Origin of the sequence: Aureispira sp. CCB-E (assembly GCF_031326345.1) — a bacterium.
Classification (GTDB): domain Bacteria; phylum Bacteroidota; class Bacteroidia; order Chitinophagales; family Saprospiraceae; genus Aureispira.
Genome location: NZ_CP133671.1, coordinates 1,960,827 through 2,883,572, shown reverse-complemented (window position 1 = coordinate 2,883,572; position 922,746 = coordinate 1,960,827). Strand labels below are relative to the sequence as shown.

Here is a 922,746-nt window from a genome sequence, read left to right as displayed (position 1 = left end):
TGACATACGTCAACATAGCACGATACACCCGTGTAATTTGAATGTTGTCAGGATTCGTCCAAGGTGCTTCCTTTTTCTTATCCTCCAAATATTCCTTCCAAATAAAAAAGATAGTCTCTGCATCTTCTGTAGACTGAGCACCAATTTTTTCCAAACTAGATATAGCGCTAGAAAACTTATTGGACTTGATGGATTTTTCAATTTTCTTCAAATCATTAGCATAATCTGTTTTTAATGCCTCACACAGTTCTGTCGCATAAGTTCCCATTTCTGCCACGATTGCTTTATAATCATCTTTCGTAAATGCCTCGGGATCTTCCCTTTTGGTAGGTGTTGTATTCAACGCCATCAACCGTACGCCACCTAGCATTGCCGTAACCGTTTTTTCGTACTCTGCCTTTGCTTGGGACTCTGATCCTTTTTTGGGGGTTGCCAAAGGATAATGTCCATTGAATCGCAATTTTTGCGCCTGTACTTGCCCCCCTATAACCATTATTAAAATACTAAAAAAAATGCCACAATATTTGTTCAAGCCTATCATCATATTCCGTTCAGGATTATTATGTTTTTAAAATCAAGAAATTGATTGCTAATTGCTTATTAAGTAAAACAGGTTAGCTTTTAATTCTTAACTACTAAGAAAACTGTGCCATAAATAACGTTAATATTTTGAGCATTGCCAAAACAGGTGCTTATTAGTCTTCAATTACGACAAACTTTTTGTCCAATACGTCCAAATTTGCCTTTAAAGTATCTAAAAAAGTACGACCATATCGACTGTAAAAAGCCAAAAAGTTATCGTATCGTTCTTGTAAACCATTCTTAGGGAACAAATTATCTTTTAATTTTTGAATGCGCTGCATACTCGTTTCATTCTTTTTCTTTTCTGCACGAATCAAACGCTGCTCCAAATTTTCGACTGCCTTTTGCATCTGAACCTGCTGCCCCAAAACACCTGGTTCTAACGCAGGGTCTACCCGTTTTGCTTTGGTCAAAATACATTCAAAAACTTTATTCAAAGATTCCAACTCTTCTTGCAAGGATAATTCTTCCTCTGTATGGTCTAGTACATATTGCTTTAACAAATGGTGGGTATCCTCAAACAATTGCTCTACTTGGATATTTAGTTTTGACATGAGCTTTGTCATACCTTTCGGAATCCATAAGACAGAACAACGACGAATCAACATTGGGAAAGGCACTTGATAATGCTCAAACTGTGTCTTACGCTCTAACCAATAAGCAATTTCGCCCCCTCCTCCAATATAGGCTAAATTAGGCAATATAGATTCCTGAAACAAGGGTCGCAAAACAACATTGGGGCTAAAGTTTTCAGGGTGCTCCTTTAATGTTTTTAATATTTCTGCCTCCGAAAAACGTATGTCCGTATCCAACACCTCGTAACTATCGCCTTGTTTGACAATTCGGCTACGTTTGTTGGGAGAAAGGTAAAATAAGTTGATTTCTCGGGCATAGGCTTGTTGTTGATAACCTGCTGCCTCCAAATCTTGAATGGTTTGTTCTATAATTGGTTTGGAAGGTTGGTGTAGTAGTTCATCTTTGAATAAGGGGATCATCTGACGTTTGAATCCTGCTGTATTGGCATTGACAATGACCAAACCATACGCCCCAAAAATCCAATTTAAGAAATGCTTTACCGCCTCGCTATATTGTGTTGCGTTGCCATAAAACGCTTCTAGTTTATCGGCTACTTCCTTTGCATATGCTCCGTCTCCTAAAATTTCTTTCGTCTGATCCAAAACTGTCCGCAAAGAATCAACCGAATATTTTCCTACTGGACCGCCTTGTTCGTCTTCCCAAATCAAACGATTGCCAAACAAATTCAAATGATTGACTTCTTCAAAATCATGGTCTTCTCCTCCTGTCCAAAAAATGGGTACAAATTGCTGTTTAGGATACTTTTTGGCAAGCTTCTCTGCTAAGTTAATCGTACTAATTATCTTATAAATACTATACAAGGGACCTGTAAATAAGTTGGGTTGGTGTGCGGTAACAACCGTATAACAATTGGCAGCTTTTAGCCTCTGTATATTCTGTAAAGTCGCTTCACTAGCTTCCACATCTTCGTACTGCATCTCTAATTCCTTAACCAAAACGTTGCGTTGTTCTGCTTCAAATTTCTTGTTCTTTATGACATCTTCAAATACTTCCAAAGTAACATCGTACTTATAAAATGGTCGAAGATTTTTGTCCCCTAACGTATATGCTTTATCTGTATCCGAAAACTGAGGAATATCCTTAAAATCAAAGGTTGTAATGTTCATTGTTTGTTATAAATTTGTATAATAATCCTTAGCTGTAGTGCTACATTATTTTCATCTCACCTCCCCAACAAGAAGAAGGCAGTTTTGGTTGTCAAAAAATTGATTTTTGAAAATTTATCACTAGCGTTATACCTCTAGCCAATAACACTCCCCCTTGACAAGATTATAATTGGTAACAATCCAACAGCAACTGCTGCAATACTTTTGCTCCCATTTCTTCTGCTACTTGAATATTCCGTTCGGGAATTTCTTCTGGCGCTTCGTAATGCTCTAAGGCTCTTTCGATGCTTTCTTCTCGAATGATATGCAACGTTGGATAAGGAGAGCGGTTCGTATAATTAGAAGCATCGTCCAGTGTTGTCCCCCCAAATTGATATTGTGGATGAAAACTAGCCAGTTGATAAATCCCTTCATAATTCAACTGATCCAAAAAGGATTGTCCCATGTCTACTAAATCCAAGTAGGATTCAAAATCTTCAAATAATTTAGGATAAATTAGTAAGGTCGTCTCAGTAGTAACGTTCTTATCCAAGTAGTTCAACTCTCTTACCAATTCCTCTAAAACTTCTTCTAAACTGTCTTTATTCGAAACATGGTATCGGATACTATCCCTCAAGACCTCTCGCTTGGCAAAAGGACAAAAATTCAAACCTACAACCACCTTAGCAACCCAATTTTTGGTTTGCTGAACAATTTCTTCTTCTGTATAATTTGTCATATGATGCTATTTGCTTTAAAAACATACTTTTTTTTAGAATACCCCCATTTCATAAAGTTTGAATAAAATCCAAACCAACATGATTAGAAAAAAAATAGCGGCATTGATGAACAACCATTTTCCACGTTTCTCTTTTTCTGTATTCAACTGAAGGGATTCTTTTGCTTTGGCTTCTGATGCATCCAAATGCCGTTTACCTGCTCCCATATAGTAAGCATCTAAAATCACATCCACTGTTAATTTGTCCGCTTCTTTGATGTAAATTAGTGCGCTTGTACGGTCTAATTCTGTAGATGCTAATGGTACAATAAAGGTATTGTTGGTAGAACCCATTATTTTTTGAAGTTTAAATTCCACCCCTCCCTCTTCCAGTAAAGCAATTACATCTGCAATTTCATCCTTGCTTAAATTAACATAAGGTACAAAACCTTTGAGTTTTTCTTTTTCAGAACTTCTATAATCATCTAGTATATCCATGGTTTATAAACATTAGCTAAGTGGCTGCATTGTTGATTTATTAATCTGCAATTTTATATACTCTATTGCTGGTTGATACGTCTCAATGCCATGCCCTACATTGGGAAACACCTTAATAGACTGAATATTTTTCAGATAACGTTGAGCATTTGCCATCGATTTTTCATAAGGCAATAGATAGTCATTGGCACCAAACAAAAGATGCACAGGCGTATCAACAATCCGCAACTCTGCTCCCATTGGATATGGTTTTTGGGTTTTATCTTGATAAAATTGAATCACATAATGCATATAATCCATAATTAAATCTTTCGAGTTTGAAGACAAACAATGATGGTCACCGCAAAAAACAATTTGCTCAAAAAATAGGTCCATATTTTTTTTGCTAGGAAACAAAATTGGTAGCAAGTTATAATATAGATTTTTAAAACCTAACGATATCATTCTAAAACAGCCCGCATTTAATAAAAAAGCTGCCTTTATCTTCTCAGGATTGGTTATCGCCAATTTCATACATACCAAACCTCCAAACGAAGCTCCAGCAATATAGGTGCGCTCTATACCAAGTTGTTCTAGTACTTTATTTGCCCAAATTCCATAGCCATTTCCTTTAATATCTGGTGTATGTCCAGCACTCAGATTAGGTTGCCCGTTGGTTTCTATCAGATAAATTTTTAAAGCTTCACGTTTTAATAAGTCTAAACCATTGTCAAAGTCCCAAAAGAGCGCACTGGTTCTAAATCCAGGAAAAATCACGATACTTTCTGTATAATTCTCATCCAAATTAAGACCATAAACCTGCGTTTGCCCTAATTCTGTTTCTACAGAAATTTTAGCATAAGGACGACCATTCGATGCTTCCATTTTCGCCACCCAACCTTCTATTCTCTCTTTTCCCTCTTCAGGATTTTTAAATGACGAGGTTCTTTTTCTAATTAAATCACTCATAATTTTTTTATTTATGGTAATATATAAGCTTCTACTCCTTCTCCATACTTACTAATTAAAGCCGCTGTTTTTCCATTTGCTAAAGGAAGCAATTCAATAGCTCTTGCCTCTCCTTTGACTCGCCACCCAGATTCCTTGGCAGGTAAAGGATACAAAGCCTTATTTTTTGCCAACAAAACCGTTCCAATACCAGCATCGTAAGCAACCGTTTCCACTTCTGTATCTTTCCAATTTCCAACCCCTAACAAGTCACTCTGACCATCTTTATCCCAATCCCACAACACCATACTCCTCAACAAAGAAACTTGAGCAGCAGCAGGCAAATGTATGGTTTTCTTAAATTGTTGCTGCTCATTAATAAAAATAGTATGCTCAAACGTCCTAGCTTCGTACACCAAAGAACTATCAATGTTCGTTACGCCTAAAATATCTCCCACCTCTGCCTGTGCAAACTGCCCATAAGTAGGGTATTTCTTAGCAATAAAAGGCATTTGTTGCGAACTACATTCTCTTCCTCGAACAGGAAGTTCCTTGCCTTCTTTATTAAGACTTAAATAAATATCCTCTGTCCCATTTCGATCAAAATCTCTAAAATATACTTTCATGGGCTGATGGGTGGATGGATGAAATTTATTATTCGTTCCTAAATTGCCTGCAACAATATCTAAATCTCCATCTTGGTCATAATCATAAGCCATTAGAGATTGCCACCATCCCATTTTCAGAGGGTCTGCTATTTTTGCCGTTACATTCTGAAATCGACCATTGACTTGCTCATAAAAGGAAACAGAAAACCACTCTCCACAAACCACCAAATCCAAGGCACCATCTTCATTAAAATCAATACTTAATACATCTGTTACCAAACCAACATACTCTAGAGCATTTGCAATAGAACCAATTTGATCTTCAAAATTTCCCTTTCCATCATTCACTAAAAAGTAAGACTTAGGTGCTTTGGGATAACGACCTGGTTCATTCCGACCTCCTACAAACAAATCCAAATCTCCATCTTGATCGTAATCAAATGCTTCAATCGCTTGGGTACTAGACTCAATCGCTGGAAAATTATTTTGACGCACAAAATTTCCATTCTCATTCAAATACAAACGATCTTGTAACAACATTGGTTGATCTGCAATTTCACCACCACCACCACTAGCAACATACAAATCCAAATCCTTATCGCCGTCAGCATCAAAAAACAATGCGCCCAAATCTTCAAAGGATTTATCTTGGTTGAAAGCCTTTATGCTTTTGGGAGTAAACGTGGCATTAGTTTTTTGAACAAACAATTGACCTGCTTGATTTTGATTGCCACCAATATAAACATCTGCCAAGCCATCACCTGTAACATCACCAACCGCAATAGCACCTCCTAAGGTAGACATTTTGTGAGGGAGTAAAATTTCTTTCTCAAAGTCATTAAATCTACTTTTTTTATAGGTAAAATTAATTCCCAATTGCTTGGCTTGGTTGGTTAATTCTTCTGTTTTAATTAATGGCATAACAGACTCCGTTGCATCTTCCCAATACACCTCCAAACGTTGATTGGCAGCAACTGCCTTCAGTGTTTGCTGTTTGCCATTTTGCCATTGAACCACCAGTCGATCTAGTGTTTGAACAGTTCCCAATCCAAAATGCAACAAAGGCTCTACAGAAGACTGAAAACCTCTTGTTAAGGTCAACTCTTGATAAAACACTTCTTCGCCTTTAAAGCCAATTACTTTAGCATTTAGCAAAGCAGCAAAGTTGTTTTCCTTGCTTTTGAGAACGACTTGCAGATAAGCATTATTTTTTGTTTTGTTTTCGATGATAGAAGCAGGTGCATCTATGTTGTTGGTCACCAAGTCTAAGTCACCATCTTGGTCCAAATCTGCATAAGCTGTTCCATTCGATAAATTAGCCGTAGACTGAATCCAAGTATTTCGCATGTCCTCAAATTGAAGTGCCCCAGTATTTCTGAGGTAATGATTTTTGGCTTTGTATGTTGGAATTTGTTGAATCCATTTCATACGTTCTGCCTCAGGAATAGGCTGCCCTCTTAACTCTATTTTTCGATTCCTTAACTTCATTCTAAAATCATTGTCCAAGGCATTTTGTTTATAACCATTGGTAATGATGAGATCCTTTAGACCATCATTGTCAAAATCTGCAAACAAAGGTGCCCAGCTCCATTCTGTTTTTGCGGTTCCCGCCATATTGGCAATCTCCGAAAATTGCCCATTGCCATTATTCAATTGCAATTCGTTGTACATATATTGTGGTACATAACCATATAACTCTGTCAGCTTTCTAAACGAAGCAGGTTGCATCGAAGCCATTGAAGTTTTTGCCATTACATGATCCTTGGCTGCCATATCAACCGCCACAATATCAGGCAAACCATCATTGTTAAAATCATTAATATCACAGCCCATTGAAAAATAGGCTACGTGTCCCATTTGTTCCTTAATTTTATCCGTAAATGTTCCGTCTTGATTATTAATCCACAGGACATTAGGTTGTGTATAATCGTTAGAAACATACAAATCTGTCCAACCATCATTATTAACATCTGCCGCTACAACTCCTAGACCATAGTCATATTTCAGCATCCCCAATTCAGCCGTTACATCTCGATACGTCCCATTTTCATTTTTATACAAATGCGATGAATTTTCTTCCAATAAGGCGGGATTTTCTTCTATTTTCTTACGGACTTTGTCCACAGTAGTCGTTCGATTAAAATCTGCAAAATGATTGTTGACATACAAATCTAAATCTCCATCTTTGTCATAATCAAAAAAAGTAGCTCCTGTTGAATAAGCAGCATCGTTAACCCCATATTTTTGCCCTTCTTCTGAAAAAGTCAAATCTCCTTGATTAATAAAAAGCAAGTTTTCGGGTTTGGCATAATAATCTTTCATCCCTGACCGACAAATATAAATATCCAACCAACCATCATTGTTGACATCTGCCAAAGTTACTCCCGTATACCAAGACGGTTTGCCTTGTTTATCCTGTACATTGATCTCTGCTTTTGATGTAACATCTTCAAATTTCAAACCTCCTTTGTTAAGGTAAATTCTATTATCTACTTGATTTCCTGTCAATACTAAATCGGGCAACCCATCATTGTTTAGATCGCCCACAGCTACGCCACCTCCATTGAATAGATATTCCCAAGATAAAATATTAATGGTAGCAGTTTGTGTAATGGTATTCTGAAAATCAATCCCTGTTTGAGCAGCTGGCAATTCTTCAAAAAGGTACTCTATGGGTGTTGCTGCTGTTTCTTTCTTTTCTTTTAATAACGCATCAATATCAGGTTGTTCTTGATTACAAGCAGTAAAAAATAGGCTTCCTATAACCAATACATAACAATAGTAGTCGTATTTCATATATTTTACATTTATTAGCAATTATCGCACATTAGAAAATACAAACAAGGCAAGGGGATAACTTGATCGATACTAAAGATAAAATATATACGCATATTGTAAATTAATACTTCGTAGATTTTTTGCTTTGGTACAAAAAAAGGTGGTCTTGAAAAAATCAAGACCACCTCTCATAAAAATATATGTGTAACTCTTAGCGAGCTTCTATTTAGAATTGCTCAACACCACCAAAGTGGAAGTTACCTTCGATTTCAGCATTCTCATCAGAATCAGAACCGTGTACCGCATTCTCACCAATGCTCTTAGCATATTTTGCACGGATAGTTCCTTCAGCAGCTTCAGCAGGATTAGTAGCACCAATCAACGTACGGAAATCCTCAACAGCATTATCTTTTTCTAAAATAGCTGCTACGATAGGACCAGAAGTCATGAATTCTACCAACTCACCAAAGAAAGGTCTTTCCTTATGTACGGCATAAAATGCTTCTGCACCAGCTTTAGTCAACTGAGTCATTTTCATTGCAACGATTCTAAAACCAGCTTCATTAATTTGGTTCAAAATTCCACCAATGTGTCCTGCTTTTACAGCATCAGGTTTAATCATTGTTAGCGTTCTATTAGTAACCATTTTCCTACGTTTATTTGTTAGTTTATAAATTTTATTTTTGTTTGCTTATTAAGCTTGCCGCAAATGTAGTAAAATAAGTGGAGTAATAACAAGGATTTTAAAAAAAATACTACAAAGTTCCGTACAAATCAATCCCCAAAACCAAGGGCATGACAAAGTAAACATAAATCGAAAAAAGCAATATAGACAAGAAGACATTAAGACCTATCGCTGCTTTAATCATATTACCGATTTGAATTATTCATATTCCAGTAATTAGCAGCAAATTGATAGCCAAAGAAACCTAGAAAATAGATCGTCCATAAACTATTGGCACCAGACATTCCTAACAGCACACCAAGCAATGCTAATGAGCCAATCCCCCAAAAGGCAATGGCAGAGACTTTCGCATGCATTTCATACGTTGTGCCCTTAAAGTCAAAATACATATAACTCGGTATAACAATTGACAAAGCAAAAATAGCAATCAAAGAAGCCTCATCCCAACCTGTGAGCGCATAAGTAGCAATAGCAGTTAGCCCTACAGCAACACCAATACCAACAACATTTGCCCCACTAGATTCTTCAGGGGTTAATGCATACCGAGCCGTTTTATCTAATTTGATAAATAAATTGAATAAAGGATTCATCACCCATGTCATATAGAAAGCGATTGCCAATAAAACAACCACAGGAATCAAAAAGGGATAATGCGCCGATATTTGCCTTAAATAACGTGCGCCAAAATACAAGCCAATGATTATGAACCATTGAGAACCTTCCGTCTTGTTTGCCATCCAGAACATCCAACTCAAGAAAATTCGATACATAAAATTTTTCGCTTTCAAAGCCTCCAACAAACCTATTCTAGCATCATCTAAATTAGGATTAATGCGTAATGCTTGTGCAAAATGCTCTTTTGCTCCTTCGTGATCCCCTGCTTGAAGTTTTGACCAACCGATATTATTATGCGTATAAGGATTATTCGGCTCTGCCGATAAGGTATCTTCCATAGAAGCCTTCAACTCCTCCTTTCGACCCAACTGTGTAAGAGCTTTTACCCGAATATTCAAACAATCGACTTCACTCGGATCAATTGCCAAGCCTTCATCGGCATATCTAAGAGCTGCTTCCCAATCTTTTCGTATTAGATGAATACGCCCTAACAACCCTAGTAAATTAACATAGGTAGGCGCTATGTTTAGTCCTGCCAAGGCAATTTCTTCTGCTTCTACCAATGCCTCTTCATCCGTTAGGTTCAATGCCAAAAGAAAATAAATCAATGGTTCTTCGGGATACGTACTTAACAATTGACGTGCAATATCAATCGCTTTGTCAGTTTTTCCCATCTTGGTATAACAAATGAGCATTAGCAACCAAGCATGCCCATTATCGGGATTTATTTCCATCGCTTTTTGCAGCTCTTGCAAAGCCATTTCATAACGATGGACATCTATCAAAGATTGAGCACGGTTTAAAAATTGTTCTTGATCAATCATTTTATTTTTTCAGGTTAAGATATTTCATAACATCATCATATAGACCACTCTGATTGGCATATAAGACGTGATTTTTAGCAGTAGCCAACCAATCTTTGGTAGAAGGTTGATGGCGTTTAATCGCGTTTAGCAAGTCTTTTTGGGTAATGGGAACAACTTTATTTTGCATTAGAGACTCTTCCAATTTACTTTCTACAGCAATATCAATAATAGCTTTTAGGTCTGCTCCAGAGTAATCCTTAGTTTGCTTAACCAATTTAGAGATATTAATTCCTGCCTCCTTAGGGATTTGCTCCAAATACAAGTTTAGGATGGCTTCTCGTGCAGGTGCATCAGGTGGTTGCACAAAAATGATTCGATCAAAACGTCCTGGGCGACGAAAAGCAGCATCTAAATACCAAGGGCTATTTGTAGCTGCTAGAATTAATAAACCATCGTTGGAATAACGAATCCCGTCCAATTCATCCAGAAATTGATTGACAATAAAACGGCTAGAAGAATTTTGCATGTTAGAACGACTCGCTCCCAAGGCATCTACCTCATCAAAAAATAAGACACAAGGCTTGCTAGCTCTAGCTTTTTGAAAAATTTCATGCAAATTGCGCTCGCTGCTTCCTACCCACATATCCAAAATATCACTAATCCCAACATTGATAAAAGAAGCATTTATTTCACCAGCCGTCGCCCTTGCCAATAATGTCTTTCCACATCCTGGAGGCCCATACAACAAAACGCCTCCTCCTATTTTTTTACCATAAGCCTCATATATTTGAGGATTTTTTAAAGGATGGATAATTTTTAAAGCAATCTCTTTCTTAATAGACTCTAATCCACCCACCTGCTCAAAAGAAATAGCAGGTTTTTCTATATCGGCAAAAAAAGGTGCATCCTCTTCAGAAGATTCCGTTGTGTTTCCCATCGCCATGCCACTATCCAAAATAGTATTTTTAAGTTGTGCTTCAAAGCCTGTATCTTTTAGTGCTAAATTAGCATCAATGGCTTTTTCATAGTACGCCTTTGCTTTGGGTAAGTCCTTATTTTCCAAAGCTAGTTGTGCCAATAAAAAGGTAAATGCAGGTGTGTCGCAACCTTGTTCTTCTAATTCCTCTGCAATAACTGCCGCAACTGACTTTTTATCTAATGCCCAATAGGTTTGAGCCAACCAAAGTTTTGCTTCTTGGTCTTCTCCCGTTAAGCGCAAAACGACTTTTAACTCCATTTCTGCTTCTGACCAATAGCTTTGATTCATCAATTCTTTAGCTAGCATTTTTCTTAAAATAGCGTTGTCAGGAGATAAAGCAACCGCTTCTCTTAAATTTTTAAGTGTGTTGTTCATAAGTTTTATTTAATTCTATATTTTTCTGCCGTTGTATAGTAGCTACTAAAACTATCCAATACAGCTATTGTCATGTTACCCAATGCCTTCGATTAAAGCATCATTCCTTTACGTTTTCGTACGATCTCTTATCTATTACAATCTTGAAGCAACTTATCGTAGAAAAACCAAAAATTTAATGGTCTACTATTGGGAAAAATAGTACTTTTATGTCGCTTTGCATAAACTTATTCTAATTATCATTCAAGGAATCGTCTTGATTATTATACTTCGCAGTCATTCACTTTGTTACTCCCTTCGGTCGTGAGCTCGCTATGCTCGGCTTGCTCATCAACAGCTAGTTCCTTTGCACTACTCGGCAAGCTTAGTTGGCGGTGGTATGCCCTTCAGTTGTGGATGCTTCGCCGTTGTTTATCAACCATTTAAAGCTTTAGACAACAAAAGTACATTTTATTAATAATCAGACAAATACGATTTTACCACAAAATAATGTATTCAACACAATGAAATTATTGGTCGCTAGTGCTACAGAATTTGAAATTATCCCTTTATTAGATTACTTAAAAAGTAATTTTAAAAACAAAGAAAACAGACGCTTCTTTTCCCAAAAGATAGACATTCATATTTTAGTGACAGGAGTTGGTCCCATTCACACAAGTTTTGCATTAGCCACAGTATTGGCACAGCATAATTTTGATTTAGTTCTAAATTTAGGTATTGCTGGTGCTTTTAATAAGAACTTCAAGATTGGAGAAGTATTTCAAATTGTTAACGATCGTTTTGCCGATGTGGGAGTGGAAGAAGCCGATGGAAGTTTTACCGATTTATTCGAAATGCAATTGATGGACTGGAATGAGCCGCCTTATATTAATGGAAAACTATATGCCCCTAACACAGAACACAAGTTTTTGCCGCAGGCTACTGCCATAACCGTCAGCAAAGTACACGGTACCTTAGAAAGTATTAAAAAAATTCAAGGCAAATATACCGCTGATTTAGAATCTATGGAAGGGGCTGCTATCTTTTATGCTTGCCTACAACATCAAATTGATTGTTTGCAAGTTCGTAGTGTTTCCAATTATGTAGAGCCTCGCAACAAAGATAATTGGAACATTCCTTTGGCTATTGACAACTTGAATAAGGTTGCCGTAGAAATTATTGATTTATTTTCTGAGTAAAAAGCAAAAAGTCATCGCCCGATTTATAAAAGCGATGACTTTCCTGTTAATGTTAATACATGCTAACTAAACTCTATTATCTTCCGTTCTCTCCCTCTAATATCTTAATCATTTGTTCTTCCTTAGCCGTTCGTTTTTTCTTTTTCCACTGGTTAAAGAATTTCCCCCATGCAATTGGATCAAAAATAGACTGTGGCGCTTGTTGACCTTGATAAGAATAGTCGCTTGATTGTTGGCGCAAGTATCGAATAGAACTTTCTCTACCATCGGCATCTGTTGCATTAGCGACTGCTAATAGTTGTTGTTTATCTAGATTATCCTTAGCGATAGCTTCTAATTGACCTGCACGGTTGGGTTGCATTGCCAAAAACTCTGCTGCCAAATTGTTGCGATCTGGCCAAGGAAAAACGGTAACTTCTTCCATATTTATCTCTGCTGGTTCTAATTCTACCGTCAAACTATGATACATACCGTTGATATCTTCAGGAATAACAATATCTCTAGCCTCAAAACCTACTGCTGAGAAAGATAATGTTTGCCCTTTCTTAACAACAATAGAGTACATTCCTTCGTAATTGGCATATGTTCCTCGTGTTGTCCCTTTTACCGCTACTGTTACAAAAGGAACATAAGCATATTGAGCAGCTTGCCCTTTGGTCACAATCAGACCATATACTTCAACAATATCAGATTCTTCTTGCGCCATTGTCGTCAAGGCAAAAAAACTAAGAACTAGTGCAAGGAAATATTTTGGTGTCATCATATTTATTAGATTATAACAATCATAAGTAATTGTTTACAATTAAGGATAACAGACATTATCATAAAATACATGTTTATAATAACCTCTATTATTGTTTGATTTTAACTTTAGAAACCACTTTTACTGTACCTCATTAAACGTTAATTGGGTAGTTGAAGTTGGTTTTTTAACGCTTTAATAACAAATAAATTTACGAGGGAAAGAAAATCCCATAAATATCTAAGCCATTTGCAAATAATAACAAACCTAGCAGCAAGATAATTCCAACTACTTGTGCATATTCTAAAACCTTTTCGTTAACGGGTCGACGTGCTACGATTTCAAAAAGCAAAAAGAGTACATGCCCACCATCTAAAGCAGGAATTGGCAGCAAATTCATAAAGCCTAAAATTAGCGATAAAATGGCTGTCATTCTCCAAAAATATTCCCAATCCCAATAAGGAGGAAACATTTGACCGATGGAAATAAATCCTCCTAAGCTATCTTGTGCCTTAATTCTATTGGTAAACATCTGTCCAAATGCTTTGATTTGATTGGCCAAAAAGTCGTAACTTTTGACGACAGCGACAGGAAAAGACTCAAAGAAACCATAATGAATTGTATCTAAGGCAAAAAATCGAGGTGGTCCATAAGGAGCTATTCCAATTATTCCATTTTCTGTTGTATGAACAGTCTTGGTTTGAAGTTCTCCATTTCGATAAAAATCAACGGTTATATCTTTGTCTTTTTCTTCAGATGCTATTGCCAAAAAGTCGTTAAAAAAAGGTGTTGGTATGCCATTTAGTGCTACAATAGAATCTTCTCGTTCAAACCCTACTTTTTCTGCTGGCGATTTTCCTGCAATTTGTTTTGCCACAAAAGGCACCCTTGGTTCGAATAAGCGAATTTTTTTCTTGCTATATTTGGTCAATTTGACGACAGTACTATCAGGCACTGTTAATGTCATTTTTTCTCCATTTCGTTCTATTGTAAGTTCAAAAACTTGATCCAAAAGCATTTTGGCGGTCACAACTCCCGAATTAAATTTATCAAAAGGCTCCTCTCCGATTGCCAAAACTTTATCTCCATCTTGCAATCCCATTTCTTCTGCTAAACCAGAAACGGCAATTCCATAAACAGCATTTTCTGCTGGCAAGTACTTATCGCCATAAATCCACGATAGCATCGCAAACAAAAAGATCCCTAGCAAAAAATTAACCGTCACCCCTCCTATCATTACAATCAAGCGTTGCCAAGCTGGTTTGGAACGGAATTCCCAAGGTTGAGGTGGTTGAGCCATAGCCTCTCGATCCATGCTTTCGTCAATCATCCCTGAAATTTTCACATAACCTCCCAAAGGCAACCAACCAATTCCATACTCTGTTTCTCCTATTTTTTTCTTATACAAATGAAATCCTGCATCAAAAAACAAGAAAAATTTCTCCACACGCATACCAAATTTCTTGGCGGTCCAATAATGCCCAAATTCATGTAATGTTACTAAAATTGACAAGCTCAATAAGAGCTGCATTCCCATAATAAAATACCCCATTTTTCTTATATTCTTTTATTTTACCTGTTTGTTATACCAACAGCGGTTTTCTTTGTTTGGCTTGCGAAAATACAAAAAGAAATTGGCTCTTTTGTAGATTTTTTTTAACAATGTCGTGCTTCATGATTAAATCCTTGCTGTCCTATCTATAATAGTTCGTTGAAACCACGCAGTAGCAGCGAAGCTAAACTTTATTAGTTTGATAATTAATAAGATATAAACCTACTACATTTTATGGTAAAATTCTGATTATCAATCTAATAAGAATGTGCTTTTTTATCTTTTTGGTAAAAAAGTAAAAAATCAACGAACTACTAATCTATAAATAACATAAAAATAACAGTATTTTAGATAGAAAGTTGAATATGTTCAACACGTTACAATTATTCAACCAAACAACTTCATCGAATATTCCTAAACGCCTATAGGATTCCTCACAATATCAAAACCAATGAAAATATTATTTTATTTTGCACTCATTTTAGTTCTTTGCAGTTGCCAGAATGCTGTAAACAAGGAAAATATGAAAGAGAATAGTGCTCCTAGCAACAATACCACACTTCATTCTAAAACAATTTCTGATTCCTCGTCTAACTCGACAACACCAACATTTAATACCCTACCTCCTTTAGCCCAATACATCAATGAACTTCCTTTTTTTAGTTACCACTTTCCTTTAGAAGCTCCCAAAACTCGTCTGCAACTCCGCGCAGATACCATACAGTTTTTAGAGGGCGTAGAAGATGGCGATTATTCTTATTATTATAACCTAAGAAAAGCATCTACTACCAACATTCAATTCGAAGGAGGCTGGTATGGCACATCAGGGGAACAAGACTGGGTATCGCATTATCAGTTATTAAATAGCAAAGATGGTCATCCTATCGTCTTGTTGGCAGTGCAGTCTCAAGAAAGTTATGGTGGGTATCAAGAGGAGATAGAATTCCATTATAATGATTTAAAAGAGTTAATAGCACAAGGCAATACTAGTATTCCTGATGACGAGGATGCTTTGAGTCGAATTGCTCAAGATATGGCCAATGTAGGAAGATCTATTCGTACATTAAACGGCACATATCAAAAGCATGATATTAGATTTTGGGTATGGGAAAAGAAAAAAGGAACATGGCATAATATTTCTTCGCAAGTATTTTCGTCTCAAATGTATGCCCGCTTAGAAGCAGCGCTTCCCTTTTGGGCTCAAAATAAAGTCCTCCAACCAAAACATTCTGGTTTCTTTTTGATTGAAAAAACTTATTCCAAAGAAGGACTGACACAAAACCAAGACCATTGGAAACATTGGCTTGGTGTCGAACAATTAGACCAAGTAAATTTCAATCTTAATATCCATGCCTCATCTATTGTTCTTGAATTTTCACCTAACAAACATATTCGCTGGGATTGGAATGGAGCACAATATACACTCAACAACCTTCCTACTCCTATTCCTTGGAAAGATGAACCTTGTACAAAAATAGATTATTCTAGCTCTAAAAAATATATATTTGCAGGAAAAATTGGGGAAACGCCAATTCAGATGGAAGCCTCTTTTAATTATGGGAAATTGCAAGGTTTCTATTGGTATCCCAATAGACCTCATCGTAAATTGCCCATCGAAGGGAATTTCGAGGCATCTATAGAAGCTACGCTCAATTTTTATCGAATCAAAAATAATGAACAAAGAGAACGATTCAATGGTTACTTTGCTAATTGCCAACTCAAAGGTTGGTGGCAACATCAAGAAACTATGGAAATAATGCCATTTAGTCTAGAATTGGTCGACTAAAACGCCTGGCGGGTAATGTACTTGTTGCCTTCTTAGCTATTACTAAATATATTCAAAACAATAATTTGCTACCTCAAAATAATATCTTGGACAAATAAGTCTTTTGTATAAGAAATTAATAGTTAGCAGCGCAGCTAACTATTGAGAAATAGATTATTGTTAAAAATACACAAAACGAAAAAAATGTTTTACGAATTTAATGGTTACAAACCTGTTGTGCACGAAACAGCTTTTGTACACCCACAAGCAAATGTTACAGGAAATGTTATTATTGGTGCCAAGGTATACATTGGTCCTGGAGCTGTCTTGAGAGGAGATTGGGGGCAAATTATCGTTGAGGATGGTTGTAATGTGCAAGAGAACTGCGTGGTGCATATTTTTCCTGGCAAAACCGTTTATTTAAAAGAAGGAGCGCATATTGGTCATGGAGCCATTATCCATGGGGCTACTGTAGGTAAAAATGCACTGGTCGGAATGAACGCTGTTTTGATGGATGATGTTGAGGTAGGTGATAATTGCCTAATTGGTGCGCTGTGTTTTGTACCTGCCAACACCAAGATTCCTAATCAAAAACTAGTCGTGGGTAATCCTGCCAAAATTATCAAAGATTTGCCTGACGAAATGGTAGATTGGAAAACGGAGGGCACTGCACTCTATCAACAATTGCCTGCTGAATGTCAACAAACCCTCAAAGAGTGTGTGCCTTTGCGTACGGTTCCCAAAGATCTAAAAGTTCAAGATTATTCTAATTACAAAACATGGCATGAGCTAAAAAAATAGTGTTTTGGGCATTCCAAAAGAGTAATGATTAAAATATCCACACTAAAACAACTTCTTTTTTTGTTAAAATGGCTTGAAGGTTGTATTATAATTAACGCTTATATTGAAGTTATTTAATATAGTAGTTTGCTGCGCTCATGAACAGCCCCTTTGTGCTATTAGTACCAACCTATTCTTCAAGCTTAATTTTTCACTTTAGCTTACTGGGGTTTCGACGTGATTTAAGCGGACTAATGATCAAATATTTTCTTGATAAATACTGCAACCTATGTTAGACGAAATTATTCTTATTGACGATGATAAGATAGTTACAACAATCAATAAAAAAATTGTACAGAAATTATTGCCCAATGCTTCTATTAAGACATTTGAAAATGGAGAAGCGGGCTTAATTTATCTTATTACAGCACAAGATTCTAATCTAAAAACACTTGTCTTTTTAGATATAGATATGCCTATTATGGACGGTTTTCAGTTTCTTAACATTTATGAAAATGCTATGGCACATCAAGATCATTCCTTTGTAATTTGCTTGCTCACTAGCTCTATTGCCGAAGAGGATCAGAAAAAGGCTGCTAAGTTTCCCAGTGTTTTGGAATATGCCCAAAAACCATTGGACGAAGCCACTATTCAAGGTTTAATTGAACGAGCTGTTACGAAATTACGTCAACAAAAACCACATTAGAATAAAGCATTAGTTCGCTAATGCACCTTTTTCTTTCACAAAAGCTAATATTTCTTCTATTGCCGAGCTATCTAACTGCGGAAAAGCGGTCATTTCACTAGGCCACAACGCTGCTACTTTAGCGGCTCGTTCATGGTTGTTGTTAATTAACTCTTGAGGATTTTGAACAAACTGAATAAGCTCTCCTCGATTTGACCAACGACTTTCTACCCCATACAGAGCTGGACCTGTCATATCGTCTACCATATTTGTATTATGGCATGCTGCGCAATGTTCTAAAAATAGTTTTTTTCCTATTTTTGATTTAATAGCAACTGTTTTCTTTATTTCAGGAGTTGTTTGAGGTGGGTTTGTTTCAGAGCTACAACTCGTTAAACACAACCATATTCCTCCCAACATTCCAAGTACTTTTCGATTCATACTAAAAACCCGTTTTCATTTCTACAAACGCAAAGATATTTCGTATTTGTGTTGTATCCAAATTAGAAAAGGCTGTCATTATTGACGGAGACCATTTTTCCATTTCCAAAGCTCTAGGATGCTCTTGTTCTATCAGCACACTATAATCTTGTACCCATTGGTATAAATCTGCCCAATTTCCCCATCGATCAACCGCACCGTACAAAGCAGGTCCTATCATATCGCTAACCATATCTATATTGTGACAAGAAGCACATTTTTGCAAAAACAAGTCTTTGCCTTCTATAACATCGCCATCCACTTTGTTGGAGGTTCTTATTACTACAGTTTTTTCTTGTTCAACAACCAAAGCGCTTTCATCTTGAAACCCACTAGATAGACCTTCTTGTAATACTAGTCCGATTAAAATTATAAAGGCAATTCCAATTAGTACTCCTAATTTACTAATTTTATCCATTTGCTTAAAAAGCTCTTTTCCTTCCATTGCTATTTTAGTTTAGGGTGACAAAATCATCGTGATTTAGAAATACTAAAATAAGCGATTGTAAAGAGAAATACCACTCAAAAGTCTATTACAGATTAACCTAGAATAATTATAAATTAAAGTTTAGAATGGTTATGAATTAGCATTGAAGTGGTGTATAGCTACTTCTAAAAAAGACTATTTAGAAATGATAAAAGTAGTTTTCTATGTCTAGTTCAACTGTTCTTTTTGTTTTTCCCTTTTTTCTGACGAGCTATCTTTCTAGCTTTTTTAAACGCAGCCCTTCGGGTAATATAAATATAGGAAGCGCCCTCTTTTTTCATTTCATTACTTTTATAGTCTTGCTTTTTTTGTTCTATTTCAAGCACAGCTTTCAAATTTCTTTTATCAACTTCTAAGGTATTCGTAATTGTGTCTTGAGTAGCCAAACAAGCTTCCAACTTTACTTCAATATCGCTATATATCTTAGGATAATTAGCTTTTATAAAAGGAATAAGTTGTTCTTTAACTTCAAACAAATCATTATCCAATGCCTTAGATTCGTAAACATACTGCTCCAAACAAGCCTTTTGATCCTTAGTTTGTAAAATATTCATCGCATACTTGGTACCTTCTTTTAGTTTCTTTTGTTGAATATATTGAGGACCAACAGGTATTTTTGCAATGTTACTTCTCAAAGTAAACTCCAATTCGTTTTCTTTTAAACAAGTCAATAAATTGTCACTTTCCATTGGTGTAAATTGGAATGTAATTTTATGCTCATCATAATTCAGAACACTTTCTGCAGCACCTTTACTAACCTCTATCTTTGTTATTTCGGCTAATCCTGGCACAACTTCATAAACGCAACCTCGAACAGTTTTTGTTTGTGGGGCAATTGCACTAAGACCTGATTGAGCTACCCCCCACATTGGTAAAATAAAAAAAATACTAGTTATTATAAAGGATACTTTTTTCATGTTGTTTAGCTTTAAAGATGAATATTTTTAGGATTACAATTCTTTATAACTAATAAGATGACTCTTGGCTGGATATTGGTGTACAACAAACACTATTTTTCGGAACGCTCATTATAAGTCTTTGTTTCTGCGCGAGCAGCCTCCGTCATCTCGTTCATGTAGACACCTAATAAATAATGGTCATAAGTTTGGTATAACTCAGGAGACAAAGGAGGTATTTTTCCAAATACAAGCCAATACGATTGACGAGTCATTCCAAAACTATGAATACACCCCTGTGTATATTGATACGTTTGAAGCGCATTTAAAGCAACTCCTCCGAGTATTATAATAACAATTGGGATCAACCGCCATTTTTTTTGAAAAAACCACTGCAACAAAGCAGCTATCGCAAAAGAAAAAGGAACCATGGATTCAATCAAAGGGCGCATTCCAAAGCTTCCTCCATACCACCAACACCACCAACAAGAAATAATGTACCAATTCAACAAAGTATATAGCAAGGTTCCCCAAAATAACTTTTCTTGGTATCGATGCATAAAGAACATTCCTATTACTCCCAAACTCATTAAAGGAGTATACACCAACCAACCTTTTTTATATCCCAAAAGGATTTCAAAAAGCATGGGATCCAACCAGAAAAAAGTCCCTTGTTCGACTCCGTAGGAATTAACGAACCAATACCCTGTCATTGAATACCAATAATATAGTTGTGGGATAAAGGTAAGAGCAGTTAATAGCAAAGCTACAGTCAACCACTGCCAATTGGATTTTAACAACACCAATCTAGCCTTCAGACCTTTTAAAGTACCGACCTCCCATAGCAACAAAACCAGTATAAAAATACTGTTGGTTAATCGAACATTTGCCAATAGCCCAAACGCAATTCCCAAGAACAGCAATTGGTGTTTTTTTTGTTCGTTTAGCCATTTAACTGTCATATAAAGACAATAACTAAATAAAAAAAAAGAATAGTTATGCGACATGACAGGCTCATACAGTGCATAATAAAAAAGATTTGTTCCTAAAGCAAGAATTAAGCATGTCGTTGCCACAATCTTGTCTTGATAATACCGCAACAAAACATTTCTCAATAATAAAAAAGCTAAAAAGAGGTAAAAAAATTGTGCTCCAAAAATCCAGCTTCTATAAGGAGTCGAAAAACCATCCACAGGCGTTCCCGATAGTTCAGCTTGCAGGCTTGCCATAACAAAAAATGGGCTCAATAGCATCGCTACGCCAACGCCATAACGATTAAGTGTTACCTTTCTCCCATCTTTGCTACTTTGCGGACTCAAGAACGAGTTCTTATCCATGGACAAATTATCCAAATACGAAAAGGTTAAATCTTGATAAAGAAATGAGGCAGGTAGGTAGTTATAATAGCCTGCTTGATCGTATAAAAATGGATTAGCATTTCGGGCTTTGTCTGTTGTTTTATGAACGACTAGATAAACGCAAAGACTAACGATAATAGTTATTAGAGAATATGGATACTGGCGGTACAAGGTCATTTTACTTTTGAGGATGAGCAGTTTTGGTACGTAGATTACCCACTTGAATAATGGGCTCTCCTTTTAATCTTTTGCGCATTTCTTTATATTTCATACGCTCCATTCTTTTAAGATTCCGAGCCTTTTGCCTAGCCAATTGAATTGCTCTATTGGCTCGAATGATGCCCAAGCGTTTATCCAATTGTGCCAATTTCAAATCCTTTTTAGCCCTTTCATAATTCATAATAGTTGAAGTTGAATCGATCTCTAACTCCTCTAGACTATCCAACACTTGGGTTGTTTCTTTTTTCATTTTTTCTAGCCACATAGAACGCTGAGGAAACAACTCAAATAAATCGTTGTCCAGTATTTCAGAAGTGTACGTATATTGCTCGGTACAAATTTGCCCTTCTCTCTTTTGATACAACTGCATAGGATAATGTTGCCCCACCTTTAATCCCTTTTGTTGAATATAAGCAGGTCCTACACAAACTTTTTGATCTCGATAATAAAGCATAAATTCCAATTCCTTTCCTTGCAATTTATCCAAAATAGTATATCCCTGCTCAGGAGTAAATCGAAAAAGCACCTTGTGTTCATTATATTTATAGACACTTTTTTGAGCAGACAGGCAATGCTCAATAGCTGTTATTTCAGCTGATCCAGGAATTACTTCATAATAACACCCTCTTACAATTGCAGTACTTGGGGCAACTTTTGGGGCTTCAGAATTAGCAATAGCTTTTACCTTCTCCGCCAATAAATCAGCTGCTTCTTGTTCAGCTTTTTCTTGTAACAAACGCTGTTGATATTTTTCCTCTTCTTGCTTAGCCAATGCCCCTAATGCCGCTTCATATTCATCCAACAACGTACTATGTTTTTTCAGGAAATCCAATGACGATTGTGTAAAGAAAGGCTTTTCAGAAGCATGGTTGTCTACAATAGGTTTTAGTTCTGCATCAATCAAAGCACGTTGCTCAGCAGGTGTTAATTCTTGATGTATTTTGCTTATAATCGTAGAGTCATTTGCATTAAATGTGAGGGTTAAACTCAGTTCCTCAATCACTCGTTCGTACACTTTGAACAATTGATTTTCAAGAACTTTAGATTCATAAAAATAACGTTCAATATTCAGCCCTCCACTGTGTGTTTGAAATAATTTCATAGCATATCGAGTTCCAACTCTTAAATTCATTTTTCGAATATAAGCAGCACCTACCCGAACAGAGGAGCTATGATATTTGAGCATTATTTCTAATTCCTTATTTTTTAACACTTCTAATAACTCATGCCCTTCCATTGGTATAAATCGAAACAATACCTTGTATTCATCATACCCCAGAGCACTTTCTTTGGCCTCTTTCATCAACTGAATTTGAGTTATTTCTGCTAAACCAGGAATTATTTCATAGTTTACACTATTTATTTGCATCGTCTTAGGCAGTGGCTTAACAACAGGCAACTGCTGACCATGCACAATAGCAATGCCGTTGGTATTCATAACTATCAAAAGAAATACACAGAATTTGAACATCATAATCGAGTATTATTTGTAATACTTAGCTACGCTACTACTTCATAGTTTCTACAAAGTAATGCTTGGGGAACTCAAATTATCATTACGCACCAATCATAACGATTAAAAGTGCTTGTTTTAGTCTGAAATAAAACATAAAGAATTCTTATCCAATAAAAACGTGGCTTCCTTCAACAGTTGAAGAGAGCCACGTTTCATTTAAGATAATATAGTCATCAAGCTTTGTCGCTTTTGACACTCAAAGCACGAACTATTTTAATTTTATTTTAGCTCCATCATTAGGCAAATCAGGAGAATAAAGCATCATTTCTGTACAAATCCCAGACTGTAATGGCTGAGCAAAACCTTGGTATTTAGAAGCTTTGAATACTTTATACTTTCTAATGTAACCAGCGCCAGGATTGGCATTTTGCCCCATTGGATCTAGCGTAAAGACAAAAGCTGCCTCCCAGTCTTTTTTCTCTTTTTTAGACAAATCAGCATAATTATCTGGGCGGAAAGTAACCATGACTTCATATTCCGTATATTTCAAGTGACTTAAGTTCGCCTCTTTTACCTTGCTTACTTTGATCACTTCAATTGTTCCAGAAATACGATCTCCAAAGACACAATCCTTACGTTTGGTCTCATCCACGATGCGTTGAGCCATTTCTCGCTCAATTTCCTTAATTTTCTCAATCGCTGCTGTTTTTTTGTTACGCTCTTCCTCTTCTTTCTTAGCCTCTTGAATAGCTGCTAAACGAGCTGCTTCTGCCTTTTCTTCTATTTCTCTTTGAATTTCGGCTTCTACTTCTTTTTCTAATTTTTGTCTCAACTCCTCTTTTTTGCGAGCTCTTTCCAAAGCCTCTTGCTCTTTACGTTTTTCCTCCAATCTAGCTGCTTTTTCAGCTTCCTTTGCTTTTCGTTTTGCTTCTCGAATCGCATCACTAGCTGCATTGCTAGATTTATTAGAATTATTTGATTTAATAGTCGTAGTAGATGAGTTTGCCTTTCCATTTTCGGCAGCAGCCAACTGTGCTGCATATTCCTCTCTCTTCTTAGCCTCTATTTCTGCTCTCAATTTTGCTTCATCAATGCCAGAAGATCCTCCGTCATAAGAACTTGGAGTGCCTTCATCTTCAAATTTCTTTCTTAAATTCTTTTCGACCAAGGCACGCATTTCTGCTTCTGACAAATTGGCAATTTCTTCCTCAGAAAGCCCTCCATAATCAAATTCATCTTCTTGAATAGGAGTTTCTACAACTGTTTCCACAGTAGGGTCGACCGTTTCTGCAACGACGACATCTTTTTCATTCGCTTTATTACGCTCGTAAGCTCGTTCCTTTGCTTCCAATTGCTGCACATAAGCCTCTTTGGTATAATCAATAATATGCTCGTACGCTTCAAACAAGTCATTGTCTAGTGCTTTAGATTCGTACGTATACAATTCCAAACAAGCATCTCTATTTCTAGTTTGTAGCAAGTTCATCGCATATTTGGTTCCTACCTTTAAATTCTTAGCCTTAATATATTCAGGTCCAACAGGAACACGGATGGCACGAGAGCGCAATACAAATTCAATCTCTGTATCTCTAAGCATTTCGAGTATCTCTCCTCCCTCCATAGGAGTAAACTTAAACAAGACCTCATGCTCATCATACTTCAAAGCGCTTTCAGAAGCTGGTCGAATTTTTTCAATAGACGTTATTTCTGCCAATCCTGGAAGGACTTCATATTCACAGTCCCTTACAATCTTGGTGCGCACTTTTCCAGAAGTTCCTTCACTTGGTCCTTTTTGGGCAATCATATCTACTGGCATAGAACATAATGCGCCAATTATAGTTGCCAAAATTCCAGAATATAGTCTTCTCATAATTATATAATTTGATATTTTCCAAATGTTATATTAGTACCCTTAAACGTACTAGTTGAGTGGATGGTTAATCGTTTTAATATTTACAAACCATTAGATGCAAATTTTATGCAAATTGGTGTGATAATCCTTTAATAAATTAAAAAATACAGCTTATTTTATTTCCTTTTTGCTGTTTTCTACGAAACTAAACCATAGCAAAAAGATTTTAATAGTGTATTATTAATCGATCGAATACCAATTGTAATTAGGAAATCGTCAAAAGTTGTTCTAATTTTACTTATTTTAAACAACCTAATACAATATTATAATGTTTCGTAACAACACAACATACTTCTTATTTTTCAAAACCCGCAACCAAGAAAGTTAGTATTTAAGTCAATTCAATAATTCGCAAAAAAAGAGTTATCATCTTAATAATCTAATGAACGAACTACAATCAATTAATAAGAAGAGGAGTCGTAAATTTTGTCATAACGTTTTTTATCTACTTGGGTGCTAAAATAAGGATTTTTTTTAAGGTTTTTATTAGACTTTATCTCGAATTATTCTTATTTCTTATAAAAACACCTCACAAAAGCAGTTAGGTTTGTATGCTGGTGATAATCATTAACAAAGTAAACAAGGCTTATAATTATTTTAAGAATGTCTAAAAATCAAAAAATTGCTGTCAGCGAATACTTTTACAGTTTACAGGGAGAAGGTCGTACATCTGGCATCCCTGCTATTTTTCTCCGATTGACAGGATGCAACCTTATGTGTGGTGGCAAGGGAGTCGAAAAAGATGGGGTGCTGCGCGATGGAGCGACTTGGGTTTGCGACACTATAGATGTCTGGATGAAAGGAACTACTTATTCTTTTGCAGACCTACTAAAAGAATTAAATCAAAGTACCAATTTTATACAACGCCTACAAACAGGGGTGCATTTGGTTATTACAGGGGGCGAGCCACTTTTGCAACAAGAACGAATCGTTGCCTTTTTAGAATACCTAGAAACAGAATATGCGCTTCGTCCTATTATTGAAATAGAAACCAATGCTACTATACTGCCACTTTCTTCGCTTGATGCTCGGGTCCATTATTGGAACACCTCCCCCAAGTTAAGCAATTCTGGCATGCCAACCAGCCAACGGATCAATCACTCCATCCTAAAATGGTTTTCAGCAAATCCGAACACTATGTTTAAATTTGTTGTTACAACTAAACAAGATTTTGAGGAAATACAAACACAACTAGTTCATACGGGATTAATTGACTCAAAAAAAATTGTCTTAATGCCTGGTGCAGATAGCATTGAGCAGCTTTTAGAACGCAATCAGTTGGTAGCAGATATTTGCATCGAACATCAGTTGAGAATGTGTACTCGACTCCATATAGAAATATGGAATCAGCTAACAGGTGTTTAGTAAAAAAATAATCTCTCGGCTTGCAGCAAAATTTTGAAAACTTATTTTTTTGAACATTACTTAACTGACAAATTGTACGAAAAATTGTTAAAAATTGGAATGGCACATTCCTTGAATAATTCTCAGAAGCTACCAAGCCTAATACTTTAAAACAATACTGATTTTTAACAAAATAGGCTAGTAAAAGCAATACAACACCAATAAAACCTAGTAGATGACTTTGTGTCTACCAATGACAAATTGGCAAGTATTCTGACAAAAATAAAAGCACGTGAAATCAAGAACAAATATTAATTTACCTAATAATATACAATTGCAAATGCTAAGTGGAAGTAATGACGAAGTAGATTTTTTACCTCTTTTTTCAATCAACGAGCAAGGATTCGACGAAAATGAGCAGGAAGATTACCCTGACATTTTACCCATTCTAGCACTTAAAAACACTGTTTTATTTCCTGGAGTTATTATTCCAATTACAGTGGGGCGCCCAAAATCTATTGCTGCAGTAAACGAAGCTTACCATTCGGATAAGAATATTGCGGTTCTAACACAACGAGATATCAAAGTAGCAGATCCTATGCAAGAGGATTTGTTCAAAGTTGGTGTGGTTGCCAAAATTTTAAAGGTATTAAAAATGCCTGATGGTACCACAACCGCTATCCTTCAAGGACGTCAAAAATTAGAACTAAAGCAATTGTTACAATCAGAACCGTTTCTAAAAGGTTCTTTAGAGTTTGCCAAAATTGAGGTACCTAATAACACACCTCAATTCTTAGCTATCGTTTCTTCGATGCGAGATTTGGCTGAAAAGATCATTAAGCTCTCTCCCAATATTCCTAACGATGCTTCGTTGATGCTTCAAAACATCAAGAGTCAGCACTTTTTGGTCAATTTCATCGGTTCTAATCTAAATGTAGATATTGCTACCAAACAAGCTTTGCTCGAAATTGAACGAACAGAAGATAAAGCAGATGAAATTCTTCAACACATGAATCATGAGTTGCAGGTACTGGAATTGAAGCAAAAAATTGAGGTAGATGTTCATGGTGACATGGAGAAACAACAGCGTGATTATATCCTGAACCAACAATTGAAAAAAATTCAAGAAGAGTTGGGAGAATCTCCTACTCAAAATGATATTTCCGATTTAGAGGAAAAGGCTAAAAATAAACAATGGTCCAAAACAGTTCAAGATAAGTTTGATAAAGAATTGCGTAAGTTAAAACGCATGAACCCTGCTGCACCAGAACACTCAATTTTGGTTAACTACCTAGAAGTATTGGTCGATTTACCGTGGAACGAAGTCACAGAAGATTCCTTTGATTTGTCTTCGGCAGAAGATATTTTGGACAGTGATCACTTTGGTTTGGACAAAGTAAAAGATAGAATTTTAGAACACTTGGCTGTTTTGAAATTAAGACAAGATATGAAATCACCAATCTTGTGCTTGGTAGGTCCTCCTGGTGTTGGGAAAACATCGTTGGGGCGTTCGATTGCCAAAGCCATTGGTCGAAAATATATCCGCATGTCTCTCGGAGGGGTACATGATGAATCTGAATTGCGTGGACATCGCAAAACGTACATCGGTGCAATGCCTGGGCGTATCATTCAGTCGCTAAAAAAGGCAGAATCAGATAATCCTGTGTTTATTTTGGATGAGATTGACAAGCTAGGAACAAGCTATAAAGGCGATCCTTCTTCTGCCCTATTAGAAATTCTAGATCCTGAGCAGAATACTTCTTTTTATGATAATTATTTAGAATTGGAATATGACTTGTCTAAAGTCTTATTCATCGCTACCGCCAACTCGTTGCAAAGTATTCAACCTGCTTTACTAGACCGTATGGAAATCATCCAAGTTAATGGCTATTCGGTAGAGGAAAAATTAGAAATTGCCAAACGCCACTTGGTTTCAAAGCAACTAAAAGAGCATGGTTTAACAGATGAAGATATTGTTCTAGATGATGCTGCCTTAAACAAAGTTATTTCGGACTATACACGTGAATCTGGCGTTCGCTCTTTGGATCGTGAAATTGCTAAGGTTATGCGTCATGTTGCCAAAAAAGTGGTCACTAAGACGAATACTAACAAAAATCTAAGTCCAGAAGATATTAGTACTATTTTAGGTCCCAAAAAGGTCAACTTAGATGATATCTTTGAAGAAGAACAAGAACCTGGTGTTGCTGTTGGTTTGGCTTGGACTAGTGTTGGAGGAGATATTTTATTTATAGAATCTAGTTTGAGTAGAGGTAAAGGAAAGCTAATCCTAACTGGAAACTTGGGCGATGTTATGAAAGAGTCAGCAACAACTGCTTTAAGTTATTTAAGAGCGCATGGAGAACCGTTGGGCATCCAAGCGGAAGCTTTTGATGAAACGAATGTACACATCCACGTTCCGGCGGGTGGAATTCCCAAAGATGGTCCTTCGGCTGGTATTACCATGCTAAGTGCCTTGGCTTCTGCTTTCACCAAACGTCCATTACGCCAACATTTAGCTATGACGGGAGAAATTACTCTCCGTGGTAAAGTCTTGCCTGTAGGGGGAATCAAAGAAAAGGTATTGGCAGCTAAACGTGCTGGTGTGAAGGAAATTATCATGTGCGCAGATAATGAAAAGGATGTCAAAGAAATTAACCCTGAATACATCCAAGGAGTACAATTTCACTATGTTAAGAAAATGCAAGAAGTCTTAAATTTAGCATTGAGTTCTCCTCAATAAAATTAGGCTGTTTCATTCGCAATAGTTGTAGGTTGTTATAATGCAACTATTGTGAATGATAAGTATTTCAAGGAAAAGATAGGATAAAAAACTATTTCAGATTGAAATAAAAGAGCTCAAGCGAATCCAGTTCACTTGAGCCATACTATTCAAAGTACAAGTTGGTTAGGTTATGATTGGTTATACTTATAGTTGTGCTACGGCAGTTGTTTCAGTTGAACGATGCCCATCAACCACCCCACCTAAGAAATCTATATTGCCATTTTTCAGTGCTTTTTGCAACAGTTCTTTTTTCCAACGACCATTTAAAGTTAGTAAGACTAATTCATCTTCTTCGGCTACCAAAATCATCACATGTCGAATCAAATCTCGTTTTTTAGTTTTCTTTTCTTTTACCAGAATGTGTACCGAAGTCGTGCCTTCTTTGACCGAAAGCAAATCGACATAACGGCGTTTGCGTACACTAGTAATTAGGCGATTGATCTCCTTTTGAGAAGCATAATTTTTTTCTTCCATGACCAACAAACGAATGTTGTTCAATCCTCTTAATAATGGTCTGTATTCATCCACATCCTCCTTTGCTTCAGAAGCATTTAGTCCAAACTTGACCAACCAGCCAGGAAGTGCCATCGCAATCGTATTGGGGTGGTGTCTATGCTTGATAAAAAAAGCATCTAATTCCAAGTTTTGAGCCATTGATGCACTGCTCATGCTAATTAGTAATAGAATAATTATTGCTTTCATTGTTTTGTCTTTTTGGTGTGATGAGATAAAATTTAGTGTGCCTCGCCTTCGACCTTGTCCAAATGCTCCATACCTTGTATATCCATGTGTTTGGCAAGTTTAGAGATCTTTTTTAAGTCAACATTGCCGACTATACTTAGTAGAACAAACTCCTCTCCCCCTACTAAAAGTAACAACTCCTTTACTTGGCTACCTTCTTTTTTGATTAAAAACCGAACATTGGTATCTCCATCTCGCACTTTCATCAAGACCTTGTATTCTTTAGGATTGACCAATTTAATGGCTTCTTCATAGTATTTTTTGCCATCTTTCTCAGTTGTTAGCACCTGCAAACTCTTCAACCCCTGCAAAATCTCCATTACCTCCTTGTCTTCTGAGCTCTCCATATCTATATCAGCAAACAGACTAAACATATATTCGCTCACATAAACAGAGGTAAATGCCTCTTTATCTTCGTATTTTTGAAAATATTTTTCTATTGCATTCTCCTGTGCAAATGCTCCTTGTATGGCGAAGAATAGCACCAATATTGTGATTATATTTTTCATTGTATATTGTTTTAGCAATTCACTAGCTCCTAGCGAATTTTGTTGTTTTTTAATTTTCTTTAAAATTATTTCCCCTATTTATTTGAAAAAGATATCAAGACAAAATCATCTTCACCACCAGCTAACATCAAGACCTCTTCGACACCTTTTTTGCCCTCTCGAACCAAAATATTCATCCCACCACTTTTGCCCTCCTTGACAGTCATTAAAGGCATGTATTTATTTTTCTTGATCAAAGCCATCGTTTCTTTATAATACTGTTGAGGCTGTTTTTCGGTCATCAAAAGCGTCATTTTGCTTAAATTTTTGATCAATTTGGCAAATTTATGCTCTGCCTTTCCTAATTCTGCTTGAATTTCTTTGAGCATTTCTTTTGAAAGCAAGTTGCTCAAAGCAAAATTCATAGAGGTAAAATGATCGTCGTTCAAATATGCTTTCATATGCTTTTCAATAAAATTATTTTGCGCTTGCATGGTGAAAGAAAAAGAAGCGATTACGATAAAAATTGCGATAATTGTTTTCATAATTTGTTTTGGTCTAATTTGTTTTTGAATGATTTTAATTTATCGTAAAGCTTTACTTTATAACAGGTGATCAATCCTGCATCTATTAGGATAAGGTTCTTAATACATTGGGTTTGGTAATGCGTTTTATTGTTTAGCTTTTTGAACGCCTTCCTTCGTTTTGGTCATTCCTTTATTCAATCCTTTAGAAATTAGCATCAAAGCAGCTTTCGCTTCTTCATATGCCTTTTGAGGATCTTCATAAGTATCCTTGGTCGTTTCATCTACTGCAAAAATAGCCGTATTAGAATTACTTTGATTTAGATAACAAAATGTCCCTACAGCTAATACAAGAACAATACTAGCCGCTGCAACCAACCATGTTGGTACCAAACGATGAACAACAGGTTTCTTTTTCAGTTTTTCAAAGGACTGAGTAGATGTTTTTTCTTGCTCTTTTTTATAATAGACAAATAGAGGGCGAAAAGATTCTAACTCTTTTGCTACTTGGTTGCTATTAAAGTAATCTTTTAGCAATTGTTCTTCTTTCAAAGAAGTTTCTCCTTCCCAATATTTGTCCAGTATCTTTTTTATTGTCTTATAATCCATAAGATTCTATATTTAACAATTGTGTTCGAATGCTCTTACGAGCTCTAAACAGATTTACTTTTACTTGATTCAAAGGCAACTCTAGTGCTTCTGCTATTTCTTTATATTCCATCCCCTCAATATCTCGAAGTTGCATCACCATACGCTGCTTTTCTGGTAGTTCTTGCATCAATTGATGAATGTGTGATACGGTGTCTTTTTGAGCAGTTTGTTGATAAGGATTTTGGCTATCTTGAACTTGCTCTGGTGCCTTGTCCAAAGAAATATTTTGAAAACTTTTAGCTCTTGTTTTATCAATGGATAAATTTTTTGTCATGCGCATGCAGTATGCTTCTAAATTTTTGTACTCATGTCGATTCTCTCTTTTATTCCACATTTTGATAACGACATCTTGCACAACATCCTCTGCCAACTCATCGTCTCCAACGATTCGAGCAGAAAAACGAAAGAGCTTATCTTTCAATTCTACGAGTTGATATGTAAATTCTTTTAGTGTCATGTAGCGTGATTTCACTTCAAAGACGAGGCACTGTAGAAAAAGTTACACCTAGTTTCAAAAAAAATTATTTTTTCTATTTCCAACAAAAGGTTTTGCTGTTAAAAAAGCCTGAAACACCCATTTTTACAAATATATTGCTTACTTTGAAAGTCCTTAATAAAAATCTCCTTATTATATATTTTACCTTTCTTTCTACCTTCAATTTAATAAAAAATGAGTCAAAAAACACTAGAGGAATACTACAACGCATTGTTAACAGACGAAGCAACCAGCAAAAATACTTTGAAAGACTTAAAAAAAGAGTCAGAAGAATTAAATGCAGCATTATTAGAAAAAGTAATGCCTCTTTTGAAAATCTTTAAAAAGAAAAAGTTAAGTGATCTTTCTGGGATTTTAAAAAAAATAGATGCTGATAAATGCACTTATGCGCAAGAAGTTGCCTTGTGGTCTACTCCTCCTTTTGACGAACGCATTGACGCTTTTAAATATGATCGCAGCAAAAAGCTGAAAGAAATTCCGAAAGAATTAAAAGCATTAAAAAACCTAAAAGCCATACGAGTTGCGAAGAATACAATTAGTGAAGTTCCTACCTTCATAGGTGATTTTTCAGAATTGGAAATCTTAAACCTGCATTACAATCGGATAAAAAAACTCCCTAATAGCATTGGAAAACTATCCAAACTTAGATTTTTATACTTAGCCTTTAATTTTTTACCTGAACTACCAGAAGCAATTGGCAAACTAGAATCATTAGAATACCTCAATGTTTATTACAATTCTGATCGTAGACATGGTAATCCTGTTCTCAAGTCACTACCAAAATCGTTGGGCAATCTATCGAACCTCAAGCAACTTATTGCTGGCAACAATTTGATGTCTGAGCTACCTCTAGCTATTCAAAAACTCCATCAATTAGAAAAGCTAGTTTTTTCTACTAGCCAGATTAGTTCCGTTCCAACATGGATCGGTGAACTTTCTAAGCTAAAAAGTCTAGATTTATCTTGGAACAAAAAAGTAGAGACATTGCCCGACAGTATTGGCAATTTAACACAACTTGAAGAATTGAATATTGCAAGATGCTCGCTAACATCATTGCCTACAACTATTGGTAACTTAACAGAACTACAGACGCTAAAAGCCAACAACAATCAATTAGATGCCTTACCAGAATCTATCGGCAATCTAAGTAAATTAACAACTATTGAAATTAACAAAAATCCATTTACAACACTACCTGATACAATAGGGCAACTTTCACAACTTACCTATTTAGATTTTGAAGAAGGCAAATTAGAATCTTTGCCTGATAGCATTGGTGCCTTGACAGAACTAAGTGGTTTAATTTTGTCGCACAACCAGCTAAAAACGTTGCCAGCATCCATTGGCGCACTAAAAAAAGTAGAAAAGTTATATGTTTACAACAATCAATTAGAATCTTTGCCTGATAGCATTGGTGAAATGGAAAATTTGAAAGTACTTTCCTTAAGTAAAAATAACTTAAAACACCTTCCTGATTCGATTGCTCAATTGCAACACCTTACTCACTTATTCTTATCAGAAAACCCATTGTGTTCTGACGAAGAAGAAAAAGAAAAAATTGAAGATTTATTACCAAGAACAACCATAAGTTATGAGTAATTTTGAATCTAAAAACTTGGAGCATATTTGCCAATTATTAATTAGTGGCGATGAAAATACAGCCTTGGGTATACAGCTTTTAAAAAGCCAACCCAAAGCATTAATTGCAGAGGTAGAAGCTTATTTTCAACCATTATTAGAATTATTCAATCGAAAAAGCGTCCAATCTTTGCCCACTATTTTTTCTTACATCAAAGAGGGTAAATGCTCAGAACAAAAAAAAATAGACCTTTGGGGTACTCCATATGGTCAATACCACATCAAGACACTACATTTTGAGTATGACGAAATTCAAGAAATTCCTGATTCAATTGGAAATCTTGCCAATTTAGAATCCCTTAGTATTTCTAGTTGCCCTATTACATCGTTGCCAGCGTCTCTCGGACAGCTCTCAGAACTTAAACAATTAAAACTCTATGGCTGTCGAGACTTAAAAACACTTCCAGAGAGCATTGGAAACTTACAAGCGTTGGAGGAGTTAAACATTGGCTTTACGCAAGTCAAGTATTTACCTGAAAGCATGGCTCAGTTGGAACGATTAGAAATGTTAAGACTTTCGAGTTGTCCTTTAGAAGCAGTACCTATTTTTATAGGGAATTTCAAACGACTCAAAAAGTTATCTCTAGATCGTTTACACCTAAAGGAACTTCCTGCTTTTCTAGAACAGTTTAACAATTTGGAATACTTAGACCTTTCAGATAATAATCTTTCTTCATTGCCCTCTTTTATCTCAGAATTAAGTCACTTAAATCATTTGAGATTAAATGATAATCCCTTAATGGATTTGCCCAATGACATTGGAGAGTTGCAAAAACTCAAAACCTTGGAATGTGGTCATACCCGTTTGATAGAGTTACCTGAAAGCATTGGCAATCTAACTCAATTGGTTCATCTAGATTTGTACAGCAATTTTTTACGACAGTTACCTCATAGTATTGGTAATGCTAGTTCCTTAAAAGTATTAAATCTGAACAATAATAAACTCAAAACACTACCTTCGTCTATTCAAAACTTACAACAACTAACTACTTTAGATTTAAGTCAAAATAAACGGTTGTCCTTGCAAGAACAACAAAGCATACAAATGCACTTACCCAATACTAAAATAACCTTTTAAGCTTTTTATACTTATGCCTGTCCCCAATTAATGAATAGTTAGGAAAAATTTTAATGCACAAATTGGGATAAAAATAAAACACAGCAATAGGACATTTTTTTTATTTTTTTTTTACATTTTTCAGTTATTAATTCTATTTTAAGCCCATTCTATTTTTAATCATTGACGGGTTAATCATACAATAGATGGTTATCACAAATGAGTAGTTTTTGAATGAATTAGAAATTAGTTTTAACTATTTTTCTTGAGCGAACTATATGGAATTGAAAAAAGGATACCGTATTAGTTTTATTTTTGTTAGCCAAACTTGCCGAGTTAGCATAAGATCCAAAAGCTATTGATTGTAGAGAACTAACGAAGCGATAACGTTCTTACGAACGCAACAAACTATCTAAATAACATACGCGCACAAAATTTATTTGTGATTCTCTACTTTTGATAAGTCATTGAATCCTATCAACTCATTTGTAGTCGTCATCTGATACACAAAGTGTTTCAAACGCTGATTTATCTATCCAAACCTATGCTTTGGGAGCTGGCTTTGTATGCTTATTACTTAGCAATCATTTAGTTTTGCCATATAGTCTCTGCCCAAACTGCCATTGGTTCATATTAATCATAGCGTTTATTATGTCTATCTTACATTCAATAATAAAAAACCTTTGGCAATCAATTGATTGGGTGAATACCTTTTGTACGATCTATGTAGTAAGAAACTTAACACTTTTGTAGGGTCTATGATTATCATTTTATAATTCTTAAAAATTATCATTTTCAAAAAAACTGATTATCAATCAAAAATGAATTTCAAAAAATCATGAAAAGCATTCATAAACAAAGCTGACACCTAACAATCGTTCCTTAAAACCATGTCGTAGCAATACAACTAGCTACTCTTACAAGGTAAAACAGATTCATTACTTTAGAATTTTTCACCTGCTTATACCCTGAGGTTATAATTTTATTTTAATAATATATTAGACTCTTCTAAGCTCTCCAATAGCTTTTATTCGTATCCAAACAAAGCATGGATGTGGCATTTTAGATAACAAAAAATATCTTGAAGAGTCGCACAGACTGTTATAAACAAAACATTCGTTAATAAATTTTTGGACGCTTTGGTTTCTGCAATTGCAACATAGTTAGACTAGCCATGACAACCAAAGACAATTTTTTAGAGCACTCTTATTTTTATTCATCGTGAAAGATATTGAGAAAGAACAAAAAAACTTACTAGAATTAATTAACTCTTGGGACGAAAAAAATATTCGTCTTGCGATGCTCATTTGGCAAAATGATTCTAGACTAGAACAATATGTTCAAGAACAATTTAAAGCACTTTTACAAGCAAAAGATTACAAGAGCTTAGTTGGATTACGCCTACTAGCTAACTTAAATAGTATGAATAGTGATGACATGGAAGAATCATTACAATATATGCTAAAAGTGAGATGGTTAAAACTAAACCACAATATTTTAGATGCTTTTCCAATTCCATATTTACGAGATTTAGAGCAATTAAAAATCATTTCTACAACCATTGTTAATTTGCCCAAGTCTGTCGGTCATTTGCACAGCCTAACCGTACTTGATTTAAGCGGGTGTCGAAATTTGAGCTCTTTTCCTCCCGAAGTTTTAAATTTAAAATACTTAACAGAAATTCATTTGACAGGTACTGCTATTGGAGAGCAGCATAAAATTAGTATATTAGTTGGCTCAAATAAAGTTCAGGCATTTCTACAGTCTCTATTTAATTAGCTTACAATGGGTTCAAATTTACAGATACAACAATTATTACGAACAGGTATAGTAACAAACATTGCTAAAGCGCTGCACTTGCAAAGTTTTTCGAATGCTAATTTTGACTGGAAGCCTTATCTGCAACTAGCCGATTGGTTACAAGAGCAACAACTTATTGCCCCTACGATCAACGCTCTAGAACTTTTATTGTTAGAGCTATTTTCTTTAGAAAGCATTTGTTTGGCTGAACATAATCTAGAACAAATTCCTAGTAACTTTGGTGTGCTTAGTAATTTAAAACAATTGGATTTGAGTTATAACAAGCTTCATATGATTCCTATGTCTTTGGGTATGCTGCCCAAAATTGAGCAACTAGAACTGCAAGGTAATCAACTACTAGCACTTCCTGAATCTATTGGCTTATTACCCACCCTAAAGCATTTAGACTTGTCTAATAACCAGTTAAGTATATTGCCAGATTCCTTGGCTCAATTGTTGCATCTACAGCATTTGTCCATTGCCAATAATCAGCTGTTAGAAATTCCTACAGATATTGCATGGCTTTCCAATTTAAAAACACTTCATTTGCAAGGCAATCAAATTACGGTGATTCCCACGTTCATCAAAGAATTGCAACAACTTGAAATTCTTGATTTAAGTAACAACCCTATCCCTAAAAATGCCTTACTAAAAGTACAAACACTATTACCGACCTGTAAAATTATTGTTGGGCAATCATGACAGATAAGGAGAAACTATACCAACTTATACAGACTTCCAAAGTAGAGAATATTAATTTAGCCATTGAGTTATCTAAAGCCAATGCTATCGTACTGGAAGAATATGAGCTAGTGCTAAAATGGCTTTCTGATGTCAAAAAATATCGCTTCAAAAAACGTATCTTAGAAGACTATTTGGATGAGATCACAAGAAAAACACATGCCTACCTCAATCAACTAGATTTAAACGAGTTGCCTGATTTAATTGGGCGTTTATTTAATTTACAACGTTTGTATTTAGGAAACAATCAACTAAAAACCCTTCCTGACACATTAGCCTATTTAAAAGATTTGGAGGAGCTGAATGTTAGTTCTAATGCTTTTAGTATTTTTCCTGCTTGTATCTTAAGGATGAGCCATCTAGAAGACCTTACTATTTCTCACAATCAGCTTAGTTTTATCCCAAAATCTATTGACAATCTTCATCGCTTGCAACGTCTCCGACTAAACTACAACCAGTTGGAATCCTTGCCTGATTCCTTTCGTAATTTAACCCGTTTACATACGTTATACATACACAGCAACAAACTCACCAGTATTCCCAAGGTATTGAGCCAATTGACAGCCATCAAAGAATTAAATTTATCCCATAATCAGCTTACTGAAATTCCAGATTACATTAAAGATTTTAAGCATGTAGAAACGTTCTATTTTAGTGATAATCCGATTATATCAATATCTGAATCTATTGGCTATTTGACCAACCTAGAAAAACTGCACCTTGGGAAAACAAAAATACAAGCACTCCCCCAATCCATTGGGCAATTATCTAACTTGAAAGAACTATACGTTTTTGACAGCCAACTAAAAACGCTTCCCGAAAGTATTGGACGTTTAAGCCAACTAAAATCACTAAAACTTACTGGTAATGTCGGAATTCAGCTCCCTGATAGTATTGCACAACTCAAAAAATTGAAGCTACTTTGGTTGTGGGATTGTGCCTTGACAGAGGACGAAATTACCCGCATCAAGACCTTGCTTCCTAAATGCCAAGTCAAATACTGATGCTCTTTATTTCTACTATTTTTATTACCTTTATGGGGCTTTTTAGCCTTCTAAAGGCTATCTGCTATTAAATAGTAGCAGCGCAGCTAACTATTGATTAAACACACCAAAAGAGAATATTATAACATGACAAATAAAGAATACGCCAATCAGTTTCAAACCCTAGCTAAATTGATGGAATTAAACGGAGAGAATAGTTATCGCATTAAATCGTATAGCAATGCTTATCGAATTCTTCGTGGAGTGACAGAAGCCTTGGATGATATGAGTCTTGCAGAAGTCAAGCAAGTAAAGGGGATTGGAGATGCTATTGGTCAAAAAGTCATGGAGTTGCAGAAAGATGGCAAAATGAAGTTGCTAGAAGACTATAAAGCCACCACACCTACAGGCATCGTACAACTGCTTGGCATAAAAGGACTTGGTATAAAAAAGATAAAGTTACTGTGGGAAGAATTAGAAATTCAATCACCAGGAGAGTTACTTTATGCTTGTAATGAAAATCGTTTGGTTTCTCTAAAAGGTTTTGGAATAAAAACACAAGCAACAATAAAAAAACAGTTGGAATATTTCTTTCAATCTATTGATAAATTTCACTTTGCCAAACTAGAGGAAGAAGCGGAAAATTTGGTTTTAGATATACAGGAAACATTGGACACAGAATTGGTTAGTTTAACAGGCAAAATTAGACGCTTAGAACCTATCTTAGAAGCCATTGCTATCCTTATTGGTCAACACGATATTCAAGCCATTTTTGATGAAAACATCTTAGTTTTAGACAAACACGATGGAACAACGCCAGTCTATCATTGCAAAACGCCCGATCAAGGTATTCCTGTTATTTTGTGTACCTCTGATGCAGACTTTTTTGGCTATAATTTGCTCCGAACAACGGGCACAGAGTCGTTTAACAAAGACTTGTTTGAGACTGCTTTTGACACCCCAATAGATTGGCGACACAACAACCCCCAAGAATTAAAAGACATGGATGAACAAGCTATTTTTGCAGCCGCAGGTTTGCCATTTATCGCCCCAGAAATACGAGATGTTTCCAAAATTATTTTTAAAATAAAAGGAGGTTTTGTTCCTGAGCTGATTCAAGAACAAGACATCAAAGGCATTCTGCATGCACACAGCACGTGGAGTGATGGTGCCAATACCTTAGAACAAATGGCTACTTATGTTCAAGAACAAGGTTACACCTATCTAGGAATTACCGACCATTCCAAATCTGCTTTTTATGCTAATGGCTTGCAAGTAGAACGAGTCTTAGCTCAAATGGAAGAAATTGATGCTTTAAATGAAAAACTAGCTCCGTTTAAAATTTTTAAAGGAATAGAATCTGATATTTTATACGATGGCAGCTTAGATTATGATCATACAATTCTAGAAAAATTTGACTTTGTTATTGCTTCTATCCATTCTACCTTGCGCATGGATAAGGACAGAGCAACACAACGCTTAATTACAGCCATTAAAAATCCTTATACCACCATCTTGGGACATCCAACAGGAAGAATTTTACTATCCAGAGAAGGCTACCCTATCGACCATAAAGCTGTTATTGATGCTTGCGCTGCGCATCGTGTTATTATAGAAATCAATGCCAATCCGCTTCGCTTAGATTTGGATCATACTTGGATTCCTTATGCTTTAGAGCAAGGGGTAAAAATTGCAATCAATCCAGATGCCCATAGTTTGGAAGGAGTGCACGATGTTCATTTTGGAGTTTTGGCAGCTAGAAAGGGCTTATTAAATAAAGAAATGTGTGTCAATAGCTTATCAGCAAGTGATTTTGAAGCCTTAATATCTACCAAAAAGTAATCTTATGAATCGATTGATAAGCCTGCTGTTTATACTCTTGTCTTTTTGGCAAACCAGTTATTCTCAAACAACGATTTGTGAAAAGAATACCACTTTGTATTTTTCTTGTTATAAATTACTTCCCAATCAAAGATTTAGTTATCAATACATTGATGGTTCGGGCGAGACAATTGGCGTTGGGACATATACTGTTAATAAAAAGGAGCTTGTTTTTGAATACGATAGCTTGGCATCTCCTATTATTACCAAATCCCAAACAGCCCTTGCACCAAATACGATTCAAATTACGTGTTCTTATATTTTAGATTCCTTTCCTAGGTTGTTTCACCCTGTTGTTTATAATAAGAAGCTATTTTTTTGTGACTCTTTAGGACAAGTCAGGGTCCCCAATTACACCGAAGGAACCATTCTTATACACAACTATACCGATTCTATTTTAATTAACCCTAAAATAGATGATGCCAACAATTACCATATTTATACCCACTCTGCTGGTGATAAATTCATCGCCAAGGGTACCGTTCAAATATTGGAGAAAAAAGGAAAGTTGTACCGCCGCCGCATCCAAATGTACTTTGACAAGAAAGGTCTTCCTAATCCTGAAAAAGAAGTTTGGAAATATATCTATTTTAATGTTTATGAGTAGGTTTTATTATTAGCAATATATTGGGACTATTGATCGTTTCTTATTCCTCTATTTTAGAGCTACTAATATAGTTTTAACAGACTATTGATGATTTAATTCCTTGTATTTTTTAAAATCTCCGTAACTTACTGTTCCAAAATTAAAACTGTTATGAAGATTTATTTGATTGCGTTCTTATTGTTATTCCTCCATTCGCTCACTTACAGCCAAGTAATGGATAGCGTTGTGGTATCTCCTGAAATGTTGTCTAAAGCCAAAGAATTCGAATTGGCAAAGTACGATGTCTCTAGAAAAAGTAAGTATATCATTTACTTACCCATGAATTACTCAAAATTCTTATTTACAGAAGACGATAAAGCATTGTTTCATACACTCAAAGATACGATGATAGAGCGCATCGACTTGGTTTATACGGTATTTAGAAGAAGTAAAACATTTGACCAAATCAAGTTGAACAAGGAACGTTATGAGATGTTCCAACAATTTTTTCCGCAAGCATTTAATAATAACTTGATTGATTGGAATTTGATGGCTCAAAATGGAACCATGGACTATGAAGAAGCACAAACTTATTTTCATGGTTTTGTCATTTACCTCAAACCCCATCGAGTAACGACCAAAAATGGGATTACGATTAGTACCGCTATGGACCTTAGAGTTGATGAGCCAGAAACAAAAGTATTGGAAACCAACGAAGAAGTAGCTCAAATCAAAACCTTGCTCAACAAGTCTACGGCAACCAAAATTATTCAAGATACCACTTATACTAAAATTCGGAAACGCTTTTGGACAGGAAAATACTTGTCCAAAACCAAAGCTGGTCGAAAAAAAGGAAAACGATTTACCAAAGAAGGTCCCAAACGTCCAAAGGAATATCGCTTCAAAGAAATCAAAGAAATGAAAATAACGGAACGAGAGGTTCCTGACTTGGATGCTGCTCCCGAACCCGAAAAAGTTATTGCTGAAATGACGGAGGATTCTGTCGTTTATTCTGTCCTTAATCGAACCTTAGGACGATGGGATGACCATGTAGTGGTGCAAGATGTAACGGGAAGTATGCACCCGTACTTAACCCAAACACTACTCTTTTTGCGAAGCCATATCAAAAAAAACACCACCGAAAAGTTTGTTTTTTTTAACGATGGCGATAGCAAACCCGATGGTCCTTTGGGCTACTCTGGTGGTTGTTATTACACTAGTGCTGATAATGTGCAAGAAATTGAGGAAATGGCTTTTGAAGCAATGCGCAATGGAAAAGGGGGGAAAGCTCCTGAAAATGATGTCGAAGCCATTCTTTATGGCATTAAAAAATTTCCCAAATGTAAAGGAGTTGTATTAATTGCAGACAACTTTTCTAGAGTTCGAGATTTTCGCTTGATTCCTAGGTTAATGAAGTTAGGAAAACCCGTTCGGGTTGTCGTTTGTGGCATTGCCAAAGGGGATGTCATCAACTTAGACTATATCTATTTGGCACGTTATACTGGTGGTTCTTTGCATACTATTAACGAAGATATTACCGATTTGGCAGACAAAAAAAATGGTAGTGCCTTTAAAGTTGGCTCGCAGTATTTTAAACTGGAAAATAATGTCATCAAGTTAATTCACCAAAGCAAATCCAAACATTTTGATCGTTTTTAGTAACGCCCTTCTATCGGGTATTGATATAATGCTGAATCCATTTTCATAATTTTGATAAAACTTGGGCGCATTTGTTTGCCGTGTACCCCAAAAACAGAACCATTAGTTAAGTAAATAAAAAAGCTTAAATTAGAGGTATGAAAAAAAGAAAATTTACTGCAAAATTTAAAACCAAGGTAGTTATAGAAGCCTTGAAAGAAGTATCCAGTTTATCCGACTTGGCAAAGAAATATAACTTAGCTCCGACACAAATTAGTGGCTGGAAGCGTCAATTTCTGGAAGGAGCCGAGGGTGTTTTTACATCTAATAAGGGAGGGAAAACAGAAGAAGAACGAGAAAAAGACAAGCTCTTGAGGACAATTGGTGAGCTAAAAGTAGAAAATGACTTTTTAAAAAAAGTGTTGAAATGAAGCCCTTGGATGAAAAACGTGCCCATATTGATAACAAACATCCAAAATTGAGCATTCGTAAGCAATGTAAGGTACTAAACATCAATCGCTCTAGTTATTATTACCAAGCGAAGACGGAAAATGAGTTGAATCTAGAATTAATGCGCTTGATGGATGAACATTATCTACAATATCCATATAAAGGAGCCAAGCGAATACATATTTGGTTAACAAAAGATTTAGGGTACAAAGTCAATCTTAAACGAGTTCGACGTTTGTATACAGCAGTGATGGGCTTGCGATCTATATTGCCTAGTCCCAATACTTCCAAACCAAGCAAAGACAAGGATAGGCAAGTATATCCCTACTTACTTAGAGATTTGAAAGTAGAACGCCCTAATCAAGTATGGGCAACAGACATTACTTATCTTCCCATGTCAGGAGGCTTCATGTATTTGACAGCAATCATTGACTTATATTCTCGCTTTGTTGTTGGCTGGTCTTTATCCAATAGTATGGATGCTTCTTGGTGTAAAACTCTGCTAGATCAAGCAGTGGAACAGTATGGTAAACCTGAAATTTTAAACACAGATCAGGGCAGTCAATACACTTCCCATCTGTTTATCAAGGCTGTTCAATCGCATAACATACGTTTGAGCATGGATGGGAAAGGTCGTTGTATAGATAATGTATTTATTGAGCGGCTCTGGTGGTCGGTTAAATATGAAAATGCTTATATTTATGAGTACAAAGATGGAAAAGCACTTTATCTAGGTTTGGAGAAGTACTTCCAATACTATAATTTTGAACGTAGACATGCTGGCATAGACCATCATTTGCCAAGCAACCGATATTTTTCTTCCAAAAACACCCCTCTTTTTTATGAGGGCGATTTGCAAGAAAAATATCTACAGAATATTCATTACAAATCAGCTTAAACTGGTCCTAAGGATAGGGTACTCCGCAGTTCTACATCATCCATCAACTTATACTCTACAATAAGAAAATCTCGTTTGTAAGTGGCGATTACCTTACCTCGCCACTTGTCTTCTTTTTCACCTTTTAGTCTTTCTCTAAAAAAGCTTGAACGATGTTTCCCATTTGTTGACCCTGTGATATAATAAGGCTACTTTCATTGAGACTCGTTTAAAATGTTTTTTCCGTTACATAAAATCTAAAAAAGAGGTCGAGGCTGAAACTCCTTTGCACTCATGATAGGAATTAATCTTTAGCTTGGTTTTATGGATTCTTTTTTTTCGTACCTCCTAAGTTGGGCATTCTGACAAGGGCAAAATTTAGGGTAAGCAATTGTTTGAAGTGTTACCGACTCTCCCCAAACATCATTTGTCAAACTATCATAATGATAATAAGGGTCTACTTCTAAAACTCTGAATTTGCATTTTTCGACCTCAAATTCACTGCCTTTACCTACTTTTATATCTTTTTTACCATTATCAAAACTTATTATTGCAAAGTATCCAGTAAGAATAGAATCACTTGGCAAATGATACGTGCTAATAAAATATGCCTCATTTTTAGGCATACTAATCATGATTTTAACCTCTTTGCCTAATCTTGCCCAATGATTGCCTTTTGAGTAGGTAACAACTGGTTTATTAGGATAACCAAGTGTATAATATTTGCATCCACAAGCCTCTAGAAAAAAAATGGAAACTAAAAATAATACAACTTCTTTCATGTAACTATAATTTAGCATAATCTATAAAGTAACTACACAAATTTTGCCAATTTAATTCCAAATGTTCTTTCCCGTGGGGGTTTTTTAAATAAAAAATTACGCCATCAATTTTATCCAAATAGTAAAAATGATCATAATATATTTTTTGTCCATCATTTAGAATAATATGAGAATTTTCATTGTTTGGGGCGTCCATAGAGCCTAAAGTCAAAGGCGTTTTATTTTTAAGAGCTTCCTCAAAAATCTGTAACAATTCTTTTTGGTTTTCTTTTTTTACCAGACCTTTTGTAGCTGTCTTGCCTGTAAGTACTTGTAATGTTTCTAGTGAAGAACCACCATCTAACAAAGCATCATAGCCTCCCATTGCTTGCGCATAAGCTTTTTCTAAGACTTGAACCCAGAGTTCATTATCTCCTTTTCCTGCATAGGCAGCTTTTTTCTTCTCGTTTCGAACAAATTCATTTTTAACAGGAATAATTGTTGCCGTACGTTTATCAGTACTAGGGTCTTTTCGCAGAAATAACGTAACTTCATAAGAACCATCCGATTTTTCCTTAATTAATTTCTTTATATCATTAGGTGCATTTTTTGCTAGAGCAGCAATAGAACTCAGTAAAAAACAATCATCCAAATCTCCCTGTTGTACATCATTGGCATCTATATCATATTGATGTTTTTTTCATTTAGGGTAATTTGTATTAAAGGTTATGTATGTAAAAAGTTATGAGAACAGTTACTGTATCTTTAATACTGTTGTGATAATTTCAGCGTTAGATGGTTTTCGCTTGGCGCTTGGTTTTTAAATAAAAAAACGTAAATTGCCATTGTGAAGTATTCCTTATATGTTTTATTTTTGCGACTGTAATTCGCAACTATTGGAGGACTTTTTATGTACCACAACTTGAATTAAAAATAATCGCATTAAATAAAATACCTCTTTTATCGCAAAAATACAAGCTATAGTAAAAGTTAAGCTATCTATCTACGCCACCACCTCCAAGCAACAACAATCACAAGCCCCAAAGCAACAAGCCCTAGCCCCCAGTACATCCATGTAGATTTACGCATAATTTGAATAGGTTCATCATTTCCAACCAGCAAAAATGGAGACCAAAAAGCAGGATGAGGACCAATTCCTGAAGCATTTTGCATAAAATTCAATTTAGCTTCTCGTAGAGCCTCCGACTTTGTCATACCATTACTTAAATTTGAATAAAATATTTTCATCATCTCAGCAGTTGCAAAGTCGTTGACTTGCCACAAAGTCATCACCATGGAAGAAGCCCCTGCATACATAAAAGAACGTGCTAAAGAAGCAATTCCATTGCCTTTCTCAAAAGTACCAAAGCCTGTTTCACAAGCAGAAAGCACGACCAAATCTGCATTTAATTTTAGATTTGCGATTTCATAGGCTTGCAAAAAACTATTTTCTATACTATCCCCATCTTCTGTAAAAATCAGACTAGACAAAATAGGCTGTTTATAATCCAAAACGCCATGCATAGCTAAGTGAATAACCGCATAATCTGCTACTTTTTCTTTGAACAAACGCTCCGAAGCATCTTTGTCAAAACCAAAGTAGCCTTGAAATTCTTTGGACAAAACATTCACCTCTCGTCGAGCTGCATAGAGCGGTTTCAAGCCCTTTCGACCTCTATAATAGTTGGGTAATCTAAGATCTTTTTTTAGGGTATCTAAAGATATATCGTAGTTTGCCGCCATAGCTAATATTTGTCCATTATTAACCGACTTGGTACTTTGCTTGTTCTCTTTCCACAATGTTGCAGAATAATTGTAACTCACTTTAAAATGCTTAATTAAGTAGTCCAAATCTGGATAATTCACCTCTCCTTGTGGTGCTGGGTTCATCAAAAAAACTTCAAATGGCAAGTAAGCTAATTCGCCATCAGGAACAATAATTAAATGTTCTATATCCGAAGTTTCTCTTAGAATAGGTGCTATCATTTTTTTATAAAACCAATGCGCAGGGCGTGTATAAGCTTCATAGGCTTTTTCTTGATTTTTTGCCAACAAATCGTAGTTGCTCAACGCTCGGTACAAATCTCTAATTTTTGTTGTCAAGTGCTCTCTTTTCAAAGACTGACGCACCAATTTATATTCCTTTTTATCAATATAGAATAAGTACAAAACCGAATCAGTCACAACATATTCTAATAAAGCTGTTTTAGGGGACAACAGAGCTTGAATTTCACGTAGAGTGGCATTATCACTTTTGTATTTTAATTGAACATAATTCGGGTAATCCTTTTCTAGCTGCTGAACAAAGAAACGAATATCTTGATTGACTTCATTCAATAACTTGCGCAAGCTATCTTGTTCTACTTGGGGGCGTTTGGTAATTATATTAGCTTGTAATTCATCCCTTTCTTTAAACAATTCATTTTCTCGGTCCATCAATGAATCTGGCAAATTGCCCAATCGATATGCCTTTTCCGCCTTCGTTGCCTCTAACAACAAGACCGATTTATTTGCTTCTGCCAAATCAAAAGCCTGCTCTACCAAATTTGCTTGTTCCAATAAATACAAACCTCTAGCATTCCAACGTTCGCTACGTTCCAGTACTCGCAACTTGCTCGTACTATTGGTATATAACTTTCGAATTTTTGTAAATAAATCATGAGCAAGGCTTGTTACAAGCAATTGTTTGGCTTCTTTGTCGGGTGCTTGTTCCTTTTCTAATAACAAATACAAGCGTTCTAACCCTCGTAACATTTGGTTCAGATGATTGATTGATAAATAATCTGCTTGCATTAAACTATCTCTCCATTCTTGTGTAGGTACTAAACTTATAGTTGAGTTAGATGCAGCTTGCAAGCATTTATGCAAATAGCGTTTGGCTTTAGGTAAATTGTCAAGACGGATATACACATCTACTAAATCATTGACACAGTTTACATATCCCTCGTGCTGAGTACCAACTTTGCGCTCCATAATTTCTAAAGATTCAAGGCGTAGCTTTTCTGCATCTTCATAATGCTCCATCTTGAAATAAGCACTGGCAAAATTAGACAAGAAGATAGCATACTTGGGATGGTTCACTCCTATCGTCGTTCTTAATATTTCTCGTACTCTTATAGACAATTTGATAGCTTCATCATATCGCCCTTGTTGTTTGTAAGAAGTAGCCAATAAGTTTAAATTATTGGCATAAAGGGGATGTTTTGTTCCTAGCACCTTTTCTCGAATTGCCTGTACCTCCAAACACAACTTTTCTCCTTCTTTGTTGCGTCCCATTTTTAGATACAAAGCTGCCAAATTACTTAATGTATTGGCATAACGTGGGTGCTCTTCCCCATACACTTTTTTAGCAATGCCAACAGCTTCTAAGTACAACGGCTCTGCCTCCTCAAGTTGCTCATTAACATAATACAAAGCTGCCAAATTCGCTAATGTATTGCTATATTCGACATTCATGCCCCCCGATATTTTGGCATTAATTTTTTTATTTTCAAGATACAATAGCTCAGCTTCCTCATAACGCCCCATATAATAATACAACACAGCCAAATCATTCAAAGTAACCGCATAAGCTTGACTCTCTGTTCCTGACAATTTAGCATTAATAGTTTTAACTTCTAGCAATACTTCTTCTGTCTTTTTGAAGGCACCAGTTCTTCTATAAACTTTTGCCAATCCACTTAATGCATCAGCAACATCTTTATGCTCATGTCCAAATAGATTGGTAAAAATAATCTGTCCTTGTAAAAAAAGTTGTTCAGCAACCGTATAATTTCCTGAATACACATTCAAAAAACCCAAGTAATTAATATAAGCACCATACGTACTATCTTTGACGCCCACCGTTTGCGCTGCTTTTTTCAAATTAGCTTCAGCATATTTAATAGCATCCGCATAATTTCCTTTGAGATAAGCTGCTTCAGACAGCGAATCCAACACTTCATGATCTAAATCTAATAATTCAGTAGAAAGTGTATCTTGAGCATAAGTAATTTGCCAATTTACAAGTAGGAAACAGTAAAAAAATAATTGCTTCATAGATTAATTCTGATTAATGGGAATATCTAGAGTTGTGTTTTAATACAAATGAGTATATTGTCTATTGGGTAGATTAGTACTTTATCAAATAACTATCTAATAATTACTTGATAGAATACTAAGGAAAGGCTAGAATAAATGCCTAAAAATACCAATATATCCCCACAAATAAGTAATTGATTCTAAGAATTTGCCTTTGTATGCTATGGATTTTTTATTTTTCTACCACAACAATCAATTTCTCATATAAGAATTCCCTTTTGAAGCACAAAGTACTTGTATCAATAAGCGATTGAGTTGTTTATTTTAGTAACAGTGCAGCTAACTATTGTTATTTAGAAATCATAGATATGTTCGATTCGTATTTTCTGCCGATTCAAAATTCTTAATGTTTCGCACAAATTTGGAACGGGCGTAACCAATACGATTCTTTGCTCATCTACTTTAGAAGTAATCGTTTGCGTAAAAAGGGGTTGACAATTGGGAATATCCAATTGGGTATCTTTTGGAGTTAATAAACTAATCAATATGGCGGAATTATTCCCCGCTACTTCCTTAACATTAACTCCTTGATGGGCTAGATATCGAATAGCAGGAATAAACGCAGCATAGCGAGGCAAACTAAGCAAAGCAGAACTATCTGGCAATACAGTCATAACTGTTGCTGACGTTCCAATGTTTTTGGGCAAATGATCAACTAAAACAACCGTATTCAAAAGGCTTTCTCCATACATAGATTCCGACCCCATTTTCATCAACTGTCCATAAAATGCTTTAAATAACAATTCTGAAGTTAAGACATATTTGCGTTCCCATTTTCTCAACAAATGAGGTCCAAGCCAAGAAGTTTGAGTCCACAATTCTTGTAGTTGCTGCCAATAATCAAAATTAAACCATGGTTCCTTTCGTATAAAATCAACATATGATTGCAGGTAAGCAGCATTCCATTGATCTTCTTCGGTAACAGGAATTTTAGTATCGGTTACTCGACCGACTACTTTCTCATACCAAGCCTTCATTAAATACTCCGTGGAAGTACTTGCCCCTATAACCATAACCATAGTATGATACTCAGAATTAAATTCAAAATTACCCTCCATCTGCTCGGATAAAATTCGGTAACTATCCCAAAATTGCTCGTGATGTGTCACATAAGACAAGGTAGTAGCGGTATGTTCTTTGAAATAAGCAGCTTGTTCAGCAGGGCTATGCACCAAATACCATTCTGGATATACCCAAAAAGTATTGTCTGCTGCACGTCGATGGTTGGGAGGGGTTATAGGGTTTTCATTTGTTTTCAACCACTGTTTATCAATAACAAGCCCCGCTCCTTCTGGAAAGGTTCGTTGCATTCGTTGGTATTTTGCATAATGAATACAACCTGCAATAAAAGCCAATAAAACAATTAAAATTCGTAGTCGATTCATCATTTACAACTTTATGAGTGATACTAAGGTGTTGTCTGAAGGATCTTTGTGTTGCAAAATTCGGAAGCCTTTATCCTCGAATCCCAACTTACAAACTATCTGACACCACTCTTCTATCGACTTAAAGTTTCTAAACTCATTTTGATTAAAATCCCAAGATTCATTTAATCCTAAATTAAATACGGTGTGTACCAAAGAGCAAAAGGTTGCCATTGAAGCTGTTCCTGCATCGTGATCACGCAAAATAAAACGCCCCCCTTTACGCAAAACTCGATGTATCGAACGAATAAAAGGCTCTAAAGCTTGAACAGGGCAATGATGCAAACCAATCATACAAGAAACCACATCAATACTAGCATCAGGAACGATATTGGGATCAATAGGTTGATAATCTAGCGGAATGTATTGCCCTAATTTTCGGATTTGCCCACGCTCCAACATAGCCGCAATAGAATAATCAGGCGCATAATCATGCATGATGTAAATATTTCCAGTTACGTTCACCTTTTTTCGCAAATCGGATATGTAACGTGCTGGTGCCCCTATCTCCATATACCCATCTATCTGTTTCTTTCCTTCCAACAACTCCAAAGTTTGACGAGTCATTTCTTGCTTTTGTTTTTTTAGCGCAGGCAACCCATATCTTAAATCTGCCAAGAAAGGTTTAATGGTTGATAGCTGGCTTTGAACCAACTCATAAATAGCTTGATCAGCTTGTTTTTCTTCACAAGCTTTTACAATAAGATGGTGAAATTTTTCCTCTGGGTACAAATTATACACTACTTGCAAAAATCGAAAAAAAGCATCGCGTTGCTTTACATCAGAAAAGACTTGTTGAAATTCTCCAGTATTAGTCATATTGAGTTGTTTTTTAGGCTGATAATAATGATCCCAAATCACATTTCTAAAACGAAACTCAGGATCCAATTGCGCTTTTAGTTGGAATAATTCTGTTGCTCTAGGATAAGCTTTTAAAAATTGTGCTCTAGTCGCATGAGCTTGATAAGGCAGATAGTATGTTCCTCCTATTTCCAGAACAGCATCTACCAATTCTCTGTTCCAAACGGCAACAGCTCCTTTTGCTGCTGCACTTGTTTCTTGTTTATAATATACGACAAACGCAAATACTTCTTCGCGTGCCCATGCGAGATAAGCCCCTTCGTCAGGGACAGCGTGTCGAATAGAAATATTGATAACATTTACTTTATGACGTAAAAATATTTCATTCATTTTGTCTGAGAATGCATCAAACTTCAAAATAGGCACAAAATATTCTAACAAAACATACGTTTTCCATTTGCGAGATTTAGGTTCCAATTCTGCTACGTCGTATCCAGCCTCATAATTTCGCCAATGCACACGCTTTCCCAAATAAAACAGAGGTTCAATAATGTGTTCTCTTCGCCATTTTCCAAAAGGAGATTCAGAGGTCACCCAGAAAAAATAACGCTCCAAAGGATAAGAAGCTTTCAAGGGCATTAAACGATGCTTTACATTAGGTTTTTCGTCTGTTTTCACCCAAGATACCGCATTAATTTTCTGAATAGAAGGCAAATACAAATCCGCATTATGAAAAACAATTTTGTCATCAAACCGAACATTTTCATCAAAAAATGCCCAGTAATCTTTCCTATTCATTTTTTGGCGAACTCGTTTTACAGGAATATTATCCGTCAATGCCAATTCGACTTGAACCAATATTCCTAATCCTCCATATCCTCCCACTACTCCAAAGAACAGCTCTGTATTTTCTGTTCGACTAGCGTGCTTCAAGCTTCCATCTGCCAAAACTACATCTACAGACAAAACAGACAAAATCACAGCACCCAAGCCCATGTAACGACCGTGAACATTGACACTAACCGAACCACCAACTGTAAAATTGGCATAGGTTTGCATGATCATCACACTCAAATTATGAGGGTCAATATGTGCCTGTATATCGCACCACCTTACTCCTGCTTGAACCTTAATGCGTTTTTCTTCTTTGGAGAAAGTTACGATTTGATTAAATTGGCGCATATCCAAATGCGTACTTTGAGTACTAGTGGTTTGCCCTCCCATACTAAAACGTCCCCCACCAATAGAAATACTGCCTTCTGTTTGTTTAACGATGTCTTGTATTTCTTCAATGCTAGTAGGGCACTTAATTTCCGCCACAATAACAGGGTTCAATTGCGTCACATCATTAACAATACGCTCCTTAGTTTTTAGATGGTAGATTTTTTTGCCATCAGGCACTTGCAAATAGTCGTCTGCACTAGAGGGATTTCCCCCATAATCATTCGCAGCAGCTACTCCTTTTTTAAAACCTAATTGATAAATTAACCATAGTGGTCCTAGAATTGGGATGATTAAAATCAATAAAGCATATCCAGACTTTCCGACATCGTGTAACCGCTTGGTCGCAGTAGCCAACAAACTCCAAAACAAAAAGGGATACAAAATCATTGTTGCTGGAGTACCAAAAACATACTCTATTAAATTGTAACACACATAAAATGCTAACCAAATAAAAATTACTGCATGCCAATACGTTATTCGGTTGATACGACCAATATAGGTCAACATCAAATAACTAATGGGAAGTTTTTGTTGAAGCTTTTTAGGTTTCATGCAATATTTTTCTTATTTATTGAAGTAATGCTACGCGCTAGTTTTTAGATTTTTCTCGACTTTCGGGCAAAAGATACACAAAGTAACGTTTTTACAAAAAACTATTTTGTAACAAGTATTAACAATTAATATAAACTATGTTTTATAAAAAACTAAATGATGCTACCGAATTTGTAGCAGGAGATCATACCAGGTTAAAAGAAATTATGCACCCTTTGCATGACAATGTTTCTATAGGATACAGCCTAGCTCATGCACGGGTGGAAGTCGGTCAAGCCTCTCTTCCCCATCAACTCAAAGGCTCTGAAACCTATTATATTTTGGATGGAAAAGGAGAAATGCACATTGACAACAAGAGCTTTGAAGTGAACAAAGATGATGTCTTTTTAGTTCCTCCCAATGCCTCACAGTATATTAAAAACATTGGTCAAAAAGATTTAGTTTTTTTATGCATTGTAGAACCTTATTGGCAAGAGGAAGAAGAGGAGATTTTTTAATTAGAATCGCATTGAAGCTTCTACCCATTCCCTCAATCAACTAGCGACACCAATACTTTTTAGAATTTTTTTGAATTGGTCTTTCATGAAGCACATCTAACGATTCTGTAATTAAAATACAGAGCTAATAGAATTATTTTTCATAAAAATGAGTTGTATTATTACATTTAGCAAATACATAACCCTTCAAGCATGGAAATGAAATATTTTTTTTCTGTAATAATACTATTTTGGAGTTGGACGCAGCAAGCGCAAGATAATATTGATTTGAATCTTGAAAGTAGAGATACCGCTTCTCTTAATATCATACGGGTCTACCCTGATGATTTTCCCAAAATTACAGTAATTTTTAATGCGGCAACTCATTCTGGCAATCCTATCTGGAACTTATCTAGGCAACAAGTTCAAATCTTCGAAGGCACAACACCCTGCCCCATTCATTGTTTAAAAAGAATATCTGAAAATGAATCTATAAAAATAGGATTGGTCGTTGATCATTCAGGATCTATGGCAGAAGATTATAATCAGCTTTTTGATAAGAATGGTAAATTTCTAGGTACGTATAGTCGATACGGTCAAATTATTCCTCCCAAAGGTTATATTGCTCCCATTGATAATGCAAAAAAAGCTGTTAAAGGTTTTGTTCAATCTATGGATAACCTCAAAGACTCTATTCAAGTGGTTGGTTTTTCTGAAAAAGTAGACAAAGTTCTTGATTTTTCTAGCGACCAAGTTCTTATCAATAAGCAAATTTCGGCCATGAAACCCACCTCATTGACCGCTTTTTATGATGCAGTCAAAGTCTCTTTAGAAAACATAGCCAAAGAATCAGGCATAAAAGTAATCATTGCTTTATCAGATGGAGGAGACAATAGTTCTAGTGCTACCTTAGAAGAAGTCACTCAACTAGCTCAATCCATGGAGGTTCCTATTTATACCGTTGCCTTGGGCAATGCCAACAAGGAAGCTTTATCTCAAATGAGCGAAGCAACAGGAGGTAGTTTTTATTACACCGAGTCCTCCAATGCTTTATCCAATATTTATGATAATATTTCTAAAAAAATACGCTCGATTTATGAGTTAGGTTACGCTTCTGAAAATCTTGCCTCCAACGCTCAAAGAGATTTTCGTTTGACATTTGACATTGACTCCATTTATTTGACCAACAATGACATTTCTTTACAACTCCCCTCAAAAGTTGTCCAACATTTAGAAAAAAAAGAACAAGAAGCTGCCCAACGCTTGTACACCTATGCTGGCATGGGAATCGCTGTTATCTTACTAGCAAGTAGCTTAGTTTTTTTATTCAAAAAACGCCAAACAGAAGATACATCTGATCCACAGCCTTCTCAACTACTCAAAACCTATCCCAATCCCTTTGAACACAGCCTTTATGTCAATTATATCATCAAAGGCAATCAACCTGTTTTACACTTAAGTTCTATAGACGGTGTTCCGATACTAACACGACAACTCAATCCTAGTACATCTGCCATTCAGTTGCATCATCTAAATTTGGAAACTGGTATTTATATTTTAAGCCTAACAACAGATAGAGGAACTTCTAATACCCTAAAAGTTATACGAAAGTAAGGTATATTTTTTAGGTCTGTCTATATTTTCTGAAACGGTCAAGTTCATAAACAACAATCGTAATAGCGTTGGCTATTACGATTGTTTGTATCTTGTGCTCCAGATATTTTTTATCACTTTGAAAAAATCAAATTCGGTTCAGAACCTATTTAAACTCCATCTTCGAGTTATAGATACTTGGTTTCGAAGAACATAAATTGCGAACCTACTCTAATGTTTATCAAATGTTTTTGGAATTCTATTTTCATCCGTTTCTTTATCAAAGACCCAAGATATAATCCACCATCTGTCTTTTTCATAAACTAGTTGAATACTATTAATACCTCTTCTTCTCACAGGTCCATCTTTCATCAAGGTTGTTTCATACGTACTCCAAACTTGTGCAATGTTTCCAAAAACCTTGACCTCTCTATGGACTTCGTACTCAAAAAAATCCGTTTCCATAATCATAGAATCTGTATCTTCATGGAACTCACTTATAGGAATAGTAACCTGTTTATTCTCCGAATTTTTATACGAATAAATAGCTTTGGGATGGTGTAAAGATAAGTCACGTGCCCATTCTCTCTGCTCCCCTTTGAAACCAGAGACAACTTCATAAGAAGCCTGAATTAGTCCTGAAATAGTTGCCACATCATCTTTTAATGGATAAACATTTGTTGTGCGATTGTCCGTTAACATAATCTAATTATTTAAAATGATCTTAAAACACTTGTTATCAAAGCATTTTTTGCTTCTATCCAAGTTTGAATAGGCACAAATTAGATGATCTTACGCTGTTCTGCAAAGCTACTATTTAGTTGAACCCTGTATTTATTTACTTTGCCTTATTCTTTATGTTTTTGATTTTCCACAAATGATCTTATTGGATATAACTTCTAAAAAAACCATCTACTAAAGCAACAATCCTTCGATTGATTTTTTTAGGCAATCTCGATAACTTTTAGCTACGGATATTTTATCATTATTAATATAAATGTGATTATCTTCAAGTGCGTCAATTGCCATTAGGTTAACAATATAGGAATTATGTATTCTCATAAAATGCGGCGGCAAGACTTCTATCAAATCTTTCAAAGCCTTGTAGTAAATATACCGCTTGCCCAATTGCATATAAATTTCGACATAATTCCCCAGACCTTTGATATACGTAATTTCGTCTAAATTGATTTTTATGTATTTTTTATTCGACTTGATAAATGTAAAATGATGTTGAGAGCTGTTTGTATCCATACCTCCTAAATATTAGTAATTGTGCTCAATCAAGGATTGCTTTAAGATAAACCCCTTCTCTGCTTTGATATGCCAAGGTGTCCCAATACAAGAGCCAATGTCACTATTTCCAGTACAAGTTCCTGGAGGGCGACATTGTGTATCTAAAATGCGCATTTCTTTGTACACCATACCAATCCCTTTGGCATAAACTTCGGTCGAAAATCGACGTTCGATGTTATTCGTTTTGTCTACTTGAACAATTTTGGCAACATCTGGGTAAATTGTATTGGACAAGGTATCTACAAAGCTATCACCAATATCTTCGCATACAAAGTCATCCCAATCTTTAAACATATCAATAGAACCTCCCCGAATAGGCACCAAAGTATCTCTTCGAATGTATACAATTCCATCCCAACGACGATCTTGCTGCATTGGAGCCACCATCTTTATCATCCGCTGATTGTCTTCTACCCGTTGTACTTGGTCACCTTCTATCTTTTCTGTCCAAATGTTATACAAGACCCAAGCATCATTACTTGTTTTTCTAAAATAACGTTTAATCACAAAAGCAGGGTCACCTTCTCCGTCTACCGTTTCTGTTTCTGTAACTTCTTTTATTTGATAAGTAGTCGTTTGAACTGTACAATTATATTCGTCGTATACAATAGAATCTATCTGATAAGTTTTGTATTTCCCTACTTCTATAGGATAATATTCAAAATCTATTGGTGCCAAGGTCTCGACAATGCGTTCACAAGCAAAAAATAAGATAGATAATAAGAGAAAGAAAGTAATCTTATAATTTAAAAAATTAGACTGTTGCATTTTAAATCAATTGAGTTCATTTAATAGGAACAAATATACCGTTTATTACTAATAATTTAGCTTAAGTAAGTGACAGAAAAGAAGACAAGAAAAATTGATATTTTAACGCAACATCTTTTCCAAACCATTACTGCTGTCCTTTGTATAAATTTATAGTACGTTTTGAAACCCTACATAAAAAGAAAAGAAGAAGTTTTTTGAAAATTAGGTAGAGAAAAGAAAAAGACAGGTCATATTTGTAATGCGAATATCAAACAAAACCTGTCAATATGAAAAAAAACGATTTTTTCACAAGTCAAAGATAGTTTAAAAAGTCTATATCAGCAAGAGCCATCGGGGCATGCACTAAGCCGTTTGAACACTTTGTGTGGCTTAGTGACAGGAATGATTAAACGAAAAAGTAGCCATTTGCCAGATATAGGTAGTGGTTTACCTCAAGATATAGATGCCGCAAGTCGAGTTGTTCATGCCAAACGATTTCTGTCAAATAAGTGGACAGATTACAAGGTACATTATCTTCCCTTTCTAATTGCATTTTTACGTTTTGCTTTATCCAAAAAGAATAATAATCAAGACATTAGTTTAGTAATAGATGGGAGTCAAATGGGAAGTAAACATGTCGCTCTTGTTGTCAGTCTAGCTTGGAAAAAACGTAGTATTCCTATTTGTTGGGTAATCAGAAAAGGGCGTAAAGGACATTTCCCCCAACAAATGCATTTAGACATTATTCAACAAGCAGCCGAAATCTTAAAACCGATTCTTTTTACTCAAACTAAAGTGACTTTATTAGGAGATGGAGAGTTTGATGGAGCATCTATACAGCAATTATGTCGCCTAAAGTTAGGCTGGAAATATGCTGTAAGAACAGCCAAGAATACAATTTTACATGAGCAAGGAGACTGTTTTAAACCTCGATTTACAAAAGTACCAGATGGAGAAACATTTTTGTTTATCCCATCTGTTGAGTTTTCTAAAGAGAAAATTCAAGATGTAAATTTTCTGCATTGGCATGATCCTAAATATGATGAGCCAATATTTTTGATTAGTAATCTAGATGACCCCTTTGAAATTATAAGGCAATATGAACTGCGTTTTTCAATTGAAACCATGTTCAAAGATTTCAAATCAAGAGGATTTAATATGCATAAAACAAGATTAAAGGAAGCTTATGACATATTTAATCTGTTGATTGTTGGTGCATTAGCTTTTTGTTTTATTATGGGATTTGGTGCTTTACATCAAAACAGTCCAGTAAAAAAGAAAGTTCAAGAAAAACAAAATCAACAGTTTTCAATTTTTACATTGGGCTTAAAATTAGTTCATTATTTTATTGAAAGGGAAATCCCTTTCGTCTTTTCTCTCATATTTTCAAAGAACTCGTCTTAGTTTTTTCTAAGTTTTTATGTAGGGTTTCAAATAGTACGTTAAGAAATGCTCCAAGAAGCCTTCTTCTCTAAAATTAACGAAACTAAAGCAATAAATAGAGGTCAAATAGTGAAAAAATGCTCTTTTCTTTACAAAAAAATGTTTAGAGTACTTTTCTTAGACCTTAATTGGCTAAATTATAATCAATTGAAGCTGTTTGAGGCATTTGATAATTTTCTTTTTAGAAAATAGGCTATTGATACCAGAAAAAAGCGTATTTTTGTGCGAATTTAAGACCGTAATTGCATCACATTATTCATTTTACAATATTTTTAGTGCATAGCGATAATAAATCGTCAAGCATTCAAAGCAATTCTCGCACACTTAAAATCACATACTTTAATACTTTTCTATCCATTGATTTGACTAGCAAAGTATCCAAAAAAACTTTATTACTACACTTAATACATAGAAGATTGGCTTTAATAAAATCAATATCGGGAACTAGAGGTACTATTGGTGGAAACACTGGAGAGAATCTAACAGCACAAGACATTGTAGAAAGTACAGCAGCCTACGCACAATGGGTTTTAACAACAACTCAAAATCCATTGGTCATTGTTGGTCGAGATGCACGAATTTCAGGAGATATTGTTAACCAACTAGTTTGCGGCACCTTGCGCATGATGGGTATCAATGTAATGGATATCGGTCTGTCTACTACTCCTACTGTCGAAATTGCCGTTTCTCTTGAGGGAGCTGGAGGAGGAATTATTATTACAGCTAGCCATAATCCAAAACAATGGAATGCTTTAAAATTTTTGAATAGTTCTGGAGAGTTTATCTCTGCCAACGATGGGCAAGATATTTTGGATTTAATTAGCTCTGGCAAGGTCGAATATGCCTCTATTGATGCTTTAGGACGTTACGAAAAAGCAGTTGGCTATATTCAAAAGCACATTGATATTATTTTTGATTTAGACCTTGTGCGACGAGAACAAGTAGTTGAAAAACAATACAAAGTAGTTGTAGATTGTATTAATTCTACAGGTATTTTGTCTGTTGTTCCTCTCTTGGAACAAATGGGATGTGAAGTAATTGCAATTAATGATGAAATGCACGGACGTTTTGCTCACAACCCAGAGCCTTTGCCCTCTAATTTGGTGGCTTTGGCTAGAGAAGTCGTTTTTCATAAAGCTGATTTAGGAATTGCTGTTGATCCTGATGTAGATCGCTTGGCCTTTGTTACCGAAACAGGAGAAATGTTTGGGGAAGAATATACTTTGGTGGCTGTTGCAGACTATGTTCTACAGCACCAAAAAGGAAATACCGTTTCCAATTTATCGTCGACACAAGCCTTGAATGAAATTACTAAAAAACACGGTGGCACTTACACAGCTTCTGCGGTAGGAGAAGTCAACGTTGTCACAACTATGAAAGAAACCAATGCTATTATTGGTGGCGAAGGCAATGGTGGTATTATTTACCCAGAATTGCACTATGGTAGAGATGCTTTGGTAGGAGTTGCTCTATTCCTATCCTTCATGGCTGAAACTGGCAAATCTGTATCACAATTGAGAAGTAGATACCCTTTTTATACCATTATTAAAGATAAAATACAACTTACTCCAGAAATTAATATCATAGAGTTGTTGGACAAACTCCAAGAAAAGTACCACCAATATCCACAAAACACCGTAGACGGACTAAAAATTTACCTAAACGAAAATTGGGTGCATTTGCGTCGTTCAAATACAGAACCCATCATCCGTATTTACACAGAAAGTCAATCGGTTACTACAGCAGAAACGCTAGCTAACAAAATCAAAATGGATATGAGTGCTATTCTAAAAGGAGATATTTAGAAGACCTTTGTTACTTATTTTTTATAAAAAAGTACCATTAGAAATGTTCAAAAGGCATTGATTTAGCTTCTTATTTTAAGCATAGGAATAGCTTCTTTACAGTATAATTAGCAAATATAATTTTACCAAAAGACTTTTTACATTATAACTATTTAGTTTTATTGGACACTAAATGTATATAGATGTCCTTCATAATTATCATATTATGCGTATCTATTTAGACAATGCCGCTACCACACCTTTGTGTGATGCCGTGTTAGAAGCAATGCTTCCTTATCTCAAAAATAATTATGGCAACCCCTCCTCTACCCATCAAGAAGGGCGAACGGCTCGTGCAGGTGTAGAACGTGCTCGAAAAATTGTAGCCCAAGCTATAAAAGCATCTACCTCTGAAATTTTCTTTACTTCTGGAGGTACAGAAGCTAATAATACGGCTATCAAATGTGCTGTTCGTGATTTGGGTGTTCAGCGTATTATTTCTAGCCCAATCGAGCATTCTTGTGTTTTCAACACCGTGAATCGTATGCGGGAAGAAGATATTGAGATTGAGTTGGTACAACTAGATAAAACAGGTCGAGCTAATTTGGATCATTTAGAGACCTTGCTAAAAGATCGCTCTAAAAAAACCTTAGTTTCGTTGATGCACGCCAATAATGAAATTGGAACTCTTAATCCAATTGACAAAATCGGGGAGCTTTGCCAACAGTACGACGCTTATTTTCATACCGATACCGTTCAATCTATTGGACATATTTCGATTGATGTTTCCCAACTTAATATTAGCTTTCTTTCGGGATCTGGTCACAAATTACATGGTCCTAAGGGCGTTGGCTTTTTGTATGTTAATAAAGCAAATGTTATTGATGCTTATATCGATGGTGGAGGACAAGAACGAAAAGTGCGTTCAGGAACAGAAAATGTGGCTAGCATTATTGGATTAGGAAAAGCCTTAGAACAAGCTATTGAACATTTGGAAGAAAGAAGGGTTGAGATTGAAGCCGTTCGAGATTACTTTATTCAAGAACTAAAGGCTAATTTTCCCGATGTTATTATCAATGGCGATTATGCTGGTCAATACTTATTTACAGTGCTAAATGTTTCTTTTAAAACAGACACTCCAGTAAATATGCTATTGTTCAAATTAGACCTAAAAGGAATTAGTGCTTCTGGCGGTTCTGCTTGCAATTCTGGTGCTGTCAAGGAATCAAGAGTGTTAGCAACATTAGGCGTCCCTGATGGTTATCATTCGGTTCGTTTTTCTTTCTCTCACTTAAATACAAAAGAAGAAGTTGATTACACCATCGCTCAACTGAAAGAAATTGTGTAATTAAAAGCGATAGACACATTTAAACAAAAAATGCTAAAGACTTGTTCCTAAATTTCGTAATTTGGAAGCAAGTCTTTTTTTATTCTAGTCACAAAACATCCATCTATGAAACTACTAACCAACTTTTCTTTAGTTTTAATTTCTCTATTGTTAGTTGCTTGTGGCGGAAATTCTACCGAAACGAATTCCTCTACCAATAGTATAGATAGCACAACAACAATGCAAGTAGATAGTTCTGCAAGTTTAAAAGCTGTTAGCAATAATAATGTTCCTCCAGAAAACATTACAGGAACCTATATCTTTGGCGACCAAGAAAGTGCCGAAGGTGGTGGTTATCTAGTAATTGAAGAGCAGGACAATGATTCTCTAAAATTTGAATTAGATATCAATATTGGTGCGCCTAATTACAATTCAGGTACTGCAACGGGAATTTTAAAGTTAGAAAACAATACAGCCGTATTTAAGACCAGCGAATACTCAGAAAAAGATCCTTGTGCCATTACATTTACGTTTAATAATGATCACACAATTGAGTTAAAACAAGAAAAAGGTAGTCCGTTCTCTTGTGGTTTTGGCAATCGTGTATTTGCCAATGGATTGTATGTAAAACAAAAAGAGGAGGCTATTTTCAAATATAAAGGTGGTCTTGAATAGAACGACAGCAGTATGATTTCACAGTAACCGCGTAATCGCAGCACAACGAACTATTTATTGCTATCTCTACCTCTAAAAGGGCAAAAACTAGCCTTTTATGAAAACTTATTGCTGTTTTAGATTGTTATAAGAATGCATATGAGTCCAATAAATAATAAACCTTGTCGTTTATTATCAGATTTGATCAGAACATTATATTCTGGTGATCTTAACTAAAAACATTCTTCAATTTAAAACACAATAACAATGAAATTTATAGGAAAAGTAATTAGTTCAGTCGTATTAGTCGCTGTTGTAGAAATGGTTAGAAAATACATCAAAAATTCATAAAATGTTACCCACATTTGATTTTTAAATCACTATTCAAGGATGAATAGTGATTTTTTTTTATAGATAAGCGTTCATTGCAACCAAACATTCCTCGCATTTGACCAAATACTCAACCAATCTTTACGCCACACAATCTAGCACCATTCTTGTACACTTGATATACATCAGTTATTTGAGTACAAAATAATGCCTACTTTTTTGTCGTTAATACACAAGGTTTATTCGCTAACAAACACTGTTTTTATAGTGCCCATATCATTGGATAGTTTATTTTGTAGTACAGTTATAGGCAATTTGCGTATTTTTTTGTAAAATTGTATACTTTAACTTAGAAAGACCTGTGTCTGTATGCTAGACATTGTTTTTTGTTTCTTTTAAATCAATGGTTCGCTAAAAATTGTATTAATTTACTTTTTTATAATAATGTTGATTAACACCCTTCCATCGTGAGCTTGCTCCCCTAAGATCGGTGTTTTTTGTGCCACTTGCACAAGCCTGCTCAACTATTGCTTAGTCAACTACGTTGTTACCACATCGTTTCAACGATCACGAAGGAGCAGTGTGACTAACTATTGAACAAAATAGTGAACTACTAATTTTATTGTAAATCGTCTATATATTTTACTACTTATAAATGGTCTAATTTTTCCTATAAGTATTGAATTTATAAACGGTTATTATTATTATTCATTACTTCTAAAGAATCATATCAGTTTGATTATCAAAATAATACTTTTAACTACTTAATTCCTTAAATAATTAATAGTCCAACTGATGCAAAGATGATTTTTTAGTTTTTTGTAAAAAACTAAAAAATCCACGAAGTACTAATTATTATTAATATAATTTGTTATTTTTTCAAAAAATCTATCAATTGTAACAGATTATAAATAAAAAACCAACAAACTATGAAGAAGCCTAGCCTATTAGTAGTGCTTTTCTTGGTATTTGCAGTTAGTGTATATGCACAAACACCATTGGACAAAGGAAATACAGCCTATGGTGCTCGAAACTTTAGTGAGGCAACCTTGCATTACAGTCGTGCTGTAATGGATAATCCAGGCAATACAGACTTGCAAATGAAATTAGCAAACTGTTACCGTTTCTTGAATAAAATGAACGAAGCGGAGCAAAGATACAAGCTAGTCTGCCAGAATCCCAATACTGCTCCTATTAACTATTACCATTATGGAACAGTTTTGCAAGCGAACAAAAAGTATGATGAAGCAATTCTTGCTTTTGGAAAATATGCCAAAGAGAATAAGGCTCGTGCAGAAAAAGCACAAGCAGCTTGTGTTTTTGCAAAAAAACAAAAAACGCTTTCATCTGCGTTTCTCGTAAAGAAGGAAAAAGGAGTTAGCCATGTTTCCTATGACGACTATGCTCCATTTTTACACAAAGGTAAATTGTACTTTACTTCTGCTAGAAAAATCAAAATCAATAGTGGTACTTCTTCTAGCACGGATAGCTATTTATATGAAGCAACAAGAAGTGTAGGAGGACAATTATCTGGATTAAAAATTGTAAAAAATCCTATTGAAATTGCACCTCAGAACAATATTGCTCCTTTGGCTGTCAATGCCACAGAGACAATGGCTGTAACGTCTTATAGTCAATTTGCTAATGGCGTACGTCACTTATACGAATCTGCATTTATCAATGTTGGAATGGAGCTTTCGCTGCCTGCCGATGGTATGAAAAGCCTTACTTATATTCCTATGGGCAAGCCGTTTCCTCATGTTGGAGAAGAGCACGCTGCTTCTTTCCCTCATATTACCAATAATGGTAGAACGATTTATTTTGCAGCCTACAATTTGCCTGGCGGATATGGAGGTTTTGACATTTGGGTCATTCATCAACAAGGTTCGGGGTGGACTCAACCTCAAAACTTAGGACCTAATGTAAACTCTGCTGGAGATGAAGTGAGTCCTAGCATTAGTGCCGATGGTTATCTATTTTTCTCCTCAGATTACCACAAAGGTTTTGGAGGATTTGACGTATTTCGTGCAAAAAAAGAAGTTGGTGTTTGGAAAAACGTCCGCAACTTAGGCAATCAAGTTAATTCTTCACATGATGATATGTACTTTGTCTACGATGCAGCTACTCGAACAGGCTATTTTGCTTCTAACAGAGATGGTTATTATGATATTTATAATGGCTTGATGAATGCTAGCCAGGACTTGATGCCACTCATCAATGAGAAAGAAAAAGCTATTCCTGTTAAAGATCCTGTTGTAGCGAATAACAACAATACCAATCAACCGAACAACAATAATAATACGAATACAAATGGTAATATAGGTGGAACTAAAGTACCGAATAACTCTACTGTTTCAGGCACTTCTGGTACAATTACCAAAACTCCTACAGGAGGCTACAAACCTACTTCTGGTAAAACAGACCCACCTATTGATGGGTATAATAAAGGAACAACCAATACAAATACAGTTCCACCAACTACTGTAGTGACCACGCCTACTGTTGGTAATAAACCAACTGTTAGCCCAACAGGAAATGGCAATACGATACCTTGTAGTATGAATTTTTATATTGGAGCTGTTATTGATAAAGAGACCAAACGTCCGATCAAGGACGCAACAGTTTATATTAAAAACCTTCGTACGGGAGAAGAAAATAAGATCAAAGACCCAACCAATCATTATGGTGAATATTCGGTTATTTTAGATCCATTACACGACTATACTATCGCAATTTCTAAGGCAGGTTTCAAAAATCTTGTTTTTGATGTCAATACAGGCAATGGTGGCAAAAAGACATTGTTAGGAACTCGTGCTATGATGGCATCTCCAATGTTAGATAGAGACAAATACGGTAATGTAATTGATGCTGAAGCACCTCTAACTAACGTGGGGCGTCCAACAGACGAAGAACTAATCAATCCAATTAGATCAACAGGGAAAACATTCTCTTATGAATCGAATGGTGCTCCAATGCCTAGTAAGGGATATTTAATTCAAGCTTTGGTTGCAACAGATTTAACAGCTGAAGAACGTTTGGAATTAGAGCAATATGGAAACATTATCACAGAACCAAGAGGGAATAAAAAAGCCTTTAGAGTTGGTATATTTGCCGATGAAGCGCATTTAAACAAATCTTTGGCTGAAATTCGCAAGACGTATAGAGATGCCTTTAAAGTACCTGTTGAGTTAGACAACAACCACTTGGGCGGGCGCATTGCTTTGAGCTCTCAAGTTATTTATCCTTTACCAGAACGCAAGCCATTACCTGTTTTGGATGATGTTCCTGTTAATAATAATTTTGAAGAACGTACCCCTACTGTTGTAGAACAACCTACTATACGAGAAAAAGAATTGGACACATGGACCAATGATAAATTACCAGAAGGCGTTACGGCTAGAGGCGTGTCCTTGCCTGCAGAACCAACTGTTGCCTTTAAGGTTCAATTAGGAGCATTTAAAGATGCTTCTGATATTTCTTTTAGCAATGTTAGTCACCTCGGATTGATTGAAAAACAAAAAAGATCAAATGGCTTGACTTATGTTTATATTGCTAGTTTCAAAACATTGGATGAAGCACGTGTTGCTCGTTCAAAAGCAAAAGAAAAAGGAGTCGAATCACCGTTTATTGTTGCATTCAAAAATGGTGTTCGTGTTAATATCAGCGATGTAGTGAACAACTAATCATTGCCTTCTTACTTTGCAGAAAGCGTTCTGATTTTGTAATAATCAGAACGCTTTTTTAGTTAGTTTTTTAGCTAGCTATCATACTTATTATTTTATAATAATAAGCAAAAATTTTACCCCAGCACCATAAAGATATCAAAGTCTAATCGTATCTTAGAGAGATCATACACCAAACATCAAGCACTTTTATATAATAATATGCATCGCACTAGGCGAAATAGAAATCTACGAATTTTAGTTATCCTACTTATTGGTATTAGTCTATCTATTGCAAATTTTCACTATATTAATGTTACCAAACTAACTAGTAATCAGCAATTAGTTGAACAAGCTGTTCAAGAAACAAAAACAAAAATCAATAAAGAACTCCAAAAAGTTAGTTTAGCTATTACCTCTTTACAGTTGCTATTTGAAACCGCAGATAGTGTTACTCGTCCTGTTTTTGATGCCTTCACACTTCCATTTCTAAAAAATTTACCTGGCATCAAAGCACTAGAATGGGCGCCTCGAATCCTTGATGCTGATAGAGAACAATACAACCAAAAATTGAAAAATGAAGGTTTTGAGGAACACGATATTTTGGCAGCAAATTTTGAAAAAAAATCATTGGATGTTAGTCCCCAAAAAGCCTTTTATTATCCCGTACAATATATTGCGCCCAAAACGTTGAATAAATTGGTCATTGGTTATGATTTGAGTTCAGATCCCAAACGATATGCTATTATCAAAAACAGCCTTGAATCAAATGCTATTTCTGTCTCCCCTCCGTTGCAATTGGTGCAAAACAAAGCGAATACCTACTCCTTTCTTGTAGCAAAATCTGTGACAACCCCTCAAAATATCCAAGGTATCTTGTTAGGTGTTTACTATATGGAAGATTTCATTCACACAATTTTGAAATCTGAATTGCAAGTATTAGATATTTCCATTTACGATAGTTTATGGAATATAACCCCTATGTTTAATAACAGTCATACTAAATTAAACACAGATACTCCTTGTGATAGTCTCGATGTAACCTTATGTGGACGAGTTTGGAAACTGTATTGCAATCCTAATATAGCAATGACAAGATACCCTCATTTACCCATCTCATACGCTTGTTTATTTTTAGGCTTTCTGATTACTTTCTTACTAATTGTAATGGTTTATATGAATGCTAACGGAGAACTTCATTTAGCAAAAAAGGTGGCTAGCAGAACGTACAAATTGAATGAAGCCAATAAGGAACAAGCTGTTTTGCTCAAAGAAATTCATCATCGAGTAAAAAACAACTTGCAAGTAATTACCAGCTTGCTCAGTTTGCAATCTAGTAATATTGACAATCCCAAAATAAAAGAGATTTTTAGCGTTAGTCAATATCGAATCAATACAATGGCTATTTTACATGAGGAGTTGTATCAATCTGAAAATTTGTCCACCATTAGCTATGGAGAATATCTTCAAAAATTGGTTGATTACTTAATTCAATCCATTCTAGGCTCTAATCACCAATTAGAAGTTTCTATTGATGTTCCTCAAACCTTGAAATTAAATATTGATACGGCTATTCCCTTGGGCTTATTAATTAATGAAATTATTACCAATGCCCTCAAATATGGCTTGAACCAACACCAAAAAGGAACTGTATATATATCAATTATTCCTCAAAAATATCCTACCTTTAAATTGTTAATTGGAGACAATGGAAAAGGCTTCTCAGACGAGATCAACTATAAGACAACTAAATCACTTGGATTGAAGTTAATTCGTCAATTGGTTCGCCAACTGAGTGGCACGATTGAAAAATCTGATGCAGGTTCTGGCACCCACTATATTATCTTATTTAAAGAAATAATATAACTTATTCCCCTAACTAGGCAACAACAATCTAAAAAGCTTACTGATAATCATAATCACACACCGAAGTTACAAAATATCGTTGATTTAGTTCAAACTCCCGTACAAGTTAGTAACAAGTACGACTTAGGCTATCTGCACAACAACAATTGAGTTAAATAATAAGCTGCTTTAGCCGAGTTCTAAATGATTCGATTTTTGTCAACTTCACAATACAGCATTTAATTTCATGGCAAAAAAGACAAAAAAAACGTCTCGCACAACTACTACTACCCAAAATACTTCTAACAATACACCTCATAAAAGTTCTTGGCAAAGGAAAATTACTGCCTTTTTTACGGCTATTTTTGGAGCAGGTGTGCTTACTTTTTTTACTCCCCTATTTGGTGTTATTGACAATGCTACAGGAGGTTTTCTAACTCAGATGTGGGGTACAGTTGCCACTATTGAAGAAGACGTTACTAGAAATCTAGAAGATAACAAGGTCACCAACAACGACATCCCTCTCCCTAATCAACAAGAGACAGAACTAGATGAAACTGTAGGCTTGCCCGCATTTCAAAATAATGATAAAATGGTCATCAAGCACCAAGCGTACACCTTGCGTTATAATGAAAAGCATGAACAAGCGGAATGGGTAGCTTATACTCTTTTAGACAAACACTTAAAAGGCAAACATGGGCGAAATGATCACTTTAGATCGGATCCTGATGTTCCCACTCAAACAGCCAAACCAACGGATTATACGCGCTCTGGTTACGACAGAGGGCATTTGGCACCTGCTGCTGATTTTAAATATTCTGCCAACGCAGTTGATGAGTCTTTTTATATGAGTAATATGAGTCCCCAAGCTCCTTCATTTAATAGAGGTATGTGGAAAGGGCTTGAAAATAAGGTTAGAGAATGGGCAAGCCAAAAGAAAAAATTGTATGTCGTTTCGGGACCTATTCTAAAAAAACATCTCCGAAAAATTGGAAAAGATAATCGTATCAGTATTCCCAAACAATTTTACAAAATTGTAGTTGACCTAAATCCTAAACATCCACATGCCATCGCATTTTTGATGCCCAATAAGCTCTGCAAAGGTTTTTATGAGGACTATATGGTCTCTATTGACGATATTGAAGCGTTGACTCAAATTGATTTTTTTCCTAAACTTCCTGATGATTTAGAAACGTATTTAGAAAAAAGTAGAACTTCTGATCGATGGTTCGATGAGGGTCCTGAAGCTATACCTGCCCCTGATGAATAACATCAATTGCAAGCAACGAACTATTAAAAGATCAAACAATAACAATAAAAACTCTTTCAGAGCAAGATTCTGAAAGAGTTTCTTTATGTATATTTATACGGAATTGAATATCCGTATTAGTATGTTCTATACCAAATATTACAACTTGAACCATTCATTGAAATCGTTCCTTGGAAATACTTTATATTGTTAGTTTCTGAAAATGTTCCTGTCAAAGAAATACCTTGTTGACTAAATGAAATAGAGCCATTGGTTGCAATTGCAATATCCTCAATTTTATACGTTTGGTCTAAAACAAAATCTGTATAAACAATATCCACATAGTTATTTCCTGCATTGGCTGGGTCTGTATCTTGTACTATATCAAAATACAAAACATCATAAAGAAAGCTTCCTGGGTCATTCAAACAAGTCATACTATTGATTTGAGTACTATCTAAATCATATGCACCAACATACGCTAATGTACCAACAGTACCACCTCCACCTGTGCCTCCACCTGTGCCTCCACCTGTGCCTCCACCTGTGCCACCTCCTGTACCTCCGCCTGTGCCACCTCCTGTACCTCCGCCAGTACCGCCTCCTGTGCCGCCACCAGTTCCACCTCCTGTGCCGCCACCACTACCAGCGGGTACTGTACAAAGCGGTCCAGTCCATCCTGTAGGACAACTACAATGACAAGAGTCTGCATAAACAAATCCTGTACTTCTTACTGCAACAGCCACAACACCTCCATTTTGACAATCTAAGTGATTACAATAACACTCTGGATTATCAGGAGTATTCGCTTGAAAATCACATGGGTCTTCTTCTGCGCACGAAAATAGGAACACAGATAAGTATAGCATAAAAAATAGTTTTTTCATCTTTTTATTTATTTTTTTAATACATTTTTAAAGATAGCATCAACGATTTACTGGCACACAAGTACATAACATTGAGTAAAAGCCAAAAGAGGTTGACTCGCACTGATATACTATCTTATTTTGATAGATTTTTTGATTTTAAAAGGAGGATATAAGGCCTTTATTGATCCTTTCACAAAGAAAAACCAAAAAATATTCCTTTGGAGAAAAAACTACTAAGAAAAGAGAATCATATTAGACATCATTTGTGTTACTTTATAGTTTTTTCAAATAATTAAAAAAACAAAAAACACTAACTATCAAACACTTACCTATCAACCTTATCTAACTCACTTTATTTTATTTTTTGCAATATTTACTTTCTTATAATTGATATTATCTTTGCGCAACAGAAAAACAAGAGTTTTTTGAGGGATCAAGAGTTTTTAACTTTAAAATATCTAATTTACAAGGTTAAAAAATGTAAGCCTGCAAAGGCTTTGGAATGATATTTTCTGCATTCTTTTTACGTATCAATGATACTTTTAAGTAATCGTTCAAAAAAAATAACAAGTACCACGCAGTAGCAGCGTAGCTAAAACAGCCTTCTTTTTGCGCTACTCTTCATCAGAAAAACTTGTCTTAGCTCGCTAAGCCTTCCTTTTTCTTCTTGGATTCGCAAAAAAATAATCCCATTTTTGTTCTTCTTTTTTCTGACCACTTACTTAAAGCATACCAACCAATATTTAATCTACTCACTTTTATTTCTATTCAAATGCAAGCAATTTCCGCACTTTTTATAATTATTGGTCTATTTTATTCCTCTTTTGCATCTGGGCAGTATACTGCTGATGAGCTTTTTCAACAAGGGCAAGAAAGCTTTGATCAGGGCGATTTTGATGCAGCTGTTGCTTATTACAGCGATGCATTAGAAAAAAATGCCCAAATGATAGAAGCGATCATCAATAGAGGTGTTGCTTATGAACGATTGGAACAATATGAAAAGGCATTGGAAGATTACGAAATTAGTATCGCCATAAACCCTAACTATCCCGTTGTTTATAACAACATGGGATGGATTTATTTTTTATATGGCAATTACAGTAAAGCTATTAATAACTATAATAAAGCTATTGCTTTGGATCCTCAATTTGCTTTAGCTTATAACAATAGAGGGTTAGCTAATAGAGCTTCTGAAAACTTAAAAGAAGCATTAGATGATTATAGGAAAGCCCTTCTTTTGGATCCTTATTATGCCGATGCTTATGATAATATGGGCGATATTCGTTTTGATTTAGAGCAATATTCAGATGCACTAATTCTATATTCTCAAGCTATCGAAGTAGATTCCTTTTTTATATCAGCATATAACAACAGAGGACTTACTTCTATGGAAATTCAACGCTACTGGGATGCTATAGAAGACTTTGACAGAGCTATAGAACTAGATCCATCTATCCCACTGTTATACATCAACAAAGGAAATGCACACAAAGAAAACAAACAATTTTTAAAAGCAATTGTTGCCTATTCTAAAGCTATAGAATTGGATCCTAACAATACTTCTGCATATCTTAATCGAGCTTATTCTAAATTGCAAGCAGAACAGTTGCTAAGTGCCTATGAAGATGTTCATAAAGTCCATCAATTAGACACCAACAATGCATTGGCTTATTATTACTTAGGACTGCTAGAGGCTGCCTCTAACCGCCATCAAGAGGCATTGAACAACTACGGAAAAGCACTGAATTTAGATCCTTACTTAAAAGGAGTTGCCGAAGCGCAAGAAAAAGCAAAAAAAGCATTGGGACAAGATTCTCCAACAACCGACTAATTTCTTTATGAAATATGAACAACACTATAAGAGATTATTAGCCTCTAATAATGCAGCCAATAACCTTTTGGTTTTAAATTTACTTCAAGGACAAGAAAACTGGTCAAAATCTAAAGCGTTGACTTGGATTCTTAATTTATTTATTACCGACCTCCAAGAATTACAACAAGAACGTTTCTTGTATTTTGGATCAACTGGTTTATCCTTTATTTTTCATCACACAATTCTAACAGATTTCCCTCCCCTTGCCGCCTCTAACGACACGACACCTTCTTTGTACAAAGCTATTTTGATCTGCCGCATGCACAGCCAAAAGCAAAGCAAAATTTTGTACAAAATAGATTACATTGAGGATATTTCTAATTTATTAGACAAGTATAAACAACATCTTTTGGAACATTTAGAGCTAATTATTCGTAATTTTGTAACAGAGTTGAAGTAATCCTTAAACCTCTATACTTTCTTAATTCTTATTCTTTGAGTCGTTTTAGTAACAGCATTAAAAATATTTTTTATTTCTTTTGGGTACGCCACCTAAAAAAAACGCTTGTTGCCCTATTGGCAATCAGTCTAATTTATTGGTTTTGCCTACCTAAGAAAATCTTTGATACACCAACTAGTATTGTTTTGGTAGATCGAAATGACTATTTGTTAGGGGCACAAATTGCATCTGATGGTCAATGGCGTTTTCCGCATAATGATTCCGTTCCTCAAAAATTCATTACTGCCATTACAGAATATGAGGATCGACGTTTTTTTGATCATATTGGCATTGACTTAACAGGAATTGGACGAGCCGTTCGAGACAATTATCAACAAGGCAAAATTGCAAGTGGAGCGAGTACCATTACCATGCAAGTCATTCGAATGTCTACGCAGCGCAAAGGGCGTTCTATCTATAGAAAAATGCAAGAAATGATGATGGCTACTCGATTAGAATTGCGCTATAACAAGTCTCAAATTTTAGCCATGTATGCTTCCAATGCTCCTTTTGGTGGCAATGTTGTAGGCTTGGATGCTGCTGCTTGGCGGTACTATGGTAAATCTCCTCAACTCCTATCTTGGGGCGAGGCGGCGACTTTAGCCGTACTGCCCAATAGCCCAGGTCTAGTACATCCAGGAAAAAACAGGCAACGTTTGTTAGAAAAACGCAATTTATTACTATCCAAACTTTTAGAACGAGGTCTAGTGGACTCTATGACAATAACATTAGCCAAGGAAGAAGCGATTCCTCAAGCCCCCTTGCCACTCCCTCGCCTAGCTCCTCATTTGGTCAGTCGTATTGCACAAGACCAAAAAACAACCGACAGCAAAAAAAAGTACGCTTATTTTAAAACAACAATAGAATCCGATTTGCAAATTCGCATCCAACAGCTGATGCTTCAACAATACCAACGTTTGCAAAATAATGGTGTTCACAATATTGCCGTTTTGGTAAGCGACACTAAATCGGGAGAGGTACTTTCCTATTGGGGAAATGTTATTCCACCTAATACAACTGAAAACCAAGGACAAAATGTTGATATCATCACCGCACCACGAAGCACAGGTTCTATTCTAAAACCTTTTTTGTATGCATCTATGTTACACAATGGGAATTTATTACCACATAGTTTGGTTCCTGATGTTCCTATGTATCTTGGAGGGTATCGTCCCAAAAACTTTTACGAAAATTATGATGGTGTTGTTCCCGCTAGTCGAGCTTTAGTTCGCTCACTCAATATACCGATGGTTAGAATGCTTCAACAATATGGAACTGCAAACTTTTGTACTCAACTCCGCAAGATGGGGTTAACAACAATCACACAATCTCCCAAACACTATGGCCTTTCTTTAATTTTAGGAGGTGCAGAAGCTACTCTATGGGATTTGTGCGGTGCTTATGCCAGTATGGGCAGAACGCTTCTAAATTATCAAGAACGCATCCAAGATCAAACCGAAGCATATAGCCCTTCTGATTTTAGACCCTTGCATTATTTACTAAAAGACAGTACTCCCACTCCCAAATCGTTTTTAAGTGAAGCTCCTATCCTCAACGCCACTAGTATTTACAATACGTTTGAAGTAATGCGCCAATTGGAACGGCCTAATTCTGAAGGTGGCTGGCGATACTTTCAATCTTCTAGAGATATAGCTTGGAAAACAGGAACCAGTTTTGGTTTTCGGGATGCTTGGGCAATTGGGGTTACCCCTGAATATACCATTGGAGTATGGGTTGGCAATGCAACAGGAGAAGGCAAACAAGGATTAATTGGTGTAAAAGCTGCTGCCCCAATTCTATTTGATGTGTTTAATCAACTACCTCCAACTTCTTGGTTTACTCCTCCTCAACATGCGTTAAAAAAGCTACCTGTTTGTAAGAAAAGTGGTTATAGGCTTTCCAAATATTGTACAGACATTGATACGGTCGAAGTAGGTTCTAATGCTTATCAAGTCAAAGCCTGCCCTTTTCACCAACAATTACACCTAGATAGCAGCCAACTGTATCAGGTAACAAGTGCTTGTGAGTCGGTCAACAATATGGTTTCAACCTCTTGGTTTGTGCTGCCTCCTTTGGAGGAATATTATTTTAAAAGCAAGAATCCAAGCTACAGAAAACCTCCAGAATTTAGGCAAGATTGTCGTTTTGGAGCTGAACAGCAATCCATGCAGTTTATTTATCCCAAAAATCCAACTACTATTTTTATTCCTGTAGATTTCGATGGCGAAATAAATGGAACCGTCTTTAAGATTGCTCATCAACTCCCCCAAAAAACAGTTTACTGGCATTTGGATAATGAATATTTGGGTATGACAAAGGATTTTCACGAAATGGAACTAAAACCTCTACCTGGTCAACACAAAGTCGTGTTGGTTGATGAAGATGGCGTACGTCTTGAACAACGCTTTGAAATTGTACTCAAAAAACGGTAGACGTTGTTCTTTTAATCCTCTTTACCTTCTGATCATCAGGGGATAAAAGCCTCAATTTTACTTCGTATAACTGCTTTTTCTTTGTACCTTTGGAAAGAGTTACAACATACTCGTAATTAGTATCCCTATTAATTTCTTGATTACTACTCTAAAACCTTGTTGTATTACAATTTATACTTTGTGAATTGGATTCTCTACAGTATTTATTTCACGAAGGAATGACAATTTAATATTAAACAATTATAAAGATGGGTAATAATCATACAAACTATTGGAATGAACGGTGGGCAATAGTTCGTCCTGACATAGAAACGCTCGGAAAAACCTATTACTTTTCGGATTATGGCAGAATGAAAAGTATTGATAAAATTACAGGCAAGGAAAAATTTCTAAAAGGTTGCCAATTGACACAAGGTTTTATTCTTTTTAATATTTTCCTTAAAAACCGTCAACAAAAACGCTTTTATTTACACAAATTAATTGCAGAACAATGGGTTCCCAAAGAACACGAAGGTCAAACCTTTGCAATCCATTTGGATCGAAACGTCAGCAATAATTTCTATCAGAATTTAAAATGGATGTCTCAAGAAGAAATGACACAATTTCTTGCCGAGCACGGTGTTTTTGATCCTCAAAAAAGAAAACGTAACCCACACTATAAGCTTAACCCTGCTCGAGTTCAATTGATCAGAAAGCGATTAAAAGAGAGCAAAAATCGTAGAAAAATGATCGCTAAAGAATTTAATATCTCGGTAGAACATTTAAAAAAGATTGAAAAAAAGGAAATGTGGGGTTGGGTAGAAGAATTGAAGTAGCGTTTAACGAGTTATTAAGAAAATGATTCGCCTCAAATCTGTATCAAAGTCATACTTAAAGTTTATCTTTGTTCAATTAATAAATACTTCGTGGATGATTCCATGAGATTGTTAAAACAAAGGATGATTACTTACTTTAAGTTATTTTTATAAAGCCCCCGATGCATGAAGTTAATTAGTCTATTACTTTTTATAGGTTTGATCAGTTTGTCTAATATTTCTATCAAACTCCCTACAACAGACATAGAGCTAGGAAAAGAACTTTTTTTTGATACATTATTGTCGAAGGACAGTACTATTAGTTGCGCATCCTGCCACCAACCAGCCTTTGCATTTGCCGATACCGTTGCTTTTAGTATTGGCGTTAGAAATCAGAAAGGTACTCGCAATACCCCTTCTTCCATGAATATGCTATCAAGACCTTATTTTTTCTATGATGGTCGAGCTGGCTCTATCGAAGAACAAGTATTAATGCCTATTCACAATCCAATTGAAATGGATTTATCCATCTCTGAACTGCTGAGTCGCCTCAACAATCATAGTCATTATCAAGCAGCATTTCAAGCAATTTATGGTACCAATCCTGATTCTGCTACATTAGGAGCAGCTTTAGGCGCCTTTGTTTTTTCGTTGGAATCGCCAGGTGATTCTCCTTTCGATGAGTGGATTAATGGCAATACAACTGCTATGACTCCAGAACAAATAAAAGGAAGGGATATTTTTAATGAAAAAGCCAAATGTTTTGATTGCCACTTTGGACCAGATTTTACAGGAGATGAATTTAGAAATATTGGTTTGTTTAACGGTAGCGATACCTTGGGAGATGTTGGTCGCTTTGAGCACACCCAAGATTCTAGTGATTTAGGCAAACTAAAAGTCCCAGGTCTACGAAATATAGCTATTACAGCTCCTTATATGCACAATGGCATGTTTGCTACACTAGAAGAAGTTGTTGATTATTATGACAATCCAACACAATTCGTTCATGGAGCTATTAATACAGATACCTTGTTGCAAGAACCTCTAAATTTAACCCAAGAGGAAAAAGATTGCTTGGTTCAATTTTTACATGCGTTGACCGACAAAGCATTTATCAATACGAACGACTAGTTTATAAAAAAAATTCTCGATTCCCAACATAGAGTTACATTAAGAATCAAGAATTAAGTAAATACGGATAGCTAAAAAGCTATCACAAACACTTTCTATTTAACCAAACTTATTTATTTTATAAAACTGTAATCTGTTGTTGCTTTCTCATGACAAAGGTTACAAGCGCCATTCATCAAGTTAGCACCACGCTGTTTTGCACCTGAAGCATCTGTTGCAATGGTACCATCTGCATTCAATATAAACCATTCCCAGTCGTTGTGAGATGAATTGAAACTATTGCCTCTTTTAACCATACCTACGTATGCTTCTACCGAACCAGAAGTGTTGTACACGTGTTTAGCAATCGCTGTTCCTACTGGGTACGTTCCATTAACTGGGTCTTGAGCATCTTTGTAATAAATTTTACGAGTAACAGTACTGTCATTACCTTCATGTGCAGCTCCTAAGGTAGGATCTGGACCTGATTTTGTAGCAGCCAATTGCCAGCTTGCAAAACCAGAAAAAGTAGCATCATCTGCAATAAATTCAGAAGGTTCAGTTGTTTTTTCTTGACAAGATTGAGTAGTGTATGCAATAAAAAGTAAAGCCGTTGCTGCAAAAAATAATTTAGTAATTTTCATTTTTCTTAATAATTGTGATGGATAAAAATGGTAGTACTTACAGAGTAGTAATACTACATGAACTGTCTTTTATTTATATAGTCGTAAAAATGACAGAATCCTTACATATCCATTTGCTTTTTTTTCATTTTTTTTATCATTTCTTTTTTAAAATCCTCTGAAAGCCCCATTTGTTCTACATTTGAGGCTTTTTTATTTTTTATCCAAAATGATAATAATTGGCTTTGTTTTTTGTAAGCGGCGCAAGCTTTGCACATCATTAAGTGCATTTTTAGTCGCATCTTGGTCAAAATAGAAAGGTTTTCCGTTGCTTCCTTTTCTATTAATTGAGTGGCTTTTTTACAAGTATACATAATGAAGTTAGTATCGATTAAAAAGGGAATTTGCCCCCTTAAATTCTAGATTTTTGAACATCTGCGTATCACCTTACTATATATAGTACAGCAAGCTATGCGCTATTAAAGGTAAATTTTTTCTGTAGCAAAATCTACGATTTTATGGCAGTCTCACAAAAGCCCAAGACTTTAGCTTTAACCCAAAAACGTAGGATAGTTATATAGCCATGTTAGAGAGCGGTCTTTTTTAGTATTCAATTGTTTGTAAAATAGCTTTTATATCTTCAATTTTCCCCATTTTTACATCAGGTCTGACTCGCATCTCTATAGTTGCTTCATTTTCAAAACCATACTCTTTTAACTCTTTCTGTTTTTCTTTTGCTTTTAAGGTCAAATCATTTTTTAGAGTTGCTAATGTAGTATATTCTTTTTCAATAAAGATACTATCTGTTGTTATAAAGAGTTTTAGACTAGTTAAGTCTTTTATTTTTATTTCTTGGTAGCTTTGGTATAATTTAATAATACACCCTAATTGAAATCCTTCTGAATTTAGCGTTTCATTTCCTAAAGTCGAGAAGTTTTTTTTTGATAAGTCTATAACTTTATCAAAAGATTCTTCCACCATGTAAAGGTTTAGACTATCATAGATGCTTTTATTTTTAGCAGATATTTCAATTTTGCACGAATCTGAAATGTCTATTTCCATTTTACATAAAACATCAAAGTTGTATTTTTTTATGGTAGAGTCTACATTACTTTTTCTATCAATCAAAGAATTGAAAAGCTTAACTAAGGATTTCTCATCTTTAGGATTTAGCAACTTTTTCTCTATAAGATAATTTTTAAAATTCTTTAGTTCTTCATAGGATTTTTGGTTTTTAATTTGTCTTTCAAGACATTGAAAATAAGTATATTTCCTTTCTTGAGGAGGCTCATTTTTTATAGAATTGTTACAGGATACAATAACCAATGTAAGCCAAATAATCAAAGAAAATTTCATGAGGTTTAGTTTTTGTATTTTTAATACTCTCACTAAGCTTGAAACCAATACTTGTTGATACAAGCACGCAATCGAAGCTTTGTTCGGTGAATTATTTGCCAGAGATTGGTATTGCTGATTCCCAAATCTTGACAGATAAGATCTGTATTTTCGCTTTCCATAATCTTTAGGCGTACAACTGTTCGATAGTGTTCTGGCAATTTCGTCAAGCAAGCATCCAAGACAGCATTAAATTCTTGGTCTGTGATTAAATTTTCTGTATTGGTCCAAGAAATATCTCTTGCTTCTTTGCGCCACATTCCCATTCCTATAAAATGAGCATTCTCATCCATCTCCTCCTCACTATATCCATGCGTAGCTTGTTTGCTTTCTCGTTCTAGTTTTCGATAATAGTCAACAATTTTGTTTCTAAGAATAGAGAACAACCACGATTTTTGGTTTTGAATTTCTCCAGCTTGCTTTGTGCTCTGCAAAGCACCTAAAAAAGCCTCTTGTACTAAATCTTCTGCAACATGCCGATCCCCTGTTTTGGAGTAAGCATACCGATAAAGGGCATCACTATGCGTATTGACCCAATGAGCCACATCAATTTTCTGAGAAATAGATTCTTTCATTTTATTTTTTTTACATGAAAGCTACTAGGGGGCATTGTAGCTGCTTATTGTCTTGGTTTAGGTATTGGAGTAAGTGTCCTATTTCCCTCTAAGTTAATGTAAACTAAGAATTAATAAAACTTACGAACCATAAAAAATAGTTCACGACCACACAGTAGCAACACAATCAAGTACTAATTCAAGATAGCGCACACTATTTATAATTCAATTAAGTAAGAGGTCAGAAAAAGAAGAACAAAAACGATTACTTAACCTTCAAAAGGTAAACCTTTTAGAGCAATACCTAGAAATAGGTGCAAATTCTGTCGTTAACAAAACCTATATCTCATAAATGCTCTATTAAGAAAGATTAGAAGCCACAGGGTTAGAATTTTGTTCTTCTTTCGAGCGAGCCGTTATTTCTTGAATAACAAAAAAACCATCGCTCCCTTGTTGTTGGTACAACGGCATCAAAATCAGACCATCATAAGGAGAACATACAGGTCCATTTTTATCGTATGCCAAAATTTCTCCCTTTTCAATAGGGTCAAAGTTGCTATAAACCTTGCTGTCAATCATTTTAAAGTTATCATCTGGTTTTATTTGATGCACATACATCAACTTAGCTTCTAATGGAAGCCCCTTGGACCGTTCTTCTAACAGTTGATCGTGTTTATTTTCTATATCTTTTGCATAAAAACCTCCTATCGATTTAAAACACTGGATAATTGCAGAGACAGCATGCTTATAAGAATCTTCACTTTGATGCTGCCCTGCCTCAAAGCAAACAGCATTCATATCTACTTCAAAATTTTCTTGTGAAAAATAATGTAAGGTAGTACCTTTTAAGCCATCCAAAAATCCGTGCAATACGGGCGCATGCATATTTAAACCAATTCTTCTCGCTTCTGGATTTTGTGAAGGAATTGTAAAGATTCCTCCATGTGCAGTCGTTGTATGCAAATCTAAAACAACAACTCTAGGAGGTTGGCACAAATCAATATAAGCATCAATTAATTCTAAATTCTCTTTGATCTCTTGATCTTCAGCATCTAAATCTGCTATATTTTCTATTTGACGAATGCGATTAATCTCTTGTGGCAACCAACTCCTATTCAAATCCTTCTCAATATATCGTACATTTGCTGCTGCTGCTTTCATATTTCCCAACAAAGCAACGATTCTACCACAAAACTCAAACTTAGGATTTTTAATATATTCTGCATCAATTGCTTTAAACAACTCCTGAACCGCCTTATATCCAGCAGGTTCATTTCCATGAATTTGAGCAAAAACAATCATTAAAGGTCCTGGCTTACCGCCGATGCGTTCCCCTATTATTCTATTCTTATTAACAACTTTATTCATAAAATTTCGTATTTTTAGGCTACGTCCTATTGAAGTAAAGCTTTTGTGTTTGTTTTCACCAACACCGCCATAACAAACTAATAATCAACAACATTACCACAATCCACCCTAAACTATTGATTATTAACCAAGCTGTTCGAAATAGCAACACAACTAACTACTAAAACATCAACTATAAAAGCTTATTCATACTCCAACCCACTCTTTGATAATTCATTAAGTACACATATACAAACAAAAGTTAAAGAAATTCGCAACTAGTATTGTTACAAATCGTTACAAATTTACGTTATTGTATGTGTAATGTCGCTAAGTCTAGAATGTACTAAATTTATTATAATGGTCGTAAAAGCAAAGATACGATTAGAACTTGAATTTTCCTAGAAGCTGTTCTTAATTTAAACCAAACAGAAACAGAGTAGAAACCTTTTATACCTACTAAAAATTTGGGAAAGGTATTTTTATATAGTAGTTAGCTATGCTGCTACTTCGTGGTCGTTGAAACCACGCAGTAGCAGCGCAGCTAACTATTGTTTATAAGAATTGCCTCAAAATAATATTTCCCATAAAAGTCCTAATTCAACAGTTGACCTTTTTCGTAGCTATTCCATTAAAGTTAGTAATAACCACAGCCAATAATTGAATCATCATAAAGCCTTGTATTTTTCTCTAACAAATTGTTACATTATGTAGTATATAAAAATTTGCAACAATGGTTCTCAGGGATTTTGTCTAATATCAATTAATAATGCCCAAGAGACTTCCAAGTGATCTTATTTATGAAAATAATAACAACACTATTTTTCCTATTTTTATATCCACTATTCATAGCGGCACAATCGGCTACTCCTAACTGCAAGGAGTTATTAGAAAACGCCAACTACTACCTATTGCAAGGAGAATACAAACAAGCACTAGCACATTATCAAGCTGTACAAGTCTGCGACCCTACATTTTCTGGTAGTATTCACAAAAAGATCCATGCTTTATTTGAATTGTTGTATGAACATCGACAAAAAGGCAATTACCCCTTAGGCAATTCTAACTTGGTATTAGATTATCAAAATGGAAAATATGGCTATCTAAATGCACAAGGAAAGGTTGTATTTCCCTATGAATACAACACAGCACTCCCCTTTTCACCGTCAACGGCACACGCTGTTGTACAAAAAGGCAAGCATCAGTATTGGCTAGATAGTTTAGGACAACTTTTTCTTTTGGCAAAATCCGTCCAAGATCTCACCCTTAAAACAGAAGTTTTAGACTTGAGTCATCAAGGTTTAGAAACATTTCCAAGTTCTATCCTTCGTTTTCCAAAACTCAAATTTCTACTATTGTCTAAAAATAATCTATCCGAAATACCAGAATCAATTGATCGACTTCATCAATTACAGTTTTTGGATTTGGAGGGAAACAAACTTAGAGCACTTCCCAATTCTATTGGCAATTTGGAACAGTTGAGCTACCTCAATTTATCAAGAAATAAAATTATGGAACTGCCCTATTCTTTTGGTAATTTGAACCAACTTCGTGTTTTAGAGCTTTCTTCAAATAACTTAATTCAATTACCTGAATTTTTTGGCAATTTATCCCATCTAGAGCGGTTGTCATTCCAATGGAATAAGCTTCAGATGCTCCCCTCCTCTTTTGGTGAATTATCTAGTTTGGAATATCTAGATTTGAGAGGTTCTGAACTGGTCTCTTTGCCTGAGTCATTTGGAGAATTATCCAACCTACAAACACTACAATTAGATTGGAATGAAATTGATTATATTCCTAAAAATATCGAAAACATAACCAAGCTTGAATATTTAGACCTGAGTTTCAAAAACTTAGAAGAGTTGCCTTATTGGATTGGTTATTTTATACATTTGAAGCACCTAACACTTAGCAACAATCTGTTGAGTACAATCCCCGAAGAAATTGGGCTACTAACAGAGCTCCAACACTTGGATTTAAGTGCCAACCAGTTGCAATTGTTGCCACAAAATATTATTCATTTAAAACAACTGCAATATCTAGACATTAGCAACAATGAATTATCAACCTTGCCATTATTTTTTGAAAATTTAACCATTTTACAAGAATTAAAAATTGGCTTTAATTCCTTTTCATCACTACCAGAGTCTGTTGGCAAACTAACTAAGTTAACATTATTAGATTTACGACTCAATAATTTAACCCAACTCCCTAACTCTTTCGAGCAATTAGAAAACTTAAGACAATTGCACTTGGAAAACAACCGCCTAAAAAGTATTCCAAAGGCACTCGGAAAGTTAAAAAAACTCCTTTATTTGGATCTTGGTTATAATAATCTAGAAACCATCCCTGAATCTATTGGGAAATTAATTTACCTCAACCACCTCAACTTAGAGGGGAACCAACTTTCCAAACTTCCTCCATCTATTTTAGATTTGGTGGCATTGCGAAAATTACGTTTACTCAACAACGCCATCCCTTTAGAAAAACGAGCATTTATCGAAGCTCGCCTACCTCATTGTGCTGTTGCTTGGGAATAGCAAGAATTGCTTTGTTACTCTAAGAATGTTTATTTATTCCATTTCATATTATTGGGCAGAGAAAATACTACAACCTCGTACTAGGTCTGTTAAGATCAACCACTAAATTTCCTCCCACTCCCCCAACTGAGGGTCAAATTTAGCAAAATCCCCTGTATCTGTAAATTCAGAAGCTGTCATGCCTATCTCAAAAATTCCATCTTCTGAAAAGCCAGACGAAAAGGACAGTTGAGATTTTGTCAAAATAGCAACAATTCCATATTGTCCTCCTTTGAAATTGAACTCAATTGAATCAGCTGTTTCTTTTTCAATCTGGAACTGGTATTTAAGCAATCTCTCTTTTAAAGATATAAATTGCTCTGCTGTAAAATTCAACACCAAATTTTCATTTTCTAAAAATTCAAATCCTGTGTTTTGTTCTTTAACTTCTTTTCTAAAAAGGTATACATGATAACTCATTGGATTACTTTTTTGGTAAAAAATACTGTGATAGCTTATTTATTAACTCTATTCTATCAATCCTCCACAACGGGAAATTCTAATTCTTTGACTGTTGCTGTATGACGCCCTACCGTCAACAAAAAAGTTGCAGTATCTGCTGTTTGGTTCTTTGCACTAGAGACAATTTTGATATGCACATTCAAATCCTCTCGTATTTCTTTCATACGTTGAATTATTGCCTCAATTTCTTCTCTAGTATCAGAACGTACAGTTCCACGAATAGCATCTTCATCAATATCTTTGTATAATACGCCTGTATTATTCATGACAATATATTCAGGAGTAGTTACATTAATAGACACCGCCTCTTTTACCTTTTGACCTTCTACCAAAAGTGGAATATCCATATTGGGCACCGATAGAATATAAGAAGTCTCCATTTTTTTTCCTTGCAAAGCATACCGCCCTGCTTTTACGAGTTCTCTTAGTATCACTTCGGGCAAATCAACCTCAACAGTAATGTCTATTCGCACTCCCCCTTCATCCCATGCCTGATGCTCTAACAAATGGTTGGGTACTTTGATATTTACATTGGGGCACTTTTGGGGATTTAGGGTTTTCACGACCTTTGTTTGAGCGTTGATCGCTGTTATCATTCCTAGTAATAATAATGTTATGACATTTTTCATAGTTATAATAGTTAGTTGTATAGTATCATTACTTCGTGGTATTTCGTGCGTGTTGCGCAGTTGATTACCAATAGAGTACCTCTATCAATTATAGTATAATAGATGAGTTATTCATCAAGTTGAATCTATGTTTTTACAACACCTCTACTCCTAAATTATTGAGATACCTTCTACTCTTCTTCAATCCAAATCACATCTACCATACGCTCTCTGAATAAGGTATTAAATTGCTTGATATCTTCTTCCTTTATCTTCTTAAACAACTGTATTTGAGCATCAATCTTAGCAAATAATTCCTCTTTGACAGCTATCGCTTGCGCTGTTGGAGGATAATCGCCGTAGGACAATGCATTTAAATGTCCCAGTTTGTTGTTTAGACGAATTGGGAAATTAAGAGGATCTTGAGGGCTTTGGTTTTTAGTCTGATATAATGTTTTTTCGATTTGAGTCATCGTCGAATCAATAGACTTTGACAAGTCGATCAAATCGCTGAACGTACTATCTACCTTCAATCGTTGACTAAGATTGTTCAGTTGTTGGCGTACTGCTCGAATATCTAAGATAGTTTGATGCGTTTCTGTCAATTTATCTCGAATAGATTCTACAAAATCAAATTGCTCTTGCAAATCCTCCAAAGTAGCCTTAGAATTAGGATCATTAACAATTTTAAAAGGTACTGCTTGCGCCACACTATCAACAACTAAAATTGCTTTGTAATTTCCTGGCAATGCTCTTGGTCCTGCCATTGATGCCCAAAAATTAATCATCCCAGGAAATGTTTTGGCTGGTTTATAATTCATATTCCAAGTCCAAATACCAGCTCCTTTTGTTAATTTGATTTGGTCTTGTTTGTCCTTTGCATCTTTACTAAAGCGACGGCAAGTATCTCCTTGCTCATTGACAATATACAACTCTGTCGAAACAGAATCTGGCTCTAGATTTAAATAATAATGTAGCGCAACACCGTTGGTATGATTGACACCTTGACCTTTGGCATTCCAATTTTGCCCACCTTCCATTCTATAAATAGTAGAAGGTTTATAAAGATGAAAATCCTTTTCTTTCAACTCATTTTTGGCTTGTTGTAAGATATTGATATCGTCCAAAATCCATATTGATCGCCCTTGTGTTGCGACAATTAAATCGTTGTTCTTAATTGTCATATCTGTAATTGGAACAATTGGCAAATTCAATTGCAAAGAATGCCAATTTTGACCATTATTATAAGATATGTACACCCCACTTTCTGTTCCTGTATAAAGCAATCCTTCTTGGTTGGGATCAGCGCGTATCACTCTGGTAAAATGTTCTTTAGAAATTCCTTTGGTAATCTCTATCCAATCAGCACCATAATTTTTCGTATAATACAAATAAGGCTTAAAATCTCCCATTTTATAACGAGTTCCAGCCACATACAAACCACCATCATTAAATGGGTCTGCTTCAATACTATTGATCTGCATCCATTTAGGCATTTTTTTTGGAGTTACATTGTCCCAATTCTTTCCCCCATCTTGCGAAATATGAATTAAGCCATCATCAGATCCCGTCCACAACAAATCTTTCACTCTAGGAGATTCGCAAGCCGCAAAAATAGTACAGTAATACTCCACAGAAGTATTGTCTTGTGTGATAGGTCCACCCGAAGAAACCTGCTTAGAAGAATCATTCGTTGTCAAATCAGGGCTAATCGTTGTCCAAGATTGTCCCTCATTATAAGTAACATGCAAGTGATTGGAAGCCGTATAAAGTTTTTTGGGATCGTGTGGACTAAAAAACAATGGAAAATTCCATTGAAAACGATATTTCATTGCTTCTGCACCATGTCCCATAGGATTATCTGGCCAAACATTAATGGCTCTTGATTGATCGTTTCTATGATTTTTTCGCTGCAAATAGCCATCATAACAACCACCATATACAATCTCTGGATCCAAAGGATCAACGGCAATATGCCCACACTCGCAACCTGCGGTACTTTCCCAATCTTTTTCTGTGATTCCCCACCCTTTGGTACGATGTGGAATGCGAATGGTGCTATTATCTTGTTGTGCAGCATAAATTCGATATGGAAAATGATTGTCTGTCGTCACTCGATAAAACTGAGCCGTGGGTTGGTTGTGGTAGGTTGACCATGTAGCTCCCCTATCGTAAGTAACTTGAGCACCACCATCGTCACCTATAATCATACGCTCGGGATCTTGAGGATCAATCCACAAATCATGGTGATCGACATGACCAGCACTAAACTGTTGAAACGTTTTTCCACCATCTTCGGAACGATGGTAACGCACATTCAAGACATAAACTACGTTTTCATCCTTAGGATCAGCTTGAATAACACTATAGTACCAAGCTCTTTGTCTTAGTTTTCTACTGTCATTAACTTTTTTCCACGTTTCTCCTGCATTATCAGAACGGAATAGCCCCCCTGTTTTAGATTCTATAATTGCCCAAACACGGTCTGGGTTTGCAGGAGAAACTGTAATGCCAATAATGCCCAGTGTATCTGTTGGTAGTCCTTTACTCTTAGTAATATCATTCCATGTTTCACCACCATCTGTACTTTTCCAAATACCACACCCTTGCCCTCCACTAGACAAACTATACGGTGTACGACTAATGCGCCAAGTTGTTGCATATAAAATCCTTGGGTTGGTAGGGTCAATGACCAAATCTACAGCACCTACTTCATTATTAACAAACAAAACTTTTTGCCAACTATCGCCTCCATCTGTACTTTTAAAAATACCACGCTCTGCATTGGGCTTAAACAGGTTTCCCATTGAGGCAGCATAAACAATGTCGTGGTTCGTTGGATGTACTCGAACTCGAGCAATATGACGCGATTTTTTCAAGCCCTTGGATACCCACGTCTTACCAGCATCCTCACTTTTCCATATTCCATAGCCCATTGATACATTGCCTCGAACCGTTCGTTCTCCACCACCTACATAAATAACATTGTTATCTGACTTACTGACTTCTATTGCCCCTATTGAACCACCAAAAAAGCCATCTGAGATATTACTCCAACTTCTTCCCCCATCTTTTGTTTTCCACACGCCTCCTCCAGCGGCACCAAAATAAAACAAATTTCGTTTCCCTTCTACACCTGTCACAGCACAAGAACGGCCTCCTCTAAAAGGTCCTATATTGCGCCATTGAAGCGTGTCATACAAAGTAGAATCTACTTTGCTTGGAAATGATTGTTGGGCTTGTATTCTGTTAAAATTGTAAGTTGTTAGTAGCAAAATAGTACCAACAAACGTTAGATAGTGCATAGTATACGTTCTTATTTTGTAAGCTTCTTATTTAAGAATATTTGATAGTTTGGCAGTTGAATTGATCTATTAACTTTTCTCCTAAAATACAAGCTACTATCTTTAGACCATTATATTCTAATCCGAACAGCCTGCTTCTCTCCAAGTTATACAGAAGCAAAATAGCATAGTTTTATTAAAATATTTATTTTTGAAGCTCTAAATGTATCTAAACTAGTGTGTAAAATAAATTATCATCAATGCCATTCTTAAAAATTGTTTATTGTATTATTATTTTTTTTAGCACCTTTCACACGCTTATTGGTCAAGTCTTGTATTTCAAGGATCATAATGGCATTCGATTGTATCCTCAATCGCATCAATTGTATCCAAGAAATGAAAAAAATCAAGCAATGGTTATTCTCAAAGGTACTGTTACCAACTATTCCATAGACCAAGTAGAGTTGATTGTTCGCAAACGTTTTTTAGATGGTAGTTTTAAAGACTCCATATATAGTCAAAATACAACAGATACCTTCCATTTTGCCCCCATCATTGAAGCGGGCATGTACCTCTACTCTTTCCAACTACGCCTTAAACGAAGTCAAATCGTTTTTCGGCAAGAACAACTTGCCCAAAATGTGGTCTGTGGAGATGCTTATATCATTAGCGGTCAATCTAATGGCATGGGAATCATGGTTGGCTTGCCCCAAGCAGGAATTGAGCAAGATAGCTTGTACCAAACTTATCCTAGAGATTCCAGTCACATTTTTAGCAAATCTCTTGGCAATATGCCTGAATATTATGGCATTAATGGTCATTTAACCAATTATAATCCTAATAACAATCACTGGCAACCTGCAAAAGCCTCAGGCTCTTTGACAGGATTTGTTGGTTTGTGGGGGCTAAAGCTCCAATATTTATTACAAGAAAAATATCAAATGCCGACTTGTTTTATCAATGGCTCTTATGGAGGTTCTTACATCAGTCAGCACCAACTTTATTATAGTCAAAACAATGATCCTTACGATCTGCACACACTCTTTGGTTCGTTAAATTACAGAATCCAACAAGCAAATCTTAAAGGAAAAATCAAAGGCGTTATTTGGTATCAAGGAGAGAGCGAAAACTCTTATAACAAAGCTGCCACCTATGCTGATAGCCTAAATTTTCTGATTGATCATTGGGAAAAATACTGGGGCAACTTCTCCAAAGTATATGTTATCCAAATTCATACGGGATGTAACCACCATGGGTATGGTCAAATTGTTCGAGAACAACAACGAAGCATCCAACGTCCTTCTCATAGCTTTTCAGAAATTATTCCCATTACAGCATGTGGTATTGGAGAACGTTCTTCTCCACTTTACGACCCTTATTCAGAATGCCATTTTTCAAAAGAAGCTTACAATACATTAGCAGAGCGTTTGTTCCAAGTTATTGGACGTGATTTTTATTCTAATAACAATTGTATTACTTCTCCTAATATTATGCGTGCTTATTACGCTTATGAAGAACTCATTCTAGAATTTGATCAAGACATTGCCACCTTGCCTGATGGGATTGAGCAACAATTTGAATTTTATAAAAATAACCAACTAATTCCTTTTATTGATATTTCTAATGTTTATTCTCAAAAAAACAAAATTCACCTAACAATTGACTATCAAAATGTTGATGCGTTAAGCTATTTACTAGTGGATGATCCTATTTATAATAACCAAATGATATGGTTAAAAAACACAATGGGCTATGCTGCTTTTTCTTTCCACCAATTCCCTGTAGAGTCGCTTCCTTGCACAGAGAGTGTTCTACTAGTTCAGCCTAATATAATCCACCAACAAGCTCCCCTAAGCATACATCTAAAAGCTTGTTCAACCAATAATAAACTCCGTATTTATTCTGTACAGGGGCAACTAGTTTGGGAGCAAGACTTACCATCTGTCAATATAAAAACCACTCCAGATTTATCTAATTTGCCTCAAGGTGTTTATTTTCTACAAGTAGAAAGTGATGGTCATTTTTTGCCAACTCAAAAAATAGTTAAGTCCTAAAAACTTCGGTTTGGTTCCAAAAAAATGTACCTTTAGGAGTTCTATTCATACAATCATCAACCTAGCATTATAAATGGCTAAAGCAAAATCGCTCTCTTATAAGCAAGTCCTTAATTCTCTCAAAAAAAAGGAATATTTCCCCATATATTTATTGCATGGAGAAGAGAGCTTTTATATTGATGAATTAACCAAACATATTGAAGAGAATGTCTTAGATGATACGGCTAAAGCTTTTAATCAAACCGTTTTGTATGGTAAAGAGATTGACTATAAAACGGTTCTAGATAGTGCCCGTCGTTATCCTGTCATGTCTGAAAAGCAAGTGGTTATTATCAAAGAAGCCCAAGAGTTAAAAACAATAGATAAATTAGAAAGCTATTTTCAAAATCCTTTGGATAGTACGATTTTAGTTTTGGCACACAAATACAAAAAACTAGATAAACGAAAGAAATACGCCAAAGCACTGACGGGCTCCAACAAAGTTTGTGTATTTGAGTCTACTCGACTCTATGATAATCAAGTGCCCAATTGGATTAACAATTACCTAAAAGATAAAAACATTGCCATCAAACCAGCCGCCACCAATTTATTGGCAGAATATCTCGGCACCGATTTGTCAAAAATCTCAAATGAACTGAATAAATTAACCATCAACTTGCCAGAAGGAACAGCCATTGACAAGCATATTATTCAGCGAAACATTGGTATTAGTAAAGATTTTAATGTTTTTGAATTACAACAGGCTCTAGGAAAACGAGATCGTTTTAAAAGCTTTTTAATTGTCAAGTACTTTATTGCTAATCCCAAAAATCATCCTTTGCCTATGATTACGGCAACTTTATACAACTTCTTTAGCAAAGTTTATATTTGTCAATCTCTTTTGCGAGCTTCTGATGGGGAAATTGCTAGTGCCATTGGTGCCAATAAGTTTTTTGTCAAAGACTATAAAATTGCAGCAAAGTCTTACAATCGCTCCCAAATAGAAGCCATCATAACTACTTTAAAAGAATATGACTTGCGCTCAAAAGGGGTTAATAATGTCAGTATTCCTCACGGAGAATTGCTGCGAGAAATGATTGTAAAGATTTTGGGCTAGTCGGATAAACTGTATAATTATTATAAATAACACTCATAAGCCCAACAAAGTGAGCTTATGAATCATAGAAATTAACGTTATAAGTTCTCCATAAAAAATAATGGAATAGCCTCGTTACAACGCTCTCAAATTTAAAAATGCTTTTCCTAAATAATTGACCAAATCGCCTGCGGTCAAACTTTCCTCACTTTCTATTTCTGCGGCAATATCACCTGCTAATCCATGAATATACACACCTAGTATACAAGCTTCTAAAGGATTGTATTCTTGTGCCAACAACCCTGCCAGTATGCCCGTCAATACATCTCCACTCCCAGCAGTTCCCATACCGGGGTTTCCTGTAGAATTAAAATAACAATCGCCTTCAGGAGTTGCAATACACGTATTGGCACCTTTCAAAATAATATAAACCCCAAATTCTTGTGCTTTTTGGCGCTGTAACTCATTGCGTTCAAAGTTATCATAGGCCTTGCCAAACATTCGTTCAAACTCCTTGGGATGTGGCGTTAGGATACTATTCTTAGGAATGTATTCAAACCAATCTGGGCTTTGCCCTAATATATTCAGCGCATCAGCGTCCAAAACAGTTGGGCTATTCATATGCTTAAGCATATAACACAAGGCATTTCTAGTTCTATTTTTAGTGCTCAAGCCACAACCAATCGCAATGGTAGAATACTTGGGCAAATCGTATACTTTGGTAAAAATAAAACGATCTTCATCCAAACTCACCATCGCCTCAGGTACAGCTGTTTGCATCACTTCATAACCGCAGATAGGTACGTGTACGGTTACCAATCCAACTCCTGCTCGAAGACAAGCCCGTGTCGCTAGAATAGCAGCCCCCATTTTACCGTATGATCCCATGATCAACAAAGCATGCCCAAATACCCCTTTGTGAGCAAATTTGTCCCGTTTTTTATATATTTTCTTAACAATATCAGAAGTTATATAATAAAATGGAGAATCCGCAGCATCAATGTAACGTTGATCTAAACCAATAGGTTTGCAAACAAAATCACCCACACAATGAAAATTCTCAGGAAACAAAAACGCCAACTTTGGAAATTCAAACGCAAAGGTATAATCTGCTTCGATGCATGCTCCCGTAGTTGGTGCATCGGTAAATACCCCTGTTGGAATATCCACAGCAACAACGGTATTTTTGCACTCATTCAGAAAGTGCAAGATCTCAGCCAACTCCCCTTCTATTGGACGACTCAATCCAGAGCCTAAAATAGCATCAATCAAAATTTCTTCTTCACCAAAAACAGGCATATCCTCTACAGAGGTAATTTCTTTTATAATTAACTTATTGAGTCCTTGTAATTGCTGAACACGTTCTAGGTTGGTTTTAAAATCCTCTGTAACTTTATCTGTTAGGTTTAGTATAAAGATAGCGATATCATAACCTCTTTCTTCTAATAACCGAGCAATAGCCAAGCCATCTCCTCCATTATTGCCTTTACCGCAAATTACGCTGACCATTTCAAATTTTTCTTTCGGAAATTGTTCTTCAAACCACTCTACGAAAGTTCTACTGGCTCTTTCCATTAAGTCAATGGACAAAATAGGTTCGTGCTCTATTGTATAGGCATCTGCTTCTCGTGTTTGTGTTGTGGATAGTATTTTCATAATCTTAGAATGGGAATATTTTAATACAAGATCTATAGCTATCTTAGACTTTTATTATGTGTGAATATTGTGTACTTATTGGAATGGTTGGATTGATATGGTTGTTTGTAAAAAACTGCTCCGCTCCGTAAAAATCGTTTTTTAATGGGTTATCAACAATTGAAATTTTATTACATTTTATATACAAATAGGCATCAACTGCGCACATTCATGAAGTAGCCGCACAGCTAACAAGGATTGCTAAAGAACCGAATACATTGGCACCATGCCATCATTTTTGCTGACTACTATCTCGCTCGGTCTTATTTCGGTACAGTTCATTGCCAAAAGAGTAAAAAAACTTGTCTCGAAGTTGCAAATATACAGGTTTTTCGTCATCAAATAAAGTCAAACTTATGGTATATAAAATGGATTCTATAATAATACATTGTAGATAAATGCGAACGTCTTCAGCCACAATTGTTGCACGAACTCCTTCATAGATATTTTGACTATAAAATAAATCTTGAGCTTCTACAACACCATCAATCCCTTCTGCCAAATCATCTACAATAGCCGTATAATATTCTTCTCTATACTGCTTATTTTCTTGAAAAGAGGGTTCTTCCAATAAATCTGTCAAATTACAACTCAAGCGGTACTTACTTCTTTTAAGTTTGTAGTCAATCCTTCGGCTACTTTTTCGTTCTTTCCTCGTTGGTTCTTTTGGAAAAGCAATATAATAACCATTGTCCAACAAAGGCATTTTAATCCAATTCTCTGGTATTTTGCCTTCTGTCAAGCGCAGGGTGTCTTCCAAATCAATTTCGCCTTTTGTAAACTCATCTTCTATGATAACTTCACCATCTTCATCAACCTCCTGATGTGCCAAATTACTATTACAACAATATAGGAAACCCGCTAAACATATTAAAATTAAAGTAACCTTTTTCATATTTTCTACTCCTAATCTTGTTTTGAAAATAGCTCTAATATTCTCCTTAATAAGTACTTATTGCTAAATCCTATGATTAGCATAAGGTTATTAAAAATAAGCTAGAAATCATTAATGCTTTCTTTCATCAAACTGCAAATTACTACAAAAGCAGGCATTTTCTAAGTTCTTAGAAAGATAAATACTTTGCATCTAAAAATACAACTCCCTTCCAACAACTTATCCTAAAAGAGTCGGGAGTCATTAACAAAATATTAATATTATTGAACAACAAGTTGCAAAAACAAATTGCAATATTTTTCAGACTGAGTAAAATAAAACTAAAAATAAGTGATTTAGATTTTATTATACAGCTCCCCTCCTTTAGAGAACAGTTTATCCACTTTCAATTTTACCTTTTCATCAACAATCAAAGGCGGAGCATGATGCGGTTTGATTCTAGCATCAATAATCAAGGCACCTCTACATCCCCAATGTTTATGCTCTATAAAACTATGCACACCATGAATATCGTGCGAAGGATTGGAACGAGTAAAAGTCACCCAAAGAAAATTATTCAAGGTTTGTGTAACAAAATCGCTATCATCCACTACCAAAACCATAGGAACGTGTTGCCAATCATAACGCTCCAAATACTGTTCTAATTGGTGGATGGCTTTCTGCCCAGATTCATGATCGGTATAAGGCATTGCTTGAATCGCCAAAATTCCTTTTTGTACAAATTTAGGCTTAGAAAAACCATCAGGTAAATCAAAATTTTCGGGCAATTCTGCTTTTAACAAACGCTTTTTGTCTCCACAACAAGCCACCACCACTTTGGATCCTGCATTCCAACCATCGCCAGAATAATCTAAGGTATCAATCGTCGTTTTAGTTTGAAAATGTAAATCTCTAGTCCAATCAACTCGCTCCAACACATGATTAAAATAATGCTCAATATTATGCGTATCTAATTTAGGGTCATCGCTATGGTCGGCAATGAACAAATATTTAGCTAACGTTGTCTGCCCCTTTCCCAACAAGTGATTGGCAATTGTCAGCAACTCCTCTGGTCGGCGTTCACGAAAAGGCATGTACCGTTCGCTGCCAATGGCTAACAACAACGGATGTACGCCAGCAGCATCTACAGCATTAACATCTTTTAAGCCTGGAAATTCTTGCGGTGCTAGTTCTTTGACCAACTCATGTATCAAATATCCAAAACTAGAATCTTCCGCAGGTGGTCTCCCTACTACCGTAAAATGCCAAATAGCATCCTTTCGATGGTACACCTTATCCACCTCCATAACAGGAAAATCATGTTTTAAACTATAATACCCCAAGTGATCTCCAAAAGGTCCTTCTGGCATTTTTTTATTTTTCACAACAGTCCCCGTAATACAAAAATCAGCATCCGCTGATAGGGTATATCCATTTTGTTGAAAATACCGAAAACGACGCCCATTCAACAAACCTGCAAACGTCAATTCTGACAAATTCTCAGGTAATGGCATAATTGCAGAAAAAGCATTAGACGGAGGACCTCCTACAAAAATTGAAACTTTAAAAGGTTCATCTGAATTATTATAGGCCTTGTGATGCACCCCAATACCACGATGCAATTGATAATGCAATCCAATTTCTTTGTCCATTTGATAATCATTTCCTGACAACTGAATTCGATACATTCCCAAATTGGATTTCATAATATCCTTTGACTGAGGTCCCATAGAAAAAACTTGTGGAAGCGTCACAAAAGCACCGCCATCCATCCCCCAAGATTTTACTTGCGGCAATTGACTAATCTTTGTTTCACCAAACAAAATTGGTTTGCTAAAACGTGCTTTTTGAGGCAAGCCTGTCAACGCTGTAAACGGCGCTCTCCAATACCTGCTTGGCTTTTTAAGCAATTGAATAGGATCAATTTTTAATTCGATGACTTTTTGAACATTTTCCATCGTATGTCGAAATAAGAAACGAGTCCGTTCTTTTGTTCCGTATAGATTAGATAGAGCAGGAAAAGGGCTTCCTTTTACATTTTCATAAAAAATAGCGGGTCCTTTTGCATCAAATACTCGGCGATGAATTTCTGCCATTTCTAAATTTGGATCCACCTCAGATTTAATCCTTAGTAATTTACCATTTTTTTCCAAATCTCTTACGCAATCCTTTAAACTTTTATAGCTCATTTTTGTTATTTTTATCTATTTAGACTGTTCTTAAAAAATAGTCTATTTTGAGACAGATTTTGGTGTTGTGAAGGGCTAATATAGCACATATAAATCTTAAACAGTCGGAAAGTATTTCTGTTTGTTGAATCAGATAAAATTTTTAGTTCAAACGAAGCTTTTTTCTTATTTTTACTTTAATACAAGACAGCTTAAACCTGACGTTCCATATGCTCAAGCAATTGCATTGGAACCAATTTTGTATTAAATATCATTCTTAGAGCATGTTTAAATTCTATTTTCAAACTACAAATGCTTGATTTCGCCCCTATTGACTGTTTTTTTGAATCTTGATAGTACTGAAAAAAGAGCTTTTTTAGGCACTAAAACCAGCTCATTTTTGCCAAAACTATTGTTTTTGAAGAACATAAATTTTAAACATATTCTTACAATAACGTTATTGAAATTCAACAATGTTTAATCTTCAACATATAAGAACCTGTTGGTTAATTTTTGCCATCAGCTGCTATTTTTGTACAACAACAACAAGTCAAATAGGACTAGCACTTATTCCTATTCAAAGCAAAGAATCTTTTCCTATGGGAACAGAAAAATTTCAATGGGCTTGTTTGGCTAATTTTGAATTGTCTGATCCATCGAACCAAAGTAAAATTATTTATGTTGATACAGATCAAAAGGGTGGAATATATACCGTCGATAACAGTGGTTATCTATATCATTTCTCTGCTAGCGATTTTTCGGAAAAATGGAAAGTTAAATTAAGTTATAGTTATATTCTAGACATGGCAGCTAGTCCTGATGGAAGAACGATTGCTATTTGTTATAATTACATTAAAACAGGCAGCAAAAAATTAGAAATTAGAGATACCAAAGATGGTCGAGTTCTATTAAGAATTAAGCGGGTGCCAGATTGTTATGAGGCTTCTTATTTTATGGATGTCATGGAAAATACAACGCTCTACCCTTCTAGTGTTGTTTACTCTCCCGATGGCACACAATTGGCTATCTGGTTCAAAAATCATGGTTTTGATGAAAATCAATGCAAAGCAAGTCTCGAAGAACAACTAATTATCATTGACCCTGTCACTGGAACTATCAAAGCTTCTAAAAGAGCAATTCCCGATGATTTTGAGTGGACAAAGTGTGATCAAAAACATCATTTTGCCTTTAGCCCTGACGGTCAATATATCTATATTAGCAACTGCAAAGCTCAAATCGCTCAGTACAAAACTAGTACCTTTCAGTTGGTTCGAGTGGCTGATTTTGGTGAAAGGATTAATGCAATTCTTACGCAAAAATTAGATGACAAAGGTTCTAAACGATCAAATTTTCCGTTGCACGAATTAGCCGTACAACAAAATGGAGATCTCATTACTAGTATTGGACGTAATGGTCGAATTTTTAGAATTGAATCCAACTTAAATTCCATTCATTATATTACTCAAAATCAAGGAAGCAGCAACGGACATTTTTCTTTTAGCCCTGATTGGTCTATGGTCATGTTTAATTCAAATCATATTAACCTATGGGACTTAGATAGTCAAAGTCCTATTGTGCAGGCTGAAACTCCAAATGCTTTTGATGCGCACACAACTCGATTTCATCCTACCAAAAAGGCTCTTATCGTTGGCACTAAAAGAACTCTAAAAATCATTGCGCCATGTCCTATCAGCCGTGTTTATATTGATAACGAATTCACATCAACTGGTCACTATGTATTTGCAGAAACAGGCTTTAGTGTACGAGGTGAAGGGAACATTTATTGGGCTTATGATGATAAAATCATTCCTCAAAAAAACGCTAGAGAAAATGAGATTAGTACAGAAATTTTAGGTTACAGTGCTTTATCCAACACCATACATAACTTACCAGAATCTCACGAATTGCGCTTAAAAACTGACCAACCAGGAATCTATACTATTTTTGGAGGTTCGTCTCAAAAAATGACCAAACAAGAAGTCTTAAATAGTTTGCCCAATTGGGACAAGACTCCTTAAATAACACAAGGATATATAAAATATAGTGAATTTATCCAAGATGCGCATTTTTTTGTGGAACTTTAGCCACTCAAAATTGTATTATTAGATAGATGAGCTGCACCTTGTTTTTCTGTGTTTTTGTTATACCCTTTTATGAATAATTGATAAATGTAGTTGCCCAATTGAGTGGCATCCTATCACTTATTGGCAGAACAATTGCAGTTCTTTGACAATCAATCTTATTAAACTATTAACATGCAACTGAATTATAAAGTATTTGGAGAAGGAGACCCTGTTTTGATTTTACACGGTATGTTTGGCACCTTAGACAACTGGCAAACGATTGCAAAAAAATTAGCAGAACATTTTATGGTTTTTATTATTGATCTTAGAAATCATGGACGCTCTCCTCACTCTGATGAGTTTGATTACACGATTATGGCTAATGACATTCGTGAATTTATGGAAAACAACTGGATTTATGAAGCTCATGTAGTTGGGCACTCCATGGGAGGAAAAGTCGCCATGCAATTAGCATCTGAAGAACCAGATTTGATTCAAAAATTAGTCGTTGTAGATATTGCTCCCAAGACTTATAAAGGAAATCATCAAACAATTTTTGAAGCCTTATTTTCCTTGGATCTAAAAGAGTTGGAATCTAGAAAACAAGCCGATCAATTGCTTCAAGAAAAAATTGATTCTTATAGTGTTCGACAGTTTATTCTAAAAAATCTTAGCATCAATAAAGAAACGCAACATTATGAATGGAAAATGAATTTACCTGTTATTCATGGTGCATATCAGCATATTTTGGATAAAGGAAATTTGTCAGCTCCTTTTGAACACCCTACTCTTTTCATTAAAGGTGCCCAATCCAATTATATTTTACCAGAAGAATTTGAGACGTATAAAACGTATTTTCCCAATGCTGTTTTAAAAACAATTGAAAAAGCAGGCCACTGGGTTCATGCCGAACAACCTAAACTCTTTTTAGAAGTTTTAACTGATTTTTTGTTAAATTAGATATCAAGGTTGTATTCCACTCAACTACACAGAACTAAACCCAAGCCACAACCCTTCATTAACTCATACGCTTGCACATTGCTAATAGTTAGCTATTTAAGCTAAAACCTATATCAAATTATGATAAAGAAGTCTTGCACTATATTTTTTATACTATTCCTAATAATAGGAATATCAGATCATCTATTCGCACAATTTGGCAGAAGCAGAACTTCTAAAGTTATTGTTCCAAAAGTAGAATATGTTGAAGACAACTTATCCAAGACCAAACCATCTTCGTCTGTTTCACCTACCATTATCCTTGAAAATGACAATGAAGACATGTTTGAGGATTATCAAGGTAAAGCAACCATTGATGAAACTCCTCAGTACAAATCTTCTAAACCGAACTATGTGCTTGAAAAAATAGTTTATACAGAAACAGAAATAATTTTTTCTTTAGCGATTTATTTTGAGCCTCAATCCTATTCCAATGCTATTTTTTATCCTAGAAATCATGCCGATCATTGGTTTTTAAAAAATACACTCACAGGGCGGCGACAATCTTTTAAATCGGTTCGCAGGATAAAAAAAGATGGTCAGTTAGAAACTCTAGAATTAAAAGATTATCCATTGAGTATAAAAACCAACAGTAATCAACAAACTGTTTTTACTTGTAGAGTCCATTTTGACCGTCCAGCCGCTACTTGGGGTAAAGAAGTGCATTTGATTGAAGGTAGAGGCAAAGCCAATAACAAGAACCATTTTAACTTTTTTAACATTAAACTGAAGTAAAAGTCACTCGTACAGCTTCTATTGGTTGACAAAAATCATTAGTCCATACGACAAACAATAATATTGGCAAAAATATTGTTTCTTATATAACAGTTACTTAATGCTCTTGGTCTTATAAACTGTTCTAATCCCAAACAACAATTGACAATAAATGAAAGCAATATCAATTCATATTACTTTAATAATAATCTTCTTATTATCTATAAGTAATCTATCGGCACAAAGAACGTATACGGATTTTAAGCCGCAGTACAGAAAATGGCAGGATAGTTATATCTTAGATAAAATTGAGTATACCAAAAGTCGAACGATTTTCTATTTTCGTTTTGTCTGTAAAAGCGGCAAATATACCAATGCCATCTTTTATCCGCCAGGAGGAGAACACCCTTGGTATCTAAAAGGTAGAAATGTCAAGAAAAATTTCGATATTAAGGAAATTCGAAATGTTCGCCGAAATGGTGTGCTCATGAAGTCCAAAGTACGCAACTCTGCTTATAGTATTCCTGCACTCGATGGTCGTGGATACACGGTTTTTAGCTGTGAAGTACACTTTGATCGCTTACCTAATGATTTAACGACTGCCGATTTGATTGAAGGAAAAGGTCAAGAATACAATAAAAATCACTTCAATTGCTTCAATGTTACCCTAAAAACTTGGGATGACGACCTTGGAAAAGAATCGGATAGCGATAAAAAAGTTTCTGACTTTGAAAAAAAATATGGTGTCGACTCCAAACCTAGAAATGTTAGCCCAACACCCAAACCCAAACCAAAGCCCAAACCAAAGCCTGATCCAAAGCCAGAGCCTACTCCTGATCCCGAACCCGAACCAATCCCTGAACCTGAACCCCAGCCTGAACCCAAACCAGAGCCAAAGCCTAAACCTGAAGAAGATTATTCTATTAGTCGCTTAGGGTCATACAAAGACATTGAATGTGGTAAAATGTTGGTTTTGGATAAAATTAAGTTTCACGACAACAGCACTAAATTTAAGGGAATGGTCGCAGCCAACCGAACGCTTTTTATTCTTTTTAATTACATGAAAGAACATCCAGAATCTACCTTGACGCTTTACGGGCATACAGATGTTTTTGGTCCCAAAGAGCGTAATATGGAATTGTCCAAGCAACGTGTCATAAAAATTCAGCGCTGGCTAACGATGTATGGTATTAAAACACATAGAATTAACTACGAATGGTTTGGTCCCGATCAACCGCTAAAGCCTGAAGGTAGCCCCATTAATAGAAGGGTTGAAATAAAAGTCAATTGTGAGTAAGTAATAAGTAATATTTAGTTCGTCATTTGTTTCTTAACGATTTTGGTCTATGCCTTCGTTTTGTAAATCAATTACATGCATAAGCCTTGCGTATCAAAGAATGCTTAAACTATGAAAAAAACGACCCCAAATATCATACTGTTTCTACTGTTTCTACTGGTAACAGAATTCGCTAGTGCTCAGACAGCGCACAACTATACTGACCACAAACCTGTATATAGAAAATGGCTCGACTCTTACATCTTAGACAAAATTGAATACACACCTAATAGTACTATTTTTTACTTTCGATTCGTCTGTGATAATGCCCGTTCTGGTGGAGCTACTTTTTACCCTCCCGAAGGGGAATCACCGTGGTATCTACGAGGGCGAGATGTAAAAAAAGAATTTGATATCACAGCTGTAAAAAACGTACGTCGAGATGGTGTTTTAATCAAAGAAGATGTTAGCACAGAGGCATTTCATGCTGACCCTCCATCTAAAATAGGGCATAGTATTTTTAGTTGTGAAGTGCATTTTCCTCGCCTTGATGACGACATGAAAGAAGCGGACTTAATCGAAGGTAGAGGGCAAGAATTTAACCGAAGGCATTTTAATTGTTTTAATATAAAATTAAAAACTTGGAATGATGCAGATCTAGGTGATGAAACGGATAGTAAAAGCGTAGTTGAAAACTTTGAGAAGAAGTATGTAGGAACCCCAACAACAACAACCAATACTAACCCTTCCCCAACAGAAAAGGCAGCTACAGCATACAAAAATTTACATAGTTCAGAAGATTTAACTTGTAATCAATTATTGGTACTTGACAATATTAAATTTCACGACAATAGCACTAAGTTCAAAGGAATGATTGCGGCTAATAAAACGCTGAACATTATTTTTAACTATCTCAGAGAACACCCTAAATCAAGTATTTCGCTCTATGGGCATAGTGATATTTTTGGTTCGGAAGACAGAAATCTAGAACTATCCAAACAGCGTGTTGTCAAAATTCAACGTTGGTTAACCATGTATGGCATCAAACAACATCGGATTAATTATGAATACTTTGGTTCTACAAAACCTTTGATAAAAGAAGGGAGTATTTTGAATAGAAGAGTGGAAATAAAAATTCATTGTAACGAATAAATATAAAGCGTCCAATTGCATGGCAACTGGACGCTTCTTTATTAAAGAAAAGAACTGGGTCATCTCAATTCCCTCCAGTTCCTTCATATTTCTTGCTATCGCTCGACTCCTTAGAATCATTCGTCTTTTTCACTTGACTTATTTTTACCTGACCTTTTTCCTCTTCTTCTTGAACTTGCAGTCCTAACTCCATCAGAATATAAGCAAATTTACAGCCTGTTGCCTCTTTCATGGACGCCACCATCATTTCTGTAAATTCTTCCTCTGTAATGCCATTGTATTGTTCTTCTTTAAAATCAATTTCCCCCATTGCTGCCTCCATATCATCCAAACACATTTGAAAAAGGTCGTCGTTTTCTTCCATAATTGACGCTTGTGCTTCTATCCTAGTCGTCAAATCTGTTGGCAGTTTAGCCACATAATTCTCCATTCCCTCTTCATTCCCTTGCATTTGATACTTAATAATTCGTGCCATTGCTCGTTTTACATCGTTGTCAATATCACTATAAGTTTCATTAACACAACTACAAAGACCATCAGCTGCCAAATCAGCAAGTTCTTGAACCGTCTGTGCCTTCGATAAACCACATATAAACACAACTAATATACTTGTTAGGAGGATTCTATGTTTCATGATAATTATTTTAATTCTTTTGCAATCGTGTTATGGTTTTATTTCCTCTTTAAATCTACAAAACCTAAGCCATAAACTGCAATTAGTTCAAGCGTTTTCCTCTATTTTTCTTCTTAAACAATGTAAAGAAGTCTAAATAGTACAATGCTTTTATAGAAAATTGATTGTTTTGTCCAGTCTCAAACATCCCCCCAAAGTTATTAAAGTAATCGTAGTTGGGATCTGTCCCGTAACTAAGTATGGCATTTTTCCAAACAACATTCAGTTCAGACCCAGGGGCAAATCTCCATCTAAAAATAAGGTCAATGTTGAATGCATTAAAATTAGTATCGTGATCGCCCCAGTAGATAATATCATTCATTTGACCATTCGTCGAGAGCCCATAGAATTGGTTGTAGTCTACTACTGCCCAGTAATGACGAACCCTTAAGGTAAGTGATATTTTATTCGTAAAAAGATAATTAGCAGATATAGACGTTTCTAAATCTTGTCGAAAACGACTGCCAAAAATGATTTGTTGTTCTCCTGTGCCATTATCGGTTGTTTTCGTCACATAGCCCAAACTATTCCTACGAACCGTTAAATCTGCGCTAAGAATCATATTAAAATTATCACTAAAACGAATCAAAGGTTTTAGGCGTGCTCCAATAACATCCGATGCCGCCCAAGCTCCTTGCCCCCAAAACCGGCGATAATTAAGCCCTCCATCCAAGGCAAATACTTTCCGATAATCACTTGAGAACCAAAAATTAATTCTTGTCCATGTTGGCTTTGCCCAAACTTGCCCATCTGTTCTTGCTTCAAAATAATCGTTGTAGCCCATTGGTTCTATCCGAAAATCAGCTCCCAAAGACAAAAAATTAGTCAATGTAGCTCCCCATTCCCCACCAACCTGTATCCGTGTAAAAACAGCAGGATTATACAGCATTTCATAAGAAAAATCTAATCCAGACCACATTCTTAAAATATGCCCAAATGGTTGATATGTATTGTATCCAACCCAAGCTGAAGTATTGATAAAGTTTGTTCTTCCTACAAAACCAATGTCATTAATATTATAATCTTTGCTCATGGTTTGTTGGCGCACTCTAAATCTAAAGTTCCCACTAAACTTTTGGAAACTAATATCATATCGATACCCATTATCATAATCCTTATTATGCTTTAAAGTATCTAAAAATCGATGACTCATCGCTGCGCTTCCTGCTACTCCATACACATTTTTCTTATCTGCGATCTTAAACTCTGTCCCTGTAGCCAAAGCATCCGTATACCCTCCAAAACGAACAACAGACGCATTGATCAAACTCACATAAGAATGTCTCCAAAATTGCTGATCGACCACGACTACATTGTAATTCGTAAACGACTCTGTCTCGTAACGTCGAGTTACCCCTGAATCATTCTGAATTTGTGCAAACGCAGGTGCCGTCACAGCGTTAAACAGTCCTAACCCTAAGCCTTTTTTAGTCCTACCTGAAACTTTTAGGGCATTAATTAAATAGGGTTTTTCAGGGTTTTTAGTAATAAACTCTGTGCTATCCAGTTGCTGAGCAGCCAATCTATATCGTGCAGGAGAACTTCCTATTCGCCTAGAATAAAACAAATTAGCTCGACTAAACAATTCTACTCCCTCTGTAAAAAAAGGGCGTCGCTCCGCATAGTAAATTTCAAAAGGACTAAGATTAAATACTAAATTATCAGACTGAACATCTCCAAAATCGGGGACAAGGGCAACATCCAATGTAAAACTTTCATTGATACCGTATTTCATATCCGCTCCTGCCGAAAAATTGGGTGTAAACGTATGCTTTCCTGTTGCGCCATCATAAGCATGATTTAAATACCCCGCCACATAAGGAGTAAACGATAAACGAACAGGAGGTTGAATGCGTTCGATTCCTTTTAACAAGCCTTGTTGCTGAACTTCATTGTCTTGGGTGGGATCTATATTGCTCCAAAAAAAGCCTTGACGACTTCTACGAATGTTTCTACCAAAGTTAATGCCCCAAGTTTGGATATCGCTTTTCGGAAAACGCAGTTGCGAATATGGAATTTCGAGTTCAGCTACCCATCCATCTTCTACTATTTTGACACCACTTTTCCAGACAGCATCCCAGATACCATCTCCATCATTTTGGTCAACCTGCACACCTGCTGCGGTAACTTGGAACGTAAAATCCGTTTGCTGCGTGTACATACCATCAATATAAACGGCAAAATTATCCGCATTAACATTTCCAGTCGCATCTCGTACACTCAATTGTTTTAAAATACTATCAGGAGCAGTATCGTACATTTTTGCTCCAATATAAATTCCCTCTGTCGTGTACAAAACTTTAACTTCTGTCCGTTGAGAAGCTTTGCGTCCTGGATTTGGGGTATTTTCAACAAAATCAGTTGCAATAGGTGCCTGATCCCAAACGGATTCATCCAAAACACCGTCTATCTTAGGAGCATTTTCAACATAAATAGCCTTTAATATCTTTTTTCCACTAGGGTCTACTTGACCTACTAAATTGATTGTAATACATACTAATGTTAGTAATAATAGCTGTTTCATTTATTCGCTTCTTATAGGAATATTACAAATAATTGGGGGAACTCTCACAGCTCTGAAATAGGTTTAGATAGAATAACAATCGCTAAACTGCGACAACACCTTTGATGTGGGGATGTGGGTTGTAATCTACCAGTTCAAAATCTTCATACTTAAAATCAAAAATCGACGTAACAGCTGAATTGATTTTCATAGTTGGCAAAGGTCTCGGTGTTCTACTTAGTTGTAATTTTGTTTGCTCTAAATGGTTATTATACAAATGAGCATCTCCAAAAGTATGCACAAAGTCTCCTAAACCTAAATCACATACTTGTGCAATCATCATTGTTAATAAAGCATAAGATGCAATATTAAATGGAACGCCCAAAAAGCAATCTGCACTGCGTTGGTACAACTGACAAGAAAGCTTCCCATTCGCCACATAAAACTGAAACATGGTATGACAAGGTGATAGAGCCATCTTTGGCAAATCGGCTACGTTCCAAGCATTAACAATAATTCGACGAGAATCGGGATTTGTTTTGAGTGTATGAATCACTTCTTGGATCTGATCAATAGTTTCGCCATTAGACCCAACCCAGCTTCTCCACTGTTTGCCATAAACAGGTCCTAAATCTCCATTTTCATCAGCCCATTCATTCCATATACGCACGCCATTTTCTTGCAAATATTGTACATTGGTATCACCATTCAAAAACCACAACAGTTCATAAATAATACTTTTTAAATGTATTTTTTTAGTAGTAACTAAAGGGAAACCATCCTCTAAATTAAAACGCATTTGGTAACCAAAAACAGATTTTGTTCCTGTTCCTGTACGGTCTTCTTTAGAAACACCATGCTCTTGAATATGTTTTAGTAAGTCTAAATATTGTTTCATTGCTGATTTTTTAATTGAAATTTGGCACAAAATACAAGTTTTTTTTTGCTTTACTTCTTCTATTTGTTCATTATTTAGCAATCTTTCTCTCTTTGCTCTCGAAGTGTTTCCGAAGCACTACAACAATCAGATAATCAACTCAAAAGAAATAATTTTATATTTTTTTATGATTTGAATACTTAATATATTCATTAGTGCACATATAGAAAACAAATCGTAACTAACTGACTATCAATACTAAAATTTCAAACACTCTCCAAAAGAATAAATCAGAGGCATTGATTTTGAATAACTTAAAAGCTTTTTTATAGATTGATTCAGTTTATTATTCTTTTCATTTATTAAAATAAAATTTATAATATTGCAGAGTCAGCAATACATAAAATATTATTACAGAAGCAAAAAAAAAAAGAACTACAAAAGCATCAATATTCAAATCTCTTATTCCACCGCTCCCCTATGCAATAAGAGACACTACTACTGTTCCGAGAAAAATTGTATAACAAGCAATTTTTTGAAATTATAGCACATATAATTTCAAAGAGTACTGTTATCACAATTAAAAAAATTCACTATGACTTAGAACATTGAAGTACGAATAATATTTATTGCTGACCAATGATAAATATTGCATTTTAACGAGTAAATGGCAAAAATAATCAATTGCTTTTAATTGGCTGTTTTTGCCCATTTACAGTAGGATATTCCTACAAATGAAGACCATTGCTTCCCCTCTAATTATTTTATACTTAATTCAATAAATCAATTCGTTGATTCTTCAACCTTTAGCTCAATTATAAGATCAGAAGATCAGTAGTGCGCTATTAGAATACGATTTCAACGAACTATTGTAAAGACCAAAGCACTCGATAAAAAAGAGGGCTATCCTTTGTCATTTCTAATTATTTAGATCTGAAAAAGAAGCTATTGCCTATATCGAACTAAGTCTGGTCTGACGAATTCTTGAATAGCACCTGTATAACAGGGGTAAGTAAACACAAAATATTTATTTAATCATTACCTTTTATAATCAACATTTATGAGACTCACAAAAATATTATTTCAATCTACTAGATTGGGATTAGGGACACTATGTTTTATTTTAAGCTGTATTATGGGAACTACAGTTAGCGCTCAATCTACCTACTACTGGTCCAACAATAACAAGATACCAATTCAAGAAGATCGCAGTAGTATTATTTTTCAATTTAAAGACAATACTACCATTCAATCCTACTTCAAACAGGCAAACAGTTTGATTGCATCGGTAGAAATACACGATGTTCAAGGCAGAGCCGTTGTTCAATTAACGTCCAAACAGACCTCTAGCCCTATTGCTGTTGCCGAAAAACTAGGTGTTGATGTCAACCAATTAGAAAGCGCTTCTTTTGGATTAACACTTAACGATGGTTTTCAAATCTGGCCCACCCATCAAATCGTCTTGGCACTACGCAAAGATGCTACTATGAGTGATTTAAATGCTATTATAGGCGAGACAAAAGCAACGATCAAGGAGTCAAAATACAATAGAATTATTTTAGAAGTTAGCGACATTAACAAGGTGGTAACGCTAGCAAATAAACTCTACGAAAGTCCTACTGTAGTATGGGCACATCCTGATTTTTATGCAAAAATAAAGCATAATTTTACACCTTCAGATCCTCTTTATAGCAATCAGTTTCAAATGAACAATTCCAATGATGTTGACTGTGATGCTCCTGAAGCATGGGATATCAACAAAGGTTCATCTAGCATACGTGTTGCTGTAATCGACGACGGTTTAGAAACGCACGAAGACTTGCCTACGTTGAATACTTCTTTGGGATACACACCTGCCAATAATGGCAATGGTACACCAACCTCTAGCGGAAGACATGGCGTTGCTTGCGCAGGTAGCATTAGTGCTGCTCATAATAATGTTGGTGTTGCTGGTATTGCACCTAATGTAGAAATCTTTTCTGTTAATATTTTTTATGGAGGAGAAACAGGTAGCGACCTTGCCAATGCAATCACTTATTCTAAGAATCAAAATGCAGATGTCATGAGTAATTCTTGGGGCTACTCTTCTTGTACATATAGTCTTGATGTTTTAAATACAGCTTTGGCCGACGCCAAAAATAACGGTCGAGGTGGAAAAGGCTGTGTGATTGTATTTGCTGCTGGTAATGACTATGCCTCATGTGTTAGTTATCCTGGCAACAGTTCAAATGTTATTGGAGTAGGTGCGATTACGAATACTGGTGTTCGTTCGGCTTATAGCAATAGAGGGAACAAATTAGATATTTCTGCTCCTTCATCTGGTGGTACTTTAGGAGTTTACACAACTGATAGAATGGGTAGTGCAGGTTACTCTAGTGGCAATTATACAGGCAACTTTGGAGGAACATCTTCTGCCTGTCCTTTAGTGAGTGGTGTGGCGGCATTAGTTTTGTCAGCCAATGGAAACTTAACGAGTGCTCAAGTTCAAAACATCTTAGAGACAACCGCCGATGATATGGGAGCTAGTGGGTTCGATGTAGAATTTGGTCACGGACGTGTCAACGCGCATCAAGCACTTCTTGCAGCTAATGGTGGCGGCGGAGGTAACCCCAACCCTACTTGTGTTGGAACCAATGTAACTTTTACCTTAAATACGGATCGTTATGGTTCAGAAACTTCATGGGTATTAACCAACAGTAATGGCGCAACAGTGGCTTCTGGTAGCAACTACGCCAATAGTCGTACCTATACGTTCAATTGGACTTTAGCAGATGGCAATTATACATTTACCATCAATGATTCTTATGGAGATGGCATTTGTTGTGCTTATGGTAATGGCTCCTACTCATTAGTTGAAGGATCGACAACTATCAAGACTGGAGGTTCATTTAATAGTACAGAAGCAACAAATTTCTGTGTCGCTACAGCAAGTTCTAACTCTAATGGCTCAGGTAATCCAAATGTTAATGTATTTTCCGACGGATCATCTCTAATGGCAACAGAAAAAGAAACGGCTTCTAATTTGGTCATCTATCCAAATCCTGCTAGCGAACAACTAGTCCTTGAATTAGATCATCTAAAAGCAGGAACACAGGTATCTATTATTGACGGAACAGGGCGTTTGGTTTGGTCTAATGAATTGACAACCAATAAATATAATATTAACATTCAAAAATTAGCGAAGGGAATGTACAACTTAACGCTTAGAGAACCGAATGGTACCTTAATCACAAAACATTTTGTAAAAAAGTAAATTAGCAAACTTCCACCTGAATAATAAATAGTTTGAATCAATGCGCTGCCTATTAATCTTTTTAGTAGGTGGCGTTTTTTTTTGCTCATCACAAATATCTATTGGAGCATTCTAGATGCGTTCTAGTTCAACCCACACGTTATCATACAAAACCCAAAGAATCAAATGGTTGCTGCAAGACTACTTGGTCATCTGTTTTCAACCAATCTTTGAGAATTGTCGCATAAACATTTCTAAAATCAATGGCGTACTTTACATCTCCCTTATCTAAATTTAACAAATTAGGACCTTCGTTGTAAAAGCCTTGTTTTTTAAGCTTGCCTCCCATTAAGTAAAGGTTATTTCCTGCACCATGGTCGGTTCCTCGACTTCCATTTTCGGCTACTCGACGACCAAATTCTGAAAAAGTCATGACCAAGGTATCTTCCCATTTATTATTTTGCTTCAAATCGCGAACAAAAGCCATCATAGCATCCGAATAAGCCTGCAACAGCCGATCTTGCTGAGCTACTTGGTTGTTGTGCGTATCAAAACCACCCAATGTCACATAGTAAATTTGCGTATCCGCCTCCGAAACAATCAACTCTGCGACCTGTTTCAGTTCTTTTCCCAGCTGTCCTTTAGGATAATTAGCTTTAGAAGTATAGACCTTTGATTTTTCATAAATGTAATCTGCCGAAGAAATTGTATTTGCCAATGTTTTGTATAAGTAAGCAACATTTTCTTCATGTTCGTGATGATGATGGTGCTGTGCTACTGCCTGCACAATTTTGCTGCGAGTCGTATTTCTTAATTGGTTAGGATTTTTCATGGCAAAACCGCTCTTCTGATGACCTTTTAGAGCCAAACTCAAGGTATCGTCTATCTCTATTGCATGGTGTGGATTTTGACAATGAGCACAGTTGCCGTCTAAATAACGCCCCAACCAACCTGTTGATAAAAATTCATTGGAAGCACTTGCGGTATGCCAAATATCCATGGATCTAAAATGAGAACGGTCTGGATTAGGATAACCGATATTGTTAATAATACATACATCTCCACTATCGTATAATTGCTGCAAAACTTGAAGCTTGGGATTAAACCCCAATGCATCCGTCGCCTTTAAAACCTTATTGGATGGCACTGCAATTGTTGGTCGACTCTTATAGTAAACATCGTTTGTATAAGGAACAATGGCATTCAAACCATCGTTTCCTCCCGAAAATTGTACCACAACCAATTTTCTATTTTTATAATTTTGTATGCTTTGTCGATCAAATGCATTTAGGAACATAGGTAACAACATTGTTCCTGCAGTTGCCAAACCTGTGTGTTTTATAAATTGACGACGTGATATATTTTTCATAGTTACTGTTTTTCGTTGGTAAATCAATAGTTCGTTAAAAAACTTTATTAGATTGATAATCAACAAGTTTTAAAATTACTAATTATCAATCTAATATAAATGTTCTTTTTTATCTTTTTGGCAACTAAGCTTGCGATCTCACGAGCGCAGCGAGCTAAAAAAGTAAAAATCAACGAACTACTATAAATCACTACAAGCAGTTATAAATGGAGTTAACATACTTGATATTCTGGCAAACTCATTATACCCAATACATAAGCCTTCATAGTGCCTTCTGTTGAGCTAGCCTCTTTAGCCATTGTTTCAATGAATGAATTTTGAATAGAAAATGGTGTTTGTAATAAATAGGCTTCTAGGGCCACTCCCAAATCATCGTTTTTTATCTTTGAAAACGCTTTGGTTAATCCATTAACATCGCCCGTTAGTTCCAAATTTTTGAGTCGTCCTCCTTTTGCCTCTTCTGGTTCATTTTTTAATTCTAACGTTAATTCAGCTCGTTGAAACACAAACGCCGCAAAATTCATTCGAAGCATTAAGGTAGCATTATCAATCCACGTTTTTCCTCCTGGCCAACCTGCTACGTTAGGAGGTCTAAACAATGTTTGCCCCAATGCCCGTTGTGGAAACAAAACAGATTTAGCATTTCCATATTTCAAATTCAACACCTTTCCTATTCCAACCAACAATTCTATTGGTGATTTTATTTTTGTCCCCACATTTTCTGCGGCATAAAACCAATCGCTTTCAAATAATGTGCGCATCATAGTTTCAATATTATAATTGGACTGGTACAACACTTTTGCCAATACAGCAACATTGTTTTCATTCACTTGCTCATTAACAAAATAACGATAAACCTTTCTTGCCAAAAACGTCGCTGTTTCCTTTCGATCTAAAATAATATCAATAATATCATCCCCATTCCAATTCCCTGTTTTGCCCATAAACACCTTTTTCTCAAAATCATGTTGCCGCTCTGTAAACTTAAAATCTCCAGTTACTCGATCTGAAAACCACCCCGTAAAAGCTCTTGCCGCTTCTTGAATATCTTTTTCGGTGTAATTCCCTCTACCAATAGTAAATAGCTCCATTAGTTCACGAGCATAATTCTCATTGGGCTTATTTTTTCTATTTTGCTGATTGTTTAGATACAAAATCATTGCAGCATCTTTGGATATAGCCAACACTAAATCTCTAAAATTCCCCAAAGCATAGTGACGAATGGTATTAATTTGCTGCGCAGCATAATCAAACCGCTTCGACTCGCAAGCAAAGTGACCATGCCAAAATAATGTCATTTTTTCTTGTAAACAATTGGACTCATTTGAGGTCATTTGGCGCACCCAGTTTAAGTTAACCTCCGTTGTTAGTTGCTGTATTTCCTTCATTTTTTCTCTGCGTTCTTTTTTTTCCATTGCTTTGAAACTTTGCGCAGAAGGCATATTATAATAAGGTATTCGAACAGAATTGACTTTTTTAGCCTCCTTGAACAAATCATTCAGAACCTTCTCTAGTGGTTGTTTTTTCTTTTTTTGGAATTCAATAGGAGACAAACCAAAGCCTGCCCGCCAATATAAGTGTTGTATCTTTTGTTCTTCTGTCATTGGTTTCTTATTTAAAAAACATGAATGGCCAATTGATTCATTTTATTTATTCATCAATAGTTCGTTAAAACCACGCAGTAGCAGCGCAGCTAACTATTATATTCATAATACCCCCATAAAAAAACCTTACAAGGTATACTTTGTCTAGTTCGACAACACATACCCTGCAAGGTTTAATCCAATTATTATTTTTTTTTCTGCACACTTATTTTAAGCGGCACAGTCTGTCCACTTATTTACGGTGCCATTTTTTGAGTCCTGTATAGCCAATAAGTTCCTGATACAATTATAGTAACCTAGTTTATTCAATACTACAAAGAACTAAAATGCTTCAACAAAATAGCATTAACTTCATTTGAACGTTCGTGCATTACCCAATGACTTGTTTTATCAAAAACTGTCAAACGTCCTTCTGTACATTGTTTTAAGCTCAATTCTGCCAACCCTACTTCTAGATACTTATCCTGCTCGCCCCACAAAATATGAGTCGGAATGTCAATTTGCCCATACTGTATTTCTCTACTTTTAACACCATCTACAAATCCTCGATACCAATTGACCATCGTATGAATGGCATTGGGTTGTGACCAAGCAGACAAGTATCGTTTTAACAGTTGAGGTGACAAAGATTTAGGCATACTCTTTCGCAACACTCTGTAGTTAAATGCTTTGATCAATCGTTCTGGTAAAAAAGGTAATTGAAAAAATAAGACATACCAACTTTTAAATTTTTGAGATGTATTCGTTTTACTATATTTCATGCTAGCCAAAAAATGAGGAGCACTAATTATTGCCAGCTTTTGGACTCGCGTTGGATACAAAGTTGCTATAGCCCAAGCAACAATACCCCCAAAATCATGTCCAGCCAAACTTATTGTATCATAGCCTAACGCATCCGCCAAGCCCATAATATCTGCTGCAAGTATACGCTGACGGTACGCCTCTTTTTCTAGAGGTTTATCACTGTGATTGTATCCTCGTTGATCGGGTGCAACAACTCTAAAGCCACTGGCAGCAAGCGCTTCCATTTGCTTTTCCCACGTAAACCAAAAATCAGGAAATCCATGCAGTAAAAAGATAGGCTTTCCATCTGATGGACCTATCATTCTAACTTGCAATTGAATGCCATTTGTCTTGATATATCTAGTTTCCATCTCTTATGATTTTTGTTCTATTTTCTTATAAATAAATTCCAATACAAAACAAATGACAACCACTCCCAAGGCGATAAAAACATCTAACTTGCTAGTCGAATAATGCTGTACTAACATGACAATTATTGCTACCAAACAAGCCACACAAGCCAAAGCAGGAACAAAAGCGTTTCCTTTGGTTTTATTGGACAACTTAAAACCTACCGAATTTACAATAGCAAATACCAATAAAAAGCCAACACTTCCAGCAGTAGATATACTTTCTAATTCTAATGTATTAACCATTAACAGTGTCAAAATCGCTGTTATAGCCAACCCAACAGGATGATTCCAAAATTTGTATGTAAATTGGTGAGGCAATTCATCTTTTTCTGCAATTTCGTAGTTAACTCGACTTCCTCCATACAATGAAGCATTGATAGCAGAAAAAGTAGAAATCAATGCTGCGATTGTTATAATGGTAAAACCAATTTGCCCCAAAATGGGTTTTGCCGCTTCTGCCAATACATAATCCTCTGCATCTTTTATGGTATCAAAACCCAATGAACCAACCGTTACACCTGCAATAATAACATACAGTATTATCACAAAAATAATAGAGCCATAATATGCTTTGGGAATATTACTGCTTGGATTTTTAATATCGGGAACAGCATTCGCTATCAGTTCAAAGCCTTCGTATGCTACAAAAATAACCATGCCTCCTGCTAACAAACTCAATGGCGATTCCCAACTCGAAGGAGCCAATTGATTGAGGTGTTCGCTTGTTGTTAACCCATACAATCCTACCAAAATAAAGAATAGCAAAATAACTAGTTTTACAACAACAGCGATAGATTCTATTTTTGAGACAACATTGGCGCTATAGTAATTTATTATTGTTGCAATTATAATAATACTGCTAGCATAGAGATGAAAATTAAGATTTGCATTTGATGTTATTTGCCATAAATTAGGCGCATAAGAGCCAAATGCAGATGCATACAACGATAGCATGATAATATAACTTACCCACAACAAATTATTTGCTCCTCCACTAAATACACCAACGCCATATCCTTCATTAATAAAACGTACGGTTCCTCCTCTGTCCGAGTATACTAAAGATAACTTGACATAACTATAAGAAGTTAACAAAGCAATCAACCCTGCTATTAAAAAGGAAATAGGTGTTCCTCCTTTTGCTAAGCCAACAGCCAAGCCTAAAACAGCAAAAATGCCACCACCTACCATTCCTCCAATCCCAATAGACATCGCTTCTTTTAAGTCAATCTTAGCTTCCATAACGTTTTTTTGTATCTTTTAATATCTAAATCAGTTATTCTCGGTTTGTAAAAAAGTTTAATATGAGAGCTAAAAATGCTGTTTTTTTGTTCTTTTACTGCGTGAGCCTTCGGGTTCATTGATAAAAGAACCAAAATCTAGGGTTTATATTCCAATTTGCATGACATTTACTGACTAATTAGCTTCGCTGAGCCTTCGGGTTTTCTATTTTTTATAATGCCAGAGGTCCTTCGGATTGCTTCCCTTCGGTCGCAACTATAAAAAATCACGAAAACTTAGCCAGATGTCATAACAAATTTCCATAATACCCAACAAGCAAATTAATTGTAAATTAATGATAGTTAGCCTACTATTAATTCTATTAGAGAAAACATATTAAAAAATAAACAAACCGATAATTGCTGTATCTAAATTACTTCGTAGCAAAATCGTGCTACCCTAATTATCAATATAGTACATTTTACCACTTCTTTCCTTAAAGAATTAATAATCAACTGCTCAGCGCTCACGAAATACCACGTAGTAGCAGCGTAGCTAACTAAGCTTGTGACCTCATGAGCGTAGCGAACTACCACGAAGTAGCAGCGCATCTAAGTACGAATATCTAACAAAGTAATTTTAAATTAGATTGCAAGTATTAAGATTATTACCGTTCTTTGGCAATATCTCTACTTAAAAATAAAAGACTTTATCAACTTTTTCATTTTCGTCAATTATTAAATTTCATATTCATGCAAAAAGACTTTGATCCTAGTGGCTATGCCATTAAAAACGGTAATTTTATTGGATTGCCTTACGATCAAGAAAACGCTAAAATTATACTTCTTCCAGTGCCTTGGGAAGCTACGGTTTCTTATGCTGCGGGAACAGCTCTAGGACCTAGCAATATTCTAGAGGCTTCTTATCAATTGGACTTAGTAGATTGGAAGTTTGGCAATGCATGGGAGACGCCCATTTATATGATGCCAGTAGATGCGAGCATACAAGCATTGAGCGACTCAACTCGCCAATTGGCAACGCAACATATTGACAATCTAGAGCAAGCAAAAGCTTCGGATCCCAACTTAGTACAACAAGTCAATCAAAATTCAGAGCAACTCAACAATTGGGTCTACGAGCAAAGCAAAGCATTTTTAAAAAAAGGGAAAAAAGTAGGCTTAGTTGGGGGCGAACATAGTGTTCCTTTAGGCTACCTAAAAGCATTAGCAGAACAGGAAGGAGAATTTGGTATTTTGCAAATTGATGCCCATTGTGACCTACGTGCTGCTTACGAGGGATTTACCTATTCTCATGCCTCTATTTTTTATAATGCTTTGGAACAAATTCCACAAATCACACAACTGACACAAGTTGGGGTACGAGATGCTTGTCAGGCAGAATTTGACTATGCTCATGCCCATAACGATAGAATCACGCTATATGGAGTTAATTATATTCGAGAGCAACTTTATGCACAATTTCAAACTTACCACGAAATTTGCCAACAAATCATTGACTCCTTACCGCCCAAAGTATATATTAGTTTTGACATTGATGGGTTAGATCCCAAACTGTGCCCTCATACAGGCACTCCCGTTCCTGAGGGGTTAGAATATATGGAAGCTGTCCATTTGTTGCATCAAATTATCAATAGTGGTCGACGCATTATTGGCTTTGATTTGTGTGAAGTGGGCAGTGCTAGTGAGTGGGATGGTAATGTTGGGGCACGCATTTTGTACAAATTAGCCGTCCTGTTGGGGCGTTGTTTGTAGCTCTACCCAACAAAAACATTATATATTGGGCATCAGTAGTATGCCCAATATGCCAAAGCACTTAAAGAACAAAAGTACCCCTTCTTTTTTATCATTAATCTTAGTTGCAATGTTTACAATACACGGACATAGAGGTTGTAGAGGATATTTACCCGAAAATACAATTCCTGCTTTTTACAAAGCAATTGACATGGGCTGTCATTTCTTAGAAATGGATGTTGTAGTTACTAAAGACAAGGAAGTTTTAGTTTCCCATGAACCTTGGTTAAATCATGAAATTTGCTTGGCTCCTGATGGTAAAGCGCTAAATCCCTCCAATGAAAAAGAGTACAATTTGTACCAAATGACCTATGCCCAAATAAAGCAAATTGATTGTGGAAGTATTGGACACCCTCGTTTCCCCTCTCAAAAGCCAATGCGCACCTACAAACCTTCGTTGCGAGATATGATTGATGCCATGGAAGCATATACGACACTAAATGGTCTATTACCAATCGCTTACAATATCGAAGTCAAACGCCATCCTAAAGACGATGGTCTATTTCATCCAAATGGTCTCGAATTTACTACCTTAATCATTGATATTTTAAAAGAAAAAAATGTGCTGCATCGCAGTCAATTTCAATCTTTTGATATCGAATGTATGCAGATAGCACGCCACTTAGCTCCAAACCTACGGTTATCATTTTTGGTTGATAACGATAAAAGTATAGAAGAAAACATGACCGACTTAGGTTTCCAACCACCTGTTTATGGTCCTTATTTTAAGCAAATTGATGCCGCTATGATGGATTACGCCAATGCCAATAACATCCAAGTTATTCCTTGGACTGTTAATGAAAAAGCAGATATTGACCGATTAATCCAAATGGGGGTCAATGGTTTGATTTCGGATTATCCAGATAGAGTAGCAGAAATATGGCAAACATATCGCTAAAAGTGAAAATTTATTCTGTCACTTCTGGATGATAATTTTCTTGAATGTGTGTAATTAAATCATCCAATTGCCAAGCATCTTTCAAAGTGTGCTCTCCTATTTGTGTGCGTCTTAATTTTGTTAAATAAGCACCATTGTCCAATTTTTGTCCAAAATCATGCGCTAGAGAACGGATATAAGTCCCTTTGCTGCACTTCACCTCAAAATCCAAGTCAGGAAAACGAATATTCGTTATTTTAAAATCGTGAATGGTCACTTTTCTCGATTTCACCTTTACCTCCTGTCCTTTTCGTGCTTTTTTATACAAAGGTTGACCATCTACTTTGATTGCAGAAAACATTGGCGGAATTTGCTCTATTTCTCCCACGAAATGTGGCACATTACTCGCAATCATTTCAGGGGTAATGTTGTCTAATGGAAAAATCTCATTAACAGCTGTTTCTGCATCGTAAGAAGGGGTTGTAGCCCCCAAACGAATACTTCCATCATATACCTTATATTGGCTTTGGTAGGTTTCAATTTTCTTCGTAAACTTACCTGTACAAATAATCAACAAACCGGTAGCCAACGGGTCTAAAGTCCCAGCATGTCCTACTTTAATCTTGCGTACACCCAATGCTTTTTTTAATGCGTAACGAATTTTATTAACCACATCAAAAGAAGTCCACTCTAAAGGCTTGTCTACTAAAAGAGTTGCTCCTTCTTTAAAATCATATTTCTGACCAGGCACCATTGTTTTATGTTATCAATCTAAACAGTAAATTTTAAGAGGGCACAAATTACATTATTTATAGTAATACTTCCTTGAAAAGCGTGTTTTTTTTATCCGAATAAAATACATTATTGTTAACCGTTTGATGACAAGAGAAGTCAACTTAGCAAACTAGGGACTTGATAGTTATCGCAAATAACTTGGATTAATCATTGCGTCTTTCTTTAAACGTTCTCCTTGCGTTTGTCCAAGATATTCCTTGTCTTTGTTGTACACATTACTTCCAAAAACCATCATTTGTGGGCGAACTAAGAAATAAGTCGCTACAAAACCACCTTCATTGGTCTCTCGCTCATCAGCAAACCACCTGGTTTCCCCCTTATAATGGATAGGCGACTCTCTTACGTAAACGACTTCTGCCCCTTCCGATTCTTTCAACTCTAGTAAATTAACTGATTCAAATGCTTTTTTAGGACTTGACAACATATCTTCCAAGGATGCCTCAAAATCTTCAGGTAGATCATAATAAACCGCCTGAATAGTATCTCTATTAATTTCTACCAGTTTAGAAAAAGTCGCATGCAGAGGCTTATTCGGCAAACTAGTCATCACTTGACAGTTGTACATCCAATAACCTTCTTTGTTAGGATTACCAACAGGCAAATGGTAAACAACTACACTATCTTGCCCTTCATTAATTAGCCATGTAGAATATTTTTTTCCTTCGGGATCTAAAGCTGTGTTGTATTGTACAAATTTACCACACATAATAGAATGTAGGCGTTTTACGCTTCCCTTGATAACGCTATAGGTTTCATCCTGTCGGCTATCTACTCCTCGTACAAAAACACCTTTTTCTTTGCTATTTGATTTTTCAGATACTTCTTTATTCCCTGCACAGGATACCATTGCGATACTAAAAGCTGACATAAGGAACAAAATGGTTGATTTTTTGAGACGGTTCATTGTATAATAAGATTAAATTAACAATAATTATATTGTAGTATAAGGGGAGGTCTTGATCATTACATCCTATTATCATACGATGATCTATTGCAATAAGTTACTAATATTCATAAAATAATACCATCATCTATTGGTATAAAAAAAACACCTATTTATTTTATTTCTTTTCTTTAAAAATAGTAGTTCGTTGTTTAACTGCGTTGCTACTGTATGGTTTCAACGAACTATTGTAAAAACATTCGTTAGCCAAGCAGCAAGCAGACTCTTATATATAACACACATCCTAAAATCTCTTATTTGTTTACAATAGTGAAAACATAAAACAAAAAAGTGACACTTTCTGTTGCTTTTTTATGCAAAAACAAACAAAAAGTTGTATATTCGTGTTCTCAAAATCCCTTTAAATGAATTGATGTATTTAATCAGCTACTAAATATATCAAAAAATCATATTCTATAATTAATAAACTAGAATGGAAGAAAACAACGAAAACTTAGACGATAATTTAGAAGAAAATGAAATAGACGCCTCTAAAGTGACACAAATAGATGTTATTGAGGATATGTATAAAGATTACTTTCTAGATTATGCCTCCTATGTTATTTTAGAACGTGCCATACCTACCGCACAGGATGGTCTAAAACCTGTTCAGAGAAGGATTTTGCATTCTATGTTCTTAATGAATGATGGTCGTTTTCATAAAGTTGCTAATATTATTGGGCAAACAATGCAATTTCATCCACATGGTGATGCTGCGATTGGAGATGCTTTGGTTCATATTGGTCAAAAAGACCTAATGATTGATTGTCAAGGGAACTGGGGAGATGTCAGAACAGGAGACCGTGCAGCGGCTTCTCGTTACATCGAGGCTCGTTTATCAAAATTTGCACTAGATATTGCATTTAACCCTAAGACAACTAATTTTCAATTGTCCTACGATGGTCGAAAGAAGGAGCCAATCATGCTTCCTATGAAGTTTCCATTGTTACTAGCACAAGGTGTAGAGGGTATTGCTGTCGGACTTTCGACCAAGATACTGCCTCATAATTTTGTCGAATTAATAAAAGCTTCTATTAGTTTACTAAAAGGCAAAAAAGTTCAAATCTTCCCTGATTTCCATACTGGAGGGCTAGCTGACTTCTCTAACTATAATGGTGGTAAACGAGGTGGTAAAGTTCGTGTTCGTGCCAAAATTAATATCATTGATAAAAGGCACTTGACTATCACAGAAATTCCTTATGGCACGACTACGACAGGTGTTATAGATAGTATTATCAAAGCTAATAATAAGAATAAAATTAAGATTAAAAAGGTCATTGATAATACGGCGGCTGATGTGGAAATCTCGGTTGAATTGCCATCTGGAGCTTCTCCTGAAATGACCATGGATGCGCTATATGCCTTTACCGATTGTGAAATTTCTATTTCGCCCAATGCGTGTACTATTAATGAGGACACTCCTGTATTTACTACTGTTGAGGAATTGTTACAAATTTGTACCGATCAAACTCAATTTTTGTTAGAGTGGGAATTGAAAATTCGCAAAAAGGAATTAGAAGATAAATGGCATCAATCAAGCTTGGAAAAAATCTTTATTGAGAATAAAATTTATCAAGACATTGAGGATTGTGAATCTTGGGAAGAAGTACTAGAGGCGATTGATAATGGTCTAAAGCCATTTATAAAGAACCTAAAGCGAGAGGTGGTTGAAGATGACTTGATTCGATTGACTGAAATTAAAATCAAGCGCATCTCTAAATACAATAAATTCAAAGCTGATGAGCTACTCAAAGCCATTGAAGAGGAATTAAAAGAAGTTGAACATCATTTAATTCATATTGTTGAATATACAATTGCTTATTACAAAGACCTTTTGCAAAAGTATGGGAAAGGTAGAGAACGCAAAACAGAAATCACCAATTTTGGAACCATTAACGCGGCAAGTGTGGTCGTTAATAATGCCAAACTCTATATCAATAGAGCCGAAGGTTTTATGGGCTATGGTCTCAAAAAAGATGAGTTTATTTCAGAGTGTTCTGATATTGATGATGTGATTGTATTCTACAAAGATGGTAGTTACAAAGTTGTTCGTATTGCTGACAAGGTGTTTATTGGTAAACATCCTCTTCATGTCGCCATTTGGAAAAAGGGAGACAAACGAATGGTTTATAATATGGTTTATGCGGATCTCAACAAAGGGGTCAACTATGCCAAACGCTTCAATGTTTCCGCTATTACTAGAGACAAACAATATCCTGTTGCCTCTAAAATAGAAAAGTCCAAAGTGCTGCATTTTTCTGCCAATCCTAATGGTGAAGCTGAGATTATCAGTGTGCAATTGACTCAGAGCTGTAGCGCCAAAAAGAAAGAATTTGAATATGACTTTGCAGAATTAGCAGTCAAAGGTCGCAGTTCTAGGGGAAACATTATTACTAAGTATCCAATTCGAAAAATCAAAGTTACACAACAGGGAACTTCAACGCTAGGAGCTATCAAAATTTGGTATGATGATACAACTGGGCGTATCAATTCTTCTGCTTATGGGAAATACGTTGGTGCGTTTGAGGAAGAAGATAAAATTATTGCATTGTATCAAGACGGGTCCTATGAATTAACCAATTATGAATTGACCAATCGATTTGATCCCAAAACAATTATCGAACTCAGAAAATGGCATAAGGATATGGTCGTTTCCTCTATACACTACGATGGGGAACGCAAATCTACATACGTTAAGCGCTTTAATATTGAAACCAATACGTTGAATCAAAAATTCAACTTTCTACCCAATGAATATGTTAGCACCAAATTGCTCTTTGGCTCTCTACATCCCAACCCTGTTGTAGAATACAAAGTTCGAGCGGGACGTTCTAAGAGTATCGAAGGAGAACTTAAACTAACGGACTTCATTGATATAAAAGGATGGAAGTCCTTAGGAAATAAATTAAGTGACAGCAAGCTTATTAGCGTCAAAGCGATTCATAAAGAAATTGAACCTTCGGAAGAAGATGATGATGCTAAAGCAAAGGCTAAAGCTTCTAAAAAGGAAGCTACTGAAGAAGACAAACAAAACACTTTGTTTTAAGTAAGCAATTTGTCCTAAATAAAAAAATGAGACCACCTGATATAAGTTTTGATCAGGTGGTCTCTCTTATTGTATAGACAGAATAGGTTTCAATTCCTTAGGTCGGATGTTTTGTTATAAACTCTAAAATATCTTCAAAATAACCTGTTAAGTTCTCATAAACATCTTCATATGCCATTCGGTAAGTAAGTCCCCAATATTCCCAGTCCTCGCCTTCATTTAAAGGAGGAATCAATAAAACATAGCCATTTTTATTGACGATATACCCGTCTTCAATTTCTCCTCCTATAACAATTCCTCGTTCTATCTTTGGTTCTTCGATCTCTGGGTTGTTGTATTTCCAGATTTCTATTCCTATGACACTAACATCTTCTAATCGTTTTACCTCATTTACTTTTAACATACGAGACTCGTATTCTGAAACCCTAGCATAACCGTTACAAAGTTTTAGAAATGCCCTATAGTCCTCTGGAAATCTTACTCCAAGCTCATTTTCTTTTTCTACAATTGCTGCTTCTGTAGCGGGTGAAAAGCCTAACCATGTAGAAGATGGTACTTGTTCAGTAGGTTCTAAACTTTTTGCAGCATTGGCTTGCTCAAAAATTTTCTCTAAAATTTGCTTCATTTCTTTATTTTTAAAAATACTACTTGCTTGCCTTACTCCTATTCCTTAACAAAAGGCAATGTTTCTTGATAATCACCTGCTCTAACTTCTAAAAACAACACACCTGCGGCTAGGCTTGAAACATCCAATACGTATTGATTGTCTCCACTAGCAACTTCCCGCTCTAAAATTAGTTGTCCCAATGCATTGTAAACCCGTAATTCTATCGATTGAGCATTGTCTTCTAGCCAACGAATATGCACCGTTTCTTTGGCTGGATTTGGATAAAGATGTACTACTTTTTGTATTATTTTAGGTTGCAGAACAGTAGTTATCGTATCCTTTTCTTCTAGTATAATCACTCCACCACGGCTAGTTCCCATTATATAATCTAGCTTATTATCATTGTTCAAATCAGCCATCGAAAAATGCGTACTCCACCCTTGATAAAAATCCTTGTAATTTTGAGATAGCGTATCATATGTTCCCAATATATTACCCTCTATATTTCCTAACTGAATGATATTGCCACCAATCCAATGCCCAATAAACAGCTCATAAGTACCATTATTATCATAGACAAAAGGCATCGGGTCATCGCTGTAGCCTTGTAAGCTGTAACCACCTAAAGTATTGGTTGTTGGGCTAGAGGAAAAAACAGGATTAGTTGATGTTCCTGTATTCTCGTAATAATGAATTGTTCCTCCACGGCGCCCAATGACTAAATCTAAATCCAAATCTCGATCTAAATCTACCAATTGGGGAGTACTTCCGCCACCTACATCAATATTAAAAAACGAATGTACCGGCGCATTTAAAACGATAGGATTCCCAACACCTGCGGTATTTTCAAAATAACTAAGTGTTCCATCTTGCATTCCGCAAATCATATCCATATCGCCATCCCCATCTAGATCGCCTATTGTTGGATACAAACCATTTTTTTGTAGCGAATCTGTTCCTGCATAATTATTGGTAATGTATTCGAAAGAGGGACTACTTAATGTTCCTGTATTTTCTAGCAATGTCATTCCATACTCATAATTTCCTCCATATTGACAACGTCCCAAGCCACCAATTAATAGATCCATCAATCCATCTGCATTATAATCTAGCAACACAGGATACGCATCCTCACCAACGTCCAACATCTCCCCCACTAAAAAGTCTTTTTGTTGAAAGTCAAAAATCATATTGGCATTGGTGCCTGTATTTTGATAATACCACGCCACACTATCCTTGATAGAGCCACCAGGAGCAGTCTTGGAAGGAGCTGCCAACATATCTTTTTTCCCATCGTTGTTTACATCTAAGAAATACATACCTGGAAATGTATAAATATCTATTGACGCATCGTATGTTGGATAAAAATTGTGCTGTGTTGTTATCAAAATTGTATCGTTAATTTCTACTCCACTAATCATATTAGCCGTAGTATAATCATTTCCACCCAAAATCATATCTTTTACTCCATCTCCATTAAAGTCTATCAACGTCAAACTTGCACCAACATCTCTCGCACTTCTTGAGTTAGAAGCCATACTTTGTAGGTCTTGGGTAATATGGGTAGATACTCGTTGCATCAAATTAAAATAAGGATTGTTATAACAACTATCAACACTAGGGCTAACACTTACTTTATTACTATCTCCTGATTCTTGAAACAAGCCCCAACACTCTGACTCCAATACATATTCTAAGGAATCACAATTACCACTATTTTCCATAGACATATTTCTATACCAATGAATATTAAAAGGGAAACGTGATGACAAAGTAAAAGCTAATATATCAATGTCTCCATCTCCATCGACATCATCAATAGCGGGCAAATCTCCATTATAAATAAACAGCTGTGAAGGAAATGGATTGCCACTTTTTTTGCTATACATCAATCTATCAACTACCAACGTATACTGAATGGTGTCATTCGCATCGTAACTTCCCTCCCAAACAGCTAGCCCTAATCCTTGTAGGGTTGCATTATACATAAAAACATCTTCAATCCCATCGCAGTTATAATCTCTCAATAACATAAAATTACGCGCCAAACGCTGAGGAAGACGTTTCATATAAGCAGGTGCATAAGTATAATCAACTTGACCAGCAGTACCATTATTAATAAAAGTAGATGCTATAGATTCTTCACGATCATACACAACTAAGTCTTTAATACCATCATTGTTTAAATCTACTTCTGAAAATTGAGGCAAATTAAGTCCTCCCGCCCAAGCATTCCGCATGTTGATTCCATTCTTAACAAGAGGTATATCCATTGGAACATATTGAGCAAATGCATGAACAGTTAAAAAAGTGGTTATAAATAAAATTAGTATTCTCATAACTGAAGGAAGTTTGTAGAGGAAGGGAATAAACAAGTGGCTTTCTATTATTACAATAGTCAGCTGCGCACTCACGAAGTAAAATAATATAAATGTGCTTTTTTGTCTTTTTGGTAACTAAGCTTGCGATCTCACTTAGTAGCAGCGAAGCTAATCAACGACCACGTAGTAGCAGCGTAGCTAACTACTATTATTATAGAGTCGCTATTAAATCCTGTAAATGATTGGTTAAAATCAAGCTAGGAATTGTGGCTTCTATCCTGAATTGAACAATAGATGCCTTCAAAAAAGTAGTTTTTATAGCTTAGAAACAAAGCCACAAGAATAAAACTCACGACCAAAGGAGAATTAGCTTCCTTTGATCGTGAGGCATTAAGTTTAAAGATAGTTGATACCAACTACCATAGATAGAGCAATCTAGTAATTCGCTCCTTATCCATTTATTTCTTAACAAATCGAACGACTTCTTGATAAGTATCTGTTCGAATATCTAAGAACAAAACTCCTGCTGCTAAACTAGTAATATCCAACTCATACTGTTGATCATTGCTTGTTGTCGTCTGTTGTAAAACGACTTGACCTAAGGCATTGTAAACCGTTAAGTGTAAGGTTTCTGTATTGGGAGTCAAAAAGCTAATATTTAAAGAATTTTGTGCTGGATTTGGATAAAGGTGCACTACTTTTTGTGTTGTTTCAGGTTGCAAAACAGTTGTTATTGTATCTTTTTCTTCCAAAACTACAACACCTCCTCGTCCAGTTCCAAAGATATAATCCAACTTACCATCATTATTTAGATCTGCTATAGACATATTGGTATTCCAACCTTCGTAGAAATTATTATAATTTTCGGATAAGGTATCGTAAGTACCTAGAACATTCCCATCAATATTCCCTAACTGAATGATATTCCCTACTTGGTGTCCTATAAATAATTCGTAAGAGCCATTGTTATCATAAACAAATGGCATTGGCGTACGGCTAAAGTTTTGTACACTATATCCTCCCAACATAGTTGACGTAGGAGTAGACGAGAAGTTAGGGCTAGTTGCATTGCCTGTATTTTCATAATAGTGAATCATGCCACCATAACGTCCAATAACCAAATCTAAATCTAGATCTCGATCCAAATCAACCAATTGAGGGGTACTTTTGTCGCCTACATCAATATTAAAAAAGAAGTTAGAAGGCGCACTCCAAGCAACTGGATTACCAGGACCTGCTGTATTTTCAAAGAAAGTCAATCTACCATCTTGCCGTCCACAAATCATATCCATATCTCCATCTCCATCAAGGTCACCCACCGTTGGGTATAAACTATTCATTTGCAAAGCATTGGTTCCAGCATAATCATTAGTCACATATTCAAAAGCTGGACTTGTCAGTGTCCCCGTATTTTCTAGCAATGTCATTCCATAGTCGTAAGTACCTCCATCTTGGCAACGACCATAGCCCCCTATTATCATATCCATCAAACCATCGGCATTATAATCTAACAACACAGGAAAAGCATATTGTCCAACATCCAACATTTCACCTACTAAAAAGTCTTTTTGTTGAAAATCAAAAATCATATTAGCATTACTTCCTGTGTTTTGATAAAACCAAGCAACGCTATCCATTACGGCTTCTCCTACTCCCATTTCAGAAGGTGTTGCTAACATATCCGTTAATCCATCGTTGTTCACATCCATAAAAAATGTCGCTGGAAAGGTGTAAATATCAACAGGTTTGTCATAAACAGGATAATGGTAATCTTGTGTCGTAATAAGAATGGTGTCATTAATTTCGGTACCATTAACCATATTCACATTCTTAAAGGTTACACCACCCAAAGCCATATCCCGAACATTATCACCATTAAAATCTAATGTTGTAACATTGGCACCTACATGTCGTGCATTTCTACCATTACTCACACTATGAACACTTCCTGTTCTATTAGGTTGCACATCCAATCGTTGATTAAACCAAGGATTATTATAACAGCTATCTGTACTTGGTCCAAAGTTTACTTTACTACTATCTCCTGACTCTTGAAACAATCCCCAACATTCAGATTCTAAATAAAATTGAATCGAATCGCAACTATGGCCATTTTCTACAGACATATTTCTATACCAAAATACATTCGTTGGAAAGCATATATCTAAAGTAAATGCTAAAATATCTAGATCGCCATCACCATCAACATCGTCTATGGAAGGCAAGTCTGTATTGTATACAAACATTTTATAATCAAATGGATTATTTCCTGGCACATCATAACGTACTTGCTCTTTAACCAAAGTATATTGAATGGTATCGTTGGCATCATAACTTCCTTCCCAAATAGCCACTCCTAATCCTTGCCCGTAAACAGAATACATACCAAAGATGTCTTCAATGCCATCACAGTTATAATCTCTAAAAAGCATAAAATTCTGTATGTCTTTCGGCAAGCGTTTCGTATAAGCTGGTGCATGTTCGTAGTCTACGATCCCTGGCGTTCCGTGATTGATAAATGCAGTGCCTACTCGACCATCTCGGTCAAAAGCAACTAAATCTTTGATTCCATCATTATTGAGGTCTACTGGTGAAAATTGGGGTAAATTAAGTCCTCCTGCCCAAGCATTGCGCATGTTCGTTCCATTTTTAACAAGAGGAATGTCCATTGGGGTATATTGTGCAACAACATTTGCCCCCCAAAACAAGACCATAAAAAGTAATACTGTTTTCATAGTTAATTTTAGTATTTGTATAACAATTAATAGGTTTCCCTTATAACGAAGGTCAAGCTACTTTCGCTTCCTGCATTCAAACAATAAAACACTCCACAATGCCAATTCTTGGATTCCTGTTTTTAATTATTTTATCCCATTTAGTAGCTCTTTGATGATCTTCGGTGTACTGTGTGGTTACAACGAACGATTGCACGTTCCTCTATTTCTTTTTTGCAAGAAGGAAAAAGCTTATTGTTTGACCAATTTGCTAATATAACGTTCTTTTTCTGTTTCGATGCTTAAAATATATGTTCCTGTTGGTAGAGAGCGAAGATTTAGAGTCGTATTTTGCTCCAACCACTCCTTTTGATCAAGCACTACTTGACCTAAGGCATTGGTTACTCGAATCATAACTTCTTCATTAAGTAGTTGATCAAACTGAATATTTATTTGTTCAGAAGTAGGATTAGGGGCAATTGTAAACGAATTGGTATTCTTTTCTATTGCCTCGATAGAAGATAAGATATATTCCGTATACAACCCCAATCCACCACGCTTGTTGCCAATCAAAAACTCATATTGTCCATCGTTATTAATGTTGGCAACACTAATAATAGACTCTTCTCCTTCGTCTATCGTATCTAGCACACTGTTTATTCTAGTAAAAGCTCCTTGCAAGTTGTTGTCAATATTGGTATATTGCCAGACCTCCCCTGCTTCATTTCCCATAAACAAGTGGTACTCTCCATTAATATCCACCAAATGCGGCGCAGAATTCCCCTCAATTGTTCCTGGTAATTTGGCATCTATAAGTCCAAATGTTTCGCTCGTAGCAGTACTAGAAAAAGCAGGTGCCGTTGGTGTACCTGTATTTTCAAAATAATTGGTATTCCCATTTCGTTCGCCTACCAATAAATCAATTTTTCCATCTCTGTTGACATCGACCAATTGAGGGGTTGCATTTTGCCCCACGTCAATGTTCGCATAATTGGGCACCCAACTTGTAAAACTGGGACTAGAAACTGTTCCTTGGTTTTCTACATAAATCAATAGCCCATCTTGATCGCCCAATAGCATATCTTTATCATTATCGCCATCCAAATCGGCAAAAGTCGGTACCAAACGACGCAAATTAAACTGCTTCATACTTGCCAAATCATCATCGACCAATCGATAAGCTGGTTGAGTAATTGAGCCTACATTTTCATACAAACTCAAATAGCAGCCTTGATTGGCTACACTAACATATTTATTATAATTTCCGACCACAATGTCCATCAAACCATCTCCATTATAATCCCAAAAAACAGGTGCTGCCCCTGTTCCTAAATCAATCATTTCGTCCACCAAAAAATGATTCTCTTCGTAAGTAAACACAGGAAAGTTCGCCGTTCCAGTATTTTTGTAATACCAATTTTCTAAGTTTTTAGAATTTCCTAAAATATTAGGTGCTGCGATCAGATCCTTTGCGCCATCATTGTTCACATCTACATAAAAAGCAGCTGGAAAAATTTCAACATCAGCAGAAATAGAGTTCATTGGAAAGAAGGTTTCTTGTGCTGTTAAATGCGCTGTATCTTTATTCCCTCCATTGGTCAATAAGTTTAGATTAGAAAAAGATAAATCGCCCAAAATAATTTCTTTGACCCCATCATTATTCATATCCAAAGTCAAAATAGTTGATCCTGCATGACGACCACTTCTAACAGGATTCCAATTGGGGTATCCTGCACAACTATCTATTCTAGGACTCAAATCAATCGTCTCTGTTATTCCACTTTCGTACATACGCCCCCAGCAGTTATCATAATAGACATAATTCAAACTGTCACATCCCCAACCATTTTCTTGAGATTCGTTTCTGAACATTTCAATATACCCTCCAGATGAATTAAAATTGAGAATATCCATATCTCCATCTCCATCAATATCATCTACAGCAGGCAAGTCAACGGTTGAATTAAATAAGTTATACCCTTGATTTTGTCCTTTTAAAGTGTATTCAATTGTATTTTTGACCAAAGAAAATTGTACTTTATTTTGCGCATCTCGACTCGCTCGATAAACGGTAATACTGACCACACCTGTTGTATTGTCGTATTTATACGCAAACAAATCTTCTAAATTATCACAATTATAATCTCGTAACAACATCCAGTTTTCTACTTTTGGAAACCGATAGGCATATTCTGGTGCAAATGTATAGTCCACCGTATTTGGTGTTCCTCCATTTAAAAAAGGAACCACTGCAAATCCAACGCGATCAAAATACACTAAATCTTGATCTCCATCTCCATCTAAGTCTATTTCTGAGAACTGAGGATTGGTCAAACCTCCAGTAAGTGCGTATTCGTAGACATCACCACTAGCAGATTCAAAGGGGACCATTAACCGAGTAGGTTGAGCAAAAGTTAGGATTGGGAATAAAAAAACACCCATTAATAAAACGTACTTCATAACGTAAATTGAGTTGAAATTATGTTTATATTTTACTCCATGGTAAGCCTATCAGAACATAGACAACTTAAGCAGACACCTTGCAAGTAGTTTAGTCTGAATGCAATCATCAATAAATTCGATTTACATATAGACACAACTTATCATAGTTTGTCAATAAGGTATCAGAAGCTAATACACGAAGTTTGCGTGGGGAACTCTGGTAAAAGTCATAAAATAATGGATAATTAACGAAGATGCTAGTTTTTATTGTTAAAACTTGAATTATTATACAAAAAAATGACTGCCCTGAAAGTACTTCAAAGCAGTCATTCTATCCATTTTTATAAGATCTTTATTTGCTAATAATCAATTTTCGAACGTCAACAACAGCATCTGTACTCAATCGAATCAAATACATTGCTGGTGGCAAATGGCTTACATCTAGTGTTTTATTAGTCGCTCCTGCTGGAATTTGAGTCTCCAATAAAACCTTTCCATTAACTGCAATCACCTCTACCATTAATTCTGTTGGCAATACTTCGCTAAAGCGAAGTGTTGTTTCTGAAGTAGCAGGATTGGGCAAAATGACGAGGTTCATATTATTACTAATTTCTTCTATACCAACAGAAACTGAAACGGAATCTGCAAAGGAACAAGCACCATTATTAATTGTTAGAGTAACATAATGAGGACCATTACTAGTATATGTATGGGTTGGATTTTGCTGTGTAGAAGTATTTCCATCTCCAAAATTCCACAACCAACTAGTTGCCCCTGTTGATGCATCTGTAAACGCAGCTGTTCCACCGCTAGTAACTGCTGTAAATTGAGCCTCTACAATTTCTGCCGTTACGGTTGACAAAGCACCTGCACAAGAATCCAAACGTACTTCCCAATCGTATAGATAGTAATAAAAATCTGTTGGATTATTTGCAGCAGAACTTGTCATGGTCAATACATTAGGGAGTGTATATGGGTAAGCTGTTCCTGTATTATTTCTATACAAATCCATATTATTTCCTCCTATACTATAATCCCCTGGTCCTGGCACTTGGAAATTTAATAAAATACGTTGCCCTCCATTTACTAAATTAACTGTTGTTTGCGCCAAAACAGTATTCGTGGGTGCTGCACCGCCGTTGGCAATAGAACCATCCCACAATGTGAAGGTTCTTGGTCCTGCTCCATCAGCATCTACCCATACTGAAATCAATTCAAAACTATTGTAAGCTGTAAAGTTGATAACCCCATAGAAACCACTACCGTGATATCCACCACCACCTACAGCAGTTCCATTAGCAGGACCTACATTCAAAGTAGGTGTAAGAATAATATTTTGTACTTGATAATTCGTTGTTGCTACCAATGTAGGAGTGTTGAAAGTATCTCCTACGTGTACCAAACTATTGGCTCCATCGTACCAATGCAAGGTCCCATTATTATTCGTTGCAGATAAAGCTATAGACGTATTAGGACATCCAGCACCATTATTAGTAGAGGTTACTTCAGGATATTCTACCACGATATAAGCATTTTTAACTTCGGTATCCACTCCCAAACTATTGGTTACTTGTAAAGACACATTGTATGTTCCACTTGATGCATAAGTATACGTTGGGTTTGCTTGCGTAGAAACACCGCCATCTCCAAACGTCCACAACCACTGCGAAGGTTGATTTCCTGATTCATCTTTAAATTCAATTGTTCCATCACAAGTGTACAACAAATTAGAAGAAAAATCGGCTACAGGTGGCAATGCGCCTAGTACATCTACATTGATATTATCAACATACAAATTATTACCATACCCATTAATATTAACAAACCTCAATACTACATTACTACCTAAATAAGCCGACAAATCCACCGTATCATTTCTCCAGTCACTTGCTGCATTAGGCTGCCATGTTTGTCCTGCATCAGGTCCTGTTGCTAAAGCTGCTCCTCCCTTAAAGTATACTTGAGAAAAAGTTTGCCCACAATCTGTTGACAAATCAATGCGTAAATCATCGGACAAATTTGCGCTAAAACGACGGTAAGCCACGTCAAAGGTAAGCATAGCACTAGCTGTCGCAGGAGCTTGGGTCATGTCTAAAGTTACAAAACTGAAAATATCTTCCTGTCCTGGAGCATTATAAGAAAAGTTATTCACAAACATAGCAGCTGTATTTCCTCCTGCTGCTCCTGTCGTCGTGACCAATTCCCATGTTCTATCATTATCCCCATTTATAATATAAGAAGAAGGAGGAGGAAACGTTCCACCATCAAAATCTTCTGCATAAGGGAAGCTGCCCAAAGGATCCAACACCGTTATCATTTGTGTAATTGTATCGTTACAATGCGTACTATCAGCACTCAATCCTGTCCAGACTTTTAACTCATAGACTCCTGCTGTTGGAATATTAATTGGTGTTGTAAAGGAGAAACTTGCCGAACCTCCTGCTGCTAGATTAGCCGTATAGGTTTCTGTTACCATAGGATCGTTTCCAAATTGATAATAAACAGGAAAGTTAGATTCTGTAAACAAGCCAATATTTTCTACTGTCATAGAAACCGTTGCCGTTGAAACCCCTCCACAAGTTTCCAAAATAGAACTAGGGGCGTCCAAACTCGCTACTCCAGCATCATTATCACCAGAACAAGACAAGAAACAAACAGGAGTGCCACCAGAAGCACCTGCATAATTAACAGCAATTTGGCGTAAGCCTCTTATTCCATTGGACCCAACAGCTCGAACAGAGAACCATTGAGGATCGTTGATGTCAGTTACAGCCACATTATAGGTCAATGCTGTGGTGGTTCCTATTGAATCCATGAATTTTTGTCCTAATAAAAATACATCGTATCCCGTTGCTCCTGGCACCGCATCCCAAGCCAATTGAATTTCATTTACATTTGGACACACTCGGTTGACACGTATGTTTTGAGGTCGCTCTATAATCGTAAAGTTCGCATCACTTTCATCTGTTACGCCAGATCTTGATATGCGTACTCTTGCTTCTCCTGTTATCGTTGCAGGAATTGTCCAATTTAGAAATCGGCTAGTACCAGGTGCAGCAGCAGCAATAGTTGTCCAAGTTGCTCCATTATCAGTTGTATATTCTATCAAAAACGTACCTGATGTCCCATAAGCATCCCAGTGAATTCTATCGTTAGCGCCAGGGATTAATCCTTCTCCTCCCATTGGATGAATTACCGTAATGTCGTCCATCAAAAATTCGTACACAACATAATACTCCTGTGTTCCCATAGGTATGGTTGTTCCTGCTACATCCAATGTATAGGTACCTGCTGCCGGGTTATCAATTGCTATTTGTTCTACATTGTTCAAATGGTCTGCACCTTTGGTTGCTGGTAAACCCAACGTTGTTGCGTTAGGCGTATGATCTAACAACCAAGGCAAATGTACCGTTGCACTAGGATCGGTAACAGTCGCATCCAAATCATTCACCAATGCCGTTGCCGCAGCGGTAGATGCTTCTCTGTCTGCCCAGTAAATCATAATTTTTGCACGTTGTACTCCTGCTGGTATTGCAATCGAATGACTATTCGTCCCCCCTTGGGTTAATGTTGCATTAAAATAACGATTGTCTTCTAGCAGTTGAACAGCCTTGAGACCATTCACTTTTCCCCAACCAAAAATAAAATCAGGTCCATCGTTGCCCAAATCATTCGCTGTATTTAGTAAGGCAGCTTTTAGCAAAGCCGATGGTGCAATGTTTCCTCCATTCAAATCACGATAAGCATGATGCATCTGTGCCATTACACCACAAATTCCTGGAGCAGCAGCAGACGTTCCACCTCCTGGTGCATAGGCATTATTAGGGTCGGTAGACATATGTGAAACACCATGTGCAGAAATATCTGGTTTGATGCGCCCATCTGATGCAGGACCACGGCTACTACTGTTTGCAATCCCGTCTGAAGCATTTAAATTTGCTGTCGCAATAACATTCTTACCGATTTTATGCCCACCAGTAATGTTTCCCCACTGCGTTCCTGCACCATAACCACAATCTTGATTGTTGCTATTTCCTGCCGAAAACGTTTGCATTAAGGTGGGGTTGTTATAAATTTCTTGATCTACCAAAACAGTTGTGTTGGTGTACCCTCCATTACAACCATTACTATAAGAAGAGGAAAAAATCAACACGGCACTATCTTGATGCAAAGGAAGTGTTCCTGCCATCGAAGCTACATATTGACGAATATGCATATAAGCCCCCGTTGCCATCCCACGCATAAGAGGATCTAAATTTCCAGCACCACCAGCAATTCCTGCTACCATATCCCCATGGTCTCCTGCAAAATCGCCAGCTACATCCTGTTGATTGGTACGTCCTTTAAAATCAATATGAGGTCCTACAAAACCATCATCATTAACAGCAAAGGTCACTCCTGTCCCATCGTAGTTTCTAGCTCCTGAAAAATCGCCATCAATTGCATTCGCACGATGCAAATGGCGACCATCATCAGACTCTGGTTTTCCTGGTTCTGACATAATATCCACATAACGAATAAAAGAAGCATCCACTACTTTGCTGATCTGAGTAGGCAATAATTGAGCAACAACCATTTGGGCATGATCCATTGATTGATTGATACTCAAGCCTAGTTTTTTCATCTCCTCTTTAGCCGTAGAAGGCTTAATGTCTTGATAGTATTGTATTGTGACCGTAATATAATTTCCTTCCATTGCCCAATCAGGATAATCTTCATCCTCTAAGCGCTGTCCTATTTTATACGTTTTTTCGATTGGTACGATACTTCTAATATTCAGTTTTTGCAACTGATTTATATCTATTCCGATGGGAATAGAGGCTACATATACCTTATTGGGTATGTACTCCAATAATCTTATATCGGCAGCAGCCAATTGCTTTTGTAAAGAAGGTGTAGGAATTGCATTAAATTGAACAAAACGATAAAAGCGGTTTGAAAAAATTTCGTTCTGATTCAGTTGGCGAATAGACTTGAAGTCCGATATATTGGACTCAAAGTGTTTGGCACCTTTGAGAAAATTAATGGTGTAATCCTGTGCGTGTAGGTTCCCCATCAATATTCCTATCAATGCCATTGTTAAGATAGAAATACGGTTCATATACAGTTTTTTTGAGTATAAAGTATAGATTTTTCTACAATCTATAGCTTCTTGTTGAAAATAAAATTTTAAACATTCATAATAATACAAAATTATAGTAGGAAAACCATTCAGATTTTTGTAAAATTAACGGTTCTATGTTTTAATTCCCCATAAAAAAAGCCTTCTTGAGTAAGAAGGCTCTATAAAGTCATTGTTGACCGTTGTATCAAGTAGTAATATCTACTAACAATAGTTCCTTGAACTATGGTACTAAAATATTTGGATTATTTAATTATAATCTTCCGAATTTCGGTCATTTCCTTTGTTGATAAACGCATCAAGTATAAAGCAGAACTCAGATTGCTTACATCCAAGGTATAATCTGTGGTTCCTTCCAAAAGAATTTCTTTTTTAATAAGTCTTCCGTCCATGCCAATAAATTCCATCGTTAGGTCTTCAGGTAGTTGTTGACTAAAGGATAAATTGGTATACCCCTTTGCAGGATTAGGAGCAATACTTAACGTCATATCGTTCCCCAATCGCTCTATTCCAACAGAAACCGTTACAGAATCAGAAAAGGAGCAAATGCCATTGACTGTTAGGCGAATCATGTGCGGACCATTATTGGTTGTATACGTATGAGTAGGATTTTGCTGTGTAGATGTTGTCCCATCTCCAAAATCCCACAGCCAACTAGTCGCTCCAATAGATGCATCTGAAAAGCTAGCTGTTCCTCCATTGATAACACTTGTAAAATTCGCATCAACTACTTTTGCCTCTACTGTTTCTCTTGCACTAACACATTCTGTTGATAAATTCAATTCCCAATTATAAAAATAATAATAGAACCCAACGCTTGTAGTCGTTGCACTAACCATATCTACTACTCCTGCCAAGCTATAAGGGTAAACCGCAGAGCCATTGTTGTTTCTAAACAAATCCATATCATTTCCTGCCAATGAATAATCTCCAGCTCCTGGAACTTGTAAATTGACTTGGACTCTAGATTGACCATCGGGAATATAAACCGTCACTTGACTAATAACTGTATTATTAACATTATTACCATTAAGAACATGTCCATTGTATAAATAAATAGTTCTAGGTCCTGCCCCATCGGCATCGACCCATACAGAAACAATGTCAAACGCTTGATAAGCTGTAAAGTTGACCCCTCCAGTAAAATTTCCTCCATGATAACCTCCATTTCCCACAGAACTCCCATCTATTGGTCCCGCATATTCGGTCACATCGGTAGTTGTTACATCTTCTACAAAATACGTAGTATTTGTCGTCAAAGTAGGTGTTGTAAATGTATTGCCTGTATGCACCAATGTATTGGCACCATCATACCATCTTAATACTCCCGTACCATTCGTTGCAGAAAGAGTAGTCGATGTATTAACACAAGTTTCGGCATTGGTAACAGAGGTGACCTTTGCTTTTTCTACCCTTATATATCCTGTTTTGACAATTGTATCAGCCCCCTGACTATTGGTTGTCTGTAAGGTAACAGTATAAACGCCACTATTGGCATAAGTATAGGTTGGGTTTTGCTGCGTAGACAAACCGCCATCTCCAAATTGCCACAACCAACTTGTAGGTGCATTCGTTGATAAATCTTCAAATTGTACAGTTCCTACACAAGTGTAGGTAAGATCAGCTTTAAAATCTGCTATTTGCGCCTTTACGCCCAAACAATAGAAGCTGCTCAATAAAAGAATTGTAATTATTTTTGTAAAGTTGCGCATAAAATATATGGTTTTATTTAGTATAGTAGTTCGTTGATTAGTTCGCTACGCTCATGAGGGCGCAAGCTTAGTTTTTTACTTTTTTACTAAAAAGACAAAAAAGCACATTTATATCAATTTGATAATCAAAATTTTAACACAAAATGCAACAAATCTACAACCTGTTGATTATCAAACTAATAAAGTTTAGCTTCGCTGCTACTGCGTGGTTTCAACGAACTATTGTTAGTAATCATTTGCTCAAAAAAGAACCAAACAGAGCCTTTTTAGAAATATTGTTTTATACAACTACAATAATACAAAATTTATATGGCAATTCTATACTCAAAACTTTTATACTGTTTGCTACAAAATCAAACCACCGATATAAATATTTTTGTCTATAACATACGACAAAATCTTCTCCCCTCACAAACTACAACAGATTCAAACTAAGTTATAATTTTTGAATTCGCACTCCATTTCTTACCTTTGAGCTTCTTAGAATTTGTTATGTATTATTTTAGAATAAAAAAAAACAATAACACACTATGGCTAATGCATTCTTTAAGGTGCCTACACCGATTAACGAACCCGTAAAAAGCTATGCTCCTGGTAGCAAAGAAAGAGCAGAATTAAAAGCACAATTGGCTGTCTATAAGGCAACTCAAATTGATGTGCCTATGATTATAAATGGAAAGGAAGTGCATACTGATAATAAAGTATCGATGCATCCTCCTCATGAAAGAAAACATGTTTTAGGACATTATAGCAAAGGTAACGCCTCTCATGTAAAAGACGCTATTGATGCTGCATTGGCAGCAAAAGAAGCTTGGGAAAATACCTCTTGGGAGCATCGTGCTGCTATTTTCTTAAAAGCTGCTGAATTATTAGCTGGTCCATACCGTGCTAAGATAAATGCTGCTACTATGCTAGCACAATCTAAAAATGCTTTCCAAGCAGAAATTGATGCTGCCTGTGAGTTGATTGACTTTTTCCGTTACAATGTACAATACATGACAGAGTTGTACAGTGAACAACCAGATTCGAACCCAGGTATGTGGAATCGCTTAGAACACCGTCCTTTAGAAGGTTTTGTTTTTGCAATTACTCCATTTAACTTCACTTCTATTTGTGCTAACTTATGTGCAGCTCCTGCTATGATGGGAAATGTTGTCGTTTGGAAACCTGCTGAGACTCAAATCTATTCAGCAAAAGTTATTATGGACTTGTTCAAAGATGCGGGACTTCCTGATGGTGTCATCAACTTAGTTTTGGCAGATGGTCCTGCAACAGGAGACGTTATTTTCAATCATAGAGAATTTGCTGGTCTTCATTTTACAGGTTCAACAGGTGTTTTCCAAAATTTATGGAGAACAATTGGTAATAATATCTCTAAATACAAGTCTTATCCACGTATTGTTGGAGAAACAGGTGGAAAGGATTATGTCATTGCTCATCCAACAGCAAATGCCAACGAAGTAGCAACAGCACTATCTCGTGGAGCGTTTGAGTACCAAGGGCAAAAATGCTCAGCTGCATCTCGTGCTTATATTCCACAAAGCTTGTGGCCAAGTATAAAAGAGAGTTTGGTAAAAGATTTGGCTTCCATGAAGGTAGGAACAGTAGAAGACTTTTCTAACTTTGTAAATGCTGTTATTAGCGAAACCTCATTTGATAAATTAGCGGCCTATATTGATCGTGCAAACGCAGATGATAATGTAGAAGTAGTTGCTGGTGGTACTTATGACAAATCTGAAGGTTACTTCATTGATCCAACGGTTTTAAAAGTAGAAGATCCTAAGTACACAACTATGTGTGAAGAATTATTTGGACCTGTTTTGACAATTTATGTCTACGAAGATGATAAATTTGAAGAAACAATGGATATTTTAGACGCTTCTTCTCCTTATGCCTTGACAGGAGCGTTATTTGCCGTAGATCGCCAAGTTATTGAAAAAGCAGCTCATCGCTTGCGTCATACAGCTGGTAATTTCTACATCAACGACAAGCCAACAGGTGCGGTTGTTGGTCAACAACCATTTGGTGGTGGTCGTGCATCTGGTACCAATGATAAAGCAGGTTCTGTTTTAAATCTGTTGCGTTGGGTCTCTCCTCGTACGATCAAAGAAACCTTTGTACCACCAACAGATTACCGCTACCCTTTTTTAGACGAGGCTTAAATAAAAAACTTTTAGCCAAGAGACAGAAGTTTCTCAACAAAATTTAAAGTTTTTTTCAATAAGAATAGTGTACCTAATAGATTGGGTACACTATTCTTAATTTAATATTTGTGCCACAAAACTTTTTATAAAAAGTATGAAAATAGCAATGATTGGCTATGGCAAAATGGGGCGTACCATTGAGCATTTAGCAACCAAGCAAGGACACGAGGTTGTCCTAAAAATTAATGCCGACAATTTAGATGCATTTACAACTGAAAACTTACAGCAAGCAGATGTTGCCATTGAATTCTCACAACCAGATGTTGCCTACAAAAATATCATGACTTGTCTTAAAGCAGGTTTGCCCGTTGTATCAGGTACTACCGCATGGTTAGACAAATTTGAAATGGTCAAAGACTGGTGCTCAAATAACAATGGTGCCTTTTTCTATGCTTCTAATTTTAGTGTAGGAGTTAATATTTTCTTTGAGCTCAACAAGCACTTAGCTGCTATCATGAGCAAGCACCCCGCTTACCAAGTAAGGATGGAAGAAATTCATCACACTCAAAAGCTAGATGCACCTAGTGGAACAGCAGTTACTTTAGCAGAGGGAATTTTAGAAAAAATAGATACTTTACAAGAATATCAATTGCAAGAAGATAATCTAAACACTCCAGACAATTGCATTCCCATTACCTCCAAACGTATTGGAGATACTCCAGGAACACATGTTATTCAATATCATTCATCTATTGATGAACTAGAAATTAAACACACTGCCAAAGGTAGAGAAGGTTTTGCTTCTGGAGCTATTATGGCGGCTCATTGGTTAATAGGAAAACAAGGTGTTTTTGGTATGAGTGATTTACTGCAACTCAGTTAAGGTTTGTTTTTAAATATTAAGAGCTCCAACTCAGTTGAGTTGGAGCTCCTAGTATAATAATATAGTATATTGTTTTTAGAATACTTCTGCCCAAGCTTTTGTTGATTTAAGAGCATCACTCTCTTTTGCAGCCCATCTTTTCATTTTCTTCAATTCTCCTCTGTAATCAAAAGGATCGCCACCAAAGAATCCGAAGAAGCCTCGTCCTACTCCAGCCCAGAAACCAGTATCCCATTCTGCTTTGGCTTCAGACATAATTCCAAATTTTTCTAACTGGTCAATCATGGCATTGGCAATACGAATCTCTTTTTTAGGGAATCGAATCAACCATACAGAATACAAGTAACGGCTTGCATTATGGTAAGCTTTTTGCTGATTGATGGGAGGAAACGGCAAGTCAATGTATTTCTTCTTAACATCTTTCTTTAGTCCCGACCATTTCAGTTCTAAGATAATTACCTTTTTCTTGATAGCTTCTAAAGCCTCTTGATCAACAGTCTCTGCTTGTTCCAACGAACGCAAATTTTTCCCTAGATTTCTAGACTTTGCTTTCATTAAATTTAATATGCTTATGACCTCTTGATACCTAGAAGAAACTCCATTTATATACAACTCATTTAATCCTTCCAACAACTCTTTTCCTTCTATTTGAATAATACCTCGCTCACTTCCCCACTGAGGCAATACGCCAGGAAGCACATCTTTTGCTAAATCGCCAATAAATTCTAAACCATCAGGCATTAAATCATCAATTTGATCATTAACAGCATCAAACTCGCCCAATAAAGCAGCACCTACAGCATTAATAATAGATCCAGAACCTGGAGCAAATGAGTTAGCTGCAACACCAGCTACAGACAACAACCCATTAATAATTTTCTTAGCTAATGTATTGGTTGCTTTAAAGTAATCGTTGTGTTTTTTAACGGCTTGGTCATATTCATCTTTGGCATCTCTAAAAGCATCTGAAGCTTGTGCTCCACGTGTTACAGCATCCTTGAACTTATGACCAACAGCAGCTTTTACATCGTCTGCTTGATCTTTCATATCAGAAAGAATCCCTTCAAAAGAGGCATCTTTTTTTCGAATCCCATATTGAGCCAATACATTACGCATTACATTGGTAGCAACATCTGTAATATTAGGAATCGTAATTCTATTTTTATCTTTCTCATACTTAGACGAATGATCTACTACTCCACCTGTACTCAAGATAATCTTATCAATAGCTCCCAAAATCTCACGCACTTCTCCTTCTTTGCTCGCATCCCCTCCTGTTAACTTATTCATTAACCAAGTTCTTGCTTTTTCGCTATGCTCTTGAAGCTTTTTCTTGATTTTATCATCTATATCTGTTCCCTTCAAAATATCTTCATCTGAATCAATAAAGTTTTTGAAGTCCTTCAAATCTTCGTAAATATTCGCTAAGTCTCCTTCTTTTACATTTTCAACAAACCCTGTAATTGCTTGCGTAAATTCACTCAATTTGCCCAACCATTGTTGTGCATTTTGTATTTTTTCTTTTAATCCTAATTCTTCTACTTTATCTGAAGCCGCAGCTATAAATTGATCTACTGATCTTTTGAGTCCCGTTATTTGAATCAAAAGCTTATCATCAATCTTAGTTCCAGGAATCAAATCAGTTGAATCACCTAATAACTCATTAAATTTAGCCTCTAGTCTATTGTACCAATCAGGAAGATTGTCGCCATCTTCGTCTCCTATTACAGCTCCCAACAAAACTTCTAGCTTTCCTAGTTTTTCCTCTCCTCGTGCCAAATACTTTTGCAATGTTTCAACATTCAACTCAATCTCATCATCGGTCACGTCTGCTGTAGCAATGAAGCTCTTAGCTGCTGCAAATATTTTGGTTGCCTCCTCAACAATTCCATCTTTCAAGTCCTCTGCTTTTGACGGCAAACTCAACGTAATATTAACTACATCTTGCGCCAATTTTGCATAACGATCAACTTGTTTGCTTACATTGCGAGCAACTGCCAAGAAGCTTTGTGCTTTTTCAATAAGCTCTTCAATCTCTTCAATTTCTTTGATATAAATACCAGGAGCAAAAGTTTGTGCAAAATCGATAAAATTCTGCGCATCTGTCAAAAACTGCTCTCCCTTATCTAAGTAGTCTCTAAAATCTGATGTAATTTCATCAAATTTATACGCATCCCACAAAGCTTTCAGGCTATCATAACGGAACTGACTTTCTTCTTTAGCACCAGACTTATCTTTGCTCTGTTTTTTTCGTTCTACAGATTTCACTCTTCGTTCTGCTCTACGTTTCTCTCGATTATCTTTGCGTGCTTTTTTACGTGCTTCACGACGAGCTTTTCGTTCTTCTTTTTTTGTTTTGGGTGCTTCGTCTCCATTTTCTTCTACCTCGTCAACAACTTTCTTTTTAGCTGACTTAACAATATCCTTAAGGTCTAGAAAATCAAGTGCTAAGTACAAATCCTTTGCATTTCTAGCATTTGATAAATATTGACTGCGTTCTGCCCCCCCCTTTTCAAGTTTTTCAAATTGTTTCAAAAATCGGCGCAATTCCTTTTGGAAATCCAAGAGTTCCTTTGCAGCTTCTGATGACAAATTACTAGTTGGCATAGTTTGTATTTTTAAGATTTGTTCCGTTTGTACGCAACATAGAATGTGTATGTGTTATATAGTAATAGTATGTCTTTAACCAACCTAAACAGGCGGTTCAGGTTGATTTTACTAGACGAGACAATGTACAACAAAAAAAGTAAAAAAACAAGTCCTTTTTACAAAAAACTCGTCAAGAAAGGTTTTTCTTAAAATCATTTTGATAAGCAATTTTTAATGCCTATCTTGGTTAGTTTTGGCTTATTTTATCAAGCAAAAAACCATACTTTTTTAACTCTATAATTTTAATTCTTGTCATATAAATGAGCCATTTTGCTGATCTATAATTGTTGATTTTTCCCTAGAAAAATGCCTTCTTACCCACCAGCAAAAGGAGGCAATAGAGCAACCTCATCTGTAGGCAGCAAAATTGCTTTATCAGTGACGATAGCTTTATTAACAGCAACCTTGAATTCCTTTCCTTCCAAAGCAGGATAAATACTCAACAAAGTACTTTTTAATTCTTGAACCGAACAATCGTCGACTACAGTTACAGTAGACACCTCTTTTCCCATTGCCTCAGCCAGTTGACCAAAATATTTAATTGCGATATCCATTTCTAATTTTTTTTAAATCGATAGGTGTATTAATATTACTCAAACAAAACTCCCAATTTTTGGGACATTGTATTTTATTTAATTGCAGTGAACTTAGTACTGTACGCAATCGAAGTTGATTAGCGTTTAATGCATTTTCAAAAATAGGTAATTGTTCTTTACAATAGATTGCTGTCAACGGCTGCCAAACATCTTCTAGCGTCAATAAATTCATCTTATTAACCATGCTATTTTGGATTAAATACGCCAACAACTCCCTTCTAAGCAAGGGAACATCACAACTTAACACCAGCAAATACGGTGTTGGTACAATCGTCATAGCAGTATATATTCCACCAACAGGTCCCTTACCCATTACAACATCAGAATATACTTCGACTCCAAAAGTGCTGTATTTTTGGGGATCACCTATAATCATAGTCTCAGCTGTCAATCCTTTTGCATTTTCTAAAATATGCTCTAAGAATGTCTGACCATTAAAGTCCAAAAAAGCTTTGTCCTCTCCCATCCTTCGACTCTTTCCTCCTGCTAAAATTACAGTCGTTATCTTGTCCTTAGCAATCATTTAGGTTCTATTTTATACATATCAGACGGAAGTACCCAACGTTTAACAGTTAAGGTATCGCCTACATTTATGTTTTTTAAATCCCCCTTTAGATAAGGTAGTTTTCGCCGTTTCTCACCTATACGAAGGAGCAATTCATTCTCATTGATTTCCAGCACAACGCCTTCTTCTAGCACCTCATCCAACAGTTCTTGTTCTTCGAAATACAATTTTGGATTTCTATATAAGGCTACCTTATTATCATCAATAACCAACAATTTATTCGCCAAGTTAATAATTTCGGGAACATCGTGGCTGACCATCAATGTTGTTCGTTGATACTGAACGTGTAAATCAGCAATCAAATGTTGCATTTCTCGTCGCAAACCATAATCCAAAGCAGAAAGAGGTTCATCCAATAATAAAATAGACGATTCTACCATCAAGGCTCTCGCTAAAGCAACCCGCTGCTGTTGACCTCCAGAAAGATGATTGGGCTTCTTGTTTTTTAATGGTGCTAAGTTGGTTTGTTGTAATAGTTTTTGAATTAAAGCAGGATTATTATTCGCAAATTGCAAATTTTCGGCAACAGTCATATTGGGAAATAAAGCATAATCTTGAAATACAAAACCTACTTTTCTATTCTGTGGAGGTAAATTAATATTCTTTTTGCTATCAAACCAAGTTTTCTGCCCCACCGACAACATCCCCGAATCCGCTTGACTCAAACCAGCAATCATACGCAACAAGGTTGTTTTTCCTATACCAGATTTTCCATAAATAGCGACAAAATCCCCTCGTTCTAACTCCAAGTCTACCTGAAGTCTCCTTGTTGGTGTTATCCTTTTTTCTAAGGCTATTTTTAATAACATCTCTTTTTTTAGTGGTTTTTCCTTTTGGAGTCAGCTTGCGCATTAATATAATAAGTAATTCCTAGGATGATAAAACTTGTACACAACAAAACCAAAGCATAAACATTCGCTTGCGTATAATTTAAAGACTCTACTTCATCATAAATCGCAATAGACGCCACCAAGGTCTGACCAGGAATTCGTCCTCCTATCATCAATACAACACCAAATTCTCCTATCGTATGCGCAAAACTTAATACTACTCCTGTTAATAACGCAGGTTTTATATTGGGTAACAATACCCGCCAAAGCACCTCTCTACGAGTCTTTCCCATCGTATAAGCGGCTTCTCTAAAAGAAGCAGGCAAGTTTTGTAACCCTGCTTGTATCGGTTGTATCATAAATGGTAGACTGTATAGAATAGATGCGATGACCAATCCTCCAAACGAGAATACTAACTGAATATCAAACATACGATCCAAAAAGCTCCCCAAAACGCCATGTTTAGAAAATGCAATTAATAAATAAAATCCCAAAACAGTTGGTGGCAAAACCAAAGGCAAACTAACCACAGCTTCTACCAAGAACTTATATCGAGCAGAACTAAAGGCTAATTTTGTTGCGATAGGAATTCCTATAATTAACAAACAAAGTGTTGTTATAAAAGCCAATTGCAAGGACAATAATAAAGGTGACCAATCCATTTTTTTAAGATTAATTAATCGGAGTACACTACAATAAATTATTATTTGTTTCAAATATTGCTCCATTGAAACCACCTAGTAGCAACACAGCTAAACTAAATAATCAACGGAGCGTTATTAAAAAACATTAAAGGAAAGCATATTTTTTTCCAACGAAAACCAATATCTACGATTGATAAACGTAGCCATAATGCTTAAAAATTTCTTTTGCTTTGGATGATTGCAAAAATTCATAAAAGCTCATTGTTGCTTTTGATGAGGTGGCTTTTCTTAGTAACAACATCGCTTGTGCTAATTGAGCGCCTTGTAAGGTCACAAATTGACCTTTTTCCTTTAATTGAGGAGCCATGACAACAGATTTGGCTGTCAAACCAATCTCTACCGTTCGAGTATGAATATACTGATTCACCTGTCCGATACTTTCTCCCAAAACTAGTTTGGGGCTCAACGTTTCGTATATTCCTGCTTCGTTTAGATAAGCCTTGCTCAGTTCTCCATAAGGAGCAGTTTTAGGGTCTGCCAAAGCTATTTTCTCAACGGCTTTATCCTCCAAAACACGCAGCCCTTGGCTTAAGTCATAGGATTCTAAGGTCCACAATACCAACTGCCCATAAGCATAAACAACAGGCGTTGCAAGCCCAAGCCCTTTTTGATACAAATAGTTAGGATACATGGTATCGGCAGAAATGAAAAGGTCATAAGGCGCGCCTTGTTCAATTTGAGCGGTCAATTTTCCAGAAGAACTAATGATAGTTTCTATCTGAATGCTATCTGGTGCATTATACGCCTTTATCAAAGCATCTAAAACATACTGTGTAGAAGCAGCGGCAGCTATTTTTATAGTCTGTTTTTTAGGTGTCAATGTCTGACATCCGCCCAATAGTATGATACAGAACAGTCCTAAAAAATAATTCCTCATTACAAATTCTTTAACTTACTAAGGCAGCAAATGTACTTCGACCAATGCGCCTGCTGCTGTATGCATTTGATCGTGTGGAATATAAATTAGTGCGTCTGCATAAGCAAAAGAAAACAACATGGCAGAACTCTGCCCATGCAATATTTTTACGCCATTAGAAGTTAATTGTGCTTTCAAAAAATGTGCTCGATCGCCTTTTTTATGGTATGCCTCTTCCAAAGGTAAATGCAGCTGCTTCAAATGATAATTCTCAATGCCCATTGCTTGTTTTAGAGCGATTAGAACATATTGATAATAACAAGACAATGCTGCGGCAGGATTCCCTGGCAAAGCAAAGACGACGCTAGTAGCTGTTTTCCCAAAAAACATGGGTTTGCCTGGTTTTTGACGTACTTTATAAAAAAGTTGCTCTACTCCCAATTCCAATAATGCCTTGCCAACAAAATCATAATCACCGACAGAAATTCCGCCAGAAATAATTACAAAATCCCGTGTTTCTAACAAGTCTTTCAACAACAATTTTGTAGCGGTATAATCGTCCTTTACAGGAACAACAGCAGCATCAAACCCTGTTTTTTGTAATGCGTTTAACAACATAATGCCATTACTCTCATAAATCTGTCCTCGTTCCAAATTTTGCCCTGATGCCACCAACTCATCCCCTGTTACAACAATAGCAACCGCAGGTTTTTGATATACCTGTACCTCTGATATACCTAAACCAGCTAAAAAACCAATTGCCGCAGGACTAAGTTCAGTTCCCTTTTCTAAAGCAATGGCTCCTTTTTTTATTTGCTCTCCTAGTGGACGAATATTAGCCGCAACTAAAGGTTGTTCTTCCAAAACCAGTTGCTCGCCCTCTACGGTTGTTTTTTCTTGCATGATAACGGCATCTGCATCGCTTGGAACTGCCGCTCCTGTAAAAATACGCACTGCTTCCCCCTTTTTCATAGAAGGATTTTTTGCGCTGCCCGCCTGTACTTCGCCAACTATTGTATAACGTAATTCCTCCCCTAATTTCAAAGCATAACCATCCATTGCAGATTGATCAAATGGCGGCATATGAATTGGTGAATAAATAGGGACACTCAATACATAACCAAGCGATGCATGGAGTGGCAATTGAACTGTCTTTGGTGTATATGTTAATGCTCTGACAATGGATTTTGCCTTGGCTACTTCTATCATTCTATAGAATTTTTTACCCTGTAACAAAAGTTAATACGGCGCTAGATAAGCGCACTAGATTCTGTTGATCATGGATTTTTTAAATCGAAATATCTGTATCGCCTATATTATCCAATCCCTGTTTGCTTTCTTTTTTCATCATAGAACCAATATCTCCTTCTGAAAATTCAAACCGATTCCCATGTTCAACCAAATATCGGATAAAATCAGGGTAATATCCTGATAATTCTGTCACTCTCAAATCTGGTATTTGAACAACAACACCTCCGATTAAAGTGATACTTAATACCGAAATCGTTTCGCCCTGTCTTAAATCTTTATTGGAATTCAAATTCAGAACTTGTTGTATCGTTGTTTTGTCCTTGTTTTTGTAGGCTATTAAAAATTCCTTTAAATCATACCTCCCATTTACTTTTGTTTCGTTTAATAAACGCTCAAACTCCGTCTTATGCAAGGCTGTATTTTCTAAACTGTAACTTATAATGCGCTCATAAGGTCCCATAGAGGGATTGGTATGTTTTAATTCTATAGATTGAATCATGTTTCTTTTATTTTAATAAATTTGGTGGTTGGTCTATTGAGAATATTTTTGGTATAGTATTAATGTTGCATCGTTGATAAGCAACAAGGCATCTACTTACTTTAAAGCATTCATTATCAATAAATTTATCACTATACAATGTTACTTTTTCTTAGCACACCGACAGTCAACGCAATAACCGTTGAATGCAAAGGGCTTTAAAACTAAAAAATAAGCAGGCTATTAATTTCAAATACTAACATTATTATCTGTACCTTTGCGATCCTTAAAATTCGAGATAACTTCCAGTTTGCGAAGTGCTTGGGTTTATCTTTTTTCCTTTTTATAGAAAATCAAATTTCAGATAATAAACAAATGTTGTTTGAAGGTAACATTTTTAATGTTTTTTACATAGAACAACATTCCTTAGTCTAAATTAAAACCACAAAAACAATATTATGAAAAAATTTGCAAATGTATTTCTATTAGGTCTAGCTATTGTTGTAATGGCTGTATCTTGTGGTCCTAACACAGATGATAAAAAAGATCTAAAAATTAAAAACCCAACTCAAGTAAGAGCTGGTGGAGAAGTAAAAGCAGAAGTAGCTACTATGGATGTAAATTTTGGTGGTCAAATTATTTCCATCAAAATGGATGATATCATCAACATCTCTGAAAAAATGAGCGCAGAAGATCAAGATGCAATGGACATTATGAATGTCAATCAAAAATTGATGGGAGCAGAAAAAGAAGCTCAATTATTAGATGTCAATTTTACAATGTCTGACGAACCAATTGAAAATGGCATGTTCATTTTTGGTATTGAAACAGATGATGCTAAAGAACTTATCTTAGAAATGCGTGATGAGGAAGGTTTCTCTTTGGTAGCTAATAATGCCTTCAAAATCAACGAAGGACAAAACTACAAAGCACTTAACGTTTCTTCTTTAGATAAAGGAACTTACAACTTCCGTATCAAAGATGACGCTGGACGTGAATTGAATCGTGCCATTCAAATTGTAGAATAATATACTTAAAATAACTTGGTTATTTTCAAAACGCTTTCTCTTTTGAGAAAGCGTTTTTTTTTGTTAAAAGGTTGTTAAGGTGTTGGCATTTGTAATAAATTGAATGATTATTGAATCAATTATTTATAAACTAAACAAATGTTCAATTTATAAAAATTAACTTTTATGCTTTATCAACTACTTAGATTCCCGTTGGTTATTCTTTTTTTTGTTTTTTATAAGAGAATTTACATCACAGGAAAAGCAGCATTGCCCTCTCAAGCCCCCACAATTATTGCCAGCAACCATTCTACCGCCTTTATAGAGCAAATTTTGGTCGCAGGATTACAGAAACGTTCTGTATTTTTTTGGGCAAGAGGTTCTGTTTTTGAGGAAAAATGGAGTTTTCCAAAGTTATTTCGCCAAGTTCATTTAATACCTATTTGGCGTCCACAAGAAGGTCTCAAAAAGATGCAACAGAACCAACAAATTTTCAAAGACTCTAAAGAGATACTTTTAAAAGGCAACTTATTCTTTATTGCCCCTGAGGGCAACTCTGTTCCTGAAAAACGCCTGCGTCCTTTTAAAACGGGAACAGCTAGGTTAGCTCTATTAGCAGCAGCAGAGCATGATTTTGAAAGAGAGGTTTTCATCAGCCCTACTGGCGTGAACTATACCTATCATTGTGATTTCAGGAGTGAAGTAATGCTTCATTTTGGCACTCCTATCCCTCTAAAAAATTATCAAACCTTATATCATAAAAGTCCTTCTCTTGCAGCTCAACAGTTGACCAAAGATTTAAAGGCAGCCATTGCCCAAGAGGTAATCATTATTGATTCTAAAGAAGACGAGGCTTTGGCTGAGCAGTTGCTTATTCTAATGCGCAACGAAAAACAACATTATCATGATTCTTTTTATAATACCCATCCTCACCGATTGCGACTAGAGCAAAGTGTTGCTACCACTTGTAACCAATTGTCTAAATCTCAAAAAATAGAACTGAGCCAACAAGCCAATCATTATTTTGTACAACTCAAACAACTCCAACTAACCGACCAAGCTGTGCAACAAAAAGGGCAATTCTCTTGGTCGAATTTTTTAAGGAGTGTCCTATTAGCTCCTCTTGCTTTACTGGGGTGGATAGGTGGATTTCTTCCTGTTACTAGTGCCCGGTATTTGCGCAATCAGAATGTTGAAGATCCTCAATTCTGGGCAGCAATGGCTATGATATTTAGCTTACTTACTTGGTTGGTATATAGCCTATTTATTGCTTTTTTGGGTGCTTTTTTCTTCGATTGGAAAGCTATTTTGATTCCACCACTTTTGGTCGTATTACAATATATTTCTTTTTTACACCAAGAGTACCTAAGTGAATTTCTTAATAACAGAACCTATCGCCAATTATTACAACAACAACCTCAACAAATACAATCTTTGCAAACCGAAAGAAAAGCCTTAGCTGTCGCTACCGAGTATCTTATTTTATCAAATCTCTCAACCTCATCTCAAGACCAAAAAAACCTTTAAAAACAAATTAATTTTCAAAAGTTCTAAACAAATAGTTTTCAATGCTGTATTAATTCTAAGGTTTAAATTTGAATTACCGCCTCAACCGTTTATTCATTCATTCCTTAGTATAATAGTTCGTTGGTTATTGTTTAGTATAAATACTAGAATAACAAATAGTTGAGCCACACAGTCCTTGAAAATTATTTTAATTTATGAATCTTCAAAAAAGACACTTCTTTTGCTTTTACTTCATCTTAAGCAGCCTTCTCCAAACAGTATTGGGGCAAGATCTAATCCCTAATACAAAGGTTTCTGGTGTTGTTAAAGATGCAGAGACAGGGGAAGTTTTACCATTTGTAGATGTATTTTTTGTTGGAACTGACATTGGAAGCACCTCTGACATAAATGGCTACTTTGTCCTAACCACCAAGGAACCTGTCGATAGCATTGGCTTTTCTTATTTGGGATACCAACGCAAACATTTGCGCATCACGACCAATACAACACAAGAAATTAATGTTCAGCTTTCTGAATCTAGTTTAAATCTAGTCACAGCTACTGTTACAGCAAAACGAGGCAAATCCAAGAAAGATACCGCAGCCATTGCATTGTGGCGCAATGTTGTAGCTAATAGAAGTACCAATAGTATAGATAATGCAACCAGTTATCAATACAAGGACTACATCCAAACTGGCTTTGATTGGTACAATCCTGATCCTAACATTGTCAAACTAAAATTCTTACAAAAGCCCTTTAGTGTTATCAATGATTATATCCGAACAGAGGATACGGGAGAGCCTTTTTTGCCTGTCTTGATGAAAGAAACGATTAAAGAGGTTAAGTATCAAAAAGAACCAAAGGACAAGAAAGTAAAAATTATCGCCGATCGTTTTTCTGGGATTGACAACGAATCTCTCTCCGATTTCATTGGAAATGAGTTGGATGAAATAGACCCGTACAAAGACATGATTATCTTAACAGGAAAGTCTTTTGTAAGTCCTTTTGCTGCTACTGCAAATATTAATTATAATTTCTTTATTACCGATAGTGTAGAACGTAATGGTGATCAATATTACTTGCTAACATTTGTTGGAAAACGCCAGCAGGATTATACGTTTTTAGGAGGTGCATGGATTCACAAGCCAACCTCTGCTATAGAGTCCATTGATCTTGAAATCTCGCCCTACATTGCCCTTAACTTTATTCAAAAATTAAATGCGGTTCAATACTACACACCAACGGAGCAAGGTGTTTGGGTAAAAACAACTGAAAACTTAACAGCTACCGTAGCCATTGATTTTTTTGATTTTGGTAGAAAAAAAGCTAAAAAACGCAAAAATCAAATGAGGATTCGCAAAAAACTATCTCGACACGAAGTGGCTATCAATCCTGTATTTGAAGCAGATGCTTTTCAAGTTGAAGACGTACAGTTTGCCGAACAATCAGCCGAGTTAAGCGACGAAACATGGGACTCCATTCGCCCCATTCCCCTAGATAGCATGAGTTTGGGAGTTTACGAAATGATTGATTCCATACAGCGCACTCGCTTTTACAAAACAATGGATGCCATTGTCTATACAATGATAACCTCTTACATCAAAGTTGGTCCTATTGAATTTGGAGAATATCCTGAGTTTGTAAGTTGGAATGAAATAGAGGGCGTTCGGTTCAAAATGGGTTTAAGAACAACCAAATCCCTTAGTGATAAAATCCAAGTACACGGTTATGCTGCCTATGGTTTGAGAGATAAAGAGTGGAAATATGGTTCTGGTTTCAATGTACATCTCCCTTCCAAAAATAGAAAATGGAATATGCTCTCAGCAAATTATCAGTATGATTTTCAGATGATGGGGCAACGTAAGATTTCTATGCAGCACGATAATATTATGAATTCTTTGTCTCGGGCTACTCCTATGGATCGCTTGATGAAAATTCGAGAAGCAGAGCTTAGTTATGAACGAGATTGGTTCATGGGTTTCTACAGCAAAATAGATTATCGCTGGCGGCGTTTTTACTCTACTCAAGGAGGCTTTCAATTTACTCAAAATAATGGCGAATTTCCTGTTGCTTCTTTTACTACTTCTGAGTTTAAAGTGAAACTGCACTGGGGACATCAAGAACGTTTTTGGACGGATAATGCTGGCTTTCGCAGAGAGCCTTTGGGTACTCCTTTTCCTATTCTTGAATTAGAATATACCGCTGGTGTAGAAGGAATTTTTGAAAGTGATTATAATTATCACAAACTAGATTTCAGCATCAAACAACGCTTGAGTTCACTAATTGGTTATACCAAATATCAATTGCAAGCCAGCAAAATATTCGGGGAAGCTCCCTACCCTGTTATGACCGTACACTTAGGGAATGAATCAATTATGGGCAACCGATTTGCTTATGCGATGATGAATGAATTTGAGTTTGTTAGCGATGCCTATGCTTCTATTTGGATTACCCACCATTTTGATGGGTGGATTTTTAACAGCATTCCTTTGATCAAAAAACTAAAACTGCGGTCTATTTTTATTTTTAAAGGCTTGTATGGCGTCATGTCTAGTGATAACAACAATCCTTATGATATTCCGCAAGGAATCTCTGCACCTAACTATTATGCAGAAATTGGTTTTGGTATTGAGAATATTTTAAAAATACTTCGAGTAGATTTTATGTGGCGTTTAACACAACTGGATGCACCTGAGGTGCGTCCTTTTGGTGTCAATATTAGCATTGTTCCCAAATTCTAAAGCATGGGTTTGTAGTAGTTTGTTGAAATTGGGGAACAAACAATATCATTTATTTTCCCACCAAGCTTTGGTAGGATATGTTGCTGTTGCTTTTCCCAACACAATTTGCTCTCCTATCATTGGTGTCGTTGCAGGAATATCAAACTCTTTCGCCTTTGCTAAAAAACGCTCTACGGGTGACGTCCAACTGTGCATGGCCAGTGTAAATGCTCCCCAATGAATTGGCATAATTAATTTCGCATTAACATCCTCTGCAACACGAACTGATTGCTCTGGAAACAAATGATTTTGGCGCCAATAACGGCTGTATTGACCACATTCTATTAGTGCAAAGTCAAACGGTCCATACTCAGCTCCTATTTGCTTAAAATGTGGTCCATATCCACCATCTCCACTCAAATAAATATTATCCAAACTTCCTTTTATAACCCATCCTCCCCACAGCGATTCAAAACGATCATTCAAACTACGACCAGAGTAATGGTGCGAAGGTGTCAAAGTGAATGAAATGCTATCTAAGGTTGCTGTCTCATGCCAATTTAATTCTTCAATTTTGGAAACAGGTACATCCCATGTTCTAAAATGAATGTTCATTCCCAAAGGCATATAAAACTTCTTTACTTTATCCTTTAATTTGAGAATAGAGGGATAGTCCAAATGATCATAATGATCGTGTGTCATTAATACAGCGTCAATCGTTGGTAATTCTTCTATCGTTAGTGGCAATCCTTTGCTGTAACGTTTATCGCCAATAAAAGATACAGGCGACGGTACATCTCCAAACATAGGATCAATTAAAATATTTTTGCCATCGATTTCCAACAACAAGGTGGAATGCCCAAACCAAGTTACTCGAGTGTGTTTTGGTTTTTGTTCCAAAGATTTTGGGTCTATTTTGACGTAAGGAATATCAAAATTTGGTCGTCGTGTTGACTTGGGATGCAACGAATCATCTATAAAATCTGGTGCTTCTGTTACCATAAACTGTGGCATCAGATTTGTAAATTTTCCTTTCTTATGATTCGGATATTGACTATATTTTTGTTTTTGTTCTTTTGTTGGCTTTCCTCCAAATACTTTCGCAAATTTCACAAAGATCATTAGTATTATAATTAAAACAACTATGAGAATTAGTAAAGAAAGCAATATGGTTCCTAGTATTTTGAGCATAATATGTTGGTTGTGTAATCAGGAATTGTTTCCTTCCTCAAATAAGTTGGATTTGAATACAATTTATATTGCTAAGAACAAAGATATTTCCCAAAAGGTTTTGCCAAATGGAAGTACTTTTATTTTTAAGTTGGTAGGCACCAAAGAAGAGGTTTGATAACTTTCTTGTCATCAAGTTGCTACAAAAGGAAGGTAGTATTTTTCAATCGGCGGAACGAAATAAGAAGGAGCGTCCAAATTCTTAACAATTGGACACCCAAAATAGAACCCATTGGCATTTCATCTTAAAAAGATTCTATATAAACCATTGGCAAAAAAAACATACTAACCTGACTTTTAACAAAGTACCAAGGAAGCCTTCGTTAAAATTCGCTGGGTTTGTCTTTCGTCAAATTGACCACATCGGTTTCAATCCATTTGCCCTGTACTTTTAATATTTTCTCAATCAAATCCCTAACACAGCCTTCCCCTCCTTTGAAAGGAGAAATATATTGGCAAATTTCTCGAATTTCAGGAGCAGCATTCGCAGGGCAGGTAGGCAAATGGACTAGACGAAGCGGTTCGTAATCTGGCAAATCATCCCCCATATAAACGGTAGAAGACAAATCCAAGCCATAAATTTCTATCAACTCATCCATCGCTTCTAATTTGTCTTGCATGCCACTATAAATTTCTTGGACACCCAAGTTTTGCAAACGCTTGATAACCCCTTCTGATTTTCCTCCCGTAATGATAATAAGGCGGTATCCCTTACTAATGGCATACTTAATCGCATAGCCATCTCGTACGTTCATTTTACGCATTAGTACACCATCCTCAAAAATATAGACAGAACTATCCGTCAGCACACCATCCACATCTAAAATAATGGTGTCAATATCATGTAATTTATCTAAGAAAGACATTAAGAGATCAATATTAACAACTCGCGTACAACAAGTTACACACGAATCCTGATAAAGTTAAAAATTACCAATCGTTTGCAAATAGTTTGGCTATTGATTGTCACGCCACTCATAAACCCATTTTGCTTGGATTTGCTCTAAGTGATTTTCGTTGCAATCTTCTCTTTTACCTTCAAAGTTGGGCAGTGATAAAATCCATTCCAACAAATCTGTGAAACGAATACGATAAATTTTGGATTCTGTAAATTCATCTCCAAATTTCTCATACAATCCCATTGCAATGTCTTCATGATCTGACCAGTGAATGGGCAAGTTTAATTCAAAACTCATTTTAAATTTTTTATAGTGTTTTATCATAATAGTCCGACACTATCTTTCAAGTGCGGTCAAACCTCTTATTAGAGCATTGGCACGCTCATTTCTTCCTATCCAACTAATTAATGTTCGTGTCCAATAATTCTAGATTGATCAGGCACCAATACCTCTATAACCACATCGTCATCGTCTTCCAAAAGGTTGCATTGACAAGATAAACGAGATTCGATACGAGGATCTAAAGCACGATCAATAAAATCTTCTTCTTTGTCAGAAATCTCTGTCAGAAAATCCTCTCCTTTCTCAATATAAACGTGGCAAGTGCTACAAGCACAAACCATTCCGCAGTTACTGTTAATGTGCATCCCATTATCTTCTGCCAAATCCAATATATTATCCCCAACCATTCCTTTCACTTCTTGTGTTGGGATATTCTTATCTTCAAATTTAAATCTTACTATTGCCATTTTGTATGTATATGCTCAATTGAAGAGCTAGTTTAACGTCCATTATTAGGATAAGCGTAACCATGCTCCAAAAATAATATTCTTTGTAGAACCAATTGGCATCCGACCATCTTCTCCAAAGAACCATTTAAAGCTTTATTTTATTCATAAAACTCATTTAAGGCTGCAAAGCTACTACATTATTATTTAAGTTGTTTAAAAATAAGCCAATATTCTAAAGCGTACTTGTTTTTAGTCACCTCTTATTTTTAAATATTCTTATTATTAATGCCATACAAGCCAAATTGTTCGCAGAAATACAAAAAAAAAGCTGCTACTTCAAAAGTAGCAACTCTATATAGCTCCTGACAAGTGTGCAAACTGTTTTTATTTAAAACTCAAGGTTAGGTTCTTGGGGTATTAATGAAATGTATAGGGTACATTTTTATTACCTTCCGAAACCGACCCAGTGTCGGGAGGTCTCTTTTAGATTTTTGGTAGTGATATTCATATCGACAAATGTACAATTAAAATTTAATTCTAGGTTAAAAAAGGCAGTCTTTGAATACTTTTTTTTGAACTTTAATAATTCTATAACATTTCTTTAGTTTTTGCATCCAACTTGAATCGTACTTTTTTAGTTTAAAAGTGCGTTTTTTCAAACAAAAACAAAGTAAAACTAATTATCAGTCTAAAAATTTTATAGACAAAACACCTATTTTTTTCTACTAAAAAAAGCGTTAACACATTAATTTTTTTGCCATAAAAGATAGCTTTAAATCATTTTTTTTGAGCATTTTGAGATTTATTTTTTTGCAAAAGGTTGCCTTCTTATTTCTTCTTTCCATCTTCTAAATTTATAATCTCTAATATCTTCCAAAATATTATAAATTGTCCTTGCCCAATAGTTCCGAAAACCAAACCCTCCTGCTTCTCCCGATGTTTGAGCGGAGAACAGAACCTCTTTAGTTGCTACATCAAAAATAACGATATATACATAGGCTCGTTCTCGAAACTGATTAAAACTGTGAATGACAAACGAAACGCCATATTGGCTTTTCATTGTTTGGGTATTGTATTGGTTGACAATGCCCTGTAATTTTTTTTCAGAAAAAGATTGTGGCGAGGCATTGGTAAGTAGCGTTTCTGATTTTGTCTGTTGATTCAAATGATCGACAACATCAAAATTATAGCTTAGGTTTTGTTTCATAAATGCTCTCTTAACATCATATTTTCTGGCTTCTTTAATCAACAAGTCATTCCAAGCTTTAAAATACTTTACCTTAATTTCTTGGGGAGCATTTTTGGTGTTTAACCCCACCATTTTTGCCTCCGAAAAGTCCAATCCAATAAATTCCACCTCGGCATCAACAGAAGTGAAAAATTCTCTTGCGTCTTGAGCATGACAAAATAAAGTTGTCCATAATAAGCATAAGCCAGTCGCTAAGCATCTCATATTGTTATTTTTTAACCAATCAACTGGCTGATAAATTCTTCTCAACCAATCTCCTTACTACCTTTTATTTGAGTAAGGCAATTTCTATTTCCAAATCTTTTTTTACTTCGATGACGGTACTTTTAAAAGAAGGCGCACTTAGGATGGGTCGAATGTTATTAGAAAAACCATAACGTTCTGTTGGAATACCAAATACGTTTTTGTCACAAATACCATTCGAATTATTATCATGATACAAAGCCACAGCATAGTTTCCTTTTGGAAGTTGTACCGTATGCCTTAAAATACTGTTGTTAACATCCAATACAATCTTTTTATAAACACGTTCTGGTGTTAAAAAGCCATTTTCATTATTATATACAGCAATTCTAATTTGTCCAGCATTTTGCTGAAATCCTGTTACTTGAATCGTAAAGTTGACATCCTGCCCTACTTGCGCCATACCAACTCCCGTTATTAATAGCAACAATAGTGTTATGTAGATGTCTATTTTTGTTCTCCTTCCCATATTTTATATATTTTATAATTCATAATTCCCTACCAAGTCCTTATTTTCTTTTAATAAGTCCCTTTAGGGCATAGCTTTCCCATTAGCAGATTTTAAAAAATCTACTTTAACATTACTTTACAACAAGTTTTAGTAGTGTCTTAGGATCAATGAACAGATGTAATTATGCTACAAAATATACCTACTGGTTAACAAGATATTTCTAAGTCACAATAGTTATGCACTGCTACTATTACGATGGAATATACTTAGAATCTTAATCCAGCAGTAAGACCTATCCATAATTTAAGATTGGTTCCTTTTTGGTTCGTTTGGTCAAACAAAGTGTAAGGCATGATATTAGAGCCATATCGTTGTGTTTCTTCATTGTATAAACCAGAGACTAATGCATTAAAAACAGGTCCTACAAAAAAGCTAACTCGATCTCGAACTCGAACATCTAAGGTTGTTTTAAACTGATTGAGTAAATTGAGTTCTTTCGTCCATAAGTCGTTCTCATTGACATGAGAAGTAAGTAATTCAAAATTAAGATGTAGCGTTTTGTTTAAATTAAGTTTGGTACCAACACCTACGCCAGCCGTCCAAGTAAAAACATTATCAGCACTCACTCGCCATCCTATTTGTAAAATATGATAATAACGTTCGAAGCCAAATTTTGCTCCTAAGTTAACATACATCGCATCCGTACCAAATACTTCTATTCGGTTGTATCCGTTCTTATTGACAATATTAATGAGTCCAATAGGAGCTCCTTTAATACTATCTGCTATATTGATTAAGCCAAGCATCAAACCTTGAGCTTTTTTGGCATGGTTAATTAATCCAATTTGGAAACCTTCCAGTTCTTTGGTGGTATTAATAACCCCCATTTGCACCCCTTTAACATTTTTTCCGATATTCAAACCTCCTAATTGCGCCCCATCAACCGATTGAGCAGAATTAAAAAAGCCACCTATTTGAAATTGTGCTTTGGCACTAATGTTAAACAAACCTGCAAACTGAACAGCACTTTTCCCTCCCCATGCAATGTTGCCAAAGCCAGCAATTTGCGACCCGTACAATTTACCATTCGCAAAGTTGAACAAACCTGAAACTTGGAAACCATATACATCGGTTGCGATATTACTCAATCCTCCAAACTGCATACCATACAAATCTCTAGCTATATTACCTAAAATACTGACTTGAGATCCATATATATTTCCTCCCAAATTCCACAACCCTGCAAATTGAAGCCCGACAATATCGCCTTTAACAACATTTAGAATAGCGGAAGCTTGCGCTCCATACAAATGCCCTTCTGCATTGTTAAAAAAGCCTCCGATTTGCAAACCGTGTACGTGACGCTTAATACTATTTCCAACTAGACCAAATTCAAATCCATTCACACCACCATTAATGCCCCAAATCAAATTAAATGAGAAAACATTAAATCGGCTTCGATGTCTATTGCTAGACAAAAAAGGCAATACAGAAAATTGCCCAAAGGAAGTTTTTGTGTTTCGGTATTTACCTGGGTCTACATGGTTAGGCTCTTCTTTTTGTAGCGTATCTCGATAATAAACCCCATTTATCTCCTCTGTATTAATTGCCTGAATAGGATCGGTAGGAATAGGGCTTCTACGAAGCTCTTCTTCCTCTAAGGATAAATCTTTGTTTCCAATGATTTCAGAATGAATATCAAAATCAAACAGCGTTCCCCTTTCTAGAGTTTCTTTATCCCGTTCTTCTCGTATCGCTTCTCTTCTTTTTTTACGTTTCTTGCGTTCGTTTCTTTTTTTATTTTTATTCGAGCCAGGTTTGAGTACCAATTGAGAACCAATAGTTCTGTATATGATATTATTATCCTCAAATAACTGTTCTAAGGTTTTTTCTAGGCTTTTACCTTCGCTGTGAAACGATATTTTTTCATTGAGTGCTAAATGGTCATTTCCATACGAAAAATGTACCTGATAATCAGCACTAATTTGCGCCAAAATTTCTTTTAAAGAAACTTTTGAAAAATGCACATTAACCCTCTGTGCATCAGAGGGTTTCTGTGCATACAATCCCAAAAAAGATAACAGTAAAACTACTGTTACTATATTTTTCTTATTAATCATGTGAATGCTTGTTTCTCGTAAAATTTTATTCACATCCTTGACCAATAAGGATATATTTCTCATCTACTTTCTTGATTTCCAAATCAGTTGGAAACGTAAAAGCTATGGTATTAAATACTTCTCCTAGTTTTGGTTCTTTGAAGGTTCCTGTATAATGACAATTTAATATCTTAGGATCTCCCTCAATTTTTACTTCAAAATAACGTTCCAACGTTTTAATCACACTCCCCAATTCCGTATTATCAAAAACTAGTTCTTGTGTTTTCCAAGCCACGGAATTATTGGTTGGTTCAACCGTTTTCACCATTTTTTTAACTGCTGCATCATAAACAACCGTTTCATTTGGCAGTAACAGAACCGACTCTTTGTTTCCTTCTTGAACGCTTTCTACAGCAACTTTTCCTGTCACGACAGCTACCTCCACTGGAGTTTGGTCATAAGCACGTATATTAAACGACGTACCCAACACTTTAGTTTTTGTAGTGCTTGTATTAATTTCAAACGACTGACCGTTCTTTTTTGTCACATCAAAAAATGCCTCTCCTTTTAAATCAACTGTTCGAACCTTAAAATCTTTAGCATAAGCCAAAGAAGAATTTTCATTCAACAACACCAACGATCCATCGGGCAGAATTAATTCTTTTTGCTCTTGCTCTCCTGTTTCTACAATTTCCAAAACAGTTTCCACACTTACCGCATTCCGAGAAGCAATCCAAAATACAGACGTTGCTACCAAACCAGCGATTACCGCAGCTTTCCAATAAGAAGCCAAACTTCGCCATATAGTAGGTTGAGGTGTTTTAACTTCTAATTTTGCTTCCAATTTATCCCAAGCACGATTGGTATCGACTGGCAAATCTTCTGCATAATTTTTAGATAAATTCCAAACTTCTAGCGTTTCCTCTACAAATGCTTTTTGTGCATCATTCTCATTTGCCCATTGCTCTAACTGCTCCTTCTCTTCTAAAGAGGCGCTTTTTGTTAGTACTTTACTAAGGAGTGTAAGATATTTGTTATTGTTAGAGTCCATATTTTCTGCTTTCTATTAATGATGATGCTATTTTCAGCCCTCCCCCCTACATCAAAATATTTTTTTTAGAAAAAAAATACTTTTTTATAGTTTTATCTAATGTAGTGGGAAGTCAAATGTGCTGGTAAGGATGCCAAAGAGTAAAAAGAAGTGTAAAATGCGTAACGTAAGGTTGAGGCAATTGCTAAAAATACCACATACAAAAAATTAAAAAACTACTTAAATAGCTTTTTAAGGCTTTTCGTAACGTTTTTAAAGCTTTTGAAATTTGATTTTCGACAGTTTTAGGAGAAATGTCTAATTTTTGGCTAATTTCTTTGTAAGACAATTCCTCAAAGCGACTTAACATAAATACCGCTTTGCACCTTGGCGGTAAGGTTTCGATTGCCCTATTAACTTCTGCCTGCAACTCGTTATCAAGATAAGTATCTTCACCACTAATTGTTAGAGGGCTGTGATAATCCGCCACTTCCTCTATGGTGTATTTTTTATTTTTACGTAAATACCCCAATGCCTCGTTTACTGCCATTCTGCGAATATAAGCACCCAATGCTCCTTGAATATCAATCCTATCCCGCTTTTCCCATAATCGCATAAATACATCTTGAGCCAAATCTTCTGCTATTCCCTGGTCAGATACAATCCGAAATATGGCACGATATACAACAGGATAATGCTCTTGAAATATTTCTTTCAAAGCAGTCTTATCATTCTCTTTTAAACGTCGTAATAAGTCGTTATTATTCTCTTGTGTCATTTAGTGAATTAGGTACTTACAAGACTAACTGTAATAAACTATAAAGCTTCAAAGTTACGTAATTTTATACAGCAAAAAAAGCCTATAGACTTTTTATATAATCACCCATTAATTATAATCATTCAGGGGCAGAAAGTACAAGCTTAGTTTTTTATTGAGGAGGAAATGTGCAGCGTCCTAAAATACAAAAGTTGTTATCTCAGAAAGATAACAACTTTTGTAAAACGAGTATATTTAATAATTTAGTATTGCATGAACCTAATCTTTATAATGCATGGTCCGCATAGACTGAACATTCGATACTCTATTTCGGTTCTCCAAATAGCGTTGTTGGTCAGTTGTTAGAAAATTATGATTATTGGTAATAATAACCGAATAACCATCCAAACCACTTTTCTGAATAATTACTTTATCTGGATAATTTTTAGACATCTGCTGTTCAAAAATAAAGCGTTCATTATCAAAAGTAGACAGCATATAATCTACAGTTGTTTTATCTTCATCTAGGCTCATTACTAAAAAGATTTGATTGTCTCTAAATTCGATTCGCATAACTTCTTCAAAAATTCGTTCTGCGCTGTTAGACAATTTATATCCTTTGCCAACTAGAGTGGTCGAGTTTTTAAGTGTCCACATTTCGTAAGACTTCCCTCCTATCTCATTATCGTCCTCCCATTTACCCAACAAAAATCCAAAAGGATATAAACGTTGGTGGGCTGATGCCATCGGAGATTTTATTTTCTTTACTGTCTTCTTTTCTTTTCCGACAATTTTTCCCCTTCCTGCACCTCTTTTTCGAGTACTTGACTTAAATTTTTTCGTAGCACTAATCGTTTCTTTATCTTTTGATTGATTCAAGACCTCTTCCACAACGCTATTATTGTCTATCGTGTTAGCAATTTGAGGAATATAATTTCTGTTGTAATTTAAATCCTCTTGCTCCACAGGAACATCATTTTGGTACAAATCTGCTCTAGTATTCGTTGGTATGTTTGTCGTTCTTGCCAAAACTGTTTCATCAGGTATTTCAGGTTCGATGACAATCAAGTCATTGACTTCTTTTTCATCTACAATTTCAATATCGTCCAATTCAATTTTCTTAGAAGAAGAAGTAGAATTTTTCATTGTATTAGGAACCACAATATTTTCCTTCAATACTTTTTCGTTCACCGCTTCTACAATTTTTTCTGCTTGTTGTACTTCCTCCTTTGCTTTTTCTGCTTCTGTTTTAGCAGGAAAATCTTTGTACGACTCGTAAGGTTCTTCTTCTGTCTCCTCTTCCACATCTGTATAAATTGCCAAGGGAGCTTCTAAGGTTTTTTGATCCATATTAGAAGTTTCTATAGATCGGAACATATAAGCGACACTAGCCAAAACAACCAATACAGAGGCTGCTGCTAAATACTTTGATAAACCGATCACCTTAGTAGCCGAAGTGGCACCTCCAGTTGTGTTTTCAGTGACAGGTAGCTCTTGATCTAACTGCATTTCTAATTTAGACCAAAGGTCGTTAGAAGGCGGTTGTTCTAGCTTGTCCTGATTTTTTATAAACAGTTTAGAAATGTAATCATCTCTGCTCATAATTAATTAATTATCTTTGGTTGGTTTCTTTTAATCATTTAGTTCTATTCTTGTCTAACAAGTTGATGTTTATTCCCTTTATGGGTTCAAACCCAATTTATTTGTAATATGTTTCTGAATCTTCTTATTTTTTAATTTTTTTAATTGCTTCCCAATTGTTCTGATTTTTTAATCATTTCCTGTAGTTTCTTTTTCGCCAAAATCAACTGCGATTTAGATGTATTAATACTAATGCCAAGTTGTTCTGCAATTTCTCTATGCTTGAATCCTTCTATAACATACAAGTTAAAGACGGTTCTGTACCCAGTAGGCAATTGTTCCAGTAAGTTCAAAATATCTTGTGCTGCTAATTCATCTTCTACATTTACTTCCACTGCCTTCACAGGCAATTCGCTAATATCAGCATGCTCATTAAAACGATAATTTTTTCGCAAAAACATCAATGATTCATTTACCATTACACGTCTGATCCACCCCTCAAAGCTTCCATTGCCTGAGTAGGTATCAATTTTTTTAAACACTTTGCAAAAAGCTAACATTAACACTTCCTCTGTGTTTTCGACTGTTTTGACATAACGCCTACAGACCCCAAACATTTTGGAAGAGAACCGCTCGTACAAAGCCTTTTGCGCCAACCTATCGTTGCGCTTACATCTTTCTATGAGTTCTTGCTCCGTCAAATGATTTCGTTTTAAATGATGCTATTAACCCAAAACAAATTGTGGTGGTTTTAAGGTCAACAGTAGAGTATTATTCCTAGACTTACAATTCTTCTTTTAATTTTGCCCATTATCATAATTCATCTCAACAGATTGAATTACTATTTTTGTAGTCTATTCAAGTATTAAGATGCAAAATACAATTTTTTTGGTGTACTTTGATGCTCAATAAAGTAAATTTATTTTCCTAGCAAGTTATAACGCAATTTAAATCAGAGATTTTATGGATTCTTTAAAAGGTCTTTTTATTAGCCTCAGCGTCACTTTTATTGTCATTGGCACACTCTATTCTGGCTATACATATCTAACTCATACCAATCAACTAGCTTGGCTTGGTAATCTTATTAGTTTTGGTACAGGCTCCATTTATTTTGCAGGTATTTACCTAGTTGCCACACCAAGAACAAGTAAAAATATGTGGTCGACTTGGTTATTGCTATTATTAGGAACTAGTTTGGTCATATACAGCACCATAGCCCTCTCGAGTAATTATTGGGCACTAATTTTAAATGTATGTATGTTGGGCTGTTGGTGCTTGTATACATATTGGGCAACAGATTTTTCTAGTCGAGACAAAACCTTACTCAAAATTGGGAAAAAAATGCCTTTGGTTTCGTTTAAAACCCCAGAAGGCGCTGAAGTTTCTATTCAACAATTCTTGGGAGCTCCAGCTATTTTTCTATTCTATCGTGGCAACTGGTGTCCGTTCTGCATGGCACAAATCAAAGAATTGGCACAAGAGTATCAGCAAATAAAAGCTCAAGGTGCTGCTTTAGTTTTTATCAGCCCTCAGTCTCCTAAACACACCAAAAGTTTAGCTAAAAAGTTTGACATCCCAGCTCAATTTTTAATTGATGAAGATTTAAAAGCCGCCCAAAAACTTGGTTTGTTTCACTCAAAGGGTACTCCTGCTGGCTTTGAGGTATTAGGATACGACTCTGACAATGTTTTGCCAACACTGGTTGTTACAGATAAGGAAGGAATCATTCGTTTTGCAGACCTAACGGATAATTATCGCTTGCGACCAGAACCTAGCCAATATCTAGACTTGTTGAAACAGCTATAAATATTAAAGGTTATACATGTAAAAAGTTATGAGGACAGTTACTATATCTTTTGATTATTAATGCTCCGTTGATTTTTTAATTGATTCTAATAAAACAAGAAGCCATTTCTCAGATGAGAAATGGCTTCTTAATTTAAGAGATTTATAAAATTTACAGTTATCGAAGTAATGTAAACTCGCCTCTCAATATACGCGCATCTTGCCCTGGAACCTGATAACGCAATAAATAAATGTATACTTCTGTCGGCTGATCGACTCCATTAAAACGACCATCCCACTGATTCGTTGTATTCGTATCGTCAAAGAGCAATTGTCCCCAACGATTATAAATCTTGTATTCTACAATAAATTGTGGATCTAAGTTTGCTGGTCGGAAATAATCATTAACGCCGTCTCCATTAGGAGTAAAAGCAGTTGGAATTCCCAACAAATCATTGATATTAACAGTCACATAAACCGAACCTGTATCCACACAACCATCGGCTGATGTTGCTGTTACTAATAAAGTATATGTTCCTGATGTTGTTGGTTCTGGTCGAATGCTTGTGGCAGACGCTGTATTACTACCAAAATTCACATCACCCAAATTAGTAACATCTTCCCAAGTATAATTAACACCGTTTGATGTCTGGTCATTTCCTGCATTAATATTAATAATATCTCCCCAATTAACTGTCGTATCGGTTACAAATGCTTGCCCAACAAATGGATTGACAACTGGTCGAACAGGGTCTTGTATAGAATCTACCGCTGTTGCAGTACAACCATTCGCATCCGTTACTGTAACAGTATAAATTCCTGTATTTAAACCTGCATTAGATGCCGTTGTTATACTATTTGACCACTGATAAGTAGCGGTTCCCGTTCCGCCTGATGCCGCTGCATCCAAAGCACCAAATGGTTCTCCCAGACATCCTTCCAAAGGAACAGTTGCTGTTATTACTACATTTAATGCTGCTGGTTCTAAGACAACATGTGGTCCTGATGTTACCGTACAATTAGCTCCATCCGTCACCGTTACAGTATAAGTATTACCACTCAAATTCGTCAAATCTTCAGTTGTTCCTCCTCCGTTATCCCAGTTGTAAGAATAAGCAGGTGTTCCTCCTGATACGGAAATAGCAATCGCTCCATCCGCTGCTCCATTACAGCTTACCGAATCAATATTGTCTATTGTGACAACAATTGCGCTTGCCTCATTTACAATATGTGGTCCTGATGTTGCGGTACAACCATTAAAATCCGTTACGGTCACCGTATTAGAGCTACCACTTAATCCTGTAATGTCTTCTGTCACTTGACCATTAGACCAAGCATACGTGTAGGTACTTGTTCCCCCTGTTGTTGTCATCATGACAGCACCATCTGCAGCCCCATTACAACTGACATCAGTACTATTGTCTAACGTAATTGCCAGAATGGCTGGTTCCTCCACCGTATAAGCTCCAGCAGTTATGGTACAACCCAATGCATCTGTTACAGTTAAGGTATAATTTCCTATTGAAACGCCACTTAAGTCTTCCGTCGTTGCTCCTGTGCTCCACAACCAAGTATAGCCAGGTGCGCCTAAAGTCGTTGTTATAGAAACAGCTCCATCGCTCAATCCATTACAAGAAACTGAATCAATTCCATCTAGTGTAACGGTTATTGTAGGAATATCATTAATCGTAACAGTATCTATAGCAGTACAGCCATTGGTATCGGTTACTGTAATGGTATACGTTCCTGCTATTAAGTTCGTAAGATCATCTACGGTAGCACCTGTATTCCATAAGTAGCTATATGGCGCTGTTCCTCCTGTAGCTGTCGTACTGATAAATCCATCAATAATACCAAAACAGCTTTCATTTTTAAAACTATCTATGACAATATCTAAAGTTGTAGGTTCACTTACACTAAGAGGTCCACTTGTCTGTGTACATCCATTGGCATCCGTTACCGTTACGGTGTATGAACCGCCACTCAAACCTGTGATGTTTTGGCTACTGCCTGTATTTGACCATGCATAAGTGTATGCTCCTGTTCCGCCTGTTGCTGTGATAAACACACCTCCGTCAGCTGCTCCATTACAACTTACATTATCGATAGAATCTAAGGTGATAACCAAAGCAGTTGGCTCTGTTACTACATGTGGTCCTGTTGTTGCCGTACAACCATTGGTATCCGTTACGGTTAAGGTATACGATCCTGCAATTAAACCTGTTGCATCTTCTGTCGTCGCTCCATTGCTCCATAAATAACTGAATGGTACTGTTCCACCTGTAATGCTTACAAATACACCACCATCACTCAAGCCATTACAACTGACATTATTAATAGAATCCAAAGTCGCTACTAGTTGCGTAGGTTCCGTCACAACGTGTGGTCCTGATACTACCGTACAGCCTGCCGCATCTGTTACTGTAACGGTGTATGAACCACCGCCTAAACCTGTAATGTTTTGACTGCTGCCTGTATTCGACCATGCATAGGTATACCCACCTGTGCCGCCTGTTGCTGTGATAAATACGGCTCCATCATTTGCTCCATTACAACTTACATTGTCGATAGAGTCTAAAGTGATGACCAAGGCAGGGGCTTCGGTCACTACATGTGGTCCTGATACCGCTGTACATCCATTGGCATTCGTTACCGTTACGGTGTACGAACCACCACTCAAACCTGTAATATTTTGACTGCTGCCTGTATTCGACCATGCATAAGTGTATGCTCCTGTTCCGCCTGTTGCTGTGATAAACACACCTCCATCAGCTGCTCCATTACAACTTACATTATCGATAGAATCTAAGGTGATAACCAAAGCAGTTGGCTCTGTTACTACATGTGGTCCTGTTGTTGCCGTACAACCATTGGTATCCGTTACGGTTAAGGTATACGATCCTGCAATTAAACCTGTTGCATCTTCTGTCGTCGCTCCATTGCTCCATAAATAACTGAATGGTACTGTTCCACCTGTAATGCTTACAAATACACCACCATCACTCAAGCCATTACAACTGACATTATTAATAGAATCCAAAGTCGCTACTAGTTGCGTAGGTTCCGTCACAACGTGTGGTCCTGATACTACCGTACAGCCTGCCGCATCTGTTACTGTAACGGTGTATGAACCACCGCCTAAACCTGTAATGTTTTGACTGCTGCCTGTATTCGACCATGCATAGGTATACCCACCTGTGCCGCCTGTTGCTGTGATAAATACGGCTCCATCATTTGCTCCATTACAACTTACATTGTCGATAGAGTCTAAAGTGATGACCAAGGCAGGGGCTTCGGTCACTACATGTGGTCCTGATACCGCTGTACATCCATTGGCATCCGTTACCGTTACAGTGTACGAACCGCCACTCAAACCTGTGATGTTTTGGCTACTGCCTGTATTCGACCATGCATAAGTGTATACTCCTGTTCCACCTGTTGCTGTGATAAACACACCTCCGTCAGCTGCTCCATTACAACTTACATTATCGATAGAATCTAAGGTGATAACCAAAGCAGTTGGCTCTGTTACTATATGTGGTCCTGTTGTTGCCGTACAACCATTGGTATCCGTTACGGTCAAAGTATACGATCCTGCAATTAAACCTGTTGCATCTTCGGTTGTTGCTCCATTACTCCACAAATAACTGAATGGTACTGTTCCACCTGTAATACTTACAAATACACCACCATCACTCAAGCCATTACAACTGACATTATTAATAGAATCCAAAGTCGCTACTAGTTGCGTAGGTTCCGTCACAACGTGTGGTCCTGATACTGCCGTACAGCCTGCCGCATCCGTTACTGTCACGGTGTATGAACCACCACCCAAACCAGTGATGTTTTGACTGCTGCCTGTATTCGACCATGCATAGATATACCCACCTGTGCCGCCTGTTGCTGTGATAAATACGGCTCCATCATTTGCTCCATTACAACTTACATTGTCGATAGAGTCTAAAGTGATGACCAAGGCAGGGGCTTCGGTTACTACATGTGGTCCTGAACTAACCGTACAACCATTCGCATCCGTTACCGTTACGGTGTACGAACCGCCACTCAAACCTGTAATGTTTTGGCTACTGCCTGTATTCGACCATGCATAAGTATACGATCCTGTTCCGCCTGTTGCTGTGATAAACACACCTCCGTCAGCTGCTCCATTACAACTTACATTATCGATAGAATCTAAGGTGATAACCAAAGCAGTTGGCTCTGTTACTACATGTGGTCCTGTTGTTGCCGTACAACCATTGGTATCCGTTACGGTCAAGGTATACGATCCTGCAATTAAACCTGTTGCATCTTCTGTCGTCGCTCCATTGCTCCACAAATAACTGAAGGGTACTGTTCCACCTGTAATACTTACAAATACACCACCATCACTCAAGCCATTACAACTGACATTATTAATAGAATCCAAAGTCGCTACTAGTTGCGTAGGTTCCATCACAACGTGTGGTCCTGATACTGCCGTACAGCCTGCCGCATCCGTTACTGTCACGGTGTATGAACCACCGCCTAAACCTGTAATGTTTTGACTGCTGCCTGTATTTGACCATGCATAGGTATATCCACTTGTGCCGCCTGTTGCTGTGATAAATACGGCTCCATCATTTGCTCCATTACAACTTACATTGTCGATAGAGTCTAAAGTGATGACCAAGGCAGGAGCTTCGGTTACTACATGTGGTCCTGAACTAACCGTACAACCATTCGCATCCGTTACCGTAATAATATAACTACCTCCACTTAAACCTGTAATATCTTCTGTTGTTGCTGTATTCGACCACAAATAAGTATAGTTTGGTGCTCCTCCTGTTACTGTAATGAACACGCCTCCATCATTTGCCCCATTACAACTCACATTGTTAATAGAATCTAAGGTCACCGTCATCCCTGCTGGCTCCACAACGATATGTGGACCAGATGTAACAGAACAACCATTGGCATCCGTGATCGTAACGGTATAACTACCACCTCCTATGTTGGGATTATCTTCTGTTGTTACTCCATTGCTCCATAAGAAGTTATAATTCGTTGTTCCTCCTGTTACACTAATAAAGACACCTCCATTTCCAAAACCATTACAACTCACATCTACAATAGAATCTAAAGTAGCCACTAATACAGGTGGTTCATTTACAACATAAGCTGTATCACTTACTGTACAACCATTCGCATCCGTTACTGTAATGGTGTAATTTCCTCCATTTAGCCCTGTAATATCTTGAGTCGTGGCTGAGTTTGACCAAGCATAAGTATAATTGGTAGTCCCCCCTGTCACGGTTACAAAGACAGCTCCATCAGCATCACCGTTACAGTCTATATGCTGAATAGAATCTAGGGTCAACGTTAAAACAGCTGGTTCATTTACAGTATGAGGTCCTGTGCTATCTACACAACCATTGGCATCCGTTACCACAACAGAATAAGTACCTCCAGATAATCCTGTAATATCTTCTGTTGTTGCTCCATTCGACCAATTAAAATTATAATTCGCAGTTCCTCCTGTTACAGTTATAAAAACGGCTCCATTACCATTTCCATTACAATCTACATTTTGCAATGAATCAAACGTTACCGCAAGTATATTCGGTTCGTTCACAATATGTGGTCCCGAAAGCATGACGCAATTGCTAGAATCAGTCACTGTCACCGAATAGGCACCGCCACTAAGACCCGTTATATTTTGTGTAGTCGCTCCATTGCTCCACAAATAGTTGTAGGTTCCTCCTCTTCCTCCTGTCACACTAATAAAAACACCTCCATTGGCTGCTCCATTACAAGTAACATTGTCGATAGAATCCAAAGTCACAATAATCGGAGGTACACTATCTATTCCAATTGCTTTAGCCGAAGCTGTACATCCATTGGCGTCGGTTACCGTTACATTCATTGGTCCTGCGGGCAAACCTGACACATCCTGTGTGGTTGCTCCATTGTCCCAAATGTAAGTATATCCAGGTACACCTCCCGATACGGATAAATCAACAGATCCCGTCGAATCACCTGCACATAGGATATTAATAATCGTGTCTGCTACAACATTAATAACAGGTGGTGCTGTAACCGTTAGGACGTTAGAGACGGTTACCCCACTTAAACCATCGGTAACAGTCACAACAAAGGAACCAGAAAACAAACCTGTTACATCTTCTGTAGTTGCTCCATTACTCCATTGATAGGTAAATGGCGGTACTCCTGCAACACTAATCTGAATGGCTCCATCTGCCGAAGCATTACATGTTGCATTAATAATGGTATCTACTGTTATAATTGCTTGTGCCTTTGTTTGAGTGTTGAATGACAACACAAGGACTAACAACAAACAGCATTTAATGAAAAATTTCATTTTAATTGTTTTTTATAATGAATGGTTGACTCTTTTGTTTTGTTATTGAACTTTCTTTGACTTAACACATTGTTGTTTTCGTTTTTCAGAGTAATATTTTGCCAAAATGACTTAAATTCAATTCCTCCTTCTTAGATAAGAACAACTTATTTTAAGTTAAAAAGCAAGTTCTTTCTCATAATCAATACTACATAATTTAAAGATACCCCCATCTTATTCTTCTAAAATAAGATATAAGCATCCCAAGCATATACTAGAAAAACGTATTGCTCGAATTTTACGCCACAAAAGTATGTTTTTTGGGCAACATTTGCATTACAAATAGTTGATGAGTTGAACTTATTTAAAAAAAATTAATTCTCAAATAACTTCATAACAAAGGTGGGGACAATGTGTTGTTTTGAATAAATAAGCCATTCCCAAACATAATCCAACTATAAAAGGTTAGCCTATGTTCAGAAATGGCATTTATAAATTACTCTACTCTTTCAAAATAACCACTCGTTTGGTAATGTATTTTCCAGCAGAAGAGATTTTCATCATATAAGTTCCAGTACTGGCATTTTGTACATCTACATGAATACGTTCTTGAATCAACTGAGGAGCATAAGTACGCTCCATAACACGTTGTCCAAGTGCATTGAACACTTCAATTTGGATTGGCTCCATTGGTAGTTGTGCAAATTCTACATAAATGCTTCCATTAGATGGGTTTGGATACACACTCAGTTCCATGCCCTCTAATTCCACTATTGCCGTAGAGAAATCAACTGTAAATACAGTATCCATTGTACAACCATCCACGTTTGTAATCGTTACATTATAGACTCCAGGAACAACATTTATTAAATCTTCAGTTGTTGCTCCATTGCTCCAAACAAAGGTATAAGGTGCACCAGCTCCTCCTAGAGTTAAGTCAACCGCACCATCGCTACAACTAGAACAAGACGTTGAAGTTGTATCTCCAGAAATAAAGTCTACAGGAGTTCCGATATTTGGAATTACAATTGGTACAGATAATTGACAGCCATTGGCATCAGTTATAGTTGCACCATAATTTCCAGCCAATACACCCGAAATACTAGCTCCTGTCGCTCCATTGTTCCATGCATAAGTATAAGGACTTGTTCCCCCTGTTACATTTAAGATCATACCGCCATTTGCCTGATTACAAGTTGCAGCTGTTGGTGTAGAGGTCAATCCTAAACCACCACCTGTATTTCCAACAGTATAAGTAGCATTAATAATACAACCTGCTGCATCTGTTATCGTTACAACATAGGTACCAGAAACAACGGCACTCACGTCTTCTGTTGTTGCTCCATTGCTCCACGCATAAGTGTAAGGGCTTGTTCCTCCAGTTACTGTAATATCTACACTACCATCCGCTGCCGCACAGTTAGCCGCTGTTGTTGTTCCAGTAACTCCAAAATTATTGGTATTATTATTAATAACATACGATTGTACCAAGGCACAACCTAAGTTATCTGTTACCGTAACATCATAGCTTCCAGCTGAAAGACCTGTCAAATCTTCTGTTGTTGCTCCATTGCTCCAAACAAAAGTATATGGACTCGCTCCGCCTCCTATTGTCAAATCAATGGCACCAGTACCATCACCACATTGTTCGTCTGTCAGCAATGCACCAGCAATACCAAATCCGAATGTGTTGTTTTGGATAGAGACGGAATCAATTGTTACACAACCATTATTATCGGTTATAGATAAGGTGTACGTACCTGCTGATAAAGCAGAAATACTTTGAGTTGTTGCTCCTGTTGACCATAAGTAGGTAAAACTAGTTACAGAGGTCGTAGGACTAGTACAAGTAGTTGTATACCCAGAGCCATTTACTGGATTTAGCCCTGAAATAAATTCGGTCGTTCCGTTTAAGACTACATCATAACTATCTTGCCCTGGTGCAAATGGGCTTTCATTATAAATAAATTGAATGCTTTGCCCGCTAGGAACTTTGATCGTAAAGGAAGAAACAGCCGCTGTCGCAGTATAGTTTCCTACATTTACTCCATTAACGATAACAGTCACACTTGAACCTTGCCAACCAAAGCCAAAGCCATCATACAAATTCAAGGTATAGCTACAGAAACTATCGATCGACGTATACGCATCAATTTCACCATTGGCTTGATTACACGTTTCATCGGTAACAACTAAGCTATCTATATTAACAGGTCCTAAATCATTAATTACCTGATACGTTTCCACATGAGTACATCCACCCCCGCCAGGTCCAAAGTTAACCGTCATGGTTACGGAATATGTTCCTGCGGAAAGGTTGGCTAAATCCTCTGTTGTTGCTCCTGTTGACCATACAAAGGATGGAGGAGGTCCTCCAGCTGCTATTGTTAAATCAATAGCCCCCGTTCCATCACCACAGGCTTCGTTGGTAACGGTAGCAGTCACATCAAAGAAAGCATTGTTCTCCACTACAAAAGAATCGACCAACATACATCCATTGGCTTCTGTTATAGTTAAAGTATAGGTCCCAGGAGTTACATTGGTAAGGTTTTGAGTCGTTGCTCCATTACTCCAATTAAAACTCAATGGTAATGCACCACCAGATAAAGCTAATGTAACGCCTCCATCATTATTACCACAGAAAGCAGTATCGATCGTTACATTTGTAATCGTTACGGTACTAGTTGTATTGTTGACTGTATCCGCAAAGACAATAACACATCCTGAGGCATCGGTAATAGTAGTATTATATATGCCCGCAGATAGACCTGTAATATCCTCTGTTGTTGCGCCATTTGACCATGCAAAAGTATATGGTGTTGTTCCTCCTGTTACTGTCATATCAATAGCACCTGTTCCATCACCACAAGTTTCGTCTGTTGTAACGGCTGATGCTGTAATACCATTGGCATTATTGATAACGGTATACGTTTCTACTAAATCACAGCCAGTATTATCTGTAATAGTAACTATATAAGTACCCGCTGATAACAGAATAATATCCTCTGTTCCTGATCCATTCGACCATGCAAACGAATAAGGTGTTGCCCCTCCACTAACTGTAAGGTCAATTGCTCCTTGCCCATTCCCACAAGTTTCATTTGTAACTAAGGTATCTGTAACTACCAAGCCATTGGCATTGTTGACAATCGTATAACTTCCTACTGTTGTACAGCCATTACTTGGGTCTGTTGCAGTCATTGTATATGCTCCCGCAGACAAACCTGTAATATCCTCTGTTGTTGCACCATTCGACCACAAGTAAGTTGGATTCGCTGCCCCTCCTACGGTGACATCAAGTGCTCCATTTCCTAGACCACAAGTTTCATCGACTTGATTATTCAAACTAATATTAATTGCTCCACTAGAGTTATTAATCGTGTAGGCTTGTGTTACAGAACAACCGTAATTATCCGTAACCGTTAAACCATAATTTCCAGCCGATAAGTTGGAAATACTATTGGTTCCTTGACCATTGATAGAACAAGTTACATTTCCTGTATAGGCAATTCCTCCCGAGAATGGATTAGGACCATCTTGGAATACAGTATCGCCAGCAGCATTTAGCAATAAGTAGGCATTATTACCATTTTGAGCCGCAGCAACGTATTCAACAGCAATGATATCTCCTGTACATACGGGTATAGCAACGCTATTGAATGAGTTTCCTGGACCTATTGGCACTGTATAGGCACCAATTAAATTATTATTGACATATACATTTACAAATGGAGCAGGTGTACCTCCCCATCCATTGCCATTTAAATCAAACATATGCAGCTCATAGTTGCAACATGGATTAGATGAGACCGTTGACCAATTATAAGTATACGGAAGTCCACCACCTGTCACGGTTGTTGTAATAGAACCAGTTCCTTGATTACAAGCATCGTCTACAGTAGAACTATTAGCAATTTGCAAATTACCGCCCAAATCCTGTACTGTTCCCGTATAGTTTGTCGTACATCCGTTTGCATCCGTAATGACACAAGTATACGTCCCTCCTGACAAGCCTGTCAAGTTTTGAGTAGTAGCACCATTCGACCATTGATAAGTATATCCTGGTGTACCGTTACTTATCGTGAGGAAAACAGCTCCATTAACTGCTCCACAAGTTGCATCAACAATACTATCATTAGAAACTGTTAATGACCCTGGATCGTTTTGGATGCTAGAAGAATGTGTAATTACACAGCCATTGGCATCTGTTACTGTTGCAGCATACACGCCTGCATTTAACCCTGTTAAATCCTCGGTTGTTGCGCCATTTGACCATGCATATACAAGGGGTGCCTGTCCTCCAGTGAAGGTCACATCAATAGCCCCTGTTCCATCTCCACAATTTTCGTTTGTCGTATTGATGTTAGCCAATTGAAAGTTGGCAGAATTATTATTAACTGTATAACTATTAGAAACAGCACAACCATTGGCATCGGTCACCGTTACGCTATATGTTCCAGCACTTAAAGTTGTCAAATCTTCTGTCGTTGCTGAGTTTGACCATGCATAGGTATAGGTAGGAGTACCACCAGCAATTGTGATATCAATTGCCCCTTGTCCGTCTGTACAGTTTTCATCTACGACTTGAGCATTCGAGATCGTCAATCCACCAGCGTTGTTGTTCACTGTTCTTGTAATAATTAACGAACAACCCGAAGCATCACTAACCGTACCAGTATACGTTCCTGCTGACAAGTTGGTCAAATCTTCTGTTGTGGCATTATTAGACCATAAATAAGTCAATGGTGCCGTTCCACCTGTTACAGTAATATCAATCGCCCCTTGTCCATTCCCACACGTTTCATCTGTTACTAGATGCGTTCCTTGTGTTAATGTTCCTGAACTATTATTAATAACGTAAGGACCTGCAATCAAATCACAACCTGACGCATCTGAAATTGTACAAGTATACGTTCCTGATGTCAAACCTGATACATCTTCTGTTGTGGCGTTATTAGACCACAAATAAGTCAGTGGAGCGGTTCCCCCCGTTATACTAATATCAATCGCCCCTTGTCCATTCCCACAAACTTCATTCGTTAATACTTGTCCTGCTAAAGCTAGCGTTCCTGTATTATTTTGAACATTAGCATTAGATGTTACCGTACAACCAATAGCATCGGTTACTGTTACACTATATGTTCCAGCTGCGATGTTAGATAGATTTTGTGTCGCACTAGCATTTGACCATGCATAAGTAGCAGGTGCATTGGCTCCAGAAACAATAATAGTTACCGAACCATCATTTTGACCACAAGTTTCATCGCTGATAATTGTATTATCAATACTCAAGGCTCCTGGATCATTGTTGACCGTTGCATTGGCATATACTGCACAACCGACAGAATCTGTAATCGTACAATTATAATTTCCTGCCGATAAGTTGGATAAATCTTCAGAAGCAGAGCTATTACTCCATGCAAAACTCAACGGACCTGTATTTCCTGATACCGTAATATCTACACTACCAGTTCCGCTACCACACGTTTCGTCCATCACTTGTACTGCATCTAAAGAAAGGTTACCACTATTGTTCGCTAAGTTCAAGGTGTTGGTAAAAATAGCACAACCACTATTATCGGTTACCGTTGCAGTATACGCTCCTGCTGACAAACCAGTTATGGCTGCTGTGTTAGCTCCTGTATTCCAAGCATAGGTATAAGGTGCTTGTCCGCCAGTAATACTCAAGGTAATCTCTCCTTGCCCGTTGGCACAAGTTTCATTGTCAACATCTATGTTATTAAATGTCAAACCACCTGCATTGTTATTAACGACATAACTTGGTGTAATGAGCACACATCCTGCATTATCGGTTACAGTACAAGTGTACGTTCCTGCACTAATTCCTATCAAATCTTCTGTTGTTGCCCCATTTGACCACAAGTAAGAATAAGGCGTTTGACCACCACTAAATAAAATATCAATAGAACCTTGTCCATTAGAACAAACTTCATCTACTGCATTGCCAAATGTTTGAACAAAACCACCTGTATTGTTAACAACAGTGGCATTATCTACATAACGACAGCCATTTCCATCGGTTACTGTCAACGTATAAGCTCCTGCCGCAACATTCGAAAGATCTTGGGTTGTCGCACCATTTGACCACAAATAAGTATATGGCAAAGAACCTCCTGATATTGTTGCATCAATAGCTCCAGAACCATTACCACAGAACTCATTCGTCACATTCATCGATGCTATACTCAAGCCACTTGCTTGATTGATAATGTTAAAACTCATCGTATCCACACAATTAATAGCATCTGTCACCGTAACGGCATAAGATCCTGCCGATAAGCCACTAATATCTTGCGTTGTTGCTCCATTTGACCACAAGTAAGTAATTGGTCCACTAGTTGTAAAAACGGTAATATCTACAGCACCAGTACCATCTGCACAATTTTCATTAGACGCTAAGAAGCTTGTAATATCTAAATCACAACTAGGCACACAGTTTCCAACTAAATTAATTACTGTAAATGAATCTACTGTTGTACAGTTGTTGGCATCGGTCACTGTTACAAAATAATTACCTTGTTGCAAATCATCAATATCTTGTGATGTTTCACCATTCGACCAAATATAGGTAAACGGTGTTACTCCGCCTTGCAAAGAAATATTTATAACTCCTTCTTGATCTCCACAATTTTCATTTGTAATAGAAGAAGTAACTACAATTGTACTAGCTGGATCAACCGTATAGCTAGCTACCCCTACACAAGTACCATCTGAAACGGTTACAGTATATGTTCCAGGTGCCAAACCTGTCAAGTCTTCTGTAGATGCTGAATTTGACCATGCGTAGGTAAATGTTCCTGCCCCTACACTCAAATCAATCGCACCATCATTGGAACCATCACACGCTTCGTCGGTTACAACAGCACTTAGGGTTACTGACCCCGTATTTGATAAATTGACGGTATAATCATAAGTACACCCCGTTCCATCCGTAACTGTTACTGTGTACGAACCTGCTGTGATGTTATTCAAATCCTCTGTCGTTGCGCCATTTGACCATAGATACGTAAATGGTCCATTTCCTGTTACAGAAAAATCAATTGCTCCATTCGACATACCACAAGCTGGATCTGTTGTAGTGTGTGCCATAGTAGGTGCTGGCGGCTCGGTTAAAGTAACAATAGAGTCTGGCAAATCAGTTTGCAAACTAATTGACCAATCAAAAATGTAACCATTGTCTTGTGCAAAATTATCGGTTACCCTCAACGTCCAGTTTCCATTTAATGAAGTTCCCAACAAACCAAAGAAAGATTGACGAGGAGCATAAGAGCCCGCTGGCAAGTAGTAATCCGTATAAGTATTTCCTGCCAATGTTGTAAAGGTATGTGTTGGTGGAGGGCCTGGAGGAGCTGGCGAAACCATATCGTTCATCGTGGCATAAGTTGGGTTATTGGTCCAACAATATTGGTACCCTACCCCTGGCAAAGTGTTTGAAGTACTCCAGTTATCAACTGGTCCAGAGGCAATTGGCTCTCCCAAGTCACAAGTATTCACACCTGTTCCTGTATTTCCTACATTCTTTAATTGAATGCTTTGTCCACTTGGCGCGACCAATTCTATTGTCAAATCACTAGCATAAGAGTGCTCCATTGTTGCACAAATAGAGTTGATTTGATTAATTGAGTTAAGCGTTTGCCCTGCATTAAAACCTGTTATATTAATACCTGATGTATACGAAGCTCCTGTACCATCGGGCAAAAATGTTTGTCCTGCATTGAAGTTTCCTCCAACAACAATAGCATCTGCCGTACATCCGTATTGGTCAGAAATACGCAATAAATAAGAAGTAGCATCCAAGCCTGTTATTGGCAAGGACGTTGCGGGAACGGTGTTAGAGACACCCGTTGCCGTATCAATATAGGTAACATTATAAGGTGGTGCCCCCCCTGTTATATTTACATTAATACTTCCTGAGCTATTTCCATTACAATTCAAATTGGTGCCCAAAGCATCAAATGTAATAGAAGTTGCATCGTCTATATACAACAAAACAGTATCTTCAGGCGCACAAGAAGACGGACTATAATATAATTCAATTGTTTCTCTACCTTCTGTAATACCATCTGCTAATGCATTGATAATAACTGTTGAAGAAGTTTGTCCCGCAGGAATTGTAATGATAGAATCTATGAATGCGTAATCGACACCATTTAACGCTGTGCCTCCCAAACGAATTGGAATATTGAGATCCGTCGCAGCCGTTGCTCCCAAATTAAACGTAAATGTTGCAGGGATACAACCTTCTAAGGCTGTAGTATCGGTGCTAACTGTTGCAGAGTTAACGGCAATACTATTAGAAACCAATGAGTTTTCTTGTAATAATACCCCAGAATCTAAACGATCGTCAGAACCATCGGCAATTCGCAGCGATAACTTGTATACGCTACAAGGTGTTAGATTGGTTCTTCTCGCTTTCATCAAGGTTGTAAAACCATCAAATTCTACATTAACTTGATTCGTCACACTAGCATCATTGTCATTATAAAACTGGAAAAAAGAGCCGTTGTTGATACTGTTAATCGTAACAGGAGTTGTTGTTCCTGGCACAACTGCTAAATTTTCTTGCCCAACAATACCTGGACCACTGATGTAAAAAGCAAATACATCATTAAATCCACTATTGACAAATTCGTTGTATTCTTCTGATAAGAATACAAAATTAAATTCGAGTTCGTCCCCTTGAACCTCAAATTCAAATTCGAAAACAACCGCATCTTGTGTTGCAAAACCTGCTAGAGCTGTCAAGTCGGCATCTCCTGGCAACCCATAAGAGGTTGAGGTACTGGGATTGCTGTTAGGTCCCACAGCATTATCAATATCTCCTGTCGATAATATGACTCCAGAAGATAAACCTAAACCAGTTCCAGTAAAATTGAACAAGCCATATTGGCTCGTATCTCCCGTAATGGTTGGATTAATAATGTTAATGTTTGCCCCTGCCAGATTATTCCCAAGCTGTTGTGCTGTAAGTCCTTTTTGGACCGACAGCTGTGCATGGGTAACGACAGAAACAAACAAAAAGGCGAGCATTAATGTTAATCTCATCATTTTGTACGTGTTTTAAGAAGCGACAATGTGCTAATAAGATCATAGACTATTAACCTTATTAATTGTCATTATAAGTAGATGAATCAAGAAAGGATGTGGTGTACCTTGATTTTAATGTGTATGTAAATTACTTAAAATTAAGGAGAAATAGAAAATTTATCTTTGTCAAAAATCACTTTAACTAAGCCATCAGTTCTTCTTAAATTAGTCGCAATTCACTAACTTAAATTTTATTCAATTATTCTTTGAATCATATTTAGATAAGTCAACTTTGATAAGAGGATTATCTAAGTTAAATACTAGCTGGGGACTAGCTTCAACATTCAGTTAATAATAACTTTATGAACTGAAATAGAAGTGCTTCTACTCAACAAAGTTATATAAAAACAGTTAAAAAAAGTTTAATTCTTCTAAAAAAATCACATTTTTTATATCCTAAATAGAACTGGTCTTCATAAATTACAAGATAAAAACGTTTTTTTGATAAAAAAAAAGACAAAAATTCCTATTTATAGATTCTATTCATTCAATTAATTCCGTATTTAGTTTATTATAAGCCTAAATTATAGATAAAAATCATCTCCCAAAGGGATTAAAAATTCAAATAGTTTTTTTGCAGAAGCAAGTTATTTTTAATAGCTTCTTCAGCTCTTAACCGTTTGAGAATTACCCTACCCTACTTTTTGTTATGAATATAAATTTTTGTACCTTCTTAGCATTAGTAGTTCGTTGATTTTTTACTTTTTTAGCTCGCTACGCTCGTGAGATCGCAAGCTTAGTTACCAAAAAGATAAAAAAGCACATTTATATTAGTTTGATAATCAAAATTTTAACACAAAACACAACAAAGATATAACTTATTGATTATCAAACTAATAAAGTTTTACAACGAACTATTGTAGCATCAATAACGCATTTTATCAAATAAGCAACTATGGCGACTACCAAACATCCTAATCTATTTGATCCACAAGTTTACCAGGACTTCAAGGCTAGATTTCAGCGTATCAAAGCCGATAGTCGACCTCTTTGGGGGACGATGAACGCAGCTCAAATGTTTGCTCATTGCACCGAAGTTCAAGAAGCTTGTAATGGCAAGGCTCTAAAAAACACTCCTTTTTTCCTAAAGTTATTCAAAGGGTTTATCAAAAAATCCGTTCTTAACGATAAGCCTTACCCTAAAAGTTCTCCCACTCATCAACAATATGTAATTAATAGTCAAAAAGATTTTGATGCTGAAAAAGAACGCTTTTTGGCATCTTTGGATGCCTTTGTTCGCCATACAGGAAGTACAGAACATACGTTATTTGGGAAACTATCTCCATCCGAACGCAGTTGGGCAATTTACAAACATCACAGCCATCATTTAGAACAATTTGGGGTTTGATTTTATTATAATAAGTATCTGTAGTCTAATTCTTTAGTTTGTTACCAATCGACAAAACATTTACCTCATTTATAGATTACAAAAGTACTACAGAACGATAAGCAACTAGACAATAGCAATATTTATTGACTTTTTTTGACAAGTAGATTTGATTTTTTTTAACAAACATCCCTCTTGTTTCTTGCCTTATCTTTGTCTTATTATTTAAGTATTGAACACAAATTATTATGAAAAAAGTAGCCTTAATTACAGGAGCCTCTAGTGGCATAGGAAAAGAATTTGCATTTATTCATGCTGAAAAAGGAGGCGACTTGATTCTCATTGCAAGAAGTGAAGACAAACTTAATCGGTTAAAAGCTGAGTTGGAACAAAAATATTCTGTTAACGTTAAAATCATTGTCAAAGACTTAACAGAAACCAATGCGACCTTAGATATTTATAACGAGATAAAGGACGATAACATAACGGTAGATTATTTGATTAACAATGCTGGTTTTGGAGGACAAGGCAAATTTCACGAACGGGCATGGAAAGACGATTTGGCAATGATTCATTTGAATATCATCGCATTAACTTCTTTAACCCGTTATTTTTTACCTGACTTTGTTGCTCGAAACAACGGAAAAATACTCAATGTCTCCTCTACAGCAAGCTTGCTACCAGGTCCTTTGCAAGCTGTTTATTATGCTACAAAAGCTTATGTAACCTCCTTTAGCAATGCAATTGCCGAAGAGTTACACGATACCAATATCACAGTTACAGCGCTTTTGCCAGGTGCAACAGAAACAGGTTTTGCAGATACATCTGGCATGGACAAAACAGATTTGTTTGCACAGGCAGCTAGTGCTAGGTCTGTCGCTTTGGATGGTTACAATGCAATGCTAGCAGGGAAGTTAGATGTTATTTCAGGATTGACATTTACACAAAAAATGATGATGGCTGCTATTCCTATCACGCCTAAAAAAATGCTTCTTACGCAGATCCGAAAAATGCAAGAGATACAATAACAACTATGGTTCAAGCATTTCAATTATTCAAAGTCTTTATACAATAAGTATTTTTTTCGCAACTTTTTATAGTTGTCCAAAGCCGCTTTCCATTCTTTTTGAATCGCTGAAATGCTCGTTCCTTCTTTGAGTTGCGCTTGCAAGGTACTGGTACCTGCTAATTTATCAAAGAAATTGTTTTTATTAAAAAATGCAGCTTGTTGGTCTTCGCTCAAATGAGTATAAAAATCGACCAAATAATTCAAGTTAAGTTGGGTGCTTGTTTGCAATTTTTCAATAGTCAGTTGGCTCAAATCATACCCTTTGCAAGACAATCCTTCGTGCTTGGGTTTTTTCGCTCCTTCTCTGGGTATGGGTTTGAAATTATAGTTTCCAATAGAACAATCTGGATGACCATATACTTGAAATTGCTTGGTAGTTCCTCTGCCCACACTAACTGTTGTGCCTTCAAACCAACACAGGGAAGGATACAGATAAATACTTTTCATATTTGGTAAATTAGGCGAAGGTGGAATAGGCAATTGATAAAACTTAGTATGGTCATAGTTCAAACATTCTACATGATACAATTCACACTGCACCTCATTTTCTAGCCAACCCTCCTCGTTTATCATATGTGCATATTCCGCTATCGTTAAGCCATGAACAACGGGCACAGGATGTAAACCGACAAAACTCTTTTGATCCTTTTCTAAAACTGGACCATCAACATAATGCCCATTAGGATTGGGACGATCCAAAATTAACAAAGGCACATTGTTTTCTGCACAAGCTTCCATCACATAGGTCATCGTCGAAGTGTAGGTATAAAACCGAGTTCCTACATCCTGAATATCAAATATTACTAAGTCTAAATCTTGGAATTGTGTCGCATTGGGTTTTCGGTTTTTGCCGTATAATGAAACAATTGAAATACCAGTACGAGCATCTAGACCATCTTTAAGTTTTTCTCCTGCGTCTGCCTTTCCTCTAAAACCGTGTTCAGGGGCAAATATTTTTTTTATATCAAACCCCATTCTAACCAAAGTATCTACCAAGTGGTGTGTTCCTACAGTAGATGTGTGATTAACCACCAATCCCAAACGTTTGTCTTTTAAGAAATCAACATATTTATGAAATTGAGCCGCAGCAGGAACAATATCCATATCAAAACCATCTACTTTTTGTATTTTTGGAAGAACAACATCTGTTTCTAGCTTAGAATCAGTAGATTCTGTCGCATAAAAATACCATCCTAATGGTACTTGAATAATAACTCCGAGTATAAAAAGAATTGAGCGCATAGATGGATTCTGTTTTAGATCTACTTTAAAAACGAAAAATTACAAAGTATTTATTAGAAATTGATAACTTGTCAACAGCTATTTTTATTATAACAATGGTCAAAACTTAAATGCAGTCACAGAGCAATACAATTCAATCGCATCAATAAAGTATATGACCTTTGATCGTTGAATTGGCAATGTATTTAACGACATCAATACTTACAGTTAGTTTATGGAAGATCTTATTCAAAGTTGGAAGAACAAAAAGGATGGAGCAAAAAAATCACTCCAAAAATTCACCAAAAAACTGCATCAACACCGCGGCAAACATTTGGACCAATTTGCAAGCTTAACACATGAAAAAGTCTTTCAAAAAATTGATTGTTTAGATTGTGCGGGTTGCTGTTCGGGCTTGCCGCCCATTGTTAACAAAACAGATGCCCAACGCATTTCTAAAAAATTAGGGCTTTCTTTAGCTACGTTTGAAAAAGATTTTTTGACTACAGACGAAGACCACGATACTGTTTTAAAGCAAACCCCTTGCCCATTTCTATTAGAAGACAACAAATGTTCTATCTATGAGTTTCGCCCAAAGGCTTGCCGTGAATACCCACATACTGATGTCAACTTTTCTAAAAACTTGAGTTATCACGCTAAGAATGCCTTGTATTGCCCTGCAACCTTTCATATTTTGGAACAATTAAAGAAAAATGTTCCCGTTTAAAATTGGCTTGATTAATCGACCAAATTCTAGTAATTTTGCTTCTTTTTACAACCAGTAATTGTTTCAAAAAATTTCTAGCATCCTATTTGCATTAGGTATCCTTACTACTCTAATTATTATAATATCTTGTCTTATGCAACATACATTTTTCATCATCTTAGCTGCAAGTCTTTTGGTCCTCTCTTGTGGGGATCATAAGCCCCCAAAACTTGACCCAGATAGCAATCGTGGATTAAAGCCGTTTGCCTATGCTTCTATTGACATAGAACCAACTAAATTTACAATTGACAACAGTCGAGACACCCTAGTTTTTGGAGCAAATGATTTTTTTATTTATGTGCCAGCCAAAGCGTTTATTGCCAGAGGTAGTAATACCATGGTAGACTTGTATCTAAAAGAATACCACTCTCCTTCTGCTGCTCTAGCACAAAGTATTTCTAATGCAAGTTTGGATCACCACCTTTTAGCTGCTAGCAAAGTTATTTACTTAGAAGCCAAACAAGGTATTAACACCCTATCCATTTCCCCTAAACACGACTTGAGAATACATTTTAAGAAAGATAAAAACACTCCTGAAATTGGTTTGTGGAGTGGTCACCCACAAGCTTGGACACCTATAAAATTTGATCAGCCCCGTCTGTTTAACCATCGCCTAAAAACAGGTCAGTATAAGGAAGCTCAATTTGCTGATGGCAGCTCTATTGAACTTTGGGAAGACAAAAACCTCACCATTCGTAAAGAAAAAGAAGAACAAGAACTTTGGGACAACGAACAGCATTTGCACCTAGACTATACCATCAATAAATTAGGAAAAATAGAAAATGTTGCTTTTGAAGAAAAAGTCAATACCAATTTCCAAAAGAGAATTTTAAAGGTAATGAAAAACTACCCTATTTGCAAACCATTTTTAGTCAATGGACAGCCTACTGTTGTTAGTGGTCAATATATTTTTCATGTCCATCAGGCAGAACCACATTACAAAAAAGACATCCACTACATCAATATTCTAGGGAAAAAATATCCTAAACTACAGGCACAAAAAATTAGTCACATAGATCAGTTAGAATTTAAATATCATATTTTTAATATTAGTAAGTTGGGTTGGATTGCTGCGGCCAAAGCAATAGATAGTCCAGATCCTGTTAACTTAGTTGTAAAAGTAGAACCTACGTTTTTAGCAGAAGTAAAATTGATGCTTCAAAAATCAAAAATTATTCTTACAGGAAAACGAGAAGGCAATCAAGTCAGCTTTTCTGACTTGCCCAAGAATGAAGCCATTCAAATTATTGCTTTTGGAGAAAAAGACAAACAACCCGTTTTGGCTTCGACCAAAGCCAATTCTTCTGATGGAGTTATCGAACAATTACAATTTTCTTCTTCTTCGTATCAAGCGATCAAGGATGCCTTAAAAAAAGTTAAGTAACTGGTGCTACGTTAATCAATTTACTTCCTTACCTTTGGAGCGATAAGAGCATTTCTTGTATTAATATCGTCTTGTACGTAGACCAATATTTCATGATAATAACATTTCCAAAATTTGAGATCAAACGTCTTGCTATTAAACTCAAACCTGCCGCCGAACGAATGGTAAAAAAAGGGCATCCTTGGGTATTTGAAGGAGGAATCACTAAATTAAGTACTACTGGCAATGCGGGTGATCTAGCTATTATTTATGATAATAAAAAGAATAAGTTCTTAGCTTGCGGTCTCTACGACCCTGATTCTCCCATACGTATTAAAGTTTTACAAACGCATCAAGCTGCTACCATTAATGCGGCATGGTTTGAAGCCAAAATCAAAGCCGCTTATGAAAAACGGGCACCACTCTTGGCTACAGATACCAATAGTTATCGTTTGATTTATGGCGAAAATGATGGTTTACCCAGTTTGATTGCTGATGTTTATAAACATGTTATTGTCGTCAAACTTTATGCATCAATTTGGTTTCCCTATTTGAATGATATTCTACCGATCTTACTAGAAATCAGTAATTGTACAACAATGGTACTTCGTATGAGTCGTTTGTTGCAACAAAATCCCAATAATTTTGGTTTGGAAGATGGTCAAGTTGTCTATGGCGATTTAGAAAATGAGGTCGTTGTATTTAAAGAGCATGGTGTTAACTTTTCTGCCAATGTAATTCATGGTCACAAAACAGGCTATTTTTTAGATCATCGACACAATCGTTTAAAAGTTGGAAACTTATCAAAAGGGAAATCTGTGCTTGATGTCTTTGCTTATGCTGGAGGTTTTTCAGTGCATGCACTAGCCAAAGGCGCCACCCAAGTAGTCAGTATTGACATTAGTGCCCAAGCATTGACTGTCGCCCAACAAAATGCGGCTTTAAATCCTCATTCTGGTCAACACACCACTCTAGCCGTGGATGCCTTCAAAGGGCTTGAAGATTTGATTCAACAAGGTCAAAAATATGATATTGTAGTCATTGATCCTCCTTCTTTTGCCAAAAAAGAATCGGAGGTTGCTGGTGCCATCAACAGTTATAAACGCCTAGCAACATTAGGCAGTCAATTGGTTCCCAAAGGCGGTCTATTGGTATTGGCTTCTTGTACCGCAAGAATCAAAGCTATTGATTTCTTTGATGCCGTTGAAAAGAGCCTAAAAGCTAGTGGGAAACGCTTCAAAATTCAAGAAAAGACCTACCATGATTTGGACCATCCCATTTCTTTTCCTGAAGGGGCTTACCTAAAATGTGGTTATTATCTTTTGCAATAGTTTGTGGAAACGTCATTTAACAAGTATATTTCACATGTTTTATTATACGACCAAAATCTTGCGGTTAAATAAATGTACTTTTTTATCTTTTTGGTAACTAAGCTTGCGATCTCACGAGCGTAGCGAGCTAAAAAACTTGCTGGTTCATGACCGCAGGGAGTAACTAAGCTAACTACTACCCAAAAATAAAGAACAATTTATTGCTAAATATCTATTCTATGCATTTCTTAACACTCAATTATAATGAAACTTGACTTAGATTTTATTCGCAACGAATATCCCTCTTTAAGAGAAGATTATGTTTTTTTTGATAATGCTGGTGGTTCCCAAACTCTAAAAAGGGTCATGGATAAAATTACAGCGTATTATATGACCTCAGATGTCCAACTTGGAGGAACTTATAGCATCTCTACTCAAGCCAGAGAACGGGTAAACAGTGGTACGGCTCAGATTGCACAAACCTTAAACGCTAAATTTCCTCACGAAGCAGTCATAGGAAGTTCTTCGACTGCTCTCATTCGTTTGTTTTCTATTGTCATTGGCAAAACATTACAAGCAGGAGACGAAATTATTATTACCAATGCAGACCATCAAGCCAATATTAGCCCTTGGCAAAGTCTTGCAGAGCAGGGTATTGTTATCAAAACTTGGGAGTTTAATACAGAAACCTTTCAATTAGAATTGGAAGATTTAAAACAACTAATGTCAGCAAAAACAAAATTAGTTGCCTACTGTCATGTTTCCAATATTTTTGGAACGATTCATCCCGCCAAAGAAATCAATGCGTATATCCACCGTCAAGGAGCACTTGCTTTTGTAGACGGTGTTGCTTATGCCCCACATCGCTTGCCAGATGTACAAGATATAGATGCTGACTTTTATGTTTATAGCATTTACAAAGTTTTTGGTCCTCATATTGGTGTTTTGTATGGCAAAGAAGAACATTTGTTGCGACTTCCAGGCATCAATCACTCAATTGTACCCAACGATGATTTGCCGTACAAATTTCAACCTGGCGGTCCTAATTATGAGTTAACTTACGCCTTGAATGGAATTTCTGAATACTTGCAAGCAGTTGCACAACACCACGGCATGAATGCGAACGAACCGATTAGAACTCAAATGCAATTCGCCTATGATTTGTTTGATGCTCACGAAGAAGCATTAGCTCAACATCTACTAAACTTTTTGGCGACCAAAGATAAGGTACGTATCATAGGAGAAACAACAGCTGATAAAGATGTTCGTGTTTGTACCATTGCCTTTGTGGTAGAAGGAATAAATAGTCCTGAAATTGATGCCAAAGTCGCAGCAAACAATATTGGTATCAAAACAGGCAACTTTTATGCAAATGGCATTACCAAAGCCTTAGATTTAGATCGTCAAGGAGGTGTGGTTCGTGTTAGCATGGCTCATTACAATACCTTTGAAGAATTGGAGCGCTTAATAGCTGTTTTGGATGACATTTTTTAGAATAAGTTATCACAACTTGTACCATACAATTTTTGACAAAAAAAAGTCGATGTGGAACTCTTTCTATTAACTTATTGTATTAACAGCTATTAAAAGTAGATTCCTTTTTAGCAATAGTTAGCGGTGTTGCTCTATTGATGTTTCACTCATCAGATGATAACAACACCGTTAACTACTATTTATTTTAATTTCAAAACTAACCAACACATGAAAAAACTAACTACAACCTTGTATCGTCCTGTCAATGACAAAGAACTATTCTTGATTCAAGAGCTTGACCACCGTGGTTTTCCTCCTCGAAAACCAGAACAGCCGTTCTTCTATCCAGTTATGAATGAAGCTTACGCTACTCAGATTACAAAAGATTGGAACGTAAAACAATATGGTATTGGGTATGTGACTCGTTTTGAGGTTAAGAATTCATTTTTGCAGCAATTTGAAATCCAAAATGTAGGCGCCCATCAACACAACGAGTTGTGGATTCCTGCTGAGTTGATGGATGACTTGAATGCTAATATTGTTGGCAAAATTGAAGTTATTTCAGAGTTTAAATCTTAATACTTTTTGAAAAAAATTGCGCTGCTCGTTACATTAATTCGTGGGAAAATCGCATCAGTTTGATTATCAATAGAATACATTTTCGCTACTTGATTCCTTAAAGAACTGGTAATCAAACTGATGCAAAGATGCTTTTTTAGTTTTTTACAAAAAAGCTAAAAAACTAAGCTTGCGCTCTCACGACCGCTGGGAGCTACCACGAAGTAGCAGTGCAGCTAAGTACTACGTTAAAACAATAGCTTTTAATGAGCAGTGTATTCTCTTAACAACGACCACTATGAAAGCGTATATTCAACATCGAGATACCAATCAACCTTTAAATATCAACTGTTACATTGCCTGTGAAGGGTTTCGCAGAATGGGATTTGAAATTGTTCATTTTGAATCTATAAAAGAAATTGAGAATTTAGAGCAAGAAGCAATAGTAGTAGCAGGCATTGGGGTTGTTTACCAAGCTTTGGAGCGTCATGGGATTGTTCCTCCTGAACCATTAGATTATCCCCCTTCTTTGCGTCATTTCTTAAAACGTCCTCTCAAAGAATCTACGATTAATACCATCGCTTCTACCCCTTCGGAGTGGGGACAATTTGTAAAACCCAAAGGTTTTGCTAAAAAATTTACTGGGCGTGTAGTTCATGGAACCAATGATTTAATTGGCTGTGGAGACAGGACGTTTGATGTGCCTGTTTGGGTATCGGGTGCTTTAGAAATTGAAACCGAATGGCGATGCTTTGTTCGTTATAATAAAATTGTCGGAGTTCGACCTTATAAGGGCAACTGGCGGAAGCATTTTGATTATAACGTTGTAGAAGCAATTCCTAAAGCATATGAAAATGCACCTAATGGCTATGCTTTTGATGTAGGAGTGACCAAACAAGGAGAAACAATTTTAATTGAGGCAAACGACGGTTTTAGCTTAGGTTCTTATGGTCTATTTTATATTGATTATGCCAAACTACTGTCTGCTCGATGGGCTCAATTAAATTCTGTTGAGGATTATTGTAATTTTTAAATCGTATTCTAAGTGGCTGTAAACTCTCCTTTCAAGCACTGAATAATATTCATTCCTACTAATCCCAAATAAATGGTCTCTCAACTTGCATCATTCTTAAATAAGAAATAAATTGTCCAGCATGGACAGATTCATGGTAGCCAATCCGAAGCAAATAATCTCCTAATAATCTTACTTTACCATTACCTGGATGCGTAATTTCTTTGTTGGCTAAATCATCTGCTGAAAATTGGCGAATACTTTCTAAAAATTGCTGGCGATACGGTTTTGCAAATTCAAGTTCATCCTGCAAACTTACAAACGGTCGATTTTCCCAAGGAGAAATATAACTCGACATATCTCCTTGGTTAATAATAATATTCCACCCATGATCTGCTCCCAAAACATGTCGAATCATTTCGATGGCTGTCATGGCTTCTTTATCTGGCTTCCAAAAATAACGTTCTCTTGGAAGTCCTTCCCATAGTTTAATGCTTCGTCTCCGAATTTCTTTTAAGTTAAGAAGTATGAATTCTGTATTCGTCATTGTTTTATTTTTTTTACAAATGTAACTTTTTTACATCAATTAATAATTTAAATAAATTATACCTTAGTTATTAATAGTCCGCTTATTTTTTAGTTTTTTTACAACCTACATTATCGATCTAAAAAACTACAACTAGTAACGACCAGCTATTCCACCCTTTACCTTTAAAGCATTACAATTAAATCAATGGCTAATCAAAAACATAAATCAGGTTTACATCCTCGCAACAAGCACAAAGGGCAATATGATTTTAATGAATTATTAAAACACAATCCCAAATTGCAAGCATTTATCATTAAAAACAAACAAGGGCAACAATCCATTGATTTTTTTGATCCCATTGCGGTAAAAATGCTTAATAAAACCTTGCTGAGTTATTACTATGCCATACAAAACTGGGATATCCCAGACCACTACCTTTGCCCTCCTATTCCTGGTCGTGCCGATTATATACACCATATTGCCGATCTATTAGCCAAGGAAAATGATGGTCTTATCCCCAAAGGAAAAAAAATTCGTGTATTGGATATTGGAGTTGGTGCCAACTGTATTTATCCAATTATTGGAGTAAAAGAATACGCTTGGTCTTTTGTTGGAGTAGATATCAATAAAGCTTCTCTCCAAAATGCACATGCTATTGTTCTCAATAATAAGACACTACGATCTAACATAGAACTTCGTTGGCAAGAGCATAGCGAACACATTTTTAAAGGCATTATCACAGCCAAAGATAACTTTACCCTATCTATTTGTAACCCACCTTTTCATGCCTCTGCGGAAGAAGCCAAAATGGAAGCCCTCAGAAAACTGAAGAACTTAGGCAAAAAAAATGTGATAGAACCAACTTTGAATTTTGGTGGTCAACAGCACGAATTGTGGTGCAAAGGAGGAGAATTGCAATTTCTAAAGCAAATGATAACACAAAGCAAAAGCGTTGCCAGTTCTGTGCGTTGGTTTACAACCTTAGTTTCTAAAGAAGCGCATCTTAAGCCTACCTATAAACTATTAAAAAAAGTAGGTGTAGCATATACCAATACGATTTCCATGGGGCAAGGCAATAAAAAAAGTCGTCTTCTAGTTTGGTCGTTTATACCCCAAACAATGGATTAATTGGTGTATTTAATGATCTTCTTTTTTGTAACAAGCTTAAGACAGAGACCTAAAAGTCCTACTTAAATAATGTTTTTTTGAACCTCTTTAGTTATAAATGTGTTGAGAGCATTATAAAAATAAATTGAAAATATGAGCAGACAAGATAATAAAAAAAATGCCATTGAATTTTATAAAATGGCCTATGAGGGTAATCCCCAAAAAGCTACCGAGCTATATGTTGGAGCACAATATATTCAACATAACCCTTCCGTTGGAGATGGCAAAGAAGCGTTTATTGCCTATTTCGAAGATTTAGCAAAAAATTATCCTCGCAAATCTATTGAGTTTGTTCGAGCTATTGCAGAAGGAGACTTGGTAGCCTTGCATACTCATCAAGTTTGGTCAGATGCAAACAAAGAATACGTAACAATGGACTTTTTTAGGTTTGACGAACAAGGAAAAATTATTGAACACTGGGATGCTATTCAGCAGGTTCCCCCAACATCTGCCAACAACAACACTATGTTTTAAAAGAAATGTCTTAGAGTTCTATTATTTAGTAGTTAGCTTAGTTACTCCCTGCGGTCATGAGCCAGCAAGCTGGGTGCGCTGCTACTTCGTGGTTTCAACGAACTATTGATTATTTTAAAAATCCCTATTTTTTTCAAAAATTTCAAATAGCTCTTGTTCATTGATAGATGACTTTTTAGCCAACTCCATATAAACCTCATAAATTTCCTCTCGAGCCATCGTATCTATCACTCCTTGAGTATCCATCTTATTAAAAACATCAATAAAGTTGGAAAACAACACTACTATAGTTTCTTTGTCCGACTGTTTTTCAATACCAGAATTAAGTACCTTAAAAGCTTTGAATGCTTTCTTGGCATTGGCAGTAGAGATGCCTTCTCTACCATCCCAACTTCGAAAAGGGTTGTTTAAATTTTCTGCCAACCATTTTTCATTACGTAATTTGGTTACACTCAAAGAAGAAACTTCTTTAAAATGCTTTTTTGCATACGTTCCCGCCTCTTTAGGAATACTAGTCAACCATAAAAACTCTAGATGAGGCAGCATTTCTGGAGCAGGAAAATCTTGCTTACCAAAACCAAACAAATCATTTAGTTGTAGATGTTCTAGGTGCTTAAATTTTCCAAAATAATTGAAGTGGTGAATGATTCCAGGATTTCCCCAAATAGCTATAGTCCGAAGATTAGGATAAAAACTTACCAACTGTTTAATGTCTATTTGATTGACCACCAAACGTATTTCTTCTAGATTGGGCAAATTCAAATTTGGCAGTTCAATATTTGACTTAAGAAGATACATATCCACTTCTAAAAACTTTCCCCCCAAAGGATGATGAATTTTCAACTTGTTTAATTGCTCTAAATCTCCTATAAAAGACACCGAACGAATAGATGCATTCAATATAAGCTCTTCGAGAAACGTAACATCCAATTCTAATTTCCTAATATTTGTTCTACTAATGTCCACTACTTTTTGTCGATGTTCTTTCCATTCTAAGGTAGATATTAACGGATTTTTTTCTACCAAAGGAATTAACTCATTGCTTGTCCCCCTATAATAAATATCTGTCAATGCAGGCATTTTTTGAAGCTCGGTAAGAAGTATTTCATCTTCTGGTTCTATATAAATTGTTGTTGAATCAATACGTCTTGAGCGTCCTCCTACCTCCACAGTCTCCTTAGATGCTTTCGCCGTTTTATAAGCAACTCGCAGCGATTTAGGCAACTGATTCCACTGATGTTGTAGTATCACTTGTAATACATTTTTGGGCCAACCTATGGAATAACTTCTAATCTCTAAATCTAAAATAGGAGTATTATTGCCGATGTATATAATCCGCTTGGGTACTCTTTTGGTGCCAATATATCGACAACTATATTCTCCTTTCCAATTATGATGATTAATTATCAAAGGTTTCAAATCAACCAAATTGGTAGCCGTCGGGATTTCATCAAAGGTATTTTCTAAATCTAAAAGAGCTATATTGCCCTTTTCATTCTCTTGTATCACTTGTATTAACGTCCATAATTGCAACACTTCATTCCATAAAGCATATACATCGCCTACCTTGGCTATTCCATTCATGATTATAACTATTAAAAAGGCTCTAGACAAACTCCATTGAAACCATGTAGTAATAGCGAATCGAGCTATGCGAACTCACAACCACAGGGACTAACGATCTAGAGTAAGGTTACAACAAAATTTTAAACTTAGTCACAGGCTTAATAGGTACAGGAAGATCCGTTTCATCTAGCATTTCTCTCAAATCTATTTCAATCGTTCTAGATAAAGAAGTCATTGGTACGTCATTAAACAAGCCCTCGAATGGATTTTCGCTAAAGTCACCAATAACCTCCATCGTATGAAAAACCCACGAAACAACGACACACAAAGGAACAGTCAACCAAATAAAACAACCACCTGTTTGGCTAAATTCATGAACCATTGCAAAGGGCAACAAGAAACTAAACAACCAAACAAAAAAGACATTCACAGAAGCGTATTGGCGAGGGAAAGGATAATTTTTAATTCGCTCGCACTTTCCTTGTAAAGCATAGAGTTTTTCAATTAATCCTTTCATTTCCATGTGCCTAAAATTATCAATCAACCCTTTGGATTTCAACTCTTTTAAATCTTTAGATTGCAAACTCAACAATTGAACAGCTCGGTTTGTCTTGGAACTGATGTAGGCAAAATCTTCTGTACTAATAAATTGTTTGAGATAATCGTACCGTTCTGGCTTAGGATCCGTATCAAAAGACATTCTATTTTGGGCTGATTTTTTATTGTTGTGCTCCCAAGGCTTGGGCTCTCTTAATTGAAACGTCAAGGCATACAACCAAGCAATATGTCGGTAGATTAAGCGACGGTGTATTTTTTGTAATTCGGTTTGAGAGAGGCGTTCATTGGCATATTCATTGGTTACAAAATCACGTGCCATGACTCCTAATGTTCGACTAGAGTTAACAATTCCGCCCCATATTTTTCGAGCTTCCCACAAGCGATCATATGCCGAATTATTTTTAAACCCTAAATAAAAAGCAATTGCTGTTCCAACTAAAGCTATCGGTAGCCAAGGTATTCCAATCCATTTTATTTCTAAAGTAGAATAAAGAAGCACTACAATAGTAGACCAAATTGCAAAAATAAGAATGTATTTACTAGTCCAAAACAAGGTATGTAAAAGGGAATATTGTCTTCCTGCGTGCATAATTGGATTGTTTTATAAATTAGTCGATTTCTTTCTAACAATAGTTAACAGCATTGATAACTAAACTGGCGATCTCACGAAGCAGCACGTAGTAGCAACAAACGATGAATCAACGATCCACGAAGTAGCACCATAGGTAATCACTATTCTTAATTCAATATAAAAAAAAAGCTGCTTGAATTGATACAAGCAGCTTCTGATATTTTTTAAACATTCACATTAGCATATTTGGCATTGGCTTCAATAAATGCCCGGCGAGGCGGAACCTCATCTCCCATGAGCATAGAGAATACAGCATCAGCAGATTCAAAATCCTCAATAGTAGCTTGGCGCAATGTACGAGAAACAGGATCCATGGTTGTTTCCCACAACTGCTCTGCGTTCATTTCTCCAAGACCTTTATAACGTTGAATATTTACACTCGAATTATCACCTCCCAAAGAAACAACTGCTTGATCACGATCCGCATCGTTCCAACAATAGATAGAACGTTTTCCTTTTTTAACCTGATACAATGGTGGTGCTGCAATATAAATATACCCTTTTTCGATTAATGGACGCATATAACGGAAGAAGAACGTTAAAATTAAGGTAACGATATGACTTCCATCTACGTCCGCATCACACATAATAATAATCTTGTGATAACGTAATTTTTCAATGTTCAACACACGCTCACCATCTTTTTCTTCGATACGAACGCCAAGTGCTGTAAACATATTTTTGATCTCTTCGTTCTCATAGATTTTATATTCCAATGCCTTTTCTACATTTAGAATTTTACCTCTCAAAGGCAAAATGGCTTGAAATTCACGATCACGACCTTGTTTGGCAGTACCTCCCGCCGAGTCTCCCTCTACTAAGTATATTTCCGATCTTTCAGGATCTTTAGAGGAACAATCAGCCAACTTACCAGGAAGCCCAGAGCCTGTCAAAACATTTTTGCGCTGCACCATTTCGCGTGCTTTGCTTGCGGCACTACGAGCTTTTGCTGCTAGAATAACTTTATCCATCAACATTTTGGCAGCATTCGGATTTTCTTCTAAGAAAATTTCCAACGCATTACGTACACAAGCCGAAACAATTGAGGTTACTTCAGAGTTTCCTAATTCACCTTTTGTTTGACCTTTAAATTGTGGTTCAGGAACTTTTACAGCAACAACAGCCGTTAGACCTTCTCTAAAATCTTCGCTAGATATTTTTACTTTTGCCTTAGAGAAAAGTTCTTTTGCCTCTCCATATTTCTTTAATACATGAGAAACGGCACGACGAAACCCATTGACGTGTGTTCCACCTTCTATCGTATTAATATTATTGACATAAGAACGCAATGTTTCACGGTAAGAACGATTGTATTGAAACGCTACCTCTACTTGTACGTTATCCTGTTCTCCTCGAACATGAACGGGAACATCGACCAATACTTCACGACCGCTTTGCTTGTCTATATGTTGCACAAATTCCAACAAACCACCTTCCGAAAAGAAGGTCTCAGTAGGAAATTCTCCTTTTTCGTCTGGTGTACGCAAATCTTGAAGGGTCAAATGCAAGCCTTTGTTCAAGTAAGCCAATTCTCGCAATCGTTTGGCCAGTGTTTCATAACTATACTCCAATTCCGAAAAGATTTCTGAATCGGGCTTAAATGTAATGATAGTTCCTGTAATATCGGTATCACCAATAATATCTACAGGCGATTGAGGTACTCCTCTAGAATACGTTTGTGTAAAAATTTTGTTTTCTCTATGCACTTCTGCACGAAGCATTATAGACAAGGCATTAACACAGGAGACACCTACCCCATGCAAACCACCAGAAACCTGATAAGTTTGTTTGTCAAACTTACCTCCAGCATGAAGTACAGTCATAACGACCTCCAAGGCTGATTTTTGGAGCTTTTGGTGCATACCTGTTGGGATACCACGACCATTATCTTTGACAGTTATAGAATTGTCATCATTGATAATAACTTGAATGTGGCTACAGTGACCTGCTAAATGCTCATCAATTGAGTTGTCCAAAACCTCGTAAACAAGGTGATGCAACCCTTTTTCATCGGTGCTCCCTATATACATTCCGGGACGCAAGCGTACAGCTTCTAATCCTTCAAGGGCAGTAATATTGTTTGCCCCATATTGACTATTATTTTGAGCTGTTTCCTCTTCATTTAATTTATCGTTTTCCATAACTACAAAGATACAAAAAAATCCCTAAATTAGATAATATTTTTCAGCACAAAAATAAGGCTTATTTTGCTTTTTTTATCCCCCAAAAACAAGGACAACTCAAAGAAGAACAAATTAAAAAAATTTGAGTTTATTCGTCTCCTCAACAAGCTACTCTACCGCCACTATATCCTTCGTCAAACGACTAATTCTTTGCTTTATTTGAGCAGAACACGACACGCAATTTTTTAGCATCTCTTTTTTTAGTATTTGCTGAATTTCCGAACGGGAAAAGCGTTTATCTGTATAGTAGAAATCAAGCAGACCGCTATAACGAATACCACTAACCCATTTGTTATACAATTGGGGCGAGTTTTCCTTATCCATCAGTTCAAAAAATGCTTTGGGATACTGCTCTATAAATGCTCTGGCAGGAGAGCCTATATATTCTCCAAGTGCACCATCAGATATAAGAATTGTTTTACTCAAACACCAAAGATAAAATGGTCTCAAACTATCTTGTTCTGTCAAGGCTAAATTTAATACCTCGGGTGTTATAAAGTCATCGGTTGGTTTGTATTGCCCATAATAAAAAGCCTTTGCTAATCCTGAACAATGAACATTATTTAGATACATACTCGCTGGATTTCCCAAAATTGTATCTTCATTAGGATTGTGACTCAAACCAAAATCTTTTTGCCAGTCTCTCCTTGGCATTGACAAATAAACAGTATCTCTTACTAATCGTTCTTCTACTCTATAAACTTTACCCTCTCTCTTAGTTTGACACGAATTTCCAAAAAAAAGAACTGTCACAAACAAACTTAAACAGCTATATATTCTCATTTTCATAATAAAAAACGGATTATTTTTCCATAAGAAACTTACCAACAATCATACTTAGCGGGGCTCCTACTATGGATCGCATCATGTGGTTGTAGATTTTTTTATTTTACCACACAGTATTGACACAAGGTAATGCTTCTTTTTAGCACGATAACGATCAAAACAAGTGCCTTAGCAAGTGGTACTATTGATGATTATACGTTGCCTATCCAATGCCTGTCAGATGGAGATAAAAAAACTCATTTTGAGACTTTTGTTCCAAATTAGAACCCAATCTGTCAGAATAGAACCATCCATTTGTCAAAAAATAGATTTTTCCCAAACAAATAAAAATTTCGATTCTCTTTCTTTTACCTTATAAAATAAGGTTTTCTTAACAAATCAATAACTTCTATTCTTTTGTTACAAGGAAGACACAAAACAAACACAAACAACTACAAATCAACAACTTACACAAAAGGCATAATTATTGCTAAAAGTAAAAACGGTCTTTTACAGACAAAGCTTGTAGTTTTGTTAACTAAAAATACAACTATATTTACCTTAAAGCAATTGAATTTGATTTCAAATCAATGCTTTACAAGCTCGGAACAAAGAAACATACTAAGGTAAATCAAGTACATAAACATTTTTTCTTTTCAGAAACCTTTTGGGTAATGTTACCGTACTTTTTCCGTTATGAAGCATCTATTTGCAGCATTGGCGATTTGTGTGGCAACACACACACAACACACAGAAGCTATCCCTGCTTCTGGAGTAGAAGAAAATTTAGCACCAGAGCCTATCGAGGAATTTATTCCTGATTTCTCTGTCATTACAATTGATCATGCTAGGGAATATGTTGAGAAAATTTATCCTTATGCCATCAAGGCTCAAAAAGAGCAATCGATTCCAGCTCCTATAACTATTGCTATTGCTTGTTTAGAAACAGGTTATGGTCGTAGTGCTTATGCACAAAAAAAGAACAATCACTTGGGCATACGCATTTATAAAAATGGGAAAGCAGGTTACAGAGATTTTTCATCTCTAGACGAATGTTTTGATTACTATATCAATATGTTCAACATGGAGCGTTATGCTCCCTTAAAAGAAATTGCAATTGACGACTTGCCTAGTTTTATCAAAGGCTTACAAGATTGCGGTTTTAATCATAGAGATAAATACAGTAAAAAATTGGCCGTCATGATTGATTTTTTACATTTGGAAGAATTGGAATATCCTATGGCTTAATGGAGTTTATTGATGCCACTCTTCCCAACGTTGGTTTTTGTATTTTTCTTGACAAAAACCAACGTTTTTTTACTCCCAACCTATTGCCATTTAATCTTAAAATCTAAAGCTCCTTCTGCTTGTAAATACACTTCAAAGTAATGCTCGCTAATAAAAATTTCTTGCACATCCAAAGTAGGGAAACGACCTGTTAAGGTTCCCATATGTTCCTCTATCTGAAAGTAATTTAATTCTTTTTGCAACCTTTTTAATTCACTTGAAATACCAAACCGAAGGTTTTCTTTGAGGTGTTTCATAATTTTAGGGTGCATCAACCACTCTCCTACTTGAAGTAGTATATTTTTAGATTGGGTTGTGAATTTTAAATCACTTAAATACACTTCTTGTGTGGAGGTATCATACTTTGGAACACCAGAAAGATAAAGAGTCGCTTTCAATTGGTTGTTTTTAGCTTTCAAAACCTCTATGGCAATAGCCGCTCTATTGCCATTAGGATAAATTGAAACGTTTCCAATCGTATAGCCATGTTGCGCATAATTCTGATCGACATAGTTTTTTAAAAATATTTGTGCTTCTTTAGCAGCATACGTCAAAGGCACACTTCCATTCACACAAACCACAGTCCCTGAAGGATAACGATTTACAGCAAAATTTACTTCCTTAGGAATCATTACATTAGGGGCTTTTTCTGCCAAAGTGACAACAGGTTTTGCTTTTACCCCAATGCAGAATTCCAGGCGATTTTCTACGCCCAATCCTACACCATATACAGGCGATACAAATACTTGTTCTACTTTGGGCACCAACCAAATGCCTTGCGTAAGTTCATAGGGTTTGCCCAGTTGCCAAGCAGCAGCGTCAATTTTTTCTTTAAAACTCAAATAGCTCCCTGTTTGATCATGATTTAATAGGCGTTGTAGTTGCTGTGTGATAATTTTATTAATTGTCTTGCTAATCCGCCTTTTCACTGGTTCTACAATGGGACGTAACAACTCAGGAAAATCTATGTTTTGAATTGCCTTAGAGGAACAAACCTTTTGAAATTTTATTTTTGCATCATCGTCATTCAAGAGGATGTTAATACTTGCCTCTTTAGTCAATTCAATTTTGCCATTTAATACCACACGCACTTGCATTGGGCAATTCAAATCGCCGTTTAATCGAATGTTTTCATTCAAAATTTTGGCTTCATTTCTAAGCTGCATGGTCGTTCTAGCATCTAACAATACATCTGCATAAAATTGATCGCCTTCAAACCAAAAATCATATTTTGACAAATCGAGCGCATACGCTAATTTAGAAGAAACATAAAATGTTTTGTCTACCCATTTCAACAAAGGACTTGCTAGTTTGTCTAAAAAATTCTTATCGGTCTCTTTTTTTCGCCCTGACAACTGCAACTTCAACTCCTCGGTTTTTCCTTCTAATACAGGGTTGGGGAAGTGCTGATAAAATGCTTGCTTCAAGTCCTTCGATTTTAAAACCAAAGGAATTTGAACGATAGAACTTGGCATTACTGGTAATTCAATAGGGAGTGCAAATTTTGGCAACCGCTCATTTTTGATTGGGCAAGCCACCAATACCAAAGCAATTCCGATAAGCACAAAAAACCGCAGATAATTCCTCATAAAAACAATATAGTATTAAGTAATCACTTCTTCTGTCTATACACTTAAAAAGGCAATTGATTGACATCTACATTACCACCTGTTAAAATAACTCCAATCCTCTTCCCTTTAAAACGTTCTTTTTGTTTCAAAATTGCAGCCAAAGGAACCGAAGAAGAAGGTTCTACAATAATTTTCATACGCTCCCAAATTAGTCGCATTGCTGCCACAATCTCTTCTTCACTTACTGTAATAATGTCCGTTACGTATTTTTTGATAATTTCAAATGTTCGGTCGCTTATATTCGTCAACAAACCATCCGCAACAGAAGAAGCCCCTGTATGTTTTTGTTTTGTCCCTGATTGAAAAGACTGATAAGCGTCATCAACTACCTCTGGCTCTGCGCCGATAACTTGTGCATTAGGCAATAGATAATGTGTACTCAATGCCGTTCCACTCATCAATCCACCACCTCCTACAGGTGCCATAACCACATCCAAAGCCTCTATAGTTTCGATCAATTCTTTAGCAACCGTTGCTTGCCCTGCAATTACATTATAATGATCGTAAGAGGGAATAAATGTTGCTCCTGTTTCGACTATGATTTTGCTCAAAGTATTTTGCCTACTCTCTATGGTCGGCTCACAAATGGTTACATTTGCCCCATACCCTCTTGTTGCATTCTTTTTGATTGTGGGTGCTGTTGCTGGCATAACCACATACGATTTAAGCCCGTGTAGCTGTGCTGTCAAAGCAACAGCCTGTGCGTGATTTCCTGAAGAATGTGTTGCAATACCACTCTTTTTTTCCTCTTCATCTAAGGCTAATGCTGCACAAGTTGCCCCACGCATTTTAAATGCACCAATTTTTTGAAAATTTTCACACTTAAAATAAAGCGACGCCCCTATCATCTCATTAATACTAGAGTTGGTCAATACTGGTGTATAATGGACATAGGGCATTATTGCTTTGTGTGCTGCTTGTATCTGTTCTAATGTTGGAATGTTTGTTATTTTTTGCATAGTTTTCATTTTTATGTCCAAAAAACAAAATTAAAGAGAGAGTTTGGGGCTAAATTAACTTTTTTATCTATATTGTAGGTATTATTATACCACACACTATAATAACATCCAACTACTAGGTTTCTTTAGAGATTTAGTAGTTTTTTTTATGTTTTAACACAACTAAATCATTCCTACCCAATAACATCGTTCTATTAAATACTTTTAGATTGGCAATCATTTTGTATTAAGCTCAATGATTTATAAACCGTAAATTGCCATTTTGTGGCATTTTGCACTATTTTTTGATTCTCAACTGTGCAACGCTCGCAAAGTACTACGCAATAGCTGCACCTAGCTACTATTATTTAAAATACAAAACCAATAACTATGAAAACATCATCTCTCTTGCTGTTTCTATTAATTACAACCACATTAAGCTTTGGACAAACCATCTCCAAACCTGATGCTAAATTATTAAATGCTGCTATTGAACAATATTTAAAGGAAATGAAAACTACCTTTAAAATTGTTCCTTCGGAATTCATTATAGAGGTAGCAGATAAATCTATTTATCAGAATGTCTCAAAGAAAATTGGCAGTGCTACTATTGTTCCCAAAACAAAAAAAGAATTGCAAAATTACAGCACCCAAAAAACAGGTCAAAAGATTGGATTTTTTGTTATTGAGGTAGAAAAAATGGACAATAAATACATCGTGGATATTATAGATGATGGCATCCAATCTACTAGTGGTAATTTCACATACGATTCTATTGGTGCTGGACGTGCCTGCGAATTAACATTTGATGTCAACTATAACTTTAAAACTATTGATTGTCTTTTATTACCAACTGATCCTCAGTAGTACTTTCTTAGTCGGATATGCTTTTAAATACTTATCTGAAGCCCCAAAGTGGTAGGTTGTTGGAATAAAATGATGGCTTGTAAAAAATCAGAATAAATTCCTCTTCCTACGTATTTAGTTTATCTTTGTCCTTCTTTTTAACAGCTATTTCCCTCTAACAGTTACTGTCTGTTTCTACAATTACCACAGTAGAAGCATCCTTAACTATTGTATAAATACTAATTGGGTTCAGCAAGAAGGCAGGATTTGTTTAAATCATATTTTGTATTGAATTTTGAATTCTCACTTACATAAAAAAACAACTAAATCATGAACAGTCAAAGACTGGAACAATTGATGGGCTTTTTGAAAGCTAGTCCCAAAGAACCATTTCTCCTTTTCGCTATTGCCAAAGAATACGAAGGCTTGAACGATCAAGATAATGCATTAAAATATTACTTAGAGCTTGAACATCATGCTCCTGATTATATTGGCACTTACTATCACCTTGGCAAATTATACGAACAACTAGGACAAGATGCTAAGGCATTTTTCACCTACAAAAAAGGCATGCAAAAAGCAAGAGAAGCTGGCGATACGCATAGCTTATCGGAGTTGGCAGGTGCCAAGTTAGAATTAGGAGATGATGATGATTTCGAAGACTAAATAACAATACAACCAAAACAATTAAAACCAACCCATTGGTTTATTCTTCCGTTTTCTATTTTAGTTATACTAACAGGTATTCATCAATAAGTAAGTGGACAGAAAAAAGTATAGTTAAAAATGTAATTGTTTTTAGTGCTGTTCAAAGAAAAGAATTGAAGTTTTAGCGGGCTAAAACGAGATTTTTTGATGAAGAACAGTGCAAAAAGAATTCTATTTTGCCTATAATTTTTTATGAACGATTACTTAGTTCGCTTATTTTTAGTTTTTAATAAAAACCACCTTGTATTTAATTGTTAATCAAACGTTTTAAAAGTTACACACTTAAAAAGTAGACTACTAATTATCAACCTAATACAACCTTCAAGCGCACTAGTGTTACATTTAAAGTTGAGCAATCACTTAATCTAGGTAAGTAATTGCTCAAAAAAAATCAGATTTTTGTTAAAAAACTGGCAATTTTCATTCAAAAACCGTATAAAAACCGTACATTTGCAGCTATGCTAAAACAGAAAGGAATATTAATTAATGGTTTACTCGTACTAATGCTTCTTTTTTCAAGTTGCAAAAGTAGTTACGAAAAGTTGCGTTTATCTAGCGACAATGATTTAAAGCTAACAAAGGCTTTTGAGTTTTATGAAGCCGAAGAATGGTTAAAAGCTCAATATCTATTAGAGGATTTGATTGGAATTGTTCGATTGACAGATAAAGCAGAGAAAGTTTATTTTTATTATGCTTATACGCATTATCACTTAAAAAACTATTCTTTTGCTTCTTACTACTTCAAACAATTTTCGACAACATTTCCCAATGGAGAATATGCTGAAGAAGCCTTATTCATGAGTGCAGATTCTTATTACAAATTGTCTCCTAATTTTAGGTTAACACAAGAAGATACAGAAAGTGCCATAGAAGGTTTGCAAGTATTTGTCAATACCTATCCCAATAGCGATAAGGTATCTGCCTCCAATGAGCGAATTGACTTATTAAGAGCCAAACTAGAATTAAAAGCTTTGGATAGTGCCAAAGGGTACTACAAACGCAAACACTATAAAGCGGCTACGTATACGTTTAAAAACTTATTAATTGATTACCCAGATACTAAAGAAGGAGAATACATCCGTTATATGGTTATTCGTTCATCTTTGAAATATGCGCAACAATCTGTTCTTTCAAAACAAATAGAACGTTATGAAGAAACAATGAAAGCTTGTGTCGATTTTAAGAAAAGACATAGTGAGAGCGAATACATAAAAGAAGTAGATACCATTTACGAAACTGCCAATAACAAAATCAAAAAAATACGCAATGAACATTAACAGAAATAACGAAATCAAACAAAAAGCACAAGGCATCAATCCTTATATTGTTGCTCGTAATTCAGATGAAATTTCAGCGCTTGGTGGTGGTAACATCTATCAATCTCTAAATATCATTGCGCGTCGTGCGGACCAAATTGGTGTTGATTTGAAAAAAGAGTTGCATGCAAAATTAGATGAATTTGCTTCTACTACGGATACTTTAGAAGAGATTCACGAAAACAAAGAGCAAATCGAAATTTCTAAATTCTATGAGCGTTTACCAAACCCTAGTATCATTGCTCTCCACGAGTTTTTTGATGGCAAGGTTTACCATAGATTTAAGGAAGTTAAAAATACAGAAGAATAGTAAACAGTTTGTTTATTGTAAGATATAGTCCTGATAATTACCTGTTAGTTGTCAGGATTTTTTTGTTTAATTTGGATATTAACATCAAATAATGCTCTTAGGAAAAAAAATTTTAGTCGCTGTTTCAGGTAGTATTGCTGCTTACAAAATTGCCACCTTGGTTCGTTTGTTGGTCAAAGCAAAAGCAGAAGTTAAAGTTATCATGACACCTGCTGCACAAGGCTTTATTACTCCATTAACTCTTTCTACACTTTCCAAAAATCCCGTGTATAGCGATGTCAGCTCTGACGAGGCATGGAACAATCACGTAGAACTAGGACTATGGGCGGATGCCATGCTGATTGCTCCAGCAACGGCTAACACCTTAGCAAAAATGGCCAACGGACTTTGCGATAATATGCTGTTGGCTGCTTATTTATCTAGTCGTTGCCCTGTTTTTATTGCTCCAGCGATGGATTTAGATATGTGGGTGCATCCTGCAACTCAGCATAATGTACAAAAATTGCTCAACTTTGGGCATCACTTATTGCCTGTTGAAGATGGAGAGTTGGCTAGTGGCTTGGTTGGAAAAGGAAGAATGTCAGAACCTGAAGCAATTCTCTCCCACTTAGAAAGCTTTTTCGTTCAACGAGATACTACAAATACTTTAGCAGGTAAAGTAGTTTTAATTACATCAGGCCCTACTCAAGAGGCAATTGATCCTGTACGATTCATTACCAATCATTCTACAGGAAAAATGGGTACAGCAATTGCAGACAAAATGGCGCAGCAAGGTGCTCGTGTGATTCTTGTTAGTGGTGCCACATCAATTCTTCCCAATCATCCCGCTGTAGAGCGAATTCCTGTGCGGTCTGCTGAAGAAATGTACCAAGCCGCCGCTACTTACTTTCCAACTGCCGATGTAACTATTCTTGCAGCGGCAGTAGCGGATTATACGCCCAAAACAAAAGCAGATCATAAATTAAAGAAAAAGGAAGGAGACTTAAATATTGAACTCAAAAGAACGACAGATATTGCAGCAACACTAGGGCAACAAAAACAAGCCCATCAAATTATGGTTGGATTTGCTTTAGAAACCAATAATGCTGTTGAAAATGCTCAACGCAAACTAACCAAAAAGAATTTTGACTTTATTGTTTTAAACGACCTATCTGATAAAGGAGCAGGATTTGGACATGATACCAATAAGGTGACTTTTTTGGGGCAAGATGGTAGTATTGCACACCAAAGTCTAAAAACAAAGCTAGAAGTTGCTGCTGATATTACCCAAAAAGTGATTCAATTATTAGATAAAGACTAAAAATCTTGTTAAATACACAAAGTAGACTCAATTCCCTATAACTTTTTGCGTTCTTTATAGTAAACATCCCAAGTAAGCAGGCAACTATTCTAGTCTTGACTCTCTGACAAGTTCTGCAAGCGGTTGCTTTCTATTTTGTCGGATTATTGTTATAATAAAGTTAATTTGGTAAGATCATAACATACAATTAAAAATAAATGAGATTAATACAAAAATTAAGTGGTTTGTTCTTGGCAACTTGCCTAAGTTTTTCCGCTACTGCTCAAGACTTTAATACTCAGGTGACAATTAATACACCTAAAATTCAATCGGTAGATCCTAAAATTTTTAGAAATTTAGAAACAGCCATTGAAGAATTCATGAATACACGAAATTGGGTAGAAGATAACTTTGAACCCGAAGAACGCATTGAATTAAATATTGTTATTACAATTGACAAAGAGCTTTCTCAAACAGATTTTGAAGGGCAAATGACAATTCAAGCCAGTCGTCCTGTTTATAATAGTGGCTACAACTCTGTTTTGTTTCAAAACTTAGACAAACAATTTAAATTCACTTATGGGGAATACGAACGATTAGATTTTTCTGAAAATACGTTTACCTCTAACCTTACTTCTACCCTAGCGTTTTATGCTTATGTAATTTTAGGCATGGACTACGATTCATTTTCTGAATTGGGTGGAGAAGATCACTTACAAAAAGCACAAGATATACTAAATGCCGTTCCACGAGGTACCGCTGATGGCTGGACAGCTGGAAGTGGTGGAATTGTGAATAGAAGTCGCTATTGGATTATCGAAAACTTACTAAGCCCTCGTATGCAAGATATGCGTCGTGCTATGTATCAATATTATATGCTAGGTTTGGATAGAATTGCTCAAGAAGATCAAACCGAGAAAGGACTTACAGCGGTCTTAAAAGCATTGGAAACTATTGATGCAGCCAATCAATCTAATCCCAACTCGATGTGGGTTCAAATATTTTCAGATGCAAAAAAAGATGAAATTATTAATCTCTTCAAAGTAGCTGATTTTAACACCAAACGCAAAGTATATGGTATCATGGTTAAACTAGATGGTACTCGTGCCAATGATTATCGAGTCTTATTAAAATAGATCGTAATTTGCTATTTTTACTCGTTTAACCTGAATGAAAAACGCTTTGCCAAAAATTGAATCGGCAAAGCGTTTTTGTTTTTTTTTGCAAAAAAAATGTGGTTTGCAACATCAAGTTGTTTCAACTACTCGTTAATTAACCAAACTTGGTTCTTGCTCTTTTTTGCCTTTCTCTTTTTTATCTAACTCTACTAAAAATGCTTTTTCGGAATCTTTATCTTGATTTTCCATGTCTTTTAAGTTTTTCCAATCGGGCTGTCTGACATTCCAAACCAATCCAACTTTGCTCATACACCAAATAAGACAATAGTTCAAATCCAACTGCCACCAGTAAAAGCCAGCTCTAGCACTGTTCATATCAGCATGGTGATTGTTGTGCCAGTTATCGCCTAACATAGGGATCGATAACCACCAAATATTTCTAGCATTACAATTAGGTGCCAATTTAGAAATATATGGACGTGCGCCCCAAATATGTACGGCTGAATTGACCAACATAACACAGTTCCATGAAAGGAAGGAAGGCAAGAAAAAGCCCCAAACTAACCCATTTATACCTCCTAAAAGGTAAGTTGCTAAACCAAACAAATAGTAAATAAGCGTTGCTTGTTTTTCTAAAAAGACAACCTCAGGTTGTTTGAGTAAATCTCTTACCCACTTATCTTCTACTGGCATAGGACCATTTTCTACTAAATGTAAAAAATGAGACCATAAAAAGCCTTTTACAAGATTAAAGCCTTTTAAATTACCATAGGTATAAGGGGAATGAACATCATGATCTTCTTCACAACTATTGTGATGAAAACGATGATGACAAGCCCAAAAAATAGGCCCTTTTTGACCACTAATACACCCTAGAAAACCAAGTACAAAGCGCATAACGGGTCCTGTCTCAAAGGATTTGTGCGAAAAGTAACGGTGGTATCCAATTAATACTCCTACCATCTGCAAGTACCAGCAAACTAAGCCGATACCTACCCAAAACCAAGTTACCTCGGCTTGTCCTGTAGCAAAATAATAAATTGAAAGTCCTGGAATTAAAACAAATAGGAATACTCCGAAGAGCAATCCCTGCATTTTCTGCGGAATTGGATCTGCATTTTTCATTCTGTTAAACTTTTTTGGAATTTAAAAAATATGATTGTTGTCATAGCGAAAGAAATTGAATCTAGATGCACTTTAGTGATTCAAGTCTTTGCACTATTTGTCCCAAAATAGGATAATAGAATGACGCTTTAAGAATATTTTCTGTTAAAATCAACAGCCAAAAAATTTAACTATTAAATTAAACCTCAACGTTTTATAAGGTGCAAAAATCTAATTTCCAAAATATTATAAGCTTTTAAATAGCTCTTAGGGACCTCCTTCTGTATTTTTTTTTAACACTTTAAATTTTCTCCAAAGAGCAATTAAATCCTTAAGTACTCAAAAAATAAAAACTCTTCCTAAGTACAACCTTAGAAAGAGTTTTTGTCCACGAATAAGATAAATGTCTTAATTCTTATAGTTCTAATTTAAGAAATCGCCCTGTGTGGCTAGTTGGATGAGCCGCAACAACCTCAGGAGTTCCTTCAACCACCACCGTTCCACCTCGTTTCCCTCCTTCTGGTCCAATATCAATAATATAGTCTGCCATTTTGATAACGTCCATATTATGCTCAATTACAACAATGGTATTTCCTCTATCGACCAACTCATCCAATACACCAAGTAGTAATTTAATATCAGAAAAGTGCAATCCAGTAGTAGGTTCATCCAAGATATACAAGGTATTTCCTGTATCTTTTTTGGCCAACTCTTTCGCCAACTTTATACGTTGCGCTTCACCTCCTGAAAGCGTTGTAGCAGACTGCCCCAAGGTGATGTATCCCAAGCCGACCATTTGCAACGTGCTAATATATTGATGAATTCGAGGAACTTTTACAAAGAAATCAGTTGCTTCATCAACCGTCATATCCAAGATATCATTAATTGACTGTCCTGCGTATAAAATTTCTAAAGTTTCTCTATTGTAACGCTTACCACTACAGTTCTCACACTCTACCTCTACATTTGGCAAAAACTGCATTTCAATCACACGTTTGCCAGAACCACCACAAACCTCACAACGCCCTCCTTTTACATTAAAGGAGAATCGACCAGGCTTGTAACCTCTAATTTTAGACTCTGGCGTGCTAGAAAATAACTTTCTAATATTATCAAAAACACCAATGTATGTCGCAGGATTAGAACGAGGGGTACGACCAATTGGCGCTTGGTCAATTTCTATCACTTTATCGACGTGCTCGATTCCTGTTATTTGTTCATAAGGCATTGGCTTTTTCAAGCTATTGTAAAAATGTTGCCTCAGAATAGGATACAAAGTTTCGTTCACTAAAGTCGATTTACCACTACCTGAAACCCCTGTAATACAAACAAATTTCCCTAGAGGTATGGTTAAATCAACAGACTTTAAGTTATTTCCTGTCGCCCCTTTCAAAACAATCTCGTCTCCTGTCCCCTTGCGACGCTCTTTGGGAACTTCTATCTTTTCTGTATTATTCAAATAAGTAGCTGTAATACTACTTTTAGTTAAAAACTCTTCTGGTTTTCCAGCTGCCACTACCTCTCCTCCTAATTTTCCTGCAAGAGGTCCTAAATCAATCAAATAATCAGCTGCCATCATAATGTCTTTGTCGTGCTCTACCACTAAGACCGTATTCCCTATATCCGTCAAGTCTCTCAATGCTTTAATTAGCTGTTCATTATCACGCTGATGCAACCCAATACTAGGCTCATCTAAGATATATGTAATCCCTGTTAATTGAGACCCAATTTGCGTTGCCAATCGAATCCGTTGAGACTCTCCTCCTGATAACGTTCTAGCAGGACGGTTTAAGCTCAAATAATCTAGCCCAACATCTAGTAAGAAGCCTAAACGCAAGCGCAATTCTTTCAAAATATCTTTAGCAATCGCCATTTGACGAGTAGAGAGTTGATCACCTATAGAGCCCACCCAATCGTATAAATTTTGGATGTCCATTTGTGCTAACTCTGAGATATTTTTTTCGGCAACCTTAAAGAACAAGGCTTGTTTTTTTAAACGCGTTCCATCACATTCCGAACAAGGCGCTACCACCATAAATTCTTCTGCCCAACGGCGAATCTTTTCAGATGTAGATTCTTTGTAATAACGTTTCAACATCTGAATCAACCCCTCTTTTGCTAAATTGTGCGAAAACTCTTCCTTTCCAAACTTTCGAGCCTCAAATGTATTATCTCCACCATACAAAATAACATGCAAGGCTTCTTCTGATAATTCCGAGATAGGAGTTGAAAATGTAAAATCGTATTTTTTGGCAATTGCACGCAATTGCTTAAACGTCATATTATTTCGAACTTCTCCCAAAGGCAATATACCAATTTGATTGATTGTTTTGCTATCGTCTGGTATAATGCGCTTGTACTCTACTTCATGAACAGAGCCCAAACCCTTACAATTGGGACAAGCACCATAAGGAGAATTAAAGGAAAAACTATTGGGTGAAGGTTCTTCATAAGAAAGTCCTGTTTCGGCACACATCAAGTGCTTGCTGTATTGAAAAACTTCCTCCGTCTCATAATCCATGAACATCATAAACCCATTGCCCAAACGCAAAGCCGTTTGCATAGATGCCCCAAAACGATCCCGCCTCGATTCTTCTACTACGACACGATCTACAACCAGTTCAATATCATGAACCTTATAGCGATCTACTTGCATTCCTGGCGAAAGGTCAATTATAAATCCATCAATACGCATTTTTGAAAAGCCCTGCTTACGCATTTGATCAAAAAGCTCTCGATAATGTCCTTTTCTAGCACGCACCAAAGGAGCTAAGATCATTCCTTTTTTGCCCTCAAAGTTTTCAAAAATATGATTTTGGATTTCCTCTTCTGTATAACGAACCATTTTCTGGCCTGTGTTGTAAGAATAAGCTTCTCCAGCACGGGCAAACAACAAACGCAAGAAATCATAAATTTCAGTGACAGTTCCTACCGTTGATCGAGGATTTTTACTTGTTGTTTTTTGTTCAATTGCAATGACAGGGCTCAGTCCAGTAATTTTTTCTACATCAGGTCGTTCCATATCCCCAATAAACTGTCTGGCATAAGCAGAGAAGGTTTCCATATAACGCCGCTGCCCCTCTGCATAGATAGTATCAAATGCTAGAGAAGATTTGCCGCTACCACTTACCCCCGTAATAACAACCATTTGGTTGCGTGGAATTCGTAAATCTATGTTTTGAAGATTGTGCTCTTTGGCACCAAAAATTTGTATAAATTCCTGAGAATTTTCCATTGTTTAATTTAGAATCAAGACTTGCAAAAATGTTAAAGTACACACCTAAAACAGTAATTAATGTAAAATAGTTGTTAGGTGGTATATTTATTGAAGCATTTGCACTATATCAATAAAATAGTATATTTGCCCAAAACTACCCCAAATGATAACACAATGATAGAGATAAACTCCCAATTATTCTAATTGTTTTTAAAGATTCTGTATACAATCAGTAGGCTGTAGATTAGTTTTTTGATTGTCGTTTTTTAATGAAAAAGACCTTGAATTAGTAGTTCGTTGATTTTTTACTTTTTTAGCTCGCTACGCTCGTGAGATCGCAAGCTTAGCTACCCAAAAGACAAAAAAACACATTTATATTAATTTGATAATCAAAACCTTAACATAAAACACAATAAATCTTCAATTTATTGATTATCAAACTAATAAAGTTTTTCAACGAACTATTGTTGAATACAACAGACTTAATTTATAAGTATGAACTTTTTTTTTACGCGTAATTTCTATTTTGCTACAATTGCATTTTTTATTGTCCTATTAACAATTAGTTGCGAAAAGGAAGCTGTCGAAGCCAAACATATCATTACTTCTGAAGACGACGCCAATATTGGACGTGCCATCGATCAGGCTTTGTTAACTCACATTGACACCTCCTCTGACCTCTCCCTGCTCAATCAACAGTCTCATCCAGCTATTTATAATTATATTTATCAAATTAGTCAATCTATCAATGGATCTAGTGGTTTTTTGACAGTAGGTGCCAATCAATCCAACGCTCTCTCCCCCTCTGCGACTCCAACGGTTCGTGTGATTCACAAGGCGGGTTATACTGGTGCTTTTGTGGTTCCTGGAGGATATATTTACTTGTACAAGGATTTTTTGAAAAACATTAATTATGAAGCTCAATTTGCGCCTGTTTTAGCACATCTAATGGCTTGTTCTAAGAGTCGTTATGATATCGAAAAATTAGAAGCACGTTTTTCTACTAACTTTCTACTAGATTTAGCTTTAGGAGGTAAAATTAATGCAGGGTCAGGGGCTGATATTTGTTCTATTTTGGATGTTTTAGAAAACGAACCGTATCAAACGAGTATTGTTGAGTTGTTGGATGATGAAGCAGAAAAGGCGATTTGTGAACTGGGGTACGATGTACAAACTTACTCTGATTGGTTTATTCACAACCGAAATAGTAATCTTAACTGGTATCAATTATTTCCTCGCACTCAGTCTTCAAACGATTATGCCTCTCATCTTTTTAATGATGTAAAGGATTCTTTATCTTGTAGTGGAGAAGTTGACGAAGGAGGTTATCCTCAATTCAAGAGCTTGCTAAACTAAAACCTTTGTCTAAGGCTACCATATCAAAAACGCAGCTAATTTTTACATTATTAGGAACAAGTGTCTTTTCGATATGCTTGTTTTATTTTATGTTTTTTCAGACAGATTCTCCAAGTTTTATTAATGCAGTTGAATTATTACTTGGGGAGTCCTCTCAGCCCGATCGTTTATTTCGATTGAGCAAACCACTTAGCTTATTCATTCCAACTTGTCTATACTATTTCTTTGAAATCCCCATCCAATATGGCTTTTTCATTCAGCAGCTTCTAGCCTACTGGTTGAGTGCTTTTGTATTGTATAAAATAGTTTTTTTTGTTACCTCTAAAGACTATTTGGCTTACTTGGCAATGCTTGCTTATACTCTATGCCAACCTATGGCAGTCTACGGATTAGCTATTCTTACCGATGGATTAGGCTGGTTTTGGATGCTTTGGGGTGTTTTGTGGAGCCTAAAATGTTTCTGTTCTCCCAAACTCTCTTGGAGACATATCGCTTTCTTGGGGGGATTTATGGGAATCGGATTTTTTATCAAAGAATCTATTATTATTACAGGCATGTTTACTTTCTTTTTGATCCTCCTCCACCCTCATCATACTCCTAAGATAAAAATAACAATCTATGCTGTCCTTGGAAGTTTTTTTTTAGGCACATTTTTAATTGGAAACTACCTAATTGACAGTATTTGGGGAATATCCATTTGGGACTGGATTAAGTTTGGTCATAGTGATCCACCAGCCTTTTATTGGAAAAGTTTTATTGCCCAAAGTTACCATACAATAGATTTATATTGGTTTCTTTTTTTAGTTGGTTTGTTTAAAAACATTGCTTTTCGCCAATGGACGCAAATTTACGCTGCATTATTCCTAACCTTTGTTACAGGATGGTTTTTGCTTCCCTTCTTTTGGCCTTACCTCTACGACCGTATTTTATTTATGCTAGTTCCGTTTTTGATTGTGTGGGTGGCTTTTGGTGCTCATCACTTTAAAAGGTTAGCACTACCTCTAGTTTTATTGGCAGGTGCCACGAACTTAATCGTTGCCTTCTTAATTTACCAATATCAAATCTCTGGTTTGATTACGATTAGTGCTTGCCTCTATATTCTTCTGTTGGTTTTAATTCATTTTAGACAAATCTCAAAATCTAGCTAAGAAGCGCTTACTTCTAATCGGATCATTTCTTGGACAAATCTTGTAAAACGCAAAAAAAAAGAGCTAGACTAAAATATCAGCCTAGCTCCTCTTACCTAAACGGTATCTTCTGCTATATTATTTAATAACAATTAATTTTCGTTGTGCGTATGCTCTATTATCATCACTGTTAATAATAAAGAAGTAAGCACCATCAACTAATCGCTCTGCATTAATTGTAAATTGTTCTGTTCCTTTAGCCGTTTGTCCTGTTTGGAGAACACGTCCTGTAACATCAACCAATCGCCAATTATACTCCCCTTCTAACGCTTTATCAAATGAGACATTAAATAAATTGCTAGATGGGTTTGGATAAACATTTAAGCTAAAGATTTCTGTTGCCTCGTCATCTTCTACTTTTATTGTTCCAGTATACCTATTCAAATCCTGTGTTGTAGAAGCTTGATACACCTCTCTTGAATTATCATTGGCATTTTGTACAAAAACAATAACTTCTAACTGTGTTTCATCAACAGGCACTCGTTGTCCTAATGTTGAGAGCGTCAAAGGCTCATTAATTAGCTGTTGTTCCCCTTGCTGCCAACCATTTGTTTTTCTGATACCAGCATTATTGGGTAACATTTTACGGAAGGCACTAAGTATATGCGAGTTTCCAACATAGGTAAAGCTATCTTGAATAACAGCTACTCGTGTTGTATAAATAATACTAGAATCTTTTGCTGTTAATGCTTCCACAGTTGCCTCAGCAGTCAATACACCATTAACAATACTAACAGGAGTCGTAATTTGAATATCAAAATCAGGGAACTGCAACATATCATGATCTAGATGCCACTGGCTTAATGATTCTGACAAGCCATCTCCCACCGTTTGTCCATCTATAAAAATATTATTAGGCTGAGCAGAATATTGATACTGACGTGAGCTCAAATCAGGCTCATTATCTAAATACAATGGATCAGCGGTCAAGCTTAAATCTTCTGTTTGATACTGAATCAAAATAACATCTAAACCATTCCAAGAGTTAAAGATCTTATTGTAAACAGATTGATTGATAACAGAAGAAGGAATGCTATTACTATTCACATAATTAACATGATCAAAATGTTCTACCAATACATTTCTAGTTCGCTCTCCAATCCATACATTATCAAACGCAACACCTTCATAATCATTACCTGATAAAGAATCAATTACAGATTGCAAAGCCGATGCAAAGGCGATACGGAAGCGAACATCTCTCTGTCCTTTAAATTGATCCAAACGCAAACGTGCACTTTCTGGACCATTACTACGTCCCGACCATCCTTTGGGATTAATCATATTCAATTGGTTACCTGGTTGACTCAAAACAAAGTCATATTGATACCAATTAATTCCTTCTCCAACATCCCCAACTAACTCCCATTGGTTGCTAGTGTTGTTATAAAACTCTAGCACAGCACCATCAATTCTAGGAGATGCATCTCTCCATAAATCCAATGCAATCATCGGTCGTCTTGAATTGGTAAAGTCAAAACAGGGACTATAAACCCAAGCCGATTGGTTGACCTCATAAAGAGGACCTGCGGCCATTGTTACCCAAAATCCATTGGAATTACTAATATGATTGCCTGTCAAACTATTCTCATGAGTCCAAACATTGCTCGGAGTTACATCTATCGGTTGATCATCATACCAGTCCCCAGCACCACTGTTGAAATCTTCAAAATAATCAGAAGCTAAGTCGTGATAAGGAGATATTATCAACGGTTTAGTAAGACTTGCAGGACAACTACCTTGATTTTGAACATTCAAAGTTACGTTGTAAGTCCCGCTTGCCGTATATTGATATAGCATATCGGGCATTGTTATTGCCGAAGTATCCAAAGGAGAGTTTGTGATCATTCCATTTCCTTCAAAATCCCACCAAATACTAGTAATCGAGTCGATTCCATTTACCAAATTATTAGTAACTGGATCAAACGTAATATCCATTTGAGCACACCCTCCATAGACAGTAAAGTCAATCTCAGGGGCATTAAACAAATAGAGCCAAATAGAATCTTGATTTTCGCATTGTGTTGCTGGATCTACATAATGATAAGTAACCAATCTAGGACCAGCCAAAGCATTCAAATTCAAAAAGAAACTGTCTTGAATACTTGTCAATGCTAAATTATCTGTAAAGTATCCTCCTGTAGGAGCGACGACTAGTTGTCTTAAATCATAACGCCCTACTTGACGACAGAATGTATCTTGCGCCATAGGATCAAACACGATTCTTGGATAAGGTCTTACTTCAAAGGTATCATAGCCTTCGCCTCTACACCCCCTTGTATCTGTAAATGTATAATAAACAGGGTAAACAGCGGTTGTTTGTCCTGGGCCTACCATTGTGCTTGGATCAATCCAGAAGAAGCTGCTATCAATTCGTGTCGAATCAATTGATAAATATCCTGAACCCACACTAAATGCAGGGAATGCTAAGAAAATACTTTGAGGCTCATTTTCACAATAATAAGGTCTCAAATCTTCAAAGTACACAATAGGCACCGTATCTATCCTTACACTATCATATATTGTACTAGAACATAATCCCAATGAACTAGGAGCTGTATAGGAATAAGTAACATTTACTTGGCTGTATCCATCTGCTGTATAAGGATACAAAGTATCAAATAGTTGTATGAAGTTTGGTAAATTATTACCACTAGTATCTCTTGCTATATATGTTCCTTCATTAATCAAGGTATCCGCATACATTATTTGTCCCATCGCTCCAGTCACAACATGATTGATAGCAACTACTTGGAACGAATCTGCGTTGAGACAAAGACTATCTGGCAGATTCATAAAAGTTAAATCTGGTAAAGCATGTACTCTAGTTGTAAATCTAGTTGTATCTGCACAACCTGTCGTTGTATTGTAGATGTATTCTACTGTCACATCACCTGTATGCCCCATATCTATTTCTGCTGAATCAGGATAGAAAATTGCACCACCTGCACCAGCTGTTCCATTCCGAACTCCTGCACCATAGAATGTACCATTCGTAATTAATGTTCCAGAGAATAAGTTCACATCTAATATTGTTGAATCTGCATCCACACAATGACCATTTCCAAATGGATCTAAAGAATTAGCAATATACACACTATCCAACAATGGTACAATGTCTATCGTATCATGTACAATTTCCACGCAACCATTGTTATCTTCAAAACGGTAGGTAACAATATCGTTGCCTGTTGTATTTGTTTGGTAATTTACAGGGAAGTTGGCTGTATCTAATACTGCTAAACCTACTGGTACCAAGTTCGTCCCCATCGTACTAGTAAATTGCCCTCCTAGAGGTGTACCTGTTAACAATAAAGTTGGCTCATTTTCGCAATATGTTGGCGGCAAATCGGTAAAGCTAACAATTGGTGCTGTATCTACTGTAATTGGATAAACCAAACTATCTTGACAACCTCTAACATCGGTATAAACATATTTCACTTCTACATTTCCTGTCGGAACTGCTAGAGGATTAAATTGATAAGAAGAATCTGTTACGTGGTGTACACCTGGTCCATCCATATACCCAATTCCAGTAAGAGAACAGTCCGCAATAGTCATGTCTCTCATTCTAACGTTATCTAGTCTTAAAGAGCGTCCATAAGCTGGAGTAGCACTTCGGAAACCTAAATGATAAGTTCCTGTAGTAAAACCAAGAAGGGGATCGTGATAATGATCAACAACATAACGAACATAAGTCCGATCCTCACTAATAGCAAGTTGTAAATCTAACTGTGCCCCCATATTAGCAGGGTTTGCTGCTGGTCCCATAGCAACAACCAAAGCTGCATCACAGAAACCAGAACAAGTGGAGTCAAGCTCACCTGCACGAACCATATATGTCAATCTATATCGATGCCCTGCAACTAGATTCAATGATTTTGTTATCAACCAAGAATCTGTTAACACATGACTAGTATCAATAAATGCAGCTCCTCCTGTACCACCCTGTGGCAATGACGTAGCTCCTGTCCAGTTTTTACCCCCAAAACTATAGGTTGAATTCCAACTTGGCGGAATACCTGAATTAAATTTCTCATCTAAAACTATATGCCCAGAAGCTCCATAAACGTTACAACTTGGCGTTGGAGATACTGTTAAATCTACTACTGTATCATTTGCACAGTATTGAGTCTCTAAGGGCGGTAACATCGTCAATGCAGGTAATGCATGAATTGTAAATGTATCAATAGCTGATGCAGAACAGACAAAGGTATCATTTCCTTGAATATAAGTTGATAGTTGTTGCAATTCTACTACGTGAAGCCCTGGATCTAATGGATCTGGACCAAATACATATGAAGGTTGCGGTACTCCTCCAATGGTCCATATAGCTGTATCAGGAGACGATACGTTGTGTATTATTTGGACATTAGGATCTGTATCACAGAACTCATCTAATCCATTTGCAGTAGCAAATGTTGGATTTAACCCTCTGTTAATTGTAATACTCATGGTATCAGAATTATTACATACTACACCATCCAAGATATAAACTAAATCATAGGTAGTAATGGCATTTTCTAGGTGGTTAACATCATAAGGGTTAATAACACTATTAAATAATGTGTCTCCAAATTGATATTGATTCGTTCCTCCATATAGCATAAATATTCCGCCTCCAAATGAATTGTTAGAAGGGTTTCCTGCTAATAGATGCAAGATATTTTCTTGACAATAGAAAGGAGAAACAATTGTATCTATAATATTTACAGGTGTCAAATCCTCAATGTATATAGGCTTAACAATTCTTGCCACTACATATTCTAATGTATCAAAGTCAACAGGATTTCCACTTCCATAAACATCTAATGTATCTTCATCTCTGTAAAACCCATATTCAATGATTAATGTATCATAATTACCACTTACAAGTGTAGGGTCATAAGTATAACTTTCATTTCCAGGAACCGAACTAACAGCCGTTACTCCTGCTCCCGTTACATTAATTATATTTAATTCGTCTGTATAAGAAGCAACTGCTGTATTGGGTGGATAAGATACCGATGGTGGACTATATGGGAATCTCGCTATTTCTCTAGCAAAAGGAGTTGTACCATAATTGCGACAAATTGTATCTGGCATTGGTATTGGCGTTGGTGCAGCCACTACCGTTATACTATCTTCTACCGAATTGATACAATCACCACTTTTGATACTATAAGTTAATGCATGTGTTCCAACTCCTGCATTGGCAGGCAAAAACTCTGTTGGACGCCCAGCAGGATTTGTAAAACTACCACTAAACGTACTTACATACAGAGGTTGTTTGTTCGGACGAGCAGCATAAGGCGTTGTTTGATATACTAAGTTGGTTAACAATTCTCTTGTCTGAGAAACCGAAATAGTATTAAACTGAACGTCTGTCAAGCGCACATCTTTTACCTCTTTTCGTTTGGAAACAGTATCGTTATCTGGACATAAATTACCATTCGTATACGTTTCTGTATAGCTATAATAGATATCAACATATTGATTGCCATCCATATAGGCACTTTGATTAAATTGTTGTGGGTACAATGTATCACCAACAAAAGCTCCTGGAATTAATGCTCCTGTTGAAATATCTCTAGCTGAGAAAGAGCCTCCTGTTGGACTACCAAATAATGTAATCCCCTCTCCATTAGAGCACAACATATTTGGCAACCCTGTAAAGCTCAAATCAGTATTATGAATCAGAACATATGAAGTAAATAATGTATCCCTTCTTCCTGTTACTAAGTTATCTCCTATTAACATTAAATAAGAAGCATAGGCATTTCCAGGTACCGTTAAATTAATATTTGTATTCCAACGGACATTAGTGCCAAAAGTATCAGAGGTACTGGTAATTGAATTCGCACCGATTAATTGATAATTATCATCTGCATCAAAAGCGAATACTTGATCGATAGCAAAATCTAAATTTACGGCATTGATTACCAAATCATCTCCTACACAGGCTTCATAAGCTACTGAGGATGGGTTAAGATTGGTTACAGAAATAGCTGCGGGTGGTAATACCTCTAAAACATCGCTTACCGTAAAGACACATCCCAAGGTATCATAATAATAGGTAATTAAATGATAACCAGACAAACTATCTGCTGGGTGAAAGTTAATACTATCCGTGCCTTGCAATCCTGCATTTGCAGCCAGTGCACCGTTAAATGGAGCACTTCTAAAATAACTTGAGAAATTGGTATTTGCCAAATCATGTCTTGCATAAGCAGGGAAAATCCAGTTATTCATATCTATAGAATCACCATTAGAGGCTAACGGTGTTCCTGTCGCTTGAACAGTGGGGCTTACATATACTAAGCTATCAAAATCCAAGGTCAACCCTGATGGTGGATCTACTTGACGAATACTAATCACAGATGAGGTATCTACACAACCATCCGAAGTCGTTACTTCTAAATTGTAAGTCCCTGGTGTACTAGTTACATATTGATAATTACTTGCCCCATTAATCGGATTTAATGTACGCAACCATCTGAAAGAACATCCCGAACAGTGTGTCGAAGGATTGCCCATGGATGCTGCATGCTCTAAAGTAACAGATTGCCCATTACAAATACTTGTATCTGTTGTGTTGGCTTCTGAATCTAAAGTTCCAATTTGATTCGCAATATTAACAGGAACAGTTATAGCTTCACATCCATCATTGGTTACGTTCACTCGATACAACCCTACCCCCGCACTACCTGGTGCAGTAGTATAATTGGTAGATGTATTCGAAAGGGTTGAAGAACCTTTTTGCCAGACATAAGTGCAAGTAGAACAACTTGGGCTAACAGTTACTTCTAAATAGGCAGTTCCTGTTGGAGTACATATGGCTCCTGTTGGAACTGAATTAGGATTTGAAGTAGCTCTAGCTGATAAAGATGGTATAATATTAACCGCTCTCAATGGCAATAAATTGGAAAGAGCCTTACAGCCAAGAGGATTCGTAACTTCCACCGTATATACCCCTTCATTATCTCCAGGAAATGTATTAGAAGCAGAGCCTGATGTGACATTTGAATATCCTGTTACAGGTGTATTATCCAAAAACAAAGTATGCAAATATGTTCCTGTTCTATTTTCGTTTGGCGTTGCTAATAAAGTTTCACCAATTCCATTACAAATAACGGAATCTAGTGGTCTTCCCCCTGATGTATCTATTTCCAATAATACATCATACGATCCATCATTAATTATTAAAATAGCTGAAGTATCTGAACAACCATTAGGATAATCAACAGCTATTTGATAATCACCAAAATCTGCTACATTATCGACAACGTGAAACGTATCATTCAAAGCCCCTAGCACAGGAGTCCCATCCTTTAACCAACTGTACGAGCACCCTACACAACCTTGCGTTACTAAAGTTGCATCTCGACCATCACAAACAACAGAAGAAGAGGATGAAATAGCTGGTGTAAATACAGGATTGACTACAATCGTTATTGTATCAGAAATTTCTGTGCAACCATCAATAGAGACTTGGGCATAATAAGAATTTGTTGTTAAAGTTAAAACACTATCTCTATAGTTTGTTGGATCTATACTTGTAATTGGAGAAGATGTATTCAAATCGAACCACTGATAAGAACATCCAGAACATAACGAGACTGAAATAACCCCATACTCTCCAGGACAAATTGATGGTGTATTAGTTGTAGCATTAGGAATAGCTAGCGTTGATTCTATTATATCAATTGTTGCTGTTTCCTCTACACAAAGATTATGATTTGTTACTCTCACATAATAAGAGCCTGCTGTATCTGCAGAATAAGCTGCCCCTACTGCTCCTGCAACTGATATTCCATTTCTATACCACTGATATTGCCATCCAGAATATAAATCTGTAGATAACTCAGCTGGTTGTCCTCTACAAATTACAGTATCGGCTGCAACAATATTAGGAGAAAAACTTAACGAACTCACTAAAAAACTTGGTGACTCTTCAATACATCCATTAGGATAAGTTACCGCCACAGTATAAACGCCTGGAACTGTTGTTGTATAAGTAGAATCTATCGCTCCACTTACTACTCCTCCATTTAAATACCATTGATATGAAGCATTAGTTAATGACGGTGTTGACAAAGTTGTTGACTGTCCTGTGCAAATAGAGTCTGTAGTTCCACTTATACTTGGAATAGTTAATGTTGTTGAATTAACATTAATTTGATTCGTTTTATATAAACATCCATGCTGATTTTCTACTACTGCAAAGTAATCTCCAGTAGTATTCGTTGTATGAGTTCTTGTATTAACCAATACACTTCCATTTGGCAATGGATTAGTGTTCAACCAAGTATAATCACAACCTACACATGGTGCAACTTCAAGGACAACATCTCTACCAGAGCAAATTTGTGTAGGATTAGCTACCACTGGTGCATTGTATCCATCTGTTGAATATATATATACTGCTACACCTGAAGTATTCGTACAACTATTTCCATCTACTACTTCTGCATAATAGCCTCCTTGATTAGTAATATAAATGGTATCTGTGTTGGCTGTAGTATTCCATCTATAGGTTGAACAAGTACTACATTCTACATAGATCGTATCTACCTCTCCTACACAAAGGTATTGCGTTCCAGCCAAAGGATTTCCATCCACATCACGTAAAGTAGGTCCAGGCAAAGGATTTACATCTATCTGCCGATTTAACACCTCTTCACAATCCTCCCCATGACTAACGGTTAGCAAAAGATCAAATTGTGCTGTAGATGTAGGAGCTACTGTATAGGTTTGAATAGTACTTCCATTGGAGGCAACTACAGGAGATTGTGAATCCCATTCATAAGCTATAGATCCCACACAAGTAGGGCAGTTAGCTTTTGCTACAACTTCTCCATTAATACAAATAGCAGTATCTACAGTATTAAAATCATTATCTCCTTGAGGATAAAAATTCACATTTCCTCGAGATACGATTGTTCTTCCAGTTAGAGTTGTTAATGAGTCTGAGTTTTTATAAATTATAACCGATCTTGTGATTGTATCTGGTGATGACGAAGATGATAACACGGTGATGGAGCTTGTTGTTTCTCCAGAGCTCCATAAATAAGAGGGGGTATAAGGAGGTCCTGAACCATATGCGACCTCCATTACAATAGATTCTCCTTCACAAATATAATCATAATTTAAAGTTGGGCTCGTAATAGGATTACCACTAATATCTATTTTTGATTTTACTAAAATAGGGTCTTCACAATCCAAAATATCGAAAGGTGTAAAATCCACAGTTGATGTACAACCATTTGATGCTAATGCATCTACAGCTAAGGTAACACCAGTTTGTGCTGAAATACCTGGATTCAATTCAAAATAAACAGATGTAAAAAAGAAACTTGACGAAACATGTCCTGTTCCTAAAGAGCTTGGTTGAGGTGTCGTCGAATTTGCACTAGGAGTGTCAATACGCCATGTATAGGTATAAGAAGAAGACCCATTTAAGTAAAAATAAGCAGGGCGATTGTTACAAGGCTCTGTGGGCTCTGACCTTATACTAATTGAAGGACTTGTCGCTACATTAATAGCTCCCGTATTATCATCACTTGAACACCCCCCGTTGGTTGCTTCTAACCAATAAGTTGTCCCATGTGTAGGGCTAGCAATAGTGATCGGATTGGAACAAGAATTAGCATTACAGGTGTATATAGGTGGAGGAGTTCCCACATTGGGATCAGCAGTATATACTTTATAGCTATTAGAGTTTGAGAAGTTCGCATCTGTTAACTCTAAATCTCCATTTGAACAAATTAATGCTTGTGTGGAAACATTTACCGTTGGTCCAGGAATATCATTGATGTGAATGTCGTCAACCGTCTCTGAATTCGTACACCCTCTTTCTCCAGTAACAGTTACTTCATACCAAGTTATATTTGTACTATTGACAATTGGATCTGTCCTCATTGGATTTAGTACTTCTGTTCCTGTTTCAATAGTATTACTACCTTGTGTAACCGACCAAGAAGCACCAACTGTACCATAACACATATCACATACAGCCAAAATCTGGGGAGTTTCGCCATAACAAATATCTACATCCGAATGCGCAGCATGAGGGGTTCCATCTACTTCAAAAGAAATAGTAGGTTGCCCTACTTCTATAGCTATACTATCTGTATTAACACAGCCATTATGTCCTTCTACTTCTACAGTATAAACACTTCGATTAGCCAAAGCCCCAGTAGTGGGCAATACACCGTCCCAAGACGCTGACGAAGCAACACGGTTACTCGCATCATCAACAGGGCTTTTTACCACAGGAGTCGATACATTATCAATAGGAATCACAGTGGTTCCATCTTCTCCCAAAGCAGTCCAAGTGACAGTTCTAAAATAAGATCCACCACCACTTCCCGTAAGACAAGGACTTGTATACCCACTCGCTACATTAGGATTGTTAACGAGTCCAGATGTATTTGGCGTCATATTGGCAGAAATATAATCTGTATCTGCACATCCATTAACCTCAAATTCTAAATTAAGTCCTGTACAGAGCGGACTAGTAATAACCATATCTGCTGAAGAAAGCGAAGTAGCGTTCCAAGTGGCGTCTCCAAAATTATGATAAATTTCGACTGCTGGTCGATCATTAATTGTCAACTGATTTTCAAGTTCCTCTGTCGAAGTACAGCCATATTCATTCGTTGCCACTACAATAACATCATATAATCCTGGAGCAATATTAAGTGTAGTAGGATCTAATGTTGCTGCATCGGAACCATTCGTAGTAGCAGTGGCGGCAGCGCCATTAGATATGATACTACTTCCATTAGCTGTGATAGGTAATACAGTAGGAGTAGCTGCTGTTCTTACAAACCATTCATACGTTCCTGAAGTACTGGTCAAAGGGCAACCTCCAGAACAAGTTACGTTGACTACTTGATCACCATAAATACAAATTTCTCCATTTGTTGTAGGGGTATAAGGATTGCCATTTGTCGCAGCACCAAAAGTTATAGGTGCCAAATTAGGTACCGCTCTAACATTGATCGTCGTCGTAGAAGTGTCTTTACAAACCACACTAGCATAAGTAATACTGCTCATCACCCTTACTTGAGCATTATTTCCTGCCCCTATAGCCGCTATTTCAGTCAAACTCATTGTCCTATCTTCTAAAGTCCCAGATATAGCCTGGAACCCTGCTCCTAAATCTTGTGCCCAAGAATAAGTCGCACTTCCACAATCTCCAGTACAGACATTATTTAAAGCCAAAGCACTACCTTCACAAGCATCATAGCTAGCATCCAATGCATTAACAGGAGCATTTTGTACTTCAAAGTTAAATTGCCTCTGAAATGTTTGATATACATTACAACCATTATTAGTGGCATTATTAAGTATGATTGTCCTAGTACCATTCCCCGTAAACACAACTGTAACAGTAAGTTGAGAAGGGGCACAATAAGGAGTTAACCCAGCCACTCCATCAATCAATACATCATTATTATCTGCAACAAGCCTGAGAGGCCTTGTTGTAGCTGGATTGTTTCGAGTTATTCTGAGTGTATATTCTGTATTTGGACAAACATTAATAACTGGTCCCGCAGATATAACATTTCCATCTAGTTCATATACTTGCCCCAAAGCTGTTTCTGAAAAAAAACAAGCAATAAAAAGAAAGGGTATATTGATAAATAAGTTAATGTGTAGGTTTTTCAGAGACTTCATAAATATTACTTTTAAGGAACATAATTAGGTAGCAGAAAGATGCTGAGCGTTTATAAACGCTCAGCTTTTCTTCTAATTTCTAATCAAAATTTTCTCTACGATTCGTTTATTTTCTGTTTCTATTTTCAGAAAGAATACCCCCTCATTCAATTTGGGGAGTATTATTTGTTGGGCATTCTCTAGACCTTGAGCAAATAACTGTTTGCCATCTACTGTCGTCAACTCACAGCTTCCTGTTAATGGCTTATCAAAATACAAGACACCTTTAGAAGGATTAGGGTATATCAATAGTTCTTGTTCTTTGATATTGACCAAATTTAATTTTATATCGCAATTCTCATAAAATCCAAAGGAGTTGTTCTGAAAAGTAGTTGTACTCTCTAGCACATCGATATCCCCATCCCCATCTATATCGACCAAAGCTGTAGAAAATTTAGAATTAACGGACGGTATCGAGTCCAATGGAGTAGTTAAATTCATAGAAAAAACAGGATTGGTAGCCGTTCCTGTATTTTCATAATATTGAAAAATATTATTATTATTCACCGAAGGCGAATTTATAAAAGCATCTTTATCTCCGTCATTATCCATATCTTCAAACTGAATCGATGCCGTCGATCCCAAACCACCAATCGTATCTGTAAATACATCCAATGGATTATTTATTCCTGTTTGAATAGAAAAAGAAGGTGCTGTTGCCGTTCCCACATTTTCATAAAAAAGTATATCTGCTTTATAATTTTCTATTCCTGTAACAAAACAATCCATATCACCATCATTATCAATATCCACAAAAAATGGCTGTATCCACATAGTAAGACTCATCAAAGCATCTAAAGGATTATCTACTCCTGTCTTTTTTGTAAATTGAGGAACCAAAGCAGTTCCTGTATTTTCATAATATTCTACTTTATCTGCACCATAATACTGAGCGTATGCTCCAGAAAACACATCCATATCACCATCCCCATCTATATCAACGAAAGAACTATATACTACTGCGTTTAATCCAACTAACGGATTATTGGCAGCTGTTACCAAACTAAAAACAGCATTGGTATCTGAACCAGTATTTCTAAAAAATAGTGGATCTCCTGCTAGTCCTGCACTATTCTGAAACATGTCCATATCACCATCCCCATCTATATCAACAAAACTAGGTCTAAAGTAAGCTTGTCCTGAATACAAACCATCAAAAGGATTATCTGCTCCTGTCCGTTCCACGAGATTCACTACCTGTCCAACAGCAGGCGTTGCCATTCCCAAAGCAGTCACTACTGCTACGCCAGCTCCCAGTTGCTTTATTTGAAAAGAGAAGCGCTTCAAACGCCCCAATAATTGCTGCTGCTTAAACTCCGTATATCCATAAAAACGTCCCGTTTGCATGGCTTTTTGAATCCGTTGATTCAATTTGGTGTATTCTTGTTTTAAGCGATTGTACATAGTTTGTTTTTTCATGTTTTTTACTTGATTTTTAATCAGGTAGGAATGTTGTCTTGCATCCCTAAATTTGGTTTGTAAAATAAATTCTTTTAAATAAGGGGACGTTTCTTAATAGAAATAAGTATTCATTTCTTACCACTATTATTACTTATATTTCAAATAATTATAACACATCTAAGATATAGCATTTTTTCAATATTCCTAAAAGGGTCTATCAGAACAAATTTTCTATTAGTTGATATAAACGTAGGCATTCAGTAATTGACATAAACTACTGAATACCTAACCTTTAGATTAATATTGCTGTACGATGACTTTTCGCTGGGTATAGACATTTTTATTTTTAACAATAAAAATATACATTCCTGCTGTTAAATCTTCTGTTTTGACTTGCATTAAAGAAGTTCCTGCCTCTACCTTTCCATTTTTCAAGACACGTCCTACTACATCAACCAATTGCCACTCATAATCATCTTCTAAAGCTGCTTCAAACTCTACATTAAATAGTTGTTGTGTTGGATTTGGGTAAAGTTTTAGGGTTGCTACTTCGTACCCCAGTTGATCTTCTATATTATCTATACTTACATCTAAGGTATCTACAGGTCCATTAAATACCGTTAAGTTTCTAGAGCTTATGGTTTGGTATACTTCCTTTGTAAGTGAATTACTTCCCATATCTTGAACAAAAGCTACCAACTGTATTCTAGAAAGAATAGGGTTGTTATTGATATTAATATTTGGCAATTGCACTACCAAATCATAGCTATCTCCTGCTGTCCAAGCTTGAGGATAAGTTTGTCCTGTTGCATTAATATGCTTGTCACGCAACACAGCCATTCTTGTATGTCCATTACTAGTCAAAGAGTCCTCTGTTGCCACGACATGTAGTGCATAGTTCTTGATGGGCAAATCTTCTAATGCTGTAATTCGAACTGTTGCTTCTAAACCAGACGCTCCATTAAATCGAATTGCTGGAACTCCCACAAATTCTAATTTAAATAAAGGATCCTGCAACGACTCTATGTCTAAGTATTCCAATTGAGGGTAATTCAACAGATCGCTCGTTTTACTAACTAGGTTTTTGCCATCTATACGCACACGGTTTACATCTCCTACTCCATACCACAACTTTCGAGTATCGTTAATAATGCCCATGTTATTGTAATTATAATAAATATCATTGGCATGTATATTCAAATGATATTGAACCAAACTCACATCTCGTCCATATAAATTGTTAAATATAGTATGATACAGTTGATCCTCAATTTGAGCTATTGCAGCATATCCATGACCTGAGAAATGCTCTGTTAAAACATTTCGAGTACGATTTCCTATTCTAACACTATCAAAAGCAAACGCAGTTCCTGCAGGTGGCGTAGGTCCTTTAGCAGAAGCAAATGCCACACGGAAACGCACATCCGTTCTAGTTCTTAAATCATTGCCAATATTGTCCAAACGGTATCGCGCATCTTCCCAGTCGAAATTAGAACTAGCCCCAGACCAACCAACAGGTATGTTTATTTGGTTTCCAGGATTACTGACAACATAACCATCTTGATACCAATTAACACCTTTTCCAGACTGCCCTAAGACCTGCCATGTGTTCGTTGCGTTGTCATGATATTGCAAGACGGCACCATCAACACTTCTCCTAGTATTTTTCCATATAGACATTTTGATCATTGGTCGATCTAAAGAAGTTAGATCAAAACAAGGGCTATATACCCAAGCACTTTCTTCTGGTCTATACCCAGGATTAGTTCCTTTAAAACGAGTTCCCCAAAAAGTTGTTCCTGAAAAATTAGCGGTTATAGTTGATCCCCATTCCCACAAGGAGTCTTGGACAATTCCATTAATACTAGTTGTATCTGATGACTCTTGCATCCATCCATTAGCAGCTAAGTCAAAATTTTGAACATAAGGTGTACTGTCTGTTGGATGCACTCGAGGGGATATAATAATTCTTCTTATAAATGTCGTATCACAAATACCTTGATTGACGACGGTTAAAGAAGGATAGAATATTCCTGAATGAAAATAGGTATGGGTATCGACTGGAATGCCCAGTGTGTTCGGCAAGTTTGCACCTATCAAAGTATCTGATACACCATCTCCAAAATTCCAAATTACCATTGTAATGCTATCAATAGCTACTCCATTATTTTCCAAACCATATGGAGCCGTTTTAGGGATAAACTCTACTTGTGCCCCTGAACAACCTCCATTAATTTCGAAATTTATTCTCGGTTTACTGTAAACATATATTGTATGTTGTATTGTATCATCACAACCAGATACTGTATCCAAATAATAATAATAAATATCTCGTTTTCCAGGTTGAGCAGATGGATTAAAGAGAGAATCTCCCACGATACCTGCTATAACTTGGAAATTATTGGTTGCATCAACAAACTGTCCTCCATAAGGCGTTGCTGACAATGGCAAACGCTCTAAAGTATCTAACATACAATAAGTTGTAGGAACATTAACCCAAGCCAACTGTGGTGCTGGACGAATTTGGATTGTATCAGACAATGAAGAAGCGCAAACATCTCCATTAACATAACGTTGTCCTATATAATTGTACTGTATTGGATAATCTACATATACTCCTGGTATAGCTAATGTAGCAGGTGTTAAATTAAATGGAGCTCCTAGAGAAATGCTCTGACCATTGAATATTAAAGTCGAACCTGTAATTCCAGAAGGGGTTGCACTAATTCTAGGTGGCGTTGGATCGGTTTCACAATAGACATAGCGGTTTAAATCGGCATCATAATTTGCAATTTCCAAACCTGCAAAAGCTAAGACAGGTAAACTATCGACAAATATGTAGTGATCTACCGAATCCGTACAACCGTTAATATCTGTATAAACATATCGTATTGTATCTTTTCCATAACCAGCATTACTAGGGATGTATCCATAGGCAATATTAGTACTACTACCATTATCTTGAATCCCTCGACCCATTACATAGTTTCCTGTATCGGGCGTAATATGTGTAGATAATAAATTGTAGGCTCCTGTGGATTGATTATATGATCCTGTCTTGTTATAAGCATGGATTGCCATTCTTGGAGCCGTTTCGCATATATGGTGGAAGGTATCGGTCTGTGGCAAGTTTAATAACTCTCCAGGCAAATCCATTACTGGTGCTAAAGGAGACACTATTTGTTCAGATAGCGTCAAATGTGGTAAAGCCCGCACTAAAACAGTATCGGAAATAGAGTTGAAACAGCTCTTAGAGGTATCCGTATAATTCATCGTAATAACAACCTCTCTCCCTGCGTATTGAATTCCCATCGAATCAGGATAAAAATAAATCGTATCCGTATTAGGTATGTGGTAAATTCCACTAGGATAAGTACAAGTAAAAGAGGCTAAAGAATCTAGATCAAATCCTCCATTTGAAGTATCTGCCCAAATTTGAACAGAAGTATCGCTTGCACAAATAGGATCCGTAGGAAATCCTTTAAATATTGGATCTGTTGTAAAGTTTCGAATTGTGACTCTATACCTAGCAGTATCTCTACACCCTTGTGGATTTTCATAATAATAAAAAAGCACTTCATCTAGTGTCCCTGGAAGTGGTCCATTAATATGGGGTTTAAATGTTTTATTTAAAGAGTCTAAACTAGTCGGATAAGTAGAGTTAATTAAAGGGTTTCCGTATAAAGCGGAAGTATCCGTACCGTAACCACTTGGAGTAGTTTGACTAATTGGAAAACCTTGCAAAGAAATAGAATCATTTTCACAATAAAAACGCTTTAAAGCACTACCGTCAGCATTCAACATAGAAACATTTGGTAAAGAAAGTACCTCTATCGTAAAGTTAATAGAATCGACACAAGCATTTGAATCTGCATAAACATAACGAATATCATGCACTCCTACTCCTGCGTCTCTTGGATAGAAATAAGGCATAGCAGGATTGGTACCTCCATTGATAATCCCATCCCCTGTGAATTCTACTGTCTCATTTTGTACATAACCAATTCCTCCTGATCCTGCCCAAGTTGTTAAAGTATGGGTATTATTGGCTGTATCAATTTGATACAGGTGAATTTGTGTCGTATCATCATTCAAACAATAAATTGGATCTATTGGAGATATAGCCAAGTTAGGGATAGGATGTACAACAAAAATATCTGTTGCTTCTTCTTGACAGCCATAGATATCAGATACAACGTATCGTACATTGTATTGACCAGGTGGACCAACTTGTGTTGGAGAAAATACAGTTCCTGATTGAATGTTATTAATAAAGAATTGTGCAGATGCTGTATCGATTCCGAATGTTGGTGGTGGAACAACAGGTGTTAATAGACTAAAGAAAATGGAATCATTGGGAGATGTTTTACAGTACTCTCCTGTTCCATTATTAGGCAATACCCCTATAGAGAAAGGATCTGGCAGATAAATTCCTGTATACGCAGAATCGACACAAGCTTGACCTTCATAAACATATGTTAATCCATAAGAAGCACCTGTAGGATAGTTGGTTGGATTGAATATATTATTCCGCAAGGAATCGTACCCTATCCCTACTCCACTAATATAATACTGTCCACCTGCTGGCAAACCTAAAAACTGATTGTTATTATTAATAGGACAGAATATAGTATCCGCCAAGATAACTGGATTTATCGCTACGACGGGAGGTTGCTCTATAATAAAGTTTTTGCTAACTTCAGCGATAACATAACTTGTCGTGTCTCTCGAACTCAGCACACCGCCAACAAAAAAGTTTGAAATTCGTTCGTAACTAAATTTCAAATTCAATGTTGTTGCTCCATTTGCTACGTTTGCAGGAACAACATAATACTCATCATTTGGAGCAAAGAAATTGAGAGAATCAACGCCTCCGTTAGTCGTTGTAATTTCCATCAAATTAATTTTTTCCACATAACGAACTCCCAATACAGCAGGGTTTCCAACTGTAGTAACAGGGCTTTCTGTATATTTATAAAGAGTATTACTATAAATAATATTGCCTCTATAAGTAACCCATATACTATCTAGATCTCGCTGGATGAAAACGGTGTCATCTTTACTACAAAGATAAGAAGGAATTGCGTCTAAAATTCTTGGAGCCTCCCAGATATCAATTGGATCTGTTGATTCATTGAAACATCCCCCATTATTAATCTGATAAGTGATACTATCTACATCTAGAGTATCGGGGATAGTATTGGGTAAGATTGCACTACCTAACACATAGGTTCCTGTATAATTATTAGGATAATATTGAGCTGTAATAGGATGCGTAATCAACGTTAAATTACTCAAATCTTCTGTAGTTTGAGATCTTGATATTGGCGTATAGGTTACACTATCTAATTTGACATCTCTAATTTCTACTTGTAAAGAGTCTACAACAGAATCTCTACATTCAATTGTTGTTCCTGTATAAAGAGGTGTATAAGTATACACCATCATAACATCCTGGATTCCATTCACATAACCTGTTACACTATCTAACAACAACAAGCTATCTGATAATAAACTAGCATTATTTGACATACCAAGATAATGGGCTGAAAAATCTCCTCCCAAAGGTAGTCCTACAAACTCTGCTGTATCTATATTAGAACAAATAGGCTGTGCTCCTGTCAACAAATTAATTGTTACAGCGGGATTATTAATCAAATAGAAATTAGGCGATTCATAACTATCTGTTCCGTCCGATAAAGTAATTTTGCCTGTTCGAGCTCCAGCAGGAACAATAACTTCAAATGCCCCTGTATAAACACCAGCAAATAGGTTTAACGACGGAGAAACAGGCACTGAAATAGTATTGCCTCCCCCTGCTACAAAAATCACTTCATTGGGTATAAATGTAAAATTCGTTACTGTAATCACTAAGGTATCGTACAAACAAGCTTCAGAAGCAGGTATAGACAAATAAGTCTGTTTTTTGTTTAGTATATCCATGGCTACAGCTCCCAAAACCTCTATTGTATCTGTCGTGCTAAATGTACAAGTTCCTTGTGCATTCCCTGTTGTATAAGCATAGGTTATATAGTGATAACCTGACCCAGCAGCACCTACATTCAAGGAATCATTTGTACCATTTGTTATAATAGCACCGTTAGCCGTCAGAGAGGTATACCCTCCTGTATTTCGCAAACTGGTCGGATATAAATAATCGTCTAAACTAAATGTTCCATATGTAATTGGAAGCACCGACAAAGTATCAAAATCTAATAGAAAGTCTGTCGGTGGTGCAAATGATTGTACGGTAATGGAATTGGACACTGCAACACAATTATTTGTGTCTGTAGTTACAACATAATAGGTACTTGGGGTATCAACTTGATAAGCCTCAAAACTAGCGCCAACAATCATGTCTCCTCCATTAAACCACTGGTATTGACAGATATCACAAGTATCAATATCTTGCAAAACAACAGCAGAACCATCGCAAATAGTTGGAGTTTGAGAAACATTAGTATTAACACCAATGGTAACTGTTCGCTCTGCCACTGAATCTACTACAACTGTGTCAGCTACTACACAATCTCCATTTCCATAACTTACTTTTACACTATAAGTATCTATTGCAGAATATCCTATTACATTATAAAATGTATCTTGACTATTTACAAGTCTTGTATTTCCTAAAAACCATTGATAAGAACAGCCCGTACAAGAATCAATTTCCAGTATCATACTAGAAGTAGGGCTACATATTTTTTTAGTCGATTGTCGAATATTAGTAGAAATGTTAACCTCTGTAAAAGTTTTAACAACTGATGTATCTGAACAACCCTTTTCATTGGTCACAATAACCTGATAATCTCCCGCCAAGGATATTTCTTGCTCATCCTGTGGGTTTGTAATTTGCATCCGTACACCATCTCTTAAGAACTGATATTGACATCCAGGACAAGATGTTGCAGAATCAGGTAATGCTTCAATTACAACAGGCGTTCCATTACAAATGCTAGTTGGTCCAGAAACAATATCAGCATTTACAGTCTGAAAAGTTGCTTGAATCGTATTAGAAAAGTTGGTGCGACATCCATTAGGGTGTAAAATTTCTAGACGATAGTTTCCAGAGGTATCTACTTGGAAAGTAAATTGTTGAGTAGAATCATAAGTAATAAAATTACCTGTTTCCGCACTGTCTATCAACCAAATATAATTACATCCAGCACAAGGTGTCGTTGTTAAATTTATAGGTGTAGCACTACAAACAGTGTTGTCATTTGTTGTCAATAATGGCGCAGGATATGTTGTGTCTTTAATTTCAATTATCGCAGAACTATAAGCACATTGCGATATATCATCTTCAACTATTACAAAATAACCTCTAGCTCCTGTTCCTCCCCCTACAGCATTTGCATGTTTAACTAAATATGAATTTTGAGTTACATTACCAAATCCTGGATTTGAGCCATCTTCTGTTTTCCAAGTATAAGAACAATTTGAGCAAGAAGGAGTACTTAAAGTTGATGTTGATGTTGTTGAGCATAAATATAATGAACTTGCAAATACAGGTGGACTTGCACCATTATTGGAAGGGAGAATAGTGATAAAATTAGAAACGGATGTGCACCCATCTTCATTAGTTACCTGCACAGAATACCTTCCTGCACTTTGAGCTCTATAATTGTAACCTATTTCTCCTGAAATAGCTACACCATTTCTAAACCATTGATATGACCAAGTCGGAGGTATTGCAAAATTTTCAATCATATATAACTCCACATAACTACCTGAGCATAAATAAGCTGTGTCCTGCGAAATAATACTGGCATTGCCACCAACCAAACTTGGCATTTCTGAAGTTATTTGAGGTCGAAATATAGAAGTATCAATAAGCTGTAATGCAGATTCCACAATACAAGAATTAGGGTATTGCACCTCTACAGAGTAATAACCAGTTATATCGGTAGTATAAGTGGATGAATCAGCGCCTGGTATTATTTGAAGGATAGTTCCAACAGTACTATTAGTATAACTTTGAATTGGCATCCTATCACTTCCATATAAATCATTAGTTGGTAAAAAATTACTGGGGTAAGTTCTCCATTTATTAACATCAAAGCTTCCTCCATTTGTACTATCATCAGAATTTCTATACGCCCACCCATTATCATATGCCCAGTTCATCGTATAATCTGCGCTTCCTCCAAGATAAGTTTCTTCTCCATACTGATCAATAACAGTAGTTCCATAGGATAATGCTATACAATCATTTCCATCTATTTGATCCAAGCCAACTCCCGCTCCTGGAATTGACGAAGGAGTAAAACCAAAAAAATTGGTAAACTCAATAGATTCACTAGCAACATATATAAATGTTCCTGCGGTGATTGGTCCACTAGGCAACGACCATGAAGAACCAAAACTCCCTGCACCATTCAAAGCAACTTTGATGTTATATGCACTTAAGTCATGAATATCATATAAAGCTTGCAATTCAATTCCTTTTGGCAAACCAGTAGCAGGGGTAATTGTTCCATCGTAAACCCCTGTAATAATTAAACTGTCAATTCCCATACTTGAACTATTGGTAAAAGTTCCTGTAGGAAATTGTCGAGTTCCCCAAAATGAATTCGTTGTACCAATTACATAATTATCCTTTCCAAAATCCCATGCAGCAGCATTAAAATTTACACTAAGCAAAGAATCTGTCTTTCTATATGCCCACCCATCTCTATAAGAATAAGGCATATCATAACAATCTTGTGCTAGTCCTGTACATCCATAATCTGTAGAAACATAAGCTTCATCCCCAAATAAATCTACAGGGGTACCATTATAAAAAAGCTTAATAGCATCATTGCCATCAATATTCATGATATTTGAAGTATAATCTGGAGCAAAACCAAAAAAATCTATAAAGTCTGCATTGTTAAAAGCTACATAAATATAACTTTCTGCTGCCAATGAAACTGCAGGAAAAAAAAATCCTGGTGTCCCTACTACGCCAGATCCATCTGTAGATACACTTAAACCATATGCACTTAAGTCTGGTATGTTACCGATTGCGTACAATTCTATCCCTTTTGGGGTGCCATTAGGGCGTGTACCATCATAAACTCCTGAAATAATAAGTTTGCCTTCTGGCAGAAAGTCATAATAATGCCATTCATAATTACATCCTGCACAATCTATTGTCGAAATACTAGTACTATTACTATCACATATACTTTTTGCGGTAGCGTTAATAGGAGGAGTCGTTGCTACTTCTGCTCCAATACTTAAAATATTAGAATTTTCCAAGCAACCTAACGTGTCTATCACTTGAACATAGTAGGATTCAGGAGTAACTGTAGAATGTCTAATTTGAGTTGCTCCAGCAATAGGTGCTGATGAAGATATATTATACCATTGATAAGTACATGTTACACATGGGTTTTTAACCTCTAGATTAGCAGCCTGAACAGATGGCGTATTACACACATTAAATGGATCTCCCTCTATAACAGGAGCTGGAAGTGTGCTCGCCTTTATATCAAGTGTAGCAGAAACTCCGACACAAGTAGTTCCGCCAGAATTATCTGTAACTGTTACACTATACAAACCAGGAGTGTAAGCAAAAATGATGGAATTAGTCTCTCCTGTACTCCATAAATAAGTACAACTAGGACATGATGTAGATGATATACTTGATAAAGTTAAAGGATTTCCATTACAAATAGTAGTTACTGTGTTACCACTAGTATCAGTACTAGAAATCGGTGGAGCAAATACACAAGGTTGAGCTAATATATTACTTAATGATAATAATAATATCAAACCGATAAATAGTAATTTGTAGTGAAGGTAGAGCTTCATAATTGAGTTTTTTAGTGCATAAGAAATCCTTAGTTATATTATATATAAATATAACTTTAATACAATTGTCTTTATAGTATGTAGGATTTATATTGCTTTTTTGATGAAACCCTTTGAGTAGAGCAAAAAGTCTTTTCCAAGCTTTAAATTCTAACTTTGATAAATAGGAGCCCAACCCAATTTATACGTTAAAGTTAATCAAAAACACACAATTACAGTATAATGATAAGTTTTTTTTTATTAAATTTCAAATTAGATTAGCATGTTTTTTCTAGATCAAAAAAATAATAATGAATTTTCGACTTATCCCCCTTCTTCTTCTTTCCCCTATATACTTAATTAGCCAAGAAAATACCTTGCTCAAATTATTGCCCCCTCAAGAAACAAACATAACATTTACCAACAAATTAACAGAAGATAAAGAATATAACATATACAGAAATTCTTACTTCTACAATGGTGCAGGAGTTGCTATTGGCGATATAAACAATGATGGACTCCCCGACATTTATTTTACAGGTAACATGGTTCCTAATAAATTGTATATAAACAAGGGAAACTTAAAATTTAAAGATATTACAAAGGAAGCGTTACCAAATATAGTAGAAGGTTGGTGTACAGGAGTAACTATGGTTGATATTAATAATGATGGTTTTTTAGATATTTATGTTTCAAGATCTGCTGACATTAGAAATGACTCTCTCAATAAAAATCTACTTTTTATTAATAATCAAGATCTAACATTTAGTGAACAAGCCAATCAATATAATCTAAATGATTCCTTATTTTCTACACAAGCTGCATTTTTTGATTACGATCTAGATGGTGACTTAGATGCTTATATTATGAATATCCCAGGGAATGAGTATGAGCTGGACAGGTTTGTTTCTCTCAAAAAAAACTCATCAACATATAAGTCAGATCATTTTTATATTAATGAATCAGGAAAATATATAGAACAATCCCAAAAATTGGGGATACAAAACAATTCATTTGGACTTGGCTTAAGCATAGGAGACTTGAATAATGATGGCTATCCAGATATTTATGTATCTAATGATTTCGAAATAAAAGATTACATGTACATTAATCTAAAAGATTCTTTTGTAGATAAAAACTTATCTAACATGAAACACATTTCTAACTTTGGGATGGGGACAGATATTAATGATTTCAACAATGATGGTCACTTAGATTTGATACAACTAGATATGGCATACTCTCGCCACATTCGATCTAAAATGAATATGCCTAGTATGTTCCCGACAGCATTTTGGGCTCGTGTAAGACAAGGTAACCACTATCAATATATGCTTAATTCACTTCAAATTAACAATGGCAATGCAACCTTTAGTGATATTGCCTTATTAGCTGGAGTAGCAAAAACAGATTGGAGTTGGGGGGCACTAATGGCTGATTTTGATAATGATGGATATAAAGATTTGGTTATTACAAACGGCTATCAAAAAGATGTGCGAGATAGAGACACAGAAGTTAAAATCGATAAATTTATCAAAAGAAAGGAAAATGTTAGTTTTGAGGAGCTATTCTTAGCAACAGTAAAAACAGCTCCTAAAATTAGTGAGAGTAACTTTATTTTTAGAAATAAAGGAGATTTAAGTTTTGAAAACGTGACGAATAAATGGGGACTAGATAAAAAAGTTAACTCTAACGGACTTGCATACGCTGATTTAGATAATGATGGAGACTTAGATTTAGTTATTAATAACCTTGATGAGGTTGCTTCTATTTATGAAAACACTTCAGAAAGTCAAAACAATTATTTATTAATACAGCTAATTGGTCCTAGCAAGAATACATTTGCAATAGGTACTAGAGTTACTATTTACACAGGAAAAGAACAACAAATGTCAGAACTTTTTCCTACTCGTGGTTTTCAATCTTCTGTAGACTACAAATTACATTTTGGCATTGGAAAAAACGAATACATCAATAAAATAGTTATTCGTTGGCCTGATCAAAAAACGACGATATTAAGAAATATCAGAGCAAACCAAATTTTAAAACTTAACTACAATACTTCTAAATTTACCACCTTAAAAACGCCTTCGAAAAAAACACCTATATTTAAAAATATTTCTCAAAGTTTTGGGGTCAACTATCAGCATACAGAAAACCATTTCAATGATTTTAATAGAGAAGTATTACTACCACATATGCTATCTAGACAAGGACCATCCTTGGCTGTTGGAGATATAAATAACGATGGCTTAGATGATATTTTTATTGGTGCATCAAAAGAAAATACATCTACTATTTTTACACAAGAGAAAAATCATTCTTTTGTAGAGCACTCAACCTCTATCTTTGAAGAAGATATTTTTAGCGAAGATGTTGGTGCTCTATTTTTTGACTATGACAATGACAATGATTTAGATTTGTACGTATGTAGTGGGGGAAATGAATATTATATTGACGATTATCGCTTCCAAGATCGTTTGTATCAAAACAACAACGGTCAGTTCAAAAAAACAGATCATCTTCCTAAAATGTACACAAGCACACAAGTAGTCAAGGCAGCTGATTTTGATCAAGATGGAGATTTGGACTTATTTGTTGGAGGACGCTTAGTCCCAGGCAAATACCCATCAGCACCACGTAGTTACTTGCTTCAAAACAACAATGGGCAATTTATAGATGTTACAGAAAAATATTGTCAAGATTTAATGTACCCAGGCATGGTTACAGGCGCTGAATTTGGAGATGTAAATGGAGACGGACTCCTAGACCTAACACTACTTGGAGAATGGATGCCGATGATGACATTTCTCAACAAGGGGCAATCATTTGAAAAAATGCCCATACAACAAGAAAGTGAAAGCCTTTGGTTTAGCTTAAAGGCTGTCGATTTAGACAACGATGGGGATTTAGATTTTGTAGGAGGGAACTTAGGCAAAAACTGCAAGTTTAAAGGAAACTTAGAAAAACCTTTTAATATTTATGCAGACGACTTTGATGATAATGGTACTTGGGACATGATGATGAGTAGTTATGAGGGCGACAAGAATTACCCTGTCAGAGGTCGTGACTGTAGCTCAGAGCAAATGCCATTTATCACAGATAGCTTTCCAACTTTCAAAGCATATGCAATTGCTGAAATCACTGAAATATGTGGTCCCAAAATCGATACAGCGCTACACTTAACAGCTCGTGGGTTCTATACTTCTGTATTTTTAAATGATGGCAAAGGGCAGTTTACGATGAAAAAACTACCAAACGAAGCACAATTTTCACCAACTAAAGATATTTTAGTAGAAGATGTTAATAAAGATGGCCATATTGATCTAATTTTGGTTGGCAATATGTATGATACCGAGGTGGAAACGGTTCGATATGACGCTGGTCGTGGAACAGTTTTGCTGGGTAATGGTAGGGGAAGCTTTGCCCCACTATCTCCTGTAGAATCTGGTTTTTTTGCTTGGGATAATGTCAAACAAATTCGAAAAATAAAAATTGGAAAACGACAAGTCTATCTTCTAGCCGTTAACAATGGAAAACTCATGGCATTTGAAAAAATAAGATAAAGCTATTTTTGAAGTGCCTGCAAGAAAACAGTACTTAGTTCTATCGCTTCCAAAGCTTGCTTTTCAGCCTCTTTTTGGACTTGATCTAAATTCTGAACATCGAGACTAATAGAGGCTTTAGGCAGTATCAAGTAAGCAATATTTTGTCTAAAAATCAACCATTTATCCAATGTAGGCAAAGACAAAAATTGAGCAATCAAATGCCGATTAATCAAATAATAACTATGCATAAATAAGGAACTATTAATCGTAAATTGTTCCTTAAATTCAGGTAGCTCTATTTGTTGATTAAATTCTACTTGTTGCCACTTATCGTGTTGGTAAGGTTTGGGAATCAAGGCCGTACTTTCTTCGCTGTGTTGTTGTTCGTGTCTTATTGCAAAGAACCAATATTCTTGTATTTTTTTTTCTTGTTTAATTTGAATGGTAGAAATATTTACTGCTTTATAATTGTAATAATCTACCTGATGAATTGCCTCAGGAGTGTATCCCCAAATATAAGGTAACATCGTTTTTACGATATGAAAACTTCGTTGATCGATGCTTTTTAGATCATTGTGTTTATCTACGATTTTTTTTTTAGACCATCGGCGGATTTCTCCACTCAACACGCGCATTTTTTGCTTATATTCTTTGTTATTTTTCTCGTATTGTACCCGCAACATATCGACCCAATACCAAATTACACCTACTACAATAACCGTATACACCAATAAAAGTGCATTGACATCGAGTGAGGCAACAATGAGATAACCTATATATAGAATAAACCCACCTACAATTGTTTTTACAGAATTGTTTTCACTAGCCAATACATTCCACCAACTATTTTTCTGCTTTTTTAGTTGATGATATTCTTCTAATAATTCTTCTTTCGTCTTAACGACCTTCTTTTTACTCATACGTACGTTTTACTTAAAGTACCTCGTTACAACCTAAACTCCTACCCTCCTACTAATACATCTGCCAAATGCAATGTTTTTAGTGGTACTTTCTTTTTCTTTATATAACCTTCTAAATGCATTAAACAAGATAAATCCGTTGAAATAATATACTCTGCCGACAGATCTAAAGCTTCTTCCACCTTTTTTTCTGCCATTGCTACCGAAATAGGTTCATACTTAGCAGAAAAAGTACCTCCAAAGCCACAACAAACCTCTGAATTAGGATTTTCAAGGAGCTCCAATCCCTTTACTTTGGATAACAATAGCCTTGGAGCTTCTTTTATTTGACATTCTCGAAGAGCAGAACAAGCATCGTGGTACATAGCCCTTCCTTCTAACTCCACAGTTAAGTTTTCTATATTACAATGTTCCACCAAAAATTCAGAAAATTCATAAATATGCTTCTGCAAGTGCTCCAATATAGGCTGCTCGACATCGGTCCCCAACAATTCTTTATAATGATTTTTAATAAATCCTACACAAGAAGCAGAAGGGCAAACCACTTGTTTTTTGTCTCCAAAATCTGCCACAAACTTCTTAGCAACGTCATACGCTTCGTTCCAAAACCCTGCATTTAAGGCTGGCTGTCCGCAACAAGTTTGATTGGGGTTATACTCCACCGTACAACCAACCTGTTTTAAAACTGTCACCATATTTACAGCCGTCTGAGGATAAAGTTGATCGATAAAACAAGGAACGAATATATGTGTTTGGGTCATGAATTAAAATGCAATTAAAATATCTATTGAATAAACAGTATATTACAAAAGTAATATATTAGTTGTACTTGAAAGGAGGCACCAAATAAAAGGTCGGAATTGTCACATCAAACAATGTTCCATCAGCATCTCGTTTCATAGTATACTTACCAGACATTTTTCCTAAGTCTGTTTTCAAAGGACAACCAGATACATATTGGTGCACATCATTGGGTTTCAAAACAGGTTGCAAACCAATAACACCATCTCCTTTGACCTCTCTAAGCATTCCCGTAGAATCCCAAATATGCCAATGTCTACTCAGTAACTGAACTGTTTCTGTTCCCAGATTTTCAATAGTTACTCGATATGCATGTACGTATTCTCTTGCAAATGGCTTGGAATACATTGATTGATACATGGCTTCCACGCTAACCCTTATATCATGCGTAATTGCAGTTTCCATGGTAATTGCCTTTTTGTGTTCAAAATAGTTAGAGCAAGTTTAAAATTTATGTTCTTCAAAACCAATAGTTTTGGCAAAAATGAGTTGATTTTAGTACCTAACAACGCTCTTTTTTAGGCTGATAGAGTGCTACTATCAAGGCTCAAAAAAGCTGCCAATAGCGGCTAAATCAAACATTTGTAACTTAAAGATAGAATTTAAACAGGTTCTTAATCCAATGACATTAACCTACTCTTTTTAAGGTCATAAATTCTCCACAGGTTTTAGATTGTTTTATGAGCTAGTTTCCAAAGCTAAAAAATTTTCTACAATTTCTTCTGCTTCTTGCAAAGCCAATGACAAGTCACTGTTAACTAAGGTAATATCAAAGTGGCGCTCATAAGTCATTTCTTCCTTTACTCGATTGATTCGTTTTCTCAAACTTGCATCGTCTTCTGTTTTTCGATTCATCAAACGTTCTTTTAGTATTTCAAAAGAAGGTGGTTTCACAAAAATAGACAGAGCTTGCTCACCATATTTTTGTTTGATAGACAAGGCACCCTTTACATCAATATCAAATAACACATGCTTGCCCGATTTCCATAAACGATCAATTTCACTTCGCAAAGTACCATAAAACTGGTTTTCGTAGACTTCTTCATATTCTACAAAATCACCAGCATTAACTTTTCTTTTAAATTCATCTGGACTCAAGAAATAATAATCCATTCCGTTTACTTCTCCATATCGAGGAGTCCTAGTACATGCCGAAATGGAAAAGGAGACGTCTTTTCGTGTTTTTAACAAATGACGAACTATAGTGGTTTTCCCTGCTCCAGAAGGAGCTGTAAAAATGATCAATTTCTTATTATCCATGAATGTGTAGTTAAGCTTTTAAAGAAGGACAAAAAAAAAATGTTTCACTTCATAATCAATTCAAGTAAATACAAAGGTAAGTTTTTTTGGTTCGAGTATTGAATAGTTTTCTATAATTTTAATTATTCTACCCTTTATCTGTTGTCACCCCCCTTCATTTAAGACTATAGATTTGAGTTTTATTTGTTTAAAACCAGCCATTTATTCCGCTTGTATAAATGCCCTATATAATTGGGAATTAAAATCTAAATTTTGCCTTTTATTATATACTTTGTTCTTAAAAAACAAACAGATATTCCTTTGAATCAAAAACAAATATCTTATTTTGCATATCATTCTAATCTTCCTATAGAGCGTATCTAAGACCAACAAGTTGTTTTTAGTACTTACTCTAACACACGAACCAACATTAATTGCATGGCAAAGAAAAAGAATCGCAAAGAAAGTCAGAAGAAAAAAACAATTACTAGCAAAGAGACCAAAAAAGCAGAACCAGTTTTGCCCAAAGACGCTGCCAATACAACGACAACGCCTAGCAAATTAACATGGGATGTGTTGCTCATTGGAGGTCTAGTTCTCTTTGTTTTACTAATTCGATTCAAACTACTAAGCATTCCTTTTGAACGAGACGAAGGTGGTTTTGCCTATATTGCTTATCAAATGTTAGAAGGCAAAAGTCTTTATACTGACTTATACGAAATCAAACCCCCTTTACTTTATATTACCTATGCCTTTTTTATCCGTGTTTTTGGGCATTCTGTTGAGGGCATTCACACAGGGCTACTCATCTTTGATGTTGCTTATATTATAACTCTTTTTGCTTTCGCTAAATATTTCTTTGACAAAACAATTGCTGTTGTCGCTGCTTTTGCATTTGCTATTTTAAGTCTAGGTCCCAATTTATTGGGGTTTGCTGCACATGCCACTCATTTCGCTATCTTGCCAGGATTAATTGGCTTATTCATCTTAACCAAAGCAATTGATTCTCAGAAAAAAAGCCTTTTTCTATTCGCAGGATTAGCCTGTGGTACTGCATTTTTAATCAAGCAGCAAGCCATTCATTTCATGCTCTTTTCTGGCTTCTATGTTATTTTTGCATTTTTTAGACAAAAGCCCATCGATTGGAAAAATTGGTTTGTCAGTGAAGTTCTGCTAGTAATTGGTTCGGTAACACCTTACTTATCGGTTGTATTGTATATGCTAGCTCGAGGGCATTTTGATGATTTTTGGTTCTACACCGTTGCTTGGCCTACTGAATTTGCAACCTCCTCGCAGACGGGAGCTAATTATGAGATTTTTAAAATGCAAATCAACCAAGTCATTCCAGACCAAGAATGGATCTGGTATCTAGGTTTAGGAGGAGCTATTTCTATGTTTTTAGTCAAAATTGACAATAGGTGGCGTGTATTTACCTTAATGTTTGCCCTGTTCATGTCTTTTGGTTTAGCCACAGGTTTCCACTTTTATGCCCATTATTTTGTTGTATTCATACCTGCTTTGGCACTTTTGAATGGTATGTTTGTAAGAAATACAGGAATCTTAATCAATAACATTCTAAATATCAACTGGGGGATTATCATTCCTACCGTAATCTTTATTTTTGCTTGGACGCAAATTATACGAGTAGATTCTAGTTATTTCTTTGCTCCTGATGAAGATAAAATTTTACGTAATGCCTATGGCACGAATCCTTTTCCTGAATCAAAGATTATCGGAGAATACTTAAAACAAATTTCAACCCCTGAAGATAAAATTGTTGTTGCCTGCTCAGAACCTCAAATTAGCTTTTATGCCAAACGTGAAAGTGTTACTGGACAAGCCTTTGGTTACCCTCTTGTATACAATGGCGTTTACATGAAACAATTGCAGGATGAGTTTATTCAAGATGTGGAGACAGGAAAACCGCGCTTCTCGGTTTACACTTGGATGAATACTTCTTGGTTAAATCGAGATCCAACAGGACGAATTTTTAAGTTTATAGAACAATACCATCAAAAGTATTATAATCTTATTGGTGTTGCTGAGTGTATCCCCACAAGGAACATTCAAAACGGCCCCATCATATATCAAACATTTTACAAGTGGAATCAGGATGCCCTTCCTTATTACAACCAACGTATGCAACAGTGGCAACAACAAAATGCTGCTTTACAAAAACAGGGCAAGGCTGGCGGTCCTCCACCTCCTATGATTACTATTTGGGAACGCAAACCAGATGTCCCCTCGAGTTAAGAACCATTTTTTATAAAAAAAGAACGACAAAAATGTTAACTATTTCCTGCTGCTGAAAATCAAAAAATACAGCAACTGCTTTCATAACTTTTTACATCCACAGCCTTTATAGAGGAAAATTTAATTCTTGTTAATCCTTTGTAAAAATTGAGCATTTTTAAACTATTAATCTATTTTCTTACGTATCTTAAAGGGAGTTTTTAATAAAAAGCTAAAAATTAGCACTATTAAACCTTAACATAAAGATTATTAATTCGTTATAAATTACTATTAAGATTCTAAATTCTCAAGCTAGTCCTAATAAACGAATTTAGTATCGTGTACATAGAACGATCATAATTCTATATTTATAACTCCCCTTGGCAAACACACATCCACATATGGAAAAAAGAAAGATTGATATTCCTCAACGGTTAACGCAAAATATGTTAACGCCACAAGAAGAATGTTTAGAAATTCCTCAAAAAAAAGCAAAGTTGTTTATTGGAATTCCTAAAGAAAGGTCTTTTCAAGAAAATAGAGTTGCCCTATCTCCTGCTGCTGTCAAAACACTAGTCAATGCAGGTCATAAGATAGTGGTCGAAGAAGATGCTGGTTTGGAAGCTGGCTTTTTAGATTTTGAATATTCAGAGGCAGGTGCAGAAATTGCTTACAGCTCTGAACAAGTTTTTAAAGCTCACGTCATTATAAAAGTCGCTCCTCCCTCTCTTCAAGAAATCGATTTGTGTCATCCTGGACAGATTATCATCTCTCCTATTCACTTACCTTCCTTATCCGAAGAATATATCTATCGCCTCAAAAAGAAACGGGTCACAGCTTTGGCGATGGAATATATGAAAGATCAATCTGGTATTTTTCCGTTTGTACATAGTATGTCTGAAATGGCCGGAATTAGTGCCATGCAAACAGCCGCAGAATTGCTTTCTAAAAGTGGAAATGGGCTGGGTATCTTATTGGGGGGCATCCCTGGTATCCCTCCAGCCAAGGTCGTTGTTTTAGGCGCTGGAGTCGTTGCAGAAGTTGCGACAAGAGTAGCTCTAGGTTATGGTGCAGAGGTACGAGTTTTTGATAACAATATTCGAAAACTCATGCGCTTACAAGGCAATTTGAGACAAAAAATATACACTGGCACTTTTAACTCGCCAGAACTAGAAGTTGAATTGAGAGATGCAGAGGTCGTCATTGGAGCCATTCACTCAGAAATTGGTCGAACACCAATTATTGTCAGTGATTCTATGGTTAAAAATATGAAATCGGGCTCTGTTATTATTGATGTTAGTATTGATCAAGGCGGTTGCTTTGCTACTTCCAGAATGACGACTCACGACAAGCCTACCTTCATTGAGTATGATGTTATTCATTACTGTGTTCCTAATATCGTAGCAAGAATCCCACAAACAAGCTCTAAGGCAATTAGTAATATTTTAATTCCTTTCTTTTTAGAAGCTGGAGGTACTCAAGGGATTGAAGCGTTGCTCCATTCTTCCCCTGGCTTTAGAAATGGGGTTTATATGTACAAGGGTTGTTTAACCAACAAGTACTTGAGTGACTTTTTTAATGTCAAATATACAGATTTGAATTTACTATTAGCTTCTAATTTATAAACCTATAGATCAAGTATTTTAGTTTAGATGCTTTTTGATTAGACTTTCTTACAATTCGATATCCATTTGATTCAAAAATTAAGTTATCCAACTTAAGAATTCTTGTGTAGCATAATTCTTTCACACCAACGTACTCATACTTCTATATGCAGCTTAGAGCAGAAAATCTAATGAAAAAATACGGCAACCGAATGGTTGTTAAAGGCGTTTCTTTACAAGTAGAACAAGGAGAAATTATTGGTTTGCTGGGTCCTAATGGTGCTGGCAAAACAACTAGTTTCTATATGACTGTGGGGTTCGTACAACCACTACAAGGCAACGTTTTTTTAGACGATTTGGATATTACCAAACTCCCTATGTACAAACGGGCAAAGCTAGGTATTGGCTACTTGCCCCAAGAATCTTCTATTTTTAGAAAATTATCCGTAGAAGACAATATTTCTGCTGTTCTAGAAATGACCAATTTATCTAAAAAGGAACAAGCCGAAAAATTAGAAGATTTAATTGATGAATTTAGATTGCATAAGGTACGTAAAAGCAACGGAGATACATTGTCAGGAGGAGAACGTAGACGCACTGAAATTGCTCGTTCTTTGGCGGTCAACCCTAAGTTTATTTTGCTTGATGAACCCTTTGCTGGCATCGACCCCATTGCAGTAGAAGATATTCAATCCATTGTTTTTAAACTAAAACAAAAAAATATTGGCATCTTAATCACAGATCATAGCGTTGAACAAACACTATCGATTACCGATCGTTCCTATATTATGGTTGATGGGAGTATCTTTAGAGAAGGTACATCGGAAGAACTAGCCAGTGATGAAAAAGTACGAGAGGTTTATCTTGGGCAGAGTTTTACACTCAAGCGAAAATTTGAATTGCCCCCACGAAACCAAGATTAAAATAAACACCTGTATTTCTATAATTTACTTTTGTTGCCAAAAACGCATTATACAATCAACTATAAAGTCATTACGGAGTTGTGTTTGGGGGAGCTGCCAAATAAAAATCATGGCTAAAGCTTGCTTTGTAATACAAGACCTCTTTGGTAACTCTCTCTGTTAATTTTTTAGGCTGTACAATATCTGTAGGCGCATTAGAAGGGCTAACTACTTGTCCTCCTTGACGACCGATTGGCTGCAATCGGTTTGTTTCTAATGTTAAAGTTCCCTTTTCTGGAGGAGCTTCTAAATTGTTGATATAAACCTTCAATTTCATCCGTTCATTCCATTTTACGTGATTCAAAGGCATCAATTCTCTCAAAGGAATTGCAATTTCATAAACAGCTTTTATTTCATTGTAATTCAATTGAACATGGATGATATTTTGACTAGTGTCTGATAAGGTTAAAGCATTTTTCTGGTAATGCTTAAATCCTTGTGTTGTATAGGTGTTAGATTCCAATTTATAATCGTCTAACCAATTTTCAAAAGTAGGTTCTTTTTTTTCTTTCTTTTCTACATAATCATGTTTAGGGTCCAACTCGATATACATTGGGTTAAATACAACACTGGTATTAAAGCGCCTCTTTCGTTCCTTACAACTAAGCTGAAAAGACCAGCCCGCTCGCAACATTTTGACAATATAAAGTGGTTCTATTGCTTCAAAACAAAGGTATAGTTTGGTCGAATCGTTAGCAATGGCAAAAGAAAGACCTGCTAAACTATTGTGTAATTTAAACGGCTGTTGCCAATCCTTATTCTGCCCATCAACTACAATCTCATCCTGCCATACGGCTGAACGAAAGTCTTGAGCGGATGTCCCCACTGTTGCTAAGACAATTAACACCAAAACAAGCACGGAGCATAATTGCTTCATAAGTAGCTATTTAACAAAATTATTTCTGTAATAATGTAGTATCAAATCATAAAAAAGAACAAAGATTACACCAATATAGTTTGCATCTTCTCTTGATATAGACTTGTATATGGGATATCATTATGCAAACAATTGGGAATGATGACAAAATCAACGCTAGGCACCTCTTGAAACAAACGTTCTGCATTGGAAACAGGGATGAGTTCATCTGCTGTTCCATGAAATATGGTTGTTGGGCAACGTACTGCTTTTAAGAAATCAATTGTCATAAATCGATATTTCAACAACAAAGATGGCAAATAAGCATGTTTTGATTTGATCAAATGAGGCAAAGAATAATAGGGAGCTTTGAGTATCAAATGTCTAGGATTATTCTCAACGGCAATTTTAGCCGCTGTTGCCGTTCCGATAGAGAAGCCTTCTACGATAATTTTAGATTCCTCCCACCCTTGTTTTACATAATCGTACAAAGCCTGTACATCATTAAAAAACTGCTTTTGATTCTTAATTTTTCCATCGCTCTTTCCAAAACCTCGATAATCAAACATAAACAAATCATACCCCAAGTGAATATACAAGCTAGACAACCCGCCCCAATCATGCAAGGAACCAGCATTACCATGCACATAAAATACAATTCCCTTAGATGCTTCGGCCTTAAAGTGTAGGGCATGTAGACGAATATCAGGCGCCACTTCTATAAACAGTTCCTCAAAGTCTGTTTCAAAATGAAATACATAATCCTTTGTTAATACCGTAGGGTGAAAAATTAAGGTTTCTTGCATCCAATATGCTACCCAGCAGCCCAAAGCATAAAAGCTAAGCAACAATAAAACACCTTGTAGTAATAATAGCATTTTCTATGGATTTTGGTTGTGAAGCCATTTACAATAACAACCTATTTTGATCGCTCTGCCAAGATACCTTTTAGGTAATTTACCACAACATCTAAGCCCGTATCAAAATTCGTGCTGTTATTAATAATCAAATCTGCCTCGTATTCAAAAGGCTTGATATATCGCTCGTAAGTTGGCAATACATGTTTCTCATAACGATACAACACATCGTCCAAAGGATAGTTGCGTTCAATTCTATCTCGTCGAATACGGCGACTCAAAGCCGTTGTTTCTTTGACGTGTAAGAACAGCTTTAAATCCATGAGGTCTTTTATTTCTTTATAATGATAAATAAAAATTCCTTCTATTAGAATAATAGGACAAGGCGGGAATTCTAACATTTTGGGTGTTGCCAAAGCATTGTTAAAGGTATATTCTTCTCGCAAAACTGTTTTTCCTTCTAATAGAGCGACAATATCACGATGAAATTCTTCTCGATTAATAGATGTTGGCAAATCAAAATTATGCACTCCTTCCTTGTCTACCATTTGCTCCTCTCTAGGTCTGTAATAATTATCTTGAGAGATGACACAAAGTTCTTCTTTGGTAAAACTCGTTTCCAAACGTTTTAAAAAAGTGGTTTTCCCAGAGCCACTCACTCCTGTTAGGCCAATTAGAAAAGGCTTTTGCATGTTTTTATTATTAATTTACCAACAAAACAGATACGATCAGTTCTCGCAATTATAAATAATTGTTTGTCCTTTTTACAATTGTTTGTCACTAATTCCATAAATTAACGAAAAATTTTGTATTTAATTTGTCATTAAAACAGGACATGTCTTTTCTTCTAAATAAGATCTATGCTTTGTTGAACGCTTAAATCAACTGATTTATACATAAAATAAAAGGCAAAGGAAATACTTTTCAGAATCATTTCTTAAGCCAAATCTTAAAGATAAAAAATTAATAAAACTAGTTTTTCAACCAATAAAGAACAACAACATCATCATGGAATTAATTAACGGCAAACAACTAGCTATTGACATTCAAGAAGAAATGCGTGTAGACGTAGAGCAATGGTCACAAAAAGGACATCGTCTACCTCATTTGGTTGCTATTTTGGTTGGCGACAACCCTGCTAGTGCCAGTTATGTTCGCAACAAAATGCGCTCTTGTGAGCGTACAGGAATCAAGTCTACATTGATCAAAGAAGAGAGTGACATTACAGAAGAAGCTTTGCTAAAAATTATTCAGCAATTAAATGAAGATGATGAAGTAGATGGTTTTATTGTGCAACTGCCACTTCCTAAGCATATTTCTGAGGATAAAATTACGTTGGCAATTGACCCAAGCAAAGATGTGGATGGTTTTCATCCAACCAATTTTGGACTCATGGCACAAGGAATGCCACAATATATTCCAGCAACTCCTTTTGGGATGGTAACCATGCTAGAACGTTATGGAATTGAAACATCAGGCAAACATTGTGTTGTATTAGGGCGCTCTAATATTGTTGGAACCCCCATGAGTATTTTGATGTCTAGAAAAGCAAAAATTGGTAACTGTACCGTTACGCTAACACACAGTCGAACCAAAGATATAAAAGAAGAAGTCCAGCGAGCAGATATTATTGTTGCTGCAATTGGAATTCCTAATTTTGTAACTGCTGATATGGTCAAAGAAGGGGCTGTTATTCTTGATGTTGGTATTAACTCCGTAGAAGATAGTAGCAAAAAACGAGGGTATCGACTGGTTGGTGATGTGGATTTTGATGCCGTTGCCCCCAAGTGTAGTTTTATTACTCCTGTTCCTGGTGGAGTGGGTCCTATGACCGTAACAGCTCTAATTATGAATACTTTAAAATCTTACAAAAAGCATTATTTAAACGTTTAAAATTATTCTTAGTTGGTTGATTGTACACAAAAGAATCAACCAACTACGTACCAAGTACGTCGCAAACCAATCCTTGATACATATGCTAAAAGCATTAGAACAGGAAGTACAACAACATGTCAAACAGTTGTTTGAACAAACAGATACGTCCAATCTTTGTTACCATAATTATGCTCATACTATTGAGGTGGTACAACGGATTGAAGCACTTTCTGCTGGTTTAGAGACTTCTGATTTACTATTGCTAAAAATAGCAGGTTGGTTCCACGATGTAGGATACCTTTATGGTTATGATGAGCACGAAGACAGAGGGATGGTAATTGCCGTAGATTATTTACAAAATAAATCGGTTAATTCTGCTGCTATTAACCTTGTTAAAGCTTGTATAGAAGCTACAAAAATGTCTTTGACACCTAGAAATCAACTAGAAAAAATTATAAAAGATGCCGATATTGGCTACGGGGTAACAGAACGCTTTTTTCAAACAGGAACATTGTTACGCCAAGAATGGGAGGCTTGTTTGGCATTGTTTTATTCCAATAAAGAATGGGAACTTTTACAATACAATTTCCTTCAACACGTTCAGTTTTATACAGACGTTGCAAAAAAAGAGTACGAACCTATATTACAAAAAAATATTATTCAACAAAAAAAATTCATCTTATAGCTACTGCTTCTAGAGCAAGACAATTGAACAACCTATTGGATAGAATCTATCTGTTATTTAGCTTGTAGAAACAGTCTTTTTAGGTATTTTTGTGAAAATCAGGTTAAAAATCAGCCTTTTACCTTGTTTTATCACAATATGGCATTATCTTCTATACAACTAGATAAAACCATTTTGATTCAAAATTCAATCCTCTTAGAGTTTGTCTAAGTTTTAGGTTCTTTATGCAAAAATGTATTGATTTTAGAGGTAAATTCCTCTTGAGATAACCGCTATGCTAGCAAAGCTCAAATAGTCGCAGATAGATTTTAAATCAATCATTTATAGCTTGAACATATTTTTTTAACAGACTCTCTAAAGCCATCTAAATATCAATCAATGAAATTGAACATTACATACAGCTTATTCTTTGTACTGCTAATGGGTTTTAGCAATACTAGTTTGGCACAAGATGACTCTACCAATACAGACCCTGTTGATCCTGTTGCTGAAGAATTAAATGGGTTTAATTTGCAAGATAGTGTTCCTCCTAAAGAAAAACCTAGAAAACAAGACCCTGTCAAAATGTTTGACATGGGAGTCTACTCTACTCAAAAAGCATTCAAATCTCGAAAAGTAAAACGTCATAGCATGTGGGAACGTATCGAAAATGATTGCGCTTTGGACTTGGAGGAAATTCCAATTGAGTTGACCAATGCTTTTGCGGGTATTGCTCGTAGGAACCAAAGTTCGATTTATGATTTGGTCAAAGGAAATGTCAAAATTTCTAATCAAATCATTAGTCCTACCGAACGCCAATTCATGCACAGCCCCTTTTTAACACCTGGCTCTAGTTCTAAAATATTTGGTTGCTTAACAGGAATGTCTTATCGAGAAGAAAATTTTATTCTTAATAATGTAGGGTATTTTGATTTGGTCTTGGCTAATTTAAATTACTTAAAAGAAGAGTTGCAATATAATTATCACAAGAATGGTCGCACTTATCAAGCGATCTTGATTCGCAACAAAACAGACATTCGCCAAGTTTTAAAGGATCCTACCAAAGTAGGTTTTTTGATTAGCATTGGAGGGGGACATAGTTTAGGGAACTATTTGTACATTGAGCAAGATCAAGTAGAAACAGAAGAATATCAAAATATTGTGCTAACAAATATTCGAAAACTAAAAGGTTCTACACCTTTAGAAACAGGCACAACAGATTATTTAGATCTTCCTATTTTTTCAATTAATTTTGGAAATTATTTTAGGGATGGAATTTCAGGAAAAACACCTCGTTTTTCGCTCAGCGAAGAAGAAGCGTTTAAAAGACCGACGACAATAGGTGATGAAATTACAAGTTTAGGTCAAAAAGCAATTAGAGAATTATTAGATAGAAAAAGAGGTCGGAGAATATTAATTGATGTCGGAGGAATGAGCGTACGTGGCAGAGAATGGTATTACAAATACGTCAAAGATTTACGCTATCGCAAAGACAGTATCCCTATTATCGCTGCGGGGGTTGGAATTAGTGGCTTGTCTAAAAAAGATAATTCCTATGGTCGTGAAGATAAAAAAGAATTGCTTAATCATCAATTTACCAACTTATGCCGCCAAGACTTAACATCAATCTTACAATCTAGAGGATTGGTTGCTATCTCTTTGGATAAGAACAAATTAATGGGAAAGGAATTTCAAAAACGCTATGATGAAACCATTCCTAATTCTGCCGATAGACGTCGTGTAGCAATTGAAGCTTTGGTTAGTAACATTTGTAAAGCCATTCATATGAGCAATGATATTGAAGCGTGGAATATGCTTTGTATTAGTTCTCAATTTGATGCACACGCTCGTCATTTGGACGTATTTGATTCCTCTAGCGATATGACTACTTTGTACAGAGATTTATTAGAATTTTTTAAGAATCCTAGAGATATTAATGGCTTGTACTCGGTTAAGGAAATTCAAAACTTTATGTATAATCTAACTCCTGAAGAAATTGTTGATAAAATTATGTATAAAAATGCACTGAATTTTATTGAAAGAAATTTACCTGAAGTAGAACTTGAAACACCTTAGATTCCTTCTTTGGCTCAGGACGACTTCCTAAAAGATACCAATAGGACAAAACATTGATGTTTTGTCCTATTTTTTTTCACAACCAATTGTTCAGTAAATTCTTTTAGTCTTAAAATTATTAAGTAAATAATAGCAATATAGAATCCAAATTCTGCCTCATTTTTTATAATTTTAGGCTAGGTACTCTGTAAGGTGAACTACTCTGTAAAAATGAAAGAATTTCACTTTACAGAGTACTAAGATTTAATACTCCGTTGCTTTTTCAACGGAGTATTGTAAATTTTGACGCTTATTGAAAGTAAAATCTCAAAATGAATAGTTTTAGTATCCAATCTTTATGTCGATGCCAATGCTATTTTATATTTGATAAAAAGTTCACCTTGCAAGAGCATTTGCAGGGTAAAATCTAAAGAGACAAACATGAAAAAACAAAATAGAAGAAGTTTTTTACAATTTTTGGGTCGTACAGGAATTGGCTTAGGCGCTGGTGCGTTTTTAGTCAATCTAAAAGCTTGTACACCAACCGAAAAACCTCAAAATCCTGAAACCAAACCATCTGATCCTCGCCCGTTTCCGCTCCAAGATATGCAGCATTCTTTGGAAGATAAATTAGTCCTTACCAATGGCTTGGAATATGATATTTTGATCAAATGGGACGATCCAATTTCTGAGAAAGATAAATTTGGTTTCAACAACGATTATTTGGCTTTTGTTCCCTTTGATAAAAATACCCCCAATGATGGTATGTTGTGGGTTAATCACGAGTATTTTCAAGAGATCTTTATCAGTGGTTACAACGACAAAGATAAAAGCAAAAAAACAAAAGAACTCGTAGATATAGAGATGTATTCTGTTGGAGGTTCTTTGGTACGCATTCGAAAAAATGATGCAGGAAAATGGGAAGTGGTACACAACGATCCACACAATAGACGCCTAACAGCAAAAACAGAAATTCCTTTCCATTGGGACGAGCCTATCGAGGGCAGTACTAGTGCCATTGGTACTTTTGCAAATTGCTCTGGAGGGGTCACGCCTTGGGGAACCATCTTAACTTGCGAAGAGAACTATGATATGTTCTATGGTGAAACCAATCGCTCTGACCCCAAAAACCCCTTCCGAGATTTAGACGGAGATTATTACGGTTGGTCGCAACACTATGACTATCCTCCAGAGCATTATGGATGGGTGGTGGAAGTCAATCCATTGACTGGAGAAGCTAAAAAATTAGTGGCTTTGGGACGTTGTGCGCATGAATGTGCTACCGTTCATCAGACCAAAGATGGTCGCTTGGTTGTTTATTCTGGCGATGATTCAAATGATGAGTGTTTGTATAAATTTATTAGCAAAGAACCTGAAAATCTAAAAGAAGGGACCCTCTATGTCGCCAATACCGCCAAAGGAGAATGGGTCTCTTTGAATTACAACGAACAAAAAATACTTCAAGATAATTTTGCCAATCAGACGGAAGTCTTAATTCGTTTAAGAGAAGCGGCTAAATTGGTCGGTGGCACGCCACTAAATCGACCTGAAGATATAGAAATTGATCCCATCACGGGGCATGTTCTAGTCGCCTTGACTAATAACAAGCCCAAAGGAGATTATTTAGGAGAAATTTTGAAAATTGTTGAGACAGACTTAGAAGACAAAACTTCTCTGACATTTGAAGCTTCTACCTTCTTGGCTGGCGGAGAGGACACTGGTTTTGCATGTCCTGATAACATGGCTTTTGATCCCAAAGGTAATCTTTGGTTTACCTCCGACATTTCAGGTAGTTCTGTGAATACAGGACCTTATCTTCCTTTTGGTAATAATGGCTTGTTTATGGTGCCATCTTGGGGAGAGCAAAAAGGAAAAGTTATCCAAGTTGCCTCTGCTCCTACTGACGCAGAATTTACAGGACCATTTTTTGCACCTGATGGCGAGACGTTGTTTTTGAGTGTTCAACACCCTGGCGAACGTTCCAAAGACTTAGAAAATTTGACGAGTCATTGGCCAGAAGGCGGTTCGGCACAGCCAAAACCTTCAGTCGTTTGTATTTCTGGCCCTGCTCTTAGCGATTTAATGAAAGGGGCATCTTAATACATAGATTAAAAGCCATTCACTTATTTTATGCTGCCATACTACATCTCATTCTTATGCCTATCACTTTTTAATAGAAATTCGAATGAGATGTTTTTCAACCAAACCATATGAAGTATACTTTACTCTGCCTCTCTCTTATTGGATTATTATTCGGAAAACTCCAAGCACAGGAAAATTCACAAACAACTTCTCCAATATATGTTGGTTCGGCTTTTTTTATGAATTACAACCTCTATAGTTGGTATCAAAAGCCAAGTAGAATTGAGTCTCCACTTAGTGCTTCTGGACAAGTATTAAATATCTTACCCGGTCTTGGAGTCAATTTTTGGGTAGGTGATGTTGACCGTTGGATCGTTTCGATTGAAGGAGGAATTGAGTACCTTCCTTTTGCATTAGACATAGATCATTACAAAGGTTTAGGCGCATTAAGCATCCCTCTTTTAGCCAAAGTACAATTTCCTGTTGCAAAACAAAAAAGCTTGTGGCTGATGCTTCATTTTGGCGCAGGAACTCAATTACTACACACCGATATTTACGCTCGTCCGAGTGCTTATCAAAATACGTACAATCCTTTTTTTGCTAGTATTGTAGGAGAAACAGGCATTCACATTTCGGCAGTAGGGCACAAACGCCAACACCTTCGAGAAGTAGAGCTTTTTTTTCGAGCTGGCGCTGCCCCCTTTGGAACCATTAGTTTTAGTACAGGTTTGCGCTTGACGCTATGGAATCGTTTTGGAAAATAGAATGCTTAATATGTTAGAAAAAGAAAAGCACCTAGCTCAATTAAAAGCTAAAATAGAATCTTACGCCCCAATTAAACCTAGTACTTGGGAAGCATTAAAAAACATTGTTCAGTTCCAAACCATTCAAAAAGGGACTTTGCTGTTGAGACATGGTCAGATTGCTCGCAACTTGCACTTTATCGCCCAAGGTGCCTTGCGTGCCTATTTTACAGATTTAGAGGGTGATTTTTATAATAAGAATATTTTTCTTGAAAATGATTTGGCTTGTTCAACCGTATCTTTGCTTCAAACCGCTCCTTCCAACTTTACCATTGAGGCATTAGAAGACTGTATTTTAATTAATATAGACTATGTGCGCTACCGAAAACTAATTGAAGAATATCCTGACTTTAAAGATTACTATATTGCGTATATAGAACAACAGTGGATTATTGAAAAAGAGCAACGAGAAGTATCTATTGTCATGGAAAACGCAACCGAACGATATTTAAAATTATTGGAGAAACACCCCAACATCGACCAACGAATCGCTCAAAGACACCTATCCTCGCATTTAGGCATCACTCCCACCCAATTGAGTCGAATCCGAAAACAGATGAACACTTCAAAAAATGACACTAATTAGCCCACCGACTTAATTCTACTCCAAATTCCCCTCTCCTAAAACGCAACAAATTTCGATAAAATCTCCTCCTATCAACATATGTAAATGCAAGTCTTGATTTCCTGCCTTATGTTTGTGGTATGAATCAATACTTACTATCTCTACTAGCACTAATTGGAGGCGCATTTTTAGCTCTTCAAGGTTCTTTAAATGCTCAATTGGGTTTACTCTTAAAAAATCCATTGTTAGCATCCTTAATAGCATTTTGTAGCAGTACTTGCTTTGCTTTTTGCTTGGTTTTACTAACAACCAAACATTATCCTAATGCCATAATCATTCGAGAAGTACCCATTTATTTATGGTTTGCAGGTGGTCTATTTAGCCTAATTGGTATTAGCTTGTATTACTACACCATTCCCAAACTAGGGTTATCTACTATGATCTCTTTTGGATTGTGTGGGCAATTGGTTTTTGCTGTTATAGCAGGACATTTTGGCTGGTTTGGGTTACCCACAGAACCTATGTCATTGCAACGATTAGGGGGCTTAGTAGCCATGATAGTAGGCATTTTATTAATTAATCTAAAATAAGTAAGAACACCATTAATCTTATGAATACCACAAACATACACAATCTTACTTCCTTATGGAAAACAGCTGCATTAGCTTCTGAGACCTATCATACAACCCCTCTTTTTGATTATTGTTATATAGAAAAATCAGACTGGCCCAACCGCCTTTGGTTTCATCAAGATCTTAGCTCTCAAAGCATCCAAACCGCCAAAGCAATCTTAACACAAACTCCTACCCCCTTAGTAATTCCCTATTTCGACATTTACAAGAGTCGTTCTTTTGAATTGCTAGAAGCAGCAGGCTTTGAATTGATATTTGAGCAAATAGCCATGTTTTTAAAACCAACGACAACATTTGAAGAAAAAGCTAACTTCTACTTGTCTCCTGTTCAAAATGAACAACAAGCTAATCTATGGGCTCATTTATTCAAACAGGCATTTGGTTATACCATTGGCATATCAAGTATTCTTAACAACAAACAACACTTCATCTACTATATTGCCTATGATAATGAGCAAGCTGTTGGAACAGGTTTAACCAATGTTACCCACCAAACAGTAGGTGTTCACTCTATTGGTGTGCCGCCTTCTATGCGTAGAAAAGGTTTTGCAGCTGCAATTATGAAAAATTTAATCAATCGCGCCATACAAAATAACAGACAATCCATCACACTTCAAGCCTCTAATATGGGAAAAGGGCTTTATCTAAAATTAGGATTTCAAGAACAATTTTTGATTAAGAATTATCGACTTAAATTATAGTGCCAACTAATTTTACCCATTTTTTGAATAGCGCTTTTACTCATCACTTCGTCGAATAGAATTGCAATAAGAGCAGGTTTAAAATTAAAATAAAATTAAAATTTGTAACTTTAGCCATTATACTTATCTGATTTGTAAAAAAGTGTTCAACATGAAAAATTTTGTTCTTTTAGTTGCCTTATTATTCACCTTTCAAAGCAACCTCTTTGCCGTAGAAGGCATGTGGATTCCCTCTTTGATTGATATGTTTCATTCTGATATGAAGACGTATGGATTAAAGTTAAGTCCCGAAGAAATTTATTCGACTAATAAATCTAGTTTAAAAGATGCTATCGTACAATTTAACGGTGGCTGTACAGCAGAAATTGTCTCTGAAGAAGGCTTGCTATTTACCAACCACCATTGTGGATTTAGTGCTATTCAACGCCATTCTTCATTAGAAAACGATTATCTAAAGAATGGTTTTTGGGCAAAAAGCAAAGCAGAAGAACTTGCTTGCCCTTGGTTGAGAGTTACCTTTGTCAAAGAAATTAGAGATGTTACGAAAGAAGTACTTGAAGGACTTACAGACGAAATTGTTGGCGCAGAACGTGGCAAAATTATCATGCAAAATATCGCAAAACTAGAAGCTGCGGAAGCATCAGATGCTTCAATTTCTGCTAAGATCAAAGCGTTTAATTTGGGCAATCAGTTCTATATGTTAATCACTCAAGATTACAATGATATTCGCTTGGTAGGTGCTCCTCCTTCTGCTATTGGCAAATATGGTGGCGATACTGACAACTGGGTATGGCCTCGCCATACAGGTGATTTTGCGGTGTTCAGAATTTATGCCGACAACAACAATAACTCTGCAAAACACGACAAAGCAAATGTACCTTACAAACCAGCTCATTTCTTGCCTATTAGCCTAAAACCTAAAAAAGAGGGCGACTTTACTATGGTATATGGGTTTCCTGGTAGCACCGATCAACATTTTCCTTCTGAAAAATTGAGCTTTTATATGAATGTAGAACGTCCTGCAAGAATTGCAATGCGTCAAGCAAGTTTAGATTTGATCAAACCTGCTATGAATGGCAGCGACGAAATTCGCATCAAATACGCTTCTAAACAAGCTCGTATTGCTAATGCTTGGAAAAAATGGATTGGGCAAATTGGTGGGTTGAAAGAACTAAATGCCTTGGATAAAAAGATTGCTTGGGAAAAAACGTATCGTGAAAAAGCTTCTGAAAAATCTGCTTGGACACGCTATAAAAACGTTTTGGCAGAGCTGAACCGTATTCAAGAAGAAAATAGCAATTATGAGTTTGCTCGTTCTATGTTCATAGAGTACTTTTATGTTGGACCTGAAATGCTACGTTTTGCACACGATTTTAATGCCTTAGCCAACAACTACAAAGAACTAGAAGAAAAAGGAAAGGTAGAAGACGAAATCAAGCGTCTACAAGGAAAAGCCAAAAGCTTTTTCAAAGATTATGACAAAAACTTGGACGAACAAATCTTCAATAAGTTGACACCAATGTACATTGACTTTCTAAATAGTAGTGAATTTCTACCCAAAGGATTCAAAGAAAATTGGAAGAAAAATGGGGAAAAAATCTATGCGAAGTCAATGCTCATGAATTTGGATCAAATTGAATCAATGCTTTCCAAATTTTCTGAAAAATCCTGCAAAAAACTGCAAAAAGATCCTGCTCTAATGATGGCAAATGAGTTGTACAATCATTTTGTTAGCAATACCAACCCTTCTTATGTTGGCTTTGCAAGAGAAGAACAGGCTTTGATGAAAATTTATGTCGAAGGAATTTTGACTATGTTCCCTGAGAAAAAAACTTGGGCCGATGCCAACTCTACCATGCGTATTGCTTATGGAAAAGTAGAAGGTTCTGCCCCTGTTGATGGCATGAAATATTTGCATTACTCTACGATGAAGGGAATTATGCAAAAATATGATCCCAATAATCCTGATTTCCAATTGACAGATCGCTTCTTAAAATTATACAAAGAAGGTGATTGGGGTGCCTACGAACAAGATGGTGAACTTTGGGTTTGCTTTACGGCTTCTAATCACACAACGGGTGGCAACTCTGGTAGCCCTGTAATTGATGCTGATGGAAATTTGATGGGTATTAACTTTGATAGAAGTTGGGAAAGTACCATGAGTGACTTTATGTTTGACGAGTCAAGATGTCGTAATATTGTGGTAGATGCTCGGTATGTTCTTTGGGTCATCGACAAATATGGTGAAGCTGGGCATTTGATTAAAGAAATGAAACTGGTTAAATAATATATGGCTATTATTAAGCTTCTATAGCTTGGCAAACAAGCTGTTAAGGAGATCAATTTCTAGGTAGAAATTGGTCTCTTTTTTTTCTACAGGTACCAATATATCTGCTACTTTTATATGCCTTTATATTGTATTTTTTTTTAGAAAAGCTGCTTTTCTATGAACATTTAATACAACAATGTGTTTTACTAATATCTGATCAAATTAACGTTCATGATATTCTATCAATCCCTTAACCTTCACCAAAGGGCATCATGAGCACAAAAATTAATATTTTAGACTAAGCAAAAAAACAAATTGTTTTTATAGTAAATCTAATGCAAAATTGGAAGGCATCCTTGTGTCCGATCTCAAAATTTGGATCATATTGGAAGAAACAATTTTGTAGGGCTTGCTATACCCTATATTGAAGTATTGATTTTTGAAATGTATGAAATCCTATTTTTTCACTAAAAAAAAGATATAATAAATGAAACCACTATTTACACTATTCATACTTATCATAACTAGCTCCCTACTATCAGCACAAAATATCAATTACGAATCTCGGATTACTAGTTTTTTTGGTAGTTCTTCTTGCGGAAATGATCCAGGCAACGCAAGTCTTGAAGAACATACTTGGCATGGCTACATTTCGGATGATGTTAATACTGCCGAAACTAGCTCTGGATGTATTCAATGTGACAGAAATGGTGATTGCGCCCGTACAGGCAGTTACGCTATTCGCAACCAATATAACGTTACTGCTACACAAATTCGAACTCGTATTGACGCTTGGGAAGACGATGCTGGTGCTCGTTGTGATTTTGATGTAAGTGGAAATGGTGATGATTGCCGAGCCAATCAAACTTGTGTATATAATTTCACTAATCCTCTTGAGTATCAATGGACCAACTTCGACCAGACTTGTGGAACAAGTGATTATAACATGAATACATTCTATCGTTATCGTTATGCTACGGTTGCTCTTTCTGATGCTGTTGAAAATTCGGAATTATACACTACAGGAGGAAATCGTCCTTTTTGGGGCTCACGAGGCAATTGGTCTAATGTAGGTAACGACTGTGCTACTTCTGGTACTATCTCTGACAATCAGACATCTAGTTTAATGACAACGGTTAGTTGTAAAAGTCAAATTACGTTTCAATGGAGAGTTTCCTCTGAATTAGGTGCTGACTGGTTAGAAGTCTACATCAATGGTGTTCGCAGAGATAGAATATCGGGTATACAAGGATGGACAACAAAAACAATTAATTTAGATTTTGGAGATAATACAATAGAATGGAGATATGCTAAAAATGGAGCTATTTCTGTCGGCGAAGATAGAGGCTATATTGATCAAGTAGCGTTTGTCAATGCCAACACCATTAATCCAGGTAGTATCTCTGGTAATCAAACTATTTGTTCTGAAGGAGACCCTAGTAATTTGGCTTCTACTAATCCAGGAGAAATCTATTCCAATACCCCAATCTATCAGTGGCAATTTAGCAACGATAATTCTAATTGGATTAATATAGGTAGCTCTAATGGATTGAGTTACGATCCACCTAGTGGCTTGATTCAAACTCGTTATTATAGAAGACGTTTGCAAGATGGATGTGGAAACACAGCTTACTCTAATACGGTAACGGTTACTGTCAATCCTCTGCCCAATGCCGATTTGTTAAGCCCGCCTGCTATCTGCCCTGGAGGTTCTGCTAACGTTGTTTTTGATGCTTATGCTGGTACAGGACCTTGGGATATTGTTTACAATGGAGTTAGCTTAAATAATATTTCTTCTGGAACAAATATTAACGTTGCTCCAGCCAGTACAACTACTTATAGTCTAAGTTCTATTACGGATGACAATGGTTGCGTTAGGACAATTGGTTTTGGTTCCAATGCCAAAGTTATTGTTAATACAAATTCAACCGATCCAACCATTACCCCCGTTTCTGGCAAACAATGCCCCAACACAACCATGACCTTGTCTGCGAATGGAGGAACCGAAGGTACAGGCTCTAACATCCAATGGTACACAGGTCCCAATGGGACAGGCAGTCATATCGGAACGGGTAACACTATTAATATTGTTCCAACTAGTACAACTACTTACTACGCTCGTCGTGAAGGAACATGCAACACAACAAATGACGATTCAGAAGTTGTTGATGTAAAAAACTATATCTATACTCCTGTAGGCTTAACACAATCTGTCGATTATTGTACGGATAATAATGGCTGGCATCACTTCTTTGATGCGAATGACGACATTATTTTCTCTGTCAGTGGCGACTTATCTGGAGCAACGTCAACGCCTACTATTGCCATTAACAACAATGGCAGTTACTATCAAACGACAGTTGGTGCTGTTGGTTCTTGTGCCAATGGTTGGACACCAGGAGAAGAATTTTTTGAATTGCCTCGTAGTTGGAATGTTGAGTTTTCAGGAACATTAAATCCTCCTTACGAGGTACGCTATTATTTTCCTCTCAACGAAAAAACAGACGTAGAGAATGCTGCAATCAATCATATGGCAATAAATTCAGATTGTAATTATACCTACAAGTATTCTTATCCCAATGGCTTTTATTGGTTCAAAAATATTGGTTCTACTTACAATGCCCCTCAATTTGATGAGCCGACAAAACTATCAGGCAACAATGGTAGTGTCAATGGCATTAATTATTCACAAATAACAGGTATTACAAGCTTCTCTGGAGGATCAGGTGCTGTTGCGTTAACGCCAGATCCAGGTTTGCCTGTTGAATTAACAACCTTTAAAGGTTGGAACGAGAAAACTTCTAATGTTTTACAATGGATGACAGAAACAGAGCTAAACAATGACCGTTTTGAAATTGAGCGCAGCATCAATCCACAAGAAGGATTTGTAAAAATTGCTACGGTTGATGGAGCAGGAACAAGCAACCAACCTCTTAGCTACTTATTTGAAGATCAAAATCCTATGTTAGGGGTTAATTATTACCGATTACGACAAATAGACTTTGATGGTACTTATACCTATTCTAATATTATCGCTATTGAGGTTGAAGGTACAAAAGGCAAACAAATGTTTTTCCCTAACCCAACATCAGCTATAGTTAATTATCAATTAGATGCCAGCCAAGAAGAAATGTTATCCATTACAATTATGGACATTCTAGGAAAAACATTGTATCAAACAAATTATCAAATCACACTAGGTATTAACACGACTTCGATTGACTTGAGCGATTATACTTCTGGCACTTATATTGTCAAAATTCAAAACAATCAAGGCAAGGTAATTGCAACAGAAAAAATTGTAAAACACGTAGAGTAATTCGTCCGTCACAAGCCCTTTATTAAAAAAAATATTTTATATTATAATATTCCATTGATTATTATTCGCCACGCTCATGAGAGCGCAAGGCTAGTTCCCTCTGGTCATGAGCTTGGGCTTTTGTGCTACTAGCACAAGCCTACTCGGCAAGCTTAGTTTTTTAGTTTTTCTACGAACCCACAGACTCACGAAGTAAAAACATAAAAAGAACATCTTACATCAGTTTGACTACCAGCACTTTATTATAAAAACTAACAAAAACACATCTTACTAATAATCAACTGCGAAGCACTCCTGCAATACCACGTAGTAGCAGCAAAGCTAACTAAAAGCGTAGCGCTCACAAAGTACCACGTAGTAGCAGCGAAGCTAAACTAATACGATTTTGCAACGGAGTAATGGTATTAGAAATTTGATATAAATATCAAATGAAAAAGCTTATCTCATTCGAGATGAGCTTTTTTTATTGTTCTATCTCCTGCTAGGGATTAATTCCCTAATAATGTTCACTCTTTTGTGTCAAAAAATCATATAATTTCAAGTTTATTTCCCTTACTAAAGTTAAAGTATTGTTTATTAGGTATTAATAACGTATTTTTAAACTTGCTTAATTTTATTTTTTTAATATCCCTTATACAATTATTACACAAATTTACTTATGAAACCACTATTTACAATAGTTATGTTAATGGCTAGTGCTTCTCTCCTGCTAGCTCAAAACATTGATTATGAATCTCGAATTACACAATTCTACGGTAGCAACTGTGGCGGAGAGGCTGGCAACGAAGAACACACTTGGAAAGGATGGATTAGTGACAACGTAAATACAGCCGAAACTTACTCTGGTTGTGTTACAAGAGATCACAACGGCGCTGTGACACACACGGGTTCATGGGCTACTAGAAATCGATACAATGTCACCGCTACTCAAATTAGAACAAGAATTGATTCTTGGGAAGACGACATCGGCGATCGTTGTGATTTTAACACAAGTTTCTTCAATGATGATGACTGTCGAGCCAACCAAACTTGTACTTATAATTTTACCACCCCATTAGAATATCAATGGACCAACACAAATAGGACTTGTGGTACAGGCGATTACAATATGAATACATTTTATCGTTATCGCTATGCTACAACAAGTATTCCTAATGCTGTTGAAAACACAGCGGAAACATTCACAACTAGTGGCTCAAGACCTTTCTGGGGTTCTAGAGGTGCTTGGTCAAGTGTTGGTGGCGATTGTGCCACTTCTGGAACAATTACACACAACCAAACTTCTAGCTTTTCGACCACTGTTTCTTGCAAAAGTCAAGTCGTTTTTAGATGGAGAGTATCTTCAGAAGCCAATTATGACTATTTAGAAATTTATGTCAATGGGGTACGTAGAGACCGAATTTCAGGGACTGTCGGTTGGGCAACTAGAACCATAAATTTAGATTTTGGAAATAATACCGTAGAATGGCGTTATGACAAAGATGGCTCTGTTTCTTCAGGGGAAGATAGAGGTTATGTGGATGAAATCCGTTTTATTGACGCCACCAATAATAACCCAGGCAGCATCACAGGAAACCAAAGCATTTGTTCTGGAGGAAACCCTAGCAATTTCCCTTCTGCAACTGCGGGGCAAGCTTATACGACTACCCTTAATTATCAATGGCAATATAGTAATAACAATAGCACATGGACAAATATAGGGGGAGCAACGGGACTAGCCTACGACCCTCCTGCTGGGTTAACACAAACTCGTTATTATAGAAGACGACTTTTGGATGGTTGCGGACTGGTAAGTTATACCAATACGGTTACAGTTACGGTAAATCCATTGCCTAATGGAAACTTGTCAAGTGGTGCACCAATTTGTCAAGGCAATTCGAGTACAATTACATTCAACCCTACTGCGGGGGCAGGACCTTGGGATATTGTTTATAATGGTAATACATTAAACAATATTGCTGCTGGCACCAACATTCCTGTTACTCCAGGAAGTACAACTACCTATACATTAAGCTCTATTACTGATAACAATGGATGTGTGCGAACGACGGGATTAGGTAGTCCAACAACCGTTGTTGTAAATACCAATTCTACTGCTCCTACCATTGCTAGTGTTTCGGGCAAAGTTTGCCCTAACTCTACCATCGCCTTAACAGCCAGTGGAGGTGCGGCAGGAACTGGATCTAATATCGTTTGGTATACTGGTCCTAATGGAACGGGAACAGCGCTAGGTGTTGGAAATTCAATTAGCGTTACTCCTAATAGTTCGACAACTTACTATGCTCGTAGAGAAGGCACTTGCAATACAACCAACGATGATACCGAATTAGTAACGGTAAAAGACTTTGTCTACACTCCCATTGGTGGCACTACTTCTGTAGGTTATTGTACAGACAATGCAGGATGGAACCATTTTTATGATTTAAATGATAACATTATTTTTTCAATAGAAGGCGATTTGACAGGGGCAACTGTAGCTCCTGTTGTAACAATTACCAATAATGGTAGCTATTATCAAACTACTGTTGGAGCTGCGGGTCTTTGTATCAATGGCTTGAGTCCTGGTGAAGAATTTTTTGAATTGCCTCGCAGTTGGAATGTAAACTTCTTGGGAACCTTAAATCCTCCTTACAATGTTCGTTACTACTTCCCTGCTAGTGAAAAAACAGATTTAGAGACAGCTGCTGCCAACCATATTGCAGCGAATACAGCTTGTAATTATACCTACAAATATCCTAACCCAAATGGTTTCTATTGGTTTAAAAATGAAGGAACAACTTATCTTCCTCCTCTATTTGATCAACCAACCAAATTATCGGCAACAACAGGCACCATTGGAGGAATCAACTATTCAGAAATTACAGGTATCACCAGTTTCTCTGGTGGTGCAGGAGGAATCGCTCTATCTCCTGATACAGACTTACCAGTAGAGTTTGCCAATTTTAAAGGTTGGAACGATCATGCTGTGAATGTATTGCAATGGGTTACAGAAACGGAGCTTAACAACGAACGTTTTGAGATTGAACGTAGTATAGACCCACAAAATGGGTTTACAACAATTGGTGTAGTTAGTGGTGCTGGAAATAGCACGGAAAAATTAACTTACTTATTTGAGGATACGGCTCCTATGTTGGGAACCAATTATTACCGTTTGCGCCAAGTAGATTTTGATGGCACCTATACCTATTCAAAAATCATTGCGATCAATGTCAATGGTCTAAAGGGAACTCAGGTATTTTTCCCTAATCCAACATTGGGCGTTGTCAGTTACCAATTTAGTTCCACTAAAGAAGAAACACTTCATATCTCTATTATTGATGTGCTTGGAAAAACAGTATCAGAAACGTTTTATCAAACTACTCCTGGTATTAACACTAAAAGAATTGACTTAGAAGCTTATCCTGCGGGAACTTATTTAATCAAAGTTCAAAATAGTACAGGCGAAATTATGGCAACGGAGCGTATTGTCAAAAAAGCACCTTAATACTCAATAGTTAGCTTTGCTACTATATAAAATTTAATACTAAAAATGCCTCTATTCTTTCTGAGAAGTAGAGGCATTTTTCTATTTTTTATAGAATCGTTTCTTTAGACTTTTTAGAAGTTGTTAAAAAATAGTAGTTCGTTGATTAGTTCGCTACGCTCATGAGGGCGCAAGCTTAGTTTTTTACTTTTTTACCAAAAAGATAAAAAAGCACATTTATATTAGTTTGATAACCAAAACTTTAACACAAAACGCAACAAAAGCACAATTTGCTAATTATCAAACTAATAAAGTTTAGCTGCGCTGCTACTGCGTGGTTTCAACGAACTATTGAAAAAAATTATTCTTCAAATATCTAATAACGTTTTTTCTTTGATTTAAAAGACTTCCCACGTTTGCCACTTCTTCCCCCATCTCTTGATTTCCCTTCTTTATTTCTCTTAAATTTTCCGCCGCCACCAGAACGACCTCTACTGCTACCATCTCTTCTTCCCTCTCTTCGGTCTGATGTACGCTCAATCAATACGTCAACACCAGCTATCTTATTTTTGCTAGAACTAGCCAACATCTTATCTTCGTATGCCTTATCAATTTCAAAAAAGGAAAACCCTTTCATGATTTCGATTTTTCCAATTTCAACACCTTTTACTCTTAAACTGTCATTGATCAGCCCAATCATTCTAGGAGCAGTCATTTTGTGTTTCGACCCAACATTGACATAAAAACGAGCAAAACTAGAGTTGTCACCACGGTCACGTCTTCTACGATCTTCACGCGAACGTCTACCTTCTTTTCCTGGTGTTATGTTTAGATCTGGTGCATTTTTGTAGTAACTCAAGAAACGCTCAAACTCTAGAGTAACAAATTTTTGAAGAATTTCTTCTTTTGAGAAGTTTGAAAGTTGTTCGTATACTGTTGGCAAAAACTTCTCAATACTAGGGTCAACTTCAGTAGTTGCAATCTTATTAATCGTCGTGTACATACGTTTTTCGCAAACTTGCTCTCCCGTGGGTATCAATCGACGTTCAAATTTTTGACCAATTTTCTTTTCTAAGATACGAATCTTATGCGTTTCTTTGGCTGTTAGCAAAGCAATAGAAGTTCCTTTGTTTCCAGCACGTCCTGTACGACCACTTCTGTGAATATAATTCTCAAGTTGATCTGGGATTTTGTAATGCAAAACATGCGTCAAGTTGTTCACATCAATACCACGAGCAGCAACATCAGTTGCTACCAATAATTGAATATTTTTCTTGCGGAAACGCCCCATTACATAATCACGCTGAGCTTGTGACAAGTCCCCATGTAGCGCATCTGCTGAATAACCATCCGCCATCAACCAATCTGCCACCTCTTTGGTTTCTGCACGAGTACGACAAAAAACGATTCCATACATTTCAGGAGAAATATCTGCGATGCGTTTTAACGCACGATAACGATCCGAAGAACGAGCAACGCAGTAAACATGTTTAACGTCTAAATTGGCAGAGTTTCTTGAACTTACCTCAATTTTTTCGGGATTACGCATGTAATTTTCTGCAATTGCATCAATTTCTCTAGGCATGGTTGCTGAGAATAATAGCCCTTGCTTGTCTTCGGGAGTAGAAGCCAAAATAGCATCCAACTCATCTTTGAAACCCATTGTCAACATTTCATCGGCTTCATCCAACACCAAGAAATTGATACCACTAATATCTAATTTGCGACGTTCAATAAGATCTCGAACACGCCCAGGTGTGCCTACAACAATATGACAACCTTTTCTCAATTGACGAATTTGCCCATCTATTGGCGCTCCTCCATAAACAGAAACAGTCTCAATCCCTCTTTCATATTTTGTATAATCGGCAATATCTTTGGCTATTTGGATACACAACTCACGCGTAGGACACAATACCAAAGCCTGAATGGTTCTGGATTTTTTATCTAATTTATGAATAATGGGTAGGCTAAATGCGGCGGTTTTGCCTGTCCCTGTTTGAGCCAAAGCAACCAAATCTTGGTCAGACTCTAAGACAAAGGGAATAGCTTGCTCTTGTACTTTTGTTGGATTTTCAAATCCTAAATCATCTAGAGCTTTTAATACATTGGGGGTTAACCCCAAATCCTCAAATGTTGACATTTTTTCTGTTTCAACGTGTAAAAATACAATACTTCGTAAAGAAAATTGACACAAAGATGCTTTTTTGTTGCTGTGATAGCAGAGCAATAAAGCTACGAAGTACTAAAAATTAAATATAGCCGCTTAATTCCCCCGTACTCAAAAAAACCATAAAGCAAAAGCGCATTAAGAACATGCTTAAATTGACCGCAAAGGTACGTTTTTTTTTACAACTAAAAGACCTTTTCCCTAAACTATTCTAAAGTTCTTATTTTCAAAGATTTGACTAATAGATATAATTCGGAAACTTTTGCCTTGTTTTATTGTTCTAATAAACATTATCAAAACAATTGAATTAATTTTATACCTTTAGGGCTATTTCTCATAACAATATCTAAAATCATGTTTTATTCCGCCATTGGTTATCTATTAACACTATTTATGGCTTTTACCATAATACCTTTAGTTGCTTTCTTTTTGAGAATGCTTTTAATTATGCTCTTTTCCAGAATTTACTGGGGTTTTACGGGCAATAAGTCTCCTGTCAACTTGTTACAGTTTTCGATCAAACTGGCACATCCTATTGGCTTTACAACAGCTATATTTCATGGATTTGCAGCTTTGTGGATGGGGGTTGTTTTCTTTAATGGAATGGATTTGAAACTAGATTTATTTCTACCTGGAATTTTAATTTTCACCTTCATTTGGTTTGGCATCAAACGCATTAATAATCCTGCGAAAGTCAATGTTGACAATAGAATTACCACTACCGACTCGGAAGGACAAGAAACGACTATTATTATTAACCCAGAAATAGAAGACAACTTAACAACAGAGCCATTAGGACAAGATCCTATGAAAATGCTCAACGAACAAATGAAAAATCAATTAAAGGATCAAACCAAAGAATTTATCCAAGGTAATACCATTATTGGTTTAATTGGAAAAGTTACAGGAGTTGTCTTAGGAGCCATGTCCTACATTCCTTTTTAGCCAGTCCTTATTTAGGTGCTACCAAAGAGTTAGAACCAAATAATAAAAATATTTGCCTAAGCTTGGAAAAGGATTCTAGTCCAAAGTTTTAGGCATTTTTTCATTCTAATCAACCCAAATCCACTCCTGCTGTTGATGGTTTTTACTACTAATCTGTACCCAATACAATCCTGTCGGCAATTCTTCTACTGTCAAATCAAAAGTCGCTTCCGTAGTGTACATCTGATAAGTTCTTCTAACAACTACTTGATTCAATGAATTTTTGATAACAACTTCCAACACTTCCCCTCTATCGGCACGTATGTATAGTGCTAAGTTAATTTGATCTAATACTAATTGAGGAGACAATACCACTCTATGCTCTGTCGGCTGCTTGGCAATAAATACAGTGGGGCTATAAGCCAACCGATTCCCATCTTGATACTCTTTTTTTAGACGATAATAATTGTCCTTCTCTTGATCAAAAACCAACCGAGCACCATAAGGGTTTTGAAAATTATTGATTCCTATACTAGGCTTTTCACTCGCTTTAGACCACTGTTGATGATCTGTACTGTGCTCTATAACATAGTCTTCGTTGCTATATTCATGTACACCAATCCAACGCAACATCACTCGATCCAGCTTAGGAATGTCTAATTGCAATTCCAAAACATCTGATTGTATAAAAACAGGCGGAGAAGCATTTGGGCAACTAGTCCCATCTCCTATCGTTTTATCCAAAGGGTTATTATAATGATAAAATACATTTTCTTTTTCATTAATTTCCACAAAATAGCTTCCCCCTTTGCGTGTCATAAACATACGTCCATCCTTCGTCATCCATGTATTGGCTTGCTCCCTTGTATGTCCTGTTGGTAAGTCATAGACTTGTTTTCCAATAACCACTTCTTTGGTGTATAAATCCAAATATTGTATTCTGGACTTTACACCAATACTATATAAAACCTTTTTAATTGGATGATAAGATAAATTTGTCAAAGCCCCTCTCATCGGATTTCTACTTTTGGTAAATCGTCCTGTCTGTATATCCACCCAATACAAACTATCTTCTTGAGGAGCATAGGCACAAAAAATCCCCTCAATCAATGCACCTTTAGTTAATTGAACAGATAATGGATTGCCATTTCTTTCATCAATAGGAACCCATAAAGGCTGTATAGCGCCAGATTGATAAATGCGAAGTAATTCATGTGTGGTGGTATCAAAACTATACAGCAAGCCATCGTCTGTACAGTACGCTAATGCACTTAGAGAGCGTTCAAATCGAGGGAGTATGGGTACCCAAAGTATTTCTCCTTTCGCATTTACGGACAAAATATGCAACTGATTATCAACCAACTGATAAAACCCTGAATGGCAAGAAAATGCGTAAGGCTCTACAACATTTTGAGCTTGTACATTTGTTCTATTGACTATAAATAATAAGATAATGAGTATTCGGTACATTGACAGATTTATCTTGATGATAATAAATAATACTCCGTTGATTATTATTCGCTTTGTTACTCCCTTCGGTCGTGAGCTCGCTATGCTCGGTTCGCTCATGAGAGCGCAAGGCTAGTTCCCTCTGGTCACGAGCTTGGGCTTTTGTGCTACTAGCACAAGCCTACTCGGCAAGCTTAGTTACCAAAAAGATAAAAAATCCATGAAGTATTGTAAATAGACACCGACTATATGAATAGTGTTGCAAATTGTCTGGCGTAGCGGTCTCGTATTTTGAGACCATCCATGTTTTTTCTATACAAAGATAGAAGTATTTAAGTAAGTGGACAGAAAAAAGTATAGTTAAAAATGTAATTGTTTTTAGTGCTGTTCAAAGAAAAAAATTGAAGTTTTAGTGGGCTAAAACGAGATTTTTTGATGAAGAACAGTGCAAAAAGAATTCTATTTTGCCTATAAATTTTTATGAACGATTACTTAATTGTTAGAAGTTTACTAAATAAAAATTAGTTTGAGTATATTCGAGTTAAATGCAATGTATTAATTCTACAGTTAGCTACGCTACTACTCCATTCTAATAACCGTATCCAATGAAACCAACCAAACACTTATGCCAAAGTTGCCATTGCTTAGTTGATGAAGGCTCTAATTTTTGCAGTGTTTGTGGACAAAAAAAGATTACCAAACCACTTTCTTTTAAAGAACTAGTAGGAGATTTTTTTTCTAATTTATTTTCATTAGATTCCAAGTTTTTTCGCACATATGGTGGATTAATATTTTCTCCTGGTAAGTTAACTAGAGAATATACAAAAGGTAGACGCCAACTCTATTACACTCCCATTCGTTTATTTTTATTTGGGTTAACTATTGCCTTTATTCTGCTCAACTTTGTCCTTGCTGACCTCCAAAAATTTGGACAAGATATGGATAAGAATGTCCAGATTGAATTGTATAAAGACTCCCTTCGCACGCAATTTTTTCTTGCCTTTCCAGATTCTACTGACCACCAAATGATTGATAGTCTATTAGATCAAAACAATATATTAAAGGGACTTGGCAACTCATTTCTTTCCTTTGGGAGCGACGATAATATTCTTATGGAAGATTTATACAAGCTAGATGGGGAAGAAATTATTAACAAGTACAACATAAGAGGTTTCTTTCAAAAACAATTTGTCATACAACTATCTAAGGCAATCAAGACACCAGGAAATTTTCAAATTTACTTGCTAAGCCATATTTCTTGGATTATTTTAGTTTCCATCCCATTTATTGCGCTGCTACTAAAATCATTATACATACGACGCGAGAGAACTTATATTGAGCACATCGTATATGCATTGCACCTTCATACGTTTATCTTTATGGCTTGTACGATCTTGTTTATTTACTTATTAATTAACAACAATCACCTACTTGGTCCTATCCTATATACTTTAATTGTTATTGGCGTTTATTTTATTCTTTCGTTAAAAAACGCTTATCAACAATCAGCAATCAAAACCAGCTTCAAAGTTATTTTATTTTTATTATTTTATCCTCTTATTATTACTATTGCCCTTTCTATCTTTTTAGTAATCAACTTTTTTGCCTTTTAAAAACTCACAGAAGGTTTAACAGCTTTCTTTTTCTGAAACAAATCAATTCGATGCAATTCAGGAATTAAAAAACCAATTGCCGCCCCTACTAAATAACCTGTTACCACATCTGTCCAAAAATGCTTGCCTGCCTGTTGCCTCAACACCCCTGTTACGGCAGGAAAAGTAGCTGCTGCTGCCCATACCCAAGGAATAGCTTTGCTTCCTTTGTTATAATCTTGAAAAATTTTAGCCGTCATAAAACACATTGCTGCCGTCATAGAGGTATGCCCAGAAAAGAAAGCATATTGGGCATCTTTTTCTTGTTTATAATGCAGAGCAACATTTTCGTTGTACACAAATGGACGAGGACGTCTAACGATATTTTTGGTCAAACTAGTCAAAGCTCCTGTCAAAGCAATCGTTTCAGCATACATCAATCCAATTTTTAAATAATCTTTGCGAACCTTGCGATCTGCTAACAATGTAAACGGTACCGCAAAACTTGTATACAAAAAAACATCGCTAACCCTCGCCACTGGCATCGACCAGTTATAAGTCGCTGCTTGATCTACGCCCCACACATCCCTTCGGTTCAAAGAATTGATATAACTTTCTGACAAAACAGGTGTTTGGCTATCCAAGATTAAATAAGTTACCCCTGCGCCTACTGCTGTAGTGATAATTGGAACATCCACTGCCCAAGATAGACGGTATGGAGAGGAAAATGTAGTTGAATTATCTTGCCCAAAGCTCCCCCAATAACTAAGTAAAAGAAGGTAAACTACCAATAACTTTTTCATTGATTTGATCTATTTTTTTATAATGCTTTTACCATATCACTATCGAGCAAAGAATACAATCAATGCAATAATTGCGACAATCAATAGAACTAATCCAGCTACTTTAAACCAAGATGTAGGCTTCGTTCCACTAATTTTTCCTGTCTGACCATTAACTGCAAAGTGATAGGTTTTGTCGTTGTAAATATAAGAACAAATCCAAACGGGTAAAATAATATGCTTAAAAGTCTGCCCCCAACGCTGTACATTGATCGACAAGCCTCTTTGTGTATCTCCCCCTAAAGCTTCACTAGCCATTTCTCTCAATTGCTTTGTCATTTGTTTTTCTGCAACATGGTAACCTTCCAAAACATCCAAACTATAAATTTCTGCTTCCCAACCTACCATCAATGTATTGGAATAGTTAACTACTTTATCCAAATCAAACGGATATATGGGCGTGATTACTTTGTGAGGCAAGCCTTTGGAAGCAACAATCAATACATCGTCAAAAAAGTGATCAAAGCTACCACGATCGTATTCCCAACGTGTCTTTTTAACTTGACGGGTTTGAGATTCTCCATCACTATCGGTGTAGTGTTCTGTTTCATAATAATAATATCCCGCTTCGCCCGACCATTTCGTATAGGTCTTCGTATCGTATGTCCAAAAGGGAACATAAATGCCATGTACATCACCCAATTCAGCCAAAGTCTGTAGTTTATTGGGTTTGAACCAGCCCTCTTTTATCCAATCTTGAAATTTCTTTTTTGCCTCTTTGGCATCTACTTGAAAAGGAATAATTCCCTGTGGTTGAATTAAGTTTTTCTCTAGAGCCGATTCATTCACTTTTTCAGAACCGCAAAAGTTACAACGAACAGACACTTTATCATCCTCTATCATAATTCGAGAACCACAGTTGTTGCAATCAATTACTTTTTTATGTATTTCTTGAGGTGTAAAATAAGACATTGATTGAACAGCATGTTCTAACGACTGTTCCTCTACTAAGTCATTGGCTTGGTCATAAGGTTTGACAAAACCACAATGATCACAGTTGATTTGTTTTTTGCTAGCAGAGTAGCTCAATTCACTCCCACAATTGGGGCAAGGCAATTCCAATACACTTTCTAAAAATTCTTGATTCTGTTCGAATTCATCCATAATTGGGCAATCTATTTTATAAAATAAAGGGAGATTTTTTCAAAAAAGCTTTCTGTGCTTTTTTTGAGGCTGTTGTAGCTAATTTAGTGATTTATAATCAAAATATCCAGTGCGATTCATAAAACTTTGTCAGCAACCTGTAGCGTTAACGTTAGTTATGACAAACAAAATAAGACAATGCTCAATTCATATATTCCACCCTGTACTAATTTTCTCCTTACCTCTTAACATCCCTTAAAAAAAAATTAACATCTCTAAAACACATTCTGAGGCTTATACTTAGTAATTTGGACAAGCTTCCTATTCACTTACATAAATCACTCGTTATCATGAAAAATGCTACCTATGGAGTTTTAGCAACTGCTATTTTTTTGTGTTTTTATATGCAATTTTGGACAGTAACGCCTTCTCCTCTCCCTTCCTCTTCCACGACATCACAAGGTCAAGCCTATTCCCAAACTCCCTCTAATCGAAATGACACCTTGCCTGGAACCTATCAAACGAGCAATAGTGTCACTGGTTTTAAAGATTTAATTTTAGACTCTACCTACACTTACCGATATAGTGTATCAAAGCCTTCTGGCGAATCGGTTGTCTTGGAAGGTTCTTGGGAACTTTCATACAAAGACCAAGATCAACAGATCGTGTTACATCAACCATTGCCCAATGAAGCATGGGAAGATTTAAAAATTGCACACTTAGAAGAACATCGATTCAAAGTAACTCCCAATGGATTGAGGGATTTGTACACCCAAGAAGTTTATTTACAACTCAAAACAAATGAGTACTCTTTGGCTATTTTTAATCAATAGCATTCGTTGAAAAATTTATAAAAAAATGGCTCCTTATTCTATTAACAAGGAGCCATTTTTATGTAAGTAATCGTTCAGAAAAAATTATACAATACAGATTACTTCAATTTTTTATACAAAGGTACTCTAAAGCCAAAGTAAGCGTTGAATTTATCTAATTTATTACCTAGCGCAAATAAATCCAATATGTTGGATGACCCTACAAATACAGGCCCTGCTCTAAATCCTAAGCCCAAGTGAAAGCCTGAGTTTTGAACATAAGAAATAGGCATAGAGAAACCAAACCATTTAAAGTCATATCTTGGTGTTAACTGAAATGAATTGATTCCGACTACTTTGTAAGGATTATTTCTGTCGTACAAAGAAATTTCGCTCAAGAATGAAACATAAAATCCTTTGATGACTTTGTAATCCACAAAAAGATTCATTCTTGAAGGTGTTTGCATCAAATAACTATCTTCTCCTTGATTATGATTAAATTGGCTGGTATCTTGGATAATAATATCATTGATATTATAAAGATATTGGATACCATCAAACATATTAACATCAAATGTTGAGTTTTTAAATGTTACTGTATTAGAAGATGTTTGATCTTTGGACATTGCCACAAAACCAATGTCATGAAACGATAACCCTACTTTCAATTTATATTCTTGTTCGCTGTCTGGTCGGTATTCATAGACACCTCCAAAATCAACTGCAAACCCAAAGTTTCCACCACTAAATTGATTTTGGAAATTAGGGAAACCTCTTCCATTAAAGGCATCTAAAAATGCTTCATTTCCTCCAAAAGAAATTTGTCCTGAAGCATTAATTATCGTGTCTGAGTTATAAAACTCATAAGAAATATCTCTTGCATGTACGTAAAAAGAACCGACACTTTGCAACAATTTCAATGCCCCTCCTACTTTTACATAATGATTATCTTTTTGGAAAATCTCAGCTCCAAACGTAACGCTATACTCATTCCAAGCCATTGCCGACAAATAAGAATAATCATCTTGATAAGAAAAACCATAATAAGTAGAATCTTCCAACCCAGAAGCACTCATTCGAATTAGGTCTTTATTAATTCCTCTTGCATTCAAAGAGAACTTACTTTTGATACCAAAGCCTATTCCCATTTTATCATTAATAGAAACTAGACCGCTTACCAAATTAATTTCACCATTAAAAGCTAAATTTGCTTGGTCGCTCCCATTATCTTTATAGGTCAATCGATCAAAAAAGTCTCCTCTTCCATTAAAAAGACTATCTTGACTAATACTAGCATAGTCGTTAACAAACGATAAATTATATCCAATAAAACTAACATCAGCTTTGAAATAAGGAGTGACAACGTTGGCGGGGTTAATCCCCAATCCAAGTTCTCCTGCATAATGAGATTCTGCTACTCCAGAGTAGATTTGTGCCTGTAGTTGGCATAAAAATGCAACAACAGCGAATGCTGTCAGTGTAATTTTTTTCATGGTTTTAGTTTTTATATAAAATTTAAAAAAATACTATTTAAGTATCTACACACTATTTTGACATCATTAAAAAATTGTTGCTCAAGGCATTAATTGACATAATATATTTTATCTAGTTGTAGACTTGCTTAAAATGCCCCCAAATGTAAATAAAAATTTGATTTATCCTTCTTTATTCTTTTATTTATATTTGTTTTAATTCATCCAGCAACTTCGCATTGGTTCTTTTTAAATCTTGTATATTTACAAAGTTGCCCTACTTAGTTCTAGTTTCTATACAATCCTGAAAAGAGAAGAATTAAGATTCTCAAATCAATAGATTATTACATGCAAAAGATAAAACTACCCTTTCACATTGTTCAACTCCAAATGGAGCATAATCCTGATATTATTACTACCCCTATACTAGATAATGGGGTGCTTTGGGTCAATATTCCCGCTCCTATGATGGCTGGAAAATTTGGCGATAGTTATCAAGATAAATTATTGGACAAAGGAGAATATGACACTTTACTGGACTATTACGTTCAAGGAGATTTCGAACAAAAGAAAGTAAACGTTCATTTCAAAGCAGGTAAATCCCAAATTGCGTTTCGAAATTTAGAGGTCACTTTTGATTACTTCATACAAACACATCACCAAGGTTTTTGGGCTATTGTTCCTGCACTGGGTGTAGAAGCGTTTACAACAGAAGTAGCCGAAATTGAAACTGCTGTTCAAGAAGCCATTCGCTTGGATTTTATGCGTAAACAACGGTTGAACTTGCTGCAAGATGTTATCTCTACCTTGTGGTTTGAAAAAACAACTCTAAGTACAGAGCTGCTAGATTTGCGTACTTATACACCTAGTGAAATTGCTTCCTTGCAAGAAGAAAAGAAAAAGGAATTATTGCCTAAAGTTGCTCAGAAAGTCTTAATTGACACTCCATCTCTTTTTGGGTATGAAAAAGAACTGACACAACTAGCCGATATTGTTACTGGTAGATACAACAAAAATGTTTTGATTGTAGGTCGTTCTGGAGTTGGAAAGAGTACTTTGGTCTGGGAACTGGCACATCAACGCAAACGCTTCAAACTTTCTCCTACTATTTGGGAAACAACTGCTTCTACTTTGATTAAAGAGTTGAGTGGAAATGTGGGTTGGCAAGAAAACTTAACGTTGCTTTGCAAAGAATTGACTCAAAGAGGTGATGTTTTATTCATTAGAAATTTATTAGAACTCTTTGAAGTTGGTCAATACCAAGGTAATAGTGTTAGTATTGCAGATTATTTGAGGGAATATATTGCACGAGGTGAAATCATTATTATTTCAGAATGTACCGACGAAGAGTTTGCACGAATAGAAGCGCGTAGTCCTAACTATGTTAATAATTTTCAAATAATTCAATTATCAGAACCACAAAGCAGTACCGCCTTAGAGTCGATTATCCTTCAGAAGGTGGAACACATTGCTCATACAGAGAAAATAGTTATTGAACACGAAGCCATTAAAGAAACCATTCGACTGAACAAACGTTATACGCCTTATTCTGGCTTCCCTGGAAAACCAATCCGATTTTTAGAGAGTATTCTTATTGGTTCTAAAGCGAAACAGAAAAAAATGCAGCAACAAAAACAGTTGTATGTTTTAAACCGAACAGAAGTTATCCAAGCATTTTGTGAGGAAACAGGAATGCCTGCTTTTATGGTAGACCCTTCGATTCCCATGGATTTGCCTTCTGTTGAGCATTTTTTTCATAGCAATGTCTTTGGGCAAAATCATGCCGTAGGTATTTTAGTTGACATCTTAGCCTCTGTCAAAACAGCGCTCTTGCGCCAAGGTAAACCCATTGCCTCCATGCTTTTTGTTGGACCTACAGGTGTTGGAAAAACAGAAATGGCAAAAGTTTTAGCGCAGTTTATGTTTGGAAGTAGGGACAAAATGATTCGCTTTGACATGAGTGAATATTCTACTCCTTATGCTGTTACTCGACTAACTGGAGAGAGCTATTTTTCAGATGGTTTACTGACTTCTGCCGTTCGACGAGAACCTTTCTGTGTTTTGTTATTTGATGAATTAGAAAAAGCACATCCTTTATTCAATGATTTGCTCTTGCAAATTTTGGGTGAAGGCCGCTTGACCGATAGCCAAGGGAAAGTTGTTAATTTCTGTAGTTCTATTATTATCATGACTTCTAATATTGGTGCTAAAAAGCTTCAAAATAATGACATCGGTTGGGTAGAAGATAAGACAGAAAAAAGAGAAGCCGAACACTTCACCAATGAAGTCCGTCGCTATTTCCGTCCTGAAATTTTTAATAGAATTGATCAAGTGGTTCCTTTTTATTCTTTGACCCAAGATGTTGTTCGATTTGTGGTTGAAAGAGAACTAGAGATATTTAAGAAACGGGAAGGAATCTTGCATAGAAACTTGGAGTTTAAACTATCTAGTGACTTGTACGACTTTTTGTGTGCAACAGGGTACAATCCCAAATATGGCGCAAGAGCATTGCAACGAACGCTTAGAGAGATTCTTATTATCCCACTAGCCCACCAATTGAATCAATATAGTTTTGATGAAAAATTAGTCATTGCTGTTGACATTCAAGACGAGGCATTAGTTATTGATATTGAAGCCGATCCTCTCAAACTAGAATTGATGCTAGAAGAGTTGACTCAAAACGAATACATGGATTTTGCCAGCGAGTTGCGTCAAAACATTGTTCAGCTCTTTGAAGGGAAATTTTATGTTCGCTTGTTGAGTGAATTGGACATTCTAAAACGTTCTAAACGCAAAAATGCCAAAGGATTCTGGGCAGATGAAAAAAAATCATTGCAGTATACCAATTTCTTGGCATTAGAAGATAAGTTTGAGCAGCATCGAAAAATTATTGAAAATTACGAGTTAGACATGGCACTAACATCAATGGGACTAGCTACTCTAAATACCACTGTTTATAAAAAAATGGAACAGTGGGAAAAGGATTATTTTGATCTTAAATTGGAATTGTATGGAATGCTTCGAGAAGACAGTGGCGGAATCTATTTAGGCATTTATGGTCAACATCCTCAACGTTTATTGCAATACTATATTGATATTTGTAAAGAAAAATCGTTTGAATGGACAGCACGTACGGTATGGTATAATGAGGCGATTTATAATAAAATGGTAGATGCTCTGGAAACAGAAGAAGAAAATGCTACTCCCAAAGTCAAAGCACGCCAATACCACAAAAAACCGTTCTCTTTGGAAGATAAAAATCGCTGGAAACCCGAGCAGAAAAAAGAACACAAAGATGACATTTTACTAGGAATTGAGTTATTAATCAATGGTCTAGGCGCTAACATCTATTTTGACCAAGAAGGTGGTTGGCATCGTATTATTAACGCAGATAATAAATATACTTATTGGGTTCAAGCAAGTCCTAACCAACAACCTACTCCTGAAGAAGTACATCGAAAAAACTTTTTCCAACAATACAAAAAGCCTAGAAGGACCTACTCTCCGACTCATCTAGAGGACACCGTATTCAAATCCCCTAAACGAGAGCTACGTCCAGTCGAGCAGCTACCACATTTAATTAAAATACTAGATCAGTTATTCAGCAAAAAATTAGATGGTCTTTTGTTTTAGTTGTAGGCTGTCAATCTAATAGACAATTAAAGTTATCTTATAACTTTATCCATACTTTTTTATACTCGCTTGCTTATTTTTATTATAAATAAACATTAAATTAGCTCTTAATTTAACATTTTTTACTTTCTTAAACTTAAACCGAACCATTCACCATGAAGTACTATTCATTGGGCATTGTCTTATCCTGCCTATTAGTAAGTATTAGCACCAGTTTTGCGCAAAAAAACAAACCATTTAAAGCACCATCTAAAGAAGCATTATTATCAACCTCCTACCAAGGCGACACCAGTGTTCCTGCTGCCTACTTAAAAAAAGAATGCTATACCCAAATATCTTATTATAAAGATTTACAAGAACCAGATGGTTTTAAGGCAGATATAACGTATAGAAATCGCATTAAGATTTACAAAAACAAAGGCATAAAATATACCAAAGACAGCATTTACATCTCTATCAGTGATGATTTGAACATTGATAAGTTGTCTCGCTTGACAATTACAACTTATAATCTACAAGATGATAAAGTAGTAAAAACCATTCTTAAAGAAAAAGATTGTATCATTGACAAGCGCCATAAGGATTATCATATTATAAAATATGCTGCTCAAGATGTCTATGTAGGGAGTATTGTTGACATACAATATAGTGTCCGTACTCCGAACCTGGTTGTTCTTCCCACTTGGTACTATCAATCCTATATTCCCATTCAATTTTCCTTTTATGAATTTATGTACCCTGAGTTCATTGATTACAAAGTCACTGCAAATGGTTTGGTAGAGCTTAAAAAGGAAGAAAATAGTACGCTTATCAATTCCGATTTTAATGGCGGAGATATGAACAATCAGTACACCGAAATTAACAAACGTTTTTCGGCATCTAATGTTCCTGCTTTTAAAACCGAGCCTTTTATTGGTTCTTCGCTCAACTACATTGGTTTCTTGGATTTTAATATAGCAGGTTATCAAATTCCTGGCGGCTTTCAACAACAACTCTCTTATTCTTGGGAAGAGGTTGGGCAGAGACTGCTTCAAGGGGCTTCTTTTGGACGACACTTGCGAGAAGTTAAGTTCTTAGAGCCTGTCATCGACAGTCTAACAAAAGGATTAGAAACTCCTAAAGAAAAAGCCTTGGCGATTTTAGGGCATTTGCAAAAAAAAGTCATTTGGAACAAAAAGTGGCAAATGTATAGTGAAAAGCCGCTTCGAATGGTCTATGACAAAGGAGTTGGAAATATTAGTGATGTTAATCTCTTATTGGTAGCTGCATTAAAAAAAGCTGGCTTAAAAGCATATCCCATCATGCTCAGTACAACAGGAAATCGCTTTGTCAATCCTTTGAAACCATCCATCAGTTCTTTTAACTATGTAATTGCAGGGGTAGAACTCAAGGATCAAAAATTTCATTTTTTGGATGCTAATACGCCATTCAGCACCTTAGATTTGTTGCCTTACTATTGTTTGAGCAGTCAAGGATTGCGCTTAGGCGAATACTCCAATTGGGTTGATTTGCCCAACAAAAAATTTGTTAAGAACTATGTCTCTAAAATTAAATTGACCAAGGATGGCTTGGCAACAGGAACCTTGCAATATGTTGGAAAGGACTATGGTGCTTATGAGTTGCGCAATATGTGGAAAAAAGCAGGCAATCAACTGCGTTTTTTCAAGCAATTGGAGCGGGATCATCAGGGTTTAATCATTCAATCTGGTAGTATTAAAAACATGGAAGGTAATCACCAATCGGTTGCATTGGATTTGTTAATTCGCATCAAAAACAACTATAAAATAAATGCTCAAACGGCTAGTTTCACCCCAACTTACCTAAAGGTGTTGGACGAAGCATTCTTTACGTCAGAAACTAGAGTCTGTCCCATACAATTTCCCGTATTAGAAAAGCAAAGTTTTGTTATGAGTATTGAAATTCCGCAAGGGTATCAAGTTAAATCGTTGCCTCAATCTGAGATTATTCGTTTGCCCAATAAAGCGGCACAGTATAGTTATAGCGCATCCGTTGTTGGTGAAAACATCCAAATAGTGTATAGTTATCAATTAAAGCAAAGGTATTTTCCTAGTAGTATCTACCCTGAGCTAAAAGCTTTTTATGAAGCCATTCTAAGAAAACAAAAGGAATCTATTATCTTTAAGAAAACTTAGTACATTGTTTCTTAGATTAGTAGTTAGCTAATTATCATTTTTCATTTGTAATACTTCGTGTGTTTTTATAAACAATACACGAAGTATTGTTTTGTTTGCCCTGATTTAAATACAAGTATCTTTGTTGCATAAGATTTGACAACACCATCACCAATTTTCACCACAATGCCTATATTGCTTTCTTTACTCTTATTTTTAGCTCTTATTTTCCTTCTTTTTTTTATTAAAACAAGAATTCGAGCAAAGAAAATAAAACCGACCATACAATTGAACAAGGATTGGTTTCCGACAAACGTTTCGCCCTTGACACCAACAGCCTACCAACGACCTGGTGACCAGACATTTTTAACCTATCCTGAATGGTTTTTAGTTTTTAGCCCTGCCGAACAAGCCGCTTATTTTAAACAGCAGACCGCTACTCATTTTCCTTATGAGCAACACGTAGAACAATTTTGGGACAGCTACCATGCTTTGTCTAAAGCCATTGCCCCTTACTTTCCTTACAACAAGCAATACTACACAATGATCCAAGTGATTGGATATAGCACATTGATCGAGTATCGAGGCAAGCTTTTGTATGAAGGTAGTGTGGGACGTTTAACAGACCTCATTCCTTCTAAAATGACGGCAGAAGATCGCTTTTATGCTGCTTATACGCAACGCTATGTTGATTTTATAAAAAAAGAACCTTGGTATCTTTATTCTTTTTTAAAGGAATTTCGGCAGCTTTGGTTTCAAACAACTTGCTTAGAATGGAATTGGATACGCAAGATAGAACGTCGAGTTTTTATTAGTGGTGAATTGCTTTTTAAAGCTTTTTATGGCTTTTTGTTGGGCATGGGAACAAAATCTGCTTATGGCGTTGCTGCACCAGTTACCGCTGTTGTCATTAACCAACTACCACCCGAAGTCGATCAAAACGACTTAGGTTTGGCACTTATAAAGGTACTTTCACCAGAAGCTACGTTAATCACATTGCCCCGCTATGCAGCCTTCAACCCTTCGTTATGTGCTTTGATAAAAGCGGGGGCTCGTATTATAGAGATTGCAGGAAATCGTTCAGCGATTTTACTGACCGTTGTGGTACCCCAAAACTGGGAAGCCCCACAACAGTATTCTAAAGCTATTTTTAGACAAACCATTGCCACCCATAAAACATTAGAACGTGTTGCCTTAGTCGTTCTGGTTGCTAACTTAAGTGCCTTGGTTTTGGAGTTGGAGCAAAAAGAAATTGAGATAGAGCACATTTTTGATTATTAGCCTAATAACTTTTTAAGTAATTAATAACCACCACATGGAGATAACATTTCCTTTAGTTTTTAGATTTGGTCCATTCAGCATATTGGCACATTTGGTTTTTGAAGTGCTAGGCATTGCAATTGGGTTTCAATATTTCTTGTATTTACGTCGAAAACAAAAAGACACTATTTCAGAACCCAATCGGCTTTGGATATTAGTTGGGGCAGCATTAGGGGCACTCATTTTTTCTAGATTAATTGGTAGTTTAGAAAATCCTGTTCAATTTTTTAATTCACCAAATAGACTACTCTATTTTTATTTGAACAAAACCATTGTTGGCGCCTTGTTCGGGGGCTTGATTTGTGTTGAAATCGTAAAAAAAATCATTGGAGAAAAGCGATCTTCTGGAGATTTATTTGTTTATCCCCTCCTATTGGGCATGATGATTGGTCGAATAGGTTGCCTTTCTATGGGAATTCACGAACAAACCTACGGTCTTCCCTCTGATTTACCTTGGGCTTTGTATTTGGGAGATGGTATTCGCCGCCATCCAGTAGCACTTTACGAAATTCTGTTCTTAGGAACGCTTTGGCTATCTTTTGTTTGTATTGAAAAAAACGTTAACTTTAGAGAAGGCATTCGTTTTCAATTCTTTTTAATGGCTTATTTTATTTTCCGTTTTATGATTGATTTCATCAAGCCTGGTTATAAATTTTCTTTTGGGCTAAGTACCATTCAACTTACCTGTTTATTAGGAATGCTTTACTATAGTCGAACCTTTTATCAGTTATTTTTTCATCCTAAACAATTATTACACAATAAGTAGTCGTCCAGAAAAAACTATACTTTACAATAGGTCGCCAATTGTTTTTGAAAATTCATTTAACATTACCCTCAAGCTATATCAACCTTATGCGCAACTACATTTATTATGACCATACACAAAGCCTTTGCAATGAATGTCATCGCACCATCAATGCCAAAGTTATTTTTGAAGATGAGAATGTTTATTTAAGCAAACATTGTCCCACACACGGTCACCAAAAAGTATTAATTGCAGACGATATAGCCTATTACAAGCAAATAAGAAATTATAACAAAGCATCAGAATATCCTTTAAAACCTCATACAGAGACCAAATACGGTTGTCCGTATGATTGCGGGATTTGTCCTGATCACGAACAACATTCTTGCCTAACCTTAATTGAAATTACAGATCGTTGCAATTTAACCTGTCCCATTTGTTATGCTAGTTCTTCTCCTTCCTGTGGCAATCATCGAAGTTTGGAGGAAATTAACAACATGTTAGATGCCATTGTTGCCAGCGAAGGAGAGCCTGATGTCGTTCAAATTAGTGGAGGAGAACCCACCATTCATCCCCAATTCTTTGAAATATTAGACTTAGCAAAATCAAAACCCATCAAGCATCTAATGCTCAATACCAATGGGCTTCGAATTGGAACAGACTTTGAGTTTGCCAAACGCTTAGCAAGTTATATGCCTCGCTTCGAAATTTACTTACAATTTGATTCTTTTAAACCAGAAGCATTGTTGAAATTAAGAGGCAAGGACTTGACTAAAATTCGCCAAAAAGCACTAGACAACCTCAATCAACTCAATCTATCTACCACGCTAGTAGTAACCCTTCAAAAAGGTTTGAACGATGACGAAATTGGGACAATTATCAACTATGCATTAAAACAAAAATGCGTTCGAGGAGTGACCTTTCAACCCATACAAATTAGTGGTCGTTTAGAAGAGTTTGATCCTAGCAAAGACAGATTGACCAATACAGAAATTCGTCGCAAAATTTTAGAACAAGCACCTATTTTTAAACCCAACGACTTAATACCTGTGCCTTGCAATCCAGATGCGTTGGTGATGGGCTATGCCTTGAAAGTAGCTGACAAAGTCATTCCTCTAACTAGTTTGGTTGACCCAGAAGCCTTGCTCAATAATTCTAAAAATACCATCGTTTATGAACACGATCAAGTTCTAAAAGGAAAAATATTAGACGTTTTTAGTACGGCTCAATCGGTTGATACAGTTCAAGAAGGTTTTCACGATTTACTTTGCTGTTTGCCCAATATCGTTGCTCCTGAATTAAATTATAGCAACCTTTTTAGAATTATTATCATGAATTTTATGGATGCTTATGACTTTGATGTACGAGCAATTAAAAAATCTTGTGTTCATATCGTCAATACAGATGGAAAAATAATTCCTTTTGAAACAATGAATCTATTTTATAGAAATGATGAATTAAAGCTAAAATTGAACGTTCTTCGACAAGAAGTTCTGCCTAATTAACAGAAATCGACAAGCCTAGTATTATGGAAAATTCAGGAAAAATTATTGGTATCAATCTACTTCTTTTTATACTCTATACCTTACTAATTCATGCAGGTGATAATGGTGATGCAGCATTGGCGGGCGCTATTATTGCCTACATCCATGCTGGAGGTATATTCGTTGTAGGGCTTTTTATGGCTATTTTTAGCAACGACCCCAATCGTTCAAGAGGGATGTCGCTTATTTTAGCAGGATTATTAATTGCAATCATTGGGTTTTCAGTTTGTTTAGGAACATTAAGCCTCAACATTCATTAACAACACGAATAATAGCAATAAATGCTTAAGAGAAAATACCATAACACCAAACAACCTCGTAATATTCTGTATTTATTAAAATAAAAAAGTAAGTACAGAATATTAACGATCATTGCATATTAGTTGTAAGCTTATCAATTCCTCTAGAAATAACGCATCTGTTCCATTGTGCGTGATTTTTTATACTCAATTTTCACCTGTTTATCTTTCGGATATTTGATAGAAAAGCCAAATGTCAACGCTTTGTTTTGAGTGGAAGGAATCGTCAAATTCCAAGATAACACCCCTGTCTTTTCATCATAAGCAGCATTGGACTTTTCATCAACGGTAATAACAACATCTTTATCTGAAGAGATCGGAACTTGATCCAAAATTTCAATATTAATTGGCTTTGAATGATTGTTTCTAACCACTATATCATAAGCAATTGTTGCTTTTTTAGAAGTCCCCAAAAATACTTTTTTAGAAGAACCTTTTACCTTTTTTCTAGATAGAACAACGTTGGGGTCTCGACCCAACGAAACAGATAACGTATCGCTCAAATTATCAATACTCAATCGAGATTGTCCTATGTATTTCTTATTGTTATAAATATTAATAGGACCACTAACCAAATCCAAGTCCTCCCACCCGACAACTTGCGCTAATAAAAAAGCATCCTTGTCTAATTTAGGGACAGCATAATGCTTGTAAGTCGCAGGCAGTTCAAATTGCTTTATATCTACCGAATAAGGCTTTCGATCAGAAGGGATGGTATAAGGCTTTTTAATTTTAAAATCTGCATTAAACTCTGGCACTTCCAATGTTGCAGTAACCATGTTTGGGATATCTGGCTGGTTATTTCTATAACGTTCAAATTCTGCTGTATTATAATCTATTGTTTCTGAGTAATCTTTGCCCAAGATTGCTTTAATTTCATCTGTTTTGGATAACTCATAATAATTGTTTGGCTGAATTATTTGCTGTTGAATCGGAGCATTATTATTAACACTAATATCAATATTAGCAATCGTATTGATTTGGTAAGAAGACGATCCTGTCAAATTCCAGACGTTTAAAGTTGGCTGTAACATACTTTGTAAGGGGTCACCTGTCGAAAGTGTTAGTTCCACGTCATTCCAATCTACTCCTGTATTATTATAAGTCAATGCTCGGTATGCTAAGTCAATTGTACTTCCAAAATTACTGGCTTCTAAGTCATAAATTGCAGCCCATCCAGCATCACTAACAACATACCTCAAATCGAAGTCTGTTTTTGCAGCAGTTGCCGCTTCTACGACTAGATAAATTTCTGCCATTGCCCTCCTATCGGCATTTAATTCGTACAGTTGCAATTTATAATCAAATACCTGACGGCTTAATGTTGTAATACGCTTGGTTAGTCTGGTAATATTTTTGTTGATCTCAAAATTTCGTTTTCGATAAAACTCAGACATTTTTTCGAGCTCTGTCACTGTCAAATTTTGCTGTGAAGATTTCATAGAACGATTTTGCTTTAACAATGCTTGTTCTTCTTCATAAGAACCACGTTCGTTCTCCAGCAAATCTATCGCATCTCTTAATATATCCAAAGAATCGTTTAAGCGTTTGATTTTTGGGGTAGCTTGACGGCGTTCTATAAAATTCTGTTTGCTTGTAACAGAAATAACTTTTACGGCTTTGTTGGTAGCAACTTGGATTGTTTGCTCATATAGTTTAGGAGATAAATTTGTAAATACAAGATGATTTCTACCTTCTTTTAAAGGAATCGAGGTTTTTCGCATGACTTCAGCTCCTTGCAAATGCAATTTAACGGCATGAATATTGGTTTTAATAGGTATAGGAGCCTCACTTTGAGCCATTAATACAGAGCAAAAAAAAGAACAAAACAGTAACAACATTGTGATTGTTTTCATAATTTGAAAGGGAACTTTTAGTTTTTTAATGAATCTTATTGGTGGAATTTAGCGTTGTTGCTACAAAGTAACTCCCACAAAGTAATGATTGAGTCGATGAGCGACACACCTAAATTGAATCATCACCTAACATTCAAATTAGATGCACCTTGCGAAAGATTGATTTAGTCTCCAACTAAATTTAAACTTTTATTAACAGTTCTCCAAAATTCTATAGACTACAGCTAAACCCATTTTGCGTATGAAATATTTTACTTGTCTTTTTTTTCTATTCATCACTTTAATAACATCTGCTCAACATTACGGAGGCTTAAGAGGTTATCTAATGGAAAACTATACTCAAGAACCAATCCAGTATGCTTCCCTTTACTTACAACGCAATGGCTCTTTAGTTGCCCAAGCCCGTACGGATGTAAATGGAGGTTTTCTTTTCATAAATATAGAAGCTGGCTCCTATGATTTGATTGTTTCTAAATTAGGATTTTCGCCATTAAAAATAACCGATGTTACTATTGTTCCTAATAAAATTTTGAGATTAACCGCAACAGTTGAAGCCCATGGCTTTGATCAAGACACCATTGTTTTTACATATAATGAATTCCAAAAAACTACTACGTCACAGACACAACAACAGATTAAAAAACAATGCACTAAGCGACAACTTCGAGCTGCTAAAAGATTGGAGCGAAAAATCACACACTAAAGCCAATAACGCAAAGCTAGCTCATAACTACGTAGCCCAAAACCAGAAATACTGCCAATACAATTGGGAGCAATAAAGGAATGATGGCGTACTTTTTCACGTGCAAACACATTAGAAATATGCACTTCTACAACAGGTGTTTTAATTGCAGCAATAGCATCTCCCAATGCTAAAGATGTATGCGTATATGCCCCTGCGTTTAGAATAATTCCATCCCAATCAAAACCAACTTCATGTAACTTGTCTATCAAATGTCCTTCTACATTGCTTTGATAATAGCTTAACTCCAACTGAGGAAATAGCTTTCGTAACGTGGCTAAATATCCATCAAAGGTTGTTGTCCCATAAATCTCAGGTTCTCGTTTACCCAATAGATTTAAATTAGGGCCATTGATAATTAAAATTTTCATACACTATTGGATTGATGGAAGGTCGCTTTGATGCGCTCCTACTTTAGTTATCTTTTCTATATTGCGTTGGACATATAACAAGTTGTTCTTCGTCTCTAAGGCGCACAAATAACCTAATCCATCAACAGATTTATAGTAGCACCCTGCATCAATATTCACAACAGCTTGTTCTGCTTCTACTACCTTACTGATTTGGCTTAATGCCATTGTGGTATGTCCCTGTACTTGTTTTTTACTCTGAATAGAATCGTTTGAAATCTGCAACGATTGATTGTGAAAATAAGCCCGAGTATCGGTAATCGGTCTAGGTTCTTTCAACGTAAATCCCATATGAGAAAAAATATGAGTTGGTGTTTCTATGAAATAAGGCATCTGTGCACAAAAATCCAAGTAGGCATACAAATCCCCTTGCATTAAGTCATCTGAGTTGTACTCGTGCAAAAAGTTTTCGAAAAAATCCATTCCACAATCGTAAGCGGTTAATAAATTGTGCTCATGATTTCCTTTGATACAATACAATTCATACTCTAACTCCAACTGCATCAAATAATCCAGTACTTTCTTGCTGTCTTTGCCACGATTAATCAAATCTCCTAAAAAAATCAATTGGTCAGATTGCGTCAATTGAATTTGTTCTTCTATCAGAGCTTTTAACGTGTCGAAACAGCCGTGTACATCTCCAATAACTAACTGGCGCCCATCGGGTGGCGCTGGTAGATATATTCCCATGTTTTTATAATTCTATTAATGGATACAAACCATGCCCAGAAATCCAGCCTTGTGAGCCACTTCCATCAAGTACTTCTACTCGAAACCAAGTATTCCGCTGTTCTAATACCCCAACCGCAACACCTCGTTGAAGTGCTTCTCCTAATTTTGGGCTTTCTACAATTGGTTGTTCGTGCAAACCTGTAGAGTGTTGTACCATTCGAATAGCCGACCATTCTTTCTTAGAATCCAAAACAACAGAATGCCCTACATTATCGGTAAATTCTGTATCACACTGTGCAGAAGGCAAGGTTGCCAACTGAATAATCATTGCATCGCCTAATATTTTAAAATACCCCTTAAAAGCAGCCTTTGTATTGGTTGGGTTGTAACATTGTACCTCTATAGGATTTTTGTTTCCAATGATACCTTCAAAAAAGAAAAGACAATCTTGCACATTCTTTGCCTTAGGGTCTCGATACACACCTGTTAACTCTTTGCCTTTGATACCAATTTGAATCTCATAATAATCTCCTGCGATTGCATATACATCCATTTTATCCAATTCGGATTGTGTCCAAGACGTTTTTATTGGAGTTTCTTCTACTATTGGCGGTTCTGGCTTTCCTCCACAAGAAGTAAAGCCTCCCATAAGGCAACACCAAACCCATAAAAACCACTGAGAATAAGATGGATGCATAAAATAGTTTTAATCGTTTATGGATAACATAAGAGAACCAATTGTCAATACTAGTCTTTGAATTTAAGCAATAAAAAGTCCATTAACAGCCTCTACTGCTTTAATTTCTGGTACAAAAGACAAGATAGTATGTTCGACACCACCTTTCATTGTCATAGTACTCATCGAACAAGTTTCACAGTTGCCCAACCATCGGAAACGAAGGACCATATCATCCGTCAATTCAACGATTTCGATATCTCCGCCATCTATTTCTAAGTGAGGACGCAACGTAGTTAATGCTTGTTCTACTCGTTGTAAAATTTCTTCTTTTTCTAAACTCATAATATTATTTTTTGATGCAACATTCGCATAATAATTCGTTCAATGATTTCCTGTTTCTATAACATCACTCTGTTAAAACCACGCAGTAACCGTGTAAAAAAGGTTCATCATTTATCGAACAAACTACTAAGTAGTCTTAACGACTTTTGTTGCTTCTATCATTTCATTTCTTACTGCAACTTGGCGTAATACATTTTTAGCAACATTCAAGAAAGCCTCTTTAGAAATAGGTTCCTCACCTACTGCCGCAGGTACTCCCTTATCTCCTCCTTCTCGAATTCCTTGAACAATTGGAATTTGCCCAAGTAGCATGGTATTTGCTTCTTTTGCCAATCGCTTACCACCCCCTTCTCCAAAGATATAGTATTTGTTATTAGGCAACTCTTTAGGAGTAAACCAAGCCATATTCTCTACTACACCCAAAATTGGCACGTTAATATTTTCCAATCGGAACATGTTCATTCCTTTAATTGCATCCGTATACGCCACTTCTTGTGGTGTTGTTACCATAACAATCCCTGTAACAGGTACCGTTTGCACTAATGTCAAGTGAATATCTCCTGTTCCAGGAGGCAAATCTAGAATTAGATAATCCAATTTAGGCCACAAACACTCTTGAAAGAACTGCTTAACAATTCCTCCCAAACGAGGACCACGCAACACAACTGCCTGTTGCGGTTCAATCATATATCCAATTGAGATCGTAGGGATCCCAAACTTTTCAATTGGAACCATTTTAGGCTTTCCGTGAACATCTTGAATCTTAGGACGTTGACCTTGCATTCCTAACATTGTCGGAATAGACGGACCATACAAATCAATATCCATCAATCCTACACTAGCTCCCATTGCTTTCAAACTCAATGCTAAATTAACTGCTACCGTAGATTTTCCTACCCCTCCTTTTCCCGATGCCACTGCAATAATATTTTTAATATGTGGAACAGGGCTTTGAGGTCGATTCGTTTCTCCTCCTTCTCTAGGCTTAGAATGTACATGTACTTCTGCTTCTGGATAAACCGAATTAACAGCACCAATACAGGCAAAAGTCAATTGATTTTTGATCGGAGATTTTAAAGAGGGAACAATGATTGTAAAACTAATATCCTTCCCTTTTACTTGTAAGTTTTCCACCATACGTACACTGATAATATCCTGTCCAGTATCAGGATCATTAACTGTACGCAAAGCTTCTATAATTTTTGATTTGTCAAATTCCATTTTATTCTTGCTTCATTTTTGAATCCATCGATTCACAAAGACCTAATTGTATTTTTCTAAACTTGTATAGAATAGAACAAAGATACAAATTTATAGTTGCAATTTTATAACTTTGTTTAGAACTTGTCTAAATATAAAACCAATAAAATGCACTACTTCTTATCCCTTGTTATTTTTATCAGTATTTGCACTCTAAAAACAAGCTGCACGCCTGCCAAAACAACCTCCAACAAAGCTAATAACACTACTATTTCCACATTAGAAAATTGGTTGTCTACTCCTATCAATGAGCGCAAGCCTATTTCTGAAGAGCCTTTTTACAGTCAAAATAGTACCAAACAAGATATAAAAGAGGCAAAAAAATTACTATTTAACGACATAACCCATCAACGATTTGAGCAGTTAAAGAAAAATTGGGATAATAAATTATTCTCTTACCAAGAATTTAGCATGCCCATTCAGATCAAAACATTTGGAAAAGCCCCAGTTGATGGACACTCACTTTATATTTCGATGCATGGTGGTGGTGGCACTACTTCTGACGCAAACGACCAGCAATGGAACAATCAAATCAATCTTTATCAACTTAAAGAAGGTATTTATGTTGCTCCACGTGCACCAACCAATACATGGAATCTTTGGCATCAGGCTCATATTGATGCCTTGTTTGAACAGTTAATTCAAGCTGCTGTTCTTGTTGCAGGAGTCAATCCTAATAAAATTTATTTGACAGGATACTCAGCTGGTGGTGACGGTACCTTTCAACTAGCTCCTAGAATGGCGGACTATTTTGCCGCAGCAGCGATGATGGCAGGACACCCAAACGAAACTACTCCCGATGGTCTTAGAAACTTACCTTTTGCTATTTTTATGGGTGCTAATGATGCTGCCTACGAACGAAATGCACGGGCTAAAGATTGGGGTATTTGGCTAGATAGTTTACAAACACTAGACCCTAAAGGTTATGTTCATCAAGTACAGCTGGTTCCCAACAAAGGACATTGGATGGATAGAGCAGATACCATTGCGATGGAATGGATGGCTCAATTTACAAGAACTCCTTTGCCCAATAAAATTGTGTGGAAACAAGATGATTGTCATCATCATAATTTTTATTGGCTTGGAGTTCCCAATCAATACATTCAAACAGGCAAACGAATCGTCGTTGAACGTAAGCATAACACCATCAATATACTCGAGAACTATAGCCCTAAACTATCTATTTATCTCAACGATGAAATGCTAAATTTAGACCAACCTATCATCATTCAATACCAAGGAAATAAAATATTTGAAGGGCTTGTCTCTCGAAAAATCAAAACAGTCTATCAATCCATTACACGGCGATTGGATAAAGATTTGACATTTTGCAGCGAACTCATTGTTGACTCCAACTCAAGTGTTATTATACCATAAATGCTGTTCTTATATCGTATTCAATAAAAATCGAAAAGGCTACTCTTTGCAGTCTACTTTTTTTACTTCCAATATTTCGATTGTTTTTTACTTAGACTTCTTTGTGAAAAGCTTATCTTTGTAAGCTAAAAAAGAAATCATGAAATTTTCAGAATATAATATTAGCCCAGAACTTAAGAAGAATTTAAACAAACTAGGCTTTAAACGTCCAACAGACATCCAATTTAAGTCCATTCCCTATATTTTAAAAGGGGAAGATGTCTTGGCTATTGCACAAACAGGAACTGGAAAAACAGCCGCTTATGGCATTCCAATCATTCACAAACTACAAACTTGGAAAGCCAAAGCACGTCGCAAAGATGGCATCAAGTGCTTGGTTATGGTGCCAACACATGAATTAGCCATTCAAGTGACCGAAGTGTTGAACAATTTATCCAAACATACGTTAATAAAAGCGATTTGTATTTTTGGTGGTGTGGAACAAGATCCCCAAATTGCACTACTAGAGAAAGGGGCTGATATTTTAGTAACGACCCCTGGACGTATGTTCGACTTGCGCAGTCAAGGACACTTAGATTTGCATCGTGTAGAGACCTTGATCTTAGATGAGGCAGATCATATGTTAGACAAAGGTTTTATCAAAGATATAAAAGATGTCCTGCGTTATTTACCCAAACGTCGTCAAACCTTATTCTTTTCAGCTACCATCGACAAAGAAATCAAAAAGTTAGCATATTCTTTGATTCAGAGCAATGCCATTCGTATTCAAATTGCCCCCAAGAATCCAGTTGCCAAAAATGTAGACCACAAGGTTGGATTTATCGAAATGGAGGACAAACGTTATTTTTTAGAACGTCTGTATAGAGAGCAAAAAAATGCTAAAATACTGGTCTTTGTACGGACAAAAGTTCGAGCCGAACGCTTGTTAAAAGCAATGGAACGAGTCGATATTTTTAGTCGAACCTTGCATGGCGATAAATCGCAAAAGGAACGAAGTTCTGCATTAAATGACTTTAAAAGTGGTAAAATTCGTTTGCTTATTGCAACCGATGTCAGCGCCAGAGGAGTAGACATTCCAAAAGTTGAATATGTTGTCAATTATGACTTACCAGAACAAGCAGAAAATTACGTACATCGTGTTGGTCGAACTGGTCGGGGTAATAATAGAGGAAATGCTATTTCTTTTTGCAGTTCTGATGAAAAGGAGTTGTTAGCAGAAATTGAGTTTTATATTGGTGGCAAAATTGAGGTCTTAAATATTGACAAAATAGATTATGCCGATACGCTTGACTTTACCAAAGATACCAAAGGATTGGATTGGAAAAAGTTAATCCAAGAAGATTTAAAACAAATTGAATTAGAACAAAAACTATACGGCAAAAAACCTAGTAAGAAAAAAAAGAAACGTCACTAAACCTGTACTTGAGTAGCTGTCCAAAAGTGTTCCTCTTTGACAACTTGAGCTAAAGCTTATTTGAACTCCATAATTTTCTAAAAATTGTTCTTTGATAACTTCCACACCATTCGGAACTATCAAAAATCATCTATATTTATGCGTTCAATAGAAAAAAAAATTCGGTCTTTACTCTTTTCTTCTTCAAAAGAAACTCAAGATTTGGGTTGGCTTTTGGACAAGTCTCAAAATCACGGTAGAGTTAAGCAAGCACTAGAAGTTGAACATGCCGACCTCTTGCACCAAACAGCAAGTAGGGCAATCGAAGAACTTTTGCTAGCGACTCATATTGTATGCAATCAAAAAAATACCACACAAATCCATGTCAAAAATCTTCCCAATGTTCGATCACTAAGTTGTCAAAAACATCATCAGTTACGCAACTTTCATATTTCGAACTGCCCCAATTTGACCTATTTATATTGTTGTAATAATGATCATCTCAACCAATTAAATGTCGAACAATGTCCTAGTTTAATCTATCTAAGTTGTGTCAACAATCAATTAAACCAACTACAAATTGAAGCTCCTCTCCTCACCCACTTGTATGCCACTTCTAATCATCTAAGTCATTTTGACCTCAGTCCTTATCATAAATTATTTGGTCTAGATTTTACTAAGAACCCTTTACAAACACTAAAAATGACTCCTTTACAAAAAACAACCCTACGCCCCAGCCTTGAAACATTTACTCAGATTATCGCTGTATAATCTTTTAGAATTGCCTTTGAGGTAGAATGTGGTCACTTATTTCTTTTTTGCTTGCGCCTTGTCGTATTCTTTGAACATTTCTTTGCGACCAAAATCTTTACAGATAGGGCATTCATAAGGGTTGTGCCCTCGTGCGGGACAATATTCTCTTCCAAAGAAAATTATCTGCAAATGCAACTTATTCCAGCTTTCTTTGGGGAATAAGCGCTTTAAGTCTTTTTCGGTTTGCGCTACATTTTTACCATTCGTCAATTTCCAACGATACCCCAAACGATGAATGTGCGTATCAACAGGAAAAGCAGGCTCTCCAAAGGCTTGAGACATCACAACCGAAGCAGTCTTATGCCCAACTCCTGGCAGTTCTTCCAGTGCCGCCATATCTTGGGGCACCTTGCCATCATACTTTTCAATTAATATTTTAGAAAGTTCTGAAATAGCCTTAGACTTACGAGGAGACAAACCACATGGACGGATAATTTCACGAATCTTATCTACTTCTACAGCTGCCATATCTTTTGGGTTATCTGCTAAATCAAAAAGTGCAGGCGTAACCGTATTGACACGAGCATCGGTACATTGAGCAGATAACAAAACGGCGACCAATAACGTATAAGGGTCCTTATGATCCAATGGTACGGGAGTTTCTGGATAAAGTGCCTCTAAGCGCTCTTGAATCGTTGCTACAATTTCAGCTTTTTTCATGTTTTATATTTTTTAAGAATAGCTAACTGTGTTGCTACTACTTGGTCGTTCATTTGTGTCAACAGTCTACTTTAAAACAAAAATACGTTTACTTAGGTTCGCATCTAGTTTTTTACCAGCTTTTGTTTGCTCTTGAACATATTGAAGGATGGCATCTCTAAACAAAACACCCGTAGGAATTTGTTTTTTGTCTTTTAAAAAAGTGCATTTGTCTCCCCCATTAGCAATATAATCATTGGTAGCAAAACTATAAATTCGATCATTTTCTACTTTTCGACCATTAATCCGCACATCCACTGCTTTGTTTCGGTGCGCTGTCATTTCTATCTGCTTGCTTAGAGGCCAACCGCCATTGGCAGCAATATGATTAAACAAAGCGGGCAGTTCGCTTCCTTTCATCTCTATTACGACCAAAAGATTATCAAAAGGCATTAATTCAAAAATCTTTCCTTTTGTTACGGGACCTTTAGGAATAGAAGTAATTCTCAAACCTCCATAATTCAAAACAGCAAAATCAATTTTACGATCCAAATAATCCTCGCATTTTTGATGCACCAAGTCGGTTGCCCAATTCCCTAAAGTAGACTCAGGTTGTGCCTTTGTCAACATTTTTGCCATTTCACCAATAACGGTATTCATCTCCTTTTCCATATCTTTTTTATAAGGAGCAATCAAAGATACTATACTGGTATCCTCCCCTTCTATTGTCTTGATTTCTTGGTAGTGATTATCTGATTTTACCAAATGTACTTGTGGTTGACAAGACACAAAAAATAAAATACAGCATAAGGATATAAAAGTAGATTTAAACATGATTGATGCGTTAAACATTGATGACATTAATAAGCTGCTAGCATAACATACCTAACTAACAACCAACTTTTTAATCTATTAGACTTTTATTTTTTTAAGCCTTTAGAAATTAGCAGCCCCATAATAACAAAAAAAAAGCACCTGCAAGAAGCTTGTACTTTCTTTTTTATCTTTATGATGCCTTGTCCTAATATAGTGTTACCACTACCAAACATCTCTTAAAACCTTCCTACCTCAAAAATGTTATGTATTAATCAACCAACTCAAACAAAGGCTTCAAACCACTTTTCTACTTTCTCAAAATAATCGTTTAAAAAAGTATTTCGATTTCGGTTGTCCAACAGACTTGCATGTTTGTATGCTGTTTCTCTAAACCACTTTTGTAACGTTGCAGCATCATAGGAGTTTTCCTTTAATGCTGTGACAAAATCCGTCGTTTTGGAGTTCACCTGTATTTTCATCTCCTTATGCCCTGCCTTGATATACGCTTGCATAAACAAAGCACAACTAAAATAAAAATCATATACCTCCCCGCTAGAATTCAATTCTAAAGCAAAAGAAAGTTGTTTTTGCATCAACTTTCGTCCTTTTAAGAATTCTTTTTGACAAGCATGGTAGAGTAATAAAACCGAAGCTTCGTATAAATCTGGTGTTGAAAAATCCAAATGCTTGTACGTGGATTGTACGTAATGCCCTGCTTTCTCCCATTCCCCTGTTCGCATGCTTGCATACGCTGCTTTTGGAAATGTTGTATGAGGCACAACATGACAGGTCAATCGTCCATCTAGAATAGGTTGGATGCACTCCATCATACGGTCGTATTGTTCTGCTACTAAGAACACTCTGGAAATGTTATTAGGTTGACAAGCAGCACAATCATCCAACATACATGTTTTAGTGTCATTAAAATAGCGCTCTGCTAATTCCAACGACCTTTCAACATTTCCTAGCTGTGATTCTCGTTGCGCTTTAAAATAATTGATTACCCGATCTCCTGTTCCAAATTCTTTGAAACGGCGTTCAAACTCCTGAAACAAGCCTTCTATTTTTTCGAGCGAGATCGTATGAAAATCTGTCAGTGAATTAATAATCCACTTGAATGTCCACAAGACTTGTATGTATTTAAAATAGTTTTCTTTGTTATCACATTCATTCAAAAACCAAGGAAACATTCCTATCGCTTCTTGATATTGATTCAAAAAGACAGACTGTCGAACATAAGACATTCGGGCATCAAATTCCAAGTTTACATTCTTAAATGCTTTAGCTTTTTGGATACACTTGAACGCCAAATCTCTATTTTCAAATGATTCTTTAGCTCCTTCTAAATGCTCCAAAGCCAATTCTAAATCTTCTATGCTTTGAAGATTTTGCCAATTCATATTTATAGGGTTTTGTTTAGTAATAATAATAAATTGCGATTCATAGCATCCAACTCCATCTGATTGAGAGGATAATGCCCCATCAACATCGCATTGATATAAACCGTTTCGAGAAACAGCCGCTCTTGTCCTTTTTGGTCTTGAAGAATTTTTTGAACAATTGGATTCTTAAAATTCAAAAATAACTTAGAACGATACGACTGTGTTTCTTGAAAAAGAGAATCCGTTACACTTGACCAAAGTGCGTTGCTGTTGTCTTTAATTTGATTTAGGTCTCGATTTCGTAAGGTTTCTTGTGACAAATGGAATATAGCAGGAATTTCTTCCGGCAAATACTGTTTCAACTCCAGCTCACAATCAAATGCTGCCATATATTCTTGAAGTACTCCCAACTTATCAGCATACAAGTCATAATCTTCCACCGCCACATCTTGCAAAATATTACCAAAATAATTGACATCAATACGTTGGTACAAAGTATTCGTATCTTGCTGTTTTAGGCGTTCTAAAAGCTCGGTATCGTAAATATAGCCAGCATTAACTACCAATTGTCCATTTGCTCTAGCAATCGGCACCAATTGACGAAATTCATCCAAATCGGGAACAAACAAAACTGTCTTACTTTTTGTCTTAATATCCTTAATGGTATATTCTCCTTCTGTCGTAGGCAAGACAAACCAATTGGCAATAAATTCTAAAAAATTGGTATCCGCCAAAGCCAGCGACTTGAGCGCGTTGCTATGCGTCTTAAGGATGTACGTAAGCTGTTCGGGATGCTCAACACTCAGATTTTTTAAATAATCTTTTATGCAATTGCCTAAATCTTCTTGCACTTGCTGTGCTGTCTCATTTTTATAAATTTCTTCTCTAGACGCTGTTGGAGATAAGTTTTTGGAATTCACAATTCCCCGAACAAAAAACGCCCAATCTGGCAGCAAATCTTGTGCGTGATCAGTAATAAACATATTTTTAATATAAACATGGTTATTCTGAATGGCGGCAAAATGTACTGGATGGGGCAAAATATAAGCTACCCCAGTTGTTTGCCCAGTACGATCAGACAATTCGATATAATTAGAAAAGTTTTGTTGAAAAACAGTTCGTCCAAAGTTCAAAATAGCATCGCCATTTTTCTGCTTTTCCCAAGGAAAACTACGTCCTATAGTAGCTTGAGGATGACCATTCACTTCATAATGAATCGGTATTTGTAAAAATGTTCCATACAGTTCCAATAAATGTTGAATTTTGGAAGGATTCAAATCCAATTCGGGTCTCAGTTTTAAGATAACACGTGTCCCGACAAACTCTTCTGGTGGAATAGATACAATTGTCTCGTAGGTTCCGTTGATGTGTCCAACCCATTTTACTGTTTCAGTTGCTTCTTTTACCTGTGTTTTTACTACAATCTCATCACTAACCATAAAACAAGACAACAATCCAATCCCAAACTGCCCAATAAAATCATCGGTTTGGTCTTGAACAACATCTATTGATTTGGAGCTAGAACCTATTTTTGATAAAAACTCTTCTACTTCACTCAATGTCAAACCAATTCCATTATCACTCAAAACCAAACCTTTGCCTTCATTATTTTGGTAATAATCTACCCGAATATAAGGTTCAAAGGCTTCCATTTTTCTTCGAGCTTGGATGGCATCAACAGAGTTTTGGAGCAACTCCCGTATAAACACCTCCTTTTGGCTATAAAGATTATCAGATAAAATTTTTAATATTCCAGTCAGGTTGACTTGAAAAACAGAAGGTTCCATGATTTAGATTCTTTTGATTGAAAATAGAATACAACTCATTTTGAGACGATTCTAGGTAAATGTTTTTTTGAGCACAAAACATAGAAACAACATCTTGTTCAAAATAATTCCACGGTTATTGAAAATAAATATTTAACGCCACACAATAGCCGCTCAATTAAGTATTATTATAAAAATAAAAAAGCTTAATTTAGAGTGGCCCTTTTATCGCCTTCTACTCTAAATTAAGCTTTGTAATTAGGATTGGTTTTGTATCCTACTTATTGATATTTATTATCTTTTAGTTGAACAACACGCCCACTTCTTTCTTGATTGCTCCCAATGCTTGAATGTAGCCAATTTGTGGGTTTTGTTGCAAATAAGCAACCAAAGCATCTAAAAAATCTTTTGCAGAAGGCACTCCTTCTTGTCCTTTGTTCTGATGCTCGTTCATCAAGTCGTTGTATATTTTTTGACAAATTTGAGTCACTTCCTTTTTAGCCAACAAAATGATATTCCACAAATCATCTGTCATATATACTTGCTGTGTAATGTTGTGATTGAACTCCTCCTCTACTTGCAAAACTAAAGCCGTCTTGTACATCTCTGCTGTCATATTAGGAGTGGCATCTGTATTCGTTACCAACTGCCCTATTTCCATTCTAGAGCAAAACAAAGTCATGCGTTCATAGGCTTGCAAACGCATGGGTAATAAGGTCTCATTTGTTGTTTTTAATAAATCGACTCTTCTATTTTCAGCATCACGTGCCAATAAGCCTTGTACAACATCTGTTTCTCGATTCAGAAAAGCACGCAAGACCAACCAAGCTGTCAAAAACACAAAAAGTGAAGGCAATAATAATTTTAATATTTCAATCGTAGCTTCCATATATAAGTATAAATATTTATAGTTATTTTCCACCCTTAAACATGAGCGATGCAAAGATAATAGGTTGTTTTTTATTTTTTAATAGTTCGTTGTTTTTTTATCCTAATCTCTTTTGGTCTCAGAGGTATAAAATGTCATTTTTTCGTCTTATTATTAAATAGTATCTTCAGGATAAGCAATTAAACGCGTTTTAAGGCGTATTTTTGTACGCTTTTATATAAAAATGCAATGAACTAATTTTAGTTACACTGTGTTTAGTATATAATTTGTATATTTGTCGTTAATACTTCGTTGAGTATTCCATAAACAAGTTATGCTGATAATTATAACCCAATACAATTTTCAACGGAGTAATGTGTCGTAATAGTTTGTTAATTATTTCTTATTTTTTGACAAACTGTTGGGTAAAACGCATCTAATTTTACAAACAATCGTATTATTATCAATAGTCTGTTGCTACATCATAATTAATTTGATGGTTATTTTTTTTTTAAAGAACTAAAACCAGTAGACTGCTAATTATATAAAATAAAAAATTATGACTGATTTGGAAACTCCAGTAAAATTAACAGAAGGAGCGATCACACAGCTAAAGAAGATCATGGCAGAACAAAACGTTACAGACAAACACGGATTGCGTGTAGGTGTCAAAGGTGGCGGATGTTCTGGATTTACATATATTTTGGGTTTTGACGAGAAGAAAGAAAATGATGATGAATTTGAAACAGGTGGACTTCGTGTTATTATGAACAAAGCACATGCAATTTATTTGGTAGGCATCGAGATTGATTTCTTAGATGGCTTACAGAATAGAGGGTTTACCTTCAACAATCCCAATGCAAAAGAAAGCTGTGGATGTGGAACTTCATTTTCTGCATAAACTTAAAAATGCTCCTAATACATCAACAATAAAGGTGTTGCTTAGTTAATAAGCACAAAACGAACCGTTAAAAATGCATTATCGTGCAAACTTTTAGTGGTTCGTTTTTTATTTTAGTAGTTCGTTGATTACTTCGTGAGCGCTTCGCTTTTAGTTAGCTCCCTGCGGTCGTGAGGGCGCAAGCTTAGTTTTTTACTTTTTTACCAAAAAGACAAAAAAGCACATTTATATTAGTTTGATAATAAAAATTTTAACCCAAAATGCAATAAAATAATAATTTATTAATTATCAAACTAATAAAGTTTTTCAACGAACTATTGTTATTTCCAAGCAAAATCATTATCTTCGCAACGCTTTTTAATAAACCATTAGGGTTTCCCTAATATAAAGAATTCGTTATTATGCCAAAAATGAAATCACATTCTGGTGCTAAAAAGCGTTTCAAATTAACAGGTTCTGGCAAGATCAAACGTCGTAGAGCTGGTTTGCGTCACATTTTGACTAAAAAGTCGAAAAAACGTAAATTGTTAGCAGGACACGATGCTCTTGTACACAAACATGATGAGAAACGTATTAAGGAATTACTTGCTAAGTAATTTTAAGCATTAAAGAAGTGTAGGAGTTTATCTCCATCGTGAAAGATTGAAAACAGAGGACAAGTGTGGGCGTCTTCTTTGCCTAGCACCCCTGCTTTTCAAATTAGTTTATTTTTTTAAAATTTAATTAGTATGCCACGTTCAGTTAATTCTGTTGCATCAAGAAAAAGAAGAAAGAAAATATTAAAGCAAGCGAAAGGTTACTTTGGTGCTAGATCAAAAGTCTACACGGTAGCCAAAAATGCTGTTGAAAGAGGTTTACAATATGCTTACCGCGACCGTAAACAAAAGAAACGCAATTTCCGTAGCTTGTGGATCACTCGTATCAATGCTGGTGCTCGTGAGTATGGACTTTCTTATTCTCAGTTCATGCACAAGTTAAACCAACAAGGTATCGAGTTGAACCGTAAAGTTCTAGCTGATTTAGCAATGAATGAGCCAGAAGCTTTCAAAGCAATCATCGATGCAGTAAAATAAGCGTAATAACCTTATTATAAAAAGCGTTCAGTCCATTGGATTGAACGCTTTTTTTGTTTTTAGTAAAAACATGATCAACTACCTACCCACCTTTTTATAAATTCTACTCACCTACTGACACAGGGTTGTCATCTTGTACTCCTACTTTTGGAATGAAGAATAAATCTTCATTAGGAATTATACACTGCAACAAAAGCTTTTAATTTTTTGCAGCGTATTAAATATTATCAAAAATAACACATCATGCAACAAGAAACAATTGCCCCTTTTCAAATTATTGGTATTGCTGTTCGCACAAGCAATCAAGAGAATCAAGCAGCCAAAGATATTCCTGCACTTTGGAATCGATTTATCTCTGAAAACATTATGGAGAAAATTCCCAATAGAACAGGATTAGAGGTTTATTCTATTTATACAAATTATGAAGGAGACCATACACAACCCTATGACACTATTTTGGGCTGCAAAGTAAGCACCTTGGGCGAAATTCCTGAAGGAATGATTGGGCAAGCATTTGAAGGTGGTAAAATGGCTAAATTTACATCCAAAGGAAATTTGGACGATAACATTATTTATCAGACATGGTTAGAGATTTGGAATACCGACTTAGATCGTAAATTTACAGCAGATTTTGAAATTCATGGACCAAAATCTATGGATCGAGCCAATGCAGAGGTTGATATTTTGGTAGCTATACATGAGTAGATTTTAATTCTAGGAAAGCTTTAGAGGCTTTCCTAGAAAGTTCTTTATTTTTTGAACGATTGATTACTTATCTTCTTTTAATAACGCCTTTAATTCCTCAATTTCCACATCCCGAGCTGCCTGTGTTTCGTGGTAAACAGCCTCTATATTCTTAATTCTACAAATATAATACGCCGCAAAATCCTTTACCCTAAATTGATAGGCATTTCCTACCATAGCTTCTTTGCTACCTTGGTACAAATGGATGGTTTCATTATCTAATAATTTGACCAGTTCTGGAATTGCTTTCTCACCAAGCATTACTAACATAATTCCAATTGGTCCTTCATCATTGTGCTCATAAAGAAAGCCCCAAGAATTGGCCATTCCTGTGGTATTATTTTCTAAGGCATTGGTATAGATAGTAGCTATTTGATCAATTTTAACATCTTCATCCCTCAAGAAAGTAAACTCGTTTTTCATTAAAACCTCACAAGCCAACAAACGTGCTTTGGTGGGTGCTGTTTCATCTATTACAATAGCCTTTAGAGGAGCCGCACCACCTGCTTCTGCCCAAACAGCACTAATAATTTGTTCTTGGATTGCATAATTAAAAAATTCACCATATTGATCTTCTACCAATTTTTTAATAATGGTATCACTTTGGGAATCTGTCATGACTGTATTTGAGTTATTATTTTTTAAGGGTGTAGGATGCGCTTGGCAACTACAAAAAGAAAACAGCAATATATAAATTAAATTATTCATCTTTTATTTTTGATTTTTCCACCCATCCTGTTTTAGTAATATCAGCTCCATCTACAATTTCTATCTCTGCCATTCCCCCTTCTTCTTTGAGCACCTTCATCCTTGTGGTAGCACTTAGTTTTTTATCCTCTGTAGCTTTACCTTTATCCTTGTACAAAGATATATCAGCTTCTGTGGGCACTTTAGTTTTTACTAGTGGCAAATCTACTGTTTCCTTTCCATCTCCTTTGTCTTCTAATTCTTCTACTTTCATTATTCCAGTTTTTCCAACTAAAGAAGCATCTTTGGAAGAAGTTTTAACTTCCATGACAATAAAACTTGTAGAAGAAGTACCACTAGTATACTACATATCAATAAAATGAGCAAGATAAATCAAAGATTACATAAGTAATTTTTCATATCTGTTTAGGATTTAATCAGCGATTCTCGATTTACAAAAAATAACATATGAAATTTATTTTACAAACCGAGAATTGCTAATAAACAACACAGCATATTATTCTTTAATCAATTTAAACACCTTTACTTCATTTTCAAATTGTACTTTGACCATATAACTGGCAGGCACTAGATCCGTAAGGTTCAAATTCAAGAACTGAGTTGGCTCATGATATTGTTCCCAAAGCATCTGTCCTAATGCATTCATGACTTGAATATGAACTTTTCCCTTAGGCATTTCAGACAATTCAATTATCACCTGATCTTTGGCTGGATTAGGATACATCACAATCGTTGCTGTACTTTTGTCCACTGTTAGAGCCCTTATTTCCGAATAAGAATACAAGCCATTTGCCTCCAATTGTTTTAATCTAAAGTAATGCGTTCCTTCTGTTAAGTTAGGTACCTCATAATAATAATGCTGCAAGGTGTTTTTCATAGCTTGACTTTCAACCCAAGCAATTTTTTCAAACGTAGGTGTTCCTGACGAAGGCATAGCTTGCTCAATTTCAAACCCTACCACTCCAAGTTCTTCAATCGCCTTCCAATTTAATAAAGCTGTATTTTTATTTTGTAATTGAGCCGTAAATTCTAATAATTCAATTGGCAAGAAAATATTACTACAATCAATATCTACCTGAACCGCTTCAACTGCCTTACAACCTAAATTAGTACGTGCTTGAATAAAATAAGTACCACTAAAACCGACATCAGTAGGATTGTTGACAGGAATAGTTGCTACTGAATCTGTCCAATAAGAAAGTGTAGCACCATGCAATGTGCTCCCTGAAGTCACCAATGGTGCTGTAATATCTACCGTTGGACAAGCAGTTGCAGGATTGGTAATATTCAACTGAGGAACAGCACCTACTGTAATTTGCACTTGGTCATATCCCGCATTGCAAATATTACTTCCAGAAACATTCCATCTTAAAACATATACCCCAGGAATCAAACCACTCAATGTCGAAGCAGCGTTATTAATATCTCCAAAGATAGGTGTATTCGGTCCTGAAACAACAGACCACTGATTCGTTACAGAAGTTGGCTCAGCCTCTAGTACCGTTGCTGTATTACAAATAACTTTGTCATCTCCTGCCTCTATAATAACTTCTGGTTTGGCATTCACAACCACTTCATCTATAGAAGTACAACCTCCTAAAGTTACTGTCAAGCGATAGATTCCAGATGTCCAGTAGTTAGGAATCGTTTTATTCGGTTGTGCCACACTTCCAGAAGATAAAAGTGTACTTGGTGACCAAGTATACGTTGCGCCACTAGTTGTATTAGTCGAACCTAATGTAACCACATCTCCAACACAAGCGTTGATGTCGGTACCTGCATCTGCAATAACTGGTGTGCCATTAACAACATTAACCACTAAACTTGTCGAATTGGTACAGCCAGAAAGTGTATCAGTAACCGTCAACTGATATGTTGTTGTAGCATTTGGAGAAGCTATGGGATTAGAAATAGCTGGATTACTCAAACCACTTGTCGGACTCCAATTATATCTAATATTATTATCACTCATAGCAGTTCCTATCAAGGAAGAACTTCCAGAACAAATCGTTATATCGTTCCATGTTGGTACAGTAGGAGTCGTTCCTATTTCTACTCGAATGGTGTCGGTATCTGAGCAACCTGTTGCATTATCAACTACCGTTACCACATAAGTAGTAGTACCACTCGGTGTTGCGATTGGGCGTGCAATATAAGGATTGTCTAATCCCGCAACAGGCGACCAAGTATACGTATAATTCGGCATGGCAACACTTCCAATAGAAGTAGCATTCCCTGGACAAATGCTTGTGTCTCTTCCTGCATTCGCAACTGGTGGGATAGCTGTTCCTACCTCTACAATAATATCATCTGTAGCGACACATCCCAATATAAGATCTGTTTCAACCAAAGTATATGTTGTTGTTGCTGTTGGGCAAACATTGGTTGTTGCATTATTGGGCAAACTTACTCCTGTGTTAGGCGACCATTGATAGGATTTGTTTGCTTTGGCAGGAATACCTATTGTAGCACAACTCCCATTACAAACCAATAGATCACCTCCTAAATCAATCGTTGGGTTTAATACTGTTACTTCCATTGTATCCATTTTTACACAGCCATTATTAGAAGCCATAACAACATATGTTGTCGTTGTTGTAGGGCTAGCCATTGGCTGTGCAATATTGGGGTTGTCTAACCCTGCGCTTGGATACCATGTGTAAGTTGTTCCTGTTTCGGCAGGAGTACCAATTAATGAACGTTCTCCATTGCAAATTACGACATCGTTTCCAGCATTAGCGACAGTAGTTGGTCTTACAACAACAGTATCGTCTACAGAACAAAAATTAGAGTCATAAACTCTTACTATATACGTCATTTCTGATTGAATGGTAGCCGTTGGCTGTGCAACAGAACTAGAACTTAGGCCGGTAGAAGGGATCCAACTGTATGAATAGCCACTAATAGCTGCTGTCCCAATTTGAGCCGAAGAGCAAGCCGTAACATCTGGTCCTGCGTCTGCAATAGGATTAGACCGTACAATCACTCGAACAGTATCACTTCCCATACACCCCGCAGCGTCTGTCACTAGTAAGGTATACAATATATTACTATTAGGACTCAATCCTTCTATATAAGCCCTATTGGTATTCGGGTCATCCAATCCAGTCGTTGGGCTCCAGCTATAAGTATACCCAGGCTTCGATGAATATGGTCCTATTCCTGCAAACGAAGAATTAGCACAAATCGTTTTGTTACTCCCTGCATCTACTGTTGGCAAGTCTCCTACAAACAAAACTACATCGTCCTCATTGGTACATCCTGTTATGGTATCTGTAACCATCAAGCTATAAACCGTTGTATCAGTTGGCGTTGCTGTTGGCTGAGCTAAAGTAGAATCATTTAGTCCTGTAGCTGGTGACCAAGCATAAACCAAGTTAGGGCTACCTACAATACCTAGTGTTGCCGAACCTCCCAAACAAATATTTTGGTCATTTCCTGCGCCAATTGGTGGTGCATTATTAGAGGATATTTTGACTTTTATTTCATCAACAGAATAACAACCAATGCCTTCTATGCTTGCAATTAATTGGTAAGTTGTTGTATTGGTTGGGCTAGCAATTGGTTGGGCAATATTAGGATTACTTAAACCTGTTGTTGGCAGCCACGTGTATGTCACACCTGCAACAGCTGGCGTTCCAATTCTTACTCCTCCTCCTCGACAAATACTTACGGAATCAACTCCTGCATCAGCAACAGGTGCCGTTCTCTCTGTAAAGGTAATAGTATCACGTTCTATACAACCACTTAGGGTATCTGTTACTGTAAGGTAATAATCTGTGGTAATAAAGATAGTATCTGTAGGTTGCGCCTCATTAGGGGCTCCCAATGCGTTGGCTGGTTCCCAAGCATAGGTTCGGTTCGGTAGTGCCGATGTTCCCAATGTTATAACTGCTCCATCACAAAACTCTGCATCTTCTCCTGCATTTGCGCCAACAGCACGCACAACGACAATCATCGTATCTCGTCCCGAACAACCTGTGGCATTATCTGTAACTTCTAGAACATATAATCTTGAATGGTCTAATGTTGCGATAGGGTCGGCAATACTAGGGTCATTTAGGTCGGTAGAAGGAAACCATTGATACGAACGTCCTGCAACAGGACTCGTCCCAATCTGCACACCAACGCCTATACAAGCTATCGTATCGTTTATTTGTACTTCTGGTAAGCTGGTATTACTTCCAAAAACTTGGATGCTTTGAGAGCAAGTTATAGCTGGATCTAATTTATTAGTAATTGTCAAAGTATAAGTACGATTATTAGTAAAAGTACCTACAATGGAAGTGTTTGGCATATTTGTGCTACTTAAATCTGTAGCAGGCGACCAACTAAATAAATAATTGGTAGTGTCTGTAAAAGTAGCACTCAAAGTAGTATTTGCCAACGAATCTCCAATGGCACAATTTACATCTGAATCTGCTGTTAAACTAAAGGCAGGACAACCACAATTGGCTGTTACCAATACTTGATCCGTACAAACTATTCCATTTCGAGCAACACTCAGTTCATAAATAGTATTAACCGTAGGGTTAACAATAGGCTCTGGAACAGTAGGCGTTGTCAAACTTGCTGCATCTCCTGAGACCACAGACCATGAATAAGTAGCCGTTCCTCCCGACTCGTCTGGCGTGCCGATTGTTCTAGGTCCACAACCATCAATGCCAGCATTGGCACCACTTGCCGTCACTTCTATAGATGATGTCGCTACACAACCCGAAGCATCGTGAATCGCTGTTAAACTATAAGTTAATGGGTTTGGATTGGGAATACTCGTTGCTGTAAAAGTGGGTTGTGCGATAGAAGAGTTGCTCAGGTACAAATTTGGCGTCCATTCATAACTATACCCTGCCAAGCTTGGTTGCCCTAAGGTGACACTTGTTCCCAAACAAGTCGTTTCATTGCTTCCTGCCGTAGGCAAGCTTACTGGAGTTACCTCAACGTCATCGACCAAAGGACAGCCATTCGGTCCTGTAACTGTTACGGTATATGTTGTTGTGCTGACGGGGTTGGCTATTGGTTGCGCAATAGAAGGATCGCTCAAACCTGTTGTGGGAGACCATGCATAAGTCAGTGTTGTTGCTCCTGCTGGCGCAGGACTTCCGATTCTGACCCCCGATCCTTGACAAGCAAATACATCTGGTCCAGCAGAAGCCGTCATTACATTTACAAGGGCTTGATCTTTGTGTATGCAACCATTGGCATCCGTTACTTGTACCGTATATACCGTAGAACTTGTAACGGTAGCGGTTGGTTGTTCAATAGTCGGATCATCTAGCCCAAGTGTTGGAGTCCATGCATATGTGTACCCTGGAGTTCCTCCTGTTGTTGGAGCACCTATTTGGATACTTCCACCTGTGCACACCAATAAATTATCCCCCCCATCTACGACAGGAGCTTGATCACTCGTTACATTGATAACAGATTCATTAGAATAACCTATAACATCCCCACAGGTATTCAACACAACTCTTCTATAATAAGTAGTTATTGTCAACTCTGGTGGCAAATAATCTTTGCCTGTAGCTCCTGTAATAATCGTCCAATTTCCTCCTGCTATACTATCTTGCCATTGATATGGAAAGGATGGAGAACCTGGAGTATGATTATCAAGAACATTATTTCTTAATACAGTTGGGAACGCAGCCATTGTATTACCTCCAATCAAAGGCTCTACGGTCGCTTCTCGACATACAGTCTGTGATAATGGCAATATGGTGTCTGGCTGGATACTGTCTACACAAGGAGATAATTTTAAAGCAAAAATATCTTTACCTCCTCCGTAAGTTGTCTGTATGGCACCTTGCGTGACAGGAAAATCTACCGATTTGGTTCCTCCGACTATATAAATATCTTCTCCAGAAACAACCATTTCAAGCCCATCTAAATAAGAGTCGTCACCACTTCCTCCTATCAATGTACTGTACAACAAGGTTCCTGTAGAAGCATCTAGTTGAGAGTAATAAAAATCACCTTCTGTCGTTTGCCTATGAGTATTTTGAAAAGCAGTAACCGTAGTCGGATAAGTATTAAAAGAACTAAGCGTGCTAAAAAAATTGGTTCCTCCCAACAAGTGTATTTTGCCATTTTCCAATCTCACGTTATCACCCAATACATCTGAGGCATTTCCTCCTAAATAGGTTGCATACTCAAAAGTATTGTTTTGATTAATTTTTACAATTGCCCAATCATCTCGCCCCCCACTATTCGATTGAGCAGCTCCTGGTGTAACAGGGAAGTCACTAGATCTGGTCTCTCCTACAATATAAATATCTGTTCCATCTATATACAAGTGATCATCTCCACTAAACTCACTGCGGCTTCCTCCAATATAAGTACTGTAGTTAGGATAGCCTGTTGACAAATTTAATCTAGAGAAAGTCCAATCGAAAGAACCACCTCGACTTGTTTGATATGCCCCTGCTGTTGTTGGAAAAGTAAATGAAGTACTGTAGCCTAAAATAACTAGTTCATTGTTTAAAATGGTATAATCTAATAACCCATCTATTCCATATCCAGCAAAATAAGTTGCCCAATCCGCTTGTCCACTTGAATTGAGTTTTACGATAAAATTATCCTCGCTCGCTCTATAATTAGGTTGAAAAGCTCCTGCTGTTGTAGGAAAGTCTGCAGATTCAGTCCGTCCCAATACATAAAAATCATCGCCTTCGACTATTCCCCTATAACCTACAAAAACACTAAGGTCTTCTACATCTCCTCCTCCTATGTAGGTACTATAAAGTACATTTCCTAATAAATCCATTTTAACAGCAAATAAATCTCTATAACCACCACCATAAGTAGTTTGAAATACTCCTGCCGTTGTTGGGAAATCATTAGAAGTTGACACTCCCAAAAGGTATAAACTATTGTTTTTAATTTCAAAAGACTTTATCTCCTCATATCCACTTCCTCCTATATAAGTTGCAAATATTGGATCTAGCACATTGTCCAATTTTAGTATATAAACGTCTTGTGAACCTCCACCATAAGTTCTTTGGAAAGCTCCTTGTGTCGTATAACCAACAGCACTAGCATCAATTCTTCCTAATGCAAAAACGTTTGTACCATCAAATACTAAATCATCTATATTAAATTCTGGAGAAACCATTGCCACTTCTTCTACTTGATGACCTGCCGTATTGTAGGCAAGGATAAAGTTGCTACTTCCAGATAGATTATTTAAAGCATTCTTGGTGGAAGGAAAAGTTGTGTTATCACCTGTGCTACCTTCTACATAAAGCATATTATTTCCTGTGTGATAAATACCTTGAGCAAGTCCATCATAGTTTCCACCTCCTAAATAAGTAGAATATTCTAATTGCAAATTTGAGTTTACTTCTAGGAAAAAAGCATCGCTACTTCCTCCTCCATAAGTAGTTTGATAAGCACCTGCCGTAACTGGAAAATCCGTCGATTTAACGGAACCTTCTACGTACCACGTTCCATTTTGAAACATACTCCAACCTGTATAATCTTCATCATTTCCACCAATAAAAGTAGATACCAACAAATTACCATCCTTGTCTAACTTAGAAAAGAAAACATCTGTTGAGCCACCTCCATAAATTTGTTGAAAACTCCCTGCTGTAGTTGGGTAAGCTATAGAAAGCGTTGTTCCATGAAGATATAGTTCCTCATTATGCACTCCTGATGAACGCAAATTATCATTTCCTGCGCCTCCCAAATACGTGCTCCACTTTAAAATTAGGGGATCTATAATTAATGGTTTGTTTTGATTATAATCTTCTAGTATTTCAAACCCAATATAGTTGCCATCCAATCGATATTTTGTACTTATAGCTACTTCTTGCCCCTCAATCATTTGATAAGCGTAAGGCGCCTTCTTCACCATTTCCCCCCAAGGAGTATTATAGACTAGATTTCCTTCTTCATCCAAACGAATTTTTTCGATTCCTTCTAGTTCTATTCTAACATTTTCTGATTTAGCTTTGGGGTACAAAATAATATCATACTCTAGTCCTTCCCTTGCACTATAAAAGCGTACATCTGTATTTGGATAAATATCTTTATACCAAACTTCCCCCATTGCACCAATGCGTTCTGCTTTTAAACTCCCTAAATAATAATTGTATTGAGCTTCTTTTTCCTCTTTTCCCAATATTTGACTCTTACTATTAGCACCGTCAAAATGCATATTCCAAACAAAGCCTTTAATACTACCTTTTTCTTGAGCATAAGCTTCTTCTACTTCTTTTATTTTTAATAAAGCCTCCTCTTTTGTTTTACTCGCTTTTTCAATGCTATCTAAGTTAGACCGCTCAGGGATATTGCACTCTGTTAATGCCCCAAAGCTGATTTTATCCTTTAAAAATCGAACTTGTGTTTTAGCAATCTCTGCTTGATAAAGAATAGCTTCCTCCCATTGTCCTTGATTAGAAATAAAATCAATTTTATCTGGGTAATTTTTTAACATTATTGGAGACTCCTCTATTGTTTTTTGAGCCGTCCCATCCTTTATTAAGCTGAATAATAAAATTAAACATATAAAGTAAATCTTTGAGTTCATTTGTGGTATTTTGAATTTATTATCTTGTTGTTAATACACCTTATAAATTGTAATCAATAGGTTGTTTATCAAATTATTAATAGAGCACAAACTAACCTAGTATGCTACCAATACTCTATAAACCAACAAAAGTAAAACCTCTACCACTATCATAAAAGTCAAAAATAATGTCTTTTTCAGCAATTCAATCTTTTTCAATAAGTATAAAAAATTGGTAGCCAAAACATTGTACTACACAAAAACAATACATTAAACCTATAAAATCAGTTTTATTACTTCTCCCAATTCTAATATCTAAAAAATAAAAAGCACCTTCCACAAGATGTGAAAGGTGCCTATATTTGAACTATGATAATTCTAGCAAGGATTACTCACCAAAGTCATCAAATGCAATGTTTTCTTTAGGAACGCCCAATTGGTCTAGGGCTGTAAAGATAGATTGAGCCATCATTGGAGGACCACAGAAGTAGTATTCGATTTCTTCTGGCTCAGGGTGTTGATCTAAATAATGTCTCTTCAACTCAGGCATTACAAAACCAAAGAAACAGTTTCCATTTTCATCATGGATATCTTTTTTCTCTACCCAGTTAGGATCTTGTGGGTCTCTATCAATAGTAATGAAGAAAGAGAAGTTATCGAATTCTGCTTCAATTTGTCTAAAGTCATCAATGTAGAACAACTCACGAGGAGCACGGCCTCCATACCAATAACAAACTTTACGATCTCTTGTTTTTAAGGTATGGAATAGGTGGAATAAGTGCGAACGCAATGGAGCCATACCTGCACCACCTCCAATATAAACCATTTCTTTTTTGGTTGGCTTGATATGGAATTCACCATAAGGACCAGAAATAGTAACTTTATCTCCAGGTTTGCAACCAAATACATAAGAAGAACAAATTCCAGGATTTACATCCATGTATTCTTTGAATTGACGCTTACCATCTACCACATGGAAAATTGGTGGTGGTGGTGCTACACGAATGTTCAACATAATAATTTGTTGCTCTTCTGCCTCTTTAGGGTGGTTGGCCATTGAGTAAGCACGGAAGATAGGCTCCTCATTAACCATTGTAAATTGACGCATATCCAAAGCATTCCATTCTGCTTCAAACTCATCTTTGGCTTTCCCCATTCTTGGATGCGAATCAATGTTCATATCCTTATAATCTACAGTAATTGCTGGTACATCAATTTGGATGTATCCCCCAGCTTCAAAAGATACTGGCTCAGGAACTCTTACGACGAATTCTTTGATAAATGTAGCCACGTTGTAGTTTGAAATAACTTCACATTCCCATTTTTTGATACCAAAGATTTCGGCAGGAACTTCCACCTCCATGTCAGAACGAACTTTTACCTGACAAGCCAAACGCCAATGTTCAGCAGCTTCTTTACGTGTCAAGTGATTCATTTCTGTTGCTAAAGGCTCTCCACCACCAGAGATTACTTGACATTTACACATGGCACAAGTTCCACCACCACCACAAGCAGATGGCAAGAAGATATTATCTGTTGACAATGCGCCCAACAAAGTAGCACCAGGCTTAACCTCAATTTCTTTATCTCCATTGATGGACAACGTTACATCACCTTGTGGCAACAGTCGTTTTCTTGCGGCTAACAATCCTGATGATAGAACCAAAATCAATACAGAGAATACAACTATTGATATTGGTATTAAGTAAATATTAGATATTAATAACATAAGTATGATTTTTTTTACTAATCAGCTCTTAAGTCTTCTCTATAAAGAAGAAGTCATAATTAATTAAAATCGCCAGGGTTTAATCCAGCCAAGCTCATAAAGGCAATTCCCATTAGTCCTGTAATGATAAATGCAATACCCAGTCCTCTCAATGCAGGAGGAACATCAGCAGTACGCAATTTTTCACGAATAGAGGCAATTGCAACAATCGCCAAGAACCAACCAAATCCAGATCCTAAACCAAAAGAAACTGATTCAGCAAATCCATACTCTCTAGATACCATAAACAGAGAACCTCCAAGAATGGCACAGTTTACAGTAATCAGAGGAAGGAAAATTCCTAGTGAGTTATATAATGCAGGAGAGACCTTCTCAATGATCATCTCTACCAATTGCACCATAGACGCAATTACAGCAATAAACAAAATTAAGCGCAAAAAAGTCAGGTTGATTCCTTCAATGATTGCACCATCAGACAAAAGATAGGTATTGATTGCCCAGTTGATAGGCATTGTAATTCCCAATACAAAGATAACTGCTAATCCTAGACCTACAGCTGTTTTAACTGTTTTGGATACTGCCAGATAAGAACACATTCCTAAGAAATATGCCAAAATCATGTTATCAATAAAGGCCGCTTTGATAAATATATTTAATGTCTCGCCCATTTTATCGTTAGATTTATAGTAATATTATTTTTACAAGATGTTAAGTTGATTGGTATGAATTAAGATTTATCTACTAATTCAGGATCTAATGCACGTTGTATCCAGATAAAGACACCAATTACAAATAAAGAAGAAGCAGGTAAAACCATCAAGTTATTGGCAACGTACCAATCTGGTGATAGAATTTCCCATCCCATGAATGTACCTTTACCAAACAACTCACGTACTACTGCCATAGCTACCAAAATCCAACCATAGCCTAGTCCATTACCAACACCATCTAAGAATGATTGCCAAGGGTTGTTTCCCATAGCAAAGGCTTCCAAACGCCCCATTACAATACAGTTGGTGATAATAAGACCAATAAATACAGAAAGTTCTACGTACGCAGTATAAGCAAATGCTCCTAATACAATTTCTACAATTTGTACCAAACCTGCAATAACAAGTAATTGTACAATCATACGAATAGAACTAGGAATAGAATTTCTCAACAAAGAAATAATTAAACTAGAAGCAGCACATACAAAAATTAGTGCTACTGCCATAACCAAAGATTTGTAAACAGAACCTGTTACAGCCAAAGCAGAACAAATTCCCAAAACTTGGATGGTAATTGGATTATTACTGTGTAATGGATCTTTAAGAAGCTTCATTTCTTGCTTTCCAAGTAATCCTCCTTGTTTTTTTGAATCAACTATAGTATCAGCCATTGCGCTATAATTATTTATAGTTTATAATTTTTTTTATTCGATTGCGAATCGCAATTTATTTTTTATTTTTCAACTGCTCAAAGTGCGTTTCGTACTTACTCATTCCTTTTCGGAACATTTCAGTAACCCCATCACTAGTAATTGTGGCACCAGAAATACCTGTTACATAATGCTCTCCTTTTTTAGGACGCTTTAGTACCGTCAACGCTACATTCTCTCCTTCAAAAACTTTCTTCCCAATAAATTGAGCCTTGAACTTATCGCTATCCTTAATTTCGGCACCCAAACCAGGTGTTTCATTTTTGTGGTCAAAGTAAACACCAGCAATTGTATTCAAATCAGATTTAAGGGCAATGTATCCCCAGATTTTGTCCCAAAGACCATTTCCACGAATGGCAACAACGTAAGTTTTTCCTTCTGCACCATCGTACTCATAGACTGGATACAAACGGTTTTCTTCCTTTCTTTTTTCCTCATTAGCCAAGTCTAGCTCTGCTAATGCACCGTATTTTTTGGCTCCATTGGTAGCCAAGTCATTGATTTTTTCTAAATCATCGTTGGTATAAACTTTACCACTTTCTGTTACAGCATACATTTTTACTTTTCCGTAAGCATCCTGTACAACTTCTGGTTTGTCTAAATCCATAGAGTCGGGTAAACAACTCAAAATAGCTACTTTTTTAGCTTCCGCTTTATTAGCTTCAAAAATTGGATTGAGACTAGTATACAAAAGCGATAAGATTAAAGCGGTTACGGATGTAATCATAAATACATACGCGTAAACATTCATTTCTTTTTTCTCTCCCATTTTTATTCAGCTTTAGCTCTTTTTAAACGTCTATTAATATTTGCATCTACTACATAGAAATCAATTGTTGGCGCAAATACGTTCATCAACAAGATTGCCAACATCCATCCTTCTGCGTAAGCAGGATTCATCACACGAATAACCATTCCGAAGAAACCAATCAAGAATCCGTAAATCCATTTTCCTGTATTGGTTCCACAAGCAGTAACAGGATCGGTTGCCATAAATGCCAAAGCAAACATCAAACCTCCCATCAAGAAGTGGTTATACCAAGGTACATCCATATAAGCATTGAAGCCCCATACATTAAACAACATACCTGTTACAGCAACTCCCAATGCCATTGAGAACATAATTCTCCAACTAGCAACACGAGTTACCAACAAGATAGCAATACCTAGAATAATGGCTAATTTTGAAGTTTCACCAACACAACCAGGAATTCCTCCAACAAACATTGCTGTAGAAGAATACACTTCTGTAACGGCTTCCCATCCACCTGTTCTAGCCAATACCAATGGTGTTGCACCAGTAAAAGACTCTAACAAAGGTTGTCCATTAATAAAAGTACTCCATCCCAAACTCTCAAACAAACCATTAAACATAGTATGCAAGAAGCTATAGTCTGTTACTCCATTATTAAAATCAATTGCAGATACCCATGGAGCATCTCCAGAAATTTCAGTAGGATAAGCAAAGAAAATAAAGGCACGTGCCATCAAGGCTATATTAACCACGTTCATTCCTGTTCCTCCAAAAGCCTCTTTTGCCAACAATACAGCAAAAATAATAGACAGTGTCAACATCCACAACGGAACATCTGGTGGCATAATCAAAGGAATCAAGGCACCTGTTACCAAATACCCCTCCTCTATCGGATGCCCTTTTTGTGACGCAAAGTAAAACTCAATAGCCAAACCTACTAAGTTAGATACAATAAACAAAGGCAAAATAGACATCAAACCAATGACTAATTTTAGATGGACTGCATCCAAAACACCTGTGTGTTCGCCTAGTGCTAAAAAATGTTGGTGGCCAATATTGTATGACCCGATTAGATAACAAGCTTGTAATGCAATTACAACATGTATCATCAAACGTTTCAGGTCCATTGGACCCTTAATATGAGTACCAGTGTGGTTTACCTCATTCGGCTTAAAAAAGAGCGTAAATACACCGTCGTAAAGACCGTGAGCAAATTTTTTATCTTTGCTAGGCTCTATCTTTTTCCAAAATTCTACATCAAAAAGTCCCATAAGGTTACTTTATTATTAGTATTCGTTTCTATTATTAATTTTATTTTTATCTCAGCAGCAAGTAACTATCCCTGCTCTCTTAACATATCCAATCCTTGACGAAGTGTTTTTTGAACAGGATGCTTAGAAGTACATACATACTCACACAAAGCCACATCTTCTTCACCCAATTCTAAGATTCCCAAACCTTCCATTCTTTCAAAGTCATTGGCTTGAACAGCTCTTAGCAAATATTGTAGGTAGATATCCATTGGCAAAACACTTTCGTATTCTCCAGAAACCACAAATGCTCTGTGCTCTCCATTTTGTTGAGTATCCGCTTTGTAGACAGAGCTAGGTACAAAAGCACCTGGGAAAGTACGATTCTGTGTTGGGTGTCCTGTTCTTGGCAACAACCAACCAAATAATTCGTAGTAATCTCCCTCTTCAATGGTCATTATTTGGTCGTCAAAGAAGCCCAAATAACCATTTGGAGTAATTTCTTTTCCAGTCAATGGATCTCCAGAAATTAAACGAACTGCTTTTCTAGTTCCACTTACTGGTTTTCCTTCTTTATCTGTTGTTGCTATTTGTTCTTCAAATTTAACCTCTGCAACTAATTTTTCAATACAAAGTCCTTGGTGTGCTCTGATATAACGAGGATTTGGCATTTCATATCCTGTCAACGCAATGACACGTTCTGTATCAAAAATACCTTTATTAAATAAAGTACCAATCACTAATACTCCATGTACGTCCAAGTGCCACACTGTTTCACCTGTATTTAGTGGATCGATGTGATGAATGTGTACCCCTACATTTCCTGCTGGGTGAGGACCATTGAACCAGTGTTTTTCAACACCCGTAGCATCAGTAAATGCTTTTGAAGGGTTTTGGTTTCCTCTACCGTCCAATCCTAAGTGCAAAGCTCCATCTGTCAATTTTGCCAATACATCCAAACCTTTTTGGAAGTCAGCTTCTTTCCCTTGAACAGTTAGGTTGAAACTTGGTGCCAATGGTGCCGTGTCAAATGTTGTTACAAAGATAGACTTAGGCGTTTTTTCGTGCTCTGCCACAATATCAAATGGACGCTGACGAATAAAAGGCCAAGCTCCAGAATCTAACAAGAAAGCCACTAATTCTTCACGGCTTACAGTATTCAAATCTGGAAGATTGTACGAACGGTATTCAATCTCTTTATCTGCCAAAATAACCACCTCATTAATCGAACGCTTTTCTCCTCTTTGGATTTTTAGCATTTCTCCACTAACAGGTGCTGCATATTTAATTTCTGGGCGTTTTTTATCATAAAAAAGAACGTCTCCAGCTTTTAGAGCGCCTCCTTCTTCTACAACCACTTTAGGAATTGGCATCATGCCCATAAAATCCTTTGGTTTTAGCGCATAAGTTGAGGAGTGTACGGATTCAATTCCATGCTCCAATGATGCTTCTCCTAAAAGGTTAATATCAAAACCCTTTTTTAAATCAATAAAATGATCGTTGTGAGAAACATAATCAGGGGAACCTTCACCTCGTTTAAGCATACTTGGCAAGTCATTTGGTAAGACGCCGTAGTTCTCTGGATTTTCACCGTGATGTTTTGCTGCGATTTTCACCAAACCTTCTGATACTGTTGCCATTACAACAATAAACATCAAAATGAAAATTATACCAAAGATAAGACCTGTTGAGAGTGTCATATAGCTTGTATATAAATTAATATAATGTAAATAAATGATTAAATTCTGACAATAGATATCAGACGTGCTGCAAATATAAAATTTCGTTTCGTTTTCCTGTATCTATTTTAGCGTTTTGTTAACACCTATCTCTATTTAGAATAAATCTAAACAAAGGCTCGAAAACCTATTTTTGCCCTTGTCTAATGACTTTTGCATGCTTCCCCATTTGAAGCATATCCTCATCTATAATTAGTTTTGCATTTGGTTTAACTACAATTTGAGCCTGCTGACCTAAAACGACCTTTCCTCCCTCCTCTACAATCAACGTAGTTGCATCTTCGAGAATTAGTTTTGAGCGTTTATTCAAATACAATGTGGCTCCTTTTTTTACTGTAAAAACCGTCGGATGAATAAAGTCACCTGCTGTTGTTTGAACATGTGTGTTGACAGTACCACTTTTATTCAACACCAACTGCACACAATTGGCGAGTTCCAAGTCTGGGCGTTCATCTTTGGTTATATCAGGCAATTCTATATTTCCAGTCCAACGCTTATTCTGGCATAACTTAACTTCTTCAAATCGTACCTCTACCTGCATATCAGAACTATTTTCTATTGCAGAAAACTTTAACGCTAAACCATTCAAAATGTAAGGGGCTAATTTGTTCTTTTTAAGGTCATAACGAGGATAATTCAAAGGCATTGGATTAGAATTCAAATCCAGATAGTCCCCATCTTTAAAGGCAACAGGACCTATATAACCTTCCGACTTCTTGGCATCGTACACTCCAAAACAACCATACAAATTAACAAAAGAGTCAGGACTAATTTCCTCTCTAAAAATAGGGGCATACCATTCTGTTTTACTAGAGTTGTAATTGGGATCAATCTTAATAACGCCATCTTTGTTGTTATCATAAGGATAACGATACAAATTGTTTGTTCCAGATATAGGATTTTCTTCCAATCTCCGAAAGCTTTTCATCACATTTCCCCAATTATTTCTTTGGTCTGGTATATCTTCGTACATGTAGTAGTCGTAATTTCCTCCAGCATGCAGTACTTTAATTCCATTGGCTCGATCCGACAAAGCCGAAAAGATCGTATTTCGGCTGCTTTCAATCCCTTCTACATAAGCATAAATTCCTGCTGCAGAACGAGCAACCGTGTCGCCTTTGCCCAATACTTTGCCACTCCATGGATGTTCATCCAATTCGTGCAACTTAGCATGGTTCTCTAGCCAAAGATATTGCCCACCCGAAAAAGGTATTTTGATTCGCATAGCATCACCTGTTGTAAAAAAATCTCTCAAGACAAAAATAGGCTGTTCTTCCACATCTTTTGTCTTCTGTATGTCTGCTACCAAATCAATAAATCCAACATACCAACGTTCCCAAGCATTAAACCCAGAAAAGATACTATTCGGCGCCATAACCCCCCAACCAGCACTCAGCAGATAAAAATAATTCCCAACAACATTATTAACTCCCATTATATGAGGTGCATTAAACAAAACATGAGCAACTTCGTGTATAAAAACTCCAGAATTATACGTCATCGTGAATCCTTCTGCTATCCGATAGCCATTCACTGTATTTTGGGGCAAGACACCTGTAGATGCAAAACCACCTCCTGAACCAACCCATCCTCGCATTCCTGGCTTGGGTTCTTGATTCCAACCTTTATTGTAGCGATGAACAAATACGACAAAATCTATAATTTTATCTGGTTTATATTGTGTGGTATCCGAATTATCAAATTTAAAATTAGGCAAGTTTCTACGCTGATCAAAACGGGAATAATCCATTTTAGGATTTATCTTTTGCATTGCCTCTACAGCACGTCCATTAAGGTGCGTCCACGAATAACCTCCAGCTGGATCAATTTCTACCACTGTGGGTTTTCCTTCTGCATTTGTAAATACCTCCCCTATCATTTTGAATTTTCCATTAGACATTAAGGCAAATTCCTTTGAAAAATTATTTGCCACCAAATCCATTTCTTGTTCAAAATCGGAAGCAGAATTAAAAATGTAATTGGGGCAAGCTCCTGTTTTCGGATTAACAAAATCGGGTAGTTTATTATTTTCGCTATAATTCCAACGAGGTAGTGGATTTTTTTGATTTTCAAAGGCAGGATTTGCGGTATTATTATCTTTATAAGTAACAAAAACTAGCAGTACTCGCAAGGTTCCTTTGGGGGTAAATACGCCTCCATAAGGTGCATAAGGGATTTTAGGAGGTGTGGCTTTTTCTTGGGCTGTTACAATCGGGACTAAGCCCAGTAACAATAGCCAATAAATCCCTATTTTTGTTAGTAGTATTTTCACTGGTCTCCTTTTTATTTAAATTAAAAAAAAAAGGCCAAGTTGCAGGAGCAACTTGACCAGAAAACTAAACCCTAAAACCCATGATAGGCTCAAGATATAAAATATTTTACACTTCCAAGCCAATTGGGTGATTTTATGAAAAAAATCTTCTATTCTTAACAAATTAAATATTTCATAAACTGTTTTATTTTAACTATATTTCTCACTACCAATGCATTAAACAATTAACTTATTCTAGTAAATTTTACCATTACCAAACACGACAGAATAAGCCATACGAATCTCAATTAACACTAGTCTTGTGCTACACTCAATAGCCCAAAATCTTAAACATTTCTTGAACAGATTGCTCCTCTCGATAAACATAATCTATGAAGTTTCCTTTCTCATCCCGATCAATAATTACTTGTTTGGGCGAAGGAATTAAGCAATGTTTGATGCCTCCGTATCCACTAATCGCATCTTGATAAGCTCCCGTATGAAAAAAGCCTAAATACAATGGCTCCCTATCATCTTTGGGATATTTGGGCAAAAGGATTTCTTGATTAAAATCTTCGGAATTGTAGTAATCTGAGTGATCGCAACTAATACCTCCTATATTGACTCGCTGATAGTTGTTTGACCATTTGTTGATTGGCAGCAGAATAAATTTTTCGTGAATAGACCAAGCATCAGGAATCGTATTCATCAAGCTATTATTAATAATATACCAAGCTTCTGTATCGTTCTGCTGTTTTTGTTCTAAAACCTCAAAAATAATCGCTCCTGACTCTCCTACCGTATACTTTCCAAACTCTGTAAAAATATTAGGTTCTTCTATCCCTTCTTGGGCGCAAGCTTCTTTGATATTGCTCACTATTTCATTGATCATATATTCGTAATCATACTCAAACCCTAAGTGATTTCGAATTGGGAAGCCACCACCTAAATTAAAAGAAGACAATTTGGGCGCATCTTTTTTCATCTCAATGTACAGACTCAAGGCACGTTGAAATTCTCCCCAATAATACAAAGTATCTTTGATTCCCGAATCGACAAAAAAGTGCAACATTTTTAACTCAAATTTGTCATTATCTTTGATTCGATTGTGAAAAAAGTCCAACATCTCTTTTTGTGGAATACCTAATCGAGACGTATAATAAGCCGATTGAGCTTCCTCATTGATTGCCATTCGAACGCCAATCTTAATTTTTTTGGTATTCTCCTTACTAATCGCTTCGATTCGTGTCAGCTCATCGGTACTATCCAAAATGATAACAGAGTTTTCGAATCCCATTTCATTTAGCTCTAGGATTTTTCGTAGATATTCATCTGTTTTATAACCATTGTGAAGAATGATGCACTTTTTGTTGAGTTTTTTCTCTTTGTATAATTTCAGAATTAAATCAATATCAAAAGAAGAAGAAGTTTCCAAATTGACCTTATGCTTTAAAGCCTCACTAACAACGTGATAAAAGTGATTACACTTAGTACAGTAACAAAAGTGGTAATTCCCTTGGTATTTGTTCTTTTTAATGGCTCGTTTAAATAGATTTCGAGCTTTTTTTATCTGGTCCCCGATTTTGGGCAGGTATATAAATTTAAAGGGTGTGCCGTATTTTTCAATCAAATATTTGAGAGACACCCCATGAAAAGTCAAATATTCATTGTTCAAATCAAAGCCCTCTTGAGGAAAATAATAGCTTTGTTCTATTAAGTCTGTATACGTGTTCTTCATTTATCTATTTAGAGCATTCTTTTCTTGCTTAAGGCAAGAATAGCTATATCCAATAATCCATTTTTCCACCCTATTCAAACATTTGAATTTGGCAGAGCGAAATTCGTCATTTTAATTCAGCAATCAAAACTTTTTTTTAGAATACAGGTATAAAATTTATCAACCCAGTTAAGTTTATTGATACACTTAACTGGGTTATTTGTTTCTTTTTGAGATTATGTATTTTTCCTAACGATGCCCAAGTGTAAAATACGTCCTCCAGTTTGATTCACAGGACTAACACTTTTTCCGATTACAACACCATCTTCTGGCGCAAAATACTCTTTTACCAAATTGCCAAACACATCTCGCATCGAAGCAATCAATGTTCCCTCCTCTACTCTTTCCATCAAATCTACATGCACTTGCAGCAAGCCCCCTATATCAGTATAAATCCAATAAGATCGCTGACATACTACAGTTGGAATTTCAGGCATTATTGCTTCGTCGTCTGTCATTTCTAAATAAGACAACACATTGTGTACTCCAATAATTCCAGACTTAATCATCTTACGTTGAAACGTATTGGGATTCCCCACTTCCAGTGTAATAGCAGGAATATCAATTTCATCTGCTGCCCCTCTCAATGTACCATCTGAAGGAGGATTATGCACAATCAACTGCGCTCCTTGAAGCATCGCTAATTTTCTAGTAACAGGATGTTTCATATCTGCTCTAACATAGTAAGAGTTGATTCGCCCTAAACTAGCAGTGTGCAAATCCAACAAATAATCGAAATGCTTGACTAGCTTATGAAAGAAACGGTAAGCATATACTTGACTCACGTTTCCATCTGCTTTGCCTGGCATAATATGATTGAGATCGACTCCATCATTAAAACGCCTTTTTTTGCGTACAAATGAAGGAATATTAACAACAGGAACTCCCACTATTGTTCCTTTTAAATCCTCTACCTCTATTTCTGAAAACAAACGCTGAATCACAGGAATGCCATTCAATTCATTGCCATGAACGGCTGCTGTGAGTCCTAAGATCGGAAAATCTTGACTACCTCTTGCTACCATAATCGGCACACGCATAGGATTGTTCATGCCATCCGTAATTAAATCGACCCAATAGTGTCGAATAGATTTAGGGGGGGTATCAGACAAATTAAATTGCTGAATTACCTTAGGTTCTTCCATTAACTATAAATTCTTAATTTAGTAAAATTAATACGCTGTAGATTACTTCATGAGCACTTTGCTTTTAGTTAGCTGCGCTGCTACTGCGTGTTTGCAACGAACTTAAGCCCTAGGTTGTTGACTATTGACATAAGCTATTATATTATTAATTGCCTTTTTAACGACAGGAGTCCCTGTTTGCTCTGCTGCTTGTGGGAAACCGCCTATACTCAACGTATTTACTTCCGACAAGATCCGTTTTCCATCATCTCCCACCAAGGTATCTGCACCAAACATTACAATTCCCTCTTTTAATAGCGTAGGAGTTATCTGTTCAATAATTTCCACTTCTTCTGGGCTAACAGTAGAAGGCACCGAAGTTCCTCCCTGTGCAACATTACACAACCAAGAATCTGGTGCAGGCAAGCGCAAAGAACTCGCTAGAATCTCACCATTTACAACCAAAATGCGCTTGTCACCTTCCGATACATTCTTCAAGAATTTCATTGCCAAATATCCATTGGTTTCCAATTCTTGTTTGATTTCCATCAAATACTCTTTGATAGGTTGAGGACGACCATCTCCTGCAAAAACATAATGGTCTTGCACTTTTACCACCCCTTTTCCTCCATATTCTCGCAATGGCTTCAGCACAATAGGATATTTGGAAGCAAAGTTGAGCACATCTATGACAGATCGGCAAAACTTCATTGGCGGGCATACCGATGGGAAGTTCAATAAAAACTCCTTGGTACTTGTTTTGACAATACCTTTGGGGTTATTGACAAATACTTGCTTTGGTGCTATGCTTACCAAATGCTCCAAAAACTCATCCGTAGCAGGTCTTGGCAAGCGCATAAAAACAACATCGACCGATTGAATGTCTATTGTCGTAGTGTCTTCTAAGAACTGAGCTCCATCGCTTTGAAAAGCAAAAGAAGAAGTCGCCAGAGTAGCTTCTACTTCAGACGATGTTCTGTCTTCAAAAAAACACTTATTTTTAGCATTGCCTCGACTGGCAACATATACTTGCCCTGATTGTTCATGTCTAGCAAGTTCAGCTACCAATGCATACAAAGAATTTTGATCGCTGTGCTTTGTATGTTCTGTTAACACCAAAAAATTATACTTTTTCATTTCCTTCTAATATTTCATTCAACAAAGTGGCATCGTCATTTAAAGATTTGAACAAACGCATTCTAAATTTACCTTTGCTATTATATAGCTTAATACACATTTTATCAATAGCCACCATAGATAGTACCGTCTGAATATAACATTCTATCAAATCATCTAAACCTATTCCTAATTTATTAAAGTCTCGACGATCCATTAACATCAAGCGATTGGTATCACTTGACCAAACATTAGTTCCTTCTTTTACAGATAAATTGGTACCTAGCATATCCCAAGATTCAGCACCTTCTTTGAGGTGATCTACCAACGGTTTTGCTGCTCTTCGAGAGTAAACACACAAAGGGCGAATACCATCTACAGTACTGCTTGCCATCATTCGAATATCCGTGACAAAAGTTTCGCCTTTTTGATTGGGAATTGTCCCTACATGATAAAACTTTCCTTTATTACCTGTCGAACTCCAATTATAATTCCCTATTAGACTTTGAACAATAAAACGTTCATAATCAAACTCCATTTCCATAAAAGCATCCAACTCCTCTTCACTCGTAATCGTGAAGACACCTTGCCCAGCGTTGCTATAAGGAATTTTAATAACCGCATGCCCTCCCATTTTGGTTACCCATAATGGAATTTCAGCTTTGTTCACATCCCATATTGTTTCTGGAATATTAATTTGCAAACCATAAGGCTCTAATTGTGCATTGTACAAATCATAAGCTTTGGCAGCAACCATTTTGTTACGACCTCCCGCCAAACAAGCAGCAATTGGATTTAAAATCTTAGTTTTAGAATGTAACGGAAACCTCGTCCAAGGACGTTGAGTTACATAGCGAAAAACAGCTCTTAATGGATGCCAAGTACCATCTTCTGTTTGAAAATGCATTTGATCATCCTCTACTTTTATATGCTTGTTGTCTTCTCCATAGAAGTAAGGTACCAAAAAGCACTCTTCTCCCATTACATCAGAGATAACATGTCCATAACCAGATACCTCCATGAAGTTTTTATCATATAGGACAGCTAGTTTCCCCTCTACCTTTGCTTTCCCTTTTTTATTTCTAATATAAGGCTTAAATGTTCGCTCTACCAACAAACGGTACGAACCATCTTCCTTGTTATCATCCAACAATGGCATTGATTTTTGCCCTGATGGACTTGAATTATTTTCAATCACAACCATTCTTTTAAAACCATTCGCAGAAGTAGCATTAATTAAATCTGCCCCACACCACAAAAAATGCTTGCATTTGTATGTTAAAATTTCTGATAGCTTTTCTCGATTCACTTTGGGATGCAAATGGCAATAACGATTGATAATTCGCTTAGTATCTAGGTTCAAAAAAAAGCTAACCATTGGATGAATGGTCGCATTTAAAGCCTTTGGATACCAATGATTTTCTCCTTCAAAAGTGCCTGGTTGAATAACTTGGATTTTTCTGTTCATGATTGTTTTTTTTCCAAAAATGGAATTGTGTGTTCGCTAAATATATATGTCTGTCAATGTCTCTTTACAGAGAAGAATCAACTTTTTTGATAATTTGTACTACTCTCCGAATTACTTTCTTTCGAATATCTTTTTCTTTCTCTCGGTCGGGTATATCTAAAATATATTGAAACTTAAATTCTACATAGTCTTTTTTAATTCCCACTGCTTTTAGGTTGTAAGAATCACTTTGAATAATAGGGTCAAATTCGTTTAAAGTAGCAATTAAATCTGCTTCTAACTGACTCACTGTAGCAATTGCGTCTAAACTTATTTCAAACTCTATACTGGTCTTTTTTATAGCTCTTTTGGTATAATTAATAACATCCAAAGCATATACCATATTATTCGGAATAATAACCACATCATCATCGTCCGTCAACAAACTAAACATGGTAATCGACATATCTATTACCTTCCCTTTGTTGCCCCCTACCTTGATATAATCTCCAAGATTCACATCATTCGAAAAGGCAATCAGCATTCCTCCTATGACATTGGAAATATAGTCCTTCGAAATAATAGCAATAGCGGCTGCTATGATACTCAACGAAGCAAAAAAAGCTTTCACATCAATTCCCATCAAGGCAAGCCCTGTTAGGACAGTTACCACTCCGACAACCAAAGCATGAATATTGTTCACCCCCAAAATGATATTGTCAGATCTTTCTTGAGGGATTTTCTTGCTTTTTCGATACCAAAAGAAAATAGCTCCTTTGGCAAAACTAAGTATCAAAAGAAAATAAACATAATTTAACAAAACATCCACAAAAGCAACATCTATTTCTTTTACCCATTCTATCTGATTGTTGTTTAACAGATGGATTTTGTAACGCTTAAAAATCATAATCGTTACAATGGCTAAGGCTTGTATAAATGTTTTTTTCATCTAGCTTTTGTTATTAATACTTGGCGAATTTCCTTCCAGAAGATTCAAATAATCAATGGCGTAACGCTCATGAAACAAAATGTACAAAATCAATACTACGCAGTAGGAATATAGTTCATCGACAACCACCTTAAGCATTAAATTCTATGAAATATTAATCTCACACAATAGGATAATACTCCGTACATCCATTCTCTACCATAAAGGTTGTGCTTAAATATTTTCGATTCAAATAATGAATAAAATCGCGATTCATATTTTTTAACAGCTTCGTCCAACAAACGGCATAACGCTCGTAGTAAAGCCCTGCTAAATTACCCTCTAGCAAAATAGTACTAATTAATAATTGTTCCTTATTTTTTCCTTTAATTGTTATGTTCCACGTCAAATTTAAATCTCCATTCCCTAAAGGTCTACTTGTTATAACAACATCTTCTGACAGACTGTTTATAGACAAGGTCCATACAGTACGTATATCTTTGAATAATTCTGTACTAAACCGAAGTTTCAACGAATCATCTTTAGGGTTGGTCTCAACAAGGCACAAAGGATTCCATAATTTCCAGTTCCACCATTCCGTTAGCTCCCTCTTTGCTACTGAGACATCTACATAAAATTCTTTAAAGGTGCAAATTGGATAGTATTTCATTCTAAAATTCGGATTAAAAAAAATAAAAAATCGGAATAAAACAAAATTGCTTTATTCCGAAATAAGTTCATTACACGATCAGTTACTCTATATTGTTCTAATATTTACATAGCAGTAATAACATCAATCCTCATCTTCAAATATTTCAATTTCTTCTTCAAGCGCTACTTTTGATAGCAATTTGCCATTCTTATCAAACAACAATTGTAGCATTTCTTCTGAATACTCAATCTCAACTTGATACTCTACTTTGTCTGGATATGAAGCTTCTGTAATCAACAGAATGGCATAATTTTCTCCATAAATTTCGCTCAAACTAGTCGCAATAGGCGTTGGCAACTTATCTTCTTCCAACTCTTTTTGAGTTTTCAACCATTTGCCTTCTTCATTATAATAAAGTTGCAGAAAAACCAATTTCGTTTCATCGTAGAAACTGGCAATATATTGCTCTTTTTCCAATGTCCAATCGACTTGCTCAACCTTGCCATTTTTGTTAAAAGTAGCCAGCACTTTTTTAGGAACATCTACCACATCAATAGAAGTAGCCATCTGTCCATTCCCTTGCCCTACACTTAACATAAGCGTAGCAGCGACCATTACCAAGTATTTCATAGTACTTAGATTTTAAGTTTAAAATTAAAAAGAAAAAGGATAAAAGCGTTGAGGGGAGAACTGTTTCTAAAAGTTATTTTTATTAATGAATTACCAACAACTTTTACATAAAACTCAACGCATAGGATAATTAAATTAATTTAATAAAATTACACTGAACACGATCAGAATATGCCCATAAACGATAATTGTTTTCATAAAGTTGCTTTTTCGTCTACTTTTTTTTTATTTTTTTTGAACAGTATACTTATAATCATTTAAAGAGAACAAGACCAACACATAAAACACTGATAACTAAAATATTAAAATCAAATCAATTAATTCCTCATCTTACAACAACTAATACTCCGTTGATTTTTTAGTTTTCCTACGAAAAACGTAAAAAAGCATCTTGCATTAGTTTGATTATCAGTCTTTTAGTGCAAAGGTTAGCAAAAGTACATCTTACTGATAATCAAACTAATACGATTTTTCAACGGAGTAATGAACAACAAATCCACTAAGTTGATTGGGCTTTCAAAAAAGTACCGAAATAAGTACCGAATCAAAAAATCCAGACCGTATTCTCTCTAACCAACCAAAAAATAACGTTCTTTGGCTTAGTACATTCTCAAATATTCTATTTCGATAGAATAGCACCACAAATTATAGCGTATTACTTTTCTAATAAACCAAAATGAATGCAGCATTTTCTCAAGACATTACACTATCTACAATTTTATAAATCTTATGCGGCTCTAAATGTGCTCTTTAATATTCTTGCCGCCTTATTTACCATTGCTTCTTTTTTGGTTCTAAAGCCATTTTTAGACATTTTATTTGCAACAGAAGCCATAACACATAGTGCTGTAACGGAACAAGGTTTTATTGCTGGCTGGAAACAGTATTTTAATACTAGTTTGAATCAGTACATCATTGAAAACGGCAAAGAAGCGGGATTGATTTTAGTTTCTGCTATTGTAGTGGGTACTTTTTTGTTCAAAAATTTATTTCGATACTTGGCACTGTACGTCATGACACCGGTTCGATATGGCATTGAAAAAAGAATTCGAAAAGCGGTTTTTGAAAAACTCTTGTACTTGCCACTTTCCTATTTTTCAGAAGAACGCAAAGGGGACTTAATGTCAAGGATAACCATTGATGTGCAGGAAATTCAATGGTCTGTCTTGCAATCTGTAGAAACAGTTGTTCGTTCTCCCATCATGATTATAGGCTCTTTGCTTGTCATGCTTTATATTAGCCCCTTATTAACTGGATTTTCATTTATTTTAATCTTATTTGTGGGTTTGATTATAGGAGGGATTGCTCGGACATTAAAACGAAAATCTACTGCTGCCCAAGAATCTCAAGGTCGTTTACTTTCTATTTTGGACGAGGCACTAGGAGGACTTAGAATTGTGCGCGCTTTTAACGCAGAAAGGTATCAAGAAAATAACTTTGAAACAGAAAATCATCATTATGAACAAACGATGGTACGCATTATGCGCCGCAAAGATTTATCCTCTCCCCTAACTGAATTTTTAGGCGTTTCGGTTGTTGTCGTACTTTTAATGTTTGGCGGTTCTCTAGTTTTTCAAGGTACCTTTGAAGCCTCTACATTTGTGGTGTTCATTAGTATGTTTTACAATATTATTGATCCTGCAAAATCATTTTCTAGTGCCTATTATGCCATTCAAAAAGGAAGCGCAGCAATTGAGCGTATCAACGACATTTTGAACGCGCCTATTGGTATTGATGATTTGCCCAATGCTCAAAACATACAAAATTTCTCCAAAGAAATCAGCTTTAAAAATGTCCATTTTCAGTACAACCAAGAGCGAACAATCCTACACGATATTAACTTAACTATTCCCAAAGGCAGCTCGATTGCCTTAGTTGGAGCTTCTGGCGCTGGAAAATCAACCTTAATTGACTTAATTCCTCGTTTTTATGATTTAACAGAAGGTGAAATTTTGTTGGATGGTATTAATATCAAAAACTACCAACTCAAAGCGCTTCGAGGATTGATGAGTATGGTTTCTCAAGAAGCAATTCTTTTTAATGATACCATTTATAATAATATTGTATTTGGCTTAGAAAATGTTCGAAAAGAAGAAGTTGAAGCGGCTGCCAAAATTGCCAATGCCCACGAATTTATTGTTCAAATGGAACAAGGGTATCAAACCTCTATTGGAGATCGAGGCAATAAACTAAGTGGAGGACAACGACAGCGCATTACGATTGCAAGGGCCATTCTCAGAAATCCACCAATCCTCATTTTAGACGAAGCAACATCTGCCCTAGATTCTGCTTCCGAACGATTGGTTCAAGAAGCATTGCTTCGAGTGATGCAAAATCGAACTTCGATTGTCATTGCACATCGCCTTTCGACCATCCAACATGTAGACAAAATTGTAGTGTTGCAAGAAGGAAAAATTGTTGAACAGGGCACTCATCAGGAATTGTTGGCAGCCAAAGGCATTTATCAACGGTTGGTGCAACTGCAAATGATGTAGTTTTTATTCCCCAAAGCACCAAAAACGATCATAAATACATCTTTATTAGTAACATTTTAGAGAACGACACTCATCTTAATCATAATAAAATCCATACTCATGAAACCATATTTAATATTCTGTCTACTGACGATTGCATTTATAGCTTGTAACTCTGATGACTCCAATACCGATTCTAAGGTTGCCATTGATATAAATGCCTTCACAGAAAAAATAAAATACCACCCTGGCGACCCTTTTATAGAAACATTCAAAAAAAGTGAATTTTTTAAGCTAAGTGGCTTGGAGGATCATGTTGTAGAAACTACCAACGGCACCATCTTGTCTATTCCCAAGGGAGCATTTCGAGACAAAAATGGACGTATCGTAGAAAAAGAAATTACCATAGAGGTAACAGATATTGCTAATTTAGAAGAGCAAATTCAGTCAAACATTAGTGGTCAGTACAAAGATGCTGTCTTAAAAAATGGGGCAACACTTTTTATCAATGCTACTGCCGATGGTGAACAACTCGCATTTAATCAAAGTAATCCCGTTTATATCGCAACTAATCGACAAACAGAACTAAAAAACCCGCTTATTTTTGAAGGAATTCGCAATCCTCAAGGAGAAATGCAATGGCTAAAGCCTACCCCACCCAAACAATATTTAATTCCTGTTGATCTGGAAGAACTTGATTTTTTACCCCCAAACTTTGCCAATACCGCACAAAAACATTTGCCTTTTCGAAATTATAAAGTAGCGACTACAGCACTTTTAGATAGCTTGTATTATAGTTTTGGTGCCATGTATCCTCATGATAGAAATTCACAGAAAAAACCAGCCTTGCCCAACACAAGTTTTAATTTTTTTCAAGATGAAGGCAGTCATGCTGACCATGGTATAGATTCCACCACAAGCTGCACAGGTATAGACCCTAGTGCCATCAAAGTGATCAAAAAAAGACAGTTTGCTAATACCTTAATTGCCACCAAAGCTTTTGAACAACGCCTGCACTACCTCCATTTGGCTAGAGAACAAGCTGCCTTGGATATTTATATCAACCACCTAGATTGGGATATGGCACGTTGTGACGAAAAAGTTGCTCAATTACTAGGCAGCAATTCTGATTATCGGATGCAATTCAAAGCCTTTGCTAGAGAAAACTTGGGCAATATAAAAGACTTGCCTCCTTCTGTTAAGAATTTAGGTAATTATTATAGCCAACAGCTCAAAAAAACAAGAACACAATTAGTTGAACTCAAAAAAGCATTGGATAAAGAGCTTGAAAAGAAAGCTAAGGCTGCAAAAAAAATACGAACAGACTATCAAAAAGTTTTACAAAAACGAGCAACTTACCGTTTGAATAAATTTGGTTTCAAGCTAGATAAAATGGGTTGGATCACTGTAGCCGAAACTCTAAAGCCTTTGGATAAGTTTGATTTAGAAATTCGTGTTACCAATGGCAAACAATACGATCGAGTACACGTTTATAGTGTCGATCCCAATATCAGTAGTATTTTTGCCTTCAAAAGTACTGATAAAGAATTATTTAAAGAGGGCTATCGTGGTGACCCTTTTCTGCTCTATAAAAAAATGCAAACCGCACAGGCTGTCGTTGTTGCCTATCAGGGAAAAGAGGCTTTTTACGACCAAACTAATTTTAAAGTCACCCCCACCATTCGAGTACGCCTAAATCCTCAACCGATAACGGCACAAACCTTGAACCAAACGTTACAAAAAATGGAATCAAACCATACGAAGTTTAACAAGATTCGTGTAGACTTAGAATATCAAGCTGCTTTTTATGCCGAAGAGCTTAGAAGAAAACAACTAAGGGATGATTTGGCATTCATTGGTCGATTGGCTAGCATTGCCTTGCCTTGTGGTATCCCGCCAGAACAACCGACAACGAATTAAGCCTAGATTAAATTTTTCTTTTGAGTAGTTTTACCTAAGTACAGGACAAAAAATGGAGAAATTGAAAAATTAGTAAATTAGTAGTTGCGAAATCACTATTTACAAACTTCAATAACTCCGAATGAAAGATACAGAAAAAGTTCTTAAAGATATATTATCTGATCATTTTGCTGGTCAAAGTCAGCGATTGACCATGTTGAGTAAGCTGGTTATTTCCATAATAAAAATGAGCAGCATTAGCTATGCTCAACTTTCGCTGGTATTGAACCCTTTTGCAAAACGAGAATCTAATTTCAAAAGGATTCAACGTTTCATGAAAGAATACAAATTCTGTCGTAAGTGCTATATTCAATTAGTTTGGAAACTCATTGTTTTTAGTAATCAGTGGGTAGCTCTGAGCATTGATAGAACCAATTGGAAATTTGGGAAAATCAACATCAATATTTTACTAATAGGTATTAGCTATAATGGAACAGCAATACCACTTATTTGGACTCTATTAGACAAAAGAGGTAACTCTTCTCAACAGGAACGGATAGATTTAATGCAAAGCTTGATGAGTCATTTAACAATAAAGCAAAAAGGGCAAATCAAATATTTGTTAGCAGACCGTGAGTTTATTGGTAATCAATGGATAAGCTATTTAAAATCTTTGCCTTTAATTTTTATTATTAGAATCCGAAGTAACAGTTTGATGCGAAAGTTTGGACAAATAAAAGAAGTAAAAGTTGGCAAATACTTTAGCCAATCAACTTTTAAAGCTTTGAGAAAACAAAGAATACTTTTCAAGCACCAACTTTATATTGGAGGTCAGAAACTAGGTAAATCTGAATGGCTTATTTTGATAAGTAACAAACCTATTTCAAAAGGTAAAAGAATTTATCAAGAACGCTGGGGAATCGAAGTTTTTTTCTCAGCTTGTAAAACAAGAGGATTTAATTTTGAGGATACTCATGTAACAGCACCATCTAGATTATCCAGTCTACTATTTCTTGTTGCAATAGCCTTTGTTTGGTCTTATAAAACAGGAGAATGGTTAATCAAAAGAGGGGGTAAAATTCCAATAAAAAAACTAAAAACTCGAAAAGCTAAACTCTTTAGTATTTTTAGATTTGGCTTAGATTATATCAAAGAACGTTTACTTAACTTTTTAACTTTATTTCAGGAATTAAAACTTTTGTCCTGTACTTAGTAGTTTTACTTAAAAAACCCCTTCCTTCTTCCCTTAAAAAAATGTATATTTGTTCTGTGAAAGACTATTATTACATATTAGGCATCTCCAAAAACGCTACCCTATCCGAAATTCAACGAGCTTATCAAAAACTATCGCTCAAATTTCATCCTAAAGAAAACGGTAACGATCCCTTTTTTGTCATGCATTATGGCAAAATTAAAGAAGCCTATGAAGTATTGAGTGATGATCACAAACGATTTAGGTATGACAAAGCTTTGAGCAAAGAATTGGATGCAGAAGTCAATGAAATATTAGCGGGACCTGCCCCTGTCATTGCTTCTTTTTTTGCTTCCAAAAAATCGGTCCGAAAAAACGACTTGTTAACCATTTCTTGGGAAGTTTTAAATGCCGAGTTGGTTGAAATTAATTTAATTGGGCAGGTTGCTTCGAATGGTACTCAAACCATTCGACTCTCTGAAATAGATGTTACGCAAGAACGATTAACATTAACACTCAAAGCTAGTAATAGCCATTCTAACAAGACAAGTACCAAAAACCTAGCCCTCAAAAATTTAGATTATTCACCTCAAAAAGCTGCCGTCAAACAACGTCAAGATGGGCTTTTGGAGACAACGAAACAACAAAAAGACAAACACACAATAGAAAAAAAGCCCCAAAAGAAAAAAACAAAAACAAAATCTCCCCGTAAACCTATTGCAACATCAACAGCTTCTACTTCCGTTGCTCAAAAACAAGCTGTCAATCGACGTGGAGAACAAGGGATTGCTTATGTTTTAATTGCGATGATGTTTTTTATAATTATCATTTTGCTATTTGCAATGCATCGTATGAATCCTATGTTTTAGATGCTTGATTGTATTATTTTGTTCAAAAAATGACCTTATGTTAAAGTTATTTAATAGTACTACAAAATTTAAACCCAGAGAATTTGGCTATAAGCCTCGTTTTTATGACGCTGACAAAGAAGCTTTAGAACGTCGTATAAAAAGTAGACAAAACCAAAATGCAGATGGCGATTTGACAAAAATGCGCATTCGCCAAGAGTTTGGAAATTATAAATATTCAGACAGCAAACACAAAAGAAAAGGCTTCACTAGTTCTTCCTCTTTTAGACTTTTGCTGATTATCATTGCTTTGTCTGTTGCTAGCTATTTTATATTAGATAGTTTATTGCCTAAGCTAATGAAACAATGGTTTCCTTTAGAAAGCCAAGAATACGAACTTTTAGAAGAGTATAATTAACCACATTAAACAATACATGGCAGATTTAATACAATTATTACCTGACCACATTGCTAATCAGATTGCAGCAGGAGAGGTTGTTCAACGCCCTGCATCTGTTGTCAAAGAATTGCTAGAAAACTCGATTGATGCAGGCGCTAAAAACATCCGTCTGATCATCAAAAATGCGGGTAAAACGCTTATTCAAGTTGTTGACGATGGAATTGGAATGTCTGAAACGGATGCCCGTATGTGTTTTGAACGTCATGCGACTTCCAAAATACGCCAAACAGAAGATTTGTTCTCTATCCGAACTAAAGGTTTCCGAGGCGAAGCAATGGCTTCGATTGCGGCGGTAGCACAAGTCGAGATGCGTACCAAACAACAACAAGAAGAGTTAGGCATACAAATTAAAATTGCAGGCTCTCGAATTGTTACTCAAGAGCCTTGTCAAACAGCAGCGGGTACGTCTATTTCTGTTAAAAATTTGTTTTTTAACGTCCCTGCTCGTCGTAACTTTTTAAAGTCTGATACGGTTGAGATGCGACATATTATCGATGAGTTTCAGCACGTGGCCTTAGCTCATCCTGATATTTTCTTTTCTTTGCATCATAACTCTGCTAAGTTATACCACCTTCCTATTTCCAATTTGCGACAACGTATTGTCGGTATTTTGGGCAACAAGGTCAATAAGAACTTAATTCCAATCCAAGAAGATACCGATATTATCAAAATCAAAGGCTATATTGGGAAACCCGATGCGGCTAAAAAAACTAGAGGGGACCAGTTTTTCTTTGTCAATAATCGATACATCAAAAGTGGTTATCTAAATCATGCTATTTTAAGTGCTTACGAGGATTTGTTGCCTGAAAAAGTCTATCCTTTGTATGTCGTTTTTTTTGAAATTGACCCTGCGAAAATTGATGTTAATGTTCATCCTACCAAACAAGAAATCAAGTTTGAAGACGAACGTTTGGTTTACAATTATTTGAGAGTTACCGCTCGCCATGCCTTGGCTCAAAACAGCATTACTCCAACCCTTGACTTTGAAGTAGAAAGTGGTATTTCGCAGCACTTAGACGATGCTAACCTAGATCTAACAGCATTAAATCTTAATTTTTCGAAAAAAGAGGCACAAGAAGGACAAACATTTAGTTCTAAAATGAGTGCCTCCAAACAGCCTTTTTCAACGCAACACAAGCGTCAAAAATCAGAAACAGAACTCTCCAATTTGCAAAATTGGGAGAAACTGTATGAAAATATCGAGAATGAGGCCCTGGAACAAGGACAAAAATTAGAACAAGAGGAACAAACACTCTTTTCTTCTGCTATTGGGGACGAGGAACGACACGAGGACAACGATAACTCGCAAGAAATGACTTTCTCTAGCAAAGCCTCTGCGACACCTCCCCCTACTAAACAAGCAGTAGATAGTGCCACAACCAAGCATTTATATCAATTGCACAATCGCTATATTGTCAGTCCTATTAAGTCTGGTTTCTTGCTGATAGACCAACATACAGCACATCAGCGCATCATGTACGAACGCTATTTATATCAATTTGAAAACAAACGAGCTACCACTCAAAAACTTCTATTTCCGCAAACTGTAGAGCTTTCGGTATCTGATGCTACCTTGCTTAAAGATTTGCTGCCACAATTAAATGAGTTGGGCTTAGATATTAAAGAGTTTGGTACCAATAGCTTTATTGTTCACGGCTTGCCTAGTGAGCTAAGCCAACAAAATGAACAAACCATTATTACCAAATTGATTGAACAGTTCAAGCAAAATATTGATCTAAAAATTGATCTTTATGATAATATTGCACGTTCTCTCGCCTATCAAGCTTCTATCAAAGCAGGTAAACCATTAGAGCCTGTTGAAATGCAACAATTAATTAATGAGTTATTTGCCTGTCAAGTTCCTTATGTTGGTCCCAATGGACATAAAACGTTTATTTCTATGGATTTGGTAGAATTAAGCAAACGTTTTGAATAACATTATTTTGTAGTTGTTTGGACAAAAAATCAAACAGCTACAAAATGCTACAATGACATACTTATTTTTTAGATACCATTTTTAATATTTTATTATGTTCCAATATTTTAAATTCCTTTTTATTTTTTGTTTTTTTATAAGTAGTTGTGCATCCGAAGTTGTCAAAAAGGAGTTTAAAAGTGCCAATGGTTTTTATTCTTTGGAATACCCAGAAACCCTTCAACAGACCTACGAAAAGAATATCTTAAATATCAACCCTGGCGACAACAGCTCCGCAATGACTGTAGCTAGTTATTACTTTGCACAAGGTGTCACAGATGAAATTATGGTCAGTACACTAAATATGTTTACTGAACGCTACGAACCAACTAGTGAACCTGTTAAGATTAGGGAAAATGTCTGGAAACAAACCTGCAAAGAAACTTCTAAAGAAGGTGAGTTTCTTTGGGAATTCTGGCTCAATCGAAAAAAAAATGTACTGGTTTTAATTTCAATCACTTACAAAGAAGCTGAAACTTCTCCCGAAATGCTGCACCAGTACCATGATATTATCAGTTCTATTAAAAATAGTGGTCAATTGAAAAAATAAGTAAGTGGGCAGAGAAAAATAGAAAAAAATGCAACGCAAAACAAAAGAAATCACCGTTACACTTCGTCCTGATAATATTGTTGAAACAAAAGTCAATGACGATATTACAGAATTAAGCTTAGAAGGCGTTCCCGAAGTCATCGCTGCAACTAATGAAGTCCATCATTCTACCAATGCCCCCAAAGCTGCGCTCATGCATATGCCTTCTTTTTATGTAAAAAAAAGTATCATAAAAGGATATGCCTCCAATCGAGATGTAGAAGTTGTTGCTGTTGCCATGTTAACCCATTCTTTTTCCTCTCAAATCATTGGTAATTTACTATTAACAATGAGAAGCCGAGTCTTAACATTGCGAAATGAAACGCCAGAACCATCAAAAGTATTCAGAGACAAAGAGGCTGCCATCAAATGGTTGTTGGAACACTTGGCTGCTAAAAAGCAGTAAAATAAGTTTTTTACAGTCTTGCTTTCTATGGTCTATAATCTCGTCATTGGACCAATACACCTCTCCTTGTCTTTCAAAAAATGTTAAAAGGTTATTTTTTCTTCCTAATTTCAAGCTATTTGCACCTATCTTTTTTATCACAAAAAAATCATTCTCTAAAAACAGATCTAGCTCTGTTTATCAATACAATAGCATAGAAAAACATTTAATTATATTGGCTTGCAATTCTTTTTTTAGTAAAATTTGAGGGGCTAGGATTATCACTAATTTGTTTTTTCTATTTGACTTAAATGATTAATTCATTTATATTTGCTCTTTGATACTAGAAATAGATTATGTAGTTGAGATATTAACATCAACTGCACATATCCAGTTAACTTATAAACAACACTGTTTAAAGGATATTGTCTTTTATTCAGTGAGCTAAATAAGCTTGTAATATAGGCATAGGGCATCAATAGGTCTTTCCTCCATATTGCAGCTTGTTTTATTAAAATTTAATCAAACCTATCTTATGAAACCAATTTTTAAATCGCCTCAAGAAGAACGCTCCTTTAGTTTTTTTAAGGGTAATTTTTTAAAACAGGTTAAAAAATTATCAAAAGTTGCCAATAACTTTGAGAATGCTGTTTCCTTTTATTTTGACCTGAATGCTCAATACAATGATAGTCCAGACAAAACCTATTGCTTAATGGTCTTTGGTCGTTTAACTGGTTGGAGGTCATATGTTAAAAAATCCGTTGCAGATCAAAGCAAACAATCTGTTAGTGGATTATGTTATGCCGCTCCAGCTGAAAATGGAAATCATATCGAGCTGTTTATTTATTGTGAAAAAGGAAAAACAAAAAAACAATTCAAAAAAATTCGAAAAAGCTTTAAAGAGGTTGTTCCTTTGGCTAAACTTCAGTTGCGTTTTGTGGATGCTACTGGAAATGTAGATCCCAAATCTGAAAATTCGGAAGATACCAATACAACTAGCGATGAGGACATTCAGTTAGACGAAGTTAACGACTACACCTCTGAGACCAACGACTATGACAACACTATTGAGAAGGAGGCTTTACAAACAGAAAAAATTGCTTTAGAAAACCTTCAAAATACTCTAAAAGCTAATGCGCAAAGTATTGCAACAGAACTAAAAGAACTGGTAGCAAAACTAAAGGCAAACACAATTCGACCTAAAAAAGTACGCTCTATTCTTAAAGACATTGAAAAGGATGTTGATAGAAAACTAGCACAAGGAGTCGACTACACCATTGACAAAGCAGCAGAACAGGTCAAAAAGCTAGCTGCTAAATTTAATAAAGATATTCAAGAGATTAGAGATTATCTCAACAATCTGGATTTAGATAAAGAAGAAGACAAAGATTTAAAAAAGGAGCTGAAATCCGAGTTGAAAGATCAAGGGATTGAAAAAACTAAACTAGCCATTGAGGGTGAGTTCAACAACAATCACAATCAATTTCAAGCCGATTTAAAACGTCTAAAAGCCATTTACGAAACACTAAACGCTACAAAATAACATTTGATCATGTTACCAATTATAAATTTAAACATCGAGGAAGTTAAGAAATTAGTTATTAAAAACTTAGGTGGTGGAAAAATTACCGATTATCCTCAAGAAAAGGTATTCAAGATGGTTCGTGAGGTTTGCTACAAAAAATCCAATCGCAGTGCTTTTGTAGAGGCTATCAAAGAGCATAAACAACTGATTACGGAAACAAAACAAGCCTTCGAAAAATCTGAAAAAATCTTTGGGCAGTTGTTGAATAGTCTTGCTAATATGCAGCATTCTCGACAAAAAATGGAGACTCTTAAAGAGTTAGAACCTCAATATAGCCTATTGGACGGCGTGATTTATAGTTTTAATACTTCTTATCAAGCTCTAGTTGAAGAGAAAAAGAAAATTTCCGAAAATCGCCAGTTGGCATTCAAAAATTCCAAAGATAAGATTACAAAAAGCAAAGAGATTATTGGCAAATATCAAGATCATTTACAACATATTGAAGAGGTAATTAAAAAGGTAGATACCGATTGGAAAATTCTCTTTAATGATATTGTTTATGATCAAACAGAGCGCTACTTTAAGCTTGCTGTTACTCGTACGCTACATGGTATTAAGACGGTTGCCAACTTGAAATATAAATTCAATTTTCAAAAAGACAAGGAAGGGCATTGGTATTTGATTAATGACAATACCGACAAAATTCTAAGAGAGTCGTTCATTGATGATATTATCATCAAAAATACTACGCAATACAATAAGAAAGAAGGCTTCTTTTCGATAGAATCTGACTTTGCGCTTGCTATGGATGAGTTGGACTTGACCAGTGAAAAATCTAAAAGTGCTACACACGTTTTTAGCACTACCGAAACAGAAGAATGGGAAGAGGAACGCAAAGAATCGTTTAAGATTATGCAGGAATTTATGCACAAAAGTTATAATGATGTAAAAGATAAACGTAGTAGCAAAACCAAGCAAAGCAAATGGGGACTTAATTTTGGATTGGGAGCCAGTGTAAAAGCCAAATTGGATGGTAGTACCAAAGCTGATTTTCAACATAAATTTTCGACAGAATACTCTAATGCACTAACTGTTACTCAAAACTTTATTCGTGAAATTACGGTATTGCACGATACCACCTTAGATATTAAACAAAAAGAAGTAGTAACTTCTGTTGAAACGCCAACCAAGGGCACCGAAGAGCCTAGATGGGTAAAGGTCTTGCGTAAGATTGATAAAATCAAGAATATTCTCAACATTCTACCGATTCCTAAAAAAATGAACTATTTGCGTAAGATCATTAAAATTTTGCCTATTGGACGCATCAACACTTTGCTGACAGTCAATAACAAAATTTTGCAACTTTACGACATGTTCAAAAAGAAGGATGCTTCTCCAAAAACTATTACAACCACCAAAACTGAACTTAAAGAGCTACTTGTTCAGTTACACAAAGGTTGGAAACTGGTTCTCTCTGAAATTGACTCAAGGTCTGTCGAATTCAGCACCGCATTAACCAATGAAGTAAAAACAAAGGTTATGTTAGCACTTAAATTAGAAGTTGATGCAAAGGGTGTCATTGTTGGCAATGGTGGCGTTGGAAAAGGCAGCAGTTCTTCTTCTGGCGAAACTACTATAGCGCTAAAAGTAGAAGATAAAGACCTTGAAAAAGCACAAGAAAATTACGAAAAAGTAATTAATGAATACGAAGAGAAAATAACTGCTAAAAAAAGCACTCAATCCTCATCTAATAGCCATAAGGTAAAAGAAAAAGATGTTGTGGTTAAAGGAAATTTCTTGCTTAAACTACTTTGTTATACCAATACAGAAGGAAAGCTTGACATTCGATTCAATCAAAATGAGGTTGATTTGTTTAAGAGTAGCTTAGTACATAATCCTGATTTGAAATTTGATTTTGTATTTGAAGAACATTTGTCTGGTGTATCCAACTAACAGCTAATGAAGCGATAAAAAAGGTGTGGTAGTTCGTGTATTTTAGTGCCGAACGATCACTCCTTTTTTGCTCTATATAAGAATCATCCTACAAAACTAAATTATATCCCTATATCCAAGCTAGTAAAACCAACCATAGATAACACCACACTACAGATAAAAATAAAGAAGGCACATAAAATAGTAGTTTAAACAAAACTTTGTACCAAGGTTCTGTTAATATGGAATAACTCATTCCAATCAAACTGCAACAAAGTCCTAATATTCCTGCAACTCCTAACACAAAATAACTAAAAGATAAAAAGTAACTAAAAGAACGACCACTAGCATAACCATAATCATTGATATACAAATAGTAAGCTGCCCATACAACGAATAGCTGAATGAGCAAGGACAGCAACGCCCAAGGCGTTTTTCTCAAAATTTTATGCAGCAGTGCCTTATGCCTCATAATTCATCAATTTGCAAGGTGGGCACACCAAAAAGGTGGGCATGAGTTTGTACGGTATAGTCCATTTCACCAGGATCAGGCAATTTATCCTTAAACAAGTTAATTTCGTCCCTAGCTATTTTGTTCGATTCCTTTACAGCTCTGTCTAGGCGATAACCACTGACCCAACGCCTCAAGAAGTAAACATAGAAGAAAGGCGACAGACTAGTTTTGCCTTTATGACCAATATAAGCTTGAGCACCTAATTTTAGCCATCGTTTTCCTTGATTGGCATTTTTACAACCAGTATTATAAACCAATCGTATTTTTTTACGCAATTTTTTAGGCAAAGTTTCGAACCAATATAGATAAGGATTGGTATGCGCTAGAATAAAAATATCCACACACTCATAATCCTTTGTCAATCGTTCTAGGCTTTCTAGAATCAATTCTTTTTGGTCATAACGTCCTTTTTGAGTAAAATAATACGATTCGTCGTAATACGCATTTAAGTAAGGCTCTGTAAAAATTTCTGTCCCAAATTGCTCGTAAGAGGGTACGCTATCTCGTATTGCCAATACCGCTCGTTTGCTTTTAGGAGTTTCTTTGGCATTTCGCAGCATTAGCCCATCAGCAATCCATGCAATTAGCCATAAAGAAACTCCAAAAAATGATATAGGGATAGTAACTGCTAATACCTTTCTAAGTATGGAGCTGTGACTATTTATGATAGTTTTATTTTCCTTTTCCATCTCAATACGGGTTTAATCCATTCTATTCTAAATTAGAACTAGAATCATGCCGTTCGTACCAGATAAAAGACAGAATACTATTTTTTCAATAGGTAACTAACAATTAACTTCATACTACTGTATCGTTGGGGTGTTCCTATACAAGTCCTTATTTATGAGCTGGGTTAAACCAAACGAGTTTTATTTTGAGGACTAGGCTGTATAAAATCCCACAAATTGCCATACAAATCTTCGAACACCGCCACCCATCCATGTGGTTCTTCTACCGCTTCTCGTACAAAATGAATTCCCTTCGCCTGCATTTCTTTGTAATCCCTCCAAAAATCATCTGTAAACAAAAAGAAGCCAACTCGACCACCAGTTTGATTTCCGATAGCAGCTACTTGTTCTGCTTTTGCTGCTTTTGCCAATAAAAGGCAACACTCTTTAGCTCCAGGAGGAGCAACAACAACCCAACGCTTAGTCTCTGACAATTGGGTGTCTTCCAGTAATTTAAAATTCAGTTTTTTTGTATAAAAGTCAATGGCTTCGTCGTAATCTTTTACAACTAAAGCAACATTTGCAATGTACTGTTTCATTGTCTATATCGTTTAATTTTTCAATGTAAGTAAGTGGACAGAAAAAAGTATAGTTAAAAATGTAATTGTTTTTAGTGCTGTTCAAAGAAAAGAATTGAAGTTTTAGCGGGCTAAAACGAGATTTTTTGATGAAGAACAGTGCAAAAAGAATTCTATTTTGCCTATAAATTTTTATGAACGATTACTTATTTATCTATACCACAAGAACCGCTACCAACTATTCTTTCAAAAGGCGTGGCATCTTTACAATACAAATATCAATATTCCTCTCCTATCCTTAAAACCTTTTCTGTTGTTTATTTGCAATGCACTTGCTTGTTGCCTTGTCATTCATCTCAAGTATGGTTCTTGCTTTAAGATAAGTAAAAACATTTGCCAATTGACTACTTGTACATTTTATTAACTCAAATGCGCTCCTAAATTGGTAATTTTTTGCAACCACTTTTCTCTAAATTCTACTGTAGAGTTTCGAATTGGTCCAATAAAATTCGTACGAACAGGTTTTACGCCGCAAAACTCTAATGTATTCTTCTTGAGCTGCTTGGTTGCCGGCGCTCCCAATAACAAAGTATTGTACCAACTTGGTGAATCGGCAGTACAAATAATTCGAGCTGTTTTTCCTTTAAGCAAGGGGGTAGGAAAAATGGATTTACCTTCGTATTTGTAAGTTACTCCAGGCAAAAATGCTCGATCTATAAATCCTTTCATAAGAGCTGGATAACCTGCCCACCATAACGGATGCACCCAAACCATATGATGACACCATTTTATTTTTTCTATCGCCATTTTTAAATCGTCCTCCAAATCCATTTCTTTCTCATAAGCATTTTCTAGACTTAAATTAAATTTCAAATCTCGAAGTGTCAGGACTTCTACAGCTGCATTGGAACTCAAGGCACCTTGTTCGTACGCATGGGCAAGCGCATCATTATAACTTTTCTCTTTTGGGTGCCCATTAATAATTAATACATTCATTGTTTTTATTGTTAATCGCCTATCTAGTAGCCTAATTAACTAGACAAACTTTGGTAAATATTAGAACAAAAATAAAATTGGTCAAATGACCAACTTTTACAAACATAGGTCATTCGACCAACTTTTGCAAATTTATACTTACTTTTGTCTAATAATACCTCTCAAAAGTGTTCAAGACGACCAACAACTAATCAAAAATACTTTGTACCTTAGCATCTGTCATTTAAAAATCAACCGCCTCCTAATACGATTTTTAGCAGACTACTTGGCATAATGATTTCCATAATTGAAAGAAATGAGCAAGCGAACAGAAAAGACATCTAAAATTATACAAACTACCATTCAAATTCTTTGCACAGAAGGAGCTGGTGGCTTAACGATGCGGAAAGTTGCCAAACTATCCGACATAAGGCTAAGTAACTTGCAATATTACTACAAGGACAAAGATGCCTTGTTAGAGGCAACGATTGAAGATTATTTTCGTCAAAATGAAGCGGTCGTAACAGAAAATTTGGCGATACTTCCTGATAATATTACCTTCTCTAATTTATTAGAAATCATATTAGAAGAATCACTGATAGATGGCAATTCAAGCCCTCGCTGTGCTATGTTTCGAGAAATTTGGGCACTGGCAACTAAAATGCCAAGTATAGCAGAACTGGTTCGTTCCTATTATCAACAATACAACGATTGGCTATGCCAACAACTAGCTCCTTATAGTACCCAACCAGCGGTAATTGTTAGCTTATTAATGCCTTATGTAGAGGGCTATTCCTTGATGGGCAATGCGCTGCCTGTTTCAAAAAAAATAATTATCAACACCTTAATAGAGACTGTGCTGCCTTATAGCAAATAATACGTGTACAACGTTCAATTTATTTCTTGGGTCTATAAATTGATCTAGGATAATCTAAGATATTAACCGTTTCTTTTTCCAATTCTTTTAAAGCATCTTTAGCAATCCATTGAGCTGATTTAAATTCTAATTGCTTTATTTTTTGAGCTTCTTCTATTGCCCGCTTATTCAAGTCCACATTGCGTTTTCCAATACTTCTTAGAGCCCAATTAACCGCTTTTTTCACATAAATACGTTGATCGTCTGCAGCTTGATAAAGCAAAGGAAAAAATTGTTCAAAAGTACTGTTCGCTGCTTTTTTATCTGCCATACAGTAGCCTGCTATCGTGGCAAAACTAGCTCGCTTTTCAAACTCTTCTGTTCGAGTACTCCACTCGATTGCCTTGGGAATTGCCAAAGGACTTCGAGCAAAAACTCCCATGCTAAAAGAGTCACAAATTTCCCAATTCTCAAACGTCACCACCCATTTTTCCATCAAATCTTCTGTCAAATCTTTTGGGTTGAACAATTTACTACACAGCAATCTTGCTTCGTAAATATTGGTCTCGAAAAGTGCTTTTGCCAACGTGCTATTTTTGCCTATTTCCTTTGCTAATTCTTTCAAATCTTTTTGATAAATGCCCAAAGCATTCTGAGCAATTACACCAAACTTTTTTTGTTTAAAATCAACTTTTTCTGGATTAGCTAACGCTCTTAATTCCTTTATAACAGCAGCAACGGTCGGTTTCATAGTTCTGTATTAAGTTTGATAGGTGCAATATATAAGTCTATTTTGTCATGTAGTCGTGTAAAGGATACTCCGATTTTTTTTTCAAATTACCTGTTATTAAATTTTAACAATTCCCTTTCGATACAAATCTAGGGCATCTTGCAAAATGACTTGGATTCGTTCGATCTCTAAATCTCTTGTTGGATTAACCCTCAGAATTTTCATTCGCTTACGACTCCCCTGTTCCAACTCAGGGTGCTCTAATTTATCTCCTTCTACCATCAACAAATAAGGTTCTGTGGTCTTCTTGTCTACCCATAAGTAGCAAAACATTTTCCCTTGATAACAAAAACAAGGCATCCCATACTTTCTTGTTTCAGAAACAGCCTCATCTTGTTCCAAAATAATGGTTCTTAAAGCCAACAAGCAACTTTTATTGGGTTCTTCTTTTTTAGCATAAAACTGATCTAACTCTCTTATCATCCCCTATAGTGCATTTAAAATTTAGTTTTACTAATCAATAGTTAGCTTCGCTCCTGAAGTAAACAACGACCACGAAGTAGCATACTATAATAACTTACGATACAAATATAAACTCGACCACTGACAACTATCTGTCAGTAGAGCTAGAACGGGTACAATTATTCTTCATAAATCTCAATAGGCAAGCCATCTGGGTCTGTAAAAAAAGCAAACTTTTTGTGTGTATAAGGGTCTATTCGAATGGGTTCCACTTCTATATTATTATCCTCTAATTGCTGAACGGCTTGCGCCACATCCTTTACTTCAAAAGCTAAATGCCTTAATCCAGTTGCTTCTGGTCTTGACAAACGTGCGGGCGGTTTTGGAAAAGAAAATAATTCAATAATATATTCGCCATTCAGTTCCAAATCTAATTTGTAAGAGTCTCGATCTGCCCGATAGACTTCATTTTTGATGGTTAATCCTAGTAATTTTGTATAAAAAAATTTTGATCGTTTATAATTACTACTAATAATTGCAATATGGTGAATTTTATTCAGTTCCAACATCTTAAGCTTTTGGTTTGGTTTCTATTTCTGTTGAATAATGGAATTAGATCGATAGAAGGTTATCAAAGTTAATTTTCAAAAATAGGGTTCTTTCACAAAAAAGACTAGCTTTGCAAAAGTCTTCCCCTAATCTAATACACGCAGTTTCTCCAATTATATTATAAATGGCAAAAACAGACAATCACATGACAGTAAAAGATAAAATTGAGAATTCTATTACTAGAATATTCAAGGCAGTATTGCCTAATACGACCAATCACTACAACACTTTATTTGGTGGAACAGCTTTGCAAATGATGGATGAGGTAGCCTTTATTTGTGCCACAAGATTTGCCCGCAAACGAATGGTTACGGTAACTTCAGACCAAATTCATTTCAAACATGCTATTCCTGCTGGCACCTTGATAGAGTTAGTTGCCAAAGTCGTATACGTTGGTAATACAAGCATCAAAGTCCAAGTTGAGATTTACTTAGAAGAAATGTACAAAGAAAGTCGGATGAAAGCAATTACGGGAATGTTTACGTTTGTTGCGATTGATGAAAATAGAAAGCCTACGCAGGTAGCCGAAACCTATGTAAAAGAATAAATAATATCCCTTTTCTACTGTTTAAGATATTCTTCCGTTGTATAAATCTTATGCACAACGATTTTTTTATTCTTCCCAATAACAAACTCACTAAGTCCTATATGTTGAGTATTCTTAGGGTTCCAGTCATACGTATACCCTAATTGTGACCAAGGGTATTGATCGTATAAATCACAAGGGTAATAACGGTCAATTCTGCTTTGGTTAATCCACGTTATGTGTTTTTCATCTATTTTTGAAGGAAAACAAACAGAGCATTTTGAGTCTGTAATTTCTGGATCTGGACAAGGACGAAATAAATCTTCAGGTTTTACCCAAAATTCGACAAAATAAGAATAGGTAGCATTCGGCGGCAAACCCAACAACTGAACTAATCGGCGATTAACATCAGTTGTTGGGTCTTTTTTCATTCTGTTCAGCAATTCGGGAGCTGTTGTAATCCAAATGGGATAGTTTCCTGTGTTATAAAAACTAGAGTCTAAGTATTTTTCGTAATAAGAAATATTTTGCTTCCACGTTACGACTAACAAATAGTCCTCACCATTAATTTCTTTCCAAACCAAATCTTTGTTCTGCTTGTCTATAACGACCAATTTGTCATAAACTTTCTCTTCTGTAGCGTACATAGCATCTTCTATTGCTTTTTGGTATACCAAAGCATCGGGAAGCTTTTTTTGTAATCCTTGTGTGGTTTGACAAGCCGTAGCGCCTAACAAAATTACTAAAACCGTAAAACACCCAACTAAACTTTTCATATTCTAATTGTTTCTTATTATGAGTTGCTCTAATTCTTAATAAAACTCTGGCAACCCTCCATTAATAACTTATTAAAAATCAAACAATTACTCTAACCAGTCAATGGATTATTATTTAATAAGGCTAATTTATGAATAAAAAGTTAATATATATATATACTAATACAAGATGTTTTTTTTTAAAACGGAATAATGTATTTTATATTTTTATTTCTAGTAAACAAGGGCAGTGATCTGAGTGAACGGCATCATTTAGCAAATCTGTTGCGACAATTCGATCCTCCATGCTATTTGCAACAGCTTGATAGTCGATGCGCCAACCTTTGTTTTTGCCTCTAGCACCAGCCCGATAACTCCACCAGCTATATTTTTCTAAATCGGCATGTTGCTTTCTAAAGGCATCCACAAAACCACCTTCCGAAAACCACTTATCCATCCAAGCACGTTCTTCTGGCAAAAAGCCAGAGGTTTTTTTATTGCTTTTAGGATTATGAATATCCATTTCGGTATGTGCAATATTGTAATCGCCTTGGATAATTAAATTGGGGCGTTCTTTTTTTAACGTTTGAGCCCAATCATAAAACGTATCTAAAAAATCATATTTCACATCTTGGCGGATATCACCAGAAGTACCTGAGGGAAAATAACAGTTTAGTAAAGTCCAATCCCCAAAATCTGCTCGAATCACTCTCCCCTCTTTATCAAATCGCTCTACACCCATTCCTATTTCAACGTAGTCTGGCTTTATTTTAGAAAAAATAGTTACCCCACTATATCCCTTTTTTTCAGCAGAGTGCCAGTATAAATGTTCAAATCCCAGTGCCTTTAACTCCTCTAAGTCTACTTGATTTTCTTGTGCTTTGGTCTCTTGTATTCCAATAATGTCAAAATCATTTTCTCCAACCCAATTGATCCAATCTTTTTTGATAGCGGCACGAATGCCATTTAAATTATAAGAAACAATTTTTAATGTATCCTTCATTCTATTTTTAATAATTTGAGTTCTTGAATTAAAAGCAATAATGAGTTTCACACCATCCTTCAAGAACTATAGATTTTATTTTATAATAAGCCCTTCCATTCACAAAACTATGGCAGGCAATTATTTTAAGATTTGTTGCATCTCATAGTAGTTAGCTGTGCTGCTACTTCGTGGTCGTTAATTACTTCGTGAGCGCTGCGCTTTTAGTTAGCTTTGTCACTCCCTGCGGTCGTGAGCTCGCATAGCTCGGTTCGCTGCTACTGCGTAATTTCAACAAACTATTGATCTTACATTGTTTCAGGATAAAATTGCATCAGCCTGATTATATAGCTAACAAAACAATCTCATGGAACAGAGTCTATAAAATAAATAATCGAATACGATGCTTAATTCGTTGACTAACTTAATGAATAGTGCGCCTAATTTATCAAAACAATATTGTCTAAATAAGAAATATGTCGTATCATGTGACACTTCTCCTTCATTGACTAATGAATATTACTTCGTAAAAACCACGCTGTAGTAGCGTAGTTAAACTAATCCAAAAATACTTTTTTAGTTTTTTTGTAAAAAGCCACGAAGTATTACAAAAACAAATGTAAGGTTTATTGGTTTAAATGAAGTACAATCAATTACTATTTTACAAAGCGAATTACTGTGGCGACATTTCAAGAATTAATTCACAAATACACAACCGATCAATCTCGATTTCTTGTCATTGACGATATGCTAGTGCACTACAGAGACGAGGGAAAAGGAACTCCTATCGTATTATTGCATGGTGCCTTTTCGTCCCTACATACATTTAATGATTGGTCCAAGATTCTACAAAAACGTTATCGAGTCATTTCTTTAGATTTGATGGGTTTTGGTCTAACAGGTCCTAATAGTACGGGTGACTATACCATAGGAAATCATATTCGCGTACTCAAGCGATTTTTTAATATCCTAGGGCTAAAAAAAGCACATTTAGGCGGAAGTTCCCTTGGAGGCTGGTTGGCTTGGGAATTTGCATACCGTTATCCTCAACGAATTCACAAGCTTATTTTGATAGATGCTGCTGGCTTTGTAGATAGAGAGACCATGCCTTTGCCCTTCAAGCTAGCTCAATCGCCACTGGCTGGACGCGTTTTAAAATTTATTGTTCGAAAATCTATTTTAGAGCAATTTGTCAAACAAGTCTATTATGATATTTCTAAAGTAAATACCAAATTGGTAGATCGTTATTTTGATTTATTTACTAGAGAAGGAAATAGTCAAGCGTTTATTGATTTGGTCAATGCCCCTTTTCAAGACAATACCGATTTCTTGAAGCAAATTGAACATCCTACTTTGGTTATGTGGGGAAGAGAAGACGCTTGGATTAGTGCCGCACATGCCTATCTATTTGAAAAAATGCTCCCTAACCCCGAGTTAGTCATTTACGAAGGTGTTGGACATTTACCCATGGAAGAAATTCCTGCTCTTTCGGGGAAAGACTTAATGGTTTTTTTGCAGAAAAAATAAAAATAGCCTTATCAGATACATTCATCTAATAAGGCTACTCTATTCTTTTATTGTATTCGATATAGAAGTTGCTTTCTTTTTGTCTAGACTAGGAGTTTAAATTTCCTCGTAATCAATATACTCTCCTCCTTGAAATCCTTCAGGACGTCTATTAGAACCTGATTCTTTCTGGGCTTGTTTTGTCTTAGTTTTCTCTTTTCTTTCTTTCCGTTCTTCTTGAAATTGTTGCAAATTACGCCACATGCGCATAAAATTTTCATCTTGCTGTACTCGGCTATAATTACTATTCGTATGAGGAATTGTTGTTGGATTAAACGCTAGTTTAATCAATAATTGATAAAAAAGAACACTGAAAAAAATTAAGAATATCGCTGTCATAATAGGTTAAATTGGTCAACAATTAGAATTTTAAAAATAACATCTATAAATAAAATTCTATCTACACCTATATAACAATCAAAGGATGCACCATGTTCAAAAAACTGCCAAAACGTCTATATAGCAGCATTTCAAATAGCCAAAATGACGATTTTTGTTAACAAAACCTTAGTAAAAAAGGACAAAATTACGCTTCGGTATTCTTACTTGAGTTGACAAACAAACGACCTGTAAGAACAGAAATATCATCTGGAAAACTTCTTTTTCCCTTAAATGTATTGACTTCTTCCATTAGTTTCTCATTAAAAGCTTTTACAGGCAAATCGCTGTTTTTTTGAATGAATTGTTCAACATGATCATCATCAAAATAATCATCATTTTCATTCTGCAAATCGGTCAATCCATCTGTATATAACAAGAACAAAGCATCGTCTTCTAAGAAGATTTCTCCAAATTCAATCACTGGAATTTTAGGGAATGCTCCTAAAATAGTACAACCTTTATCTAGTCGTTGGATTTTGCCTTGCGTATACATGAACGGAGGATTATGCCCTGCACACAAGTAACGAAGGCGTTTCTTACGAACATGGTATCTAGCAATAAAAAAGGTAATAAACTTATCCCCTTGCGTTGTTCGTAATACTAAAGAGTTCAAGCGATTGGTAAACTTCTTGACACTCAAATATTTTCGGTGCACTAAAGTCTGCAAGTTTGCTTGAAAATTAGACATCAATAAAGCAGCAGCAATTCCTTTGCCCGAAATATCAGCGATACAAAAAGCAACTTCACCACTTCCTACTTCAAAGAAATCATAATAATCTCCACCTACTCCTTCATGCGGCTGGTAAATTCCTGCAAACTCGTATTGATCGTTATTCGGTAGCTCGCTTGGAATAAGCATATTTTGAACCTGCACCGCCAATTCCATCTCACGCTTCAAACGCTCTTGATCGAGTTGACGCTTAAACAAACGCTTATTTTCGATTGCTACGGCAATGACATTGGTGATTGCTGAAATTAAGGAAATAGGATCATATCCTTGAGAATCTAAATCATCTAAGGTATCTGATCCCAAGAATGTGTAGGCAATTGCATACTCTTTGTGGTAAACAGGTACCACCACCGAAAAATGTTGTAGCAAAGGATGACTAGGTTCATCAACAGATTGTCGACGTTGATAATGAGGCAAATAAGCTTCAATATTTTCTTTCAAACATTTTTCTTCTATTCCTGCCGATGTAGCACAAACCCATGCATCCTTATTTCTAGTATACAGAGCAAACTTTTTTATGCCCATCTCCCAAGTTAACAACCCTTTGTATAGGTTAAACAAGTCTGCAATCGCAATATTATTATTAATCGCTTGTGTAATTTCAAGCACACGATTAAATTGTAACTGTTGCAAAGTTAACTTAGTCTCTAGAATTTCTTCTCTTGTCTTTAAATTTATGTTTTGAGAGGTATCCACCCTATCCTATTTTGGTTTACAATAGCATTTAAAGTAGTCATCCTGTTAAACTTCTACTTTTGCCAATTCATAAAGATAAAAAAAATTTGCTTGTTATATAGTATTATTCCTACGAACTTATAGGAACATAAAAGGTCGTTTCGTTTTATATATGATAAACAAGATGTTAGTTATTTAGGAATACGAATGTATTATTCTTTACTTTTTTAGAGCTATAATTTGAATTTGGAAAAATATACTCTTATTTTTATAAACAATCTCACTCCAATATTTGGCTCAATGTTTTGCACATATTATATCCTTAATAGTTTAGAAATTTTCAAAACACAAAAATACTATCCTCTTCATACATTTTCCCAACAGACTATTAATGTATATTATAGCAATTTTAAACGTTCATATATATAGTATGATAACGGGTTATTCTAACTAAGAAATTAATGTTGAACCATTCAACATTTTTGCAACTTGACAAAATAGCTTGGTATCTAATAATCCGTTAACAATACAAAATTAATCGAATTACTAACGAACGACTAAAATGAGCCACAATAACGCTATGGAAAATAATCCAGAAGAACAACACACCCCCAATGAAATCGTAAAAGACGCCCATCGAGAACTACCCTACTTTAAAGGAACGTCCAAAGAACTACCCAAAGATTATGACGCTACTATTGAACGACTAAAAATTCAATTGGAGCAAAGTGAACCCTCTAGTACTGAGGGCAAAGCACTATTTGGTATTGCCTTGGCAATTTCGTTTATTCTGTTGTTTGTTCACCTTATGGAACTTCTAGCTTATCCCAAATGGATGGAATTATTGCATGATATTATTATCTTTGCAGAAGCAGCAATTCCTTTTATTGTTAGCTTTTTCTTAAAAAATCCAAAATACGCAACACTTATTCGATTGATTGGTATTATAGTATTAGTAACCTATTTATTAACACTATAAATATTCAGATTGGGCAAAACATATTTATCTTATTTTAAATGCATTGCCTTGTCAAAATCAAACTCAAAAAATTATAAAAATCGTTCAATGAAAGATAAACCATTGGTTAATAGAGTCGCCAAAAGTGGTATCATTACTATTAACTTAGAAAATTACTACCCTCAAGAAGAAATTCTTGTTTTTGATATTAAGGACTATTTATTCAAAGGTCTTATTCTTCGTGAAAAAGACTTTAGAGCAGTAGTCGCAGAGCATGATTGGGCACAATATACGGGCAAAAACTTAGCTATTTATTGTTCTACCGATGCTATTGTACCTATTTGGGCTTACCAATTGGCAACGGTTCATGCGGCTCCTTATGCCAAAGCAATTGTTCATGGCAACGAAGCCGATTTTGTAGTTGCTCATTACAACAAAACCCTTGCAACTCTTGATTTAGAAGCGTATCAAGATCAACGAATTGTCATAAAGGGCTGTAGCGAAAAACCCGTACCGATTTCAGCCTATACTGAGTTAGCAAGATTGTTAACTCCTGTTGCTAAAAAAATCATGTATGGAGAGCCTTGTTCTATGGTTCCTCTATACAAAAAGAAGTAGACTATAAAAACAAACAGTTGGCTGTGCTGCTACTCTCCATCATTTTAATGATCACAAGTAGCAGCATGAACAATTTCTATATACAATAAGACAAGACCAGATAAGACGATTATAAAGGACCTTAGATAGACTTACAAGAGCAAGTCCATCTAGCGTTAATTCTTAGCTATTAATTAGAAACAAATATGCAACAACTAAAGAACTTGATTTTTTATGGGCTTGGAGCCGCTACGGTTATTACAATTATAATGTTAACGTCTTATACAAAACCTGATAGTTCTGGAAATGGTTCTATGACCATCCCTAACAATGGTTCTACCACAACAACGACTGAAGCAGCCCCCAAACCTAATCATCCAGCACAGGAAGTACACGCTCCTGAAATGCCAACATCGGTTGATTTTGCTGGAGAAGATCTACCAATGGATAATTTTGATGCCAAAGAACGTTTTGATCGTGAGTTAATTTCTAACTGTTTTCGCCACTCTGCTACTTTTTTATTCTTCAAAAAAGCCAATCGTTACTTCCCTATTATAGAGCCGATTCTAAAAGCCAATGGAATTCCTGATGATGTGAAATATTTGGCAGTAGCCGAATCAGCACTTTCTAATGCCGTTTCACCTGCTGGTGCTAGAGGATTCTGGCAGTTTATGTCAGGCAGTGCCAAAGAAAGAGGTTTAGAAGTGAATAGCGAGGTTGATGAGCGTTACCACCTAGAAAAAGCAACTGTTGCCGCTTGTAAATACTTAAAAGAGGCGTACAATGACTTTGGAAGTTGGACGCTTGCCGCTGCTTCTTACAACATGGGAAAAGGTGGTTTGAGAAAGCGCATACGAGAACAAGGAGGTTCTGCTTATTTTGACCTCCATTTAAACTCTGAAACATCAAGATATGTGCTGAGAATCATGGCCATTAAAGAGATTATGCAACATCCAACTAAATATGGTTTTCATTTGGAACCTAAGGACTTATACCCTCCTATGCCTAAATTCAAAACCGTAACCGTCAAAGGTAGTGTCGCTAGTTTTGCAGAATTTGCCAAAGAGCATAAAACAACTTACAGGATGCTTAAAATATACAATCCATGGTTGCGCAACACATCTTTAACCAACAAGTATAAAAAGACTTATCAGATCAAAATTCCTGTTGAAGAATAATATCGTTTGGCAATTTGAAACCTATACAGTATCTTCAAATTGCCTGCTTTTCTAACCATAAATATCCCAAATACGATTATGTTGGACATTGATCGGATTCATTCCATTGTGCACGAGCATTTAGAACACGCCCTTCTCAACCTAGATAAAGAAAGCCTCAAATTTGATTTTAAATACGAGTGGTATGACCTCACTAGCCTCAAAGGCATCAATGAGTTTCTTAAAGATACTTCTGCCATGGCGAACACCTATGGTTTAGATGGCTTTATCGTCATTGGCTTTGACGATCGACGCAAATTATTCAAGGAGGTAAAGTTTGAGGATTGTGGTTTAAAAGATACCAATGAACTCAATAAAATTATTATCAAACGCATCAGCCATTTATTTGAACTGAATAGTTATGATATTATGATTGATGGACACCCTTTGAGTGTGCTGCACATTCCTCCTGCTTGGGAAAAGCCTTTTTTTATTCGTAACTATCAAACATTTACCAAAAACAATAAGGTCAAAAAAGAATACCATCAAAAGGTTTTTGTTCGCAAGAATACAGGAACTTTCTCTGCCACTAAGTACGATGTTGATTTGATGTATTACGATAGAAAAAACATTGAACCAGACTATAGGGTTTTTACAGATGTGTTCAAACTATCTATTTTACCTATTGAAAATATTATCACCATCAAATTTACCGTAGAAAATGCAGGAAAACGACCAATTGCTATCGTAGATTATAGCATTATAATTGCCTTATCTCAACACAAAGATTGTGAATGCCCTGCCGTTAAAATTTGGGGAACCAAAGGGAGTTATGCACCACACCACTCTAGTGAAATTGTCCAACCCTCCCACATCAAAAATTTTAATGTTGAATTTGCTATTCCTGAAGGGCAAGTGGAACGCATTATGCAAGTTCTAAACAATCCAAAATCAAAGCAGCAACTAATTCTTAAGTTAAGTAATGACAAGGTATTTATGCAAAACTTTGAATACAGGGGCTAAGAACACGGTCCAGTAAAATGAAAGCATTTATGGAAGAATGTGCTCTATATATTTTCTAAAATCCAATTGCCCAATCTACATACATAGGTTCATCGTAGTCAAGATCTATGCTCCAAATAGTTGCTATAAAGTTATTCGAATAATTTTGAAAAGGCTTTTTAAACAATGAGCCTTCTGCTCTTACACTTAATTCGAAATTATTTTTTCTAAGGATATAATCTCTATCAAACCTCTCTTCTGATTGGGTTCGGAGACCATAAACTATTACGACTGCATCTCTATTGGTATAACTATATTCGGGCTCAGAAAAGCGGATGGTATGATAAAATCGCTTGGTATCTGCTCCTACGTTTTGAAAGAAATGATAAGAACCATACGAATTTACATGCGACTCATCTGTTTTGTTAGGTGCTTTGTAATTGTAATGATAACTATAATACCAATTTCTATAGCTTCCCGAAGCTTTGTAATAAATAGCTCCATAAGCAACATCCAAATCATCATTAATATCTAAACTCGTCACTTCATAATCATAGCTTGATGGAGGCTGTACAAATAATGCATTCGGCAAACTAAGTGCCTCTCCATAAAAATGAACTTGATTGTTAGCGAGAATGTACAGCGTTCTATCTCCATTATGCCAACCTAAATCATTTGTATTGGTATACTGTGTCAACTCCTCTAATACATTTCCCATCGTATCAACAATAACAGGAGTTCGAGTATCAGGGTCAATATAAGCGACTCTATCTTTTTGAATACTCAAGGCAACATGCTTGGCTTCAGGATATAATTTATTGGCAAAAGAAACTACTTTCTTAGCACGCTTCATATTTCCTGTCAACAGAAATACGCCCTCTTCTGTGCAGTAGGCAATTTCGTACGTATTTCCTCCTAAAACCGTTTCTTCTGCGGTTTCTATTCCATATTGTGCTTCGTACTTTTGACAATTGTGTAACAACAATGCCATTACAACTAATAAAATGAATTGCTTTTTCATATGTTTTAGGTTTAAAAGAGCAGTACTCCAATTCCAATCACTACATTTAGATAATAATGTGCTTGTACCCGCTGATAAACTCGGCGTCTATAGTTGATGTTATTTCGATCGGCATACCGTTGCTCCCTTTCTGCTGAATTGATTTGAACGGTATCTATCGACCACATTTGAGGAAATAATGTCATTCTCAACGCGCCACTAAAAACAATTCGATTCGCTATAATAGTTCGATAACCTATTCCTCCGTGCACTCCCAATAAGAAAGCTACCTGCTCAGCATTAATTCCAGTCGGATTGGTATATTCTTTAGAGGGTTTATTTCCATTAAAATTGGCATCATGACCATAAGTAACTTTCTGATCTAATAAGACTCCTTGTGCAAAGACAGCATCTACTCCCCATTCGGCATACCAACCCAATGGTGCTAAATTGGCATTCGGTTTAAAATAATGACTAAACGAAAAATTGATTTTATGGGCATACAAATGATAAAATAAACTGTGCTGATCCATTAAACCATAAATCAACCGACTGGGGGTAATTGCTCCTACGTCTTTATTATAATCATAAACTTCTGGATTGTTTCTAATGTGTAGCCCCGTTTTAGAGTATTCGTATTCTAACGAAAATAGAATTTTTCGAGATAGAACGTAACTTGGTTTCAAAAAATAATGCTCTTGTAAGGTAAACTGCCTTGTATCGTCACTTGGAAAGGCATTGGGTCCTACGTTATTGGCTCTAGGATTAAACGAATTAAACCAAAAAGAAGTGCCTACTTCTACAAAAAAGCGCTTTCCTTGATATCCTGGGATTTGGCTGTAAGTGTTATAATAGCTTGCAAAGCATAACAAAAGCAAAAAGAATCGGATCATGTGGTTTTTTGTTTAAGGATTATTTATCCCGCAAAGTTAATGTTTTCTAGCGAACTACTTTGGTTTTACTACTTTTATTTCTCTTAATATCAACACTATTGAAGTCCATAAAGAAAACTATCTTAAAGCATATCTATCTCTTTATTAGCCATTTGTTTATTTTTTTGTTACACACAAGCTTCACATATACATTTTTTTTTCGTATTTAACAGTATAAAGGCTCAATTACACTAAGTTTTCTCTACTAAAACAATATTATAACAAAGTACCTACGAAACATTAACAGATAACTACATACTATAAGAACCTAAGATAAGGCTTGATCATTCAAAAGATTTTTTTCTTGCTCAATTATATAAATCATCAAAAATGTTAAGAAGTATCTTCCTCTTTTTTTGCTTTATTGCTATCAATAATCATAGCAAAGGACAATCAGAATCGACCATAACAATGGATAGTCTTATTCGTATCTACGAACATAGTAAGACAGATTCTACCAAAATAATTTGGGGGATAACTGTTGTGCATCATTTAGGGCGACGTAATCCTAATAAAGCAAAATTTTATGCTCTAGAGAACTTAAAATTAACTCAAGAAACAGGTAATCTAGAGCGTGAAATGGAAGTACTACTACAATTAGCTGTTTTGAATGGAATGACCAGTAATTTTGATAGTGTCATTGTCTTTAGCAATCACGCTCTCCTTTTGGCCAAACAATTAAATGACAGTACAGCAATTAGTTCTTGCTTGGGAAACATAGGTCTTGTTTATCGTCTGGAAGGAGATTATAAAAAAGCTATTGATCATTTTTTTCAACAAAAAGCATTTATAAAAAAAGCAGAAAACAAGATTTCTGCCAATAACAACATTGGGCAAACCTACTTTAAAATGGAAAGTCTAGATTCTTCAATGAATTATTATCGAAAATCGTATAACTTATGTGGTAATCTAGATATGCAAGAAAGTCGCTGCTGTATTCCAATAGTAGGTATTGGTGCTTGTTATGAAAAACAAAACCAGCTCGATAGCGCAATGTTTTTTTTCAAAAAAGCGCTAGATTTTGCTGACAAAAATCATTTAATCCAGCAAAAGGGGTACATCTATAATAATATTGGAAGAATTAAACGTGTAGAAAATAATTGTACCGCAGCTATAAAGCTATTCGAGCAATCCCTAGCAATTAGTGAAAAAGTTGGAGATCGAGAGAGTTTTGCCTTAACAAAACTTAATTTGGCAGATTGTTATAAAAAAGAAGGGAGTAACCAACTATCTAAGGGTAATTTTTTAGAAGGCATTTCTATTCTAAAAGAATTAGGTTTAAAGCTTGATCTAAAAGAGCCCTACTATAACCTTTATCAATTGTACAAAGATGAGAAAGATTATGAAAAAGCCTTAAAGTGGCATGAAAAATATAAAGAATCTAACGATACATTTTTAGTAGAGCAAATCAAAGGATTAAGCCTGTTTAGAGAAAAGCTGAAAGAGCGAGAACTCGAAATAGCTAAAATGAATGAAAAAGTATTGACCAATGCCAATGCTCAAAAACAATTATTTATAGTAGTTCTCTCATTTGTGATGGCTATCGTTTTACTGGTTAGTTATTTATTCAAAAAACAAAACAACCAAATCAAACAACTCAACATCGAGTTATCTCAACGAGAAGAAGAAGAACGTTTTTTAAGAATAGAACTTAAACATAGGGTAAAAAATAATTTAAGTATACTACAGGGGATTGTTGATACAGAAGAATTATTGCTAGAACAAGAAAATGATACTTCACCTCACTTGGTTTTGTTCAGAATCAGTTCCTATATACAAGCATTGGCAGAACTATATACGTTATTAGAAAACCAAAATGCAGATTCCAGAATTAATGCGAAATATTTTTTCTCGCAATTAGAATCTGCCTACAAAAAATTAGGCGCTAAAACCGTAGATATTCATATTAAAAATGCACCTGATGTTTTCTATTCTAGCCAGTCTATAAGTTACTTGGCATACATCTTTATGGAACTCATTAGCAATTCTCTAAAATATGCTTTTGAACAGACTCTAAATCCATGTATCAATGTCCATTTTAATCAAAAACAAACACAAACAACGATTATTATTGAAGATAATGGAAAAGGCATGGCAATAGAACAATCTAATAAATCTCTTGGTACTTCTTTGGTCAAAGAAATCGTAAATCTTAAATTAAATGGAGACATACAACTTAATAGTCATCATATAGGAACACAATACATTCTTACACTACCTAATAACTCTATTTTATGGAACAAAGACTAATTGTAATTATAGAAGATGATCTAATTCAAGCGAAGAATAGGGAAAATATTATCTCTTTTGATAAGAGACTGAACAGCTTCTATTGCAAAAAATACTTGTCTTACGAAGATGCTATTAGTAATATAACAACCATTCTTAAAGCAAGTTTGATTTTAGTAGACATCAACCTATCTGATAGTTCTACCTTGCCCCCATCCTATTCTAATTATACAACTGGTGGGCTTGAATTGGTAAAAAAAATACATGAATTAGACGATACGATTCCTGTCATATACACAACTGCTTATGGCAAGCAATTCATACCTGATTTAGGATTGAACAGCCTTCTTTCCAAACCCATCACACGAGAAGCTCTTGTGAACGCAATTCTGCTGAAACTTCATCAACAAGAATTGCATCGAGTCAATAGAAGAAACATACAAACCGTGCATGATGATATAGAATTTAGCAAACAAGTAGATGGAGAAATACAGGTAGAAACTGTTCATGTTGCTGATATTTTGATGGTAGAATCGGCTAGAGGTAAGCTAACAGCTCATACCGTCAACAAAACATATACATCGACTTATGGTATGCGAAAAATAGATGATTTTATGGCGAAAGTTGAAGGAAGTGGTATTGTCAAAATAGCTGATGGTTTTTGTCTTAATATACAGCAATTCGACAAATTCGAGTTAAATACGAGCATAAAAAAAGAAGGCAAAACCTATCAAGATATTCAACTTTACTTCCTAGAAGAAAAAGTTATTCTTAAGAAGTTGTTTAACAAAAGATATATTCCAACTATTTCTAAAAAACTAGAAACTCATTTAGAGAAAAAAAAGTCTAGATTTTGACTCTAAAAACGCACACAAAACATCACTGAATAAAATATCAAAATTTTCAATGCGTTTCATCCTCACTCGATGAGTTTTGCTTTATTCATAAACTTTAATAGTATATGTTTGAGTTGACATTATTATACACTTAAATACAATACTATGAAAAAGTTAGCAATTTTAGCATTCAGTTTATCTATTATTCTTTGTGTTCTTTCTTGTGAAAAAGAGTCCTTGCAAAAGAGCCCAGTTAATCAGGAGATTCTACACTTAAAAAGTAGTCAATTAGATCGAACCGTCAACAATATCATTGACTCTATGTCACGGCACACATCAAGAAGTTCTCTCACTCCATATCGAGGTCCTTTTAATGACAAAATTGTCAAAGACCCTGGATTTAGATATGTTTGGATTATTACAGACAATGGTAGTTTATCTTCGCCCCCTAAAGTTCGTCTTTATGGTCCTAATCACCAAACTTACTATGCAACTATGATCAGACATAGTAATGGCAATATGTGGTACTGGTATAGCTCGTTACCATTAGCAGGGCATTGGTACTGGCGATATGTCAGTAATAACAATCAAGATTTATTTGGATGGAGTTCTTATGTGGATAATACAAAAGTAAGAATTAATACCAATGGAATTAGTCACCTTCTATGGCCATTTGGCGAAGAAGATGGGTCTTCTTGGAGTGATCAAAAACTATGGACGATGGATTGTGGGCATGGTTGTTATGCACATACAGGAAATCATTATTATAGTCAAGATTGGAATTGGAATTGGCTTCATGGTGGTACTTCTGCTGATAATGGAAGAATACTACAATCGCCTGTCGATGGAAGAGTAGAAAACATTAGCACTTATTCTACAAGCTATGGAACGGCTTATCAAATTATTGTTCGACAAGACTACGGTAGTTCTTATGTGAGATTTATGTATGGTCACATTCAGTCGCAACCATTGGTACAAAGAAATGATTATGTATCTGCGGGGCAACCAATCGCAAAACTAGGCGGCACAGGTGCTCAATCGCCTCATGCTCATTGTATGTTATTAAAATCGAATGGATCTAGCACAGAGTTTTTGTTTGACAAGTAGGTGTTTTTTGATATAAAACTGATAATCGGGAACATAGGTGACCTATGTTCCCGATACAAAATTATGGTTTATCCCTTATTTCACAATCAGTTTTCCCGTACAGATTAAGTTACGATCTCCTTTCAGTTGGTAGATATAAATACCTTGTACCAGATTATTTCTATATACTTGTATTTTGTTGTTATTTACTCAACCACTATTTGCCTAGGCAAATAAATACTATCTATTTCATCAAATGCATTCACAACATACTCATCAAAGCATCGCTCTCCCCAAATAAAGTATGGGCGGTGAATCTTATAATAATAATACGTTAGTTCATTTCCCTGTTCATATTCATCAACTGATTCTCTATGAGATACTTTACCAACAAAAGTAATAATAGTTCCTGCCCTAAAACAATCGGGCAATGTTAAATTTTCACTAGCAGGTTTCAAATAATAACCATATTTATAATAATTGCCCCCCTTGAGACTATTGACTTTCAACCAACTGGGACAAAAACAAGCAAATGCCATATTTTGCAAAATGAATGTATCTAGTTTTTCACCCACAGTATTTTCTAGTTCATTAACCTCCTCCCTCAAATTTAGTTTTCTTAAATAAGCAAGTGTATCAAAGCCTTGAGCACACTCAGAAGTTCCCTTATTTTGATTTAATTCTTTGACAATTTCATCTACTGACGGGTGTTTATAAAAGTAACTACGTCCAAAAAGAGAAACAAGAATCCCTACAATTATTAAACAAAATAAAGATATTCTAAGCACTAGTTTCATCACTTGATAATTTCCGTTCTTTGAGTATTCATTGTTGTTAATGCTCCCTTCTATTATCCAACTCACTCTTGAGTAGCCAAAGCTTTTGCTCTTAATCTACGACGTTTTTTGGCTTTTTTAGCAACGCTAGACTTTCCTATTCCAATTAAAAAACGTTTTGTCAAAGGTCCCGCATTTCCCTTTTTGCTTCCCTTTCGGAAACTATCAAAAAACATTTTGGTATGCATGACCGCAAACATAGCACAATCGTTGTGCCCAAGATGCTTGTTAACATGCTTGATACGCACCAATTCACTACCATTAGCCTTCATTTGTTCATAAGCCACCAAAGAATTTTTATAACTTACCTGTTCATCTGCTTGGCAGTAACAAAGTAATACAGGCTGTTCTGGTTTCCAGTCGTGTACGCTATTTTCTCTTAATGCTTTTTTAAATGGGAAATCATCGTTTGCTAAATATTGCTCTACAACTTCAGGGCGAATTACATCCTTAGGGACACTAGGAATCAATCGATTAATATATCCCATGGAATGTTTTCCCTTGTATAAAGGCGGTAAAATTGTATCATATGGCGCTTTAAAAATTTCCGAAATATTCTCATAAAAACCATACACTTCCTGAAAGGAAAAGAACAAATAAGGCAGATAACCAGGATGTGAATACTCTTTGAACATAGTTTCTTCTTGTACACCAGCCAAGTCATATGCCCCCGACATAGGAGCTGAAGCTGTAATTTTAAACTCATCGCTATAAGCTTCTTGCACCGTTTTATGAAATCCCATGGTAGCATGGCCTCCTTGAGAATATCCTGTTGCAAACAATAAATCATTTTGCACAACACCAATTCTAGGATTTAGCTCTTTTATTGCTCGAAGCAAATCCATAGAAGCACCGCTTTGGGTTGGCACATGATGGTATAAGTGCTTCTTCTCTCCTTTACCTAAACCGATGTAGTCAGGACGAGCAACTAAATAGCCATCCGCTGCAAATCCAACACAGATAGCTTGTTCCCCTCCCAATCGCACCTTTCGGTCTCTTTTAATTTGCGTACCATGATGATAACAAACCATAGGCATACGCTCCTCTTTTGTAGTATCTATTGGCACAAAATACAAACCAGAAGCTTGGATGGTACTGCCATCATGCCACTTTGTTCTATAGATAATTTCATAAACATCTATGCTATAGCGAACAGGGGCAACTGCTTGTGGCACTCCTTGTTCTTTCCATTTTTGCTGCAAAGCCTCCTTTGTGTAAGTTGTTACTAGTTCGTAACTAACAAGAATTGGTGTCGAAGATTGAGCCATCAACAAAAAGCTATTCAAAAGAAAGAATATGAAGTATACAATTCGCATTATACATTATAATTTTAGATAGCAAACACCTTGATATAAAGAGGGTTAACTAGTTGGTTAGAAATTCTTAATAGCCTCAATTTTTATTCCACTTCCTCTTACAATGAAAAATAACCTTTTATTCTTGAAATAACAATGTTTACTATCTACTAGTAGTTCGTTGCTTTTTTACTTTTTTACCAAAAAGATAAAAAAGCACATTTATATTAGCTTGATAATCAAAGTTTTAATACAAAACACAACGAAGATGCAACTTATTAATTATCAAACTAATAAAGTTTAGCTTCGCTGCTACTGCGTGGTTTCAACGAACTATTGATCTACAAAACGCACTCCATAAATTTTAGATGATAGGGTACTGCACTAAAATATCTCTGCTCCAAAAAAGAAATAAAACTCCTATGCTAGAACTACATTTCTTTGTTTTAATCCCTTATTTTTGCAAAAGTGTCTGATCTATGCTATTAAGTAATTGTTCAAACGTGTCCCCTAAAAAAGAACTATTTTTAGGATATATTTTTTTGACCATTTGCTTATTCTTTATTCAAGACATTCACTTACTTGCTTGACCAACCAACTTACTGATGAAAAATCCACAGTTAGCTAACTTACTTTTTAGAGAATTTGAAAAAATACATGCACTAAATACTTCTTATAATGATAAAATTGCCGCATTAGATCGTTTATTAACTTCCTTCTTTGTGGACATCACGAGAAGTAAAAATATTCCTTTCACAACCATGTTATCTCGCATTGCCTTTGCCTCTCATGAGCATCAAATTAGCAATGCCTTACAATGGCGTATTCATCAAGTTCGAAAAAAAAAGAAAGCAGTTCTGGCCAACAAAGCTAACTTTGCAGAAAACGATTATTTAACAAGTTTAAAAACGGCTACTTATGCTATTGCCGCATTTTGCCAAACGTCTGCCACTCCAACACTAAAAGCACTCGTTGATGATTTTGAAGATCGAACCGAACACAACAATCCTATTGAGCAAGTAGAGCGATTGGATGAATGTCGAGTCATGGTGGTTGATGCCGACCGCAAACAAGAATGGCTGATATGCAAGCCTTTTGCCCAACCTGATACGACCATCCATGTACAATATAATGTAACGGGACATAATGAGAATTTTAATTCTACTATTCATAGCATTCAACAAAACTTTCACAACCATGTTACATTGAATTTAATTGATGTTGTTATTAATTCAAAAGGCATTTATATTCCGCATGCTTTTGTCATCGAGCCAGATTATATGGTGGATGTCAGTAGTATATCAGAGTGCTTTCAGAACTTTGGAGCCGCAGCCGATTTGTATTTACTCAAAAAATTTCTCCCGTTTTCCTACTCCATCCCGTTGATGTTAGGAAATGTTGCCAACTTCTTTTTGGATGAGTTAATGACAGATCCGAATGCTACCTTTACAGATACTTTTCCAAAAGCTTTTGCGCTCAATCCATTAGCATTTGCCACGTTTACAGATGCTGAAATTTTGCAAATTTATAGAAAGAGTCAAAAACATTTTACCAATCTAAAAACTACGATAAAGGTTAAATTAAAAGAAAATAACATTACTCCTGAAGACTGTTATTTAGAGCCTTCTTTTTATTCTGAAAAATATGGCATCCAAGGTCGTTTGGATGTTTGGTACAAAGATTCTACCCCTAAATCTGATAAAACAGCGATTATAGAGTTAAAAAGTGGGAAACCCTTTGCCCCTAATCACTTGGGACTAAGCCACAATCACTATACTCAAACTAATTTATATGATTTGCTCGTTCGCTCTACTTTTGGCAAAAAGCTCAACTCTCCTACCTATATTTTATACTCAGGTATAGACCACGATCACCTAAAGCCTGCACCACCATTCAAATCACAACAATACGAAGCTATAAAAGTTAGAAATGATATTATTTCAATTGAAAAAAAATTAGCCGATTTAGATTTAGAAGACTTGGAAGATGTGTTCACCATCTTAGACCAGTTGGCACCAGAGCGTTTGCCTAGAGCCAAAGGATTTGTAGCAAGAGACTTGCAAAATTTTGCTCAAACAATTCATACCGCCTCTCCCCTTGAACGATTGTACTTTTTACATTTTATCAGCTTTACAGCAAGAGAGCACCAATTGGCAAAAACAGGAGAAGCAGGCAAAGAAAACCGCAATGGTTTAGCAGCTTTATGGTTGAGTGATTTAGAAGAAAAAAATGAGGCATTTGAAGTGCTAGGATTTCTCAAAATTCAAGAAGATAAATCTGGTGACGAACAACCGCTCATTCATTTTCAACGCACCAAGCAAACCAACCCGCTCGCCAATTTTAGACAAGGAGATATTATTGTATTTTATCCATATCGTCAAGCGGGGCACAATGTTCTCAACGATCAAATTTTTAAAGGGTCTATCACCCATATCGACGAAGATACGGTCTGTGTTCAGTTGCGTTATCGTCAATTTAACCACAGTTTGTTTGAGGAAGATTTGTTTTGGCATATCGAGCATGATATGATGGACAGCAGTTTCAAAGTTCAATACCGTGCTTTGTACAGTTTTCTAAAAACGAAGTCTTATAATAGAAATTTGCTATTAACCCTTACACCACCTCAAGAAGTAGCTGTCAAGCCATTGCGGCTCGGCAACCCACAGTTGAGTGTAGAGCAAAGAAAGGTTTTACACAAAGCCATTGCAGCCAAAGATTATTTTTTGCTAGTTGGACCTCCTGGCACAGGGAAAACGAAGTTTATGCTGGCGGAAATGGTGCGTTATTTATTGACAAATACCCAAGAACAAATTCTATTATTAGCGTATACCAATCGAGCTGTTGATGAAATTTGTGAGGCTATTCATGACTTTGCAGAGGAGGACTACCTCCGTATTGGCTCCAAATACTCGACACATCCACATTTTCATGGTCGATTATTTTCAGAGCAAACGAAAGATATTAGTAAACGAAAAGATTTAGTGCAAAAAATTGTTTCTCATCGAATTTTTGTCTCTACCGTAGCCTCTATTGCAAGCAAAGCAAGCTTGCTACAGTTAAAGCAATTTGATACTGCAATTATTGATGAGGCCTCTCAAATTCTAGAACCAATGTTGATTGGTATGCTTCCCTATTTCAAACGTTTTGTGCTAATTGGTGATCACAAGCAATTGCCTGCGGTTGTCTTGCAAGAAAAAACGCGTTCGGCAGTAGACAATAAAGCTTTGAACGAAATTGGTCTATACAATAGGCGCAACTCATTATTTGAAAGATTGTATAATCAAGCTGAAAAAAATAAGTGGACTTGGGCATTTGATCAACTGCACCACCAAGGACGTATGCACGAGGATATTTGCCGTTTTCCAAGCAAATATTTTTATAATAATGAACTTAAATTACTACCTGAAGAACTTCCTATTAGTGTTTGGCAAAAGGAGACCTTAAACTATCAGTTGCCCCCTAATTCAAGCGAACTAGAACAACTCTTAACTCGCAACAGAATGTTATTTTTTAACAGCACCATTAACCGCTTTAGAAACCCTAAAACGAATTTGGATGAAGCCCAAATGGTTGGCAAGATTATTAACAGTTTTAATGCTATTTACAAAGCCAATAATCAAACACTCAAGCCTGAAGATGTTGGAGTCATTACACCTTTTAGAGCGCAAATTGCCCAGATAAGAAGTGTTTTAACTCAATATGGGCAAGATTATGAAAATTGTACCATTGATACGGTCGAACGTTATCAAGGCGGTGCTCGAGAAATTATTATCATCTCACTTTGTCTCAATGATGCCTACCAACTAGAAAGCGTCATCTCCTTATCTGATGACGAGGTTGTAGATCGAAAGCTAAATGTTGCCCTCACAAGAGCCCGCAGGCATTTAATTTTAATTGGAAACGAGCACCTAATGCGTTTAGATAAGCGTTATGCTGCCTTAATTGACTGGATACAAGAACGATGCGTCAATCCTTAATATTTATTAATAATAGTACTTAGCTGCGCAAGCTCACGACCGTCAGGAGCAATAAAGTTAATTAAAAGCAAAGCACTCACGAAGTGAACTAATATTAAACTAACATATATGCACGATTCCGATTCTGTCCCCCAAGCCTCCTATCTCATTTTATATACGTTTATTACTTTCATAATAATCTTAGTTGCTGGAAGTATTTTAAATTGTTTGCTGATGCTGACTTGGCTGGCAAAACAAGAAGAATGGAGCAATACTCAAATTGCTAATACTACTGTAATAATCGTCTTATTTTCCGTTTTTTCTTATATGATAATTGCTATACAATATAGTGTATCGAGAACCTATAGTTGGCTGTATAATAAATTGCTAAAAAAATGGATTCCCTCACTTGCTGAATTATTAACAGAATTAGTATGGGAGAAAAAAAAGCAGCTTCAATACGAAATTGCAGGTAATTTAAAACAAGCCGCCAAAGAAAGTGATTGCATCGAAGACAAGGCTTTTTATTGGCTCAATGCCCAAATACACACGTTACCAACTCCTCTAGCTAAAATTGTTGCCTTTTTTCTGAAGCTTACTCCTATCAAAGATTGGGTTTTGTTCCTTGATACGAATTGGATGAAAAACACCACTACTCCCAAAGAACTAACCCAACAGTTAACCTTAAAAATAGATCGCTTTATGCAAACAATTCCTACCAAAGCTTTTCCGTTCTGGACGAAGCTTTTACTGCCTATTAATCTTCTACTTATTCTATTTTTTATTTTGTCTTAGGCAATATAGTTTTTCACAAAAAATACACGAAGTACTGAGGCAATTCCTATGCGATGTCCCTACAAAAAAGAACGCCTTTCGAAAATTCGAAAGGCGTTCTTTTTTGTAATAAGTAAGTGGTCAGAAAAAATAAGAACAAAAAATGGGATTATTTTTTTTGAACGATTACTTAAGATTTATATTTCAACTATTAGAAAGTAGGACATCCCAAACGACGACCTCTGCTATTACAAAGTGTGTAAACATAAGAAAATTCAAATGCACCATTTCCATTTGTTGCAGCTGCCAATTTAGATACATTAATATCATAACTCAACCCAATATGAGAGCCTCCAAAACGCAAACGCAACAAAGCAACAATCGCATCTACACCAAAAGTTCCTTGATCTGTGTTTACCTGTGCTTGATTGGCACCACGAACATATGCCCCTATTGTAAATGCTTGGCTAGATTGCGATTTTTTACTGAAATCAAATTTCACTCCTGTACCAATATTCATTTGTGTAGAAGGACCTTGAACCATTACAGCAAAGTTAGGTACAATTGCCAAACGGCGAGCAATACGAGCTTCTGCCCCACCATGAATAGTGAATCTTGTGAAAAGAGGTTCTGAACCTGGATTCATAAATGACAAATTTGCTTTTGTCAAATGTTGGAATCCAATTCCTGCATAAACATTGCTCTTATTATCTTTATCTAAAGCACTAAACCATAAAAGACCTGCACTGACATCTGCCACAGCTAAAGTACTATTAAAAATACTCTCATTGTCTGGCAAAGAACCATTAAAACTAGTTCCATCCCAATTAGTTCCCCAACGCAATTGATCAATACGAATACTGCGTTGTACAAAGCCTACTTGACCTCCAGCTACTAAGAAGTGCTCATTTGAACGTCTTCCGCCAATCTTTTTCAAATAAGAACCAGATAAGCTAGCCTGTACCGCAGTAAATGCAGATGCCCCCGCTCTATCGACCCATACGGACAATCCAGCCCCTACAAAATCTTTGTTTCCTGCTTCAAATTTTCCTTCCACCCCAAGACCAAAAGTATTAAAAGCATTGTCACCCATCACACTTGCCCACTGATTTCTATAAATAGCAGACACACGCATTTGGCAACTCATCACCCCTGTCGTAGCAGGATTTAAGGTCAGGTTTGACACGTAAAACTGTGAGAAGTGGATGTCTTGCGCTTGCGCAGAGTTAAGATTAGCAACAAGTGCTATAATAATAAATGTAAAAAATTTCCCTAATTTCATAATCTTTAGATTTTGATTCTTCTCCTTTTGGGAAGGCAGGTTTGGTATCAACCTGCAATTTATTTTGATTTACTTACTGCTCAATTCAAGACTGAGCCTTACTTTATATAAACTTGATTTTTTAATAGAATAAGGAGCCGCCAAAACTTCGGCAGCTCCTATTTATTATTATTTGATCAAAGTTACGTCACCTTTACGGATTACTGTCTCACCGTTGGTTAGCTCAACCTCAGCAAAGTAAACAAATACTGCTGGATTCATTGCTTTTCCTCTAAATGTACCATCCCATCCGTGGTTAGGATCAATACTATTTGGTGCGAAGTCCTCTCCGATATGAACTAATTCACCCCATCTATCAAATACCATGAATGATTTAACTCTCTTCACATCGCTTGAACCATACACCGTAAAGATATCGTTTGTACCGTCACCGTTTGGTGAGAAGGCATTTGGAACGAATACTGTTTGTTGTTGATTCACTTCAATGGTTACAATTGAGCTGTCTCCACATCCATTATTCAATGATAAAACAAATTGCATATCTGTAAAGAAGGTATCAGGAGTAAATCCTTCAAGAGAGCTAGCTCCTGTAGAGACAATACTCATAATTCCTGTATTCGGATCTAATTGAGACCATGTTACTAATGAACTATCAATTCCTGAATTGTTAACTGTTCCATAAAGCGTTACAGTTTCTCCCATGTTGATGGTTTGATCCATAAACGCAGTTACAATATAGTCTATTGTATCACGGATAATAATATTCTCCGTAGAATCAATACATCCATTGGCATCCTGTGTATAAACGGTGTACATACCTGCTGGTAAACCTTGTGATAAGATTGCATCAGAACCATAAGGTCCAATTGCTGCAAAAGAGTACAAATATGGTGCTGTTCCACCAACAACTGAATCAATTGTTATTACTCCATTGCTACTATCTGCACAAGTTACTGTACTACCTGAATAAGCTCCCGTTACTGGTTGTGATGGTTGAGATACAAATACGGTATCTGAACTCATACATCCTGCAGTATCTGTAATAGTTACAATGTATGGCATAGAATCTAAGCCCATTGTGCTCAAATCATTAGCAAAGTTTGTTGTAGCACCATTATTCCATAAGAAGGTTACTACACTAGTATCTCTACCCACAACTGTTGCCGTTGCCGCTCCATCATTGCCACCAAAGCAGCTTACATCTTGTACTAAGCTAGCATTCACTGTCAATGAATCAGGTCCAATGATGTATGCAGGGAATGTATCCACACAAGGACTAGCATCGGTTACAATTACATAGTAAGTGAACAAAGTATCTAAGATTCCGTCTCCGTCTACATCTGACACGTTACCTGCTAAGTTTGTAGCTGTTTGGTTTGTGTTAAAGATGATTCCAGGTACATTACTAGAATACCATTGGTAAGTAAATCCTCCTGCTGAACTTGTAGCAAATGCTGTTGCAGTACCATCTGCATAGCCGTCACAAGTTTCATTGGTAGTTGTAGTGAATCCAGAGATATCGCTATTGCTACCCAAATCAACTGTTTCTACATCAATACAAGCTGTATTATTAGTGTCTCTTACAACAATTTGGTAACTACCACTTGCCAAGTTACTGAAAGTAATTGGGTTCGTTCCTCTAGTGAAAGTAGTACCTCCGTCTAAAGAGAACTCGTATGCTCCCAATACACCGTCCAGTACAGAAGGACCTCCAGTAGCTGTCAATGTAATTACTCCTGTAGAATCTCCACATGTTGCTGGCGTTACGCTTGTTGCCGTTACCACAATTGGCGCTGGTGCCAATACTGTAGTACTAGCGGTTTGCGTACATCCTGCCGCATCCAAGACTGTCATAGTGTATGTTCCTGCAGGTACATTGAATAAAGTATCTACTGCGGTAATTGATCCAGAAGGACCAGTCCAAGATACGGTGTATCCAAATCCTGTTGTAAATGGTGTTCCACCTGTTACTGTTGCTACAACCTGTCCATCAACTAAGTCAGAACAAGAAATGTTAACAGAATCTAAGTCAATTGTAATTGGGTTTGCATCTATAATAGTTACAGATAGTGTATCCCCACATCCATTTTGATCGATTGCATAAACATCATACGTTCCAGCAGGCAAGTTCGTAAAGATACCTGTTGTATTCGTTCCTGCTGCCACAAAGCTTGTACTGTATGTGTAACCAGGAGTTCCTCCTGTTGCTGTTACTTGAACAGCACCCGTTGCTGTTCCATTACATCCAACATTAATTACGGTATCTGTTGCTAGCGTTACAGCTGTTGGCTCTGTTATTACTACTGAGACAACTTCAGTACAGTTAGAAACTGTATCTGTAATCGTTACAAAGTAAGTACCTGCTCCTAATCCTGTAACCGTACTAGTTGTTTGGTTACCTGCTGCAGCATCCCATTGATAAGTAAAGAAGATACCTCCAACAGTACCACCAGTAGCCGTGACAGTTGCCGTTGCATCAGTAGCACCATTACAACTGATTTGTTGCCCATTATATGGTGTTAGTACATTTACATTTGGTACGATTGGCGCACCTTGACCAACAGTTACTGTTTGTTGAACTGGTCCACAACCGTTGGTATCTTGTACGTAAATTGTATAAGTACCAGCTGTCAAGTTAGACCATGTACTGTCTGTTCCAAACACGCTAGGAATTCCAGATCCTGTGCTATCTATTGCATAAGTATATGCTCCCGTTCCTCCAGAAGGAATAGCAGAAACGCTACCTCCATTAGCACCAGTACATCCTGCAGAATCAGTTGTTGCAGTCATTGTTAATGGTGTTGGTTGTGTCAATGTCAAGCAAGTATCAACGGCACAGCCATTGGCATCTGTTACTGTCACACAATAAGTTCCAGCTCTCAATCCTGTTGCAGTTGCTGTTGTTTGAGCACCTGTATTAACATCCCACAAGTAGCTAATTGGAGTTGTTCCTCCTGTGTGAACTACTGTTAACTCTCCATCTGCTGCACCAAAGCAAGAGATATCAAATCCATTGTAGTCGCTAGTTACACCACTTGTTGGCAAAATAGTAACGGATGCTGGCTCATAGATTAATGTGTCTAGAACTGCTGTACATCCATTTGCATCTGTAATTGTCACAGAGTAAGAAGTACCTGTCAAAGAACCTGCAAGATTGGTGAAGACACCATTGGTTACTGGTCCTGCACCGATATCATAAGTATATGATCCTGCGCCTGTTCCTGAAGTTGCTGTTACAACGATAACTCCATCGTCATTACCTGCACAAGTTTCAGGTGTTACTTGAGTAAATACTCCTGCCAATTCTGTTGGCTCTGTCAAAACAACAGAATCAACTGCTGTACATCCATTAATATCGGTTACAGTTACTGTGTATACTGTATTAGCACACAGACCTGTAATTGTATCTGTTGTTGCACCACCTAAAGACCACTGGTAAGTATAAGTACCTGCTGTACTTGGTGTACCTCCAGTTGGTGTTGCTACTGCAGAACCATCACACTCACCAAAGCAAGAAACATTAAATTGAATGTTTGATCCTGCTGGGTAGAATGAAGTGACAGCTGCATTGGCAACTACTGGTGTAGGTTGTACTAAAATTACTGTTCGACTAGTAATACATCCTTGAGCATCTCTTACGTATACCGTATAACCTCCCGCACACAAGCCAGAGAAAATACCTGACAATTGATAGTTGACACCATCAATAGAGAACTCGTATCCAGGAGTGCCATCTACTGCACTCAACTCAATCACACCATCACATTGTCCCGTACAAGTTGGATTACGTAGTGTATCTACGGTTAAGATCAACTCTGCTGGTTGTGTGATAATTTGGTTGGTCATCGAGAAGATACATCCATTAGCATCTTGAATATCGATGGTGTAGTTTTGTGCCGCTAATCCTGTAAAGATTCTAGTCGTATCGAAAGAACCACCATTAAAGCTGTATAAGTATGGTGCTGTTCCGCCCACTCCTGTTACAGCAATAATTCCGTCTGCTCCACCAAAGCAACTTACCATAATCAAGCTATCTGCCAAGCCTTGCAATTGAGTAGGCTCATTGATACGGATACAAGTTGTTGTTTCACATCCATTCGCATCTCTAACGATCACACAGTATCCAGCTCCAATCATATTCGCTGGCAAATTCGTGTATTGTACTGTATTGGTAAAGGTAGCCCCTCCATCAAATGAGTACAAGTATGGTCCAACTCCTCCGCTAGCAGCTACTGTAAATGATCCTGTAGGTTGACCGAAACAAGCAACATGTACTGTATCGACAACATTTAGAATCAAGCTATCTGCTGGGGTTACCACAACACTATCTATCGCAACACAACCTAAAGTATCGGTTACGGTAACATAGTAAGTACCTCCCATCAAGCCAGTTGCTACTTGTGTTGTTTGAACTGGTGTTGTTGACCACTGGTAACTGTAAGCTGCTTGACCTCCTGTTACATTTACTCTAGCCGCACCATCTGCACTGCTAAAGCAGCTTGTGTGTGCACCATTGTAGTTTGAAGTAACTAAGGTTACTGTTTGCAGCTGTGTATTTTGAGTTATAGTAACACATTCTATGATACTACAACCATTCGTATCTCTAACTGTGATGCAGTATGTTCCCGCTGTCAAGTCTGTAAATAGACCTGTAAAGTTCGTTTCTGCACCTAATGTATAAGTATATACTGGCGTACCTCCGTTTGCTGTCATTTGGATAGATCCTGTAGAATCTCCAAAACAGTTCACATTTACTTGCGTGCTTGTTGCTGTCAATGGTTGTGGTTCTACAAGAACTACTGTATCTACAGCCACACATCCATTTTGATCAGTGATGCTTACAGTATGTGTTCCTGCACACAAACCAGTTGCTGTAAAGGTTGTTTGACCGCCTGCACTTGAACTCCATAAGAAGTTGTAAGTGCTTCCTGGGTTACCACCTACACCTACAGCAGTAGCCGCTCCATCACAAGCACCTGCACAACTAATTACCGATCCATTTTGGTAAGAAGAAGTTACGGTTGCTGTTGCAATCAATTGTGGTGGAGAAGAAATAATAAAGGAAACTGGAACCGTACATCCATTAGCATCTGTGATAGATGCAGTATAAGGTCCTGCTACCAAATTATTAACTGTTGCTGATGTATTTACAGTCGTCACAGAGTTTCCTCCTGCACTATAAGTATAAGGAGCTGTTCCTCCTGTTACTGTAAAGGTTGCTGAACCTGTAGAATCTCCAAAGCATAATGCATCTACAGTATTTGTCAACGATGCTGTCAATTGAGCAGGGTTGTTGATCGTTACTACAGCAGATGCTGTACATCCTAATGAATCTGTAATCAATACAGAGTAAGTACCTGCACACATTCCTGTTACAGTCTGTGTTGTTTGTGTTGTTCCTGACCAACTGTACGTGTAAGGCGCTGTTCCTCCACTAGGTGTTGCCGTCAAAATACCATCACAAGCTCCAAAGCAACTTACATCTTGTCCATTGTAATTTGATGTTACACTAACTGTTGTTGTTGGTAATGTCGCTGGCTCTGTAATTGTTACGCCAACAGTAGTTGCACAGAAGTTCAAGTCAGTAACTGTTACAGTATAAGTACCCACAGGTAAGTTACAGAACAATCCGTTGTTTGCTTGAGTGACACCAGGTTGGATAGCGTAAGTATATCCAGGTGTTCCTCCTAATGCTCCAACCTCAACACAAGCATCTGCACCACCAGTACAAGAAACATTGTTTTGAGTAACAATTCCAGCTGTCAATACAGCAGGATCTGTCACTACTACAGAATCTACAACGGTACATCCACCGTTATCTGTCACTGTTACAGCATAAGTTCCTGCACATAAGTTTGCAATAGAATCTACTGTTGCACCTGTAGACCAAGTAATGTTGTATCCTGGGATACCTCCAGTTACTTGAACTTGTGCTGCTCCATCACACGCTGCATTACAAGAAATATCTTGACCATTGTAATTCGATGTAACAACTGGGTTTACTAATAATACATTTGCTGGTTGAGCAATTGTCACAGTAGTCACACCAGTACAGCCATTGTTATCTGTTACAGTAACACTAATTGGAACACCACCAGGCAAGTTCGTAGCTGTCGCTGTTGTTTGGTTGCCTGCATTTGCATCCCACAAGTACGTATATCCAGCGATAGAAGTAGTTCCTCCACTACCAGTTACTGTAGCTTGTCCATCAGAACCACCACCGCAACTTACACTTACTGTAGAAGAGATAGTTGCTACGACTGTAGAAGGTTCTGTGATTGTCACTGTAGCTGTGTTAGAACATCCACCGTTATCACTAATCGTTACAGTATAAGTACCAGCACATAAGTTGAATGCTGTATCTGTTGTTTGGTTGCCTGCATTTGCATCCCACAAGTACGTGTATCCAGTTGTTACTGTTCCACCTGCTCCTGTTGCTGTTGCAGTTCCATCACAAGCACCGTTACAACTTACATCTTGACCATTAAAGTTAGATGTTACAGTTGCAGTAGCAGAAACTCCCAATAAAGGCTCTGTGATAGTAACAGAGGTTACATTCGTACATCCATTATTATCGGTAACCGTTACTGTATGAGTTCCAGCACACAAGTTCGTCGCTGTTGCTGTTGTTTGACTACCTGCAGTCGCGCTCCACAAGAAGGTATATCCAGTTGTTACTGTTCCACCTGCTCCCGAAACGGTTGCAGAACCATCGCATTGACCATTACATGTTGCATTGGTAGATGCTGTAATTGATGCTGTAACTGGAGTTGGTTCTGTTAATACGACTGTATCTGTTGCCGTACAACCTAAAGAATCCGTTACAATAACAATTACTTGTCCAGCACTAGCATTTGTGATAGTATCACCAGTTCCTGCTCCTAATGTAGACCAAGCATAAGTATAAGGCATTGTTCCTCCTGATGGTGTTGCAAATACAATCCCATCATTAGCACCATTACAGCTTACATTTTGACCATTGTAGTTAGAAGCAATTGTTGCTGTTGTTGTTAATAAAGTAGGCTCTGTAATGTTGACACAAGTTGTTACTTGACAACCATTAGCATCCGTTACCGTTACACAGTAAGGACCTGCTGCTAAGCCTGTTGCAGTTGCAGTTGTTTGATTAGCAGCATTGGCATCCCATGTATAAGTATAGGTACCAGTACCGCCTGTTGGAACTACAGTTGCAGTACCATTAGAACCACCGTTACAACTTACATTCGTTTGTGTACTAGATGCTGTTAATGGAGTTGGATCAACTAAGTTGAAACATGCTGTATCAACACATCCATTAGCATCTGTTACAATTACACAATGAGGGTTACCAGCAGCAGACAAGCCTGTTGCTACATTTGTAACAGAAGGATTAGAAACCCAAGCAAAAGAATAAGTACCTGCTCCGCTTCCTCCTGTTGCTGTTGCTGTCAACTCACCATCTGATGCACCTGCACAAGATATTTGTTGACCGTTATAATTAGACGTTGCAGTAATTGTTGCAGCCAATCCATTTGATGGCTCTGTAATAATTACAGTTGTTACTGCTGTACATCCATTATCATCTGTTATAGTTACATTGTAAGAACCTGCACACAAGTTAATTGCAGTTGCAGTTGTTTGGTTTCCTGCATTTGCATCCCACAATACATTGTAAGTACCATTTTCAGTTCCTCCTGCTCCACTCACAGTAGCTGTTCCTGTACATTCACCAAAACAAGCTACATTATTGGTAGCAGAAATCGTTGCCGTAATTACAGAAGGCTCTGTTACTGTGATACAAGCGATATCTGAACATCCATTGGCATCCGTTACCGTTACACAATGTTGTCCTGCTCCTACTCCTGTCAACGTATCATTAGTACTTCCATTTGACCACAAGTAAGTGTAAGGAGTCGTTCCACCTGATAAAGTTACACCAACAATGGCATCAGAAGAACCGTTACAGCTTACTTGAGCACCATTGTAGTTAGATAGTACAACCAAAGCAGTATTAACTGAGGTCGCTGGTTCTGTAACAATTGCTGAAGCAGTTGTTGTACATCCATTACCATCTGTTACCGTTACAGTATAAGGACTTAATGCCGCAGATAAACCAGTAGCTGTTGCTGTTGTTTGGTTGCCTGCATTCGCATCCCACAAATAAGTGTATCCATTTGTACCAGGAGTACCTCCATTAGCTGTTACAGTAGCTGTTCCTGTTGCGGCACCTCTACAATCAGCAGGTGTTGTTGTTACACTAGCCGTTACTGGTGTAGGTTCTAGTAAAGTGACACAAGCAGTATCCATACATCCTAAAGAATCGGTTACGATTGCACAGTATGTACCATCTGGTAAACCTGTTATAGTTGCAGTCGTTGGGCCATGATTCCATGCGATGCTGTAAGGTGCTGTACCACCAATTATGTTCAATTGAGCAGCTCCAGAAGAATCTCCAAAGCACGCTACGTTATTTGTTATTGTTGCCCCAGCCACTAATGTAGCGGATGGTTGATTAATGATTGCAATTGCTTGAGAAGTACATCCATTAGCATCTGTCACTGTTACAATATAAGATCCAGCAGCCAAATTTGTAGCTGTTGCTGTTGTTTGACTTCCAGCGGCAGCTTCCCACAAATAAGTATAGCCTCCTGTACCACCTGTTGCCGTTACAGTTGCACTTCCTGTACTATCACCTAAACAAGCTACATCATTTGTAGTTGTAATTGTGGCGGTAACTTGACTTGGATTTGTAATTGTCACACAAGCAATATCACTACAACCATTATCATCAGAAACAGTTACACAGTAAACGCCAGCAGGTACACTATCTAATGTACTATTAATAGTACCGTTTGTCCATACATAAGTATAAACGCCAGCAACAGCAGTTGTTCCTCCTGAAGCAGTTGCAGTAGCTTGTCCATCGCTAGATCCAACACAAGATACTTGAGCACCGTTGTAGTTAGATGTTACAATTGCACTAGCTACAACTGAAGTTGCAGGTTCAGAAATAGTTACATTAAATGTAGCAATACATCCATTAGCATCTGTTGCGCTAACTTCGTAAACACCAATACATAAACCTGTTGCAGTTGCTGTTGTTTGACTTCCAGCAGCGGCATCCCATTGATAAGTATATCCAGGAATTCCTCCTGATGCTACTACTGTAGCAGTACCATCGCATCCACCATTACAAGAAGCATCAGTAGTAGATACTAAGCTAACGGTTACTTGAGTAGGTTGTGATAACGTTACGCAGGCTGTATCCATACATCCTAGAGAATCAGTTACTGTGATACAGTAAGTTCCGTCAGATAAGTTATTTACAGCTAATGTTGTTGGACCATGACCCCAGATTTGGGTATATGGTGCTGTTCCTCCTGAAATAGTTGCTAAAGCAGAACCAGAAGAATCACCAAAACATTGTAGAGGTGTTCCACCTCCATAACTAGAAGTAATAACTGCATCTACATCTATTGGACCAGAAGGTTGTCCCACTACTACAACAGCAGCACCTTGACATCCATTGGCATCTGTTACGGTTACCGTATAAGAATTTGCAGCCAAACCTACAGCTGTTGCTGTTGTTTGATTGCCAGCAGCGGCATCCCATAAGTAAGAGTAAGGAGCAACACCACCTGTTGCTGAAACAGTTGCAGCACCAGTAGAATCACCAAAACATGCTACATTAATAGTCGTATCTACAGTTGGTATAATCGCTGTTGGCTCTGTTAATGTGACACAAGCAGAATCAATACATCCATTAGCATCTGTTACAGTTACACAGTATAAAATATTAGCCCCTAAACCTGTTGCAACTGCCGTCGTTTGACCTGAAGCAGCACCATTCCATTGGAAAGTATAGCCAGAACCAGGAGTTCCTCCTACTGCTGACGCAGTTGCTTCTCCATCAAAGGCATTATTACAACTTACGTCCTGACCATTATAGTTTGAACTAACAATCGCCGTTGCTTGAACCGCTGTATTAGGTTCAGAAATAGATACTGTAGCAACTCCTACACATCCATTCACATCAGAAATAGTTACTCCATATAAACCTGTACATAAGTTTGTAGCTGTTGCAGTCGTTTGATTTCCTGCATTAGCATCCCACAAGTAAGTATAAGCACTTCCTGTTCCTCCTGAACCAGCTACGGTTGCAGTACCTGTACATTCTCCTAAACAAGCTACATTTGTTGTTGCAGTTATTGTTGCTACAACTGGTGTAGGCTCTGCGATTGTTACACAAGCAGTATCTGTACAACCAAAGTCATCGGTTACAGTTACACAGAATGTACCATCTGGCAATCCTACTGCTGTATCACTTGTTTGAGAAGTAATTGTCCATGCATATTGATAATCTACAGCTGCCGTACCACCTGTTGCCATAGCCACTGCTACTCCTGAAGAATCACCAAAGCATTCTATTTGTGAACCATTATAATTTGAAATTACGTTCGCTGTTACATCTACTGCTGTTGCAGGTTGACTTAATGTTACACAAAGTGAATCTCTACATCCACTAGCATCGGTTACGATAACACAATATGTTCCCGCTCCTAAGCCTGCTACAGTAGTTGTTGTTCTGTTACCAGCAGCAGCATCCCACAAGAAAGTATATCCGCCAGCTCCACCTGTTGCTGCTACAGTAATTTCTCCTGTAGAATCTCCTCTACAAACTACGTCTACAACAGCTGTTGCCGTCACAGTTATTGCAGAAGGTTCTGTCAATGTTACACAAGTTGTTGCTGTACAACCCAAAGAATCAGTTACAGTTACACAGTATACACCTGCTGATAAACCTGTTACAGTATCGGTTGTTGCACCGCCTGTATTCGCTCCCCAAGTGTAGTTAAGTGTACCAGATCCTCCTGTTGCTGTTGCTTGTATAGAACCATTGCTCTCACCAGCACAAGCTACTGGAGTAACTTCTGAACCGCTTACTGTTAAAAGATTGGGTTGTGTTAATGTTACACAAGTTGTCGCTGTACAACCGTTATCATCTGTTACAGTTACACAGTACGAAGTATTAGCAGCTAAACCTGTTGCCGTTGCTGTTGTTTGATTTCCAGCATTTGCATCCCATAAGAAAGTATAAGCCCCTAATACTGTTCCACCTCCACCAGTTACAGTTGCTGATCCTGTTGAATCACCAAAACAGCTTACATTATTAATATTAGTAATTGTTGCTGTTACTGGAGTTGGTTGAGTTATAGTTATACAAGTATCGATAGCACAACCCAAAGAATCTGTGATTGTCACACAATAAGTTCCTGCTGATAAACCTGTAATATTTCCTGTTGTTTGAGCTAAACCAGCCCAGTTAAAGTTATATCCTGCTACACCTGGTGTTCCTCCTGATGCCGTTACAGTTGCCTCGCCATCATTACCACCATTACAAGATACATTTGAATTAACGGTAGCATTGGCTACTAATATTGCGCTAGATGGTTGTGTAATTGTAGCACAAGTTGTTGCCAAACATCCGTTTGCATCGGTTACTGTTACACACTGAACTCCTGCAGGTAAATTTCCATTTAATGCAGTAGTAACACCATTGTCCCATACAAAACTGTAGTTTCCAACTACTGTACCTCCATTAGCATTTACAGTAGCCTGACCTGTTGAGTCTCCAAAACATGCTACATTAGTTTGACCATTTGCTATTGCTGCCGTCAATAAGGCTGGCTCGTTAACAGTTACTGTTGCTACTGCTGTACAGCCTAATGAATCTGTTACAGTTACAGTATAAGTACCTGCTCCTACAGTTAATGTATCATTAGTAGCTGTCGTATTCCAATTATATGTATAAGGATTTGATCCTGTAAATGGAGTACCGCCAGAACCTACAACACTAATTTCACCATCTGTTGCACCATTACAACTTACATCTTGTCCATTATAATTAGTGTTAACAGTTGCTCCTGCCGTTAATGTTGCTGTTGGTTGAGTTAATAGAATACTAGTAACTCCTGTACAGCCATTATCGTCTGTAACGGTTACTTGATATAGTGTATTGGCTGCTAAACCTGTTGCCGTTGCTGTTGTTTGACCATCAGACCACAAGAAGTCATAAGCACCCAATTCTGTTCCACCAGAACCTGTTACCGTTGCTGTTCCTGTTGAGTCTCCAAAACAAGATACATTCGTAGAGCCACTTATTGTCGCTACTACTGGTGTTGGTTCCGTCATTATTACACAGGTATCTGCTGTACAACCATTCGCATCCGTTACAGTCACACAGTATGTTCCTTCATCAATACCTGTGATAGAAGCTGTTGATGCTCCGTTATCCCAAGCAAAGCTGTAGGCTCCTGTTCCACCTGCTCCAAATGCTGTGATTCCTCCATCACTTCCTCCATTACAACTCACGGTAGAATCAATTACAACAGAAGCAAATGTTAAAGCAGCAGCTGGTTGATTGATTGTTACAGATGCTGTTGCTGTACAACTATTAGCATCTGTTACAGTAACTGTATGCGTACCATTTGGCAAATTGTTGTTCGTTGCCCCAGTACGTCCATCAGACCATAAATAGCTATATGCTCCTGTTCCACCACCAGCAGTTACAGTTGCACTACCTGTAGAATCTCCAAAACACAATACATTACTTTGAGCAGTAATTGTTGCTGTAAGTACAGGAGGATTAGCTAAAGTAACAGAAGCTGTATCTGTACAACCATTCGCATCCGTGATTGTCACAGTATAAGTTCCTGCTCCAATATTAGATAAGGTATCATTTGTTGTTGATCCCCAATCAAACATGTAAGCTCCTGTTCCACCTGCTCCTACCGCTGCAGCTGCACCATCCGTTGCACCAGCACAACTTACATCTTGACCATTGTAGTCAGAGATAATACTTGCTCCTACATTGACAGCACTTAATGGTTGAGTTAGTGTTATATTAGTAACTCCTGTACAGCCATTATCGTCTGTAACGGTTACTTGATATAGTGTGTTGGCTGCTAAACCTGTTGCCGTTGCTGTTGTTTGACCATCAGACCACAAGAAGTCATAAGCACCCAATTCTGTTCCACCTGAACCTGTTACCGTTGCTGTTCCTGTTGAGTCTCCAAAACAAGATACATTCGTAGAGCCACTTATTGTCGCTACTACTGGTGTTGGTTCCGTCATTATTACACAGGTATCTGCTGTACAACCATTCGCATCCGTTACGGTCACACAGTATGTTCCTTCATCAATACCTGTGATAGAAGCTGTTGATGCTCCATTATCCCAAGCAAAGCTGTAGGCTCCTGTTCCACCTGCTCCAAATGCTGTGATTCCTCCATCACTTCCTCCATTACAACTCACGGTAGAATCAATTACAATCGTAGCAAATGTTAAAGCTAAAGCAGGTTCATTGATTGTTACTGAAGTAGAAACCGTACAATTATTAGCATCTGTTACAGTAACAGTATGCGTACCATTTGGCAAATTGTTGTTCGTTGCTCCAGTACGTCCATCAGACCATAAGTAGCTATATACTCCTGTTCCACCACCAGCAGTTACGGTTGCACTACCTGTAGAATCTCCTTTACACAACACATCACTTTGAGCAGTAATTGTTGCTGTAAGCGCAGGAGGATTAGCTAAAGTAACAGAAGCCGTATCTGTACAACCTAGTGAATCGGTGATTGTAACCATATATGTTCCTGCTCCTACATTAGATAAGGTGTCGTTAGTTGTCAATCCCCAATCAAAAGTATATGATCCACTTCCGCCAGAACCTGTGGCTACTGCAGATCCATCAGATGCACCAACACAACTAATATCTTGACCATTGTAGTCAGAGATAACAGCTGTTCCTACATCTACTGCATTAGCAGGTTGACTTAAAGTTATATTAGTTACTGCTGGACAACCATTCGCATCAGATACCGTCACAGAATAAGACGTATTTGCTGCTAAGCCTGTTGCTGTTTGAGTTACTTGACCATCAGACCATTCAAAAGTATAGGCTGGTGCTGGAACATTAGGAGTTCCACCAGAACCTACAACTGTTGCGGTTCCTGTTGAGTCACCTGTACAATCAATATCTTGTGTTGCACTGATTGTTGCTGTTACGGCTGTTGGCTCTGTTAATGTTACACAACTTACAAAAGAACAACCTAATGAATCTGTAATCGTAACACAGTGTTGGCCAACAGCTAAGTTCATAGCTGAAGTATCAGTAGAACCATTTGTCCAAACATAAGTATAACCTGTTCCGTTCGGTTGATTTACTGTAAATGGCGTACCACCTGTTGCTACTACATGAATATCGCCATCACTTCCATTATTACAACTAATAGTTGTATCAATTGTGATCGCTCCAGAGACAGCAGCAGAAGGTTGTGTAATTGTTACACAAGTTACTACTGGACAATTATTCACATCTTCTACTGTAACACAGTGTACACCTGCAGATAGATTTGAATTTGTTGCACCTGTAGAACCATCCGTCCAAACATAAGTATAAGGACCTCCAGAACCACCTGTTCCATTCGCTGTAGCACTACCTGTTGCAGTACCAAAACAATTTACATTTGTTGTAGAAGTAATTGTAACAACTACTGGCGCTGGCGGAACAACATTCGTTGTATCTAATGCAGTACAACCATTGGCATCGGTTGCCGTTACAATGTACATTCCTGTATCAACACCATTTAATGTTTGACCAGCTCCTGCAGGACTCCAACCAAAGGTATATCCTCCAGTTCCACCTGAAGCATTAGCTGTAACACTACCATCACTAGCAGTTGGACAGCTTACTTGAGAACCATTAAAGTTGCTAATTACTGAAGCAATAACATTTACTTGACTTGGTTGAGATATTGTTACCGAAGCCGTACCAACACATAAACTATCATCTGAAACAGTCACGGTATAAGTTCCTGCAGCTAAATTAGTTGCTGTTGCCGTTGTTTGTGCAGGAGTTGTTGACCAAAGATAAGTATATGCTGTCCCTGCATTACCACCAGAACCAACCACTGTTGCCGTTCCAGTTGAATCGCCAAAACATAAAGCATCTGTAAAACCAGAAATTGTTGCTGTTACTGCACTTGGTTCTGTAATAGTTACACAATGTGTATTTTCACAGTTATTGGCATCGCTTACGGTTACACAATAAACACCTGCTGCCAATCCTGTAATTGTATCTGTTGTTGCTCCCGTAGCAGTACCACCATCCCAAATATAAGAGATAGCTCCTGTTCCACCTGCTCCTGTTGCAAAAGCAATTCCATCAGAAGCGCCCGCACAATTAGCGTTATCAATAACACCTGCACTTGAAGTCAATGCACTTCCTGGTTGAGGAATTGTTACACAAATTGAATCTGTACAACCATTCGCATCTGTCACAATAACACAGTATGGACCTCCAATAGTACTCAAACCAGTTGCGGTTGGTCCTGTTTGGTTACCTGTATTTAATCCCCATTGGAACGTATAAGGTCCTGTTCCTCCTGTACCTGCTGCTGTAGCTTGTCCAGTTGAATCTCCAAAACAAGTAACACTAATTGTACTTGCTATACTTGCTGTTACGGCAGATGGCTGTGTAAAGCTTATTGTGGTGCTATCCTCACAACCTAGAGAATCTCTCACCACAACAGTATAAGGGCTGCCTGCAACAGATCCACCTATTAACACAGCTCCCGTTTGACCATTTGACCAAGTATAAGTATATCCTGTAGTCCCAGGTGTGCCATTAGCACCTACTGCTGTTGCTTCTCCATTTGCTCCTCCAAAACATGAAATTGGAGTTGTAACAGAAGCATTTACATCTACTCCTGTTGCTGGTTGTGTAATCGTAGCACAAGAAACTGCGGTACAACCTAAAGAATCTGTAATTGTTACACAATAAGTTCCAGCAGGTAGGTTAGTTGCTGCTGCAGTAGTTTGGTTATTGGCATTAGCATCCCATAAGAAAGTATAAGGAGTTGTTCCTCCTGTACCACTTACAGTAGCAATACCTGTTGAGTCGCCATTACAACTTACATTACTTTGCGAAGAAATGGTAGAAGTTAGTAATGGTGGTTCCGTTACAAATATATCAGCAGTTGTAGTACAACCGAAAGTATTATCTGTAACTAAAACAGTATAAGCACCTGCATCCGCAGGGAAATTACATGCTGTATCTGATCCTGTAGTGAACGGTGTAATACCGCCTCCAGACCAGCTATACGTATATGAACCTGATCCTCCTGTAGCATTCACACCTATACAAGCTGTTCCTCCGTTACAAAGAATTGGAGAAGCAATATCAATTGCTGTTGTTAAAACTTGTTGTGCATCTAAGTTGATACAAAGAGTATTTGTACAGTTATTATCATCAACAACAGTTACACAATAAAACCCTGTATCAATTCCTGACAGAATCCCTGTTGATGTTGTTGTTCCATTAGACCAGATGTAAGTAATTAATCCAGTACCACCTTGACCTTCTATCTCAATTCTTCCTGTATCATTTTGACAAACAGGATGTGTCGTATCAATGATCGCAATCGTCAAAGGATCTGGTGTAGGTATATTAAACGTTATTTGAGATTGACAGCCATTGTTATCTGTTGCAGTAACAGTATAATCTCTTGGCGGCAATCCAGTCACTGTATAGTTGCTTGATGTTGGACTAACGATACCTGGAACTATTGTATCCCATACATAAGTATAAGGAGCGGTACCATTTAATGTTCCAATAGTTACAGTACCATCATTGGCGCCAGCACAAGTAACAGGGGTAATATTTGTTGCAAATACTCCTGGAACAGCCACTGCTGGTGCTACGAACACACAACCTGTATCTACACAACCAGTTACAGTATTTGTTACAGTAACACAATAAGTGCCTGCTGCTAGATTTACAATTGTACTTGTAGCAACACCATTTTCTGTCAATCCATTTGACCAAACAAAGTCATAGGTACCTGCTGCAGGTGTTGCAGTTGCAGTACCATCGTTGTTACAAACAACATCTGTAGAAGACATTGCAGGGTCTGGTAATGGGTTAACATTAACTGTATAACTCAATGATACAGGACAAGACAACCTTGTTTGTCCACCAGTTGTAACCAAAGAATAAACAGATGCCGTATACGTTGTTGTAGCTGTTGGGCTAACAAGTACACTGTCCTCTGATATAAATGCAAGATTAGATGTTGGAGACCATATTACAGTATCCGTTGCTGATAGACCTCCTATTGTTAATAATGCAGAATCTCCCAAACAAACTGTTTGATTTCCATTGCCAGTTACATTTGGTACTGGGTCTACATATAAATAAGCTGTATCTGTCGGTGTATCCCCACAACAATCTGTAATTAGGAATAACTCAATCATAAAGAATCCAGATACATTAAATTGTGTACTAGGTATATTTTGAACATTTCCAGGATTTGGAATTGCTCCATTAAATTCCCATCTGGTTGTATCTCCAAAAACTGAGCTTCCAAAAGTCGCAAAATCTCCCACACATAATTGGAAGGTATCAACACCTATAACATTGGCACTAGTGATAATGTTTGGTTTGAAAGCTTTGTCAAAGGCAATATTGTGGAAACCTCGATATTCTTCTAGGGCGTTTCCAGCAGCACCACCTGAAGCAGGACAACCGACACAAGTATTGTGAATAATGCTATAACGACCTACATTATTATATCGTGTTGTATCTGCATTGAATGTTCCTGTTGGAGGAACAGTATTTGAACCAACAGCATCAAATGTCCAGTTTGTTACCGTTGTATTTGGCAAACCAACAGGAATAATTTGAGGCAATGCAGTTGTATTTGGATGAGAAGCAACTCTCGAAGAATCCCAAAACATAACCTCTGCATTGGTACAGTTTGTATTTTCTACATAAATGATTTGTTGGTTGTATAATTCATAAGTTGAATCTTGTGCTACTGGAACGGTTCCGCCACCATCCCAAAAGATGTTAACAGCAATACCAGGTTGACCATTTCCACCAACACCACCAGAACCACCGGCACCACCAGCGCCACCAGCACCACCATTCTGAACTTCTGCTGCAGTTCCATTTCCTCCATTTCCACCAGCACCACCGTTTCCTCCGACACCACCAGCACCTCCGATACCACCAGCACCAGGATTACCTGCAGAAATATGACAATGCTCTATAAATCCATTAGCTCCATTTGAACACATATAGACTCCAAAAGAGCCACCACCACCGAAACCACCAGTTCCGCCTAGACCTCCGGCGCCACCGCCACCGCCACCGCCACCAGCGGCACCAGTACCATTCACACATCCACAAGGACCACCTTGGCCGCCACCGCCGCCGCCGCCGCCACCGCCAGATCCACCAGATCCAGACATACCAGTAGCACCTTGAGCACCTACAGTATAACGACAAGCAACTTGCAAACCAGGAGCACCATCTGCACCAGCACAACCCACAACTCCAGCAATACCAGGAGTACCAGGTTGACCAACATTCGGTGTACCATTATTAAAGGCGAGACCATCTCCTAAGGTATTTCTACCTCCTCCTAGTCCTCCAGAAGCAGCAGAACCTAGACCAGATCCTGTTGCAGAACAACCAGCAGGTGGGCTTAATGGAGTTCCTCCACGTCCAGATGAACCACCAGCAGCACCATCATCGGCATTACCACCTCGTCCACCACCACCACCGGCGCCACCATCGACAACACCAGCAGAAGCACTTGCTCCATCTGCTCCAACACCAAGTCCATTTCCAAGATCGGCATTACGACCACCGCCACCACCAAAGATCACGGCAAACGATCCACAACTATTTCCTCCAAAACCACCATTTCCTCCTTGGATATTATCACTTTGACCATTGGGTAGACCATCTTGTCCATTCGTACCAGGTTGGCCATCGGTTCCAGAACAACCTGTTGTTCCATTCGTACCATTGGTCGCATTTCCTGGTTCTATATTAACACGTGTAATATTATAATTAGATGCATTGTTCATAAAGATACCATAGGTAGAGGTTCCTGGAACAACAGCATCATCTGTTGTAATTGTTAAATCTTGTAAGCGGAAGTAACTAGAGCCAAAGACTTCTACAGCTGTTAGATGTCGATCTGCATTTAGAACACCTCCAGCATTGTTCCTTGTTCTATTAATAGTCGTCGCTCCAACTTCTGACGTTTTCAACCAAGCTTGATTTTCAATAAAACCACCTTCAACTGTTAGGTTACTAGTTATATTTAAAGCAGTATCTATATTATAGGTACCTGTTGCTAGTTTGATAACAGAATTATTACAAGCGGCACGTCTCAAAGCTTCTTGAATATTTACTGGATCAAATTGAGAACCAGACGCAGATGAGCTACCAGATGTAGAAACATAAATATTTCGACAAGCTGGCTCCGCTACAGAATCCCCAACTGTTATGGTAATAATCTCAGAAGAGCTACATCCTGTAAAAGGATTAGCTACCTCAACATTCCATTGATATGTACCAGGTGCATTGGGTATTGTAACTGGTGCCGTCGCTGTTGGACCAGTTACCGTATTGGGTACTGTTGCCGTTCCTAAAGGTGGCAACTCTGTAAACGTAAAGTTCATAGAGGGAGCATCCGTTGTTGCTGTCAATACTAAAGGAGCACCTCCACAAGCATTGATATTGTTAGGTGCTACAGCCAATGGCGGATCATCCTCTACCGTAACCGTTACTTGATCTGTTGATGTACAACCATCATTATATGTTAAAACAACAGAGTACGTTGTTGTAGATGGAGGACAAGCTACAGGATTTGGAATATTAGGGTCGGATAATCCTATTGTAGGTGACCAAGAGTAGCTAACTCCATTAGGAGAAGTTGTCGTAGCCGATAAAGGTGTACAATCGCCCAAACAAATGCTTGCATCTGGACCAGCATCTACAGGGTCGTTAGGATTTGAGATTACATTTATCGTATATGTAAATGTGTTGGAGCCGACCAAAGGACAAGCATCATCTTGTATGGTTACTGTAAATGTATGTGTCCCGATATCAAATACTGTTGGCGTCCAACAGAATGTACCTGTAATCTGATTTCCAGAAGGAACTCCTGGACCAGAAACAGTAAACGTACTATTAGGTATTGATTGGTCATAAGACATAGATAAAACATCTCCTGGATTTGGAGGATCTGACCCGACAATATCAAAGCACAATTGAGAACCAAAACAAGTTGACGTAGTAAAGTTAACACTTCCTTGACCAGAGTTATTCACTCCTGATAAGATTGGATTGGCATTATTACAGTTCAATACTTCAAATTGAATGTCTCGCATTGTCGATCCAATCAAGATACCATTTCGATACTCTTCAACCAAAACGCACAAAACACCTACGTGTAAAGACGTTGGTGTAAAAGCAATCGCTCCTGTCTGTGCATCAATCGTAACTGGGTCAGAAGGACCAAAAGGAGCCGTTCCAGAAAAACCAGGTTGATATGGAACTGGGTCATTTGCATTTTCCAAACAAGGCACTAAAGAGTAGTTTAATGAATCGCCATCGTAATCAATTGCTCCGTGGTTATAAAATACTTGTTGTCCAATACAAGTATAAGCCGCTGGAGGATTTAAGAAAATAGGCGAGTTATTACACGTTGCCGCATTGTTAAAAATATTCCGTGTCTCAGCATACATTGCTGGGCTACCTACCAAAGTAGTAATGGAATTGTTTCGACAACACAGTCGCCATGAAAATACGATATTAGAACAATCAAAAGGTATTGTAATGGTTGCCGTATAGGTGTGTTTTTCTACACCAAAGGATCCATTACCACCACCACAAGAAGATTGTTGCGTGCTACAGTTTGGGGTAATATCCTCTATACTCTGACGAGAGGAGCTCACCGATCCTGTACACGGGTTTCCCGTACTAATGGAAGTACCAGTATAACTTATGGTCTGATTATTAGGCAAACCGATACCATTACAATCCCGGTAGATGTTTAATGTCAGTGCATATTGCATCCCACTAGCCGTAGGACCCAGACAAACATAGGAAACATCTACCCCTTTTGCGTGGGTAGCATTTGCTTCTTGTGTCCCTAACAAGAAAATGCCTAACATCAGAAAGACGTTAAGCAACGGGACAAGTAATTGTTTACAACGTAACATAGGGTATGACTGTTTTGCGTGTAAGTATAAAATTTTTAACATATTTACTTTTCTACTCTGTGAATCATTCGGATAAAGTACGAGTTTTCTCCCAATGATGTATAGATAGTTTTTACAAAAGTTTAACTACTGGACATAATAGAATCCAAATATAAAGATAACGCACTCCAAAAATGATTTGTTGCCTTAAGGATTCTAGAAACTTGCTTTTTTTTTACTTTTACTAATAAAAAGGGACTCCTGAGACTTTGTTGGATATTTTTTTGTTGCTCAAAGTTTTCCTCTTTTTAGAATTGAAATCTTAACATTCCTTTAATACCAACTGTTAAGATAGTATTTATATTGGTTTAAATAAAAACTTATACGGGAATAAAAATAAATTGAGGAGCAGGCTTCTCTAATAGAAAAATACAAAAGCTATTTTTTTTCTCTTTGTATAATTTTCTAAACTCATCAATCTTCTCTAAAGAAACAACTTTTTTCATTGCCAACTCTTCTAAGGTGGTTGCATTAAATGACAACTTCTCTCCTTCCACAATAGGAAGACCAATATTTACAGTTGTAAAAGAAGGAAAGGCTACCAAGATCGGGTAATTGGAAACATTTTCATCTTGAATTGTTTTAATGGTTTGGAGGAACCATTCTTTGTCTTTTTTGATTGCTACTTCTAGTGCTCCTAAAATTTCTGAATCTTGCTCCAAGGTTTTCACAATTGTCTGATTATTTTTAAGAAGATTAATATCCATGCAAAAGTAAGATTTACTATTGAGAAAATAAAGTTTTTGATTTTTCTATCTTAGTTATTTTGGATATAGTTTTATGTAGTGTACTTTTGGAGCCTTTAAAAGCAGTTTTTATGTTGTGTTTCTTCAAGTCTTTTTTATTACACTATATATTATAGTATAATAATTCAAAATGTTTTGAATCAAACACCATTCATTTATAAACAGAATCATACTATAAATAATAATATACCATGAAACCAAAGTTAGTACGTGGGACTAGGGACTTTTCTTCTGAGGTAGTCAATAAGAGAAATTACATTTTTTCAACATTGAGAAAAGTTTTTACAAAATATGGCTTCAACCCTCTGGAAACTCCCGCTATGGAAGAGTTGAGTACCTTAACAGGGAAATACGGGGACGAGGGCGATCAGCTTTTGTTTAAGATTTTAAATAATGGCGATTATTTGGCAAAGGCAGATACGGACGCATTAGCCAATAAAGATTCAAAAGGGTTAACTGCTTCTATCTCTCAAAGAGCTTTGCGCTATGATTTAACCGTTCCATTTGCACGGTATGTTGTTTTAAATCAGAATAACATTTCTTTTCCTTTCAAACGTTATCAAATTCAACCCGTTTGGCGAGCAGACAAACCTCAAAAAGGACGCTACAGAGAATTTTATCAATGTGATGTTGATGTTATTGGTTCGGATTCTTTGTTGTACGAAGCAGAATTGTGTCAGATTTACGATGAAGCATTTGCCCAACTAAACTTAGGTGTTGTTATTCGTTTGAACAATCGAAAAATCTTAGATGGCTTGGCTCAATATGCAGGCTATCCTGAACTGTTTGCAAAGATTACCGTAGCTATTGATAAATTAGATAAAATAGGTTGGGATGGTGTCGAGCAAGAATTGAGTCGCATGGGAATCGATCAAGCAGGTTTTGAAAAGGTAAAGCAAGTTATCAATGCGCCTAATATAGCTACCCTAAAAACTTTGTTTGAAGGGATCGAAATAGGGTTAAAAGGTATTGAAGAATTGGAAACTGTTTTAGAATTTTTGGAAGGTTATAACTTTAGCAACCAACTGAAGGTTGACTTTGCTCTAGCTCGTGGATTAAGCTATTATACGGGCTGTATTTATGAAGTGGAGGTAGATACATCTATTGAAAGCCAGAAGAATATCAAAATGGGAAGCATCGGTGGCGGTGGTCGCTATGCAGACTTAACAGGTATCTTTGGACTAAAAGATATGTCGGGTGTCGGTGTTTCATTTGGAGCAGCTAGAATTTATGATGTCATGGAGGAATTGAATTTATTTGACACTGTTGAATTCAATACTAGCAAAGTATTATTTTTAGCAATGGACAAGGATGCCTTGAAGTATGGTTTTAAAGCACTTCAAAAAGTTCGTGCCGCTGGTATTTCTTCAACCATTTATCCTAAAGCTTGGAAGTTTCAAAAGTTGATGAAATATGCTGATAAAGTAAAGGTTCCTTATGTTATTATCATTGGCGATAAAGAAATGGAAAGCGGACAACTAGGTTTCAAAAATATGCAAACTGGAGAACAACAAGCGTTGAGTATTGAAGATATTATCAAAATACTGAGCTAATCTATAGATTATTTATAAAAACAGGGCAATTTGAACTTTCAAATTGCCCTGTTACTCTTTATGGATTGGTCTGTTTAAATATGGCGTTCTGCATGATAAGAAGAACGAACCATAGGTCCTGACTCTACATAATCAAAGCCTTTGGATAGACCAATTTCTTTGTACTCTGCAAACAAATCAGGATGAACATAATCTGCAATATCAATATGACGTTTGGTTGGCTGCAAATATTGTCCTATTGTAAGCACATCGCAACCATGGGCTACTAAATCATCCATGATTTTCATCATTTCTTCTTTGGTTTCACCCAATCCTACCATAACCCCCGATTTGGTTCGTTTGCCGTATTCTTTAGTTCGTTTAATTTGTTCTAAACTACGTTGATACTTTGCTTGAGGACGCACTTTTCTATAAAGGCTTTCGACCGTTTCCATATTGTGTGATACGACTTCTTGTCCAGCACTAATCATCAATTCCAAAGCATCCCATTTTCCACGCACATCAGGAATCAATGTTTCGATGGTAGTAGTAGGCGAATACTCTTTGACCAATCGAACGGTATCAAACCATATTTGTGCTCCTTTATCTTTGAGCTCATCTCTATTCACAGAAGTAATTACAGCGTGTTTAACTCCCATTAATTGTATGGCTTCTGCCACACGTTGCGGTTCGTCAGTATCCAATTCTGGCGGACGCCCAGTAGCTACTGCACAAAAAGAACAAGAGCGGGTACATACATTTCCTAGAATCATAAACGTAGCCGTTCCTTCTCCCCAACATTCTCCCATATTAGGACAATGACCACTTTGACAAATGGTGTGTAGCTTGTATTCGTCTACTAATTTTCGAACTCGCTTGTAGTTCTCACCCATTGGCAATTTTACTCTTAACCAATCTGGTTTTTTCTTACGTTCAGCTTTAGGCTGTACGATTGGAAGCTCTATTAACATAATTTATGTTTGGTTAGTACTTCGTAGATTTTTTGTTTTGCTATCGCAAACCCCAAAAGCATCTCTGTCTCAATTTGATTATCTGTGTTTTAATATTTTGAATATCTAAACGTTACCTTGTTAATGATCAAATTAATAGAATTGTCTTACGAAGTATTGTTTGGTTACAATAGTTTGTCAAAATCAAACTATTCTTTTCATTAAGTTCATTATGAATCTATTGGAAAACGATTTTATTTGCATATTGCTTACCAACGATGTCCTAAATGTATATTGATATACAAATTTACGAATACTGGAGTATTTTTTTCAAAAATCATAATAGGAATTTCTTCAAAATAAAAATCAGCAGCAATTCCAATTTCAATATCTTTTAACACATTGTCAAATGCTCCCCAGTCGATCAACAAGCCAGCCTTAACAAAAAAACCTGGCACTAAGTCTAATTCATCCCACCCGTAAGCTGCTCCCGAAGGACCATCTACTTCTTGAGGGTTTAAAAACTTGAGCAAGTTCGCTTCACTATACTTTTCAGGAACTATGTTTGGACGACCTCCATTATCTCTGTAAATTAAATCTAAATAATAAGGTCGAACCATTCCTAATGAAAATCCTCCCGAGTAAGTAAAACCAAGAGAGACAAGCCTTCTATTTCTAGCAGACAAATAATATTTTTCACCATAACCTACTCTTGAGAAAAACAAGTTATTTTTTTTGCCGTAAATAAATGCCTTGGGCGCACCTCCTACGATTGATAACCCATCATACGTTTGACGACGTTCTTTGGTGTGTTTTATTTCCCCAAAATCCACAAAAAAAGACAAGGTTCTAAATGGACTTTGAATTAAACTATAGGCTACATTAACTTGAAAGCCTCTTGTATTAATTCCTCCTCCTACAAATAACTCGTTATGAACAGGAAGTTCTTCTTCAGAAAACTTGGACGACCTTTTGGATTGCCCCCAACATGAAGCCACACCCATTACCAATATTAATATGTATATGTATTTATTCATAAGCAAGTATTTTATCATTTTGGGATAGACGAGGTATACCGTAAAGGTATCAACAAAAAAATCTCCCAAATGTTTTATAGCATAGTAAATTTACGATTTTTAGACTGTATTGTCAAATTTAGCATTTTGGAGACTTTTTTCACCTCGGCACAATAATTTTAACAAAGTCAACAAGCCAACAACAACCAATTAAAAACCAATCAAATACACTTAAATAGAATGGTCATAGCATCTAAAAAAAGGAGATTAAAAACTTTTTCTTAAAAAGAAATATGTACCTTTACCCCGCTAAAAAAGAAGGTTACCCCAATAAATTATAGCCTACTTTCAAAGAATTTTATAACAGTAAACTTTATACCTTCCTCTGTAGAGGTTAGATTTTCCATATAAAGTAATAACACAAAAGTAAAAGCTATGAAAAGTTTTACTTGTACTATTTTTCTTCTATTTACAACCATTTTCACTTCTTCTATTTTCGCTCAAAATACGGGTACTATTACAGGAATTGTAGCCGATTCGCTAACTCAAGAATCGCTACTGGGTGTTAATGTCCGTGCAGGGACATTTGCGGGAACAAGTGATTATATTGATGGAAAGTACACTTTAGAACTCCCAGAGGGAGAACATACCATACAATTTAGCTATTTGGGCTATGCAACCAAAAGCCAAATGGTAACTATTGAAGCTGGCAAAACGGTTGTCATGAACATTTATCTTGGCGAAGAAGCGACTATGCTAGAAACAGCTACTGTAACGACTAGTAAATTTGCTAAATCGCTAGGTGAAGTAACGGTCTCATTAAGTGTGGTTTCACCTGACCTAATTGAAAACACCAATGCCAATGCCGTTAATCAGGTATTAGACAAGGTTCCTGGGGTCAATACAATGGGAGATCAGGTAACCATTCGTGGCGGTTCAGGTTTTGCACAAGGTACTGGAAGTCGTGTTCTTATATTAATGGACGACTTGCCCGTCATGCAAGCAGATGCAGGGCTTCCTAACTGGGGAGATTTGCCAACTGAAAACATTGCTCAGATGGAAGTACTAAAAGGAGCGGCATCTGCACTCTACGGCTCTTCTGCTATGAATGGTGTTATCAATATTCGCACAGCTTATCCTTTGAACAAACCATTGACTAAAGTAAGTATTTTTGGAACTGTTTATGGCGATCCTGCCGATCCTGCTAACAAGTGGTGGACGGCTAAAAATATGCCTTTTGAGACAGGCTTGCAATTCGCACATCGTAGGAAAATTGGAAAATTTGATATCGTATTAGGTTCTAATCTAGCTTATAACCAACATTATATGCGTTCATATCAACAAGTAGATGCCAATACAATTGATTCTATGCCAGGTTATAATAACCGTGCAAGAATCACACTAAATACTAGATATCGCCATTCTGAGAATTTAATTTTCACGCTGAATACAAATATCAACATGGGAAGTCAAAGTGTGTTCTTATTTCACAACCGTGCAAAACCTAATCTAGGTCTTTACGAAACAGATTTTGATCCTGCTCCCCGCGGACAAAACTTTAGAATGACGATTGACCCTGCGGTTACTTATTACGATAAGCTTAGCAATCGCCATCGTTTTCAGTTCCGTTATTTTTATATTGATAATAACAACGAAGGCAAGCAAAGCAACAATTCTAATACACTATATGGAGAATATCAATTCCAAAGAAAGTTTGAAGCATTGGATGGTCTCGAATTGGCCGCTGGTGTTGTAGCAAGTTCAGTGATGTCAACTGCTGAAGTTTATGGAAATGAAAGTTATACACACAATAATTTTGCTGCTTATCTACAATTAGATAAAAAGTTTTTCAAACGCCTAAACCTTTCATTTGGTGCCCGTTACGAGATAAACACAACAGCTTATCCTGACTCTATCCATTATACATTAACCTTAAGAGGAACTCCCCTTCGTAACGGAGATAGACATATTGCTTTGCGTGATACGATAGAACATAGACCTGTGTTCCGTTTTGGAGCTAGTTATCAATTAGGAGAAGCCACCTTCTTCCGTGCTTCTTGGGGACAAGGTTATCGTTTCCCTACTGTATTGGAAAAATTCATTTCTACAACCGCTGGAGGTATTACTGTTGCTCCCAACCCAGGATTGGTCTCAGAAACTGGTTGGAGTGCAGAAATTGGTGTCAAACAAGGATTTAAGATTGGCAAATGGCAAGGATTTTTGGATATTGCAGGTTTCTGGTCGGAATATGAAAACATGATGGAATTTCAAGCTTCTCGTGAAATCAACTCACAGTATTTTAATGCTCCTATTGCTTTTCAAGTTCAAAACATTGGCAATACTCGTATCACAGGAATTGATGTTAGTGTAACAGGTCAAGGTAATTTAGGTGACTTCAAAGTAGCCTTACTAGCGGGATACACCTTTTTAAATCCTCAGTATAAAAACTTCCAAGATAGTATTGTTCAAGCAGATATTAAGGAATTCTCAACATCTGAAGAAAATATTTTAAAATATAGAAATAGACATACTATAAAGTTTGATGGGCAAGTCACTTACAAAGGAATTTCAGCAGGAGTAACAGTCCAATACCTTTCTTTTATGGAAGCGATTGACAAATTTTTAATCGGAGGCACTTCCCCATCATTAGATCCACTTACCAAAATATACTACTTTAGACAAAAACACAACAATGGTTCTTTTGTTTTAAATGCAAGGTTAGCTTATCAAATTGCAAAGTTTGTCAAGGTTTCTTTCTTGATGAATAACGTGCTGAACAATGAGTACGCTATCCAACCAGGAAAAGTAGAAGCACCTAGAAACTTTAGTCTAAGAGCTGACTTTACATTTTAAGCAATTACAATCATACTACTATGAGAGGATTTGAAAACTAACACGTCAATAGTTCGTTAAAAATCTATTAGAATGTTCGTTTTTAAATCCTCTATTTACATTAGCTATCTACAATCCTCTAACAGTGAGTATCGGGCAACGTTTTCTCAAATTCTATTGGCAAGCACAAACAAAATATACGATTCATTCACCTTTTGTATTTTCGTTGATTGAAGAAGTCATTGAAGACAACCGAAGGTATTATGACTTTAGTGCATTAGAACGTCTTAGAATCATTTCAGAAAGAAACACAACGACCTTAAACGTCACGGATTTAGGCGCTGGTTCTCGGGTAAACAATACAGCATCTAGAAGTATCGCTAGCATTGTAAAAAGTGCCGTTTCTCCCCAATGGCAATGCGAATTTCTCTTCCGCCTTGTACATTATTTGCAACCTAAAAATCGACTAGAATTAGGCACTTCTTTAGGCATTAGCAGCTTGTATCAATACATCCCTCTACGAAAAGCACCTTTTTATACCTTGGAAGGCTGCCCCAATATCGCTCAAGTAGCTGCATCTAATTTCAAGAAACTGAAAGCCACTCAAATCCAACAGCTTGTTGGTGACTTTAACCATACCTTACCACAGGCTTTAGAAAAAATGCAGCGCTTGGATTATGTTTTTATAGATGGCAACCATCAAATGAAACCTACCCTATCCTATTTTGAGACTTGCCTAAAATACAGCCATCAAGATACGGTTTTTGTCTTGGACGACATCTATTGGTCAGAAGAAATGCAACTGGCTTGGGAAACGATCAAAGCACACCCTAGTGTCACCTTAAGTATTGATCTTTTTTTTGTTGGATTAATCTTTTTAAGAGCAGAACAAAAAGAAGTCCAACACTTTAAGATTGTTCCTGCTAAATACAAGCCTTGGAAAATGGGCTTCTTTGCCCCTTCTCACCACTAACGTCTTTGCCTTAACGCTTGCAAGCTCCACCATCCCAAAAAACCAAGAAAAGCAATTGGAATGACAAACCACCAAATATAAGTTACTGGCTCGCTAACTTCGATAGCTTGATAGTTGCCAATTACAATATAACCAGCCCAATATGCAGGGTGTGCCTCTAGTCCTTTTGCGTTTTTTAAATACTTTAACTTAGCACGACGCAAAGCAACATCTTTATCAATCTTTTGTTTTAGGTTTTCATAAAAATAATCCATAATAATAGGACCATAAAGATCACTTTGTTCCCACAAAGACAAAACGACAGAAGGGCTTCCTGCATAGATAAAACTCCGCCCCAAGCTCACAATCCCTTCTCCTCTTTGGTAAGGTCCATAACCTGTTTGGCAGTTACTCAATACCACCATCGAGGCATTTAAATTGAGTTGCTTAATTTCGTTTGTTGTTAATTGGTTGTCCTCTTCTTCGTGCCCGTCTTCTGAAAAAATTAAGCTAGAGTATTCTGGAAAATCAGGGTCAATCATACCATAAAGTCCCAAATGTAAGATGCCGTAACTACTAGCATATTCTTTAAAATAATATTCGGTTGCGTAACGATTAAGATAAAAATCTCCAGCATATTTTTCAGATAAAGAATCTATTTCAGCTTCCACACCTTCTCGAACCTTCAATGAAGCTCTTAAACGCTGTAATTTTTGAGCTCTAATAGGCATTAGTTCTTCGTTTGCATAAGTCGCACCGATTCCTAATATTTCGTTGTTAATTGGTTCTCTAACTCTACTTCCTTCGTTTAACCATAGCGTACTCGAATAGTTATAAGCAATTTGTTTTTGTTTTAACAAATAAGCCAAAGAGGGAAAATTAACCTCATGAACCTTTTCTACAGGGATATCTGTTAAGAGCGTTTCAAAAGGAATATAACTTAGCAAGCCATCGGGAATAATAACCACACGTTTACTTTTATTCAATAATTCGTGGTGCATCAATTTATAATACAACTCATATGCCGTCATGCAAAAATCCTTGTATCCTCCCGACTGTACGTGTTGTTTCAATTTACTATGCGTAAAATGTTTGTAATATTTCAGAATGGTAGGCTTGTACGTTCTCCAAAAAATTCTACGAATGGCTAGCGTGTCTTTTTGGATAATAAATTGATAAATTGCCTCCTTACCTTCTAAATATTGCACCAACGTTGTTGAATCATTCAAAGCCTGTTGCACACTATCCAATCTTGCTATCTGCGTGTTGTATTTGAACTGGTAGTATTTAGTATGATTTTCTTGAAGATTTTGTTTTATGAGTGTCAAACTAACTTGCAGCGCTGCCATTTGCTGCTGATACCAATCCAATACCGTAGCTTTTTCTTGGAAAACTTGTGCCTCCCAATAACGTTTTTGGTACCATAACATCCGCTGTTGCAATGTAGATACTTTCTGAAGGACTGTAGCAGGGACATTACCAAATTGTCCCGCATCAGGCTCATTCATCATCATTTGTAGCAGCACAGCTTTACATTCTTCTGCCAACTGAAAAGCTTCTTTTACATATACTTGCTCTTGTTTTCTTTTATGTAATAACTCACAAACTTCAATAAACTGTTCATAAACAACTACCGTCCGATCAGAAAAACTCAACGGCAAGTTCCTTTCTGCTTTCAAGATTCTAAATACTTCTAAAGTGTATTGAGCATGATCATATATTTCTACTAAAGAAACACTATATTTTGACCGTTCGTACAATACCAACATTACATTGATTTTTTGAGTCAAGATTTGTATAGCCTGCTCTTTTGAAAAAAGACTATTAATTGCTGGAAAACCTTTCTTTTTTCCTTCATTACTTAGTGCCCACAAGGCATTCATATACGACCTTTGGGCTTGATCGTATTTTTTTTGAATTTGATAACAATCTCCCAAATTCAACCAACGAGTAGCTGTTTCAGGGCTTTGGGCTTGAAACCCCTTGCCCCCACCTACAGCACGTTGAAATGCTGATTCAGCTTCGTTATAACTCTTTTTTGCTAAGTGGACCTTTCCTTTAGTAGACCATTTTTCCCACTTCTTGTAATCTGTTTTTACCTCTTCCATTTTTTCAAGGTAAACTTGAGCGCTATCCAATTGTTTTTCTTCCAAAAATTCCAAGGCCATCATATTACAAGCATCAAGGTAGATATCACTTGACTCTATTGCTCCTTTTGTGCTTCCCAATTGTACTAGTGAGAAAACTTTTCTTAGATAAAGTACCGTTTCAAGAGGTCGATTTTTTAAGTTGAAATAACAACTAGCTAACTGAAACCATAGCTTAGCCTGCTCTCTTTGATAAATAGAACGCTCTGCCATAAAGTTAATGGCTTCTACATAATAATCTTTCGCTCGATTATAATTCGCTTGCTGATAATAAATATCGCCCAATTGCTTATAAATAAAAGCTGTTTGCACAGAATCTATTGGTGATTGCTGCAAAGTCTCCTCCAACATTTTTTTAGCTGCTAACAAAGCATTTTCAAAATCGCCTGTAGCCATGCCTACAACTATTTTAGCATCATACAACTGGGCTGAATCAGCTTGATTTTCTATCAATTGCGCTGCTTTTTTCAGATAATCTGTTGCAGCTCTCAAATCCTTTGGATAAGTCGTTGCATCCTTTGCCCATATCTTGTAAGCATAAATTAACGCATCTTTATTTTGGGGCACGTTTTCCAACAAATTCAAATAATAATAAGCAGAATCGATGGACTTGTCTACCGTCATAAAGCTTTCTAAATACCACTGTGTTTTGTAAGCATATGTCCATGCTTTTGAGGTTTGGATTTGGTTTAAATAAGTCCATTTTTGATCCGCAGATAATGTAGTTGCATTTAAAACCAATTCGAGGAATTTTTGTCCTGCCAACTCTAAAGCAGCGATATCATTTTCTTTTTCTAAAACGTCTATCAATAAATTTTGATAATAAATCAAACTATCTAAATTCTCTCCCCTTTTGAGCGACTCTATACGTTTCTCTAAAGTATTTTTGTCTGATGGAAGCTGAAAACTCATCAAGAGTATCCCTGATACCAATGACATAAAAACAGATAAAATAAGAATAAAATAGTGCGTTCGCATATAGTATAAATTGGTGGTCTCTTGTTTTTGATTGAAGCATTTTCTACTCTACACAGCAGTTTTTAAAAATCCAATAAAGCCCGCTTTTTTTAAAAGAAAAAAGATTTTTGAAACTGAATTTTTAAATTAACAAATGCTTATATTGCAAAAATAAAAAAAAGACTCTACATTCTTATTTACTAGAAAATCTTTACCCTATATTTAGGAGTTTAATACTTCATCCCTTTCTTTTTTTTCTTTACTAAAAAAGTAAAAATAGTGGTATAATGGGGTTTAGAATATACCCAACTTTCAAAATTGATTGAATACTATGTCTACCAATAAAAGCAATTCCAACGATTCCTCCAATACGAAAGTAGAACAGAATGCAACTAACACGCTGTCTAACAAGGATAAATTGATTCTTTTTGTTGAAAAGAATAAAACGCCTATTTTAGGTTTTTCATCAATAGTAGTCTTGTTGATTCTTGTTGTTGTTCTTTATTATAGCTTTGCCAACAAAGGTATGGATGAATTTGCAGACGATTTTTGTAACTGTGCTGCCGTTGATGGCAGTGACTTTTATGCGTATAGCAAGGATGGTTTTGGTTATCGTAGTGATTTGGTAGGTTGCTTTGCCGAAGATTTCCGCCAATATGGAAAACGTTATAACAAGGCAACAAAAAAAGCTTTGCTACTTGAATTTCAAAAAGAAGTGGTCAAAAAGTGCCCTGAGAAACTAGCAGGTGTGTTTGAATATAAATAAACCTCTCCTATTGGTTTTGGCTCCTAAAAACCTCCAACAAAACGAGACAGATAAACTTTGGCTAATCGCATAATGATTGTTTACAGTCGCTTATTGTCATACAACACAATAAGTTGACATACTATTGACTATTTCAATAGTTCGCTGATTTTTTTTATTAATTTAATAATCAATGACTTGTTTTTTCTTATTACATTTTATGAAGTTGCTTAAAATTAAGTAATAATTAAGCTTGCTAATAGGCTTGTACTAATAGCACAAAAGCAAAAGAACATGACTAGAGCAAGAAGTTAATCAACGAACTACTATATTTATAACATAAAGATAATGTACTCTGATTCAGAACACAAAGCGTTGTATGAACGCTCCAAAAAATTACTAGCTAATCCTGTTGCTTCAGCAGAGATGAATGCTGCTCAACAAATTAATGAACTTTGTGAAGTTATCAATTATCACGAATGGCGTTACTATGTTTTAGACCAACCCATATTGAGTGATTTTGAATACGATAGCCTTTTTAAGAAATTAGAAGCTTTAGAGGACTTATTTCCCAATTTATTGCGCACAGATTCCCCTACACAACGTGTCTCCAACGATTTGACAGAGCACTTTGAAACGGTTCAGCACCTAACTCCTATGCTATCACTTGAAAATTCATACAATGCCGAGGACTTAAATAACTTTGACGAACGCATCAAAAAGATGATTGGTGCAGATGTACCAACTACTGGAATTGAGTATTGTGTAGAACCAAAGTTTGATGGAGGAACCATTGTTTTGGTTTACGAAAATGACCACTTGGTTCGCGCTGCTACTCGTGGTAATGGTGCCCAAGGAGATGACATTACGCCAAATGCCAAGGCTATTCGAACCATTCCTCTAAAAGCAAATTTTTCAAAATATGGCATTCAAAAAGTAGAACTTCGAGGCGAAGTACTCATTCGCAAAGATTTATTTGAACAAGTAAATGAAAATCGTTTCAAAGAAGGTAAACAACTTTTTGCCAATCCTAGAAATGCAGCAACAGGTGGCTTACGCTTAAAAGATCCCAAACAGGTTAATGAAAGAGCTTTGGATGCTTTTATTTATCAAATGGGATTTGCGACAAACATAGACGGAGATGACGTTTTGAATCAATTTGAAGATCACAATCAGCAAATCGAAATCTTGTCTAATTTAGGTTTTAAAGTACCTAAAATAAATGTAGAACGTGCGGTTTGCCAAGATATTGAAGCGGTAAATGCGTATTGTGAACAATGGCAAATAAATAGAGAAGCATATCCTTTTGAGATTGATGGAATGGTTGTCAAGGTCAATCGCCTAGATTTGCAAGAATTATGCGGTTATACTAGCCACCATCCTCGTTGGGCTATTGCTTTTAAATTTAAAGCAAAACAAGCAACAACAAAGCTACTGGACATTGATTACCAAGTAGGTCGAACTGGAGCCGTTACCCCTGTTGCTCGCTTAGAAACCGTTGACTTAGCTGGTGCTAAAATTTCGAATGTATCGTTGCACAATGCTGATTTTATCAAAGAAAAAGACATTCGAATTGGCGATACGGTTCTTGTTGAACGAGCGGGCGATGTTATTCCTTACATTGTCAAAACATTAGCCGACCTTAGAGATGGTTCCGAAAAACCAGTTGTCTACCCTACCAATTGTCCCGTTTGTAGTTCTGTCTTGGAGCGTCCAGAAGGGGAAGCGGTATGGCGCTGTGTCAACCCTAGTTGTGAAGCACAAATTGTAGGTCGTATGATTCATTTTGTCTCCAAAAACGCAATGAATATTGACGGTTTTGGAGAAGCTTATATTGAGCGTTTTTACAAAGAAGGGATGCTGCACTCTTTAGCTGATATTTATCGTTTAGATTATAAAAGAATTGCCTTTTTCGAAGGCTTTGGAGAACGATCGGCAGAGAAGTTGCAAATCGCTATAGAAAAAACTAAAAATAATCCTGCACACCGCTTGCTTTACGCCTTGGGAATTCGCCATATTGGTAGAACCAACTCTAAAATATTAATTGCAGAGGTAGAAAAGATTCAAGATTTAGCCAATTGGTCTTTGGAACAACTTTGCGAATTGCGAGACATTGGTCCTATCGTCGCACAACAGGTGTTGGATGTGTTTAGTTTGCCAGAAACCATTGAGCTTCTAAACGAATTTGAAGCACTTGGTGTTAACGTATATCGCTTGGAATCTGAACAGAAAAAAGAGGTCGCTTCTGATGCTCCTTTGGCAGGAAAAACGGTTGTTTTCACAGGAACATTAACTCAAATTAAACGCGATGAAGCCAAAGAGTTGGTAGCTAATGCTGGCGGGAAAGCTGTTGGCAGTGTTAGTTCTAAATTAAGTTACTTGGTGGTCGGAGAAAAAGCAGGTTCAAAGTTGACCAAAGCTCAACAGTTGGGTATTACAATATTAACAGAACAAGAATTCTTGACGCTTATCGGGCATTAATAGATTTTTATGCTTATAATATTCTCTGGCAGTTGTGCTCACTCAGATTGCCAGAGAATTACCAGCTTCTTGAGCTCAATTACCCCCAATTACAAAACATTAGTAGTTCGTTGAAACATCACAAATGCAACATAAAAAATGCCAATTCTAGAATCACATAGACAACTTGTTAATGACGCTATTTTAAGTTTAGGAATTAAACCAGAAATTTGTCAACAAGATAGCAATCCCAATTTATGGAAATTACATCGAGGAACAGCTCAAATTATTATTGTAGCTCAAGAGTCAACCACCCATTTAGAGGACAAAGTGGCAACTATTTCGATGATGTCTCCCATTTTGCAAATCCCTCAAGACTTTAAACAAACAACTGCCTTACAGCAATTTATTTTAGAATCCAATCATCAATTAATTACAGAGTCTTTTAGTATTTCAAATCGATGGTTGATTCTAAGTACCACCTACTATTTGGATGATATGCGCCGCCAAGAAGTTATACAAATGTTAGATACATTAAGCTTCCATGCTCAATCTTTTATACGTATCATAGACGAAAAATTTGGCATCAACCAAAGCACTTAATAGATTGATAGTAAAACATTTCGATGAGGAACAGCTTTTAATGTCATATTTTTAGTTATCTTTGAAGATTTAACACTCCATTGATTTGCTGCACTGCTACTGTGTGGTTTCAACGGAATAATGAAGATGGTAGTCCGCTACTTATTCAATCATTTGCTAAAAAGTAATACGTCTAGTATACTGACAATAATGTCTAATGATAAAGATTAGTCCATCAAAATGAAAAAGTATCTCTCATTTTATAATAGTAACTTATCTTTAAACGAACAGTTTTTAAAGCAGGCTTTGTTAGCCGTCACCTTCATTTCTTTCTATTGTTCAGTCTTGTATGGCTACTTATTATCTACCAGTTCCAATGCTTTTATTAATTCTCTAATTAGTTCTATTGTCTTTTCCAGCTTACTGTTAGCATCTCCTAACGGTTACAAAATAAAAGCATCTATAGAAACTATTTTTAGGTTTTATGCCTTAATTGCTTTGTCCTTAAACTGGTGTTTTACCAATGGACTGCAAGGAGGTACAGGCTATTTTTTTCTATTGCTAATTAGTTTTTATGCCATTACAAGCCCCGAAAAATATTATACGCGATATATATTACTCCTGCTTCTAGATGTGTTTTTTCTATTGTATGTAGAGTATAATTACCCACACTATATTCAATCTAACTTGTCTGATGTAGGCGTTTTTTGGGCATCTACCTGTAACTTATTAATCTGTTTTGCTATTACAGCATTAGCACTAATCCTAGTAAAAATAGAATACAATAAGGAATCTAGAAACGCTATCGAAAAACAAAATCGGTTGATTGCAGCAAACAATGCTCGATCTCGATTTTTAGCCAACATTAGTCATGAAATTAGAACACCATTGAATGGTGTTATGGGAATGGCTTCTTTGTTAGAAGCCTCAGAACCCAATTCCGAACAAAAAGAATATGTTCAAACGATCAAAGTTAGCAGCAAGAGATTGCTAAAAATTATTAATGAAATCTTAGATTACTCCAAAGCGGAAGCTGGAAAAACCGAGCTTAGAATCGAGCCTTTTTCTTTGACGGAATGTATTGAAGATGCCATTAATATTACGACTCCAAAAGTAATGGAGAAAGGACTCAAACTCACCTATTACATCGAAAAAAATATTCCCAATATCCTTTCAGGAGATGGAGGTAAAATCCAACAAGTATTGGTTAACTTAATTGGCAATGCTACTAAATTTACAGAAAAAGGAACCATCCATATTAGCGTACAAAGGATTAATAAAATTGACCAAAAAGTAATCTTAGAATTTAGTGTACAAGATACAGGTATTGGCATCCCAAAAGAAAGTTTGGACAATCTATTTGAAGCCTTCACACAAGTAGATGACTCTAGAACAAGACTACAAAGCGGAACGGGGTTAGGCTTGGCTATTTCAAAACATTTTGTAGAGTTAATGGGGGGAAATATTTGGGTAAAAAGTATTGAAAAGAAAGGTTCTATTTTTTACTTTTCAATTCAACTTGATGTCCTTCAAAAGCAATCTAGGTTAAGCACATTTACACAACCTACTACTATTGATAATCAAATTGCAAAAAAAACAGCCTTGGACATCTTGTTGGTAGAAGATGACAAAATTAATAGGCTCTTGGCCGTTCGTATTTTGCAAAAAATGGGCTATCAACCCGATACCGCTACCAATGGACAAGAAGCCATTGAAATTCTAAAAAAACATGCTTATAATTTAGTTTTGATGGATATTCAAATGCCTGTTTTAGATGGTCTAGAAGCTACTCAAATTATCAGAAAAGAGCTGGCCTATCAACCAACGATAATTGCGATGACGGCTAATGCCATGTTAGAAGACAAACGACTCTGTGAAGCTGCTGGTATGGATGACTTTTTGGCTAAGCCAATTGATGTAAAAATGTTGGAACAAATGCTGTTAAAATGGCGCAAAAATGGTTAAGTCCTCTGCAAAGTAAATTGCTGTCATGTTTACAAACCATTTTGTTAGTTGCGAAGGAGCTCACAGTTTGATAACAGCATTATCAAAACGAAAACAAGCAAAACGGATCAAAGGCTCGCTTAAAAATTTTCTATTAACATTCCTACTTTTTTATTTTTGCTTACTTAACAAGCTCATTTTACAACAAATCACCCCGTAGTTGGTTACTATAAATGGTATCGTCAAAGTTCCTCGCCTCCAAAGACCTGTTTTCATTTTTTTACCTTGATTATAAATAAAACTGGAATCATTTTATGGTATAGTTTCTTTTGTCCAAGTACCTATTTTTTTGCTCTAGCTCAATATTATTTGTTACCTTTGAACGTCAATAAACACCATTTTGATCGTTTATCACCTTGTTTTTTTGCTTCTTTTTGAGGAGCAACTCTATGCATTGTTATTGACGCCAACAGAGCTTCAATACTATCTATTATATATCATCTTCAAAATTTCTAAAGAAAGAAAATTAATATGAAAATAAAAGCGACTAGCATCAATAATCTTACAGACGCACGTTATTTTGCAGCGTGGAATGTCGAGTGGCTTGGCTTTTCCCTAGAAATGGGAAATGCAAACTATACCCGCCCTCAAGATGTTAAAGAAATTAAAGATTGGTTGGTTGGTCCCAAAATAGTCGGCGAATTTGGCTTGGATCAAAAATTGACAGACATACTCGCCTCTGTTGAATTACTACAATTGGATGCTGTGCAACTAAGCATGTACACAGATTATACGATTGCCAAAAACCTTCGTGATGTAACGGTGATAAAAGAGTGGGTTTTGGACGATTTAAAGAATATGAACACCTTTGCAGAACAATGTGATACTGCTGCTCAACACGTTGATTATTTTTACTTAGATTTAGAAAAAAATGGCATCAGTTGGACTGATCTAAAAGCCAATCGAATTGCCTTGGCAACCTTGCAAGAGTTATGCATGGAATATGCTATACTAGTTAGTCTGGTTTGTCCTCCTGCTCAAATGCAAGAATACTTAGAAACCATCAAACCACATGGCATTAGTTTGCAAGGAGGGGAAGAAGAAAAAGTAGGTGTAAAATCGTTTGATGATTTGGACGACATTTTTGAAACATTAGAAGACTTGGGTTATATCAACCAAGGCTAGTTGTCTACAAAAGGCTTGCTAGCACGCCCACTAAATTAGCGAACTTCTATAATTTTAATACAAAACAATCATTATGAGTACTTGGTTTGCAACTTGGTTTGATTCCAGTTATTATCACTTATTATATCAACATCGTGACGATAAGGAAGCTCAATTTTTCATGGATAATTTGGTTCAACATCTAGCCGTTCCTCAACAAGCAAAAATACTGGATTTAGCTTGTGGTAAAGGTCGGCATTCAATCTATTTAGCAGACAAAGGATTTGATGTGGTTGGGGTTGATTTATCCCCAGAAAGTATTGAGCATGCTCAACAATTTGAACACAAACACTTGCATTTTGCAACGCATGATATGCGGATGCCACTGACTGTTGGTCCCTTTGATTATATTTTTAATCTTTTTACAAGTTTTGGGTATTTTCCTACAGAAGAGGAACACCTTCAAACACTACAAGAGATGAAAAAGGGGCTAAAAGTCCCAAATGGTAGACTTGTTATTGACTTTTTTAATGCGCATAAAGTCATTCAGCAACTTGTTCTAACAGAGGAAAAAACGCTTTCTGGCATTACATTTAAAATTAATAGAAGCGTAGAAAATGGATACATATTAAAAGACATTCGCTTCGAAGACAATGGCGAGAAGTTCTACTTCCAAGAAAAAGTCCGTGCCTTTACCCTGGAGGACTTTAAACGCCTTTTTGAGCAAGTAGGATTGGAATTAGTAGCAACCTTTGGGGGCTTCGATTTGTCTAGTTATGATCCTGTCCATTCAGAACGTTTAATTTTGGTTGTAAAGTCATGCTAGAATTATTATTACAATGGGATGAAAAACTCTTTCTTCTGATTAATACACAATGGTACAATGCGTGCTTAGATACTGTACTTGTTTATTGGCGTACCAAGACGACATGGATTCCACTTTATATTCTATTACTCTTGGTCATTGGTAAAGACAGAGGTTGGAAGACAATTTGGGTCTTAATCGTCCTCGGGCTCACCATTGCCTTAGCCGATCATATTAGCAGCGAATGGATCAAAAAAGCAGTAGAACGAGTGCGCCCTTGTAATAATACTCAGCTCTCTGATGTTCGAACATTAGTTGCTTGTGGGAGTGGGTTTAGTTTTACTTCTTCGCATGCCACCAATCATTTTGCAGTGACGATGCAACTTTTTTTAATTTTTAGAATGACATGGAAAAAGAGCTATTTTATAGCTTTGTTTCTTTGGGCTGCATTAGTAGCTTATGGTCAAGTCTACGTTGGGGTGCACTATCCTTTGGATGTCATAACAGGTAGTTTTTTAGGCTGTTTTTTAGCTTGGTTTGTTTACCAAATTAGTGCTTGGCTCGGAATTATTCGAAAAATTTGGAGTTAATTATATGAATTGGCGTTTTTTCTTGTCCTTCAAAAAAATCTTGCCTTCTCGACGATACAACTCTATTCGTGATCATGTCTATTCTTTTACCCTACATTTTGCCATCAAAAATAAAATGTATCAATGAAATATGTTCTTCTAACAGGAATACTCCTTACTATTGGCCTCATTGCTTTTTTCGGGATAAAATGGATTCGCGTTTTAACAGCATCCAATTACAATCAGATGCTAGAAGCATTGTACAGCAAAACGGTTCCTTTTGTTTATCCCAATCAAACAGCGCAACTCAGTTCCTATGTTGTTTTAGATACCCGCGCTGCCGAAGAGTTTGCAATCAGCAGTTTGCCCAATGCTATTTGGGTCGGCTACCCTACTATGAACAAACAAGTTATTGACACCTTATCCAAAAATCAAGCAATTTTGGTATATTGTTCTGTCGGGTATCGTAGTGAGCGTATTGGTGAACAATTGTTAGAAATGGGGTTTACTAATGTATACAATCTGTATGGGGGAATTTTTGAATGGGTCAACCAAGGACATCCTGTTGTTAATACTAATAATCAATTGATAGATAGCATTCATGGATATGCTCCTTCTTGGGGCAAATGGATACAGTCGGAGATGACAATAGTTTATTAAAACAATTGACTATTGTACAAAAGTTATTATAGTGTAAAACGCTCCCCATACTTTGTGTAAACTACGTAGTAACAGTGTCGTTAGCTAAAAGCAAAGCCCCCACGTTCTAAATCGTATAAGTTTAAACATCACAATAGTTCGTTGAAACCACGCAGTAGCAGCGCAGCTAACTAAAAGCACAGCGCTCACGAAGTAAACTAATATAAATGTGCTTTTTTACCAAAAAGATAAAAAAGCAACGAACTACTAAACATCATATACATGAATAAAAAAGGTTTGTTAATGATTTTTGCTAAAAATCCTATTTTAGGTACTGCAAAAACGCGCTTAGCAGCATCGGTTGGCGATAAAAAAGCATTAGAAATTTATCAATTTTTATTGCAACATACCGCTCATTTAACGGCTGCGGCAAATGGAGATAAACGTGTCTTTTATTCTAACCACATCGCGTCTGATGATGCTTTCTCTGATAAGCAATTTTCCAAAACGCTTCAAGAAAAAGGAGATTTAGGAAAAAAGATGCAAGCAGGATTTGAAGTTGCCTTTGCGGATAATTACGAACGTGTGCTTATTATTGGTAGCGATTGCTACGAATTGACAACAGAGATTATCAATCAAGCCTTTGAAGCACTTTTAAACCACGATTTTGTTATTGGTCCTGCCAAAGATGGAGGATATTACTTATTGGGTATGCGCCGTTTAGAACCTGCTATTTTTCAAAACAAGGCATGGAGTACAGAAGGCTTGTATCAAGCAACCATAAACGATTTTAATACCTTAAACTATAGTTTCGTAGAGTTGCCCTTATTAAGTGATGTGGACTACTTAGAAGATTTACCTCAAGAGGTGCGTCACAAATTTGGGGTTTAAAATCATTCCCTTTCTCGTTTTAGACACCCAACTCCTTTTTTAGTCCCAGTTACATAAATTCTTAGTTTATTTTGTATCTTAAATACGACATTACTTCACATAATACTCCGTTGCTTTTTTAGTTTTTCTACGAACCCGCAGGCTCACGAAGTAAAAACGTAAAAAAGCAACGGAGTAATGTTCACAAGAACCACACAGTATCAATACTATACTCAAACCATCTTTTAATTACTACAATTCTATACAAAATGGCAATACGTTTTAGACCCGACAACGACAATAATGGAGGTAATAACAGTAACCGAGGCGGTGGAGGTGGCGGCCGAAATAATAGTGCAATTATCATGGCTATTATTATGTTTGCTTTTCGATATCCTAAATTTGCAGTTCCTATTATTATCATTGGTGCCATTGCCTTTTTTATAATGGGTCCTGGCATTTCTACACCTACCAATGATAACAACTCGCAAGATATTTACAGAATGGGTTGTGAAATTAGTCAAGAGAAATACGACGAATCAAAAGTTTTTGCAGCACTTTCTTCTTCTTCTAGCAAATATAGTCTCCCTGCCAAAGTCTCCTTGCGAGAATATGCTCCTAGACCACTCAATCAAGGGAGCCAAGGTTCTTGTGTGGGTTGGGCTAGTGCCTATGCTGCTAGAACGATCTTAGAAGCAGCAAGTACGGGTGCCAATCCCAATACCATTGCTTATAGCCCCTCTTTTTTGTACAACCAAATTGGCATTAGAGGCTGTCAAGGCGCCTATACTGGTGAAGCCTTGGAACATATGAAACAAAAAGGTTTGTTGGAGTTTTCTAAATTTCCTTATAATGAAAATAGTTGTAGCCAACAGCCCTCACAAGCACAATTGCAAGAAGCTCTGCAACATAGAATTCGAGGATACAATCGTTTGACTAAAACAGGGCGCAACTACGATGTTGACTTAGAAGCTGTCAAACAAAATATTGCACAAGGAGCCCCTGTAATTATTGCTGCTAAAGTTCCCTATTCTTTTCAAGATATGATGGGCAAGAAAGTATGGAAACCTAGAGCCTCCGAAAAACGTAATGTCAACAATTTGGGAGGACATGCTATGTGTCTAATTGGTTATGATGACAACAAAAAACAATTTGAAATTCAGAATAGTTGGGGAACAGAATGGGGCGATAGAGGTTTTGTTTTTGTAGATTATGATGATTTTAAAATCTTCTGTAGAGAAGCTTATGGGGTGTTTCCTCACCAAAAAGCAACAACTTCCTCTTCCACAGACTTTGCCATTGAATGCGGCTTGTATGATGTTGCTAGAGGCACTACTCTTGATTTAAAAAATGTTCGAGATAATCTCTTTGAAACAACAAGTCCTATCAAAATTGGTACAGAGCTAAAAATTGAAATCACCAACTCCTTAGAATGTTTCACCTACGTTTTTAGCAAGGAAGCGGACAGTGGCAATCGTCAAGGCAAAGCCTTAAAAATCTTTCCTCCTTCCGACCAATATTCTTCGTATATGGGAATTGTAGGGACACGCCTTTTCCCTCGAAATGGGAAGTTTTTTGCAGACGATGAGGGTACTCGTGACTTTATGGCAATTGTCTATTCTAAAAATGAATTAAATCCTGACCAAATTCAACAAAGAATCGACCAAGCAGGCAACAATAATTTTTATGATAATGTAATGGCTGCTGTTGGTAATCGGGCATTTCAGAATTTAAATTACACCAATAAATCGGGCAAATTAATTGCTTTTAAACAAAGTGCTACAGCCAAACAAGACGTTGCCGTTGTTGTGATTGCTTTGGACAAAAATTAGCAAAACGACTCAACACACTTAGGCTAAGACTTCAAGCATATAGCTTCGTAGAGTTTTATTTACCACAAAGCTAAAGAGAAGTATCCTAAATCGAACCACAAATTAGTACCCAAGCTGGTTTTCAGCTTATTTTCAAGTACTAATTTGTGGTTTTTTATTATCTTTTGAGTACTTAGCCAAGTCATTTTTTTATACAACAAATCACCATTATGACATTTAAAAACAAAGTAATTTGGATCACGGGAGCTTCTTCTGGCATTGGAGAAGCATTGGCTTATGCCTTGGCAAAACAAGGTGCTGTTCTAATTTTGTCCAGTAGAAAAACAGCTGTATTAAAGCAGGTTCAACAAACTTGCCAAAAAACTTGCCAAGAGGTATATGTACAAACCTTAGACTTAGAACAGCATGACAAAATTCCTAGTATCGTACAGAAAGTAATCCAAGAGAGAGGTCCCATTGACATCTTAATCAATAATGGAGGAATTTCTCAGCGTTCGCTAGCTCAAGATACTATTTTTGAAGTAGACAAACGCTTGATGGACATTAATTACCTTGGCACCATTGCCTTAACCAAAGCCCTCCTACCCCATTTCTTAAAACGACAAAAAGGGCATTTTGTAACGGTCACTAGTCTTACTGGAGTTTTTGGAACCCCCTACCGTTCCGCTTATGCTGCCACCAAACACGCCTTGCACGGTTTTTTTGATTCTTTAAGAGCCGAACTGGTAAACAATTCCATAGATGTAACCTTAATCAGCCCTGGCTTTATCAAAACCAATGTCTCTATCAATGCTTTTGTTGGAGATGGTCAAGCTCAAGGTAGCATGGATAATCGACAAAGTAACGGCATGCAGGTGGATGTCTTTGCCCAAAAGATGTTGCAAGCAATAGTGAAAAAAAAGAAGAAAGTTTACATCGGCAAAAAAGAAGTTATCATGGTCTATATCAAGCGTTTTATACCTTGGTTATACTACAAAATGATTGCACGTGTAGCCGTTCGATAATTTACTTTTTTAATTTTCTTTTAGGGGGAAGAAGTTCGTTTGCCGACTTGTTGATGTAGGAAGCTTCAATATTTTAATGTAAAAATCTAAATACAACACAAAATCATGGCAAGCGCAGTAGATATATTAAATCAAATTGTAAAAGATGGAAGTAACAGAGGCTTAATACATCATCATACAGAAGATGAAAATTTAGATGGTCAAGTAGTCACTATTAATGGCAATTCCTTAGTCAATTTTGGTTCTTGCAGCTATCTGGGTTTAGAAACTCACCCCATGCTCAAAGAAGGCGTTATTGATGCCGTCACCAAATATGGCACTCAATTCTCTTCCTCCAGAACTTATCTTTCTTTAGGATTATATCATGAGTTAGAACATTCTTTAAATACTATTTTTGAAAAACCAACTATTGTTACAGCTAGCACTACTCTAGGACACCTAGCTACTTTACCTGTTATTGTTGGTGACAACGATGCCATCATCTTAGACTTGCAAGTCCATTCGAGCATTCAAATGGCAACACAACTACTTAAAGCTCGAAAAGTTCCCGTTTACATTATTCGCCACAACTGCATGGAATCTTTAGAAAAAAAGATTCAGCACTTAAATAACAAGCACGACAAAATATGGTATTTCGCAGATGGGGTCTACTCAATGTATGGAGACTTTGCTCCTTTTCAAGCCTTGGAAGCCTTGATGGATCAATACAAAAAGTTTCACTTGTATATTGATGATGCCCACGGAATGAGCTGGACGGGCAAGAATGGTGTGGGCGTTGTCCGCAGCCATATGAAGCATCATAATAAAATGGTTTTAGCGGTATCTCTCAACAAATCATTTGGTGCAGCAGGTGGATGTATGGTGTTTCCCAATGCGGAAATGGAAGAGAAGGTTCGTAACTGCGGCTCTACCTATATTTTTTGCGGTCCCATACAACCTCCAATGTTGGGAGCCGCATGTGCTTCGATCAAATTCCATATGTCCCAAGCCTTAGAAGAACGGCAGGCAGAATTAAGAGAATTAATTGATTATACCAATACTCGACTTAATGAGTTATCCTTACCTCAATTCATGCAAACAGATAGCCCTCTGTTTTTTATTCCCGCTGGCTTACCCGCTATTACCTATGATATTGTCAGCAAAATGAAAGACGATGGTTTTTACTTAAATTCTGCAGCTTTTCCAGCAGTACCAATGAAAAAAAGTGGCGTCCGTTTTATGATTAATAATAATTTAAGCAAGCAAGACATCAATAATATGTTGGAAGCATTGCAAGTAAATTATCTGCATGCACTAATAGATGCAGGTAGTAGTTGTGCCTATGTTAGCAAAGTATTTGACATCCCAAGCTTTAATATCAGTATTAACGGTTCCCAAGATTCTGAAAAAGAAAGCAGGACTAGTTTACAAATTGAAATAAAAGATTCCATCAATAAGGTTCATAAAAAAGAATGGGATCAACTATTTATCAATAATGGCAATTTAAACTATGATAATTTAAAACTGGTAGAACAATGTTTTCAAGGCAATTCAGCACCTGAAAATAACTGGAAATTCCAGTATGTAACCATCAAAGACTCACAAGGTACTATTGTTTTAAAAACATTCTTTACCACTGCCCTAGTCAAAGATGATATGTTTTCTCCTGCTTCTGTTTCTGCCAAAGTTGAGTTGATGCGCCAAGAAGATCCTTATGTCCTTAGCTCTAAAAATGTCATGACAGGTTCTATGATTACAAAAGGAGAGCATGTTTATATTAATCGAGAACACAATAACTGGAAGGAAGCTCTAGCTTTATTGGTAAAAGCAATGCAAGAGACCATGGAACAAGTAGGCGCTACTAAGTTGATGTTGCGAGACTTTGTAGGGTACGAAGACAAAGAACTAGAACAAGTATTTTTAGAATTGGGATTAATCAACTACAACCTCCTAGACAATTGTATTGTAGAGTCTTTAGCTTGGAATGATCGAGCAACTTATTTGACTCAACTAGGTCAAAAGTATCGCTATAATGTCCGAAAAGAAATCTTGCAGTTTGAAGATAGATTTATAGTGCGTACCAATAAGCCTCAATCGGAATCAGAAATAGATGCTTGTTATCAACTTTATTCGGCTGTATTTGAGAAAGCTTTAGAACTGAATGTATTCAAGTTACCCAAGCATTATTTTAAAGCTATGTGCGCCAATAACAACTACGATGTTATTCAACTCTACCTAAAACCAGAATTTGTAGAAGGCGCAACATCACCTGTTTTGGTTGGAATTTTATTTAGCGAAATCAATGGAAGTACCTACAATGCTATGCTAGTAGGATTAGATTACAATTATGTCAAAACTCATAATACCTACAAACAAATTTTATTTCAATCATTAGAAAGAGCCCAACAAGTAGGATGTGAAGTCCTAGACTTAGCCTATACAGCAGAGTTAACAAAAAAGAAATTAGGAGCTAAGTTCGCTTTTGTACAATCGACAGAACATTTTAACCATCAAATATTAGATGCGATGCTACAATAATTGACCAGTAGTTTTCTGTCTCAAAAGAATTATTTTTATTCGCTTTCATTGTTAAAAAACATCCAATAGTCCGCTATTTTTATTTTACGTTGATAGCCAATAAAACTAGAATAGTTTATTACACGGTTTATTTTGACCGCTTATTAAAAAAGTGTTGCCCAAGTTTAAAGGCGGCACTTTTTTTGTTTTTCATAAAAACACATTGTTTTAACAACTAATAATCAAGAATTTAAATATCAAAAAATACTAATATAGAGTCTTATCAAACGTTTAATTAACTTTTGTAATTGCATTATTGATCAATTTAGCTTATATTATAAGGTTTGAAGTGACGACTACATAAAAGTGCATCTATTGTCGTCAATTCATATCGTAACAATCTCAAAAAACATCGTTTGTTGAACCCAAAAACAACAAACAAAAAACTATCATCAAATGCAGACACTTCATCACTCCTTCTGTGCTCTACTACTAACATTAGGGCTTTCTTTTAGCTTTCAAATATCTCATGCTCAAAGTACTTGGAAAGTTGCCAAAGAAAAAAATGGCGTTAAAATAGAAACTCGTTTTATTGATGGTTGGAGCATTAAAGAATACCGAGCAACCGTTTACATTAAGACAACCTTAGAAAAAGCGGTAGAAGCCTATAGAGACCCCGTACAACGAAAGGCGTTTATGGCAAGAAGTATAGAAGTATCCAACCTAAAGGAAAATTCAAAAACAGACATTATTACCTATAACTTGGGTAATGCTCCTTGGCCCGTTGCAGATCGAGATAATATCACACATTCTGTTTTTACCAAAACGGGCAATCAGGTAAAAGTAACCATGAAATCATTGCCTGATTATATCCCTAAAAAAGATGGTATTGTACGCGTCCCTCGTTCCAAAGGCTATTGGTTATTTATAGATCAAGGCAACGGCATTATTAAAGTAGTTCAACAATCTGTTGCTGACTTAGGTGGTTCTGTTCCCGACTGGTTGGTTAATTCCACTATTGTAGAAGGACCATACGATGTTTTATTAGCCTTAAAACGTATGTTAGAGTAAACTAAAAATGCCTGCTAAAAATTAGCAGGCATTTTTATATCAAATTATGGGGTAGCAAATCTATTATCCGAATAGAAGTACTACTTATAATAGGTTGATTATTTTTTTAGAATATACAAGATATCCTCTATTTTATCTTTTAAATTTTTTCGTTCAACAATAAAATCTAAGAATCCTCTTTCCATCAAGAACTCAGCACGCTGAAATCCTTTTGGTAATTCTTTTAACTTCAATGTTTCTTTAACAATACGAGGTCCTGCAAAGGCAATCAAAGCACCAGGCTCCGAGAAGTTAAAATCGCCCAACATAGCAAAAGAGGCAGAAACTCCTCCTGTTGTCGGATCCGTCAAGAAAGATAAATAAGGCACTTGTGCTTCTGCTAGTTGCGTCAACTTAGCCGAAATTTTAGCCATCTGCATCAAAGAAAAAGCAGATTCCATCATACGAGCACCACCAGATTTAGAAATGATCATAAATGGTGTTTTGTGTTCGATACAGTAATCTATTGCTTTAGATACTTTTTCCCCCATTACAGACCCCATCGAACCTCCAATAAAACCAAAGTCCATTGCTGCTATGACCAAGTCCATTTTTTGAACCTTTCCTTTTGCCACACGCATTGCAGAATCTAAGTCCGTTTTCTTGCGAGCAGAATCTAAGCGCTCTTGATAAGGTTTTAAATCTGTAAACTCTAAGAAATCATACGCGATAATGTCGCTGTACATTTCTGTATATTTGCTCTTATCAAAAATAATCTCAAAATATTCTTGAGAACCGATACGCTCATGCTGATTACAAGATGGGCATACGTACAAGTTCTCTACTAAATCCTTAACGGTTGAAGTGGTCTTACAGGCATTACATTGGTGCCAAATCCCATCGGGAGTTTCCTTCTTTTGAGAAGTGGAAGTCGTTATACTATCTTTATCACGTTTATACCATCCCATATTTTGGTGTCTTTTATGTGTGTTAAGAAATTCCGTAACAAAATTACAAAATTGTAGCTATTGCACTAATATATTGCTTTGTTTTTGAAACTTGATTTTCAGAATCAATTTTAAACGATTCATTTTCAAGAAATAAAAAAATTAAAACAATTCCTTTAGTAGCAACTTTGTCTAATTTTTAAGCCTTGACTACTTTTCCATACAAATCATATTCGGTTGCATCAATGATTTCAATCGTTGCAAAATCCCCAATACGAACATAGTTTCCTTCAGTTTTAACCAGTACCTCATTGTCTACTTCTGGAGAGTCATATTCTGTACGACCAACAAAAAACTCTCCCTCTACTCGATCAAACAAAACGTTGAAAGTTTTTCCAATCTTTGCCAAATTATTCTCCCAAGAAATATCTGCTTGTACTTCCATAATTTTAGAAGCACGAGCAGCTTTGACCTCTGCTGGTATATCATCCTCTACATCATACGCCAATGTATTTTCTTCATGAGAATATTGAAATACGCCAACTCGTTCAAATTTCATCTCTCGTACAAAATCTACCATATCTTCAAATTCTTCCTCCGTCTCTCCTGGATAACCTACCAAAAGTGTCGTTCTAAAAGCAATGCCTGGCACACGTTTGCGGGCTTCTTCAATAAGCTTCATGGTCTCTTCTTTCGTTATTTGACGACGCATCCGTTTTAATACGGCATTATTAGCGTGTTGCAAAGGCATATCTATATAATTACACACCTTTGGCAACTCCTTGATGGCATCAAAAACATCTAATGGGAATTTACTAGGATAAGCATAGTGCAACCGAATCCATTCAATGCCTTCTACATCATTCAAAGCACGCAATAAATCCGCAAGTTTTCGTTCTTTATAAATATCCAACCCATAATAAGTCAATTCTTGTGCGATTAACATCAACTCTTTGACGCCTTGTTTTGCTAAGTTCTTGGCTTCTGTCACCAAGTCTTCGATAGATTTAGAAATATGCTTTCCTCTCATCAAAGGAATAGCACAAAAGGAACAAGTACGATTGCACCCTTCGGATATTTTTAAATAGGCATAATGCGGGGGTGTCATTAATAGGCGTTCTCCTACTAAATCGTGCTTATAATCTGCTTCTAATTTTTCTAATAAAGCAGGTAATTCTAAGGTTCCAAAATAAGCATCTACCTCTGGAATTTCTTCTTCCAAATTATCTTTATAACGTTGAGATAAACAGCCTGTCACATACAACTTATCAATCTCGCCTCGCGCACGCACATCCGCATATTGAAGGATGGTATTGACAGATTCTTCTTTAGCCAAATCAATAAATCCGCAAGTATTCACAATAACAATATTCGCATCCGCATCGTTGCTATCATGCACTACCTCAAATTCATTGGCTTGCAATTGACTCATCATAACCTCAGAATCCACCATATTTTTGGAACATCCCAAAGTAATAACATTTACCTTATCTTCTTTATGACTTCTTGTTTTCATTTTCTTTTGTTTTTAAGCAGCACAAAGATACTATAGGAAGTCTTAGAAATACATTTTTTTTCTAAAAAATTCTATCTGCTGAACTTTTTAGCCCAAAATTCAATTATTAGAGTAGATTTTATACCAATTATTTGGTAAATTTTATTTTTATATTCTATATTCGTGCCCAACAAGGGGGGTTAGCTCAGTTGGCTAGAGCGTTTGACTGGCAGTCAAAAGGTCGTCGGTTCGATTCCGATACTCTCCACCCAATCAACTAAAAGCCTGACAATCAGGTTTTTAGTTTTTATTTTAGACAAATAATCTTTTATTCTATCTGTTGTATGAGAATTTTGAAAAAAATTCAATATGATAACAGCAAAAAAAATTCTGCCTAAACTTCACGATTACGCTGGAGACTTAACCAAACAATGGTTCATTTATTATTACAATGAAAAAGGCAAACGAATCCGCATCTACAAAGGATTAAACCACTTACCGACTACAAAACAACGCTACAAAGCCGCTGACGAGATTATTTTTGAGATTACTCAACAATACAAAAACCTCCAGTATCAAAAAATCAAAGCAATCATTGTACAAGCTTTAGAAAACAGGAAGCCGACCTGGAGAAAAAAGACCTACCATTGCAAAAAATCTAAAATCTTTATTTTCCTAGAATGGATGCAGGGAAAACCCTGGACAAGAAAAAGTATCAACGACTTTTTCCAAGAGCTAACCGATAAGCATATTAATCCTTCTACCTTTAATGATTATTTGCAGAATGTCAGAAATGCATTACAATGGATTGATGAGGAAGAATTGATTCAGGACATTAAGAGCCGAAAAAGGCAATCGGTTCCTGCTACTTATTTTACCAAGAGCCAAATTGATTACTTATCAAAAGCAATGAAACATAAGGATCCCGAACTATGGTTTTTTGTACAGTTTGTTTATTACTGTTTCCTTAGACCTCGCTCGGAACTGCGACAACTCAAGGTAGGTGACATTATGTTGGAGGAACAAAAAATTATTGTGCATCCTGATATTGCTAAAAATAAAAAGCTCCAGTACATCACGATTCCTGATGCTTTTTTTCCTACCGTTGAAAAGCGCATTATGGGGCGTAATCCAAACGAATATGTATTCAAAGGGCATAAGTATATGAAACCAATGGGAGAAAATACGATGGGAGATCGCCACCGAAAACTACTCAAAGAGTTAAATTTTGATACGAAGCGCTACAAGGTGTATAGTTGGAAGCACACGGGCGCTGTAATGGCGGTTAAAGCTGGTGTGCATGTGAAACAATTACAAATTCAATTGCGCCATCATTCCTTGGATCAAGTGGATGAGTATTTGAGACAGCTGGGCGTTTCTGATTTGGGGGATTTGAGGGCTAATTTTCCTGGTATTTAGAATGCAAAAAGCTCCAAAGGGTTGATTTCCTTTGGAGCTTTTTATTTTCTGTACAGTACGGGATGCTTTTTCTTGTTTTATGACAAACTAAAAGGTTACGATTCATTTTTTTAGTTTGTCTAATTGGCATCCTCTTCTTATTGTTGCTTCTCTATTTCTTCTAGAGCCTTCGAATAAATAGTCAACCACTTTTTCTCCTAATGATCTATCTTTCATTCCTTTGTCAACACACTCTTTTACTGTCATTTCTTTCTGTTCCTTTTGTTCCTTTTGTTCTTTCTGTTCTTTCTGTTCTTTTTGAGCAAAAGTAACTGTAGCAAGAAACATCATAGAAGCCAGTACTACGATTTTTTTCTTTTTCATGCTTCTTTTTTTATAAAAATAAAATGAATTACAATACATAATACTATGATAACCGATTATTAGTTTCATGGTAAAATATAAAAAGAATGCATAACGAGGATTCGGTTGATTTAGCGATTATTAGGTTTTATATTACTTATCAAAAGCAATGAAAAACAAAGATCCTGAATTATAGTTTTTTGTACAGTGTGTCTATTACTGTTTCCTTCGACCTCGCTCAGAGCTGCGCCAGCTCAAGGTTGGGGACATTATGCTAGAGGAACAAAAAATTATTGTGCATCCTGATATTGCTAAAAATAAAAAGCTCCAGTATATCACGATTCCTGATGCCTTCTTTCCTACCGTTGAAAAGCGCATTATGGGGCGTAATCCGAATGAATATGTATTCAAAGGGCACAAGTATATGAAACCAATGGGAGAAAATACGATGGGAGATCGCCACCGAAAACTACTCAAAGAGTTAAATTTTGATACGAAGCGCTACAAGGTGTACAGCTGGAAGCATACGGGAGCTGTGGCTGCTGTTAAAGCTGGTATCCACATCAAGCAACTGCAGATTCAATTGCGCCATAATTCGCTTGATCAAGTGGACGAGTATTTGAGGCAATTGGGTGTTTCTGATTTGGGGGATCTGAGGGCTAATTTTCCTGGCATTTAGAATTAAAAAAGCTCCAAAAGATTAATTTCCTTTGGAGCTTTTTTTATTTAAGTAGTCCTTCTATGCTGTCTACAACCCTATATTTTACATCATCTTTTTCAAACAAAGCAAAATGTTTTTCACCACAAGCGATTTTTAAATTTTCTGCAACTCTACGTTTCGTAGGATCTGTACTAGATTTCGTTTCTGCAACAAAATAAATACGTCTATCATTATCAAAAATAACCGCCCAATCAGGGTTGTAATTCCCAATAGGCGTTGGGATTTTAAAACCTCTGGGTAATTTAAAATAAAACTTAACATTATCGTCTACATCACAATTTTTAGCAAATTCTTCTTCTACACTACTATCAATAGGAACATAGTTATACAACGTTTTATCCGTATTCCTCACCTCTAATAAATTACTTAGATACGTTTCTATTTCTTCATTTTCAAAAAGCTGCATTTCATAATAACTACCATCAATATTATGATACTTAATACCATCAATCATCAATTGATTTAATGCTCCTCTAATACAAGTAATTGCATTATCAAGAAATAACTGAGGGTTAATTTCTAACTCTGTATGTCGTTCTGATTGAATCAAAATTTCATAAATAGTACTTCTTGTTAAATCTATCTTACTTTGAATATAACCGTAAATATCAGGAATTAAATATTTAATATTATCCGTTTTTTTACTCTTTCGGTCTGTTTTAGTTCCCTCAATACCTGTATCAGAATATTTTACTTGATAAGTTTCTGCAGTTAATAAAGGCTTATTAGTTGGCGGCATTCCTTTAATTGCCTCAACAGCTGCTTGAATAAGATCTTCTGTCTTATATTCTACCCTATAACGAGTACGATGTTTTATTTTATCCCACAATTCAAAAAATTCAGGGCAGTTTTGAGGGGTCAATTCCTTACTCAATTTTATTTGTGCTTTTGCCCTTGAGTTTTTGATACGTCCTGAAAAATCAACACTCGTTTCTTCTTGAATTTCTTTTTGAAGTTGTGCTGAAAAATCAGCGTACGTTTCATTTGCTATAACGGTCAAGACATTAATTCGCTTTTCAAAAATTCGCTCCCCTTCTGAATTTACGGGCAAGCGCAAACCTCGTCCTATTTCCTGGCGTTTCTTTAAATCGGATTTACTCTCATTGAGCGTACAAATTTGAAAAACATTAGGGTTATCCCAACCTTCACGTAAAGCAGAATGAGAAAAGATAAAACGTAGAGGTTCACCTTGATCTAACAAACGCTCTTTATCTTTCATAATTAGATTGTAGGTACTGTTATCTGCCTTTGTATTGCCTTTAGTATCTTTTATTTTTCCTTTCTTATCTTGGGAAAAATAACCATTGTGAACTTCTGATACATCAAATTTATAAAGGTCTTTATAGCTTGGTTTTGCCATATATTCAGCAAACAACTCTTCAAACCACAACGCAAACTTTCCTTTGATAGGGCTGCCATCTGCTGCATAGGTTCTATAATTAGCAACCTTATCTATAAAGAACAAAGAAAGAACCTTTATGCCCATAGATTTATAACGACGTTCTTTTTCAAAATGCTTTTGAATGGTACGCTCTATTTGGAATTTCATTACTTCATCTGTCAAACCGCCTTGAGTATGTCCAGTAGTTAATAAAAGTCCATTAGAAAATTCAATTTCGCCCCATTCTGCATTGATACTATTAATAATAAAACCATCCTTGTATATATCCCTTTCTTTTGACAATTTATAAAGGTCTGCTCCAACAGGACACTTTATAGATTTAGCTTTAACCCCGTTTTTGTCATTAACATAAATTTTGAGTTGAGCTTTTACCTTACTCTTACTTTTAATGATTTTTTCAAACTCAATATAAGTCGCACTATGGTTTTCTCCTGTACTAATGCCATCTACTTCTATTTGTTTAACCAAGCCCAAATCATAAGCTTGTACAGGGTCTAATTTGTACACTAGATTGTACAAATTTCTGTGTGTAGCAGAATAACGTAAAATACACAAAGGATTCAATTTTGCAATCGCTCGCTTACGAATGTCTGTTTCCATGTTTTGCGGTTCATCCACAATAACAAAAGGCTGTGTAGATTGTATGTATTCTATGGGTTTAACGCCTGTTTCTCGTACTTGATTGATAATGTTGTCATCTTTGGCAAAACTATCAATATTAATTACTAAAACTTGAATACTGTTAGCAGTTGCAAAACTTCGTAAGGCGGCTAATTTCTTACTATCATAAACCGTATAATTAATAGGAGGATTGTTATAAATCCCTTGAAAATGTTCGTGCGTAATTTCTAAATTCTTGAGCGTACCTTCTCGTATGGCTACACTAGGAACAACGATCACAAATTTCTTAAATCCATAGACTTTGTTCAATTCGTAAATGGTTCTTAGATAGGTGTATGTTTTACCCGTTCCCGTTTCCATTTCTACAGTGAAATTGGGAATAGTAAGACTAGTTTCTTGGTTGTCTTTATCGTTAAAAACTAAAGGTTGCAAGAAGTCGTCCACCTTTGCACCAAAGTTTTCTTCTTGTACCTTCTCTAAGTTTTTTTGTAACTGTTCAGGAGACAATACCAGCTTGTTTCCTACGCCTTTATTGGTCAAGGCTAGACTTCTACCTTCAACGGCAAAAGATACTTCAAAATCGCCCTTATTTAAAGGCTGACCTTCAAATAAATTAACGATAGATTGTATCGCTTCTAATTGATATGCTTGTGTGCTGCTAAATTTTAGCTTCATAGGTATTTTGAAATTGTATCTTCTAAAGAAATTTTACTTAGTAGTATATCCGTTTTCCATCTTACAGATTCTAGTTCTTGACCAATTATTTCAGTTCCATTATTTTCGATTAATATGTTCTTAACATATCTAATTGCTAAATTCATAGCAGGTTTTTCCATTAACAACTCAATATCAGCTACTAAACTAGTTATCATTTCTTTTTGCTGATTTCTCTGTATTTTTAAAAACTCTCGAATATAATCTTGTGTTTTTCTTACATCATCAACATCTCTTGGTAAAATGTCTAAGGAATAGTAAAACAATTTACCATCTGTGTAGTTTTTTAAATCAGTCTTACTAATAAAAAAAGGATCATTATCAATAAATACTAGCCTTGAAGTATAACCTGCTAATGTTACTAGTAAAAAAGCATACAATCGCATAGGATTTTGTTTATAAAAAGCATAAGGACTTTTATTATTAGTTCTTTCCAATAAGGATACTTTACCTTCTAGTATTTTATTTTCCTTATCAGCATGAACAAACATTGAACAAACAGGAGTAAATCCTAGATTCATTTTTAAGATTAACTGATCAAAAACAAAATGACTTGCTTCATGGTAAGCAAGTTCAATGAGAAAGTTTTTATAATCAATCTCCTTTTCTACACGAGAGATAGAAGTTTCTTCTTCTTCCATAATAGGTTCTTCATAATAGCCTTCTAAATCATTCATAACACAATAATTAAATTACCTGAAAATCAACCCCCATCTCCTGCAATTGCAAACGAGTATTCGTTAACAACTGGTCATCCTTACCAAACAACTTGTCCAAGGTAACAAAGCGTTGAGGCTTCACTTCCAAGACATAATCTAATACTTTTTCGTTAATAGCTTCTAAAGATAAGAGCATTTTGCCCCCATCCACGATATACAAAGCAATACCTTCTACATTTTCTTTTTGAATGGGAACAGTTAAGGGGAAACCTGCTTTGAGCAACAACTCATACAACATATTCTCTTGCTCTGTTCCTTCTTTGTAAGGGCTTTGGAATAGGGCTAGTTGTTCTGCTAAGGCTTCGCCTTCTGCATCACTTCTCCAAGTCTTAAAATTAGAGGGCGCAAGTTTAAAAGACTTAAAACCTAAATCTTGTGGATGGTCTTTGTCAAAGTCTAGTTTACCTTCTTGTTCGGCTTTGATTTGCTCTATTACTTTTTTGATTCTTGCTTGGGATATTTGGCTAATGGTGTCGTAACCTGCTTTTTTTGCTTCGCTGTTTTTTGGGGTGGGTTCAGGCATTTGTACGCAGATGAATTTGCGATTGCCGTTGTCTTCTTGATTGAGGTTTAAGACTGAGTGAGCTGTTGTACCACTTCCTGCAAAAAAATCTAATATAATATCTTGAGATGAAGTAGATGCTTTTATCATTTTTCCGATAAGGAAAGATGATTTTGGAAAATCCATAATATTACTACCTAAAAGATTTTTTACAGATTTTTTTCCATAGTCGTTATTAATTTCCTTATCTACCCAAACCGATTTAGGTAATGTTTTTGCTGAATTACCATTTTCATCATACAAATAATCTTTTCTGAATATTCTCCATCTTTCTGCTGAGATTTCAGCAACTAATAAATGATTTTCTTGTTTAACTTTATTCATTCCCCAAGTCCAACATGTTTCGACTCCCTCTGCTGTTTTGGGTAAAACTTCTTCTGTAAATTCGCTATTTCTTTCAAGCGAAACAGCACCATCGGATGTTCTTACATATAATGGGTAAAAAAGTTTTGGACGTGTGGTAGGGTTAAATGCTTGATTTCGATTTCTTAAACCTATCAAGCGGTAAGCACCTCTCTTGCCATCATTTTTATTATACTCACTAACCATTTTCCCTTCTTTTTTAAGTCCATACATGGTTGTTTCTTCCATCATGTTCTTTGCAAAAATGATTACTGATTCGTGGGTCTTAGCAATAAATTTATCTAAGTTTCTACCTCTTGGATTAAGTTGAACTGCAAGAGTTGCGATAAAATTCTCTTCACCAAATACCATGTCCATTAATAATTTTAAATTATCAACCTCATTATCATCAATAGACACAAAAATAACCCCATCCTCACGCATCAGATTACGAGCCAAAAACAAGCGAGGGTACATCATAGACAACCAAACCGAATGAAACTGACCATTCTCTTTCGTGTTCTTTTTCCATAAATCCTGTTTATTCAAGAAGCCGTCCTCATCTTTGATACCTGTACGTTCTTCGTATTCGCTTCTACGTTCGGTATAGTCATCAGGATAGACAAAACTATCGTTGCCCGTATTATACGGAGGGTCAATATAAATCATCTTGATTTTACCGTAATAGCTTTTTTGTAGGACACGCAAAGCTTCCAAGTTTTCCCCTTCTATGAAGATGTTTTCAGAGGTATCAAAATCAATACTATTTTCAGGATCAGGAATAAGGGTAGCCGTTGTTTGCTTCTGAATCTCTTTAAAAGAATCGTATTTACCTGCCCAATTCAATTCGTAGCGTTCCTCTTTGGCAAGTGTCTCTTCACCTAAAATCAATTTGAGTTTATCAAAATCAATCTTATCTTCTGCGAATACTTCAGGAAAGAGTTGTTTGAGCTGTTGTATTTTATCTTCTGCTATATTCAAAGATTTACCATCCATTATTGGGTGTTTTATAGGAATTTATCAAATTATACTTTTGCTTTTTAGCCTTCTAACGAGCTAATAAAACAACCGAAAACAGTAAAATAGATACAAAAAATGTTATTCCATTAAAAATTTAATAACTTTTAAAAAAAAGTTTGAAACTTTGCATAAAAAAAAGCCACCTCAAAATGAGATAGCTTTCAATCAACATCAATTCAACTTGATAAAGTCTTAATTATCGCTTTGATGTTCTCCTTCTTTATGAACCTCAACCTCAAACCGAGTTTGCTCTAGGTAACTTTCTAAAAGTCGTTTAGATTGCCTTTTTTGAGCCGTTGTTTGTTTCTCTTTGGGTAGAGGTCGAATATTATATTTAGGCTTAAATAGACGCTTTAAAATGATTTCGGTTGTTTGGACTCTAAAAGATGGAATAACAATCTCAAAATTAACCGTACGTCTATCTATATGGTACAAAACTCCCTTTTTCTGAAACAGCCGAATCACAGCCTTATAGATATTTTTGGAGTTTCCTATATAAATTACCCTATCATTTTTACGAAGAATAAAAACGCCTTTTACCGCTCGGTATCTGCCTAATTTGGAGGCAACAATAGGGGCATGAACAGTCAAGGGGTTGATATTTGTGTGCTGACGATTCATAGATTATAATATTATTTTTTAAAAAAATTATTTTACATTTTTTAAGGCTTTTTTTTTCGTTTTTGAAAACGTTTTTTTCTAAAATTCTAAAAAGAGACATTTCTGCCTTTTTTAGGCTTTAAACGCATTTATTTCGTTTTTACAGCGTTTTTTTTTCGTTTTTTTTAGGCTTTTATTTCGTTTTTATTTTCCTTTTTATTTTCGTTTTTTTCAGCCCTTTATTTTTAGAGTTTTTCTATTTTAGAAAGAATTGCTTTTAAGCTTCTTATTTCAGAATTAAGGACACTAGAACCATTCCCTATTATTTCTCCAAATAACAATTCATCTTCTGTCATTCCCTTGCTGTTCAATTCCTTTTCAACATCCATCAAGACTTCTATTTCTTTATGAATAATCGCTAAGACAGCAAGTTTGTCTATCGGTTGAGCTTGAGTCGCTGCTTGTCCTTTTATTCCTACTACTTTAGTGCTTTTTACCTCCCTTACTTTGACGCTTACAGGATCAACTATTTTAAGCGTCTTTTCTTGGTAAGTTATTTTATTACCTCTTTGGAGTATTATGTATTTTGATACACTCATAACCATCGTTTATTTAGAATATGATCAATTAATTATTTGGCTCTATATGCGATGTTTAGCCCTATCACAAGCTATTTGTGATAGGGTATTGTTCGCTAGACTAATCTTTTATTTATATAATGGAGTCAAAAGGATGTTGTATCCTTTATTGGTGAAGTTTTGGGAGGAAGAGAAAAAAAACAGGAACACAAAGACGCTATTTAGGGATTTAGCTAAGTGTGGCGGGGTGTAGGGGTCTCTTTGTGTCCTGTTTGATGACCGTTCGTCATCCATTCCTATTCAAATGTATTATATGATTTTGACTTATAAAAATTTCCCTTCTTTATAGCTCTTATTCAATGGCGTAATTCAGAAGATTGTTTTTAAATCGCCTTAAAAGGCTATTTTTTTTGAGCTTCCATTTGTTTTTTAAGCTGCTCTTGCCTGTGTTCCTCCATTTCCTCCCAAATCTCATTTTCAGCGGTATAATCGTATGATACTTTAGGTTCTTCTTTGATATTGATACCTAATCCATCATAGTCAAAGACAAAAGCAGAGGTATTTTTTCTGCCCATTCTCGTACTTTTCAAATAATCAATAAAGCCTGGGTGTGTCTTGAGATAATGTGATAAAGAAGATTTTGTTAAACCATCTTTGCCCAATTGGCGCTTGTGATATTCACGATACAAAGGAAATGCTTTGGCAAACGATAGATACAAGATATATTTGGGCTTATCATAAGAAACATTTTTCCAGCCCGATTTTTCCTCAATCTTATAATCCACGCCCTCTTCCAAGAGTCCAGTACTTACCAGGTACTCGATTAAATCCCAAAACATGGCCGTTTCTGTTTCGCTGTGGATTTGGTCGTTTTGGTGCAAGATATTATCAATACAATTTTGATACACTTCATCTGCACTAAAAGGAAAAGTAACTTTTTCCTTCAGCAAATCAAAAACCGTTAAAATAGCAGCGTTATTTTCAACTAATCGAGTGTGTACTCCTTTTTGAGCGACTGCCTTTTTAATGGCTGAAAAAGTACGGTTGTATTGCTCCTCATAATGGGCTTGGATATATGGTCTAAAAGCGCTTAATTTTGCCGTGATGTTGATTAATTCCCCATTCTTGCGCATGGCTTTTAATTCTTCTGCAGCATTCGTTTCTTCTTGGCTGTATTCTGTTTGTGAAAATGCCAAATTAATTACACGAGTAAACAAAGCATTGTCAAACGTTGGCAGCTCCTGCCCTACAAATACACAAGCGGAATAAATCTCACTGACCAAACTTTTTGTTCCTGTCTTTTGTCCTTTTTCTCGTCCAATCCCATCGTAAATAGATTTCAAACCCTGGATAAATCTAAAGTCTATCGAATTAAAATACTCCTCACAAAATACCAGGGCATTCCGAGCCAAAACCAAGCGATTATAAAACCCAACCAACGTACCACTATTGAGGTTAAAACCATCCTTAGCAATTCCAAACATATACGAAAGGTTCTTTCCCATAAATGATTTTCCTGTTCCTGGTTGACCAAACAAATTGAGTAGAGGAAAATTGACATACTCATGGATCACATCTCTAAACAGAGCCGCAATATAAAAACAGATGGCTATTTGTCCTTTGCTCCCATGCACCTTACAAAACAAAGTAGACCATTGTTTGAAGGTAATTTTTGAGTCCTGATAAGCAAAGTTTTTTTCATCTTTAAAGGACATATCCGAATCCTTGTAAATATCGCTAAAAGCAGGCAAAAAATAACGCTTGTCTTTATAAGACAAAATCCCGTATTTATTCACAGGAACAAACCCTTTTTCTATGGTATAAATGCCATTTCCAAAAGTATAAAAACCGTCCTTGTGATAGCCCAACACATCAACTTCATAACAGGTTTTCATTTCATCATAAATCTTGGCTTTGATGCGATTGTATTGCGCTATATTACCCGTAAAAAAATAGTTCCCTTCTGCTTCAACTGCTACTCTAAATTTATCCAAACCAACCAAAACAACCGTTTCAACATCTAAGACAACTTTTTGATTGTATTTATTCAACAGCTCAAACAAGCGCTTTGGATTTTCTTTTGACTTGAGATGAAACAAAGGTTTGATTACAAAATTAGACACACAATCATAAGCACCTTTTCCAGTACTGCACCAATATTGATTTTCATCCTCATACATGCCATATTTAAACAAGCTTTTGCGCTGGGCTGCTGTTAGACTTTGTTGTTCTGCATTAAAATTCAATTCGCCCATTTTATCCTTGAGCTGCACGGATAACACACTTTGTTTTATATCTAACAGCTTAGACACATCTCGAATGTAACAATCTTGCGCTAACTCATTTTTGATTTTTGCAATTAAGTTAATCGCCAATTCACTAATGCGTTGAGTCGCAAAATTATCTCTTTCTGAGTGCTGCAGCTCATGCTCCAAATACCAATTAATCGCATCTGTTTTGTTCTCTTTACAAAAAATAGCAAAGGCTTCGCCTCCTATCTCTCTTATAAAACTATCTGGATCTTGATTTTCGGGCAAAGGAATAATATCAACATGAAGTCCTAACTCTATTAATTTGGGCATATTCCGAACAGCTGCTTCTATTCCTGCCTCATCGCCATCATACAACAAAACAACACGCTCCGCATAACGATTGATCAATTTTGCTTGTGCAACACTCAACGATGTTCCTCCAGCGGCTACCACTCCAAAGAACTTCGCATCGTACAAACTCAAAACATCCCAATACCCCTCTACCAAATAAACTACTTTGGATGCTTTGATTTCTTGGAGTTGCTGACTCAAGCCATACAAGAGCTGCTCCTTTTGGTATAGATCCGTTTCACAGCTGTTCAAGTATTTAGGTTTTTGCTCCTCTTCTATCGCTCGACCTGCAAAACCAACCACTGCCCTACTAGGGTTATGAATAGGAAATAAAATACGATTTCTAAACACATCAAAAAAGCCCTTTTTTCCTTTCTTGATAATGCCCAATTCTTTCAAGGTTGTATTGTCTAATTTCAAATCCTCGGTAAAATGCCAATTCACCGAACTTTGACAAATGCCAAAAGCTTGAACCGTTGCCCCTTTTAAACTCCTTTCTCCAAAATAGATTTCTTCAACCAGCTCCTCTTCTCCATGATGATGCTTAAAATAAGCCTCGGCAACCAAACGATTATAAAGCAAATATTGCTCTTTTTTGATTTGTCGAGCTTTCAGCTCCTCCAGCTGCTCTTCGCTCAATTGCTCCGCATACTCCACCGCTACCCGATGCAATTTTGCAGCATATTCTACCGCTGCCACAAAGTCCAATTGTTTGTATTCCATTACAAAACTAATTGGGGTGTACGTCTTGCCACAGCTCCCAAAACAAGTGGCTATATTTTTTGATTTTGAGATAGAAAAAGAAGGCGTTTTTTCTTTATGAAATGGGCAGCACATAGAAGGCTTCATTCCCTCATTCCAATCCGTTAAATCAGCAACTACTGTTTCTATCTCAAATTTTGATTTCAATTGTTCTAAATTCGTAATATACATAATGTGTTTTTATAGGGGGTTAGTTATGCTTTTTTAGTCGTAGGCCCTGTATATTTTCTGTTCGTCCGCTTTTCCCAAGCTTTGATTTTACAGGCTTCTGTACAGTAGGTGTGATTCCATGAATTATGAATAAAACCCGTTTCACAAACAGGACATTTACGAGTATATTCTAATTCCTTTGCTATCGTATGGCTGTCGTTTTCTTCTGCCGTTTCGGTCTGCTCATAATCAATAAATCCAATCTTTTTTTGGCTCAAGATGGGAGCCGCTTCTCCTCCTGTCGCTGCTGGAGTAATGGACGTAACGGCTGTAGTAACGGCTGGCGTGCTAGAAGGAGTACCTTCCTCCTCTTCTGCCGTTTCTATGTCGGCATTTTCTGCCATTCCAAGGCGCTCTTTTCGACAATTATCATAATACCACCAACTAAACGACAAGCACAATAACAGCAACAATTCAAAGATAAGCACCGCATATTCTAACTGTTGTTCCAACGCCTGGCATTCCTTAGTTGCTTGCGCAATTAACACCGCTGTTGCTGCAGCTGCAGCGACTGCCAACGAATCATTTTCTTGTGCCAACGACTGCAGCTCTTGCCGCTGCTCTGTTTGCAAACTTTTAATCGTTTCGTTGTGCTTATTAATCGCTCGTTGGTCTTCACTTCTTAGCTTGCCACGGTACAAACGAGTAGCTCGAATCGTGTCCCGTTCTTGTACAATGGCTGCAATTTGCGCTTGATAATTGTTTTGGATGGGAGCCGCACTTTTTAAACTTGGTTCAATAGCTTTAGGTTGGTTCACCATCAGAGCCGCAACAAAAGAAGCCCCTCCATAAGAGATACCGATACTAATACCCACAAATACCATTGAAACAACAAAAGAAAACGGTTCAAATTCTCGGTATTGAAAAGCAGATTTAAACACATCATCCAATGCAATCCGCTTAATAACTTCTATCACTAAAATAACAACCAGTAACAAAGGGATCCTTAACAGCATCGGAACATTGCCAAAGTAATGATACAACATAAAACCTGCTGTAATTAAACTAGCCATTTGCACGGCAAAAGCTAGGAACATCAAAGACAAATTGACCATCCAAAAACGTTTGGAAAAGGTGGTGTGTTGAAACTTTTTAGCTAAGGTTGCCTCCATACTTTCGGAGGCAATCAAAGAACTTATTCCCTTACGAGCGAGGGAATATGGATTTTTTGCAAATTTTTTCATAATTTTGAAGTCTGTTTTTTCTGTCTACATAGACAGCTAATTTTTAGCTCCTAAGTTGCCGCTTAGGAGCTTTTTTTATTTTAATCCTTTATACTCTTCTACGGTTATTCTTGAAGCGCCAAAATCATACAGATCAATTAATTCTACGGGATCAACATTTAAGGCTTTGGCAAACTTCAACGTCATTTCATAAGTAGCACTATGTGGCGCATTGCGCATATGTGTTAGCATTTTTTTTGTGATTCCTATTTTTTTGTGCAGCTCTCGGTATTCGTTTACTGCCAATTGATCTAAGAGCTGGCAAAAAAGTTGCTGTGGTGTTAGCGATCCTTTTTTCATAGTTATATTTGTTTGGTTTTAGACAAAGCTTCGCCAAGCCACTTATCAAAACAAAGTAGCTTGTTGAATACTTATAATTAAATAATTATGGAATTTTTGCTGAACGTAAGGACTCGAACCTTATACTACTATATCAACCCCTTGATAAAGTATAGTAGCTACAGCCTGGCAGCCGTTCATCCGTTTGTAATTCTTCCCACAGAATCACTTCACAATAAATAAAGACATTAAGATATTTTAGCCTAATACAAAAAGTTAGTACCTTGTATGGCTAAATATTTAGAACTTTTTCTGTTAACAATAATTGGCTCATTCCACTAAGTAGTTATTGTTAACATTACAATTATATAAACTTTTTTACCGATTTGCAACTTTTTAGGATAAAAAATACACTTTTTTACCGATTATTTTTGCAGTTTTCACTATAACAAAATAACACCATAAAGCAAAAAAGCACAGTAAATGTCTATACATCAAAGATTTAAAGAACTATTCTTTGCCCTAAATACGAATGGTGCTCAATTTTCAAAAAAATTAAAAGTCTCTTCTACATCTATAAATAAAATACTGCAGGGCAATAGTCTTCCTAGTTCTAAAATTATAATTCCACTTATAGAAAACTATCCAGAGGTTAATATATATTGGCTACTAGTCGGAGAAGGGGAAATGTTTAGAGACATAGAGGCATTTAAAAAAGCAACTAACAGTAATAATACTATTATCCACAACAGCAAATTAACCAACAGTAACAATACCAATACTGGAGACAATACAGTTATTCAAAGTGAGAATGACTCAAAGCTCAAGGAGCTAAAAGCAGAAATAAAAAATCTAAAAATAGAAATCAAATCTTTGAAAAAAGAGATCCAAATAGAACAAACCGCCAACCAATTATTACGAGAGTCTAAATTAATCTTAGAAGAGTCTAAGTCAGTACTAGAGGGCAATATAGCCACTTTGGAGAATCAAATAAAAGACAAGGAAATGATTATTTCATTGTTACAGGGCAAGTAATATATAAAGGAAATATATCTTTATTTTTCGGGGAACTAAACAAAAAAATATTCGTGTTTTTTTAGATACATGAAAGCACAACCTGAAAAATATAATATCATTATTTTAACCCTGACTCTAAATATGAATATCGTTATTGGAGATGATAATACTCTTATCAATCATTCCGAATTATCCGACTCTAACAATATCGAACAAGTACCAACCAGAGAACAAGATTCAAAACAAATCATTACAATGTTGCAGCAAGAGCTGGCTCAACTTCGACAAATTATTATTTGTAAAGATCAAGCCTTGCTAGAAAAAGACAAGCTTATACAATTGTTGATTTTAAGAGAGCAAAAAGAGTAAAAGGAAAGAATTTAGTGACTTTTTCCAAAACAGCTATTTTGTATATTTTTTCTTTCTTTCTCCCTCTTATATGTTTTTTTGGGGTCAAAATTCCAACAAACACATAAACAACTAATAATCAACAAAATAACTCTCCAACACCCTTACAAAGTGTTGGATAAATCGGCTTTTTGTTGGAAAAGTAGGACTTTTTCCTACAATCTGTAGGAAAAAGGAAATCCAACACTTTTTTTATGCGTTCTGATTTTTCCAACAAAAAATACCTTTTTCCAACAGGCTCCAACAGCTTTTTAGTACTTTTTTTAGTTATTATTTTATTATTACTTATTAATTATCAATAACTTACACTAAATACACGCTCTATTAATTTTATGCTTGTTGGAAGTTGGAAAAATAAAACGGTATTTTTGGAGAAAGTTTTTTTTGAAGAGGCTCTCTTATTTTTTTGTTTGTTTTTTCCTTATTTGTGACTTGGATTAACAATCTTATTTTATCTAGCAGAATTAACTTTTCTTCTACCTTAATAGAAGTTAGAATTCTGCCGCTAAATTAGGAAACATTATATTGAGAATCCTCAAACTATCCATTGCCTTCTTTTCTATTAAATAGCCTTTTAACTCTGGAACGGTTTCAGGCAAGCCTTCAAATAGACTAGAATCCCTTTCTGTAAAAATTGCCCATTGAAAAAAGAATTTCAAAAGCACATCATTACACTTTTTAAAATCAGATTTTAAAAGTTCTAACCGATTAACATATTCGGTTTTATTATTTTTTATAGCGTGTTTATTCTTTATTAATTTCTTCCTTTTTGTACAAAAATAATCTACATCTTCTCTCACCCAATACCACAATTTCAAAGCTCCTATTTTTTCTCTAATCGTTCCGTTTTTATAGTATTCATAAATTTTTGCACTAACATCTTTTACCCCTATTTGAACAAGGCAAGGCTTTAAGAAGTCGCCATTAGAGCTTAAATCTGTCTCATAAATAGCGTATCTAATTAGTTTCTTTATTTCATTATCTGAAAGTCTTTCTTTAGCCTTCATTTTTTCTAAATAATCATACTTCACAAGTCTAACTTTATTGTTCCTATTATCCATTCGTTATAAAGATCTTGATTTTGTATTAAAAAAAAAAACATGAGTCATCCCGAATTTTCTAAAGCACATTGACAAAATAAAAATGTTAAGATAAAATGGATGGCTTTTCTAAGTCTGTAAATCGGCATCGAAGTCTTTCGGTGCCGATTTCCTGTTCTAGGACACCAAATATTAATGATAGTAGTCATAGTTGCTCTAAAGTTCCTCAACATCCGAAACAAAAAATCCATTACCAAAGTAACTAACATCAACATTTTAAGACGATTTTCAAAGAACCAAAGCCTAGGAGACTCCATACCCAACTCTGATTTTCCATATCTAAAAACCTGTTCAATATCCCATCGTTTCATATAAGAATAGAACATTTCCCATGCTTTGCCACAAGTGTCAATTACTTCATTGGTTAGCAAGTACATAGGAGAAGTGCCTTTGCGTTTATCACGAACAATAACGAGGTATAAATCTGTTTGGGGAAACCATGGATGAGCTACTTTTCGGTAGAGTATTTTGACGCTTCTCGTTTCTTTCCGAATATTATCCCATATTAGGCGATGATCCTTAGCTTTTTGTCCCAGAGAAAGACGATAGGTATTTTTCTTCACTCCATTTTCATCAATCAAATTATTAAGCTTTTTCCAACGAACTAGAAACTTTGCTTTAAAGTTGAGCATACGTTCTACAAAAACACCATTGGCATAACCTCTATCAAAGACATGAAGCACATCCGCTTGTGTAGATGCTACACGTTTATTTAGAGCATTAAACATCCGATAAAATATCTCCGAACTTTCCTCTTTATGTTTACCTCTTGTGGCAAACCAACGCATTTTAGATATTTGAGGAACTTCCTTCGCATGCAAGGAGGTTAAAACTGCACCCGACCACTCAAATCCAGGAACACAAATACGTTTATGCTTATCATAATAACCTGGTTTTATTCGTGTTAACCGTTGACTCTTCTTACTGTGTACTGGGCTTAGCCCTTCACTAAACCAACTTTCGGGCTTTTCTAGTACACTATCATCCCAGAGCATCAACCAACTTTTTCCTAATTCTTGCTTATCTTCCAATCTAGCAACAAACTCTTCTTCTAAATGTTGATCTATTATTTGGTAATCCCATTTCTTACTGCGAAATAAATTACTCACACGTTTTACTCCTGCTTTAGCTTTTTTAGGACCAAGAACTAAGGCGCCTAACTCGGTCAATAGCAAGGCATCTGAACGATTTCTTGACATTAAAACTGCTATAAATACATTATAAAATGTACGCACCAAACGTTTATCTAAATCTTCATCTAGTTTTAAGAGTAATTTAGACAAGTATTGATGTGAGCGATGTAAAATTGTCCATCCTGCTCCATTCTCTTTATTGATATTTTCTGTATCTTGTAGTTTATTATAATACATAGGAATCTCTAATTTTTTGTGGTAATTAAATCTAGTAGATTCCTATCTTTTTTCCAAAAAAAAAGTCATCGCCGAAAAATTCGGGATGACTCATGTTCTACTTTTACTTCCATTGAGTTTTTCTAAAGCTTTTCCAATTACGCTGGTATTTGCTTTTTTTTGAATTTACAACTTCCCATCCATGAGGAAAGCACCAGGAGCATCCCAAGCGATTGCCATAAAGCGCTCTTGAAATTTTTGTTCCTGAAATTTTCTTTGGGAAGTCAATCAATCCATAATCCTCAATTAAGCCAAAAGTTTTTCGTAGTCCACTACGATGTTTATTTACTCTCATTTTTCACTGTATTTGGTGTTAATACAGTGAGCCTTTATAAAAGTGAACTAAATAAATCATCTGTTAATAACGTTTAATTATACAGTGATAGAATATATTTTTTATCTTCTTGGATATACAATGATATTTTGTTACAAATCGTTCATTTTCACAACAAAAATCTCTTACAAAAGCTAGAACAGACAAAGGCTGTCTAAAAATATATGTATCTACCTATATACCAACTAATAAGGTTCTAAAAATTATAGTCCGATACTCTCCACCTATATTTTTAAAGGCGTAAGTAATTGAAAAACAATTATTTACGCCTTTTGCTATTTATATACCTCTCATAACTCTAATAAAATTTTGGATTCAATTCCAAACATTGATTTTATTTAGAATTACAATTTCAAAAACAGCCTAAAAAGTGACAAACAAAAAATTTCATTTTTATTTTTTTAAAACTTTACAAGAAAAGAAACATAAAAAGTGTACTTCTGTGATTTTTTCGCATAAAAAACTAATAACCAACACTCTACAAAGCACAGTTCTAACAAAATAAAAGTGTGACGCCTGTGCAAACTGTGTCGAACCTTCCCCTTTAGAATAGTATTTACACATTCCCAAGCGTGATTTTTAAATACATTTTGTGACACAACAAAACCAAATCAAATATTAATATGAAATTAATTGAAGGATTAAAGATAGCTTTAGAGCTAAAAAAACATGAAGCAAGAAAAAAAACAATCTTAGACTACAGTAGCTTATTAGAGCGCTTTACAAAATACTGGGAAGAATTGGGGAATATAGACAGCCATTTAGAAGATTTTACCAAATTGGATGCCTTGCAATATTTAGACTATGTCTTGCTAAAAAAGAAGGTTGCCCCCATTACTCGAAACAATTACCTAATTAACATGAAGTCTCTTTTTTATGTTTTAGTAGATCGTGGGTATATCAACAACAATCCATTTGTAGGCATCAAAAGGCTAAAAGTTCCCCAAAAGAAAAGACGGGTTTTTAGTTCTGCTGAAACGGGTATTATTTGCAATTTTCTAAAAGACAAAGATAACGGGCTTTTATTGGCTATTTCGCTTTGTTATTATTGTGCTTTGCGCCCTGCTGAATTAAGACGGCTTAAAATCGAAGATATAGACGTCAAAACGGGTATGATTACCCTAAGCGGAGAAAGCACCAAAAACAAGAACCTCGCTCGTATTACAATGCCTAATCATTTGATTGAGTTTTTGAAAGAAATAAGAATCACTAAATACCCTTTAGAGTATTTTGTTTTTGGCAAAGACTTACTGCCTGCTCCTGCTCGATGTGGTGTGAATACCATTTGCAACAAACATAGAATCGTATTAAAACAATTGGCGACATACAATCTTTTGACGGATATAGAAAATAAATCCTTTTATAGTTGGAAAGATACCGCCGCCCGTGATATGATCGAGGAAGGGGTCAATGCTGCGGCTTTGATGAAACATTTTAGGCATTCGTCTTTGGAGACGACACAACGATATTTAGAGAGCTTTGGGGTTAAGAATGATCGAATAAGAGAGTTAAAGAGTAAGATTTTCTAAATACCTTAGTTACTTCAAAAAAATTAAAACACTCTATTTTTAAATTAATTGTCTTATTGTAGGGCAATTAATTTTTTTTATTTACATTCGTTTCTACAACAACAATAGTTACTTGGCATATAAACTAGTATCCACTAAAAGTAGGATTGAAACTCAAATAATATTAAAAATAGAATCATGTTAGAGATACAGAAAATGCTCAAGGAAATAGCAATGGAAAAAACAAAAGCATATTTGAACCACCATAAGATAGATGCTGTGGACATACAAAAATGCAGGGTGGAAAATCCATTTCCTACAGGGGTAAATAATTTTTACGCTGTCTACTGTGGGCGGGATGTAAATTGGAATATATACCAAAAAATGCTTGATTTCTTACAAAAAAAGGGGTTTTAAAGCCTTTAAAATAAAACAGCCTGATATGTGATATATTTTGTCGCATTATCAGGGATTATAAAATACATTTTTTTTACTAAGCAGTCCTATACTACCATACTGCTTAAAGAATACTAAACTAGTATCCACTAAAAGTAGGATTGATATAAAATAGCCTTACCGATTTTTTCGATAAGGCTATTTTTATTATTTCTAACATCCAAATTTGTTTTTACCATTAAAAAAAACTAGCTTTGGGTTTAACAACGGCTAATTGTTACTCTAATATGTAGGGAATTATTTCTCTCAAAATCAAGTTTGGTAAAATATAAGATATAGGTTACTCCTTACCTCTCTCGTAGTTCGCTACATAGAGGACAATTTAGCCGTTGTAGGGGTAACCTTTTTTTCTTTAAAAATCAACGGCTAAAAAAATGAAAGAACACAACAGCAACTGCGCCAATGGTCGCAACTGCCCCAGTCCAGTATTAGAATCCATAGATAATATTCGAGGTCTTTTAGAAGATATAAAAGAACGAAAACTTGACTATTTAACATTCTTAATAGAAGCGCAAAGTTTAATGCTTCGAGATGCAACCGAATCGCAATACAGTGTAGAGCATGCCAATAGTATAACATCCTGTATTCATACCATACAACATCTAGTCTTAGACCTTTAAAGTTGAAAAGCAATATTTTCAAAAATACTCTATTTTAAAATTAATTGTCTTATTGTAGGGCAATTAATTTTTTTTATTTATATTCGTTTCTACAACAACAATAGTTATTTGACATATAAACTAGTATCCAATAAAAGTAGGATTGAAACTCGTGCAATTTCTCCTTTCTAAAGGCGTGAAAATCTCACACTAAACCAGTATCCAATAAAAGTAGGATTGAAACCCTAATAAGCCGCTTTCTGCTTGAATCATTATACACACACTAAACCAGTATCCAATAAAAGTAGGATTGAAACTGTAATTTGGGTCTGCATAGAAATGATGGTTCTTTATACACTAAACCAGTATCCAATAAAAGTAGGATTGAAACATACTCTCATCGTAAGGATGAAGAGCCTTAGCAATTTACACTAAACCAGTATCCAATAAAAGTAGGATTGAAACTTTTAAATATCATATCTTAACTTGTTAGGTATACTACACTAAACCAGTATCCAATAAAAGTAGGATTGAAACCTTGGAAAGCCTCTGTGCAAAATAAATTAGGGCAATACACTAAACCAGTATCCAATAAAAGTAGGATTGAAACTTTTTGATTTTAAACCTTGATTTGGTTTTATCTTCACACTAAACCAGTATCCAATAAAAGTAGGATTGAAACCATGATGTTTGATAGTCGTTTCTCTTTGTATTCAGCAGACACTAAACCAGTATCCAATAAAAGTAGGATTGAAACTTTTGAGCAGCTTTGTACTCCTCTTCCAAAGGGCACACTAAACCAGTATCCAATAAAAGTAGGATTGAAACTCTTTGGCAATAGATGGGTTGATTTGGTTCACGGCTTACACTAAACCAGTATCCAATAAAAGTAGGATTGAAACTTCCTTTTCTGCCTCGTGTTCTTGTATTCTTTTTCACACTAAACCAGTATCCAATAAAAGTAGGATTGAAACCGTTCCTCACATGCCTTAGAAATAGAACTAGTTCCAACACTAAACCAGTATCCAATAAAAGTAGGATTGAAACGAAATCCTCAAAAGACATTTTGTTGATTTCTTCTGACACTAAACCAGTATCCAATAAAAGTAGGATTGAAACTGAAAGATGTTCAAACTGACCTGCTCAAAGAGTCTACACTAAACCAGTATCCAATAAAAGTAGGATTGAAACGAAAGTTTGGTGAAGCTGTTTGCTTCTTCCAATGTCATACACTAAACCAGTATCCAATAAAAGTAGGATTGAAACAATCATTATTATCTTCTTCGGATAATCTAGTATGATAACACTAAACCAGTATCCAATAAAAGTAGGATTGAAACCATTCATGGAGGATACTTTAATTGCCATGGTGTCATACACTAAACCAGTATCCAATAAAAGTAGGATTGAAACCTGCGCAAGTGGTAGGATTCCGTGTAAACGCCTTAAACACTAAACCAGTATCCAATAAAAGTAGGATTGAAACTGTATTTGTTCTGCTGCCTCTTTAGCGCCTTTTACCACACTAAACCAGTATCCAATAAAAGTAGGATTGAAACTTTGCAAGTGTGAATAGACTTGCTGTTGTCTCAACTCACACTAAACCAGTATCCAATAAAAGTAGGATTGAAACTTTGCAAGTGTGAATAGACTTGCTGTTGTCTCAACTCACACTAAACCAGTATCCAATAAAAGTAGGATTGAAACACGGTAATATTACCAAGTGAAACGCCGTGCATATCTACACTAAACCAGTATCCAATAAAAGTAGGATTGAAACACATTAATATCACCCGTTTGGATTGAATCAAAAATGTACACTAAACCAGTATCCAATAAAAGTAGGATTGAAACATAGACTGCCCTGAAACTCAAATCTAATAATTATTACACTAAACCAGTATCCAATAAAAGTAGGATTGAAACTACACATAGGGCAACTTGACACGGTCACCAGGTTTAACACTAAACCAGTATCCAATAAAAGTAGGATTGAAACTCTGATACATAACATTGAGCAGTTAAGTAACCTATACACTAAACCAGTATCCAATAAAAGTAGGATTGAAACAAATTTCAAACCGTATACACTCATCGCATTTATTAACACTAAACCAGTATCCAATAAAAGTAGGATTGAAACACAAAAAAGCCCTTGACAAACAATAATTGTCAAGGGCTTTTTACGTTCGTTTCAAGAAAGAACAACAGCTCCAATTTACCAAGAAAAAACGAAACGCCACAACCACGATAAATACTAGGTTTTTAAAATCTACTTTTGCAATTAATAGAAAAAAGTTACCCAAAATACGTACTATTCAAGACGTTTTTTAATAGCTTTTCAAACTGTGATACTCGTTGCGATCACAGCGACAACAAAATAATAACAAAAGACTTCAAAAAAACTTAAACAAGACGCCTAAAAGGCGTAAAAACACCCTTTAAACGTAGTTTAAAAGCCTTATTCTATCTTTCTTTAGAGTTAACCGCTTTGAGACCTGTTTTAAAGATCAGTAATGGTGTATAAATTGGTGTTGATGTCGTAATCTACCTGCACCGTTCTACCTACTGAAATTTGTTGTTGGGTATCGGTTCTCCCTTTGTAGACAAAAATATTTTCATCATCAACATTTTTTAGCCATGCGTGCCACAAACTGCCGTTGGTAATGCGAAATGAAAAGCTATCATCGGGGGCATCTTCCAATAATAACACCGCTCCACTTGCATCATAAGAATTAAAAATGTGTGTTGGTTGGTTGGAAATATCACCATAAGCCAACGGAAACTCATCAGAATTGGCATTCATTAACCAATGACCATCGACCTTATTAGGGCTGTTTAAAATGCTTTTGGTTGGGTCTAATAAAATAGAAAGGTAAATCAAAGCGATTCCCCGACTAGCATTGTAAACCAAATAATTGCCTACTTTGTCTAATTGTGATACTCGCACTCGAATGGCATCTTTAATACTCTTTTTCGAGCGATCCGACAACAAAATAAAATCATTATCAATAGGATGTTGGTGTACAAAAATTCCCTTCTTAGGGATCAAATGTTTTACTTCTAATTGATTGTCTTTAATGGCTAAAAAATCGCCTGTGGTTTCAATTCTCATAGGATTGGGTTTATTGAAATTTGTATAAATGCTTTTCTAAATGATGGCCAGGGCAAGACGTTTGCCCGAACTCTTTGTGACCATTGACCGCCAAAGATTGTGGTAATTGTCTGCGGAGATGAGCGATCAGACGCCCCAAACTTTTAAGCTGTGCGGCACTGGGTTCTTGTCTAGTAAAATCTCCACTCAAACAAATACCAATCCCTCGAGTGTTGTGTCCTGCTACATTGTAAGAAACATTGGTTAAGGGATTGCCTTGTATAATATCGCCGTTGACCTCGATCACAAAATGATAACCAATCCCCGGCCATCCTCTCGACTGTACATGATAACGGGCATAATCTTCGGCGGTTTGTCCAATGCTTGCCGAATGATGGACAAATATTTGGTTGATGCTATCGAGCGATCTTGTTCGGTATTGTTTACTACTCGAGCGCATTAATTGACGGCTTTTGTCTATAATGCGCACTTTTCGAGTGGCAGCGGTTACGACCAAAACCACGACCAACAACAGCCCCCAAAATAGGACTTTTTTGTTTTTGTGGACTAGTTTTAAAGGACTGCTCATGGCTTAGATCATTTCTAGTGGGTTTCGCTCTTTGGTTGCTGTGGTCGTTTCCTCCTGTCCTAGTGCATAGCCAATGGCACCGCCTGCATAAGGAATAAACAACATGGAGAACACCCAATATTTCCACCCTCTTTGGGTCTTTAGTCCATAGGTAAAAATTAATAGGGTGACAATCGCACCGCCTAGCATGGCACTATCTGTTTTTTTCATGGTTTTAGTTTTTTAAGGAGTACCTTTGTGATACAGCCAACGAAAGAATAAAAGAACCATCAATAGCAATAAAACAGGGTATGCCAATTTTAATAATTCTTCGTTAAAGGTGGGTTCCTTTTTGTCCTCTTTCGCTGAATTATACCACAAAAAGCCTGTTGTACTTGCTCCTATGATTAAGGGTATAAAAAAAGGCATTAGGAAAGGGCTTTAAGGAGTTGATTAAGGGTAATGCTTGTTTTGCCGGTGTATTTTTTTAGCATCGTTTCAGTTAGTGCTCCAAACTTCCCATCTTCGACCAACAATGGCGTAAAAGTCGGTTTGTTTTGGCGGTGCTTGTCGTTCAAAAGTTGCTGCAATTTTCTTACCTGTGTGCCACTACTTCCTTTCTTTAAGACAATATCATTTTCTGAAAGTGTTGAGGAGTTGGTGCTGGCAGTTGTTGCAGCAGGAGTAGACGGCAATTTCTTCGACTTACTGAAGAAAGTTTTTAGAACATCTCTTTTAACATAAACAACGATCAAGGCAATGACAACAAGCCCCCCAATTAGGGCTTGTTGGTTCTTTTTTAGGGTCTTTTTCATGGTCTTTATTTAGGTTTAGCAAGGAGCTGCTTGTCTCCTTTCGAGACCACCAATTCCTTTGTGGTTGCTTTTTCGCTTGTAGTTGGTTTTTTGATTGGTTTATCAGAAACAGGATCAACCGCAAGCGGTTCTTTTGGCGCTTGCTCTTGGGTTTGTTTAGCGTCCATTTTTGCCGCTTTTTTATCTACTTCTTTTTTCTTGAAATAGTACGCCACACCACCACCGACGACCAAGATAAGAAGCAGGGCTAAAAATTTGAATTTGTGTTTTTTGAACATGATTTGTTAGGTTGTAAAGGTTTGATATAAATTTTTAGGATTGGGGCTATTATTTAGGCTCTTTTGTTCGCCTGTTGCTAGGTTCACATTGACCGCTTTTAACGTCTGTCCTTTTAGGTCTAAAATAGATAAACTAACAAGGTCGTTTTTCACAGCAAGTGAGCTGCCCATTTTATCGCCTTTTGTTTTTGGGCTTGTTGCTTTGGTTCGCTTCAATTGTTGAATCATAAAAGAACCAAAGCCTTTTTTAACTTGGATCATTGGTGCGGTGACACCATCTTCAAAAATGCCTTTGTAACGAACGCCTTGATAGTGCATATCGTACTCAAAACGCCTGTTATTTGTGTCTATATCCGAAATAACAATATCCATTTGCACCGCTTCGTTGGTTGTTGTTGTTGGATTGGTTACTGGAGTCTTTGTAACAGGTTTGTTATTGGTTGTTGCTCCGATCGCTTTGTTTTCAAGGATAGGACTTTCAACGGAATCGCTCAACGCTGAGGGGATTGTTTTTTCCTTGTCTTTCTTCTTTTTCAGCACGACAAAAGCAACCGCTCCGCCCACCCCAAAAAGAAGGATTACAACTAGTATGATAGATATATTTTTCATTATTTTATGATGTCTTTTAGGTTGTTAATACGCTGATAGATCAAATCAAAATAACTCAATGCTTGTAGTCCTGTATTTACGTTACAATCCACATTACAGGCTTTCATGTGAACTTGAATGTCTATGCCGTATTTGACTTTATAAGCTCTTACGGCTGCCATAAATCGAACAGAATCCAAAGAGTACAATTCTTTGATGGGATCACAACGCTCTGAAAAATCAAAATAATAACGGGTGGTTAAACCTTTGTGCAACCGTTCTAGAAGTGGATTGGGATCATAAGTCACGGTTTGCCCGTTCTCGTCCTTGATGTCCACTTGTACGTCTATTTCTCGTTGTTCCTTCTCTGTTCTACCTTGCAACTTTCCAAGAACAAAGACCACCATTAGCACCAAGACCAACGCACCAACACCATACAGCATCTTTTGTTTATCTGCTTTTTTCATCTGTTTTTAAAGGTTTAAAGGCGTCTTATTAATCCCTCTCGTTCTAGGGCTGCTATTGCTTCCAGTCGGGTCACTTTGTCGAAAAAGTCCATTTGCGCTTTCCACTCTTTCACTAAATTGTACATTCCCCAAGCGGCAAAAACACCTTTTCCATTACGCTTCTCGTCTACCATCCGACGATCATCCACATTATGACCATTCACCAACTTAAAGAAGTCTAAGCCCGCTCGATCGGCTTTGTACCACCATATTTGGTCGGCGCTGTGCAGGTGAGAACTTTTGTTTCCATACATTAGATTTAATCCCACCGAACCAAACCACCACGCATTCCCGCCATGCCTTACACTTGTTAAGTTGTAGCCTTGACCATCTTTGGATAAAAAGTTTTCAATATCTGCTCTTAGGGGGGCGGCATCGGGTTCAAACTTTCCGTAAACGGGATAAGTCAAGTATTGACCACCTGTGGCACCATCCACCAAACCAAACATTTTATCAATCGCTTTATTGGCGGCCGTACTAAATGCCCTGTTCCCTACTAAAGTTCGTCCCACCTTATGCTTGGCTCGGACAAAATCAGCGTCTTTTTTATTCAATTGTATCTTTTCCATTCGATCCCGTATCAAGCGCAAACCATCGGGTGAGGTCATCAATACCGCTGAATATTCGGGCGTCTTGTCGGGGCTGTCCTTGTTGACTAATCCACTGTGTTGCAGCTCTGCTTCTGTATACAAACTCGTGGCATCCGTTCGACCTTGCACGGGAGGAGCGGCTCCTCCTTTTCGCTGCTCGGGTACCTTGTCTTCTTCTTTTTTGGTCACCATCCAAATAGCAAAACCACCACCACCTAAAATCAAGACAATGGCAAGGATCAACAAGGGTAATTTTAGGTTATTGGCTTTGTCCATTTTTTGAAGAGATTAAAAGGATGATGAATAAAACCACCGCTACACCTCCACCGATCCAAACATAAGGATTCACTTTTTTTTCGGGTGGTGGTGGTGGCGTGTAGTTCGTTTCGGTCGTTGGCGTTTTTCCTGTAAACAAGGACACAAAATTGGTGATGCTATCCAAACCGCCTGCACTTGCTTCAATGATCTCTGCCGTGTCGTTTCCTTTGGTGCTTTGAGCGGCTTCTGTTCGCTTTTCACTCAAGGTGCCTGTTTTGCCGCCAAACTGCCCTTGAAAGTCGGGTTTATCAAATTCAAATTTGATTTTATTTAGTCCTGTACTCATTATTTAGCGGTTTTGATAAGGTTAAAACAAAGTGCCAACAAGACCAAAACAACACTTCCTTTAAAGGCTAGGCTTATCCCTTTTTCAAGCCCACAATACACACATTTTTTATCTTGTATTGGAGGCGTTGTTGGTGGGGCTGTTGGTGTTGGGGTAGGATTTGCCACTAAAGTGGGTTCTTTGGGCTTGGGCGTTTCTTCTACAAGCTTTAAGGCAGGTTTCTCTGCCTTGGGAGGGCTGCTTGTCGTGGTGGCTGTTGTGCTGATAGTCGCCGTATTTCTTTTTTCTGATAAAGTGCCTAAACTCATGAGTTATTTGGTTTTTGAGGTAAAAGAATAGAGGAGTATGATTAGGACGATCGCTGCAACTACTGAACTACTAATAATAAAAATTTTAGTCCGTTGTTTGCGTTCTGCTCGATCTCTAGCGTCTTGGATGACTTCGGCTTGAGCTTGCGCTCCAAATATATTTGCCAAATCTTTGCCGCTTAGTCCGTGGTTGCCGATCCCGCCGCTTAATAGGTCGATCCCTATGTCGCCTGTTTGTATATCGCCAACAACGCCCGTTTGTGCTAATGCCATAGAATTGGGTTTTGTATTTTATGGATTAAAAAAAGCCAATCACCAACACTTTGGCAATTGGCTTTAGTTATAATTAGGGTTTAGTTTTGGGGCTTATTTAATGTAAGTCGTCTCAATGGTCATATTAACCGCAACACCTTTGTAAATAGGCATTTTTAAGAAGGAAAAACCATCTAAATAGGCATTGACGCCTGTTAGGGTTCTAATGGTTGTTTGTTGGTCTTTAGAATCTGACTTTGGATAAACATGGTTATTGTCTCCAGTACTTGTTCCATCGTGTGCAAATTGACGCTCAACCACTCGACCTGTAAAATGCTTGTCGTCGTCTGCATCTACGTGAATCCCATTGATACGCAGAGCGGTGCCACGTTTTGCCAAATCGGCAATAATGTTCAAGGTGTCGGCTCCAAACGTGCCACTAACTTCTAGTTTGTTGTGGGGTGTGGTGTCTACTCCAAAAATAGGCAAGCTATCAGCATTTACTCCCAACAAAAGGTCTGTTTTGGCTGGGTTTTCTGCCACATTCGGCATCAATACCGTTAGCTCAATTTGCCCCTCTTCGCTGTGTCCTTTTTGGCTAGAAATTAAAGAATAATTGGCATCAACAATGCCTCCTTCTGCCTCTACTTCGCTGATTAATTCCCATTCCAATGGAGCATCCGCAGGCATGGGTATATACGACTTTTTGCCGTTAATCATGGCGTTTGGAGTGGCCACACATAACTCAGCCGTGATCGGGGTGTAAATTCGGATTACTTCGGTTTTCTTCATCATTAAGATTTAGTTTTTAATTGTTGTTTTAAAAAAGAGTACAATTGCTTCAACTTGCTTTGAAACCATTGAAAAGACTGTTTAATAATTGCTTGGTTGGTCACAAAGAAAAACACCAAAGAAATTAGCATGAATAGGCATTTAAAGGTATCTAATAGGATGATAATGCCTTGTTGGTGGGCGATGCTCTGAGAAAGCGTGATAATTGCCTCCGCTTGATTTTTCAAGCCATTTAACAAGAGGTCTTGTACTAGGCTGTCGATTTGGTCGCTAAGGTTGTAAACACCAACGTTAAAAAAGGTGAGTAGCCAATTGAAGGGCTTTTGTAATGCTTTCATTCTATAGGAATTTTTTCTTTATTACCATCAACAAAAGGACGGTTACGCCGACCAAAGCAATGGATAAATAATCTAGTTTGATCTCAAACACAATTTCGTTTGGAATTAGCATAAAAAATAGGGTTTAGTTTTTCATCGTAGAGGGTTTTTAGGGTTTATTTTTGGTTGTTAATTTTTTTTAATCAAAACTTTTTATGTTGTTACAAAGATGAGGCAAAAAACACCACAAAAGCGAGTTTTTATGCCTATTTTAGGGCGTTTTGTGGCGTATTTCGGGCAATTACGCCGCCTTGGTACTGCCACTCCAATAGTGGCGTATATGTTTGTTTTGAGGGGGTTGCAAAGGGGGAGTTTTTTTAATTACGGGTGTTTGGGGGAGTTTTGTTGAGAATTATATATATTTAGGTATTATTAATATTGTATATACAAACGAGTTGTGCGGCGTGCAACTCACTCGCCGTGTAAAATATGAACGAAAAAGAAAAATTCCCAACTCCTTCTCAATTTTATAGAAATATAAGACCTGAATTTTTTTCAGATTCCAAAATAGAATCCAAAGTTCTATTAACTAAAGAACAATTGGCTTTCGAAATAAGTCAAATTTCTACGAACCAAAAACATGATAGTTTTGAAAACCTTTGTCGCAGATTAGCTGAAAAATTAATCACTCCGAATTTAATACCACAAGTCGGTCCAACAGGCGGAGGAGATGGAAAAACAGATTCAGAAACATATCCCGTTTCTAACTATATTTCTGATAGATGGTTTATCAGTGAAAACAAATGGAACAAAAATGAGAATTGGGCATTTGCTATAAGTGCTAAAAAAGATTGGAAACCAAAAGTTAAATCAGATGTAAAAAAAATTGTTGAAACAAAAAGAGGTTACACAAAAACATATTTTTTTTCAAATCAAAAAATTAGGAGCAAGGATAAAAAAGAAACTCAAGACCTGATTAATGAAATACACGGAATTGAACTAATCATTCTTGATGCTGAATGGATAATTGAAAAAGTTTATAGTAATCATCTTTTAAATGAAGTAATCGACAGTTTAAACCTATCGTCTTTACATCGAGAAGAAAAAAAATTAGGAGCAAACGATCTAAAGAGGACAGAGAAATTATCTAAAATTGAAAAAACAATAAATAGCTCAGATAGAACTTTCGAAGTTGACTTTCAATTAGTAGAGGATTGTTTAGAAAGTGCCATTTTATCTAGAATGCTAGAATTGCCAAAGACAGAAGTCATAGGTAAATTTGAAAGAGCGAAGAGATTCGTAAATAAATTAAGTAATGTACAGCAAAAAATAAGAATTCATTATCAACTTGCTTGGACATTAATCAATTGGTACGACGACTATAAATCCTTTTATGAAGAATTTTTAATTGTAAAAGAATTAGTTCAAAATCACCCAAATTTAAACAACATAGAGTTTTATTTGAATCTTTCAAATATTCTTAAAACTATATCGCGTATTGAATATGTAAGAGATATACTTGTTATTGACATCGAAAAAGAAGAGAACGATTTTTTAACATTCATTACTAAGTGTGCTAATAACAAAGAAAAAATATCTACTTCTCTCCTTGCTAAATTTCATCTATCATTTTTCCAGTTGAGACGAAAAATAGAAAATGGAGTTTCAGTTTCTGATGAGTTAATAAAACTTAAAGAATACTTTAGATTAAGTGAAAAACATTTAGATATACCTTTTGAGCAACTAAAAGAGCTTATTAATGTTTATGATAAAATTCTTCCTGACAATGAAGACTATGATGATTTGATTCTTGTAATTGCAGAATTGGAATCTACCAGAGTTTCAGAATTATCTTCTGGTAAAATTTATTTGAACAGAGGAAGTACTAAATTAAAGAACAATTTAAATAAAGAAAGTTTAATCTTCTTTGGAAAAGCAGTAAGAAAACTAGCGAAAGAAGAAACACAAAACGAATTTTATTTTTGCTTAATGCTATTAAGCGAAGCATATTCGAATCTAGGCTTGTATTGGGCTGCTAACAATTGTATAATTTCTGCTATTAACCTTTACATAAACGAATTCTTTACTACAGGTATAATTAATCTAAGACTCTATAAAAGTATTGAACAAATTTTAAAGAATGAGGTTATACTCGGACGTATCCCTATATTACTAACTTGGTATGAATTATTTAATGTCATAAAATATTATTTCGAATCAGAATTAAATTCAGAAAATGACGAGATGCCTATTGAAAACCTCATAGATGGTTGTCTTTCTACAAGATTATTAAATACTAGTTTTGAAAATTTCAAAGAATTATCGGATTTATCAGATATTTTGGCAAAAAATGGACTTTGGCTAAGCGCTGATTCCGTTTTATATTTATTAGGACATGAAGATTCAATAGAGGTTAATGAAACTAAAAGTCCTTCATATACAAAAGAAAACTTCAAAGAGTTCTATAATAAATTAGCAAACCAACCATTTGTAAATCAAATGGCTTTTGAATCTAATTTTTTAAATAAAAATGAGATAACCTCTTATACTAGAATCCTAGGAATAAAATTTATTATCAATTCAAAAGATGACATACATCTTTTAATTTTAGGAGAAACCATTTTTGCTTATTTGGAATCATTTTTAGCAACCGCTTTTGAGGACGCATTTCCATTATCTGAAAAAATCATACTAAATATTAAATATGATAAATTAAATAAGTTCTTCGAGATAAGACATGAGAGTAAAAACTTGTTTGATTTATTTATTAAACAAGATTATATCTGTAAACCAGAAGATATATCTAAATTAATGAACGAATTGATATCTCTAATTATTGGGAGAAACTATTTGTTCAAAGATTATAAAGCTTTTTTTGAAAACTTGTACAAAAATGACGAAGTTCATGAAAGATTAGCTTTAATAATTGAGCATGAAAAATTCTTGATAAACATTTTAACTTCAGAACCTAAATTCTTTCTTAAAAACTGGATAAAAGAAAACAATAAAAACTTTCCTTTACAAAGAACTTCAAACCCTATCGAAATATCCATATCTGATTTGAAAAAGGATGTTACAGATAAAGGAAAACCAGATTTTAATTCTGCAACTCATAAAAACATGAGAGCAGAAACAATAATTGACACTTATCTATGGGACAAAGCTAAATGGAAAGCTTTTGGTTTGGTTGTGGCATTGCCACAACCAAACCCATTTGGAATTATGCTGACTTTTGAAGATGAAGAGGCAGGAAAAAAAATATTTAAAAATTGGATAAAAGAATATGGGAAAATTGATAAAGAGGAAATTATTTCTATATCAATAATTAAAGGTATTAGAAAAGATAAACCATATTGGTATAAAGTTTTAGTGAGTAAGAATATAAAAAAAAATGAAATCAAAGATGGTAGTTTTGTTTCTTTATCATCTCGATTTCATAGAATGGAACCTACTAACAGTAACAATTTAGATAATCTTATTAACGGTTACAACCATCTTAATAAATACCTATTAATTCCTGCACATATTGATAAAGATTTTAACATAAAACCATTCCCTGAATTAGGAATACTTAAAACTAAATTGAAATTTATTAATGCTTGGGAAATTGGAATTGATGAACCAGAAAGAATTGTTATAACAGAAGATGACGACCCAATTATTCCACATAATATAGAAAACGCTCCAATTCTAGAATTATTGAAAGAAAAAAATAAACGAGAATAAAGCAAGACTGGACAACACGGTGTATAAAACATAGCTAATAAATACTAAACTGATAGGTCAGTGTATATTTACAAAAACCAACAAACTTAATTTAGAAAAGAAAAATTAAAAACAAAACATAAAAATTCGGCTCTATATTAATCCGAAAATTAGTATTTCTAAATATGCTATGTTCTATACACTAATCGTTAAATAGCAAAATATGAAACTAAAATCATTTCCCTTTAGCTCCAAATCCAAATAACCGAACCCCAACATTTACAGAATGCACATTTTGTAAAACATCATAATCATAACCAACCGCCCAACCCTTCGCACTTACAAACTGCAAACCAAGCCGAACGCTTGAAAATTGGTTCACATTGCCCCCAACACCACCCGTTAGCATCAAGGTATTAACGGGCGTTGGAACAGGCTTTAAAACCTCTATTTTCTTAGTAATCAATTTGGGTATTTTTAACTTATAATCCAAGGCATTATTCAAAAGCGATCCTTTGACCGTCGATTCATAATAAAGCGTCAAATTCTCGTCCTCTATACTATCCCTGTATAAGTTCGCCTTTTCATGCTTAGAAGTGTCAATTTTAGCGGTTGGAACGCTGCGTCCTGTGCTGTCTACATAAACAATAATAGGCTTTGGGGTGGGCTGCCTTGGCATCTGTATAATAATAGGCGGTGGTGCTGTCGTGTCGATAGATATAATTCTTTCTTGAGGCGGTGCTGTTGGTTCTGTTGAAAAACGAACGTTTATTATATCCGAGAGCAAATAAAAAGTACTAAGCGCAAGGTTTGCAATAAGCAAAATATACAACAATCTATTTTTGTTTTGACTCGTCATGGTTAAGAATGGTATTTAATAAAGTTTTCGATAATATCCACCACATAGGCGGCAGCTCTGTCTCTTCCTTCGCTTGATAGCAGATACTTTTTGCATTCCTCGTAATTGTCCATAAAGAACAGCTCCAAGATAATAGCAGGGTTATCTGTCTTGGCGAGTATATCCCAATTCTTGCGCTTAATCCCTCGAAATTTGCTTTCGGGAAAATGCTTTTTAAATAAAGCTTCTGTCCATCTTGCTAAGGCTTTCGTTTTAGAACTGGATTGTCTAGCGATCCAAGTCTCGCAACCATGACCACCGCCTGCATTAGAATGTAGATCAATTAAAAAAGTCCTCTTTTGGTTCTTTTTGTATAAGTAATCTGCCCTTGAAATTCGGGTACCCATTCTAATATCTTGCTGTTCAGGTACCAAGTCATAAAAAGGAATGCCCTTTGCGGTCAGCTGCTCGATCACACGAGCTTTAATCGCTCGGTTGTATTCCCCCTCGTAGATGGTGGTACCATCCTTAAAAGTGTAGCGTTTGCCCTTGGTTTGGTACACGCCGCCAATCATGCCGCCGTGTCCATTTCCTAGGACTGGAATTAGTCTGTTCATGGTGTTTAAGAGTTGTTTAAGTCTGTTTTGTGTTCGGCTTGAACTTCAAATCTTGTTTGATTTAGATAGGCTTCTAAAATACGTTTGTAGTGACTTCTTTCGTATCGAGAAGGTTTCCCCTTGGGCTTAATTCTTTTGTTGAATTTTGGCAGATAATAGCGTTTTAAGACCGTTTCTATATTCCGAAATAATAGATTGCTTTCTATTATTTCAAAAGTGAGTTTATTTCGGTTTAATTCGCTCAATGCACCACCTTTTTGAAAGTGGCGCATCACTGCCTTATAAATGTTTTTAGATGATCCGACAAAAAGAACGGTTTCGTTTCGGCGTATGAGGTAAATGCCTGTTTTGTTGCGGAATCTGCTTAAATGCTTTTGAGGAATGGGAGTTTGAACGGTCAAAGTTTGTCCTTTGACGCTCATAATTTATAGATTAATGGTTAAAATTCAAATGTATTAAAAAATTCGTCTAAATCAATCACTTTATTGCCCTTTTTGGTGACTTCAACAAATACAAATTCGTCGCCTTCTCCATAGTGAATTAGTAGGCGTCTATTTTTCAAAGCTTTCAAGATCATTTTTGTTGTATCTTCTGTCCCTAATTCATCCAATACATAGCCTTTTACAATTTCGGGCATGGTCTCCAATTGCTTTTTAAACAATTCTTGAATCAAGGCGCCTGCATCAAACGCTCCAACCTCTTTTTTGTGGTGGTCAAAGAATTTGCCAACTGCATGATTTTGCATTCTTAGCAAGACTAAAGACGTTTCAAAAGGATTACATTGGTGTTTGTCTGCCGTTTCTAAGAACAAAGAATCTAGCATCATGCTTAGGTCTTCTCTAATCTGTGGCAATCGCTTAAAAAATAGTTTCTTAAATTGTGCTTTTGGGTCTAATTTATCAAAAATGGACATGGTTTAAGTTGTTTTTTTAGTAGTTTTTGAATTGGTTTTCTTTCTTGGTTTCTTGTAAGGTGTATAGGTCAATTTCCCTGTATTCATTACTAAAGTACAATAGCTATAATCAGGTGCTTTTTTGAGCTTATAATAAGCTTGTTGTAATTGTAGAAAGTGCGGTATTTTATCACTTTTTTGTTTCGGTGGTGCAACATTATTTTTGAAAAATTTAGCCATTGTTAAGGCATTCCAAGCTCCATTGGGAAACATATTCGGATCGTGAAAAATCAAGCATATCCAAACGTTGATGTGTTTCGCTCGATAGAAACAAGCCTTTTGTGCTTTGGTCAATCGTGAGGTCAAAATATTAGTCGCATCGTCAATGATGAAGAACAAACCACTATAACGACCTTTCATTTTTAACTGTTTGTACAAAAGGGTTTCTGTCAGTACCTCGTCCGCTTCCATTGCTTTTACCTTCTTGCCTCTAAACTTTTTCATATAATGCGTGGCAAATTCATAATCTTTGCCCTTGTACGTGAAATATAAAACTTCTTCTTTTTTATCGCTCCAAAGTTCTATTTCTTCATAGCCTTGCCAATCTTCATCTCGTCCAGAGTTGTACACAAAAATAGTTTGTCGGTTACAATTGGCAACGAACTTTTGTAGATCGTAGGTTTTGCCGCTGTGCTGTCGTCCGAAATAGGCAAGGAAAAACGGTTTGTTATCCATAGCCTAATATTTTTCTTATTTCTCTATCCTTTTTCCCTTGGTCGATTAGCTCCTGCACTTCGGGGCTTGGTAGTTCGTCTGCCAAATCAACCTTTAAATAAGTGCCTTTGGGGGTTCGGTTGTATTTTCCTGCCGCATTGGTCTCAAATACTTTGCGCTGCTCTTGATACTCCTTTAAATGCGTGTAATCGCTTTGCGCCTCTCCTGCTTCCTCGTCTTCCGTTTCTGTGATGGTGTCGGTCTCTGTGTTGGGTTGGTTGAAGTTTTTTGAAGTCTTTTTCTTTTTCTCCTCTTTTTGCAACTGGAATCTATCTAAGAGCGCAACTCCCAAAGGTGGCAACGTCCACATTGCCAAAGCTGCCATTAAGGCTCCAAATGGCGACAGCTCGGTCACTTCTTTTGTGGCTAAATATTCTTTGATACATTCGATTAGAATATCTTTCATTTCCTCGTCTGCCACATACTCGCCAAAATGCTCGCCGCTTATTTTGCTGCAAAGATTCGCTTTGAATAAATCCGCTTTATCTAAAAACTTTGCGCCCAAGCGTTCTAAATTCTTACGGTTCTTTTCGCTGCTAATGCGTTCTTTTACTTGCTCTATTTTTTCAGTAGGTGGCGGTGCTTCCTCGTCGCTGTTTGGCTCGCCTTGGTAATCTGCCAACGGGTCGCCCTCCTGTTCTTCTATATCGTCCAAATCCAAGTCCTCTGCCCCTTCCTCGTCCTCGTCTTCCCAATCGTTCATCAATTGGTCAAAGTCGGTTTCTTCCTCTTCGGAGTACTCCTCCTCTAAACCATCCATAAAATTATCAAAGTCAGTTTTTTCTTCCTCGATAAAATCGCCTATTTCCTCCTGTAGTGGTTCTTTTTCTAGATTGTCGTCCTCTTTTTCGCTCATGTATTTTAGGTTGTTTTTTAATTTTTGAAAATCCTTTTGAAAACGTTTTGAAAACTCTTTTGAAGAAAAATTGAAAAAACCTTGAAAAGTGCTTTTTTAGCGTTTAAACGCATTTATTTGTTTTTGAAAACGTTTTTATTTTCTTTTGAAAAGCTTTTGAAACTATTTTGAAAACTCTTTGAAAATGGCTTTTATTTTTCTTTTAAATCGTTTGTAATTCTTTTAGAATTTCTTTTAAATAATTAATCGCTTGTATCCTTCCCAACTGTTCAGAAATCGTTACTTTTTCAAAGCCTTCTGAACGATCCGACAAAAACAAGGGATCATCCTCTTCAATGTCAAATAAAGCGTTGTACTCCTCCTCTTCCAGTGCTTTTATTTTTGCTTCAATTTTCGCACAAGCAATCCGCTTGGTACGGTCGGGCTGTGGATCGCTTTGGTGATTGCCTTGCACAACGCCCTCTTGGAGCGTTTCTCGGCACTTACTCACATTTAGAGTTGTAGTCCTAGTAACTTTGTAATTCTTGCCTAAAATGGCAATTTTTGAACCTTTGCTTAGTTTTAAATTTTGGTTGCTCACGATAAATAATTTTAATAGGTTATTAGATTAGTTTTTAATAATTATTTGCGGTTTTGTTGGCGGCTCTTTTTTGCCAATTTTTTGCGCTTTCTGCGTTTGGTGATCGCTTTTTCTTTGCAGCGCTGCTTCTGATCTGTTGGAGGGCTACAACTTGGCTCTAAGTCGTCCCAAGCTAAAGAAGGAGGTGCGTTTTTTTCAATCTCTTCTACTGTGAAAAATTTCCCATCAACAGAGACTTTGTGTTCTTGTCTATACTTATAAAGTCCTTTTCTTCTGTTTAAGTCTTCTTTTATATCTGCTTTTTGAACTTTGTTTTTATCGGCAAAAAACAGATTCATAAAAAGGAAGACTAAAAAGCCCAACAAGCCCACCACGGCAAAAAAAGGCAGTCCAACAACGATTTTAAGAAATTTTAAAAAGTGATGCATTGATTTTAAAGTTTAGTAGGTTAATAATGTATGTCTACAAAACTATGTCACACCTATAATAAAAAAAAGGTTTCGTAGACCTCCCCCCTTCATTTTGTGGCGTAATTCGACACTTTTCCTCCTAAAACAAAAAAAGCACCCCGTTTTTTGGAGTGCTTTTGTTTCATAGTAGAGATATTAATAATTAGAACCCTGTGTCCAATGAATTATTTTTCCTTCAAAATCTTTCCATTTAAAATAGTCCCAAAAATCCTTAACCGTGTCGAAACCATCATTAAATGCCAATTCTTGAATTTCTTCTTTGCTTAACTCTCGCCCATCTATTGATACACCGTTGGCATCATTAAAAATATTTCTGATTTGTATGGTTTGAATTGCTGTAACTTTTAGAATAGGTGCAAATTGAAAGCGTTTGGTGTCGTAAGGATTGATAACAAAATGAATCTTAGTTCCAACCTTCCAACGATCTTTTTTATCTGCTCTTATCGTGTGTATTTTCGGTTTGACACTTTTATTATAATCGCCCCACTCTACCCCTGTTTTTAGTCTATATCCATTGTAATATTGATTGTATAAACTACAAAATGAATGATTATTCATTGCTAGTATTGAAGCCCAAATTTTTAATACAAAATGGTTGTCTTTTTTATTAAATTTCTCTTTATATATTAAGTTCATGTTTTCTGTTTTTGAAATACAAGCCACCAATTAAAGTGGCTTGTGCGGTGGATTACTTATCTTCTTTCAATCGCTTCTTACGTGCTTTTACCATACACGACCTAGAACAATATTTATGATTCGCTGAATTATGAACAAAAGGCGTTGCACAAGCAGGACAAATCCTTGTAAACTCCTTTTTTACCTTCTCTACTTCAATAGTTTTCTCTGTAACTTCTGTAGTTTCGTTCACTTCCTCATAGTCAATAAAACTAGGCTTCTTTTGCTGTCTTGGACTGCCTGTAACTTCTGTAGTTTCGGGGTGTACTTCTGTAGTACCCCTGTGAACTTCTGTAGTTCCTTTTTGCTCTTTTTCAACTGATTGCGTTGAAACTTCTGTAGTTCCTCCTTTTTCTTTTTCCTTGCGGCATTCGGTATGGTACCACCACGAAAAACACAGGGAGAGTAAAAAGAGAACTTCAAAAGTTACGGCAGTAATGACCAATTGTTTGCCTAGTTCTTGACGTTCTTTTGTTACCCGTTCAACTTCTGTTTGATAAGTGGCACTAACCGCTGCTTTTGTCCTTTGGTTGGCTTCATTTAATGCCCTTAACGCTTCATCTTTTTGCCCTTGCAGAGCTTTAATATCCTCATTGTATTCTTTGATTACTTTGGAATCTTTACTGGATAGACGACCTTGCCAAAGTCTATTTTTTCGGTACTGGTTGCGCTCGGCTTCCTTGTCAGCGATCCGTGCTGCAAAATCTGAATTAATAGCATCCGAACTTTTTAAAATGGCGCTAGTTTCTACAGCATCCGCAATAAAAAAGGAAGGCAAAATTTTTGCACCTTCAACTGAAATGTAAATACTCGCACATACTGTGATCACAGCGAGTAGGGCAGGAAATTTTTCTATTTCTTTGTACTGGAATGCGCCTTTCATTACATCGTTGGTTGATTCTCGTTTGATGGCTTCTATCATCAATACCAAGGCAGCGGCACAAGCAACACGAGCAATTAAATTGATACCAACAAATAAATAAGATAGCATCGTAAATGCTGTGGTAAGGCTGGCAAATTGAGCAATGATACTCATGCCTATAAATGCCGCATTTGCCATTGCGAAACGCTCGGAGAATCGTTTGTGCTTAAATTTTTCCTCTAAGGTTTTGTCTAATCTGAAATTGAAGATTTGAACATTTAGTTTCTTTCTCTTCTCTGAATGTGGATTTTTTGAAAAAGTTGTCATATTTTTATCGTTTTAAAAGTTGTCGGGGGAGGTATAGTTGCTGCTATACAGCCCCTATTTAATTCGTCTTATAAATAGGAGATCATCTGTAGAAGAATCTGTATCATTAATTGTTGAAATTTCAACAACTTTATATTTTACATTCTTTGCATCTAACTTTTTTACAACAGCTTGATATTCTTTTCTCTCTTTTGACAAAAAGAGCTTTGCACCTGCTAAACTCCAAGCAGTACACAATCTATTTTTCTTACCAAATGAATTAAAATATCTTCTTTTTTCATGTCCTTTTATTAGAAGAGCTACTGCTCTTTTATTATCAATCATAATACTATGTTTAAGTTGTTTTAAGTCTTCTTTCTTATCGTCTTTTAAGCTGCCAATAACGAGCACGCCTCTTGTCGCTTTCTCTTGTTACGGTCTTTTGCTGAAAGCCTAAAAAGTGCATTGCACGCCCAATTTTTGAAACCGTAACATCTTTACTAAGGTTATAATCTTTCTCTAGCTGCTTCCAAATTTCAGTACTGGACAATAACTCTAAATCGCTATCTTTCTTTGTGTATGGCTCGAACATATCCATAATTAAATAGTGTTCGTTTGCCAACTTCTTAAACCCTTGCTGATACTTGTCTATTTGATTTTTTTCTTTAACGGTAGGGAGGTAGAACCAATTCTCCTTAAACAGCTTATAAGCTTGCGCCCACATCTTACGAATGTCTATCTTTTTAAGCTCATTTATATTTATTGGCTCGGTCAATTGAAAAGGAACAAAACGCCTATTTCCTGTGTCGTCTTGTAGTATCTCTATTCGGTTCGCTGTACCGCAAAAATTCGCTATTCTAGGAGCTAATTTCGAGGACTTGGCATAATGCCAACGTGCCTTAATTCTAGGCATTGTAACCGCACTTTTTAGGGCTTCCCATTCTGCCTCTTTATTCAAGACACTAAATTGTTCATCTAACACCACTAAAAAAGTATCTGTTAGCAGGATCATACTATCTTTATTTTTTAGATCAATATGCCCTGTAAAAACATACTCGGGACTAAACAGAGAGGTAAAAAAAGTAGTTTTATTGGTGCCTTGATCACCACATAAAATAATACAATGATGATTGGTGCAATGTCCTTCAACAAATACATTGGCAACAGAAGCAACTATCCATTTTTTAAACACATTCAAAAATAAATCTTTGGGCGCATCTGTTTTCACCAACTTAGCTACTTGTGCAATGTAATCTGTCTTATCTTCTCCTAAGTGGTTGCCCCAACCTTCAAACTTTTCTTTCAAAGGGTGTACTTGCTTTGAAAAATGGCTTAAAATAACGCTTTCCAATACAGCAGGAGTACACTTGACACCATGCAATTTTAAAGCCCTAGAAATAGAATTATATTCTAGTTTATCCATTTCTTTAAACTCTTTCCACTCCTTTAAACGATACTCTTCTCGTTTCTTTAATATATTGATTCTGAAATCAAAAAACTTATCGAGCGTTTGTTCTACTATTCTTTGATAAGCAATAGAATCTTGTATTTTGCTATCAAGTTCTAGTATTTCGTCTGCGCTCAATTCGGGAATAGATATTTTAAATTCCTCGGCTTTGCTTGCTTGGTATAATTCGGGGACATAATCCTCCTTTTTATCTTTAGGTTTTATAGCTTCTGTTTTGCCATTATCCTCTGCCCATGTCGCATAAATACCGACCTCCTTTATATTCTCAAACGCCCAATGTACAACACTTTCAGCCTGTTTTAAATTCGTGTCAACCGTTACCAAGTTATTCTCTACAAAATACAGACATTCTTCTTTTGTCACTCCATATTTGACACACTCTATAGCAAATTGTTTTCTATACTCATGCCTTTGACCATTCACAAAAGAAAAGCCATTTTTTTCTATCTTATTAATCGCTTTTGTTATGCAATCATAATCTACATTATTAACAGGAATAGAAGGCGTTGGAGCTTCTTTTTTAGGCTTTTCAAATAATGTCGGTTGAAACTCAAAAAGTGTACTATCTTCATTAAATAACAAGGTACTATCAACAGAGACAAAACACAACCTATTAAAGTTAGAGCTTGACTTGTCATCTTCTACTCCTGTCAATTCAAAGAAATACGATCTAACAGCTTTAAAAGCGTTGGCGTGCTGTTGTGGGTCTTTATTTGTTGTCCTTACCAAAACCTTATAACCATTTCCCGAAGGGGAGTAAAAACAAGCAAACGTAAATTTGCAGTTTTTCACCTTGTCGATCAACGCTAGTAAGGTAAATATTTCTAAATCATCGTAATCTAAAACAACAATTCCATTGTATTCTATTAGATGCCTTTTGGTTGGCGGTATAGGGCGCTTTTCTTTGGTCTTTTTATCCGTTGTCCACGCTTGACCAAATCGTCCAGAAGGAGTAAAACAAGGCAAGTTTAGTTTTTCATTCGTGTATGCCTTCTTTCCTCTTAAACTCAAAGCCGTTCGACAATCAAACACGGGTTGACCATATACACCCTTTTGTATTTCTTTAAAAATATCTTCTAATTCAAAATGTCCTTTCTGTATTTTATACAAACCATTTAATAAGGTTACTTTCATGTTTTTGTGTATTTTTTATGATGAGGAAGTGGTATCTAATCCAATAAACTAAAGTACTGTCTAGCAGTCATTCGGTCGATGCTGCATTCGTAGTTAATTGCTAAATCAAGGGGGGCGGCATGAATTTCTTTTGCTATGTCGAGCAACAACTCAAAAGGCATTATTTGCGGTCTGTTCAATGCTAACGTAATGCTATACTTTGTCCAGTTTGGCAATTCGTATAAACTGTTAAATTGTTCTGTACTTAGTCCTTTTTCGCAAAATTGGCGAAATGTTTGCTTGTGTTTGTTTGGCATCTTTATAATAGTTTTTAATTATATTATTTTTTGTCAATCTGTATAAAAGAAACATTGGGAGGATTTCCCACAAAACAGACTAAATCCGTTTTGTTTCCTGCTCCTTTTTTCTCAATCGCTGCTCTAGCTTTTTGAACAGCACCTTTGTAAAATCCATTTTTAACCGCTTTAAAAAAGTCTTTCAATGACATACACATCTTTTTAGGCATGGCTACGCCTAACCGCCTTTTATGGCAGTCTTACGCAACATTTGTAAATAAATTGATTTGCTAGGCGGAAGGGGATCGAACCCTTCTGAACATTTCCCCAAATATTCTACTTTCCATCAAGTCGCCTAAACCGTACAAACTTCTATTCCCCAATAGATAGTAATACACAGCTTTTTTATATCTTTATCTCTAATTTTTATTTTTGAGTAATGAATTTTAATATTCGACAACCCAAATCTAAGCATAAAAATACTCATTTGCAAACTTTTGTGATAACAAAAATACCCTATAGGATACTTTTATTACAAGCAGACAGATATAAAACCTTATGAATGAAAGATTTAAGTATATGTTATTTTTTTTAAAAAAAACAGAAACTACTCTAGCTAGGGAACTAAATGTATCAAGAAATACAATAACCAAAATAACAGGAGGAACAAATCAACCAAGTTCAAAAGTACTAGTTCCTCTAGCCGAAAAATTGAATATCAATATAAACTGGCTATTACTTGGAGTAGGTGAAATGTTTATAAATCCGCCCATTACAGACACTAAAAATATATCGGGGGATGTTGGATTTTTACAAATCGGCGATGATAACAAAAACGAGAAAATTAATATAAAATCTAACAAAGATAATACTTATCATAATGTTAAAAGCGTAGAAAGCCTCATACAGCAACTAAAAGAGAAGGATAAGCAGATAGCAGCCAAAGACGAAGTTATTCGCTCTAAGGATGAAATTATTCGCTCTAAAGACGAAATTATACATTTGCTCAAAAACAAATAAGACCATCAACCGTGGCAGTATCAAAGTAATTCAATTGAATTGCTCAAAAGAAGGTTTAATGCAATCAACAAAAAACTAAATCCCTAAAAATCAACCTTTTAAGATTTTTTCAAAAAATAATCACAGCAAATTTTCAAGAAAATTAAAACCACAAAGAACTATTTTTCAATGACTTAAACCCTTAAACACAGAAAACCCTTATACCCCCCTATATTATATAAAAAGGGAGTATATAGAGAAGCGCACAGGAAGCGCATAATGCACTATTTTTCAACAACTTACAGTCTTTAATATTTCTAGGGGTTCCGATACTCTCCACAAAACAAAAATCTAAACACCTAACTATCAGGTGCTTAGATTTTTTTTATTTAGATAAAAGAATTCGGACACAGTGAATGGCAATTTCTAAATCCCACGAAAAAACCGCTCCACAAACTCCAAAACACGCTCCAAAACACGCTCTCCAACTGTTCGCCTCTGCAGCAATTTAGGGCGCACCTCCATTGTTTTTACCACCGCATCCACCAAAGGAACACGATGTGTAAACAAATAATTATCAATCAGAGCTTGTAATTTATTAGGATGGAGGTGTTCCGTTTCGCATAACTCGGCAAAGGCTTGGCGGCGCTCTATATCCCAAAACTCCTCAAAAGCTGTTGGTATATCGTTCGTATCACTAATATTGGGCAAATTCTTCAAGATAAATTTTTCAATCAATTCCTTTTTGCTACGAAGCTGAATTTCTCCCGTCAACAAGTCCATAATAGCCTGTTGTTTCTTCTTCTTGTCCTTCTCTCGGCTTCTGCTCAACTCTGCCAATAAACGAAGAATATACGCCACATTAACCTCATCTCGATGGATCAGCTCCAATTCAAAATCAACATCATCCAAAATAGACACCTTTTCCTTTTGTCGTTTGGACTTTTGATAAATATCTAAATATTGCGTTTTATAATCTTCAAACTCCTGCTCTGTCATATCCAAGTCCTCAAAACTAAAATCTGCCAACGTGCTCATCGTATTTTTGACACGCATCAACTCCCGAAAAGCTTTCACAAATTCCAATTCTTCGTCCTCACTGGGCAAGTCGTGAACAGAATCAATGGTTGGGACAATATCCTTGAGATGCTCCAGAGCAGCGTTGAATTTCTCCACATAGTTCTCGTAAGGCTGCATGATAATAATATCTTTTGCATTCTTATCCGAAAATAAGGCAATTGCGTCATCCGTTGCTTTCTTGAGATTCCTAAAAACAACAATATTACCCTGTGACTTCTTATCTCCTACAATTCTATTTGTGCGAGAATATGCCTGTATTAAGCCGTGATATTTTAAATTCTTATCAACAAACAAGGTATTCAGCCTTGGACTGTCAAAACCTGTTAAAAACATATTGACCACCAATAAAAGGTCTATTTCTTTATTCTTAACTCGTAAGGAAATGTCTTTGTAATAATTATAAAAAAGCTTACTATCTTTTGTACTATAAGGCGTTCCAAATTCTTGATTATAATCTACGATAAACGCATCAAGTTTTTCCCTACTATGTGCCGTTTTGTAAGCATTTTTTTCTTCTGCAACTTCACCATACGTATAAAATCCATCGGCATCTCCATCTTTTTCATTCGCTCCATAACTAAAAATAGTTGCTATTGTCAAATCATGTTTACCTGCTTCTTTTTTTGCCTTAAACAAGTCATAATATTGAATTAAAGTATCAATACTAGCAACACAAAACATGGCTGTAAATTGTCTTTTATGTGTTTTTCGGTCGTGATTGGCAATAATATAATCCACAATCTTTTCCAAACGCTGAGGCGAGTCCAGGAGTTCTTTCGTATCAATTTCCTCTACCTCTATATCTATTTCATTTTTAGAGCCTTCCTTCTCTCGATATTTGCCAACATACTCAATGCTGAATTTTAAAACATTCTCATCTTTTATAGCATCTGTAATCACATATTTATGCAAACACTCCTCAAAAAGCTCTGAGGTCGTGCGCTTGCCCAATTCGTTCTTAATGGCATTCTTAGCAAAAATAGGCGTTCCTGTAAAACCAAACAATTGGCTGTTTTTAAAAAAGCTTTTTATTCTTAAATGCGTTTGCCCAAATTGGCTGCGATGACATTCATCAAAAATAAAAATCATGCGCTTATCTTGCAGCCTTTCCATTTGGCTCAAATACCGCTTTTTTTCAATCGTATTGTTTAGTTTTTGTATGGTGGTAACGATCAACTTTGTATCGTCGGTCAATTGCTCGACTAGTTTTTTGGTGTTGTCCGTACCATCCACACTTCCTTTTGAAAACGAGTTGAACTCTTTCATCGTTTGATAATCCAAATCCTTCCGATCCACGACAAAGACAACTTTGTGCACCTGTGGCAAAGCGGTCAAAATCTGACTGGCTTTAAAAGAAGTCAAGGTCTTGCCCGATCCTGTGGTATGCCAAATATAGCCGTTTTTATTCGTCTCTTTGACTTGCTTTAGAATTGCCTCTGTCGCATAATATTGATAGGGTCGTAAAACCATCAATATCTTAAGCCCTTCATTTAAGACAATGTATTGGGTGAGCATCTTCGACAAATGCGCTGGCTTCAAAAAAGCAGCTGCAAAATCTTCCAAACGATGGATTCTTTTATTATTCGTATCCGTCCAATAAAAGGTCTGCTTAAAGCTCTGTCTTTTATTGTTCGCGAGGTATTTTGTATTGATTCCATTGCTAATAACAAAAATCTGCACGTACAAAAACAAGCCCTCAGAAGCACCATAAGAATGGCGTTGATAACGATTGATTTGATTAAAGGCTTCCTTCATTTCTAAGCCTCTACGCTTCAATTCTATTTGTACCAAAGGCAAGCCATTCACCAACAAAGTTACATCATAGCGGTTTTTATATTTCCCTTCTATGCTTACTTGCTGGGTGACTTGAAACCCATTTTTGCTCCAATCATAAGCATCTATAAAACCCAAATACAACTTTTCGCCATTGTCTCGATCAATGGTCACTCGATCCCTTAAAATCTTTGCTCGTTTAAAGGTATTGCCTTTGTTTAGATGGTTCAAGACTCGCTTAAACTCTGTTTCAGACAATTGAACTTTATTGAAGCGTTCTAATTGCTTTTTTAAATTGCTCAATAAATCGGCTTCGTTGCGAATGGGGGCAATTTCATAGCCTATCCCATTCAATTGGGCAACGAGATTGTCTTCTAAGATTTGTTCGGGTTGATGTGCCATGTCTTAGGGCGTTTTATTATACAAATAATTGCTGTAACAAGCCTTTTTTGAATTGTTTGGTTTTCTCTAATTGTTGTTGGCTTTGTTGTATTTTATCGTCTATGCTGCTTAGGAAATTGGCTATTTTTTGTTGTTCTTTTACACAAGGAAACTCTATCGTTATCTTTGATAAATTTGTTTTAGATATACCTAAGACAGAAACACCTGTGGCTATTACCATAACTTTATGTCTAATATCCCAGCATTGCATCAGATAAGACTTAAAACCTAATGCCATTTTTGTATTTGAACGAGCTATATATGTATGTAAACCAGCAACTAACCTTTCATTATTTAAATTTACAACCTCTATTGACTTTCCTATATCTGCATAATCTTCAGATGCATCAGCAATAACTAAATCCCCTTCTTGACAATAATCCTCTTCCGCAACTTTAGAAATATCTACTTCTTGATTTAGATATGGAACTTTCTCTTTTGATAAATCTAGTAAGCCTTTAAATTTAGTATGTATATCTCCATAATGAATATTCTTGACCTCACCAGAATCATAGTTTAAAAGATTACGAGAAAATGAATTTGTGCGAATAAAAGAAAATATTTCTCCAAACCTCTTAACCTCCCAATCCGCAAACGCCTCCCCATTATCATCCTTAAAGCGAATTTTCTGACTAAAAATCTGCTGCATTACCCCTTTTTTGTAGTCCTCCAAGAGGCTTACTTTTTGGCGGAGCTGTTCGATTTTTTTGTCTACCGAAGATAGGAAGTTGGCTATTTTTTGTTGTTCTGGGAGGGTGGGAATATTTACCTTCAACTTAGCAAATGCTTGTTGACCTAATGTCTTATTTCTACCTGCTCCTCCAGGAGATGCTAACCCTAATAGATGTTTACCTTTCTTTCTTAGGAAAAAATACATAAGAAAATCTAGATTAACTTTATCTTTTATTGGCTTATACATTGGGAAACGATGAGAAGCAATCATCCCTAATTCCTTTTCTGTTGTTCTTGCAACTGCATGTTCCCAAGCAAATACAATATTGACAATAAACATATCAGGCTGAACCCAAAAGACTCTTTTATTCCCTAATATTTTTCCTGTGACAGGTTCTTTATAAAAAATACCCTTCCCATGTGATCGAATTCCAATTTATTGATAAAGAGTTGTTTCTTTTACATCTACAGGTTTAGAGACTCTATTAACAATTTCTTCTACTGAAATAGATATCCAACTATCAGTAAAATCTAAAAATCGTAATATTGGAAATTTAGTTTTTTTTATTTTTTGCTCAACAATATTCATTGGTTCTATATTAAAATGGGGTATCAAGATTTAATTCTTTACAAAAAGCAGCAATGATTTTATCTGAATTGGCAATATCTTTATTAAGAGTTTTTATCTTTTTTGAAACACTTCTTAGATCTATAATTTCTTCTTCTTCAAATGTATCTACATATCTAGGAATATTAAGGTTATAATCATTCTCTATAATTTCAGTTATAGGAGCTACATAACTATACTTATCTTCTATTTTGCGATTTCTATAAGTGTCTATAATTTTACTAATATCTTCTGGTCTCAAAATATATTGATTAGTTCCTTTTTCATATCCTTGACTAGCATCTATAAATAGAATATTATCTATATCTTTTCGTTTTTTCTTCAGAACCAAAATACAAGTTGGAATATTAGTTCCATAAAAGATATTGGCAGGCAAGCCAATCACCGCATCCAAGTAATTGCAAGTTTCAATCAAATGTTGACGAATCAAGCCCTCCGCTGCACCACGGAACAAAACCCCGTGTGGCAAAACAATCGCCATTGTGCCAGCTTCATCCAAATGATGAATCATGTGTTGCACAAAGGCAAAATCTGCCTTGGATTTAGGGGCTAATTTGCCATAAGCAGAAAAACGGTCGTCGTTGTTGTGCAAAGGATTTGCCGACCACTTGGCAGAAAAAGGAGGATTCGCCACAATGGCTTCCGCTTTTAAGTTCGGGTGTTGTGGTTTCTCTAGGGTATCTTCTTGCTTGATGTCAAACTTACTATAATGAACATCGTGCATGATCATATTCATACGAGCCAAATTGTAGGTCGTACGGTTCATTTCTTGCCCATAAAAGGTAGAAACTTGTTGTACTTCTTTGGCAACTCGCAACAACAAAGACCCAGAGCCACAAGTGGGATCGTAAACCGATTTCAATTTTGTTTTGTTGGTGGTCACAATCTTAGCCAAGACCATAGACACCTGTTGTGGCGTATAAAATTCCCCTGCCTTCTTCCCTGCTCCACTCGCAAACTGCCCAATCAAATATTCGTAGGCATCGCCCAACACATCGGCTTCGGTATCTTCTAACTTAAAATCAATTTTATCCAAATGCGCCAAGACTTTTGCCACCAAGGTATTTTTGTCCTTTTCCGTGCGCCCTAATTTAGTCGAGGTCAAATCCAAATCTTCAAACAATTGCTCAAAATCGTCCTCGCTCCCTGCGCCCATCGTACTCTGTTCGATACTCTTCAAAATATCGGTCAAATCTTGCAAAATAAAATTGCTTTGAGCTTCGGCATTTTCATCTTCTGCTTGAGCAGCGCCACGTAGTGCCACTTGATGAAACAATTCGCTAGGTTTTAAGAAAAAACCCAAGGTTTCCACCGCTTCTGTTCTAATCGCTGTCAAATATTCTTCTCCTTCTGCGGAAGCTTCGTCTATCTGTGTATATTCTTCGATGTCCTCCCCTGCCAACAAGCGATTGGCGTACAAGTGCATTTTTTCAGATAGGTATTTGTAAAAAATAAAGCCTAAAATATAGTCTCTAAATTCATCCGCATTCATTTTCCCTCTTAGGGTATTGGCAATATTCCAAAGCTGTTGCTCCAGCTGTTTTTTGTGTTCTTCTGACATTATTTGTGTTTAGTCCTTACAATCTTCAATTCAATGCTATCTTGAGAAAACTACTAAATAAAGTCATATTACACGAAACTTTATACAAAAAAGTTTCAAACTTCCTTTAAAAATAAATCGTAGTATTTGGCAACAAGCTCTTTATTCGTTCCTGTTCTGCTTTAGAGATGGGGTTGTCCGACAAGTGTAATTCAATCAAGTTTTTCAAATTTTTAATTTCTTCTGGTAGTGTTTTCAATTGGTTATGACTTAGCCTCAAATCTTCTAATTTTGTTAGCTCACCAATAAAAGCTCCAATTTCTTCTAATTGATTGTTATATAAATACAATGTGTGCAACTTTTTTAGTTTCCCTATACTCGATGGTAGGTTTTTTAATTGATTTTCACTAAGGTATAATTGATCTAGTTTTCTTAGGTTTCCAATGCTTTCAGGTAGTTGTGTTAAATTGCTGTTTCTCTGAATAATCAAACTTGTCAATTTTGTCAATTGTCCCAAACTACTGGGTAAGCTTTCAAAAGCGCCATGAGAAAGATCCAACAATTCTAATTGCTTCAGTGCTCCGATTCTATATGGAATCGAATCCAGCCCTTCTATTCCCAAGCGCCAGCTTTTTAGCTTTTTCTCCACCAACAAAGCATCTAGTACCGCCTCCAATACTCCTTGCTGAGGATGTGTCTCAGGAAAGGCGAAGGAGTTAAAATTACTCAACCACAAAGCCGTCAATTTTTTATACGAAGGCAACATTTGAATCAGTAAATCTGTTAAATGCCTGCTTTCAAAATTATAATGCACCGATAAATCATGGGGACTAATGCGTTTCATCAAAGCCTTATCAAATATGGAATCTGTTTTTCCATATATCCCAGTTCCCCAATAAACAGCTACTGGTGTTGTAAAATTAAGGTATTCTAAGGCAGATGTATCCAAGCTAAACGACTCCGAATAACTTAAGGACAAACTGCTAATTTTTTTAGAGGACAACTGTTTTAATAATTCCAATTCTTCTGCTTGCCCTTTAATTCTTAAACTTATTGTCCGATGATGCTTCAAATCCTCTTTGTCTTTTTCTGATAATTTGAATTCGCCTACCGCTCCGCCTTCGTAAGTAGAAATTATAGGAATATTACAAGCGACCAAACTTATCAATAAACAAAAAACGAATGTATATTTCATGATGCTCTATTTGAGAAATAGTCTTGAGATATTCTCAAGACTATTTCTGAATTTAGTTACTGTAAATAAGCTTCTGCTTTTGAATTGGCAAATTGAAAGAGTTTTTTCATATCACTTTCACCATCACTATTAGTGAATATTTCATCAATAAAATCATCTTCAGTCAATAAATTAAACCCTATCAACCTAGATCTAAAAAACGTTGCACCACAGATAACGTCCCAATCTTTGGTTCTAATACCACCATAGCTATTAATGTCAAAGTTATTTTTGATAAATATTCGATATAGATTCCGTTCAAAGACATCAATTGCCTCCACTTTAGGTGTCAATTTTATTGCCTGACTTTGAATAACATTAATGGCCGTATTCAGTTCTTTTATAAAACTATTAACGGCAGAGGTTCCCTCTTTTAAACGTTTCTTTTCTTGTTCTATATTAAAGCTAGGATTCCTTAAATCCTTTGTTCCAGAAGGACCGTTTTCTGCCAAATACTGGATTTTGTCGTCAATACCTGTAATTATTTTCTCTATTTCATTTTTCAGCTTTGCTATATCTTTAGGGAAACTTTGCTTGAGTTCTAAATAAAATTCAAACTCTGTTTGTGAGTTATCTGTTAATTTTTTAGCACTTGCCATAAAATTAGAACCAATTGCTTTTCCAATTGTTCCTCCAGCAAACCCAGCGACAGGACCAGCTGCCATTGAGGCTCCAAATACAGAGACTACACCTGCTGTAGCTACTAGTGGTGCAACAAAAGCACCTGCGACAACACCTACACCAACAAATACAGTTCCTAGAATCATATTGGCATGTTCTGCTTGTGTTTGAGCCGACTTCTTACAGCTTGTAACCGATTGGTCGTATACTTTATGTGCTTTTACATAAGCCAAAGAAACATTTTCAACGCTAGTCAGCCAATTACTTGTTTGGTTAACAATATTTCGATAGCCATCTAACACATTATTTCTCAAAGCAAAATATTGGTCTTTTAAATCTAAAATAGATACCTGCTCCCCTAATTGCTTAATAGGATTTATTTTTCTAGGGCCAGGCACTACTGCTTTCTTTTTAATTGCATTCTTGATTGCCAATCCAATTTCTTCTTTACTTGGCAATAAACTATAAGCCGAGTCACAGAAAACTTGAATTTTATTTTTGTCTGCATAATGCTCATAAAAATCTAAAAACAAGAGTCCAATCCCATCATTTTGATCCGCCTTTGCTGCTAAAACAGTATTGTCCCAATTATCATCAGCAATAGCCGCTAGCCATTTTTCTTGCAAACCCTCAATTTTAACTGTTTCGCCTCCTTTGGGCAAAAGAGTTTTCATTTGCGTCCACAAACGTTTCAAAATAGGGTTTTCAAAATAAGAACTTAAATGCTCTAACAAATCTTTTCCAACTACTGTTGAGCCTTCTGGAAAGTCAATAGCGATTAAACTAATCGCTCCCCGTATATCATCTCTCCATCTCCTCATAGAGCGATCAAATTCCTGAGGGCTAACACCTTGAAGTATGTTTCTATCAAAGGCATTAACAATTGTAATAGGATGAGGTAATAAATCTTTTTGAACCAAATTAGAATTTGCATTTAGCGTAGCCTCTGACTTTTTCCACCATTCTTGTGCCAAAACAGTTGTATCTTTGGGTACAATTTTTTGGCTTGATAAAATATCTTTAACATTTCTCAATAACTTGCTAGAGTTATAAATTGCTGCATCCGAAAATCCTTTGTCAATTAAGGCTATAAGCTGATCACAGATATCTTTTGAATAGCCAATACACCCCTGTTTCACATCTTGTTTTATATTATTAATCTCAGGCAAACCAACTACTTTAATAGCATATATTTTCTCAGCAATATTGTTCTTCCATTCCTTAATAGCTTCCTCTATAGAAGCCTTAAAATCTTCAAAACTCTTACTCAAAACAGGATCTTGGTTATAGTAAATAGGATTCGTTTTATCCAAAGATTTTAATAACACATCCCTTTTCAAAGATATTTTACTCAATTCGTCATAGATTGCAGAGTCATCCTTAATACTTTTATAGGTATCAAAATCGTATTTAGGAACTTCAATTTTCCCCCCTTCTTTTTCTATATACTTAGCAAAAGCTCCCAGTACAAGAGGTCCTTTGAATCCTTTAAAGAAAGTGAATAAGTTAGCCTTTAATTCAGCATAAACAGGATATTCACTCCCTAAATCATCAAAGCTCTTGTTTAGCCATTTTTCAAACTGAACTTTCTCAATTGGCACCCCTTCTAAACCAGGATTAGAATCTTTTGTATCAAAAGCCTTAATGCTTTTCATCTCTGCCTGTATCGCTGCTTTCCATTTCTCTATCCCTTCTTCAAAATCATTTTTAGTTAAGATATAATCATTTAAGTATACATCTTTTATGCTATTATAAATCTCTACGTATCTAGGCGTTAAAAAAGAATCTACTTTTCTATAATACTTTCTCCATTTCTTTCTCTCTGCTCGAATAGCAGTAACATAATCAACAATTGTTTCGTCAAAACTTTTAGCAGCAGATTTTACCTTTTGGCATACCTCTGAAAAAGTTATTGGTCCCTTTATCTTTGTAAAAATAGCGATGAGATACAACAGAAAACCTCTAGAAGGTGTTTCAATAAGAAGTACTCTTCTTTTTGGATATCGAATACCGACTTTTATCTTTTTTTGATAACGAGGACTATTCGCTTCATCTTCCCAATACTTCAAAATTACAGATATATCCAATTCTCTCTCATCAATTTCAGGAGCACTTAAGAATATCTTAGGCACTGGATCTATTATATTTTTTTGTATATACTCAGCTAAGCTTTCTTTATCTGGAAAGTCCTCTTCCATAGATAGGGCATCCGTAGCCGCTACTTCAAAGTCTAATGTTGTTCTTAACTTTGCTAAAACAGCATCATATTTATTCCCTAAAGCAGCATTAATTGCCACCATTTCTTGAAATTCTTTTTTTGTCATGATAATTTAAGGTTTAGAGATTAAGAGAGATGGTATCTTTTCCTTGTTTGCCAATAGCCTCATTTGCAATTTGCAATAATTCTTCAAAGCGCTTTTCCAAACTAACTTTCATTTCCTCACTCTGCAATTGCTCTGATAATTTATTCGACCATTTATCCATCGATTTTTTTCTTTGTCCTAAAACCTGAACTTGGCGTTCAATCGTTTCAGACGAAATCATACCGTATAATTTTTGCAATCGATCTAGCAAGCGTTTACTTTGCAATACAGCCGAAACATTGGATTGTTGTACGCTTGTAAATTTATCCAAATAAGCAAAATACTTATTGTACATCTCGTTAAATTCTACCGCTCCTGAATACGGAGCTTTCTCTTTCTCTAGTGCTTCAAGCTGTGGAATTAAAACCTTAATATTCTTATAATACGCTTTCTGAGCAGGCGTAATTTGAGCAGCTAAATTTTCATCATTATTTTGCTTTTCGTACAAAACAATGTACTTCTTACTCTCTTCCAAGAGTTCGGTCAAGATAGGATTCATTCTCTTTTCAATTTATTTTTTATAAATAAAAATAATGTCCCAAATTAATAAAAAAAAACTTCATTTGCAAACAAAAAATGAATAAAGAAAATAGTTCTCACACAACAAACACACTAAACATCGTATATACAACAGCTGCTCATTTCAAAACAAAATGCACGCACCTTCATCATTCTCCCTAGGATTATGCGTTCTAAATAATTCCAATTATGGATTACTTTTTAATCATTTATCAATTACTTAACATTAAATTTACATTTAGTTTACAATAAAACAATATATTCGCATCTAACATTAACCAATTGTAAATTTTTTACTATCTCAATTGAAGATATTCAATGGTTATCTAATAATCTCATATTTACTCAAAAATTTAAGCTTATATTATGGCAAAAACAGATAAAAAAGGCACTGCAAAAAGTGATGCTAAAAAGAAAGAAAAGAAGAAAGAGTTAAAAAAAGGAAGCAAGAAAATTAGCAAAAAGCAAGCCGCTAAAAAGAAGGACAAAAAGAAAAAAGCGAAGAAAAAATTAGCTCAAAAATCGGCTAAAGTGAACGCTAAAAAGAAAAGCACTAAAAAAGGAAAAAATAAGAAAAAAAAGAAAGCTAAGAAAAAGTAATCTTTTTTTTAAAAATAGAAACTCGCCTCAATTTGAGAGCGAGTTTTTTCGTTGCTACAAATCTTTTCGACTTAATTAGGTAGCTTATTCAATTCATCCAACAAAGCAGGGCGTTGGGGATAAGTCATGCGCAAATAATCAATCAGTTCCGCCGCCTTAGCTGCCGCTCCTAATTTTTGAATTCTACGAATATTTTGACAAATAATCTGATAACTTCCTCGCCCTACATTACATTGGGAATAATCCACAATTTCTTGTTCGTATAAAGCTACTAAATCCTCGCTATATGCCTTTTTCAAGTAAGGCTCATACCGCTTTAATAAATCAAAGCTACGCTCCGTTTTTAATAGTTCTAACAAACTTGCCCAGCGTTTTTCTTCTATATAGATATATTCCAAGCATTCTCTTTTATACCAACTGCGCAAAGCCATTACATCGGCAATTAAATTCTCTACAAAAACCAACCAATCATCCACAGGAATGGTTTGTTTTAATAATTGATAAGATTCCTCTTGAGAGCTAGCACGATCTAAGAAGAAATATCGAGCATAGGTTATGATTGCCTCCCTATCCTCTTGAGCTTGCGCTGTCTTCAAAAGCCATTTTCTCCATCCGTTTGCTAAGCCTGGTTTACTACGTTCGTCTTGCTCAATGCCATTTTTTGCCAACTCAATCACCCGTTGATAATCTTCTTGCCCAAAAGCCTTTTCCAAAGCTATTGTTCTTAATCTAGAATTTTGTATATGTTGTTCCAAGTAAGCATTGGCTTGTTCAACGCCCTCTATTTTTTCAATTAACTCATATTTGATTTTTTGAATCATCTCCAAATGATAATCTTTATAATTCTTTTTATCAATGACCAACATCAATTGCTCTGCCTCTTTTGCACTTTCAAATAATTCAGCAGCAAACTCTAACACATCCCAATGCCAGTCCCATCCCCAGAATTTTTCCTTATCAAACGCTTTCAAGCTATAATCAAAAAATGCCTTCCGTGTTTTTTGGGGCAATCTTACTTTGCTAAGCTCCCTCAAAAGATCGGATGCCATATAAACAAGATTTCCAATACCTCCATCGCTATCATCCGCAAAATTCAATGCCGCTATCATCTCTTCCAAAACAGCTTTTCCTATCAAAAAAGCATTGTAAAAATGCTGTTGTTCCAGTTGCTCATGTCCTTTGTTCAAAATTTGCACAATTGGCTTATGAACACTTCTAACCGCTCTCCAATCAATAAAGCCTGCTCTATCTTTGGCGGCGGTTAAAATTACCCTGATTTGCTTTTTATAAAAAGACGCAGACAATTGATCCTTTTGGAGAACAAAAGACAGCTCTAACAAACGCCTAAAATGGCTGTCCTCCAGTGCTCGTTTTAAGACAAATGCCTTTAAATCATCCTCAGACACTTCTTTCAATAAATGCTCTATTTTTTCTTGGGCGGTCTTTCTCTTTTTTTTGGGCTTTTTAGGTTTCTCTTTTGAAATTTCGGGGCTTGGCTTCTCTATCTCCTCCTCGATTACCTCCAGTCCTTTCATTTCCTTCAGATAAGACAACGTCGCTACAATATGCTTGCAAATTGGTCCCATATCATAAGGACAATCACAAGTATAATCTATAATTTCGTCTCCAACCAATTCAACGGTTACTTTATAATTATAAGAACCTGCAACAACGGCCTCAAAGGTGTCTGTCGTTAATTCTGTTACTTCTATTATATTTCCATTCTCATAATAATTCCTTCCTCTCTGCAAAATAACAGCATCAATTTGAGATTCAAATCCTTGTATTTCTTGTGGTGTTTTCATTTTTTCATAATAAGAAATAAACAAAATTTCACACTCGTACAACATCTCTGCAACAAGCGTTCTAATTATTTTTTAAATTATGCAAGAAGCTATTCTGTACTATTTATTTCATGAACTTCGTTTGTTTCACTGCTAAAGCCATTGAAGAACCCTATCTCACGCATCCTCCTCCATTCCCAAAATCAACAAATATTCCTGCTTTGCTTGATCCAAGACTTGTACAATATCACTACGTTGCTGGATGAGCTCTGAGACCAAATCACTTTTGTTGTAGAACTTTGAAAATAACGTCCATTGATCGTTAGTATTTTGTACATCTTGCCAATACGCCAAAGTAAAAAAGCCCGTCAAAGGCAACGACAAAGCGTATACAAAAGTAAGCCATTCTATGCCCATATATTTTTGTATCCCCCAAACTTGTAGGGTATAAAAAAGAGGAAATGTAAGAATCCCTATAAACATCATAATGGGCGCAATGTATTCTTCATCTTTGGTTATTAGATAGGCACACCTAGAGGGCAAGGTATAGGGTAAATAGTTGTTGATGAGTCCATATAACCAAACTGGAAATCCCAATATTAGATACATACTATGCTTTAAACCTGCAACTAAAAAAGATCGCCGCTCATGACTATGCTCAAATAAATCATCATTTAAACACAACTGATTTAGATTGTGAAAATAGCTTTCTAGTTTATTTTTTAATTGGGCAACACGATTGGCATCTGTTTCTTTGAAATAACGTAGTGCTTCCTCCATTCCTTTGGTTGCTTGAAAATTAGCTTCAGCATTTTTCTTATCCCAACCAAACTTTTCTAACAATCGCCCTTTGTAGACATCTTCAATCTGTTCTAGCAAATTATCTTCCTCTGCATCTTGCGTTGTAATAATCTGTTCGTGCAATTGATTTTTAATTTTTTGAGTTAAAGCAGCAACAGCATCTCGTTCATCTTTGTTATAAAGTTCTTTCCAAGCACGCACATCAATAGGCTCCTTGATGGTCAAATACAAATCGCTCCGAAAAAGCCGTGGATTAGAATAGTTGAGTCCAATGGTTACTATTTTTACGCCTAAGTTAAACTCCTTTGCTGCTTCTGCGCCCAAAGCAATTCTCGCAGCACCCGTTTTTATTTTGTGCAATTGTCGCCCATGTTTGCTCACTCCTTCTGGAAAAATTAGAATGGTATCCCCTGCTGCCAACCGTTCAAAACATTTGGAAAATAAAAAGCTGGTATCCACTTGACCATCTAAGCTATCTTGTGCACGCTGTACGGGTATCGCTCGCATACTCGTCAGCAGCCATTTGTTAAAAGTTGTATTAAACAAAGAAGCTTTGACTAAAAATCGAGGTTTTTGATACAGAAAACTGCCGATAACAGAAGCATCCATAAAAGTACTGGGATGATTAGCTGCAACAATCAGGGGACCTTCTTTAGGTAGAACGTCTAAATTGGTAACCGTTATTTTTCGAAAAAAAATGCGAATGGCGATTCGAACAATAAAGCGAAACAGAGAGGTTATCATTGGAGTAATTTGGAGGTTAGAAATAACAATAGTTAGAGGTGTGCTAGCGATCTCACGAAGTACCACGCAGTAACGAATTTATAGAAAATATTGCTTTACATGAAAATTTGTCTTAATCTTTTCTAAAGATATTTCAGCTCTCCCTTTAGAATAAACCTAGCCATAAACCACTGATTTTTAACAAAAAAAATACTTTTTGCTATATATTCTTTCTTTTTAATCCTATAAAGAATTGGGGTTTTTGGTTTAATTATGCACAATAGGAATATACATTTTCCTTAGCCCTTGTTATTGCGGTATAAGCCCACTGCAAATTACTTTCTAGCCTCCAGGGATGAATCAGTACATTTTCCCATTCACCACCTTGAGCTTTATGACAAGTAGTAGCATAAGCATGTTTTAGACGTAGAGCTCCGATATATTTATCATCAGATGGATTCTGAGATGTTCTAAAATCAGCATTATGCTTCATTGCTTCAGCATATAGATATTTCTCCTGCTGCTCTTCAAGGATACCATATTTAGTGTCAAGCGAATCTAAAAGAATTTTAGTAGATACTATTTTACGAGAACCACTAGACCCAATGAATTCAATATCTGCATTTACAAAATCCAAAAGTGCATATTTTTCACTAGAAGGATCTACATTAAGGATTCTACCATATTCCCCTTTACAAACAAACTGTCCTTCTTTATTGAGCCAACTTGTTTGGGTCGCAACAAAATCCCCCACAGACAATTTTCTATCTGCAATTCCAAGCTCTCTTCTAATCCAACGATTCCAGTAGTCTACATCTTTATTTGACGAGCAAATAGCAATTACCTTATCAATACTATTATTGTCAAAGACTGAAAGATATTTTTTCAAAGCCTTGGATGGATACTTCTCTCGCTGAATAGATACATTTCCTCTCATTATTCCTTTGCTCATCAAATCACGTAACGAGGTTGCAGTTTTGAGAATACTTGATCCTGCTCCTTGACGCATAACCTTAGTCAATTCATATTCCACACAACTAAGGCTATACTTATCGTATAAATATTTTGCTTTTAGTGCGGGGGAGAAATCTTGTTTTACTGGAGGTAATTGATACCTATCTCCAATAAAAATAATTTTATTAGATGGGTTCCCCTGCTTTACAAAATCAATGTATTCTTCCAGTAAGGGCTTAGTAACAAAAAAGTTATTACTCTTGCTTATTTGATCACTAACCATAGAGGCCTCATCAACCAAGAAAATTGTCAAATCTTTTTCCTTATTCTCCTTTCTATCAAATCGTACGCCTCCATTCTCTACTTTCTCTGGAATATAGATTTGGCTATGTAAGGTTTTTGAGACTTGCTGGGTCTTTTCACCTATAATCATAGCAGCCCTTCCTGTTGGAGCTCCAATTTGAAAGTTAATATCTTTCTCTGTTAAGTAGGATGTTATAGCCTTTACTATTGAAGTTTTGCCTGTACCAGCAGATCCTTTTAGAATAAACACATCATTCTCTGAATTAATAAAACTTACAATTCTATTAAGAGCATTCTCTTGATTAGTATTTGGTGTAAATCCTAGAGTCTTTGAAAAATCTGCTGCCATGAGTCTATATTTTTGAGTATAATACAAAAGTATTTTTCTCTTGTGCACTCTTTGTGTACAGGAAATATTTTATTAATTTCCACACTCTTTTATCTCATAAAACAACTTCAGTCAATATGCCTATCAATAAAAACGCCTATCTCAGATATCAAGTATTAGATAAATGTTTCAGTAATTTTGGTAGGAAATTTTACTGGCAAGACTTAATAGAAGAAATAAATAAAGCGTTATATGAAATTAACGGGGTTGATAGTAGTATAGGAAAAACCCAACTCTATAAGGACATTAGATTTATGGAAAGCGAAGAAAGTTTTGGGATAGATCTTGTGAGGCATCAAGATGGAAAAAAGAAATACTATCGCTATGCTGATAAGAGTGATTCAATAAGAAATAGTCCATTAAGCTTGCAAGAATCTGAAAGTATCAAATCAGCCTTATTAGTTCTTTCTAGGTTTAGTGGGCTTCCTCAATTTGAATGGATTAACGAAATAATACCGCTACTGAATGATCGACTAAGCCTTTCTAACAATGAGAAACAAATAATAATTTTTGAATCCAACATTGATTATACAGGGATTCAATTCATTGAACCTATCTTTAATGCTATTGTGAACGAAAGGGTATTGAAAGTCAATTATAAAGACTTTAAAAGCCAGGTGTCCTATGACTTAATCTTTCACCCTTACATCTTAAAACAATATAATAACAGGTGGTTTACATTTGGGAAACACCAAGAAAAAGAAATCTACACATGGAATTTGGCATTAGATAGAATAGTTGCCATCAAAGAGCTTGATGAGAAATATGATCTCTTTGAATTCAACTGGGAAGATGATTATTTTTATGATATAATTGGAGTAACTAAAAAGCCATACGAAAATCAAGAAGAAATCATTTTCGAAGTCTCAAGTGATCTTGCACCATACATTCTGACTAAGCCCATTCACCCAACTCAGAAAAAGAAGGAAATTTTAGATAATAAAAACATTGTGATTTCCATTAAAGTTTTTCCTAATTACGAACTTGAGCGTCTATTACTATCTTTTGGAGAAAAAATAAAAATTCTTGGTCCCCAAATGATTAAGAATAAAATAATAGATCGCTTAAAAGCCAATCTAGAAAGGTATTAAGAATACTAATACAACAGGAGATACTCCATTAACACATTAACAGGTCGAAACGATGTATCAGGGCAAAACCCTGGACTAACCGCAGAGCAGATTCAATTCCTATTTGGAAATAATGACAATAGCTTTAGTAGTGGCAATAATAGTGGAGATGGTTCAGATATAGAAATCATCTTCGTAAGATGCTTACCCAACCTCTTCAAGTTTATGGTCATCCTGATTTTGGGAGTACGTCTTGTCCTGAGGGTAGTCTTTACAGAGAAATAATAACTTAAAAATCTTTATCGCTATTGATCTCTTCTAACCAATTTCTAGCAATATCATTTTGAGCATCAGTCAATATTTCTGTTAATTCACTTTCTTTTAAACCAACCTCCTCTAAAGAATTAAACATTACTTTATAATACTCTGGAATATTATGGTCAGTCATAGAGATATCGCTTATCTCTAAATCTTCATAATGATATTTCAATCCATTATAAATCTTACTATTAGCTCTCTCTAAAATTGGTTCTAAAACAGAAGCTTGTTTTAATATAGCAGTACAATAATCTATTAATCTTAACCTTGGTAATAAAAAATGAATATTTTCATCTACAATATCAGGAGCATCGGTATGAACAATTCTTTTAGCTAGTTTTTCATTTTCAGCTTTATGGTTTTGAACATGCATATCAGAGAAATACCCCTCGACATGCATAAATACCTTATTTTCTGCTCTGTTATAATATACATTTTGGTCCGAGAACCTTAACATCCCAACAAAAACAATCTCTAAAAGTTCTTCCGTATACTCCTTATTTCTGACCTTTACCCCTGATTCATTTGCAAGTTCTACCTCACCTAAAAAATCTTCATAATCAAATACTATTCCCTGCACCAATTTTGAAGTCTCCGCATGACGTAGCCAACTTAATAAGGTATTAAAATGAAACTTATCGAACTCAATAGGATCTTTCTGGATAAATAAATTAACTATGGCTATAGATTGATAAATTACTTCCTGACCTATCAACATCGCTAAAAAACCATATCCTTCAAAAGTCTCTTGAGCAACTTTATCTTCTCCTAATCTTGCATGGCAATAAGCTTTTAAGGGGATACATCGTTCCCTTGTATAAGCACAATCGACCAACTCAAGATATTCGTTGCAAACATCTATCAATCCAGCAAAGTTTCGTTCACTCTTAAAAAAAGCTTCTCTTTCACTAAGTTCTTTCAATTTTTGGTCATTACTCTTCTCCACTTTACTATTATTTTAATATATTTAATTGAAGATTTGATTCTAAACGTTTCTTATTTAAACCACTAGATTTCGGTTATTTCTATAGAATCAATTTGATAGATAATATATAAATTAATTCATGGATATCAATACTGCTGCAAGAATATTAAGTGAGTCTGCATCAAAATTATCACAAAGACTTTCCAAACTCAATCCATCACACATACAAACAGAAGTGATGAATAATACATGTCTATATCTATTAAAGCAAAAAAAAGAAAACCCTTTTTATCACAAAGAAAAAGAGGATACCGCCTTATTTTTTGCTGCTGCAACACAACTTTTCCCTAAAGATTTTGATAAAAAAACAGCAGAAAGACTGTTAATGGGGCTTCACTTAAATCTTGAATTCGAAGGAATGTGGGATTTTTTAAGAATATACTTTTATGAGAAACATGGTGAGAAAATAGATGATGTTTATACAATCTCTCATAAATTTTATGCGACAGAACATAAAAGATTTGAATTCGGAAAATTAATCGCTGATGAAAGGATGGATGTAGAACGAATTGTAATCATAAACTTCATTGGCAGTAATAGAGAAGAAGCAATAGTTAGTATAGAACCTAATCTTTCTGCAAAAAAAGCTTATAAATTGAGCTGTAAAAACGAAAAATACACCTATAAGGGGTATGATCCTGATTACCTATTCCATATAGATTTAGATTTTTTTGGTGAAGTTGAAAGGTTTGCAATTGAACTTCCTCATAGATCCTTAATCATTGAATACTTTGAATAAATTGATGGATTCTTATTTAGACATATATAACGACAACTATTACTTGAGAATTTGTAATTTTCTTAAAAACAAACTCGTTGGTGTAAGAAAATTTCTTTTGTATATAAACTTACAGGAAAGAGATACAATTGAAGATTCTATGAATAAACTTTACACCAAAATATTCAAAGAAGAACTTCCTAGCAAGCATATAAATTTTGCCATAAAGAGAGTATATAAATCAACAGTTGCCTTCCCCCTTCTAGGTCGAATACCTAAAGACACATCAAATACAATGCTCCATCTGACTCTTAAATTTTCAAATGATACTATCAAAAAAGTCGATGATTTATATGATAATAAGCTATACAAAATTTTAAGGTTTTACAAGTTCTTATATTCTGATATTCACAGATATATTAGTTATGCGTATATCCCTAAAATGCCCGAACAAAACGAACGCTTAGAGAAATACACAAACCACCTTCTTAAATTGAATAAAGAAATCAATCATTTCGTCAAATCAAGTGGTGAAAGGTATATTATTTCAAAGAGAGCAAAGCTGCCCCAAGAACATCTATTAAGGCTCCCCTTTGATGGATTATTCCATATGACAAGTATTCTGAACTTATCTAAAATTCTTCGATTTGGCCTATTATCTCATAAAACTGCTCACAATAAAGGATATCTCAGGGAAGATATCTCCAATAGCGAAGTAAACTCAATGAGAGACAAGCATTATGATGCAATTGATTTAAATATCCATGATTGTGTTCCTTTGTATATCAACCCCAAAAATCCTATGCTCAAAACTCTTCAAGAAGACAAACGATGGCATCAATTAATCTTCTTAAAAATAAATCCTAATATATTAATTGAAGAGCATGCCTATTTTTCAGATGGGAACGCAGCTTGTAAGAAAACAAAGATATATCAATCAATAGAACAGTTTAATAAATTAAAGTGGAAATGGATCCAAAAAGATACTTGGGTAAATAGTGCAGAAATAAAACGGCTTAGATGCTCAGAAGTACTAATTAAAGACATCATTGAGATGTTTTATGTAGAAGAGATCATTTTCCAAAATGAGAAACAGCTAAAAGTAGCAATGAAATTCTTCCCAAATCACTATGGTATTAAGATTTCGCTAGATAGTAAAATGTTTGAGCTATTGTAACCCAAGCTTTCTCTCAAGTTGCCCCAACGATTTTTCATACTTCTTTGAAAAGCCAATTCTTTGCTCATTTGAGTTAATCTTTTTATTGCCTCCATCGTATTCAAAAAGATACTCTAGAAACTTTATTCCCCCAGCGTCTTCTGTATAAGAAGCTAGGTCACATTGGTAATAAATAAACTTTAGTCGAAAATAATCTTCTAAATTAACCTTAGCCTTCGATGATTGTTGTTCAATAGTTCTTACTGTAGAATTTAGATTTGCCTTTCCTCTAAAATATTCTCCTAAGGAGTCAAACTCTAATAAAGCTAATATTAATTCTAGCTCATTTTCGATATTTAAACTTGATGCAATCTGATTAACTAATTCTTTCGTATATATATACTTATCTTCAATAATATCACCTCCACTAGAAATAGCTTTTCCGATATCATGTAATGCCAATAAATACTTAAACCAAGCTCTCCCTTTTTTTTCTTCTAGAGGTAAAGGAAAGGCATTAAAATATTTAAAGAACTCGCTTAGGACGAGGTAGGTATGTTCTCTTAGCTTATAGTGCCTTATTTGTTTATCATACAAGACCTTAAAGCTAGTATTTACAGATTCAATTTTTGAGATAACAGCAAAAGGCGAATTCAACTTATCTTTCATCATCAAAGTAAAAGTTTAACAGTTTGGGTAAGAACTCTTGTATTCATTTAATAACAACTTCAATCCCCTTTTTAAAAGCTGAATCGAGCCTTGCAATGCTTGCTTCTTCACTTTATTAGAAGTTGGAATTATAGTCCTAAAACCATTCGTATTGTTTTTATATCTAGGATGTGCCAATTGAGACCTAAACTGATAAACAGCATTAAAACAACTTCCAATCGTAGCTAAATTCCCTCCTTTACTTTCTAGGTGGAAGTAACTATCTCTCTCCTTTAGTTTTCCTGTTTGACTATAAATAACTTCCTTTCGAACACTAGAGATATAGTGAACTATTAAAGTATCAAAACAGATTATTGCATTTGAAATCCAATCTTTTGCATCATTATCAAGAACATTTCTACAACTCAATCCCAGGTTCAAACAACTGCATGCATAATTGTTTGCATGTATATACTCGCTAGTTGATAAAGAACATTTAAATGAAAAACCCAGAGCTTGAACTTGAATTATGTCCTCATATAAATACTCGAGACAATCCTTTATTTTTTTAAGAGCATTTATGCGTCTCAACAACTCATTTAACTCCTCTTCGCTAACTCCTAAATCAGAGCTTGAGAGAAATTTTTTATCTTTCTTATCTTTAAAACTCATAGACCAAAGGATTTAAACAAGTCATTTGAATCAAAATTTCCTGACCTTTTTTCTATAAAAAAGTCGATAAGTTCCTTTTTTAAATATTTGTTAGGCTCTTTTTGTAATAAGGAGTATAACTTACTATTAAGCAGTTCAGTCTCACAGTGATATATTAAGAGCTTGTATAGACCAACTTTCCCATAATCTGTATACCTTGAAATACTATCGATTAAGGCATCTAATTCAGTCTCTTCAAATTTTTGAGATATTGATAGTGTTAGAAACAAATGATGTACAGTCCATTCATAGAACTGAAATGTTTCAATCAATTTAAATAATCCTTTTTTTAAGTTTTCATCAGTAGGGAACTCATTTAAAACCATACAATAATGATAAGCTCTCCATGGATATTGGTTAAGGAGAAACAGCCAGTATTTTAAAGTATTCTCATAAGACTCAATATCCTCAATCTTTACCAATGACATTAAACTAGGAGTCTCTCCATTAGATTCTGTTTCTTCCACATTTATTAGAGACTTCAAATTTTGCAAAGCTATTCTATACTTAAAAGCAAGATCGAGGAATTTTCTTTCCACATTTGACTTAGTTGCAATCAGTTCTAGCTGCCCTTGAGAGTTATTATCTATAAAAATTGGAAATCTATTTTCAACAAAGCTTAACTCCTCTTTCCAAAACTTTATAATATTCTCTTTCCCACTAACTTCTTCATAAGTGATTTTCTTATTTTTTGTAGTTCGTTTTGCTTGGTGACTAAACTTATCCTCAAGACCATGCTCTTTATAAAGCTTATCTAAGATTTTTGACACTTCCATATCTGCACTCTCATAATCAACATGAAAATCTATAATTGAATCATCAGAGTCTTTATCTAAGATTTCTTTTATTTGAGTTTTACTTGAGTTGAGAGATAATGCATAACCTTTAAGATACTTATCTATTTCTATCATTGCAGAAAAGAGATTATTAGTATCATTATCATAGATTCTAATGTCATCCATATATCTACAATAACCATCTACACCTTTTTCTTCCATGAGGACATCTAAATCATGAAGAATAATATTTGCAAGGAAGAATGAAGGATCAGGACCTTGGGGGATTCCTATATCAAATGTTTCTTGCTCTCTGGTTCCTGACCAACAATCTAGACAATCGGACAACAACTCAAGAATTTCATCCTCAACAGAATATTCATCGCTTAACTTTGACAATAATCTAAAGTGAGGAATGGTATCAAAAAAACCTGTTATATCTGTCTCTAGCTTAAACCTGATTTCATCCTCAACAATTATGGTATTCACAAAAGTTGCAAAATCATTATAAAGATTTGGATAAGATTTAAAAAAGAAAAAAGTTGGAGTTTTTTCTGAATCGACACTGCTAAGTAGTTCTACTCCCTCCTCTACTTCTTCATTTAATACATTACCAAATACACAATAGTCATATTCAGATAATTTTTCGTAGGACTCATAAGCAATAATATTGACTATTGCTTGGTAAACGAGAGCATCCTGGACCATCAGTTTTGTTTTTGTTCTTTGTGTGCCTGAAGGCTTAGGTACATAGAACTTTTGAGGTCGAATAGGTGCATATTCACCATTAATCAATTTTTGAGATAATTGATTAAGCTTTTGATCCAAATTAGACTCAAATACTTTTATTCCCCAATAATCTTTGACGGTTGGATCAGTCCATCTTAGCATCCTTTCCCATGCTAATCTTAAATTAGCAAAATTAAAGTATTTTTTAAAAGACATATTCAATGATTCAGTAAACTCGTTCTTTCTATGATTTAAGGTATAAATTATTTCTAACCTAGACTAACTATTAGATGTTTTATTATTATCAATAACAAGGGTCACAAGTAATCCTATCCCAACCATAACATCAACTATATTCCATAACTCTCTCTCCCTAAAGCAATTTTATAGAAGGGGTTGAAAAAGTAAAGCTAACCCTAAATACAATCTCACCATTTCCATCTTTCCTGCTTGACTCTCAATATAAGCTAGAATAGCAACCCCTATTAATGCAGCAACTCGAACTAATTGATAAAAACCATAAGGCATTTTTAATAAACAAACAAAAAGAATACAAGCCAAGAAAATCTTAATTGGTTTCTCCATAGATAAATATTGAAAGGGGATAGGAGATTATAGAAATCTATTCGCCTTTATTGTTTTCAAGATCTTTTAATGTTTTTTCATCAATAGCCTGAATAGGCTCGAACTTAGGCAAAGCTTGAGAATTAAAATAACTATCTTGCAGCTTCAACAAATATGAAGTACTAATGATATCTTGCTCAAGATATTCTTCAAAGTCAGGATGATCTGCTAAAATCTTATCATTAGAAATATTGAGTTTTGAACGAATAATTTTAAAGAACTTAACTTCACTATACTCAATTTCATTATCAGCCTTAATCGTATCAATTGCAACTTCAACAACTTTCATTTCTTCCTCTTCTGACAAAGATGCTCCATTTAACTCTATAAAAAAGCTTCTAAGGAATTGATGACCATCATTATTAATCTCCTCTCTCAAGGAATTCATTCTTTCTGTAACATTCCCTTCTCCAAACACCTTTGTCCCATTAGACAATGCTTTAATATATTCTACTTCTTTTTGATCTATATCTCCATCACAAGCCATACAGCAAAATGCTGTTTTTAGTAGTAAATTTTCAAATGATAGCTTTTCCATAATTATAGTTTTTTATTTCTTAACTTTCCATCTTTCCTTCATCACTTCATAATTCTTCAATTCTGAAAGCGAAATGGATGGCTTATTTTTTCTAATAACATTCAACATAATCTCCTTAGAAATTCTTGATTTTCGTTTAAGAGCTGTTCTTGCTCCCTCATCACACAAAAACTTAATATCACTTGATACAAAGTTTTCAGTAGCATTTGCTAATGCCAAATAATCAAACCCTACTTCAATTGGTCGCTTCTCTAAGTGTAACTTAAACATAAGTCTTCTTGCCTCTAAATCGGGAGGAGGCAAATAAATAACCTTATCTAAGCGTCCTGCTCTTAAAATTGCAGGATCAATAGAATTAGGTCGATTGGTGGCCCCAACAACAAACAAACCATCTTCTCCACAATTATTCATTTGAGCTAAAAATTCATTGACTACTGATGAATTCATATGATGGACTCCTGAATCATCTCTATTAGGAACTAAAGCATCTAATTCATCAATAAAGATGATGCTAGGGGCATTCTCTCTAGCCTCATCAAATAGTTGCTTTATGTTCTCTTGACTAGCATTTACCCATTTGCTTTGAATATCTGAAGGTTTAATTTGAAAAAAGTTAAATCCTATTTCTTCTGCCATTTTTTCAGCAAAGAAAGTTTTACCACATCCAGGTGGTCCATACAGTAACATACCATTTGGTATAGTCAATCCATATTCTTCATATCGTTCTCGATCATTCAAGGCATCTATGATATCCAATGTTATCATATCTTTAAGCTCTTGCATCCCTGCAATTGCAGAAAATCCTTTCCCCGCTTGAACTTCCTTTTTAACAGCTATTTTTTCTTTTTTCTGAGTAGCTATTGGTGTACTTTCAAAATCATACTCTCCATTTAGAGCTTGGAGAAACTCTTTTGCAGACTTAAATCTATTCTCTGCTTTTGGAGCTAAAGCCTTTTGAATAACTTTAAACGTGTATTCATCAACTTTAATGTCAGGGTCAGATATTCTAAGTTTTTTCTTTCGTTCAACATCAATTAGTTCGGCTAATTTTTCTTTGTCAGACTTATAATTTGACATCTCAACAAACCAAGGAGGAAGACCAACCAACATGTGATAGTAAAGAGCCCCAACTGAAAATATATCACTACGAACAGAAAATACATTATTGAAGGACTCTGGAGACATGTAAAAAGGATTTAACCCCTCAGTATAAAAATCCTTAGTTGATTGACTTAAAAACCTTGCATAACCAAAATCTATAACTTTCGCTTTTGGAATGTTTTGAGATAAATCCATCATCACATTCAAGTTCGTAATTTCATTATGAATGATTGGAGTATTTTGAGTATGTAAGTAATCTAACCCTTCCAAAACATCAATAATAATATCCTTAGCTTCATATTGATTTAAAGTTTCCTCTCTACTCATCTTATCTGCTACAGTCTCACCACTAATAAAATCTAAAACTAAATAGGCATACTTTTGCCCTTCATAGGCTATTTCTCCATCTTCACAATACTTAATTAAACTTGAATGATTAATATTTTTGGCAATTTCTATTTCCAAAATGTTTCCATCTGAATTATACTGCGTACGATGAAGATTAGCAAAAGCAATAAGCTTTAGAAACTTCATTTTATCTGCATCATCTTTGACTCTATAACTCTCTGCGTAATCCCCTTTCTTAAGAAAGAAGTTAATTGTATACTTTGAGTTGAGAATATATCCCTTGGGTAATATGCCTTTATTTTTTTTGTTCATACTGCTTTAAAGTATCATGTATAGATAAAAGTGTGTCTATGCTAATATTCTCTTTTGATTTCATCTCGTATATTTGCTCAAAATATTTTTGAAACTCAGAACTGCTCAGATATCCGTCCTCTGCCAATTGGAATAATAAGTCTTCCACCATTTCTATTGATGTCAATATATTTTTATCACTACTATTAAAATGATTATCTATTTCTTTAATTACTTTTCTTAGTAACCTCAAAACTTCTTGCTTATTATCAACATCGTTCAAGTTTTTATTGAACTTATCCTCAATATCAAACAGTTCTAATTCTAATTCAGATAATTTTGAGTCAGAATGATATTTTTTCAAATAACTAAGTTCTAATTTTGCTTTTTTAATCTCATTAGCTAACCAACTTGTTTCTAATTTTTGATTTGTCATCAAGGACACCTCAGCCTCAGTTGAATAATTCAAATAAGGGAAATAAACCTGTACAACCATTTCTTGAGAACTATTAATTGAAATTGTCAAATCCACTTCACTTCCTTTTGGCAAGAGAGTTGGTATATCTTTTCCTGTAATTCTAACGCTACATGTATAATGACTTAAAATAGCCCTAGCTCCATCTGCATCATGTTCTCCTTGATACAAGCCAATTTTAAAAATATCAGATTCTACACCTGGTCGTATCGGATATTGAGTTTTTAATCCACTTAACACTCCCAAAACAGGCAATGACTTGTTTTTTTCTAGACCTCGTATTGTAGAAAATATATCTTTCCCAAAATTTTTATCTTTAATTTCAATTCCAATATTATATGGTAACGTATTCATGGAATCTGTTACTCTAATACCTTGTATTATTGTAAAACTACTTGGCTCACAATCTAAGAGATTGCCTTTATCATCAAAAAGTGTAATACCAAAGATATTTGTATCCTCCTCTTTCAGTTGAACTTCTAACACCTCTCCAATTGTATTAATCTCTATTTTTCCACTTGTCCAAGCATTATCTCCCCTTATAATTTCAGCATAGATTATTTCAGGGATTACAACTTGAGTTTCATCTTCTAAAATTTTTATAGTCACAAACTCTTCAGTTTCTACAGATGTTGATTCACAACTAACTTCTAACTGAATTTTTGAATCCATTTTGCTTCTTTCGACTATTTCTTGATTTAAATCAATTGTAGAAGCATACAATGCTGCTCCCTTTGCAATAGCTGTTGTAGGATCAATACTTGAATCTGGTTCACAAATTTGTTCTCTTAACATCTTTCTTAAGATAGGAGAATAAGTCTCTTCTCCAACTAACACCAATGTATCAAGTGCAAATCCTTTAAGATTATTCCTTTCAAGTAATTCCAAACTACAATTGATAGCTTTTTGAAAAATAGGTCTTAAAACTTTTTCTAGTTGATCTTGAGAAACAACTAAATCAATTTCAATTTCTGCTCCATCATCATCTTCTCCACAATCTCCAGGATCGACATATATACTATATTCCTTATTAAATGAAAGATTGTTTTTAATTTCTTCAGCAAAGAACTTTAGCGAGTTTCTATATTCCACTCTCTTTGAAGAATCACCTAATATATATTCTATAGAATAATTATCTTCAATATGAGGAATAATAAGATTATCTACTATTGCAAAATCTAAATTTTTCCCACCTAAATGATTATCTCCTTCAGAATCAACTACTTTTTGGATCCCATCCTCAACTTTTAGTAAAGCTGAATCAAAAGTCCCTCCTCCAAAATCAAATACTAACCAGAATCCATTTTTACTTTTCGAGTTAAGCCCATATGTAATTGCAGCAGCAACAGGTTCTTGAATAATCTCTACTTGTTTAAGCCCTGCTAATCGCCCAGCTCTTTTTACAGCAGCAATTTGATTAATTTTAAATGCAGCAGGTATAGTTAAAAAAGCAGCATTAATCTTCATAGAAGAATCAAAAGAACATAATTTCTTAATAACCTCTGCTAATAACTCTTCAGATCTAAATTCTTTGTCAGCATGAGAGCTATAATACTTCTTATCTGTTCCTAATGTTCGAGTAAATTCAACAAAAGCATTATTTCTAGAACCACTGGAAGTTTTAATTGACCTAACTTGCTCCATCTTTAGAGCATTATAAGCAGAATCCCCCACTTGTACACCTCCTTTTTTATTGAAATACACACACATAGGAATAGAATCCTTTAAAGTATCACTCTTTAAAACAATAGGACTCCCTGCCTCCATTCTAGCGATAGAGGCTGAGTTATGTCCTAAATATATTCCATAGTCTACTTTCAAAATATCAGGAAACGTATTTAACCTTGTAAAACATTTTTAGGAGGTCCACCATTTCCTCCAGTGTCATTCCCTTTCTTATCAAACTGAGCATTAACATAAAGATCATTAACTATAGGTTGCAAATCAGCAACACTAGGAGTCTCTGAAGCTTTTTTAAGCCCTTCATTTATTAATCGTGTTGCAGCATGACGATCTCGCCAAGCTATAGAATTAAACTCTTCCTTCACATATAAAATAAATCCAATTAAATGCTCCAACCTTTCTAATTCAAATGTGAATTGCCTAATAACTTCAATTAATTGAGGTGTATTTTTCTTATCCTGAGTTTGTATTGCTTGATTAACATCACTCCTTAACTTCTCTACTACTTGTAAAGTTTGGTCATTTCCTCTCTTTTGATTTATCTCTTCTAGCTCATAAAATGCATCTTTCAACTTCTTTTCTAGCTCTGGCCATTCCACCGATCCAGATACATCTTCAACTACCTTTAATGTTTTTCGTAGGTTTGATAAGGTTTTTTGTTTTGTATCAGTATCCTCTTTATTTTTATTGAACTCTTCTTCTATTTTAGAAATATCTTTCTGAGCTTTCTCTAGAATTTCAGGACTTACATCTTTTTGCTTTAGCTCTTCTATATTTCTATGGGCATTATCAAGTTGTCTAGACAACCAGTCGGTTTCAATATCATCAACCTTTGTCTCACATTCAAAATCATAAGTAAAATCTAGATATGGGAAATATGCTTTTCCTGTAATTTTCTGAGAAACATCTATTTTAAGGGTAATATCAACTTCACTATTTACAGGTAATAATGATGGAAAATCCTCTCCTGTTATGTAAATAGTGTTCACATGATGATTTAAAATTGCAGGAGTCCCCTCAGCATCATTCTCTCCTTGAAATATTGAAATTTCAATAAAATCATCTTTCAACCCTGGTCTGATTTGTGTTAGAGTTTTCAACCCATTGCTTACTCCTGTTGCAGGTAGTGTCTTAGTTTTTTCTAAACCTTTAATCGTTTTAAAAACATTCTTACCTGAATCCCTATCAACCACCTCAATACCAATATTATAGGGCAAAGTTGCATCTCCAACTACAGAACCCTGTATTACATTAAAACTAGTAGGCTCACACTCTAGCTTATCTCCATTACTATCATAGGTAATGACATTAAACACATTCATTTTCCCTTCTTGTAATTGAACTTCTATTATATCACCTATTTCATTGACTTCTACCTTGCCACTTGACCAACTTCCATCACTAGTAACAAACTCAACAAAAACACTATCTGGAATTGTGCCTTCCATTTTATCTTTTAGCATTTTAACAGGTACAAAAAGCTCAGATTCAACGGAACTTGTATCATTATCAATTCCTAGCTGAACCTTAGTTTTATCCATTGTTTCTTCTATTATTTCATCTGAAACACTTATCGTAGAAGCATATAAAGCAGCCCCTTTTGCTACTACAGTCATAGGGTCGACACTTGCATTAGGCTTACATATTTGTTCTTCTAACATTTTTCGTAGAATAGGAGAATGGGTTGGTCCTCCAACCAACAACAAAGTATCTAAAGAACTTCCTTGAAGATTATTCCGCTTTAGTAATTCAAGGCATATATCAATAGCTTTCTGAAAGACAGGAGCAAGAGCATTTTTAATATCATCTTGATTAACTGTAATATCTAGTTCAAACTCTTCTCCATCATCGTCTTCTCCTGGGATATCCCCTAAATCAGATAAAATATTATACGTTTCATTAAAAGATAGTTTAATCTTTGCTTCTTCTCCATAAAATTTCATAGCATCTCTTAGTGCCTGAAATTCATTATTATCATTCTTAATTGAACTTATACTAAAGTTTTCTTCTATATAAGGAATGATAATTTTATCTACAACAGCATAATCTAAATCTTTCCCTCCCAAATAGTTGTCACCTTCAGTATCAATAACCTTCATAATGCCATCTTCTACTTTCAAAAGTGCTGAGTCAAATGTACCTCCACCAAAATCAAATACTAACCAATAACCATCTTTCTGCTCACTATTTAATCCATAAGCCATTGATGCTGCAACTGGTTCTTGTAGTACTTGTATTTGCTTAAAACCTGCTAGCTTTGCAGCTTTTCTTGTTGCATCTATTTGATTAATTTTAAATGCAGCAGGTACAGTAATTACTGCCGAATGAAAATTCTCATCTCCAATAAAAGACTTCAAAGTTTTAAGAACTTCAGCAGATAACTCTTCTGATAATAATTCTTTATCTAAATGAGAGCTCTTATATTTTTTTTCAGTTCCCATTGTCCTCTTGAACTCGATAAATGCATTAGTTTCAGCTTTACCCGAAGTTTTCATCAATTTCAACTTTTCTCTTTTCAGAGCATTATAAGCTGAATCACCAACTTGAATTGCCTTTTTTTTGTTTATATAAACACATGAAGGCATAGTGTCCTTAAGAGTGTCCGTTTTCTTTATAACAGGTTCGCCCTTTTCCATTCTAGAAATTGCGGAATTTGTAGTTCCTAAATCAATTCCATAATCAATTTTTGTTCTAGCCATTTTTTATTTTTTAAGATTCTGTAACTTCGATTTGTGCAGTCTGAATCATCTTCCCTTTATAATTTACTTGAGGTTTTATGATTCTTGTAATTATACGTTTTCCTTCTTCTTGCTCATCATCCTCAATAAAATTCACACTTGCTTTCATCCCTTCATGATACTCTTTACCTAACATATCGATTAATTCATATCCATTCGCTTCAAAATTATCTCTAATCCGTTCAACAGATTTGTTCAACTGTTTAAGTCCTTTTGTGCCTTTATCCATTCGGAGAATATTTTTTTGAATTTTCACTATTTCATCAGCTACTTTCAATGCTAAAGAATGATCTACCTCTTCGACTGAAGATTGTTTAGTCTCCTTTTCTCCCTTTAGCAATTCTAGCTGATTATTGAGTACATTAATCAATTTATCATCTAGCTTTACTCTTTCCTCTTCTAATTGGTTCTTGGTTAATTCAAGCTGATTGGACATCTCATCCAAATTAGTTCTAGCTTCGGTAATTTTTGACTCTACCCCTCCTAATAATTCACTTGCATTTTCAACTTTATCTTTATTAGATTTAATTCTCTTTCCGAGAAATAGAAAAACACCAATAGCAACTAACAAAACTATTAACAACCCTACAGCTGAAAGCATCTGATTCTGACTGAAACTAGAGTTTAGTTCAGATAATTTTGCATTAGTTTGATTAGTAGATTCTTTTAACTTAATTCTTAGCTCCTCAGAAATAGTTTTAATGTTCTCTTCATTAAGGGTGACTCTTTTTCTAAAGGAGTATAAAGCTGAATCCTGTTCTTCAGACTTTTTTGCTACCAATTCATCTAGATTTACAATTTTAGATTTTTGAGCATTAAGTTTCGATAAAAGTGAAGAAATATACTTTTCTTGATTCTCTACTTTCTTTTGAAGTTCATTTATTCGTATAGAATCACTTTGTTGAGCATACCCACTCACAAAACACATTAAGAATACAATTAGTAATTTTATTTTCATTTTCTTGATATTAGCTGGATAAACTTATCCAATAGGGTTCTTATAAATTTATTAGTTCTTTTACTATTCTTTAGCATTTCAACTAAAGATGGAGAAAATCTATAGTAAAACTTTATAAAAGCTCTTCCCATGATAGACTTTTGTAGTATTGTGTCTCGGAATTCTCTTAACTTAAGTACCTGAGGATGATCATAATCTCCATATGCCATGGTTGCGATATAACATCCCCCTCCACTAGATCCACTTCCAGAATTACTACCTCTAAACCGTTGGAATTCATTATTGAGTTGTCGAAGATCATTATGGTTTCTTGTATATCTTGCTTTTATTTCACTAGGCATATCTAAAGTGCCAATCTTTTTAGATACAGGTAATGCATCTTCTACTACCATCATTAGCATAACTAATCCTGCTGCCTTCTCATACTGAACCTCTAGGTTATGTTGAGCAATATTTACAGTCTCAATTAACATTGCTTGGGCATTTGATGCTACAGCACCACTTATATTTAAATAAAAAGTATCTTGAACGCCTAGTACTTTTTTAATTACTTGTAGTTTAGGCTTACAATCTTCAACTAAACACTTAGCTGCATTAACAGAGACACTTTTATTTTGAAATCGTTCAAGTTGATTTGTAATAAAAATTAATTCGCTTTCTATTTTTGCAGTTTCAGCCCATTCTTTAATTCCTTCAATATTATCCTTGGCTCTATCTATCACTTGGGCACTCACCGCTATATTCTTAGCATAAGTTAACAAAGCAATTGCCTGTTTACTCGGATCTGTAGATTCTTTCCATACTTGAAAATAATCAATTCCGCATTGGAGAATCTCTTTAGCAAGATTGTCTGCAATCATCTTGTACTTCAGGCCATTACCTCCCAGCAAAGATTTTAGTGAGGTTAAATCGTCTTTGGTATCATTATATAATGACAATCCACTTTGGTTCGCACTCTTAGGATGTTGTTTTCTGCTATTCTTTGTAGCTTCTATTGAAGACTCAATAGAATGAATTGGGCCATCAGTAAATTTCTTAGACAAATAATTCCGAGTTTCTTTTCCACAACTACTAAACAAAGAAAGTAACTCACTAGTCGAATGATCTGTCTCCAACTCCTTTAATATTTCATCAACAAGAAATCTGACATGACTACTATTATCTATTGAAAATGTTTCATCGGCAACAACTTTAACAAAGTCATTAAAATGTTGTGATTCAATAAAGTTTATTTTTGCAGCAATACCTCTTTTAACATCACTTGCCGAATTACTCAATAGCCTTATCGTTCCTAGGTTATTAAATGCAGAATAATTTTTGGCACTTATTGATTTACCATCTGTTATTTTTGTCCAAATTTCGACAGCTTTACCTTTATTCCCTTCTGCTAGGTACTTAAAAGCAGTCTCATCAATAGGGGTCACATTTACAAACCAAAACAAAGCATTATTAACCTTATCTCTGCTCTGCTCAATACTTGAAAAAGCCGAATTAATAGAGTCTTCGGAACGATTAATACTATCAAGAATAGAATAATCTATATCAAATTCTATTGCTCTTCCAACCTTAGCGTATGCTTTAATTTTTGCTTTGTTTCTCTGGATTTCTCTTTGTTTAGCGTTTGCAAAAATACCAGCTATCCTGTATGGGTTTGTATGTATTATATTCATAATTATAGGTTCATCAATTCTTATTAGCCGTATTTAATATACCTTAACTTATTTTCGTAATTTTCAAGCTGTTCATTATATATCTTTAACCCCTTCTTTAGGGCTTTGATTTTTTGCCTTTTCTTTTCATTACAATCAGATAAAATATTGTCTATCCTCTCTTGTTGAGTATTAATTTGACGCTCTCTATCACTTGCCAATCTTAGAAAATGCCATTTTTTTATTTCTTTCATTCTCTCTTCAGCCTTTCTAAAATCCTCTTGCCTAAATAGCAATTCAGCTTTTGTATGTTCAACTTTTATTATTTTCTCATTCAAAATCTTTCTTAGCTTTTTGACTTTTTTTATTTCGTCCTCTACTGTTTTAATTTCTCTTTTTTTCCTTTCTCGCTCTTTCTCTTCTGGTGTTAAGGTTGAAACATCAATTTGTCGAGCAATTGATTTTAGAGCTGTTTTATTTTCATTAAAAGTTCTTCTCATGTCATTATACATATCAAAATGGTCAAGCATACAAGTGATTTCCCATGCTATTTCAACTTTTGATTGGAGAGAAGAAAGAGAACTATGGCTTTGAACAGCATCATTAATTACACTAACTAATTCTCTTTGTATAAACTGAACAAAGAAGTTACTTATATTTTGATACTCCTCATTCCATTTGGTCATTTTAGTTTTAATATTCTGAATTTGAGGTGTACAATCAACAAGCAACCTTTTTATACTTTCAACTGAAACAGAGCCAAACAAAGAAGATTGATTCTTAGTTGCCTCAAATTTTTCCACTTGCGCATAAATAAAATTTAACTCAGATTGAATTTTAGCTGTTTTCGCCCATTCTTTAATACCTTCAATATTTTCAGAGGCTCTATCCTTTATCATAGGACTAATAGCTAAATCATAACTATATGTTAGAAGTTTTAGAGCTTTTTCACTAGGGTCTGAATTCTTACGAAATGCAATAAAATAATCAATACCACATTGCATTATCTCCACTGCTAAACTATCAGCTTGAACTTTGTAGTTCAAGTCTCTTATCCCTAAGACTTTCTTCAAACTATTAATGTCAGCTTGAGTTTCATTTAGTAAATTAAACCCAAGGTTATACAAATGCCCTGGAGACTTCGCTTTTCGTTCTTCTTTCGTTCTGGCAATTTGACTTTCAATAGAGTGAATATAATCCGAACTAAATTTCTTTAATAAGAATTGATGTGTTGGAGAATTTGGAGCATTTCCAAAAATGGATATAATTTTTTCCTTTTTAAACCTGGCTTCAAGATCTGGTAAAATTCCATTTAAAAATCTTTCAATTTCTAAATCCTTATCAACTTTAAAAGTCTCATCAGCAATCTCATGAAGATAATCTTTTAAATATTGAGATTCTAAAAGAGTCATTTTCAACCTAAGTCCTTCTTCTACTTCTAGATTAGAATTACTAAGTAATTTAATAGTTCCTAAGTTTGAGAAAGAAGAAAAATTCTTAGATGTGATGTTTTTGTTATGAGTGACTTTAGTCCAAATTTGAATTGCTTTTTCTGTATCACCACTTGACAAGTACTTTAAAGAGGTCTCATCAAAACTTGAGTGTTTTAAAAACCAGAAGTAAGAATGGTTGACTCGATCTTTATTTTGTTCTATTTTGGAAGAAGCCTGTTCTACAATTTCAGGAGTCCTATCAATTGTTTTCAATAATGAAAAATCGATATCAAGTGCCACAGTCCTACCTATATTAAGGTAGGCATTTAATCTTGATTGCACTCTCCTTATTTCCCTTTCACCAGCATTTGAATAAATGCCACAGATTCGAAAAGGGTTTTGATGTATCACATCCATGGGTATTCTTCTATTGTGTTTGAGGACTTTATTACATCCCCTAATTTATAAAAAATATCTAACTATTCTAATATATATATATATATATATGTATGTATATATTCTAAAAATTTATACTACAAAGTAAAAACTAACCTGTACACTCTATGTGCACAGGTAGAAAATAACATCCATTACACATTCACAATCTCAGACTTTGTACCTATCCCAGTAATCTCAACATGTTCAACAGCACGCGAAACAGCAACATACAAAGTAGACTTTTCATTCCTCAAATACGATTCTTGTTCCTGTGGAGTATATAAATCGAAATCAAATGGACGTTTAGGGCAAGAACGGTTATTGACATCAACTAAAAAAACATGTTTGAACTCAAAACCTTTGATATTATGGAAGGTCATAACATTAACTCCATCTTCATCCCCCTTGCGTTGACCTTTCTCCCAAACTGCATAGGGTATAGCGTTTTGATGGAAAGCATTGATAAAATCTTTAATTCCTGATTTAGTTCTTGCTGAAACAGCAATATCAGATGGTTTATATTTGTATCTTTTTTGCCCTTCAGAATCTTCAACTTCTATTTCAAGTATTTGATTGATCACATTTAGTACATGATCTATTTCTAAATTTTTGGATTTAAATATAGTATACATGGGTTTTTTCCCATGAAACAAAGACACATAACCAGCTTTTTCTTCCTCCTCTCCATCAAAATTATCATAGTGACAATCTTTGATGATTGAAACAGCCAACTTCTTAATTTCTTCAGTAGTTCTATAATTGATTCTCAAACGTCTACTTCTCTTACCTCTTACATTTATCCCAACCTTTGAGAAATTAATTCGCTTATCATAAATCTTCTGAAGAGGATCTCCAACAAAAAATAAATCATTGCTTTTCTCCTCAACCAAAGATCGAATAAGTCTCAGCTCTACATTAGAAAAATCCTGAAGCTCATCAACCAAACAATAAGCGAATGGTCTAATCTCTTTTTCATTGAAGTAATCGCTTACTCGATTCATTACTTCCTCTTTATGCAAATAGTTTGATTTAGCATTTAAGCTGCGATACTTCTCAAACAACACCCAAGTTTCCTTTCTCTGCCTTCTAGACAAAGGCTTACCTCTTCCAACTCGTGAGGTTCTCAAATAATCTTTTTCACTTACGACATTATGATAGATGATAATATCCCGATATTCCTTCATCAGGAACTCCTTGTCATAAGCAACCAGTTCTGATTCAAGTATTTTATCCCATACCTCTTCGGCAGAAATAATTTTACTGTACTCAAAGACTTTAATTTCTTCTTCAAAAACTTTATACTCTTTTGCTAATTGGAGCACTAGAGCATCAATATTCGTAATAACAATATCCTTTGTATCAATCCCAAAACCTTTAACTAAATCAGTCAAATTAGTTGCCAAAGCCTTGGTGTAAGTTGTAAAAAGAATTTTCTTCCCAAAATTCATTTTAGAAGCTAAATACTTTAGTCTATGTATAGCAACAACAGTCTTTCCTGTTCCTGCTCCTCCTGTCACTTTAACTGTCCCTGAAAAATCTCTTGATACAAGTTTTCTCTGTGAAGGATGAAGGTAATACTTCCATTTATCTAAAGTTCCAGATAGGATTTCATTAAATAAGGTATCGTCAGTCAACTCAATAAAGTTTCTCTGATTGTTGATAGATTTCAACTGATCATCTTCTGATTCAGAATTAGACTTCCCTTCTTCAATTTCTGATATCAAGCTATCAATTTTAGCTCCATCAGCAAGATAAAAGAGATTCTCAAAAACATCTTCTGGGATATAATTCTCAATCTGTTCTAAATCATCTAATGTCATAATTTTTCTAACAGAAGGCAATAGAATTTCTGGCACACCTATACGAATCAAATCTTTATCTTCTAATTCACGATAAAGCCCTTTCTCTTTCGATTCTGTAGCCTCAACTTTTGGAAGAATTTTCTCTTCATCAGGAGAAATAAACACTTGCATAGACTCTGTGTTCTCATTCCACTGAAAAATCTTGTTTTTTGCCCAATCATATGCTTTATCATGATGGTCCACCCAAAGCAAATAATAGGTATCTCCTGATTTTGGAGCTTTGATAATTGCACGATAAATTTTGTCAATTCTTGCTGAACGTAAAGAGCTATCCTTAAATATACTTATTGGTTCAAGATGAATGCCCAAAGATTTAGAGTTCTCACGAAACTTTTTCTGAAATTTAATTACGTCTCTTTGTACTCCTTTCGGCAATTTTATCAATGAGTCAAAGAATTTTGAATAGAACAGCAGTTTCATAGTGTTATATTGTTTATGTCGTCAATGTCTTTAATTGTAAAACCTTCTCCTCTTAGTTTTTTAGCATCCTCTTCTGAAAAAGGGTTGAATGCTATTTTTGCTTGAGGAATGATTAACTCAGCTTCTGCTTTAGTTTCTCCTTTCTCATCAAGCAAGGAATAATACAAGATTTCATCTTCCTCTGAGTCTACTCCGTATTTGTTATAAATCGCCTCTAGTAAAGGTCTGTAAACATCATCAAATTCACCACAGAAATCTTCTAAAGAATAAATTTCCTCTTCTCCATCATTATCCAAATGACTCTCGCTCTTAGAGTAAAAATCAAAGAATTGGATAAGATTAAATAATGACCAAAACATGCCCCACTCTTCCTTATCGATTTGAGAAGTTTCTAAAAAATCTAGATTGGAGACTACCTCATTGCTTTGAACATTTACTAAAACCTTAAGATTAAATAATGTATTAGGGGCAACTCCAGCAAAAGGTACAAAACAATCTAATGTCTTTGCCCTTGCACAATAATTATCAATAAGACCTTCCTCAAAAACTTTTGAAATATCATCTTTAGAAAAAGATGGATCAAATAATTTATCCTGGAAAAAAGATAAGTAGGTAATTAAGGATTTATTAAATGTTTCATCTCGTATCGGATATTCTAATACTTTTAATAATCGCTCCATATTATTCTGTGCTTCAGAATATTCTACCTTCAATACTCGTTTAGTAGCTTGTAATATCTTATTCTGAATAGAGCTACATTTCTTAAGTTTATTATCCAAGCAATCATCTCTATTTTGTTGATTTTCTTCCTCTAAGAAATACTCGTCAAATTGCTCTACATCATTCCAAGTTAAAGTCCAGGTTTTATACTCAGGAGAAGTAATGATTCCCATTCTCTTCTGAAAGTCTTGCTCAAAATTATTATTCTCTTCAGAAGCATGGTATTGATAACCATCTAGATATATTGCTATCCTTGGGATAGAATTAATATCATCTATATATTCTCCATTTACCTTAGCAGATGTACATTTTATCAAAAAATCAGCCCTTGTTGATATTGGAATACCTTGTCTTTGACCTAATTGATATTGAGGCTGAATATGGTAACTAAAGTTTTCCATATTATCTTTCTTATAAACTAAAGTGTAGCTATCTGAACCATAACTTTTATCTACACCAAACGTCCAGGAATCATTCTTATCCGCAAAACTTTTCAAACTTCTATAAAAACGATTTTCCAATTCTGATTCTTCAATCTTACCAGAGTTAGTCAGCAAACTTAAACCATTAGGATAATACTCCCAGCCTTCACATTTATCCAAAACTTTTTCAAATCGTTCTTCAGCTTGAGATCTACTCAGTTCCTTTTGGTCGTATTGATTTGCATACGTATAAATACAATGATAACAACCATCCTTATTCAAGAATCGACAGCTACATTCCTTTATTTTACCCAAAGCTCCTTGAAGAAGCTTGTTGAACTCTTGATGGTCAAATAGTTTTTCTAAATATCCTGTTCCTCCAGGAATGGTATCAAACAGAATTAAATATCGGTCAAACTTGAGTGTTCGATGATTAAACTCTCTATAATCCGACATCGCAATGTGCTGAGGATTACCATTGAAATATGTTTGAATACCTAGTTTTATTCCCGCAGCAAACATCTTAATTTCTGAGTAACTATTAAAATCCTGTACAGGCAACAATATTTTTAATACCTCTGATTGAAATTCTCTAAAGAAATAAACCTCTTCATATACCTCATCTGATTTCTTTTGATACTTAGCATCTTTATGTTTGCAGTATCCATAATGCAACTTGTAATCCTTCTGATTAAGGTTTGAAGATGATTTCCCACAATGCTTGCATGTAACAAAACCTTGACCAGATACTTCTTCTTGATTAATCTTCACTTTTTTACCACTTCCTGCATCTGTTCGTCCTGTATTATTATCTGTTATCGTAACATTCTTGACGAACTCAATACCAAATGGAATATCTTGGATAGCCCAAGCTCCTGAAGAACTTGAATTACTAAAGTTAAAGTGACGAGATACATTATAATAAAGATTCTCACGCTCATCCTTATTATCTCCCAATGCAGCATCTGATTGATTATTAAAAGATTTAACGGTCAACAATCGAGCAAAAGTATGAACATTTGAAGAGGCTGCCCATGTTTCACTACCACACTTAGGACAATTTCCTTTTTGCCCTTTTTCTATCTCTAGGTGATCACAATTGGAGCAAAAGCGTTTCTTATGAGAATGCTTCTTATCTGACCAATCAAATGTGTTTACTCCCGTTACTTTGAGTTTGAATCCCTGAGCGTAAAAATAATTATCTGGAGCCAGTTCTCTTATGGCAACGCTTGAAGCACGTACAAACTCAAGCTCCAACTGCTTCGGCGGATGGCTACTTGCTTCTGCCTGATTCCCATTGACTCTTCCCATCAAGGTTACTCCTGTCTCAGGGAAAGCATAGTTAGGCAACACCCCAATATTAGTTAAATACTCTAAAGTACTTCTATTCTTTAGGCTATGGATAATCCCATTTAAGTTCCTTGTCTCTCTCTCTAATTCTTTTCTTTCTTCATCCTCTTTTCCCCATCCTTGCTCTTTGATATATTTCTTTGCATCAACCACTTTTTGCTTGAGGGATAAGATTTCTTCCTTCAAACGTTGGAATATATTTTTATGGAAATAGTAAAACTGCTCACTAGCAAAAGAATACTTCAGCTGTTCAAAAACTGAATCTTCAACAGTCATGATATAATGATGCCTAAACTTCTCTAATAAAGCATCTTCATTTGCCTTAATAAAATTCAGTAATCGACTCATAAAAAATTCCGAGCCTTGTACGTCCGTTGTTTCTATCTTTATAAACTTGACGTTTACAGGAATTGTATTCGTCTTGTGATTTTGAGAAGTCCAACTGTCTATACAAAAAGCAAAGAAATGACGATGAAGAATCTCTTTCGCTTGTAGATAACATCCAGGAGTATTAACAGAACCATCCATCATCTCCATCGGCTCCCGATAATAATATTGATCGTGTGCTTTATTTTGAGCAAAGTTCACAATTAATGCAGATCCACTCGAACGACCAGCACGACCTATTCGCTGTAAGAAGTTCGATGACAAAGGAGGGACTGAATTATTAAACGCTGTATTCAAACTACCAATATCAATCCCCATTTCAAGAGTACTAGTTGAGACAATAGCATTCTTAGAATTAAACTTCGTTCTGTATTTAAAATCCTCCTCTAATAATTCTCTATCCTCCCTATTTAACAGACCAGTATGTTCGGCAGAATAAATCCTTGGCGATTTATTTCTATTATAAACCAACTGATAATAATTTAACTCTTTAGTCTTATCCTCCGAAGCAACTTCATAAGTACCAGAACACCTAAACATCAAACACTTGCCTCCAACTAAATAATCTATTGAATCAGCTGAGTTAATCGAATGCTCACATTTAGAGCATTCAACATGACTTACTTTTGAGTTGACAAAAATCTTTTGAGGATTCAACGCAAAATTGACAATCCCTTTTGCTTCTTCTTTATCAAGAACTTCAAGATCATTTAAAATAGTAAATAATTGCTCGTAGAAGTCATTTATAAAATCTGTATGTGGAGACGCTAGTGGAAATGCTTTGATATAATATCCATGAAACCAGTTATTATGCTTCGTGAAAGAGCTATCTAAAAGCCCTCTGTTCTCTTGTTGATAGGTAATTAACTTTGGTAGCCTAGTTCTCTGACCAAATCGTTTATTCAGAAAATGCCTGGAATCTTTCATCCAGTTTAGGTCCCAAAGTTTTAGATTCCCATTTCTAAACTTTTCTAAATATGGATGGCTAATTCCTCCTTTGGTTCTGATTCTATGTAATAAAAGATTCAAAAACTTTAAGAAATCATCTTGCTGGATAGCATTATGATGTGTAGTATTTTTATCAATCCATACTTTCATTTTATCCCAAACAGACAGCAAAGCCTCATGTTCAAAATATACACCTGAAGAACCTGTCTTTTCTAGGGTTCGTCCAATTACAGCATTAAACCCAAATTCAGCATAAGCCTCCCAACACATGCGTATATCGAATGCATCCTGAAAATGCTTTTCAAACTTATCGCCATTCTTATAATCCTCTGGAGTTGATTTGCCCAAATAGTCGGTTGGATAAAAACGATAATAATATGCTGCCAAGTTTCCTTCACCTGTATCATCAGCATATTGTTTCCAATATTGGATAAATTTATCTACTAAGTCAGAAAGACGAACATCCTTATCAAGAACATTAATCACCTTCTGTAAGGAAGAACGGAAGCTAAATCTATAATTTCTTGCTTCAATGAAGGAGGCTTGATGAGCAGCATCCTGAACAGAGTTGGTAAAAGCTAAAATCTTACGCTCCTGTGTTTTTTGACTATCTAAATCAGAAGACAAACTTTGACTTACACCAATAGAACTTAGGGTGGCGATTTTGGTACCAATAATAGCCACATTATTCTTGGTGTTACACTCAGGGCAAACATGATCAACATACCTTGCATTATTCCTACTCTCTTTTCTGAAGTAGGTTACATCAAGCAATCCATCATCATCTTTATCCTTGTTGAATATCTTCAAGCTCTCTCCTGAAATATATCGCTGATAAGCATCCGTTGGTTGATATCCAGAGTTGGAAATATCCTCTACAGAATACCAATCTGTAAGATTCATAAAATAGACATTCTTGCTATTTGTAAAAAATCCATTATAAATAGCGTTCACATCCGCACTAAATTTGGCAACTCTATCATTCTTATAGGCTAACCAGCCAGAAGCTCCACACTCTCGACAAAACCATGGAGGTAAGGCTTTGATAGCATCCCCCTCCTGAATAGAATCTTTCCAGGAAAATCTTGGATCTTTTGTCATCATCCTCAGAACACCACTCAATTCTCTAACCCATAACTGAACCTGTGAAAACAAGAAAGGACTTTCACGTCCATTCTTATCTACCAGCTTTGCTTCTGTGATTAGTGTAAATAAAGATTGGACTAAAGCCTCTTGTGGATTTATTTTCAATGTAGGATCCCATTGAGGTACATTGTCTTTAAAGTCTTTGTTTTGCTTAGCAAGAGCTCTTGCTACTTCAGCTACCGTTCGGTAGGCAATACCCTCGTTCATTACATGAACTAAATCTCTGGTAATTTGAAACCCAGAAAGATCTTCTGCTAAGCTAGATTGACTTACTTGCCAGATTGAACATTGTCTCTTAAAATACACGTCATAACCTTCTCCAGTTATTGGTTTTATCTTCCCAAACATCTTGGCTCTAGGAATAAACCGTTCACCTTCATTAACACCAAAGAATTCTTCGGTACTAACTCTATTCTCTGTAATAATCGCTTCTTCCGTAACATTTTCGCCAAACACCTTGCTGGCATAATCCGCCAATAAACTGGCAGAATCTTCTGCACTACCAATCGTAGCGGAAGTACCAACAGGAATCAGATACTCTTCAGGCATATCCAACTTCATCTTCAACCTTCGTATAAGATTGGCAACATCTGTTCCCTGTGCTCCATCATAAGTATGTAACTCATCCAAAACCAAAAAACGCAACAGCTTATTATCCCTAAAATTCCCTTGCCACAAATCATGATAACGACTCTTCATTAGACCATAATCCAGCATCTTAAAGTTGGTCAATAAAATATCTGGAGGGGAGGCCAATATCGCCTCCTTATTTTCTATGATATGGTCGAGTCCCATAGTCTTTGGATAAGTCGTAGGGTCCTGACCTTCTCCAATGAATAAACCTGCGGTTATCTTACCTCGTAACAAACCATTATCATGCTCATAAATCATCTTTGCCAAACGCTTAGCCTGGTCTGTTGCCAAAGCATTCATAGGATACATGATAATCACCTTAATCCCCGATCGATGCTGATTATTAAAGCAATAATCTAAGATGGGATACATAAAGGACTCTGTTTTCCCAGAACCTGTACCTGTAGTAATAATAGTAGGTTTAGGGATTCTATCTTTTGTGCTCAATCGCTCCCAAGCCTTCAATTGATGATCATATGCCTTCCATTCTGGTTTAATGTCCAAAGGAATTTGCTCCTGAGCTTCTTCACTTGCTTTGACAAAAGGGAGTTTCAAAGACAAGTAGGGTCCTTTAAATAATCCTTCTTGTGGATGATTGATAAAGTCATAAAAGGCCTTATGTACTTTCTTATCCTGGAAAGTGAAGGTAGCCTTAAGATAGGCTAATATGGACTCCTTTATTTCTATGGCTTGGTTAAGGCTAAGCATAGCTATTCAGTTTCTATTTCTAATGTAATAATGTAATCTGATGGTGTCGCTTTAAAAAAATCATTATTCTCAAAATCAACACCTTTTTTGAATAGCTCCTTTAGGATATGTATCTCGCCATTAGAGACAAGTGCTATTTCATAGTGCTCTCCTCTTTTTCGTCCTTCCTCCATCTCTGATCTTGATAAATGGAAACTGACACCATTAAACGATTTCACTTCTAAATACTTGAGATTGGCTTCATTCTTTAGTTTATAAATAATATCACAATGAAGAGAATCTGATTTTAAAGATACCTTTTTTGAATAACTAGATCTCCATTCTACGAATTCGACATCATCATTTGCTTCTAAGGAATTATAAACTAATTCCTCTGCTTTCACTCCAGCTTTCTTTTTTCTCTTATCATTCTTACTACTATGCATCCAAGCAGCATTCCCATTTCCCTTACCATTCTTTTTTGTCTTTGAAATAACTTTTTTTGACTTACTGTAATTAATTTCAGCTACTTCAATAGTCTGGTTATCGTCTATTACACTAGTAATATCTTTCTCACATATCAGCTTTAAATGTTCCTTAATAATATCCTCATTTCCTTCAAAATACAATAAACTACGAATATTTAAATTTTCTATATCAGCTTCTTGTAAATTATGCTCTCCTAACAAATCACTATATTTGATTGTAACCTCGTCTAATTCTTGTTCTTCATCTAAATCAATTTTAAATAAACTCTTAACGATTTTAACCAGTTCACCTGCGTAGTTAATATTCAATTCAAATATATTATCTTCAATAAATTGGTTTAGTTCGATAGATTCTCCAATATCCTGATATCCAATCTGTTTCGCTAAAAATAACTGTTGATTCTCAAGTTCTACCGAATTTTTTTTCCAAATGAGTCTTTCAAATTTAGATCTGTAGATAACAAGACTTAATTCAAACCTATTCTTATGATATGAGACAAGTCCTGTGGATACATTATCGAGTAACGTATCTGCACGAATCCCATATTTTGATGTAATATCCTTTAACAAGTCAACTCCACTTCCTCTATTAAAATCATTAAAATCTACATTAGAATACCAAGAAGGTAACTCATATTTCAAGTCTTCTTCAATGCACAATTTAAGTCCAGCATCATTCTGAATATTCTCAGGAAACTTTTGCCCTTGAAATTTATATAACCTCTCCCAAAAACTTAACTCAGCTCTTGACACTCCTAAAAACTCCCTCGCCGATTTAAAATAGCCCAATAACTCGTCCATATGAATAAGATGCATAGAGTCCTCTATTGAGTCTTTAAAAACTGACCGAAAATCATTCTTATTCTCCTTTACCTTAAAGTTTATACAGATTATTTCCGCAATTGCATCACAAAATTCTCTATCTTTTTTAAGGTCAGAAAGCTCAATTGCATTACGATTCTTCACATAATAGGTGTTACCTATTTTGATAAAAGAATTATCTTCCAAAGAATAAACTTCATCTTTGGCAAACCTATATATACATTCTGAAACTAATCTAAATTCAAGAGACTTGATTAAGTTAATAGCTTCCCTAACCTTTAAGGTAGCCTCCTTTGTTTTTAACGACCACAATCTATAACATAAGAACAAAGCCTTTAATTCTTCCATCTCTAGGTTGAACCTTTGACTCCAAGACTGTTCTGAGACTTTAACTAATTCTACTTCATCTAATAACTTTTGAATTAAATTAACTCCAAAAAAGTCTTTAACATTTTGCTCTCCAGCTCTTTTGGGAAGATTTAATATCCAATAATTATCTAAAATATTTTGGGGTAAAAGGTTATTATCAAAGTAATATATCTCTGAGACATCCTTAAGCTCTAATTTACCATCTCTACGACCTCCTTTTCTAGCAAAAAGCTTCATTCCATTAAAATCATGCTTATAATTTTTTAGTAAGGTATCCTTATTTTTTGCACAATAACTAAGAAATTTCCTGTAAAAAGCTTGAGTACCTAATCCATCTTTATACCTCTCCTCATGTTTTTCAAATAAGCTATAATATTGTTGAGGACTTAACTCATCCATAGTTTCAAGAGCACCTAATTTTTTAAGAATAAACCTGAGTTTCCCCTCATCTAATATGAAATTAGACAGTATAGGGTGTTTGAAATTAAAACTCTTAAAGTCAAAGCCAACACCTCCCTCTTCTAGCACATAATTATTTAGATTTGAGTTTGAGACTAATTGATATTCTAGGTAGGATGGTTTTTCTACGAATGGTTTTGGATATGCATTACCATATTTGTATGACAATTCATCAGCATTAGAGTATTCTAAGCGTTGAAATAAGAGAGGTTCTTTATAAACAAGTAAAACTAGTTTTTCAGCTGATAATTTTCTTATTACATCAGGTCTACTAAGTCTTAACCCTTTAAAATAAATATAACTGATTTTATCAGGCTTGGTTATTTTACTAAATAGATAATTTTTGTATCCTCCATCTCTAGTTTTTTCAGTTTCATCTACTACTATCTTAATATGTTTATTAACTCCAATCCACAAAAAGAATAATTCTTTTTCCTCTAAACTAGCTTCTCCTAACTCCCAAAAATCAGTATCAGCAACATAGTCACTATCTTCATAAACATTGTCAAATATGAGTTCCGTTAATTTACCTGAAGGATAGGTATTGCCAAGATAAAGTTCATCGCAAAATTTAATCTCTTTTTCTTTATTAATGACGGGTATTTTTTGACTTAATACAGTTGTTCTTGTGGGATTTTTCTTGAAGATAGAATAAAGCGATTTCATTAAATCAGTTATAGCAATAGCTTTCTGTTGCATAGAAGCGACAGTCTTTAATTCCTGATTAGTCTCTGAAATAATTGTTTTGATTACATCATTAATATCATTTGAGCCAATATTCAAAATCGTATCTACAACTCTTTTCAGAGGTCTTGAATCACTTTCTTTTTCATTCTTACGGTGAATTTCAATTTTATCTGCTAGCTCATTAAGTATGGATCTATATAGTTTTTGAGATATAAAAGATAATTTTACAAAAGAAGGAATATAATACTGCTCTACATCTTTCTTACTAAGAATAAACACCTGTCTTTCCTCACTAACAATATTGTCATTTGTATCAAGTAATAAGGGTAAATGCAGCACACTCTCATGAAATGATCGAAACTCAGGAGTCAGTAATATCCGTATTAAAGAAACCCTCTCTCCAATAGATGAAATCAAAGGGGAAATTGACTTTACTATATTTTGAAATTCCTTTGGAGTATATTTTTTGAACTGATAATGATTAAAATCTTTGGTAATTTTATCGAAAGGTGAGCGTAGGAGACTTGGAAAATAGATTCCAAAATTGTTTTTTTCAACCCATTCTGAAAATGCTCCACCATAATAATAAACATTTCCCTTTTCATTATAACTTCCATCGACACAAGGATAAATTGGCAACTTGTCTCTATAGTCCTTTATTTTAAGGTAAAATGGTTTAAGTAATTCATTATCGCTTGTACCCTCAGATGTTAAAAAACAAAATGAATTCCAATTACTTTGATCTTTTGATTTTATCTTTGTGTTCGCTAAATCCCCTAAAGCATCAGCAATCACCTCTAAAATATAAATATTCCCATCTGAATCATTCAGTTGGTTTCTAGCAGGGTCTAAATCGAAAGTTGCATGAATTATACTTGGCAAATGAGTCTTCACTTTCATAGGTAAATATGTATAAAAGTAATTCTCGCTATTTTCCAATTCTTTTTGCCAAGCAATTTTAAAGTTAAACTTCTTATTCTCTCCAAAAAATTCTTGCTCAGAAGTAAATATAGACCATTGGGTATCATTATTAATAAATACCTCATCCAACCGATCTTCCTTTTCAAAAGATTGAGGAGGATTTCCATCCCTTATTACTTCAATCCTCTTGAGATGTCGGAGAAACAATAATACTTCACCTTTTATATCATCTAATTGCTTAAGGATACTATCCTCAACTTCTTTTTTATAAGACAATTCAAATACTGTCTCCCAAGAATCAGTATTAGAAGGGTCTTGAAAATCAGGTATTGCAAGAACTGCAAAAGGAATCTCTCCTTTCAGATTTTTTGCCTCAGATACAGCATTCCTGAATTTTTCAGATTCTTTGAATATTTTATCGTATTCTCTTTTTGCTATTTCTGGAGAGAAAATTAAATCAATGGCTTTTGTCTTTACAACAACTTTATCTACCCAATTTAATATAGATCTAAATCCAAGACCTTTATTCCCAATAAATTCCTTTTTGTCTTTGGGACTTTGGCGAGCTACCATCAATGATCGTATACCTCCAATATTAAATGGTTCTCCATTATTTGCAATAGTAAGAATACGACTCTCAGTATTTATCCTTATTTGAACAATACTAGATTTAGCATCATCAGAGTTTTGTAGCAACTCTAATATTTGGCGATTATTATAGGCTTCAGTTGTACCTTTTTCAGTACGATAATCGCTCAGAACTCTATGAGGAGCCACCTTGTAGGTATCTCGATTTTCTTGAATAAGATCTAATACCTCATCTTGAAATGTTTTTATTTCATCGGTCATTATAGCCATAGATACTATTAAGGATTTAGTTCTTTGTATTTATCATTATCTAGTTTGACAGCTTTATCCAAAAGATGTGATACTCCTGAGCTAACATCTTGAGGAGATGGCTCTTTCGTTAATGTTTTATCTTCCTTCCAAAAAACATTCGCATAATATGTAATTGAAATTGCCTTGCCATCATCACTAACATCAATCTTATTTTGCTTTGCCTGGTCTATCCCTAATGATTGCTGACGTTTCATCTCAATTTGAACTTTATTAGCCAGTAGAAATTTGTCCTCATATTGCTCGAAAAGGCCTAGTAAAAAACTTCTATACTCTGCATTATTCAAAAAGGACTCTGTTGTGCATGATATTTTCTTCTTCATATTTCTTGATATATTTTGTTTATTTAAACACCTCCTCAAAATGCCCCCAAGCCACCTTATAATCGGCCACACGATCACACTTATCAAAAGGAGCATAATAAGTCACCTGCTTGCCATAATACAACTCACTCTTCTCTATCGTATGCACATAAGTCTCTCCAGCGGTCATCTCCTTGATAGTATTCCACACAGGACGATCCAGCCCAACACCAGTAAGCCCCTTGGAACAAGTAAAGACAATATTCCCCTTGGTATCGTACCACGTATCATCTTCGTTTTGTTGTAAGACAGGAAACTGTACATTGTAGATCAAAATCAACTCATCTAGCGTAAGACCTAAAGCCATCGCTACAATCACATCAATCTCTACCAATGCCCAACGACGCTCGTACCAGTTGCGGAGTGGGGTTTCCCATTGCCAGTTTTCGGTGAGGGTGTGGAAGGATTTTAGGCGTGAGTCTTCTTTGCTCCAGTTGCTTTGCTTGAAGGATTCTTGCCAGTTCTTGTTCCAAAAAACTGAATATTGGTTACTTAAACAATTCAACATTAACGCTCTAACAAAAAGCTGATCCAGACATTTAGAGTTATTTACTTCTAAAAATAAATTTTGAATAGTTTCATCATATAAATTATTTTTACCTAAACTCTTTATATAAAAATCTAATATTATTGAAGAACATAGAGATAATGTTTTTAGTAAATCATAATCATTTTTGAATTGAATACTGATTATTCCATTTGTATGAGACGCATCAGGTGGAATTAGCACAGGATGAAGAGTCCTTAAGGATGTATTATCAAGCATTTTCCTAAAACCAATTCTAGTAGATTTAATCCAATACAAATTGTTTAATCCTTCAATTTTATCATTAAAACGATCTGTATCTAATGGTAAAAAATTGGTTCTAGGAATGAAACGCTCTTCTATTTCAGTTAAATTGATTATATCGTAATCAGAATTAAGTTTACATTCTTGCTTAGGATTTTTATAAAATGAAGTACTCAAAAATACTTGGGCCCCATTAAAAACAATTGCTTTATTAGTTGGATAACTAGTCTTCCTTAATAAAATATTCTCTTTTTGTGCATTTACCTCATTAAGCCCATCTGTCGTAAAAAAGTCTTGGCTTAAAGTTCTACTTTTTTTCTCTCCAAGTTTCCTAATAATATGTAATAAACCTCTAGAGTGAAGTGAAACAAGTTTTGTAGTTTCCCAATCATTAGAATTTTCAAAAGTTTTTGCGATTAACGATAGTTCCTCTTTTGTATAATAAACTAGTCGATCTCTATGGGGAGATGTGTTCCAAATAAATTCCCCTTCTTTGTTTCTTTTTTTTATTCCTCCACATCCTTTATTATTATCCTGGTCAATAAAAGAACCATAAACTGTTGATGTAGAAAAAATATTACTCATAGAGACAAACTGAATTTCAGACTTTAGACCTGAGTAAACATTAATAGAGTAGAACTTACTATCTTTTATTTCTACAAAAAGTTTTAAAGCATTCCAAAACTGAAAATGATATTTCAATCTTCTGTAAACATCTTTTCTCAATGGTTGTCCTTTCGGGTCATCATATATACCTTCAGGATGGACTAAACCAATAAATCCATTTTGGGAAGTTAATTGAAATGTATTTGTAAGAATGCACTTGTACAAATTATTCCTCTGACCTTTTAATAGTGGGTAATTTTGATACCCTCCCAAAAAATCTTTAGTTGAATCTGCCCATGTAGCTTCATTTTTATAGATACTATTTAACTCTTTATTTGAAGAAAGAATTTTCATCGCCATTTTTTTAACCTGTGGGGCTGACATCTTTCTTATTGCGATTTCAGGATGTTCTTCTGATATTATACCAGCTTCATCCATTTCTATATTAACCCATGGAGGATTACCTACCACGACATCAAATCCTTTTCTCTCTTTGTAAACTTCAATAAACTCTAATTGGTAATGAAAAAAGCTATACTTATTCGCATAATCCATCACCAACTTTGAACGGTCATTTTTGAAAAGCGAAGTTTTTTGCTCTTTGAGTACTTCTGCTATTTTTTTCTGTACCGAAGTCTTTTCCTTTTTGTAGCTTTTGAGAGTGAGTTGTTGTGCTCCACCAAATAGATTTCCCTGCTGCCCAGCTGTTTTAAAGACAGGGTCCTCAGATACTGTTTCTTCAGCCAGTTTTTGCAAGTCAATATTGAGAATATTCACGATATCCTGATACCATTCTTGGCGAGAAGGCAACTGAAAAGCATCTCGTACATCCCAAAACCAGAGGCTACACCAATAGTCCATTATCAGCTTGAGCTTGTAATAGGGCGCATTGGTTTGGCTACGCATGGCAGCCATTTTTTCTTTTTCATCATAGCTCTTGGCTTTGAGCTTGACCTGTTCGCCCTTCTCATGTGCTCCAAAGAAATCCGTCTTGATTTGAGTTTGGATATTGATGCGTTGTTGGAACTCATAATGCTCTTCCAAAAGCTTATCAATAGCAATAGAGATAAGCTTCAAGTTTTCTACTTCCCCCATAGACAAAGGCTGAATGAAATCTTTACGCCATTCAATTACCCGCTTGGCTTCATTAGGATAAGCTTCTTTTAGCAATTTTATTTTGGCAGAAGGCACCATATTTTTATCAGGCAATAAGAAATGATAGATATCGCTCTTTTTGCGTTTGAGTTTGCCTTCTTCATACTTCAGATGAATTGGAGCTGTATCCCACCATTCTTTCTTTTTCATCTTTTTAGCACGTTGGGAGGTATACTCTGCTACAAAAGCTTTTTGAGGATAGACCTTGAGCCATGCTCCAACAACCGCATTCCCCACACCAAGACGATAGCCAAAAAAAGGCGTTTGCATATCTTTGTGTATCACGTTCAACCAAAGCGATAATTTCCCCAACTCCACAGCCGTTGGATTTAAATCCACTCCATAGACATTATTGAGAGCAATGTAGGCTTTAATTTTTTGAAGTTCTTCCTGGTATTTATCTGGAGCTGCCTTTCTACCTAGTTCATCTTGTCGAAAACTCAGATAGGCTTCTGCCAATTGGTTAATCACCTCATTGTGGAAAGCAGCTGCTCCCATAGCAGGTTCCAGAATTTTGAGGTCAAGCAAGTCTAAGGCTTTCATCTCGCCATTAGTGACTCGCTCCAAAATAGGCTTTAAGGTATATTTTACCGTACATTCTGTCAATACCTCTGGTGTATAAAAAGAAGCCGACTTCTTACGATCACGACCACTCAAGCGATAGATAAAGGTTCCTTTAGGGATAATCTTGATTTTATCCTCTCTATCATGATAGACTTCAGCAATATCAAAATCATCCATGCGATGTCTTGGAACCAAGTAGGAACCATCTTTTCGAGCAACCTGCTCAGACGTTTCCTTTTTCTTCAACTTTCGATGCACTTCAATATAATCCGTCTCAGCAAAAAAACCTCGAAAAGCCAATAAGCTCTCATAAACCGAGCCCAATTGGTTGATACCTAGATTGGCATAAGATATTCTTCCCCTAGCTTTACGCTTCTGTTTTTTGGAAAGCGATAATTGGCAAATCACATCCTGCCAGATAACATTTCGTATTTTGACATGAGGTAGGATATGCAGCTTTGCATCATCAAAGAGTGGTGAATCCAACTGACGTACTCGAAAGCTCTTGTTCAACTGCTCTTCCTCACGACAACCATGATTCAACAGATAAAACAATCGACTCAAAGACTCATGAAAGAAAAATCCATTCTGACTACTATCGGTATTCAAAGGCACCTGCTCCAAATCTCTCAACATCTCCAAAGAATATCCATGCTGATAGGCTTCATCATTAACAGGTAGAATATCCAAATCATTCCTAGATTCTGCATAGAATAGAAACAGCAATCGATACACCATCGTCAAACAATCATTCTTCAAGTCTTGTGCATCAAGATTTGAAATATCATCAGGATTATTGTTTTGCAAATAATAAACCGCCTCATTCGCCAGTGACTCTACCGCATGAATAACCCCTTCTTTCAAGTCTTTGGTTACTTCAAAAGCAGACTTATGAGAATCTTCATCCAATTGCTCCATCAAAACAATCTCTGATTGAGGAGCAAGATGGTTCTTCGCCAATAAGAAATAAAAGAGGGAATAATAATCCTTTTTCTTCGTTCCTGTTACTTCATCAAACAAAGCCTCAATATCAAACTGCAAATAAGCTCCCTTAAACCACTTCTCTTGCTCCAGTAAGAAGTATTGATTCCCTGCACATAGTAGAATATACTGTGGTCTTCTATGCTGTGCAATCAAGAATAATTGAGATATCGCCTTATTGATAATCATAGGAGAAATCGTTTCATCCTCCTTCACTTCAAAGACATTGGACCAATCTGAACAATCATACTCCTGAGCCTGTGGCATAAAAGCTGACTCGTCCTTCTCCTGATGATATCGTTGATCAAACAATCCATCAGGCTCTCGACCACCATCGCTAATTAGAGCCTGCATTTCCATAATCATCAAATGAGGCTGCTCCCCACGATATAGGGTATGACGTACAGGAATAACATTCTTTTCATCCAATGGGAATAGCTGCTTATACTCTGGTTTACCCCCAGGATAACCTAAGGCTTTCAGCACTTCCGTATGAAACTGATGCGTTTCTGTAATTTTATCCTTGGTTCTCATCCTGTCATCCAGATAAGTCTGCTTGAATCGGAAGTATTTTTCCTTCAAACTAGATATCCTCTTCTGAAATACCTTCACATCGTTATCAGCATGCCCTGACTTCTCTTTTACCTTCTTGTAAAAGTCCTCATCAAAGTAATTGGATGAAAAGTAGTCTCCTATATTTTGAATGAAATTTATCATTTCTATTATTTTTTATGCGTCTTGTTTGCTTTGTTAAATCTGCCAATAATCTGTTGGTCTATATCATAACCTCGAAATACGTCATCCCACTTCTTCGCTACATTCTTCGAAATCATGATGCTTTCCTCGTTCGCTACTTTTTGCCCCTCTTCTTTATTGAAGGAAAGGAAATTAAAGCTTCCTTGGATATAGTAATCATTGTCTTTAATAATCAATTTTCGATGGGTTCCAGTCATATTGTAGTTTCCTTGCTCTTCAAAATGAGTTGGGAGATGGACTAGATGAAAGTTACTATTATTTCTATCAAGGTTCTCAACTTCTTTTTCTGCTTTGCGATGATGCTCATCATTTCCTTCTATTCCATAGAGAATAATGATTTCAGCTCCTCTCTCTAATGCATTTTTGAAAAGATGGATGTACTTTAAAGTGGCTCGTTTAATCCAGGGGCTTTCAATTAAAATTTTCTTTTTGACTGTTCTTAATGCTTCTTCAAATTGGGCTTGAGTTTCCCAAATTGATAATGTTCTAGTATCTGAAACAGTAGATTCAGACTTTGAAGTATTAACGAATTCACTAACCAGTTGATAATCTTCTTTCTCTCTTAAATTAGCAATACTAACTCTCTCAGAGCTACTAAGATCATATAGAATTCCTGGATAACGCTGCCCAAGAACTGAAGTTAAACGTTTATTGATGGTATAATGCTTATCAGCATTTCTTACTTCAATTCGAGGCTCAAAATCACCTTCCTTTTCTTTGGTAGGGATATATTCTATCAAATAATAATCATGATACATCTTTTGATCAAATTTGATACTTTTCTGATTGTAATCAACTAGATAGGCTTTCCCCTTATGTTGATATTTGTATATATCTGCTAACTCTTCATGCTTATTATGAAGTAGTAATTCATCTTTAATTGGATAATCTATTTCTTCATTAATTTTATTCTCATTTCTTTTATCTGAATAAACATTGAAGTCTTTTGCAAGTGCCTTATCCATTACAGCATCAATCAAAAACTCAAAGTCTTCTTCCTGAAGAACCTTAAGAATACTATTGTCTTCAATAAACTTGTTACCTTCTTCTGTAACTAGCCATTGCCCAGATATCAAATCGATATAACCTCTTTCACGTAAGAAGTACAATTCCTGTATAATAAAGTCATCTTCATTCAAGCCAAGAAAACCTCTTAACTCCTCATCTGTATCATATCCCATTTTAATCGCTCTAATAAGAACTGAATAGACTTGTTGGATTGATTTTTCTGGGGTTTTATTAACTGTAGCAGGAACAATGACACGACGATAAGGATAAGCAAACAAAATAATTTCGTTCACCTTATAACCAGGAGGGCATTGTTTCTCCAGTTTCTTATGTATTTCTTTTATATCCATTAGAATATTTGTTCAATGCTTTTTACAATCCATTTTCTATTTATAGCTCTTAGATATCGTTGAAGAGCAGGGATATCCTCATTATCATTAGGAGCTTTGGCTTGCACTATCCAATCATAATTACCAATAATAATAATCAATCTCTTTTGTCTCGACAGAGCCACATTTACACGATTTGCATTAGCTAAAAAACCTAGGGTATTTTCTCGGCTTCTTACCAAATCAAAGATAATTATATCCTTTTCTAAGCCTTGGAATCTATCTACTACTGAAGAAACAACCTGTTCGTAAAGTTTAATATGCTTCAATTTATTTGGCTGAATTTCAGATTGAATAGCTTTCCTAATTTTCTTCATTTGTGCAGTATAACCCGTTATTACACCAATAGAATACCCTTTGACTTGTTCTTGCTGATCTAGTTTTTTAATTAGTTGAGGAATGAGATTAGCACTTTCTTGATTATATGAGGAACCACTTCCATCTTTTTGACTCTTAATAGAATTTCCAATATCAAGAAAAATAATTGAGCTATCCACCTTTAAATCAAGATTATGCTCTTTTGATTCATGTCGAGCAACATACTGAATAGGCTCGTCACTATAGGGTTCATAGAAACTTTGTGAAATTAATTTCACTTGGTCTTCAGAACATCTTCTACAGACCTCTAATTGGCTCTTGTAATCAGAATCTATTTGTGTAATGATTTGCTCGAAGAGGCTTGGACGGTTAAAATAATCATCAAAACTATCAAATTCTTCATTGTGCTTAGACCTCAACCATTTTTCTACTTCTCTATTTGCAGTTAGCATTGGTCTTAATTGACGATGATCCCCAACTAACACAGCCTTATTTGCCATTACTAATGGTATTAATGATTCTGCTGTGGTTGCTTTGCCACTCTCATCCATGATGACATAGTCAAATTCAAAGTTATATTTTTGATATTTTTTAGAGGCAATGTGGTTAGTAGTCGCTCCAATCACTCGAATGGTATCAATCAATTTTTGATTTAACTTACTATTCTCATCTAAGGAGCTAATTGTAGCTAACCAATCATTATGCAGTTTTTGTTTTTCAAAAAAGCCTTTAAAGTCAGCTTTGGACATTTTAGAAAGAGCTTCCATGAATACAGTCTCTGAAACTAAAGCATCTTCTAAATCATTGAAATTGAATTTAGCAATGAGGTTATCAATTTGCTGTTTTTTTTCATTCCATTTTTTGTTAGAGGAAATTATTTCTAGTATTCTACTCAGAATAATATTATCTTTTTCTACTTCCTTCTCAAAAGCCTCTTTGATAGGTTTCCATTTTGCTTGAGCCTTCTTTCTTACCTCCTGTTTCCAACCTTCAATTTTACGTTCAAGAGTATGTTTTCTCAAACTTTGTTTAGGTTTACGAAAACCACTAAGTCGAAGAATAGGAATGTCTTTTTCCAAGAGATTATCTAATACATTATCAACCGCATCATTGGTTTGAGAGGTGATTAATATTTTCGCATCGGGATTATTATGCAAAATTTGAAAAACAATTTCTGTGATAACAGTTGTTTTCCCTGTCCCTGGAGGTCCTTGAATTATAGATAGAGGATCTAAGTGTAATGCATTTAGGATTGCCATTGTTTGATTCGGGCTATACTCAAAAGACTTCCCCTTATCATCTGTCTGATAGATATGTTCTAGCTCATAATCTCGGACAGGTTCCACATCGATATCATTAGGGTTAAACAAATAATAAATTAAATCTCTATTTTCCACCTCATCGTATTCAACCTTTCTTATAGCCTCTTTTTGTCTTTTCTTCTCTTGTTCTTGCTTTGCAGTATTCTCAAAAATATAACCTCTAGCAGGGATTTTATCAAAATCTAAGTGTTCGCAATCTTTAAATTTGATGATTCGTTTTTTTATATCAAAATCATATGCTATACCTGAGAATCTCAATGGATTCTTCATTTGTTTTTTATCTGCTGTAGCACTAACTATATATTCAAATTCATCTTCATTTGGGGGTAAAGAATTTCGAATATGATTAAATATAAAGCCAATAGGACTATACTTATCATCAATATCGATTGTAAACCATATTTGGTTCCCTTTTTTATCAAATTTTGAATATTTAAGTTTCAAAGCATTTTTTTCTATTACCTCAAGCTCTTTTTCTATTAGATCTTTGAAAAACTTCAACTCTTTATAGATTTCTCTCTTCCCCTTACTATAACTTCCTTCATACTGTTTTTGAAGCCGAATTTTCTTGAGAAGAAGTGTAAGATTAAACTTATTATAACTATACTGACTATTGTATTTAACAAAATCAACAGGAATCATCAAGTAGGTTGCTCTCTTTTTAGATCGTATATAATTCTCTTCATCTTCTTCCTTGAGAGCAGTATTTAAAACAGTCAAATACAATTCATCCAATATCCATAAACATCTTATGCAAAAAGATTCTGTGATTATGTGAATTAAAATATTTCCCTTATCGCTTGGACTCACATCAAATAAAGGTCTAAATGTCTTGCTATTTAATTCTCTGATTATATCATCCGTAGCTTTCTCTACAAGAATAATATTCTTATTATCAAATGAAGTTTCAGTAACAATCTTTTGGATTAAATCCAAAATCATATTGAATTTTAATCGTTCTGAAGGAACCTTCTTGCAGGTAGCATCAACTAAATCATTGATGCTCTGAAACTGATCCAATTCTTTTTCAGAGAAATACCATTCTATAACTCTTCCCAGAGAAAACACATCTGATTGAAACGGGAACCCAGAAGCTTTTAATGATCTATCTAATTTTTCTGGTGCTGCAAATTCTCTTGCAAATATTTCAAGGCTTGCTTCTTGGCTAAGGGTTGCAGATATATCTGATAAACCAAAATCTATTAAGTAAAAATTTAAATCTTCATCCACTAGAATATTTGCAGGAGTAATATCACCATGAGAAATTCGATGTTTTTGATTAAATTCTTTTAAACAGTCGAGTAGCTGTATTAATCCTTTAAGAAAATAAGTTGGAGATAGATGAAATAATTTATCTTCTAATGTAATAGCTTCAATGTATTCAAAAATAATACAATAGGCTCCTTCATTAAGATCCCAACCATATTCTATGATTTTAGGTGTTGATGAATGACTTGCTTTCTTGAGAGTTCTCAATTTTCTTGACAACACTTTACTTCTGGGGGAATCTTTAGGAATCCCTTTAATCCATTTTGCAAAATAGAGCTCTTCTACTTCATCAATTACAATTGCAGTTGCAGAGTAACCTCTATTCTGAATTTGACTATGGAGCTGATATTTATTAAGAATCATCATTTTTAGGGTACTAAGGGTTATTCATTGTCATTATAAAAAACTGCTAATACTCGTAAGTAGGCATCTTTGTTCAGGGAGGTTAAATCTTTGAAGTATTGGCTAGATGTCTTTGTGATTAAATCGATATACTGTTTTTTATCCTCCATCTTTTGTCTCATAAATCCACTCATAGATTTATCTCCAAAATCTAAAATTAGCTGGTTAATAGAATCATCGGTCCATTCTTTGAGTTTATCTTTATAACTTTTAAGATTGTTTTCCATTTCAATTTCTTTCAGCTGCTGTTTTTGCTTCATATACCATTCATTGGCAGCTTCTACAACATCAGGAAGTAAGGACTCTAGATGTTTCAATACATCTTTCTCAACAACATTTGTTATCCATGTTTTTTCTGTATAGTAATCTTTGATAAATGAGGTAAGAGTAATCGGTTTCTCAAACAACTCTCCACTAAATTTTATTGGTAAAACAAAAAATTCAGAGATAAGAGATTGACCTATATCATTCGCTACTTGTCCATGAATAACAAACCAAGCTGTATTTGTTGGGAGAAAACTTAACTTTGCAGCAAGAGCTACTGACTTATCAATACTCGCTTCCAGTTTAGTCATATAATACTTTGCAATAGGGTGCAAATCATACAGCATTTGGAACTTAGCCCATTCTCCTTTTTGTTTACGAGCATCTTTTATAGCTTCTTGAACAGTCAATTTACTTAATGTCAATCTGTAAATGTCATTAAGAGCAGGTCGTGCCTCTTTAGGTAAATCAAATAGTACTCTTTTCAGCTCTTTGTTATTTTTGACTTCCAGATAAAACTCATCTTCAAAAACAGCATCATTATCCTTAATCAAATCATCTGTTTTCAGCTGTTCTACCAAATCATGATAATAGGCGGAATCATTTTTATACAAAGAGAATTCTTCTTGAATAGGATTTTCATTTTCAGGAATGATACTTTCTGTTACATCTGTTTCTTCGCCAAACATAGCATCAAAACTAAATTCTTCTTCTAAGAAATTTTCGTCTTTTTTTATAATAGCCTCTTCTACTTTCTCATTTTCTTTTTTGGCATCATAGAGTTGCATTACAGAGCCTACATCCCCCAATGATTTATACACTTCATCTTCTTTCTTAGTAAGGTTTTCAATAATGTGTAGATCTGTTTTTAGACCCTCTGTATCAGATACGGCAATAAGGTAAAAGATATAAGGTGTTTTTTCTTGACCATAACGATCAATACGACCATTTCTCTGTTCCAAGGTGATTAAAGACCAAGGAATATCATAGTTAAACATATGATTACAGAAGTAGTGTAGATTTACTCCCTGAGAACCAGCATCCGAAGTAATAAACAATCTTATTTTTGAATCTTCCTTTCCAAAATCTTCTATCAAAAGCTGTTGATCTATATCACTTAATCCTCCATGAAATTCAGTAATCACCTCAGCAGCAACATTAAAGTCTCTTTGTAAGCTCTCCTTCAAGTAGCGAATGGTCTCAATTCTTTCAGTAAAGACAACTAATCTATCATCCTTCTTCTTGCCAGACCACCTCAGCTCTTTAAGTTGTTTTTTGAAGGCATTGTACTTAGAATCTGTTTTTTGATCAAGAATCTTGTTTAAGATATCTTTAAGTCGCTCCAGAAATTTCTTATTACTTTCAACACTATCAGAGAGTTCTTCCAGCTTTTCAATCTTCTGTATTCTTCGTTCTATACTTTTGAGTGCAGCCAAAGGAGAAGACATATAAGATTTAAATAAACTAATAGCAAAGAGTAAATCTCGTTTTTTCTTTTTCGCTAATTTCTTACCAAACAGGTCTGTACTTCGAGGTTCATTAGTTTCTTCAGAAAGAGCCGTAAACTTAATTTTTTGTAATATTTCCAAGAATTCTTCCTCATCTGCATTGAGATTTGCGTGAAGAGGCACAATAGATCTTTCCTGAAAGTTAGCTCGTATCTTAGTATCCATTATATGTTGCTTGAATCTACGAACATAATATGGGAATACATCCTCCTTGCTATATTCTCCATCCTGAGCAACCGCAATGGGTTCAATCATCTTAATGAGATTGGCAAAAGTCTCTTTCTTACCATTGTGAGGAGTAGCTGAAGTCAATACTAAAGATTCGCAGCGAGTTGCTAAAAATTGGGCTAAATCACCTCTTTGACTAGTAGAATTAGCTACGGTATGACATTCATCGATTACAATTATATCCCATCTCGATTTTTCAATATAATGCCTGAATTTTGCATTATTCTTTAGAGTATCAATAGAAATAATTGTTTTATCATAATATTCAAATGGATTCTTATTAGCAGGTAGCTCTGTTTTGATTTTTGCAATACCATGAGAATCTAATCTTACTAAGGGAATAGAAAACCTATTCCAAATCTCTTGTTGAAATTGTCCCAGGATAGACTTCAAGGCAAGAACCATAATTCTTTTTCCTTTTCCTCTTTTTATCATCTCAGCAAGAAAAATTCCAACCTCCACAGTTTTACCCAAGCCTACTGCATCTGCAATTAGCATCCTTGGTCTAGGTAGCTGAAACGCTTTGATAGTTGGCTCAAATTGGTATTGGGCTGTATCAAATGCTGCTTTATGAGCAATCGTAATCTTTTTACTATATCCAGTGCTATTCCTTAGTTGAGTCTCAAGGAAAAGCTTTGTTTTCCGATAACCATCATCTTCATCACCAATAAATTTGGTATTGATTGGATTTATTACTCGAATATCTTTATCAATATTGGTATCAAAGATAAACTTCTTGCCCTTTACGAGTTCGCTAAGACCTTCTACCTCAAGCACAAAAGTATCATCAAGATTATTCTTGACATTATTTATAATAAAATCCTCTTCTCTTACAGTTATTCTTACTCCTGGAACATAGATATTTTCCATTATTAAATTCCGTTTTATAGCTTTATAGACGTATTATTCGAATTACATAAAAACACATTCTTGTAACTCTATTATCCTAGATATCTTTCAGTTAGTTCTCGAGTCCATTGTTTCTTGACCAATTTTCTCAACACTTTAATAAAAGATTCCAAATGACAGGGATAAAAACCAGTACGATTTTTATCCTCTGAAATCAGACAAGATACATAATTATCTACAGCATCTTGACATTCTTGATTTTGGGACGGGAATAAATAAATGAAGAAACCATCTTCGTAGTCAGCTTGGGTAGCAATTGATAAAAGGTGATCTCTCCATACTTGTTGGAGAGGTAATTCTTGAAGTTTTTTTATCGAGTCCTTGGGAAATAATTCGCTATTTAAGGATAATTCTGTGTATCTATCTTTATGTTTCTCATAAGTAGCAGCAGCCTTTTTCTTATCATCCTTTAAGTCTTCTGCATATTTGACTTCTATACCAATAAAAGATTTTTCACCTTTCAAATTCAAATACTCAATAAAAGCATCAAAGGCACTATAATCTCCTGTGTATTTGGCAGCTCCTCTTCCTGGAGAATATTCAAACTTAACAGCAGTTACTTCTTTTATTCGTTCAGGAAAAAACTCTCGAAAGAATTTGCTTGCTAATTCTAAATCAAAATGCAGTTCACCAAATAGATTAAAGCATAGGGGCTGAGAGGAAAGTAGATTATTCCAGAGACGAGGTTCTCCAATCAGACCTCCTTGAGCACAGATGTTATAGACTTCATATTGAGCTAAAGCCTTGATTCTATCTGTTAGAAAATTAACTTTTTGGGATTTGGCAAAATCAATAGGCAGGAAGTTACCTAACTTACCTTCTTGGATAGGATAGTTTTGTTTTTCTCTCCATTTGCATTGTAATAACCGAGCAAAAGAGGCATAATCACTATCAGGTTTGTAAAAAGCATTGTGCTTTTCAAGAGTTTTTTTAGAAGGTCTCATCGTGTTTCTATAAAGTTGGGTAATCCTATGATCAATAGTTAGCAATGCTCACGAAGTAAACTTTATTAAGTTAATAATCAACAAATTGTAATTTCATTGCATTTTGTGTTAAAATCTTAATTATCAACTGCGAAGCACTCATGCAATACCACGTAGTAGCAGCGTAGCTAACTAAAAGCGCAGCGCTCACGAAGTAAACTAATATAAATGTGCTTTTTTATCTTTTTGGTAACTAAGCTTGCCGAGTGGGCTTGTGCTAGTAGCACAAAAGCCAAAGGTCATGAGCGTAGCGAACTACTACGAAGTAGCACCAGAGGTAACTAAGCTTGCGACCTCATGAGCGTAGCGAACTAATCAACGACCACGAAGTAGCAGCGTAGCTAACTACTACTATGATATGAAAAATATAATAATTTATGCTGATATCATAAAATTCAAATAAGAAATCCTATTCAAATATTAATAAAGTATCTTATGTCTAACCTCTTAGATTCTTCAAAAACTACTCACTATAATTCTTCAAAACATTGGTCCTAGCTACTAATAGATAAAGAGAATTATGCTAAGATGAGAGAAATATAACTATTTATCAGATTCAAACTTCTTCAACCTAGGACGAAACACATTAACAAATTGATTCAGTTGTTCTTTGAAGAACTCTTTTATATCATATCTATTTTTTTTAGCAAGAACGTCTTCACAATAAAATCTTATACCAACATCATTAGATTCGTCCCAAGTCCAGATAATATCATCTCCCAATTCCTCTTTAATCTCATCTTTGTAATCATCTAAAAAATTAAATATTTCTCTACCTTCATTGTCACTAGCTGTCCTAAAATAAACCCCTACTCTTTTTTTACTTTTCATAAAGTAAGCACTAATCCAAGCTTTCTTAGTTTTTCCAGGATATAGAAATAAATTTTGGGCTTGGGCTGGATTGGGAAGAGGTTGACCAGGATCATCAAATGTTAATTCCCGACTCAATTCAGTCCAGAAGTTTGGATAGAACTGCCTTTCTTTACTTTTCTCAGGGGAGAGTTGTTTGTCATTGGAACTATTACTAAGATCTTCAACATTGACGTTTGAAATAACTAATCCATCAGGTATCTCTACTGTTAATTTCTGTATCTCTACTGTCTTTACAATCGTTTTGGGTAAAACAAGTTTTCCTATTTCTCCTGCACTAAAAATATTTAACTCAACCATAGCAAAGGAAAAATTTAAGTGTCCTGCATTTGTCAAGAATTCAGCAATACTATAAGCTCCTTCTCGAATTCCATCTCCAGCAATCAACAAAAGAAATTTCCCTCTTGATAAATTACGGCTAACTGAATCAACAAAATCAGATTCATTGGGAATTAAATCTGGATGGATCTCCTTCGCCATTTTATAAAGAGTATTTCCTTTTTTCTTGAGCTTTCGATTAATTTCTCTCTGTAAATCATCATAAGTCCAATTGGCTAACTCTTTTGCATAATCTAATATTTGAGCAATGACGGCTCTCCTAGCTTCTGAATTTCGCCATAATTTTGTTTCAACAATAGCAATCTCTCCATTAGGTGTTATCATCAGGATATCAAGAGGACCTACAGGTGTATTTAACTCAATACATATTGGGATTACAGGATTATAAGACTCGTCAATATCTCTAATAGGTAGACAATCAGGATTTTGAAAGATTAAATCCTGTATGAAAACTTCATTAAAATCTTCTATTTTCTCAAGTTTGATGTTTCCTCCTTTTTCTGATAGAATTATTGGCTTTCCATATGCATTTTCATAAAATATAAGGTTTTATGAGAGAAGTTTAATTCCAACAAAAGGATTGTCAGAAATATACTCTCGTTCGGTCAGGACATTAAAAATAACCTTCATCCCTCGCAAATTATTGTTTTGAGTGATGGCTTCATGTTTTTTTTCTAGTAATAGAAAATCTAGATAATGGAGTGCTTGTCTCTTTTTGAAATCTTCCAAGCGGAAGTAGATATCGCCATAAAGCACCCAATAAAATTTGAAATTATTAATGTAACTTCTGTAGTCCAACATTGTTTCACGACTACACTCTTGTGCCTTAATTCCAAAGGCTAGTTCTAATGCTTCTAATAAACGCATATAAATTAGGTTTTGAGGATTTTCATAATTTATCCTGAACCCTGACAAGAAATATCCTCTAAATGGCATTTTCGAGCCTTTTGTGGACAGTTGTACGGGCTAGACACTTTTCATTTACAAAGAAGTATCCTTTGTAATAATTACGAAAATCAAAGTTTTATAATAAAATGGGCAGCTGTCCGCTCACTTTTTGACTTTTTCTGATAAAAGATTTTTTTAAGAATATTTTTATTCATTTTCTACTCGAAAAACCTCTTGCCAAGTCTCCTAATTTTTTTGCTAAATTTTGAAGTGCATAGGAGGTAGTTGCATACCTCAAATCACTCAAAACAAAAAGGCGTAAAACGTTGATTAATAACATTTTACGCCAAGTATTGATAGTGGTCGGGGTTGCAGGATTCGAACCTGCGGCCCCCTGCTCCCAAAGCAGGTGCGCTAACCGGACTGCGCCAAACCCCGATATTATTATGTTTTATCTTTATTAATAAAAAAGACAAACAGTATATAAAACTAAATTGTTGAAAAAAAATGCGTAAATTCTTGACCTAAGAATCTACGCATAAAGTCGGGGTTGCAGGATTCGAACCTGCGGCCCCCTGCTCCCAAAGCAGGTGCGCTAACCGGACTGCGCCAAACCCCGATAATCAATTTAGTTTTTTGAACTAAAAAGCAGTTCAAAAGTGGCGGAGAGAGCGGGATTCGAACCCGCGGTACCCCGTTAAGAGTACGTCAGTTTAGCAAACTGGTGGTTTCAGCCACTCACCCATCCCTCCAAGTGCGATGCAAATATAGTTCGAATATTTAGAATTCAAAAATTTTCAAGAAAAAAAAATCACTTTTTCTTCAAAAAGATTTATCCTTGTAATTCTATTTTTTCATAGTCCTTTAATTAGCAAGCAATAGTAATAACCAGATGCTCAAAAAAAAAGTTCAACAACTCGCAAAAAAATATTTAAACCAACACATTTCTATCCGTAGACACCTGCACCAATATCCAGAATTGTCGTTCAAAGAATACCAAACTTGTCAATTTGTAAAAGAAAAATTAGAAGCTTGGGGAATTGAAACTCAAATTATGGCAACAACAGGGGTCATTGGTATCATCAAAGGCAAAAACCCAAGTTCCAAAACACTTGCGTTAAGAGCCGACATGGATGCCCTTCCGATTCAAGAAATAAATGCTGTTAATTACAAATCTCAGCACGATGGCATCATGCATGCCTGTGGGCATGATGTTCATACAACCTGTTTGTTGGGAGCTGCTCAGATTTTGCAAGAACTAAAAGAAGAATGGGAAGGCACCATCAAACTAATTTTTCAACCTGGTGAGGAACAATTACCTGGAGGAGCTTCTGTTTTGATTAAAGAAGGAGTCCTGCACAATCCTTCTCCTACTGCTATCTTAGGACAACACGTAGAACCACTTTTAGAGGTTGGAAAGATTGGGGTCAAAGCAGGTTTGTTTATGGCTTCTGCCGACGAAATCCACGTTACTATCAGAGGCAAAGGCGGGCATGGAGCTCGACCGCATCAATGTGTGGATACCATTCTAATGGCAGCTCAATTAATTGTCCAACTACAACAACTCGTCAGTCGAAATGCAGACCCATTAATGCCTACAGTATTGACTTTTGGCAAAATTTTCTCTGAAGGTGGTGCTACCAACATTATTCCTGACGAAGTAAAGATTTTAGGCACCTTACGAACGTTTGATGAAACTTGGAGAGCGGCAGCTCATGAGCGATTGAGAAAGTCTGCTCAATTGATTTGTGAAAGTATGGGGGGAACTTGTAATTTTGAAATCTTAAAAGGTTACCCTTTCCTAAAAAACAATGAACACTTAACGCAGCTCACTCGTCAGCAAATGGAGGCTTATTTAGGTGCTGAGAATGTCATTGACTTGCCCGCAAGAATGGGAGGTGAAGATTTTGCGTTTTACTCGCAGCAAATTCCAGCCTGTTTTTATCGCTTAGGTGTTCAGAATCCTAATGGTACAGGCTTGCACACACCCAATTTTGATATTGATGAACGTTCTTTGGAAGTTGGTGTTGGGCTTATGGCTTGGTTAGCGACACAACATAAAACCTAAGTTACAACAAATAGAACTATCTACCCAAAAAGAAAAGCTCTTTTAGAATTGTAGCTAACGATACTGCTATTCTAAAAAAGCTTTTTATATTTTTATAATCGAAGTATTAGCGATTATTCGTTATTGGACAGATATTTTTTGGACAGACCTCCCCTCTTTTGTTGCTATAATCAAAAAATAGATACCTGCAGCAACTGTTGGAGTATGTATTTTCAGATTAGAAATTCCTTCAGAAACCTGTCGTACTTCCTTGGAGAGAATTGCTCCCCAACTAGTGCACCATTGAACTTCTATACTTTGAGGCATTGAATTGTTTATTCGCAACTCCATCAAATTAGACGCCCGAACTGGGTTAGGAAAAGGTTCTACCGATAGTACAGAAGCAGTTGATGGTATTGGAGAAGTTGAAAGCATGACTGTATCGTTGCAATTCAAATTCCAATCTTGAACAATTTTTCTGACCAAAGTTCCCGAAGGGGTTAAGTCATTTGATGACCAATTCCCTAATGTACTAGCTCCATTAACCAAAGCAGAAGCCCCCTCTACCTTGTCATTCACAGCCCAGTTACAATGACTCAAATGATTGTTACAAAGAAAATTCATCCAATCTGCAGTTGAGACCGAATCTACGGCTCCATTGCCATTGGCACTAACTGTCCCCCACTCTGTTACCATCAAAGCAATCCCATTATTCAATGCTGCTGTTGCCTTATTTCGAAGCCATTGTCCGTGTGTCGCAGCATAAAAGTGTAAGGTGTAAGCGATGTTTGCATAACCAGTTATGGGATTCATAGCCGCCACGTCTACATCTTGCGACCAAGTAGGTGTTCCTACAATAATTAAATTTGTACTATCAATTGCTCTTATTGCTGCAATGACTGCATTTGCGTAAGGTTTGATTACATTATCCCAAGATACTTGTAGTGGTTCGTTATAAATTTCATAAATAACGTTATCATATTGCCCATACAAAGTTGCCATTTCTTCAAAAAATTCAATTGCCTCTGTTTGATAATTTTCAGCATGATGTGAATGCCAATCAATGATTACATACACCCCTTCATTAATAGCTGCATTCACAACCGTTTTTACCTTTGCTTTGTTACTAGTAGAATCGCTAATATAACCTCCACTATCCTCTACTCCCATTGCCGCTCGGACAATTTCAATATTCCAATCATCCTTTAGCCAATTAACTGTTGAAGCATTATAAAATGCCTCTCCCCCCCAATTATTATTGCTCCAAAATAGACTTGCTCCTGCAAAGCTAACCGCTTGACCATGCTGATTGACAATTTGAGATCCAACAACAGACAATGCTCCATGATATTGCACGGCTGTTTGTGCCGAAGAGTGAAATGCAAAAAGTGATACGATAAGTAAAAGTAAAGCCGTTCTCATTTTAAAATAGTTTTAATGTGATTTCAATTAATAATACAACCTATGTAAAATAGAGGCTACTTAATATATTATTGAGTATTACTATACAATGAGGACTTTAAATATAATTAAATTTGACATAAAAGTACTGTTTGCTTTCTTTTATTCTTGTTGTCTTGGTCTAAATAAAAAGAGTGAATAGATTAGATTAACCTACTCACCCCTTCCATTACTATTTTTGAGTTTTAATGCGCTATAAATAAGCGTTTATAAATAAAAAGCATCAATGTTGAACTACTTTTAGAAAGAAGATACTACATTAAGTTGAACACCATTAAATGCAGGTTGATAACGGCAAACACCTCCTGTACAAACAATCCCCTCTACTTGGCGCTTGTAGCCTAACTCAAATTTGTTGCTCTTGTGTGTATAGTTAGCTCCAAATTCATAAAACACTTCTATATTATCATATTTCTTCGGTACCGTGTTAATCATAGCAGATGCCCAAAATGAGAAATCTTTTACATTAAATTCAAACAAAGCGAACGCCCAAGAACCATAATCTTCTTCTGTATGCATATAAGACAATTCCACACGCAAAGATTTACGTTTTTTCATGCGCATTCTAAATTCTGCATAAGGTACATAAGTAGTAACAATTGGGACACCTGGCTTTTGTTCGTAACGCTCTTGATTATACTGTTGAAACTGGAAGCCAGCAATTAGTTTCATTTTCTTATTTAGCTTAATCAAACCATTTAAGTTCACCTCACGATACAACAAGTAAGCTTCATCTCCCGTTTTGCCCTCAATCGGTTCCAAAGTATATATGTTGGATAAATTTAGATTCAAGGTCAATTTCTTAGGAATTGGAACAACAGTAACATCCAATTGCCCTGCTTGTTCTCCCACATCTTGTGTCGCAGCATTGTAACGAGAAGAAAGGCGGTAAGTATTTTGGCGAGCCATTGGAGGCAAGAAAGCAATTAAACCACGGTTCAAAGTTTGTAGCGGCGAAGTACGGAAAATAAAATGATCCGTACGTTTGTATTGCCCTAAAATAGAGAATCCTTTCATGGAGTAAGATAAGGTAGTAAAAATATTAGTACCATCCTTATTTTCTAAAATCCCCTTGGGGTTCAATGCATTTACGGCCTCTGCTGTTTTGTAAGCTCCTTCTATGTACCAATTAAAACCTTTCCAAGTTAAATTATTGTACACTGAAAAAGCATATGTCGTATACTTAGGTACAAAAACATCCTCTGATGCATACGAGCTAATATCTGTTGCAATTTGATTCATGCTAGCATCGTCCAATGTACGACGAACTGCGCCTGCCCCAGGTGTTAAAATCACTTGGTTATCTTCTTTTCCGATTGGAATATAGCCATCTATAGCAGCTCCAGCTATAATAGGTTGATAATTCTCAAATAAGTTGAGTTGTTTTTCTACTTTCTTTTGCTGCCCAACAAATGCCTTGGCTTGCCAATTATCATTAATTTTATAGATCAAACGGGCACCTACCAAAGCGTTGTCAATCGGCAAATAACGCTCGTTGTAAGCTCTAAAGATGGTTCCATTACCAATTTGGTCATAAAAATACCCTGCTGTAATGTCCAAACCAAAGATTTCTTTTCGAATATGCCAACGCCCCAAACCCAACGCAGAATACGAATCCAGTGGATCGATTAGGTTAGAATTATAGTAAGCATCAAATCGAATTCCAATATCAAATCCCATAACATTATAATTTAATGTAAGCCAGTTATTGGTTCCGAATTTTTGTCGATCATATTGTGGTGTATTGGCTGCACCAATAATAGAATCTCTTATAAAAAAACTGTTCTGAGTTTCAAAATCACCTGTTAGTGTTCCAAATTTATTTTGATTACCATCATTTTGAGCATTGACCTTGTTTATAAAAAAACAAAGCATTAATAGCCCCATTTGAATCATTCTAAGCCTCATAATTTGAAATTTTTGCATTTTGGTACTATACCTCTTCAGATACCAGTGTTGGCACCAAGAGATTAGTTTGGTAAAGGATAATACGGTTAATATTGGTTGTTATTAGGTTATTTTTCATTTTACAAAATCCATTATTTCTTTGTCAATTGGATTTTAAAACTATTTCTCAAAACTTAGTAGTCCTTTAATTGTACTAATGACAATTTTGATAAACACAACGAAGCATCTGATATTTTTTTGATGGATTATTGTGGAGTGGTTCTTGGCTTCTCGATATGTTATGTAGACAACATGGTATTTTTTTTAGTCCAAAATTTAAAAAGATAATATGGATGATAGATTTCCATCTAGCGAGATACAAGGTAAGTGATTTTCTTATCTCTTTTGCAAAAATAGGCATAAGGAATCAAGCTTTTCTAAAAATTACATACTTAAAAATAAAACTTGTGCAATTCAAAATATGAAGATATTTTCATTCTTCAATAACTAAAGAACAAAGAATTTAATTTTATTTCTTAACTTGGCACAGCAATTGAATTAAGAGCTACTGTTATTAATTCATAAATACTCTTACTACAAACAATATCTTAAATTATGAAATTTTCAAAATTCTTACTAGCTAGCTTACTATTGTTATTAGTTGCTTCAACTTCTACCTTTGCTCAAAAAAGTTTGCCTGCATCTTTAACGATGGAAACTATGAGTGGTCAGAAAGTTAAATTAAAAGATTATGTTGCTAAAAAAGGAAAGATTACAGTCGTTAATTTCTGGGCTACATGGTGCAAGCCTTGTAAAGAAGAATTAGATAATATTAATAATGACTATTTGGAAGCTTGGAAAGATGATTATGATATTGAATTTATTGCTGTAAGTATGGACAACTCACGTACTAAGCCTAAAGTAAAAGGTGTTGTAGATACTAAAGGTTGGGAATATGATATTCTTTGTAATCCTGATAACAGCGCTTATCAAGCTCTAGGATTCAATTCTTGTCCTTATACGTTATTATTGGACGAAAATGGACATATTGTATACATGCACACAGGATACAAGCCTGGCGATGAAGAAGAGTTAGAAGAGCAAATTGCCAAAATAGCAGAATAACCCTTGCTTTTTTAAGCAGTTATTTTATAGTTTAATACTCCGTTGATTAGCTTCGCTGCTACTACGTGGTACTTCGTGAGCGCTGTGCTTTTAGTTAGCTTTGTTACTCCCTACGGTCGTGAGCTCGCATAGCTCGGTTCACTGGTACTTCGTGATTTCAACGCAGTAATGATAGTTTAAACCATTAAGAAACAAATGATTTCTTAATGGTTTTTTGTTTTTTCCCTCTCAGCACTTACTATCCCTTCTTTACCATTTTGAAAAAATAAGATTATTTGAACCTAGTATAGGTCCTCATTCTCATCTTTTTGTACTTTTTTTCAATTTATTTCCATAATCATTGAACAGGAAATTAGATCTACGGTTAAAATGATATTAACAGTTGTTTAGAAAATTTGCCAAATTGTTTTTTTTCCTTGCTTAGCCTAGTTTTTGGGGAGGGGCGTCGCTATTGTTCGTTGATTAACTTCATGACTTTAGTCCAAAAGGAATTCAAAAATTTTACTGTCATTTTCGATATCTTATTTGTTCTTCTTTACTTAAAATTTTTTGTTTAGAAACAGCGATTTTTGAAAATCTAAAGACTGTGAAACAATAATAGTTTGCTCACTATCCGTCGATGGCACTTATCATGCTTTAAAGATATTCTTTGGGCAATTTCATCTATTGCAAGTGTACTAAATCTGATTGATTGATAACTTTTTGGATTTCCAATACACCTTTAGAGCAATACAAAAAATAAGTGTTCATAAAATGACTAACAAACTATTGAAACTAAGTAATCGTTCATAAAAATTTATAGGCAAAATAGAATTCTTTTTGCACTGTTCTTCATCAAAAAATCTCGTTTTAGCCCGCTAAAACTTCAATTTTTTTCTTTGAACAGCACTAAAAACAATTACATTTTTAACTATACTTTTTTCTGTCCACTTACTTATATTAATTTAAACAAGTGCAAATAAGAACGATACAATGCCTACGATAACACAGCTAGAATATATTGTTGCGGTTGACCGAGAGCGCCACTTTGGGCTTGCTGCGAAAAAATGTTTCGTTACACAACCTACCTTAAGTGCCCAAATAAAAAAGGCTGAAGAATTATTGGGGGTCTTAATATTTGACCGTAGTAAACAACCCATCCTTCCTACCGATATTGGAGAAAAAATTATTCAACAAGCACGAGTTGTACTAAGAGAACATCAGCGACTAGAGCAAATTATTGCTGATTTTCAAAATGACATTTCGGGACAATTACGTATTGGTGTATTGCCTACGATTGCTCCTTATTTACTCCCCTTTTTTGTTGGAAATTTTACTAGAAAATATCCCAAGATCAACTTATTAATAAAAGAACGAACAAGTAAACAGATTATAGAAGACTTGCAAAATGATTTATTGGATGTTGGTCTAATGATTACGCCACTCAAAGAAGATGCGATCAAAGAACGACCACTATTTTATGAAGAAATTCAGTTGTATGTTCATCCAGAACATCATTTTTCTAAAAATGGACGCATCGCTCCTAGCCTATTAAACAAAGGAAATATGTGGATGCTCAGCCAAGGGCATTGTTTTAGGAATCAAGTTGTCAATTTGTGTGCGTTGCAACAACAAGGAGGTTTTAATAACAACTTACCTTTTCAGTACGAAGGTGGTTCTTTAGAAGCTCTGCAACGCTTGGTTGATAAAGAAGGCGGCTTTACACTTTTACCTGAACTCGCCACTCTTAACAGTGGTCAAAATGTACGATCGCTTCAAGCCCCTGTTCCTCTTAGAGAAGTTAGCTTGGTTTACATTCGTAATTATGCTAAGATAAAGCTCTTAGAACTTTTGGAACAACAAATTATTGCAACCATTCCAACCCATATGTTATCAAAAAATAGAGGTCAAATAATCGACTGGAAATAAAGCTAATACACAATCTATTCAGCACAAATTAAACAACGAAATAAAAACACTCCAAATATTTCTTGAAAGTCGAATCGTACGCTTAAGCATATTTTAAAATAAGTTTCACAATTTATTCTATTCTTTGAATTGCGAATTCTAAATTTCGTATAGTATATTTGTCCTTCAAATTGGTATTGAAATTGCTGCAACAAATTCAAACTATCTCATTTATTTCCATTACTTCGTTAAATAATTCTATTTGTTGGATTATCAATAGAGCGGCAAGCCTTATTACACAAAACTCTAATAATCAAACCAAAAGATCTTTTTTATTATTAAAACAAACGAAGTAGTTTTATCTGTAATCTTATCGAATGCTTTCATTAAAAAATATCCGTAAATCGTATACCATTGGTCAAAACTCTATTGAGGTTCTCAAAGGAATTGATTTATTTATTGATCAAGGTGAATTTGTCTCTATCATGGGGTCTTCGGGTTCTGGCAAATCTACGTTGTTAAACATAATGGGTATTTTAGATGATTATACAATTGGAGAATACCATTTAGATGGTATTTTAATAAAAAATCTTTCTCAAAAACAGGCAGCTTTGTATAGAAACCAACTTATTGGTTTTGTCTTTCAATCATTTAATTTATTGCCGTTTAAGACAGCTGCCGAAAACGTTGCCTTGCCGCTTTACTATCAAAAAGTTCCTCGAAAAGAACGCCATAAAAAAGCTATTGAATTTTTAGATAAAGTTGGTTTAAAAGAATGGGCAGACCATCATCCTAATGAAATGTCTGGAGGACAAAAACAACGTGTTGCTATCGCGCGAGCTTTGATTTCTAAACCCAAAATTATTTTAGCCGATGAACCAACAGGAGCCTTAGATACAACAACCTCTTATGACGTCATGGATTTATTCAAAACCTTCAATGATGAAGGTAAAACTTTACTATTGGTTACCCATGAAGAAGATATTGCAGCAAAAACCAAACGCACCATTCGTCTCAAAGATGGTTTAATTATTAGCCAATAATTAATAGGTCTCTTTTTTTTGAGAAAATAAATACTTAAAACCCTACAAAACAACACTTTAAAAACATCAAAACTATGCTTTTTATCTGATAAATGTATTTTTTTGTTGTTGTTCTATTCTAAAAGATCTTCTATATTTATTAGAAGAAAGGGTTACCTATCAAAAATTGCTCTCATCAATAGTGTAACCTTTTCTAAAAATTAACATTAAGTATAATAACATAATAACCTAACTTATTAGCTACAATCATACTTTGTGAATGTGATGCAGTCAATAAGTTGACGAATGATAAAAATAGTACAAAAATTATTTATTAGCTTTCTTGTTAATACACCACAAAACTCAAAAAATATAGAGATACCGATAATTCATCTCAGGGATGTTAGGTATCTTTTTTTATGCCTTATAACATCCTTCTCCTTCTATTAATTCTTGTTTAATTATAATTATTAAATTCCGTGACTAACTGTATCAATTGGAGCTTTAGGGCGCCAAAAACAACTCTTGGTTTTCAGAAAACAAATAAAAAAAGCAAGTAACAATACTTACTGCTATAAGTATTGCACTTGCTCTCAATTCGTTGGTAGTAAGAAAATAACCATTATATTGGCTCATGAAAAACTCTTTTATATAGGTTGATATACTTATCCAACTTGATATAATATACAATTTTCAGGGCTTTTATGTTGCACTTTTGCTTATTTTTTGAGAAAACCTGCAAAAGTACATTCACCAGTTAACTTATTCAATTAATTCTATATTCAAACATAATTGGACAAGGGGCAAACTAAAGGAAATTGCTTTAATTCTATATCCTAGAGATCGAAATAGTTGCTCATCGAACACCTAAATAAAGGTTTATTAGAAAGTATTTCTCCAGATATATTACCTAAAGGAAAGATTGACTTTGTTAGTTATGCAACATCTGACGTTTCATTACGTTTATTGAGATTTGAACACCTAAACATAAAAGTTATCATCTTAGTGTTTTCTTCCTCTTTGGCAACGAAATAATTGGTCTAATTGCCCCTTATTAGACTACAAACAAACTTTACAACATTGAGTAGAACAAGAATACTGCATCCTTTTTTGGAAAACTAGAAGCAGGACTCCCCTACTTAGATCGTCAAAGTAATTTATTACAATTTTGTATATTAGAAATGTTTGTTCCTCACATTCGCCAACTTTCTAATACTGCAACTAAGCAAAAACTTTTAAATCATTTATCCAATTATTATATTAACCATTTAGAACTCGATTTTTCTACTTTAAATCATCATTCTCAACTAAAACTTGAAACTGTTTATAATAGTTAAGTAGCTGTCTAACAACAATCAAGACAAAAAGACTGTTAGACTTTAAAATAGAGTTTTTAAATTTCCAATTATTATGAAAAAGGGATTCTTTATGTTTTCTATTTGTTTATTATCATTCTTTACGAGCAATGGCAATACTTCTAATGAAGAGTTGGGGCCTCAAATAAGTAAAGACTTCGATTTAGCCTCCTTCCATGGCATCTCTTTAAAAAGCTCTTTTGATGTTTCTGTTGAATATGGTCAACAACAAAAGGTGACCATAACTGGTTCTGAAGAGTTCTTTAAAAATCTAGAGGTTACCGTCAAAAAAGGAGTTCTATTTTTAGGAATGAAAAAAGGTAATTACCCTAAGTTAAACCTTAAAGCAAAAATTATCATTCCGCAACTAAAGTTTGGAGAAGTAGTTGGCTCTGGAGATTTAACCATTTCTAGTTTTTCGAACCTTGAGAACTTAAAATTACAAATCAGTGGCTCTGGAGATATTAAAACGTCTCAAGAAGTCTATATCAAAAATGATTTGGAAGCAAGAATTGTAGGTAGTGGAGACATCAAAGTCATCGGTAGTGCTGCACATTCTAATATTTATCTAACAGGATCTGGCAAATGCCAACTCTCTCAATTAAAAACAAACACGAACAGCACACAAATTACGGGTTCTGGAAGTGCTAAAGTTAATGCCACAAAAAAAATCGAAGTACATTTATCTGGAAGTGGTAGTTTGTACTATAAAGGTGCCCCCTCTATTCAACAAAGTATTACAGGCTCTGGCAAACTTAAGTCTTATTCTTAGACAAACAGCCTATTTTTTGCTGTTAGATAAGTTCTAATAGCAAAAATAGCTTTTACAATAGACATTATCACGAATTGGTTTTATGAGAAATTGGAAAATGCTATTTTTTAGCCGTACAAATTAATTCGTGATAATGTCTAATACCTATTTATTTTTTTTCTTCTCTTGTTTGTCTTTCTTTTTTTCGGTCTCTTTATAAGTTAAACCATAATGAGCAAAAATTTTCTTGGTCGCTGCTTTACCAACAGAAGCTTCTAGCGCTTCTTGTTCAGCCGTTTTTATTTTTTCAACGGAAGCAAATTCCTGTAGTAATTTTTCGGCTGTTTTTTTCCCAATACCTGGGATTTCTGTTAGTTGCGTAGAAACATATTTCTTGGAGCGTATCAACCGGTGAAATTCTATAGCAAAGCGATGCGCTTCATTTCGAGCTTGTTGAATAACTTTAAGTGTAGGTGATTTTTTACTCAATAACAAGGGTACGCTGTCCTCTGGAAAATAAATTTCTTCTAACCGTTTGGCAATTCCTATAATTGTAACACGCTTATAAATACTCAACGCCTTCAAACTCTTGACAGCAGCACTCAATTGCCCCTTCCCTCCATCTATAATAATCAATTGGGGCAATGTTTTATTGCTCTCCAAAAGACGCTTGTATCGTCGATATACAATTTCTTCCATAGAAGCAAAATCATCGGGACCTTCGACTGTCTTAATATGATAATGCCTGTAATCTCGCTTAGAAGGTTTTCCATGTCGAAAACAGACCATAGCCGCAACGGGATTGGTTCCTTGTAGATTCGAATTATCAAAACATTCAATGTGTAATGGAAGGACAGACATTTGAAGGTCTTTTTTCATAATCTCCATCACTTTTTCAGCAGTTGATTGTTTGTTGGCTCTAGAGGCAGCTTGCTTACGCTTTTGCAAAACATAATAAGCTAAGTTTTTCTCCGATAATTCTAGCAGTTTTTTCTTATCTCCTATCTTAGGAATGGTAATCGTTGTTCCCTCCCAAACAGACGGAATGTCAATCGGCACAATCACTTCGGGAGCAATACTCTGATATTTTTCCCTCAACGTCTGTATCGCAAAAACTAATAGATCCTCTTGGTCATCATCTAAGTTTTTGTCCAACTCCATGGTAAAGGTATTAATAATAGCTCCATCAACTACTTTTAAATAATTGAAGTAAGCTATTTCATCATCCTGCTCCAAACTAAATACATCAACATCCCTGATACTAGGATTAACAACCGTCGATTTGCCTTGATAATTTTCTAGCGCATCATATTGTACTTTTATCTCTTGAGCACGCTCAAACTGTAATTTTTCAGCATGCTTCTGCATCTCATCTTTTAAATATCGTTTAACTGATGCAAAATGCCCTTTCAGAATATTAGCAACTTGGTCTACTTTTTCGTTGTACTCCTCCTCTGTTTCAAAACCTACACATGGCGCCAAACAATTCTTGATATGGTATTCCAAACAAGGCTTGAACTTTCCTTCTAAGATATTTTTTTCGGACAAATTTAGACTACAAGTACGTAATTGAAACAAATTTTTAATTAACTCTAAAATAGCGTACATTCTACGCTTAGAGACATAAGGACCAAAGTATTTAGAACCATCCTTGTAAACTTGTCGAGTAATAAAGACTCTTGGGAAACGCTCTTTTTTGATGCAAATATAAGGATAAGGCTTTCCAGATTTTAGCATCACGTTAAATCGTGGTTGGTGCTTTTGAATCAATGTAGCCTCCAATAACAAAGCATCTTGTTCTGTATCTACAATTGTATATTCTATTCTAACCGACTTTCGCACCATAATCCGCGTCTTATTACGCATGTCTTTTCGATTCCCAAAATAAGAAGAAACTCTCTTTTTTAGGTGCTTCGCTTTTCCTATATAAAGAATTACATCGTCTTTGTCTATAAAACGATATACTCCTGGTTGAGTAGGAAAATTAGGCGCTATTTTTTTGTAATCGTCTTTTGTCATAATAATTTAGTAGTGTGGCAAAATATACAACTATTTATCAAAATAAAACAGCCAATAATCATTTTTGTTGCTATACAAAACTACAAATGGTTGCAAAAAAAAATGCCAACTCACACACGTTGGCATTTATCACAAAACTAAATTTACACTACACTTTTATATTTTAAGGTGTTCCTCAGGGACTAAGCAAAGCACCTTTTTTATTCAAAACTCAATACTAATTACTCGTCTATTTTTTGTTTTAAATTAGTAGGAGTAAAACGATTTCAATTGTTATAAAGCAAAGATCTATTTTTTGTCCTTAATAGAATAGAAAATTCTAGCCATCCTATGACTCATTTTTGCCAAATCATATTTCCACTTATCTCTTCGCAGAAAACAAAACTATAAACAACTCAAAATAAACTAATTACAAACAAGCATATTTTACTTATAAAGAAATATTATTTTTCATACTGTTTACTTTTTATATACTTTGCATGAAAAATAATACTTTTAGCACGAGAGCAACAGGCAAAAAATCATGTGATAAGACATTATAAGACAATCCCTTTCTTCTAGTTCATCATTTTAAGAGGTGGGTTATTTATTGTAATTGTGGGTAAGTTTATTACTTATCAAAAGGAAGCTCCAATTAGGACATAACAATTAGTCTATTAATACGCTTTGTTTAATAGACATCAGGAATTACGTGAGAAAATAGAATTGTTTTTGAGCTCTTACCTATAGTAAATATTCGTATAGATCGAGGAGCGAATAGAATTGTTATTAACAATATATCAGTAGAATAAGATATATTTTCAAGACGAAGAGCTGTATAAAATACAGGCATTTAGCTACGTGCTATTATGTTGAGGGTTGCCTGTATTTTTTCAAAGGTGATCGTATATATACCCTATATACATCTATTTCGTTAGGGTTGTATTAAGCACAAGAGGACCATTTCCTTTTACAGATTCGCTGCTATAGATATTATGATCATAATTCTGAACCATCTTAACTCCATATTCATTAAAATCTAAGTAAAAAACCCCTCTTTCATCATTGGGGTAACAAACTGCCAAGTGTTTTGCTTGAAACCGACAATCGCAAGTAATACCATTTTCAGAAGTTTCTACAGTCGCCTGAAAACCATCTCTTTTAACTTTACTAATTGTTAGTGCGGTTTTAACTCCTTCTTCGCTAAGTGTGTAGGTTCCTCTATAACGAGGATTCGAGACCTTTCGTACCACACAGCTTTTATTGGCATAACCTTTTGTAAGGTCTAGTTGCACCCAAACAGGATTCACTATATACTGATTACCCACCTTATTTAAGGCCAAGATAAGCAAAGGCTCTGTTGTTTTGTATTCTGAATGACCTTCCACATCAGCAGCTTTGTGCAGCACAATAGAATTTCGCTGAGGGATTTCCTTGATATCGCAGGTAATTCGAAAAGGTTTTTCATTAATTAAACCTTCTAAAATAGCCGTTGGCTTGCTTTGACCATCGATTAGGTCTGTTACGATATGAATGTTACAGAACGTTTTTCTACTAACGATAGCCTCCCAGCGACCTTGCCAATCAAAACTTTGAGCAGAAACAAAAAATGGGGTAATAAAAAAAATAAAAGATAGGGATAGGGTAATTAGGGACTTCATCTTTGTCATTGTGGTGTTGCTATTTAATTTCAAATATAATTCAGGGGGGAATTATATTGTTTATCTAAAGAAATGTTCGTACATAAATAAATGTCCTTTTTAAATACCTTGTTACCTTAATTAGGGCTTTCTTTCTCAATAAATATTTTACATATAATTTTATTTTAGAACTTATTTCCTCTAATAATGTCTCTTGAAATAAAAACTAGTACATTCATCTGCCCAGCTTTAGATTATAAAATGCGGTATCGACCACATCAAACTATTTCCCAACAAAAAAGGCTACTTAGCAATGCTGCCAAATAGCCTTCTAAATATTTTTCATCAAGAATTTCTAGTTACTTTTTCCACCTTCTTTAACCTCTTTGCGCATTTCGGCAACCCGTTCTGTCAAAATTTTAAGTTTCTTCTCCTGAGCATCAATTTCCTCTTGTTTTGCTTTGATTGCAGCATCAAGAGTAGCAATTTCTGCGGTTGACTTTTCTTTAGCAGCAGCTACAGCAGCAGTTGCTTTATCTTGTTCTTCTTTTACTTTAGCTTTACTTTTAGCAATTTCTTCTGCTGCTTTTTCATTTGTTTTAGCAATCTCTGCCGCTGCCTTTTCTTTGGCAGTAGCAATAGCAGTGGCATTTTCTTCTTGTGCTGCTTTTAAGTTAGCATCTAATTTTGCTTTAGCATCCATATTTTCTTTTTGAATGCGCTGAATTTCTGCGGTTGCCTTTGCTTTAGCATCAGCAATTTCAGAAGCTGCTTTTTCTTTGGTTGCAGCAATTTCATTAGCCGCATTTTCTTTCGCCTCAGCCATATCCTTTTGAGCTTTGGCAACTGTCTCATCCAATTCTTTTTTAATGCTAATTTTTTTATCTTCTGCAGCTGCTTTTGCCTCTGCCACTTCCATAGCACCTTTTTCTTTAGTCAACGCAATTTGCTCTGCTACTTCTTCTCTCGTTTTTAACAAACGCAACGTTTCTTCTTTTTCAGCTGCTACTGTATTGGCTCTAATATCCTCAATTGTTGAAGCAGCATCTGATTTTGCCTTAGCAATCTCTCTAGCTGCTTTTTCCCTAGACGCAGCAATTTCATTGACTGCTTTTTGGCGTTCAAGAGCTGCTCTTTCTTTATCAGAAGCAACTCCATTAGCTAAATTTTCTTTTATTTTAGCACGTTCTTCAGCTGCCTCTTGTTGCATTTTAGCAATGGATTCTATAGTTTCCTGCTTCGTATTGGCCTCTTGCTCCTTTAATGCAGCAATTCTATTCAACGTAGCTTCTTGCGTTGCTAGCATTTCCTCTGCCGCTTTTGCCTTTGCCTCTGCAATATCTTCAATAGTAGCTGTTTTAAGTTTAGCTGCATTTTCTTTGGCTGCCTGAATTTGTCTAGTAGTTTCTTCTTTGATTTCCTGCATGCGTTTAGCAGCTACCTCTTGAGAAGTTTTGACATCCTCTACATACTTAATTTTAGCATCTTTTGCCTCTAAGTTGGCCGATTCAATTCTAGAAATAGCCTCGTCTTGAGCTTTTTGAATTTCAGCAGCAGCCTTAGTTTTTGCTTCTGCAACCTGAAGAGCAGACTCTTCCTTGATTTTTGCTTCATTTTCTTTGGCAGCCTCAATTTTCTTTTTGACTTCCGCTGCAATTTTAGCAATTTCTTCCGCTGCCTTTTCCTTAGCAACAATCACCTCACTAGCAATTTCCTTTTTCTTAGCCTCCGCTTCTTCACGTGACTTAATCACAGCTTCTGAAGTCAGTTCTTTTGTTTTAGCAATTTCAGCAGCTGCTTTTTCTTTAGCAGCAGCAATTTCTTCTGCTGTTTTGGTATTTTCATTAGCAGCATTCTTCTTCGCATCAATAACACTAGCCTTGATTCTAGCAATTTCCTCTGCTGCCAAGCCACGTTCGGTTTCAATCTGTTTGGCAATTTTTTCGCGCTCTTCTGCTGCTTTATCCAACGTTTCGGCAATCGAAGCAGCCGCTTTTTCTTTTATTTTAGCAACCTCCTCTGAAGCTTTTCTTTTTGACTCAGCAAGATCCAATTGCACTTTTTGTTTTTCTTCAGCCGCCTTCTTTTTAGCATCACCAATATCAACCGCCACTTTTTCACGCACGGCTTGAATTTCAGCAGCAGCAGATTGTTTTGCATTAGAAACATCCTTTGCTGTCAAGTTTCTTTCTTCTTCAGCTCGTTTTTTGGCATCAGCAATCTTTTGCGCTACCTCTTGTTGAATTTCCTTTAATTCATCTTCAACCGTTTCTTTAATAGTTTGAATTTCTACCGTATACTGTTCTTTAGCTGTTTTATATTGTTGATTGGCTTCAGCGATTCGTTCCGCAGCAACTTTTCGAGCATCCGCAACTTTGGCAGCTTCTTCAGCCTGTATTTCTTGAATTTTTTGGTTGGATTTTTCTTTGGTTTGTAATGCTTCTAATTGAGCTTTTTCAACAATTGTTTTAGCTGTTTTTTGAGCTTCGGCAATTGCTTCTGCCACTTCTTCTCTTGCCTTCTCAATTTCAATATTTGCCTTTTTTCTTGCATCCAATACTTGCTGCGCAATCTCTGATTGTGTTTTGGCAGCATTTTCTTTTGAAAGTGCGATATCCTTAGCCAAACGAGCTTTGATTTTATCGTTTTGAGCCTTAATTTCAGCAATTTCATTTCTCAAAGCATCTTTGCGCAAAGCCAGTTCTCTTTTCAATTCCTTTTCCTCTTCATCTGTCAATTGATCGCATGGAGAGCCAGAAGTTCTAGCAATTGCAGCAGCAGCAGACTTATTCGCAGTCGATTTGTTGCTGTTAGCAAGCTCTCCCATACTTGCAGTCACCTCTTTATCCTTGACCTTAGAAGGATCCAATTCCTTCAAAAAACACATTGCAGCTTGTTGAAGCTGTGCTTGTCGAGCAGCATCCAAAGAATAAGGATACATTTTCATTTCTACCATATTCACCAAGCGTATTTGCGAAATGGTATTTTCTGCAATCCACTCCAATGCTTTTAAATCCAACTGTAGTGTATTTACATAAGCAGCTCTATTTCTGATAGTTGTTTTTTCACTATCATAAATAAAATTGTAGGGGCGTTTGGCACCCGTAGAAGAAATAAACATGAGTTTATCGTCTTTTTCCAACGGCTTGATTAAAGTTGAATTGTGCCCTGTTGTGGTAATAATAGCCGTAATTCCCTCTTCAGAATTTTCAAACTTTATACTGTAGTCAAAATCTATTCGAGCAACTAAAATTTGGGAATTCGTCATTAAGCTATGCATATTTCCATGCTTAATATTTTTAGAAAATATGTTGCTACATTGCCCCAAAGCAACATTTCCTAAAAGAACGAAAATAAATAGGTTAAAAAATTGTTTCATAATTTGATTTTTTGCGGTAACGAAAATTGACAACTAAAGAAAGAGCATGGTAAAATTATTTTTGAATTCGTAAACTCTTTATTGCACGAACCCCATTTAGAAACTCTAAATCAAGCTCTTACAACCATAAAAACTCAAAACAATTAACTGGGGGACTCTATGACAAATATTAGTGGCTCATACTAATGACAATAAGTTTATAAAATAGTTGCAAAAAAAACTTAACTATTTATAATTCAATGCATTCTATCAGCTCTAGGTTTTAATCCTTTGACCAAATCGGCTTCAAACTCCAAACAAGCTTTCCAACGTTCTTGTGTCAGTTCTTTGCCTAAATAATGCTCTGCTAAATCCAAAAACATTCGGTAATGTCCTGCCTCAGATACCATAAATTTATGGTAAAAATTGCGCAAAGCTTCTTCTTTAATATTCAAAGAAAGCAAACGAAAACGTTCACAACTCCGAGCCTCAATCATAGCACAGACCAAAATTCTATCTAAGAACAGCTCATCAGGCGTTACTCCTTTTCGGACAAATTTTAACAGCCCATTGACATACTCATCTTTCCTTTGGCGCCCTAGCTTCAACCCTCTCTTTTCTAGCTCTTTGAGCACCAATCTAAAATGACTCCACTCCTCCGACACAACAGGAGTTACTTTTTCAACTAATAATTCTTTGTCTGAATAACGTTGAATCAAACTAATACAACTCGTTGTTGCCTTCTGTTCACAATAAGCATGATCGGTTAAGATATCTTGAAGACTCATTTCTGCCATATCTACCCATCGAGGATCTGTAGGCAATTGAATCCCCAATACACGCTTACCACTGTTTTTATTTTCCATATTTATTTATTCTATATCCTAGTTACTTTGTCAAGTAATAATAGTCTTCTGTTTATTTTCGTTTAAAATAGCTATTGATGCTTATCCAATATTTCCATCAATTGAATCGCTTCCATCGCTGGTTTAACATCATGAACACGCAAAATGCTTGCCCCATTTTGTAACGCAATTACATGTAAAGCTGTTGTTCCATTTAATGCTTTTTCAGGCGTATTGCCCAATACCTTCCATATCATAGATTTGCGTGATATACCTGCAAGAATTGGCATTTGCAATGTTTTGTAGACAGCTAAGTGATTAAGCAATTGATAATTATGAGCAATCGTTTTTCCAAATCCAAATCCTGGGTCAATAATAATATCTTCAATTCCTTTCTTTTTTAACAAAGCTATTTTCTCAATCAAAAAATCCAAGACATCGACTACGACCGATTTATAATGAGGTTTTTGTTGCATCGTTTCAGGTGTTCCTTGCATGTGCATCAATACATAAGGAACTTCATTTTTTGCGACGACATCCAACAACGCATCATCTATACTAGATGCAGAAATATCATTAATAAGATGTATCCCTGACTGAATAGATTCTTTAGCTACCTCTGCCCTATACGTATCAATTGATAGCAATGCTTCTGGATAATGCTTCACTAATAAGTCAATAATTGGAATAACACGATTTAGTTCCTCCTTGACAGGTACAAAATCAGCCCCAGGTCTTGAAGATACACCTCCAATATCTATAATACGAGCTCCTTCTTCTAGCATTTGTTCAACTTGTCCCCGAACTTCGTGCTCTGTTTTCATTCGGCTTCCCTCAAAAAACGAATCAGGCGTTATATTCAATATCCCCATTACAATTGGAGTAGACAAATCTAATAGTGTTCCTCGACAGTTTATAGTCATATATTTGATACTAATATTCCACTAAGCATTGCATTAGTAATTAGCTGTGCTGCTACTGCGTGGCATTGATTTCATGAACTTCCTTTCATGAGGATTTACCAACGATGCTACGACATGGTTTCAACGAATATTTTACTTGGCTTCCCTATATAATACCCCATTTTGCACACCAATTTATAAGTATACTAAGCCTATTTAGGGGCAGGCTTTATTCATTTTTAATTAGGTACCCTTGCGAGTATACAAACAATTCATACTTATTGTTTGCGGTTGCCAAGTACTGATAGAATACTTAGAAAGTGAAAGTGTTACAATTTTCTTAAAACAGATTACAAATATAAAATTTCTTATCCAAATTTGTGCATCTATTTTATGCTTTTGAGACGATATTTTCAAGAAAAAAATACTTCTGAAACGGTCTCTAAAAATACTTTCATACAGAGACGGTATAGCTTTTGTATAAAACCACTCAAAAGGTTGAATTTGAGAATTGGACATTAAAAATTATTCTATTCAATATTTCAACATTATCTTTGCTCTTATTTTAGCATCAAAACTTATACAGTATGAGACCATTAAAGTCAATAGGACTTTTCTTATTACTAATTGGTAATAGTATTTTGTTTGCCCAAGACAGCACCTCTACATCTACGATAGATAGTAGTGCCAATCAGGGTAATAATGCGAAATACTTTGCACAGCTTCCTCCCCCAGAACCAGAGGAAAATGCCGAAACGCTTATGAAAGAAGCAATCGTCCATTTTGACGGAGGGCGTTACCAAAAAAGTATTGAGATATTGGACGAAGCACTTAAAATTAATGAGTTTCCTCAATTAGCTCCTATTTTACACTTTTATAGGGCTGTTTCAAAGGTAAAAGTCAAACAATACGAATCCGCTATTCCTGATTACACCAAAGCAATTCAGCTAAACCCACAAAAGTCAAAATATATTTATCACCGTGGTTTAGCCTACTTTCAACTTGGTCAATACGAAGAAGCCAAAAAAGATTTTCAATCTACATTGGTTATGGATGGTGGGAATGCAGATATTTATGTCAAATTAGCTTTTCTAAAACAGCAAGAAAATGATTTAAAAGGTGCTATTGAAGATTATACCAAAGCCATAGAGTTTAATCCTAAATTTGCCACTCCATATTACTATCGAGGACTAATCTACCTTCAAGTCTTGCTGCACGATAAAGCTTGTGCGGATATAAAAAAAGCAGCCAACTTAGGACATCCCTTAGCACTCAGACAATACGATAAATATTGTGAAGGGCAGTAAAATAATTCCTCTACTGAGGTAATATAAATTTGATTAATTGACAAGGAATCAATTTGGCAGGATTATTAGGGTCTTTAACGTTTGCCGCTGTTATGCTAAATACAGAAGACTCTAATTGTTCTATCCTTGTTCTGCTTTCCTTTTCAAACGATTGATATTTTTCTAAAGGAACAATTGCAACCAACTCAAAAGCTGCTGTTGTTTTTTGATGTAGATAATGGTACACTTTTCGAGGGTTCTCTATTTGCCACATCCCTCTAATTCTCAAATTTGTAATTCCAAGAGGATCCACACGGTTAACCCTTCCCAACTCTTTGGTTTCAGAAAACTCTACGTTGGGAATTGTTTTAATACCAGTTGATATGGTTTCTTTTATCCTTTGATAAGTAGCATGTTGTGCAGCATACAAATGCCCATATACCATCCAAATAGATTGCAAACGCTCCTTAGTAACATGACCAATACAATAAATAAGATCTTTTTCTGTCCACACTTCGCAATTTCTACAATCATTGGTAATCATAGGACTAGAAGCATGGATATTCGCTTTGGGATAGGAGCTATTTAATGCCAAAGAGCTATTGGCACTCTGTATTTTTTTCACCTCAATAGCATCTCCACCTTTTATCATAATATCTGGTGGATGATTTTGATTGCCCAGCCAAGAAAATTTCTGGTTAAAAACTTCCATTTTCTTTAGTTCAGATGCTTCGCTCAAAGTATTGGCAAAAGCATCTTTAATATATTGTTCTAAAGCCTCCCCTATATTATTCATCCTATTTTTGCCACCGTATGTAGTTTTAAGTTCAAATTTTTGGTATGCGACTATATTACTAATTGCCTCTAGGATATTGGTCATATTTGGTTGTAATTAAGAAATTGCTGGACTACAAATCGTACTCTAAGGAACAATTTGTTACTGACTTAATGAAATTTTGTGAAGGGCATTTTCTTCTAATTGCTGCTTGATACTTTGTGCTAAGAACTTAGCTAAATTAACAGGCACTGCATTTCCTATCATTTTATAACCTGCTGCTACTTTGGTATAATGAAAAATAAAATCATCTGGAAATGTTTGAATTCTTGCACATTCTCGAATACTCAATCGTCTATACAGCTCTTCTTTTCCAGGAACAAAGATGCGCTTGTTTTGTTCTACCAATTGCATTTTAGGTGCTTGCGGATGAATTGGGGCATGCCGTCCCCCTGCTTGAATGGTAAAAGACTGTTCTTCCCACGTTCTAACCCGATTTCTAGACATAAACATGGATGAAAAGCCACCTATCATATACTCGTGGTTAGGGACTTTGCAACGTTCTCCATTGGTTTTATTTCCTTCTAAAGCAGGCATAACAGTATGTTGTAAGTCACCAATTGCCTCTCTAAGATTGATTTTTGGGAAAGTGATTTCAGGAAACTTAAATTCAAACTTCAAATCGTTTCTTATTCCGATAAAAAAAACTCGTTTTCTATCTTGTGGAACATTGTAATTGGAGGCATTTAGCAATTTAAAAGACAATTCATAACCAGCTCCTTTAAACATCTTTTTTATATTCTCCAAAGCTTGACTATGTCTAGGCAATAACATACCACTTACATTTTCAGCCAAAAAGAACTTAGGTTGCTTTGCTTCTAAGATTCTAATAAAATCAAAAAACAACTGTCCTCTTTTGTCATCAATACCTCTCAAAGCCCCTGCCTCGCTCCAACTTTGGCAAGGAGGTCCCCCAATAATACCATCACAGTCGGGCACTTCATTAGCTTCTACTTTTGTAATACTTCTTCGATCTAAGGTGGTGTTTAGATGATTTTTCTCATAAGTTTCCCAAATATCTTTATCGTATTCATTTGCCCAAACAACCTCAAATCCAGCTTTTTCAAATCCTAAATCTAAGCCTCCTGCACCTGCAAAAAACGAAGCTATTTTCATCATATTATTTATTTTTCTCAGAGTAGCCTACTTTAAACCAATCATGTCCCTTTTGCTTGGGGTATTTTTTGCCCATAGGCACCTACAAAGGTATTAGTTTATCCCTAAAAAATCAAACAATTTGTTTTTTATTATCTTATAATTGCTTGCCCTTTTAGATAAAAAATCACGTCTTACACCATTGGCAGTAAAACGTGATTTTCAAAAAATTGTTCTTATGATTTTCTCTATCCACAAAATTTACTTCAAAAGAAAACGCCTACTCAACGAATCATTACTCCGTTGAAACCATGCAGTAGCAGCGCAGCTAACTACGTCGTATTGCATGAGTGCTTAAAATTCATTTATTATGATAATCCTGAGATTTTACCATTATTATCAATCGTCATTCCTTCCGAAGATGGCACCGCAGGCAAACCAGGCATCCGCATCATTTTTCCTAAAATAGGAATAATAAATCCTGCTCCTACGGCATATTCAAACTCTCGAACCTCTACTGTAAAATTAGTTGGACATCCCAGTAATTTATCGTTATCAGAAAAAGACTTCTGCGTTTTTGCCATACACACAGGCAACTGCTCTAAACCAAGCCGAGCAATTCTTCTCAAATCCAATTCTGCTTTCTTAGAATAAGTAACACCATCTGCCCCATAAATTTCCTTAGCAATGGTCTCAATTTTTTCTTTAACAGGCAAATTCCAATCATACAAAGCACTAAAGTTATTGCGATTTGATTCTACCTCATCTACAACTGCTTGAGCCAAATTAGTCATTCCATCACCACCATCAGCCCAACCGTTCGCAACAATCGCTTGCACGCCTAATTTTTTACATTCAGCTTGAATTAATTCTATTTCAGCATCGGTATCACTAGGAAATGCATTAATAGCAACGACAGGATTCAATCCAAATTTTTGACAATTTTCAATATGTTTCTCAAGGTTTTCAAATCCTTTTCCTACCCGTTCTACACTTGCCGTATTGTACTCCTCTTTTGATGCCCCCCCGTGGTGTCTCAACGCACGAATTGTTGCTACCAAAACAACTGCCTTCGGTTTTAATCCACCCGCAACGCACTTGATATTTAAGAATTTTTCAGCTCCTAAATCTGCTCCAAATCCTGCCTCTGTTACTACATAATCCGATAAAGATAGTCCCATTTTTGTGGCAATAATAGTATTGGTTCCTTGTGCAATGTTGGCAAATGGTCCTCCGTGAATAATAGCGGGATTTTCCTCTAGTGTTTGCACCAAATTTGGTTTGATAGCATCTTTTAACAAAATAGCCATAGCATCTTGTGCTTTCAAATCTCTAGCATAAACAGGTTTTTTATCAAAAGTAAAACCTATAAAAATATTACCTAGTTTTTCTTTCAAATCTTCCATATCTCTTGCCATACAAAGAATGGCCATGACCTCTGAAGCAGGCGTTATATTAAAACCATCTTCTCTAGGGATACCATTTCCAGTGCCTCCTAGCCCTATTGTAATTTGGCGCAAAGCTCGATCATTCATATCCATGACTCGTTTCCAAACGATTGTTCTAGGATCAATGCCCAAATTTCTAGTCTTGCTCTGAATATTATTATCAATCAATGCAGATAACAAATTATTTGCTTTTTCTACAGCAGCAAAGTCACCTGTAAAATGTAGGTTAATATCTTCCATGGGCACCACCTGTGCATAACCACCACCAGCAGCACCACCTTTAATTCCAAAAACAGGTCCTAAAGAAGGTTCTCTCAAAACAACTGTCGTCGTCTTCCCTATCTTATTTAGCCCCTCTGTCAAACCAATGGATGTCGTGGTTTTTCCTTCTCCCGCAGGAGTTGGCGTCATAGCTGTTACCAAAATTAAATTGCCATTGGCAACTTTAGCATCATCAATTAGAGACAAAGGAAGCTTTGCCTTATATTTTCCATAATATTCTAAATCATCCTCTTGAATGTTCAATTTCTCTGCCACCTGTTTGATGTGACTCATTTCGTTGTTCTGTGCAATTTCAATATCCGTAAGGAATTTTGTTTCTTCCATTTTGAGTAGTTTTTTGGAGAATTGACCAATAAAATCACATTCTATTAATAATCAAATTAATACAACTCCCCCGCAAAGTAAAGTAGATAAGTTTTATACAATATAAACTTGTTTTACTACAATTTAAAGACTAAGTGGTTTTTTGTTAATTCTAGTAGAATTTAGTACCTTGAATGAGATTATCAACTAACATCGAATAAAAATCTTTGGAAAGGCTTGTATCCAATTATAACTGTTTCGTTTAAGCTAAAATGACTGCTAAAACAGCCACCCAATATTTTTTTCATGTACAATAAGTTTAGTAGTTAGTTCGTAGATTAGCTTCGCTGCTACTGCGTGGTACTTCGTGAGATCGCTATCGCTTAGTTGTTTACTTTTTAAAGTAAAAAAGCAAAGACTATGATCCTACTCAACATACTCTACGAAACAATAGTTATTGAGACGCCAAATTATTACTTAGATATACCTCCACTATGAAAAGAAATGTTCAAATCGTGCCCCCCGAAAATTTTGAAAATTTAAAACTCACTGAACGCAAGCGAAAAGCAGCAGGAATTCCTGCCCTGGTGGCTTCTTTACAACACCTAAACAAAGAAATGGGTGTTTGGGAAGGGATCAAACGCTTGAACAAAATGAATCAAAAAGGAGGCTTTGATTGCCCTGGATGTGCATGGCCTGACCCTGATGGCAAGCGTTCTTCATTGGGCGAATACTGCGAAAATGGTGTCAAAGCATTAGCAGAAGAGTCTACGACTCGAAAAGTTACGCCTGATTTCTTTGCTCAATATAGCGTTGAAACAATGAGCCAATGGTCTGATTACAAAATTGGCAAATCGGGACGAATTACAGAACCTATGTATTTGCCTGCCAATAGTTCTAACTACCAACCTATTTCTTGGGAAGATGCGTTCAAGTTAATTGCCAAACATTTAACACAACTTAATGATCCCAATGAAGCTGTTTTTTATACTTCGGGGCGCACCAGCAATGAAGCTGCCTTTATGTATCAACTATTGGCTCGCCAGTTAGGCACTAATAATCTTCCTGATTGTTCTAATATGTGTCATGAATCGAGTGGCAAAGGGCTTGGCGAAACTCTGGGAATTGGCAAGGGGTCGGTAACACTTGAAGATTTGCACCAAGCGGAGGTAATTGTCGTCATGGGACAAAATCCAGGAACCAATCATCCTCGTATGTTAACAGCACTAAGCCATTGCAAAAAAAATGGTGGCAAAGTAGTTAGTATCAATCCGATTCCTGAAGCAGGTTTAGAACGCTTTGTTAATCCTCAAAGCCCTGTAGAAGTTGTCAAAGGAGGAACCAAAATTACAGATCAATACCTCCAAGTTCGCATCAATGGAGATGTAGCTCTACTCAAAGCAGTTATGATACTCATGCTTGAAGCAGAAAAAAAGCAACCTGGTACTGTCTTTGACCTTCCTTTTATTCAAGAACATTGTGAAGGTTATGAGGCTTTAATTGCCGATTTAGAGCAAAGTGATTTTCAAGAAGCAGTGGAAGAAAGTGGTGTATCAGAAGCAGAAATTCGTGCTTTTGCACAATTGCTCATCGACAATAAAAAAATCATTATCTGTTGGGCAATGGGCATTACGCAACATGAAAATGGCGTGCAAAACATTCGTGAAATCGTCAATATTTTACTACTTAAAGGCGCTATTGGCAAAGAAGGGGCTGGCACTTGCCCCGTTCGTGGTCATAGCAATGTACAGGGCGATCGAACTGTTGGTATATGGGAGGCTCCACCCGAAACTTTTTTGGCAAATCTAGACCAAGAATTTAACATCAGAGCCCCTCGTCCGCACGGTTATGATGTCGTTCATAGTATCCATGCGATGAAAAAAGGGTTGGTTAAAGTTTTTGTAGCTATGGGAGGCAACTTTATTTCTGCGACGCCTGATAGTCAACTAACAGGAGAAGCGGTTCAAAACTGTGCTCTAACCGTTCAAATATCAACTAAACTCAATCGTTCGCACTTAGTGACAGGAAAAGAAGCACTTATATTGCCTTGCCTTTCTAGAGCTGAAAAAGACTTCCAATCTTCTGGTCGACAATTTGTTACGGTCGAAAATTCTATGGGAGTAGTACATCTTAGTGAAGGTAATTTTGAGCCCGCTTCTAAGCATTTAAAAAGTGAGCCTGCTATCGTCCAAGGAATCGCTGAAGCAACTTTTGGAAAAGACACCTCTATCAATTGGACTGCCATGGTTGATAATTATGATGTTATTCGAAACCATATAGAGGCTGTTGTCGCTGGTTTTGATAATTATAACGAACGAGTTCGAAAACCTGCTGGTTTTTACCTTCCGAATTGTGCTCGCAACCGTACCTTTAACACTACTTCTCAAAAAGCACAATTAACCATCAATCCTATCCCCAAACGAAAAGTGTCCGAAGGGCGTTTTATTATGATGACAATTCGCACACACGATCAATACAATACCACTATTTATGGTTTAGATGATCGTTATCGTGGTATTCTCAATGAACGCCGCATTGCATTGATGAACAAAAAAGATATGCAAAATCTTGGTTTAAAAGATAAAGACATTATTCACTTTAGAAGCTATTTTAAAGGAGAACAAAGGGCTGCCAATAACTTTAAAGTGGTAGGATATGATATTGCACAAGGATGCATTGGCACGTATTTTCCAGAAACTAATGCCTTGGTACACATTGATAATGTTGCAAAAAAAAGCAACACTCCTGCCTCTAAATTTATAGAAGTAGAAATTATCAAAGCAGATGTTTAAAGACTATTGTGACGCCACATCCTTTTAAAGGTTTCTATTACCGTTGAAGTACATTTTTTCAAAACGTAAGCCGTATATCATAATAGAAGATATACGGCTTATTCTTTACCTCTTCAATAGCTTATATTTTTTACACGTTTTGTTACTATTACTTACCTTTCTACAAAGCAACCAATCTACTTGATAACCTGCTCATTAAGCAATAATTACGTCATCAAAAGGTAACTTTACAGACAATTTGTATATAAATACACTTCCATACAAAATAAAATACCCCATTAATTTGTTTTAATAAAATATCCTTTTAAATTTATGACACTTATTTAAAATTTTATATCACAAAACAAAATAACCTTTTTAATTAATATCCCTTGTATCCTCTATTGTAATAATACATTGATGTAGTAATTGCTTTGAAATCCCCTATCCCCCCCTTTCTGAGCAATTGATAGTTTTTCCATGACTTAATACCCCATATTGATTCATTGTAGTAAACTGCCCTAAATTTTAAACTTACATCGGTAAGGATAGGAGTACTTAATTAAAAAATTGAGTTGCCAATTAATTTACACACACATAATAATTGCAATCATTTTTTTCAATTAAACTTCTTTTAAATGAACCAATTTTACACCAGCAACCTATTAAGGATTGCTTTTGTCCTGCTTTGCTATTCCCTAGCATCACCTAGTTATGCCTCTCATAATATGGGAGCCGATTTGTCCTATGTCTGCACAGGGGGCAATAACTATACTTTCACATTAGCATTTTATCGAGACTGTGCTGGAATTGCCGCTCCAACTACAGTAACGCTCAATTTAAATTCTGCCTCTGGTTGTGGCACTAGCCAATCTGTCTCAATGACTCAACAATCCGTTGCAGAAGCTTCTCCTCTTTGTCCTGCACAACTTCCTAATAGTACTTGTAATGGCGGAACTTTACAAGGAGTTGAAGTCTATACCTATACTGCTTCTGTCACTTTATCAGGACCTTGTACCGATTGGATTGCGTCTTTCTCCGATTGTTGTCGTAATAGTGCTATTACCAACTCTAGTACAGGTTCTATTTATGTCGAAACGTTAATTAATAATGTAGCAGCACCTTGTAATAATTCTCCAACTTTCTCAACGCCCCCTATCCCCTATATTTGTGCCAATCAACCTTTTGGCTACAATCACGGTACGATAGACCCCGATGGCGACTCATTGGTATTTTCATTAATTAATCCTAAAGAAAGTGCCACTTTAGACATCACCCACAATGCTGGATTTAGTGCAACTCAACCACTTTCTACCACAGGAACGTATGGTTTCGATCCCGCAACAGGGCAAATGAATTTTACGCCCGACGCAACACAAATTGGCGTTGTTGCTATTTTGGTTGAAGAATATAGAAATGGTGTTTTAATTGGTACAACTATGAGAGATATGGAAATTGTGGTTATTTCTTGTACCAACAATACCCCTGTTCCTGATCCTGTTAGTAATATTAGTGGAGGTGCTCTTAACAATAGCGCTTTTGAAACTTGTGTCGGCAACACACTATCATTTGATATTAGTTGCCCAGACCCTGACGCAACAGATGTTGTTACAATTGCCAATAACATCGCTGCTAATCTAACAGGAGCCATTGTTACTGTTGTTAATGGCAACCCTGCTACAATCAATGTTAGTTGGTTTGTTAATACTATTGCCAACCAAACCTTTACGATTAATTTTAATGATGGAGCTTGTCCTGTAGCTGGTCAACAAACCTTGGGCTTTATTATTAAGCCTGTAGGAGTTAGTTTTCCTGCTCAAGACACTGTTAAATGCCCAAATGAAACAACCAAACAATTACAAGCCTTAGCTGGCAGTGGCACTTATTCTTGGAGTCCCGCAGCAAACCTATCCGATCCGAATATAGCTAATCCTATCGCAACCATACCAACAACTCCTGCTACTTTTTCAGTTACTTACACAGATCCCTTAGGATGTACAGCCACCAATTCTCTAACGGTAACCGACCATGCTATGAATTTGGCTTTTACGCCAGATACCAGCCAATTACAATATTGTGCAGGAGATGCTCCTGTTAACTTAGTCGCTGCTTTAAATGGCGATGTTCCTATTCCCGTTGCAGCAGGGTACAATACAGGTACGACAGCTTTTGCTCCCATTGCTATCCCAGGCGGTACAACAGTATCTCTAGGCGATGATGCGCTAAGTGGTGCTCTTCCGATTGGGTTTTCTTTTAATTTTTGGGGTATCAACTATACCGACTTTTATATTAGCTCCAATGGCTTTATGACGTTTACGGCTGGCTCTCCCAATGGATGTTGTACTGGTCAAACTCTCCCTTCTACCACTGCTCCAAACAATTTAATTGCCTTTTCTTGGGATGATTTAGATCCAGGTAATGGCGGACAACCAACAGCCAATGTTATTCGTTATCAGACAGTAGGGGTTGCTCCAAATCGCACCTTAGTGATGGAGTTTTTTAATGTAGATCATTATCCTTCTGGTAATAATATCACTACTCAAGTGCACTTAATAGAAGCAACAGGTTGTATTGAAATCCACACAACAACACAACCAGATGGTTCTGGAGGACATACCATGGGTATAGAAGATGCAGGTGGTAATAATGCCGTTACGGTAGCGGGAAGAAATTCATCAGCTTGGACGGCAACAAATGAAGGAATTACTTTTTGTCCTATACCAGGTAGTTTTGTTTCTAACTATACCTATGCTTGGTCTCCTAGCTCTGGGCTTAGTTCGACCAACTCTGCCAATACTTCGGCGTCTCCACTTTTAACAACGACTTATACCTGTACTGCTGATGATGGTATTTGTGCCACACAACGCAACATTCGAATTGGTTGTATTCTACTGCCTGTTAAATGTGAAAATTTCACAGCCATGCAGCAGGAAAATGCCATCCAACTACAATGGACTACTTTAGGAGAAGAGGACAACCTTGGTTTCTCTATTGAACGAAGTACTGATGGGATCTTGTTTGAAGAAATTGCTTGGGTCGATGGTGCTGGTACGACAAATGTTTCTCAACATTATTCCTACAAAGATGTTCATGTCGCCAATGGGCTTGATTATTATTATAGGCTGAAACAGGTAGATATTTCTTATAGCCCTGAATTTATTTGTGATATCAGCCATGTGCAAATGAGTGGAAAATTTGTCAATGACATCCATCTACAACCCAATCCAACAAAAGGAAATACCTTACTTCGTTTCCACGCACAGCAGCCTAACAATGTTGAGTTAAAAATTACAGATGTGCTGGGACGTACGTTAATCAACATGGGTACTCATCAAGTTTTGCAAGGTCATAATACCATTGAAATTCCTTTGAATGAGTTTGCTTCAGGTATTTATTACATTGAACTGAAAAATGAAAAAGAAGGTTTTAGAACGTTAAAAAAAGCGATAAAACAATAAAACCACTTCATAAGTAATCGTTCAGAAAAAATTCTATAAACCACGAAGTAGCAGCGCAGCTAAACAACCTTATTTTTTACCTATAATTTTTTATGCCCACTTACTTAGTTTTTTTAAGCCAATTTGAAAATAGGATTATTTTCAAATTGGCTTTTTTTATCCCTTAATGGCTAATCTCCAATCATTTGCATAACAAGTAGCACGTTCTTCTCGACAAAAGCCCAATAAGGTCAGTCCAAATTGTTTGGCATATTCTACGGCCAGCGAAGATGGTGCAGAAACAGCAGCTAAAATAGGAATCTGGGCACAAAAAGCTTTGGAAACAATTTCATAAGAAATTCTACCACTCACCAACAAGTAACTAGCTTTTCCTAATGCTTCCTTCCAAATCAAATCTCCAATTACTTTGTCTACTGCATTATGTCTCCCAATATCTTCCATTAAACTTAGCATTTCTCCGTTCTTAGAAAAAGCTGCTGCGGCATGTGATCCACCAGAGCGCAAGAAATTATCTTGCTGAGTACGCATCAACTCAAAAGATTGGTACAACTTCTCTATATCTATGGTTACTTTTTTGGTCAGGCAATCTTTAAATGTAGATTGCTCATCCAAGTCTTGTCGTCCACAAATACCGCAAGAAGAAACAGATAGTAAATTTCTAGTGCTTTTTATTCCTGCTCCCAAAAGCGATTTATCTAGGCTCACATTGGCAATTCTGGTAATCGCATTTTTCTGTCGATAGTCGATGGTTAAAGCGGCATTGTCTCCTCTGTAAATATCTTCAGAAAACAATAAGCCGCGAACCAATGCTCGATCGTTGCCTGGCGTTCGCATGGTTACTGTAAATGGAAAATTGTTAATAGTAATTTGCAACGCTTCTTCGACTGTCAACACATCTTGTACAAGCTTTTGTTGCTTCTTTAAATACTTTTGTCCTTGATACTCTGATGTAGCCATATAGTAAGTCTATTTTTTTAGCTATATTTTTCTGCTCTCCTACTTATCAAAAACAAAGTTACGAATACTTTTTCCATTTGTGTATTTGACTCTCTAATGTTTCCGTATTTACAACATTTATATAGTAAATTCCATTGGGCAAATGTGCTATTTGAATAGACCGTTTATTGGTCTTGACAATCAATTCTCCCAAATGATTATAAACCTCAAAATGATACTTAGAATGGTCTTGCTCTAGTTCTATATTTAAATAATCTTTAGTTGGATTGGGATATATGAAACTTCCCGACCACGTTTTTACATTTTCCACTCCAAGTACTCCAATCGCAACTGTTTGTTCCATTGATTTTGCGCAGCCATTTTTGTACGTAGTCAACGTCACATTATAATTTCCTGTTCCTCCATACGTCACCATCGGATCGAAAACCGTTGATGTCGTCCCATCTCCAAAATCCCAAAAGGAACTATCTATATTTGTAGAAAGATTGGTAAAACTGATGGTATTTCCATTAGTGGTGTAATTAAAATCGATTGTTGGAGCAAAGGTATTGATTCTCCAATTTGATAAATAATTCAAAACCGTTGTATCTGCCAACTCTTGATAAAAATCTGCATCCGCAGCAGACAACGAAGTTACAACTGTAGACCCTCTAGATGGTTTTTGAAAAATAGTCGCATAAAAAACACAAGCAGCAATATAAGAACCTTTTGCATTAGGATGTATATCTCCGTAACTTCCCCACAACAGGCTATTCTGGTCTTGATTCCATGCGGTTCTAAATGCTTCTCCTACAGGTGCAAAAAATGTCTCTGTAGAATCAGACAAATAAGTTAAATTGTTTCGAATTGCGGTCATGGTATTGTTATAGGTAGCTAAATTACTTGCAGAATTGCCCCATACGCCATAAGATATTTCATAAAATAAAACCTTTGCACATGGATTGTATTTGTAAATAGAATCTTGTAATATTCGACCTCTACTCAATGTTTCGCTGATTGGATAGGAATAACCTGGTGATTCATTAGAACCGGGTTGCAAGACAACATAATCCCAATTTCCCTGTCTAAACTGTGCGAATACATTGGGATTCGAAACATGGTTAACAAACCCTGTCCCTCCTGGTGCATACACCGTAACGGCAGTTGTATCGCCATGAGAATTTGCAATAGCTTCAAAGGTTTGTGGCATATTATTAAAATAGGTAATGCTATTTCCAATAAATAAGACCCTTGTTGTGTCTTGTGCTTGCATATGAAGATTCATCGCAATAAAAAATAGAAAAAGTACAATTTGTTTCATTTTTTGATGTATTTAGAATTATAAAAAATGCTATATGCCATAATCTTGTAGCAACTCTAAAATCCAAAAATCAGATCGTATCTGCAAGAACATTTTTCCCTGTTTATCAGATATAAATACCCTCTTTAAAAAGAAAAAAGCCCATACATCCGAGGATATACAGACTTTTTTATAAGCAGATTGTTCGAAGTAATTCATGGTCATAAAATCACATATTCATTTCATGAATAATTTACTAGAAACACTACTCCCAATAATTTATTGCTTTACAAAACGTTGAGTTCTCATAATGCCATCTTCACTAACAACAGCCAAGAAATAAACGCCAGCAGTTAATTCTGCAACATCCAATACAACAGCAGTATCTGTTGATTGTTTTGTTAATACATTTTGTCCAACTTGGTTCAAAACAACTAAGGTTACAGCTTCTGCTTTTTCAAAATTTACAGCCAAAGTAGTTGTGGCAGGATTAGGACTTATAGAATACATCAATTCGTTCGATTTAGCTACTTGGAGAGTAGAACTCACCAAAATATCAGAAACAATCGCCAATGCTTCAGGAGAATATTCTACTTGGAACATTCCCACACTATCTCCATTCATATCATAAATTCTTCCTTTGTTTTGAAGCTGATCAGAATAATTGATATGACTCACACAGAAGGTATTGTTGAATGTATCCAACACAAAAGCAAAACTTCCTGCAATGTTAACCATGTTCGCAGCTATAACAGCATTATTAGCCAAATCATAGCTACCAATTCCACTATCATAAGGAAAATACCAAACACCAGCACCTTTTGTGAATGCTGTTGGTCCATATGCAGCTGGTTTCAAATCCAATCCATTAGCAGCTGGTTGTGTTGATTTTGCTAAAGTCACTGTGTTGTAACTAGAAATCGTGTTGCTTGCGCCATTGATCGCATAAATCATATCACCTTCTACCACCAATCGACCTATTTCTTCTCCTGTAGTTGATAATGTATCGTTGCGAACCAAAGTCATTGTCGTCAAATCTACTACAGCCAAATATCCTAATGTGTCTCCAAAACCAACTGTTTTATCGTTGTTTTGAGCGATATAAGCGTAATCTCCAATCACCACAAAATCATCTGCTGGTTTTGTTACTTGTGGGATACTATCAATCAACGATAAATCATTCGCATCATAAATCAAAAAATGACGATTGTAAGGTCCAGTAGCCCCCCAAGGTCCATACCAGTTTCCTACTAACAAATGGTTGTTGTGAAGTGCCAAACTTAAGGTACTCTCTCCACCAAAAGCGTTGGCAGCAACTCTGTTTTTTGTCATCCAATTGTACTTCACAATACTATCTTGCGCTGCTACATATACATATTGGCTATCAACGAGCACATCTTGAATAGAAGAGGTTCCAATGGTTCCCATATTGGTAGCTACTCCAGAATTTAGAGCTTCAATCGTTGTATTGGCATTTGTTACGCCATAAATACCACCATTGACAACAATAATAGATTCATTTTGAGCAAAAAGATTGCCCATTGTTCCGACCAATAGGAAGGTTAAAAGTGTAAATTTTACTAAGGCTTGCATAGCTTTAAAATTTAAATGAAAAAAAATTTTACTATGCTAACAGAATAGAAGCTAGTCCAAGTAGAACTAGCCCAATATAGGAAGGCTAAAAAGGCTCCTAGACTGGTTGCTTCAATCCACGAAAGCATTAACCAAAAGGATATAGGCAGGTCTCCTGACTTATAGCGTTTTTATATTCCTTCCCATTCTAAATTGAACAGTGGATTTTTTTTTTACAAAAACAAAATGCTATTTACAGTTGCGGGACAGTTCAAGATTTACACTCGATTCCCTTTTAATTTTCAGATACATAAAATGAAAAACCTACATCTCTAAAAGATGCCGCAAATGTAAAAAACCTTTTGATGATTTACACATCAAAAGGTTTTTTTTTGTAGTATTCTGAAATACATTTTTTTATTCTTAAACTAATCAAATAAAATTCTTGCCTTAGCCAAAGGGTTCCAAGTATTGTCTTCAACAATTGCCTCTGCTTCAATTCTGTAGTCAGATTGAACGCCCTTCATAGATTTCATCATATTAACGACTCCTCTCAACAAAGGTCCTTTGCCTGCCCGCTTATCCATCGCTGATTCTACAGGGTCAAATTCCAATTTAAAGAACAACATATGTGGGTTGCCATCGCTGACCTCTATTGGTTTGTTATACTCCCAAGTCCCCAGTAAGAATTCATCTATACGTTTGTCTTCTCCTCTTCCTCGAGTATAAACTTCTATAAACTTTAGTTTAATTGCCAAAACTCTTTCGGGACGCTTGGAGTAAATTTCTATTTCTCCGTTAATTGTTTTAACATTTCTAGGATAAGAAGGTAATACATGCAGTCTTATCTTTGTTCCCTCTATTCCAAACCATTTCTTAACTCTTCCAAACATATATTTAGGCTATTTTTGTTGGGGCTTTCTGTCCAATTAAAGTAATAATATAAGTAACCGATTATACAATAGTAACACGAATCCACACAAAGTTGTTCCCCAGTAAAAAAAAAGGTGCTATTTAATATTAATACTCCGTTGATTTTTTAGTTTTCCTACGAACCCGTAGGCTCACGAAGTAAAAACGTAAAAAAGCATCTTGGATTAGCTTGATTATCCGTCTTTTAACACAAAAGTTAACAAAAGCACATCTTACTGATAATCAAAATTTTAACACAAAACGCAATAAAAATACAACTTGCTGATTATCAACTGCGCAGCACTCACGAAGTAAACTAATAAAGTTTTTCAACGACCACGTAGTAGCAGCGCAGCTAACTATTGTTAATAACAAAGTCATGTTAAAATAGAAGGTTGCCAAACTAGTCCTTGATAACAAAAACCAAAGCAAGGTCCTTTTCTTCGAATAAAAATAGGAATCTTGCTTATTAGCAGCAAAATTCCTGTTCAATACTAGTCGTTACTCAACAATAACGCATTTATGTATTTATTATCGTTGTATGACAAATTTCTGTTGCAAAAAACCTCTGTCTGTTGCCACAACTACTAAATACATTCCATTCGTTAAATTAGCAGCAGGGATCTGAACCAAATTATCCCCTTTAGCAATTGTTTCTTTAGCTAAAGTAACCATAACTCTTCCATCCATTCCATAGATTTGGATAGACCCAACAACTTCCTCTGCGGTATAAATAGATAAAGCTACGTCGTTCGATGTAATTGGATTATTGCTTACTTTTAGCGTCATCTGTTTCTCTATTGACAAATCTTTGATACTTGTAGCGGCAGTTGCTTCAAATTTATTATAACTTGCAAAACCAGCACAAGTTGAATATTGGTTAATTGCTTTCACGCGCCAAGCGTACCGCTCTCCTACTGTCAAGCCTGTTGTTGATAAGTCATAATGGCTATTCCCTGTTGTAATAATTCCTTTAAATTTAACATCGTTGGTATTCGGAAGCCAAATTCCAGGAAACTGCGTGCCATATACTTCCAAATAGTACCAAGTTGCCCCCGTAACATTATCCCAATCCAAGCGAACCGTTGAGTTCGCAATAGAAGCGGGAGTATTATTAGCTGGGGATACAAGTGTCGGTACTCCTGTTACAGTAGTTGTATTAGGAGGCGTATTGGTTACCCATGTTCTATTAGCTACAGACATGGCAATCGCCCCTTTCTGCTCTATAGAAAAGTTATTTTGACAATTATCATTATAATAAGACATATAATTACTTTCGTCTGGATTTAAGGTAACTCCTGTAGGGTCTAATGTTGAAGGGGTAAAATTGCAACTTTGAATGAGTGCCGTAGAGTGGTAATCGGCTTCTGTATCACAAAAACCATCGGCTGCTGTTGCGCAATTTCCTCCAGCTCCTCTAGCTACCTTTTCTACCAATGCTCCTGTCAATGGCACATGAGTTGGTGCATTAACACCATTATAATCTATCTCTGCATCAGTTCCTTCCCAACCGTTAAAAGTATGTGGTAAAGTAAAGAAATGCCCTATTTCGTGTGCTTCTGTTTTCGCCGCAGAAGATACCATTGGCTCTTGCAAAAAGACATAATCATAATTGGGTTCATAATAACTCGTATATCCTGTTGCTGGATAAAAGGTAGACCGTCCAATATAAATATTCAAGGTATTCGCTACCTTATTTTGGAACATCGCTAGCTTTGCTTGAAAGGTATTGGAATTGGCATCAATAAAGTCATTGGTCAAATTATTAATCTGACCATGAATAAAAAACTGTATGTCTTGATCCGCATAAATGGCATTTAAACCACATAAAAAGCCTAGTATACGATCTTCCGAAATGGCTCCTTCCCCACTAGTATTCCGTACATTATGAATTGTTATAGGAATATATGTGATGGCTCTTGAAGTCATCAAGCTATTTATTTGCTGCTTGGTAAACAACTGGCGATTGGCTAACATACGTTGCTTAATAATTGCTGCTGCTGCTGCATCTACTCCACAATTAAACTGTTGCGCTTGTAGAGATACTATACTTAATAAAGTAAGCATCCAAAGTGAGATTGTTTTTTTCATACTGTTATTATTTACATTAATTCGCTTAAACCACGCCGTAACAGCGCGACTAAATTGTATTAGATTAATAAATACTAATACTCCGTTGATTTTTTAGTTTTCCTACGAAAAACGTAAAAAAGCATCTTGCATTAGTTTGATTATCAGTCTTTTAGCGCAAAGACTGATAAAAGTATATCTCATTGATAATCAAACTAATACGATTTTTCAACGGAGTAATGAAATACAAGACATGGAGTTATTATCCTTCCTAGTATTTGAGTGCGGAAGAAATTTGTCCTTCTTTAAAATAAGTGAATTGGTATGAATAATTGTGAAGTGAAGTAGTGGTTATTACTTAAAAGTAAGTTTTTCTAACGAAAAAAGGAAAGACCTCTCTTGAAATCTTTCCTCTTTTTATCAAAATAATTGACTATTAATTATCGTTGTATGATAATTTTTTGTTGCAATTGTCCTCTTTCAGTAATTAAAACAGCAACATATAGTCCATTTTCCAAACCATCAGCAGGCAATTGAATAATGCTAGAACCTTTGCTAATATCTTGTTTGTTCCAAGTCAAGGCTTCTCTACCATCGACGCTATAGATTTTGATAGACCCAACAACATCTTCCGCTGAATAAATTGACAAAGCAATAGACGAAGTTGTAATTGGATTGGAGTTAACTGTAAATGACATTTGCTTCCCAATTGGCAAATCCTTGATAGAGGTGGTTACTCCTGTTGTTGCTTCAAAGTCAGCATATGCAGACATAGGTCCACAAGTAGAAAGAGAATTAAACCCTTTTACACGCCAAGCATAACGACTTCCTGCTGTCAAATTAGTTGTTGGCAAATTCAACTGTGGTGTGGCAGAATTAACAATCCCTTTGTATATAGGATCATTTGTATTAGGCAACCAAAGACCAGGAAATTGTGTTCCATATACTTCTACATAATACATTGTTGCTCCTGGCACAGGATTCCATTCTAACAATACTGTTGGGTCATTGATATCCCCTAATTGCGCTCCATCCAAAGGAGACACAGGAGTTGTCGATGTCGTTACATCGGTAGTTGTTGGTGGCGTATTTGTTACCCATGTACGAGCAGCTATATCCATTGCAATAGCAGCTTCTTGTTCTGCTGAAAAAGTATTCACACAAGCATCATAAGCATAAGACATAATATTGCTTTCATCTGGATTCAATGGAACTGTATCACAATCATTGAATGCTGGGAAAGGGCAATTTAACCGATCTGAAAAATAATCTGCTGGCGTATCACAAAAGCCATCTCCTGCCGTTTGACAATTGGCTCTTGGTCCTGTACGAGCTACACGTTCAGGAGCAAAAGAATAAAAACCACTTGGATTAACAGTACAAGATGGTAGTGTTCCAGAAGGATATATACTTGTAACCGTACTATTTTCCCAACCATAGAAAGTGTGTGGTAAAGTAAAGAAATGTCCAATTTCATGCGCCTCTGTTTTGGCAGCACTAGTCAACATTTGTTGTAACAAAAAGACAAAATCACCTTGTGTATCATACCAACTTGCTCTAGGATTATTGATAGACGCACCTATAATTAAGTTTAAGGTATTCGGAACTCTATAACTCAACATTTGAAAACGAGAAGTAGAGGTTCCTGCATTGTTATAAATATTATTACTTATTCTATTGCGAATAGGTCCATGCATAAAAAATTGGACATTTTGGCTTGCATAGATGGCATTCAAACCACATAAAAAAGCTAAAATAGTTTGCTCACTAGTTTTACCCAGACCACTTGAATTCCCCGCTACATTATGTATGGTTACTGGAATATAAGTCGTTGTGCGTTTAGTAACTAAATCTTCGACCTCTTGTCTAGTAAACAACTGACGGTTGGCCATTAAACGCTGCTTGATCAAAGCGGCTGATTGTTCGCTGATACCACATTTAAAACCATCATTAGAAGAAGTGCTGGGGGATTGGGCATTCATTAAAAATGGAATAAACAGGGTAACAAACAGTGCTAATTTTTTCAAGTTCATATTTGACTTTGTTTTGTTGAATAGTAAAGTGCTTTTTTTTGCAAGTAAACACTTAGTTGTAATTATTTTTGTACGCTCAAAATTAAAGATTATAACCAGTTCATCCTCATAATGTTTCTTTTTTTTTTTCAAAACGTGTTATAAATTGGTAAAAAAACAAAAAAGACCAAAGAAAAGTATTCTCTAGAGATGAGGATTAAATTATTCTTTTTGTTGATACTCTTGATAAAACAAACGATAAGCTTCCAAAGCATCTACATTCATCCAATCTACCCCTTCATCCAATAATAGTTTCCAGACAACAGGCTTATTGGGCATTCCCCAAAAACGAACTTTTCGATTATCGGCATGTGCTGTTGCTACAATCTTTCGCAAACGCGTCAATTCTTTGTGGGGCATCTCCCCTTTTCCTCGCCAAGAAAACACACTGGCATAACGCCCACTGACACGAGGGGCAATGGCTGCCGTTCGGATAGAATCGTTAATATCCTCTAACCCTCCATCAATCAACATATATCGTACCGAGTCCCTTAAGACCTGCTCATAGGGTTTATTTCCTGACAATAATATGTCTAAAACTCCATAGGAAACAGAATCTTTGTCGGGATAGTAATGGGTTATCAAATGTTTGTATCGCATACATAATGTTCTTAATAAGGCATAACTTTTGGAAGATGATCGTTTTATATCAATCATAAATATTAACCGTTGTGTACTATCCTCAAACAATTTTCCTTTTTTTGACAACCACTCCTCCAATGGCTTAAAATACAATGCTTCTAATTCAGGAGCTACATTTAAGAAAAAATCTATGTGTGCTACTTTTAGTTGATTTTTATAAGGGAATACATCTATTTCTAAACTTACAAACCCTTTTGACAGTGCCGTTTTAAAAGCAGGCCATTTTTTTTCATAATCATTGTGCGCATGGCCATTTGGAAGTGCTTTTGCTACCTGCCCCACCCCTGTCAAAGCTAAAGCAGAAAAAAGTATTAAAAGTATTTTTTGCAACATCCCGTTTTTGTTCTATTTTGATAAAAGTGTATTGATACTAAGTTATAAGTAGTAATTAACGATGCTGCTACGATCTAGTTTCAACAAACTATTGATACAAAATTCTCTATAAAATATGTAAACTAAAGGCTATGAAAGCTTTATCTTTTTTAGGTTTGGGAGCAGTCATCATACTATTTGCCACAACATGGTGTTTAAGCTATCAAGACTGTTATAATTGGGGGTGTGAATGCAGTTATTCTATTTTAAATCACGACGCTTATATCGTCATCAGTTTGGGCTTCTCAATCTTCTTCTTATTGTTTTGCACCTTATTTTTATTTAAGTTTTCTGAGCTTTCTAGTATTCAAAAAACAACGTCCAATGATAAATTGTTAGACAGTACTTTGGTCGATACCAATTACACGGTTTACCAACTGCCATCTGTTAGACTTTTCTCAAAAATAGGCTTTGCTTTGAGTCTTGGTTTATTTTTATTGGCCTATGCTACTCTGAAAATACAATGTCTCCCTGATGCAGACTGCAATCTATCCAATTGTACAGACGATGCTTATTATGGTGTTGACACCTACCTACTAGGTTACGGCATTAGTGGCATGTATTTTACAATGTTTTCATTTATAGCCCTACTCAAAGCTTATCCATCCAAGTATGTTTAACATAAGATAATTACTTTGTGAGTGCTGCTCAGTTAACAACCAATAGATCATTGGTGATTTCTGCGGATCGTGAAAGCACAAACTTAGCACAGAAAACACGAAGCGATATAATTTCTAAAAATGCCCTCTTAAAGTTACAATAACATTCATACCAGGCGCAGAAACACCAGAACCATAAGGACGATAATGCCAGTCTAACAAATTTTCTAGCCCCAAATTGATCGAGAAGAATTTGTGCAAACGGAAACTTGCATAAATATTTACGGTAAACCAAGCAGGTGTTCCTTCTGGCAATGCTTTATCCAAGTTTTCAGAACTATCATTAGAATAATCTTTTAGTTCCTTAGCTCCATTAAATCGAATGTTGAAACGCGTCTGGAATATTTTGCGCTTGTAGCCCAACTCAAATTGCCCATACAAAGGTGGTATATGTGCTAAAGGTTGAGGCTCTATCCCCGTTTCTAATTCTCTTCCTTCTGTATAATTTACGCCCATTTTCATAAAAATATTCTCCGTAAACTCTACTTTCAAATTAGCACTAAGTCCCCATATGGTTGCTTGCCCTGCATTAATATTAGAATAAATACTTCTAAAAGAGCCATCATAATACATAGAATCTACACCATTCAAACTATAAGGTTCTTGCAAAATAGCATCAAAAATATGCGTATAAAAAAACGTTGCCCCTAACCAAGCTTTCTGTTTAAACTGCTTGCCAAGTGTTGCCTCAAAGTTCAGTGCTTGCTCTGGTTTTATGGATGGATTAGGAATGGTTATATTATCTCCTTTCGCTCGAATTTTTCCATTATCATCAATATTAGGAGTTCTAAAAGAGGAAGAAAATGCAGTATTAAACTGAAATTGCTTTCCCATATCCCAAGCCAAAGCCAAACTCCCTGTCACGGCATGGTTCGAAGCAACAATGGTGCTATAAGGCAAACTATACAAAACGGTATCTAAAAAATTAGCCGAAGTATAAGAAAACACATACCTTACCCCTCCTATAACATTGGCTTTTTCTCCTAGTTTTAACTTATAACTTGCATAAAGCCCTGCTGTTGTCATAAAACTTCCTCCATCTGGATAACGAGTTCCTATACCTCTATTAGACAATTCTCCCGTCAAAATATTTTGTGTTTTAATTCTAGACTGAACAATATTATGCGTTGCTTCTACACCATACAATAGTTTAGATTTGGGCTTATTTTTTTTGCCAATTTTTTTGATAAAATCTGCATTTAACGTCAAAACATGAACATCCTCTTGTTGTATCCTTCTCAATGGATCATCAAATTTTCTAGTGATTCTATCTTCGTCAATTTTCTGGTACGCTGCTGTAATATTCGCTTGGCTAAACAAAGCAATATTGTCGTTGTCAATCTTGGCTGTTAATGCTCCAAACAAACGCTGTTGAGGACCATAAAACCATTCTGAATATTTAAATGTTTGTTCTGTAATTTGACCATTGGCAATTGTCACATCTCCTTCTGTCAATTGGTCATAACGAGGAATATTACTACTGGTAGAATACTGCAAATTGAACAAAAACTCTAGTCCTTGCTTGGGTTTAAAACGAATTTTTTGAATAGCGTCTAATTGCGAATAGCGAGTTCCAACCTGTACATTAGGATTCTCATTGACTTCCACAATATCTGCACTGTCGTTTCTAGTTGCATAAAAATAGCGGTTCCAGTTCAGTGTCATATTAGGGCTACTCTTCAAACGTCCTGCTCGTAAATCTTGGAAAGCAGAATACGTCACACTAGTATAAGAAGCTATTTTTTCGCTGCCCACATTTACATCGGCGTGTACCGTTGCTTCATAATTAGCTGTGGAAAAACGAGTATACACATTGGCATCCATTGGCTTTAAATCCTTAGAACGCAAACGGGGCGTTTTGGTATAAAAATGCATTACCCCACCCAAGGCATCACTTCCATACATCACAGAGCCAGGACCATGATGCACTTCTACTCGCTCAATTGCTGCATTATCTATTGTAATTGCATTTTGCAAGTGACCACTTCTATAAATAGCATTATTCATTCTCACCCCATCAATTACCAATAAAACTTTGTTTGCTTCAAAGCCTCTAATAATTGGGCTTCCTCCTCCCATTTGGCTTTTTTGTACAAATACATCCCCACTTTGCGCTAGAGCGTCGGCAGAAGTTTGCGGATTGTACAATTCTATATCTTTACGGTCAATTACAGTCACTTTATTCGGAATTTCAGAAAGCGGAATTTTCTCATTCGTTGTCCCTTTCCCGATTACCTGAATCATAGTCAGATACCCTGATTCAAGAACAACCTCCAAATTATTTGCACGAATATCGTGAATACTCAAAGTAGTTTCTCGATGTTGTATGCTGGCAATATGAACACGATTATCATACCCTATATCTCTAAAAATTGCCTTCCCATCAATGTCTGTTAATTGTTGGCTTGCAGAGTCAATTTCATAGACATTATCAATCTTATCAACAATAAAAACAGAGGCATTAATAACAGGAAATCCATCTTCATCAATCACACGAATGGTATCTGTATATTGGGCTTTAAGAGATGTTTGTAGAACAAAAAGTGTAAAAAAGAACGTAAAAAATTTCAGCATAATAGTTTTAATAACGTTTGATTACTCAATTTCTGCAAAGTGTTATTGAATATTTAATTGGGGGAATGATGAACAAAGAGCCATACTCATTAAAATAGTAAGTAATCTAGTGCTGTAACAACCACAGTTTTCACACCATGAACATTTGATCTAATTTATTAATTGTAGTTAACTACATTGTTATGACATTGATTGTTGATTATTTTAGGAGATCGCTATCGCTTAGTTGTTTACTTTTTACTCAAAAGATAAAAAAGTACATTCATATTAGCTGCGCTGCTACTGCGTGGTTTCAACAAACTACTAAAGGACACTATTTTTTTTTGTTATTTGAGTTTTTTGTACAGATTTTATTAAGATTTTTTTTTGTAATAAAGGCTATTTTATTTGAGGTAATTGAATTCGAAAAGTCGTTCCTTTTCCTTCGGTAGATTTCAGCACAAAAATTTTACCATTATGGTATTTCTCAACAATTCTTTTGCATAAAGACAACCCTAAGCCCCAGCCTCGCTTTTTGGTAGAATAGCCTGGCTGAAAAACTGATTTAAAGCTGCGTTTGGGAATTCCTTTTCCTGTATCTGAAATATCAATGTGTACAAAATATTCGCCATCAATTACCCTTGCTTCTATTTGACCTTTGCCTTCCAAAGCATCTAAGGCATTTTTTAATAAGTTTTCTACCACCCAATCAAATAGCAAAGGATTAATATTAACCATTAAAGCGGCGTGCTTGGTCGGATCAGGAAAATCAAAGGTGATTTTTCTAGAAGCTCGCTGCTGGACATATTGAAGATGTTTGTTCAAATTATCATAAACATTGATAGGTTCTAGCTTAGGGACGGCACCAATCTTGGAAAAACGATCAGCAACCAGTTTTAACAACTCGACATCTGTATTCATTTCTTCAGCGATCATCAATAGGTCTTCATCATCTGGATACATCATATTAATATTCTGAATCCACCCCATTAAAGAAGTTAGAGGCGTTCCCAATTGATGAGCGGTCTCTTTTGCCATACCAACCCATACCCGCTCTTGTTCGGCTTGTCGATTGAAACTAAAGGTAAAATAAGAAAGCATTAACAACACTCCCAACAAAGCAAATTGAAAATAAGGAAACCATTCTAGACTGGTAATTAAAGTAGATTGCCTATAAAACAAATAGTTTTTGATCACGTCATCTTCTATAACCAAAGGTTTTTGATGCTTTTTTAAGTAAGCAATCTCCTTATTAAAATAAGCCGTATCTTTTATTGCATCTTTGTCCTCATAATTCATCACATCCATAATTCTGTAATGCTCATCGGTCAGAATAATCGGAATATCAGAATTCCTTTCCATAATGCTAAAATATAACTCAAAGTTACAAAACTCAACTTCTTCAGGTGTTGCATTAAACATAGCCTTTTGAGCATCAAACCACAATTTCACACGCTTTTCTTCATCCAATTTCAGTTGATACACAACCGTATTGGTATACAAAATAGAAGTGGCGACCACTATTAAAGCTATAATGATTAAGGCAAATCGCCATCTAGTACGTTCGTATAGTTTAGGTTTCTTCATTGATTGTATATAAAAAATGAATGATGGATAAGTGGACCATATTTTATTATACCCCTAAATTTAATACACACAACGCCCACTAATTCAGACAAAGGTAAGATTATTATCGACTAGGAAAAAATTAAAGTGGAACTATGCCTACGAATAAAAGGTTGATAGGGAAAGTACAATTCTTACAATCGTTTGAATAACTTTGTTTTTTACTTATCTTTGCACTCTCAAATGAAAGATGATATTTTATAATAAAATAAACGGTTAGAACGCATTACTTAAAATGAAATCAAACAATTCTACGTTTACAGGTATTATGTTATTGGTACTCTTATGGTTAACATACAGTATCTTAACAGGTCCTACCAAAGAAGAAATCGAACAGCAGCAACAAGAGCAAGCAGAAGCGATTCGCCAACAAGAATACTTAGACAGTTTAACAAAGGCTGAACAGCAACAAGCAGAGCTAAAAGTTCAACAAATTCAAAAAGACACCACACTAACAGATGAACAAAAAGATAGTGTGCAGCAACAATTACAAAAAGATTTGCTCGGTAACCAATATGGTATTTTCACCTCAGCAGCAATCGGTTCTGAAGAACAAGCTACCTTGGAAAACGAAAAGTTAAAAATCACTTTTAATACCAAAGGTGGTTCTATTGCCAAAGTGGAGGTAAAAGGCTTTTTGCAGTACGACCACACTACCGAAGATCCTTACGACAAGGAGCCTCTTGTCTTGATGGACAACCCCAACAATAGATTTTCTTACTACATTCCTTTAACTGGCGCATCTAAAGGAGATATTTCGACAGGAGACTTGTATTTTGAGCCTATTTTGGAAGGCAATACACTGAAAATGCGCGCCTATGCCGACGACAAGAGCCAATACATTGAGCAAAAATATACCATTAATGATAATTATGTGTTGGATTATCAATTAAACTTGGAAGGCATCAATACCTCAATGCCTCGTAATAAAAATATTGTGTTAGATTGGTACACTTATGTTCGTAAGATTGAAAAAAATCCGCATTACGAAAAGACCATGACAACAGTTTATTACAAAAATAAAGAAGATGGCTTTGATTATTGCGACTGTAGAACTACCAACGAAGAGCAATTAGATGCTCCTGTACAATGGGTTTCTCAATCTCAACAGTTCTTTAATGCTAGTTTGTTTGCACAAGAAGGAACAACCTTCAAATCTGCCAATGTGGGTGCTTATGTAGTAGACGATAAAGAAGAATTTCTTAAAATCTTAGATTCAAAAATTGAGATTGCTACTAGAGATCAAAAATCTGCGGCTTATGACATGCAATTTTATATTGGTCCTAACGATTACAATGAGTTGGTGACGATGGGCAATGAATTTGAGCGAATCATACCTTTTGGATGGAGTATTTTTGGCTTTATTAGCCGCTCTGTTATTCGCCCATTATTCAATTTCTTTGCCTTGTTCATTTCCAATTATGGCATTATTATTCTATTGTTAACACTTTTAATTCGTCTAGCATTGTTCCCTCTACAATATAAGATGATTTTAAATGGGGTTAAAATGGGGGTTATGAAACCTGAAATGGAAGCCATGCGCGCTAAGTACAAAGATGACCCAGCAGGAATGCAAGCGGCTCAAATGAAAATGTACCAAGAATATGGCTTAAATCCTCTAGGTGGTTGTTTGCCAATGTTATTGACCATGCCTATTTGGATTGCTTTGTATCGTTTCTTCCCTTCTTCTATTTCTTTCCGTCAAGAAAGTTTCTTATGGGCAGATGATTTGGTTAGTTACGACTCTATTCTGGATTTTGGATACATTCCATTTATATATGACATTTATGGCGATCATGTTAGTTTATTTACCTTATTGTGGATGCTTTCTATGTTTGCATTTTTGTGGTACAATAGCAAACAAATGGATATGTCCGCAGCAGCAGGTGGCGGTGCGAATATGAAAATGATGAAATACATGCAATTTGCCTTCCCTGTTTTATTCTTCTTTGCATTGAATAGCTGGGCAGCAGGTTTGACCGCTTATATGTTATTCAGTAACTTATTAAACATTGCACAAACCTTTATTACCAAAAATGTTTTGATTAATAAAGATAAGCTTAGAGAAGAGTTGCTAGAGAAAAAACGCAACTATAAAGAACAACCTGGTGGCAAAAAAGGCTTCATGGCGAAGTATCAGGAGTTGTTAGCAGAACAACAAAAAGAAATGGAACGCCAAAAGAAAAAAGGCAAGAAATAAATAAATAAGTACTTTATAAAGAAGGCGAATTGCAGATTGCAATTCGCCTTTATTTTTATCGTTTATAACGATAAATGTATTAATTGTACAAATTATTACTTTAAGCCTTAATAGCGTTACGCTCCTCAATCATAGTGCGAACAAATGGAGGCAAAGCAAAAGCAGCATAATGTATTTCTGGTGTATAATATTGTAATTTTTGCTGCTCTGAGAAAATAGCTGCATCAGCCAAATTGAAGTTGGTGTACTCCAACTCTTTTCCTTTTTGTGCTACGGTAAAACTCCACATACCTGTCGGATAAGTAGAAATATACGCTAGATAACAAGCCATAGAGCTTCTTCCAAAAATGTCTCCAATACACTGATTCAAATCCAAGAAAGCTTCGGTATTAAACAAAGGACCTTCACTTTGTAAATTTAAAACACCTTCTGGTTTCAAGGCACGATAAACATCTTTGTAGAATGCAGGGCTAAACAACCCTTCTGCCGGCCCCTCTGGGTCACTACCATCAATTACAATTAAATCAAAACGAGCTTCATCGCATTCTTTCAAATATTGGATACCATCTTGAATACGCAAATCTAACTTAGGGTTGTCAAATTCACAAGACAACTGAGGCAAATGCAACTTAGAAGCTTCTACCACCTTCTCATCAATTTCAACCATGACAATTTCCTCTACACTCTCATGCTTAAACAACTCTCTAACAGTTCCTCCATCTCCGCCACCTATAACCAATACCCTCTTAGGATTGCCGTGAATAAAGGCAGGAACATGCGCAATCATTTCGTGATAAACAAATTCATCTTTCTCTGTCGCCATCACCATATCATCAATCAATAGCGTCTTGCCATAAGCATAACTTTCCAAAACACGAACACGTTGGTAAGGAGAAACTTCGTTGTACAACAAATTTCCAGTATGACGTAAAGAAAGGGCTATATTCTCATCCTTATCGGTAAACCATACATCCCTCTTAAACAAAGGATTTAATTCCTCTTCTGCTAACTCTCTATCTTTGCTCAAATAATCAACATTGATACGCTTCAACAGTTGCTTTTGCCCTCGATTAAGCTCCATAGAAGAACCATGATCGGCTTCAAAAGCTTTTTTTAGAAAATCATAGGCAATCCAAGGGTCAACTTCTTCCCCACAAGTAAAAATGTCTACGGCTGCGTACTGATATTCTGGCCAAGCATGAATGGCTAAATGGCTTTCCTGGATAACAACAACACCAGAAACACCATAAGGTGAAAAATGATGAAAGGTAGAGTTAATCACGGTCGCTTCAGCAGCTTTAGCCGCATCTACCATTGCTTTTTCTATTATAATAACGTCGTTCAAAATAGTTGAAGAACAACCAAAAAATTCGACTAAAATATGTCGTCCTAGTGCATTACTCATACTTTTATAAGAGCTTAATTTAATAATTTAATTTATGAAAATTACTCAATTAGTTCCAAGGAATTAATTAGCCAACAAATATACACTAGAGATTAATAATTTTTATGCTTATGGCTATTTTTTTAAGACTTACTTTGGTCTATCTTTTAGTCTTTACTTCCCGCTTCCCTTTAGGATAACTAAAACGGTATGGATCATAATCTTAATATCCAAACTTAGCGTTAAGTTTTCTATGTATATTAAATCTAATTTTAGGCGTTCAATCATTTCTTCTACATTAGAAGCATAGCCATATTGCACTTGTCCCCAAGAGGTAATACCAGGGCGTACTTTGTGTAGTTTGTGTACTCTAGGATCTTTTTGAGCGATTTGATCAATAAAAAATTGCCGTTCTGGACGAGGCCCAACCAAGGACATATCTCCTTTGAGCACATTCCAAAATTGAGGAATTTCATCCAAACGGTATTTGCGCATGACACGTCCCCAAGGTGTACAACGATCGTCTGTATCTGAAGATAGTTGAGGACCTCCCTTTTCCGCATCCAAATACATAGAACGAAATTTGTAAATCATAAATGGTTTTCCATATCGTCCGATGCGTTCCTGTTTGTAAAAAATAGGTCCTTCGGAAGACAACCGTACCCGAATGGCGACAAAAAGATACAAAGGGCTACAAAGCAATAAGACCAAGAACGATGCAATTACATCCATTGACCGTTTGACAACACGCAACCAAAGAGGAATAAAGTGGGTTTTGATTTCTAGTAGCCCCACCCCTCGTACATTCGGCATATTTACTTTACCAAGTAGAACTTCACGCATTTGCGGTATCGCTCGTACCAGCACAGTATGACTATGCCGATCCAAAATTCCTATAATTTTTTTGAGCTTGGTATGTTCTGATTTTTCCAATGCCAAAATCACCTCTTCTACTTGATGTTTTAAAACCAGTTCATTTAAGTTATCTACATTTCCTAATTCAGGTAGTTTTTCGGCTAGAGGATGCAATAAATTTTTTTTCTTCTTTGTTAAGACATAACCAATAATGTCGTAGCCTAATCGGTGTTCTCGATTGATAATTTCGGAGTAGATGCCCTCTATTTTGGGATGCCGTCCTACTATGATTGTATTAAAAGCCACCTTTCCTGATCGAATGCGTTGGTTGGCAATACTTAGCAAAAGCATTCTTGAAAATACCGTCAAAGAGAAGTGAATGGTCAACAAACCACCAAAAGCAAGATAATATGCATGGTATCCTCCTAAATAATTTACCAAATCATCCAAAAGTATGGTAAAAAACAAAAGCAAGCCGCCCGCTAAACTGGCAAAAATTGTTCTTGCAAATTCGGTTAATCTAGACATGCGGTATACATTTCTATAACTATCAAAAATAATGTATACCATCAACCAAATCCCTGGCACAACCAACATACTATACAAGAAGTTATCATCTTGAAAAATCGAGATCGAAAATGGTCGACCTTCTATGATGATTCTTCTAAAGATTACAAAAACAAACCACGATAATGCGGCAGTTAGGTAATCACAAAAAGCATAAAATAAAACCCCTTGCGGGAGTCGCCAAGATTTCATTCCCAAATTAAGTTGTGCAGATAGTTTTTTTCGTGACAAAGGTAATAAAATTAATTGCGATTTTCGAAACAATGAGTCTCTAAGTCCTCTCTCTTCAAATATAGCGTATTATTCTACACAATTCCTAGACGCTTGCAACAAACTGAAATTCTTTTCTATTAAAAATTTGTTTCTTTATAAATCGAACCCAATGATTAGAAATTTACCTTCCTTTTACAGAAAAAACAATTAAAATTCATCTAATATTAATAATTTACTTTCTCTAATCAGTTTTCATCCAATGTTTTTCAAAAATTGACAGCAACACCATCAGCAATGAAGTATATAGGCAGTACCAATGAATATTTTGAAGTCGTAACTATTTCAAAAGAAAATTGCTATCTTTTAAAAGAAGTAGGCAACGAACGGCTTTCCCTTTTATGGTTTAATACTGATAACAATGTTTTAGTTATTGATGCCGTTCAGTATACATTCAACAAAAATCAAATTATTTGTACTACTGAATTTCATAATATCAAGCCTGTGCAAATTCAAGGCTTGCAACTCTTGCGGTTCAATCGTCCTTTCTATTGCATTAGCAATCACGATAGCGAAGTTGGTTGTAAGGGAATTCTTTACTTTGGCTCTTCAAATTTGCCCATTATTAATTTAACCAATAAAGATGCTGATATATTAGAGACTGCTTGGAAGATGTTGTGTATAGAAATGGAATCTAGAGACAATTTGCAATTAGAAATGTTGCAGATGATGCTCAAAAGAATTTTAATTCTTTGCACTAGAGTTTACAAGTCACAAGAAAATTTTGACCAACTCGAACACAACAACGATACCGTTGTACGAGCGTTTAATTTCTTGGTTGAGCAGCATTTTAGAGAAAAACATACTGTTAGTGAATATGCTAAATTACTAAACAAATCGCCCAAAACACTGGCTAACTTATTCAAAAAAATAAGCCATCGAACGCCACTAGAATTAATCAAAAACCGCCGTATGCTAGAAGCTAGACGATTGCTTAGTTACACCAATGAGCCTATTTCTGAAATTGGTTACCAGATTGGGTTTAACGATATTCAATCCTTTAGCAGGTTTTTCAAGAAGAATGAAGGCTCCTCTCCTTCCGAATTTAGAGAAATGCACCTTAGTGAAAACAAACCTAGTCTTTAATTTTTAGAAAGCAGTAGCTCGCTTAAAAGCATCTTAAATTGTCTATAATCTCTTCTCAACAATCACAAAATCGCATGCAACTAACTATTGTGATGCATGGCTTTTATTAATAAAAACAACATTAGGGATAAATTGATAAATTCTAAGGAAAACTAGCCTAACTATCCCATCTTCTTTTCCCTCATCTTTGTCTTATCAAATTAATTAACGGAAAGCAGTAGTTTTCTTGCTACTTTCTATCTCATAAAAAAATTTAAAGACAATGTCAAACTTCACAGTTCCAACAAGAGAAGATGTATCTGCTAACAATCAAGCAATTTTTGATCAACTACAAAAAAGTTTGGGTTTCGTTCCTAACTTGTATGCTTATTATGCTAAGAGCGAAACCGCACTTCCTGATTACTTAGCTTTACAAAATCGAAAATCTACTTTAAAAGCAAAAGAAAGGGAAATTATCAATTTGGTTGTTAGCCAAGTGAATGGCTGTCGTTATTGCCAGTCTGCTCATACCGTTTTAGGCAAAATGCATGGATTCTCTGAAGCTCAAATCATAGAAATTCGTGGCGGGAGTGCCAGTTTTGATGCCAAATTAGATGCTTTGGTAAAGTTTGCAAAATCTACCGTAGTCAATAGAGGCAAAGCAGATGAAAACGCAAAAAAAGCATTCTTTGAAGCAGGCTATACAGAGGCTAATTTGATTGATACCGTTATTGTTATTGGCGACAAAACCATTAGTAATTACATTCACAACTTAGCCGATTTTGCAATTGATTTCCCTCTAGCTCCAGAATTAGATTCTGTTAAAGCTTAAGGAATTAATTCATTGATTGGAGACTTGTCAGTGCTTGATTTAACAAGAAAAGGACTTTTAGCCAAGTAGTGGGGAAAAATAGCCTAACAAAGTCCATCGTTACTCCCTTATCTTTGTTGTATAAACAGTTATCCCCATTCATAAACGACCTGTTCAAAACAAAAATCATATTATCATGAAAGAAATAAAAAGTGTTCAAGATTTTAACCGCTTGATGGAACAAGACAAACCTGTTTTACTGGACTTCTATGCCGATTGGTGTGGCCCTTGTCAAGCATTATTACCAACAGTTGAAAAACTAGCCAATCAATACGATGGCAAAATAGAAGTTGCAAAGGTCAATATCGATCAACACAATGCTTTAGCGAGCAAATTAAATGTACGCAGTATTCCTGCCTTGTTCTTTATTCAAAACAAGGTAGTGAAAGAAAAACTTGTTGGGTTCCAATCAGAAGCTGCTCTACAATCAAGATTCGCAACTTATAGTAAATAGATTAAAAGTTTTTATCGACTAAATACAGCGTAAAAGGTGCTTGTAAGTCATTGCTATGACTGGGCACCTTTTTTATTTCAGCTTTTGGGTAAAACCTTAAAATTGGTCGTAAAATAGACCATACAAATGTCAACCAACTAGAAGTGTAACAATTTTATGTTGTCCACATAAATTTGGGGCTGATCGATATCCGCTGTTTTCAAGGCTCTAACAATAACAGAATATTCTGCCGCATTAGCACCATAGGCTTCTTCTGTCAAGTTAAAATAAATTTTCTTCCAAGTAGTTGTTGCATTCACTCCACCTTTGTACAATACTTCTGTGTCATTAGAACCATAATGAGCTACCAATCCTACTTGAAATGGGGTGTTGGTTTTAAAGTTCATTTCTAAATAAACAGCCGTTGCAGAAATGTTATTTAGGTTATAATAATGCGTAGATGTAGCTACCGTACAGTCCAAGTTGGCACTATCCAGCACAAGTGCTCCAGAATAATTTCCTTCAAATACTTCATCCATCTGAGTAATCATTTCTGTATTGGGGTTTCCATCCAAATCATCTGTAAAAATAGGTTGATTAGGATCTTCAAAGTCCTCAACAATAATAACATTTGCATTAGAAGGATAATACAAAGTTGGGCGGAAGGTATCAATCTTTCCTGATTCTAAATCAACCGTTGTTACATTAGGATCATAAAAAGGATATATCGCTCTCGTATTTGTAATACCATTGTCTTTAATTCCCGCAGAAATTCGAACACTATTTACCTGAAAATTATCATCCAAAATAACAGGAAATAAGGCAGGCAAGTTGTTGGTTCCTAATAATTGCCCATCAACACTAACCCAAACATCCGTAATATTAGAAGACGAAGAACCTTGTCCTAAGGATGTGTCTGCTTCAAAGAAAATATCTTCAATATAAACATAAGCAGGACGTGAGGGATTATTATCTTCAATACAGCCTCCCAAAAAGAGGGCTATCATCAATCCCAAAACTTGATAAAACTTAATCATATAGTTGTTTGTTTTTTGCAAAAATATCCTTTTACTTGGTATATGCAAAGGATAAAGCGATTTAGACGTAGTTTATAAAAGTTTAATATTCTATTTGCGTTATCATTTAGTAGCAGCGAAGCTAACTATTGATCATTACTAACAGTTATTTAATCTTATAACGTGCAAATTGGGAAACGTCTATCTTATAAGATGGGAATAATGGGGTAAAAGGTTGGGTAATTATCATTTTTTTTACAAAAAAAATATAAAAAGTCCATCTACTACCGTAGACAGACCTTGCTCTAAATTAGAGATAACATTCTATAACCAATCCGAAGTCCCTTACCAATTTTTTTGAATGGCAGACCAAAGTTGATCACTACTATTGCCAGGGTAAGCCATAAATGAATAGTTATCATTCATGCAATAACCAGGAAAATCCGATGTTTGAGGAATATCTCCATTGTTAAGACAAACAATAGGCAGTCCTCCTGACCAAGTAGGTGTTTGGGTATTCAAATCATAAGCTATAAATTGATCATAATCATCATAATAGCCTAAGTCCAAGGTAGCCCAACTAATTTTATGGTCATTGTCGTGTGCTCGATACAGCAGTCGCAAGAATTTGTCGTCGCCACAAACTGAAATGCTCGTGCTCGTCTGTGGAACAAAGTCATTTAAGGTATTGTTATTGGTTACATTGCCCACATCATAAACAGTTCCTGAGGTGTCCATTCTAACCACGGCTAAATTATACGAAGAACTACTTGGGGCGTACACTAAAAACAAATTACTTGCATTGCCCACAACAGCAGGACAAACCGTATGGTGAGAAACCACAGCAGTACCATTCTTTTTAAAACTTCCTTCATACGTCCATGAACTACCATTACATGTTGCATATTTAATAGTAGCATCGTCACTAGTACTCAAAAAGAAACAATACAACACCCCATTAAAGACCGCCAAAGAAGGACCATTATTAGAGACCATATTGCTATTAGGATTTCCATTTTTTGTCCATTGTTGAGTATCAGGATTGTAGACACACCATTTCAAATTACTATTGTCACTGTCTTTGTATACAAGATGCAACTGTCCTTCAAAATAAACCATTGCTGGATGTTTGTCTGTGGTTGGAGTCTTATCGCTTCCTGTTGTTGAAATATCCACTGGTAAGATAGAGGGATTGCTTATTATCTTCCCCGATAAAGTATCGTAGGAAGGTTGATCCCACCATAAGTTTTTATGGTCGTTGGTATTCTTATACACCATATATAAGTCCTCTCCTATGGTAGCCAAAGCAGGTGCCTTATTTGACTGAGCATTGCTTGATTTTATTTGATGATTGCCACTCCATCCTCCAGTAGGGCTTTTGGTAGGGTTTTGAATAATTTCAGAAGTAATTAAGGTGAGTTGAGGATTGCTAGGCGCATGACCATTTTCCCAAGAAGGATAACGATAATAGTCTACCTTAGGGTTGTTATTGGTTCTCATTGTAATAATTGCTCCTACGTGTGGGTAATAATAATTAGCATCATGGTCATTATTATAAGCAGGATTTGTTGCTAAAAATGTATTGGCATCGCTATAAGGAACCATTGGATAATTGTTAGCATAAGGATTGTCCGTAGTCGCTTCTTCATAGGAACTGCTCCCAACTAAGCGGCCTTGGTTCAACCCAAAAGCGCCATTTTTAAACAAAGCAAAACTATGCTCATGCCCCCAAAACCAAGTGGCAATTTTATTGTGAAAGAAAGGGGAAAAATGCTTGTATAAGTGTGGATTCGCATAACTATCGCCATATTGATCCGAATTCATATCTCCAGTACGCGAAAATAGCTGATGATGGGACAATAAAATCGTCTTACCTCGAAAGTTTTTGATTTTATCGATTGCCCATTTATAATCGTTGCTACTTTTGAGTGCTGGTGCTGGTGGTGTAAAATTAGTATCCCAAGCGCTGTGATCATTATATCCTGTATCCAATCCCAGAAATTGATACTCGTCATTATCTGTTCTCAAACAAAAATAACTCGCTGCTTGTCTAGTATTACTAATGGGAATCCCATTGTTAATGGTATCAATAAGACCATAGAATCCATGCCCAAAAGAATAATACTCGTGATTGCCAGGAATCGTAAAGACAGGCACTTGGCTCCCAATTTCTTGACGAATAACATTTAAAAAATAATTGGTGCATTCATCCTCTGTTCCTGTATAGTAAATATCTCCTAAGTGAATGATACAGTCTATTTCTTCCTTGGCAAGTAGTGCTCTTAAAAATTCATGCGCATCGGTATTACCAGTTCCCCAATCTCCAATCAATGCAACTTTGGAGTCAGATGGCAACTTCCAGTCAATCACACTATAATTAATATTTCCATTTCCTTCTTTTTCGTAATCTCGATACATCCAGTTGCCTGTTAGATAATCCCAAGACAAATAGCCTGAGTAAATCGACTGCCCCAACCACTGCCACCATTCAGCCGTACTATAAGACCAAGTATCTATACTTGTACTAAGATTAGTGGTGTTTTTAGCTTTACTAGCTTCCTTGGCAGCGTTAAAAAAGAAAGCCGAAGCATAAGCATGATGTTCGATGTTATTGGTATCAAAATTTCCATCAATAGCTTTTGGGGTGCTCCCTTCCATAGCTTGTTTTACATGCAACCAACAACCTTGCAACTCTGGTAAATTTCGAATCTCACCCAGAGATAAATTAGGGTGCTTCTCTTTTAGGGCTTTCTCTACAAAAGATTGCCAACGGGAAAGTTCTGGATTTCTAACGGTAAAAATCGGTAGGTTTTTCATTTGAGTTATTTATTCGTGTGATAAAAAATATATTATTATCCAATAGTAGTTAGCAGCGCAGCTAACTATTGATCCAAATAACTCTTATTTTTTGTATATAAAACGGACAGATTTGGTTCAAAAACGGACATTGAGGATATTTTGTGAATGCTTCTTTCTTAAAAACATCCAAAACGGACGTTTTTCCTCTAAAACGGACAAATAAAGTAACATCAATCCCCAATATTTTATACCATCTTATTAACTACTAGTAGTTAGCTATGCTGCTACTTCGTGGTCGTTGATTACCCTTTTTTCTTAGTTCGTTTTCGTTTTAGAATCCTCATCTCAACAAAGTCGCCTCGTATGTTGTAGGTATATTCTCTAATTGTATTGCGATTGCGAGAATATTTGTATTGGTATTTATGAATCATGCCTTTGTAGGATTCTACCGCATCCGTTCGCTTCCGAACATATACCCCTGCCGTTCCTTTTTCTAGCACATCATCTTTATAAAAACAGACTTCCAATAAATCGCTGTGTTTATTGTATTTAAAAATACAATAAGTCGCATTGCTTTGCTCATAAGCATAAGGTTCTTTTACCCATTGCAATGGATTGCCTTCTTTATCATAAAACTTGAAAAACTTTTTCAAAAAAATAACCTGCTGGTGGACTCCTCGATGATCTTCCGTTCGGGCACCATCTAAACCAAATCGCTCTGATTTTAACAAATAATAATTCTTATACTCCGAAACGATTTTATGGGTTCCTAAAGAATCAGCGATAGGTTTTCCTTTTTCGTCTACATAAAGCTCTATATGCACTAAAGTATCTCCCTTGCTGAATTCTGTTTTTTTCCATTCTTGTGCTGTGCTCTCCAATGCGGTGTGCATTATTAAAAAAAAGAAAGTCAGGAAATAAATGGTTTGCTTCATTATTTTATTCCTTGTGTGATAATCTATTAATATAGTAGTTAGCTACGCTGCTAACTATTGTTAATAGGCGGTATTCCGAAAAAAACGCATGCAAATCTTAGGACTTACATGCGTTTGTATTTTTAGTAGAGGGCGTTTTGCTTTTTAATTAGAACTTCAGTTCTAAGCCAACCATACCGTTAAATCCTAATTGTCGATACAAGTACCAGCGTTGATTTTGATTGTGTATAATATTATTTAAATCTGCAAAAAGCGCAAAATTAGGAGAAACTTGATAACGAATGTTAAAACTAAAATCGTACAAGCCTTGTAGTACTTTTACAGTATTGGTCTCATCCAAATAAGGTACTCCTGCATTTACAAACAACTCCGCTTTGAGTGACAAGTAGTTACTATCTCTACGTCCACCCTTTTTCGGCTTTGATTTTTTTCCATTAAAATACATATTATAAGTAATAAAGAAATTACTCTCGAATGTAGGCAAATGAAATGCTTTTTCGTAATTTTTTGTATTATAAATATTATAACCTATTGTTCCTCCAACAACCAAATCTTTTAATAGTCTGAAATCCAGTGTTCCTCTCACAAAGACGATTCCTGTGGTATCGTATACTGGTCGGAATCTAGAAAACTGAGCCAAGCTATCAGAAGTATCGTTCAAGAAATAAGGCAAGTTTTGAGTAATCGCATAACCTGCTTTAACATCGTAACCTATCTTTTTGATAGAACCTTTTAAACCACCAAACAATTCCAAATAATTGGTGTGATGCAATTCTGGATTGGAAACCAAAAATCGATTGTAGTAAGTCAAAGAACGGAAGCTGTTTTGGCGTACTTGTCCGACTGCGCCTGCGTAAGGAATAAAAGCACCTCCTGCAATAGAATAAGACAATTCAACATCTGGATGAATAAAGAAATTACCTTCATTAACACCTAAATTCACCCCTAAACGAGCTTTGAAGTCTCCAGCATTAACGGTAAAGGTTGGATGAAAATAAAATAAGAAAATACTTTTTGTGGCTGTTGTTGTTGTGCTGTCAATTGTAATAGGAACATCATCAAAGGACAAATAATTGAGACCGACATTCAAACGCAAAGGATGCCTATTCTTACTTTTTCCAAACCACTTCTCTATCATTATATTAGGAGTCAAACTAAACTCGCTAGAACCAAAAGCATCGCTATAGCTATAAAAATCAATATCTCCACGATAATTGAAATTTGCCTTATTAATTGTGCTATTAAATAAATTAATATTTCCTTTTACATCTACAAAACGCTGACGCATACTATCCTCACTAATCGTAATTGTCTCTATTGAATCTGTAAATCCATAAAAGCGATTGGTGTTAAAATTAAACTCAAAACGAGCTCCAACAGCTAGATTTTTTTGAGTAAAATAGGTCGCATTCGCATCAAAATGCGTCTTAGTAAAACTTTGATTGGGCAAATATCCTTGAATAACAGAATGGTGTCGAGCATTCAAGCCAAACTTCAAGTTGTTGATATCTTTATTATAATAAGATAATTCTACCAAAGGAGACAAAGGATAACCAAATCCAGCTTTTGCATAAAAACTATACACTGGTGCATCCTTAGCTTTAGGCATTGCCAAAGGGCGAATGACAGGCGCAGGATAAGCTAATGTTGACAAATGTGTCGGGACAACATAATTCAATTTTTTATTGGCATTAGTATCCAGTTTGGGCAATAAAGGAGCTGCCTCAAACTTTTTGCTTTTTGCCAATTTTGCACGAAATGGTTTCAGAAATTCTGTCTGAGTGTCATCTATAATCTGTGCTGTCCCGATTTGACAAAATGCCAACAATAAGCACCATAAAATTACTCTATTTATATTATTCATTATTCTAATTTTAAAGCTCAAAAGATTAGACTTTTATTTTTATCTATAAAGCTGTTTGGGCATATGCTGCGCATTTTCCAAAAACAACTTCACAAGCAAACGAGAAAAAGAAACTTGATGGTTATCAATTTCAATTTAATTTTCCTCAAGCATTTCCAAATCACCATTCAAATTAGATGGTTTGATTTTGCTCTTACTTTTCTCAGCATCAATTACACGTTGCAACTTACGTTTTGCTTCATTCAACAATTCTTGATCGCCATCGTAGTTATCAACGATAGATTGCAAGGTTGCCTTTGCTTGAAATAGGTTGTCTTGTTCTGCATAAATATCTGCCAAAAGAATAAAGCTCTTAACCAACCAATAAGGATGTCCTGGTATCTCTTTATTATTTTTAAAACATAAATCCATTGCTTTATCCAAATCGCGTTTTTTGTAGGTAATATAAGCTCTCCAGTAACGCGCTTCTGCCGAGTGCACATCGTCTCCTGACAATTGTATATTCTTGCTAAAAGCCGCCAGTGCTTGATCGTAATCCTTCTGTGCAAGATACGCCTTTCCAATAAAGTAATACGCTTCGGCATGATCTTGTGTCGTCGCACGAGAATTCTTTATTAAACGCTCTGCAATCAAAGGCAAATTTTGAAAATCTGAAGCATAAAAAGCACTACGCATCCCAAACTGTTGTGCCTCGAAAAGCAATTCTTCTGTTGTTGCTGTTTGTTCCAAACGCCCATAGTATTTCTGAGCTTCACGGAAATTTTGTGTGCTGTAATAAGCAATATTTGCTGCTCGATGGTTGGCAGTTTCTGCAAAAATTGAGCTTCCTTGATCCGAAATATAAGCATAATCTTGAATCGCTTCGTTGTAGCGTTTCAAATCAAATAAAGCTTCTCCCCTATTAAAATGTGCTTGGATACTATTCAATCCATTTGGAAAGCGATCTAAATAACTAGTGTAACTAGCTACAGCTCCTTCCCAATCCGCATTGTTAAATTTAATTTGTGCCGCAATAAACATTAAAGAATCTCGCTCAAACTCTCCTACATTGTACCCTTGAACCGTATTCACAAAATTAAAGTACCCATCTGGATTGCCATCCTCTATATAAATTTCTTTGATCGCCGCCAAGGCATCCTTAGCTTCCTCACTTTGCGGATCTGTTCTAAAGACTCCTTTGTAATAATTCAAAGCCTCTTCATTTCGTCCTACAGAATAAGCAATTAAACCTAGTTTTAACAGAGCTTTGTTTTTCATATCACTATTAGGATAATCTTGCAACAACTGCTCGTAAGCTGCAATTGCCAAATCCTTGCGGTTCATATTAAATAAGGTATTCCCTTTGTCATAGTAAGCATCATCTGCATAACGAGAGCTAGGGTAATCACGGATAATTTTATCCAACAAAGCCAACTGGCTAGTCGTATTGTTTTCTAGATTATGAATCAAACTTAACTGATACATTGCATAATCTTTATTGGGGTAATTGTTTCGGATGATGGTATTGTAATGCCCTTGAGCTCCTGAATAGTTTCTCAAGTACAACAAACAATCACCAGCACGCAATAAGGCGTCTGGATAAACAAAGTTAGTGACATACTTATCATTATAACTTCTTAACTTTTTCTCGATCACATTCACCGAATTATTAAAATACTTAGAAGCATTGGCATAATCATCTTTCTTGATATAAGCATAGCCCATTCCATAATAAGCAACTCCTAAAGATGAATTATCGGGCAACCGTTTTAAGGTTTTTTCTATCAACAAAAACTTACCATACTCATCAATACTAGCATCAAATTTTTCCTGTTTGAAAAACGCTTCTGCTTTCCAAAAATAAGCCAGTGCCTTAGTTTCCATATTGATTCCTTGAGCCAAGGATTCATCAAACAATTTGATAGCTTGATTATACTTTCCATCATTGTACAACTGTACTCCTCGAAAGTAAGCCACTTTCTGATGTGTTTCTTTGATTTTGGCCGTTTTCTTGTTTTTGTCCATTTTGCGCAACGTCTCTAGAGCTTTGTCATAATCTCTAGTATTCAAAAACACTTCTGCCATTAAGTTTTGTGCTTCATTGCCATAATCCGACGCAATAGGAATGTCTTGCAATGCAGATATAGCTTCACTATCGAATCCTAGTTCATACGATAGTTTGGCATAATTAATCAAAGCATCTTCCTGCAAAGCAGGATTAAAGTTCATCTTACTAGCTTTTTGAAATGCTTGGCGAGCAGCAGATTTATCATTGGTTTTTAATAAGCAATCTGCCATATTGTACAACGCATTTTGTCCCAAAGGATTTTTTTCGCTGTTCAACTGTTCAAAGTTCTTAATCGCCTCCTTATACTTTCCTGTTTTGTATTGCGTATATCCCAATTGATACAAGGCTTCCTTAGTTACTTTAGGTGTTTTTTCTACGTATTGCTCCAATAGAGGCAAAGCTTTTCGATACTGCCCAAGTTCAAAATACGATTGACCAACCAATTGAGCAACTTGTTCCCGTTCCCGAAGCTCTTTTTTATTGACCAAAGGCTTTCCAAACTTGATAACTTCTTTATACTCCTTTTTGGCAAAATATATTTGAATGATATAAGAAGGAACAATATTCTCATAACGGCTCGATTGGTTGGCTCGATTAAACGCTTCCAAAGCTTTATCATAATCCTTGTCAAAGAATTCAGTGATACCGTAATAATAATTAGAAGGATAATAATATTGTGTCTTTGCTTCTTTGATTTGTGTAAACAAAGCATTTGCCTTATCAAATTTTTTCTTTACAAAATAAGCATACCCTAATTTGAATTTTTTTTCAATGATTTCTTCATTGGTCAATTCGAGTGAAGAAACCTCACTTAGGTATTTAATAGCCATATTATAATCTCTTTGATCATAATAATAATTCCCCAAAGCCAAACGTGCTCTAGTCGCTACAGCACTAGGCTCATTTTTTTCCATAAAATACAACAAGCGTTTCTCTGCATCAGGTTGACCAAGATACAAAGCAGACAAACCTGAATGCAATTCTGACTGAAGGATATACATTGGTACATCCGTGTCTTGAAAGAGCTGTTCTGCTTGAACAACTTTATCAAATTCTTCCAAAGCTTGTCCATAGAGACGTTGGTTATAAAAGTGCATCCCACGTTTATAAGTTTCCTGATAATCTCTATAAATAGCGGATTCTTGAGCAATAAGCAGATTACTTATACTCAAAAAAATAAGGGCAATAAAAGATTTTTTAATACTCATTCCAATGGATTTATTTGTTTCTTAGATTAAATGGAGTATGTAACTTCTAATAGTCGACAAAATTAGATCTTGACACAGCACAACTCAATATAATTGTTTGCTTACTAAACCTACACTTTTTTATTTTGTATCCACACAAAAGTAAGCTGATTTTTTAGTTGATAATTTTTTGCCTACCTACTGTGCTTCGTTCCCCTCTTCTTAGTTACCTACATACGCTCCAATGACTCCGTTTGGTGTTCTTCATATAGTTTTAACAGCGTAGCTTGTTAAGGTTATTGTTTATAGCAGCGTAGCTAGTATTGTGTTAAAAAACTACTGATTAATAGTCTAAAATATAATTACCAAGCTAGGCAAATATAATAATATATCATGAAGTTGGAGAACGTTCTACTGGCTTAGTATCGAAGCGCCTATCCAAAGATCTGATATTGTCATACCATCCTATCAAGATCAAGTATTGAAGAAGCAATTGTACAAAAAATTGTCAAAAAAAACTATTCTTTAAATTACTTATATAAAGCCTTCCTAAATATCAATTGCATGACAATAAAAACAAGTCAGCATAGTGAAAGTTGTTATTTTTATTGATTTTTTGTTCTGGCTACAATTTTAGGACAACAATAACGATCAAAGGATCAAGAGGTGTTCCGTTTTCAATAAGCCCTATCACTTAACACTTTAACGTAGAGCGTGAATTTTTCTTATTCATCAAATTGTTAAAGAAATATCAAAACAATTTCTAACAAAAAAATCCTACTCAAAAATATGAGTAGGATTGTATAATTTTTAATGACTGAACTCAGCAACTACTAAGCTACTTCATCTTTATCGTCGTATACCTCAAACTTAACAGAAGCAGATACTTCTTTGTGAAGTGCTACTACAGCCGTGTAAGTTCCTAGCATCTTAACTTCTTCAGGAAGCTTGATTTTTTTCTTGTCGATTTCAACTCCAAATGTATCTTTAAGAGCATTCACCAACTGAACGTTAGAAACAGAACCAAAGATTTTGCCGCTTGTACCTGCTTTGGCAGCAATTTTAAGCGTTTGGCTAGCCAATGTAGTAGCCAATTCTTTAGCCTCGTCCAAGATTTTTTGAGCTCTTTCTTCTTGTTGAAGAATCTCTTGTTTCAAGCTATTTTTGTTTGCTTTGTTAGCAACGATTGCCAATCCTTGAGGGATCAAATAATTGCGAGCATAACCAGCTTTTACAGTAACCAATGCTTTGGCCAAACCGATGTGCTCTACATCTTTTAATAATATAATTTCCATGATTTATAGTCAGATTATCAAGATTCAAAAAAGAATAAACTAGCGTTTAAGCTGTTATTTATTTCAAGTTATCTACTACATAAGGTAGTAAACTTAAGTGACGAGCACGTTTAACAGCAGTAGCCACTTTTCTTTGGTATTTCAATGAGTTACCAGTGATACGACGAGGAAGAATTTTTCCTTGCTCATTGATAAAGTTCATCAAAAAGTCAACATCTCTATAATCGATTGACTTAATTCCGTAACGACGGAAACGACAGTATTTTTTACGTTTTTGACCGATCTTAGGATTGCTCAAAAACTTGATATCTTCTCTAGTTGCCATAATTTATAGCTTTTATGATTTCCAAATCAGATTTGGAGAACTATTTTTTAATAATTTTTAAATGACTTTGCATTTGCATCATCTCAGTCTTAAAAGACAAGATTAAGCATCTACAGACGCTTTAGTATCAGCAGATTCAGCTGCTTCAACACCTTCATTTGTTTTCTCAAACTTACCAGCACGTTTGTCCACATTGTACTGTGCTCTATGCTTGTCTACTTTGATAGTCAAATAACGTAATACATTGTCATCACGACGGAAAGCCAATTCCATTTTGTCGATAATAGCTCCATTTGGTGCTTTATACTCTAACCAAAAATAAGCTCCAGAAGAACGTTTTTTGATAGGATAAGCTAATTGTAGAACACCCATTTCTTCAAGATGTATAATCTCTGCACCTTCCCCTTTTAGGAAGTCGACATACATTTGAGCTGTCTGCTTGATTTCATCACCTGACAGTGCGGGATTGATGATGAACGTTGTTTCGTATTGTCTCATTACGATTTAATAATTTATATGTATGGTTTACAATTAATAAAACTTAAATTCTTCCAAAAGTTATGCTCAAAAACTGTCACAACCTTTTAATGGATAAAACCTAAGCGGGTGCAAAAATAGAATTAAATTTTGGATATTAAAATATATACTGCTTTTATTTTCCTTTTTTATCAAAAAAAGCCACTTCTAAGCATTAGAAGTGACTTTGCAGTTATTATTTGATCTAAAATTACTTAGACTAATCTTTTTTAGCACTACGCTTGCGATCGTGTTCTTTCAAAAGAATTTTACGCATACGAATATTCAACGGAGTTACCTCTACATACTCATCTTCACCGATGTATTCCATTGCTTGCTCCAAAGAGAAAACTACTGGAGGTGGTAATTTTACTTTATCGTCTGCTCCAGAAGAACGCATATTGGTCAATTTCTTAGTTTTGGTAACATTGATAACCAAATCATTATCACGGCTATGCTCGCCAATCACTTGACCTTCATAAATATCTACTCCTGTAGGAATAAAGAATTTACCACGATCTTGCAATTTATCCATAGAATAAGGGATAGACGTACCATTTTCCATGGCAATAAATGCCCCCTTGCTACGCCCCTCAATCTCACCTTTCCAAGGCTCATACTGCAAGAAACGGTGTGTCATAACAGCTTCACCTGCTGTTCCATTCAAAATATTCGTTCTCAAACCAATGATACCACGAGAAGGAATGTTAAATTCCAAGTGCATCAAATCACCTTTAGGTTCCATAATTGTCATGTCTCCTTTTCGTTGAGAAACCAATTCAATTACTTTTCCAGAATAAGTCTCAGGCACATCAATAGATAGCAACTCTACAGGTTCGTGTTTTTTACCATCTATTTCTTTGATAATAACACGCGGCTTACCAACTTGTAGTTCGTACCCTTCACGACGCATAGTTTCTATCAATACAGACAAGTGCATCACACCACGTCCATAAACCATATAAGCATCTGGAGATTCTGTTTCTTCAATTTTCAAAGCCAAATTCTTCTCCGTTTCTTTGAACAAACGCTCTCTAATATGACGAGAAGTAACATATTTACCTTCTTTTCCAAAGAATGGAGAATCGTTGATTGTAAACAACATACTCATAGTTGGCTCGTCAATAGACATTGGCTCTAAGCCTTCTGGGTTTTCAGCATCTGCAATGGTATCTCCAATGTCAAATTGATCCATTCCAGCTACAGTACACAAATCACCACATTCAACCTGGTTGGTTTCCTTTTTGCCCAATCCATCAAAAACATACAATGTCTTAACACGTGTCTTGTCAATAGAACCATCTCTGCGAACCAAAGAAATAGGCTGATTCACCTTTAGGTGTCCACGAGTAATACGTCCCATTGCCATACGTCCAATATATTTAGAGTAGTCAATGTTCGTAATTTGCAATTGAACCGTTCCCTCTACCACTTCAGGAGCAGGAACTTCTTCCAATACAACATCCAACAAGTGCGTAACATCATCCGTAGGGTTTTTCCAATCCGGTCCCATCCAGCCCATTTTTGCTGAACCATATACCGTTTTAAACTCTAGCTGTTCCTCTGTTGCGTCCAAGTTAAACATCAACTCAAATACTTCCTCTTGCACTTCATCAGGACGGCAATTGTCTTTATCAACTTTGTTAACAACAACGATTACTGTTTTTCCCAATGCCAAAGCTTTGGATAGTACATAACGTGTTTGAGGCATTGCTCCTTCAAAAGCATCAACCAACAATAACACACCATCTGCCATGTTTAATACACGTTCTACTTCACCACCAAAATCGGCGTGACCCGGTGTATCAATGATATTGATTTTAGTACCTTTATATTGTACCGATACATTTTTGGCTAAAATCGTGATACCTCGCTCACGTTCTTGGTCATTGTTATCCAAAATTAATTCACCAGCCTCTTCATTTTCTCTAAATAATTGACATTGGTGCAAAATTTTGTCTACCAAAGTAGTTTTTCCATGGTCTACGTGCGCTATGATAGCGATATTACGCAATGGTTGATTGGCCATTTTTTATATTCATTATTCTAATTAAAAATACAGCTGTTTTCTTTAGCTGCTTAAAAGCGCTGCAAAAGTACAACTTTTATTTGTTATTGACCAACTTTTTAGTATTTCATTGATATTCTTTAAACTATATTTAATAAAAAAAGCCTGTACACTTGTTTAAAAACCATTTTTTTTATCAAAAAATAACATCTAGACAATCTTCTAATAAACTACTCCTTAAACTATTTTATCAAAAAGCAGCTTCAATTAATTGAAAATTAACCATTACGCCAGCCAAGGTTCCACTAGCAACGGCAAAGGCAAGTGCCCGTTTTGAAGAATTATCACCACAAGCAAAAACATCTTTAACCGTCGTTTCTTGCGATTCGTCCACCTCTATAAGCCCCCCTTCTGTCAACTTACATCCTAATTGCTCCACTAAATTTGAAGTTTGAACAAAGTTGACCATAGCATATGCTGCTTCTAAAGGCAACAAACGACCATTTTCTAACTCAATAGACTGTATTTGCCCCTTTTCGTGGTGCAATGTTTTAATCGCTGTTTCTACTATTGTAATATTATGTGCTCCCAATTTCTTAGTCTCTTCTTCTGTTAACAAAGAAGCACCGTTGGTAAAGAGCGTCAAATCATTTGTCCAATTGGAAATCAATTGAGCATAATGCATAGCCGCTGCACCATTGGCAATAATTCCCGTTGGTCGGTGGCGGACTTCGTAACCATGACAATAAGGACAGTGCAATACAGAAATCCCCCAACACGCTTTAAATCCGTTGATATCAGGTAATATGTCCTTTATTCCTGTTGCCAAAATTAATTTCTTAGCTTTAAAAACAACTCCTTTTTCTGTACCAACTTCAAAACCTGTTGTTGTCTTTTGGCTGTTAATAGCAAGCCCAGCATGAAAATGGACTGTCTTATACTGTTCTACCTGAACTCTTGCTTCCTTTAAAATTTCCAAAGGTGCTTTCCCGTCTTGAGTAATAAAATTATGAGAATGTGGAGTCTGCCGATTACAGGGTTTGCCTGCATCTATCACCAATACCTTTCTCAAAGAACGCCCCAAAGCCATTGCAGCTGCCAATCCTGCATAGCTTCCACCTATTATTATAACGTCATAAATTTGCTGATTCATAGTACGCATCTTTTTATAATAAATTGTATTTCAATTGATGTTGTATAGTAGCTCATTACACTCCTACACAGCTCTTTTGTTAAAGATAAGAAAAAAAACACTAATGCAACAGTGTTGCATTAACAAAATACATAAAAAAATAGCAGCTTAGACGGTCCAAACTGCAATCCCAAACTATCCTCATTTACTTCTGAGCACGGAACAACATCCAAAAAGCTACTCCCAAAAAGAAAATATTGGGCACCCAAACTCCCAATAAAGGAGACAATCCTCCATTGATAGAGAAAGTTGTTGAGAATTTTGTCATAAAGATATAAATTGCTGATAGCCCAAATCCAATTACCAAATGCCAAGCCATCCCCCCACGCATTTTTCGTGAGGCAATCGAAAAACCAATTAATGTTAAAATAAAAATAGAAAAAGGATCGGCACTTCTTCGATAACGTTCTACCTCAAAAACTAGTGTCCCCCCAACCCCCTTTGCTTTCTGTTTGTTGATATACTCTATCAATTCATTGGTTGTCATATTATCTTTATGATTATCTCGTTTGATTAAATCTGTGATATAAAAACCAATCGTCGTATCCATAAACTCTTGGGGAGGCAATTTAACCACATTGTCTCTATAAGCTGACACTTTTTCTCGTTTTCGTATTCCAGATAAGCGCCAACGGTTAGGGGCTTTTAACAAACGAATTTTAGTCGCTGTCAAAACAGATGTTCGACGCAATCGAGAGCTATCGTGCTTGATCCATGCAAATTGGCTTCCAGTGCTATCATATCGATTAAATCCTTGCAAATAAAACTCTTCATAAGGGCTTGCGGCAGCATGAAAATTGCCCGTATTACCAACATAATTATGCTTGTAGATATATGTATTCTCAAAAGCTGTTCGGGTCGTATTAGATCGTGGAATTAGATTATGATTTCCATAATAATGCAAACCTGCAATAATAGAGGCCCCCATTAGATAAGGAACCAACAAGCGATAGTGGTTTACGCCATTGCCTACCATGGCAATAAACTCTGAGTTAGCTGCTAATCGAGACGTAAAAAAAACAACAGCGATAAGGTTGTACAAAGGAAAAATCAAACTGTTTAAGAATGGAATAAAATTCAAATAATATTCAAAAACAACTTGATAAAAAGTAGGACCACCTTCTTCTAAAAAATCATTGATTTTTTCTGCAGCATCAACCACTACAGAAAGCATGGAGGAAAGTAATACAATAAAGAAAAAGCTTCCCAAGTATCGTTTTAGTATGTATCGATCTAATATTTTCAAGATTAAAACTTGGGCTTTGGTTTGGTAATATTCGGTTTTTTGAGGTAGAATGGCTCGAAATAAGCAACGTCTACTGTTTTTTGTTGTTGGTAAGCCTCATAAGCCAACTGCGCTAGATATTTGGAAGAAGGCAATTGAACGGTGCTAATTTTCAAAGGATTGGTTTGACAGTTTTCTTGATATTTTGCCACTGCATCCCCTACCAAAACAACTTCGTCTATCTCTGAGTGTTCTAATAATTCATCAAAACTATTGGGTTCTAAAGTAGCAAAATAAGGCGTTTTTATACACTTGCAATTCACATCATACACGCCAACATAAGCATCCATTCTTCGAGCATCCATCAAAGCCACATAAGCTGCTTTGGGATTATTATATTGCTGAATGGCACCAAAAGCCAACGCTTGTAAAGTATCAATAGCAAGCATCGGCTTATCTAAAGCATAACATAAACCTTTGGCAGTAGAAATTCCAATTCTCAACCCAGTATAAGAACCAGGACCTTGACTCACAGCAATTGCATCCAAATCTTTCAATGTTACATTTGCCGTTTGCATAACTTCTTCTATAAATAAAGTCAACTTTTCTGCATGTCCAGCTTGACTATTCGTCTCTCGAACAATCCATGGCTGTCCGTCTTTTGTCAAACAAACAGAACAACTTCGAGTTGCAGTTTCTATTGTTAATATTTTTGTTGCCACTATTGTTATATTGAAAATGATTTACTCCTAAAATCCCCTTATTGCTGCGTTACTTTTTGCGCTTTTCTTTTAATATTGGTTATTTTCTATGTTCTTCTCCCAAAGATAGCTTATTCAAAGAACTTTTAAAATGCTATTGTCAAAAAAGAACGTTAAGTCTTGTTATGAATTTGATAAAATAATTTTGTAGGAAGTTCTATCCCCATTTCTTATAAAGTAAATATTCAATTTGCTTAAAGGCTTTTGGGTGAACTTCTTTAGGTCTTTATTTGTGTTACTGTTATAATTCGGCACAAACAACTAACATCAAATTGTAAAATCATTAAATTTCACTAAAAAGAGTCTGTCAAAAATAATGTAACTTAACAACTAGGACTTTAAAAGATGTCTTTTACTTATCAATTTTTCAGACTCCTTTCTCTAATTACTAAATTTGGTTAGTTTTTTGATTTACAAGCCCCAAGTAGCATTGTTTACAATTGTCGTTGTTTGCTCCCCAAAAACTAAATTGTAAACCTGGAATAAAAGTTAAACTGAGACTTTTTGAAGGAAAATCCACAAACAAAAGGTACCCTGTCGGTTATTCATTAACTTTGTCTTCCAACTTACATTAAAACCATTAATTTTAACACAAAAATCAATTATTAAATGCGACTATTTACATTTATTGGACTACTACTCACCAGTATTGTGTCTCATGCTCAAAAAGATACAATCTATACCTTTATCTCTGATACGAGTGGTACCCTAGAATTTGAGAATGTCATTCATCTTGATCTTAGCAATCAGAAATTAACGGAATTACCCCCTCAACTCACTCAATGTATTAATATTGAAAAGTTAAATCTAGCTAACAATCAATTAGAGAGTTTGCCTGATGAATTGGGCTCTTTAAAAAAACTAAAAGTGCTTGTTTTGGATAATAATCCATTAGAATCTTTGCCTAAAACATTCAAAGATTTAAAGTCTATTGAAGAGGTCTATCTCAACAATGCCATTAAGTCTAATAGTATTAACACAGCTTTTGGATTGTTTATCAAAAACCCTAAACTTGCAAAATTAGAATTAAAAAATAATGATATATCTAGTTTGCCTAATAATATCAAATCACTCAAAGCTCTTAAATACTTGGAATTGGGGAACAACACATTGGTCCATCTCCCCAAGAATATTTCCAAAATGCTAGCACTTCAATACATCGGTCTATCCCAAAATCCTTCGTTAGAATTTAGAGAATCTTTTGAAAATATTGCTCTAATCAAGACCCTTCGTAGTATTGATATTTCTAATAATGAATTGACTGAAATTCCCAAAGAAGTCATGGATTGTCGTTACATCTCTACGTTGAATGTCTCCAATAACAAAATCACAGAACTACCTGACCGAATGACTCAACTCATTCGTATGAAAACGCTAAATGCAGAAAACAATGCGATTACCAAGGTCTCCGAAGCCTTTTCATTATTAGAAGGGCTGCAAGTTTGGAAGATGAATAACAACCAGTTGACAGCACTGCCTAGCGGGATCAATGCAATTGCGGAATTGCAGGTTCTAGAAGTACACAATAATCCATTGGCTAGCCTTCCTGAAAATTTGCGCAAATTAAAATATTTAGAAGTGCTCGATGTTGGTGGAAGTGAGTTGACAAAACTAGGTTTTAATGTTGGTAATTTAAGAACCTTGCGCTACCTAGATTTAAGTGCCAATATTGAAGACGTAAAAACAACGAACCTCTCCACTCTAACAAAGGTAGAGTTTTTGGATTTATCAGGTATGCAGCAATTGTATCAAAATGAGTTTTGGGCAACCCTTGCAAAATTGCCTGCGCTAAAAACACTCAAGCTAAACCAAACGGCATTAAAAAATCTTCCCGAAGATCTGTCGGCACTAAAAAACTTAGAGCATCTATATTTAGAAAATAATGATAGTTTAGACGTTTTACCAGAGTCTATCAAAGATATTTCCCAGCTAAAAACACTTAGTTTAAATGGAACTGCTGTTCAGTATATTCCTGACGCTATCAAAAACTTGACACAATTAGAGATACTTTCTTTGGCTAAAATTCCAACTTTGGATATAGGAACCACATTGGTCAATATTGCGCCCTTGCAATTAGAAGAGTTAAATTTAACTGCTTCTAAATTGGTTAATTTTCCTAACGAAATTCCTATGATACGCGCAAAAAAAATTGTTCTTACCAATGCCGAATTTGATCAACAAGTTTTGGTACCGCTAAAAAAAGCATTGCCTACTACTAAAATTATTACTCAATAGGATTAAACACCCTGTAATTATTCCAAAGTCGATAGTCTGCTAGCCTCAATTAATTTCAAGGTTCTTAGCAGACTATTGATTTTATGGATGGTTAGGTTTCCTCTTAAATATTCTACACCATGGAAAAAACTTGCGCCAAGTGCCAAAATAAATTTGTGTGCAATGCTACAGATATTAAAAACTGCCATTGCTCAAATGTTTCATTAACACCAGAACTAATTGCTAGATTGCAAGTTAATTATCAAGATTGTTTGTGTGCAGATTGCTTAAAAGTGCTTTCTGGTAATTTGGAGAAAAAGCAAATTTATAAATAGCTAATATCAACAAGAAAGAGGTTCTTGGAAAAGGATTTCCCCCCAGCCTCTTTTGCGTCCAAACGGAGGTCTTTAGGTTATGTAGTTATGCAAGAGTATACATTTTTATTCAAATACCCTGAACACAAGAACGCAGCGATTACAACTGAAGGGGGTAAGCAGATGAACCATTATGAAGTCGTGTATGTCAAGTACTACGATAGAAGGTATGACTAATGACTGCTAGCTATTCCAAGCTACTAGCGTAGTACTAGAACGTTACTTTTTAAGTTGAATACCTTGCTCCTAATCAAATTTTATCTTTATTTTTTTAAAGAAAAGTTCTCCTTTCCTCACAAAGGCAAGGCAAAGAATATTTTCATTTAAAATATATCTATAATAATAATTCCCTCCAATCTTTCTTTCATTATTTTTTTCTAAATAGTTTAAATCCTCTTTCTTATTCTGAATTATATTCCTGTATGATAATACATGATTATATCCTTGATATTTAGTGTATAATAAATCACCTTTATCAGGTTCAAAGTAAATAACTTTTGAATCAGGGAAAAAATCATTTCCAATATACCATAAAGTATCTATTCCTCCTCGCTCTGGTGTATAAGTATTATCTTTTTTATACAAAACATGAAATGAAGAAAAATAAAAATCATCTTGGTTTTCCCAAAAATTAAGTTTATATAAATCATTCCCTCTTTCACAGTATATAGAATCTTTCAAATCTTTTGCATTAATCAAACAATCACTTTGAGCGCTTAATATTGAACTTTGAATATCAAGTTGATGCTTATTGATATATTTTGGTAATAAATAATACATGTCTGCCTCATATAGATCCTGATAACCAGCAGAATATATTGAATACCATTGATCTCTAATTAGTATATTTTTTAATTGAATAGATTCATCTTCATAACAGCAATTCTAACGATAAACAGAATTATATGATAAAATAAGATTTAAGTTCATTGAAAAAGGAACGTACATTTACTAAAAAGTAAACGATGTACGACAAATTAGTAGAAATAGTATCCAAAGAGTTTCACCAAGTTCCAGACCATCGAAAAGGGCATACAGAATATTTGCTACATGATTGTTTAATGGGAGCATTTGCTATGTTTGGTCTAAAAGATCCATCATTATTGAGTTTTATAGATAATGCCATTCATCGTAAGGACAATTTAGAACAAGTCTTTAAAATTAGTAAGCTTCCAACAGATAATGGGATGCGAAAAATTTTAGATGCTGTCCAACCATCTGTTTTTCAGCCTACTTTTAAAACAATCTTTGAACATTTGGAAAGGCTCAAAATACTCGAAAGTAGAAGATACTTAGACCAACATTTGCTAGTAAGTGTTGATGCCACAGGTACATTTTCTTCCAATAAGATTGGTTGTTCTCAATGTTTAACAAAGAAAAGAAAAAATGGTACAATAGAACATCATCACCAATTGTTAGCAGCGAGTGTAGTTCATCCTAATTTCAAGACCGTTTTTCCTGTTTTTGGAGAAGCAATAACGCGGCAGGATGGTTCAAAAAAGAATGATTGTGAACGAAAGGCATGTAAACGATTATTTCCACATTTACGCAGCATACTGCCAAAAGAAAAGATCTTAATTCTTTTAGATGCTTTATATGCTGATGGTCCAACTATTAAAGCACTTCAAGCACAAGATATCCAAATGGATTACATCATAGTAATCAAGGAAGGATATGTTTTGGAACAAGTTAAGCAACTTAGAAAAAAGGATAGTTTGCATCAGTGTCAATACCAGAAAAATGAAAAGACTCTGTGTCGATACAGGTGGGCATCTAACCTCATTCTAAATGGCGCAAACCAAGATATTATCGTAAACTATTTAGAATACGAAGAATATGATTTAGAAAAAGATAAAGTGGTTTATTCCAATAAGTGGATTACCAACCTAACTTTGACTAAATCAAATGTTTCATCTATTGCCACAGCTGGAAGAGCACGTTGGAAAATTGAAAATGAGACATTTAACACCTTGAAGAATCAAGACTACAATTTGGAACATAATTATGGTCATGGAAAATTCTACTTGTCAACAGTATTTGCTTTGATTATGCTATTAGCATTTTTTGTTGACCAGATTACAAGGGCTGTTGATGAAAGTTTTGAACAAGCCTTAAAAGAAGCAAAAACATTGCGTGATTTAAGGCAGAAAGTTCGAGTACTCTTTGATTTTATTCCTACTATTTCAATGAACTTAATCTATCAAATAATTGCTAGACAGGTCAATATTCGACCCCAATTAGAATAGCCATTTGATATTATTATTATTTAATATATTTTCTTACATCGTTAGAATTGCTGTCTTCATAATCAACTATTGTTATTCTATTTTTTGCATCTTGTAAAAGAATTACTTGATTTGTTTTTGGAACAAATTCAATTTCATCAATATTACTATACCCTAAGTATATATTATTTTTCAACTTGCCATTTTCGTAAAAAATATATAATGATTTTTTTTTATTGCAAAAGCTTGCAATTAATATATTATCTTTATTTATACCTATTGAATTTATACTAAAATCTCCTTTTTTTGAAAAGGAATTTTCTAAAGAGGCATTTATCTGAGAAATAGAACTGAAATTTCCAAATATAATAATGAATAGAGATAAAATATTTCTTACTTGAAGCATAATCTACTTTTTAAGTATTTTTACTTTTTTACCAATAATTAAATCTCCCTTTTTGGTAAGATTTTTCCTGTTTAGTGCTTGAAAACTTTTATTACTAACACCACTCTTTTTAGCTAAAGATGATACTGTATTTTTATTCTCACTATATGGTTTTACTGTTACAGAGTGAACGACTAGAGAACAGTAGCCTTTTGCTACTGGCGCAGTACTAGATCGCTACTCTCTTGGTGGAATACCTTGTTCTTCTATTTTCAATTCCTGAATTAAAATACCTTTGTAGTACTCTTCTTTTTTTTCCAATAAACCTTTATCATTCCAATAGCTCCAATATCCATGCCTCATATCTTGTCTATATTGAGGATAAAAAGTGACACCATATTTCTGTTCTTGTTCTTTGTATTCATCATTCGTGAATTCTATAATAGCTCCAAACCAGTAATTGCCTTCACACTCCTTTGTACCATTTGGATGATACGCAGTCCAAAAACCTATTTTAGAATCCATAATATGAAGTTTATTGTCTATCCTATATTCTTTTGTGCCAAATTCCCCTTTCTCTTTTAGTCCTCCTGATTCATAATAACAAATATATTTACCACTCAATAAACCATTCTTACAAACTTTGATGGAAAGTAATTGACCAGATTCATAATATTCTTTCCACTCTCCTTCATGAAGATGACTATAATTATATTCTCCTTCCAAACGAACTTTTCCATTTTTATGGAAACTTTGAAAAAAGCCTACATAATGAATGTTCTCTATTTTATCTTTATCTTTCGTAAACCCTACTGATTTTAGAACATCACTTTCGTATATGTATATCTTATATAAGGAATCCTCCATATAATAAAATTCAAACTTGATTATCGTAGAATCTGGCAATATTCTACTTACCTCGTTCACTTTCTCTTGTGTACTTTGACCATATAGGAAGTTTACAAGACCAAATATAAAAATATAAGCTATTATTACTCTCATTTATTCAATTTTCTAGTTGTCTCTATAATTCTTGTTTTTACTTCACCTACTTGTATACCAAAAGAAGAATTTGTTTTATTGCTAGGTAAATCATTTCGAATTTTTTTAGGATCAACGCCTGCTTTTATCAAGTCTTTTCTAAACTGTTTTTGCTGTTTTGGCGTCCCATTTATTTTGATAACCCGATTGGGAGTTTTTGCCATGTTTTTAGCAGTTTTAATAGATTTCTTATAATTTCTCTTATCTGCGGGGGTTGGCCCATGTAAAACTTTAGGCGTTAAAACCATTGTAAAGTTTTCATCTATATATTGTTCTCTAGTTATTTCTATAATATATAAATCTGGTTCTGGTTCTTCTATTTCTAATTCATCAGGATTTAATGGATCCAATTGTTTGAACATAGATCCATCTGGTATACTTTTAATCTTTAGTCCTATTATTCCTTCTCCAAATTCTCCATTGGGTGTTCCTACAGGTTTTAATACATTATCTCTTACTTTGGGATCGGAAGGATAGAAAATTGACCGAGGATCTCTAGCTACCGTATTAGAAGGAACACTTTGGGCAATTATGTCATAACCATTAATTCTAGCTGTAGTTATTCCATGTATATCTGACAAGGTATTCCATGCCTTTCTTAAAGCTATTCCTCGTTTAGAATCTTCAGATATATATAACCCATTACCATGAATAAAGAAACGTAATGGTCCTGTAGCATCCACCAATGACAAATGAGCATCTCCATCTTCTCTGTTAAACTGTACATCAAATCGTTCTAAACCATCTAAGTCAATAGACTGAATCGGTGTATTACTAGCAAATTGATATGGTGTTAAATCTGGGTATTTATCTGAAAGAGGATCGAAGGAAAGAAATTTACCTAAACGGTTATCATAGAGTCTAAACCCATAATCTTGAATATTCCATTCTGGGTCAAACTCTTTTCCATTAAACGTAAATCGACTTCTATCAGCATTGAGCGAGCGCCCAGGTTGGTTCCATCCAAATGGATAATACTGCTGATAACTGAGCACATTAGTTTGTATATCATTAGTAGCCAACGTCCCCGCTTTTCTATCACTCACTTGCGTCGCCACATTCCCCAAATGGTCTACTAGATCGTACGCTTTTATACCTAAGGCACGTTTTCCAAAATCAAATGTTGAATTTGTAGTACTAAGCTTCGTATTCACATCCCATCCTGCATAAGATTCAGCTGTTGATTACACACACTAGAGCGGTGTAGTGCTTGTAACATGAACGAACGTCCCCGAAGGGCATATAGCCAGTGGCTATATGGTGGAGTGAACCTGACAAGGATGCTACGCCGAGGCTATAAGCATGAGAACCCGCCATGACACCGAATAGTAAAGCCTAGGACTGTGACAGAAGAAACGGCTAGTGATTGGTAGCTTTTTAAACTACTGGCGCAATACTAGATCGCTACTCTCTTGGTGGAATACCTTTGCCCTATTTTATGGTCGTATGGATAAATCACACTTTAACTCTCTTCTCCTAATGATTAATTCCTTTATACTTGATTTAGTATCCTCTTTATATATTTCCTCTAAAATAATCTTCCCTTCAATTATTTGATAATCATAAGACAACGCTTCTGTTAATTTATTTGAGTCTAGTTTATAAATCCCTACTTCTGGAAAAGAACCAATATTTGTTAGAATACATGATTTCGTATTAAATGAATAACATATTATTGCATCGACAGCTATTCCCATATCATAAAAATGGACTATCAAAAATATTCCCATATTATGGGAATCAAGTCTATCTATTTTTATTTCTGGTTCCATACCAAAACGCCCAACAATTCGTCCAAAAGAATATCTCTCTTTACAATTTGTATAATATAACCATGTTTCTTCTGTATCTGTATTAAATACAAATTTAAATGATTCATTTTCCAGTAAAATTGTACTATCTCTTATCGTAAAACTATTTCCAAAAGAGTTTTTGATTGTATATGCCTCTGAAGGACCTGGTAAATATAAAAATACAATCATCATTATTATTAACCTAATCATCATTATCTTTGATATGCTTTTTTATAATATTTTTTATATTTTGCTCCTACTTCACCAGCAGTAATAACACCATTATTATCAGTATCTAAACTAGAATTAGCTGTATATTTCTTACCACTTTTAGCTTTTGTATAAAGTCCAGTATTAGAAGAACTTCCCATATAAGCAGGTGCAAATGTAGCTAATGCATAGTCACTTAAAGTACTAAAATTTTTATGACTATACATATTGTAATATTGCCTAACAACATCTAATTGTTCCAGTTCTGTCATTTGAGATATAGCTGTTAGAGTACAACTAGTTTGATTCTTTATATTTATTTCATCTACAGCCACTTGTGTAAACTAAATCAAACCAACAGCTGTATTCCCCGATCCTAAATCCCATTGGCTAGCATCTGGAAAATTTGATCCATTTTCATACCTCATGACAGCTACTAACTTATTAGGATCATGTCCCAAACCATAGCTTACCCGTAGAAGCTTATTTTTGAAATTATCATTCATTCTATTCTCAAACAACAATGTCTCTTCTTGATATTGATTTCCTTCACTATCAAAGTAACCCGCAAATGTTGTCCCATTATCAGAATCATTCGTAAAAGTAGCATTATAAGTTGTTCCATTAACAGTTAATGTTTGCGCTCCTCCCCTTTCTCTACTTGCTTCCACATCACTTCCAACAACAGTATACCTAAATGGTCCTGTTTCTGCTGTTCCAGTTGGTCTTTTTATTACTTTTGCATCTTTTGGAGGATCTGAATCATTCGCACTTTCCGCAGATAGTCCTAAATAATCTATATTCGCAATAGGAGAATTAGCAGCAAAAACATAAGGAGATTCCCAAGGTGTACTTGATGTCATTGGATCAATAGAAAGAAATCTATTTTTCCTAGAATCATAAGTTCTAAATTCAAAAACTACCTTTTCCCATTCTTCATCAGTTTCTTTACCATTAAAATCAAATCTCGCCCTACCAGCATTGAGCGAGCGCCCAGGCATATTCCAACCAAAGGGATAATACTGCTGATAACTCAGCACATCAGCTTTGATGTTGTTGGAGGCGATTGTACCCGACTTTCTATCACCCACTTGCGTCGTCACATTCCCCAAGTGGTCTGTAAGTTCGTACGCTTTTATACCTAAGGCACGTTCTCCAAAATCAAATGTTGAATTTGTAGTACTAAGCTTCGTATTCACATCCTAGCCTGCATAAAATTCAGCTGTTGATTACACACACTAGGGCGGTGTAGTGCTTGTAACATGAACGAACGTACCCGAAGGGCATATAGCCAGTGGCTATATGGTGGAGTGAACCTGACAAGGATGCTACGCCGAGGCTATAAGGACGGGAACCGCCATGAAACCGAACATGCCAAACCTAGAAGCATGACAGAACACAGCGACTAGCGCAGTGATAGCCTTTAGCTACTGGCGTGATACTAGTCTGTTGGCTTCTGAGGTGGAATACCTTGTTCTTCCAATAAAATAAAATGACATGTATCAAATGATGAATAAGATAGGAACATAAAAATTTTTGCTGTAAGATAATTTCCCTCTAAATCAATCTTACAATCTAATGACGATGGCAGTTGAATTCTATATTCATTTTTAAAAAAAGTAGTTCCTTCTGGATTATTTTTCAAGCTTTCCTTGCTAAACAGAAATGAATCAAGTTTAAATGACAAATTAGATTCATCCACACTAACATTTTTACCTATTGATTTATAATATAGTACTTCATTATTAAACTCCTTTTGCCCATAGAAGTGTATAATATTCTTGCTATTAACTGTACTATGCACTATAGTATAATCTTCATTACATTCCGATTTCCATACTTTTCTTGGGTGCAAGATAGCATTATTACACTGCACTGTTATTATTATTAGAATAATCCAAACATATAATTTCATATTATTTCTTTTTATACTTTGTTTCTTTTATTTTAAAATTAACAATAACCGGTCTTCCTTCATGAAACGCAGGGGTATCATAACGATCATTATTTGTATACTGATCACCATCTTTGACTAAAGCATTTTTCAACCACAATCCTTCATATATTGGTCGTTTACCATTTGTAGTTATTACATTGGGTAGGTCTTGTCCTTGAGGTCCTAATGGCGCAGAAACAATATGAAAATCTGGTCCTTGTTCTGGAGCTAAAGGAACAAAACTACCATCTATCATAACTCCTGGAGTATATGTAAATTCTTGCAAGGTAATAATAATATCTCCCTCTTTTAAAACTGTGCTAGATGTAATCGGAACAGCTTCTTGTCCTAATTTAGTTTTAACCTCATCTATAGACCCTATAAATCTATTTTCTCTAAAAACTAACCCTGCACAATTTACTCTCTCACAGTCCCAATTTTTATCATAAGGAGGATCAAATATATCATTTTCAATACTCACTTTTTCTTTAGGGGTTCCTTCACAAGTCCAAAATTGTTTTTCTTGATTATAATACAATGTATTACCCGAAAGTTTCCCTGTTAAATCAAAATAATCTTTACCTCCCCTTGTAATCATCTTCACATTTTTAAATTTTTGATAACCTAGGGAAAAAGTATAAGTGCCATCTTCATTTTTTACTGATTCAGGGTTTATTCCAATATCTTTTACATTTACTTTTTCTAATCCTTCTAATTCTACAGCATCAATAACAACATTTTCAGAAAAAGCATAAGAAGAATTCCAAGGATATTTATTCATTAATGGATCTACAGATAAAAACCTTCCCAATCGAGGGTCATGAAAACGATACTTATAAGCCTCCGTATTCCTCCCCCACCATCCTTCATCTATTTCTTTATCATTAAAATCAAATCTTGCCTTATCAGCATTAAGCGAGCGCCCCGCCGAGGCTATAAGCACGAGAACCCTGCGTAGGCTTGATACAATGTATCAAAGGTATAGCAAAAAACACCGAATAGTAAAGCCTAGTACTGTGACAGAATGAACGACTAGTGATTGGTAGCTTTCCAACTACTGGCGCTGTACTAGTTCGCTACTCTCTCGGTGGAATACCTTGTCCTTTCTTCCATTTATTTTCGGCATTTACATAAATACGGCTCCAAGAATGATTTTTTATAAAAAATCTTTCTTTATAGCTTTTTTTTGTGACTTGAGACAAAATAAACTCTATTTGGATTTCATCATTTGATATATTATTACTGTGATAAGTAATAATATTAGCCACTTTTCTCCTCTTCAAAAGCTTAATAAAATCTTCATTTTCAATAGAAATTACTTCAAGACAAGACTTGCCTGTAAATATAATTCTTAGGTCTTTCGATTCATTATTTATACAATAATAAATCTCAGTATTTTTTATACTATTTTCACAAAAATCAGATAAATCATACTCTATTTCTTGAGCATATATTAATAAAGCATGAATCATTAATATACATACTAATCCAAATTTCATCATTTTTTCTTTGCTTGTTTTGCTTGTTTTGCTTGATGTTTATGCACTTTTTTTACAGCTCTTTGAAATTGAGGAAAAGTATATCCTCCAACATCACCTTTCCCATCGTAAAATTCAATTCGACTTCCCCATGCTCCTTTAGGTATCTGAACTGGTGTTCCAGCATTTTTTTTGCTTTATTTAAAGCATCAGTTCCTCCAATTGACTCTTGAAGAGCATCTATTGATTTAGGCGTAGAGTAACCGATAACTGCAAATGGGTTATTTAGACCTAATTTATTAAATGCTTTAACACGAGCTATGTCTAAGGGAGAAGATTTAGCCGATCCTCCTATATAAACATTTCCTTCTTTAACTTCTACATTAAAAGTATGACTATGGACTTCATAAAGAATTCCTTCCCCTCTCTTAGATATTCCTTCTGTAGCTTCTCCCATATTAATCTCATTAACCTTTCCTTCTTTTTCTATTGGAGCTATTCTATTCCCTTCTTTATTTATTACAGCAATCATACCATTCTCAACAAATTTTTTCTCTGTATTTTTAATCATATTAGACATTACTTCCATTTCTTGTACAGTTGGAACGATTGCTAAGTCTCTATATTCAGATGTTTTTATAATTACTGGAGCATTTGGCGTCTGAGCTTTTAACTTTTGTCTTATATCTTCAGCACTTTCTGTAGATAAGGCTATTCTCGACATACCATTATCATTACCATCTCTTCCTATATATTTACCATAATAATCATAAAAATCTGTATCTCCGTCAGGATCTATTCTTAATGTAGGATTATTAGACATTGAATTATATGTAGACCAATTAGCTTTGAAGATAGGATCAATAGACCACCAACGCCCTAGACGAGTATCTAATTCACGATAAAAAGTAGTTTGATGACCACTAGAAATTTCAGGCTCTTCTTCCATTCCATTGTAAGTAAATCTAGCCTTATCCGCATTAAGTGAGCGCCCAGGCATATTCCAACCAAAGGGATAATACTGCTGATAACTCAGCACATCAGCTTTGATGTTGTTGGAGGCGATTGTACCCGACTTTCTATCACCCACTTGCGTCGTCACATTCCCCAAGTGGTCTGTAAGATCGTACTCCTCTAAAACCTATTTTTTTAGCTTCGCTGAGCCTTCGGATTCAATTAAAAACAAAAAATACGCAGCCTGACAGCTCCTACATGATGAACGAAACGCACCCAAAGGGCAAACAGACTGTGGCTGTTTGGTGTAGAGAACCGACAGGAGGACACACTAGGGCGGCGCATTGCTTGTAATGTAATGATTAACAAGGCTATAAGGACTAGAATCCGCCATAACACCGAATAGTAAAGCCTAGTACTGTGACAGAAGAAACGACTAGTGACTGGTAGCTTTTTCAGCTACTGGCGCAATACTAGATCGCTACTCTCTCGGTGGAATACCTTGCTTCTTATACTATTCTATTGATAAACTATAAAAATAATTCTCTCCTCTAAGATTCACCTTTACTTCATAATCTCCCTTCTCATAATTTCTTATATTCAAAATAGGACGTTCTGAAAAAAAATCTTTTCTATCTAATAATTCTTTATTATTCTTACCATATATTTCAAGAATTACAGTTGTTCCTCCTATAGGAAAGTAAATTAATCCATTTTGTCTTTTGTTGGCTGGAATTGACAATATACTGGTATTATCTTTAGATTTTGCCAATTCATCAAAATTGACTACTTTCAAATAGCAAAGAAAATTAATTTTCTTTTTCACAGATTTTATCAGATCAAAAATATAAATCTCTGAACTAGCAAATATTCTATTAGGAAATTTAATATTAATTCTCTTATTTTTGGGTAATAAATCTCCATTTTTTACCACCTCTTTATTTAAACTCAATTGAATATAGTCATTCTCACTTCCTAAATACTTAATGCTTTCTTGATCTATCTTGAAGTAATAATTACAAGAATCAATAAGTGACACAAAATATTCTGAATGAACTTTCATTTCACGTTGGTCACATGAGTTCCCAATAGTCATTACCCCAAGATTTAATTTATTGTTAATCTTATTAATACTACAACTTGAAAAAATAAAAAGAATAAGCAATATTGAAATACTATTATTCTTCCTTTTGAGATTTATCATATACTTCTCTCTTTTTAAGATTAACGGTTGTGTTGTTAAATGTATGATGGAAGTTCATTGAAATAAAAGACAAAAATTTTAAACAAATGCCATTGATACTTAAGTTTCTTAGAAAACTTGGTAGTTCTTCGGTGAAATCGTGCAATTTTAGAGCGAATAAGAGTATTAATACCTTCAATATCTTTAGTAAAAGATTTACCAATAATATGTTGATAATAAGGTAAGACCTCTTTAAAACTCTTAAAAGCATCTGTACAGTAAAATTCAATTTCTATATCTAGACACTTTAATTGTGTCATTAAATATCGAAGTTGCTTTTTTGTACGTTTGCCCATTGTTACAGCTAATATTTCTTTGGTCTCAGGAGCGTAAACGTAGAAAACCCACACTTTTTTACCTTTCTGATTCACAAAGGAATATAACTCATCAATTTGCACTTTTTTATACTTCTTTTGTCTAGGAGTAATTTTAATTTTTTCTCCTTGCTCTAGTATAAATCGAAGAGTAGTTTTAGGACTAATTCCAAATATTTTGTAACAATCTCTAATACCACTACCATGTAATAAAGAACTTTGTAGCTGGGCTTTCATACTTGGATCTGCTCCTTGGTATAAATATTCAGCTTGAAATTGTTTGCCACAATTCTTACACAGAAAGTTTTGTCTTCCTGTGGTTTTTTTCCCGTTTTTAACGACCTTTGAATTGTGGCAATGAGGACATTTTATTTGTATAGATATTGAACACATCTTACAAATATAGTCTTCATTGTCTTTTTTTCTAACTTATCATACAATCTACATCACTACCCTTGATTTTTATAGTAATAATTAAAACACATGAGTTTCGGAAAACGTCTTTTAGAACTAAGAAAGAGTAGAGGTATTTCTCAAGAGAAGTTGGCTAAAATGTTAGGTACTAAAGGACCTGCAATTGGTCGTTATGAACGTGATGTCGCCTTACCTGCCTTAGAGACTATTATAAAATTGGCAGAAGCATTAAACGTATCTATTGATTATTTATTAGGGGTCGTTGATGAAGAAATAGAGCCTAAAAACTTAGACAGGCTAGCAGCAATCCAAAGATTACCTAAAGACATTCAAGAAAAGATTTTCTATTTCTTAGATATGTCAATTAGAGATGCTCATGCCAAACAAGCATACAGTTAATTTCCCTTTAATTTTTGACAGACGCAGCGGCTGCCACAGAGCGAAAGCAGCGACTGGCAAATAATTAAAGTTTACAGCCGACAAGGCTGTAATAAAAAAACGTGAACGAAAGCCTCACAGGCTGCATGTACCGTAAGTGTAGGGAGTGGCACGGTGCTAACTAGGAAAGCAGTAAAACTGCGATAGATAGCTACATAAAAAAGCCCCTTGGAACAGCTCCAAGAGGCTTTTTTTATGCAAGTATTTACCACTTTTCTTATTTCAATTGAATGACCGTAGGGAACTGCGTGGGCTTGTGCTAGTAGCACAAAGGATAAAGCCTAAAATACGCAGCCTGACAGCTCCTACAAGGTACACACTCTAGGGCGGTGTAGTGCTTGTAACATAGGCTGTGCTGAGGCTATAAGCATGAGAACCGCCATGACACCGAATATGTAAGCCTAGTACTGTGACAGAAGAAATGACTAATGACTGTTCCCAAGTACTTGGGAATGGCGCAATACTAGATCGCTACTCTCTCGGTGGAATACCTTGTTTCTAAGGTTTCCATCCTTGTTGAGATATTTTTCTAATATCATATAGAATACTAGTGTTATCTATTAATTTAACTTTTGAATAGATTGTTGCTGCTTGAAAAAAATCACAAGCATTTTCATTAATAGTACACCCTTTTGACAATGAGAATAGCTCATTAGGATTTTCATCTCTACTTGTAATTTTTAATTTTAAAGAGTCCAAACTAAAATGCATATAATGCAAATTATTTTTTTTCGACCAAAAATATCCTGTGTATAAATTTCTACCTATATTAGACTTTTCCAAAATATGAATTTGATTGTCTTCCATTAACATTTGTCTTACTAAGACATTTTTCATCAATGAATCTCTTATACCTAATTCAATTACTTTATCTATAAAAAGTGCTTTTATTTTTAAATCACAGGCACAATTTTTTTCTAAAAATGATTTGGTTTCTAGATGCCAATCTTCTACATCTATTGTTTCTTTGAAATTGTCAATTCCATTACATCCTAAAATAGCTAGACATATTAAAACAATGTAAATTATTTGAACTTTAAACATGTTAAATTATTTGTTATATCCTTCAAGAGTTGTAGTTCCTTTTCCTTCTCCCTCACTCTTTACATCACCTCCAAAACCACCTCGTTCAATTGTTGCACTAGTTGTTTTTTTGTAATTATGCTGAAAATATGCATTTAATTCAGACCTTGATGGATAAGTTTTATCATGTTTTAGAGTCTTATTGTTTCTTGCATATTCTGAATAATCTGTTGGTTTTTGCTTATCTATTAGTCCTTTTCCTTTAACAACAACACCATCGTCTTTAAAAGTTTGCTCTTTTGATGAAACCTCTTTATTAAAAACATTTGCTCCTCCATAATGTGTACGTAATTCATACCCCATTTCTGCACGAATTTTATTTTCAGTATCTACAGCTGATAATTCATCTGCATCAATAGAATTAGTTGCTTTTTCGATTCCATAATCATCCCCGTAATCAATTTCTATTACAGGATCAGAAGGATTAATAAAATGACCTTTTTTATCTTTTTGACCATCTATATAGTCAACAAAATGTTGCAACTCATGCCCCAATGTTATTGAAGGTCGACCTTTTAGTGGCTTGTCACCTCTTCCATTAGATGCATCTAACTCTTCCCCAGCGTCAGTATTAAATGTTAATCTAGCTATTTTACTACCATCTGCTTCTGCATTAACTTTATAGCGTAAACCAATATCTTGATCGGCATTTTGATGTATAATGATAACGTCTTTACTATTTATTACTTTTCTTAATAATCTTCGCCCTGTTCTAGAATTTTTTGCTAAATCTCTAATAGTGGACATAACCCATCTTCTGTATTTTGCGCCACCCACAATTTTTATTTTTTTACCATCAGGATCTATAGCGTCTATGGGCATATTACCAGCAAAGTTATATGGAGAAAGGTTGGGATATTTATCTAATAGAGGATCAACACTAAACCACCTCCCTACTCTAGCCCCATAAAACCTAGCACCAAAGTCATAATTACCACCATCAATTTCACTGTTCCTTTCCATTCCGTTAAATGCGAATCGACTCTTATCAAGATTCTTATTACGCCCAGGCATATTCCACCCAAACGGATAATATTGCTGATAACTCAGCACATTAGCTTTGATATCGTTAGAGGCGATTGTACCCGCTTTTTTATCCGAGAGTTGGACGGTTACATTACCAAGGTGGTCTGTGAGATCGTACGCTTTTATACCTAAGGCACGTTCTCCAAAATCAAATGTTGAATTTGTAGTACTAAGCTTCGTATTCACATCCCATCCTGCATAAGATTCAGCTGTTGATAAATCTGTATAATTATTAGTAAACAATCTTGTATTGTTATTTATACTACCTATACGATCAGAACCGTATAAAAGTTGCTCTTGTATGCTATAAAATGTTCTATAAGGATTTAATCTACTGCTTGCTGTAAATTCGTATCCTCGATTATAAATACTCATTTTATTACCACTCGCATCACAAACATAATAAGTATTTTTCCATGTAGTAGGATTATCAATAACTTCTTTCCATATTTTAGCCACTCTATTTCCTGTGGCATCATATAAATACTCTAAATGACTTATTTCAGTCATTGTCCCCCCTATTTGCTCTTTTATAGAAACAGTTTTTACTTTACCTGTATTGAGCCACGTAATATCTGTAGTTCTATTATTAGAATTATTGGGTTCTACAATTTGAATAATTGAACCTCTAGCATCATAGATATAAGTTTGATCATCGATATCGCCTAAGTTTGCAGTACTTCCAACAGCATCTTGTATCGCAGTAAGTTGGTTATTTTCTAATTGCCCTGCTCCATTCAAATTGTATTGATAGCTAATATCATCTATTAATTGCCCTCCATTTGTTCCATCATATCGTTTCAGGGTTTCTATATTACCATTGGCATCATAAGTGTAAGCCGTTTTAAATTGGTTATTAGCAATACCAAATGTTGGTGTATTACCGAGATTAACAATACTTAGTTCACTACCCAATATTCTATTTAAATTATCGTAACTAAAGCTACGTTGTGTGAGCTTTTCTTGATCATTAAGAATTGAGCTACTCTCTGTTGTTCCATTTGACCAATAAGTGATGTTACCATTATATAGCTCTTGGCTGTTATAGCTAATTGCTTCGTTGATACTATTGTAACCGCCAGCGCCATTGTTACTTTGACGAGTATAATCTCCTTGATAATATCCTAAAGAAAAACCCCATACATCTTTTTGTACGTCATTATTGATGCTACTAGAATAGCCGTCTTGACCAGGGTCATTTAGCTGATTTTTAGTAGTATTAGTATTTCCATTTTCATACTTGTCCAAATAAGGATGATTGATAGCTTTCAACCAGCCATGTATGGTATAAGTGTAATCAATTCCTTGAATTTTATCATCTCCAATTTCTTTACGTTTTAGTGAACCATGTTCATAATAAGCATATCTGGCATCACTATCCCATACAATATCATCTTTAGAGGTTTCTACATTGATAATACGGTTTTGTTCATCATATTCATAACGATGATAAAAACGATCAATTGCTAGTTCATTATAACAAACTTTATTGACATTTCTAGAAATTAGATCGTATTCCATGCGAATATAGTTATCTCCTAAACCAGGAATATAGGTTCTAATCCATTCGACATTACCATGTGGATCATAGCTATATGTTGTGGTTGTAATAGCATCCTCATTACTACCACCATTCCAAGCTTCTGTGTAACTTACCCTATTTCTTAAGTAACGCTGCTCTTGTACTCCTATACCATGATAAGTGGCATATACAATATTTGGAGAAGTGGCTAAAATATGTTTGTCACTATAATGTGTTTTAACCCATTCTGTTTTATTAATGGTTGGAATATCTTGAGGAAAATCAAGGGTATTCCTATCTGTTTGTCCTTGTCCTGTAATGTAAGCTGCATAAGAACCATTGGGCACTTCCATTTCTCCTTGTTCAATAACTCTATTTAAACGATCGTATTTAATATACGTCATTCGCTCTGGGACAAATGCTTCTTGACGAGCATCTTGAGAAAAACGAACCAAACCGTCTGAACGAAAAGCTTGTTTTACAAGACCTGCATCAGGTGAGGTCGATTCTATACTTCTTCCTGCTGCATCATAAGCGTAAGTTGTAACCAAAGTATGATTAGGAAGGGCTTTACTTGGTACTGTTTGAGTTTGATTATTTCTATATTCTTTATGCTCAGTTATCTCTGTTCCTGTTAGAAAATCTACTCCTGCTGGTGGTACAGTCCTTGTTAGCTCTCCTCTGCGATTATAGTAATATAAAGTATAATGATGATATTTTAAATCATAACTTAATTGTGTTTTATCTGCAATGTCATCTACTTTATCACACCTATTCTCATTTAGCGCATCCGAAAACTGATCTACAGCAGCTTTGATTTGCGTTTCCATATTATCTGCAATAACCTTTGCTTTTATTTCAGTTTCATCTGGTGTATTGTCAGTAATGATATTTACTCCGTTACTACCTTGTTTTTCCCATCTAAAATACATAGTAGGTAGTGTTGTGCTTTGTGGAGTGATTTCAATTGTGCTACTGCTAGTCACTTGACAATTATTCTTATCTGTTACAACAATAGAATAAATCCCTGGAGCCAACTTATTTTCAGTATAGTTTACCCCAGCTTGTGCTACTTGTGTATGGGCAACTTCAATACTACCAATCACAACATCTACCAAGTTTCCAGCACCATCATCTTGTTGCTCTACTTGCAATAATTGCCATCCAACCACATAAGGTCCTGTTCCTCCACTAACTTGAACTTCTCCTCCACAAGCTATTTGTGGGTCTGTTCCACTATAAGGTTGAAAACTATTTATAGTTAGGACATTTGGTTCATTCACTGTTGCACTTGATGTACTTGTACAGCTATTGGCATCTGTAACTGTAACTATATAAGTCCCTCCCGATACATTATTCTGACTAGGACTATATACATTATTAGACCAAACATAGCTTATAATTGGTGCATTAGTATTAGATACGAATGCCTGAACCTTACCATTATTATCTCCATTACATAAAACATCTTCTGCATTTGTAGTCAAATCAAAGCCACTATAAATTGTGTAAGACTTATATAAGACACAGGTACCATCATTATTATTGGTTCCCGTTATGGTTACTTCGTATTCTCCAGGACTTAGCCCACTAATACTATTTCCACTAGAACCGTTTGACCACGTATAATTTACTGTACCTATATCATTTGTAGTTAAGGTAATACTCCCGTTAACACCTGTACAAGCATGTGTTATTGCCTCGCTAGTGATTGTCAAAGGAGTATTTACAACTAAAAAGGTTGCTACACAAGGCAAACCATTACTTTGAGTTGCTGTAACGGTATAGGTTCCTTGAGTTAAGTTATTATTAATCCTATTCTGAACACCATTTGACCAAACAAAATCACTGTTATTTGCCGCCAATGTCTGCCCATTTTCATCTTGCAAATCTACTTCTAGTTTCCCTCCTGTTCCACAAGTTGCATTTTGTTGATTTAAAACAACCAATTCACTGCGTTCTATTGTGATAGATACAGAAGTGTTAGGACAATTAGCATTGTTGGTATTTAAGGTTACAGTGTACTCCCCAGGTAGCATATTAGAAAATAGACCATTACTACTTTGTGCTACTACTAAATTTGTATTAACATCTGTTACAACATAGCTATAAGTATGATGCGTTGCTTCTAAATTAGTCCTTACTCTAAATTCTCCTGTTCCACCGCAGCCTTCATTCTGAACATGCTCTACCACAAGCGTAGGGTTTATACTAGGCAAGGTAACCGTTTCCCTATGATTACAAGCAGAATAGTAACCATAAGTCGCATCAAGTTGATATGCCCCTTCGGGAAGAGGGCTAACTGTTTCTCCAACATACAGCCCTGAAGGTAAAGGAGCTAATGGCATCCAAGTATAAGTAGGAATAGATGAGGATGAACCTATAGGATACGATGCACCTTGTACAGATACAATACCATTTGAGCCGCATATAGCAGGACTTGTTGTGATAGTATAACTAGGAGGCGTACTATTAGCTTTTATGTTAACTTTTACAATATAAGAACAAGTCCTTCCTACCAAACTGGTTACCTCAATATGTATAAGATAACTACCTACAGGTAAATTCTTTGCTGTGGTTTGTAAATCTACTCCTGTATTAAGATCGTTATTAGTAACTACGACACCGGAAGGCATTGGTTGATGATTAGCATCAGTCCATACAATACTAGATGAACTTAATCTCCAAGCTAATTGATGTAAAGAAAAATCAGCTTCCCCGTTATTCCCTCCACAATAGGCATCTTTCTCATTTGGAGTCATAGGGATAGCACCAGTCCCTACAATAACTTGTTCCACGACGCTACAACCTCCATACGTTATAGTTACACTATAAGTACCTGCTTGTACATTATTCACCACCGAATCTGTTATTCCTACAGGGCGTTGGCTTGGTAGAATTTGTTCCCATTGATAACTTGCTAAATGTGCCATATGCGTACCATTACTCTTAACACTAACTCCTACCTGTCCTACACTTAATTGACAACGATCAGGTGAGGAAAACCCAGTAGCCACTAAAGCACAATAAGGAACAACAAATGTTTCTACAAGAGTACAATTTTCATAGGTAATTGTTACCGTGTATGTATCAGCACCTAATTCGGATAATTCATTAAATCCATCAGAACCTAAGCCACCAAAGCTTGTTGAGCCATATGGATTGTTGGTGGTCTGCGAACTCCACTGAAACTCTATGTCACCTAAAGGTGCTCCCGAAACATTTACCATAATTGTCCCCAGATTTGCACTACCTTGCGCAGAGCTTACTTGTGTTCCAACTAGAGCGATTCCCTTATTATTGATCGTTATTACCTCTGTTCTAGTGCAATAATTATTACCAATTCCTCCATCCAAAGATATTTCCACGACATAGGATCCAGCTGTAAGACCACTCACTTCATAAATATTATTATTAAGTTGAATCACTGGATTGCTATTGGAAGGAGGAGAACTGATGATATTAAAGGCTAAATTCCCTATTAAGCCATTAGGCTCTATTCTAAAACTACCATCATTTCCATCGCACACTTCATCAACTGTAGTAATTTCAAGTTCTAGGTCATTAATGTTTTGTCCTACTTGTATCATTTTGGTAAATTCACAGCCTAAGCTGTCTGTTATTTTAACTTCATATGCCCCCACTGGAACTTCTGGTGTAATTGTACCATCACAAATCATTGAACCAATTGTTATAGAAGAACTTGCATTGCTAATAATTGTATGACAAGTATTGGGGCTTACTCCCGTTACTTCATAAGTATAAGGTGCTGTACCAAACAATGCATCAATTACTATATTCGAAGCACTTCCTCCTACACAAGGGTCTCCAGTAATAGCCCCTACAGAACAACTAATTGCCTCAGGCGTCTGAAAATACAACGTTTGAATTAAACATCCACTACCTGTTTTTATTTCTACATGAAAATTATTGCCAGGTTCTAAATATTCAATTTTAGACCATACTGTCACTTCCCTTAAACTTCCATCATTATTATACCAATGATATGCATAGGAAGAATTCCCCCAAAGAGCTGGTATGTCAGCCCCTATATCTGCACATTCCTGACCATAAAATCCAAAAGGTTTTACATTAACACTCCAATTACTATTTGGTTGGATGGGAGTATATTCAATGTTGTTTATTATTTTAGCACAACCTGCAACATCCATTATTTGTACTTGGTACTGATGTTTTGGGCCAGAATTGCCACTTATATAAATCGGAACAGTTGGATTTTGACTATTAGGGCTATTAATTACAGCCCCAGTAGGTGATGACCACAAAAAAGAATGCCCTACGGTAGTACCACTAGTTGATAAAGTGATATCCATATTAGCTGCTGACGGGCTACAAAACTGCGGTGTTGTTGTCACATTATAATAGACATTAGCAACATAAGATCCTCTTGAAGGAGCTAATCTTTGCACATCTATATATTGTACAGTAGATAAGCTAGGATTCGTACTTGGGTAAACCTTAATATAATAACTGTTACGATAAGCAGTAGTTGTAAAATAAGCATCAATTGTCGCATCATTTGTTGCCGTATTATACGTTTCTAATATTGCCCCTAAAGCAGGGTTGCTACTCTGACCTCCTAGAGGATTGGGGTTAGCATATAACTCACAGGTGTAGCTTGTTCCTACTGAAAAGGGAGTAATATCAATTCTAACCTCTGTAGGAGTTCCTACCGATGTATTACAAGATGTTTTGTACCAACTCAAATTATATGTTGGTGCTTGTGCAGTTAGCAATAAAGGACAAAATAACAATAGCCCTATAAAAAGCACAGGTAATATTTTATATAGACAATTCATAACGAATAGCTTCTTGGTTTAATGGTTTGTTTATGGATAATTAGGGTGCTTGTTGTATAACTTTAACTTTTGAAGCTGGTGTAGTTCCACCTTGTTGGCTAAAATCTCCTGAGTTGTCACAATCCTCTTCATCAGCAGCATTATAGGCCTGTTCCAAGTGCCCTGTTGGATAAGGATCGCTAGGATTACATAAAGAAGGAAAATCAACTACAGGTCGCCAGCTTTTTACCTGTTCTATTAAATACTTTTGACAAGGAGTTCCATAAATAATATCACAAGCTTGAATAACGGTACCATTTGTCAATTGACAAGGAGGTGGATTGGTAATATCCGTATGGACGGAACATTGTTCTTGGCAAGCAAAGACCAAATTAGCTACTAGTTTATCTACATCTTTTGCAGAAATATGACCAGGACAATCAGAACATCCTCCTATTGTATAACAACGAGTTTCCAGCGCTTTGATAATAGCTTCCTTAAATTCTACTCGTCTTGATTCACAAGCATTTTGGCAACTCCTAGCAAGTGGATTATCTTGAGGTGTAGGAGTTGTTAATGATCCATCTGTGTAATAAGGCTGCACTGCGATTGAACAAGCAGAGGGACTAGCTAAAACAATTGGGGAACTACCATCAAATAAATCGTTAGGATTGTCAAAATTATTAGGGTCAATTGTTAGTTCTTTACTACTAATAATCCGCTTCATAAACTCATGACGTTCTCCACAAGGCCATTGATCATGTCCTGAACTAGACAATACTCTTGGTTCGTCGCAAAATGGCGGATTAGAAGCTTGAACACCATTATATGGATAACTTAATTCACGTTCTACGCTTATATAATGAGTAGGCACGCTAAACGTCCCACTGCCAATTGTTAAATTGGTTCCGTTAGTTGTATTATAATTACTGAATGCTAGTTGAGTTGACGATTGATATCCCACAGGCATTTTATAATATTCATAATACTTAAATGCAAATACTGGATTATACGTTAATGGAAACTCTTTTTCGTCTAAAGGATCTGAATTTCTAGATAAAAAGTATTCTTCTATCTCACTTGTTCTAGTTGCACTGCTGTGTGTTTTAGTTTGGTTAATGGAACTAGGTACAGTATTTAAATAAGAGCCATACATAGGCATATCTAACGTATTGTAATTTATCGTAGGGTAAGTCGAACCATTTAAATGAGGACTAATAGGACTTCCAGCAGGCGCTGTTCCATTGATGTATTGCTCATAATCCTCATGATGGTCTGTTGTTACATACCCAAACGTAATCGAATTGCCATCGTATACAATTCTGGGATCAATTATTCGAGCAATTCTATATCCTGTGCACTCCAAAAATAAAGCAGGGATATTATCAAAAGTCTGATCACTAGCTGTAATATCTGTAATATTAGGATCATTTTGAAAACCTCCAAATGGGTCATCTCCTAAAAATAGCGACAATAACCAAGGTATATTCGTTTCAAAGTCATCTTCCATTGTTCCTCCTCCATTTGGGTCATTGCCTTCTATTGCTTGGAATGGATCGATTGTTTGATGATTGAGCGATAAAATACTAGAAATGGAGGTAACACAAGTTTTCCAACAATCCCATACTTCCTTACAATCATATTGTACCGTATTATCAGTACTATTTGTACTTGGATTGGGGTCAAAAACAGCAGGATCAATACTTCCTGTCGATAAAATTTTGTGATAACCTACTGCTCCTCCTGTAGAGCCATCCTCCCATACTAATTGCCCACAATAATATTGGTCATTCAACAAAGTGCTTTCTGCTAATTTGGAGAAAAAGCAAATTTATAAATAGCCCCTAAACAAAAAAGGCAGCCTGTTGCCAGACTGCCTAAAAAATTATTATCATATGGTCATTCTAACCCATTCGCGATTAAGCCAAGTCAAAACGATCTAAATTCATTACTTTATCCCAAGCAGCTACGAAGTCATTCAAAAACTGCTCTTTTGAATCAGCGCAAGCATAAACTTCAGCCAATGCACGCAATTCTGAATTCGAACCAAAGATAAGATCAACACGAGTACCAACCCATTTTACAGCACCTGTTTTACGATCACGACCTTCAAACACTTCGTCCGCCTCATTCATTGCTTTCCATGTAGTACTTAGGTCTAACAAGTTTACAAAGAAATCATTGGATAATGTTCCTGGTTTGTCTGTAAATACGCCATGATTAGAACCATCATAGTTGATATTAATCGAGCGAAGACCACCCAACAATACAGTCATTTCAGGAGCTGTTAAGGTCATTAATTGAGCACGATCAATCAACATTTCCTCAGCAGAAGCTTTGTGTGTAGGCTTGAAGTAATTGCGGAAACCATCAGCAGCAGGTTTTAACGCTTGGAAAGACTCCACATCTGTTTGCTCTAAAGAAGCATCAGCACGCCCTGGTGTAAATGGTACAGAAATATCCTGACCAGCAGCTTTAGCGGCTTTTTCTATTCCCACGCAACCACCTAAGACGATCAAATCAGCCATAGACACCACCTTGTCACCAGATTGAGCATCGTTAAAATCTTTTTGAATTCCTTCCAATGTTTCTAGCACGTTAGCCAATTGAGTTGGGTTATTAACTTCCCAATCTTTTTGTGGAGCCAGACGAAGACGACCACCATTGGCTCCTCCACGTTTGTCAGAACCACGGAAAGTCGCCGCAGAAGCCCAAGCTGTAGCAACCAATTGAGAAACGGTTAAATCAGTGTTAGCCAATTTCTCTTTTAAAGCAGCAATATCCGCATCATTGATTAATTCATGATTTACTGCTGGAATAGGATCTTGCCAAATCATAACCTCCGAAGGTACTTCTGGTCCAACATACAACGAAGCTGGTCCCATATCACGATGTGTCAACTTAAACCAAGCACGAGCGAAAGCATCCTCAAATTCAGCTGGATTTTCGTGGAAACGTTTTGATATTTTTAGATATTCTGGATCTGTTTTCAAAGCAATATCAGCAGTACTCATCATTAGTGCTTGCTTTTTAGAAGCATCCCCTGCAGTTGGCGCCATTTTAGCATTTGATGCAGCAGTTGGAGTCCATTGATAAGCACCTGCAGGACTTTTTGTCAATTCCCAATCGTAGTTCAACAAAACATCAAAGTAGTCATGATCCCATTTTATTGGGTTCGGCGTCCAAGCTCCTTCTAAACCACTTGTAATTGCATCATTCAACACTCCTGTTCCAAATGAATTTTTCCATCCCATTCCCTGCTCTGCGATTCCTGCACCAGCAGGTTCTGCGCCTACGTACTCATCTGGGTTGGCAGCACCATGCGCTTTTCCGAATGTATGACCTCCAGCAACCAATGCTACTGTTTCTTCGTCATTCATAGCCATACGACCAAATGTCTCTCTAATATCATGTGCAGAACCTACTGGGTCTGGTTGACCTTTAGGTCCCTCGGGATTCACATAAATCAATCCCATATGCGCTGCGCCTAATGGGTTTTCTAGTTTATTATTTTCTGAATAACGCTCTTCATATCCCATCCATTCTGTCTCAGAACCCCAATATACATCCTCTTCTGGTTCCCAAACATCTTCACGTCCTCCAGCAAAACCAAATGTCTTGAAACCCATTGATTCTAAAGCACAGTTTCCTGCCAAAATCATCAAATCTGCCCAAGAAATTTTCTTGCCATATTTTTGCTTGATAGGCCAAAGTAGCAAACGAGCTTTATCCAAGTTACCATTGTCTGGCCAACTATTTAAAGGTGCAAAACGTTGCATTCCCGCTCCAGAACCACCACGACCATCGCCAATACGATACGTACCAGCACTATGCCATGCCATTCTGATAAAAAATGGTCCATAATGTCCATAATCCGCTGGCCACCAGTCTTGAGAGTCTGTCATCAAATCATAAAGATCTTGTTTCAATGCCTTATAATCTAACTTGTTAAATTCCTCTATATAGTCAAACCCTTCATCCATAGGGTTAGAAAGACTGGAATTTTGACGCAGAATATTCAATTTTAATTGATTAGGCCACCAGTCACGGTTTCTAGTCCCGTTACCCGCAGTCTTTTTTATAGTTCCTCCTGAGAATGGGCATTTAGCCGATTCGTTAATGTCAAAACTGTTACTCTTGTTGTCCATAATAATTTTAATAGTTTTAATGTTCTTATGATCAATTCTATATGTTATGATACTCTATTGAAGTTATGAGATCGCCAATATACATTTTATTATTGATTGATGAAAACGATATTTTCAATCGCTATATTGATACTATAGATATTAATTTTATTTTAACTCTTCTTTATTATTTAGTTCTCTTAACAAGATATTAAGTTACTTCGTAAGATCGAAAGCTTAATTAGTAATGTGCTTAAAATCTAAGTTTTTTTAAGAAAATTTGCAGAAACAAAAAGTCCTGCCATACAGACTCATCCCTATTGTTGTAACTATAATTACTCCATTCCCTAACACGCTCTTTAGATATTTTGTTTTTTTGATGTGCCATGTTTTTTGATTTTAATATTTAAATCTAAGTATCTATCAACTGTAGATACGGCTAAAAATTGCTTGATAAAGAACTATTTTTAACACTATAATGATTAACATCTGCAAGATATGGCTTATATTTGATTGATAAAAACGATATTTTCAACCTTTATATTGACAGCATCAATGAATATTCAACAAATAAAGTATGCTATTGCTGTAGCGGAAGTTCAAAGTTTTGGTAAGGCAGCTGAAAAATGTTTTATCACACAATCTACACTGAGTACAATGGTTTCAAAGCTAGAGAGTGAATTGGGCTTGCAATTGTTTGACCGAAAAACCAAGCCCATTACAACAACCAAAGAAGGAGCAGCGATTTTAAAACAACTAAAAATCATTCACAAAGAATTGGATATATTGGATGAGGTTGTTGGAGATTTGAAAGGAGAATCTAGTGGGCAACTAAACATTGGAGTTATTCCAACAGTGGCGCCTTACTTGTTGCCGCTATTCTTAAATAATTTTGTACAGCAACACCCTAACATAAAATTTGTCATTAGCGAAATGACAACCGATCATATTATCAAAGGTTTAGAGAGCAGAAACCTTGATATTGGCATTTTATCAACTCCCCTAAAACACGATACGCTAATTGAAAAGCCATTATACAATGAGCCCTTTTTGTTATTTGACAAAACTAGACGCTCCTCCAAAAAGAATATCAAAGTAAGTGAAATTGATTGCAACCGCCTCTGGTTACTCAACGAAGGGCACTGTCTTCGTACACAAGTAGAAACGATTTGTAACCTTCATACTCAACGCGACGATAATTGGAACTTAGAGTACAAATCAGGAACAATTGATACGTTGATGAAATTTGTACGAAAAAACCAAGCAATTACCTTACTTCCTTATTTGGCAACTTTAGATTTACCAGAAGAAGACCTTGAGTATTTACATCCAATTTCAGCTCCTCAACCTGCCCGCGAAATTAGCCTTGTTGTCCACCAACATTTTGTAAAAAAGAGAATTTTAGACTCCATTCAGACCTCTATTCAAAATGTTACTCATCCTATTTTAGAACAACAACAACGAAAAAAATGGTTAGTAGCTCCTATTTAACACAACATTCTTAAAAAATAGAATAGGTTGTAAGTTTTTTTGTACATTAATACTACAATTCTAGTTTTTCTTATAAAAGAATTGATTGCCAATTTTTTATTTGATATAAGCATCTAAGTAATCTTCCTCAAAAAATACAGCTAAAAAGCAGAAAGATTTAGCTACCCTATTACTACATGACTTCTATGGTTTTTCTAAACCCTTGCTTATAAACACGCGTATTAATAAATCTAAAATATAAAAACATGAAAGTATTTTTACTACACCTCTTATTTTTCACGCTAACAAGTCCACTTTTTGCCCAAACCTTAAATGGAAAAGATTTTACTAAGATAGAATCTGAATATATTCGGATGGTTTCCAATCAAGACGAAAGTGATATTTATATAGACTTTGGAACACGATACAATGCTCCTCGTTTCAACAACCGCCTGGCCGATCCTAGCCTTCGAAATACGATAAAAGACAAAAATGGTCATGAAATTATTTTTGCTTCTGTTGTCGATGCCTTGAACTTCATGGCTAAACAAGGGTATACTTTAATTGAGACTCATAAAATCTTGGATAAGACCAGTACATTGATATACTATATTATGAAAAAAGAAAATTAAACCTTTCAATTGACTGAGAAACGTACTACCAACTAGAATCAAGAACTAACAAATTGCCCCTTACGTTTTTCAATTACTTTTTATTCATCGTTCAGAAGTTCCCTGTTAAATATGGTCAAAAAAATACTGCTTGCTTTTATAGGTAGTTTTACCACTACTCCTTTTCATAAAGGTTATGCCCAAGCACAAAAAAACAATCATGCAAAGGCAATTCATTATTATGAAAAAGCTATTAAAAACTATCCTAACCCTGCTGCTGCTTACAACAATTGTGGCGTTTGTCGAGCAGCATTAGGGCATTACCAAGCAGCAATAGAGGACTATGATAAAGCGATTCAACAAAAGAAACATTATGCTGATGCGTATAGCAATCGAGGCATCGCCAAAATGGCTTTAGGACAAGCACAAAACGCCTTGGAAGACTACCTCAAAGCAATTGAGATAGACCCCAAACACGTTGTTGCTCGTTTTAATATTGGCATTCAAAAAGCCCTCCAACAGCAGCATCAAGCTGCTATTTCAGAATTTGATATTGCCCTCAAAATAAGCCCCAAATATGTCAATGCTTATCGGCATCGAGCATTATCAAAGTTTGCTTTAAAGGATTTTGATGGAGCCTTGTTAGACTACAAAAAAGCAATCCAATACAATAGAAATGATGCCAATATCTTTAACGATAGAGGCTTACTTTACTTAAGCATAAAATCGTATAAGAAAGCACTTAACGATTTTTCAAAAGCTATTCGTTGTCAACCTAAAAATGGCATTGCGTATTATCATAGAGGCATTGTTCAATTGCAGCTTCAAGATCAAAAAAAAGCTACAAAAGATTTCAAAAAAGCCTATCAATATGGTTTTGAAAAAGCAAAAACAGTTTTGGATGAACTTGATTTATCCTAGTCGTTCTTGGTATAGTTGATAATTTTCATCATCATATTTTAACTTTGGGTTAACTGCTAATTACCCTATTGATCTGCTTAAATTATTCCCCACAAAATTCACTCAAAGCCTGCTGTGCTGGTTCATGCCCCATATCTCTAGATTTAGAAAAATCACTACAAGCAGCCTTCGTATTGCCTGCTTTTAGTTTGGCAACCCCTCGATCAAAATAAGCAACCGCATCTCCTGGTTCTTGTTTGATTAAACGATTATAATCTTGAATAGCTCCTTTAAAATCATATAAATCAAACTTTGCGGCAGCACGAGCACGAATAGCTGTGGTAAATTGAGGGTTCAATTCTATCGCTTTGTCATAATCCTCAATAGATTTTTGAGACAATCCATTTTTAAAATTTGCCATACCTCTACTACAATAAGCCTCTGAATGCATCGGATCGAAAGCGATTACTTTAGACATGTCCCTGATAGCCAATTCGTAATTTTCTCCTTCTAACTGCGCCTCTCCTCTATGAAAATAAGCGGTAATATTTTCTCGATCCAATTTAATAACCTCTGTATAATCAGCAATCGCCTGTTCGTAATTTTTTGATTGATAATAGCCCCAAGCTCGATTAATGTACGCTTCCTTAAACGTAGAATTTAGTTCTATTGCTTTGTTATAATCTTCAATGGCATGCGTATAATCCCCCATTTCTGCTTTTACAATCCCCCTTTCATTATAAACAATAGCATTATTTGGTTCTAGTTCAATCGCTTTGGTATAATCTTGAATAGCTCCTTTGTAATTTCTCAGCCACTTTTTTGAAGTCGCTCGATTGATATAAATGGGAGCATATTCAGGATTCAAAGCAATAGCCTTATTAAAATCAAAAGTTGCTTCTTGTTGGCGTTTCATTTTTACTTTAGTAACAGCTCGTTGAGCAAAAGCACGGGCATCCTTCGGATTCATCTCAATAGCCTTGTTGTAATCCAACAAAGCTTTTTCATACTCTTCCATGGCATCATAAACCAATCCTCTCACCACAAAAGCATGTGCATCTCCTTCATAAATTTCTATCGCTTTGTCTAACTCTTTCAAAGCTGCTTCATATTTGCCCAAGGCAGCCAAACTATTTCCGATTCCAACATAAGCATATGAATTCATCTCATTGCTCATAATAGCATTTTTAAAATCCTCAATCGCTCCTTTGTAGTCGCCTAGACTTAATCGGCTCCGACCTTTGCTATAATAAACATTGATAAACCTAGGGTTTAACGCTGCGACTTTCTCAAAATCAGCTAGTGCCTCTGCATACTTGCCCAAACTCATATAAGTCAGCCCCCGACCATAAAAAGCGTAGGTATAACTCTTTTTTAGTTCAATCGCTTTGGTATAATCCTCTATTGCTGCTTCAAATTGCCCCAACTCATATTTTGTAGTGGCTGAAGTGTAAAACTCTTGTTCGGTTTGGGCTTGTATCAATTGGGTAGCTATTATCATCATAATAGCAACTATTAAAGTGCTTTTTTTTCCAGTATTCATGGAACTGTTTTATTTCGTGTTTGGTATTTCTTGCGGGGTATTGGGCAGTGCCAATTTTAGTAATTTGAATAACTATTGAGCTAGTTGCAATTATCAAACCATTTCACTCATAATCAATACATTTTCATTTTTTAAATATCAAAAAAACGATACTAAATTAGGTTCTAATTACAATATCAAAACGATTACAAAGGTACAATATTATTAGCAATAAAAAATCATAAAACTATTGACAACAAAGCACACTGATTTTATTATAATATTTACAAATAAAATATTAACCCCAAAATCATTTTCCTAGAAATAACATGCACTCAATATCTATCCCTAAGTCGCTTCCTTAATAATAATGTTGTTACTATTAATAGCCCCTATCTTTACAAAAAATAATTCCTTCTACCAACAAGATAAGAAGAAGCTTTGGAGCTCCTTAAAATTCATTTCCTAAAAAAAATAGCTCATTTCTTTGACTTTCTGAAAAAAATATTTATATTTGTAGTTCATGGGTTTTAGGGTTTAGTTTTCTGGTCAAGTTGCTTCGGCAACTTGGCCTTTTTATTTTTATTACATCCCCTATTCTACCACCAATACACTCTCTAAAAATACGTTTCAGTAACTTCTTTAAAAGGGTACTTTTTTTGTAAAAAAATTACCCTAAAAAATCAAAGCCAAAGAAAACTTTTGGTACTTTTTTTGAGTTAATATTATATAGAGATCAATGTAGTGTCTTGTTTCTCCAAAAAAAACAAGATACACTATATCTTTTTACAAAAATTTATTTTTTCACCTTCAAAACAGAGTCTTATGCTAATTTTGAGTTTATTCTTTGCGGTTGTTTTAATGCACATCGGTAAGGACATCTCGGAACAAGGTGTAAGCGTTTATCAAAGCCCTAGATTTTGGGTACAAGTCCTTTCGATGATGCTTATCACTGGTATATCCGTCTTGACCTAATCAGAACATAACATAACCAACACTATCCTATTTCTTTCTTTGCCTTAGAATGATACCACTGGCGGAGCACCCAATACAAAACAAAACCTACTGGTCCGTACAAAAAGGTACCAATAAGGCAAGGAATCAATAGAAAATGTGTTATTCCTCTCTTTTGAGCATCAACTACCTCCCACATACCTACAAATAAATCAAATGCAAGGTAGTGAATCCACCCAATCAGCATAACTTCATCTCTTGCAAAAGCTGCTTTAATTCCAGCCAAAGACATAAAATCTACTGGACTTCCACTAGAAGGCGAGCACAAGGTCATCAATAAAAGTATTAAATAAGCAAAACCTAAGAGAACAATTGGCAAGTGCCAGTCAATCATTTTTTGAGTTCCCTTCCATTTTGGGAAACACAGCAATAAAGCCCAAGGGAGCAATACTGCTGTGTTAAAAAGCTTGAATAATAATGCTGTATCCATGATTTATTTTTTCTTAAGACTCAAATCCATGCTTCTAAAAGAATGTGTCAAGGCGCCAACAGAAATAAAATCCACTCCTGTTTCTGCATATGCACGGACAGTTTCTAAAGTAATGCCGCCTGAAGCTTCTACTTCAAATCGCCCATCAATCAAAGCCACTGCTTTGCGCATCGTATCTGTATCAAAATTATCTAACATAATTCGATTAATTTGCCCTACTTCTAGAGCTTCCTGCAATTCTTGCATATCTCGCACTTCCAAAGTAATTTCCAAATCCAAATGCTGTTCTTTTAAATACGCTTGTGTTTGATTGACCGCTTTTGTAATGGTGCCACAAAAATCAATGTGATTATCCTTAATCATAATTCGATCGTACAAACCAGTTCTATAATTGGTTGCGCCACCAATTCGAACAGCCCATTTCTCTAAGAAACGCAACAGAGGAGTCGTCTTGCGTGTATCCAAAATTTGAACATTCAAGCCATCTACAGCATCTACAAACTGTCGAGACATTGTCGCAATACCGCTCATTCGCTGCATAGCATTCAAAACCAAACGTTCTGTTTTTAAAATTGCTTGACTTTTTCCTCGTACCTCAAAAGCAATGTCGCCATATTTGACAGGCGTTCCATCTTCAATAAATATCTCTATCTCAAAATCGGGATCAACATGCTGAAAAATTTTTTTGGCCAAGGCTACACCTGCCAAGATTCCTTCATCTTTAACCAATAATTTTGCTTTTCCAATCGCCCCTTTGGGTACACAAGCCAAAGAAGTATGATCACCATCTTGAATATCTTCGTGTAAAGCATTGGTTATAAAATTGAGCAATTCTTGGTCGTTTATTTTATTCATAATAATTTATATTTTTCATTCAAAAACAAAGGATACTTATTTTACATTTTAAGCAAAGCTAAACATTTTATCTTTTGAACACAAGATTTTGACTGAATGTTCCAATAGGGACAACTATTTTGAACCTTTCTTTGTTCTTATGTAATCATTTATTAATAGTTAGCTGCGCTGCTACTATGTGGTTTCAACGAACTATTGAAATTTATAAGAATTATAATATTAGCTGATAAAACACTCGTTCGAATCACTCTAATAAATGTACTAATACGCTAAGAATGACTACGAATGGAAGTAATGAGCAGTAAGCTGTTCTAATTTTTTTATTAAAACTTAAGTGGATTGAGAAGATTCAGTGCTGAGTTAAGCTTTTAATAAAAAAATTAAGCTTGGTCATTTTTGTGTTACATCATTTAAAAATCACTTCTTTTTAAAAAGATTCTTCACAAAAAATCTTTTCTTTGAGGTTGTGGCAGTAGTAAGTAAATTAATTTAATTATAATATTACTTCATGGGATAATTGCACCTGTTGACACCTGTTATCTATACGGTATTTTTGCTCTTAAAAATAATAGGATACAATCGTCAACTAAACGTTTTTTTTAATATATCGTAAAACCAAAAAACGATCTCAGGCAATAAAATGCATAAATTTAAGTGCCCCACAAAGTAATTATATAACAACAGTTCGTTGAAACCATGTAGCAGCAGTATAGCTAAATCTTATTCGTTTGATAATCAATAAATTCAAATCTCACAATACACTATTAATTATCACAGCAATAGAAATACATCTATTTTTTGTTAACTAAGCTTGCGATCTCATGACCATCAACCAACTACTAAATATAAAATAGCATAAGATGAAAATTGGAATTGTGTGCTACCCTACTTATGGAGGGTCGGGAGTGGTAGCAACTGAACTAGGAAAAGGCTTGGCTTCTAGAGGACATAAAGTGCATTTTATCAGCTATCGACAACCTGCTCGATTAGATGCCTTTCACGAAAATATTTTTTACAAAGAAGTTCGCTTTGCCAATTACCCTTTATTTGATTACCCTCCTTATGAAACAGCGTTAGCTAGCAAATTAGTGGATGTTGTCAAATACGACAAGCTAGATATTTTGCATGTTCATTATGCTATTCCTCATGCTTCGGTTGCTTATATGGCAAAAAAAATTCTCCTAAACGAAGGAATTTATATACCTGTTGTAACCACATTACATGGAACAGATATTACCTTAGTCGGAAAAGACCCAGCCTATGCGCCAACAGTTACTTTTGCAATGAATAAGTCCGATGGGCTGACAGCTGTTTCTGAAAGCTTAAAACAAGATACACTCAACTTCTTTGATGTTGCCAAAGAAATTAAAGTTATTCCCAATTTTATTGATTTTAACCGTTTCAAAAAAACAGACAAAGATCACTTCAAAAAGGCAATCGCCCCCAATGGGGAAAAAATTATCACACATATTTCAAATTTCAGAAAAGTCAAGCGTGTAGACGATGCCATTCGTATCTTTGACATTATTCGCAAAAAAATAGATTCCAAACTTTTGTTAATTGGAGATGGTCCCGAACGCCAAAACTTAGAACAGCTTTGCCGAGAATTAAATCTTTGTGACGACATTCGTTTTCTTGGCAAACAAGATGCCATTGAAGAACTCTTAGCTATTTCTGATTTGTTCCTAATGCCCTCTAGTAGTGAGAGTTTTGGTCTATCTGCTCTAGAAGCAATGGCTTGTGAAGTTCCTGTCATTTCTTCTAATGCTGGAGGCTTAGCAGAGGTTAATATACATGGCAAAACGGGCTATTTAAGCAATATCGGGGATGTAAAAGATATGGCTGCCAATGCACTCAAAATCTTTAGTACAGATGAAATACATCAAGCGTTTAGAAATAATGCTTTAGAACAGGCTAAAACATTTGATATTCACAATATCCTTCCTATCTATGAAGAATACTATCAAGAAGTAATTGATACCGCTGTGTATGCCAAGTAAACAATAACAACACTGTCAAGCAATTAAGTCATCAAGCATCATAGAGTTTTTTAAACACTATCTGTTTGATGACTTAACGTACATAACGCTCCACTTGGCATTTACGGTCTATAATTTTCTATCCTTTATTTCTCGAACACGTTGATTTGGACGAGCATACTCAAAACGAGCCAATTGCTTAGGAAAATGATACGCATCCAATCCACTTATTGCAACCGTTTCCGCTACATTCAAATCGACAAAACCATCTTCTTGCAAACAAATTTTGGGTACGATCATTTCTTGGATTTGACCTAAAATCAAAATGGTTCCATTTAATGTTATTGGAATCTCTTGCTTAAATTCCATCCCTATTTTTATTTGTGCCTCTTTCACATAAGGAGCACAAAAGTCATTTTTAAAAGTTGGAGTTAAGTTTGTTTTGTCAAACTCGGAAACTTCTGCTGGATATTTTGCAGAGGTATGATGTGCCGCTTTTATAATAGATGTGTTAACATGGTTAATCGTATAAAAACCTGTTGATTTTATATTCTCATAAGTACCCCGAAAAACAGTAGTTGGGCGTAATACAAATCCAATCAAAGGTGGCTCAGAGCCAAAATGTGTTACAGAACTAAAAATAGCTAAATTAGGTGTTTGCTCTGTTTTATCTATCGTTCCTATCAAGCTAGCCGACTTGTATCCTGTTATACTATTAACTAAATTGATTCGAAACAAATGCTCCATTTCTAGCAATTCTTCTCGTTGAATTACCCTGTTAATCATATCCTTTTTCTATTTTATAATTTTCGAATGGCTGACATTCCTCCATCCAAAGCAATTATTTGCCCTGTCATCCATGAAGATGTATTTTGCAATAAAAATACGGTTAATTGAGCAGCATCCAATGGTTGACCAATTCTTGCCAAAGGGTGTCGCTCCTCTGCTGCAGCGACTTGTTTATCGTTACGCAATAATCGAGCAGCTAAATCTGTTTCTGTAATGGAGGGCGCTATACCATTTACCCGAATATTGGGTGACCACTCCGCTGCCAAAGAACGAACAAGTCCTTCTATCGCCCCTTTTGCAATACTCACAGATGCATGAAACGCCATTCCCGTTTGAACGGCAACTGTACTATAAAGCACGACAGATCCTTCACTAGATGCCTGCAACCCTTTAGCATAAGCTTGCAAGACTTTTACAGCCCCCAAGACATTAATTTCAAAATCTGCCTGAAAGTCTTTTTCCTTTAAGCTTTTAAATGGTTTTAAATTAATGCTGCCTGGGCAATATACAAGACCATTTATTTTCGCTGAAATGGAAGGCAACACATCATTTAGAACATCACAAGAATAAAAATCAAAGTCTCCTTCTAACTCTGGCATATTTCTAGCAATAATATGGACGTGATGTCCTTCTTTGATTAAAAGTTCAGCAGTTGCTTTGCCAATCCCCCGACTCCCCCCAACGATGATATATTGTTGTTTCATAGTTCTTCATTTTTGTAATCAACTTTCATAATATCAAAACAACAGCCTTCTACTTATTATGTTGAGTTAAGAAGCGTTTTTTTTAAAGAATACGTCACCGATTAGTATGTGCTTTTGATACCAAACAACAGCAGCATAAATTAATGTTTCCAACAACGCTATATTATTTAAGTCTTTTTTTAGAAAGCTTCTAAATATAGTGGCAACATCAGGCAGCATAGTATTTAAACCTAACGTTTCTTAAAAAGAGATTCTCTTTTAAGGAAATCACCTATGCTTAACAAAAAAGCAATATAACAAGGTTTTTTTAATACCAATTACCCAGTTTTGGGGTCAACTAGAAACCTTCTTTTTCTAATTTTATTTTTTTTTTATTAATCATTCGTATATCAACTATTATTAACTTCACGTTTAATTAAAAATTAAGTCACATTTAATTCTATAAAAAAATAATCATGCAATACATCCTCCTACTTATTTGCTTTATTATAAGTCCCTCCCTAATTTTTGGACAAAATTCTGATACAGAAAAACGTATGCAAGAATTAGGTTTTGTCAAAGTGGACTTAGACGAATTAGCCAAACAGCAAACTGCTGATAAAAAAGCCTGTTCATCTTGTCCAATGAAACAAGTCAACACGACCACCTCCTCTCCTAAGATCAATCATGCCCATGAAATTGATAAGTTAAAAAATCAACTTCCTCATTTGGAGCAAGCGATTAAAGATGCTAAAGCTTCTACGAATGTAGATCCTAGTATGCTTCAGAAGTACCAAACAGCTTTAAAAAATACAAAAGATAGAATCCAAATTCTAGAAAAAGAATTGGCTCAATTAAAATCCTCCTATAGATAGTTCTCATTATTATCATTAAAAAATTTTGATTCAACTATCTACCATTATAATAAAAAATATGAAACAGATATATCAACTCTTCCTGCTGTTTGTCCTACTATTAGGAAGTTCAAACATAGTTGCACAAAGTGATTCTTGCTATAATGCAACTCCATTTTGTGATAGTGTTAACCAATACGCTGCTACCGTTAATGGTCCTACAGCTCCAACAGGCAACAATTACGGTTGCTTAGTCACCCAACCCAATCCAACCTTTTTTACCTTAACCGTTTCTCAATCAGGAACAATTGACATTACTCTACAAAACACTGCTGGTGTAGATATTGATTATATTCTTTGGGGACCTTATCCCGATGCTGCAACCGCTCAAAGCTTTTGTGGCAATTTAGGACATGGTACAATTGCCAATGGAAATGTCGTTGATACCTGTAGTTATTCTGCTGTAGCTACCGAATTTGTACAAGTATCTAATGCTGTAGCAGGCTCGGTCTACATTTTGATGATTACCAACTTTTCTAATCAGCCAACGAATATTTTTAGTACCTCCAATGCAGGTACAGGTAGTATTGGCTGTCCCTGTAATTTAGGTTACAATATAGATACACTTAATTATCCTATTAACAATGGATTTTTAACCGATACAAGTGTTGTTTATGGGCAGTACGTTGTTTGCCCCAACGATCAACTTGGGATACAAATAGGTGTTTCGGGCAATCCCACGGATACCCTTCGAATATATCAACCTTTTACAACCATCAATAGTGTCTTCCCTGGTGCCTCTTTGTTTACCGCATCAGGGCTAAACCACGATACGATAAGTATAGGAGCCGTTTTCACTCCAGATCGTTCTCATATTGGAACACAACAATTTGACATAGCGGTCCAATCAACAACGCCAACCAATACCTGTCAAGAAATTGTAACCATAGAAGTCATTGTTCCGGGAATTGACTTGCGGGATACGACCATATGCTCGGGGGATAGTATAAAAATCCCCATAGATACCTTCCCTGTCACTTATGTTGGTTTCTCTCAATATAAGTGGACGCAGATAGGAGGTATTCCTGCCACTATTTCTGATGACACCTTGGCACAACCCAGTATTTCAGCTCCTCCCCTCCCCGCTGGAGTTGCCTACGATTCAATTGTTTTAGAGGTTGATTTTAGTTACGGTGGTTGTGTCACAGTTGATACCGTAACGATTATTGTCATCGGTATTCCTAATGCAGAGTTTACCTATCCCAATACTGTTTATTGCCAACAGGGACCAAGCAATCCAACAGGAGTCATTACTGGCACCCCTGGCGGAACCTTTTCTTCCAATACAGGAGTCGTTTTTGTCAATACACAAACAGGGGAAATAGACTTGGCTAATACACCAGTTGGCAACCATAATATCTTCTACGAATTATCTAGTCCAGGAGGTCAGTGTGATGCTAGAGATACATTTAATTTGTCAATTATAGGGATTACTACCTTCGAAGCAACTGCAAGTGAGTATTTTATTTGTGACAATGAATTGGACACTGTCCAACTTAACTTAAATGTTGTTTATGGTGGTACTGCCCCCAGTAGTCCAACCTATTCTTGGACACCAACAAGCAATTTAAACAATCCTAACATTCAAAATCCTCTTGCATTTCTAATAGAACCAGATACTTTTGTTGTTAGTTACGATGATGGTGTTTGTGCTGTACAAACAGATACTGTCTCTATTTCTTCCCCTTATCCAGCTAATATTACAGTTAGTCCAGATGCTACGATTTGTAATGGTGCAACAATACAACTAGGGGCAAGCGTAGCAGCAAGTTCTGGAAATCAAAATTTCTGTATCCCTGCATCAACTACTATTGTTACAGAGAATACAACTTTAGTTACCCTAAATGTTTCTGGAGTTGCACCTAGCGTTATCAACTCAGCACTTATAGCTTCGTTAAGTACTCAATTGGGTATTAATATGAATGCCATAGGGCATCTTACAATTGATTTAATTGCTCCTAGTGGAGAAGTTGTTACATTAAGTAATCGAAATGGAGGACTGAACACAGCCTTTCCTTCTTCAACCTTCTCTTCTGCGGCTGGAAATGCAGCAATTACATCCATACCTTTCTTTGGAGGAATTCCTGCGGGTTCATACTATCCACAAGCAGGAGCATCGGGTTTTAATACCTTGATTGGTGCCACCACAAATGGTACATGGACACTAAGAATTGTACACAACAATTCAGGTTTAGGAACAACTAATGGAACTTTAACAGATTGGTGCCTTACTTTCCAAGATTTATCGCAAGCGACTTTCTCTTGGAGTCCTAATTATAATATTAGTTGTGTGGCTTGTGATAGTCCTTTTGTAAATCCAACGGTTGATACTGCTTATATGGCCATTGCACAAAATGCATTTGGCTGTAGAGATACAGGTATTGTTAACATCACAATTGATTCTGCACTACCTGCCCCAATTTTAACTTGTGGAAATATTACATCAACTACTGTTACTTTTAACTGGGCACTTATTCCTGGTGCAGCCGGTTATAGCGTTTCTGTAAATGGTAATACTCCTAATATTGTGGGAGCAACCGTAGATTCTTTCCAAGTTACAGGCTTAACGCCTAGTCAATGTGCACAAATTACAGTTTTCGCTTTATCAGGTACATCTTGTCAAGATGGTGACCCTGATTCGCTGACATGCTGTGCCGTTGGATGTACAAGCATTGATCCAATTACAATAGGTACCAGCGGTCCAACGACATTCTGTTTTGGGCAATCTGTAACATTAGATGCAGGAGCTGGTTATAGCTCTTATCAATGGTCTACAGCTGTGAACGACACCAATCAAACAGTTACCGTTACAACCACACAATTAGTTAGTGTTACAACTACTGATGCATTGGGTTGTTTGGATACTGGCTCTGTACAAATTACCGTTACTCCTGGTCCAACTCCGACTATCGTGCCAAGTGGTTCGACTACATTGTGTGCAGGCGATACCGTATTCTTAGATGCGGGAAGCTTTGCCAATTACGCATGGAGTCCATCTGGGAATACACAAGTTATTCCAGCAACAACAAGTGCGGTTCATGTTGTTACTGTTACCGATGCACAAGGATGTATAGGCTTCGATTCTATTATTGTAAATGTTGGTGCACCACTATTAACACCAATTACAAAAACAGACTTATCTTGTAACGGCACTGTTCCTGGTGATGGAACAGCAACAGTAGCTCCTTCTGGTGGCTTTACTCCTTATAGTTATAACTGGAGTACAGGAGCCAATACTGCAACGATTAGTAATTTAGTGGCAGGTACTTATATTGTTACAGTAACGGATAATAACAATTGTGTTGCTATTGATAGCATCGTTATCAATGAACCTACTCCAGTAGTTGCTACGACAACAGGAACACCTGTTAGTTGTAATGGAAGTAGTGATGGAATTGCTCGTGCCTTTGGTTCAGGAGGAACACCTGGCTACAACTTCCTGTGGGATGCGAATACAGGTAACCAAACAACAGCCTTTGCAACAGGACTATTACCAGGTACTTACTGCGTAACTGTAACGGATGCCAATGGTTGTACAGATACTGCTTGTACTGTTATTCTACAAACAACTCAAACCTTTAGTGCAGGTGGCGATACGACAATTTGTGAAGGCGATACAACACAATTAACGGCGACCTTGGCTGATGGTTATACATGGACACCTGCGGGTAGTCTAAATAATGCTAATGCGCAAAATCCACTAGCATTCCCAACAACAACTACTACTTATTATGTTACTGCTGATATTTTATCTGGTGTTAACATTATTTATAATGGTGATTTTGAAGATGGAGACGTTGGGTTTTCTAGTGCCTATACAGTAGGAACAGGAGGTCCATTTGGACAATTATCCAATGCAGGAACATATGCAATTAATACCAACTCAAGTAATACACATAACAATTTTTCATCTTGTACAGATCATACTTCTTCCTCAGGTAACTTTATGATTGTAAATGGTTCTACTGTTGCCAATCAAAGTGTCTGGTGTCAAACAGTCAATGTAACCCCTAACACCGACTATCAATTTAGTACGTGGGTTACTTCGGTTGAAGCAACAAACCCTGCTAGTCTACAGTTTTCTATCAATGGTGTCAATGTAGGAAATCCATTTAGTGCAAGTTCTACAACTTGTCAATGGAATCAATTCTTTGCTACTTGGAATTCTGGCACGAACACCACTGCTACAATTTGTATTGTTAATCAAAATATTGGTAATGGTGGAAATGATTTCGGTCTGGATGACATAGAATTTGTGCCAATTTGTAATATGGTAGACTCTGTTGTCGTAACGGTAAATCCTAAACCTACCATTACGATTAATAACAATACTCCTATCTGTGAAAATGATACGATTAATCTAACTAGTAATGGAGGAGTTGCCTATAATTGGTCTGGTCCAAATGCATTTACTAGTGCTCAACAAAATCCAACCTTATTGAATGCTGTTGCAGCAAACAGTGGTCAATATATAGTTACAGTAACAACGGCTTTGGGTTGTAGTGATACAGCATCTACTAATGTGATTGTTAATCAACATCCTTCCGTGACTATCTCTAATACCCCAGTATTGTGTTTTGGAACTAGTACAGGAACTGCAACAGCAAACGTTACTGGTGGTGGCGGTGGATATACTTATACTTGGAGTAATACACAAACTGTTAATCCTATTACTAACCTACCAATAGGAAGTTATCAAGTTACAGTAATTGATGCGAATGGTTGTTTTGATAGTGCCAGTACTACCATAAGCGAACCAAGTCAAGTAACAGCAACAATAAGCACAACAGCAGTAAGCTGTCATGGTGGTACGGATGGTACTGCAACTGCAACAGTGGGTGGAGGTACTCCAGGAGTACCTGCATATACCTACGATTGGGGGACAGGAGCAACAGCTTCTGCCACAAGCTCTGGTCAAGCCGCAGGCGTGCATACCGTAACCATATCCGATGCCAATGGATGTTCAATCACAGAAAGTTATACCATTACAGAACCTTCTGCCATCAGCTTTACCGTATCAAGTACATCGGCAAGCTGTAACGGAGCTTCTGACGGAAGTGCGACGATCAATGCTAGTGGTGGTGTCGGAGGCTTTAGCTACGCATGGAATAGCAGTGCACAAACGACAGCAACGGCAACAGGTTTACCAGCAGGGTTGCATTGTGTAACGGTTACCGATGGGAATGGTTGTACGGTTGATACTTGTATTCAGGTGAACGAACCAGCAGGCTTTAGTAATATCAATTTCTCTACCATCAACGTGAGTTGTTTTGGTGGCTCAAATGGACAAGCAACCATTAGTCTAACTGGTGGTGTCGGAGCATATACTTATAACTGGAGTAATGGAGATAATACCGCAACGGCAACAGGATTAGATGCCAATACACATAGTGTTACCGTAACCGATGCCAATGGATGTACCGTAACAGCAAACGTAATTATTACAGAGCCAACGGCTTTACAACTAGGATTTGATGTAGATTCGGTACAATGTAAAAACGGAAATGATGGTTCGGTAACAGCCTTAGTTACTGGCGGAACCTTCCCATATAGCTATCAATGGGATCCATCAACTGGAAGTGGTGGACAGGTAACTGCTACAGCAAGTAATCTAACAGTAGGAACTTATACAGTAACTGTAACTGACTTTAATGGTTGTACCATTTTAGGTAGTGCTACGGTCTTTGAACCATCAACGGTATTAACTGCCGCCATCATCAATCAACTAAATCCATCGTGTCATGGAAGTTGTGATGGTAGCATAGAAGTAGATGCACAAGGAGCAACACCAAATTACACCTATCAATGGAGCAACGGACAAAATACAAGCATCGCCACCAACGTTTGTGCTGGAGCACATACCGTAACGGTAACCGATGCCAATGGTTGTAGTGTGAGCACAGGTTCTGTCTTAACCGAACCAACAGCTATCACATTAAATCCACAAGTTCTAAGCAACTACAATGGTGCTGCCATTAGTTGTACCGGAGCTGCCGATGGATCGGTTGGTGTGGTTGTGGCTGGTGGCAGTGGTGGTTACAGCTATGTTTGGAGCCCACAAGGACAAAATACCGCCAACATCAATGGTTTAGTAGCGGGGACTTATTGTGTCACCGTCACCGATGTAGCCGGTTGTCAAATGGATACTTGCATTACCATTGCTGACCCAGTACAATTAGCAGCCACCTACACCGCTGTTGATGTCTTGTGTCATGGAGATGCCAACGGACAAATCTTAGTCAATGCCACTCCTGGAACAGGAACCTTAGGAGTGAATGGTTATGAATATAAAATTACAGGACCTGGTCAAACAGGCAATGTCTTTAGCAATATCAATACTTACAACAATTTAGGAGCAGGTTCTTACACCGTTTTTGTACGAGATGGAAACAACTGTGAGATTGCACTGCCCATCTCTATTGGAGAACCCGACTCTGTTTTAATTGATTCAGTTATCGTGACAGATGTTTCTTGTCACGGGACGGCAACAGGAAGTGCGACAGCTTATCCAAGTGGTGGTGTTGGCAACTATACCTATACTTGGTCAACGACTCCTGTTCAAACAACCGCTACAGCGACTGGTTTAGCAGCAGGCGTCTACTCCGTAACGGTAGCCGATGCCAATGGTTGTGATCGAGTGGAGGTGTTTAATGTCAACGAACCAACCGTTCTAACAGGAAGCATTAGTGCTGATCCTATCGACTGTTTTGGTGGCACCACCAGTGCTACAGCACAAGGTAGTGGCGGAACACCAATTGGCTTGACCGCTTATGTGTATCGTTGGTCGAATGGTAGCAGTGCCGCCACGACCATAGGATTAAGTGCAGGCGTACATTGTGTGACGATCACCGATGCCAATGCTTGTACGCATGTAGAATGTGTGACGATTACTCAACCCTCAACGGCAGTAAGTGCTAGTATTAGTGCCCAAACCGATGCTAGTTGTAATGGCACGGCAACAGGAACAGCCACGGCTCAAGGAACTGGAGGAACCAGTCCTTACACTTATCAATGGGATGCCGCAGCAGGCAACCAAACCACAGCAACAGCAACAGGTTTGAGTGCGGGCATTTACACAGTCGTGGTGAGCGATACGAACAACTGTACGGCACAAACAACCGTCACGATTAGTGAACCTTCGGTTGTTTTGGCAACCATCAGCAGTACAACTCCTGCCACTTGTAATGGACAAGGGACAGGAAGTGCGACAGCCACCGTTAGTGGTGGTGTTGGACCATACACCTATCAATGGGATGCTGCGGCAGGCAGTCAAACGACGGCAACAGCGAGTAATTTAGCTGGCGGTACTTATGTCGTTACGGTAAGCGATGCGAATGGCTGTACTGGAATGGCTACGGCAATAGTAACACAACCAACCGCTGTGCAAGCAACCATTATTAATACAACCGATGTTTCTTGTCATGGTGGTAATGATGGAACAGCCTCCTTGGCAGTACAAGGAGGAACACCAACGAGTGGGTACACCTTCCAATGGAGTGGTGCTCCTGGACAAAATAGCCCGAATGCCACAGGCTTATCGGCGGGTGTACAAACTGTTACGGTCAGTGATGCCAATGGTTGTTTTGATATTGATACCTTTACCATCAATGAGCCAAACGATGCTTTGAGTGGTTATATTACAGCTGCCAATGCGCTTTGTTTCGGTTCTTCTACTGGAGAATTGGGAGCGGTTATCACAGGAGGAACAAGACCTTATCAATACGCATGGAATAGCACACCGGTTCAAACAACTGTTGTTGCCGATAGTTTACCCGCAGGCACCTACAACCTAAGCGTGACGGATGCCAATGGTTGTTCTTTAGAACTAACCAGTACAATTGGAGAACCCACAGAATTGACAGTTAGTGCCACCGTTCTACAACATGTTTCTTGTTTTGGAGGAAGTAATGGAGCTGTTGCCGTGAATGCTACCTCTGGTGGAGTTGGACCTTACACCTATGTTTGGACTGATCCAAGTGGACAAGTAGGATTAAATGCGTCGAATTTGAGTGCAGGAGCTATTTCGGTAATTGTTACAGATGCCAATGCTTGTACGGCAATGGCAACGGTAACCTTAACAGAAGGAACGCCCATCACGGTAACAGAAACAGTGAGCAACATCAGTTGCCATGGTTTGACCGATGGTTCCATCAACATTACTGGTTCGAACAAAGTATTGGTGAATTACAGCTGGTCAAATGGAATGGTGAGCAATCCTGTGACAGGCTTGGGTGCTGGTAATTATACAGTAACGGTAACGGATGCCGATGGTTGTCAAGAAACGTTTAACTACACGATAACAGAGCCTGCTCCAATTAGCTTGAGCATAGCTTCAACGAATAGCATCTTGTGTTATGGAGATGGCAATGCAGCTGCACAAGTGACAGCAACTGGCGGAACGAGTCCTTACAACTACAATTGGTCCAATGGTGCGACAACACGTACAGCGAGTAATTTGACACCAGGGACTTATGATGTAACAGTGACCGATAGTAGAGGTTGTTTTGAAACAACAAGCATCTCCATCGTAGAGCCAGAAGAATTGACTATTACAGGCAATACGACAGGCACATTGTGTGCAGGGGATCAAACAGGAACCTTGACCGCATTTGGATCAGGAGGAACAGTGACAGTTGGTTTGTTAGAATACAGTATTGATGGCAGTACGTGGCAAAATGGTAATATCTTCTCTGGCTTGGCGTCAGGAATTTATACCTTGTCGGTTCGAGATGAAAATGGCTGTGTTGCGGATACCATGTTGGTGGTAGAAGATGCAGATCCATTCTTTATCACAAGTATGACAGGCGATACAACCATCGAATACTTGGATAGCTTGACGATAGCAGCTAGTTTGAACGATACGGTAGGAGTGACTTACAGTTGGCAACAAATTTCTGGAGCAATGGGCTTGGTAACAGACAGCAGCTTTAGCTTTGGAATTAGACCACAGGATGCGGTACAATATCAATTTACAGCAACAAATAGCAATGGCTGTTCAGTGGATAGTATTGTCATGATAGAAGTAACCAAATTAAGAAGAGCGAATGCTCCAACAGGCTTTACGCCAAATGGAGATGGGGTGAATGATTACTTCTTTATTCAAGGTGGTTCAAAAGTTCAGACCGTAACGATCTTTAGAGTGTACGATAGATGGGGAACTTTGGTCTTTGAGGGCAACAACTCGGAGATTAATGTACCAGAACAAGGATGGAATGGAATCTATCGTGGTCGTCCAGCTCCTTCTGGAACATATACTTGGTATGCTGATGTCTTGTTTAAAGATGGACATACAGAACAAGTGAAAGGGAATATTACCCTTCTCAGGTAATAATCATTAATATTATTATAAAAAATTAGCCACTAGAAAATAAAATCTCTAGTGGCTTTTTTTATCTCATAGTGATCAATAATAACAATTCGTTGACTCCTACAATTCTATTACCTGATCGTTCGCTACGCTCATAAGATCACTATTACTTAGTTCTTTAATCTCTATATTTTGATTTTGTTAAATACCATAAATCCATTTTCAATTGGACAAAAAAAAATGCTACACTCTATGAGCATAACATTTTATGATTTATTCTAAGTTAATAAATTACTCTATCAAACTACTCAACTTTATGCAAATTTACAACAGGCACATATAACTGTCCTTTTTCGTTGAATCGCCCAATAACGATGCGTTGAACTTCCGAAGTGCCTTCATAGATTTGTGTAATTTTCGCATCACGCATCAAACGCTCTACGTGATATTCTTTTACAAAACCATATCCTCCATGCACCTGTACAGCCTCAACTGTTGTGCGCATAGCTACTTCAGAAGCATATAGTTTAGCTTGAGAACCTGCTAAATCATATTCCATGTGTTGGTCTTTTAACCAAGCAGCACGATATACCAACATTTTAGCAGCTTCTATTTCAGTTGCCATAGTAGCCAACTTAAAGCTAACACCTTGATGCTTAATAATTGGCTTTCCAAAAGCACTGCGCTCTTTGGCATAAGCAGAAGCTAATTCATAAGCACCTCCTGCAATTCCTAACGCTTGTGCAGCAATCCCTATACGACCACCAGAAAGCGTTTTCATAGCAAATTTAAATCCAAAGCCATCTGCTCCAATACGATTTTCTTTAGGAACTTTAACATCATTGTACATGATAGTGTGCGTATCTGAAGAACGGATTCCTAGCTTATCTTCTTTAGCTCCAATTACAACACCATCCCAATCTGTTTCAACAATAAAAGCATTAATTCCTCTGTGTCCTTTCTCTACATCCGTTTGTGCAATTACTAAGTGTACTCTAGATGTTCCTCCATTTGTAATCCAATTTTTGGTACCATTCAAAACATAATGGTCGCCCATATCAATCGCTGTTGTACGTTGAGAGGTAGCATCAGAGCCCGCTTCTGGTTCAGATAAACAAAAAGCACCAATCCATTCACCAGTGGCTAATTTTGTCAAATACTTTTGTTTTTGTTCTTCCGTTCCATACTCCTCTAATCCCCAACAAACCAATGAGTTGTTAACAGACATACAAACAGAACAGGAGTTATCTACTTTAGAAATTTCTTCCATAGCCAACACATAAGAAAGTGCATCCATTCCTCCTCCCCCATACTTAGGGTCAACCATCATCCCCAAAAAGCCAAGTTCCCCCATTTTTTTGAGTTGCTCAGTAGCGTGAATCATTTTAGAATCGCGCTCAATAACGCCAGGTAATAGTTCTTGTTGTGCAAAATCACGAGCAGCCTCTTTTACTGCTAAATGCTCTTCGGTTAATTCAAAATTCATAAACCTTGTGTTCTATATAGCATAGCCTTATGGCTATCACTGGTTAGTAAAAAGGATTGTTTATTATAAAATTTAGTACTTTTAAGAATTAGTCCTCCGTATGCACTAAATTTTCGACAAATATAAGATTTTAATTAAAAAATTAAGAATTATTTTCTTTGCTCTATATTGCCCATAGAAAATAACTCTTAACCTTCCCTCAAGTTACTTAACTTCTTTTCTTAAGTTTTAACAAAGTATGATAAGAATCTCCTATGAGTTCAAATGTATCCACTACTTCAAATCCTGTATCTACAGACATTTTTTTCATCTCTTCTGAATGATACATTTTGCTATTTCCATTAGCAATACAAGTAAAGTAAAGAGATGTTCCTACCAAACAGAATTCACTTGCAGGGAATCGTTGGTTATTCCAAAATGGCTCTAAAATGTAAACAAAAGCATTTTCGTCTACAGCATCATGTACTCGTTTTAAAATAGATAAAATTTCATCCGAACTAAAACAATCTAAAAACTGACTCATCCATACCGTATCTGCACCTTTTGGAATCGCTTGTTCTTCATCTAATAGATTGATTTCAAAATAGCTGATTCGATCCGAATAAGGCTCTTTGGCATTTGTTTCCTTCGCTACATTTAGCTGTCCAGGTAAGTCTAACATTTTTATGTTGACTTGATCGTTGTATTCGCAACAAGCTCTTGCCCATTTTCCTGTATTGCCTCCAATATCAAATAAATTGTGCACAGGCTCTTTAAATACAAGGTCTAAAGCATAAGGAAAAGCATCATCAGAATAAAAATGATCAAACTCAAACCAAGATTTTTTGACTTGATCTGGCAATTGAGACAAACCTTCGTATACTGTTGGCCAATCACCAAAGACTTTTAGACCAGCAGGTTTTCCTTCTACAATAGACTCTTTTAAATGCTCCAAACCTGCATAACAAACATCTTTAGCAAAATTCATATTAACCTCTGTCATTCGATCCGAACGGATAAAGCGTCCAACAGTTGTCAATCTGTATTTTTTTTCCTCGTCTTGCTCAACAATATTAATGCACAAACCAGCCTCTAAAAGAACTTTTACGCCATAATGTGACAATCCTGTTTGTTCTGCAATTTCTTCTAAAGTAAGTCCTACTCTAGCTTTAGCTATAACGTCTAAAATATTTAGTTCCTTAAGACATACTGTTGCGTGAAAAAAGATAGGTGCAAATGCTATTTTTTGCGCTTCATACTTTGCTTCAATAGCAGACATTCGATTTGCCATATTGTTTCTAATTTTAATCTTTAATGGTTATTTTATTTATAATAGTCCACTGTGTTGGCTACTTTATCATTTACAATGCTTTACACCCTATACTGCGTAAAACTTATATGACTTAGCATTAAACGACACCGTGGGTTATTGTTTATTAGAAAAGTTGTAAAAAACAGGCTAAATAGTTTGAACAAACCCATTCTTTTCACTCTGTATTAAAGGTTTAAAGGTAAAAGAACTATTAATTAAGTTGGTTATAATTCCTATATTTTAAGTAATCGTTGAGAAAAGTTATCTCCCTTATTTTTCAGGTTCCACTTATTTAAGAAAAATCATGTTTCAGCTCTTTGCCTTTCTTATTTGCTTTCATTGGATAGAAATTTCCCCCAAAATAGGTTTTATTATCGTTTTAAGGTATAGTAAATTGCTAATTTTTTAGTTTTTCAAAGAAAAACATCAAGTGGTGTTCTTTTTCATTTAACAAGCCAAGCCCTAACCACTTAATTATCAAAACAAAACACATTAAAAACTAAAAATCATCTACTACCCATTGTTTTTTAGACTATAAGTTGTTTTTATTTGTCAATTAATGACTTACAAAGGTAGGGGAAGGCTAAATTAAAACGGTTTTATATGTAAATATAAAATTATTGCAATGTGGCAATCTTTTTGAGCTTTATAATCGTTCCATTGGTATTAGCACTTATTTTGTGCATTTATCCAAAACATCAATCCAATTTTCCAAATATCAATAGTTTATTCGGTATGTTTCTTCGTTTAATCTTCCTTTTATTTTGCAGTTGTCTTTGTCTCGTATCTTTTGCCCAGCCTAGCAATGACGATTGTCACAATGCGACTCCTTTACCTATTAGTAGCAATTGGTGTTCTCCAGTTGCCGCTTACACCAATGTAGGAGCAACAGCATCCAATTTTCCTACTTCCCCGTGTTTTAGTAATAATAATGGAGATGTTTGGTTTAGTTTTGTAGCGGTAGGAACTGATATCAATATTACCGTAAACGGGAGTCAAGCACCAACACCAGGAGGCACACTATTGCGTCCTCAAATTGCTCTTTATACAGGCACTTGTACGAGTAGTGGTGGCACCTTATCACACTTGCAATGTCAAAATGCTTCTGCTGGAAATAACATTGTCGACTTGTACAAGGGGGCATTGGTCATTGGGCAAACTTACTTTTTGCGTATAAAAGGAAACTTGGGTAGTACTGGAACATTCCAGATTTGTGCTCAAAACTATAATGGTCCTGCCCTACCAGGCTCTGATTGTAATTCTGCATCTGTTCTTTGTGATAAATCTTCCTTTGTTGTTCAAAGCGTTGTAGGAGCTGGCTTAGATCCTGATGAAGCATCCAATAGTTGCCTGGGAGGTTTAGGAGGAAATTCTGAATCCAATTCTACTTGGTTTAAGTGGACCTGTGACCAAAGTGGCTCTCTGACATTTACGTTGACTCCTAATAATGCCTCTGATGATTTGGATTTTGTTCTTTACGAACTGCCCAATGGAATTAACAACTGTGTAGGAAAAACGGTACTTCGCTGTATGGCTGCTGGTGAGGCTGTTGCCAACTACCCCACCCCTTGTCATGGTCCTACAGGGCTAAGAGCCACCTCAAACGATACCAATGAACAACCTGGGTGCTCGCAAGGACAAGACAATTGGCTATCTCCTGCCAATTTAGTGGCAGGAAGGAGTTATGCCTTACTGATTAATAATTTCACCTCCACAGGCAATGGTTTTCAAATGGATTTTGGTGGAACAGCAACCTTTCAGGGACCTACTGCTGATTTTAATGTCTCTGCTCCTAGTACAAATTGTGCTAGTGAAACATGGACCTTTACAGATAATTCTAGTTTTGCCTTTGGAAATATTGCCAATTGGTCTTGGACATTTGGAACTGGTGCAAGCCCTGCAACTGCCAATACACAAGGTCCTCATAACGTGACCTATAATACTCCAGGTCAAAAATCGGCTGTTTTATCTGTAGAAACGACAGAGGGCTGTCTAGTGACACATGTTGTTTTGTTAAATGTCGATTCATGCTGCCAAACAGTCAATGCTTTACAATATACCACCGCCACTACAGATGTTTTGTGTCGAGATAATCCAGATGGTGTAGCAACTATTACTCCAACTACCACCCACCTAACGCCTTATTCTTACAGTTGGTCTACTGGTAATACAGGAAATACAATCAATAATTTGTTAGTTGGAAACTATATGGTTAGTATTTCGAATGGTATTTGTACAGCAGAAGAAACACTGACCATTGGAGGACCACCGCCTTGGGAATTGACAGATAGCATCGTTCGTCCTACCTGTGATGGAGGAACAGATGGTGCCATTTTAGTACTTAATAGCAATGGGTCAAATGGTGCTCCCTATCTTTATAATTGGGATAATACAGGATTTAGCACCAATACATCTTATAATAACCTATCAAACGGAACGTACAACTTGACACTTCAAGATAATCAAGGTTGTGATACCATAATTAGTTATCAAGTTCAAGAATTGGTTTTACAATTAGATCCTGTTGCGTCAGGGATTGTTCATCCAAGTTGCTTTGGTTATGCTGATGGTAGTATCCAAGTAGTGGCACAAAACGGCTTAGCCCCTTATTCTTATATTTGGAATCATAATGCTACAGGAGCACAATTAAATAACCTGCCTGAGGGTACCTATACTTTAGATACCGTATGGGATGCCAATCGCTGTAGGACATGGGCACCTGTCAATTTTACGCTAACCGCACCTGATTCACTTCAAATTGTACTCGATAGTGTAGAAGTTAGTTGTACGGGAAATCCCAATGGTGCTTTAATTCCTATTGTATCAGGGGGTACCTATGCTTATCAGTATCAATGGTCAACCTTCCAGTCGGATTCTATTGCCACCAATTTAAGAGCGGGCAACTATCAACTCACTGTAACAGATGCTAATGGCTGTACTAAAACCATCCAAACTAGTTTGACGGAACCTCCTATTCTTCGAGTCAACTACGATGTTCAAGATGTTAGTTGCTTTGGATACTCTGACGGACGTATTCGGATTATTGGACAGGGCGGTCGTCCTGGATATACCTATTCTATGGATGGCATCAACTTTAGTTCGGTTGATAGCTTTGCGGTTCCTGCTGGAACTACGTACAAATTATACCTACAAGATGCTGCTGGCTGTAGAGCTGAATATAGTCCTGTTGTTGTCCAAGAACCCGACTTATTAGTTGTTGATGCTGGACGAGATACTACCATTGAATTGGGTGCCACCTTAGACGTAGAAGCAAAACTTAGTTTTTTTGATTATTATACCTATGATTGGTCTGTTAATACAGGAGACATAACTTGTCCTCCTTGTCGTAAAACAACCATACAACCAGTCGATGATCGTAAGTACTATAGCGTTTTAGTAACAACACAAGCGGGATGTATTGCTAGGGATTCTTTTTTAGTGGTTGTTGAAAAAGATCGAGATTTATTTATCCCCAATGCATTTTCTCCTAATAATGATGGGCAGAACGACATCCATGATGTTTACAGTGGCAATGATGTGGCAATGATCAAACGTTATTTGATTTTTGATCGATGGGGGGATTTAGTTTGTAACAAAGAAAATATCCCTAGTCATTGGAAAAACTTTGGATGGGACGGCACTTTTAGAGGTCAAAAGTTGCAAACAGGAGTTTATGTTTATATGGTTGAGGTAGAGTTTATTGATGGCGCCGTTATTCGATATTCTGGCGACTTAACGTTATTCCGATAATTCATTCTCTTTTTTAAATGCTTATTCTAATCTATTCTTTCATTGCAATAGGAGTTCCTTTAATCCAATGGTTCATCAATTCAATGTTATCCAATAAGTTTCCAACAACGAATAACTTTGATTTTCCTAACACAATGGATTCATTCCAAAGTTCTTTACGGACTTGTTTATTACCAGAATAACTAGCATGTACAAAGTAAAGGTTGTTTTTAGTATTCCACAAATAGCCAACATGTGTGTCTAATCCTACGATATAAATACCACTAGGTTGTGTATCCAAATAAGCCTTTAGTTTGTTTAATTGATTAAATGCTTGAATACTTTTCTTCGGACATAGGGTTCTGATAATGATAGAAGCAGCTTGCTGAGCTAATTTTACTCGTGGTAGTGTAAAACCACAATGCTCAAGTGTTGTGGTTACAAAATAGCCGCAAGCAATTTTCCCTTTTCGGGGCTTCTCTGTTGTACCGTTAAAATCCCAAGTTGTACCATACCAATAAGAAAAAACGCTATCTGTTAAAGTAGTATACAAATAGTTTTTAGCCATTTTTTGAAGCGTTGGTAGACGTTGTGGGTGAGATTTCCATTCTTTTTCAAAATCTAGCCGCCTCTTATGAATCGTATGTTTAGCATTGCCATAAGCCAATAAATGTGCTTCAATATCAAAACTTTTATAAGCTACATATTCCTTTATGGCAATACAAATAGTAATGCTAATGATTGTTGTCCATATCAGTATTCGATTCATGTTATTGAATTGTTTTTGGCGTTGCATCTACTTTTTTCAAAGACTTTATAGAGCCCAAATCTTTTAGAGCAACCTTGCGTTCTTTACTCTGCCATTTGCCTAAGTGGGTACGCATGCGCTTAGCTACAGATCGCATCGCTTGTACTTGACTTGTTGTTATATCAAAGTAGACTTGAGGACTATCTTCAAATGCTGTCACAGGCAATACTGCATACGTCCAGTCAAAGCCTTCTCTTAAATCCATATTATAACGTCCTTGTATATAGCGCCAAGCTAAAATATAATCATGCGCTCCAATTGTAGTTTGGTTTGTTTGGCTATTTTTTACTAATTCTAATTCAAAGATAAGACCAATATCCGTATTTGTTCGGTATTGATTAGAGATAAAATTTCCTAAAGAGTAGGTGACCAATACTTCTCGAAAAGTAGAAGAATCTTCTTGCCAAATAGTATCTGTCTTAATTGGTTGTATGACATGAGGATGCGCCCCAATGACAACATCTACCCCATTTTCCCACAAAAACTGCGTATATTCAACTTGACTTCTATGTTCGTTTAATTTGTATTCTTTTCCCCAATGCATAATGGCAATAATCATATCAGGTTTTGCCGCTTTGGCTTGTACAATATCCTTATAAATTTGATTTTGCTCGATCATATTGACAATACAAGGCTCTTTGGTTTTAAGCCCATTCGTTGCATAAGTATAATTAATAAAAGCCAAGCGAAAAGTTGTTCCATCCACTTTTTTCTCTACAATTAAAGGATAAAGAGAGTCTCGCTCTGCTTGGTTTTTGAAGGTTCCTGTATGTTTGATTCCTAGAGAATCTAAAACATCTATGGTATGTGTTAAACCGTATTTAAATCCATCGTTGGAATGATTGTTACAAGTTGTCAACAAATCGAAACCTGCATCTTTTAAGTACGCAGCTAAGATATCTGGCGACCGAAACATTGGATATCCCGTATAACGCCCTTTGTTGCTCAAAGTAAGTTCCAAGTTTCCAATCATCAAGTCTGCTTCCTCAAAAATAGGTTTAACATACCTAAAACAAGTTTCATAATCAAAATCACTCATATCCCTACTCTTCATCTTAGAAGGCTCGCCAACTGCCGCACGAATTTGGTTGTCGTGTCCCATGATATCTCCCACAAAAGTCAACTTTATCCGATGCAAACTATCTACTAACAATACTTCTTTGGTTGAAGTGTCGATTGGTTGGTTAGCTAAATTTGTAATAGTAGTTGGAGTATCCACATTCGTACACGATAGTGTACAACTTGCCAGTAGAATTAGATAAGAGGTAATTTTCATAGTTATTTTATTAAGCAGCTGCCATTAATCATAATTCAATCATACTACTAATACAACAATTCTCAATCAAAAATATTTGGATAAAATACAAAAACATCTGCACAGTTCTATCTAAAACAACATAACATTCTAACTTACAAGCGTCAACACCTTATAAGTCCATAGAAAAAACACCTTGCAAGCAAGACAAAAGTAATTCCTGTTTTTCAAGAAAAACACTTCCTTTTCTATTTTTTTTGTAAATTCGCAAAGCTTCTGTTTTGAAGCTAATTTTAAACGATAGAAATCCCTCCACTAACATAAATATATAATTAAGACTATGAAAAAAATACTGGTTGCTAATAGAGGAGAAATTGCCATGCGTGTTATGCGTACTTGCCGTGAAATGGGCATCAAAACGGTAGCTGTTTATTCCGAAGCTGATAGAAATGCTCCCCATGTTCGCTATGCTGATGAAGCCGTTTGTTTGGGTCCTCCTGCCTCCAACCAGTCTTATTTATTGGGAGAAAAAATTATTGCTGTTGCCAAAGAGCTAGGGGTTGAAGGCATTCATCCAGGGTATGGCTTTTTGAGCGAAAATGCTACTTTTGCCAAACAAGTTACAGATGCTGGTATTACTTTTATTGGTCCCAAACCTCATGCTATTGAGATGATGGGAAGTAAATTAGCTGCGAAAGAAGCTGCGAAGGCAAATGACATTCCATTGGTTCCTGGTACAGAAGAAGCCATCGAAGATCCTGAACTAGCAAAAAAAATTGCCCTAGAAATTGGCTTTCCTATTCTAATCAAAGCTTCTGCTGGTGGTGGTGGAAAAGGAATGCGCGTCGTTGAAAAGGTTGAAGAACTAGACGAGCAAATGGAACGTGCGATCTCTGAAGCGCAATCTGCTTTTGGCGATGGTTCTGTTTTTATTGAAAAATACGTGACCTCTCCTCGACATATCGAAATACAAGTATTGGCCGATACACATGGCAATGTCATTCATTTGTTTGAGCGAGAGTGCTCCATTCAACGCCGTCATCAAAAAGTTGTAGAAGAAGCTCCTTCTATCGTTTTAACACCCGAATTAAGAGATGCGATGGGTGCTTGTGCCGTACGAGTAGCTCAATTATGTGATTATGTTGGTGCTGGAACTGTAGAATTTTTATTAGAAAATAATAAGACGTTCTACTTCTTAGAAATGAATACACGTTTGCAAGTAGAACATCCTGTAACGGAATTAATCTCGGGTGTTGATTTAGTTAAACAGCAAATTTTGATTGCAAGAGGCGAAAAGCTAAGTATTCAACAAGAAGATTTGAGTATACAAGGTCATGCCCTCGAACTTCGTGTTTATGCAGAAGATCCTGTTAATAACTTCTTGCCAAGTATTGGAAAATTAAGCACTTACAAAATTCCTAAAGGAACAGGCGTACGTGTCGATGATGGTTTTGAAGAAGGAATGGATATTCCTATTTATTACGACCCGATGATTTCCAAATTGATCACCTACGGCAAAGATCGTCAAGAAGCTATCCAAAGAATGCTGCGCGCCATTGAAGAATATCATATTGACGGCTGCGAAACAACACTACCATTTGGAACCTATGTACTGCAACACGATGCTTTTGTTTCTGGTAATTTTGATACTAACTTTGTCAAAAAACACTTTGATCCCAATGCACTAGTCCAAGAGGATGATAAAGAGGCAGAATTGGCAGCTAAATTAGCAGCGTACTTGATGAATTCTAATAAACAACAAAGTACGGCAACAACAACACAAAACACTCAAAAATCTAAGTGGGCGGCTCGCAAATGGAGCTAAGTAACGATAAAAAATAATCTTTCAATTTGCCTAATCTTTTTGAAAACGTATTTTTTGAACGTCACTAACATCCCCTTTTACAATACTCCGTATATGCTTTTGCTATTGTAACAAAACATATACGGAGTTATCAATAATGCTCCGACAAGGCATCTACCAACTTATTGGGCTAATCATTGCGACGCACCTTTACAGCATTTTCTTTATCTCAGAAGGATTTTTTCCAAAATACGTCTTAAATGAACGACTAAAGTGTGCCAAATCTTCAAATCCCACTTCCAAATAAACATCTGAAGGAGTCTTCTGGGTTTGGATTAACAAGCGCTTTGCCATTTCCAAACGTTGCTGCTTAATCCATTTGTGTGGAGATTGTTGGTAAATAGCCTTAAATTCTCTATTAAACGTAGAAAGACTACGCCCTGCCATTCTAGCAAGTTTTTCGAGTGGTATGTTGTATATAAAATTGTGCTGCATAAAACTTTCTAAATCCGCTCGTTCAGGTCTTGTGTATTCTTTTAAAACAGTCAACAAATCAGGGCGTGATTGAGCAATAGCCATCAACGCTTCCATTGTTTTTAGCTCAACCATTTGACGATCTAATGTCAAATTGCCTTCTACATATGCCCATATTGAATCCATTAATCCTTTTAGCAACGTATTGTAGGGCAAATGGACAACACACTCTACACGTTCCAAAGTATTGCTTTGAACAGGTAAGTTTTGTATGACTTTTTGTAGAAATTCATCTTGCAAAACGAAAGCAATCATTCTAGCACAGGACTCCCCTTCGCCCCAAGTCTTAAAACACTGTCCATTAGTATACTTACGAATTAAAGCAAAAGAGCCTTTGGCAATAATATAAACTTCCTCATTCCGTTCCAAGGTCATTTGCCCTTCTTGCAAATAAATCAAGACATTGCTAGGATAATAAATTGTGTGCGGTTCTACTAGTAGTGCTTCTACTGATGCTGCAATTTGCATCTGTTCGCACTCGATTGTTTTCATTATTGTTTTTTCCATAGATTCAAATATAATTCATTTACAACCAACTTATTTGCCTTTACTTATCAAAATACTTGCTTTTTTCTGTCAAAAGAGTTTTAGCTTATTAATAGGAGGAAATAGCCTACCGATTACCTCTTAAAATCCATAGATAAATCTTACTTCTCATTACTCCGTTGAAAAATCGTATTAGTTTACTTCGTGAGCGCTACGGGTTCGTAGGAAAACTAAAAAATCAACGGAGTATTAACTTCTATACTTGGCTTTTTAAATTAATGTCTCTATTTTAGTTACACATTACATCCACTATACATTAATTTCCAACCTATTAAATCTTTTAATTTAATTTATTAATCTACTATATTGTTATGATTAAAAGCAGTACACAGCACACTGTCATTTGGTAACCTGCTGCTTATTCAACCGTCAATCTACAAAAGTTGGAAAGATTTTTATTCTTAAATAATTAAATAAACAGTACAATGAAAAAACAATTTCTATCGGTCTGTTTTGTGCTCCTTGCAACCATATCCTACGCACAAAACTACCAACTCATTCTACCGACCAACGAGCAGCACTTTTTATATGCTCACACTACAGGCAGTCCCAATTATCATCAAGAAATTCGCTCTATACGAATTGACACTTCGGTCACTCAAGGGGCAGAAACATATTATTATAATCATAAAATATTAGAAGAAACTCCTACCAGCTCACTCTGCCTTGCAGATCATAACGACTCATCTTGGGTAGGTCATCAAATAATTGCCTCTAATAACGGGGATTATGTTTTTTTTAACAAGCAATTGGATAGTATTGTCATCAAAAGCTTAGCTCCTTTGAACGATACTTGGACTATATATAAATTTGGAAATGGAGACTATATAGAAGGGACTTTAGTTAGTATTGATACCGCCACGATATTAAACCATTTAGATAGTATCAAAACAATTCATTTGCAAGCAAAAGATGCAGCCAACAATATTATCGTTCATCCGATGAATACTAAAGTTTTGCAATTTTCTAAGCAAAATGGTTGGGTGCAATTTTTTGATTTCCATACCTTCCCTAATGATACCATTCCTTACCAGTTGGTAGGGAGTAGCGCCCAGCCTAATATTGGTATTAACAACCCAACCCACATCGACTTTTTTAATTTTAATGTTGGTGACGAAATTCATACTACTGGTGAGTATCGTCCTCAAGCAACTCCTTGGATTTTTGGTAAGCACAAAACTATTCGTACCGTACTTAGCAAAACAGTATCAACCAATCAAGATACCATTACCTATACGTATGAAGATTGCATTGCAAGGATTGACAACGATGCAATGCAAGGAAAACAGGATACTACATTTTTAACAGATACTGTTGTACAAAGAGTTATTGTATCCACTGATGTGAATAATTTGGGGCAACTTACCCATGAGCTTGCACCAGATTCTTCTGGTTTTAGTGTGACCTCTGTCAGAAATTTTGCAAGTCTCCGAAGACAAAAAGTTACTTTCAATTATTTTTATTATGATACGTTCAATAACTGCTGGACATTCTACTTTGACGTTTGGCCCCAAATTTGGATTGAGGGCATTGGCGGTCCTTTTGTGAATAGTCCTGCTCGAAAAAACATGCCTGTTTATTACAAAAAGGGCAATGAAACATGGGGCATTCCTGTTAACTGCTCGACGTTTCTAAATATTCCTACGATTGCGAATGAAGAACAGACCATTCAAATCTTTCCAAATCCATTGACAGAAACTGCGACCCTCCAAATTAAAAACTTTGATGCGATGGACAATTGGTCGTTGCGGTTGCTAGATGTAACAGGAAAAGTTGTCCGCTCTACTCCTATCCAAAAAGCAACACATCTATTGCACAAAGGAACGTTACTTTCTGGCGTCTATTTTTATCAACTTACGAATACGCAACAACAAAAACAATACACAGGGAAATTAATTCTACAAGATAATTAATGACACTAAAAAATTGGAGCCTATGACATAACAATAGACTCCAATTTTTCTTTTTTGACAACCGTATTGAGCAGTTTATTCCCTAGGATTAATCTATTAAAATTGCCTCTATTTTTCGCTCTAATACTTCATAAGAAGTATATCCACTAGACAATATTGTTTTCTTGCCTCCTACTTCCAATACTAGCGCAGGAAATCCACCAATATTCTGTTGGCTTGACAAGCTAAACTCTTCTAAGGCTTGCTTTTGAAAAACCTCTAGTTGCATTTTCTCATTAAACACAGCTTTATTGATACCCAACCGAGCAGCATAGTCTCCATACATCTCGATATCTTCAGGGTTTTTCCCATCCACATAGAAAGCTTGATGCAATAGCCCCACAAAAGGAATTACCTGTTGAGGGGAATCAGATTTCACCACACACAATGCCATTGCAGGATACAAGGAATTCATAATCATATTTCCCTGTTCCAAACCACGCTCAACAAAGCCCTTTCCAAAGATTACTCCTGTTGTAGACTCTACCGTTTTGTACGCTCCCGCTTTTATATAAGGAGCAACTTCATTAATAGGTCCTACTCTATCTCCCAAAAACAATCCGCCACTAATTACCTCAAAATCTATTTTGGCATGGTAGGTTTTATGAATTTCCTTAAAAACAGGGCTAAAACCAAAACACCAACCACATAAGGCATCGTAATAATAAGTTATTTTTATATTTTTCATTGTACTATTTTTAGCTTGAAAACTACTGTTCGTTAGCACAACAACTACAAGTATGATTAGTTTTGCTAAGTGATAAATTTTCCCCATTCTAATTTAATTATGCTTACAAGTTTAGTAGTTAGCTACGCTGCTACTTCGTGGTTTTAACGAGCTATTGAAGTTAGTTATAGCCATTTTTTTAGTTTAAAAAAGGCAATTGCTGCCAAGAAACTGCTGCCCATTAATGCTAGTGACAAGGGGTAACCATACTGCCAATGTAATTCTGGCATTTGTTGAAAATTCATCCCATAAATGGCTGCAATTAATGTTGGCAAGGAAATACAAACCGTTATAATGGTCAGACTCTTAAAAATTCTATTTTGCTCTAGATCAATCTTACTATTAATATTTTCTTTCAGATCATCCAATCGTTCAAAATTATATTGCAAATGTTCTGTTATAACGGCAATATCATCTAGTTCTACTCCTATTCGTTGATTAATGATTTTTTCTCGATCACCACTACGAATTAATAGTATTAAAATGCGCTGAAAGTTATTAATCGATTCTTTTACCAGTAGATTGTTAAAATTGAGTCTTGTAATCAAATCCAAATCATTCTCTACAAATTGCTTGGCTTCTAACGTTTTTAAAAAAAGCTGCTTAATTCTTTTTGAAATTAGCTCTGTTAAATCAGCATAGTAATCAGAGATGACACCTATCTGAAAAACGAAATGCTCCAAGTGAGAATTAAAATTAATACTATCAAAATCATAACGAGACTTTGTCAAATTTGTCAGATTTCGATCCATTTTTGTGGTCAAAAAATAAAAGACAACGTTACTTTTGATAATAATAAATACTTCTTCTTCTTCAAAAAACACTTGGGAAGAATAGCTAGGGATTGAAAAATTAAATACCAATTGGTTGGACAAATTTAAGAAGTGCGAACTGATTTCTATGTCCTCTTTTTGATTGAATATCGTTAGATTTAATCCAAACTTTTGCGCCAAAGCATTTAACTCATTTTGAGAAAAATCAATAATTCGTACGTTGAACAAATCTGTTAATTGGTAGGTAATTTCATCTACAGACTGGACCTTCTTAACCTGATTATCTTTAAAATAAAGTTCTATCATGGGAGTTGTCTACTTACACTTACATATATTTTAATTTCACGGTAACGGATTTATCTGTATTGCCCACCTCAAAATCAAAATCGTTAAACGTTGGAGCCAACACCCCACTGTGATAATAGTCTGAGAAACCAAACCCTTCTATTGGTAATAAAAAACCATAATCCGCTTTACCATTTTTATTTTCATCATCCAATAAAGCAATGCCATATTTTCCAGCAGGTAAAGGTAATGAAAACTTGACTATTCCGTTTTTCATGGTTGTTTTTTCTACCACTTTACTCATAAATGGTGTTCGCTTCGAAAAAGACTTGCCATCTTTATAAAATCCCAACACCAAGTTTCCTTTATTGTTTCGGATATTGGTAATCACAACTTCTACGATGGGGGTATTATCTAAGTAAGACCATGAAAAAGCCGTAGAAAAAAATAAGGCAATAGTAGATAGTAAAAAAATGCAGATTGGTTTCATTGTTTTAGAAATTATTATGTTTTAATGCTAGTAATAGTTCGCTACGTTGCTACCTTCGTGGTCTTTGAGTGATTGATAAGCTATGCTTGTTGAATTGCTTTTAAGCGTACGTTTTGTTTTGTTACAGTTGCAAAATTGCCAATCAGTTGTACATCATGATTAGCTATCGCATCCAAGACTACTTTAGCTCTAGCGTGTACATTATCTTCTTTAACATCAACTAACATAATTCCAGATTGAACCCGTTGGTTTTGATATAAATCTTGCGCAAATTCCTTATCTCCTGTCAAAAAAATATAGCCTTCACCGTTTGCTTTTTGGCAAAGTTTTTCTTCCGAAGTATCTGCATCTAACTCCGTAGCGTAATATACTTCATGTTTATTATTACGAATAGCCGTAATAACTTCTGACTCAACAGAACGATATGCAATAAATTTATGTACCATAGTATACAATAAATATTAAGAGGTTAAGAAATCAATAGGTTCGTTGGCAAACCTTCTCCGTTTTTGGGGTAAAACGCTATAAAGAACCATCTTATTTAAACAGAAAAAGACCGATACTTGTTGCATCAGTCTTTAAATTTATCGTATAACTTACTCAGTTTTTTTACATAAAGTATAATGGAGGAAAACGATCGGGCTGCGCTTCATGCATCAACGCATACACTTTTTCAAATACATCTTCCACACTAGGTTTTGTAAAGTAATCTCCATCTGATCCATAAGGAGGACGCACATCAGCGGCATGGATATTAACAGGTTCAGAATCCAAGGCATAATATCCTTTTTGTTCTACCAAGATTTTGTGCATCATATAAGCCGTTGCTCCGCCTGCAAAATCTTCATCAAACAAAACCAAACGGTTGGTCTTTTTAAGAGAATCTGCAATTAAGTGGTTGACATCAAATGGCATTAGAGACTGTACATCGATCAACTCTACCGAAATGCCCTCTGCTTCCAATTTCTTCACAGCCGCCTCTGCAATACGCACACAAGAGCCATAAGTCACCAAGGTGACATCTGTTCCTGCTTTTAATACTTCAGGAACACCCACAGGTACTGTAAATTCGTGTACATTGTCTGGCAATTGCTCTTTCAAACGATAGCCATTCAAACACTCAATAATCAAAGCAGGATCATCTGATTGCAACATGGTATTATAAAAACCAGCTGCCTGTGTCATATTTCTAGGCACCAAAAGACAAATCCCTTTCAAGCTATTCAACAACAAACCAATTGGTGACCCAGAATGCCAAATTCCTTCCAAACGATGCCCTCTAGTTCGAATAATGGCAGGTGCTTTTTGAATTGCATTAGAGCGATAGCGTACGGTTGCCAAATCATCCGACAGAGCCGATAAACTATAGATTAGATAATCTAAATATTGAATTTCAGCAATTGGTCTCAATCCACGCATAGACATTCCTATAGCTTGCCCCATAATTGTCCACTCTCGGATTCCCGTATCAAAGACACGTGCCTCGCCGTGTTTTGCCTGCATTCCAGCAAATCCTTGGTTCACATCTCCAATGTTTCCAACATCTTCACCAAAAGCAAATAAGCTCGGGTTATTGGTCAAGTGATAATCAAAACACGCATTTAGAATTTCAAAGCCATTTTTTAAAGGAGCATCATCGCTATATTGAGCGGGTACTTCAGGAATATTTAAAGCAGCATACTTAGAAGCACTGTATAAATTAGAAGTATAAGAATCTGTATGCTCTGCAATCAATTCATTTGCCCAGTTGCCCAATGCTTGAACAGCAGCGCCTTGTTCATTTTTAACTAAATACAGTGCTTGACGCACAGCTTTAACCACATCCTTATGGGTTGGGTCCAAGCTTTTAGCTAATTTTTCTTTGATGGCAGCAATTGCTTCTGCTTGTGCACTTTCGTTAACAAGTTGCCCTAACAACTCTTGTGCTTTGTTTAAATTAAATTGAATAGACGCATTAAACGCATTCCAAGCTTTTTTGATAGAAGCACGAACTTCTTTTTTAGCCTCTTTTTGGATAGCGTCTAGCTCTTCAAGAGTCGAAATTCCTTCATCAATCAACCATTGCTTCATTTGAACAATGCCATCTTTTTCTTTCTCGAATTTCAAACGCTCAGCATCCTTGTAACGCTCATGAGACCCAGAAGTCGAATGTCCTTGTGGTTGTGTGACTTCTTCTACATGAAACAAACAAGGTATATGATTTTCTCTGGTTTTGTCGATTCCTTTTTCAAAAACTGTACGCATTTCAGCATAGTTCCACCCTTTGGTGGTATAGATATCAACCCCTTTTTCACCTTCTTGAGTAGGTTGAAAACCAGCTAAAGCTTCAGAGATACTTCCTTTGGTTGTTTGATATTCTTTGGGAACAGAAATACCATATCCATCATCCCATACAAAAACGGCTAGAGGTACTTGCATCACTCCCGCAGCATTTAAGGTTTCCCAAAATACGCCCTCCGAAGTACTTGCATCTCCAATACAACAAAAAGAAACTTCATTTCCCTCTTTCGAAAAGTTCGTCCCTGTTGACAAATCAGGAGAAGTTCTATATTTTTTGGAGGCTAATGCTAAACCTAAGGCACGCGCCATTTGTCCTGCCGTTGGAGAAATATCTGCACTAACATTTTTGGTAGCAGTATGATCCAGCCACTCTCCTTGTTCATCGACTAAAGGCGTTGCAAAGTGAGAATTCATCTGGCGACCAGCAGAAAAAGGCTCATGTTTGGGATCTGCATGTGCATACAACTGAGCATATAAATTTTCGACTGTTGCCAAACCAGAAGCCAACATAAATGTCTGACCTCTGTAATATCCTGAACGAAAATCACCATTCTTAAACACCCTTGCCATTGCTACTTGAGCAACTTCTTTGCCTGCTCCAAATATGCCAAACTTAGCCTTTCCTGTCAAAACTTCCTTGCGTCCTAGCAAACTTGCTTCGCGACTAATACATACTGTTCTGAAATCTTCTAAAGCTTCTTGTTGAAACTTTTTGGAATACTTAGGAGAAGTATTTTTTGTTTTAGCTTGACTCATGCTTTTTTTCGTTTTGGTTACAATAACTTATCTCAACAGTTCTTTCTTATAAATACAACTTGTTATTCATAAAAATACCTTGTACACAACAATATTCTAAAATCATTTGTTTTTGATTTCCGAATATGGGTGCAAAAATATAACAAAAAGTTGGACCTATAGAAGCTAATCCAAAAATAAATCAAAAAAAATCAACAATTGCAGTTTTTTTGGCATAGCTGTTGGATATAGGAAGTGTAGAAGCATGAGTCAAACTAAAACTTTAGTTAAAATACTACTAATTCGCTAGGATTTGACTCAAAATTTTATACCTTTATAATCATCTTACATAGATACTTGATGTATGTGTCTATGAAACAATTGAATTAAAATCAATATTTTATATCATTTCACTCGTATAAGTATAAACTATTAAAATAAACTATTTGACATGAGAAAGCTAATTAATCTATTCGCTATACTAGTACTATTTGCATCTACGTCTATGGCTCAAGACATCAAACTTGAGTTGTACCAAGGCGAAAAAGCAGAAGCAAAAGACTTAAAAACGGCTGATGAGCAACAAGGAGCTAAATTAGTACAAACAGGAACAGCTACAGATTGGAATTATGGAAAAATCGAAAAAGCATCGACTGGTGTTCGTTTCTTTAAGTTTACCAATACAGGATCGGCTCCTTTAGTTATTTCGGCAGCAAAAGGAAGCTGTGGGTGTACCGTTCCTTCTTATCCCAAAGAGCCAATCATGCCAGGTGAAGCGGGATATATCAAAGTAAAATACGATACTAAACGTGTGGGAGCATTTACCAAATATGTTACCCTAACTACCAATGCAACTTCTAACACAACTACTCGCCTAAAAATTACAGGTACTGTTGAAGCAGAAGCGGCTCCAACTCCTGCCAAAGAAAAAAGCATGTTTAACTAAGCCTCGTAATCAAACAAATAAAAATCCTAGTAGAACTCTTTAACTAAAAAATTAGTTAACATACTATTAAAGTACTAGGATTTTTAATTCTTTAATTATATCTTCGTATTACAACATTATTACACCAAATTCTTATCAACATAAAAATTGACATCAAAATGAAAAAGATATTCTCTCTATTTGCGGTATTATTGGTAGCCGTTTCTTTTGCTTCTGCACAAGAAATTACATTCTCTAATTATGCAGCTGGTGACTGTACAAAAGCTTCTTCAGCAGCAGAAAAAGAAGGTGCGCAAATGGATCAACCAGGTACTACTGCAACAGAATGGAACTATGGAAACATTAAAAATGCTTCTACTGGTTATCGTTACTTCAAATTTACCAACACAGGATCTGGCCCATTGGTTATTTCGGCAGCAAAAGGAAGCTGTGGATGTACCGTTCCTTCTTATCCAAAAGAGCCAATCATGCCAGGTGAAAGTGAGTTTATCAAAGTAAAATATGATACTAAACGTACAGGTGCTTTTACTAAATATGTTACTTTGACTACCAATGCTCAAACAAATACAACTACTCGTTTGAAAATTTTTGGAACAGTAGATGCTCCTGCAAATACTCCTGCTCCTGCGTTGAAAGAACAACCTCAAGGATAATAATCAATTATAATCAATCATCCCATTTCTTATTGGAATGGGATATTTTTTCACCCTTTATAACTAAATTTTTAGTTTTACAACTATCGAATTAGTTTAAATAATACTTCTACTTATGAAAAGATTAGTTAGCGCAGTGCTTTTTTTTGTTTTAGGCACTCAATTATCAGCTCAAACAATCAGTTTTGATACCGAAAAAATTGACTATGGTACGATTGCTCAAGGATCTAATGGCGAACGATACTTTTCTTTTACCAATACAGGTACAGCTCCTTTAATTATTCATAATGCTCAAAAAAGCTGTGGATGTACGGTCCCTACATGGCCCAAAGAGCCTATTTTGCCAGGAGAAAAGGCTAAGATAAAGGTTAAGTATGATACCAATCGTTTGGGTTCTTTTACAAAATACGTCACTATTACAAGTAACGATTCTCAAAACCCTACCATTCGATTGAATATTGTTGGAACAGTAGACAAGGAAACAGCAGCAACTCCTAAAAAAGAAGCTTACATTTTTGAATAGAAATAGCGTCTATACTATTTAATCTATTTTTTTTGCACACTTCAACTAAGTTTTTAGTTAAATAAGTATAAGCAATACGGCAGTTTTTCAAGGTACACAACTGCTTGCTTTGCGTGAAGTAGGTTCATACTATTGATTATCACCCTCCCTAGTATTTGAATCTACTTCTATACTTATTCTTGTATTCTTGGTTTTATCCTTCTATAGGTTCTAAGGGCAAGATACTTGTATCTATAATTGATAAAATCTCTTGATAAGGAATTTCAAAAGAGATTGCCCCCAAGGCAAAAGGTCCTAAATCGTATGGATTATAATAAAAATGTAGCCCATCTGTTCCCACCGAAAAGTTAGGTGGCAACATAAATTCTCCTGTACTAAACTCATAATGGGTTTCCACCAAATTGGTATCTGCATCCAAATTAACAGTTCGCTTAAATGCAGCTTCTGAAATGGTTAACAATTGAGATTCAAAATCATCAATAAACAATTCTTTTAGGTCAACTACCTTGCCTGTTGTCAGATCTACCGTTAAATAGTTCGTCCATGAATTGGCATGTGCTCCTCCTGTAAATTCTAATTTATTTATTCTTAGAGAAACTAAAGATGGTCTATTGAGCAACACATCAATTTTCATTTCAAATACCCAATTACTAGATGGGAGTTGAAATTCAATCATTTCTTGCTTGTGTTCTTTGTATTCTTGTAAAAACTGCGTCATTCGCTCTTCTAAGTTTTCATAACGCACCTCTCCCATCATATCTTGTAACAACAAATCTTGTACAAGGGTATTCACAGAATCCATAATTACTGTTGCCGAAAAAGAATCTACCTGTGGATAAGTGAATACTATTTTTGTAATGTCATTTTGGGTATAATCTTTCGCTTTTTCTTCTAGTTTGTAAGCCAACTGAATGGAATAATGTAATGTATCTGGACCTACCATAATTTGATGTGGCACAGAATCATTTGTCACCAAGGTTTCAGCTGCTCTTGGTGTCCTTTCTGTATGTACTGTAGTGGTGTCTCTACAAGCAGCAAACAGTGTTATGCATAAAAGTATAGTTCCTATAGAACCCCATTGATTCATTGTATAATCACTTGTATTGTTGTCAATAAATTACCAAAGATGTTCTAAGAATATCTATTAGCGTCAACTCTGTTTGTTCGGTTAAAATCAGGTATCCTACAATTTAGGTGATTTTGAAGATAAATAGAAAAATCATACGAAAAACATTTGTTTCCGTGGCAACCACTCCATATTTTTTGCAGATTATAAGCTATATAAATTGATTATTTACTAAATTTACGTTCTTATTGTTTTGCCCAAAGTAAGCATTTTAATATAGTGGTTAGCAGTGCTGCTAATTACTTGCTCGTTGCTTGAGCTTTGTATGTGGTTTCAACAAACTACTAATAAAATAATACGATTTACTGCGTGAGCGCTTTGCTTTTAGTTAGCTGCGCTGCTACTGCGTGGTTTCAACGGAGTAATAGTAAAAAACACTATTGATTTATTACAAAATCATGAAAACAGAAAAAGAAATACAATTAGCAGCTTCCGCATTTTCTAGTGCTTTTGACAATAATCAAGCCACTACCTTAGAAGGAACATTTATACCATACCAATATGCCTATTTGTATAAAAAACAGCAGTTCTATTTAGGCGCATCTGTTCTTATAGGCGTTTTGTTTTGCTACTTGGCATATCACGCTTGGTATACAGATGCTGTTTATTATTGGCATATTGATGGTCCAGTTGTTACAGGAATCACAATTATTGCCTTGTTTCTTGTTACTTTCTTGTTTTTAGTTAGACAGTATTTTCAAATAGGTTTATATATCAATGACGCTCTAAAAAATCCTCGTCAATCTCGTTATGGCACGCTTATCACTAAAGAATATTACTTTGAAAACAATCCTCGTGAGTTTCATATTATTCCCAAAGAAAATATTGTTCGAATAGATCATGAAGAAAAGAGAAAAAATCAAGAGATTTATCTAGAGTTGCTCTTAGATATGGGCAATCGCTATGAACTGCGAGGAATAACGTATCACCCAACTGATTTTGATTTAAAAGCATGGATAGAGCAAGACAAATAAGCTATTTTTGCAACTTTAACGTATCTTTAACAGCAGCTTCTTTTAGATGTGGATTCGGATTTTCGAGGACACTTGCAGGTTCTTCTTTGTCCAGTTTGTTAAGATCTATTTTGCCTGTATAAATACCATAAAAGGCAACTGCTCCTACCAACGCCAAACCAATAAAAGAGAAGGTGGAGAACTTCCAACCCCAAATATTTCCAAGATATTCATCTTTAAAATCTCCGAAAATCATCTTTCTAGCCCTGTCTCTGCGCTCTTTGCGGCTTAGTTCAATAAATGGTCTTTCATCTTCTTCCTTTTCCATAAGTTGCATTTCTTACTTTATAGAACGTTTGTTGAAATTTTTCCTTTTTCCATAGAAAACAAAAATTTTAAACGAACTATTATTTATTATCTACGTATAATTAAAGTTCAAACAATACTTAGTACAATTATTGAAGCATAAAATTAATCAATTGTTTGCTAATAGCGTTTATTATAAAAAGAAAATAATTAAGTATCTTTTGGTCTCCTTTTAAAATATCTCCCAACAGTTAAGTAATCATTCAAAAAATAAAGAAACGCTGTTTTTCTTCTTTAAGAGAAGATGAACTACCTAAATAGTACTTGTTAAAAGAAAATATGAAACTTATGAAGAATGTTTTGATGGTCTTAGCCATTTCTATTTTAAGTTCTGGATTAACATTAGGAATTTACAAATATTATATTGAAGAACCTGTTACCCCTGTTCGGGATGTAATCATCAAGGAAGCTTCTTTTGCCAAGCAAGTAAATCACCCCAACTACTATCCAGATATAACCAATGTCAGTTCTTTTAAAGATGCTGCCGACTTAGTTCGCCCAACGGTAGTCCATATTCATAGCAGTAGTGGCGATCGATACGACCGCTTGTTTGGAGGAGAATCGTCTGGTTCTGGGGTTATTGTTTCTGAAGATGGCTATATTGTTACCAACAATCATGTTATTAGTGGTGCCAAGGAAGTAACCGTTACCTTAAATAATAAGAGAACCTACGAAGCTAAAATCATTGGTACGGACAAAACAACTGATTTAGCTGTCATCAAAATCAAAAAACGAGACCTAAAAGATGTCAAACTGCCGATGTTGCAATTTGGTAATTCGGATGATGTTTCTGTTGGTGAATGGGTTTTGGCAGTTGGTAATCCTTTTAATTTAACTTCTACAGTTACCGCTGGGATTGTTTCTGCCAAAGGGAGAAATATTGATATTTTAGATGGTGCTTATGACATCGAATCGTTTATTCAAACCGATGCTGTTGTTAATCCGGGTAACAGTGGTGGTGCTTTGGTAGATACGGATGGTAATTTGATTGGTATCAATACGGCCATTATTACCCGTTCAGGACGCTATGAGGGGTATTCTTTTGCTGTTCCAGCCAACTTGGTAAGAAAAGTAATGCAAGATTTGATTGAGTTTGGTGAGGTTCAACGTGGCTTTTTGGGAGTGACCATCAAAGATATTTCGGACGAAATTGCAGATGAGAACAAGTTAGAATCTATGGATGGTGTTTATATCCAAGGAGTTGGTGAAGAAAGTGCCGCCGAAGAAGCAGGTTTGCAACGTGGTGATATTATTGTTAAAGTCAATGGTATTGATGTCAAAAGTTCGCCAGAATTGCAAGAACAAGTAGGGCTATTCCGTCCAGGAGAAAAAATTGCTGTTATTTTCTTGAGAGAAGGAAAATTAAAATCAACTGAAGTGATTTTAAAAAATGGCTCTAATACCATTGCGCTTGGAGAGAAAAGAAGCACAAGTGGTTTTCTAAATTCAAAAGAAAACTTGTTGGAAAATCTAGGAATTGCTGCCGAGACCTTAGATGACGATGAATTCAAAGATACAGAAGGGGTTATTATTACCAAAATTGATAAAGATGGGATCATCGAAGGCACCAATATGGAACGAGAATTTATTATAACTTCCGTTAACAATCAAAAAATCAGCTCCTTAGAAGAATTTAAAGATGCGATTGTTGATGCGGAAGGTGAAATTGTCTTAGACGGATTTTACAAAAAATATCCTGGTGAGTACAGCTATGTTTTTGACAAGGACTAAATGATGTCCCCATAATTGTCTACTAACGACTCTAATACCAAGGTTTTGAATATTTTTTTATGTCCACTTACTTAATGTATTAAAATGTCTTAATAGAACAATAAAATCCATTACTCCTGCTTTATTTTTGAGTAGGTGTAATGGATTTTGTATTTTTGTGGTAGACAACTCATCATTACTCCGTTGAAAAATCGTATTAGTTTGATTATCAGAAAGATGCATTTTCACCAACCTTTACACTAAAAGACTGGTAATCAAACTAATACAAGATGCTTTTTTACGTTTTTACTTCGTGAGCCTGCGGGTTCGTAGAAAAACTAAAAAATCAACGGAGTATTAACTCATACAATCAATACTAATTCTATAAACCTGTTCTTATTCCTTGATTTACTTTTTCAGCTCGCTTAGTTGAGTTACTTCCTACGCTACGTAAGCTCTTGAGAATGCCAACTTAGTTAACAAAAAATAACGACCACACAGTAACAATCTAGCGAACTACTAATAAACACAACATGAAAAAAATACTAGCATTCAGTTTAATTCTTGCAACTTTATTGGCTTGCGATAGAAACGATACCTTATTTACTAAAAATATCGATAACACCAGTTCTAAAACCATTCATTTCTATTTTTATGGTCCTTTTAATCCTATGACTTATGGAGACACTGTAACCGTAGCAGCAGGAGAATTTAAGGAAATTCATTTTTACAAAGAGGAAAATAGTAATGTTGATATACGACAAGGTTGTAGCGTTTACGACGACTCTATTCGCGTAGAAATTGTTGGAGGTGGAACATTGAACAAAGATTTAACGAACGAAGCCGATTGGGACTTTGAAAAAGGTGCTGAAAACAGCCAAAATTGTACCTTTAAAATTACAGATGCGGACATACTTTAGATAAATCATGTGGAAGGTTATTGGAATTCCTTTAGTACTTTACTTTATTTTTGCCTTGTACATTTACCAACCTGTTCCTACGGTCGATGCGGCAGTAGCAGAACTCATAGAGGACATGCCTATAGATACTGTCCTACAATATATTGAGCTCAATTACACCTTGGCAGTACAAGAAATGCAACGAGCCAAAATTCCTGCTAGCATTACACTAGGACAAGCAATCCTAGAGTCAAAATATGGCACAAGTGAATTAGCGATGCAAGCCAATAATCACTTTGGTATTAAAGCAGAGGCTAAATGGGATAGTACGGATCGCCATTGTATTTATTCTTATGAATGGAATCAAAAAAAGCAACGAATGTATCCTATGCTGTCTTGTTTTAGACGTTACAAAAATATTCAAGCGTCCTATATTGGTCATTCTAACTTCTTGGTTCAACGAGCTCATTACATGCCTCTTTTTGCCTTAGATATTTATGATTTTGAAGCTTGGGCGCATGGATTGCAAAAAGCAGGGTATGCTACAGATCCTAATTATGCCAATAAGTTGATTTCGATCATTCAACGATATCAATTATATCGTTATGACAAAAAGGAAGTCTTGATCGAATCTTAGAAAGCCAAACTTTTATTATCTTTGCAGTTAGATAAGTAATCGTTCAGAAAAAACATATAAAAAACAACCTATTTTTTAGCTATATTTTTTTCTGCCCACTTACTTAAGAACAATAGTTCGTTGAAAAACTTTATTAGTTTGATAATCAACAAGTTACACCTTTGCTGTGTTTTGTGTTAAAATTTTGATTATCAAACTAATATAAATGTACTTTTTTATCTTTTTGGTAAAAAAGTAAAAAATCAACGAACTACTATTAAGAAAATATCTTTGGATTAATCATGTAAAAACAAAACCGTAAGTAGTCGTTTATACTTAAATACTAAGAAATACAGTCTATATTCTCTGTACCGACTTACTTATAATTAATACTTAATTATGGAAAACAATAACCAAAAAGTGGTTAAGACAAGTGACATCACTTGTAGAATAGGTTTGGATGAGCAAAACGTTCCTGTAAAAATTGAATGGTTGGCACAAGATTCTCCTGATACACCAGAATTTAAGGAGTCAAAAGCAATGCTATTGGCTTTGTTTGATAAGGACTATAGAGATACGTATAAAATTGATCTTTGGACAAATGAGTTACAAATAACAGAAATGAATAAATTCATGTACCAAACCCTCCGTGGGCTAGCAGATACGTACTTTCGTGCTACCAACAACAAGGAGATGGCCAATGATATGAGAAAATTTGTACAGTATTTTGGAGAAAAAACAGAGGTTACCGCTCCTGAAAATTAGTTGTCTCCTGCTTTACGGATACATTTTTGACTACTAGACATGTTCTATTAATTTTGAGAATTAAAGAGGAAATTATCCAATCTTTTTTAATTCTCAAATTCTTTTTTAGACCTATTCCATAGCTATCCTTCCTACCAACAGCCTTTTGCTAAATTCATATTTAGCAGGATAGGATACCAACACACATCTGCCATTATGGAATTACTTCGCCAAACTCTACATCAACAAATTCCAATCAATGATCAAGACTGGGCTAGCCTAATGCAGCATTGGAATCAAGAAAAACACCTTCAACGCAAAGAATATCTTTCGGATATAGGAAGTATTGGAAAACACCTTTATTGGGTTTTGGAAGGAACACTAAAAATCTGTGTTCTCAACCAAGGAGAAGAAACCTGCATTGGTTTTGGTTATCCCAATACGGCTATTTGTGCTTATGCTTCTTTTATTTCTAATCAACCTACCGATTATTATATTCAAGCCATTACTCCCTGTCGATTGATAGGTATTGCTCGGGAGGATTTTTATCAGGTTATTGAACAAAATATTCGATTAGAACGGGCTTGGCGTAAGTTGACGGAGCAAGCACTCTTGGGCAGAATTGAACGAGAAGTCTACTTAAACAACTCCAATCCCCAAGAAAGATTTATACGCTTATGGAACCACAGTCCGCACCTTTTTCAGTTGGTTCCGCAACGTTACATTGCCTCCTACTTACAAATGAGTCCCGAAACATTTAGCAGAATTAAAAAGAAAGTTTGGAAACGTTGATTTCAATCAAGATTTTTTAATTCTTTTTTGTGGACTTTTGTATTGTTAATAGTTCGCTACGTTTATGAAATAACCAAATACGATTTTAAGCGAACTAACGATTGACATTAATAATAACAATACACCTATGAAATCGAGTGATTTATTACAACAAGTAGAAGCCACTAGTAGGGCTATTTTAAAATTAGCAGAAGAACATTTTGCTCCCTTATCTTCAGAAGTCTTAAACTACAAACCCAATGCACAAAAATGGAGTATTGCTGAATGTTTAGAACACCTCAATTATTACTCGGATTATTATAATAAAGAGGCACAATTAGCCATAGAAAAAGCCCAAAAAAAACAATGGAGAGCAGTTCCTACATTTAACTCAACATGGTTGGGCAAAAAATCTATTGAGTCCGTGCATCCTAACAATACCAAACCCACTCAAGCCGTCAAAACATTAAATCCTTCTTTGAGTACCGTTCGCCCAGATGTCGTGCAGCGATTCATTCAAGGGCAAAAAGAATTCTTGCAACTCATTGAAGCGGCTAGACATATTAACCTGAACAAAGCAAAAGTCCGTATAGAGGTCTTTAAATTATTAAAATTACGTCTTGGAGATATATTTCTTTTTATGATCGCTCACCACCAACGCCATTGCAACCAAGCGTTGCGTGTTGGTAATTTTGAAGCTACTCTACTCTTCAAAACGGTTCACTAAGGTTATTAAAACAATCCGTTTACCAAGATCTTGTAAAAGAAATTGACGGCATGATTGGCAAAATACTCACTTGATATAATTTGAGTGTTCCGTCTTCTTGCTCTTTCGGCACAACCATATAAGGGTTCAGTTGGTTATAAACATTGTACACTCCTATGCTTAAAGTTTGTGCCCCATGTTTGAGCTGTTTGTGCCAGTTGACAGTTAAGTCCATCCTATGATAAGGCGGCATTCTAAAATTATTTCGATTGACAACATTGGTAATATCAGCAATAATAGAACCTGTTGTTGCTATAGGGATATTGCTGTTGTTATAGTGCCCTATTTGAGCTTGAATAGGTGTGTAACGCTCTAAACCTAACGTAACCGGATGCCCTGTTCCATATACCCAAACTAAGCCAATATCCCAATTTTTATTAAACTTATAATTCAATGCTACACTTACATCATGCCTTCTGTCATAACGATATGGGAATGGTTTACCTCGGTTCAGTCGTTCAAATTTTCGCCAAGACCAAGACAAGGTATAGCTAACCCATCCTGTAAATTTTCCTTTTTGGCGTTGAAACAATACCTCTGCGCCATAACTTTCTCCTTGTCCAATTTCTACCAAAGATTCCCAAGAACGTCTATCTTGCAAAAAGTTTGTACTAGGATTGTATTCCAATACATTTTCCATCAATTTGTAAAAACCTTCTACTGTAAATTCTAAATTCAAGGGCAAGTCTTGTGTAATTCCTAACGACCACTGATGCGAATGCTCTGGTGGAATATTTCTAGTTGTTGGCAACCAAAGATCGGTTGGCAAGCCAATCCCTGGATTGGTCAATAAATGGACAAACTGCGACATTCTCGCATAAGATGCTTTGATAGAAGTTCGTTTGGCAACCAATAAATTAACCAACAAACGAGGTTGAATAGAGAAATAATTTTTTCCTTTTAAATAAAAATCAGCTAAGTGTATCCCTGGGTTAATTTTTAGAATCTTGCCAATTCGAATATCATCTTCGATATAGGCTGTAAATTCATGGATATGATTAAAGCTCTCCACTTCTGATTCCTTTCCTCCAAAACTAAATGTAGATTTACTTATTTCGGGACGAAATAAGTGATAGGTATACCCTAAACCAAAACGAATGTAATGTTTATTGTGCGGAATATAATCAAATGCCATATGTCCTCCAATATCATGAATCGGAGTTTGTCCTTCTGACTCAAACTCTTCCTTCTGAATTATAAAGCCATGACTATCTTTTAACTCTGAATAGCTCTCTGTCTTCGATTCGTAGAAATAATTACTATATGTAGCCGAAGTACGCATAAATAACTTTTGGCTCAATTCAGTATGCCAATGCAAAGCAACAATTTTATTTCCCCATTGCAAATAATCATCGTTGCGAATTGATTTGCTTAATGTTTCTGGTCCTAAATCAAAATTGAGATGATTGGTCTGATTGTAGTTAAAAATATCATCTCCGAAATAACCATTTAAAATGAGGTAGTTTTTATCTGAGAACTTATGTTTAAGCTTGATATTAATATCGTAAAAACTATAATCAATAACATTTCCATTCCCATTATTCCCTTCTACAATAGCTCTTTGAATGGGTACCCCAATTATATCGACCCAAGATCGTCTTGCCGACACAAGAAAAGACGTTTTTCCTTTCCAAATGGGACCTTCTATCGAAAAACCTCCAGAAAGCAACCCGATTGAAAGTTCGCCATGAAATTTTTGCATATCCCCCGTTCGAGTGTGAATATCTAGTACCGAAGACAAACGCCCTCCATAACGAGCAGGGAAACCACCTTTGATAATGGTTGCTTTTTTGATAATTTTGCTATCAAAGATAGAAACAAACCCAAAAAGATGATTGGCATTATAAACAGGAACACCATCTAACAAAAATAGATTTTGATCAGGACCTCCTCCCCTTACAAACAAACCACTTGCTCCTTCACTACCTGATTGTACACCGGGTAGCAACTGCATCGCCTTGACGACATCTGCCTCACCTAACAAACTAGGCAATGCCTTGACGACCTTGATATCCATTGTATTGCTACTAATGACATTTAACTCATGTCTAGACTCCATATGTTCTGTCGATTCAACAACAATTTCCTCCATTTCTTGTCCTGAATTCAGATTCACATCGAGCTTTGTATGCTTTACCAAATCTAATATTGTTGTAATAGACTCATAACCGATATAAGAGCAAACAATTTGATGTTTTCCTTTGGGCAAGGTTAAACTATAAAAGCCTTCTATGTTTGTCGTTGTCCCTCTAGATGTAATCGGTTCAAATATAGTAGCTCCAATTAATGGATCATTAGTTTGATGGTCAATAAGGTATCCACTAATAGTAAACTGTGGTACAGGAGGTTGTACCTTATCTGGATTATTAAACAACGTGACTTGTGTTCCAATTACTTTAAAATCTATTGGCGTTCCTGCCAATACTTGCTTTAGTATCCAGCTTGTTGATTTGTTTTTTGCAGAGACATTAACACGCTTATCTAAGGAGATTTTGGAAGGGTCAAAAACAAAATGAATATCTGAATTTTTTTCTTCCAATAAATTTAAAGCCGCAGCAATTGTTCTATTTTTTATTTCAATTGTAAGCGTCTTTTCTAACAACGGATGTTCTTGTCCCCAAGTGACGTGAGTTATTAAACAGAATCCTAGAATAACAAGATTTAATATAAGCTTTTTTGATAACATTGATCATTGATTTAGAATCACAAACTTGGGGTGTCTTGTTTGTAGGATGCAAGATACAAAAAAGTTAGCAGAGCTGTTGTTCTTTTGCTAGTTAATGAGATTGGTGGCTAATAGTCAGCTCTATAAAAAATGGATTGATTTAACGGTACTTAAAAATTTAAACCTCAATAAAAAAGAAACCATTTTTCTAACGATGCTTTTATTCCTTTATTTTATCCTTCAAAAAATCAACCACCTCATCAATTGCTGTTTCAGCATCAATCCAGTGCAAGTCTTTTTCTTTTCGGAGCCAAGTCATTTGGCGTTTGGCATACCGTCGTGTATTGCGCTTCACCAACTCTATTGCTTCTTCTAAAGTTGTTTTGCCATCAAAATAATCAAAGAATTCTCGATAACCAACCGTTTGCAACGCATTAAGTGCTCGTTGAGGATATAATGTTTTCGCCTCTTCTAACAACCCTGCCTCTAGCATTAAATCGACCCTTCTGTTGATGCGATCGTATAGGACTGCTCGTTCCCAATGAATTCCCAATTTGATGACTGTAAAAGGACGTTCCACCTTATTTTTGCCTTGAAACGATGAAAATGGCTGCCCCGTTCCTCTACAAATTTCCAAGGCACGAATCAAGCGATGAGGATTGGACACATCTACTTTGGCATAATAAACAGGATCTGCCTTTTTTAATTCCTCTTGCAACGCCTCCACCCCTTCTATTTCTAGCAGCTGATTGAGTTCTAATCGAATTTTTTTATCTACCTTTGGATAAGTATCCAATCCTTCACAAACTGCTCGTATGTACATTCCCGATCCCCCCACCATGATGGCAATATTCTTTTTTTGGTAATAATCTTCTAAAAAAGCAAGAACATCCCGTTCATAATCTCCAATATTGTATGCTTCTTCTATAGAAAGGCAATCTATAAAATGATGTACTGCCGCTGCCAACTCTTCAGCATCAGGCTTGGCAGTCCCTATCGTTGTTTCTTTAAAAAATTGCCTAGAATCGCAAGATAAAATCTCAGCATCGAATTGTTGAGCCAATTGTATAGCCAAAGCGGTTTTACCACTAGCCGTAGGACCAGCGATTACAATCAGGTATTTGTTATTTTCTTGCATTGGTGGGTAAAACTATTTTTTGGACAGATTGTATAATTTCTCTTTAATATCCTTCTCGTTACTTCTAACAGTATAAGAGGCTGTTCTCTCTACCGTTAAACTGCTAATGTAAGATTTAATCTTATCAATACCAATATTTAAGTTCGTTGTAAGCATTTTGTCAAAAAATTATCTATACTTAATCTAAATAAATATAATTGATTAGAGACTTAATATTTTAAAAACAATTTCGTAACCTTGTGGTTAAATTCATTACCCCATCCCTTTATCCACCAAAAAAATTGATGCATTATGGTATTAACAGACTTAAATGTGGGTGAAAAAGCCGTTATCGAAGATTTTAACAACCCCCAAGTAGAATTGGTCATGACAGACATGGGCTGCCCGTTGGGAACAACGATAGAACTGTATCGTAAAACACCATTCAATGGACCGCTTTCTATCAAAACTGCATCTGGTAATTTACTAGCTATTCGTTCAAACGAGGCTAAAAATTTGATTATCCGCAAACAATAATGACAACAACTACTCCAGCACTTGACATAAAAAATATCGCTTTATTAGGAAATCCCAATGCGGGCAAATCTTCCTTATTTAATGCTTTAACGGGCTTGAACCAAAAAGTAGGAAACTACTCTGGTGTTACGATCGACAAAAACACAGGTATTTGGACGCTCTCCAATGGTCAGTCTGTTGATTTGATTGACCTTCCGGGGATCTACAGTTTGTTTGCCAAATCACCAGACGAACGAGTCGTTTTAGATCCGCTATTCAATCCTGATCACAAAGAACGTCCAGATTTAATTTTATTGGTCTTGGATGCTAGTAACTTAACTCGTAGCTTATTATTATTAGACCAAATAAGGGCGTTTAATTTTCCTATTGTTGTTGTATTGAACATGTTAGATGTAGCCAACAATCGAGGCGTTGAGATTGATGTTCAACAACTAGAAAAAGCAATCGGGCTACCCCTTGTTTGTATCAATGCTCGTTTGCAACAAGGGTTGAAAGAATTGGAAGATGCCATTCAAAAAGTGAATCCACCTTCCTTTGATACCGCAGCTTCTCCTGAGTTAACAACAGCGTGGGAAAAAGAGATTCATGCAAATATTCCTTTGCAAAACCCTTTTCATGCCAAGCTATTGCTTAGTCAACAGGCGCATTTATCTTTTTTAAGTTCTCAGCAACAAACGCTACTAAGTAATATTATTAATAACTATAATATTGACTTATTACAACTTCAAACAACAGACTCTCAAGAACGGCTAAACCGATTAAATCATAGCTTAGAAGGCATTGTTACGGAATCTAAAAATGTTGTTACTATAACCGAGCGACTAGATAAAATATTGCTTCACAACATTGGAGGTTATGTTATTTTCTTTACCATTCTCCTACTTATATTTCAAGCTATTTTCAATCTAGCAACCCCTCCAATGGATTGGATTGACAATAGTTTTTCCGATTTTTCGGACTGGTTAGCTGGCTTGTTACCAGAAAGTTTAATTACTGATTTACTAATAGATGGTATTATTGCAGGCATCGGTGGTATTGTTATTTTTATCCCGCAGATAGCCATTCTTTTTGCTATTATATCTATTTTGGATGAAACGGGTTATATGGCACGTGTCATGTTCTTGACGGACAAGACAATGAGTCGTTTTGGCTTAAATGGAAAAAGTATTGTTCCGTTGATTTCTGGTGCTGCTTGTGCTGTTCCTGCAATTATGGCCACTCGAAATATTACTTCTTGGAAAGAACGTTTGACGACTATTATGGTCACGCCACTAATGAGCTGCTCTGCTCGTCTACCAGTCTATATTATATTCATCACACTCATTGTTCCCCCTGTAGCTGGTTTCGGACCTTTTGGTCTGCAATCCCTCGTTTTGGCGGGACTCTATTTAGGAGGCTTTCTGGCTGCGCTCATTTCTGCTGCTATTTTTAACAAACTGCTTTCTAATGACATTCAAGACGATAACTTTTTTATCATGGAATTGCCATCTTATAAGCTCCCACAATGGAGAAGTGTTGGCATTACTATTTACCAAAAAACCAGTGATTTCGTTTTTGAGGCTGGTAAGATTATAATTGCCATCTCTATTATTCTATGGGTTTTGGCTACATACGGTCCTCCAAGTGCCATGCAACAAGCAGAACAAGAAGCAATAGAACTCTATCAAATACAACCCGAAATAGCAGAAAGCGAAGCTGCTTTAATTGCTTCTAAACAACTAGAAGCTTCCTATATAGGTCATATTGGGCATTTCATAGAGCCTGTTATTCGTCCATTGGGTTACGATTGGAAAATAGGCATTGCTTTGATTACCTCCTTTGCCGCTAGAGAAGTCTTTGTTTCGACTATGGCAACCATCTATAGTGTTGGTGATACAGATGGCTCAGAAGGCACTTTATTAGATAAATTGCGCAATGAGCAAAATCCTGAAACAGGAGCGCCTATTTTCTCATCTGCTACTAGTTTTTCTCTCTTGATTTTTTACCTTTTTGCGATGCAATGCATGGCTACTTTAGCTATTGTACAAAGAGAAACTAGAAGCTGGAAATGGCCTTTAATTCAACTAACTTACATGACTGCTCTAGCTTACTTTGGGGCCTTGTTAACCTATCAATTATTAAGCTAATGGAATACTTAGAACATACGGTTATTCTTATCGTCTTTTTGGCTGCTATTGCTTATTTGGTCTCCATTTTTAGACCTAGCAAAGCTAGTGGTTGCTCCAAAGGTTGTGGCAATCAATGTGCTGTTGGCAATTTGGAACAAGCAATGCATCAGTTTGAGCAAGATTGGGCAGAAGGGAAGGTTTGAGGGAATTAGGAGCTACTAACCTTTAATCTAAACAACTTGCCTTCAAGTACTCGATTTTTATTAAGTCTTAAATCGGAATTGAACTTGAAATTGTATATAGTTTGTTCCATAAGCTGAACTTAAGAAAGGCCATCGACCATAAATATACTTCAACTCTAATCTTAAACCATGTTTAAAGATAGGAATATCAACTCCCAAAAATGCTCCTAGTCCAAATTCCGTACCTCCTCCATCATAATCACCATAATTATAAAATAGATATTGAAGATCACCACTATAAGGATGTGTTCTTGTAAATGCACTATTAGGGTTCATTAAAAAACCCGAAGAAAAATCAGCACCTATAAAAGGCTTAACCTTTCCAAACGGATATTGATAACCAAAATTCATGTAAACATTAAGATAATGCAAATCAAACTTTGTATTATTGAGGTTGGCTATTGCTCCTTTATGCTGATAAGAACATCCAAAGCCCATAAAAAAAGTATTTCTCAATCGAGGGGGATAATAATTTAGTCCAAAACTTATAGGTATGCCTAACACCCCTTCAGGATCTTGTAAATAATTTTGTGAGCCCAAATTTTTAGGCAAGTTACTTGATGTAAGTGCATAACTAAAACCAACACCAAAAATAAGGTTTAAATCTCCTGGTTTTAAATTGTATGCAGATTTATAAGTTGTTTCTTTTGAAATGCATTCACTATATCGTTCAAATACTTTTGCTAAAGGCACAATATTCAAAGAAACATTCTTAAAATAGGCATCATCTATAGCATCACATTCCTTAAAAGCTAATTTTAATAGCCCGACGAATTCTTTTTTCTTTGTTGTATAGGTAGTACCATTGAGTTTAACAGTAGATACTTTCTCAATGAGCTCTTTAAAACCAATTACTTGAGTTTCTAAAAAAAATCTTTTTGCCCCTGATTTTGATTGATGACAATACAGTTTCTTGTCTTCTATCTGAATAATATTCTCTAAAAATACCGTATCATTTTTAACTGTATCTTTGGCAACTATTGCTTGTATAAATTTTCGATTTAATTCTGTTAACTCAAATGCTTTTATAGAATGGGGTTTGTAAACTTGAGGTGGTGCTTTTAATGTAGAGCTAAATAATATTTTCTGACATAAACTTGCTGTAGAGCTATACTTTATAAATCCTGCCTTCGTATTTCCTAGACTATCAATAATAATAGCAGGTTGCATCTTGCTTTGGGCTATTATAGTATTTGAAACAAAGAAGAAGAAGAAGGTTACTAATATTAGGTTTTTCATGAACTTTAGTTTTATTAATTATAGACATACAACAATACGCCTATTCCAATTATATTTTATTGTTAATATTATTAGTAGCAGTCAGCTAACTATTATAGTATAGATAAGGGTAACTTCTCTCTCAAAAATATACATATATGTATATTTTTCAATGCAAAATTAAAAGTTCTGAATTACATTTCAAAAATTATTAGTTTTCCAATAGACAAAAAAATGGCACAAACGCTCCATGCATTCATGCCATTTCTATTCTAAAAAAAGGAAAAGAAGCTTATAATTTAGCCAATAAATCTTTTTTCTTTTCATTAAATTCATCATCTGTCAAAATGCCCATTTCTTTCAGCTCTCCCAACTCTTTTAATGTTTTCATAATTTCTTCTCGTGACATTTTTTCCTCGTTTCCACTATTGTTGTTGTTAGCAGTATTATTTTGGTTGTTCTGATTCTGCATATTTTGCATCATTTGCTGCATCATCATTTGCTGCATCAACAACTCATTTTGTGTTCCCTTCATATTCTCATAATTCCCTCGCTCCGCTGCAATTTTGTCAACATCCATTTGATTGAATGCCTTCATTTTGTTCAAATTGTCGTTGCTAGTCAAGTTCATTTTAGCAAGCTGCTTCATATGCTCGGTAATTTCTGGAGGCAATGAAACAGAGGTAATTTGAAACTTCGTCAGTTCTAGTCCAAAATCCTTTAAATCTTCTTGAATAAGAGGTCGAATGGTTTCTCCTAATTCAGAATATTGAGAATAAATATCAAACGCTGTAGCGCCACTTTCAGACAATGCCTCTGCAAATTTAGGTACGACTAGACCACGAAAGACATCTTCGAGTTCATCTACTGTCAAGATGCTGCTTGTTCCTGCATATTCTCTATAAAACTTTTTAGGATCAGCAACACGAATAAAATATGTTCCAAAAGCGCGCACTTCGACACGACCAGCTTCTGGATCTTTTACAAAAATAGGGTTTGGTGTTCCCCACTTAAAATTGGTTAATTGTCGAGTGCTAACGAAATAAACATCAGCTTTGAAAGGAGAATTAAATCCATGCTTCCATGACTTGAGTTTGGTAAGCACTGGCATATTTTCTGTTTTGAGAATGTGCCTTCCTGGACCATACACATCTGCAATTTGTCCTTCGTTGAGGAAGATTGCCGCTTGAGATTCTCGAACAGTTAGTTGAGCACCATATTTAATGGCAGCATCTTTATCTGGAAATTTCCAAACAAGGACATCCTTGCTATCTTCTTTCCATTCTATAACCTCTAATAATTCATTCTTAAAAAAGCCAAACATAATACGAGCGTGTTTTTTTTGAGGGATTTAAAATATTCTAATTAATACAAATGTGAGTTAAACAAGCATCTAGCCCCCTGTTGCACGTCTAAGACCTTCCATTTGGGTTGCCCAGAATTGTTTTTCTTGTTCCACCTCATCTGAATCACAAAACGCTGTAATCTCCAAAATAGTTTCACCAGTTACTTCTGAACGACTCATTTGAAAGTCCAAAAATTCCTCTTCTCCTTCAAATTCTTCCCATTCTAGTTTCAATTGTTCGTTTTCAATATCTTCTAAAACAACGGCCACTTCTTCTTCTCCATCCCACTCAAATGTAAAACGACCATCAACTACATTGCAGTCATCACAAAACCAGCGAATCAAACAGTCTGGTGTTGTCAAAAATTTATATATAATAGTTGGCGAGGCTCTAAACAAGAACTCCATAGTGAAAGATACTCTATCCATAAAAATAGTATTTACGTTGGTTCATCTGATTTTTACAATGATTAAAAGATTAAAATGTATGCCAAAAATAGTCTAGAAGAAAATTTGTGTATTGAGTATTGCAATTTTCCAACCATTATAATAAAGAATAATACATTCAAAGAAGGCAGATGTTGGCATTATTTGGTTTTGATTTGATGCGTCAATACCTCCTATCTCTTTCCCACAATTAATAATAAAAAAACCAATTTTACAAAAAAAAAGAAAAAAATGTAGAGAAATCTGTAAAATTCATTTAAAGTAATGTTATAGAATTGAGAGAAATGGAACATAGTTCTTTTTTAAACGTTAGCATTTGTAGGAATTAAACAATAATAAAAGCAACAAAGCCTTTTGAAGTACAATAATTCTTTGTATTTTTGTGGGTCAGTTTGTTAATAGCTGTTTAATATTAAAAAAAGTCCAAAAACGAACAGAACTGTATGAGACAATTAAAAATAACTAAGTCTATAACCAATCGGGAAAGTCAATCTTTAGAAAAATACCTTCAGGAGATCGGAAAAGTTGACTTGTTAACACCAGAAGAGGAAGTAGATTTAGCCAAACGTATTAAACAAGGCGATCAAATAGCACTAGAAAAACTAACTAAAGCCAACTTGCGTTTTGTCGTTTCTGTAGCGAAACAATACCAAAACCAAGGGTTGTCACTAAGTGATTTGATTAACGAGGGAAATTTGGGTTTGATTAAAGCAGCACAACGTTTTGATGAAACTAGAGGTTTCAAATTTATATCTTATGCTGTTTGGTGGATTCGTCAATCTATTCTTCAAGCTTTAGCAGAGCAATCTAGAATTGTTCGTCTTCCACTTAATAAGGTAGGTTCTTTGAACAAAATCAACAAAGCTTTTTCTAAACTAGAACAAGAATATGAACGTGAGCCTTCTTCAGATGAGTTGGCTGATATATTAGAAATACCATCAACAGAAGTAGAAACAACATTAGGTGTCGCTGCTCGCCACGTTTCAATGGATGCTCCTTTTGTAGAAGGAGAGGATAATTCTTTGTTGGATGTTTTGGAAAATACCAATACTCCTAAAACAGATTCTCAACTAGAGTACTTAGAGTCTTTGCGCAATGAAATTGAGCGTTCTTTGTGCTCTTTAACAGATCGTCAAAAAGAAGTTATCAAGCTTTATTTTGGAATTGGTTTTGAGCATCCAATGTCGTTAGAGGATATTGGTGAAAAATTTGGCTTAACAAGAGAGCGTGTTCGTCAAATAAAAGACAAAGCAATTAATAAACTGCGTACGTCTTCTTCTAAGAGTAAATTACTAAAAGCATATTTAGGTAGATAAACCTATTTTGTTCATAATCTCCTAAAAACATTCTATGCAAAAAATGCATAGAATGTTTTTTTTTTGCTTTTCTCTAAACCTTTTTCTTCTTAGCCTGTTGCATTCACATACGTTATTATAAAAATATCAAAAACAATAACTTAAGAAGTCGAAAATTACACTTCACCTATTCCTAAACAAACGAATACAACATACCCTCAATTATAACAGTTCTCAACAAACATTTTCTCCACTCGCTATATTGCCTTGCAGATAATGTCGATAGGAACATCAAATTTAATTTCCTAAACATTTTTTAACCAACTAAATACATTGAACTATGATTTTCAAGAACCTTGTAATCAAATCGTTATTTTTATTAGCCCTAGTAATTGGCTTTATGTCTTGTGAAAAAGAAGCAGAGTTGCAGTCAAAAACGTACAACTACAGTTTTAACACAGGACAGGCAGCTGCGGCTTATGCCTACTCTGGATCGCATCCTAACACCATCAAAGCAGAATTAAAGTTAGATGAAATGGCTGATGGCACTACTAAAGTAAGTGTTACACTGACAGGAGCACTTGACTCTACCTATATGGTACATGCACATGACATGGCGACGGCTTCTTCTACTCCAAACAATACACCTTATCTCGAAACACCCAATGGAAACGTATATGCAACACCAATCATGGTCTCGGGTGGAACAGGTACAAGTTCTCAAATCTCAACGAAGTCTTTTGAGGATTTAACCACTACTTACGATGGGTTCTTTGTTGTGCATGATCCTACTCAAGCGATTAATACAGCTGATCCTACAACTTATGTTGTTTTAGGTACTTTTGCTAGATAATATTTTATAATATTATAATAGATAAATACAAGAAGCCCTCTCATCAAAAATGAGAGGGCTTCTTAATGTCTTAATACTTCTAAAGCCTATTTAGTAGCCTGTCTTATTCTATTATTAAGGTTTGATGGCATCCAAAACAAATCGAGTGACTGTTTGTTTGCGTTTAATCATAAAGCGTCTCATACGTTCGTCATCAATTCCTAACGTTTTTTGCAAAACGGTCTGAGACATAATTGGCAACAAACAAAGAGACATTATGTTGAGAATTAACTCTGCTGATCGAATCTCAGTTTTGACCGTACCTTTTTCAATCTCTGCTTGAATTTGCTCATTAATCAAAGGAATAATTTTTCCAATTAATCCTCCTTCATAATCCAATACGTTCATAAATAGTTTTTCTGGATTTTGGCTTAACTCATTCACAATAAAGTTTGAGAGATACGGTTCCTCCAAAAAGAAATCTATCAACATTTCAACTAAATGTGCAATTTTGGTGTTTAGCTCCGATTTTTCCAAAAATACATTCATCAACATAGGTGTGACGGACTTTACACTCTGTTCGAATACCTTGTCAAAAAGTTTCTCTTTTGACCTAAAGTAGTAATGCAGCATGGCCTTGTTTACGCCAGCATCATCTGCTATTTCTTGCATTCTAGCACCTTTTAATCCTTTTTGGTAGAATACTTTTTTTGCAGACATTAGAATTTTTTCTTCTGTTGGTGTCTTTTTCAAATCCAGTTGGTTTTCATTTATAATCAGATCAAACAATACATAAAGCCGCTATGCTGTTGGGTTTGGCAAAAATAAGTGGCATTGTTTTGATCTTTTTTAGTGTTGTCATTAGACAAGATACATGATTGACTATTAAGTGCCTTTTGTATCTTTTCGGTCTAAATTAGGCACATAATTACGACTTTTTTTTCGAGTTTTCAAACTTTCTATACCGAATCACTGCTTCTCTTACGCCCCCCATATTCTTAAATAATTTCTTCCCATTCGTCTTCGTGGCAGTCTAAATACTTATCTAACAAACGCCCACTGCTCTCGTACATTTCTTTGAACCTATCTTCCACTTGTTTCTGAAACTCAGCATCAATCAAGTTCTTGATGTCGTTAAAGCTACCTACTTTTTCAGATTCTCTAAACTTAAACGTTTGTTCAAATAAATCTGATTCGAATTTAACGATAAATCGGTCGTTGTTCTTAAATACGGTTGTCTTGTAACCTTTTGTGTCTATATAACCAATAATTCTCATATATACTATTTTATTATCCTATAATAATGATTTGTCTTCATTACATTAGCTATCTGAATGCCATCCATCCTAGGGTATCTCTACCAAATGGTTCTGTAGTCCATGTTAAATTAAAATGAAACTTTTATAGACCAAGCATTTATTTTGAATAAAACACGCTATAAAAATATATTTTGCACGTTTTTTGTGGACAAATTTATTATAAATTTTCAGAACTTGCTGTTATTGAACCTCATCTATAAAAAACCTGTCTAATAAAAGTAACAAAATTACAAATACTATCATTAAGGAAGTATATTTCCCTCAACAATTCAAACTTAAATTATATTATTACTATGAAAAAGATTACCAAAACAAGCAATAAAGTGATCAAATTTGGTCGTTTTCGCTGGGTAGCCGCAGGAGCAATTTTTGCTTTAATTGCTGGGTTGTGTTTTATAAATCCATCCAACGGGGAACAAGTTTTTGATGATAACTTCATGGCTTATGAAGATAATATTAGTGCAGAATTAGATTTAATGCTATCCACTCGTAGTGCTGGTGATGATGAAGCTCATGCTTCTTTGCGTATGATTAGAGAAGGAATGGAGCATTACAACAATAAGGAATACGACAAAGCAATCCCTATTTTTGAAGAATATCTTGAAAAAAATCAAGATGCTAGCGACTATAATCAAATCAAGTTTTACCTTGCTGTGTCTTTTTTAGGACAAAACGAAACAGAAAAAAGTGCTAAAATGTTTGAGGAGTTGGCACAGTTAGCAGAACCTGAAATCCAAGAGGATTCCAAATGGTATTTATCCTTAGCCTATGCAAGAATTGGAAAGACGGCAGAAGCAAAAGCGCAACTAGAAGAGTTGGCTAGTAGTGAAAAATACGGTTCTAAAGCTGCCAAAATCTTAAATCCATCCAAAACAAAAGTTGCTTTTAGATAAGAAACCTTTTCTAAAATATAGATATAAATTCTAAAAAAGTCTATTTTGAATCTTACTTTCAAAATAGACTTTTTTTATTAACTCTAAGTAATTGTTCAACACATAATAGCAACAAAATTCAATCGTAATCTTGCATGCTAAGTAGCACCGAACACCTACTTATAAAACCTAACACATGAATCTGTTTTCTATTTTTAACGTATTACTACTCTCATTCTACACTTCTGCTCAATTATTTGCTTTTCAGACAACGACAGAAAAACTATTAGCCAATCCCGACATTACTTGGGCTGGAGAAGTCTATGTTGATTATTTGCCCAATATTACTATTCAAGAACCTGTAGACGCACAAATCAAAGAACTCTATGGAACATCGGAGTATAATGTTTTTGAAATTCTAAAAATACAAACTTCTCCCCTTGAAGACTGGCTACAACCTACCTCCCACTTACTTTCAAATCATTTTCTGCAACTTACATCTAAGCATTTAAATGCATATGCTGATGCAAATTTAACTCAAAAATTAAGTCCTAAAGCCTACTCAAAAGCAGCAGCTTATCAAGTAGTTGATACTGTTTTGGCCTTTGATCCCGAAACATATGTAGAAATGGTCAAAATTGACACGAATGAGTTGCGTCCTCAAGAGGTACAAACGTTTCGAGTAAAACAACTATTAACGTATAACGAAAGCCAAAATCAGCTACAAATTACCCCTATCGCTATTGCTCCTGTGGCAACAATTTATAATAAAAGCTCTCTTCGTAGAAACGTCCGCAAAGATGTTTTATTTTGGATGCCTGTAAAAGAAGCCTTTAAAGCATTAAACTTGGAAACAACAACGATTACTTGGGCAAAACGATTGAAAAAAGATGTTCCTTCCGAAACAATCAATACCATTAAAGGAACAGGTAGTATTGCTGATGTTTTTGATAAGATGGTCGCACATTATAAAACACAACCTTCTTCAACTAAAATGTACGCCGCCAAAGAAAAACAACTAACTCTGCTTTCTCCTGATGCTGTCAAAAATTTTGGAGATGCTGTGGATACTGTTGTCACTTTTGATCCAAATACTTTTGAAGAGCGTATTGATGTTGTTCATCGAAATCTTCCCAAAAACTTCGCCACAAAAGTACGACTTATTCAAGATTGGTACTGGAATGCCCAAACACAGGAGATGCAAATTCGTACGCTTGGTTTTGCCCCCATATCATCTCAAACTGATGCCAAAACTAAACATGCTCCCATGTATTATATAAAAACAAAAGAATAAGTACTTTTTAGCAACAGTAACCGTCTAGAATCAACAGCAAAAAGTAGTCTATTATGTAAGGTCTCTTGTCTTAATACAAGAGACCTTTTTTAGTCGTTCGTGTAACTAAATTTGAATGGTGCGTTATGAGTACGCACGCTCTTTATTGCTCTTGGTAACAACCAAGTAGACTTTCGCTGATAGTACTAAGAAACTATCCACGAACTAAACACCGCACAGTAGCAATACAGCTAACTACTACTAATAATAATCATTCATTTTAAAACACTTAATTATTCGCTGTTATGAAAACCTATCTTAAATTTACTTTTGCCCTAGTACTAAGCACTTTTTACTGCTTCCCATCTTCCGCACTTCACCCTACCAATAATATACTAGACAACTCAGATATCACATGGGCAGCAGAGGTATACACAGATTATACGCCCAACGTCAATTACTTTGCCTTAGGCAGAAAAAAGATGCAAAAACAATACGGCATTTCTAGAAGCACCTTTAGTACATTAAAAATCCAGCAAGCCTCTAGTGATCACATCAACTTAGACGACCTTACCTTGGCTCGAAAAATACTAAATATGTCAAAGAATTCTAGTTCTTTGTTTAAAGATGCCTCTTTAAGTACTACTTTGAGTTATGCTGATTATCTCAAAATCACCCAAGAAACAACCTACGATACCACCTTTGTATCTCAGCCCGAAGGAACAAAAACAATGCAAATTATTGCTAATAAGATCAACATTAATGAAATTCAACTATTTAGAGTAAAGCAAATTTTACATTATAACGAAAAAACCAATGAACTAGGTCTCACTCCAATTGCTATTGCTCCCATTTTGAGTTCTTACGACAAAGAGGGCAAACTGATTAGTACAACTCCCCTATTTTGGATGTCTGTGCAGGCTATTGCAGAACAACTAGATTTAAACGCCGCTACAATCAATTGGGCAAAACGATTAACACGCTCTATAGATACCGATGAAGTGACGGTCATAAAAGGGAATCATAGTTTTGCAACTATATTAAACAAAATTCTATATCGTTATACTCAAACACCTAATACATCTAAGCTTTATCATACTTATGGAAAAATGACTCCTATGAGCCCGCAAGAAATAAAAAAACTCAATAGTGGCCTCGATACACTAATTACTTTTGATCCCGTCACATTTGAAGAAAAGGTATCGGTTATTAACAATACTCCTACTCCTGAAACCATGCATACAATTCGCATTGTTCAAGATTGGATTTGGAATGAAGACACTCAAAACATCAGCATTCGACTCGTTGCCTTTGCGCCTCTTTTAAAACGTTACGACAACCACAAAAACTTCCTACATTCTGGTCCCATGTTTTATAAAAAACCTAATGAATAAACAGTTGATAGATTTTTATTTTTAATAAAAAAAGCGTGAGAGTCATTCTGTTATTATTTTACAGAATGACTTTTTATTTTTTTTGAAAAAAAATATTCTTGAGAAGCAGCATTCAATTCACAAAGTTCGTTTTGTAAACAAAGATTCTTATATTTATATGTGGAGACTTAAAAATATTTTTTGAATTAAAACAGATAGTACTATACGTTAAACATTCTACACTACCTAAAATATTATTTGAACTCCTAAGAATAAATTATCCAAATATGGCAATTGCTTTGAATATTTCAACGACAGAACATACCGCAAAAGACGTTCAGTCTAGCTCTAATGAAGCTAAACTGATTGCAGGTTGTTTAGCAGAAGAACGTTGGGCGCAAAAACAACTTTACGAACAACATTATGGAAAAATGATGGGAATTTGTTTGCGCTACTCTAATAACTCCGAAGATGCTAAAGACATTCTTAACGAAGGTTTTATTAAAGTTTTTCGTTATCTGCAACGCTACAAAATCGGTACATCCTTAGAAGGTTGGATTCGAAGGATTATGATTAATACCTCGATTGATTTTTATAGAAAAGCAATTCGTCATAGAACAGAAGACATAGAATACGCATCCAATACAACAGCAACAGGTGAAGATGCTATTAGTAAATACTCTGCTAAAGAAATTCTTTCCGTTATTCAAACATTGCCTCCTTCTTATCGTGCTGTGTTTAACCTTTATGCCATAGAGGGTTATTCTCACCGTGAAGTAGCGAATCAATTGGGAATTTCTGAAAGTACTTCAAGGTCCAATTTGGTAAAAGCTCGCGCAAAATTGAAAGTTTTACTAACAGAACTTTACAAATAACAAAGATATAGAATGAAAAATAAAGATTTTGATAACATAGACAAACTTGCTCAGGAAGCCTTCGAGAACTTCGAGGTAGAGTTTGACCCAATGGACTGGGCAGATCTACAAAACAAACTGCGTACAGAGTCATCTATAGACCAAGTTGCTAAGGACGCATTAGAAGATTACGAGGTTCCTTTTGACAAAAACGATTGGATAAGGCTAGAGAAACAGCTGGATAAAGAACGAGATTTGCTGCCACATATTTGGTGGCTAAAAAGTACAGAAGTTGGCGTTATGGCCTTGTTACTCTTTACCCTGTTCAATTTAAATTCAAACCAAACACCACATACTCATTCAAACCAAAACTATGATCAAACAACTACACTAACTCCTTCTGCTGATTTGGATAACGCTACTACTAACAAAGACCAAAATAGTACGTTCCAAATGCCAGAAAAAGATGCATCAACTCTATCTAACGATATTAATGCCCCACAGGCATTTCATGAGTCTGCCACTACCACGGTGGGGAAAGCATCTAGTGATAATTTTAGTGATAATAGTTCTAATAACAATCCTAGTTTTGATACACCTTCATTGGCTGCCACAAAAACAAAAGAATCCAATCTATCTCGTGCAACCAATGTAGTTACTGATGACAATCAAACATCTTCAGTTGTGACAACAGCATCTAACAGCAACGAGGTACCGAATCAGACCAACAACAACGGTTCTACTGGTGAAGATGGTACAGCTAATACGCTAAATGCAACAACTAATCATGATGTTACTAATAAATTAACAGGGATAGAAAATACGACTAAAAGAAATGAAACAGAAAAAGAAACTAATCGTAGTCGATTTTCTATCCTACAAATTCCAACCCTTGATGTCAAGGGTGGTATCAAAACAACAGATCCTATTTTTGAACTAAAGAAAGCAAAATTGGAGTTGCCATTCAAAGGTAAGAGCTATATCGGCGCTGTTGCTCGTATTGGTTCTAATTTTGCCACTAGCATGGGTGGAACGAGTGTTGGATATGGAGCTGGGTTAACATTTACGAATGAACTTTCTCGTAAATTTGCTCTCAAAACAGGTGCTATGGTTGCTTATAATAAGTATGATGTCAATGAAGTATTATTAATCGACAACAAGCTTATTGATGGTCGTGTTTATGAAATTGATCAGTCCAAAACAAGTCACCTAGTTATTTTAGAAGTTCCAGTAGATGTCCAGTATACTTTCTTCCAAAGTGAAAAATGGAAAATCTATGCGACAGCAGGTATCGTTGCGAATGTTATTAGTAGCAGAACTTATACAGGTTCTCAAACTTCAAACGCTAATGGCATTAGTTTAAAAGAAGATCTTAATTCTAACAATTTTGATAGAGGTGCCTTTGAAGGTGGTTTAATAAATCAAAATGCCTTTTTATCTGTTGGAGGTGGCTTGGGCTTGGAGCGTCAATTAGGAGATAAAATTAGTTTGTACATTCTTCCGTCTTATCGACATGCTGTGACACCTTCTGGAGCAAACAAAGATTACATTAGTTCTTTTAGTGTTAATATCGGAATAAAAACAGCTTTGTAAACAAAGAAAATGATTTATAGCAGTTTATATATTAAGTTCAAAAAATTAACATTTTGATTTTGCGAACAACAATTTATTTTAAAAAGCAGTTAGTACCTTCACCATGTATTAACTGTTTTTTTTATCCTTAATTGAATAAACATATGCAAACACCGTCTATCAAACCTAATCAAAGCAAGCAATATTTTGTTACAGGAATTGATACAGATGTTGGAAAAACGATCGTTTCTGCTGTTTTAGTTGAAGCGTTACAAGCAGACTACTGGAAGCCCGTACAAGCAGGAGGATTAGATTTTACAGATACCAATGCTGTTCAAGAACTGGTAAGTAATCCTACGAGTCATTTTTTTGAAGAAGCATACCGTTTAAATACGCCTGCATCACCACATTATGCAGCTGAAGTAGATCAGCTCACAATTGACTTTCATTCTATTAAAATCCCTGATACAAAGCATAACTTGATTATAGAAGGAGCTGGAGGTTTATTTGTTCCTTTGAATGATGATTTTTTAATTATTGACCTTATCCAACGATTTAATGTGCCTGTTGTATTGGTTGCAAAATTTTACTTGGGTTCTATTAATCATACCCTTAGTTCTATTGATGCGCTTCAAAAAAGAAACATCCCAATTGCTGGAATCATTTTTAATGGCCCTATTACTGAATCGTCAAAAAAATACATTTTAAACTATACCAAAATACCTTGTTTGGGCTGTATTCCATGGCTCGATAATTTTTCTAAAAAAGAAGTTGTTAAATATGCAAAAACGGTAAGAAATTTGCTACTATAAATAGTAATCGTCCCACAACTAATCTAGTTAGTGTTTCATATACTAATTTCTTTCTTTTAAACAAAAAATGGGTAACAATTCTGTACTTTTCACATTAATAGAGTGAATTGTATAGGCATTGTAATGTCTAATTTTTTTGCTTATTAAAATATTTATTTATGCGCAAAAAAATGAAACTTTTTCTCGTTTTATCTCGTTTTAAAGTTTAGGGAGCATCACAAAACAAAAAGCTAAATGAGACAGTTAAAAATCACACAAAAAATCACTAAAAGAGATAGCTTATCTCTAGACAAATATCTTAATGAGATTGGTAAAATCAGCTTGATTGATTCTGAAGAAGAGGCTATCTTGGCAAAAAGAATTCGCCAAGGTGATCAGGAGGCATTGCACAAAATTACAAGAGCTAATTTGCGTTTTGTTATTTCTGTTGCCAAACAATACCAAAATCAAGGATTGCCATTAATCGACTTGATTAATGAAGGAAATGTTGGTTTGATTAAAGCTGCAAAACGCTTTGACGAAACCAAAGGATTTAAATTTATTTCTTATGCCGTTTGGTGGATTCGTCAATCTATTCTACAAGCTATTGTAGAGCAGGCTCGACTAGTTCGCTTACCTCTAAACAAAATTGGTAGCAACAATCGCATCAATGAAGCATATCATTCTTTCATGCAACAATTTGAAAGAGAACCTAGCGTTGAAGAGTTAGCAGACTTAGTTGATTTATCTCCTAAGGAGGTACGTAATATTTTACGTATTAGTGGCAAACATGTGTCTGTAGATGCTCCTATGACAAGCGAATCTGGAAGCGATGCGATGACCATGTTAGATACCTTAGCATACGATGGCTCTGGCGAAGAACCTGAAGGTGACTTAATGAACGAATCGCTAAAAGAAGAGGTCAAAAACGGCTTAGCTACCTTGTCTAAAAAAGAAGTGGATGTTATTTGTGCGTACTACGGCTTGAATGGTCAACAACCAATGACCCTAGAAGAAATTGGGTACCTTTGTGATTTAACCAGAGAGCGTGTTCGCCAAATTAAAGAAAGAGCAATTCGAAGATTAAGAAAGTCAACAAATAGGAATAACCTACGATCTTACTTAGGTTAATCAAGATTAAATATAATATACTCTAATAGTTTTTTAAAGCCATCTCAAACGGAGATGGCTTCTTTATTTTAAATCCTAATGGGTTACATCAAAGTGTTTAAAAAACCTACTCTCTTCATATTGAGGACTTGCTTTTTGCTTAACTGCTTGTATTTCCAAGTGCCAAGGTTCATTTTCTAATCCTCTTCCTGTATTGGTTAGGTCTTCCACCTGTGCAAAGCCAAAATCGATTAAGATATCTTTCATTAACTCAAAGTAGTACCCAAACTTGTGCACATCGTATTCATCTTGTTGCCAACCAAATAAACTACCCATTCCCCAAAATCGATCATTACTACCAGAAGTTTTGCTATAAAAAGAAGCATGGCTTCCCGATATGATTTGCTGAAGGTGCCATAGTAAATTGGGACAAATAATATACACTACTCCTCCTGTCTTTAAAACACGATTCCATTCTGCTAATACTTTCAAAAATTCTTTTAACGTAAAATGCTCTACTACGTGCCTAGAATAAACTTCATCTACTGTTCCGCTCTCAAAAGGCAATTGATCTGCCGAACATACATAATCTACATTGGGTAAATCGCGAATATCACAAGTCAAATATCCTGCTCGTGGCTTTTTTCCACAACCAATTTCTAATTTCATATCTTTTTAGTTTGTGTCTATTGAATCAAAACGAATTGCCCTCCAATTTTTTCATCTCCCAACAATTGTAAAAAATAAACTCCACCAATTAAATCAGAAACATCTATCCAAGCATCTATGGATGAAATTGTTCCTTTTTTTAGGCAAACACCAGAAGTTGTCATTAGCTGATACCTCAAATTGAGAGTTTCCGTTGTCGTTTGAATTCGTATACGTTGGGTAGCTGGATTAGGAGATAAACTAAATTCAATTCTTTCTTTTGGAATTGAAACAACAGAAGTAGGTATTGTGATAGAATCTGCATTTAATCTTAGACGAAGCGTCTCATTCGTAACCATCTGCCCTGTTTTCATTCCTCCTACCAAATATTTTAATGTATCACTTACATTTCCTATGCCTCTTAAATCCATTGGCAAATTATAACCATACTCTACATCAAAACTATGATTTGACTTATCATAATAGAGACTCCTACCATTAGGTTCTACACCACCAGACCCATTATAAGCCACTCCATCATAATTATACGTTACAGTAGAGCCTCCTAACCAAAATACCTTACCCAACGCTGTTGTTGCCGCCATTCGATACCCATTCATTCCCATCCAACTAAAGCTAGACCAACTGATTTGAGATGGGTTGGTTGGGTTGATAATTCCCCTTCGAAAATAAGCTTGAATATTAAAATTTCCTGCCATAGAAGCTCCTCCAAAGTAATAAATCGTATCTCCTATAATTGCCCCCGAGGCACCAAAAGAACGAAAAATATTATTATTACCTACCCCCGTTCCTGCTTGCCAAGTGTCTGTTGTAGGGTTGTAAATTTGCACGGAAGATACATTTCCTGTATTGCTCCATCCCGTTATCACATAAATCAAACTATCCCTCCAAACCGCTTGTACTTGATCATCTATAGCAACAGGGATATTAGCTCCATCTGCCAAATAAACGTTGTTGTTTATATCATATATATGTACTTTATTAGACGACGCTTCTCCCCCATTGGCATAAACATGATAACCACCTATAATGTATATTTTATCTTTTACACGGCTAGCAGCTGCTGCAATTTTGCCAAGCGTATCAGGTAAAACTGCGATGGTATCCCACACATTGGTGTTCGTATTATAACGATACGAACGCAAATGGATTCCAGAATAAAGCTTTGTTGAATCCAATCCTCCAAAGGTATAAATATAAGGCACTCCGTTTACCAATCCTTCAGCAACAGCATTATTGGTTATTCGCTCGGGAGCATTTGCCATTGGTGTTACTTCCCAAGCTTGCCCCAAGCTGATGGTTGCTATTATCATCCCCAAAAAACTGGTAAAAAATATTTTCATAATCATCCATTTTTAGTAGCTACGTCCTACAAAGTCACCAACTTTGAAAAAAGGGAAATTACAAGGTAGTTCATTTATATACAAGCCGACAGAAATTAATAAAATCTATGTTCAATTTTTACAAAACAAGATACAGAATATTAAAATTTTAGAGGATGAAATGTCTACTTTTTGGTAGAGCTTGCCAAGTCTCTCTTGGGCTTACTACTGAACAAGTACCAAAAGATTACGGAATAAAATGTATCTTAGAACCTTTAAAGACTTAAAAAAGCTTTTCTCAATAGTTAGCTGTGCTGCTAACTACTATTTTCAAAAACTGATTAAATAATATCAATGGAACCATTCTTCACTAACGACGCTGTTGTTTTTGGCTTACTAATGCTGCTTTTAGCTGGTATTTTTCACACTGCCAGTTCTAGTGCCCCTGGTTGGAAAAAATTCTATACCATTGTCCCTTCTTTATTACTTTGTTATTTTTTACCTGCGTTGCTTAATTATCCTTTGGGACTTATTGCACCAGAGTTTTTTAAGGGAGATGCTTTGATGGCATTCTTGAATGAACGAGGTGTTGACTTGACAGGAGTTAATTTACAAGCATTGTCTTTTGAAGGCATTAAAGAATTTTTGGAGCAAGCAGGCATTGAATCCAATGAATACAAGCCCTTTATTCAAAAATCAAAATTATACTTTGTTGCCTCCCGCTATCTATTACCTGCCAGTTTGATTCTACTCTGCTTAAGCATTGATTTTAAGGGCATCAAAAAATTAGGTCCCAAAGCTTTAATCATGTTCTTTGCGGCTACGGTTGGAATTATACTGGGTGGTCCGATTGCGCTTTTGGTGACTTCATATATTTTTCCCAATCTGGTTAGTGTTACCCCTGACGAGCTCTGGCGTGGTCTGTCTACGGTTGCAGGAAGTTGGATTGGAGGTGGAGCCAATCAGGCGGCAATGAAAGAAATCTTTGAAGTGAGTGATAACTTGTTTGCAACAATGATCATCGTTGATGTTGTGGTAGCTAATATTTGGATGGGTTTCTTGCTGTATGGAGCTAATATTTCTGAAAAAATTGACGCCAAACTCAATGCCGATGCCTCTTCAATCGAAGAATTGAAAAAAAGCGTTAGCGACTATCGAGCAAGCGTTGAGCAAATGCCTACCACCACTTCTAACTTTATCTTAGGCGGACTTGCCTTTGGTGGTGTTGGTTTGGCACACTGGGGAGCCGATGTTATTGTCCCATTCATGGAACAATATAGTACTACATTAAAACAACTTCGATTAAACTCACTTCTATCAGGCTTCTTTTGGCTAATTGTCATTTCGACTACTGTAGGTCTGCTTCTTTCTTTTACCAAGGCACGAAAATTAGAAGGTGTTGGAGCCTCTAGAATAGGCTCTGTGTTTATTTACATTTTGGTTGCAACTATTGGAATGAAAATGAATTTAGGGGAAGTCTGGTCTAATATAGGGCTATTTGCGATTGGTATCACTTGGATGTTAGTACATGTGATTATTTTATTAATAACCGCCAAACTCATCAAAGCACCTTTCTTCTTTGTAGCAGTAGGAAGTCAAGCCAATATTGGTGGTGCCGCCTCTGCACCTATTGTCGCTTCCGCTTTTAGTCCTGCTTTGGCACCTGTTGGGGTATTAATGGCTGTTTTGGGCTATGCATTGGGTACATATGGAGCTATTATCTGTGCTATTTTAATGCAAGCTTGTACTTAACACACCATTTTCCAACAATTGCATAAAAAGTTATACACTTAAAATTCACGAAGTGTTGTTACAATCAAAGCTGTTGATTTTCGAGCTTGTGATTTTAAGTGTATAACCTACCTCTATTGTATAGTAATAAATGAAACCATACGAACTTAAAAACTAAACTCCATTTCCTGCTTTTCCTCTTCTACACTATTCGCTACGTCCTCTACAAATAAGTCGATTTGCTCCTTTGTTACATTCGGCATACAAATAATATGTGTGACGGCTTCTTCTGTTGCCAATTGCCATTTGGATTTAATTTGATCGGATGTCTTAGAAAAAACAACTGTAATTGCTCCTGGATTTGTCCAAGCCTTTATTCCTATTTCATTTAATTTATCTTTGCAATATTCTGCCACTTCTAAGCTATGTAGATACCTTCTCTTTAGTCCTTCTAATCCTAGTTTTTTTATTGCATACCACAAAAACAAAGGACTGTGTCCATTTCTAGATCCTGTTATTGTCGTATCCAAAGAGCCTATATAAGAAATTCCTTTAGATATCTTGTCTCGATAAGATCGCTTGGTAATCAACACACCTGAAGGCATTGGCGAGCCTATAAACTTATGTCCACTAATCGAAATACTATCCGCACCATCTGCAAAATCAAAGGGTACATACGGTGTCACAAACCGCCCATAAGCCCCCGACAAAGCGGCATCGCAATGAATATAATGATTCTGAATGGCTAATTTTTTTAGAATCCCTTTTATTTTTGAAACATCATCTTTGGCTTCTTTCATGGTCGTTCCAAAAGTGGTCAAAACAATCGCAGGTTTATGACGATTGAATTGCACTGTATTCTCAAAATCTTCATAATCAATTTCACCATTCTCTTTAGAGCGGATGACAATACTTGGTATGTTCAGCAAGTGTATGTTCTTTCGAACACTATAATGAGTAGATTCAGAATAGTAAACCATGGCCTTAGGATACATTTCTCTAGCCAAATAGAGTCCATACAAATTGCTTTCCGAACCACCATTGGTAACATATCCCCAATAATCGTTAGGATTGGCTCTAAATACTTTCGCAAAAAAAGCAACAATCTCTCGCTCCATTTCGTGCGTTTGAACTTTGTAAGTGCTATTTTCGAATGGATCTCCTAAGTTGTTGATTGGAAACTTTAAGAAATCATATAACTCAGAATAATCAAAATCTTTGGACACTGGATACCCCAAAAAGGAATCCCTCGCTTTTTTTACTTCTGTTTTTAACTGAGTTAACCGCTCTTTATCACAAGTCCGTAAGTTGTTATCCATTTGTTTGTATTTTTTGCAATCGTTCTCTAAAAATTATCTCCAATCAAGATCAAAGTTTTGGAAATAATCAATATTTATTTTCTGTAAAAATACGGCATATCTTCTTTTTTTTCTTACAATATCTTTTTCTCAGAAAAAAATTCTATTATTTTCAAATAAAAAGTAATGCTTTCTAAATCTTGTTCTTCGATGAAGACAAAAACGAAAAAAATACTGCCGCTATGGATGCTACAGACAAAAAGATACTAAACTTATTACAGGCTAATGCCAAACAAAATACGAAAGAGATTGCAGGACAAATCAAATTAACGATTTCTCCAACCTTTGAGAGGATAAAAAAATTGGAACAACAAGGGGTTATTAAGGCTTATGTAGCTATTTTGGATAGAACTAAAATAGGGAAATCGCTTATGGCACATTGCCAAATATCTCTATTCAAACACTCCAAGGAGTTGATTTTAAATTTCAGAAAAGAGGTAGCTAAATTGCCTGAAATTATACGCTGCCACCACGTATCTGGCAATTATGACTTTTTGTTGGAAGTTGTCGTTAGTGATATGAACGAATACCAACGTTTTGTTGTAGAAAAATTGTCAACAGTAGAGGGCATTTCAAATATACAGAGCTCTTTTGTCATGGAGGAAATAAAAGAAGGATTTGCCTATCCTTTGTAAGTAAGATCAACTCCAAACAATCCATAAAAAACATCAATTCGTTCATTTTTAACAACTCAAAACGAACGAATTGATATGCTCTTTATTTACGCTGCTGGTAATTCTGGATTTTTACACACCTCATCTCCTTTTTTGCCACAAACAGAACACTCTCCAATCTTTGTTTTTAACAAAGGATTATTTTGCGCACAAGTTCCTCTAAAATCTTTTCCGACCACAATTTGGCGAATGTTAATAAGCAAGAAAGAGACGAAAAAAATGCCGAATACCAAACCGAAAACGGTTAAAAAATGTGTCATAAATATTGCTTTTTAATGAATTAGTAGCCTTTAGTTCAGCTCTTTTGTGTTCTTAAATTATAAACACTTCTAAAGTTGTTTGTGTTTAAAACAACCTATTTTAGCTCGAATCCAATGACTAGCTCAAAGATACTAATTGTCTATTGATTAATGACCTTTATTAGAAATTTCTTGACAGACTTCTTACAATAACAATGCTCTTTGAAAAGCATTTTATTTGTTGTTCGTTTATAATTGTTCTACAAAAAATCGACTACTATCATTTTTAAAACAATTCCTAATTTTTTCCTTGTATAAATACCAATACCTGAATGCAAAGTAAAATTTTAGACCACAAAAGCATAAAACATAGCCTTTTTTTCAACTCTTTAGTCTTTTTCTAGTAAATTGTTAAAAAAAAACAAAAATTTGCCCCATATCTTATCAATCAATAGTTTGTTGAAAAAAATATTTAATTGATAATCAACAAGTTGAAACCCCGTTCAATTTCAAAAAACTTCTGATTATCAAACTAATATAAATGTACTTTTTTATCTTTTTGCTCAGTAAGCTTGTATTAGTAATACAAAAATGTTGTTTACGAGTATAGCAAACTAAAAAGTAAAAAAGCAACAAGCTACTAATCCATAAGATTAAGTTATAATACTAACGTTGAAATACGTCCCCCAAAAAGAATCATACACTGTTACTCATTCTACATTTAAAAAGTTGTTGTCCTATTTTTTGACAGCTTTTTGAATTAATACTGAATTATGAAGACTCCATCAAACGCACTATTCAAGCTAATCCGAAAAATGACACCTAGTGAAAAACGTTACTTTAAACGGTTTGGCTTGTTACAACAAAAAAAAGACTCCAATAAATATATTTTACTATTTGATGCCATTAACGAACAAGTTGAGTACGATGAACAAGCATTGCTCAAACAATTTAAAGGCTACGACTTTATCAACAACTTTTCGGAGATCAAAAAATATCTTTTTAATCAAATTCAAAAGGCACTCCGTAACTACCACTCACAAAGCTCTATAGATATTATTTTATACAATTATCTAAGCGATATCAGTGTGTTGTATAGTAAAGAATTGTATGTAGAATGTAGTCGCATTATCAAAAAAGCAAAAAAAATTGCGACGAAACATGAGAAATTTAGTCTGCTACTATTACTGAACGAATGGAAACGCAATGTGCTTCGAATTAGTCATCATGTCAATGGAATTCAAAATTATTTAGACAATGAAGTGACCAAAGACAAAGAGTACATTGCTTGTGTTGAAAACGAATCTGTTTACTTCAATAAAAGCCTTGAATTTACACTACACCTACGCAAAAAAGGACCTGACCATGAAATCTCTTCAGAGATAGAATTGCCTGCTGATGGACCAATGACATTTAGAGCCAGACGCTATTCCTTCTTACAAAAAAGTATGGAAGGGTACTTAGAATTTGATGGTGAAAAAATATTTGAAGCAAGTAGTGCCGATGTTAAAATATTTGAAGAAAATCCACATTTTATCAATGCCATTCCCAAACAATACATCATTTCATTAACCAACCTTTTGGATTCTTGTGCCAATAAGATTAAGTACAACGATGTATTTGATGAATATATGCTCAAAGTAATCAAAGTCTTAGACTCTTATTCTTTTGATGCTGAATTTATTGCCAAAGAACGGCTACTAGTTTATATTATCAAATGCAAGGTCTATAGCCTAAGAGGCAATCTTCAAGATTTAAAAGATGTCCGCCAAGAACTCAAAGATCAATACGATACCACAAGCAAAAAGGGGTATAAAACCCCAGATTTAGACATTTATGTCCATGACAATTTAATGCGTTCTGCACTCATTACAGAAGATTTTTCTTCTGCTTTAGAATCTTATAATGATATTTTGCAACTAAATCTAGGCAACTATCGAGAAGATCTGCAAATGGAAACGCGTTTGTTGGGTTTAATTCCTCACTATGAACTAGGCAACTGGTTGCTTCTAGAAAGCATGGTGCGTTCTGCCCTTCGCTTGTTGCAACGCAAACACAGCCACTTTAAGTTGGGAAAATTATTTTTAGAAGCAATCAAAAAGTGTATCGTCATCCAACAGCAACCCAATCATAATGAAAGTGACATTGTTGATCTTCTTCAGCAACTAAAGTTAGATGCTTTGTCAATTACAAGCAAAAGACGATTGGCCGATTATATTTTATTTATTGGCTGGATTGATAGCAAAATTTCCAACCAGTCGATTGCAGAGTGTATTTATGAAGCAACAAAAGCAGGTTATAAGGTTTAGAATGACAATTATTAGGTAGTATCTTAACATCCCGTATTGCCTAAAACCAATTCAAAGCCTTGATTAACCCAAAGTCCTGCTGCATTTCTAGCGGCTTGCCATTGTGGCATATTCTTAATTACGTTTAATAACATTTGATCAACTTTTGAATTGCCAGTGCTCTCTTTCAACTGTACCAGTTCTATCTTTCCGTGGTTGTTGACCGTGAACCCTACCCTACCTACTTTTAAGTGAACTAAGTCTGTATCTGAAATGTTATCCAACACATTTTCGATCAAATATTCTTGCAAGGCAACTGCTCCTCCTGGATAGTTCGCTTCTTCGTCAGGTTGTACGACGATGTAAAAACTCAATGTCTTGACTTCAATTTTTTGAGTAGCTGAATTGGTTTGCTTGTATTTGACTTTAATCGATATGGAGGTATTCAAATCGACCATTTTTAATAGATTTCTTTGCGAGTCTGTCAGTTGAGCATTTACACCATATGTTTTCTGTCTTTTTCCTTTGTTAATCGCCTCAATTTCGGTAGAAACATAATCTGTAATCCAAGAATTAGGGTATTCTTTTATAAGATCAAGCATAGTTTGAGCTTGACTCAATAACATTTTAGACATTGGATGTGCGGGAGTATGTAAGGGATATATTTGGCAACGATAATTATCCCTTAACAACTTTGTTTGCTTTTTTGAGTTTTCTAAATAATCCGTCCTAAAAAAGGTATCGCTAAAATTTTGTCCCAAACTAATGGTTGCCATAAAAATAAAGCCTCCTATAAAATAATATCGTTTCATGTGATTTATTTTTTTTTAATAATGCATAACGTTTACCTTTCAAAGATAGTTTTGAATCCACAAAAGAGCTGTTAGTCAGCCGTTATTGACTTGTTATTGAGTTGTTAATGCAACACTCTATCCAGTATATCATTCATTATTTTTTAGTTTTTTGTTAGTATTATTGGTAGTTAGCTTTGTTACTCCCTACGGTCGTGAGCTCGCATAGCTCGGTTCGCTGCTACTTCGTGGTCGTTGATTACTTCGTGAGCGCTGCGCTTTTAGTTAGCTATGCTACTACTCTTTCTATCATAAATTCTACAAACAACCATTTATGAAACGAACCTACTCTTTTATTGCTTTTTCTTCCCTTGCCTTGTTGACCATTCTAATCATACAAATCAACTGGGTTTTTCAAATGGCAACTATCAAGGAAAAACTTTTTAGTGAAAAAGCTGATATTGTTCTTGCAAAAACGGTTGCCGCATTGTACAATGACCAAGAAACCTGTCAAAAAATTGAAGCTTCCGCCGCCGAAAATACTACTGGAACAATCACTCAATTAGGAGTTGTTGAGTCCCAAGTAATCGACTCGCTTTTTGCGCACTATATGGCATTTTATGATTTTAATATTGATTATTCCTTTGTTATTTCCAAACCGCCCAACAAAGCTCCTGACTACCTGAACTACATTTATAACAAAAACTTAGAAGGCTTCACCCCTAAAAACCAACTAGAGTTAAAACTCATTTTTGCGGATAAAAAACAATTTATTTGGGCAGAAATGAGTCCCTTGTTCATTACTTCTATCTTGCTAATTTTACTTGTATTGATATTATTTTGGCGCACAACCTTATCGCTTCTCAAAGAGAAAAGAATATCAGAGCATACAACAGACTTTCTCAATAATATGACCCATGAATTCAAAACACCGATTACGAATATCGCTTTAGCCAGTAAAATGTTGGGAAAAAGCAGCAAGCTATCTAAAAAGGAAAAAATACAGCATTATGCTGAAATTATTTCAGAAGAAAATCAAAAACTAGCCCTCCAAGTAGAGCAAATGTTAGGAATGAGTGCCTTAGAACGTGGAGAGATTCCGTTGCAAAAAACAACCTTAGACATGCACTCGATTATCCAACAAATTATCAAGTCGGCACAGCTGCAAGTTGAAGCTAAACAAGGAAATTTGAATCTACAATTAACAGCTAAACAAGCGGTTATTTTAGGGGATAAAATACACCTTAGCAATATGCTTTGTAGCCTTATTGATAATGCTATTAAGTATTCTGCTCAAAAAATAGATTTGTCGATCCAAACAACTTCTACTGCCCAACACCTATCTATTATAGTTGCTGATAAAGGAATTGGAATTGACCCCAAATATCAAAAAAAAGTCTTTGACAAGTTCTTCAGGGTTCCTACAGGCAACGTACACAATGTCAAGGGGTTTGGACTTGGCTTAACATACATACAAAGTATTGTTAAACGCCACAACGGACGCATTACCTTGAAAAGCCAAAAAGGACAAGGAACAGTCTTTTGTATCATCTTGCCACTCCATCCAATACAAGTAAATCAACTTCAATCACCAGTTATTGTAAACTAATCAAGCATGCACAAAATACTATTAGTAGAAGATGACCTCAACTTGGGACTCCTCTTAATGGACTACTTAGAAGAAGAAGGCTTTGAGGTCAAGCTTTGTAGAGATGGGCGCAAAGCTTTAACGGCATTTCAACAACAACGTTACGATATATGCTTACTAGATATTATGATGCCATATCTCGATGGATTTTCTGTTGCCCAAGAAATCAGGTTACAAAACGCCAATATTCCTATTGTATTCATTAGCGCCAAGTCCTTAAAAGCTGACAAACTAAAAGGGTATACATTGGGTGCTGACGACTATATTACCAAACCTTTTGACGAAGAAGAGCTACTTTGGAAAATCAAGGCCCTAATTCGTAGAGTTGTTCCCAATTCTATGCCGCAACCCCCGATTTTATATGTTGGTAACTATCAATTTAATACTCGCAATCAATCTTTGACCATCAATGATAACACTCGAAGGATGACCGAAAAAGAATCCCTTATTTTAAAATATCTCTATCAACATCGAAACAATTTGATAAAAAGGGAAGATATGTTAATGGCTTTATGGGGAGAAAATGATTATTTCTTGGGGAGAAGTTTGGATGTTTTTATTACCAAAATAAGAAAATATCTAAAAAATGATCCTGAGTTAAGTATTGAAAATGTTTTTGGCGTAGGTTTTATCTTTAATGTCCCTACTAAGGAAGAATCCTAAGGATTATACAGAAAAAGGCATTAACTTTGTGGATAAAGTTAGTTATTTAAACGTACCCTTAGTTTCTTAATTTCACTTCCTCTTATGCATAAAATTATCCGTTTACTATTGCTTTGTACGTTCCCCATTTTTCTATTTGCACAATCTTCTTCTACTTCGTATGAGGATTTGATTGTCATGCTACCTCCTAACTCAGATGTGGAATCTCTATTAGCTGATTATGGAGCCACTCTAACTTATAAAAAACGCTTATCTACCTCTTTAAATATTCACCTGTTATCTAGTCCTGTCGCATTGAACATGTCGGAAAAATTACAGTTACATCCTAGCGTTCAAACAGTTCAAAAGGATGCAATTATTACTTGGCGAAATACTCCCAATGATATTCTATACGATACACAATGGGCATTAGACACCATTCAAGTTCAACAAGCGTGGCAATACACAACAGGCGGACAAACGGCATTGGGAGATACCATCGTTTGCGCTGTCATTGATGGTTCTTTTTTTGTCCCTCACGAAGATTTGAAAGACAATATTTGGCACAATCATGCCGAAATTCCTAACAACCAGATTGATGATGACAACAATGGTCTCATAGATGATTATACAGGTTGGCAATTGGTCTACAACACCGATCGCCACGATTACGGAAGCATCAGCAACCATGGCACTTCTGTTTTGGGTATCATTGGGGCAAAAGGCAATAATAGTGTCGGAACAAGTGGCATCAACTGGGATATAAAGCTCATGCTACTAAGTGCTCATACGGCAACTGAAATTACTAAAATCTCTAATATAATTGAGGGCTACTCTTATGCCCTAGATATGCGTCGAGCTTACAACCTATCTAATGGTCAAAAAGGAGCACTAGTCGTTAGTACCAATTCTTCTTGGGGAATTGATTTTGCTTGGGCTGAAAACCATCCTATCTGGTGCGCACTGTATGACTCGCTTGGTAGTGTGGGCATTTTGAGCGTTGCCGCTACTACCAATAGTGATACCAATATTGATCGTTATGGTGATATGCCTTGTTCTTGCACCTCAGCGTATTTAATCGGCGTAAGCGAAAGCTCTAAAGAAGATCGACAAGTAGCTGGGTATGGACATCAATTCATCGACTTGTTTGCCCCTGCTGCTAGCAAAAGTACACGATGGAACGATTATTATGGTGATTTTGGAGGCACTTCTGGTGCTGCTCCTCACGTAACGGGCGCGATTGCACTACTCTATAGTTATCCTAATGATCGTTGGGCTGCCATGGTAAAAAACACTCCTCAACAAGCCGCTTTATTAGTCAAATCTATTTTAATCAATAGTGTAGATAAAAAATTAAGCTTTGAAGCTTCTGTTTCTGGTGGTCGCCTTAATTTGGGTAGAGCAATGCAAGAGCTCGCAGACTATTTTTCTACACCACAAGAAAACAACCTTTTAGTTGTTTATCCCTCTCCTACTTCTAGCTATCTCCATCTCAAAGCATCGTTAACAGAACAAGGTACTTACCCTGTTCGAATTTATGATACATCAGGAAAACTAGTTGCTTCTTGGACTATTCAAACAGAAGCTCCTACCATTCGTTATTGGGAATTTGAGGTTGGAGATTGGGCTAGAGGTATGTATATTGTAGAATTAGAAACTCCCACCTCCAAATTTGTACAAAAGTTTGTAAAATATTAAAATCGTTGTGTCTCAACTTTTCGATCAGCAGTAATCACTCTCACGGTTCCACCTTCTTGCAACAAAGAAGGCAGCATCAACTCTGAATGCGATTGGTGCTCTATATAAGATTTTATTTTTGCTCCTAAATCATTATACAGCTCAATTTCTACAGGAAATTGAGCCATTTCTAAGGCTAATTCTACACGCAATTTAGAAAACTGGCAGATAGATTTAACGAACAACCATCCTTCAGAACTATTGTCTATGTCTACTTCTTTTGGAGGACTATTATAATAAGTTCCATCCTTATAGAGTTGCTTTAGACGGTAATAAATGCGTTGCTTCGCTGGAAAATGGTCAATATAACTGTAGTGTTTAGAAGCTCCTTGTAGCGCGTCCTCTATTCGCCCTATCGGTACAAAATTTATTTTATCGTACGACTTCTCAACTACAAAAGCCTCTGTTTGCGTATTTTCTTTAATAGACCAAAACACCAGCACCCCTTCCTTATCTTTTGTTGCACCCAATTTTAGGTTTTCTTGAACATACTTCTTTTCTTTATCTGCCACCTTCTCTTGTTGATTTTCTTTGATACTACAATGAACAGGATAAATTTTATGCTGTTCCTCTTTTTGTAGCAACGAGTTAGATTTTGTTTTTACCTGTTGGCAAGCAACAGTAAATAGCAAAACAAGCATCAATATAACTGGCGTTTTCATCATTAGCTTATTTGGAGATAGAATGGGAAATTATTTATTGTTTAATAAAATTACAATAGATATATTACCTAATTATTAAGCTGATATAAACTTTTTCGACATTCTTTGTGTTCCTTATTTTTTGCAAATTATAACCACTAATATTTAAAAATACATCTTATGATATATATTGCCTTGTTAATACTAGTAGTTCTATTACTTTATATAGATTTGGCAGTACTTAACAAAAAGCAAGACCACCCTTCTAATAAAAAGACTGCATTAGAAACATTGTATTGGGTTCTTTTTGCTTTAAGTTTTTCGGGAGTATTGTATTGGGCTTATAGCCATCAACTAGTGGATAACCCTAGCCACCTTACCCCTTTAGACGCTACATTCAAATACTTAACAGGCTATTTGATTGAATTATCGCTTAGTGTTGATAATTTATTTGTGATGGCATTTATTTTTTCTTCTTTAAAAATTCCTGTCAAGTACCAACATAGAGTATTGTTTTGGGGAATTATGGGTGCTATGTTCTTTAGGGCTGCCTTGATTTTTCCAGGTACCTTATTGATTAACAAAATAAGTTGGATGACCTATGTTTTTGGAGCATTTTTAATTTATACAGCATTCAAGATGCTAACAGAAGAAGATGAAAATGAAGCAGCCCCTAGCAGTCAAATCAAGTTTATAGAACGCTTTGTTCCGCTTACAACTTCTTATAATGGAGAAAAATTTTGGCTAATCGAAGATGGTATTCGCAAAGCTACTCCTCTATTTAGTGCCTTGGTTGTTATTGAGATTACAGATATATTATTTGCCTTAGATAGCATTCCCGCCATTTTGGCTATTACAACAGATCCTTTCATTGTTTTTAGTTCTAATATTTTTGCTATTCTGGGATTAAGAGCCATGTATTTTTTCTTAGTAAATATGCTAGAACAGTTTTACTACATCAAATACAGTGTTTTTGCCATTTTACTTTTTGTTGGTATAAAACTGATTATCATACACTATATTCACCTACCCGAATGGTTTTCATTGGCTTTTATAGTCTTAGCACTTATCGTAGGTATCGCTTATTCCATGACTCATTCCAAACCATCTAAAAATAGTTAAGCCTATACCATTCATTCCATAAAACGATTTTACGAAGTGCCATATAATAACAGCGTACTAAGCTTATGTTTTTACTTTGTGAGCTGTTGTTACTTGCTATACTTGATTCGGATTCATAGAAGAACTCAAAAAATGACAGGGTGTTAAAACGTATAACAAAACGTTTAAATACATCTATTCAAGCATCTATTTTTCATCGTGAAGCTATAATGAATTCTTTTTTGCTTATGAACAAGTTAGAATCTAAGTTTGTTTATCTATGCAGAAATTCCAATTGGCATATACCACATTACTGCTATTATTAGTCCTTAGTTGTGTTGTAATGAGTAATACTTGAGGTTGCTATCAATTAATTGTTTAATTTTCTATAACGAAGGGAACTAACAAACTCCAAAACATCTTTATATAAATTTAATCATTAGAACTTTGAAGTTCCAATCAAAAACATACAACACTAACAATCAAACACTTAAAAACACAAAAAACACTATATCTTTCTACAATTTAGTGATTATATAAAGATTATTATTATTATTAGACATTGATTGAAAAAAGAAAATCTATCTTTAGAATAAGAATGAGTATAAAATTTCCTTTTCCATAAAAATTGATAATTTTGTGCTTATGCATTCAATCGTTTACTAAAACTATATAGGGCAAGCATTCATTCATTTCACCCAACAACAGACAACACTACTTTCTAATGTATTAGACTTATACAAATAGTATAATTAATTGTTTTTGGAGCACTAAAACAATAAGTTCACATTATTTATAATTGGCCTTGTTCATAGCATGATTTGAATACCTTTAAACGTTAATAGTAAACAATTTCAATCGTTAAATACCAACTGAATGGAAGCAAGCACTATAGATAAAAATAGTATTGTCAAAATTATAGAAGATTGGGAATACTTAATCAACGAAACGCCTTCTTTTGAAGATCGTTTGGACTGGCTAGTAGGAAACATTGCCGTTATAGCAGGTCAAATGGTCGAAAAAGGAGACATTTGTTATAACGTCCTTTCCCAAAAAGAACTCGAATTGGATAACGAAGTAGCAGCTTCTTGTCATGCGGTTACTTTTGTATGGGCAGACCAAGCAAAAATGTTCTTGTTGTTCCTTAGAGATAGCCTATTTGAGCAGCAGAAAGCAGCTATTTTTTACAAAGATAGCATTCTGCAAAAAAATCAAATCAAAACCCTTTGGGAAGAAACACTTGTCTTGGCAAAAGAAGCCTTGCAAGCAATCAAAGAAATTGTATTAACTAATTCTGATAAAGAAAAAGCGCTCAAGCAGCTCCAACATCAAGAAAATCCTTGGTTAATATACAAAGCTCAAATCATCTTACTGGTAGATCAAGCCAATCTATTGAATGATGATTACCAAAAACTAAAAACGATTCAAGAGGTATTGTATGCCACAGAATTAATTGTTAAAGACACCATTGATACCTGTCTATCTGACTTGGATACCAATAACAATAAGATTGATACGGTTATCAACTTAATTACTACTGTAGATACCAAGCCCTTATACAAACTAACTTCTATCCATGAAATCATGGACAAGATGAAAAATGTTGTTTACATTTCTGCTTTTAAACAACAACTAGAGAGTTTATTAAAGCCTTATGATATTAAACTCTCTCCTGTGGTTCGTATTCATGGCGGCATATTGGAGCGGCGTGTCTTTTTGCCTTATAAAAATATTTTGCAATGGTTTGAATCCGAGATTTACCCTCTACTTTATGAAGTTTGGGAAATTACAGAACAAGGAACGACAGGGTTAAGAATGATTTTATTGAACATGACCAATCGATTGGACATTCTTCAGAAAGAACGCCCAGAGGATTTATTTAAGGATCATATTAATATGGTCAAACCTTTGCATACTTTCCAAAAAGACTTGGTCATGTTGGGGGATAATATTACCAATTTGGTTCACCTGATCGATAACCGAGTACAAGAAGAGTTAAGAATATCAAACTTGTTTGATACCCAATCGCATTTTTTGTCGGTTTCTTTGCAATCGACCTTAAATCAAAAAATCTGGAACAATGAAAGTGGTTGGTTAGCGCAAGCCCAACGTTGGCTAAAAACAATCTTAGATAAATTTAATGCCTTAAAAGACAAATTTTATCAAGGGCAACAGCTAAGTGTTTCCGAAAAAATAACGCTTTGTATCCAAAGCAGAATGGCAGACCCTAACAATAAACATTATACCAACATCTTTTTGACCAAAGGGTATGTTGGGGAATCATTTATTGTGGGGCGAGAAGAAAACATCAAACGTTTTGGTGACTTGGTTACCAATTGGAAACAAGGATTCAGAGGCTCTGTTTTGTTGACAGGAGACCGTTTTTCAGGCAAATCGGTTTTTGGTGAGATCGTTGCTCGCAAATTCTTTATGCAAAACTACTATAGCCTCATTCCCAACTCTACGCTGACAATTGACGGTCGAAAAATGCAAACGAGCTATGATTTAAAAGAAGCCTTAGATTTTGTTTGCAAGCACAGCATCAACAAAAAGACCATGCTCTGGATTGATGATATTGAGGTTTGGTGGTCAAACAAAATTCCATTTTATCAAAATATTCATCACTTGATGAATTGCATTGATGCTTATTCTAATCGCATCTTTTTTGTCGTAGCGACCAATTCACAAGCAAGAAAACAAATTACCAATTATAGCAATGCAAAACGTATTTTCCAAGCAGAAATCGACTTGAATTATCTTTCTAAAGAAGCCATGCAACAAGCTATTATGGTCAGACATGGCGCAACACAAAAAAAACTGATTGATGCGAAAGGAGATATTTTAACGCCTCCCGCTTTTAATAAATTGGTGCTTAAAATCTACAAAGCATCGGCAGGAAATGTTGGGGAAGCATTATTGCATTGGGCAAATTCTACGTATTACATTGACGAAAATACCGTACAACATCGTCCTGATACTTACAAAGGCTTGCCTAGTTTCTTAAACGAAGATTCTACCTTAATATTGGATTTGCTCCTGTTGCACAAACGAGCCAACGAATATTTGATTCGCCAATTGCTTGGGGCTAGTGCTTTTGAAAAACGTTATGCGACTGTGATTAGACGTTTAATCAATGTCGGTATTTTGAAACGCCAATTAGATGGTTTCATAGAAATTGAAACAACCATTGTTAATGATTTAAAACAAATGCTAAAATAAACATGTCAGACTTGTTAAAACCTCATTTTACTTGGATGTTTTTCTTTGGAACAGTTGTTTTTTTGCTGCTGTTTTATGGATTTCTCCAATTTTTAAAAAATCAGATTCCACAGCTACCCGCTACCGTCAAATTTAAGGAACGCCTATCTCGTAGACTTCGCTATTTCTTGTTGCTGTACGAATTAATCTTTGTTGTTATTTCTGTAAGCATCTTCATGCTCATTCATCCTCTTTGGCATGGAATGATTGTTTTGTTCCTTATTTCTATTACCTTTCCTTTGATGAGAGACTATATGATTGGACGTTTTCTTTGCTTTGATCCTGAATTTCAACAAGGAAAGCGCATCACTGTCGGCGAAGATACTGGCGTTATCAATAAAATGAATCGCTTAGGGATTTATGTCATTACCAACAACGGCATGAAATACATCAACTACATGATTCTACAAGAAAATGGCTTTAGTTTGCTAACAGATAGTCTCATGCAAGAATATTGTGATTTAAACATTAGTGCGAATGATAAAGATACTTCTAACTTATCGGCTGAAATGCTGCTATATAAACTAATGGGAGTTCCATATCTAGACAGCGATTATCGCCCTACCTTGATCACTAATAATACCAACACAGACTTTCAAATACGAGTATTGATTCGAAAAGGAAACCACCAACAAGAATTGATCAATTTGATCAAAGATTGGGGCTACGATTGTCAACTTTCACACTAATTATCACAACGATTATACCTCGTTGCACATCTAAGTTTTAAACAACATTTAATATTATTTCTACAATGGAAATTTTTAATTCATATAATATTATCATCATAGCATCTTTGGTTATTATTCTCTCTTTTTTCTTCGGAGAATTATCAAAAAAAACCAATATCCCATCGGTGCTTATGCTTATCTTTTTGGGTATTGGTCTGAAATTAGGAATGGATGCCTTGCACTTAGACGAGATTGATTTCTTTCCTATTTTAGAAATTCTTGGAATAGTCGGTCTCATCATGATTGTGTTAGAAGCTGCCCTAGAGTTAGAACTCAAACGGGAAAAGCTTTGGCCAATTCTCAAAGCCTTTGGAGTTGCTTTGGTTGGACTATTGCTCTCAACATGGGTTGCAGCCATGATACTAGAACGTTATGTTGAAGGGATGTCTGTAGAAGCCTCTTGGATATATGCCACTCCTTTGTCTATTTTATCCAGTGCTATTATTATTCCTAGTGTAACTTCTTTGAATGAGAACAAGAAAGAATTCCACATCTATGAAAGTACATTTTCTGACATCATGGGAATCATGTTGTTCTACTTTTTGGCTGGACAAATAGAACACGAAGGGCATGGTTCGGGGTTTGTTGGTTTTTTGGGAAATGTAGGTCTGACGGTAGCTGTTTCTTTTCTTGCTAGTTATTTACTAATTTTCATTTTTCAAAAAATCAGCAGCCACGCCAAGTTATTCCTACTTATATCTGTCCTATTATTGCTCTATGCTTTAGGCAAAAAAATGCACCTTTCTTCTTTAATTATCATCCTCATTTTTGGTTTACTAATAGGCAATATGCAACTCTTCTTTAGAGGTCGATTAAGCAAATGGTTGCACATTGAAAAAGCCAACCATATTTACGAAGATTTGCACGTTATTACCATAGAAACCGCCTTTGTCGTTCGAACCTTCTTTTTTGTTATTTTTGGTTTAACCATTGCTTTAGATTCCTTGCTCAATGTAGACGTTGCTATTATCAGTGCTTTAATTTTGGCATCTATCTACGCCATTCGATTCGTTATCTTACGCATTACAATAGGAGGCGATATTATTCCGCAATTATTTGTTGCCCCACGTGGATTGATTACAGTATTGCTCTTTTATGCCATTCCAAAAGAAGTAGAAGTCGAGAGTTTTGAAGCAGGAATTTTACTATTTATCATCATGGCAACTAGTGTTATCATGACAATTGCTATGGTTTATGACAAACGTAGAAATCAACAAGCTTTAAATAAAGCCAATGGTGTTTCTATAGGTTACAGTACTTGGAAAGCCCCTAGTGCCGACGATAAAGAAAAAAGCGATTCATAAGATTTTATACAAAAAATAAAATAATTTACTAGAGGCAACCAATAAGATTATTGTTGTCTCTTTTTACTTTTAAGTCCCTATAAAAACGCTCTAGTTTCATTAGCGATCCAAACAAACAATGAGAAGTCGTGTACTACTGGATGTTTTTTTTAACCATGAGGAGCATTCAAAAAATAGTACTGTTTATTGCGAGAATGCTTGGACAAGTAATGTTCTAAGATTATTTTTTTCGATAAAATTGTATCCATTTGGCTATCAATAATATGCCGTTACAAATCAAAAAGATACAAAAGACTAATAATCAAAACACTATACACTTATCACACAGTTCAGACATAGATACTTTTTTATTTTTGTGATAGTAAAGCAAAAAATGACTACTAATATGTGACTTTTAGAAAAAAAAGCACTCTATTTAATTAAGTTATAGTCATCTAGTTATTTTTAGTTTCTAAATGCAACTTTTATTTTATTAAAGAGTTTATATTGACATATAACCCTTAATATTCATGTTACTTTTCTATCAAAAAGCAGCTATAAAGCAATAACAAAAAAACAAATTAAACATTATATCAATACAATACTACCTGACTTATACCAACTCACTAAAATTTGACAGCCAACAATTATGAAGAACACAATTACACTAATCATATGCTTTCTATCCATTTCAAACCTTATTTTTGCCCAATACAAAGGCGTTACTTTTGACTACGAGAAAGTAGTCTTTGGCGAAAATCAACCGCTTCCTGCCGAAGCCCATATTATGCTACAAGGCGTTGTTAAGCCAGAAATTGGCATTGTTGAATTGGATATTCTTGATCCCAAGGGCAAAAAAAATCGCCTCCCACTTTACTCCAACCAATGGAAACGATCCAAAGGCAATACCAAAAACATATTTTTATTGCCCATCAACTTTAAACTAAAAGGTAGCTCTGAATACGATTTTAACATTAAGTACTATGCAGCTATCAATCAAGAGGAACGAGATACGTTGACAAATATCCTCAACTCTTATTTGTTTACTTATTTAGAGCAAGTGATTATTGTCAATCGCAATACGCTTAGTTTGGAACAAAATGAGCGACAAATTATGAGAAGTCTCAACAAGATTGTTCACAAAGGGCTTTCTATGTTTAGAAATCGTACCCATACAGATTTTGAGGGATTCTCTGATCTAATCAAATTTAAACTCAAACAAATTTCTACAGCTAGTTTATCTAAAGGAAAAGTTCTTTTTCAAGAAGAAGATAAAAACGATGCTAAAGTTGCTTACCGTGAAAAGTTGTTGTCAGAATTGCGCACCATGATTCGCAGTGAACTAAAGCAATATATGAATCTAGAGTGGTTTAAGATGATTGATAACAAATATATTGATAATTATTCTACAGAAAAAAGTAAACGTACCATTGCCATTCAGGCAGGCTTTGGCGGAGCTTATCTTAGTGGCTCGACCAACAACTTAGCTATTGGAGCATCTCCTTTTGTTGGTTTTGCATTTCCATTGAGCAAGCGTTCTTCTCAGTCCAAAGTTTTAAATAATTTATCCATTACATTTGGTGTCTTTTTACTAGATTTTCAAGGAGCGAATAACACCACCGTCAGCGGCCCCATCTTCAAACGCCCTACTTATGTTGGTTTGAGCTACAAATTATTTCGATTTATTCATTTTAATGCTGGAGCAACTTTCTTGGAAGATGCAACGACCGCAGGTCAGCTCTCTGGTATAGAAAAACGGGTTTACATACGTCCTTTTATTGGTGTAAGTGCCCAAGTTGATTTATGGTTGGACTTTAGTAAGTAATTCATGCTGCTTGTCGCTATTATTTCTTTCTTTTAGAGGCATCATCTAACCAATCTTAGCCACATTTTTTGAGCCATTAAACGCACCACCAATGAATAAATTTATCTATTCTTGTCTTTTTTTACTCTTAGCCATTCCTACTTTTGCACAGCAACACCGCTATGCTGTCAAGATTGGTTTGCACGCTGGTCTGAGTAATTACTATGGTGATTTAAGTCACCAAGTTTGGGATTTACCCCATCAATTTAAGCAACCCATACAAGATTTCAATTTTCTATCTTATGGGCTTTCAGTTGAGTACCACCTTTCCAAAACATTTGGCTTGCGTTTGTGGGGTATGAAAAGCCAATTCAAAGCGAGTGATCGAACCTATGAAAATAGTGGTACTTATACTCGTGCTTTAAACGTTCAGACAGATTTGTTTGATGCTAGTCTACTGGGAATCGTTTATTTAGATAACGATTTGGTTTTTAATAGTAACAGTATCATCGCACCGTACTTCATGTTGGGTGGTGGAATGACTTACTTTGAAACAAAAGGCGATTTACTTTCTAATAATAATAATCGTTATTACTATTGGTCTGACAATACAATCCGTACCGAAGATCAAAATGGGATCAATGCCGCCAATGCCCAAATAATAGAACAAGATTATCAATACGAAACCTCTTTGCGTCCTTTGAATACAGAAGAAAATGCTTATAGTCCAATTACTTGGAATGTTGCCTTAGGGTTGGGAATAAAATTCCGTCTATCCAAGCGTTTTCACTTGCACCTAGAAGCCTTGGTTCGGTATACAGGAAGCGATTATTTGGACGATGTTAGTGGGAACTATAGAACTACTTATAATGATAATTTTCAAGCTTATGCTGCTAACCCAAGTGGCATTAATCGCTCTAGAAGAGGCAATTCTCCTGAGATGAATGATTGGTATAGCTTTGTAGGACTTTCTGCACATTATAGCTTTGGTCAAAAAACTTATAAAATTCGTCCTGCTATTATCTATACAGAGGGTTTGTTAACAACAATGCCTCCAGTTTCTAATACAACTGGCAATACCACAAAAGAATGGTCTTCTAGCACAGGTCAATCTGCCGATACTATTGTGCAGAAAATTATTACTACCACCACGACCATCAAAACGGTCACAAGTGATACCATCAATTCTACGTCTTTATCTTCTGAAGAAAACACCAATCTGCCATCTTCAAACGTAGCTCCTATCCGTCCTGATGAAATATCTAAACCAACAGTGAATCGGATATTAGATGATTCTATTCGTTCTATTGCTCCTCCTGTTGTGCCCCAAAATTACACGCTAGATTCTACTCGTTTGGAGCTTGACTCGATAGAGCAAACTAGACTCCCTCAGCGTAACGTAGATAGTCTTTTAAATGATTCTATTCCTAATATAGTCCTTCCTCCTGTTACAAATTATCAAGCAGATTCTACCTATATCTCTACTGATAGTTTGACACAAAATCGTATCTCAACGCCTACCATCAATACGATTATAAATGACTCTATAAAAAAATTACCTGCCGCCACTCCTTTATCTCCTAGCTCGGATAATTCTGAAACGATTCGAACATTAGAATTACAGCAACAAGAGCAAAAGTATCAATATGAATTGCTGTTACAAAAAGCAAAATATGAACGACAGTTAGCAGAATTAGCCTTGCAAAAAGAACTAGAGCAAGAACGGAAAAAAAGTGCTCCTAACAGCAAAGAACAAGAATTGCAATACCAACTAAAGTTGGAGGAACAAAAGCATATCAATGAGCTAGAAAAATTGAAACTGCTCCATCAATTAGAGTTGCTCAAAAATCGTCCTAGCCTAGATACAACGCCAAAAGAATTACAATTACAACAACAAAAATACGAGGCTGATTTGAAGTTGCAACAACAAGAGTACGAGTACAAACTAAAAATACAAGAACTCCAAAACCAATTGAATATTGAACAGTTGAAAAAAACGGATGGACGTACAGGAGCTGTTAATCCGTCTAACTCGTCTACCCTATCTGCCCAAGAACTTGAACGGTTAACCAGTGCCTTGAACCGCCAAAGTGGGGCAAAAGATACCCTTGTCATTAACAACAATTATAGCCCCGCTGCACAAGAAGAATTGATGCGCATGCAAGCTAATCAAAGAGCTTTATTATTACAAATAGAACGCTTAAAAGCAACTCAACCAGCCTCTAAAGATACCCTTAAAATTGTGCAAAGAGATTCTATTTTTATAGATAATGGCAATAACGCTGCTTTAACAAAACAATTAAATCAACAACAGGATTTTAATAATTCTCTAGTTGCAAAATTGGCTATTGCTACTCAAAAAAGTGTTGAGCAACAACGTAAAATCGACAGCCTTCAACGTACCATTCAAAAAGTAGAATCTGAAAAAAAAAGTGTTGCTAGCGAATTAGAAGTTTTTTTAGCACAAAAGAAAGGAACCTATGTAACTAAAATCTATTTTGATGTGGGTAAATCTAGCTTGACGGTACAAGCCCAAGAAACATTAACTACTTTGGTGCATTACTTAGAAAAATATCCAACCGTTCAGTTTTGGGTCAAAGGCTTTGCAAGCAAAACAGGTCGCAAGGAACTAAATGAACGGCTATCTGCTGAAAGAGCTCAAGAGGTTGCCAATTTCCTAAAACAGTCTGGCATTCAAGGAGAACGAGTTCGATCTACTCCATTAGGAGAACTTGATAGTTCGGCAAGAGACGAATTGGCTCGACGAGCAGAAGTTCACTTATCCTTCTAAACAACCGTAGAATAAGACCATTCTATTCTCGCCAACAGAGAAACGCCCCCCAATTGTATCTAAACAGTATGATTGGGGTTCTTTTATTCCACCTAAGTAAGTGGTCAGAAAAAATAATAACAAAAAATGGGATTCTTTTTGCGCTAATCAAAGGAGGCTATTTTACCTGTTATTTTTTTGAATGATTACTTACTGTTCCCAAAAACTAATTACAGCTACTTCAATCGTTCATTTTTTCAAACTATGTGACCCACATCACCAAATAAGCCCTTTTACTTATTTATCTTTGTGTCAACAAAAACAAAAATCAGAGATGAATATAAAATCAAAACTCCCTATCCTAGATTGGCTACCTAATTATCAAAAAAAACATTTAAAAGGAGATATCAATGCAGGCCTCACAGTAGGTATTATGCTCATTCCCCAAGGAATGGCTTATGCTATGCTGGCTGGGTTACCTCCTATTTATGGCTTGTATGCTGCTATTATCCCGCAATTAGTTTATGCTATTTTAGGCACCTCAAGACAATTGGGAGTAGGTCCTGTAGCGATGGATTCCTTACTAGTTGCCGTTAGTGTTAGTCAATTTGCACAAGCAGAAAGTAGTGAATACATTAGTTTGGCGATTCTTTTAGCTCTAATAGTTGGCGTTATTCAGTTATTAATGGGCTTTTTACGGCTAGGAGTTTTGGTTAATTTCTTATCCCACCCTGTCATTAGTGGTTTTACCTCTGCGGCAGCCATTATTATTAGCATCAGTCAACTCAAGCACCTGATAGGGGTTGATTTAGAGCAGGGGCAATTTTTGCATACTATTCTGTTAGACGCGATACAAAAAGTGGATCAAATCAATCCTTATACCCTTGTCATTGGTTTATCAGGGATACTTATTATCATTCTTGCGAAAAAATATACGCCAACAATCCCTGCCCCGTTGATTATAGTCGTAGCAGGAATACTCGGTGTTTGGGGATTGGGTTTAAACCAATACAATGTAGCTATTGTTCAAGACATTCCTCAAGGATTGCCGAGTCCTCAACTTCCTGATCAACTGTTCAACCTAGAGGTTATTCAAAAACTCTTACCTAGTGCGATCACACTTGCCTTAGTTGCATTTATGGAAGCGATTGCCGTATCGAAAGCGATACAAGCTCGCCACAACGATTATAAAATAGATCCGAATCAAGAATTAATAGCATTAGGAATGGCCAATCTATTTGGTTCCTTCTTTCAGAGTTTTCCAGGTACAGGAGGATTTTCTAGAAGTGCCGTTAACGACCAAGCTGGTGCCAAAACCAATCTAGCAGCTATCATTAGTGCCACCTTTGTTATTCTAACGTTACTGTTTCTAACACCTTTGTTTTATTACCTTCCCAAAGCAGTATTGGCATCTATCATCATGGTCGCTGTTTTTAAACTCATTTCTGTTGAAGATGCCGTTCAACTTTGGAAAGGTGGTCACAAGCGTGATTTCTTTATTTTATTAGCTACCTTCTTAGCGACTTTGATAATTGGCATACAAAAGGGAATATTAGTTGGGGTGTTGCTTTCCATTATTGGAATTTTATACGACACTTTGTATCCCAATATTGTTCTTAATGATACGCTTGTAGAAATCCCCAACAATGCGCTTATCATTCGCTTTGAAGAACAACTTTATTTTGCCAATAGCAATCACTTCAAAGAAAAGATGGAAGCCATATTACAAGAAAAAATAACGGTAAAAAATACGCAAGCGATTGATTATGCCATCCTAGATGGTACACACATACACCAAATCGACAGCACTGGTGAAAAGGCGTTGGAAAGTATTGTACAACTTTATCAACAAGAGGGTGTCTCTATTGCCTTGGTAGATATGCCTTGCAATTACTCTAAAAGCTCCTTCCCCACCATTAATGCTGCTATTAAGAGTTTCTCTACAAATTAAATTTCATAAAAAAACAATAAAAATACTTCAACGTGGACCACTGTCACTAATAAATGATAAAAATTTTGCTTTATGTGATTTGCGTCACATTTGGTCTGCAGATTAAACTTTATCTTTGTATCAGATATTATTCATACTAATTGTTGATATCAATTTAAAAACTATTATAACATGAAAATAGAACAAATATATACGGGTTGTTTGGCACAAGGTGCTTACTACATAGAATCTCAAGGAGAAGCAGTTATTATTGATCCATTGAGAGAAACAAAACCTTACATAGAACGTGCCCAAAAAGATGGGGCAACTATCAAATACATTCTTGAAACACATTTTCATGCTGATTTTGTTTCTGGACATGTAGACTTAGCCCAAAAAACAGGAGCCACCATTGTATATGGACCAAATGCAGAAACAGCTTTTGAGGCTTACATTGCACAAGATGAAGAAATTTTGCGTGTTGGAGAAATTGGCATTAAGGTACTCCATACTCCTGGGCATACCATGGAATCGACTTCTTATCTGCTACTAGATGCCAATGGAAAAGAAACAGCTTTGTTCTCTGGAGACACCCTATTTATTGGGGATGTTGGTCGACCTGATTTGGCTGTAAAAACTCATTTGACTAGAGAGGATTTGGCAGGGCATCTTTTTGATTCTTTGCGCCATAAAATAATGCCATTACCTGACGATGTCATTGTATATCCTGCCCATGGTGCTGGTTCTGCTTGTGGCAAAAATATGAGTAAAGAAACCTTTGATACCTTGGGCAATCAGAAAGCGACGAACTATGCGCTTCGTGCTAATATGAGCAAGGATGAGTTTATCGAAGAAGTTACTTCTGGACTAACCCAAGCACCTCAATATTTTCCTAAAAATGCATTGCTCAACAAAAACGGCTATGAAAGTATAGATACTGTTTTTGAAAGAGGAGTAGTTGCACTTTCACCAAATGATTTTGAAGGAATTGCCAACGAAACAGGTGCGTTGATTTTAGATACTAGAGCTCCTCAAACATTCAAAGATGCTTTTGTCCCCAATTCTATCAACATCGGTATTGATGGCGGGTTTGCTCCTTGGGTTGGCGCTCTTATTATTGATTTAAAACAGCCCATTGTTTTGGTAACAGACGAAGGTAGAGCTAAAGAAGTAGTTACTCGTTTGGCTCGTGTAGGCTATGACAATGTCTTGGGTTACTTAGAAGGTGGTATCGAAGCTTGGACAAAGGCAGGCAAAGAAATTGATCAAATCACATCTATTTCGGCTCAAGATTTAGAACAAGAGCTTGCCAATAACGAATTGAATGTTTTGGATGTAAGAAAACCTAATGAGTTTAAGTCAGAGCATATTGTAGGAGCAAGCAATTTCCCTCTAGATTATATTAATGATAATATAGACGAACTAAATAGAGACACCACTTATCACATTCATTGTGCAGGGGGGTACCGCTCTATGATTACCAGCTCTATTTTAAAAGCAAGAGGCTTCCATAACTTGGTAGAAATTGCTGGAGGATTCAAAGCTATTGCAGCAACAGAAATCCCTAAAACTGAATTTGTTTGCCCTACGACACTATCTTAAACGATGCGTTATCTATCAAAATTAATAAAAATTATTCGACTAATAAGACCAATAAAAATAATGAATTATAAAGATTTGAATCCCGAAGCATTCAAAAAAGCAATGGCGGAAAATGATAATGTGGTACTACTTGATGTAAGAACTCCTGGTGAGGTCGCACAAGGCAAAATTGAAGGGGCTGTTGCTATTGATTTTTTTGCCGATGACTTCCAAACTCAAGTTAGTGCATTGGACAAAGATAAAAACTACTTTGTATACTGTAGAAGTGGGCAAAGAAGTGGGCAAGCTTGCCAATTGATGCATCAACTAGGATTTCAAAGTTTGGTTAACCTAGAAGGTGGCATCTTGGCTTGGAATGCTTAAAACTATCATTAAATAGTATTGTAGCCTACTTAAACGTTCAAAAACGGTCGTAGACTACGATACTATTTAATATACTCTCCGTTTTTTTTAAAACACATTACATTAAAAAATGTTAGAATTAATACAACAACCTTGGCATTGGGCATTTAGTGGTTTCATGATTGCCTTTACCATGTTTATTTTACTTTTCTGGGGCAAAAGCTTTGGTATGTCGGCTACGATGCGTGCCATGTGTGCTGCGGGTGGTGCAGGCAAAAAAATTAGCTTTTTTGATTTTGAGTGGAAAAAACAAGGTTGGAACTTATTATTTGCCCTAGGAGCTGTTATTGGTGGTTATATAGCATCTAATTACCTAACAAGCCCAGAGCCTGTTCAGATTTCTTCAGCAACTATTGCTCATTTGCAAGGATGGGGTATCAACTACCCTAGTACAATAGCTGAGGGAACTGGGTATTTGCCCTTGGATTTGTTCAACTTCGAAACCTTGCTAACCCTCAAAGGCTTGTTGCTTTTTGTCGGAGGTGGTTTCTTTGTTGGGTTTGGCGCTCGATACGCAGGAGGATGTACTTCTGGACATGCCATTAGTGGTTTGTCTAATTTACAAGTGCCTTCTTTAATTGCTGTCATCGGATTTTTTATCGGAGGTTTATTAATGACACATATCTTACTTCCTTTAATCTTAAAACTTTAAAAACCATGAAAGGTTTAAAATATATTTTGGCAGGAATACTCTTTGGTATTGTTATGACAAAATCGGAGGCAATCTCTTGGTTTCGAATTCAAGAAATGTTTTTATTCCAATCTATCCATATGTACGGAATTATTGGTGTAGCAGTTGTGTTAGGAATTATACAGGTTGCTATTATAAAACGCAAACAATTAAAAGATATAAAAGGAGAGGTCATTCAATTCTCTCCCAAACAAATGAGTATTCCTAGGTACCTTTTTGGAGGGATCATCTTTGGATTAGGTTGGGCAATGACTGGAGCTTGTCCTGGTCCCATGTATACACTTTTGGGGCATGGTTTTCCAATTATGATTGTTGTCATTGCCAGTGCTATTTTGGGTACCTTGACTTATGGTGCGCTGCGTTCTAAACTGCCACATTAACTATGGAACAACAAATATTACAAAATAGACTAAGGGCGGAACTTCCCATGATTCAAGACCGAAAATTATTGGATAAAATTGTGGAAGTTGGTCAAGTCATGCAACTCAAACCTGGTACTGTCATCTTAGATTATGGGCAACATATCCGACTTGTTCCCATTGTCTTAGATGGCATTATTAAGGTTACGCAAGAAGGGAAAGAAGGAGACATTCTGTTGTATTATTTAGCACATGGAAATACTTGTCCTACTGCTTTTACTTGCTGTATGATGGACAAAAAAAGCGACATAAAAGCTGTCGCAGAAGAAGATACTGAAATTCTAGCAATCCCTATTAAATACATTGACGAATGGTCTAGAGAACACATCGAATGGAAAAATTTTATTATGTATTCTTATAATATTCGTTTTAAAGAATTACTTTCGACTATTGATGCCATTGCATTCGGGCAATTGGATCAACGTTTGATGGATTATCTATCTAAAAAAATCGAATTAACACAAAAAAAAGAATTTCAGATTACCCACAAGCAAATTGCGCTCGATTTGAATACTACTAGAGAAGCAATTTCTAGATTATTAAAAAAGATGGAACAAATGGGTTTTGTAAGTTTGGGTCGCAATCGAATTACCGTCCATCACCTCAATCTTAAAAAATAATTTATTTAAAATATATCTAACATATTATCAATTATGTTTAAAAAAGGATCAAAATTATATAGTATCACCAATTTCAAATGCCCTAGTTGTCATGAAGGGGACTTATACAAAAGTTCGTTGGCATCTATGCAAGGAATTTATAATATGCATGACAGCTGTCCTAAATGCAACCAAGATTTTCAAAAAGAACCTGGCTTTTATTGGGGAGCAATGTATATCGGTTATGGTTTAAGCTCTGGCTATATGTTAACAGCTATGGTACTTTGCCTTTTTGTATTTAACCTAACAGTTAACCAAAGCTTTGCAGCGGCGATTGCAGGAGGTGTATTGTTTGTACCTTTGATTGCTCGTTTAGCTAGAGCTATATGGATCAATATTTATGTAAAATACAAACCTTCTTCGGTAGAATCTTAGAGATCTCCTAAGGTACACACAGCGCATTTATTAATTCTACTATTTTAGTTTTCAACTAAAATACACAAGTATTTTGCCCTTTGTGATCATACCCAATACAACATTGAACAATATTTTTAACAGGGAATTTAGGCTGCGCCTAAATTCCCTGTTACTTATTTATTCTTACCTCTCTCCAATAAAATTGCCAGTCAATTCAGTAATCTCTTCTCCAAGAGACCAGCCATTTATTGCGTTTTTATTTGCTTATATCCAATAGAATCTTCTATCTTAAGTAACTCGGGTGAACTATATTTCTCTACAATAGTACTCCAAGCCCCAGCATCTCCTTGGTTCTGTATTTCAAAACACCTGCTAAAAGATAGTGGTGATAATGGAATATCTACAGTGCTATCTACTAAACTAATTTTAGTATGGTAATAAAATAGCCAAAAAATAGGGGTTAATTGAGGCGTATCAGATTGTGCTATATCGAGGGATAAGCCTCCTGCCCCACCATGAAATGACATATAAGTCAGAGAAAGCATAAAATATCGAACAATTGGTGTATCATGGCGCCATGTAGATAATGCAGTATGATTCAACTGAATACTTTCAAGACAATGATCATCCATTAGTTTTCGAAGTACACGTCTATACCAACCATTATAAGGTCCTTGCTTAGAACTTTCGTCTAACGCAGTATAGATTTCATCCATTAAAAGCCCTATTGTTTCCATAGAAGATTCATAGAAGCCATCTTCAGTCCATTGATGCATCGTTTCTAATATATCGTTGATATCGGTTACAGATGCCAGCGCCGCTCCTAACACTTGTACAAGTAAATCACTTTCTTCAGTATTCAAAGATTCTAAGCTAAAAAATTGGTTGCCTAATTTGCTAATAATAAAATCTACTTCTTGAGAAGATAATACTGCTTTTTCTAAATCCCAGATACTTGCCGTGGCGTCATTAAGACGAGCACGGATGAGCGGCAAATAACGCTTTTGAGCTGCCTCCAATAACTTAGGTTCGTTTTTTAGTAACTCTAATCCTTCTTTAAGGTTATTAACATCTTCTGACTCTAATAATTCAAATAATTGCTGCTGATTAGCCATTTTATTATGTTGTTTTTAAGAAAAAAATACATTACGCTTACCCTACATCCAATAAGTATTATAAATGAACAAAACTACATACACTTAGGGGACAAAATCATCAAGATAAATTAAATTGTTATGACAAATTTATTTTAGTACTCTGTAGAGTGAAGCATTTAACGTCCAAAGCATTCCTGCGGTTATTGGGGCAATAATCTCTAAATATACTACAAAAAATACAGCATTTAATATCAAAAATAAATTATCTATGAACAACAACCTCTCCGATGATAACGGAAATAGAATATCCAGATCAACAGGACAAAAAGCTAGAACTACAGACTTAATAATTTCAGAACATATTATACTTATTGGTAGCCTTATAGCACTCGCCACATTATATACTCAATATGGGATTCTTGCCATTTGGGAAGGAATTCAATTGATCATCACTCCTCTTTTATATACTATTCTTTGGAGATAGTAGTTCGTTGATTTTTTACTTTTTTACCAAAAAGATAAAAAAGCACATTTATATTAGTTTGATAATCAAAATTTTAACACAAAACACAACAAAGATATAACTTGTTGATTATCAAACTAATAAAGTTTTTCAACGAACTATTGTGGAGAAGAAAATCCACTAAATTTGAATGGTCTACACAAACGATAACACTCCAATCTGGTGAAATGCTCATCCTTGCCCTCCTAGGGATTTTACAAAGCTTTTGCTTGGTATTAATGGCATTGGGCGAATGTAACCTTATCGGAGCAATAACAATTATTTATGGCGTAACTTGCTTATTTTATATAATAAAAACTTTTTGGGTGTCCTATACTATAGACTGCCAATAAAATAAGCTTATGATTAAAAATATTTAATACCAAGTCCCCAAACCATGACGTTGTTGGGAACATACTATTTTTCCATGATCTAAAATTTTACATTGAATTATTAGATGATTTGCCACTGTTCTAATTCCTGAATGATATCTTTGCACTCAAAGGGACTTGCTGCACCAAACAGCACATCATTATTAAAAATAAAATCAATCAAAATGGAAAAATTAACAGGGAAAAAAGCCATTATAACAGGAGGTAGTAGAGGTTTAGGAAAAGCAACAGCATTGGCATTAGCCAAAGAAGGAGTAGATGTTGCTGTCACAGGTAGAAATGAGGAAAAGCTAAAAGCAACCGTTGCAGAATTGAAAAAATTAGGCATCAATGCAACCTATGCGGTATTTGATGTTGGAAATTATGAGGCTGTCAAAAAAGGAATTGATCATTTAATCCAAAGTCTTGGTTCTATAGATATTCTAATTAATAATGCAGGAATAGCTGCTTTTGGTTCATTAAATGAAATGGCGGTCAGCGAGTGGACACAAATTATACAAACGAATTTAATGGGGATGTACTACGTAACCAAAGAAGTCTTGCCCCACTTAATTGACCAAAATGAAGGCGATATTATCAATGTTTCTTCAACCGCTGGACTAAATGGAAATGCAACGACCTCTGCATATTCTGCATCCAAATTTGCCGTTATAGGAATGTCTGAATCACTAATGAAAGAGGTGCGTAAAAATAACATTAGAGTTTGCACTTTAACTCCAAGTACGATTGCTTCCGATATGTCTCTAAATCTAGGTATAACAGATGGCAATGAAGAAAAAGTGTTGCAGCCAGAAGATTTTGCAGCATTAATTGTTGCGAGCTTACAACTTCCTAGACGAGCAATGCTTAAAGGAGCATCTTTGTGGTCTACGAATCCTTAAAAAATTCCTAGTTTATCATTATCTATATTACTTTAGAGACCATTCAAAAATTTATCATTGACATTGTTTTTGAATGGTCTCTTTTTATCTTTGTTCACTTATTCGCTAACTATAGTTGTATTAAATAAAAACCTATATTCAACAGGATTTTCTAACAAGGCATCATTTGTATTATAATACAAATCATATACCGCTGCAACTGAATTAGAAAACCTCGTAAATACTTCTTCTAATTCTGTCAAGTCTTTGGGGAAAGAAAAATTTCCATTAACAGCAAGTCGTTCCAATACCGACTCATCTACACTATTTTGATTGCCCTCAAAACCAATTGTATAATGAGAAATTCCAGATGCATTTAAGGAATCAATAATCTCTAACTCATCTTGAAACTGCGGATCAAACTGAAAATTGCTCACTCCATCTGTAAATGTTAGGATTCCTGTTCCATCTGCCCCCGAATTATTTAACAATACAATAGCATCATTGATTGACTCATAAAGTGCTGTTTCACTTCTACCCTCTAATTGATAAGATCCAATGGAAGGGTCATTAAAAATTGAGTTATTATCAATGAACTGATTCAAGGTTGAAGCAACAGAAGTAAAACCTTGTACCACACTTCCTCTTGAAAATTTCACGATGGCAATTCTTGCATCTGGGTTAGAATTCAGTATGTCTGTAACCATCTTTTTGGCATTCGATTTTACGGCACTAATATTATTCCCTAACGAACTACTCACATCCAAGACTAGTACAATATCTAAGCTCTTAGACAAAGAAAATCGCATTTCATTTTCAACATCAACGATCCAACAATCTGCCTTTCTTTGACTAACCACATTATCAACAACATAAACTGTCTTTCCTTCTTTAAATGTAACGCCAGAATAGAGTAAATCAATTCGTCCATTCCCTAAAGGAACTATAGTCGGAACATTCGCAATATTTATTTTTGAAGAAGAAGCTGTCGGATCAATTGTCAGTGTTGGTCCCGCAGATGAAGTATTTAGGTATTTTGCAGAAAGCTTTGTGTCATGATCGGGCGTATCATTTTCACAAGGGTCAGTAGGTTCTGGGTCACATCCAGAAAAGACCATCATAGTCAAAAAAAGACAAGAAACAATCATTGGATACTTCATAGGAGTTAATTTTATATAAGTTCATTTATATGAAATACAATTCTAATATACGAATTATTATTTCTACAAACAAAAAACGCACCACTTAACTCACTGACAATTAAAAGTTTCTAGATTTCTATATTTTAATGTAATTTGACACAATTCTCTCTCATTTTTCGAAGTTTGTTTTGGTAATTTTTAGTAGCTAAAAATTGAAGTATGCGTTTCTATTTTTTAAGGACATTATATAAAAATATTTTTCAAGTGTACCTAAGGATAAGTAACAGTTAGTACAAGTATGCCCCAGCAGCTATGATTTATCTTATAATGTCAGATGCTTTTTTGATTTATAATTATTCTCTACCAATTTTAAGCGCAACCTTGAAATACCTTTTAAAATTTCATTACGATTCTTTTTACTTTTTATCCATTGTGGAAGTCGACTAGCTAAGCTCCTATTTATATTGGGCATTCGTTCTCTTAGATCAGATTCAACATATCTTTCAACAAAGGCTAAATGCTCCAAGTTCATAGCCCAAAACGTATGACCACAACAAGGTGTTGTTAGGAAATCTTCTATTTCTACTGTTATTGGCGTAAGACTATACCAAGAGTCCATTGGTTTAAATTTTTTATTAAATCCACAATGAATACAAGCAATTTTTAAGTCTAAAAAATCGACAGGTTTGGAACATTTCAGGCAACTAACTATCCGATAGTCATAGAAGTGACTTAAAAGTTCTCCTTTATCTTCAAACTTTTTCATTGTTCCTTTACGATTAATTTATAGGTCATTTTATTCCATTTTGAACTCATGCCTTGCAAAAACATCAAATTTCCAAATTCATCCATATTATCTTCTCTACCTGAAATTTCTATCCATTTTTTATAGAATGATTCAAATTCTTCTTGATTATATTCGGGCAAATGAAATTCTGATAAATTCCAATACTTTTCAAACTCAACGCTTTTGAGTTCAAAAGAGTCTAGTTTTTCTATTCCGATATGCTTTAAAAGCAAATACAATTCTTTTTCATTATTCAAAATAATAGTCTGAAAATCAGAATAAAAACTAACAAAGCTTTCTATATTCTTAAAATTATTTAGGTCAAAATCGTTACTTGCTATAAAATTAAAATTCATCATATGTTCTAATTGCGGTTAGCAGTTCGTGTATATAATATAATACTGAGGTGCACCTCAATTTTGTATTTAGTTGGAATTTAAATTAATCTTTTTTTGTTAAAAAAGTACACTTTCTCTAAAACGAATTACGATGCATCAACCCATAAGAAAATTTAGATCTGATATAAGTATTTTTGTCCGTCCTTTGTTTATTTTTTTTATCCCCTTAGGACTATTTATGTTTGTGATGGGAATGGCTGGTGCTTATAAACATGGTTTTTCTAATCTTCCCGATTTATTATTTGTTTTATTTTTTCCGTGGATATGTTTCTTGATACTATGCTTACTTTTAGCCTTCATGAGAATGCTTTTTACTATAACAGTATTTCATAATGGTATAAAGTGTTACGATGCGGTTGGTTTTTATCATTTTGTAAAGTGGAATGAAATCACCAAAGTTTATCGTCAATCAGTAGAAGGCATACCTTACGTTTTTGTAGAAGCTAGAGAACTAAAGAGACCTTTAACAATCCCACTCTATTTAGAAGATATGGAAGACTTCGTAAACTTGATAAAGAAAAAGGATGTAATTGGCTTTTTAGCAGATGAACTTTACTAACATTATTTCCTTAAAACCACGCAGTAGCAACGAAGTTAAATTGTATTAGTTTGATCATTTGACACTTTATCTGAAATGAATATAAATCAGTTTAAAAAAAAACTTTATCCTCAATTAATAAAACTTGAAAAGTCACGAAGATATAGAAATATTCTTTATTCAACTTCTTATCTAATATATTTAATTCCAATATCTATTTTATTAGGAACTTTTCCTTTTGAAGAAGAGAAGAAAAGCTTTGTACCATTAATTGGAATGATATCATCGCTCATTCTTTTCTTTTTAATTGAACCATTCCTTTTATCTCCCCAAAAGAAAAGCTATAAGAAGAACTTTAATCAATTAATATTAGTAAAGTTTGTAACAACTTTATTTCCTGAATTAAGTTATTTTCCAGATAAATATTTTGATAAAAATACCTTTAAGTATAGTAAGTTATATAGAAATCGACATTGGATTCAATCAATAGGCTCTTTTGAAGGGCTAACTAAATCAAATCTAAAATTTAAATTTACTAAACTACGAAGTTCAGAGGCACTAGATAGAAAATTAAACTTACCTCCATTTAATGGTTTGTTTTATGTGTTAGAAATTCCCAATATATCTTTCCCATACATTTTAATTTTAGGCGCTAATAAGTCAGAGTTTTTAGATGATGAGCATTTTAAATTAAAACAAATTCCAATTGCTAGGATGAACGCATCTCTTAATAAGATGTGTACTATTTATAGTGAGGTAGAAAAAGATGCATATACAATTATTCGGATGAATTTTATCAAAGAATTAGAGCGGATTTATAAGGAATTGACTTCCTCATTTACAATCTGTTTTTATGATAATAAAATGTATATTGCCTTAGAAAAGCTTGATTTTTTTGAAGTCAAACTTAGAGCACCTTTAGTTAGTAATAGCTTAATTTCTAAGTTGTATAAAGACATATCTCAGTCTATAGACTTAATTAACAGTATTAGTAGACATTTCTTGAATTTTGATAATATCAATTTTAAGGGACTTTCAAAAAATAATGATGACGATTTACTTTATGATCATTTAATACTTTAATTAGAATACTAAAAAATTGATTTTAGAATATAGATGGGCGTCTTAACCGCTAAATTCATCTAAAAAATATGTCGCCCCACATAGCTAGCAATTCTTAAAAAGAATCCATCAAATTACCCAAAACTGCTAAATTAGAAAAACTCAAAAAATAAATGAAACTACTTTTCTGTCTTTCAATCCTATTGCTTCTATCTAGCTGTACACAACCGCAAGAAACAAATCCTCTGGCTAAAAAAGTAGAGTCCTTGACATTTTTTCAAGACATCAACCAATATTTTACCTTAAAACCTTTACCCAATAACTTATTGGACTCTCTAAGAACTAGAAAAAAGTGGCAACAGTTTGGAGGCACTACAACTTACCCTATTTTGCCTAAAACAGGTAATCAATCAGGCTTTTTGTCCAGTGAATATGGAAATTGTAGCAATTTATTTTTAGTTCGTCAAAAACATGCTTCTGGTGGAGGTGGACATTATGATATCTTGTTTACACTCCACCCAGAAACAGGAGAGCTAATTGATCAAATCATTGTCGGAGAAGAAAGTTACCTAACCACTTTAAGACACCAAACTATTTGGGTAGCTCCCTTAGACAATTATGTTTTTCATGTTTACGGAATGGACAAAATTGATAGTCTCACTGTAGATCAATGTTTGGAAATAAATAATGAGTTAGCTTGTCAGCATCCTATTTCTAGATATTTTTTTGTGGATGACAATTGGAATTTCCAGCCTATAAAAACACATAAAATTTCCAATGGAAGACGTTTCCCTTTCTTATCCAATCAATTCTTAGAAGCTTATGCGTTTAATAACTATGATAAAGAAACACTTCAGCTCATGTCTGCGGAAATTTATGCACAATACGGCTATACTTTCAAAGACTCTGAACTGCAAGCCTATTTCAATCAACAAAAATGGTATCATGCTCAAACATTAGAAAATATCGAGGAATTGTTTTCTAGTTTTGAGCGACATAATTTGGAGCTGATTCAGTCTAGAATTTCTAACTAAAATTCAACACCTAAAAAAGAAGTTGTATTGACGTTGGGAATGACTTCATCCCTTCTTAAAAATCATTATTCAATTAAACCAAAAAACTCTAATCTATCCCTAGATTAAAGCTTTGTATCTTGAAAAAATGCTAACATATAAAAATCAGGACTTAGGCAAACAGCTTTCATTCCTATTTATTTTAAATGCCAAGCATAAATATCATAACCACCTTTGCCTTCTTTTCGATCAGAAGCTAAATAACCATATTTTCCTCTTATTATAAATCCTTCTTCATTAGCTTCTGTGTTAAGCCCATCTAAAGCCATTACATTTTCCCATTTACCGTTCTTCTCTTTAGAAAAGTAAATATCATATCCCCCTTTACCAGTTTTTCTATCTGAAGAAAAATAGAGCATATTATCATCCGCTATAAATGGTGAAATTTCATTTTCTTCTGAATTAACATCTGGTCCAAGGTTAACAGGTGGCGACCATCTACCCTTCTCAAAAAAGGAAACATATAAATCCCATCCACCAAATCCTCCTGGCATATCAGAAGCAAAAAACATCATAGAACCATCTGATGTCAAATTAGGGTAAGCAACATTATAATAATCTTTCTTAGGAGCATTTTTATCATACATAATTACCCATGGCAATCTAGTCATCTCTTCCCACCCTTTTTCACCTCTTTTTGCTCTTAGTATAATAGACCCTCCATTTTTGCTCGGGCGTGCTGCTATAGCCATATCTGACTCTTTAGAAATAAAAAACTGTTTATTACCCAAATTATTTTTTAATCCATTGTCATAAGATTCAGGTATAGAATATAAATATTGATTCAAAGCCTTGTTTTTAACTGTTAATTTACTGATATAAATATCCTCTATATTTCTTTTTTGATTTGATGCAAAAATCAGATAAGCTCTTCCTTCCTGATCATAAAAGGCAGGAGCTTTTTCGTTTTTTTCCGTATTGACGGCTTTTAAGTTGGTAATTTCGTAGTTTTTTTGTGCATTCAAAGACTCCAATAATAATATTGCACTTAGTAAGATGAGTAGTTTCATGATAATAGATTAAAAGTTAATAAATAAGTCCATCAATTAGTGTTCATTGTTTGCAGCCAAAAGTTAAGCCCTAAGAACAGGAGCAAAATAGAACAAATAGTTTGAGGTTCTACACCAACTAACTTGCTTAAACTAACATTTCATATCTAGTAGCTTCGATAAAAAAGATTTACCCTTATTCTACATTCGTTTTTCACCAAATAGCAAGTAAAATATTCCTAATATACGCAAACAGATATATTATACATAATTCAAATTAGTTTTTAACCTATAAATTCATAATATACAACTGCATATATCCATTTAAAATACAAGTCGATTAGAGCAACCAACCACGCCCCTCCTAACACTCAACAACAAACTGATTAACAATACGATAACTTAAACCAACCATAATATTACACATCAAAAAACATAAATTCTATTTCTTCTTCTAGTTTGAAAATATAATTCTCTTAAAAAGTATCCCAGTGCGATTCTAGTTAAAAAAAAATTTAAACTTTAATAGAGCTTTCAATCTTTACACAGAGCACTTTTAAGATTTACACTTCCATTTTTATTATTTCTTACTATTTTAAAGACAGCAGAAGAAGAAGTGTAACAAATTTCACTATATTTTAAAGGTTGTGGACAATTACACATTTCACTGTACCAAATTTTAGGAGACCTAGAACTTAAATTTATTTCAACAACTTTTTGATCTTTATTGTAGAAAAACCATAGATTTCCTATTGATGCACCAGCAAAACCATAACTATCAGAGTAAGCCCAATACAATTCATCCCATTCAAAGGGCGTTAGCTCTTTTATAACTATAGTTTGATTTTCTTTTAAAGCAGCCTCTAAATTTGAAATAAATTGCTTTTTCAATATTTCGAAATAGACTATTCTACCAATAAAAACGATGACAGGTAATAAAATGATTATGGCAGTAAACTTTTTAGGTTTCATTTGACTTAGGTTTTCTCATAAATTATTTGGATTTTATTTGTAGAACCAATTTAGTATTAGGTTTTTAAATTTACTGTTCTATTTTCTTTTTTCTCCTAAGAATAAGGGTTTTATGGAAATCCTATTTAGTGCTTTAGTTTATGAGGTTGTAAAGATTTTGTTTACACTTCATAAATTTGACTTGCACTGAAGTATTTAATATGTTATATTAGGACAATTAAAACAATACTTTATGAAACAATTATTCTATACTACCCTTATCCTTTTTCAGTTTCTAGGATACCAATATACACAAGCTCAAGTCACGAATGGTTTAATCGCTCATTATCCATTTGATGGAAATGCGGATGATATAATAAGTACTATTAATGGAACTGTTAATAATGCTACATTAACAACTGATCGTTGGGGGAATCCTAATAGTGCTTATCATTTTGTAAATGGGAGTACAAACTCTTTCATTGGTCTAGGAGATAATTTTAATTCTGTCATTGTCGGAAATAATAAACAGTTTAGTATCTCTCTTTGGTTTAAAAAAGATTTTATAAATCAAGGAATGACATTTATTAGTAAGGTAGGATCTAATTGGTGTAATGAAAATAAACATCAACTAGATTTTAGTATACAAAATTCTGGACTTATAAGCTTTAACTATTATGACGCTAGTTCTGGGGTTTTGGCAAGTGTCGCTGCTACATACGAACGACCCGATACCTTAGTAACAGATACCGCTTGGCATCATCTTGTTGCTACCTATGATGGGACTATTTCTTCTGGACAAAAAAGAGTAGTCTTTTACCTAGATAATCAAATACTTAGTTCTCAAATAAGTAATAATGGTCTCTTTACACCTTACATAACAACGAATAATGCTCATATGGGAATTGGGCATTCTTTAAATAGTCAAGGTGTGCCTTGTGGGAGTGATACCTATGGAACTGATGGAAAAATAGATGATATTCGGATTTATAATAGGGTTCTAAATCCTACAGAAGTAGATAGCTTATGCCCTAGCCAATTAACCGCTATCTTTTCTCCTCAATTAACACAAAACTCAATACAAGTATATCCTAATCCTGTAGAAAAAAACCTCAACATTAAAATTGATTATAATATAACGACAGCTTCTTTAATCAAAATCATTAATCCTCAAGGTCAAACATTAGCTTCTTATAACAATATAAATGATAGTTTTTTATTAGATTTTGAATCATTCTCTCAGGGGATTTATTTCGTGCAATTATGGGATGGAAAAGCTCTAATAGGTACACAAAAAATCCTTAAACAATAACATTAAACCACTTGATAATGATTTAGTTTTCAAAAACAATCAAAGTACACAAAAAATCATAATGAAAGCTAACTACATTATATAAACAATACATATACAATTATACACATTTAAAACAAAAAATGAGCAAACCTCAAAAAAGGAAGCTCACTCCATCATAAATCATTTACAGTTTGCCATTCTTAGCCTACCAACAGACATTATCATCCAAAGTATTGTTCATGATCTTATTCGAGAGATGCAAATAAACCGTCACCGTTTCGATTTCCAACTGTTGAAGAATTGACTTCAAAATTACCTGGTTTAATTTTTTGCTCCACTGAAAGGGAGTAACGTAAATATTTGTTGAGAAATATTTGCATTTGCCTTTAGAGTAGGCTCTAATTTGAATTAATCCTGTTCCGTTTTTACGGAGTTTGTTTTTGTAGTTATAAACTACTGAAAATTGAATCATGAGTTTCCCTTTTTTTAGAAAGTTACATAAAAAACAATCTAAACGGGGAACAAACGGAGAACAAAAAGCCGTGTAGAAGAATGTAGAAGAAGCAAATACCCCAAAAGTAAAAAAGTAGCAAAAAGTGGTTCAAACAGCGATGAAACCTAACTTTTTACTACTTTCTGGTAGCAATGTAAAGCACCTTGAGTGCCCCGAGGGGAATATTAACTTTCCTTTGTAACTTACATATCTTTCAAATAGTTAGAGCTTTTTTCTTTTTGGAGCGAACAAAGTAGGAAAAAGACTGCTCATTATTCTACTTTTTTAATTTAGAAATAGTATATATATACCCCAAACCTATAATTCCTACTGTTTTGGGAGAAGATGAAAACAAATTTTGTTCTAAATGATGAAATAATTCAATTTTACCATATTTTTTTAAATCATAGGCTAATGCTACTGTAAACTGAAGCTTATATGTCATAGACAAGCTACGTTTTTCATACTGATAAAACATTTCTACAGCAAAACTAGGTTCCAAAGGAATCTTTTGGCTCTTATATTTTGCTTTTGCTCTGAATCTCAAGCCATGTTTTAGAGAATTTTCTTCTTTTTTATCAGTTTCTCCTAGCCTATTTTTAAATTGATACCTTAAACGGTAGTTAAATGAAAAATGCTCAGCTTTATGTTTAAAAGCAATATCTACATTGGTTCGATAATATGGCTTATATCCTCTTTCTCTTTTATTCTGTTCTGAAAAACGAAAAGCTACTTTAAACTCCATATACTTCAATAGCTCATATCCCACAGACAATCTAGTGAAATATTTATCTATTTGTGTCGAGTTTTTATTTAGCCGAACTTGCTCCATAAGCTCAAAAGTCCACCTTTCATACAATTTTAATCGTACCTCAGCATAAACCCAACTTTCAAAATCAGATGTTGTCCCACTTTTAACAGCTTGTGCCTTAATATTCTGAATGCTCCCCCAAAAGAACAACACACTACACAAAAACAACATTCTTACTTTTCTTAATATAGTCATATTTTCAATTACATTCCACCAATCATATCACCCTAACAGCTAAAAACAATACACTTCTCATGTAATAATGGTCAATAATTGATAGCTTGATAAAATGATTTAAATCTCTAACAATTGGCTAAGAGTTACTAAGAATAGAAGAATTAGGAGACTATTAACAAGTGAAACTTTTTACTCCTAACAATCTCCCAAAACCAATACTTGCAGCCCTTAAAAAGTTAGTTACTCAGACTGAAATAATTGGTTCAATTTTTCCTCCTATTCTTGAGATTATTATTTACTTAATTCCCCTTTACTATTGAATAACAATACTTGCTCATAATTCCCTCTTTCAATTTCTATCTCATAGGAAATCTTTTTATTCTCGGTTATTTTTTCTATATCATCAATTTTATATAGACTATAGTTTTTTTCAAGGGTATTAAGTATAGAGACAGGCAATTCTTGTATGGTTACTTCCTCTTCTAATCGAATTTGCTCACCATTAGACGAATACCAAACTTCAATATCTTTCTTTTTTTCTAGTTCAAAATCTACATTATACACCCCACCTTTTAGTTCCCATTCAACATCTATTGCTTTTGGAAAACTTCTGTTAAACTCGTTTATTATTATTGATGGTACTTCGTTTGTAGAAATATCTTGGGCTAATAATGTGGTACTAGCCAATAAAATCCCCATTAATAATTGATGCTTTTTCATCTTAAAAATCTTTTTTAATTAGATAATAACACAAACCTAAGGGGTGATTTTGGAAAGAGTTGGGAATTTAGACCGTTAGACGAAAATTATTTCAAAACAATGTCTATTATTTTTAAAATAGTAGTGAATTTGGCTGTTATATAGTGTCAGGATTGCCTTAACAATAGATAAACCAAGACCAGTGTTTCGATTAGAACTTCCTCCTTTATAAAAACGATTGAATACCTGATTGTCATCCAACGCTAACGCCTTTCCTGTATTACAAATTTTTAATAGTTTTTTTTCTATTGTAATTTCTATAGTACCATTTTCTACATTATGAAATATAGCATTTTTCACAAGATTAGATATAAGTATATTGGCATGTGTGTTATCCATTTTCTCAATCAACTCAGCCTTATTAAAAACCGTAATTTCTATTCCTTTATAACTAGCATAATCACTTAATTCACCGACACTTTGCTTGACAATAGCATTGAAATTTATTTTCTCAAATTTAGAAAATTGCTTATTCTCAATTTTAGACAATAGTAATAATGATTTGTTGAGTTTGACCAAACGCTGTAAAATTTGGTAGGTTTCAGCTATTTTTTGCGCTTGTTTTTGCGATAAAGAGTCATCTTCAAACAACAACTCTAACTTATTACTTGCAATAGCAAGAGGAGTCTGTAATTCGTGGGATGCGTTTGCTATAAATTCCTTTTGCTGTGTATATGTTTCTAGACTGTGTTGGTTCATCTCACTTACAGCTTGTTGCAAGTCATCAAACTCTTTAATTTTTGTTTCCTTTAAAAGTAAGGGGGTTAATTGGTCAATTTTATATGATTTTAATTGCGCTAGTAAGCGATAAAAAGGTTGCCATATTTTTTTTAACGTAAAATTATTAATATAAACTATACTAAGTATAAGAATAAGATACAACCATACAACATTCCAAAATAAAGCTTTAACAAGGTCATTTTGCTCTATAATAGGATTTGCAATTTTTAATTGATAAAACGTATCGTTTGCCTTAAACACTGTTGTTAACATTCGTACAGGTTCCAATTCTGGACTATCATCATCAGCATCCTGCATATAAATTTCAAGATCAGTATACGTATCTCTAGCCAAGATGGCACTTTCTCGTTCTATTTCTTGAAGAGTATAAAGATTTTCATCAAAATTTTCCTTGGTTATAATCGTTTGATCATTTAAAACATTTTTAATAATCAATCGTTTCTGATTTTCTAACTCTTCATCAATTGTATCTTTTATTTCATTTAGCATTGAAAAATAAAAAACAATAGACCACAATGTAACAAGTATAAATAAAGCGACCGAAAGGTATTTTACAGAATGATTGAGTAATTTCATAATTCTACCAATTTATAACCTACTCCATATATTGCCTCAATCCCAATTTTCGCCTTCGACTCGTTTAATTTTTTCCTCAAATTTTTGATCTGATAATAAACAAAATTAAAATTATCTGCATCATCTGAATGATCTCCCCAAACAAACTCGGCCAATGCTGATTTGGTAATCAATCTATTTTTATTCAGTAAAAAATAATACAATAGATCAAATTCTTTTCTATTGAGGTGTATTATATCATTATTTACTTTAAATAGCCGCTCATTAACATCCAATACCACATTAAAAAACTCTATAACATTACGACCATTCAAGTTTTTCCTGCGTATAACAGCTTTAACCCTCGCATTTAGCTCTGCAAGATGAAAAGGCTTTGTTAAGTAATCATCAGCACCGAGTTCCAATCCAAGTAATTTATCTTCCAATGAATCTTTAGCTGAAATAATAATCACATTGTCCGTCTTATTATGTTTTTTCAACTCTTTCAAAACATCTATACCACTACCATTTGGTAACATAACATCTAAAAGAATACAATCGTAATCATAAATTAAAGCTTTTTCTATTGCCTTATTGTATTCCATAGCAGTTTCTATAAGAAAGTTTTCTTTTTCTAATGATTCTTTAATATTATTGAGCAACTCCTGCTCATCCTCTATTATTAATATTTTCACACGATAAGTTAATTATTTATTAGAATAAAATACTCCTTGAAGCAGTATGCGTCCTTTACTTCAAGTTAGTATTAAAATTTCATCCCATTAAGTATCTAAATCACTATTCATAGCATTTTTTTTACTCAATCTAACTTTTGTGCCCCTAAAAGCTACGATTCATAAAACTGTGTCAGTTAGATTTAAGTAAAAAAGCTTAAATATAGTACCCCAAGGGCAACAATAAATTTCCTTTCAAAACATCCTACATTTTAGCAGTTGAGATATTTTGTAAAAAACAACGTAAGAAAACGCTAAGCATTTTAGCAGCAACGCATTCTTTCGCTGAAATCAAATCGAATGTTCCGCCGTATTTAGTTTTTATTTTTTTATTACAAACAAAGCCCCTGCATCCGAGCATCCAAAGCCCTCCAATTATCCATGTGCTTCGACAGCTCCGCCCAAAACGCCTTCGAGTGGTTCTTAATTTTCGTATGCACCAATTCATGCACCAACAAATAATCAATCAAAGAAAACGGCAATTTAACCGCATCAATATTAATCACAATCTTATTTGAAGGCGTACAACTCCCCCAACGCTTTTCCAACTTTCTAAATTGAAGCCCCTCGTAAGGCAAGTTAATGTTCTTAGACCAACGCTTCAAACGAGGTGTAATTTTTTCGATGGCCTTTTGACGATAAAAATCCTCAAAAGCCAGTTCTATTTTCTCCTGGTTATTTTTAAAATGAGCGGGAACAAGCACCTTGAACTTCGAGTGATTAAAAAACACCTCTACCCGTTTTAAGTCAGCAACTTCACTAATTTGAACATAATAATTTTTGCCCAAATAAGGCATCCTAGATCCCGTGACCAAAGCACTTGTTTCCACAGAACGCACCAATTCCAATTTATCCAAAATCCAACGAGCCTTCTTCAAAATCAACTGCTGCGCCTCTTGGTCAGAAACCGCCGCTCCCTTTAAGATAACCCCCTTCCCTTTCTCGACACTAATATAATGCGCCTTCAAACCCTCCTTTTCATGAATGGCATATTCAATCGTCTGACTTCCATACTGTACACTAGGCATCTTTATTCTTTTTGATAAGTGTGACCAAATCCTTTGCCGCTTCCTTTGCTTTAGAACGCTCCATTGTTGTTGTTAAAAACCGTCGAACCTTAGCTTCCATATCATTCAATACCCTTCCTTTGGTTTCCCAACCAATAATCTCCAGCTCCCCTTTCAGCAAATCAAAAATCGTCAAGGTCGCCTCCGCTGCTCCATCCTCAAAAAAGACTTTCATGGTATTAAAAACCGCTCGTTTTCTTGGCGTATCAAACCCCTTTTCACGATCCGCCTGATTCGCTTCAATAATTTCATCCTGCAAGGTAGTAAACGCCAGCAACAATTCTCGTTGACTCAAACGATCTTCTTTTCGTGCTTGCAACAAATCTTCCAGGCGTTGCGCCAAAGGCTTAAAAAAAGCAGGATTCTTATCCAACCCCACCCGAATCACGTGTTTTAAGTTGTTCTTCATCTTCAGCTCTTTGGTCGCTGGAGAAGCATTCAAAATTTCTTGCTTAAATTTATCCTTATCAATAATAGAAATAGGCTCTGACAACAAATTCTCTACCCCTGTAGATTTCAAATGTTCGTCAATCATCGCTTGCAACATCTGATTATCCAAGGCTGTTATTTTAAACTCTTCATCTTCAGGGTACGCATTCCTAGCCCGCAGCTTCAACTCGTTAAACAACTTAAAGTCATTTTGATACTTCATAGCCTTCGGATTCGGCAAAATGACATTAATCGCCTTATTAAAAGCCTTTAGTAAGGTCTTAAATTCATCTCGTTGATCTATTGGCTCTATCAATTTCAAAGCAGCATCCAAAAACAAAGCTCGCTCATAATGCCGATCTATTTTCAAAGGGCGAAACAGCTGCACCAATTTTGTGTGCTCCATTTCCAACTTCGGCAACTCCTCATTCAAGTTCTTCAAAATATCATCTGGTCTCAAATCTCCTGAGAAAATCTCCAAAGCCTGAATTAAATAAGCACTAATTCCATTATAATCGACAATATAGCCCGCATTCTTGCCCTTTCGAGAACGGTTCACCCTTGCAATCGCTTGCAACAAATTGTGTTCCTTCAAAGGCTTATCCAAATACAGACAAGAAGCAATCGGCGCATCGTAACCTGTCAATAACATATCCGACACAATTAAAAAATGCGTATTGTCGTGCTTTTTTTGCCCTGATTTCTCCGTCTCCGATTCATCTCCAAAAGGCAATTTAAAAGCTTCTGTTGCTGCTTTCATTTCATCACTAGGCATTAACAAAACAGGTTTTGGACGATCAGGGTGTTTTTTATTCCATTCCAAGTGTTCGAGATGCGTTTTTGCAATTGGATCACTTTTCGGCGTTCCCAAACTGATGATTACTTTGGAAGTAAAATCATGGTATTCCTCTTCTTTTAAACGCAATAAAATTTCTTGATAACGCAAGGCTGCCAATCGACCATTGCACACAATCATTGCCTTGTGTCCATCTGGATAAATTTTGCTGTTATAATGCGTAATAATATGATGACAAATATCTTCTATTCGCCCCCAAGAAAGTTGGTATTTTTTTAAAGCTGCTTTAATTAACTTTTCTCGTTTCTCAATGGGTTCTTCCCCAAATTTTTCTTCAAACTCTTTGTCCAATTCCTCTTTCTTTACATCTAGTTTGGCAATCCCCTCATCGTACAACAAAGGCACCGTTGCCCCATCCTCCACCGATTCTTTGATGGTATACACATCAATATAGTTCCCACCATAAAACTCGCCCAAAGTCGATTTATCTTCTTTAGAAATGGGCGTTCCTGTGAAAGCTACAAACTTTGCCTTAGGCAACACCGTTCGCATAAACGCCGCCAAAAAACCATATTGGCTTCGATGGGCTTCATCTACCAAGATGTATAAATTCTCTTTGTCCGACAACTCTTCCAACACAAATTCTACTCGTTCAATTTCTACCCACTTCCTGCCTTGTTTTTCTTTGGTAATTTTAGTTAAAACACCTTCTTTAAGGATTTTTTCAATCAACAAATCGCCTCGTTCTTCTTCTGTTGTCTGATCATTTTCGAACTCCTCTTCTAGCTTGCTTTCTGTTTCCTGAAACTTTTGAAGGGTGGTGGTAATAATCCCGCCATAATCATTGCGCAAAAGCTTGTCCAAATGCGTCACCGAAGAAGCTTGATGCACATTCTTAAACCCAACATTCTGAAAAGTGGTCGTAATTTGTTGGTCCAAATCCTTGCGGTCGGTCATCACAATAACCGTAGGATTGTCAAAACCAAACTCTGGCGCTTGCAACTTTCGAGTCACATAAGCCATCGTAATCGACTTTCCACTTCCTTGCGTATGCCAAACCACGCCCCCTTCTCCTGCCTGCAATTTGGCAATCGTCTTGTTTGTGGCTCGCAACTGCTGATAACGGGGCAATTTTTTAATCGTTGTCCCTTCGTCCAACTCAAACAACACAAAGTGCCGAATCAAATCCAACAACACCTCTTTGCGAAACAAAGCATAAATCAAAATGTCTTGCTGACTGGGATTTGCTCCCAAAACAGCCGACCAATTGTCGTCTTGACTGGGCTTATACACCGAGTAAAAATGCGGTGGTGCCGTAATCGCTCCATACCGTCCGCCCACTTGCCACAAACCCACACAAAACTGGTTGTAATAAAAGAGCTTTTCGACATTTTTTTGATAATAATTCAAATCCGAATACGCACTATCCCAAGCATTGCCCGCCGTAGGCGACTTGCATTCTATTACCACCAAAGGCAGCCCATTGACATAGACCACCAAATCGGGAATAGAATTATCCAAACGCCCTTTGTACTTCATTTGGTTGACCACCAAAAAATCATTTTGCTCTACAGTTGTATAATCCAAATAACGCACGGCATGAAAACCTTCTTCGCCCCCTACTTCCTGCTTGACCGTATATTCAGCCCCTCGTATCAACTTCCAAATCTTTTGATTGATTTCCATCAAAGAAGCACCGCTTACACTGGTCAGCTGCTCCATCGCCTTGTTTAAATTGTTCGCATCCATCCAAGGATTCAACCGCTTCAAGGCTTGCTCCAAACGATCTTTTAACAGCACTTCGTGGATGCTCTTGCGCTCGTCTGTTTTACTGGCATTGTAATATTGATAACCTAAGGCTTGAAACAGTTCTATGGCTGGCAACTCGGAGTAGATGTATTCTAGGCTAGGCATGGTTTTCTTATTTTTATTGTAATAATTTTATTGTAATAATAATGGACACTATGCCTTCACCCGCACTTGCCCCGTCAACAATTGCTGCATCAAGCCTTTTTTCATCGCTTGATAGGCTGCTTTCTTTTCTTGTAGAATGTCTAGCTTTTCATCGACCGTGCTTAGTATTTCGGCTATCTTTTTTTGTTCTTGGATGTTAGAAGGCAATATTATTGGTAGCTTCTGTTGAGCTATAATTCCTATATATGCACGAGTACTTTGTTTTGAATATTTATCAATTATTTTTTGAAAAATTTCAGACTGAAAATAATAATAGAGATAGTCTTTTATTATCCTAGATTCATCTCCAATTCTATACAGAGTTACCTGTGGTGTCAACATTAGGTTACCATGCTCTTTCTTAATTAGAGCAGTAAGACCTACTGTTCCTTTATGTGTCAATAACACATCATTAGTTTTTGTAAACCCTATCCGCAAAGAATTATATTGATCTATAGATATACGCTTAGCTAAATCAATTTTCAATTGATTTAATTTAGTAATACAGTTTGCCATTATAAAAGGTATTCCCTCTTCTACAAAATCTGATGCTGTTGGATGTAGTTCACCATGATTACCATCTTGAATTTTAGAAAAAACCTGTTGCTGTTTCAACTCCCCTATTTTCACCACTTCCCAATCCAAAGGAATCTCCCCCAACTTAGACGCCTTAAATTCCGTATGTCCAATCCCCTTGGTCAGCAATTGCTGCATCAAGCCCTTTTTGAGCGCTTGGGTGGCTTCTATGTTGCTTTGGACGAGGTCTATTTTTTCATCTACCGTGCTTAGGATTTCGGCTATCTTTTTTTGTTCTTGGAGGGGGGGAACAATAGTTATTAACTGTCTAAGTTCTGTTTTATTTATTTTTGGATGACCACTTCCTGCAATTATTTTATTAATTTGTCGTTTACCTATAAATGAGGTTAAATATGCAAATAAATATTCCGGAATAATTGATTCATTATTTGCCCTAATAATAATCATATTAGGAGCTATTGTTGCTTTTTCTTTAATTTCTGGCATCAACCAAACTTCTCCCACATTTGCTCCTATATTCGCAAACAAAAGTTCACGACCAAATAAATTTGATTTAGATAAAAACTTGTAACTTTTTTCATCAACATACTTTTGACTAGTATGCCCTAAACCTTTTCTTAAATCAGTTAATCTTACATAAATAGCAAAATTCTTAATATCTGATACTTTTACATTTTCTTTAAGAGAAGCAAAACTACCTGCTGCAACATAATCAGTTACTTCATCAACTATTTCATTAATCTTAATTAGTTTCCAATCCAAAGGAATCTCCCCCAACTTCGTCATTTTATAACCTTCCCTCATAGTCCCAATTCCTTTAAAAAGTTCGACAATTTGGCATCCACCGTCGCTTCCTTTTCCTCCAAAGCTTGAATCTCCGCTTGAACCGCTTGCAAATCCACCAAAGGCTCAGGCTCCGAAGTATCAATATAGCGAGAGATATTTAAGTTGTAATCATTCTCTTGCAGCTCCTCCAAGTCCACCACCCGCATATATTTATCCACGTCAATACCCCCATCATAAGCCGCCACAATGGCATCAATATGGCTTTCTTCCAACTCATTTTGGTTCTTGCCCTCCTTATAGTCTTGGCTGGCATCAATCATGGTGATTTTTCCCTTTTGAGCCGCCGTTTTATTTTTATTAATAATCCAAATCGCCGCAGGAATGCCCGTATTGTAAAACAACTTGCTCGGCAAGCCCACAATCCCTTCCACCAAATCCGCTTCCAACAAGGCTTGACGAATTTTGCCTTCTGCCCCACCACGGAACAAGGTACCGTGTGGCAAGACCACCCCCGCTTTTCCATCCTGTTTCAAAACCGCAATCATGTGCTGCAAAAAAGCCAAGTCGGCATAGCCACGAGGTGGGATGCCATATTGCAACCGTCCATAAGGATCCACCACGACCTTTTTGTAATTCGGCGTAATTTTCTTTTCCTTGCCATTTTTATCCAACTTCACTTCCAGATTGGTCTCTGCCTTTGTCCACCAACGATCCATCGAGAAAGGAGGATTGGCCACCACTCGATCAAAAAGCATTAAATTCCCCGCCTCATTTTTGTGTTTGGGATCAACCAAGGTATCCCCTTTGCGCAAATCGGCATCTAGGAAATTGTGCAGAATCATATTCAGCTTTCCAATTGCCCAAGTCCCCAAGTTTTTCTCCTGACCGTACAAAGAAACATTGATGTTCTTGCCAATCTTCCCCCCTTTTTGTTCTGCAATATACTTTGCCGACTCAATCAACATCCCACCAGAGCCACAAGTAGGATCGTAAATGGTTTGTTTGGGTTCGGGCTTAATCAAGCGCACAATCGTCTGCACCACGCCTCTAGGCGTGTAAAACTCCCCTCCTTTCTTCCCTGCATCATCGGCAAACTGCTTAATCAAATACTCATAAGCATCGCCCAACAAATCACTCGATTCCAAGTCCTCGTTTTTGAGCGAGTGCTGGTTAAAATGCCGCAACAATTGTTGTAAGACATCATCCGATAGCTTTTCTTTGTCTCCAAATTTGGTGGCGGTCATCACCCCTTCCAATTCTGGATTCTCCTGCTCAATTGCAGCAAAGGCTTTGTCTAGCGCAATCCCTATATTTTCGGTTACTTTCTTCAACTCCTCCCAATAGGCTTCTGGAGGTAGGGTAAAATAGGTTTCCTCAGCCGCTTCCTCTTTAGGAATTCCTTCTCGCTCCATAATCTGCGCCACTTCTTCCTCAAACACATCGTTAGAACGCTTCAAAAAGAGCAATCCAAAGATGTAGTTTTTAAAATCGGAAGAATCAATGCTCCCTCTCAATATATTGGCAGAATCCCACAACCAAGACTCTAGGGTATCTAATGTTAGTTTGTTTGTTGACATCTAAATTTTTTCTTGTGATTATTCTATGAATAAGCTTCGAAATTAACCAAAAAAATTAAATTTTGATAATATGAAAACAAAAAGCTCCTACTATTTGATTATAGTAAGAGCTTAATTTTTTTTAGAGCAAAAGAAATAGCACAAAGCTACGATTGGATTATTTTAGTTCTTATTCTCTATTCAATAAGTCATTTGATAATTCAGATTCTTTTTTTGCTAAACGTTTGGCACGCCTCTCCTTATTTTTCACAGAATCAAATAAAGTATAACCGATATAAGTGGTCATGCCAGAATGATGCAAATAAGCTGTATTCCAATCTCGAAATGGATTCATACTAAAATGTCCTTTTAATCCAAATTTTAATCGCTTCCAAGCAGCTTCTACACCAACAGTACCTAATGCTAACAATTGTGTTTTATTGTAATTAAATACAGTAGAACTAGTCTCTATACCTATTTCTGCACCTCCTTCTAAGGTTATACTGAAGTTTTTAGGTAATTTCCAATGATAACCTAACATCATCGGAATACTAATATAATAAGTAGCCCAAGGACCTGCAATATATCTACTCGTTCCAAATTCCGATGCAGATAAGCCTACTGACAATTTAAATGGATGAAGCATATACTCATACTCAATCGAACCATAAATACCATGATGCATTGGAAAAGCATGCAAATCATTATAAGAACTCCCTACTGGAATATCTGCTTTTCTAAACTCTACTATTTTAGAAGCCGTCCAACCTCCATGTAGGCTAATTTGATGCTGACTATTAGCTATAAAGTAATTTGCAACAAAAAATAGTATTACCAGTATATATCTCATTGTTTTATTTTTCATTAAAATAAATCATCAAATTGTGTATCATCTGTATAGCATCCTTGCCAAATTGCTTTTACACTAATGCTAGAAATATTATCCTGTATAGGACCACAAAAAAGTCCATTTAAAAACCCAGGCCAGTTAAAATCAAAATCCATTAGAATTGGCGCTTGATACCCGCTATTTGGAGATATTATTTCTACTATATAATTACATCCAGTAGCAAGATAATACCTATGTTTGTAGTAACCTATCCCCATGGCATCAGCACCTGATACGTATTGAAAATTTCTAGATGAAATTTGCTCATTCCAAGAAGTACTACCACTCATGGTTTCTAATCCTAAATCAGGCAAAGCAGCCATTGTATAACAATCATGAGGGCCATAGTTCCATATATTAGTAGTAGCAGCTGTTTCTATTTGTAAACTTGCCCCATTTCCACCTTGATGTTCATAAACGATCAATACATGGGAACGACCAGCATGAAATTGTTGTGCTTTTATACCTACAAATGCTTCTAAATCTCTTGGCAAGTCCCCTATATAGTGTAACTCATCATAAATAGCTTTAATAGATGCTAGAATCTCATCATAAATAGCTTTATCTTGATAATTGATACTTTCGCCATATTTTTTAGTCAAGTCTTCTCTTAACTGATCTATTCTATGAGAAAATTTAAACTTTCTACCAATAAGAGCATTGAAGTCTTTTTCCAAAAAGTCATAACCTTCAAATTCAGAATCGAATAAAAATAAATGGTCGTTAGAATGATTAGGCATTTTAAATCCAACTAGATCTTCTCTCCCTAATGTAGCACTACTAAAAGCTTCAAAGTTTTTGTCAGAAATAACATATATCATTCCAAGTTGCTATATTTAGAATTTAAACTAAAACATTAGCATAGTCCATAATCTTCCCAGCCCGATCCAAACGATTGACCACCTGCCTAGCCTTATAAAAGTCCTGGCGTTTCGCATTAATAAAATCCTTCAAAGCAAGCCCCGTAAAAGAACCCTGCATCATGCCATAAACCAAAATACGAGCCGCATAAGTCGGCTGCAATGCCAAATCAGGCTGGTTGACAAAATCCACCCGAAAGACACGAGCCATCTTTTGATAATTCTCCTTCCAAGTTAATTGAACAAAACCCCGTCCAAAATACCCCGAGGACCAATATTGATTTTGACGGTTATACAACTCCGTTTGGCTAGGAGCTGCACGACGTTCTTGGACGGGACGAAAGTGACTTTCATGCCAAGCCGTTGCCAAGATATAAGCCAGCTTATTTTTATCCCCATCGCCATAACGATGGAAAGCCGCCACAATCTTACGAATAGAATCCTGTTGGGTTGCATCCATATAACCAAAAGCATTTTCACAAGCTTGGATGGCTTTCTCTTGAGCCAATTTTAAGCGAATCTTAAGAACCAGGAGAAGGAGTAAAAAGAGCAGTATAGCACCGCCCATCCATTTTAAAGTAGAATTGTTTTTCATGTTTGAATTTGTTGATACTGATAAATACCATAGACAATTAAAGCACCAGCTGCAGCAACCACTCCAACCGTCACCGCCACTCGAGTCCAATCGGTTTTCATAGCAGGATAATCCCGATTCAAGGAGTCAATCAATTGCCTTTCATAAGGACTATTAATACGTTGATAATAGCCAATCATTCGCTGTCTAAAGGCATTAAAAATACGAGCCTGCCCTACTCGTAAGATTTGCCGATTGAGCGCCTGAACAGAAGCCACCCCAAAAGCACCATCCAACAAAAGGCGCTCTCCCAAGTCATTAAGGGTGCGCTGCATTTCTTTGATGGCATTACCTCCAGCCGAACTTTTCATATCCGCTAAAATATCCGCAAGGGCTTGGCTCTGGATCAAGTCGCCTTGGATCTTATCCCAATATTGAACCTTGTAAATCTGCATGGCTTCCCCAATAGACAATGCCTCCATTTCTGCTTTAGAGACCATGCGCCCACGCCAGGCAATGAGTGTCGGAGCGGCAATACTTCGATTGGTACCAATCAAGGTCCCCACCCCGACTTGATTGGAAGACCAATTGCCCTTGTCGTTGTACAGATCCTGATAACCTGCAATAATACGCCGCCACCGTCGTTTGGTGGGCAGCATCCAACTGTTGAAACTAGCCATAGGAAGAGGTTTTTGAAGTGGTTTTGAAAAAGCAACAGCAACTCAAGCGCTTGGTGCTGGAGTTGCTGGAGTAGATTGGGCATAGAGCCAACGAAAGAATAAAAGGACAAGGAGCACAAGCAAAATAGGTTTGAGTAGGTCAAAGAGTTCTTGTGTCAAAGAAGGTTCTTTTTGCTCTTGACTCGACCACCACCAATAACCTGTACTACCAGCACCTAATAAAAAAGGAAGTAATAAAAACATGGGTTTAGATTGTTTTAAGCGGCTGCAAGACTGGTCTGCAGTTGAGCTAAAGTAATGCTCTTTTGTTGGGTGTATCGAAGGAGCATTTGCTCGGTTCTATCTCCAAAGATGCCATCCTCTTCTAGTAGAGGAATGAAGGTTGGAGCGTGTTTTTGATGCTCTTGATTTAAGAGCTGTTGCAACTGTCGCACTTGCTCTCCTTGACTGCCTTTTTTAAGAAGGAGGCTTTCAGGATTAGAGGTAGTTGTATTATTAGAGACAGCTGTTGGTTTGGAACCTGTTAAAAGGGTTCCTTTAAAAAGGCGATGTCGATAAAAATACAAGACAAGCAAGAGTACCAACAAACCAACGGCAAGGAGTGGCTTTTGATATTGGATCAGTTTTTCTTTCATGTTAAATGGGTTGATCTTGGTTTTCTCCTCCTGCTACTTCCAAGTTTTTGGCTTGAGCGTTGGTGGTTTGAGGCGCTGGGGCATTTTTAGTCAAATCTTTGTTGGTCGTTTTCTTTGGAGCTGCTTTTTCAGCCGCTTGCTTTTCGGCTTTCTTTTTCTTGAGGTAGAAAAAAGTGCCCACTCCCAAAAGAGCCACAACAAAGAAAATGCCCGCTATTTTATACGAAGGTTTTGATAACATGATGATTGACAATTAAAAAAAGAAGGTGATAAAATAAAGGATTAACTAGCTGGTCACGGCTTGCAATTGCTGGATGCGTTGATAAATCAAGTCAAAATAACTCAAGCTGTTGATGCCTGTTTTTAGATTACAATCCACATGACAAGCTTTCATAGGAATGGTGATGTCCACGCCATACTTGACTTTGTAGGCTTTGACCGTTGCCATAAAACGAGCAGGATCCAAATCATAGAGCTCTTTGATGGGATTGCAGCGCTCTGAAAAATCAAAGTAATATCGAGTGATCAACCCTTTGTTGAGTCGAACGAGTAAAGGATTCGGATCATAAACCACTGTTTGTCCATGCTCGTCTTGGAGGTTGACTGTCACATCAATTTCTCGTTGCTCCACCGCTTTCTTTTGGCGTTTACCAATCAGATAAGCAAGAGCAATTGCCAGGAGTACCCCAGCGCCTAAAAATAGGTGTTTGTTTTCCATAACAATGGGCTTTTTAGGGGAAGTTTGAATTAGGTTAAAATAAGATCAAGGGCATCGTTGGTACGACTATCTTGCGGATCATAGTTCTTGCTGTAGTCCGTTCCTGTCTCAGGATCTAGGTAGGTAAACAGCCACCCATCGCCCCCTTTGGAGGTTGGAGCGGTTAAGGTTCGGATGGCTTCCCATTCGGTTACTTTGTTGAGCTGATCAATGGCTTCCACCCAGCGCTGCACAAAAGTATAGAGATTCCCTGCAGGATAAGCGGCTTTGCCGTTGTCGTTCACTTTGACCAACCAACGATCATCCACTTGATGCCCATTAAAATCTTTAAAAAAGTCCAACTCGCTGCGTTGTCCCCAATACCACCAAATATTATCGGCACTAATGGTGGTTGAAACGGTTGTTCCTAGCAGCAAATTCAATTGTACCGAGGGCAACCACCAAGGCATGGTGGGATCTCGTTTGTTGCTGAGATTTAAGCCCTCCCAGCCCCTATCCAAGAGCTTTTGTAAATCCGATCTTAGGGCAGGTCCTTGTGATTCGTGTTTGCCATAAATCGGGAAGGTCAAATAACGCTTAGCAGGATCCGAATGGACATCCACGCCAGATACTTTATCAAAGAGCTGGTCAATGGCTTTTTGTGTATCAGAGTTGAATTTAATCAACTCCCTGCCAATATCGTACTTAGCACGAATGATGTCCATCACCGCTACTTTGGATTGTAAATGCTCTGCTTTGGCGGTAATCAAAGCTTGTGCTCGAGTGCCTTTGATGTAAAGCGGCTCTTTTTGTTTGGGTTGGTTTTCATTGCCTGTGTTGCCACTGTTAAAACTAGAATTGTTATGACCAAATAAAAAGGCAATCTGTTCTTTGGTCAAACCTGTGTTTTGACTGGAGACATTGTTGCGTCCTGTAACTACTGGCGTTGAAGCAGTGGTTTCTTTTTTGGTGGTAACAGTGGGCTCTTCTTCTTTTTTAGGACGGAGTACCGCCCAAACCGCCCAACCGCCAAGGGCTAGAATGAGCAGCAAACCAATGACCAATAAGGGGGTTTTATTCGTTGGATTTTCCATGCTTAAAAAAGATTAATAGGGCGATTAATAAGACAACTCCACCGATGACGCCTCCAATCAACCAGGGCGAAGGTTTTGGGGGAGGATCGGGAGCAGGTAGGTAGGTTGGAGTGGAAGGACTGGGTTTGCCCATCAAGGATCCTAAGAAGCCTGTAATGCTGTCCAAACCATTGGCACTGGCATTGATAATATCAGCGGCATTTTGTGGTTTTTTGTTGGGCGCTTGGTTGGAGTCGCTGTTAGCGTTGTTGTTGTTTTGATTTTTGTTTCGGTCTTCACTCACCGTGCCTTCCCCTTCTAAATGGCAAGCCATAAAGAGGGGGGCATTAGGATCTTCACAAGCCATGGTTATACTTTTTTAACGAAGTGAAAAGAAAGTGCCAACATAAAAAGAACGATGCTGATTTGCAGCGCAAGCCCTGTGATGCTTTTAGCCGTGCAATAACCACAAGGTTTGTTGGGCGTTGCTGTTGGCGTTGGCGTTGTTGTTGGTACTGTGGTGGTAGTAGTCGTACTAAGAGTTGGATTGGATGGGTTGACCAAATTCTCATTGTTGGAGTTGGTCGTATTGGAGGTGTTGGTTGGGTTGACCGTATTTTCTAATACCTGAGGAGTGTTTTTAGTGGGTTTGGGATCAGGAACAGAAGGCATTGCAGTGGTGGTAATCGTTGCAATCGGAGCCGTTGCCATACGAGATTCAGAAAGGGTACCTAGACTCATGATGTAGGGTGTTTGGAGTAAAAGAAAAGAAGGAGTAGAAGCAGCAATAAAACAACAACAGAGGCGCTAATGATGAGCAGTTGATCCCGCCGTTGTTGAACTTGCAGTTGTTGGCTAGCCTGAGCCGTTTGTGCTTGAGCCAAGGAGCCAAAAATGACTTTGAGGTCTTTGTTGGACAGTCCTTGGGTGCCAATATTTAAACCACCATCCAAGATGCCAATATCACCTGTGGAGATGGATTCAAAAACAGAACCTGCCATAGAAAAAGCATTAAAACAAGCCAAGTTGCATGAGGGAAGACAATTCCTTTTGATGGGTCGAGCAACAAGGAGGAGATCCTAAAAAGTACGGGGGAGGTCTTCCCGCAACTTGGCTTTAAGGGTTAAAGGAGGGTTGGTGTTATTTGGTGAAGGTGGTATCTAGGGTGATGTTGGCACCAATGCCCCGATAAATAGGCACTTCTAAATAGCCAAAGCCATCTAAGGTGACGTCAATATCTGCGAGGACTCGAATGGTGGTTTGTTCATCACTAGCCAACGATTTGGGATACAAAATATTTCGGTCGCCCATGCTAGAACCATCGTGTTTAAATTGACGCTCGACCATTTTAGCGGTAAAATGTTTGTCGTTGTCCGCATCAATGTGCATGCCATTAATGACCAATTGTTTGCCTTGACGAGCCAATTGGGCAATGGTTTGTAAGGTACCAGGACCATAGGTTCCACCAATTTCCAAGCCGATCAAAAAGTCAGCATGATCACCAGGGAAAATTTCAGGGCTATCGCCATCAATACCAATCTTCACCATGGCTTTTTCTGGAAATTTATAGCTGCCATCTTCCTTTTTTTCATCGGACAAAAGCAAGGTCAATTCCAATTGTCCTTGTTCGTCGCTGCCTTGTTTTTGAACCAAGATAGAATAGTTGGCATCAACAATACCACCTGCTTTTTGGACATCGGTGATTAATTCCTGCTCAACAGTCCCAGCAGGTAGAGGACGATAGGATAATTCACCATCGACATAAGCCCAAGGGCTCGCCATGCATAAATCTTTGGTGAAAGGGGCATAAATACGTTTTACATTCGCCATTTTCTAAGTTTCGTTTTGAGTTTGGTAGTAATAAAAGAATAAGCAGTTTGGACTTTCTTAATTGCCCATAGATAAGAGCGTTTGAAGAGGGCAAAATTGAGGATAAAAAGAAAGAGCAAGGAAAGGAACATTAAACCCGTTCTAAAGGCATCTAAGGCAAGGATCAATTGGTTTTGATACTCCATCAAGGCATACAATCGGAGGATTTCATTGGCTTGATTTTCGAGTTCTAAAAAGTGCAATTGTTGCAACAAACTATCCACGCCATCCGAGCAATAGATTCCGACATTAAACAGGCTTAACAAACTGGTGAAAACCGATTTAAGAAGCGCTTTCATTTAGAGGAGTTTTTTATTGATGATTAGGATTAGTAAAACCACCAATCCAATGACACCAACGCCAAGGTAATCGGGTTTGATAATGAGGGTGTGTTTGGATTCATCAGGGATGAGCATAATAAAAACAAGGGTTTTAGGAAGTAATTAGGCTGCTTTTTTGACAAGACAAAGATGCGGTAAAAAATGCTAAAAAAACGAATATGAACGAAGCATTCAAGGTTGAAAGAGGCGTAATTCTAGCAACTTTAAAGCGGCTTTTTGGATTAAAAATAACCTTGAACAAACGGCAGTTAAACGGATTAAAAAGAGGGCTGAAAAAAATATACGCCTGAAATTACGCTTTTACTGTTTTCGTTTCTTAAAAGGCAGCAAACGAACCCCCAATCTAACTTGATGTACCTTTTGCAAGACATCATAATCATAACCGAGCGCCCAACCTTTTTGGGAGACAAATTGCAAACCAACCGTCAAACTAGAAAAAGCATTGACATTCCCACCCACCCCCGCATTCAAAAACAGCCCATTGCTAGGTATTGGAACAGGGGTATTGATACGAATGGTTTTAGTGATCTGCTTTGGTATTTTTAGTTTATAATCTAAATGATTCTGCAACAGCTGACCATCCACCAACGATTCATAATAGACCGTCAAATTATCATCTTCTAAACTGTCTTGATAAAGCTTTGTAGCCATGTGTTGAGCGGTATCAACAAACTCTGATTTTATTCTATTTTGGAAACTATCCACATAAATAATTCTAGGTTCAGGAACTACTTGTCGAGGCAATTGCACGATAACAGGAGCTGGCAAAATCGTATCTAGAACAATCGTTGTATCAGCTCTAAATTCATGCTTCTTACTCGAGCTAGATTCTTGCTTGCATTGCTGCAAGAAAATCACATAAGCAAAGAGTCCCAAAATCAAGGTAAATTGTAACTTATCATTCATGAAGGATGGTATTTAAGGTAGGCTTCAATAATTGCCAAGGTATAAGCGGCAATCCGATCTCGTCCTTTGGTTGTCATTAAATAGGTTCTGCATTCTTGCTCATTGTCCATAAAAAAATGTTCCAGGAGAATGGCGGGCATGTTGGTCAAATGCACCAAATCAAAATTCCTGCGTTTGATGCCTCGAAACGTACTTTCTGGAAAATGTTGGACAAACAAGGCTTGAGACCAATGCGCTAAAGCCAAACTGGAGCTACTGGCAGCACTGGAGATAAAAACTTCCGATCCTTTGCCTCCTCCTGCATTGGAATGCAAGTCGAGCAGAAAGGTATTTTTGTATTGGGCATGAAAACGGTTGGCTCGAGCAACTCGAACACTCCGATGAATGTCGTGCTGCTCTGGCACCAAATCATAATAAGGAATGCCTTTAAAATGGAGCAGTTCTAACAAACGGTTTTTGATGGCTCGATTAAATTCTCCTTCATAAAGAACCGCACCGTCAGACCAAACAGGAGAGCGTTTGCCCTTTGTTTGGTAGACGTTGCCAATCAAACCACCATGCCCATTGCTGATAATTGGAATGCAAGACATGATAACGTTAGTTTTGGGGTTAAGTATTAGATGGTCGAGCTCCTTCAACGCTAAAGCGGCTCTGACTAAAATAAATGTTTTGAATGCGTTGGATCTGCTTTTTTTCGTAAGTAGATTGATGGTTGGGCAATTTACCAATGTAGTTGTATTGGGGTTGAAAATGCCGTTTGAGCACCATCTCTACCGATGATAAGCGCATGCTGGTCAATAGAATTTCAAAGCTGACCTTTTGGACTGGAATGGCTTGTAAAACGCCCCCTTTTTGAAAGAGGCGCAAGCCTGATTTGTAGATATTAACCGAGTTGCCAATATAAATGACCTGGTCTTTTAACCGAATGACATAAATGCCTTTTTTGTGTCGATAGCGACCTAGGAGCTTGGAGGAAATGGGTGGATGAATGGTCAAGTTATTGCCCTGACGATTCATAAAATGTATGTGTGTTTAAAAATGATAAAAAGGACGATTATAAAAATAAAAAACTACAGCTCTAAGTTAGCAAAAAAAGCCGTTAGATCAATTGGATCGGTGCCTGCCGTGGTAATTTTAAATAATTGCAATTGACAAGCGTCGTTGTATCGAATCAAAAGATTCATTGTTTCGAGCTGTTCGATAATAAAGTCCTGGATATTGATGGTGCCAACCTGTTTTTGAACCAATTTTTGGACAACAGCAGGCAATTGCTCCAGCTGGAGATAAAATAAGTCTTCTAACAATTGAGCTGCATTTAATTGATGCAAGCAGTTGTTGTCAGAATCATAGATTTTTCCAAGTGCTTGCTGCTCGACTTTGGTTAAGATCAGTTGCAAATCAAAGGGATTGCATTGGTGTTGATCCGCTACTTCTGTGAGCAAATCTTCAACAATGGCTTCTAGGTTTTTCTGCAGCGTTGGCAGATTCAGTTTAAGCAAGGTTTTTAGCATCGTTATTTTTTGTTTTTAAAAGGTGTATAAGATAAATCGCCTGTGTCCATAATCAAGGTGCAATAGCTGTATTTTGGAGCCTCTTTAAGAACTTTGTAAGCTTTCATAATTTCTCTAAAGTGTGGAATGATTTTACTCTTTTGAGTCGGTGGTGCCACATTGTTTTTAAAAAACTTGGCTTTGGTTAAAGCTCCCCAAGCACCATTGGGAAACATGTTTGGATCGTGAAAAACCAAGGCAAACCAGATGCCCACATGTTTGGCTCGATAGAAACAAGCTTTTTGTGCTTGGGTCAAGGTAGAGGTCAAAATATTGGTGGCATCATCAATAATAAAAAACAGCCCTTCGTAACCTTTGCGAGAAAGGCGTTTGTACAAAAGCATCTCGGTAAGTTTTTCGTCTGCCATCATGGCTTTGACTTTTTTGCCTCGAAACTTTTTCATAAAGTGCTTTTCAAAGACATAATCTTTGCCTTTGTAAGAAAAATAAAGTTCCTGTTCTTTTTTATCCGACCACAATTCAATCAATTCATAACCCACCCAATCTTTGTCCCAACCTGAATTGTACACAAAAATAGTGGGTCGATTGCAACGCAATGCAAATTGCTGTAGATCGTAGGTCTTTCCTGAATGGGGTTTTCCAAAATAGGCTAAAAAGAACGGATGGTGTTGGTCTATTGTCGTGGTTGTAGGCTTACTCATCGTAAATAATTGCTCTAATTTCAGGATTCGTTTTTCCTTGGTCAATCAAGGCTTGAATTTCAGGACTGGGAACTTCATCGGCAACATCAATGGCGCAATAAGTATTGTTGGGAAGGTGTTTGTAGGTCCCTGTTGTTTTGTGAATGCTGAATAATTTGCGCCCATCCTGGTATTCTTTTAAATGGGAAAAATCAGAGCTTGGCTCTCCCTGTTCCTGCTCTTGCTCCTCTTCCAAAGGGTCTTCTGTGTTAGGTGCGGCTTTGGGTTCCATTTGTTGAATTTGATAACGATGCCAAAAAGCAGCTCCAAAACCAGCCGCTGCCCAAGTACCCACAGCCAAGAGCAGCGTCATCAAAGGTGTGGGGGCTTTAATTTCTTGAGTGCTCAAGTATTCTTGAACGGCAGCAATTAAGACTTTTTTAGCTTTTTCATCTGCCGTATATTCTGCCACATGCTGCCCACTAATAGAGCTACACAATTGAGCTTTGGCAAGATCAATATAGGTGAAGGCAATTTCTCCCAGCTCTGCCAAGTTTTTGAGATTTTTGCTACTCGAGCCTGTTGCTTTTTTGATTTCTTCAACAGGGTTGGTTTTGGGTGGTTCTTGAACATATCCATCCAGTGGATCCTCTTCAATTTCAATAACAGGCTCTTCCTCCCAACCTTCTTCGAGCTGCTCTAGGGTATCAGAATTATTTTCTGCCGTTTCTGCAGCAGTTTCTACTTCTGAAAAATCAGTTTTTGTGCCAGTAGAGTCAGTAGAGGCGGTTTTTGTTGATTTTTGAGTAATTTCTTCTTCTGTTTCTGAATTGGTTTCCAACTCGTTTTCTTCGTTAATTTCTAAAGCCATTTCTTGTTCTTGCTCGAGCAGCTGTCGGCGCAGCTCCTCTTCCAAATCATAGGTGGTATTTGGTTGCTTGTTTTCCATTTTTTTTGAGGTTATTTTTGTAATAATTTTTAGTAGTTTCTATGGCAGTTTCTGTTTAATTTCTGAGCAGTTTCTAGCTAATTTCTGCTTAATTTCTAGGCAGTTTGAAAATCAGTTTTTGTGCTAGTAGAGCCAGTAGACGCAGTTTTTGTTAATTTCTAGCCAGTTTCTGAGCAGTTTCTAATCCAGTTTCTACGTTAGTTTGAAAATCGTTTTTTAAGTCAGTTGTTGGATTTTTTTGCACAAGGATTTTAACTCCATAATGAGGGTGGCATTGGTGGCATGTGCTGCTAAAGAAAAGTTATCTGCCATCGCTTGGTTTTCGTCTGTCTCCAGCCAATCGTCTTCAAAAATGCCGTTGTTGAGAATGCGAATTTCGTGGGCTTCTAGTTTTTGGATTTGTGCTTCAATTAAGCCTATCACAATTGTTTTGTCAATCGGTTGTGGATGGTCGGTTTGGGCATTGCCCAGTTGTTGTTTTTTCATACGTTACTTTTTTAGAATAGAATATTTTATATCTGTAAAAGTATTGTATGTGCTTGGGATTGGAAAGTTTTGTTGCTCAGGCAGGGGAATTTTGTGGCGTATATTTGGAGGTTGGTTGATATTATTGTTTGGGGATTAAAAAAGAAAAGACCTTACATGTATTCCCATCCATGTAAGGTCTAAATCACCCCAACTGCGCTTGCACACTCACGCAGTAATTAAAACCCAAATTTATCTTTAGAAGGTTTAGTAGTTGAAGATTGGACTTGTACGTATTCCCATTCGTACAAGTCCTAAATCACCCCAATTAAAACCCAAATTTATCTTTAGAAGGTTTAGTAGTTGAAGATTGGACTTGCATGTATTCCCATTCATGCAAGTCCTTAAATCACCCCAATTAAAACCCAAATTTATCTTATAGAAGGTTTAGTAGTTGAAGATTGAACTTGCATGTATTCCCATTCATGCAAGTCCTTAAATCACCCCAATTAAAACCCAAATTTATCTTTAGAAGGTTTAGTGGTGAAAGATTGGACTTGTACGTATTATTCCGCTTCGCTCCATGAGCTTTGCAGGTTCCCATTCGTACAAGTCCTAAATCACCCCAACTGCGCTTGCGCACTCACGCAGTAATTAAAACCCAAATTTATTAGTAGTTAGTTATGATCACTTTTGATACACTTACTATAAATGCCAAAGCAATGCCAAGAAATAAAAATATTTAATAATAAGGGTTTTATATATTTAATTATATTATAATTTATTCTATTTTGAAAATAGAACCTAAAATGGGAAGCCCTCTAAAAATGTTTCCGCATCTGCAGTAGCAACTTATCAAACAAAGGCACCACTGTTTTTAACTCAGTAGGTGTCATATATTGGATAGCATGGTACTTCGTTTTGGTCAAAAAGATATTTTGAATCTTCATCTCTTGGAGTTTGTAACCAACATACTGCTCAAAAAGCCGAGCAAAGATTTCATTTCTTCTCAAGAAGTAATCTAGATATTGTTTAGGAATTGCTTTTCGAATACGTCTCACATAACTAGAATCCGCTGTTTTGCTCTTGTCCCAATACGCCTTTTCTAGAATCTCCTCCATCCAGTAACGCATGGGCATTTTAGAGGCATCGTAATTGATGCGTCTAGGATCTGTCGAGCGACCATCGGATAGCGCATAGATTTTGGGATGGTTTTCTATTCGAGCACCAAAAAAGTAATCCAGGAAATGACCATACTCATGTGCAAAGGATCCCACACCGCCCGAAAAGACAAAGCGGACTTTTTTCTCGGTAGGTTCATCAAAACGGTTCTCTTCGTAGTAACGAGTGAGATTGATAATATTGGTAGAGGGTTCATAATGGGCTAAAGCTCCCTTTACCCCTCGAGCTCCAAAGGCAATGCCCAAAGTTTTGTCCAAACCAAGGTTGTTTCCTTTGAATCGCAACACTCGATTTAAGTCATACAAACAAATGCCTAGAGCAGCCAAATAATTAAAACGGTCTTCATGCGTCACCCAGTTACCAAACTGATAGCCCCTCAATTGAAAGACTTCGTGCACCGTTCGAACATCTTTGAGCTTGTCATAAAAGCGTTTTTCCATCGCTCCTTTTCGAAAGAATTGATACAATTCTACAAAACCTTGATCTTCCCACCATCGTTCGGCTCTAGAGCCTCCCTCGGGACTTAAGGTATCTACAATTTTCATGGTTTAGCGTCTTTTTTTAAGTTTTCCTAATCGTTTTAGTTTCTTTTGGTTGAGCATGGATAAGGGAACCCCTCGTCCAACAATCTGCTCGTCAGGGTGTAATTTAGCTCTGGTTTTTTTTAGTTTTTTCATGTGTTTTTAGATTTGATGAAAGAATGAAAGCCCCTAAAATACGGACTTTGAATGCAAAAAACAAGGCAATAAAAAACGCCACTAGAAACTAATGGCGTAAATTTTAAAGGTTGATTTTTTCTATATTTTTGCTGAGGAGGCTTTGAGGCTCAACTGCTGCAAATAAGTTTGAGTACTTTTAATTTTTGTTTTTAACAAGCAAATTTGTTGTTCTTGACAAAGCAATTGTAAAGGATTCTTACTTCCTTTCATTTGAGTTAATTTTTGCTGTTCTTTTTCTAATTTCTGCTGCAGTTTTTTAAGCAACTGCTGCAGTATAGAAACATCGTTTTGTTTGACCATAAAAGATAGTTTTTTACTGCAGCAGTATTTTTTTTACTGCTGCAGTACACTAGTGTTTATCGGTGTTTGAATAAAATAATATCATTTATTTTACTGCAGCAGTTTGGTGTTTTACTACTGCAGTAATTCTTCGTAAAATAGGGCTTCTCATTCTGCTCGTTGTTCTCGAGCCTCAAGCATACAGCTACGAGTACAATAAGTATGATTGTGGGATTTGTGAATAAAACCCGTACCACATTGAGGGCAAATACGAGTATATTCCTTCTTCACTTTTTCTATTTCTTGAAGTTGTTTTTGTTCCACTTCTTCATAATTAATGAAGCCTATTTTATTGATGCTAGGAGCTTGATGAGCATCTTCTGGAACTTGGATTTTTTCTTCCTCTTGAACCGAAGAAGGAGTATAAGCAGCTGCTACTTGAGCAATATTCCCTTCCTTTTTCTCCTTCTCACATTCGGTATAATACCACCAAGAAAAGCCCATCGAAAGTAGAAACAACAACTCAAAACCAATGGCTGCTCGAACCAATTGTGTACTCAATTTTTCTCGCTCCAAAGTCATGGTAGATTTCCTAGATTCAAAATCCTCCAATGCCTTTTGTTCGATGACTTGGTTCTCGAGTAAAAGAGCCGCTAGAGCAGCGTCTTTTTGTGCTTGAGTCGCTTCAATCTTTTCATTGTATTCTTGCACCACTTTAGAATCCTTTCGAGCCAAACGCCCTTTGTACAACCTAGTATTCCGAAAATTATCCCGTTGCATCTCGAGCGCTGCCATTCGATTATCATAGTCAGAAATAATCCCTTCAGAAGATTTTAAAGCAGGTGCTTGAGGAGTCGCTTCTTCGACCAGTAGGGAAGGGAGAATTTTAGCGCCTTCTATCGAAATGTAAATACTTGCTCCAACCGCTACGATTGCCAAGAGAGCAGAAAAACGTTCTACCTCTTTGTACTGAAACAAGCCCTTCATCACATCATCGGTTGATTCTCGTTTGATGACCTCAATCATAACCACCAAAGCAATGGAGCAAGCGATTCGAATCACCCAATGAATGTTGAGAAATAGATAAGAAAGCATGGTAAATGCTGTCGTTAAACTTGCCAGCTGTGCAATCATGCCCATGCCTAAAAAGGCTCGATTTGCCCAAGCAAAACGATGGGCAAAGTTTTTGTGTTCAAATTTCTGTTCTAATGTCTTGTTTAAAGACCAATTGAAAATGGCGTAATTTTGAACTTTACGCTGCTTGTTGTGTGGATTTTCTGCAAAAGATGTCATAAATTTGTTTTTTTAAGAATTTGTCTAAGAGGGTCCCTAGTTGCCGCTAGGGATCCTTTTTTTATGGTGGTCAAAATGTTCCAATTGTACTTTGATTTCGTAGAAGATCGTCCTTAAATAAAGATCACTTGGGTCGTCGTTGTAAAGCAGCTCTTCCAAAGCATACTTTTCAGTAGGTGTGAGTGAAATTGTATACTTTCGTTCTTCGTTTTGCCAGTGTTTCTCCTGTCGTTTGCTGATTTTGATAATAATCTGAATCAAGGCAGCTCTCCAACCTTTTTGTATAAAATCATCCAAAGGCTCTGGAGCAGAGAAGGGGAGCAGCATTTTTGCCAAGAAAACCCAATCCTTTAAACTCAATTGAATCGGAATCGTAAGTACTTGGATCTGCTCAATGGCTTGATAATAGGTCATACTCTAAAAAATTGTCCTTTGATAAAATTATGCGTGTGTTGTCCATTTTGGTAGACCATAATCCGCTCTACGTCTTGATTCCAATATTGAGCAACTTCTTCTATTGAATCAATCGAGATACTCAAGCCTTTGGTACGACCTGTTCGCCGTCTATAAGCAGCCGTATAAATCAAGTATAGTTTTAAAGAAGATCTCCCCAAGGCTTTGTAATACCTTGTTTTATCGAGTTGTTCGGTGCCTGTTGTTGGGTGGTAATAAGCCAAAATTTTGCCCGTTTTATTATCATACAAAACCGCCCATTCAAAAGGCTTTTGTTGTAAAAATACTCGCTCCAAACGGCTAATCCCTCGTTGTGGGTTGTTCGGTGTTTTATGATCCATTGAATAGCGTTTGAAAGCATCTTTTTGATGGGGGTATTTAATCGCTAAGTAGGTCAAAGAATCTCGACCTAGTTTGAATTGGTTGCTTACTGTTGGCATGTCTTAAGAGATTTGATTGGAAAAAATTGGTTGTAAACGGTCTTTAAATTTTCGAATAAGTTTGTCTTTTTGAGCTTGGCTCACTTCAGGTGGTGCTTGAGCAATTAGACTTCTAATTTTTCTCCAGGCTTTTTCTGTGACATTCATTGCATATTGAGGCGTTGTTCCATCCTTTAGAGCCTGTAAGGTGGCGGTATGTGATTTGTGAATGTGTTCCATCACCATTTGATAATAAGATAAGCTTCTATTTTGAGCACCAAATTGGGTGTACAGCTTCATAAAATCGTCTTTGGAATAATCCAAGGCTTTGGTCCAATTCTCTGAAGTAAAATAGAACTGGGGGGCATAAAGCTTGTTCAAATAGCCTCTCTTTAGCCCATTTTCTCGCTGTTTCTGGATCGCTTCGGCCACTATTCGAACCGCTGACAGCTCTGTTGGGGGAAGTTTGGAGACAAACCACTCGTTTAATATCTTCCATTGACGTTTGGGGTTTTTGCCTTGTTTTTGATAATAATCGGAATCTTTAAAGGCTTCAATCTTTTGTTTTCTAAAGTGTTGTACAAAATCTCGAGTTAGTCTCAAGTGGGATCTCAAAAAGTCAATGGCTTGTATTTGTTGAAGCGCATTGAAGTTTTTGCCGCCCCAAAGTGCCACTCGAGCTTGTTCGAACAGTTGTTGAGCAAAAAATTCTTCTTTATCCGTGGTTTTGGTCGGAATAAATACTTTTGGCGCAAAATTAACAGGCAAATTAGTTGAAACAGTAGGCAAGTTCAATTTGCTTCCTTGCTCTGTACCCTCATTAGCCAAAGAATTCAGCTCTGCGACAGCAGAAGCCTTATTCACAATTGCAGCTGGTGTTTTATATTGTTTTAATGTATCCTTATTATCTAATATAGAATACATCTGCGGAAAAGATGGTACAGTATTAGTATTTATCGGGGTTCCAGGACTGTCCGATTGAGCCGCTTCTCCCGCCACTTCTGCCATCGTTTCGCCCCAAACCAAGATGTCTTTATTTACAACTAATTTGAAATAACCTCGCCCGTTAGGATCTTCATGCATCGGCTCTGGATAGTTCTTTCCTGTGTGCACAAAGTTCACCTTTTGTGTCAAAATTTGAGCTTCTAAGAGCTTTTTAATGCAATTTCGAACCGTGCGACCACTGATTTGTAAAATCGGTCGAGCCGCTTGTTTATTGACCATCGAAGCCAGGTATTCGTTGTTCGTAAAACAGAAAAACTCTTGGCTATATACTGCCCATCCAAATACATTGGGCTGTTCTTTTTTCATGTCCTCCATCGTACGAGGCAGAATAGAAAGAATGGCTTGTAAAACATCGTGAACACTGGCTACCATGCCACCTCGTTTGTGTGTGCGCAGCCATTTTCGTTGATAGATTTCCATCAAGTCGTAGGCTTTTTCTAAGGTTGCATTTCTGTCCAATAGATCATACATTGACCATTCATGAAATTTTGTTAATTGGGGTTCTCCAACCATTTGTGTGTTTGTTATAATGTATGGTTTAAAAATAGGGTGCCGCTCAGAGCCGCACCCAATCGGCATATAAGTCGCCGTAACTCGCAAGTCATACTTGCTTCCTTGAACTCATAGGAGCGATCAAGCTCCTACAAGTTATTTTATCCAACATACGCTGAATGTACTAGGTTATTTTTTTGGAATTCTCTTAATTCCTTTACCAAGAAGTACAATTTGTTTCCTTTCAGATACTTTCGACCATTGATTCTTTGATCTTCATTGTACTTCCGCATTGTCCTAGGTTCTACGCCCAAAAAAGTCGCTGCTTCCTTTGTTGTGACGTGTGTTTCCTGAAGAATTCTGTTTGCTTCTACGAACTTCTCCAGTAATGCTCTTAATCTTCTATTTTCGGCTTCTAGTTCCTCCATATATTCCCGTTTAGTTGACTAATTGATTATATTCTCGAACAGTTAGAATGTCATATCCTAACTCATATTCATGGACTAGCTTTACCAAATCATAATTCAGTATTTTAGCTAGTTTTTGAATCATATTTTTATCCATCAAATTTGGCTTTTGCAATCGAATTGTTGTCATGCGTTTGCTCAAACTGAGTTGGTCGTGTAAGGTGTTAAAATCAGCTGCTGACAAGGTATTCAACACGTATTGGTAAAATCTTTGTGTGTCGTTGTCTGTGTTTCTTGGCATTTGTTTGGTTTTGGGCAAAGCTTCGCCATGCCATGCTTTACATGGTATCGAAACTTTACAAATTAATAAATGGGATTTTTATACACTAGATAAAAATAGTTGGACGCCAGAAGTTACCTTCCAGTTGCATTTAAAATGTCCCCACAAATTAAAAACAATACTACCTTGAGTACGTCCAAAACCATTCATCCTAGTATGAACTTTAATTTTTAAATCTGTTTTTATGTTTTTTGTCTACATTTATCTACATTTATCTACATAAGAGTGCAGTGAAAGTATAATTTATTTGAACATTTTTAATATTTCTTACTTATTGTAAACATCCTTACAAAAACAATATTACGATATATTTCATTTAATTGCAAAAATATCATAAACAATTATGATATAATTTAAATTAATTTTACTGTGCATTTCTAATAAACCATACACACAACGACTTCAAATGTCTGTAAAAGAGCGCTTTAAAATATTATTAAAAGCTTTAAATACAAATCCTACTAAATTAGCAAAAGATGTAAATGTTAGTGCTCAAGCCTTTCATTCTATCATAACAAAGGATACTCAACCAAGTGGTAAAATATTAACCCCCCTCGTAGAAGTATATCCTTCTATTAATCTAAACTGGTTGTTAGCAGGTCAAGAACCAATGTTATTCCCTGAAAACTCAACAGCTATAGCCAATCAGGACTTATTACTATTAAAAAATACTGTAGAATCTTTAGAAAAATCTCTAGAACTAAGAGAAAAGAATGCAAAGCTCATGGAAAAATACTTAGAGGTCGTTGAGGAAAAGGTGAAGAACCTGGAGCAAGAATTAGCCGACACAAAAGCTAAATTAAAAAAACACAACAACTAAAAGTCACAGAACTCCGACTATAGCAGCGTTTCAGCAAAAATTAATATTACTTTTATTGCACTAAAAAAATGGTTAAATACAATAATTTGACCATCTGATTATTATAAATAACCAAAAAATAAATTCAATATTAACATTAAAAATATGAAACCTAAGCGATTATTTTAGTGTAGAATATAGGCAATCTTATTTTTTTAACTATCTAAAAATCCATGCCTATTAGAACAATTGATTCTGATTCCCCTCTGAAAAATGATCTCCAAAAGCTCAAAGAGCAAAGCCAACAACTCTCCAATTCTAAAGAAGAAAAGAAGCTCTTCAAGATTATTGCTTCGATCTTCCAGAAGTATCTCCCCGATACGTAATTGCTGTACTACCAAAGTAAGAAAGCGACAAAAAGAATTTTTCCTTTTGTCGCTCTTTGTTTTAGAATAGGGTTCCCATTTTAGTTTTTCAATTGAAAAACTTGATCTTCTTTAACCAGTTCATTAATATTAAGCATTGGTAATAAATATTTATTAAATGGCGTATGTTCTGTTTTGGTATAAAGAATTCCTCTTGCTGTTCCTACAGTTGTAGCAACAAGGTGAAGCAAAAAATTTCTTGGAAAAGAAATAGAACTCCCCTCTTTGTCTATAGATTGATTCCAAACATCTTCCTCTATTTCGAATTCACAACTCATATTAAGAATAATAAAAGGCGAATTATCAATCTCAAATTGAAATTTAATAGAAGTAATAATGAACCTAAGATTTTCATTGATTCCTAACATTATATTGGCTTTTAATTCCATTTTTTCATGCTCACTAACTGTTGGTTCAATCGTAGTTGCAAATTCTATGGTATTAATTTTTCTCAAGCCAAATTTCATTGTCTCAACTTTCATTAATTTACATATTTTTGAGTATCATTAGACCAAGTTGTTAAGCTTTCAATAGACATACTTTTAGAACTAGTACTTATATGTGTTGCGGGTGTAGGCTGCGATGAAGGAACTACGTAAATAGCCGTTACAACTTCTAATGCAGAGACTTCCTTTTTTTCTTTTCTCTCCAAAGGAATATTCATTAACTCAACACCTAAAGCTGTTTCAATCTTGGCAATTGTTTCAAAAGTAAAATTATTCTTTCCTTTGACCCAGTTATTCACTTGTTGAGGTTTCACTCCCATTCTTTTTGCCAGTTCTTTTTGGCTGATACCTTGTTTTCTAATTGTTTGTAAAATCTTCAATGCCACAGCCTGAGAGCGTTTCAACCATTTTTTATTCAAAGCTCTGAACTCAGATTCTTTGTGCCATTGACTTTCTTCTTTCGAAACTTTATTACCAAGTATTTCTAAAATTTTATCTTTATTTTTCATATGTTCTTATTTCTATAAATCCATAATCTTCTTTTTCATAAAGACCAATTGATTTCAAGTATTCAACTGTTAATTTTAATTTTCTTAATTCTTTCTGAAGATGCTCTCGATCATTCATTATTTTAGTCAACTTAATTGCTCCACCACTCACAACATATAAATTACTTGCTATTTCCACGGCATAAATTCTTAACCAACTTTTATAATCCACTCCATAAGCTTTCATTTCTAAATGCTCTATCGACGTATTATTTTTACTCAAAGGAGTAAAAACAATTTCTTGCAAAGATACTTCGGAATTTACTTTTCCATCCTCTGCAATTTTTTTAATAAAACGTTCAAATTCTTCTGCCTCATCGATTGTTTGAAACACCGCTTCAGCAACCGTAATATCTCCCCAAAAACCACTTTGCAAGTCTGCTTTATTTTCTTCAAAGAACTCTTCTAAATATTCTACATCATTCCATTTATTAAAAATTAATGAAAATTCATCTGACTTTTCTGACTCAAATTGAACAGCTAATAAGCTTTCTTCTATAATAGCGAAGATATGAATAACTTGCATAAAATCAATTTATAAGTTTATTTTTGTATTTTTTTAACAAAAATTCTAATCTAGAAATTCCAATAGATTATTTTATTAGCATTTTTAGCAGGTAGAATCTCTCTAATACATACATAAAATCATTCTACAAAACAAAAAATGAGCAAACTTCAAAAAAGAAGCTCACTCTATCATAAATCATTTACAGTTTGCCCCTCCTACTCTACCAACGAACATTATCCAAAGCATCATTCACAATTTTATTCGATAGATGCAAATAAACCATGGTTGTTTCAATCTCAGAATGCTGCAAAATCGACTTCAAAACATGAATAGGGATTTGCGCAGCCAAATGCGTGGCAAAAGTATGTCGAGCCACATGGCTCGTGATTGGTTTATCAATATTAGCCAACTTGGCCAAAGACTTTAATGCCCGATTAAAGTACTGGTTGCTGTAGCCATAAAAGACCAAACCATTCGGTGAAGCTTTATCTACTTCATATCTCTGAAGCAGCTGCTCAGGCTTTTTCTCATATAGACGATACAGGGGCAAAATTAACTGCTTATTCGTCTTTTTGGAGATAATATTAAGTGAGTAGCCTTCCCTATCCTTTTCGATGTTCTTAAAACGAATATTTTTAGTATCAGAGAAACGAAGCCCAGTATAACAAGAGAACAAAAACATATCTCGTACCATTCTTAAGAAATGATTCTCTTCCTCAAAAGTTAACGCCTCAATCCTTTTTACCTCTTCTTGAGTCAAGACAATACGCTCTGTCGGCTTTGTTTTGGGAGTAAATCGAATGTAAGGATTCTTATTTACATCCATTAGTTCCTTACTAATGGCTAAATTGATGTACTTCCGAACTTGTTTGTGATGGGTATAAACAGTATTGGTGTGCAAGTTTTTGCCAAATAGAAAACTGTCAAAATCGTGGATCAAATTAAAATTCAATTCTGAGAACTTGACATCTTCCCTAAATTGCGTCCAGTAGTTGAGTGCTGTTTTGTGTTTTTTCTTGGTTTCTTTGGTCAATTTGGTGTCGTGCTCCAACTCGTACTTCCAAAAAGCTGTGAACGATTGAACATCTTCGTAACGATAAAAATCGACAACTTGCTGTAAAGTCATGCTCCCATGCTTCTCGATCCACTTGTACGTGTAAGCTTCTAGTTCGTTGAGTTGGCGCCTTATTTCAGCATTGTATTGAAAAGTGTTTGGGTGGTCAATTACCTGGTTTAATTTTTTGCTCCACTGAAAGGGAGTAACGTAAATATTTGTTGAGAAATATTTGCATTTGCCTTTAGAGTAGGCTCTAATTTGAATTAATCCTGTTCCGTTTTTACGGAGTTTGTTTTTGTAGTTATAAACTACTGAAAATTGAATCATGAGTTTCCCTTTTTTTAGAAAGTTACATAAAAAACAATCTAAACGGGGAACAAACGGAGAACAAAAAGCCGTGTAGAAGAATGTAGAAGAAGCAAATACCCCAAAAGTAAAAAAGTAGTAAAAAGCGGTTCAAACAGCGATGAAACCTAACTTTTTACTACTTTCTGGTAGCAATGTAAAGCACCTTGAGTGCCCCGAGGGGGAATCGAACCCCCACTCCCTTGCGGGAACTGGATTTTGAATCCAGCGCGTCTACCAGTTCCGCCATCAGGGCTTTTTGGTGTTGTGCTCCTTCGTAGAAGCGATTGCAAATATACGGCACTTTTTTAATTCTGCAAACTTTTGAGCTTATTTTTCAATATTTTTTTAATTTTTTTTAATACCCCTTTCCAAGTAAACCATCATAACAACTGACTATCAAAGCCTTATTAAAAAAATATTTTTTATGTTTTTTTTATAAAAAGTTTAATCAGCAATAATACTTTGATAAAACAATTGATACAGCACAAGCAACTTATTTTAAGTTGTCCTTTCAAGTAATTGTTTACCCTTTTAATATTTCCAACACCAATTCCTTGGTCATCTTCCTACCTGCTGCCTGCTTTCGAATTTCCTCAAACTCGAAACGAAAGTCACAACCAGCTTTCCAGTCACTACAACCATAAGCTTTTTGTCCCTTTAAAACCGTTCCTTTTCCGCACTTTGGACATAGAATTGCATCAGATTGAGAAGTATTTTTGTTAGGTTTTGGAACAGCTGCTTCCAACTTCAAATTGAAATTATCATCAAAAACAAGCACCCCATCAACTTTCTCTGTATCCTTCTTAAAACCTTTCAATTTGACAGTTGAACCTTTTGAAACTAAGCGAACCAGTTGTTTTTCTGATAACTTCTTTTTTAAGAACTCAAAAGGAAGTCGAAAGGTACAACCCGCTTTCCAGTCACTACAACCATAACTCGTTTTTCCTTTCAGCAAAGTTCCCTTTTTGCATTTAGGACAAGTTTGTTCTAAAATGCCTACCGATTTAGTAGCTTTTTTAGTGGTAGATGTAGGCTTGGGTACGCTTACTTTGCTAGTTTTGGAAGGCGCCGATAAACGACGAACGTAGCGAGCAGCCTTCACTTCGGCTACCAATTGATGCACCATACGCTTCATGTCATAAATAAACTTCGCTGCATTATATTCACCATCCTCAATTTCTTTCAATTGCTTTTCCCATTGTCCTGTCAATTCTGCTGATTTAAGCAATTCATTTTGGATAATTTCAATCAATTGCAATCCAACTTCTGTAGGAACCAACAATTTTTTTTTGCGTTGAATGTATTTTCGCTTGAATAAGGTCTCTATAATTGCTGCCCTTGTCGAAGGACGACCAATCCCATTTGCCTTTAGTACTTCTCGAAGTTTATCATCGTCCACTTGCTTGCCTGCTGTTTCCATCGCACGCAACAGGCTTGCTTCCGTATACATTTTAGGGGGTTGTGTTTGCTTCTCAACAAAAGAAGGCACATGAGGTCCTGTCTCTCCTTTTACAAAAGTAGGCAAAGTTTTATCCTCATCCGATTTCTTTTTACTTCGTACAGCCTTTAAAACAACTCGCCACCCTTCTTCTAAGATTTCTTTTCCAGTAGCTTTAAACTTCACTTGTTCTACTTCTCCCAAAACAGTAGTATTGGCTACCAAACAATCTGGGTAGAATGCTGCAATAAAATGACGAGTAATAATATCATAAACTTGCTGTTCTCCCTGCCCCAAACCTTTTTGATAACCTGTTGGAATAATAGCATGATGATCGGTCACTTTATTGTCATTGAACACTTTTTTTGATTTACGAATTTTTTTCCCTAGCAATGGTTGAGTATAAGTGTTATAATGACTTAACTTCTGCAAAATACCTGCAACTTTAGGATAAACATCATTCGGCAGAAAAGTTGTATCAACCCTTGGGTAGGTCACCAACTTCTGTTCATAAAGTTTTTGTACAATTTTGAGTGTATGGTCAGCCGAAAATCCAAATTTATTATTACAATAAACCTGTAAGCTGGTTAAATCAAACAGTTTTGGGGGTAACTCTTTTCCATTTTTCTTGGTCACTTTGGTGACCTCAAAAGGTTTCCCTTCCACCTTTTTAAACAAAGCTTCTCCATCTTCTTTTTTAAAGAACTTTCCCTCTGTACAGCTAAATGTTGTTTCTCTATATAGCGTTTGCAATTCCCAGTAAGGCTCAGGCTTAAAATTTTGGATTTCTAAATGCCGTTTAACCAGCATAGCCAGTGTTGGTGTCTGTACTCGTCCAATCGACAAGACTTGTTTGTACCCACCATAACGCAGTGTAAACAAACGCGTCGCATTCATACCCAACAGCCAATCTCCTATTGCACGTGAACTGCCCGCATAATATAAATTATCATAATTGGATGCATCTTTTAGGTCTTTAAAGCCATCTCTAATTGCCTCTGGGGTTAAGGAAGAAATCCATAAACGGAGCACCTTGCCTTGGTATTGGGCTTCTTTGATAACCCAACGTTGAATCAACTCCCCTTCTTGTCCAGCATCACCACAATTAATTACCACAGAAGCTTTTTTAAATAAGTCTTTGATAATCTTAAATTGCTTTTGTACCCCTCCATTGTCCATTAATCGAGTTTCAAATCGTTCAGGCAACATTGGAAGGTTTTCCAAGTTCCACTGTTTCCATTTAGCATCATAATCATCTGGCGCATACAGCGTACAAAAATGCCCAAAGGTCCAAGTTACTGCATATCCATTTCCTTCATAATAGCCCTCTTTTTTATCTTTAGCACCTATAATAGCTGCGATCTCTCTAGCAACACTCGGTTTTTCAGCAATACAAACTTTCATTTATTAATTTTCTATTTATTAGTAGTTAGCTCGGCTTCTATGGTGTCCTTTCAACAAACTATTCTTAACAAAACTACCTACTTCTAATACTTCTTCAAGTGGTCAAAATTACAAAAAACTACTACTATTCATAAATCAAATCCAATGTCATTTCCAAAGCTTCCAATTGGTTATAAATCCGATACCTAGACAACTCTAAATCAATCAATAGATGATAATGTTCTAATAACTCTATTTTTAATTCCCAATAAGTTTCTAAACTATACTCCTCTGCCAAGTCCTCTATCAAGGTCTCCCAAAATGCTAAAGGTTCATCTACTTTTTTTCTATTAGGATACAACTCTTCCAATAATCCCTGCAATTGCGTTACTGTTAGCCAGTTGGTGTCGGTTGCCAACACATCTGCCTCTACATCCTCCCATATTTCGTTGGGTGTAACCAAATGTTCGCATGGCATTTCTAATACACTAGAAAAAATAGCCTCGGCATGCAATACGTAGAAGACATTGCCTGTATTGTGGTAAAAGTTCTCTAAGTAATGAATGTAAGCCCGCTTGTCCCAGTCTACCCAATCTCGTTTAGTAACATCATTGGTCAAGAATATAATTGGCAATTGAGGTTGGTTGATTGCCGTCCATTTTAGCATTTCATGATAAATACAATAATCACCATAAGGGGATTCAGGTTTTTGAATAAGATCTCCTATTCCTGGAAAGACTTTATTAGGATTTTGATATAAATAAGCATCCACTTTGTGCTCAAAATTCTTTTGATCAACTTGATCAATTACTTGCTTTAAAACGTCAAATTCAGCTTTCAGAAACTTAAACTCTTGTTTTTGTAGAGGCTCTAAATGGTTGAATTTTGGTAGCAAATTTTCTAAATCGTACCGACGTAATTGTTTTTTGCAACGTGCCGTACGTTCTTTGGAGAATACGTTCAGTAGATTCAATATATTACTACTATTTGCATAAGCCCTCTCCAAATCCTTCTTAAACTCAGGATAAGCTTCTAATACATCTTCATTCTCCTCCAAATAATCTCTTAATTGTTGTTCAACCTTTTGTTGATGCTTGCTCGGTTGATTTAAGTAGAGTTGTCGACTATAGTTTTGACGCACTTTTTTGAGGTGCTTTTTGTGTTCTCGCGCAACTTGGTTGGGGATGTAAATTTGTCCTTGATGGTCTTCTAAAAAGGCGTACAATGCCTTTCGAGCAGCTAGAGGCATTTGATAATAACCTAACAAGACGTTGGTATCCAAAAAAACTGCAAACTCCTTTTTTAATTGTTGTGCCTTCTCAAAATGTGTCCGATATAAGTCAATAGCTTTCTCTTGGACTATTTTATCTTCTTTGTTTAATTGAGTTCCATAACTAAACTCATTTCCAATCTTCTTCTCCATTTTATTTTTTAACATGCGCTCAAGAATCACAACTGGTTATTTTTGAGTAATAACGGCTTAGTTGGGCAAAGGAAAAGCATTAAACCTGAAAAACTTCCTGAAACAATAATTCGTAATGCGTTCCTTTTTCGGTTTTTAAATGTCGAATGGATCCTCTTAACTGAATGGCTAATCTTCTTACCAACATAAGCCCTAAAGATTTTGTTGTTTCTAAAATATCTTTACTAAAACAACCAATTCCATCATCACCAATTTCTAATCTAAAATTTGGATACTCTAAGCAGCTTAGTTTTACGCAAATACTTCCTTTTTGTTCGTTTGGAAAAGCATATTTTAAAGCATTTGTAACTAATTCATTCACTATCAAACCTAAAGGAATCGCAGTATCTACATTTAAAGAAATATTAGGTGTTTCCAGTTCGAGTCCAATAGGGCTTTCAGTTCCTTTCATTGCCAAAATTAACCCTTCTACCAATCGTTTCAAATAAGAACCATAATTAATCTTAGAAATATCATCGGATTGATACAACATTTCATGAACCATTCCCATAGCATTAATTCGGTATTGACTGTTCCTAAAAATCTCCTTGACAGCTTCATTCTCGATAAAACTTGACTGCAAACTCAACAAGCTAGTGATAACTTGCATATTATTTTTGACTCGATGGTGAATTTCTTTTAGCAACACCTCTTTTTCTAGTAAAGATTCTTTGAGTCTTTCAGCAGCATTTTTGCGTTTTGTAATGTCACTAATAAAACCAATAAAATATTGAGCCCCTTTTAAGGTCATTTCCGACAATGCCATTGTAATAGAAAATTCTTTTCCATTTTTATGAACAGCACAAACCTCCAAGGCTTGATTTAAAGTAATTCCACTGCCGTTTCTTTTATAACTATTCACAAATGCCTTATATTTCGAATAATTCCTTTCTGGACCAATCAATTTATACAGCAATTGCCCTATGGCTTCTTCTTTTGTCCATCCAAAGATATCAACTGCTTTGGGATTCCACTCTACGATGGTTCCATCTATTTTTAAAATAACAATAGCATCGGGTGCATATTTAAAGATGGTACGCACCTGTTCTTCCTTGTCCTTTAAAGCAGCACTAGCAACTTTATCTTTTGTAATATCAGCAACATAACCATACCACAATGTAGATCCATCTGGCATTTGAACAGGGGTAGAAGTTCCTCGCATCCATCGCACGCCTTTGCCTGGTATAATCAACCGATAATCTAAGTTCCAATTTTTCAACGTTTCGCGTGACCGAACCCCTTCTTCTCGAAACAATTCAATGTCTTCTTCGGGCATGTGTTCAAAATATTTCGTTCCATCTTCCATCAATTCTTGAGCAGTAATACCATGTGTTTTGTACACACTACTACTCACAAAAGGAAAACAATACGTGCCATCTGGAAATAGTTGAAACTGATAAATCACACCTGGAACCTGTTCGGCATGTCGCAAGAACATTTCACTTTGTTCTTTAGCAGCCAAGTAAGCTTGAATGCTTTTTTTATTAACTAATTGTTGTAATATAATTTGAGAATACCAAGTTCCCTCCCAATACATAGATACAATCCTAAAATCACATTTTAGGTAGGTTCCATCTTTTTTTAATACTCGAATATCTGGAATAATGACAACCGACTCAGAAGTTCGCTCTCCTTCTGTTAAATTTAACAACGTAATATCTTTGGGATGAATTAATGTTACCAAAGGTTCCTTTCCGATTAACTCATCTTCATCCCAATACCCTAACTGAAATAAAAAAGCAGAATTGACTTGCTTTATAGCTTTAAAATCGTGAATTAAAATTGCTTCTGGGCTGTTGTAAAACAACGCAGCGTATTCTATTTCTTTTCGCTCTAATTCTAGCTTAGTGGCTGCGTGTTGAGCAGCTAGGATCATTTGCCGTTCTACTAAGATGGGCAATAATTCTAATTCATCCGCAAGGATGCAATCACGGGCTCCTGCCTTTATCCACTCCAATTTAGCTTGCTTTGTAATTGCACCAACAACAAGACAAGGTATCCCTGTCAATTGCCTTTTTAAAACCTCCCCAATAACAGACGCATAACACTCAGACAATGGTAACTGAACGATTACAACATCAAACTTTTCATTCTCTACAGCATCCTTAAAAGTTGATACTGTCTTGGCGAAAGTTGAGATTACGTTGTATTCACTTTCCAGCAATGCCATCCCCTTTGCTGTAGTAGAATCCGCTTCCTTGACCCATAAAATTTTTAAAGGGAGTTTCATTCTTAATTATTTAGAATTGTCTAGTATCTTATTTTAGTCACTATTCGAGATAGTTAAGTAATTCACGAAATTAAACCATACAATAAAGTGAGCTACTTATTACCAATTATCATCTATTGATTGAGTTTTTTCCTGCTACACAATACCATTCAACGCTTCCATATATTCCTTAGAGTATGGAATTAAAGTGGGGGCTACTTTTTATCTTTTTGTTCATACGCTTGCCAAATTAGCTTGAACCAATAACACAAAGGTACTGTTCATAAACATAGCAGGCTATCGTAAAGTCATACCATAAACAATTAACAGGCTATTATTTTCAATACCATCCCCATTTTAAAACAACTTTTTAGAAAAAGGGTTATAGACCTTCTTCAATCGATTTATAAATACATACCTTTGTACTTTGACTATAAGTTTAAACTTCGTTGATTATTATTCGCTACGTTCATGAGAGCGCAAGCTGGGTTTGTTACTCCTTACTGTCGTGAGCTCGCTATGCTCGGTTCGCTGCTACTATGTGGTTTCAACGCAGTAATATAAGTTTATACACGCTAGTAATTAAAGTCAATGTGTAATAGTTCGCTAAAACCATATGCTTAGTACTAACGTTAAACCATATTAGAGATTGACCTTGCTCCTATTGAGATAACATTAATGCCTTACGAGTTTTTTATGTTTTTTGTAATAGAACAAGGAATAAGATAATTAGCAGACTACTCTATACATTGCGTTATTTAGAAGGAATATCTAGAATAAATAGTAAGTAATCTTGCCATAAATTTTAGTACTAACAAGACAAAAGCAAAGTAATAGCGAGCTATCAAGAAGCTTTTAAAGTAGTTCATCGCAAAATTTAGCTGTCAACAGATTATTATTTGTTTAAATCAGGCACTTAATACTAATTCTTAATGTTAAAGGTGATCTATCATCTTTTCGTTATACTATTCGTTAATAATACACTTTTTAAACCATTTTACAAAATAAAAAAAAGCATGGATTTCAGCTTAAACCAAATTGTATCTGTTTCCTTAATTCTGTTCTCAGTGATTGATATTTTTGGTTCTATTCCAATCATTATAGATCTTAAAAAAAAGGCTGGAGGGCATATTCAATCTGGAAAAGCAACAATTGTTGCAGGCATCTTGATGATTCTATTCTTATTTCTTGGTGAATCTATTCTTGGTTTATTCCACTTAGATGTTCAATCGTTTGCTGTAGCAGGTGCAATTGTCATCTTTTTACTAGGTTTAGAAATGGTTCTCGGCATTTCTATTTTCAAAGAAGACGAAACTTTAGCACGCTCTGCATCGGTCGTTCCTATTGCCTTTCCATTAATTGCGGGAGCTGGTACCATGACCACCATTTTGACATTAAAAGCCGCTTATGATACTTCTAATATCTTTGTTGGAATTATTTTAAACCTTATTTTAGTATTTATTGTCTTAAAACTTTCTAACTGGATTGAGCGAAAGATTGGTCGAGGTGGAGAGGCTATTCTGCGAAAAGTTTTTGGAATTATTTTGTTGGCAATCTCTGTTAAAATTTTTAGAGAGAACTTGTTTACAGGTATTTAATCCATGAACGCAAGTTGCTAATTGAATGCCCAATGCTCAACAAGTATTGGGCATTCAGTTTTTTTCTACCAACGTTACTCCCAAGTCCAATGACCAAATCGAATGTAAGCAGGTTCTTTCAAATTATATGCTGGTTTTTCTCCTAATAATAATAAATTGCCATCTTCTAATAACTTTGTTGCCTTGGGATAAATGGCAATCCCATCCTCTTTTAGCCCCAAGATCGATTTTTTTGATTCCAATGTTCCTGTCTTCAAATTTATCTTACAATGTACCAAATGGCAGTTTTTAGGCTTGTTATAATACCCCTTTTTTAATTGAAATTCATCAATAACATCCAAGTTTTCTTTCAACTCATTGTACAACAAGTGCAAGTACCCTCCCCGCTCACAAGCATAAAATGAGTATAGTTTTTCTGGAACATTGGTATATCCTTCTCCACCTGCTTTTTGGCGTTTTGGTAGTACTGTCGCCCATTCTACCTGATCACCAATGACTTTGGCTATCAACAAATTATTAAGCTCATGCAATTCTTGTCGTCCCTCTGATTTGTCCCAATAAGCATTTACATAATGTTGCTCTGCAACCAGAATTCGCCCCGCTTTACTTTGTTCAAAGACAGACTTTATTTTATAGTTTTTGAGGCTCAGATGCTTTCTCTTCTTTATTTTTCTAGGAATTTTTGCCTCCATTTCAAGAATTTCACTAGGATAATCAATCACAACAGGCTGTTCAGAGAAATTAGAATTTAAGTTTAAACTAAATAGACCTGCTTTTTTTCTTGGCAATTTATAAGTTCCTATACAAATAACTTTTCCTGTAGATGGATCGACAGATAATTTAGCCGATACCACAATAGCACTATCTTTAGGGGACAATACCTTTAACGTATCTATCGCGTTAGGACTTCCTTGCTTGCCCATATATACTACACTGTACACAAATCGAGTTCCAATCTTTTTTTCCTCCTTCTTGTCTTTTCCTTTGTATAATTTACACAACAAATAAGCATCACCTGCATCACTTACAACAGCATCCACAACATCATCGGTCGTAAATATTCCCGCCTTTTGCGGTAAAGATATTTCCTTCTTCCACACCTGTTTCATTTCTACGTCTACCAACAAAGCTCCAAGATTTGCAGTTGCTCTTTTCCTATGTGGTTGTTCTCCATAAAAGAGAATTTTTGATTGATCCAATGAGCGACAGGAACGAAATGGTTCTTTAGGATTGATCAGTTCCTCGTAACCTACTGAATCTATAAAATACGTGGCTTTGTTTAAATCCAATGTTCCTGTATCAATACCATTCAACCACAGATACTTCATTGGCTTATTTTCATCATTCACAACACCCCAGACATATGGTTTTTCTTTTATCGAAATTCCTTGCGGAGGGCTTCCTTTTGTACCATGATAAGAGAAATCAATGGTATTAGCACCTTCTTTTTTATTAAAATTCCAATCGTAAAAACTTACTTTTCTTTGGTAATAATAATTGGCATCCTTATACTGTTCTAGAACATAAAAACCATCTCTAGTAACCTGAATAATTTCATTTTTATTAAAAATAGAGCTCATTTCATAATTCGCACTCCATTTTATTTTTTGACAGCAAGCAGTTGCTACTGTTCCCACTATAATCATCCAAATAAGAGGGCACCTCTCCCAATTCATCCTGTTCAGTTTCATAAACCATTTATTATTTAAACCTTTTGATACATCAAACAATAGTTAACTGCGCTGCTACGAATCAAAACTACATCAATAATCACTTAATTAAGATACTCTCTTCCATAGTCTTGCTATTGTCACTTACAAACCATTATCCGCCCAATTTATTTATTCCCTAAATAAAAAAGTTGCTTGAATCATTCGCAAAGACTCAAGCAACCCTTTTATATAAAAATTATCTTATTTAGGCATACTACTCGGACTCAACAAATCATAAAATTGATCCAATTTAGGAAGAATTATAATTCTTGTACGTCTGTTGATTGCTTTGTTTTCAGGACTATCATTAGGAACTAAAGTATTGTGCTCCCCTCTACCTGCGGCAATCAAACGATCAGGATTGATGTTGTACTTCATTTGCAGTTCTCTTACTACAGAAGTAGAACGTTTAACACTCAAATCCCAATTATCTTCTATACATTCCTTGCTAATAGGATCGTTATCCGTATATCCTTCTACCATTACCTCAAAGTTAGGTTTAGACTCTACTATTTTAGCAATTTTGCCCAATACTTCCGATGCTTTGGGAGTCAGTTTGTAACTTCCTGAGTTGTATAACATCTTATCTGACAAATTAATAAAAACTACTGTTTTGTCAACTTTAACCTCAATATCTTGGTCTTCAATCCCTTCTCTCAAAACACTTTTTAAATTAACAGCCAATACCAAATTCATAGAATCTGCCTTGGTACGAGCAGCTTGTACATACTTGATGTACTTATCTTTTTTCTCCAATTGACTCAACGTCTCTTTCATATTTTCGTTAGCCGACTTTGACAAGACAGTCAAATCGCCAACGGTATTGTACTGCTGATCACGTTGTTTCTTCAAATCCTCAATTTGTCCTTTTAGATCTTCGATTTGTTCTTGGCGCAAATTCAACTCTTTGGCATCTACTTTTGCAGCCGTCAATTTTGCATTACAAGATTCTAAATCTTTCATCAACTTACTCATTTCCTTTGTCAAGCGATTCACATCTTTATTAGATGCTTCCAAGGTATTCTGTAAGCTGGTATATTTTTTCTTGCCTACACAGGAACTCAATCCTACAACGATAGCTAAAAATAAAACTAAATACTTAATGTTCATGTCTAAATTTGTTTAGTAATAAGGTAATATGAATACATTTCAACAGCCATTTTGTCTACTAAAACCACAGATAAAGGCAGTAAGTTCATACAATACTCCAAAGTCATAAAACTTATCGTCTTACCTATTTTATAAGTAAAATAGGTACTCTGTGCACAATACTTGATGGTATTACTACACTGATTCAAGGTGCTACGTGGTTTCCACAAAGTAATGATATAACAAAAAAGCTATCAAGGTTCTAGGTATGCTCTTTTGAGCCTACTATATAACAAATGTAGTTAGATTTCTACAGATAATGCTAAATTTAGAACGATCTTTCTATAACAGCAAAATGTTTTTAAATCCCTTATTACAACAAAAAAGGTCACTCAAAGTTTCTACAAAACTTCAAGTAACCTTCTCTTTTTTATGGCGTGACTTCTCATCAAGCCTATATACCCTCTAACAAGGAATAATCATGCTAAAAAAAACTTATTAGTTAGGCATTTCCTTTGGGTTCAATAATTCATAAAATTGGTCCAACTTAGGTAGAATTATAATTCTCGTACGTCTGTTGGTTGCTCTACCTTCTGATGTATCGTTCGAAACTAAAGCATTGTACTCTCCTCTACCTGCGGCAATCAAACGATTGGGATCTACATTATGTTCTTCTTGTAACGCTCTAACAACAGAAGTTGAACGTTTGACACTCAAATCCCAATTGTCTGTCACACACTTTCCATTCATTGGCACATTGTCCGTATACCCTTCAACCATTACTTCAAAATTAGGTTTTGCTTTAACAATTTTAGCAATTTTTCCTAATACCGTTGAAGCTCTATCCGTCAATTCATAACTTCCTGAGTTGTACAACATTTTATCTGATAAATTGACAAATACAACTGTTTTGTCAACCTGAACATCAATATCCTCATCTTCAATACCATCTTTCAATACACTTTTCAAGTTAACAGCCAATGCTAAATTTAAAGAGTCTGCTTTGGTCCTAGCAGCTTGTATATATTTGATGTATTCATCTTTTTCTTCTAATTGGCGCAATGTTTCTTTCATATTTTCATTAGCCGACTTTGACAAGACAGTCAAATCGCCAACAGTGCTATATTGTTGTTGTCTTTGTTTTTTCAAATCTGCAATTTGATTTCTCAAATCTTTAATTTGTTCTTGGCGCAACATTAACTCCTGAGCATCTGCCGATGCCATTGCTTTACACTCATCCAGATTTCTCATCATTTTGCTCAACTCTTTTGTTAAGCGATCTACATCTTTATTAGAAGCTTCTAAAGTAGTTTGTAAGCTTGTATATTTTTTCTTACCTACACAAGAAGTCAAACCGAACCCTAGTGCCAAAAAGACTATTAAATACTTAAAATTCATGTTTCCGTTTGTTTTAAAAGTGAAAAAAAATTAAAACCAATTAATACATGTAATTATTAATACCAGACAAAAAGACATACAGATTGACTGTAATCATTTGTCTAACAAAACAAATACTACGATTAAATTCCTACACACTCTACCCAAGCAATAGGATTAGATTTTAAATATGTATTTATTCTTTTTTCCCTTTTGTTGTGTATTGCACTTTGCACAAAGCCACATACACCAAAAATTTTTAGCTAAAATTTCTGACAATCCTCAAAGGTGGATTGCATCTTCATTTACAAAAGGTTAAGGTCTTATTAAGCTATAACCACCAAGTGGCAAAGACCTAATTTAGAATATTTGACGACAGGCGACAGTAATTTATATTAATTGTTAATTGGGTATTATTCTATTGCCTGCTCATCTATAACAACAGGAAAGAGGAGTTTTTGTTTATGAAAAATACTTTTTTTCTCAAAACTCCTATTACTTATTTTTCTATGTACAAATGAAAAAAATCACTTAATGGCACCACGCAAACCCAATTCTATGGCTTCTAGATTTTTGATTTGTTGGTTGATAATTGAAAAACGCAATAATGTTTTTACTCGGTGAAATCCATAAACGCCACAAGCACCAGGGTTCATGTGTAATGTTCCCAATTCTTTATCACGCATTACTTTCAAAATATGAGAGTGCCCACAAATAAACAGTGTAGGGCGATACCATTTTAGACGACCATGAATATATTTGGGATATTTGCCGGGATAGCCACCTATATGCGTCATCCAAACAGTTATACCTCCACACTCAAAATGCAATTCCTTAGGATAACGTGCCCTCAATTCATGCCCGTCAATATTCCCATAAACAGCTCTAAAAGGCTTGAAGGCTTCCAAACGATCAGCAGTTTCTACATTTCCAATATCACCTGCATGCCATATTTGGTCACAATCTTTGAAGAATTTAAATACATCTTCGTCAATGTGACTATGCGTATCAGACATTAAGCCTATTTTCATTCAATTCTATTTTTTCTAATCATACAAATCAACTAAGCCTCTTGCTTCAATTCTACCAAAGGCTCTATATCTGTAGCATTTGCTTGTCTTTTGGTTCCTTTCATCTTAATTCGTTGCAAACCACTGAACAATAGCCCAAACATCATCATAATGCAACCAACCCATACCAACTGTATGCCAGGGAAAATCAAGGCTTGCACAACAACATATTCTCGTTTTGGCGTCTTATCTTTTACTTGCAACAATACTTTGCCTTCTTCTGGCAATATATTGGTCAATTTAAATTCTAAACCTAAACGATCTAGTTTGGTTGGCAAGTTAAATTGCTGGCGTCCACGAATGTAATACAACGCTCTTGCTTCATGGACTTCTTTGGTATTAATATCATGAATGTCCAAAATAGCGGTGACAGGAATATCTCCTGCTTCGTATTTATAATCTGGATGGTCGTATGTTTCTGTATCGTTTGATCTGTAGATAACATAGTAGCGGTTGGTATAAAAAGTATCCCCCACTGCAATATATTTAGGTTGCCAAGAGGTGGTATCTGCTTTAGCCTCTGCTTCAGGATCTACAAATGCCCAATGTGGTACAGCTAATGTAAACACATCTTGGTGAATATAATGTTTGGTATTAGGATTAGCCGCTCGGAATTTCAAGCTTCGATTGGGCAAAGTATCGTGCAAGACATTCGGTGTCGTAATAAACCTATCCACAATATTTCCATCTACATCCTTTTTCAAGAAATTGAGTTCAAAATATTGCGCATTTCCTTCTGTCCAATTTTTAGTATAACTAACCGAAAAGCCATTGGTCAACTGCACTGTTTGTCCATAAGGAACCAAAATATTTTTATTCGTTTGTTTGTTCAAATCCCCTAGCAAGCCGTCCAGCTCTTGAGAAGCAAAAGGATCAGCAAGTGCATGTTTTAAAGCCCCTGAAAAGACAACTCCTACTAACATTAATCCAAAACCTACATGAGATAAAGCAGATCCCGCCAGTTTCATGTTGCCTTTCAACACCCCCAACAAATAACTAGTGTTGGTTATCACAGCAAAAATACCACAACCAACCAATAACCAATATTGCCATGCTACAATGCCACTTGCCCACATAATTGGAACCGTTAACGCAATACTACCGAGTGTAGCACCTAATATATATAAGCTAAATCGCTCTCCATACTGTCCTGTCATCGTTTCTTTTCGGTAAGCCAAAAATTGAACGACACCAGAAAGTAATGCCACCAATATTCCTATCCACAATTGGAAATTATTATGATGCGCGACCACATCTTCTGGAGGAGCAATATTTCCACCGTCTAATGTTACAAAGAAGTTATAAAAACTATCTAAAACAACAACACCTTCCACCGAACTCAACAAGCTTACTCCCCAATCTACTAGAGTATCAAAAGGTTCAATGACAACAAGAGCATTGATAACAGGAATTGACGTTGTTACCGTAATCAATCCCGAAGAAAATAGCAAGACCAAAGCGCCAACAAACATCCAAAATTCACGAGAATAAGCACTTTCTTCCTTTTTAGGGGCAGGAATTTCTTTTCGACGATAAGCATAAAATCCTGTTCCAAAAAATGCCAGAGCCCCCATAAAAATAATCATTTGCCACTCTAAGCCCATTTCGGTAAAGGCATGAACCGATGTTTCGCCTAAAATTCCACTACGAGTTAGGAACGTAGAATAAACAATTAGAAAGAATGTGCTTAGATAGAAAAAGTATGTGCTCTTTGTCGAATAGCCTGTTGCTCTAGCAACTAAGGTGGTATGAATACCTGCTACTAAAGTAATCCAAGGCACCAAAGAGGCATTTTCTACAGGATCCCAAGCCCAATAACCGCCAAAACTCAACGCTTCGTACGCCCAAACACCTCCCATAAAAATTCCTGTTCCTAAAACCGCTCCACTAAACAAAGCCCACTTCAAAGCGGGCGCCATCCAACTTTTATGATCTCCTTTCCATAAGCCTGCAATTGCATAAGCACAAGGCACAATAGTAGTGGCAAAGCCCAAAAACAAGGTAGGCGGATGTATGGTCATCCAATAGTTTTGTAACAATGGATTCAAACCAGTTCCTTCTATAGATTCTAGATAATTAGCTGTATTAAAAATTGGAGCAAAATGAACATCTCTCAACAACATAAATGGGCTTCCTCCTATACGAATCTCGCCCAAATGATAACAGCCCATTAAAACTAAACTCAACAAAACCAATGTTGGTAATAATGCTGCTATCTTAAAAACACCTTGCAAATGCTTGGGACCTCTAAATATCAAAACACTAAATAGGGTTGTTAATACAAGCCATACAAAACCGCTGCGACCGTATAAGTTGCCCAAAAACGCATAGCTTGTACTTTCTGGATCTCCGCCATAGAAATAGAGTCCTAAAATAAAAAATACAAAGAAAATTTGTGCAAACGACAAGACAGCCATAACAGGTTGTTCCCATTCTTTGGCTGTTTTTATTAATACAAATCCCAATATAGAGTGCCAAAACAACCACAACAAAAAACTTCCTTCTTGTCCTTCCCAAAAAGCAGCAAACGTATATCGAAACGGCAATGTATCGGAGACATGACTCCACACATAATCGTATTCATAATACTTGTTAATCATCATAAAAAAGATGAGAACAATCACGCTAATAATAGAAATACCATGTGTTATAAATGCTGCACGACCAATTGTTTTCCAGCTCTTTTTCTGGTTTTCATTTTGCTCATTGGTTCCCAAAGCATAACTAATTGTAGCCAATACAGCAGTGGCAAAAGCCAAAAAAATCAAAAACTGCCCTAATTGCCCTACCCAGAGGTGCTCCCCTATATACTCTATCATTCTAGTTTATTTATTATATTGTTGTTTGTAGCAATTTACTGATTGCTACCCTATTCTACTATAACCATTTGCTCTTTCATTATTTCGAAAATGGCCGTCAAAAAATTCCCCCAACACAGCTAGACTGTAATTGACATCTTATGCACAACGCCCAATTACAGGACTACAAGACGCTACTGAATTAAGCATCTCCGTAGATAATATTTTCGTTCTGGAGCTTTTCATCTTGATACTTGGACGGACACTTTAGCAAGATATCATGAGCGACAAATAAATCGCCTTTCATCTGTCCTTTTAGAACAATTTGTTCAGAGCGTTCAAATTCTGCTGGTTTTTCTTTTTGGCAAAGTACCTTCATTTCTTTACCTTTCTCATCTTTCATAAAAAAAGTAAACGAATTAGCGTCTGCTTCGGGGTTGTATACAACTTCTTTATCTATTGATAAATGTCCAACAACCTGGTGTACTGCATTCGGATTTTCTAGTGCAGTAGCAAAATCAGTATAAGTACTTGCGTCTCCTGCAATCGCAATTAATGAAGCGATTGCAATTGCGATTGCAATTAATCCTATAATATGCGTTTTTTTCATGATTTTTGTACAGATTATATTTTTGAATTAGAATATCTTTCATTTATAAATTGCTATATCATGCTTGCTTTTAGTACAAGCAAACAAGCGTAGCGAACTAAAAAGAAAAAAGAACAACTTACTCTGTAATTTTGTTTTAAAAAAAACGAAAGAGGTCTTCTTTTCTTTTTTAATTTTTCACAAAAATACGAATTTTTAAGCAGACCTTCTTTATCTCATCCTTAAACCTTTTATTTAGATTGATTTTTAATAAGGAAATAACATTTTTTTGTATTCTGCTAACACTTGGCAACTACAAGACCTTTGCCCAAGCTGCCTTTCCCATAGGAGGATCAGGGGGTGATGAGGTAATTGATGTAGCCACATATCATCATCACGTCATCCTTGGTGGCACCTTCCAACAAGATTTAAACAACACTTGGAGTAGAGGTGGCAGTGATATTTTTTTACAACAATATGACTTGCAAGGACAGTTAATTTGGGAATATGCTTTAGGTAGCTCTAACAATGACCACCTAAAAGCTATTGACTGCTCCCCTACAGGATCTATTTTTAGTACGGGCACCTTCAGCGATAGTCTTTTTTTAGGTAGACAAGATACGTTTATATACAGCAATCGTCCTGCTGTCTTTATAACCCAACATCAAATTTCTGGTCAATTGAATTGGGTCAAAACGCTTCAAGGACAAAGTTTAGTCATAACAGAAGATATTATTAGCGATGTACAAGACAATAGTTATGTAACAGGAGCTTTTCAGGATAGTTTTTGGGTCGATAGTACCCACTTATTAGTTGGAAATGCCAAAAACACTCCTTTTGTCATCAAATTAGATCCAACAGGGAATGTTCTCTGGGCAAAAACCCCTGAGACTGCTGATGAAGGTAGTGGTATCGCCTTGGCACTAAGCCCTCGAAACGAATTGTATTGGGCGGGTCAATTTAAAGGTTTTTTTGCTTGTTCTACGGATAGCATTAGAGCGCATTGGATTTACAATGACTTATTTTTAGTCCAGCTAGATAGTAATGGAACAACGTTAATGCAGCAACATTATGGAGGGGCTTATAACAATACTTGTACAAGCCTCAAATGGGCTAACCAACATTTGTATCTAGGTGGAAGCTTTATGGGAGTCTTGGACATTGGATCGGTTCGACTGGTGACTGCTTTTAGGCATTTTGATGCTTTTGTTGTCCAACTTAACGCAGATGGCAGCCCCAATTGGGCTGTACAAAGCAACACCGACTCAGATTGTTTTTTGGAGGACATTACTCTTTATCAAGACAAGGTACTACTTTGCGGGCATTACTTAGATTCGCTCCATTGGCAACAAAAACAGCATCTAGCAATTGAAGGGAGTGAAACCTTTCAAATTATGATGGATACCTTGGGACAAACCTTGTCTTCTAGTTCTTGGACAGGAAGTGGTTTTGATTTAATCAAAGCACAAGCAATACATCCTAGTGGGCAATTAATTTCTGTCGGTGGTTTTCAAGCGTCAATGTCAATAGACAGTTTATCCATTCAGGCAAGTGGATTTTCATCTGGTTTCTTAGTCATTGCTCCTCTGCCAGCTTTAGTAAATACGGTAGTATCTCCAACTTTTCAACTGGTTGACATAACAATTACTCCCAACCCAGCCAAAGATTCAGCTTTGTTAACCTGTGATAATGGTGACATTAGGCTTTGGAACCTGTACAACCTAAATGGTCAAATTATACTATCAGGTAATACCCCCCACATCCCTTTAAGTAAGGTAACTGCTGGCACCTATAGTCTTCAAGTCGTTACAAGTGGTGGCATTGGCATTGAAAAAATAGTTGTTTATTGATTTTTGTACTCTAAATCATATCTATTTCCTATGGGCTTATGGATAAAAATTATAAAAAATAAACAAAGCCATAACTTATTCTAAAAGGATTCCCTTACTTTTGCAATCCAACTAAAACGATCTAAAAAATGGCTAAAAAGAATAAAAAAACACTAAATACCTACAAAATCCGAGTGGTTTATGGCTTTAAAGAGAAGCTAAAAATTGTTCTTTTAGGAGAATTAAAATCGGGAAAAGTAGAAGATGGAATGTCTATTAAAGTATCCCTAGAAAGTGGTATGGAGATTGGCAAATGGGAAATATTGGAGGTTCTACACACTAGTTTTATCAACCAACATGAGAATCCTAATTTCAAAGGATTGATTGTAAAATGTAAAAACTTGGCAGATTTTGAACTTCTCAAAACTTTACGTGTTTACGAAGAAGTTATCGAAATTGTAGATTAGTGATCAAGCAGCATCTACTTTAATTATGAGTAATGGTTTAGAAAAAAATGGCTGCCTAATAGAGCGTTTTTTCTGTCTTCTTACTTAAGTATAAAAATAGTAAATAATTGAGCGAACCAAATCAAAAATATGCCGACTGGCCCCTTGCTAAACGAATCATAGGGCTAGCAATGCCTTATCGTGGGATATTTTTTCTCGCAGCAACATTGTCAATCATATTGGCTCCCATCTCTATTTTGCGCCCTTATTTGGTACAACGTACGGTAGATGATTGTATTATTAATAGCAATGGCGAAGGGCTATTGTTTATGATTAGTTTGCTATTTGGAGTTTTAGTACTTCAAGGAATTTTGTATTATATCTTCTCATACTCGACTAGTTGGTTGGGACAATCGGTTATTAGAGATTTGAGAACACGAGTTTTTGATCACATCAATAGCTTGCGTTTATCTTATTTTGACAAAACGCCAATCGGAACTTCTACAACTAGAACCATCAACGATGTAGAGACAATTAACACCGTTTTTTCACAAGGGTTTATTACAATCATTGCTGATATTCTTACCTTATTGTTTGTCTTAGGTATTATGCTTTGGACTAGTTGGAAAGTTACCTTGGTTTGTTTGATCACGATTCCACTACTTGTTTTAGCAACATACTGGTTTAAGGAGGCTGTCAAAAAAGCCTACGAAGTAGTTCGAACACAAGTATCTATGATGAATGCGTTCTTACAAGAACGCATTACAGGAATGCGAATCGTTCAAATTTTTAATGCTGAAGAGAAAGAGCTTGAAAACTTCAAAGTTATCAATAAAAAGTACGCAAAAGCCAATATCAATTCTATCTTTTACTATGCGATCTTCTTCCCTACTGTAGAAATTTTGTCTGCAACGTCTTTGGGATTGATGGTTTGGTATGGTGCCAAAGGGGTCATTGGTGGCGAAGTTACCTTAGGTGTATTGGTTGCCTTTCCTTTGTATATTGGAATGCTATTTCGTCCTATCCGAATTTTGGCTGATAAATTCAATACCTTGCAAATGGGGTTGATTGTTGCCAAACGAATTTTCAAAGTTTTGGACAATACCAATGTAATTGAAAATTCAGGAAGTATTGTTCCGACACATCTAAAAGGAGATGTCTGTTTTGATAACGTGCATTTTTCTTATCAACAAGATTTGGCTGCTTCTGAAATTAAGGAGTGGATTTTAAATGGTGTTAGTTTTAAAATCAAAGCAGGAGAAACCATGGCTATTGTCGGCAGTACTGGGGCAGGGAAATCGACTATTATTAATATATTGAATCGTTTTTACGAAACCCATCAAGGTGAAATTACGATTGATGGGCTCAATATCAAAGATTATGAACTGTTTGGTTTGCGTGGGCGAATTGCTGTTGTTCTGCAAGATGTGTTTTTATTTTCAGGTTCGGTTCTAGATAACATCACATTAAAAGCACCACATATTACTAGAGAAGAAGTTGTCGAGGCAGCTAAGATGATTGGGGCACATCCTTTTATTGAAAAACTGCCCAATGGTTATGACTATCAAGTTATGGAACGAGGGGCTACGCTTTCGATGGGACAACGCCAACTGATCTCTTTTGTTCGAGCATTGGTTTTTAATCCCGATATTTTGATTTTGGACGAAGCAACCTCCTCTATTGATCCTGAAACAGAAAGTATTATTCAATATGCTATCGAAAAATTAATCGCCAAACGTACGTCGATTATTATTGCGCACCGCCTATCTACCATTCAACATGCCGATAAAATTATGGTATTGGAAAAAGGAAAGGTAAAAGAAATTGGATCACACCAAGAGTTGTTACAAATAGAAAATGGTCATTATAAAGAAATGGTTGAAACTGCCTATGCTTTGAATGGTTAAGTTTTGTTTGAATACTTATCTATTTCTATGTTATTTGCCTCATAATGCTGCTAAGTATTAATATTGTTTTTTCACAATACACACATACAACTTATTAATACATATAATTGCTTGTCAAATATACATTTGGCTAGATGCCGATAGTGTTCAAAATAATGGCGATGCTTCTATTGTTGCCCAATCTTTGAGTGGATTGATGTATAAACACGGGCATCTTGTAAAAAATAAACATAAGTCATCCCGAAAAATTTTGGATAACTTATGTTTGTATTCTTAATTTTTTCCGCTGTATGTTATAATGAAGTTGTTTAACAAGTAGGTAGCGGATTTTTAGCTAATTTTTCCCAATTATTAATAATTTTAGTCATCCAACTCATATCTTCTGTCAAAGATGCCTCGAGTTGTTTGCGTTGCGCTTCTAAATTCGCTATGATCTCTTCTTTTTTAGCCGAACTCTTTGCTGTATCATGGTAGCGGATTTCCGTAAAATAATCATCAAAAGCATAATAGTGAGTACATGCACCATGTCTACAATCTTGATAATCATTACTAATTGCGCTTATTTGATCTAATCGCTCTTTAAGCATGGCTTGATGCCGTTCTTTGATATAAGCAATTGAACCATTATCATTCTTACCAGTCAATAATAATTTAATAGTTTCCAATATAGATGAATCATAAGGAGTGCTAGCATCAGGATCTTGTAGAGCCATTTCCTGTAATACACATAATTTGATGGTCTCACACTGTATAAAAATTGGTAACCCTTTTTTCTGAAAGAGTTCTTGTTCTAAGGTTTTAGAAACATCTGATAACTCATCATAGTATTTTTCTAAAATATCATAAAGTTCTTCCTTGCTAGCTGATGCTTTTCTGGGAATATAATAATTTCTGATGCGTTGACTAACCGATTGCACTTTTCCGCCTTGTTCTTGCACGGTTTGTTCTTCATTCGCTTCTTTGATAATTTTTTTAATATCAGAAATCAGTTGTGCATAATCAATGCCTGGGCTAGTTCCCAATATGGTCTCAATAATTGCTGTTCCTATTGCCCCTCCAATAGATTCGCCTGCTGCACCTATTAATGCCTCTGCAAAAAGGACTAATAAACTTGATGCTGTTGTTTTTTTAGGCTCGTCAGAAACTTCTCCCAATTTTAGCAAACTCTTACTAGGTACATCTATTAACTGATTACCGTTGAATTGTATGAGTGGGGCAAAATAATATAAAGTAGCCTGATTGGTTTTTCGGGTTAAAACACCGGTTCCTTTTTTATAACTGAGATAATCATCTGTTAAAAAACTGATACGATCTTCTACAATTTTTTCTTCTTTACCTAAAGAAAAAAGTTCATCTACTTTTTTAATAAAACAAACTTTCTTAATGCGAACCTCTTCATTCTCTAAATGCTGCAAACTGTCAATTTGTGCTTGACTGGCACAGGGTACAGCACCCTTTCCATGAGAGTCAAGTACTTGTTCTGTAAGTTCTTTTACTTCATCTTCTTTAAAAAAAGTAGTTAGTTTCTGGCTGACATAGCTATGCTTGTCTGCAATTTGGATATCTCCAAATGACAAATTAATAGACATAAAATTTGATTTTTTTGATAAAAAAAATTATCTGAAATATTCTGAAGATAATGAACACACAATATTTATTTGATCAAAACGAAAAAACGACCTATTTGAATTCTCTCCTATTGTAGATTCTAACCACCATAAATATATCTTTATCTCTAAACCAATAGTTAGCTGTACTTCTAATCAACGAACTATTTATTTAAACAATAACCTCTACAATTCCTTCGATTATCATTTATTGGTTTTGATTGAGATATCTCATTAAAAACATTTCAAATAATTATTACTTAAACATTGAAAACTAATGTATAAGATTTTTTTGGGGCATAAAAAAAAATGTTCCGAACAACACCAATACTGATAAGAAATACATTATTTTTGTTATAAGATATATTCAAAAGTAAAGATATAATGATGAATCATTCCTAATTTTCTATAGCTCAACAAATATGGGAATTTGACAATTTGCTATAAAAAATAACAACTCCTTAGAAACTTTTATTTATAGAAAGTTCTAAAACAATAACAGGACAAACCTTTATTCAAAGTTTGTCCTGTTTTTATTGCACCAACACTATTCTTTCTAATAAAACCTATGTTTCTAAAAATTTAGAATAATTCATGTTCTTATTTTTATAGTAATGTTGTCCTAAAAAGGCTGGTTTATTCCTTGCGAATAAAAATTGAAGGTCACTGTAGCTCTCAAATAATGTGTTTGACCACTAGGGCAAGTGCACAACAGGGCATCTCCTTCAAACTCCACGTTAACAATCTTACCACTAAGATTTGGACGAGAAGGCTGTGTGCTCAAAATTTCACAAGCAAAATGTTCTTTTAGCGCATCGGCTTCTATTGGACTAATAGAATTATCCAAATAGTACGCTGTTACAAATCCCAGATTAGGATCAAAAACCTCGTGTCCATTGTCCAATAATTCATAAACAACAATTTCTTGCTCTACTAAAGGTCCTGGAGGTCGATAAGTACAACCACTAAACACAGGATCACAATGAAATACCTGTTCCAAATCGTAATCAATGTACCCTGCTTGAGTTTGATTGCCTACTGTCCAGCTAGAAGCGTTGGGCATCGTTGGCAAATATAAATTATTACAAGTCGTCAGATTACTTATATCATAAGTGTACGTCGTCCCTGAAGTTACAGGTGTCCCCCCCTTTCGAAAGCTTGCCTGATTATCGCTAACTTGCACTTGTGCAACGGCATCCAATTCATCTGTTGGTGTGATTTCTAAGTTCTCTTTTTCGCAAGCACTCAAAATACAAGCGGCTACAATTAGCAAAAGATAAATTTTCATAATAGTTTTTGTTTGTTTTAACCCACTAATTACATCGAAAGGTATTAGTTACGCTTTCCTACTGCAATAATTAGCTGCGCTGCTACTGTAAACCTCGCAGGGCTTAATTCAGTATTGTAATGTCAATTGAGTGGCTCATTCTGTTTAATAAAAGTGATGATTTTTCTCAGCTATAAAATGCTAAAAATTATTATTAATCTCAAATTAATACAAAGAGCAGACATATTAGAAATATATAACATAAAAAACATTAGCACTTCGTAGATTTTTTGTTTTTCGATCGTAAAAACCAAAAAGCACCTTTGCATCAATTTTCTCACAAAGCCTTGAAATATGTAAAATTTTAAAAATTGACACTTAAAGAGCAACCTAATTGCATTGGCTCACGTTCTATCTGAATCTCTTATTGGTATTGCTCGTTCCTTCATGTAATGAAGTTCTTATAATGAAAAAAACTACAAAACCATCTATTAGAGCTTCTAACTTTAACCCTTTTTTTTGCTAAAGAATTCTAACAAAAAGAGGGCAGATAATTAAATATTTTGCCTAATCTTGCAACTACTCGCTACAGGTTGGCGAACCAATAAAAAAAGATATTTTAATAACTATTTCAACTAGTATTGTTCGCATGAATAAGAAGTTTATTTTAGCACACATTGCGATGTTTTGTGTTGCCCTAATTTATGCCTCTAATTTTACGATTGCTAAACCAGTAATGGCAGGATCAACGCCTTATGTACAACCATTTGGATTTATTATGATGCGTGTTTTAGCAGCCACTAGTTTGTTTTGGTTAACACATTTCTTTTTTATTCGAGAACGAATTGATAGAAAAGATATTTGGAGGCTAGCAATTTGTGGAGCTTGTGGTGTTGCAGGAAATCAGCTATCTTTTTTTTATGGACTTAACCTCACCACCCCCATCAATGGAGCTTTAATTATGCTAACCACTCCCATCCTTGTTTTGCTGCTCTCAATGCTTGTTTTTAAAGAAAAACTAACTGGTATGAAAGGCGGAGGAATCGTTCTAGGTTTGTCTGGAGCTATGCTATTAATTCTAAGTAACAAAACAGACATTCCCGATGCTCCAAACCCTATGCTAGGAAATATTTTTGTTGCCATCAACGCCGCTTTTTACGCCGTCTATCTGGTTTTAGTAAAGCCATTGATGTCCAAATATTCCCCTATTACAACTTTAAAATGGGTCTTTTTATTTGGAACTATTTATGTCATCCCCTTTGGATGGAATCAAATGTTAGCCGTTGATTACCCTGCATTACCACCTTCTATTGTTTGGAGCATTGCTTTTGTATTATTCTTTGTTACCTATTTGGCTTATTTGCTAAATGGCTCTGCCCTATCTATTGTCAAGGCATCGGTATCTAGTACCTATATTTACTTGCAACCCTTGTTGGCAAGCATCATAGCCGTTGCCGCAGGAAAAGATGAAATTACCTTGATGATGGTTCTAGCAGGTTTCCTAATTTTTATTGGTGTCTTTTTAGTTTCCAAACGCCCTAAAGTAGAAACGGTTCCTTCATCTGTAGAAGAAGATGAAGAAGACTTATTGCCTCATTTAGTCCAAAAATAGATACTCTTTTGTCTAGTTCTTTGCCAACATATTTGCCAGTAATCAATAGTCTACGAGGAATTGCAGCTACTGCTATTTGCTTTTATCATTTTGTTTTGAGTACAGCAAACTATGTGGAAGAAACATGGATAAGAACCTTCTTTTATTATGGTCAATATGGTGTCCCTTTGTTCTTTGTCATTTCAGGGATTGTCTTGCCTTGGACTATGCTCAAAAACAATTATATACTCAAGCATTGGACTAACTTCATAACCAAGCGTTTAGTTCGACTAGAGCCACCTTATCTAGCATCATTAGTATTAGCTACGATGTATCTACTATTTCAAACATATCGACACTATGGCACTATTGAATTTTCTCTTTTCAATTTCCTACTGCATTTGGGTTATCTCATACCATTTGTAAAAGGGCAAGAATGGATCAATCCCATCTATTGGTCGTTGGCGGTAGAATTTCAATTTTACCTTTTTTTAAGTGTAGCATTGATTTTTTTAAAAGATCATTTGTGGTATCGTCGCTGGGCAATGTATGTATTCATCTTTGGAGTTTCCTTTATAAGTCATGAGAAAGCACTTTTATTCCGTTGGTTGCCCTTATTTTTAGTTGGCATTCTGTATGTATTAAAGCAATATAGCATCATCTCATTAAAAGAATATTTCACCATTTCTATCTTTTCCTTGGGTCTCACCTACTACTTATTGGGCATCCCTAATTTAGTGGTTGCTATCTTTACTTTAATCATCGTTCATTATTTTCCTAACTACAATCCAAAGTATAGCAATTGGCTTGGAAAAATATCTTACTCCATTTATTTGATTCATTTAATTATTGGACAAGCACTCGTTAATTTTTTATCGCATACCTATCGACTTCCTTATCAAAAAATCCTCGTTATTCTCTTGGGTTATGCTGTTAGTGTAGGAGCCGCTTGGCTTCTTTATCAATGGGTTGAAAAGCCTAGCAAACAAGCTAGCAAACGAATTTATTACAAGTCCACCAAACTGTAACTAAAGCGAAATACGACGCATTTGTTTCTGGTTTTCCTTCTTTGGACTACAAAATTATTTTTATTTTTTTGGGCTCCGAATGAATTATTTTTCATTTTTCATAGTTTAATTTCTCGAACTGCTTCAACAAGCATTCTAAAAATTATAAACGTATAAATACTACTTCATTGTTTTTTATGAAAATAAAAAAAGCAATAGAGTAAGGATACCACTAAAAAACCCTTAAAATTAATTATATATCATGGCAAACAAACTACATGAGTTGCTAGCATTAGAACAAGATCGCAAAAACAAAGGCAACCAAGCTATTGGTGAGACTAAAAAGCTATTTGAAAAAAAAGCACCTCATTTTGATGGAATGACCAAGCGTTATATTCCAATGGAAGAAAACTCTGAGCAAATTCCTGACGAGCGCAAAGAAATTGTCACAACGGTTAAAACCAGCTTAGAAGAGGCTATTGAAATTATCTCCAAAGGAATTGATGCCCACCTATCTAAAGAAGAAACCAATGCTTCTGGAGTTGCTCAAGCTGAATTGATCGTTGGAGATACAAAATTTGGTTCTTTCTCTGCAACTTCATTGTTAGCACTAGAAAGTCATTTGAATAAACTAAAAGACCTATATACTCAAATTCCAGTATTAGAAACTACTAAAAAATGGCATTTGGATACACAACAGGGTATTTATAAAACAGAAGAAGAGGTCAAATTTCGTTCTGTCAAACGCCCTAAAGTAATTGTAAAATACGAAGCGACTAAGGAACACCCTGCACAAACAGAATTGTTGTATTTAGATTTTCAGGTGGGTAAATACGAAACCATTTATACTTCTGGACGTATTCCTTTAGCGCAAAAAAATGAAATGGTTCAACGTGTGAATCAACTTCTAGAAGCAACTAAAGTCGCTCGTTCTAAAGCCAATAATGTTGATGTCAAAAATATTAAGTTGGCTAAAAAAGTATTTAATTTTATCCATAAAGATATTTTATAATCAAGGCAATGACCGCTGCTTTGCGGCGTAGCAATAACAGAGCTAGTCTTAGCATTAGATGAATTGTTATTACCATCGAACTCATGTGACTCCAATAAATGTTGTCCATGATTCGGGGAGTCAGTTTTAGTCTTTCGCTCTGCAGCTTTATAGTTTAAAACTTTCTTTAGAAAATTATATTTCCTCAAAGCCTAGTGCACAAGTTCGATTCTTGTCTGCTCCACGATTACGAATATGTATATTGTTTTTTAATATACAATTCAGCTTTGAAAAAATTTTACTCAATTGGAGCGGTAGCTCAGTGGCAGAGCAAGGGTTTCTGTTCATAAAGGAAAATAATATTCTTAAGAATTTTAGGTTCGCTCTTGTGGCCAAATTGGTAAAGGCGTTTGTCTGAAGAACAAATTAGAAATAAATGCAGGTTCGAGTCCTGCCTAGAGCATGGCAGTCGCAAGGTAAGAGCGGCTGCCACCTTTTTTTTTGGAAAGGTTCTTGCTACTAATATTCATATGCAAATACCCCCTCCGTGAAATGGTACACCATTTTATATTTTTGTTTACTTAATGGAAGTAAATGACAGCAAAAGAGTCAAACCATACAAACAGTTATCACAAGACAAGCGTTTATAGCAGATTATAAAAGGATGTGAATGCAGCGTTAAGTCCTATGCGCTCAGAAATAAACACTACCACATTATACAAAAATCAACCAGTAGCTCTCGCTTATCTATCAACAATTGGTAATAGACTTATTAAAGCCACATTTACAATTTAAACCACCCTACTTACGTTAGGTGAGTAGTCTTTTTTGTTTTGTCAGAACAAAATAGTATATTAGGGTTGTGTAAACATTTGACTTTTAGTGTACCCCACTTATTTTATTGTATATAGTCCCTAAATAGAAATTATATTCTCCTGTACAGTTCTTTATTAAAGACACTGTATTAATTCTATGCGTAGTACATTATGATTCAACCCGAAAATATTAGTAGCAAACTATTATTTACCTGTTTACTTTGTTTCTTTCTTACCCACCTATGCATTGCACAAGTAAGTAAGAAGACATACCAAACAATTATAGCAAGTGATATAGACGTTCTTAGACTTAATATCGAAGATGCCACTGTGGAACTAAAAGAAACCAAAGGGACTCGTATCTTGGTTGAAACAGCTATTAAGCTATCTGTTCCCAATGATGCGTTGCTAAATTTTGTCATAGGCAATGGGCGCTATGAATTGGTACAAACTAAAGATGTTTCTAAACGAGAACTATTGTTAGAAACTAAAAAAGATAAAAACGTCATTGTTGTAAAAGGAGAAATATGTGCCGAAAGCGTTGTTTATACCATTTATGTTCCCGCTTCTATGAAGGCTATTAAATAATCGTAAAACGCCTAATCTTTTTCATAAAAATCAGCTCTTCGTCGCTCGACTTCTAACAAAAAATTTTTTCGGTTGCGTAAGAAAAAGCCAAAGCTTATCGACATAAATACCAATCCTATCAAAACCCATTTCGTCAATGTGGCTATATTGCTAGAATAGACAACCATAGGCAATTGTTTTGGGAAAGAAATCAATAAAAATGCAATGTGTGTATTTTCTATATAATCAACTAAAATAACCACCAATGGCAATAGAATCAGCATACGATATTTGGTTGCTCTAAACAAAAACACCAAGATCAAACTCATAAACGCCCCATACAATAAAGGGAATAAACTATCTAAAATTAAAGTACTAAAGACACAAATAGTTCGACCGCTTACTCCATAAGCTTCTATCTGTGCGTATGCCATTTGTGGAGTATAGTTAAACATGGCATCTAATAATTGTATCCTTGTATTCCCTTCCTCCATTTTTTGACCAACTCCAACAAATAAAGCAGCAACCGCCAAGGTTAGAGCACAAGAACAAGTTCCTATAAATAGTACCCAGAGATTTCTTTTACTATAACTACGGACAATAAAATCAATCAACATATCAATTTTAAATTTCATACCAATAGGGTTAGGGAGCCAAACGCTCTATGGTCCACTTTGCAGGATTTAAATCAGTTAATGTGTATAATAAACGATCGTGCAAGCGGCTACTTCTACCCTGCCAAAACTCTACTTTATATGGTTTTACGATATAACCTCCCCAATGTGGCGGTTTGGGTAACTTGTCGGTATTGGCGTATTGTTCTGATAACTGAACCACATTTTTTTCCAAAATATCTCGATTCTCCAAGACTTGGCTTTGTGGCGATGCCCAAGCTCCGATTTGACTTCCTTTGGGGCGACTTTGAAAATATTTTGTAGATTGTTCTTCGGTTAGTTGGTAAGCCATTCCTTGAATGCGAACTTGTCGTTGCAATGCCTCCCAAAAAAAGACCAAAGATACATTGGGGTTTTCTTTTAATTCTTGTCCTTTGTGGCTGTCATAATTGGTATAAAAACAAAAGCCATCTTCGCTCACTCCTTTCAATAAAACAATACGAGCAGAAGGAACCCCTTCTTTGTTTGCTGTTGCTAAGGTCATTATATTAGGTTCTCCTGTCTTCGTATCCTGTGCCTCTTTAAACCATTTTTTAAATTGACGAATTGGCGATTCAAAAACATCTGACTCTTCTAAAACATCTAAACTATAGTCTTCTCGTAAGTCCTCTATATTCATTTTATTTTCGTCCATCTTATTTGATTTATTCTTTTGATAATGCCGTTTGCGCCCGACTTTTCTCTATTCACAATATTACAAAAAAAATAGTGTACTATGCTCCAAATGAACACGAATTATTTCAATTTTCATCCTTTAAAAAAACGAATTATCTAAAATATAATCTTTGCTTATTTAATTTTTAAAACAACAAAAAAAACACACATAAAACACTATTATTCAAATAATTAACAAAAAAAAACTATAATTAAAGCAACTTTTTAGACACAAACTTCATTCTTTGGAATAAAAAATAAGCAAGAACTTCATACGGAACAAATTAGAGGATAAAATTTGTAGCTGCCAATATCATCTTTTTCCTTTACTTAATCGTTCATACCTATATTCATCAATAATTCATATAATCTCCATAATTTTTAACGTTCCATGAGATTTCCCCTAATAATAATATGGTGTGTTGCTTTCAGCCACAGTCTATTCGGACAAGCACGTTCTTTATTAAATTCGGATTTTGAAACACCTGTCATTGGTACCGCCAACAGTTTCTTTCTTTTTCAGGACTCATTGGTAGATGGTTGGAGCACAACCGCTAGTTCTAACTTAATAGAGTTTTGGCGAAATGCTCACAATGGGGTTACTGCTGCAAGTGGTCAACAGCACATCGAAATGAATGCAACCGAGCCCGCAGATTTGTATTTCGATGTTTGTATGTTTGATAATGAATCCCTAAACTGGTCTTTTTATCATAGGGGAAGGTCAGGAATAGACAGTGCCCGTTTATTAATTGGTCCGCCCAATGCCGAGGTAGAAATCATCCGATTTGGAACCAACAATACGAGCTGGATACAATATGCAGGTAGTTATACCAATACACATGGAAACGCTAGCATTCGTTTTAAGCTTCAACCTCTTCATACTGCTTCTAATAACTTGACAATAGGAAATTTTATTGACAAAGTAGAAGTTACGGGATTGGCTCCTCTAGTAGAGTTTGAGCAAATTCAATATAACGATACCGAAAATAGCGGTGGCAATATCCCAAAACTTCTGGTCAATGGTGCCATACCATCTGGGGGCTTATCTATTGATTTGGTGATAACAGGAGGAAATGCACAATTGGGTTTGGATTATAATCATACACAACGGTTTATAATCCCCGAAGGTATTTACGATGGGACATCCAACACAGCTCTTAGTATTCAAAGTAATTTGAGTATCAGTGATGATAACCTAAACGAACCTGATGAAACTATCGAAATTTCGCTTGCCAATCCACAAGGGAACTTGCTAATTAACGATGCTAACTGCAATGGGCAAATTAATCGCGTAACGACTTATACCATTCTTGATGATGATGCTACCTTGCCAATAGAACTTTCTTCTTTTGAAGCGTCAAGCGACTGCCAACAAACGCTATTACAATGGAGTACTACGTCTGAACTAAACAATAACTATTTTAAAATAGAACATAGTCTGGATGGAAGCAGCTGGGCAACAATAGGCAAAATACTTGGTCAAGGGAATAGCACCCAAACTCAATATTATCAATATATGCATTCGCAAGTATTTAGTCAAAGTTACTATAGACTTACTCAAATTGATTTTGATGGAAGTTTTAGCCATTCTCCCATTGTTTCAAGAGCTGCTCCTAATTGTAACTTAAATACCAATATAGCCCTTTATCCTAATCCTGTTATAAAACAAAATATGGTACATCTAGCCATCAACACGGCATCAATAAGTCCTTTACAAGTAAAAGTAATTGATGTTTGTGGGCGAACATTATTTAAAGAAAAAGTAGACTCCCATCACCATCTACTCAGTACCCAAAACTTGCCTTCGGGAGTTTATCAAGTTGTTATTGAAACTACCAATAGTCATTTTATCCGTCGATTAATCATTCAATAGGGTTCTAGAGCTATGTTAGCATTTTTCATTGATTCATTTTTTATAGTCATTGTGTTAACAAAAGCTCCCAATTTCATATTTTTTTTATAACACATTGATTACTAAATTAAAAATCAAACTTTCTCTCAATCCTAGTACCTAGCAGTATTACAGCAAAAATAAACTATTTTCCTCCTATTCATTTGCCCCAAAAACAGATTGTTAAAGTTTATTGGAGACATACTAACCTTGCAACCATTTGGCGTTTCCATTGTCTATAGGTTTAAGAATATTATTTTTTAACTGTAATTGTATCTAATTTTCTTTCGTCCCTACCCCACAAGAAAATTAGAGAAAATTTGAATAAACTATTATATCAAATTCCCAACTTGTAATGAAAGTTCTAATCGTCTCGTTATTAGTCTGCTGCATGCCCCTAACCATGTTCAGCCAGGCTCGTGTTATTCTAAATTCTGATTTTGAAACCCCCACCAATCCCCCCAATTCCTTTAGATTCTACCATCATTCCCTAGTAGATGGTTGGAGCAGTACTTCTAGTTCTGGGTTGATGGAATTTTGGAGAAGTCCTTTTAATGGGGTAACCTCTGCTAGTGGTCAGCAACACATCGAATTAAATGCAACACAACCTTCGGATTTGTATGTTGAAATTTGTATGTTCAACAATGAATCTTTTACATGGTCATTTTACCATCGAGGTCGTTCTGGCTTAGATAGTGCTCGTTTGTTAATTGGTCCTCCTGGCGCTGAAGTCCAAATACTTCGTTTTGGAACAGGAAATACGAATTGGGTCCAATACTCTGGAAATTATACCAATACACATGGTAACACTCTAATTAGAATCCTCTTGCAGCCCATTAGTACGGCTTCAGGAAATCAAACTGTTGGCAACTTTATAGATTTGGTAGAAATTACAGGACTAGCTCCTGTCGTAGAATTTGAAAAAAATGCTTATAGTGACACAGAAGCTAGCGGTGGCAATATTCCTAATTTGATTGTAAATGGTCGTGTTCCATCTGGTGGTTTGGGTGTCGATTTGAATATAACCGGTGGTTCTGCATCTTCTTCAAATGACTTCAACCATACCACTACTTTTATCATTCCTGAAGGAAATTATGATGGTTCTCCTAGTTCGGTGGTAAGTATTGCGCCCAATTTTAGTGTCAACGACGATTTTATAGATGAACCAGACGAAGATGTCGTTCTTACACTTGCTAATCCGCAAGGAGGATTAATCATTAGTGATGCCAACTGTGATGCACAAGCCAATCGTTCTACAAGGTATACTATTCTAGATGAAGACATTACGTTCCCTATCGAACTTTCATCTTTTACAGCATTTAGTGATTGCGAACAGACGCAGTTGAGTTGGAGTACTGCAATGGAACTCAACAACAACTATTTCCAAATAGAGCACAGTGTGGATGGAATCAACTGGACTAAAATTGGTCAAGTTCCTAGTAGAGGCAACAGTACAGAAACACAACATTATGATTTTCTTTTCAAGGAAATATTTGTCCAGAACTATTTTAGGCTTCGACAAGTAGATTTTGATGGGAGCTTTAGTTACTCTCCCATTGTTACAACTAAACTTACTGATTGTAATTTAGATGCCAATATCTTGGTCTACCCCAATCCTGTTCACCACTCTAATACAGTCAGTGTTAAAGTAAACACATTGATAAAAGAGCCCTTACAACTAAGAATTATTGATATGTGTGGGCGGCTTTTGATGGAAGAACAAGTGCATCAAAATAGACATGATCTTAATATTGAGCACTTATCACCAGGAGTTTATCAGGTGTTGGTGGAGACAGCAAATACACATTTTGTTCGTCGATTAATCATTCAATAAAACATATAAAAAGGGGATGGTGTTTAGCATCATCCCCTTTTTAGTATTCTACTCATTCGTAGCAATGTTTATGTTTCTTTTTTCGAGTGTATTCTTTTTTGCTTTTATGAATGTGATTTATTTTGCTATATCCATGCGGATTTTCTTCTAGATAGCGTTCTCTCTCTGCGGCTCCTAATGCTTTTTCCAAATCTACAGCTACTGCCAACAACTGCTTTCGTTTAGACTTTTGAACGTTGCTTTGTCGTCGTTTTTTATTCATTTTCATGGTATTGAGTTTTAACAATAGTTAGCTGCGCTGCTACTACGTGGTCGTTGAAAAACTTTATTAATTTACTTCGTGAGTGCTGCGCAGTTGATAATCAGCAAGTTACACCTTTGCTGTGTTTCGTATTAAAACTTTAATTATCAAGCTAGTATAAATGTGCTTTTTTATCTTTTTGGTAACTAAGCTTGCGATCTCACGAGCGCAGCGAGCTAAAAAAGTAAAAAAGCAACGAACTACTATTTTAATTAACACTCCGTTTTTTTGTGTTCAAAAAAAATCTACGAAGTATTATTTGATACAATACTCTTACAACACCTTACTATATCTTATTTGTTCCGTTCTATCTCATTTTCTTTACAAATCCTTTTGCTGTTCTGCTAAGACAGCCAATTTATCAAAAAAGTTTTTATTGATTTTATACCCCGTCCTAAATAAGATATACTCTCCCTCTCCTTCAATCCGAACATCATCCTCTACAAAAACCAAGTGCAAATCTTTGAATAGGATAGCCCAAGCAAAATTATCCAAAGACTTATGAATGTGTACTAAAATACCATTCGGTCGTATCTCTATATTGCTATAAGTCAGATAATGTGATGGATTAATATAAGGTAAAAACACAGGGCTAGATGCCTCGATAATCATCCGTTTAGAGCCAATACCACCTTGTCTGATTCGATATAAAAACGGAAAAGATTTCCCCATCAATGCATTCATTGCTTCAACTGTTTTGCGAAGATTATGAGTAGTATCAAATATTGGCATATATTCTTTTTTAGGTTTACCAACAACTGTTTTCTATCCGATTGGCACGCTTAAAAAACATTCGTTTTAATTTATTAGTACTCCGTTGATTTTTTAGTTTTTCTACGAACCCGCAGGCTCACGAAGTAAAAACGTAAAAAAGCATCTTGCATTAGTTTGATTACCAGCCTTTTAGTGCAAAGGTCAATAAAAAAAACACATCTTACTGATAATCAAACTAATACGATTTTTCAACGGAGTAATGATTTATAACAATTCCCTATATTTTCTAATTGACAAAAGCTAGTCTCTTACAGCGAAAGAAAGCAACCAGCAAAATTGCATACAAAAACGTCATTCCTCTCTCTAAAACTTTTGATTATCAAAAACTTGCCATCACAACCTCTAAAAACTAATCTACGGTAAGGCATATACAATTATTCTTATTATCTTAATTTTTGAATTATTAATAGTTTATTTTTAAATTATACCAAATTGATAATCAACAGAATAGCCCCAACAACCAATTTAAACAAACCTCTATTTAACAACAACATACATAATTATTATTAACAGATAATAATTATATTAATGCAATTTCACTATAAGAATCTTTCAACTCCTTCAACAGTATATTTTATACATTGTTGATTACTTTAATAAAATTATGAACCACCTCAAAGACTTTTTTTATTATTCTCGAATCGAACGCAATGGTGTAATTACCTTACTTGTTATTCTACTTTTGTTAATTTTTTTGCCTTATACCTATACTTTTTTTGTTACCCCTCCTCTAACAGACTTTACCGACTGGAAAGCAGACATCGAGGCATTTGAAGAAGGAATTTCGCAAAAACCAATTGCTAAACATTCTACAACCCAAAAGACCCAAAACTGGAACATGAAGGCAATTAGAGGCGAAAAAGAAGCTGTCACTACTCTAAAACCTCAAAAATTTAATCCCAATACAGTAGATGCAATGGATTTGGAAGCCATGGGATTGCCTGTTAAAACAATCACAAGTATATTGAAATATAGAGCTAAAGGTGGTCAATTTAAAGACAAAGAATCTTTAGAAAAAATATACACCTTGTCCTCCGAACATTATCAACAATTGTATCCATTTATAGACCTAAAAAGCAGAGCAGAAGTGTTGACGCAAAAAACAGCTACAGCATCAACAATTTCCAAACCACTTCCCCCCGCATTTGATTTTGATCCCAATACAGCCACAGGCGAACATTTCGAAGCTTTAGGCTTGGCGAGCAACACCATTCGAAGTATCTTAAACTACCGAGAAAAAGGAGGGCGATTCAGACAAATAGAAGATTTTAAGAAAATATATACGTTACCTGATAGTGTTTACCAACATCTCAAAGCCCATATTAAAATTGTCCAGCAACCCACCTATGCTTCTTCAAAGACGTACTCCCCAAAAACGTATCAGAAAATTGATATTAATACTGCTAGTTTAGAAGACTTTCAACAATTTAGGGGAATTGGTCCTTCTTATGCCAAACGTATTCTAAAGCTAAAAGAGAGCTTAGGAGGCTTCCTTAATAGCCAACAAGTCGGAGAGCTATATAAATTGCCAGATTCTACCTTCCAATCAATGTTGCCCTATCTCGAATGTGCGCCCATTGAGGTTCGAAAAATCAATATCAATACTGCTACCTTGGACGAACTAAAGGCACATCCTTATCTTCGTTGGTTTCACGCCAAAGCAATTATTCATTATCGAGAAACAGAAGGACCTTGGAAAAGTGTTGATTTAATCCAAATTTTGACAGAATTTGATGATGGTAAAGGAACATTTCAAAAGGTCAAACCTTATTTAACCGTTCAATAGTAACTCTTTTTGCCAGACTCTCGTTTATATAACTACGAATCTCCCAAGTCGAATTCCACAACAAAATGAATTATTTGGTTGTTAAAAAAGATGATATACCCACAAAACGTACTAGAATATTGAAAAATTTAGCCTTGCAAACATCATATTTGTAGTCTAGTTTCATATTGTTGGAGTACTTTCTATCTTTGCAGTTAAAATTATATAGTCCAGTGAGAAAAAGAAAAATGGCAAAAATAAAGGAAAATCCTAAAGCAAATTATAAAATTCCAGGTAGTCAACTCTATGTTACTAGAGTTAGCAATTTATGGCGTTTATTCAGTGCGAACAAAACCGATAAAAGTAGACGTTTCTTAAAATTTAGAATCTACTTTTTTTCTATCTTATCCACTCCTTTACAGTGGTTACAACGATTGGTTTTTAGATTCAAATTACGAAATGTTGATTTATCTAAAACGGCTCCTGTTTTTATTTTAGGGCACTGGCGTAGTGGTACAACACACCTTCACTACACCTTGGCTCAAGATAAGCAATTTGTTTATTTGAATAACTTTCAGAGTTTTTTCTTCAACATTTGTATGTCCAAAATGCAGTGGTTCAATCGCCTATTAGCTCCCTTAGTACCTAGTACTCGTCCCATGGACAATATGGAAATGACGCTGGGCAAACCGCAAGAAGAGGAACAAGTATTGAGTAATATTAGTACAACAGCAGGGGTTAATAGTTTTTATTTCCCTAAGAATCGCTCTTACTTTTATAAGTTTAATTTGTTCAAAGGTATCTCTGATAAAGAATATGCTCGATGGAAAAAAGACTACTCGTATATACTGAAGTTAATTTATAAACTAAATGGAGAAGGGCGCTTATTATTAAAAAATCCTAATAATACCGCTCGTATTAAACAGTTGCTCGAATTGTTTCCTAATGCAAAATTTGTTTACATTCATCGCAATCCATTCCGAGTATACCTTTCTACCAAACATTTGCATAGAGCTGTCTTGAGAGATCAACGCCTACAAGAGATCAGCGAAGAAGAAGAAGATAATATGATTTTAGAAAACTACCGTCTAATCAACCAAGGCTATCTTGAAACTAGGGATTTAGTTCCTAAAGGTTCTTTGATTGAGGTTGCCTATGAGGACATTGGTAGTGAAAATGAAATAGACATCTTTAAAAACATCTATGAAACACTTTCTTTAGGAGACTGGGAAAAAGTCGCTCCTACTATCAAAGAGTACTTAGCCTCAAAAGAAGGATACAAAAAAAATCGTTTTATTCCTATTGATCCTGTTATGGTTAAACGCATTCAAAACGAGTGGGGCTTTATGTTTAAAGAATATGGGTACGATTTGGAATATAAAGACAATACCATTCCAACTAGTGTTGTTAAGTAAAAGTTGTTAAACAACTTCTAAATAAAAAAACGCAGCTTAATTGAAAGGCTGCGTTCTTTTTTTGTACAATCGTAATTTTTTTTGAACCGACTATTCATTCCAGTCCATTGGTTCCCGTAAGGCAAAAAAGCACATTCATGTTAGTTTACTTCGTGAGCGATTTGCTTTTAGTTAGCTGTGCGACTACTGCATGATTTAAAGTAAGGCAAAACAAAGATAGCCGTGCAATCAATAAAATCCCCTAAGAGCGATTTGTTTGAAAAAAGTCCCAATACTTTGGATTTTCATCTTCAAAAATGGCACTTCCCTCTTCTTTAAACGCAATTTCAAACTCTTCCATTGCTAATTTTTCATTGCCTTCCTCTAAGTAACATTGAGCCAAGCGGAAATGCAAAAACGGATTGCCTTCGCCCTCTGGGAAGGCTTTAGCTCTATTCAAATTCTCGACTCCCCCTTTGTAATTTCCTACTTGAAAATTAATATCACCAATAGAAACCAATAAAAATGTTCCTGAGGGATATTGCGTTTTGGGTTCTGGCAATAAATCAAATGCTTTCCAAAACTTTTTTAATGCAGGACGATATTTTTCTTGCTCCATATACTCATCTCCTCTATCACAAAGTTCCTCTATTCGGTCAAATACTTCATCGCCTGGATATTCGTGTTCCATATTATCTATATTTTAAAGATTCTTTTATTGTCAGTCTATTAGCTAGTAAAGGTTATTTAAGTAAATTTTGTATGAGCAATAAAAATGACCGTTAACGGAGATTAGACAATGATTTCTGCGCAGCTTTGCGTCCGAACTAGCTTGGCGAAGCATGCAAGCTAGTTCAGCAAACAAGCAGCAAAAATCATCTAATCGTAGTGTTGGGTCTTGATTTTGCTTCTTTTATCAAGAAAAGAAGGACAGAGGAGTAAACTATTCCCTACTGTTAAAAACCAAAAGATATAGTAACTATTCCCATAACTTTTTACATGCATAACCTTTAGTAGTTCGTTGATTTTTTACTTTTTTACCAAAAAGATAAAAAAGCACATTCATATTAGTTTGATAATCAAAATTTTGCCACAGAATGTATTGAAATAATAATTTATTGATTATCAAACTAATAAAGTTTTTCAACGAACTATTGAGCAAGTTACTTTATTAATTAGAGTAATATCTCGTTGAGCACTTTGCTTTTAGTTAACGGCACTACTACTCTATGGTATTTATTTCATTCACTTCGGTTCATAAGTACAGCGAACTACTACGATTTAAAACCTATATTCTATTTGCCCCCTAATTGCAAAAGGTGTCCCAGGCGTAAAATGGATTTCCTCAACACTGTTTAATTCTCCTTTTAATCTAGATTCTGTTGCAAACTGCGTCTCGTTCCACTCCGTATTAAATAAATTTTGAATCACAACACCAAATTTAAACGCTCGCCACTGATAACTTGCATTTAAATCAAACACTCCATAACCTGTTGCTACAATGCTGTTGTCCTCATTGGCAGGTCGGTCGTGAATATATCGATAACGCAAGCCTGCATTTATACCTATTGGATGTTGTATGGCTACACCACCAGAAGAAGTCCAATTAGGAGCTAAAGGTATGTAATTGTTACCTTCCGGTTCATCAATGCTACGAGCATAGGCATAGGTAGCATTCGCATCTAAATACAACCAATCCCAAATTTGATAGTGTATCCCTAAGTCTACCCCTGTTCTGAAACTACTACCACTAGGTTCTACAATAGCTTCGTCTCCAACATATACCATTTCTTGTTCTGAAAAAAGCATCCATACGGCAGCATCAAGTACCAATCTAGAAAAAGGTTTCCACAAGACACCTAAATCTGCACCATAGGCAGCAGGCAATGTTTTGGCAGTCTGTGCGGCAACAACTACCCTAGTATCGTTGCTGTGAAACCCAATCCCTGTTTTTAAGTATAGTTGTAAATTCGTATTGGGACTATACATTATATTTAATTTAGGGCTAACAACAGCTTGGTCAACGGCTTGTAATTGGTAAACGCTATCTAGTAAATCTACATAATTAAACCTAAAATAATCTACCCTTGCGCCCAAGTTAAATCGCCATTTATCAACGGTTAAATTTCCATCAACCCAAGCACCAATATTGGTTTCATCAATATTCCCCAATTTTAAATACGCTAGTACCTCTTGACGATTTTTAGTATGAGATAATTCATTATCATTACTATCATCATAACGAAATCCTAATCCCCCTTTTACCTGTAACTCTACTTTATTCCAAGACCAAAGATGATTTAATTCGGTCTGCCCTCCAAACAAATGGCGCTGTTCGTATTGCTTAATTTGATCGCCATTGATAGAATCGTTGTTAAAGAATGTAAAGTTAGAATACAATTCAAAATTATAATTAGAATAGTATAACTTTGACTGAATACTGGAATGATTGCTTAATAATTTGGTATGCTCAAACTGTACATTTCCACGGCTAGTTTGTCCACCTTCAGTATCGTCAATAGCTCCAAATCGGCTGATCAAACCACCTTCTACTGCTCGTACTGGAATTTGTCCTGAAGCATCCCATTTGCTATAAAAATAACCCGCTTGCAACGATATCTTGTCCCCTTTGGGCAAATGCCCAGTATACTTTCCAAATAAATTAATTCGATTAAAGTTTTGACTACTCTCAAATGGGCCATCGGATAAATTATAGCTAGCAGCAATATAAGCATCGTGCTGCTTCACTTTTTTAAGCAAGTTAAACAAGCCCTTAACTCGCATGGTATTAAAACTCCCATATTCTACCCCAACACTGCTATACTCCAAAGTCTCTTTGGTCTGAAAATCAACATAACCTGCTGTTGTAAAATTTCCTTGTTGTGTGTAATAGGGTCCTTTTCCGAAATCAATACTTTTGACCGTTTCTGGAATAATAAAATGCAAATCTGCATATCCTTGTCCATGTGCATGAGAAACCATATTAACAGGCATTCCGTCTGCACTAATACGAATATCCGTTCCATGGTCAATATCAAAACCACGCAAGAAAATTTGTTCTGCTTTTCCTCCCCCAGCGTGTTGCCCGATCACCAGTCCAGGTACTTGACGCAGCAACTCTTGCGAAGAATTAACAGGGTTTGTTTCCAATCGAATTGCTGTAATAACATTCAAACTTTGAATATCGTTTTTCACAAGCACTTCACTAATGCTAAAATTATTGCCTTTTAGTTGAAAGGTTTGTTCGGTTAAAAAAGATTGTTCGGTTAGTACGACAAATAAATTATCATAAGCTAAATGCGAAATTTCGAGGGTGTCTCCAACTGAATTGCCCTCTAATACAAATTGCCCTTTATTGTCTGTATGGGCATGCATTGCTGTTTGCACATTGATAACATTAACATAATCAATTGCTTGATTATTAACATCAACAACTTTCCCAATAATAGTTTGTTGCCCCAATACCTCTACTGAAAATAGCACGAGGCAAAATAAATAGAAATGTTTCATTAATAAATTGAGTTGTAATGCAGGTGAATAAGTGTATGTCAAAAATATTTTTTTAATTCATTTCGAATTTTCTATTAGTAAAAATCAAGCGCCAGCATCGGGGTATTTTTTCCTAAAATCACTCAAAAACTGTTGCATTTGTTGATCTGCCTCTGATAGTTCAGCCGCTCCATAACTTGGCATCTGCCCTTCTTTCTCTGGCATACTTTCGATATAAACCGAAGTAGATGGAAAGGCAATATGAACATTCATCGCTGCTGCTAGATTTAAAATGCTAAAAATGATTTCTTCTTTGAACTTTAAGTTGTCGGCATAATCTGTGGTGTCAAAAAAGACGACAAACAAAATATCTAAAGAAGACCCACCCATGTTGTTTAGATGAATAAAAGAGGTGTCATTTTTAGTTCTTGGATGTGCTTCATTAATTGCTCGTAAACCTTCGATAAATTTCTCAATCAAAACAGGTGGCGTATAATAAGCAACGCCTATTGTTGTATTAAACCGTCGGTATTTGAGACTTCCCATATTGTTGACCACCATATCTACCAACGAACCATTAGGCACAGAAATTAGAGAACTATCAGGAGTACGAATTCTAGTAGAACGAAATCCAATATCTTCTACGGTTCCTATAATGTCTCCACTACTAATAAAATCTCCCAACTGAAATGGTCGGTCAGCATAAATCATCACAGAACCAATCAGATGCTTTACGGTATCTTGGGCAGCTAAGGCAATCGCCAAACCACCAATAGACAAACCTGCAATCAAAGCGGTCAAGTCAACACTAAATACATCCAAAACATAGATCGCTCCTATTACAATAATAACCACTTTGAGAATGCGAATAAAGATGGGCAAAAGCTGGTCGTCAGACGTGCTTTCTGTTTTGGATACAATTGCTTCAAAATAAGAACGTGCTAATTCTACTGTATTCAAAACAACAAACACAGCACATATTGTATTAAATACTCTGAGAAAGGCTAGGAAGTAGTAACTAATCCAAACAGGCAACATCAAAACAGGGAAGAAAATAAATACGACATAAGCAACTACCAAATAACTAATAATACGCGATATCTTGGTAATAATATTAGAATCAAAATGATTTCTCCCCAACTGGGTATTTGCCAATACTTTAAAAATAATATTTAACAAACGCCAAATTACAAAATTTAAGAGGACGGCAATTAAACCCAACACTAGTATTGCCAAGTATTGCCATGTTTTTATTCCCAAAAAGCTGCTGCCTCCTTGTGGCAATAATTCTAATAAATAATGGCTTCCCAAAGGATAGACTGCTCGATGTAATTCTGGAATTAGCTTAATACTAGCAGGGTCATAACGCCAATAATCTGCATATTGCTTGGCTCGTTTATTTTTCCCAACCATTGGTCTTGTGATGTATATTTCAGGTAGTTCATCTGGAAACAATACATAGACAGCATTTCCACTAGTAGAATCAATATAGTCTGGGTTGTCAGGGATCAAATCTTCTCGAACCATCAACCCTTTGCCATCAAATATTTGTTTCAACTTAATTGCATAATCTCGTATCTTATCGGTTACTTTTTTAGGATCTCCAACCAAAGCAGCAGCAGCTTTATCTAGGTCGTAAAATTCTTCGTTTAAATAATAAATGTGCTGATGTGCTACCTCTTGAGGAGTAGATAAATTCCCTGCTGGTTCTTCCTGTTCTGTTTGTGCTATGAGATTGCCCCAATACAAGAAACACATCAATCCAATTAGTATATTCCGTAACATCTTCTTTTGAGATAATTTTTATGATAAAAATAAAAAAGCTTTCTAAATTCAATTAGAAAGCTAATTTGACACAAAGGTCTATATTTTAAAGAAGAAAACAGTCTATAAATATAAAATATCTACTTACTTTTTTATTTTTTGTTACCCTTCATCCTCTGAGTAGTACGTTGCATCCTCCAAAATGTACAGCAAACGAAAAGGATCGTATTCTTGATCATCTGTTTTTCTATTAATACGTAATGTCCCCTCCAATATAATCGGTTTGTCCATTCTATAAATAATTGGATTTTTGGCTACAATCTCAATAACAGATTCGGGACCTGCTGCACCACAAAAGTAACAAGAACTGTAGGAAAACTTCGACAAGGTCATTCTTCCCTTAGTTAAATCTGCGGGAATAATAAATCCTTTTAAATAGATTTTCTTGCCATCTAATTTCAGAATTTTCTTACCAAACATGGGAGTATTGGTAAATTGTTCTGTAACAGGATCAAATTTATTTTTAAGTGTTACATCCATCATTTCCTCCCAATAATTCACTTCTTTTTTGCGTTGTGCATCTACTTGTACGCTGTATGTCAAGATAACAACCAATAACAATAGTATATTTTTCATTTTAATTATTTTATCCTTATAACCTACAAAACAAGACTCGTTTCTAAATTTTCATATAAAGGAGTTGTTATTTATATAGGGTTATTTGTATTTTTAAGATTAACTGGATTGCTACGATAAACTAGTTGTACAAAAGTATAAAAAAATAGTGCCAGTTTTAGTTTTTGAAAACTAAACTTTATTCACAAAGATTTTTAAGATGACAATAGAAGACTTACTCACCTATATTACTAATGATAAAACTGCTCTATTCCTATTCTTTATTTTATTGCCCATTTTAACAATTATTATTACAGCGATTTCCCGTGGGCGAAGTCTGGAAAAGCCATATTCTTACCTATACTCCATGTTGCTTTTTGAGGTTTGCATCCCAGGCGTTCTATCTATTACCTTATGGATATACTCGATGTTTTTTGAACGCAAAGCTCTCTGGCAACTTCCTTTCTTTATTTACTACCTGCCTGTTATTATCATGGTTCTTTGCATTTATATACTTAAAAAGAAACGAGTTTCTATTCGCCGTTTGCCATGGACAGGAGAGTTATACGAATTTTTAGTTTTACTAATTATCACCTTTGCATCCTTGCTCATTATCATGAAATTGCACATTATTAGTTTCAATCAGCCATGGCAACTAGGGCTTTTTGCGCTACTGTGTTTAAGCACCTTACATCTGCTTTGGAAACGCATGGCAAGTTTGCGCTAACTAAAGGATTTTTACATTCGTCAACCGATAAGGAAATGTATAAGAGTTGGAATCATGAAAGGCATGATTCAATTCTAACACGCCTTCTATCTTATATCTTTTTCCTAATTTAAACACCAACTTTTGAGCATCATTTAGCTCTATCATTGTTATTTTAGGATCTGCAGAACAACCATAAAAAGGTTGCTTGTTTTTTGTTAATAAAGTAATTGAGGTATCCTTATAGGTATAAAAGTAACCCTTTAAACTTATTTTCTTGCCATCCCACTGCTTTACTTGATCCGAAAAGGTAATTTTCCAATAAAAATCTCCTGTTGTTGTATAAGCAGATTCTTCTCTTGTTGTTTCTAATAACCACCAATAGTCCTTAGGTAATTTTTTGAACGAGCAAATTCCGCCTAGCATCAACATCAATGTGATATACCCAAAGAGACGTTTTTTCCATTTCATAGCTCTGTTTATTTATTAAATTGCAGCATTTCTAACGATGTAGATAAATATATTTAAAAAGTGTTTTAAGCTTATTTTTAGATAAATACAAAGGTTTGAAAGGGGCATATGTAGCTATTACTAATCTCCCTAAAAGTGTATAAATCTTTTCAAAACCCACACGTTACTCACCATCCAAGCACAACAATATCTTATTATAAAAACAATAATCCATATATTCTGTTTCTTCACCAAATCTACTCGAAATAAAATAGAATATAGTAACAATTTTTAACAGATTTATTTCAAAACACTAAGGTTATATTAAAATAATCAAGTAGAAATCTTTGGCATATTAGTTGACTAACCTGTTTTTAATCAATCAATTATCTAATTAATTTTTATTTTCGTTATGAGTAAACGATTCATCGTTGCTTCATTTTCTACTTGTATGTTAGTTGCCTGCATGGCATATAACCAACCAAGTAATTCTAATGATGTTGCGTCTGAACAAGAACAAAATGATCATCCATTGATAGATAGTACAATTGTTCCTAAAGACACCGCATCTGATTCTACAATTCGTCTAAAAGGGAAAAACCGCAGTCATTATCGCTACAAAGATTTGGCAAAGGAAAAAGAAAGACGAAAAAAAATAAGAGCTAAATACAATAAAGAGAAGCTCTTAAAAAAATAGTTTTTTTAATACTAATTGAGTTTGTATATTCTTAATCTCTAATGTAGAGATATGGCATACAGACAAAACATAAATCTCTACTAGAAAAGGACTCCCATTAATTGTTCTATCTAGTAGAGTTTTTTTAAAAAAAACAAACCCAAATACTTAATGGCAAAACAGGTTTCAATTAAAATAAAATATGGATACAAGTGATAATTTTGCAAAACAACAAAACAACCAAATAAATAACAAACGTACAGTCTAAACAAACTATTTTTTAGCTTTTTTTTAACCAAAAATTAAATTTAAAGCACTCATTTTATTTTATTTTTAACCTTTAGACTACTTTTTTTTAAAAACATAGGGAATAAAATAATATTTTCCTAAAAAGCTAAAAAAAGTCCTTTTTGATAAAAAAACGCCTTAAACTCACTTTAAAACCCGAATTTAATTTCCTCAAAAACAACGTATAAGCTTACAAAATATAACAAAACTGTGTTCGCTTAGTGCTGAGAAATCCATTTTTTGAGTACACTATTTTTTAAAATAAAATTTTGCGAGAAGTACTTTTTCTGCCTAACATTGTGTGTGCTTCTGCAGAGCATTGATTTAATCACGCTTAAAAAAAAACACACGCTAAAAATGTTTACAATAAAAAAAATAGGAGCAGTTGTCGGACTCTGCTCGTTATTATTCGGACCAATTAATGCTCAACACAGTAGCCATAATCACACACCTGGAAGATCTTGTTATGCGCACGACAAACTACAAGAACAAATGCAACAAGATCCTGTTCTTCAAAGACGCATGAACGACCTAGAAAATACCACCCAACGTTATCTTCAAACACATGGTCAAGCTCGTAATCAGACCCGTAGCATCCCAGTTTATGTTCACGTTCTTTATAGAACCAGTCAAGAAAATATCAGCGATGCCCAAATTCAATCTCAGTTAGACCAATTAAATGCTGATTATGCTGGTACTAATGCAGATTACAACCCTCCTTCTGATTTCAGTTCTGTAGCTGCAGGAAGCACGGGCATTCAATTTACATTAGCAGGAGTAACACGAACACAAACGTCAAAGAGTTCTTGGGGAACCAACGACGACATGAAGAAACCATCAAGAGGAGGGGTTGCTCCAGTTACACCAACCACACATTTAAACATGTGGGTTTGTAACATCGGAGGAGGAATCTTAGGATATGCACAATTTCCTGGTGGTTCATCTTCAACAGACGGTGTTGTAATGTCTCCACAATACTTTGGTAGTGTTAACTATGGCAGTGGCTTCTACCTTTCCGCACCTTTCAACAAAGGTCGTACAACAACTCATGAAGTTGGTCATTATTTAAATCTACGTCACATTTGGGGAGATGGTAATTGTAGCGCCGATGACTTTGTAGATGATACTCCTATCGCAGGCAACCCGAATTATGGCTGTCCTAATTCTAACACGAACTCTTGTAGTGGAGGCAAAAGAGATATGTTTATGAACTACATGGATTATGTAGACGACAACTGTATGTTTATGTTTTCAGCAGGTCAAGAAGCTAGAATGTGGGCTTGCTTAAACACTTCTCGCGATCAACTAGGAACCTCAGGTTCTGGTGGCGGTGGCGGTGGAGGAGGCTCTACTTGTAGCGACAACGAAGTTACCTTAAATTTGGACTTTGACAACTACGCTTCTGAAACTACTTGGACTTTGAAAAATAGTGCTGGTCAAACGGTTTACTCTGGCGGAGGATACTCCAATGGAGATAATGCAACAACTGAAACATTCTGCTTGCCCGATGGTTGTTATGAATTTACAATCAACGACAGCTATGGTGATGGTATCTGCTGTTCGTATGGCAATGGCTCTTACAATTTAGTTGCTGCTGATGGTACCAACTTGGCTAGCGGTGCTTCATTTACCTCTACAGAGACACAACAAATCTGTGTTGGCTCTCCTTCTGGTCCAACTTGCACCGATGTTACCTTGAACTTAAACTTTGATAGATATGGTTCTGAAACATCTTGGTCTCTAAAAAATAGTGCTGGACAAGAGCTTTATAGTGGCAATGGATATACCAATAACAGTCCTAATGTTAGCGAAACATTCTGTTTGCCTGACGGTTGTTATGATTTCACAATCAACGATAGTTATGGTGATGGTATTTGCTGTGCGTATGGCAACGGCTCTTATAGCCTTGTTTCTAATGGTAATACACTAGCTAATGGTGGTTCATTTGGCTCTAGCGAAACAAAACAAATTTGTGTGGGAACCAATGCTCGTACAACCAACCAAACTACTATTGCTGACGAAGCAGCAACAATGGAAATGAACTTATATCCAAATCCTGCAAACAATGTGTTAAATATTGACATCCTAAATCATGATGGAACTTGTATCGGTCGCATTATGGATGCAACTGGCAAGACCTTGTGGACTGGAGATCTTGAAAAAGGCAACAACCAAGTTAATCTAAATCAATTAGCAACAGGTATTTACTACTTCAATGCTGTTAAAGAAGATGGAACTATGGTTACTAAAAAATTCATCAAAAAGGGCTAGATGATCATAAGGCGTATTATAAGGAAGGGACTCCATTTTATGGTGCTTTATAATGCAACAACTAAAATTCTAAATGCTATCTAATTCGCACAACGGTAGGCTACTCTTTGGGTAGCCTACTTTTTTATTTTGAATATTAATTAGCAACACTGCTCTACGTGATTTGCATAATTCTGTTTGAACGATTAACTACCTAAACTAATAATAAACACTGTAGTATTGATGACTAAATGTTAAGCTCAATCTCTTTAAAAACTTTGTCACAACCTACACTCTTTTACTCCTAAGGTCATCATATTTCATTTAATACGTTCCTATTTTTTTGCATTATTATCAAACTAATAAAGCTTTTCAACGACCATGTAGTAGCAGCACAGCTAACTATTGATAAAAAAAACTCCTATCAACTAAATGTCAATAAGAGTTTTCCTTTTTTATAGTTTAATTACTAAAAATCTTAAAAGATTGATCATTAATTGCACAACACTCACAAAATATCATGCAATAGCAGTCCAGCTAACGATTCATTTAATGTTTTACTATCTTTCTAGTAATATGCTCTTGACCATTCGTGAAACTGATAAAATAAACACCAGGTGCCAGATTACCAACTGGTATCATTTTATTCTCTATTGAACCAACCTGCATATTTTGACCTTGAACATTGGTTATAATATAATCAGAAATACCTTGCATATTCGTAGCAACTTCTAAATAATCTCTAAATGGATTCGGTGCAACTTTCAAAAAGGCATCTTTTGGGTTGGTTGTTGATATATTGGTCGTTACCGTTGCAGAACGAATTGAAAAAGCATCAATCGCAATATCAGAAGCAAAACCACTTCCAGTAGAAGCTTTAAAACGAACCTTCAAGTCGGTCGCATTAGCATAAGCAGCAAGATTAAGAGTAATGCTCAACCAGTTGTCTCCATAATCATTAATTCTAGTCAACAAAGTATTCCAGTTCGTAGTAGCCGTTTTTACTTGAACATCTAACCTTCCCATATTTGCCCCATACATATGATAATCAAAGGTCATTTGAGGATCTGTTATGGTTGTCAGATTAAAACAAGGGGTTTCTATAATCGCTGTTTTGGAAGGAAAGTTAGGAGTAGTAGCTTCTACATAAATATAGTATGTTCCATCGTTAGCTGCTGTTGGTCCTGTATTGTTTGACGGTGTTGCTCCAGAGAATATAGTCCAATCCAAATCATCATCACTATCTTGTACCCAATCGCCTAGGGTATTTTCAAAACTTTCATTATAAGGAAAGATCGCGGTTGTTGTTGGGCAAGTATAAACAACATCTGCAATTGATACAGCATCAATAGCAATATCTGAACCCCAAGAACTACCAGTCACCCCATTAAATCGTATTCTCAAATCCGTTGCATTGGTATACGGAGACAAATCAATTGTTGCCGACAGCCAACCATCGCCTTGATCGCCTACTTTTGACCAAACACTTACCCATGTTCCTCCACCAGTACTTATTTCTAGCTCCAACTCCCCCATATCTGCTCCGTACATATGATACATAAATTTCAATTCAGGAAATAAAACACTAGTCAAATCGAAACAAGGACTCTCTAATATAGCTCTCTTATTAGGATTATTAGGTGCCGAAGCCTCCATGTAAGCATAGTAGTTACCATCATTGGCTGTTGTTGGTCCTGTATTCGAAGATTGTGTTGCACCAGAAAGTGTAGCCCAATCAAAATCATCTCCCGTATTTTGAACCCAATCTCCAAATGTATTTTCAAAGCTTTCGTTGTAAGGAAAAGTATTTATAATTGTGCAATTAGGCGTTCCTGAACTAATACCAAATGCATCAATAGCAATATCTGATTCAAAATCGCTTCCTGTCGTGCCATTAAAACGAATTCTCAAAGAAGTTTCATTCGTATAGGCATTCAAATCAACTGTATCTGAAATCCAATTCGCTCCTTGGTTACCCGTTCTTGTCCACAAAGTAGTCCATGTAGAACCGTTGGTGCTCACTTCTAAAGATAAGGTTCCCATTGTTGTTCCATACATGTGATAATCAAAGGTTACCTGCGGATAAGTAACTCCCATCAAGTTAAAGCAAGGGCTTAACAACAAAGCGTTTTTGCTAGGGTTGTTGGGCGCAGAAGCTTCCATATAGGCATAATAACTACCTTCATTGGCTGCCGTAGGTCCTGTATTGGTCGAAACTGTTGCTCCTGACAAAACTGTCCAGTCAAAATCATCCGTTGTTGCTTGTGACCAAGCACCAAATGTATTCTCAAAGCCCTCTGTATAAGGAAAACTCGTGATCGTTGTGCCACAAGGGACTGGAATTGCCCCACCCGAACTATCAATTCCACAGTTGGGCATATCAAGCCCAATATCGGCAATCAATTGATCACTTCTACCACTAGAACCATTGGTACAACCTCCTGTGTTGTGAATTGCAACTACTAAATTAGAATTAAAATCCAAAACTGGAGACCCCGAACTTCCTCCTTCTGTATCAGCAAAATAACGGGCACCTGTTGCTGTAATCTGATTGATAATAGCATTCCCATTCGCATCACCTCCTTGGTCTGTTACTACCGTGATTTCTTTTCTTCTACCTCCTGGATGTCCGACTATATAGATACGATCGCCAACTACCGGAGGGCTTGAACTTAAACTTAGATAGCCATATGTTGAAGTTGGGTTTACAGGTAACTGGACTAGAGTATAATCCAACGCGGCACTTGTCTTTATAAATGTAGCAGAAGTTGCCACAAGATCAGACACTGAATTTCCAGTACCATTACAATTAGTATATTGATAATTGAACATAAAATCTGTATTAGCAGCCTCTGCAGCTGTCCCGATACAATGTTCGTTCGTCATCACATGTCCATCACAGCCCAGTAACCATCCTGTACAAAGACCTCCACCGCCAATTAATAAGCGACAAACAGCTCTACCTTTATCATACATTGTAGTACCATTATAACAAATAACAGGCTCTTTATCATCTGTTCCACAAATAGACTTCGTAGCTAATAAAGCATCTATTTGTGCTTGTGGGTACCCATAAGCAACCTCTGTAATATCAAAACCATAGTGATTCGACCCTGTTTCTGAATGCAACCGAACAACAACTCGTTCGTCAAACAATACTTGCGTCCAAAAATCACTAATCATTGTCATATTCTGATCAATGATTTTACCTCGTCCTGCGTATATAATGGTTTCGCCAGTATTCACGGCAGTTATCTCTACATAGTCTCCTGGTGCTAGATCAAAATTTTTGAAATAAATTTTTATGTACGAAGAATACTTGTTGTAAAATTCTTTTTCGTAAATAACATCTGCTACCCCACTAGGATTATAAGGATGCGCTGTTTGAAAATTCGTAGGAATAACATCTCCCACCTTTAGTGGTGCGTTGATTCCATCTGACGGAGTTAAATCTTCTAAAACTGAAGTTGCAGTTTGTCCCAAAGATAATTCGCAAAAAAAGAGTAAAAAAAATACGATTCTTTTCATTGTAAAAAAGAGTTTGTTAGTTATTTTGATCTAAATCTAATAAAGTTGGGAATTTATCTTCGATTGGGAGTCGATTGGTGAAGATAGTTATGTACAAGAGTAAAATTTGTATAAAAATCAGGTAAGTCATTTTAAATGTTCAAAACTTATTTGTGACAAATAAGTTATGTTGACACCCTCTAATATAAGACATATAAGCACTAAAATAAAATGCTTTTGGGAATTAAAATTTCTTAATTGTTTGTTTCATGATTGCTCAAATCTATTTCCTTTTAGTATGGTATATCTTGTTATTAATAGCAAATTTAGGAAAATGTTTATTTTGAAGAAGGGTTAATTCCTTTTCTACTTATTTTTATTTTTACCATACAAGAATAAATAATCTCATCATAAAATAATGATAAACAACCACTTACAACTTAAAACTCAAAATCAAAGCATATTGATTATCAGCCTAGTATAATTCTCTTACAATTTATATTTTAATAGCATAAATGATCCAATTATTACCGAGAAACAAACAAAATGTGCAAATATTACGGCTTAGACATCGTATTTTAGACAAAAAGTGCTAAATTTACACCATTAAACAATAAAAGAACAAAAGAGTATATGAGTAAGGATAAGTATATAGACAAGGTAATCACTTGGGTCGAGAAAAGAAAAATTAGCTCCATCCAAACAACTTCCGAAGGATATGATGACCCTAAAATTTTCACGAATCAATCAACTAAAGACCAAGTACAACCAGATGTGTCTTTTACCATTGATGATGCTACTCATTATTCAGAAATAGCTTTAAAATGTGATAATACTAGGAAATTAGTTACGCGTTGGAAGTTATTAAGTACAATGGCTTCTGTGAAGAAAGGACAATTGCACCTTTTTGCACCTAAAGGACACAAAATCTTTACTAAAAAATTAGTAGAAGATAACAATATCGATGCTTTAATCCATTCTTTGTAAAGATTGTTTTTCTGCACGAATAGAAAAACTGCTTGTAGAGCTCTACAAGCAGTTTTTGTTTAGTACCCAAGCAAGAGCATATAAACGTAAGTTGCAAAAAGCAAGTATACTTCTCAAATGAAGCATACTTGCTTTTTTATATTTAGAATGTTCAATATTTGTAATCTATAAGATCATTATTTTGCAATAATTACTTTTTGACTTTGATATTGTTGGTCGACTTCAAGTGTCAATAAATATACACCACTAGCTTGGTCTCTCAAGTCCAATAGCAAGTCAAAACTTGATGCAGAATAAGTATGCTCTTTCACTATTTGCCCCAATACATTGGTCAAACGTATAGTAGTCGTTTGGGATTTAGAAAAAGCAACTTCCACCCTAAAACGTCCATCATTAGGATTTGGGAAAATAGCAAAGTGGGTTAGGTTATTAATTGATTCTAGTCCTACAATATTAACAGTAATAGACGCCCCTACTGCACAGCCATTTGCATCTGTAATGGTTAGGTGATACGTCCCATTGTGGACTAAACCCGTTGCCGTAGCTGTCGTTTGGTTTCCTGTCAAGGTACCCCACTGATAGGTATATCCTGCCGTTCCTCCCATAGCAAATGCTGTTGCAGTTCCATCTCCATTATCTACAATTCCACCAGACAAAGGAGTCAGTGGTTCTGTAAGCAGTACACTGTCTAACACTACACATCCATTGGAATCTGTCATACTAACAACATATCCTCCTGCACATAAGTTAATTATTGTAGCAACACTATCCCCAGTGCTCCAACTGTAAGCATAGCCACCAACACCTCCTACTCCTGTAACTCCTATGGCTCCAGTGCATCCTCCATTACAATTAACATGATTGACAGAATCAACAACTAGTATCAATGGACTAGGTTCTCCAATTGTAATACAACGATCAAGCACACATCCTAAAGAGTCCGTTACGGTCACACAATAAGTCCCTGCTCCCAAGCCTGTCACAATATTAGAAATACCTCCTCCTGCATTGGCATCCCAAACATAAGATAAACCACCTGTACCTCCCAAAGCATTCGCTTCCACTACTCCATCTAATCCACCATGACAACTAATTCCACTTTGCTCTATTATCGTCAAAGACAGGGCTGTATTAGGTTCTGTTAAGCTATGACAAACCGTTGCAAAACATCCATTATCATCGGTCACGGTCACACAATAGGGCACATTAGCTCGTAAGTTGCTGATTGTGGGTGTGCTGTCACCTGTACTCCAATCATAAGTATAATCTGTTGCAACTGTTCCTCCAGTTCCTGCCACAGTGATACTTCCTGTAGAATCGCCATGGCAATTAATTCCACTACTACTAACAACCGTTGCGACTAAAGCACTAGGCTCTCCGATTGTAATACAACGGTCAAGCATGCATCCTAAAGAATCCGTTACGGTCACACAATAAGTCCCAGCTCCCAAACCTGTCGCAAGACTAGATGTGGCACTTCCCACATTGGCATCCCAAATATAAGATAAACCACCTGTACCCCCCAAGGCAATTGCTTCCACTACCCCATCTGATCCACCATGACAACTAATTCCACTTTGCTCTATAATCGTCAAAGACAGGGCTGCATTAGGTTCTGTTAAGCTGTGACAAACCGTTGCAAAACATCCATTATCATCGGTCACGGTCACACAATAGGGCACATTAGCTCGTAAGTTGCTGATTGCGGGCGTACTGTCACCTGTACTCCAATCATAAGTATAATCTGTTGCAACTGTTCCTCCAGTTCCTGCCACAGTAATACTTCCTGTAGAATCACCATGACAATTAATCCCATTACTACTAACAAGCGTTGCGGCTAAAGGACTTGATTCTGCTATTAAAATGCTTGTGGTCGCCATACAATTGTAATTACTATCTATTATCGTAATCTGGTAAGGAGTTGTATCTGCTGGTAAATAGCAGAATACGCTATCTGTCTGACTCAATAGATTTGGTTGATGAATTGTATATGTATAATTCCCCGAACCGCCTACAACTTGCACATCGATACAAGCCGAATCACCATAACAGTCTATAGCTCTAAGCAAATTTGCTGTTGCTGTTAACGTTTGTTGTTGTATTAAATCTAAGCAAAGAACGGTTGAACAATGATTAGCATCCGTTGCTGTCATACAATATTGCCCAGCGGCTAGATTTTCTAGTACTAAGGTACTATCTCCCGTAGACCAAGTATAATCTAGTGTTCCTGTTCCTCCAAACACTTCTACCTCAATTCGCCCATTACTACCACATATAGGATGAACGGTATCTCTAACTACAATATCCAAAGGGCTTGGGCTTACCACCTCAAAACTAGCTACTGAATTGCATCCAGCGGCATCGGTCGAGGTGACAGTATATAATTTAGGTGGCAAATTACAGACAGTATAATTGGTAGAAGTTGTTACTTGGCTTCCAAGAATTACGGTATCCCATACATACGTGTACGGAGCAGTTCCATTGATTGTTTCTATCGTAACACAACCATCAGCTGCTCCAAAACAACTAATAGAAGTTGTATTCGTTTGGACTCCAGGAGCTGTCGTATCAAGATTTACTTGTACACAAAAAGTATCCAAACATCCTGTAGACAAATCGGTGATACTTACACAATGGATTCCAATATTTAGATTATGTGCAGTACTGTTTCCAATATTGGTATCTACGATTCCATTGGACCACACAAAATGATAACTTCCTGTATTAAAAGAAGCATTTACCAGTCCATTATCATTGCAAGTCACATCTGTGGAAGACAAATTGGGACTAAGAGTAGAAGGAACGTTTACAATATGCTAACTGCATAATGCATCCCTCCAACACTTGGTCCTAGGCAAGTGTACGTTATATTCCAGCCTCTAATATGTGTCGCATTTAATTCTAAAGAAGTTGATATAGTGCATAGAAGAATGCTTGTCCACAGGAGTAGACATCTTTTCAAAGAATGAATCATAGGGTAGTTATTTTAGTGCGTAAAAAAATAGTTTGCTGAAACTTGCTCGGAAAGCATTACACTTTCCTCAGTGGGTCGTTTGTTTCTTTTTGTTATAAAAATAGAACATATACAATGATCTATTAACAAAACGATAACACCTCTCAATACGTTGCTTGCCCTACTCAAAAACGCTCTTTAAATATCTAGTATAACAGTAGGCATTATCATTTTTTAAACACCTCTATTCATCTACACAAAGGATTAATTGAACGATAATTACAACAAAAAGCAAATTATACCAACAATTACACTACCTTTGTAGCTTTATTAGGTTTTTCGTAAAACCACTAAATCTTAAATCTCACTGATACACCAACGATTAAGTGACGTTGTTTTTTATACAAGATTTTTAGTGAACGTTTACTGATAATCAACGTTCATTATACTAAGATTTGACAAAGTGTGTTTAGGTCAAAGGCGACCAATTGCCAAGTAATTTTTGCGTATTTTATGAAAACCTATACACTAACTTTATACAACGAATGACATTTGAAGATTTAAGAATAGTTCCTCCCATACTAAAAGCACTAAAAGCCCAAGGTTATACTTCTCCAACCCCAATTCAAGCTCAATCTATCCCTATTTTATTACGAGGCAAGGACTTGCTAGGCTGTGCTCAAACAGGGACAGGAAAAACAGCAGCTTTTTCAATTCCCGTTTTGCAAAACATCTACCTTGATCAACAAAATCCCCCTCGAAAAAAAGGATTTAGAAAAATAAAAGCACTAATCGTCACTCCTACCAGAGAATTGGCGATTCAAATTGGCGAGAACTTTACAGCTTATGCTCGTTACACCCATATTAAGAATACGGTTATTTTTGGTGGTGTAAAGCAAGGCAATCAAACACAGGCTTTAAAAAAAGGGGTTGATGTTTTAGTCGCAACACCTGGACGTCTTTTGGATTTGATGCAACAGGGGTTTATTAGCCTAAAGCACATTGAGTATTTTGTTCTTGATGAAGCAGATCATATGCTAGATATGGGGTTTATACACGATATTCGAAAAATTATTGCCAAAATCCCTGAAAAACGTCAATCTCTTTTCTTCTCCGCAACCATGCCTCCTGCCATTGTCAATCTCTCTCAAAAAATACTTGGAGATTACGACAGTGTTACCATCAAACCTGAGCAAGCCACAGCAGAACGAGTAGAACAGGCGGTTTATTTTGTTAGTAAATCTGACAAACGAAAATTGCTACTTCATCTACTTCAATCAGAACCCGCTCAATCGGTTTTGGTGTTTTCTAGAACTAAGTTTGGAGCAGACAAAATTGTTCGCTGGCTCAAAAAATCGGATATTAAATCAGCAGCCATTCACGGCAATAAGTCGCAAGGGGCAAGACAACGAACACTCAAAGAGTTCAAAAGTGGTAAAATCGATGTTTTGGTGGCAACCGATATCGCTGCCCGTGGTATTGATGTAGATGAGTTGTCTTTGGTCATTAATTACGATTTGCCTAATGTGTCGGAAACTTATGTGCATAGAATTGGTCGGACAGGGCGCGCTAGTGCTAGTGGTATTGCGCTCTCTTTTTGTGATAAGGACGAACGCACGTATTTAAGAGATATTGAAAAATTAATTAAGCAAGATATTAACGTTATTGAAGAGCACCCTTATGTAGAAGTGGTCACGGATGCTAGTCCTAAAAAAACACACAAACCTCAAGGTGCTCGATCCAATCGAAACAAACGTTCTGGATCTAATAAGAACTTTAAACACAAAAAAAGAAATAACTACAAAAAACATCGTTCATCTCCTAGCAGAAAAAAAGGTTAAACTACGGTTTGTTATTGGTGTAAACTGTCCTTATTATTTTATACTCAGTACCCTTTTGCCTTAGCTAAGCGTAAAAAAGTTAAGCAAAATTATATTTTACTGAATATACTATTATATTTGTAATGGAACATTTTAAAAATGGATTCTATCCGCATCAATAGTTGGCTTGTATTACCGATGTTACTCATTTGCGTAGAAAACTAATTGTTAGTGCATCAGAATACAATTTTAAACCAATCTAATCTCTTTTTATTTAAAATTTTTATTACTAATGAACAACGGAACAGTAAAATTCTTCAATGATTCTAAAGGATATGGATTCATTACTCCTGACGACGGAGGTAGAGATGTATTTGTCCATGCAAATGGATTAATTGACGAGATAGCACAAGGTGACAAAGTTAGCTATGATATCGAGGATGGTCGCAAAGGTCCTAATGCTGTAAATGTACGAGTAGCTTAGGTTGTTACTGCCTAACATAAAATTGTCAAAAAAGCCTATCAAGCACTTGATAGGCTTTTTTATTCTTAAAGCCACCACCACTCCTCTCTCGGATATTACTTTAGAACTACATTACCTACCAATCATTGGTCGTTGTTCTCAATAATTTTATTCAAATTTTGGTATCTTTACCGCTTACTTATCTTTTATTTAATCTCAACAATTCTCGGTTTCTTTATTTTTTAATATATTTTCTGCAACAGAACTGATAATAGGTTAACTATCATTGATTTACATTTACTTTACTTGTTGGGTATTATGGAAATTTGTTATGACATCTGGCTAAGTTTTCGTGATTTTTTATAGTTGCGACCGAAGGGAAGCAATCCGAAGGACCTCTGGCATTATAAAAAATAGAAAATTAGTCAGTAAATGTCATGCAAATTGGAATATAAACCCTAGATTTTGGTTCTTTTATCAATGAAAAGAACAAAAAAATAGCATTTTCAGCTCTCATATTAAACTTTTTTACAAACCGAGAATAACTGATTTAATCTTTATAACAATGTCTGATCAATCTATAAGTTTAAACAAATATATTAGTAGTACGGGAATTTGCTCTCGACGTGAAGCCGACAAATGGATTGAGGCAGGACGTGTAAAAATAAATGGTCAAGTAGCCCAAAAAGGAAATCGAGTATACGAAGGTGACTCTGTGAGTATTGACAACAAAGCACTAAAGAGCAAACCCAAGTTGGTTTATATTGCGTTGAATAAACCGCCTGGCATTACGTGTACTACTGATTTAAAGGACAAAGATAATATCATTGATTTTGTTAACCATCCGCTCCGCATCTTCCCTATTGGGCGCTTAGACAAACCCTCTTCTGGTTTAATTTTATTGACAAATGATGGCGATATTGTTAATAAAATTCTACGTGAAGAGAATAACCATGAAAAAGAATACATCGTTACCACCAATCGTTTGATTACAAGTGATTTTATAGAAAAAATGAGCAATGGTATTCCTATTTTGAATACCACCACGAAAAAATGTACGGTTACCAAAAAAGGAAAAAAAACATTCTCTATTGTGCTTACGCAAGGTTTAAATCGTCAAATTAGGAGAATGTGCGAATATTTAGGATACAAGGTTATTACTCTAAAACGAGTTCGCATCATGAATATTCATTTGGGCAATTTAAAGCCTGGATTATGGCGCGACTTGACAAAACAAGAATTTGATACATTGCAAAAAAACTTGTAACATGTGCTTCTAGCCATTCATTCCCCATACAAAACCTTAATTTAAAACACAACGACAGGATTGGTGAATGGTTTTATTAATGTGTGCTCGATTAATTTGATCGGAACGATGAAAAAGATACCGACTAATTGCTTCTGTAGTCGAATTTAGGGTCGATGTCCAGAAAAACGCATGATCTCCTAAATTTTGAAAAGCATTGGATTCGTAACGACCAGAAGGAAAGATAGAAAATGAGGCCGTATTAGACCCATTATCTCCATTTTTCCAGCCCGTTTGAGATTTTAATCCCGATAATTTTAACAAAGTTCTTGCGCCTAAAACAGAAAGATCAGAAGGATCCATTCCCATTGCCTCTTCCAAGGCTTTCCAGTCAGAATCACTAGACAAATGCCATCCTTTGGGACAAGCTGTTTTTGCAGTGTTCCAATCATACAAACGCCCATATTCTTTACTGGGGTTGTTGGGATTCAATTGAGTCGATTCGATATCATAGCGTAAATTTTCCCCCATCCAATACTTTCCACCTAACTCTACAATGGGATACACTTCATTGTCTCTGACATCGTACATCCAAGTTGATTCGGCATTTAGACCATTCAACTTATTGTAATTAACCCCTTCATAAAAATAAGCATCAATGGTATCATTCTCTTGACAGCTTACTAAAAACAGGGGTATAAGGATTAATAATAATAAGATTTTATTAGTGTTCTTCATAATTGATAACGTCTAAATAGTATAGTATGGCTTTTATTTTTGATGTTTCAATTGGAGGGTTTATGAACTTCTTTTTATCCTAACTTATAAAACCTTACTCTCTTGCTTTTTAAGACGATCAAGGGACATTATACAAATATTTTTATTTCGTATAATCGTAAAAACAAGCAGCAAGAATCTAAAAATCACAGACATGAGTTTGGCGTTTGGGGATCACTGTCAATGATTATCAGAAATGAGTTGATAATAAGTTAAAAATGTTACTTTAAATAACTCTAAGGTTATCAATGACAATCACTATTTATTAAGGTAAATAAAAAAGTCAAAAAAATAAACTTTCTACTTCTTTTTCCACTTTAATAGCAACGAATTTAATAAAAAAGATAAAAACACTTAACACTGTTAATCAACACTTTAAACTTTTTCATTTCAACAATAATCCAATATAATTGTTTTATTTTTTGCTAAAACGATAGGATAGAATATGTATTTCATATTTTTTTATCGACTTTTGTAGCTCTAAAATATTTTTAAGTACCTAAATCCTTGATTTTTGTCAAAGGTTTTTGTACAAGATCAAAGTATTTGAATTCAAATACTGTTGAATTTTTATCATCAAATATGAAAATTATTATTGCAGGTGCAGGTGCAGTTGGATTTCACCTAGCGGAGTTGTTATCTAAAGAAAACCAAGATATTACTCTAATTGATTATAACAGTAGAGTATTAGAACATGCTGCTACTCACCTAGATGTAATGACCCTAAAAGGAGATGCTACCTCTACGAGTGTCTTAAAAGAAGCTCAAGCAAGCACAGCCAATCTTTTTATTGCGGTTACTACCTCTGAATCAACCAACTTATTATTGGCCATTTTGGCCAAACAAGCAGGAGCGCAAAAAACTATTGCTCGTGTCAATAATCCTGAATATTTTGAAGCTGCTCAATTGGAAAGCTTTCAATCTCTAGGTATTGATTCGCTTATTTCTCCGCAACTACTCGCCGCTCAAGAGGTTGAACGCTTGCTAAATCAAGGTTCTTGTACGGATGTATTTGACTTTGAGAATGGTAAAATTTCTGTTGTTGGGTTTACCTTAGACAATACCTGTCCATTGATTAACAAGACCATATACGAAATAGACCAAGCCAATTCTGATTTCAATTTTAGAGGGGTTTCTATCTTAAGAGGTTACCAAACTATTATTCCTCATGGTAGTACGATTCTAGAAAAAGGAGATCATTTGTACATTGCGGCAGAACACAAAAATATAGACAAAGCTCTTAATTTTGCTGGTAAGCAACTAAAACCGATTAAACGGGTTATGATCATCGGAGGAACCCCTTTGGCTTTGCAAACCGCACGATTGCTTGAAAATCAATATGAGGTATCTGTTATTGTTCCTGACAAAGAAATAGGAAAACGTTTTGTAGAGAAATTGCACCACACCTTGGTTATTCATGCAGATGCTAGCAATATTGACGTTCTGAAAGAAGAAGGGCTTGCTAGAATGGATGCTTTTGTTGCTTTGACACCAAACTCAGAGACAAATATTATTACAAGCTTAATGGCAGAAGAATTAGGCATTTATAAAACAATTGCTCTAGTAGAAGATGTGAACTATACTCACATTTCCAAAAACATTGGGGTAGATACCATTATTAATAAAAAACTTATTGCTGCCAACAAAATATTCCGATTCATACGAAAAGGAAAAATCAAGGAAATCATCAGCTTGAATGGTGTTAATGCTGAAATTATAGAATTTGAGGTGCACAAAAAGAATCGACTGTTAAAACACCCTATCAAAGATTTGCACCTGCCTCAAAAGTCAATTATTGCAGGAGTTGTTCGAGGCAATGAAAGTCATATTCCTGACGGAGATTTTATGTTTCAGATTAATGATAAAGTAATTGTTTTTGCACAACCAGAAGCTATTCATCAAGTAGAAGAATTATTTAAGTAATGATTGATTTCGGTACAATTTCAAATGTAGTTGGTGTTTTATTAATCAGCTTAGGCTGTTTTATGCTAACAGCGCTCCCCTTTTCTTGGTATTTTGCTAGTGGGGATGCTCTAGCCATATTGAGTGCAGCAGGACTGACCATTGTCGTTGGCGGTTTGTCTTGGTTGTATAAATTCAAAACAAAAGAAAATGTTGGCAAACGAGAAGGATATTTAATTGTTGTGATAGGATGGCTCTGTATGTCCTTATTCAGTATGTTCCCTTACTTGTTTAGTGGTGTATTTAATACCTTTAGCGATGCTTTTTTTGAGAGTGTTTCTGGGCTCACCACAACGGGAGCCTCTGTTCTGAACGATATTGAAGCGGTTCCTTATGGGATTCTATTTTGGCGGAGTTTAACCCAATGGATTGGCGGTATGGGAATTATTGTCTTGATGGTCGCTATTTTTCCTCTATTAGGCATTGGTGGCGTCGAGTTATTTGTAGCAGAAGCCCCAGGTAGTTCCTTAGAAAAAATACACCCTCGGATCAAAGAAATTGCCAAACGCCTGTGGTATATCTACGCAGGCTTAACAACACTACTTACTTTTATCTTATGGGCTTTGGGCATGACCTTCTTTGATGCTATCAATCATGCGCTGACAACAATGGCAACAGGAGGTTTTTCTACCAAAAATGCTAGCGTAGCGCACTTTACGAGTCCTGCCATACAGTATACTATTCTAATTTTTATGTTCCTCGCAGGAATCAATTATACGGTTCTGTATTATGGCTTGGTTGGAAAGTTCAAAAAGGTTTGGGGAAGCGATGAATTCAAGACCTATATTATTTTAGTTTCTATTCTTATTGTTGGAGTAACGTCTACTATTTATTGCTCCACCAACTATAGCTTTGAGCAATCGTTTCGAGATGCTACTTTCCAAATTGTTTCTATCATAACAACAACAGGTTTTGCCTCTGCAGATTATACCTCTTGGACACCAGGACTCAGTTTATTGTTTTTCTTTTTGTTGTTTGTTGGTGCTTGCGCAGGATCTACTAGTGGCGGAATAAAACTAATTCGACACCTAGTGTTTTTTAAGAATTCTTTTTTAGAATTCAAACGCTTACTCCATCCTAACGCCATTATTAGAACCAAAATAGATGGTCGAATTGTCCCCTCTACCGTGATGACACATATCTTGGTGTTTTTATTGCTTTACTTGATGTTGTTCTTCTTTGGTTCCTTAGTAATGGTGATCATTTTGAATGATTTTGACCGTCCTTTGTTGTCTGCCATTAGTTCGGTAGCGACATCCTTAGGAAACGTAGGACCAGCTTTGGCTGATTTAAGCCCTGTAGATAATTTTGCGGCGGTTCCTGCTTCTGGAAAATGCTTTTTGACGTTCTTAATGTTATTAGGTCGCTTAGAATTATTTACGATTCTAGTCATCTTCACACCTTATTTTTGGAAAGCCAATTAAGGGCATTTTATCAGGTATAAATCAGCTTGTCGCAATAGATAAGAAAAAAAACTACTTATATAGATCGCTTTAAAACCTTATTTAAAAATAGTAAAACTTCAATAGTATTTGTATATTGCACATAGATAAATACTATTTAGAGTCCTTTTTTTAATTATACACACATCCAATTTAATTCCCTACCACAAAAGGACTTTGCTATGATAACATACTAATATTAAATGGGAACAGAAGTTAAAAGCTTTTGGAACGAGCGTTGGGTTAAAATCCAATGCAAAGCTCCTACAAAGCAAAAAGATTACTATTTTTCTGATTATGGGCGCATCAAAAGCGTTGATAAATTAACAGAAAAAGAAACCTTGCTGAAAGGGTCAATTACCATACAAGGCTATCGCCAAGTAAATATGAAACTCCAAGATAATCTTAGGCAAGGTTTTTACATTCACAAATTAGTCGCTCAAGAATTTTGTGTGCGAAAAAGCGAAGAAGCTAAATTTGTTGTTCACTTGGACCGTGATAATCTCAACAATCATTACGAAAACTTGAAATGGTTAACACAACGAGAAATGACGGATTTTCAAATCGAGAACGGTGTTTACAAACCAGAAAATCGAAAACGCCCTTCTCATTGCAAAATGAATCCTGATCGTGTTCGATTGTTAAAAAGACGCTTAAAAGAAGGTAAAACAAAGAAAAAAATCTTAGCTAAGAGCTTTGGTATTACCGTAGAACAACTCCGCAAAATTGAAAAAGGTATCGATTGGAAATATGTTACCTTAGATGACGACGAATAAAAAATGCTTGTATAATAATCCGCTATGCCACGAGGTATTTAGCGGATTATTTTTTAAGTATAAAATGTTTTTTTTAATATGAAAACATTGAGATAATCGCTTAATGTCGAACAAATCTCCTCCTAATTCTCACGATCTCTACTAAGATAGCAACTCCTAGCATAAACGTATACAGAGCTATTAAAATCGAAATAGGGGTTTGAGCTTCTCCTGGAGACCAATCCAAACAAAAGATGATAAGAAAACATACTGCTGAAAAGATAGGAGCAGACAAACCTATCTTTTGTTGTTCTGGGAAATGCAACTTACGAGCCACAATATAGACTACCAAACCAATCAAAGAACCAATAGGTCCTGTTCCTATAATTGTTTCAATATCATCTATAGCCAATACAGTAGCGAGTGCCCCAAATCCCCCAAGGACAAGCATTCCTCCTATAACGATGCGTTTGTGTTTAATCGAAATCTCATTTTCCTCAACAGGGAGTTCATCTAATATTTCTTGCATGTTTTCTTTTAAACGAAAGTAAGTGAGAACAAAATAAATTAATCATCAATTGGGGTATTTTTAAACTACTAATTTTGCCCTTCTACTTAAATGACTAATGAAGCTATATTAAAATGCAAATTATCGACCTTAAAAGATCTATAATTTGCATCGTTTGTTGTAGTATTCATCTTATTTAACTGTAATCTCTTGCTCTAAAGTAGGATCAAATAAACCAACTGTTTCTTTTACATCCACTTCTCCTTTAAAAAAGAACCTCACCCCTTTTATCTTCGCACTTTCAGGGCTATCTACTCCCCATTCTTTGAGAGACTCTACCAAATCCATGTCATCGACAAAAAACGCACAAGTGCGTACTCCACCAGACTCTATGCTTTCTGGAAATTTATTGTAATCATCTCCATTTGCAATATCTGTACACTCCTCCTCTCCCAAAATAATCTCTTCTTCCATTCCATCATCGTCTTCTCGCTTGGCATAAAAAGTCCCCGTAGCTCCTACCACCGTAATTGCACTGTCAGCTTTGATTCTCAATGTGGCTTTAATCATTGGGTCATTAAAAGGAAATGGATTTTCAATCCATCGGTAATCTAACTCAACCCCTGTCTTTCCGACCATTTTTTTCATCTTATCAAAAAATCCCATTCTATTTTTGTATTTAGTGTTAACGTAAAGTGTTCATTGTAAGCAACCGATAGAAATTACCACAAATTGACGCATATCCTTCAACAATATAAACAGCCGTCATTTGTCCTACTCTCAATCTTCTTTTGTACTAATTTTCTATCTTTAAATATACACTTTTTAAGATAAAAAAAGTTTCCTTAACTATTTTTACAAAAAAGACCTTCACTGACAACAAAGCTATACTTTTCATTACTAATAGCTTAAATATTAAAAAGTTTAAATTACAATTGTTTTACCCTTTTTTTACACAAAAAACATTTAGCCTTCTTTACATTCTAAAATACTTTAACTATATTTAATTATTCCTATCTTACTTTACTGAAGGTAATTTTCACCTCCCCCTCCCTTTTAAAAAACCAAATAGAATCGATTAACTGATGTTTTATAACATTAGTATAACCATTCATTTTTGGAGATGTTTATACAGAGATTTCTATTGGTATTTTTTTTGGTTCTTGGATGCTTATGCAAAGCATCTACACACCCCCTTACACCAAGAATTGAGCAGTTAAAGAAAGATATTACGAAACTGACTTACGAACATCAATTCAAAGATGCACAGATATTAGTCCTAGAATATCTAAAGCAGGATGATCTAAAACCTGTCGAAATTTTTTATGGCTATTTTTTACGAGCAGACATCCGAAAATCGGCAGGAAAGTCAAAGGAAGCGATTCGACTACTGTTAGAATCTAAAGAATACCTCGAACCAATCAAGGACAAAGCTATTTTTGAGTCTTTGATTTATGGAAATGTTAGTGAGTGCTATTTTAACTTACACAATCATATCAAAGCAAAAGAGTATGCACTTCGATCCATCGAAACTAGTCCTAATAAAAGCCTCCGAGGAAATGGTCATGCGGTTAACAATCTTATTTTAGGATATAGTAACTACAAAGAAAAAAACTATTCCCAAGCCCTTTATTCTTACCAAGAAGCCATTAAGCAATATAAATTATCGGGAGACATCTGCGAGTTTCCTCTATGTTACAACCGAATCGCTGCCATATACTGGGAACAAGGTAAACTTGATCTTGCGCAAGCAGCTCTACAAAAATCTTTTTATATCAGCGATTCTTGTGATATTGATCAATATCGCTTGTTATATTATTCGGCTTTATTGGAATATTACAAATATCAAAAAAACTATAAGAGGGCACTAGAATTGTCAGATACCATTGCACAATTAAATGCCGTCATCTACAATCAACGACAAGAGGAACAGTTGCACGACTTGGAGATAAAGTACGAAATGGAGCTGACTCAAAAGGAAAATGAACACTTAAAAAAAAGTGCTCGAATCAAAGAGAGTGACAATCAGTTTCAGTTTATGGTGCTGATTAGTTCTATCCTTGGTTTGCTAATTTTATTAATTTTGGGACTCTCTATGCTAAGAATTCGAAACAAAAAAAATAGTTTACTCAGCAATCAATTGAAAAAAATTGAAGTTCAAAATAAAGAACGAGAAGTACTACTCAAAGAAATCCATCATCGAGTAAAAAATAACCTCCAAGTTATTACAAGCCTTTTGCATCTCCAAGCCAATCAAAATAGTGATCATAGCATTCAGAATCTATTCAAACAAAGCCAATATCGAATCAATACAATGGCAATGGTTCATGAAATGCTCTATCAATCCGACAACCTTTCTAAAATTCAGTTGAAAGCATACCTCGAAGAACTAACTTATTCTCTAATTGGCTCCATCAAAGACGAACAGCAAACTATTGTAGCTCAAATTGAAATTCCTGAAATCATTCACTTGGGTCTAGATACTGCTATTCCTCTTGGGCTCCTCTGCAATGAAATTATTACCAATGCGTTGATCCATGGTATCCCTAAAGGAGAAAATGGCAAGTTATACATTCGTATAAAAGAATTGGAGACACCTTCCTTTATTTTATATATTGGTGACAATGGAGTTGGTTGTCCCAAAGATTTAACGTTAGCTAAAATTAGCACGCTTGGACTGAATTTGGTACAAAAATTAGTTCGTCAGCTCTCTGGAGATATTCAAAAAGATAGCTCTAAAAAAGGTTGTCACTACATTATTACCTTTCAAGAAGTGGAGTAATAAATCATAAAAATGATTATATTGAGTCATCACGAATCTACAAAACACTCAATTAATCTTCTATGAAATTCTACAGCAAAAAAAATCTACATTTCCTTCTAAACGATGTTTTTCAAATTGAGTCTCTATCTCAATATCCTTTTTTTAAAGATCACAATATAGAGACTTACACCATGGTTTTGGACGCTTGCACAGATTTATCTACCCAAAAACTTCGCCCTATTTTAACTGAAATGGATCGCAACGCCCCTGAATTTACGGATGGACGCATCAAAGTGCATCCTGCTATGAAAGAATTAATGCAGGCGTTTGGAAGTGGTGGCTGGATCAACTCTCCTCTATCCTACGAAGAAGGCGGTCAGCAGATGCCTTATATGATTTTTAATGCTACTTTATTCATTATGGGAGCAGCCAACTACTCTGCGACGGTCTATCCTTTTTTGTCTGCTGGGGCAGCGAACCTTATCCGAAGCTTTGGTACACCAATACAAAAAGCCACTTACCTAGAAAAAATGTACAACGGCACTTGGCAGGGAACGATGGCCCTGACAGAACCTGAAGCAGGAAGCTCCCTAGGAGACATTACAACATCTGCTGAACCTACTGATCATGGGTATTACAAAATAAAAGGACAAAAAATATTCATTTCCTGTGGCGATCATGATGGAGTAGAAAATATTGTTCACCTGATGCTAGCAAGAATCAAAGGTGCCCCCAAGGGTTCGAAAGGTATTTCCTTATTTATTGTTCCTAGAATGCGTCCTGATGCCGATGGTCATTTAGAATTTAATGACGTTACAACAGGTGGTATTTTTCACAAAATGGGTTACAAAGGTGCTCCTATTGCGCATATTATTACAGGAGAACAAGACGACTGTAGAGGGTACTTGGTTGGCGAGGCTAATAAGGGGTTGTTCTGTATGTTTCAAATGATGAACGAAGCTCGAATTGCCGTTGGTTTTAATGCCGCATCAATTGCTTCAGCCGCATACTACGCGGCTCTCCAATATTGTCGTGAACGCAGTCAAGGAAGACGGATTGGGAGCAAATCTACTCAACAATCTTTGATCATTGAGCATGCTGATGTAAAACGAATGTTACTCTTTCAACGTTCCGTTGTAGAAGGTAGTTTAAGTTTATTAATGGAGTGTTCTCGGTATGCTGACTTGGTTCGAGTGACAAAAGGTGAAGAACAACAGAAGTATGATGCCTTATTGGGTTTGTTAACTCCTGTCGCCAAATCCTATCCTTCTGAAATGGGTTGTTTGAGCACAAGTGCTGCAATTCAGTGTTTGGGGGGCTATGGTTTTACAGAGGACTTTTTGCCAGAACATTTTTATAGAGAGGCTAGAATTCATCCAATACACGAAGGAACAACGGCTATTCATGGCATGGATTTGTTGGGTCGAAAAATTGCCAAAGATCAGGGTGCTACCCTACGACTTCTAATCGCTGAAGTGACTACCACAATCGAAAAAGCGTTTGCAGTTGAATCCCTGCAAAAATATGCGAATGACTTAAAAACTACTTTGGAGAAATTAGTCGATACAACTATGAATTTGAGCATGCTTGGGATGCAGGGACAACTAGAAGCCTTTCTTTCCGATGCAACGCTTTACCTAGAAACTTTTGGCACTGTTGTCATTGGCTGGCAATGGCTCAAACAAGGATTGGTTGCTACTCAAAAACTTGATGCGAATGAGGATGCATTTTACCAAGGTAAGTTATATACCATGGAATATTTCTTTGAGTATGAACTCCCCAAAACTAGGGGCTTACTCAAAACGCTAAAAAGCCAAACTAGTGTGACCGTCGATATTCAAGATGGACATTTTGATTAGTGTTTATAGAAATTTAACTGGTACAATAAAAACATGAGTCATCCCGAATTTTGTAATAGAGCAAAGAGAGAAAAAATACAAACGGAGATGGCAGCTCTAAGACGGTAAATCGGTATGGAAGTATTTCTATACCGATTTCCTGTTCGATGTCCCCAGTTTCGGAGGAAAAGGTTGACCCAAGTTCTCCAATTTCGAAGTAGAGTTAAAAGAAAATCATAAACCAAAGCAACGATAGCTAATAACTTAAGCTTGTTTTCCCAAAACCACAATCTAGGAGATTCCATTGCTAACTCTGTTTTACAGAAACGAAAAGATTGCTCAATTTCCCAGCGATGCATATAGCTATTCGCCATTTCCCAAGCAGTTCTGGCATTTGTAATGATTACAGAAGTCAGAAAATAAATAGGAGGAGTCTGTCTTTTTTTGTCTCTAAGAATAACTAAATATAAGGGAATATCGGGTAACTCTGGATGAAAGACTTCTCCCCATGCTATAGTTGCAGAACGTTGCTCTTTTCGTTCCTTGTCATAAATTAATCTAGGTTTTTTTCCTTTAAATGAACGGGCTAATAAATGTGTTTTCTTCTTTCCTTTTTTCGTAGCGATAAGTAGATGATTTTTCTTCCAACGGATCAGAAAATCTTGTTGGAAATGTAACATATGCTCTACTGTCCAGATATTTGCATATCCTCTATCCAAAACATGTAGAACTCCTGTATTTAATTCCTTTTTTAATCGTTTTAGCATACGAAAAATGATATTAGTAGCGAGTTCTTTATGCTTGCCTCTTGTTGTCCACCAAGTCATTTGACAAACACTTGGCACTCCTCCTAGGCAAGACAACATCGTAGCTGTCCACTTATAGCCAGGGACACATATTCTGCTACTTGGTGGTCGGTAAAAACCGCGTTTAATTTTTGTTAATCGCTTGCCTTTACTACTCCAGACACTACACAATCCTTCACTCCACCAACTTTCTGGCTTTTCTAAACGAGAATCATCCCATAACAACAAAGGGCGTTTTCCTTCTTTTTGCAAGCTGGCAATACGCTCTTTTGTCTTCTCAAACAAATAGTCTTTTATTAACTTGTGTTCCCATTTTTTGCTCCTTAACAAGTTGCTTATTCGCTTTGTCCCTGCTGGTGCCTTCCGAAATCCACAAATGTACCCGCCTAACTCACTTAAAAGTAAACCGCTACTCTTATTTCTTAATATCAGTATGGAAATGAATAGATTATAAAATGTTCTAACCAAACGGCTATCTATTTGCTCATCTAGTTTTATCAGTAATCCTTCTAAGTATTTAGAACTTTTTTTCAAAAGAAAATTGTCGGCACCATTTATTTTTCCTTTTTCTATTTTATCTTGTAAGTATGTTTTATACATAAAAAAACTCTTGTCGTTTTGGAATTGTCGTTAATCCCAAATTTACGCAAGAGTTTTTATTTTTTTGTCATCTCATAAATTCGGGATGACTCATGTTTTTATACCAGTATTTGTCAATTAATCCTTATTTCGATGAAGCAAAAACCGCCGAATAACAAAGCCTAGTACTGTAACCAAAGGAATCACTAGTAGCTTTTTTCTACTAGTACAATACTAGATCGCTACTTTTTTGAATATCTTGCTAATATTTTCTTTTAGGACAATACTTTAATAGTTTGTATTTGAAATTTTCATTTCGCTTCATAAACTCGATTCGCCCAGAAGTTTTTTCAACAAAAGTACTATCATATGAACAGGTAATTATGCAATTTATATAATTATCATTCTTATTCATCTGCCAACTTGTATATACTGGCTTTGCTAAATGATTTTTAACATCAATCCTAACAGCTGTTTTATAATCCATCAAAGTTATCATTTGATTATCCTTATCACAAGATTTTATAAAATACTGTCCTAAACAACAGCAGCAATTCTAACGATAAACAGAATTATATGATAAAATAAGATTTAAGTTCATTGAAAAAGGAACGTACATTTACTAAAAAGTAAACGATGTACGACAAATTAGTAGAAATAGTATCCAAAGAGTTTCACCAAGTTCCAGACCATCGAAAAGGACATACAGAATATTTGCTACATGATTGTTTAATGGGAGCATTTGCTATGTTTGGTCTAAAAGATCCATCATTATTGAGTTTTATAGATAATGCCATTCATCGTAAGGACAATTTAGAACAAGTCTTTAAAATTAGTAAGCTTCCAACAGATAATGGGATGCGAAAAATTTTAGATGCTGTCCAACCATCTGTTTTTCAACCTACTTTTAAAACAATCTTTGAACATTTGGAAAGGCTCAAAATACTCGAAAGTAGAAGATACTTAGACCAACATTTGCTAGTAAGTGTTGATGCCACAGGTACATTTTCTTCCAATAAGATTGGTTGTTCTCAATGTTTAACAAAGAAAAGAAAAAATGGTACAATAGAACATCATCACCAATTGTTAGCAGCGAGTGTAGTTCATCCTAATTTCAAGACCGTTTTTCCTGTTTTTGGAGAAGCAATAACGCGGCAGGATGGTTCAAAAAAGAATGATTGTGAACGAAAGGCATGTAAACGATTATTTCCACATTTACGCAGCATACTGCCAAAAGAAAAGATCTTAATTCTTTTAGATGCTTTATATGCTGATGGTCCAACTATTAAAGCACTTCAAGCACAAGATATCCAAATGGATTACATCATAGTAATCAAGGAAGGATATGTTTTGGAACAAGTTAAGCAACTTAGAAAAAAGGATAGTTTGCATCAGTGTCAATACCAGAAAAATGAAAAGACTCTGTGTCGATACAGGTGGGCATCTAACCTCATTCTAAATGGCGCAAACCAAGATATTATCGTAAACTATTTAGAATACGAAGAATATGATTTAGAAAAAGATAAAGTGGTTTATTCCAATAAGTGGATTACCAACCTAACTTTGACTAAATCAAATGTTTCATCTATTGCCACAGCTGGAAGAGCACGTTGGAAAATTGAAAATGAGACATTTAACACCTTGAAGAATCAAGACTACAATTTGGAACATAATTATGGTCATGGAAAATTCTACTTATCAACAGTATTTGCTTTGATTATGCTATTAGCATTTTTTGTTGACCAGATTACAAGGGCTGTTGATGAAAGTTTTGAACAAGCCTTAAAAGAAGCAAAAACATTGCGTGATTTAAGGCAGAAAGTTCGAGTACTCTTTGATTTTATTCCTACTATTTCAATGAACTTAATCTATCAAATAATCGCTAGAAAGGTCAATATTCGACCTCAATTAGAATAGCTATTTGATATTATTATTATTTAATATATTTTCTTACATCGTTAGAATTGCTGAAGGGATGATGAACCTCTAACTGATCTCGTAAACTCTTTACCGCATGGATTTTATAACGCTCTGTACTACTTGGATAGCAATGTCCTAAGCGTTCTTGAACCTCTAATAAAGGACTACTTTCTAACCAATGGACAATAATACTCGTTCGCCAATGCTCCAAGTTTTGAAGCTTGGGAAGCTGCTTTTTTATTCCTTTTTGTAGTTTTGTAATGCTATTATTTAGCCGTTTAGATTATCCGCCACTAACAAATAACTGATTCGTGTAATACTGCAATAGCTGCGGACGTGTACTTATTAAATATTCCTGTAATCCAACCACTTGCAAAGCTGTTAAGGCTAAGGTTCTACTTTTATTCCGACCCACTTTTGGAACATTAATCAAGGCTTTCTCTAAGTCTAGATGCTCTAGTTCTAAAGCCTTAATCTCTCCAACTCGCAAGGCTTGATAATGGATAAAGCCTAAGATTAAATGATTTCGTTTTTGATAAATACTTTCTTTGCTAAAGTTAGTTAAAACAACTTCTAAGTCACTTATTTCCAAAGGTTCTAAGATCGGTTTTCTACCTTGTCGCTTTACTCTAAATCCTTTAACTGGATTCGCTTGATTTGGTAATAAATACCTAAGTACAGGACAAAAGTTTTAATTCCTGAAATAAAGTTAAAAAGTTAAGTAAACGTTCTTTGATATAATCTAAGCCAATTCTAAAAATACTAAAGAGTTTAGCTTTTCGAGTTTTTAGTTTTTTTATTGGAATTTTACCCCCTCTTTTGATTAACCATTCTCCTGTTTTATAAGACCAAACAAAGGCTATTGCAACAAGAAATAGTAGACTGGATAATCTAGATGGTGCTGTTACATGAGTATCCTCAAAATTAAATCCTCTTGTTTTACAAGCTGAGAAAAAAACTTCGATTCCCCAGCGTTCTTGATAAATTCTTTTACCTTTTGAAATAGGTTTGTTACTTATCAAAATAAGCCATTCAGATTTACCTAGTTTCTGACCTCCAATATAAAGTTGGTGCTTGAAAAGTATTCTTTGTTTTCTCAAAGCTTTAAAAGTTGATTGGCTAAAGTATTTGCCAACTTTTACTTCTTTTATTTGTCCAAACTTTCGCATCAAACTGTTACTTCGGATTCTAATAATAAAAATTAAAGGCAAAGATTTTAAATAGCTTATCCATTGATTACCAATAAACTCACGGTCTGCTAACAAATATTTGATTTGCCCTTTTTGCTTTATTGTTAAATGACTCATCAAGCTTTGCATTAAATCTATCCGTTCCTGTTGAGAAGAGTTACCTCTTTTGTCTAATAGAGTCCAAATAAGTGGTATTGCTGTTCCATTATAGCTAATACCTATTAGTAAAATATTGATGTTGATTTTCCCAAATTTCCAATTGGTTCTATCAATGCTCAGAGCTACCCACTGATTACTAAAAACAATGAGTTTCCAAACTAATTGAATATAGCACTTACGACAGAATTTGTATTCTTTCATGAAACGTTGAATCCTTTTGAAATTAGATTCTCGTTTTGCAAAAGGGTTCAATACCAGCGAAAGTTGAGCATAGCTAATGCTGCTCATTTTTATTATGGAAATAACCAGCTTACTCAACATGGTCAATCGCTGACTTTGACCAGCAAAATGATCAGATAATATATCTTTAAGAACTTTTTCTGTATCTTTCATTCGGAGTTATTGAAGTTTGTAAATAGTGATTTCGCAACTACTAATTTACTAATTTTTCAATTTCTCCATTTTTTGTCCTGTACTTAGAATAAATACTTAAACACTTGCTCTATAATCAACAGCTTTCTATTGATGCTTACAGGCTTTAAGTTTCTCTTTTGAAGTGCTTGAACATAATCCAACAGTAGTTGGTAATCAATAGATTTAATACTAATATTCAACTGATTTACAAAGCTTTCAAAGTCCAACCATTCTAAATGATAAGAGGTCGCTGTGCTTGATTTATACAAACTTTGTAGATAGGTTTTTATCTTCATAATTGGAGGATTTTAAATGCACATAGATTTGAGTAGAGTCTAGGGTCTGATGCCCTAAAAATTGAGCAATCTGCTCGCTTGCCATTCCTGATGCTGCTAAATGAGAGGCTATACTATGGCGCAAAGTGTGCAAACCTGTTGGAGGTAAATCTATTGTTTTTAACAAGCTTACAAAACTCTTGTAAAGCGTTTGTTTGCCTAGCTTTCTGCCTCGATTACTCAACAAAAAATAAGGTGGCTCTTTCTCTTTAATCAAGAGTGGTCTAATCTGTTGTTGATAATAATAAAAATCTGCTTGTAACTGCTTGGTCATCGGAACTAAACGGCTTTTCTTTGTCTTAGTTTTTCGCACTTGCAGCAAGCTTTTATCCCACCATAAATCACTCATTTCTAAGTTGACCGCTTCACTTCTTCGCAGTCCACAACCATAACAAAGCCCTAACAGCACTCGATTTCTATACCCCATCAAGGTTTCATCACAAGCCTCATAAAGTTCTTTAATTTGCTGCTTACTAAAGATTTGTAAAACCTTCGTTTCGGATTTCAGACGAGTTATTTTATAATAAAAATCAACTTGATTAATCTTGTTTAAATACTGCTGTAACAAGTCCAAAGCATGAGCGATTTTATTTAGATGATTGCTACTCAATGCCCCTGCTCTACGTTCGTTCTTTCTTCTTTTACAATGCTCCATAAAAGCTTTAAAATCCGTCGGTTGCCAGTCTTTTAACTCCTTCTTTTGCTGCTCTTGATAATGCAAAAATTCTCGAACCAAAGTTGGCAGATTGTAACAAGTACTTTCACTATATCCCAAGGCTATTAACCAACTTCTAAAAGCTTGTTCTAAGGCTTGATAGCTTGTTGTTTTTAAGATTAATTTTTTCATACCCGCTCACCCTTTTGCCTAGTTACATAGTTAATATTGATAACAAGTTATCTTTCAGTTGATTAACTAGCCACCAAAGGTTTGTAGTTACTACATAATTAGTTAACTTCCTTATTTTTAATAGATTGTAGAACTTTGTCTAATACTTTAGATAAGTCTTGACGCATTTTATCATAATCATCAGACGCATTGAGTAGATATTTAAAACCATTGTGGCGACTTCCTCCGAGTATTTCTACCAAACCATATTGGCGTAAGATATACAGATATTTAGTTAGCGTACTTGGAGCGATTCTAATACTTTTGCGAACTTCCTTGCCTGTAAAACTCTCTAATTTATTTGCTTGCATCCACTTTTTAAGCTTCTCCAAAAACTGCCGTACTCCCCAACTCAACTCATCACTTTTGGACAACAAAACATCTTTCATTAATTTGTTCGCCCACTCAATATCTTCTATCGTCGTTTCTATATATTTTGTACCTGATTGACTCGTTTTCATTACTCTTTGGTGTTGATGATAGAACGTTATCACTTCAATAAATTTCAGATAATGCGCATTCGTTCTCAAAGGCTTAAAGACCTTCTCAGGCAAGATTAACTGTTCTGCATAAGGATTCACCACTTTTATAGGCTTTAACAACATCTGCACATCTTTAAATAAATCCTTGATTTTCTGTTGTTCCAACTCATTTATTTTCCCTGCCGAGGCTTTACGCTGCGCAGCCATCACAGCCTCTTTGTGCGCCTTCGATTCATTTCTATATAAGAGCAAGCAGCGGTTTGCATTATCCTCGTATATCTTTTCTCTTGTTGTACAACCTGCCAGCAATTCTAACGATGTAAGAAAATATATTAAATAATAATAATATCAAATAGCTATTCTAATTGAGGTCGAATATTGACCTTTCTAGCGATTATTTGATAGATTAAGTTCATTGAAATAGTAGGAATAAAATCAAAGAGTACTCGAACTTTCTGCCTTAAATCACGCAATGTTTTTGCTTCTTTTAAGGCTTGTTCAAAACTTTCATCAACAGCCCTTGTAATCTGGTCAACAAAAAATGCTAATAGCATAATCAAAGCAAATACTGTTGATAAGTAGAATTTTCCATGACCATAATTATGTTCCAAATTGTAGTCTTGATTCTTCAAGGTGTTAAATGTCTCATTTTCAATTTTCCAACGTGCTCTTCCAGCTGTGGCAATAGATGAAACATTTGATTTAGTCAAAGTTAGGTTGGTAATCCACTTATTGGAATAAACCACTTTATCTTTTTCTAAATCATATTCTTCGTATTCTAAATAGTTTACGATAATATCTTGGTTTGCGCCATTTAGAATGAGGTTAGATGCCCACCTGTATCGACACAGAGTCTTTTCATTTTTCTGGTATTGACACTGATGCAAACTATCCTTTTTTCTAAGTTGCTTAACTTGTTCCAAAACATATCCTTCCTTGATTACTATGATGTAATCCATTTGGATATCTTGTGCTTGAAGTGCTTTAATAGTTGGACCATCAGCATATAAAGCATCTAAAAGAATTAAGATCTTTTCTTTTGGCAGTATGCTGCGTAAATGTGGAAATAATCGTTTACATGCCTTTCGTTCACAATCATTCTTTTTTGAACCATCCTGCCGCGTTATTGCTTCTCCAAAAACAGGAAAAACGGTCTTGAAATTAGGATGAACTACACTCGCTGCTAACAATTGGTGATGATGTTCTATTGTACCATTTTTTCTTTTCTTTGTTAAACATTGAGAACAACCAATCTTATTGGAAGAAAATGTACCTGTGGCATCAACACTTACTAGCAAATGTTGGTCTAAGTATCTTCTACTTTCGAGTATTTTGAGCCTTTCCAAATGTTCAAAGATTGTTTTAAAAGTAGGTTGAAAAACAGATGGTTGGACAGCATCTAAAATTTTTCGCATCCCATTATCTGTTGGAAGCTTACTAATTTTAAAGACTTGTTCTAAATTGTCCTTACGATGAATGGCATTATCTATAAAACTCAATAATGATGGATCTTTTAGACCAAACATAGCAAATGCTCCCATTAAACAATCATGTAGCAAATATTCTGTATGTCCTTTTCGATGGTCTGGAACTTGGTGAAACTCTTTGGATACTATTTCTACTAATTTGTCGTACATCGTTTACTTTTTAGTAAATGTACGTTCCTTTTTCAATGAACTTAAATCTTATTTTATCATATAATTCTGTTTATCGTTAGAATTGCTGACAACCTGCAAAACATATCGGTCCTTTTACATATACTTTTTGAGTCGTCAACTTCCCTTTATAATCTTTCACGGGTATATCTCGGCTCAACTCCCCTTTGCTTTTTAACTCTCGCAAAGCATAATTAGCCTCTTCACTCATGCCATCCATATCCTCGATCAAAAACAAACTATGTTCTAATGCCCCATCTGGATAATAATACATCGCATTATCTGATAAACTGGTAATGCTCATAATTTCCTGTTCTGGGATCAGCTCCGCAATCGTTTCTTGTAAATGCGTTTTGCCACTTCCACTACTACCTAAACTAATGATGTGCAAAGGCTTTGACAACTTTCTAGAGCTAAAACACAAGTACATAATCATCGCACTCATGCGCTCGCCAACAACCCCCACCTTTCCTAAATCATCCCACGTATGTTGCATCAAGTTTTCAGCTTTTGCATAATCCAAGGCTATTTTTTTTCGCCCTGGACTCAAGACTCTTGCTTCAACTTGGTTCTCCTCTCCTGCTCCCTGCTCTCGACTTCTATACAATTCTAGATTTTCAATCAGATCTGCAAACAACAAGCGAAGCTCCTGCATGGGTAATTCAAATTCTTCTTGCACTCGTTTGACCAAACCTCGAACCTGTCCACTATGGTATAAGTTCAAGCTTTGGCGCAACTTATCCAAGGCGTTGCGCTTGGGTTTTCTGGTCAATCTCAAGGTGCAAGTCAGCTTGTCTAATTGCTCTATATTTATACCCCCCAACACTTCTATTTTTAGCTTTTCCGTTTCATAAGTGTAATAATTTGAGTTGATTATCTTCAAGTCTAAACTTGGCTTTTCGATACATTTAAGAACGCTCGATTGCTCCAATAAATCTAAAAACAAGGCTTCGCTTAAATGATTCACCCAAAGCTCATTTACATCTGTATTGTTGGGTAATTCTACGATTTTGATAACTGTATTGGGATATTCTTTTGATAAATAATCCCCTAGCTTTTCGCTTGCCTTTTTCCCTGCATCATCCCCATCCAATAGCAAAACAATTTCTTCTAAATCTTTTAAGTTCGCTAAGGCTGCTCGATGATTGGACGTTAATCCATTCGTTCCATACAATGCCAAAACGCTGTAATTCTCTACGATGGTAGCAATATTTAACAAGCTTGCGGCATCTATAATACTTTCCGTTAAGATCACTTTTTTAGTCTCCAACTTTAGATAAGAGGGATATAAACCTGATCTATCTTTTAGGTAAAAATGCCCCTCTCCATTCACCGAACGCCCATAAAAACTAACCACTTCATTAGCAGCATTCCGCAAAGCAAAAATCAAACATTCCTTCGCCCATACTCGATGCCCTTTCCCTTGCATCGCTGGCAATAAATAAGAAACTTCTTGAGCTGCTTTGATCTGCTGATCACTCACGCTCTTCTTTTTGTGCCATCGCCCAGAGTTGTAACCAATTTCTACCCGTTCAATACCTCGTTTCGCTGCATAAGCCTTGACTTTTGAGTTTTTATAACTGCTCACAAATTCAGCCCATAGAACTTTTAAAATGTCATTGGGCTTTGTTTTTAGTTCTGGAACTTCATAATTCAACATAGATTTACATTTTAAAATAGCTTCGTGTTTGGTGCAGTTTTCTTTCTCTATTACAAATTCAATTACATCTAAACTCCTGCCATGCGTAGAGCAATTTCCACTAAAGCAATACACCGTGTTCGTTTCTGCATATACTTTCATACTTGGGGTCTTATCTTCGTGAAACGGGCAATTGATGTGTTGATTCTTGTTTATTACTATTCCGTAATGAGCTAAAACATCTTTTATGTTTAAGCCTTCCTTGATTTGGTCTATTGTCATTTTGATAGGGTTTGCAAATTCCCTTAGACGTCTAAAAAAATTTCTTTTGAAAAATAAAATTTAACTAAATTAACACTTTAGTGTGTAAATCTAATTAAAAATATCTAACAAGCCAATTTTTAATATTTTTTTTAACACTAAAAAAGTAGTATTTTTATAAAAAAGACACATTCAAAGCAAAAAATAAACACTTATGAGTGATTTTAAAAATAGATTGGCTACCTTGAGGAAGTTAAAACAACTTTCTCAGGCTGAGTTAGCAGAAAAAATTGGAGTTCATACTAATATCATTAGTCGATACGAAAGAGATTTAGCAAAACCATCTATGGAGTTAGCAGCTAAACTGTCAGAAGTATTAGAAGTTTCTTTAGATTATTTAGTTGGTAAAGTTGACCAAGAGCTTGATAAAGATATTGTTGAGCAAGTTTTAAGTTTACAACAATTACCTAAAAAAGAAAAAGAGCATATATTATTTACACTAAATGCACTTATTCGAGACGCTAAATCTAGATTTGCTTACACCTAAATTAACAATACATGATTTCAATAGAAGCTAGAAAAATCGCACTTGCTCAAGCTTTATTCGACTTGAGTGATGAAAATATTATCACAGCCATTGAACAACTTGTTTTTCAAGCCCAACAACAAGAAGATAATTGGGTTCCAACAGAAGAAGAAATTCAAGGCATCAAAGATGCTTTGAAAGAAGTTGAAGAAGGTAAATTTCATTCTGAAGAAGAAGTAAAAGAACGATTCAAAAAATGGCTAAAGTAACGGTTAAATACTCTACAAGAGCATTAAATGATTTAGAAGAAATTGAAGAATATTATAATCAATACCCTTCCAGTAAGCAAATGGGGCAAATCTTCCAGCAAGTCGAAGGCTTAAAAGTTCAGCCTCTTAGAGGTCGACCAATTCCAGAGCTGAAAGATGATAAAAATATTCGTCACGTCAATGCAGGAAATTATAGAGTGATCTATCACGTTATAGCTGAATATTTATTGATGATTCTTAGAGTTTTTCATGTTAGACGGCAACTCAATCCTAATGATGACTTAGATTTTAACAACTAAAATTCCCTTTAATTTTTGACAGACGCAGCGGCTGCCATGTAGCGAGAGCAGCGACTGGCAAATAATTAAAGTTTACAGCCGACTAGGCTGTAAGTAAAAAACGTGAACGAAAGCCCCGACAGGGCTGTATGTACCGTAAGTATGAACGAAACGAACCCGTCTAGGGCAAACAGCCTGTGGCTGTTTGGTGTAGAGAACCACTTGTGGACGGAGTGACAGGTGTGCTATAGGAAAGCTGTGATCACAGCAATAGAGCACTACATAAAAATCCCCTTCAGCTCTTGGTCGAAGGGGATTTTTTATGCAAGTATTTACCGATAGTTTTATTTTCAATTGAAAAGAATATCTGATGCCTGACAGCTCCCATAACGGTACACAAACTAAGCAGCTGTAACGCTTGTATGTGGCATACTTGACACCAATATAAGCATGAGAAGCTGCATGAAACCGAACATGGCAAACACTAGAAACATGACAGAACATAGCGACTAGCGCAGTGGTAGCCTTTTGCTACTGGCGTGGTTCTAGTCTGTTGGCTTCTGAGGTGGAATACCTTAGTCCATTCCTTTAACTGCTTCTAACTAACTTTAATAACTTTTTTAAATACGACCTTGTTTAACTCTATTATTGAAAACTCATTTCCATTCTCTAGCAAAACCCAATCAAAAGGTGGTTGATCTGTATACTTATTGTTCTTTACAGAGATAAATTTCGAAAAACTCATTTCATCCAATAATACTTTCTCTTTTGTAAAAAAGTCTGTCACTAAATTATTATCCTTTGAAGAGCATATTATACTATGGGTAGCCTTAGCCTTAGGTTTTGTCACTCTATCACTATTCACATTACAATCAGCTCCATTTCCGTATTCTTCTAAGTATTCATCCCAATCACATACATTAGATTCAACTAAGATTTCCCAATTAGCCTGTAACCAATTATTCTGATCTTCTTCTGTATCATGACTAAAAGCTAAAGTTTGTTCTTCAAAAGCTTCCCAAGAAGCATTCAAAAATTTTCTATAACCTTCTATAACTAAATTCAAGTTGTTCATAAAAATTACGATGATTTTTTACACTGTGGACAATTCTTGTGAGCCTTTCTTAATAATCTTTTTTCTCTTAATGATGGCGTTCGTTTTTTTCCTTTTCCTGCACCACCTATTCTTCTTGTACCAAAAGGTACTTTTTCAGCATTTTTCCCTTTGAAAGATGCCTGTCTCCATCCAGAAGGTGCTCTAGGTTCAGGCACGTATTCTTTCACTCTTCCCTCTGTTATATCATACTTCTTATTTCCTTTTGTTGCTTTGACTCGAGGCATTCCATCCGCAGTATGATTAATACCATCTATTTTATACCTTTGGAACAGTTTCTTTGTCCCATTTAATACACCTTTCAAGCCTTTTCCTAATAATTGTACTCCTTTTTTAGTTACAGCAAGAAAAATGCCTGTCCCTGATGCCATACTAGCATAATCCTTAGCTACCATTGCGTCTGCCATAACACCACTTGTTGGGTCTTCAAATATTCCTTCGGATGATGGGGTATGAAGCAGAGGAGTGTACCCTTTAAAGAATGGCGTTTCAATTAATTTTATAGGTTTGTCACTTTGATTATAGTATTCATTAGCTGTATGACTATAATAACCTGTAAACTCACCATTTTCACCATGATAAGAAGCATAAAATTCATGTCCATCTACAGTAAAAGACCCTAATGTATTTTTGGGATATTTTGAATAAAACTCTTCTGTGGTATAATTGCCAGAATTTAAATATAAATCTTTGGTCTTTTCTGTAATAATAATGGGATCTGAATCAGCAGGAATTGTAATTAACGAACCATCTGAAGCTGTAAGTCTAATGCTAGAGGAAGCTTCCAGACCATCTAAATCTATATTGGCAATTGAGCTATTAGAAGCAAACTGATAAGGAGTAAGCATTGGATACATCCTTGTTAATGGATCAACGCTAAGGAACTTAGCAATAGCAGGATTATACAATCTAAAGCCATAATCTTGGATAAGCTGGTCGCCCCAGTGATGGTCATTTTCCTTTCCATTAAATCCATGGCGATAATTTCCAGAGTTAAAGGATCTCCCAGGCATATCCCAACCAAAGGGGTATAACTATTTTCAACTTTTAGCACGACTTTTTCACACTAATGCAACTCTAAGATATGCCTTTTATTTGCAACTGAACTTATTTTCTATTGAAAAATAAAGTTATATAAATGCTAAAGTTTAAAAAGGGAAAGTGGTAGGTCTCGTCAGAAGTTGCCGTCCATAGCTGCGCCAGTATTTAAAATATCCTTCGCTAGTCGCTCTGTCTGTCACAGCTCTGGGCTTACCTATTCCTCGTCCTGCTAGTTCTCATCCTTATATTTTCATTTGAAAAAAGAAAAATACAAGCACTCCACTAGCCTAGTATGCGTACCGCTTGGGGAGCCGCCTAGCTGCGCTAACGCTTGCATAAAAAATGTGGCTATTCATCGTAGTAAGGTACTACTTTACTGCATAGCACTAGTCGCTCCTTACGCTTACGGTACGCCAGCCGTAAAGGCATTTTGTCCTCGTTCTTTTTATAGCCTAGACGGCTATAAGTTTTAATTCTTATTGGTCGCTGCTCTCCCTCTGTTGCAGCCACGCAACCAACAACAATTAAAAAATAAATCTATTTATTGTAAGGGATGATGAACCTCTAACTGATCTCGTAAACTCTTTATCGCATGGATTTTATAACGCTCTGTACTACTTGGATAGCAATGTCCTAAGCGTTCTTGAACCTCTAATAAAGGACTACTTTCTAACCAATGGACAATAATACTCGTTCGCCAATGCTCCAAGTTTTGAAGCTTGGGAAGCTGCTTTTTTATTCCTTTTTGTAGTTTTGTAATGCTATTATTTAGCCGTTTAGATTGTCCGCCACTAACAAATAACTGATTCGTGTAATACTGCAATAGCTGCGGACGTATACTTATTAAATATTCCTGTAATCCAACCACTTGCAAAGCTGTTAAGGCTAAGGTTCTACTTTTATTCCGACCCACTTTTGGAACATTAATCAAGGCTTTCTCTAAGTCTAGATGCTCTAGTTCTAAAGCCTTAATCTCTCCAACTCGCAAGGCTTGATAATGGATAAAGCCTAAGATTAAATGATTTCGTTTTTGATAAATACTTTCTTTGCTAAAGTTAGTTAAAACAACTTCTAAGTCACTTATTTCCAAAGGTTCTAAGATCGGTTTTCTACCTTGTCGCTTTACTCTAAATCCTTTAACTGGATTCGCTTGATTTGGTAATAAATACTTAAACACTTGCTCTATAATCAACAGCTTTCTATTGATGCTTACAGGCTTTAAGTTTCTCTTTTGAAGTGCTTGAACATAATCCAACAGTAGTTGGTAATCAATAGATTTAATACTAATATTCAACTGATTTACAAAGCTTTCAAAGTCCAACCATTCTAAATGATAAGAGGTCGCTGTGCTTGATTTATACAAACTTTGTAGATAGGTTTTTATCTTCATCATTGGAGGATTTTAAATGCACATAGATTTGAGTAGAGTCTAGGGTCTGATGCCCTAAAAATTGAGCAATCTGCTCGCTTGCCATTCCTGATGCTGCTAAATGAGAGGCTATACTATGGCGCAAAGTGTGCAAACCTGTTTGAGGTAAATCTATTGTTTTTAACAAGCTTACAAAACTCTTGTAAAGCGTTTGTTTGCCTAGCTTTCTGCCTCGATTACTCAACAAAAAATAAGGTGGCTCTTTCTCTTTAATCAAGAGTGGTCTAATCTGTTGTTGATAATAATAAAAATCTGCTTGTAACTGCTTGGTCATCGGAACTAAACGGCTTTTCTTTGTCTTAGTTTTTCGCACTTGCAGCAAGCTTTTATCCCACCATAAATCACTCATTTCTAAGTTGACCGCTTCACTTCTTCGCAGTCCACAACCATAACAAAGCCCTAACAGCACTCGATTTCTATACCCCATCAAGGTTTCATCACAAGCCTCATAAAGTTCTTTAATTTGCTGCTTACTAAAGATTTGTAAAACCTTCGTTTCGGATTTCAGACGAGTTATTTTATAATAAAAATCAACTTGATTAATCTTGTTTAAATACTGCTGTAACAAGTCCAAAGCATGAGCGATTTTATTTAGATGATTGCTACTCAATGCCCCTGCTCTACGTTCGTTCGTTCTTCTTTTACAATGCTCCATAAAAGCTTTAAAATCCGTCGGTTGCCAGTCTTTTAACTCCTTCTTTTGCTGCTCTTGATAATGCAAAAATTCTCGAACCAAAGTTGGCAGATTGTAACAAGTACTTTCACTATATCCCAAGGCGATCAACCAACTTTTAAAGGCTTGCTCTAAGGCTTGATAACTGACTGTTTTTAAGATTAATTTTTTCATACCCGCTCACCCTTTTGCCTAGTTACATAGTTAATATTGATAACAAGTTATCTTTCAGTTGATTAACTAGCCACCAAAGGTTTGTAGTTACTACATAGTTAGTTAACTTCCTTATTTTTAATAGATTGTAGAACTTTGTCTAATACTTTAGATAAGTCTTGACGCATTTTATCATAATCATCAGATGCATTGAGCAGATATTTAAAACCATTGTGGCGACTTCCTCCGAGTATTTCTACCAAACCATATTGGCGTAAGATATACAGATATTTAGTTAGCGTACTTGGAGCGATTCTAATACTTTTGCGAACTTCCTTGCCTGTAAAACTCTCTAATTTATTTGCTTGCATCCACTTTTTAAGCTTCTCCAAAAACTGCCGTACTCCCCAACTCAACTCATCACTTTTGGACAACAAAACATCTTTCATTAATTTGTTCGCCCACTCAATATCTTCTATCGTCGTTTCTATATATTTTGTACCTGATTGACTCGTTTTCATTACTCTTTGGTGTTGATGATAGAACGTTATCACTTCAATAAATTTCAGATAATGCGCATTCGTTCTCAAAGGTTTAAACACCTTCTCAGGCAAGATTAACTGTTCTGCATAAGGATTCACCACTTTTATAGGTTTTAACAACATCTGCACATCTTTAAATAAATTCTTGATTTTCTGTTGTTCCAACTCATTTATTTTCCCTGCCGAGGCTTTACGCTGCGCAGCCATCACAGCCTCTTTGTGCGCCTTCGATTCATTTCTATATAAGAGCAAGCAGCGGTTTGCATTATCCTCGTATATCTTTTCTCTTGTTGTACAACCTGCAAAACATATCGGTCCTTTTACATATACTTTTTGAGTCGTCAACTTCCCTTTATAATCCTTCACGGGTATATCTCGGCTCAACTCCCCTTTGCTTTTTAACTCTCGCAAAGCATAATTAGCCTCTTCACTCATGCCATCCATATCCTCGATCAAAAACAAACTATGTTCTAATGCCCCATCTGGATAATAATACATCGCATTATCTGATAAACTGGTAATGCTCATAATTTCCTGTTCTGGTATCAGCTCGGCAATCGTTTCTTGTAAATGCGTTTTGCCACTTCCACTACTGCCTAAACTAATGATGTGCAAAGGCTTTGACAACTTTCTAGAGCTAAAACACAAGTACATAATCATCGCACTCATGCGCTCGCCAACAACCCCCACCTTTCCTAAATCATCCCACGTATGTTGCATCAAGTTTTCAGCTTTTGCATAATCCAAGGCTATTTTTTTTCGCCCTGGACTCAAGACTCTTGCTTCAACTTGGTTCTCCTCTCCTACTCCCTGCTCTCGACTTCTATACAATTCTAGATTTTCGATCAGATCCGCAAACAACAAGCGAAGCTCTTGCAGTGGTAATTCAAACTCTTCTTGCACTCGTTTGACTAAGCCTCGAACCTGTCCACTGTGGTATAAATTCAAGCTTTGGCGCAACTTATCCAAGGCGTTGCGCTTGGGTTTTCTGGTCAATCTCAAGGTGCAAGTCAGCTTGTCTAATTGCTCTATATTTATACCACCCAACACTTCTATTTTTAGCTTTTCTGTTTCATAAGTGTAATAATTAGCGTTTACTATTTTTAAGTCTAGACTCGGTTTTTCTACACTTTTAATAACCTTAGATGCTTCCAACAAGTCTAAAAACAAAGCTTCGCTTAAATGATTCACCCAAAGCTCATTTACATCTGTATTGTTGGGTAATTCTACGATTTTGACAACTGTATTGGGATATTCTTTTGCTAAATAATCCCCTAGCTTTTCGCTTGCCTTTTTCCCTGCATCATCCCCATCCAATAGCAAAACAATTTCTTCTAAATCTTTTAAGTTCGCTAAGGCTGCTCGATGTTCTGACGTTAATCCATTCGTTCCATACAATGCCAAAACGCTGTAATTCTCTACGATGGTAGCAATATTTAACAAGCTTGCGGCATCTATAATACTTTCCGTTAAGATCACTTTTTTAGTCTCCAACTTTAGATAAGAGGGATATAAACCTGATCTATCTTTTAGATAAAAATGCCCCTCTCCATTCACCGAACGCCCATAAAAACTAACCACTTCATTAGCAGCATTCCGCAAAGCAAAAATCAAACATTCCTTCGCCCATACTCGATGCCCTTTCCCTTGCATCGCTGGCAATAAATAAGAAACTTCTTGAGCTGCTTTGATCTGCTGATCACTCACGCTCTTCTTTTTGTGCCATCGCCCAGAGTTGTAACCAATTTCTACCCGTTCAATACCTCGTTTCGCTGCATAAGCCTTGACTTTTGAGTTTTTATAACTGCTCACAAATTCAGCCCATAGAACTTTTAAAATGTCATTGGGCTTTGTTTTTAGTTCTGGAACTTCATAATTCAACATAGATTTACATTTTAAAATAGCTTCGTGTTTGGTGCAGTTTTCTTTCTCTATTACAAATTCAATTACATCTAAACTCCTGCCATGCGTAGAGCAATTTCCACTAAAGCAATACACCGTGTTCGTTTCTGCATATACTTTCATACTTGGGGTCTTATCTTCGTGAAACGGGCAATTGATGTGTTGATTCTTGTTTATTACTATTCCGTAATGAGCTAAAACATCTTTTATGTTTAAGCCTTCCTTGATTTGGTCTATTGTCATTTTGATAGGGTTTGCAAATTCCCTTAGACGTCTAAAAAAATTTCTTTTGAAAAATAAAATTTAACTAAATTAACACTTTAGTGTGTAAATCTAATTAAAAATATCTAACAAGCCAATTTTTAATATTTTTTTTAACACTAAAAAAGTAGTATTTTTATAAAAAAGACACATTCAAAGCAAAAAATAAACACTTATGAGTGATTTTAAAAATAGATTGGCTACCTTGAGGAAGTTAAAACAACTTTCTCAGGCTGAGTTAGCAGAAAAAATTGGAGTTCATACTAATATCATTAGTCGATACGAAAGAGATTTAGCAAAACCATCTATGGAGTTAGCAGCTAAACTGTCAGAAGTATTAGAAGTTTCTTTAGATTATTTAGTTGGTAAAGTTGACCAAGAGCTTGATAAAGATATTGTTGAGCAAGTTTTAAGTTTACAACAATTACCTAAAAAAGAAAAAGAGCATATATTATTTACACTAAATGCACTTATTCGAGACGCTAAATCTAGATTTGCTTACACCTAAATTAACAATACATGATTTCAATAGAAGCTAGAAAAATCGCACTTGCTCAAGCTTTATTCGACTTGAGTGATGAAAATATTATCACAGCCATTGAACAACTTGTTTTTCAAGCCCAACAACAAGAAGATAATTGGGTTCCAACAGAAGAAGAAATTCAAGGCATCAAAGATGCTTTGAAAGAAGTTGAAGAAGGTAAATTTCATTCTGAAGAAGAAGTAAAAGAACGATTCAAAAAATGGCTAAAGTAACGGTTAAATACTCTACAAGAGCATTAAATGATTTAGAAGAAATTGAAGAATATTATAATCAATACCCTTCCAGTAAACAAATGGGGCAAATCTTCCAACAAGTCGAAGGTTTAAAAGTTCAACCTCTTAGAGGTCGACCAATTCCAGAGCTGAAAGATGATAAAAATATTCGTCACGTCAATGCAGGAAATTATAGAGTGATCTATCACGTTATAGCTGAATATTTATTGATGATTCTTAGAGTTTTTCATGTTAGACGGCAACTCAATCCTAATGATGACTTAGATTTTAACAACTAAAATTCCCTTTAATTTTTGACAGACGCAGCGGCTGCCACGTAGCGAGAGCAGCGACTGGCAAATAATTAAAGTTTACAGCCGACAAGGCTGTAAGTAAAAAACGTGAACGAAAGCCCCGACAGGGCTGTATGTACCGTAAGTATGAACGAAACGAACCCGTCTAGGGCAAACAGCCTGTGGCTGTTTGGTGTAGAGAACCACTTGTGGACGGAGTGACAGGTGTGCTATAGGAAAGCTGTGATCACAGCAATAGAGCACTACATAATGAACGAACGTACCCCAAAGGGGCAAATAGTCAGTGGCTATTTGGTGGAGTGAACTTGAAAAGATGCCCCTTCAGCTCTTGGCCGAAGGGGATTTCTTATGCAAGTATTTACCAATATTCTATTTTCAATTGAAAAAAATACGCAGCCTGACAGCTCCTACAAGGTACACATACTAGGGCGGTGTAGTGCTTATAACATGAACGAACGTACCCGAAGGGCATATAGCCTGTGGCTATATGGTGGAGTGAACCTGAAAGGATGCTACGCCGAGGCTATAAGCAGAAGAACCGCCGTGACGACAAACATGCCAAACCTAGAAGCATGACAGAATGAAGCGACTAGCACAGTGGTAGTTTTCAACTACTGGCGTGGTTCTAGTCTGTTGGCTTCTGCGGAGGAACACCTTATTTCTTTCTTCTTAAAAAATTATACAAGTGGTTTTCTATCTAACATTGTCAAATCTATATCTTGTTCTTCCATCAAATCTTGAAATTTATCAGAACCAAATTTTAGTAAAAACTGATATTCTGACTCAAAAATAGGTAATAACCATAAATATTTACTTGATATTTTTTGAGGAAAATATGCTGGATGCAAGGTATAAAATCCGATATAATCGAAACCATCAATCAGTTGAAAATTAGGTATTTTAAAATAGTCTCCTTCTCTCACTACAATACCAGACTTATAGTAATGAAAATCTAAGTAAGTTGCTAACAAAGATTTAATTTCAAAATCAAGCTCTTCATTATAAGATGAGAAAGAAATAATAAATTCAAAATCATTTTCTTCACCTCCTGTTTTATCCGTTATTATCGAATTTGCACCTTTAAAAGGTCTATCTAAGAAGGTCAAAAAATGAGCTTCAACTCCATTCTTCAACTCAAATCTAGATATCAAATCTGATTTTTTTTCTAAAAACTTTATTATATAGTCCATTTCTATCCTTTCTTTTGTTCTTTTCTTGTATTTCCATATTTGCCTCCATGAGAAGCATTGCAATTAACACACTCCACTTCTACATTTTTTTGATAGTTATCTATAACTTCACTACGTGGAGTGGCATAACCATTCTTAGCAGCTTCTCTATAACCATCTTTCTGTTTCGCCCATTCATTACCTTCTGTATGCCCCAATTGAAAATCTCTCTTTCCATTTGATTGTTTTTTGCCTGTTAATGCTTTTTTACATTTAGTACATCTTAATTGTCCTGAAGCATCTGTAGCCCTTTTAACTGCATCATCTGTAGTGCTTTTTCTAAACTTAGCTCGTCTAGCCCAAGCAGATTCATCAATAGCAACTGCTGCTGTTTTACTTACGGTTTTTGTTGTTGATTTTAGAAGTACTCCCTCCCCTGGAAGAGCACTTATCAACGACAATTCTTTATCTTGAGCATATCTTCCTTCTAAATCTACAACTTCATTGGCTGGTATAAAAGGGTTATAAACTTGATAAAGTACATAAACATCATTAACTACTCCATATATTAATTGTTCATCAAGTCCATTTTCTCCACTAGCCATTTTATGTAGATATGAATCTGGTATATTATCTACTTTAATTTGGCTTTTATAGGTCATAGGAGCAGGCAAAATGACTATTTCTGGAGTAGCAGTACTAGACTGAGTGGGAAGATTGAATTTAATTTCACCATATTTAGTATTTACCGTTTCATTATTAGCTTCTAAACCATCTAAATCACTATTAGGAATAGGGTTATTGGAAGCAAATTGATATGGTGTAAGCATAGGATAACCACTAAACAATGGGTCAACACTCAGAAATTTCCCAATAGCAGGATTATACAATCTAAAGCCATAGTCTTGGATCAACTGCCCTCCCCAATGATGGTCGTTTTCTTTCCCATTAAAGCCAAAGCGATAGTTATTAGAGTTAAACTTACGTCCCGGCATTTCCCAACCAAACGGGTAGTAATCCTGTGCCGATTTTACCTGTGCTGCATATCCCTGTGCTGTGGTTTGCCCTAAAGCTGTTAAATATCCCAATTTCTGATCACTAACAGTAGCCAATACATTACCCAAATGATTGCTAATTTCAAAGATCTTTTCTCCTCGAGTTGATTTTCCTGTTTTATCTGAACTTATATTGATATCCAAACTAGAAGACATCAACTCAGGATTTGTAACTGTTGGTATTGTGAACAAACTTAAAGGTACATTATATTGATGAATTCCCAAACGACTTGAGCCATAAATAGGTGTTTCTTCCAGTTTTTTACTATAATTTCCTCCATCTACTTCTACTAGATAAGTTCCCATAATGTTTCCACTTGCATCTCGAACATAAAAAGTTACTTGCGTAGGTACTCCTGAAGTTTTGGATAGTAATGCCTTTGACAAACGATTTCCACTAACATCATAAGTATAAAAAATATCAAAATTAGTATTACTTACAGAAGCAACTTTATTCTGCAAATTCCACTCTATCGTATTGGTTCCATCAGTAATTAAATTACCAATAGCATCATAAGTATAAGCACTAGCTCCTACATCATTAATATCAGCTGTTACTCCTTTGCTATCGGCAATCGACATCAAGCGGTTTTTTAAGTTATTACTACCATACTGATAGGTCAGTGCATCTATTTGTTCGCTAGTAGAGGTAGCAGTGTTTAAAGTATAACGATCTAAACTTTGAATATTCCCATTCGCATCATAAGCATATGCGGTTCGATAAGCATTATTCAAACCATTTTTACTCCAGCCATTATTCACGTCATAACCATAAGATTCTGACTGGGTAATACGATGTAAAGCATCGTATTGATAAACCATTGCCTGTGTCGCCTTTGTTGTTAAAGGGTTTTCTATTTTTAGCTTGGGTATATAGCTAATCATGTAAGCAATATTTCCATTATACAAACCTTCCACAGCACTTAAACCCTTAATATCATTATTAAATGGTGTCGTTGTATTATGAGCAAATGCTCCTAGATTGGTATTAGTTCCAATGCTTTTGTAATCTTCTGCATGATAGCCCAAATAATACGCAACTTCATCTTGTCCGAACCATTTATTAGCATTCATAATAGGTTGTCCCCCATTTAAAGGCCCCGTAGGAACATATCCATCTAAGCCCATATCACTTTCTCTAGTAGTATTATTGACTCCTTTTATCCAACCTTGTAAATTATAAAAGTAATCCAATCCTTGTACTTTATCTTCTCCTAATTCGATTCTCGCTAAGGGACCATGAGCATAATAAAAATATTGTGCATCGGTATCCCAACTATACCCATTGGTACTAGTCATTGCTTGGGTCAAACGATTGTCTGCATCATAAGCATAACGGTGAAAAAACTGATCTGAAGTTCCTTTCATAAAAGCCACTTCTTTGACATTTCCTGTTATCAAATCGTAGTCGTATTCTATTTCTGAGGCGCCAAATCCACTAATTTGATGCTGTATTTTTTTTACGTTTCCATGTACATCATAATCATAATAGGTGGCAATATGGTCATTATAAGTTCTAGCTACTCGACCTCTCAAATTTTCTTGTACCATTGGACTAAAGCTAGCTTCTTCATACTCTGTAATAATTCGTTCTGTCAAATTTAATGTGCTTTCAGGAAAGGTAGTTCGATTTAGTTCCCAATCAGAAATTCCTGCATGCCCGTTTAGTTGACCAACTTCTATTGTTCTACCTTGTGCATCAAATTTGGTGTAAGCATACTGACCTAATTGCATCTGTTTCGCATTTTTAGAAAAACGCAATCGTTGTGCATAATCATACCAAAAATCTGTTACTCCTCCATCTGGAGATTTCTGTCTAGTTACCTGCCCTAACGTGTTGTATTGGTACGTTGTTGCCATTTCATAATCATGGCTTGGATCGGTACCATCCCACTTTCCAGATGTAGCATTAAAATTACTACTCAACAAGGGTTGCACAGCAGCTGGCGGAATTGTTTGAATTAAGTTCCCTGCTTGATCATAATAATATAAGGTATAATGATGCTCGGTTGTTGTATACTCGGTTTTCATACTCTCTGTAAATGCCATACAGGGTGCTCCACTTGTCAATTCTTCTAACTTATCTTCTATGTAGTCATCGTAAGCATCTTCTGCATTTCGAATTAATTCGGCAATTTGCTGCTCTATACATTGTGCTTTTACAGAATCTAGGTTGATGGTAAATTGTTTTTTCTTTGGCACCCATATACCTTCATTTCCCCAAGGACTTAGAACATCAATAGGTAGTATTTCTAAATTAGCTTTAAATGTCTGTAATGTTGCTGAAGAACCATTTACTAAGGAAGCAATTATAGCACAGTCAGTTGTATGGTAGTTAGCATAATTGGGAACAGTATATGGGCTTAGTACAGTAACATCTACTGTGTTTGTAAGACAATCATAATTAGTCAAACCTTGAATTTCTAACAGGTTAAAGTCAAGACCTGTTTGACTATTAACTAATTTAAAGTCAAACCCCTGATTAGCAGCAGTCATAGAGACCTGAATTATGTTACCATCAATGACACTTTTTCTCAATTGAACCCTCTTAAAATCACAATAACTAGAAGATGATGCAGGCGTTAAATTCCAATTAAATATATATTCATATATATCTCCTTGCACAATATGAAGGCTGTTATAATTAGGACAGGCAAGATTTGAATTGGTATACTTTGTAGGAAAAATAGAATTATTATTTAATTCATCAAAAAAGCAATTTAAATAATCACATTTCTCACTATTACTCCCCCCCACATAAACATCTGTTCTCCACTCATAAACATCCGTCCGATTAAAAATAATCCTTGAATCAGGCAAAGGATTATTCACCAAATCATAGCCACAATAAGCAGGATTTCCCGTATTCATAAAAGATGTCAAGCGACTTTGTGCATTTGCCAAATCTTGATTAAAAGTAGGCAAATTAGGGTCTAAAGCATACTTTGAAGAGTTGGGATCAAAATACTCCTCTAGAAGGTAGCCTACAGGATTATCACCTAGAGCACCACAATGCCCTTCACAAAACTGTTTAAAATCGTTTACTAATTTTAGATACCCAATAGAATTATTAGCCTCCAATTCAGGGCATAGTTGTGCCACCCAATTTTTTGCATTCCCTTCACAAATCACCGTACAGTTATTGGTACCAATTGTATTTGCTACAGCAATAACATCATTCAAATCAGAAGGGTCTCCGCCTCCATTGTCGTTCATAAAATCTTGTGTATCATCTGCATTGATAATTGTTTCACAAGAGTTCGCTCCAGAAGATGGACTATAAGGGGTAATGCCATTACAACTAATAATGCTTTCGAGATACTGTTGTTGCAATTTCTTTTTTTCTGCGGTATAAATTCCTCTAAAAAACAACCACTTATCCTCATCTGACAACGGCGTTATATCAGGGCTAAGCATTTGATTATAAGGAGGGTTCAAATGTGCATAATTAGCTGGGATATATTGTGCAGGATCTCCCATTATATTGTTAATATAACAAATAACATCTCCACAACCACAACCATTAACATTGATAGGTTTGGTAGTACTCGGTTTATTGGTATATTCTTGCGTACAGTAATTAGCTAATCTATAATTCATATCAGCCTTGTAAGTTGGATGAATCATAAAAAATGGGTCCATATCAACAATCTTGGTATAATCTTGTGTGGTCAATGAAACAGGACTCTGCAAAGCAGCACCAAAATCTACTGCATCATTCCATGTTTTTATCTTAGCCAATTCAAAATCAAACCTTCTACTAGATAGTATTATATCATTTAGACAGTAAGTTTCATAAGCACAATATTCAGGATGTTGCTTTAATATTTGATCGTACTCTGCTAAATGATCTTGCCAATTAGCTTGATTTTGCATAAAGCTGGTAAAATCATTTGAATTGGAGAATGTTTGGCTTATAGTATTACCATTCACATCATATCTATCAATGGTAATTGGGTGGTTAACACTGTATACGTTATTCCAAAATTGACTATCGTTAAACAAACAGCCATGCGAATCCATAGAAGGATCTCCAGCAGGGGCAATTTGTTGTTTCATACGTTCTAACTTAGAAGCACATTCTGTTTCCAAACCTATTTCTAATGCCAAAATGCCTCGCAAATCATCACAATCAGGATAAGTACTAGTATTTGACATATAGTATTGGACTCTATCCAGATAGATTTGATGCGCTGTAGAACCTGAAGGAGCAGCTGCTTCTACTGGATATTCGGCAGCAGCAATTTCTTCACATAATTCTAATCTAATATCATTATTACAAGGCTCACATTCATTAGGGTCTAAATTTGTTAATACATAGTTATTTATAAAATTTTGTTTATTCTCCAACACCCCACTATTTTGTAGTTGCGTCACCAAGGTATTAGGATTTGGTTCTATAACTTTTAAAATTTTTCGTAGTGTGTAAGAACCTATAGACTGAAAGACCGCCTCAAAATTCACTTCGACAGAATTTACAGGACCACAGGTATTATCATACAAACTATTGTAATCTATAACAATTTCTCCATTAACTGCCGTTATGTTTATACCATTGTAAATAGGGGTACTTCCACCACTAGGTGAGGGTAAAACTAGAGGAACAGTATTTCCATATTCATCTACTAATGAAATCTGAACCTCATAAGTACATCCCACACACAAGGAATTGGTACCATCAACAAGATTCATACTTCCTCCTCTTAGGGTATAGGTGAATTGATCGGTTCTAGGAGCTTCATCACAGAAAATAGAATGTGATAAAATACTAGTATTTTCCGCATTATTTATTACATTTTTGCCCATTAAATTTGAAGTAATAGTAGCTGTTCCACTAGCCTCACTATTCAGCACATTTACATTTTCAGGGCTTTTTCCTGCCAAAGCAGTAGCAATCGTTTGACCTGCTTGGTCAATATAACTAACCGAAATTTGACCATTAGCATCTACTACATAATTCTTGCGATAATGCATTTCATCTCCAACATTCTTACCAAACAAACGTCTCAATTCTACATGAGTAGGGTTACTATAATAATATTTTGTTTCATGCTCTGAACCTAGTTGGTAAAAATCTCCTACCCCAGACTGTCGAGCTATTCGCCCTGTTGCATCGTTTAAGAATTTCACCTGAGTTATAGGGTAGCCCTCTGCATCGGGGATATAATTCCTATGGATTTGATTGTAAAAAGGATTTGCTGAACTGTAATAAACATTACTAACATGTCCCTTTCCATTTGCATCTACTTTTGTCAAAGGATCGGCATGATTTATTTTATCAAAATCATTATAATTATATTCGATTGCACCAGTAGAAATCAAACCACCTTCTCCCAAAGTAGTAGTACTTGCTCCAAACTGTAAAGGATTTTTACCTATCAAACTCTTAACAGGAACTGGAAGAATAGAAATAGATGCACGACCTTCTACATCGTAAGCATTTTCTGCAACAATTGTTAAATCATCGCTGCTTAAATTCGTTAGCGTCTGCCGTCCTCTCATTCCATCATCAAAATATTGAATTACCTGCTTGCTTTTTGCTTCTTCTGCAAAAGAACGCTGAACTTGCCAAATTCGCTCTCCCTCAAAGCCTGTCGTTAAAACAACAGAAAAAGCATTGGCATCAGGATCTGTTCCTGTTACCCACGCCCCATATTTAAGATGTTGATAATCGCCATTCATATTGCGAATATATCGACCAACAGGACGAACTCTTATATATACTGTTCCTTCGGGATAAAACAAATCAAATTTATGGTAGTTTTCTGAAGTTTCTATACGAACTGCTTTTTCAAAAAATTCTCCCAAGTCCATTGTACTCAGATTAGCATTTTGAGTGTTATGCGCAGCATCCCAATAGACCCATTCTAGCTCATAATACTCTGCGCCCTCTACAACATCCCAAGCAACTTCTAGTTGATTTCCTACTACATTACTTGCAGCAGTTAATGCTATTTTATTTTTTGTAATAGGGTTCGTCGCATCTAAGAAATCATATCGCTCAATATTCAATTGGAGTTCTAAATGAATATCATTGGGTACATTTCCTGTTGCAGTAATATTTTTTACTTTTAGACGTAAGTCCCCTACTACTTCCTCGTGAATACCAAGTGCTTCATAGATACCCTCTGTGTTGTTATGCTCAATAAATAGCGTTCCTGATTTTACGATTGATTGTCCTAATCTATAATCTGTATATAGCAAATCATATTCTACCTCATAAGACCATACATTTCCGGCAATATCTGTCTTTTGATTTCTATTATATATTAAAGCGGCTACAGCAGTATAGTTACGAACATAATCTGTTCCCTCCCCAGGATCACCATAATTGGGGTCAGTAGCACGAATAGTTGTACTATTAGCAATAAGATCTACTTTATGTACAACGCTTACATAATTAATGTCTTTTGCAAAAGAGGTATTCGTCATGCTTAATGCAAAAAGCAGTAAAAGATAGTGAATGGGAACTGATAAGGTTTTCATTTGTCTCATATATTTTATTAACACTCGCTTACATGGCTAAGTGTAGATTAAATGTCATGGTTGTTATTATTTCGCACTTTGAACAGTATAGCTACTGTATTTTCCTGTACCTCTAAATTTATGGTCTTTTTGAGTAACGAATCTTTTTTCAGAAAAAGTACTGCTTTCAAAAGAAGGGCTCGTATCAATCACATTCATTTTAAGCTCTGTATAAACTTCTTTATCGATAAATTTGGGATTATAGTAGTACCGAACTTTACGCATAAAACCTGTTTTAAGCTCAAAAGAAATCTCAACTTTACTAAGTTGAACTTCTTTATTCTCTAAAGTATATTTTCTATGATTGTTTTGCTCTCCATTGTAGATTATAGAAGGATAGTTTTTCTCTATATCACTTAAGGTAGGAATGTGTTGCTGCATTAGTGCTTTTGCTTGTTCCTCCGTCCACTTATCGTAAATTATGGTTTTACTTAAATGATCAATCATTAGAATATATTCTTTATTAATCAACATCGTTGCATCTTCTATTTCATATAAATACAATGCTCCTTTCTTATAGATTTTAGCCTTTTGTTCTTTTGCTATAACAGCATCTTTCCAAATAGTATTTTCCATTTCTAAATATAGATTGCTTACATCAGCATAAGCCTTTTGCATTGTAAGCATATCATTTTCAAAAGACTGAGCGTACATTGAGTTCATAAAAATAATCCAGTACAACCCTATTTTTAATATTGCTTTCATAGTTTAGTGTTACTGTTGATTTGGTTTCACGTAGCTTCTAGACTCTTGAATTGTTTTTACTCCTTTCTCTGTTTCTCGTTTCAGGAGAATCAAACTACCATCTTCATCATATACATAATAAGTAGCATAGTTATTATTGTCAAGAGTTGCTTTCAGACGATAGTTAATAGGGTCGTAAACATAAGACTGCATATTGGCATTTGCTGGATAGATACGGACATCATCTAAAAACATAAGTCTAAGAGCCTTTGTATCTAAAAAAGTTAAAAGATTGTTTCCTGTATACGTGAACTTTCCTTCTACCCGTTGCCAACCTTCAATAATAGCACCTTTAGGCTTCATCAAAACACCTCCCATTTTTATCTCTAATTCCCCATTATCATAAGTATGCTTAATCAAAGAATTTGAACCAAAAGTCGTTTTTACATTAATCCATGCACTAAAAATATAATCTTTGCCTGTTTGTAAGTGCAATGTATTTTGAGGAAACTGGAGTACCTCATTAGCCCCCATTGCCAACTGTAAACTATATTTACCTGTATGCGCTTTTTCTTTCGAGATTTGTGCTTTTCCTAGCGATGGCAAAGCACTATTAGACGCCGCTAAATCTTGATCATATATTAAGGTAGCATCGCCAGCCCACCAATCTGTTCCCATCGTTGCTAGTAGATTACTCGGAATCGTCACTTCATAGATAGTAAATTTATCTTTTGTTGTTTCATCTAAAGCAGGTGCCAGTCCTGGAATTTGAAAATGATCCCCTGCATTTAGGTTTACAGCATATCCTTCTACTGCTGTAGTCGCTGGAATTTCTAACTTAGTTTTAATAGGCGTTCCTCCAACAGTCTTAACACTAGTTAAACTTAAACTAATTTCAGATAGGTTACTATTATTCAATAAGTCAAAAGGTTTCCGAACCAAAATATAAGCAGTGCTTCCACTTGCTGACACTTTTGTAGGAAAACATAGACGATAGTTTTCTTGACGCTTAACTGTTGTGTTGCTACAATTTGTAAATGGCAAGAAATCTAAATTACCATTATTGTAATGTCCTGCTGCTGCTAAATCATGAATTGTTCCTGTTTTATTAGGTTCTTCAAAGCCTTCGTAACCCATTTCATAATATTGAGTATTTACACCTTTCGCTGTCACTACATTATCATTATATCCATACACCTCTGCTTGATAATTCCCTAGAATATCTCTTGCTTCTACAGCGGCTCCTGCCAAGTTATATTTTGTCACATCTTCTGTTCTTATCCAATTATGTTTGCAATATTCAAAGAAAGGGTTGTCCCAATTAAACAATGGTACATCATTTACTAAACCAGATTGCTGAATATCTACATCTTGTAAATTATTCCCATTCGGATTATATGTTACAAAATTACGATCTTTTACATATGTATAAGTACTCTTGGCTCTCCAAACACCTTTTGTCCCATTCTTGTATGGGTTTTGCCAACTAGAATAAGTTGTGCTTTCTGCTGGGTTCGTACCTCCTCCCTGATTTAAACAAGGGTTATAATGCTCTATATTCCATTCATCTGAGTAAGCATTTGCAGAAGCAGACAATACTTGGTTGATTGTTTTGTGTTGAACGCTTTCAGAGTGGGTTGCTTTTGTTATTCTAAATTTATTAGTAGGATTGTAATCTAAACAAAGAATTTTCCGACCAGAACCTGTACTGTTGTTATAAAAACTCTTATCTACATAAGAATATACATTACTTGAATTAAGCATATGAAATCGAACTATCGAACTATTGACATCATTAGGATCTTGGTTTAAAATTGTAATTTCATATAAATCAGCCGCAATAACGCCTGAACCAATGTCTTCATAAGATGAAAAACTTTGTGCCCCTCCTTCAAAAAAGTGGAAGTGCCCATTAATTCCACAGTCTGATGCTCCAGATTGATTATTACCCAGATTTTGATTCCAAAAAACACATTTATTACAATCAAAACCTAATAAAGACGTAATGGATATTTTATTATAGGAATCAGAAGAGGGTTGATTAACCCATTGTTGTTTTATAGAAGGAGTTAATAATAAATTCAACAGTGCAACATTATATTCCAAATCTGATATACTTGTTATCTCAGTTGATTCTTTTGTTATTTCCACAAAATCGGGAGAACAATACTTAACTGTTCTAGCGTTCATAGGATTCGCATCGTCATTATCCCCTGCATGATGAACCGTAGTGTATTGAGCAATACTAGCTGAAAGCATGTTCTTATTTCCAGAACGAACATTGTGAAAATTATAAACAACATTAGGGGTAATTGTAAAATAAGTATTTTCTAAACTAAAAATATTATTACCTAAATAAATTGCTCGACTCATCATTGTTTGATTATCATCAGAAATCAAATATTCATCTCCAGCAATCAAACTAGCAGAAATATTAGCTGGATCGGGGGCACTGAGGGTAAATTCTTGTGTTGTTCCTGTGGATTGTAATTCTCCAGAAAACTTCATCCCGACATTTGCTACTGCCATTCCCAACTGACTATGTGCTAAGTAAGCAGGCACTGTATAATTATAGATACCTCCTCCCAACTGATTATTAACATAGGTCAACAAGGGTTGCCCAGTATATTTATCAAAAACCTTATTTGAAGTTACAATGTGAGATTGACCATCAAAAGCATGAGTTTTTGTTAAAATTCCTCTACGATTAATAATCTTATTGGTTGCAGCCAAACGTGTTTCATTGCTGTTTAAACTAAACTTAGGCCAAGGAAACGGTAGAGGATAAACTCCAGTTACATCTACATTAACTGCTGCACCTCCCGATGTTGAGAGCGTAGAGGACTCGCGTCCATCCATAACAAAATCATAATCAACTCCCATTAAATAAGGATGAACAACAGCATCTATATTTTTAGCATCTATATCATTGGGGTTATCATCTACTAAAACATCTACTACGTTATCCAATACATTAATTGTCTTAAACTTCCCCCTTTCTTTGACTGTTCGAGTTTTAGTTTTGTATTCATAAGACATTTTTGTTAAAGGTTTGTCTTCCACAATTCTTCCTGTATTATCTTGAGCATATGATATTTGAGCTTTCGCTTGACCATGCATATTATTTAACTCAATACTATACCCCTGTGTTCCTGTATATCGATCTCGACGGGATGTCATCAAAAAGCTGGACAACAAAGACAACCAAGGCTCTGTCTCTTTATCATCTAAATCTGTCTTATCTGTAACGATAGGAAAATCTTTAGCCGTATAGAATTGGTGTACAACTTGCCCTGATGTGCCAAATCCATCAGGCAATTTATTATCTGCTAAAAAAGCAGCTCTATCATCAGCCTTAGATGCTTGCAAAGCATAGTCAGAAGCTAAACTTCTTACGGTTACTTGACTATAACCAATACCACCCCCTGGATACATTCCTTCATTCATAGGATACTCATAAACGTGAATATCTTTTACAATTCCCCCCTGAATTTCTTCCGTAATATCTGCATATTTTAATGCGCAAGCATCATACCCAATAGATGTTTCGTTTTCCATGACACCACTACTATACACTGCACCATTTTCATCATTGATTCTATAATCATAAACGACTCCTAATGTATTGGTTAAATTTTCCTCTGGAGTCCATTTATCATCCATCGTAATCTTTTTGACTCGAGAACCACCTCCATATTTTATCTTATCTGGTGTATTAAGTTTGATAAATGATTTTGAAACATCTATAATTTGTCCAAATCCTTTTTCTTTTGCATTACCGTAATACCCCAAAAAGATAGCTGCAAAACCTGCTCCCATTCCTGCAAATGTTGGTATTGCATTTTCTGGATCTGGATCTTGATTAATGGCAAACATTTTATCAGGAAGATTATTTTTCAAAAAGTCCCAGTTTGCCATCAACATAGGGTGATAACGCTCTCCTTTTACTTGCTTTCTACTTGTCATTAAAGTAATATATGCCTCTGTATGTTTTCCTTCGCTATTCAAAGGACTATTATTATCAAAAGCTATAATATCGTTACCATTCCCATCTTTTTCAATTTCAGCATAACCTGTTACATACTCATAGGTTGCATCATTTGCTGTTTTTAAATTTGAACGGGTTTTAAAATAAACCTGTTTATACAGAATATCTCCCCGATCACTACGTTTCACCAAGGGTAAATCCTCTATATATTTTTTTAGTTGATCTGTTTCAGTTGGAAGAAGTGGATGCTCCAGTTTAAAGTAGACCCGCCTTTCCTCTTGTCCAGTGCTAGCATCTTTATTTAAAAACCCACCTTGATCGGGTTCATTTTGATCAGTAACTCCTATAGCAAAAATAGGCTGCATTTGAGTAGCCACCACATCTTGAACGTAAGCATAATCGTCTCGCTCTAATTCTATATTCATAGTAGCTCCAGACGGCATAATAATTTGAGACAAATGCCAAGCAGCAATTGAACTATCTAAATTTTCTTTAAATTGGGGATCATCTGAAAATTGCTCCGTATAAGGGTTGTGTAGGTTGGCACAGTTATCTCCATCTGGTAAAGCTTTATATGCTCCCCATCTATCAATAGCATTTTCATCGTATTTATGATTGATGTTGTCGTACTTAAAGGCATAAGGAGAAAGTGCTCCTCTTGTATTATTTTCATACGTAAACCATACTTTCTTCAACGTTAGCTTCCCTCCTTTTGTCACGTCGGTACTATTTCTCTCTTCGTTATTTTCTACCCCTCTACACAAACTATAATCATAACTTAAATTCACTACTTTCAAAGGCACAGCATTACTAATACCTTTTGCATCAATTTCTTTCTTAGAGTATAATTTTATTTTATCTAATTTATAAGAACTAGTTCCTAACCCTTCGCCTGTGTTTTGAACATACGCACTTGCCCCTTTCGCATCTTTTCGCTCTGATATTTCAAAATATGCAATATGCGTTTTAGTTTCAATTGTTGCAGGCAGATATACCTCTCGTGTTCCCCACATAAATGTTCCCATGTCGTCTACCTTAGTATTTTCAAAACCTTGCATAAAGTTAGCCCCCCAAAACGGTGCTCGCCATTGATAATCATTCGCTAACTTTACATAATTTGTTTTCATCCAATACCCTACATCACCATCAGAAGGTCCAGGAATATTATCAATATCTACATAATCGCTTCCTAATACAGATGTCAACATATAGGAATGTGCATATTGAGGGATTGTTTTTTCATCAATATACTTGTGGGTTCCTATTCTCTCATAATCAATTTCACCATCAAGGGTAGAAGGTACCGATACACGCTTCGTACAATTGGACTCTGGGTCAACACTAAAAATAGCTTCTTTTTGTAGACGATTTTGTACGGGTAACCCATAGACCCAGCGTACTCCATTCACTCCCAAAGCTGTAAAACCAGCATTTTGCTCATTCGCAACCCGCTCTAAACCACGTGTCGGTGCAGCAGCATAAGCATTGGCCTTCAAAAAAGGTAGTCCTACCCCATTATAATACTTAATATCATATTCAGGAAGTATTTCATTCCCATTACCATCCAATAAATCGTTATTAGAAATATTCTGAACACTTATATTCCTAGCTCTTTTATGCTTTCTATTACTTTTATCAGCATCAAATTTTATAACAGGTTTATAATCTTGCACCAATTTATTAGTGTTGCTATCTATCTCCACTACTTTGGCTTCTAATACCCCTCCATTCGTTCCATCATACTGAAAAGCATCGTTTTTCTTCAAACGCAATGGTTTATCTCCTCCCATATAATCATATGCTTCTAGGGGTTCCGCTGCCATTTCGCCTGCTGTTTTGTAATAAACATTTTCAAAATCAGCTCCTTTTTTTGAAGTTTTGAAGCTATAATTTTCATCCTTATTACCAAAAAAACCAGCATTTTTAGGCCATCTATCATTTCTTTGATGCGAGTAATTAGTACTTCCATCTATTCCTACCTTTAAATGAGGACCTACCTGCCCCCCGATAGCCCCCCCTGCTGTATAAGCAAAAAGTTCAGGATCATAGGCAAAACCATAATCTGAGCGGTGTGCACGATACATCCCTCCAATTCCTTGCCCAACAACACTATAAATATCATAAGACAAACTAGGTGTTGCCAAGAAACGATTATGACGGTGTACTGCTCCATCCTTTTCTCTATTAAAATCCATTAATGACTTTCCATCATCCAAAGCATTTTGCAAATAATTATATCCATAAGCTTTACTTGTATATGGTAGTCCTGCATTTTTTACTTTTTGGATAGAATAAGAACCATTAAAACCAAATGTTCCATAAACAATAGTTGCTCCTGGTGCAAAACTAAAACTACCCGCTATATTCCAGCCTGTCCATGGAATTTTCACTTCTGGTGTATAGGATGTTTTGGCAAAAGTATAACTGGCATTGGCTCCTCCTCCTGCAGGGTTGTATACGTCTTCATCTTCAGTCTTTTCGTCATTATCATGATTACCTTTTTTAGTATCATTTTTGGAGAACGTGTATCCCAAAGATAAACTCGACAAACCATCTCTCCCATTAAAACTCAATCCAAAATTAAATCCATTCGTCACATTTTCTCCAGATACACTCATAGAAAAACCAGTATTTAAACTAGCCATTGATGTGCTCGATAAGTTTAACCCCAAACTTAAGTTAGGTTTATAGTTTCCTCCTCCACTTCCCCCAAAAGAACCTTTTAATCCAATGGTTGGATCAATAGAAAATCCAGCACCTCGATAAGTGTTATAAGTATAATTTGTTGTTAAAGACAAAGACAGCCCTAATCCTTTAACAGCTTTCCCGAATTTATCATAACCACCAATTTCCAAACCACCAGTAACACCTGCTACTACAGTCTCGTTTTGGAGCATATCCAACTTTCTTGTTACTTGTTCTCCATCAAAATCATCTGGTAATCCTCGCATACTTCTTGTCAAGGAACCAATATTAATATTCCAACCTAATCCTGTCCAAGAAGCCTCTGTATTGGCATCCGTTACAGAATTATAAAATAAATTGATAGGATAACCTCCATCAGGACCTGGCACCTCAAACAAAGGTATGTTGTATGAAAAATCTCCAGAAAAAAGGTTCACCATATCTGTCGTGCCTACTGGTTGAAATGTTTGCACCTCTGGTTGAGAAGGTCCTGAAGTTAAAGCTAATGCAGTAGCAGGAAAAACAACTTGATTGACAATTAAAAAAATAAAAAACCAAGCTAATCGTTGTAGCATATTTCCTCTAGGGTTGGTTAATTGACTCATAGTATTTAGGCTTGTATTTTTAAACTTGGAATTGACTCCAAATCAGAATTTTTATAGTTTATTTTAATAGGTCCTGTTCTAAAGTAAGGTAAATCTATTATGATAGTTTTTTCACATTCTATGTTTGGATTACTCTGCTCAAATGCCAAAACAAATGACCGATAAGAAACCAAATCATACGCCCTCTCAAAATGAAATAATTGGCAGGGTAAAGTATCTTTTCCGTCTATTAATTTTATGTCCCTCTTCATTGCAAAAGACAAATAATTAAATCGTTCATCTTGCTCTGCTTTGTTCGTTACCCCATAATTCGTTATGTCACCTTCTACAGTACTCAATTTTAACGTAAAGTATTGCATTCCTTCTAACTCTTTCTTTCGAGTTTCGTATGCAACTTTAGATATTGCATTCGTTCTTTTTTCATTGGCGATAATATATGGAATTGGTTTGTACAACACTTCAACAATCAATGGATGCACAGTTTTTCGCTTTAATAAATGATTTGCTTCATCGTTTACCCATGTTACATATTCTGATGGTAGTAACTCCTTATTGCTACAAGAAATAACTTGCATTCCAATAAATAACAAGAGTACTATTCTAATTACCTGCATATTTTGAGTTGATAAATTGAATAACATCCTCTGTAATATCATATTGAGGTTTACCAAACATTAAGGAACCTGTACCCGCTATTCCAAAAACATAGTCATAACTATGCTCTTCTCCATATTCTCTTGTGTATTGAGATATTTGTTTCCAAATTGCTTCCGTATATTCTTGGCTTTTATATTGATAAAAGCCTTGATGTTCTTGATTCATTTGTTGATACTGCTGTAGCATTTGCTGTAAACGCAACAAAACACTTTCATCTGTTTTGGCAAGTTCCTGCAAGGCTTGAATTTGCAAACCTAAAGAATCTATTACAGCCTTTTTTTGATTAGACTCTTGTTCCAATCTACTTTCCAACTCTTTACGACCTTGGAAATGATCAAATAGTTGTTGACTATCTACAAAAGCTGTTTTAGGTATATTGATATACACTGCCCCACCAATCAAAGCACAAAGACCTAGTAGTAGCACAAAAGGTAGTATTTGTTTCATTTTCCAATAAATTCTTTTAGGATTTTGTCTTAAACTTCAATATATATGTTTCTTTTTTATTAGATTCAAACTCAAGTGTATAGTAAGATTCTGAGGGCAAACTAGAGACATCTAAATCCATGTTATTATAACCTTCTTGAACTTGAAAGTTTCCTGTTACTGGATTTTGTCTATTCCATGGATAAATTTTATAATTAATTGTCTCTCCTGTTTCTACTGCATACTCTTGTAAAAATCGGAACCTTAGATTATCATCTGTTAGTTTAACATAACCTTGATTTTTTTCTAGAGATAATTCGGCATAAGTAATGGGGATTTCACTCTCAAAAGTAGTCCTCATATTATAAGCTATACGGCGTTGAAAATTAGCTTCATCATAAAACCCTATCATTAAATTATATTTATCAATTGGTTCTTGTAAGGTTCTCGTTGCCACCCATATATCATTCATATAAATTTCAACAACCTTATTTCCTGTAAAGCGCAACTCTATGTCAAAGCCTCCTTTGGGATAATGTAAATCAGGTATGTATTGACGATGGTGGGCTTGCCAATCAAAGGCTCGATTAGCCGTAAAAACTTTTCCTTGAGTACCAAATACTACTTGAAAAGGATAGTCTAGATAAAAGCTAGATGCTGGCAATGGATTTGTTGCTGCTTGAAGTCTTATCGCAAATCCTGCATTATAATTATCTGTATTGCTATGCTGATTTGGAAAAGCAGGATGTTCGGCAGCTACTCTTAATTTTACACTACCTCCTCCTTGAACAGCATCAATGATCACGGTAGGATCATATGTATGTGTCCTATAATCTAACATCGACTGTATTGGCAAAGTGGGATCGCAAGTAACATGATTATCAACAATCTTTAATATAGAATTGACTGGATCTACTTTTTCTAACGTCAACTTGTCTAATATCTCATACGTTTCAACTTTACTTGCTCCACTCCCATTGGTTATTGTCACCACATAATCTCCTTTTGACAAATTGCTAATACTATTAGAGGTAGCTCCTGTTGACCATTGGTACGTATAACTATTATTTACATAGCTCAAATCTAGGGGAAATAAAGTTATATTCCCAGTTGCCCCATATTTGTTATTATGATTGATAACTGTCTTAACAACTGGCATGGTAGAACAAAAAGATGATTTTAAATCATAAGCTATACGACGATCTAAATTGATACGATCATTAAACCCTACAGTAGCCACATACTCATTTGTTAATCTACGAGGTAAGGTAAAAGAACGTATCAAAGTTCCTTCTAAATAGACCTCGATTTGGTGCCCCCCTAAAAAACGTACTTCAAACTCATCCCCATCGGTATAATCATGTCCTGTATACGTCCTTGCCTCTATATCTTTAACCCCTTTATCTGCATATATTTTAGCGGGGACTCTCCCTCCTGCTAATATCCTTAAATTAGCATCAAAAAAGAACAAAGGAATCCTCACATGATTAGATAAATCCTTTGACTCATATAACTCTATATAAAAAACAGGCGGTGCCGCTGGATCTGGATTCGCAATTTGATTGGGGAAATTAGGATGTGTCTTGGCAAATTTAGCAAAAATACTTCCTGTTTGGTTTTCAATATCGATAGGCGTCTTATCGTAACAATGTGTTCGTTGATCGGCTAGTTGAGTTGTTGTATAAGGAATATTAGGATTTACGGTTACACTATTTCCTACTATCGATAAAGTCGTATCTCCAACTTCAAAACGTTCTATATCCCAAGGTCTATAGATAGCTGCTGTGATTACTTCTGTTGCTCCATCCTTTGTAACCGTGCAACTGTAGTTACCTAGTGGCAAGTTATTTCGAGTACTCGTTGTACTTCCATCTTCCCACAAATAAGAATAAGTACCTGTTAATAAAGGTGTCAAACTAATAGATCCTGTGCTCATACCACACTCTGTATCTACTGTGTTTATAGATACAAAGGTTGGACTTTGCCCATAACTAGTAATGGTAAGTAGGGTATATAAACAACTGTAAAAAATCTTTAATTGGAAGTTCATGCGTTATTAGACTCGTTCTGATTTAAATGTTGTGTTTTCTCTCACAAAGATATAGTAATTATATTTTTTACTCAAGTAGAAGATTTGAAAGGAACAAAATATCTAACGAAAAATACATTTCAGCTAACGAAAGGTACAAATTGATTCATAAACGTTCACCTAAATCTACCTTGTTTGAAAAGGGAATATAATTTATGCTTGCTCTTTGTTAATATTGTGCAAAAATATTAGAGTTAATTAGGAAAAGTTGACTATTCGCGCCCACACATGCGAGGACTTATAATTCCGAAAGGGGCTTTGTACCCTAAAGTTGTGAAGCGCTGTACAAATAAGCATAACTTGATCTCTGAATTCAGAGTCATAGTGACGACAACGTTCCTTGACAATCCGACAACGTTTTATACCTGAGATAGCATGCTCAATTGAAATTCTCATACTCCCAACAGAAGCATTAAACCATTTTGCAACAGCACTTAATTGTTTACCTCTTGGCTTTTTAATTGGTTGTTGTATGTGGACTCCTGGAGGAGCATAACCTTGAAAACCTTTATCTTGACGAAGGTAGATTCCTTCAGGAAAAGTACAGTTTTCTTCATCAGCAATTCGCTTATTAAATACAGTTCCATCGCGTGTCTGGCTTAAGAACAAAATTTGCTGGCTATTAGCACCAATCAAGTTGTTCTTTATGGAATGTCTTTTTTTTTGTTACTATATTGGCTTTCTTGAATATCTTGGTCAGAGTTTCGATGTATACTACGTTCTGTTACGTCTTGGTTATAAGAATCGTCACCAAATTCTTCTAGTAATTGTGCCAATTTATGCCCTTCTCGTTGGGGCACAACTCCTAGTTGTTTGAGACTTTCTAATAGCAATGGTTGAAGTAGTTTCATCCAAATACTAACCTTTGCTTGGGACAGCCCAAAATTGGCTGCTTGAAATTGCTGCAAAGGGTAATTTTTTAAATAAACCAATGCAAATAGTAATTTGTCTTCGACAGTAGCTAATGTTTTGGTGTCTTGCTCTGGTCTAGCATTTGGAAATTTACGTTTTTTACCTTCCAATGTATGCCATCGAAAATATCGAACCCATACACCATAAAATACGGATAGAAGTTTTTCAAACTCTTCTACCTTTAGGCTCGTTAGAGACAAGAAATTTGTCGGATTCTTTTTTAAGTTATCATAGTTCATGCTTTTAATATACGAAAAATAATCCTGCCTTGCGTATGCGTACGCGCGGTCTGGCTTTATTCCTAATAATATCTATTATTGAGGGTATGTTTGAAAAGTTTTTCATGGGAAATTTCAAAGCACGTTGCTTCAAAAAATCGGGGTATATTATCATCTATGCGTTTTGTTTATTATAAGTTGAAGTTATAACAACTTATTATGGTTTTAATCTCTTTAAAATAATTGTCCCAAACAATCTATTTTTTTAAGAGAGGTGATTTCTTGCCGCGAATGTAAATCAAATATATAAGTAAAACAAGCCTAGCTTTTAAATTAATTTTAAACATATACAATTTAGCAGATCATTGTTTGCAGATAGTACAGCAATTCTAACGATAAACAGAATTATATGATAAAATAAGATTTAAGTTCATTGAAAAAGGAACGTACATTTACTAAAAAGTAAACGATGTACGACAAATTAGTAGAAATAGTATCCAAAGAGTTTCACCAAGTTCCAGACCATCGAAAAGGACATACAGAATATTTGCTACATGATTGTTTAATGGGAGCATTTGCTATGTTTGGTCTAAAAGATCCATCATTATTGAGTTTTATAGATAATGCCATTCATCGTAAGGACAATTTAGAACAAGTCTTTAAAATTAGTAAGCTTCCAACAGATAATGGGATGCGAAAAATTTTAGATGCTGTCCAACCATCTGTTTTTCAACCTACTTTTAAAACAATCTTTGAACATTTGGAAAGGCTCAAAATACTCGAAAGTAGAAGATACTTAGACCAACATTTGCTAGTAAGTGTTGATGCCACAGGTACATTTTCTTCCAATAAGATTGGTTGTTCTCAATGTTTAACAAAGAAAAGAAAAAATGGTACAATAGAACATCATCACCAATTGTTAGCAGCGAGTGTAGTTCATCCTAATTTCAAGACCGTTTTTCCTGTTTTTGGAGAAGCAATAACGCGGCAGGATGGTTCAAAAAAGAATGATTGTGAACGAAAGGCATGTAAACGATTATTTCCACATTTACGCAGCATACTGCCAAAAGAAAAGATCTTAATTCTTTTAGATGCTTTATATGCTGATGGTCCAACTATTAAAGCACTTCAAGCACAAGATATCCAAATGGATTACATCATAGTAATCAAGGAAGGATATGTTTTGGAACAAGTTAAGCAACTTAGAAAAAAGGATAGTTTGCATCAGTGTCAATACCAGAAAAATGAAAAGACTCTGTGTCGATACAGGTGGGCATCTAACCTCATTCTAAATGGCGCAAACCAAGATATTATCGTAAACTATTTAGAATACGAAGAATATGATTTAGAAAAAGATAAAGTGGTTTATTCCAATAAGTGGATTACCAACCTAACTTTGACTAAATCAAATGTTTCATCTATTGCCACAGCTGGAAGAGCACGTTGGAAAATTGAAAATGAGACATTTAACACCTTGAAGAATCAAGACTACAATTTGGAACATAATTATGGTCATGGAAAATTCTACTTATCAACAGTATTTGCTTTGATTATGCTATTAGCATTTTTTGTTGACCAGATTACAAGGGCTGTTGATGAAAGTTTTGAACAAGCCTTAAAAGAAGCAAAAACATTGCGTGATTTAAGGCAGAAAGTTCGAGTACTCTTTGATTTTATTCCTACTATTTCAATGAACTTAATCTATCAAATAATCGCTAGAAAGGTCAATATTCGACCTCAATTAGAATAGCTATTTGATATTATTATTATTTAATATATTTTCTTACATCGTTAGAATTGCTGCAGATAGTACCACTATATAGATTCATTCATCTATTTCAACAGGATAATTTTTCTTTTTAAAAGAAAAAATCTACATTTGTTTAGATTTAATCTAAATAAAAACAACAAAAATATGTGCCAACACACCACTTTAGCTCAAAACTCAGACGGATTCATCTTATGGTGCAACGAATGTTCGGTTTATAGAGTACATTTTAGCTCAATTGTAATGGTTCTTGATTGCAAAGGTTTAGAATCTTTCAAAAGTAGTTTGACCAATTGTTATCAAGAAAATAGGCGTCATAATATTCCTAAAAATCAGAAATATTTATTCTTCAATACCCAAGTAGATGGCTTGCAACTTTGGTTCTCTGTCCAAGATGTTGGTTCCTTGCTTTCCTTATTGCAAGAAGCAGCGTTATCCCATTGTGAATTGAGTTACTATCAGCCTTAAACTTCGTCAAAATCAGCTTTTTAAGCTTTTCACAATAGGCAACTGCGCTATTTTTTTATTAAATTTGGCAAGATTTTAGGATACTACTAAACATCAAATAATAATTTATCCAATCAAAGACGCTGACTTGTCAAGGAATTGACAAGCATTATCAAAATGCACTATAATGAGATGTTTACTTTTTGGACTACTACTTTTAGCTGGTAGTACCTCTTTTGCCCAACTACGTGAAGGTTTTGACCCCGATGAAGTCAAAGCGTTGATTGCCATGTGTAATAGTTACACATTTCAAGATTTGTATGGTTCTGATGCCCAAATTACACCTAAAAATTATCAAAAAGTATTCACCTCTCCAACAATTGGAATGGATAATAAATTCCAAGTATATACTAAGGGCACCGTTGGGGTTATTAATTTTAGAGGCTCAACCAATCAAATTGTTAGTTGGGTAGAAAATATGTACTCTGCTATGATTCCAGCCAAAGGCGTGATCACCTTGGATAAAGTAGAACACCCCTATTGCTTCGCCCAAGATACAGGTGCAGCCGTACATTCTGGATATGCCCTAGCAGTCGTTTTGTTATCTCCAACTATTTTGGAACAAATTAGTCAACTCAACCAAAAAGGCATTTACGACATCTTAATCACAGGACACAGTCAAGGTGGTGCCTTAGCCAATATGACACGCGCCTACTTAGAAAATTTGCCCAAAGGTACCTTATCTTCTAAAAATGTTTATAAAACATATGCTTTTGCCAACCCTATGTGTGGTAATAAAAATTTTGCGGAAGAATACTATGCTCGCTATTGCGAAAATAATATGAGTTACACCATTATCAATCCTGCTGACTTGGTGCCATCTATGCCCATGCATTATCAAGAACAAGGAAAAATCTTGTCTAAAGAACGCCTAAAAGCATGGATTTTTGGTCAAGAGTCTTTTGATATTCGAAAAATTGGTTTGGAAATGGTGATTAGAAAATTTGAAAAAAGCTTAAAAGACTATGTGAATTCTTCCAACCGATTGATTGAGAAAATGGTTTCTGCTTCTTATGGATCGGTTGACATGCCCGACTATATCCGAGATATTAATTATTATCAAGTAGGCAATATTAGAGAATTACAGCAGTTTCCCTATCCCAAAATACAATTGGATTCCAATACTTTGACAGAAGAACAACTCGCAAAATTAAAACCTGCTGAAGATGGCAATTATTACAAAACAGAACCTAACTTTTATCAACATAAACCATACAATTACTACACGGCTATCCTAAGAGAATATTTTTCTAGAGATTATAAGAATTTAGAGGTCAAGTACCTTCCTGAAAACTTATAAAATGCCTGTGTCTTATCACTTCTTAGAATACTTGCTCTTTCCCCCTAATTGGATAAATCGATCCAAGCTAAAGCAAGCTGTTCAACACAGAACCATACTGATTACTGGAGCTAGTTTTGGTATTGGGGAAGCAACAACTCAATTCTTAGCCACCTACGATGTACATCTTGTTTTAGTAGCCCGCACAGCTTCTAAATTGATGGCTTTAAAAGAAAGTTTGAGTCAACACAAAGCTACTATTAGTATTTATCCTACTGATTTAACACAGACAGCAGCTGTAGAGCGATTAATAGAAACCATCCATACACTCCCCAATGGCTTGGATTTTATTATTAGTAATGCAGGACACTCCATTCGACGACCAATTCGACAATCTCTAGAACGATTTCATGATTTTGAACGTACGATGGGCATTAACTACTTTGCTCCTGTTCGTTTGCTCTTAGGTTTACTTCCTTTGTTACAAAAACGGCAAGGGAAAATAATTAATGTTTCGGCGCTCAACGTTCTTTTGTTGCCTGCTCCACATTGGGCGGCTTACCAAGCCTCCAAAACAGCTTTTGATCAATGGTTTCGTTCTGTTGCTCTTGAAATAAAAGCTACTGGCATTTCCTCTAGTAGTCTCTATTTGCCATTGGTTAGAACCCGTATGATTGCGCCAACAGAAGCCTACCAAAAAGCTCCTGCTATGTCTCCACAACAGGTTGCTTTAATCATTGTTAAGCACTTGTATCAAAATAAACGAACTTGGATGCCTTGGTGGGGCTTTTTTGCTCGACTAGGGTCTTTTTTATTTAGAGGGCTTTGGGAATGGAGTGTTCCCTATTTTTTGAAAAAAGATTCATTCTGAGTGTATTGCCAAATTTTATTATCTTTATCATTCTTGTTGATACTAATTCTCAGATTGGTTTATTTTAATTTCAGCTAAGGATGTTCCAAACATTTAAAAAGCTATACCAAGCAAACTTAACTACTCCAATAGGATTCTATCGGTTGTTCGCTTCTATCCTCCATTCAAAAACAAACTTGATGGTTTTGTTAGAATTTGCAGCCCGTACTTATCCTGATAGAATAGCGATTGTCGAAGGAACCGAACAAATTTCCTACAAAACATTATACCAAGAAACCCAGCAACTAGCCGCTCAATTACAGAAAGAATACCAATTTTTAGCTGGTCAAAAAGTTGCCTTGCTTTGCAAAAATCACATTCCTTTTGTGCAAAGCCTTTTTGCTCTTTCTATGTTGGGAATAGATGTTTACTTACTCAATGTTGCTATGAATACGGATCAATTTGATTTTTTGATAAAAAAACACGCTTTTGATGCCATCATTCATGATCGTAATGGAGAAAAACTGATTCTAACATCCAATTTTAAAGCAACTTGTATTCCCACTCATTCTTCTACAACAGGTTACAGCATTCGCCAATTGGCAAAACAAGAATTCCCCAATCGTTATCACTTAAAAAAAAGCAGTGCGGGAAAATTAATTATTTTAACAGGTGGCACAACGGGGAATTTCAAAACTGCTGTAAGAAAGCCCTCTGTTTTTAATTTTTTAAATCCTTTTTTTGCACTCCTCAATCAACTTAACTTGGGCAACTATCGCTCTGTTTATATCTTAACACCCCTTTACCATGGCTTTGGGGTTGCTGCATTATTAATTTCTATTATTTTAGGAGTTAAAATTATATTGAGCCAACATTTTAAAGCAATCTCAGCGGGGCAGAAAATGCGAATGCATCAAGTAGAAGTACTTGTTTTGGTTCCTATCATCCTTCAGCGGTTATTACAAGAAGATCCCAACTTATTTGAATACAACAAAGTCATTTTATCGGGGGGAGCTGTTTTGAATCCAACACTTGTTCAAAAAGCCTCTTCCTTAGTTCCTAATCAATTGGCTAATTTATATGGCACTTCCGAGGCTGGATTTTGTGTAATGGCTACTAGTAACGATTTGGTAAAATTTCCAACTAGCATTGGCAAAAAAATTAAAGGGGTCAGCATTAAAATACAAGATAACAAGCAACAAGAACTACCCTTTGGAACCGTTGGGATGCTTTGTGTCAAAAGTAATTGGACCATGTCCAATAAAACAACTCAATGGATTGAAACAGGCGATTTAGCTTATATCAATTCCTCTGGATACTGTTTCTTGTGTGGGCGTGTCGATGATTTGGTCATTTCTGGTGGAGTAAACGTCTATCCTATCGAATTAGAACATATTTTACTACAACATCCTGCTGTTTGGCAAGCTGCAGTTATTGGTATTCCTGATGCAGAGTATGGACAGCGGTTAAAAGCCTTTGTAAGCTTGCAAACCAAAAGTATATTAAGTGCTTCAGAGCTTCGAATTTGGTTAAAAGGAAAAATTTCTGGTCCCCAAACACCCAAAGAAATTGTATTTTTAGAACAAATTCCTGTTACTAGCTTGGGAAAAATAGATAAGAAAAAATTGTCTTAACAGAAGGATGATTTTCTACACATATTTTGTAAGTTAGTAATTCTTTAATCGTTCACAATCAACATTTAACTTATGCCGCATTTCGTATTAGATTGTTCTTCGAATATTATCCAACAACAGCCTCCTGAAAAAATTATGCAAATAGTTTATGAGGCTGCCAATGCAACAGGATTGTTTGCCCCTGAAGATATTAAAGTTAGAATCAATCCGTTTCAATATTACACCGTTGGCAATCAACAAAAAGATTTCATCCATGTCTTTGGAAATATCATGGAAGGTCGAAACAAGCAACAAAAGGCGCATCTTTCTAAACAAATTATTCTAGCTCTTAAGCCTTTATTTCCCACTATTCCAATTCTTTCTATCAACATTCGTGATTTTGAAAAAGCAACTTATTGCAATAAAACCATGGTATAACTCAGCTTGTATGAAACATATTTTATCCATACTATCTCTTTTCTTTCTCTTGGCAGCTTGTAGCAACGAAACGGCTTCCACATCAGAAAAAAATACAGCCAACAACCTTGAAGTAGATTCATCTACTTCAAAAACAGCAGCGCCCAATACAACAGAAACAAATTCTTTAGCAACTAAAACCAACTCTCCTTTAGAGGACTATGTAGGTGTGTATACTAAGAGTGGGCACGATAATGCTTGGTTGGTAAAACTTCTTTTTGTTCAAGATCGTCTAGAAGCCACTTTATTTGAATTTGAAGGCATGCTTCCTCCCCCAGCAGATTTTACAGCAGATGCAACAACCACAGACAATGCAATGATTACGTCTCTTGTTTTAGATGTTGATTTAACAACCCAAACCTTTACTTCTGAATTAGGAACAGGGCAATTAGATGGCAATCAAATTGTCTTTGATCATCAAAAAGATTTATTGGGTGATCCACTCCGTTTAGAACGAAATGATGCCTTTAAGATAGAATAGAGGCTAGTTTTTTCTAATTTTTAGCCAAATCCACGAAGTAAAAATACACTCCCCCATAATTATCATCGTATGTTAGCCAAACTCAAAAAAATCGGACCAGGTGCCTTAGTCGCTGCGGCTTTTATAGGACCTGGAACTGTTACAACTGCAACGATTGCAGGCAGCAGTTATGGGTATACCTTGCTTTGGGCGATTCTATTTTCAATTATTGCCACCTATATTTTGCAGGAAATGACGGCACGGCTAGGGCTCATCGGAGGTATGGGGCTAGGAGAAGCGATTCGGCACAAAATACAACATCCAATCCTTCGATACTTTGCTATCTTTTTAGTGCTTAGTGCTATTTTGATCGGTAATGCAGCCTACGAAGCAGGCAATATAACAGGAGCTGTTTTAGGGATTGATCATTTTGCGGTTGGGCTGCCTTTCAACCCTTTGATTTTAGTTATAGGTGGGCTTACCTTTGGCATTTTGTTTCTAGGGAAATATGTTCTTATTGAACGTTTTCTAATCTTATTGGTTAGCTGGATGGGGCTTGTTTTTTTAATTGCTGCTATTGCTGTTCGTCCTAATTTAATGGCCATCATTAGTGGCTTGTTCCTTCCTAAATTGCCTGACAACAGCTTGCTAATGGTCGTTGGATTGATTGGTACAACAGTCGTTCCTTATAATTTATTCTTGCACGCTGCATCTGTTCAAGAACGTTGGAACCATCCTAGTCAACTCCCCCATGCTCGTTGGGATTTATTTTTTTCCATTCTTTTGGGCGGTTTGATTACAATGGCTATTTTAACTACTGCTGCGGCTACTACACAAGGAAAGAACATCCAAAACACCAATGATTTAGCTAGTGGCTTGGCACCTCTGTTGGGCAATTGGTCCACATGGTTTCTAACTCTTGGATTCTTTACCGCAGGTTTGTCCTCTGCAATTACAGCCCCCTTGGCAGCTGCCTTTGCCACATCCGAAATACTAGGCTGGAAAAAAGATTTGCAAAGCTTTAAATTTAGAATTGTTTGGATGCTTGTCTTAACAACAGGTCTCCTGTTTTCTTGCTGGGGCTTCCAACCCATCCAAGTCATTACTTTTGCACAGATTGCTAATGGGCTTTTATTGCCAATTATTGCAACGTTTTTGCTTTGGATTATGAATGATGTAAAAATTATGGGCTTGCAAGTAAATTCTGCCAAACATAATTGGATGGGAGGACTTATTATTATCATAACATTATTACTAGGAATGAAAGGCATTTATGCTGCAAAAATTTGGTTTTGAGTATTCACAATTATAAAAATTAACAAGCCAAATAGTTCTTCAAAAAAACAAGTAAACATGGACATCAACTGCGATATGGGAGAAAGTTATGGGCATTTCAAAATTGGTCAAGATAACGCTTTATTTCCCTATTTATCGTCTTGTAATATTGCTTGTGGTTTTCACGGTGGTGACCCGTTGACATTGCAACAAACTATTGAAGCTGCCATTCGTTATAAATTACGTATAGGCGCTCATCCCTCCTACCCTGATTTGGTAGGCTTTGGTAGGCGTACTATCGCAATGTCTAAAGCATCACTTTATGCAAGCATCTTGTATCAAGTTGCGGCACTAAAAGGAATGGTTGAAAGCCTTGGCGGTCGTCTAAGCTATGTCAAACCACATGGAGCCCTTTACAACACCATGGCACATAAGCTCTCTGAAGCCCTTCCTGTTCTAGAAGCAATTCAAGCATTAGATCCCAACTTAGCACTAATGGGCTTAGCCAATAGCCCCTTAAAAGATTGGGCAACGGAGCGAGGAATTGCATTTATTGCAGAAGGTTTTGCTGATCGGCGATATTGTTCTAATGGGCAATTAATGCCTCGATCTGCCAGTGGCGCTGTTATTACCCACCCACAAGAAGCCGTGAGTCAAGTTCAACAAATGCTCACCCAAGGAAACGTTGTGACAAGTGATGGGCTGCTCCCACTTCAAGTACAGAGCGTTTGCATTCATGGCGACAATCCTGCTGCCTTAGAAATTCTAAAAGCTTTAAAAAACAGTTTTTTATGATGACCATTAAAGATTATGGGGATCAAGCTATTTTAATAGAATTTGAGGCCATTATAGATCCTGCCATACACCAACAAGTCTCTCAACTTCACAAAGCCTTGACAAGCCAAAAACATACTGGAATTAGAAGTTGTATACCAGCCTATCATTCTCTAACCGTTTGTTATGCTCCCACACTGATTCCTAAGAAAAAATTAACCGACCTTATCCACTTCCTTTTTAAAGAAAGTACTTCTATTGATCACCCCACCTCTACCTTATCCATTCCAGTTTGCTACGAAGCACCTTTTGCACTAGACATGGAGTTCGTTTTGCAACAAACCCAACTTTCTAAAAAAGCGTTGATTCAATGGCACACTCAAACAATCTACCAAGTTTATTTATTAGGTTTTTTACCTGGATTTGCCTATTTGGGACGGGTTCCAGAACAACTCTTTTGCCCCAGAAAATCACACCCTCGATTAAAAGTTCCTAAAGGAGCTGTAGGATTAGCTGGTTATCAGACAGGTATTTATCCTTCTGCTTCTCCTGGTGGTTGGCAAATTATCGGTCAAACCCCCATTTCTGTTTTTGACATCCAACTTGAACAGCCTTTTTTATTTGAAGTAGGCAACCAAGTTCAATTCAAAGCCATTGACAAATCTGAATTTGAAGCCATTAAAAACAATCCTCAACGTTGGCAATTCCACACCTCATAACAATACCTTATGTCATCACTCGTACAGATACTTTTTCACAAAGCAGGCTTGCAAACCACAATACAGGATTCGGGACGTTGGGGCTACCAACACTTGGGTATCCCTGTTGGAGGCGCAATGGATAAAGCTGCCGCCCGAAAAGCAAATTGGTTAGTTGGCAATAAAGCCACTGCCCCTGTCCTTGAGATAACGATGTTGGGTCCCGTTATAGAATTTAAAGGGGCGGCTCAAATTGCTATTACGGGGGCTGATATTTCGCCTGTTATCAATAAGAAAAAAGCTCCTATGTATCAAACCATCGACCTAAAACCATCTTCTATCCTATCTTTTGGTGCGTTACAAACAGGTTGTCGAGCTTATTTGGCAATTGGTGGCGATTGGCAAGTTGCCAAGTGGCTATCGAGTAGTAGTTCTATTCTATCAGGCACAACGCCGCTCCTCCCTCAAAGCAACATTCAAGCTCAACAGATTATTTCCATTCAGCCAAGAACATTTATTTCTAAGCGACACATCACTAAAGAACAGCGACCTTCCTATACTAATTTAGTGCCGCTTAGAGTTTTGAGAGGTCCTGAATTTGAGACTTTTTCAAGAACAAGCATTGCTGCATTTTTTAGCCTCCAACATAGAGTGTCCAATCATTCCAATCGAATGGGGTATCGTTTGGAAACCATACTTCCTGATTGTAACATGGATAAAGAGTTAATTTCTTCAGGAATTATCCCTGGTACTATTCAAGTTTCTAGTGCTGGTCAACCTATTCTATTAATGAACGACGCTCCAACAACTGGTGGCTATTATCGCATCGCTACTATTTGCAGTGAAGATTTGGATAAAGTAGCACAGCTCAAACCTAAAGACCTCATATATTTTCAATTAAAAATATAGATTACCTTAATGCTTTTTCCTAAAAAATGTCCTTTTTCGCATCAAAAAGCTACTTTTAGTTGTTGTATGTTTATAAAATTATTTCCCAAATTATAGATTTTTTTAGTTGTAGATAGTCCTAACAATGCTTCATGGATTTTTAATCTTATTTCGCAAAACACAAAAACCTACGAAGTACTGTGATAGAAATAAGTTCTGACGTTCATCCCCAAATCTACGTTTATACTCTCCCTATAAAACACACCACTCTGTAGATTTATTTTATTTCGTTCGAGCAACCTATCTAAACTAGAAAATTACATTTCAAATAAAAAAACATGCCTAGCACAGAAAAAAAACATACAAAAAGAAAGAGAGTAGCCAAATGGGTCATTGGAATTGTCCTTGTATTAATTGCCATTCGCATCGCCTTACCACACGTTATCAAATGGTACCTCAACAATAGAGTTCTCAATCAAATGAAAGATTATCGGGGTCACATCGAAGATGTCGATTTGGCATTGTGGCGAGGTGCTTATATGATTGACGACTTGGATATTGTCAAAATAGGAACAGAGATAGAAGAGCCTTTTGTTTACGTCAAAACAATTGATTTGTCGGTACAATGGAATGCCTTGTTCAAAGGTGCTATTGTGGGAGAGATTGTTGCAACCGACCCAACGATAAACTTTGCATTTAGCAAAGATGAAGATAAATCTCAAACGGGTAAAGAACAAGACTGGATTAAGATTGTTACCGACTTAATCCCTATTCGAATTAACCGATTTGCCATTGATAATGGTACGGTAAAACTGGTCAATCTTTTTGCAGAGTTGGAAAAAGCCAATGACTTAAATTTAGATCAAATTAATCTAGAAATTCTGAACATACAAAATGTAACTGATTATTCTGTTCCCTTGCCTACTTCACTCAATGCCAGTGCCCATACTCCAGGATATGGTGGTCAGTTGGAATTAACAGCCAAAACTATGTTTTTGAAAGAAATTCCTGATTTTGATTATAACCTAAAATTTGAGCATGCTAAGCTTGTCGAATTCAACCCACTCATTGAGCACTATGCTGATATGAATGTAGAGGAAGGTGTCCTTAGCCTATATAGTGAGATGGCTATGAAAGATGGTCATTTTGAAGGCTATTTCAAACCCTTATTAGAAGATTTGCGAATTTTTGATTGGAAGGAAGAAAATCGAGACTTTGGACAGTGGATCAAAGAGTTCTTTTCTGAGGGAACCAAAGAAATTTTTGAGAATCAAAAAAAGGAACAATTTGCTACTCGTGTTCCCATTAAAGGAAATTTAGGTAATGTCAAAGCAAATATTTGGTTGACCATTATAAATGCCTTTAAAAATGCTTATATTGATGCTTTTCAACACAAATTAGATCAAACCGTAACGTTCCAAAAGGTAGCGTTATCAGAGGATGCTAAAGCGGAAAAGGACAAGAAAGGCTTTTTTCAAAGAGGAATTTTTGCTAAGAAAGATAAAAACTCTAATAAGAAATAACACCACTCCACTGCAAAACCATATCAACTTAATTATCAAAAGGATATGCCTTTTTCTATCTTAAGTCTAAATACTAAAAAAGCAATGGAGTATTAAAATAAAATGCAACTATGAATAAACACATTATTGACATCGAAGGCATCGGACCTAAATATGCCGAAAAACTAAATGCTGTAGGCATTACTACAATTGACGAATTGCTAGATAAAGGAAGTACTCCTTCTGGAAGACAAGACCTAGAACAAAGCACGGGCATTGACAAAAAACGTATTTTAGACTGGATTGGCATGGCGGACTTATACCGTATCAATGGGGTTGGTAAACAATTTGCTGAATTGCTAAAAGTAACAGGTGTTGATACGGTTAAAGAACTAAAAATGCGCCGTCCAGAAAACCTTTGCGAGGCTTTAGAAAAGACGAACGAAACAAAAAAATTAACTCGAGCTGTTCCTTCCTTACCGCAAGTCAAAGATTGGATTCAGCAAGCCAAAATATTAGAAGCACGCTTGACATACTAACTTCCTAAAACACAGAATGCTCTATCCAAACGATAGAGCATTCTGCATTTTTTATAGCAATGCTTTTTTTCTAACAGTACCTTCCAACATATCTTTAAGAGTAAAACATCTCTTCTCGTACTTTAAATTCTAACAAAATTTTTAGCTGATAAAAATCGCTGTCTAAGTTTACTTTTCTCGCCAAATCCATAATATTATCAGAAATATACTTATCAACCCAGCCATACAGAATCTTATACAGGTCTAAAAAAGAAACTCGACTCGTTTTTATAAACTGTATTGGATGAGGGGCATCTATGATGCGATATCGTATCAAACTCTTGAAGACTTTTAAACGATATTCCAAAGCACCTTTAGTTTTCGTTTCTCGAATAATATTATACAAATCTAAGAAGCTAATCCCCAAATTTTGCATGGCAATATACGTCCAATAATCTGTCCCTGTTCCACCTCCCAAGCATTCCCAGTTTTCATCCCATAGCACCCTCCAAAAGAAATCTTTTCCTGTATCTCCACACAAAGAAAAAGCCAATACAATACCACCATTACAATCTGTAGAAACGATGCTACTTCCCAGTTTATAAAAATGAGATAAGATATCGTACTGGTCGCTCACCTTACAAACTAACGAAGGAGAAAATTCAGAAAAAAGACTTTTGCCATAACAACCTTCTATTTCTTTGTTTAACTCGCTTTGGTGGTTGCTACAATCTAAATGAATAAGACCGAGAACCGCATTTTGGTTCAAACTATGGTCATTTGAATTTAAAGCGTAGCGAAGCAAAACATCTCGACTTTCTTCCAAGCCAAGGTATCCTAAAATATGTAACACTTCCTCTGGATGACCTGATTTTAGCACCCCATTTTTGAAGGAGTGTTTCCACAGTTCTTTTGCATCAGACAATGTCCCAAAATCATATAATAAGGTTAGAATATACCCCACATGATTCGTTGTTGGGTTTTGATGGTAATATTCCATTAAAGTGGAAACATCTTCTTGTGTTCCTAATCTGCGTATGGTGTATACATAACTAGATACTATTGCATAGTTAGGTGCATCTGTTTTTAAATAGTTTATTAATAAATTTGTATTAGAATGTAGCATTAATTTTATTATTGAGTTGCAATCTGAATTTTTAAAAATAAACCATTACAATTATTTCCAAATTGCAGCAAATAATAGTAATTCTTAAGAGGCTTCAGGTATTCTTTTTAAGGTTGCCAACAAATAATCCCAAAACTTTTGTACAGAGCTAATTTGTACTTTTTCATCTGGAGAATGCGCCCCACGAATATTAGGGCCAAATGAAATCATTTCCATATCAGGGTAATTCGTTCCCAAAATACCACATTCCAAACCAGCATGACAAGCGTATACATGTGGTGTTTCTTGATACATTTCTTGATACAAATTGCTCATAATTTTGATAATATCTGCATTGGGATTGGGTGCCCATCCTGGATAAGCTCCACTTAATGTTACCACTGCACCAATCAATTCAAACGTGTTCACAATTGCATCTGCTTCGTCTTGTTTCTCCGTATCTACCGAACCTCTCGTCAAGCAAAGTACTTGATACGCACCGTCTTTTAGCAATACACGAGCAAGATTATTAGAAGTTTGTACTAGATCTGAAATTTCTGGACTCATTCTATAAATTCCACAAGGGCAGGCATAAACGGCTGCTAAAAATTGTTTCTGAAATGTTTTAGAACATACAACACTAGGAACATCACAAGGTTCTAAGATAAGTTTTAGGTCAGGATCTGTTGCCTTATATTCATTTTCAAGAATTGCTTGCCATTTTTCTACAAAAGTAGACAAATGCTGACTATCAGTAGTTTCAACAGCAATGGCAGCAAAAGATTCTCGAGGGATAGCATTGCGCAAACTACCTCCGTCTATAGAAGCAATTCTTATGTTCGCAACCTTATTTAAATTATACAACAAACGATTCATCAATTTGTTCGCATTTCCTAAACCTCTGTGTATATCCATCCCCGAATGTCCTCCTGACAAGCCCTTAATTGCTAGCTTATAGCCTTTATAATTTTCAGGTGTTTTTTCTACTTCATATGTCCCTTTAGCTGTTACATCCACTCCACCAGCACAGCCAATTGTCAACTCATCGTCGTCTTCTGTATCTAAATTCAACATAATTTTAGCATCCAACAAACCTCCAACTAAGCCCATTGCTCCTGTCATCCCTGTTTCTTCATCAATTGTAAACAATGCTTCTAGTGGTGGGTGTGCAATGTCTGTCGATTCTAGCAAAGCCATAATTGCAGCCACACCAATACCATTATCAGCACCTAATGTTGTTCCGTCTGCTTTTACCCAATCACCATCTATCAACATCTTAATTCCCTCTTTATCAAAATCAAAATCCGTATCGGCATTTTTTTGATGTACCATATCTAAATGGCTTTGAAGGACAACAGTCGTTCGATTTTCCATTCCCTCCGTAGCTGGTTTCTTGATAATAACATTCCCTACTTCATCAACATGCGTTGGTAATCCCAAATCTTCCCCAAACTTTTTTGCAAAAGCAATGACACGTTCCTCTTTTTTAGAAGGACGAGGAACCGCATTTAAGTTTGCAAAATTTTTCCAAAGTGCCTTGGGCTGTAAATCTTGAATTTTCATAATTTTGTTTTTAAGTGTATGTTTTTTAATTCTTTTTTTTCGGCAAAAACTAAGTAATCGCTCAGAAATAGCTACCAATTAGAAGTAACTAACTTATCAACCTTTATACTAAAAAAGTCTGATAATCAACTGCGAAGCACTCATACTGTAAGCCAAAAAAAATCAACGGAGTATTATTAATAATATACCTAACAAATTAACAATCCGTTTAAACTCAACTGCTCCCAAATATCTGAATTTATTAGCTCCTGCATTGTTCCCATTCCTGTTGCTTCAAAATTTTCTTTTACCTCTTTAAATGTCCAAGTAGACGTGTTATCGATTTCTAGTGCTACCAACATTTCAGACAACCACTCTGCCATTTCTACGGATAGCTCCATCACCCAATCGTTCTGTTTGTTATGAAAATGCAATGCTGCCAGTTCCTCCACTCCGTCTTCTGTTTCCTCTTCAAAGAAGGAAAAAATAGGACGCCCGCCTAACCAAAATATCATAGCATTTGAACGAGGCATTTTTAAGGGTTGATCTAATGCCTTGTAAATATAGTCTGACACAATACTTGTAGCGGGAGTTTCAAAATCAAACCAATCAGCTAAATCAACATCAAAGGCATTGCCGTGCATATAATTAAACAAAGCCGTTTTTAATCCTTGCGAAAACAATTCGTGCTCTGCTCCTGTCAAGTCTTCGTGATACAAATCATTATCCGCAAAGCCTCCAAAATCTGGTCCCATCCGTGTCACCATATATTTATCGGGCACCAATCCAACTGGACTATGTGCGGTCATTGCAAATCGGTGCCAAAAACCAGATTGTACCACACCTTGCTCAAACAATTGGCGAACCATTTCCAAAGCATCGATTGTTTCTTGCTCTGTTTGGGTCGGAAATCCATACATCAAGTAAGCGTGTACCATAATCCCTGCCTGTGTAAAAGCATCACAAACACGAGCTACTTGTGCAACTGTTACCCCTTTTTCCATCAATGCCAATAAGCGATCAGAGGCGACTTCTAACCCTCCTGATACAGCAATACATCCCGATGCTTTTAACAACTGGCACAAATCGTAGGTAAAACTCTTCTCAAAACGAATATTCGTCCACCAAACAACCGTCAACTTTCTTCTAATAATTTCTAGAGCTAAGTCTCGCATCAAGGCAGGAGGAGCCGCTTCGTCTACAAAATGAAAGCCATTTTGCCCTGTTTGCTCTATAATAGTTTCAATTCGATCACAAAGGATAGTCGCATTAACAGGCTCGTAACGTTGAATGTAATCTAAAGAAATATCGCAAAAGGAGCACTTCCCCCAATAACAACCATGAGCCAATGTCAATTTATTCCAACGACCATCACTCCACAAACGATGCATTGGATTGACAATTTCTATAACCGATAAATACTCATCCAACAGCAAGTCACTATAATCTGGAGTGCCAACTTCTCGCTGAGCAACATCTTTCTCTATGGCATTATTATAATAAGAAACAACACCTCCTACCCTAGCAAAAACACGTTTAAGTTCACTAGCAGGACGCTGACCATCCAAGTGTTCTAATAAAAACAACAAGGGAGCCTCTCCATCATCTAAAGACACATAATCCAAGTAGTCAAACAAACGCTCATCTGACAAAGAACGCAATTCGGTGTTGGCATATCCTCCTCCTAAAACTACGGTAATATTAGGGTGATTCGCTTTTAAATACTGACCACATTTTAGTGCTGCAAAGAGATTTCCAGGAAAAGGTACCGACAAACAAACGACAGAAGGGTTGTAATCTTCTATCTTATGCTCTAGCAATTGAATTAAAATATCTGAAATAAGGCTATTCTCCTCTTGCAGTGCTTCGTGCAACGGGTCAAAATGAGTTGCCGTTCGTCCCAAACGCTCTGCATAGCGGCTAAATCCAAAGTAAGGATCAATGCACTCTTTGATTAAATCTCCTATATCTTCTAAGTATAAGGTCGCAAAATGACGTGCTTTATCTTGTATCCCCATTGTTCCAAATGCCCATTCTAAGTCATTTAAACTTTGAAAGCGACTGGCTTCTGGCAAGAAGGTTCGGCTACAAATATGATGTGCTAAGGTAGGGTTTTGATGTTGCAAAAACGCAACAGTTGGGGCAATAGTCTCTATATAACTTTCTTGTAAGTGGACAATACGTTGACCATTGGCCGATAAATCTGCCCACTCAAAGTTTTCTTCTATAATTTCAAAAATTGTGGTTAGACCTTGAGGCGTAAATAGCTGTAATATAGTCTCTATTCCCAAATCGGCTTGATTGGAAACAATGTTTTGGGTGTTTAAGAATCCTTTTAAATAGGCCGTTGCTGGATAGGGCGTATTTAACTGTGTAAAAGGTGGTGTTATGAGTAGTACTTTTGTCTTCAAGGTGCAATGTTTTTTTGCAAAAGTAATACTTTTTTAGTCAGACTATTGGACATTATTCAAGTTAATTTCTAAGCACTGTCTATAAAAGTAAAACTAAGTACTCCATTAGTAATTTATCAAAAGATGGAATTGAAAATATCCTAAAAACAAGTTATCTTATCGATCTTTTCGCACCTTATTTTACTAGACAATATCTAAGGACGTTTTGTCATGATTGATTTACTTTATCAAAATATCAGAAGAAGTGTTGCTATTTCTCAACAAGAAGTAGAACAATTTGAACAGCTATTGCAACCCAAAACTTTAGCCAAGAATGATTTTTTTGTTCAAGAAGGAGATACTGCCAAGTATTTAGCTTTTGTGCTTTCTGGTGGTTTGTATTCTTATAGTATCGATGATAAAGGAGAAAAACACGTCCTACAAATTGCCTTAAAAGAACACTGGATAACCGATCCTTATAGCTTTTTTTCTCAACAAGGCGCTTTGCATACTGTTCAGGCGTTATTTGAAACAAATGTATTGTTAATCAGCAAAGAAAATCACGACAAAGCTTGTAATCAATTCCCTCATATCGAACGATTCTTTCGCTTATTGGTACAGAATGCTTATGTTCATTTGTTACAACGAGTGGCGCAAATTAATAGAGATACTGCCGAGGAACGGTATCTAAAACTAATTCAAACACACCCAAACCTTATTCAACAAGTGCCTCAGTATTATATTGCCTCTTATTTGGGAATTAAGCCACAGTCTTTGAGTAGAATTCGTAAAAACTTATCAAAAGAATAGACCATGATGGAAGAAAATTTGGAAACACAAATGGCTGCTGTACAACAAGCACTTCAAATTGCGATGGAATACCAACTTGAAGTAGAAGTGGTCACATGGGCATTGAAGGCAATGCAAGAAAACAATACCATAACGATAACAGAAGCCTTAGCTATTGGGGTGAATGAGTGGGTAAAGTGACAGCCATTTCAATCGGTACTAAAAAAAGTAGGTATTCCTTTAGAGCGAATTTTTAAGTAAATTTACGTTTGTTAACATAGGTGAATGCATAGAAATTTGAGATCGTGTTTCTTTGTGGTATTAAATACAACAGCTCATCAACAAGCTTTAGGATTTTTTTGTAAAAAATAAAAAGCAACGAGCTACTAAAGATTAAAAACACGTAAAATAAACAATCATGAAAAATGCAATCAATCTAGTTCTTTTCCTTGTTCTAAGCTTTTCTATCCAAGCACAAACTACTTGGAAAGTCGATCCCAGCCATTCCAAATTAGGTTTTTCCGTTAGTCATTTAACTATTTCAGAAGTAGATGGAGAATTCACAAAATTTGACGGTACCTTAAAAAGCTCTAAAGAAGATTTTTCTGATGCCCAAATTAGTTTTTCAGCCGATGTAAGTAGTATTAATACAGGCAATACATCAAGAGATCAACATCTGAATGCAGAAGATTTTTTCTATGCTGAAAAGCATCCTAAAATAACGTTTGAAAGTACTTCTTTTAAGAAAAAAGGAAATGGGAAATATGAACTAAAAGGAAAATTAACCATGCGTGGCGTCACCAAAGACGTTACTTTTGAGGTGAAACATGGGGGTGTTATCAAAGATGCTTATGGCAACACAAGAGCTGGTTTTTCTGCCAAAGCGACCGTTAATAGAATCCAATATGGAGTTGCTTGGAATGCCAAAACAGAGCATGGTGGCTGGACTGTTGGAGAAGAAGTGGAGTTAAACATAAAGGTAGAATTCATCCAACAAAAATAGGAACTAATGAGATACTTTTGTTTTAAAAGGCTGCCTTTTTAGGTAGTCTTTTTTTATGGTTCAAATGGCAAAAAACAATACATTCAGCTATTTTACAAACACATACAAACACAACAAAAAAAGAAATACGATTCACTAACGTATCTTTTTTTATCACAAATCTTTTTTTTTACATTGTTTCATTTATAAGGAACTTTTATATTTGAACTTGCAAACATTTTAAATAAAATAGCAAACAAGAACCAATTTCCCACAAAATTTTTATCCATCAACATGAGATATTTAATTCTAATTTTCACCCTATCATTCTATACAAGCATAATACCTGCTCAACCTACCCTTTTAGCTTCTGTTGAGTATGTAGAAATAAACAACGCTACAACAGCTCCCCCTGTCGAAAAAAGAAAAGCCAAAAAGAAAAAAAAGCAACAAGTCAAAAAACGATTCAAAAAGCCAAACAAAACGAAAAAAAATCCCAATCGAGATTGGATTAAAGTTGGTTTATTGTTTAATCTAATTGCTACTTCTAGTACATTGACTTTCTTTTTAATTCTAGCTTTAGTGCTCACAGGAATAGAAAAAGCTATTGCTTTATTTAGTATGTTGATTGCCTTGGGATGTTTCTTAGTATTTTTGATAATATTCCTTATCTATATGCTTACTGAGAAAAAAAGATTGGCAAAAAAAACCGTTATAAAAAAGTCTGAAGCAGCTTTAAAAGCTGAAGTGCCTTATCTGAGTGAGGAAAAAGTAAATCGTTATTTGGAACTCAATAATGAATTGACTGCTATAAAGATACAAAGAAGTAATCTTCTTCGAACTCAAAAAGAAAGAGGTCGTATTGCTACAAAATTAGAAATTCGAGAATTAGATGTTCAAATAAAACGTATCCAAGCACAAATTTCAGAATTGCGTAGACAAAACAAAACAATAAAAGTTCGCAGAGAAAGAAGCTAACAAAGAAGGCTATCAAAACTTCATTTGTTCCGTCCATTGCAACTCATTGGGCAAGTGCTTTGAGCTAAATTCTAAATGTAAGACTCGACGTCGTTTGGGAGCCGAAGCTATTGAAAAACGCGTCAACAACAAAGCACTTGTTACCAAGGCTGTTCCACTATACAAATCTAAGGTATAAGGGTTGCTGTTGTTGCTCAACAAATCAATCTCTTCTTTTGTGAACCGTTTCTTATGAGAACCTGCCAAAACCAGTTGTTGTGCATTGTCTTCCTTAACATCATCCAAATGAATCCGCACACAAAACACACGACCAACCCAATCATCAGAAATGGTCTTTGAGACATCAATGGACTTTGACAAAGTATCAATACTTAAATTGTTCATTTGATGCCACGCTTGATGCGGTAATTGGTTAGGTGCTTTGCTAAAGAAAGTGGCTTTTACCAAGAAAGCATTGGGGTCTATGTGCTTGATTAACCGAGTTAGATTTCGATTCATAATCACCTTAATTAAAGTGGGGTGCTCTAGAAGCAATTGCCGAAAAACGCCGCTTCCATTTTTTAAATCTTCTCCTATTTTTTTATGCAGTAAACTCCCCAATTGCTTAATTTCTCGTTGGCTATACAAATGATTTAAAACAGCGTATCCTTTGTGTTTTAATTTTTGCCCTGCTGCTCGCAAACCACGCTCTGTAATTTCTGTATTATACAGATCAATATTGGCATTGATGCGCTCTTTTATTTTTCGTCGCAACTTTTCGGGAGCTAAAACTTTTACACCTTCTCCAAAACCTAGAATAGCTTTTTCTAGTTCAAAATTATGCTGCACTTGCAATGCAATCGTAATTCCATAGTGGTCTTTTTCTATCAATTCTTGAGAATGATGCAAGGGCTTTGTCAACACATAAGGAGCATGCTGATAATTAACATACAAAAGCACTTCCTCTACTTTGGCCGTCGGGCTAACAGAAACCCCAATTGCATTTTTAAAATAAATTTCTGCATCAAACCCTTCTTCCTCCTTAAACCACAATTCACTTGGTTCAATCCCCTCTATTCTATCCAAAGCCAAATTCATAATCCCTACTGTTCCTTCTCTAACACCGATCAAAAACCAACGATTTCTAAACTCTTTTAGCAAATAAGGATGGAACTCAAACCGATTTGCTTTTCTAGCTTTAAACGATTGATACGTTATTTTGAGCACTTGTTTTTTGATAATAGCTTGATACAAGGTATCCAAATACTCCAAACCTTTTAGGTTGTCATTTTTTTCAAAATCAATAACAGGTTTGGTCGCTGTTTTTTGAGAATAGATGTGGTCTTCTAGCTTCTGAACCATACCATCCAACTCTTTAAAATGAGAGAACCCTTTGAATTGCTTCATAAATGCCACGGCATCTGTCAGCATACTTAAATCTTGATCTGTTAACGGAATGTTGGTGATACTATAAGTGGGTTCTTCATAGGTGTAATAACGCTTATCAACAACAATAATAGGAGCATTATACCCTAGTTTGTCGCTGCGCATTATTTGAATATCTCCTTGAACAGTTCTCTTACTAACCCCCTTGTCAATTCCTTCGTATTCGTACAAAGCATCCGAGCAAGCCTCTATCAAATCATCCAATGTCCACTTTCTATAGCGATTTTGGAGGCATTTATCAATTGTTTTATAACGAATAAGCGCATTTCTGTTAACTGGCATTGGGAATATTTTAATAAAATAGTGCTAAAAAAACATACTCCACACAAAAAACAAAAAAAACACAAAGCACTAACTAACAATAATTTACAACAAAAACAAAGAATATATTTTTTACTACTAAAAATTAATACTCCGTTGATTTTTTAGTTTTTCTATAAAAAACATAAAAAAGCATCTTGTATCAGTTTGATTATCAGCCTTTTACTACAAAAGTCAATAGAAATACATCTTACTGATAATCAAACTGATACGATTTTTCAACGGAGTAATGAAAAATAAAAATAGACAAAATTATTAACTACGCAAAAAGATTGCGCACAAGTATTTCATCTTTGTTTTATCAACAAACACTAAGAGAATAAATAGAACTAGATAGATCATTCGCCCCTGCTCAAAACGGAGCAGGGTGCAACAATAAAATATTACCTAACAATGGCTTCTAACCTGACATCTTATAATTTGGTCATCCATGCATTGAGGCAAGGTTCAACAATTGATTGGATCAAGTTAGCCAAAAAAATCCATGACTTTCCAAATGGTTGCGATGCATTGATTGGTCGAAGATGGATTACCAATGCTATTGATTGTGGTTCTTTCCAATCGGTTGTTTGGATGCTTTCTCAAGAAGTTGATTTGAATTTTGTAGACGAAGAAGGGTACTCTGTTTTACATTCTTGCATCGACAGATATTTGCCGAGCAAATACACTATCATGCAATTATTAATTGACTACAACGCTCCTATTGACATTGGAACAAAAGAACATCAACTAGCTGTTAATGGTTGGTCTCCCTTGCATATGGCAGTAGCTAGAAAAGATATACAAGCAGTTCGATTACTGTTAAAAAACGGAGCCAATACAACGTTAAGAACTTGCATAGATAACTATGCAACTGCTAGAGAAGAAGCTCGATACTATGGGTATTTAGACATCGCAGCATTACTATAATACTTGGTTGATTTTTCAATAGAGTAATGTTACGATAAACATACATTTGACTATAAAACGGCTGTGTGTCCGACTGATTTAGGTGCTTGGTTGCAACCCAAGATAAGAAGGTTTGATTCCTTCCACAGCCTCTATTTTAATACCATTAAACACTAGTTACCATGAAAACAATCGCATTAAATAGATTGAATATTTTAGGAATTGCAAAGGGAAATGGTCTTAGCCAAGCGCATCAACTTACCTTTTTGGCAGAGTTGGCTCAATTAGGTTATCGTATTACCAACCCAGAGATACTACAAGAAGTTTCTAGTACTTTTTTAATGGATTACAAACATTTGATGAGCACCTTGACCAAAAAACGAGGTGGCGATGTGACGTATGTCCCTTTGTTTAAAAAATTTCCAGAGCAAGTTCCCAACGATGCTGTGTATTTTAGTAAACGAATCATTGGCTATATTGGAAATATCCTTGACCTCTTTCCCGATACTGTGGCATTAGAAAATGGTATTAAAGTACCTAAATGGCTATTTAATCTCAAAGAGTTTGGCGCAGACCCTATCTCTCAAATGCAATCTAAAGAGTTGTTTGATTTAGCGGCTGCTGAAAATATTTCTAAGAATGGTGATGCCCATGTCGAATGGATTGATTTGCGTATTGTACACGATGAAGATTTGGCGGATGAACTGAAGGCTTACTTGGCTCGTTTGGTTTATTCTAAATCTTCGATCAAAGAAGCTTTGCACGAGGATCTATACGAATTGCTAGATTTTTTTGGTGCCAATGACTTAGATAGTGATTTAATCGTTTTTAAAGAAACGAAAGCTTTGCTGATGCAATATTTTTGGAAAAAAGAGGACTACCAAGCGGTCGCTCAATTGGCAAAAACAGCAACAGATGTCTTGCGTTTATTCGCAGCTCTTACTGGTTCTGATGTTAGTCTAAATCAAAAAATCAAGTTTCCTAAATTACCAAGAAAAGCTCGAAAAGTTGTTTTGGCTATTTTAGAAAAATCATCTGGCTTAGCAGAGGACTTGAATAAATACAAAGGACTTTGGCTAGAAATTGGACGCTATTTGCACCCTTTTGAATACAGCAAGCAATACCCACGTACGGCTGAGGTCTTTGATGCTTTACGCAATGGAAAAATTGAAACCTACCATTCTAGAACAGAGCAATTATTAGCCTTGGCAGAAGTAGATGCGTTGTTAAAACATTTGGAAAACAAACCAGGTGTCTATGCCCGAAAATTGCACGAGGTACTTCGACGTTTTCCTAAAGAGTTGGATAAAATTTTGGCTTCTTTTGAAAAAAATATCGCCAAGGTAGCTTTGAAAAATTTATTGGTAATGCAAGCTTATTTTTCAGAAATTAATGAGGCTGCCTATCGCACGGTTGTTAACAAAAAAGGAAAGATGAAGGTTCTAACTAACAATGCTTTTGCTGCCCTTTCGGAGCTTCAGATTGATAAAGTTATGCTTTGCATTCAAAAAGCAATTAAAACTGCCTTGACTGACAAAGAACCTTGGAACGAAGAAACTGTCTGGATTGATCCTGAATTAATGAATTATACGATTCCGTTGCAACAACGAAAAAGTTCAGATGGCATCTTAACCGTTGGTAAAGGAAGTCGTATTAAAACAGATTTTTCTAAAGTATTGCGCTTGTTTATTTATTGGAAACAAACCGCCGTGCGAACCGATTTAGATTTGTCTTGTATCCAATTTGATGAATACTTCAACTATTTAGGGCATGTGTCTTATACCCAACTTTTTAGCAATGGTATTGTACATTCTGGTGATGTTCAGTCAGCACCATACGGGGCTGCAGAATTTATAGACATTACGATGTCTAAATTAAAAAAGAAGGTACGTTACTTAGCGGTTCAAGTGCACAAATATTCAGGAGAACACTTCCGAGATATGGATTGCCACGCAGGTTGGATGTTGAGAGACAAGGCAACTTCTGATATAAAAACTTTTGATATAAAAACAGTTGCCAACAAATTTGACTTGAATGGTGTCGGAGGATATGCCGTACCCTTAATGGTCGATATTGCAGCTCAAGAAATCATTTCAACAGATTTGTATGTTTCTAGCGTTCAATTTCATAATAATGTAGAAGGGTCTGTCAATGATGTGGCTCTTTTATGTGCACAATTGGCAAACTTTACCAAAACACGACCAGTTATTGGCACGTTAGCACAGGCACATGCTGCTGCTCGAAATGCGCAATTGACAACCTACAAGGAAAATGCTAGCATTACGTTTGGTGTAAAAGACTGTACGTATAACGCAACGGATGTAGAACAGATTTTAACAGAATTGATTTAAGTAATTTATTTTACTTTGGTTGGGTTCGTCAAACTGCTCCCATGAGCAGCTCGCTTTCTAACTCGAACTAGGTTTGGGTTAGGAAGCCCATGCTCAACCATTATCTATGGCATATGATAAAGCTTCCTTCTACTACATAGAAATTGTTTTTCTAACAAATAGGTTTATCAATTTTCTACGAGATAGAATCAATTTAAACTAGTGGCTTAAAAATAGCTTCCTTCTAACACCTTGACTTTTAATCAACATAGCTATTTTAGTTTCCACTAATAATAAAAAAATCCTTAGTGCTTCAAAATAATAGCACAGTAGGAACTAAAGTTACACCAATACAATTATTATACTAACAAGAGGCTTAGATGTTATTTCCTTCTTTAGGTTCGACTCCTAACTCGTTTTGGTTATACAATAACATCCCTTCCCTCTTTTAAAAATTATAACGGACTATAACACACTTCCTTCTACCACTTCCAAACTGACAGTGTGTTTCTTTGCCGTTTTTGTTAATAATACTCTGTTGATTTTTTTATGAAAAAGCAAAAAATCAACAGAGTAATGTGTTAAGTAACGATAAAAATAATCTTTCGATTTACAGCAAGATTTTTGAAAGCTTAGTTTTTGAACGTTACTAAGAATAGATAGCTTGTGTGTAGGACTAGAGAAAATTTCCTCCTTTGCCTTCCACGCTACAGGTGGTGGTTCGAGTCCACCCTTTGTTTTCCTTCGGGCAAACAAAGTAGTTCAACTGGTAGAACAGTATATAATTTTTTGGATTACTTATAATACAAGCTTATTTTTTTATAGAAACACAGCCAAGGTGTTGTGCAAAAAATAATGGACTAAAAGTTATTTCCTTCTAAAAATCACGGATCTGGAGGTCAAAGGTTCAAATCCTTTCTCATTGAGTAGCTCAGTTGGTAGAGCACCAGATTAAAATAATAACTTTAATTACCATTTTTTTATCAAAAGGTAGGGAGGTTCTTTTGCCAAGCGGTTGAATAGATAGAAACACCACACAGGTAAATAAATTAAAAATATCTTGTATTAGATTTTTCAACAAAAATGCGAACTAGTAGTAATCCATTTTGCCTGTTTTTATTTATAACAATCCATTCTTTCCTTACATTTTAGCTATGAAATCTATCTATTCCATACTTTTTTATTTAAGTATCTCCAATTTTATCTACGCTCAATCAGCCAATAGTTCTTTGGAATTCATGAAATATGCGCCCAAAGATATGTTTTCTGCTGATTTTAATCCTTCTAGCCTATCTGACCAATTTTTGGAGCCCAAAAGCAATGTTTTTGGGAATGGTTTCTTTGTAGATGGTATTATTAGTGCTGGAGCAGCTATCAGTGCTTATAATTACCATACCAATCTACCAGAGCCCAATGCTTATATTGTTAGTTCTACAGATATTGTTACTGAAAACTCATTTAGACTAGGCAATAAATGGTATTTTAAAAATAATAAGAAAATCCAATCTGGCATTCAAATTATTTGGGCTAGAATAGGTTCACTTATTCCCTTTGGAACAAACAATCAAAGCTCTTTTTTCCCGATTACTTATAAAATGAATCCACTCAACATTGGTTCTACTAACTTTATACAGTTATCCGAAAAAAATGGTCTTGAGTTGAACTTGAATGCAGGACTAACCACTAGTTTTGCCCAGCGCCTAGGCAATAACCTTAATTCTAATTCGGCTGCTTTGGTACAGTTTGGTCTCTCTGTAAATCCATCTGTTAAATTCAGACTAAAACGTTTTTCCATAGGTCTTGACATTCAATACATACATATGTTTCCAGGTTCAATCTATTCAAGCGATGGCACTCAATCTACCTATAATTATGATGTTAATATATTACTATTTGGAGCAACAATAGGGTGTAAGTTCTAAGTAGTCGCATTATTTCTAAGTTTAATAGTTTTTAGAATGGCAATCAATCTAGTTATTGATTGCTTTTTTTTATTAAAAAATTCTTTTTCCAGAACTACGCAACAAGGCTGCGCACTACTATTTTAGTTTTGTACTATCATCATTAAATAACCCGCTGGTTTGATATTTTGACTAGTTTCATAAAATCAGCAGCACAACGATACAAAACTTATGAAAAAAGTAATTTCAACGGAGAAAAAGCCTATTAAATTATGGTTGACAGATTTAGAAGATGGCGCATTGGAACAAGCTAAAAATTTGGCAAACCTACCATTCACATTTAAACACATTCCTATTATGCCAGATAGTCATCAAGGTTATGGCATGCCTATCGGCTCTATTTTGGCAACCAAAGGAGTTGTCATACCTAATGCTGTGGGGGTTGATATTGGCTGTGGAATGTGTGCCATGCGTACAAGTTTAACGCACGTTTCTAAAGAAAGCTTAAAAAAGACATTAACTATTGCCCGCACATTGATTCCTCTAGGTTTCAACTGGCATGCTGAACCTCAAGATGAAACATTAATGCCACAAGGATATGAAGATTTGCAAATTGTCTCTCGTGCATACCCCAAAGGGACTAAGCAAATTGGCACACTAGGTGGTGGCAATCATTTCATTGAAATCCAACAAGGTTCTGATGGTTATATTTGGATAATGATCCACTCTGGTAGCCGTGCTTTAGGGCATACCGTTGCACAACATTACAACAATTTAGCAATTCAAATGAATGAGCGTTACCACTCTGTGGTCACCAAAAAAATGGAGCTAGCATTTTTGCCTATTGAGACACAAGAAGCAAAGGATTATATTGCTGAAATGAATTACTGTATTGCTTATGCTTTGGCGAATCGAAAATTGATGATGACACGAATGGTTGAAGCACTTACAGAAGTTATAGGGACATTTGATTGTGATGAAATTATTAATAAATCACACAACTTTGCTGCTTGGGAAAAGCATTACGGAGAAAATGTTTTGGTTCATCGAAAAGGAGCTACACGTGCCTTCAAAGACGAATTAGGAATGATTCCAGGATCACAAGGGACCAGCTCTTATATTGTCAAAGGTCTTGGCAACCCTGAATCTTTTATGTCTTGTTCGCATGGAGCAGGGCGAAAACTAGGAAGAAAACAGGCGCAACGTGAACTAAATTTAGCACATGAAATTGAATTATTAAACCAAAAAGGCGTCATTCATGCCATTCGACATACCTCGGATTTGGATGAGGCAACGGGGGCTTATAAGGATATTGATATCGTCATGGAGAATCAAAAAGATTTGGCTGAAATTATGGTTCAATTAACTCCTTTGGCCGTTCTTAAAGGATAGTCAATAATACTAAATACTAACTCGCTCTATTTTTTAGAGGGAGTTTTTTTAATAAAAAAATAGGATACACAAACCCCCTTCGTGTATCCTAATAATTAGACCTTTGGGTCCCCTTTTACTATTAGAAATCATTTTGATTTCCGAGGGTAAAGATGTAGAATTTTGTATCAGGATGACAGCTCATTTGTGCCAAGAAATTGCCAATTCTTGCCAAACTTTAAAAAGTTAGACAACTGTTTTTTTTCTTTTTTATAACTTAACTACCTAATTAACAACCGTTCATTAGTGCATTGTTCTATCCAAGGATTGAATATAAGTACTCCACATACAATCTTGATAATCGGTCAACATATGAAATAATAATCCCAAACCTATTATTCTCGTTTTTGGAAAAAAACACAGAAAACAATACAATAACATCGCTGGCCAAGTATGCAAGGGATGGAAACCTATGCTACATCGATTGGGATCAAAGATAGGATTAGCCAACAAATGGTCTGCATCAACTACAATTGTCAACGCCATTAACAACCATGCTTTTCGCCATTTGTCTCTAAAAAAAATATAAGCAAGAATACTAGGAGCTATAAAATGTAATCCGTAATGAGTTAAAACTTGAAGTAATTTAAGTGTGGATATATCCATTCATTCTTTTGAGTTTGAAATAAAAACGTTTCTGAGCTTGCTTGTGATTTTAATTGCAACAAAACAGCCACAAAGATGAACCACCTAAATAAGCAACCTTCTAAGGTCTTAATTCTTTTAGTAATGAATAAAAGTTTTCCTCTGTTTCTAAAGAATTAATAGACAAATCTGCTCCGTGTTCTCCTAAAAAAGTCACAGTTCCATTGTGTTCGACTTCAAAATCCCAATAATGCGTATCGCCACAAGCTCCCTCACAACTTCCCGTGTGATAAATGTAAGTAATCACATAGCCACCCTCTATTTCTTTTAGTCGGATATCGTCTTTATTCAAATCTGCACTAGGGAGTTCAACCATCCAAACATGATCCAAATAAGAAATTTGACTAGCAATAAATTTCATATTAATTGCTCTCACACTAGAAAGGTCTAAAACCACGTAAGCATCCGTAGTTTCAACCACACTTAGTGAAAATTCATAGTTAGGAAAGATTTTTTGAATAGGGTTTTCAGAAATAGCTTCACTCCATTCTGCTTCTCTGCCCAAAATAATTCGAATATTCGAAACATTAGCTGTTGGACTCGTGTGAATACGATATTGATGCGCAACCGCGGTTGCCGCAACATAAGGACTTTGCGCAATAGCAACCAAAGCGTCCTCAATAGAATAAACTAAATGCTCAGATATTTCCCCTGTAGATTGGTTGGCTACTAATCGAGCAGCCAGTTGAACAGCATCTTGCGCATAAGAGTCTTCTTGTGCTTGAGTGGTAGGCAAGAAAGATATAATAGATAAGATGGTAAGTATAAATAATCTCTTCATACTCTATTTTATTTTGAGCGTTCTTTTAGCAACACACCACCACAACCTACTGACTACTAATAATTTGCTAACTAAAATCAGAAAAACAGCCTAAATTTTATTTTGAGTTTTTTACAAAAAATACTTTTAAATACTATAATTTGTCACTCAATTTTTTTTTTGTTTGGAATCAATAGGATGTTTATCCTATTAAATTTTATTCCTATTTTTAGAGGCTACTTGTCTGCTCTCTCAAAGTAGTACTTTTGTCAATTTTTACCTAATTTTTTACCAAAAATTTGTCATTCCTTTCCATGCTTATATTCTACTCCACTTTATCCATCTTCCTCATTTTATGCTACTTAGTAATAATTTTATTATACATATTTTATTGGAATTTGATAGAAGAGTGGGAAATCCCCTCTAATTATTCCTTTCGAACAACTGTTAGTGTTATTATTGCAGCAAGAAACGAAGCGGATAATATTCAACAATGCTTAGAAGCCATTTTAGCCCAGTCCTACCCTTCTGAATTATTAGATATTTGGATTGTCAATGACCACTCCGAAGATCAAACTGCTGATATTGTCCATTCATTTCATCATAAAAATATCCACCTACTAAACTTACCACCGAACCAAAGAGGAAAAAAGCAAGCCATTCAATTCGCTATTCAGCATTCTAAAGGAGACTTGATAGTGACTACAGATGCAGACTGTAGCATGGGTACAGACTGGCTCAAATATATCGTTAGTTATTACCAAGAATATCCATCCAAGCTAATTGCTGCCCCTGTTTCTTTTCATCGAGAAAACTCAATCTTTGAGTTATTTCAAACATTAGATTTTATGGGAATGATGGCTGTTTCGGGAGCAGGCATAAAAGGGCGATTTATGAACTTATGCAATGGTGCAAATTTGGCTTATGAAAGAACTGCTTTTGATGCTGTTAATGGATTTGAAGGAATTGACCATCTAGCTTCAGGAGATGATATGCTATTGATGCAAAAAATTGCGGCACAATACCCGAATCAAATTGCTTATCTCAAAAACAAGCAAGCACAAACCTTGACCTATGCCAAACCAACTGTCAAAACCTTTCTTCAACAACGCATCCGTTGGGCTTCCAAATCTGGTGCGTATACCAATTGGCAGACAATAGTTATCCTTGCCATTGTTTGGATTTTATGCCTTAGTATGATTGTTGATCTTTTGCTAACTCCTTTCAATTATTTATTCCTGTTTTGGTTTGTTTTCAAATTTATCGCCAAAGGTTTTGCAGACTTCTTTTTTCTAGGAATGATGACTTCTTTCTTTGATCGACCCAAACTAATGCGAGCGTTTATTCCCTCTTTGTTTTTTCATTGGTGGTATATTTCAGTAGTCGGCTTACTAGGAAATATTATCAAACGATACGAGTGGAAAGGAAGAAAAGTACGATAAACAATAAACCAACTCTCCCAACTTCACTACTCCAAAGTTGTTTACTTAAACTACAATTATTGAGAAGGCTCCTAGATAGTAGCTCTAGAAGAACACATATTTCTATTTATAATTTAAGTAAATAGATAAACAAAAAAAACAAACTATAACATTCAACTACAATTGAATAAAAAATAACATATCTCAAAACAAAATTCATAAAACTACTTTCTCCCTCCTTCATCAAAAAAGAATTGCTATTTATTTTATGTACTTCTTTTTCGAACATAAAATATATCCCCCTCTCAAATAATCAAACAATAAATTGATTTACAAACACTTAACAAAAGAAACCAATTCATTTCTTTTAAACATAGCTTGTTTTTAATTTTTTTTTCTTTATATTTACTCGGTAAAACTAAATTTTTAATCATTCCCCTTAAATATTAAATAAACCATTATTATATTTTAAATCACTCTCCAAATGAACAACTTTTACAAGCTTCTTGCAATACCTGCATTGGTAGCTAGCGCAAGCCTAGGTCTAAATGCCCAAAATGTAGGTATCGGAACAAACACCCCACACACAAGTGCAAAACTGCACATTACAGACGCCAACCGAGGCGTATTAATCCCCCAAATTTCAATTGGCAATATCAACTCACCAGCCCCCGTCACTACTCCAGCAACAGGTCTCTTAGTATGGAATACCAATGCAACTACAATTGGCGGTGGTGGAGAAGGGTTTTATTATTGGGCAGGTACTCAATGGACTCGATTATCAACTAGCGCTGGAACAGATAACCAAAACTTAACAAGTGCCACTCTTACAGGCACCAACTTAACCATCAATATTGAAGATGGAGCTTCTACGTCAGTTGATTTATCCGCTCTTGTTAACGATGCCGACTTTGTGATTGGTAACGAATACAATACTGGCGCTTCGCTTTCTGGCACCAATCTGAACATTACCGATGGTGGTGGTACGAGAACCGTTAATTTAGCCTCTTTGGTCAACGATGCCGACTTTGTAGTTGGTAACGAATACAATACTGGTGCTTCGCTTTCTGGCACCAATCTGAACATTACCGATGGCGGTGGTACGAGAACCGTTAATTTAGCCTCTTTGGTCAACGATGCCGACTTTGTAGTTGGTAACGAATACAATACCGGTGCTTCGCTTTCTGGCACCAATCTGAACATTACCGATGGTGGTGGTACGAGAACCGTTAATTTAGCCTCTTTAAATGAATCTGGTCGAAATGGTTTGCGAAATGTAGGCAACTTTATACACTTAGGAGGTACGCTTATCGAAAATACAACCGTTTCTGCCAACACATTTGCTATGAATTTTAACCTTAACAATACTGGTGATTTTAATATTCAAGACAATGGCGTTAACAAATTTACAGTCTTAGATAATGGCACATCTAGATTTGGTGGGGACGTTGAATGGAGAGATGGCAATACTGGTGGTACACTATTAGCAAACTTGTTTGATGATGGTAACGATGGTCGTTTTATCATCCGAGAAAATGGAGCTACATCAGTAGACTTAGATGCTAATAGCCAATTTATCTTCAACGAACAAGGCTTAGACCGCAACCTTAGAATTGAATCGGATGGAGATGCAAATAACTTTTTCTCAGATGCAGGAACTAATAGAGTTGGTATTGGAACAGGCACACCTGCTCAAAAATTACATGTCGTTGGTGTAACCAGAGTTTCAACATTGGCAGGAACAGGCAATCGCATGGTTATTGCCAATGCCAATGGAGATTTGGCGACTCAAGCTATTCCTGCTAAT

691 protein-coding genes, 6 tRNA genes and 1 riboswitch (2 of these 698 running past the window's edge) are annotated in these 922,746 nt (G+C 35.8%); of the genes, 282 read left to right on the top strand and 415 right to left on the bottom strand.

Features of this window, described 5'->3' with window-relative positions; all coding sequences use genetic code 11:
• The 9 genes from QP953_RS10885 to QP953_RS10845 all read right to left on the bottom strand — a co-directional run.
• On the bottom strand, positions 1–544 hold the 5' portion of the coding sequence (locus tag QP953_RS10885) for a hypothetical protein (RefSeq protein ID WP_309555017.1). 410 nt of this gene lie to the left of the window's left edge; the window shows 544 of its 954 coding nt (coding positions 1–544); it begins with the start codon at positions 542–544; its stop codon lies off the left edge, out of view.
• 151 nt (positions 545–695) lie between these two features.
• On the bottom strand, positions 696–2,285 hold the full coding sequence (gene bshC / locus QP953_RS10880; RefSeq protein ID WP_309555015.1) for a bacillithiol biosynthesis cysteine-adding enzyme BshC: 1,590 nt from the start codon (positions 2,283–2,285) through the stop codon (positions 696–698).
• Between the two features lie 163 nt (positions 2,286–2,448).
• Entirely contained in the window at positions 2,449–3,003 is a 555-nt protein-coding gene (locus tag QP953_RS10875) for a DUF1415 domain-containing protein (RefSeq protein ID WP_309555013.1), read from the bottom strand.
• 33 nt (positions 3,004–3,036) lie between these two features.
• Positions 3,037–3,480 (bottom strand): hypothetical protein, encoded by a 444-nt coding sequence (locus tag QP953_RS10870; RefSeq protein ID WP_052598380.1) that lies wholly within the window; start codon positions 3,478–3,480, stop codon positions 3,037–3,039.
• 12 nt (positions 3,481–3,492) lie between these two features.
• Entirely contained in the window at positions 3,493–4,428 is a 936-nt protein-coding gene (locus tag QP953_RS10865) for an alpha/beta hydrolase (RefSeq protein ID WP_309555011.1), read from the bottom strand.
• Positions 4,429–4,439: 11 nt separating this feature from the next.
• Positions 4,440–7,811 (bottom strand): VCBS repeat-containing protein, encoded by a 3,372-nt coding sequence (locus tag QP953_RS10860; RefSeq protein ID WP_309555010.1) that lies wholly within the window; start codon positions 7,809–7,811, stop codon positions 4,440–4,442.
• 208 nt (positions 7,812–8,019) lie between these two features.
• Positions 8,020–8,439, bottom strand: a complete 420-nt coding sequence (locus tag QP953_RS10855) for a nucleoside-diphosphate kinase (protein ID WP_309555008.1) — start codon at positions 8,437–8,439, stop codon at positions 8,020–8,022.
• A 224-nt stretch (positions 8,440–8,663) separates the two neighbouring features.
• Positions 8,664–9,917 carry a tetratricopeptide repeat protein gene (locus QP953_RS10850; RefSeq protein WP_309555007.1) on the bottom strand — a complete coding sequence of 418 codons (1,254 nt, stop codon included), beginning with the start codon at positions 9,915–9,917 and terminating at the stop codon, positions 8,664–8,666.
• Between the two features lies 1 nt (position 9,918).
• A complete protein-coding gene (locus QP953_RS10845; RefSeq protein WP_309555006.1) occupies positions 9,919–11,253 on the bottom strand; it encodes an AAA family ATPase in 1,335 nt (444 codons plus the stop codon).
• 503 nt (positions 11,254–11,756) lie between these two features.
• Between QP953_RS10845 and mqnB the strand changes: the two genes are divergently transcribed.
• Positions 11,757–12,431: a futalosine hydrolase gene (gene mqnB / locus QP953_RS10840; RefSeq protein ID WP_309555004.1), complete on the top strand. Its 675-nt coding sequence runs from the start codon at positions 11,757–11,759 to the stop codon at positions 12,429–12,431.
• A gap of 76 nt (positions 12,432–12,507) precedes the next feature.
• On the opposite strand, the gene QP953_RS10835 is transcribed toward mqnB, so the two are convergent.
• Positions 12,508–13,194, bottom strand: coding sequence for a carboxypeptidase-like regulatory domain-containing protein (locus tag QP953_RS10835; protein ID WP_231512813.1), 687 nt, complete (start codon positions 13,192–13,194; stop codon positions 12,508–12,510).
• A gap of 190 nt (positions 13,195–13,384) precedes the next feature.
• The gene (rseP, locus tag QP953_RS10830) at positions 13,385–14,725 is read right to left on the bottom strand and encodes an RIP metalloprotease RseP (RefSeq protein WP_052598373.1); all 1,341 of its coding nucleotides are present in this window, start codon (positions 14,723–14,725) and stop codon (positions 13,385–13,387) included.
• A 451-nt stretch (positions 14,726–15,176) separates the two neighbouring features.
• Here rseP and QP953_RS10825 point away from each other — a divergent pair, with 451 nt between their 5' ends.
• From QP953_RS10825 to QP953_RS10815, 3 genes are all read left to right on the top strand, one after another.
• Entirely contained in the window at positions 15,177–16,511 is a 1,335-nt protein-coding gene (locus QP953_RS10825) for a hypothetical protein (protein ID WP_309555003.1), read from the top strand.
• 183 nt (positions 16,512–16,694) lie between these two features.
• Complete coding sequence (locus QP953_RS10820) at positions 16,695–17,291, top strand: transferase hexapeptide repeat family protein (RefSeq protein ID WP_052598371.1); 597 nt, start codon at positions 16,695–16,697, stop codon at positions 17,289–17,291.
• 268 nt (positions 17,292–17,559) lie between these two features.
• Positions 17,560–17,976 (top strand): response regulator, encoded by a 417-nt coding sequence (locus tag QP953_RS10815; RefSeq protein ID WP_309555002.1) that lies wholly within the window; start codon positions 17,560–17,562, stop codon positions 17,974–17,976.
• Between the two features lie 9 nt (positions 17,977–17,985).
• Here the strand turns inward: QP953_RS10815 and QP953_RS10810 are convergent, their stop codons facing one another.
• The 6 genes from QP953_RS10810 to QP953_RS10785 form a co-directional block, all read right to left on the bottom strand.
• The gene (locus QP953_RS10810; protein WP_052598369.1) at positions 17,986–18,396 is read right to left on the bottom strand and encodes a cytochrome c; all 411 of its coding nucleotides are present in this window, start codon (positions 18,394–18,396) and stop codon (positions 17,986–17,988) included.
• A gap of 1 nt (position 18,397) precedes the next feature.
• The gene (locus tag QP953_RS10805; protein ID WP_309555001.1) at positions 18,398–18,880 is read right to left on the bottom strand and encodes a cytochrome c; all 483 of its coding nucleotides are present in this window, start codon (positions 18,878–18,880) and stop codon (positions 18,398–18,400) included.
• A gap of 215 nt (positions 18,881–19,095) precedes the next feature.
• Positions 19,096–19,839 carry a hypothetical protein gene (locus tag QP953_RS10800; protein ID WP_309555000.1) on the bottom strand — a complete coding sequence of 248 codons (744 nt, stop codon included), beginning with the start codon at positions 19,837–19,839 and terminating at the stop codon, positions 19,096–19,098.
• A gap of 92 nt (positions 19,840–19,931) precedes the next feature.
• Positions 19,932–21,353, bottom strand: a complete 1,422-nt coding sequence (locus tag QP953_RS10795) for a hypothetical protein (protein ID WP_052598366.1) — start codon at positions 21,351–21,353, stop codon at positions 19,932–19,934.
• A gap of 1 nt (position 21,354) precedes the next feature.
• Positions 21,355–22,869 carry a hypothetical protein gene (locus tag QP953_RS10790; RefSeq protein WP_309554998.1) on the bottom strand — a complete coding sequence of 505 codons (1,515 nt, stop codon included), beginning with the start codon at positions 22,867–22,869 and terminating at the stop codon, positions 21,355–21,357.
• 250 nt (positions 22,870–23,119) lie between these two features.
• A complete protein-coding gene (locus tag QP953_RS10785; protein ID WP_052598364.1) occupies positions 23,120–24,721 on the bottom strand; it encodes a hypothetical protein in 1,602 nt (533 codons plus the stop codon).
• Positions 24,722–25,366: 645 nt separating this feature from the next.
• Here QP953_RS10785 and QP953_RS10780 point away from each other — a divergent pair.
• Positions 25,367–26,128: a 7-carboxy-7-deazaguanine synthase QueE gene (locus QP953_RS10780; protein ID WP_052598363.1), complete on the top strand. Its 762-nt coding sequence runs from the start codon at positions 25,367–25,369 to the stop codon at positions 26,126–26,128.
• A 319-nt stretch (positions 26,129–26,447) separates the two neighbouring features.
• Positions 26,448–28,847, top strand: coding sequence for an endopeptidase La (gene lon, locus QP953_RS10775; RefSeq protein WP_408913532.1), 2,400 nt, complete (start codon positions 26,448–26,450; stop codon positions 28,845–28,847).
• Positions 28,848–29,033: 186 nt separating this feature from the next.
• Here the strand turns inward: lon and QP953_RS10770 are convergent, their stop codons facing one another.
• The 5 genes from QP953_RS10770 to QP953_RS10750 form a co-directional block, all read right to left on the bottom strand.
• Positions 29,034–29,591, bottom strand: coding sequence for a DUF4252 domain-containing protein (locus QP953_RS10770; RefSeq protein WP_309554995.1), 558 nt, complete (start codon positions 29,589–29,591; stop codon positions 29,034–29,036).
• 32 nt (positions 29,592–29,623) lie between these two features.
• Complete coding sequence (locus QP953_RS10765) at positions 29,624–30,139, bottom strand: DUF4252 domain-containing protein (protein WP_052598360.1); 516 nt, start codon at positions 30,137–30,139, stop codon at positions 29,624–29,626.
• Between the two features lie 74 nt (positions 30,140–30,213).
• Positions 30,214–30,663, bottom strand: a complete 450-nt coding sequence (locus QP953_RS10760) for a DUF4252 domain-containing protein (RefSeq protein WP_052598359.1) — start codon at positions 30,661–30,663, stop codon at positions 30,214–30,216.
• 126 nt (positions 30,664–30,789) lie between these two features.
• Positions 30,790–31,251 (bottom strand): hypothetical protein, encoded by a 462-nt coding sequence (locus QP953_RS10755; RefSeq protein WP_052598358.1) that lies wholly within the window; start codon positions 31,249–31,251, stop codon positions 30,790–30,792.
• A complete protein-coding gene (locus QP953_RS10750) occupies positions 31,241–31,750 on the bottom strand; it encodes an RNA polymerase sigma factor (protein WP_052598357.1) in 510 nt (169 codons plus the stop codon). The genes QP953_RS10755 and QP953_RS10750 overlap by 11 nt, the downstream gene beginning before the upstream one ends.
• A gap of 213 nt (positions 31,751–31,963) precedes the next feature.
• Between QP953_RS10750 and QP953_RS10745 the strand changes: the two genes are divergently transcribed.
• The 10 genes from QP953_RS10745 (at position 31,964) to QP953_RS10700 (ending at position 43,461) form a co-directional block, all read left to right on the top strand.
• Positions 31,964–33,388 carry a hypothetical protein gene (locus QP953_RS10745; RefSeq protein ID WP_309554994.1) on the top strand — a complete coding sequence of 475 codons (1,425 nt, stop codon included), beginning with the start codon at positions 31,964–31,966 and terminating at the stop codon, positions 33,386–33,388.
• Complete coding sequence (locus tag QP953_RS10740; RefSeq protein ID WP_309554993.1) at positions 33,381–34,505, top strand: hypothetical protein; 1,125 nt, start codon at positions 33,381–33,383, stop codon at positions 34,503–34,505. The genes QP953_RS10745 and QP953_RS10740 overlap by 8 nt, the downstream gene beginning before the upstream one ends.
• 1,200 nt (positions 34,506–35,705) lie before the next feature.
• The gene (locus QP953_RS10735) at positions 35,706–36,263 is read left to right on the top strand and encodes a hypothetical protein (RefSeq protein ID WP_052598716.1); all 558 of its coding nucleotides are present in this window, start codon (positions 35,706–35,708) and stop codon (positions 36,261–36,263) included.
• A 6-nt stretch (positions 36,264–36,269) separates the two neighbouring features.
• On the top strand, positions 36,270–36,986 hold the full coding sequence (locus tag QP953_RS10730; RefSeq protein WP_309554992.1) for a leucine-rich repeat domain-containing protein: 717 nt from the start codon (positions 36,270–36,272) through the stop codon (positions 36,984–36,986).
• Positions 36,983–38,029, top strand: coding sequence for a leucine-rich repeat domain-containing protein (locus QP953_RS10725; RefSeq protein ID WP_309554990.1), 1,047 nt, complete (start codon positions 36,983–36,985; stop codon positions 38,027–38,029). Before QP953_RS10730 ends, QP953_RS10725 begins: the two co-directional genes overlap by 4 nt.
• 126 nt (positions 38,030–38,155) lie before the next feature.
• A complete protein-coding gene (locus QP953_RS10720; protein ID WP_309554989.1) occupies positions 38,156–39,850 on the top strand; it encodes a PHP domain-containing protein in 1,695 nt (564 codons plus the stop codon).
• Between the two features lie 4 nt (positions 39,851–39,854).
• Positions 39,855–40,496: a hypothetical protein gene (locus QP953_RS10715; RefSeq protein ID WP_309554988.1), complete on the top strand. Its 642-nt coding sequence runs from the start codon at positions 39,855–39,857 to the stop codon at positions 40,494–40,496.
• 150 nt (positions 40,497–40,646) lie between these two features.
• Complete coding sequence (locus tag QP953_RS10710) at positions 40,647–42,134, top strand: hypothetical protein (RefSeq protein ID WP_309554987.1); 1,488 nt, start codon at positions 40,647–40,649, stop codon at positions 42,132–42,134.
• Between the two features lie 137 nt (positions 42,135–42,271).
• Positions 42,272–42,544, top strand: a complete 273-nt coding sequence (locus QP953_RS10705; protein ID WP_309554986.1) for a transposase — start codon at positions 42,272–42,274, stop codon at positions 42,542–42,544.
• Positions 42,541–43,461 carry an IS3 family transposase gene (locus tag QP953_RS10700; protein ID WP_309554985.1) on the top strand — a complete coding sequence of 307 codons (921 nt, stop codon included), beginning with the start codon at positions 42,541–42,543 and terminating at the stop codon, positions 43,459–43,461. The genes QP953_RS10705 and QP953_RS10700 overlap by 4 nt, the downstream gene beginning before the upstream one ends.
• A gap of 290 nt (positions 43,462–43,751) precedes the next feature.
• On the opposite strand, the gene QP953_RS10695 is transcribed toward QP953_RS10700, so the two are convergent.
• From QP953_RS10695 to QP953_RS10675, 5 genes are all read right to left on the bottom strand, one after another.
• Positions 43,752–44,222 (bottom strand): hypothetical protein, encoded by a 471-nt coding sequence (locus tag QP953_RS10695; RefSeq protein WP_309554984.1) that lies wholly within the window; start codon positions 44,220–44,222, stop codon positions 43,752–43,754.
• A 4-nt stretch (positions 44,223–44,226) separates the two neighbouring features.
• A complete protein-coding gene (locus QP953_RS10690; protein WP_309554983.1) occupies positions 44,227–44,853 on the bottom strand; it encodes a C2 family cysteine protease in 627 nt (208 codons plus the stop codon).
• A 347-nt stretch (positions 44,854–45,200) separates the two neighbouring features.
• The gene (locus QP953_RS10685) at positions 45,201–48,239 is read right to left on the bottom strand and encodes a CHAT domain-containing tetratricopeptide repeat protein (protein WP_309554982.1); all 3,039 of its coding nucleotides are present in this window, start codon (positions 48,237–48,239) and stop codon (positions 45,201–45,203) included.
• 335 nt (positions 48,240–48,574) lie between these two features.
• On the bottom strand, positions 48,575–49,669 hold the full coding sequence (locus QP953_RS10680) for a hypothetical protein (RefSeq protein WP_309554981.1): 1,095 nt from the start codon (positions 49,667–49,669) through the stop codon (positions 48,575–48,577).
• The gene (locus QP953_RS10675; RefSeq protein ID WP_309554979.1) at positions 49,670–52,282 is read right to left on the bottom strand and encodes an FAD-binding protein; all 2,613 of its coding nucleotides are present in this window, start codon (positions 52,280–52,282) and stop codon (positions 49,670–49,672) included.
• A 137-nt stretch (positions 52,283–52,419) separates the two neighbouring features.
• Between QP953_RS10675 and QP953_RS10670 the strand changes: the two genes are divergently transcribed.
• Entirely contained in the window at positions 52,420–52,779 is a 360-nt protein-coding gene (locus tag QP953_RS10670; protein WP_309554978.1) for a cupin domain-containing protein, read from the top strand.
• A gap of 198 nt (positions 52,780–52,977) precedes the next feature.
• On the top strand, positions 52,978–54,372 hold the full coding sequence (locus tag QP953_RS10665; protein ID WP_309554976.1) for a VWA domain-containing protein: 1,395 nt from the start codon (positions 52,978–52,980) through the stop codon (positions 54,370–54,372).
• A 210-nt stretch (positions 54,373–54,582) separates the two neighbouring features.
• On the opposite strand, the gene QP953_RS10660 is transcribed toward QP953_RS10665, so the two are convergent.
• From QP953_RS10660 to QP953_RS10650, 3 genes are all read right to left on the bottom strand, one after another.
• The gene (locus tag QP953_RS10660) at positions 54,583–55,053 is read right to left on the bottom strand and encodes a hypothetical protein (RefSeq protein WP_052598729.1); all 471 of its coding nucleotides are present in this window, start codon (positions 55,051–55,053) and stop codon (positions 54,583–54,585) included.
• 213 nt (positions 55,054–55,266) lie between these two features.
• Positions 55,267–55,605 (bottom strand): LytTR family DNA-binding domain-containing protein, encoded by a 339-nt coding sequence (locus tag QP953_RS10655; protein ID WP_052598730.1) that lies wholly within the window; start codon positions 55,603–55,605, stop codon positions 55,267–55,269.
• A 12-nt stretch (positions 55,606–55,617) separates the two neighbouring features.
• Positions 55,618–56,415, bottom strand: coding sequence for a hypothetical protein (locus tag QP953_RS10650; protein ID WP_309554975.1), 798 nt, complete (start codon positions 56,413–56,415; stop codon positions 55,618–55,620).
• Positions 56,416–56,799: 384 nt separating this feature from the next.
• On the opposite strand from QP953_RS10650, the gene QP953_RS10645 reads away from it, so the two are divergent.
• From QP953_RS10645 to QP953_RS10615, 7 genes are all read left to right on the top strand, one after another.
• The gene (locus tag QP953_RS10645) at positions 56,800–57,801 is read left to right on the top strand and encodes a transposase (RefSeq protein WP_309552816.1); all 1,002 of its coding nucleotides are present in this window, start codon (positions 56,800–56,802) and stop codon (positions 57,799–57,801) included.
• A 455-nt stretch (positions 57,802–58,256) separates the two neighbouring features.
• Positions 58,257–59,645 (top strand): phosphoglucosamine mutase, encoded by a 1,389-nt coding sequence (gene glmM / locus QP953_RS10640; protein WP_052598733.1) that lies wholly within the window; start codon positions 58,257–58,259, stop codon positions 59,643–59,645.
• Between the two features lie 205 nt (positions 59,646–59,850).
• On the top strand, positions 59,851–60,972 hold the full coding sequence (locus tag QP953_RS10635; RefSeq protein ID WP_309554973.1) for a cysteine desulfurase family protein: 1,122 nt from the start codon (positions 59,851–59,853) through the stop codon (positions 60,970–60,972).
• Positions 60,973–61,077: 105 nt separating this feature from the next.
• Positions 61,078–61,626, top strand: a complete 549-nt coding sequence (locus QP953_RS10630) for a hypothetical protein (RefSeq protein WP_052598734.1) — start codon at positions 61,078–61,080, stop codon at positions 61,624–61,626.
• A 1,238-nt stretch (positions 61,627–62,864) separates the two neighbouring features.
• Positions 62,865–65,618, top strand: a complete 2,754-nt coding sequence (locus QP953_RS10625; protein WP_052598735.1) for an SPOR domain-containing protein — start codon at positions 62,865–62,867, stop codon at positions 65,616–65,618.
• A 201-nt stretch (positions 65,619–65,819) separates the two neighbouring features.
• Positions 65,820–67,463 (top strand): CHASE domain-containing protein, encoded by a 1,644-nt coding sequence (locus QP953_RS10620; RefSeq protein ID WP_309554971.1) that lies wholly within the window; start codon positions 65,820–65,822, stop codon positions 67,461–67,463.
• 226 nt (positions 67,464–67,689) lie between these two features.
• Positions 67,690–68,712 (top strand): DNA/RNA non-specific endonuclease, encoded by a 1,023-nt coding sequence (locus tag QP953_RS10615; RefSeq protein WP_052598737.1) that lies wholly within the window; start codon positions 67,690–67,692, stop codon positions 68,710–68,712.
• Between the two features lie 116 nt (positions 68,713–68,828).
• Here QP953_RS10615 and QP953_RS10610 read toward each other — a convergent pair whose 3' ends face one another.
• Complete coding sequence (locus QP953_RS10610) at positions 68,829–69,578, bottom strand: hypothetical protein (protein ID WP_309554969.1); 750 nt, start codon at positions 69,576–69,578, stop codon at positions 68,829–68,831.
• A gap of 754 nt (positions 69,579–70,332) precedes the next feature.
• On the opposite strand from QP953_RS10610, the gene QP953_RS10605 reads away from it, so the two are divergent.
• The 5 genes from QP953_RS10605 (at position 70,333) to QP953_RS10585 (ending at position 76,229) form a co-directional block, all read left to right on the top strand.
• Positions 70,333–71,391: a tetratricopeptide repeat protein gene (locus tag QP953_RS10605; protein WP_309554967.1), complete on the top strand. Its 1,059-nt coding sequence runs from the start codon at positions 70,333–70,335 to the stop codon at positions 71,389–71,391.
• A gap of 7 nt (positions 71,392–71,398) precedes the next feature.
• Positions 71,399–71,833, top strand: a complete 435-nt coding sequence (locus QP953_RS10600; RefSeq protein ID WP_052598705.1) for a hypothetical protein — start codon at positions 71,399–71,401, stop codon at positions 71,831–71,833.
• 35 nt (positions 71,834–71,868) lie between these two features.
• Positions 71,869–74,304: a penicillin-binding protein 1C gene (gene pbpC, locus QP953_RS10595; protein WP_309554966.1), complete on the top strand. Its 2,436-nt coding sequence runs from the start codon at positions 71,869–71,871 to the stop codon at positions 74,302–74,304.
• A 248-nt stretch (positions 74,305–74,552) separates the two neighbouring features.
• Positions 74,553–75,119 (top strand): hypothetical protein, encoded by a 567-nt coding sequence (locus QP953_RS10590; RefSeq protein WP_052598703.1) that lies wholly within the window; start codon positions 74,553–74,555, stop codon positions 75,117–75,119.
• 165 nt (positions 75,120–75,284) lie between these two features.
• Entirely contained in the window at positions 75,285–76,229 is a 945-nt protein-coding gene (locus QP953_RS10585) for a cytochrome-c peroxidase (RefSeq protein ID WP_052598702.1), read from the top strand.
• Positions 76,230–76,342: 113 nt separating this feature from the next.
• Here QP953_RS10585 and QP953_RS10580 read toward each other — a convergent pair whose 3' ends face one another.
• From QP953_RS10580 to QP953_RS10560, 5 genes are all read right to left on the bottom strand, one after another.
• Positions 76,343–76,852: a hypothetical protein gene (locus QP953_RS10580; protein ID WP_309554965.1), complete on the bottom strand. Its 510-nt coding sequence runs from the start codon at positions 76,850–76,852 to the stop codon at positions 76,343–76,345.
• Positions 76,853–76,953: 101 nt separating this feature from the next.
• Positions 76,954–77,205, bottom strand: a complete 252-nt coding sequence (locus tag QP953_RS10575) for a hypothetical protein (protein WP_309554963.1) — start codon at positions 77,203–77,205, stop codon at positions 76,954–76,956.
• A gap of 229 nt (positions 77,206–77,434) precedes the next feature.
• The gene (locus QP953_RS10570; RefSeq protein ID WP_309554962.1) at positions 77,435–78,187 is read right to left on the bottom strand and encodes a hypothetical protein; all 753 of its coding nucleotides are present in this window, start codon (positions 78,185–78,187) and stop codon (positions 77,435–77,437) included.
• A 32-nt stretch (positions 78,188–78,219) separates the two neighbouring features.
• The gene (locus QP953_RS10565) at positions 78,220–78,801 is read right to left on the bottom strand and encodes a sigma-70 family RNA polymerase sigma factor (protein WP_309554961.1); all 582 of its coding nucleotides are present in this window, start codon (positions 78,799–78,801) and stop codon (positions 78,220–78,222) included.
• A gap of 339 nt (positions 78,802–79,140) precedes the next feature.
• On the bottom strand, positions 79,141–80,148 hold the full coding sequence (locus tag QP953_RS10560) for a succinylglutamate desuccinylase/aspartoacylase family protein (RefSeq protein WP_052598693.1): 1,008 nt from the start codon (positions 80,146–80,148) through the stop codon (positions 79,141–79,143).
• A 779-nt stretch (positions 80,149–80,927) separates the two neighbouring features.
• Here QP953_RS10560 and QP953_RS10555 point away from each other — a divergent pair.
• Complete coding sequence (locus QP953_RS10555) at positions 80,928–82,667, top strand: leucine-rich repeat domain-containing protein (protein ID WP_052598691.1); 1,740 nt, start codon at positions 80,928–80,930, stop codon at positions 82,665–82,667.
• A gap of 102 nt (positions 82,668–82,769) precedes the next feature.
• Here QP953_RS10555 and QP953_RS10550 read toward each other — a convergent pair whose 3' ends face one another.
• The 3 genes from QP953_RS10550 to QP953_RS10540 form a co-directional block, all read right to left on the bottom strand.
• On the bottom strand, positions 82,770–83,126 hold the full coding sequence (locus QP953_RS10550; protein WP_309554960.1) for a hypothetical protein: 357 nt from the start codon (positions 83,124–83,126) through the stop codon (positions 82,770–82,772).
• 56 nt (positions 83,127–83,182) lie between these two features.
• Positions 83,183–83,797 (bottom strand): hypothetical protein, encoded by a 615-nt coding sequence (locus QP953_RS10545; RefSeq protein ID WP_052598686.1) that lies wholly within the window; start codon positions 83,795–83,797, stop codon positions 83,183–83,185.
• Between the two features lie 170 nt (positions 83,798–83,967).
• Positions 83,968–87,081: a VPS10 domain-containing protein gene (locus tag QP953_RS10540; RefSeq protein ID WP_309554958.1), complete on the bottom strand. Its 3,114-nt coding sequence runs from the start codon at positions 87,079–87,081 to the stop codon at positions 83,968–83,970.
• Between the two features lie 239 nt (positions 87,082–87,320).
• On the opposite strand from QP953_RS10540, the gene QP953_RS10535 reads away from it, so the two are divergent.
• Together QP953_RS10535 and holA are read left to right on the top strand one after the other, a co-directional pair.
• Entirely contained in the window at positions 87,321–89,114 is a 1,794-nt protein-coding gene (locus tag QP953_RS10535; RefSeq protein WP_309554956.1) for a sialate O-acetylesterase, read from the top strand.
• Between the two features lie 73 nt (positions 89,115–89,187).
• Positions 89,188–90,210 carry a DNA polymerase III subunit delta gene (holA, locus tag QP953_RS10530; protein ID WP_052598683.1) on the top strand — a complete coding sequence of 341 codons (1,023 nt, stop codon included), beginning with the start codon at positions 89,188–89,190 and terminating at the stop codon, positions 90,208–90,210.
• Between the two features lie 114 nt (positions 90,211–90,324).
• On the opposite strand, the gene QP953_RS10525 is transcribed toward holA, so the two are convergent.
• The 3 genes from QP953_RS10525 to QP953_RS10515 all read right to left on the bottom strand — a co-directional run bounded on the left by QP953_RS10525 (position 90,325) and on the right by QP953_RS10515 (position 94,947).
• Entirely contained in the window at positions 90,325–91,845 is a 1,521-nt protein-coding gene (locus QP953_RS10525) for a bifunctional ADP-dependent NAD(P)H-hydrate dehydratase/NAD(P)H-hydrate epimerase (RefSeq protein WP_052598682.1), read from the bottom strand.
• Positions 91,846–92,116: 271 nt separating this feature from the next.
• On the bottom strand, positions 92,117–92,779 hold the full coding sequence (locus tag QP953_RS10520; protein ID WP_052598681.1) for a hypothetical protein: 663 nt from the start codon (positions 92,777–92,779) through the stop codon (positions 92,117–92,119).
• Positions 92,780–93,114: 335 nt separating this feature from the next.
• On the bottom strand, positions 93,115–94,947 hold the full coding sequence (locus tag QP953_RS10515) for a UbiD family decarboxylase (RefSeq protein WP_052598680.1): 1,833 nt from the start codon (positions 94,945–94,947) through the stop codon (positions 93,115–93,117).
• A gap of 452 nt (positions 94,948–95,399) precedes the next feature.
• On the opposite strand from QP953_RS10515, the gene QP953_RS10510 reads away from it, so the two are divergent.
• The 5 genes from QP953_RS10510 (at position 95,400) to QP953_RS10490 (ending at position 101,130) form a co-directional block, all read left to right on the top strand.
• A complete protein-coding gene (locus QP953_RS10510; protein WP_309554955.1) occupies positions 95,400–96,944 on the top strand; it encodes a hypothetical protein in 1,545 nt (514 codons plus the stop codon).
• A gap of 237 nt (positions 96,945–97,181) precedes the next feature.
• On the top strand, positions 97,182–97,949 hold the full coding sequence (locus tag QP953_RS10505; protein WP_309554954.1) for an alpha/beta fold hydrolase: 768 nt from the start codon (positions 97,182–97,184) through the stop codon (positions 97,947–97,949).
• Between the two features lie 120 nt (positions 97,950–98,069).
• The gene (locus QP953_RS10500; RefSeq protein ID WP_309554953.1) at positions 98,070–98,723 is read left to right on the top strand and encodes a hypothetical protein; all 654 of its coding nucleotides are present in this window, start codon (positions 98,070–98,072) and stop codon (positions 98,721–98,723) included.
• A gap of 151 nt (positions 98,724–98,874) precedes the next feature.
• Positions 98,875–99,999: an OmpA family protein gene (locus QP953_RS10495; protein ID WP_081909612.1), complete on the top strand. Its 1,125-nt coding sequence runs from the start codon at positions 98,875–98,877 to the stop codon at positions 99,997–99,999.
• Between the two features lie 111 nt (positions 100,000–100,110).
• Positions 100,111–101,130: an OmpA family protein gene (locus QP953_RS10490; protein ID WP_309554951.1), complete on the top strand. Its 1,020-nt coding sequence runs from the start codon at positions 100,111–100,113 to the stop codon at positions 101,128–101,130.
• A 64-nt stretch (positions 101,131–101,194) separates the two neighbouring features.
• On the opposite strand, the gene QP953_RS10485 is transcribed toward QP953_RS10490, so the two are convergent.
• The 3 genes from QP953_RS10485 to QP953_RS10475 all read right to left on the bottom strand — a co-directional run bounded on the left by QP953_RS10485 (position 101,195) and on the right by QP953_RS10475 (position 105,204).
• On the bottom strand, positions 101,195–101,764 hold the full coding sequence (locus QP953_RS10485; RefSeq protein WP_052598675.1) for a hypothetical protein: 570 nt from the start codon (positions 101,762–101,764) through the stop codon (positions 101,195–101,197).
• An 82-nt stretch (positions 101,765–101,846) separates the two neighbouring features.
• Positions 101,847–104,327: a DUF5916 domain-containing protein gene (locus QP953_RS10480; RefSeq protein WP_309554950.1), complete on the bottom strand. Its 2,481-nt coding sequence runs from the start codon at positions 104,325–104,327 to the stop codon at positions 101,847–101,849.
• Between the two features lie 82 nt (positions 104,328–104,409).
• Positions 104,410–105,204, bottom strand: coding sequence for a thymidylate synthase (locus QP953_RS10475; RefSeq protein WP_052598714.1), 795 nt, complete (start codon positions 105,202–105,204; stop codon positions 104,410–104,412).
• Between the two features lie 1,039 nt (positions 105,205–106,243).
• Here QP953_RS10475 and QP953_RS10470 point away from each other — a divergent pair.
• Positions 106,244–108,436: a S8/S53 family peptidase gene (locus QP953_RS10470; protein ID WP_309554949.1), complete on the top strand. Its 2,193-nt coding sequence runs from the start codon at positions 106,244–106,246 to the stop codon at positions 108,434–108,436.
• Positions 108,437–108,578: 142 nt separating this feature from the next.
• Here the strand turns inward: QP953_RS10470 and QP953_RS10465 are convergent, their stop codons facing one another.
• From QP953_RS10465 to QP953_RS10450, 4 genes are all read right to left on the bottom strand, one after another.
• Entirely contained in the window at positions 108,579–109,784 is a 1,206-nt protein-coding gene (locus tag QP953_RS10465; protein WP_309554948.1) for a DUF1501 domain-containing protein, read from the bottom strand.
• 212 nt (positions 109,785–109,996) lie between these two features.
• Positions 109,997–111,388, bottom strand: a complete 1,392-nt coding sequence (locus QP953_RS10460) for a DUF1800 domain-containing protein (protein ID WP_309554946.1) — start codon at positions 111,386–111,388, stop codon at positions 109,997–109,999.
• Between the two features lie 311 nt (positions 111,389–111,699).
• Positions 111,700–112,542, bottom strand: coding sequence for an alpha/beta hydrolase (locus tag QP953_RS10455; protein ID WP_309554945.1), 843 nt, complete (start codon positions 112,540–112,542; stop codon positions 111,700–111,702).
• A 3-nt stretch (positions 112,543–112,545) separates the two neighbouring features.
• A complete protein-coding gene (locus QP953_RS10450; protein ID WP_309554943.1) occupies positions 112,546–113,826 on the bottom strand; it encodes an APC family permease in 1,281 nt (426 codons plus the stop codon).
• 731 nt (positions 113,827–114,557) lie between these two features.
• Between QP953_RS10450 and QP953_RS10445 the strand changes: the two genes are divergently transcribed.
• Positions 114,558–115,577, top strand: coding sequence for an agmatinase family protein (locus tag QP953_RS10445; protein ID WP_309554942.1), 1,020 nt, complete (start codon positions 114,558–114,560; stop codon positions 115,575–115,577).
• Positions 115,578–115,686: 109 nt separating this feature from the next.
• Positions 115,687–116,514 (top strand): glycerophosphodiester phosphodiesterase family protein, encoded by an 828-nt coding sequence (locus tag QP953_RS10440; protein WP_309554941.1) that lies wholly within the window; start codon positions 115,687–115,689, stop codon positions 116,512–116,514.
• A gap of 10 nt (positions 116,515–116,524) precedes the next feature.
• Here QP953_RS10440 and truB read toward each other — a convergent pair whose 3' ends face one another.
• Complete coding sequence (truB, locus tag QP953_RS10435) at positions 116,525–117,247, bottom strand: tRNA pseudouridine(55) synthase TruB (protein WP_309554940.1); 723 nt, start codon at positions 117,245–117,247, stop codon at positions 116,525–116,527.
• Positions 117,248–117,412: 165 nt separating this feature from the next.
• The gene (locus QP953_RS10430) at positions 117,413–118,192 is read right to left on the bottom strand and encodes a hypothetical protein (RefSeq protein ID WP_309554939.1); all 780 of its coding nucleotides are present in this window, start codon (positions 118,190–118,192) and stop codon (positions 117,413–117,415) included.
• 472 nt (positions 118,193–118,664) lie between these two features.
• On the opposite strand from QP953_RS10430, the gene QP953_RS10425 reads away from it, so the two are divergent.
• Positions 118,665–121,277, top strand: a complete 2,613-nt coding sequence (locus QP953_RS10425) for a DNA gyrase/topoisomerase IV subunit A (protein WP_309554938.1) — start codon at positions 118,665–118,667, stop codon at positions 121,275–121,277.
• Positions 121,278–121,374: 97 nt separating this feature from the next.
• On the opposite strand, the gene QP953_RS10420 is transcribed toward QP953_RS10425, so the two are convergent.
• The 6 genes from QP953_RS10420 to QP953_RS10395 all read right to left on the bottom strand — a co-directional run bounded on the left by QP953_RS10420 (position 121,375) and on the right by QP953_RS10395 (position 136,195).
• Positions 121,375–121,902 carry an SMI1/KNR4 family protein gene (locus QP953_RS10420; RefSeq protein ID WP_309554937.1) on the bottom strand — a complete coding sequence of 176 codons (528 nt, stop codon included), beginning with the start codon at positions 121,900–121,902 and terminating at the stop codon, positions 121,375–121,377.
• A gap of 38 nt (positions 121,903–121,940) precedes the next feature.
• A complete protein-coding gene (locus QP953_RS10415; RefSeq protein ID WP_309554936.1) occupies positions 121,941–124,223 on the bottom strand; it encodes a T9SS type A sorting domain-containing protein in 2,283 nt (760 codons plus the stop codon).
• Between the two features lie 440 nt (positions 124,224–124,663).
• Complete coding sequence (locus tag QP953_RS10410; protein WP_309554934.1) at positions 124,664–126,940, bottom strand: T9SS type A sorting domain-containing protein; 2,277 nt, start codon at positions 126,938–126,940, stop codon at positions 124,664–124,666.
• 231 nt (positions 126,941–127,171) lie between these two features.
• The gene (locus tag QP953_RS10405) at positions 127,172–129,379 is read right to left on the bottom strand and encodes a T9SS type A sorting domain-containing protein (protein WP_081909611.1); all 2,208 of its coding nucleotides are present in this window, start codon (positions 129,377–129,379) and stop codon (positions 127,172–127,174) included.
• Positions 129,380–129,713: 334 nt separating this feature from the next.
• Entirely contained in the window at positions 129,714–134,462 is a 4,749-nt protein-coding gene (locus tag QP953_RS10400) for a S8 family serine peptidase (protein WP_309554933.1), read from the bottom strand.
• A 266-nt stretch (positions 134,463–134,728) separates the two neighbouring features.
• Positions 134,729–136,195, bottom strand: coding sequence for a PKD domain-containing protein (locus QP953_RS10395; protein ID WP_309554932.1), 1,467 nt, complete (start codon positions 136,193–136,195; stop codon positions 134,729–134,731).
• Positions 136,196–136,725: 530 nt separating this feature from the next.
• Between QP953_RS10395 and pruA the strand changes: the two genes are divergently transcribed.
• Together pruA and dapB are read left to right on the top strand one after the other, a co-directional pair.
• Positions 136,726–138,357, top strand: coding sequence for an L-glutamate gamma-semialdehyde dehydrogenase (pruA, locus tag QP953_RS10390; RefSeq protein ID WP_309554931.1), 1,632 nt, complete (start codon positions 136,726–136,728; stop codon positions 138,355–138,357).
• Positions 138,358–138,493: 136 nt separating this feature from the next.
• Positions 138,494–139,222 carry a 4-hydroxy-tetrahydrodipicolinate reductase gene (dapB, locus tag QP953_RS10385; RefSeq protein WP_309554930.1) on the top strand — a complete coding sequence of 243 codons (729 nt, stop codon included), beginning with the start codon at positions 138,494–138,496 and terminating at the stop codon, positions 139,220–139,222.
• Between the two features lie 75 nt (positions 139,223–139,297).
• On the opposite strand, the gene QP953_RS10380 is transcribed toward dapB, so the two are convergent.
• The 8 genes from QP953_RS10380 to QP953_RS10345 form a co-directional block, all read right to left on the bottom strand.
• Complete coding sequence (locus tag QP953_RS10380; protein ID WP_052598655.1) at positions 139,298–141,829, bottom strand: hypothetical protein; 2,532 nt, start codon at positions 141,827–141,829, stop codon at positions 139,298–139,300.
• 356 nt (positions 141,830–142,185) lie between these two features.
• A complete protein-coding gene (locus QP953_RS10375) occupies positions 142,186–142,425 on the bottom strand; it encodes a MoaD/ThiS family protein (protein WP_309554929.1) in 240 nt (79 codons plus the stop codon).
• Entirely contained in the window at positions 142,409–142,990 is a 582-nt protein-coding gene (locus QP953_RS10370) for a molybdenum cofactor guanylyltransferase (protein ID WP_309554928.1), read from the bottom strand. Before QP953_RS10370 ends, QP953_RS10375 begins: the two co-directional genes overlap by 17 nt.
• Positions 142,987–143,841: an ATP-binding cassette domain-containing protein gene (locus tag QP953_RS10365; RefSeq protein WP_309554927.1), complete on the bottom strand. Its 855-nt coding sequence runs from the start codon at positions 143,839–143,841 to the stop codon at positions 142,987–142,989. The genes QP953_RS10370 and QP953_RS10365 overlap by 4 nt, the downstream gene beginning before the upstream one ends.
• 8 nt (positions 143,842–143,849) lie before the next feature.
• Complete coding sequence (gene modB / locus QP953_RS10360; protein WP_052598651.1) at positions 143,850–144,524, bottom strand: molybdate ABC transporter permease subunit; 675 nt, start codon at positions 144,522–144,524, stop codon at positions 143,850–143,852.
• 166 nt (positions 144,525–144,690) lie between these two features.
• The gene (gene modA, locus QP953_RS10355; protein WP_309554926.1) at positions 144,691–145,443 is read right to left on the bottom strand and encodes a molybdate ABC transporter substrate-binding protein; all 753 of its coding nucleotides are present in this window, start codon (positions 145,441–145,443) and stop codon (positions 144,691–144,693) included.
• 18 nt (positions 145,444–145,461) lie between these two features.
• Positions 145,462–146,631: a gephyrin-like molybdotransferase Glp gene (glp, locus tag QP953_RS10350; protein ID WP_052598649.1), complete on the bottom strand. Its 1,170-nt coding sequence runs from the start codon at positions 146,629–146,631 to the stop codon at positions 145,462–145,464.
• 79 nt (positions 146,632–146,710) lie between these two features.
• Positions 146,711–147,172 (bottom strand): hypothetical protein, encoded by a 462-nt coding sequence (locus tag QP953_RS10345; RefSeq protein WP_309554924.1) that lies wholly within the window; start codon positions 147,170–147,172, stop codon positions 146,711–146,713.
• Between the two features lie 437 nt (positions 147,173–147,609).
• Here QP953_RS10345 and QP953_RS10340 point away from each other — a divergent pair, with 437 nt between their 5' ends.
• From QP953_RS10340 to QP953_RS10330, 3 genes are all read left to right on the top strand, one after another.
• A complete protein-coding gene (locus QP953_RS10340) occupies positions 147,610–148,179 on the top strand; it encodes a hypothetical protein (protein WP_052598647.1) in 570 nt (189 codons plus the stop codon).
• Between the two features lie 165 nt (positions 148,180–148,344).
• Positions 148,345–149,685, top strand: a complete 1,341-nt coding sequence (locus QP953_RS10335; RefSeq protein ID WP_309554923.1) for a 1-acyl-sn-glycerol-3-phosphate acyltransferase — start codon at positions 148,345–148,347, stop codon at positions 149,683–149,685.
• Positions 149,686–149,879: 194 nt separating this feature from the next.
• Complete coding sequence (locus tag QP953_RS10330) at positions 149,880–152,405, top strand: DUF5686 and carboxypeptidase-like regulatory domain-containing protein (RefSeq protein WP_081909610.1); 2,526 nt, start codon at positions 149,880–149,882, stop codon at positions 152,403–152,405.
• A gap of 45 nt (positions 152,406–152,450) precedes the next feature.
• Here QP953_RS10330 and QP953_RS10325 read toward each other — a convergent pair whose 3' ends face one another.
• Complete coding sequence (locus QP953_RS10325; protein ID WP_309554921.1) at positions 152,451–153,497, bottom strand: MBL fold metallo-hydrolase; 1,047 nt, start codon at positions 153,495–153,497, stop codon at positions 152,451–152,453.
• Positions 153,498–153,528: 31 nt separating this feature from the next.
• Between QP953_RS10325 and QP953_RS10320 the strand changes: the two genes are divergently transcribed.
• On the top strand, positions 153,529–153,732 hold the full coding sequence (locus tag QP953_RS10320; protein WP_309554920.1) for a hypothetical protein: 204 nt from the start codon (positions 153,529–153,531) through the stop codon (positions 153,730–153,732).
• A 205-nt stretch (positions 153,733–153,937) separates the two neighbouring features.
• On the opposite strand, the gene QP953_RS10315 is transcribed toward QP953_RS10320, so the two are convergent.
• The 10 genes from QP953_RS10315 to QP953_RS10270 form a co-directional block, all read right to left on the bottom strand.
• Positions 153,938–154,480: an HAD family hydrolase gene (locus QP953_RS10315; RefSeq protein WP_052598642.1), complete on the bottom strand. Its 543-nt coding sequence runs from the start codon at positions 154,478–154,480 to the stop codon at positions 153,938–153,940.
• 90 nt (positions 154,481–154,570) lie between these two features.
• Positions 154,571–154,810, bottom strand: coding sequence for a Fe-S cluster assembly protein IscX (iscX, locus tag QP953_RS10310; RefSeq protein ID WP_052598641.1), 240 nt, complete (start codon positions 154,808–154,810; stop codon positions 154,571–154,573).
• A 107-nt stretch (positions 154,811–154,917) separates the two neighbouring features.
• Complete coding sequence (locus QP953_RS10305; RefSeq protein ID WP_309554919.1) at positions 154,918–155,262, bottom strand: 2Fe-2S iron-sulfur cluster-binding protein; 345 nt, start codon at positions 155,260–155,262, stop codon at positions 154,918–154,920.
• A 784-nt stretch (positions 155,263–156,046) separates the two neighbouring features.
• Positions 156,047–156,697, bottom strand: a complete 651-nt coding sequence (locus QP953_RS10300) for a hypothetical protein (RefSeq protein ID WP_052598639.1) — start codon at positions 156,695–156,697, stop codon at positions 156,047–156,049.
• Positions 156,698–156,761: 64 nt separating this feature from the next.
• A complete protein-coding gene (locus QP953_RS10295) occupies positions 156,762–157,205 on the bottom strand; it encodes a DUF2141 domain-containing protein (RefSeq protein WP_052598638.1) in 444 nt (147 codons plus the stop codon).
• 248 nt (positions 157,206–157,453) lie between these two features.
• Positions 157,454–159,370, bottom strand: coding sequence for a DUF4974 domain-containing protein (locus QP953_RS10290; protein ID WP_309554918.1), 1,917 nt, complete (start codon positions 159,368–159,370; stop codon positions 157,454–157,456).
• Positions 159,333–160,337, bottom strand: a complete 1,005-nt coding sequence (locus QP953_RS10285) for a FecR domain-containing protein (protein WP_309554916.1) — start codon at positions 160,335–160,337, stop codon at positions 159,333–159,335. Before QP953_RS10285 ends, QP953_RS10290 begins: the two co-directional genes overlap by 38 nt.
• 184 nt (positions 160,338–160,521) lie before the next feature.
• Positions 160,522–161,094, bottom strand: a complete 573-nt coding sequence (locus QP953_RS10280; RefSeq protein WP_309554914.1) for an RNA polymerase sigma-70 factor — start codon at positions 161,092–161,094, stop codon at positions 160,522–160,524.
• Positions 161,095–161,352: 258 nt separating this feature from the next.
• On the bottom strand, positions 161,353–162,675 hold the full coding sequence (locus QP953_RS10275; protein WP_309554913.1) for a hypothetical protein: 1,323 nt from the start codon (positions 162,673–162,675) through the stop codon (positions 161,353–161,355).
• 140 nt (positions 162,676–162,815) lie between these two features.
• Complete coding sequence (locus tag QP953_RS10270) at positions 162,816–163,355, bottom strand: RNA polymerase sigma factor (protein WP_052598633.1); 540 nt, start codon at positions 163,353–163,355, stop codon at positions 162,816–162,818.
• A 262-nt stretch (positions 163,356–163,617) separates the two neighbouring features.
• Here QP953_RS10270 and QP953_RS10265 point away from each other — a divergent pair, with 262 nt between their 5' ends.
• Positions 163,618–164,460, top strand: a complete 843-nt coding sequence (locus tag QP953_RS10265; RefSeq protein ID WP_052598632.1) for a peroxiredoxin — start codon at positions 163,618–163,620, stop codon at positions 164,458–164,460.
• A gap of 157 nt (positions 164,461–164,617) precedes the next feature.
• Here QP953_RS10265 and QP953_RS10260 read toward each other — a convergent pair whose 3' ends face one another.
• The gene (locus tag QP953_RS10260) at positions 164,618–170,797 is read right to left on the bottom strand and encodes a T9SS type B sorting domain-containing protein (protein WP_309554912.1); all 6,180 of its coding nucleotides are present in this window, start codon (positions 170,795–170,797) and stop codon (positions 164,618–164,620) included.
• Positions 170,798–171,277: 480 nt separating this feature from the next.
• Positions 171,278–179,845: a choice-of-anchor L domain-containing protein gene (locus QP953_RS10255; RefSeq protein ID WP_309554911.1), complete on the bottom strand. Its 8,568-nt coding sequence runs from the start codon at positions 179,843–179,845 to the stop codon at positions 171,278–171,280.
• Positions 179,846–180,779: 934 nt separating this feature from the next.
• Here QP953_RS10255 and QP953_RS10250 point away from each other — a divergent pair.
• Together QP953_RS10250 and QP953_RS10245 are read left to right on the top strand one after the other, a co-directional pair.
• Positions 180,780–181,232, top strand: coding sequence for a DUF1569 domain-containing protein (locus tag QP953_RS10250; RefSeq protein ID WP_309554910.1), 453 nt, complete (start codon positions 180,780–180,782; stop codon positions 181,230–181,232).
• A 227-nt stretch (positions 181,233–181,459) separates the two neighbouring features.
• Positions 181,460–182,239: an SDR family oxidoreductase gene (locus tag QP953_RS10245; RefSeq protein WP_052598628.1), complete on the top strand. Its 780-nt coding sequence runs from the start codon at positions 181,460–181,462 to the stop codon at positions 182,237–182,239.
• A 23-nt stretch (positions 182,240–182,262) separates the two neighbouring features.
• Here QP953_RS10245 and QP953_RS10240 read toward each other — a convergent pair whose 3' ends face one another.
• Positions 182,263–183,522, bottom strand: a complete 1,260-nt coding sequence (locus tag QP953_RS10240) for a DUF1343 domain-containing protein (RefSeq protein WP_309554909.1) — start codon at positions 183,520–183,522, stop codon at positions 182,263–182,265.
• Positions 183,523–183,736: 214 nt separating this feature from the next.
• On the opposite strand from QP953_RS10240, the gene QP953_RS10235 reads away from it, so the two are divergent.
• The 6 genes from QP953_RS10235 (at position 183,737) to QP953_RS10210 (ending at position 190,004) form a co-directional block, all read left to right on the top strand.
• The gene (locus QP953_RS10235) at positions 183,737–184,228 is read left to right on the top strand and encodes a YkgJ family cysteine cluster protein (protein WP_052598627.1); all 492 of its coding nucleotides are present in this window, start codon (positions 183,737–183,739) and stop codon (positions 184,226–184,228) included.
• Positions 184,229–184,361: 133 nt separating this feature from the next.
• A complete protein-coding gene (locus QP953_RS10230) occupies positions 184,362–185,651 on the top strand; it encodes a hypothetical protein (RefSeq protein ID WP_309554908.1) in 1,290 nt (429 codons plus the stop codon).
• A gap of 92 nt (positions 185,652–185,743) precedes the next feature.
• Positions 185,744–186,961 (top strand): class I SAM-dependent rRNA methyltransferase, encoded by a 1,218-nt coding sequence (locus QP953_RS10225; protein WP_309554906.1) that lies wholly within the window; start codon positions 185,744–185,746, stop codon positions 186,959–186,961.
• 243 nt (positions 186,962–187,204) lie between these two features.
• Entirely contained in the window at positions 187,205–188,434 is a 1,230-nt protein-coding gene (locus QP953_RS10220) for a cysteine desulfurase-like protein (RefSeq protein WP_309554905.1), read from the top strand.
• Between the two features lie 207 nt (positions 188,435–188,641).
• Positions 188,642–188,992: a hypothetical protein gene (locus QP953_RS10215; RefSeq protein WP_052598623.1), complete on the top strand. Its 351-nt coding sequence runs from the start codon at positions 188,642–188,644 to the stop codon at positions 188,990–188,992.
• A gap of 277 nt (positions 188,993–189,269) precedes the next feature.
• Positions 189,270–190,004 carry an ATP-grasp domain-containing protein gene (locus QP953_RS10210; RefSeq protein WP_052598622.1) on the top strand — a complete coding sequence of 245 codons (735 nt, stop codon included), beginning with the start codon at positions 189,270–189,272 and terminating at the stop codon, positions 190,002–190,004.
• Between the two features lie 58 nt (positions 190,005–190,062).
• Here QP953_RS10210 and QP953_RS10205 read toward each other — a convergent pair whose 3' ends face one another.
• Positions 190,063–190,530, bottom strand: a complete 468-nt coding sequence (locus QP953_RS10205; RefSeq protein WP_052598621.1) for a DinB family protein — start codon at positions 190,528–190,530, stop codon at positions 190,063–190,065.
• Between the two features lie 186 nt (positions 190,531–190,716).
• Here QP953_RS10205 and rlmF point away from each other — a divergent pair, with 186 nt between their 5' ends.
• Positions 190,717–191,640, top strand: coding sequence for a 23S rRNA (adenine(1618)-N(6))-methyltransferase RlmF (gene rlmF, locus QP953_RS10200; RefSeq protein ID WP_309554904.1), 924 nt, complete (start codon positions 190,717–190,719; stop codon positions 191,638–191,640).
• A gap of 132 nt (positions 191,641–191,772) precedes the next feature.
• Positions 191,773–192,153, top strand: coding sequence for a nuclear transport factor 2 family protein (locus QP953_RS10195; RefSeq protein ID WP_309554903.1), 381 nt, complete (start codon positions 191,773–191,775; stop codon positions 192,151–192,153).
• Positions 192,154–192,267: 114 nt separating this feature from the next.
• Here the strand turns inward: QP953_RS10195 and QP953_RS10190 are convergent, their stop codons facing one another.
• The 4 genes from QP953_RS10190 to QP953_RS10175 all read right to left on the bottom strand — a co-directional run bounded on the left by QP953_RS10190 (position 192,268) and on the right by QP953_RS10175 (position 197,880).
• Entirely contained in the window at positions 192,268–193,737 is a 1,470-nt protein-coding gene (locus tag QP953_RS10190; protein ID WP_309554902.1) for a hypothetical protein, read from the bottom strand.
• A 109-nt stretch (positions 193,738–193,846) separates the two neighbouring features.
• A complete protein-coding gene (locus QP953_RS10185) occupies positions 193,847–194,866 on the bottom strand; it encodes a bestrophin family ion channel (protein WP_309554901.1) in 1,020 nt (339 codons plus the stop codon).
• A gap of 206 nt (positions 194,867–195,072) precedes the next feature.
• Complete coding sequence (gene gyrB, locus QP953_RS10180) at positions 195,073–197,049, bottom strand: DNA topoisomerase (ATP-hydrolyzing) subunit B (RefSeq protein WP_052598616.1); 1,977 nt, start codon at positions 197,047–197,049, stop codon at positions 195,073–195,075.
• A gap of 150 nt (positions 197,050–197,199) precedes the next feature.
• The gene (locus QP953_RS10175) at positions 197,200–197,880 is read right to left on the bottom strand and encodes a hypothetical protein (protein WP_309554899.1); all 681 of its coding nucleotides are present in this window, start codon (positions 197,878–197,880) and stop codon (positions 197,200–197,202) included.
• A 126-nt stretch (positions 197,881–198,006) separates the two neighbouring features.
• On the opposite strand from QP953_RS10175, the gene QP953_RS10170 reads away from it, so the two are divergent.
• Positions 198,007–198,141, top strand: coding sequence for a hypothetical protein (locus tag QP953_RS10170; RefSeq protein ID WP_309554898.1), 135 nt, complete (start codon positions 198,007–198,009; stop codon positions 198,139–198,141).
• Between the two features lie 411 nt (positions 198,142–198,552).
• Complete coding sequence (locus QP953_RS10165) at positions 198,553–199,104, top strand: glucosaminidase domain-containing protein (RefSeq protein WP_309554897.1); 552 nt, start codon at positions 198,553–198,555, stop codon at positions 199,102–199,104.
• An 80-nt stretch (positions 199,105–199,184) separates the two neighbouring features.
• Here QP953_RS10165 and QP953_RS10160 read toward each other — a convergent pair whose 3' ends face one another.
• Together QP953_RS10160 and QP953_RS10155 are read right to left on the bottom strand one after the other, a co-directional pair.
• Positions 199,185–200,732, bottom strand: a complete 1,548-nt coding sequence (locus QP953_RS10160; RefSeq protein ID WP_309554895.1) for a DUF4403 family protein — start codon at positions 200,730–200,732, stop codon at positions 199,185–199,187.
• Between the two features lie 44 nt (positions 200,733–200,776).
• Positions 200,777–201,733, bottom strand: a complete 957-nt coding sequence (locus QP953_RS10155; protein ID WP_309554894.1) for a threonine/serine dehydratase — start codon at positions 201,731–201,733, stop codon at positions 200,777–200,779.
• Between the two features lie 369 nt (positions 201,734–202,102).
• Between QP953_RS10155 and QP953_RS10150 the strand changes: the two genes are divergently transcribed.
• The 6 genes from QP953_RS10150 to QP953_RS10125 all read left to right on the top strand — a co-directional run bounded on the left by QP953_RS10150 (position 202,103) and on the right by QP953_RS10125 (position 207,307).
• On the top strand, positions 202,103–202,579 hold the full coding sequence (locus QP953_RS10150) for a hypothetical protein (protein WP_309554892.1): 477 nt from the start codon (positions 202,103–202,105) through the stop codon (positions 202,577–202,579).
• Positions 202,580–202,888: 309 nt separating this feature from the next.
• A complete protein-coding gene (locus QP953_RS10145) occupies positions 202,889–203,224 on the top strand; it encodes a tetratricopeptide repeat protein (RefSeq protein ID WP_309554890.1) in 336 nt (111 codons plus the stop codon).
• Between the two features lie 500 nt (positions 203,225–203,724).
• Positions 203,725–204,543 (top strand): outer membrane protein assembly factor BamD, encoded by an 819-nt coding sequence (locus QP953_RS10140; protein ID WP_052598710.1) that lies wholly within the window; start codon positions 203,725–203,727, stop codon positions 204,541–204,543.
• Positions 204,533–204,892, top strand: coding sequence for a DNA-directed RNA polymerase subunit omega (locus QP953_RS10135; protein ID WP_052598610.1), 360 nt, complete (start codon positions 204,533–204,535; stop codon positions 204,890–204,892). Before QP953_RS10140 ends, QP953_RS10135 begins: the two co-directional genes overlap by 11 nt.
• A 91-nt stretch (positions 204,893–204,983) precedes the next feature.
• Positions 204,984–206,192, top strand: coding sequence for a bifunctional phosphopantothenoylcysteine decarboxylase/phosphopantothenate--cysteine ligase CoaBC (coaBC, locus tag QP953_RS10130; protein WP_052598609.1), 1,209 nt, complete (start codon positions 204,984–204,986; stop codon positions 206,190–206,192).
• A 197-nt stretch (positions 206,193–206,389) separates the two neighbouring features.
• Positions 206,390–207,307 carry a DUF4835 family protein gene (locus QP953_RS10125; protein ID WP_052598608.1) on the top strand — a complete coding sequence of 306 codons (918 nt, stop codon included), beginning with the start codon at positions 206,390–206,392 and terminating at the stop codon, positions 207,305–207,307.
• 132 nt (positions 207,308–207,439) lie between these two features.
• Here QP953_RS10125 and QP953_RS10120 read toward each other — a convergent pair whose 3' ends face one another.
• Together QP953_RS10120 and uvrA are read right to left on the bottom strand one after the other, a co-directional pair.
• Positions 207,440–208,414 (bottom strand): fatty acid desaturase, encoded by a 975-nt coding sequence (locus QP953_RS10120; RefSeq protein WP_309554889.1) that lies wholly within the window; start codon positions 208,412–208,414, stop codon positions 207,440–207,442.
• Between the two features lie 394 nt (positions 208,415–208,808).
• Positions 208,809–211,628, bottom strand: a complete 2,820-nt coding sequence (uvrA, locus tag QP953_RS10115) for an excinuclease ABC subunit UvrA (protein ID WP_052598606.1) — start codon at positions 211,626–211,628, stop codon at positions 208,809–208,811.
• Between the two features lie 477 nt (positions 211,629–212,105).
• Here uvrA and QP953_RS10110 point away from each other — a divergent pair, with 477 nt between their 5' ends.
• Positions 212,106–212,966 (top strand): hypothetical protein, encoded by an 861-nt coding sequence (locus QP953_RS10110; RefSeq protein WP_309554888.1) that lies wholly within the window; start codon positions 212,106–212,108, stop codon positions 212,964–212,966.
• 89 nt (positions 212,967–213,055) lie between these two features.
• Positions 213,056–214,114: a hypothetical protein gene (locus tag QP953_RS10105; RefSeq protein ID WP_309554887.1), complete on the top strand. Its 1,059-nt coding sequence runs from the start codon at positions 213,056–213,058 to the stop codon at positions 214,112–214,114.
• A 117-nt stretch (positions 214,115–214,231) separates the two neighbouring features.
• On the opposite strand, the gene QP953_RS10100 is transcribed toward QP953_RS10105, so the two are convergent.
• The 3 genes from QP953_RS10100 to QP953_RS10090 form a co-directional block, all read right to left on the bottom strand.
• Positions 214,232–225,817, bottom strand: coding sequence for a T9SS type A sorting domain-containing protein (locus tag QP953_RS10100; protein WP_309554885.1), 11,586 nt, complete (start codon positions 225,815–225,817; stop codon positions 214,232–214,234).
• A gap of 72 nt (positions 225,818–225,889) precedes the next feature.
• Positions 225,890–227,275 (bottom strand): T9SS type A sorting domain-containing protein, encoded by a 1,386-nt coding sequence (locus QP953_RS10095; RefSeq protein WP_309554883.1) that lies wholly within the window; start codon positions 227,273–227,275, stop codon positions 225,890–225,892.
• 279 nt (positions 227,276–227,554) lie between these two features.
• Positions 227,555–237,055 (bottom strand): T9SS type A sorting domain-containing protein, encoded by a 9,501-nt coding sequence (locus QP953_RS10090; protein ID WP_309554882.1) that lies wholly within the window; start codon positions 237,053–237,055, stop codon positions 227,555–227,557.
• Positions 237,056–237,345: 290 nt separating this feature from the next.
• Here QP953_RS10090 and QP953_RS10085 point away from each other — a divergent pair, with 290 nt between their 5' ends.
• Entirely contained in the window at positions 237,346–240,600 is a 3,255-nt protein-coding gene (locus QP953_RS10085; protein ID WP_309554881.1) for an FG-GAP-like repeat-containing protein, read from the top strand.
• Between the two features lie 2 nt (positions 240,601–240,602).
• Here QP953_RS10085 and QP953_RS10080 read toward each other — a convergent pair whose 3' ends face one another.
• The 4 genes from QP953_RS10080 to gmk all read right to left on the bottom strand — a co-directional run bounded on the left by QP953_RS10080 (position 240,603) and on the right by gmk (position 243,563).
• Entirely contained in the window at positions 240,603–241,502 is a 900-nt protein-coding gene (locus QP953_RS10080) for a hypothetical protein (protein ID WP_052598598.1), read from the bottom strand.
• 41 nt (positions 241,503–241,543) lie between these two features.
• Positions 241,544–242,263 (bottom strand): (Fe-S)-binding protein, encoded by a 720-nt coding sequence (locus QP953_RS10075; protein WP_052598597.1) that lies wholly within the window; start codon positions 242,261–242,263, stop codon positions 241,544–241,546.
• A 58-nt stretch (positions 242,264–242,321) separates the two neighbouring features.
• Entirely contained in the window at positions 242,322–242,708 is a 387-nt protein-coding gene (apaG, locus tag QP953_RS10070; protein ID WP_052598596.1) for a Co2+/Mg2+ efflux protein ApaG, read from the bottom strand.
• Positions 242,709–242,981: 273 nt separating this feature from the next.
• Positions 242,982–243,563 carry a guanylate kinase gene (gene gmk / locus QP953_RS10065; protein ID WP_052598595.1) on the bottom strand — a complete coding sequence of 194 codons (582 nt, stop codon included), beginning with the start codon at positions 243,561–243,563 and terminating at the stop codon, positions 242,982–242,984.
• 417 nt (positions 243,564–243,980) lie between these two features.
• On the opposite strand from gmk, the gene QP953_RS10060 reads away from it, so the two are divergent.
• The 3 genes from QP953_RS10060 (at position 243,981) to lptB (ending at position 248,301) form a co-directional block, all read left to right on the top strand.
• The gene (locus QP953_RS10060) at positions 243,981–245,795 is read left to right on the top strand and encodes a glycosyltransferase family 39 protein (RefSeq protein ID WP_309554879.1); all 1,815 of its coding nucleotides are present in this window, start codon (positions 243,981–243,983) and stop codon (positions 245,793–245,795) included.
• Between the two features lie 380 nt (positions 245,796–246,175).
• On the top strand, positions 246,176–247,399 hold the full coding sequence (locus QP953_RS10055; RefSeq protein ID WP_309554877.1) for an alanine dehydrogenase: 1,224 nt from the start codon (positions 246,176–246,178) through the stop codon (positions 247,397–247,399).
• Between the two features lie 146 nt (positions 247,400–247,545).
• A complete protein-coding gene (gene lptB, locus QP953_RS10050) occupies positions 247,546–248,301 on the top strand; it encodes an LPS export ABC transporter ATP-binding protein (protein ID WP_052598592.1) in 756 nt (251 codons plus the stop codon).
• A gap of 70 nt (positions 248,302–248,371) precedes the next feature.
• Here lptB and QP953_RS10045 read toward each other — a convergent pair whose 3' ends face one another.
• The 3 genes from QP953_RS10045 to QP953_RS10035 all read right to left on the bottom strand — a co-directional run bounded on the left by QP953_RS10045 (position 248,372) and on the right by QP953_RS10035 (position 250,760).
• Positions 248,372–249,217, bottom strand: a complete 846-nt coding sequence (locus tag QP953_RS10045) for a hypothetical protein (protein WP_309554875.1) — start codon at positions 249,215–249,217, stop codon at positions 248,372–248,374.
• A gap of 65 nt (positions 249,218–249,282) precedes the next feature.
• Positions 249,283–250,074: an alpha/beta hydrolase gene (locus QP953_RS10040; RefSeq protein WP_052598590.1), complete on the bottom strand. Its 792-nt coding sequence runs from the start codon at positions 250,072–250,074 to the stop codon at positions 249,283–249,285.
• A 41-nt stretch (positions 250,075–250,115) separates the two neighbouring features.
• Positions 250,116–250,760 carry a uridine kinase gene (locus QP953_RS10035; RefSeq protein WP_304413028.1) on the bottom strand — a complete coding sequence of 215 codons (645 nt, stop codon included), beginning with the start codon at positions 250,758–250,760 and terminating at the stop codon, positions 250,116–250,118.
• A 301-nt stretch (positions 250,761–251,061) separates the two neighbouring features.
• On the opposite strand from QP953_RS10035, the gene folD reads away from it, so the two are divergent.
• From folD to QP953_RS09980, 11 genes are all read left to right on the top strand, one after another.
• On the top strand, positions 251,062–251,946 hold the full coding sequence (gene folD / locus QP953_RS10030) for a bifunctional methylenetetrahydrofolate dehydrogenase/methenyltetrahydrofolate cyclohydrolase FolD (RefSeq protein WP_052598588.1): 885 nt from the start codon (positions 251,062–251,064) through the stop codon (positions 251,944–251,946).
• Between the two features lie 82 nt (positions 251,947–252,028).
• Positions 252,029–252,613, top strand: a complete 585-nt coding sequence (locus QP953_RS10025; RefSeq protein ID WP_309554873.1) for an HD domain-containing protein — start codon at positions 252,029–252,031, stop codon at positions 252,611–252,613.
• A 378-nt stretch (positions 252,614–252,991) separates the two neighbouring features.
• Positions 252,992–254,668 (top strand): hypothetical protein, encoded by a 1,677-nt coding sequence (locus QP953_RS10020; RefSeq protein ID WP_309554872.1) that lies wholly within the window; start codon positions 252,992–252,994, stop codon positions 254,666–254,668.
• 420 nt (positions 254,669–255,088) lie between these two features.
• Positions 255,089–256,747, top strand: a complete 1,659-nt coding sequence (locus QP953_RS10015; protein ID WP_309554870.1) for an alkaline phosphatase PhoX — start codon at positions 255,089–255,091, stop codon at positions 256,745–256,747.
• Between the two features lie 110 nt (positions 256,748–256,857).
• Positions 256,858–257,493, top strand: coding sequence for a hypothetical protein (locus QP953_RS10010; protein WP_052598584.1), 636 nt, complete (start codon positions 256,858–256,860; stop codon positions 257,491–257,493).
• Between the two features lie 10 nt (positions 257,494–257,503).
• Positions 257,504–258,118: a Crp/Fnr family transcriptional regulator gene (locus QP953_RS10005; RefSeq protein ID WP_052598583.1), complete on the top strand. Its 615-nt coding sequence runs from the start codon at positions 257,504–257,506 to the stop codon at positions 258,116–258,118.
• A gap of 119 nt (positions 258,119–258,237) precedes the next feature.
• The gene (locus QP953_RS10000; RefSeq protein ID WP_309554869.1) at positions 258,238–258,687 is read left to right on the top strand and encodes a DMT family transporter; all 450 of its coding nucleotides are present in this window, start codon (positions 258,238–258,240) and stop codon (positions 258,685–258,687) included.
• A 20-nt stretch (positions 258,688–258,707) separates the two neighbouring features.
• Positions 258,708–259,430, top strand: coding sequence for a GNAT family N-acetyltransferase (locus tag QP953_RS09995; protein ID WP_309554868.1), 723 nt, complete (start codon positions 258,708–258,710; stop codon positions 259,428–259,430).
• Positions 259,431–259,581: 151 nt separating this feature from the next.
• Entirely contained in the window at positions 259,582–261,717 is a 2,136-nt protein-coding gene (locus QP953_RS09990; protein ID WP_309554867.1) for a S46 family peptidase, read from the top strand.
• A gap of 469 nt (positions 261,718–262,186) precedes the next feature.
• Positions 262,187–265,018 carry a T9SS type A sorting domain-containing protein gene (locus tag QP953_RS09985; RefSeq protein WP_309554866.1) on the top strand — a complete coding sequence of 944 codons (2,832 nt, stop codon included), beginning with the start codon at positions 262,187–262,189 and terminating at the stop codon, positions 265,016–265,018.
• Between the two features lie 658 nt (positions 265,019–265,676).
• A complete protein-coding gene (locus tag QP953_RS09980) occupies positions 265,677–268,502 on the top strand; it encodes a T9SS type A sorting domain-containing protein (protein ID WP_309554864.1) in 2,826 nt (941 codons plus the stop codon).
• A 355-nt stretch (positions 268,503–268,857) separates the two neighbouring features.
• Here QP953_RS09980 and QP953_RS09975 read toward each other — a convergent pair whose 3' ends face one another.
• Entirely contained in the window at positions 268,858–270,624 is a 1,767-nt protein-coding gene (locus tag QP953_RS09975) for a DEAD/DEAH box helicase (protein WP_309554862.1), read from the bottom strand.
• 381 nt (positions 270,625–271,005) lie between these two features.
• Here QP953_RS09975 and QP953_RS09970 point away from each other — a divergent pair, with 381 nt between their 5' ends.
• Positions 271,006–271,596 (top strand): hypothetical protein, encoded by a 591-nt coding sequence (locus tag QP953_RS09970; protein ID WP_309554861.1) that lies wholly within the window; start codon positions 271,006–271,008, stop codon positions 271,594–271,596.
• A 105-nt stretch (positions 271,597–271,701) separates the two neighbouring features.
• Here the strand turns inward: QP953_RS09970 and QP953_RS09965 are convergent, their stop codons facing one another.
• Positions 271,702–273,045, bottom strand: coding sequence for a hypothetical protein (locus tag QP953_RS09965; protein WP_052598576.1), 1,344 nt, complete (start codon positions 273,043–273,045; stop codon positions 271,702–271,704).
• A gap of 584 nt (positions 273,046–273,629) precedes the next feature.
• Here QP953_RS09965 and QP953_RS09960 point away from each other — a divergent pair.
• The gene (locus QP953_RS09960; protein ID WP_052598575.1) at positions 273,630–274,637 is read left to right on the top strand and encodes a DUF3667 domain-containing protein; all 1,008 of its coding nucleotides are present in this window, start codon (positions 273,630–273,632) and stop codon (positions 274,635–274,637) included.
• On the opposite strand, the gene QP953_RS09955 is transcribed toward QP953_RS09960, so the two are convergent.
• The gene (locus QP953_RS09955) at positions 274,634–275,419 is read right to left on the bottom strand and encodes a phosphatase PAP2 family protein (protein ID WP_309554860.1); all 786 of its coding nucleotides are present in this window, start codon (positions 275,417–275,419) and stop codon (positions 274,634–274,636) included. The genes QP953_RS09960 and QP953_RS09955 overlap by 4 nt on opposite strands.
• A 39-nt stretch (positions 275,420–275,458) precedes the next feature.
• Entirely contained in the window at positions 275,459–276,562 is a 1,104-nt protein-coding gene (locus tag QP953_RS09950) for a hypothetical protein (protein WP_052598573.1), read from the bottom strand.
• A gap of 329 nt (positions 276,563–276,891) precedes the next feature.
• Here QP953_RS09950 and QP953_RS09945 point away from each other — a divergent pair, with 329 nt between their 5' ends.
• The gene (locus QP953_RS09945; RefSeq protein ID WP_309554859.1) at positions 276,892–277,374 is read left to right on the top strand and encodes a hypothetical protein; all 483 of its coding nucleotides are present in this window, start codon (positions 276,892–276,894) and stop codon (positions 277,372–277,374) included.
• A 98-nt stretch (positions 277,375–277,472) separates the two neighbouring features.
• On the opposite strand, the gene QP953_RS09940 is transcribed toward QP953_RS09945, so the two are convergent.
• Complete coding sequence (locus QP953_RS09940; RefSeq protein WP_052598571.1) at positions 277,473–278,846, bottom strand: DUF5723 family protein; 1,374 nt, start codon at positions 278,844–278,846, stop codon at positions 277,473–277,475.
• 327 nt (positions 278,847–279,173) lie between these two features.
• Between QP953_RS09940 and QP953_RS09935 the strand changes: the two genes are divergently transcribed.
• The 6 genes from QP953_RS09935 to QP953_RS09910 all read left to right on the top strand — a co-directional run bounded on the left by QP953_RS09935 (position 279,174) and on the right by QP953_RS09910 (position 288,459).
• Positions 279,174–282,458: an AAA family ATPase gene (locus QP953_RS09935; RefSeq protein WP_309554858.1), complete on the top strand. Its 3,285-nt coding sequence runs from the start codon at positions 279,174–279,176 to the stop codon at positions 282,456–282,458.
• A gap of 155 nt (positions 282,459–282,613) precedes the next feature.
• Complete coding sequence (locus QP953_RS09930) at positions 282,614–284,611, top strand: hypothetical protein (protein WP_309554857.1); 1,998 nt, start codon at positions 282,614–282,616, stop codon at positions 284,609–284,611.
• 267 nt (positions 284,612–284,878) lie between these two features.
• Complete coding sequence (locus QP953_RS09925) at positions 284,879–285,871, top strand: hypothetical protein (protein WP_309554856.1); 993 nt, start codon at positions 284,879–284,881, stop codon at positions 285,869–285,871.
• A 34-nt stretch (positions 285,872–285,905) separates the two neighbouring features.
• Positions 285,906–286,676, top strand: coding sequence for a prolipoprotein diacylglyceryl transferase family protein (locus tag QP953_RS09920; RefSeq protein ID WP_309554854.1), 771 nt, complete (start codon positions 285,906–285,908; stop codon positions 286,674–286,676).
• 86 nt (positions 286,677–286,762) lie between these two features.
• On the top strand, positions 286,763–288,160 hold the full coding sequence (locus QP953_RS09915) for a radical SAM protein (RefSeq protein ID WP_309554851.1): 1,398 nt from the start codon (positions 286,763–286,765) through the stop codon (positions 288,158–288,160).
• 23 nt (positions 288,161–288,183) lie between these two features.
• Positions 288,184–288,459 (top strand): hypothetical protein, encoded by a 276-nt coding sequence (locus QP953_RS09910; protein ID WP_052598564.1) that lies wholly within the window; start codon positions 288,184–288,186, stop codon positions 288,457–288,459.
• Positions 288,460–288,602: 143 nt separating this feature from the next.
• Here QP953_RS09910 and QP953_RS09905 read toward each other — a convergent pair whose 3' ends face one another.
• Positions 288,603–290,354 (bottom strand): DUF4139 domain-containing protein, encoded by a 1,752-nt coding sequence (locus QP953_RS09905; RefSeq protein WP_309554850.1) that lies wholly within the window; start codon positions 290,352–290,354, stop codon positions 288,603–288,605.
• 241 nt (positions 290,355–290,595) lie between these two features.
• Between QP953_RS09905 and QP953_RS09900 the strand changes: the two genes are divergently transcribed.
• Positions 290,596–291,057 (top strand): carboxypeptidase-like regulatory domain-containing protein, encoded by a 462-nt coding sequence (locus tag QP953_RS09900; protein WP_052598561.1) that lies wholly within the window; start codon positions 290,596–290,598, stop codon positions 291,055–291,057.
• Here QP953_RS09900 and aroQ read toward each other — a convergent pair.
• From aroQ to QP953_RS09875, 5 genes are all read right to left on the bottom strand, one after another.
• Positions 291,054–291,467, bottom strand: coding sequence for a type II 3-dehydroquinate dehydratase (gene aroQ / locus QP953_RS09895; protein ID WP_052598560.1), 414 nt, complete (start codon positions 291,465–291,467; stop codon positions 291,054–291,056). The genes QP953_RS09900 and aroQ overlap by 4 nt on opposite strands.
• A gap of 3 nt (positions 291,468–291,470) precedes the next feature.
• Entirely contained in the window at positions 291,471–292,196 is a 726-nt protein-coding gene (locus QP953_RS09890) for a metallophosphoesterase family protein (RefSeq protein WP_052598559.1), read from the bottom strand.
• A gap of 4 nt (positions 292,197–292,200) precedes the next feature.
• Complete coding sequence (locus QP953_RS09885) at positions 292,201–292,875, bottom strand: SH3 domain-containing protein (RefSeq protein WP_309554849.1); 675 nt, start codon at positions 292,873–292,875, stop codon at positions 292,201–292,203.
• Positions 292,876–292,938: 63 nt separating this feature from the next.
• A complete protein-coding gene (locus tag QP953_RS09880) occupies positions 292,939–293,199 on the bottom strand; it encodes a NifU family protein (protein ID WP_052598557.1) in 261 nt (86 codons plus the stop codon).
• 126 nt (positions 293,200–293,325) lie between these two features.
• Positions 293,326–294,420 (bottom strand): Mrp/NBP35 family ATP-binding protein, encoded by a 1,095-nt coding sequence (locus QP953_RS09875; RefSeq protein ID WP_052598556.1) that lies wholly within the window; start codon positions 294,418–294,420, stop codon positions 293,326–293,328.
• Positions 294,421–294,567: 147 nt separating this feature from the next.
• Between QP953_RS09875 and QP953_RS09870 the strand changes: the two genes are divergently transcribed.
• The 3 genes from QP953_RS09870 to QP953_RS09860 all read left to right on the top strand — a co-directional run bounded on the left by QP953_RS09870 (position 294,568) and on the right by QP953_RS09860 (position 298,000).
• Positions 294,568–295,836: a hypothetical protein gene (locus QP953_RS09870; RefSeq protein ID WP_309554848.1), complete on the top strand. Its 1,269-nt coding sequence runs from the start codon at positions 294,568–294,570 to the stop codon at positions 295,834–295,836.
• Positions 295,837–295,975: 139 nt separating this feature from the next.
• Entirely contained in the window at positions 295,976–297,250 is a 1,275-nt protein-coding gene (locus tag QP953_RS09865) for a DEAD/DEAH box helicase (RefSeq protein WP_052598554.1), read from the top strand.
• 138 nt (positions 297,251–297,388) lie between these two features.
• Positions 297,389–298,000, top strand: coding sequence for a hypothetical protein (locus QP953_RS09860; RefSeq protein ID WP_309554847.1), 612 nt, complete (start codon positions 297,389–297,391; stop codon positions 297,998–298,000).
• A 36-nt stretch (positions 298,001–298,036) separates the two neighbouring features.
• Here the strand turns inward: QP953_RS09860 and nth are convergent, their stop codons facing one another.
• The 5 genes from nth to QP953_RS09835 all read right to left on the bottom strand — a co-directional run bounded on the left by nth (position 298,037) and on the right by QP953_RS09835 (position 303,534).
• Positions 298,037–298,702 (bottom strand): endonuclease III, encoded by a 666-nt coding sequence (gene nth / locus QP953_RS09855; RefSeq protein WP_052598552.1) that lies wholly within the window; start codon positions 298,700–298,702, stop codon positions 298,037–298,039.
• A 66-nt stretch (positions 298,703–298,768) separates the two neighbouring features.
• Positions 298,769–299,515, bottom strand: coding sequence for a 5'-nucleotidase C-terminal domain-containing protein (locus QP953_RS09850; RefSeq protein WP_052598551.1), 747 nt, complete (start codon positions 299,513–299,515; stop codon positions 298,769–298,771).
• 263 nt (positions 299,516–299,778) lie between these two features.
• A complete protein-coding gene (locus QP953_RS09845) occupies positions 299,779–300,897 on the bottom strand; it encodes a hypothetical protein (RefSeq protein ID WP_309554846.1) in 1,119 nt (372 codons plus the stop codon).
• 2 nt (positions 300,898–300,899) lie between these two features.
• Complete coding sequence (locus QP953_RS09840; protein WP_309554845.1) at positions 300,900–302,666, bottom strand: HSP90 family protein; 1,767 nt, start codon at positions 302,664–302,666, stop codon at positions 300,900–300,902.
• Positions 302,667–302,946: 280 nt separating this feature from the next.
• Positions 302,947–303,534 (bottom strand): hypothetical protein, encoded by a 588-nt coding sequence (locus QP953_RS09835; RefSeq protein ID WP_052598548.1) that lies wholly within the window; start codon positions 303,532–303,534, stop codon positions 302,947–302,949.
• Positions 303,535–304,072: 538 nt separating this feature from the next.
• Here QP953_RS09835 and QP953_RS09830 point away from each other — a divergent pair.
• The 4 genes from QP953_RS09830 to QP953_RS09815 all read left to right on the top strand — a co-directional run bounded on the left by QP953_RS09830 (position 304,073) and on the right by QP953_RS09815 (position 306,192).
• Positions 304,073–304,414, top strand: a complete 342-nt coding sequence (locus QP953_RS09830; RefSeq protein WP_052598547.1) for an iron-sulfur cluster assembly accessory protein — start codon at positions 304,073–304,075, stop codon at positions 304,412–304,414.
• 401 nt (positions 304,415–304,815) lie between these two features.
• Complete coding sequence (rpmI, locus tag QP953_RS09825; RefSeq protein WP_052598546.1) at positions 304,816–305,010, top strand: 50S ribosomal protein L35; 195 nt, start codon at positions 304,816–304,818, stop codon at positions 305,008–305,010.
• Between the two features lie 132 nt (positions 305,011–305,142).
• Positions 305,143–305,487, top strand: a complete 345-nt coding sequence (gene rplT / locus QP953_RS09820) for a 50S ribosomal protein L20 (protein WP_052598545.1) — start codon at positions 305,143–305,145, stop codon at positions 305,485–305,487.
• 243 nt (positions 305,488–305,730) lie between these two features.
• Positions 305,731–306,192 carry a GyrI-like domain-containing protein gene (locus tag QP953_RS09815; RefSeq protein ID WP_309554844.1) on the top strand — a complete coding sequence of 154 codons (462 nt, stop codon included), beginning with the start codon at positions 305,731–305,733 and terminating at the stop codon, positions 306,190–306,192.
• A gap of 63 nt (positions 306,193–306,255) precedes the next feature.
• Here the strand turns inward: QP953_RS09815 and QP953_RS09810 are convergent, their stop codons facing one another.
• The 17 genes from QP953_RS09810 to QP953_RS09730 form a co-directional block, all read right to left on the bottom strand.
• Positions 306,256–306,939, bottom strand: coding sequence for a hypothetical protein (locus tag QP953_RS09810; protein ID WP_309554843.1), 684 nt, complete (start codon positions 306,937–306,939; stop codon positions 306,256–306,258).
• Positions 306,932–307,246 carry a hypothetical protein gene (locus QP953_RS09805; protein ID WP_309554841.1) on the bottom strand — a complete coding sequence of 105 codons (315 nt, stop codon included), beginning with the start codon at positions 307,244–307,246 and terminating at the stop codon, positions 306,932–306,934. Before QP953_RS09805 ends, QP953_RS09810 begins: the two co-directional genes overlap by 8 nt.
• 189 nt (positions 307,247–307,435) lie before the next feature.
• On the bottom strand, positions 307,436–315,469 hold the full coding sequence (locus QP953_RS09800; protein ID WP_309554840.1) for a T9SS type A sorting domain-containing protein: 8,034 nt from the start codon (positions 315,467–315,469) through the stop codon (positions 307,436–307,438).
• A 367-nt stretch (positions 315,470–315,836) separates the two neighbouring features.
• Complete coding sequence (gene nqrF / locus QP953_RS09795) at positions 315,837–317,177, bottom strand: NADH:ubiquinone reductase (Na(+)-transporting) subunit F (RefSeq protein WP_052598541.1); 1,341 nt, start codon at positions 317,175–317,177, stop codon at positions 315,837–315,839.
• Positions 317,178–317,236: 59 nt separating this feature from the next.
• Entirely contained in the window at positions 317,237–317,845 is a 609-nt protein-coding gene (gene nqrE, locus QP953_RS09790) for an NADH:ubiquinone reductase (Na(+)-transporting) subunit E (RefSeq protein ID WP_052598540.1), read from the bottom strand.
• Between the two features lie 59 nt (positions 317,846–317,904).
• Positions 317,905–318,558 carry an NADH:ubiquinone reductase (Na(+)-transporting) subunit D gene (locus QP953_RS09785; protein WP_052598539.1) on the bottom strand — a complete coding sequence of 218 codons (654 nt, stop codon included), beginning with the start codon at positions 318,556–318,558 and terminating at the stop codon, positions 317,905–317,907.
• Positions 318,559–318,613: 55 nt separating this feature from the next.
• On the bottom strand, positions 318,614–319,366 hold the full coding sequence (gene nqrC / locus QP953_RS09780) for an NADH:ubiquinone reductase (Na(+)-transporting) subunit C (RefSeq protein ID WP_052598538.1): 753 nt from the start codon (positions 319,364–319,366) through the stop codon (positions 318,614–318,616).
• Between the two features lie 2 nt (positions 319,367–319,368).
• A complete protein-coding gene (locus tag QP953_RS09775) occupies positions 319,369–320,622 on the bottom strand; it encodes an NADH:ubiquinone reductase (Na(+)-transporting) subunit B (protein ID WP_052598537.1) in 1,254 nt (417 codons plus the stop codon).
• A 65-nt stretch (positions 320,623–320,687) separates the two neighbouring features.
• Entirely contained in the window at positions 320,688–322,301 is a 1,614-nt protein-coding gene (locus QP953_RS09770) for a Na(+)-translocating NADH-quinone reductase subunit A (RefSeq protein ID WP_309554838.1), read from the bottom strand.
• Positions 322,302–322,467: 166 nt separating this feature from the next.
• Positions 322,468–324,612 carry a hypothetical protein gene (locus QP953_RS09765; protein ID WP_309554837.1) on the bottom strand — a complete coding sequence of 715 codons (2,145 nt, stop codon included), beginning with the start codon at positions 324,610–324,612 and terminating at the stop codon, positions 322,468–322,470.
• A gap of 310 nt (positions 324,613–324,922) precedes the next feature.
• Positions 324,923–326,329, bottom strand: a complete 1,407-nt coding sequence (locus QP953_RS09760; protein WP_309554836.1) for an arginine decarboxylase — start codon at positions 326,327–326,329, stop codon at positions 324,923–324,925.
• Between the two features lie 215 nt (positions 326,330–326,544).
• Positions 326,545–327,513 (bottom strand): succinylglutamate desuccinylase/aspartoacylase family protein, encoded by a 969-nt coding sequence (locus QP953_RS09755; RefSeq protein WP_052598533.1) that lies wholly within the window; start codon positions 327,511–327,513, stop codon positions 326,545–326,547.
• Between the two features lie 102 nt (positions 327,514–327,615).
• The gene (locus tag QP953_RS09750) at positions 327,616–328,629 is read right to left on the bottom strand and encodes a glutathione synthetase (protein WP_309554835.1); all 1,014 of its coding nucleotides are present in this window, start codon (positions 328,627–328,629) and stop codon (positions 327,616–327,618) included.
• Positions 328,616–330,076 carry a hypothetical protein gene (locus tag QP953_RS09745; protein WP_052598531.1) on the bottom strand — a complete coding sequence of 487 codons (1,461 nt, stop codon included), beginning with the start codon at positions 330,074–330,076 and terminating at the stop codon, positions 328,616–328,618. The genes QP953_RS09750 and QP953_RS09745 overlap by 14 nt, the downstream gene beginning before the upstream one ends.
• Before the next feature lie 64 nt (positions 330,077–330,140).
• Entirely contained in the window at positions 330,141–331,004 is an 864-nt protein-coding gene (locus tag QP953_RS09740; RefSeq protein WP_052598530.1) for a mechanosensitive ion channel domain-containing protein, read from the bottom strand.
• Between the two features lie 160 nt (positions 331,005–331,164).
• A complete protein-coding gene (locus QP953_RS09735) occupies positions 331,165–331,653 on the bottom strand; it encodes a hypothetical protein (RefSeq protein WP_309554834.1) in 489 nt (162 codons plus the stop codon).
• Between the two features lie 123 nt (positions 331,654–331,776).
• A complete protein-coding gene (locus QP953_RS09730) occupies positions 331,777–332,265 on the bottom strand; it encodes a PepSY-like domain-containing protein (RefSeq protein WP_052598528.1) in 489 nt (162 codons plus the stop codon).
• A gap of 680 nt (positions 332,266–332,945) precedes the next feature.
• Between QP953_RS09730 and QP953_RS09725 the strand changes: the two genes are divergently transcribed.
• The 10 genes from QP953_RS09725 (at position 332,946) to QP953_RS09680 (ending at position 345,565) form a co-directional block, all read left to right on the top strand.
• A complete protein-coding gene (locus QP953_RS09725; RefSeq protein WP_052598527.1) occupies positions 332,946–334,760 on the top strand; it encodes an ABC transporter ATP-binding protein in 1,815 nt (604 codons plus the stop codon).
• A gap of 99 nt (positions 334,761–334,859) precedes the next feature.
• Positions 334,860–336,659 carry a hypothetical protein gene (locus QP953_RS09720; protein ID WP_309554832.1) on the top strand — a complete coding sequence of 600 codons (1,800 nt, stop codon included), beginning with the start codon at positions 334,860–334,862 and terminating at the stop codon, positions 336,657–336,659.
• A 121-nt stretch (positions 336,660–336,780) separates the two neighbouring features.
• Entirely contained in the window at positions 336,781–337,851 is a 1,071-nt protein-coding gene (locus tag QP953_RS09715; protein ID WP_052594644.1) for an IS4 family transposase, read from the top strand.
• A gap of 56 nt (positions 337,852–337,907) precedes the next feature.
• Positions 337,908–338,699 carry a J domain-containing protein gene (locus tag QP953_RS09710; protein ID WP_197043888.1) on the top strand — a complete coding sequence of 264 codons (792 nt, stop codon included), beginning with the start codon at positions 337,908–337,910 and terminating at the stop codon, positions 338,697–338,699.
• A 37-nt stretch (positions 338,700–338,736) separates the two neighbouring features.
• The gene (locus tag QP953_RS09705) at positions 338,737–339,096 is read left to right on the top strand and encodes a hypothetical protein (protein ID WP_052598524.1); all 360 of its coding nucleotides are present in this window, start codon (positions 338,737–338,739) and stop codon (positions 339,094–339,096) included.
• 16 nt (positions 339,097–339,112) lie between these two features.
• Positions 339,113–341,074, top strand: a complete 1,962-nt coding sequence (mutL, locus tag QP953_RS09700) for a DNA mismatch repair endonuclease MutL (RefSeq protein ID WP_052598523.1) — start codon at positions 339,113–339,115, stop codon at positions 341,072–341,074.
• Between the two features lie 94 nt (positions 341,075–341,168).
• Positions 341,169–341,663, top strand: a complete 495-nt coding sequence (locus QP953_RS09695; RefSeq protein WP_052598522.1) for a hypothetical protein — start codon at positions 341,169–341,171, stop codon at positions 341,661–341,663.
• A 28-nt stretch (positions 341,664–341,691) separates the two neighbouring features.
• Complete coding sequence (locus QP953_RS09690; protein WP_052598521.1) at positions 341,692–342,108, top strand: hypothetical protein; 417 nt, start codon at positions 341,692–341,694, stop codon at positions 342,106–342,108.
• A 514-nt stretch (positions 342,109–342,622) separates the two neighbouring features.
• The gene (locus tag QP953_RS09685) at positions 342,623–343,630 is read left to right on the top strand and encodes a hypothetical protein (RefSeq protein WP_309554831.1); all 1,008 of its coding nucleotides are present in this window, start codon (positions 342,623–342,625) and stop codon (positions 343,628–343,630) included.
• Positions 343,631–343,639: 9 nt separating this feature from the next.
• Positions 343,640–345,565: a hypothetical protein gene (locus tag QP953_RS09680; RefSeq protein WP_309554830.1), complete on the top strand. Its 1,926-nt coding sequence runs from the start codon at positions 343,640–343,642 to the stop codon at positions 345,563–345,565.
• A gap of 109 nt (positions 345,566–345,674) precedes the next feature.
• Here the strand turns inward: QP953_RS09680 and QP953_RS09675 are convergent, their stop codons facing one another.
• The 4 genes from QP953_RS09675 to QP953_RS09660 form a co-directional block, all read right to left on the bottom strand.
• Positions 345,675–346,016 carry a hypothetical protein gene (locus QP953_RS09675; RefSeq protein WP_052598518.1) on the bottom strand — a complete coding sequence of 114 codons (342 nt, stop codon included), beginning with the start codon at positions 346,014–346,016 and terminating at the stop codon, positions 345,675–345,677.
• On the bottom strand, positions 346,013–346,747 hold the full coding sequence (locus QP953_RS09670; protein WP_052598517.1) for a hypothetical protein: 735 nt from the start codon (positions 346,745–346,747) through the stop codon (positions 346,013–346,015). The genes QP953_RS09675 and QP953_RS09670 overlap by 4 nt, the downstream gene beginning before the upstream one ends.
• A 164-nt stretch (positions 346,748–346,911) precedes the next feature.
• A complete protein-coding gene (locus QP953_RS09665; RefSeq protein WP_309554828.1) occupies positions 346,912–347,325 on the bottom strand; it encodes a VOC family protein in 414 nt (137 codons plus the stop codon).
• Positions 347,326–347,724: 399 nt separating this feature from the next.
• Positions 347,725–348,300, bottom strand: coding sequence for an NAD(P)H-dependent oxidoreductase (locus tag QP953_RS09660; protein WP_052598515.1), 576 nt, complete (start codon positions 348,298–348,300; stop codon positions 347,725–347,727).
• 295 nt (positions 348,301–348,595) lie between these two features.
• Here QP953_RS09660 and QP953_RS09655 point away from each other — a divergent pair, with 295 nt between their 5' ends.
• Entirely contained in the window at positions 348,596–349,156 is a 561-nt protein-coding gene (locus tag QP953_RS09655; RefSeq protein ID WP_052598514.1) for a TetR/AcrR family transcriptional regulator, read from the top strand.
• Positions 349,157–349,175: 19 nt separating this feature from the next.
• Here QP953_RS09655 and QP953_RS09650 read toward each other — a convergent pair whose 3' ends face one another.
• The 3 genes from QP953_RS09650 to QP953_RS09640 all read right to left on the bottom strand — a co-directional run bounded on the left by QP953_RS09650 (position 349,176) and on the right by QP953_RS09640 (position 350,896).
• Complete coding sequence (locus QP953_RS09650) at positions 349,176–349,886, bottom strand: DNA alkylation repair protein (RefSeq protein WP_309554827.1); 711 nt, start codon at positions 349,884–349,886, stop codon at positions 349,176–349,178.
• Positions 349,887–349,982: 96 nt separating this feature from the next.
• Positions 349,983–350,348: a DUF1801 domain-containing protein gene (locus tag QP953_RS09645; RefSeq protein WP_309554826.1), complete on the bottom strand. Its 366-nt coding sequence runs from the start codon at positions 350,346–350,348 to the stop codon at positions 349,983–349,985.
• 158 nt (positions 350,349–350,506) lie between these two features.
• Positions 350,507–350,896: a VOC family protein gene (locus tag QP953_RS09640; RefSeq protein ID WP_052598511.1), complete on the bottom strand. Its 390-nt coding sequence runs from the start codon at positions 350,894–350,896 to the stop codon at positions 350,507–350,509.
• A gap of 185 nt (positions 350,897–351,081) precedes the next feature.
• On the opposite strand from QP953_RS09640, the gene QP953_RS09635 reads away from it, so the two are divergent.
• Positions 351,082–351,483 carry an acyl-CoA thioesterase gene (locus tag QP953_RS09635; RefSeq protein ID WP_052598708.1) on the top strand — a complete coding sequence of 134 codons (402 nt, stop codon included), beginning with the start codon at positions 351,082–351,084 and terminating at the stop codon, positions 351,481–351,483.
• A 14-nt stretch (positions 351,484–351,497) separates the two neighbouring features.
• On the opposite strand, the gene QP953_RS09630 is transcribed toward QP953_RS09635, so the two are convergent.
• Positions 351,498–352,238, bottom strand: coding sequence for a hypothetical protein (locus QP953_RS09630; RefSeq protein ID WP_052598510.1), 741 nt, complete (start codon positions 352,236–352,238; stop codon positions 351,498–351,500).
• 199 nt (positions 352,239–352,437) lie between these two features.
• Positions 352,438–353,220: an exodeoxyribonuclease III gene (locus QP953_RS09625; RefSeq protein WP_309554825.1), complete on the bottom strand. Its 783-nt coding sequence runs from the start codon at positions 353,218–353,220 to the stop codon at positions 352,438–352,440.
• Between the two features lie 657 nt (positions 353,221–353,877).
• On the opposite strand from QP953_RS09625, the gene QP953_RS09620 reads away from it, so the two are divergent.
• Positions 353,878–354,726 (top strand): alpha/beta hydrolase, encoded by an 849-nt coding sequence (locus tag QP953_RS09620; protein WP_309554823.1) that lies wholly within the window; start codon positions 353,878–353,880, stop codon positions 354,724–354,726.
• Positions 354,727–354,822: 96 nt separating this feature from the next.
• On the opposite strand, the gene QP953_RS09615 is transcribed toward QP953_RS09620, so the two are convergent.
• Both QP953_RS09615 and QP953_RS09610 read right to left on the bottom strand, forming a co-directional pair.
• Entirely contained in the window at positions 354,823–355,104 is a 282-nt protein-coding gene (locus QP953_RS09615; RefSeq protein ID WP_309554822.1) for a DUF4834 family protein, read from the bottom strand.
• Between the two features lie 187 nt (positions 355,105–355,291).
• Positions 355,292–356,572, bottom strand: a complete 1,281-nt coding sequence (locus QP953_RS09610) for a PP2C family protein-serine/threonine phosphatase (RefSeq protein WP_309554820.1) — start codon at positions 356,570–356,572, stop codon at positions 355,292–355,294.
• 541 nt (positions 356,573–357,113) lie between these two features.
• Here QP953_RS09610 and QP953_RS09605 point away from each other — a divergent pair.
• From QP953_RS09605 to QP953_RS09590, 4 genes are all read left to right on the top strand, one after another.
• Positions 357,114–357,530 (top strand): hypothetical protein, encoded by a 417-nt coding sequence (locus QP953_RS09605; RefSeq protein WP_052599882.1) that lies wholly within the window; start codon positions 357,114–357,116, stop codon positions 357,528–357,530.
• Between the two features lie 87 nt (positions 357,531–357,617).
• A complete protein-coding gene (locus QP953_RS09600; RefSeq protein WP_052599881.1) occupies positions 357,618–358,127 on the top strand; it encodes a DUF2480 family protein in 510 nt (169 codons plus the stop codon).
• A 185-nt stretch (positions 358,128–358,312) separates the two neighbouring features.
• Entirely contained in the window at positions 358,313–359,284 is a 972-nt protein-coding gene (locus QP953_RS09595) for a lytic transglycosylase domain-containing protein (protein ID WP_052599880.1), read from the top strand.
• A 78-nt stretch (positions 359,285–359,362) separates the two neighbouring features.
• On the top strand, positions 359,363–360,286 hold the full coding sequence (locus QP953_RS09590) for an ATP-binding protein (protein ID WP_309554819.1): 924 nt from the start codon (positions 359,363–359,365) through the stop codon (positions 360,284–360,286).
• Positions 360,287–360,341: 55 nt separating this feature from the next.
• On the opposite strand, the gene QP953_RS09585 is transcribed toward QP953_RS09590, so the two are convergent.
• Together QP953_RS09585 and QP953_RS09580 are read right to left on the bottom strand one after the other, a co-directional pair.
• Positions 360,342–361,286: a hypothetical protein gene (locus tag QP953_RS09585; protein WP_052599878.1), complete on the bottom strand. Its 945-nt coding sequence runs from the start codon at positions 361,284–361,286 to the stop codon at positions 360,342–360,344.
• Positions 361,287–361,297: 11 nt separating this feature from the next.
• The gene (locus QP953_RS09580) at positions 361,298–362,158 is read right to left on the bottom strand and encodes a hypothetical protein (protein WP_052599877.1); all 861 of its coding nucleotides are present in this window, start codon (positions 362,156–362,158) and stop codon (positions 361,298–361,300) included.
• Positions 362,159–362,527: 369 nt separating this feature from the next.
• Between QP953_RS09580 and QP953_RS09575 the strand changes: the two genes are divergently transcribed.
• The 3 genes from QP953_RS09575 to QP953_RS09565 all read left to right on the top strand — a co-directional run bounded on the left by QP953_RS09575 (position 362,528) and on the right by QP953_RS09565 (position 366,369).
• Positions 362,528–364,447, top strand: a complete 1,920-nt coding sequence (locus tag QP953_RS09575) for an ATP-binding protein (protein WP_309554818.1) — start codon at positions 362,528–362,530, stop codon at positions 364,445–364,447.
• Complete coding sequence (locus QP953_RS09570) at positions 364,432–365,283, top strand: response regulator (protein ID WP_309554817.1); 852 nt, start codon at positions 364,432–364,434, stop codon at positions 365,281–365,283. Before QP953_RS09575 ends, QP953_RS09570 begins: the two co-directional genes overlap by 16 nt.
• 144 nt (positions 365,284–365,427) lie before the next feature.
• Positions 365,428–366,369, top strand: coding sequence for a M23 family metallopeptidase (locus QP953_RS09565; protein ID WP_309554816.1), 942 nt, complete (start codon positions 365,428–365,430; stop codon positions 366,367–366,369).
• A 185-nt stretch (positions 366,370–366,554) separates the two neighbouring features.
• Here the strand turns inward: QP953_RS09565 and QP953_RS09560 are convergent, their stop codons facing one another.
• The gene (locus QP953_RS09560; protein ID WP_309554815.1) at positions 366,555–367,211 is read right to left on the bottom strand and encodes a hypothetical protein; all 657 of its coding nucleotides are present in this window, start codon (positions 367,209–367,211) and stop codon (positions 366,555–366,557) included.
• Positions 367,208–368,500, bottom strand: a complete 1,293-nt coding sequence (locus QP953_RS09555; protein WP_309554814.1) for a lipase family protein — start codon at positions 368,498–368,500, stop codon at positions 367,208–367,210. Before QP953_RS09555 ends, QP953_RS09560 begins: the two co-directional genes overlap by 4 nt.
• Before the next feature lie 584 nt (positions 368,501–369,084).
• Here QP953_RS09555 and QP953_RS09550 point away from each other — a divergent pair.
• Together QP953_RS09550 and QP953_RS09545 are read left to right on the top strand one after the other, a co-directional pair.
• Positions 369,085–372,456, top strand: a complete 3,372-nt coding sequence (locus QP953_RS09550; RefSeq protein WP_309554813.1) for an AAA domain-containing protein — start codon at positions 369,085–369,087, stop codon at positions 372,454–372,456.
• A 108-nt stretch (positions 372,457–372,564) separates the two neighbouring features.
• A complete protein-coding gene (locus QP953_RS09545) occupies positions 372,565–373,230 on the top strand; it encodes a hypothetical protein (protein WP_309554812.1) in 666 nt (221 codons plus the stop codon).
• A gap of 190 nt (positions 373,231–373,420) precedes the next feature.
• Here the strand turns inward: QP953_RS09545 and QP953_RS09540 are convergent, their stop codons facing one another.
• From QP953_RS09540 to QP953_RS09530, 3 genes are all read right to left on the bottom strand, one after another.
• Complete coding sequence (locus QP953_RS09540) at positions 373,421–374,491, bottom strand: PorP/SprF family type IX secretion system membrane protein (RefSeq protein WP_052599873.1); 1,071 nt, start codon at positions 374,489–374,491, stop codon at positions 373,421–373,423.
• Positions 374,492–374,659: 168 nt separating this feature from the next.
• On the bottom strand, positions 374,660–395,554 hold the full coding sequence (locus QP953_RS09535) for a gliding motility-associated C-terminal domain-containing protein (protein WP_309554811.1): 20,895 nt from the start codon (positions 395,552–395,554) through the stop codon (positions 374,660–374,662).
• Between the two features lie 359 nt (positions 395,555–395,913).
• A complete protein-coding gene (locus tag QP953_RS09530) occupies positions 395,914–396,300 on the bottom strand; it encodes a hypothetical protein (protein WP_052592741.1) in 387 nt (128 codons plus the stop codon).
• A gap of 230 nt (positions 396,301–396,530) precedes the next feature.
• On the opposite strand from QP953_RS09530, the gene hisS reads away from it, so the two are divergent.
• Entirely contained in the window at positions 396,531–397,892 is a 1,362-nt protein-coding gene (gene hisS, locus QP953_RS09525; protein ID WP_309554808.1) for a histidine--tRNA ligase, read from the top strand.
• A 74-nt stretch (positions 397,893–397,966) separates the two neighbouring features.
• Here the strand turns inward: hisS and lipA are convergent, their stop codons facing one another.
• Positions 397,967–398,842, bottom strand: coding sequence for a lipoyl synthase (gene lipA / locus QP953_RS09520; RefSeq protein ID WP_052592737.1), 876 nt, complete (start codon positions 398,840–398,842; stop codon positions 397,967–397,969).
• Positions 398,843–399,090: 248 nt separating this feature from the next.
• Positions 399,091–399,858: a hypothetical protein gene (locus QP953_RS09515; RefSeq protein ID WP_156039632.1), complete on the bottom strand. Its 768-nt coding sequence runs from the start codon at positions 399,856–399,858 to the stop codon at positions 399,091–399,093.
• Positions 399,859–400,272: 414 nt separating this feature from the next.
• On the opposite strand from QP953_RS09515, the gene QP953_RS09510 reads away from it, so the two are divergent.
• Positions 400,273–402,690 (top strand): TonB-dependent receptor, encoded by a 2,418-nt coding sequence (locus tag QP953_RS09510; protein WP_309554806.1) that lies wholly within the window; start codon positions 400,273–400,275, stop codon positions 402,688–402,690.
• A 124-nt stretch (positions 402,691–402,814) separates the two neighbouring features.
• Positions 402,815–403,642: a class I SAM-dependent methyltransferase gene (locus QP953_RS09505; RefSeq protein ID WP_309554805.1), complete on the top strand. Its 828-nt coding sequence runs from the start codon at positions 402,815–402,817 to the stop codon at positions 403,640–403,642.
• Here QP953_RS09505 and QP953_RS09500 read toward each other — a convergent pair.
• Positions 403,639–406,746 (bottom strand): CHAT domain-containing protein, encoded by a 3,108-nt coding sequence (locus QP953_RS09500; RefSeq protein ID WP_309554803.1) that lies wholly within the window; start codon positions 406,744–406,746, stop codon positions 403,639–403,641. The genes QP953_RS09505 and QP953_RS09500 overlap by 4 nt on opposite strands.
• Before the next feature lie 310 nt (positions 406,747–407,056).
• On the opposite strand from QP953_RS09500, the gene QP953_RS09495 reads away from it, so the two are divergent.
• The 13 genes from QP953_RS09495 to QP953_RS09435 all read left to right on the top strand — a co-directional run bounded on the left by QP953_RS09495 (position 407,057) and on the right by QP953_RS09435 (position 422,906).
• Positions 407,057–407,491 (top strand): hypothetical protein, encoded by a 435-nt coding sequence (locus QP953_RS09495; RefSeq protein WP_309554802.1) that lies wholly within the window; start codon positions 407,057–407,059, stop codon positions 407,489–407,491.
• A gap of 327 nt (positions 407,492–407,818) precedes the next feature.
• Positions 407,819–409,951, top strand: a complete 2,133-nt coding sequence (ligA, locus tag QP953_RS09490; protein ID WP_231512752.1) for an NAD-dependent DNA ligase LigA — start codon at positions 407,819–407,821, stop codon at positions 409,949–409,951.
• Between the two features lie 138 nt (positions 409,952–410,089).
• On the top strand, positions 410,090–410,533 hold the full coding sequence (locus QP953_RS09485) for a YbjN domain-containing protein (RefSeq protein ID WP_052592723.1): 444 nt from the start codon (positions 410,090–410,092) through the stop codon (positions 410,531–410,533).
• Between the two features lie 219 nt (positions 410,534–410,752).
• Positions 410,753–412,477: an ATP-binding protein gene (locus QP953_RS09480; RefSeq protein ID WP_309554801.1), complete on the top strand. Its 1,725-nt coding sequence runs from the start codon at positions 410,753–410,755 to the stop codon at positions 412,475–412,477.
• A 510-nt stretch (positions 412,478–412,987) separates the two neighbouring features.
• On the top strand, positions 412,988–413,641 hold the full coding sequence (locus tag QP953_RS09475; RefSeq protein WP_052592720.1) for a hypothetical protein: 654 nt from the start codon (positions 412,988–412,990) through the stop codon (positions 413,639–413,641).
• Between the two features lie 73 nt (positions 413,642–413,714).
• On the top strand, positions 413,715–414,446 hold the full coding sequence (locus QP953_RS09470) for a class I SAM-dependent methyltransferase (protein WP_309554800.1): 732 nt from the start codon (positions 413,715–413,717) through the stop codon (positions 414,444–414,446).
• On the top strand, positions 414,440–415,015 hold the full coding sequence (locus QP953_RS09465) for a phosphatase PAP2 family protein (protein ID WP_052592716.1): 576 nt from the start codon (positions 414,440–414,442) through the stop codon (positions 415,013–415,015). Before QP953_RS09470 ends, QP953_RS09465 begins: the two co-directional genes overlap by 7 nt.
• Before the next feature lie 123 nt (positions 415,016–415,138).
• Complete coding sequence (locus QP953_RS09460; protein ID WP_052592715.1) at positions 415,139–415,654, top strand: rhodanese-like domain-containing protein; 516 nt, start codon at positions 415,139–415,141, stop codon at positions 415,652–415,654.
• 261 nt (positions 415,655–415,915) lie between these two features.
• Positions 415,916–416,524 carry a TIGR04282 family arsenosugar biosynthesis glycosyltransferase gene (locus tag QP953_RS09455; RefSeq protein WP_052592713.1) on the top strand — a complete coding sequence of 203 codons (609 nt, stop codon included), beginning with the start codon at positions 415,916–415,918 and terminating at the stop codon, positions 416,522–416,524.
• Between the two features lie 248 nt (positions 416,525–416,772).
• Entirely contained in the window at positions 416,773–418,335 is a 1,563-nt protein-coding gene (locus QP953_RS09450) for a C1 family peptidase (protein WP_309554798.1), read from the top strand.
• A 209-nt stretch (positions 418,336–418,544) separates the two neighbouring features.
• On the top strand, positions 418,545–419,339 hold the full coding sequence (locus tag QP953_RS09445; RefSeq protein ID WP_309554796.1) for an SDR family oxidoreductase: 795 nt from the start codon (positions 418,545–418,547) through the stop codon (positions 419,337–419,339).
• Between the two features lie 105 nt (positions 419,340–419,444).
• Positions 419,445–421,856: an aminotransferase class I/II-fold pyridoxal phosphate-dependent enzyme gene (locus QP953_RS09440; protein WP_309554794.1), complete on the top strand. Its 2,412-nt coding sequence runs from the start codon at positions 419,445–419,447 to the stop codon at positions 421,854–421,856.
• Positions 421,857–422,291: 435 nt separating this feature from the next.
• Entirely contained in the window at positions 422,292–422,906 is a 615-nt protein-coding gene (locus QP953_RS09435; protein ID WP_052592705.1) for a hypothetical protein, read from the top strand.
• 98 nt (positions 422,907–423,004) lie between these two features.
• Here the strand turns inward: QP953_RS09435 and accD are convergent, their stop codons facing one another.
• Both accD and rimO read right to left on the bottom strand, forming a co-directional pair.
• Entirely contained in the window at positions 423,005–423,853 is an 849-nt protein-coding gene (gene accD / locus QP953_RS09430; RefSeq protein ID WP_052592703.1) for an acetyl-CoA carboxylase, carboxyltransferase subunit beta, read from the bottom strand.
• Between the two features lie 178 nt (positions 423,854–424,031).
• The gene (rimO, locus tag QP953_RS09425; protein WP_052592701.1) at positions 424,032–425,348 is read right to left on the bottom strand and encodes a 30S ribosomal protein S12 methylthiotransferase RimO; all 1,317 of its coding nucleotides are present in this window, start codon (positions 425,346–425,348) and stop codon (positions 424,032–424,034) included.
• A gap of 173 nt (positions 425,349–425,521) precedes the next feature.
• Here rimO and QP953_RS09420 point away from each other — a divergent pair.
• Together QP953_RS09420 and QP953_RS09415 are read left to right on the top strand one after the other, a co-directional pair.
• A tRNA-Ala gene (locus QP953_RS09420) sits at positions 425,522–425,595 on the top strand.
• A gap of 101 nt (positions 425,596–425,696) precedes the next feature.
• Positions 425,697–426,746 (top strand): site-specific integrase, encoded by a 1,050-nt coding sequence (locus QP953_RS09415; RefSeq protein WP_309554792.1) that lies wholly within the window; start codon positions 425,697–425,699, stop codon positions 426,744–426,746.
• Positions 426,747–426,848: 102 nt separating this feature from the next.
• Here QP953_RS09415 and QP953_RS09410 read toward each other — a convergent pair whose 3' ends face one another.
• Positions 426,849–427,109, bottom strand: a complete 261-nt coding sequence (locus tag QP953_RS09410; RefSeq protein WP_309554790.1) for a hypothetical protein — start codon at positions 427,107–427,109, stop codon at positions 426,849–426,851.
• Between the two features lie 223 nt (positions 427,110–427,332).
• On the opposite strand from QP953_RS09410, the gene QP953_RS09405 reads away from it, so the two are divergent.
• Positions 427,333–427,767: a tyrosine-type recombinase/integrase gene (locus QP953_RS09405; RefSeq protein ID WP_309555557.1), complete on the top strand. Its 435-nt coding sequence runs from the start codon at positions 427,333–427,335 to the stop codon at positions 427,765–427,767.
• Between the two features lie 43 nt (positions 427,768–427,810).
• Here QP953_RS09405 and QP953_RS09400 read toward each other — a convergent pair whose 3' ends face one another.
• The 8 genes from QP953_RS09400 to QP953_RS09365 form a co-directional block, all read right to left on the bottom strand.
• Positions 427,811–430,507, bottom strand: a complete 2,697-nt coding sequence (locus tag QP953_RS09400; protein ID WP_309554788.1) for a DEAD/DEAH box helicase family protein — start codon at positions 430,505–430,507, stop codon at positions 427,811–427,813.
• Positions 430,504–431,223: a hypothetical protein gene (locus QP953_RS09395; protein WP_309554786.1), complete on the bottom strand. Its 720-nt coding sequence runs from the start codon at positions 431,221–431,223 to the stop codon at positions 430,504–430,506. The genes QP953_RS09400 and QP953_RS09395 overlap by 4 nt, the downstream gene beginning before the upstream one ends.
• A 10-nt stretch (positions 431,224–431,233) precedes the next feature.
• Positions 431,234–433,165, bottom strand: coding sequence for a site-specific DNA-methyltransferase (locus QP953_RS09390; RefSeq protein WP_309554785.1), 1,932 nt, complete (start codon positions 433,163–433,165; stop codon positions 431,234–431,236).
• 216 nt (positions 433,166–433,381) lie between these two features.
• Entirely contained in the window at positions 433,382–433,810 is a 429-nt protein-coding gene (locus QP953_RS09385; protein ID WP_309554784.1) for a hypothetical protein, read from the bottom strand.
• A 224-nt stretch (positions 433,811–434,034) separates the two neighbouring features.
• On the bottom strand, positions 434,035–434,388 hold the full coding sequence (locus QP953_RS09380) for a hypothetical protein (RefSeq protein ID WP_309554783.1): 354 nt from the start codon (positions 434,386–434,388) through the stop codon (positions 434,035–434,037).
• Between the two features lie 380 nt (positions 434,389–434,768).
• Positions 434,769–437,903, bottom strand: coding sequence for a DNA primase (gene dnaG, locus QP953_RS09375; protein WP_309554782.1), 3,135 nt, complete (start codon positions 437,901–437,903; stop codon positions 434,769–434,771).
• A gap of 23 nt (positions 437,904–437,926) precedes the next feature.
• The gene (locus QP953_RS09370; RefSeq protein WP_309554780.1) at positions 437,927–439,126 is read right to left on the bottom strand and encodes a hypothetical protein; all 1,200 of its coding nucleotides are present in this window, start codon (positions 439,124–439,126) and stop codon (positions 437,927–437,929) included.
• 75 nt (positions 439,127–439,201) lie between these two features.
• A complete protein-coding gene (locus QP953_RS09365) occupies positions 439,202–439,465 on the bottom strand; it encodes a helix-turn-helix transcriptional regulator (RefSeq protein ID WP_309554280.1) in 264 nt (87 codons plus the stop codon).
• A 462-nt stretch (positions 439,466–439,927) separates the two neighbouring features.
• Here QP953_RS09365 and QP953_RS09360 point away from each other — a divergent pair, with 462 nt between their 5' ends.
• Together QP953_RS09360 and QP953_RS09355 are read left to right on the top strand one after the other, a co-directional pair.
• Positions 439,928–440,479: a hypothetical protein gene (locus QP953_RS09360; RefSeq protein WP_309554779.1), complete on the top strand. Its 552-nt coding sequence runs from the start codon at positions 439,928–439,930 to the stop codon at positions 440,477–440,479.
• A 69-nt stretch (positions 440,480–440,548) separates the two neighbouring features.
• The gene (locus tag QP953_RS09355) at positions 440,549–440,830 is read left to right on the top strand and encodes a hypothetical protein (RefSeq protein WP_309554778.1); all 282 of its coding nucleotides are present in this window, start codon (positions 440,549–440,551) and stop codon (positions 440,828–440,830) included.
• A gap of 530 nt (positions 440,831–441,360) precedes the next feature.
• Here the strand turns inward: QP953_RS09355 and QP953_RS09350 are convergent.
• From QP953_RS09350 to QP953_RS09340, 3 genes are all read right to left on the bottom strand, one after another.
• On the bottom strand, positions 441,361–441,900 hold the full coding sequence (locus tag QP953_RS09350) for a hypothetical protein (RefSeq protein WP_309554777.1): 540 nt from the start codon (positions 441,898–441,900) through the stop codon (positions 441,361–441,363).
• A gap of 74 nt (positions 441,901–441,974) precedes the next feature.
• Positions 441,975–443,339, bottom strand: coding sequence for a hypothetical protein (locus QP953_RS09345; protein WP_052600389.1), 1,365 nt, complete (start codon positions 443,337–443,339; stop codon positions 441,975–441,977).
• A 103-nt stretch (positions 443,340–443,442) separates the two neighbouring features.
• The gene (locus QP953_RS09340; RefSeq protein WP_309554776.1) at positions 443,443–443,673 is read right to left on the bottom strand and encodes a hypothetical protein; all 231 of its coding nucleotides are present in this window, start codon (positions 443,671–443,673) and stop codon (positions 443,443–443,445) included.
• A 662-nt stretch (positions 443,674–444,335) separates the two neighbouring features.
• On the opposite strand from QP953_RS09340, the gene QP953_RS09335 reads away from it, so the two are divergent.
• From QP953_RS09335 to QP953_RS09325, 3 genes are all read left to right on the top strand, one after another.
• Positions 444,336–445,241: a site-specific integrase gene (locus QP953_RS09335; RefSeq protein ID WP_309554775.1), complete on the top strand. Its 906-nt coding sequence runs from the start codon at positions 444,336–444,338 to the stop codon at positions 445,239–445,241.
• Between the two features lie 177 nt (positions 445,242–445,418).
• The gene (locus QP953_RS09330) at positions 445,419–445,637 is read left to right on the top strand and encodes a hypothetical protein (protein WP_309554774.1); all 219 of its coding nucleotides are present in this window, start codon (positions 445,419–445,421) and stop codon (positions 445,635–445,637) included.
• A 413-nt stretch (positions 445,638–446,050) separates the two neighbouring features.
• Positions 446,051–446,296, top strand: coding sequence for a hypothetical protein (locus QP953_RS09325; RefSeq protein WP_309554772.1), 246 nt, complete (start codon positions 446,051–446,053; stop codon positions 446,294–446,296).
• 2,482 nt (positions 446,297–448,778) lie between these two features.
• Here the strand turns inward: QP953_RS09325 and QP953_RS09320 are convergent.
• From QP953_RS09320 to QP953_RS09255, 14 genes are all read right to left on the bottom strand, one after another.
• The gene (locus QP953_RS09320) at positions 448,779–449,390 is read right to left on the bottom strand and encodes a hypothetical protein (protein WP_309554771.1); all 612 of its coding nucleotides are present in this window, start codon (positions 449,388–449,390) and stop codon (positions 448,779–448,781) included.
• A 10-nt stretch (positions 449,391–449,400) separates the two neighbouring features.
• The gene (locus QP953_RS09315) at positions 449,401–449,958 is read right to left on the bottom strand and encodes a peptidoglycan recognition family protein (protein WP_309554770.1); all 558 of its coding nucleotides are present in this window, start codon (positions 449,956–449,958) and stop codon (positions 449,401–449,403) included.
• A 3-nt stretch (positions 449,959–449,961) separates the two neighbouring features.
• Complete coding sequence (locus QP953_RS09310; RefSeq protein ID WP_052596287.1) at positions 449,962–450,168, bottom strand: hypothetical protein; 207 nt, start codon at positions 450,166–450,168, stop codon at positions 449,962–449,964.
• A gap of 12 nt (positions 450,169–450,180) precedes the next feature.
• Positions 450,181–450,366, bottom strand: coding sequence for a hypothetical protein (locus QP953_RS09305; protein WP_052596285.1), 186 nt, complete (start codon positions 450,364–450,366; stop codon positions 450,181–450,183).
• Positions 450,366–450,752 (bottom strand): hypothetical protein, encoded by a 387-nt coding sequence (locus QP953_RS09300; protein WP_309554768.1) that lies wholly within the window; start codon positions 450,750–450,752, stop codon positions 450,366–450,368. Before QP953_RS09300 ends, QP953_RS09305 begins: the two co-directional genes overlap by 1 nt.
• A 5-nt stretch (positions 450,753–450,757) precedes the next feature.
• Positions 450,758–451,030 (bottom strand): hypothetical protein, encoded by a 273-nt coding sequence (locus QP953_RS09295; RefSeq protein WP_309554767.1) that lies wholly within the window; start codon positions 451,028–451,030, stop codon positions 450,758–450,760.
• A gap of 6 nt (positions 451,031–451,036) precedes the next feature.
• Positions 451,037–451,639 carry a hypothetical protein gene (locus QP953_RS09290; protein ID WP_309554766.1) on the bottom strand — a complete coding sequence of 201 codons (603 nt, stop codon included), beginning with the start codon at positions 451,637–451,639 and terminating at the stop codon, positions 451,037–451,039.
• Positions 451,639–452,085 carry a hypothetical protein gene (locus QP953_RS09285; protein WP_309554765.1) on the bottom strand — a complete coding sequence of 149 codons (447 nt, stop codon included), beginning with the start codon at positions 452,083–452,085 and terminating at the stop codon, positions 451,639–451,641. Before QP953_RS09285 ends, QP953_RS09290 begins: the two co-directional genes overlap by 1 nt.
• A gap of 14 nt (positions 452,086–452,099) precedes the next feature.
• Positions 452,100–452,990, bottom strand: coding sequence for a hypothetical protein (locus tag QP953_RS09280; protein ID WP_309554764.1), 891 nt, complete (start codon positions 452,988–452,990; stop codon positions 452,100–452,102).
• A complete protein-coding gene (locus QP953_RS09275; RefSeq protein ID WP_052596270.1) occupies positions 452,974–453,318 on the bottom strand; it encodes a hypothetical protein in 345 nt (114 codons plus the stop codon). Before QP953_RS09275 ends, QP953_RS09280 begins: the two co-directional genes overlap by 17 nt.
• Positions 453,318–453,626 carry a hypothetical protein gene (locus QP953_RS09270; RefSeq protein WP_309554763.1) on the bottom strand — a complete coding sequence of 103 codons (309 nt, stop codon included), beginning with the start codon at positions 453,624–453,626 and terminating at the stop codon, positions 453,318–453,320. Before QP953_RS09270 ends, QP953_RS09275 begins: the two co-directional genes overlap by 1 nt.
• A 3-nt stretch (positions 453,627–453,629) precedes the next feature.
• The gene (locus QP953_RS09265) at positions 453,630–453,899 is read right to left on the bottom strand and encodes a hypothetical protein (protein WP_309551863.1); all 270 of its coding nucleotides are present in this window, start codon (positions 453,897–453,899) and stop codon (positions 453,630–453,632) included.
• A 93-nt stretch (positions 453,900–453,992) separates the two neighbouring features.
• A complete protein-coding gene (locus QP953_RS09260; RefSeq protein ID WP_309554762.1) occupies positions 453,993–454,673 on the bottom strand; it encodes a hypothetical protein in 681 nt (226 codons plus the stop codon).
• The gene (locus QP953_RS09255) at positions 454,673–455,008 is read right to left on the bottom strand and encodes a hypothetical protein (protein ID WP_052596261.1); all 336 of its coding nucleotides are present in this window, start codon (positions 455,006–455,008) and stop codon (positions 454,673–454,675) included. The genes QP953_RS09260 and QP953_RS09255 overlap by 1 nt, the downstream gene beginning before the upstream one ends.
• A gap of 468 nt (positions 455,009–455,476) precedes the next feature.
• On the opposite strand from QP953_RS09255, the gene QP953_RS09250 reads away from it, so the two are divergent.
• A complete protein-coding gene (locus QP953_RS09250; protein WP_309554761.1) occupies positions 455,477–458,713 on the top strand; it encodes a hypothetical protein in 3,237 nt (1,078 codons plus the stop codon).
• Positions 458,714–458,927: 214 nt separating this feature from the next.
• On the opposite strand, the gene QP953_RS09245 is transcribed toward QP953_RS09250, so the two are convergent.
• The 14 genes from QP953_RS09245 to QP953_RS09180 form a co-directional block, all read right to left on the bottom strand.
• On the bottom strand, positions 458,928–459,551 hold the full coding sequence (locus tag QP953_RS09245; RefSeq protein WP_309554759.1) for a hypothetical protein: 624 nt from the start codon (positions 459,549–459,551) through the stop codon (positions 458,928–458,930).
• Positions 459,552–459,553: 2 nt separating this feature from the next.
• Positions 459,554–460,147 (bottom strand): N-acetylmuramoyl-L-alanine amidase, encoded by a 594-nt coding sequence (locus QP953_RS09240; protein WP_309554758.1) that lies wholly within the window; start codon positions 460,145–460,147, stop codon positions 459,554–459,556.
• A gap of 5 nt (positions 460,148–460,152) precedes the next feature.
• Positions 460,153–460,569: a hypothetical protein gene (locus QP953_RS09235; protein WP_309554757.1), complete on the bottom strand. Its 417-nt coding sequence runs from the start codon at positions 460,567–460,569 to the stop codon at positions 460,153–460,155.
• Between the two features lie 17 nt (positions 460,570–460,586).
• Positions 460,587–461,060, bottom strand: coding sequence for a hypothetical protein (locus QP953_RS09230; RefSeq protein WP_309554755.1), 474 nt, complete (start codon positions 461,058–461,060; stop codon positions 460,587–460,589).
• A 3-nt stretch (positions 461,061–461,063) separates the two neighbouring features.
• A complete protein-coding gene (locus QP953_RS09225; RefSeq protein WP_309554753.1) occupies positions 461,064–461,774 on the bottom strand; it encodes a hypothetical protein in 711 nt (236 codons plus the stop codon).
• Entirely contained in the window at positions 461,767–462,669 is a 903-nt protein-coding gene (locus QP953_RS09220) for a hypothetical protein (RefSeq protein WP_309554752.1), read from the bottom strand. The genes QP953_RS09225 and QP953_RS09220 overlap by 8 nt, the downstream gene beginning before the upstream one ends.
• Before the next feature lie 202 nt (positions 462,670–462,871).
• A complete protein-coding gene (locus tag QP953_RS09215; protein WP_309554750.1) occupies positions 462,872–463,249 on the bottom strand; it encodes a hypothetical protein in 378 nt (125 codons plus the stop codon).
• A 41-nt stretch (positions 463,250–463,290) separates the two neighbouring features.
• Positions 463,291–463,677, bottom strand: a complete 387-nt coding sequence (locus tag QP953_RS09210; protein ID WP_309554749.1) for a hypothetical protein — start codon at positions 463,675–463,677, stop codon at positions 463,291–463,293.
• 177 nt (positions 463,678–463,854) lie between these two features.
• Complete coding sequence (locus tag QP953_RS09205) at positions 463,855–464,355, bottom strand: hypothetical protein (protein ID WP_309554748.1); 501 nt, start codon at positions 464,353–464,355, stop codon at positions 463,855–463,857.
• Between the two features lie 52 nt (positions 464,356–464,407).
• Positions 464,408–465,583: a hypothetical protein gene (locus tag QP953_RS09200; protein ID WP_309554747.1), complete on the bottom strand. Its 1,176-nt coding sequence runs from the start codon at positions 465,581–465,583 to the stop codon at positions 464,408–464,410.
• A 54-nt stretch (positions 465,584–465,637) separates the two neighbouring features.
• On the bottom strand, positions 465,638–465,907 hold the full coding sequence (locus tag QP953_RS09195) for a hypothetical protein (protein ID WP_309554746.1): 270 nt from the start codon (positions 465,905–465,907) through the stop codon (positions 465,638–465,640).
• 34 nt (positions 465,908–465,941) lie between these two features.
• Positions 465,942–468,164: a VapE domain-containing protein gene (locus tag QP953_RS09190; protein ID WP_309554745.1), complete on the bottom strand. Its 2,223-nt coding sequence runs from the start codon at positions 468,162–468,164 to the stop codon at positions 465,942–465,944.
• Positions 468,165–468,199: 35 nt separating this feature from the next.
• Positions 468,200–468,460, bottom strand: a complete 261-nt coding sequence (locus QP953_RS09185) for a hypothetical protein (protein ID WP_309554744.1) — start codon at positions 468,458–468,460, stop codon at positions 468,200–468,202.
• A 23-nt stretch (positions 468,461–468,483) separates the two neighbouring features.
• Positions 468,484–468,651, bottom strand: a complete 168-nt coding sequence (locus tag QP953_RS09180; protein WP_309554743.1) for a hypothetical protein — start codon at positions 468,649–468,651, stop codon at positions 468,484–468,486.
• 346 nt (positions 468,652–468,997) lie between these two features.
• Here QP953_RS09180 and QP953_RS09175 point away from each other — a divergent pair, with 346 nt between their 5' ends.
• Entirely contained in the window at positions 468,998–469,459 is a 462-nt protein-coding gene (locus QP953_RS09175; protein WP_309554742.1) for a helix-turn-helix transcriptional regulator, read from the top strand.
• A 405-nt stretch (positions 469,460–469,864) separates the two neighbouring features.
• Here the strand turns inward: QP953_RS09175 and QP953_RS09170 are convergent, their stop codons facing one another.
• From QP953_RS09170 to QP953_RS09140, 7 genes are all read right to left on the bottom strand, one after another.
• The gene (locus QP953_RS09170) at positions 469,865–472,693 is read right to left on the bottom strand and encodes a type I restriction endonuclease subunit R (RefSeq protein WP_309554741.1); all 2,829 of its coding nucleotides are present in this window, start codon (positions 472,691–472,693) and stop codon (positions 469,865–469,867) included.
• A gap of 16 nt (positions 472,694–472,709) precedes the next feature.
• Positions 472,710–473,744: a restriction endonuclease subunit S gene (locus QP953_RS09165; protein ID WP_309554740.1), complete on the bottom strand. Its 1,035-nt coding sequence runs from the start codon at positions 473,742–473,744 to the stop codon at positions 472,710–472,712.
• 96 nt (positions 473,745–473,840) lie between these two features.
• Positions 473,841–473,993: a hypothetical protein gene (locus QP953_RS09160; RefSeq protein WP_309554739.1), complete on the bottom strand. Its 153-nt coding sequence runs from the start codon at positions 473,991–473,993 to the stop codon at positions 473,841–473,843.
• 10 nt (positions 473,994–474,003) lie between these two features.
• Positions 474,004–475,593, bottom strand: a complete 1,590-nt coding sequence (locus QP953_RS09155) for a type I restriction-modification system subunit M (protein ID WP_309554737.1) — start codon at positions 475,591–475,593, stop codon at positions 474,004–474,006.
• Between the two features lie 106 nt (positions 475,594–475,699).
• Positions 475,700–476,767 carry a leucine-rich repeat domain-containing protein gene (locus QP953_RS09150; protein WP_309554735.1) on the bottom strand — a complete coding sequence of 356 codons (1,068 nt, stop codon included), beginning with the start codon at positions 476,765–476,767 and terminating at the stop codon, positions 475,700–475,702.
• A gap of 56 nt (positions 476,768–476,823) precedes the next feature.
• The gene (locus tag QP953_RS09145) at positions 476,824–479,751 is read right to left on the bottom strand and encodes a hypothetical protein (protein ID WP_309554734.1); all 2,928 of its coding nucleotides are present in this window, start codon (positions 479,749–479,751) and stop codon (positions 476,824–476,826) included.
• Between the two features lie 13 nt (positions 479,752–479,764).
• The gene (locus QP953_RS09140) at positions 479,765–480,289 is read right to left on the bottom strand and encodes a hypothetical protein (RefSeq protein ID WP_309554733.1); all 525 of its coding nucleotides are present in this window, start codon (positions 480,287–480,289) and stop codon (positions 479,765–479,767) included.
• A gap of 386 nt (positions 480,290–480,675) precedes the next feature.
• Here QP953_RS09140 and QP953_RS09135 point away from each other — a divergent pair, with 386 nt between their 5' ends.
• A complete protein-coding gene (locus QP953_RS09135; protein ID WP_052592616.1) occupies positions 480,676–480,909 on the top strand; it encodes a hypothetical protein in 234 nt (77 codons plus the stop codon).
• Between the two features lie 71 nt (positions 480,910–480,980).
• Here QP953_RS09135 and QP953_RS09130 read toward each other — a convergent pair whose 3' ends face one another.
• The 3 genes from QP953_RS09130 to QP953_RS09120 all read right to left on the bottom strand — a co-directional run bounded on the left by QP953_RS09130 (position 480,981) and on the right by QP953_RS09120 (position 485,823).
• Entirely contained in the window at positions 480,981–482,714 is a 1,734-nt protein-coding gene (locus QP953_RS09130; protein ID WP_309554731.1) for an SWIM zinc finger family protein, read from the bottom strand.
• A gap of 156 nt (positions 482,715–482,870) precedes the next feature.
• Complete coding sequence (locus QP953_RS09125; RefSeq protein WP_309554729.1) at positions 482,871–484,238, bottom strand: lysophospholipid acyltransferase family protein; 1,368 nt, start codon at positions 484,236–484,238, stop codon at positions 482,871–482,873.
• A 250-nt stretch (positions 484,239–484,488) separates the two neighbouring features.
• Positions 484,489–485,823, bottom strand: a complete 1,335-nt coding sequence (locus QP953_RS09120; RefSeq protein WP_309554728.1) for an AAA family ATPase — start codon at positions 485,821–485,823, stop codon at positions 484,489–484,491.
• Positions 485,824–485,939: 116 nt separating this feature from the next.
• On the opposite strand from QP953_RS09120, the gene QP953_RS09115 reads away from it, so the two are divergent.
• On the top strand, positions 485,940–486,953 hold the full coding sequence (locus QP953_RS09115; RefSeq protein WP_309554726.1) for a WYL domain-containing protein: 1,014 nt from the start codon (positions 485,940–485,942) through the stop codon (positions 486,951–486,953).
• Positions 486,954–487,221: 268 nt separating this feature from the next.
• On the opposite strand, the gene QP953_RS09110 is transcribed toward QP953_RS09115, so the two are convergent.
• The gene (locus QP953_RS09110) at positions 487,222–488,196 is read right to left on the bottom strand and encodes a hypothetical protein (RefSeq protein ID WP_309554725.1); all 975 of its coding nucleotides are present in this window, start codon (positions 488,194–488,196) and stop codon (positions 487,222–487,224) included.
• 118 nt (positions 488,197–488,314) lie between these two features.
• On the opposite strand from QP953_RS09110, the gene QP953_RS09105 reads away from it, so the two are divergent.
• Complete coding sequence (locus QP953_RS09105; protein ID WP_309554723.1) at positions 488,315–488,974, top strand: hypothetical protein; 660 nt, start codon at positions 488,315–488,317, stop codon at positions 488,972–488,974.
• Between the two features lie 139 nt (positions 488,975–489,113).
• A complete protein-coding gene (locus tag QP953_RS09100; protein WP_309554722.1) occupies positions 489,114–490,130 on the top strand; it encodes a DarT ssDNA thymidine ADP-ribosyltransferase family protein in 1,017 nt (338 codons plus the stop codon).
• Here the strand turns inward: QP953_RS09100 and QP953_RS09095 are convergent.
• The 25 genes from QP953_RS09095 to QP953_RS08975 all read right to left on the bottom strand — a co-directional run bounded on the left by QP953_RS09095 (position 490,122) and on the right by QP953_RS08975 (position 535,130).
• Positions 490,122–490,781 (bottom strand): hypothetical protein, encoded by a 660-nt coding sequence (locus QP953_RS09095; protein WP_309554720.1) that lies wholly within the window; start codon positions 490,779–490,781, stop codon positions 490,122–490,124. The two genes, QP953_RS09100 and QP953_RS09095, sit on opposite strands and share 9 nt — an antisense overlap.
• A 12-nt stretch (positions 490,782–490,793) precedes the next feature.
• A complete protein-coding gene (locus tag QP953_RS09090; RefSeq protein WP_309554719.1) occupies positions 490,794–491,429 on the bottom strand; it encodes a hypothetical protein in 636 nt (211 codons plus the stop codon).
• Entirely contained in the window at positions 491,426–493,189 is a 1,764-nt protein-coding gene (locus QP953_RS09085; RefSeq protein WP_309554718.1) for an RNA-directed DNA polymerase, read from the bottom strand. The genes QP953_RS09090 and QP953_RS09085 overlap by 4 nt, the downstream gene beginning before the upstream one ends.
• 168 nt (positions 493,190–493,357) lie before the next feature.
• Complete coding sequence (locus tag QP953_RS09080; protein ID WP_309554717.1) at positions 493,358–493,558, bottom strand: DUF6804 family protein; 201 nt, start codon at positions 493,556–493,558, stop codon at positions 493,358–493,360.
• A 37-nt stretch (positions 493,559–493,595) separates the two neighbouring features.
• The gene (locus tag QP953_RS09075) at positions 493,596–494,135 is read right to left on the bottom strand and encodes a TerB family tellurite resistance protein (RefSeq protein WP_309554715.1); all 540 of its coding nucleotides are present in this window, start codon (positions 494,133–494,135) and stop codon (positions 493,596–493,598) included.
• Positions 494,136–494,147: 12 nt separating this feature from the next.
• On the bottom strand, positions 494,148–495,896 hold the full coding sequence (locus tag QP953_RS09070; RefSeq protein ID WP_309554714.1) for an AAA family ATPase: 1,749 nt from the start codon (positions 495,894–495,896) through the stop codon (positions 494,148–494,150).
• The gene (locus QP953_RS09065; RefSeq protein ID WP_309554713.1) at positions 495,880–498,171 is read right to left on the bottom strand and encodes an Hsp70 family protein; all 2,292 of its coding nucleotides are present in this window, start codon (positions 498,169–498,171) and stop codon (positions 495,880–495,882) included. The genes QP953_RS09070 and QP953_RS09065 overlap by 17 nt, the downstream gene beginning before the upstream one ends.
• Positions 498,172–498,188: 17 nt before the next feature.
• The gene (locus tag QP953_RS09060) at positions 498,189–500,732 is read right to left on the bottom strand and encodes an Hsp70 family protein (protein ID WP_309554711.1); all 2,544 of its coding nucleotides are present in this window, start codon (positions 500,730–500,732) and stop codon (positions 498,189–498,191) included.
• Between the two features lie 10 nt (positions 500,733–500,742).
• Entirely contained in the window at positions 500,743–501,729 is a 987-nt protein-coding gene (locus QP953_RS09055; RefSeq protein ID WP_309554710.1) for a hypothetical protein, read from the bottom strand.
• Positions 501,726–503,399, bottom strand: coding sequence for a CFI-box-CTERM domain-containing protein (locus QP953_RS09050; RefSeq protein WP_309554709.1), 1,674 nt, complete (start codon positions 503,397–503,399; stop codon positions 501,726–501,728). Before QP953_RS09050 ends, QP953_RS09055 begins: the two co-directional genes overlap by 4 nt.
• A gap of 23 nt (positions 503,400–503,422) precedes the next feature.
• Positions 503,423–505,228, bottom strand: coding sequence for a hypothetical protein (locus tag QP953_RS09045; RefSeq protein WP_309554708.1), 1,806 nt, complete (start codon positions 505,226–505,228; stop codon positions 503,423–503,425).
• A gap of 173 nt (positions 505,229–505,401) precedes the next feature.
• On the bottom strand, positions 505,402–507,531 hold the full coding sequence (locus tag QP953_RS09040) for a UvrD-helicase domain-containing protein (RefSeq protein ID WP_309554707.1): 2,130 nt from the start codon (positions 507,529–507,531) through the stop codon (positions 505,402–505,404).
• Positions 507,528–513,845, bottom strand: a complete 6,318-nt coding sequence (locus QP953_RS09035; RefSeq protein ID WP_309554706.1) for a DEAD/DEAH box helicase — start codon at positions 513,843–513,845, stop codon at positions 507,528–507,530. The genes QP953_RS09040 and QP953_RS09035 overlap by 4 nt, the downstream gene beginning before the upstream one ends.
• Positions 513,846–513,847: 2 nt before the next feature.
• A complete protein-coding gene (locus tag QP953_RS09030) occupies positions 513,848–518,428 on the bottom strand; it encodes a sacsin N-terminal ATP-binding-like domain-containing protein (RefSeq protein ID WP_309554705.1) in 4,581 nt (1,526 codons plus the stop codon).
• A gap of 8 nt (positions 518,429–518,436) precedes the next feature.
• Positions 518,437–518,790, bottom strand: coding sequence for a hypothetical protein (locus QP953_RS09025; RefSeq protein ID WP_309554703.1), 354 nt, complete (start codon positions 518,788–518,790; stop codon positions 518,437–518,439).
• 19 nt (positions 518,791–518,809) lie between these two features.
• Entirely contained in the window at positions 518,810–523,642 is a 4,833-nt protein-coding gene (locus QP953_RS09020; protein ID WP_309554702.1) for an Eco57I restriction-modification methylase domain-containing protein, read from the bottom strand.
• Positions 523,643–523,647: 5 nt separating this feature from the next.
• Positions 523,648–525,039: a hypothetical protein gene (locus QP953_RS09015; RefSeq protein WP_309554701.1), complete on the bottom strand. Its 1,392-nt coding sequence runs from the start codon at positions 525,037–525,039 to the stop codon at positions 523,648–523,650.
• Positions 525,039–528,353, bottom strand: a complete 3,315-nt coding sequence (locus QP953_RS09010) for an AAA domain-containing protein (protein WP_309554700.1) — start codon at positions 528,351–528,353, stop codon at positions 525,039–525,041. The genes QP953_RS09015 and QP953_RS09010 overlap by 1 nt, the downstream gene beginning before the upstream one ends.
• Positions 528,354–528,370: 17 nt before the next feature.
• The gene (locus QP953_RS09005) at positions 528,371–531,259 is read right to left on the bottom strand and encodes a helicase-related protein (protein WP_309554699.1); all 2,889 of its coding nucleotides are present in this window, start codon (positions 531,257–531,259) and stop codon (positions 528,371–528,373) included.
• A 71-nt stretch (positions 531,260–531,330) separates the two neighbouring features.
• Positions 531,331–532,242: a PGN_0703 family putative restriction endonuclease gene (locus QP953_RS09000; protein ID WP_309554697.1), complete on the bottom strand. Its 912-nt coding sequence runs from the start codon at positions 532,240–532,242 to the stop codon at positions 531,331–531,333.
• A gap of 582 nt (positions 532,243–532,824) precedes the next feature.
• Complete coding sequence (locus QP953_RS08995) at positions 532,825–533,814, bottom strand: DUF4268 domain-containing protein (protein WP_309554696.1); 990 nt, start codon at positions 533,812–533,814, stop codon at positions 532,825–532,827.
• Positions 533,815–534,039: 225 nt separating this feature from the next.
• Positions 534,040–534,357, bottom strand: coding sequence for a phage integrase N-terminal SAM-like domain-containing protein (locus tag QP953_RS08990; RefSeq protein WP_309554695.1), 318 nt, complete (start codon positions 534,355–534,357; stop codon positions 534,040–534,042).
• Positions 534,358–534,738: 381 nt separating this feature from the next.
• Positions 534,739–534,816 (bottom strand) — tRNA-Pro (locus QP953_RS08985).
• A gap of 106 nt (positions 534,817–534,922) precedes the next feature.
• A tRNA-Pro gene (locus QP953_RS08980) sits at positions 534,923–534,997 on the bottom strand.
• Positions 534,998–535,038: 41 nt separating this feature from the next.
• Positions 535,039–535,130 (bottom strand) — tRNA-Ser (locus tag QP953_RS08975).
• A 140-nt stretch (positions 535,131–535,270) separates the two neighbouring features.
• On the opposite strand from QP953_RS08975, the gene QP953_RS08970 reads away from it, so the two are divergent.
• Positions 535,271–536,446, top strand: coding sequence for a M20 family metallopeptidase (locus QP953_RS08970; RefSeq protein WP_309554694.1), 1,176 nt, complete (start codon positions 535,271–535,273; stop codon positions 536,444–536,446).
• A gap of 120 nt (positions 536,447–536,566) precedes the next feature.
• On the opposite strand, the gene QP953_RS08965 is transcribed toward QP953_RS08970, so the two are convergent.
• Complete coding sequence (locus tag QP953_RS08965) at positions 536,567–537,847, bottom strand: cellulase family glycosylhydrolase (protein ID WP_309554693.1); 1,281 nt, start codon at positions 537,845–537,847, stop codon at positions 536,567–536,569.
• A gap of 279 nt (positions 537,848–538,126) precedes the next feature.
• On the bottom strand, positions 538,127–539,794 hold the full coding sequence (locus QP953_RS08960; RefSeq protein WP_309554692.1) for a DUF6029 family protein: 1,668 nt from the start codon (positions 539,792–539,794) through the stop codon (positions 538,127–538,129).
• A 594-nt stretch (positions 539,795–540,388) separates the two neighbouring features.
• Between QP953_RS08960 and QP953_RS08955 the strand changes: the two genes are divergently transcribed.
• From QP953_RS08955 to QP953_RS08940, 4 genes are all read left to right on the top strand, one after another.
• Positions 540,389–540,898: a TlpA disulfide reductase family protein gene (locus QP953_RS08955; RefSeq protein ID WP_052592601.1), complete on the top strand. Its 510-nt coding sequence runs from the start codon at positions 540,389–540,391 to the stop codon at positions 540,896–540,898.
• A gap of 972 nt (positions 540,899–541,870) precedes the next feature.
• Positions 541,871–542,806, top strand: a complete 936-nt coding sequence (locus QP953_RS08950) for a hydrogen peroxide-inducible genes activator (RefSeq protein WP_052592598.1) — start codon at positions 541,871–541,873, stop codon at positions 542,804–542,806.
• A 356-nt stretch (positions 542,807–543,162) separates the two neighbouring features.
• On the top strand, positions 543,163–543,828 hold the full coding sequence (locus QP953_RS08945; RefSeq protein ID WP_052592596.1) for an ABC transporter ATP-binding protein: 666 nt from the start codon (positions 543,163–543,165) through the stop codon (positions 543,826–543,828).
• Between the two features lie 1,389 nt (positions 543,829–545,217).
• Complete coding sequence (locus QP953_RS08940) at positions 545,218–545,934, top strand: head GIN domain-containing protein (RefSeq protein WP_052592593.1); 717 nt, start codon at positions 545,218–545,220, stop codon at positions 545,932–545,934.
• 144 nt (positions 545,935–546,078) lie between these two features.
• Here QP953_RS08940 and uvrC read toward each other — a convergent pair whose 3' ends face one another.
• The 5 genes from uvrC to folP form a co-directional block, all read right to left on the bottom strand.
• A complete protein-coding gene (gene uvrC / locus QP953_RS08935) occupies positions 546,079–547,932 on the bottom strand; it encodes an excinuclease ABC subunit UvrC (protein WP_309554691.1) in 1,854 nt (617 codons plus the stop codon).
• Positions 547,933–548,837: 905 nt separating this feature from the next.
• Positions 548,838–549,581, bottom strand: coding sequence for a hypothetical protein (locus QP953_RS08930; protein WP_052598451.1), 744 nt, complete (start codon positions 549,579–549,581; stop codon positions 548,838–548,840).
• Between the two features lie 325 nt (positions 549,582–549,906).
• Positions 549,907–552,930 (bottom strand): hypothetical protein, encoded by a 3,024-nt coding sequence (locus QP953_RS08925; RefSeq protein ID WP_052598450.1) that lies wholly within the window; start codon positions 552,928–552,930, stop codon positions 549,907–549,909.
• 236 nt (positions 552,931–553,166) lie between these two features.
• Positions 553,167–553,775 (bottom strand): tRNA-(ms[2]io[6]A)-hydroxylase, encoded by a 609-nt coding sequence (locus QP953_RS08920; RefSeq protein ID WP_052598449.1) that lies wholly within the window; start codon positions 553,773–553,775, stop codon positions 553,167–553,169.
• Positions 553,776–553,846: 71 nt separating this feature from the next.
• Entirely contained in the window at positions 553,847–554,677 is an 831-nt protein-coding gene (gene folP / locus QP953_RS08915; protein ID WP_052598448.1) for a dihydropteroate synthase, read from the bottom strand.
• A 566-nt stretch (positions 554,678–555,243) separates the two neighbouring features.
• On the opposite strand from folP, the gene QP953_RS08910 reads away from it, so the two are divergent.
• On the top strand, positions 555,244–555,963 hold the full coding sequence (locus QP953_RS08910) for a tetratricopeptide repeat protein (protein WP_052598447.1): 720 nt from the start codon (positions 555,244–555,246) through the stop codon (positions 555,961–555,963).
• A gap of 10 nt (positions 555,964–555,973) precedes the next feature.
• Here QP953_RS08910 and QP953_RS08905 read toward each other — a convergent pair whose 3' ends face one another.
• From QP953_RS08905 to QP953_RS08895, 3 genes are all read right to left on the bottom strand, one after another.
• Complete coding sequence (locus tag QP953_RS08905) at positions 555,974–556,822, bottom strand: NgoPII family restriction endonuclease (protein ID WP_072011007.1); 849 nt, start codon at positions 556,820–556,822, stop codon at positions 555,974–555,976.
• Positions 556,823–556,879: 57 nt separating this feature from the next.
• A complete protein-coding gene (locus tag QP953_RS08900; RefSeq protein ID WP_052598446.1) occupies positions 556,880–557,893 on the bottom strand; it encodes a DNA cytosine methyltransferase in 1,014 nt (337 codons plus the stop codon).
• 347 nt (positions 557,894–558,240) lie between these two features.
• A complete protein-coding gene (locus tag QP953_RS08895) occupies positions 558,241–559,926 on the bottom strand; it encodes a formate--tetrahydrofolate ligase (RefSeq protein WP_309554690.1) in 1,686 nt (561 codons plus the stop codon).
• 473 nt (positions 559,927–560,399) lie between these two features.
• On the opposite strand from QP953_RS08895, the gene QP953_RS08890 reads away from it, so the two are divergent.
• Together QP953_RS08890 and QP953_RS08885 are read left to right on the top strand one after the other, a co-directional pair.
• Positions 560,400–562,697 (top strand): FdhF/YdeP family oxidoreductase, encoded by a 2,298-nt coding sequence (locus tag QP953_RS08890; RefSeq protein ID WP_309554689.1) that lies wholly within the window; start codon positions 560,400–560,402, stop codon positions 562,695–562,697.
• Positions 562,698–563,314: 617 nt separating this feature from the next.
• Positions 563,315–566,134 carry a T9SS type A sorting domain-containing protein gene (locus tag QP953_RS08885; protein ID WP_309554688.1) on the top strand — a complete coding sequence of 940 codons (2,820 nt, stop codon included), beginning with the start codon at positions 563,315–563,317 and terminating at the stop codon, positions 566,132–566,134.
• Between the two features lie 156 nt (positions 566,135–566,290).
• On the opposite strand, the gene fdhD is transcribed toward QP953_RS08885, so the two are convergent.
• The 7 genes from fdhD to QP953_RS08850 form a co-directional block, all read right to left on the bottom strand.
• A complete protein-coding gene (gene fdhD, locus QP953_RS08880; protein WP_052598442.1) occupies positions 566,291–567,091 on the bottom strand; it encodes a formate dehydrogenase accessory sulfurtransferase FdhD in 801 nt (266 codons plus the stop codon).
• 58 nt (positions 567,092–567,149) lie between these two features.
• A complete protein-coding gene (locus QP953_RS08875) occupies positions 567,150–568,391 on the bottom strand; it encodes a T9SS type A sorting domain-containing protein (protein ID WP_309554687.1) in 1,242 nt (413 codons plus the stop codon).
• Positions 568,392–568,649: 258 nt separating this feature from the next.
• On the bottom strand, positions 568,650–569,963 hold the full coding sequence (locus tag QP953_RS08870; RefSeq protein WP_052598440.1) for a T9SS type A sorting domain-containing protein: 1,314 nt from the start codon (positions 569,961–569,963) through the stop codon (positions 568,650–568,652).
• Positions 569,964–570,089: 126 nt separating this feature from the next.
• Positions 570,090–570,285: riboswitch (cobalamin riboswitch) on the bottom strand.
• Positions 570,286–570,370: 85 nt separating this feature from the next.
• A complete protein-coding gene (locus tag QP953_RS08865) occupies positions 570,371–570,835 on the bottom strand; it encodes a hypothetical protein (RefSeq protein ID WP_309554686.1) in 465 nt (154 codons plus the stop codon).
• 550 nt (positions 570,836–571,385) lie between these two features.
• Entirely contained in the window at positions 571,386–572,945 is a 1,560-nt protein-coding gene (locus tag QP953_RS08860; RefSeq protein ID WP_309554685.1) for a T9SS type A sorting domain-containing protein, read from the bottom strand.
• Between the two features lie 419 nt (positions 572,946–573,364).
• A complete protein-coding gene (locus tag QP953_RS08855) occupies positions 573,365–574,957 on the bottom strand; it encodes a zinc-dependent metalloprotease (RefSeq protein WP_309554684.1) in 1,593 nt (530 codons plus the stop codon).
• A gap of 201 nt (positions 574,958–575,158) precedes the next feature.
• Complete coding sequence (locus tag QP953_RS08850; protein WP_309554683.1) at positions 575,159–575,971, bottom strand: hypothetical protein; 813 nt, start codon at positions 575,969–575,971, stop codon at positions 575,159–575,161.
• A gap of 131 nt (positions 575,972–576,102) precedes the next feature.
• Here QP953_RS08850 and QP953_RS08845 point away from each other — a divergent pair, with 131 nt between their 5' ends.
• The gene (locus QP953_RS08845; RefSeq protein WP_052598434.1) at positions 576,103–576,630 is read left to right on the top strand and encodes a hypothetical protein; all 528 of its coding nucleotides are present in this window, start codon (positions 576,103–576,105) and stop codon (positions 576,628–576,630) included.
• Positions 576,631–576,744: 114 nt separating this feature from the next.
• Here QP953_RS08845 and QP953_RS08840 read toward each other — a convergent pair whose 3' ends face one another.
• Positions 576,745–579,243, bottom strand: coding sequence for a TonB-dependent siderophore receptor (locus QP953_RS08840; protein WP_052598433.1), 2,499 nt, complete (start codon positions 579,241–579,243; stop codon positions 576,745–576,747).
• 378 nt (positions 579,244–579,621) lie between these two features.
• The gene (locus tag QP953_RS08835) at positions 579,622–580,809 is read right to left on the bottom strand and encodes a HAMP domain-containing sensor histidine kinase (protein ID WP_309554682.1); all 1,188 of its coding nucleotides are present in this window, start codon (positions 580,807–580,809) and stop codon (positions 579,622–579,624) included.
• Positions 580,810–581,083: 274 nt separating this feature from the next.
• Between QP953_RS08835 and yidC the strand changes: the two genes are divergently transcribed.
• Entirely contained in the window at positions 581,084–583,048 is a 1,965-nt protein-coding gene (gene yidC / locus QP953_RS08830) for a membrane protein insertase YidC (RefSeq protein WP_052598431.1), read from the top strand.
• A gap of 100 nt (positions 583,049–583,148) precedes the next feature.
• Here yidC and speE read toward each other — a convergent pair whose 3' ends face one another.
• Complete coding sequence (gene speE, locus QP953_RS08825) at positions 583,149–584,453, bottom strand: polyamine aminopropyltransferase (protein WP_052598430.1); 1,305 nt, start codon at positions 584,451–584,453, stop codon at positions 583,149–583,151.
• A 153-nt stretch (positions 584,454–584,606) separates the two neighbouring features.
• On the bottom strand, positions 584,607–586,046 hold the full coding sequence (locus QP953_RS08820) for a sugar transferase (RefSeq protein ID WP_309554681.1): 1,440 nt from the start codon (positions 586,044–586,046) through the stop codon (positions 584,607–584,609).
• A gap of 315 nt (positions 586,047–586,361) precedes the next feature.
• Here QP953_RS08820 and QP953_RS08815 point away from each other — a divergent pair, with 315 nt between their 5' ends.
• The 3 genes from QP953_RS08815 (at position 586,362) to trxA (ending at position 588,514) form a co-directional block, all read left to right on the top strand.
• Complete coding sequence (locus QP953_RS08815; RefSeq protein WP_309554679.1) at positions 586,362–587,210, top strand: helix-turn-helix transcriptional regulator; 849 nt, start codon at positions 586,362–586,364, stop codon at positions 587,208–587,210.
• Between the two features lie 262 nt (positions 587,211–587,472).
• Positions 587,473–588,021 carry a carboxymuconolactone decarboxylase family protein gene (locus QP953_RS08810; protein ID WP_052598427.1) on the top strand — a complete coding sequence of 183 codons (549 nt, stop codon included), beginning with the start codon at positions 587,473–587,475 and terminating at the stop codon, positions 588,019–588,021.
• Between the two features lie 175 nt (positions 588,022–588,196).
• Positions 588,197–588,514 carry a thioredoxin gene (trxA, locus tag QP953_RS08805; RefSeq protein ID WP_052598426.1) on the top strand — a complete coding sequence of 106 codons (318 nt, stop codon included), beginning with the start codon at positions 588,197–588,199 and terminating at the stop codon, positions 588,512–588,514.
• Positions 588,515–588,651: 137 nt separating this feature from the next.
• Here the strand turns inward: trxA and QP953_RS08800 are convergent, their stop codons facing one another.
• The 12 genes from QP953_RS08800 to tsaB all read right to left on the bottom strand — a co-directional run bounded on the left by QP953_RS08800 (position 588,652) and on the right by tsaB (position 605,624).
• The gene (locus QP953_RS08800; RefSeq protein ID WP_052598425.1) at positions 588,652–589,530 is read right to left on the bottom strand and encodes a hypothetical protein; all 879 of its coding nucleotides are present in this window, start codon (positions 589,528–589,530) and stop codon (positions 588,652–588,654) included.
• Between the two features lie 324 nt (positions 589,531–589,854).
• Positions 589,855–592,326: a metallophosphoesterase gene (locus tag QP953_RS08795; RefSeq protein WP_309554678.1), complete on the bottom strand. Its 2,472-nt coding sequence runs from the start codon at positions 592,324–592,326 to the stop codon at positions 589,855–589,857.
• Between the two features lie 284 nt (positions 592,327–592,610).
• Positions 592,611–593,243, bottom strand: coding sequence for a hypothetical protein (locus QP953_RS08790; protein ID WP_052598423.1), 633 nt, complete (start codon positions 593,241–593,243; stop codon positions 592,611–592,613).
• 148 nt (positions 593,244–593,391) lie between these two features.
• Complete coding sequence (locus QP953_RS08785) at positions 593,392–595,107, bottom strand: TonB-dependent receptor (protein ID WP_309554676.1); 1,716 nt, start codon at positions 595,105–595,107, stop codon at positions 593,392–593,394.
• A 135-nt stretch (positions 595,108–595,242) separates the two neighbouring features.
• Positions 595,243–598,362 (bottom strand): tetratricopeptide repeat protein, encoded by a 3,120-nt coding sequence (locus tag QP953_RS08780; RefSeq protein ID WP_052598421.1) that lies wholly within the window; start codon positions 598,360–598,362, stop codon positions 595,243–595,245.
• 812 nt (positions 598,363–599,174) lie between these two features.
• Complete coding sequence (gene rplI / locus QP953_RS08775) at positions 599,175–599,636, bottom strand: 50S ribosomal protein L9 (protein ID WP_052598420.1); 462 nt, start codon at positions 599,634–599,636, stop codon at positions 599,175–599,177.
• Positions 599,637–599,694: 58 nt separating this feature from the next.
• On the bottom strand, positions 599,695–599,961 hold the full coding sequence (gene rpsR, locus QP953_RS08770) for a 30S ribosomal protein S18 (RefSeq protein ID WP_052598419.1): 267 nt from the start codon (positions 599,959–599,961) through the stop codon (positions 599,695–599,697).
• Positions 599,962–600,063: 102 nt separating this feature from the next.
• Entirely contained in the window at positions 600,064–600,459 is a 396-nt protein-coding gene (gene rpsF, locus QP953_RS08765; protein WP_052598418.1) for a 30S ribosomal protein S6, read from the bottom strand.
• A 238-nt stretch (positions 600,460–600,697) separates the two neighbouring features.
• Positions 600,698–602,506 carry a translational GTPase TypA gene (typA, locus tag QP953_RS08760; RefSeq protein WP_052598417.1) on the bottom strand — a complete coding sequence of 603 codons (1,809 nt, stop codon included), beginning with the start codon at positions 602,504–602,506 and terminating at the stop codon, positions 600,698–600,700.
• A 229-nt stretch (positions 602,507–602,735) separates the two neighbouring features.
• Positions 602,736–603,638 (bottom strand): NAD(P)/FAD-dependent oxidoreductase, encoded by a 903-nt coding sequence (locus QP953_RS08755; protein WP_309554674.1) that lies wholly within the window; start codon positions 603,636–603,638, stop codon positions 602,736–602,738.
• A gap of 184 nt (positions 603,639–603,822) precedes the next feature.
• Positions 603,823–604,923 carry an LptF/LptG family permease gene (locus QP953_RS08750; protein ID WP_231512816.1) on the bottom strand — a complete coding sequence of 367 codons (1,101 nt, stop codon included), beginning with the start codon at positions 604,921–604,923 and terminating at the stop codon, positions 603,823–603,825.
• A gap of 2 nt (positions 604,924–604,925) precedes the next feature.
• The gene (gene tsaB, locus QP953_RS08745) at positions 604,926–605,624 is read right to left on the bottom strand and encodes a tRNA (adenosine(37)-N6)-threonylcarbamoyltransferase complex dimerization subunit type 1 TsaB (protein WP_309554673.1); all 699 of its coding nucleotides are present in this window, start codon (positions 605,622–605,624) and stop codon (positions 604,926–604,928) included.
• 648 nt (positions 605,625–606,272) lie between these two features.
• On the opposite strand from tsaB, the gene QP953_RS08740 reads away from it, so the two are divergent.
• Both QP953_RS08740 and QP953_RS28605 read left to right on the top strand, forming a co-directional pair.
• A complete protein-coding gene (locus QP953_RS08740; protein WP_309554671.1) occupies positions 606,273–607,898 on the top strand; it encodes a hypothetical protein in 1,626 nt (541 codons plus the stop codon).
• Between the two features lie 119 nt (positions 607,899–608,017).
• Positions 608,018–608,212, top strand: a complete 195-nt coding sequence (locus QP953_RS28605) for a cysteine-rich CWC family protein (protein WP_408913502.1) — start codon at positions 608,018–608,020, stop codon at positions 608,210–608,212.
• 285 nt (positions 608,213–608,497) lie between these two features.
• Here QP953_RS28605 and QP953_RS08735 read toward each other — a convergent pair whose 3' ends face one another.
• Positions 608,498–609,031, bottom strand: coding sequence for a hypothetical protein (locus QP953_RS08735; protein WP_309554670.1), 534 nt, complete (start codon positions 609,029–609,031; stop codon positions 608,498–608,500).
• A gap of 185 nt (positions 609,032–609,216) precedes the next feature.
• Between QP953_RS08735 and QP953_RS08730 the strand changes: the two genes are divergently transcribed.
• On the top strand, positions 609,217–610,497 hold the full coding sequence (locus QP953_RS08730; protein ID WP_309554669.1) for a transposase: 1,281 nt from the start codon (positions 609,217–609,219) through the stop codon (positions 610,495–610,497).
• A gap of 16 nt (positions 610,498–610,513) precedes the next feature.
• Here the strand turns inward: QP953_RS08730 and QP953_RS08725 are convergent, their stop codons facing one another.
• The 12 genes from QP953_RS08725 to QP953_RS08670 form a co-directional block, all read right to left on the bottom strand.
• Entirely contained in the window at positions 610,514–610,882 is a 369-nt protein-coding gene (locus tag QP953_RS08725; RefSeq protein WP_309554668.1) for a hypothetical protein, read from the bottom strand.
• A gap of 216 nt (positions 610,883–611,098) precedes the next feature.
• The gene (locus QP953_RS08720) at positions 611,099–611,863 is read right to left on the bottom strand and encodes a hypothetical protein (protein ID WP_309554667.1); all 765 of its coding nucleotides are present in this window, start codon (positions 611,861–611,863) and stop codon (positions 611,099–611,101) included.
• Positions 611,860–613,056: an RHS repeat-associated core domain-containing protein gene (locus QP953_RS08715; RefSeq protein ID WP_309554666.1), complete on the bottom strand. Its 1,197-nt coding sequence runs from the start codon at positions 613,054–613,056 to the stop codon at positions 611,860–611,862. Before QP953_RS08715 ends, QP953_RS08720 begins: the two co-directional genes overlap by 4 nt.
• Positions 613,057–613,338: 282 nt before the next feature.
• Positions 613,339–613,887 carry a hypothetical protein gene (locus QP953_RS08710; RefSeq protein ID WP_309554665.1) on the bottom strand — a complete coding sequence of 183 codons (549 nt, stop codon included), beginning with the start codon at positions 613,885–613,887 and terminating at the stop codon, positions 613,339–613,341.
• A gap of 20 nt (positions 613,888–613,907) precedes the next feature.
• Positions 613,908–614,240 (bottom strand): hypothetical protein, encoded by a 333-nt coding sequence (locus QP953_RS08705; RefSeq protein WP_309554664.1) that lies wholly within the window; start codon positions 614,238–614,240, stop codon positions 613,908–613,910.
• A 9-nt stretch (positions 614,241–614,249) separates the two neighbouring features.
• Positions 614,250–615,104, bottom strand: a complete 855-nt coding sequence (locus QP953_RS08700; RefSeq protein ID WP_309554663.1) for an RHS repeat-associated core domain-containing protein — start codon at positions 615,102–615,104, stop codon at positions 614,250–614,252.
• Between the two features lie 242 nt (positions 615,105–615,346).
• On the bottom strand, positions 615,347–615,820 hold the full coding sequence (locus QP953_RS08695; protein WP_309554661.1) for a hypothetical protein: 474 nt from the start codon (positions 615,818–615,820) through the stop codon (positions 615,347–615,349).
• A 1-nt stretch (position 615,821) separates the two neighbouring features.
• Positions 615,822–616,784, bottom strand: a complete 963-nt coding sequence (locus tag QP953_RS08690) for a hypothetical protein (protein ID WP_309554660.1) — start codon at positions 616,782–616,784, stop codon at positions 615,822–615,824.
• A 133-nt stretch (positions 616,785–616,917) separates the two neighbouring features.
• Entirely contained in the window at positions 616,918–617,343 is a 426-nt protein-coding gene (locus QP953_RS08685) for a hypothetical protein (RefSeq protein ID WP_309554658.1), read from the bottom strand.
• A gap of 49 nt (positions 617,344–617,392) precedes the next feature.
• Complete coding sequence (locus QP953_RS08680) at positions 617,393–618,421, bottom strand: RHS repeat-associated core domain-containing protein (RefSeq protein ID WP_309554657.1); 1,029 nt, start codon at positions 618,419–618,421, stop codon at positions 617,393–617,395.
• Positions 618,422–618,787: 366 nt separating this feature from the next.
• Positions 618,788–619,477 carry a hypothetical protein gene (locus QP953_RS08675; RefSeq protein WP_309554655.1) on the bottom strand — a complete coding sequence of 230 codons (690 nt, stop codon included), beginning with the start codon at positions 619,475–619,477 and terminating at the stop codon, positions 618,788–618,790.
• A 35-nt stretch (positions 619,478–619,512) separates the two neighbouring features.
• Positions 619,513–620,223, bottom strand: a complete 711-nt coding sequence (locus tag QP953_RS08670; RefSeq protein ID WP_309551951.1) for an IS1 family transposase — start codon at positions 620,221–620,223, stop codon at positions 619,513–619,515.
• Between the two features lie 90 nt (positions 620,224–620,313).
• Between QP953_RS08670 and QP953_RS08665 the strand changes: the two genes are divergently transcribed.
• Entirely contained in the window at positions 620,314–620,643 is a 330-nt protein-coding gene (locus QP953_RS08665; protein WP_309554654.1) for a helix-turn-helix transcriptional regulator, read from the top strand.
• 537 nt (positions 620,644–621,180) lie between these two features.
• Here QP953_RS08665 and QP953_RS08660 read toward each other — a convergent pair.
• The 4 genes from QP953_RS08660 to katG all read right to left on the bottom strand — a co-directional run bounded on the left by QP953_RS08660 (position 621,181) and on the right by katG (position 633,260).
• Entirely contained in the window at positions 621,181–621,726 is a 546-nt protein-coding gene (locus QP953_RS08660) for a hypothetical protein (protein ID WP_309554653.1), read from the bottom strand.
• A gap of 6 nt (positions 621,727–621,732) precedes the next feature.
• A complete protein-coding gene (locus tag QP953_RS08655; RefSeq protein WP_309554652.1) occupies positions 621,733–629,133 on the bottom strand; it encodes an RHS repeat-associated core domain-containing protein in 7,401 nt (2,466 codons plus the stop codon).
• Between the two features lie 40 nt (positions 629,134–629,173).
• Entirely contained in the window at positions 629,174–630,907 is a 1,734-nt protein-coding gene (locus QP953_RS08650) for a hypothetical protein (RefSeq protein ID WP_309554651.1), read from the bottom strand.
• A gap of 124 nt (positions 630,908–631,031) precedes the next feature.
• On the bottom strand, positions 631,032–633,260 hold the full coding sequence (gene katG / locus QP953_RS08645) for a catalase/peroxidase HPI (RefSeq protein WP_309554650.1): 2,229 nt from the start codon (positions 633,258–633,260) through the stop codon (positions 631,032–631,034).
• Positions 633,261–633,794: 534 nt separating this feature from the next.
• Here katG and QP953_RS08640 point away from each other — a divergent pair.
• The 3 genes from QP953_RS08640 (at position 633,795) to QP953_RS08630 (ending at position 636,241) form a co-directional block, all read left to right on the top strand.
• Complete coding sequence (locus QP953_RS08640) at positions 633,795–634,730, top strand: hydrogen peroxide-inducible genes activator (RefSeq protein WP_052595055.1); 936 nt, start codon at positions 633,795–633,797, stop codon at positions 634,728–634,730.
• Between the two features lie 245 nt (positions 634,731–634,975).
• Positions 634,976–635,341, top strand: coding sequence for a hypothetical protein (locus tag QP953_RS08635; RefSeq protein WP_052595057.1), 366 nt, complete (start codon positions 634,976–634,978; stop codon positions 635,339–635,341).
• A gap of 111 nt (positions 635,342–635,452) precedes the next feature.
• A complete protein-coding gene (locus QP953_RS08630) occupies positions 635,453–636,241 on the top strand; it encodes a tetratricopeptide repeat protein (RefSeq protein ID WP_309554649.1) in 789 nt (262 codons plus the stop codon).
• A gap of 82 nt (positions 636,242–636,323) precedes the next feature.
• Here QP953_RS08630 and QP953_RS08625 read toward each other — a convergent pair whose 3' ends face one another.
• The 3 genes from QP953_RS08625 to nadC form a co-directional block, all read right to left on the bottom strand.
• Complete coding sequence (locus tag QP953_RS08625; RefSeq protein ID WP_309554648.1) at positions 636,324–637,724, bottom strand: tetratricopeptide repeat protein; 1,401 nt, start codon at positions 637,722–637,724, stop codon at positions 636,324–636,326.
• A 1,015-nt stretch (positions 637,725–638,739) separates the two neighbouring features.
• A complete protein-coding gene (locus QP953_RS08620) occupies positions 638,740–639,186 on the bottom strand; it encodes an ABA4-like family protein (RefSeq protein ID WP_052595064.1) in 447 nt (148 codons plus the stop codon).
• A 3-nt stretch (positions 639,187–639,189) separates the two neighbouring features.
• Positions 639,190–640,041, bottom strand: coding sequence for a carboxylating nicotinate-nucleotide diphosphorylase (gene nadC / locus QP953_RS08615; RefSeq protein ID WP_052595067.1), 852 nt, complete (start codon positions 640,039–640,041; stop codon positions 639,190–639,192).
• Between the two features lie 860 nt (positions 640,042–640,901).
• On the opposite strand from nadC, the gene bshA reads away from it, so the two are divergent.
• Positions 640,902–642,041 (top strand): N-acetyl-alpha-D-glucosaminyl L-malate synthase BshA, encoded by a 1,140-nt coding sequence (gene bshA / locus QP953_RS08610; protein WP_052595068.1) that lies wholly within the window; start codon positions 640,902–640,904, stop codon positions 642,039–642,041.
• Between the two features lie 108 nt (positions 642,042–642,149).
• On the opposite strand, the gene QP953_RS08605 is transcribed toward bshA, so the two are convergent.
• Positions 642,150–642,806, bottom strand: a complete 657-nt coding sequence (locus QP953_RS08605) for a flavin reductase family protein (RefSeq protein ID WP_052595070.1) — start codon at positions 642,804–642,806, stop codon at positions 642,150–642,152.
• 14 nt (positions 642,807–642,820) lie between these two features.
• Complete coding sequence (locus QP953_RS08600) at positions 642,821–643,513, bottom strand: SDR family oxidoreductase (protein WP_309554647.1); 693 nt, start codon at positions 643,511–643,513, stop codon at positions 642,821–642,823.
• Positions 643,514–643,968: 455 nt separating this feature from the next.
• Between QP953_RS08600 and QP953_RS08595 the strand changes: the two genes are divergently transcribed.
• Positions 643,969–644,367: a hypothetical protein gene (locus QP953_RS08595; protein WP_309554646.1), complete on the top strand. Its 399-nt coding sequence runs from the start codon at positions 643,969–643,971 to the stop codon at positions 644,365–644,367.
• A 58-nt stretch (positions 644,368–644,425) separates the two neighbouring features.
• Positions 644,426–653,734 (top strand): gliding motility-associated C-terminal domain-containing protein, encoded by a 9,309-nt coding sequence (locus tag QP953_RS08590; RefSeq protein WP_309554645.1) that lies wholly within the window; start codon positions 644,426–644,428, stop codon positions 653,732–653,734.
• A gap of 283 nt (positions 653,735–654,017) precedes the next feature.
• Here the strand turns inward: QP953_RS08590 and QP953_RS08585 are convergent, their stop codons facing one another.
• Positions 654,018–655,199 (bottom strand): acyl-CoA dehydrogenase family protein, encoded by a 1,182-nt coding sequence (locus tag QP953_RS08585; protein WP_052595758.1) that lies wholly within the window; start codon positions 655,197–655,199, stop codon positions 654,018–654,020.
• A 208-nt stretch (positions 655,200–655,407) separates the two neighbouring features.
• Complete coding sequence (locus QP953_RS08580; protein WP_052595760.1) at positions 655,408–656,469, bottom strand: methyltransferase; 1,062 nt, start codon at positions 656,467–656,469, stop codon at positions 655,408–655,410.
• Positions 656,470–657,225: 756 nt separating this feature from the next.
• Between QP953_RS08580 and QP953_RS08575 the strand changes: the two genes are divergently transcribed.
• On the top strand, positions 657,226–660,240 hold the full coding sequence (locus QP953_RS08575; RefSeq protein ID WP_309554644.1) for a gliding motility-associated C-terminal domain-containing protein: 3,015 nt from the start codon (positions 657,226–657,228) through the stop codon (positions 660,238–660,240).
• Positions 660,241–660,271: 31 nt separating this feature from the next.
• Here the strand turns inward: QP953_RS08575 and QP953_RS08570 are convergent, their stop codons facing one another.
• Positions 660,272–660,988 carry a hypothetical protein gene (locus tag QP953_RS08570; protein ID WP_156039727.1) on the bottom strand — a complete coding sequence of 239 codons (717 nt, stop codon included), beginning with the start codon at positions 660,986–660,988 and terminating at the stop codon, positions 660,272–660,274.
• 1 nt (position 660,989) lies between these two features.
• On the bottom strand, positions 660,990–662,303 hold the full coding sequence (locus tag QP953_RS08565) for a CapA family protein (RefSeq protein WP_052595765.1): 1,314 nt from the start codon (positions 662,301–662,303) through the stop codon (positions 660,990–660,992).
• Between the two features lie 319 nt (positions 662,304–662,622).
• Between QP953_RS08565 and accC the strand changes: the two genes are divergently transcribed.
• Positions 662,623–664,107, top strand: a complete 1,485-nt coding sequence (gene accC, locus QP953_RS08560) for an acetyl-CoA carboxylase biotin carboxylase subunit (protein ID WP_309554643.1) — start codon at positions 662,623–662,625, stop codon at positions 664,105–664,107.
• A 189-nt stretch (positions 664,108–664,296) separates the two neighbouring features.
• Here the strand turns inward: accC and QP953_RS08555 are convergent, their stop codons facing one another.
• On the bottom strand, positions 664,297–665,112 hold the full coding sequence (locus QP953_RS08555) for an AraC family transcriptional regulator (RefSeq protein WP_197043821.1): 816 nt from the start codon (positions 665,110–665,112) through the stop codon (positions 664,297–664,299).
• A 479-nt stretch (positions 665,113–665,591) separates the two neighbouring features.
• Here QP953_RS08555 and QP953_RS08550 point away from each other — a divergent pair, with 479 nt between their 5' ends.
• Positions 665,592–667,079, top strand: coding sequence for a T9SS type A sorting domain-containing protein (locus QP953_RS08550; protein ID WP_309554642.1), 1,488 nt, complete (start codon positions 665,592–665,594; stop codon positions 667,077–667,079).
• 88 nt (positions 667,080–667,167) lie between these two features.
• Here the strand turns inward: QP953_RS08550 and QP953_RS08545 are convergent, their stop codons facing one another.
• From QP953_RS08545 to QP953_RS08525, 5 genes are all read right to left on the bottom strand, one after another.
• Complete coding sequence (locus QP953_RS08545) at positions 667,168–667,806, bottom strand: DsbA family protein (RefSeq protein ID WP_309554641.1); 639 nt, start codon at positions 667,804–667,806, stop codon at positions 667,168–667,170.
• Between the two features lie 164 nt (positions 667,807–667,970).
• Positions 667,971–668,924: a CorA family divalent cation transporter gene (locus tag QP953_RS08540; protein ID WP_052595775.1), complete on the bottom strand. Its 954-nt coding sequence runs from the start codon at positions 668,922–668,924 to the stop codon at positions 667,971–667,973.
• A 19-nt stretch (positions 668,925–668,943) separates the two neighbouring features.
• The gene (locus QP953_RS08535) at positions 668,944–669,393 is read right to left on the bottom strand and encodes a DUF2141 domain-containing protein (protein WP_052595777.1); all 450 of its coding nucleotides are present in this window, start codon (positions 669,391–669,393) and stop codon (positions 668,944–668,946) included.
• A gap of 80 nt (positions 669,394–669,473) precedes the next feature.
• Positions 669,474–669,839: a DUF5615 family PIN-like protein gene (locus QP953_RS08530; protein ID WP_309554640.1), complete on the bottom strand. Its 366-nt coding sequence runs from the start codon at positions 669,837–669,839 to the stop codon at positions 669,474–669,476.
• A gap of 163 nt (positions 669,840–670,002) precedes the next feature.
• Positions 670,003–672,429 (bottom strand): thiamine pyrophosphate-dependent enzyme, encoded by a 2,427-nt coding sequence (locus QP953_RS08525; RefSeq protein WP_052595782.1) that lies wholly within the window; start codon positions 672,427–672,429, stop codon positions 670,003–670,005.
• Between the two features lie 430 nt (positions 672,430–672,859).
• Between QP953_RS08525 and QP953_RS08520 the strand changes: the two genes are divergently transcribed.
• The 3 genes from QP953_RS08520 (at position 672,860) to QP953_RS08510 (ending at position 674,530) form a co-directional block, all read left to right on the top strand.
• On the top strand, positions 672,860–673,354 hold the full coding sequence (locus tag QP953_RS08520) for a DUF1573 domain-containing protein (RefSeq protein ID WP_052595784.1): 495 nt from the start codon (positions 672,860–672,862) through the stop codon (positions 673,352–673,354).
• 158 nt (positions 673,355–673,512) lie between these two features.
• A complete protein-coding gene (locus QP953_RS08515; RefSeq protein ID WP_081909521.1) occupies positions 673,513–674,007 on the top strand; it encodes a DUF1573 domain-containing protein in 495 nt (164 codons plus the stop codon).
• Positions 674,008–674,122: 115 nt separating this feature from the next.
• On the top strand, positions 674,123–674,530 hold the full coding sequence (locus QP953_RS08510; protein ID WP_052595786.1) for a DUF1573 domain-containing protein: 408 nt from the start codon (positions 674,123–674,125) through the stop codon (positions 674,528–674,530).
• Positions 674,531–674,723: 193 nt separating this feature from the next.
• On the opposite strand, the gene QP953_RS08505 is transcribed toward QP953_RS08510, so the two are convergent.
• Positions 674,724–675,617 carry a DUF3298 and DUF4163 domain-containing protein gene (locus QP953_RS08505; RefSeq protein ID WP_309554639.1) on the bottom strand — a complete coding sequence of 298 codons (894 nt, stop codon included), beginning with the start codon at positions 675,615–675,617 and terminating at the stop codon, positions 674,724–674,726.
• Positions 675,618–676,054: 437 nt separating this feature from the next.
• Between QP953_RS08505 and QP953_RS08500 the strand changes: the two genes are divergently transcribed.
• Complete coding sequence (locus QP953_RS08500; protein WP_309554638.1) at positions 676,055–676,630, top strand: hypothetical protein; 576 nt, start codon at positions 676,055–676,057, stop codon at positions 676,628–676,630.
• Position 676,631: 1 nt separating this feature from the next.
• Here QP953_RS08500 and QP953_RS08495 read toward each other — a convergent pair whose 3' ends face one another.
• On the bottom strand, positions 676,632–676,937 hold the full coding sequence (locus QP953_RS08495) for a hypothetical protein (protein ID WP_052595792.1): 306 nt from the start codon (positions 676,935–676,937) through the stop codon (positions 676,632–676,634).
• 326 nt (positions 676,938–677,263) lie between these two features.
• On the opposite strand from QP953_RS08495, the gene QP953_RS08490 reads away from it, so the two are divergent.
• Complete coding sequence (locus tag QP953_RS08490; protein WP_052595995.1) at positions 677,264–678,706, top strand: trypsin-like peptidase domain-containing protein; 1,443 nt, start codon at positions 677,264–677,266, stop codon at positions 678,704–678,706.
• Between the two features lie 57 nt (positions 678,707–678,763).
• Here QP953_RS08490 and QP953_RS08485 read toward each other — a convergent pair whose 3' ends face one another.
• Positions 678,764–678,928: a hypothetical protein gene (locus QP953_RS08485; protein ID WP_156039729.1), complete on the bottom strand. Its 165-nt coding sequence runs from the start codon at positions 678,926–678,928 to the stop codon at positions 678,764–678,766.
• 290 nt (positions 678,929–679,218) lie between these two features.
• On the opposite strand from QP953_RS08485, the gene QP953_RS08480 reads away from it, so the two are divergent.
• The 5 genes from QP953_RS08480 (at position 679,219) to QP953_RS08460 (ending at position 682,442) form a co-directional block, all read left to right on the top strand.
• Entirely contained in the window at positions 679,219–679,605 is a 387-nt protein-coding gene (locus QP953_RS08480) for a hypothetical protein (protein WP_052595793.1), read from the top strand.
• Between the two features lie 7 nt (positions 679,606–679,612).
• Complete coding sequence (locus QP953_RS08475; RefSeq protein WP_309554637.1) at positions 679,613–680,221, top strand: glucosaminidase domain-containing protein; 609 nt, start codon at positions 679,613–679,615, stop codon at positions 680,219–680,221.
• A 378-nt stretch (positions 680,222–680,599) separates the two neighbouring features.
• Positions 680,600–680,965 (top strand): gliding motility protein GldC, encoded by a 366-nt coding sequence (gene gldC / locus QP953_RS08470; protein ID WP_052595798.1) that lies wholly within the window; start codon positions 680,600–680,602, stop codon positions 680,963–680,965.
• Between the two features lie 195 nt (positions 680,966–681,160).
• Entirely contained in the window at positions 681,161–681,736 is a 576-nt protein-coding gene (locus QP953_RS08465; protein WP_052595800.1) for a Crp/Fnr family transcriptional regulator, read from the top strand.
• A gap of 127 nt (positions 681,737–681,863) precedes the next feature.
• Positions 681,864–682,442, top strand: coding sequence for a DinB family protein (locus tag QP953_RS08460; protein ID WP_309554635.1), 579 nt, complete (start codon positions 681,864–681,866; stop codon positions 682,440–682,442).
• 19 nt (positions 682,443–682,461) lie between these two features.
• On the opposite strand, the gene QP953_RS08455 is transcribed toward QP953_RS08460, so the two are convergent.
• Entirely contained in the window at positions 682,462–685,167 is a 2,706-nt protein-coding gene (locus tag QP953_RS08455; RefSeq protein WP_309554633.1) for a TonB-dependent receptor, read from the bottom strand.
• A 199-nt stretch (positions 685,168–685,366) separates the two neighbouring features.
• Positions 685,367–686,284: a tRNA (adenosine(37)-N6)-dimethylallyltransferase MiaA gene (gene miaA / locus QP953_RS08450; RefSeq protein ID WP_052595806.1), complete on the bottom strand. Its 918-nt coding sequence runs from the start codon at positions 686,282–686,284 to the stop codon at positions 685,367–685,369.
• A 291-nt stretch (positions 686,285–686,575) separates the two neighbouring features.
• Between miaA and QP953_RS08445 the strand changes: the two genes are divergently transcribed.
• The 3 genes from QP953_RS08445 to QP953_RS08435 are packed head-to-tail and all read left to right on the top strand — an operon-like array spanning position 686,576 to position 689,111.
• The gene (locus QP953_RS08445; protein WP_052595809.1) at positions 686,576–686,800 is read left to right on the top strand and encodes a FeoA family protein; all 225 of its coding nucleotides are present in this window, start codon (positions 686,576–686,578) and stop codon (positions 686,798–686,800) included.
• Positions 686,800–688,926, top strand: coding sequence for a ferrous iron transport protein B (gene feoB / locus QP953_RS08440; protein WP_309554631.1), 2,127 nt, complete (start codon positions 686,800–686,802; stop codon positions 688,924–688,926). The genes QP953_RS08445 and feoB overlap by 1 nt, the downstream gene beginning before the upstream one ends.
• Complete coding sequence (locus QP953_RS08435; RefSeq protein WP_052595812.1) at positions 688,926–689,111, top strand: hypothetical protein; 186 nt, start codon at positions 688,926–688,928, stop codon at positions 689,109–689,111. The genes feoB and QP953_RS08435 overlap by 1 nt, the downstream gene beginning before the upstream one ends.
• A gap of 60 nt (positions 689,112–689,171) precedes the next feature.
• Here QP953_RS08435 and QP953_RS08430 read toward each other — a convergent pair whose 3' ends face one another.
• From QP953_RS08430 to QP953_RS08420, 3 genes are all read right to left on the bottom strand, one after another.
• A complete protein-coding gene (locus QP953_RS08430; RefSeq protein ID WP_309554630.1) occupies positions 689,172–690,389 on the bottom strand; it encodes a hypothetical protein in 1,218 nt (405 codons plus the stop codon).
• Between the two features lie 271 nt (positions 690,390–690,660).
• Entirely contained in the window at positions 690,661–691,692 is a 1,032-nt protein-coding gene (locus QP953_RS08425) for an SPFH domain-containing protein (protein WP_052595816.1), read from the bottom strand.
• A gap of 69 nt (positions 691,693–691,761) precedes the next feature.
• Positions 691,762–692,142 carry an START-like domain-containing protein gene (locus QP953_RS08420; protein WP_052595818.1) on the bottom strand — a complete coding sequence of 127 codons (381 nt, stop codon included), beginning with the start codon at positions 692,140–692,142 and terminating at the stop codon, positions 691,762–691,764.
• A gap of 461 nt (positions 692,143–692,603) precedes the next feature.
• Here QP953_RS08420 and QP953_RS08415 point away from each other — a divergent pair, with 461 nt between their 5' ends.
• Together QP953_RS08415 and QP953_RS08410 are read left to right on the top strand one after the other, a co-directional pair.
• Positions 692,604–693,476: an RNA polymerase sigma factor RpoD/SigA gene (locus QP953_RS08415; protein WP_052595820.1), complete on the top strand. Its 873-nt coding sequence runs from the start codon at positions 692,604–692,606 to the stop codon at positions 693,474–693,476.
• A gap of 319 nt (positions 693,477–693,795) precedes the next feature.
• Entirely contained in the window at positions 693,796–694,308 is a 513-nt protein-coding gene (locus QP953_RS08410; RefSeq protein ID WP_156039731.1) for a hypothetical protein, read from the top strand.
• Between the two features lie 114 nt (positions 694,309–694,422).
• Here the strand turns inward: QP953_RS08410 and QP953_RS08405 are convergent, their stop codons facing one another.
• Positions 694,423–695,040 carry a TetR/AcrR family transcriptional regulator gene (locus QP953_RS08405; protein WP_156039732.1) on the bottom strand — a complete coding sequence of 206 codons (618 nt, stop codon included), beginning with the start codon at positions 695,038–695,040 and terminating at the stop codon, positions 694,423–694,425.
• A 245-nt stretch (positions 695,041–695,285) separates the two neighbouring features.
• Complete coding sequence (locus QP953_RS08400; protein ID WP_052595828.1) at positions 695,286–695,564, bottom strand: hypothetical protein; 279 nt, start codon at positions 695,562–695,564, stop codon at positions 695,286–695,288.
• 335 nt (positions 695,565–695,899) lie between these two features.
• On the opposite strand from QP953_RS08400, the gene QP953_RS08395 reads away from it, so the two are divergent.
• From QP953_RS08395 to QP953_RS08365, 7 genes are all read left to right on the top strand, one after another.
• A complete protein-coding gene (locus tag QP953_RS08395) occupies positions 695,900–696,499 on the top strand; it encodes a tol-pal system YbgF family protein (RefSeq protein WP_052595830.1) in 600 nt (199 codons plus the stop codon).
• Positions 696,500–696,674: 175 nt separating this feature from the next.
• Entirely contained in the window at positions 696,675–697,772 is a 1,098-nt protein-coding gene (locus QP953_RS08390; protein WP_309554629.1) for a hypothetical protein, read from the top strand.
• A 284-nt stretch (positions 697,773–698,056) separates the two neighbouring features.
• Positions 698,057–699,145, top strand: coding sequence for a hypothetical protein (locus QP953_RS08385; RefSeq protein ID WP_309554628.1), 1,089 nt, complete (start codon positions 698,057–698,059; stop codon positions 699,143–699,145).
• Positions 699,146–699,411: 266 nt separating this feature from the next.
• Positions 699,412–699,999, top strand: a complete 588-nt coding sequence (locus QP953_RS08380) for an RNA polymerase sigma factor (protein WP_052595834.1) — start codon at positions 699,412–699,414, stop codon at positions 699,997–699,999.
• 12 nt (positions 700,000–700,011) lie between these two features.
• Positions 700,012–701,571, top strand: coding sequence for an outer membrane beta-barrel protein (locus QP953_RS08375; protein ID WP_309554626.1), 1,560 nt, complete (start codon positions 700,012–700,014; stop codon positions 701,569–701,571).
• A gap of 143 nt (positions 701,572–701,714) precedes the next feature.
• Positions 701,715–702,362 (top strand): dethiobiotin synthase, encoded by a 648-nt coding sequence (bioD, locus tag QP953_RS08370; protein ID WP_052595836.1) that lies wholly within the window; start codon positions 701,715–701,717, stop codon positions 702,360–702,362.
• A gap of 234 nt (positions 702,363–702,596) precedes the next feature.
• Positions 702,597–703,472, top strand: a complete 876-nt coding sequence (locus tag QP953_RS08365) for an RNA polymerase sigma factor RpoD/SigA (protein ID WP_052595838.1) — start codon at positions 702,597–702,599, stop codon at positions 703,470–703,472.
• A 75-nt stretch (positions 703,473–703,547) separates the two neighbouring features.
• Here QP953_RS08365 and QP953_RS08360 read toward each other — a convergent pair whose 3' ends face one another.
• Positions 703,548–704,120, bottom strand: a complete 573-nt coding sequence (locus QP953_RS08360; protein WP_309554624.1) for a methyltransferase domain-containing protein — start codon at positions 704,118–704,120, stop codon at positions 703,548–703,550.
• Between the two features lie 17 nt (positions 704,121–704,137).
• Entirely contained in the window at positions 704,138–705,463 is a 1,326-nt protein-coding gene (locus QP953_RS08355) for a T9SS type A sorting domain-containing protein (protein WP_309554623.1), read from the bottom strand.
• Between the two features lie 333 nt (positions 705,464–705,796).
• On the opposite strand from QP953_RS08355, the gene QP953_RS08350 reads away from it, so the two are divergent.
• The gene (locus QP953_RS08350) at positions 705,797–707,194 is read left to right on the top strand and encodes a DUF819 domain-containing protein (RefSeq protein ID WP_052595844.1); all 1,398 of its coding nucleotides are present in this window, start codon (positions 705,797–705,799) and stop codon (positions 707,192–707,194) included.
• A gap of 146 nt (positions 707,195–707,340) precedes the next feature.
• Here QP953_RS08350 and QP953_RS08345 read toward each other — a convergent pair whose 3' ends face one another.
• Complete coding sequence (locus QP953_RS08345) at positions 707,341–708,492, bottom strand: histidine decarboxylase (protein WP_052595846.1); 1,152 nt, start codon at positions 708,490–708,492, stop codon at positions 707,341–707,343.
• Between the two features lie 221 nt (positions 708,493–708,713).
• Here QP953_RS08345 and QP953_RS08340 point away from each other — a divergent pair, with 221 nt between their 5' ends.
• On the top strand, positions 708,714–709,166 hold the full coding sequence (locus tag QP953_RS08340; RefSeq protein ID WP_309554622.1) for an Lrp/AsnC family transcriptional regulator: 453 nt from the start codon (positions 708,714–708,716) through the stop codon (positions 709,164–709,166).
• Between the two features lie 86 nt (positions 709,167–709,252).
• Here the strand turns inward: QP953_RS08340 and QP953_RS08335 are convergent, their stop codons facing one another.
• A complete protein-coding gene (locus tag QP953_RS08335; protein WP_052595848.1) occupies positions 709,253–709,465 on the bottom strand; it encodes a hypothetical protein in 213 nt (70 codons plus the stop codon).
• Positions 709,466–710,217: 752 nt separating this feature from the next.
• Here QP953_RS08335 and QP953_RS08330 point away from each other — a divergent pair.
• Positions 710,218–711,753: a hypothetical protein gene (locus tag QP953_RS08330; RefSeq protein ID WP_156039734.1), complete on the top strand. Its 1,536-nt coding sequence runs from the start codon at positions 710,218–710,220 to the stop codon at positions 711,751–711,753.
• A gap of 23 nt (positions 711,754–711,776) precedes the next feature.
• Here QP953_RS08330 and QP953_RS08325 read toward each other — a convergent pair whose 3' ends face one another.
• Complete coding sequence (locus QP953_RS08325; RefSeq protein ID WP_309554621.1) at positions 711,777–712,544, bottom strand: hypothetical protein; 768 nt, start codon at positions 712,542–712,544, stop codon at positions 711,777–711,779.
• Positions 712,545–712,857: 313 nt separating this feature from the next.
• Here QP953_RS08325 and QP953_RS08320 point away from each other — a divergent pair, with 313 nt between their 5' ends.
• From QP953_RS08320 to QP953_RS08310, 3 genes are all read left to right on the top strand, one after another.
• Positions 712,858–714,132, top strand: a complete 1,275-nt coding sequence (locus QP953_RS08320) for a HAMP domain-containing sensor histidine kinase (RefSeq protein WP_309554620.1) — start codon at positions 712,858–712,860, stop codon at positions 714,130–714,132.
• 6 nt (positions 714,133–714,138) lie between these two features.
• Positions 714,139–714,834 (top strand): response regulator transcription factor, encoded by a 696-nt coding sequence (locus tag QP953_RS08315; protein ID WP_309554618.1) that lies wholly within the window; start codon positions 714,139–714,141, stop codon positions 714,832–714,834.
• 84 nt (positions 714,835–714,918) lie between these two features.
• A complete protein-coding gene (locus QP953_RS08310; RefSeq protein WP_309554617.1) occupies positions 714,919–716,511 on the top strand; it encodes a S8 family serine peptidase in 1,593 nt (530 codons plus the stop codon).
• Here QP953_RS08310 and QP953_RS08305 read toward each other — a convergent pair.
• Entirely contained in the window at positions 716,508–717,212 is a 705-nt protein-coding gene (locus QP953_RS08305) for a hypothetical protein (RefSeq protein ID WP_309554616.1), read from the bottom strand. The genes QP953_RS08310 and QP953_RS08305 overlap by 4 nt on opposite strands.
• 159 nt (positions 717,213–717,371) lie before the next feature.
• Here QP953_RS08305 and QP953_RS08300 point away from each other — a divergent pair, with 159 nt between their 5' ends.
• From QP953_RS08300 to QP953_RS08240, 13 genes are all read left to right on the top strand, one after another.
• The gene (locus QP953_RS08300; RefSeq protein ID WP_052595863.1) at positions 717,372–718,313 is read left to right on the top strand and encodes a TerC/Alx family metal homeostasis membrane protein; all 942 of its coding nucleotides are present in this window, start codon (positions 717,372–717,374) and stop codon (positions 718,311–718,313) included.
• A gap of 855 nt (positions 718,314–719,168) precedes the next feature.
• Entirely contained in the window at positions 719,169–721,511 is a 2,343-nt protein-coding gene (locus QP953_RS08295) for a hypothetical protein (protein ID WP_309554615.1), read from the top strand.
• 2 nt (positions 721,512–721,513) lie between these two features.
• The gene (locus QP953_RS08290; protein ID WP_052595867.1) at positions 721,514–722,239 is read left to right on the top strand and encodes a hypothetical protein; all 726 of its coding nucleotides are present in this window, start codon (positions 721,514–721,516) and stop codon (positions 722,237–722,239) included.
• Between the two features lie 65 nt (positions 722,240–722,304).
• A complete protein-coding gene (locus QP953_RS08285; RefSeq protein ID WP_052595869.1) occupies positions 722,305–723,585 on the top strand; it encodes a cation:proton antiporter in 1,281 nt (426 codons plus the stop codon).
• A gap of 628 nt (positions 723,586–724,213) precedes the next feature.
• Entirely contained in the window at positions 724,214–725,389 is a 1,176-nt protein-coding gene (locus QP953_RS08280; protein WP_052595871.1) for a hypothetical protein, read from the top strand.
• 91 nt (positions 725,390–725,480) lie between these two features.
• A complete protein-coding gene (locus tag QP953_RS08275; RefSeq protein ID WP_309554614.1) occupies positions 725,481–728,159 on the top strand; it encodes a DUF6089 family protein in 2,679 nt (892 codons plus the stop codon).
• Positions 728,160–728,472: 313 nt separating this feature from the next.
• Complete coding sequence (locus QP953_RS08270; protein WP_052595875.1) at positions 728,473–730,089, top strand: SulP family inorganic anion transporter; 1,617 nt, start codon at positions 728,473–728,475, stop codon at positions 730,087–730,089.
• Between the two features lie 171 nt (positions 730,090–730,260).
• Positions 730,261–731,670 (top strand): rhodanese-like domain-containing protein, encoded by a 1,410-nt coding sequence (locus tag QP953_RS08265; protein ID WP_052595877.1) that lies wholly within the window; start codon positions 730,261–730,263, stop codon positions 731,668–731,670.
• 60 nt (positions 731,671–731,730) lie between these two features.
• On the top strand, positions 731,731–732,033 hold the full coding sequence (locus tag QP953_RS08260; RefSeq protein ID WP_052595879.1) for a rhodanese-like domain-containing protein: 303 nt from the start codon (positions 731,731–731,733) through the stop codon (positions 732,031–732,033).
• A gap of 109 nt (positions 732,034–732,142) precedes the next feature.
• Positions 732,143–732,724, top strand: a complete 582-nt coding sequence (locus tag QP953_RS08255) for a YeeE/YedE family protein (protein ID WP_052595881.1) — start codon at positions 732,143–732,145, stop codon at positions 732,722–732,724.
• A gap of 5 nt (positions 732,725–732,729) precedes the next feature.
• Positions 732,730–733,143: a DUF6691 family protein gene (locus QP953_RS08250; RefSeq protein WP_309554613.1), complete on the top strand. Its 414-nt coding sequence runs from the start codon at positions 732,730–732,732 to the stop codon at positions 733,141–733,143.
• A 2-nt stretch (positions 733,144–733,145) separates the two neighbouring features.
• Positions 733,146–733,802 (top strand): Crp/Fnr family transcriptional regulator, encoded by a 657-nt coding sequence (locus QP953_RS08245; protein ID WP_052595885.1) that lies wholly within the window; start codon positions 733,146–733,148, stop codon positions 733,800–733,802.
• Positions 733,803–733,835: 33 nt separating this feature from the next.
• Positions 733,836–734,216 (top strand): DUF983 domain-containing protein, encoded by a 381-nt coding sequence (locus tag QP953_RS08240; protein ID WP_052595886.1) that lies wholly within the window; start codon positions 733,836–733,838, stop codon positions 734,214–734,216.
• 227 nt (positions 734,217–734,443) lie between these two features.
• On the opposite strand, the gene QP953_RS08235 is transcribed toward QP953_RS08240, so the two are convergent.
• Entirely contained in the window at positions 734,444–735,313 is an 870-nt protein-coding gene (locus QP953_RS08235) for a hypothetical protein (RefSeq protein ID WP_309554612.1), read from the bottom strand.
• Between the two features lie 1,040 nt (positions 735,314–736,353).
• Here QP953_RS08235 and QP953_RS08230 point away from each other — a divergent pair.
• A complete protein-coding gene (locus QP953_RS08230) occupies positions 736,354–737,070 on the top strand; it encodes a 3-ketoacyl-ACP reductase (protein ID WP_052595892.1) in 717 nt (238 codons plus the stop codon).
• A gap of 98 nt (positions 737,071–737,168) precedes the next feature.
• Here the strand turns inward: QP953_RS08230 and QP953_RS08225 are convergent, their stop codons facing one another.
• From QP953_RS08225 to QP953_RS08215, 3 genes are all read right to left on the bottom strand, one after another.
• Positions 737,169–738,209, bottom strand: a complete 1,041-nt coding sequence (locus QP953_RS08225) for a VWA domain-containing protein (protein ID WP_309554611.1) — start codon at positions 738,207–738,209, stop codon at positions 737,169–737,171.
• A 304-nt stretch (positions 738,210–738,513) separates the two neighbouring features.
• On the bottom strand, positions 738,514–738,957 hold the full coding sequence (locus tag QP953_RS08220; RefSeq protein WP_309554610.1) for a hypothetical protein: 444 nt from the start codon (positions 738,955–738,957) through the stop codon (positions 738,514–738,516).
• Positions 738,954–739,337 carry a hypothetical protein gene (locus QP953_RS08215; RefSeq protein ID WP_309554608.1) on the bottom strand — a complete coding sequence of 128 codons (384 nt, stop codon included), beginning with the start codon at positions 739,335–739,337 and terminating at the stop codon, positions 738,954–738,956. Before QP953_RS08215 ends, QP953_RS08220 begins: the two co-directional genes overlap by 4 nt.
• A 130-nt stretch (positions 739,338–739,467) precedes the next feature.
• Here QP953_RS08215 and QP953_RS08210 point away from each other — a divergent pair, with 130 nt between their 5' ends.
• The 3 genes from QP953_RS08210 (at position 739,468) to QP953_RS08200 (ending at position 742,010) form a co-directional block, all read left to right on the top strand.
• Entirely contained in the window at positions 739,468–739,935 is a 468-nt protein-coding gene (locus QP953_RS08210) for a hypothetical protein (RefSeq protein ID WP_052595900.1), read from the top strand.
• A gap of 75 nt (positions 739,936–740,010) precedes the next feature.
• A complete protein-coding gene (locus QP953_RS08205) occupies positions 740,011–740,997 on the top strand; it encodes a DUF3137 domain-containing protein (RefSeq protein ID WP_309554607.1) in 987 nt (328 codons plus the stop codon).
• 152 nt (positions 740,998–741,149) lie between these two features.
• Complete coding sequence (locus QP953_RS08200; RefSeq protein WP_309554605.1) at positions 741,150–742,010, top strand: YARHG domain-containing protein; 861 nt, start codon at positions 741,150–741,152, stop codon at positions 742,008–742,010.
• A 176-nt stretch (positions 742,011–742,186) separates the two neighbouring features.
• Here the strand turns inward: QP953_RS08200 and QP953_RS08195 are convergent, their stop codons facing one another.
• On the bottom strand, positions 742,187–743,059 hold the full coding sequence (locus QP953_RS08195) for a PD40 domain-containing protein (RefSeq protein ID WP_052595908.1): 873 nt from the start codon (positions 743,057–743,059) through the stop codon (positions 742,187–742,189).
• Between the two features lie 513 nt (positions 743,060–743,572).
• A complete protein-coding gene (locus tag QP953_RS08190) occupies positions 743,573–744,010 on the bottom strand; it encodes a hypothetical protein (protein ID WP_309554604.1) in 438 nt (145 codons plus the stop codon).
• A 232-nt stretch (positions 744,011–744,242) separates the two neighbouring features.
• Here QP953_RS08190 and QP953_RS08185 point away from each other — a divergent pair, with 232 nt between their 5' ends.
• Positions 744,243–745,301, top strand: coding sequence for a LamG-like jellyroll fold domain-containing protein (locus QP953_RS08185; protein ID WP_052595912.1), 1,059 nt, complete (start codon positions 744,243–744,245; stop codon positions 745,299–745,301).
• A 187-nt stretch (positions 745,302–745,488) separates the two neighbouring features.
• Here QP953_RS08185 and QP953_RS08180 read toward each other — a convergent pair whose 3' ends face one another.
• From QP953_RS08180 to QP953_RS07990, 39 genes are all read right to left on the bottom strand, one after another.
• Positions 745,489–745,755 (bottom strand): Arm DNA-binding domain-containing protein, encoded by a 267-nt coding sequence (locus tag QP953_RS08180; RefSeq protein WP_309554603.1) that lies wholly within the window; start codon positions 745,753–745,755, stop codon positions 745,489–745,491.
• Between the two features lie 298 nt (positions 745,756–746,053).
• Positions 746,054–746,782, bottom strand: coding sequence for a DUF2490 domain-containing protein (locus tag QP953_RS08175; protein WP_309554602.1), 729 nt, complete (start codon positions 746,780–746,782; stop codon positions 746,054–746,056).
• Between the two features lie 273 nt (positions 746,783–747,055).
• The gene (locus QP953_RS08170; RefSeq protein ID WP_309554601.1) at positions 747,056–747,484 is read right to left on the bottom strand and encodes a PepSY-like domain-containing protein; all 429 of its coding nucleotides are present in this window, start codon (positions 747,482–747,484) and stop codon (positions 747,056–747,058) included.
• Between the two features lie 75 nt (positions 747,485–747,559).
• The gene (locus tag QP953_RS08165; RefSeq protein WP_309554599.1) at positions 747,560–748,840 is read right to left on the bottom strand and encodes a HAMP domain-containing sensor histidine kinase; all 1,281 of its coding nucleotides are present in this window, start codon (positions 748,838–748,840) and stop codon (positions 747,560–747,562) included.
• Complete coding sequence (locus tag QP953_RS08160) at positions 748,837–749,514, bottom strand: response regulator transcription factor (RefSeq protein ID WP_309554598.1); 678 nt, start codon at positions 749,512–749,514, stop codon at positions 748,837–748,839. The genes QP953_RS08165 and QP953_RS08160 overlap by 4 nt, the downstream gene beginning before the upstream one ends.
• Before the next feature lie 371 nt (positions 749,515–749,885).
• A complete protein-coding gene (locus QP953_RS08155) occupies positions 749,886–750,581 on the bottom strand; it encodes a SprT family zinc-dependent metalloprotease (RefSeq protein WP_309554596.1) in 696 nt (231 codons plus the stop codon).
• Positions 750,574–753,759 carry a type I restriction endonuclease subunit R gene (locus tag QP953_RS08150; protein ID WP_309554595.1) on the bottom strand — a complete coding sequence of 1,062 codons (3,186 nt, stop codon included), beginning with the start codon at positions 753,757–753,759 and terminating at the stop codon, positions 750,574–750,576. Before QP953_RS08150 ends, QP953_RS08155 begins: the two co-directional genes overlap by 8 nt.
• A 48-nt stretch (positions 753,760–753,807) precedes the next feature.
• Positions 753,808–755,139 (bottom strand): restriction endonuclease subunit S, encoded by a 1,332-nt coding sequence (locus QP953_RS08145; protein WP_309554594.1) that lies wholly within the window; start codon positions 755,137–755,139, stop codon positions 753,808–753,810.
• A complete protein-coding gene (locus tag QP953_RS08140) occupies positions 755,136–756,698 on the bottom strand; it encodes a class I SAM-dependent DNA methyltransferase (protein WP_309554593.1) in 1,563 nt (520 codons plus the stop codon). Before QP953_RS08140 ends, QP953_RS08145 begins: the two co-directional genes overlap by 4 nt.
• A gap of 169 nt (positions 756,699–756,867) precedes the next feature.
• The gene (locus QP953_RS08135; RefSeq protein WP_309554591.1) at positions 756,868–757,527 is read right to left on the bottom strand and encodes a hypothetical protein; all 660 of its coding nucleotides are present in this window, start codon (positions 757,525–757,527) and stop codon (positions 756,868–756,870) included.
• A 14-nt stretch (positions 757,528–757,541) separates the two neighbouring features.
• A complete protein-coding gene (locus tag QP953_RS08130) occupies positions 757,542–758,387 on the bottom strand; it encodes a hypothetical protein (protein ID WP_309554590.1) in 846 nt (281 codons plus the stop codon).
• 22 nt (positions 758,388–758,409) lie between these two features.
• Positions 758,410–759,021 (bottom strand): glycoside hydrolase family 19 protein, encoded by a 612-nt coding sequence (locus QP953_RS08125; protein WP_309554589.1) that lies wholly within the window; start codon positions 759,019–759,021, stop codon positions 758,410–758,412.
• Entirely contained in the window at positions 759,018–759,680 is a 663-nt protein-coding gene (locus QP953_RS08120) for a glycosyl hydrolase 108 family protein (protein WP_309554588.1), read from the bottom strand. Before QP953_RS08120 ends, QP953_RS08125 begins: the two co-directional genes overlap by 4 nt.
• A 42-nt stretch (positions 759,681–759,722) precedes the next feature.
• On the bottom strand, positions 759,723–759,923 hold the full coding sequence (locus tag QP953_RS08115; protein ID WP_309554587.1) for a hypothetical protein: 201 nt from the start codon (positions 759,921–759,923) through the stop codon (positions 759,723–759,725).
• Between the two features lie 14 nt (positions 759,924–759,937).
• Positions 759,938–760,315 carry a peptidoglycan-binding protein gene (locus QP953_RS08110; protein ID WP_052600238.1) on the bottom strand — a complete coding sequence of 126 codons (378 nt, stop codon included), beginning with the start codon at positions 760,313–760,315 and terminating at the stop codon, positions 759,938–759,940.
• A gap of 1 nt (position 760,316) precedes the next feature.
• Complete coding sequence (locus tag QP953_RS08105) at positions 760,317–760,556, bottom strand: hypothetical protein (RefSeq protein WP_309552696.1); 240 nt, start codon at positions 760,554–760,556, stop codon at positions 760,317–760,319.
• A 45-nt stretch (positions 760,557–760,601) separates the two neighbouring features.
• Entirely contained in the window at positions 760,602–761,033 is a 432-nt protein-coding gene (locus tag QP953_RS08100; protein ID WP_309552698.1) for a hypothetical protein, read from the bottom strand.
• A gap of 29 nt (positions 761,034–761,062) precedes the next feature.
• A complete protein-coding gene (locus QP953_RS08095; RefSeq protein ID WP_309554586.1) occupies positions 761,063–762,106 on the bottom strand; it encodes a hypothetical protein in 1,044 nt (347 codons plus the stop codon).
• Positions 762,087–762,452, bottom strand: a complete 366-nt coding sequence (locus tag QP953_RS08090; RefSeq protein ID WP_309554585.1) for a hypothetical protein — start codon at positions 762,450–762,452, stop codon at positions 762,087–762,089. The genes QP953_RS08095 and QP953_RS08090 overlap by 20 nt, the downstream gene beginning before the upstream one ends.
• A 2-nt stretch (positions 762,453–762,454) precedes the next feature.
• Entirely contained in the window at positions 762,455–762,826 is a 372-nt protein-coding gene (locus QP953_RS08085) for a hypothetical protein (RefSeq protein WP_309554584.1), read from the bottom strand.
• Positions 762,823–763,086 carry a hypothetical protein gene (locus QP953_RS08080; protein WP_156039973.1) on the bottom strand — a complete coding sequence of 88 codons (264 nt, stop codon included), beginning with the start codon at positions 763,084–763,086 and terminating at the stop codon, positions 762,823–762,825. Before QP953_RS08080 ends, QP953_RS08085 begins: the two co-directional genes overlap by 4 nt.
• 139 nt (positions 763,087–763,225) lie before the next feature.
• Positions 763,226–763,915, bottom strand: a complete 690-nt coding sequence (locus QP953_RS08075; RefSeq protein ID WP_052600386.1) for a hypothetical protein — start codon at positions 763,913–763,915, stop codon at positions 763,226–763,228.
• A complete protein-coding gene (locus tag QP953_RS08070) occupies positions 763,903–764,253 on the bottom strand; it encodes a hypothetical protein (RefSeq protein WP_052600385.1) in 351 nt (116 codons plus the stop codon). The genes QP953_RS08075 and QP953_RS08070 overlap by 13 nt, the downstream gene beginning before the upstream one ends.
• Before the next feature lie 342 nt (positions 764,254–764,595).
• Positions 764,596–765,201, bottom strand: coding sequence for a hypothetical protein (locus QP953_RS08065; protein WP_309554583.1), 606 nt, complete (start codon positions 765,199–765,201; stop codon positions 764,596–764,598).
• Positions 765,198–765,791 (bottom strand): N-acetylmuramoyl-L-alanine amidase, encoded by a 594-nt coding sequence (locus QP953_RS08060; protein WP_309554582.1) that lies wholly within the window; start codon positions 765,789–765,791, stop codon positions 765,198–765,200. Before QP953_RS08060 ends, QP953_RS08065 begins: the two co-directional genes overlap by 4 nt.
• A gap of 19 nt (positions 765,792–765,810) precedes the next feature.
• Positions 765,811–766,218 carry a hypothetical protein gene (locus QP953_RS08055; protein ID WP_309552723.1) on the bottom strand — a complete coding sequence of 136 codons (408 nt, stop codon included), beginning with the start codon at positions 766,216–766,218 and terminating at the stop codon, positions 765,811–765,813.
• 53 nt (positions 766,219–766,271) lie between these two features.
• Positions 766,272–766,712: a hypothetical protein gene (locus QP953_RS08050; protein WP_309552725.1), complete on the bottom strand. Its 441-nt coding sequence runs from the start codon at positions 766,710–766,712 to the stop codon at positions 766,272–766,274.
• Between the two features lie 2 nt (positions 766,713–766,714).
• The gene (locus QP953_RS08045; RefSeq protein ID WP_309554581.1) at positions 766,715–767,413 is read right to left on the bottom strand and encodes a hypothetical protein; all 699 of its coding nucleotides are present in this window, start codon (positions 767,411–767,413) and stop codon (positions 766,715–766,717) included.
• Positions 767,406–768,341, bottom strand: a complete 936-nt coding sequence (locus tag QP953_RS08040) for a hypothetical protein (protein ID WP_309554580.1) — start codon at positions 768,339–768,341, stop codon at positions 767,406–767,408. The genes QP953_RS08045 and QP953_RS08040 overlap by 8 nt, the downstream gene beginning before the upstream one ends.
• A gap of 216 nt (positions 768,342–768,557) precedes the next feature.
• On the bottom strand, positions 768,558–768,827 hold the full coding sequence (locus QP953_RS08035; protein ID WP_052600361.1) for a hypothetical protein: 270 nt from the start codon (positions 768,825–768,827) through the stop codon (positions 768,558–768,560).
• A gap of 800 nt (positions 768,828–769,627) precedes the next feature.
• Positions 769,628–770,533: an LPD1 domain-containing protein gene (locus QP953_RS08030; protein ID WP_309554578.1), complete on the bottom strand. Its 906-nt coding sequence runs from the start codon at positions 770,531–770,533 to the stop codon at positions 769,628–769,630.
• Between the two features lie 3 nt (positions 770,534–770,536).
• Positions 770,537–770,665, bottom strand: a complete 129-nt coding sequence (locus tag QP953_RS08025; RefSeq protein ID WP_255351982.1) for a hypothetical protein — start codon at positions 770,663–770,665, stop codon at positions 770,537–770,539.
• 120 nt (positions 770,666–770,785) lie between these two features.
• Positions 770,786–771,007 (bottom strand): hypothetical protein, encoded by a 222-nt coding sequence (locus QP953_RS08020; protein WP_309554577.1) that lies wholly within the window; start codon positions 771,005–771,007, stop codon positions 770,786–770,788.
• Positions 771,008–771,154: 147 nt separating this feature from the next.
• On the bottom strand, positions 771,155–772,279 hold the full coding sequence (locus QP953_RS08015) for a hypothetical protein (RefSeq protein ID WP_309554576.1): 1,125 nt from the start codon (positions 772,277–772,279) through the stop codon (positions 771,155–771,157).
• 36 nt (positions 772,280–772,315) lie between these two features.
• A complete protein-coding gene (locus tag QP953_RS08010) occupies positions 772,316–772,693 on the bottom strand; it encodes a hypothetical protein (RefSeq protein WP_309554575.1) in 378 nt (125 codons plus the stop codon).
• Positions 772,690–773,172, bottom strand: a complete 483-nt coding sequence (locus QP953_RS08005) for a hypothetical protein (protein ID WP_052596550.1) — start codon at positions 773,170–773,172, stop codon at positions 772,690–772,692. The genes QP953_RS08010 and QP953_RS08005 overlap by 4 nt, the downstream gene beginning before the upstream one ends.
• 3 nt (positions 773,173–773,175) lie before the next feature.
• On the bottom strand, positions 773,176–774,669 hold the full coding sequence (locus QP953_RS08000) for a hypothetical protein (RefSeq protein WP_309554574.1): 1,494 nt from the start codon (positions 774,667–774,669) through the stop codon (positions 773,176–773,178).
• 140 nt (positions 774,670–774,809) lie between these two features.
• Entirely contained in the window at positions 774,810–775,076 is a 267-nt protein-coding gene (locus tag QP953_RS07995; RefSeq protein WP_309554573.1) for a helix-turn-helix domain-containing protein, read from the bottom strand.
• Positions 775,077–775,086: 10 nt separating this feature from the next.
• Entirely contained in the window at positions 775,087–775,356 is a 270-nt protein-coding gene (locus QP953_RS07990) for a hypothetical protein (protein WP_309554571.1), read from the bottom strand.
• 445 nt (positions 775,357–775,801) lie between these two features.
• Between QP953_RS07990 and QP953_RS07985 the strand changes: the two genes are divergently transcribed.
• Together QP953_RS07985 and QP953_RS07980 are read left to right on the top strand one after the other, a co-directional pair.
• A complete protein-coding gene (locus tag QP953_RS07985; RefSeq protein WP_309554570.1) occupies positions 775,802–776,215 on the top strand; it encodes a hypothetical protein in 414 nt (137 codons plus the stop codon).
• A gap of 212 nt (positions 776,216–776,427) precedes the next feature.
• The gene (locus QP953_RS07980) at positions 776,428–776,580 is read left to right on the top strand and encodes a hypothetical protein (protein WP_309554568.1); all 153 of its coding nucleotides are present in this window, start codon (positions 776,428–776,430) and stop codon (positions 776,578–776,580) included.
• 80 nt (positions 776,581–776,660) lie between these two features.
• On the opposite strand, the gene QP953_RS07975 is transcribed toward QP953_RS07980, so the two are convergent.
• From QP953_RS07975 to QP953_RS07940, 8 genes are all read right to left on the bottom strand, one after another.
• A complete protein-coding gene (locus QP953_RS07975; RefSeq protein ID WP_309554567.1) occupies positions 776,661–777,101 on the bottom strand; it encodes a hypothetical protein in 441 nt (146 codons plus the stop codon).
• A complete protein-coding gene (locus QP953_RS07970) occupies positions 777,101–777,574 on the bottom strand; it encodes a helix-turn-helix transcriptional regulator (protein ID WP_309554565.1) in 474 nt (157 codons plus the stop codon). Before QP953_RS07970 ends, QP953_RS07975 begins: the two co-directional genes overlap by 1 nt.
• Positions 777,564–778,139 (bottom strand): hypothetical protein, encoded by a 576-nt coding sequence (locus QP953_RS07965; protein ID WP_309554564.1) that lies wholly within the window; start codon positions 778,137–778,139, stop codon positions 777,564–777,566. The genes QP953_RS07970 and QP953_RS07965 overlap by 11 nt, the downstream gene beginning before the upstream one ends.
• Positions 778,140–778,341: 202 nt before the next feature.
• On the bottom strand, positions 778,342–779,505 hold the full coding sequence (locus QP953_RS07960) for a tyrosine-type recombinase/integrase (RefSeq protein ID WP_309554563.1): 1,164 nt from the start codon (positions 779,503–779,505) through the stop codon (positions 778,342–778,344).
• A gap of 190 nt (positions 779,506–779,695) precedes the next feature.
• Positions 779,696–779,779, bottom strand: a tRNA-Leu gene (locus QP953_RS07955).
• A 270-nt stretch (positions 779,780–780,049) separates the two neighbouring features.
• The gene (locus QP953_RS07950; RefSeq protein ID WP_309554562.1) at positions 780,050–782,368 is read right to left on the bottom strand and encodes a DNA topoisomerase 3; all 2,319 of its coding nucleotides are present in this window, start codon (positions 782,366–782,368) and stop codon (positions 780,050–780,052) included.
• 124 nt (positions 782,369–782,492) lie between these two features.
• On the bottom strand, positions 782,493–783,770 hold the full coding sequence (locus tag QP953_RS07945; protein ID WP_156039737.1) for a PIN-like domain-containing protein: 1,278 nt from the start codon (positions 783,768–783,770) through the stop codon (positions 782,493–782,495).
• 79 nt (positions 783,771–783,849) lie between these two features.
• Positions 783,850–786,039 carry a PAS domain S-box protein gene (locus tag QP953_RS07940; RefSeq protein WP_309554561.1) on the bottom strand — a complete coding sequence of 730 codons (2,190 nt, stop codon included), beginning with the start codon at positions 786,037–786,039 and terminating at the stop codon, positions 783,850–783,852.
• 995 nt (positions 786,040–787,034) lie between these two features.
• On the opposite strand from QP953_RS07940, the gene QP953_RS07935 reads away from it, so the two are divergent.
• Positions 787,035–787,616, top strand: coding sequence for a MarC family protein (locus QP953_RS07935; protein WP_052595923.1), 582 nt, complete (start codon positions 787,035–787,037; stop codon positions 787,614–787,616).
• A 74-nt stretch (positions 787,617–787,690) separates the two neighbouring features.
• Here QP953_RS07935 and QP953_RS07930 read toward each other — a convergent pair whose 3' ends face one another.
• From QP953_RS07930 to QP953_RS07905, 6 genes are all read right to left on the bottom strand, one after another.
• Positions 787,691–789,292, bottom strand: a complete 1,602-nt coding sequence (locus QP953_RS07930) for a hypothetical protein (RefSeq protein ID WP_309554559.1) — start codon at positions 789,290–789,292, stop codon at positions 787,691–787,693.
• Positions 789,293–789,529: 237 nt separating this feature from the next.
• On the bottom strand, positions 789,530–790,438 hold the full coding sequence (locus QP953_RS07925; protein WP_052595927.1) for an OmpA family protein: 909 nt from the start codon (positions 790,436–790,438) through the stop codon (positions 789,530–789,532).
• 477 nt (positions 790,439–790,915) lie between these two features.
• A complete protein-coding gene (locus tag QP953_RS07920; RefSeq protein ID WP_052595929.1) occupies positions 790,916–791,815 on the bottom strand; it encodes a flagellar motor protein MotB in 900 nt (299 codons plus the stop codon).
• A 506-nt stretch (positions 791,816–792,321) separates the two neighbouring features.
• The gene (locus tag QP953_RS07915; protein ID WP_052595931.1) at positions 792,322–792,825 is read right to left on the bottom strand and encodes a metallophosphoesterase; all 504 of its coding nucleotides are present in this window, start codon (positions 792,823–792,825) and stop codon (positions 792,322–792,324) included.
• 32 nt (positions 792,826–792,857) lie between these two features.
• Positions 792,858–795,683 (bottom strand): cytochrome c biogenesis protein CcsA, encoded by a 2,826-nt coding sequence (gene ccsA, locus QP953_RS07910; RefSeq protein WP_309554558.1) that lies wholly within the window; start codon positions 795,681–795,683, stop codon positions 792,858–792,860.
• 181 nt (positions 795,684–795,864) lie between these two features.
• Positions 795,865–796,272: a cytochrome c maturation protein CcmE gene (locus QP953_RS07905; protein ID WP_052595934.1), complete on the bottom strand. Its 408-nt coding sequence runs from the start codon at positions 796,270–796,272 to the stop codon at positions 795,865–795,867.
• A 239-nt stretch (positions 796,273–796,511) separates the two neighbouring features.
• On the opposite strand from QP953_RS07905, the gene QP953_RS07900 reads away from it, so the two are divergent.
• The 3 genes from QP953_RS07900 to QP953_RS07890 all read left to right on the top strand — a co-directional run bounded on the left by QP953_RS07900 (position 796,512) and on the right by QP953_RS07890 (position 800,433).
• Entirely contained in the window at positions 796,512–798,101 is a 1,590-nt protein-coding gene (locus QP953_RS07900; RefSeq protein ID WP_309554556.1) for a T9SS type A sorting domain-containing protein, read from the top strand.
• A gap of 128 nt (positions 798,102–798,229) precedes the next feature.
• A complete protein-coding gene (locus QP953_RS07895; RefSeq protein WP_052595939.1) occupies positions 798,230–798,547 on the top strand; it encodes a hypothetical protein in 318 nt (105 codons plus the stop codon).
• 107 nt (positions 798,548–798,654) lie between these two features.
• The gene (locus tag QP953_RS07890) at positions 798,655–800,433 is read left to right on the top strand and encodes an ABC transporter ATP-binding protein (RefSeq protein WP_052595941.1); all 1,779 of its coding nucleotides are present in this window, start codon (positions 798,655–798,657) and stop codon (positions 800,431–800,433) included.
• 308 nt (positions 800,434–800,741) lie between these two features.
• Here the strand turns inward: QP953_RS07890 and QP953_RS07885 are convergent, their stop codons facing one another.
• Together QP953_RS07885 and QP953_RS07880 are read right to left on the bottom strand one after the other, a co-directional pair.
• Complete coding sequence (locus QP953_RS07885) at positions 800,742–802,022, bottom strand: hypothetical protein (protein ID WP_309554555.1); 1,281 nt, start codon at positions 802,020–802,022, stop codon at positions 800,742–800,744.
• 640 nt (positions 802,023–802,662) lie between these two features.
• Complete coding sequence (locus QP953_RS07880) at positions 802,663–803,328, bottom strand: hypothetical protein (RefSeq protein ID WP_309554554.1); 666 nt, start codon at positions 803,326–803,328, stop codon at positions 802,663–802,665.
• Positions 803,329–803,956: 628 nt separating this feature from the next.
• Here QP953_RS07880 and QP953_RS07875 point away from each other — a divergent pair.
• The 5 genes from QP953_RS07875 (at position 803,957) to QP953_RS07855 (ending at position 808,299) form a co-directional block, all read left to right on the top strand.
• Positions 803,957–804,919, top strand: coding sequence for an EamA family transporter (locus tag QP953_RS07875; RefSeq protein WP_309554553.1), 963 nt, complete (start codon positions 803,957–803,959; stop codon positions 804,917–804,919).
• Positions 804,920–804,927: 8 nt separating this feature from the next.
• A complete protein-coding gene (locus tag QP953_RS07870) occupies positions 804,928–805,926 on the top strand; it encodes an acyltransferase (RefSeq protein WP_309554552.1) in 999 nt (332 codons plus the stop codon).
• A gap of 241 nt (positions 805,927–806,167) precedes the next feature.
• A complete protein-coding gene (locus tag QP953_RS07865) occupies positions 806,168–806,917 on the top strand; it encodes a hypothetical protein (protein ID WP_052595950.1) in 750 nt (249 codons plus the stop codon).
• A 361-nt stretch (positions 806,918–807,278) separates the two neighbouring features.
• Positions 807,279–807,359: transfer RNA gene (locus QP953_RS07860), tRNA-Phe, on the top strand.
• Between the two features lie 523 nt (positions 807,360–807,882).
• Positions 807,883–808,299 carry a hypothetical protein gene (locus QP953_RS07855; protein WP_309554551.1) on the top strand — a complete coding sequence of 139 codons (417 nt, stop codon included), beginning with the start codon at positions 807,883–807,885 and terminating at the stop codon, positions 808,297–808,299.
• Positions 808,300–808,310: 11 nt separating this feature from the next.
• Here the strand turns inward: QP953_RS07855 and QP953_RS07850 are convergent, their stop codons facing one another.
• Both QP953_RS07850 and pdxH read right to left on the bottom strand, forming a co-directional pair.
• Positions 808,311–808,913: a hypothetical protein gene (locus tag QP953_RS07850; RefSeq protein WP_052595954.1), complete on the bottom strand. Its 603-nt coding sequence runs from the start codon at positions 808,911–808,913 to the stop codon at positions 808,311–808,313.
• A gap of 10 nt (positions 808,914–808,923) precedes the next feature.
• Positions 808,924–809,586 (bottom strand): pyridoxamine 5'-phosphate oxidase, encoded by a 663-nt coding sequence (pdxH, locus tag QP953_RS07845; RefSeq protein ID WP_081909523.1) that lies wholly within the window; start codon positions 809,584–809,586, stop codon positions 808,924–808,926.
• Between the two features lie 411 nt (positions 809,587–809,997).
• Here pdxH and QP953_RS07840 point away from each other — a divergent pair, with 411 nt between their 5' ends.
• Both QP953_RS07840 and QP953_RS07835 read left to right on the top strand, forming a co-directional pair.
• A complete protein-coding gene (locus QP953_RS07840; RefSeq protein WP_309554550.1) occupies positions 809,998–811,479 on the top strand; it encodes a T9SS type A sorting domain-containing protein in 1,482 nt (493 codons plus the stop codon).
• A gap of 373 nt (positions 811,480–811,852) precedes the next feature.
• The gene (locus QP953_RS07835) at positions 811,853–813,331 is read left to right on the top strand and encodes a T9SS type A sorting domain-containing protein (protein ID WP_309554549.1); all 1,479 of its coding nucleotides are present in this window, start codon (positions 811,853–811,855) and stop codon (positions 813,329–813,331) included.
• Between the two features lie 52 nt (positions 813,332–813,383).
• Here the strand turns inward: QP953_RS07835 and QP953_RS07830 are convergent, their stop codons facing one another.
• Together QP953_RS07830 and QP953_RS07825 are read right to left on the bottom strand one after the other, a co-directional pair.
• Complete coding sequence (locus tag QP953_RS07830; RefSeq protein WP_052595960.1) at positions 813,384–813,599, bottom strand: hypothetical protein; 216 nt, start codon at positions 813,597–813,599, stop codon at positions 813,384–813,386.
• A gap of 354 nt (positions 813,600–813,953) precedes the next feature.
• Positions 813,954–814,364, bottom strand: coding sequence for a hypothetical protein (locus QP953_RS07825; RefSeq protein ID WP_309554547.1), 411 nt, complete (start codon positions 814,362–814,364; stop codon positions 813,954–813,956).
• Positions 814,365–815,010: 646 nt separating this feature from the next.
• Here QP953_RS07825 and QP953_RS07820 point away from each other — a divergent pair.
• The gene (locus QP953_RS07820; protein WP_309554546.1) at positions 815,011–816,192 is read left to right on the top strand and encodes a helix-hairpin-helix domain-containing protein; all 1,182 of its coding nucleotides are present in this window, start codon (positions 815,011–815,013) and stop codon (positions 816,190–816,192) included.
• 227 nt (positions 816,193–816,419) lie between these two features.
• Positions 816,420–817,586 carry a sulfotransferase gene (locus QP953_RS07815; RefSeq protein ID WP_052595967.1) on the top strand — a complete coding sequence of 389 codons (1,167 nt, stop codon included), beginning with the start codon at positions 816,420–816,422 and terminating at the stop codon, positions 817,584–817,586.
• Between the two features lie 241 nt (positions 817,587–817,827).
• Here the strand turns inward: QP953_RS07815 and QP953_RS07810 are convergent, their stop codons facing one another.
• The 4 genes from QP953_RS07810 to QP953_RS07795 all read right to left on the bottom strand — a co-directional run bounded on the left by QP953_RS07810 (position 817,828) and on the right by QP953_RS07795 (position 823,454).
• Positions 817,828–818,256 (bottom strand): M48 family metallopeptidase, encoded by a 429-nt coding sequence (locus QP953_RS07810; RefSeq protein ID WP_052595969.1) that lies wholly within the window; start codon positions 818,254–818,256, stop codon positions 817,828–817,830.
• 590 nt (positions 818,257–818,846) lie between these two features.
• On the bottom strand, positions 818,847–821,075 hold the full coding sequence (locus QP953_RS07805) for a TonB-dependent receptor plug domain-containing protein (RefSeq protein ID WP_309554545.1): 2,229 nt from the start codon (positions 821,073–821,075) through the stop codon (positions 818,847–818,849).
• Between the two features lie 84 nt (positions 821,076–821,159).
• Positions 821,160–822,839, bottom strand: coding sequence for a mechanosensitive ion channel family protein (locus QP953_RS07800; RefSeq protein ID WP_309554544.1), 1,680 nt, complete (start codon positions 822,837–822,839; stop codon positions 821,160–821,162).
• A gap of 141 nt (positions 822,840–822,980) precedes the next feature.
• The gene (locus tag QP953_RS07795; protein WP_052595977.1) at positions 822,981–823,454 is read right to left on the bottom strand and encodes a hypothetical protein; all 474 of its coding nucleotides are present in this window, start codon (positions 823,452–823,454) and stop codon (positions 822,981–822,983) included.
• A 199-nt stretch (positions 823,455–823,653) separates the two neighbouring features.
• Between QP953_RS07795 and QP953_RS07790 the strand changes: the two genes are divergently transcribed.
• On the top strand, positions 823,654–824,160 hold the full coding sequence (locus QP953_RS07790) for a hypothetical protein (RefSeq protein WP_309554543.1): 507 nt from the start codon (positions 823,654–823,656) through the stop codon (positions 824,158–824,160).
• Here QP953_RS07790 and QP953_RS07785 read toward each other — a convergent pair whose 3' ends face one another.
• Positions 824,161–824,610 carry a hypothetical protein gene (locus QP953_RS07785; protein ID WP_309554542.1) on the bottom strand — a complete coding sequence of 150 codons (450 nt, stop codon included), beginning with the start codon at positions 824,608–824,610 and terminating at the stop codon, positions 824,161–824,163.
• A gap of 391 nt (positions 824,611–825,001) precedes the next feature.
• Between QP953_RS07785 and QP953_RS07780 the strand changes: the two genes are divergently transcribed.
• Positions 825,002–825,286 (top strand): hypothetical protein, encoded by a 285-nt coding sequence (locus QP953_RS07780; protein WP_156039739.1) that lies wholly within the window; start codon positions 825,002–825,004, stop codon positions 825,284–825,286.
• 624 nt (positions 825,287–825,910) lie between these two features.
• The gene (locus QP953_RS07775) at positions 825,911–827,824 is read left to right on the top strand and encodes a M43 family zinc metalloprotease (RefSeq protein ID WP_309554541.1); all 1,914 of its coding nucleotides are present in this window, start codon (positions 825,911–825,913) and stop codon (positions 827,822–827,824) included.
• A 528-nt stretch (positions 827,825–828,352) separates the two neighbouring features.
• Here the strand turns inward: QP953_RS07775 and QP953_RS07770 are convergent.
• Positions 828,353–831,331 (bottom strand): trypsin-like peptidase domain-containing protein, encoded by a 2,979-nt coding sequence (locus QP953_RS07770; RefSeq protein WP_309554539.1) that lies wholly within the window; start codon positions 831,329–831,331, stop codon positions 828,353–828,355.
• Positions 831,332–831,943: 612 nt separating this feature from the next.
• Here QP953_RS07770 and QP953_RS07765 point away from each other — a divergent pair.
• Positions 831,944–832,297, top strand: a complete 354-nt coding sequence (locus tag QP953_RS07765; protein ID WP_052595991.1) for a hypothetical protein — start codon at positions 831,944–831,946, stop codon at positions 832,295–832,297.
• A 176-nt stretch (positions 832,298–832,473) separates the two neighbouring features.
• On the opposite strand, the gene QP953_RS07760 is transcribed toward QP953_RS07765, so the two are convergent.
• Positions 832,474–835,077: a T9SS type A sorting domain-containing protein gene (locus QP953_RS07760; RefSeq protein ID WP_309554538.1), complete on the bottom strand. Its 2,604-nt coding sequence runs from the start codon at positions 835,075–835,077 to the stop codon at positions 832,474–832,476.
• 718 nt (positions 835,078–835,795) lie between these two features.
• On the opposite strand from QP953_RS07760, the gene QP953_RS07755 reads away from it, so the two are divergent.
• The 3 genes from QP953_RS07755 to rluF all read left to right on the top strand — a co-directional run bounded on the left by QP953_RS07755 (position 835,796) and on the right by rluF (position 838,800).
• The gene (locus QP953_RS07755) at positions 835,796–837,091 is read left to right on the top strand and encodes a DEAD/DEAH box helicase (protein ID WP_309554537.1); all 1,296 of its coding nucleotides are present in this window, start codon (positions 835,796–835,798) and stop codon (positions 837,089–837,091) included.
• A gap of 271 nt (positions 837,092–837,362) precedes the next feature.
• Complete coding sequence (locus QP953_RS07750; RefSeq protein WP_052600115.1) at positions 837,363–837,554, top strand: cold-shock protein; 192 nt, start codon at positions 837,363–837,365, stop codon at positions 837,552–837,554.
• A gap of 544 nt (positions 837,555–838,098) precedes the next feature.
• Positions 838,099–838,800 carry a 23S rRNA pseudouridine(2604) synthase RluF gene (gene rluF / locus QP953_RS07745; protein WP_309554536.1) on the top strand — a complete coding sequence of 234 codons (702 nt, stop codon included), beginning with the start codon at positions 838,099–838,101 and terminating at the stop codon, positions 838,798–838,800.
• A 36-nt stretch (positions 838,801–838,836) separates the two neighbouring features.
• Here the strand turns inward: rluF and QP953_RS07740 are convergent, their stop codons facing one another.
• Positions 838,837–839,517, bottom strand: coding sequence for an FISUMP domain-containing protein (locus tag QP953_RS07740; protein WP_309554534.1), 681 nt, complete (start codon positions 839,515–839,517; stop codon positions 838,837–838,839).
• A 621-nt stretch (positions 839,518–840,138) separates the two neighbouring features.
• Between QP953_RS07740 and trkA the strand changes: the two genes are divergently transcribed.
• The 3 genes from trkA to QP953_RS07725 all read left to right on the top strand — a co-directional run bounded on the left by trkA (position 840,139) and on the right by QP953_RS07725 (position 843,736).
• Positions 840,139–841,479 carry a Trk system potassium transporter TrkA gene (gene trkA, locus QP953_RS07735; RefSeq protein ID WP_052600117.1) on the top strand — a complete coding sequence of 447 codons (1,341 nt, stop codon included), beginning with the start codon at positions 840,139–840,141 and terminating at the stop codon, positions 841,477–841,479.
• Positions 841,479–842,942, top strand: a complete 1,464-nt coding sequence (locus QP953_RS07730) for a potassium transporter TrkG (protein WP_309554533.1) — start codon at positions 841,479–841,481, stop codon at positions 842,940–842,942. The genes trkA and QP953_RS07730 overlap by 1 nt, the downstream gene beginning before the upstream one ends.
• Positions 842,943–843,163: 221 nt before the next feature.
• The gene (locus QP953_RS07725; protein WP_052600119.1) at positions 843,164–843,736 is read left to right on the top strand and encodes an NUMOD4 domain-containing protein; all 573 of its coding nucleotides are present in this window, start codon (positions 843,164–843,166) and stop codon (positions 843,734–843,736) included.
• Positions 843,737–843,836: 100 nt separating this feature from the next.
• Here QP953_RS07725 and QP953_RS07720 read toward each other — a convergent pair whose 3' ends face one another.
• A complete protein-coding gene (locus QP953_RS07720) occupies positions 843,837–844,244 on the bottom strand; it encodes a hypothetical protein (RefSeq protein ID WP_052600120.1) in 408 nt (135 codons plus the stop codon).
• Positions 844,245–844,415: 171 nt separating this feature from the next.
• The gene (locus QP953_RS07715; protein WP_052600121.1) at positions 844,416–844,889 is read right to left on the bottom strand and encodes a hypothetical protein; all 474 of its coding nucleotides are present in this window, start codon (positions 844,887–844,889) and stop codon (positions 844,416–844,418) included.
• 457 nt (positions 844,890–845,346) lie between these two features.
• Between QP953_RS07715 and QP953_RS07710 the strand changes: the two genes are divergently transcribed.
• Both QP953_RS07710 and QP953_RS07705 read left to right on the top strand, forming a co-directional pair.
• Positions 845,347–847,005 (top strand): histidine kinase dimerization/phosphoacceptor domain -containing protein, encoded by a 1,659-nt coding sequence (locus QP953_RS07710; RefSeq protein ID WP_309554532.1) that lies wholly within the window; start codon positions 845,347–845,349, stop codon positions 847,003–847,005.
• 62 nt (positions 847,006–847,067) lie between these two features.
• A complete protein-coding gene (locus QP953_RS07705) occupies positions 847,068–848,846 on the top strand; it encodes an acyl-CoA dehydrogenase (RefSeq protein ID WP_052600123.1) in 1,779 nt (592 codons plus the stop codon).
• A 38-nt stretch (positions 848,847–848,884) separates the two neighbouring features.
• On the opposite strand, the gene QP953_RS07700 is transcribed toward QP953_RS07705, so the two are convergent.
• Positions 848,885–850,231 (bottom strand): transposase, encoded by a 1,347-nt coding sequence (locus QP953_RS07700; RefSeq protein WP_052594259.1) that lies wholly within the window; start codon positions 850,229–850,231, stop codon positions 848,885–848,887.
• A 615-nt stretch (positions 850,232–850,846) separates the two neighbouring features.
• Between QP953_RS07700 and QP953_RS07695 the strand changes: the two genes are divergently transcribed.
• Positions 850,847–852,127: a transposase gene (locus QP953_RS07695; RefSeq protein WP_309552833.1), complete on the top strand. Its 1,281-nt coding sequence runs from the start codon at positions 850,847–850,849 to the stop codon at positions 852,125–852,127.
• A gap of 16 nt (positions 852,128–852,143) precedes the next feature.
• Here the strand turns inward: QP953_RS07695 and QP953_RS07690 are convergent, their stop codons facing one another.
• The 8 genes from QP953_RS07690 to QP953_RS07655 all read right to left on the bottom strand — a co-directional run bounded on the left by QP953_RS07690 (position 852,144) and on the right by QP953_RS07655 (position 859,172).
• Positions 852,144–852,341 carry a hypothetical protein gene (locus QP953_RS07690; RefSeq protein ID WP_309554531.1) on the bottom strand — a complete coding sequence of 66 codons (198 nt, stop codon included), beginning with the start codon at positions 852,339–852,341 and terminating at the stop codon, positions 852,144–852,146.
• 72 nt (positions 852,342–852,413) lie between these two features.
• Positions 852,414–852,722: a site-specific integrase gene (locus QP953_RS07685; protein ID WP_309554530.1), complete on the bottom strand. Its 309-nt coding sequence runs from the start codon at positions 852,720–852,722 to the stop codon at positions 852,414–852,416.
• Between the two features lie 79 nt (positions 852,723–852,801).
• Positions 852,802–853,872: an IS4 family transposase gene (locus QP953_RS07680; protein WP_309554461.1), complete on the bottom strand. Its 1,071-nt coding sequence runs from the start codon at positions 853,870–853,872 to the stop codon at positions 852,802–852,804.
• 83 nt (positions 853,873–853,955) lie between these two features.
• A complete protein-coding gene (locus QP953_RS07675) occupies positions 853,956–854,189 on the bottom strand; it encodes a site-specific integrase (protein ID WP_309554528.1) in 234 nt (77 codons plus the stop codon).
• The gene (locus QP953_RS07670) at positions 854,155–855,075 is read right to left on the bottom strand and encodes a tyrosine-type recombinase/integrase (protein WP_309554526.1); all 921 of its coding nucleotides are present in this window, start codon (positions 855,073–855,075) and stop codon (positions 854,155–854,157) included. Before QP953_RS07670 ends, QP953_RS07675 begins: the two co-directional genes overlap by 35 nt.
• Positions 855,076–855,173: 98 nt before the next feature.
• A complete protein-coding gene (locus QP953_RS07665; protein WP_309554525.1) occupies positions 855,174–855,848 on the bottom strand; it encodes a hypothetical protein in 675 nt (224 codons plus the stop codon).
• Positions 855,849–855,952: 104 nt separating this feature from the next.
• Entirely contained in the window at positions 855,953–857,233 is a 1,281-nt protein-coding gene (locus QP953_RS07660) for a transposase (protein WP_309552833.1), read from the bottom strand.
• A 76-nt stretch (positions 857,234–857,309) separates the two neighbouring features.
• Positions 857,310–859,172, bottom strand: a complete 1,863-nt coding sequence (locus QP953_RS07655) for a CHC2 zinc finger domain-containing protein (RefSeq protein WP_309554524.1) — start codon at positions 859,170–859,172, stop codon at positions 857,310–857,312.
• A gap of 193 nt (positions 859,173–859,365) precedes the next feature.
• On the opposite strand from QP953_RS07655, the gene QP953_RS07650 reads away from it, so the two are divergent.
• Genes QP953_RS07650 through QP953_RS07640 form a run of 3 tightly spaced genes read left to right on the top strand, consistent with a single transcriptional unit; the run spans position 859,366 to position 860,245 of the window.
• On the top strand, positions 859,366–859,698 hold the full coding sequence (locus tag QP953_RS07650; protein WP_309554517.1) for a helix-turn-helix transcriptional regulator: 333 nt from the start codon (positions 859,366–859,368) through the stop codon (positions 859,696–859,698).
• A gap of 11 nt (positions 859,699–859,709) precedes the next feature.
• Positions 859,710–859,946, top strand: coding sequence for a hypothetical protein (locus QP953_RS07645; RefSeq protein WP_309554516.1), 237 nt, complete (start codon positions 859,710–859,712; stop codon positions 859,944–859,946).
• Positions 859,934–860,245 carry a type II toxin-antitoxin system RelE/ParE family toxin gene (locus tag QP953_RS07640; protein ID WP_309554514.1) on the top strand — a complete coding sequence of 104 codons (312 nt, stop codon included), beginning with the start codon at positions 859,934–859,936 and terminating at the stop codon, positions 860,243–860,245. The genes QP953_RS07645 and QP953_RS07640 overlap by 13 nt, the downstream gene beginning before the upstream one ends.
• A gap of 577 nt (positions 860,246–860,822) precedes the next feature.
• Here the strand turns inward: QP953_RS07640 and QP953_RS07635 are convergent.
• The 5 genes from QP953_RS07635 to QP953_RS07615 all read right to left on the bottom strand — a co-directional run bounded on the left by QP953_RS07635 (position 860,823) and on the right by QP953_RS07615 (position 867,321).
• A complete protein-coding gene (locus QP953_RS07635) occupies positions 860,823–861,299 on the bottom strand; it encodes a hypothetical protein (protein ID WP_309554523.1) in 477 nt (158 codons plus the stop codon).
• Positions 861,300–861,304: 5 nt separating this feature from the next.
• Positions 861,305–862,351 (bottom strand): RHS repeat-associated core domain-containing protein, encoded by a 1,047-nt coding sequence (locus QP953_RS07630; protein WP_309554522.1) that lies wholly within the window; start codon positions 862,349–862,351, stop codon positions 861,305–861,307.
• 569 nt (positions 862,352–862,920) lie between these two features.
• The gene (locus QP953_RS07625; RefSeq protein WP_309554520.1) at positions 862,921–863,772 is read right to left on the bottom strand and encodes a tyrosine-type recombinase/integrase; all 852 of its coding nucleotides are present in this window, start codon (positions 863,770–863,772) and stop codon (positions 862,921–862,923) included.
• The gene (locus tag QP953_RS07620) at positions 863,735–864,655 is read right to left on the bottom strand and encodes a tyrosine-type recombinase/integrase (protein ID WP_309554519.1); all 921 of its coding nucleotides are present in this window, start codon (positions 864,653–864,655) and stop codon (positions 863,735–863,737) included. Before QP953_RS07620 ends, QP953_RS07625 begins: the two co-directional genes overlap by 38 nt.
• A 98-nt stretch (positions 864,656–864,753) precedes the next feature.
• A complete protein-coding gene (locus tag QP953_RS07615) occupies positions 864,754–867,321 on the bottom strand; it encodes a CHC2 zinc finger domain-containing protein (RefSeq protein ID WP_309554518.1) in 2,568 nt (855 codons plus the stop codon).
• Between the two features lie 193 nt (positions 867,322–867,514).
• On the opposite strand from QP953_RS07615, the gene QP953_RS07610 reads away from it, so the two are divergent.
• Genes QP953_RS07610 through QP953_RS07600 form a run of 3 tightly spaced genes read left to right on the top strand, consistent with a single transcriptional unit; the run spans position 867,515 to position 868,394 of the window.
• Positions 867,515–867,847, top strand: coding sequence for a helix-turn-helix transcriptional regulator (locus tag QP953_RS07610; protein ID WP_309554517.1), 333 nt, complete (start codon positions 867,515–867,517; stop codon positions 867,845–867,847).
• A gap of 11 nt (positions 867,848–867,858) precedes the next feature.
• Positions 867,859–868,095, top strand: coding sequence for a hypothetical protein (locus QP953_RS07605; protein WP_309554516.1), 237 nt, complete (start codon positions 867,859–867,861; stop codon positions 868,093–868,095).
• Complete coding sequence (locus tag QP953_RS07600) at positions 868,083–868,394, top strand: type II toxin-antitoxin system RelE/ParE family toxin (RefSeq protein WP_309554514.1); 312 nt, start codon at positions 868,083–868,085, stop codon at positions 868,392–868,394. Before QP953_RS07605 ends, QP953_RS07600 begins: the two co-directional genes overlap by 13 nt.
• A 692-nt stretch (positions 868,395–869,086) precedes the next feature.
• On the opposite strand, the gene QP953_RS07595 is transcribed toward QP953_RS07600, so the two are convergent.
• The 9 genes from QP953_RS07595 to QP953_RS07555 form a co-directional block, all read right to left on the bottom strand.
• The gene (locus tag QP953_RS07595; RefSeq protein WP_309554513.1) at positions 869,087–869,599 is read right to left on the bottom strand and encodes a suppressor of fused domain protein; all 513 of its coding nucleotides are present in this window, start codon (positions 869,597–869,599) and stop codon (positions 869,087–869,089) included.
• A gap of 2 nt (positions 869,600–869,601) precedes the next feature.
• Entirely contained in the window at positions 869,602–877,119 is a 7,518-nt protein-coding gene (locus tag QP953_RS07590; RefSeq protein WP_309554512.1) for an RHS repeat-associated core domain-containing protein, read from the bottom strand.
• Between the two features lie 66 nt (positions 877,120–877,185).
• Positions 877,186–877,863, bottom strand: a complete 678-nt coding sequence (locus QP953_RS07585) for a hypothetical protein (protein WP_309554511.1) — start codon at positions 877,861–877,863, stop codon at positions 877,186–877,188.
• Positions 877,864–877,872: 9 nt separating this feature from the next.
• The gene (locus tag QP953_RS07580) at positions 877,873–885,120 is read right to left on the bottom strand and encodes a hypothetical protein (RefSeq protein WP_309554510.1); all 7,248 of its coding nucleotides are present in this window, start codon (positions 885,118–885,120) and stop codon (positions 877,873–877,875) included.
• 5 nt (positions 885,121–885,125) lie between these two features.
• Positions 885,126–885,734 carry a hypothetical protein gene (locus QP953_RS07575; RefSeq protein WP_309554509.1) on the bottom strand — a complete coding sequence of 203 codons (609 nt, stop codon included), beginning with the start codon at positions 885,732–885,734 and terminating at the stop codon, positions 885,126–885,128.
• Entirely contained in the window at positions 885,721–886,224 is a 504-nt protein-coding gene (locus QP953_RS07570; RefSeq protein ID WP_309554508.1) for an OmpH family outer membrane protein, read from the bottom strand. The genes QP953_RS07575 and QP953_RS07570 overlap by 14 nt, the downstream gene beginning before the upstream one ends.
• Positions 886,225–886,240: 16 nt before the next feature.
• Positions 886,241–888,253, bottom strand: a complete 2,013-nt coding sequence (locus QP953_RS07565) for a hypothetical protein (protein ID WP_309554507.1) — start codon at positions 888,251–888,253, stop codon at positions 886,241–886,243.
• 237 nt (positions 888,254–888,490) lie between these two features.
• On the bottom strand, positions 888,491–888,901 hold the full coding sequence (locus QP953_RS07560) for a transposase family protein (protein WP_309554505.1): 411 nt from the start codon (positions 888,899–888,901) through the stop codon (positions 888,491–888,493).
• Positions 888,902–888,936: 35 nt separating this feature from the next.
• Entirely contained in the window at positions 888,937–889,443 is a 507-nt protein-coding gene (locus QP953_RS07555; protein ID WP_309554503.1) for a transposase family protein, read from the bottom strand.
• A 448-nt stretch (positions 889,444–889,891) separates the two neighbouring features.
• On the opposite strand from QP953_RS07555, the gene QP953_RS07550 reads away from it, so the two are divergent.
• The 13 genes from QP953_RS07550 (at position 889,892) to QP953_RS07490 (ending at position 902,052) form a co-directional block, all read left to right on the top strand.
• Positions 889,892–891,172: a transposase gene (locus QP953_RS07550; RefSeq protein ID WP_309552833.1), complete on the top strand. Its 1,281-nt coding sequence runs from the start codon at positions 889,892–889,894 to the stop codon at positions 891,170–891,172.
• A gap of 165 nt (positions 891,173–891,337) precedes the next feature.
• Positions 891,338–891,658, top strand: a complete 321-nt coding sequence (locus tag QP953_RS07545; protein ID WP_052600124.1) for a DUF6686 family protein — start codon at positions 891,338–891,340, stop codon at positions 891,656–891,658.
• 166 nt (positions 891,659–891,824) lie between these two features.
• Positions 891,825–892,997 carry a lipase family protein gene (locus QP953_RS07540; protein ID WP_309554502.1) on the top strand — a complete coding sequence of 391 codons (1,173 nt, stop codon included), beginning with the start codon at positions 891,825–891,827 and terminating at the stop codon, positions 892,995–892,997.
• Between the two features lies 1 nt (position 892,998).
• The gene (locus tag QP953_RS07535; RefSeq protein ID WP_052600126.1) at positions 892,999–893,847 is read left to right on the top strand and encodes an SDR family NAD(P)-dependent oxidoreductase; all 849 of its coding nucleotides are present in this window, start codon (positions 892,999–893,001) and stop codon (positions 893,845–893,847) included.
• Positions 893,848–894,026: 179 nt separating this feature from the next.
• The gene (locus QP953_RS07530) at positions 894,027–895,460 is read left to right on the top strand and encodes a class I adenylate-forming enzyme family protein (RefSeq protein WP_309554501.1); all 1,434 of its coding nucleotides are present in this window, start codon (positions 894,027–894,029) and stop codon (positions 895,458–895,460) included.
• Positions 895,461–895,532: 72 nt separating this feature from the next.
• Positions 895,533–895,877, top strand: coding sequence for a 5-carboxymethyl-2-hydroxymuconate Delta-isomerase (locus QP953_RS07525; RefSeq protein ID WP_052600128.1), 345 nt, complete (start codon positions 895,533–895,535; stop codon positions 895,875–895,877).
• A 10-nt stretch (positions 895,878–895,887) separates the two neighbouring features.
• Entirely contained in the window at positions 895,888–896,397 is a 510-nt protein-coding gene (locus tag QP953_RS07520; protein WP_309554500.1) for a hypothetical protein, read from the top strand.
• 69 nt (positions 896,398–896,466) lie between these two features.
• Entirely contained in the window at positions 896,467–897,672 is a 1,206-nt protein-coding gene (locus QP953_RS07515; protein ID WP_309554499.1) for an Nramp family divalent metal transporter, read from the top strand.
• A gap of 57 nt (positions 897,673–897,729) precedes the next feature.
• Entirely contained in the window at positions 897,730–898,446 is a 717-nt protein-coding gene (locus QP953_RS07510; protein ID WP_309554497.1) for a 5-oxoprolinase subunit PxpA, read from the top strand.
• Positions 898,443–899,144 carry a 5-oxoprolinase subunit PxpB gene (gene pxpB, locus QP953_RS07505; RefSeq protein WP_052600132.1) on the top strand — a complete coding sequence of 234 codons (702 nt, stop codon included), beginning with the start codon at positions 898,443–898,445 and terminating at the stop codon, positions 899,142–899,144. Before QP953_RS07510 ends, pxpB begins: the two co-directional genes overlap by 4 nt.
• 9 nt (positions 899,145–899,153) lie before the next feature.
• Positions 899,154–900,032 (top strand): biotin-dependent carboxyltransferase family protein, encoded by an 879-nt coding sequence (locus QP953_RS07500; protein ID WP_309554496.1) that lies wholly within the window; start codon positions 899,154–899,156, stop codon positions 900,030–900,032.
• A gap of 317 nt (positions 900,033–900,349) precedes the next feature.
• Positions 900,350–901,534, top strand: coding sequence for a DUF748 domain-containing protein (locus QP953_RS07495; RefSeq protein WP_052600134.1), 1,185 nt, complete (start codon positions 900,350–900,352; stop codon positions 901,532–901,534).
• A 110-nt stretch (positions 901,535–901,644) separates the two neighbouring features.
• Complete coding sequence (locus QP953_RS07490) at positions 901,645–902,052, top strand: DUF4332 domain-containing protein (protein ID WP_052600135.1); 408 nt, start codon at positions 901,645–901,647, stop codon at positions 902,050–902,052.
• Between the two features lie 94 nt (positions 902,053–902,146).
• Here the strand turns inward: QP953_RS07490 and QP953_RS07485 are convergent, their stop codons facing one another.
• The 3 genes from QP953_RS07485 to QP953_RS07475 form a co-directional block, all read right to left on the bottom strand.
• Positions 902,147–903,157, bottom strand: a complete 1,011-nt coding sequence (locus tag QP953_RS07485; RefSeq protein ID WP_309554495.1) for a hypothetical protein — start codon at positions 903,155–903,157, stop codon at positions 902,147–902,149.
• 84 nt (positions 903,158–903,241) lie between these two features.
• Positions 903,242–904,699 carry an aminoacyl-histidine dipeptidase gene (locus QP953_RS07480; protein ID WP_052600137.1) on the bottom strand — a complete coding sequence of 486 codons (1,458 nt, stop codon included), beginning with the start codon at positions 904,697–904,699 and terminating at the stop codon, positions 903,242–903,244.
• 188 nt (positions 904,700–904,887) lie between these two features.
• Complete coding sequence (locus tag QP953_RS07475; protein ID WP_309554494.1) at positions 904,888–907,089, bottom strand: radical SAM protein; 2,202 nt, start codon at positions 907,087–907,089, stop codon at positions 904,888–904,890.
• A 210-nt stretch (positions 907,090–907,299) separates the two neighbouring features.
• Between QP953_RS07475 and QP953_RS07470 the strand changes: the two genes are divergently transcribed.
• The 4 genes from QP953_RS07470 (at position 907,300) to QP953_RS07455 (ending at position 909,817) form a co-directional block, all read left to right on the top strand.
• Entirely contained in the window at positions 907,300–907,878 is a 579-nt protein-coding gene (locus tag QP953_RS07470) for a Crp/Fnr family transcriptional regulator (protein WP_309554493.1), read from the top strand.
• A gap of 3 nt (positions 907,879–907,881) precedes the next feature.
• Complete coding sequence (locus QP953_RS07465; RefSeq protein WP_309554492.1) at positions 907,882–908,058, top strand: hypothetical protein; 177 nt, start codon at positions 907,882–907,884, stop codon at positions 908,056–908,058.
• A gap of 217 nt (positions 908,059–908,275) precedes the next feature.
• A complete protein-coding gene (locus QP953_RS07460) occupies positions 908,276–908,860 on the top strand; it encodes a YceI family protein (RefSeq protein WP_309554491.1) in 585 nt (194 codons plus the stop codon).
• A 273-nt stretch (positions 908,861–909,133) separates the two neighbouring features.
• Positions 909,134–909,817: a hypothetical protein gene (locus QP953_RS07455; RefSeq protein ID WP_052600140.1), complete on the top strand. Its 684-nt coding sequence runs from the start codon at positions 909,134–909,136 to the stop codon at positions 909,815–909,817.
• A gap of 12 nt (positions 909,818–909,829) precedes the next feature.
• Here the strand turns inward: QP953_RS07455 and QP953_RS07450 are convergent, their stop codons facing one another.
• Positions 909,830–911,524, bottom strand: a complete 1,695-nt coding sequence (locus QP953_RS07450; protein WP_309554490.1) for a WYL domain-containing protein — start codon at positions 911,522–911,524, stop codon at positions 909,830–909,832.
• 432 nt (positions 911,525–911,956) lie between these two features.
• Here QP953_RS07450 and QP953_RS07445 point away from each other — a divergent pair, with 432 nt between their 5' ends.
• The 4 genes from QP953_RS07445 to QP953_RS07430 all read left to right on the top strand — a co-directional run bounded on the left by QP953_RS07445 (position 911,957) and on the right by QP953_RS07430 (position 918,074).
• A complete protein-coding gene (locus QP953_RS07445) occupies positions 911,957–912,472 on the top strand; it encodes an ankyrin repeat domain-containing protein (RefSeq protein ID WP_309554489.1) in 516 nt (171 codons plus the stop codon).
• Positions 912,473–912,633: 161 nt separating this feature from the next.
• The gene (locus QP953_RS07440) at positions 912,634–914,802 is read left to right on the top strand and encodes a hypothetical protein (RefSeq protein WP_309554488.1); all 2,169 of its coding nucleotides are present in this window, start codon (positions 912,634–912,636) and stop codon (positions 914,800–914,802) included.
• 1,133 nt (positions 914,803–915,935) lie between these two features.
• On the top strand, positions 915,936–916,703 hold the full coding sequence (locus tag QP953_RS07435) for a hypothetical protein (RefSeq protein ID WP_309554487.1): 768 nt from the start codon (positions 915,936–915,938) through the stop codon (positions 916,701–916,703).
• Positions 916,704–916,913: 210 nt separating this feature from the next.
• Entirely contained in the window at positions 916,914–918,074 is a 1,161-nt protein-coding gene (locus QP953_RS07430) for an RtcB family protein (protein ID WP_052600146.1), read from the top strand.
• 282 nt (positions 918,075–918,356) lie between these two features.
• Here the strand turns inward: QP953_RS07430 and QP953_RS07425 are convergent, their stop codons facing one another.
• Positions 918,357–918,719, bottom strand: coding sequence for a DUF6122 family protein (locus QP953_RS07425; protein WP_309554486.1), 363 nt, complete (start codon positions 918,717–918,719; stop codon positions 918,357–918,359).
• A gap of 100 nt (positions 918,720–918,819) precedes the next feature.
• Positions 918,820–919,539, bottom strand: a complete 720-nt coding sequence (locus tag QP953_RS07420) for a hypothetical protein (RefSeq protein ID WP_052600148.1) — start codon at positions 919,537–919,539, stop codon at positions 918,820–918,822.
• A 377-nt stretch (positions 919,540–919,916) separates the two neighbouring features.
• Between QP953_RS07420 and QP953_RS07415 the strand changes: the two genes are divergently transcribed.
• Both QP953_RS07415 and QP953_RS07410 read left to right on the top strand, forming a co-directional pair.
• On the top strand, positions 919,917–920,960 hold the full coding sequence (locus QP953_RS07415) for a glycosyltransferase (protein WP_052596214.1): 1,044 nt from the start codon (positions 919,917–919,919) through the stop codon (positions 920,958–920,960).
• 463 nt (positions 920,961–921,423) lie between these two features.
• On the top strand, positions 921,424–922,746 hold the 5' portion of the coding sequence (locus QP953_RS07410; protein WP_309554485.1) for a tail fiber domain-containing protein. The gene runs 1,398 nt beyond the window's last position; only the first 1,323 of its 2,721 coding nucleotides appear in the window; the start codon lies at positions 921,424–921,426; the stop codon falls past the right edge of the window.

Coding starts and splice junctions, on each gene's coding strand:
- QP953_RS10090 (WP_309554882.1), bottom strand. CDS start 237,055: ATGAAGCTCTACCTTCACTACAAATTACTATTTATCGGTTTGATATTA.
- QP953_RS10845 (WP_309555006.1), bottom strand. CDS start 11,253: ATGAACAACACACTTAAAAATTTAAGAGAAGCGGTTGCTTTATCTCCT.
- QP953_RS08860 (WP_309554685.1), bottom strand. CDS start 572,945: ATGAAAAAAACAATCTCACTTTGGATGCTTACTTTATTAAGTATAGTA.
- QP953_RS09345 (WP_052600389.1), bottom strand. CDS start 443,339: ATGTATTATAATAAACTACAAGATACAGAAAATATCAATAAAGAGAAT.
- QP953_RS08485 (WP_156039729.1), bottom strand. CDS start 678,928: ATGCATCTTTCTGATAATCAAACTAATACGATTTTTCAACGGAGTAAT.
- QP953_RS10515 (WP_052598680.1), bottom strand. CDS start 94,947: ATGAGCTATAAAAGTTTAAAGGATTGCGTAAGAGATTTGGAAAAAAAT.
- QP953_RS10570 (WP_309554962.1), bottom strand. CDS start 78,187: ATGAAATTTTCTTTGATTATTTGGCTTACATTGGTTATTGTATCCTGT.
- QP953_RS09510 (WP_309554806.1), top strand. CDS start 400,273: ATGAAAAGTTTTACTTGTACTATTTTTCTTCTATTTACAACCATTTTC.
- QP953_RS07945 (WP_156039737.1), bottom strand. CDS start 783,770: ATGGAGAAGAAGATTGGAAATGAGTTTAGTTATGGAACTCAATTAAAC.
- QP953_RS07865 (WP_052595950.1), top strand. CDS start 806,168: ATGGCAAACAAACTACATGAGTTGCTAGCATTAGAACAAGATCGCAAA.
- QP953_RS09315 (WP_309554770.1), bottom strand. CDS start 449,958: ATGAGCAGTCCTTTAAAACTAGTCCACAAAAACAAAAAAGTCCTATTT.
- QP953_RS10685 (WP_309554982.1), bottom strand. CDS start 48,239: ATGAAGCAATTATTTTTTTACTGTTTCCTACTTGTAAATTGGCAAATT.
- QP953_RS07770 (WP_309554539.1), bottom strand. CDS start 831,331: ATGAAAAGAATCGTATTTTTTTTACTCTTTTTTTGCGAATTATCTTTG.
- QP953_RS10405 (WP_081909611.1), bottom strand. CDS start 129,379: ATGAAGTACGTTTTATTAATGGGTGTTTTTTTATTCCCAATCCTAACT.
- QP953_RS10580 (WP_309554965.1), bottom strand. CDS start 76,852: ATGAAAATTACTAAATTATTTTTTGCAGCAACGGCTTTACTTTTTATT.
- QP953_RS10010 (WP_052598584.1), top strand. CDS start 256,858: ATGAAGTATACTTTACTCTGCCTCTCTCTTATTGGATTATTATTCGGA.
- QP953_RS07720 (WP_052600120.1), bottom strand. CDS start 844,244: ATGCAAGAAATATTAGATGAACTCCCTGTTGAGGAAAATGAGATTTCG.
- bshA (WP_052595068.1), top strand. CDS start 640,902: ATGAAAATTGGAATTGTGTGCTACCCTACTTATGGAGGGTCGGGAGTG.
- QP953_RS09415 (WP_309554792.1), top strand. CDS start 425,697: ATGATAACAGCAAAAAAAATTCTGCCTAAACTTCACGATTACGCTGGA.
- QP953_RS08375 (WP_309554626.1), top strand. CDS start 700,012: ATGAAAAATAAAGATTTTGATAACATAGACAAACTTGCTCAGGAAGCC.
- QP953_RS09130 (WP_309554731.1), bottom strand. CDS start 482,714: ATGAAAACACCACAAGAAATACAAGGATTTGAATCTCAAATTGATGCT.
- QP953_RS08850 (WP_309554683.1), bottom strand. CDS start 575,971: ATGTTGCAAAAAATACTTTTAATACTTTTTTCTGCTTTAGCTTTGACA.
- QP953_RS09070 (WP_309554714.1), bottom strand. CDS start 495,896: ATGAACAAAAAAAATAAAGGCATATTACCCAAGGGATATATTCTCAAC.
- QP953_RS08140 (WP_309554593.1), bottom strand. CDS start 756,698: ATGTCAACAAACAAACTAACATTAGATACCCTAGAGTCTTGGTTGTGG.
- uvrC (WP_309554691.1), bottom strand. CDS start 547,932: ATGACAAAAGACGATTACAAAAAAATAGCGCCTAATTTTCCTACTCAA.
- QP953_RS07610 (WP_309554517.1), top strand. CDS start 867,515: ATGAGTGATTTTAAAAATAGATTGGCTACCTTGAGGAAGTTAAAACAA.
- QP953_RS09380 (WP_309554783.1), bottom strand. CDS start 434,388: ATGAGTGTATCAAAATACATAATACTCCAAAGAGGTAATAAAATAACT.
- QP953_RS09830 (WP_052598547.1), top strand. CDS start 304,073: ATGACTGATTTGGAAACTCCAGTAAAATTAACAGAAGGAGCGATCACA.
- QP953_RS09165 (WP_309554740.1), bottom strand. CDS start 473,744: ATGTTTATTGTCAATATTGTATTTGCTTGGGAACATGCAGTTGCAAGA.
- QP953_RS08165 (WP_309554599.1), bottom strand. CDS start 748,840: ATGAAATTACTCAATCATTCTGTAAAATACCTTTCGGTCGCTTTATTT.
- QP953_RS10650 (WP_309554975.1), bottom strand. CDS start 56,415: ATGCAACAGTCTAATTTTTTAAATTATAAGATTACTTTCTTTCTCTTA.
- QP953_RS10805 (WP_309555001.1), bottom strand. CDS start 18,880: ATGGAAGGAAAAGAGCTTTTTAAGCAAATGGATAAAATTAGTAAATTA.
- QP953_RS09970 (WP_309554861.1), top strand. CDS start 271,006: ATGTTTTATTCCGCCATTGGTTATCTATTAACACTATTTATGGCTTTT.
- QP953_RS08250 (WP_309554613.1), top strand. CDS start 732,730: ATGAAAGGTTTAAAATATATTTTGGCAGGAATACTCTTTGGTATTGTT.
- QP953_RS09265 (WP_309551863.1), bottom strand. CDS start 453,899: ATGGCATTAGCACAAACGGGCGTTGTTGGCGATATACAAACAGGCGAC.
- QP953_RS07565 (WP_309554507.1), bottom strand. CDS start 888,253: ATGAACTTCCAATTAAAGATTTTTTACAGTTGTTTATATACCCTACTT.
- QP953_RS08600 (WP_309554647.1), bottom strand. CDS start 643,513: ATGAAACAACAATATATCATCGTTGGGGGGAGTCGGGGGATTGGCAAA.
- QP953_RS08040 (WP_309554580.1), bottom strand. CDS start 768,341: ATGGAAAACAAGCAACCAAATACCACCTATGATTTGGAAGAGGAGCTG.
- QP953_RS10630 (WP_052598734.1), top strand. CDS start 61,078: ATGAAACTACTAACCAACTTTTCTTTAGTTTTAATTTCTCTATTGTTA.
- QP953_RS08180 (WP_309554603.1), bottom strand. CDS start 745,755: ATGATTCAATTTTCAGTAGTTTATAACTACAAAAACAAACTCCGTAAA.
- QP953_RS09875 (WP_052598556.1), bottom strand. CDS start 294,420: ATGGAATTTGACAAATCAAAAATTATAGAAGCTTTGCGTACAGTTAAT.
- QP953_RS09270 (WP_309554763.1), bottom strand. CDS start 453,626: ATGAGTTTAGGCACTTTATCAGAAAAAAGAAATACGGCGACTATCAGC.
- QP953_RS10555 (WP_052598691.1), top strand. CDS start 80,928: ATGAAAATAATAACAACACTATTTTTCCTATTTTTATATCCACTATTC.
- QP953_RS09120 (WP_309554728.1), bottom strand. CDS start 485,823: ATGGCAGCAGATTTTTCAAAGACTCTAGGATTTACACCAAATACTAAT.
- QP953_RS10445 (WP_309554942.1), top strand. CDS start 114,558: ATGCAAAAAGACTTTGATCCTAGTGGCTATGCCATTAAAAACGGTAAT.
- QP953_RS08925 (WP_052598450.1), bottom strand. CDS start 552,930: ATGAAACAATTTTTTAACCTATTTATTTTCGTTCTTTTAGGAAATGTT.
- QP953_RS10540 (WP_309554958.1), bottom strand. CDS start 87,081: ATGCACTATCTAACGTTTGTTGGTACTATTTTGCTACTAACAACTTAC.
- QP953_RS10370 (WP_309554928.1), bottom strand. CDS start 142,990: ATGATTGCTAAGGACAAGATAACGACTGTAATTTTAGCAGGAGGAAAG.
- accD (WP_052592703.1), bottom strand. CDS start 423,853: ATGGGATGGTATAAACGTGATAAAGATAGTATAACGACTTCCACTTCT.
- QP953_RS09905 (WP_309554850.1), bottom strand. CDS start 290,354: ATGAAAACAATCACAATGTTGTTACTGTTTTGTTCTTTTTTTTGCTCT.
- QP953_RS08200 (WP_309554605.1), top strand. CDS start 741,150: ATGAAACTACTTTTCTGTCTTTCAATCCTATTGCTTCTATCTAGCTGT.
- QP953_RS09845 (WP_309554846.1), bottom strand. CDS start 300,897: ATGAATTGGCAAAATCTTCAAAGCATAGAAGATTTAGAATTGGCTTTG.
- QP953_RS07600 (WP_309554514.1), top strand. CDS start 868,083: ATGGCTAAAGTAACGGTTAAATACTCTACAAGAGCATTAAATGATTTA.
- QP953_RS10165 (WP_309554897.1), top strand. CDS start 198,553: ATGAAGCATCTATTTGCAGCATTGGCGATTTGTGTGGCAACACACACA.
- nth (WP_052598552.1), bottom strand. CDS start 298,702: ATGAAAAAAGCTGAAATTGTAGCAACGATTCAAGAGCGCTTAGAGGCA.
- QP953_RS08430 (WP_309554630.1), bottom strand. CDS start 690,389: ATGAAAAACCTAATATTAGTAACCTTCTTCTTCTTCTTTGTTTCAAAT.
- QP953_RS10495 (WP_081909612.1), top strand. CDS start 98,875: ATGAAAGCAATATCAATTCATATTACTTTAATAATAATCTTCTTATTA.
- QP953_RS10375 (WP_309554929.1), bottom strand. CDS start 142,425: ATGGATATCGCAATTAAATATTTTGGTCAACTGGCTGAGGCAATGGGA.
- QP953_RS09200 (WP_309554747.1), bottom strand. CDS start 465,583: ATGACAACTTTTTCAAAAAATCCACATTCAGAGAAGAGAAAGAAACTA.
- QP953_RS08570 (WP_156039727.1), bottom strand. CDS start 660,988: ATGAATCGAATACTGATATGGACAACAATCATTAGCATTACTATTTGT.
- QP953_RS09815 (WP_309554844.1), top strand. CDS start 305,731: ATGCAACAAGAAACAATTGCCCCTTTTCAAATTATTGGTATTGCTGTT.
- QP953_RS08310 (WP_309554617.1), top strand. CDS start 714,919: ATGCATAAAATTATCCGTTTACTATTGCTTTGTACGTTCCCCATTTTT.
- QP953_RS09335 (WP_309554775.1), top strand. CDS start 444,336: ATGAAATTAATTGAAGGATTAAAGATAGCTTTAGAGCTAAAAAAACAT.
- QP953_RS08780 (WP_052598421.1), bottom strand. CDS start 598,362: ATGAGTATTAAAAAATCTTTTATTGCCCTTATTTTTTTGAGTATAAGT.
- QP953_RS09590 (WP_309554819.1), top strand. CDS start 359,363: ATGTTGGACATTGATCGGATTCATTCCATTGTGCACGAGCATTTAGAA.
- QP953_RS07965 (WP_309554564.1), bottom strand. CDS start 778,139: ATGCAAGTTATTCATATCTTCGCTATTATAGAAGAAAGCTTATTAGCT.
- QP953_RS10365 (WP_309554927.1), bottom strand. CDS start 143,841: ATGTTATTAAAAATAGCCTTAGAAAAAAGGATAACACCAACAAGGAGA.
- QP953_RS08355 (WP_309554623.1), bottom strand. CDS start 705,463: ATGAAAATATTTTTTACCAGTTTTTTGGGGATGATAATAGCAACCATC.
- QP953_RS10150 (WP_309554892.1), top strand. CDS start 202,103: ATGAAAACATCATCTCTCTTGCTGTTTCTATTAATTACAACCACATTA.
- QP953_RS08965 (WP_309554693.1), bottom strand. CDS start 537,847: ATGAGAACGGCTTTACTTTTACTTATCGTATCACTTTTTGCATTTCAC.
- QP953_RS09025 (WP_309554703.1), bottom strand. CDS start 518,790: ATGAAGAAGAAAATATCATGCACAACAGAGTCCTTTTTGAATAATGCA.
- QP953_RS10810 (WP_052598369.1), bottom strand. CDS start 18,396: ATGAATCGAAAAGTACTTGGAATGTTGGGAGGAATATGGTTGTGTTTA.
- uvrA (WP_052598606.1), bottom strand. CDS start 211,628: ATGGAAAATTCTCAGGAATTTATACAAATTTTTGGTGCCAAAGAGCAC.
- QP953_RS08205 (WP_309554607.1), top strand. CDS start 740,011: ATGAATATAAATCAGTTTAAAAAAAAACTTTATCCTCAATTAATAAAA.
- QP953_RS07570 (WP_309554508.1), bottom strand. CDS start 886,224: ATGAAACAAATACTACCTTTTGTGCTACTACTAGGTCTTTGTGCTTTG.
- QP953_RS09985 (WP_309554866.1), top strand. CDS start 262,187: ATGAAACCACTATTTACACTATTCATACTTATCATAACTAGCTCCCTA.
- QP953_RS10510 (WP_309554955.1), top strand. CDS start 95,400: ATGTTTAATCTTCAACATATAAGAACCTGTTGGTTAATTTTTGCCATC.
- QP953_RS10305 (WP_309554919.1), bottom strand. CDS start 155,262: ATGGCAATAGTAAGATTTAAATTTGAAGATAAGAATATCCCAACACAA.
- QP953_RS09800 (WP_309554840.1), bottom strand. CDS start 315,469: ATGAACTCAAAGATTTACTTTATATGTTTAATTTTATTATTCAGCTTA.
- QP953_RS08810 (WP_052598427.1), top strand. CDS start 587,473: ATGTCAAACTTCACAGTTCCAACAAGAGAAGATGTATCTGCTAACAAT.
- QP953_RS09785 (WP_052598539.1), bottom strand. CDS start 318,558: ATGGCTGATACTATAGTTGATTCAAAAAAACAAGGAGGATTACTTGGA.
- QP953_RS08315 (WP_309554618.1), top strand. CDS start 714,139: ATGCACAAAATACTATTAGTAGAAGATGACCTCAACTTGGGACTCCTC.
- QP953_RS08575 (WP_309554644.1), top strand. CDS start 657,226: ATGTTTCTTCGTTTAATCTTCCTTTTATTTTGCAGTTGTCTTTGTCTC.
- QP953_RS09290 (WP_309554766.1), bottom strand. CDS start 451,639: ATGAAAAATATATCTATCATACTAGTTGTAATCCTTCTTTTTGGGGTG.
- QP953_RS09935 (WP_309554858.1), top strand. CDS start 279,174: ATGCAAAAGATAAAACTACCCTTTCACATTGTTCAACTCCAAATGGAG.
- QP953_RS07485 (WP_309554495.1), bottom strand. CDS start 903,157: ATGCTACATTCTAATACAAATTTATTAATAAACTATTTAAAAACAGAT.
- QP953_RS07980 (WP_309554568.1), top strand. CDS start 776,428: ATGCCTATTAGAACAATTGATTCTGATTCCCCTCTGAAAAATGATCTC.
- QP953_RS09650 (WP_309554827.1), bottom strand. CDS start 349,886: ATGAAACCGACCGTTGCTGCTGTTATAAAGGAATTAAGAGCGTTAGCT.
- QP953_RS08325 (WP_309554621.1), bottom strand. CDS start 712,544: ATGAAACGATATTATTTTATAGGAGGCTTTATTTTTATGGCAACCATT.
- QP953_RS07710 (WP_309554532.1), top strand. CDS start 845,347: ATGTTTATACAGAGATTTCTATTGGTATTTTTTTTGGTTCTTGGATGC.
- QP953_RS07595 (WP_309554513.1), bottom strand. CDS start 869,599: ATGGACTATATAATAAAGTTTTTAGAAAAAAAATCAGATTTGATATCT.
- QP953_RS10610 (WP_309554969.1), bottom strand. CDS start 69,578: ATGAAAAAACTATTTTTTATGCTATACTTATCTGTGTTCCTATTTTCG.
- QP953_RS09125 (WP_309554729.1), bottom strand. CDS start 484,238: ATGATAACCTCTCTGTTTCGCTTTATTGTTCGAATCGCCATTCGCATT.
- QP953_RS08495 (WP_052595792.1), bottom strand. CDS start 676,937: ATGGAAAAGGAAGAAGATGAAAGACCATTTATTGAACTAAGCCGCAAA.
- mutL (WP_052598523.1), top strand. CDS start 339,113: ATGGCAGATTTAATACAATTATTACCTGACCACATTGCTAATCAGATT.
- QP953_RS08360 (WP_309554624.1), bottom strand. CDS start 704,120: ATGAAATTAGAAATTGGTTGTGGAAAAAAGCCACGAGCAGGATATTTG.
- QP953_RS09980 (WP_309554864.1), top strand. CDS start 265,677: ATGAAACCACTATTTACAATAGTTATGTTAATGGCTAGTGCTTCTCTC.
- QP953_RS10430 (WP_309554939.1), bottom strand. CDS start 118,192: ATGAACCGTCTCAAAAAATCAACCATTTTGTTCCTTATGTCAGCTTTT.
- QP953_RS07450 (WP_309554490.1), bottom strand. CDS start 911,524: ATGCCAGTTAACAGAAATGCGCTTATTCGTTATAAAACAATTGATAAA.
- QP953_RS09195 (WP_309554746.1), bottom strand. CDS start 465,907: ATGATTGATAATAAAAGAGCAGTAGCTCTTCTAATAAAAGGACATGAA.
- QP953_RS09055 (WP_309554710.1), bottom strand. CDS start 501,729: ATGAAAATAAAATTACTAATTGTATTCTTAATGTGTTTTGTGAGTGGG.
- QP953_RS10715 (WP_309554988.1), top strand. CDS start 39,855: ATGAATCGATTGATAAGCCTGCTGTTTATACTCTTGTCTTTTTGGCAA.
- QP953_RS08075 (WP_052600386.1), bottom strand. CDS start 763,915: ATGGCGAATGTAAAACGTATTTATGCCCCTTTCACCAAAGATTTATGC.
- modA (WP_309554926.1), bottom strand. CDS start 145,443: ATGAGGAATTATTTTTTAGGACTGTTCTGTATCATACTATTGGGCGGA.
- QP953_RS10600 (WP_052598705.1), top strand. CDS start 71,399: ATGAAATATGAACAACACTATAAGAGATTATTAGCCTCTAATAATGCA.
- QP953_RS09400 (WP_309554788.1), bottom strand. CDS start 430,507: ATGAAGCTAAAATTTAGCAGCACACAAGCATATCAATTAGAAGCGATA.
- QP953_RS10820 (WP_052598371.1), top strand. CDS start 16,695: ATGTTTTACGAATTTAATGGTTACAAACCTGTTGTGCACGAAACAGCT.
- QP953_RS10080 (WP_052598598.1), bottom strand. CDS start 241,502: ATGAGTAAAAAGAAGGTCGTTAAGACGAAAGAAGAATTATTAGAAGAA.
- QP953_RS10695 (WP_309554984.1), bottom strand. CDS start 44,222: ATGAAAGAAGTTGTATTATTTTTAGTTTCCATTTTTTTTCTAGAGGCT.
- QP953_RS07755 (WP_309554537.1), top strand. CDS start 835,796: ATGACATTTGAAGATTTAAGAATAGTTCCTCCCATACTAAAAGCACTA.
- QP953_RS08720 (WP_309554667.1), bottom strand. CDS start 611,863: ATGAGAGTAATAATAGCTTATATTTTTATATTTGGTCTTGTAAACTTC.
- QP953_RS08425 (WP_052595816.1), bottom strand. CDS start 691,692: ATGTTTGGCTTTTTTAAGAATGAATTATTAGAGGTTATAGAATGGAAA.
- QP953_RS10015 (WP_309554870.1), top strand. CDS start 255,089: ATGAAAAAACAAAATAGAAGAAGTTTTTTACAATTTTTGGGTCGTACA.
- QP953_RS07970 (WP_309554565.1), bottom strand. CDS start 777,574: ATGAAAAATAAAGATAAAATTTTAGAAATACTTGGTAATAAAGTTTCG.
- QP953_RS10760 (WP_052598359.1), bottom strand. CDS start 30,663: ATGAAAACAATTATCGCAATTTTTATCGTAATCGCTTCTTTTTCTTTC.
- QP953_RS08195 (WP_052595908.1), bottom strand. CDS start 743,059: ATGAAACTACTCATCTTACTAAGTGCAATATTATTATTGGAGTCTTTG.
- QP953_RS08410 (WP_156039731.1), top strand. CDS start 693,796: ATGATTTTCAAGAACCTTGTAATCAAATCGTTATTTTTATTAGCCCTA.
- QP953_RS09085 (WP_309554718.1), bottom strand. CDS start 493,189: ATGTCTTTTAAAAAATACTTTAATTTTGCTAATTTAAGATTAGCATGG.
- QP953_RS10300 (WP_052598639.1), bottom strand. CDS start 156,697: ATGAGATGCTTAGCGACTGGCTTATGCTTATTATGGACAACTTTATTT.
- QP953_RS07785 (WP_309554542.1), bottom strand. CDS start 824,610: ATGAAATGGAAAAAACGTCTCTTTGGGTATATCACATTGATGTTGATG.
- QP953_RS08755 (WP_309554674.1), bottom strand. CDS start 603,638: ATGAATCAGCAAATTTATGACGTTATAATAATAGGTGGAAGCTATGCA.
- QP953_RS10190 (WP_309554902.1), bottom strand. CDS start 193,737: ATGAATGGAATAGCCAAGGTAGGCGATGTATATGCTTTATGGAATGAA.
- QP953_RS10615 (WP_052598737.1), top strand. CDS start 67,690: ATGGCAAAAAAGACAAAAAAAACGTCTCGCACAACTACTACTACCCAA.
- QP953_RS07815 (WP_052595967.1), top strand. CDS start 816,420: ATGGCAAAAATAAAGGAAAATCCTAAAGCAAATTATAAAATTCCAGGT.
- QP953_RS07575 (WP_309554509.1), bottom strand. CDS start 885,734: ATGCAGGTAATTAGAATAGTACTCTTGTTATTTATTGGAATGCAAGTT.
- QP953_RS08955 (WP_052592601.1), top strand. CDS start 540,389: ATGAAATTTTCAAAATTCTTACTAGCTAGCTTACTATTGTTATTAGTT.
- QP953_RS08335 (WP_052595848.1), bottom strand. CDS start 709,465: ATGACACATTTTTTAACCGTTTTCGGTTTGGTATTCGGCATTTTTTTC.
- QP953_RS08100 (WP_309552698.1), bottom strand. CDS start 761,033: ATGGAAAACAAACACCTATTTTTAGGCGCTGGGGTACTCCTGGCAATT.
- QP953_RS07480 (WP_052600137.1), bottom strand. CDS start 904,699: ATGAAAATTCAAGATTTACAGCCCAAGGCACTTTGGAAAAATTTTGCA.
- QP953_RS07880 (WP_309554554.1), bottom strand. CDS start 803,328: ATGAAAATTTATCTTTTGCTAATTGTAGCCGCTTGTATTTTGAGTGCT.
- QP953_RS09470 (WP_309554800.1), top strand. CDS start 413,715: ATGAGTACTTGGTTTGCAACTTGGTTTGATTCCAGTTATTATCACTTA.
- nadC (WP_052595067.1), bottom strand. CDS start 640,041: ATGAATAAAATAAACGACCAAGAATTGCTCAATTTTATAACCAATGCT.
- feoB (WP_309554631.1), top strand. CDS start 686,800: ATGACAACAACTACTCCAGCACTTGACATAAAAAATATCGCTTTATTA.
- QP953_RS07800 (WP_309554544.1), bottom strand. CDS start 822,839: ATGTTACGGAATATACTAATTGGATTGATGTGTTTCTTGTATTGGGGC.
- QP953_RS10005 (WP_052598583.1), top strand. CDS start 257,504: ATGTTAGAAAAAGAAAAGCACCTAGCTCAATTAAAAGCTAAAATAGAA.
- QP953_RS10240 (WP_309554909.1), bottom strand. CDS start 183,522: ATGCGCTCAATTCTTTTTATACTCGGAGTTATTATTCAAGTACCATTA.
- nqrF (WP_052598541.1), bottom strand. CDS start 317,177: ATGTTATTAATATCTAATATTTACTTAATACCAATATCAATAGTTGTA.
- QP953_RS10055 (WP_309554877.1), top strand. CDS start 246,176: ATGGAAAAAAGAAAGATTGATATTCCTCAACGGTTAACGCAAAATATG.
- QP953_RS10470 (WP_309554949.1), top strand. CDS start 106,244: ATGAGACTCACAAAAATATTATTTCAATCTACTAGATTGGGATTAGGG.
- QP953_RS10060 (WP_309554879.1), top strand. CDS start 243,981: ATGGCAAAGAAAAAGAATCGCAAAGAAAGTCAGAAGAAAAAAACAATT.
- mqnB (WP_309555004.1), top strand. CDS start 11,757: ATGAAATTATTGGTCGCTAGTGCTACAGAATTTGAAATTATCCCTTTA.
- QP953_RS08135 (WP_309554591.1), bottom strand. CDS start 757,527: ATGAGATATATACTGGTAATACTATTTTTTGTTGCAAATTACTTTATA.
- QP953_RS09675 (WP_052598518.1), bottom strand. CDS start 346,016: ATGAGGCATAAGGCACTGCTGCATAAAATTTTGAGAAAAACGCCTTGG.
- QP953_RS08490 (WP_052595995.1), top strand. CDS start 677,264: ATGAAGAATGTTTTGATGGTCTTAGCCATTTCTATTTTAAGTTCTGGA.
- QP953_RS08930 (WP_052598451.1), bottom strand. CDS start 549,581: ATGACAAAGATGAAGTCCCTAATTACCCTATCCCTATCTTTTATTTTT.
- QP953_RS09185 (WP_309554744.1), bottom strand. CDS start 468,460: ATGCCAAACAAACACAAGCAAACATTTCGCCAATTTTGCGAAAAAGGA.
- QP953_RS08480 (WP_052595793.1), top strand. CDS start 679,219: ATGAAAAAAATACTAGCATTCAGTTTAATTCTTGCAACTTTATTGGCT.
- QP953_RS10585 (WP_052598702.1), top strand. CDS start 75,285: ATGAAGTTAATTAGTCTATTACTTTTTATAGGTTTGATCAGTTTGTCT.
- QP953_RS09160 (WP_309554739.1), bottom strand. CDS start 473,993: ATGAATATTGTTGAGCAAAAAATAAAAAAAACTAAATTTCCAATATTA.
- QP953_RS09615 (WP_309554822.1), bottom strand. CDS start 355,104: ATGACAGCGATATTCTTAATTTTTTTCAGTGTTCTTTTTTATCAATTA.
- QP953_RS09010 (WP_309554700.1), bottom strand. CDS start 528,353: ATGATGATTCTTAATAAATATCAGCTCCATAGTCAAATTCAGAATAGA.
- QP953_RS08900 (WP_052598446.1), bottom strand. CDS start 557,893: ATGAAAATAGCTTCGTTTTTTGCAGGTGCAGGAGGCTTAGATTTAGGA.
- QP953_RS09045 (WP_309554708.1), bottom strand. CDS start 505,228: ATGGATGTGATACATCAAAACCCTTTTCGAATCTGTGGCATTTATTCA.
- QP953_RS10460 (WP_309554946.1), bottom strand. CDS start 111,388: ATGACAGAAGAACAAAAGATACAACACTTATATTGGCGGGCAGGCTTT.
- QP953_RS10565 (WP_309554961.1), bottom strand. CDS start 78,801: ATGAAAGAATCTATTTCTCAGAAAATTGATGTGGCTCATTGGGTCAAT.
- QP953_RS10140 (WP_052598710.1), top strand. CDS start 203,725: ATGCTAAAACAGAAAGGAATATTAATTAATGGTTTACTCGTACTAATG.
- QP953_RS10045 (WP_309554875.1), bottom strand. CDS start 249,217: ATGAAGCAATTATGCTCCGTGCTTGTTTTGGTGTTAATTGTCTTAGCA.
- QP953_RS07645 (WP_309554516.1), top strand. CDS start 859,710: ATGATTTCAATAGAAGCTAGAAAAATCGCACTTGCTCAAGCTTTATTC.
- aroQ (WP_052598560.1), bottom strand. CDS start 291,467: ATGAAAATTTTAATTATCAATGGCCCTAATTTAAATCTATTGGGTAAA.
- QP953_RS07820 (WP_309554546.1), top strand. CDS start 815,011: ATGAACCACCTCAAAGACTTTTTTTATTATTCTCGAATCGAACGCAAT.
- QP953_RS09810 (WP_309554843.1), bottom strand. CDS start 306,939: ATGAATAATTTAATTTATATATTGCTGTTTTCTTTTTGTAGTTGCCAA.
- QP953_RS09540 (WP_052599873.1), bottom strand. CDS start 374,491: ATGAAATTAGGGAAATTTTTTACATTTATTATTATAGCACTTGTTGCT.
- QP953_RS08245 (WP_052595885.1), top strand. CDS start 733,146: ATGGAACAACAAATATTACAAAATAGACTAAGGGCGGAACTTCCCATG.
- QP953_RS07460 (WP_309554491.1), top strand. CDS start 908,276: ATGAAAAATGCAATCAATCTAGTTCTTTTCCTTGTTCTAAGCTTTTCT.
- fdhD (WP_052598442.1), bottom strand. CDS start 567,091: ATGGCTACATCAGAGTATCAAGGACAAAAGTATTTAAAGAAGCAACAA.
- QP953_RS09155 (WP_309554737.1), bottom strand. CDS start 475,593: ATGTCAGAAGAACACAAAAAACAGCTGGAGCAACAGCTTTGGAATATT.
- QP953_RS09370 (WP_309554780.1), bottom strand. CDS start 439,126: ATGAAAAAATTTGCAAAAAATCCATATTCCCTCGCTCGTAAGGGAATA.
- QP953_RS09515 (WP_156039632.1), bottom strand. CDS start 399,858: ATGAATAAATACATATACATATTAATATTGGTAATGGGTGTGGCTTCA.
- QP953_RS09730 (WP_052598528.1), bottom strand. CDS start 332,265: ATGAAATACTTGGTAATGGTCGCTGCTACGCTTATGTTAAGTGTAGGG.
- rseP (WP_052598373.1), bottom strand. CDS start 14,725: ATGGGGTATTTTATTATGGGAATGCAGCTCTTATTGAGCTTGTCAATT.
- QP953_RS09465 (WP_052592716.1), top strand. CDS start 414,440: ATGCTAGAATTATTATTACAATGGGATGAAAAACTCTTTCTTCTGATT.
- trxA (WP_052598426.1), top strand. CDS start 588,197: ATGAAAGAAATAAAAAGTGTTCAAGATTTTAACCGCTTGATGGAACAA.
- QP953_RS10750 (WP_052598357.1), bottom strand. CDS start 31,750: ATGACACTAAAAGAATTTACATATCAACTCGTAGAATTGAAAGATAAG.
- QP953_RS07905 (WP_052595934.1), bottom strand. CDS start 796,272: ATGAAAAAAACGCATATTATAGGATTAATTGCAATCGCAATTGCAATC.
- QP953_RS08345 (WP_052595846.1), bottom strand. CDS start 708,492: ATGGATAACAACTTACGGACTTGTGATAAAGAGCGGTTAACTCAGTTA.
- QP953_RS09105 (WP_309554723.1), top strand. CDS start 488,315: ATGGATATCAATACTGCTGCAAGAATATTAAGTGAGTCTGCATCAAAA.
- QP953_RS09885 (WP_309554849.1), bottom strand. CDS start 292,875: ATGCATCCATCTTATTCTCAGTGGTTTTTATGGGTTTGGTGTTGCCTT.
- QP953_RS09060 (WP_309554711.1), bottom strand. CDS start 500,732: ATGGCTAGAACAAAAATTGATTATGGAATTGATTTAGGAACTACAAAT.
- QP953_RS07950 (WP_309554562.1), bottom strand. CDS start 782,368: ATGAAAGTTTGTATTGCTGAAAAACCGAGTGTTGCTAGAGAGATCGCA.
- QP953_RS08190 (WP_309554604.1), bottom strand. CDS start 744,010: ATGAAACCTAAAAAGTTTACTGCCATAATCATTTTATTACCTGTCATC.
- QP953_RS07630 (WP_309554522.1), bottom strand. CDS start 862,351: ATGCCTGGGAGATCCTTTAACTCTGGAAATTATCGCCATGGATTTAAT.
- QP953_RS07915 (WP_052595931.1), bottom strand. CDS start 792,825: ATGAAAATAGGCTTAATGTCTGATACGCATAGTCACATTGACGAAGAT.
- QP953_RS08070 (WP_052600385.1), bottom strand. CDS start 764,253: ATGAAAGCGCTTCTTAAATCGGTTTTCACCAGTTTGTTAAGCCTGTTT.
- QP953_RS09190 (WP_309554745.1), bottom strand. CDS start 468,164: ATGAAAGTAACCTTATTAAATGGTTTGTATAAAATACAGAAAGGACAT.
- QP953_RS08835 (WP_309554682.1), bottom strand. CDS start 580,809: ATGAAGAAACCTAAACTATACGAACGTACTAGATGGCGATTTGCCTTA.
- QP953_RS08730 (WP_309554669.1), top strand. CDS start 609,217: ATGTACGACAAATTAGTAGAAATAGTATCCAAAGAGTTTCACCAAGTT.
- QP953_RS09050 (WP_309554709.1), bottom strand. CDS start 503,399: ATGAATATAATACATACAAACCCATACAGGATAGCTGGTATTTTTGCA.
- QP953_RS10315 (WP_052598642.1), bottom strand. CDS start 154,480: ATGTCTTTCTTAGATAAATTACATGATATTGACACCATTATTTTAGAT.
- katG (WP_309554650.1), bottom strand. CDS start 633,260: ATGGACAACAAGAGTAACAGTTTTGACATTAACGAATCGGCTAAATGC.
- rplT (WP_052598545.1), top strand. CDS start 305,143: ATGCCACGTTCAGTTAATTCTGTTGCATCAAGAAAAAGAAGAAAGAAA.
- QP953_RS07440 (WP_309554488.1), top strand. CDS start 912,634: ATGAAAACAATCGCATTAAATAGATTGAATATTTTAGGAATTGCAAAG.
- QP953_RS10295 (WP_052598638.1), bottom strand. CDS start 157,205: ATGGGAAGGAGAACAAAAATAGACATCTACATAACACTATTGTTGCTA.
- QP953_RS08865 (WP_309554686.1), bottom strand. CDS start 570,835: ATGTTTGGAAGAGTTAAGAAATGGTTTGGAATAGAGGGAACAAAGATA.
- QP953_RS09695 (WP_052598522.1), top strand. CDS start 341,169: ATGTTCCAATATTTTAAATTCCTTTTTATTTTTTGTTTTTTTATAAGT.
- QP953_RS07455 (WP_052600140.1), top strand. CDS start 909,134: ATGAGATATTTAATTCTAATTTTCACCCTATCATTCTATACAAGCATA.
- QP953_RS10040 (WP_052598590.1), bottom strand. CDS start 250,074: ATGCTATTATTACTACAAGGTGTTTTATTGTTGCTTAGCTTTTATGCT.
- QP953_RS08665 (WP_309554654.1), top strand. CDS start 620,314: ATGAGTTTCGGAAAACGTCTTTTAGAACTAAGAAAGAGTAGAGGTATT.
- QP953_RS08460 (WP_309554635.1), top strand. CDS start 681,864: ATGAAATCGAGTGATTTATTACAACAAGTAGAAGCCACTAGTAGGGCT.
- QP953_RS10380 (WP_052598655.1), bottom strand. CDS start 141,829: ATGCCAACTAGTAATTTGTCATCAGAAGCTGCAAAGGAACTCTTGGAT.
- QP953_RS07650 (WP_309554517.1), top strand. CDS start 859,366: ATGAGTGATTTTAAAAATAGATTGGCTACCTTGAGGAAGTTAAAACAA.
- QP953_RS09920 (WP_309554854.1), top strand. CDS start 285,906: ATGGAGATAACATTTCCTTTAGTTTTTAGATTTGGTCCATTCAGCATA.
- folP (WP_052598448.1), bottom strand. CDS start 554,677: ATGACTATAAACTGTCGAGGAACACTATTAGATTTGTCTACTCCAATT.
- QP953_RS10225 (WP_309554906.1), top strand. CDS start 185,744: ATGATAATAACATTTCCAAAATTTGAGATCAAACGTCTTGCTATTAAA.
- QP953_RS10825 (WP_309555003.1), top strand. CDS start 15,177: ATGAAAATATTATTTTATTTTGCACTCATTTTAGTTCTTTGCAGTTGC.
- QP953_RS09000 (WP_309554697.1), bottom strand. CDS start 532,242: ATGAGACCTTCTAAAAAAACTCTTGAAAAGCACAATGCTTTTTACAAA.
- QP953_RS10490 (WP_309554951.1), top strand. CDS start 100,111: ATGAAAAAAACGACCCCAAATATCATACTGTTTCTACTGTTTCTACTG.
- QP953_RS08120 (WP_309554588.1), bottom strand. CDS start 759,680: ATGGCTAGTTTCAACAGTTGGATGCTGCCCACCAAACGACGGTGGCGG.
- QP953_RS09250 (WP_309554761.1), top strand. CDS start 455,477: ATGAACGAAAAAGAAAAATTCCCAACTCCTTCTCAATTTTATAGAAAT.
- QP953_RS09665 (WP_309554828.1), bottom strand. CDS start 347,325: ATGAAACAGTACATTGCAAATGTTGCTTTAGTTGTAAAAGATTACGAC.
- QP953_RS08655 (WP_309554652.1), bottom strand. CDS start 629,133: ATGAATTGTCTATATAAAATATTACCTGTGCTTTTTATAGGGCTATTG.
- QP953_RS10670 (WP_309554978.1), top strand. CDS start 52,420: ATGTTTTATAAAAAACTAAATGATGCTACCGAATTTGTAGCAGGAGAT.
- QP953_RS08030 (WP_309554578.1), bottom strand. CDS start 770,533: ATGAAAATTGTAGATACCTTAAGTCCCGAGGGAGGCTCTAGAGCCGAA.
- QP953_RS09545 (WP_309554812.1), top strand. CDS start 372,565: ATGCACGATTCCGATTCTGTCCCCCAAGCCTCCTATCTCATTTTATAT.
- QP953_RS08845 (WP_052598434.1), top strand. CDS start 576,103: ATGAAAGCTTTATCTTTTTTAGGTTTGGGAGCAGTCATCATACTATTT.
- QP953_RS10110 (WP_309554888.1), top strand. CDS start 212,106: ATGAACTTTTTTTTTACGCGTAATTTCTATTTTGCTACAATTGCATTT.
- QP953_RS09880 (WP_052598557.1), bottom strand. CDS start 293,199: ATGAGTTTAGAAAAAGAAGAAATTTTACAACGAGTAGAACAAGCATTA.
- QP953_RS07940 (WP_309554561.1), bottom strand. CDS start 786,039: ATGAAACTCCCTTTAAAAATTTTATGGGTCAAGGAAGCGGATTCTACT.
- QP953_RS09715 (WP_052594644.1), top strand. CDS start 336,781: ATGAAAGATACAGAAAAAGTTCTTAAAGATATATTATCTGATCATTTT.
- QP953_RS07515 (WP_309554499.1), top strand. CDS start 896,467: ATGTTAGCCAAACTCAAAAAAATCGGACCAGGTGCCTTAGTCGCTGCG.
- QP953_RS10135 (WP_052598610.1), top strand. CDS start 204,533: ATGAACATTAACAGAAATAACGAAATCAAACAAAAAGCACAAGGCATC.
- QP953_RS09755 (WP_052598533.1), bottom strand. CDS start 327,513: ATGGAAGAACCTAAGGTAATTCAGCAATTTAATTTGTCTGATACCCCC.
- QP953_RS09475 (WP_052592720.1), top strand. CDS start 412,988: ATGAAAATAAAAGCGACTAGCATCAATAATCTTACAGACGCACGTTAT.
- QP953_RS10345 (WP_309554924.1), bottom strand. CDS start 147,172: ATGATTCAATCTATAGAATTAAAACATACCAATCCCTCTATGGGACCT.
- QP953_RS09140 (WP_309554733.1), bottom strand. CDS start 480,289: ATGAATCCTATCTTGACCGAACTCTTGGAAGAGAGTAAGAAGTACATT.
- QP953_RS08000 (WP_309554574.1), bottom strand. CDS start 774,669: ATGGTTGGAGAACCCCAATTAACAAAATTTCATGAATGGTCAATGTAT.
- QP953_RS10725 (WP_309554990.1), top strand. CDS start 36,983: ATGACAGATAAGGAGAAACTATACCAACTTATACAGACTTCCAAAGTA.
- QP953_RS08385 (WP_309554628.1), top strand. CDS start 698,057: ATGAAAACCTATCTTAAATTTACTTTTGCCCTAGTACTAAGCACTTTT.
- QP953_RS10860 (WP_309555010.1), bottom strand. CDS start 7,811: ATGAAATACGACTACTATTGTTATGTATTGGTTATAGGAAGCCTATTT.
- QP953_RS07500 (WP_309554496.1), top strand. CDS start 899,154: ATGTCATCACTCGTACAGATACTTTTTCACAAAGCAGGCTTGCAAACC.
- QP953_RS10420 (WP_309554937.1), bottom strand. CDS start 121,902: ATGAAGCAAATTTTAGAGAAAATTTTTGAGCAAGCCAATGCTGCAAAA.
- QP953_RS08630 (WP_309554649.1), top strand. CDS start 635,453: ATGGTCAAAAAAATACTGCTTGCTTTTATAGGTAGTTTTACCACTACT.
- QP953_RS09945 (WP_309554859.1), top strand. CDS start 276,892: ATGAAAAATGCTACCTATGGAGTTTTAGCAACTGCTATTTTTTTGTGT.
- QP953_RS09850 (WP_052598551.1), bottom strand. CDS start 299,515: ATGTTTAAATCTACTTTTATATCCTTATGCTGTATTTTATTTTTTGTG.
- QP953_RS08005 (WP_052596550.1), bottom strand. CDS start 773,172: ATGCCAACAGTAAGCAACCAATTCAAACTAGGTCGAGATTCTTTGACC.
- QP953_RS08535 (WP_052595777.1), bottom strand. CDS start 669,393: ATGAAACCAATCTGCATTTTTTTACTATCTACTATTGCCTTATTTTTT.
- QP953_RS09735 (WP_309554834.1), bottom strand. CDS start 331,653: ATGAAATACTATCCAATTTGCACCTTTAAAGAATTTTATGTAGATGTC.
- QP953_RS08295 (WP_309554615.1), top strand. CDS start 719,169: ATGGAAGCAAGCACTATAGATAAAAATAGTATTGTCAAAATTATAGAA.
- QP953_RS07975 (WP_309554567.1), bottom strand. CDS start 777,101: ATGAAAGTTGAGACAATGAAATTTGGCTTGAGAAAAATTAATACCATA.
- QP953_RS08920 (WP_052598449.1), bottom strand. CDS start 553,775: ATGGAAAATAAAAACAGTGGTAAGCGTGTATTGGGGATTCAATTGCCT.
- QP953_RS08170 (WP_309554601.1), bottom strand. CDS start 747,484: ATGAAAAAGCATCAATTATTAATGGGGATTTTATTGGCTAGTACCACA.
- QP953_RS09325 (WP_309554772.1), top strand. CDS start 446,051: ATGAAAGAACACAACAGCAACTGCGCCAATGGTCGCAACTGCCCCAGT.
- typA (WP_052598417.1), bottom strand. CDS start 602,506: ATGGCCAATCAACCATTGCGTAATATCGCTATCATAGCGCACGTAGAC.
- QP953_RS08095 (WP_309554586.1), bottom strand. CDS start 762,106: ATGGAAAATCCAACGAATAAAACCCCCTTATTGGTCATTGGTTTGCTG.
- QP953_RS10855 (WP_309555008.1), bottom strand. CDS start 8,439: ATGGTTACTAATAGAACGCTAACAATGATTAAACCTGATGCTGTAAAA.
- QP953_RS10875 (WP_309555013.1), bottom strand. CDS start 3,003: ATGACAAATTATACAGAAGAAGAAATTGTTCAGCAAACCAAAAATTGG.
- pxpB (WP_052600132.1), top strand. CDS start 898,443: ATGATGACCATTAAAGATTATGGGGATCAAGCTATTTTAATAGAATTT.
- QP953_RS08035 (WP_052600361.1), bottom strand. CDS start 768,827: ATGAAAAAACAACAACTGGGCAATGCCCAAACCGACCATCCACAACCG.
- coaBC (WP_052598609.1), top strand. CDS start 204,984: ATGCTCTTAGGAAAAAAAATTTTAGTCGCTGTTTCAGGTAGTATTGCT.
- QP953_RS08475 (WP_309554637.1), top strand. CDS start 679,613: ATGTGGAAGGTTATTGGAATTCCTTTAGTACTTTACTTTATTTTTGCC.
- QP953_RS08275 (WP_309554614.1), top strand. CDS start 725,481: ATGAATAAATTTATCTATTCTTGTCTTTTTTTACTCTTAGCCATTCCT.
- QP953_RS10710 (WP_309554987.1), top strand. CDS start 40,647: ATGAAGATTTATTTGATTGCGTTCTTATTGTTATTCCTCCATTCGCTC.
- QP953_RS07580 (WP_309554510.1), bottom strand. CDS start 885,120: ATGAGTCAATTAACCAACCCTAGAGGAAATATGCTACAACGATTAGCT.
- QP953_RS10100 (WP_309554885.1), bottom strand. CDS start 225,817: ATGAAGTCTCTGAAAAACCTACACATTAACTTATTTATCAATATACCC.
- QP953_RS10485 (WP_052598675.1), bottom strand. CDS start 101,764: ATGAAACATAGAATCCTCCTAACAAGTATATTAGTTGTGTTTATATGT.
- QP953_RS08820 (WP_309554681.1), bottom strand. CDS start 586,046: ATGAAATCTTGGCGACTCCCGCAAGGGGTTTTATTTTATGCTTTTTGT.
- QP953_RS10535 (WP_309554956.1), top strand. CDS start 87,321: ATGCCATTCTTAAAAATTGTTTATTGTATTATTATTTTTTTTAGCACC.
- QP953_RS09035 (WP_309554706.1), bottom strand. CDS start 513,845: ATGCTTAGCCTTAACCAAGCCATAGAAATAAAGGAGTCCATATTAGCC.
- QP953_RS10205 (WP_052598621.1), bottom strand. CDS start 190,530: ATGACGAATACAGAATTCATACTTCTTAACTTAAAAGAAATTCGGAGA.
- QP953_RS10780 (WP_052598363.1), top strand. CDS start 25,367: ATGTCTAAAAATCAAAAAATTGCTGTCAGCGAATACTTTTACAGTTTA.
- QP953_RS08710 (WP_309554665.1), bottom strand. CDS start 613,887: ATGATGATTGTATTTTTATATTTACCAGGTCCTTCAGAGGCATATACA.
- QP953_RS09595 (WP_052599880.1), top strand. CDS start 358,313: ATGCAACAACTAAAGAACTTGATTTTTTATGGGCTTGGAGCCGCTACG.
- QP953_RS10155 (WP_309554894.1), bottom strand. CDS start 201,733: ATGCAAAAAATAACAAACATTCCAACATTAGAACAGATACAAGCAGCA.
- QP953_RS08580 (WP_052595760.1), bottom strand. CDS start 656,469: ATGGCAAATCGAATGTCTGCTATTGAAGCAAAGTATGAAGCGCAAAAA.
- QP953_RS09320 (WP_309554771.1), bottom strand. CDS start 449,390: ATGAGAATTGAAACCACAGGCGATTTTTTAGCCATTAAAGACAATCAA.
- QP953_RS07670 (WP_309554526.1), bottom strand. CDS start 855,075: ATGAAAAAATTAATCTTAAAAACAACAAGCTATCAAGCCTTAGAACAA.
- QP953_RS08905 (WP_072011007.1), bottom strand. CDS start 556,822: ATGACCAATATCCTAGAGGCAATTAGTAATATAGTCGCATACCAAAAA.
- QP953_RS10680 (WP_309554981.1), bottom strand. CDS start 49,669: ATGATGAATCGACTACGAATTTTAATTGTTTTATTGGCTTTTATTGCA.
- QP953_RS08555 (WP_197043821.1), bottom strand. CDS start 665,112: ATGAAAACAATCGAGTGCGAACAGATGCAAATTGCAGCATCAGTAGAA.
- rlmF (WP_309554904.1), top strand. CDS start 190,717: ATGGCTAATCAAAAACATAAATCAGGTTTACATCCTCGCAACAAGCAC.
- QP953_RS08800 (WP_052598425.1), bottom strand. CDS start 589,530: ATGATTAAGTTTTATCAAGTTTTGGGATTGATGATAGCCCTCTTTTTG.
- QP953_RS09990 (WP_309554867.1), top strand. CDS start 259,582: ATGAAAAATTTTGTTCTTTTAGTTGCCTTATTATTCACCTTTCAAAGC.
- QP953_RS09150 (WP_309554735.1), bottom strand. CDS start 476,767: ATGAAATATACATTCGTTTTTTGTTTATTGATAAGTTTGGTCGCTTGT.
- QP953_RS08855 (WP_309554684.1), bottom strand. CDS start 574,957: ATGAACTTGAAAAAATTAGCACTGTTTGTTACCCTGTTTATTCCATTT.
- QP953_RS07605 (WP_309554516.1), top strand. CDS start 867,859: ATGATTTCAATAGAAGCTAGAAAAATCGCACTTGCTCAAGCTTTATTC.
- QP953_RS08675 (WP_309554655.1), bottom strand. CDS start 619,477: ATGATAAATCTCAAAAGGAAGAATAATAGTATTTCAATATTGCTTATT.
- QP953_RS09940 (WP_052598571.1), bottom strand. CDS start 278,846: ATGAAAAAAATTACACTGACAGCATTCGCTGTTGTTGCATTTTTATGC.
- QP953_RS09690 (WP_052598521.1), top strand. CDS start 341,692: ATGCAACGCAAAACAAAAGAAATCACCGTTACACTTCGTCCTGATAAT.
- QP953_RS09705 (WP_052598524.1), top strand. CDS start 338,737: ATGTTAAAGTTATTTAATAGTACTACAAAATTTAAACCCAGAGAATTT.
- QP953_RS10635 (WP_309554973.1), top strand. CDS start 59,851: ATGCGTATCTATTTAGACAATGCCGCTACCACACCTTTGTGTGATGCC.
- QP953_RS08090 (WP_309554585.1), bottom strand. CDS start 762,452: ATGGCTTGTGAAGATCCTAATGCCCCCCTCTTTATGGCTTGCCATTTA.
- rpmI (WP_052598546.1), top strand. CDS start 304,816: ATGCCAAAAATGAAATCACATTCTGGTGCTAAAAAGCGTTTCAAATTA.
- QP953_RS09480 (WP_309554801.1), top strand. CDS start 410,753: ATGAAAAAGTATCTCTCATTTTATAATAGTAACTTATCTTTAAACGAA.
- rplI (WP_052598420.1), bottom strand. CDS start 599,636: ATGGAAATTATATTATTAAAAGATGTAGAGCACATCGGTTTGGCCAAA.
- QP953_RS10125 (WP_052598608.1), top strand. CDS start 206,390: ATGAGATTAATACAAAAATTAAGTGGTTTGTTCTTGGCAACTTGCCTA.
- QP953_RS10440 (WP_309554941.1), top strand. CDS start 115,687: ATGTTTACAATACACGGACATAGAGGTTGTAGAGGATATTTACCCGAA.
- QP953_RS09030 (WP_309554705.1), bottom strand. CDS start 518,428: ATGGCTATAATGACCGATGAAATAAAAACATTTCAAGATGAGGTATTA.
- gyrB (WP_052598616.1), bottom strand. CDS start 197,049: ATGGAAAACGATAAATTAAATGAAGAGGAAACAGCTCAAAATAATAGT.
- QP953_RS09300 (WP_309554768.1), bottom strand. CDS start 450,752: ATGAAAAAGACCCTAAAAAAGAACCAACAAGCCCTAATTGGGGGGCTT.
- QP953_RS07750 (WP_052600115.1), top strand. CDS start 837,363: ATGAACAACGGAACAGTAAAATTCTTCAATGATTCTAAAGGATATGGA.
- QP953_RS09625 (WP_309554825.1), bottom strand. CDS start 353,220: ATGAAGGATACATTAAAAATTGTTTCTTATAATTTAAATGGCATTCGT.
- QP953_RS07680 (WP_309554461.1), bottom strand. CDS start 853,872: ATGAAAGATACAGAAAAAGTTCTTAAAGATATATTATCTGATCATTTT.
- QP953_RS09900 (WP_052598561.1), top strand. CDS start 290,596: ATGAAATATTTTACTTGTCTTTTTTTTCTATTCATCACTTTAATAACA.
- QP953_RS09230 (WP_309554755.1), bottom strand. CDS start 461,060: ATGTCCATTTTTGATAAATTAGACCCAAAAGCACAATTTAAGAAACTA.
- QP953_RS10625 (WP_052598735.1), top strand. CDS start 62,865: ATGAAGAAGCCTAGCCTATTAGTAGTGCTTTTCTTGGTATTTGCAGTT.
- QP953_RS09600 (WP_052599881.1), top strand. CDS start 357,618: ATGAAAGATAAACCATTGGTTAATAGAGTCGCCAAAAGTGGTATCATT.
- QP953_RS08050 (WP_309552725.1), bottom strand. CDS start 766,712: ATGCTAAAAACCTTGCTTAAACTGAATCTGCCAACGCTGCAGAAAAAC.
- QP953_RS10525 (WP_052598682.1), bottom strand. CDS start 91,845: ATGAAAATACTATCCACAACACAAACACGAGAAGCAGATGCCTATACA.
- QP953_RS09760 (WP_309554836.1), bottom strand. CDS start 326,329: ATGAAGAACACGTATACAGACTTAATAGAACAAAGCTATTATTTTCCT.
- QP953_RS07550 (WP_309552833.1), top strand. CDS start 889,892: ATGTACGACAAATTAGTAGAAATAGTATCCAAAGAGTTTCACCAAGTT.
- QP953_RS09725 (WP_052598527.1), top strand. CDS start 332,946: ATGCAGCATTTTCTCAAGACATTACACTATCTACAATTTTATAAATCT.
- gmk (WP_052598595.1), bottom strand. CDS start 243,563: ATGGATAATAAGAAATTGATCATTTTTACAGCTCCTTCTGGAGCAGGG.
- QP953_RS09740 (WP_052598530.1), bottom strand. CDS start 331,004: ATGAAAAAAACATTTATACAAGCCTTAGCCATTGTAACGATTATGATT.
- QP953_RS07810 (WP_052595969.1), bottom strand. CDS start 818,256: ATGGAACACGAATATCCAGGCGATGAAGTATTTGACCGAATAGAGGAA.
- QP953_RS10505 (WP_309554954.1), top strand. CDS start 97,182: ATGCAACTGAATTATAAAGTATTTGGAGAAGGAGACCCTGTTTTGATT.
- QP953_RS09460 (WP_052592715.1), top strand. CDS start 415,139: ATGAAATATGTTCTTCTAACAGGAATACTCCTTACTATTGGCCTCATT.
- QP953_RS08505 (WP_309554639.1), bottom strand. CDS start 675,617: ATGAATCAATGGGGTTCTATAGGAACTATACTTTTATGCATAACACTG.
- QP953_RS08725 (WP_309554668.1), bottom strand. CDS start 610,882: ATGCTTCAAGTAAGAAATATTTTATCTCTATTCATTATTATATTTGGA.
- QP953_RS07700 (WP_052594259.1), bottom strand. CDS start 850,231: ATGTATAAAACATACTTACAAGATAAAATAGAAAAAGGAAAAATAAAT.
- QP953_RS09910 (WP_052598564.1), top strand. CDS start 288,184: ATGGAAAATTCAGGAAAAATTATTGGTATCAATCTACTTCTTTTTATA.
- QP953_RS08365 (WP_052595838.1), top strand. CDS start 702,597: ATGAGACAGTTAAAAATCACACAAAAAATCACTAAAAGAGATAGCTTA.
- QP953_RS09115 (WP_309554726.1), top strand. CDS start 485,940: ATGCCTATCAATAAAAACGCCTATCTCAGATATCAAGTATTAGATAAA.
- QP953_RS08515 (WP_081909521.1), top strand. CDS start 673,513: ATGAAAAAGATATTCTCTCTATTTGCGGTATTATTGGTAGCCGTTTCT.
- QP953_RS08635 (WP_052595057.1), top strand. CDS start 634,976: ATGAAAGTATTTTTACTACACCTCTTATTTTTCACGCTAACAAGTCCA.
- QP953_RS07495 (WP_052600134.1), top strand. CDS start 900,350: ATGCCTAGCACAGAAAAAAAACATACAAAAAGAAAGAGAGTAGCCAAA.
- QP953_RS09750 (WP_309554835.1), bottom strand. CDS start 328,629: ATGAAAAAGTATAATTTTTTGGTGTTAACAGAACATACAAAGCACAGC.
- QP953_RS09360 (WP_309554779.1), top strand. CDS start 439,928: ATGTCTATACATCAAAGATTTAAAGAACTATTCTTTGCCCTAAATACG.
- QP953_RS10025 (WP_309554873.1), top strand. CDS start 252,029: ATGCTAAAAGCATTAGAACAGGAAGTACAACAACATGTCAAACAGTTG.
- QP953_RS09530 (WP_052592741.1), bottom strand. CDS start 396,300: ATGGATATTAATCTTCTTAAAAATAATCAGACAATTGTGAAAACCTTG.
- QP953_RS10410 (WP_309554934.1), bottom strand. CDS start 126,940: ATGAAAACAGTATTACTTTTTATGGTCTTGTTTTGGGGGGCAAATGTT.
- QP953_RS10705 (WP_309554986.1), top strand. CDS start 42,272: ATGAAAAAAAGAAAATTTACTGCAAAATTTAAAACCAAGGTAGTTATA.
- QP953_RS08785 (WP_309554676.1), bottom strand. CDS start 595,107: ATGAATAATATAAATAGAGTAATTTTATGGTGCTTATTGTTGGCATTT.
- QP953_RS08465 (WP_052595800.1), top strand. CDS start 681,161: ATGGAATTACTTCGCCAAACTCTACATCAACAAATTCCAATCAATGAT.
- QP953_RS08110 (WP_052600238.1), bottom strand. CDS start 760,315: ATGAAAGAAAAACTGATCCAATATCAAAAGCCACTCCTTGCCGTTGGT.
- QP953_RS08065 (WP_309554583.1), bottom strand. CDS start 765,201: ATGAATGATAAGTTACAATTTACCTTGATTTTGGGACTCTTTGCTTAT.
- lipA (WP_052592737.1), bottom strand. CDS start 398,842: ATGTTAATAGAGCTTCCAATCGTACAGCCTAAAGCTGAACGTAAGAAA.
- hisS (WP_309554808.1), top strand. CDS start 396,531: ATGAAACCAAAGTTAGTACGTGGGACTAGGGACTTTTCTTCTGAGGTA.
- QP953_RS09235 (WP_309554757.1), bottom strand. CDS start 460,569: ATGAGCGTCAAAGGACAAACTTTGACCGTTCAAACTCCCATTCCTCAA.
- lptB (WP_052598592.1), top strand. CDS start 247,546: ATGCAGCTTAGAGCAGAAAATCTAATGAAAAAATACGGCAACCGAATG.
- QP953_RS08290 (WP_052595867.1), top strand. CDS start 721,514: ATGTCAGACTTGTTAAAACCTCATTTTACTTGGATGTTTTTCTTTGGA.
- QP953_RS10175 (WP_309554899.1), bottom strand. CDS start 197,880: ATGAAAATGAGAATATATAGCTGTTTAAGTTTGTTTGTGACAGTTCTT.
- QP953_RS07995 (WP_309554573.1), bottom strand. CDS start 775,076: ATGGAGGAACTAGAAGCCGAAAATAGAAGATTAAGAGCATTACTGGAG.
- QP953_RS10285 (WP_309554916.1), bottom strand. CDS start 160,337: ATGGACTCTAACAATAACAAATATCTTACACTCCTTAGTAAAGTACTA.
- QP953_RS08895 (WP_309554690.1), bottom strand. CDS start 559,926: ATGGAAGAAACAAAATTCCTTACGGATATTGAAATTGCACAGAACAAC.
- QP953_RS09865 (WP_052598554.1), top strand. CDS start 295,976: ATGAAATTTTCAGAATATAATATTAGCCCAGAACTTAAGAAGAATTTA.
- ccsA (WP_309554558.1), bottom strand. CDS start 795,683: ATGATAGAGTATATAGGGGAGCACCTCTGGGTAGGGCAATTAGGGCAG.
- QP953_RS09720 (WP_309554832.1), top strand. CDS start 334,860: ATGAAACCATATTTAATATTCTGTCTACTGACGATTGCATTTATAGCT.
- QP953_RS07850 (WP_052595954.1), bottom strand. CDS start 808,913: ATGAAATTTAAAATTGATATGTTGATTGATTTTATTGTCCGTAGTTAT.
- QP953_RS07930 (WP_309554559.1), bottom strand. CDS start 789,292: ATGAATTGGGAGAGGTGCCCTCTTATTTGGATGATTATAGTGGGAACA.
- QP953_RS09305 (WP_052596285.1), bottom strand. CDS start 450,366: ATGCCTTTTTTTATACCCTTAATCATAGGAGCAAGTACAACAGGCTTT.
- iscX (WP_052598641.1), bottom strand. CDS start 154,810: ATGAGTTTTGAATTAAACTTGCCCATTCACTGGTCAGATCATGAAGAC.
- QP953_RS08685 (WP_309554658.1), bottom strand. CDS start 617,343: ATGATGAAATTTGGATTAGTATGTATATTAATGATTCATGCTTTATTA.
- dapB (WP_309554930.1), top strand. CDS start 138,494: ATGAAAATAGCAATGATTGGCTATGGCAAAATGGGGCGTACCATTGAG.
- QP953_RS10185 (WP_309554901.1), bottom strand. CDS start 194,866: ATGCACGCAGGAAGACAATATTCCCTTTTACATACCTTGTTTTGGACT.
- QP953_RS09455 (WP_052592713.1), top strand. CDS start 415,916: ATGAATAAAAAAGGTTTGTTAATGATTTTTGCTAAAAATCCTATTTTA.
- QP953_RS07985 (WP_309554570.1), top strand. CDS start 775,802: ATGTCTGTAAAAGAGCGCTTTAAAATATTATTAAAAGCTTTAAATACA.
- QP953_RS09285 (WP_309554765.1), bottom strand. CDS start 452,085: ATGAAAAAAGCAGATAAACAAAAGATGCTGTATGGTGTTGGTGCGTTG.
- QP953_RS08790 (WP_052598423.1), bottom strand. CDS start 593,243: ATGAAGCAAACCATTTATTTCCTGACTTTCTTTTTTTTAATAATGCAC.
- QP953_RS10400 (WP_309554933.1), bottom strand. CDS start 134,462: ATGAACCGTATTTCTATCTTAACAATGGCATTGATAGGAATATTGATG.
- QP953_RS09635 (WP_052598708.1), top strand. CDS start 351,082: ATGACAGTAAAAGATAAAATTGAGAATTCTATTACTAGAATATTCAAG.
- QP953_RS07430 (WP_052600146.1), top strand. CDS start 916,914: ATGAAAAAAGTAATTTCAACGGAGAAAAAGCCTATTAAATTATGGTTG.
- QP953_RS09255 (WP_052596261.1), bottom strand. CDS start 455,008: ATGAAAGCATTACAAAAGCCCTTCAATTGGCTACTCACCTTTTTTAAC.
- QP953_RS07935 (WP_052595923.1), top strand. CDS start 787,035: ATGGATTTCAGCTTAAACCAAATTGTATCTGTTTCCTTAATTCTGTTC.
- QP953_RS08640 (WP_052595055.1), top strand. CDS start 633,795: ATGAATATTCAACAAATAAAGTATGCTATTGCTGTAGCGGAAGTTCAA.
- QP953_RS08125 (WP_309554589.1), bottom strand. CDS start 759,021: ATGAAAAACAATTCTACTTTAAAATGGATGGGCGGTGCTATACTGCTC.
- QP953_RS10000 (WP_309554869.1), top strand. CDS start 258,238: ATGAATCAATACTTACTATCTCTACTAGCACTAATTGGAGGCGCATTT.
- QP953_RS10560 (WP_052598693.1), bottom strand. CDS start 80,148: ATGAATAAAGTTGTTAATAAGAATAGAATAATAGGGGAACGCATCGGC.
- QP953_RS09575 (WP_309554818.1), top strand. CDS start 362,528: ATGTTAAGAAGTATCTTCCTCTTTTTTTGCTTTATTGCTATCAATAAT.
- QP953_RS10605 (WP_309554967.1), top strand. CDS start 70,333: ATGCAAGCAATTTCCGCACTTTTTATAATTATTGGTCTATTTTATTCC.
- QP953_RS10320 (WP_309554920.1), top strand. CDS start 153,529: ATGAGAATTAGTAAAGAAAGCAATATGGTTCCTAGTATTTTGAGCATA.
- QP953_RS10170 (WP_309554898.1), top strand. CDS start 198,007: ATGCTTCTTTTTAGCACGATAACGATCAAAACAAGTGCCTTAGCAAGT.
- QP953_RS09090 (WP_309554719.1), bottom strand. CDS start 491,429: ATGAGTTTTAAAGATAAGAAAGATAAAAAATTTCTCTCAAGCTCTGAT.
- pdxH (WP_081909523.1), bottom strand. CDS start 809,586: ATGGACGAAAATAAAATGAATATAGAGGACTTACGAGAAGACTATAGT.
- QP953_RS07655 (WP_309554524.1), bottom strand. CDS start 859,172: ATGACAATAGACCAAATCAAGGAAGGCTTAAACATAAAAGATGTTTTA.
- QP953_RS08395 (WP_052595830.1), top strand. CDS start 695,900: ATGAAAAAGATTACCAAAACAAGCAATAAAGTGATCAAATTTGGTCGT.
- QP953_RS08255 (WP_052595881.1), top strand. CDS start 732,143: ATGTTAGAATTAATACAACAACCTTGGCATTGGGCATTTAGTGGTTTC.
- QP953_RS09220 (WP_309554752.1), bottom strand. CDS start 462,669: ATGAGCGAAAAAGAGGACGACAATCTAGAAAAAGAACCACTACAGGAG.
- QP953_RS07740 (WP_309554534.1), bottom strand. CDS start 839,517: ATGAAGAACACTAATAAAATCTTATTATTATTAATCCTTATACCCCTG.
- QP953_RS09645 (WP_309554826.1), bottom strand. CDS start 350,348: ATGATAAGAGAGTTAGATCAGTTTTATGCTAAAAAAGAAGAACCCAAT.
- QP953_RS08910 (WP_052598447.1), top strand. CDS start 555,244: ATGAGACCATTAAAGTCAATAGGACTTTTCTTATTACTAATTGGTAAT.
- QP953_RS10870 (WP_052598380.1), bottom strand. CDS start 3,480: ATGGATATACTAGATGATTATAGAAGTTCTGAAAAAGAAAAACTCAAA.
- QP953_RS08155 (WP_309554596.1), bottom strand. CDS start 750,581: ATGCCTAGTGTACAGTATGGAAGTCAGACGATTGAATATGCCATTCAT.
- QP953_RS10235 (WP_052598627.1), top strand. CDS start 183,737: ATGGAAGATCTTATTCAAAGTTGGAAGAACAAAAAGGATGGAGCAAAA.
- QP953_RS10765 (WP_052598360.1), bottom strand. CDS start 30,139: ATGAAAAATATAATCACAATATTGGTGCTATTCTTCGCCATACAAGGA.
- QP953_RS09890 (WP_052598559.1), bottom strand. CDS start 292,196: ATGGGAATATATCTACCAGCGCCACCCGATGGGCGCCAGTTAGTTATT.
- QP953_RS08670 (WP_309551951.1), bottom strand. CDS start 620,223: ATGTGTTCAATATCTATACAAATAAAATGTCCTCATTGCCACAATTCA.
- QP953_RS09605 (WP_052599882.1), top strand. CDS start 357,114: ATGAGCCACAATAACGCTATGGAAAATAATCCAGAAGAACAACACACC.
- QP953_RS10740 (WP_309554993.1), top strand. CDS start 33,381: ATGAGTAATTTTGAATCTAAAAACTTGGAGCATATTTGCCAATTATTA.
- QP953_RS08510 (WP_052595786.1), top strand. CDS start 674,123: ATGAAAAGATTAGTTAGCGCAGTGCTTTTTTTTGTTTTAGGCACTCAA.
- QP953_RS08620 (WP_052595064.1), bottom strand. CDS start 639,186: ATGGATACAGCATTATTATTCAAGCTTTTTAACACAGCAGTATTGCTC.
- QP953_RS08330 (WP_156039734.1), top strand. CDS start 710,218: ATGAAGACTCCATCAAACGCACTATTCAAGCTAATCCGAAAAATGACA.
- QP953_RS08390 (WP_309554629.1), top strand. CDS start 696,675: ATGAATCTGTTTTCTATTTTTAACGTATTACTACTCTCATTCTACACT.
- QP953_RS09630 (WP_052598510.1), bottom strand. CDS start 352,238: ATGAAAAGTTTAGTTGGGTGTTTTACGGTTTTAGTAATTTTGTTAGGC.
- QP953_RS08990 (WP_309554695.1), bottom strand. CDS start 534,357: ATGCGTTTATTAGAAGCATTAGAACTAGCCTTTGGAATTAAGGCACAA.
- QP953_RS09075 (WP_309554715.1), bottom strand. CDS start 494,135: ATGGAAAAGCTATCATTTGAAAATTTACTACTAAAAACAGCATTTTGC.
- QP953_RS08540 (WP_052595775.1), bottom strand. CDS start 668,924: ATGATAGAACTTTATTTTAAAGATAATCAGGTTAAGAAGGTCCAGTCT.
- QP953_RS08280 (WP_052595871.1), top strand. CDS start 724,214: ATGAAGAACACAATTACACTAATCATATGCTTTCTATCCATTTCAAAC.
- QP953_RS07525 (WP_052600128.1), top strand. CDS start 895,533: ATGCCGCATTTCGTATTAGATTGTTCTTCGAATATTATCCAACAACAG.
- QP953_RS09840 (WP_309554845.1), bottom strand. CDS start 302,666: ATGGAACCTTCTGTTTTTCAAGTCAACCTGACTGGAATATTAAAAATT.
- QP953_RS08525 (WP_052595782.1), bottom strand. CDS start 672,429: ATGAGTCAAGCTAAAACAAAAAATACTTCTCCTAAGTATTCCAAAAAG.
- QP953_RS08695 (WP_309554661.1), bottom strand. CDS start 615,820: ATGAAATTATATGTTTGGATTATTCTAATAATAATAACAGTGCAGTGT.
- QP953_RS07840 (WP_309554550.1), top strand. CDS start 809,998: ATGAGATTTCCCCTAATAATAATATGGTGTGTTGCTTTCAGCCACAGT.
- QP953_RS10850 (WP_309555007.1), bottom strand. CDS start 9,917: ATGATTGATCAAGAACAATTTTTAAACCGTGCTCAATCTTTGATAGAT.
- QP953_RS09145 (WP_309554734.1), bottom strand. CDS start 479,751: ATGACAAAAAAAGAATTTCAAGAAATGGTGGCAATTAATGCTGCTTTA.
- QP953_RS10730 (WP_309554992.1), top strand. CDS start 36,270: ATGGGTTCAAATTTACAGATACAACAATTATTACGAACAGGTATAGTA.
- QP953_RS10250 (WP_309554910.1), top strand. CDS start 180,780: ATGGCGACTACCAAACATCCTAATCTATTTGATCCACAAGTTTACCAG.
- QP953_RS08010 (WP_309554575.1), bottom strand. CDS start 772,693: ATGACCTATTATCAAGCCATTGAGCAGATCCAAGTACTTACGATTCCG.
- QP953_RS09240 (WP_309554758.1), bottom strand. CDS start 460,147: ATGAACAGACTAATTCCAGTCCTAGGAAATGGACACGGCGGCATGATT.
- QP953_RS08890 (WP_309554689.1), top strand. CDS start 560,400: ATGAAAAGAAATGTTCAAATCGTGCCCCCCGAAAATTTTGAAAATTTA.
- QP953_RS07625 (WP_309554520.1), bottom strand. CDS start 863,772: ATGATGAAGATAAAAACCTATCTACAAAGTTTGTATAAATCAAGCACA.
- pruA (WP_309554931.1), top strand. CDS start 136,726: ATGGCTAATGCATTCTTTAAGGTGCCTACACCGATTAACGAACCCGTA.
- dnaG (WP_309554782.1), bottom strand. CDS start 437,903: ATGTATATTACGAATTTAGAACAATTGAAATCAAAATTTGAGATAGAA.
- QP953_RS10230 (WP_309554908.1), top strand. CDS start 184,362: ATGCAACATACATTTTTCATCATCTTAGCTGCAAGTCTTTTGGTCCTC.
- bshC (WP_309555015.1), bottom strand. CDS start 2,285: ATGAACATTACAACCTTTGATTTTAAGGATATTCCTCAGTTTTCGGAT.
- QP953_RS10835 (WP_231512813.1), bottom strand. CDS start 13,194: ATGATGACACCAAAATATTTCCTTGCACTAGTTCTTAGTTTTTTTGCC.
- QP953_RS07590 (WP_309554512.1), bottom strand. CDS start 877,119: ATGAAAACCTTATCAGTTCCCATTCACTATCTTTTACTGCTTTTTGCA.
- QP953_RS10550 (WP_309554960.1), bottom strand. CDS start 83,126: ATGAGTTATCATGTATACCTTTTTAGAAAAGAAGTTAAAGAACAAAAC.
- QP953_RS10210 (WP_052598622.1), top strand. CDS start 189,270: ATGAAAGCGTATATTCAACATCGAGATACCAATCAACCTTTAAATATC.
- QP953_RS08420 (WP_052595818.1), bottom strand. CDS start 692,142: ATGGATAGAGTATCTTTCACTATGGAGTTCTTGTTTAGAGCCTCGCCA.
- QP953_RS08885 (WP_309554688.1), top strand. CDS start 563,315: ATGAACCAATTTTACACCAGCAACCTATTAAGGATTGCTTTTGTCCTG.
- QP953_RS07895 (WP_052595939.1), top strand. CDS start 798,230: ATGGCTAAAAAGAATAAAAAAACACTAAATACCTACAAAATCCGAGTG.
- QP953_RS10020 (WP_309554872.1), top strand. CDS start 252,992: ATGAAATTGAACATTACATACAGCTTATTCTTTGTACTGCTAATGGGT.
- QP953_RS07490 (WP_052600135.1), top strand. CDS start 901,645: ATGAATAAACACATTATTGACATCGAAGGCATCGGACCTAAATATGCC.
- gldC (WP_052595798.1), top strand. CDS start 680,600: ATGGAAAACAATAACCAAAAAGTGGTTAAGACAAGTGACATCACTTGT.
- QP953_RS09395 (WP_309554786.1), bottom strand. CDS start 431,223: ATGAATGATTTAGAAGGCTATTATGAAGAACCTATTATGGAAGAAGAA.
- QP953_RS07780 (WP_156039739.1), top strand. CDS start 825,002: ATGAGTAAACGATTCATCGTTGCTTCATTTTCTACTTGTATGTTAGTT.
- nqrC (WP_052598538.1), bottom strand. CDS start 319,366: ATGGGAGAGAAAAAAGAAATGAATGTTTACGCGTATGTATTTATGATT.
- QP953_RS07775 (WP_309554541.1), top strand. CDS start 825,911: ATGTTTACAATAAAAAAAATAGGAGCAGTTGTCGGACTCTGCTCGTTA.
- QP953_RS09440 (WP_309554794.1), top strand. CDS start 419,445: ATGGCAAGCGCAGTAGATATATTAAATCAAATTGTAAAAGATGGAAGT.
- QP953_RS09965 (WP_052598576.1), bottom strand. CDS start 273,045: ATGTACCGAATACTCATTATCTTATTATTTATAGTCAATAGAACAAAT.
- QP953_RS10340 (WP_052598647.1), top strand. CDS start 147,610: ATGAAAAAATTTGCAAATGTATTTCTATTAGGTCTAGCTATTGTTGTA.
- QP953_RS08150 (WP_309554595.1), bottom strand. CDS start 753,759: ATGCCTAGCCTAGAATACATCTACTCCGAGTTGCCAGCCATAGAACTG.
- rpsF (WP_052598418.1), bottom strand. CDS start 600,459: ATGAGACAATACGAAACAACGTTCATCATCAATCCCGCACTGTCAGGT.
- QP953_RS08220 (WP_309554610.1), bottom strand. CDS start 738,957: ATGAAAAAGTTTGAAGATAAAGGAGAACTTTTAAGTCACTTCTATGAC.
- QP953_RS08145 (WP_309554594.1), bottom strand. CDS start 755,139: ATGAGGGAAGGTTATAAAATGACGAAGTTGGGGGAGATTCCTTTGGAT.
- QP953_RS10415 (WP_309554936.1), bottom strand. CDS start 124,223: ATGAGAATACTAATTTTATTTATAACCACTTTTTTAACTGTTCATGCA.
- QP953_RS08350 (WP_052595844.1), top strand. CDS start 705,797: ATGGAACCATTCTTCACTAACGACGCTGTTGTTTTTGGCTTACTAATG.
- QP953_RS08815 (WP_309554679.1), top strand. CDS start 586,362: ATGAAGTATATAGGCAGTACCAATGAATATTTTGAAGTCGTAACTATT.
- QP953_RS10215 (WP_052598623.1), top strand. CDS start 188,642: ATGAAAAAACTAACTACAACCTTGTATCGTCCTGTCAATGACAAAGAA.
- QP953_RS10465 (WP_309554948.1), bottom strand. CDS start 109,784: ATGAAAAATATATCACGTCGTCAATTTATAAAACACACAGGTTTGGCA.
- QP953_RS09390 (WP_309554785.1), bottom strand. CDS start 433,165: ATGGATGGTAAATCTTTGAATATAGCAGAAGATAAAATACAACAGCTC.
- QP953_RS09535 (WP_309554811.1), bottom strand. CDS start 395,554: ATGTTACGTTGTAAACAATTACTTGTCCCGTTGCTTAACGTCTTTCTG.
- accC (WP_309554643.1), top strand. CDS start 662,623: ATGAAAAAAATACTGGTTGCTAATAGAGGAGAAATTGCCATGCGTGTT.
- QP953_RS08840 (WP_052598433.1), bottom strand. CDS start 579,243: ATGCTGAAATTTTTTACGTTCTTTTTTACACTTTTTGTTCTACAAACA.
- QP953_RS08340 (WP_309554622.1), top strand. CDS start 708,714: ATGGATGCTACAGACAAAAAGATACTAAACTTATTACAGGCTAATGCC.
- QP953_RS08215 (WP_309554608.1), bottom strand. CDS start 739,337: ATGATGAATTTTAATTTTATAGCAAGTAACGATTTTGACCTAAATAAT.
- QP953_RS07855 (WP_309554551.1), top strand. CDS start 807,883: ATGATTCAACCCGAAAATATTAGTAGCAAACTATTATTTACCTGTTTA.
- QP953_RS07920 (WP_052595929.1), bottom strand. CDS start 791,815: ATGAATTTTAAGTATTTAATAGTCTTTTTGGCACTAGGGTTCGGTTTG.
- QP953_RS09225 (WP_309554753.1), bottom strand. CDS start 461,774: ATGGATAACAAACCGTTTTTCCTTGCCTATTTCGGACGACAGCACAGC.
- QP953_RS10575 (WP_309554963.1), bottom strand. CDS start 77,205: ATGTATACTTGTAAAAAAGCCACTCAATTAATAGAAAAGGAAGCAACG.
- QP953_RS07825 (WP_309554547.1), bottom strand. CDS start 814,364: ATGCCAATATTTGATACTACTCATAATCTTCGCAAAACAGTTGAAGCA.
- QP953_RS07725 (WP_052600119.1), top strand. CDS start 843,164: ATGGGAACAGAAGTTAAAAGCTTTTGGAACGAGCGTTGGGTTAAAATC.
- QP953_RS10220 (WP_309554905.1), top strand. CDS start 187,205: ATGAAACTTGACTTAGATTTTATTCGCAACGAATATCCCTCTTTAAGA.
- QP953_RS08305 (WP_309554616.1), bottom strand. CDS start 717,212: ATGAAAACGCCAGTTATATTGATGCTTGTTTTGCTATTTACTGTTGCT.
- QP953_RS09565 (WP_309554816.1), top strand. CDS start 365,428: ATGAAAAAGTTAGCAATTTTAGCATTCAGTTTATCTATTATTCTTTGT.
- QP953_RS10260 (WP_309554912.1), bottom strand. CDS start 170,797: ATGAAATTTTTCATTAAATGCTGTTTGTTGTTAGTCCTTGTGTTGTCA.
- QP953_RS10545 (WP_052598686.1), bottom strand. CDS start 83,797: ATGAAAAATGTCATAACATTATTATTACTAGGAATGATAACAGCGATC.
- QP953_RS09310 (WP_052596287.1), bottom strand. CDS start 450,168: ATGAAAAAAACAGATAGTGCCATGCTAGGCGGTGCGATTGTCACCCTA.
- QP953_RS08740 (WP_309554671.1), top strand. CDS start 606,273: ATGCGACTATTTACATTTATTGGACTACTACTCACCAGTATTGTGTCT.
- QP953_RS07790 (WP_309554543.1), top strand. CDS start 823,654: ATGACAATAGAAGACTTACTCACCTATATTACTAATGATAAAACTGCT.
- QP953_RS09275 (WP_052596270.1), bottom strand. CDS start 453,318: ATGAGTACAGGACTAAATAAAATCAAATTTGAATTTGATAAACCCGAC.
- QP953_RS09955 (WP_309554860.1), bottom strand. CDS start 275,419: ATGAAAAAGTTATTGGTAGTTTACCTTCTTTTACTTAGTTATTGGGGG.
- nqrE (WP_052598540.1), bottom strand. CDS start 317,845: ATGGGCGAGACATTAAATATATTTATCAAAGCGGCCTTTATTGATAAC.
- QP953_RS08455 (WP_309554633.1), bottom strand. CDS start 685,167: ATGTTATCAAAAAAGCTTATATTAAATCTTGTTATTCTAGGATTCTGT.
- QP953_RS08115 (WP_309554587.1), bottom strand. CDS start 759,923: ATGTTTTTATTACTTCCTTTTTTATTAGGTGCTGGTAGTACAGGTTAT.
- QP953_RS10790 (WP_309554998.1), bottom strand. CDS start 22,869: ATGATGTTCAAATTCTGTGTATTTCTTTTGATAGTTATGAATACCAAC.
- QP953_RS08060 (WP_309554582.1), bottom strand. CDS start 765,791: ATGTCTTGCATTCCAATTATCAGCAATGGGCATGGTGGTTTGATTGGC.
- QP953_RS07835 (WP_309554549.1), top strand. CDS start 811,853: ATGAAAGTTCTAATCGTCTCGTTATTAGTCTGCTGCATGCCCCTAACC.
- QP953_RS09210 (WP_309554749.1), bottom strand. CDS start 463,677: ATGCATCACTTTTTAAAATTTCTTAAAATCGTTGTTGGACTGCCTTTT.
- yidC (WP_052598431.1), top strand. CDS start 581,084: ATGAAATCAAACAATTCTACGTTTACAGGTATTATGTTATTGGTACTC.
- QP953_RS09340 (WP_309554776.1), bottom strand. CDS start 443,673: ATGAGAGTAAATAAACATCGTAGTGGACTACGAAAAACTTTTGGCTTA.
- QP953_RS09950 (WP_052598573.1), bottom strand. CDS start 276,562: ATGGATGAATTCGAACAGAATCAAGAATTTTTAGAAAGTGTATTGGAA.
- QP953_RS10335 (WP_309554923.1), top strand. CDS start 148,345: ATGCTTTATCAACTACTTAGATTCCCGTTGGTTATTCTTTTTTTTGTT.
- QP953_RS07830 (WP_052595960.1), bottom strand. CDS start 813,599: ATGAAAATGAATAAAAAACGACGACAAAGCAACGTTCAAAAGTCTAAA.
- QP953_RS09860 (WP_309554847.1), top strand. CDS start 297,389: ATGCGTTCAATAGAAAAAAAAATTCGGTCTTTACTCTTTTCTTCTTCA.
- QP953_RS09660 (WP_052598515.1), bottom strand. CDS start 348,300: ATGAATGTATTAATTATTAATGGGCACCCAAAAGAGAAAAGTTATAAT.
- QP953_RS07695 (WP_309552833.1), top strand. CDS start 850,847: ATGTACGACAAATTAGTAGAAATAGTATCCAAAGAGTTTCACCAAGTT.
- QP953_RS08080 (WP_156039973.1), bottom strand. CDS start 763,086: ATGGCAGGTTCTGTTTTTGAATCCATCTCCACAGGTGATATTGGCATC.
- QP953_RS10785 (WP_052598364.1), bottom strand. CDS start 24,721: ATGAGAAGACTATATTCTGGAATTTTGGCAACTATAATTGGCGCATTA.
- QP953_RS10160 (WP_309554895.1), bottom strand. CDS start 200,732: ATGAGGAATTATCTGCGGTTTTTTGTGCTTATCGGAATTGCTTTGGTA.
- QP953_RS07885 (WP_309554555.1), bottom strand. CDS start 802,022: ATGTCTATTAATTTGTCATTTGGAGATATCCAAATTGCAGACAAGCAT.
- QP953_RS09680 (WP_309554830.1), top strand. CDS start 343,640: ATGTTACCAATTATAAATTTAAACATCGAGGAAGTTAAGAAATTAGTT.
- QP953_RS08230 (WP_052595892.1), top strand. CDS start 736,354: ATGGAAAAATTAACAGGGAAAAAAGCCATTATAACAGGAGGTAGTAGA.
- QP953_RS08415 (WP_052595820.1), top strand. CDS start 692,604: ATGAGACAATTAAAAATAACTAAGTCTATAACCAATCGGGAAAGTCAA.
- QP953_RS07705 (WP_052600123.1), top strand. CDS start 847,068: ATGAAATTCTACAGCAAAAAAAATCTACATTTCCTTCTAAACGATGTT.
- QP953_RS08995 (WP_309554696.1), bottom strand. CDS start 533,814: ATGATAACACCTAATGGAGAGATTGCTATTGTTGAAACAAAATTATGG.
- QP953_RS08945 (WP_052592596.1), top strand. CDS start 543,163: ATGCTTTCATTAAAAAATATCCGTAAATCGTATACCATTGGTCAAAAC.
- QP953_RS09445 (WP_309554796.1), top strand. CDS start 418,545: ATGACATTTAAAAACAAAGTAATTTGGATCACGGGAGCTTCTTCTGGC.
- QP953_RS07635 (WP_309554523.1), bottom strand. CDS start 861,299: ATGAACAACTTGAATTTAGTTATAGAAGGTTATAGAAAATTTTTGAAT.
- QP953_RS10275 (WP_309554913.1), bottom strand. CDS start 162,675: ATGAGCAGAGATGATTACATTTCTAAACTGTTTATAAAAAATCAGGAC.
- QP953_RS07535 (WP_052600126.1), top strand. CDS start 892,999: ATGCCTGTGTCTTATCACTTCTTAGAATACTTGCTCTTTCCCCCTAAT.
- QP953_RS08530 (WP_309554640.1), bottom strand. CDS start 669,839: ATGGTACATAAATTTATTGCATATCGTTCTGTTGAGTCAGAAGTTATT.
- QP953_RS09020 (WP_309554702.1), bottom strand. CDS start 523,642: ATGATAAATTTCATTCAAAATATAGGAGACTACTTTTCATCCAATTAC.
- QP953_RS07585 (WP_309554511.1), bottom strand. CDS start 877,863: ATGAAAGCAATATTAAAAATAGGGTTGTACTGGATTATTTTTATGAAC.
- QP953_RS10095 (WP_309554883.1), bottom strand. CDS start 227,275: ATGAAAAAACAAACTATGTACAATCGCTTAAAACAAGAATACACCAAA.
- QP953_RS10480 (WP_309554950.1), bottom strand. CDS start 104,327: ATGAAACAGCTATTATTACTAACATTAGTATGTATTACAATCAATTTA.
- QP953_RS09330 (WP_309554774.1), top strand. CDS start 445,419: ATGTTAGAGATACAGAAAATGCTCAAGGAAATAGCAATGGAAAAAACA.
- QP953_RS10195 (WP_309554903.1), top strand. CDS start 191,773: ATGAGCAGACAAGATAATAAAAAAAATGCCATTGAATTTTATAAAATG.
- QP953_RS09280 (WP_309554764.1), bottom strand. CDS start 452,990: ATGGACAAAGCCAATAACCTAAAATTACCCTTGTTGATCCTTGCCATT.
- QP953_RS08020 (WP_309554577.1), bottom strand. CDS start 771,007: ATGGTCAAACAAAACGATGTTTCTATACTGCAGCAGTTGCTTAAAAAA.
- QP953_RS09745 (WP_052598531.1), bottom strand. CDS start 330,076: ATGAACAGAAAAATCCAAGTTATTCAACCAGGCACTTTTGAAGGAGAA.
- QP953_RS09805 (WP_309554841.1), bottom strand. CDS start 307,246: ATGGAAGTTAAAACTTCTTCCAAAGATGCTTCTTTAGTTGGAAAAACT.
- QP953_RS10450 (WP_309554943.1), bottom strand. CDS start 113,826: ATGGAAGCTAAGATTGACTTAAAAGAAGCGATGTCTATTGGGATTGGA.
- QP953_RS09450 (WP_309554798.1), top strand. CDS start 416,773: ATGGCAATACGTTTTAGACCCGACAACGACAATAATGGAGGTAATAAC.
- QP953_RS08735 (WP_309554670.1), bottom strand. CDS start 609,031: ATGTATTATTTATTACCAAAATATATCAATAAGCATCAACTTGATATT.
- QP953_RS08175 (WP_309554602.1), bottom strand. CDS start 746,782: ATGACTATATTAAGAAAAGTAAGAATGTTGTTTTTGTGTAGTGTGTTG.
- QP953_RS09205 (WP_309554748.1), bottom strand. CDS start 464,355: ATGAACTTAATATATAAAGAGAAATTTAATAAAAAAGACAACCATTTT.
- QP953_RS08105 (WP_309552696.1), bottom strand. CDS start 760,556: ATGTTATCAAAACCTTCGTATAAAATAGCGGGCATTTTCTTTGTTGTG.
- QP953_RS10720 (WP_309554989.1), top strand. CDS start 38,156: ATGACAAATAAAGAATACGCCAATCAGTTTCAAACCCTAGCTAAATTG.
- QP953_RS07420 (WP_052600148.1), bottom strand. CDS start 919,539: ATGAAGAGATTATTTATACTTACCATCTTATCTATTATATCTTTCTTG.
- QP953_RS10590 (WP_052598703.1), top strand. CDS start 74,553: ATGGGTAATAATCATACAAACTATTGGAATGAACGGTGGGCAATAGTT.
- QP953_RS09365 (WP_309554280.1), bottom strand. CDS start 439,465: ATGAAAAAAGGATCGCTAACACCACAGCAACTTTTTTGCCAGCTCTTA.
- QP953_RS09930 (WP_309554857.1), top strand. CDS start 282,614: ATGAAGTACTATTCATTGGGCATTGTCTTATCCTGCCTATTAGTAAGT.
- QP953_RS07925 (WP_052595927.1), bottom strand. CDS start 790,438: ATGAACATTAAGTATTTAGTTTTATTTTTAGCTATCGTTGTAGGATTG.
- QP953_RS09670 (WP_052598517.1), bottom strand. CDS start 346,747: ATGGAAAAGGAAAATAAAACTATCATAAATAGTCACAGCTCCATACTT.
- QP953_RS09585 (WP_052599878.1), bottom strand. CDS start 361,286: ATGAAAAAGCAATTCATTTTATTAGTTGTAATGGCATTGTTGTTACAC.
- speE (WP_052598430.1), bottom strand. CDS start 584,453: ATGAGTAATGCACTAGGACGACATATTTTAGTCGAATTTTTTGGTTGT.
- QP953_RS09570 (WP_309554817.1), top strand. CDS start 364,432: ATGGAACAAAGACTAATTGTAATTATAGAAGATGATCTAATTCAAGCG.
- QP953_RS07960 (WP_309554563.1), bottom strand. CDS start 779,505: ATGATTCAATTTTCAGTAGTTTATAACTACAAAAACAAACTCCGTAAA.
- QP953_RS08625 (WP_309554648.1), bottom strand. CDS start 637,724: ATGATGATAATAGCTACCCAATTGATACAAGCCCAAACCGAACAAGAG.
- QP953_RS07425 (WP_309554486.1), bottom strand. CDS start 918,719: ATGGATATATCCACACTTAAATTACTTCAAGTTTTAACTCATTACGGA.
- QP953_RS10255 (WP_309554911.1), bottom strand. CDS start 179,845: ATGATGAGATTAACATTAATGCTCGCCTTTTTGTTTGTTTCTGTCGTT.
- QP953_RS10245 (WP_052598628.1), top strand. CDS start 181,460: ATGAAAAAAGTAGCCTTAATTACAGGAGCCTCTAGTGGCATAGGAAAA.
- QP953_RS08185 (WP_052595912.1), top strand. CDS start 744,243: ATGAAACAATTATTCTATACTACCCTTATCCTTTTTCAGTTTCTAGGA.
- QP953_RS08270 (WP_052595875.1), top strand. CDS start 728,473: ATGAATATAAAATCAAAACTCCCTATCCTAGATTGGCTACCTAATTAT.
- QP953_RS07660 (WP_309552833.1), bottom strand. CDS start 857,233: ATGTACGACAAATTAGTAGAAATAGTATCCAAAGAGTTTCACCAAGTT.
- holA (WP_052598683.1), top strand. CDS start 89,188: ATGGCTAAAGCAAAATCGCTCTCTTATAAGCAAGTCCTTAATTCTCTC.
- QP953_RS10745 (WP_309554994.1), top strand. CDS start 31,964: ATGAGTCAAAAAACACTAGAGGAATACTACAACGCATTGTTAACAGAC.
- rimO (WP_052592701.1), bottom strand. CDS start 425,348: ATGAAAACAAGAAGTCATAAAGAAGATAAGGTAAATGTTATTACTTTG.
- trkA (WP_052600117.1), top strand. CDS start 840,139: ATGAAAATTATTATTGCAGGTGCAGGTGCAGTTGGATTTCACCTAGCG.
- QP953_RS07470 (WP_309554493.1), top strand. CDS start 907,300: ATGATTGATTTACTTTATCAAAATATCAGAAGAAGTGTTGCTATTTCT.
- QP953_RS07510 (WP_309554497.1), top strand. CDS start 897,730: ATGGACATCAACTGCGATATGGGAGAAAGTTATGGGCATTTCAAAATT.
- QP953_RS10075 (WP_052598597.1), bottom strand. CDS start 242,263: ATGACCCAAACACATATATTCGTTCCTTGTTTTATCGATCAACTTTAT.
- QP953_RS09485 (WP_052592723.1), top strand. CDS start 410,090: ATGCCAATTCTAGAATCACATAGACAACTTGTTAATGACGCTATTTTA.
- QP953_RS08225 (WP_309554611.1), bottom strand. CDS start 738,209: ATGAAGTATCCAATGATTGTTTCTTGTCTTTTTTTGACTATGATGGTC.
- QP953_RS08590 (WP_309554645.1), top strand. CDS start 644,426: ATGAAACAGATATATCAACTCTTCCTGCTGTTTGTCCTACTATTAGGA.
- QP953_RS08285 (WP_052595869.1), top strand. CDS start 722,305: ATGGAAATTTTTAATTCATATAATATTATCATCATAGCATCTTTGGTT.
- QP953_RS28605 (WP_408913502.1), top strand. CDS start 608,018: ATGGAAAAAACTTGCGCCAAGTGCCAAAATAAATTTGTGTGCAATGCT.
- QP953_RS07540 (WP_309554502.1), top strand. CDS start 891,825: ATGAGATGTTTACTTTTTGGACTACTACTTTTAGCTGGTAGTACCTCT.
- folD (WP_052598588.1), top strand. CDS start 251,062: ATGGAATTAATTAACGGCAAACAACTAGCTATTGACATTCAAGAAGAA.
- QP953_RS09135 (WP_052592616.1), top strand. CDS start 480,676: ATGGCAAAAACAGATAAAAAAGGCACTGCAAAAAGTGATGCTAAAAAG.
- QP953_RS08595 (WP_309554646.1), top strand. CDS start 643,969: ATGCAATACATCCTCCTACTTATTTGCTTTATTATAAGTCCCTCCCTA.
- QP953_RS07520 (WP_309554500.1), top strand. CDS start 895,888: ATGAAACATATTTTATCCATACTATCTCTTTTCTTTCTCTTGGCAGCT.
- QP953_RS10795 (WP_052598366.1), bottom strand. CDS start 21,353: ATGACCTTGTACCGCCAGTATCCATATTCTCTAATAACTATTATCGTT.
- QP953_RS08970 (WP_309554694.1), top strand. CDS start 535,271: ATGCTCAAAAAAAAAGTTCAACAACTCGCAAAAAAATATTTAAACCAA.
- QP953_RS10330 (WP_081909610.1), top strand. CDS start 149,880: ATGAATCTTCAAAAAAGACACTTCTTTTGCTTTTACTTCATCTTAAGC.
- QP953_RS09015 (WP_309554701.1), bottom strand. CDS start 525,039: ATGGATATAAAAGAAATACATAAGAAACTGGAGAAACAATGCCCTCCT.
- truB (WP_309554940.1), bottom strand. CDS start 117,247: ATGGTGCCTGGTCAGAAATATGATTTTAAAGAAGGAGCAACTCTTTTA.
- QP953_RS07730 (WP_309554533.1), top strand. CDS start 841,479: ATGATTGATTTCGGTACAATTTCAAATGTAGTTGGTGTTTTATTAATC.
- QP953_RS08130 (WP_309554590.1), bottom strand. CDS start 758,387: ATGATATATGTTATTTCTGACAAAAACTTTGAAGCTTTTAGTAGTGCT.
- apaG (WP_052598596.1), bottom strand. CDS start 242,708: ATGGAAACTGCAATTACGCATGATATAAGGGTTAGCGTGGAAGCCATG.
- miaA (WP_052595806.1), bottom strand. CDS start 686,284: ATGCAAGAAAATAACAAATACCTGATTGTAATCGCTGGTCCTACGGCT.
- QP953_RS08435 (WP_052595812.1), top strand. CDS start 688,926: ATGGAATACTTAGAACATACGGTTATTCTTATCGTCTTTTTGGCTGCT.
- QP953_RS09355 (WP_309554778.1), top strand. CDS start 440,549: ATGAAAGCACAACCTGAAAAATATAATATCATTATTTTAACCCTGACT.
- QP953_RS08520 (WP_052595784.1), top strand. CDS start 672,860: ATGAGAAAGCTAATTAATCTATTCGCTATACTAGTACTATTTGCATCT.
- QP953_RS08565 (WP_052595765.1), bottom strand. CDS start 662,303: ATGAAAATTACCTCTTATCTAATTCTACTGGCAAGTTGTACACTATCG.
- QP953_RS10085 (WP_309554881.1), top strand. CDS start 237,346: ATGAATTTTCGACTTATCCCCCTTCTTCTTCTTTCCCCTATATACTTA.
- QP953_RS09870 (WP_309554848.1), top strand. CDS start 294,568: ATGCACTACTTCTTATCCCTTGTTATTTTTATCAGTATTTGCACTCTA.
- QP953_RS07545 (WP_052600124.1), top strand. CDS start 891,338: ATGTGCCAACACACCACTTTAGCTCAAAACTCAGACGGATTCATCTTA.
- rpsR (WP_052598419.1), bottom strand. CDS start 599,961: ATGGCAACTAGAGAAGATATCAAGTTTTTGAGCAATCCTAAGATCGGT.
- QP953_RS09100 (WP_309554722.1), top strand. CDS start 489,114: ATGAATAAACTTTACACCAAAATATTCAAAGAAGAACTTCCTAGCAAG.
- QP953_RS09260 (WP_309554762.1), bottom strand. CDS start 454,673: ATGATGAAGAAAACCGAAGTAATCCGAATTTACACCCCGATCACGGCT.
- QP953_RS07795 (WP_052595977.1), bottom strand. CDS start 823,454: ATGAAAAATATACTATTGTTATTGGTTGTTATCTTGACATACAGCGTA.
- QP953_RS09555 (WP_309554814.1), bottom strand. CDS start 368,500: ATGCGAATTGTATACTTCATATTCTTTCTTTTGAATAGCTTTTTGTTG.
- QP953_RS07990 (WP_309554571.1), bottom strand. CDS start 775,356: ATGCCAAGAAACACAGACAACGACACACAAAGATTTTACCAATACGTG.
- rluF (WP_309554536.1), top strand. CDS start 838,099: ATGTCTGATCAATCTATAAGTTTAAACAAATATATTAGTAGTACGGGA.
- QP953_RS07620 (WP_309554519.1), bottom strand. CDS start 864,655: ATGAAAAAATTAATCTTAAAAACAGTCAGTTATCAAGCCTTAGAGCAA.
- QP953_RS08380 (WP_052595834.1), top strand. CDS start 699,412: ATGGCAATTGCTTTGAATATTTCAACGACAGAACATACCGCAAAAGAC.
- QP953_RS09580 (WP_052599877.1), bottom strand. CDS start 362,158: ATGATCCGATTCTTTTTGCTTTTGTTATGCTTTGCAAGCTATTATAAC.
- QP953_RS09180 (WP_309554743.1), bottom strand. CDS start 468,651: ATGTCATTGAAAGACTTTTTTAAAGCGGTTAAAAATGGATTTTACAAA.
- QP953_RS10815 (WP_309555002.1), top strand. CDS start 17,560: ATGTTAGACGAAATTATTCTTATTGACGATGATAAGATAGTTACAACA.
- QP953_RS08545 (WP_309554641.1), bottom strand. CDS start 667,806: ATGAAAAATATAAAAATAACTTATTATTACGATGCCTTATGTGGTTGG.
- QP953_RS08960 (WP_309554692.1), bottom strand. CDS start 539,794: ATGAGGCTTAGAATGATTCAAATGGGGCTATTAATGCTTTGTTTTTTT.
- QP953_RS08210 (WP_052595900.1), top strand. CDS start 739,468: ATGCATCAACCCATAAGAAAATTTAGATCTGATATAAGTATTTTTGTC.
- QP953_RS08320 (WP_309554620.1), top strand. CDS start 712,858: ATGAAACGAACCTACTCTTTTATTGCTTTTTCTTCCCTTGCCTTGTTG.
- QP953_RS10455 (WP_309554945.1), bottom strand. CDS start 112,542: ATGGAAACTAGATATATCAAGACAAATGGCATTCAATTGCAAGTTAGA.
- QP953_RS08500 (WP_309554638.1), top strand. CDS start 676,055: ATGAAAACAGAAAAAGAAATACAATTAGCAGCTTCCGCATTTTCTAGT.
- QP953_RS10655 (WP_052598730.1), bottom strand. CDS start 55,605: ATGGATACAAACAGCTCTCAACATCATTTTACATTTATCAAGTCGAAT.
- QP953_RS09550 (WP_309554813.1), top strand. CDS start 369,085: ATGAAAAATCCACAGTTAGCTAACTTACTTTTTAGAGAATTTGAAAAA.
- QP953_RS08015 (WP_309554576.1), bottom strand. CDS start 772,279: ATGACATCTTTTGCAGAAAATCCACACAACAAGCAGCGTAAAGTTCAA.
- QP953_RS07530 (WP_309554501.1), top strand. CDS start 894,027: ATGGTTTTGTTAGAATTTGCAGCCCGTACTTATCCTGATAGAATAGCG.
- QP953_RS09500 (WP_309554803.1), bottom strand. CDS start 406,746: ATGCGAACGCACTATTTTATTCTTATTTTATCTGTTTTTATGTCATTG.
- QP953_RS09040 (WP_309554707.1), bottom strand. CDS start 507,531: ATGAAACTGCTGTTCTATTCAAAATTCTTTGACTCATTGATAAAATTG.
- QP953_RS08240 (WP_052595886.1), top strand. CDS start 733,836: ATGTTTAAAAAAGGATCAAAATTATATAGTATCACCAATTTCAAATGC.
- QP953_RS10755 (WP_052598358.1), bottom strand. CDS start 31,251: ATGGATTATAAGACAATAAAAAAGATACTGGACAAATATTGGGAAGGA.
- QP953_RS07805 (WP_309554545.1), bottom strand. CDS start 821,075: ATGAAACATTTCTATTTATTTTGCCTCGTGCTATTTTCAGTAGAGGTA.
- QP953_RS10265 (WP_052598632.1), top strand. CDS start 163,618: ATGGATTCTTTAAAAGGTCTTTTTATTAGCCTCAGCGTCACTTTTATT.
- QP953_RS09005 (WP_309554699.1), bottom strand. CDS start 531,259: ATGGAAAATATCTATGTTCCAGGAGTAAGAATAACTGTAAGAGAAGAG.
- QP953_RS10700 (WP_309554985.1), top strand. CDS start 42,541: ATGAAGCCCTTGGATGAAAAACGTGCCCATATTGATAACAAACATCCA.
- QP953_RS09655 (WP_052598514.1), top strand. CDS start 348,596: ATGAGCAAGCGAACAGAAAAGACATCTAAAATTATACAAACTACCATT.
- QP953_RS09685 (WP_309554831.1), top strand. CDS start 342,623: ATGAAACCAATTTTTAAATCGCCTCAAGAAGAACGCTCCTTTAGTTTT.
- QP953_RS10120 (WP_309554889.1), bottom strand. CDS start 208,414: ATGAAAAATGCAGATCCAATTCCGCAGAAAATGCAGGGATTGCTCTTC.
- QP953_RS08265 (WP_052595877.1), top strand. CDS start 730,261: ATGAAAATAGAACAAATATATACGGGTTGTTTGGCACAAGGTGCTTAC.
- QP953_RS07640 (WP_309554514.1), top strand. CDS start 859,934: ATGGCTAAAGTAACGGTTAAATACTCTACAAGAGCATTAAATGATTTA.
- QP953_RS09245 (WP_309554759.1), bottom strand. CDS start 459,551: ATGACGAGTCAAAACAAAAATAGATTGTTGTATATTTTGCTTATTGCA.
- QP953_RS07445 (WP_309554489.1), top strand. CDS start 911,957: ATGGCTTCTAACCTGACATCTTATAATTTGGTCATCCATGCATTGAGG.
- QP953_RS08660 (WP_309554653.1), bottom strand. CDS start 621,726: ATGTTTAAAGTTCAAATAATTTACATTGTTTTAATATGTCTAGCTATT.
- QP953_RS08550 (WP_309554642.1), top strand. CDS start 665,592: ATGAAAAAACAATTTCTATCGGTCTGTTTTGTGCTCCTTGCAACCATA.
- QP953_RS09410 (WP_309554790.1), bottom strand. CDS start 427,109: ATGAAAAAGAAAAAAATCGTAGTACTGGCTTCTATGATGTTTCTTGCT.
- QP953_RS09295 (WP_309554767.1), bottom strand. CDS start 451,030: ATGTTCAAAAAACACAAATTCAAATTTTTAGCCCTGCTTCTTATCTTG.
- QP953_RS10105 (WP_309554887.1), top strand. CDS start 213,056: ATGTTTTTTCAGACAGATTCTCCAAGTTTTATTAATGCAGTTGAATTA.
- QP953_RS07875 (WP_309554553.1), top strand. CDS start 803,957: ATGAATAAGAAGTTTATTTTAGCACACATTGCGATGTTTTGTGTTGCC.
- QP953_RS08940 (WP_052592593.1), top strand. CDS start 545,218: ATGAAAAAGGGATTCTTTATGTTTTCTATTTGTTTATTATCATTCTTT.
- QP953_RS10675 (WP_309554979.1), bottom strand. CDS start 52,282: ATGAAACCTAAAAAGCTTCAACAAAAACTTCCCATTAGTTATTTGATG.
- QP953_RS08870 (WP_052598440.1), bottom strand. CDS start 569,963: ATGCAAGCCTTAGTAAAATTTACACTTTTAACCTTCCTATTGGTCGGA.
- QP953_RS07435 (WP_309554487.1), top strand. CDS start 915,936: ATGAAATCTATCTATTCCATACTTTTTTATTTAAGTATCTCCAATTTT.
- QP953_RS09080 (WP_309554717.1), bottom strand. CDS start 493,558: ATGGAGAAACCAATTAAGATTTTCTTGGCTTGTATTCTTTTTGTTTGT.
- QP953_RS10425 (WP_309554938.1), top strand. CDS start 118,665: ATGGAAGAAAACAACGAAAACTTAGACGATAATTTAGAAGAAAATGAA.
- bioD (WP_052595836.1), top strand. CDS start 701,715: ATGCAAACACCGTCTATCAAACCTAATCAAAGCAAGCAATATTTTGTT.
- QP953_RS09175 (WP_309554742.1), top strand. CDS start 468,998: ATGAATGAAAGATTTAAGTATATGTTATTTTTTTTAAAAAAAACAGAA.
- QP953_RS08875 (WP_309554687.1), bottom strand. CDS start 568,391: ATGAAACAAATTGTACTTTTTCTATTTTTTATTGCGATGAATCTTCAT.
- QP953_RS07555 (WP_309554503.1), bottom strand. CDS start 889,443: ATGAACTATGATAACTTAAAAAAGAATCCGACAAATTTCTTGTCTCTA.
- QP953_RS08055 (WP_309552723.1), bottom strand. CDS start 766,218: ATGAATCGTCAGGGCAATAACTTGACCATTCATCCACCCATTTCCTCC.
- QP953_RS10290 (WP_309554918.1), bottom strand. CDS start 159,370: ATGAGAAATATATCCTTATTGGTCAAGGATGTGAATAAAATTTTACGA.
- QP953_RS10620 (WP_309554971.1), top strand. CDS start 65,820: ATGCATCGCACTAGGCGAAATAGAAATCTACGAATTTTAGTTATCCTA.
- QP953_RS09775 (WP_052598537.1), bottom strand. CDS start 320,622: ATGGGACTTTTTGATGTAGAATTTTGGAAAAAGATAGAGCCTAGCAAA.
- QP953_RS08585 (WP_052595758.1), bottom strand. CDS start 655,199: ATGAATTTTGAATTAACCGAAGAGCATTTAGCAGTAAAAGAGGCTGCT.
- QP953_RS08300 (WP_052595863.1), top strand. CDS start 717,372: ATGATATATATTGCCTTGTTAATACTAGTAGTTCTATTACTTTATATA.
- QP953_RS10520 (WP_052598681.1), bottom strand. CDS start 92,779: ATGAAAAAGGTTACTTTAATTTTAATATGTTTAGCGGGTTTCCTATAT.
- glp (WP_052598649.1), bottom strand. CDS start 146,631: ATGATAGAAGTAGCCAAGGCAAAATCCATTGTCAGAGCATTAACATAT.
- QP953_RS08235 (WP_309554612.1), bottom strand. CDS start 735,313: ATGGCTAATCAGCAGCAATTATTTGAATTATTAGAGTCAGAAGATGTT.
- QP953_RS09975 (WP_309554862.1), bottom strand. CDS start 270,624: ATGTCAACATTTGAGGATTTGGGGTTAACCCCCAATGTATTAAAAGCT.
- modB (WP_052598651.1), bottom strand. CDS start 144,524: ATGGATTGGTCACCTTTATTATTGTCCTTGCAATTGGCTTTTATAACA.
- QP953_RS10865 (WP_309555011.1), bottom strand. CDS start 4,428: ATGAGTGATTTAATTAGAAAAAGAACCTCGTCATTTAAAAATCCTGAA.
- QP953_RS10665 (WP_309554976.1), top strand. CDS start 52,978: ATGAAATATTTTTTTTCTGTAATAATACTATTTTGGAGTTGGACGCAG.
- QP953_RS08025 (WP_255351982.1), bottom strand. CDS start 770,665: ATGAAAAAACTAAAAAAAACCAGAGCTAAATTACACCCTGACGAGCAG.
- QP953_RS07715 (WP_052600121.1), bottom strand. CDS start 844,889: ATGGGATTTTTTGATAAGATGAAAAAAATGGTCGGAAAGACAGGGGTT.
- QP953_RS08950 (WP_052592598.1), top strand. CDS start 541,871: ATGCCTACGATAACACAGCTAGAATATATTGTTGCGGTTGACCGAGAG.
- QP953_RS09770 (WP_309554838.1), bottom strand. CDS start 322,301: ATGACACTCTCAACAGGTCTTATCTTTGGTATAATTTTCATTTTGATG.
- QP953_RS08795 (WP_309554678.1), bottom strand. CDS start 592,326: ATGAAAAACCTACCGATTTTTACCGTTAGAAATCCAGAACTTTCCCGT.
- QP953_RS09995 (WP_309554868.1), top strand. CDS start 258,708: ATGAATACCACAAACATACACAATCTTACTTCCTTATGGAAAACAGCT.
- QP953_RS08045 (WP_309554581.1), bottom strand. CDS start 767,413: ATGAGTAAGCCTACAACCACGACAATAGACCAACACCATCCGTTCTTT.
- QP953_RS09640 (WP_052598511.1), bottom strand. CDS start 350,896: ATGTTGGAACTGAATAAAATTCACCATATTGCAATTATTAGTAGTAAT.
- QP953_RS09435 (WP_052592705.1), top strand. CDS start 422,292: ATGCAGACACTTCATCACTCCTTCTGTGCTCTACTACTAACATTAGGG.
- QP953_RS09170 (WP_309554741.1), bottom strand. CDS start 472,693: ATGGCACATCAACCCGAACAAATCTTAGAAGACAATCTCGTTGCCCAA.
- QP953_RS09095 (WP_309554720.1), bottom strand. CDS start 490,781: ATGATGAAAGATAAGTTGAATTCGCCTTTTGCTGTTATCTCAAAAATT.
- QP953_RS10660 (WP_052598729.1), bottom strand. CDS start 55,053: ATGTTAACGGACAATCGCACAACAAATGTTTATCCATTAAAAGATGAT.
- QP953_RS07615 (WP_309554518.1), bottom strand. CDS start 867,321: ATGACAATAGACCAAATCAAGGAAGGCTTAAACATAAAAGATGTTTTA.
- QP953_RS07465 (WP_309554492.1), top strand. CDS start 907,882: ATGATGGAAGAAAATTTGGAAACACAAATGGCTGCTGTACAACAAGCA.
- QP953_RS10280 (WP_309554914.1), bottom strand. CDS start 161,094: ATGACACAAGAGAATAATAACGACTTATTACGACGTTTAAAAGAGAAT.
- QP953_RS09385 (WP_309554784.1), bottom strand. CDS start 433,810: ATGAATCGTCAGCACACAAATATCAACCCCTTGACTGTTCATGCCCCT.
- QP953_RS10645 (WP_309552816.1), top strand. CDS start 56,800: ATGATTAAACGAAAAAGTAGCCATTTGCCAGATATAGGTAGTGGTTTA.
- QP953_RS10395 (WP_309554932.1), bottom strand. CDS start 136,195: ATGCGCAACTTTACAAAAATAATTACAATTCTTTTATTGAGCAGCTTC.
- QP953_RS09915 (WP_309554851.1), top strand. CDS start 286,763: ATGCGCAACTACATTTATTATGACCATACACAAAGCCTTTGCAATGAA.
- QP953_RS10800 (WP_309555000.1), bottom strand. CDS start 19,839: ATGAAAAAAGTATCCTTTATAATAACTAGTATTTTTTTTATTTTACCA.
- QP953_RS09960 (WP_052598575.1), top strand. CDS start 273,630: ATGAAACCAACCAAACACTTATGCCAAAGTTGCCATTGCTTAGTTGAT.
- QP953_RS10475 (WP_052598714.1), bottom strand. CDS start 105,204: ATGAAACAATATTTAGACTTACTAAAACATATTCAAGAGCATGGTGTT.
- QP953_RS07765 (WP_052595991.1), top strand. CDS start 831,944: ATGAGTAAGGATAAGTATATAGACAAGGTAATCACTTGGGTCGAGAAA.
- QP953_RS07675 (WP_309554528.1), bottom strand. CDS start 854,189: ATGAAGATAAAAACCTATCTACAAAGTTTGTATAAATCAAGCACAGCG.
- QP953_RS10770 (WP_309554995.1), bottom strand. CDS start 29,591: ATGAAAGCAATAATTATTCTATTACTAATTAGCATGAGCAGTGCATCA.
- QP953_RS09835 (WP_052598548.1), bottom strand. CDS start 303,534: ATGGAAGCTACGATTGAAATATTAAAATTATTATTGCCTTCACTTTTT.
- QP953_RS08085 (WP_309554584.1), bottom strand. CDS start 762,826: ATGAGTCTAGGTACCCTTTCTGAATCTCGTATGGCAACGGCTCCGATT.
- QP953_RS08400 (WP_052595828.1), bottom strand. CDS start 695,564: ATGAGAATTATTGGTTATATAGACACAAAAGGTTACAAGACAACCGTA.
- ligA (WP_231512752.1), top strand. CDS start 407,819: ATGTACTCTGATTCAGAACACAAAGCGTTGTATGAACGCTCCAAAAAA.
- QP953_RS08260 (WP_052595879.1), top strand. CDS start 731,731: ATGAATTATAAAGATTTGAATCCCGAAGCATTCAAAAAAGCAATGGCG.
- QP953_RS08445 (WP_052595809.1), top strand. CDS start 686,576: ATGGTATTAACAGACTTAAATGTGGGTGAAAAAGCCGTTATCGAAGAT.
- QP953_RS10500 (WP_309554953.1), top strand. CDS start 98,070: ATGATAAAGAAGTCTTGCACTATATTTTTTATACTATTCCTAATAATA.
- lon (WP_408913532.1), top strand. CDS start 26,448: ATGCTAAGTGGAAGTAATGACGAAGTAGATTTTTTACCTCTTTTTTCA.
- QP953_RS10145 (WP_309554890.1), top strand. CDS start 202,889: ATGAACAGTCAAAGACTGGAACAATTGATGGGCTTTTTGAAAGCTAGT.
- QP953_RS09495 (WP_309554802.1), top strand. CDS start 407,057: ATGTCTACCAATAAAAGCAATTCCAACGATTCCTCCAATACGAAAGTA.
- QP953_RS08605 (WP_052595070.1), bottom strand. CDS start 642,806: ATGATTAACAGGGTAATTCAACGAGAAGAATTGCTAGAAATGGAGCAT.